We start from the raw sequence: 906,517 nt of genomic DNA on the forward strand, positions 1-906,517 counted from the left end.
TCCTCCTCCCACGCCGCCGCCCCCGCGGCCCCGGCGCCGAGCACCGCGCAGCGCAACCAGTGCTCGCCGGGCGGGAGTTGACCCACCAGAACGGGCAGTGACGTGCGCCGCGCCAGCACATTGGTGCCCGGCAGCGGGTCGAGCACCCGGCCGCTACGGCCGCCGTCCAGATCGCGCAGCCCGCTGAGGTCCCCGGCCCCGGTGACCGTCACCGCGCTGCCCTCGCTCTCCTCACGCCGGGTCAGCCCCGCGTCCCGGTCGACCGCGAAGCCGCCCTCCGCCGTGTACAGCGCGCGGCCCGTACGGACGCGGTGGGTGCGCAGGTGCCAGGGCGCGGCGGCGGTGAGCCAGGTGGTGATCTCCACGTCGGGCCACGGCCGCCAGGTGCTGCGTACGGTGTCGCCGTCCTCGACCGCCGGATCGTGCTGCTCCTCGCGCACCCGGAAGTGCCGCGGCGCCGTCCCCTCCTCAATGTCGGCCTCGTCGCTGACCGCGAGCACCGAGTCGTACGCCCCCGGCTCCGGGCCGAGACCGTCGACCGGCGCGCTGAAGCCGAAGCGGGAGGAGTACGCGAATTTGGCGTACTTCGCGGCGCCGCCCCGCGCCCAGAGATTGTGCTGCGACCCGCTGAGCAGCGTCGCGTCCCCGCCCGAACGCATCAGCACCGCCCCGGCGTCCGGCTGCGCCAAGGTCTCCGGCAGCTCGGCGGCGGGCTCCTCGTCCGCCGTCCAGAAGGCGTGGTCCGCGGGCAGGGCCAGCGGCAGGAACGCCTTCATCGCCCAGTACGGCGAGCCCGGCCCGTTGTACTGCTCCGCGACCGCCGGCTGCGGATAGCCGTACCCGATGGTCAGCACCCCGTCCGGCGACGTCAGCGCCGACCGCTCCCGCCACCAGCGCAAGTGCCGCGACAGCAGCCCCTTGGCCTCCCCCGGCGGCACGGCGTCCACCCCCGCGTACGGCAGCGCCCCCCAGAACGAGCCCTGCGCGAACCGGTACGTGAGACTGCGGCCGAACGGCACGGCGGCGCCGTCCGCCGCGAACCAGTGCCGGAAGCCCGGCGCGAAGTCGGCCGCCCGCTGCCGGAAGCGCGCCGCCCGCGCCGGGTCGCCGTCGCCCGCGAGCGCCGCGTAGATCAGGCCGTAGAAGTGCATGGCCCACGGGATGTAGTAGTCGCGCTGCGCGGTGTTCCCGTCCGCGTACCAGCCGTCCCGGCGCGCGTACGTCTCCAGCCGGTCCAGCCGGGCGTGCCGCGCGTCCCGGTCGTGCGCGTACCCCACCCGGTCCAGACCGAGGCTGACCAGCACCGGGAAGAAGTTCCAGTTGTTCTCGGGCGTGTCGGCCCCCAGGAAGCTCGCCAGCCAGGCCCCCGCCTGGTCCCGTTCCTTGCCGCTGAGCGGGTCCCACAGCTTCTCCGGCGCCAGCGCCAGCGCGAATCCGACGGCCGCCGTCTCGACGGTCCGCTGGTCGATGCCGGTGGCCGTCCCCCAGTACTCGGGATGCCCCGGGTCCGTCCCCGCCGCCAGCCCCCGCGCCCACAGGTCCCAGTGCGCGAACTCCCCGCCCCCCGCCGCCAACGGCGCCAGCCCCCACAACGGCCGCGCGTACCCCTCCAGGTCGGCCGCGGTGTCGTCATGGTGCGCCGTGTTCACCCCCAGCCGTATCCGAGCGCCCCCCTCGCTCGCATACCGCACCAGCGGATCGACCAACTCCCGCACATACGCCTGCATCTCCCCACGCGCGCCACTGCCGCTCGCCATCCCAACCGCCTCCCTCACGAAGTTGCGATAATTTTCGCAACACCCCCAAGAGACCGTCAACGGCCCCGACACGGCATCGGGCGGCCACCGCGTGAGACGCGGTGACCGCCCGATGCCGTGGCGCGGAGCCCTGCGATGCCGAGGCGGAGAGCCCGGAGAAAGATCAGACGTTGAAGCCCAGGGCGCGGAGCTGGTCGCGGCCGTCGTCGGTGATCTTGTCGGGGCCCCACGGGGGCATCCAGACCCAGTTGATCTTGAGGTCGTTGACGATGCCCTCGGTGGCGGAGACGGCCTGTTCCTCGATGACGTCGGTGAGGGGGCAGGCCGCGGAGGTGAGGGTCATGTCGAGGGTGGCGACGTTGGAGTCGTCGACGTGGATGCCGTAGATGAGGCCCAGGTTGACGACGTCGATGCCGAGTTCGGGGTCGACGACGTCGTAGAGGGCCTCGCGGATCTCTTCTTCTGAGGCCGGAGTGGTGCTCAGGCCGTTCGGTACGGGGCTCATGAGGTCTTCCCTTCGGAAGCTTCCGAGGCTTCGGGACCGTCGGCCAGCGCTTGCGCCGTCGCGTCCTTCCACGCCATCCAGCTCAGCAGCGCGCACTTCACACGCGCCGGGTACTTCGAGACACCGGCGAACGCGACCGCGTCCTCCAGCACTTCCTCCATCGCGTCGTCCGGCTCGACCTGGCCCTTGGACTGCATCAGCTCCAGGAAGGTCTCCTGGATCTTCCGCGCCTGGGCCACGTCCTTGCCGACCAGCAACTCGTTCAGCACCGACGCGCTGGCCTGGCTGATCGAGCAGCCCTGGCCCTCGTACGAGATGTCGCCGATGACGGCGCCGTCCATCCGCACCCGCAGGGTGATCTCGTCCCCGCAGGTGGGATTGACGTGGTGCACCTCCGCCTGGCCGTCCCGCAGGCCGCGCCCGTGGGGGTGCTTGTAGTGGTCCAGGATCACTTCCTGGTACATCGAGTCGAGCTTCACAACACCACCATCACCCGAAGAAGTTCCGTACCTGCTCCAGCCCCTCGACCAGGGTGTCGACCTCGGCCGGGGTGGAGTACAGATAGAACGACGCCCGCGTGGTCGCAGGAATTCCGTACCGCAGGCAGACCGGCCGCGCGCAGTGGTGGCCGACGCGTACGGCGATGCCCTGTTCGTCGAGCACCTGGCCGACGTCGTGCGGGTGGATGTCGCCGAGCGTGAAGGAGATCGCGGCGCCGCGGTCCTCGGCCGTGGTGGGGCCGATGATCCGCAGGTCGGGAACCTCCAGCAGACGGCCCACCGCGTAGTCGGTCAGCGCGTGCTCATGCGCGGCGATCTTGTCCATGCCGATCGCGGTCAGATAGTCCACGGCCGCGCCGAGGCCGACGGCCTGGGCGATCGGGGGCGTACCGGCCTCGAACTTGTGCGGCGCGGGCGCGTACGTCGAGGAGTGCATGGAGACGGTCTCGATCATCTCGCCGCCGCCGAGGAACGGCGGCAGGTCCTCGAGCAGCTCCTGGCGGCCCCACAGGACGCCGATGCCGGTCGGGCCGAGCATCTTGTGGCCGGTGAAGGCCACGAAGTCCGCGCCGAGCGCCTGCACGTCGAGCACCATGTGCGGCGCGGCCTGCGAGGCGTCGATCAGCACCAGGGCGCCGACGTCCTGGGCGCGGCGCACGATGGCCTCGACCGGGTTGACGGTGCCCAGGATGTTGGAGACCAGCACGAAGGAGACGATCTTCGTCTTCTCGGTGATGATCTGCTCGATGTCCGACAGGTCGAGCCTGCCGTCGTCGGTCAGCCCGAACCACTTCAGCTTCGCGCCGGTGCGCTGCGAGAGCAGCTGCCACGGCACGATGTTGGAGTGGTGCTCCATCTCCGTGATGACGATCTCGGTGTCGCTGTCGACGCGGTACGGCTCGTCGGCCCAGCCGAGCATGTTGGCCACGAGGTTCAGCGACTCGGAGGCGTTCTTGGTGAAGATCACCTCGTCACGGCTGGGCGCGTTGATGAAGGCGGCGATCTTGTCGCGCGCGCCCTCGTACAGCGCGGTGGCCTCCTCGGCGAGCACGTGGACGCCGCGGTGCACATTGGCGTTGTGCCGCTCGTAGTACTCGTTCAGCGCGTCGAGCACCTGGCGCGGTTTCTGCGAGGTCGCCGCGTTGTCCAGGTACACGAGCTTCTTGCCGTCGTGGACCAGGCGGTCCAGGACGGGGAAGTCCTTGCGGATCGCTTCGGTGTCCAGGAGGCCCGGCAGCACCCGGCCGACGGACGAGGGGACTGTCACGCGGCGTCCCCCTCGGAGTTCGCTCCGCTGCTCACGGGGCCGCCCTTCACGTAGGACTCGTAGCCCTCTTCCTCCAGCTTGTCCGCCAGCTCGGCGCCGCCGGACTCGGCGATCCGGCCCTGCGCGAAGACATGCACGAAGTCGGGCTTGATGTAGCGCAGGATGCGCGTGTAGTGGGTGATCAGCAGGGTGCCGACCTCGCCGCTCTCGCGGACCCGGTTGACGCCCTCGGAGACGACCCGCAGCGCGTCGACGTCGAGGCCGGAGTCGGTCTCGTCGAGGATCGCGATCTTCGGCTTGAGCAGTTCGAGCTGAAGGATCTCGTGGCGCTTCTTCTCGCCGCCGGAGAAGCCCTCGTTGACATTGCGCTCGGCGAAGGCGGGGTCCATCTGGAGGCGTTCCATCGTCTCGCGGACCTCCTTCACCCAGGTGCGCAGCTTGGGCGCCTCGCCGCGGATCGCGGTGGCCGAGGTGCGCAGGAAGTTGGAGACGGAGACGCCGGGGACCTCGACCGGGTACTGCATGGCGAGGAAGAGACCGGCGCGGGCCCGCTCGTCCACGGTCATCGCCAGCACGTCCTCACCGTCGAGGGTGACGGTGCCGCCGGTGATCGTGTACTTGGGGTGGCCCGCGAGCGAGTACGCCAGGGTGGACTTGCCGGAGCCGTTGGGGCCCATGATGGCGTGGGTCTCACCCTGCTTCACGGTCAGGTCGACGCCGCGCAGGATCTCGCGGGGGCCGTTCTCGGCTTCGACGGTGACGTGCAGGTCGGTGATTTCAAGCGTTGCCATGGGTGCCTCAGGACTCCTGGGTGACGGAGACGAGCACGTCGTCCCCAACGATCTTTACGGGGTATACGGGGACCGGCCGCGTGGCCGGCAGCCCGGACGGCTTGCCGGTGCGCAGGTCGAAACTGGAACCGTGCAGCCAGCACTCGATCTGGCAGTCCTCGACCTCGCCCTCGGAGAGCGAGACGTTCGCGTGCGAGCAGATGTCGTTGATGGCGAACACCTCGCCCGCGGTGCGGACCACGGACACCGGGACGCCGTCCAGCTCGACCCGGCGGGGGGTGTCCTCCTCCAGGTCGCTGGCGGCGCAGGCGCGGACGAATCCGACCGTGCCGTTGTCGACGCTCATCAGACGGACGCCTCCAGCTCGGCGTCGATCTTGGTCATCAGCCGCTCTTCGAGGTCGGCGAGTCCGATCTGCTGGACCAGTTCGCCGAAGAAGCCGCGGACGACCAGGCGGCGGGCCTCGTCGGAGCGGATGCCGCGGGACTGGAGGTAGAAGAGCTGCTCGTCGTCGAAGCGGCCGGTCGCCGAGGCGTGGCCGGCGCCGACGATCTCGCCGGTCTCGATCTCCAGGTTGGGGACCGAGTCGACCCGCGCGCCGTCGGTGAGCACCAGGTTGCGGTTGAGCTCGTAGGTGTCGGTGCCCTCGGCCTCCGCCCTGATGAGCACGTCGCCGATCCACACCGCGTGCGCGTCCTGCCCCTGGAGCGCGCCCTTGTACGTGACGTTGCTGCGGCAGTGCGGGGTGTCGTGGTCGATGAAGAGCCGGTGCTCCTGGTGCTGGCCCTCGTCGGTGAAGTACAGGCCGAACAGCTCGGCCTCGCCGCCGGGGGCGCCGTAGATCACCCGCGGGTGCAGCCGGACCAGGTCGCCGCCGAAGGTGACGACCACCGACTTGAACGTGGCGTCACGGCCGACCAGCGCGGTGTGCTGGGCGACGTGCACGGCGGTGTCGTCCCAGTCCTGGATCGAGACGACGGTGACCTTGGCGCCGTCGCCGACCAGGACCTCCACGTTGGCGGCGAAGGTGCCGTCACCGGTGTGGTCGATGACGACCACGGCCTCGGCGAAGGCGCCGACCTCGATCACCTGGTGGCCGTAGACCGTGCCGCCCTCGCCGTGGACGGCGATCCGGACCGGCTCGGTGAGGACGGTGTCCTTGGGGATCGAGACGACCGAGGCCTTCTCGAAGGCGCTGAACGCCTGGGCGGTGACGCGGTCGGCGGGCTTGCCCGCCTTGCCGACGCGGGCGTCGGTGCGGTCCACGGTCTCCACGGTGACGCCCTCGGGCGCGGTCACCTCGACCCGGAGGGCGCCGGTGGCCTCGGCGGTGCCGTCGTGCAGGCCGCGCAGCCGCTCCAGCGGAGTGAAGCGCCACTCCTCCTCGCGGCCGTGCGGCACCGGGAAGTCGGCCACGTCGTACGACGGGGCCGCGCTGACCCGGGCGTCGGCGGGATGGCCCACCGTGATGGCACCGTCCGTGGTGCTGCCCGCAGGGGTGTTGTCAGCCATGGCTGTGCTGGTGCTCGCTTTCTGCCTTATTGTGTCCGGCCGGGGGGATGGTGGACGAGGAAGCCGGCGCGGTCAGCCGACCGAGCCTTCCATCTGGAGCTCGATCAGCCGGTTCAGCTCCAGGGCGTACTCCATGGGGAGTTCCTTGGCGATCGGCTCGACGAAGCCGCGCACGATCATCGCCATGGCCTCGAACTCGGTCATGCCGCGGCTCATCAGGTAGAAGAGCTGGTCGTCGGAGACCTTGGAGACGGTCGCCTCATGACCCATCGACACGTCGTCCTCGCGGACGTCGACGTAGGGGTACGTGTCCGAGCGCGAGATGGTGTCGATCAGCAGTGCGTCGCACAGCACGTTGGACTTGGCGCCCGACGAGCCCTCGCCGATCTCGATCAGACCGCGGTAGGACGTCCGGCCGCCGCCGCGGGCCACCGACTTGGAGACGATGTTGGACGACGTGTTCGGCGCCATGTGCACCATCTTCGCGCCCGCGTCCTGGTGCTGGCCCTCGCCCGCGAAGGCGATGGACAGCGTCTCGCCCTTGGCGTGCTCGCCCATCAGGTAGACGGCCGGGTACTTCATGGTCACCTTGGAGCCGATGTTGCCGTCGACCCACTCCATCGTGGCGCCCTCGTAGGCGACCGCGCGCTTGGTGACCAGGTTGTACACGTTGTTCGACCAGTTCTGGATGGTCGTGTAACGGCAGCGGCCACCCTTCTTCACGATGATCTCGACGACAGCGGAGTGCAGCGAGTCCGACTTGTAGATCGGCGCGGTGCAGCCCTCGACGTAGTGGACGTACGCGTCCTCGTCGACGATGATCAGCGTCCGCTCGAACTGGCCCATGTTCTCGGTGTTGATCCGGAAGTAGGCCTGGAGCGGGATGTCGACGTGCACGCCCTTCGGCACGTAGATGAAGGAGCCGCCGGACCACACCGCGGTGTTCAGCGAGGCGAACTTGTTGTCGCCCGCCGGGATGACCGTGCCGTAGTACTCCTGGAACAGCTCCGGGTGCTGCTTGAGCGCGGTGTCGGTGTCGAGGAAGATGACGCCCTGCTCCTCCAGGTCCTCACGGATCTGGTGGTAGACGACCTCGGACTCGTACTGCGCGGCGACACCGGCGACCAGCCGCTGCTTCTCGGCCTCGGGGATGCCGAGCTTGTCGTAGGTGTTCTTGATGTCCTCGGGCAGGTCCTCCCAGGACTCCGCCTGCTTCTCCGTGGACCGCACGAAGTACTTGATGTTGTCGAAGTCGATGCCCGACAGATCCGAGCCCCAGGTGGGCATGGGCTTCTTGCCGAAGAGCTTGAGGCCCTTCAGCCGCATCTTCAGCATCCACTCGGGCTCGGACTTCTTCTGCGAGATGTCGCGGACGACGGCCTCGGACAGGCCGCGCTTGGCCGCGGCGCCGGCCACGTCCGAGTCGGCCCAGCCGTACTCGTACGTACCGATGCCCTCGAGCTCCGGGTGAGTGGTCTCCGTGGGAGCAGTCATGCGGGGTTCCTCCCGGACGTGCTGGCAGATGCTGTGGGATCTTCGGGTGCGTTCTGGGGTGGGTCCGACGGGGTCCCCGGTGGTGTGTCAGGTGGGGCTCCCGACGGGATGGTGCTCGCGTGGTTGACCTGCGGGATGAACGTGGTGCACACCCCGTCGCCGTGGGCGATGGTGGCCAGCCGCTGGACATGCGTCCCGAGCAGGCGGGAGAAGACCTCGGCCTCCGCCTCGCAGAGCTGCGGGAACTGCTCGGCGGTGTGGGCCACCGGGCAGTGGTGCTGGCAAAGCTGCTCCCCGGCGGGGCCGGGGGCGCTTCGAGCCGTAGCAGCGTACCCGTCCGCGGACAGCGCCTGGGCCAGCGCGCGTGCGCGGTCCTCGGGCGCCGCCGCCTCGACGATGGGGCGGTACCGCTCGGCCTGGTCGGCCACCCGGGCGCGGGCGAAGGCCGACACCGCGGCCTCGCCGCTCTCGCCGCCGCCCGCGGACCTGGCGATCCAGTGCAGGGCGTCGGCGGCGAGCTGGTCGTACGCCTGGTCGAACGCGTCACGACCACAGTCGGTGAGCGCGAAGACCTTGGCGGGCCTGCCGCGGCCACGGTGGCCGTAGACCCGCTGGTCACGCGGCTCCACGACATTGTCCGCGTGCAGTGCGTCCAGATGGCGGCGGACGGCGGCCTGCGTGAGGCCGAGCCGTTCCGCCAGGTCGGCCGCGGTGGAAGGTCCGTGGTCCAGGATGGACCGGGCGACCCGGTTGCGGGTGCGCCGCTCCCCGGTCGTCTGCTCCTCCGCCGCCCTCCGGGCAGCACTGGTCCCGTATTCCACAACACCATTGTTGCGTAATTCCTCAGGAGCAGGCAAGCCGCGCCGGTCGCGATCACGGTGGGCTGCGTCACTTAGGGTTACCTAACCAGGGACGGTACGAGGCCGCGTACGGGCGGTACGAGGCCGCCGCGGAGGAGAGCGGGGAGCGGCTTCCCGGGACCCGGGCACGGCCGGTCCTGCGCCGTCCCTAGACTCACAGCATGCGAAACGAGCCCGCGGTCGAGGTGACCGGTCTGGTCAAACGGTACGGGACAAGGACCGCGGTGGACGGCCTCGACCTGACCGTGGCCCGCGGCGGCGTCACAGCGGTGCTCGGCCCCAACGGTGCGGGCAAGACCACCACCGTCGAGGTCTGCGAGGGCTACCGGCGGCCGGACGGCGGCACCGTACGGGTCCTCGGTCTCGACCCGGCCGCGCGCGGCGCGCAACTGCGGCCCCGGATCGGCGTGATGCTCCAGTCCGGCGGTGTGTACCCCGGCGCGCGCGCCGAGGAGATGCTGCGGCACACCGCGACCCTGCACGCCGACCCCGTCGACCCGGCGCTGCTGATCGAACGGCTGGGTCTGGAGTCCTGCGGTCGCACCACCTACCGCCGGCTGTCCGGCGGCCAGCAGCAGCGCCTCGCGCTCGCCATGGCCGTCGTCGGCCGCCCCGAACTGGTCTTCCTCGACGAGCCCACCGCCGGTCTCGACCCGCAGGCCAGGCACGCCACCTGGGATCTCGTGCGGGAGCTGCGCGCGGACGGCGTCACGATCGTGCTCACCACCCATTTCATGGACGAGGCCGAGCAGTTGGCCGACCAGGTGGTGATCATCGACGGCGGCCGGGCCATCGCCCGCGGCACTCCGGACGAGCTGTGCCGCGGCGGCGCGGAGAACACGCTGCGCTTCTCGGGACGCCCGGGGCTCGACCTGGTCTCGCTGCTCAACGCGCTGCCCGCCGACACCGCCGCGGCGGAACTGACCCCGGGCAACTACCGCATCGAGGGCAAGGTCGACCCCCAGCTGCTGGCCACCGTCACCTCCTGGTGCGCCCAGCACGGCGTCCTCCCCGACCGCCTCTCGGTCGAGCGCCGCACCCTGGAGGACGTCTTCTTGGAGCTGACCGGCAAGGAGCTGCGCGGATGAGGAACCTGGCGGGCATGAAGGAGCTGCGCGGATGAGCGCCGAAGTGAGCGCCCCGACCGGGACCGGCGTCTTCGCCCCCGCCCCCGGAGCCGCGCCGCTCCCCCGGATGATCCGGGCCCAGGCGGCGCTGGAGACCAGGATGCTGCTGCGCAACGGCGAGCAGCTGCTGCTCACCGTGATCATCCCGGCGCTGCTGCTGGTGCTGTTCAGCGCCGTCGACATCGTGGACACCGGGGCGGGCAAGTCGGTGGACTTCCTGGCCCCCGGCATCCTCGCGCTCGCGGTGCTGTCCACCGCGTTCACCGGCCAGGCCATCGCCACCGGCTTCGAGCGGCGTTACGGCGTGCTCAAGCGCCTCGGCGCCTCGCCGCTGCCGCGCTGGGCGCTGATGACGGCGAAGACCTGCTCGGTGCTGGTCACCGAGGCGTTGCAGATCGCGCTGCTGGTGGTGATCGCCTTCGCGCTGGGCTGGTCGCCGCACGGCAACCCCTTCGCCGTCGTGCTGCTGCTCCTGCTCGGCACCGCCGCCTTCTCCGGGCTCGGGCTGCTGATGGCGGGCACGCTGAAGGCCGAGGCGACACTGGCCGCGGCGAATCTGGTCTTCATCCTGCTGCTGGTCGCGGGCGGCGTGATCGTGCCGCTGAGCAAGTTCTCCGGCGGCGTCCAGTCGGTCCTGAGGCTGCTGCCGATCTCGGCGCTGTCCGACGGGCTGCGGGACGTGCTCCAGCACGGCGCCTCGATGCCCTGGGGCGACCTGGGCATCCTCGCCGTCTGGGCGGTCGTCGGGCTGGCTCTGGCGGCCCGCTTCTTCCGCTGGGAGTAGCCGCCCTCACCCGCCCGCGGCCGGGATGCAGTCGGTGAACCGTACGAAGTCCCGGCCCTGCCCCTCGTCCAGCGCCAGGAACGCGGCCGGCGGGTGCGAGCCGAAGCGGCACATGTCGTAGCGCACGCACACCGGCGGATTGGCGTTCGCCGCCGTACGGAACTGGTGCGCGCCGACGAGCTGGCAGGAGTCGTAGCGGACCAGCGGGCCGTTGGCGCCGATCGTGTAGCGGTGGGCGCGCAGGTCGTCGGAGAAGTCCTTGAAGGCGTGCGCGGTGTCGTCGCAGTCGTTGAAGTGGACGGTGCCGCGGTTCCACGCGCAGTCGATGACGACGACCGAGGGGTCGCGCAGTTCGAAGCGGATGTCCTCGGCGTGGAAGCGCTGGGCGCCGTCGAAGTGCGAGGCGCGCGGGAAGCGGAAGAAGGCGCTCTCGAAGCCGTAGTCGGGGTGCGGGGTGGGGCGGCGCCCGGTGATGATGTAGCTGCCCGCGCGGCAGGTGACGGACCCGCCGTAGGGGAACTCCAGGAAGTTGCCCCACTCGTAGGTGACGTTCATGTCGGTGAACCAGTAGTTGAGGAACTGGTCCTGCTGCTCCAGGTTCTTGGAGTTCAGCGACAGCCCCGAGTAGAGGAACGCCTTGCGGTAGGCGCCGCCGACCCGGCACGCCTCCCAGCGCATCTCGGAGTTGGTGTTGCTGCCGTCGAGCGCGAGCCCGTACTCCCACTCCCCCATCCACTCGCAGTCCGAGAAGCGGTAGTTCGCGGCGCCGCCGGTCGAGTACGAGTAGAAGAAGGACGCGCCGGGCGTGGCGGAGGTGAAGCGCAGACCCTCGAAGGAGATGTTCTGCCAGGTGTCGATGTTGCGGCACAGATAGGCGTCGGACGCGTTCGGCGGGTCGAAGACGATGTCGCTGATCCGCAGCCCCGCGCCCCGGAACCGCAGCCCGTTGACCTGCCGGGTGGGCTTGTTGGCGTCGATGAAGGCGTACGGCTTGGTGATCCGGAACACACCGGGCGGCACGTCGATGACGGTACGGCCGGTGCCGCCGTCCGCGCGCGACTCGGCGTAGGCGTACGCGGCGGCGAAGGCGGCGCTGTCGTCGGTGTGGCCGTCGCCCTTGGCGCCGAAGTCGGCCACGACGTCGACGTATCCGGGGTGGTTCGCGGGCCCCGGGTGCGCGGGGTCCGCGGTGTCGGCCGCCGAGGAGTCCCAGGCGCCGCCCGCGTAGGCGGCGAGGCCCGTCCCCGCGAGGGCGGCTGCCGCGCCTCCGTAGAGCAGGTGCCTGCGGTTGACGGTCTCACGGTGTTCGCCGGTCATACGGCGCCTCCCGTCGTCGGTCCCCGTGCGTGAGCCCCGATGGTAGGGCCGTACCACCGGGTTCGGGTGGTTTCGGGGCGATCGGATCCGGCGCGTACACACCCCTCGTGAAAGCGTGCACAAGCGTGCCGCCTACCATGGGCGCGTGCCGAAGCTTCTCGAACTCGTGCGAAACCCCCTCGCCGCCATCGCAGAGCGGTGGACCCCGTCCCCCGCCACGGTCCGCAGGGCGACCCTGTCCGCGCTGGTCATGTCGGTCGTCATCGTGGTCACCGGCGGTGCGGTACGGCTGACCGGTTCCGGCCTCGGCTGCCCCACCGCGCCCCGCTGCGTGGGCGACAGTTGGGTGCCCACCTCGGCGATGGGCGTACACGGGGCGATTGAGTTCACCAACCGCATGCTGACGTACGTTCTCTGCGCCGCCGTCGGCTGGGCCATCATCGCGGTGCGGTCGCAGAAGCCGTACCGGCGCAGTCTGACCCGGCTCGGCTGGGCGCAGTTCTGGATGGTCGTGGCGAACGCGGTGCTGGGCGCCTTCACCGTGCTCACCGGGCTCAACCCGTACACCGTGTGCGTGCACTTCCTGCTGGCGTTCGTGCTGATCACCATCGCCGTGGTGATGTGGCGGCGGACCGCGGAGGGCGACAGCGCGCCGAGTCCGCTGGTCGGCAAGCCGGTGCAGCAGCTCGGCTGGATTCTGACCTGTGCGACCGGGCTGCTGGTCGCGGTGGGCACCGTCGTGACCGGCGCGGGGCCGCACGCGGGCGACTCCAGCGATGTGCACCGCGTCCCGGTGGACTGGAAGTCGGTGGCGCAACTGCACGCGGATCTCGCGTGGGTGGTGGTCGCGCTGACCGTCGCGCTGTGGTTCGTGCTGCGCGCGGTGGACGCGCCGGTCGGGCCGCGCAACAGCGCCCGCGACCTCTTCCTGGTGCTGATGTCCCAGGGCGTGATCGGCTACGTCCAGTACTTCACCGATCTGCCGGAGGCCGTCGTCGGCCTGCACATGTTCGGCGCGGCCATCGTGTGGATCGCGGTGCTGCGGGTGCTGCTGTCGATGCGCGAGCGGGCCGTCGACGTGCCCGACGCCACCGTGCCGGGGCCCGCGCAGGCCGGGTCAACGCTGAGCGTCGGCGTCTGACCCCTCAGGACCCGTCCACCGGTCCGCGTCGGCGGCCGGGTCGGGGCGGAAGACCCGGCGGGCGTTCCCGCCGCCGACCAGCGCGCTGACCCTGCGGCCGTCCGCGGCCGACCAGTCGCCGCCGGCCACCCGCTCGCCGACGAACCGGCCGAGCGCCGCGCCGAAGGTCCGCACCCCGGTCACGTACAGCTCGGGCAGCGCCACGGCGCCGCTGGCGTACAGCACCTTCGCGAAGGGCGCCCGGTCGAGCACCGCGGCCGGTCCGGCGCCGAGCGCCACATGCACATGCGGGAGTACGGCCGCCAGGTCGGCCGCCGCGCCCTCGTGTCCGGGCCCCGGCAGCAGCACCACCTCGGTGCCCAGGCCCGCGGTGGCCCGCAGGAATCCCCCGGCCGCCGAGGGTCCCGCCCCGCCCGCGCCGTGCCGCAGCGTCAGCGGCACGCCGGTCGCCACCGCGTTCCACAGCAGATGGCGCAGGAGTACGGGGTCGGCGGGGCGCTCGCCGACCGGCCGCCGGGCGAGCCAGTCGGCGGCGGCGTACCGCACGTGCGCGGTGTCCGGCGGTCCGGTGCCCAGCGCCTGGTCGGCGCCCGCGCGGAAGGGTCCGCCGTGCGGGCGGTCGGCGCAGGAGAAGCCGACCGTGTCGAGCGCGGCGGTGTGCACGGCCTCGGCGAGGTTGGCCAGGAAGCCGTCGACCGTGCCCGAGGTGTCGGCGACCTGCTGGGCCAGCGGTTCGAGGCGGACGATCTCGTGGGCCGCCGCGCCGCCCGCCGCGCCCAGCTCCTTGGGCGGCGTGAGGTCGCCGGGCTCCCCGGTGTCGACGAGATACGCCTCGATGCCGGTGGCGCGCAGCAGCAGCCGGGTCGCCTCGTACGCGCCCAGCTCGCGGCGGCGGGCCAGGTAGCGGGCCGGGGAGCAGTGCGGTTCGAGGCCGAGCAGCGGCGCGCACCAGCGGCGCACCGCGAAGCCGGTGGGGCTGTCGAAGAGGGTGGTGTGCGGCGCGGCGACGCCGGGCAGCCGCGCCTCGAACGCGCCGAGGCCGAGGTCGCCGGGGAGCACGCCGTGGCAGTACGCGTCCACGAGGTGTGTCAGGTCCCCGGTCATCCGCCCGCTCCCTCGCCGTCGTTCCCGGTCTCCCGGCCTCCTGGCTTAACGGACGAGGGCGCCGTCAGGTGTGGGCGCGGCGGCGGTCAGGTGTTGGCCGGGCCGCCGATCTGCATCCCGGCCATCCGGGTCCACTCGTACGGGCCGGTGCGGACCCGGCCCGCGAACTCCCCGTCGAAGTCCTCGTGGACGGTGACGCCCGCGTCGGCGACGGCCGCCCGCGCCATGGCGTACGTCGGTGCGACGAGGTCGCCCCAGGCGCCGTCCGGCGCGACGAGCACGATGCGCGCGCCGCGCTCACCGATGTACGCGATGTTCGCCTCGGCGGCGCCGCCGTGCTTCTTGCCGAAGGCGTCGATCTGCCGGACGAGCCGGGCGGTGCGTCGCGCCTCGCGCGGGTTCTCCTGAACCGTGTCATCAGCCATACCGCTGATGCTACTTCCCGGTAACCGCCGAGGGCACCCCGCCGGAGGGGACTCAGTGCAGGAAGGGGTCGACCGCCACCGCGACGAACAGCAGGGTCGCGTAGGTGATGGACCAGTGGAAGAGCCGCATCTCCTTGAGCTTCGCGCCGGTGACGCCCGCCTTGGCGCGGGCGTGCAGGCCGTGCGCCTCCTTGAGCCAGAACGCGCCGAGTACGGCCGCGACCACCGGGTAGAACCAGGAGGTCTCGCCCAGCGGCCACCACAGTGCCAGGGAGGTGATCACCATCACCCAGCTGTAGAGGACGATCTGCCGGGCCACGACCTGGTTGCCCGCGACGACCGGCAGCATCGGGACGCCGACCCGCTCGTAGTCGTCCTTGACCTTCATCGACAGCGGCCAGTAGTGCGGCGGCGTCCAGAAGAAGAGGACGAGGAAGAGGACGAAGGGCGCCCAGGCCAGCTCGTCGCGCACGGCGGACCAGCCGATGAAGACCTGGAGACAGCCCGCGACCCCGCCCCAGACGATGTTCTGCGCGGTACGCCGTTTGAGACCGAGGGTGTAGACGAAGACGTAATAGAGGATGGCCGTCAGCGACAGCCCGGCGGACAGCGGATTGACCAGCGTCCAGAACCAGACCGTCGAGACGACGGAGAGCGTGATGCCGAAGACGAGTCCTTCGCGCGGCGACACCAGACCGGTCACCAGCGGACGCTGCTCCGTACGGTGCATCAGCGCGTCGATGTCGCGGTCGATGTACATGTTCAGCGCGTTCGCACCGCCGGCCGACAGATAGCCGCCGACCACCGTGGCGATCACGAGCCACAGATCGGGCACCCCGCCGGCGGCGAGGAACATCACCGGAACCGTCGTGATGAGCAGTAGTTCGATGATCCGCGGCTTGGTCAGCGCCACGAAGCCCATCACACGGGCTCCGAACGGGCGGTGACCGGAGGAGCCCGTCCCGATGACCCCAGCGGGTCGGGATTCGACGGCCGTCACGAACACCCCAAGAGAAGAGATGAAGTCCAGCAAGTCCGGTCACCTGCGGAGGCGCGGGACCCGGTGAGACTTGCGCGTACCACGCCACTCTAGACGCAGGGAATACTCCGTCCGCTTTTGGGGGGTGGAGAGTGTCGCTCGACCCGGTTCACCAGGCGTTCACCGCGTTCAGGAGGCGAAGACCGGCGTACCGGGGCAGGATCGAAAAGGTGAGCGCCTGTACGGCGGTAGGCTCGACAACGCCGGGTAGGCACCACGTCACCGGCGTTTTCAACATGTGGACAAGCATGTGGAGAGGAGCCCTGACCCAGGGTGAGCAAGCAGCCGACCACCACAGACCTCGAGTGGACCGATCTGGACCGGCGGGCCGTTGACACCGCCCGCGTCCTGGCCATGGATTCCGTGCAGAAGGTCGGCAACGGCCATCCCGGCACGGCGATGAGCCTGGCCCCGGCGGCCTATCTGCTGTTCCAGAAGGTCATGCGGCACGACCCGGCGGACGCCGACTGGGTCGGCCGGGACCGCTTCGTGCTCTCCGCGGGGCACTCCAGCATGACCCTCTACACGCAGCTCTACTTCGCCGGTTACGGCCTGGAGCTGGCCGATCTGGAGGCGCTGCGGACCTGGGGTTCGCAGACCCCCGGCCACCCGGAGTACGGCCACACCAGGGGCGTCGAGACGACGACGGGGCCGCTCGGCCAGGGCGTCGCGAACGCGGTCGGCATGGCGATGGCGTCCCGTTACGAGCGCGGCCTGTTCGACCCGGACGCGGCGGCCGGCACCTCGCCGTTCGACCACACCATCTGGGCCGTCGCCGGTGACGGCTGCCTCCAGGAGGGCATCTCCGCCGAGGCGTCCTCCATGGCCGGTCACCAGAAGCTCGGCAATCTCGTCCTGCTCTGGGACGACAATCACATCTCCATCGAGGGCGACACCGAGACCGCCGTCTCCGAGGACACCGTCAAGCGGTACGAGGCGTACGGCTGGCACGTCCAGCGCGTCACTCCGCTGGAGAACGGCGACCTCGACGTGCACGCCCTGCACGCCGCGATGCTCGCCGCGAAGGCCGAGACCGAGCGCCCGTCGTTCATCGCGGTCCGCTCGATCATCGGCTGGCCCGCGCCGAACAAGCAGAACACCGGCGCCGCGCACGGCTCGGCGCTCGGCGAGGACGAGGTGCGCGCCACCAAGGAGATCCTGGGCTTCGACCCGGACAAGCACTTCGACGTGGCCGAGGACGTCATCACGCACACGCGTGCGGTCGGCGACCGCGGCCGCGAGGCCAAGGCGGAGTGGGAGAAGTCCTTCGCCGCCTGGCGGACCGCCAACCCCGAGCACGCGGCGACGTACGACCGGATCGAGGCCGCCGAGCTGCCCGAGGGCTGGGAGCAGCACATCCCCGCCTTCGAGACCGGCTCCTCGCTCGCCACCCGCGCCGCGTCCGGCAAGGTCCTGGAGGCGCTGGGCCCGGTCATCCCCGAGCTGTGGGGCGGCTCCGCCGACCTCGCCGGGTCGAACAACACGACGATCGACAAGAATTCGTCGTTCCTGCCGACGGGCAACCCGCTGCCGGGCGCCGACCCGTACGGCCGTACCGTGCACTTCGGTATCCGTGAGCACTCGATGGCCGCCGAGATGAACGGCATCACGCTGCACGGCAACACCCGGGTCTACGGCGGCACCTTCCTGGTCTTCTCGGACTACATGCGCAACGCGGTCCGGCTGTCCGCGCTGATGCACCTGCCGGTGACGTACGTGTGGACGCACGACTCGGTCGGTGTCGGCGAGGACGGTCCGACGCACCAGCCGGTGGAGCACCTGGCGTCGCTGCGCGCGATCCCCGGTCTCAACGTGGTGCGGCCCGCCGACGCCAACGAGACGGCCGTCGTGTGGCGCGAGGTGCTCAAGCGCTGGACGAAGGTGTTCGGCAAGGGCGCGCCGCACGGCTTGGCGCTGACCCGGCAGGGCGTGCCCACGTACGAGCGCAACGAGGACGCGGCGCGCGGCGGTTATGTGATGTTCGACGCGACGGACGGCGACGGCGCGGCGACCGCGCCGCAGGTCGTCATCATCGGCACCGGTTCCGAGGTGCAGCTCGCGGTGGGCGCGCGTGAGCAGCTCCAGGCGGCCGGGGTGCCGACCCGCGTGGTGTCGATGCCGTGCGTGGAGTGGTTCGACGAGCAGGACCAGGAGTACCGCGACAGCGTGCTGCCCAAGGACGTGAAGGCGCGGGTGGCGGTCGAGGCCGGTATCGGTCTGACCTGGCACCGCTTCGTGGGTGACGCGGGACGCATCGTCAGCCTTGAGCACTTCGGTGCCTCGGCCGACGGCAAGGTGCTCTTCCGTGAGTTCGGGTTCACCGCGGACGCGGTGGCCGCCGCGGCCCGGGAATCACTCGACGCCGTTGATCGCTGACGCAGGTAAACGACAAGTAGGAGATGCAAATCCCATGACAGACGCACTCAAGCGCCTCTCCGACGAAGGCGTCGCGATCTGGCTGGACGACCTGTCGCGCAAGCGCATCACGTCCGGCAATCTGGCCGAACTCATCGACGAGCAGCATGTGGTGGGTGTCACCACCAACCCGTCGATCTTCCAGAAGGCGATCTCCCAGGGCGACGGCTACGACCAGCAGCTCGCCGACCTCGCCGCCCGCCGGCTGACGGTCGACGAGGCGATCCGCATGATCACCACCGCGGACGTCCGGGACGCGGCCGACATCCTGCGGCCGGTCTTCGACCGGACCGACGGCCAGGACGGCCGGGTCTCGATCGAGGTCGACCCGCGGCTGGCGAACAACACGAAGGCCACCGTCGCGGAGGCCAAGCAGCTCGCGTGGCTGGTCGACCGGCCGAACACGCTGATCAAGATCCCGGCGACGCCCGCGGGGCTGCCCGCGATCACCGAGGTGATCGGCAAGGGCATCAGCGTCAACGTCACGCTGATCTTCTCGCTGGAGCGCTACCGCGGTGTGATGGACGCGTACCTCTCCGGTCTGGAGAAGGCCAAGTCCGCCGGGCTCGACCTGTCGCTGATCCACTCGGTCGCCTCGTTCTTCGTGTCCCGCGTGGACACCGAGATCGACAAGCGGCTGGAGAAGCTGGGCACCGACGAGGCGAAGGCGCTCAAGGGCAAGGCGGCCGTCGCCAACGCGCGGCTGGCCTACGAGGCTTACGAGGAGGTCTTCTCCTCCGACCGCTGGCTGGCCCTGGAGAAGTCCGGCGCCAACAGGCAGCGCCCGCTGTGGGCCTCGACCGGCGTCAAGGACCCGGCCTACTCCGACACGCTGTACGTCACCGAGCTGGTCGCGCCGAACACGGTGAACACCATGCCGGAGGCCACGCTGGACGCCACCGCCGACCACGGCGAGATCACCGGCGACACCGTGACCGGCACGTACGCGCAGGCGAAGGCCGAGCTGGCCGCCGTGGCGGCGCTCGGCATCTCCTACGACGACGTCGTGCAGCTCCTGGAGGACGAGGGCGTCGAGAAGTTCGCGACGGCCTGGAACGAACTGCTGGCCTCCACCCAGGCGGAACTCGATCGGCTCGCTCCTTCGGAGGCCTGAGTTGTCCACGCTGACATCTTCGGAAGGCAACCCGCTGCGGGATCCGCTGGACCGGCGGCTGCCGCGGATCGCGGGCCCGTCCGGCCTGGTCATCTTCGGCGTGACGGGCGACCTGTCGCGCAAGAAGCTGATGCCGGCCGTGTACGACCTGGCCAACCGCGGTCTGCTGCCGCCGGGCTTCGCGCTGGTCGGCTTCGCCCGCCGCCAGTGGGAGAACGAGGACTTCGCCCAGGAGGTCCACGACGCGGTCAAGGAGCACGCGCGCACGCCCTTCCGTGAGGAGGTGTGGCAGCAGCTCGCCGAGGGCTGCCGCTTCGTGCAGGGCGACTTCGACGACGACACCGCCTTCGAGACGCTGAAGGCGACCATCGAGGAGCTGGACAAGGCGCGGGGCACGGGCGGCAACTTCGCCTTCTACCTGTCCGTACCGCCGAAGTTCTTCCCCAACGTGGTGCAGCAGCTCAAGAAGCACGGGCTGTCGGACGGCACCGGGGACTCCTGGCGGCGCGCGGTCATCGAGAAGCCGTTCGGCCACGACCTGGCGAGCGCGATGGACCTCAACCAGGTGGTGCACGAGGTCTTCCCGCCCAACGAGGTCTTCAGGATCGACCACTACCTGGGCAAGGAGACCGTCCAGAACATCCTGGCGCTGCGCTTCGCCAACACGATGTACGAGCCGATCTGGAACCGGTCGTACGTCGACCACGTCCAGATCACCATGGCCGAGGACATCGGCATCGGCGGCCGGGCCGGGTACTACGACGGCATCGGCGCCGCGCGCGACGTGATCCAGAACCACCTGCTGCAACTGCTGGCGCTGACCGCGATGGAGGAGCCCGGCTCCTTCCACCCGAAGGCGCTCACCGCGGAGAAGCTGAAGGTGCTCAGCGCGGTCGTCCTCCCCGAAGACCTCGGCAAGAACACCGTGCGCGGCCAGTACGCGCACGCCTGGCAGGGCGGCGAGGAGGTGCTCGGGTACCTGGAGGAGGACGGCATCGACCCCAAGTCCAAGACCGACACCTACGCGGCCGTGAAGCTGGAGATCAACAACCGGCGCTGGGCGGGTGTGCCGTTCTACCTGCGGACCGGCAAGCGGCTGGGCCGCCGCGTCACCGAGATCGCGGTGGTCTTCAAGCGGGCGCCGTATCTGCCGTTCGAGTCCGGGGCCACCGAGGAGCTGGGGCAGAACGCCCTGGTCATCCGGGTGCAGCCGGACGAGGGCGTGACGGTGCGGTTCGGTTCGAAGGTGCCCGGCACCTCGACCGAGGTCAGGGACGTGACGATGGACTTCGCGTACGGCGAGTCCTTCACCGAGTCCAGCCCGGAGGCGTACGAGCGGCTCATCCTCGATGTGCTGCTCGGTGACGCCAACCTCTTCCCGCGCCACCAGGAGGTCGAGATCTCCTGGACGATCCTCGACCCGATCGAGGAGTACTGGGACAAGCACGGCAAGCCCGCCCAGTACGCGTCCGGCACCTGGGGACCGGTCGAGGCGGACGAGATGCTCGCACGAGACGGCAGGAGCTGGCGTCGGCCATGAAGATCGATCTGACGGACACCACGTCCGCGAAAATCAACTCGGGTCTGATCCAGGCCCGGCGGGCGATCGGCACTCCCGCGGTCGGGATGGTGCTGACCCTGGTCATCGTCACCGACGAGGGCAGTGCCTACGACTCGCTCAAGGCCGCCACCGAGGCGTCCAAGGAGCACCCGTCGCGGATTCTGGTCGTCGTCAAGCGGCCGGGCCGTTCGCCGCGGGACCGGGCGAGCGCCCGGCTCGACGCGGAGGTGCTGGTCGGCTCCGAGGCGGGCACCGGCGAGACCGTGATGCTGCGGCTGCACGGCGAGCTGGCCAACCACGCCGAGTCGGTGGTGCTGCCGCTGCTGCTGCCCGACGCCCCCGTGGTCGTCTGGTGGCCGGACAACGCGCCGGACAACGCGGCGGAGGACCCGCTGGGTCGCCTCGCGCAGCGCCGGATCACGGACGCCGCGGCGGCCGAGGACCCGGTGGCGTCGCTCGGCGTCCGCGCGGCCAGTTACTCGCCCGGCGACACCGACCTGGCCTGGACCCGGATCACCCCGTGGCGTTCGATGCTCGCGGCGGCCCTGGACCAGAAGCACTCGAAGATCACCGACGCGATCGTCGACGGCGAGGCGTACAACCCGAGTACGGAACTGCTCGCGCTGTGGCTCGCGGACCGGCTGGGTGTGCCGGTGGAGCGCAGGGTCTCCGACGGCCCCGGCATCACCGCGGTGCGGCTGGCGACGGCCGACGGCGACATCTGCCTCGACCGGGCGGACGGCGCGCTGGCGGAGCTGGCGATGCCGGGTCAGCCGGACCGGCATGTGGCGCTCAAGCGGCGTGAGACCTCCGAGCTGATCGCGGAGGAGCTGCGCCGTCTGGACCCGGACGACATATACCGCTCCACCGTGCAGTTCGGGGTCAAGCACCTAGTCAACAACCCCGGCGGCGCGGAGACGGTGAGCCCGGACGGCACCGTCACGGCGAAGGACAAGACGCCCAGCGCCGCCAAGCGGGCCGCCGTGGCCAAGAAGGCGGAGAGCGCGAAGTGAGCACGCCACAGGTGGTCGTCCACCGGGACAAGGAGCTGATGGCGCAGGCCGCGGCGGCCCGGCTGATCACCAAGGTCGTGGACGCCCAGGCCGCCCGTGGCACCGCTTCGGTGGTGCTCACGGGCGGGCGCAACGGCAACGCGCTGCTCGCCGCCCTCGCCGCGTCCCCCGCGCGTGACGCGGTGGACTGGGCGCACCTGGACCTGTGGTGGGGCGACGAGCGGTTCGAGCCGGACGGCGACCCGGAGCGCAATGTCACGCAGGCCCGCGCGGAGTTGCTGGACGCGGTCCCGGTCGATCCGTCGCGGGTGCACGCCATGCCCGCCTCGGACGGGCCGTGCGCCGACGCCGACGAGGCGGCCGAGGCGTACGCGGCGGAGCTGGCCGCGGCGGCGGGTCCCGAGGACCGGCTGCGGGTGCCGGCCTTCGACGTGCTAATGCTGGGGGTGGGGCCCGACACGCATGTGGCGTCGCTCTTCCCCGAGCACCCCGCGGTGCGGGAGAGCGAGCGGACGGTCGTCGGTGTGCACGGCGCTCCGAAGCCGCCGCCGACCAGGATCTCGCTGACGCTGCCCGCGATCCGCGCAGCCCGCGAGGTGTGGCTGCTGGCGGCGGGCGAGGACAAGGCTTCGGCGGTGGCCCTGGCGCTGTCGTCCCCGGGTGAGTTGCAGGCGCCCGCCTCGGGCGCCTACGGGCGGTCCAGGACCCTGTGGCTGCTGGACCGGACCGCGGCGGCCAAGCTCCCGCCGCAGCTGTATCCGCCGGCCTCGTCGTAGGCCGTCCGAGCGGCCCTCGGCCTGGTCGCTCGCCACCGCGGCGGTTCACCGGATCTCCGGTGAACCGCCGCGGTGCGTGGTGGCTCAGCGACCGCGCAGCTCGCGGTACTTGGCGACCAGGGCCGTGGTGGAGGCGTCCAGGCCGGGGACGGCGGTGCCCTCGGCGAGGGCGGGCTCGACGCGCTTGGCGAGGACCTTGCCCAGCTCGACGCCCCACTGGTCGAAGGAGTCGATGTTCCAGACGGCGCCCTGGACGAACACCTTGTGCTCGTAGAGGGCGATGAGCTGGCCGAGGACGGACGGCGTCAGCTCGGTGGCCAGGATGGTGGTCGTGGGGTGGTTCCCGCGGAAGGTCTTGTGCGGGACCAGTTCCTCGGGCACGCCCTCGGCCCTGACCTCGTCCGGCGTCTTGCCGAAGGCCAGCGCCTGGGTCTGCGCGAAGAAGTTCGCCATCAGCAGGTCGTGCTGGGAGGCGAGCGGCCCGAGTTCGTCGACCGGGCGCGCGAAGCCGATGAAGTCCGCGGGGACGAGCTTGGTGCCCTGGTGCAGCAACTGGTAGTACGCGTGCTGCCCGTTGGTGCCCGGCGTGCCCCAGACGACCGGACCCGTCTGCCAGGTCACCGGGTTGCCCTGCCGGTCCACGGACTTGCCGTTGGACTCCATGTCGAGCTGCTGGAGGTAGGCGGTGAACTTGCTCAGGTAGTGGCTGTACGGCAGCACCGCGTGCGACTGCGCGTCGTGGAAACCGCCGTACCAGACGCCGAGCAGGCCGAGCAGCAGCGGGACGTTCTCCTCCGGCGGCGCGGTCCTGAAGTGCTCGTCGACCAGGTGGAATCCGGCCAGCATCTCGCGGAAGCGGTCGGGGCCGATGGCCAGCATCAAGGAGAGGCCGATGGCCGAGTCGTAGGAGTACCGGCCGCCGACCCAGTCCCAGAACTCGAACATGTTCTGGGTGTCGATGCCGAAGTCGGCGACCTTCTCCGCGTTGGTGGACAGCGCCACGAAGTGCTTGGCGACCGCGGACTCGTCGGCGCGCAGCTCGGTGAGCAGCCAGTCGCGGGCGGAGGTGGCGTTGGTGATGGTCTCGATGGTGGTGAAGGTCTTGGACGCGATGATGAACAGCGTCTCGGCCGCGTCCAGGTCGCGGACCGCCTCGTGCAGGTCGGCGCCGTCCACGTTGGACACGAAACGGACCGTCAGACCGCGGTCGGTGTAGGCGCGCAGCACCTCGTAGGCCATCGCGGGGCCGAGGTCGGAGCCGCCGATGCCGATGTTGACGACATTCCTGATCCGCTTGCCGGTGTGGCCGGTCCACTCCCCCGAGCGCACCCGGTCGCAGAAGACCTGCATCTTGTTGAGCACGGAGTGCACGGCGGGCACGACGTCCTGGCCGTCCAGCTCGATCACCGCGGAGCGCGGGGCGCGCAGAGCGGTGTGCAGGACCGCTCGGTCCTCGGTGACATTGATCCGCTCGCCGCGGAACATCGCGTCACGAAGCTCGAACACCCCGGTCGCGGCGGCCAGTTCGCGCAGCAGCCGGAGCGTCTCGTCCGTCACGAGCTGCTTGGAGTAGTCCAGGTGGAGGTCACCCACTTGGAGGGTGTAACGGCTGCCCCGCTCGGGGTCGGCCGCGAACAGATCCCGCAGGTGCGCGTCCGCCAGTTCCTCGCGGTGCTTGCCGAGCGCGTGCCATTCGGCACGCTGGTCGAGAGCCTTCGGGCCCTGCGCGTTCGTTTCGGACATCAGTCCACTTCTCCTCGTCCTCGCTGCACGCCCCACGCTAATTGATGACACGCCGGAACGAGACGAGGGCGGGCATCAGGAAGGCGTGCGGTTGGCGGCGCTGACCCGGCCGAGCAGGTCCACCGGGGTGCGTTCCTGGAGGAGCGTCACCTCACTGACGTTCCGCGCCGTGCCGAGAGCGCCGGATACGGCCGTCACGGTGACCGCGGCGGGCCGAGTCCGCCGCGCCGGGGCAGCGCGGCGGACTCGGCGAGCGCGGGCGGCTCGGTGGCGCGGGAGAAGTGGCGGCGGGTCAGAAACCGCCGCGGTGCAGGCGGCCCGCGTAGCGCTCCTCCAGGACGGCGTTGCGCTCGAAGCCGCCGGGCAGATTCGCGGAGATGTAGACCGGCGCCTCGTGCCCCTCGGCGGTGAGCAGGCCCACGCACTCGGCGACGACCATCTGGACCAGCAGGGCCGAGGTGATGGTGGAGACACCGCACAGCGCGCCGCCGTCGGGCAGCGGGAGCAGGGCGTCACCGGCGGGCGCGCAGTTGTCGAGGACGGCGTCGGCGATGTCCGCGAGCCGCTTGCCGCTGGGGTGCAGGGCGGGCACGGCGCGGGTGTGGGTCAGCGAGGTGAGGGCGACCAGCGGGTGCCCCGCCTCCTTGACCTGGAGGGCCATGTCCACCACGGAGTTGTTCACACCGGAGTTGGAGACGATCACGAACAGGTCCCGCGGGTGCGGCGTCGACAGGTCGTACAGCCGCCTGGCCAGGCCGGGGGAACGTTCCAGCAGCGGGTCGTCGAGCACCGAGCGGTCCTCGCCGCCGCGCAGCACGAGGTCGGCGAGGCCGATCCGGTTGGTGGGGATCAGGCCGCCCGCGCGGCCGACGATCTCCAGGACGGTGGCCTGGGAGTGGCCGGTGCCGAAGCCGTGGATCACACCGTCGGCGGCCACGCAGTCGGCGAAGAGCCGTCCCGCGGCGGCGACGGAGTCCTTGTTGGCCGCGATGGCGCGCTCGACGGCGGCGCGCCCCTCGTCGGCGAACCGGGCGGCGCTGAGCTGTGCGTCGGCCATGGCCGAGCCCCCTTGGTGGGTCGGGTGGTGAGATCGGTGGCCGGTTCGGCTCGATCAACCATCTTTGAGATGGTCCGATGAAACAATGAACCACCCTTCGCGCCGCCGTCAAGACACCCCGGCGCCGCCGCGACCCCGCGAGGAACCCGGCCTCACCACAGGAGACCCCTCGCCCCAGAGGGCCCCGCCCTCACACCAGCGGCCCCCGCCCTCACAGCAACAGCCCGCCCTCACAGCAACAGCCGTGCCAGCGCCGCCGCCCCCACTCCCCCGTTCGCCACCGGGAAGACCCGCAGCGCGAGCCCGTCGAGCCGGGCGACGACCCGGTCGAGCAGCGGGCCGCCGGGCCCGAGCAGTCCGCCGGTGAGCACCAGCGGCTCCCCCGGCCGCGGCTCCAGCGCCCGTACGGTCGCCACCAGCAAATCGGCCGCGCCGTCCAGCAGCCGCAGCGCCACCGCGTCGCCCTCGTCCGCCGCCTCCACCGCCTGCCTGCTGAGCTGCGCGAGCCGGGCCGGCGTCTGCTCGTACGCGCTGGTCACGATGGCCTCGCTGAGATCGGCGCGCGCCTCGCCGTCGGGCAGTGGCCGTTCCGCGCCGTCCAGGCGCCCGGTGCCGCCCAGCCGCTCGTACGCGCCCGGCGGCAGATAGTGCGCGGCGACCCTGGCGACCAGCGAGGTCCAGGGGCCGCGGCCGTCCAGCGCCTCCAGCGCCGCCCGCACCGCCCGGCCGCCGAGCCAGAAGCCGCTGCCCTCGTCGCCGAGCAGCCAGCCGTGGCCGTCCACGACCGCGGAGCGGCGTCTGCCGGTGAGCCGGGTGGCGATGGCGCCGGTGCCCGCGATCAGCACCAGGCCGTCGCCGGGCGCGCCGGGCGCGGAGGCCAGCGCGACCTCGGTGTCGCCGCCGACGCCGATCGCGGCGCCCGTGATGCCGTTGGCGGCCAGCGCGTCGGCCAGACAGGACAGCGCGAGGCCGTGGCCGCGCTCGGCGCCGAGCCCTTCCGCGGCGCCCGCGAAGCCGCCGTAGACCGCGGCGACCCGCCCCCGCAGGTCGGCCGGGACCGCCTGGGCGACCGCGTCCGTCAGGTGCCGGGTCAGTTCGGCCCGGCCGACGCTCAGCGCGTTGCCCGGCCCCCCGGTGCCGCGGCCGAGCACGACGACCTCCGCCGGGCCCCCGGCCGTCTCCGGCGCCGCCTCCGCCAGATACGCGCGGCTGCTGGTACCGCCCGCGTCGATGCCGATCACAAGCGGTCGGCTGTAGATTTCACTCATTGCCACGAATGGTGGTTGATAGATTCACCCGCAGGCAAGTCCTCAAGCCGTCCAGCCGAGACGAGTCACCATGATCACCGCGTTGATCCGCTCCGAACTGCCCCGGATGTCCGGTTCCCTGCGCAAGGTGGGCGAGCTGGTGCTGGCCGACCCGGTCGCGGCGACGCACGGCTCCGCGGCCGAGCTGGGTCGGCGCACGGGCACCTCGCAGGCCACCGTCACCCGCTTCTGCCGGGCGCTCGGCCTGGACTCGTACCAGCAGCTCCTGATCGAGCTGGCGCAGGAGCAGGGCCGCAGCGAGGCGGAGCCCCGTACGGCGGCGCTCGGGCCGCAGATCGGGCCCGAGGACGACCTGGAGCAGGTGATCGGGGTGGTCGCGGAGGCCGATCTGCGGGCACTGCGGCAGACCGCCGACCGGCTGGACCGCGAGGCACTGGAACGGGCCGCGCAGACGCTCGCGAAGGCCCGCCGGATCGACGTCTACGGCGTCGGCGGCTCGGGGATCGTGGCCAGGGAGACCGAGGCGCGGCTGTACGGCATCGGCTGCGCCGCGCACGCCTGGACCGAGGTGCACGCGGCGGAGACCTCCGCGGCCCTGCTGACGCCCTCCGACGCGGTGGTGGCCATCTCGCACTCGGGTGCCACCCGGGAGGTGCTGGAGCCGCTGCGGCTGGCCGCGGAGCGCGGCGCCGTCACCGTGGCCGTCACCGGCGACCCGCGCTCGCCGATCGCCCAGGCCGCCGACGTACGCCTCACGTCCACCTCGGGCGAAACCAGCTTCAGGCGCGGCAACTTCGGCACCCGCCACTCCGTACTGCTCATCGTGGACTGCCTGTACGCCCGCGTCGCGCAACTCACCTACGAACGGGCTACGGCCTCCATCGCGTTGACGGGCCATATCGCGGACGCGCACGCGGCCCGGCCGCGCCGCCGCTGAGACGCCCGCCGCGGAGCGTGCCGTGAAAACAGAAAGCCCTCGGTCGCCGGGCGGGCTCAGAGGTCTGAGCCCGCCCGGCAACCGAGGTCCGGGACTTCCCTGATCTCGCTAGATCTCGCCGCGGAGCTTCGCCAGCGCCTCGGCGAGGATCGCCTCGCCGTCGGCGGCGCTGCGCCGCTCCCGCACGTAGGCGAGGTGGGTCTTGTACGGCTCGGTACGCGGCGGCGCCGGCGGATTCTCCTCGTCCTGCCCCGCCGGGAAGCCGCAGCGTGGGCAGTCCCAGGTCTCCGGGATCTGCGCGTCGCTGGCGAAACTCGGCTGGGTCTCGTGCCCGTTCGAGCACCAGAAGGAGATGCGGAGGCGCGGCGCGGACTCGCCGCGCTCGGCCTCTCCCATCGGCCCCGCTCCGACCCGACTTCCACGGATCGCGTTGCCACTTGCCACGGTCGTAACTCCCTGCGTGATGGTGCTGCGAGGTCGCCAGTTTACGGAGACCTTACGTGCCGTCCAGTGGCAGGCGCTCGACCTGTCCCCCGAGGACGTCTCCCCATAGTAAGCCGGGGTGGCGACGAGGCGTCAGTTCTCCCTGGATGCGCGGGAGTCGAACGTCGGCCCTACTTCTGGAACTTCATCACCAGGCCAAGGGTGACAATGCAGGCGAACCACAGCAGACCGACCACGACGGTGATCCGGTCGAGGTTGCGCTCGGCCACCGAGGAGCCGCCGACGGAGGACTGCATGCCGCCGCCGAACATGTCCGAGAGGCCGCCGCCCTTCCCCTTGTGCATCAGCACGAGCAGCAGAAGCAGCAGGCTGAAAATGATGAGGGCGATGGAGAACCCGATGACCACGGCTGGACCAACTCTCTCGACTACATGACAACGGCGCGGGGCCGGACGGCGCGGTCACGCCGGTCCGGCCCCGACAGGGTACTTCCTGAGGGGCGTGTCAGCCCACTGCCCGGTGCCCCGGCTCACTGTCCGTGGCCGCGGGCCCCGGTTCCGTCACTGGTCGCGGAACCGGACGATCTTGACGAACTCCTCGGCGTCCAGTGCCGCGCCGCCCACCAGGGCGCCGTCCACGTCCGGCTGCGCCATGATCGCGGCGACGTTGCCGGACTTCACGGAGCCGCCGTACTGGATGCGCACGGCGTCCGCCAGCTCCTGGTCGTACAGCTCGGCCAGCCGCCCGCGGATCGCCCCGCAGACCTCCTGAGCGTCCTCGGGGGTGGCCACCTCGCCGGTGCCGATCGCCCAGACCGGCTCGTACGCGACCACGATCGTGGCGGCCTGCTCGGCGGGGATGTCCTTCAGGGCGCCGTCGAGCTGCGCGAGGGTGTGCGGGACCTGCTGGCCGGCCTTGCGGACGTCCAGGCCCTCGCCGACGCACAGGATCGGGGTGAGGCCGTTCCTGTAGGCGGCCTTCACCTTGGCGTTGACGACGGCCTCGTCCTCGCCGTGGTACTGGCGGCGCTCGGAGTGCCCGATCGCCACGTACGCGCACTTCAGCTTGGCCAGCATCGATCCGGAGATCTCGCCGGTGTACGCGCCGGAGTCGTGCGCGGACAGGTCCTGGGCGCCGTACTTGATCTTCAGCTTGTCGCCGTCGACCAGCGTCTGTACGGAGCGCAGGTCGGTGTACGGCACCAGGACGGCGACCTCGACCGCGTCGTAGTCCTTGTCGGTGAGTGCGAAGGCGAGCTTCTGGACGTGCGCGATGGCCTCGAGGTGGTTGAGGTTCATCTTCCAGTTGCCCGCCATCAGCGGGGTGCGGGTGCTCTGCTCGGTCATCTGCTCACTTCTCCAGTGCGGCAAGGCCGGGGAGCGTCTTGCCCTCGAGGTATTCCAGGCTCGCGCCGCCGCCGGTGGAAATATGGCCGAAAGCGTTCTCGTCGAAGCCGAGGATGCGGACGGCCGCGGCCGAGTCGCCGCCGCCGACCACGGTGAACGCGTCGGAGTCGATCAGCGCCTGGGCGACCGCGCGGGTGCCGTCGGCGTAGTCCGGGTGCTCGAAGACGCCCATCGGGCCGTTCCAGAAGATGGTGGCGGCGTCGGCGAGCTTGGCGGCGAAGAGCTTGCGGGACTCGGGGCCGATGTCCAGGCCGATCACGTCGGCGGGGATCGCGTCCACCGGCGCGTTGACCGGCGAGGACGGCGCCTTGGTCTTCAGGTCGGGGAACTCGGTGGCGCCGACGACGTCGACCGGCAGGACGAATTCCACGCCCTTGGCCTTGGCGCGCTCCAGGTACTCCTTGACCACGGGGATCTGGTCCTCCTGGAGCAGGCTCTTGCCGACCTCGTGGCCCTGGGCCTTGAGGAAGGTGAAGACCATGCCGCCGCCGACCAGGATGCGGTCGGCCTTGTCCAGCAGGTGGTCGATGACGCCGAGCTTGTCGGAGACCTTGGAGCCGCCGAGCACCACCGCGTAGGGGCGGGAGACGTCCTCGGTGAGCTTCTTCAGGACGCCGACCTCGGTGGCGATCAGTCCGCCCGCGGCGTGCGGGAGGCGGGCCGGGAGGTCGTACACCGAGGCGTGCTTGCGGTGCACCGCTCCGAAGCCGTCGCCGACGTAGGTGTCGGCCAGCTCCGCGAGCCGGTCGGCGAAGGCGCCGCGCTCGGCGTCGTCCTTGCTGGTCTCGCCCGCGTTGAAGCGCAGGTTCTCCAGCAGCGCGACCTGGCCGTCGGCCAGGCCCGCCACGGTGGCCGCGGCGCTCTCGCCGACGGTGTCGGCGGCGAACACCACCTCGTGACGGCCTTCGCCGAGCAGCTCGCCCAGGCGCGCGGCGACCGGCGCGAGCGAGAACTTCGGGTCGGGCTCGCCCTTGGGGCGGCCGAGGTGCGAGGCCACGATCACCTTGGCGCCCGCCTCGGCGAGCTTGGTGATGGTGGGGACGGCGGCGCGGATCCGGCCGTCGTCGGTGATGCGCTCCCCGTCGAGCGGGACGTTGAGGTCGGCGCGGACGAACACCCGCTTGCCGGCGATCCGCCCCTCGCTGATCAGGTCGTCGATCGTCTTCATCTGTACGGTCTCCTACGGGTACGGCTGCGGGTACTGACGGGTACGGGACTGCGGAGTGGGCAAGGGACAGGGCCCGGACCGGCGCTTCGTCGCACCCGTCCGGACCCTGTCGCTCACATCGCTGTGCGTCGGCCGCTACGGCGTCAGAGCTGGCCGCCGACGAAGACCGTGAGGTCCACGAGGCGGTTGGAGTAGCCCCACTCGTTGTCGTACCAGCCGATGACCTTGACCGTCTTGCCCTGGACCATGGTCAGGGAGGAGTCGAAGGTGCAGGAGGCCGGCCAGTTGACGATGTCCGAGGAGACGATCGGGTCCTCGGTGTACTCCAGCAGGCCCTTGAGCTGACCCTCGGACGCCTTCTGGAAGGCGGCGTTGACCTCGTCCTTGGTGACCTCGCGCTCGAGGTCGACGACCAGGTCGGTGACCGAGCCGGTGGGGACCGGGACGCGCATCGCGATGCCGTCCAGCTTGCCCGCCAGCTCGGGGATGACCAGCGCGGTGGCCTTCGCGGCACCCGTGGTGGTCGGGATGATGTTCTCCGCGGCGGCGCGGGCGCGGCGCAGGTCCTTGTGCGGGAAGTCCAGGATGCGCTGGTCGTTGGTGTACGCGTGGACCGTCGTCATCAGGCCCTTGACGATGCCGAAGTTCTCCAGCAGCACCTTCGCCATCGGCGCCACACAGTTCGTGGTGCACGAGGCGTTGGAGATGATGTGGTGGTTCGCGGCGTCGTACTTGTCCTGGTTGACGCCCATCACGATCGTGATGTCCTCGCCGGTGGCGGGCGCCGAGATGATGACCTTCTTGGCACCGCCCGCGATGTGCTTGCCCGCGTCGGCGGCCTTGGTGAAGATGCCGGTCGACTCGATGACGACGTCGACGCCCAGCTCGCCCCACGCGATGGCGGCGGGGTCGCGCTCGGCGAGCACCTTGATGGTCTTGCCGTCGACGGTGATGGAGTCCGCGGTGTGGGTGACCTCGGCCTTGAGGCGGCCGAGGATGGTGTCGTACTTCAGCAGGTGCGCCGTCGTCGCGGTGTCACCCAGGTCGTTGACAGCCACGATCTCGATGTCCGCACCCTGCTCCAAGGCGGCGCGGAAGAAGTTACGACCGATGCGGCCAAAGCCGTTGATGCCTACCCGGATCGTCACGAACCGATCTCCTCGCTCATTCGCCGGAGCCCTCTCCGGCTGCGAAATATGGGATGTCCCCGACCAGGGACGAGCCTACCCGGCCAGGGGCGCGGAGGTGACATCGGGCCGAGGCCCCTCCGCCTCCGCCCCGTCCGCCCGCCGCGCGCGTGCCGGCCGGGGCCTGTCCGGCGGACAGGCCCTAGCCGACCATCTCGTCGGTGAGGTTGGCGTCGGTGCCGGGCAGGCCGAGGTCCGAGGCGCGCTTGTCGGCCATGGCCAGCAGGCGGCGGATCCGGCCGGCGACCGCGTCCTTGGTCAGCGGCGGCTCGGCGAGGGAGCCCAGCTCCTCCAGGGATGCCTGCTTGTGGTCCATGCGCAGGCGCCCGGCCGCGGCGAGGTGTTCCGGTACGTCGTCGCCGAGGATCTCCAGCGCGCGCTGCACACGGGCTCCGGCGGCGACGGCGGCGCGGGCCGACCTGCGCAGGTTGGCGTCGTCGAAGTTGGCGAGCCGGTTGGCGGTGGCCCGGACCTCGCGGCGCATGCGGCGCTCTTCCCAGGCGAGCACCGAGTCGTGGGCGCCGAGCCGGGTCAGCAGCGCGCCGATCGCGTCGCCGTCCCGTACCACCACGCGGTCCACATTGCGGACCTCGCGGGCCTTGGCGGGGATCTGGAGCCGGCGGGCGGCGCCGACCAGGGCCAGGGCGGCCTCGGGCCCCGGGCAGGTGACCTCCAGCGACGAGGAGCGGCCGGGCTCGGTGAGCGAGCCGTGCGCGAGGAAGGCACCGCGCCAGGCGGCCTCCGCGTCGCAGGTGGCGCCGGAGACGACCTGCGGGGGCAGGCCGCGGATCGGCCGGCCGCGGCCGTCCACCAGGCCGGTCTGCCGGGCGAGCTGGTCGCCGCCCGCCACCACGCGCACCACGTACCTGCTGCCCCTGCGCAGCCCGCCGGGCGCCATCACCACCAGGTCGGAGGAGTGCCCGAAGATCTCCAGGATGTCCTTGCGCAGCCGCCTGGCCGCGATCCCGGTGTCCAGCTCCGCCTCGATCACGATCCGGCCGCTCACCAGGTGGAGGCCGCCGGCGAACCGCAGGATCGACGAGACCTCCGCCTTCCGGCAGCAGGTCCGGGTGACGGGAAGCCGGGAGATCTCATCCTTCACCGCTGCCGTCATCGCCATGGGCCGATCCTTCCACGCATACGAAAAATCCTGTCATACGCGGCGGCCAACAGCTCCGGGTCGTGCCGCGGCCCGTCGGGGGCGGCGACCGGTGCCAGCTCGACCGTGCCGCCCAACCGCTGTGCGGCCTCGGAGAGGCTGTCACGGTCGGGTACGGCGGCCTCGTCGGCGAGAACCACGTCGATGGTGAGTTTAGGGGCGTGTCGGGCCAAAACCTCCAAGTGACGCTGCGGAGAAAATCCGTCGGTCTCACCTGGTTGCGGCGCGAGGTTCAGCGTGAGGACCCGGCGCGCCCTGGTCGTCATGAGGGCGTCGACCAGCTCGGGGACGAGCAGATGCGGGATCACCGAGGAGAACCAGGAGCCGGGGCCGAGCACCACCCAGTCCGCGTCGAGGACCGCCTGCACGGCCTCGGGAACGGCGGGCGGATCGGCCGGGACGACCTGCACTTCCTGCACCTCACCGGGGGTGAGGGCGACCGTGGCCTGGCCGCGGACGGTGCTGATCTCGTCGGGCCTGTCGGGGTCGTGGCCGCGGACGATGGCGTGCAGGTCGAGCGGGACCGCGGACATCGGCAGCACCCTGCCGTGGGCGCCCAGCAGCCGCCCGACCCACTCCAGCGCGGCGACCTCGTCGTTGAGCTGTTCCCACAGCGCGACGATCAGCAGATTGCCGACCGCGTGCCCGTGCAGATCACCCTCGCTGGTGAAGCGGTGCTGGACCACTCGGGCCCATGTGCGCCCCCATTCGTCGTCCCCGCAGAGCGCGGCGAGCGCCTTGCGGAGGTCTCCCGGCGGCAGTACGCCCATCTCCTGGCGGAGTCTGCCGCTGGAGCCGCCGTCGTCCGCGACGGTGACCACCGCGGTCAGATCGCCGGTGATCCGGCGCAGTGCGGCGAGGGAGGCGGCCAGGCCGTGTCCCCCGCCGAGGGCGACCACCTTGGGCGGCACCCCGGCGCGGCGGCCCGTACCCCGGCGCCGCCGCCGACCCGTCATGATCACTCGCGCCCCATGTCCCTGTGCACTGTCACGGTCTCCACCCCATCCGCGGCCAGCCGTGCGGCCAGCCGTTCCGACATCGCCACGCTGCGGTGCTTGCCGCCCGTGCAGCCGACCGCGATCGTCACGTACCGCTTGCCCTCGCGCCGGTATCCGGCGGCGATGATGTGCAGCAACTCGGCGTAGCGGTCGAGGAATTCCTTCGCGCCCGGCTGGTTGAACACATACTGCGCCACCTCGTCGTTGAGCCCGGTGAAGGGCCGCAGCTCCGGCACCCAGTGCGGGTTGGGCAGGAAGCGGCAGTCCACCACCAGGTCGGCGTCGACGGGCAGGCCGTACTTGAATCCGAACGACATGACCGTGGCCCGGAGTTCCGGCTCCTCCTCGCCCGCGAACTGGGCGTCCAGCTTGGCGCGCAGCTCGTGCACGTTGAGACTGGAGGTGTCGATCACCAGGTCGGCGTCGCCGCGCAGCTCGCGCAGCAGGTCGCGCTCGGCCGCGATGCCGTCCACGATCCGGCCCGAGCCCTGGAGCGGGTGCGGCCGGCGGACCGACTCGAAGCGGCGGACCAGGGCCTCGTCTGAGGCTTCCAGATAGATGATCCGGCGCTTGACGCTGCGGGTCGCCAGGTCGGCGAGGGACTCGCGCAGATTGTCGAAGAAGCGGCGTCCGCGGACGTCCACGACCACGGCGATCCGGGCGACGTTGCCCTGCGAGCGCGCGCCGAGATCCACCATGGTGGGGATCAGCGCGGGCGGCAGATTGTCCACCACGAACCAGCCGAGGTCCTCCAGACACTTGGCCGCGGTGCTGCGGCCCGCTCCGGACATGCCGGAGATGATCACCAGTTCGGGGATGGCCTCCACGGCCTCCCCCGCTCCGCCGGTTGTCACGTGCGTTCCGTCCTGTTCGTCCTGGTCGCTCATGTGCTGATCCCCCGATGGTGGGACGGGTCCGCCCCGGGCGGGGTCCCGTCGGCCTCTTCGATGATCTCTCCTGTCGCGGTGTTCACCGCGGGTGCGGCCGGAGCCGCGGCTGCCAGGGTCGCCGCGACCGTCTCCGCCGTACGGCGGCCGATCCCCGGGACCTCGCAGATCTCCTCGATCGTCGCCGCCCGGAGCCGTTTCAGCGAGCCGAAGTGCTTCAGCAGCGCCTGCCTGCGGGTCTCGCCGAGCCCCGGCACGGAGTCCAGCGCGCCGGCCTTCATCGACTTGGAGCGCTTGCTGCGCTGGTACGAGATCGCGAACCGGTGCGCCTCGTCGCGGACCCGCTGGAGCAGGTACAGGCCCTCGCTGGAGCGCGGCAGGATCACCGGGTCGTCGTCGCCGGGCAGCCAGACCTCTTCCAGGCGCTTGGCGAGGCCGCACACGGCGACGTCGTCTATGCCCAGCTCCTCCAGCGCGCGCCGGGCGGCGGCCACCTGCGGCTGTCCGCCGTCGACCACGACGAGCTGCGGCGGGTACGCGAATTTGCGCGGCCGTCCGGTGTCGGGGTCGATGGGGCCGGACGCCTGTTCCTCGTGGTCCAGGGGAACATCGCCGTGGTTCGCGGGGACCTCGCCGGACTCGCCCTCCCACTCGCCGGTCTTCTGCTTCTCCAGCAGATAGCGGCGGAAGCGGCGGGAGATCACCTCGTGCATCGACCGGACGTCGTCCTGCCCGGCGAAGGACTTGATCTGGAAGCGGCGGTACTCGCTCTTGCGGGCCAGGCCGTCCTCGAAGACCACCATGGACGCGACCACGTCGTCGCCCTGGAGGTGGCTGATGTCGTAGCACTCGATCCGCAGCGGCGCGGTGTCGAGGTCGAGCGCGGCGGCGATCTCCTCCAGCGCGCGGGAGCGGGTGGTGAGGTCGGAGGCGCGCTTGGTCTTGTGCAGCGCGAGGGCGTGCTGCGCGTTGCGCTGCACGGTGGCCATCAGGTCCTTCTTGTCGCCGCGCTGCGGTACGCGCAGGCTGACGTGCGAGCCGCGGCGGTCGCTGAGCCACTGCGCGACCGGCTCCGACGGTGCGGGCAGCGCCGGGACCAGCACCTCCTTGGGCACACCGCCGCTGCCGCCGGAGCGCTCGGCGTCGCCGCGCTCGTCGCCGTAGAGCTGCTGGAGGGCGTGCTCGACCAGGCCCGCGGTGTCGACCGCCTCGACCTTGTCGGTGACCCAGCCGCGCTGGCCGCGGACCCGGCCGCCGCGTACGTGGAAGATCTGCACGGCGGCTTCCAGCTCGTCCTCGGCGACGGCGATCAGGTCGGCGTCGGTGGCGTCGGCGAGCACCACCGCGTTCTTCTCCATGGCGCGGCGCAGCGCCTCCAGGTCGTCCCGCAGCCGGGCGGCCTGCTCGTACTCCATCTCGCTCGCCGCGTCCTTCATGCGCTGTTCCAGGCGGCGCAGGTAGGTGCCGGTGTGTCCGGCCATGAAGTCGCAGAATTCCTCGGCCAGTTCGCGGTGGTCGTCGGCGCTGATCCGGCCGACGCAGGGCGCGGAGCACTTGCCGATGTAGCCGAGCAGACAGGGGCGGCCGATCTGCGCGGAGCGCTTGAAGACCCCGGCGGAGCAGGTGCGGACCGGGAAGACCCGCAGCAGCAGGTCGACGGTCTCGCGGATCGCCCAGGCGTGCGCGTACGGACCGAAGTAGCGCACGCCCTTGCGCTTGGGGCCGCGCATGACCTGCACGCGCGGGAACTCCTCGTTCATCGTCACCGCGAGGGACGGATAGCTCTTGTCGTCGCGGTACTTGACGTTGAACCGCGGGTCGAACTCCTTGATCCAGGAGTATTCGAGCTGGAGCGCCTCCACCTCGGTGGAGACCACCGTCCACTCGACGGCCGCCGCGGTGGTCACCATCGTGGCGGTCCGCTGGTGGAGGTTGGTGATGTCCTGGAAGTACGAGGAAAGCCGCTGGCGCAGGCTCTTCGCCTTGCCGACGTAGATCACCCGACCGTGCTCGTCCCGGAACTTGTAGACCCCCGGGGAGTCGGGGATCTGGCCCGGCTTCGGTCGGTAGCTGCTGGGGTCCGCCATGTCTCCCACCCTACTGGCGGGATGCGACATTCCCAGGCCAGGCCGGGCAGTGCCGACCGGTGCGGATACCGGCGGCCGGGACCGCCGGTTCGCGGGTGCCGGACTGCCGGTGGTCAGCTCGCCGGACCGGCGGTGAGCTTGCCGCCGGAGGCGGTGACCTGCACGGCGGGCAGCGGCTTGGTCGCCGGGCCCTGGAGCACGGCGCCGGTGTCCGCGTCGAACTGGCTGCCGTGGCAGGCGCAGGTGATCGTCGTGCCGTCCACCGAGGTGACGACGCAGCCCGCGTGCGTGCAGACCGCGCTGAACGCCTTGAAGGTGCCCTCCTTCGGCTGCGCCACGACCACCTTGTCGTTCCGGTAGAGCTTGGCGCCGCCGACCGGTACCTCGGTGGCGGCGCCCAACTCCACGGCTTTGGCGGGCCCGTCGGACGAACCGCCGCCGGAGCCGCCGCACGCGGTGAGGCCGAACCCGGCGGCTCCGGCCAGGGCCGCGCCTCGCAGGACGGTACGGCGGCAGGCGGGCAGTTCGGTGGTCATGTGCGCTCCAGGTCGGGGAGGTGGGGAGGTCTCGCGACCCGTAACCCTACGTCCCCCACCTGTCCGCTTCCTCTGTGCCACTCCCGGACGGCCACTCCCGGACGGCCACTGCCTGACGACCGCGCCTGACGACCGCGCCTCGACGGCGTGCCGCCGCGCCCGCGCCGACCCGTGCTTGACCTTTCCTCGGTGCTACGCCTTGCCCGCCGTCCGCTTGCGCGGCGCCGGGGTCTTCTTCGCGGCGGCCGTCGTGCCCTTCTTGGGGGCGGGCACCCGCTTCTTGGGCGCGGGCACCGACGCGTCGCTGATCCGCTCCGCGCCCAGGACGTCCCGCAGGAACTTGCCGGTGTGGCTGGCCGGGACGGCCGCGATCTGCTCGGGGGTGCCCTCGGCGACGACCAGTCCGCCGCCGTTGCCGCCCTCGGGGCCCATGTCGACCACCCAGTCGGCGGTCTTGATGACATCGAGATTGTGCTCGATGACGATCACGGTGTTGCCCTTGTCGACCAGGCCCTGGAGCACCTTGATCAGCTTGCTGATGTCCTCGAAGTGCAGACCGGTGGTCGGCTCGTCCAGGACGTAGACCGTACGGCCGGTGGAGCGCTTCTGGAGCTCGGAGGCGAGCTTCACGCGCTGCGCCTCGCCGCCGGACAGCGTCGGCGCGGACTGCCCCAGGCGTACGTACCCCAGGCCGACCTCGTAGAGCGTGCGCAGGTGCCGGGCGATGGCGGGCACCGCCTCGAAGAAGTCCAGCGCCTCCTCGATCGGCATCTCCAGCACCTCGGCGATGGACTTGCCCTTGTAGTGCACTTCCAGCGTCTCGCGGTTGTAGCGGGCGCCGTGGCAGACCTCGCACGGGACGTAGACGTCCGGCAGGAAGTTCATCTCGATCTTGATCGTGCCGTCGCCCGAGCAGTTCTCGCAGCGACCGCCCTTGACGTTGAAGGAGAAGCGGCCGGGCAGATAGCCGCGGACCTTCGCCTCCATCGTCTCCGCGAAGAGCCGCCGCACATGGTCGAAAACACCGGTGTACGTGGCCGGGTTGGAGCGCGGGGTGCGGCCGATCGGCGACTGGTCGACGTGCACGACCTTGTCCACCAGGTCGTCGCCGTCCACCCGGGTGTGCCGGCCGGGGACGCTGCGCGCCCCGTTCAGCTCGCGGGCCAGGTGGGTGTAGAGGATGTCGTTGACCAGCGTCGACTTGCCGGAGCCGGAGACGCCGGTGACGGCGGTGAGCACTCCGAGCGGGAAGGACACGTCGATGTCCTGGAGATTGTGCTCGCGGGCGCCGTGTACCGTCAGCCGCCGCTTGCGGTCGATCGGGCGGCGTACGTCGGGGGTGACGATGACGCGCTTGCCCGAGAGGTACTGCCCGGTCAGCGACTCCTCGTTGACCAGCAGTTCCTTCAGCGAGCCGGAGTGCACCACCTTGCCGCCGTGCTCACCGGCGCCGGGGCCGATGTCGACCACCCAGTCGGCGGTCTTGATGGTGTCCTCGTCGTGCTCGACGACGATCAGCGTGTTGCCCAGGTCGCGCAGCCGCACCAGGGTCTCGATCAGCCGGTGGTTGTCGCGCTGGTGCAGGCCGATCGACGGCTCGTCCAGCACGTACAGCACGCCGACCAGGCCCGAGCCGATCTGGGTGGCGAGCCGGATGCGCTGGGCCTCGCCGCCGGACAGGGTGCCCGCGGCGCGGTTGAGCGAGAGGTAGTCCAGGCCGACGTCGACCAGGAACTTCAGCCGTTCGTTGACCTCCTTGAGCACCCGCTCGGCGATCTTCTTGTCGCGGGCGTCCAGCTTCATCCCGCCGAGGAACTCGGCGCAGTCGCTGATCGACATGGCGGAGACGTCCGCGATGGAGCGGTCCTGGACGGTGACGGCCAGCACGATCGGCTTGAGCCTGCTGCCGTGGCAGGTGGGGCAGGGCACCTCGCGCATGTACCCCTCGAAGCGCTCCCGGCTGGAGTCGCTCTCGGAGTCCTGGTGCCGCCGCTTCACGAACGGGATGGCGCCCTCGAAATGCGCGTTGTACGCGCGCTCGCGGCCGTACCTGTTCTTGTACGCGACCCTGACCTCGGCCTTGTGGCCGTAGAGCAGCGCCTTCTTCGCGCGGGCGGGCAGCCCGGCCCAGGGAATGTCGGTCCTGAAGCCCAGCTCCCCCGCGAGACCTTCGACCAGCCGCTCGAAGTAGCCCTTGGACATGCCGCCGGTCCAGGGCGCGATGGCGCCCTCGGCCAGGGACTTCTCCTCGTCGGGGACGATCAGCTCCGGGTCGACCTCCATGCGGGAGCCGATGCCGGTGCAGTCGGGACAGGCGCCGAAGGGCGAGTTGAAGGAGAAGGAGCGCGGCTCCAGCTCCTCGAAGGACAGGTCGTCGTACGGGCAGTACAGGTGCTCGGAGAACATCCGCTCGCGCTGCGGGTCGTCCTCGGGCAGGTCGACGAAGTCCAGGATGACCATGCCGCCGGACAGGCCGAGCGCGGTCTCGACGGAGTCCGTGAGGCGGCGCTTGGCGCTGTCCTTCACCGTGAGGCGGTCGATGACCACCTCGATGGTGTGCTTCTCCTGCTTCTTCAGCTTGGGCGGGTCGGTGAGCTGGATCGTGGCCCCGTCGACCCGGGCACGGCTGTAGCCCTTGGTCTGGAGGTCGCCGAAGAGGTCGACGAATTCGCCCTTGCGCTCACGGACCAGCGGGGAGAGCACCTGGAAGCGGCTGCCCTCCTCCAGCTCCAGCACCCGGTCGACGATGGCCTGCGGCGACTGCCGGGAGATCGGGCGGCCGCACTCGGGGCAGTGCGGCTTGCCGATCCTGGCGAAGAGCAGCCGGAGGTAGTCGTAGACCTCGGTGATGGTGCCCACCGTCGAGCGCGGGTTGCGCGAGGTGGACTTCTGGTCGATGGAGACCGCAGGGGACAGGCCCTCGATGAAGTCCACATCGGGCTTGTCCATCTGGCCGAGGAACTGGCGGGCGTAGGAGGAGAGCGACTCGACGTACCGGCGCTGCCCCTCGGCGAAGATCGTGTCGAAGGCGAGGGAGGACTTGCCCGATCCGGACAGCCCTGTGAACACGATGAGGGAGTCCCGCGGCAGGTCGAGCGACACGTTCTTCAGATTGTGCTCGCGAGCGCCACGGACGGTGAGTCGATCGGCCACGCCAGTGCGCACCTTTCATAGAGACGGGGGGAGAGTCGGCACCCCCAGTCAGCCTAAACGGGGTGCGCTCGGGTTTTCTTCCGGTTCGCCGCGTTCTCAGAAGTTGCGACACACCGACCATATAGCACGTGCATTCGATTTACGGGCGCGCTCTGACCACTTCACCCGATCGTGTGTCCTGCGCGAGCGCGGGGTGACGCGCTAGCGTCGGTACGTGACCGTCCAACGACCGGATCCCGTACTCGATGCGGTTGCCGTCCGGGAAGCCACCGACCGATTCGTCGCCGCGGTGTCCGCGCTCCCCGCCGACGGCGTCGCCGAACCCTCGCTGCTGCCCGGCTGGACCCGCGGGCATCTGCTGACCCATGTCGCCCGCAATGCCGACGCCCTGGCCAATCTGCTGATCTGGGCGGGGACCGGCGTGGAGACCCCGATGTACGCAGACGCGACGTCCCGCGACCGGGCCATCGAGGAGGGCGCGGGCCGTCCCCTCGACGACCACCTCGCCGATCTGCGGGCCTCGGCGGAGCGGTTCGAGCGGGCCGCCGCGCAGGTGCCGCCGTCGGGCTGGGCGACGCAGGTCACGCTGCGCTCCGGCCGGGTGATCGCCGCCGCCGAGGTCCCCTGGCGGCGGCTGGGCGAGGTGTGGCTGCACCTGGTCGACCTCGGCATCGGCCCCACCACCGCCGACCTGCCCGCCGACTTCGCCGCCCGTGAGCTGGCCTCCCTCGCCGACGGCCTCACCGGGCACGAGGGCATCGCCGCGGTCCGCCTGGAGGACACCGAGTCCGGCGCGTCCTGGACGATCGGCGCCGCCGCGGAACCCGACCTCACCGTCAGCGCCGCCACCCGCCCCCTGCTGGCCTGGGTCTCCGGCCGCGGCCCGTACGAGGGCCTGACCGTGACCCCCGACGGCCCGCTGCCCGTACTGCCTCCGCTCTAGGCACCCCGAACCTCTAGGCTGGCGGCATGGCGTACAGCGGAGAAGTGACGGTGGGCGGGACCCCCGACGTGCATGAACTGGAAGACCTGATCATCACCAAGGTCGCGGTCGGGCCGATGAACAACAACGCGTACGTGTTGCGCTGCCGGGCCACCGACGAGCAGCTTCTGATCGACGCGGCCAACGACGCGCAGACGCTGCTGGAGGTCGTCGGCGACGCCGGGCTCGGCGCCGTCGCGACCACCCACCAGCACGGCGACCACTGGCAGGCGCTGCGCGCGGTGATCGACGCGACCGGCGCGCGTACCTACGCGGGCCGCGAGGACACGGCGGGCATCCCGGTCCCCACCGATGTGGCGCTGGACGACGGCGACACCGTGACCTTCGGCCGCGTCAGCCTCACCGCGCGGCACCTGGTCGGCCACACCCCGGGCAGCATCGCCTTCGTCTACGACGACCCGCACGGCGCCCCGCACGTCTTCACCGGCGACTGCCTCTTCCCGGGCGGCGTCGGCAACACGCACGACGACCCGGCCGCCTTCACCTCGCTCCTGGACGACGTCACGGCCAAGCTCTTCGACGTGCTCCCGGACGAGACCTGGGTCTACCCCGGCCACGGCAACGACACGACCCTCGGCGCCGAGCGCCCCCACCTCAAGGAATGGCGCGAGCGCGGCTGGTAGCGGTCGGCGCGCACACCCCGGCCCGGCGGGGGCGAGCAGCGGATTGCCGCCGGCTCGCCCCCGCCCCGCGCTCCCCCGGAGGTCCGTACGGTCGCCGTACGGCCGGGCGGGCTACTTGTACCAGACGGCCACGCCGTGGTGGTGCGAGCACGTGCCCCGGTGGTGCTGCGAGTAGGACAGCGTGCCGTCGTTGCAGAGGGCGGTGGCGCCGTCGTGGTCGTTGACCGGGGGCTCGGTGTACCCGACGGTCGGCTTCGGCTTCGGCTTGGGTTTCGGCTTGGGCTTCGGGGTCGGCTTGTGGGTGACGGTGGTGGGGCGGGGCTTGGGCGTCGCCTTGTGCGTGGCGGTCGGAGACGGCGCCGTGGTGCGGGTGACCGTGGGTGTGGGTGACGGCGCCGGGGTGCCGTCCGCGGGCGGGCAGATCTCGGCGATCTTGACGACGGCGAGGTCGACCGGGGCGGACAGCGCCGCGGGCCCCTGGCCGGGCTGCTGGAAGCACACCTTCCAGTCGCCGTCGGAGACCTGGGTGCGGTCGGCCCCCGTCGCGTCGTGCGCGGCGATCCGGGTGAACCCGGCGTCGTCGGCCATGGTGCGCGCGGCGAGCAGCGGCATCCCGGTCAGGTTGGGCAGTTGGCCGGTGAGCGCGGCCTGCGTGGTGGTGGGCGCGGCCGTGGGTGTGGCCGAGACCGAGGCGGCGGCGCCCGATATGTCGTCGGTCCCCCCGTCGCCGTCGCATCCCGCGAGCGCGAGCCCCGCGACGGCCAGTAAACAGGCAGCGGTGATGGCACGTTGACGCAATTTGTCCCCCCAGGACAGGTATGAGGGGGAGAGCGTGACACGCGCCGACTCGTGACGTGGTGCCCGTAACGCAGTTGTGACCCCGAGCCGCCGCGGACCGCTCAGCGACCGCGCCGCATGCGCTCGCCGACCTCGCCCTGATCGGTCTCCCACCAGGGGCGGGTCATCTCCGGAACGGGCGCGGCGGCGGGAGCGGCGGCGGACGCGGGGGCGGACGCGGGGGCCTTTGTGGAGGCGGACGCGGCAGAGGCACCGGCGGCAGCACCAGCACCGGCACCAGCACCGGACATCGCGACGACGGCCTCGCGGTCCAGCCGCGCGTCGAGTTCCGCCGTCTTCTCCCGCTCGGCCCGCCACCACTCGAAGAAGACCAGGATCAGGAAGGGCAGCGCGACGAGTTCGGCGAGGGTGAGCATCAGGCCGCCGCCGAGCATCTGGTCGTGCTGGACGCTCGGCCCCCAGGAGCGCGGGTGCGCGGCGTACCAGTGCCCGGCCACCAGCGTGCCGCTGGTCATGACGACGATGCCGGGCACGGAGTCGAAGAGCCCGTCGAAGAAGACCAGCGCGGCCCTGACCGGATGACCGCACCAGGACGGCAGCAGGTCCTGACGGCTGAGCATCGGCAGCACGAACAGGCAGCCGGTGAGCAGCAGTTGCAGGTGCATGAGCTGGAGCACGAGCCCGTTGCCGAGGGCGGTGGAGAAGTACGGTGTGAAGTAGATCGTCAGCTCGGAGGCGAGCACCAGCACCGAGCTGACCAGCGGATACATCAGCAGTCGTACCGTACGGCCGGTGAAGGCGCGGCGCAGTCGGCTGTCGGGTGCGGCGAGCGCGAGCGGGTCGCCGAGCGCCAGGCCGAGCGGGGCGAAGAGGTCGAGCAGGATGTTCTGCACGGCGGCGGGCCAGAACAGCACCCGGTCGTAGACGGCGAGCGAGGACATCGTCGCGACGACGAGGGTGCCGAGACCGAGGACGTAGAACGCGGCGGTGCGCCACAGCGGCCACCGCTCCCCCGCGCGCCGCTTGCGCCGTACGCCCAGCGCGTACGCGACGCCGAGCAGGACGACGGCGGTCAGCGCGACGGCGTCGAGCCGCCAGGCGTCGAAGAACCGCGCGCCGGTCAGCTCGGGAAGGACCACCATGCCGCTCGCCACCATCCGCGCCTTCCCACACGCCACGCACAACCGCTCCGTTACGAGGGCCACGGTAGCCCTCGTGACGGAGCGGTCTGCGCGAAGGGGTCGGTACGGAGGGGGTTACGGAGGGACCGGTCAGCGGACCGGCGTCGCGGGGCGCTCCTCGTCCTCGGAGGCGGCGGCCTCGGCCTCCGCCTGCCGCTTGGAGGCGACCAGGCTGGTGGCGGTGGTGACCGCGAGGACGAGGACGATGACGCCGAGCGAGACGGGGATGGAGATCTCCGGTACGTGCACACCGGACTCGTGCAACGCGTGCAGCACCAGCTTGACGCCGATGAAGCCGAGGATCACCGACAGCCCGTACGACAGGTGGACCAGCTTCTTGAGCAGGCCGCCGATCAGGAAGTAGAGCTGGCGCAGGCCCATCAGGGCGAAGGCGTTGGCGGTGAAGACGATGTACGGGTCCTGGGTGAGGCCGAAGATCGCGGGGATCGAGTCGAGCGCGAAGAGCACGTCGGTGGTGCCGATGGCGAGCATCACGACGAGCATCGGCGTCATCAGCCGCTTGCCGTTCTCCGTGATGAACAGCCGGGTGCCGTGGTACTTGTCGGTGGACGGCACGCGCTTCTCGACCGCCTTGAGCAGCCGGTTCTCCTCGAATTCCTCGTCCTCGTCGTCCGAACGGGCGTCCTGGATGAGCTTCCAGGCGGTCCAGATGAGGAAGGCGCCGAAGATGTAGAAGACCCACGAGAAGCTGGCGATGATCGCCGCGCCGCCCGCGATGAACACCGCGCGGAGCACCAGCGCTATCAGCACGCCCACCAGCAGTACGCGCTGCTGGTACTGGGACGGCACCGCGAATTTGGACATGATCAGGACGAAGACGAAGAGGTTGTCGACGCTCAGCGACTTCTCGGTGATGTAACCGGCGAAGAACTCGCCCGCCGGCTGGCCGCCGGAGAAGACGAGCAGGCCGAGTCCGAAGAGCCCGGCGAGTACGACCCAGACGATCGTCCAGGCCCCTGCCTCCTTGACGGAGACGTCGTGCGGGGTGCGGCCGATGACGAAGTCAACGGCGATCAGGGCGATCAGTCCGGCGATGGTGAGCGCCCAGAGGGCGAGGGAGACATCCACAGGTCCTCCGGCAATTCGATACGGCAACTGTCAGCGTCGTCGCTGCGGGAGGTCCCCACCACTTGAGTCCGTTCAGGGGGAGGTTTCACTCCGCACCAAGAACAGTACACGAATTGCCCAAGAGTTAGTAAAGAATCGCACAAGCGTGCAGGTCAGAGCCGTAAAGCCGGTAGAGCACCGGCGCAGGACCCGGCACGACCGGTCAGGGGCCGTAGGCCGGGCGGGCCGCCGCGATCTCCCTGAGCACCTGCGTGAGCACCTGGCTGCCCGGCGGCACCAGCGACGGCTCGAACGTCCAGGCGTGCCCCACCCACGGGTCGGCCAGGTGGTCGCTGGGCAGCGGGGTGAGCCGCAGCAGCGAGCGCCACAGCGGATCGAGCACCGGCCCGTACGCGGACGCGTCCTCGCGGTCGGCGACCAGCAGCAGGTGCACCCCGGCGCGCGGTCCCTCGTCGGCGAGATAGCGCAGTTGGGTGACCGCCCGGTCGTCGAAGCCGTACGGGAACTCGTTGACGATCAGAAGCTGCTCGGCGGTGTCGAAGCCGGGCGGCAGCGAGTCGGCGGCGCCGCCGCGCAGCGCCATCTGGAGCAGATCGACGCGTTCGGTCAGCCGGTTCAGCACCTCGCTGACCCCGGCCGCGCCCCCGGCCGACGGCATCAGCACGGCGCCGCTGCCGGTGAGCGGGGCGAGCGCGGCGGAGCCGGAGCCCGCGGAGTCGAGGGCGTGCACCGCGAAACCGCCCACCGGGTACGAGGCGAGCAGCCGGGCGGCGATCGCCACGGCGGTGTCCATGGCGACCCCGCGGTCCTCCTCGCTGTCGATCCACAGACCGCGGTCCAGCGGCAGCCGGGCCAGCAGCGGGATGCGCAGTTCGGGCGCCTCGGGCAGGTAGAGGCCGCCGAGCCGTACGGCGAGCGGCGGCTGGTCGGGCACCCGGTAGGCGTGCCACACCGGATTCTCCCAGCCCGCGAAGGCGGCGGGCAGCGCGGGCTCGACGACCTCGGCCTCGGCGACGAGCTGCGCGATGTCCCGGTCGAGCACGGCGCGGGCCTGGTCGACCAGCGCGAACTGCCGGGTCTGCGCCTGGTCGCGGGCGGCGTCCGCGGCCTGTCCGCCGCGGGTCGCGGGGTCGGCGAGCAGCCGGTCGAGCTCCTGCTCGAAGCGGGACTCGGCGAAGTCCACCGCGCTGCGGTAGGCGGCGATGGTGCGGGCCAGGTCCTCGAACATGCCCCACACCTGATTGTGCAGCCGCTCCTCCATCGTCCAGCCGGAGGCGTCGCCCGCGACGGGGACGGGCGGGGTGCCGGGCGGGGTGCCGGGCTGTCCGTCGGAGGACGGCCGCGGCGCGGCGGGCGGGGCGTCGTACGGCGAGCCCGGCCGTCCCTGAGCGGGCGGGGGCGGCGCGGTGGCGGCGGCCTTGCGCCGCGGGTGCCGGTAGTCGACCGGTCCTGAGGACGCGGTGGTCCGGCCGTCGCCCGGAGCGGCGGCCGGGGCCGCGGTTTCCGGCCGCGGCGGCGGGACCGTACGCGGCGCGGCGGGCAGGTCGACCGAGCGGGACAGCTCGCGCCCCACCGCCTCGTCGATGCCCGCGGCCACCCCGGCGGGCTCCGGGACACCCTGGTCGAGCAGCAGCGCGGGCAGACCGCCCTCGTACCCCTGGCCGACGGCGCGCACCTTCCAGGCGCCCTGCCGCCGGTACAGCTCGATGGCCAGCAGGGCCGTCTCGGGGCCGAGGCCGGTCATGGTGAATCCGGCGACGGCCTCGCCCTCGGTGGTGGTGACGGCGAGATGCGGGGCGGGGGCGGCGCCGAAGGCGGCGGGCGCGCCGGGGCGGCCCGCGGCGCCCGGGAGAGCCAGCAGTACGTGCACCCGGTGCACCTGCGGCGGCATCGCGCCGAGGTCCACCGCGAGCCGGTGCTCGGCGGCGGCCTGGCGGGGCACCTCGACGCCGGGGAGCTGCGGCGCGCCGGGGTGCGCCAGCCACTGCGAGGAGTCGCCGACGACCCGCCCCCGCTCGTCCCCGAGGGTGACCGCGGCCACCACCGGGGTGCCCGCCGACACCCGGATCTCCATCCGGGTGCCCGGCAGCGGATGGTTCTGTCCCCGGACCAGTTCGGCCGTCATGTCCGCCGCCCCCCGTTCCCGTTATGCGTGTGTACGTGTTCCGGCCCGCGGGCCGGGGGCCGCGTCAGCGGCCGTGCGGCCTCAGAGCGCGGGCAGAATGGCCGGGATGAGGTCCTGGAACGTCCGGCCGTTGGCCGCCGTGCCGATGGCCGTCATCGACCAGCCGGTCGCGCCGCGCTGCACCTTGGCCATGATCTGCGCCGTGTACTGGCCGCCGCCGGTCAGCGTGTAGCGGGCCAGCTCCTGCCCGTTGGTCTCGTCGACCAGGCGGCAGAACGCGTTCTGCACCTCGGCGAAGGTCTGGCCGGTGAAGGAGTTCACCGTGAAGACGATCTGGTCGACATGGACCGGTACGCGCTGGAGGTCGACGATGATCGACTCGTCGTCGCCGCCCTGGCCCGCGCCGCCGACCAGATTGTCACCGGTGTGCCGGACCGAGCCGTCGTCGCTGGTCAGGTGCTGGAAGAACACCACGTCGACCGGCTGCTTGTCCGCGAAGAGCACGGCCGAGGCGTCCAGGTCGATCTCCCGGGTGCGGGACCCGAACAGTCCGCGGCGCGGCGCGGCCTGCCAGCCCAGCCCCATCCGGATCGCCGTCAGCGTCCCTCCGTCGGACTTGCTCAGGCTGATCTTCTGGCCCTTGGTCATGTTGACCGTCACGCGCTGTCCCCTCTCACCCGTGTGTGCGGTTGTCCCGCACCCTAACAAGACGCCGTGCAACGGTATCCCGGTTCGCCGCGTGGCGATTCCTGGCGAACACCGGCCGGTCGCCGGTCCCGCGTCACGCCATTCCCGCTTCTCTCATCTGGCGCAACTCCTTCTTCAGCTCGCCCAGTTCGTCCCTGAGCCGGGCGGCCACCTCGAATTGCAGCTCGCCGGCCGCCGCGTGCATCTGGTCGGTGAGCTGAGCGATCAGGTCGGCCAGCTCCTCGGCGGGCAGCGTCTTCGCCCCGCGCTTCTCGCCCGCGCGGGCGGACAGTCCTGGCACCGGCGCCTTGCCCCGCGAGCGCTGCCGCCCGGAGCCCAGCAGCTCCTCGGTGTCGGCGTCCTCGCGGGCGAAGGAGTCCAGGATTCCGGCGATCTTCTTCCGCAGCGGCTGCGGGTCGACGCCGCGTTCCTTGTTGTACGCGATCTGCTTCTCGCGGCGCCGGTTGGTCTCCTCGATGGCCTTCTCCATCGCGGGGGTGATCCGGTCCGCGTACATGTGGACCTGGCCCGACACGTTACGGGCGGCGCGGCCGATGGTCTGGATCAACGAGGTGCCCGAGCGCAGGAAGCCCTCCTTGTCGGCGTCGAGGATCGCGACCAGCGACACCTCGGGCAGGTCGAGGCCCTCACGCAGCAGGTTGATGCCGACCAGGACGTCGTACTCACCGGCCCGCAGTTCGCGCAGCAGCTCGACGCGGCGCAGGGTGTCGATGTCGCTGTGCAGGTACCGCACCTGGATGCCCAGTTCGAGCAGGTAGTCGGTGAGGTCCTCGGACATCTTCTTGGTGAGGGTGGTGACCAGGACGCGCTCGTCCTTCTCCGTGCGCAGCCGGATCTCGTGCACCAGGTCGTCGATCTGGCCCTCGGTGGGCTTGACGATGACCTCGGGGTCGACCAGGCCGGTCGGGCGGATGATCTGCTCGACCACGCCGTCGCCGCGGGACAGCTCGTACTTTCCGGGTGTCGCGGACAGGTAGACGGTCTGGCCGACGCGGGTCAGGAACTCCTCCCACTTCAGCGGCCGGTTGTCGAGCGCGGACGGCAGCCGGAAGCCGTGGTCGACCAGGGTGCGCTTGCGGGACGCGTCGCCCTCGTACATCGCGCCGATCTGCGGCACGGTGACGTGCGACTCGTCGATGACCAGCAGGAAGTCCTCGGGGAAGTAGTCGATGAGGGTGTCGGGCGCGGAGCCCTGCTCGCGGCCGTCGATGTGCCGCGAGTAGTTCTCGATGCCGGAGCAGGTGCCGATCTGCCGCATCATCTCGATGTCGTACGTGGTGCGCATCCGCAGCCGCTGGGCCTCCAGCAGCTTGCCCTGCTTCTCCATCAGGGCGAGCTGGCCCTCCAGCTCCTTCTCGATGCCCGCGATGGCGCGTTCCATCCGCTCGGGGCCCGCGACGTAGTGGGTGGCGGGGAAGACGTAGATCTGCCGGTCCTCGGTGATCACCTCGCCGGTGAGCGGGTGCAGTGTGTAGAGCGCCTCGATCTCGTCGCCGAACATCTCGATGCGGACGGCCAGCTCCTCGTAGACCGGGAAGATCTCGATGGTGTCGCCGCGTACCCGGAAGGTGCCGCGGGCAAAGGCCACGTCGTTGCGCGCGTACTGGATGTCGACGAATTTCCGCAGGAGCTGGTCGCGGTCGATGACATCGCCGACATTGAGCCGCACCATGCGGTCGATGTACTCCTGCGGGGTGCCGAGGCCGTAGATGCAGGACACGGAGGCGACCACGACGACATCGCGCCGGGTCAGCAGCGAATTGGTGGTGGAGTGCCGCAGCCGCTCCACCTCCTCGTTGATCGAGGAGTCCTTCTCGATGTACGTGTCCGTCTGCGGGACGTACGCCTCGGGCTGGTAGTAGTCGTAGTACGAGACGAAGTACTCGACCGCGTTGTTCGGCAGCAGCTCGCGGAATTCGTTGGCGAGCTGGGCGGCGAGCGTCTTGTTCGGCGCCATGACCAGGGTGGGGCGCTGGAGCCGCTCGATCATCCACGCGGTGGTCGCGGACTTGCCCGTACCGGTCGCGCCGAGCAGCACGACGTCCTGCTCGTCACCGCGGATCCGCTTCTCGAGGTCGTCGATGGCGGTGGGCTGGTCGCCGCTGGGCTGGTAGGGGCTGACGACCTCGAAGGGCGCCACACTGCGTTCGATGTCTGATACGGGCCGCATGTCACCACCGTACGACCCACCACCGACAATCGTCCGGGCCCGGACGGGCGGGCCGCCGCCGGGGCGGCCACTTCCCCTCGTGTGACCGGCCGGTCACTTCCGGTGACGGGCCTTGCTGCGGCCGTGCTTGCCGGGCGGATCGCGGCGGGCGGGGCGTTGTCGGACCCCCGATCTAGGCTGGCCGCGTGACGAACGACACCGCCTGGACGGTCATGGAGACCCCGATCGGGCCGCTGCTGCTGGCGGCGACCGACGAGGGGCTGGTCAATGTCGGTTTCCGGGCGGACGAGGCGGCGGTACGGCGCGCGGTGGCGTCGATGGGGCGGCGGCTGGGGGGCGAGCCGGTTGAGGACGCGGCCCGGCTGGCGCCGGTCACCGAGCAGATGGAGGCGTACTTCGCGGGTGAGCTGAAGGAGTTCTCGCTCGCTCTGGACTGGTCGCTGATCACCGGCTTCAACCGCCGGGTGCTGCGCGAGCTGGCGGCCGGGGTGCCGTACGGCACGGTCGTCGGGTACCAGGACCTGGCCGACCGGGTGGGCGAGCGCGGGGCGGCCCGCGCGGTCGGGACGGCGATGGGCGCGAATCCGATACCGCTGGTGGTGCCGTGCCACCGGGTGGTGGAGAGCGACGGCGGCATAGGCGGCTTCGGCGGCGGCCTGGAGATCAAGCGCACGCTGCTGGCGCTGGAGGGCGTGCTGCCCGCACCGCTGTTCTGATGATCTGAGCAGGCTCCGCACGTCCGCCCCCGCGCCGCGCGGCGGCAGGACGTCACGGTCAACGACCGCTCCGGTGCCGGTCCGCCAGGGCGACCGGGTGACGATGCTCGGCCACGACCGGCCGCTGGACCGGGAGTTCGACGGCGGCACGCAGACCGTACGGGTGCCCGCGGCGGCGCGGGCGAAGGGGCGGTACGCGTGGGTGTTCAAGATCGACTGGACGCGCTGACGCGGGGCTGACGCGCGGGAGCGGGCGGAGTGACCCGCCCGCTCCCGTCCCGTTCCTGCCCTGCCCTGCCGCTACGGCTTCGTCGCTCACTCCTCGGACGTGCGCGGGTCCGGGATCTGGATCGGGCCCGGCGGCGTCCGGTCGATCGCGGGCGGCTCCTCGGCCGCGGCCTCGACGGCGGACCGCGGTTCCGCGTCCGTCAGTTCGTCCGTCGCCGCGGGCGCCGCCGTCTTCTCGACCGGCTTCGTGTCCTGGCCGCCGCCGGTGTTCGCACCGGAATTCGCGCCGGAGTTCGCGGCCCGGTCGAAGAAGCGCAGCATCTCGACGGGGAAGGGCATCACCAGGGTCGAGTTCTTCTCCGCCGCGACCTCCACCACCGTCTGGAGGAGGCGCAGTTGGAGGGCGGACGGGTTGGCATCCATCGTCCTGGCCGCCTCGGAGAGCTTCTGGGACGCCTGCAACTCACCGTCGGCGGTGATGATCCGGGCCCGCCGCTCCCGGTCCGCCTCCGCCTGCCGGGCCATCGACCGCTTCATGGACTCCGGCAGCGCCACGTCCTTGATCTCGACGCGGTCGATGTGGACGCCCCAGCCGGTGGCAGGCGTGGACAGCATCAACTCCAGCCCCTCGTGCAGGCGTTCGCGGCCGGACAGCAGATCGTCGAGTTCACTCTTGCCGATGATGGAGCGCAGCGAGGTCTGCGCCACCTGCAACATCGCGAACTGGTAGTTCTGCACGTCCACGGTGGCCCGGATCGGGTCGATGACCCGGAAGTAGAGCACCGCGTCGACCCGTACCGACACGTTGTCGCGGGTGATGCCGTCCTGGGACGGCACCGGCATGGTGACGACCTGCATGTTGACCTTGGTCATCTTGTCCACGAACGGCACCAGCATGCGCGGGCCCGGCTCCTTGGGGAGCCGGTTGACCCGGCCGAAGCGGTAGATCACCCCGCGCTCGTACTGCTTGACCACCCTCAGACTGCTGGACACGCCGATCAGGGCGACCACCGCGATGATGATCAGCAGCACCACGACGACTTCCACGGCCGTCAGCCGGCGTCGTCGAAACGGGCTGCGGCCAGATAGTCCGGCCGGGGGTCGAGTGCGGCGGCGAGCCGGAAGTGGCGCTGGGCCTCGTCGGCGCGGTTCGCGCGTTGCAGCGTACGGGCCAGCGCGAAGTGCGCGAAGGCGTTGTCCGGCTCGCGCTCCAGCACTATCTGGAACTCCAGCTCCGCCGGGCGCAGTTGGGCCGCGGCGAAGAACGCGCGGGCGCGCAGCAGGCGGGCCGCGGTGTTCTCCGGATGGGCCGAGATCACCGGGTCGAGGAGTTGTACGGCGCCGCGCGGGTCACGCGCCTCCAGCAGTTGCTCCGCGGCGCGGAAGTCGATGACGTGCGTCTCTGGGGTCCGCTCGTGCAAGGCCGCCTCCCTGAATTCGGGCACGGGTGACGACTGATCGTCTGGTCTGACATACCCAACGTCGTCGTCGGCAACCGCATTCCCCGGGCGACTACGCCGTCCCGGCCGCCGCCAGCTCCCGCAGCCGCTGCCACGCCGCGCGCACCTGGGGCTCCAGCTCCTCCAGCGGGCCGTCGTTGTCGATCACCAGATCCGCGACGGCGATGCGCTCCTCGCGGCCGGCCTGCGCCGCCATCCGCGCCCGCGCCTCGTCCTCGGTCATCCCGCGTGTCCGCACCAGGCGCTCGATCTGCGTGGCCGGTGCCGCGTCCACGACGATCACGAAGTCGTAGAACGGGGCCAGGTCGTTCTCCGCCAGCAGCGGTACGTCGTTGACGACGATGTCGTCCGGGGCCGCCGCCGCCCGCAGCTCCTGCGACCTGCGGCCGACCAGCGGGTGCACGATCGCGTTCAGCGCCTGGCGCCGGGCCTCGTCCGCGAAGACGATCGCGCCGAGTTTCGGGCGGTCCAGTGTCCCGTCCGCCGCCAGCACGTCCGGGCCGAACTCGGCCGTCACCGCCGCCAGGCCCTCCGTGCCGGGTTCCACCACTTCGCGGGCGATGCGGTCCGCGTCCACCAGGATCGCGCCGTGTGCCACCAGCAGTTTCGCCACGGAGCTTTTTCCTGACCCGATTCCACCGGTCAGCCCGACGTTCAGCATGCCGCCAGCTTACGGGCCCTCCGGGCCTCCGCGGGTGCCTCCCAGGGGCGCGGGGAACTGCGCGCTCAGCCACCAACGGTGGCGCGGCCGTCGAATACCGGCCCCCAGCGGGGCAGATGCTGTGAGTTTTCGGGCTGGCAGCCCGGTGGGGGCGGGCCGCGCAGTTCCCCGCGCCCCTAAAAACCAGGCCCTGCGCGAGCGCGGCGCGCCTTGCGGAGGGGAAGCGGAAGAGGGCCCGCGCCCTGGGGACGCGAACCCTCTTTCGTGAGCGCGCCGCAGGCGCTAGTCGTCCTCGCGGTCGGCGAGGAAGCGTTCGAACTCGGCGGCGAGATCGTCGGCGGAAGGAAGCTCGACGGCCTCGGCGATGAGACTCTCGCGGGACTGGGACCCGGCGACGGCGTCGTACTGGGACTCGAGGCCGCGGACGACGGAGACGAGTTCGCCGTCGCCTTCAGCGACCTGGCGGTCGATCTCGACGCGGACGGTGTGCGCCTCATTGCGCAAGGCGTGGGCGATCTCGGGCAGCACGAGGCCGGTCGCGGCGGTGATCGTCTCCAGGACGGCGAGGGCGGCGTCCGGGTAGGGCGAACGCGCCAGGTAGTGCGGGACGTGGGCGGCGACGCCGAGCACGTCACGGCCGGCCTCGGCGAGCCGCAGCTCGATGAGGGAGGCGGCGCTGCCGGGGACCTGGGCCTCCTCGAACCAGGCGCGGTGGCCGGGCATGAGGTCGACGCGGTTGCCGTGCGGGGTGAGGCCGACGGGCCGGGTGTGCGGCACGCCCATCGGGATGCCGTGGAAGTTGATGGCGAGGCGTACGCCCAGGCGTTCGATGACCTGGAGCACGGCGGTCGCGAACCGTTCCCACTCCACGTCCGGCTCGGAGCCGGTGAGCAGCAGGAAGGGGGTGCCGGTGGTGTCCCGCACCAGATAGAGGTCGATCTCCGGTGCCTCGTAGGAGGTCCAGTGGTCGCGCTCGAAGGTCATCAGCGGGCGGCGGGCGCGGTAGTCGACCAGCCGGTCGGCGTCGAAGCGCGCGACGAGCTGGTTGTCCAGGCGGTCCAGCAACTGCTCGCTGATCTGCTCGCCGGTGTCCCCGGCGTCCATGTACCCCTCGAAGTGGTACAGCAGTACGGGACCTGCGTCTCCGACCGCTGCGTCGACGGCCTCGGCCCCGCCCGGCACGTATTCGTACAGCCCTTGCGGATCCAGCACGATGATCGTCCTCCTCGCTCTCTCCCCCCTCAACGAACGTACCCGCCCGGCCATTCCCACGCGTCCCCCCGGAACCCGGACGTCTTGACGGTCCGTCGGGTGGGCCCTACCTTCTCTCGTTACGCCCATGTGTTCACATGGACGACCAAGATTCACATACTTGGAACGATGGAAGGACGCGGATGCGACCCCACACGCTTCTGACCCTGCCGGTGGCCCTGCCCGTCGCGGCACTGCTCGCCGGGCTGCTCTCGTACGCGACGCCGGCCGCTGCGTCGACGGCCGGTGCGGCGAGCACCGTCGAGGTGACCACGGCCAAGGAGCTGAAGGCGGCGCTGACCGCCGCCGCCCCCGGCCAGACGATCCATCTCGCCGACGGCACGTACACCGGCAACTTCAAGGTCACCGTGTCCGGCACGGCCACCGACCGGATCACGCTCACCGGCTCCTCGAACGCCGTGCTCACCTCCTCCGGCGGCTACGGCCTCTATCTGAACGGCGCGAGCTACTGGACCGTCAAGGGGGTCAGCGTCACCGGCGGCCAGAAGGGCATCGTCACCGACGCCGCCGCGCATGTCGTCATCGACTCGGTGACCGTGCACGGGCTCCAGATGGAGGGCGTGCACTTCCGTACCTCCAGCACGGACGGCGTGATCAAGAACTCGCGGATCTACGACACCGGGCTCCAGCGGCCGGGATACGGCGAGGGCGTCTACGTCGGCACCGCCAACACCCTGACCGACAAGAGCGACCGGGTGCAGATCCTCAACAACGTCATCGGCCCCAACATCGGCGCCGAGAACATCGACCTCAAGGAAGGCACCACCGGCGGCCTGGTCTCCGGCAACACCTTCGACGGCAGCGGCCTCAGCATGACCAACTACGACGACTCCTGGGTCGACGTCAAAGGCAACGGCTACACCATCACCGGCAACACCGGCACCCGCACCCTCAACGACGGCTACCAGACCCACACCCAGCAGCCCGGCTGGGGCTGCGGCACCGTCTTCCGCGACAACACCTCCGACCTCACCGGCGCCACCGGCGCCACGCAGACGGCGATCTACGTCACCAACTACTCCGCCGACTGCCCCACCACCGTCTACGCCTCCAACAAGCGCACCGGCGGCAAGGCCCTGACCAACATCCCCGTGACCCCGTAGCCCCCCCGCGGCCGGACAACAGCAAAGTCCGGCCGCGGCGGCACACCTAATGCTTAGTGACTGGCCGCGAGAGGCTCGGCCACATTCCTGCGGTGCCAGGCAAAAAAATGGGCGCTCTTGGCGTTGTGGGCCGCACAGAACCGATTCTTCAGGTGGCTCGCGAGCGAGCCAAGGTCACCCACGTTATTCACTAGAGGTGTCATCTGGATGTAGCCCGTGTCATCCACGTAGATATAGCCGTACTCGAACAGGGCGTCGCAGCCGCCGACGCAGGCTCTCATCGCATTGTGGATGTTGTTCCGTTCCATGTGGGTAGCTGCGCTGCGCCGCTTGACGTGCGCTGCGTGCACCAGTCGCCGAGGCAACGCTCGACCACAGAGTTGGCAGGTAACGATGGCCGCGTGGCCCATCACACGCTGCCGGAGCTTGCCCTGTTCCTTGCGCGCGAGGACGGATACCAGTGCATCCGTCGCACCGTTGTGACCCAATTCATCGCTGCTGTCAGGCGCGTCCAGATCTTTGTCAGCGCCGACGACGATGGCCAAGGCTGCCGCGATATCCCGGCCGTCGCGGACGATAGCCACACACTGCTTGTTCGCAGACAATCGCAGCTTCTCCATGGCGGGCGCGCCCAGACTCGCACCAGAAACGTTCCTTCTGTCGTCCAGCACGTCGATACCAATGCGCTCGGGGAAGATCTCGCCGTCGGTCTCCTCTGGCCACACACGCTCGGTGCTTGTGAAGAGAGGCCGAGTAACCTCTGCCACGAGCACACGCTTGAGTGATACCTCTGTCCAGCCGCCCGGCTTTACCCGGCTGTCGGGACCGCTGTGACCGAAGAAGAGCAAATCGCCCGCCTTGAGCGACTTGATGTCAGAACGAGCGGTGGATCGGTCGAGAGCGCTGGACCTCCAGCCCCAAAGCCCGCGGGCGACGCCGATTTGCAGATTTTCCGCCGAACGGACGGGAATGTAGACGTATCCCGTTGTGGGCACGGGGCAACCTCCATCACTAGGACCCTCGCAGGGGTGAAGTGGTCTACGGCCACAGCGAGTCGCCAGGACTGGAAGGGCCGTTGAACGAAGTGGAAGTGTGACACAAAAATCGAACGGGCTCGAGAGGCTTTCTGCGGCTGCCGGTAACACCGCGGTCCCGCACCCCCTGAGGGGTGCGGGACCGCGGTGTTGTGACTGGGCCTAGCGGAGAGCCGTCAGCTCTGGCCGCCCGCGAGCTTCTCGCGGAGGGCGGCGAGGGCCTCGTCGGAGGCGAGGGCACCGGAGGTGTCGTCGGACTCCGAGGAGTACGAGCCACCGGAGACGCCCGGGCCACCGGTCGCGGCGGGGGCGGCGGAACCGGCCTCGGCCGCGGCCTGCTCGTCGGCCTCGCGGGACTTGATGACCTGCGCCTGGTGCTGCTCGAAGCGGGTCTGGGCCGTGGCGTACTGGCCCTCCCACTCCTCGCGCTGCTTGTCGTACCCCTCGAGCCAGTCGTTGGTCTCGGGGTCGAAGCCCTCGGGGTAGATGTAGTTGCCCTGGTCGTCGTACGACGCGGCCATGCCGTAGAGCGTCGGGTCGAACTCGACCGAGGCCGGGTCGGCGCCGAAGGACTCGTTGGCCTGCTTGAGCGACAGCGAGATGCGGCGACGCTCGAGGTCGATGTCGATGACCTTGACGAAGATCTCGTCGTTGACCTGGACGACCTGCTCCGGGATCTCCACGTGGCGCTCGGCCAGCTCGGAGATGTGCACCAGGCCCTCGATGCCCTCGTCGACGCGGACGAACGCGCCGAACGGGACGAGCTTGGTGACCTTGCCCGGGACGACCTGCCCGATCTGGTGGGTCCGGGCGAACTGCTGCCACGGGTCTTCCTGCGTCGCCTTCAGCGACAGGGAGACACGCTCGCGGTCCATGTCCACGTCGAGAACCTCGACGGTGACTTCCTGACCGACCTCGACGACCTCGGACGGGTGGTCGATGTGCTTCCAGGACAGCTCGGAGACGTGCACGAGACCGTCGACGCCGCCGAGGTCCACGAACGCACCGAAGTTGACGATCGAGGAGACGACGCCGGACCGCACCTGACCCTTCTGGAGGGTGGTGAGGAAGGTCTGGCGGACCTCGCTCTGCGTCTGCTCCAGCCAGGCACGGCGGGACAGGACCACGTTGTTGCGGTTCTTGTCCAGCTCGATGATCTTGGCCTCGAGCTCCTTGCCCACGTAGGGCTGGAGGTCGCGCACGCGGCGCATCTCGACGAGCGACGCCGGCAGGAAGCCACGGAGGCCGATGTCGAGGATGAGACCACCCTTGACGACCTCGATGACGGTGCCGGTGACGATGCCGTCCTCTTCCTTGATCTTCTCGATGGTGCCCCAGGCACGCTCGTACTGAGCGCGCTTCTTCGAGAGGATCAGGCGGCCTTCCTTGTCCTCCTTCTGGAGAACAAGGGCCTCGATCTCATCGCCCACGGCGACGACCTCGTTGGGGTCGACGTCGTGCTTGATGGAGAGTTCGCGGGAGGGGATGACACCTTCGGTCTTGTAACCGATGTCGAGCAGGACCTCGTCCCGGTCGACCTTCACGATGACGCCGTCGACGATGTCGCCGTCGTTGAAGTACTTGATCGTCTCGTCGATCGCGGCGAGGAAGGCTTCCTCGTTGCCGATGTCGTTGACCGCCACCTGCGGGGTGGTGCGAGGGGCCTCGGTGCTGCTCGTCATTAGGGAAAGGACTCCGGTACGGACAGTAAGTCGTAGGTACTGCTACGCCGTAAGCCCTTTTCGCTCCTGCCGAATTCCGGACAGCCGTGGGGCCGAGGGGTATGCAACAGATTCCGAGCGCAGCCTGCTCTGTCTGAGGCGCGCAGGCTCGCAGCGCAACTTGTAGCATACGGGGGCAGCCGGGCACGGTCAACGCACGAAGAGCCCACCGGGCGCGTAACGGACCGAACCGGCACAAGTCACCCAGTGCCAGGTCTTCTCAGAGAGTACGACGACTGCCGCGATGATCCAAGGACCCGATCCCCGGGACGCACGCCGGGAAGCGCCCCGAGAGGCACACGAGGAACCGGAGGCCACCCGCCGCAGCGCGGGGGTCACGGAGAGCAGCCGGGCCAACCGCCGGTGGTGGGACCGCAACGCGGACGACTACCAGGTGGAGCACGGCGACTTCCTGGGCGACGCCCGCTTCGTCTGGGGCCCTGAGGGTCTGGACGAGGCGGACGCGGGGCTGCTCGGCCCGACGGCGGCCCTGAAGGACAAGGACGTGCTGGAGATCGGCGCGGGCGCCGCCCAGTGCTCGCGCTGGCTGGCCGCCCAGGGCGCCCGGCCGGTCGCCCTCGACCTCTCCTTCCGGCAGCTCCAGCACGCGCGGCGGATCGACGACGAGTCCTCGGCCGACGGCGCGCCGCTGGTGCCCCTGGTCCAGGCCGACGCGGGCGCCCTGCCCTTCGCCGACGGCTCGTTCGACCTGGCGGTCTCCGCGTACGGCGCGCTCCCCTTCATCGCCGACACCGCGCGCGTCCAGCGGGAGGTGCGGCGGGTGCTGCGGCCCGGCGGGCGCTGGGTCTTCTCGGTCACCCACCCGGTGCGCTGGGCCTTCCCCGACGAGCCGGGCCCCGAGGGCCTGACGGCCGTCGCCTCCTACTTCGACCGCACGCCGTACGTGGAGGAGGACGACCGGGGCATCGCCGTGTACGTCGAGCACCACCGCACCCTGGGCGACCGCGTCCGCGAGATCGCGGCGGCGGGCCTGCGGCTGGTCGACCTCGTCGAGCCCGAGTGGCCGGAGTGGAACGACCAGGAGTGGGGCGGCTGGTCCCCGCTGCGCGGGCGGCTGTTGCCGGGCACGGCGATCTTCGTGTGCGCGGCGGAGTGAAGGCCGGCGGACAGGACGGTCGGGCGGCCGGCGGGGAAGCCGGCGGGAGCGCCGGTACGTACGCGATCCGGGCCGAGGGGCGCGCGCTGCCGGTGGCCTCCGTCGTACCGGAGCTGCTGGCCGCGCTGCGGTCGCCGGGCTGCGCCGTCCTGGCCGCGCCGCCCGGCACCGGCAAGACCACGCTGGTCCCGCTGCTGATCGCCGACGCGCTCGGCGGGCGGGTGCTGGTCGCGGAGCCGCGGCGGATGGCGGCGCGGGCGGCGGCCCGGCGGATGGCCTGGCTGCTCGGGGAGCGGGTCGGCGAGACCGTCGGTTTCACGGTCCGCGGCGAGCGGCGGGTCTCGGCCCGCACCGCGGTCGAGGTGGTCACCACCGGTGTGCTGCTGCAACGGCTCCAGCGCGACCAGGAACTGCCGGGCGTGAGCACGGTGATGCTCGACGAGTGCCACGAGCGGCATCTGGACGCCGACACGTCCATGGCGTTCCTGCTGGACGTACGGGCCCTGCTGCGGCCGGAGTTGCGGCTGGTCGCGGCGTCCGCGACGACGGACACGGCCGCGTGGGCGGCGCTGCTGGGCGGGGCCGACGGGCCGCCCGCGCCCGTGGTCGAGGCGGGCGGGGTGCTGCACCCGGTGGCCGTGGAGTGGGCGCCGCCGCCCGGTCCCGTACGGGCGACGCACGCCGGGGGCCGGGTGGACCGGGCGCTGCTCGACCATGTGGCGACGGTGGTGCGGCGGGCGCTGCGGGAGCGCGACGGGGACGTGCTGTGCTTCCTGCCGGGCGTCGGGGAGATCGCGCGGGTCGCGGGTCTGCTCGGGGACCTCGCGGATTCCGGCGGCGCGGGCGGCGGCATCGAGGTGCTCCAGGTGCACGGCCGCGCCCCGGCCGCCGTCCAGGACGCGGCGCTCGCGCCCGGTGAGCGGCGGCGCGTGCTGCTCGCGACGTCCGTGGCCGAGTCCAGTCTGACCGTGCCGGGCGTGCGGGTCGTGGTGGACAGCGGGCTGGCCCGCGAGCCGCGCATGGACCACGCGCGGGGCCTCGGCGCGCTGGTCACCGTACGGGTGTCGCGGGCCGCCTCCGACCAGCGCGCCGGGCGCGCCGGGCGCGAGGGTCCCGGCACCGTCTACCGCTGCTGGCCCCCGGCCGAGGACGCCCGCAGACCCCGGCACCCCTCCCCCGAGATCGCGCTCGCCGACCTCACGGCCTTCGCGCTCCAGGCCGCCTGCTGGGGCGATCCGGACGCCTCCGGGCTCGCCCTGCTGGACGCCCCGCCGCAGGGCGCGATGGCCGCGGCCCGCGACACGCTGCGCGGCCTCGGCGCCGTCGACGCCTCGGGCCGCGCCCTGGACCGGGGCCGCCGGCTGGCCCGGCTCGGGCTGCACCCCCGGCTCGCCCGCGCCCTCCTCGACTCCGCGCCCGTGCTCGGCGCCCGCCGCGCCGCCGAGGTCACCGCGCTCCTCAGCGAAGAACTCCCCCACTCCTACGGCTCCGACCTCACCGCCGCCTGGCACACCGCCCGCCGCGGCGGCGACCCGTACGCGGCGCGCTGGCGCGCGGAGGCCGACCGGCTGCGCGGCACGGTGACGGAAGGGAGCCCGCCCGCGACGGACGCCGCCGTCCCGCGCTCCGCGGCGCGCCCGTCCCCCGCGAGCCGCGCCGCGGGCGGGGGCCTGTCGGACGACGCGGCGGCCGGGCTCGTCGTCGCCCTGGCGTTTCCCGAGCGGGTCGCGCGGCGGCGGGGCGGGGACGGATACGTGATGGCGTCCGGGACCGGCGCGGAGGTCGGCGGGGGCGTGGGCGGGGCGGAGTGGGTGGCGGTGGCCGTGGCGGACCGGGGCGTCGGGCGGACGGACGCGCGGGTGCGGGTGGCCGCGGTGATCGACGAGGGCACCGCGCGGGCGGCGGCGGCCGGGCTGCTGGAGTCGTACGAGGAGGTGGCCTGGCGCGGCGGGGACGTGGTGGCGCGCCGGGTGGAGCGGCTGGGCGCGCTGGAGCTGTCGGCGGCGCCGCTGCGCCGGCCGGACCGGGACGCGGTGCGGGCCGCGCTGCTCGACGGGCTGCGGCGCGAGGGCACCGGTTTGCTGCACTGGTCGCGGGAGGCCCGTGAGGTACGGCAGCGGCTGGCCTTCCTGCACCGGGAGTTGGGCGGGAACTGGCCGGACGTCTCGGAGCGGGCGCTGGTGGAGCGGGCCGAGGAGTGGCTGGGGCCCGAGCTGGCGCGGGCCGGGCGGCGGGCGGATCTGGAGCGGATCTCGGCGGGCGGCGCGCTGCCCCGGCTGCTGCCGTGGGCCACGGGCGAGGCCGCCCGGTTCGGTGAGCTGGCCCCGGAGCGGTTCGAGGTGCCGAGCGGTTCGCGGATCCGGATCGACTACGGCGGCGACCAGCCCGTACTGGCCGTGAAGCTCCAGGAGTTGTTCGGGCTGCGGGCGACGCCCGAGATCGCCGGGGTGCCGCTGCTGGTGCATCTGCTGTCGCCCGCGGGGCGGCCCGCGGCGGTGACCGCGGACCTCGCCTCGTTCTGGCGTGACGGCTACCGCGCGGTGCGCGCCGAGCTGCGGGGCCGCTACCCGCGCCACCCGTGGCCCGAGGACCCGGCGACGGCCGAGCCGACCAAGCGGACGAACAACAGCCGCCGCGCGTAGGCCGACCGCCCGGCCCGTACGGCGTCCGGGACAGGGCGGCCGGTGCGGGGGTCCGGACACGGCTCGGCCCGTGGAGGGTCCGGGACAGATCGGCCGGTGCGGGGGTCCGGGCACGGCCCGGCCCGTACGGCGTCCGGGCCGTGGGTCAGACCGGTACGGGGTCCGGGTGGTCGGGGGCGCGGTCGGGGTCGGGCTCCCGGCCGCCCACCGGGTCGGCGGGCCGCCGCCCGCGCGCTTCGAGCAGCAGCGACAGCGCCAGCAGCGCGGCGGCGAACCCGCCGAAGCCCCACGGCAGGTAGCTGGTGAGCAGCAGCACCAACTGCCGTTGCGTCTTGACCAGATGGACGATGGAGTCGATGTAGTCGGGCCGCATCTTCACGTCGCCCGCGAAGGCGGTGACCGGTGCTTTGCCGGTCGAGGCGGGGAAGCGCAGCTCCTCGGTGTGGATCTCCTCGCCGTTGACGGGCGCGCCGGTCGTCGGGTCGACCCAGAACATCCGCTTGGTGGTGTACCAGCGCTGGATGCCGGTGGCCTTGACCGTCTCGGGGGTGAGCGCGGGAGCGCCGGGCGCGATCTCGGGCAGTTTCTTGGGCAGCGGGACCCGCTGCCAGGGCACGGTCTGCTCGAAGTAGTAGACCTTCAGGCCGTGGAAGCGCTGGGTGCCCGCGTAGTGGATCGGCGCGGAGGTGCGGCTCTGCGCGTCGAAGTAGTAGTAGTCGCGCTTCTGGGTCAGGAAGGGGAACTTGAACTCGATGCCCTGCCGGGTGACCGGGTCGCCGTCGACCGACTCGCTCGCGGTGTGCACCGGCTCCTGGGTGTGCGCGTCGAAGACGTACCGCTCGGGGATCTCCGAGACCATCTTGCCGTCCGGGCCCGCGACGTAGGAGAGCGCGTCCCAGACCACGACGTCCTTGCCGGTCTCGGCCTTGACCTGCCGGGCCGCCGTCACATTGCCCTTGAGGGTCTGCACGATGCTGACTTTGGAGACCTTCTTGGCGGTGAGGCTGGAGTAGTCGACGAGGGTGGCGTTCTTCGCCTCGAGGACGGCGACCTGGTACTCGCTCGGCGGCACTTTGGCCAGCCGCGGGTAGGCGTACCAGCGCAGCATGGGCGCGAGGGTCGCGAAGAAGACGGCGAGGGCGAGCAGCACCAGGCTGGACTTGCGGCGCATCGCGGCTCCAGACGGCTCAGAGGTGACCGGCTCAGGGGTGACCGGCTCAAGGGTGACCGGCTCAGGGGTGGCTGGGGACCGTGGTCAGCAGGGGTTTCGGCGAGGTGTGACCCGCGGGCGCGCCGATCGCGGTGACGGTGAAGACCAGGGCGAGGGCGGCGGCGAGTCCGATCGCCGCCGCGGCGAGAGCGCGCATGGCCTGACCTCCCTCGGGCACGGGCCGACGCGGTCGTCGGCCGGGGCCGGGGCACCGTAGCAACCGGGAGGTGAGATGAGAACACGTTTCACCGGGGACGTTCGTGAGGCTTTCGCCTGAACGTCCCCGGTGCGTGGGAGTGTTGCCGGCGCGCGGGGCGCCGGGGGTGCCGTGTCGGGGAAAGCCCCGTCGCGGGTTACGGCTTCGCGGTGACGGCGGCGCCCGTGGCCGCGCTGGCGGTCGCCTCACCGCTGGGGGTGGGGGTGTCCGTCGGCGTCGGGGTGTCGGTGGCGCAGGGGTCGGGCGTGCCGGGGGTGTCCGTGGGAGTCGGCGTCGCGGTCGGGCTGGGGCTCGCGCTGTCGGTCGGCGAGGGCGACGGGGACTGCGTCGGGCAGCCGGGGGTCGTCGGGGTGTCCGTCGGCGTGCCGGTCGGGGTTCCCGTGGGGGTGCCGGTAGGCGACGACGACGGCGACGACGGCGGCGGGGTCTTGCCGGGGCCGGTCGACGGGGTGCCCGCGGTCGGCGGGACGATGCCGCCGCTCGGGTGGGTGCCGGACGGCGAGGGCGACGGTGTGCCGCCGGGGGCCGACGCGGACGGACTGGTCGACGGCCGCGGGGTGTTGGCGAACGGCGGCGCGCCCGCGCCCGGTGTGCCCGGGCGGTCGGGCACGGAGACCGCGTCGCCCTGCCGGAAGTGCTCGTACCAGGACTTCACCAGGTCGAGGTAGGCCTGCGAGTGGTTGTAGCCGAGGATCGCGCGGTCCATGTCCCGCGGTACGGCCAGGTCGCGGCCGTCGGCGCACAGGTAGTGGGCGGCGGCCAGCGCGGCGTCGTACACGTTGTCGGGGTCGGCGACCCCGTCGCCGTTGCCGTCCGCGCCCCAGTTCGCCCACGTCGAGGGGATGAACTGCATCGGGCCGACCGCGCGGTCGTGGACCGGGTCGCCGTCGTAGCGTCCGCCGTCGGTGTCGCTGATGTTCGCGAAGCCGTTGCCGTCGAGCACCGGGCCGAGGATCGGGGTGTACGTCGTCCCCTTGGCGTCCACGGCGCCGCCGCGGGCCTGGCCGGACTCCACCTGGCCGATGGCGGCGAGCAGTTGCCACGGCAGGTGGCAGCCGGGGTTGCTCGCGGCGACGCTCGCCTCGGCGCGCCGGTAGGCGTCCAGGACGGTCGCGGGCAGCGAGCCGCCGGACGGCAGCGGGGTGACGACCGGGCCGCCGGAGGGCGTGGCGGTCGGATTCGTGAGGTCCGTCGGGGTGTTCAGCGGCGGCACATCGGTGATGTACGGCGAACCGCCGTCGATCGCGGGGCCGGGCGGCGGGGCCACGGTGGTCGTCTGCCGCGCGGCGGCGTGCGCCACCGGGATGAGTCCCGGCGCCTGCGAGGCGCCCAGCGCCGCCATCGCGGCGGCGGCGACCGCCGTACCCGCCGCTCCCCTGCGTAGCCTTCGGCCGTACCGCCGCGCTGACATGTCCGCGGTCCTCCCCAGGTGCGAGATGGGCGCGTGGCCGCGCCACAACTCGATTGACCCTACGGCAACTTCAGCCCCCCGACCACAGTCGGGGAAGACGCGATCCAGGGCAAATCCCGGCAATCCGCCAAGGTTTCCGGCCCCTCGGCGGACCTTTCACCGAGGGGTCGCGACTCGTTCACACAGCCCGGTCACAGACTCGCGCGGTCGCGCGGGCGGCGGGGTGGGGTCAGTGCGCGGCCGACTCCCAGTCGGTGCCGTCGCCGACCGACACGTCCAGCGCGGCGCGCAGCGGATACGCGCCCGCCATCTCGCGGCGGACCAGCGTCTCGACCTTCTTCCGCTCGCCGGGCGCGACCTCCAGCACGATTTCGTCGTGCACCTGGAGCAGTATCCGCGACTCCAGCTTCTCGTCGGTGAGCGCCTGGTCGACCTTGAGCATCGCGATCTTCACGATGTCGGCGGCCGAGCCCTGGATCGGCGCGTTGAGCGCCATCCGCTCGGCCATCTCACGGCGCTGCCGGTTGTCGCTGTTGAGGTCGGGCAGGTAGCGGCGGCGGCCGAGCAGCGTCTCGGTGTAGCCGGTGTTCCTGGCCTCCTCGACCACCCGGTGCAGATAGTCCCGCACGCCGCCGAACCGCTCGAAGTACGTCTCCATCAGCCCGCGCGCCTCCGCGGCCTCGATGTTGAGCTGCTGGGACAGGCCGAAGGCGGACAGGCCGTACGCCAGCCCGTACGACATCGCCTTGATCTTGCGGCGCATCTCGGCGTCCACCGCGTCCCGTGCGACGCCGAAGACCTGGGAGCCGACGGTGGTGTGCAGATCCTCGCCGGAGGCGAAGGCTGCGATCAGTCCCTCGTCCTGCGACAGGTGGGCCATCACGCGCAGTTCGATCTGGCTGTAGTCGGCGGTCAGCAGCGATTCGTAGCCCTCGCCGACGACGAAGCCGCGGCGGATGGCCCGGCCCTCGTCGGTGCGGACCGGCACATTCTGCAGGTTGGGGTCGGTGGACGACAGGCGTCCGGTGGCCGCGACGGTCTGGCTGAAGGTGGTGTGGATACGTCCGTCCGGGGCGATCGTCTTGACCAGCCCCTCGACGGTGACCCGGAGCTTGGCCTGCTCCCGGTGGCGCAGCATGATGACCGGCAGTTCGTGCTCGGTCTGCGCGGCCAGCCAGGCCAGCGCGTCGGCGTCCGTGGTGTAACCGGTCTTGGTCTTCTTGGTCTTGGGCAGGCCCAGCTCGCCGAAGAGGACTTCCTGGAGCTGCTTGGGCGAGCCGAGGTTGAACTCGTGGCCGACCGAGGCGTGCGCCTCGCCGACCGCGTGCTGCACGGCCGCGGCGAACTGCTGTTCCAGACCTTCGAGATGGGCCCGGTCGGCGGCGATCCCGGAGCGTTCCATCCGGGCCAGGAGCGCCGAGGTGGGCAGTTCGACCTCGTGCAGCAGCTCGGTGGCGCCGACCTCGGGCAGCCGCTCGCCGAAGACCTCGGCGAGGTCGAGGACGGTACGGGCCTGCACCATCAGCGCGTCGGCCGCGGCGGCGCCCTCGTCCTCGCCCTCCTCGCCGAAGGCGAGCTGTCCGCCCGCGGCGTCGGCCGGGGCCAGCTCGCGGCCCAGGTACTCCACCGACAGCACGTCGAGCGCGAAGGAGCGGCGGCCGGGCTTGATGAGATACGCGGCCAGGGCCGTGCACATCGTCACCCCGGCGACGCTCCAGCCGTGCTCGGCGAAGACCCGCTCGACGTTCTTCGCGTTGTGCAGCACCTTGGGGCGGGCGGGGTCGGCGATCCAGGCGGCGAAGGACTTCTCGTCCGCCTCGTCCAGCTCCGCGGGGTCGAACCAGGCGGCCACCTCCGGTGAGGCGAGCGCGATCTGGGTGACGCTGCCGCTGCCCAGCGCCCAGGTGTCGACGCTGGCCAGGCCGAGCGGCGCGCCGCCGTGCTCGTCGAGCCAGCCGGGCAGGTCGCCCGCGGCGAGCACGGTGCCCTCCACGGCGACGCCCTCGGCGATCTCCGCCTCTTCCTGCTCGGCGCCGGGATCGACGGCGAACAGCCGCTCCCGGAAGTTGGAGTTGCGGAATTCCAGCACGTCCAGCACGCCGACCAGGGCCGTCCTGTCGTACGGCTCCCTGGCCAGGCCCTCGGGGCCCGAGGGCAGGCTCACGTCGCGCACCATCTCGGTCAGCCGCCGGTTGAGCTTCACCGCGTCCAGGTGCGCCCGCAGATTCTCACCGGCCTTGCCCTTGACCTCGTCGGCCCGCTCGACCAGGTCGGCGAACGACCCGAACTGCGTGATCCACTTGGCCGCCGTCTTCTCGCCGACGCCGGGGATGCCGGGCAGATTGTCCGACGGGTCGCCGCGCAGCGCCGCGAAGTCCGGGTACTGCTGGGGCGTCAGGCCGTACTTCTCCTCGACCTTCTCCGGGGTGTAGCGGGTCAGCTCGGAGACGCCCTTGGTGGGGTAGAGCACCGTCACGTTCTCGGTGACCAACTGGAACGAGTCCCGGTCGCCGGTGACGATCAGCACCTCGTAACCGAGCGCTTCCGCCTGGGTGGCGAGCGTGGCGATCACGTCGTCCGCCTCGAAGCCCTCGACCGCGAAGCGGCTGACGCCCATCGCGTCCAGCAGCTCGCCGATCAGCTCGACCTGGCTGCGGAACTCGTCCGGCGTCTTCGAGCGGTTCGCCTTGTACTCGGGGAACTCGTCGAACCGCCAGGTCTTGCGGGAGACGTCGAAGGCGACGGCCAGGTGCGTCGGCCGCTCGTCACGCAGCGTGTTCGCCAGCATGGACGTGAAGCCGTAGATCGCGTTCGTCGGCTGGCCCGTGGCGGTGTTGAAGTTCTCCACGGGCAGCGCGTAGAACGCCCGGTACGCCAGCGAGTGCCCGTCCAGCAGCAGCAGGCGGGGGCGGTCGGTCGTCTTCGATGCGGATGCGTTGTCTGCCACGTCTCCGATCCTCCCACGCGGGTACGACAACGAAGGACGCCTCCCGCCGGGGGCACGCCGTGCGGGGGGCGGCGGGGCCGGGAGCCGGGCGGGCGGCTCGGCGGGCCGATCAAGCCGGGCGCCGCCCGCCGGCTCCCCCGCCGCGCAAAGGCGGTACAAAGGACGTATGGCAAAGAAGCCCCCTTCAGGTGACCCCGTCCAGGACGCTCCGCAGGTCTCCGCGCCCAAGCACAGTGCGGCGGGGCTGCCCGCCATCGGGCACACGGTCAAGATGGCCGGGCAGCAGATGGGGGTGCGGCGGGCCACGTTGACGCTGCTGAAGGTCAACCAGAAGGGCGGCTTCGACTGTCCGGGCTGCGCCTGGCCCGAGCCGGACCACCGGCATGTCGCCGAATTCTGCGAGAACGGCGCGAAGGCGGTCGCCGAGGAGGCGACGCTGCGCCGGGTGACCCCGGACTTCTTCGCCGCGCACCCGGTCTCCGACCTCGCGCGGCGCAGCGGCTACTGGCTGGGCCAGCAGGGCCGGATCACGCAGCCGATGTATCTGGCGGAGGGCGCCGACCACTACGAGGCGGTGCCGTGGGAGCGGGCCTTCTCGATCGTCGCGGACGAACTGACCGCCCTGGACACCCCGGACGAGGCGGTCTTCTACACCTCGGGCCGCACCAGCAACGAGGCGGCGTTCCTCTTCCAGCTCTTCGCCCGCGAGCTGGGCACCAACAATCTGCCGGACTGCTCCAACATGTGCCACGAGTCGTCGGGTTCCGCGCTGACCGAGACGCTGGGCGTCGGCAAGGGCAGTGTGCTGCTGGAGGATCTGTACCGGTCGGACCTGATCATCGTCGCCGGGCAGAATCCGGGCACCAACCACCCGCGGATGCTGTCCGCACTGGAGAAGGCCAAGCAGGGCGGGGCGACGATCGTGTCGGTCAACCCGCTTCCGGAGGCGGGTCTCGAGCGGTTCAAGAATCCGCAGAACGCCTCGGGTCTCGCCGGTTCCGGCACCGTGCTGACCGATCTGTTCCTCCAGATCAGGCTCGGCGGCGACCAGGCGCTGTTCCGCGCGCTGGGCCGGCTGCTGATCGAGGCCGGCGCGCTGGACCGCGACTTCATCGCGGAGCACACCCACGGCTTCGCGGAGTACGAGGCCGCCGCGCTCGCCACCGACTGGGACGAGGTGGAGCGCGCCACCGGTCTGGCGCGGGCCGAGATCGACAGGCTGCTCGCCCTGGTGCTGGACGCCAAGAGCGTCGTGGTGTGCTGGGCGATGGGCCTGACCCAGCACAAGCACGCGGTGCCGACCATCCGCGAGGTGGTCAACTTCCTGCTGCTGGGCGGCAACATCGGCCGCCCCGGCGCCGGGGTCTGCCCGGTGCGCGGGCACAGCAATGTGCAGGGCGACCGGACGATGGGCATCTTCGAGCGGCCCCCGGCGGCGTTCCTGGACGCGCTGGAGAAGGAGTTCGGCTTCGCGCCGCCGCGCGAGCACGGCTTCGACGTGGTGCGCGCGATCCGGGCGCTGCGCGACGGGACGGCGAAGGTGTTCTTCGCGATGGGCGGCAACTTCGTCGCCGCGTCCCCCGACACCGACGTCACGGAGGCCGCGATGCGCAAGGCGCGGCTGACCGTTCATGTGTCGACCAAGCTGAACCGTTCGCACGCCGTCACCGGCGCCCGCGCGCTGATCCTGCCGACGCTGGGCCGTACCGAGAAGGACCGGCAGGCGGGCGGCCCGCAGTTCGTCACCGTCGAGGACTCGATGGGCATGGTGCACGCCTCGCGCGGCGGCCTGGACCCGGCCTCGCCGCATCTGCTGTCGGAGCCCGCGATCGTGACCCGGCTGGCCCGCGCCGTCTTCGGCGACCGCAGCATGGTGCCGTGGGCGGACTTCGAGCGGGACTACGACGCGATCCGCGACCGTATCTCGCGGGTCGTCCCCGGCTTCGCGGACTTCAACGCCAAGGTGCGGCGCCCGGGCGGCTTCACGCTGCCGCACGCCCCGCGCGACAGCCGCACCTTCCCCACCGCGACGGGCAAGGCCAACTTCACGGCCGCGGCCGTCGAGTACCCGGCGGTGCCCGAGGGGCGGCTGCTGCTCCAGACGCTGCGCTCGCACGACCAGTACAACACCACCATCTACGGTCTGGACGACCGGTACCGCGGCATCAAGAACGGCCGCCGCGTCGTCCTGCTGCACCCCGAGGACGCCGCGGCCAACGGTCTGGCCGACGGCGACTACGCCGACCTGGTCGGCGAGTGGAAGGACGGCACGGAGCGGCGCGCGGAGGGCTTCCGGGTCGTGCACTACCCGACCCCGCGCGGGTGCGCGGCGGCGTACTACCCGGAGACCAATGTGCTGGTCCCCCTCGACCACACCGCGGACACCAGCAACACCCCCGCCTCGAAGTCGGTGGTCATCCGGCTGGAGCGGACCGCGACGGACGCCCCCCGACGCACGGCCGACGCGGGCCGTCCGGTAGAAAACTGATCAGTACACGGAAAAACGCGTACGGGCACACCGGATCAGGCCGGACGAGGACGATCGGAGCACCACCCCATGGGCGAGCGGACCACCACCTACTTCCCGCCGGAGATCCTGGAGCAGTACGCCGGGCTCGGCGTCGATCTGCGGGGTCTGTTCTCCGGCGGTCACCTGGGTGAGCGGATGGGCATCCGGATCCTGGAGGCGGCGCCGGAGAAGGTGGTCGGCACGATGCCCGTCGAGGGCAACACCCAGCCGATGGGGCTGCTGCACGGCGGCGCGTCCGCGGTGCTCGCCGAGACCCTCGGCTCGGTCGGCGCGATGCTGCACGGCGGTCCCAGCAAGATGGCCGTCGGCGTGGACCTCAACGCCACCCACCACCGCGGTCTGCGCTCCGGTCTCGTCACCGGCACCGCGACCCCGGTCCACCGGGGCCGCTCCTCGGCGACCTATGAGATCGTCATCACGGACGAGGCGGACAAGCGGGTCTGTACGGCCCGGCTGACCTGCATGCTGCGCCCGGCGACTCCCACGGGCACGACCGCTCCCCCGGCGAACTGAGGGGATACGGGGGGATTTCAGAGGTGCCGGGTGCGGGATTCGAACCCGCACGCCCTTTCGGACAGATGTGTTTGAGACATCCGCGTATGCCATTCCGCCAACCCGGCCAGGTCGCGTGCACAGCGTACCGTGTAGGTGCGCGCCGTCGCAGCTAGGTAGGCTCAGGTGTGCAGTACCCCGCCTGATACGAGGAGCACCGTGAGCGCGCCCGACGAGTCCGCCGCCCCGCTCGACGACGAGCAGTCGAAGTCCCACGTCCCTCCCCTGACGACCCGCGTGGTCATCGCCGAGGACGAGGCGCTGATCCGCCTCGACCTCAAGGAGATGCTGGAGGAGGAGGGCTACTCCGTCGTCGGGGAGGCCGGGGACGGCGAGACCGCGGTGAAGCTCGCCGAGGAGCAGCGTCCCGATCTGGTGATCCTGGACGTGAAGATGCCGGTGCTCGACGGGATCTCGGCGGCCGAGCGGATCGCCGCGGACAAGATCGCGCCGGTGCTGATGCTGACCGCGTTCTCGCAGCGCGAGCTGGTGGAGCGGGCCAGGGACGCGGGCGCGATGGCGTATCTGGTGAAGCCGTTCAGCAAGAGCGATCTGGTGCCCGCGATCGAGATGGCGGTGAGCCGGTTCCAGGAGCTGAAGGCGCTGGAGGCGGAGATCGCCGACCTGTCGCTGCGGCTGGAGACCCGCAAGCTGGTCGACCGGGCCAAGAGCGTCCTCCAGACCAAGTACGGGCTGACCGAGCCCGCCGCCTTCCGCTGGATCCAGAAGACGTCGATGGACCGCCGGATGTCGATGCAGGCGGTCGCGCAGGCCGTGATCGAAGAGGTCTCCGAGAAGTAGGCGCCCGCGGACGGGACACGGCGCAGGGCCCGCACCCCGGTCGGGGTGCGGGCCCTGCGCCGTGTTCCGGGCCCGGTCGGGCGAGCCTCAGTCCTCGCCGAGGTACGTCTTGCGGACGCCGTCGTCGTGCAGCAGGTCCTGGCCGGTGCCGGAGAGCTTGATCGTGCCGATCTCCATCACATGGGCCTGGTCGGCGAGCGAGAGCGCGGCCTGCGCGTTCTGCTCGACCAGCAGGATCGTGGTGCCCTGGGCCTTCAGCTCCACGATGGTCGTCATGATCTTCTGCATCATGATCGGCGACAGACCCATCGAGGGCTCGTCGAGCATGAGCAGCTTGGGCTGCGACATCAGCGCGCGGCCCATGGCGAGCATCTGCTGCTCGCCGCCGGACAGCGTGCCCGCGGCCTGCCTGCGGCGCTCCCCGAGGATCGGGAAGAGGTCGTAGGCGCGCTGGATGTCCTTGGCGATGGCCGCCGTGTCCTTGCGGAGGAAGGCGCCGAGCTGGAGATTCTGCTCGATGGTGAGCCGGGGGAAGATGTGCCGGCCCTCCGGGGAGTGCGCCAGGCCCAGGGCGACGATCCGGTGCGCCGGGACGCGGGTGAGCACCTTGCCGTCGAAGCTGACCCGGCCGCCGATCGGCTTGAGCAGCCCGCTGAGGGTGCGCAGCGTGGTGGTCTTGCCCGCGCCGTTGGTGCCGATCAGGGTGACGATCTGGCCCGCCTCGACGGTGAACGAGATGCCCTTGACGGCCTCGATCTTGCCGTAGGCGACCCGGAGGTCCTCGACTTCGAGCAGTGCGGTCATCGGTCGTTCTCCTGCTCCTCGGCCCCGGCTTCGGCCGCGGCCGCTTCCACTGCGGCGTCGCCCTCACCGGTGGGCGCGCCTTCGAAGGGTTCACCGAGGTAGGCCGCGATGACCCGTTCGTCCTGCTGGACCACGTCGGAGGTGCCCTCGACCAGTTTCTCGCCCTGGACGAGGACGGCGACGCGGTCGCACAGGTTGAAGATGAACCGCATGTCGTGCTCGATGACCAGGACGGCGATGCCCTGGTCGCGGATGGCGAAGACCAACTCCTCGGTGGCCCTGGTCTCCTGCGGGTTCATACCGGCCGTGGGCTCGTCCAGCAGCAGCAGGCCGGGCTCGCTGGCCAGCGCGCGGGCGATCTCCAGCTTGCGCTGCTCGCCGTAGGGGAGGTTGCGCGAGAGGTGGTCGGCCTTGCCGGCCAGGCCGATGAACTCCAGGATCTCCATGGCCCGCGCCCGCGACCGGGCTTCGGCCTTGTGGTAGCCGGGGCCGCGGATGAGGGCGGACAGCAGTCCCTCGCGGGTCCTGGTGTGCCTGCCGACCAGCACGTTCTCCAGCACGGTCATGTTGGAGAAGAGCCGGATGTTCTGGAAGGTGCGGGCGAGTCCGGCCTGGGTGACCAGGTGCGGTTTGGGCGGCAGCACCTCGCCTCGGTAGGTGACCTTGCCCTCGGTGGGGACGTACAGGCCGGTGAGGCAGTTGAAGAAGGTGGTCTTCCCGGCGCCGTTGGGGCCGATCAGTCCGACGATCTCACCGCTGTTGACGGTGAGGTCGACGTCGCGGACGGCGGTGAGGCCGCCGAACCGCATGACGACGCCGCTGGCCTGGAGCAGCGGGCCGCCGTCGGAGGCCGCTGCCGGGGTCGGCTGCTCTTGGCTGATGATGGTCATGTGTCTCTCACGCCCCTGCCGGGCTGGCCGGGACGGTGTCGTCGCCGAGCGGGCGTTGCTCGGGGATGAGCACTTCGTCCTGGTGGAATTCGAGCTGGCGGCGCCGGTTGGGGATGATGCCCTCGGGCCGGAAGCGCATGATCAGGATCAGGGCGAGGCCGAACGCGAAGAGTTCGTACCGCTCCAGGAAGCCGAGCTTCTCGGGGAGCAGGTAGAGCAGCGCCGCGCCGAGGATCGGGCCGCTGACCGTACCCATGCCGCCGAGGACGACGGCGGCGAGCAGGAAGGCCGAGTTGGGCGGGGCGGCGCCCGCGAACTGGTACGGGTTGGGCACCACGTTGTACGTGACGTGGGCGCTGACGGTGCCCGCGAGTCCGGCGAGCGAGGCGCCGAGGGCGAAGGCGATCAGCTTGACCCGGAAGCCGTTGATGCCCATGGCGGTGGCGGCGGTCTCGTCCTCGCGGATGGCGACCCAGGCCCGGCCGATCCGGGAGTCGGCGGCGCGGGTGAAGATCAGCACCACGATGACCGTGATCAGCAGCATCAGCAGGTAGTAGTTGGCGAACCGGCCGAGGGTGACGGAGCCGATGTCGTGCGAGGCGCCGAGGTTGTACCCGAAGATCGACAGGTCGGGGATCTGCGAGATGCCGTTGGGGCCGTTGGTGACCTTCGGGCCCGATACGCCGTCGAGGCTGTTGACGACGATGCGGAAGATCTCACCGAAACCGAGCGTGACGATGGCCAGGTAGTCGCCACGCAGCCGCAGGGTGGGGGCGCCGATGAGGACGCCGAAGACCAGCGAGGCGGCCATGCCGGTGAGGGCGGCGGCCCAGAACGGGAACTGGACGCCGGACCAGATCGAGAACGGCGAGCCGGAGACCAGGGCGGCGGCGTACGCGCCGACGCCGAGGAAGGCGACGTAACCGAGGTCGAGCAGGCCGGTGAGGCCGACGACGATGTTGAGGCCGAGGGCGACGGTGCCGAAGATCAGGATGTTGACGCCGAGGTTGGCGTAGTGCTCGTCGTTCTGCGCGAAGGGGTAGGCCAGCGCGGCCAGGAAGCCCATCGTGTTGGCGAACGAGCGGTGGGCGGCGGTGAGTCCGGAGAACTGCCGGAGCAGACCGGCCGCGCTCAGCGCCCAGATGGTGAAGACCACGACGATGAGGAAGCCGAGGAAGATCTCGGTGTAGCCGGTGGCGAGGCCGTAGGTGAAGACCTCGAGGCCGATCGCGGCGGCCACGGTGATGATCAGCCGCTGGACCCAGCCGGGCAGCTTCGTCGGGTCGGCGACCGGGAGATCGCTGTGGTGGGGGCGCAGTTCGCGCAGCCACTTGTACGTGCCGACGACCGGGCCGACCGTGGAGAAGCGGCCGAGTTCGAAGTACTCGGTGTCGTGGGTCTCCCGCGGGTGCCGGTGGATCGGCAGTGCGAGGGCGCCGATCACCAGGACCAGGCTGCCGATCGCGGCGACGAAGCCGCCGGGGTCGAGGTTGGCCAGGCCGCCGAGCTTCTCGGCGATGGCGATCACCGTGTACCAGGTGGTGCCCAGGGTGCCGAGGGCGAGCAGCAGCACCGGGTTGTTGGAGCGGTTGGGGGTGAGCCAGCGCAGGCCCTTGAGGCCGAAGGCGCCGAGCGCGAACAGGCCGGTGACGATGGCGCCGACCAGGGTGAGGACCTGGAGACCGCCGGGGTAGCCGGAGACGGTGAGGTCGCCGGGGAACTCGGTGGTGTACGTCCAGGACATGAAGGTGGAGGCGATGGTCGCCACGGCGCCGACGAGGGTGACCGCCTGGGCGGCGGTCCGCGGCAGCGGTACGAAGGGGGCGACCCTGCGTCCGGCCGGTTTCGCGGTGTCGACGGCGATGGACTCCGCGGCGCTTACGGGGATGTCGGTCATCGGTGTCACGCCCTGTCCGCGACGCGCTCGCCGAGCAGACCTTGCGGCCGGACGAGCAGGACGACGATGAGGAGCACGAAGGCCCAGACGTTCGCCCAGCTTCCGCCGCCGAGCTGCTGCATGCCGGGGATGTTGGAGATGTAGGCGGAGGCGCAGGACTCGGCGATGCCGAGGACGAGGCCGCCGAGCATGGCGCCGTAGATGTTGCCGATGCCGCCGAGAACGGCCGCGGTGAACGCCTTGAGTCCGGCCTGGAAGCCGATGTCGTACTTGACCTGGCCGTACTTGAGGCCGGAGGCGAGTCCGGCGACGGCGGCGAAGAAGCCGCCGATGGCGAAGGCGATGACGATGATGCGGTTGGTGTCGATGCCCATGAGCTGGGCGGTGTCCGAGTCCTGCGCGGTGGCCTGCATGGCGCGGCCGGTGCGGCTGGTGCGGACGAAGGCGGCGAGGCCGACCATGCAGATCACGGCGGCGGAGACCAGGAAGATGTCACCGCTCTGGATGTTGATCGATCCCACGTGGAAGGGGCCGCCGGGCAGTTGCGGGAAGCTCTTGGCGTTGTCGGCGCCCGGGTACCAGAGGAAGATCGCCTGCTGAAGTGCGAGGGAGAGGCCGATGGCGGTGATCAGTGGTGCCAGCCGTGGTGCGCCGCGCAGCGGCCGGTACGCGAATCGCTCCGCGGCCACGGCGATGAGCACGGACACGATGGCGCCGCCGAGCAGCATCAGGGGCAGTGCGAGCCAGATGGACGTGCTGTCGGGGAGATTCGTCCAGACCGCGAGCGCGCCGAAGGCTCCGGTCATGTAGATCTCGCCGTGGGCGAAGTTGATGAGCTGGACGATGCCGTACACCATCGTGTAGCCGATGGCGATGAGCCCGTACATCGAGCCGATGAACAGCCCGTTGGCCAGCTGTTGCGGCAGGGTGTGCACCGCATGGCCTCCATGTCACTGAGGGAGCAGGGGGGAAGGTACGCCGGGGGGTAAGCGGGGGGCCGCGCGGTCGGGGTGACCAGCCGCGCGGCCCTGGGTGCTACGGAGTCGGTCAGCCGCTGTAGGTGCCGCTCTTCACGGCCTCCCACTTGCCGCTCTTGACCTGGTAGACGGTGAGCTGCTTGTTGGTGGTGTCGCCGTACTGGTCGAAGGAGACGTGACCGGCGATGCCGTCGAAGTCGCTCTTCTGGACGGCGTCGACGAGCTTGGAGCGGGCGTCGGCCATGGCGGGGAGCTTGCCGCCGTTGGCGTCCATGACGGCCTTGACGCCCTTGATGATCGCGGTGGCGGCGTCGTACGAGTAGCCGCCGTAGGTGCCGTAGTCACCGGGGTAGTTCTTCGCCTTGTACGTGGCGATGAAGTCCTTGGCCGCCGGGAGCGTGGTGACCGGGACGCCGACGGAGGTGGCGAGGTCGCCTTCCGAGGCCGCACCCGCGGTCTTGATGTAGGTGTCGGAGAACATGCCGTCGCCGCCCATGAGCGGGATCTTCACGCCGGCCGCCTTGAGCTGCTTGGTGAGCTGCTCCGACTCGTCGTACTGGCCGCCGTAGTAGACCATGTCGGCCTTGGCGTTCTTGATCTTGGTGACGAGCGTGGAGAAGTCGTTGTCACCGGTGTTGACGTGGTCGGTGCCGGCGATCTTGCCGCCGAGGGACCCGAACTTGTCCTTGAAGATGCCCGCGAGACCCGCGCCGTAGGTCTGCTTGTCGTCCACCACGAAGGCGTTGGTCTTCTTCAGGGTGTTGTAGGCGTAGTCCGCCGCGAAGCCGCCCTGGAGGGCGTCGGTGGTGGCGGTACGGAAGTAGGTCTTGAACGGCCGGACCTTGGTGCCGGTGTTCCAGTCCTTGCCCTGGGTCAGGGTGGGGTTGGTGTTGGACGGCGAGATCTCGACCATGTTCGCGGTGGTGAACACCTGCTGCATGGACTGGGCGACGCCGGAGTTCAGCGGGCCGACGGCGGCGATCACGCTGCTGTCCGCGACCAGGGCCGTGGCGTTCTGCTGGCCGGTGGCGGGCAGCGCCTTGTCGTCCAGGGCCTTGATCTTGAAGGTCACCCCGGGGACGAGGTTGTTCTTGTTGGCGTCGTCGACAGCGATCTGCACGCCGTACTGGATGCCGAGGCCGGTGGCCGAGTTCTGCCCGGTAAGCGGAGCGTCGACACCGATGACAACGGTCGTCTTGGCGGCGCCGCTGCTGTCCCCGCTGCCCTTCTTGTCGTCGCTCCGCGATCCGCAGGCGGTGAGGGTGAGGGCTCCAGTGGTGAGTACGGCGGTCAGTACAAGCAAGGAACGGTGTCGCACGATCAGTCCTTTCCCCTGGCGCGGCCGTCTCTGATGAGACGCCGAGTCGCGCGCTGGAACCCGAACTGACAAATCCGGAGGCGCGGTGACTGGCCGTGACTCTAGGCGCGTGGAGCTGAGTCAGGCAGAGGTGAAGGGAAGAGTGTGACTGTCTTGTTATGCCGGAAGGAAACTCTTGAGGTTCTGCTGAGGTTGGCGGAGGGATTTGGGTGCTTTGCTCCGGCGTCCGCATGATGAGAACGCGCACTTCCGGCCAAGGGTAGGGGACTTGGGGGCGGCCAGGAGGCGATGTGACCGCGGCAGGAATGTCAGGAGATTCAGAGGGTAAGCACCTGTCGGAGTACCGCCCTGATTCCGTATTGCGTTCGCGTTACATAGCGTTAAGTTTTTCGATTCGCCGGCCAAAGGCCCCGCCATTGCCGCTGCCGAAATCGGCGGCAAAGGCGGCCGACGACGACGCCCCGCCCGGCGAATGCCGAACGGGGCGTGATGTGCGCGGCGGGTGAATCCGCGCCGTACAGGTCAGGATTTCGGCGAATCGTCCTCGCCGATGTGGTGGACCCGGACCATGTTGGTGGTGCCCGGCATGCCGGGGGGCGAACCGGCCGTGATCACCACGATGTCGCCCTTCTTGCAGCGGCCGATCCGCAGCAGCTGCTCGTCCACCTGTTGGACCATCTCGTCGGTGGTCTGCACCATCGGGCCGAGGAAGGTCTCCACTCCCCAGGTCAGATTCAACTGCGAGCGGGTCGCGGGCTCCGGGGTGAAGGCGAGCAGGGGAATCGGCGAACGGTAGCGGGACAGCCGGCGGACGGTGTCGCCGGACTGGGTGAAGGCGACCAGGAAGCGGGCGCCGAGGAAGTCGCCCATCTCGGCGGCGGCGCGGGCCACGGCGCCGCCCTGGGTACGGGGCTTGTTCTGGTCGGTGAGCGGCGGCAGGCCGGTGGCGAGCACCGCGTCCTCGGCCGCGGACACGATCCGCGACATCGTCTTGACGGTCTCGATCGGATACTTGCCGACGCTGGTCTCGCCGGAGAGCATCACCGCGTCCGTGCCGTCCATCACGGCGTTGGCGACGTCGCTGGCCTCGGCGCGGGTGGGGCGGGAGTTGTCGATCATCGAGTCGAGCATCTGCGTGGCGACGATGACCGGCTTCGCGTTGCGCTTGGCGAGCGTGATCGCGCGCTTCTGCACCATCGGGACGGCTTCCAGCGGCATCTCGACGCCGAGGTCGCCGCGCGCGACCATGATCCCGTCGAACGCGTCGACGATCCCTTCGAGGGCGTCGACCGCCTGCGGCTTCTCGACCTTGGCGATCACCGGGACCCGGCGGCCCTCCTCGGCCATGATCCGCAGCACGTCCTCGACGTCCCGGCCGGTGCGGACGAAGGACAGCGCGATGATGTCGGCGCCGATCCGCAGGCCCCAGCGCAGGTCCCTGATGTCCTTGTCGGACAGCGCGGGCACCGACACGGCGACACCGGGGAGATTCAGCCCCTTGTTGTCGGAGACCATCCCGCCCTCGATGACCATGGTGTGCACCCGCGGTCCCTCGACGTCGGTGACCTCCAGGGTGACGCGCCCGTCGTCCACCAGGATGCGCTCGCCGCGGGCGACGTCCGCGGACAGTCCCTTGTACGTCGTCCCGCAGATCTGCTGGTCGCCCTCGATGTCGTCCACGGTGATCGTGAACTCGTCGCCGCGTTCGAGTAGTACAGGTCCTTCGGCGAAACGTCCGAGCCTGATCTTCGGGCCCTGAAGGTCAACCATGATGCCCACGCTGCGACCGGTCTCGTCCGCGGCTTTGCGGACTCGTCGGTAGCGGTCCTCGTGCTCCGCGTACGCTCCATGGCTCAGATTCAGTCGTGCCACGTCCATTCCGGCCTCGACCAGTGCTTTGATCTGGTCGTAGGAGTCGGTGGCGGGGCCCAGTGTGCAGACAATTTTGGCTCGGCGCATGTGTCGAGAGTATGACCTACTCGTTGGTAGGGAACACGCTCACGGCAACTGCCCAACGACGTCTGGATTAACGCTTGTTGACAAGTGTCGAAGTGTGCGGCCCCCCGCTCCGATGAGCACTCCTGTCACCCCCGCACCCGCTGAGCACGTCTTACGCGCCCGGAATCGCGCATCGGCCGCACCGTGCGTGTCACGCGCGGGACATCTTCCGGTTACGTGTGGGGGGTGTCGCCGGGTGGGGCGGGCGGTGCAGAATCTACGCGCGTTGTTCCCGCACCGGGAGCAGACGGGAACGAGGAGACGACAGATGGCGCTCAACCGCAGGGACTTCATCAACCGCTCGGCCGCCACGGGGGCGGGCGTGGCGCTCGCGGGCACCGCCGGGGCGGTCGTGGGGGCGAGCCCCGCGGAGGCCGCCGACCGGCACCACGGACACGGCCACGGGAAGCCCAAGACGTTCAGCCTGCGGGTGCTGGGCACCACCGACCTGCACGGACACGCCCTGAACTGGGACTACTTCACGAACGCCGAGTACGACGACGCGACCCACAACGACATCGGCCTCGCCAAGGTCTCCACCCTCGTCGCGCACGCCCGCGCCGAGAAGGGCCACGACCGCACGCTGCTGATCGACGCGGGCGACATCATCCAGGGCACGCAGCTCTCGTACTACTACGCGCGGGTCGAGCCGATCACCGGGGCGCGCCGCGGCCCCAAGCACCCGATGGCGCTGGCCATGAACCACATGAAGTACGACGCGGCGGCGCTGGGCAACCACGAGTTCAACTACGGCATCCCGCTGCTGCGCGCCTTCCAGGACCAGTGCGACTTCCCGCTGCTCGCCGCCAACGCGGTGGACGCCAAGACCCTCAAGCCCGCCTTCCCGCCCTACCTGGTCAAGGAGATCCGCGTCCAGGGCGGCCCCCCGGTCAAGGTCGGCGTCCTCGGCCTGACCAACCCCGGCATCGCCATCTGGGACAAGGCCAACGTGCAGGGCAAGATGGCCTTCCCCGGCCTGGTCGAGCAGGCGAAGATCTACGTGCCCAAGCTCCGCGCCCTCGGCTGCGACGTGGTGATCTGCACCGACCACTCCGGCCTGGACGGCAGCACCTCCTACGGCGACGCGATCCCGTACCCGGAGAACGCCTCCTCGCTGGTGGCCCAGCAGGTGCCCGGCATCGACGCGATCCTGGTCGGCCACACCCACGTCGAGCGCCCGCAGACGCTCGTCGTCAACGAGAAGACCGGCAAGACCGTCGTGCTGTCCGAGCCCCTGATGTGGGGCATGCGGCTGAGCGTCTTCGACATCGACCTGGAGTTCAGCCGCGGCCGGTGGGAGGTCACCTCCGTCAAGGCCGAGGTGCGCAACGCCAACACCGTCGCCGAGGACCCGGTCGTCGCCAAGCTGGTGCGCGACGAGCACAACAAGGTCGTCGCGTACGTCAACCAGATCATCGGCACCTGCACCGCGACGATGTCCGCGGCCGAGTCCACGTACAAGGACACGCCGATCATCGACTTCCTCAACCTGGTGCAGGCCGACACGGTGAAGGCGGCGCTCGCCGGTACCGCGTACGCCGACCTGCCGGTGCTCTCCGAGGCGTCGCCGTTCTCCCGCACCGCCGCGATCCCGGCGGGGCAGGTCTCGCTGCGCGACGTGGCGGGGCTGTACGTCTACGAGAACACCCTGGACGCCAAGCTGCTCACCGGCGCCCAGGTCAAGGACTACCTGGAGTGGTCGGCGGCGTACTACACGCAGACCGCGCCGGACGCGCCCGTCGACGTCACCAAGATCACCAACGCCAACAACACCCCCGACTACAGCTACGACATCCTCAGCGGCGTGTCGTACGACATCGACATCGCGCAGCCGGTCGGCTCCCGGATCGTCAACCTCACGCACGGCGGCGCGCCGGTCGACCCGGCCGCGCGGTTCGTGCTCGCGGTCAACAACTACCGCTCCGGCGGCGGCAGCAACTACCCGCACGTGGCCACCGCCCAGTCGGTGTGGTCCAACTCGGACGAGATCCGCAACACGATCATCGCCTGGGTGCAGGCGCACGGCACGATCGACCCGACGACGTTCGGCGGCGACGAGTGGCGCCTCACCCGCGCCGGAGTGCCGCTGTTCGCGTAGGGACGTCGCTGGCGGCGGCGCCGTCGAGACCGAAGGTGGTGAAGGCCGTCCTGGCCGGCAGCGGGTAGTGCTCCGCGCCGGTCAGGAGGCCGGTCAGGTCGTTGAGGATGACCGCGGAGCGCCAGGCCGCCAGGCCCAGGTCGGGCGCGCCGATCCCGTGGCTGTGCCGCTCCGCGTTCTGCACGTAGATCCGGCCGGTGACCGCCCGGTCCAGCTCCAGCCGGTGCCGCGCGTCGATCCGCGGCCGGTTGGCGGAGTCCCGCTTCAGGTAGGGGTCGAGCGGCGCGAGCAACTGGTCGAGCGGGCGCTCCCGGTAGCCGGTCGCCAGCACCACCGCGTCGGTCATCAGCCGGGTACGGGTGCCCTGTTCGACGTGTTCCAGGTGCAGTTCGATGCTCTGGGTGCCGATCCGGCCCGCGGTCCGCACGGTGACGCCGGGCGTCAGCACCGCGTCCGGCCAGCCGCCGTCGAGCGTACGGCGGTACAGCTCGTCGTGGATCGCGGTGATCGTGGCGTCGTCGATGCCCTTGTGCAACTGCCACTGCCGCGGCACCAGTCGGTCGCGCACCGGCTCCGGCAGACCGTGGAAGTACCGCGTGTAGTCCGGGGTGAAGTGTTCGAGGCCCAGCTTGCTGTACTCCATCGGCGCGAAGGCGGGCGTACGCGCCAGCCACGTCAGCCGCTCCCGGCCGGCGGGACGCGCCCGCAGCAGGTCGAGGAAGATCTCGGCGCCGGACTGTCCGGAGCCGACGACGGTGATGTGCTCGGCGTCCAGCAGCCGTTCACGCTGCTTGACGTAGTCCGCGGAGTGCACGACGGGTACGGTCGGCGCCTGCGCGAGCGGGCGCAGCGGCTCCGGTACGTAAGGGGCCGTGCCGATCCCCACCACCAGGTGCCGGGCGTACGTGCGGCCCAGCGCCTCGGCCTCGCCGTGCTCGTCCAGGTGCGTGTGGTCGACCTCGAAGTGGCCGCGCTCCGCGTTCCAGCGCACGGCGTCGACCTGCTGCCCGAAGTGCGTACTGGGCAGCCCCTCGGCGGCCCACCGGCAGTAGGCGTCGTATTCGGCGCGGTGCACATGGAAGCGCTCGGCGAAGTAGAAGGGGAACAGCCGCTCGCGGGTCTTGAGCCAGCTCAGGAAGGACCAGCGGCTCGCGGGGTCCGCGAGGGTCACCAGGTCGGCCAGGAAGGGGACTTGGAGGGTGGCGCCGTCGATCAGCAGACCGGGGTGCCACTGGAAGGAGGACCGCTGGTCGTAGAAGGCGGCGGTGAGGTCGGGCACGCCGTCGGCGAGGGCGGCGAGCGAGAGGTTGAACGGGCCGATGCCGATGCCGAGCAGGTCGAAGGGGGGCGGCTGCGATTCGGCGGGGGGCGCGGCGGGGGCCGGGGCGCGGTCGGGTCCTTGCGCCTGTGCGGGAACCGTCGTCGGGTGGGGGACCGGCGCGGGGGCCGGGGCGCCGGCTGGTCGCGCCGTTCCGCGGGCCTCGTGCGAGGCGTCGTCGTGCGAGGGCGTCATCGGGGGGTGGTGCCTTCCGTGGTCAGGGGAGGTGTCGGGTGCGGCAAGCGGGCCTCGGGGGCCGGTGGCTCGGCGGACTCGGCGGGCGCAGCGGGCTCCGTGAGCGCAGCGGGCTCCGGGGGCTCGGCGGCCAGGGCGACGAGCGCGTCGAGGTCGGCCGCGGTGAGGTACGGGTTGAGCAGCGTCGCCTTGAGCCACAGCCGCCCGCCGACGTGGGCGCGGCCCAGCACCGCCCGGCCGTCGTACAGCAGGCGGCGGCGCAGCGCGGCGATCGCCTCGTCGGTGGCGCCGCGCGGCCGGAACAGCACGGTGCTGATGGCGGGGTGCGCGTACAGCGTCAGGTCCGGGTGGCGTTCGATCCGCTCCGCCAGCTCACGGGCCGACGCGCAGACGGCGTCGACCAGCTGCCCCATCCCCTCGCGGCCGAGCGCCCGCAGGGTGACGGCGATCTTCAGGACGTCGGGGCGGCGGCTGGTGCGCAGCGAACGTCCCAGCAGGTCGGGCAGCCCGGCCTCGGTGTCGTCGGCCGCGTTCAGATAGTCGGCGCGGTGGTCGAGCGGGCGCAGCGCGGCGGCGTCGGGTACGACCAGCAGGCCCGCGGCGACCGGCTGCCAGCCGAGCTTGTGCAGGTCGACGGTGACCGAGACGGCCTGGTCGAGGCCCGCGAGCTTGGCCGCTTCGCGGTCGCTGAACAGCAACGGGCCGCCGTACGCGGCGTCCACGTGCAACTCGGCGTCGTGCCGGGCGGCGGCGGCTGCCAGCGCGGGCAGCGCGTCGATCGCACCGGTGTCCGTGGTGCCCGCGGTCGCGACCAGCAGCACGTGCGGCGCGAGGCCGCGCAGGACGGACTCCACAGCCGCCGGGTCCAGTACGCCGCCGGGTGTGGCGAGCACCACCGGACGGGGCAGGCCGAGCAGCCAGGTCGCGCGGGCCACGCTGTGGTGCGCGTTCGACCCGCACACCACCTGCACCGGGCGGCGGCCCGCACGCGCCGCACGCTCCCTGGCCAGCAGCAGCGCGAGCTGGTTCGACTCCGTGCCGCCGGTCGTGACCAGCGCGTCGGGAGCGTCGTGGCCGGGGTACACCAGGGCCGCCAGTGCCGCCGTGACGCGGGCCTCCAACGCCGTGGCGGCGGGGGCCTGGTCCCAGGAGTCCATGGACGGGTTCAGTACGGACGCGGCGAAGTCCGCCGCCGCGGCCATGGCCAGGGGCGGGCAGTGCAGATGCGCGACGCAGCCCGGTTCCGCCGGGTCGGCGGCGCCCTCCGCGACGGCGCGCACCAGTGTGCGCAGGGCTTCTTCCGCTCCGGTGCCGGTGCGGGGCAGCGGCGGGCCCGTCCGGGCCAGCCGCGCCGCCACCGCGGCGGGGCCGCCACTGGGCAGGGGGCCGCCGCGGGTCGCCGCGCCTTCCGCGAGGGCCGCGCGGGTCGTTTCGAGCAACGGCCCGAGTTCTGCGGGTCCTTGGCGGCCCCCGGCCAGTTGTGGCTTCGCCATGAGTCGTTGCCGCCTGTCGTCGCCGGTACCTCTCCGTACTCAACGACGCCGAACGCCAACGGGTATCGCCCCCCGTACCTTCGCCCTGCGCAGGCCCCTGTTTCCAGCCGCGCCCCCGTGCGCCCACCTCGCGCAGGACGCTGCTCTTGGGGGGCGCCCCCCCCCGCGTCCACCTTGCGTAGGGCCTGCTTTTAGGGGCGCGGGGAACTGCGCGACCAGCCCCCACCGGGCTTTCAGCCCGAAAACAACCGCAACTGCCCCGCTGGGGCCGGTTTTCACCCGCGCCACCGCGCAGGCTGGGCGCGCAGTTCCTCCCCCAGCTAACGCTGGGAGGTGCCCCCAGCGCCCCTAAAAGACCGGCCCACCGCCCCAGGCGAAGCGACCGTCCTGGGGCGCGAGGCCGCGCAGTTCCCCGCGCCCCTAAAAACACGTGGCCGGCGCCCCGGCAAAACAACCGTCCTGGGGCGCGAGGCCGCGCAGTTCCCCGCGCCCCTAAAAGATCGGCCCACCGGGCCCGGTGAAGGAGCCGTCTCGGGGGGCTGGGCTACCAGGTGGACCTGATGCGCGCGGCACGCGAGAGGTCGTCGAGGCGGTCGGTGAGGGCACGGCGGAGAGCGGGGATGAGGGTGGAGTCGGAGAGGGCGGTGCGGCCGAGTTCGAGGGCGGATTCGGTGACGACCTCCGAGGGGAAGCCGTAGCGGCTGATGGCCTCGGCGATGGCCGCGCCGCGACGGCCGGTGACGGCGATGGCGTCGGGGTAGAAGCGCGGGACGAACGGGCTGAGCAGGGCGTCCTGTTCGGGGTGCCAGAAGCCCTGGGCGGTGGCCGCGAAGAGGTAGTTGGACAGGGTGTCGTCGTGGAACATCGACGCCCAGGCGGCCTCCTTCGCCGCCTCGTCCGGCAGGGCGGCCCGGCAGCGGGCGGCGCCCTCACGGCCGGTGCCGCTGGGGTCGCGGGCCAGCTCGGCGTCGATGTCGGCGGCGGTGGCGTGCCCGAGGACGGCGAGCCGCAGCAGCGCCTTCCAGCGCAGCTCGGCGTCGAGGTCCGCGGCGCCGGGAATCTTGCCGTCGTCGTACCACTCGCGCAGTACGGCCGCCTCGCCCGCGGTGACGGCGCTGTCGATGAGCGTGCGGGTGGCGGTGAGCCGGACCCCGGGGCCGCCGTCGGCGAGCAGCGCCCGGCTGGTGGCGGCGAGCTTGCCGAGGGCGTCGGGGCGCAGCGCCGGGTCGAGGTAGCGGTCGGCGACCTGCGTACGCGCGAAGGTGAGGACCGCCTCGACCAGCGCCGGGTCGGTCTCGGCGGGCAACTGCCGTGCGACCAGGGCCAGATAGTCGCGCGGGGCGATCTTCGCGTCGCGTACGAGATCGCGGGCCGCGCACCAGGTGACGGCCCGGCTGAGCGGTTCGGGCAGCCCGCTGAGCGTCTCCTCCAGCGTCTCCCAGGTGTGTTCGTCGAAGCGGACCTTGGCGAAGGAGAGGTCGCCGTCGTTGAGCAGCACCACATCGGGCCGGGAGCCGGGCAGTTCGTGCGCGCTGACGGCGGCGTTCGCGTCGATGTCGACGGTGAGCCGGTCGCGCGGCACGAGCCGCGCGGGGTCGTCGGCGGCCCGGTCGTACAAGCCGACGGCGATCCGGTGCGGGCGGTCTCCGCTGTGGCTGATCTCCAGCCGCCAGCCGCTGTCGGAGGTGGCCACGGTGGCGGGCGTCAGCGTGTCGACGCCGCTGGTGCGCAGCCAGGCGGCGGCCCAGCCGGGCACGTCGCGTTCGGTGGCGCCGGCCAGCGAGTCGATGAAGTCGGCGAGGTTGGCGTTGCCGAAGCGGTGCCGGGCGAAGTGCTCGTTGATCCCGGCGAGGAAGTCCTCCTGGCCGAGCCAGGCCACGAGTTGGCGCAGCGCGGAGGCGCCCTTGGCGTACGAGATGCCGTCGAAGTTGTTGAGCGCGGAGGCGGTGTCGGGGACGGCCTCGGGGTCGGGGGCCACCGGGTGGGTGGAGGGCCGCTGGTCGGCGTCGGTGCCCCACGCCTTGCGGGCGACGGCGAAGTCGGTCCAGGTGCCGGTGAAGTCGGTGGCCTCGGACAGGACTTGGAAGCCCATGTACTCGGCGAAGGACTCGTTCAGCCAGATGTCGTCCCACCAGCGGAGCGTCACCAGGTCGCCGAACCACATGTGCGCCATCTCGTGCGCGATGACGACGGCCCGGAACTGCGCCTCGGTGGGCGTGAAGGCCGAGCGGAAGACGAACTCGTCGCGGAAGGTGACCAGTCCGGGGTTCTCCATCGCGCCCGCGTTGAACTCGGGGACGAACGCCTGGTCGTAGGAGTCGAAGGGGTACGGCTCCGCGAACAGCTCGTGGTAGCGGTCGAAGCAGCGGCGGGTGATGTCGAACAGCTCGTCGGCGTCCCGGTCCAGGTGCGGGGCGAGCGAGCGGCGGCAGTGCAGGCCGAAGGGCAGCCCGGCGTGCTCGGTGCGTACCGAGTGCCAGGGTCCCGCGGCGACGGCGAGCAGATACGTGGAGATCGGCGGGGTCGCGGCCATCGTCCAGCGCCCGTCGCCCGCGGGCGTCTGGCCGGTACGGGAGGTGAGCGCGTTGCCGAGGACCGTCCACTGCGGCGGCGCGGTCACCGTGACCTCGAACACGGCCTTGAGGTCCGGCTGGTCGAAGGCGGCGGCGACGCGCTGCACGTCTTCCATGAAGAGCTGGGTGTAGACGTACGTCTCCCCGTCGGCGGGGTCGGTGAAGCGGTGCATGCCCTCGCCGGTATGCGAGTACCGCATGTCGGCCTCGACCCGCAGTTCGTGGTCCCCGGCGGCGAGGCCGAGCAGCGGGAGGCGGTTGTCGTCCAGCGTGGCCGGGTCGAGTTCCGTGCCGTCGAGCACGACGCGGCGCAGTGCGGCGGGCTTGAGTTCCGCGAAGGTGTCGCAGGCGCGGTCGGCGGTGAAGGTGATCACCGAGGTCGAGCCGAAGACGTCCTCCCCTCGGGTGAGATCGAGGTCGATCGCGTAGTGGCGGACGGTCAGATCGCTGGCGCGGGTCTCGGCCTCGGCGCGGGTCAGAGCAGGCATGTCGCACATGCTGCCGCACGTCGGCGGCTCCGTCACCTGGTACCCCCGCGAGGCCGCCGCCGCGGGACGCCGAGGCCGCCGATGGCGGCGACAACGGCGCGGGCCGACGCGTAGGCTCGGTGGGTACGGGGAGGTGTTCATGGCCGAGCAGGCTGGACCCAGCGCGTCGTCGACGGCCGGTGGCGGGGCCATCGTGCACGGTTTCCCGCACATCGACACGGTGCGGTCCGCGCTCACCGCGCTCTACCGGCGGCTGTCGGGCGACGGGGTGGCCAGATTCGCCACCAGCGTCCATCCCGAACTGGTGGACTTCCCCGCGGACGAGGACCTGTATCTGGGCGCGCAGCGGGTGGCCCGCGTCATGGTGCAGCACTTCCGGCTGCCGGACGCGCGGATGGTCGTGAGCTTCCGCGACATGGTGCACGCGGGCAATGTGGAGCTGGCCGCGGGGCCCGAGTACTTCATCGAGCTGCACTCGCGGTTCAGGACCGACCGGCGCGATGTCGGGGCGGCGCTCGCCCACGAGGTCATGCACGTCTACCTGCACCGGCTCGGTCTGGAGTTCCCCGGCACCCGGGACAACGAGATTCTGACCGACACCGCCACCGCGTATCTGGGCGCGGGCTGGCTGCTGCTGGACGCGTACCGCGAGGAGGCCGCGATCCGCGGCGAGCGGCTGATGATGTCGGCGTACAAGCTCGGCTATCTCACGCCGGAGGAGTTCGGCTACGTGCTGGCCAAGCGCGCGGCGGCCTTCGGCGACGACATCGAGCCGTGGTTCCGCAGCGCTCAGGCCCGCGACGCCTATCGCGCGGGGCTGGCCCGCGCCCAGCAGGATGTGCGCCGCGCTCCCCTGGCCGCGTCGGGCTGGGCGGCCCGCCGCCGGTACGCCAAGGACCGCCGCGCGCTGGCCTCCGGCCCGGACTACACGTTCGAGGCCGCGCCCTCCGGCACGGTACGGGTCTCCTTCCCGTGCCCCACCTGCTTCCAGCGCATCCGCGTCCCCTGCCGGGGGCGCCTGCGCGCCCGGTGCGCCCTGTGCAAGACGGAGCTGGACGTCGACACGTGACCCTGCCGGGGGCGCGCTGTTCGCACGGCGGGTTCGTGCCCCAAAGAACGCGGCACCGCCCCGCCGCGAGGGGAAAAGCACAACGCCCGCCTCCTTGGTCGGGGAGTGGCGGGCGCTGCGGTGTTGCGCGCTCCGCACGCCATTGTGCGGAGCGGGGTGGGACAGTCGGGACCGTCCGGACGCGACGTCAGACCATGAGGGGCCGGTCGGTCGGGCGGATGGGGGCGTGCAGGGCCGAGGCCAGGCCGGTGAGGTAGGAGTCGACGGCCTTCGCGGCGGAGCGGCCCTCGGCGATGGCCCAGACGATGAGCGACTGGCCGCGCCCGGCGTCACCTGCGACGAAGACACCGTCGACGTTGGTCGCGTACGAGGCGTCGCGCGCGATGTTGCCGCGGGCGTCCAGCGCGAGACCGAGCTGGTCGACCAGGCCGTTGGACTGGTCGGTGCCGGTGAAGCCCATCGCGAGGGTGACCAGCTCGGCGGGGATGACCCGCTCGGTGCCCTCCCGCGGGACGAACTTCCCGTCCTGGAAGGCCACCTCGACCAGGTGCAGCGCCTTGACGTTGCCGTTCTCGTCGCCCTCGAACTTCATGGTGTTGACGGCGTAGACCCGCTCGCCGCCCTCCTCGTGCGCCGAGGTCACCTTGTAGACGGCGGGCATCGTCGGCCACGGCTGGCCCGCGGGCCGGTCGTCGGACGGCCGCGGCATGATCTCGAGCTGCGTGACCGAGGCCGCGCCCTGCCGGTGGGCGGTGCCGACGCAGTCCGCGCCGGTGTCGCCGCCGCCGATGACGACGACGTGCTTGCCCTGCGCGGTGATCGGCGGGGAGACGAAGTCGCCCTCCTGCACCTTGTTGGCCAGCGGGAGGTACTCCATCGCGAAGTGGATGCCGCCCAGCTCACGGCCGGGTGCGGGCAGGTCGCGGGAGACGGTCGCGCCGGCCGCGATGACCACCGCGTCGTACCGCTTGGCGAGCTTGGCCGCGTCGAGGTCGACGCCGATCTGCACTCCGGTGCGGAATTTGGTGCCCTCGGCGCGCATCTGCTCGATGCGCCGGTTGATGTGCCGCTTCTCCATCTTGAACTCGGGGATGCCGTAGCGCAGCAGTCCGCCGATCCGGTCGGCGCGCTCGTAGACCGCGACGGTGTGCCCGGCGCGGGTGAGCTGCTGGGCGGCGGCCAGGCCCGCGGGGCCCGAGCCGATCACGGCGACGGTCTTGCCGGACAGCCGGTCCGGCGGCTGCGGGGTGACGTCGCCGTTGTCCCACGCCTTGTCGATGATGGTGACTTCGACGTTCTTGATGGTGACGGCGGGCTGGTTGATGCCCAGCACGCAGGCCGACTCGCACGGCGCGGGGCACAGCCGCCCGGTGAACTCCGGGAAGTTGTTGGTGGCGTGCAGCCGCTCGCTGGCCTCGGTCCAGTCCTCGCGGTAGGCGTAGTCGTTCCACTCGGGGATCAGATTCCCCAGCGGACAGCCGTTGTGACAGAACGGGATGCCGCAGTCCATGCAGCGTCCGGCCTGCTTGCTGATGATCGGCAGCAGGCCGCCGGGGACGTAGACCTCTTTCCAGTCCTGCCGGCGCTCCTCGACCGGGCGGGTCGGAGCGGTCTCACGCGGGGTGGTGAGGAAGCCCTTGGGGTCAGCCATTTGCCGCCTCCATCATCTTCGCGGTGGTCTCGGACTCGGAGAGTCCGGCCTGCTCGGCGGCGTTCTTGGCGGCGAGCACTGCCTTGTAGTCCCTCGGCATGACCTTGCCGAAGCGGGTGAGGGCGCCGCCCCAGTCGGCGAGCAGCCGCTCGGCGACGGTGGAGCCGGTCTCCTCGAAGTGGCGGCGCACGACATCGTGCAGCCACGTGATGTCGCCCGCGTCCAGCGACTCGACGCCGACCATCCCGAAGTTGACGGCGCCGGGGTCGAGGTCGAGGACGTAGGCGATGCCGCCGGACATACCGGCCGCGAAGTTGCGCCCGGTGGCGCCGAGGACGACGGCCCGGCCGCCGGTCATGTACTCGCAGCCGTGGTCGCCGACGCCTTCGGAGACGACGGTCGCGCCGGAGTTGCGGACGCAGAACCGCTCGCCGGTACGGCCGCGCAGGAACAGCTCGCCGCTGGTCGCGCCGTACGCGATGGTGTTGCCCGCGATGGTGGAGTACTCGGCGAGGTGGTCGGCGCCGCGGTCGGGGCGGACGATGACCCGGCCGCCGGACAGGCCCTTGCCGACGTAGTCGTTGGCGTCGCCTTCGAGCCGCAGGGTGACGCCCCGGGGCAGGAACGCGCCGAAGGACTGGCCGGCGGAGCCGGTGAAGGTGACGTCGATGGTGTCGTCGGGCAGGCCCGCGCCGCCGTACTTCTTGGTCACCTCGTGGCCGAGCATGGTGCCGACCGTGCGGTTGACGTTGCGGATCGGCACCTGCGCGCGGACCGGGGCGCCGGACTCCAGCGCCTCGGCGGCGAGCCGGATCAGCTCGTTGTCCAAGGCGCGGTCCAGGCCGTGGTCCTGCTCGACGGTACGGTGCAGCACCGCGCCCTCGGGCAGCTCCGGCACGTACAGCAGCGGGGCGAGGTCGAGGCCCTGCGCCTTCCAGTGCTCGACTGCGTGGTCGGCGTCGATCAGCTCGGCGTGGCCGACGGCTTCCTCGATGGAGCGGAAGCCCAGCTCGGCGAGGATCTCGCGGACCTCCTCCGCGATGAACTCGAAGAAGTTCACGACGAATTCGGGCTTGCCGGTGAAGCGGTCGCGCAGCACCGGGTTCTGGGTGGCGACGCCGACCGGACAGGTGTCGAGGTGGCAGACGCGCATCATGACGCAGCCGGAGACCACCAGCGGCGCGGTCGCGAAGCCGAACTCCTCGGCCCCGAGGAGCGCGGCGATGACGACGTCCCGGCCGGTCTTGAGCTGGCCGTCGGTCTGCACGACGATACGGTCCCGCAAGCCGTTGAGCAGCAGCGTCTGCTGGGTCTCGGCCAGGCCCAGCTCCCAGGGGCCGCCCGCGTGCTTGAGCGAGGTGAGCGGCGAGGCGCCCGTACCGCCGTCGTGTCCCGAGATCAGGACGACGTCCGCGTGGGCCTTGGACACACCGGCCGCGACGGTGCCGACGCCGACCTCGGAGACCAGCTTGACGTGAACGCGCGCCTTGGGGTTGGCGTTCTTCAGGTCGTGGATGAGCTGGGCGAGGTCCTCGATGGAGTAGATGTCGTGGTGCGGCGGCGGCGAGATCAGGCCGACGCCCGCGGTGGAGTGCCGGGTGCCGGCGATCCACGGGTAGACCTTGTGGCCGGGGAGCTGACCGCCCTCGCCGGGCTTGGCGCCCTGGGCCATCTTGATCTGGATGTCGTCGGCGTTGACCAGGTACTCCGACGTCACGCCGAAGCGGCCGGAGGCGACCTGCTTGATGGCGCTGCGCCGGGCCGGGTCGTACAGCCGGTCGGCGTCCTCGCCGCCCTCACCGGTGTTGGACTTGCCGCCGAGCTGGTTCATGGCGATGGCCAGCGTCTCGTGCGCCTCGCGCGAGATCGAGCCGTACGACATGGCGCCGGTGGAGAAGCGCTTGACGATCTCGGAGACCGGCTCGACCTCGTCGATCGGGACCGGGCCGCGGTCGTTCTTCAGCCCGAACAGGCCGCGCAGCGTCATCAGCCGCTCGGACTGCTCGTTCACCCGCTGCGTGTACTGCTTGAAGATGTCGTAGCGCCGGGTGCGGGTGGCGTGCTGGAGCCGGAAGACGGTGTCGGGGTCGAACAGGTGCGGTTCGCCCTCGCGTCGCCACTGGTACTCGCCGCCGATGTCGAGCCTGCGGTGCGCGGCGGCGATGCCGGACAGCGGGTACGCCTTGGCGTGCCGGGCGGCGACCTCCTGCGCGACGACGTCGATGCCCGCGCCGCCGATCTTGGTGTCGGTGCCGTGGAAGTAGCTGTCGACGAAGTCGGACTCCAGGCCGACCGCCTCGAAGACCTGCGCGCCGCGGTAGGAGGCGACGGTGGAGATGCCCATCTTGGACATGACCTTCAGCACGCCCTTGCCGAGCGCCTTGATCAGGTTCTTCAGCGCGGTCTCGACCTCCACGCCGGGCAGGAAGGTGCCCGCCCTGACCAGGTCCTCGACGGACTCCATGGCCAGGTAGGGGTTGACGGCCGCGGCGCCGTAGCCGATGAGCAGCGCCACGTGGTGCACCTCGCGCACGTCGCCCGCCTCGACGAGGAGGCCGACCTGGGTGCGCTGCTTGGTGCGGATCAGGTGGTGGTGCACGGCGGAGGTGAGCAGCAGCGACGGGATCGGCGCGTGCTCGGCGTCGGAGTGCCGGTCGGAGAGCACGATCAGGCGGGCGCCGTCCTCTATGGCGGCGTCGGCCTCGGCGCAGATCTCGGCGAGCCGGGCGGCCAGTGCCTGGCCGCCGCCGGTGACCCGGTAGAGGCCGGACAGGGTGGCGCCCTTGAGCCCGGGCAGGTCGCCGTCGGCGTTGACGTGGATGAGCTTGGCCAGCTCGTCGTTGTCGATCACCGGGAACGGCAGGGTGATGTTGCGACAGGAGGCCGGGCTGGGCTCCAGCAGGTTGCCTGACGGGCCGATGGTGGAGATCAGCGAGGTGACCAGTTCCTCGCGGATGGCGTCCAGCGGCGGGTTGGTGACCTGCGCGAAGAGCTGGGTGAAGTAGTCGAAGAGCAGCCGGGGGCGCTCGGAGAGCGCCGCGATCGGCGAGTCGGTGCCCATCGAGCCGAGCGGTTCGCCGCCGGTCCTGGCCATCGGCGCGAGGATGATCCGCAGCTCTTCCTCGGTGTAGCCGAAGGTCTGCTGGCGGCGGGTGACCGAGGCGTGGGTGTGCACGATGTGCTCGCGCTCGGGCAGGTCGGAGAGGTTGATCAGCCCGGCTTCCAGCCAGTCGGCGTACGGGTTCTCCGCGGCGATGCCCGCCTTGATCTCGTCGTCCTCGACGATCCGGTGCTGGACGGTGTCGACCAGGAACATCCGGCCGGGCTGGAGGCGGCCCTTGCGGGTCACCTTCTCCGGGGCGATGTCCAGGACGCCGGACTCGGAGGCGAGCACGACCAGGCCGTCGTCGGTGACCCAGTAGCGGCCGGGGCGCAGGCCGTTGCGGTCCAGGACCGCGCCGACGACGGAGCCGTCGGTGAAGGTGACGCAGGCCGGGCCGTCCCAGGGCTCCATCAGCGTGGAGTGGTACTGGTAGAAGGCGTGCCGCGCCGGGTCCATCGACTCGTGGTTCTCCCACGCCTCGGGGATCATCATCAGCACGCTGTGCGGCAGCGACCGGCCGCCGAGGTGCAGCAGTTCCAGCACCTCGTCGAAGGACGCGGTGTCGGAGGCGCCGGGCGTACAGATCGGGAAGATCCGCTCCAGGTCGCCGCCCTGGCCGCCGCCCGCCGGGCCGAAGAGGTCGCTGGCGAGCTGCGACTCGCGGGCCCGCATCCAGTTCCTGTTGCCCTTGACGGTGTTGATCTCACCGTTGTGCGCGACGAAGCGGTACGGGTGGGCGAGCGGCCAGCTCGGGAAGGTGTTGGTGGAGAAGCGCGAGTGGACCAGCGCGATGGCGGTGGCGAACCGCGGGTCGGACAGGTCGGGGAAGAACGGTTCGAGCTGCCCCGTGGTCAGCATGCCCTTGTACACGATCGTGCGTGCGGACAGCGACGGGAAGTACACGTCGGCCTCGCGCTCGGCGCGCTTGCGCAGGACGAAGGCGGGCCGGTCGAGGTCGATGCCGGAGGCGGCGCCGGCGCTGTCGGCGACGAAGAGCTGCGAGAAGTACGGCATCGTCGAGCGGGAGGTGGTGCCCAGCAGCTCGGGGGCGACCGGGACCTCGCGCCAGCCGAGTACGGTCAGGCCCTCTTCCGCGGCGATCCGCTCGATGGCGTCGACGGCCTTGGCGCGGTCCTCGGTCTCGACCGGGAGGAAGGCGAGGCCGACCGCGTAGTGGCCCTGGTCGGGCAGCGCGAAGCCGGCGGCCTCGCGCAGGAAGGCGTCCGGGATCTGGAGGAGGATGCCCGCGCCGTCACCCGAGTCGGGCTCGGCGCCGGTGGCACCACGATGCTCCAGATTGCGCAGAACGGTCAGCGCCTGCTCCACGAGCCCATGGCTCGCCTCGCCGGTGAGGGTGGCCACGAAACCGACGCCACAGGCGTCGTGCTCGTTGCGGGGGTCGTACATCCCCTGCGGGGCGGGGCGCCCGTCCATGAACGCGGAACGCGAACGCATGGCTCTCCCGTCGTCGTCTTTGGCTTGTATGCATTGCCTGTTCCCAGGCATGCGCAACAGGGACGACGTTGGCCCTCTGCGATTTCGTGCAGGTTACATGATGGACGAGTGTTCGAGAAGCGGATACTCAGTTCCAGCATGTGGACATAATGAGGGGTGGAGCGAACAGATCAGGCCAGCGCCGTGTCGGAGGTTTTCCGGCCGGGTCCAGCGCGCCACCGGGCCGCTTTCTGCCGGTGCGCCACCGGGTAATGCCCCGTGCGACGGCTACTGAAACGACGGGGAAACATGAGGCTTGTGGCCGCTGGTTTCCTGTGGGTTTCCCGAGTCCGGTGGAGCGGGCGCACGGCACATCGCCGATCACCCGATCGGACCAGTGGGCCGACCGCACCGGTCGGCCGTTCAGACCGTTCGGAGTGGTCAGCCGACCGCTGTGCCGATAAGCGCGCCCAATACGAAGGTAACCCCGCCGGCCGCCGCGCCCAACAGCAGCTGCCGAACCCCGCTGTACCACCAGGAACGCGCGGTCACCCGGGCCACGGCCGCACCACAGCCGAACAGTCCGGCCAGCGCGAGGACGGCCGCGGGCCACAGCGAGTCGCCGCCGAGCAGATACGGCAGTACGGGCAGCAGGGCGCCCAGCGCGAAGGCGACGAAGGAGGAGGCCGCCGCGACCAGCGGCGACGGCAGGTCGGTCGGGTCCACGCCCAGTTCCTCGCGGGCGTGTATCTCCAGCGCCCGCTCCGGGTCGACGGAGAGCTGCCTGGCCACCTCGCGGGCGAGCTTCGGCTCCACACCGCGCGAGACGTACAGCTCGGCCAGCTCCCGCAGCTCCGCCTCCGGGTGGCGGCGCAGCTCGATCCGCTCGATCTCCAGCTCGGCCTCGACCAGCTCCCGCTGGGAGGCCACCGACGTGTACTCCCCCGCCGCCATCGAGAAGGCGCCCGCCGCCAGGCCCGCGAGCCCGGTCACCACGATGGTGCGTGACGAGACGTCGCCGCCCGCCACTCCCGTCATCAGCGCCAGATTCGACACCAGGCCGTCCATCGCCCCGAACACCGCCGGGCGCAGCCAGCCGCCGCTCACGTCACGGTGCGAGTGGTGCGGTACGTGATACGGCGCCGCCGTCGTCTCCTCGACAGCCGTTGACATCCGTCCCCACCCCTCCCCAGGCAGCCTCCCGCGAGGCCGCACGACCACGAATCCATTCGACCGTACGCTCGAATGCGACGCGCCGCCAGCAAGGAAAGCCTGCCCTGACCTGCCCTTTCTCCTCCTGGAGAAGGTGCGCCGCCACTGCGCGTGACGGGCTTCTCAGGGGCGCGAGATCAGAGCGCCTCGGAGGCTCGCTTCGGGTCGACGGAACCGACGGAAGCCTCGTCCTCGACGGAGGAGGAGTCGACCGCGTCGTCCGCGTCCGCTTCCGCTTCCGGGTCGGACGACGGCGGCGAGGCGTCGTCGGGGCCTTCGCCGGAGGCGAGAGGCTCGATGTTCTCCTCGCGGCCGGGCCGCTTGCGGCCGACGACGACGAGGTAGACGACGGCGCCGATGAAGACGACGATCGCGGTCCAGTCGTTGAGCCGCATGCCGAGGATCTGGTGGGCGTAGTCCACGCGCATGTGCTCGATCCAGGCGCGGCCCACCGTGTACGCGGCGACGTAGAGGGCGAAGGCCCGCCCGTGGCCGAGCTTGAAGCGGCGGTCGGCCCAGATGACCAGCAGGGCGACGCCGACGCACCACAGGGACTCGTACAGGAACGTCGGGTGGTACGTGGCGATGTCCGGCGTGCTCTCCGGCCGGTGCGCGGGGTCGATCTTCAGGCCCCAGGGCAGCGTGGTCGGGCCGCCGTACAGCTCCTGGTTGAACCAGTTGCCCCAGCGGCCGATCGCCTGGGCGAAGGCGATGCCCGGCGCGATGGCGTCGGCGTAGACCGGCAGCGCGATCCCCCGGCGGCGGCAGGCGATCCAGGCGCCGAGCGCGCCGAAGGCGATGGCGCCCCAGATCCCCAGGCCGCCCTGCCAGATCTTGAAGGCGTCGACCCAGTCCTTGCCACTGGTGAAGTACAGCTCGTAATCGGTGATCACGTGGTACAGCCGGCCGCCGACCAGACCGAAGGGCACCGCCCACACGGCGATGTCCGCGACCGTGCCCGCCCGGCCGCCGCGGGCGATCCAGCGCTTGCCGCCGAGCCATACGGCTACGAAGACACCGATGATGATGCAGAACGCGTAGCCGCGCAGCGGAATGGGTCCGAGGTGGACGACTCCGTGCGACGGGCTGGGAATGAATGCGAGTTCCATGGCAATGACCGACGCTACCTTGCCGGGCGGGAAGTGCGGCAACCCGCCCGGCTACGTATGGATAACGGCCGGGACTCCTCCGGCCCCTCCGGGGGAATCCCCGCGGACGCCGAAAGGCCCGGAATCAAGCCTCGGCAGGCCCCTCAGCGGGCCTGTCAGGAGGCCGGAGCGGTGGTCACCGCACCCGCCTTTTTGCCCTTGTTCGCGTCGGTGACCATCTGCTTCAGCGAGTCGGGCGTGAGATTGCTGCCGCTCCCGTAGACGCTCTTGCCGTTGAGCAGGATCGTCGGCGTGGAGTTGAAGCCGGACTTCCCGAAGGCGCTGTTCGACGCCTTCACCCAGCTGTTGTGGGTGCCGCCGTTGACGCACGCGGTGAAGGTCGGCGTCTTCAGACCGCTGACCTTGCCCGCCAGGTCGAGCAGGTGGTTCTTGTCGGAGAAGGTGTCGCTCTGCTCCTCCGGCTGATTGTCGTACAGCACATCGTGGTAGGCGCGGAATTTGCCCGCGTCCTGGGCGCAGGCGGCGGCATTGGCGGCGTTCAGCGAGCCGGAGCCGCCGAGATTGCCGTCGATGAGCGTCACCAGGTGGTATTCGGTGCGGATCTGCCCGCTGTCCTCAAGGCTGTGGATGGTCGGGGTGAACGCCTTCTCGAAGGCGTCGCACGCCGGGCAGCGGAAGTCCTCGTAGATCGTCAGCACCGAGGGCGCGTCGGCGGCGCCGACGGGGATGACGAGATTGTCCTTGCCGATGGCGCCCTTGGGCGCGGCGGCCGGGGTGGAGCCGCCGCCGCTGTCCTTGTGGTCGGCGACCACCACCCCGATCACGGCGGCGATGGCCAGCACGGCGACCACCGCGCCCGCGACCACCATGGTGCGCCTGCGTCGGGCGCTGGCCTTCTCTTTCTCACGCTGTTCGTACAGGGCCTCGCGGGCGCTGCGCTTTCCGTCTCGGTTCTTCTGGCTCACATCCCTGACCAACGGTGCGGGAGGGCACTTCAGCGCCTTCCCGCACCGCGATTCGCCCCATCGTGTTACGCCGGGGCCGGTCGTACGGGGCGCGGCCGGTTCCTTTCGTACGGTCGCGACCGGTGCTGTCAGCCGCGCTTGCGGACGCCCGCGGCCAGTTCCGCCGCCAGTTCCCGTACGGCCGTGAGGGCCGCGGGCAGGTCGCCGTCCGCGTCGAGGATGCGCTTGACGAAGGCCGAGCCGACGATCACACCGTCGGCGAAGGCCGCGACCTCGGCGGCCTGCACCGCGTTCGACACGCCCAGGCCCACGCAGACCGGCAGGTCCGTGCTGGCGCGGGTGCGGCGCACGAGGTCGGACGCCTGCTCGCCGACGCTCTCCCGCGTGCCGGTGACACCCATCAGGGAGGCCGCGTAGACGAAGCCGCTGCCCGCCGCGGTGATCTTCGCCAGCCGCTCGTCACGGCTGGAAGGAGCGACGACGAAGACGGTGGCCAGGCCCTGCTGCTCGGCCGCCTTCCGCCATCCCTCGGACTCCTCGACCGGCAGGTCGGGCAGGATGCAGCCCGCGCCGCCCGCCTCGGCCAGCTCGGTCGCGAACCGCTCGGCGCCGTAGCGGTCCACCGGGTTCCAGTACGTCATGACCAGCACCGGCTTGCCGGTGGCCTGGTGCGCCTCGCGTACGGTGCGCAGCACGTCGGCGATCCGCACGTGGTTCTTGTTGAGCGCGATGTCGTCGGCGGTCTGGATGACCGGCCCGTCCAGCACCGGGTCGCTGTGCGGCAGCCCGACCTCGACGATGTCCGCGCCGCCTTCGAAGGCGGCCTTCACGGCCTCGATCCCGCCGTCCACGGTCGGGAAACCGGCGGGCAGATACGCCACGAGCGCGGCCCGCCCCTCGGCCTTGGCGTCGGCCAGCGCCCGGTCCAACAGCTCTACGTTCCCGCTCACTTGACCGCCACCTCGTTGTCCTCGTCGACCTCGGCGGTCGCGTCGTACAGCCCGAAGTAGCGGGCCGCCGTGTCCATGTCCTTGTCGCCGCGGCCGGAGAGGTTCACCAGCACCAGGCCCTCGGGGCCCAGCTCGCGGCCGATCTCCAGGGCCCCGGCCAGGGCGTGCGCGCTCTCGATGGCGGGGATGATGCCCTCGGTACGGGACAGCAGCCGCAGGGCCTGCATCGCCTCGTCGTCGGTGACCGCGCGGTATTCGGCGCGGCCGATGTCCTTGAGGTACGAGTGCTCGGGGCCGACGCCGGGGTAGTCCAGACCCGCCGAGATCGAGTACGGCTCGGTGATCTGGCCCTCGTCGTCCTGGAGGACGTAGGAGCGCGAGCCGTGCAGGATGCCCGGCTCGCCCTCGGTGAGGGTGGCCGCGTGCTCTCCGGTGGCCACGCCGTGGCCCGCGGGCTCGCAGCCGACCAGCCGGACCCCGGTGTCGGGCAGGAAGGCGTGGAAGAGGCCCATGGCGTTGGAGCCGCCGCCGACGCAGGCGACGGCGGCGTCGGGCAGCCGGCCGGTGCGCTCCAGGAGCTGGCGGCGCGCCTCGACGCCGATCACCCGGTGGAAGTCGCGGACCAGCGCGGGGAAGGGGTGCGGTCCCGCGACCGTGCCGAACAGGTAGTGCGTGCGGTCCACGTTGGCGACCCAGTCGCGGAACGCCTCGTTGATGGCGTCCTTCAGCGTCCGGCTGCCGGAGGTCACCGAGACCACCTCGGCGCCGAGCATCCGCATCCGCGCGACGTTGAGCGCCTGGCGCTGGGTGTCGATCTCGCCCATGTAGATCGTGCAGTCGAGGCCGAACAGCGCACAGGCGGTCGCGGTGGCGACGCCGTGCTGGCCCGCGCCGGTCTCCGCGATCACGCGGGTCTTGCCCATCCGCTTGGTCAGCAGCGTCTGGCCCAGCACGTTGTTGATCTTGTGCGAGCCGGTGTGGTTCAGGTCCTCCCGCTTGAGGAAGACCCGTGCCCCGCCCGCCTGCTCGGCGAACCGGGGGACCTCCGTGAGGGCGCTCGGACGGCCCGCGTAGTTGGCCATCAGGTCGTTCAGCTCGGCCGCGAAGGCGGGGTCGGTCTTCGCCTTCTCGTACTCGACGGCCACCTCGTCCACGGCGGCGACCAGCGCCTCCGGGATGAACTTGCCGCCGAACGCGCCGAAGTAGCCCGCGGGGGTGGGGACGGATCCGTCCGGATCCGGATGGAAGAAGTCGTGCGTTTCTGACATGGGGCATCCCTGGCTGTGCGCCGTCAGGCGCGGGTGAAAGGGGGGACGCGTACGCGTGTCCGTGTCGTGCGTACGCGGCTCTGCTCGCGGCTCAGCCGCGGCGCCATCGCCTGCCGTTCACCTGGCCGGGCTCGCACCCGATCACATACCGCACCCGGCGCCCCAGCACCTTGCGCGCCGGCGCGCGGCAGCCGCGGGGGCGGCAGCCGGGGGCGAGACGCGCGGCGAGGGACATGCGCCCGAGTCTAGCCCTCCGGGCAGGTCCCCCCACTCCATGCCCGGCCCCCGCGCGCGTTCAGCCAACACAGCGCCTCGCCTTGAGGACCCCGGTACCGCGCAGGGCCTCGCTTTTAGGGGCGCGGGGAACTGCGCGCTCAGCCCCCACCGGCCGGTGGTCCGGCGACAACCGGACTGCCCCACCGGGGCCGGTGGTGACCAGCGGGAGCGTCGCGGCGGGCCGCGCAGTTCCCCGCGCCCCTCAAAAGACCGGCTCACCGCCCGGACGAAAGACGGTCGCCCCGCCAGGGGCGCGAGGAACTGCGCGAGCAACCCACCACCGGCCGGTGGTCCGGACACCACCGAACTGCCCCACCGGGGCGGGTGGTGACCTGCGAGAGCGTCGCGGCTGGCCGCGCAGTTCCCCGCACCCCTCAAAAGACCGGCTCACCGCCCGAACGAAAGACGGTGCGCCCCATCAGGGGCGCGGGGAACTGCGCGAGCAACCCACCACCGGCCGGTGGCCCGGCGACAACCGGACTGCCCCACCGGGGCGGGCGGTGACCTGCGAGAGCGTCGCGGCTGGCCGCGCAGTTCCCCGCGCCCCTCAAAAGACCGGCTCACCGCCCGGACGAAAGACGGTCGCCCCGTCAGGGGCGCGAGGAACTGCGCGAGCAACCCACCACCGGCCGGTGGACCGGACACCACCGAACTGCCCCGCCGGGGCGGGTGGTGACCTGCGAGAGCATCGCGGCTGGCCGCGCAGTTCCCCGCGCCCCTGACGGGGCACGTCCTTGACGAGGAACCGCCCCGCGACGTGCGGCTCACGCGCCCCTGACGGGGCACCGTCTCTCGCGAAGAACCGCCGTGCAAAGCGCGGTCGGGCGCCCTGACGGGGCACCGTAAGGGGTGTGGGGCCCTCCCCCGGAGGGGGGTTAGCGGCCGAAGCGGAGGGCGGGATGGGCGCCGGCAGCCACGAGATCGGCGACCGCGGCACGCGGATCCTTGCCGGTGACGAGCGACTCGCCGACGAGCACGGCGTCGGCGCCGTCATTGGCGTAGGCGATCAGGTCGTGGGGACCACGCACCCCGGACTCGGCGATCTTCACGATGTGGTCGGGAATCTCGGGCGCGACGCGGGCGAAGTTCCCGCGGTCGACCTCAAGGGTCTTGAGATTACGCGCGTTGACCCCGATGATCTTCGCCCCGGCGTCCACCGCCCGCTCGACCTCCTCCTCGTCGTGCACCTCGACGATCGGGGTGAGGCCGATCGACTGGGCGCGCTCGACGAGCGAGACGAGGGCGTCCTGGTCGAGCGCGGAGACGATCAGCAGGGCGAGGTCGGCACCGTAGGCGCGGGCCTCCCAGAGCTGGTACGCGGTGACGATGAAGTCCTTGCGCAGGACCGGGATGTCGACCTTGGCGCGGACCGCTTCGAGGTCGGCGAGGGAGCCGCCGAACTTCCGCTCCTCGGTGAGGACGCTGATGACGGCGGCGCCGCCCGCCTCGTAGTCGGCGGCGAGCCCCGCGGGGTCGGCGATGGCGGCCAGCGCGCCCTTGGAGGGGCTGGACCGCTTGACCTCGCAGATCACCTTGACGCTGTCGCCGCGCAGGGCGGCCACCCCGTCCTTGGCGTCGCGCGCCTTGGTGGCCCGCTCCTTGAGTTCGTCGAGGGTGACGCGGGCCTGCCGCTCGGCGAGGTCAGCGCGGACTCCGTCGATGATCTCGTCGAGCACACTCACGCGAGAGCTCCCCTTCCGGACCGGGTTCGTACAGCGAAATGATCAAGCCAATGGTGGGAACCACCGACACTCCGATGGTATCGGGCGCCGGGCGCAGCGCCCGCATCCGGGGATTCGCGGTCCCACCACCTGGACAAGCATGCCCCGGAAGGCGGGCGGGTCACGGGATCAGCGCCGCGCCGAACGGCAGGTTCCGGACAACGGTGAAGACCAGCGCCAGGGCGAGGAGCGCCTTCCCGTACACCGGGCGCGGCACGGGTTCGAACGGTCGGCCGCGCAGCCTGCGGGTGAACCAGACGGCCCACACGACGGCGAAGACGACGTATCCGGCCACCGCGAGCGCGTTGCAGCCCAGCGCCGTGCCGAGGTGGCCGTGGGCGACGGCGTGGGCGCTGCGCAGGCCGCCGCAGCCGGGGCAGTAGATCCCGGTGTAGTGCAGCAGCGGGCAGGCCGGGTAGTGGCCGGGCGTGTTGGGGTCGACGGCGCCGACGTACGCGAAGGCGCCCGCCACCGCGCCGAGGAGGGCGAGCGGTACGGCGGCGCGCGCGAGGGCGCCGAGGGCCGCTCCGGGAGCCGTCCCGCGCGCCGCCGCGGGGGCGCGGCCTGCGGCCCGACCTGCTGTGTCGTGAATCACATCGCCGATTCTGCCCCCGGACGCACGAAGGCGCAGCGCGCGGACCCGGAGGTCGGCGGCTGCGCCCGGCGGGCGGGACCGGTGGGGTCAGGCGCTGGCGGGCGCCTCAGCGGGCGACTCCGTGTGCGTCGTCCCCTCCGGGGTGCGGACCTCCTGCGCGGCGTGGGCGCGGGCGACCCGTACCTCGGGTGACTCCTTGCTGCCCAGGCCCATGAGCTTCATCGCACCGCCGACGACGGGGCCGAGCAGTATGACGCCCATGCTCGCCCAGAAGGGGACCGGCTGGGCGGCGACCATGAACACGCCTCCGGCACAGAAGCCGATGAACGAGATGATCGAGCCGGTCCACGCGGCGGGGGTGTGGCCGTGGTCGTGATGGACCGCCATGAGTGCTCCCTGAATCCTATCGGTCGGTGGCGTCCTTTCGCCGCCGACTTCGTCTTCCATTGTTGCGCGTGTTCCGGGGTTGCCGTGCACGGGGGTGGAACGGGCGGTCGCGGCACGCGCGGGACCGGTCAGCCGGGGGCCTGCGTGGGGTCCTCGCCCCGGTCCAGCGCCTTCCACAGGTCCTCGGCCCGGTCGGGGTCGATCGGCGCGGGCGCGGCGGCGGCACGGCCGCGCAGCGAGGGGCGGCTGCCCGGCCGGTCGTAGCGGCTGGACATCGCGGGCCAGGCGTGGCCGTAGCGCAGTGCGAGCAGGCCCGCGAGGAGCAGCAGGACGCCGCCCGCGACGGCGACCAGCGGCCAGCCGGTGGTGCTCGTGTGGCCCGCGGTGGCGCGGGTGAGGCCGGACGCGGCGGCGGCCCGTTCGTTGAGCGCGCCGGTGGCCGCGCGGCGGGCGAGCACGACGACGACCACGCCGAGGCCGGAGAGCGCGAGCAGCCCGGAGACGACGTAGCGGCCGATCCGGCGTACGGCGAAGACGGCGACGAGCGCGGCCAGGCCGACCAGGGCCAGCGCACCGGGCAGCGCGGTGGCCTGGCTGCCGGTGGCGTGCACCGGGAGGGTGCCCTGGCCGAAGGCGACGGTGCCGCGCGCCCAGGTCTTGCCCGCCGCGAGCAGCACGACGCTGGCGCCGATCACGCCGCACGCGAGCGCGACGGCGAGGACGCGCGTGGCGGTGCGCCGCGCGGCCGAGGGCGCGGCACCGGGGCCGGTCCCGCGTTCGGGCCCGGCTTCGGTCGCCCGGCCGGGTTCGACCCCGGTCTCGCGGTCGGTCGCGGCTTCGGTCTCGACGGCTTGGTCAGCGCGGGGCTGAGGGACGGCACTCACCCCACCACTATCGCCTGTCGGTGCGGCGGGCCGTCCGGCGGGGGCACCGGGCGGCCGGACCGGGGGTCGCGGCGCGCGGCTGAAAACACGCCGTGGCGATCGGTCCCGAATGGTACCGAAGCGGTACGGAACGGCCGTCGCACACCACACCGGGACGACTCGATTTCACACCTGCCGGGAGGTCAGCACCAGGCAATGCCTTGCCCAACTCCCTTATGCCACAAGTAAAGCGGAGGTATAGCTTCCAGCCCCCTCCTTGTTGGCGTGCGCTCGTCACCATACGTTCTCGGCCGTCCCACTGATGTCAACTCGCACCAATGGCACCACCTGTCACGCATCCCACAAGCCCCCGGTTCACCCCCCACAGGAGGCAATAGTTGCGTTCGATCACCCTCACACCCACCGCCCGCCGCACCGCGCTCGCGGTCACCGCCGCCGCCGGACTGGCCCTGTCAGGGCTGGCCCTGGCGCCGTACGCCGGTGCCTCCCCCGCCGCGCACGGCGTCAGCACCGCGCGCTCCTGCGCCGTCAGCACCCATCCGGACGTGATGGCGTGCAAGGCGCTCAAGGTCACCCAGGGCGTCAACACGCTCAAGAAGTCCACCGGTTCGGTGAACCCGGCCGCGGCCCCCTCCGGCCTCGGCCCGGCCGATCTCCAGAGCGCGTACGCCCTGCCCTCCTCCGGCGGGTCCGGCGCGACCGTGGCGATCGTCGACGCGTACGACGACCCCAACGCCGAAGCGGATCTGGCCACTTACCGCTCCACATACGGCCTGCCCGCCTGCACCACCGACAACGGCTGCTTCTCGAAGGTCGGCCAGTCCGGCAGCGCCTCCTCGCTGCCGAGCGCCGACGCGGGCTGGGCCGAGGAGATATCGCTCGACCTCGACATGGTCAGCGCCGCCTGCCCCGACTGCCACATCCTCCTGGTCGAGGCCGACGACTCCTCGATGACCAACCTGGGCGAGTCCGTCAACACCGCGGTGTCGCTGGGCGCGAAGTACGTCTCCAACAGCTACGGCGGCGGCGAGTCCTCCTCGGACCCGTCGTACGACAGCTCGTACTTCGACCACCCCGGTGTCGCCATCACCGTCAGCGCCGGTGACAGCGGCTACGGCGCCGAGTACCCGGCCGCCTCCCAGTACGTCACCGCCGTCGGCGGCACCTCGCTCACCAGCGACTCCTCCAGCCGCGGCTGGACCGAGTCCGTCTGGACGGGCACCGGCTCCGGCTGCTCCTCCTACGACGCCAAGCCGTCCTGGCAGACGGACGCCGACTGCGGCAAGCGCACCATCGCCGACGTCTCGGCGGTCGCCGACCCCGCGACGGGCGTCGCCGTCCACGACACGTACGGCTCGGACACCGGCTGGGAGGTCTTCGGCGGCACCAGCGCCTCGTCGCCGCTGATCGCGGCCGTCTACGCCCTCGCCGGGGCGCCCTCGGCCGGGTCCTACCCCGCCTCGTTCCCCTACGCGCACTCCGACGCGCTCAACGACGTGGCCAGCGGCTCGAACGGCTCGTGCGGCGGCTCGTACCTGTGCACCGGCGTGGGCGGCTTCGACGGCCCGACGGGCCTCGGCACGCCGAACGGCACGGCGGCCTTCGCGGGCTGACGGCACCCACAAGGGCGCGAGGAACCGCGCGACGAGCCACGACGCGCACGCACGTCGTGGCTCGTCGCTCACGCCTGTCGAAGACCGGCTGACCGCCTCCGGAAGGCGACCGTCACAGGCGGTTGGCCGTGGCCACCGCGCGCAGGACGGCGGCGGCCTTGTTGCGGCACTCGGTGTCCTCGGCCACCGGATCGCTGTCGGCGACGACACCGGCCCCGGCCTGGACGTAGGCGGTGCCGTCGCGGAGCAGCGCCGTACGGATGGCGATGGCGGTGTCGGAGTCACCGGCGAAGTCGAGATAGCCGACGCAGCCGCCGTACAGACCGCGCCGGGACGGCTCCAGCTCCTCGATGATCTGCATGGCGCGCGGCTTGGGGGCGCCGGAGAGGGTGCCCGCGGGGAAGCAGGCGGTGAGCACGTCGAAGGCGGTACGGCCCTCGGCGACCTGGCCGGTGACGGTCGAGACGATGTGCATGACGTGGGAGTAGCGCTCGACGGACATGAAGTCGACGACCTCGACGCTGCCGGGTTCGCAGACGCGGCCCAGGTCGTTGCGGCCGAGGTCGACCAGCATCAGGTGCTCGGCGCGTTCCTTGGGGTCGGCCAGCAGTTCCTCGGCGAGCGCGGTGTCCTGTCGCGGGGTGGCGCCGCGCGGGCGGGTGCCCGCGATCGGGTGGACCATGGCGCGGCCGTCCTCGACCTTGACCAGGGCCTCGGGGCTGGAGCCGACGACGTCGAAGTCGCCGCCCTCGCCGCCGGGGAAGCGGAAGAGGTACATGTACGGGCTGGGGTTGGTGGCCCGCAGGACCCGGTAGACGTCGAGCGCGCTGGCCGTGCACGGGGTCTCGAAGCGCTGCGAGGGGACGACCTGGAAGGCCTCACCCGCGCGGATACGTTCCTTGATGTCGTCGACCGCGCGCTGATAGGCGGCGCCGCCCCACAGGGCGGTGTATTCGGGCAGTTCCGACGGCGGCAGCTCGACGGGGACGTATTCGACCGGCTTGGCCAGGTCGGCCTGCATGGCGTCGAGGCGGGCGACGGCGTCCGCGTGGGCCTCGTCCACCCCGGTGTCGCGGTCGTTGTGGTTGATCGCGTTGGCGATCAGCAGGACCGTGCCGTCCCAGTGGTCGAGGACGGCGAGGTCGGAGGTGAGCAGCATGGTCAGTTCCGGCAGCCGCAGGTCGTCGCGGGTCCGCTCGCCGATCCGCTCCAGGCGGCGCACGATGTCGTAGCCGAGGTAGCCGACCATGCCGCCGGTGAAGGGCGGCATCCCCGCCGCCAGGTCGCGCGGGGTGTGCAGGGCGTCGACGGTGACGCGCAGCGCCTCCAGCGGGTCGCCGTCGACCGGGACGCCGACCGGCGGTGTGCCGAGCCAGTGCGCCTGGCCGTCGCGCGCGGTGAGCGTGGCGGCCGACCGGACGCCGACGAAGGAGTAGCGCGACCACGTACGGTCTCCCCCGGAGCCTTCGGCCTGGGAGGTGCCTCCGTCCGCCGACTCCAGCAGGAACGTTCCCGTCCGCTCCCCCGCGAGCTTGCGGTACAGCCCGACCGGAGTGTCGCCGTCGGCGAGCAGCCTGCGCGTCACGGGAATCACCCGGCGGTCGACCGCCAGCTTGCGGAAGGTCTCAAGGTCCATGGGCCGAGATTAGTGGTCACGGCCGGGCGCCGGGAGCGGCCGGTACGGCGAAGGGCGGACCGGCTGGCCGAGCGGCAGCACGTCGGCGTCGAAGCACGTGCGGTCGCCGGTGTGGCAGGCGGCGCCGACCTGGTCGACCTTCACCAGCAGGGTGTCGCCGTCGCAGTCCAGCGCGACGGACTTGACGTGCTGGACGTGGCCCGAGGTGTCGCCCTTGACCCAGTACTCCTGGCGGCTGCGGCTCCAGTAGGTGCAGCGGCCGGTGGTGAGGGTGCGGTGCAGGGCCTCGTCGTCCATCCACCCCAGCATCAGCACTTCACCGGTGTCGTATTGCTGGGCGATGGCGGGTACGAGTCCGTCGGCCGTGCGCTTGAGGCGGGCGGCGACTGCTGGGTCGAGTGCGGTGGCGGGCATGGTGACCATTCTGCCGCCGAATATCAAGAACTCGAAAAGGGTCAATAACCGGCAAAGAGGGCAAGTGAGTTGACCACCATCCGGTTGTCGCTCGCTCATGTCACCCGTATGGGGCATCCTGCCTGCATGGGTTTTCCACCACCGCCGCAAGAAGGACCGCCGCCGCCTCCGGATCAAGGAGGCGGTTTCGGGCCACCGCAGGGCTTCGGCCCCCCTCCTCCCCCGCCGCCCGCTGACGGCGGCTATGGCTATCCGCAACAAGGCGGCGGTCAGAACTACGGTTATCCGCAGGAGCCGACGCAGGCCGCGCCGGGTCCTTACGGCCAGCAGGGCTACGGTCAGCAGGGCGGCTACGGCCAGCCGGGCCCGCCCGGACCGCCCGCCCCGCCCGGTGGCTACGGCTACCCGCAGGGCCCCGGCGGCTACCCGCCGCCCCCGCCGCCGCCGAACAACACCAAGCGCAATGTGCTGATCGCGATAGCCGCGGTCGTGGTGATCGGCGGTATCGGCACCGCGGTCGCCGTCTCCGGCGGCAGCGACAGCAAGAACGACGCGAAGCCGACGCCGTCGATCAGCGGTCTGCCGTCAGGACTGCCGTCCATGCCGTCCTTCACGGAGCCGACGCCCAGCTTCACGCTGCCGTCGGACACCCCGACGTTCGACACCCCGACCGACGACCCGTTCACCGACTTCCCGAGCATCACCCCGACCGAGAAGGTCGTGCCGTACGTGGTGCTCTCGCCGGGCAAGTGCTTCGACGCGCCGACCCTCACGCCGACCGTCGACACGGTGACCACCAAGTCGTGCAGCTCCGCGCACGACGGCCAGGTCGTCGCCAACGAGACGCTGTCCGGCACCTTCAGCACCGACTCGGAGATCCAGTCGAAGGCGCTGGAGCTGTGCACGGCCGACGCCAAGAAGCACCTTCCCGCGGACGGGCGGCTGTACTACCCGTACGCGCTCTTCCCGAAGCTGACCACCTACGAGCTCCAGGGCCGCAAGACGGTGACCTGCTCGCTCACGCTCAACAACGGCACCAACAGCAAGAAGCTCTACGCTCCGCTGGGCTGACGCCTCACGGGGGCGGCAGGGGCGGGGAGCGGACGTATCGGCCAAGGGGCCGTTAATCTGGGGTCATGTCGACACATGCCCAGCGCGAACGTCTGCTCCTCGCCGATCTGCTGGAGCAGTCAGGACCCGACGGCCCGACGCTGTGCGAGGGCTGGTCCACCCGCGACCTGGCCGCGCACGTCGTGGTACGCGAACGGCGCGGTGACGCGGCGGCGGGGCTGGTCATCCCGCAGCTCAAGGACCGTGCGGAACGGGTCCGCAAGGAGTACGCGCGAAAGCCGTACGAAGAGCTGATCCAGCTCATCAGGACCGGCCCGCCGCGAATGTCGCCCTTCACCATCAAGCAGGTGGACGAGGCTTCCAACACCGTCGAGTTCTACGTCCACGCCGAGGACGTCCGGCGTGCCACGCCCGACTGGACGCCGCGTGCCATCGACCCCGTCTTCGCCGACACGCTGTGGGCGCGGCTGGAGCGTGCCGCCCGGCTCGCGGGCCGCCGCTCCCCGGTCGGCCTGGTGCTGCGCCGTCCGAACGGCCAGACCGCCGTCGCCCGCAAGGGCTCTCCCGTGGTGACCGTGACCGGTGAGCCGTCCGAGCTGACGATCTTCGTCTTCGGCCGCCAGGACGCCGCCGAGGTCGAGGTGGACGGCGACAAGGACGCGGTGGCACGGCTGTACGCGGCGAAGCTCGGACTGTGACGCGGTAGGCGGCAGCGCGTCCGCCGCCCCGGCGGGCGACAGCCCCTCGGCCCCGTCGGCCCCGGGCTTCTCACAGCGCGCCGTTGCCGGACACCACAGCGCTCGCCAGCACGGACAGGGCGGCGCGCTGCTCGTCGGTGAGGCCGGCCGCGAGCGCGCGGATCCGCCGGTCGGCGTCGGCCTCCAGCGCCCGGGCCGCCGCCCGCCCCTCGTCGGTCAGTGACACCTGTACGGGGCGGCCGTCGTGCGGCGCGGGGGTGCGGCGGACCAGACCGCGGCGCTCGGCCCGGTCGACCAGGCCGGTGATGCTGGATTTGTCCAGCTCCAGATGGCGGGCGAGTTCCCGCATGCCCGGCTCCCGGTCCCTGAGCACGCCCAGCAGGCGCAGCTGGATGACCGACAGGCCCAACTCGGCCGCGACCTTCCCCAGCGCGTTCTGCACGAGGAACGAGAGCTGCGCCAGAGCGTCGACGATTCCCAGGTCAGCCGCGTGCGCGGGCGGTTCGTCGGGCGCTCGTGCGGACGGTGCGGCGTGGACGGCGTCGGGCGGCTGGCCGACGGCAGCGCGGTGTACTTCGTGGCCGACGACGACGTGCCCGGCACCATGGCCGAGCGGGCGCTGGTCGACCCGCGGCGCGCCGTACCGCTGCCCGCGGACGCCGACCCGGTGGTCGTCGCGGCGGCGATGAACCCCGCCCTGTCCTCGTGGGTCGCGCTGCGCCGCCGGATCTCCTTCCGTGCGGGCCAGAGCGTGCTGGTGCTCGGCGCGACGGGGAACGCCGGGCAGATGGCCGTCCAGATCGCCCGGCACCTCGGCGCCGAGCGGGTCGTGGCCGCCGGGCGGGACGCCGACCGGCTCGCCCTGCTCGGCGGCCTCGGCGCCACCGACGTGGTCTCCCTCGCGGGCGACCCCGAGGAGGCCGCCGACCGGCTCGGCGAGGCCGCGGCGGACGTGGACGTCGTGATCGACTACACCTGGGGCGCGCCGACCGAGCGGGCCCTCCCCGCGCTGCTCACCCGCCGCACCGACCGTGCCGCCGCCCTCGACTGGATCCAGATCGGCTCCACGGCCGGACCCGACATCACCCTGCCGTCCTTCGTCCTGCGCGCCGCCAACCTCCGCGTCATGGGCAGTGGCCAGGGCTCCGTCACCGCCGCGGGCATCGTCGCCGAACTTCCTTCGCTGGTCGCTCGGCTCACGGCCGGGGTCTTCTCCGTCGCGGCCGACGCCGTATCCCTCTGCGAGGTCGAGCGCGCCTGGACGGCTCCCGTCGAGCCGGGCCGCCGGCTCGTCCTCACGCCGACCGCGTGACCCCGCTTCTCCGGCGCACCGCCGTTCGTCCGGCTAGGCGACGACCTTGGCGAGGAAGCCGTCGAGGTTGCGGAGGGTGCGGGCGATCTGTTCGTCGAGGGTGAGGGTCTCCTCGAGCCGCTTGACCAGGACGGAGCTCTTCTTGCCGCGGACGTAGAGGGGACAGGCGAGGTCGGCGCACATGTAGAGGGCGACGGTGTTGCCCTGGCGGCCGGCGGCGCCCGCGAGCGGGGCCGCCAGGAGGTCGACGCCGCCGCCGGAGTGACCGGTGAGGCAGAGGGAGCAGAGGCTGCTGCGCATCAGATTGCGCCGGGCGCCGGGGGCGATCCGCAGGACGATGCCCACGGGCTCGTCGCCGGGCCGCACCAGATAGGCGCGGTCGCGGGCGCCGGGGTCGCGCCAGCCCAGGAAGTCCAGGTCGCTCCACGGCAGGTCGCCCAGATCCCTGGGCAGGCTGATCCGCTTCGCCTCCCCCTTGGAGCAATTGACGAACGAGCCGCGAATCTCTGCATCACCGAGCGGGTCCATGAGCGCGAAGCTAACAGGAGGCCCCCGCACCCGTCACAGCATTTTCTCGGCGTCAGTCCCGGCCCGCGGCCACCGGCTCGGCGGGAGCCGTCACGTCCGCCGCCGGGCGCGGCGACCGCTTCCCGCGGGGAAGTTCCGCGGTGCGGATCGCGGGGGTGGCGAGGCCGACGACGCCTCCGGTCATGGTGAGGACGGCGCTGGTGAGGAAGACGGGGGCCGGGCCCCAGGCGGCGACGGCGGCGCCGAAGAGGGGGTAGGCCAGGGGGGCGAGGCGGAAGCTGCTGAGGCTCATCACCGAGGTGACGCGGCCGAGGTAGCCGGGGTCGGCCGCCGACTGGATGAGGGCGTACGCGAGGCTGCCGCAGATGCCGCAGAACAGGCCGCTCAGCGCGGCGACGGCGACCGCGAGGGCCGGCGACGGCGCCACGCCGATCAGGCCGACGCCCGCGGCGCCCGCGAACAGGGCGCCGATCTGGACGGCCCCGGCCCGCGGCAGACGGCCCCGTACGGTCAGCAGCAGCGCGCCGCACCCGGCGCCCGCGCCGAAGCCCGCGATGATCCAGCCGTAGCCGGACGAGCCCCAGCCGCGGTGCTCGGCGAGCAGGATCATGCCGACGTTCAACGGGCCGACCAGGCCCAGTTCGCAGATGGCGGCGGACAGGACCAGCGGGCCGACGAGCCGGTGGCGGCGGACGTACCGCAGTCCGTCGAGCAGATCCCGCCAGGCGCTCGCGCCCTCCTCGGGCCCGTCGCTCCCGGCGGGCGCCTCGGGCAGCGGGCTCATGCGGGTGGCGATCAGCAGCGGTACGGAGACCGCGAAGAGCGCGCCCGCCAGGGCGAAGGCGGCCGTGGCGCCGCCGAGCCCCATCGCGAGGCCGCCGACCGGCGGTCCGACGATGGTGCCGAAGCGGATGGTGAGGGACCGCATGCCCTGCAAGCGGGTGAGCTGGTCGGCGGCGACGATCCGCGGCGGCAGCGCGCCGACGGCCGGCATGAACAGCGCGTCCACGACGCCGAAGAGCAGCGAGACGACGACCAGCAGCCACAGCCCGGGCGAGGAGAGCGCCAGCGTCGCCGCGGCGCCGAGGATCAGCGCGCAGCGCACCGCGTCGCTCCCGATCACCACCTTGCGCGGCCCGAACCGGTCGGCGATCACTCCCCCGCCGAGCATCAGCACCGCGCGCGGCACCGCGCCGACCGCCATCACCAGGCCCACCTGCGTCGGCGGCGCCACCTTGGCGGCGGCGAAGCCGAGGGCGAGGAAGTAGACGCAGTCGCCGAGCATGGACGCGGTGTACGCGATCAGCCAGCGCAGCACGTTCCCGTCCTTGTGCGCGGGCCTGCCGTGCGGTGTTGCGGATATCGCGGTCGCCGTCATGGTGGCGGCCCTCCTCTGGTCTCGACGTCGGGTCGGGCGCGGTCTCAGGGGCCTTCCGCGGTCACTCCCGGAACGGGAATCCGTACATCTGCACGGCCACCAGCTCCCGCCCCTCGGTGTCGCCCGCCTCGACCGCCGCCTTGCCGCGGTCGATCCAGCGGCGCATGAGCGCGGTGATCTCCTCGTCCATTTCGTGGAGTTCGGCGGCGCTGAGCCGCGGCATGTACTCGGAGCTGAAGGAGGCGTCGGTCCACTCCCCCGCCCAGGCGGCCTGCTGGGCCAGGTAGCGCTCGTACCGCTCGTAGCGGCTGGCCAGGAGCTGCCTGGTGACCTCGTTGACGACGGCTGCGCCCTCGGGCCGGTCCGTGAAGTCCCCGCTGCGGAAGGAGAAGCCGCGCTCGGCGGAGACCTTCCACCAGCGCTCGCGGCCGTCGGTGCTCTTCTCGGGGGCCTCGACGATGAAGCCGTGGGCGGCGAGCTTGCGCAGGTGGTAGCTGACCAGGGACACCGCCTCGTCCACCTGGTCGGCCAGGTGGGAGGCGGTGGCGGCGCCCGAGGTGACCAGGTGGCGGTAGAGCTGGATGCGCAACGGGTGGGTGAAGACCTTCAGCGCGTCGAGGTCGGTGATGCGCTGAGCCTGGGGCCGGGGGGCGTCGTCTTTTTCTGGCACGACCACCAGCCTAGATAGGAAAGAAAAGTTGCGCAATCTGATTTGCGCAACTTCTCTTTCTCATCTGTTCACCGGCCGTGGACCGGGCGCCCCCGGCAGGATGTCGGGCATGTCACTCGACGGCACCCGCGCGCACCTCCGCGGCCCCGGCGACCTGCCCCCGCTGGTCGAACGCGCCGCCCGCACCGCACAGCAGCTCGGCTTCCCCCACTCCTGCCGCCCCGAGCAGGGCCGCCTGCTGCGCGCGCTCGCCGCGGGCGCCACCCGTATCGGCGAGACCGGTACCGGACTCGGAGTGGGGCTCGGCTGGCTGGTCACGGGCATGCGGGACGACGCCACCGCGGTGAGCGTCGAGCGCGATCCGGGGCGCGCGGAAACGGCCGCCTGGCTGTTCTCGGACCTCGCGCCGCAGGTCACCGTCGAATGCGGCGACTGGAAGGACATCGCCGCGCACGGCCCCTTCGACCTGCTGGTCCTGGACGGCGGCGGCCAGGGGAAGGGGGACGAGGCGGCCGATCCCGTGGAGCTGCTGCGCCCCGGCGGCGTCCTCGTCGTGGACGACTTCACGCCCGCCGACCGGTGGCCGCCGCTGCACGAGGGCAGCCCCGATTTGGCCAGGCTGCACTGGCTGGAGCACCCGGCGCTGCGCTCGGTGGAGATACCGCTCGCGCCGGACCTCGCGGCGCTGGTCTGCACCCGCCGCCAGGACTGAGCCGCCGAAATAGCGGAGCCGCCGCACATGGAGGGCGGCGGCCGACGGAAACCCCGTGCTCAGCGCACTGGGTGCCCGGCCTCCCGCAGCGCCGTCTTGACCTCGCCGATCCGCAGGTCGCCGAAGTGGAAGACGGACGCGGCCAGTACGGCGTCGGCGCCCGCCGCCACCGCGGGCGCGAAGTCGGCGAGGCGGCCCGCGCCGCCGGAGGCGATCACCGGGACCGTCACCAGCTTGCGGACGGCCGCGATCATCTCCGTGTCGTAGCCGTCCTTGGTGCCGTCCGCGTCCATCGAGTTGAGCAGGATCTCGCCCGCGCCCAGCTCGGCCGCGCGCTGCGCCCACTCCACCGCGTCGATGCCGGTGCCGCGCCGCCCGCCGTGCGTGGTGACCTCGAAGGAACCCGAGGGGGTGCGCCGCGCGTCCACCGACAGCACCAGCACCTGCCGGCCGAACCGCTCGGCGATCTCCCGGATCAGCTCGGGCCTGGCGATGGCCGCCGTGTTGACGCCCACCTTGTCGGCGCCCGCGCGCAGCAGCAGGTCCACGTCCGTGACCGTCCGCACACCGCCGCCCACGGTGAGCGGGATGAAGACCTGCTCGGCCGTACGGCGGACGACGTCGTACGTGGTCTCCCGGTCGCCGGAGGACGCGGTGATGTCCAGGAAGGTCAACTCGTCGGCGCCCTCGGCGTCGTAGAGTTTGGCCATCTCCACCGGGTCGCCCGCGTCCCGCAGATTCCGGAAGTTGACGCCCTTCACGACGCGGCCGTTGTCCACGTCGAGGCAGGGGATGACACGGACCGCGAGGGTCATCTGCCGGCTCCTCGGTAGGCTTCGATCTCCACCTCGACCAGGACGCGGGAGTCCATGAAACCGGCCACCACGACCATGGTGGCGGCGGGCCGCACGGCCCCGAACAGCTCCCGGTGGGCACGCCCGACGTCGTCGGCGTCCCTGGCGTGGCTCATGTACATGCGGGTGCGGATCACACTGTCGGGCCCGAGGCCGAAGGGCTCGATCGCCGCCAGCGCGTTCCCGAAGGCGAGCAGGGCCTGTTCGTACGGGCTGCCCTCGCCGCGCACCTCGCCGTCGACGAGGGGCATCGTGCCGGACACCAGGACCAGGTCCCCCGCCGCGACGGCGCGGGCGAAACCGATGGTCTCCTCCAGCGGGCTTTCGGACTGGTCGCGCCGTACTGCGGGGGTCTCCGTCATCGTGATACCGCCTCCAGGGCTTCTTCCAAGGTGAACGCCTTGGCGTAGAGCGCCTTTCCGACAATCGCGCCTTCGACACCCCGCGGCACGAGAGTCGCGATGGCGCGCAGGTCGTCGAGGGACGAGACGCCGCCGGACGCGACGACCGGCCGGTCGGTGGCGGCGCAGACCCCGGCGAGCAGTTCCAGGTTGGGGCCCTGGAGCGTACCGTCCTTGGCGATGTCGGTGACGACGTACCGCGCGCAGCCCTCGGAGTCCAGCCGGGCCAGCGTCTCGTAGAGGTCGCCGCCGTCGCGGGTCCAGCCCCGGCCGCGCAGCGTGGTGCCGCGCACGTCGAGGCCGACCGCGATCCGGTCGCCGTGCTCGGCGATGACCTTGGCGACCCACTCCGGGGTCTCCAGCGCGGCCGTGCCGAGGTTGACGCGGGTGCAGCCGGTGGCGAGCGCGGCGGCGAGCGTGTCGTCGTCGCGGATGCCGCCGGACAGCTCGACCTTGATGTCCATCGAACGGGCCACCTCGGCGATCTGCGCCCGGTTGTCGCCGGTGCCGAAGGCCGCGTCGAGGTCCACCAGGTGCAGCCACTCCGCGCCCGCCGCCTGCCAGGCCAGCGCGGCGGCGTGCGGGTCGCCGTAGGACGTCTCGGATCCGGACTCGCCGTGCACGAGGCGTACGGCCTGGCCGTCCCGGACGTCGACGGCGGGGAGGAGTTCGAGCCTGTTCATCGGGTGCGTCCTACGTCGTAGAAGGGAGGAGGTGAAAGCGGACGGTAGAAGGGGGCCGGGCGGCGAGTGAGAGGGTCTAACGGGTCGAGCGGTTGACGCGTGAGACCGCGTTAGAGGGTGTCCAGCCAGTTGGTGAGCAACTGGGCGCCCGCGTCGCCGGATTTCTCCGGGTGGAACTGGGTGGCCCACAGCGCGCCGTTCTCCACCGCGGCCACGAACGGCTCGCCGTGCGTGGCCCAGGTGACCTTCGGCGCGCGGATCGCCGCGTTGTGCGTGTCGAATTCCCACTCGCGCACCGCGTAGGAGTGCACGAAGTAGAAGCGGGCGTCGGTGTCCAGGCCCGCGAACTGCCGTGAGTCGGCGGGCGGCCGTACGGTGTTCCAGCCCATGTGCGGGACGACGGGCGCCTTCAGCGGCTCGACCGTGCCGGGCCACTCGTCGAGCCCTTCGGTCTCCACGCCGTGCTCGATGCCGCGGGCGAAGAGGATCTGCATGCCGACGCAGATGCCCATGACCGGCCGTCCGCCGGCCAGCCTGCGGCCGACGATCCAGTCGCCGCGTACGCCCTTCAGGCCCGCCATGCAGGCGGCGAAGGCGCCGACGCCGGGCACCAGCAGCCCGTCGGCGTTCATCGCCCGGTCGAAGTCGGCGGTGATCTCCACCTCGGCCCCGGCGCGCGCGAGCGCCCGCTCGGCCGAACGGACGTTGCCGAAGCCGTAGTCGAGGACGACCACGCTCTTGTGCCTCAGTCCAGTCATGTCGGCTCCTCCCGCTAGAGCTGGAGCAGCCCGGCCGCCAGCGCCATCACGGAGCCGATGGCCAGGACCGCGATCATGCTCTTGGACTGCTTCTGCTGCCAGAAGGAGTAGACGCCTCCGGCGAGGAAGAGCCCGAGCAGGATGAAGAGGGTCGAGTACGTGTTCATAGCGCGCCCTTGGTCGACGGCAGGATTCCGGCGGCGCGCGGGTCGCGCTCGCTGGCGTAGCGCAGCGCCCGGGCGAGCGCCTTGAACTGGCACTCCACGATGTGGTGCGCGTTGCGCCCGTACGGCACGTGGACGTGCAGCGCGATCTGCGCCTGGGCGACGAAGGACTCCAGGATGTGCCGGGTCATCGTGGTGTCGTAGGAGCCGATCATCGGCGCCATGTTCTCCGGCTCGGTGTGCACCAGGTAGGGGCGGCCCGACAGGTCGACGGTCACCTGGGCGAGGGATTCGTCCAGCGGGACCGTGCAGTTGCCGAAGCGGTAGATGCCGACCTTGTCGCCGAGCGCCTGCTTGAACGCGGCACCGAGCGCGAGCGCGGTGTCCTCGATCGTGTGGTGCGTGTCGATGTGCAGGTCGCCCTCGGTCTTCACCGACAGGTCGAACAGGCCGTGCCTGCCGAGCTGGTCGAGCATGTGGTCGTAGAAGCCCACACCGGTGGAGACGGCCACCTGTCCCGTACCGTCCAGGTCGATCTCGACGACGACGGACGTCTCCTTGGTGCTGCGCTCCACGCGGCCCACGCGGGTCATGCGGACTCCTCCGTACGGTGGTGCCTGATGTGCTGCTGGTCGCTGTGTTCCTTGACCACGGTCCTGACGGCGTCGAGGAACGCGTCGTTCTCCGCCGGGGTGCCCGCGGAGACCCGCAGCCAGCCGGGGACGCCGTTGTCCCGGACGAGGACGCCGTGGTCGAGGATCGCCTGCCAGGCGGCGTGGCTGTCGGCGAAGCGGCCGAACTGCACGAAGTTGGCGTCGGACTCGGTGACCGCGCAGCCGATCGCCGTCAACTCGGCGACGAGCCGGTCCCGTTCGTCCTTGAGCTGCTGGACGTAGCCGAGCAGTGTGTCGGTGTGCTCCAGGGCGGCCAGCGCGGTCGCCTGGGTGACCGAGGACAGGTGGTACGGCAGCCGGACGAGCTGCACCGCGTCCACCACGGCGGGGTCGGCCGCCAGATAGCCGAGCCGCAGCCCGGCGGCGCCGAACGCCTTGGACATGGTGCGGGTCAGCACCAGGTGCGGGCGGCCCTCGATCAGCGGCAGCAGCGACGGGCGGTGCGAGAACTCGCCGTACGCCTCGTCCACCACCACCATCGACGGCTTGGCGGCCTGCGCGGCCTCGTACAGCGCCAGTACGGTCGCGGCGTCCACGGCCGTACCGGTCGGATTGTTGGGCGAGCAGACGAACACCACGTCGGGGCGGCGGCGGTGGATCTCGCGGACCGCCGCGTCCACGTCGATCCGGAACTCCGCGTCGCGCGGCCCGGAGATCCAGCCGGTGCCGGTGCCGCGCGAGATCAGCGCGTGCATCGAGTACGACGGCTCGAAGCCGATCGCGGTCCTGCCGGGGCCGCCGAAGGTCTGGAGGAGCTGCTGGATGACCTCGTTGGAGCCGTTGGCCGCCCACACCTGGTCGCTGCCCACGCGGTGGCCCGCGGTCCTGGACAGATACGCGGCCAGCTCGGTGCGCAGCTCGACGGCGTCCCGGTCCGGGTAGCGGTTGAGCTGCCGGGCGGCCTCGGTGACGCGCTCGGCGATCCGGGCGACCAGCGCGTCGGGCAGCGGATACGGGTTCTCGTTGGTGTTCAGCCGCACCGGCACGTCGAGCTGGGGCGCGCCGTACGGGGACTGGCCGCGCAGTTCGTCGCGGATGGGCAGGTCGTCGATGCCGGTCACGGGAGGTCCCATCCGAAGCGGGCCTTGACCGCGGCGCCGTGTGCGGGCAGGTCCTCGGCCTCGGCGAGCGTCACCACGTGGTGGGCGACCTCGGCGAGCGCGTCGCGCGTGTAGTCCACGACGTGGATGCCGCGCAGGAAGGACTGCACGGACAGGCCCGAGGAGTGGCAGGCGCAGCCGCCGGTGGGCAGGACGTGGTTGGAGCCCGCGCAGTAGTCGCCGAGCGAGACGGGGGCGTGCGGGCCGACGAAGATCGCGCCCGCGTTGCGCACGCGGGCCGCGACGGCGGCGGCGTCCTCGGTCTGGATCTCCAGGTGCTCGGCGGCGTAGGCGTCCACCACCTCCAGGCCCTGGTCGAGGGTGTCGACCAGCACGGTCGCCGACTGGCGGCCGGTGAGCGAGGCGGTGATCCGCTGGGTGTGCCGGGTGGCCTCGACCTGGGCCTCCAGCTCCTTGTCGACCGCGTCGGCCAGCTCGGGCGAGGTGGTGACCAGGACGGCGGCGGCGAGCGGGTCGTGCTCGGCCTGGCTGATCAGGTCGGCGGCGACGTAACCGGGGTCGGCGGCGGCGTCGGCGAGGATCGCGATCTCGGTGGGCCCGGCCTCGGCGTCGATGCCGATCCGGCCCTTGAGCAGGCGCTTGGCGGCGGCCACGTAGATGTTGCCGGGGCCGGTGACGAGGTTGACCGGGCGGCACTCGTCGGTGCCGTACGCGAACATCGCGACGGCCTGCGCGCCGCCGGTGGCGTACACCTCGGTCACGCCGAGCAGGGCGCAGGCGGCGAGGATGGTGGGGTGCGGGGAGCCGCCGAAGTCCTTCTGCGGCGGGGAGGCCACCGCGATGCCCTCGACCCCGGCCTCCTGCGCGGGCACGACGTTCATCACGACGGACGACGGGTAGACGGCGAGGCCGCCGGGCACGTAGAGGCCCACGCGCTGGACGGGCAGCCACTTCTCGGTGACGGTCCCGCCGGGCACGACCCGTGTGGTGACGTCCTGGCGGCGCTGTTCGCGGTGGACCAGGCGGGCGCGGCGGATCGACTCCTCCAGCGCGGCGCGCACGGCCGGGTCGAGCGCGGCCAGCGCGTCGCTCAGCGCCCGCTCGGGCACCCGCAGCCGGTCGACCCTGACGCCGTCGAACCGCTCTCCGTACTCGATGACCGCCGCCGTGCCGCGATGGCGCACGTCCTCGCAGATCGGCCGCACGGTGTTCAGCGCCGCCTCCACGTCGAACTCGGCTCGGGGCAGCAGGTCGCGGTCGATCCCGCCCTCGGGGAAGGCGGCACCGCGCAGATCGATTCGGGAGATCACCCTGCCAAGTGTAGAGACCCGGGCATGGGGGACGTTCCGCGGTTCCACTCCGTGATACGCCGCCCGAGGCGGGCCCGCCGCTGTCGCGGGCATGGCCTAGCGTGGCGGCGGGTCGTGGGAGGGGGAAGGGTGAGCGAGCGTCGTGGTGAGGGGCCGCCGGGCGACTGGACGGCTGTGGAGCAGGGGATGTGGCGGGCCTTCCGGCTCGGTGCGGCCTTCGGGGCGGGGGCCGGGGGGACGCCCGCGGTACGGGCCGACGCCGTCGCGCAGCTGCTGCTGGACGGGCCGCCGCCGGAGCCGGGGCGGGTGGCGGCGCTCAAACTGGCGGGCCTGCGGATCACCGGCCGTCTGTCGCTGGCGGGCGGCACCGTCGCCCCCTACGTACAGTTCGACGACTGCCGCTTCGAGGACCAGGTGCTGCTGCCGGAGTGCCGGGCGGGCAGTGTCCGGCTGGTGCGCTGCCACCTCCCGCGGCTGGAGGCCGCCCGGCTCCAGATCACCGGTGACCTGCATCTGCCGCAGTGCGTCGTGACCGGCGGCATCCGCCTGACCGACGCCCAGATCGGCACCGACCTCCTGCTCAACCAGCTCACCGTCCGCCGCGACCGCCACGGCCGCGCCATCGCCGCCGACGGTCTCACCGTCGGCCAGGACCTGGACGCCGAACTCCTCGACCTGCGCGGCGAGTTCAGCCTTCGCAGCGCCCGCGTCGGCGGCCGTCTCAACCTGCGCGGGGCCACCCTGCGCAATCCGTACGGCCGCGACGCGCTCAACGCCGCCCGCACGACGGTCGAGCACACCGTCTACCTCACCACCAGTTGGCCCGCGAACCGCTCGCCCGACACGACCGCGGCTCCCGGCGGGACGGCCCCCGCGGGCGGCGGCGAGCCGTCCGGCGCGGCCCGCAGGGAGTTCAGCGCGGAGGGCGGGGTGCGGCTGGACGACGCCCGGGTGGGCAACGCCGTGGTGATCGACCGGGCGCGGTTCCGGCTGGGGGAAGGGCAGCAGCTCTCGCTACGGCGGTTGCAGACGCCCGAGTTGCGGATCACCTTGGGGACGCCGCCCAGCGGGCCGATGTCGTTGGCGGGCGCGCGGGTGGGGCGGCTGACCGACGCGCCGCAGAGCTGGCCGGGCCCGGGGCAGGTCGATCTGACGGACTTCTCGTACGAGGCGCTGACCCCGCGCACCGCCTTCCCGCTGCGCGAGCGCGTCGCGTGGCTGAACGCGGCGACGCCGGAATACAGTCCCGGCCCGTACGAGCGGCTGGCCGCCGCGCTGCGGGCGGGCGGCGAGGACGCGCACGCCCGCGAGGTGCTGCTGGCCAAGCAGCGCCGCCGCCGCGAGTCGCTGCCGCCGGCCGGGCGGGCGTGGGGGTGGCTCCAGGACGTGACGGTCGGATACGGCTACCGGCCCGGCCGGGCCGCGGTGTGGATGGCGGTGCTGTGGGCGCTGGGAGCGCTGTACTTCGCCCTCCACAAGACGCCGCCCCCGGCGGGGAACGACTACCGGCCGCATTGGAGCCCCGCGCTCTACGCCCTTGACCTGCTCCTGCCGGTGATCGACCTCGGCCAGGACAACGCGTGGCGGGAGGTCGGCGTCAGCCAGTGGGTGGCCTCCCTGCTCACCCTGCTCGGCTGGACCCTCGCCACCACGGTCGCCGCGGGCGCCTCCCGCATGCTCAGCCGCGGTTGATCACGGGCGGCCGCCCTCGGCCGCGGTCGAGCCGGACGACAGCCGTCAGGGCCGGGCGGGCGCCGTGTGCGGGAGAGCCGGGCGGCAGCCATGAGGTGCGTCACCCCCGCTCAACCGATCGGCGGCGTTTCGGGGCCCGCCGCGGCCCCGAGGGGCGCAGCGGATGCCTAAGGCGGGCGTACTGCCCGTACCCTTGCTCACTGTGACCGATCGTCTTCCGCTCTTCCCGCTCAGTACGGCGCTCTTTCCCGGCCTGGTGCTGCCGCTGAACGTCTTCGAGGAGCGGTACCGCGCGCTCGTGGGCGATCTGCTGGCGCTCCCCGAGAACGCGCCGCGGCGTTTCGGCGTGGTGGCGATCAAGAACGGCCAGGAGGTCGCTCCGACGGGCCAGGACGGCGGGGACACCGGTCCGGCCGCCGGTCTCGGCGAGGACCCGGAGGCGGCGCTGTACGGCTACGGGTGCATCGCGGACGCGGCGGGCATCGCGGAGCGCGACGACGGCGGGTACGAATTGGTGGCCACGGGTCTGATCCGGTTCAAGCTGCTGTCGGTGGACGCGAGCGGGCCCTATCTGACGGCCGAGTACGAGGAGCTGCCGGACGAGCCCGGCGCGGGCGCGGGCGCGCTGGCCTCCGAGGTCTCACGGGTGTTCGGCACGTATCAGAAGCGGCTGGCCGGGGCGCGCGAGCGCACCCTCGCGCCGGGGCAGGAGTTCCCCGACGACGCCACGGTGCTGTCGTATCTCGTCGCGGCGGCGGTGGTCGTGGAGACCTCGGTGAAGCAGGAGCTGCTGGAGGCGGCGGACACCGCGGCCCGGCTGACGGCCGAACTGCGGCTGCTGCGCCGCGAGAGCGCGGTGATCGACAAGCTGCCGTCACTGCCCGCGGTGGAACTCACCCACCAGGCGATCAGCGCCAACTAGCGCGTATCAGGGGGTCGGCGATGGCGAAGAAGGCGCGTGCGGCCGGAGGCACCCCGGCCACGGTCGCCCTGGAGAAGGCGGGCCTGCCGTTCACCGTGCACGCCTACGCGCACGACCCGGCGTCCGAACTCTCCTACGGCGCCGAGGCCGCGGCGGCGCTGGGCGCGGCGCTCGGGGTGCCCCCCGACGAGGTCCGGGGCCGGGTCTTCAAGACGCTGGTCGCGGAGGTGGACGGCGCTTTGACCGTGGCGGTCGTCCCGGTCGCGGGCTCGCTCGACCTCAAGGCGCTGGCCGCGGCGGTCGGCGGCAAGCGCGCCACGATGGCGGCGCCGGCCGACGCCGAGCGCAGCACCGGTTACGTGCTCGGCGGGATCTCCCCGCTGGGCCAGCGCAAGCGCCTGCCCACGGCTCTGGACGCCTCGGCGCTCGGCTTCCCCACGGTCTTCGTCTCCGCGGGCAAGCGCGGCCTGGAGCTGGAGCTGTCCCCCGCCGACCTGGTGACGCTCACCTCAGCGGTGACGGCCCGGATCTCCCGTATCTGACCGGGACGCCTCGACCTCGCCTTGAGCGGGAGAGCGTCACTGCGCCGGGGGCGGCGGCGGAGGCGGCGGCGCGCCCCACGGCTGCGGCGCCACGTACACCGGCTGCGGGTCGCGCGGCCCGAAGAGCGAGGTCAGGCCCAGGTGCACCAGCATCGCCGCCGCCGACCAGGCGACCAGCGCGCTCTTGGCGCGCAGCTTCAGCGGCCCGTCGAAGACGACGTTCGGGCCGACCTCCTTGGCGTGTGCCTTGATGTGGACGGTCGGTCCGAGGGCGATGCCCAGCCGCCAGCCGACGATGGAGGCGAGGACGCCGCCGACCGCGAGGCCGAGGACCACGGCGACGCCGCCGCGGCGGTACCAGAGGAAGACGCCGAGGGCGGTCAGCGCGCCCAGGCACAGCGCGATCAGCACGAAGGTGCCGTCGCCGCCGATCGCCTCTTCGCCCTCGGTGTCCTTGAGGTAGATGTACTTGCCGTCCGAGATCAGCGGGACGCGCGGTGACAGCCACGCCCACAGCAGCCCGAGGAACACCCCGCACACCGTGACGGCGACCGCGACGAGCGCGGCGCGGCCCAACTCGGCGACCGGTGAGGGCCGGTCCCCCTTGCCGTCGCCTCCACCGGGGCCTGCGCCCGGGTACGGCGGGAACGGCGGCGGCTGGTCATGCGGCGTCAGGGGTGCGGTCACCCGCCCATCGTGCCAGGTCTGCCTGTCCGTCGCTTCATCGGCAGGCCGCCCTGCGGTAGGCCCAGGTGGCGACGGCCAGCGAGCCGACGCCGACGGCCGCGCACACGGACAGGTCGCCGACGACCGCGGCCCAGTGCGGATGCCCGCCGAAGGTGCGGGCGAACGCCTCGACGCCGTACGTGGAGGGCAGCAGATCGCGCGCCCAGGAGATCGGCGCGGGCATGTGCGAGGCGGGCAGCACGCCGAGCAGCAGCGCCGCCGACATGCCCAACTGGCCGAAGAGCGTGGCGATCTCCTGCCGCGGCGCGAGCAGCCCGAGGGCCGCGCCGAGGCCGGAGAGCGCGGCCCCGGCCAGCGGGATCACGACGGCGAGGATCCACAGATTGGCCAGCGGCAGATGGAACAGGACGCAGCCGGTCACGGCGGTCACGAGGGTGCCGGGCACGGTGAAGGACGCGTACGCGCCCGCCGCGCCGAGGACGACGGCGGCCGGCGGCACCGGCAGCGTCGCGTAGTGGTCGAGTCCGCCGGACGCCCTGAGCTGTCCGAAGTACTGCGCGAGCAGATTGAGCGCGACGAAGGCGACCACCAGGACGCTGGAGCCCGCGACGACCGAGCGCGCCGCCTCCCCGTCCCCGCCGTCGACCACTCCGCGCATCATCACCATGATCCCGACGGACTGGAAGGTGGCGACGAACAGCAGCGGTATCCGGGCCACCCGGGCCCGCGAGAGCTGCGCGCGGTAGACCGCGCCGAAGGCGGGCCACAGCCGGGCCCGCGGCGCGAGCGGCGCGGCGCCGGACTGCTGCGCGGCGACGCCCCGGGGCGCGGGAACGGTTGGGGTGAGCACGCTCATACGCAGGCTCCACGCGTCGGTGCGGAACACGGCGGGGCCGTGTCGTACGGCGAAAGCACGGGGTCGTACGGCCGGGGGACGGGGGCGTACGGCCGGAGGGCGGGTGCGTACGGCCGGAGGGCGGGGGCGTACGGCGCGACCGCCGGTCGGGGCGGCGCGGACCGCGGGGGGAGCCGTCTCATGACTTCACCAGGCCCTCTCCCCTGCCGCCGAGCGCGAGGTAGACGTCCTCCAGGCTGGGCATCGCCAGGGTGAAGTCGTCCAGGGCGGCGAAGGCCGGTCCCCCGGTGACCTCGGCGACGGCGGCGCGGGCCCGCTCCTGGGGCAGCCGCAGCGTCCAGCGGCGGCCCGAGATGTCGGCGAGCGGGTGCAGGGCGGCGATGGCGGGCAGCGACATCGGCGGCTCGTCGCGCCACACGAGGTCGAGCCTGACCTCGTCGGCGACCAGCGACCGCAGGCCCGTGGGGGTGTCGCAGGCGATGACCTTGCCGTGGTCGAGCACGGCGACCCGGTCCAGGACGTTCTCCGCCTCGATGACGTTGTGGGTGACCAGCAGCACCGTCGCGCCGTGCTCGGTCCTGCGGCGGCCGACCGCGGCCCACACCGCGCGCCGGGCGACCGGGTCCATGCCGGTGGTGGGCTCGTCGAGGACCAGAACGGGCCGCTGGCCGACCAGGACGGCCGCGAAGCAGGCCAGCCGCCGCTGGCCGCCGGAGAGGCGCTTGATGGGGCGTCCCGCGATCGGGCCGAGTTCGAGTTCGTCCAGGACGGCGTCGCGTTCGGCGCGGGCGGCGCGCGCGTCCAGGCCGCGCAGCCGTCCGGTGGTCTCGGCGGCGAGCGCGACGGTCAGCTCGTCCAGCGCGGACGACTCCTGGCCGAGGTAGCCGACCAGCCGGGAGGCCCGGTCCGGGTGGCGTACGAGGTCGTGGCCGAGCAGGTCGATCGATCCGGCGTCGGGCCGCAGCAGGCCGGTGAGCTGGCGGACCAGGGTGGTCTTGCCCGCGCCGTTGGGGCCGAGGATGCCGAAGAGTTCGCCGCGGCCGACGTCGAGGTCGATGCCGTCGTTGGCGCGTACGACACCGGGCCTGGGCGCGGCGGCGGTCTCGGGTGCCTGGTCGGCGGCGGTACGGCGGCGGCGCAGCCCTCGGCCCCTGGCCGCGGAACCGGCCGGGTACGTTCTGACCAGACCGCGCACGGTGCACACCGTGTCGCGGGCTGTGGCGACCGCTGGGGGCGCCGTCTCCTCCGTGCCCGTACTCACGAGGATCGAGAGTACGCGCCGCACGCGGCATCCGGCGCAAGGGGGGCCCGGTTCACCCGCTTTCCCCTCGGACCCGCCCGAGGCGCGGGAGGGCGCGGGCCCGGCCGCTCACTCCCCCGCGGGTGCGTGCTCGGCGACCGCGTGGGCGTCGACCTCGCGCCAGAATCCGGCCCTGATCGCGTACCGGTCGTGCTCGTCGATCTGGTCGTCCTTGTGGGCGAGCAGGCCGAAGCGGGCGGCGTATCGCAGCAGCTCACCGTCTATGCGGTGCGGGACGCGGGGGTAGTGGGTGGAGAGCTGCTGGAGCTGGGAGGTGTCGGTGAGGCGGGCGATCCAGCGGCGGGCGAAGACCTGGCCGACCTCGAAAGGGTCGCCGCTGACCGCCGTGATGTCGGCCTCGCGGTCCGCCCAGCGCTGCTCGGCGGAGGTGAGCTGGGCGAGGGTGGGCAGGCCGCTGGTGTCGGGCAGGTCGGCGCCCGCGCCGCGGTCGGTCCAGCCCTTGTCCGACGACCAGCGCAGGGTGGCGCTGGGGGCCGGCTGGGCCGGCGGCGGCGCGGGGGCGGCGTGGCTGCGGCCGAGATCGGCGAGATCCTTCGGGGTGGGCACGGTGGGACCGGCGGGTTCCGGCGGGGCAACCTTGCCCGGCGGTGTGCTCTCGGCCGCCGCCGGTTCCGGCGCGGTGCCGTTCTTGCCCGGCCGCTCCTCCGGGGGCGCCAGCCGCTCGCCGCCCGAGGCCGACTCGGGCAGCGGCGCGGAGAGGATCGCGGCGATCTCCGGGCGCGGGCCGGGCGGCGGACAGACGCCGGGGATCTCGCGGGCCCTGATCGCCGCGGTGATCCACTGGCGGTCCAGCACGCGCCGCTCGTCGGCCTCCGCGACCAGGTCTTCCGACTGGTTGTAGTCCCCGTCGGCGGCCTGGACGGCCCACAGGTGGACGGCGACGCCGTGCTCCTTGGCGGACATCATGCCGGGCAGCAGATCGCCGTCACCGGTCACCAGGACGACGTCGGAGCACGCGCGGTTGCGGGCCAGCTCCGACAGCTCGGCGTGCATGGCGGCGTCCACGCCCTTCTGCGCCCACCGGCCGTCCGTCCGGGTGAGTGCGCCCAGTCGTACGGTCACTCGGGGCATCACCCGCAGCCGACGGTGTTCCGGTTGCGGAACCCGGTCGGGTGCGCCGTCGAACCAGTAGATCCGCAGCAGTGGCTGACCGGTCTCCAACTCAGCACGTTCGCGCAGGCCAGCGACGACGGCGGCATGATCAACGGTGATCCGGGACCGGGAGGGTTCACCCGCCAACAGACTCGCCGCAGCACCCAGTAGGTAGCCTGCGTCCACCAGGACGACGCAGCGGTCCATGTTGCACCTCTTCCGGTCGCCCCCCGGCACGGATTTCCCCCGAGTCTGCCCGAATGCTCGGGGGTTATGACCTCGAACCCGATCATCGGCGTGGCGGTGGTCACTTTTCCGGCCGCCCCACTCCGTCAACTGCCCGAAATGCGCGCTTCGTACTCCCATGCAAATCTGATGGCGGCCGATGGGCCACCAGGCCAACGGCCGACATCCCCCACTAGGAGAGACGATCGTGGCTAAGAACAAGAACCAGAACCGTCAGCGCGAGAACCAGAACCAGCAGCGCGGCGCCGCCGCCACCGAGGAGCGGGAGCGCACGCAGCGCCCGATGGACGAGAACCAGCCGGAGATGGCGCCCGCGCAGGACTTCTCGCACAAGCAGAACAAGCAGAAGTTCGGCCACAACTAGTCCCACCGCGTGGTCGCGGGGGCACCCTCCACCAGGGGTGCCCCCGCACTCACATCACGCGCGCCGGGCTCGTACGGCCCGCGCCCCGGCGGTCAACGCGCCCCCGCTCCGGCGGTCAACGTGCGCGCCGCTCCGGCGGTCGACCCGCCCGCCGCGCCGGTGATCAGCCCGCCTGCTGCTGCGCGGCGCCCAGGCACGCGGGGCCCAACAGGGCCTTGAGGTCGCCGAAGAGCGAGGGGTCCGCGGTCACCCGGTGCCGGTCGAGCCGCAGCACCGTGGTCGTGCGCGCGCCCTGGAGCTTCACCCGTACCTCGGTGTTGCCCTTGTGGCTGGAGAGCACTTCGCCGAGCCTGGCCACCAGCGGCGGGGTCACCTTGACCGTCGGGATGGAGATCATCACCGGCGCGTTGGTGCCCACGTCCGACAGGTCGGGGACCATCAGCTCCATCGCCACCAGCCGCGGGATGTCCTCCCGCTTGTCGAGCCGCCCCTTGACGAAGACCACGGCGTCCTCGACGAGTTGGGTCGAGACCAGTTGGTAGGTGGCGGGGAAGAACATGCAGTCGACGGAGCCCGCCAGGTCCTCGACGGTGGCGATCGCCCACGCGTTGCCCTGCTTGGTCATCTTCCGCTGGAGCCCGGAGATGATGCCCCCGATGGTGACGATCGCGCCGTCGGAGTAGTCACCGGCCAGCGCGGCGATCGCGGCGTCCGTCTTGTCGTTGAGGATGTGCTCGATGCCGAAGAGCGGATGGTCGGAGACGTAGAGGCCGAGCATCTCCCGTTCCTGCGCGAGCAGATACGTCTTGTCCCACTCGATGTCGGAGAAGACCACGTCCATCCCGAAGGCCGGGGTGTCGTCGCCCTCCTCCCCCGCGCCGCCGAACAGGTCGAACTGGCCCTCGGCCTCCTTGCGTTTGACCTGCACCACGTTGTCGATCATCGTCTCGAAGTGCTCGGTCAGACCGCGCCTGGTGTGCTTCATCGTGTCGAACGCGCCGGCCTTGATCAGCGATTCGACGGTCCGCTTGTTGCACGCCACCACCTCGACCTTGTCGAGGAAGTCCGGGAAGGTCGCGTACCGCCCCTTGGCCTTGCGGCTGCGGACCACCGACTCCACCACGTTCGTCCCGACGTTGCGCACGGCGGTGAGGCCGAAGACGATCGTGTCGTCACCGCGCGGTGTGAAGTTGGCGTTGGACTCGTTGACGTCCGGCGGCAGCACCTTGATGCCCATCCGGCGGCACTCGTTGAGATAGAGCGCCATCTTGTCCTTGTCGTCCTTGACCGAGGTCAGCAGGCCCGCCATGTACTCGGCCGGGTAGTTGGCCTTGAGATACGCGGTCCAGTAGGAGACCAGGCCGTACGCGGCGGAGTGCGCCTTGTTGAAGGCGTATCCGGCGAACGGCACCAGCACGTCCCAGACCGCCTGGATGGCCTGGTCGGAGTAGCCGCGCTCGCGCATGCCCGCCTGGAAGGGGATGAACTCCTTGTCGAGGACTTCCTTCTTCTTCTTGCCCATCGCGCGGCGCAGCAGGTCGGCCTGGCCGAGCGAGTAACCGGCCAGCACCTGGGCGGCCTTCTGCACCTGCTCCTGATAGACGATCAGGCCGTAGGTGATGTCGAGGACTTCGCGGAGCGGCTCTTCCAGCTCCTTGTGGATCGGGGTGATCTCCTGCTGCTTGTTCTTGCGCAGCGCGTAGTTGATGTGCGAATTCATGCCCATCGGGCCCGGCCGGTACAGGGCCGAGACGGCGGAGATGTCCTCGAAGTTGTCGGGCTTCATCATGCGCAGCAGGGCGCGCATGGGGCCGCCGTCGAACTGGAAGACGCCCAGGGTGTCGCCGCGCCCGAGCAGCGCGTACGTGTTGGGGTCGTCCAGCGGCAGGGACAGCAGGTCGATGTCGATGCCCTTGTTGGCCTTGATCGACTTGACCGCGTCATCCATGATCGTCAGGTTGCGCAGGCCGAGGAAGTCCATCTTCAGCAGGCCGAGCGACTCACAGCTCGGGTAGTCCCACTGCGTGACGACCGCGCCGTCGTTCTTCGGCGAGAAGATCGGCACGTGGTCGATCAGCGGCTCGGCGGACATGATCACGCCCGCCGCGTGCACGCCCATCTGCCGGACCAGGCCCTCGATGCCCTTGGCCGAGTTGATCACCTTGGTGACGTCCGGCTCGTTCTCGTACATCGCCCGGACCTCGCCCGCCTCGCTGTAGCGCGGGTGGTCCTTGTCGGTGATGCCGGAGAGCGGGATGCCCTTGCCGAGGACGTCGGCGGGCATGGCCTTGGTGATCCGGTCGCCCATGGAGAAGGGGTAACCGAGCACGCGGGCCGAGTCCTTGATCGCGGCCTTGGCCTTGATGGTGCCGTAGGTGGCGATCTGCGCGACCTTGTCGGAGCCGTACTTCTCGGTCACGTAGCGGATGACCTCGCCGCGCCGACGCTCGTCGAAGTCGATGTCGACATCGGGCATGGACACGCGCTCGGGGTTGAGGAAGCGCTCGAAGATCAGGCCGTGCGGGACCGGGTCGAGGTCGGTGATGCCCATGGCGTAGGCGACGATCGAACCGGCCGCGGAACCACGCCCGGGGCCGACCGCGATGCCGTTGTTCTTCGCCCACATGATGAAGTCGGCGACGACGAGGAAGTAGCCGGGGAACCCCATCTGGACGATGGTGTCCATCTCGTAGTCGGCGAGCTTCTGCCGGTCCTCGGGGATGCCGGCGGGGAAGCGCCGGGCCATGCCGCGGGCCACTTCCTCGCGGAACCAGGTCACTTCGGTGTAGCCCTCGGGGACGTCGAACCTGGGCATCAGGTTCTTCGTCTCGAACATGCCCTCGGTCTCGATCCGGTTCGCGATCAGGAGCTGGCTGTTGCGGCAGCCCTCCTGCCACGCGTCCGAGGAGTCGATCGCGTACATCTCGGCGGCGGACTTCAGGTAGTAACCGCTGCCGTCGAACTTGAACCGGTCGGGGTCCGACATGTTCGAGCCGGTCTGGATGCACAGCAGGGTGTCGTGCGCCGAGGACTCGTTGGCGTACGTGTAGTGCGAGTCGTTGGTGACGACGAAGGGCGCGTCGATCTTCTTGGCGATCTCCTCCAGGCCCGCGCGGGCCCGGCGGTCGATGTCGATGTCGTGGTCCATGATCTCGACGAAGAAGTTCTCTTTGCCGAAGATGTCCTGGTACTCGCCGGCGGCCTTGATCGCCTCGTCCATCTGCCCGAGCCGGATACGGGTGGAGATCTCGCCGGAGGGGCAGCCCGTGGTGCCCATCAGGCCCTCGGCGTACTCGCTGAGCAGTTCGCGGTCCATCCGGGGCTTGCGGAAGTAGCCCTCGAAGGCCGCCCGCGACTGGGCGCGGAAGAGATTGTGCAGCCCGACGGCGTTGCGCGCCCAGATGGTCATGTGGGTGTACGCGCCCGCACCCGAGATGTCGTCCCGCTTCTGGTGCGGCGCGCCCCACTTGACGGGCTTGTTGTACCGCCGCGACTCGGGCGCGAGATACGCCTCGATGCCCATCACCGGCGTGACACCGGCGTCCTTGGCCTGGTGGAAGAAGTCGTACGCCCCGTGCAGATTGCCGTGGTCGGTGATGGCCACATGGCTCATCCCCATCTCGTTGCACGCCTTGAACATGTCCTTCAATCTCGCCGCTCCGTCCAGCAGCGAGTACTGGGTGTGGACATGGAGATGGGTGAAGGGCTGGTCGGTCACGGGCGGCGATACCTCCGGCGAGAGGGGGCGGACTGCTGGTGCGTCGCTGGCTGATTCTGGCGGCGCTGCGAGTCTACGACTCGGGTCCGACAACGCGGCGCGGCTCCCCGTACCGCCACCCGTACCGCCACCCGCGCCGGTCCGCCGGAGGAGTCCGCCGCGTGCCTGCCGCCCTCTGTAGTCCCATCCGTTACCCGCCTTTAGGTCACACATACGCTCGCGCATGGCACACTCTGTCGCCATGGACGACATACGGCCGAGGCTGAGGGCGCTGCGCGCTGCCCTTTTCGCCGCGCTGTGCGTCACCCTCTCCTCCACCTCCCATGTGCTGATGTCGCACACCCCGCTGCCGCTGACCGTGGTCGGCGGCGCGTTCGGCGGTGTCTTCGCGCTGGCGTATCTGCTCGGCGGCCGGCACGAGCGCGGCTTCTGGCCGATCGCGGGCCTGATGGTCCCGCTGGAACTGGCCGTCGACACCGTCTTCACCGCGGGCCAGCAGGCCTGTTACGGGCCCGCGGGCGGCCCGGTGACCGGTTCGTGGTGGTCGTTCCACGAGACCTTCCTGTGCAACGGCGGCCAGGTCGGCGGCCAGGGGCTGTCCGCGGTACCGGGCGGCGCCGCCGCGGCGCAGATGCCGTCCACCGCGCTGCCGTGGCTGCTGCTGGCCGTCCATGTGACCGTCGGCCTGGTCGCGTCCTGGTGGCTGCGGCGCGGTGAGGCCGCGCTGCACCGGGTGCTGCGCGTGATGGCCGCCGCCGCCTTCCGGCCGCTGCTGCTGGCCGTGGCCGCCCGCACCGGGCTCGCGGTGCCGCCGCGCCGGTTCCGCCCGGCCGCCCGCGCCTCGGCGGGCCCGCTCGCCGCGCGCCCGCTGCTGCACTCCGTCGTACGCCGTGGTCCGCCCGTCGCGGTCGCAGTCTGACCGTCGTACCGGCACTTTCCTCTCATACCACCACGCGTCATCACGGAGATCCCCATGAGCAGCAGGAACAGCAAGGCCAGCAAGCAGGCCGCCCGCGAGCGGCTGCGCGCGGAGCGCGAGCGCGAGGCGAAGCGGGCGAAGGTCCGCCGCCAGATATTCGTCGGCGTCGGCGTCGTCGCGGTGCTGGCCATCGCGGGCGGTGTCGCCGTCGCGGTCAACGCGGCGAACAAGCCCAGCTACTGGGAGTCCGCCAAGAAGGACAAGCTGGTCAAGCCCGCGAACACCTCGGGCACCAACGGCTCGACCATCGTGGTCGGCGACCCGAAGAACAAGAACAACCTCGACCTGTTCGAGGACCTGCGCTGCCCGGCGTGCGCGCAGTTCGAGCAGACCTCGGGCGCGGACGTCCTCAAGGGCGCCAAGGACGGCAAGTACAAGATCACGTACCACTTCGGCACGTTCCTGGACGGCAACCTCGGCGGCACCGGCTCCAAGAACGCGCTGAGCGCGGTCGGCGCGGCGGCCAACGTGAGCCTGGACGCCTTCGAGGCGTACCACACGCTGCTCTACTCCAAGGACCACCACCCGGAGGAGTCCGGCCCCGACCTGTTCGCGGACGACGCGAACATGATCAAGCTGGCGCAGTTGGTCCCGGCGCTCAAGGACAACGCCGCGTTCCAGACCGCGGTCAAGGAGGGCACCTACGACAAGTGGGCGCTGGACTCCTCCGACGCGTTCAACGCGGCGGGCATCAAGTCCACGCCGACCATCAGGCTCAACGGCAAGGAGCTGACCGCCGACGGTGTGATGGACCAGATCACGGCGGCCCTGAAGTAGCGGCACACCGCTCCGAACGGCGGGAGCCGGTCCCGTACGCGTAGGGGACCGGCTCCCGCCGTTTCGCGCGGCCCGGTCTCCTGCGGCCCCGCGGTCCTACAGCCCGGCCAGGAAGTCCAGCGCGACCGCCCAGGTCTTCTCGGCGGCCTCGGCGTCGTGGTCCGGCAGGTCGGGGTCGGTGTAGAGGTGGCCGGCGCCCCGGTAGCGGTGCACCTCGACGTCGGCGCCGGCCTTGCGCATCCCCAGGTACCAGGAGTTCAGCCAGTCCTCCGGCTCGAAGGGGTCGGGGTCGGCGACATGGAGCTGTACGGGGATGTCGGTGGCCGCGTCGTCGGCGATGTCCGAGGTGCCGTGCAGGAGCAGCAGCCCGCGCGCCTTCTCGTCGCCGAGCGCCACGGTCTGCGCGAGGGCCCCGCCCAGCGAGAAGCCCGCGTAGACCAGCTCCCGCTCGGAGTACGGCGCCGCCGCGAGGACCGCCCGGCGCAGCAGCTCCTCGTTGCCGATCTCCTCGCGGATCGCCCGTCCCGCCTCGACGGTGTCCACGACCCGGCCGTCGTACAGATCGGGCACGACGACCTCGTGCCCGGCCGCCCGCAGCCGGTCGGCGGCGGCGTGCACGGCGGGACGCGGTCCGTAGACGGAGTGGAACAGGACGATCGTCACAGTGCTGCCTTTGTTCGGGTTCGGTACGCGACCATGGTGCCAGCTACCCTCCTTGGGCGGAGCGCCGCGATACGAAGACCCGATGATCCGGGTTTCCTACAAGAAAGCCGAGGTGGACGCGGGATGGTGATGGACAGCGCGCTGCGCCCGGTTCTCGTCGTCTGTGTGGCGGTCGGGGTCTCGCTGGTCGTGGGGTGGACCGTCGACCGCTCCCTGCGCAAGGTGGACGGCCGGCACCCGGAGACCCCGCTGTGGCATCTGCTGCGCCGCTGCGGCATACCCCTCCAGGTGGTGATCTGCACCGCCATACTGCGCGGCGGCTACCGGTCCGCCCATCTGGCGAAGGACCACGCGGAGGCCGTCGGCCAGTTCCTCGTGCTGGTGCTGATCGCCGCGTCCGGCTGGCTGGTGGTACGGGTCGCCGCCGCGGTCATCGACTCCTCGTACGCGCGCTATGTCGCGGTCAGCCACGACGTGCCCAAGATCCGCCGCCTGCGCACCCAGCTCACGCTGATCCAGCGGGTGTTCACCGCGATCGTGACGGTCATCGTCGTCGCGTCGATGCTCTTCACCTTCCCCGCGATGCGGACGGTCGGGGCGTCGGTGCTGGCCTCCGCGGGCATCATCGGCATCGTCGCCGGTGTGGCCGCCCAGTCCACGCTCGCGAATCTCTTCGCCGGTCTCCAGATCGCCTTCGGCGACATGGTGCGGATCGGCGACACCGTGGTCGTGGAGGGCCAGTGGGGTGTGGTCGAGGAGATCACCCTCACCTTCCTGAGCGTGCGCACCTGGGACGAGCGGCGGATCACGATGCCGGTGTCGTACTTCACCAGCAATCCGTTCGAGAACTGGTCGCGCGGCGACCCGCGGATGACCGGCACCGTCCTGCTGCACCTGGACCACTCGGCGCCGGTGGCGCTGATGCGCAAGCGGCTGCTGGAGATCCTGGAGAGCTGCGCGGAGTGGGACCGCAGGGCGTGGGGGCTCGTCGTGATCGACTCCACCCCGACCACGATCCAGGTCAGAGCGCTGGCCACCGCGAAGGACTCGGACGACATCTTCAACCTGCGCTGCATCGTCCGCGAGCAGCTGATCGACTGGCTGCGCTGCGAGCACCCGTACGCGCTGCCCCGGCTCAGCACCGCGCCCGCGCCCGGCCAGGAGCAGGACCCGGGCCGGGAGGCGGCCCCGGCGCCGGAATCGGGCGACCTGGGCCCGGGACCGGGCACCAGGTAAGAGGCTCTTACGCCCCCACGGGGCCCTCACGCTGCGGGGCGTTACGGCAGTGAGAGGCTCTCACCTGTCAGCCGCGCATCGAGCGCAGGTCCAGCTGGCGCAGCACCCGGTCGACGACCTCCGGGTCGTACCCCGCCTCGCTGCGCGCCGACAGCACCTCGTGCCGGGCGGCGGACATCATCTCGTCCTGGATGCGGCGGACCGACTTGAGCCGCTTGACGCGCTTGGCGTGGCTCTCGCGCCGCTCGTCGTCCACGATGTCCGGGCAGATCCGCGCGCCGAGGTCGAAGGCGCGGCGGTGCAGCAGCTCCGACAGGTCGTCGCTCAGCGGCTCGACGGACTCGATGTCGCGCAGCCGCGCCTTGGCGGCCGTCATGGCCCGCAGCGCCAGCATCTTCTCCAGGTCGTGCTCGGCGTCGATGTCGCTGCGCACCCCGAGCCGTTTCACCAGCCACGGCAGCGTCAGCCCCTGGAGCACCAGGGTGCTGAGCACCACCGCGAAGGCGATGAACAAGATCTCCGTGCGGGCCGGGAAGCCGTCACCGCTGTCGGTGGTCAGCGGGATGGCCAGGGCCAGCGCGACGGACGCCACCCCGCGCATCCCCGACCACCACATGATGACGCTCTCGCGCCAGCTCATCGGGATGTCCTCGTCCAGGTCGCGCAGCTTGTGCATCTTGCGCGCCGCCCAGGTCGCGGGCAGCAGATACAGCAGCCGCACGCCGATGACCACCGCGACCACTATGGCGGCGTGCCGCACCATCGGGCCCCAGTCGCCCGCGCCGACCCGGAACACATTGTGCAGTTCGAGGCCGATCAGGCCGAAGGCGATGCCGGTGACGAGGGTGTCGACGATCTCCCAGAAGGTGTTGCCCGCCAGACGGGCCGTCACGTCGTCGGCCTCGAAGGCGTATTCGGCCAGGAACAGCGCGGTGGTGAGCACGGCCAGGACCCCGGAGCCCCCGAACTCCTCGGCCAGCGCGTAGGAGGCGAAGGGCACCAGCAGTGACAGGCCGATCTGCAAGGTGGGGTCGCCGACCACGCCCATCAGCTTGTTGGCGCCCCAGCCGAGGGCCAGGCCGACCGCGATCGCGACCACGGCGGACAGCACGAGCTCCAGGGCCGCGTGGGGCGCGGAGAAGTTGCCGGACAGCGCCGCCGCGACGGCCACGTGGTACAGCACGATGGCGGTGACGTCGTTGAACAGCCCCTCGCCCTCCAGGATGGAGATCATGCGCCGGGGCAGTCCGAGGCTGCCCGCGACGGCCGTGGCGGCCACCGGGTCGGGCGGCGCCACGAGCGCGCCGAGCGCGAAGGCCCCGGCCAGCGTGATCTCCGGCACGACCGCGTCGGCGACCGCCGCCACCGCGGCCGTGGTGACGAAGACCAGCGCGACCGCGAGCAGGAAGATCGCCCGCCGGTTCGCGGCGAACTGCCGCCAGGAGGTGCGCTGTACGGACGCGTAGAGCAGCGGGGGCAGCACCAGCGGCAGGATCAGATCGGGGTCGATCTGGACGTTGGGCACCTGCGGGAGCAGCGCGAGGACCCCGCCGAGCAGCGTCATCAGGACCGGCGAGGGCAGCCCGATCCGGTCGCTGAGCGGCACCATGACGATGGCCGCGAGCATGAGGAAGAAGAAGAGAGCGAGCTGATCCACGGCGTCACGATGCCACACCGGCTCCGCGCCGCCGGACCCGCGGCCGCCCCGCCGTGCCTTTCACCGGCCCCGATACGGCTACTCGCTGTCGGCGCGGATCACGTCGAGCGCGTGCCGGAGGTCGTCCGGGTACTCGCTGCTGAACTCCACCCAGCGCCCGTCCGAGGGGTGTTCGAAGCCCAACTGCTTGGCGTGCAGCCACTGCCGGGTCAGGCCCAGGCGCTTGGCGAGCGTCGGGTCGGCGCCGTAGGTGATGTCGCCGACGCAGGGGTGGCGGTGCGCGGACATGTGCACCCGGATCTGGTGGGTGCGGCCGGTCTCCAGCTTGATGTCCAGCAGGCTGGCGGAGCGGAACGCCTCGATGAGGTCGTAGTGCGTCACGGACGCCTTGCCGTCGGCGACGACGGCCCACTTGTAGTCGTGGTGGGGGTGACGGCCGATCGGCGCGTCGATCGTGCCGCTCATCGGGTCCGGGTGGCCCTGCACCAGAGCGTGGTAGCGCTTGTCCACGACGCGGTCCCTGAACTGCGCCTTGAGCAGGGTGTACGCCCGCTCGGACTTGGCGACCACCATCAGGCCAGAGGTGCCGACGTCGAGCCGGTGCACGATGCCCTGGCGCTCGGCGGCGCCCGAGGTGGAGATCCGGTATCCGGCGGCGGCGAGGCCGCCGATCACGGTGGTGCCGGTCCAGCCGGGGCTCGGGTGGGCGGCGACGCCGACCGGCTTGAGGACGACGACGATGTCCTCGTCGTCGTGGACGATCTCCATGCCCTCGACCGGCTCCGCGACGATCCGCACCGGGGCGGCGGCCTCGGGCATCTCGACCTCCAGCCACGCCCCGCCGTGCACCCGCTCGGACTTCCCCGCGGCCGACCCGTCGATCGACACCTTGCCCGCCGCCGCCAGCTCCGCGGCCTTCGTCCGCGAGAAGCCGAACATCCGGGCGATGGCGGCGTCGACACGCTCGCCCTCGAGGCCGTCGGGCACGGGCAGGGAACGGATTTCCGGAACGGTACTCACCACACGAGTATGCCGGACCCGCCGCCCCCGGCCGTACCAGTGCGGGACCGGGTGCCTCCTGCGGGAGTCAGTCCTCGCGGTGGACGGTGCCGTCCGGGTCGACGCCGCGGAAGGAGAGCAGGACGATCAGGGCGCCGCCGCAGCAGATGGCGGAGTCGGCGAGGTTGAAGACGGCGAAGTGCTCGGGTGCGATGAAGTCCACCACCCGGCCCTGGAAGCCGCCGGGAGCGCGGAAGACGCGGTCGGTGAGGTTGCCGAAGGCGCCGCCGAGGAGCAGGCCGAGCGCGACGGCCCACGGCAGGCTGTGCAGACGGCGGGAGAGCCGGGCGATCACGACGATGACACCGGCCGCGATCATCGTGAAGACGATCGTCATGCCCTGCCCCATGCCGAAGGCCGCCCCGGCGTTGCGGATCGCGTCCAGCCGCAGGTAGTGGCCGAAGACGTTGACCGGCTCGTGGTTCTCCAGGCTGGTGACCACCCAGATCTTGGAGAGCAGGTCGAGGAGGTACGCCAGCGCCGCCACCCCGATCAGGGTGACGATCCGGCGCCGCCGCCGCGAGACGGCCTGCGGCCCGGCGGGCTCGTCGCCCCGCGCCGCCCCTTCCGTCCCGTCCGCCGCCGGAGCGGCCTGCTCCGACGGCTCGGCGACGCCCGACTCCTCGACGCCCGTCCCGCCGTCAGGCGTCGCGTCCGGCGTCTCCTCCGGCGTGGTGATGGTGCGCTCCGCTTCCGTCACGTGAGTCCCTCAGCCTTTGTGCTCCGTGCCCGCCAGGCCGAATCCTGACTGATGACGAGGGTACGGCACACCCGTACGACCGGGGCCGTCCGCGGGCGGAGCCCTCAGCGCCGCTCCTGCTTCTGCTTGCAGTCCAGGCACAGCGTGGCCCGCGGGAACGCCTGCATGCGGGCCTTGCCGATCGGATTGCCGCAGGACTCGCAGAGGCCGTACGTGCCCTCGTCCAGCCGCTCCAGGGCGTGCCTGGTCTGCGCCAGCATCTCGCGGGTGTTGGCGGCCAGCGCCATCTCGTACTCGCGGGTGATGTTCTTGGTGCCGGTGTCGGCCTCGTCGTCACCCGCGCCGTCGCCCGAGTCGCGCAGCAGGCCCGCCACGGCCGCCTCCGAGGAGCTGATGCCCTCCGTGAGCCGCTGGACCTCGCCCAGCAGCTCGGCGCGGGCCTCCTCGACCTCTTCCGGCGTCCACGGGTCCTCACCGGGGAGGACGGCCAGGCCGCCGGGGCCCGCGGTGCGGGCGGCGGGCACCGCGGACGCGGCCCCCGTGGTCGCGGCCGTACCCGCCGCGGTCTTCTTCGCTGCCACCTTGCCGGCTCCCGTCTTCTTCGCCGTACGGCCCGTCGCCGCCTTTTCGGCCGCCGCCTTCTTCGCGGCCGTCTTCTTCGCCGGCGCCTTCGCGGCGGCGGCCTTCCCTGCCGGAGCCGTTTCCCTGGCTGCCGTCTTCTTCGCCGCCGCCTTCTTCGCCGCCGTCTTCTTGGCTGCCTTCTTGGCCGGGGCCTTCTTGGCAGCCGCCTTCTTCCGCGGTGCCTCCTCGGCCGCGTCGCCCTCCTCCGCATCGATGGCGACCGTGACCGTACGCACGGACTTCCTCGCCGCCGCGGGCCCGCGGGCAGGCGCCACGGACGCCCCGGTCACACCGGGATGGTCGGAGCCGGCCGCAGGCCGTCCCCTTTTCTTCACGACCATGGCCGCGACCCCTTCACATCCGTGATCTTGTTCGCGAATCGTGCCGGAAACGGTAAATCGGCTCCGGACCCGCGGCAACGGGGCGCGCTGCCTGGCCGACCGGTCCGCCCCGGAGGGCGGGCAGGTCTGCATCCGTTGTGCCCAGCTCACCGCCAGGTATTCCGGTACCTGGCGGTAACGATCCGTGACAGTCGCCGTCGGGGCGCGCGGAGCAGGCCATTCGGGTCAGTGGGCGGCCCGCGTAAACCGTTCGGCCGGGCCGCTCCCAGCGCCGTACACTGAGCGCAGCGAAAGGCGTGGATGGGACGAGTAGCGCCGCACGCAGCCATGAGCGACCCGGGGACGGTGGAAGCCCGGGGGTGTGCGCGGTGCGAAGATCACCCCGGAGCCGCCGGAAGAAAGCCCGCGGGAGGCCCCTCAAGGCCCCCGGGCGAGTAGAACCGGCGTCGCTGCCCCAATGAGGGGGCGGTGGGTTTCCCCGTGTGCGGGGCGCCTCCACCGCCAAGGAGGGTGGTACCGCGGGAGCGCTCGCTCTCGTCCCTTCGACGGAGTACGCACCAGTGTCCGCCGGAGGAAACCACCGATGAGCGACCACCAGACCGCGCAGGGACAGCCGCAGCCGCCGCAGTACCGGCCGGTGCCCGCCCAGGTCGACCTGCCCGCCCTCGAACACGAGGTGCTCGACCTCTGGAGCGAGCGGAAGACCTTCGCCCGTTCCGTCGAGCAGAGCCGCGGACTGCCCGACTGGGTCTTCTACGAGGGCCCGCCGACCGCCAACGGCATGCCCGGCGCCCACCACATCGAGGCCCGCGTCTTCAAGGACGTCTTCCCCCGCTTCAAGACCATGCAGGGCCACCACGTGACCCGCAAGGCCGGCTGGGACTGCCACGGGCTGCCGGTCGAGCTGGCGGTGGAGAAGGAACTGGGCTTCACCACCAAGCAGGACATCGAGGACTACGGCGTCGCGGAGTTCAACGCGAAGTGCCGCGAGTCGGTGACCCGGTACACCGACGCCTTCACCGACCTGACCACGCGCATGGGCTACTGGGTCGACCTCGACAACGCCTACCGGACGATGGACCCGGAGTACGTCCAGTCCGTGTGGTGGTCGCTCAAGCAGATCTTCGACAAGGGCCTGCTGGTCCAGGACTACCGGGTGGCGCCCTGGTGCCCGAAGGACCAGACCGGCCTGTCCGACCACGAACTGGCCCAGGGCTACGAGACGGTCGTCGACCCGTCGGTCTTCGTCCGCTTCCCGCTGACCGGCGGCCCGCTGGCGGGCGAGGCCGCGCTGCTGGTGTGGACGACCACGCCCTGGACGCTGGTCTCCAACACCGCCGTCGCCGCGCACCCCGACGTGACGTACGTCGTCGCCACCGACGGCACCGAGAAGCTGGTCGTCGCCGAGCCGCTGCTCGGCAAGGCGCTGGGCGAGGGCTGGACGGCGACCGGGCAGTCCTTCACCGGCCGCGAGATGGAACGCTGGACGTATCAGCGGCCGTTCGACCTCGTCGAGATCCCGGACGCGCACTATGTGGTGAACGCCGAGTACGTCACCACCGAGGACGGCACGGGCCTGGTCCACCAGTCCCCCGCCTTCGGTGAGGACGACCTCAAGACCTGCCGCGCGTACGGCCTTCCGGTGGTCAACCCGGTGCGCCGCGACGGCACCTTCGAGCCGGACGTGCCCCTGGTCGGCGGGGTCTTCTTCAAGAAGGCCGATGAGGCGCTGGTCGCCGAACTCCAGGCTTCGGGACGGCTGTTCCGGCACCTGCCGTACGAGCACAGCTACCCGCACTGCTGGCGCTGCCACACCGCGCTGCTCTACTACGCGCAGCCGTCCTGGTACATCAGGACCACGGCGGTCAAGGACGCCCTGCTGCGGGAGAACGAGAAGACCAACTGGCACCCGGACTCGGTCAAGCACGGCCGCTTCGGCGACTGGCTGAAGAACAACGTCGACTGGGCGCTGTCGCGCAACCGCTACTGGGGTACGCCGCTGCCGATCTGGCGCTGCGAGGACGGCCATCTGACCTGTGTCGGCTCGCTGGCCGAACTCGGCGAACTGACCGGCACCGACCAGTCCGGGCTCGACCCGCACCGCCCGTACATCGACGCGGTCACCTTCGGCTGCCCGTCCTGCGGCGGCACCGCGACCCGCGTCCCCGAGGTGATCGACGCCTGGTACGACTCGGGTTCGATGCCGTTCGCGCAGTGGGGCTACCCGTTCCACAACAAGGAGGTCTTCGAGCGCACGTACCCGGCGCAGTTCATCGCGGAGGCGATCGACCAGACCCGCGGCTGGTTCTACACGCTGATGGCCATCGGCACGCTCGTCTTCGACAGGTCGAGTTACGAGAACGTGGTCTGCCTCGGCCACATCCTCGCCGAGGACGGCCGCAAGATGTCCAAGCACCTGGGCAACATCCTCCAGCCGATCCCGCTCATGGACCAGCACGGCGCCGACGCGGTGCGCTGGTTCATGGCGGCCGGCGGCTCCCCGTGGGCGGCCCGCCGGGTCGGCCACGGCACGATCCAGGAGGTCGTCCGCAAGACGCTGCTCACGTACTGGAACACGGTCGCCTTCCAGGCGCTGTACGCCCGTACGTCCGGCTGGGCCCCCTCGGCGGCCGACCCGGCCGTCGAGGACCGCCCGCTGCTCGACCGCTGGCTGGTCGGCGAGCGGAACGTGCTGGTGCGCGAGGTGACCGACGCGCTGGAGTCGTACGACACCCAGCGCGCGGGCAAGCTGCTGTCGGCCTTCGTGGACGACCTGTCGAACTGGTACGTGCGCCGTTCGCGGCGCCGCTTCTGGCAGGGCGACCCGGCCGCGCTGCGCACCCTGCACGACGTGGTGGAGACCGTGACGCGGCTGATGGCCCCGCTGGTGCCGTTCATCACCGAACGGGTCTGGCAGGACCTGGTGGTGCCGGTGGTCCCCGGTGCCCCCGACTCCGTCCACCTCTCGTCCTGGCCCGTCGTGGACGAGAGGCACGTCGACCCGGCCCTGTCGGAGCGGATGCTGCTCGTACGGCGGCTGGTCGAGCTGGGCCGTGCCACGCGCGCGGAGTCCGGTGTCAAGACGCGTCAGCCGCTGTCGCGCGCGCTGGTCGCCGCCGCGGGCTTCGAGGGGCTCTCGGCCGAGCTGCGGGCGCAGATCACCGAGGAGTTGAACGTCAGCTCCCTGGCGTCGCTGTCCGAGGTCGGCGGGTCGCTGGTCGACACCACGGCCAAGGCCAACTTCCGCGCGCTGGGCAAGCGTTTCGGCAAGGGCGTCCAGGCCGTGGCGGCCGCGGTCGCCGCCGCCGACGCGGCGGCCCTGTCGGCGGCGCTGCGCGACGGCGGTACGGCCTCGGTGGTCGTGGACGGCGAGGAGGTCGCGCTCGCTCCTGAAGAGGTCATCATCACCGAGACCCCGCGCGAAGGGTGGTCGGTCGCCTCCGACTCCGGCGCCACGGTCGCGCTCGACCTGGAGATCACTCCCGAACTCCGCCTGGCCGGGCTCGCCCGCGACGCCATCCGGCTGATCCAGGAGGCCCGCAAGACCTCCGGCTTCGACGTGGCCGACCGGATCCACGTCCGCTGGGCCACGGCCGAGCCCGACGTCTCGACGGCCCTGTCCGCCCACGCCCCGCTCATCTCCGAGGAGGTCCTGGCGGACAGCTTCACCGACGCGTCGGCCGATGCCTCCTTCGGCCCGGCGTTCACGGACGAGTCCCTGGCCCTGACCTTCCACCTGCGCAAGAGCTGAGCCCCGTAGGGGGCGAAGTCCCCTACGCACGGTGGTCGTCGCACAGAACAGGGCCGGGCCCCGCGGGGAAAAAGGATTCCCCGGGGGCCCGGCCCTGTGTGGTGCGAGTCCAGCCGACCGCTAGGTCAGTTGTCGTCCTCGTCGATCAGGAAACCGCGCATCGGCGTCGGCGCCTGCTGCATCGGCTGCGGCGCCTGCGGCCGTACCGGTGCCATCGGCTGGGTCATGGCAGGAGACATCTGCTGCTGGCCGCCGTACGTCGGGCCGGGGGTGTGACCGCCGCCCATGCCCTGACCGCCGTAGGACGGCGCGGAGCCCGCGTGTCCCATACCGGCGCCCGCGCCTGCCGGTGCCATGCCGTTGCCCATACCGCCGTTGCCCATGGATCCGCCCATCGAGCCGCCCATGGTGGACGCGGCCGGGAGGGAGGGAGCCGCGGGGGTGGTACGCGGCGGAGCCAGCGAGTCGTCGGCCTGGTTCTCGAGCTGACGGAGCTGGGACTCCAGGTAGGACTTCAGACGCGTGCGGTACTCGCGCTCGAAGCCGCGCAGGTCCTCGACCTTGCGCTCCAACGTGGCGCGGGCGGACTCCAGGGAGCCCATCGCGACGCGGTGCTTCTCCTGGGCGTCCCGCTCAAGAGCGTCCGCCTTGGCGCGGGCGTCCCGCTCCAGGCCCTCGGCGCGGCTGCGGGCCTCGCCGACGATCTTGTTGGCCTCGGAACGCGCTTCCGCGATGGCCTGGTCCGCCGTCTGCTGCGCGAGCGAGAGCACGCGGGCGGCGCTGTCGCCACCGGGTCCCTGCTGCTGCATCGGGTGGTGCTGCTGCTGTTGCTGCTGCATCGGGTGCTGGCCCATCGGACCAGGCCCCTGCTGCTGCATCGGGTGCTGGCCCATCGGACCAGGCCCCTGCTGCTGCATGGGGTGCCCCATCTGCTGCATCGGGCCGGGCCCGTGCTGCTGCTGGGCGCTGGGGCCGGGCGGCAACTGCGGCATACCGCCCTGCTGCTGCGGCGGACCCATCTGCTGCTGCGGCACCGGCTGCGGACCGGATATGGCAGCGGGCACCGGCCGGTCCTGCTGTTCGGGCTTGCGCATGCCCTGTTGCTGGTTCTGGGCGGCGGCACGGGTGGCCGCGGCCAGTTTGGCGCGCAAGTCCTCGTTTTCGCGGAGCAATCGAGTCAGCTCCGCCTCCACCTCGTCGAGGAAGGCGTCGACCTCATCCTCGTCATAGCCCTCTCGGAGGCGGACGGTCGTGAACTGCTTGTTCCGAACGTCCTCGGGGGTCAGCGGCATCTCTTCACCTCAACGTGATCGTCGACATATCGGGAGCCCGCACCGTTCACATCAAGTTCCCCACGACGGAGATCAGGATGTACACGATGATCATCAATACGAAGAAGGACAGGTCGAGCGCCACGCCCCCGAGACGTAGCGGCGGGATGAACCGCCGCAAGAGCTTGAGTGGCGGATCGGTGACAGTGTAGGTGCCCTCCAGGACCACCACCATCGCCTTCCCAGGGTGCCATGAACGGGCGAACTGGAAGACGTAATCCATCACCAATCGGAAGATCAGCACAAACAGGAAGCAGTACAGCGCGATGTACAGCACCTGGAGTGCGACACTCATCGCGCTTCCCTCTCCCCTGCTCGTCTTCGGCCCGGTGGCCGGGTCCCTGCGGTTGCGTCTCGTTCAGCTCTGGTTGAAGAACCCGCCCTCGGCGATCCGGGCTTTGTCCTCCGCCGTGACATCGACGTTAGCAGGCGACAGGAGGAACACCTTCTGCGTCACCCGCTCGATGCTTCCGTGAAGACCGAAGACCAGGCCGGCGGCGAAGTCGACAAGACGCTTCGCGTCCGTGTCGTCCATCTCCGTCAGATTCATGATCACCGGCGTTCCCTCGCGGAAGTGTTCCCCGATGGTACGGGCTTCGTTGTAGGTCCGGGGGTGCAGTGTCGTGATCCGGTACGGCTCTCGCTCTGACACGACCTTGGGCATGATCACCGGTGCGTTCTTCTCCAGGCTGTGACGTTCGGGTGTGATGGACGCCACGGGGGCGATCCGCGGTTCACGGGGCGCCGGGGCGTGTACGAGACGCGCCGGTTCGTCCTGCGACGACTGGTGCTGGCTCTGTGGTACGTGCTGCGGTACGTGCTGGCTGACCTGCTGCTGACGGCGAGGGGCACGCTCGGGGTCGGCGCTGGCCCGTGCTGCGGGCGGAGCGGCCATCTCGGGCTCGAACTCGTCGTCGGGGTCAAATCCCGGCCCGTCGTATCCGTCGTCCTCCACGAGGCCGAGGTAGACCGCCATCTTGCGCATCGCGCCGGCCATGCTCTGCGTCCTCTCAGCGGGGTTGCGGTCCTCGGCCGCCGCTCGGACGGCCGCCACACCATATTTATGCTGTGGTCCGACTTGTTGGTGACGTTACCCGAGCCCGGGACGGACTCCGAGTACCGCCGTACCGACGCGTACATGTGTCGCTCCGGCCGCAACGGCTTCGTCGAGGTCCTGGCTCATCCCTGCCGAGACCATGGTCGCAGCCGGATAGGTCTCGCGCAGGCCGGATGAGATTTCCATCAACCGATCGAAGGCGGCGCGGGGTTGGCCCGCGTACGCCCCGGCCAGCGGCGCGACGGTCATCAGGCCGTCGAGACGCAGCCCCGGTGCCGCCGCGATCGCGTCGGCGAGCGCGGCGACCGCGTCGGGTGCCACCCCGCCGCGCTCTCCCTGAGCGCCCGACTCCGCGTCCAGGGCGACCTGAACGAGGCACCCGAGCCGCTTTTCCGCGGCGGTCGCCGCGGTCGACAGCGCGCCGGCCAGCCGGAGCCGGTCGACCGAGTGCACATGATCAGAGTAACGGACCACTGAACGAGCCTTGTTGGTCTGCAACTGCCCCACAAAATGCCAAGTAAGCGGAAGATCGGCGCACGCCGCCGCCTTGGGCGCGGCGTCCTGGTCGCGGTTCTCCGCCACATGCCGGACGCCGAGGCCGGCCAGCAGCCGGACGTCGCTCGCCGGATAGGTCTTGGTGACCACGATCAGGGTCACGTCCGCGCGGTCCCGCCCGGCCGCCTCGCAGGCGGCGGTGATCCGCTTCTCGACACGGTCCAGATTCGCGGCGAGTTCCGCGCGCCTGGCGCCGTCCTCGGCCTCGGGGTCGGTCTGATGCTCGGTCACGCGGCGCCGTCCAGCCAGACGTAGCCCGCCAGGCGACCGGTGACACCGTCGCGGCGGTAGGAGAAGTGATCGGCGGACTCCAGGGTGCACACACCCGCGCCCGGCCCGTCGGATGATCCGGCGCTCGGCCCGAGGTTCACTCCGGCGCGCGCGAGTTGGGCGCGCACCCCCGAAGCCACGTCGACCGCCGGAGTGCCCCAGCTCGTCTCGGCGTACGCCTCCGGCACCGCCCGGGCGACCTCGTCCCGCATCGCGGCGGGCACTTCATAGCACTTTCCGCACACGGCGGGTCCGAGCAGCGCGGTGATCCGCGCGGGGTCGGCCCCCCGCGCCGTCATCGCCTCGACGGCGGCGGGCACCACACCCGCGACCAGTCCCGGCCGTCCCGCGTGCGCGGCGGCCACGACACCGGCCACCGGGTCGGCGAGCAGTACGGGCACGCAGTCGGCGGTGAGTACGGCGAGCGTGAGGTCGGCGCGGGTGGTGACGAGCGCGTCGACGGCCGGGACCGGCCGGTCGCCCCACGGGGCGTCCACGACGGCGACCTCGCGGCCGTGCACCTGGTTCATCCACACCACCCGGTCGGGGTCGCGGCCGAGATCGGCCGCGGCGCGCTCGCGGTTGGCGCGTACGGCGGCGGGGTCGTCCCCCACCGCGCCGCCGAGGTTGAGGCTGTCGTGCGGAACGGCGCTCACCCCGCCCCACCGGTCGGTGAAGGCGAAGTGCGCGCCGCTCGCTGTCTGGCGGTGCCCTATCACTTCAAGAAGTCGGGTACGTCGAGCTCTTCGGCCGCGGTGTCCTGGTAGGGACGGGCCGGCGGCACGTGCGGGGGCGGGACCGGGGTCGGCGCCTCCGCGACGGGCTCGTTGTCGCTGTCGCGGTCCGACGAGGCGACCGGGACACTGCCGAGGCCGGTGTACGAGGTCGCCGGGCGGGCGGGTTCGGGCTGGCTGGCGATCCGGGCGCCGGAGGCGGGGGTCGTGTCGCGGTATCCGTCGAGCGCCTTGGCGCTGCTCTTGGTGGGCGGCTGGCCGCCGTCGAACCCGGCGGCGATCACGGTAACCCGCACCTCGTCGCCGAGCGCGTCGTCGATGACCGCGCCGAAGATGATGTTGGCCTCGGGGTGGGCCGCCTCGCTGACGAGTTGGGCCGCCTCGTTGATCTCGAACAGGCCGAGGTCGGAGCCGCCGGAGATGGAGAGCAGCACCCCGCGGGCGCCGTCGATGGAGGCTTCGAGCAGCGGCGAGGAGATCGCCATCTCGGCGGCGGCGACCGCACGGTCGTCACCGCGTGCGGAGCCGATGCCCATGAGGGCCGAACCCGCCTCGGACATCACGGACTTCACGTCGGCGAAGTCGAGGTTGATCAGGCCGGGGGTGGTGATCAGGTCGGTGATGCCCTGCACGCCGGAGAGCAGGACCTGGTCGGCCGAGCGGAAGGCGTCGAGCACGCTGACCTGGCGGTCCGAGATGGACAGCAGACGGTCGTTGGGGATGACGATCAGGGTGTCGACGTTCTCCCGCAGCCCCGCGATGCCGTCCTCCGCCTGGTTGGCGCGACGGCGGCCCTCGAAGGTGAAGGGGCGGGTGACGACCCCGATGGTCAGGGCGCCGAGCGAGCGGGCGATGTTGGCGACGACGGGTGCGCCGCCGGTGCCGGTGCCGCCGCCCTCACCCGCGGTGACGAAGACCATGTCGGCGCCCTTGAGCACCTCTTCGATCTCCTCGCGGTGGTCCTCGGCGGCCTTGCGGCCCACGTCGGGGTTGGCCCCGGCGCCGAGGCCCCGGGTCAGTTCACGGCCGACGTCGAGCTTGACGTCGGCGTCGCTCATCAGGAGGGCCTGCGCATCGGTGTTGATCGCGATGAACTCGACGCCCTTGAGACCGACCTCGATCATCCGGTTGATGGCGTTGACGCCACCGCCGCCGATGCCGACGACCTTGATGACTGCGAGGTAGTTCTGCGGTGCTGCCACGTCGAAGGCCTCTCGCCTCGAGTTACGTATCTTGTGGGACGGTCGGTACGCTCGCCGATGCCGTTCCGAACCCTAACCGTGAGGTTTAGGGTTACCAGTATGCATGTCCCATGTGTTCCTTGGGACGAGACACTAAGTCGACAAGCGGTAGTGGTTCAACGAACACGCCGAACCTACCGTTTTTCTTTTGACCCTATGTGATCACGTCACCGGCTGGTGGGCCAGGGGTCGAATAATGCCATAAGGGGCGTCAACTCCCTGACGCCGCAGGGGCGCTGGGGGCACTCACGTCGTAGTGGGAGGCGTGTGGCTGGACCTTCAGGAGCGCATTGAGCACCGCGGCCTTCCGCGCGCCCTGTTCCGCGCTCCCCCACATCACGCTGCGTCCGCGCGAGAGTTCGACGGTGATGTTGTCGTAGGAACGGACCCGGATCGCGGTCGCCTGGCCGTGCAGCGATTCCGGAAGATCGGCGGCGACCGCAATGGCGGCCCGCAGCAGGCTCTTTGTTCCGAAATGCCGAAGGCTCGGCGACTGATCCGGCGTCAATTGCACGAGCGGTACACCGCGCGGCGCGGTGTCGACCGTCGCGAATCGCACACCGCCCGGGTCCACTTCGGTGAACTTGTCGCCGCTTTTCAGTACGGCGGAGGCCGTTCGTTCGGTCACTTTCACCCGGACCGTGTGCGGCCACGACCGTTCCACGTCCACATGGTCGATCCGCGGCAGCGCGGTGAGCAGCCGCCTGCGGACCGCGCCGGTGTCCACCGAGGCCAGCGCGCCGCCCAGCGGTACGCCCGCGGCGCGCTCGATCTGCTGCGGCGTCAGCACGTCGTTGCCCGTGACGGTCACGCGCGTGGCGCGGAACCAGGAGGAGCCGTAGACGGCCCAGGTGCCGCCCGCGACGAGGACGGTGAGGACGACCAGTGCGATGATCGCCGTCCGGCGGCTGGGGAGGGTCAGCCGGGGGCGCGGGCGCCGTCCGGCGCCGGGCGCCGCCCCGTCCCGGTCGGCGCCGACCGGCTTCGCTTGCGTCCCGGTCACCCCGGTCACCCGGCCTCCCCGCGTCGACGGATGCGGAGCGCGTCCGCGCCCCGCGGGCCCTATCGTGCCAGGCCCGGTCCGCCGCGCCGCGGGACACGCCCTCGGCGCGGCGGCCACCGTCAGCGGCGGCCCGCGGCCACCGCCTCGTACACCATGGCGACCAGCAGGTCGTCCGCGTCGCGGCGGCCGAACTCGGCTGCCGCGCGCGACATGTCGTACAGGCGGTGCGGGTCCGTCAGGACGGGCAGCACGTGTCCCAGCACCCAGTCGGGGGTGAGTTCGGCGTCGTCGACCAGCAGGCCGCCGCCGGCCTTCACCAGCGGCTGGGCGTTGAGCCGCTGTTCGCCGTTGCCGATGGGCAGCGGCACGTAGGCGGCGGGCAGTCCGACCGCGGACAGTTCGGCGACGGTCATGGCACCGGCCCGGCAGAGCATCATGTCGGCGGCGGCGTAGGCGAGATCCATCCGGTCGACGTAGGGCACCGGGCGGTACGGCGGCATGCCGGGCATGTTGTCGGACCGCGGGAGTTCGTTCTTGGGGCCGACCGCGTGCAGGATCTGCACGCCGGACTGCTGGAGCCGCGGCGCGACGGTGGCGATCACCTCGTTGAGCCGCCGGGCGCCCTGGGAGCCGCCGGAGACCAGCAGGGTGGGCAGGTTCTGGTCGAGGCCGAACGCGTGCCGGGCCTCGGGGCGGGCGGCGGCCCGGTCGAGGGTGGCGATGGTGCGGCGCAGCGGGATGCCGATGTAACGGGCGTCGCGCAGCTTGCTGTCGGGGGTGGAGACGGCGACCGCGTGCGCGTACCGCGACCCGATCTTGTTGGCCAGGCCCGGCCGCGCGTTGGCCTCGTGCACGACGATCGGCACGCCGAGCCGCTTGGCGGCCAGGTAGCCGGGCAGCGCCACGTAGCCGCCGAAGCCGACCACGCAGTCCGCCTTGGTGCGTTCCAGGATCTGCTCGGCGGCCTTGATGGTGCCGCGCAGCCGTCCGGGGACGGTGATCAGTTCCGGGGTGGGGCGGCGCGGCAGCGGGACGGCCGGGATGAGCGCCAGTTCATAACCGCGTTCCGGCACCAGCCTGGTCTCCAGGCCCTTCTCGGTGCCGAGGGCCGTGATGCCCACGGTCGGGTCCTGCCTGCGCAGGGCATCGGCGAGCGCGAGCGCAGGCTCGATGTGGCCGGCGGTCCCCCCGCCGGCGAGTACGACATGCACCGAAATTCACCGCTCTCCGGACGGCCGCCTGGTGACGTACCGCCGCATCGTCCGTGTCATTGCCCCGCTGAAAGCACTACGCCCCCGCATGGCCAGGGCCGCTCGCGCTCCGGGCTCGTTTCTCGCGAAGGAGATGAGCAGCCCGATCGCGAACATGGTCGGCAGGATGGCTGAACCTCCGTAGGAGAACAGCGGGAGCGGGACTCCGGCGATCGGCAGCAGGCCGAGCACCGCACCGATGTTGATCACGGCCTGCGCCGTGATCCAGGTGGTCACGCCACCCGCTGCGAACCTGACGAAGGGGTCCTCCGTACGACCGGCCACGCGGATACCCGCGTAGCCTAGTGCCGCGAAGAGGGCGAGTACCGACAGCGTCCCCGCCAGACCCAATTCCTCCCCGGTTACGGCGAAGATGAAGTCGGTGTGCGGCTCCGGGAGTTCACCCCATTTTTCCACACTCGCCCCGAGTCCCGACCCGAACCAGCCACCGGAGGCGAGGGCGTAGATCCCGTGCACGGCCTGCCAGCACTGGTCGTTGGTGCCGGGGTCGGTGGCGGCGATGCAGTGCAGCCGGCCCATCCGGTTGGGGCTGGTGATGATGGCCAGGGCCGCCAGCGCCGCCGCGCCGGACAGCACGCCCGCGAAGAGCCGGGTGGGGGCGCCCGCGAGCCAGAGCATGCCGAAGAGGATCGCGGTGAGGATCATCGTGGTGCCCATGTCGCCGCCGAGCATGATCAGTCCGAGCAGCAGGAACGTCACGGGCACGAGCGGCACCAGCAGGTGCTTCCACTGGATCAGCAGATTCCGGTCGCCCTTGCGGGCGAGCAGGTCGGCGCCCCACATGACCAGGGCCAGCTTGCCGAATTCGCTGGGCTGGATCTGGAACGGGCCGCCGATGGAGATCCAGTTGGTGTTGCCGTTGACCGTCTGCCCTATTCCGGGGACCTGGACCAGGCACATCAGGAAGACGGCGCCGAGCAGCAGCGGGTACGCGAGCGCGCGGTGCAGTCTGACCGGCATCCGGGCGGCGGCGTAGAGCAGCACGGAGCCGAGGGCGACCGCGAGGAGCTGCTTGCGGAAGTAGTACGTGGACGGCAGGCCGTAGCGCAGCGCCTGGATCATCGAGGCGGAGTACACCATCACCAGGCCGAGCACGGTGATCAGCAGGGCCGCGCCGAGGATGACGTAGTACGCCGTCAGCGGGCGGTCCCAGGCGGCGCGTACCCGCTCGGGGAGCCGGGCGGCGCCCCGGAGCGCGCTGCCGCGCTGCCGGGCCGGGTACGTGCTCATACCCGCCCCCCGCGGGGGCGGTGCGCGGGGCGGCGGGGGGACGCAGTGGCCGTCATGGGACCTCCATCGGAGCGAGGGCGCCGCACGACACCTGCGGCTAGGGCTCGTCGCTGTCGCTGTCGGCGGCGCCCAGGCGCCGGACGGCTTCCGCGAACATATCGCCGCGCTCGTTGTAATTGGCGAACATGTCCATCGACGCACAGGCCGGTGCCAGCAGAACGGTGTCGCCGGGCTGGGCCCGGTCGCGTGCCACGGCGACGGCGGCGGCCATCGCCCCAGTGTCGGTCCGGCCCAGCTCGACCACCGGGACCTGGGGGGCGTGTCGCGCGAGCGCTTCACGGATCAGGGCGCGGTCGGCGCCGATCAGCACGGCGGCCCGCAGCCGGTCGGCGGACTTGATGACCAGGTCGTCGAAGACCGCGCCCTTGGCGAGGCCGCCGGCGAGCCAGACGATCGACGGGTACGCGGCCAGCGACGCCTCGGCCGCGTGGGTGTTGGTGGCCTTGGAGTCGTCGACCCAGGTGATGCCGTCGCGGGTGGCGACCTCGGCGATGCGGTGCGCGTCCGGGCGGAAGGCCCGCAGGCCCTCGCGTACGGCGGCCGGTTCGACGCCGTAGGCGCGGGCGAGGGCGGCGGCGGCCAGCGCGTTGGCGATGTTGTGCGGGGCCGGCGGGTTGACGTCGGCGGTCTCGGCCAGCTCCTGCGCGCTGTTGACCCGGTCGTCCACGAAGGCGCGGTCGACCAGGATGCCGTCGACCAGGCCGAAGTCGGAGGGCCGGGGCGCGTCGAGGGTGAAGCCGATCGCCCGGCAGCCCTCTTCGACGTCGGCCTCGCGGACCAGCCGCTCGGTCTCGGGGTCGGCGCGGTTGTAGACGCAGGCGACCTGGTTGCCCTGGTAGATCCGGCCCTTGTCGGCGGTGTACGCCGCCATCGAGCCGTGCCAGTCGAGGTGGTCGGGCGCCAGGTTGAGCACGGCGGCGGAGTGCGGGCGGATGCTGGGCGCCCAGTGGAGCTGGTAGCTGGACAGCTCGACGGCGAGGACGTCGTACGGCTCGTCGCCGAGGACCGCGTCCAGCAGGGAGACGCCGATGTTGCCGACGGCCGCGGTGCGCAGGCCCGCCGCGGTGAGGATCGCGGCGAGCATGCGGGTGGTGGTGGTCTTGCCGTTGGTGCCGGTGACCGCGAGCCAGGGGGCCGCGCCGGGTTTCCTGAGCCGCCAGGCCAGTTCGACGTCGCCCCAGATCTCCACGCCCGCCTTGGCGGCGGCCGTGAACAGCGGGCTGCTCGGCTTCCAGCCGGGGGCGGTGACCACGAGTTCGGTGCCCTCGGGCAGGGTCGCGCCGTCACCGAGGCGCACGGTGATGCCGAGCGCCTCCAGTTCGGCCGCCTCGGCCCGCTGCCGCTCGCCCGCGACGCCGTTGACGACGGTGACGCGGGCGCCGAGGGCGTGCAGCGCCTTCGCGGCGGGCACGCCGGAGACGCCGAGCCCGGCGACGGTGACGCGCAGGTCGGTGAAGTCGGGGTTCACGAAGCCCTGCCCGGCGGCGGACGGGGAGGCCGGAGACGCCGGGGACGCCGGGGACGCCGGGGAGTCGGTCGTCACGACGCGGCCACCCAGCCCGCGTAGAAGATGCCGAGTCCGACGGCCATGCACATGCCCTGGATGATCCAGAATCTGACCACGACCAGGACTTCGCTCCACCCCTTGAGTTCGAAGTGGTGCTGGAGTGGCGCCATCCGGAAGACCCGCTTGCCGGTGAGCCGGAAGGAGCCGACCTGGATGATCACGGACATCGTGATCAGGACGAAGAGACCGCCGAGGATGGCCAGCAGCATCTCGGTGCGGGAGCAGATCGCCAGGCCCGCGAGCGCGCCGCCCAGGGCCAGGGAGCCGGTGTCGCCCATGAAGATCTTGGCCGGTGAGGTGTTCCACCACAGGAAGCCGAAGCAGGCTCCCATCAGGGCCGCCGCGACCACCGCGAGATCGAGTGGGTCGCGGACCTCGTAACACGCGCCGTTGGCGCTGACCGGGGCCCCGCACCACTGGCCGTACTGCCACACGCCGATGACGGTGTAGGCGGCGAAGACCATGGTGGAGGCGCCGGTGGCCAGGCCGTCGAGGCCGTCGGTGAGGTTCACGCCGTTGGACATCGCCAGGATCATGAACAGCGCCCAGACCACGAAGATCACCGGGCCGATGGACCAGCCGAAGTCGGTGGTGAACGACAGCTTGGTGGAGGCCGGGGTCTGGCCGCGGGAGTCCTTGAAGTTCAGCGCGAGCGCCGCGAAGGCGATGCCGACGATGAGCTGGCCCGACATCTTCGCCTTGGCGCGCAGGCCGAGGCTGCGCTGCTTGACGATCTTGATGTAGTCGTCGAGGAAGCCGACCAGGCCCATACCGGCGAAGAGGAAGAGCACCAGCACGCCGGACATGGTCGGCTTGTCACCGGTGATCAGCTTGGTCGCCGCGTAGGCGATCAGCGTGGCCAGGATGAACGCGATACCGCCCATGGTGGGCGTGCCGCGCTTGCTGTGGTGCGCCTTCGGACCGTCGTCCCGGATCATCTGTCCGTAGCCCTTGCGGGCCAGCAGGCGGATCAACAGCGGTGTGCCGACCAGCGACAGGAAGAGCCCCAGGACGCCGGAGACGAGAATCTGCTTCACAGGGCGGCACCCTCACGGGCCGAGCCGTCGAAGCCGTCGGCTTCGAGCAGCGCCAGGGCGACGGACTCCAGGCCGACCGACCTCGATGCCTTCACCAGTACGACGTCCCCCGGGCGCACTTCGCTGCGCAACAGGTCGATCGCCGCCTCCGCGTCGGACACGTGCACCGACTCCTCACCCCACGAACCCTCGTTATAGGCGCCCATTTGCAGCCAGGCGGCTTCGGTACCGCCCACGGCCACGAGCTTGCTGACGTTGAGCCGGACGGCCAGCCGCCCCACCGCGTCGTGCTCGACGAGTGCTTCCCCGCCGAGTTCGGCCATCTTTCCGAGCACCGCCCACGTGCGCCCCCCGCGCGCCTGTGTGGATCTGCCCATCGCTGCGAGTGTGCGCAGGGCAGCCCTCATGGATTCGGGGTTCGCGTTGTAGGCGTCGTTGACGACCGTCACGCCGTCGGGCCGCTCGGTGACCTCCATGCGCCAGTGCGAGAGCGTGCCGGCCTCGGAGAGCGCGGTGGCGATCTCGTCGACGGGCATGCCCAGTTCACGGGCTACGGCGGTCGCGGCGAGCGCGTTCGACACGTGGTGCTCACCGTACAGGCGCAAGGTCACCTCGGCGCACCCGGTGGGTGTTCGCAGCGTGAAGACGGCCTGACCCCGGTCGTTGAGCCGGACATTCTCGGCGGTCACCTCGACGTCCACGCCGTCGACCGACCTGGCCGACTCGCCGAAGTACACGACGCGCGCCTTGGTACGGGAGGCCATGGCGCGGACCAGCGGGTCGTCGGCGTTGAGTACGGCGATGCCGCCCTCGGCCGCCGCGGGCAGCGCCTCGACCAGCTCGCCCTTGGCCTGGGCGATCTGCTCCCGGCCGCCGAACTCGCCGATGTGCGCGCTGCCGACGTTGAGCACCAGGCCGATCCGCGGCGGGGTCAGTCCGGTCAGGTAGCTGATGTGGCCGATACCGCGGGCGCCCATCTCCAGCACCAGGTGCCGGGTGTGCTCGTCGGCGCTCAGCGCGGTCAGCGGCAGCCCGATCTCGTTGTTCAGCGAGCCCGGTGTCCACACGGTGGGCGCGTGCCGCTCCAGGAGCTGCGCGATGAGGTCCTTGGTGCTGGTCTTGCCCGCGGAGCCGGTCAGCGCCACCACGGTGGCGCCCAGCCGCTCGATGACGTGCTTGGCGAGGGCGCCGAGCGCGGTCTGTACGTCGTCCACGACGATCGCGGGTACGCCGACCGGCCGGGTGGCGAGCACCGCCACGGCGCCCGCCGCGACCACGTCGGCGGCGAAGTCGTGGCCGTCGGCCTTGGCTCCGGCGAACGCCACGAAGAGCGCGCCGGGCACCACCTCGCGGGAGTCCCTGACCACCGGGCCGGTGACACGTACTTCCGTGTCCGGTATGTCGTGCGTGCTCCCGCCGACCGCGCGTGCGACCTCGGCGAGGGTGAGGGGGATCACAGTGCTTGTCGGTCCTTCTCGATCGCGGCGCGCAGCACCTCTCGGTCGTCGAAGGGGCGTACCTCTCCGGCGATGTCCTGGCCCTGTTCATGGCCCTTGCCCGCCACCACCACGATGTCGCCGGGCTCGGCCCGTGCGACGGCGGCGGCGACGGCGGCGGCTCTGTCGGGTTCGACGATGACGTGTCCGCGCTGCTGCGCGGGGACCTCGCACGCGCCGTTCAGCATCGCGGCGAGGATGGCCAGCGGGTCCTCCGACCGCGGGTTGTCGGAGGTCAGTACGGCGGTGTCGGCGAGCCGGGCGACCGCCGCGCCCATCGGCCCGCGCTTGGTGGTGTCGCGGTCGCCGCCGCAGCCGAGCACGGCGTGGATCCGGCCGCGGGTGGTCTTGCGCAGCGCGCGCAGCATCAGCTCCACGGCGTCGGTCTTGTGCGCGTAGTCCACGACCGCCAGATACGGCTGTCCCGCGTCGACCCGCTCCAGGCGGCCGGGGACGCCGGGGACGGCGGCGATGCCGTCGGCGGCGGTCTGCGGGTCGAGGCCCGCGGCGGCCAGCGCGGTGATCGCGGCCAGGGTGTTGGCGACGTTGAAGGGGCCGGGCAGCGGCGCGGTGGCGTCCACCCGCTCGCCCTTGGGGCCGAGCACGGTGAAGGTGCTGCCGTGCAGCCCCGCCTCGACGTCCTCGGCCCGCCAGTCCGCGTCCAGCCGCCCTTCGGCGGAGAAGGTGACCAGCGGCACGGTGGCCTCGCCGACCAGCCTGCGGCCGTACGCGTCGTCCAGGTTGACCACGCCGAGCCGGCTGCGGCGCGGGGTGAAGAGCTGCGCCTTGGCCTGGAAGTAGTCCTCCATGCCCGCGTGGAACTCCATGTGCTCGGGGCTGAGGTTGTTGAAGACGGCCACGTCGAACACCGCCCCGTCGACCCGGCCGAGCACCAGGGCGTGGCTGGAGACCTCCATGACCACCGACTCGACACCGCGTTCGCGCATCACGGCGAAGAGCGCCTGGAGGTCGGTGGCCTCCGGTGTGGTGCGCTCGCTCTTGATCCGGTCGTCGCCGATCCGGGTCTCGACGGTGCCGATGAGGCCGGTGCCGCCGTCGCGCGCGGCCCGCAGGCCGCCCTCGACGAGGTAGGCGGTGGTGGTCTTGCCCGACGTGCCGGTGATCCCGACCCGCAGCAGGCCGTCGCCCGGCTGGTCGTAGACGGCGGCGGCCAGCTCGCCCATCCGGGCCCGCGGGTCGTCCACGGTCAGGACGGGCAGTCCGGTGGCGGCGGCGCGCTCGGTGCCCGCCGGGTCGGTCAGTACGGCGACGGCTCCGGCGGCGGCGGCCTGCGCGGCGAAGTCCGCGCCGTGGAAGCGCGCGCCGGGCAGCGCCGCGTACAGGTCACCGGGGCGGACCGCGCGCGAGTCGTGCGTGATGCCGGTGACCTGCGCGGTGGGGCCGTCCGGCACCCGCGTACCGAGAGGTCCGGTGAGTTCCGCGAGTTCGTGCAGGGTTTTGGGGCGGATACGCGTCGGGCGCGGCGCGCCCGGCTGGGTGAGGGTGGGCTGATCAGCTTTGGGCACGGCGGTGAGGTTACCGGGCTGGCCGGGGTGCGAGCCAAAATTCATGATCACCGCGCCTTGTCCGTGCCGGGCTTCGCGGTGCCGGGCGGCGTCGCGGGCTGGGCCGGGTCGAAGTCGACCGGCAGATGGGGAGCCTTGGTGCCGGACGGCGGGACCTTCAGCGTCTTGAGCGCGAATTCCATGACCTGCTTGAAGACCGGGCCGCAGATGGAGCCGCCGAAGTAGCTGCCCCTAGTCGGATTCTGGATCACGCAGGAGACCGTGACGCGCGGGTCGTCGGCGGGCGCGAAGCCCAGGAACGACGAGGTGTAGCCCTTGTACTTGCCGGTCTCCGGGTCCACCCGGTTGGCCGTACCGGTCTTGCCCGCGACGCGGTATCCGGCGATCCGCGCGTGGAGTCCGGTGCCCTGTTCGTCGCCGACGACCGATTCGAGCATCGTGGAGAGCGTCTTGGAGGTCTGCGCGCTGACCACCCGGGTCTTCTTGGCCGGGTCCGCGGGGACGTAGCGGCCGTCGGGTCCCGTGGTGCCGCGGATCAGCGTGGGCTGGACGCGTACGCCCCCGTTGGCGATCGTCGAGTAGACCGAGGTGGCCTGGAGCGCGTTGACCGACAGGCCCTGGCCGAACGGGATGGTGAACTGCTGGGAGGCGTTCCAGTCCTGCGGCTTGGCCAGGATGCCGGGTGTCTCGCCGGGGAAGCCGATGCCGGTGGGGTCGCCGATGCCGAATTTCTTCAGGTACGAGTAGAGCACCCGGTTGGCCTGCGGCTGGGTCGTGCCGAGCTGCTGGCTGGCCAGGATGGTGCCGATGTTGCTGGACTTGGCCAGGACGCCGTTGAGCGTCAGGTACCAGGTGCCGTGGTCGACGTCGTCGTGGAAGACCCGGTCGGCGCGCGGCAGGGTGCCGGGGACGGTGACCCGGGTGTCGGGGGTGGCGGTGCCGGTGTCGAGGATCGCGGCCATCGACATCAGCTTGCTGACGCTGCCGGGCTCGTACGCGTCCTGCATCGCCGCGTTGCCGAGCGCGCGCGGGTCGGCGTGGGCGAGGTCGCCGGGGTCGAAGCCGGGGGCGTCGGCCATGGCCAGCACCTCGCCGGTCCTGGAGTCCTGGACGATCACATAGCCGCGGTCGGCCTTGGACTTCTGCACCTGGGCGGTGATCGCGCTCTGGGCGGCCCACTGGATGTCCCGGTCCAGGGTCAGCTCGACGTCGGAACCAGGCACGGCGGGGTGTTCCTGGACGCCCGCGGTGGGCACCTGGCGGCCGTCGGACTGGGCGTAGCGGATCTTGCCGTTCTTGCCCGCGAGTTCCTTGTTGAGCATGGATTCGAGGCCGCCGCCGCCCACGCCCTGGCTGTTGACGAAGCCGAGGACACCCGCGGCCAGGTCGCCGCCGGGGTAGACGCGTTTGGTGTGGGTCTCGCTGAAGACCCCGGCCAGCACGTTGGCGCCCTGTCCCCTGGCGTACGTGGCGGCGAACGCCTTCTTCAGGTCCTTGATCTGGTTCCAGACCTGCGGGGACTGCTGGCGGGCGATCACCTGGTAGCGGGACTTGGGGGTGGCCAGCGCCTTGGCGATGGCCGTCGGGTCGCCGCCGACGATCGGCGCGAGCAGTTCGGCGGCCTGGAGCGGCGCGTCCTTGGTCTTGGTCTGTTCCGGGGTGAACAGATACGGGTCGGCGGTGATGTCGTACGCGTCCACGGTCGTGGCCAGGTCGACGCCGGAGCGGTCGGTGATGGTGCCGCGGTCGGCGGTGACGTCGTGGGTCACCCAGCGGTTCACCGCGGCCTTGGCCGCGTAGGTGGAGGCGTCCACGGCCTGGACCTGGAGCAGCCGGATCACGAAGGCGGCCATCACCAGGGTGAGGGCGACGCCGACCAGCCGCAGCCGGGGCTTGGGCCTGCCGAGCTTGACCAGCCGGGGGCCGCGGGGGGCCCGCGGCGGCGGGGCGGTGCGGCGCGGGCGGGGGGCGGCGGGGCGCTGGCCGAGCCGCTGGCCCGCGCGCTGGGCGGGCCGGGGCGCGGCGCCTTCGGGACGGGGGCGGCGAATCCGGCCCGCGGGGGCTCCTGCGGCTCCGGCCGCCGCGCTGCCCGCGTTGCCCGCTCCGGACGCGCGGGGGCGGGGCGCGCCGGGGCGCGGGGCGCGGCCCGGCTGCGGTCGTCTCGGCTCGCTCACCGGCCGGCCCTCCGCGCGGGGCGCGGGGAACGGGCGGTCGGGGAGGGTGGCTGAGGCTTCACGAAGTCACCTGCCGGGAGGAGTGGGAGTGGTCGTGGCGGCGGCGTGCGCGCCGCCGGGGGTCGTGGGGGCCGAAGGAGTGGTGCCGGGCGCGCCGGTCGGCGACCCGGTCGCGGCGGCGTCGGCCGCGCCGGTCGGGGTGCCGCTCGGCGGGGTCGCGGTGGGCGTGCCGGTCGGGGCCGGCGGCGCCTTGCTGGTCGGCGGCGGCGCGGGCGGCGCCGTGGCCTCCTCGGGGGTGCCCCGGACGCTGCCGTCCGGGTTGAGGAAGGCCGGGTTGCCGCCCGGCACCATGCCGAGCTGCCGGGCGCGCTGTTCCAGGCCGCCGGGGGCCGCGTACTGATCGACCTCCTGCTGGAGCTGCTGCTGCTCGTCCGTGTAACCGTTGGTCTCCTTTTGAAGCTTGTTCAGCTCGAAGGAGTCCTGGTTGACCGCTCCGTTGAGCAGCAGCAGGGAGAGCAGGCCGCCCGCGAGGAGGGTCACGACAAGAAGGACGAACGGCATACGGGCGGCGGTTGCGGACCGGGCGGACCCGCGGCCCGCGGACGGCCGTACGGACAGGCCGGGCGCGCGCGGCGGCCTGGGCACCCTCGCGGTCCCGCGGCGCGGCTCCCCGCGGTCCTGGCGCGGCGGCCGGTCCTGGCGGGCGGGCCGCTCGCGGGACGGTTCCTGACCGGCGGCCCGCTTACGGGGCGGTTCCTGGCGCGGGGCGCGGCCACGGGCGGGGTCCTCGCGCGGGGTGCGTCCGCGCGCCGGTTCCTCGCGTGCCCGGCCGTCGCCCGGCCGGCCCTCAGGTGACCGGTCCCGGCGTGCCCGGTCATCGCCGGGGGGCCGTCGCCGGTCCCCCGGCCGGTCCTGGCTCACCGCGCGTCCTCGCGGATCCGCTCGGCGCCGCGCAGCCGGGCGGGCGCGGCCCGCCGGTTCTCGGCGATCTCGTCCTCGGTGGGCAGTTCCGCGCCGCGGGTGAGCAGCTTCAGGCGGGGCTGGTACTGCTCGGGCACCACCGGCAGGCCGGGCGGCGCGGTCGTGGCGGCCCCGGCCGCGAGGACCTGCTTGACCAGCCGGTCCTCCAGCGACTGGTACGACAGCACGGCGATCCGGCCGCCGACCGCGAGCGCCCCGACGGCCGCCGGGACCGCGCGCTCCAGCACCGACAGCTCGCCGTTGACCTCGATCCGCAGGGCCTGGAAGGTCCGCTTGGCCGGGTTGCCCCCGGTGCGCATCGCGGCCTGCGGCAGCGCCGTACGGATCAGCTCCACCAGGCGCGCGCTGTTGCTGAACGGCTCCCGTTCCCGCTCGCGCACCACCGCGTCCACGATCTTGCGGGCGAATTTCTCCTCGCCGTACGCGCGCAGGATGCGCACCAGGTCGCCCGGCGGATACGTGTTGAGCACCTCGGCGGCGCTGATCCCGGTGGTCTGGTCCATCCGCATGTCCAGCGGCGCGTCCTGGGCGTACGCGAAGCCGCGGCCGGCCTCGTCGAGCTGCATGGAGGAGACGCCGAGGTCGAACAGGACGCCCTGCACGCGGACGATGCCGAGCCGGTCCAGGACGTCGGGCAGCTCGTCGTAGACCGCGTGCACGAGGGTGGCGCGGTCGCCGAAGGGCGCGAGTCGCTCGGCGGAGAGCTTCAGCGCCTCGGTGTCACGGTCGAGCGCGACCAACCGGGCGGCGGGGAACGTGCTGAGCAGCGCCTCGCTGTGGCCGCCGAGGCCGAGGGTGGCGTCCACGACGACCGCGCCCGGCTCGGCGAGCGCGGGGGCCAGCAGGTCCAGGCAGCGCCGGAGCATGACCGGCACATGGCGCGGCTCGGGCTGCGCGGGGGTGGTGTCGCTCATGGGGCCCTTCTCGGCGGTACGAGGGACGTAGAACCGGGTCCCCGCCCGCTCGAAAGGAAACGTTCCCCTGGCACCGGGGAAGTGGTGCCAGCGGAGCGGCAGAGCGGGAGGAGGCCGGGCCGTACGTCCGCGCGGTGGTACGGAGTCAAGCGTGGGGTGCGCGCAGGTGCGCCGGGGCGCGGACCGGTCGGGCCGCGCTCACAGTAATCCGGGCGGAACCTCCTCGGACAGGGCCGAAAAGGTGTCTTCCTGGGCCGCGAGATAGCCCTCCCAGGCCGTCGCGGACCAGATCTCCACCCGGCTGCCCGCGCCGATCACCGCGCAGTCCCTGACCAGCCCGGCGTAGGCGCGCAGCGGCTGCGGCACCGTGACCCGGCCCTGCTTGTCGGGGACCTCGTCATGCGCCCCGGCGAACAGCACGCGCAGGTAGTCCCGCGCGCCCTTCGAGGTCAGCGGGGCGTCGGACAGGCTTCTGGTGGCGGCCTTGAAGCCGTCGACCGACCACACGCACAAGCAGCGTTCCTGCCCCTTGGTGATCACCAGTCCGTCGGCGAACTGCTCGCGGAACCTGGCGGGCAGCACCAGCCGGTTCTTGTCGTCGAGCCGCGGGGTGTACGTCCCGAGGAACATGCACACCTCCAGCAGACGGCACCACTTCGCGCCACTTTACTCCACCGGCCCCCACGGTCAACGCAGAGCGGAGCCGGGCGCGTCACGTCCCCCGCGGCCTCCGCGTCACCCTTCGCGTCATCTCGCGTCACCCCTCACGTCCCCTCGCGTCACCCCTTTCCGGTGAGCCCCGGAGGGTGTGTGGGCTACCTCACACATCGTGGAATTGCCGATGCTTATCCTTTTTGAGCCGAAATTTCGTGGGAACTCACAGCAGGTGGAACGGCACCCGGAGCCGTACCGTCAGAGACATGTCGATATCTGCCAGTGGTTCCCCAGCGCCGACCGACGTCAGCGGCCGCTCCGGAGACACCGCCACCGCGTCCGTTACCGACCGGCTCGTCGCAGCCAACCAGCGCTACGCCGACGCGTTCCAAGACCCCGGCATGGATGCCAGGCCCGTTCTGAAGGTCGCCGTCGTGGCCTGCATGGACGCCCGCATCGACCTGCACCGGGCGCTCGGCCTGGAGCTGGGCGACTGCCACACCATCCGCAACGCGGGCGGCGTGGTCACCGACGACACCATCCGCTCCCTCACCATCAGCCAGCGCGCGCTGGGCACCCGCTCCGTCGTGCTGATCCACCACACCAACTGCGGCCTGCAGAGCATCACCGAGGACTTCCGTACCGAACTGGAACGGGAGGTCGGCCAGCGGCCGACCTGGTCGGTGGAGGCGTTCACCGATATCGACCAGGATGTCCGGCAGTCGATGAACCGGGTGCGCACCTCGCCCTTCCTCGCGCACACCGACGACGTGCGCGGGTTCGTCTTCGACGTGCACACTGGTCTACTCCGGGAAATCACGAACAAGTAACGGCAGGCGAGTGACGTGGGGTGCCGCGTAAGGGAAGAATGCATCGTGCGGCACCGCACTGCCTCGCCCGGCGCGAGCACGAGCGGCACGCAAGTGGGGTGGGCCGGTCCAGGGATGACCGTGTCCCGAGGAACATGGCCGAGGAGTACCGGGTGACGACCTTTGACGCACGAGCAAGCCTGAGCGATCTGACGACGACCGCTGACCGGGTGCGCCGCAGTGTGGAGAACGTGATCGAGGGCAAGCCCGAAGTCGTCCGCATCGCACTGACGGTGCTGCTCGCCGAGGGACATCTGCTGATCGAGGACGTGCCGGGTGTCGGTAAGACGATGCTGTCCAAGGCCCTGGCACGGTCGATCGACTGTTCGGTACGGCGCATCCAGTTCACACCCGACCTGCTGCCGTCCGACATCACCGGAGTGAGCGTCTTCGACCAGCAGCGGCGGGACTTCGAGTTCAAGCCGGGCGCGATCTTCGCGCAGATCGTGGTCGGCGACGAGATCAACCGCGCCTCGCCCAAGACCCAGTCGGCGCTGCTGGAGTCGATGGAGGAGCGGCAGGTCACCGTGGACGGCACCACGTACGAACTGCCGAGCCCCTTCATGGTGATCGCCACCCAGAACCCGGTGGAGATGGAGGGCACCTATCCGCTGCCCGAGGCGCAGCGGGACCGGTTCACCGCCCGGGTCTCGATCGGCTACCCCAGCCCGGACGCCGAGTTGAAGATGCTCGACGTGCACGGCGGTGTCTCGCCGCTCGACGACCTCCAGCCCGTCGCGCACGCCCACGAGATCGTCAAGCTCGTCGAGGCCGTACGGATGGTGCATGTCTCGGAGCCGGTACGGCGGTACGCGGTGACGCTGGTCGGCGCCACCCGCAACCACCCCGATCTGCGGCTCGGCGCCTCGCCGCGCGCCACCTTGCACCTGGTGCGGGCCGCCAGGGCCTCCGCCGCGCTGGACGGCCGGGACTACGTGCTGCCCGACGACGTGCAGGGCCTGGCCTCCTCCGTACTGGCGCACCGCCTGCTGCCCACCGCGCAGGCGCAGTTGAACCGGCGCACCCCCGAACAGGTGGTCGCCGAGATCGTGCAGCGCGTCCCGGTGCCCGACCCGGCGGCCGGCGGCTGGCCGCAGAAGCCGTCCGCCCGCCCGCAGGGCCTGCGGGGCCTGTGATGGCGACGCCCGGCGCCGGGACCCCGCCGCCGACCCGACCGCCGCAATCCGCGCCGCAGCCGCAGCGGGGCCCGGCGCAGGGCCGCCAGGGCGGCCCGCCGGGCGCCGCGGGACCGCAGCAGGCGAGCGGCGGATTCCGTACCGCGCTCGGCGGACTCACCACCCGGGGCCGGTCCTTCGTCGCGGCCGGGGTCGCCGCCGGGATATGCGCCTACGTGCTCGGCCAGCCCGACCTGCTGCGGGTCGGACTGCTGCTGGCGATCCTGCCGCTGGTCTGCGTCGCCGTCCTGTACCGCACCCGCTACCGGGTCGCGGGCAGCAGGCGGCTCGCCCCGTCGCGGGTGCCCGCCATGTCGGAGTCCCGCGTGCACCTGCGGGTCGACAACGTCTCGCGCATCCCCACCGGACTGCTGATGCTCCAGGACCGGGTGCCGTACGTGCTCGGCCCGCGCCCGCGCTTCGTGCTGGACCGGGTGGAGCCCGGCGGCCACCGCGAGGTGTCCTACCGGGTCCGCTCCGACCTGCGGGGCCGCTACCCGCTCGGCCCGCTGCAACTGCGGCTGACCGACCCCTTCGGCATGTGCGAACTGACCCGCTCCTTCAGCGCGTTCGACACCCTCACCGTGGTGCCGCGCGTCGAGGCGCTGCCGCCGGTACGCCTGGTCGGTGAGGCCAACGGCTACGGCGAGAGCCGCACCCGCGCGCTGGCCTTCGCCGGCGAGGACGACGTCATCCCGCGCGGCTACCGGCACGGCGACGACCTGCGCCGGGTGCACTGGCGCTCCACCGCCAAGTACGGCGAGCTGATGGTGCGCCGTGAGGAGCAGCCGCACCGCGCGCGCTGCACCGTCCTGCTGGACACCCGGCGCTCCGCCTACTACGGCGCGGGCCCCGACTCGGCGTTCGAGTGGGCGGTCTCGGCCGCCGCCTCGGTCTCCGCCCACATGCTGGAACGCGGCTTCGCGGTACGGCTGCTGACCGACACCGGCAGCAGCGTCCCCGGCCCCGAGGGCACCGGCGGCTACGTCGGCGACTCCTCGGACATGGCGGGCGTCCTGCTGGACACCCTCGCCGTGGTCGACCACTCCGACGACCTGGCGCAGTCGCCCGGCTCCGGCTCCGGCTCCGGCCCCGATTCCGCGCACAGCGACGGCCTGTCCCGCGCCTACGAGGTGCTGCGGTCCAGCCACGAGGGCCTGCTGGTGGCCTTCCTCGGCGACCTGGACGAGGAGCAGGCGGCCAACGTCGGCCGGATGCGGCAACGGGCGGGCGGCGCCGTCGCGTTCGTCCTGGACAGCGACGACTGGACGGCCCGCGAGCCGGGCGCCAGGTCGGAGCCCCCGGCCGAGCACGGCGCGCGGGAGACCGGCGCCGCCGACGACGACACCCCGACACCGCTGCGGATGCTCCGCGAGGCGGGCTGGACGGTGCTGTCGGTACGCGCCGGGGACTCGCTGCCGGAACTGTGGCAGCGGGCCGACCGTTACCGCTCACGCGAGGAACAGCAAGAGGCAGGGGCCACAACATGAGCGGACGTGCCCGGCTGACGGTGTGTGCGGCGGCCGCCTCCGTGATGGCCGCCTGCTCGCTGCTGCCGCTGGCCACCCCCGCGGGCTGGATGTTCCAGGCCGTGCTCTTCGTGGCACTCCAGTCCGGGGTCGGCGCGCTGGCCCGACGGGTGCCGCTGGCCCGGCCGTTGACCGTCCTCGCGCAGGCGGTGGTCTCACTGCTCGTGCTGACCGTGATGTTCGCGCCGCACCAGGCACTGGGCGGCGTCATCCCCGGTCCCAACGCCTTCGTCCACCTCAGCGACCTGGTACGCGACGGGCTGACCGACGTCAGCCAGTTCGCCATCCCGGCGCCGGTCACCCCCGGCATCAGGATGCTGCTGGTCGGCGGTGTGCTGGTGGTCGCGCTCGCGGTGGACGCGCTGGCCGTCACGTACAACAGCGCGGCCCCCGCGGGACTTCCGCTGCTGGCGCTGTACTCGGTGGCCGCGGGGCTGTCCAACGGCGGTGCGCAGTGGCTGTACTTCGTGGTCGCCGCCGCCGGTTACCTGCTGCTGCTCCTGGCCGAGGGCCGGGACCGGCTCTCGCGCTGGGGCCGGGTCTTCGGCGGCGGTCCGCCGGCCAACGGCTGGGGCGGCTCCGCCAACCCGGCCTCCGGCAGCCGGGCGCTGGCCCCGGTGCGCACCGGCCGCAGGATCGGCGTGATGGCGCTGGGCCTGGCCCTGGTCGCGCCCGCCGTGCTGCCGTCGCTGGGCAGCGGCCTGCTGGACACCTCGGGCACCGGTACGGGACCGGGGCGCGGCGGCACGATCTCCGCGGTCAACCCGGTGGTGGCCCTCCAGGACAACCTCAACCAGCAGGACAACCGCGAAGTCCTCTCGTACAGGACCAACTCCACCGATCTGTCCAGCATGTACTTGCGGATTGTGGCGCTCGACCAGTTCGACGGCACGCAGTGGCAGCCGTCGAAGCGGAAGATCGAGGACATCCCGTCGGTGCTGCCGCAGCCCGCGGGCATGGCCTCCGACGTGAAGTACTCCAAGGTCCAGACGACGGTGAAGGTCGACGACGGCTACGCGCAGGGCTGGCTGCCGATGCCTTTCCCGGCGCTGGGCGTCGACGTGTCGGGGCACTGGCGGTTCGAGCCCGAGGGCCGGACGATCATCGGCGACCGCGGGCAGAACACCTCGGGTCTGACGTACTCGGTCACGAGCATGCAGGTGCAGCCGACGGCCGCGCAGCTCGCCGCCGCGCCCCCGGCCACCGGACGGGTCGCCGAGGAGTACACCAAGGTGCCCGGCTCGCTGCCGAAGGTGGTCGCGCAGACCGCGCAGCAGGTGACGGAGTCGGCGAACAACGACTACGAGAAGGCGCTGGCGCTCCAGCGGTACTTCACCTCGGGCGCGTTCGTCTACAACACCAAGGCGCAGTCGGGCACCGGCGTGGACGCCATAGCGCGGTTCCTGCGCACCAAGGAAGGCTTCTGCATCCACTTCGCCTTCACCATGGCGGCGATGGCCCGCACGCTGCACATCCCGGCGCGGGTGGCGGTCGGCTTCACCCCCGGCTCGCAGCAGGGCTCGGACGGCACGATGTCAGTGGGCCTCAAGGACGCGCACGCCTGGCCCGAGCTGTACTTCGAGGGCATCGGCTGGACCCGTTTCGAGCCGACCCCGTACCGGGGCACGGCCCCCTCGTACACCCAGACCACGACGCCCTCGGGCACCAACGAGCCCGCCGACCAGGGGCAGCACGGCACGGCGACGACGCCGACCCCGACGCCGTCGGCGAGCGCGAGCTGCGGCAGCGACAACCGGGCGCAGAGCTCCTGCGACAACACGGCGGTGGCCGCTTCCGGCGGTTCCGGCGGCGGCGGGTTCGGCGGCGGCAGGATCGCCGTGCTCACGCTGCTCGCGCTGCTGGTGCTGGCCGTCCCGCTGCTGCCCATGCTCTGGCGGCGCCGACAGCGGTCCAGACGGCTCGGCGGCGGACGGGACAGGGCCGAAGGGCTCGCCCTGTCCGCCTGGCGCGAGGTGGTCGACACCGGCTGGGACTACGGCGTCCCGCCGGACGACTCCGAGACCCCGCGGCGGGCGATGGCCCGGCTGGTCCAGGACGGCGGTCTGACCGGCCAGGCCGCGGTCTCCGCGGGTGCCCTGGCCACGGCGGTGGAGCAGGTGCTCTACTCGCCCAGGCCCCAGCCGGTCACCGGGTTGCCGGCCGATGTCCGGCACGTCCGCGAGGGCCTGCACGCGGCGGCCGGGCGCCGCGGTCGCCTTCGGGCGGTGCTTCTGCCGCGTTCCTCCGCCCGGGTGATCTGGCACCTTTCTGACCGGTGGTCCGCGGTCACTCTTCGTCTGTCCGAGGCCGGGCATCGCCTTGTCGCTCCGCTGAGGAGGCGGCTGGCCCGCCAGGCGTGAGTCCCCACCGCGCGGGTGGGGCGCCCCTCAGGGGGCTGCGCTGTCCGCGCGGGGCGTGCCCCGTCAGGGGCGGGAGGAGCAGCGCGCCCACCCCCAGGGGCCGGTGGTCCGGGATCGACCGGACTGCCCCGCCGGGGCGGGTGGTGACCTGCGGGAGCGCGGCCGGCGGCGGACCGCGCGGTTCCTCAGCGCGGCCGGCGGCGGACCGCGCGGTTCCTCAGCGCGGTCGGCGGCGGACCGCGCGGTTCCTCCCCCAGCTAACGCTGGGAGGCGCCCCCCAGCGCCCCTCCGGGCACATGCCTCGCGCCGGCACGGCCTCAGGGGCCGCGACCCTCAGGGATCGGCTCGCCGCACGGCGACAGGTGGGCGCACGGGGGGCAAAAAGATCGGCGCACCGCCGGGAGGGTGCGGGACCCTCGGACGGTGCGCCGTGCTGGCGGAAGTGACCCTCTAGCGGCCACCCTGCTGCTCGTCGCGGCGGCGCTGCCACCGCTCCTCGATCCGGTCCATGACCTTGCCCCGCTTGGCCTGGTTGCGGCGGCTGAGCCGCCGGCCGGGTGCGCCGGGGGCACCGGGAACCCCGGCGGCGGGCGCCGCCTCGCCCGGCTTGCCCGCCTTGCGCCAGCCGGTGACGGCCAGCACCGCACAGGCCAGCATGACCAGGAAGCCCACCACACTGATCCAGGGCTGCTTGGCGATCATGCCGCCCATGAGCAGCGCGATACCGACCAGGAAGCCCGCCACCGACTGGTAGACACGCCGCCTGGTGTACGTGCGCAGCCCACTTCCCTCAAGCGCCGACGCGAACTTGGGATCTTCGGCGTACAGCGCTCGCTCCATCTGCTCGAGCATGCGCTGCTCGTGCTCCGAGAGCGGCACGGAGTCCTCCTACTCGTCGGTCGCAGGGGGGCGACCGGTCCGACCCTTTCAGGATAGGCAGGGATTCGCCCCCATGAAACCCGCCCCACTACGCCAATCCGACGGGGGCTTCATTCCCCGTCCGCCGTTACGTCATGCCAGCATACGGTCAGCAATGGCGGTACGGGGGGCCTGTGACCGACTACTCCGGCCGGTGGCGGGGGCGGGTGAAGCGGAAGAGGTCCTTCCGGGGGTCGCGCGGGGTCCGTCAGCCGCGCTCGCCGAGGACGTGGAGCTGGGTGGCCACCGAGTGGAATCCGGGCTCCTCCGCCGCTGCCAGCTCCAGCCGCAGCAGCGCCTCCAGGGCGCCCGGCTCGGTGTCGACCAGGACGCCGGGGACGAGGTCGGCGAAGACCCTGATGCCGTGCACGGCGGCGGCCCGCAGGCCCGCGTCGGTGACCAGCCGGGTGAGCTGGTCCGCGGTGTAGCGGCGGGGCAGCGAATCGCCGTCGCCCCATCGGCCGTCCGGGTCACCGAGGGCGTGCTGGGCCTCCGCGAAGTGCCCGGCGAGGGCGCGGGCCAGTACGGCGCCGCCGCGGCCCGCCGCGAGCAGGCTGAGGGCGCCGGAGGGCCGGAGCGCTCCGACCACGTTGCGCACGGCCTCCGCCGGGTCGTCCACGTATTCCAGGACGCCGTGGCACAGCACCATGTCCCAGCTCGCGCGGGGCACGATGTCGGGCAGCCCGTGGGTGTCGCCCTGGACGGCGCTGACCCGGTCGGTGACCCCGGCCTCGGCGGCTCGTCGCTCCAGTGCGAAGAGCGCGTCGGGGCTGGGGTCGACGACGGTGACGCGGTGGCCGAGCCGGGCGACGGGCACCGCGAAGTTGCCGGTGCCGCCGCCGGTGTCCAGGACGTCGAGTGCCGCCGTGTCCGCGGTCTTGGCCCGCCGTTCGAGAGCGTCCTTGAGGACCTCCCACACCACGGCGGTACGCAGACTGGCACGGGGGCGCATCGGGTCCACCCCTCCTTGACGGGACATGGCGCGCGGCTCCTCGCAGGGGCTGGTCACATCGGGCGGCTCCACTCTAGAGCCCCCGGCCGAGGTGGGGCCGCCGCGCGCGCGGCCGGGTGTCGTGGTCCGGGTGCTCGTGCGTGACCAGGACGACGGGGCCGCCGCGCGCGGCCGGGTGTCAGTTGGCGCGTCTGCGGGGTGGCTCCGCGGCCGCGGGGGCCGGGATCAGGGGCGGCTTGCCCGCGAGCGCGGGCTGGAGGAGCAGCATGCGCTCCACCAGGCGCAGGAACATGGTCGCGGCGCGCAGCAGGTCGTCGGCGTCGCGGGGGCCCGCGGCTCCGGCTATGCCGGCCTCGGCGCGGGCCCTGCGGGCCGCGCCCGCCTCGAACAGGGCGCTCCACTCCGCCAGTTCGGGCGCGACCTCGGGCAGCACCTCCCAGGCGGTGCGTATCCGCTGGCGGCGGCGCGGGGCGGGCTCGGGTCGGCCGCGTACCGCGAGCACCGCGGCGGCGGTGCGCAGGGCGGCGAGGTGGGCGGTGGCGTAGCGCTCGTTCGGAGTCTCCAGGACGGCGGCCTCTTCGAGGCCGAGGTGTGCCTGGGTGAGCAGGTCAAGGGCGGCGGGTGACGCGGTGGCGCGGCGCAGCACAGGATGGATGTCGCTTACGGGAGCTGCCATGGCGAGCCTCCTTTCTCCGTGCCACCCATAGTGGGGGCTACCACTGACAATCGGTCCTGACCTGGGGTAACGCCCGAAAACGGGACATTCGCGCGGTGGCCGGAATCCGCCGGGTGAACGTGCCCGGTGAACATGCCGGACGCCGGACAGGCAGAATCGGCACCATGACCACCGCACGACGCCAGGCCACTCGTCAGAAGCTGTACGAGGCCGCCGTCACCCTCATCGCCGAACAGGGCTTCTCCGCCACCACGGTCGACGAGATCGCCGAACGGGCCGGGGTCGCCAAGGGCACCGTCTACTACAACTTCGCCAGCAAGAACGACCTGTTCGAGGAGTTGCTGCGGCACGGCGTGGGTCTGCTGACCGTCTCGCTGCGCGAGGCCGCGCAGGACGCGGAGGCCAAGGGCGGCGGCAAGGTCGACGCGCTGGACGCGATGATCCACGCGGGGCTCGACTTCATCGTGCGCTACCCGTCCTTCACACAGCTCTACGTGGCCGAGCTGTGGCGCACCAACCGCGCCTGGCAGGACACGCTGATGATCCTGCGTCAGGAGGCGGTGGCGGTGGTCGAGAAGGTGCTGGGCGAGGCCGTGGCGGCGGGTGAGCTGAACGACGAGATCGACGTACCGCTGACGGCGTCCGCGCTGTTCGGGATGGTGCTGGTCGCCGCGCTGGACTGGCAGGCGTTCCAGCCGGAGCGCGGTATCGACGAGGTGCACGCGGCGCTGTCCCGGCTGCTCCAGGGCAGGGTCGGCGGGCGTTCGGCGCGCCAGTGAGCGGTCCGCGGGTGCGCTGTTCTGGCAGGGTCCGGTCCCCCGCAGGTCCGTGCCAGAACAGCGCCTCCCCCGTGCGCCCCCCGTTCACGTACGGACCGGTGTACTTCCGCCGCCCCGTGTCGGCGGTTCTGGCACCGAAGCCCGTCCGCGGTCCCCACTCTTCCGGTTTCCCGGCCGACGCCCCATCCGCGAACGTACTCAACCGCGCGTCTAGGTACGGATACTCATGACCGCGCGATTTCACTCGGTGACAGTGGGCGCGGTTCGCTAGAGTCCCGCGCATGTCCGTACTTCCGCTGGTCTTCACCAGCGGCTGGGCGAGCGGGATCAACGCCTACGCCGTCGTGCTGCTGCTCGGTGTGATGGGCAGGGCGGGTATCACCGACGAGGTGCCGCTTTCGCTCCAGCGCACCGATGTGCTGCTGATCGCGGCCGCCCTGTTCCTCTGCGAGGCGGTGGCCGACAAGATCCCTTACGTGGACTCGGCGTGGGACGCCGTGCACACGGTGATCAGGCCGGTCGCGGGCGCGGTGGTGGCGGCGCTGCTGGCCGGGCAGTCGGGTTCGCTGTCGGAGCTGGCGGCGGGCGCGGTCGGCGGGTCCACGGCGCTGGCCAGCCATCTGGTGAAGGCGGGCACGAGGCTGGCGGTGAACACCTCGCCCGAGCCCGCGAGCAATATCGTGGTCAGCCTCGCCGAGGACCTGGGCGTCGCGAGCATCGTCACCTTCGCGCTCTTCCATCCGCTGCCCGCCGCGATCATCGCGGCGGTACTGCTGGTGCTCGGCATGACCGTCGTGCTCCTGCTGCTGTCCCGGATCCGGCGCGCGCTGCGCCGCCGCAGGGAGCGCAGGGAGCGCAAGAACCGGAACGGCACCCCGGCGCCCACCTGAGAGCCTGCCGGGCGGCCTTCGATACAGTCCCTGCCATGGCACGGATTGCGGTGATCGGCGCGGGTATGGGCTCGCTGGCGGCGGCGGCCAGGCTCGCCATCGGCGGCCACCGGGTGGTGGTGCACGAGCGGTCGGCGACGTACGGCGGCGGTGTGGGCCGGGTCGAGAGGGACGGTTTCGCCTTCGACACCGGCCCCGGTCTCCTGCTGCTGCCCGCCGTGCAGCGCGATCTGTTCGTCAAGACCGGCCGGGAGTCGCTCGAACAGTCCGTCGGTCTGGCGCAGGCCGATCCGGCCGCCCGCCACGTCTTCGCCGACGGTACGGATCTGACGCTGCCCAACGCGTCGCGCTCCGGGGTCATGGAGGCGCTGGACGGCGCTCTGGGCGCCGGAAGCGGCGAGCGGTGGAGCGAGGTCATGCTGCGCGCCCGGGAAGCCTGGGAGGCCACTCGCAGGCCCTTGTTGGAGGACGCGGTGTCCGGGGCGACCGCCGCGCTGCGCGAGGATCCGTATCCGGCGGCCGGGAAGCGCGGTCTGCTGCGGCGCGCGGCGCGGGCGCGGACCCTGTCCGCCGTCGCGGACGGCGAGTTGCGCGACCCCCGGCTGGCCGCGCTGCTGGAGAGCTATCCGCTCGACTACGGCCTCGACCCGCGCACCGCTCCCGCCTCGGCGACCGTACTGGCTTACGTGGAGCAGACCTTCGGGGTCTGGTACGTGCCCGGCGGGCTGCGGGCGCTGGCGGACGCGGTGTACGCGCGCTGTCTGGCACGGAAGGTGGAGTTCAGGTTCGGCGCCGAGGTCACCGGGGTGCTGGAGAAGGACGGCCGGGCCGCCGGGGTGGAACTGGCCGACGGCGGTACGGCGGAGGCCGACTTCGTGGTGGCGGGCGCGCCGCTGCCCGCGCTCTACCGGGACCACGTGCTGCCCTGGGAGTCCGAGGACGAGTTGCCCGACTGGGGCCCGCGGCACCCGCGGGGTGTCCTCACCGTCCACCTGGCGCTGCGCGGCGCGCGCCCGGCCGACGCCGTGCACCGTACGGTCATGCACGCCCCGGACCGCGAGCGCGCGCTGACCTGGGCATTCGACTCCCCCGGCACCACGGACGCCGTCCCCACGGTGACGGTGCTGCGGCCCGACGACCCCGCGCTGCGCCCGGACGACGGGCACGAGGCGGTCACCGTGAGGGTGACCGTGCCGCCGCACGGCCGGGCCGGCCTGGACTGGACGGCTCCCGGCGCCGCCGACGCCGTCGCCGAGCGGGCGGTGGCCGCCGCGGAGGCGGCCGTACCCGGCCTGCGGGAGCGGGAGTTGTGGCGGATCGTGCGGACACCGGCGGACACGGAACGCGAGACCGGCGCACCGGGCGGCTCGGTCCCCGCCCCGGCGCTCGCGGGCGCGCACGGCTCACTGCTGCGCTCCCCCAACGCCGACGCGCTGCCCGGTCTCTACCGGGTCGGCGGCTGGGCCCACCCCGGCGGCGGACTGCCGCACGCGGGCATGTCGGGCGCGATCGTGGCCGACCTGATCATGGGCGGGCCCGGCGGCAGCCGGTGAACGGGCGTGCGCCGCGCGCTCGTTGACGGCCCGCTCGACGGATTCCCGTCCGCTGTCCGCCTCTTGCCGCCCCCGTTACCGCCGCGAAGATCCTTAAGCGGACCACCGCCCGGATTCAACCGATCGGACGGAAAAGCCCGGTGGGCGCTCCGGGGGCGCGCGGTGGCCGCCTAGCGTGAACGGCGGCCCGTGATCACCGAGCGGAAGGCCGTACGAAGCATGCCGCAGCCCTTCGAACTCCCGCAGTTCTACGTGCCGTATCCGGCGCGGCTCAACCCCCACCTGGAACGGGCCAGGGAGCACTCCAAGGCGTGGGCCCGCGAGATGGACATGATCGAGGGCTCAGGGATCTGGGACGAGGCGGACTACGACGCCCACGACTACGCGCTGCTGTGCGCGTACACCCATCCCGACGCGTCGGGTCCCGAACTGGACCTGGTCACCGACTGGTACGTGTGGGTGTTCTTCTTCGACGACCACTTCCTGGACATCTTCAAGCGCAGCCAGGACATGCAGGGCGCGAAAGCGTACCTGGACCGGCTGCCCGCCTTCATGCCGGTGGATCCCGGACAGCCGGTGCCGGAGCCGACCAACCAGGTCGAGGCGGGGCTCGCGGACCTGTGGGCGCGCACGGTGCCGACGATGTCGCAGGACTTCAGGGAGCGGTTCCACGAGAGCACGTACTACCTGCTGGAGGAGTCGCTCTGGGAGCTGTCCAACATCAACGCGGGCCGGGTCTCGAATCCGATCGAGTACATCGAGATGCGCCGCAAGGTGGGCGGCGCGCCCTGGTCGGCGAATCTGATCGAGCACGCGGCGGGCGCCGAGGTACCGGCGCGGATCGCCGGGAGCCGTGCGATGCGGGTGCTGCGCGACTGCTTCGCGGACAGCGTGCACCTGCGCAACGACCTGTTCTCGTACCAGCGCGAGATCGAGGAAGAGGGCGAACTCTCCAACGCCGTCCTGGTCCTTGAGCGGTTCCTCGATCTGACCGCCCAGCAGGCAGCGGACCGGGTGAACGACCTGCTGACCTCGCGGCTGCACCAGTTCGAGCACACCGCTCTCACCGAAGTGGAGCCGCTGTTCGGGCAGTTCGGCCTGACCCCGCAGGAACGTCTCGGCGTCTTCGCGTACGTCAAGGGACTCCAGGACTGGCAGTCGGGCGGCCACGAGTGGCACATGCGCTCCAGCCGGTACATGAACGGCGCGGACGGCAGTTCCCGCGCGGTGGGCGCGGGCGCCGGTATCGGCGGCGGCGCGATCGGCGGGCCGACGGGCCTGGGCACCTCGGCCGCGCAGATCCTGCACTCGCTGGCCGCGACCTTGCCGCAGCGCGCCCGGTCCTTCTCGCACGCCCCGCACCAGCGCACCGACACGGTCCGGCGCGCCGAGATCCACATGCCGTTCGAGACCACGCTCAGCCCGCACTTGGACACCGCCCGGCGGCACAACATGGAGTGGGGCCGGGCGATGGGCATCCTCGGCGCGGAGCCCGGCTTCCCCGTCCCCGGCGGGCTGTGGAACGAACGCAAGCTCGCCGACTACGACTTCGCGCTGTGCGCGGCGGGCATCCACCCGGCGGCCTCGCCGGAGGAGCTGAACCTCACCACGGACTGGCTGACCTGGGGCACCTACGGCGACGACTACTACCCGCTGGTCTTCGGCCGGTCCCCCGACACCGGAGCGGCCCGGCTGGCCACCGAGCGGTTCAAGCTGTTCATGCCGCTGGGCGACGAGCCCGCGCCCACGCCGGTGAGCGCGCTGGAACGGGGTCTGGCGGACCTGTGGCGGCGCACCGCGGGCCCGATGTCCCCCGACGCGCGGGGCAAATTCCGCTTCGCCGTCGAGGACATGTGCGAGAGCTGGCTGTGGGAGCTGGCCAACCAGAAGCAGAACCGGGTGCCGGACCCGGTCGACTACATCGAGATGCGCCGCAAGACCTTCGGCTCCGACCTGACGATGAGCCTGTCGCGGATCGGCCACGGTGACGCGCTGCCGGACGCCGTCTACCGCTCGCGGCCCGTGCAGTCCATGGAGGTGGCCGCCGCCGACTTCGCCTGCCTGCTCAACGACGTGTTCTCGTACCGCAAGGAGATCGAGTTCGAGGGGGAGATCCACAACGCGGTGCTCGTCGTGCAGAATTTCCTGGACTGCTCGCCGCAGGAGGCGATGGACGTGGTCGGGGATCTGATGGCCGCGCGGATGCAGGAGTTCCAGCACATCACCGAGAACCAACTGCCCACGCTCTTGGAGGAGTTCGCACTCGACGACGCGGCGCGCGAGGTGCTGCTCGGCTACGCGCAGGAGCTGCGCGACTGGCTGGCGGGCATCCTCACCTGGCACGAGGGCTGCCACCGGTACGAGGAGGAGACGCTGCGGCGGGACTTCCCGCACGTGGCCGCCGTGCTGCCCGCCCAGACCTGGGCCGCGCCCAACGGCCTGGGCACGGCGGCGGCCCGGCTGCCGTCACTGCTGCACGCGGCCCGCACCCAGGCCGGGTAGCGGGCCGGGCGGCGGGGCGAACTCTCAGTAGCGGTAGGGGTCGTACGGGTCGGCGTACTGCGGCTGCTGCTCCTGCTGGGGCGGTTGCTGCTGCTCGTACGGCGACTGGTACTGCTGCTGGGGGATGTACGGCTGCGCCTGCGGGTCGGGCTGCTGCTGGTACGGGTAGCCGTACGGGTCGCTGCCCAGCGGCTGTTGCTCCTGCTCCTGCTGACCGCCGTAGGTCTCGTACCGCGGCTGGGGCTGCGGATACGGGTACGGGTAGGGCTCGCCGCCGCCGGCCGGGGTGTCGTAGCCGTAGGGGGCGGGGGCGGGCTCCTGGTAGGCGCCCGGGTCGTAGCCGTACTCGTGGCCGCCCCAGCCGGACTGGTCGGAGCCGTCACCGGCGTAGGAGGCCGCCGCGGGCTGGGGTTCGCCGCCCCAGCCCGCATAGCCCTGCGCGCCGTACCCCTCGTAGCCGCCGCTGGTGTACGGGTCGGGGGTGTACGTCGACTGGCCGTCGTAGACCGGGTATTCGCCGCTGTCCTCGTGCATCGGGACCGGCTGGTAGATCTGGCCGGAGTCCAACGGCCGCCCGCCGCCGAACAGATCGGGCTCGTCCGCGTCGAGTTCGTCGCGCGGACCCGGCTGCCGGGCGGCGGCGAATTCCTCCGGGTACTCCTCCTCGACCGGGCTGACCTCCAGCACCGGCTCGGTCACCCCGCCCTTCCTGCGGCGGCGGCTGGAGCCGGGACGCCCGCCGAGCGCCCAGCCGGTGGAGAAGCCGCGCTTGTAGGAGAGCGTCACGAAGGACTGACCCGCGCCGAAGGCGAGCGCGCCGAGCACGATGATGATCACATTGCGCTGGGACACGCCGACGACCACGCCCAGGAACCCGGCGAAGGCCAGTACGCGATAGCGCAGCCGCGCCTTGTACTGGAGCAGTACCTCACCGAGCAGCCACAGCGCGACGATTCCGAAGGCGACGTACAGCACCGAGTAGCCCATGCGCCCACTTCCTTAACTGGACCGAGCCGACTGTACCGAGCCGGTCACGTCCGCTGGTGCAGACCGAGGTTCTCGTAGATCTCCAGCGACGCTGTCGAGTGGTTAAGAGTAATGAAGTGCAGCCCCGGAATGTCCTCCGCCATCAGACGGCGGCACATCTCGGTGGTGAACTCGATGCCGATCGCCCGGACCGCGACCGGGTCGTCCTGCACCGCGAGGATGCGTTCTGCCAGGTCGGAGGGGAAGGGGGCGTTGCCGAGCTGGGCGAAACGCTCGATCTGCCGGACGTTGGTGACCGGCATGACCTCGGGAATGATCGGGGTGCTGCACCCCGCCGCGTCGACCCGGTCGCGCAGCCGCAGGTAGTCCTCCGCGTCGAAGAACATCTGCGTGATGGCGAAGTCGGCGCCCGCGCGGCACTTGTCCAGGAAGTGCCGGGTGTCCTCGGCCGGGTCGGTGGAGCGCGGGTGCATCTCGGTGAACGCGGCCACGCCGACGCAGAAGTCGCCGGACTCCTTGATCAGCCGGACCAGTTCCGCCGCGTACGTCAGGCCCTCCGGGTGCGGCACCCACTCCGCGAGCGGGTCGCCCGGCGGGTCCCCGCGCACAGCCAGGATGTTGCGGATTCCGGCGTCCGCGTACTGCCCGATGATGTTGCGCAGCTCGGCCACCGAGTGGTTCACGGCCGTGAGGTGCGCGCACGGGGTCAGCGTGGTGTCCGACACGATCCGGTCCGTGGCCCGCACCGTGCCCTCCCGCGAGGAGCCGCCCGCGCCGTAGGTCACCGACACGAACGTGGGGCCGACCGCCTCGATCCTGCGGATCGCGTTCCACAGCGTCCGCTCGCCCTTCTCCGTCCTCGGCGCGGCGAATTCGAACGAGTACGAGCGCTCGCCCCGCGCCAGGAGCTCACGGATCGTGATCGCCCGGTCTGTTCGCGTGGAAGGTGTCCCCAAAGCCATGCCTTGAAGGCTAGCCCCGGCTGGCCACCGTCCGTAACCGGACGGGGCGATATGACCTCGTACGTCCATTTCCTGGCCACCGGCGGTCCACGGATTGGACACCGGGTGGGCTTGGCGCCCATGCCCGCGCCTTCCCCGGGGCGCGGCCCCGGGCGGTTCCTTTGCCAGGGGCGGCACGCCGGGTTTTCCGGGGGCGCGGGCCCGGGCGGTTTCTCTGCCGGGAGCGGCACGCCGGGTTTTTTAGGGGCGCGGGGAACTGCGCGCTCGGCCACGGCGGTGGCGCGCCTTTGAGAACCGGCCCCAGCGGGGCAGATGCTGTTGTTTCCGGGCTGACAGCCCGGTAGGGGGCTGGTCGCGCAGTTCCCCGCGCCCCTGAAAAGACCGGCCAGCCGCCCTGGCAGAAAGACCGCCTCGGGGCCCGCCCCGAAAAGATCGGCCAGCCGCCCTGGCAGAAAGACCGCCTCGGGGCCGCGCCCCGGAAAGACCGGCTTGCCGCCTGCGGGAGAGGACCGTCCAGGGGCCGGGCCCCGGGAATGCTCACCGCCTAGGTGTCAGGCGAGGGCGGCGCGGAGGGCGGAGGCCGCGCCGGCGGGATCGGCGGCCTCGGTGAGGGCGCGGACGACGACGACGCGGCGCGCACCGGCGGCGCGGACCTGGGCGATGTTGTCGAGGGAGATGCCGCCGATGGCGAACCAGGGCCGGTCGGTCGTGAGCCCGGCGGCGTGCCGGACCAGGTCGAGCCCCGGGGCGGGACGCCCCGGCTTGGTGGGCGTGGGCCAGACGGGCCCGGTGCAGAAGTAGTCGGCGCCGGGCTCCACGGCGGCGGCGTCCACCTCGGAAGGGGCATGGCAGGAGCGCCCGATCAGCACCTCCTCGCCGAGGATGGCGCGCGCGGCCGGGACCGGCAGGTCACCCTGGCCGAGGTGCAGGACGTCGGCCCGGGCCGCGTGCGCCACGTCGGCGCGGTCGTTGACCGCGAGGAGCTTGCCGTGCCTGCGGCAGACCTCGGCGAGGACGGCGAGGGCCGCCAGTTCGGCCCCCGCCTCGATGCCCTTGTGCCGGAGCTGGATGACGTCCACCCCGCCGCTCAGTACCGCGTCCGCGAACTCGGCGAGGTCGCCGCGCTCGGTCCTGGCGTCGGTGCACAGATAGAGCCGGGCGGCGGCGAGCCGGTCACGGGCGGTGCCCACGGCGGTGGCGGCGGCGATGGTCGTCATGCGGGCGGTTCCCCCTGAGGCGTACGGGTTACACGGCGAGCGCCTGCGCTCGGCGCTTCACCTCGGTCCCGCGATTCTCGCGCAGTGCCTGGGCGGGGGTGCCGGGGAGGCTCGGGTCGGGCGTGAAGAGCCATTCCAGCGCCTCATCGTCCGAGAACCCGTCGTCCTTGAGCACGGTGAGCGTGCCGGACAGGCCCTTGGTGATGGCGCCTTCGCCGACGAAGTCCGCGGGCACCATGAGCACCTTGTTCTCACCGCGGCGGACCGCGATGAGCTGGCCCTCCTTGATGAGGGGGCGAATCCGGGTGATGTCGAGTCCGAGCCGCTCCGCGACCTCGGGCAGCGTGAGCCACGAGGGGACGAGAGCGTCAATGTGTGCGTCAACCGACGAGAAAACAGTCACAGGACAAGGGTGCCACCCGCCGCCGACAACCGCTGCGGCACTGCGCCGTTAGCGGGACGCCCCGCTCAGCGCAGGGCCGCCGACTTGAGCTGCACCGCCGGGTCGGCGGCGAGCGCCGGGTCCAGCACCGCCGCGCGGGCGACCAGCTTGCGGGCCTGCGCCAGGTCCCGCGGCCGGTCCACGGCCAGCAGCGCGGCCAGGGCGCCGCCGCGCAGCCAGCACACCGACCAGGACGGGCTCGCCGGGTCTCCGCGCAGCAGCATCGTGTCGGCGCCCGTGTGGTGCCCTGCGTACTGCACGAAGCGGCCGAACTGCTCGGACCAGAAGTACGGCACCGGGTCGTACGCCTCGTCGCCGCCGAGGACGTTGGCGGCGGCGGTCCGCGGGCCCTGCACGGCGTTGTCCCAGTGGTGGATGAGCAGCCGCTCGCCGTAGCGCGCGGACGGGAACGACGCGCAGTCGCCGACCGCGTACACGTCGGACGCGGTGGTGCGCAGCCGGTCGTCGGCGAGTACGGCGCCGTCCGGGCCGAGGCCGACGCCGGAACCGGCCAGCCAGCCGGTGGCGGGCCTGGCGCCGATGCCGACCACGACGGCCGCGGCGGGCAGCCGGGTGCCGTCGGCGAGCACCACGGCGCCGGGTTCGACCTCGGCGACGGGGGTGCCGGTGAGCAGCCGTACCCCGGCGTCGGCGTACCAGGCCCGCATGTGGCCGGTGATGGTGGCGGGCAGCGCGCCGGACAGCGGCCGGTCCGCGGCCTCCACGACGGTCACCTCGCAGCCCGCCTGCCGCGCCGCGGTGGCGAATTCGGCGCCGATCCAGCCCGCGCCGACCACCACGACGTCCTTGTGGGCGTCCAGCACCGGGCGCAGCGCCGCCGCGTCGTCCAGGGTGCGCAGCAGGTGGACGCCGGGCAGGCCCGCCGTGCCGGGCAGCGCCACGGGGTAGGCGCCGGTCGCGACGACGAGACGGCCGTAGCGCAGGCCGCCCTTGTCGGTGACGACCTCGTGGTCGCCTGGCCGCAGCCCCTGCGCCCGTACGCCCAGGCGCAGATCCACGTCCAGGGCGTCGAAGTCGACGTCGAAGCGGACGTCGGCGTCCTCGCCCGCCGTGCCGAGCAGGACCGCCTTCGACAGCGGCGGGCGGTCGTACGGAGGGTGCGGCTCGTCGCCGACCAGCACGATGCCGTCCCGCCAGCCCTGCTCGCGCAGGCAGACCGCCGTCTGCACCCCGGCCATCCCGGCCCCGACAATCACGACGTCGTTCACATGATTCACGGTAGTCGGTACGGGCCGCCGACGACGCCGGGCCACCCCCGGGCGGCGGGCGGGGATATGGTGTCGGGGCCAGAGAACACGCGGGAGCCCGGACGCACCGGGCTGAGAGGGCGGCTGGACGGCCGCCGACCGTACGAACCTGATCCGGGTCATTCCGGCGAAGGGAGGGCGGTATTCGATGGGTACACCTGAACCGGCGGCGCCGAGCGGACCGGCGGCTCCGACGGCCGCGCCGCGGAGTTCCCGCGCGGCGGCGTCGTACGACGTCCTGGTGGTGGGCGGCGGCATCATCGGCCTGGTCACCGCCTGGCGGGCGGCGCAGCGCGGCCTGCGGACCGCCGTGGCCGACCCGGACCCCGGCGGCGGCGCGGCGCGGGTGGCGGCGGGCATGCTGGCCGCGGTCACCGAATCGCAGTACGGCGAGCAGACGCTGCTGGACCTCAATCTGGCGTCGGCGCGCCGATACCCGGATTTCGTGGCCGAGTTGACCGAGGCGACCGGCCTCGACGTCGGCTTCCGCGCCTGCGGCACCCTGACCGTCGCGCTGGACGCCGACGACCGCGCGCACCTGCGCGATCTGCACGCCTTCCAGACCTCGCTGGGCCTGCCCTCGGAGTGGCTGAGCGGCCGGGACTGCCGCCGCCTCGAACCGCTGCTCGCCCCCGGTGTCCGCGGCGGACTGCGGGTGGACGGCGACCACCAGGTCGACCCGCGCCGTCTCGCCACGGCGCTGCTGCGGGCCGCGGAGCTGGCCGGTGTGATCCTGCACCGCTCGGCGGTGGCCCGCGTCGAGATCTCGGGCGGCCGGGCCGTCGGCGCGCTGCTCGACGACGGTACGGCGGTCACGGCCGGTCGTACGGTGCTGGCCGCGGGCAGCGACAGCGGCCGGATCGCGGGCGTGCCCGAGGCCGCGCTGCCGCCGGTACGGCCGGTGAAGGGGCAGATCCTGCGGCTGCGCATCCCGCCGGGCCACGCGCCGTTCCTGTCCCGTACGGTCCGGGCGGTGGTGCGCGGCAGCCACGTGTACCTGGTGCCGCGCGAGAACGGGGAGCTGGTACTCGGCGCGACCAGCGAGGAGTTGGGCTGGGACACCACGGTGACCGCGGGCGGGGTCTACGAACTCCTTCGGGACGCCCACGAGTTGGTGCCCGGCATCACCGAACTGCCGCTCACCGAGACCCTGGCGGGCCTGCGGCCGGGGTCCCCGGACAACGCCCCGCTCCTCGGCCGCGGCGCGCTGGACGGCCTGCTGCTGGCCACCGGCCACCACCGCAACGGCGTGCTGCTCACCCCGATCACCGGCGACATCATGGCGGAGGCGCTGGTCACGGGCGAACTGCCCGCGTACGCGCGGCCGTTCGCCGCCTCCCGCTTCGCGGCCGTCCCGGTGCCCGTCTTCCCCGTATCCGGTCCCCCGGCCGCCGCCGCCCGTGAGGAGCAGACCGTATGACGATCACGGTCCTGGTGAACGGCGAGCGCCGCTCCCTGCCCGCGCCCCTCGCCCTCGACGCCCTGGTGGCCGACCTCACCCCGGCCGCCTCCGGCGTGGCCGCCGCCCTCAACGAGACGGTCGTCCCGCGCGCCCGGTGGGCGGCGACGCCGCTGTCCGACGGTGATCGCGTGGAAATCCTCACCGCCGTGCAGGGGGGCTGAGGGATGACGACTTCCGCTGTCGACGTCAGCGACCCGTTGCGGATCGGGGATGCCGTCTTCTCCTCGCGGCTGATCATGGGGACCGGCGGGGCGCCGAGCCTGGAGGTGCTGGAGCAGGCGCTGCTCGCGTCCGGTACGGAGCTGACCACCGTCGCCATGCGGCGGCTCGACCCCACGACGAAGGGGTCGGTGCTGTCGGTGCTGCGGCGGCACGGCATCCGTGTGCTGCCCAACACCGCCGGGTGCTTCACGGCCGGTGAGGCCGTGCTGACCGCGCGGCTGGCGCGTGAGGCCCTCGGCACCGACTGGGTGAAGCTGGAAGTCATCGCGGACGAGCGGACGTTGCTGCCCGATCCGGTCGAACTCCTCGACGCCGCCGAGACGTTGGTGGACGACGGCTTCACGGTGCTGCCGTACACCAGCGACGATCCGGTGCTGGCGCGGAAGCTGGAGGACGTGGGGTGCGCGGCGATCATGCCGCTCGGGTCGCCGATCGGGTCGGGACTCGGAATCCGCAACCCGCACAATTTTCAACTCATCACCGAGCGGGCCGGTGTTCCCGTCGTCCTCGACGCCGGGGCGGGGACGGCGTCCGACGCCGCGCTCGCCATGGAACTCGGGTGCGCCGCCGTCATGCTGGCCTCGGCCGTCACGCGGGCGCGGCAGCCGGTTCTCATGGCCGAGGGCATGCGTCACGCCGTTTCGGCCGGGCGCCTGGCCTTTCGTGCCGGGCGTATCCCCCGCCGCCACTTCGCCCTCCCCTCCTCCCCGCCCGAAGGTCTCCCCTCCCTCGACCCCGAACGCCCCGCCTTCTAGGTCCAGGGCCCCGCGTCCACCGCGCACAGGACGTGCCCACCGCGACCCTTGAAGGATCGGCCCGCCGCCCTCCGTGAAGGGCCGTACAGGGGCGGAGCCCCGGGGAAGGGCGCCGACCCGGGCAGGGGGACGGGAGGTCACGGAAGCGTTGCGGCACGCAACAGGTGGGGTACAGACCGGGCGCGCAGCGCCGTTCGGGGCATTCCGGCCTCGTAGAATCGGCGATCGTGGACACGACCGTGCAGGACCCGCTCGTCGGGCAGACGCTCGACCGCCGTTACCGGGTCGAGGCGCGCATCGCTGTCGGGGGGATGGCCACGGTGTACAGGGCCGTGGACACCCGCCTCGACCGGGTGCTCGCGCTCAAGGTGATGCACCCGGCCCTGGCGACCGACACCGGCTTCGTCGAGCGCTTCATCCGCGAGGCCAAAGCCGTGGCGAAGCTGGCGCACCCGAATGTCGTCGGGATGTTCGACCAGGGCACCGACGGCACCTACGTGTATCTGGCCATGGAGTACGTGGCCGGCTGCACGCTGCGCGACGTGGTGCGCGAGCGCGGGGCGCTCCAGCCGCGGGCGGCGCTGGACATCATGGAGCCGGTGCTGGCGGCGCTCGGCGCCGCGCACCGCGCGGGCCTGGTCCACCGCGACATGAAGCCGGAGAATGTGCTGATCGGGGACGACGGCCGCGTGAAGGTCGCCGACTTCGGCCTGGTCAGGGCGGTGGACACTCAGACCAGCGCGTCGACCGGCTCGCTGCTGGGCACCGTCTCGTACCTCGCCCCCGAGCAGATCGGGCACGGCGTGGTCGACCAGCGCACGGATGTGTACGCGTGCGGGGTCGTGCTGTACGAGACGCTGACCGGCCGCAAGCCGTACGACGGGACGACGCCCGCGCAGGTGATGTTCCAGCACCTCAACGAGGACGTGCCCGCCCCGTCCTCGGTCGTCGCCGGTCTGGCACCCGCGCTGGACGCCCTGGTGGCGCGGGCCGCCTGCCGTGACCCGCGGGGCAGGCCCGCGGATGCCGTGGACCTGCTGGCCGAGGTGCGCGACGTGCGGGCGGCGCTGACCCCGGCGCAGCTGGACCGCGAGCCCGCGGACACCATCGGCGAGATGAGCGGCGCCGGGTCCGAGGACCCGACCAGCGTCGTCCACCGCTATCCGTCGGCGGCCTTCGCGTCGGAGCCGATGCCCGCGTCCGCGCCGCCGGTACCGGCGGCGGCCGACAGCGGCGAGCTGAACCGTACGAGCAGGCTGCTGCTGCCGCCCCCGCCGCCCGAGGAGCCGCCCGCGGGTCCGCGGCAGCCGCGGCGGCGGGGCCGCGGGGACGGTGCGCCGCGGCGGCGCGGGCCGCTGGCGGTGGTGCTGGCGCTGCTGGTGCTGCTCGGGGTCGGCGCGGGCGTCTGGTACATCAGCGACGGGCAGTTCACGAAGGTGCCCGCGGTGCTGGCGCTGTCGCAGGCGGACGCGGAGAAGAAGCTGGACGCGGCGGGGCTGCGCGCGAAGGTGACGCGGGACTTCTCGATGACGGTGCCGCGCGGCAAGGTGATCTCGACGGATCCGGGTCCCGGCAAGCGCGTCCGGGACAACGGCACGGTGACGCTGAAGGTCTCCAAGGGCCCGCAGCAGGTCCAGGTGCCCGACGTCCGGGGCAAGCCGCTGGAGACCGCGCGCAAGGAGCTGAAGGACGCGGGTCTGACGCCCGGCACGGTGGCCCGGGAGTTCAGCGAGGACGTGCCCCGCGGTCAGGTCGTCTCCACCGACCCCGCCGGCGGCATCCGCCGGGCGCCCGACACCCCGGTGGCGATCAAGGTGTCGCGCGGGGCTCCGGTCGACGTGCCGGACGTGATCGGCGACTCGGTCACCGACGCGCAGCAGCAGCTCGAGGACGCGGGTCTGAAGGTCGTCCTGGCGCCGGACAAGGTGTTCTCCGACGTCGCGGACAAGGACCAGGTCGCGCTGGCGTCCCCGGAGGTGGGGACGCAGGTCGGCACCGGCGACACGGTGACGATCACCGTGTCCAAGGGCCAGCAGCAGTTCGACGTGCCGGGCGTGACGGGCAAGAAGAAGGACGAGGCCAAGCAGATCCTCCAGGACGCGGGCTTCGACGTCCGGGTGATCACCGTGTTCTTCGGCGACACCGTCTTCAGCCAGTCCCCCGACGGCGGCGGGCAGGCGCCCAAGGGCGCGACGATCACCATCTGGGTGCGCTGATGCGCGTGGTGACGGACGCGCCGACGGGTGCGGCGGGCTGATGCGGTCGCGCAATCCGGTGGGCAGCCATGTGCCGGTGGCCGGCGGGCTGGCCACCGTGGGGCTGGGGTACGCGGAGCGGATCGGCGCGGAGACCGTCCAGGTCTTCGCGGCCAATCCGCGCGGCTGGGCGACTCCGCCCGGCAGCCCTGCCCAGGACGAGGAGTTCCGGACGCGCTGCGCGGAGCTGGACCTGCCCGCGTACGTGCACGCGCCGTATCTGATCAACTTCGGCTCGCACACCGAGGCGACGGTGGACCGCTCGGTGGAGTCGCTGCGGCACTCGCTGCGCCGGGCGCGGGCGATCGGCGCGCTGGGCGTGGTGGTGCACCCCGGCTCGGCGACCGGCGGCAGGACCCGCGAGGTGGCGCTGGCGCAGGTGCGCGAGCGGGTACGGCCGCTGCTGGACGAGCTGACGCACGACGACGACCCGTGGCTGCTGCTGGAACCGACGGCGGGGCAGGGCTCCTCGCTGTGCTCGCTGGTCGCGGACCTGGGCCCGTACATGGCGGCGCTCGACCGGCATCCCCGGCTCGGGGTGTGCCTGGACACCTGTCACGCCTTCGCGGCGGGGCATGACATGGCGGCGCCCGGCGGGATGACGGCGATGCTGGACGAACTGGCGGCGACGGCGGGCGAGGGGCGGCTGCGGCTGGTGCACGCCAACGGCAGCAAGGACGTGTGCGGGGCGCGCAAGGACCGGCACGCGAACATCGACGCGGGCCATCTGGGCGCGGAGCCGTTCCGTGAGCTGCTGCGGCACCCGGCGACGGAGGGCGTGCCGCTGGTCATCGAGACGCCGGGCGGCCCCGAGGGGCACGCGTCGGACGTGAAGCTGCTGAAGGAGCTGCGCGGATAGGAGCTGTTCCCGCCCCCTCAGGAATACCCCCAGGGGGTATGTGGTTGTGCTGACCGCAAGGCACCGCACGCACTTCCTGAGGACGGGGACATCCCATGGCGTACGAGCACACGGCCCACGACCACGCGGCGCACGATCAGGGGGCTCACGGCCAGGCAGCTCACGACCACGCGGCCCACGACCACGCGGCGCACGCGCACCACGGCGGCAGCGGCGGCGGGGCGGGCTGGCGGACGGCCGCCCAGGCGACCCTGCACTGCCTCACCGGCTGCGCCATCGGCGAGGTCCTCGGCATGCTGATCGGCACGGCGCTCGGCTGGGACAACGTGCGGACGATGCTGCTGGCGATCGTGCTCGCCTTCGTCTTCGGCTACTCGCTCACCATGCGCGGCGTGCTGCGCGCGGGCCTGGACCCGCGCTCGGCGCTGCGGGTGGCGCTCGCCGCCGACACCGTGTCGATCATCTTCATGGAGCTGGCCGACAACGGCACGATCCTGGTCTTTCCCGGCGCCATGGACGCGACCTTGGCCGACGCCCTGTTCTGGGTGAGCCTGGCGCTCTCCTTCGTGGTGGCCTTCGCCGTCACGACCCCGGTCAACAAGTGGCTGATCGGGCGGGGCAAGGGCCACGCGGTGGTGCACCAGTACCACCACTGAGCCGCTACAGCTCGGGCCCGTCGCCCGGCTCCTCCTGGTACGAGTAGCGCTGCTCGTTCCAGGGGTCACCGAGGTTGTGATAGCCGCGCTCCTCCCAGAAGCCGCGGCGGTCCGCCGTCATGTACTCCACCCCGCGGACCCATTTGGGGCCCTTCCAGGCGTAGAGGCCGGGGACGACGAGGCGGACCGGAAATCCGTGTTCCGCAGTGAGGGGTTCGCCGCCCTTATGGGTCGCGAATATCGACTTGTCGTCGATGAAGTCCTCGATCCGCAGATTCGAGCTGAATCCGTATTCGGCCCACACCATCACATGCGTGACGTCGTCGGCGGGCGGCGCCAGTTTCAGCACGGTATCGGTGGAAACCCCGCCCCATTCGATGCCGAGCATCGAGAACTTCGTGACGCAGTGGAAGTCGGCGACGACCGTGGCATACGGCAGCGCGGAGAACTCCTCGTGGTTCCAGCAGGTCTTGTCGTTGTCGGCGGTCGCGCCGAAGACCCGGAACTCCCAGCGGTCCGCCGTGAAACGGGGTACAGGGCCGTAGTGCGTGACCGGCCAGCCCCGCTGGATCCGCTGCCCCGGAGGAAGCTCCCCCGTCTGGCGTTCGGACTGACCCATGTCTCCATGGTGACAGACGGGGCGTGATGCTTCCGACCGGGCGGGGTCTTTCCGGGCAAGCCGGGCCCCGGAACGTAAGCCTGCACTTACTGGATCAGATGCCTGAGCAGTGCGAAGATGCGCGGAACCTGACAGCCCGATCGGAAGGACGGCGTTGCCATGCAGGGCGACCCCGAGGTCATCGAGTTCCTCAACGAACAGTTGACCGCTGAGCTGACCGCGATCAACCAGTACTTCCTGCACGCGAAGATGCAGGAGAACTTCGGCTGGACGAAGCTCGCGAAGTACACCCGGTCGGAGTCGTTCGACGAGATGAAGCACGCGGAGATCCTGACCGACAGGATTCTCTTCCTCGACGGGCTGCCGAACTACCAGCGGCTCTTCCATGTCCGGGTGGGCCAGACGGTCACCGAGATGTTCCAGGCCGACCGCCAGGTCGAGGTCGAGGCGATCGACCGCCTGCGGCGCGGCATCGAGGTCATGCGCGCCAAGGGCGACATCACCTCGGCGAACATCTTCGAGTCGATCCTGGAGGACGAGGAGCACCACATCGACTACCTCGACACCCAGCTCGAACTGGTCGAGAAGCTGGGCGAGCCGCTGTACATCGCGCAGCTCATCGAGCAGCCGGAATCCTGACGGACGGTCCCGCCGGCCGGTGCCCCGCGGTTCCGTAGCCGCGCTTCGCGGCCCCGGTCAGGCCGCCTGCGCGGCGGCGGGCGGCTCGTTGGCGCCGGGCACGGCGATCCGCTCGGCGCGGGCCGCCGCCGGGACGTCCGGCTCGACCCGTGCCGCGGTCGGCTGCTCCGCGCCGCGGGCGTCCGCGAGCATCGCCGCGAGCCGCTGGGTGCGGGTGGTGGCCGGGGCGGCGCCGCGGCCGAGGAGGCCCTGGATGCGCTTGACGCAGGAGCCGCAGTCGGTGCCCGCCTTGCAGGCGGAGGCGATCTGGCGCGGGGTGCAGCGGCCGTCGTCGGCGTGCTGCTTGACCTGCTGCTCGGTGATGCCGAAGCAGGAGCAGACGTACACGCGGTCACCGCCGATCAGGGCCCAGGAGTGCCTCAGGAGCTGAGGTTACCCTTACCTTACCCGGCGCCCCTGGTCAGGAAAAGCGCCGAGGGGCGCGGATCGGTGTGATCCGCGCCCCTCTGGACGAAACGGCCGGTGGGGCCGCCGCGCGCTACTGCCCGCGGTACATCTCGGCCACGAGGAAGGCCAGGTCCAGCGACTGGCTGCGGTTGAGCCGCGGGTCGCAGGCCGTCTCGTACCGCTGGTGCAGGTCGTCGACGAAGATCTCGTCGCCGCCGCCGACGCACTCGGTGACGTCGTCACCGGTCAGCTCGACGTGGATGCCGCCCGGGTGCGTACCGAGGGCGTGGTGCACCTCGAAGAAGCCCTTGACCTCGTCGAGCACGTCGTCGAAGCGCCGGGTCTTGTGGCCGGAGGCCGCCTCGAAGGTGTTGCCGTGCATCGGGTCGGAGACCCAGGCGACCTGCGCGCCGGACGCGGTGACCTTCTCCACCAGCGTCGGCAGCTTGTCGCGCACCTTGTCGGCGCCCATCCGCACGATGAAGGTCAGCCGCCCCGGCTCGCGCTCCGGGTCGAGGCGCTCGATGTAGGAGAGCGCCTCCTCCGGGCTGGTGCCGGGACCGAGCTTGATGCCGATCGGGTTGCTGATCCGGGACGCGAACTCGATGTGCGCCCCGTCGAGCTGCCGGGTCCGCTCGCCGATCCACACCATGTGGCCCGACACGTCGTACAGCCGGCCGGTCCGCGAGTCGGTACGGGTCAGCGCGGTCTCGTAATCGAGCAGCAGCGCCTCGTGGGAGGCGTAGAACTCGACCGTGCGGAATTCGGCCGGGTCGGTGCCGCAGGCGGCCATGAAATTCAGCGCGTTGTCGATCTCGCGGGCCAGCGCCTCGTAACGCTGCCCGGACGGCGAGGACTTGACGAAGTCCTGGTTCCACGCGTGCACCTGGCGCAGGTCGGCGTAACCGCCGGTGGTGAAGGCGCGCACCAGGTTCAGCGTGGACGCGGACGCGTGGTACATCCGCTTGAGCCGCTCGGGGTCCGGGATGCGGGCCTCGGGGGTGAAGTCGAAGCCGTTGACCGAGTCGCCGCGGTAGGTCGGCAGGGTCACGCCGTCGCGGGTCTCGGTCGGCTTGGAGCGCGGCTTGCTGTACTGCCCGGCGATCCTGCCGACCTTGACCACCGGCACGGACGCCGCGTAGGTGAGCACCGCTCCCATCTGGAGCAGCGTCTTGAGCTTGTTGCGGATCTGGTCCGCGCCGACGGCGTCGAACGCCTCCGCGCAGTCACCGCCCTGGAGCAGGAACGCCTCACCCTTGGCCACAGCCGCCAGGCGACTGCGCAACTGGTCGCACTCCCCCGCGAAGACGAGCGGCGGATACGAGGCGAGGTCGGCGATCACATCGCGCAGAGCCTCGGAGTCGGGCCACTCAGGCTGCTGCGCCGCGGGAAGAGAATGCCAGGTGTTGTCACCGGCGTGGATATCTGCGTTCACGGTCACGGGCCCAACATTACGGGGTCGTGTCACGTGCTTATGGCCCCGCTCAGGAAGTGAGACGGACCCGGTGGCCACCATCGGTCGAAAACGGAGGCGAAAGGTCCGGCGGGCGACACGGACCCGGTCCACTCCTGCCCCTTCCGTGACTGCTAATGTCTGGCCGCCTAGGCCCGTCGGGCTGATTGCACGAGCGGTCCAGCAGCCGAAGGGGCCGTTCGCGATCCGCCGGACCGGCCTCAGGGCCGGTGACCGCCAAACCCCGCGGTCATCAAGGGGAGGGCGCGCGACTCGCGTGCCGGAATAGCCGAGGGCTGCGCGTTGACACGTAGACACCGCCGGAAGAAATCACTGATCGCTTACGGAGCCGCCGCCGTCGTGCTGGCCTCCGTCGCCACCTACGGCACCATCGCCATCGCGACACCGTCATCCGGGGGCGGGACGGACGCGAAGGCGGATGGCTCCACCACCTCGTTGCAGGACGCCTTCGCGTCCGCGGCGAAGGAGTTCAAGGTCCCGCAGAGCGTGCTGATGGCCGTTTCGTACCAGCAGACGCTGTGGGAAGCGCACAACGGACAGCCGAGCACCACGGGCGCGTACAACGTCATGGGGCTGACCCAGGTCGAGCCCGAGGACCTGGAGGAGTCGAGCACCGCCGACAAGCTGGCGGAGGTGAACCTCAGCGGCGACCCGGTGGTCACCAAGCACTTCAACGCCGCGCGGGCGCTCAGGTCCGACCCGGCGAAGGTGAACACCGACGACCCGCGGCTGCACACGCTGGACGCGGCGGCCAAGCTGACCCGTACCTCGCAAGAGGACGTACGCACCGACGAGCGGCAGAGCGTCCGCGCGGGCGCCGCGCTGCTCGCGCGGTACCAGAAGGAGGCCACCGGCTCGCTGCCGGCCGACCCCGGCCAGTGGTACGCGGGCATCGCGCGCTACAGCCAGTCGACCGACCCGCAGGGCGCGCAGCTCTTCGCGGAGCGCGTGCTGGGCTCGGTGAAGACCGGCGTCAGCCGGGTCACCACCGACGGCCAGTCGCTGACGCTGCCCGCGGACCCGACGGTGCGGGTGGTCAAGCCCGCCAAGGTCCCGGTGACGGCGACGTTCGCGAGCACGGCGGCCGTCCCGACCCCGGAGTGCCCGGCCGAGCTGCACTGCACCTTCGACCCGGCCGCCTACGCCAAGGCCGGTTCCGCGGCGGACGACTTCGGCAACTACAACGAGTCGAACCGGCCCGCCAACGGCGAGGACATCCGCTACATCGTCATCCACGACGCCGAGGGCACCTTCGCGGGCACCCTGGCGACGTTCAAGGACGTGTCCCGGTACGCCAGCGCCCACTACGTGGTCGGCGGCCAGGGCCAGGTCGCCCAGGCCGTGGAGACCAAGAACGAGGCGTGGCACGCAGCCAACAAGACCGTGAACATGCACTCGGTCGGCATCGAGCACGAGGGCTACGCGATCAAGAACGGCCAGTGGGTCTCCGAGCAGGAGTACCAGTCCTCGGCGACGCTGGTGAAGTACCTGGCCGCGAAGTTCAACATCCCGCTGGACCGTGAGCACATCATCGGCCACGACGAGGTGCCGGGCGTGCTCGACACCAACGTCAGCACGCAGCACTGGGACCCGGGACCGTTCTTCGACTGGAACCACTACATGTCGCTGCTCGGCGCGCCCGACGGCGCCGGCGGCGCGGGCGGTCCGGTCAAGGCCGGCCAGCTCGTGCGGGTCGTCCCGCCGTACAGCACGGCGAACCAGCCGAAGCTGACCAACGGCGGCACCGCGGTGGCCGCGCAGCCCGCGAACTTCCTGTACCTGTACACCTCGCCGTCCACCACCGCCGCGCAGCCGACCGACCCGTACGTCGGTACGGGCCCGCTGCCGACCGAGGGCTCCAACTGGTCGAACAAGGTCCTCGCGGGCGGCGCCTACGTCGTCGCCGAGGCGCAGAACGACTGGACGGCCATCTGGTACGGCGGCAAGAAGCTGTGGTTCCGCAACCCCGGCGGCCAGTACACCTCGGTCGTCGCGCCGACCAGCGTGATCACCCCGAAGACCGGCGCGACCTCGATCCCGGTCTACGGCCGGGCGTACCCGGAGGACGCGGCGTACACCGGCACCAACGTGCCGGTGCAGTCGCAGAACAACGCGTCGCTGACGAAGTACAGCGTGCTGTCCGGGCAGGCGTACCCGACGGCGGGTGTGCAGAAGGCGGGCGACTACTGGTTCGCGGGGACCTTCGCGGGCACCGCGGCCGGTGACCGCACGCTGGTGCAGGGCAAGACGAACCTCTTCTACCCGATCCGGTACAACCACCGGATCGCCTGGGTGAAGGCCAGCGACGTCCAGCTCAAGACCAGCACAGCGGCGGACTCCGGCACCACCCGCTACAACCTGCTGGCCCGCGACGCCTCCGGCGGCCTGTACCAGTACCAGGGCACGGGCAGCGCGACCACGCCCTTCTACACGAAGTTCAAGGTCGGTCCCGGCTGGCAGATCTTCAACACGGTCACCGCGATGACCGCGCTGCGCGCGGACGGCACCGGTGACCTGGTGGCCCGCGACACCTCGGGCGTGCTCTGGTACTACCAGGGCAGCGGCAAGCCGTCCGGGCCGTTCAAGGCGCGGCTGAAGACCGGGGCGGGCTGGGGCGTCTACAACATGATCACCGGCGCCCGGGACATCACCGGGGACGGCAAGCCGGACCTGATCGCGCGCGACTCCTCGGGCAACCTGTGGCTGTACAAGGGCACGGGCAACCCGGCGGCGCCGTTCGCGGCCAAGGTGAAGATCGGTCCCGGCTGGAACATCTTCAATATGCTGATCAGCACGGGTGACATCACCGGCGACGGGAAGGCGGACCTGCTGGCCCGCGACACCGCCGGTGTGCTGTGGCTGTACAAGGGCACCGGCAGCCCCACCGCCCCGTACGCGGCGCGGGTGAAGGTCGGCGGCGGCTGGAACGCGTACAACACCATCGTCGGGGTCAGCGACCTCAACGGCGACGGGAAGCCGGACGCCGTGGCGCGGGACGCCTCGGGCACCTTGTGGTTCTACAAGGGCACCGGGACGGCGACGGGCGGACCCTTCGCTGCCAAGTCCCAGATCGGCGGCGGCTGGAACGCGTACAACCTGCTGTTCTGACCCACCGCCGCCGCGCGTGACCACGGGCCCGGCCCGCGGGTGGAACCGGCTGTCCCACCCGCGGGCCGTGCGCTAAGGTCGGCGGTATGAACGCGCCGACAACGACGATTCAGTCGCTGAACCAGAACTGGTGGTGGACCGCTCCTCCGGCGGCCCACTGATCGCGCGCACGACACTTCGCGAAGGCCGCCTCCAGGGGCGGCCTTCGGCGTTTCCCCGCCGGGCCGGCCGCCCCTTCCGAACTCCCTTGGAAGGAACCGCCGTGCACGTCACCCAGCCCACCCCGCACGCCCTCGTCGAGCGCCTGACCGCCCCCGGCTGCCCGCCGTTCGCGCTGCTGCACCGCCGTACGCCCGGCCGCCCGGACGCCGTGGTGGAGGTGCTGCTCGGCCCGGTCGGGTCCGTCGAGCGGCTGGCCGACATCCCGCTGCCGACGGGTGCGCCCGCCGACGGCTCCCCGGCCACCGACGCGCTCGCCCTCGTCCCGTTCCGGCAGATCCGCGAGCGCGGCTTCGACGTCCACGACGACGGCACCCCGCTGACCGTCCTGCGGCCCGAGGAGTCGTACGCGTTCGCGCTCGCCGACCTGCTGGCCGCGCTGCCCGACCGCGAGGTACGCGTCGAGGGCGGCGACTTCGACGTGGACGACGACACGTACGCGGGCATCGTCGAGCGGGTCATCGAGGACGAGATCGGGCGCGGCGAGGGCGCCAACTTCGTGATCCGCCGCACCTTCCGGGGCACGGTCGCCGACCACGGCCCGGACGCGGCGCTCGCGCTCTTCGCCCGGCTGCTGCGCGGCGAGCGCGGCGCGTACTGGACGTATGTGGTGCACACGCCCGAGCGCACCCTGGTCGGGGCGAGCCCCGAGGTGCACGTACGGATGTCGGGCAGCGCGGTGGTGATGAACCCGATCAGCGGCACCTACCGCTATCCGGCCGAAGGGCCGTCGGCCGAGGGGCTGCTGGCGTTCCTGCACGACCCGAAGGAGGTGGAGGAGCTGACGATGGTCGTGGACGAGGAGCTGAAGATGATGTGCACCGTCGGCGACCTCGGCGGGGTCGTCGTCGGCCCGCGGCTGAAGGAGATGGCCCATCTCGCGCACACCGAGTACGAGTTGCGCGGGCGCTCCACCATGGACGTGCGGGACGTGCTGCGCGAGACGCTGTTCGCCGCGACCGTGACCGGCTCACCGGTGCAGAACGCGTGCCGGGTCATCGAGCGCTACGAGCCGGTCGGGCCCGACGGCGCGGGGCGCGGCTACTACGCGGGCGCGCTCGCCCTGCTCGGCCGCGACGCGGGCGGCGCGCAGACCCTGGACTCGCCGATCCTCATCCGCACCGCCGACATCTCCCCGGCCGGGGAGCTGAAGGTGCCGGTCGGCGCGACCCTCGTCCGGCACTCCGATCCGTACGGCGAGGTCGCCGAGACCCACGCCAAGGTCGCCGGGGTGCTGACCGCCCTCGGGGTCCGCCCGGCCCCCGCGGCCCCGGCGAGCGGGGTACGGCCGAGGCTGGCCGACGACATCCGGGTACGGGCGGCGCTGGACGCCCGGCGGGCGCACCTCGCCCCGTTCTGGCTGCGGATGCGGACCGCGCGTACGGACGAGGCGCCGCCGGCCGGGCACGCGCTGGTGGTGGACGGCGAGGACACCTTCACCGCGATGCTCGCGCACGTCCTGCGCTCCTCGGGGCTGGCCGTGACGGTACGGCGCTTCGACGAGCCCGGTCTGCGGGAGACCGCCCTGGGCCACCCGGGGCCGGTCGTCCTCGGCCCCGGGCCCGGCGACCCGTCGGACACCGCCGACCCCAAGATGCGGCTGCTGCGCGGCCTGGCGGCCGATCTCGTCGCCCGGCACCGGCACGGCATCCTCGGGGTCTGCCTCGGCCACGAACTGCTCGCCGCCGAACTCGGCCTCGACATCGTCCGCAAGGCGCGTCCCGCGCAGGGTGCCCAGGAGCGGATCGACTTCTTCGGGCGCCCCGAGACCGTCGGCTTCTACAACACCTTCACCGCCCGCTGCGCCCCCGGTTCCGCCGTCGCGGAGGAACTGGCCATGCACCAGGTCGAGTTGAGCCTGGACCCCGCCACCGGCGACGTCCACGCCCTGCGCGGCCCCGGCTTCGCCGGCGTCCAGTTCCACCCCGAGTCCGTCCTGACCCTGAACGGCCCCGCCGTGGTGGCCGAGCTGCTGACGTCGGTGACGGTCGCCTGAAGGTCCGCCCGGCGAGCGGCGGTTCCTCGTTCCTCAGGGGCGCGAGGAACCGCGCGGCCACGTCCCACCGGCCGGTGGGAGGGATCAGACCGCGAGCGGCTCGGCCTGCGGGGCGAGCGCCGCCACGCTGTGGCTGATCGCGCGGTTCCCCGCGCTCCTCGGGGGCAGCGTCATGAGCGCGGTCACCGCACGCAGCATCGACGCGCCGTCCGCCGTGCCGTCGAGCACGAGATCGGCACGGGCCCGGGACGGGGCGACGTAGGCCGCGTGGCGTTCGCGTCCGCTCTGAAGGTAGTTGAGGAGGGAGAGCCGCGGGTCCTGGCCGAGGACGTCGATCTTGCGGAGGATCTTCCGGGCCAGCCGGATGTCGTCCGGCGTGTCGACGTAGACGCGCCAGGTGGCGCGGGCGACGACGGCGGGGAGGGTGAGGGCGAACAGGCCCTCGACGACGACCAGCCGGTACCGCCCGCCGGAGGTCGCGGCGTCGACGGCCGCCGTGACGGCCCCCTCGTCGATGGAACCCGGATGGTTCCAGTCCAGCGTGTCGGCGCCCGAGGCGCTCCGCGTACGTACCCCGCGCACAGGATCGTGCGCGGGGACGTAGAAGTCGTCGAGATGGATGAGACCGACGGTCTCCGGGTCATGCCGCGCCAACGCCTCGGCAAGCGTGGACTTGCCGGATGCGGTGCCGCCTGCGACCGCCAGTAGGGGCACGTGCTGCCCACTCGCCACACCCGTCATACCGGGCGCTCCTCATGTGCTCAATGGGGGGAAACGAAGCGGCGGGACGGGACAGGTCCGATGCCGGGTGGAGGGAGAATAGGGCGAGGAGATCGCTGGTGACAAGCGGTGTCGGGCAAGCGACGGGCAAAAGAATTTCCGGCGGGGAGCAGCCCTAGCCGAAGAAGACGCCGACCTCCTCGTAGAGCAGCGGATCGACGGTCTTGATACGGGCGGTGGCGTCCGCGATCGGCACCCGGACGATGTCGGTGGCGCGCAGCGCGACCATCGTGCCGAAGTCCCCGTCGCGGACCGCCTCGATGGCGTGCAGGCCGAAGCGGGTGGCGAGCCAGCGGTCGAAGGCGCTGGGGGTGCCGCCGCGCTGGACGTGGCCGAGGACGGTGGTCCTGGCCTCCTTGCCGGTGCGCTTCTCGATCTGTTTGGCCAGCCATTCGCCGATCCCGGAGAGCCGGACGTGGCCGAAGGAGTCCAGGGTGCCGTCCTTGAGGACCATGTCGCCGTCCTTGGGCATGGCGCCCTCGGCGACGACCACGATCGGCGCGTAGCGGATCTTGAAGCGGCTCTCGACCCACGCGCAGACCTGGTCGAGATCGAAGCGCTGTTCCGGGATGAGGATGACGTTGGCCCCGCCCGCGAGGCCGGAGTGCAGGGCTATCCAGCCCGCGTGCCGTCCCATGACCTCGACGACCAGGACGCGCATGTGGGACTCGGCGGTGGTGTGCAGCCGGTCGATGGCCTCGGTGGCGATGTTGACCGCGGTGTCGAAGCCGAAGGTGTAGTCGGTGGCGTCGAGGTCGTTGTCGATGGTCTTGGGGACGCCGACGACCTTGACGCCGTGTTCGTCGTGGAGGGTGGCTGCCACGCCGAGGGTGTCCTCGCCGCCGATCACGATGAGCGCGTCCACGCCCTGTTCGACGAGATTGCGCTGGACGCGCTCCACGCCGCCCTCGACCTTGAGCGGGTTGGTGCGGGAGGACCCGAGTATGGTGCCGCCGCGCGGCAGGATGCCGCGCACGGCCGGGATGTCGAGCGGCACGATGTCCCCTTCGAGGGGACCGCGCCAACCGTCCCGGTAGCCGGTGAATTCGTACCCGTACTCCTGGACGCCTTTACGGACGATGCCGCGAATGACCGCGTTGAGACCTGGGCAGTCACCGCCGCCGGTCAGAACTCCGACCCGCATGGACTCTTCCCTTCGTCGCAAGCCAGCTGTGCCGGATGTGACAAACACCGGCCAAGCTAGCGTGACTTGGGTCACATGTCGCCGTCCAGGTCGCCGTCAAGACCGGCCTCGATCGCGTATCGGACAAGCTCGACGCGATTGTGGAGCTGGAGTTTGCCGAGGGTGTTCTGCACGTGGTTCTGCACGGTCCGGTGGGAGATGACCAGGCGCTGCGCGATCTGCTTGTAGCTCAGGCCCTTGGCGACCAGCCGCAGCACCTCGGTCTCGCGTTCGGTGAGCCGGGGCGCGGCGGGTTCGCCGGTCGTGGCGGGCGGCGGCACGGTCGCGAGCCTGCGGTACTCGCCGAGCACGAGTCCGGCCAGGCCCGGTGTGAACACCGGGTCGCCGACGGCGGTCCTGCGCACCGCGTCGACCAGTTCGTCGCGGCCCGCTGACTTCAGCAGATAGCCGGTGGCACCGGACTTCACCGCCTCCAGGACGTCCTCGTGCTCGCCGCTGGCGGACAGCACCAGGACGCGAATGGCGGGGTCGTCCGACATGACCTGCTTGCACACCTGCACGCCGGAGGCGCCGGGCAGGTTGAGGTCGAGGACGATCACCTGCGGGCGGGCGGCGCGCGCCCGCCTGATCGCCTCGGGGCCGTCGCCCGCGGTGGCCACCACCGTGAAGCCGGAGTCGGACAGATCGCGGGCCACGGCGTCGCGCCACATGGGGTGGTCGTCGACGACCATCACCGTCACGGACTGATCGGTCATGCGGTCCTGCTTCCCTCTGTCTCGCTGAGTACGGGCACGGGCCGGGACACGGGGTCAGGGCCGGATACGGGCGCGGGGTCGGATACGGGTGCGGGGTCGGTGTCCTCCGGCTCGGACACGGGCGCGCGGTCGGGCTCGGCAGCGGGCGCGGTGTTCTTCGACGGCCCCCTGGGCAGCCGCAGTTCGACCTCCGTGCCCTGGCCCGGCACCGACTCCACCACGGCGGTGCCGCCGAGGTCCCGCAGCCGGCCGCGGATCGACTGGGCGACACCGAGCCGCCCCTCGTCCTCCGCCGCGGCCAGCCGCCCCTCGGTGATGCCCGGACCGTCGTCCCGCACGCTGACCAGCACCGCGTCCGGCTCGTCCTCGACCAGAATCCAGGCGTGCGCGCCGTCACCCGCGTGCTTGCGCACATTGTCCAGCGCCGCGCCCACGGCGGCGGTCAGTTCGGCCGCCGCGTCCGGTGCGAGCAGGACGGGCGTGCCGGGCGCGGACAGCGTGACGCTCGCCGAGGCGTACGGCGTGAGGAGCGTGGTGAGGTCGTGCGGGCCTGACGTCAGGGCGTCACCGGCGCCGCGCGCCTCGGGCAGCGGGCCGCCGGTGATCAGGGTGCGCAGCGCGGCCTCCTGCTCACCCGCCATCCGGCCCAGCTCCGCGGCCTCTCCCCCGGCCTGGTTGCCGCGCCGCTGCACCATGGCGAGCACCTGGAGGACGCCGTCGTGGATGTCGCGGGCCAGCCGCTCGCGCTCCCGGGTGGCGGCCTCGATCTGGAGGGCGCGGGCCAGGGTGCGCTCACTGGCCCGCGCGACCTCGACCACATAGCCGATGGCGATGCTCGCCACCCAGATCAGCACGACATTGTGCAGGGTGTCGCGGCTGGGGGTGCCGCGCTCGATCAGGTCAGCGGCGGCGACCAGCGTGGAGGCGACCGCGGCCCACCGCCAGCCGCCCTTGACGGCGAAGGCCAGCACCGAGCCCGCGGTCCATATCGACGGCAGCGTGAAGGAGCCCGAGTCGATCCTGGCCTGGGTGTCGACCACGGCGGTGAGCAGGATGCCGGTGATCGCGACCGTGAGGTCGATGGTCAGGAAGCGCTTGGTGCAGCGCTCGGCCGACATCACGCGGCCGAGCGTGGACAGCGTCCACACCGCGAGCACCAGCATGTACGCACCCGCGCCGAGCGGGTGCAGCAGGTCGTTGTACGCGTAGACGTACAGCGACAGCGCGTAGCCGAGGGTCAGGACACGGTAGGCGACCAGCGCGCGCCACAGCGGCTGTTCGACGGACATCCTCATGCCGGGTCCCCTCCCCCGCGGCCGGTCACTGGCCTGCGGGTTGCTCCTGCTTTATGTCGCCGGGGCCGCCCTCGCCGGTTCCCCCGGTGCCGGAGTCCCCGTCCGTACCGGATTCCCCGCCCGTACCGGAGTCGCGGCCCCCGGCCTTCTCCAGTTCGGCGGCGCGCTTGGCGGCCTCGGCGATCTGGCGCTTGGCGGCGGTGGCGTAGATGTCCACGTACTCCTGGCCGGACAGCTTCATGATCTCGTACATCACCTCGTCGGTGACCGAGCGCAGGATGAAGCGGTCGCCCTCCATGCCGTGGTAGCGGCTGAAGTCCAGCGGCTTGCCGATCCGGATGCCGGGGCGGATGGAGAGCTTGGGCATCACCTGGCCGACCGGCTGCACCTTCTCGGTGTCGATCATCGCGACCGGGATCACCGGGGCGCCGCTGGCCAGCGCGACACGGGCGAGCCCGCCGGGCTTGCCGCGGTAGAGGCGGCCGTCGGGCGAGCGGGTGCCCTCGGGGTAGATGCCGAACAGCTCACCGCGCTCCAGCACCGCGATGCCGCTCTTGACCGCGGCCTCGCCCGCGCCGCGCGCGCCCGAGCGGTCCACCGGGAGCTGTCCGACGCCCTTGAAGAAGGCGGCCGTCAGCTTCCCCTTGACTCCGGGGGAGGTGAAGTATTCGGCCTTCGCGATGAAGGTGACCTTGCGGTCCAGCATCGCGGGCAGGAAGAAGGAGTCCGAGAAGGACAGGTGGTTGCTCGCCAGGATCGCCGGCCCTTCCCTGGGGATGTTCTCCAGGCCCTCCACCCAGGGGCGGAAGGCAGCCTTGAGCGGCGAGCCGATGGCGATCTTCATCGCACCGTAGAACAACCGAGGACCTCCTGTAGCCGACGGGAAGACCTTAACGCCAGTCGGGCCCGGTCTCTCCCCACGCACCCCGGCACCGCGGCCACGCCGTGACGACATCACGGCACCGTCGTGCCGCCGCCATGAAGGTGCCATGGTCACGCCACGGCCGCCCGGGCCACGCTCGCCGCGGCCACCGACGGGGCTTACCGCTTGGTATCCGGTCCGCGTACGCTGAACCTCTCACCTTCGTGTACCCGCGATCGCGCCCTCGAACAGGAGACCCACGGTGCCGCTCATGCCCGGAGCCGAGCCGTACCGCCATGACGGCGGCGAGATCGGCGTCCTGATCTGTCACGGATTCACCGGTACACCGCAGTCCATGCGTCCCTGGGGCGAATATCTGGCCGCCCGCGGGCTGACCGTCTCCGTTCCCCTGCTGCCCGGCCACGGCACCCGCTGGCAGGACATGCAGGTCACCGGCTGGCAGGACTGGTACGCCGAGGTCGACCGCGAGCTGCGGTCGCTGTCCGACCGCTGCTCGCAGGTCTTCGTCTGCGGTCTGTCGATGGGCGGCACACTGGCGCTGCGGCTGGCCGAGCGGCACGGCGCCGCGATCAGCGGGCTCGTGCTGGTGAACCCGTCGGTGAAGGCCGACAGCCTCCAGCTCAAGGCGGTGCCCGTGCTGCGGCACCTGGTGCCGTCCGTGCCCGGTATCGCCAGCGACATCGCCCGTGAGGGCGGCGCCGAACTCGGCTACGACCGGACGCCGCTGCACGCCGTGCACTCGCTCAGCAAGTTCTGGCCCGTCGTGCACGCCGGGCTGCCGCAGGTCACCCAGCCGCTGCTGCTCCTGCACAGCAGGGTCGACCATGTGGTGCACCCGTCGAATTCGGCGGTGGTGCTCAGCAAGGTCTCCTCGACCGATGTCACCGAGCGGGTGCTGGAGCGCAGCTTCCACGTCGCCACGCTCGACCACGACGCCGAGCAGATCTTCACGGAGTCGTACGACTTCATCCAGCGGCTGTCCCGGCCGGGCGGGGAGCCCGCAGGGGACCTCGCCGAGGGCGGCGCGGCCGACGAAGCGGTAAAGGGGGGTACGGCCGGTGGCTGACCGCGAGGACGAGGGCACCGCACCGCAGGAGGAGCCGGCCCGTCCGCCGCTCGACGAGGACGCGGCGTGGGCCGCGCTGATCGCCGGATACGACGACGAGCCCGAGCCGGGGTCGGTGGCGTGGCCGGACTCGGAGAACGTCACGGAGACGGCCTCGGGACCCACCACGTCGGGCACGGGTCAGCGGCCGGGCGACCGGTCGGCGGACGGCTCGGGGGCCGGCTCCGGGCGTGCCTCGGGGAACAGCCCGGGGGACGGCTCCGCGGACGCGGAGAAGGACGGCGAGAAGGACGACGAGGGCGAGGCCGGGACCGGCACGAAGGCGGACGCCGGACGTCCCGCGCTGCCCGGCTCCAGCCGCAGCATCGTCGTGCACCCGGTCATCCAGGGTCCGCGCGACTACGAACTGGCCGACGACGACGAGGACGCGCATTACGTGCCGCCCGAGCCGCCGCCGCTGCCCGACGCGGACGTCACCACGAAATTCGCCTGGATCGCGGTCCTGGGCGGACCGCTGCTCATGCTGGGCTTCGTCCTCTTCCAGGTCGAACTCACCTGGTGGGCCATCCTCTTGGGCGTCGGCGGCTTCCTCGGCGGCTTCACGACGCTGGTCGCGCGGATGCGTACGGGAGAGGACGACGACGACCTGCCGGGCGGCGGGGCCGTCGTCTGAGGCCCCGCGTCCCTGACGAGGAGCGGCGGCGGGGCTATCCCGCCGCTTCCGCCTCGGCTTCGGCCTCGGCACCGGCCCGCGCGTCCGCCCCGGCCTCCGTTTCCGCGTCGCCCTCCGCTTCCGCCTCCATCGCGGTGGCGGGTACCCGGAGCGCGGCGAGCACCGGCATGTGGTCGGTGGCCGCGTACAGATCGGCCTCGTTGACTCCGGGCAGGCCCAACGGGACCCCGCAGCCCAGCACCTCGATGCCCGGTGTGCTGAAGACGGCGTCGATCCGCTGGAACGGCGCCCGGTGGTTGGTGATCTCGGCGCCCCACGGCGCGGTGGCGTAGCCGTCCTGGAGGACGTCGGCGATCCGGGAGAAGCCGGGGCGGTCCGGCGGCTCGTTGAAGTCGCCGCCCAGCACCACATACGGCTCGCCCATCGCGGCCACCCGGTCCAGTACGTATCCGGCCTGCTCGTACCGCTCGGCGGGCGACAGGCTCAGGTGGGTGGAGACGGCGGCCAGCCGCGCGCCGCCGATCCTGAGCACGGCGGTCGCGAACCCCCGCTGGTGCAGCGGGGGCCGGTGCGGCATGAGCGGATCCTCCACCCGCTCCACATGCGCGCGGAGCGAGGAAAGGATCATCGGGCCCGCGGCGGTCGCCCCGCCGGTCACGTACACCAGGCCGGACGCACGGGCGAGGCGGGCCGCGGCCTTACGCCATCGGAAGAACCGCGGAGCCTCTTGGACGAGGACGAGATCGGGGGCGCAGGCTCGGATCACCCGGGCCAGCGCCGCCGTGTCGTCCCGCATGGAACGGATGTTGTAGCTGAGCACGCGGACGACCGCCGAGCCCCCCGGCTCGGTGGCGGAACTCGGCAGATCCTCCACTGTCATCGTGTCAGCCCTGTCGTGCCAGGTCGGCCGCGCCCACCAGCCCCGCCTTGCCGCCGAGTTGGGCGGCCAGCACCTGCGCGTGCGGACGCCACTCCCCGCCGATCAGCCAGCGCCGGAAGGACTTGCGGATCGGGTCGAGGACCAGTTCGCCCTCGTCCGACACACCGCCTCCGACGATGAACGCCGACGGGTCGAAGAGCGAGGCCAGGTCGGCCAGCCCCGCGCCCGCCCAACGGGCCAGCTCGCGGAAGGAGTCGACGGCGACCGGGTCGCCCTGGCGGGCGGCGGCACTGATGTGCCTGCCCTCGATGCCGTCCACCGTGCCGTCGCCGAGGGCGAGCAGCACTTCCGCGTTCTCCGGGGTCGCGTTGGCCCGCTGCTTCGCGTACCTGACCAGCGCGCGCCCGGACGCGTACTGCTCCCAGCAGCCCTGACTGCCGCAACCGCACAGCAGCCCGTCGGGCACGACCCGGATGTGACCGAACTCGGCCGCGACGCCGAACCGGCCGCGCCGCAGCTTGTTGCCGATGATGATGCCGCCGCCGAGACCCGTTCCGAGCGTGATGCAGATCACATCGGAATGTCCCTGCCCGGCACCGAACCGGTACTCGCCCCAGGCCGCCGCGTTGGCGTCGTTCTCCACGACCACGGGGAGCCCGACACGCTGCTCGACCTTGTCCTTCAGTGCCTCGTGCCGCCAGTTGATATTGGGGGCGAAGAGGACGGTGGCGCGCTTGTCGTCGACATAGCCGGCGGCGCCGATGCCGACGGCTTCGATCTGGTGACCGGTGCTGACCTGGCGTACCGCCTCCACGATCGCGTCGATGACGCCCTCGGGAGTCGGCGGCGTCGGCACCTTGACGGTCTCGAGAATCGAGCCTTCCTCGTCGACCACGCCGGCCGCGATTTTGGTGCCGCCGATGTCGACGCCGATGGTGAGTCCCATGTGTCCCTCAGTTTTCGGTCGATCCCCGCTTAGGAGAACCGTACCGGAGGGGAGGTCAGTCGAGGTCGATGTGTTCAGTCGGTGAACTCGGAGCGCGGTCCTCGCCCGTCCACCGCGTCTCGTGTTGGGCCACCGCAGAGCGGTATGCGGCGAGCAGTTCGGCTCCCGCGGCCGTCAGATGGTCGAACACATCCGGATTACGGTCCTTGATGGGTTCGACAACTGAACGCACCTGGGACATGACGCCCTGGGCGGCCATCTGTACCGCGGGGTTCCGCAGCGCCCCCAGTTTGTCCGTGACGGCCTCGCCGAACGCCTCCGCGAGGCGGCGCAGCTCCTCGCCCGCGCTGCCGACTCCCTGCCCCGCCTGCTCGCGCCGTCTGGCGTGCTCGGCCGCGATGTCCTCGGCGCTGGCCTTCGCCCAGGCGTCGGCGTCGGGACGTTCCGTGGATTCGCTCATGATCGGCTCCAAAAGGGGCGCTCCGGGCTGGTTGCGTCGGCTCCCTCGACGGTACCCGACCGGCCGACGGGACAGCGGGTACCGGCGGCGGGCAGCCGGGAACGGGCAGCCGGCGCCGGGGAGCCCGGGGAGGGCCGGGGGCGTCCGCTCAGTTCGGCCAGAGCGCCGGATCGGGCGTGAACCGTACGCGCAGCACGCCGTCCCGCAGCGCGGCGCCGGAGACCGTACAGCGGCGCAGGGCGGACGGCAGCGGCACGATCCGCCGGAAGCCGCCCGCGTCCAGGACGAGTTCGTCGCCGCGGCGGACCAGGTCGAGCCCTTCGCGGCTCGCGCCGGGCAGCGGCAGCGACCACACGAAGTGGCCCTCGGCCGCGAGGCGGTCGTCGACGGTCCAGGGGTCCGCGGCCCGCGAACCCGAGACACCGGCTTGCGGAGAGCGGTGCTCGAAGGTGCCGACGGCCAGCGCCGCCAGTTCCGCGGGTCCTTGCGGTTCCGCGCCCAGGTGCGGCAGTTCGCGCAGCGCCACCGCGTCGGCCGCGCAGGTCTCGGCCATCGCCTTGAGCCGGTCCTGCTGGCGGGCGCCGAGCCCGGCGAGGAAGGGGTCGGCGGAGTCGGCGGGCAGCAGCCGGTTGGCGACCACGGCTTCGAGGCGGTGGCCGAACAGGGCGAGTCCGGTACGGGCGTCGCGCAGGACGCGCTCGGCGTGCGGTCCCGGCTCCACGACGACCGCCACGGTCGTCCCGGTGTCCTCGATCACCGACTGCACGGCGGACAGCTCGCGGTCGGCGCGGGCGGCGGCCTCGTACGCCCACTCGGCGGGCATCGGGACCCCGGCGAGCTGGGCGAGCACCGGGCGCAGCGCGCGGGCGGCCTGCCGGTCGGCGGGCAGCAACCGCCGCAGGTAGCGCCGCAGTTGTTCCGGCAGGGCGAGCAGCGCGACGGCGTCGCGCACGGGCGGCAGGTCGACGACGACCAGGTCCCACGGCGGCCGGTCGTCGTGGCCGACGGTGTGCACGTCGCGCAGCGCCCGCAGCAGGGCGAGCGCGTCGGCGCCGGGGACCTCGGTCAGCTCCTCGGGGTCGAGGGGGGCCGCGCCGAGCATGTCGAGCAGGGTGCCGATCCGCTGCTGGAGGTCGAGGGTGGCGGCCCGGTAGGAGGCGGCGGTGTCGACGGCCGCGACCCGCAGTTCCGGCACGCCGTCCACCGCGCTGGGGCGGCCGAGCGCGGGTGATCCGGACAGCGGTCCCGCGGCCTCGGGCGCTGCGGACAGCGGCAGCAGGGCGGCCACGTCGGCGCGGTCGCCGGTGAGCAGCACCGTACGGACGCCGTCGCGGGCGGCGGCCACGGCGGTCGCCGCCGCGACCGTGGTGCGGCCCGCGCCTCCGTGGCCGGTGACGAGCAGGGTGCGGGGCGGTCGCGGGGCGCGGGTCACCGGGTCAGGCCGGGTCGTCGGGCTTGGCGGCGGAGTCGGCCGCGGCGTCGGCGGAGTCCGGCACGCCGGCCGCGTCCCCGCCCTCACCGCTCCCGGACTCGACGCGCTTCTTCAGGCCCGCGAGCGCCCGGTCGATGATGACCTTCTCCGCCTTGCGCTTGATCATGCCGAGCATGGGGATCTTGACGTCCACGGTGAGCTGGTACGTCACCTCGGTGCGCGTGCCGCCGTCGCGCGGCGCGAGGGCGTAGGAGCCGTCGAGGGTGCGCAGCATCTGGGACTTGACCAGCGACCAGCGCACCTCGGTGGCGCTGATCCAGGTGTACGCCAGGGTGTGGTCGTCCTTGATCGCCCCGGCGTCGAGCACCAGCCGGACCTGCTCGGCGCGGCCTTCGGCGTCGGTGGCGAGGACTTCCGCCTCCTTGACCTCTCCCGTCCACTCCGGGTAGCGGCCGAAGTCGGCGATGACGCCCATGACGGCGGCCGGAGCCGCCTCGATCGTGATGCTCGACTTCGTGTGTTCCGCCATCGCCGTAGCCCCTCCGGGACATCGCATGCCATTGCTGCTGAAGGCTACCGCGTGCAGGTGGGGCGGCCGTCACCGCTGCGGGCGCCGCCGGTCGCGTCCGGCGGCGCGGTCACCACTCCAGGACCCACGGCCGGCGGGTGTGGTTGAAATGCCCGACGTTGACGCATTCGGTGCGGCCGATCCGGGTGCGCGGCACCAGCGGCTGGTGGACGTGGCCGAAGAGCGCGAATTTGGGCCGGCCGGTGTGGATCGCCTCCAGCAGCGCCTGGCTGCCGCGTTCGAAGCGCCGGGCGGCGGTGTCGTAGCAGAGTTCCGGGATCGCGGGCGGGATGTGGGAGCAGAGCACGTCGACCGGGCCGAGGGCGGCGACCTTGGCCGCGTACTCCTCCTCGGAGATTTCGTACGGGGTGCGCATCGGGGTGCGCAGGCCGCCGCCGACGAAGCCGAAGACCCGGCCGCCGATCTCGGCGGTCGCGCCGTCCAGGACGGTGGTGCCGGGGCCCGCGTACTCCGGCCAGAGGGCCGGGATGTCGACGTTGCCGTAGGTGGCGTACGTCGGGGCGGGGAAGGCGGCGAACAGCTCCGCGTACTGCTTGCGTACCGCGGACTCGATGGCGGTGCGCCGGTCGATCCCGGCCCACAGCTCCTGGTCCAGGACCCTGGCCTCGTCGAAGCGGCGGGCGGTGCGCAGCTCGACCATCCGGTCGGCGTTGGCGACGCCGAAGAGGTCGGGGAAGATGCCGCGGGAGTGGTCGGCGTAGTCGAGGAAGAGGACCAGGTCGCCCAGGCAGACCAGCGCGTCCGCGCCGTCCCCGGCCCGGCTCAGGGCCTCGGCAGCGCCATGGACGTCACTCACCACATGGACCCGCATGCGGACACTTTATAGCTGGGCACGCCCTAGCGGGTCAGCGGCGGCCCGGCCGGGCGCTGGACTACTCTTCCGGGCAGGAACCCAGCCGCTCCGCCCCGGTGTGTGAAGCGCGTGTGATGTGTGTGTGACGCTGAGAACATCTGTACGGCCCCCCTATCGCCAGAGCTTTACCGATGGGTAACGTCCACGCCGTCCACATCTTCCCTCCGGGTGCGCCGTGGCACCGATGAGGAGCAGCCGCCTTGCGTGAGTTCAGTCTTCCGGCCCTGTACGAGGTCCCCGCGGACGCCAATCTGACGGATCTGATCCGCCGCAACGCCGCTCAGCATCCGGACACCGCCGTCGTCGCCCGCAAGGACTCCGCGGGCCGGTGGCAGGACGTCAGCGCGACGGGTTTCCTCGCCGAGGTGCGCGCCGCGGCCAAGGGTCTGATCGCCTCGGGCGTGCAGCCGGGCGACCGGGTGGCCGTGATGTCCAGGACGCGGTACGAGTGGACGCTGCTGGACTTCGCTATCTGGAGCGCGGGCGCGGTCACCGTGCCGGTCTACGAGACGTCGTCGGCGTCCCAGATCGAGTGGATCCTCAGCGACTCGGGCGCGGTCGCGGCGGTCGTGGAGTCCGAGCCGCACGAGAGCGCGGTGGAGTCCGTACGGGAGCGGCTGCCGCGGCTCAAGCACCTGTGGCGGATCGACACCGGCGCGGTGGACGCGCTGAACGCGGCGGGTACCGACATCTCCGACGCGGTGGTGGACGAGCGCAGCGCGAGCGCGGGCGCCGACTCCCCCGCGACCGTCGTCTACACCTCGGGCACCACGGGCCGCCCCAAGGGCTGTGTGCTGAGCCACCGCAGCTTCTTCGCGGAGTGCGGCAACGTGGTGGAGCGGCTGAGCCCGCTGTTCCGTACCGGGGACTCCTCGGTGCTGCTCTTCCTGCCGCTGGCCCACGTCTTCGGGCGGCTGGTCGAGGTCGCGGCCGTGATGGCGCCGATCAGGCTCGGCCATGTGCCGGACGTGAAGAACCTCACCGACGACCTCGGCTCGTTCCGGCCGACGATGGTCCTGGGGGTGCCGCGGGTCTTCGAGAAGGTCTACAACACCGCGCGGGCCACGGCGGAGGCGGGCGGCAAGGGCAAGATCTTCGACCGCGCGGCGGCCACCGCGATCGAGTACAGCCGGGCGCTGGACACCACGGCGGGCCCGTCGCTGAAGCTGCGGTTCACGCACAAGGTCTTCGACCGGCTCGTGTACGCCAAGCTCCGCGCGGTCCTCGGCGGCCGGGCCACCCACGCGATCTCCGGCGGCGCGCCGCTGGGCGAGCGCCTCGGCCACTTCTACCGCGGTATCGGCTTCACGGTGCTGGAGGGCTACGGCCTCACCGAGTCCTGCGCGGCCACGGCCTTCAACCCCTGGGACCGTACGAAGATCGGTTCGGTCGGCCAGCCGCTGCCGGGGTCGACCGTGCGGATCGCGGACGACGGCGAGGTGCTGCTGCACGGCGAGCACCTGTTCACCGGGTACTGGAACAACGAGGCGGCGACCGCGGAGGCGGTCTCCGACGGCTGGTTCCACACCGGTGACCTGGGCTCGCTCGACGAGGACGGCTATCTGTCGATCACCGGCCGGAAGAAGGAGATCATCGTGACGGCGGGCGGCAAGAACGTCGCGCCCGCGGTGATCGAGGACCGGATCAGGGCGGACGCGCTGGTCGCCGAGTGCATGGTGGTCGGTGACGGGCGCCCGTTCGTGGCGGCGCTGATCACCCTGGACGAGGAGTTCCTGCCGCACTGGGCCGAGCAGCACGGCAAGGCGGGCGCGGGCGTCGCCGAGCTGGCGGCCGACCCGGAGCTGCTGGCGGCCGTGCAGCGCGCGGTGGACGAGGGCAACGCGGCCGTCTCCAAGGCCGAGTCGGTGCGGAAGTTCCGTATTCTGCCGACCCAGTTCACGGAGGAGTCCGGCCACGTCACGCCGTCGCTGAAGCTGAAGCGGAATGTCGTCCTGACGGACTTCGCGGCGGAGATCGAGGCCCTTTACCAGCGCTGAGGTTCTGTCCTCACACGCCGGACGGGCTGATTTCGGCGAGGGCGCTGTCCATGAGCCGCTCCGCGAGCGCGGTGATCGTCACGAACGGGTTGACGCCGATGGAGCCGGGGATCAGGGAGCTGTCGGTGACGTAGAGGTGGTCGTAGCCGCTGACACGGCCGTACGCGTCGGTGGCGCGGCCGAGCGGCAGGCCGCCCAGCGGGTGGTAGCAGAAGTCGTCGGCGAAGGCTTTGTTGCCGCCGAAGAGGTCGTAGCGGTAGATCGTGCCCTGCTTGCGGTTGATCCGGTCGAAGAGGGTCTTGGCGGCCTTGACCGAGGGCTGGTTCTGGGCGAGCGTCCAGTTCAGCCGGGCGGAGTCCGTGGCGGCGTCGTAGGAGAAAGTGCCGCGTTCGGGGTTCTTGGTGATGGCCAGGTAGAGGCTGATCCAGGTCTCGAAGCCGATCGGGAGCGGCGCGATCTCGGCGAAGACCGGGTTGCTCGCGTTGGACCAGTCGTCGATGCCCATGACGGGGATGGTGGACTGGTGCGCCCCGGTGGGATTCCACAGGTAGTTGGCGCGGGCGAGCATGATGTTGCCGTTGCCGCCCCAGGCGGTGCCCACGCTCGCGTTGAGTTGCGGGAGGGTGCCGGTCTCGCGGGCCCTGACCAGGATCTCGGTGGAGCCGAGGCTGCCCGCGGCGAGGAAGAGGTAGCGACAGCCGACCTCGCGGGTCTCCACGACCGCGCCGGTCAGGTCGATCCGGTCGACGGTCAGGACGTACGTGCCGTCGGCCGCTCTTCTCACGGCTCTGACCCGGCTGAGGGTCTCTATGGTGACGTGTCCGGTGCCGAGCGCCGAGGCCAGATAGGTCTTGTCGACGCTGCGCTTGCCGTGGTTGTTGCCGTAGATGACCTCCTGGTCCAGCGCGGACTTGGTGGCGGTGCCCGCGGCCTCGGCCTTCATGTACGAGAAGTCGTACACGTTCGGCACGAAGGTGGTGTTGAGGCCGGCGCTGTGGGCCTGGTCGCGGGAGACGCGGGCGAACTGGTACCACTCGGTGGACTCGAACCAGGCGGGGTCGACGGTGTTGACGCCGAGCATGCTGGTGGCGCGTGGGAAGTACGTGGAGTACATCGCGGTGGAGTCGACCTGCGGGAGGACTTCCTCGAAGTACGCGCGGGACGGGGTGACGGCCATGCCGCCGTTGACCAGTGAGCCGCCGCCGACACCGCGGCCGACGTAGACGGACATGTCGCCGTAGTGCACACGGTCCAGGACGCCGGGGTAGGGGGTGATGTCCTTGTTGACGAGGTCGAGCCAGAGGAAGGTCGCCAGCGGCGCCTCGGTGCGGCTGCGGAACCACATCGACCGCTGGTCGGGCGAGCTGGTGTTGCAGAAGATCTTGCCGTCGGCGGCGGGGGTGTCCCACAGCCGTCCCATCTCCAGGACGGTCGTGGTGACACCGCGCTGGCCGAGCCGGAGGGCGGCGACGGCGCCGCCGTAGCCGGAGCCGATCACGATCGCGGGGCTGAAGGTGGTGGCGGCGGGCTCCGCCTGCGCGGCGGACGCGGGGGTCGCGGAGAGCGCGATACGGGTGAGGCCGAGTGCTGCTGCGGTCTGGAGGGCGCCGAGTCCCAGAAAGTGACGGCGCGTCAGGTCTGATGTCATGCGCGCATGATGGGCGGGTCCGCGTGAACCCTCCATGCCCATGACGCATGGTCTTTTACGGCGGCCGGTTCTCGTACGACGACGGCGCCGGGACGGCGGCCGTGACCGCGCCCAAGGGGTTACAGCAGGGACGTGAGCCGCTGCGCCAGCAGGTCCCAGCGCCAGGCGTCCTCGACCCAGCGACGGCCGCGCTCGCCCATCCGGGCGCGCAGTTCGGGGTCGCGCAGCAGGGTCAGGACGCGGTCGGCGCACTGCGCGGGCGAGCCGCCCGCGACCACCCAGCCGGTCTCGCCGTCCAGGACCGCGTCGGGCGCGCCGCCGGAGTCGCCCGCGATCACCGGCAGCCCGGTCGCGGACGCCTCCAGGTAGACGATGCCGAGCCCTTCGACGTCCAGGCCGCCGCGCCGGGTCCTGCACGGCATCGCGAAGACGTCACCGGCGCCGTAGTGGGCGGGCAGCTCCTCCCACGGCACGGGCCCGGTGAAGCGCACCGCGTGGCCGACGCCGGTCCGCTCCGCCAGCTTCTCCAGGTCCCCCCGGTACGGTCCGCCGCCGACGATCAGCAGCGCGGTGTCCGGCACCTCGTGCAGAATCCGGGGCATGGCCTGGATCAGCGTGTCCTGGCCCTTGCGCGGCACCAGCCGCGACACGCACACCACCACCGGGCGGTCGGCGAGGCCGAGCCTGGCCCGTACCACCGCGCCGCCCGAGCCGGGGTGGAAGGTCTTCTCGTCGACGCCCGGCGGCAGTTGGACCATCCGGGCGGCGGCGGCCGGGGTCAGCGCGGCGGCGATCCGGGAGCGGGTGTACTCGCCGAGGTAGGTGAGGGTGTCGGTGCCCTCGCCGATCCGGCGCAGCAGCGAGCGGCTGGCGGGGAGCTGCGCCCAGCCCGCCTCGTGCCCGTGCGTGGTGCCGACCAGCCGCCGCGCCCCGGCCTTGCGCAGCGCGGGCGCCATCAGGCCGAGCGGGGCGGCGGCGCCGAACCAGACGGAGGAGCAGCCGTGTTCCCGCAGCAGGTCGGCGGCGCGCCGGGTGACCCTGCGGGTGGGCAGCAGCATCGAGGTGCGGTCGCGGACCACGGGGAAGGGCTGCTCCGCGTCGAAGCGGGCGACCTCGGCGCCGTCCTTCCAGGCGGAGGTGTAGACGACGACCTGTCCCGGGTCCATCCGCAGCGCCATGCTGTGCACGAAGGACTGGATGCCGCCGGGCCGGGGCGGGAAGTCGTTGGTCACGATCAGGGTCTTGTCCATCGCCGCCGACAGTACCCGCTCACGCGGTGTTCACCCGGCTGGCCGCCACCGGCCGCGTCCGTCCCGCGACCGGGCCGCCGCTCACCGCATGATGCGTATCGTGACAAACACACATATCAGCGGTCGGGGCTGGGCCGTGCTCACCTGGGTCGTCACCCGAGCCGCGTTCTTGTTGTTCGTGTTCGAGGTCGTCCACTTTCCCGGCCAGTACATCGCCCACGATGTCTCGTCCGTCTACCACCGCTGGTACGGGGTGCTGAGCACGGGCAGCTTCCCGCTGCACGACGTGACCTGGCAGTACCCGCCGGGGGCCGCGCTGGTGATCCTCGCGCCCGGCCTGCTGCCCTTCCTCAGCTACACCGCCGCCTTCTTCTGGCTGGCCTTCCTGGCGGACGCGGTGATCCTGGCGGTGCTGCTGCGCGACTCGCGGGTCAGGCGCGGCGGCCGGATGGCCGGGGTGTGGGTCTGGGTCGGCGGCGGCGCGCTGCTCGGCCCGATCATCTACGCCCGCTACGACGTGATGGTCACCGCCGTCGCCGTGGCGGGGCTGCTCCTGCTGCCGCGCCGCCCGAAGGCGGGCGGGGTGCTGGCCGGGGTGGGCGCCATGCTCAAGGTGTGGCCGCTGCTGCTGCTCATCGGGACGCCCCGCGGCCGTACCACCCGGCGGTCGTGGATCTCGGCGGCGGTGACGATGGCGGTGATCGCGCTCGCCTTCCACCTGGCCATGCCGGGCTCGCTGTCCTTCCTCACCTTCCAGCGCGACCGCGGCACCGAGGTCGAGTCGCTGGGCGCCACCGTCTTCCACATCGCCCGGCACTTCGGCTGGCACGGCACCGCGCGGATGCACTACGGGTCGGTCGAGTTCATCGGCCCGCATGTGCACCTGGTGAGCACCGCGGCGATGGCGCTGTCCCTGCTGGCCTTCGCCTGGCTGCTGCTGTGGCGGGTGCGGGCCCGCTCGTACTCGGTCGCCACGCCCTTCGACGCGGCCTTCACCGCGGTGCTGGTCTTCACCACCACCAGCCGGGTGATCAGCCCGCAGTACATGGTGTGGCTGGTCGGCATCGGCGCGGTCTGCATGACGCTGCGGGAGTCGGTGGTACGGCGGCCGGTCGCGCTGATGCTGGGCGCGACGCTCTTCACCACGCTGGAGTTCCCGATCTTCTTCGAGGACATCGCCCACAGCGACAAGCTGGGCGTGGCGCTGATCGTCACCCGTAACGGCCTGCTCGTCCTGGCGTCCCTGAGCGCCTGCCGTCGGCTGTGGGCGGCCACCGTGCCGCGCCGCGCGGCGCGCGGCGCGGTCGAGGGGGAGCCCGCCGACGCCCCGGCCGCGGTGCTGACCCGAGCCGAGCGGGTCGGGGTGCACGACAAGGGCTAGAACGTGTCCTGCGGGGCGGCCGGGCGCCAGGCGCGGGCGGCGGCGATGCGTTCGGCAGGGGTGGGGTGGGTGCCGAACATCAGGTGCAGGGCGCGCGGCGGGTCGGGGTCGCCGATGTTCGCGACCGTCAGGCGGCGCTGCATCGCGATGAACTCGGCCGGGTCCGCGGTCAGTTCGAGGGCGTGCCGGTCGGCGCGCCGCTCGACCCCGCGGCTCACCGCGCAGCCCAGCGGCCCGGCGACGGCGCCGCCGACAGTGGCGACGGCCGCCAGCAGCCAGGCGGAGCGCGGGTCCGCGAAGTCGTCGGCGCCCGCGAGGTCGAGCAGGGGCCGCCAGGTCACCACGGCGGCCAGGACGCACACGCCGACGGCCGCGCCCAGCGCGCCGAGCGCGGTGCCGCGCGGCACGTCCCGGTGCACGACGTGGCCGAGTTCATGGGCGACCACCAGTTCCACCTCGCGCGGCTGCGCCGTGGTCAGCAGGGTGTCGTAGACGACGATGCGGCGGGTGCGGCCGAAGCCGGACACGTACGCGTTGAGCGCGGTCGTACGGCGCGAGGCGTCGGCGACCAGCACATCCTCGACGGTGACGCCGTCGCGGGCGGCGAGCGCCAGCAGGGCGTCCCTGGGGGGGCCCGGCTCCATCGGCGTGAAGCGGTTGAACAGCGGCTCGAAGATCATGGGCGCCGCCCAGGACATCAGGACGGTCAGCGCGGCGGCGCCGAGCGCGGCCCACGCCCACCAGTGGCCGGTCGCCCCGGCGAGGGCGTAGACGGCGAAGAGCGCGCCGAAGGTCAGCGGCAGCGAGATCAGCAGGCCGCGCAGCACGTCCGTCCACCACCCGCCCCAGCCCTGCGTCACCAGGCCGAACCGGCGGCGCACCACGCGCCCGCGCGCCGCGAAGGGCAGCCCCAGCACCTCGGGCAGCAGCACCAGGGACACCGCCGCGCCCGCCACCCGGCCGCCCCACGTCCCGCCGCCGAACGCCGCGACCAGCCCCGCTCCCCCGGTCGTCAGCCCCAGCCCCAGCATCAGCCCCAGCGCTGCCACCCGCCCGCCGAGCGTGACCGGCCACACCCCCCGCCGCAAAGCCCGCGCCCGCCCGACCTCCTCCGCACTGAAGTCCCCCACCCCCGCAGCCGAAGACCCGGCGTCCGCCGCAGGCGAAGATCCTGTTGGCTGCGGCGTGGTGTGCGGGGGGCGTCCTGGGGCGGCGTTCGACGGAGGCGGGGGCCGGTGGGCCGGGGGTTCCGCGGCGGGGTCACGGGTCATGGCAGCTCCTGGTGGAGGTAGGCGCGCCAGCGGGCGGTGAAGGCGGGGAGGGTGGTGCCGAGAGTCGTGCGCAGGTGGGAGTCGACGGTGCCGCCGGAGGCGACGGCGCGGTAGAAGGCGACGAGCGCGTCCGGGGACCACTGGTCGGCGATCAGGCGGCAGGCGAGCCAGCCGCCCTCGTAGGCGCGGGAGAGGCTGTCGGCGTCGGCGGAGTGGAAGTCGGCGTCGGCGGGCAGCGCGGCGGGGACGCGGCCCGCGGCGACGGCGGCGGCCAGCTCCGGGGCGAGCTCGCGGGCGGTGCGGCCCGCCGTACGGTAGGCGGTCCAGTCGGCGGCGCCCTCGGAGAGCCACAGCGGGGTGCGGGCGGTGGTCCACGCGCGGGTGGCGACATGCGTGGTCTCGTGGGTGAGCACGGTCTGCCGGCCGAAGGCGGAGAGCCCGCTGAACGCCTCGGGGTTGATGATCACCCGGTCGGAGCCGACCCGCGCGCTGCCGCCGCCCTCGCCCGTGGTGACGGCGGCGATGTTGCGGTAATCGGCCGGGTCCGCGTCGGCCAGCGCGGCCATCTGGTCCAGCGTGCGCGGCACCTCGACCACCACCTTGCCCGACCACCCGGCGCCGCCCCAGGTCCGCCGGACCTCCGGCACCGCCCGGTCCACGTCCTCGGCGTAGCCGCGCAGCCCGGCGGCGTCGCCGAGCCCGAGCACCAGGCTGTCCGTGCCGCGCACCACCGTCACCCGGCCCTGGTCCCACAGCTGTACGGCGCCGCGGTGCCCGGACGCGGCGCCGTCGTCGTCCCCGGCCACGTACCAGCTCCCGCCCCGCCGGGACAGCGTCAGGTAGTCGGTCGCGGCGACCGGCGCCGCGTCGAATCCGCTGAGCCGGTACCGCAGTTGGACCTCGGCCGCGGCCCGTACCGTGCCGTCGGCGGTCGGCGGCAGGCCGAACGCGCCGGTCCGCACCAGCCGGTAGGACCAGTCGGCCAGCGGCACGTCCGCGATGTCGGTGAACATCGCCTTCTGCCGGTCGAGGAAGCGCGTCGCCCGCGGGTCGATCCCGGCGAGGAAGGCCGCCCGGTCGTGGTGCAGCACCGCGGAGGCCCGCCGGTCGAGCGCCTGCCGGATCCCGGCGTCGGTGGCGTCCGCCGTGGGCCGCCCGCCCGAGGCGGTCCCGCCGCACCCGGCGACGAGCGCCGCCAGCAGCGCCAGGGACAGGCCGAGCGCCGCCGCCCGGACACGGGAAGCGGTCGGCGTACGTCGGAGGGGCGCCACGGCCATGGGCCCGATCGTACGGCCCCGAGGACGCCCCCCACGGCCGGGGCGCCGCGCCCTTACGGCCGGGTCACGGCCGTGATCGGCATCATGCCGACCGGGTCGTAGCGGACCCTGGCACCGGGGTAGGGGGCGTGGATGACCTGGCCGCCGCCGACGTACATCGCGACATGGCTGGCGTCGCCGCGGTAGATCACCAGATCGCCGGGCCGCGCCTGGTCCAGCGGCACCCGCTGCCCGGCGTTCATCTGCTCCTGCGAGGTGCGCGGCAGCGCGACCCCGGCCCGTGCGTACGAGTACTGCATCAGGCCCGAGCAGTCGAAGGAGTTGGGCCCGGTGGCGCCCCAGACGTAAGGGGCGCCGACCATCTGGCGGGCGGCGGCCACGGCCATCGCACCGCGCCCCGAGGCGGCGGGCAGATTCGGGATGCTCGGCAGGTCGGCGGTCGTACGGTCGCGGGAGGCGCGCCCGGCGTCCATGCCGGGACGGTATCCGGCGCGCTGGGCGGCGGGCATCGCGTTGAGCAGCCGCTGGGCCTCGGCGAGCGCCCGCTGCACCGACCGCTTGCGGTCCTGGAGCACCGCCCCGGCCTTGTCCAGTTCGGCGAGCTTGCCCGCCGCCTGGGAGCGCTGCTGGAGCAACAGCCGCTCGGCCTCCTGGAGTTGGCGCAGCCGCCCGGCCTGCTGGGCGCTGAGCCGGTCCAAGGTGGTGGCCCGGTCCAGGTACTGGTCGGGGTCCGAGGACATCATCAGGGCGAGCGAGGGGTCGATGCCGCCGCTGCGGTACTGCTCGGAGGCGAGCGAACCCAGTTCCTGCCGCATGTCGTTGACCCGCTGCTGCCCCTCGGCGGCCCGGTCCTGGAGGGTGGTCAGGTCGGCGCGGAGCCGCTTGGCGTGCTCCTGCGCCGCGTTGTACTTCTCGGTGGCCTGCTCGGCCTGCTGGTAGAGCCGGTCGAGCCGGGACGCCGTGTCGGGTGCGCCCCCGCCGGGATCGGCCGAGGCGACCTGCGCCGCACCGCCGGACAGCGCCGCGGTGGCCGCGGCGGCCGCGGACAGCACGGTGACCCGGGTGGTGCGGGCGGCGAAGCCCGGCTGTGGGGAGCGTCGATGGGAAGCCACGGGAGCTGACAGTAGTCAGCGCGACGCGGAGAGTTCAAAGAAGGCGCGGCCCCCGCATCGCCGCGCCGCGCCTCCCGCCCAGGTCACACACCCGCACCGGGCGGCACCGGGCACTTGTTCATCACCCGAACGCCGTAGGAGTCCGAACGCCGTATGAAAGCACCGGGGTCCGCGGGAGACTCCCGCGGACCCGTGAAATCGGTGAGGAACGACGCCGGAAGGCGTCAGATGCGGACGCCGAACTGGAACGGCATGTTGCCGATCGACTCGTAGCGCACCGAGGCGCCCGGCTTCGGCGCGTGCAGCACCATGCCGTTGCCCGCGTAGAGGCCGACGTGGTGGTAGTCGCCGTAGAAGATGACGAGGTCGCCGACGGCGAGCTGGGAGGTGGAGTAGATCCGGGTCCCGGCGTTCGCCTGGGCCTGCGAGGTGCGCGGTATCGTCACGCCGGCCTGGTGGTACGCCCACGAGGTGAGGCCGGAGCAGTCGAAGGAGCTGGGGCCCGAGGCGCCGTACACGTACGGCAGGCCGACCCTGGACTGCGCGGCGGAGAAGGCGGCGGCGGCGCGCTGCGAGGCGGGCTTCGCGTCGCCGAGGTCCACGCGGGTGGTGGAGCGGTTGGCGCGGGCGTCGGCGGCGGCGATGGACGCGCGCTGCGCGGCCGTCAGCGAGTTGAGGATCTGCTGGGCCTGGGCCAGCTTGTCCTTCGCCTCGGCCTTGCGCTTGGCCAGCTCGGTGCGGGTGGTCTGGAGCTCGGTCAGCTTGGCGGTCGCCTCGGCGCGCTGCTGGTCCAGGGTCCGCTTGGCGTCCTGGAGTTGGTGCAGCGAGTCGGTCTGGATCGACGTGAGCTGGTTGAGCGTGGTCGCCTGGTCCAGGTAGTTGTCCGGGTTGGACGACAGGAAGAGCTGGAGCGACGGGTCGATGCCACCGCTGCGGTACTGGGACGCGGCGATGGCGCCGAGGCCGTCCCTGAGCTGGTTCAGGTGCTGCTGCTGCCTGGCCACCTGGTCCTGGAGAGTGCCCGCCTCCTTCTGGAGGGTGTGCAGCTTCTCGTTGGCCCCGTCGTACTTCTCTGAGGCCTGCTCAGCCTGCTCGTACAGCGCGTCCACCTTCGCCTTGGCGTCCTTGACGGTCGGCTTGGCGGGGGCGGCCTGGGCCGCCTGGGAGGTGAGGGCCACCGCGGCTGCGGCGGTGGCGGTCAGCACGGTCACGCGCGTGCGGCTTGCCGGCTTGGGACGACGGTGGGACGCCACGAAGGCGAGCTCCTTCTTCCTTCAGCCGCCTACCGGTTGACTGGCGGGCGGCCCCCGGCGCGCCATCCGGATTGGATGATCGACTGCGCGGAGGTTCGACGCCCGACCTTAGTGACCTATCTGTGATCGGTTCAAATCCTTGTTGGCAAAATCTCGACCGGTTCGCACATTCTTTACGACCTTCGTACGCGCAGTGAGGGTGGATCAACGCTCCGTCGACGATGGCGCGTTCGCGAACCGAATACTCGAACGAATAGTGATCTGTTCGGTGGTGCGGCGGTGCGGCGACCGGGAGCCGGGGGGCCGGAGGCGCGGGCGGCGCGAGCGGCAGGCGCGGTTCAGACGCGTGCGAGACGTTTCAGCAGCAGGACGGAGGCGACCGGGCGGGCGCCCGCCTTGGCCACGCCGTCGGCGACTTCGCGGTCCGCGGAGACCACCACGATCTGCCGGCCGGGCGGTTCCGCCCGCACCAGCCGCCGGATCAACTCGTCAGCGGTCTCACCGGCCTTGCTGAACAGCACCCGCACCCCGCGCGGCGGCGCCAGCAGCACCGGCATGTCCAGGTCGGCGCCGTCGAAGACACAGGTGACCTCGGCGCCGCTCTGCGCGGCCAGCGCCGCGAGCCCGCCGAGCAGCCGCAGCCGCTGTTTCTCCAACGGCATCGACGGATAGCCGGTCTTGGTGACGTTGTAGCCGTCGACGACGAGGTGCGCCTGCGGCAGCGCGAGCAACTGGTCGAGCAGCGCCGGGTCGGTCTCGGACAGCGCGCGGGTGGCGATGTCACGCGGGCTGAAGGCCCCGGGCGCGACCGCGTCCACCGTGTCGGCGGGGCGTACGCCCAGGGTGTCGCGCGGCGGCAGCGCCAGTTCACGGCGGAGCCCCGAGGCCGCGTCGAGGACGGTGTCCAGCAGCAGGCGCAGCCGTACGTCCTCGATGCTGCGGCCCTCGCGGGCGGCGCGGCGGCCCGACTCGACCGCCGCCTCGGCCTCGGCGAGCCGGGTGCGCAGCCGCCGTGCCTCGCTCTCCGCGGCGGCCTTGTCCTGGGCGGCGGCGGCCCGCGCCTCGTCCAGTTCCGCCTGGATCTTGCGCTGGGCGGCCTCGGCGCGCTTGACGTCGCTGAGGGCGCTGCGCAGCTTGCGGTGCACCGAGTCGCCCTCCTTGCGGACGGCGTCCAGTTCGGCGCGGGCCCGTACGGCGTCCGAGCGCAGCTGCGTGTGCAGGCCCTGGACCTCCTCGCGGAGCTTGGCCAGTTCGCGCAGCGTCTCCTCGTCGGCCCGCTCGGCGTGCGCCCGTTGGGCCTCCTCGCCCGCGGTGGTGACAAGCTTGGCCCAGCCCGCGGGGCGCAGCAGATAGGCCGCGGCGGCCACGTCGAGCGGGTCCGCGGCGGGCGGCGGGGTGCCGGCGTCCAGCGCCCCGGTCAGCTCCGGCTGCGCCTCGCGCAGTTTGCCCGCGACCTTGTGCCGGAAGGCCGGGTCGCCCTCCAGCGCGGTGGCCAGCGCGGTCGCCGCGTATTTCACACGTCTGGACGGGGTGAAACGGGCGTACGGCCGCAGCGAGACCGGCAGTTCGGCGAAGGTGAACCCGCCGAAGGCGTCGGCGGCGATGGCGACGACGCGGTGGCGTACGCCTTCGGGCAGCGGCCGGTCGAGCGCGGGTTCATGAGCGGCGTCGTCATCGGCAGTGACACCGGTGTCGGCGGGGTCACCGGGAGCGTCGGCGCCGGGGGCAGCGTTGCCGTCGGGAGCGCTGCCGGAGACGCTGCCGGTAGAGCCGTCGGGAGTGCCGCCGCCGTCACGGCCGGGCGGTGCTTCGGCGCCCGGTTCGTCGTCGGCCCGCGGTGTGTCGGGGTCCTGCGCCGCGGCGCCGGACGCGTCGGCGCCCGGCCCGTCGGCGGCATCCGTCTCGGACCCCCTCGCCTCGGCCCGCGGAAAGCCGCCGATACCGTCCACCAGTCACTCCCGTCCGGTTACACGGCGCCTCCCCGGCCCCCTTCGATCCCTCCGGCCGCCGCCTCTTGCATCCATTGTCCCCGTAAGGAGGCTCAGTCCCGCGCCGAACCGGTCTCCGCGTCCGCGCCGGAGTCCGTTTCCCCGGCCGTTCCCTCGGACGTTCCCTCGGCCACGGCCGCGCCCGGCCGGTCGACCAGCTCGATCTGGTCCGCGGCGTTGCACCAGCGGCACCGCACGGACTCGACCGTCTCGGTCAGCACGTCGGTCTCCTCGATCCGCGGCTCGCCGCCGAGGTCGAGATGGACGTACTCCACGACCCGCGTGGAGCGGGTCACGTCGAACCGGGTCAGATTGCCGCACTGCGTGCAGCGCCACCGGGTGGTGGCGGTGGGCATGGGCACCGGCATCGGTCCTGCACCTCTTCCTCGGTCGGGCGTATCAGTGCTGACGGGCGTACGTCGGGGTCACCTTACGGCCTCCGACCCGCGACGCGCTGCGGCGAGGCGGCCTATGTCCGTTACGACCGCTGCGTCATCATCGGTCCATGGTCATCCCGGTGTACGACAAGAACCCGGTCCGCCGCACGCCGGTCGTGACGTATGCGCTGATCGCCCTGTGCACCGTGGTCTTCCTCCTCGGACCGCTGTCCGGCTTCAACCCCTCCTACGGCACGGGCGACAAGCTCCAGTGCGCGCAGGCCGTCTACTTCGCGCACTGGGGTGTCATCCCCAGTGAGCTGTTCCACGGCCGGCTCCCGATGGACCGGCTCGACCTGCCCGCGGGCTGCGCGGCCCCGCACGCGTACGCGAAGTCGCCGCTGCTGTCGGTGCTCACGGCGATGTTCCTGCACGGGAGCTGGCTGCACCTGATCGGCAACATGCTCTTCCTCTACGTCTTCGGCGACAACGTCGAGAACCGGATGGGCCGGGTGCGCTTCGCGCTCTTCTACCTGGTCGCGGGCTATCTGGCGACGTACGGCTTCGCGCTCGCCAACCCCGAGTCGACGCAGAGCCTGGTCGGCGCGTCCGGGGCGATCTCCGGGGCGCTGGGCGCGTATCTCTATCTGTATCCCAAGGCCCGGGTGACGAGCCTGTTCCCCTTCCTCTTCTTCATCCCGCTGCGCTTCCCCGCGTGGATGGTGCTCGGCTTCTGGTTCGTCCTCCAGTGGCTCGCCGCCCAGACCGGCAACAACGGTCCGGGAGTGGCGTATCTCGCCCATGTCGTCGGCTTCGCCTTCGGGTTCCTGTGCGCCTGGGTGTGCTACCGGCCGCGTCGTAAGCTGAGCGTCGTAGTCGGGTCGACCCAAGGAGACATCCAGCCGTGATCACCGCGATCGTGCTCATCAAGACTTCCGTCGACCGGATTCCGGAGATCGCCGAGGCCATCGCCGCGCTGGACAACGTCAGCGAGGTCTACTCCGTGACCGGCACGTACGACCTCGTCGCGCTGGTCCGCGTCGCCCGCCACGACGACCTGGCCGACATCATTCCGGGCCGGATCTCCAAGATCCCCGGCGTCGAGGCCACCGACACCCATGTCGCCTTCCGTACGTACTCGCAGCACGACCTGGAGGCCGCGTTCGCGATCGGCCTCGACGCCTGAGACTGATTCCCTCTACGGATTCCGCCTACGGATTCGTCCTACGGATTCGGCCTGTGCTCCCGGTACGCGGTCACGCGCGGGCCGCGTCCAGCAGCGGGCCCAACTCCCGTGCGGCGGTGGTGAGGGCGCGGACGTCGCGCTCCGCCCTGGCGATCAGGATCGCGCCCTCCAGGGTGCTGATCATGAGGGTCGCCAGCGGTACGGACCGGTCCTCGGGAACGCCCATGCCGGTCAGCGCCGCGGCCACCGGCGCGGTCCAGGCCGCGAAGGCGGCGGCGGTCGCCTTCCGGGTGGACTCGGTGGTCCGCGCGCAGTCCACCGAGGCGGCGGCGACCGGGCATCCGGCGTCGAAGCCGTCGGCCGCGTACTCGTCCGTCCACTGGCCGACCATCGCGGCGAACAGCCCGCCGGGGGTCGGCTCGGGCAGCGCGTCCAGGAAGCGGGCGACGCGCTTGGCGGCGTAGTTCCCCGCCCAGACGACCGCCTCGTTGACGAGCTGTTCCTTGCCGTCGGGGAAGTAGTGCTGGAGCGAGCCGCGCGGGGCGCCCGCGTGGGCGGCGACCTCGCGCATACCGGTCGCGCCGACGCCCTCGCGCCGGATGAGCTGGGCCGCGCTGAAGACCATCCGCTCGCGCGGTCCGCGTTCTGACCCGGCCATCGTCGACACCTCCACGGAGCTACTGCGTTCCGACCCCTGCCGCACGGGTCGTCCGGGCCACCTTATAGACGGCGGTCAGACCGTCCGGGGTGTACGACGCGCGGACCGGTTCCAGGCGGCGGCCGAGCGCGGCGAGCAGGCCCCGCCTGCCGTGCGGGACGTTCACCGTCACGTGCTCGACACCCCTGGCCCGCGCGCGGGCCAGCAGCAGGCCGACCATGGCGGTGCCGACGCCCCGGCGCTGCCAGGCGTCCACGACCAGCACGCCCAGCTCGCCGCCGGTTCCCGGCCCGGCGGTGTCGTCCGCCGCGAAGCCCGCGATTCCCACCAGGCGGTCCCGGCCGCCGCGGTACGCGACCACGGCGTCGTGCGCCGCGGGCGGTCCTGCCAGCAGACGGTCCAGGTGGGCGCGGGGGAATTCGCGCGCGCCGCCGAGGAAGCGCAGCCGGACCGTCTCCGGGGAGCAGGCCGCGAAGAGGGCGGCCACCGCGTCCGCGTCGGCGGGCCTGAGCAGGTCGATCCCGTCGGCGGGAGCGGCCGCCCGCCGCTCCGCACCCTCTATGACCACTGTCATAACGACCAGTATTATGACGGCTGTCATAAACGGCAAGAGAGGCGGCGGTGCGTCGTGGACATCGGTTTCCTGGGGCTCGGGGTCATGGGCCGGCCCATGGCGCTCAATCTCCTCCGCGCCGGGACCCCGCTGGTGGTGTGGAACCGCAGCGCGCCCGCCGCCGAGGCCCTGCGGGCGGCGGGCGCCGAAACCGCCGACAGCCCCGCCGACCTCTTCCGCCGGGCCGGGACCGTCTTCGTGATGCTCGCCGACGGCGCCGCCATCGACTCCTGCCTCGGCCGCGGCACCCCCGCCTTCGCGGCGAACGTCGCGGGGCACACCCTCGTCCACATGGGCACGACCTCGCCCGAGTACTCGCTCGGCCTCGAAGCCGAGGTCCGCGCGGCGGGCGGCCGCTACGTCGAGGCCCCGGTCTCCGGCTCCCGCGCCCCGGCCGAGGCGGGCCGCCTGGTGGCGATGCTCGCGGGCGAGGACGCCGCCGTCTCAGCGGTACGGCCGCTGCTGGCGCCCATGTGCCACGAGACCTTCGTCTGCGGGCCGGTGCCCGGCGCCCTGCTCATGAAGCTGTCGGTCAACCTCTTCCTGATCACCGTGGTCACCGGGCTCACCGAGGCGTTCCACTTCGCCGAGCGGCACGGCGTCGACGCCCGTCAGTTCCTCGCCGTGCTCGATGCGGGACCGATGGCCAGCGGCGTCTCCCGTATGAAGTCCCCCAAGCTGCTCGCCCGCGACTTCACCGTCCAGGCCGCCGCCGCCGACGTCCTCATGAACAACCGCCTCATCGCGGAGGCCGCCCGCGCCTCCGCCACCGCCACTCCCCTGCTCGACACCTGCCTCGCCCTGTTCACCGAGACCGCCGCCACCGACCCGGCCGCGGACATGATCGCCGTCCTGAAGGCCATCGAGTCCCGCACCGAAGGGGCCGTTCGTGTTCGGCCGGAGAGGCGCTAGCCGCGGTCGGGCACGCAGCGGCCGTCCTCCGTGCGGTAGTTCCACTGGGCGCCGTCGCGCACGAGGGTGCGGACGGCGTGGACGAAGCGGTCGATGTGCTCCTCGGGGGTGCCCGCGCCGAAGCTCACGCGGATGGCGTTGAGGACGCGCTCGCCGGGCGCGGCCTCGGGAGCGCCGCACTCGCCCGGGTCGTCGCCCTCGGCGCCGAGGAGCGTACGCACCAGCGGGTGGGCGCAGAAGAGACCGTCGCGGACACCGATCCCGTACTCGGCGGAGAGCGCGGCGGCGAAGTGCGAGCTGTTCCAGCCCTGGACGACGAAGGAGAGCACGCCGACCCGGGGCGCGTCCTCGCCGAACAGGGAGAGCACCCGCACCTCGGGCACGGAGGCGAGCCCTTCCCGCAGCCGGGCGAGCAACCGCTGCTCACGGGTGACGAGTTGGTCGAACCCGGCCTCGGTCAGCGCCTTGCAGGCCGCGGCGATGGCGTAGACGCCGATGACGTTCGGCGACCCGGCCTCGTGCCGCGCCGCGGTGGTGTGCCACTCGACGTCGACTCCGCCGTCCGCGCGCCGCGCGACCTTGCGGCTGGCGCCGCCGCCCGCGAGGTACGGCTCGGCCTCGCGCAGCCAGTCGGCGCGGCCCGCGAGGACACCGGAGCCGAAGGGCGCGTACAGCTTGTGGCCGGAGAAGGCGACCCAGTCGACGTCGAGCGCGGCGATGTCCACCGGGTGGTGCGGGGCCAGTTGGGCGGCGTCCAGGACGATACGGGCGCCGTGCCGGTGCGCGGCGGCGGCCAGCTCCCGTACCGGCCACAGCTCACCGGTGACGTTGGAGGCGCCGGTGACGCAGACCAGCTTGGGCCCCTTGGGGGCGCCGTGCAGGGCCACGTCGAGCGCGGCGACGGCCTGCTCGGGCGTCCGCGGCGCGCCCAGGACGGTGACCCGCGCGTCGTCCCGCGTCTGCCACGGCAGCAGCGAGGCGTGGTGCTCGGTCTCGAAGACGAAGACGTGGGTGCCCGCCGGGATGACGGCGGCGAGCAGATTGAGCGAGTCGGTCGTCGAACGGGTGAAGATCACCTGGTCCTCGGCCCGACAGCCGAGGAATTCCGCGACCGTGACCCGGCTCTGCTCGAACAGGTCGGTGGAGAGCTGCGAGAGGTAGCCGGCGCCGCGGTGCACGCTGCCGTAGTAGGGGGCGTAGGCGGCCACGTCGTCCCACACCCGCTGGAGCGCGGGGGCGCTGGCGGCGTAGTCGAGCGCGGCGTACGTCACTTCGCCGCCCGTCACGAGCGGCACGAGGACGTCCCGGCCCAGAACGGGCAGCGGGGTACAAATCTCACGGTCGGTGGCAGCGATGGACACAGTCATGGCGATCTCCCGGATTACGGCAGGCGAAATCACCGCACATCTGAAGCCGAAAAGGAATGGCTCGCGGTACAGAAGCGCGGGATGGAAACGTCGAACGAAAGGCGGAACGGCGGAACCGGGCCGACAGGCCCTATCGCATTCGCTTGCTCATGAAAGAACTCCCCAAGTCCGGCTTGCCATGAGCCTCGCTGCTCACGGCCTGGTCATCACCCGGGGCACCCCGCCTCGGACGGAGGGTTGCCGGACAGCGAGCCGGGGCCTTGACGCTGTCACTCGTGACCTGGACAGCATTCTGCCACAAGGCGCCGAACGCACAAGACGCCGTCCAGAAATTGGACAGCGTCGTGTGCTCGGTCCCCGGGGGACCTATCCGAATTCCGCCACAGTGGCGATTACGCGTTGCTCGCCGCCGCCCACCGCTCCAGCGTCGCCGCCGCCGCGCCCGAGTCGATCGACTCGGCCGCCGTCACCAGACCGGCCGCGATCTGCTCCTCCAACGGCCCGCTGCCGGGCCGCAGGGCCACCAGCGCCGCCGCCGAGTTGAGCAGCACGGCGTCCCGTACGGGCCCGGTCTCGCCCGCGAGCAGCCGCCGGGCGACGTCCGCGTTGTGGGCCGCGTCGGCGCCGCGCAGCGCCTCCACGGGCACCAGGGGCAGGCCGACATCCCGCGGGTCGAAGGCGGTCTGCTCCACCTTGCCGTCGCGCACCACCCACACCTGGGAGGTCGCGGTGGTGGTCAGCTCGTCCAGGCCGTCGTCACCGCGGAACACCAGTGCGGACGAGCCGCGTTCGGCCAGCACCCCGGCCATGATCGGCGCCATCCGCGGGTCCGCGACCCCGGTGGCCTGCGCCCGCACCCGGGCCGGATTGGTCAGCGGGCCGAGGAAGTTGAAGACGGTCGCCACCCCCAACTGGCTCCGGGCGGTGCCCGCGTGGCGCAGCGCGGGGTGGAATTTGATCGCGAAGCAGAAGGTGATGCCCGCCTCCTCCGCGACCTCCACGACCCGCTGCGGCGTCAGTTGCAGATTGACGCCGAGCTCTCCCAGGACGTCGGAGGCGCCGCTGGCCGAGGACGCGGCGCGGTTGCCGTGCTTGACGACCTTCGCCCCGGTGCCCGCGACCACGATCGCCGACATGGTGGAGATGTTGACGGTCTTCGCCCGGTCGCCGCCGGTGCCGACGATGTCCACGGTCGCGCCGGGCACCTCGATGGTGTTCGCGTGCGCGTACATCGACCGCACCATGCCGGAGACCTCTTCGACGGTCTCCCCCTTCGCCCGCAGCGCGACGACGAACCCGGCGATCTGCACGTCGCTCGCCTCGCCGCGCATGATCGCGTCCATCGCCCACGCGGTGTCGTCCCCACCCAGATTCCGCCCTGCCAGCAGCGTGGTCAGCACGTCCGGCCAGGACCGCGTCACCGGACTCTCGCCGCCTGCCGGGGTCACAACGCTCATGGTCCACGCTCCTGGTGGTGGGATGGGGAACTGCGCGCTCAGCCTATCCGCGCCGCGGGGCCCGACGGCTCCCTGCCCGCACTGCGGACGGCGGACGCCGAAGGGCCGGGCCCGGGACTCCCCTGAGGGGGATTCCCGGGCCCGGCCCGTGGGTGGCTCAGCTCAGCGGCGGCGGCTCAGTGGTGGCCGTGTCCGCTGGTGATCTCCTCGTACTCCTCGGCCGTGGGCTTCGGAATCTGGCTGTGCTCGCCGTAGAAGCCGCGGGAGAGCTTGGCCCGCGCCTTCTCGATCGGGTTGAGCTTGCGCTCCACGCCGTTCTCGTCCACCTCGGGGCCCGCGTCGATCGGCTCCGGCTGGACGTGCGCGGTGAGGATGTGCCGCTGCTCCTGCGAGATCGGCTCGTGCACCTCGATGTACTCACCGTGCGGCAGCCGCTTGATGATGCCGGTCTCGCGACCGTGCAGCACCTTGTCGCGGTCACGGCGCTGGAGACCCAGGCAGATCCGCTTGGTGATGATGAAGGCCAGGACCGGCGCGACGAAGAAGCCGACGCGGACGAACCAGGTGATCCAGTTGATCGACAGGTGGAAGTGCGTGGCCCACAGGTCGTTGCCGCCACCGATCAGCAGCACGAAGTACTCGGTCAGCCAGGCCACACCGAAGCCGGTGCGCACCGGGCGGTTGCGCGGCCGGTCCAGCAGGTGGTGTTCGCGCTTGTCCCCGGTGACCCACGCCTCGATGAACGGGTAGACGGCGATGGCCGCCAGCACCACCGGGAAGACCATCAGCGGGATGAACACGCCCAGGACGAGTGTGTGTCCCCAGGCGTTGATCTCCCAGCCGGGCATCACACGGATCAGGCCCTCGGAGAAGCCCATGTACCAGTCCGGCTGGGCGCCGGTGGACACTTGGTCCGGCCGGTACGGTCCCATCGACCAGATCGGGTTGATCGACACGGTCGCGGCGATGGCCGAGATCACGCCGAAGACCAGGAAGAAGAAGCCGCCCGCCTTCGCGGTGTAGATCGGCAGCAGCGGCATGCCGACGACGTTCTTCTCGGTCTTGCCCGCACCCGGGAACTGCGTGTGCTTGTGGTAGAAGACCAGGATCAGGTGGGCGGTCAGCAGACCGGCCATCAGACCCGGCAGCAGCAGGATGTGGATCGAGTAGAACCGGCTGACGATGTCGTGGCCGGGGAACTCCCCGCCGAACAGGAAGAACGACAGGTACGAGCCGACCACCGGGGTGGCGAGCACCGCGCCGTCGGCGAACCGGATACCGGTGCCGGACAGCAGGTCGTCCGGGAGCGAGTAACCGGTGAAGCCGGTGAACATGCCGAGGAACAGCAGCGTCCAGCCGAACAGCCAGTTGACCTCACGCGGCTTGCGGAAACCGCCGGTGAAGAACACGCGCATCATGTGCACGATCATCGCCGCGATGAAGATCAGCGCGGCCCAGTGGTGGATCTGCCGGATCAGCAGACCGCCGCGCACCTCGAAGCTGATGTGCAGGGTGGAGGCGTACGCCTCGGACATCCGCACGCCCTGGAGCGGCGCGTACGGGCCGTGGTAGACGACCTCGTTCATGCTGGGGTGGAAGAACAGCGTCAGATACACACCCGTGAGGATGAGGATGACGAAGCTGTAGAGGCAGATCTCGCCCAGCATGAAGGACCAGTGGTCCGGGAAGATCTTCCGCATGTTGGCCTTGGCCAACTTGTAGATACCGAGCCGGGGGTCAGTCCACTCGGCGGCCCGCTGGCCGACCGGCTTTTTGCCCCGACGGGTCGAGCTTTCCGTCGTAGTACTCATCCGCGCTCCCAGAATGCCGGACCGACGGGCTCATCGAAGTCGCCGAGAGCGACGAGATTGCCCTCACCATTGACGCTGATCCGAAGCTGCGGCAGCCGGTGCCCCGCCGGGCCGAAGATCACCCGCGCGCCGTCCGACAGGTCGAACGTCGACTGGTGGCACGGGCAGAGCACGTGGTGCGTCTGCTGCTCGTAGAGGCTGATCGGGCAGCCCACGTGTGTGCAGATCTTGGAGTAGGCCACGATTCCCTCGTGGGCCCAGTCACGCTCGCGCTTGTCCTTGATGTCGTCCGGCTTGATCCGGACGATCATCAGAGCCGCCTTGGCGATCTGCTCCTGGAAGTCCTCCTGGGACTCCTCCAGACCCTCGGGCATCGCGAAGGTGAGCGAGCCCACCACGATGTCCTCGGGGCGCAGCGGCTTGTTCGTGTTCTGGTTGATCAGCACCTTGCCCTTGGCCCACAGGGTGTGCCGGAGCTTGTCCTCCGGCAGCGGGCCGAGGTCGCGCAGGATCACGACACCGGCCAGCGGGACCAGGGTCAGGGCGCCGAACATCGTGTTGCGGATCAGCTTGCGCCGTCCGAACCCGCTCTCGCGGGCGCCCTGCGCCCACTGCTGCTCGATGTTCTCGCGCAGTTCCTCGTCCGCGCCCGCCGCGTGGCGTTCGTCGGCGAACTCCTCGTCGGACATCAGGGTGCGGGCCCAGTGGACCGCGCCCGCGCCGATGCCCAGCAGCGCCACGGCGAGCGTGAGGCCGAGCGAGAAGTTCAGCGCGCTCACGTTGCCGAACGGGAAGATGAAGACGATCTTGTCGACCGGGAAGATCACGAAGCAGGCGATGAACGCGACGGTGCCGAGCATCGACAGGCCGAACAGCCCCGCCACGACCCGCTCGGAGTGCTTCTCGGCCCGCTCGTCGATGTCCTGACGGCGGTACTCGTGGGGGGGATGGCCGGGGTTGGCGAACGGGTCGTCGGGGACCGCTGGTTCGCTCCCGTGAGCGCCGTGCTCACTTGGCAGGTTCTCTGACACGTCTTTGTGAGATCCAGTCTCGCTCATGACTTCTTGGCCTTGGTCGTCCGGGCGGCGATCCAGGTGGTGCAGACGAGCAGGAAGCCGAGGCCGAAGACCCAGGCGACCAGACCCTCGGACACCGGACCGATGCTGCCCAGCGAGAGACCGCCGGGGTTCTTCGTCTCGCTGCTGTTGACCTCGTGGAGGTACGCGATGATGTCCGCCTTCGTGTCCTGCGGCATCGTGCTGTCCGGGAAGGACGGCATGCTCTGCGGACCCGTCAGCATGGCCTCGTAGATGTGCTTGGGCGAGGCGCCCTGGATCGTCGGCGCGTACTTGCCGTTGGTCAGCGCACCGCCCTTGCCGACGAAGTTGTGGCACTGGGCGCAGTTGGTGCGGAACAGCTCCCCGCCCTTGCCGGCGTCCGCGCCCGCGGGGTTGTACTGGTCCTTGCTCGGCACGGCGGGGCCGGGGCCGAGGGACGCGATGTACGCGGCGAGCTGGTCGATCTCGGCCTGGTCGTAGATGACCTTCTTCTTCGGGATCTGCGCGCCGGGCTGCTGCGCGGGCATCCGGCCGGTGCCGACCTGGAAGTCGACGGCGGCGGAGCCGACGCCGACCAGGCTCGGTCCGTCGGAGCTGCCCTGGCCCGAAGTGCCGTGGCAGCTTGCGCAGCCGACGGAGTACAGCTTCTTGCCCTCAGTGATCGCGAGGGACTGGGCCGCGTCGTCGGCCTGCGCCTTCGGCGCCGGCGCGAGCGCGGCGTACAGCCCCCCGGTGACCGCGAGCGCGAAGAGTAGGACGACAAGCGCCGCCAGCGGGTGGCGCCGTCGTGCGGAGAGCTTTTTCACGGATTACCCCGGTGTCAGGATCTCTTGCGTCGATGCTTCTGGAATGTGTGTGCGGTGTGCGACCGGCTACTTGATCAGGTAGATCGTGGCGAAGAGGCCGATCCACACGACATCGACGAAGTGCCAGTAGTAGGACACGACGATGGCTGCGGTGGCCTGCTGGTGGGTGAACCGCTTGGCCGCGTACGTCCGCCCGAGTACCAGCAGGAACGCGATCAGTCCGCCCGTCACGTGCAACCCGTGGAACCCGGTCGTCAGGTAGAACACCGAGCCGTAGGGGTCCGAGCTGAGCGAGATGCCGTCCTTCTTGACCAGTTCGGTGTACTCGAAGATCTGCCCGCCGATGAAGATCGCACCCATGATGAAGGTCACGATGAACCAGGAGCGGAGCTTCTTCACGTCGCCGCGCTCAGCGGCGAAGACGCCCATCTGGCAGGTGAAGGAGGAGAGCACCAGGATCGTCGTGTTCGTCGCCGAGAACGGGACGTTCAACGCATGGGCGTGTTCCTTCCAGAAGTCGGCACCCGTGACCGACCGAAGGGTGAAGTACATCGCGAAGAGGGCCGCGAAGAACATCAGCTCGGAACTCAGCCAGATGATGGTTCCGACGCTGGTGAGGTTCGGCCGGTTGACCGACGGGTGCGCGTGCCCGGTATCTACTGCTGTTGCTGTCGCCACGTCCGACATTATGTCGGTCGCTTATCTGGCGCTGACTCCGGGGGGTGCCATTCGGTGTGTCAAGGCCCGCAGGAGACCCGCGTGGCCTAGCGGTGCCGTCCCCCGAAGGAGGGATGACGGTGCGTCGGACGACCGGGCCGCCGATCTTCGCGGGGTACGAACCCTCCTCGCGAAGGCGCTGGCGGGAGTAGCATCCGACGCACTTGAGAACGCCTTCACGAGGAGGAACCACGATGCAGGCGACCGCCACGGTGCTGGTCTACAGCGACGACGCGAACACCCGGGAGCAGGTCCGGCTCGCCGTCGGCCGCAGGCCCGCCGCCGACCTGCCGCCGGTGGAGTACGTGGAGTGCGCGACGATGCCCGCGGTTCTCACCGAGTTGGAGCGCGGCGGCATCGACGTCTGCGTCTTCGACGGTGAGACCTCCCCCGCCGGCGGCATGGGGGTGTGCCGTCAGGCGAAGGACGAGATCTTCCGCTGCCCGCCGGTGCTGGTGCTGATCGGCCGTCCCCAGGACGCCTGGCTGGCGACCTGGAGCCGGGCCGACGCGGCGGTCGCCCACCCCGTCGACCCGGTCGCCCTCAGCGAGTCCCTGGCGGGGCTGCTGCGGGCCAGGCTGGCGCCGAGGACCACGGCCGTGGCGACGACGGCGCACTGAGCGCCGCGGCGGCCGGTCAGAGCGCCTGGGGGCGCAGCCGGGCCGGGTTGGAGACGGTGGCGGTGGTGGCGGTGTTCTGCGTCGCCGCGGACTGACCCGCGGCGCCGAGGGCACTGCCCTTCTTCCACTGCGCCCAGCTCAGATTCCAGTCGCCGAAGCCGTTGTCGAACGGCGTCATCGTGTCGCCGAGGCTGTGGGTGACCTCGACGATGTCGCCCTGCCGCACGTTGTCGAAGAACCAGTGGGCGTTGTCCATGCTCATGCCGGTGCAGCCGTGGCTGACGTTGGCGTACCCCTGCGAGCCCTCGGACCACGGCGCGGCGTGCACGTATTCACCGCTCCATGTCACCCGGGTGGCCCAGTAGACCGGCAGGTCGTAGGAGTCGGAGCTGCCCGCGGCGATGCCGATGCTCTCGCTCTGCATCCGGACGAACTGCTCCTTGCCGAGCACCACCTTGACGCCGTTGCGGGTGGAGAAGCCGGGCTTGCCGGTGGTGACGGGGAGCGTACGGACCACCTTCCCGTTCCGCTTGAAGGTCATCTGGTGGGTGCCCGCGTCGGTGAGCGCCTCGACCCGGTCGCCGGTGTGCAGCTCCAGGGACTTGTCGGTGCCGCCGTAGAGCCCGTCCTGGACGCGTACGCCGTTCAGGGTGCTGGTCACGTCGATCGTGGCGTCCGCGGGCCAGTACGTACTGGGCCGGTAGTGCAGGGTGCGGTCGTCGACCCAGTACCAGGAGCCGGGGGCGGCCTGGGGGGTCGAGCTGACCTTGAGGTTGCCCTCGACCGCGGCGCGGGCCGCCGGGTCCTTGACCGGGACGCTCAGCTCGGCGGTGATCGGCTGTCCGACGCCGTACGTACCCGCGTCGGGGCCGAAGGCGACGTGCAGTCCCGCGTCCGCGGGCGTGGTGTCGAAACCGAGCGTCTTACGGCCGGGGCGGCCGTCGGAGTCCTCGGTGCTCACCCGGACCGTGTAGTGCGCGCCTGCGGCCAGCGCGCCGGTGGAGTGCCAGCTCAGGCCGTCGGAGCCGAGTTCGCCGCGTACGTAGCGCCCTGCGGCGTCCGTAGCGGTCACGTCGGTTATCCGGCTCCCGTCCTTCTTGATGGTCACCTGGAGTGGTTTGGACGGGTCGGCCTTGCCTCCGGCCGCGGAGCCGAACGCGACCTTGGCGGCGGCGTCGTGCGGCGTGGCGGCGAGCGGATTGCCGCCGCCGCCACAAGCGGTGAGCCCCACCGCGAGGGGCGCCACCAGCAGGGAGCAGCGCAGCGCGTTACGGCGTAGAGAATTGTGGCTCATGCACTCAAGTTAGGAACAACCGGGTGATTTCGCTCGGTGGATACGTGCAAAAGAGGTCGGGCGCGCGAACGGGCGGGCCCGGACACCTGAGTCGGTGTCCGGGCCCGCCCGTACTTCTGTTCCCCGGGTGACGCGGGTCCCGTGGGGGCCGCGTCACCGCCCTGCCCGGCTACTGGGTGCGGTTCTCACCGCGGTAGTACTCGAACACCCAGCCGTACACGCCGATCAGGATCACCGGCAGCGAGACGAACAGCAGCCACCAACCGAAGATGATGCCCATGAACGCCAGCGCGCCGCCGGTGGCCAGCGCGAGCGGCTGCCAACTGTGCGGGCTGAAGAAGCCCAGCTCGCCGGCGTCGTCCGCGACCTCCGCGTCCTCCCGGTCCTGCGCGCCGGTGTCGGCCCTGCGCGCGGTGAACGCGAGGTAGAAGCCGATCATCGTGCTCAGCGCGAAGGCGAGGAAGAGCGCCGTGGTGCCCGCGGGCTCCTTGGACCACAGGCCGTACACGATGGCCGAGGCCAGGATGAAGACGGCCAGGCCGAGGAACATCTTGCCTTGGACCCTCACTGACCGGACTCCTTACGGTCGTGGTGCAGGTCGCCACTGACGCCCGAGAGCGCCTGGTCGGGACCCCGGTTGACGAGCGAGTCGATCGCCGAGATCTCCGGGTGGTGCAGGTCGAACGCCGGGGATTCGGAGCGGATGCGCGGCAGCGTGGTGAAGTTGTGCCGCGGCGGCGGGCACGAGGTGGCCCACTCCAGCGAACGGCCGTAGCCCCACGGGTCATCGACTTCGACCTTCTTGCCGTACTTGGCGGTCTTCCACACGTTGTAGAGGAACGGCAGTATCGACAGACCGAGCAGGAACGAGCTGATGGTGGAGATGGTGTTCAGCGTGGTGAACCCGTCCGCCGCCAGGTAGTCCGCGTACCGGCGCGGCATGCCCTCGGCGCCCAGCCAGTGCTGGACGAGGAAGGTGCCGTGGAAGCCGAAGAACAGCGTCCAGAAGGTGATCTTGCCGAGCCGCTCGTCCAGCATCTTGCCGGTCATCTTGGGCCACCAGAAGTGGAAGCCCGCGAACATCGCGAACACGACGGTGCCGAACACCACGTAGTGGAAGTGCGCGACCACGAAGTACGAGTCCGAGACGTGGAAGTCCAGCGGCGGCGCCGCCAGGATGACACCGGTCAGACCACCGAAGGCGAAGGTGATCAGGAAGCCGATGGACCACAGCATCGGGGTCTCGAAACTCAGTGACCCCTTCCACATCGTGCCGATCCAGTTGAAGAACTTCACACCGGTCGGCACCGCGATCAGGAAGGTCATGAACGAGAAGAACGGCAGCAGCACCCCGCCGGTGACGTACATGTGGTGCGCCCACACGGTCACGGACAGACCGGCGATGGAGATCGTCGCGGCCACCAGGCCGATGTAGCCGAACATCGGCTTGCGGCTGAAGACCGGGATGACCTCGGAGATGATGCCGAAGAAGGGCAACGCGATGATGTACACCTCTGGATGGCCGAAGAACCAGAAGAGGTGTTGCCAGAGCAACGCGCCGCCGTTGGCGGCGTCGAACACATGCGCCCCGAATTTCCGGTCGGCCTCCAGGGCGAGCAGCGCGGCGGCGAGCACCGGGAAGGCCAGCAGGACGAGGACACCGGTCAGCAGCACGTTCCAGCAGAAGATCGGCATGCGGAACATCGTCATACCGGGTGCGCGCATGCAGATGATCGTGGTGATGAAGTTGACCGCGCCGAGGATGGTGCCGAAGCCGGACAGGGCCAGGCCCATGATCCACATGTCGGCGCCGATGCCCGGCGAGCGGACCGCGTCCGACAGCGGCGAGTACGCGAACCAGCCGAAGTCGGCCGCGCCCTGCGGGGTCACGAAGCCGCCGACCGCGATGAGCGAGCCGAACAGGTAGAGCCAGTAGGCGAACATGTTCAGCCGCGGGAACGCGACGTCGGGGGCGCCGATCTGCAGCGGCATGATCCAGTTCGCGAAGCCCGCGAAGAGCGGGGTCGCGAACATCAGCAGCATCACGGTGCCGTGCATCGTGAACGCCTGGTTGAACTGCTCGTTCGACAGGTACTGGTTGCCCGGCCGGGCCAGCTCCGCGCGCATCAGCAGCGCGAGCACGCCGCCGATGAGGAAGAAGGCGAACGACGTGATGAGGTACATCGAGCCGATCGTCTTGTGGTCCGTGGTGCTCATCCACGTGACGATGACCGAGCCGGGCTTGCGCCGGCGTGCCGGGATCTCGTCCGCGTAGGAGTCGTCCGCCGCGGCGGCGCCCTGCGGTTCGTTCAGAATGCTCATGTGGTCTTGGGCTCCGAGTTCTTCGCGTTGCCCGTGGTGGCGATGCCCGCCGGGATGTACCCGGTCTGGCCCTTCGCCGCCAGGTCCTTGAGGTGCTGCTTGTACTCCTCGGGCGAAACGACCTTCACGTTGAAGAGCATCCGGGAGTGGTCCACACCGCAAAGCTCGGCGCACTTGCCAAGGAAGGTGCCCTCCTTGCTCGGAGTCACCTCGAAGACGTTGGTGTGGCCGGGGATGACGTCCATCTTCATCAGGAACGGAACGATCCAGAAGGAGTGGATGACATCACGCGAGGTGAGGACGAACCGCACGCTCTCTCCCTTGGGGAGCCAGAGCGTCGGACCGGGGTTGCCGGTGTCCGGGTTCCTGCTGGCCGGCGTGCCCACGTCGTAGACGCCCTCGGCGCCGGGGGGCAGCAGCAGCTTGTTCGCGGGGATCTCGGACAGTTCCTTCGGCACGCCCGTGGGGGTCGCCGGGTTGCCGTCCACGTCCTCGACGTAGTTGAAGCCCCAGCTCCATTGGAAGCCGACCACGTTGATCACGTGCTGCGGCTTCTTGGAGGTGTCCAGGATCTTCGACTCGTCACGGGCGGTGAAGTAGAACAGCACCGCGATGACGATGATCGGGACGATCGTGTACAGGGCCTCAAGGGGCATGTTGTAGCGCGTCTGCGCGGGGACCTCGACCTTGGTCCGGCTGCGCCGGTGGAAGATCACGCTCCACAGGATCAGGCCCCAGACAAGGCAGCCGGTCACCAGCGCGGCGGCCCAGGAGCCCTGCCAGAGCGCGAGGATCCGGGGTGCCTGTTCCGTGGCAGGACTGGGCATGCCGAGGCGGGGATAGTCCTTGTACGAGCAACCAGTGGCGGTCGCAAGGACCAGGCCCGCGGCCAGCGCCCGCGGCAGCCATCGCCGCACCGGGCGCCGCGACGAGGGGGTACCTCCCACGCCGTTCTGGCCGTGGGGGAGGTCGGAGCCGTTGGGACTCACGTAGCGCCTTCCCGAGAGTCTCGCCCGAGCGTCCGGGTGCCCGGCCGCCTGCTGGTCGGTCGGTCCGTGCACGGGCAATTAGGTGTGGATGTTTATGCGGACCAAACCCTACTGGACGCTATTTGAGGTCACGCGGGGAGGGGGTACAACGCGCCGGGGCACACCCCGAAGGGATGGAATCCCGCACTCCGGGGGCCTTCTGACAGTGCGCCCGGCCGGTCGGCGCGGGCGGGTTGTAGCGTGCTGAGGTGTCCTATTTCGATATGGCTTCGGCCGCTCCGCTGCACCCAGTCGCCCGGCAGGCGCTGCTCGCCGCCCTCGACGAGGGGTGGGCCGACCCCGCGCGGCTGTACCGCGAGGGGCGCCGGGCGCGGCTGCTGCTCGACGCGGCCCGCGAGGCCGCTGCGGACGCGGTCGGCTGCCGCCCCGACGAACTGGTCTTCACTCCTTCGGGGACACGCGCGGTGCACACGGGTGTGTCCGGCGCCATGGCGGGCCGCCGTCGGACGGGCCGTCAGGTGGTGGTCTCGGCCGTCGAGCACTCGTCGGTGCTGCACGCGGCGGAGGCGTACGAACGGGTGACGGTGGGCGTCGACCGGTCGGGGCGGGTGGCCGCCGCGGACTTCGCGGCGGCGCTGCGCGCGGACACCGCGCTGGCCTGCCTCCAGTCCGCCAACCACGAGGTGGGTACGGTGCAGCCGGTCGCGGAGGCGGCGGCGCTGTGCCGGGCGGCCGGGGTGCCGCTGCTGGTGGACGCGGCACAGTCGCTGGGCTGGGGGCGGGTCGAGGGCGAGTGGTCGCTGCTGACGGCGAGCGCGCACAAGTGGGGCGGCCCGTCCGGGGTCGGGCTGCTCGTGGTCCGCAAGGGCACCCGCTTCGCGCCTCAGGGGCCCGCGGACGAACGGGAGTCGGGGCGCGCGCCCGGCTTCGAGAACCTGCCCGCGATCGTCGCCGCCGCCGCGTCGCTGCGGGCGGTGCGCGAGGAGGCGGCCCGGGAGGCCGTCCGGCTGACGGCGTTGGTGGACCTGATCAGGTCGCGCGTGCCGCGGGTCGTGCCGGACGTGGAGGTGGTCGGCCACAGCACGCTGCGGCTGCCGCACCTGGTCACCTTCTCCTGCCTGTACGTCGACGGCGAGGCGCTGTTGACCGGTCTCGACCGGGCCGGTTTCTCGGTGTCGTCCGGATCGTCGTGCACGTCGAGCACGTTGACGCCCAGCCATGTGCTCAAGGCGATGGGTGTGCTGTCCGAGGGGAACGTACGGGTGTCGCTGCCGCCGGGGACCGCCGCGGAGGATGTCGAGCGCTTCCTCGCGGTGCTGCCGGGGGTCGTGGCCGAGGTCCGCTCGGCGCTGGGCGCGCCGTCGGCCGCGTCGGCCGGGCCCGGCCGACAGGGCGGGCGGGAGCCGGGGGAGTCCGCTCTGGTCGTGGACTCGCTCGGCAAGCTCTGCCCGATCCCGGTCATCGACCTCGCGCGGGTCATCGACGACGTGCCGGTCGGCGGCCTCGTCACCGTGCTGTCCGACGACGAGGCCGCCCGGCTCGACATCCCCGCGTGGTGCGAGATGCGGGCCCACGACTATCTGGGTGAGCGCCCGGCGGAGCGCGGCACCGCGTACACGGTGCGGCGCAGGGCCTGACGGGCGCTCATCCGGGAGGGTTCAGCGCGCGCCGAGGTGCGTGCGGACCTCTTCGGCGGCGGTGTCGCCGTACGCCTTGCTGAAGCGCTGCATGAAGTGGCCGCGGCGCAGCTCGTACTCCTGGGTGCCGACGGTCTCGATGACGAGGGTCGCCAGCATGCAGCCGACCTGCGCGGCGCGTTCGAGGCTGACGCCCCAGGCGAGCCCGGACAGGAAGCCGGCCCGGAAGCCGTCGCCGACTCCGGTGGGGTCGGCCTTGGTCTGCTCCTCGGCGCAGCCGACCTGGATGGGCTCCTCGCCCTTGCGGTCGATCCGGACGCCGTGGGAGCCGAGGGTGGTGACGCGGGTGCCGACCCGGTCCAGGATCTCCTCGTCGCTCCAGCCGGTCTTGGCCTCGATGAGGCCCTTCTCGTACTCGTTGCTGAAGAGGTACGCGGCGCCTTCGAGCAGGACGCGAATGTCGTCGCCGTCCATCCGCGCGATCTGCTGGGAGAAGTCGGCGGCGAAGGGGATGCCGCGGGTCCTGCACTCCTCGGTGTGCCGGATCATCGCCTCGGGGTCGTCGGCGCCGATCGAGACCAGGTCGAGGCCGCCGACGCGGTCGGCGACGGCCTGGAGCTCGATCAGCCGGGCCTCGCTCATGGCGCCGGTGTAGAAGGAGCCGATCTGGTTGTGGTCGGCGTCGGTGGTGCAGATGAAGCGGGCGGTGTGCAGCACCTCGGAGATCCGTACGGACGAGGTGTCCACGCCGTGCCGCTGGAGCCAGGCGCGGTACTCGGCGAAGTCGTTGCCCGCCGCGCCGACCAGGATCGGCGAGGTGCCGAGCTGGCCCATGCCGAAGCAGATGTTGGCGGCGACCCCGCCGCGCCGCACGTCGAGACCGTCCACGAGGAAGGACAGCGAGACCGTGTGGAGCTGGTCGGCGACGAGCTGATCGGCGAAACGGCCGGGGAAGGTCATCAGATGATCAGTGGCGATGGATCCGGTTACGGCGATACGCACGGCGGCAGGCTCCTGCGGGGGATCGACGAGAAGAGCAGGCGTCCCACGCTACCGGGTGCGCCGTAGCAGTCGGACACGGCGAAACTACCCGATAGTAGGGCTTTCTCGATGGTCCGCCCGTGCCTAGGGTCGAGGTATGAGGTCTACCCCCGCCGCACCCGTGCCGTCCTCCGCTTCCGCCCTTTCGGCCACGCCTCCGGTGTCCGCGTCGTTCCCGCTCGCCGAGCCCGAGTCGCTCGACCAGTTGCTCGGCGACTGCCGCCGGATGGCCGCGCACTGGCACACCCCGGCCGCCAAGGCCCAGGCCGTGGTCGCCCCCGCCAGCCTGCACGGCATCGTCGTCCCGCCCGCCTCCGCGCACGTGGTGCGCGGTATGGCCGAGTTCGGCGACTAGGGCCTGTCCGGCGTATCACGAACGGCCCCTTCGGCGGGGCCCGCGTCGCCGTTCCCCCGGACGGCGCAACGGGCCCGGCGGAACCGGAATCCGGCCCGCCGCGTCAGATCCGCATCTGACGTACGGAGCCGAAGGAGCACGCGGTGAGCACCGAACGCGACGACGACAACGCGGACCCGACGACGGAAGAGCCCCGCCCCGAGCGGTCCGCGCCCCGGCCACGGCTGTTGGTGGCGGCGGTGGCCGCCGCCGTCCTGCTGGCCGGTGGCGGCGGGGCGTACTGGGCGGCGACCGCGAACGAGGGCGGTCACCCGAAGGCCGGGCCGGCCCCGCTGCGGCTGAACGACGCCCCCGGCGAAGGCTCGGGCAGCGCGGACGGCGGCGGCGCGGACAACGGGACGAGCAGCGGTCCGGCGAGCGGCGGCACGTACACGCTGACCGGCTCGCTGCCCAAGGGCCCCGACTCCGCCGCGGTCTACCGCGGGGAGGGTCCGGTCGTCGCGGCCGACGCGGAACGGCTGGCGAAGCTGCTCGGGATGAGCGGCCCGGCCACCGCGCAGGGCGACTCGTGGCGGGTGGGGCCGGGCGACGGCGCGGGGCCGACGCTGCTGGTCACCAAGGCCGCGCCGGGCACCTGGTCGTACAGCCGGTACGGCGCGACCACCGTCAACCCGGCGGAACCTGCCTATCCCCCGCGGCCGGTGAACCCCGGCGGCCCGGAGAAGAGCGGACCGGGGACCGGCACCGACACCGGCACGGGCTCCAGCGATTCGAGCAACGCCGGCAGTCCCGGCAGCCCCGGCACGAACGGACCGGTGTCCTCCGCCCCCGCGAGCGGTACGACCTCGACGCAGGCGCCGACGCCCGAGCCGCCGGTGTCCGAGCAGCGCGCGAAGGCGGTGGCCGCGCCCGTACTGGCCGGTCTCGGCCTGTCGGGCGCCACGGTCGACGCGCACGAGACGGCGGGCGCGCTCCGCGCGGTGACGGCCGACCCGGTCGTGGACGGCCTGCCCACGCACAACTGGAGCACCGGCCTCGACGTCGGCTCCGACGGGCTGATCACGCTGGCGCACGGCCGCCTCTCGGCGCTCGACAAGGGCGACAGCTATCCGGTGGTGAGCGCCGCGCAGGCGCTGAAGGACCTCAACGGGCAGGTGATGCACCCCGATCACGGGATCGCCGCCTGTCCGGCGAAGTCGGCGCCCGCGCCGAAGCCGAGCGCTCTGCCGACCACGCCCGGCGAGGACAGGACGCTCCCCCACACGCTGCCGTGCGTGCCGGGCAACGGCCATCCGATGGACGTGCGCGGCGCCGAGTTCGGCCTGTCGCTCGACTACGTGTCCGGCGCCCAGGTGCTGGTGCCGTCCTGGCTCTTCGAGGTCGCGCAGCCCGGTGTGAGCCGGTCGAGCGTGGAGGCGCAGCCCGCGGTGGACCCGGCGTACATCCAGCGTGACGCGCCCGGTACCGCCGTGCCGCCCTCCGGCGTGCCGGAGCAGCCGAGCGGGCCCGCCCAGCGGCACCACACGGTCGGTCTGAGCACGTACCACGCGGACGGCGGCACGCTGTCGCTGACCTTCTACGGCGGGGTGTGCAGCACGTACAGCGCGAAGGCCGCGGAGTCGGCGGACGAGGTGCGGGTGACGGTGACCGCGGCCGACAAGGGCGGCACGTGCGTCACGCTCGCCAAGGAGTTCACCGAGAAGGTGAGGCTGGACAAGCCGCTCGGCGGCCGTACGGTGGTGGACACCTCCAGCGGGCACCCGCTGAAGGCCCGCTGAGCGCACCGCGTAGGCCGGGCACACGTGAAGGCGGCGGCACCCCCTCGCAGGGGTGCCGCCGCCTTCGTGCTCCGGTGCGGCCGGGCGTGGGCCCGGCCGCGGACCGGTTAGCTGAACGAGTCGCCGCAGGCGCAGGAGCCGGTGGCGTTCGGGTTGTCGATCGTGAAGCCCTGCTTCTCGATGGTGTCGACGAAGTCGATCGAGGCGCCGCCCAGGTACGGGGCGCTCATCCGGTCGGTGACGACCTTGACGCCGCCGAAGTCCTTGACCACGTCGCCGTCGAGCGAGCGCTCGTCGAAGAAGAGCTGGTAGCGCAGTCCCGAGCAGCCACCGGGCTGGACGGCGACGCGCAGAGCGAGGTCCTCACGGCCCTCCTGCTCCAGCAGGGTCTTCACCTTGATGGCGGCAGCGTCGGACAGGAGGATGCCGTCCGTCGTGGTGGTCTCGTCCTGAACCGTCATGTGCTTCTCTCCCGGGTTGTACGGACTGCTGGCTACCGACTGCTAACCGGCAACCGCGCGGATTCATTCCGTGCGTGTCGAGGTCCGCTACGACTTATTCCCCTCCATGCTCGCACACCGCGGCGGCGGCGAGGGAGGGCGCGGGGAGCGGTGAGAGCGAATGCGTCACATTGACGAAACCGGCATCGTCAATCTGACACGAACGGGCTATCATAGATAACGTCAAGTAGACGAAAAGGTCTGCGCTGCAAAGAAAGGGCTACGGGCCCGTGACCACGACGCAACCGCTGGACGTACAGCCCACGCCTCTCGCACTCCTCCTGCTCGGCCGGGAGTCCGACCCCCGCAGCGAGCGCGGAGTCGAGTGCCCCGGGGACCTGCCCGCACCGTCCGACCCGGACCTGGTGGAGCGCGCCCGCGCCGCCAAGGCCCGCCTCGGCGACAAGGTCTTCATCCTCGGCCACCACTACCAGCGCGACGAGGTGATCGAGTTCGCGGACGTCACCGGCGACTCCTTCAAGCTCGCGCGGGACGCCGCCGCCAGGCCGGAGGCCGAGTACATCGTCTTCTGCGGTGTGCACTTCATGGCCGAGTCGGCCGACATCCTCACCTCGGAGCGGCAGCAGGTCATCCTGCCCGACCTCGCCGCGGGCTGCTCGATGGCCGACATGGCCAGCGCCGAGCAGGTCGCGGAGTGCTGGGACGTGCTCGCCGAGGCGGGCGTCGCCGACGTCACCGTGCCGGTGTCGTACATGAACTCCTCCGCCGACATCAAGTCCTTCACCGGCCGCCACGGCGGCACCATCTGCACCTCGTCCAACGCCCGGCGCGCGCTGGAGTGGGCCTTCTCGCGGGGCGAGAAGGTGCTCTTCCTCCCCGACCAGCACCTCGGCCGCAACACCGCCGTACGCGACATGGGCTTCTCGCTGGACGACTGCGCCGTCTACAACCCGCACAAGCCGAACGGCGGTCTGACCGTCGAGCAGCTCCGCGCGGCCAAGATGATCCTGTGGCGCGGCCACTGCTCGGTGCACGGCCGCTTCTCGCTGGAGTCGGTCGAGGACGTCCGCGCCCGGATACCCGGCGTCAACGTCCTGGTGCACCCCGAGTGCAAGCACGAGGTGGTCGCGGCGGCGGACTACGTCGGCTCGACCGAGCACATCATCACGATGCTGGACGAGGCCCCCGCCGGTTCCGCGTGGGCGCTGGGCACCGAGCTGAACCTGGTGCGCAGGCTCGCCAACTCCCACCCCGACAAGCAGATCGTCTTCCTCGACAAGACCGTCTGCTTCTGCTCGACGATGAACCGGATCGACCTGCCGCACCTGGTGTGGACGCTGGAGTCGCTGGCCGACGGCAAGCTCGTCAACCGCATCCAGGTCGACGCGGAGACCGAGCACTTCGCGAAGCTGGCACTGGAGCAGATGCTGGCCCTGCCGTAACGCGCGGCGCGATGATGGACGCGTGATCCTTCGACCGGTACGTGACGACGAGGAGGACGCCGAAGTCGTGCGGGTGATCTCGTCCGCCGCCTTCGGCGCCTCGCACGTGCTGAAGGGCGAGGCGCCGCAAGGGCCGTTACCGGCCGCGGAGATCGCCAGACAGCACAGCACCACCCGGCACCTGGCGCGCAGCGACCCCGGCGGCTGCTGGCTGATCGAGGACGGGACGGCGGGCCCGGTCGGGGTCGCGCTGTCCACCCGGCGTGAGGGCACCTGGGGCCTGTCTCTGCTGGCCGTGGTGCCCGGCGCGCAGGGCAAGGGCGTCGGAAAGGCGCTGCTCGCGCGGGCGTTGGTGCACGGCAGGGCGTGCCTGCGCGGCATCATCTGCGGCTCGCGGCACCCGGTGGCGGCCCGTACGTACCGCAGGGCGGGCTTCACGCTGCACCCCGCGATGCGGCTCACGGGCCCGGTGGACGCGGCCGGTCTCAAGCCGCCGGACGGCGCGGTGCACGAGGGCACCGCCCGCCACCGCGACCTGCTGGACTCCCTCGACCGCAGGACCCGGGGCGGCGCGCACGGCGCCGACCACGAGGAACTGCTGCGCCACCACCGGCTGTTCGTGGTCGACGACCTCGCGGGCAGCGGCTACTGCTACCTGCGCGGCGGCAGCGTCGAGCTGATCGCCGCCACCTCGCGGCGTCTCGCCTCCCGCCTCCTGACCGCCGCGCTGCTGAGCGTCCCCGAGGGCGAGACCGCCCGCGTCGACCGGCTGACCGCCGAGCAGGACTGGGCCCTGGACGTCGGGATCGCCGCCGGCCTGGAGATCGCCAACGCCGGATTCGTCTGCCTGCGCGGCATGCGCCCGCCGATGCCGTACATCCCCTCGGAGACCTTCCTCTGAGGAGTCTGACGAGGCGGCTCCGCTGCGGGCGGGCGGTGGCGGGGCGGGCGATGGGCCCGGCCGGGGGGCGCGGTCAGCGGGGGTGGGGGCGGACCAGGCCCGACTCGTAGGCGGCGACGACCAGTTGGGCGCGGTCGCGGGCGGCGAGCTTGGCCATGGTGTGGTTGATGTGGGTCTTGACGGTGAGCGGGCTGACGCCGAGGCGCGCCGCGATGGCCGCGTTGGACAGCCCGCCCGCCACCTCGATCAGCACCTCCCGCTCCCGGACGGTCAGCGCGTCGAGACCGGCGACCGTACGGACCCCGGCGTCGATCTGCTGCGACACGAAACGGGCGATCAGGCTCTTGGTCGCGGACGGCGACAGCAGCGCGTCGCCCGCCGCCACCGTCCTGATGCCGCCGAGCAGTTCCTCGGGCTCCGCGCCCTTGCCGAGGAAGCCCGCGGCCCCCGCGAGGATCGCCTGCACCACGTACTCGTCGGCCTCGAAGGTGGTCAGCACCAGCACCGCGACCCCGGTCAGCTCCGGGTCGGCGGTGATCTCGCGGGTGGCGGCGAGGCCGTCGGTACGGGGCATCCGGATGTCCATCAGCACCACGTCGGGGCTTGCGGTCCTGGCCAGTTCGACCGCCTCCGCGCCGTCGGTGGCCTCCCCGACCACCTCCATGTCGGGCTCGGACTCCACCAGGACGCGCAGCGCGCCGCGCAGCAGGGCCTGGTCGTCGGCGAGGACGACGCGCAGCGGTCCCCGCGCGCGCTCGTCGGCGAGGCGGCCGGTGCCGATCATCCGGCGCTCCCCTGGGCGCGCGGCGGGACGGCCGGGGCGGCGGCCGGGTGCGGGGGCGTGGAGAGCGGGAGCCGGACCCAGACGCGGAAGCCGCCGCCGGGGCGGGCGCCGGTGCGGCACATGCCGCCGAGCGCGCTGGCCCGTTCGTGCATGCCGAGCAGGCCGTGGCCGCCGGGGGCGCCGTCGCGCGGATCGGCGGGACACGGCGGGCCGCCGTCCCCCGTACCGCCCGCGCCGCCCGTACTGCCCGTGCCGCCTGCACCGCTGCCGCGCCGGGGCCCCGGCAGCGCGCCGGACGGCAGCAGCGCGGCGGCCTCGCCGGGCGCGCCGTCGTCGTCCACCACGACTTCGAGTACGCCCGGCTCACGGCGGATGCGGACGACGGCGCCCGCGCCGGGGCCCGCGTGCTTCTGCACGTTCGTGAGGGACTCCTGGATCACGCGGTACGCGGTGAGGTCGACGCTGGCGGGCAGCGGCGGCACGGCCGGGTCGTCCGCCGCGCCCCCGCCCCGCTCCCCCGGCCCGGCACGCGCGTCCTCGCGCACCTCGTGGCCGTCGACCGCGCATTCGACGGTGACGCGCAGCCCGGCGCGCAGGAAGCCGTCGAGGAGCTGATCGAGGACGGCGAGGCCCGGCGCCGGTTCCATCGGCGCCTCGGGCTCTCCCGACTGGCGCAACAGGCCGACGGTGGCGCGCAGTTCGTGCAGGGCGGACCGGCTCGCCTCGCGGACGTGCGCGAGGGCCTGCTTGGCCTGGTCGGGCCTGCTGTCCATGACGTGCGCGGCGACCCCGGCCTGCACATTGACCAGGGCGATGTGGTGGGCGACCACGTCGTGCAGCTCGCGGGCGATCCGCATCCGTTCCTCCGCCACCCGCCGCCTGGCCTCCTCCTCGCGGCTGCGTTCCGCGCGCAGCGCCCGTTCCTCGACGGCGGCGACGTACGCGCGGCGGCTGCGGGCCGCGTCACCGGCCGCCGCGGCCATGCCCGTCCAGGCGAAGACCCCGAAATTGGACTGCCCGTACCAGGGCCCCGGACCGCAGGACATGGCCAGCGCGGTCAGTCCGACGCTGACCAGCAGGCCGGTCACCCAGGTGGTGTGCCGGTCGGTGCGGGCGGCGACGGTGCACAGGGCGAGGGCCACCGCGAAGATCACCGGGATCCGGCCGTCCACCGGGCGCAGCGCGATGAAGACCGCGGAGAGCACACAGGTGAAGACCAGCACCGCCCACGGGACGCGGCGGCGCAGGACGAGCGACCCGCAGGCCAGCGCCGCGAGCGCGGTGTCGACCAGGCCGAGCCGGTACGTCTGGATTCCGGCCACCGTGCCGGCCAGGATCACCGCGAAGACGAGGGCGGCGAGACCCGCGTCAGCCGTCCCCTGATGCGCCCGCAGCCAACGGCTGGGGCCCACGAGAGGATTCCTCGGCGGAAGCGGATACTGCACGGTAGGCAACGGTACGGGAAGCCCGGCGCGCCCCGTACCCGCCCGGTGCCCCGCCCTCAGCCCGGGATCAGTCCGTCGTCGTTGAGCAGTTCACGGACCTCTTCGAGGCTCGCGTCCGGCGACGGCAGGATCAGTGTCGACGGCTCCAGCGAGTCGTCGGGCACCGGCTCCCCGAAGCGGCGGACCGCGTCGAGCAGCGCGCCCAGCGTGCGCCGGAAGCCCTCCTCGTCCCCGTTCCTGACCTCGGCGAGCAGCTCGTCGTCCAGCTTGTTCAGCTCGCCGAGATGGCTCTCGTCGAGCCCGACCTGGCCCTCCCCCATGATCCGTACGATCATGACGGCCTCCTCCGTAACCCTGCTGACGTGCCGCCCGGCGGCCGAGCCTGCCTGTCCTGCGTACCCCTGCGGCGCGCGTCCTGTCCACGTCCACCGCAGTCCACATCCACCGCTGGTCACGACCTACCGCCGGTCATGACCTCCTGCCGGTGAGACCTACTGCTTGTCGAACCGCGGGGTGTCCTGCGGCTCGGGTTTGGCGGCCTGACCGCCCTGCCCGCCCTCGATCGCCTGCGGCGCGCTGCCGCCGGCCAGCTCGGCCTTCATCCGCTGGAGCTCCAGCTCGACGTCGCTGCCGCCGGAGAGACGGTCGAGCTCGGACTGGATGTCGTCCTTGGCCAGACCGCTCGGGTCGTCGAGCGCGCCCGAGGCCAGCAGCTCGTCGAGAGCGCCCGCGCGGGCCCTGAGCTGCTCGGTCTTGTCCTCGGCACGCTGGATCGCCATGCCGACGTCGCCCATCTCCTCGGAGATGCCGGAGAAGGCCTCGCCGATCTGGGTCTGCGCCTGGGCCGCGGTGTACGTGGCCTTGATGGTCTCCTTCTTCGTGCGGAAGGCGTCCACCTTGGCCTGGAGCCGCTGGGAGGCGAGCGTGAGCTTCTCCTCCTCGCCCTGGAGCGTGGTGTGCTGCGTCTCCAGGTCGGCGACCTGCTGCTGGAGGGCGGCCCGGCGCGACAGCGCCTCGCGGGCCAGGTCCTCACGGCCCAGCGCCAGCGCCTTGCGCCCCTGGTCCTCGTAGGTCGACGACTTCTTCTGCAACTCCGTGAGCTGCAATTCGAGCCGCTTACGGGAGGTGGCGACGTCCGCCACGCCCCGCCGTACCTTCTGCAGCAGTTCGAGCTGCTTCTGGTACGAGTAGTCGAGCGTCTCGCGCGGGTCCTCGGCCCTGTCCAGGGCCTTGTTGGCCTTCGCGCGGAAAATCAGTCCCATCCGCTTCATGACACCGCTCATGGGCCTCGCGCGCCCCCTTCTCCGGCAACTGCTCCAGCATGCCTCAGCACCTCTACAGACCCCAGCCTACGGGCCCTGGTTCCATTACCGCACTGTTCGGGTGCGGATGCGGTCATCCGTAGGGACGATCACGGTTCGGTGACCTCAGGCCCAAGGAGTAGGTGAGGGGCTGGGGCCGGGCCCGGGAACCACGTAACCTGGAGGTGTGTTCCGACGTCGTTCCGAAGATGAGCAGGTCTCGACCACCGCGGTGATCGAGGACCAGGTACGTGACCCGCAGGCTCCCAAGGGTCGCCCCACTCCGAAGCGCAGTGAGGCCCAGAGCCAGCGCCGCAAGGCCGTCACCGCGCCGACCGACCGCAAGGCGGCCACGCGGCAGGCCCGCGACGCCCGCCGCACCGAGATGGCCAAGCAGCGCCAGGCGCTGGCCGGTGGCGACGAGCGGTATCTGCCGGTCAGGGACAAGGGGCCGGTGCGCAAGTTCACCCGCGACTACGTCGACTCGCGGTTCCGGGTGGCCGAGTTCTTCCTGCCGGTCGCGGTCCTGATCCTCGTGATGAGCATCATCGGCTCCCTCCAGAGCCTGTCGCTGCTGCTGTGGCTGGTCGTGATTGTGGCGATCGTGGTCGACTCGTTCGTCACCGCGTTCCGGCTGCGCCAGCAGTTGCGCAAGCGGCTCCCCGACAAGAGCCACAAGGGCGCCGTCGCCTACGGGCTGATGCGCACCCTCCAGATGCGCCGTCTGCGGCTGCCCAAGCCGCAGGTGCAGCGCGGCGACCAGCTCTGAACGGCGGCGGATCCTGAACGACGCGAGGGCGGCCGACGCCGCCGGTTTCGGTGCGCCCGCTCCGGGCGGGGACGACCCGTCCGCCGGGTCCTTCGGCGCGGTGACGCCGTACGGGTCGGCGTATCCGGCCGGCGCGTACGGCTTCGGGACTCCGGCCGCCGGTGTGCCCGTCCCGCCCCCGGCTCCCGCCGCGGAGCCGCCCGGCGCGGGCGGCTTCTCCGGCGGCGCGGGCAACTGGCTGGCCGGGCTCGACGGCCTGCGCAACACCGTCAGGCAGGAGTTGGTCTCGCGCCAGCTCGACGAGCGCCTCACCGCGCACTTCCCGCCCAGCGGCGGCGCCCACGCCCGGCACCAGCGGTCGCTGCGCGTGCTGGACATCGGCCCCGGCCAGGGCACCCAGGCGCTGCGGCTGGCCCGCGCGGGCCACATCGTGACGGGTCTGGAGTCCGACCCGGCGATGCTCACCGCCCTGCGGGCCGCGGTCGCCGCCGAGCCGCAGGACGTACGCGACCGGATGGCGCTGCTGCGCGGCGACGGCCGCCAGACCGGCCGCCACTTCGGGCCCGCCTGCTTCGACGTCGTGCTCTGCCACGGCGTGCTCATGTACGTGCCCGACCCCGAGCCGCTGCTCGCCGCGCTCGCCAGGGTGCTGGCCCCCGGCGGCCTGCTCTCGCTGCTCGTGCGGAACGGCGACGCGCTGGCCATGCGGCCGGGGCTGCTCGGCGACTGGTCGGGCGCCCTGGGCGCGGTCGGCGCCACCGGCTACACCAACCGGCTCGGCCTGACCACCCGCGCCGACCGGCGCGAACGCCTCACGGCGACGCTCGCCGGGATCGGTGTGCCCCTCCAGGAGTGGTACGGGGTGCGGGTCTTCACCGACACCGCGCCGGACGGCGCGCGCCCTCCGCAGGACCCGCACGAGCTGGCCCAGCTGCTCGACGCGGAGGAGGCCGCCGGGCGGACCGATCCGTACCGCGCGGTGGCCGCGCTGCTGCACCTGTGCGGCGTGCGCTGCTGACCGCGCCTGCGTGAAGGTGTCCGTACGGAGGTCCGCGTTATGGCCGCGTGGAGGCCCGAGTGAGGTCCCGCGGGGAGGCCCGGGCGGAGGACGGTGTCCCGGCGGGGGCGAGACCCGTTTGGCCGTGCGGGCTGGGTCAGGGGCAGCCGCAAACGCGACAATTCAGGCATGAGTGGATCGCGTACCCCTTGGCACCGCACCCGGTTCCTGCTGCCCGGCGCCGCCGCCGTCTGCGCGACGGCGATGTTGGCCTCCGGTTGCAGCTCCGACTCCGGCTCGGCGGCGAGGTCGGCCCCCGCCACGGTGGCGCCCGCGGCTGACACGTCCTCGTCGGGGAGCAACGACCTCCAGACCTCGTACGAGAACACCGTGAAGAACGTGCTGCCGTCGGTCGTGCAGATCACGACGAACTCCGACCTCGGCTCCGGGGTCGTGTACGACGACAAGGGCGACATCGTCACGAACGCCCATGTGGTCGGCACCGCGAAGAGCTTCCAGGTCAATCTGGCCACCGGCGGCAAGGCGCTGGCCGCGACCCTGGTGGCGACCTACCCGGCCGAGGACCTGGCCGTGATCAGGCTGTCGTCGCCGCCGAGCGGTCTGCACCCGGCGAGCTTCGCGGACTCCTCGAAGGTGGCGGTCGGCCAGATCGTGCTGGCGATGGGCAATCCGCTGGGGCTGTCGAGCAGCGTCACCGAGGGCATCGTGTCGGCGACCGGCCGCACCGTCAGCGAGGGCGCCACGGGCGGCGGGACCGGCGCGACCATCCCCGACATGGTGCAGACCTCGGCGTCGATCAATCCGGGCAACAGCGGCGGCGCGCTGGTGAACCTCGCCAACCAGGTCATCGGCATCCCGACGCTGGCCGCGACCGACCCGCAGCTCGGCAGCGGCTCGGCGCCCGGCATCGGCTTCGCGATCCCGTCCTCGACGGTCACCCGGATCGCCGGCCAGATCATCAAGGACGGCAAGGTCGTGGACTCCGGCCGGGCGGCGCTCGGCATCACCGTGCGCGGCGTCGTGGACAACGGGCTCCAGCCCGCGGGCGCCGCGATCGTCTCGGTGACCAAAGGGGGCGCCGCCGAGAAGGCCGGGCTCACAACGGGCGACGTGATCACCAAACTGGGCTCGACGCCGATCACCACGGCGCAGACGCTGACCGAGGCGCTGGCCTCGTACAAGCCGGGCGACAAGGTGCGGGTCGGCTACGAGCAGGACGGGGCGGCGAAGACCGTGGAGGTCACGCTGGGCTCGCTGTGAGCGCGGTACGGCATGACGACGGCGGTGCCGCACCCCGTGCGCGGGTGCGGCACCGCCGTCGTTCCGGACAGGCCCCGAGGTCAGTCCTCGTCGCCGTGCAGGCTCATCGGGCCGTAGATCTTGGTGTCGCCGTCGAAGAGGTGGACCTGGTCGGTGCCGCCTTCCAGCAGTTCCTTCCAGACCTCGCCCACCCAGGACTCCGCGTCGCCCTGTGTGGTGAACTCCTCGGGCTGCACCGCGGGCTGCACCTCGGTGCCGTCGGCCTTCTCGAACCGCCACGTCCACGCCATGTGTGTCTCTCCTCGGTCCCGTCGGTCCACCGTGCCGCCCGCACTCCCGTTCCCGCCGCCGCGAGCTGCGGGGATCACCGGGCGCGTGCCGCCTGCACCGCAGCGTATCGGGAGTCCTCGCCGTATCGGGAGTCTCCGCATGGCGGACCCCGCGCGCCCGGCGCGGCAGGACGCGAGACGATCGTCCCGTGGAACTGACTCTGCTCGGCACCGGCGGCCCCGAGGGGCTGCCGCTGCCCGACTGCCCCTGCGCGGCGTGCGCGCTCGCCGTCGGCGCGGGCGCGCGCGGCGCGACCGCCGTTCTGGTGGACGGTGTGGTGCTGCTCGACCTGACGCCCGGGGTGGCGCTGGCCGCGGCGCGGGCCGGGCACACGCTCGGCGGGCTGCGCCTGGTGCTGCTCTCGCACCCGCACGACGGCCCGGCCGTGGAGATCCCGCCGGGGCTGCCCGCCCCGACCCGCGTCCCCGACGGGCAGCGGCTCGCGCTGATCACCGGGCACCATGTGCAGGCCGTCGCCATGGACGCGCCCGGCACCGGGTACGCCGTCGAGTCCCCCGACGGGCTGCGCGTGCTCTACCTCCCGCCGGGCGGCGCGCCCGCCGGGACGCCGGACGGGCAGGTGCCGTACGACCTCGTCCTGCTCGACGCCGTCGGACGGCCGGACGCCCTCGCCCGGCTGCGCGCCGCGGGCGCCGTCGGGCCGACCACCGACGTGGTCGCCGTCCACCTCGACCACGGGGCGCCGCCGCGGCCGGAGCTGGGCCGACGGCTGGCGGCCCTCGGGGCCCGCGCGGTCCCCGACGGTACGACGCTGACCGTCGGGGACTACCAGGAGGTGCCGGACATCCCGCGCCGGACCCTCGTGCTGGGCGGGGCCCGCTCGGGCAAGTCCGCCGAGGCCGAGCGGCGGCTGGCCGGTTTCCCCGGGGTCCTCTACGTCGCCACCGGGGGGTCTCGCGACGGCGACGACGAGTGGGCCCGCCGGGTGGCCGCCCACCGCGAGCGCCGGCCCGCCTCGTGGCGCACCGAGGAGACCTGCGACCTCGTCCCCCTGCTGACCGCCCCCGGCCCGCCCCTGCTCATCGACTGCCTCGGCCTCTGGCTCACGTCCGTCCTCGACAAGGCCGACGCCTGGGCGCCGGGGGCTTCCCTCGACGAGGTACGCGGCCGTACCGCCGAGCTCGTCGCCGCCTTTCGCCGCACCCCGCGCACCGTCGTCGCCGTCTCCAACGAAGTCGGCTCCGGCGTCGTCCCCTCCCACCCCTCCGGCCGCCTCTTCCGCGACGAGCTCGGCCGTCTCAACGCCGCCGTCGCCGCCGAATCCGAATCCGTCCTCCTCCTCGTATCCGGCCTCCCCCTCCCCCTCCGCTGACCCCTTCGCCCGGACGGCGAACCGACCTTCTAGCGGCGCGGGGAACGCTCCCGCACGACACCACCCGCCCCGGCGGGGCAATGCGGCCGTCCCCGGACCACCCGCCGATGGTGAGTCGCCCGCGCAGTTCCCCGCGCCCCCCACGGGGCGAGGCGTCTCTTGTCCGGGCGCCAGCCACGTGTCTTTAGGGGCGCAGGGAACTGCGCCACCAGCCACCACGCTCCCGCACGACACCACCCGCCCCGGCGGGGCAGATCGGTCGTCCCCGGACCACCCGCCGATGGGGGCCGGCCGCGCAGTTCCCCGCGCCCCTGACGGGGCGCACCGTCTTTCGTCCGGGCGCCAGCCACGTGTCTTTAGGGGCGCGGGGAACTGCGCCACCAGCCACCACGCTCCCGCACGTCACCACCGGCCCCGGCGGGGCAGTTCGGATGTATCCCGACCACCGGGCCGGTGGGGGCCGGCCGCGCAGTTCCCCGCGCCCCTGACGGGGCGGGCCGTCTTTCGCGCGGACGGCGAACCGACCTTCTAGCGGCGCGGGGAACGCTCCCGCACGTCACCGCCCGCCCCGGCGGGGCAGATCGGATGTATCCCGACCACCGGGCCTGCGGGGGCGGGGCCTCGGGGAGGTTGGGGGTGGCGGGTGAACCCGTGAGGCCACGCCGGCGAGGCGACCGGTAGGGTTCCACGGGTGAGCGGCATCGACTTGGACGACTTCGGCTCCCTCGTGGAGCGGCCCGACGCTGGGGTTCGACGCGACTCGCAGGAGCGCTGGCAGAAGCTGGTGCGTCCGGCGGGAGGGCTGGGGAAACCGGCCGAGCTGGCGGACTGGCTGGCGGCGGTGCGCGGCGAGGTGCCGACCGGGCCGATCGCGGCGCCGCGTGCGCTGATCTTCGCGGCCGACCACGGCGTGGCCTCGCTGGAGGTGTCGGCGCGGAAGGCCGGTACGGCCACCGAGTTGGTGAAGGCGGTGCTGGACGGCACCGCACCGGCCAGCGTGCTGGCGCGCCAGTACGGCGCGCACGTCGACGTCATCGACATGGCGCTGGACTGCGACCCGTCCGAGCTGCCGGACTACGTGACGGCGCACCGCGTGCGCCGCGGCTCCGGCCGGATCGACATCGAGGACGCGCTGACGCGGGAAGAGGCCGAGCAGGCGTTCCGGGTCGGCATGACCGTCGCGGACGAGCAGGCGGACTCCGGCACGGACCTCGTACTCCTCGGCGACCTGAGCGTCGGCGGCACGACGCCCGCCGCCGTACTGATCGCGGCGCTGTGCGGCACGGACGCCTCCGTCGTCACCGGCCGCGGCTCCGGCATCGACGACCTCGCGTGGATGCGCAAGTGCGCCGCGATCCGTGACGCGCTGCGCCGGGCCCGCCCGGTCCTCGGCGACCAGCTCGCGCTGCTGGCCGCGGTCGGCGGCGCCGACTTCGCCGCGATGACCGGCTTCCTGCTCCAGGCGGCGGTCCGCAAGCTCCCGGTGGTCCTCGACGGAGTCGTCAGCGCCGCGTGCGCGCTGGTCGCCCAGCGGATCGCCTTCCGGGCGCCGGACTGGTGGCTGGCGGGTCACGCCAGCGGCGAGCCGGGCCAGGCGAAGGCGCTGGACCGGATCTCCCTCGAACCGCTGCTCGACCAGGGCGTGCACCTCGGCGGCGCGGCCGGCTCCCTGCTGGCCCTCCCCCTCCTCCAGGCCGCGGCGGCGCTGTCGGCCGAACTCCCGTACCCGGCGGAGAAGCCGGACCCGGAGCCGGAGAAGGACGCCGAGGACACCGAGGACACCGAAGACGCCGAGGAAGCCAAGGAAGCCAAGGACCCCGAAGAGGCAGAACCGCAGGCAAAGGCCGAGACGGAGCCGGCGCCGCAGCCGGAAGCCGACCCCGCCTCGTAACCGAAAAGCCCCTCGGCGGAACCGTCCCCGCCGAGGTGCGAGCGGCCCGGCGCGACCCCAAATCGGGCATTACGTCATAAAATCCCCTCCTATGGGAACGGGCAGCACCACCAGCACACAGCCGCGCCCTCACGCGTGTCCGGGACGCGCGGCCACCTTCGCCGTCCGCTACCTGCGCACCGTCGCGTGCGTGAATCTCCTCGGCGCCGTCTGGGTCTCCTTCGGCCAGGACATCCGCCGCCACAACGTCGAGGACTACTTCACCCCGTACCTGCTGAGCGCGGGCTTCACCTCCGGCGCCTTCGCCCTCTTCCTGGCCGTCACCATGCGCCGCCGCAAGCGCGCCGCGTGGATCCTCAACCTCGTGCTGTGCGGGCTGTTCCTGGCCGCGCTGTCGGTCAGCATGGTGTGGCCCGACATCCACCGGCACGCGCAGAACTGGATCTCGCTGGCGCTCACCGCCGCCTTCCTGGCGGCGCTGCTCGTCGGCCGCGGCGAGTTCCGGGCGAAGGGCGACCCCGCCAACCCGCGGGACGCGGCCCTGGTGGCCGCCGCCGGTCTGCCGCTGGCCGCACTGCTCGGCACCGCGCTGGTCACGGTCACCAACGACGACCAGGGCGCGGGCTTCGGCGACTGCCTCGGCTACGCGGTCCTGCGGCTGGTGTCCCTGGTGCCGGACGACAGCGGCTCGCTGACCATCTCCACGCCCGGCTGGGTGGACGTCGTCATCAACGCCATGAGCGCCCTGCTCTTCCTGCTCGTGCTCTTCGTCGCCTTCCGCTCGCCGCGCGGCCGGGCGCTGCTGTGCCCGGCGGACGAGGAGCGGCTGCGCGGCCTGCTCGACCGGCACGGCGACCGCGACTCGCTCGGCTACTTCGCGCTGCGCCGCGACAAGAGCGTCATCTGGTCGCCCAGCGGCAAGTCGGCCATCGCCTACCGGGTGGTGGGCGGTGTGTCGCTCGCGTCCGGCGACCCGATCGGCGACCCCGAGGCGTGGCCCGGCGCCATCGAGGCGTGGCTGGCGGAGGCGGCGGGGCACGCGTGGGTGCCCGCCGTGATGGGCGCGAGCGAGGAGGCCGGTACGGTCTACGCCCGGCACGGCCTGGACGCGCTGGAGCTGGGCGACGAAGCCATCGTGGACACCGCCGAGTTCACCCTTGAGGGCCGCGCGATGCGGACGGTCCGGCAGGCGTACAACCGGGTCGCGCGCTCCGGCTGCACCGTACGCATCCGCAGGCACGCCGACATCCCGGCCGCGGAGATGGCGGCGCTGCTGGAGCGGGCCGACCGGTGGCGGGACGGCGGCACCGAGCGCGGCTTCTCGATGGCGCTGGGGCGGCTGGGCGACGCGGGCGACGGGCAGTGCGTGATGGTCGAGTGCCACGACGGCGACGGCGTGCCCAGGGCGCTGCTGAGCCTGGTGCCGTGGGGTCCGCGCGGGCTGTCGCTTGACCTGATGCGGCGTGACCGGGGCGCGGACAACGGGCTGATCGAGTACACGGTGATCGAACTCGTCCAGCGGGCGGACGAGGTCGGCGTCGAGCAGATCTCGCTGAACTTCGCGATGTTCCGGTCGGTCTTCGAGCGCGGCTCACGGCTCGGCGCGGGGCCCGTCCTGCGGGTGTGGCGATCGCTGCTGACGTTCTTCTCGCGCTGGTGGCAGATCGAGTCGTTGTACCGGGCGAACGCCAAATTCCGCCCGATCTGGGAGCCCCGCTATCTGCTCTTCGGCAAGTCCAGCGAACTGCCCCGGATCGGTATCGCGGGCGCCCGCGCCGAGGGTTTCCTCGAAGCGCCCAGAATGCCGTCGCCGCTGCGCCGCAGAGAACGGTTCACCGCCAAGTGAGGGGCCCCGCGCGGGCCGCCGGGGGGCCCGGCCCCGCGGAGGCGCGGTGAGCGCGTCCGACAAGGTGCGGCAGTTCGCGCGCGCCGAGTGGGGGCAGATGGCGTACGACGTACGCGACCGGCTCTGGGCGCGCGGGCTGCGGGCGATTCCGCTGACGCTGTGGTCCTGCGTGGGCATCCTCTGCCTCCAGCTCGTCCAGCACGCGCAGGGGCCGAGCGACTGGGTGGACCGGCTCGGCGGCATCTACTGCACCCTGCCGTGGTGGAAGGCGCTGCTGCGCACGCCCCTGTCGCTGTTCATCCCCGATCCGACGCTGCCGATCTGGGGACTTGTCATCCAGGTCGTGGTGGTCTTCGGGATCGCCGAGACGACGCTGGGCGCGCGCCGGACGCTGGCCATCGCGCTGTACACGACGCTGGCCGGCACGACCTTCGCCCGCTACTCGTACTGGGTCGGCCCCGACGGCTTCCTCGGGCTGCCCGTCGTCGAACTCATCGGCCGCGACACCGGGCCCTCCGCCGCGGTCGTCGCGCTCGGGGTGTACGTCGCCTGCCGGTACCACGCCTGGTGGACGGCGGCGGCCGTGGCCATGTCCATGGTCATCGAGGTGCTCGCCCTCGCCAATCTCGCCGGTTACGAGCACCTGACCGCGATCATCGCCGTCCTGCTGCTCTTCGCCGTCGAGACCTGGTGGGCGCGGCGGCGGCGCCGTACCGATTCCTCCGGGGACGGCCCCTCGGGGGACGGCGGCGACGACCACGCCGACCTGGTGCGCTGAGCCCGCGGCCACGCTGACCTGGCGCGATAGCCTCACGCGGTGACCGAACCCGAACCCGAACCCGAGCCCGTGTCCGGGCCCTTGCCCGAGCCTTTGCCCGAGCCCGAGCCCCTGCCCGAGCCCGGCGGCAGGGCGACCGCCGGCGACGCCCTGCGCTTCGCCTTCGGCACGCTCAGCGTGCTGCCGGTGACGGTGACGCGCTGGGACCGGGCGGCGGCACGCGGCGGGATGCTGGCCGCGCCGCTGGTCGGCGCCGTCGTCGGTCTCGGCGCCGCGCTCGGCGGCGGCGTCCTGACCGCACTCGGCGCGAGCCCGCTGCTCGCCGCCGTCGGGGCGGTCGCCGTGCCCGCCGTCGCCACTCGCGGCCTGCACCTGGACGGGCTCGCCGACACCGCCGACGGTCTCGGCAGCGGGCTGCCCGCCGAGGGGGCGCTGCGCGTCATGAAGCAGTCCGACATCGGGCCCTTCGGCGTCCTCACCCTCGTACTCGTCCTGCTCGCCCAGACCGCCGCCCTCGCCTCCTGCTACGCGCACGGCTGGCGTTACGGCTGCACCGCCGCCGTGCTGTCCGCCGTCCTCGGCCGCGCCGCCATGACGCTCGCCTGCCGTACGGGTGTACGCGCCGCCCGGCCCGGCGGCCTCGGCGCCGCCGTCGCCTCCGCCGTGTCCCTGCGGGGGGCCTGGTCGGCCGGCGTCCTCTGCTGCGCCCTCGCCTGCGCCGCCGGCCTCCCCTTCGGCGGCCTCACCCCCCTCCGCGCCGGCCTCTCCGCCGCCCTCGCCCTCCTCTGCGCCGAACTCCTCCTCCGCCACGCCGTCCGCCGCCTCGGCGGCACCACCGGCGACGTTTTCGGCGCCCTCTGCGAAACCGCCACCACCACCTCCCTCCTCCTCCTAGCCCTCCGCTGACCCCCTCCGGGCCGTGCGGTGACCCGCGACAGCGTTCCCCGCGCCCCTGACCCAGGACGTGCCCCGAAGGGGCGCGAGGAACTGCGCGAGCAACCCCCCACCGGCCGGTGACCCGGCGACAACCGAACTGCCCCGCCAGGGCGGGTGGCGACCTGCGGGAGCATCGTGGCTGGTGGCGCAGTTCCCCGCGCCCCTGAAAAGACCGGCTCACCGCCCGGACAAAAGACAGTGCGCCCCGTCAGGGGCGCGGGGAACTGCGCGATCAGCCCCCACCGGCGGGTGATCCGGGGACAACCGAACTGCCCCCCCCGGGGCGGGTCATGACCTGCCGAAGCGTCGTGGGTGAGCGCGCGCACGCGGCGGCAGGTGGGGGGCGGGGAGGAGTGGCGGGAGAGGGGTGGGTGGGGGAGCGCGCCGCAGGCGTAGGGTCGGGGATTGGGCAACGGGCGCGTGCCGCCCCGCTGATGTGGCGGAATACGATGCCCGGGGCCGGGCCGGGCCAACCAACCGGCCGCAGCACAGGACCTCGACCGAATAGGACCCCCTCCACCGTGACTGCTCTGACACTCAGTACCTCCTCCGCCGCAGCGTTGCGTGCGGACGCCGTCGTCGTGGGCGTGACCAAAGGGGCCAAGGGCCCCAAGGTCGCACCGGGGGCGGAGGCGGTGGACAAGGCGTTCGACGGAAAGCTGGCCGCCGTACTGGAGACGCTGGGCGCCTCGGGTGCGGACGGCGAGGTGACCAAGCTCCCGGCACCCGCGGGCCTGAAGTCCGCGGTGGTGGTCGCGGTCGGCCTCGGCGACACCCCCGAGGACGGCACCGGCTTCGACGCCGAGGCGCTGCGCAGGGCCGCGGGCGTCGCCGCCCGCGCGCTCGGCGGCGCGAAGAAGGCGGCGTTCGCGCTGCCCGCCGCCGACCCGGCGGACCTGGAAGCGGTCGCCACCGGCGCGCTGCTGGGCGCGTACGCGTTCACCACGTACCAGGCCGAGAACGGCAAGGGCACGCTCGGCGAGGTCGCCGTGACCGGTGCCAAGCCGCGCGACAAGGCGCACAAGGCCGCGGCGGCCCGCGCCGTCGCGGTGGGCGCCGAGGTGAACCGGGCGCGCGACCTGATCAACACCCCGCCCAACGACCTGAACCCGAAGGCGTTCGCCGCCGCCGTACAGGCGGCGGGCAAGGAGCACGGCCTCAAGGTCGAGGTGCTGGACGAGAAGGCGCTGGCCAAGGGCGGCTACGGCGGCATCCTCGGCGTCGGCCAGGGCTCGGCGACGCCGCCGCGGCTGGTCCGGGTGGCGTACACCCACGCCAAGGCGACCCGTACCCTCGCCTTCGTCGGCAAGGGCATCACGTACGACTCGGGCGGCATCTCGCTGAAGCCGCCGGGGCACAACGAGACGATGAAGTGCGACATGAGCGGCGCCGCCGCGGTGTTCGCCGCGGTCGTGGCGACCGCGAAGCTCGGCCTCGAGGTCAATGTGACCGGCTGGCTCGCGCTGGCCGAGAACATGCCGGGCGGCGGCGCCACGCGCCCCGGCGACGTGCTGAAGATGTACAGCGGCACGACGGTGGAGGTGCTGAACACCGACGCCGAGGGCCGTCTGGTGCTGGCCGACGCGCTGGCCCGCGCCTCCGAGGAGGCCCCGGACGCGATCGTCGACGTGGCGACGCTGACCGGCGCGATGGTGCTGGCGCTGGGCGAGGGCCGGTTCGGCATCATGTCGAACGACGACGGCTTCCGTACCCGGATCCACACCGCGGCGCTGGCCGCGGGCGAGGACTCCTGGCCGATGCCGCTCCCCAAGGAGCTGCGCAAGACCTTCGACTCCCCCACCGCCGACATCGCCAACATGGGTGTGCGGCCGGGCGGCGGCCTGATCGCGGGGCTGTTCCTGAAGGAGTTCGTCGGCGAGGGCATCACCTGGGCCCACCTCGACATCGCGGGCCCCGCCTTCCACGAGGGCGCGCCCTTCGGCTACACCCCCAAGGGCGGCACCGGCACCGCGGTCCGCACCCTGCTCAGCCTGGCCCACCAGGCCGCGGACGGCGATCTCCTCTGACCGCCGCGCCGCACCCTGCTCCGAACAGGTGAGATAGGTCACTTACGGCCCCGGACGGCGCGTCCGGGGCCGTATTCGACGGGTCTCACCCCACAGGCCGATGACCCGTCCGCCGCGAACAAGTGCGAAGATGTGGTTCGGCACGACAGGGCCCCCTTTTAGACAAAGCGGCCGAACCAAAGCCGCCGCCCGGTCATGGTGGACCGGCTCCGGCGAACCCATGCATGGAGGACGTGACGTGGCGAACGACGCCAGCACTGTTTTCGACCTAGTGATCCTCGGCGGCGGCAGTGGCGGCTACGCAGCCGCGCTGCGTGCCGCGCAACTGGGACTGGACGTCGCCCTGATCGAGAAGAACAAGCTCGGGGGCACCTGTCTGCACAACGGCTGCATTCCCACCAAGGCGCTGCTGCACGCCGGTGAGATCGCGGACCAGGCTCGCGAGAGCGAGCAGTTCGGCGTGAAGGCCACCTTCGAGGGCATCGACATCGCGGCCGTCCACAAGTACAAGGACGACGTGATCGCGGGCCTGTACAAGGGCCTCCAGGGCCTGGTGGCCTCGCGCAAGGTGACGTACATCGAGGGCGAGGGGAAGCTGTCCTCCCCCACCTCGGTGGATGTGAACGGCCAGCGGATCCAGGGCCGGCACGTCCTGCTCGCGACCGGTTCCGTACCGAAGTCGCTGCCGGGCCTGACCATCGACGGCGACCGGATCATCTCCTCCGACCACGCGCTGGTCCTGGACCGGGTGCCGCAGTCGGCGATCATCCTGGGCGGCGGCGTGATCGGCGTCGAGTTCGCCTCGGCGTGGAAGTCCTTCGGCACCGACGTGACCATCGTCGAGGGTCTGCCGCACCTGGTGCCGGTCGAGGAGGAGAACAGCTCCAAGCTGCTGGAGCGCGCCTTCCGCAAGCGCGGCATCAAGTTCAACCTGGGCACCTTCTTCCAGAGCGCTGAGTACACCGACAGCGGTGTGAAGGTCACCCTGGCGGACGGCAAGACCTTCGAGGCCGAGGTGCTGCTGGTCGCCATCGGCCGCGGCCCGGTCTCGCAGGGCCTGGGGTACGAGGAGCAGGGCGTCGCGATGGACCGCGGCTATGTCCTGGTCGACGAGTACATGCGCACCAACGTGCCGACGATCTCGGCCGTCGGCGACCTGGTCCCGACGCTCCAGCTCGCGCACGTCGGCTTCGCCGAGGGCATCCTCGTGGCGGAGCGGCTGGCCGGCCTCAAGACCGTGCCGATCGACTACGACGGTGTCCCGCGCGTCACGTACTGCCACCCGGAGGTCGCCTCCGTCGGTATCACCGAGGCGAAGGCCAAGGAGCTGTACGGCGCGGACAAGGTCGTCACGCTGAAGTACAACCTGGCGGGCAACGGCAAGAGCAAGATCCTCAAGACGTCCGGCGAGGTCAAGCTCGTCCAGGTGCGCGACGGCGCCGTCGTCGGCGTCCACATGGTCGGTGACCGGATGGGTGAGCAGGTGGGCGAGGCCCAGCTCATCTACAACTGGGAGGCGCTGCCCGCCGAGGTCGCGCAGCTCATCCACGCGCACCCGACCCAGAGCGAGGCGCTCGGCGAGGCCCACCTGGCCCTCGCGGGCAAGCCGCTGCACTCGCACGACTGACCCTCCTCCACGCCACCCCATCCGCACAGATCGTTAGGAGTAACCGCAACCATGGCGGTTTCCGTAACCCTGCCGGCGCTCGGCGAGAGCGTGACCGAGGGCACTGTCACCCGCTGGCTGAAGGCCGAGGGCGAGCGCGTCGAGGCCGACGAGCCGCTGCTCGAGGTCTCGACCGACAAGGTCGACACCGAGATCCCCTCCCCCGCGTCCGGCGTGCTCGCGTCCATCAAGGTCGCCGAGGACGAGACGGTCGAGGTCGGCGCCGAGCTGGCCGTCATCGACGACGGCAGCGGCGGCGGCGCGCCCGCGGCTGCCCCGGCTGCGGCGGCCGAGCCCGAGCCCGCCCAGGCGCCGGCAGCTCCCGAGCCCGCCCAGGCACCTGCGGCTCCCGAGCCCGCTCAGGCGGCTCCGTCCACCGAGCAGGCGGCGCCCGCGCCCGCCCCGACCGCCGAGGCGGCCAGCGGTGGCGGCGGCGCGAGCGGTACCGACGTCGTCCTGCCCGCGCTCGGTGAGTCCGTCACCGAGGGCACCGTGACCCGTTGGCTGAAGGCCGTCGGCGAGAGCGTCGAGGCCGACGAGCCGCTGCTGGAGGTCTCGACCGACAAGGTCGACACCGAGATCCCGTCGCCGGTGGCGGGCACCCTGCTGGAGATCCTGGTCCAGGAGGACGAGACCGCGGAGGTCGGCGCGAAGCTGGCCGTGGTCGGCGCCGCTGGTGCCGCCCCGGCCGCGGCACCCGCGCCCGCGGCCCCGGCTCCCGCCGAGGCACCCGCCCCGACTCCGGCTCCGGCCCCCGCGGCTCCCGCCCCCGCCGCACCGGCCGCTCCGGCCGCTCCGGCACCGGCCCCCGCGCCTGTCGCCGCCGCACCGGCTCCCGCGCCCGCCGCACCCGCGCCCGCCGCTCCGGCTCCGGCGCCCGCTCCGGTGGCCCCGGCCGCCCCGGCTCCCGTCGCCACCAGCGGTGACGACGGCGCCTACGTCACCCCGCTGGTCCGCAAGCTCGCCTCGGAGAGCGGCGTGGACCTCGGCTCGGTGCGCGGCACCGGCGTCGGCGGCCGCATCCGCAAGCAGGACGTCATCTCCGCCGCGGAGGCCGCCAAGGCCGCCGCGTCGAAGCCGGCGCCCGCCGCGGCCCAGAAGGCGGCGCCCTCGGTGTCGCCGCTGCGCGGCCAGACGGTCAAGATGACCCGGATGCGCAAGGTCATCGGCGACAACATGATGAAGGCCCTGCACTCGCAGGCGCAGCTCACCAGCGTCGTCGAGGTGGACCTGACCCGTGTGATGCGGCTGCGCAACGCGGCGAAGGACGCCTTCGCGGCCCGTGAGGGCGTGAAGCTGTCCCCGATGCCGTTCTTCGTCAAGGCGGCGGCCCAGGCGCTGAAGGCCCACCCGGTCATCAACGCCCGGATCAACGAGGACGAGGGCACGATCACCTACTTCGACTCCGAGAACATCGGGATCGCGGTGGACTCCGAGCGCGGTCTGATGACCCCGGTCATCAAGGGTGCGGGCGACCTCAACATCGCCGGTATCGCCAAGAAGACCGCGGAGCTCGCGGGCAACGTGCGGGCCAGCAAGATCACCCCGGACGACCTGGCGGGCGCGACCTTCACGATCAGCAACACCGGTTCGCGCGGCGCGCTGTTCGACACGGTCATCGTGCCGCCGAACCAGGCCGCCATCCTCGGTGTCGGCGCGACCGTCAAGCGCCCGGTGGTCGTCGAGACCCCCGACGGCACGGTCATCGGCGTCCGGGACATGACGTACCTGGCGCTCTCCTACGACCACCGGCTGGTGGACGGCGCGGACGCCGCCCGTTACCTGACGGCGGTCAAGGAGATCCTCGAAGCGGGCGAGTTCGAGGTCGAGCTGGGCCTGTAAGGCCGCACACGGGCCTGTACGGCGTGTATGACGGAGCCCCCGTCCCTCTTCCGGGACGGGGGCTCCTTCGCGTCCCGGCGGGCCCCCGCAGCTGCCTGCGGGGAGGCAGCGCCGCTTCCTGGTCGTATCGTCTATGTCACGCAAACCGTGAAGGAGCGCCCCATGGCCCCTGCCGTCGTCCAGCACTTGGTCGTCCACAGCCTGCGTGAGCAGATCCGGGAGCACATCCTCGAAGGCATCGTGAGCGGGCGCTGGAAGCCGGGCGAGCGGATCGTGGAGCGCCGGATCGCGGTGGAGCTCCAGGTCAGCCAGACGCCGGTGCGGGAGGCGCTGCGGGAGCTGGAGACGCTGCGGCTGATCGAGTCCGCGCCGAACAAGGGCGTACGCGTACGGAGCCTGACCGCCGCAGACCTCAAGGAGAGCTATCCGGTGCGCGCCGGGCTCGAACAGGTCGCCGCGGAACTGGCCGCGGCCCGGCTCGCCGCCGACCCCGCCGCCCTCGAACGCGAGGTGGCCGCCCTGCGCGACGCCGACGCCGCCCTGGACAGCGAGGCCCAGGTCAGGCACACCGTCGCCTTCCACCACGAGCTGGTGCGCGCGGCCGACAACGCGGTGCTGCTGCACGCCTGGGAGTCGCTGGGCATCGAGGTCTGGACGACGCTGTCCATCCGCTGGCTGAGCCCGGAGCCCCGCCCGTACGCGGCCGAGCACCAGGACATAGTCGACGCCTTCGTACGCCGTGACCCGGACATCTGCGGTCTCATCAAGTCCCACGTCCTGAGCTGCGCTCCCCAGGTCTGACGACATCCCCCGCGGCCCCGGCGGCCGGCGGTTTCCGTGACATGCAAGGCCACAAGGCCGAGGCACCCCGTGCCTTAAGGTCTGGCACCCCGTGCCGTCTTGGAATTACTGGCCCGGAAGCCATTGATCGATCATCGATCGTCGGCGTATCGTCGTCGGTGGGGAACAGCCCTGTCGTGCCGACAAGCGCATTCCCCACCCCCAACCTCCGTTCGAAGGCGGCACCCATGCCCGACGACGTACGCCCCCCGCGGGGCCAGCTCGACCAGATCCCGGACCGCGACCCGGAAGAGACCTCGGAGTGGCTCGCGTCGCTGGAGGCGGTCGCCAAGGCGGCCGGTCCGCACCGGGCCGCGTATCTGATGCGTCGCACCCTGGAAAGCGCCGGGGCGGGCGTCGGGCTTCCGTCGCTGCTCGAAACCGAGTACATCAACACGATCCCGACCTCCGCCGAGCCCGCCTACCCGGGCGACGAGGCACTGGAGGCGCGGATCACCGCGTGGAACCGGTGGAACGCGGCGGCCATGGTCACCCGCGGCAGCCGCCTGGGCCTCGGCGGCCACATCGCGACCTTCGCCTCGGCGGCCTGGCTCTACGAGACCGGCTTCCAGCACTTCTTCAGGGGCAAGGAGGGCGCGGGCAGCGGGGACCAGCTCTATCTCCAGGGCCACGCCTCCCCCGGCATCTACGCCCGCGCGTTCCTCGACGGGCGGCTGACCGAGGGCCAGCTCGACCGCTTCCGCCAGGAGGCGAACGGCGACGGCCTGCCCTCGTACCCGCACCCGCGGCGGCTGCCCTGGCTGTGGGAGTTCCCCACCGTCTCGATGGGCCTCGGCCCGCTGTCGGCGATCTACCAGGCGCGGTTCAACCGCTATCTGGAGCACCGCGGCATCAAGGACACCTCGGACTCCCACGTGTGGGCGTTCCTCGGTGACGGCGAGATGGACGAGCCCGAGTCGACCGCCGCCCTGGCGCTGGCCGGCCGCGAGGGCCTGGACAACCTCACCTTCGTCATCAACTGCAATCTCCAGCGGCTCGACGGCCCGGTCCGCCCCAACTTCAAGATCGTGCAGGAGCTGGAGTCCCAGTTCCGCGCGGCGGGCTGGAACGTGGTCAAGTCGCTGTGGGGCGCGGCCTGGGACGACGTGCTCGCCCAGGACGTGGACGGCGCGCTGCTCAAGCGGCTGCGCGAGGTCCCGGACGCGCAGTTCCAGACGTACGCCACGCGCGACGCGGCCTATCTGCGCGAGCACTTCTTCGGCGCGGACCCCTCGCTGCGCACGATCGGCGCCCGGCTGACCGACGCCAAGCTGACCGAGCTGTTCCAGAGCTCGCGCGCGGGGCACGAGCCGCGCAAGGTCTACGCGGCCTACCGCGCGGCCGTCGAGCACAAGGGCGCGCCGACGGTGATCCTGGCGCAGACCGTCAAGGGCTGGACGCTGGGCGCGGGCTTCGAGTCGCGCAACGCCAACCACCAGATGAAGAAGCTGACGGGCGCTCAGTTCCGTACGATGCGCGACCTGTTGGAGCTGCCGATCCCGGACAGCGCGCTGGACGCGGACGTGGTCCCGTACTGGCACCCCGGGGAGAACTCGCCCGAGGTGCGGTACCTGCGCGAGCGGCGGGCGGCGCTCGGGGGTCTCGCCCCGGCCCGCAAGGTGGTCGCCAAACCGCTGCCGCTGCCGCCGGACAAGGCGTACAAGGCGCTGGAGAAGGGTTCGGGCACGCAGGAGATCGCCACCACGATGGCGTTCGTGCGGCTGGTCAAGGACCTGATGCGGGAGAAGGAGACCGGCCGCCGCTGGGTGCCGATCGTCCCCGACGAGGCCCGCACCTTCGGCATGGAGTCGCTGTTCCCGTCCGCGGGTCTGTACTCGCCGAAGGGGCAGACGTACGACCCGGTCGACCGCGACCAACTCCTGTACTACAAGGAGGCGAAGGACGGTCAGATCCTCAACGAGGGGATCACCGAGGCCGGTTCGCTCGCCGACTTCACGGCCGCCGCGACCGCGTACGCGACGCACGGCGAGCCGATGATCCCGTTCTACATCTTCTACTCGATGTTCGGCTGGCAGCGGACCGCCGACCAGTTCTGGGCGCTGGCCGACCAGCTCGGCCGCGGCTTCGTGATCGGCGCCACCGCGGGCAAGACCACGATGACCGGCGAGGGCCTGCAACACGCCGACGGCCACTCGCACTTGATCGCCTCCACCAACCCGGCGGCGCTCTCGTACGACCCGGCGTTCGCGTACGAGGTCGCGGTGATCGTCCGCGAGGGTCTGCGGCGGATGTACGGGCCGGACGCCGAGGATGTCTTCTACTACCTGACGGTCTACAACGAGCCGAAGGTGCAGCCCGCGATGCCCGAGGGCGTCGAGGACGGCATCCTCAAGGGCCTCTACCGCTTCCAGCAGGCGCAGGACCCGGCGGCGGACGCGGCCAGGCTGCAACTGCTGGCGTCCGGCACCGCGATCCACTGGGCGCTGGACGCGCAGCGGATACTGGCGCAGGAGTGGGGTGTGGCCGCCGACGTGTGGTCCGCGCCGTCCTGGACCGAGCTGCGGCGCGAGGCGCTGGAGTGCGACGCGGCCCGGCTGCGCGGCGAGGAGCGGGTGCCGTACGTGACGCGGGCGCTGGAAGGCGCGCCGGGTCCCGTGGTCGCGGTCAGCGACTGGATGCGGGCGGTGCCCGACCAGATCGCGCAGTGGGTGGAGCAGGACTGGACGTCGGTGGGCACCGACGGCTTCGGCCTGTCCGACACCCGCGACGCGGCCCGCCGCCACTTCGGGGTGGACCCGCGGTCGCTGGTGGTCGCGGCGCTCGCCGCGCTCGCCCGGCGCGGCGACATCAAGCCCGAGACGGTCAAGGAGGCCGCCGAGCGGTACGGCCTGTAAGGCCGATGGCGGACGGGCGCGGTACGCGTCCCGTCCGCGCCCCGAACAGCCCTGGTACGGCCGCGCGCGGACCTTCGCACCCCGCGCGGCCGTATCCGCCTCAGAGAATATTCATAGGTTTCAGCAGACGTTTCCGGCCACCCGCGAGTCACCCCGTGCCACCGGCCGCGGCGGCCCTCCGCAGAGCCCGCGAAACCGCGCGCGGCCCGTACCGTACGGGATGTGCGGCGGTACGGGTGCGGCCCTGTGGAACGCGAGAGGTGCGTGAATCGGCTACCGCCCGCTCCCGTCCTGGCCGGAAAGAGATTGCGGGCGCATACAGCTACCGGCTACGTTCCCTCGGATGCCACCAAATCCCAGCCCTCTGACGGCTCCGACCGCCGAGGATTTCCGCGCCTGGCACCGGGTGCAGTCGGCCGCTCTCGCACACGACCGGCCAGGTGAGCCCGTGCTGTCCGCCACCGCCCTCCAGGCGAAGCTGACGACGACGGGGAACCGCAGCAGGCTGCTGCTGTGGCTGGTGCGCAACGCGAACGAGGAGCCGGTGGCCACCGCGACCCTGCGGCTGTTCAGCGAACCGGGGCGCAGCCACCTCGCCGAGGTCAGGATGACCGTCCACCCCGCCTACCGGCGGCTGGGCACCGGCTCGCGGCTGCTGTCCACGGTGACCGAGGCCGCGGCCGAGGCGGGCTGCCGCAGCGTGGTCACCGAGGTCATGGCGGGTACCCCGCACGAGGGATTTCTGGCCACCCGCGACTTCCATCCGGTCCTGCGGCTGACCTGGCAGCGGCTCGCGCTCGACGACGTACCCGACCGTATCCACAAGCTCCCCGACGTCCCGCACCCCGGCTACCGGCTGACGTCCTGGGACGGGGTCGTCCCCGACGCGCTCGCCGAGAGCTTCGCGGACGCCCGGCGCGCCATGGACGACATGCCGACCGGCGCCATGGACTTCGGCGAGGTGCGCTGGGACGTGGCCGCGGTCCGCGAGGCCGCCGAGGTGATCGCCCGGCGCGGCGAGCAACTGCTGACGGTCGCCGCGGTGGACGCGCTCGACGGCTCCGTCGCCGGTTACACCGAGCTGGTGATCCCGGCGGAGGGCGCGGGCACCGCCCAGCAGTACGACACGGCCGTCCTCCCCGCGCACCGCGGCCACGGCCTCGGGCTGTGGGTGAAGGCCGAGATGCTGCGCCGGGTACGGGAGGAATTCCCGCAGCTCACCGCCGTGCAGACGGACAACGCCGACGACAACCGGCACATGCTGGCCCTCAACACCGCGCTCGGCTTCCGGCCGCTGCGCCGCACGGTCGAGTACCAGCTCACCCTCGGTCGGCGCTGACCCCCCGGACCTCGTACAGTGGGCGACCCACCCCGCACGGATGGAGTCCGTAACGACACGGGCGCATCCGGGGCACTCCGCGTGCGGGTGCGCGCGGCAACCGGGAAGCTGGACCAGTGATGGACGAGACGGAGTTCTGGGAGATCGTCGACCGTACGCGAGAGGCGGCGGACGGCGATCCGGAGGAGCATGCCGACCTGCTGATCGAGCGGCTGGCCCAGCTCGACCCGGATTCCGTGGTGGACTTCGCCCGGCACTTCGAGACCCGGTTCGTCCGGGCCTTCCGCTGGGATCTGTGGGGCGCCGCCGACATCATGCTGGGCGGCGCGGACGACGAGTCCTTCGACTACTTCCGCTGCTGGCTGATCGGCCAGGGCCGCCATGTCTTCGAGGGCGGTCTGGCCGCCCCCGACGACCTGGCCTTCCTCGTCACCGAGTTCGACCCGGAGACGGACGGCGACGCGGAGGATCTGGGCTACGCGGCGGACGAGGCGTACGAACAGCTCACCGGGGTCCGGCTGCCGGACCTCGAACTCGCGCAGCCGGAGCAGCCGGAGGGCGAGTCGCTGGACATGGACGAGGAGCGGGCGATGGCGGAGCGGTATCCGCAGCTGTGGTCGCGCTTCGGCTGAGCCGGCTCTGGCGGCGCGGTTCTGTCGGGTTCTGTCGGCGCGGCTCTGTCGCTCGGCTCGGCTTTGTCGGCGGGGCACCGTCGGCTCGGTTCTGTCGACGGGGCACTGTCGGCTCGGTTCTGTCGGCTCAGACCGCCGTGAGGTCGACCGCCCGGCCCATCAGGACGTCGTCCACGTAGGCGCCGTCCAGCAGGAACTCCCCCGGCAGCACGCCCTCCACGGCGAAGCCGACCGACTCGTAGAGCCGCCGGGCCGGGGCGTTGTGCCCCAGCACCCGCAGGGTGATCCGGACGGCGCCCTGCCGCCGCGCCTCGGCGACGGCAGCGTCCATCAGCGTGCGCGCGATGCCCCGCCCGCGCGCCCAGGTGTCGACGGCCAGACCCTGTATCTGCCGCACATGCGCGTTGCAGGCCAGGGCGGTCGGCGGGACCAGCTTGAGATATCCGGCCAGCCGGCCCTCGGCCTCGGCGACCAGGACGTACCGGTGTCCGTCGGGCGAGCCGTAGAAGGCGGCGCCGGGCGCCGGTGCGGGCTGTACGGAGTGCAGCGGGGACCAGGTACGGGCGTCGAGGGCCGCGAGGGCGGAGTCGTCGGCGCGGGTCGCGGGCCGGACGGTCGCTGAGGTCATGCCGGTCACTGTGCCATGGCGCGCCGCGCGCCGGCATCGGACGTCCCGGGCCGTCGGCGGGCACAATGCGACTATGCGTATCGCAGTCACGGGTTCCTCCGGTCTGATCGGCTCCGCCCTGTCCCGCTCGCTCGCCGCGGACGGCCACGACGTCGTACGGCTGGTGCGGCGCGCGCCCGTCGGTCCCGCCGAGGTGCGCTGGGATCCGGCGCGCGGCACGGTGGACACCGCGGGTCTCGAGGGCTGCGAGGCCGTCGTGCACCTGGCGGGCGCCGGGATCGGCGACCGCCGCTGGACCGACAGCCGCAAGAAGGAGCTGGTGGACAGCCGGGTGCTCGGCACCGGCGCCGTCGCCAAGGCCGCCGCCGCGCTCGACACCCCGCCTCGGGTCCTGGTCAGCGCGAGCGCGATCGGCATCTACGGCGACACCGGCGACACGGCCGTCGACGAGGACAGCCCGGTGGGCAGCGGCTTCCTGGCCGAGCTGTGCCAGGAGTGGGAGGCCGCGGCCGATCCCGCCCGCGCGGCCGGCATCCGTACCGTCCACCCCCGTACGGGCCTGGTCGTCGCCAAGGGCGGCGGCGCGTGGGCGCGGCTGTTCCCGCTGTTCAAGGCCGGGCTCGGCGGACGCCTGGGCGACGGACGGCAGTTCTGGAGCTTCATCGCCCTGCACGACGAGGTGGCCGCCATTCGCTACGCGCTGGACACGGCCGATCTGTCCGGGCCGGTCAACCTCACCGCGCCCGAGCCGCTGACCAACCGTGAGATCACCGCCGAGATGGGGCGCGTCCTGCACCGCCCCACCGTGGCCGCGGTCCCGGAGTCCGTCCTGCGCCTGGTCCTCGGCGAACTGGCCCAGGACGTCACCGGCAGCCAACGGGTCCGCCCCAAGCGCCTCTTGGACTCCGGCTTCCGCTTCGCCTTTCCCGAATTCGCGCAGGCCGTGACGGCGGCTCTCGCCGAATAGCCGCTGCCGCGGCGCCTACGACGGCGGGGCGGGGCGGCTCTCGGGCGGCGGGCGGATTGGCGACCGGGCCGGATGGGTGACCGGGCCGGAGACATTCGGCCGGGGGTGCCGAAAAGCGCTGGATAAGGGCTGGAATCGGCGGGTTGCCCCGGCATCAGATGGCTTTGATGAGGGCATGACCTTTACCAGCGTTCTGCGACGCCTCGGGCGTGACGCCGACGTGAGCGGGGATTCGAACCCGACCTCGGGGAGGGGCACAGTGCTCTCACCAGCACGCCGTGACGTCGCGGGAATCGTGGACGTCGTCGTGATCGGCGCAGGCATATCCGGGCTGTCCGCCGCGCATCAACTCATCGGCGGCGGCCTGTCGGTCACCGTCCTGGAGGCCGCCGACCACGTCGGCGGCCGCATGGCCACCGACGTGGTGGACGGCTTCCGGCTCGACCGCGGCGCTCACCTGCTCAACACGTCCTATCCGGAACTGCGCCGCACGCCGGGGCTGCGGGGGCTGCCGCTGGCGCCGCTCGCGCCCGGCGCCCTGGTCAGAGCCGACGGGCGCGGCTACCGGGTCGGAGACGCGCGCGGCTCCCGTACCGTTCGCGGCTCGGCCCGTGCCCCGATCGGCTCCACGCTGGACCGGGCCCGGCTCGGCACCACCCTCAACCGCCTTGCCGCGACGCCCGCCTCACGGCTCGCCAGCCGCCCCGAGACGACCGCCGCGCGGGCGCTGAGCGCACGCGGTTTCGCGCCGCGGACCGTCGAGGGCTTCGTACGGCCGCTGCTGGCCGCCCTGTTGTGCGACCCGGAGCTGCAAACCTCCAGCCGCTGCGCCGACTTGGTACTGCGCGGCTTCGCCCGCGGCCGTACGTGCCTGCCCGCGACGGGCGCGGCGTCCGTACCGCGGCGGCTCGCCGCGGGGCTCCCGCCGGGCGCGGTACGGCTCGGCACGCGCGCGGTGCGGGTCGCCGTCAACTGCGTGCAGACCGAGGACGGCACCGAACTGCCCTGCCGGGCCGTGCTGGTGGCCACCGGGGCGCGGGCCGCGGCCGAACTCCTGCCGGGGCTGCGGGTGCCGTCCTTCCACGAGGTCACCGTCCTGCACCACGCGGCGCCCGTCCCACCCGTACGCGAGCCGGTGCTCGTCCTCGACGCCGACCGCATGGGGCCCGTCTCACACACTCTCCCGGTCAGTGAGATCGACCCGAGCCGGGCGCCGGCCGGGCGCGCCCTCGTCACGTCCGTCGTCCTCGGGCCGCCGCCCGACGGGGCGGGCGACAAGACCGTCCGCGCTCACCTCGCCGAGCTGTACGAGACCTCCACCGACGCGTGGGAGCTGCTCGCCGTCCACAACGATCCCGAGGCCGTGCCGGCCATGCCCGCGCCCCACGATTTGCGGCGTCCCGCCCGGCTCCTCGACGGTCTCTACATCTGCGGTGCCCACCGCACCACCAGCACGCCCCAGGGCGCCCTTCTCTCCGCCCGCCGCGCCGCCCACAGCATCCTCCGCGACGCCGTCCCCCACCCCGCCGACACCCCCACCCCCCAGGCCGCCTAGCCCCTGCCCCACCGGGGCCGGTTCTTCGCCCGCGCCACCGTCGGTGGCCGAGCGCGCACTTCCCCGCGCCCCTCAAAAGACCGGCTCACCGCCCGGCCGAAAGACAGTCGCCCCGCCAGGGGCGCGAGGAACTGCGCGAGCAACCCACCACCGGCCGGTGGCCCGAACACCACCGAGCTGCCCCGCCGGGACCGGTGGTGACCTGCGGTCTGGACGAAAGACGGTGCGCCCCGTCAGGGGCGCGAGGAACTGCGCGAGCAACCCACCACCGGCCCGGTGGACCGAACACCGCCGAGCTGCCCCGCCGGGGCCGGTGGTGACCCGCAGGAGCATCATGGCTGAGCGCGCAGTTCCCCGCGCCCCTCAAAAGACCGGCTCACCGCCCCGACGAAAGACAGTCGCCCCGCCAGGGGCGCGAGGAACTGCGCGAGCAACCCACCACCGGCCCGGTGGACCGAAGAACCACCGAACCACCCCACCGGGACCGGTGGTGACCCGCGGTCTGGACGAAAGACAGTGCGCCCCGCCAGGGGCGCGAGGAACTGCGCGGCCCGCCCCCACCCGCCCGGTGGACCGAACACCACCGAACCGCCCCGGCGGGGCGGGGGGAACGTCAGGGGACCGCACCCCTGGGGGGGACCCACCTGCGGGAGGTGGGTAAGGGACCGTGACCGGAGGTCGTCATGGGGCGACCAGCCCCAAGGCGACGGCGCGGTCGCGAAAGGCGCGAACGGCCGCGGCATCGCGATACGGCTCAAGGCGCCGCCCGAAGTCCCGCACGTACTCGACGGCGCGAGCCGACCGCATCTCGGTGGCCTGCTGCATGACCTCGATGCCGAGAGCACAGGCGCCGTCCACCTCCCCGAGCCCGAGGCGAGCGGAAGCGAGCACGGTGCGGCAGAAGAGCCGGCTGCGGGCGTACGCGGGGGCGCGGAGCTGGAGGGAGCGCTCGGCGTGCTGCGCGGCGGCCCGGTGCAGTTGGAGGTCCCGGTGGCAGTGCCCGAACTCGTCGGCGAGCTGGGCCTCGTCGAAGAAGCGCGCCCAGGAGGGCACCTCGTCACCGGAGCGGGCCGCCCCGAGCGAGCGTTCGGCCCGCGCGAGCGCCGCGGAACACGCGCGGATCTCACCGAGCAGCCCGTGCCCGCGCGCCTCGGCACTGTGCAGCAGGGCCTGGACGACGGCGGGCGCGCCGGAGCCGACGCCCTGCTGGGCGACCCGGGCGAGCTGGACGGCCTCGCGGCCGTGCCCGAGGTAGACGGCCTGGCGGCTCATGGTGACGAGCACGTAGCCGCCGTAGACCCGGTCCCCCGCGGCCTGCGAGAGCCGTAGCGCCTGGACGAAGTAGCGCTGCGCGAGCCCGTGCGCGCCGATGTCGTACGACGTCCATCCGGCGAGCCGGGTGAGGTCGGCGACGGAGGAGAACAGGCGGCGGCCGAGTGCCTCGCCGTAACTGCCGCGCAGCATCGGCTCGGCCTCGTGCTCCAGGTAACGGACGAGGGCCTGGCGGGCGTGGCCGCCGCCGTACGCGTGGTCGAGCCCCCGGAAGAGGTCGCCGACGGCGCGCAGGGCGGCGATGTCACCGGCCCCGACCTTGGCGCGGGGCGGCCCGGCCTTGGCCGCGAGCCCCGGCCCCGGCGCGGGTCCGGGCGCGGCGGACGGCGGGAGCCCCAGGGGGCCGGGGCCGCGGCTCTGCGCGGGCACCCGTACCGGCGTGGCGTCGGCGCCCCGCGCGACTCTCTCGTCGGCGCGGCCGATCAGCCAGTCGCGGCTGGGCACGACGAGCCCGGCCGCGGTGAAGGCGATCTTCCGCAGCTCCGTCTGGTTGCCGGTGTCCTTGCGCCACAGGCCGCTGACGATGTCCACCGCCTCGTCGGGCGACCCGGCGAATTCGAGGCCCGCGTAGACCGGCGCGCACGCGTCGAGCCCGAGGTCCTGGGCGGAGAGCCGGCGGCCGAGCCGTTGGGTGAAGACCTCGGCGATCAGCGCGGGTGTGGTGCCGCGTGGCTGCTGGCCGCGCAGCCAGCGGGTCACCGAGGTCTTGTCGTACCGCAGGTCGAGGCCGTGCTCTATGCCGAGCTGGTCGACCCGGCGGGCGAGCCCCGCGTTGGAGAAGCCTGCCTCCGCGATCAACGAGGCGAGTCTGCTGTTGGGACGGGTCGGGGTTCGCTGCGTGGAACGGTCCGTCATCGGCAGTGCGGTCCACTTCCTGGGACTGGGGAGGTAACCGGAACGGCGTGAATGTAACGGTCGGTACCGGGAAGCTCACCGTAAGACCTCGTTATTCGCCCGAATGGGCGATAAGGACCCTCAAGGGTCGGTAAACCGCCCCGGTCGGTCGGAGACACCGTGCTATTGCGCCGTTCTCAAGCCCCGCCCCCACAGGACGGGAAGCTTCGGCCCCGCTCGGGCCCCACGGACCCGCCGCCGTACAGTGGCAGAGGCGCGAAACAAGCACCGCCGGGCACGCAGAGGAGTGGTCATGGGGTTTCCGCAGGACGCCGCGCGGACGGACGAGCTGCGCTTCGTCCACCTGGGGTTCGGGGCCGACGCCGTCGAGTACACCGAGGCGTGGCAGGAACAGCGCCGGGTGCACGCCGCACGCGTCGAGGACGAGATCCCCGACACCTGCCTGCTCCTCGAACACCCGCCGGTCTACACGGCGGGACGCCGTACGACCGACAGCGAGCGCCCCCTGGACGGCACCCCCGTGGTCGACGTGGACCGCGGCGGCAAGATCACCTGGCACGGCCCCGGCCAGCTCGTCGGCTACCCGATCCTGAAGCTGCCGCGCCCGGTCGACGTGGTCGCGCACGTACGCCGTCTGGAAGAGGCGCTGATCCGTACCTGCGCCGAATTCGGTCTGGAGACCACGCGCGTGGAGGGCCGCAGCGGGGTGTGGGTGCTCGGTGACCCGGTGGCGGACCGCCCGGCGGTCAACGGCCTGACCCTCGACCTCGACCCGCGGGTGGGAGCGGGCTCCTCGTCGAAGGGGGGCGAGGACAGCGAGTTCGACCCGCGGCTGAACGGCCCCGAGTACGCGCCCTCCAACGCCGGGCAGCGCCGCGAGGACCGCAAGCTCGCCGCGATCGGCATCCGCGTCGCCAAGGGCGTGACGATGCACGGCTTCGCGATGAACTGCGACCCCGACAACACCTGGTTCGACCGGATCGTGCCCTGCGGCATCCGCGACGCGGGCGTCACCTCGCTCTCCAACGAACTGGGCCGCGACATCGGCGTCACCGAGGTGCTGCCGGTGCTGGAACGGCACCTGGCGGACGTCCTGGGCGCGGTCGTGCCGCTGCCGCGGGCCGTATAGCCGGGGCGGTGGGCCGTACGACGGGGGCTCACGGGCCGTATCGCCGGCCGTACGACCGGGGGCTGACGGCCGGGGCCGGTGGCCGTACCGCCGGGCCTCGGCGGTAGCAGGTATCCGGCCGGGAATGCGGCTACGACACGGCTGGTTGCTTCCAGAGGAAGCCGCACGGATCAAGCCGTACGAATCACGGGCGTACTCTGGTGTTCGCCGAAGAATCGAAGCTTTAGGGAGCCGGTCGTGTCCGCAGTCGCACCCGACGGACGCAAGATGCTGCGCCTGGAGGTCCGCAACAGCCAGACCCCCATCGAGCGCAAGCCCGAGTGGATCAAGACCCGCGCCAAGATGGGCCCCGAGTACACCCAGATGCAGAAACTCGTGAAGAGCGAGGGGCTGCACACGGTGTGCCAGGAGGCCGGCTGTCCCAACATCTACGAATGCTGGGAGGACCGCGAGGCGACCTTCCTCATCGGCGGCGACCAGTGCACGCGGCGCTGCGACTTCTGCCAGATCGACACCGGCAAGCCGCAGGCGCTCGACCGTGACGAGCCGCGCCGCGTCGGCGAGTCCGTCGTCACGATGGACCTCAACTACGCCACGATCACCGGCGTCGCCCGCGACGACCTGGAGGACGGCGGCTCCTGGCTGTACGCGGAGACCGTCCGGCAGATCCACGCCATGACGGCGGCGCGCGAGGGCGGCCACACCAAGGTCGAGCTGCTCATCCCCGACTTCAACGCCGAGCCCGCGCAGCTCGCCGAGGTCTTCGGCTCCCGCCCCGAGGTGCTCGCGCACAACGTCGAGACGGTGCCACGGATCTTCAAGCGGATCCGTCCCGGCTTCCGCTACGAGCGCTCGCTCGAAGTGATCACCCGCGCCCGCGAGGCCGGTCTGGTCACCAAGTCCAACCTCATCCTGGGCATGGGCGAGGAGCGCGAGGAGATCAGCCAGGCGCTCCAGGACCTGCACGACGCGGGCTGCGAGCTGATCACCATCACGCAGTACCTGCGGCCGTCCGTGCGGCACCACCCGGTGGAGCGCTGGGTGAAGCCCGCGGAGTTCGTGGAGCTGAAGGAGGAGGCCGAGGAGCTCGGCTACGCGGGCGTCATGTCCGGGCCGCTGGTCCGTTCCTCGTACCGCGCCGGACGGCTCTTCCAGCAGGCCGTGGACAAGCGGCTGCGGGAGGGCGAGCGGCTGGCCGTGGGCCCGGTGGCGGCGCCCTCCGTATGACCCCGGCCGTGACCCCCGTCATGGCCCGTTCCGACCCTCGGTTCCGACCCTCGTCGTGTGAGTCCGCTCACCGCCGACGACGCCCCGCCGGGCGAGTGACCTGGCGGGGCGCCGTGCTGCCGGACCGATGCTTTCATGCGAGATTGACCGAGTGGTCACCGACTGGTAACACGTTGTGGCGACCCTGGTGTCACGCACGGGGCTCTTCGAGTCACCGGCGCTGCCCGCACCACGCGCGTCATCACGTACCGCCCCGCTTTACGTACCGCCCCGCACCTTCCTGCTCCCAGCTCTCAGCTCTCAGCTCTCAGCCGCATATGAGGGGGACGCCATGCCGTCCGAGTCCGTGCACATCCGTCCGGCCGTGGCGCTGCGCGCCGTGGAGTCCTTTCTGCTGCGCGGCGGGCAGCAGACAGCCCGCCGTAACGCCTGGGCAGCCGTCGTCGAGGACCGCCGCAGGGCCCGGGACCGGCGGGAGGCGCAGCACGAGATGGACGCCCTTGTGAGCGCCGCACGGGGAAGCGCCCTCAACGACTGAGCGGGCACCCCCCTCGCGTATCCTGAGCGGCATGGCGAGGAAGGAAACACCCGAGAACCCCGAGAATTCTGGACGACTGAAGCAGATCGTCCAGACCTACAAGATGACCAGGCAGGCCGACCCCAAGGTCGGGCTTGTCGTTGCGGCTGTGGGAATCGTCACCTTCGGTGTCATCCTCGCCCTCGGCTTCTTGATCGGTCACCCCATCTACGCAGGCATCCTTGGCTTCCTGCTGGCCTTCCTCGCGATGGCGGTCATCTTCGGCCGCCGGGCCGAGAAGGCCGCGTTCGGGCAGCTCGAAGGCAAGCCGGGCGCCGCCGCGGCCGTTCTGCAGAATGTCGGACGCGGCTGGACCGTCACCCCGGCCGTCGCGATGAACAAGAGCCAGGACGTGGTGCACCGCGCCGTCGGCAAGGCCGGTGTCGTCCTGATCGGTGAAGGCAACCCGAACCGTGTGAAGGGCCTGCTGGCCGCCGAGAAGAAGAAGGTCAACCGGGTCGTCTTCGACGTGCCGGTGCACGACTTCATCGTCGGCAACGGCCCGGACGAGCTGTCGCTGAAGAAGGTGCGCACCACGCTGCTGAAGCTGCCGCGCGTGCTGTCCGGCCCGAAGACGACCGAGGTGAACGACCGGCTGCGGGCGCTCGGGGATCTGATGAGCAACATGCCGATCCCGAAGGGCCCGATGCCCAAGGGGATGCGGATGCCGAAGGGCCGCTAGGCGGTCGGGGCACGGAGGTCGTTGTACGAAGGGGGTCAGGGGACAGCGTCCCCGGACCCCCTTTTTCTGTGCCTTCTTCCGTGTCTTCTTCTGCGTCCCGGCTGGGTCAGATCCGTACCTGTACGGACTTGGCGGCCTTGTCGTGCAGGCCGCGGGTGTCGCGGTCCCAGATGACGGCGGGGACGACGAGCAACAGCAGCGCCGTACGGATGACGACGGCGACGGCTCCCAGACGGCCGCCGTCGAGGCGTACGACGCGCAGGCCCATCAGCCGCTTGCCCAAGGTGGTGCCGACGGTCAGCAGCAGGACGACGCTGACCACGCCGAAGACGACGAGTGTCCAGGTATTGGACTTGCCGGCGTCACGGTGCGCGATCAGGCCGTATGCGATCAGCAGGCAGAGGAACCAGTCGATGAAGAGCGCCACGACGCGGCGCCCCACCGGCGCGATGGAACCCGGCCCGTTCTCCGGCAGTCCGAGGCGCTGCCCGCGGTAGCCGAACTCCACGCCCATCTGCTCGGCGGCGGCACCCGGGCCCGACAGCCACGATCCGATTGCATCCCTGTTGTCCACCCGACCACGGTAACCCGGCGCCGTCCGCGGCCCTACAGCGCGGTCGCGGACGGGGCCTTCCGGACGCCCACCCGTACGGCGCTGCCCGGGTGCCGCCCCGGCGTCGCGGTTAACGCCTCGGAAACAAATGGGTCATGCTGGAGAAATCCCTGATCCCTATGGTCGGGGCAGTGTGCGCCACCGCACTGGCGCGCCTCGAGTTGTCAACCCGACCCGTGGGGCCGGGCCTAGGAGGAGTGGGATGTTCCAGAACGCCGACGACGTCAACCGGTTCATTACGGACGAGGACGTCAAGTTCGTCGACGTCCGGTTCTGTGACCTGCCCGGCGTCATGCAGCACTTCACGGTCCCGGTCTCGACGTTCGACCCGACCGATGAGCTTGCTTTCGACGGCTCGTCGATCCGCGGCTTCCAGGCCATCCACGAGTCGGACATGGCGCTGCGCGCCGACCTCTCGACGGCCCGCGTGGACCCGTTCCGCCGGGACAAGACGCTCAACATCAACTTCTTCATCCACGACCCGATCACCGGCGAGGCGTACAGCCGTGACCCGCGGAACGTGGCGAAGAAGGCCGAGGCGTACCTCGCCTCCACCGGCGTCGCCGACACCGCGTACTTCGGCCCCGAGGCCGAGTTCTACGTCTTCGACAGCGTCCGCTTCCAGACGTCGGCGAACGAGTCCTTCTACCACATCGACTCCGAGGCCGCGGCCTGGAACACCGGTGCGGTCGAGGACAACCGCGGCTACAAGGTCCGTTACAAGGGCGGCTACTTCCCGGCCCCGCCGGTCGACCACTTCGCCGACCTGCGCGCCGAGATCTCCCTCCAGTTGGAGGCCTCCGGCCTCCAGGTCGAGCGCCAGCACCACGAGGTGGGCACCGCGGGCCAGGCGGAGATCAACTACAAGTTCAACACGCTGCTCGCCGCGGCCGACGACCTGATGCTCTTCAAGTACATCGTGAAGAACGTCGCGTGGCGCAACAACAAGACCGCGACCTTCATGCCCAAGCCGATCTTCGGTGACAACGGCTCCGGCATGCACGTCCACCAGTCGCTGTGGCAGGGCGGCACGCCGCTCTTCTACGACGAGCAGGGTTACGCGGGCCTGTCCGACATCGCCCGCTACTACATCGGCGGCATCCTCAAGCACGCGCCGTCGCTGCTCGCCTTCACCAACCCGACGGTGAACTCGTACCACCGCCTGGTCCCCGGCTTCGAGGCACCGGTCAACCTGGTCTACTCGCAGCGCAACCGGTCCGCCGCGATGCGCATCCCGATCACGGGTTCCAACCCGAAGGCCAAGCGCGTCGAGTTCCGCGCCCCGGACCCGTCCTCGAACCCGTACCTCGCCTTCTCCGCCCTCCTCCTCGCGGGCCTCGACGGCGTCAAGAACAAGATCGAGCCCGCCGAGCCGATCGACAAGGACCTCTACGAGCTCGCCCCCGAGGAGCACGCGGGCGTCCCCCAGGTCCCCACCTCCCTCCCCGCCGTCCTCGACGCCCTCGAGGCCGACAACGAGTACCTCCAGGCCGGCGGCGTCTTCACCTCCGACCTGATCGACACCTGGATCGACTACAAGCGCACCGCCGAAATCGCCCCGATCCAGCTCCGCCCGCACCCCCACGAGTTCGAGCTGTACTTCGACATCTAAGCCCGGGGTTACGCCCCGTGCGGCAACCCCCACCAGATGTACCGGAGCCCCGCCACCTCCCTCCCGGAGCGTGACGGGGCTCCCTCGCGTCGGCGGTGGGATCGATCCCCAGGACAGCTCCCGTCAGGCCGGAGAAGGCCAGGTGGCTGCGAGGATGACGTCCGCGTGGGCATCGGGCCGCGCCGCCCGTGGCCGTGGTCGGCCGGGCGGATTCTGCTGATGGTGGTGTGCGCGAGGGGCGTCGGTTATTCGCCGGTGGCGCCGTCGATGGCCTCGCGGAGGAGATCGGCGTGGCCGAGGTGGCGGGCGTACTCCTCGATCACGTGCTCGAGGACGAAGCGCACGTCGGCGGCGCCGAATTCCGGGTTCGGCATGATGCGGGTGAGGTCGGCGGTCACCTTCGTGAAGAGCTGCCGCGACTCCTCGCACGACGTCAGGTAGTCCTCGTAGACGTCCTCGGCGGACGTGGCGTCCGACTCGTCGTACCACTCGTCGCCGTCGGGGGTGGTGTAGGTCCGGTAGGGGAAGAAGCGAGGCACGGTGTCGGCCAACGTCCGCTGGAACCAGGCACGTTCGACTCCTTGCAGGTGGCGCATGAGCCCCAGCAGGGTCAACGCCGAGGATCGCAGCGGGCGTTGGCGCAGTTGGGCGTCCGTAAGGCCCTCGCACTTCCACAGGAAGGTCGCCCGGTGGTAGTCGAGATTCGAGGCGATCACCTCCAGCCAGGAGCCTGACAGCACGCGGTCGGGCCGCACGATGTTCTGCACCACGATGTCGCTCACGCTGGGGTCTCCCTACCGGTCGTGCTCGGCCGAGTTCATACGTCCCCAGGAAGACCTCACCGCGTGCCGGAACTCATCGCCCGCCCGCGATTCGAGGAGAGGCGGCCAGGAGCGCGCCGCCGATCTCCACCGCGAGACCGGCGGAAGGCTCAGTCCGCGTCCGTGTCCGCTGTTTCGCTGGGCGTCGGCGGCTTCTTCTCGTCGACGGCTTCGCTGTATGAGGCCAGTACCTCGTCCATCACCTCGTCCTCCAGGGTCTCCCTCTGGTAGAGCGTCTTGTCCTCGGCGGGGGTGGTGCCCGGCTCATCCGTCATGACCTTCGCATGTCCGCGACGACGAGGTTGATACCGACCAAGGTCGCCTCCGATCCGCGGGAGACGCTTCGTAGGGGGCTCCCCACGCCGCAGGACACGGTCCGTGGCGGCGGGGTGGGGTTGGGGGGAAGGCGGGCGAGGGGGTGTATACCGTGTATACGATGGGGTGGGGCTTCTGGCCCATGGGTTTGAACTGATGACGGAAGGCAGGCACGTCAGCATGCTCACCACGGATTCCATTCTCGGATCGGCCACATGGATCGACATCGCGGCGAAGGACACGGTGGCCGCGGCCGGGTTCTACGGGGCGGTGTTCGACTGGACGTTCCACCCGGCGGGGCCTGACGCCGGGAGTTACGGGACCTTGCAGAAGGACGGGAAGATCGTGGCGGCGCTGGGGCCGCTGGTGGACGAGGGGGCGACCCCGGCGTGGACGGTGTACTTCGAGACGCCGGACGTGGAGGCCACCGCGAAGGCGGTCGCGCAGGCCGGTGGGGCGGTGCGGGCCGAGCCGTTCGACGCGCGGGACGCGGCGCGGATGGCGGCGGTCACCGATCCGGGCGGGGCGGAATTCGCGCTCTTCCAGCCGAAGGCCCTGAAGGGGCTGGAGACCACGTCGGTGTACGGGTCGCTGGGGTGGGTCGAGCTCCAGACGGCGGACCCGGCCGCGGCGCTGGAGTTCTACCGCGGGCTGTTCGGCTGGCGGGGGGCGGACACGCAGGTGGGTGACGCGCCGTACACGTTCGTCTCGACCTCGGAGGGCGACCAGGGGAACACGGCCTTCGGCGGCATCACGGCCGCGCAGGAGGGTGTGAGCCCGCGCTGGGTGCCGTACTTCGACGTGGCGGACGCGGACGACATCGTCACCCGCGTCCAGGGCGCGGGCGGGACGGTGCTGGTGCCGACCGTGGACGTGCCGGGCATCGGCCGGATCGCCTGGTTCGCCGACCCCTCGGGCGCGACGTTCGCCGTACTCCAGCCCGCCTGATCCCGGCTGTCCCGCGCCGCCCCGGGGCCGTACGCCCCGGGGCGGCGGTCTGTCCGGGGCGGGTCGGGCGGCGGCAGGGCAGACTGGGGGTATGCCTGAATTGCCGGAGGTCGAGTCCCTGAGCAGGTTCCTGGCCGAGCAGCTGGTCGGCCGTACGGTCGAGCGGGTGTACCCGGTCGCCGTGCACGCGCTCAAGACGTACGACCCGCCGATCGGAGCGCTGGAGGGGCGGACCTTCGACGCCGTGGGGCGGCACGGCAAATTCCTCGACCTCACGGCCGGGGAGCTGCACCTCGTGATCCACTTGGCGCGGGCCGGGTGGGTGCGGTGGACGGAGAAGATGGCGGACGCGCCGCCGCGCCCCGGCAAGGGACCGCTGGCACTGCGCGTACGGCTCGCCCCGGCAGGGGGAAACGGGGCCGGGGACGAGGCCGGAAGCGACACCGAAACCGGTGCCGGAAGCGGGCCCGGAACGACCGGCGGCGAGGGAACCGGCTTCGACGTCACCGAGGCCGGTACCCAGAAGGGCCTCGCGGTCTACGTCGTACGGGACCCGCTGGACGTTCCGGGCGTCGCACGCCTCGGCCCCGACCCCTTCGCCGCCGACTTCACCCTCGCGGCCTTCACCGAACTGCTGGCGGGCAAGCGCAGCCAGATCAAGGGCGTACTGCGCGATCAGAGCGTGATCGCCGGGATCGGGAACGCGTACTCCGACGAGATCCTGCACGCGGCGCGCATGTCGCCGTACAAGCTGGCCGCCACGCTCACCGAGGACGAGGTGGCCACGCTCTACGACGCGGTCGGTACGACGCTGGCCGACGCCGTCGAGCGGTCGCGCGGGCTGCCGCTGCGCGATCTGAAGTCGGAGAAGAAGAGCGGGCTGCGGGTGCACGGGCGCAAGGGCGAGCCGTGTCCGGTGTGCGGGGACACGATCCGCGAGGTGTCCTTCAGCAACTCGGCGATGCAGTACTGCCCGACGTGCCAGACCGGCGGCAAGCCGCTGGCGGACCGGCGGATGTCCCGGCTGCTCAAGTAGGCGCACACGTGAGCTCGCGCGATCACTCAAGCAGCCGCTCAAGCAGGCGCTCAGGCAATCGCTCAGGCAGGCGCTCAGGCGCTTGCTCACGCGGCTGCCCAAGCGGCCCGTCAACTGGCGTCGCACGGGCCCGCGTCGAGGTCTCGCCCGCTCAAGTGCGGTACGCCCCGCTCCGGTTCGGCGGACGCCGGGGTTCCGAGTTGGTTGACCGGTGACGTTAACCGTTGGTAGCGTAATGAGGCAAAAATGTGATCACCTGCTACCGGGTGTGGGCTCCTGCCATGCCGGGTGGATACCAGGGGAGTACCAGGTGTGATCGAACGCGATGGGGAACGCTCAGGCCCGTAAGTGCTCCCGCAGTCGCCCTCGTTGGCCATTTTCGGCCAATCGGGGTGGCGTCGCGTTGTGGAAAGGCGCCCGCTCGGGGGCAGGCCGCCGATGTGGTTCTTACTCGGAAGAGACACGGGCGGATTTATGACTTCGGAAATTCTCCACCATTCGCGTCGCATGCCGTTTCCCGCGCGGCTCCGCGTGGTGTTGTTCATGGAGGACCAGATCCTGCGCCTCGGGGTGCAGGCGATCATGTCGGGTCTCGCGACCGGTGTGGAGACGTACTTCGCGGCGAACGAGTTCGACTTCATCGGCAAGGTGCGCGAACACGCCCCCGACGTGGCGGTGTTGACCGCGACCAACCGGCGGCTGTGGACGGTCGTCGGGGAAGCCGGGAGGGCCGGGGCGACCGGACGGGTCGGGGCCGCCGGGGGTGTCGGGAGCGCCGGGGGCGAGAACCCGTCGCCACGGCTGCTGTTGGTGATCGAGCAGCATCAGACGGGGGACCTGGCGGGGCTGCCCGCCGACGGTTATCTGATCCGGCAGGACCTGTCGGCGGCCGGAATGGCCCGCGCTCTCGACCAGTTGGCGGCCGGGGAGATGGCGATTCCGGTGGAGCTGGGCCGCAGCCTCATCCAACAGGCGGCGGCAGCGGCCCCGGTGAAGCGGCGCGGGGCGCTGACGTCACGTGAGAACGAGACGCTGGTGCTGCTGGTGCGCGGCCTGAGCAACAAGCAGATCGGCAGGCGTCTGTTGATCTCCGAGCACGGCGCCAAACGGCTGGTGAGCAGCGTCCTGCTGAAGCTCGACGCCACGAACCGGACCAGCGCCGTCGTCAAGGCGATCAGGATGGGGCTGGTCGACGAGGCGACGCTGGCGGACACCGCGAACTGACGGCTGCGCCCGCCCGCGTGAGACGTGAGCCCGTACGGACAGGGGCCGTACGGGCGCGGGCGGCGCTACGGCCACAGGCGGCGCGGGCGCGGGCCGTACGAGCGGAGACGGCACCGGCACCGGCACCAACCAAACGAGCGGCGGCCGCACGCGCCCACCTCGCCCGGCCGCAGGCCCCAACGGCTCACCTCACGCGCCCGCCGCGAACACCCGCGTAAATTCCGTTGAACATTCGGCGTACGAGGCGGCCAACCCCGCCGTACCGCGCGGGCACGCGGCTAGTGTCAGCGGCCGTGACCTCCGTTCCCGACATCGACGACGGCGCCGGGACCTCCGCGCGGCCGGCCCCCGGAACCGACTGGGCGCCGGGCCGCGACGCCCGCCCGGAAGCGGTCCCGACACCCCGCGGCCCCGACGAAGGCGACCGCGACGGCGACCGCACGACCACCCCGTACCCCCTCCCCGTCCGCCTCGCCGCGGCCCTCCTCGGCCTCGCCGCCGTCGCCGCCATGTGCTGGAGCGGGCTCAACCACGACGTGCGGTACGTCCTCGGCGGCATGCGGGCGAGCGGGCGCGGCGGGATTCCGGCGTCCGGCACCTTCGTGCACCGGCCGCTCGCGTACCGCTGGCCGCTGTCGTGGCTCGACCACCTCACCGCCGGGCCGGTCGCCGTGCGCGAGGCGTCGATACGGCTGCTGGTGATCGTCGTCGCGGCGGCCGTCGTGTGGTGGCTGCGCCAGGGCCTCGCGCGCCACCTGCCGCGCCGCGAGGCGAACGCGGTGGCGGGAGCCGTGGGGCTCGCGCTGCTCTTCGCGCCCGCCTGGGACTTCCTCCAGCCGGAGTGGGTGGCCGTGCTGTGCGCGGTGGCCGGTCTCGCCGCCGCGCTCGCGCCGCGCCGCACCTGGGTGGCCGTCGGCCTCGGCGGCGTGCTGGTCGCGCTCGCGGTGCTGGTGAAGTACACGACCGCGCCCACGGCGCTGCTGCCGCTGGGCGCGCTCCTCGTCCTGGACCGGAGGCGCGGCTGGCTGACCACGGCAGCCGCCGCCGTCGCCGCCCCCGCGGGCTTCGCGCTGGCGATCCTCGTGCAGCCGCGCGAGTGGCGCTGGTTCAACGAACTGTCGGCGCTGAACCCCAACACCCCTTTGCAGAAAGGCCTGCACTCCGCCGACGTGCACGCGCTGATCACCACGGTCGGCACCGAGGCGCTGATGAATCCGGTGGTGGCGCTGCTGCCCGCCGCCGTGGTGCTGCTCGCGCGCGGCAGCGCGTCCCGCGCCGCCCGCTGGGCGTGGCCGCTGCTGACGGCGGCCGGGGTCGCGGGCGTGCTGGCCGCGCTGGTGGTGCAGGGGCAGTGGTTCCAGTACCACCTGGCCGCGCTCCCGGTGCTGGCCGCCGCCCTGTGCGGTCTCGCCGTCGCCCGCCGCCCCGACCTGCCGCTGCTCGCCGGGGCCCTGCTGCTCGGCGTCGCCGTCCCCCTGATCGCCGGGCAGTCCTGGAACTGGCGGCACGCGCACGAGACGGCCGCGTACACGCTGGTCTCGGCGGTCGTCGTGGCGACGCTGCTCACGGCCTCGCTGCACGGGCGTGCACGGGTACGGGGACGAGTACGGGCACGGGTACCCGGACAGGTGCCGGTACGCGCCCCCTCCCCCGGCCTCCTCCTCCGCTCCGTCCCGGCCCTCGCCCTGCTCCTCGCGCTGGCGATCCCGGTGTGGCCGACGACGCCGTACTCGTACGACACCCGGCACTCGACCTTCACCTCGCTCGAACGCGCCGCCACCCGGCACGAGTTGACCCGGTGGCTGACCGGCGTCCGGCACCGTATCGGCGCGGACACCCCCGTCACGTACCTGGCGTTCGGCGACATCGGCTATCTGCTCGGCAACCCGACGCACTGCCGCTACCCGACGCCCGACTTCCTCCAACGCACGCGCTACGACCGGTCGATCACCAGTCAGGTCAGCTACCGCGAGAATCTGCGCTGCCTGAGCGACCCCGCCTCGCGCTACGCCGTGCTCGACACCTTCTGGTTCCCGCTGGGCCAGGTCGCGCCCGAGGCGGCGGACACGATCCGCGCCCGGTTCGACTGCCACCGGCCCGTCGCCGCCCTGCCCGCCTACCACTTGGTGATCTGCCCGCGCCGCTGACCCGCTGTCGGCGGCCCGGACCGGGGGTTGTCCCCACCGGGCGTTCGGGTGACAGCTCCATCGATCATGGTGCGCGGCGCGGGTTGGATGGACGCAGTCCGCACGGGGCGGACCTGGGTCGTCCAACGGGGAGCCGTCATGAGGGTGTCGTTGTCGGGGAAGCGCACGATCGTGGCGGCGTGGTCGGTGGCACTGGCCGCGTCCGCGCTGGCGGCGGTGCCCGCGCACGGCTCGGGCGGCCGACACCACTACGGGCAGGGGGACTTGCGCGGCGACCTCGCCGCGGTGCGGGCCGCGGGGGACGGCCAGGTCAATGTCGTGGCGCGGGTCGACACCCCGGACGGGCCGCTGCGGGCGCGGTTCGGCACGGCGGGACGCGGCTCCAAGGAACCCGTCCCGTGGGAACCGGAGTTCCGCGCGGCGAGCACCACCAAGACCTTCACGGCGGTCGTGGTGCTCCAACTGGCCGCCGAGGGCAAGCTGTCGCTGGACGACACCGTCGAGCACTGGCTGCCCGGCGTGGTGCGCGGCCACGGCAACGACGGCTCGCGGATCACGGTGCGGGACCTGCTGCGGCAGACCAGCGGGCTCTACGACTACGTGGCCGACCCGTCCGTCCAGGACCGGCTCTTCCACCACTTCGACGAGAACCGCTACGACGTGACGCCCGCCCCGCAGCTCGTCGCCCTCGCGATGAGCCACCCGCCGCTGTTCACACCGGGACCGGCGGGTACGGCCCGGCAGTGGGCGTACTCCAACACCAACTACCTGCTGGCCGCGATGATCGCGGAGAAGGCGAACGACAGGGCGGAGCGGACGGCGGGCGGATCGGGCGCCACCTGGCGGGAGTTGGTCGAGCACCGCGTCATCGCGAAGCTGGGGCTGCGGCACACGTACATCCCCGGCGACAATCCGTTCCTGGTCGGGCCGCACGAGCGGGTGACCGTGGACGCTCCCGACGGCGGAGTGCTCGACGCGACCGAGCTGAGCTTCCAGCACACGGCGGACTCCGGGGTGGTGAGCACGCCGGGCGACCTCAACACCTTCTTCCGGGCGCTCGCGACCGGCGAACTGCTGCCCGCCGAGCAGTGGCGGGAGATGCGCGAGACGGTGCCGTACGACGATCTGCCGGTGCCGCCGTCCGGCAGGCAGGGCGGTTACGGGCTCGGGCTGCGCGTGGTCCCGCTGAGCTGCGGCGGCGTCTCCTACCTGCACGAGGGCGACGGTTTCGGCGTGTACACCCGGCCCGCCGTGAGCGCCGACGGCCGCCGCGCGGTGACGGTGTCGGTGACCACCACCACCGCGCTGATCGACCAGGACAAGGTCAATCGCGCGGTGGAGGCGCTCACCGACGACGCGCTGTGCGACCGTCAGGCGCCGTGACCCGCGCCGACGGCATCACGAACGGCGCGGGTCGCACTCCGGTCAGGCGCTGTAGACCTCCAGTTCGGAGAGCTGCCCGGCGGGCCAGCCGGTGTTGGCGGTGAAGTTCAGCCGCACGTAGCGCGCGGTGACCGCCGACGGCAGGTTGATCGTCACGGAGTTCCCCGACGCGGGGTTGAACGTGTAGTTCTGCGCGGGGATCTGGGTGGTCAGCGGGACGCTGGGGCCGGCCTGTACGGAGATGGTCTGGGAGCGGGTGCTCCAGGCGGTGGGCGGCGGCAGCTTGAGCACCAGCCGCTTGACGGTGGTGGTGAGGCCGAGGTCGACCTGGATCCACTGCGGGAAGGCGTTGTTGTTGCTCTCCCAGTACGAGTTGGGATCGCCGTCGACCACGTTGCCCGAGCCGTAGACCTGGGTGTGGCTGCTCTCCGAAGTGGCCTTGCCCAGGGCGAGGTTGGTGCCCGGCGGCACGGTCGTCGCGTCGGTGGTGACGCTGACCTGGTTGGACGCGGGGGACACGTTGCCCGCCGCGTCGACGGCCTGGACGGTGAAGGCGTAGGCGGTGGACGGGCTGAGCCCGGTGACGGTGGCGGTCGTGGCGTTGCCCGCCGCGCTGCCCGCCTGGGTGCTGGTGGAGCCGGTGACCCGCATGATCCGGTAGCCGGTGACGCCGACGTTGTCGGTCGAGGCGGTCCAGGCCAGCGCGGCGGTGGTGTCGGTGTGCCCGGTGACGTGCAGCGTGCCGGGCGCGGTCGGCGGTACGGTGTCGCCGCCGCCGGAGACCAGCGGCTGGGTGGGGCGGACCGCGGTGAGGGCGATCTGGCCCTTGAGCATCTTGCCGCCGTCGCCGGTCAGCCGCAGGTAGTAGTCCGACGAGCAGGCCGTACCGTCCTCGTCCAGCGCCAGGAAGCCGGAGTTGGTGGGCGTCCACGCCTGGGACTCAGCGGTCTTGGCGATCTGGTTGCCCTCGTTGTACTCGTCGAACATCGAGATGTAGATGCCCTGCACCCCGGCCCGGCAGACGTTGTAGAACTGCCGCCACATGAAGTCGCCGTGCGCGCGCTGCCGTCCGGAGACGTCACCGGGCAGGACGCACGGCTGGTAGTCGATGCCGTGCGCGGCGCAGTCGGCCTCGTCGCCGACGGTGTAGGTGTTGTAGGCGTTGTCGGAGTCGCCCGCGTTGCCGATCGCGCCGACCATCCACGGCGAGATCATGTTGAACGCGTGGTAGACGTCCGAGTAGCCGGTGCGGGTGCCCGCGCCGCCGGTGCGCCACTCGCGCGGCACCCCGCCGATGACGTAACAGCCCTGTCCCTTGAACCAGTTGATGACGTCGATGCAGGCGTCGGTGCTGAACGGGTGGTTGTTGTCGTTGAAGCCGAAGCCCCAGATGCAGACGACCGGCTTGCCGTTCTGCGTCGCGTACGCCGAGGAGGCCGTGTGGGCCTTCATCTTGTTGGTCCAGTCCGTCTTGATCTCGGACTGCATGTTCGTCCAGCCGGTGACGTCGTACATGATGTAGAACTTCCGGCTGTGCGACTCCGCGGCGCTGCGCACCTTGGTGGCCATCGCGTCGCGCGTCGGGCCTTCGCCGCCGGTGGGGTTGAAGCGCTGGAGCGCGGCGGTGTCGATGCCGTACTGCTGCATCCACTGGAAGTGCGTGTCGACGGTCTGCTGGTCGTAGGACGAGAAGAGCGTCGCGGGCTGGCCGTTGCCGAGGGCGGCGTATCCCGTCTGGTAGGTGTGGGTGTACTCGCGCATGTCCGGCCAGCTACTGATGCCGGTGTTGGACGGTGACGGGGTCTGGCCCCAGTTCTGCGTCCAGTGCCACCAGCCGTTGATCGGGGCGCCGTCGCCGATGCAGGCGAACCAGCCCTGATAGCCGACCGTGACCTTCCCGACCACGTCTCCCGGCCCGCTGGCCGCTGTCGCGCTGCCCGCGGCGGCGGTCTCCGCGACACCTAGGGTTCCTGCCGCAGTGGCCGCTATGGCGGCTTGCAGGAAGACCCGGCGTGTGACACCCATCTGGACTCCTCCGATCGGCTGTCAACTCCCGCCGCCCGCGCGGCCGTCGGGCACTCGGGTGAGTGCTCGGGCGAGTGCTCTGCGGCAGGGGCCGGAAGTCTGGTGCGGGGGATCGTAACGACAGGGTTACGTGAGCGCAATAGATCGCGCAGCAGGCGAAATAATTGACAGAGATGACGCAAGAACCGTTCTGTCGTGGTTTTCGGTGGTGCCGCGCGGGATGGGCGCAAAGGTTCACAAGATTGGAACCGGGATCTCAGCGGAATCCAAGAAACGATTCATACGGTCCTCCGCATGGATGACGAACAGACGTCCGGCGGAGCTGGGGGTGACGCCGGGAGCGGGGCCGGAGACGTGGCCGGAGACGTGGCCGGAGACGTGGCCGCGGACACAGCCTGGGACGATGCCGGGAACGAGACGGGGAGCGGGGCCGCCGCGCACTGGTGGACCCGGCGGCCCCTCGTGGTGTCCACCACGACACTCGCGGTGATCGCGGTGCTGACGCTGGCCACCGTCATCCAGTCGCCGTCCGCGCGGGCCGGGGCGGACGGAAAGGCGACCAGCGGCGCGACGGACAAGGCGTCCCCCTCCCCCGCCCCCACCACCGCGAAGCCCTTCACCCCGGCGCAGGCGCCCTCGACCGCCACGCCCTCGACCACCACGCCGCCGACCACCACGCCGCCCTCCCCCTCGGCCGCTCCCCCGCAGAAGACGACGGCCACACCCGCGCGGGACACCCAGGCCGAGCTGCGCGCGGCGATCAAGGCCCTGTCCGACACCGGCTCCGGGCACTTCTCGGTCGCCGTGACCGAACTGGGCGGGGACAGCGACGACAGCGGCAGCACGGTCGCCACGTACGACAGCGGCGACACGACGGCGTACGACACCGCGAGCATCGTCAAGGTCGACATCCTGGCGGCGCTGCTGCTCCGGCATCAGCGCGCGGGCACCCAACTGACCTCCGGGCAGCGCGACTTGGCCACCGACATGATCGAGCAGAGCGACAACGACGCGGCGCTCGCGCTGTGGGAGGCCATCGGCGGCGGGCCGGGGCTGGCGTCCGCCAACGCCTCGCTCGGCCTGAGCCACACCACCCCCGGCAGCGGCGAATTGTGGGGCCTGACCCAGACCACCGCCGCCGACCAGATCACCCTGCTGCGCGCGGTCTACGGAGACGGCGACGACTCCCCGCTCAGCGCCGCCTCACGCGACTACATCTCGGACCTGATGCACGCGGTCACCGCCGACCAGCGGTGGGGCGTGTCGGCCGCCGACTCCGACGGCGGCGACTACGCGCTCAAGAACGGCTGGCTGCCGCGGAGCGCCACCGGCCTGTGGGACGTCAACAGCATCGGGAAGGTCGAGCACGACGGCCATACGCTGCTGGTCGCGGTGCTCTCCGGCGGCCATGTGTCGGAGCAGGACGGGATCGCGCTGGTGGAACGGGTCGCGGAGGCGGCGGCGAAGGCCGTGACGTAAGGAGAAGGCCCGTCCCGTAGGAAGCCAGGAAGCCAGGAAGCCGCCCAGGGGTGCCCGGGACTCCGGCGCTCAGCCCGCTGACCAGGCGATGACCGGCGGTACGACGCGGGCGCACAGCGGGTGCCCCTTGGGGTCGGTGAGGCCGAGGCGCCCGGTGAGCCGCCCGGAGCGTACGGCGGCGGCGAGCACGTCCGGCTCGACGGCTTCGAGCAGCAGCTTGGCGCGGCGGAACACCGCGAAGGACCCGTCCGCGCCGACCCCGCCCCACGACAGATAGACGAAGCGCCCGCCCGGCCCGCCCTGCACGTAAGGGCCGGTCAGCTCGGTGCCGTCCGCGACCGTCCGCGCGACGCACTCCAGCGTCCATACGGCGCGGTCCGCGTCGCCGGGGGTCGGGTCGAGCAACTCCCCCGGTTTCGCGCGCCGTTGAACGGCGACGTGGATGTCCGTGTATCCGGGGAAGCCGGGGGCGGCGGCGCAGGCGCGACCGGGAAGGCCGGTGCCTTCGATGCGGAGCGTGACGGGCGTGGAGGTGCCGGGCGTCGCTGGGGCCATGCGGTCATTCTGGCATTCCGCGCATCCGACCGGACGGGTTTGTCAGTTTGGATTGACGCGACATCGCGCGTCAGCCTAGCCTGACACCCATGGATACCAACAGTGTCTCCGCGGCCGTGAACTCGGACGACCCCGCGGTCGGCCTGCGGGCCGTCGGCGCGCTGCACCGGCTCGCCGAACAGGTCGAGGCCGCGCATGTGGCGCTGGCCCGCCGGAAGGGCTGGTCGTGGGAGCAGATCGGCGACGCCCTCGGGGTGTCGCGTCAGTCGGTGCACGCGAAGTACGGAAAGTGAGGCCCCCGATGCCGGAGAACACCGCTCACGCCCGGTTCAAGCTCGTCATGGAGCAGGCGGGCGAGGAGGCCGCCCGGCGCGGCGACCGCCGGATCGGCACCGATCACCTGCTGCTCGCGCTGCTCCGCGACGAGTCCGCCCAGCCCGCCCGCGCCCTCGGCGTCACCCTCGCCGAGGGGCACGCGGCCCTCGAAGCGCTCGACCGGGCCGCCCTCGGCTCGCTCGGCATCCACCTCGACATCCCCCTCGCCCCGCCGCCGGTCCGCGGCCGGCGGCGTATCACCCTCAATTCGGCCGCCCGCGCGACCGTCGTCGCCGCCAAGCGCGAGGCCGAGCGCGAGCGGCGCGGACGCCGTATCGAGCCCCGCCATCTGCTGCTCGCGCTCCTGCCCGCCCCGCACCCCGACCCCGCCGCGACGCTGCTCAGCGCCCTGGACCTCGACCCTGCCACCGTCCGCGAACGCCTGGCGGGCTGCTGAGCCCACCGCCGCCGGGCGGTCCTACGCCTCCGCCGGAGCCAGATCGTGCGGCGCGATGCCCAGGACCCGGTGGAGTTCGCGCTCGCCGAGCGCCGTGACCTTCACCGCGCGGCCGGTGCCGATACGGGTGGCCCAGGCGCGGGTGAGGACGAGGCGGCAGAGTTCCGCGCCCGCGGTGCCGCCCAGGTGGGGGCGCCGCTCGGTCCAGTCGAGGCAGGGACGGGCCAGCGGGCGGCGGGACGAGGGCGGCCCGGACAGATCCGCGCCGAGGCCGGTGAACCAGGCCACGCCGTCGTCGGTGAGGGCGAAGCCGGTGTCCTGCCGGAGCAGGCCGTTGCCGGTCAGCGCGTCGGTGAGGGCCACGCCCAGCCGGCCGGCGAGGTGGTCGTAGCACGTACGGCCGCGCGCCATCGCCCGGCCCGCGCTGTGCGCCCGCAGCCCGGCGCCGGTGGTCCGGGGTACGGCGACGGCCACCCGTTCCGCCATGTCCTCGACGAATCGGGCCGCTTCGGGGCCGGCCAGGCGTACGTAACGGTGCCGCCCCTGGTGTTCGCGGGCCAGCAGCCCGCCGTCGACCAGGCGGGTCAGGTGCTCGCTCATGGTGGACGGCGCGACCCCGCAGTGCCGGGCCAGCTCCCCGCCGGTCCAGGCCCGCTTGTCCAGCAGCGCCAGGCAGACCGCGGCCCTGGTCTCGTCGGCCAGGAGCGCGGCGAGGGCCGCGAGCCGGGGGACGGCGGGGTCGGCCAGCGCGGGGGTACGGGGGTCGCCGGTCCTCGGCGCCCCCGGGGTCCTGGTGCGGGTGGTCATGTCCCCATCCTCGCCCCGCGACGTTTCGGCGGCCACCGAAAGGCCGGGGGCGGGAGGGCGCGGGGTCCGAGGCGGTACGGGGACGGGCGTCGGTACGGGGACGGCCGTAGATACGGGGTTGGGCGTCGGTTCGGGGACGGGCGTCGCTACGGGAACGGGCGTCGGTTCGGGGACGGCCGTCGGTTCGGGTTCGACCGTCGGCGGGAACCGTCCTTCGGCCCCGAGCCCGGGCCCGCGCAACGGACGGCGGGCCCAGGCCGGTTCGACCGGGCTGCTCGTGTGACGAGGCGTCAGCCGGTGGGCGCGGCCACGTCGATGAGCACCTTGCCGATGACGCTGTCCTCCACCGCCTGGTGGGCTCGGGCGGTCTCGGCGAGCGGGAAGCGGTGGAAGGGCAGCCCGGCGTCGGGGCCCGCGTGGAGGGCGTCGTCGGCGACGGCGGCCGTGACCGCCGCGACGGCGTGGGCCTTGGCGGCGGGCGGGACCGTGTAGACCAGGACGCCCTGCCAGCGCAGGTTGAGCGCCATGGAGGGGCGGACCGGCACGGCGGCCGAGGCGTCGTCGTCGGCGTAGAAGGCGATGACGGCGTCGGGGGCGGCGACGGCCCGGTCGAGGGCGGCGTTGGCGGCCGGGGCGACCTCGACCACGATGTCGACGCCGTCCGGGGCGATCCGGCGGATCTCGGCGGCGGCGTCCTGGGCGCGGTAGTCCACGACGTGATGGGCTCCCGCGGCCCGCGCGAGGTCACCCTTGGCGGGTCCGCTGACCGTGCTGACGACGGTGGCCCCGGCCCAGCGGGCGAGCTGGATCGCGGCGTTGCCGACGGCGCCCGCGCCGCCCGCGACCAGGACCGTACATCCGTCGAGGGCGCCGGGGGCGAGCCGCTCGGGGCCGCCGTCCGCGACGGTGAGGGCGCGGTGCGCGGTGAGGGCGGGGATGCCGAGGCTCGCGCCGAGGTCGAAGGAGGCGTGGTCGGGCAGGGCGACGGCCTGGCCCGCGGGCAGCGCCACGTACTCCTGCGCGGTGCCGTCCGCGCGGCCGTACGCGGCCTCCCAGATCCAGACGCGCTCGCCGATCCGCGTCTCGGGGACGCCGGAGCCGACCGCGTCGATGACGCCGGAGCCGTCCTGGTTCGGCACCTGCGCCGAGGCGGGGGCGGTGTTGCGCCGCGACTTCCAGTCCGTCGGGTTGACGCCGGAGACGTGGACGCGGACCCGTACCTCGCCGGGTCCCGGCTCCGGAACCGGGCGCTCGGTGAGCGTGAGGACGTCGGGGCCGCCGTTGCTGGTGTAAGTGATCGCCTTCATGCCGCGTACAAGTGACGTGCCCGCCCGTTTCTTCCCCGTGGCCGGAATCCACTGGTCCATTTGATCCGCCCGCCGCGTAAATCCCGGTGCCCGCCGGGCGGCCGGGTGATCCTTGGCCGCAAAGCACCGGCCAGGCCGACCCTGGCCGGGACCACCGGCCGGGCTGCCCCCTGGCCGCGGCTATGAGGCGGCCGGGACATCCCCGGCCGCGACCACCGGCACGACCTGGAGCGCCCATGACCACTCCGGATTCCCCCGTCGACCGCACCGGCACCTTCTACGAGGCGGTCGGCGGCAGTGACGCCCTGCGCCGCCTCATCGACAGCTTCTACGAGCAGGTCCTCGTCGATCCGCTCCTCGCCCCGGTCTTCGTGCACTTCACCCGGGCCCATGTCGACCATGTCGTCGTCTGGCTCACGGAGGTCTTCGGCGGCCCCGCCGAGTACACCGCCCGCCTCGGCGGCCACCAGGCCCTGCTCTCCCAGCACCTGGACCTGCGGATCACCGAGGAACAGCGGGCGCGCTGGGTGGAGTTGATGCTCGCGACCGCCGTGAAGGAGCTGCCCGCCGACGCGTTGCTGCGGCAGCGCTTCGCCGAGTACATCGAGTGGGGCACGCGGATCGCCATGTCGGTCTCCCACCAGGAGAGTTCCGATCTCGGCGACCCCGGTCCCGTACCGCACTGGGGCTGGGACGGGCTGGCGCGGTAGTCCGGGTATTCCGTGAGTAAAAATTCGTCGCCGCCGGCTCCGGCGGGCATATTCGGAATAGCACCGTCCGAAATTCTCCCCGGCGGGAATCGGCAGGTGGACGTTTGCGTATTCACCGCTCAACCCCTTTACGGGGCGGCTGAGTTCGGAGTCGTAGCCCTTTTGGGCAGCTGTTCGCCCGGCGAGCGCGCTTGTTATGGTGCCGGGCATGAAAACCTCCGAAACGCTGACACCGTTACTGCTCGATCATTTCGGCCAGAACCAGCACGAGGAGAACGTCAAGCTGCGCGCGCTCGGCCCGGTGGCGCTGGTGGAACTGCCCGGCGGGGTACCGGCCTGGGCCGTCACGCACCACGAGACGCTGCGGCAACTGCTGGTCGACCCGCGGGTGTCGAAGGACCCGCGGCAGTGGCCGCGCAACACCGAGGGGCGGCTGCCCGAGGACTGGCCGCTGCTGAACTTCGTCAGCCTCCCCGGGATACTCACGCGGGACGGCGCCGAGCACCGGCGGCTGCGCGCGCTCGCGGGCCAGGCGATGACGCCCCGCCGAACGGCCGCGCTGCGCCCGCGGATCGAGGAGCTGGCGCACCGCCTGCTGGACGAAGCGGCCGCGCGCGGCGACGAGTTCGACCTGCGCGAGGATTACGCGCTCCCGCTGCCGGTCAAGGTGATCGCCGAACTGCTGGGCCTGCCGCCGATGGACGGCGAGCGGCTGCGTACGCTCTCCGACGCCGTGCTCAGCAGCCACCCCGCGGCCAAGGGCAACCAGACGCAGGAGGCCCAGGACCAGCTCCTTGTCCTGCTCGCCGAGGCGGCACAGGCCAAGCGCGAGAGCCCCGGCGACGACCTGACCAGCGCGCTGATCGCCGCCAGCGAGGAAGGCGACCGGCTGAGCGAGGACGAGGTCGTGGTCATCATGCTCACCGTGCTGGTGGGCGGCCACGAGACCACCGTCAACCTGATCACCAACGCGGTCAGGGCGCTGCTCGCCAACCCGGGACAACTGGCACGGGCCCGGTCCGGCGAGGTCTCCTGGGGCTCCGTCATCGAGGAGGTCGTGCGTTACGACTGCCCGGTCGGCCACTTCCCGCTGCGCTACGCCCTGGAGGACATCCCGGTCGGCGACGTGGTGATCCGGCGCGGCGAGGCCATGCTCGCCTCCTACGCCGCGGCCGGCCGTGACGACCAGCAGTTCCCCGACGCCGACAGCTTCGACGTCGCGCGCCCCAATTCCCGCCAGCTCTCCTTCGGCAACGGCCAGCACTTCTGCATTGGCGCCGGACTGGCGCGGCTGGAGGGCGAGATCGCGTTGAGCGTCCTGTTCGAGCACTTCCCGAAACTGCGGTTGTCACGGCCGTCAGGGTGCCCGGTGCAGTCGTTCATCATCAACAGCGCCAGCGAACTGTGGGTTTCCGGTTCGGGCTCGGGTTCTTGACTACGGTTTCAGCTCGGGTTCCAGCTCGGATTCCGACTCCGGCGAATGGGCCGTCATTCTCTCGGCTCCGCTGACGCCTTCGGTGGACACGAGGGTTCACCTCTGCTCGTAAACTGAAGGCGTGGCATTCATGAGCACCCCGCACCGCTGCTTCCCGTGACCGGGAGCCTTCGAGGGCGATGCCGGACGGCGTCGCCCTCCTCGGCGTGCCCATAACGCCGCCTTCTGGCTCGTTCCGCCCGCGGAGCGGGAATCCGGGCGCGCGCGGGCGCGGTCCCTTCCCTTCACCGTTGCCAGGAGTGCTCTCCATGCCCGTGCCGCTTCCGCCTGCCCTCGCACAGATCCTCGATGTCCTGCGCTGCCCGATCTGTCGCGGCCCCCTCCGGCCGGACCGGGGCGCGTTGCGCTGCCCCGCGGGCCACACCTTCGACCTCGCCCGCCACGGCTACGTCGGCCTGCTGACCGGCACCCGCGCCGTCAGCGCCGACGACGCCGCCATGGCACAGGCCCGCGCCCGCTTCCTGGCCACCGGCGCCTACCTCCCCATCCGGCACGCCGTGGCCCGGCTGGCCGCCGACGCCGGGCCGGGCACCGTCCTGGACGTCTGCTGCGGCACGGGCTACTACCTGGCCGGCGTGCTCGCCCGGCTCACCGACGCCCGCGGCCTGGGGCTCGACGCCTCGGTACGCGCCCTGCGCTCGGCCGCCCGCGCCCACGAACGAGCCGCCGCGGCGAGCTGGGACGTCTCCCGCCGCTTCCCGGTCGCCGACCGCGCGGCCGACCTCGTACTGAACGTCTTCGCGCCGCGCAACCCGGCCGAATTCCGCCGGGTCCTGCGCCCGACGGGCCGTCTGATCGTCGTCCGTCCGACCGACCGCCACCTGGCCGAACTGCGGCACCGCGTACGGGCCATGGTCACCGTCGACCCCGCCAAGGAACAACGCCTGCACCACGCCCTCGACCCCCACTTCATGGCCGCCAGGACCGAGCGGGTCGACTACCTCGCCCCGCTCACCGGGTCCGACGCCCTGGACCTGGTGGGCATGTCACCGAGCGCCCGTCACGTGAGCCGCGCGGACGCCGGGAGCGGCCCGCTGCCAGGTCACGTGACCGTCTCCGTCCTGGCCACCGTCTACCGGCCGCGGTGACCGTCCGGCGGCGGAGTCGGCGCTGGCCTAGGACCTGTCCAGGGCCGACTCCGCCGCCGCCAGGATCTCGGTGACGCGCAGGCCGAAGCGGGCGTCGCAGGCGTGCGGAGTGCCGGAGGTGAGCGCGGTGATGGCGTGGGCCAGGGAAGCCGTCGCCTCGCCCGCGACGCCGTCGGGGTAGGCCACGACGCCCTGGCCGCCGCGCAGTTCGACGACCACGCCCGCGGCGGCCGGCGGCGCGGTCAGCGTGAGGGTGGAGGTGCTGGAGGCACCGGATTCGTGACGGAGCGTCAAATGTACGGTGTCGCCGGGGCCGTTGGCCGCGGTGACGGCGGTGACGTCCCCGAGTACGGGCAGCAGGACGGACAGCGCGTGCGGGCCGACGTCCCACAGGCCGCCCTTCTCCCGCCGCCACGGCGAGTCCGCGAAGGGGTTCTCGTCTCCGGTGAAGACGGCGCTGTACCAGTCCGCGCGGCCGGTGTACCACTCGCCGCGCGCCGCCTGCTCCTCGATCCACCCGGCTGTCGCCGGGTCGAAGCGCAGGGTGAAGAAGACCACCGACCCGACTCCGGCCGCCGTGACGGCCTCGGCCACCGCCTTCGCGTCCTCCACGGTCGTCGCCACCGGCTTGTCCAGCAGCACGTGACGGCCCGCGCGGGCCGCCGCCACCGCCAATGGCGCCTGCAAATGCGGCGGCAGCGCGACCGCCACCGCGTCCACATCCGCGATCAGCGCCTCCGCGTCCCGGTACGCCCGCGCACCGAACTGCGCCGCCACCTCAGCCGCCGCCTCCGGCCTCCGGCCCCAGACCCCGACGAATTCCACCTCCGGGTGGGCGGCGAGAGCGGGTCCATGGGCGAGCCGGGCCCAGGGGCCGGTGCCGAGAAGTCCGAAGCGCATGGTCATGAGGCCGAGCCTACCGGCGTCCCGCCCGGTCACGGCTACCCGGCGGGGTCCGCCGCCGGGGTGCGGCTGCGCGAGGGGGGCTGGGCTCCTGGGGTGCGGCTGCGCGGGGGGGGTGCGCCCCTCCGGTACCGCTGCGCGGTGGGGTTCGCCGCCAGGTCACCGCCACGCGCCGGGGTTCGCTGCACGGGTGCCCCTGCGCGGGGGGCTGCGCCCCTCCGGTACCGCTGCGCGGTGGGGTTCGCCGGTGGGGTGCGTTTGCGTGAGGTGGGTTCGCCGGTAGCCAGCGAGCCGAAGGCGGCGCCGGTGTTGAAAGGGAGAACGCGCACAGCGACCGAGGAACGAGGGAGCGAGCACGATCGACCGTCGACACCGGATCTAAGCCGCCGGAGGCGAGAGGGCGGCAAAAAAAGGGGATCGCGGTGAGCTGACACAAGAGGGCTCCCACGCACGGTGAGGATGCGCGAGGCGGTTCCCCGCACGGTGGGCTCACGCAGGACGGCTCCCACGCACGTGTTCGCCGTGGGTGGGTCCGTCTCGCGTGAGGTCGCCGTGGGGTGCCTGCCCCCCGGGGTCAGTTGACCGTGGTGGGTGCCGACTCGTACCAGTTCACCGTCGTGCGAACCGCCTCGCGCAATCTCGCCCTGGGGGTGCCGTCTCCCGTGGGGCCACCATGGTGGGTGCCGTCTCGTACCAGCTCACCGTGCGTGGGTGCCCTCTCGCGCGGCTGAGCGTTGCGGGTGAACGTGGGTGGGTGCCGTCTCGCGTGAGGTCGCCGTGGGGTGCGTGCCTCCGGGGTCAGTTGACCGTGGTGGGTGCCGACTCGTACCAGTTCATCGTCGTGCGAACCGTCTCGCGCATCCTCACCCTGCGGGGGAGCCGTCCTTTCTATGCGCACCCCGATCCCCTTTTTTTGCCGCCCTTCCGCCTCCGGGCGCTTAGACCCGGTGTCGACAGTCGATCGTGCTCGTTCCCTCGTTCCTCGGTCACTGTGCGCGTTCTCCTTTTCAACACCGGCGCGCCCTTCGGCTCCATGGCTACCGGCGAACCCACCTCGCGCAAACGTGGCCCAAGGGCTCAGCCCCACGCACAAACGCACCCCAGCGGCAAACCCCACCTGCGCAGCCCCGCCGCAAGGGCGCAGCCCCACGCACAAACACACCCCAGCGGCGAACCCCCCCTGCGCAGCCCCGCCGCAAGGGCGCAGCCCCTCGTGCAAACGCACCCCAGCGGCGAAGCCCACCGCGCAGCGGTGACAGGCGGGGCTCCTGGGGCGTTGCCGCTGGTCACGTAGGGGCGTTCACAGTGGGTTAACACGGGGGCAACAGTCGGGAAAAGGGATTTTGCGACGCTGCGGGTGGCTCGATCAGCGCAGCTCGGCCAGCACCCGCGAAGACTGTTCGTTAAGGATGGCGTCCCGTGACCTACAAGGCTGAGTACATCTGGATAGACGGCACCCTGCCGACCGCGAAGCTGCGTTCCAAGACGCGCATCCTGGCCGACGGCGCCGAGCTCCCGATCTGGGGCTTCGACGGTTCCAGCACCAACCAGGCGGAGGGCCACGCGTCCGACCGGGTACTCAAGCCGGTCTCCTCGTTCCCCGACCCGATCCGCGGCGGGGACGACGTCCTGGTGATGTGCGAGGTCTTCAACATCGACGGGACGCCGCACGAGTCCAACACGCGGGCCGCGCTGCGCGAGGTGGCGGAGAAGTTCGCGGCGCAGGAGTCGCTGTTCGGCATCGAGCAGGAGTACACGTTCTTCCAGGGCTCGCGTCCGCTCGGGTTCCCCGAGGGCGGGTACCCGGCGCCGCAGGGCGGCTACTACTGCGGGGTCGGCGCGGACGAGATCTTCGGCCGTCCGGTGGTCGAGAAGCACCTGGAGAACTGCCTGGCCGCGGGCCTGGGCATCTCGGGGATCAACGCCGAGGTCATGCCGGGGCAGTGGGAGTTCCAGGTCGGGCCGCTGAGCCCGCTGGAGGTCTCCGACCACCTGTGGGTGGCGCGCTGGCTGCTGTACCGCACGGCGGAGGACTTCGGCGTCTCGGCGACGCTGGACCCGAAGCCCGCCAAGGGCGACTGGAACGGCGCGGGCGCGCACACGAACTTCTCCACCAAGGCGATGCGCGAGGGCTACGAGGCGATCATCGAGGCCGCCGAGTCGCTGGGCCGCGACGACAAGCCGCTGGAGCACATCAAGAACTACGGCGTCGGCGTCGAGGCGCGGCTGACCGGCGCGCACGAGACCGCTCCGTGGAACGAGTACAGCTACGGCGTCTCCAACCGCGGCGCTTCGGTGCGTATCCCGTGGCAGGTCGAGGTGGACCAGAAGGGCTACATCGAGGACCGCCGCCCGAACGCGAACATGGACCCGTACGTGGTGACGCGGCTCATGGTGGACACGTGCGGTACGGCGCTGGAGAAGGCCGGACTGGTCTGACCTGCGTCAACTCCGTTGTACAGGGCGCCCGTCACGGTCAGGTGACGGGCGCCCCGGCGCGTCGGGACCGCCGCGCGCGAGCGGTATCTCGTGACCATCGGATGATCCACTCGTTTGACGGGGCGTGAACACGCGCTCAGCAGAAAGCGATTCCGCCGATGACGAGCCCGGCCCGGTCGCTGTGGAAGAGGCGGAGGCGGCGCTCGTCGAGCACTACCCGCGCCTGGTACGGCTGGCGTATCTGGCGCTGCCCACCGCGCTCGGCACGCATCGCAGAGTGCTGACCGCGCACCGCCTGGTGCAGCGGTCGCTGCCGCGCGACCGGCGGTATCCGCCGGGGACGGCGGGTGCGACGGACGGGCCGCGCGGTGAGGCGTACGCACTGCTGCGGCACGAGGTGTTGCGCGAGGCGCTGGCCTACGGGCGGCACGGCGGCGGCCGTTGGGGCTGGCGGGAGCGTGTGCGTACGGCCGCCGCCGGTGGTACGGCGCTGCCGCAGGTCGTCGGCTTGCGGCTGCATCCGCGGGCGGGCGGCAGCGAGGAGTTGGCGCTGGACCGGGCGCTGGCGGAGTTGGCGCCCGAGGCGCGGGCGGCGTTCGCGCTGCGCGGGGTCGAGGAGTTGGCCGACGCCGAGGTACTGGCCGTGCTGAGGTCCGCGGGCGCGGCCGATCCGCGCGGCGCGATGCGGGCGGCGGCGGCCGTGAAGGGCGGCCAACACCTGCTGACGGCCGGTGAGTTCGATCCCTGCACGCTCCAGGTGGGGCCGACCGACCTGCTGCGGCGCAGGCAGCGCAGGCGCGCGGGGCTGGTGACCGGGGCGGCCGTCGCGGTGGCCGCCGTGCTGGTGTCCGGCTGGGCGGTATGGGGCAGCGGCGGCGACGGCGGTACGGCGTCCTACGCGGCGCCGGGCTCTCCCGCGTCCGGTGCGGGGGACGCGGCCCGCGCGCTCGATCCGGCCGCTCTCGTACGGCCGGACGCGGCGCTGTGGGCGTCGACCGCGCGGATGGACTTCACGGCGTGGCCCGCGCGCGGCGGCCGGGCCGACGACAAGGCGCTGCTCGGCCGGGCGCTCGCGGTGTGGGCGCGCCCCGGCGCGGACGTGGACGTCTCCTCGACGCCCGGCACTCCGCGCAACGCCCCTGCCCAGCCGCCGCAGTTGCTCTTCGCGGGGAATGTCGACGCGGCGGCGGTGGTGATCTTCTACGACGGTCTGCGGATCGTCCGTTACGCGCAGCCGCGCAGCGGTTCGGGGCGCGCCGCGCTGGACTTCGCGCAGGTGCAGGACGCCGATGTGACGACGGCGGCGGCGGTCGTGGTCGACCGGGTGGACGGCAACACCCGTTTCCTGACCGCCCCGTGGATCGCGGACGCGCAGACCCGCGATCTGATGCGGCCCAACGTCCTCGGCGCGCCGCTGCACCGCGACGCGGACGGGGTGACCGATCCGGTACGGATGCCGGGCGCGGGGGCCGCCGCGGGTGCGTGCGGCAGCGCCTGGCCGGTGGTGCAGCTCAAGTCGTCCTCGAGGATCGTGGAGAGCCACACCTTCCTGCTGACCGACCTCGGCGACCTGTCGCCGGTCCACCTCACGTACACCCCGCCTCCGGGCGGCGGTGTCCCGGCGCGGCAGCCGCGTGAGGCCACCGGGGCTCAGGCGCTGGTCAGTTGGGCGCACAACGCCTGCTATCTGGGCGAGTTGCGCGGGCAGGGCGTGAAGGCCGTCAACAACTGGGAGTTCGCCCGTACCCCGCTGCCCGAGGGCGGCGGCGAGGCGTCCTGGACCTGCGCCCGCGCCGACACCTGGCGCGGCCCGGGGCAGGCCACTGTGACCTTCGTCCCGCCGTCCTCCCCCGCCGCCGCGCCCGGCACCGTCGCCGGCCGGCAGACCGACGGCAACGCGTGCAGCCGCTTCGGCCAGCACGTCATGGCGGGCGTCATGTGGCAGTCCCCCCGCTCCCACTGGTACCTCGTCGCCGCGGGCAGCCGCGACGTCACCCGGATCACCGCCACCGCGGGCGTCCACGCCTCCGCCGACGGCCCCTACCTCTCCACTCGCGCCCCCCGCGGCACTCGCGCCACCCTCACCGCCCACCTCACCACCGGCGCCACCCTGACCCCCCTCCCCGCCTCGTAACGCCCGGCGCCGCCGGAGCTATTCGTGGGCCGGTTGGGGGGTGGGGGCCGGGGTGGGGACGGTGAGGCGCATGCGGACGTGGTCGCCGGTGCGGCCGTCTTCCTGCCAGCCCTGGTGGGTGTAGAAGGCGCGGGCGCGGGCGTTGGGGGCGAAGACCTCCAGGCGGGCGGTGGTGAGGCCCGCGGCCTGCCAGACGGCGACGCAGGCGCGGTGCAGGGCGGTGCCGGTGCCGGTGCGCCAGACGGAGGGGTCGATGTGGAAGTGGAAGAGGGTGTCCTCGTCGTGCCGGGCGGCGAGCACGGCGAAGCCGACCACCCGGTCGTCCCTGACCGCGCACAGCACGGTCCGGTCGTCCGAGGAGATGGCCCTGGCCGTCCCCACGCGCTGTCGTTCCAGCTCCGCGGGGCCGCTGTACTCCTCGGCCGGGAGGTGGCCCGCGTAGTAGCTGGCGCGGGCGCGGGCGTGGATGTCCGATATCGCGCTCAGGTCTTCGGGCGTGGCAGGGCGGACCCTGATGTGCGGGGAGCTCATATGGGCGTGGACGCATCCAGGGCAACATTGGTTCCCTCCGGCGTACGACCCGGCCGTAAAACTTGACGCGCCAAGGGGAGCCCGCGGTTCCCGCCGTCCGCGATTCAGTGCGGAAACGGCCGGATCGCGGGCTCCCCTCACGGGCGCCCGACGGTCCTCAGCGACCGGTCCTGAACACCGCCACCGTCCGGCCCGGCACGGTGAAGGTCCCGGTCCCCGCCGCGTACGTCGAGGTCCTGACGACCGGGTCGGTCCCGGCCGCCTGCACCGGGTGCAGGGCGTACGAGGTTCCGCGCGCCGCCTCCACCCGCTGCTTCTGCGTCGTCGGCGTCGCGTTGAAGACGATCACCAGGTCGCCGGCCTTCATGGTGATGACGCCGGGCGTCTCGTCGGGGCCCGACAGCGGGAAGGAGACCTGCTGTTGGACCTGGGCCGCGGTGCCGAGCCGGAAGGCGGGCTCGGCGGTGCGGATCCGCAGCAGATCCTGGTACGCGGCGGAGGCCGCGGTGATCTGCGCGCAGCCGGGGCTGAGCTGGGGCTGCGTCAACAGCGGCTTGGCGTAAGGCCACTTGGCCTGGTTGTCGGCCGCGGGCGGAAGTCCCCGGCCGAAGCCGGTGCCGTCGGCGCACTGCCAGTGGATCGCGTTGAACCAGTCCCCGGAGTCGAAGGAGTTGCGGTCGAGGGACTTGGAGCGCAGCAGGTCCGAGCCCGCCTGGTAGAGCGCGGGCCCCTGGGAGAGCGCGGCGGTCGCCTCGGCGACGACCTGCATACGGGCGCGGTCGGCGGCCGAGGTGCCGACGGGGAGCTTGAAGGCGAGGGCGTCGTAGAGGGATTCGTTGTCGTGGGCGTCGACATAGGCGAGGGCGTCGCCCGGCGCGTCGGCGTATCCGGCGGGTGCGCCGTTGTAGTCGATCTCGGCTCCGGTGACCCGCTTGCCCGCCGAGTCGGTGAAGCCGAACTCCTTGAGGTTGCCGGTGAGTCCGACCTTGATGAGGTCCTGGTAGTGCAGCAGCCGGGCCTTCTGCTCGGCCGGAGTGCCGTTGTTCACCGAGGAGTTGGGGTCGGTGTAGAGGCCGGAGGCGAAGCCCTGCACGCCGGGGTCCTCGTCGAACGGACTGCCGCCGCGTACGGCGTCGCGCGCCCGGTCGGAGAAGGTCGCGATGCCGGTGCCCGCCATGTTGGCCTGGGTGGCCTGGACGAAGCGGGCGTCGTCGGCGACCTCGCCGAAGTTCCAGCCCTCCCCGTAGAGGATGATCTTCTTCCCGTCCACGCCGTCGTGACCGGGCGTCAGCGCGTCCAGCGCCTTGCGGACGGCGAGGATGTTCGCCTTGGGGTGGTGGCCCATCAGGTCGAAGCGGAAGCCGTCGACCTTGTACTCCTTGGCCCACGTGACGATCGAGTCCACGACGAGCTTGCCCATCATGGTGTTCTCGGGCGCGGTGTTGGCGCAGCAGGTGGAGGTGGCGACCGAGCCGTCCGGCATCAGCCGCTGGTAGTAGCCGGGCACGATCTTGTCGAGGACGGAGGTGTCGGCCTGGCCCGCCGCCGAGGTGTGGTTGTAGACGACGTCCATGACCACGCGCAGGCCCGCGTTGTTGAGGCCCTGCACCATCTGCCGGAATTCCGTGGTGCGCTGCGGCCCGTCGGGGTTCTTGGCGTAGGAGCCCTCGGGCACGGTGAAGTGGTACGGGTCGTAACCCCAGTTGTAGGCGTCCTTCGCCGCCGCCGCGGTCACGCACGCCTGCTGCCGCTCGCTGTCGGGCGCGTACGAGGCCAGGTCGCAGGCGGGCTTCGCCTGGTCCCGCTCGCGTTCGGGCACCGTCGAGAAGTCGAAGGCGGGCAGCAGGTGGACGTAGTTGACGCCTGCCGCGGCGAGCGCCTTGAGGTGGGTCATGCCCGCGGACGAGGTGTCGGTGAAGGCGGCGTATTTCCCGCGGTCGGCGGCCGGGACGGTGCTGTCGGCCACCGAGAAGTCGCGGATGTGCAGCTCCTGGATCTGCGCCCGGCCGATCGGCGCCGCGGCCGGTTTGGCCTGCCGCTCCCAGCCTTTGGGGGCGAGCTTCGGGTCGTCCAGGTCGACCAGCAGGCTGCGCTCGGAGTCGGTGGTCAGCGCGACCGAGTAGGGGTCGGTGACCTTGTTGACCACGAGCTTTTGGACGCTGGGGGCCCAGACGGTGACGTCGTAGAGATACGTCTTCCCGGTCCACGACCGGCTGCCGGTCACCGACCAGACGCCGCTGGCCTTGTCCCGGCGCATCGGTACGGTCCTGCCGTCGATCTCCACGCTCACCCGGTGCGCGGTCGGCGCCCACAGCGACAGCCGCGGGGTGCCGTGCGTGAAGACCGGGCCGAGGGTGTCCTTCGCGGCGGCGGCGCCGTAGACCGCGTCGAGCACGCCCTGGGTCTGGACGCCCGTCGCGGCCAACAGGGCTCCGTTGGCGGCGCGTTGGGTGGCGATGATCTGGCCGCTGAGCGCGTCGGTGGCGCGGGCCCGGTCGCGCGGGTCGATCGTGAAGGCCGAATACCCCTTGAGCTGCGGGTACTTGGCGAGCTGGGCGGCGGTGAGACCGGTCGCGGCCTTCGTCAGCCGCAGCCACTTGCCCTCGCTCGACAGCGCGCCGTCCTTGACGGTGATGCCGCCGTCGGGCGCGTAGACGAGCTGCTGGGACGCCGCCGCGGCGGAGGTCTGCCAGGCGACGGTGTCACGGTCGATCCACTGGGCCTGCGACTTGGTGAGGTCCAAGTCAGCTCCTGATCCCTGGGGTTGCGGCAGGAGATACTTTTCCGTGCCGCCGAGCAGCCACACCTCGTGGCCGGTCCCGGTCAGGTCGAGCGACTGGTCGCTGGGCAGGTCCTTCGCGTCGCCGTTGTGCAGGATGTAGCTGAGCGAGGTGGCGCCCGCGGCGAGCGGGACCTCGTACACCGCGCCGTAGGAGTCGATCCGGGCCGGCCTGACGGGCGAGGACCAGTCGGTGGGGGTGGCCGCGCCGGTCCAGACGTGCAGGCCCCAGCCGGTGTAGTCGCCGTCCGCGCGGTGGTAGTGCAGGACGGCCTTGCCGGTGTCCTGCGGCGGGTAGGCGCCGTCCGGCGCGGCCGTGGCCACGTCCGGGCTGCCCTGCTTGATCCACACCTCGCCGGTCGCGGTGAGGTCGATCGCGCGGTCGCCGTCGGTGTCCTTGACGCCGTCCTTGTTCACGACGATGAAGCCGACATCGGACGCGCCGGGCTTGAGCTTCACATAGGCGAAGGCGCCGTACGCGTCACGCCCGGTGAAGGCGTGGCCCGCCGGGTACGTGGTGGCCTCGCCGTCGGCGATGTCGCCCCAGGTGTACAGGCCCCAGTCCGCGTAGTCGCCGTCGGTCCGCTGGTAGTGGACCACCGCGTAGTCGTGGCTGATCGCGGTGGGCGGCGGGGTGACCGGGGTCGTACCGGTGCTGGTCGCGGCGGTGGCCGCGGCCGTACGTCCGGCGGCGTCCACCACAACGGCCTTGTAGCGTACGGGCGTTCCGGCCGCCGTCTTCGGGTCGATCGTCTGCGTCACCTTGTACGGGGCGTGGTCGGCAGAACCGAGCACCTGCCACGTGCCGTTGCCGGTCTGGGCGGCGAAGACGACCCGGTTGAGGCCGCCGCCGCTGACGTCGGCCGTCAGCTCGACGGTGCCGGTGGCGCCGGCCTCGGGTGCGGTCAGCGTGATCGTCGGCTTCGCGGTGGGCGCGGGCAGCGGCCCCGCGGCCTGGTAGACCACCGAACTCAGCGCGGGCACCGTCACCTTGAGCGAACCGTCCGCGCCCGTGGTGAGCGTCCCCGTCGTCCCGTACAGCGCCCGGTACGCGGCCTTCGCCGCGCCCGCAGCCGGGATCGTGACCGTCTTCGCGGCCGTCGCGTTGTTGACCGCCACCAGGTAGTCGTCACGCGTCTTCGCGTCCGTGCGGGAGTACGCGTAGACACCGGCCGCCGTGCCGGGCTCCGCGTACCGCTCGGTCTGGACCCCGTCGCGCAGCGCCGGGTGGTCCTTGGTGAGCTTCGACAGCGCGGCGATGGCGCGGTAGAGCGGGTGCGTCGGGTCGTACGCGTCGTCGGCGTGCGTGCGCGCCGTACCGATCTCGTCGTCGTCGAGGTAGTCGGCGACCTGGGAGGCGAACATCGTCTGCCGGGCGTCCTTGTCGCCGCCCGCGCCCGTGAAGCCCTGCTCGTCGCCGTAGTAGACGACGGGGTTGCCGCGGCCGAGGAACATCACCTCATTGGCCAGCCGGTCCCGTCGCACCAGCTCGGCGTCGTCCGCCGCCGGGTTGTCCTGTTTCAGGAAGGAGCCGATCCGGCCCATGTCGTGGTTGCCGAGGAAGGTGACCTGCTCGTACGCGTTGGCCTTGTCCGTCGTGTAGCGGTAGTCCTGGCCGTAGACCCCGGCGAGCTTCGCGGGCGCCGCGCCCTGCGAGGCGTAGGCGCGGGCCGCGTCCTGGAAGGGGAAGTCGAGCGTCGCGTCGAGGCGGCCCCGCGTGACGTACGGCGAGGTGATCGCCGGGTCGGCGGAGTACGTCTCGCCGAACATGAAGAAGTTCGGCCGGCCGTGCCTGGCCGCGTAGTCGTCCAGCGCGGTCGCCCACTGCGTCCAGAACGGCAGGTCGACGTTCTTGACCGTGTCGATCCGGAAGCCGTCGATCGCGAAGTCCTTGACCCACTTCTCGTAGATCCGCTCCATGCCGCTGACGACCTCGGGCCGCTCGGTCCACAGGTCGTCCAGGCCGCTGAAGTCGCCCTGGTCCGCGCTCTCGCCCGCGAAGGTCGAGTCGCCGCGGTTGTGGTACATCGTCGGGTCGTTGAGCCAGGCCGGCACCTTCGCGTTCCTCTGGTCCGCGGGCACGATGGGCGTGCGCGGGAACGACGCGGTCGTGACCTTCGGGAACGTCGCCTTCCCGGCGCCGTTCCCGCCGTCGGCGTAGGTGCTGTCGTCGAAGGGGGTGCCGTCCGCGGCGAGGTACGGGAACGCGCCCTTGGACAGGTAGGTGTACGTGTTCTCCGCGTTGCCGATGACGTCGGCCGTGTGGTTGGTGATCACATCGAAGAAGATCTTCATGCCCTTGGCGTGCGCCGCGGTGATCAGCCTGCGCAGGTCGTCGTTGGTCCCGAAGTGCGGGTCCACCTGGGTGAAGTCCGTGATCCAGTAGCCGTGGTACCCGGCGCTGGCGTCCGTGCCCGTGCCCTGCACCGGCCGGTTCTTGAAGATCGGGGCCATCCAGATCGCGGTGGTGCCCAGGCCCTTGATGTAATCCAGCTTCTGCGTCAGGCCCTTGAGGTCACCGCCCTGGTAGAACCCCTTGTCCGTGGGGTCGTACCCGGTGGTCAGCCTGCCGCCGGTCAGACCGCCCTTGTCGTTGGCCTTGTCCCCGTTGGCGAAGCGGTCCGGCATCACGAAGTAGAACTGCTCACGCGTGGCGTCGTGCCGCGCGGCCTGCCCGGCGAGCGCCTTGTCCGACGGCGGTGGCGGCGGGGCGGGCACGCCGTGTGCGGACGCGGCCGGTACGGCCAGCGCCACGAGCGCGGCGAGCGCCGTGGCGACGGCGGTGCTTCTGATACGTCTACCGGTCCGCGACCGGTACGCGGGCAGCCTGAACGGCAGGGCCACGGGCGGTTCTCCTTGCGACTACTCCGCCTGACGGCGGAAAGGGGACAGCCTCGCGCCGGGGCCCCACGCGCATGAAAACCCGGTGCAGCTCCGGCATCGGCGCCGGAACGAACTTGACCGGGACCGTATCCCCGCGGGGAGGCTTACAGCAAGACCTTGTAAGGGATTCCAGCATGCGATACGCCGGGTAACGCTCCTCAACTCCCCTTCCGTACAGGTCTTCCCGCCGTCCGGCACCCCCCGGCCGTCCGCGGTCCGCACCGCGTTCCGCCTCCCCGAGCGGGTGTCGCACGGTGGTAACGCGTTCGTCACATCGGAAGGGTTCTTGCAGAAAGTTGCTTGCAAGGACTTTCGCAAGGGATTGCATCGCTGTTACGTTCCTGCCCAGCCCGAGCAGTGGAGCCAGTCGGATCTGGGCGAACGGGCACTTCCCTCTTCAAGGAGTCAGGTATGCGACGCGGCATATCCGCCGTGGCGATGGCCGCGGCCATCGTTCTCGGGGTGACCGCCTGTGGCGGTAGCAGTGACAGCAAGGATGACAAGGCGTCGGCGGCGAAGGACCCGGCGGCGGTGACCGGGTCGATCACGTACTGGGACACCTCGGACGCGAAGAACGAGGCTCCGACGTACAAGGCGCTGATCGCGGACTTCGAGGCGAAGTACCCGAAGATCAAGGTGAACTACCAGAACGTGGACTTCACCACGGTGGAGCAGAAGTTCAAGGCGGCGGCGCAGAGCGGCAAGGGCGCGCCGGACGTGATCAGGGCGGACGTCGGCCTGATCCCGGAGTACGCGTCGCTGCACTACATCGCGCCGCTGGACGGCACGGCCGCGCTGACGGACGCCGACGACTTCCTGGCGGGGCCGCTGAACACGACGAAGTACGACGGGAAGACCTACGGGGTGCCGTCGGTGACGGACACGCTGGGGCTGCTCTACAACAAGGACATCTTCGCGAAGGCGGGGATCGCGGCGCCGCCGAAGACGTGGGACGAGCTGATCGCGGACTCCAAGACGATCAAGGAGAAGGTGCCGGGGGTCGCGGGCACGTACGTGAACCCGGACTCGTACTTCCTGTTCCCGCTGCTGTTCGGCGAGGGCGCCGACCTGGCGGACCCGGCGGGCAAGAAGATCACGATCAACTCGCCCGAGGCGGTCAAGGCGGTGACCAAGGCCAAGGAGGTCTACGACACCTCCTCGCTGAAGGTCGACTTCGCGAGCGCGTACGACAACATGCAGACGTCCTTCAAGACCGGCAAGGTCGCGATGCTGATCCAGGGCCCCTGGTCGGTCAGCGACGACCTGGCGGGCAGCGCCTTCCAGGGCAAGGAGAGCAACCTGGGGTACGCGCCGGTCCCGGCCGGTTCGACCGGCAAGGCGCTGGCGCCGACCGGCGGTCACGACCTGGCGGTCTACCAGGGCTCGAAGAACCTGGACGCGTCGTACCTGTTCACGCAGTTCATGACCTCCTCCAGCAGCCAGCAGCAGATCGCGCTGAAGAACGGCACGCTGCCGACGCGGACGTCCGCGTACACCGCCGAGGTCACCAAGAACCCGCAGATCGCCGGGTTCAAGCCGATCATGGACACCGCCCGGCCGCGGGTGGCGCTGCCCCAGGTCGGCAGCCTGTTCACGCCGCTCCAGCAGCAGTACATCAAGATCCTTCAGGGTGAGACCTCCGTGAAGGACGGGCTCGACACGGCGGCGAAGGAGTTCGGCAAGCTGCTGCCCGGATTCACCGTCCAGTAGCCCCCTTTTCTCCGGGCCGGCCGGCCGGGGCCCCGCCACCTGAACAGGCGGGGCCCACGCGCCCGGCCGGCCGGTCCGGTCCACTCCTGAACAGCCACAAGACCCGACAGAGCCGAGGAGCGATGACCACCGCCACCATGGACACCCCCGCCCGGGGCAAGGCCCCCCGGCCGGGCCTCAGGATGTCGCTGCGGCGGTCCTGGGACAAGTACTGGTACGCCTGGGTGATGGTCGCCCCGGTGCTCATCGTCATCGGCGTGCTCGTCCTCTACCCGCTGGTGTACGGCATCTACCTGTCGCTCACCAACGCGACCGAGATGAACGTCGCCAAGGACATCGGCCCGGTCCACATCGGCGCCACGTACGACTTCGTGGGCCTGCACAACTACTGGCAGATCATCTCCGGCAAGGACGGCGACTTCTACCCGCGGCTCCAGTGGACGGTCATCTGGACCGTGTCCTGCGTCGCGATCACGTACGCCATCGGCCTCGGCATGGCGATGCTGCTCAACCGCCCGGTGCGCTTCCGCCTCTTCTACCGGCTCGCGCTGATCCTGCCGTGGGCGGTCCCCGCCTTCATCGGCGTCTTCGCCTGGCGGCTGATGTTCAACTCGCAGTACGGCGTCTTCAACGACATCATCACGCACATGGGAATGCCCGCCCAGGACTGGCTGGGCACCCCCTTCGCGCAGAAGATCGCGGTCATCATCGTCAACGTCTGGTGCGGCGTGCCGTTCATGATGGTGGCGACCCTGGGCGGCCTCCAGTCCATACCCAGCGAGCTGTACGAGGCGGCCGAGATGGACGGCGCGACGCCGTTGCAGCGGTTCCTCAACGTGACGCTGCCGGGCCTGCGGCCGGTCACCAGCACGGTGATCCTGCTGAGCACCGTGTGGACGTTCAACATGTTCCCGATCATCTTCCTGCTGCTCGGCAACAACACCACAGGGGACACCGACATCCTGGTGACGTACGCCTACGAGAAGGCGTTCACCGGAGTGTCCGACTATTCGGGCGCCGCGGCCTACGGCATCGTCATCCTCCTCATCCTTGTGGCCTTCTCCACCTTCTACCGCCGCCAGTTGAAGTCCGAGCAGGCATAGGAGCCGGATCACCATGAGTGCCACCACCCACAGCGGCCCGGCCGCCACCGCCCCCGCCGCCCGTACCGGCGCGGCCCCCGGGTCCGCCGCGCGCCGCAAGTACCGCCCGCGCGGCACCCGCAGCCGCGGCGCCTCGCTCGCCCTGCACGCCACCTTGCTGGTGGCGAGCGCCGTCGCGGTCTTCCCCGTGCTGTGGATCGTCTTCATCTCGCTGGGCCCCAGCACCTCGTGGCAGCAGCCCGGCGAGGTCATGCGCCATCTGAGCCTGGGCAACTACCGGTTCGTGCTCTTCCACACCAACTTCCCCAAGTGGTTCCTCAACTCGGTGATCGTGGCCGCGGCCACCACGGTGCTCGGCGTGCTGATCGCCTCCAGCGCCGGATACGCGATCTCCCGGATGAAGTTCCCCGGGCACAAGTCGCTGATGTGGACCTTCCTGATCACGCAGATGTTCCCGGTGGCCGTGCTGATCGTGCCGCTGTACAACCTGATGGCGCAGCTCGACCTGATCGACACCTACCTCGGCCTGGTGCTCGTCTACTGCACGATCTCGGTGCCCTTCTGCGCCTGGATGCTCAAGGGGTACTTCGACACGATCCCGCGCGACATCGACGAGGCGGGCCGGGTGGACGGCCTGACCCCGTTCGGCACCTTCTGGCGGCTGATCGTGCCGCTGGCCCGGCCGGGCCTCGCGGTCACCGCCTTCTACAGCTTCCTCACCGCGTGGGGCGAAGTCGCCTACTCCAGCCAGTTCATGAGCAACAAGCACTCCACGCTGGCGGCGGGCATCCGCACCTTCGCCTCCGACCAGCGCGCCGACTGGGGCAGCATGACCGCCGCCTCGGTCGTGATCGCGATCCCCGCGGGCATCGTCTTCCTGCTCGTCCAGCGCCACCTGGTGGCCGGCCTCACCGCCGGAGGCACCAAGGGCTGAGGCCCGCGAGGGCCCCGCGAGGGCCCGACCGTCCGCACCGCACCACGTACGTAAGCCAGTTGTCGTTCCCCCGCCGCCGAAGGCCCGGAACAATGAAGGAAGCCATGAGCCAGCACCTCACCCACGCGCCCAGCTCCGCCACTGCCGACGCCGCTGGCGACGCCGGGGCGGAGCGCAGAGACTGGTGGCGCGACGCGGTCATCTACCAGGTCTATCCGCGCAGCTTCGCCGACGGCAACGGCGACGGCATGGGCGACCTGCCCGGGATCACCGCCCGGCTGCCGTACCTGCGCGAGCTGGGTGTGGACGCGGTGTGGCTGTCGCCGTTCTACGCCTCCCCGCAGGCCGACGCGGGGTACGACGTGGCCGACTACCGGGCCGTCGACCCGATGTTCGGCAGCCTCACCGACGCCGACGACCTGATCAGGGCCGCGCACGCGCTGGGCCTGAAGGTCATCGTGGACCTGGTGCCCAACCACTGCTCGGACCAGCACGAGTGGTTCAAGCGGGCGCTGCACGAGGGACCGGGCTCGCCGCTGCGGGACCGCTTCCACTTCCTGCCCGGCAAGGGCGTGGACGGCGAACTGCCGCCCAACGACTGGGAGTCCATCTTCGGCGGCCCGGCCTGGACCCGTACGCTCAACCCGGACGGCACGCCCGGCGAGTGGTACCTGCACCTGTTCGCGCCCGAGCAGCCCGACTTCAACTGGAACCACCCGGCGGTGCACGACGAGTTCCGCTCCGTGCTGCGCTTCTGGCTGGACCTGGGCACCGACGGCTTCCGGATCGACGTCGCGCACGGCCTGGTGAAGGCCGATGGCCTGCCGGACATCGGGCACGCGGAGCAGCTCACGCTGCTGGGCACGGCGGCGATGCCGTACTTCGACCAGGACGGTGTGCACGAGATCTACCGCGGCTGGCGCCGCATCCTGGACGAGTACGCGGGAGACCGGATCGCGGTCGCCGAGGCGTGGACGCCGACGATCGAGCGGGCCGCACTCTACCTGCGCCCGGACGAGCTGCACCAGGCGTTCAACTTCGAGTATCTGAGCACCCCTTGGGACGCGCCGGAGCTGCGCAAGGTCATCGACAAGTCGCTGACTGCGATGAGCGCGGTGGGCGCGCCCGCCACGTGGGTGCTGTCCAACCACGACGTGACCCGGCACGCGACGCGCTTCGGCAACCCGCCGGAGCTGGGGACGCAGCAACGTGAGCCGGGCGACCGGGAGTTGGGGCTGCGCAGGGCGCGGGCCGCGGTCGTGCTGATGCTGGCGCTGCCGGGTTCGGCGTATCTCTACCAGGGCGAGGAGCTGGGCCTGCCGGACGTGACGGACCTGCCGGACGAGGTACGGCAGGACCCGTCGTTCTTCCGCGCGGCCGGGCAGGACGGCTTCCGCGACGGCTGCCGGGTGCCGATCCCGTGGTCGGGCGACGAGGCGCCGTACGGCTTCGGTCCGGCGGGCGGGCCGAGCTGGCTGCCGCAGCCGAAGAGCTGGGCGGGCCTGAGCGTCGAGGCGCAGACGGGCGACCCGGCGTCGACCCTCGAGCTGTACCGGGCGGCCCTGGCGGTGCGCCGGGAGCACCCGGCGCTGGGCGCGGGCGCCGCGGTGACGTGGCTGGACGCGCCCGAGGGCGTACTGGCCTTCCGCAGGGGAGGCGGGGACGAGCCCGGCGCCGGGAGCTTCGTCTGCGCGGTCAACCTGACCCGCGAGCCGGTGACGGTGACGCTTCCCGGCCCCGGGCGGATGCTGCTGTCCAGCGACGGCGGCCTGCACGCGGGCGCTGGCGCTGGCTCCGGCTCCAGCTCCAGCTCCAGCTCCAGCAGCGGCGGCGGCGGCGGTAACGTCAGCGGTGACAGCGATGTCAGCGGCGACTCGACGGCGGGCGTCCCGAACACGGAGAATGGCAGCATTGAGCTGACTATCTCCGCAGACACGGCAATTTGGTGGGCGATCTGACGTGGTGGCGTTCCGTCCCCTAGCATCCGGTGCTGTGACCGCGCGGCTCGCTGACATCGCAGCCCAGGCGGGGGTCAGTGAAGCGACGGTCAGCCGGGTACTCAACGGCAAACCCGGTGTCTCCACGACCACCCGTGAATCCGTACTGGCCGCGCTCGACCTCCTGGGGTACGAGCGGCCGGTCCGGCTGCGCCAGCGCAGCGCCGGACTGGTCGGGCTGATCACCCCCGAGCTGCTGAATCCGATCTTCCCCGCGTTCGCGCAGATCATCGGACAGGCGCTGACCCGCCAGGGGTACACCCCGGTGCTCGCCACCCAGACGCCCGGCGGGTCCACCGAGGACGAACTGGTGGAGATGCTGGTCGAGCGGGGGGTCGCCGGGATCATCTTCGTCTCCGGTCTGCACGCCGACTCGGCCGCCGACATGGAGCGCTACGCCAGGCTCCAGGGCCAGGGCGTGCCGTTCGTGCTGATCAACGGCTTCTCGGAGAAGGTCGACGCGCCGTTCGTGTCGCCGGACGACCGGGACGCGGTCCGGCTGGCCGTCACCCATCTCGCGGCGCTCGGCCACCGCAGGATCGGCCTGGCCGTCGGGCAGAAACGGTACGTCCCCGTACAGCGCAAGATCGAGGGCTTCACGGCGTCCATGGCGGACGTGCTGGGCATGGCGGAGGACGAGGCGCAGACACTGGTCCAGCACTCGCTGTACACGCTGGAGGGCGGTCAGGCGGCGGCCACGGCGCTGATCGCCTCGGGCTGCACCGCGATCGTCTGCGCGTCGGACATGATGGCGCTCGGCGCGATCCGGGCGGCCAGGCAGCAGGGCCTGTCGGTGCCGGAGGACGTCTCGGTGGTCGGTTACGACGACTCGCCGCTGATCGCCTTCACCGATCCGCCGCTGACCACCATCAGGCAGCCGGTCGCGGCGATGAGCCAGGCCGCGGTGAACGCGCTGCTGGAGGAGATCGGCGGCACACCGGCGCCGCACAGCGAATTCGTCTTCCTGCCCGAGCTGGTCGTTCGAGGTTCAACAGCCGCCGCGCCGGCCGCGCGGAACACGCCCGTGCCCGCACAGAAACCCTCCTCAAGGGGGACGGGCGGCGCGCAGGATCCGACCGAAGGCTGACCTGCGATACGGGGCGAATCTGGCAGACTGGTGTCCCATGGGGGAACCGACTGCGAAGACTATGGGCGGCCGTACGACCGCCTCGCCGCGCTCCACCGGTTCCACTCCCCCGGATGGAGCGACCGGCGTGGCCCGCACGGAGCCGCGCCACACCCTCATCAGGCGCATCCGCACACCCCGCAGACCCCGGCTCTGGTTCGAGATCCTGCTGATCGGCGTCAGTTACTGGGTGTACTCGCTGATCAGGAACGCGGTTCCGGAGCAGAAGACCGTCGCCCTGCGACACGCCGCGTCGGTGTGGTCCTTCGAGAACCACCTCGGTCTGGCGATCGAACGGTCCGTCAACCACGCCGTGAATTCGGCGACCTGGCTGATCGTCATCATGAACTACTACTACGCCACGCTGCACTTCATCATCACCATCGGTGTGCTGGTGTGGCTCTACCGCCGCCATCCGGGGCGGTACGGCCCGGCCCGTCTGGTGCTCTTCGTGACCACCGCCATGGCTCTGGTCGGCTTCTACTTCTACCCGCTGGCACCGCCCCGGCTGATGACGGGCGGCGGCTTCATCGACACCGTCGAGGTGCACCACACCTGGGGCTCGCTGTCCTCGGGCAATCTGGCGCATGTGTCGAACCAGTACGCGGCCATGCCGTCGATGCACATCGGCTGGTCCCTGTGGTGCGGGATCACCATCGCGATACTGGCCAAGCACACCTGGGCGAAGGCGCTGGGCGCGCTGTACCCGGTGTTCACCCTCACGGTCATCATCTCCACCGGCAACCACTTCTGGCTGGACGCGGTCGGCGGTGTGGTGTGCCTGGCGGTCGGTTACGGGATCTCGTACCTGGTCTACGGGCGCTGGCTGTACCGGATGCCGCGCCAGCCGGTGGACGCGGTGTCGGCCCGGGCGTCGGACCCTCAGACGGCGTGATGCGGCGCCACGTACAGCGTCTGGAGCGCGAAGCCGTGGTAACCGGCGGTGTCGGCGAGGCGGGTGCTGGTCGTACCCCCGCCCGCCCCGTCCAGGGCTGACACGGCGTCCAGTGCCACCCAGGGGCCGACCGGCGGACGCAGGAAGCTCAGCACGAGGTCGAGGTTGCTGAACAGGTGGGTGCGGAAGTCCAGCGCGGCGCTGAAGCCGCTGGCGCCGTCCGAGACGAGGACGGCCCGCTGGGTGCCGGAGGTCGTCTCGCCCGCGACGAGCGGGAACTTCGGGCGCACCCACACCGTGGCCGGTCCCGGCGTCGTGACGAATCCGGCGAGGTAGCGGTAGTCCATGGACGCGATCCAGCCATGGTCCAAGTGGCCGGGGAGCGGGTCGGCCGGGACGACGTCGTCGGGGTCCGGCAGCGGCGCGGCCTGGACGGGGACGTCCGGTACGAGGCCGGGTGAGCGGCGGCGCCACCAGGCGCGGGCCGACAGGACGACCCGGCCGTCGACGCTCAGCTCGCCCGCGAGGAGCTGGGCGCGCCTGCCGGGCTTGAGGACGGAGGCGCGGACGCGGACCGGGCCGACGGGGACGGGGCCGTGGAAGTCCATGGCGATTTTCGCGAGGTGGCCGTCGGGGTGGCCCTCGGAGTCGCTGTCGGAGTCGCCGTCCCGTGCCGTCGCCGCGATCAGGGCCTCGAACTCGCGGACCAGCAGCGCGCTGGGCGGGCCGCCGTGCTGGAGGTCGGGCGACCAGGGCCCCTGGGTGGCGTCCGTCGCCACGAAGGACCCGTCCGGGTCGGGCTCGTAGAAAGCGGTCGGTTCGCCCATCCCTGCTCCTCCGGCTCGTGTACGTTTCGCATTCCGTAACGCCTGGCACCACCGTATGATTTCGGAATCAGAAGCGTCAAGGAGGGTCGGATGGAGGGTGGCAGCGGTGGCCCCCGGCCGGGCGGCGAGGTCCGTGGCTCGCGCACCGGGCGGCCCCTGATGGCCGCGCTCGATCTGCTGGGGCGGCGCTGGGCGCTGCGCATTCTCTGGGAGCTGCGGGACGGGCCGGTCGGTGCTCGTGACCTGCGTGAACGGTGCGACGCGATGTCGCCCAGCGTTCTTTATCAGCGGTTGCGGGAGTTGGCCGCGGCCGGGCTGCTCGCGCAGGGGGATCAGGGGCGTTACGGGCTCACGCCTCTGGGGGCGGGGCTGGCCGAGGCCATCGCGCCGTTGGATCACTGGTCTCGTATGTGGGCGGAGACGCTTTCCGACTAGGCAGGGTGTTCTTGCCCGCCCGCCCACCCGTGCGGGTGCTTTGTCGTCTGCGGGTGCCGCTTGTGCCTGGTCGGTGCCGGGCCGGGGCACCTCCTCGAAATCCGTACCACCTGGCCTTTCCGCATTCGGTACCCGGCCGTCAACGTATTTCTGCGGGGGCACCCCGGCCCGTCCCCTCCCGGTACGTCGGCGTCCGCCCGCCGGTGGGGGTGGCCGGGGTGGGAGTCAAAGACCATGAGGGCGCCCCGAGCGTCCTCCGCCCGGGGGCTGGGCGGGTGGCACCCTCACACGGCCCGCGCGGGTGGACGGGTGTCCAAGACCGTGAGGGCGCCCCGCCGTTCTGCCCCCCTTCCCCACATCCGGGGGTGGAGGGGGTCGGGGGCGGAGGGAGAGGGGTTCGAAATGCTGCCGGATATTTGTGGCGCAGGAGAGGTCACCGGATAGGGAGTACCAGAAGCGCCGTAAATATACCGATTTCGAACCCCTCTCCCGCAGCCCCCGGCCCCCGACCCACGCACGACCCGAGCCCGCCCGACGCGAGGCAGTCCGAGGCGGGCTACTCGTAGGCGTAGAAGAGGCGTTCGACGACGGCGCGGGCGCGGCGGGTGCGGCGGCGGTAGTCCTCCAGCATGTCGCCGACGTGGCCGGGCGGGTAGCCGAGGTAGCGGCCGACGGCGGCGAGTTCGCGGCCGTCGCTGGGGAAGGTGTCGCCGGGGCGGCCGCGGACGAGCATGACGGCGTTGCGGACGCGGGTGGCGAGAACCCAGGCGTCGTCGAGGACGGCGGCGTCCTCGGGGTCGATGAGCCCGGCCTCGCGGGCGGCGGCGAGGGCCGGGCGGGTGCCGGTGGTGCGCAGGGCGGGCAGCCGCCCCCCGTGCTGGAGCTGCACGAGCTGAATCGTCCACTCGACGTCGGACAGCCCGCCGCGCCCGAGCTTGGCGTGCGTCGTGGGGTCGGCGCCGCGCGGCAGCCGCTCGGTCTCCATCCGGGCCTTCAGGCGCCGTATCTCGCGGACCGCCTCTTCTTCGAGGCCGTTCTCCGGGTACCGCAGCGGGTCGACCAGGGCGGTGAACCGCGCCCCGAGATCCACGTCGCCCGCGACCGGCAGGGCGCGCAGCAGCGCCTGGTTCTCCCAGATCAGCCCCCAGCGCCGGTAGTAGGCGGCGTACGACGCGAGGCTGCGGACCATGGGCCCGCTCTTGCCCTCGGGCCGCAGATCGGCGTCGACCAGCAGCGGCGGGTCCGCGGTGGGGATCTGGAGCAGGCGGCGCAGTTCGTCGGCGACGGCGAGCGCGGCGCGGGTGGCCTCGCCCTCGTCGGCGCCGTCGAGCGGTTCGTGGACGAAGAGCACGTCGGCGTCCGAGCCGTAGGCCAGCTCCCGGCCGCCGAAGCGGCCCATGCCGATGACGGCGAAACGGGTGGGCAGCGGGTGCGCGTCGTTGCCGGTGACGTGGTTGACGGCGGCGCGCAGCGCGCCCGCGAGCGTCGCGGCGGTGAGCCCGTAGATGGCGGTGCCGACGCGGTCGACCAGCGCGGCGGGGTCCGGCGGCTCGTCGGGCGTCTCCTCTTGGTCCTCCTCGTCGTCGCCGTAGGTGTCGATGAGGTCGGCGGCGGCGGTACGGAACAGCTCGCGGCGGCGTACTCCGCGTACCGAGGCGATGGCCTGCTCGGGGGTGTCGGCGCGGCCGACGGCGGCCAGCACCTCCTGCTCCAGGGCGGCGTGGTCGCGCGGCACGAGACCGTCGGCGGCGCCGAGCAGCGCGACCGCCTCGGGGGCGCGCATCAGCAGGTCGGGGGCGAGCCGCCCGGAGGAGAGGACGCGGGCCAGCCGCTGCGCCGCCGCGCCCTCGTCGCGCAGCAGCCGCAGGTACCAGGGGGTCTTGCCGAGCGCGTCGGAGACCTTGCGGAAGCCGAGCAGCCCGGCGTCGGGGTCAGCGGAGTCCGCGAACCAGCCGAGCAGCACCGGCAGCAGCGTGCGCTGGATGGCGGCCTTGCGGCTCACGCCGCTGGCCAGCGCCTCCAGGTGGCGGACGGCGGCGGCCGGGTCGGCGTATCCGAGCGCCTGGAGGCGCTGGCGGGCCGCGTCGGTGCTGAGCCGGGTCTCCTCGCCGCCGAGCTGGGCGACCGCGTCCAGCAGCGGCCGGTAGAACAGCTTCTCGTGCAGCCGCCGTACCTCCATGGCGTGCCGCTTCCACTCCCGGTTCAGCTCGGCGACCGGGTCGGCGCGGAAGCCCAGGCCGCGGCCGAGGCGGCGCAGTCCCGCCTGGTCGTCGGGGACGAGGTGGGTGCGGCGCATCTTCTGGAGCTGGATACGGTGTTCCATCAGCCGCAGGAAGCGGTAGGCGTCGTCGAGCGCGGCGGCGTCGGTACGGCCGACGTAGCCGCCCGCGGCGAGGTCGGCGAGCGCGGTCAGCGTGGTGCCGCTGCGCAGCGACGGATCGGTGCGGCCGTGCACGAGCTGGAGGAGCTGCACGGCGAATTCGACGTCGCGCAGGCCGCCGGGGCCGAGCTTCAGCTCGCGGTCGATCTGGGCGGCGGGGATGTTCTCCACGACGCGGCGGCGCATCTGCTGCACGTCGGTGACGAAGTTCTCGCGCTCGGCGGCCTGCCAGACCAGCGGGCGGATCGCGGCCAGGTACTCCTCGCCGAGCGCCTCGTCCCCGGCGACCGGCCTGGCCTTGAGCAGCGCCTGGAACTCCCAGGTCTTCGCCCACCGCCGGTAGTAGGCGAGGTGGCTGGAGAGCGTACGGACCAGCGGCCCGTTCTTGCCCTCGGGCCGCAGATTGGCGTCGACCGGCCAGATCGTGCCCTCGGCGGTGGTGTCGGAGCAGATCCGCATCATCCGGGCGGCCAGCCGGGTGGCGGCGCGTACGGCGGTGCCCTCCGCGTCCTCCTGGCCCGCCGTCTCCTCGGCCGGTTCCGCCACGTAGACGACGTCGACGTCGGAGACGTAGTTCAGCTCGTGGCCGCCGCACTTGCCCATGCCGATGACGGACAGCCGGCAGACGGCGGCGTCCTGCGGGCTCTCGGCTGCGGCTATCGCCAGCGCGGCGCGCAGGGTGGCGGTGGCGAGGTCGGCCAGTTCCGCGGCGGTACGCACCAGGTCGCTGGTGCCGCACACGTCGCGGGCGGCGATGCCGAGCAGGCAGCGGCGGTAGGCGACGCGCAGCGCGTCGGGGGTGTCGGCGCCCGAGAGGGCCCGGACGAAGTCGGCGACGCCCGGGTGCAGGTCGGCGGACTCGTACATCACCAGCGCGTGCCAGTGGGCGGGGTGCCGGGCGAGGTGGTCGCCGAGGGCCTCGGAGGCGCCGAGGATGCCCAGCAGGCGGTCGCGCAGCGGCTTCGCCGTCATGACGGTGTCCAGCAGCGTCCGCCGCTCCGCCGGGTCCAGCGCCTCCGTGAGGCGTACCAGGCTGATCAGCGCCTGGTCGGGGTCGGCCGTCGCGCCCAGCGCCTCCAGCAGCACCGGGTCCGTCCTGACCGTCGACAGCTCGGGCAGCTCCAGCAGCCGCTCGGCCGCCGCCGGGTCCGTGAAGCCGTGCCGCAGCAGCCGCGTGAACGTACTGCTCCGGCGTCCCTGCATCGGCCCTCCCGGCGGGTCATGTGGTGTGGCGGGGTGACGCTCGACTGGCCTGGTTTGGTTTGGCTTGGTTTGGCTTCGCGGTGGCGCGTGTCCCGTACCCCGGAACGGTCCCGCGCAAGCCCGGATCGATCAAGGCTTCGGTTTGAGCGTAACCCCCTGCGGGGGGCTCGGTAGCCGGAGTGCGGCCACCAGCCCACCCGACCCCGATCCCGCGCCCCGCACACGACCCCATCCACCGCCCCGCCCCAGCGACCAAGAGCCCCGCACGGGCGTGCACGCGACCGAGTCGTCCAAGCTGCCGCAAGCGGCCAAGGCAGGAGGCCCGCACGGCGCGGGCGCAACCGCACGACCCGCACGGTGAGGGCGCAACCGCATAGCTCGCACCGCGCTGCGCGCGCAGCACCGCCCCACCGACCGCGACACCCCGGCCGGAGGCCCCGCACGGCGCGGGCGGAACCGCACGGCGCGCGCAGCGCCGCCCCAGCAACCGCACCACCCTGGCCGCACGGCCGGAGGCCCCCGCCGTGCGGGCGGACATCGCGGGCTTGGCCACGCGGGACGTGGCGCGTGGCGGCGGGGCTGCCCGGTGGGGGCTGGGGGCGCGGTGTCCCCGGCAGGAGGGTTGTGGGAGCCGGCGGCAGGCCGTACCTCGGTGTTCGCCTTCATTTCACCCGGCGCCCGCTCGCCCTGACGCGGCCCGGCTCCTAAAATTTGTCATGTACAGCGGTTCCTCGTCCTTCCCCCCACTACCGGAGGTACGCCGTGCACGGCTGGACTCTGCCCCGCCGCAGCCGCACCGCTCTGTTGTCCGCAGTCGGCCTCGCCGCCGCGTCCGCCGGTCTGTGGACCGGTCTCGGTGGCTCGGCGCACGCGGCCGGTTCTGTGCCCACCCCCGACCACACCCTCGTGGTGGTCATGGAGAACCACGCGTACAGCCAGGTCATCGGCAGTTCGAGCGCGCCGTACATCAACTCGCTGGCGACCGGCGGCGCGAATCTCACGCAGAGCCACGCGATCACGCACCCGAGCCAGCCGAACTACTACGCGCTGTTCTCCGGGTCCACGCAGGGCGTGACGGACGACAGTTGCGTGAAGATCGGCTTCAGCTCGGCCGCGAATCTCGGCTCCGAGGTGATCGCCGCGGGCAAGACCTTCGGCAGTTACAACGAGACGCTGCCGAGCCAGGGTTCGACGACCTGCAAGAGCGGCAACTACGCGCAGAAGCACAACCCGTGGTTCGGCTTCGGCAATGTCCCGACGTCGACCGCGAAGACCTTCGCGCAGTTCCCGACGGACTACTCGACGCTGCCGCGGATGTCCTTCGTCGTACCGAACCTGTGCAGCGACATGCACGACTGCTCGGTGGCGACCGGCGACACCTGGATCAAGAACAACCTGGGCGCGTACGCGACGTGGGCGAAGACCCACAACAGCGTGCTGGTCGTGACCTTCGACGAGGACAACTCGCTGAGCGGCAACCGGATTCCGACCGTCTTCTACGGTCAGCCGGTCACCGCGGGCAGTTCGTCCGCGACCAACTACAACCACTACAACCTGCTGCGCACGCTGGAGGATCTGGCGGGTACCTCGGGGCACGCGGGCAACGCCGCGTCCGCCGCGGACATCACCGGCATCTGGACCAACTGACCGATGTACGTCAGCGAGAGCCGCGGCAGCACGCCCGCGACACCCGCACCGACGAGCGCGGCGGACAGCCCGACGACAGCGCCGACGACCGCCCGGGGCCCGCATCCCGGGCGGTCGTCCGCGGTCACCTCGACGGTGCTCGCGCTCGGCGCGGTCAGCCTCATCACCGATGTGTCGTCGGAGATGGTCACCGCGGTGCTGCCGCTGTACCTGGTCACCGGGCTCGGGCTCTCCCCGCTCGGCTTCGGTCTGCTCGACGGCGTCTACAACGGATTCAGCGCGGTGGTACGGCTGGTCGGCGGGCATCTCGCCGACCGCGGCGGGCGGCCCAAGGCGGTGGCCGCCTTCGGGTACGGGCTGTCCGCGCTGTGCAAGCCGCTGCTGCTGGCCGTGCACACGTTGCCGCTGATCGGCGCGGTGCTCGCCGTCGACCGCACCGGCAAGGGTCTGCGGACCGCGCCGCGCGACGCGCTCATCTCGCTGTCGGCGCCGCCGGAGTCGCGGGGCCGGGCGTTCGGTGTGCACCGCGCGATGGACACCACCGGGGCGCTTCTCGGGCCGCTGGCCGCCTTCCTGATCCTCCGTCAGGCGGCGGAAGGATACGACGCGGTCTTCACCGTCAGCTTCTGCGTGGCGGCTGTCGGCGTGGTCGTGCTGCTGCTGTTCGTGCCGTCGGGCGTACGGCGGTCAACTCCCGTGCCTGACAAGGACGTTGACCGGCCGTCCTTACGGGCCGCCGTGGGGCTGCTCGGGCGGCGGGAGCTGCGCGGGCTGGCGCTGTGCGCGGTGGCGCTCGGGCTCGCCACCGTCAGCGACTCCTTCGTCTATCTGCTGCTGCAACGCCGACTCGGCGTCCCCGACCGGTGGTTCGCGCTCCTCCCGCTGGGCACCGCCGCCGCCTTCCTGCTGCTCGCCGTGCCGCTGGGCCGCTGGGCGGACCGGTTCGGCCGCTGGCGGGTCTTCGTCGGCGGCCACTTCGCGCTGCTCCTGGCGTACGGGCTGCTCCTCGCCCACCTGCGGGCGGGCGTACTGCCGTACGCCGTACTGGCGTTGCACGGGGCCTTCTACGCCGCCACGGACGGCGTGCTGATGGCGGCCGCGGCCGGTTCCGTACCGGCGGCGCTGCGCTCCAGCGGGCTCGCGCTCGTACAGACCGGGCAGGCCGCCGCGCGCTTCTTCTGCTCCATAGCCTTCGGGGCGGCGTGGACCGCGTGGGGCGACCAATCCGCCCTGACGGGGGCCGCGTTGGCGCTGACGGCGAGCGTCGCGCTGTCGGTCCGGCTGCGGCCGTCACGGACTCCCACGGCGCCGGAGGCGACGGCATGAGCGGGCGGGTCGAGGGCGGTATGAGCATGCGCAACCGGCTGCTGGTGCTGATGGCCAGCATCACCGTGCTGGCGTGCGTGGCGGGGGTCGCGGTGTGGCGGGCCGCCGACCGGGCCGACCGGAAGAACCAGGTGCAGGCGGGCGGCCCCGCCGTCCGCGCCGGTACGGTCTCGCTGGCCGCCGGCGGCCCCCGTATCGTCTTCCGCTCCATGGCGTGGGGGCCGCACCGCGACGAGTTGGCCTCGGTGCCCGCCTCCGCGCCGGACGGGCCCCGCGTCGCGTCCGGCGTGAAGTGCCTGCGCTTCTACGCGGCGGGCGGCACCGGCATCTGCCTCCAGGCCAAGCGCGGCGCGGTCAACGACTCGTACGACGCGGTCGTCCTGGACTCGGCGCTGCGCGCCACCCGCCGTGTGCCGCTCGCGGGCATCCCGACCCGCGCCCGTGTCTCGCCCAGCGGGCGGATGGCCGCCTGGACCGTCTTCGTCGGCGGCGACTCGTACGCGGGCACCGACTTCTCCACCCGCACCTCGATCCTGGACACCCGCACCGGGACCCTCCAGTCGTCCCTCGAGGACTACGCCGTCACCCGCGACGGGCACCGCGTGCGCGCCGCCGATATCAACTTCTGGGGCGTCACCTTCGCCGACGACCGGCACTTCTACGCCACGCTCGCCACCGGCGGCCACACCTACCTCGTGCGCGGCGACGTCGCCGCCCGTACCGTCACCACGCTGCGCACCAACGTCGAGTGCCCGTCGCTCTCCCCCGACGGCACCCGGATCGCCTTCAAGAAACGCGTGCCCGGCCTGCCCGCCGACGCCCCCTGGCGCCTCTACGTCCTCGACCTGGCCACCTCGCGCGAGTGGCCGCTGGCCGAGACCCGCAGCGTCGACGACCAGGCCGTGTGGTCCGACAACGCGACCGTCGTGTACTCCCTCCCCGGCGACTACGGCTCCGACCTGTACACCGCCCCCGCCGACGGCACCGGCGCCCCCCGCCTCCTCACCCTCTCGGCCCTGGCCCCCGCCTGGCTGCCCTGACCCCGGAGGTGACGTCCTCCGGGGCGGCCCCGCCTCGGGGGGCGCGGGTCAGCAGACGCGGACGGACTGTGCGGAGGAGAGGTCGCTGTCGGTGTAGCCGGGCGGGCGGCCCGAGTAGTCCTGGGCGACGCTGCCGATGGGGTTCTTGCCGTCGCGGCCGTAGTAGAAGGTGGTGCGCACCCCGCCGACCTGGTTGTTGTTGATCCAGGTGGCCTGCTCGTCGATGGCGATGTTGTGGACCGCGCAGGCGTTCCACGGGCCGAGCCAGTACCACGTGTTGGTGTCCGTGTTGTGGATGTGCAGGCACATGTCGCCCACCGGGGGGAGGTTGCAGTCCACCGCCTGGGCGGGGGACGCGGCCACGAAGCCGACCGTGCCGGCGAGCAGCGCGCCGCTTACCGCGAGGGTGACCGTCCGCTTTCCGATACGCATACTCAAGGGCCTCCTTGTTCGCAGGAATTGACCGAATTCCGCACCCGGAGCCGTGCCGACGCATTGCCGTTCACGGTCGCGCGTAAACGCGCACCGATTCTCCGGGCAGCCCCAAGTAGACGCCGACGTTGGCCGGGATTGCCATTGATTGGATGAGGTTCCAATGTTTGGCTGGCGGTTCGGACGTCCACCCGATCCGTCCGGGAAGGCATCATGCTGCGTCTGTCGCTGGGCCCGGCCGAGCTGGCCAGGACCCGGTTCGCCATCTCACCGATGGTCGAACTGTTCGGTGTCCTGTCCACCGCCATGAGGTCGTCCCGCCGCGGGGAACGGCTCGGTGCGCTGCCGCGGCTGCTGCACGACCGGCAGATGCCCCTGCTGGCGGGGTTCTTCCAGGGCGAGGTGTGGCTGCCGGATTTCATCAGCCCCGCGCCCGCGCGGTTCGCGCCCAGCCTGGATGACGAACTCCACCGGATAGCCACCCTCGCGCCGACCCGGCTGGTGCAGGAAATCACCGTGTTCACCACGGGCTTCGCCGGTCAGGGCTTCCCCGGAACCGAGCTGCCCGCGCCGGTCCTGAGCCAACTCGACCGGGGGGAAACCGCATTCGTCCAGAAAGCGGCTCAGGAACTGCACGCTTTGTGGAACCACACACTCGCAGCGCGCTGGCCGGTGATCCGTGGCCGCCTCGAAGCCGATATCAACGCCCGTTCCCAGCTCATGGCCCGGCAGGGAACCGGCGCGGTCCTGGATTCCCTGCATCCGGACACCGGTTGGCACGACGGCACACTGACCGTCCGCAGCCCGTTCCGCACCACGGTGGCGCACGCGCCGGCCGTCGTCATGATCCCCACCGTCACCGGGGACCTGACGCCGGGCCTCGACCCGATGTTCCAGCACGACACGATGCTCTGCTATCCGGTGCCCCGCGCTCCGTCAGGCCGCCGCGCCGCACAGGGCGGCCACCCGGCGGCCGACGTCCTGGGGGCCACCCGGCACAGCCTGCTGCTGTCGCTGGGCCGCCCCCTCACCACCACGGAGCTGGCCGAGCTCCACCACCTGGACCCGTCGACCGTCTCCTACCACCTCACGCGCCTGCACCGGGCGGGTCTCCTCACCCGGACCCGCCACGGCCACCGCGTCTACTACCGCCGCACCCCGCAGGCCGAGCAGCTCCTCTCGGCTACAGGTTCGGGAGGTTCTTCCGCAGCTCGAAGGCGGTGACCTCGGAGCGGTACTCCTCCCACTCCTGCTTCTTGTTGCGCAGGAAGAAGTCGAAGACGTGCTCGCCGAGGGTCTCGGCGACGAGTTCGCTGCGCTCCATGAGGGTGATGGCCTCGCCGAGGTTCTGCGGGAGGGGCTCGATGCCGAGGGCGCGGCGCTCGGAGTCGGACAGGGCCCAGACGTCGTCGTCGGCGCCGGCCGGGAGTTCGTAGCCCTCCTGGATGCCCTTCATGCCCGCGGCGAGGAGGACGGCGTAGGCGAGGTAGGGGTTGGCGCCGGAGTCGATCGAGCGGACCTCGACGCGGGTGGAGCCGGTCTTGCCGGGCTTGTACATGGGGACGCGGATCAGGGCCGAGCGGTTGTTGTGGCCCCAGCAGATGTACGAGGGGGCCTCGCCGCCCGCGCCAGCGGTGCGCTGGGAGCCGCCCCAGATCCGCTTGTAGGAGTTGACCCACTGGTTGGTGACCGCGGCGGTCTCACCGGCGTGCCGGAGCAGGCCCGCGATGAAGGAGCGGCCGACCTTGGAGAGCTGGAACTCCGCGCCCGACTCGTAGAAGGCGTTGCGGTCGCCCTCGAAGAGCGACAGGTGGGTGTGCATGCCGGAGCCGGGGTGCTCGGAGAACGGCTTGGGCATGAAGGTGGCGTGCACGCCCTGTTCGAGGGCGACCTGCTTCATGACGAGCCGGAAGGTCATCACATTGTCGGCGGTGGAGAGCGCGTCGGCGTAGCGCAGGTCGATCTCCTGCTGGCCGGGGGCGCCCTCGTGGTGCGAGAACTCCACCGAGATGCCCATGGACTCCAGCATCGTGATGGCCTGGCGGCGGAAGTCCATGCCGACGTTCTGCGGGGTGTGGTCGAAGTAGCCGGAGTTGTCGGCGGGGGTGGGCCGCCCGCCGTCCATCGGCTTGTCCTTGAGCAGGAAGAACTCGATCTCGGGGTGGGTGTAGAAGGTGAAGCCGAGGTCGGAGGTCTTGGCGAGCGCGCGCTTGAGGACGTAGCGCGGGTCGGCGTACGACGGGGAGCCGTCGGGCATGAGGATGTCGCAGAACATGCGCGCGGTGCCGGGGCTCTCGGCGCGCCAGGGCAGGATCTGGAAGGTGCTGGGGTCCGGCTTGGCGATCATGTCGGACTCGTACACCCGGGCGAAGCCCTCGATGGCGGAGCCGTCGAAGCCGATGCCCTCGTCGAAGGCCTGCTCCAGTTCGGCCGGTGCGACGGCGACCGACTTCAGGTAGCCGAGCACGTCGGTGAACCACAGGCGGACGAAGCGGATGTCCCGCTCCTCCAGGGTGCGGAGAACGAACTCCTGCTGCTTGTCCATATCCATCCATCCTTGCCGGTCAGGCCACCTGCTCCCCGCCACTGGCCATATCGGGGACGCACATCCGGGATTGCGAGCCGAGCATCCCATCACGCGATTTCCGGCGCGTTGCGGGGGCCCTCTCCCCCATAGTGCCTGCCCGCGACGAGTCCTTCATCATCGCGCGGCGCCTGATCGCGGCGCCTGATCGGTGACGGCGCGAAACGGCCGGCGTTTTAATAAGGGTAGCCTTGCCTAAGACGTACGTCTGTTCGCCACAGCTGCGTACCCGTACGAGGAGCCGTACCCGTGGGCACACGCACGCGTGGCGGCGGCCGTCGCGGGGCCCGCCGTCGTCGGCGATCTGCTGGATGCCGACTGGCGCCTCACCAACCGCTGGCCGCAACCGCTGATCGCGACCGCTGACCGCGGGGTCCGCGCTACCCGAAGGTGTCGATGCTCGCGATCTTCCAGGTGCCGTCCTGGTGCACGGCGTCCACCGCGAACATCGCCGCCGCGTAAGTGGTCGCCGCGTTCGCGGACTTGGCGGTGCTGGTGTTGCTCTGGTCGGCGAAGACCAGGACGCGGGCGCGGTCGCCGTCGAGCAGTTCCACGCCGGTGTCGGTGACGGTCGTGGTCAGCACGAGCTTCTGCGCCGGTGCCTGGGCGCGGACCTGGGCGAGCATCGTCGCGTACTGCTGGACGGCCTTGCCGGTCAGTACGCGCTTGGCCGCGTCGTCGGTGCGGGCGGTGTCGGCGTAGTTGTAGGAGAAGACCGCGTTCACGGCCTGGGCGACGGTGCCTTTGACCTCGCTGGTGCGGGCGGTGTCGGTCAGCGCGGTGTTGCCGGAGGCCACCGAGTCGCGCAGGTCGGACGCCTTGCCCGCGGACCAGGCGGCGAGGCCGCCGAGCAGCACGGTCAGCAGGGCGAGGCCGACGGTGAGGACGGTGACGGGGCGCGGGCGCCACGTGCGCGGGCCGCTCCCGGCCTCGGGTTCAGCGTCGGCTGCCGTGCCGGTGGGAGCCCCGGCGGTGACGTCGGCGGTGACGTCGGCGGCCTTGTCGGACGTACGCGGCGGCCGGGCCGGGCGGGTGCGGACGGCGGTCGCGGCGCGGCCCCGGGCGGGGCGCTCCGAACGGCCGCCGCCCTCCGCCTCGGCCTCCGGGCCGGTGTCGGTGGCGGTGGCGGTGTCGGTGTCGGAGTCGGGGTCGGTGGCGGCTTCCGCCGTGCGGGTCACGCGCTCGCGCGGCGGCGCGGTGGCCGCCAGGCGGCGTTGGCGGTTGATGAGGTGGCGGGTGGTCGACATGGGCGGCGGTCCTCTCGCGGACGGCGGGGCGGCTTACTGGCCGTCGGTGGTGGACGGGGACGGCCTCGCGGTGGCGGTGCCGCCGCTCGGGGGCGAGGACGCGGACGGGTCCGCGGCGCTGTCGCCCATCGGGGCCTGGCCGAGGGCGCTGAGCTTCCAGCCCGTGTCGGTGCGGGTGAGTTCGCCGAGCATCCGGCTCTCCTTGACCGCGGGCTTGGCCTTGGGCGCCTCGACGGTGATCCGCAGCGCGATCATCACGCTGGCCTTGCCGGTCCTGGTGTCGAGTTCGGTGACCGCGCCGGACAGGATCTTCGCGGTGCTGACCGTCTGGGCCTGCTGCACCTGCTTCTCGAACGCGGCCCGCCCCTGCACCAGTTGGCTGTGCAGGTCGCCGGTCGTGGAGCTCTCCCAGATGTCGAGCCCGTGGTCGACGTCGGAGTGGTCCAGGGTGTTCATGTTCTGCACCGCCTGCTCCCCCGCCGCGAGCACCGTGTCGCGGGTCCGGGCGAAGGCCGCGTCGTCGTCGTGCGCGGCCCCGTACCAGGACCAGCCGGTCAGGGCGGCGGCGACCGCCGCGGCGACGGCGAGCGCGACGGCCGTAGCGAGCAGCGACCGGCCCGGCGCGCGCAGCCGCGCCCCGAGCCGGTCCCGCGACCCGCCGCCACCCTTGAAGGGCATCCGTGCCATCCGTCCTCCTCCTACCGGGCCTTGAGATCGGTGATCCGCCAGTGGTCGCCGTCGAGCCTGGCGGTGACCGAGAGTTGGGCCGCCGCGCTGGTGGCCGCGGCGCCCTTGCGCTGGGCGGTCTGGTCGAGGAAGACCAGCAGCCGGGCGTGGTCGGCGGTGAGCCGGACGACCCCGGCGCGCACCACCCGTGTGGTCAGGGTGAGTTGCTGCTCGGCGACGCGCTGCCGGATCTGCCCGAACAGCGCCTGGTACTGGTCGGCCGCCGCGCCGTCCAGCAGGTCGCGGGCGGCCCGCTCGGTCGACCCGGTGTCCTCCGGCGTGTACGCGAAGATCTTGCCGAGCGCGTTGCTGACGTCCCCGACGACCCGGTTGGTCGCCTCGGTGTCGGTCAGCGCGCGGTTGTCCGTCGCGGCCGGGTCGGTCAACCGGTGGGCCGCGTAACCGAATCCGCCGCCGCCGAGGAGCAGCAGCACGATCGCGGCGACCGCCGCCGTACGCCGCGCACCGTACGGCCACCGCCAACGCCGTCCGGCGGCGGCCTCGTTGGCCTCCGCCTCGTCCGGAGCGGCGGCCCCCGATGCGTCGGTCTGCGGCGCCTCGGCCTCCGCCGCCTCGGCCTCGGGCTCATGCGTGGTGCTCACTGGGCCGCCTCTCCTAGCTCGCGCCGACGGGCACCGCGGTGAGCGCCGTGAGTTTCCAGCCGTCCGAGGTACGGGACAGGCCCGCCTCGAACCGCTTGCGGTCGGTGGTGGCCGCGCCGCCGCGCGGCATGACCCGGACCTGCACGGTCGCGATGAGCTTCGCCGTACCGGCCCTGGTGTCGAGTTCGGTGACCGCCGCGTCGGTGACCGTGCCCCGGGTGGAGGTGCCGGACTGCTTGAGCGCGGCGGCGTCCGCGGTGTGCGTACGGCTCATGCGGTCGTGCAGCGGCCCGGTCGTCGTGTCCAGCCAGGCCGCGAGGTCGCGGTCCAGGTGGGCCGCGTCCACCGTGTTCAGCCGGGTGATGTCCCGCTGCCCGTCGGTCAGTACGGCGTCGCGGGCCTTGGCGTAATTGAGCGTGCCGTCGCCGCGCGTGTCCGCGTACGACCAGGCGCCGAGCGCGCACACCACGGCGGCGACCGCCCACGCGGTGACCCAGACCAGGGTGGACCGGCGGGCGCTCATCGGGTGCCCCCGAAGCCCGTGTTCCCGAAGCCCGTGCCCCCGGAGCGCGTGTCACCGAACCGCGTGTCGCCGAGGCCGAGCAGATCCGCCATCGTGCCGCCGCTGGGCCCGGTCGGCAGCGAGGGCAGGCCCAGCGCTCCCGGCAGCACGCTCGTGCCGTACGTCGTCGTCCCGGTGGACGGGCCCGCGGCGGACGGGGTCCCGGCGCCGGTCGGCAGCACCGAGCCGGGCTGCACGGGGTTCGGGACGCCCCCGCCGCTCGGGGCGTTGGCCGAGCCGCGCACGTCGGTGCCGGAGGAGGCGGGGGCGGTGCAGCGGGCCGCGGTGTTCAGGGCGGTGGCGGGCGCCTTGGTGTCGAGGCCGTTGCGGTACGTGGTGCCGCCGTATCCGGAGGTGCAGGGCAGCGGGGAGAAGAAGGTGACGGCCATGCCGAAGTGCAGGCCCTTGCCGTCCACCGCCGTCGATCCGGCGGCGGCCACCGCGGGCACCTTGACCAGGAATTCCTCGATGCCGTGCTGCCGGGTGACGGCCACGTCCGAGGTGGTCAGCAAGTTGGCGAGGACGACGCTGAGTTGGGGTCCGACGTCCCGCAGCAGCGCGCTGACCTGTCCGGCCGCGTCGGGCGCCGCGGCGATGAGCCGTCGCAGGTCGGTGTCGGAGTCGTTGAGCTGCTTGGCGAGCTGACTGGCGCTGCTGGCGAAGGACTTGATGGCGTCGCCCTCGTCAGCCTGCGTGCGCAGCACCGTCCGCCCGTCGGCCATCAGCGTGATGTTGCCGGGCAGGTTCATGTCCGCGGCGGAGATGAACTCGCCGCTGGTGTCGAGCAGCGACTGGAGGTTGTCGCCCTGTCCCGCGAACGCCTTGCCGAATTCGTCGACGACGGTCTGAAGGGACTTCAACGGGACCGATCCGGCCAGGCTGTTGACGCTGGTGAGCAGGTTGGTGACGGGCGCGGGGATAGTGGTGTCGGCGCGTTCGACGCGGGAGCCGTCGGTGAGATACGGCCCCTGGTCGGTGGTCGGCCGCAGGTCGATGTACTGCTCGCCGACGGCGGACAGGCTGGCGACGACGGCCTTGAGGTGGGAGGGGATGTGCGGCGCGGAGTCGTTGATCCGCAACGACGCCTCCACACCGTCGTCGGTGAGTCTGATCGGGCCGACCCGGCCGACCGAGACACCGCGGTAGGTGACGTTGGCGTGCTCGAACAGGCCGCCCGCTTCGGGGAGTTCGACCTTGACGGTGTAGTAGCCGCGCAGGCCCACGTACCGGCCGAGGTCGGCGTAGCGGACGCCGATGAAGCCGAGCACGAGCACGGCGATCAGCAGGAAGGCGATGTTCTTGGCGATGGTGACGCGGGTCAGCATCAGCGGCCCCCGGTCCTGGTCGAGCCGGTGACCGACGGCAGCGGCAGCGGGATGCCCGCCTCCCGCAGCTTCTTGTCGACGGTCGTCGTCCGGTCGGCCTTGGCGTGCGCGGACATCGGGTTCTCGGGGTCGGGCGGGTAGACGTTCCCGGACGCGGGCATCTCGGGGATGAGCTGCGTGCCGGGTACGGCGGTCAGGTCGAGGTAGACGTTGAGGTAGTCGCCCTTGACGCCGTTGAGGACCTCGTCGGTGAACGGGTAGGTGACCAGCACCTGGAGCGAGTCGGGCAGCGCGTCGCCCGCGTCGGCGAGCCGTCGCAGGGTGGGCGCGAGGGCCTTGAGGTCGGCGACCATGTCGTCCTTGCTGCGGTTGACGGTGTCCACCGCGACGCCGGAGAGCGTGTCCAGCGAGCGCAGCATGGTGACCAGCGAGCCGCGCTGCTGTTCCAGCACCTTCAGTCCGGGGCTGAGGCCGGTCAGTACGGTGCCGACCTTCTGGTCGCGGGCGGCGAGGGTGGCGGACAGTTCGTTGACGCCGTCGAGCGCGTCGGTGATGTCCTGCTTGTGGGCGTCGAGGTCGCTGACGAGCGTGTCGACCTGGTGGAGCATGGAGCGGATCTGCGGTTCGTTGCCGGTCAGGGCCTTGTTCAGCTCCACCGAGATGGTCTTGAGCTGGGCAACGCCGCCGCCGTTGAGCAGCATGGACAGTGCGCCGAAGACCTCTTCGACCTCGGGGTTGCGGTTGGTGCGCGAGGCGGGGATGACGGCGCCGTCGCGCAGGGTGCCGCTGGCGGCCGGCGTGCCGGGCGGCGCGGAGAGCTGGATGTACTTCTCGCCGAGCAGGCTGGACTGTTCCAGGTGCGCGTACGCGTTGGCGGGCAGTCGCACCTTGCCGTTGACCTTCATGGTGACGGTCGCGGACCAGCCGTCGGCGCCGAGGCCGATCTTGGTGACGCGGCCGACGGCGACGTCGTTGACGCGTACGGACGCCTGCGGGACGAGGTCGAGGACGTCGGCGAAGTCGGCCTTGACGGTGTAGGGGTGGCCGCCGAGGTCGGCGCCGCCGGGCAGCGGCACGTTCTGGACGTTCAGCGAGCAGCCGGCGAGGGCGAGCGCGAGCAGCGCGGTCCCGCCGACGGTGGCGGCGCTCCCCCGGGTGTGCGAACGCTTCATCGGGCCGCCCCCTTGGTGTAGACGGTGCCGACCGCCGGCAGGGGCAGCGGCAGGGTCTTGGCGTCCTTGGCCGCGGGCGTGAAGTCGGAGCCGGTCCTTGCGGTGTCCTTGGCGGCGGCGGGCGAGATGTCGCCGCCCATGCTCAGTTCGTTGATGTTGGCGCGCCCGTCGATGGTGCCGTGCTGCGGATCGTAGGCGTTGAGGAGGTTGTCGGCGGCCAGCGGCGCGGTGTCGAGGAGTTCGGCGAGTGAGGCGCGCTGGTCGACCAACGTCTGGGTGATCGGGGCGAGTTTGCCGATGCTGGTCTTCAGCCGGGCCCGGTTGTCCTGGATGAAGGTCTTCACCTGGCCGAGCGCGGTGGACAGTTGGTGCAGCGCGCCGCCCAGGTTCTCCTTGTCCTCGGCCAGGAAGCCGCTGACGGTGGAGAGTTGGTCGGTGGCGGCCCGTACCTTGCCGTCGTTGTTCTTCAGCATGGTGGTGAAGGACTGGAGGTAGGACAGGGTCGCGAAGAGGTCGTCGCTGTGGCCGTTGAGGGTCTTGGTGGCCTGGCCGAGCTGGTCGATGCTGTCGCCGATGGCCTTGCCGTTGCCGTCGAGGTTCTTCGCGCCGGTGTCGAGGAGGTTCGACAGGGCGCCGGTGGCGTTGGCGCCGTTCGGGCCGAGGGCGTCGCTGAGCCGGGTGATGCTCTCGTAGAGCTGGTCGACCTCGACGGGGGTCGCGGTGCGGGTGGCCGGGATGACGGTGCCCGCGGTGATCCGGGGGCCGCCGGTGTAGGCCGGGGTGAGCTGGATGTAGCGGTCGGCGACGACGCTGGGCGCGACGACGACGGCGCCGGCTCCCGCCGGGACCTTCACCCCGTGGTCGAGGACCAGCACGACCTTGACCTGCTTGCCCTGCGGCTTCACCGAGTCGACGGTGCCGACCTTGACGCCGAGCACGCGCAGGTCGGATCCGGCGTAGACGCCCACGGCGTGGTCGAAGTAGGCGGTGATCCTGGTGCCGTCGGGGCCGCCGAAGAGGCGTACGCCGCCGTAGGCGAGGGCCGCGAGGACGACGGCGAGCACCGTGCCGAGGGCGATGGCCCGCCGCCCTCGCGCGGCGCGGCCGATGGATGCCTTCACGATGTGCCTCCCGTCGCCTTGGGCGGTTCGCACCCGGTCGTCGGCTGGGTGCCCGGGGGCAGATAGCTCTTGGGGACCAGGCCGCACAGATAGCTGTCGAACCAGCGGCCGTTGCCGAGGGTGTTGCCGACCAGCCGGTAGTAGGGCCCGGCCAGGGCGAGCGCCTTGTCGAGGCTGGACTGGTTGGCGAGCAGTACGCCGGTGACCCGGTCGAGGGCGTCCAGGGTCGGGCCGAGCTGCCGGTTGTTGTCGGCGACCAGGCCGTTGAGCTGGGTGCCGAGGTCCTGGGTGCCGGTGAGCAGCGCGTGGATGGCGTCGCGGCGCTTCTGGATCTCTCCGAGCAGCAGGTTGCCGTCCGAGATCAGCGTCTGGAAGCGGCTGTTCTGGTCGGAGAGGGTCTTGGTGAGCTGCTTGCTGCCCGCGAGCAGGTCGGCGAGCTGGGCGTCCCGGCTGGAGATGGTCCGCGACAGCGACGACAGGCCGGTGGCGGCGCTGCGCACCGAGGCCGGGGTGTCCTTGAAGGTGTCGGAGAGGGTCTGGAAGCTGGCGGCGAGCTGCGTGGTGTCGATCGACCCGAGGGTGTTGCCGAGGCCGTCGAGCGCCTGCGTGACGTCGTACGGCGAGGTGGTGCGGGTCCTGGGGATGCGCTGGCCGGGGTTCTGCGCGCGGCTGCCGAGCGGGTCGACGGCCAGGTACTTCTCGCCGAGCAGCGTCTTGATGCCGATGGCGGCGGTGCTGGCGTCGCCGATCCAGGTGTCCTTGACGCGGAAGGTGACCTTGACCTGGGCGCCGTCCAGCGACACCCCGGTGACCTTGCCGACCTTGACGCCCGCGACCCGCACCTCGTTGCCGGACCTGAGCCCCGCGGCCTCGGTGAAGCTCGCGCTGTACGTGGTGCCGCCGCCGATCAGCGGGAGCGCGTCCGCGTTGTACGCGACCAGGCCGGCCAGGGCGAGCACGAGCAGGCCGACGGTGCCGACGAGGACGGGGCTGCGTTCGCGCAGCGGCCGGAAGAGGGGGCGGCCCCGGCGCGCGGGGGCGCGGAAGCGGAGGCGCGGGGTCGGTATGCGGGGGCGGTTCATGACCGGCACCTCGATTCGGTGATCGCTATGCCGGTGGGCGGCTTGCTGCCGTCGGAGGTGGTGACCCCGGCGACAGTGGCCTGGCAGAGGTAGAGGTTGAGCCAGGAGCCGTAGGAGGCGAGCCGGCCGATGGTCTGGAGCTTGGCCGGGGTCTTGGTGAGGAAGTTCTCCACCTGCGGTGTGTTGTCGGCGAGGTTGGTGGACAGCCGGCCGAGCTGGGCGATGGAGTCCTTCAGCGGCTGGCGGCCGTCGGTGAGCAACCCGGCGGTGCTGGTGGTGAGTTGGGAGATCGCGGTGATCGACTGGCCGATCGGTTCGCGGTCGGAGGCGAAGCCGCTGACGAGTTGCTGGAGCGAGGTCACCAGGTCGTTGAACCCGGCCTCGCGGGTGTTCACCGTGGTGAGCACCGAGTTGAGGTTGTCGATGACCTGGCCGATCACCTTGTCCTTGGCGGCGAGCGTCGTGGTCAGCGAACCGACGTTGCTGATCAGGCTGTCGACGGTGCCGCCCTCGCCCTGGAGCACCTGGACGATCTCGCCCGCGAGCTGGTTGACGTCCTTGGGCGACAGGCCCTGGAACAGCGGCTGGAAGCCGTTGAAGAGCTGGGTGAGGTCGAGGGCCGGGGTGGTGCGCTGGAGCGGGATGGTGTCGCCGGGGGCGAGCGCCTGGCCGACCGGTCCCGTGCCCTGCTGGAGGTCGATGTACCGCTGGCCGACCATGTTGAGGTACTTGATGGTGGCGGTCACCGAGCCGGGCAGCTTCCGGGCGCGCTGCACCGAGAAGTGCACCTGCGCGACGCGGTGGTCGACGACCTTGATCGAGTCGACCTGGCCGACCTTGACCCCGGCGATCCGGACGCTGTCGCCCGAGGTGAGGCCGGTGGCGTCGGTGAACCGGGCGTTGTAGCCGGAGGTGTCGCCGACGTCGGTTCCGCCCGCGATGCTCACCGCGAGGACGGTGGTGGCCAGCGCGGTGACCAGGATGAAGATCAGCGACTTGACGATCGGTCCGACGAGGCTGCGGCGCTTCACCGCACCGTCACCTCCGCCCCTCGGTAGACGGGACCGGTGAGCAGGCTGCTCCAGTCGGGGAGCGAGCCGGGGTCGGTGCCGATGCCCGGCGCGAGGAGTTCGTTGATCAGCTCGTTCTCCTGCGGGGAGTTGGCCGGGGAGTCGGTGGTGGTCACGCTCGATGTGGACGCCGTGGACGCCGTGGACGTCGTGGCGGTCGGCGAGGTCGCGGACTTCGTGGAGTGCGTCGCGGCCGGTGCGCCGCCGCGGCCGGTGTACGGGACCGGGTAGCACTGCGGGCCGCCGCTCGCGTCGTACACCGGGGTGTCCTTGCCGGGGACGTACTTGCCGCGGGACGGCACGCTGGTGAGGTCGACGTGCAGGCCCGGCTCGTGGGTGCCCTTGCCGAGCGCCTTGTCCATGACGGGGACGAAGGCGGCCAGGGTGCGCAGCGTGCAGGGGAAGGACGGGGAGTACTTCGCGAGCAGCCCGAGGGTGCCGCGGCTGTCGGCGGTCAGCCGGATGATGGTGTCCTTGTTCTGCCGCAGATACGTCGTCAGGTCCTGCGCGGTGGCGGTGGTACTGCCGTACACGCTGTTGAGGTCGGCCTGTTCCTCGGCGATGGTGCCGCTGGTCCTGGTGAAGTCGGTGAGGGCCTGCACGATGTCGGGCGCGGCGGCGTTGTAGACGTGGCTGACGGTGACGAGCTGCTTGATGTCGTCGTTCAGCACGGGCAGTTCGGGGTTGAGCTTGGTCAGGTAGCGGTCGAGCTGGACGAGGGTGGTGCCGAGCTGGGTGCCGCGGCCGTCGAGCGCGGTCGCGACGGCGTTGAGGGTCGCGGCGAGCTTCTGGGGCTGGACGGCGGTGAGCAGCGGCAGCACGTTGTCGAGCACCTGCTGGAGCTCGATGGCGTCGCTGGAGCGGTCCTGGGCGATGGTGCTGTCGGCGGCGAGGGTGGGGCCGCCGCCGGTGGTGTCGGTGCCCGCGGGGGGTACGAGGGCCACGAAGCGTTCGCCGAACAGCGTGGTGGGCAGCATCTGCGCGGTGACGTCCGCGGGGATGCGCTTGAGCTGGCCGGGGTCGATGGCGAGGTTGAGCCGGGCGCCGTCGCCGTCGGCACTGATCGAGGCGACCCGGCCGACGACGACCCCGCGCAGTTTCACGTCGGCGCCCTGGTGCATCTCGTTGCCGACGGTGCCGGTCTCCAGGTGGACGGTCGCGGTGTCGCTGAACGTCTTGTCGTAGACGGCGACCGCGAGCCAGGCCAGCAGCGCGGGCACCAGCAGGAAGACGACGCCGGCGGTCCTGCGGCGGGCGGTGGCGCCGCCGGTCGGGCGGCGGCGCGGGGCCGGGGGCGCTCCGGCGGGACGGGTGTCGGTGGTGGTCATCCCGCCACCCGCACCGTCGTGGTGGCGCCCCAGATCGCCAGGCTGAGGAAGAAGTCGGTGATCGAGATGATCACGATGGCGTTGCGCACCGAGCGGCCGACGGCGATGCCGACGCCCGCGGGGCCGCCCTTGGCGGTGAATCCGTAGTAGCAGTGGGCGAGGATCACGATGACGCTGAAGATCAGCACTTTCAGTCCGGAGAGCAGGACGTCCTGCGGGGACAGGAAGAGGTTGAAGTAGTGGTCGTAGGTGCCCGCGGACTGGCCGTTGAACATGACGGTGACCATCCGGGAGGCGACGTAGCTGCTGAGCAGGCCGATGCCGTAGAGCGGGACGATGGCGACGACCCCGGCGATGATCCGGGTGGTGACCAGGTACGGCATGCTGCGCAGGCCCATGCCCTCCAGCGCGTCGATCTCCTCGTTGATCCGCATCGCGCCGAGCTGGGCGGTGAATCCGGCGCCGACGGTGGCCGACAGGGCCAGGCCCGCGACGAGCGGGGCGATCTCGCGGGTGTTGAAGTAGGCGGAGATGAAGCCGGTGAACGCGGCGGTGCCGAGCTGGTTCATCGCCGCGTAGCCCTGGAGGCCGACGACGGTGCCGGTGGCGAGGGTCATGCCGATCATCACGCCGACGGTGCCGCCGATGACGCCGAGGCCGCCGCTGCCGAACACGACCTCGGCGAGCAGGCGTTGGACCTCTTTGAGGTAGCGGCGCAGGGTGCGCGGTATCCACAGCACGGCGGTGATGTGGAAGATGAAGTGGTCGCCGGTCTCGTCCAGCCAGTGCAGCCAGCGGCCGGTGTTCCGGCGTCGGCCCGGCCGTGGTCCTTCGGGCGGCGGCTCGGCCTGCGGGGTGTCCTTGTCCAGGAGCGCCATCGCTCAGGCTCCCTTCTGCGGGACGAGCTGGAGGTAGATCGCGGTCAGGACGACGTTCACCAGGAACAGCAGCAGGAAGGTGATGACGACGGACTGGTTGACCGCGTCGCCGACGCCCTTGGGGCCGCCCTTGGGGTGCAGGCCGCGGTAGGCGGCGACGATGCCCGCGATGAAACCGAAGATCACGGCCTTGATCTCGCTGATGTACAGGTCGGGGAGCTGCGCGAGCGCGGAGAAGCTGGACAGGTACGCGCCGGGGGTGCCGTGCTGGACGATGACGTTGAAGAAGTAGCCGCCCGCGGTGCCGACGACCGAGACCACGCCGTTGAGGAAGACCGCGACGAGCATCGTCGCCAGGACGCGCGGCACGATCAGCCGCTGCACCGGGGAGACGCCCATCACCTCCATCGCGTCCAGTTCCTCGCGGATCTTGCGCGAGCCGAGGTCGGCGCAGATGGCGCTGCCGCCCGCGCCCGCGATGAGCAGGGCGACGATCAGCGGGCTCGCCTGCTGGATGACGGCCAGCACGCTGGCGCCGCCGGTGAACGACTGGGCGCCCAACTGCTGTGCCAGTGAGCCGACTTGCAGGGCGATGACGGCGCCGAAGGGGATCGAGACCAGGGCGGCGGGCAGGATCGTCACGCTGGCCACGAACCAGAACTGCTCGATGAGTTCGCGCATCTGGAACGGCCTGCGGAAGGTGTCGCGCACGGTGGTGGCGGCGAGCGTCATGAGCTGCCCGGTCTCGCGCAGCGCGCCGGTGCCGGGGATCGGGCGGCGCGGCACGGTGACGCGTTCGGGGCGCGGCGGGGTCGGCTCGGGTCCCGGTCCCGGGACCCGTACGGGCGCGGTCATGCGGGCTCCCCCTGGACGGGGACGAGTCCGGCCTGTACGGCTTCGCGGGTCGCGGCCGGGAGCTGGTCCCACATGGCCAGGACGCGGGCCCTGCGGCGCTGTACCGCCTGCCGGGGCGGCAGTCCGGGTGACGGTTCGAGCTGCGGCGCGACGCGGCGCGGGGCCGCGGGCAGCTCGCGGCCGTTCAACTGCTCGCGGGCCAGGGCCGCTTCGTCCTTCTCCTCCGACATCCCGATCGGTCCGTCGCGGCGTCCGCTGAGGAACTGCCGTACGACCGGCTCGTTGCTGGTGAGCAGCAGCTCGCGGGGGCCGAAGGCGACCAGTTCGCGGCGGAAGAGCATGCCCATGTTGTCGGGCACGGTCGAGGCGATGTCGAGGTTGTGGGTGACGATCAGCATCGTCGCGTCGATCTGCGCGTTGAGGTCGATGAGGAGCTGCGAGATGAACGAGGTGCGGACCGGGTCGAGGCCGGAGTCGGGTTCGTCGCACAGGATGATCTGCGGGTCGAGCACCAGGGCGCGGGCGAGTCCCGCGCGTTTGCGCATGCCGCCGGATATCTCGCCCGGCAGTTTGCCCTCGGCACCGAGGAGGCCGACCATGTCGACCCGCTCCATGACGATGCGGCGGATCTCTGACTCCTTTTTCCTGGTGTGCTCGCGCAGCGGGAAGGCGATGTTGTCGAAGAGGTTCATCGACCCGAAGAGCGCGCCGTCCTGGAACATCAGGCCGAACATCTTGCGCGCCTCGTAGATGTCGCGCTCCGGGCTGTTCACCATGTCGACGCCGCCGACGAGCACCCGGCCGCGTTCGGGCTTGAGCAGGCCGATGAGCGATTTCAGGAATACCGTCTTGCCGGTTCCGGAAGGGCCGAGCATCACGCTGACTTCACCGGGCGGCAGTGTGAGCGTGACGTCCTGCCAGACGTTCTGCGTACCAAAGGACTTGGTGAGTCCTTCGACGATCACTTCGATTCCCATTGCACCTCCCGGAGCTGATCAGTGGTGGGGCGGTTCGGGAAAGGCGATCTCCGGATCGCATCCCGAGGCCGCGATGGGCACGCACAGCGGTCCCTGGATGAGATTCAGTGAGTTGCCGTGCCCCGATATCGCCGAGGTGAAGAGGGAATTCAGGTTCTCTCCGTGGCTGCCGCAGCCGGTGAACGGGGGAATGTAGAGGTCGTCCTGGGCCAGCGGCCCGCCGTCCTGCACTCCGTAGTCCGTGGGTCCGGTCGGGCGGCCGGTCAGTGAACTGCGGTCGTAGCCGACGAGTTTGATGTCCAGCGGCGCCGAGGCGCGGCAGTCGGCACCGACGTCCAGCGGTACGCCGTTGACCTTGACGTCGGACAGCCGCAGTTCCTGCTTGCCGTAGATGGTGCTGGTGGTGATCGTGCCGAGGTTGCTGGTGCCGACCGTGACGACGGTCATCAGGCCCTTGGGGAGCAGTTCCATCCGGGCGGTGACCGGCACGAACCCGAAGGTCAGGAAGGTGGTGTCGGACGGCGGCAGGGCCAGCTTCGCGATCGAGTCGATCTCGAAGTACTGCTTGAGCGGGTCGGGGTCGGTGAACTCCGTCCAGATGCTCTTCTGCACGACGGTGACGCGGGTCGGCTTCTTGGTCAGGTCGTTGATGACCGCGGCGCCCTTGAGCTTGAAGACGTTGGAGTAGCCGGTGACGTAACCGCACTGGGAGTACGGGGGGAACGGCGGGTCGCCGGGGCCGGGGCTGCGGACGGCGTTGGGCGGCCGGGGAATGGAGTCCATGACCGCGGGGTCGGTGTCGCCCTCCGGCGGGTCCTCGCAGTCGTGCACGCCGGAGTGCGGGGGCGAGGCCAGCGTGATGGTGTTGCGGCCGTCGGACCGGGCGGCGTCGGGGGCTCCGTCGCCCGCGCCCTCGCCGGTCTTGCCGACGCCCGCGCGGGAGCCGGTGCGCGGCGTGGGGGCGGCGGCCGAGGAGCCGCCGGGCGCGGTGGCGTGGCCGGGTCCCGAGGAGCCGCCGGGGGTGCCGGGGACGGAGACGGTACCGAGGAGGTCGCCCTGGTCGGGCTTGGGGGCGCAGGTGCCGATGATGTCGGCGGCGTCCTTGGCGGCCTGGCCCGTACCGGCGGAGTCCGCGGCCGTGCCGGTCGCGCTGCCGGCGCCGGACGCGCTGTCGCTGTCGGTGCCGGTCGCACTGTCGGTGCCGGTGCTCGGGGAGTCGGGCGGTGTGGACGCGGGGTCGGTCACGGGGCTGAGCTTGAGGCCCAACTCCCCTGCGGTGAAGCGCACTTCGCCGGAGGCGGTGACCGTCAGCGGCGGCACCGCGCCGCCGAAGGTGAGCACCAGGTCCCCGTCGCCCTTGAGCGGTGTCGAGGGGGCGGTCAGTCCCGGCCATACGGCGTCCGCTCGCGAAGTGCCCTGCGCGACATGGGCGGTGAGGCTCGCGGCGCCGGTCAGGGCTGTGGTGCCGGCGGGCAGCAGCGCCTCGGCGCCGGCCCGCGGCATGGTGACCGTCGCCGTCAGGTCGCCCGGCTGGATGGGCTTTCCGACCACGGCGGTGTCCGGGTAGTTCTGCACCAGCGCGACGGTGACGTCCTGGACGACGGCCTTGTCGGTGCCGCCGGAGCCGTCGGCGGCCGTACCGGCGGGGAAGGCGCACGCGTATCCGAGGGTCACCTTGCCGTCCGGGCCGCTGGCCGCGGAGTCGGGTCCTGGCAGCAGTCCGGCCAGGAGCGCCGCCGCTGCGACAGCGGCGAACCGCACCGCGCGGCGCGGCTTCACGGCACCCCTCATTACGGAACTCCTCAGGAAGGCGTCGGCGACGCAGGACATTACGGTCGAGTAATAAGGCCCCACAAGTGATCGACCGGACGAATATTCGACGGCGTGGACCGGGGCGGATTTCCTGTCACCGAATGACAAAACACAAGCGGAGTTTTGTCCTCCAGTGCGTGTTCGGGACCCCGGCCGCCACTGCGGCGGTCCGGGGTCCCGGTTCGGCCGGCGCGGGCTTCAGCGGTCGCGGCGGCCGGTGTTACGCGAGGGGCGGGGCTCAGGGAGAGACGACCTTCAGCGTCGTGGGGGTCACGACGTAGCCGGCCGAGTAGGTGGCCAGGTCGTTGTTGTTGATCAGGCCGAGGCACAGACCGGAGACGTTGTACGCCTTGAGGGTGCCGCCGGTGATGGCCAGCGTGTGGGTGGAGTTGGTGTACGTGGCGTTGAGGGTGGCGCCGTTGCCCACGCCGCTGGGGTCGGCGAAGGTCGCGTTGCACAGACCGGACAGGGTGGCCTTGACGCCGGTCAGCGTGCCGGTGGTGACGCCCGCGGACGTGGTGGCGGCGGTGCCGGTCAGCGTCCACGGGGTGCCCTGGGCGGCGACGGAGAAGGTGATGCCGCCGACCTTGCAGGTGTTCCACGAGACGGTGTTGATGGTGCCGAGGGTGCCGCCGTGCGAACCGTTGGTCACGGTGGCGGTGGCCGCCGACGAGGTGCAGGTGAGCTTGGTGCCCGTGGTGGTGTCGGTCAGCGTGGGCGTGGTGGCCGTCGCGGTGATCGCACCGGTCGACGAGCTGCCCGAGACGGTGTACGTGACGGCCGAGGCCGGGCTGACCGCGAGGCCGAGCGCCGCCGCCATCGCGGCACCGGTGACCATGGTTCCCTTGGCGGTCCTGGAGAGCTTGTGCACGGGCTGATCCTTCCTGGGAGATGACGTACCTGATAAACCGGCTTCCGCGTCTTCCATGTGTGGCGGGAAGGGGAATTCGGTTACGACTCACTACCTGGAACGTGGCACCGATTCCGCTCGGTTGCCCTTGCGGAGCAGGACGTTACGCACGGGTAACCCGGAGGCGCAATAATCCCGGCCAAGATTCTCCGGCGGACCCTACTCTCGGGTATTTTTCTGTCACGGAAGCAACAGTGCGCCGGGATTTTTTATAAGCAAGTGAGCAAGTCGGCCGCACGGTGCGCGCATCGGCCGGCCCGACGGGCGATCACCCGGAGTGCAACCATGGCCATCGGTCGCCGTCGCCCACCGTCGCGGGCCTGACACGTTTCCGTGTGCAAGGTGCTGCGTTCCGTACGCGATTGGTCTATGTTGCAGCGAGGTTGCCCGCGGCTACCATGCGTGGCACACCACTTCACCGGTTCACCGGCCAGCAGGGCCGTCGCGGGAGGGGGGTACGGACATGACCGTAACGCGGCAGACGCCGGAGCAGGCGGAATCAATCGGTCCGATTCCACGGGAGTTCGCCGCCATCATGCGGCCGGAACTCCCCAGCCTTTTAAAAGAGATGGCCACGGAAATCGTCACCACGATCCCCGAATACGGCCACTTGCTGGAGGGCCCGAACGCCCGGGTGATCAAAATCGGTATCGAGCAGAGCATCGCCACTTTCGTCGACCGGGTGGCCGCGCCGACCGCGACCACCGCGCTCCGCGACGACCTGTGCCGCCAGTTCGGCCGCTTCGAGGCGTACGAGGGCCGCAGCCTGGACAACCTCCAGGCCGCGTACCGCATCGGCTGCCAGGTGGCGCTGCGCCGGGTGCGCAGCGTGGGCCGCCGCTACAACCTGTCGGCGTCCTTCATGCTGACCTTCGCCGACGCGCTCTTCGCGTACATGGGCGATCTCGCCGAACTCTCCCGCGAGGGCTATGTGCAGGCGATGGCGGAACTGGGCGAGGAGCCCGACAATCGCCGCCGCCGACTGCTGCGGCGGATTCTCAACGGCGCCTCCGTGGCCCGCAGCGCGCTGGCGGAACTGGCCGAGCACTCGGCGTGGCCGCTGCCGGAGGAGGTGACGCTGATCGCGGTCGCCCCCGACACGCGTCCGGCCGGGGCGGCGCTCGACAAGGACATCCTGATGGACTTCGCGGACCCGGAGCCGCATCTGCTGGTGCCGGGACCGTTCACCGACGAGCGGCGGGAGCGGCTGCACGCGGCGCTCAACGGCTGCCGGGCGGCGATCGGGCTGACCACCTCGCTGAGCGAGGCCGCGGATTCGCTGCGCTGGGCCCGGCACACACTGGCGCTGGCCGACGCCGGGATCATCGACGACGACTCGGTGGCGATGAGCGAGAACCATCTGCTGCCGCTGTGGTTATTGGGCGATCCCGCGCTGGTCGCGCAGATCGCCAAGCGCTACCTGGGGCCGTTGGTCGGGCTGACCGCCACCCAGCGCGCCCGGCTGATCGACACCCTGCGGATCTGGCTGACCACCCGAGGCACCGCGGCGCAGATCGCCGACCAGCTCGGCGTGCACCCGCAGACCGTGCGCTACCGGATCCGTATCCTCGACCGCGCTTTCGGCGACCAACTCGCCCGCCCCGACGACCGGTTCGCCACCGAGATCGCGCTGCGCGCGCTGCACCTCCAGGAGAACGGCGAAACGCCGGACGGCGGCCTCCTGTCGGAGGACCGCCGCCCGGCGCGCGACCCCTCACGTTACGAGGAGTAGACCTCGAACTCGGAGATCTGGCCCGCGGGCCAGCCGGTGTTGCCGGTGATGGTCAGCCGTACGTAGCGGGCGCTCGCGGGAGTCACCGGGATGGTGACGGTGTTCCCGCTCGCGGGGTTGAAGGTGTAGCCCGCGGACGACTTCAGCGTGCTGTAGGTGTTGTTGTCGGTGGAGCCGAGGACGCTCAGCGTCTCGGTACGGGTGGCCCACGCCGTGGCGGGCGGGAGCTTGAGGACGACCCGGCCGACGGTCCTGGCCGCGCCGAGGTCGACGGTCAGCGACTGCGGGAGGGCGTTGTTGGTGCTCTCCCAGTAGCTGTTGGCGTTGCCGTCCACCGCGTTGCCCGCGACGTAGACATCGGAGTGACCGGTGTCGGAGGCCGGGTGCCCCTGGGCCAGGTTGCCGGAGGCCGGGGTGGTGGGGGGCGTGGTCGGCGGGGTGGTCGGGTTGCCCGAGCCCGGCTGCGGCCAGGTGGAGCAGTCGTTCCAGTTGCTGTCCCAACCGCTGTTGCCCGCACCGCGGTTGATGGTGAAGGCGGGCAGGTTCGCCGGGTAGGAGCAGTTGTACGTACCCGTCGCGCCGGTGCCGGTGGCCGTCACATTGGTGAAGGTCGCGGAGCCGGGCGTCTCGGCCTGCACCACGACCGTGCCGGTGTTGCTGGCCGTCGCGCCGCTGACGGTGACGCCGTTGATGGTGTAGCCGTGGCCGCCGCCGGAGACGAACTCGAAGTCGCTGTACGGGCTGCCGATGAAGGTCGTGTTGCTGATCCGGATGTCGTTGTTGATCGCGTAGTCGTAGCTGTCGACGCGCAACGCACCCATCGGGTGGCCCCAGTTGGGGTTCAGCGCGCCGGTACGGATCAGGGTGTTGCCGGAGACCGTGACGGTGCCGGACAGCGGGTTGAAGGGCTGGAGGAACGCCTGGTTGGAGATGGCGATGCCGCCGCCGAGCGCGTTGGTGTCGGCGATCACGTTGTTGGAGACGGTGTTGTTGCTGCCGCCGTAGATCGCGATGCCGTTGGCCAGGTTGGGCTGCACGATGGTGTTGTTGCTGAAGGTGTTGCCCGTGTCGGGCGCGCCGAGCGACCACATGGCGAGACTGTCGTCGCCCTGGTTGCGCAGGAAGTTGTTCTTCACCTGGACGCCGTTGGCGCTGCCGTCCAGGTTGAGGCCGTCGGCGGTGGTGCCGAGGATGCGGTTGTTCTGCACCACGAGGTTGTTGTTGTTGCCGGTCAGCCACAGACCGCACTTCTCGCGCTGCACCCAGATCCCGGAGACCACCGAGTTCGGGCCGAGGCTGCCGGTGATGAAGCTGTCGGGCGAGCCGTCGTTGCGGACACTGACCTCGCCGAAGACGGCGAAGTCGTACAGCTTGGTGTTGCCGCTCGCGCTGGTCTGGTCGATCAGGTGCGAGCTGTGCAGGACGGAGTACCAGTTGCCCGCGCCGCGGATGGTGACGCCGTCGGCCTGGATGGTGGAGCCCAGCTTGAAGTCGCCGGACGGGATCCAGACCTCCTTGCCCTGCGACTTCGCCTGGGCGATGGTCGTGTTGAAGGCGCTGGTGGAGTCGGCGCCCCCGGTGGCGTCGGCGCCGTTGCTGACGACGGATATGGAGTTCGCCGGCGCGCTCGCCGCCCCCGCCACCTGCTCGAAGTCGGCGACGTCGATGGTGGCCTGGCCGGTGTCGCCCGCGTCGAGCTGGAGCTTGACCTTGGCGCCGGCGGCCAGATTCTGGCCCAGCTTGATCCGCGAGTCGTCGAAGAAGTGGTGGGTCTTGGAACCGGCGATCCACGACGTGTCGACGTAGCTGTACTGCGCGGTGACCGCCAGCTTCTGGCTGATCTTGGTGCCGTTGACGTAGACCGAGACGGTGCCTGAGGCGCCGCGCGGCAGGTTGTAGGCGACATCCACCGCGTTGGCCGGGGCGGTCAGGGTGAACTCGACGTACTTGCCCTGGCCGTTGAGGCTGACCGCGCGACGGCCCGACGCCTCGGAGGCGACGGTGGACTGGGTGTAGTCGGGGCCGACCGCCGAGCCGTTGGTGGCGGCGGCCTCGGCCTCGTACTCGGTGAACGGGACGCTCGCGCCTCCGCTCACGGCGAAGGGCGAGACGGTCGATACGGAGGGGGCGGCGCTGGCCGACTGGGCCGTCACGGCGAGCGCGAGCCCGCCCGCGACGACCGCCGCCGCGGTGGCGGAAGCCAACCAGGCCGTGGAACGACGTCTGTTGTCCATGGGGTGGGGGGTGTCCCTTCTGACTGGAGTCACAGAGGTGACGCACACCCTAGAGATGTCATGCATGAGACAGCAAGATGTCGATTGGATTTCGCAAAATTTGGATGGCTTGCAGAGATCTCGCAAATTCACCGCAAGAAACTTGCGCCACCTGTACTAGAATCGACGCCATGACACGACGACTTGCCGAGGTGGCAAAGAAGGTCGGGGTGAGTGAGGCCACCGTCAGCCGCGTGCTGAACGGGAAGCCTGGCGTCTCCGACGGAACCCGGGCAGCGGTCCTCACCGCTCTTGACGTGCTCGGTTACGAACGGCCCACCCAGCTCCGGGGGGAACGCGCCCGGCTGGTCGGCATGGTCATGCCCGAGCTGCAAAATCCGATCTTCCCGGCTTTCGCCGAGGTGGTCGGCGGCGCGCTGGCGCAGCAGGGCTTCACCCCGGTGCTGTGCACCCAGACCGCGGGCGGCGTCTCCGAGGCCGACTACGTGGAACTGCTGCTCCAGCAGCATGTCTCCGGCGTGGTCTTCTTCGGCGGGCTCTACGCCCAGGCCGAGTCACCGCACGACCACTACGCGCGGCTGGCCGAGCGCAATCTGCCCACCGTGCTGATGAACGCGGCCATCGACCATCTCGACTTCCCGCGCGTCAGTTGTGACGACGCGGTCGCGGTCGAGCAGGCGATGAACCACCTCATCTCGCTCGGCCATCAGCGGATAGCCCTCGTGCTCGGCCCGCCCGACCACGTACCGTCGCGCCGCAAGCTCGCCGCCGCCCGCCGGGTCGACCCGTCGGTGACCGTCGAGCATGCGCTGTTCACGTTGGAGGGCGGCCAGGCGGCGGCCAGCCGGCTGCTCGCGCGCGGCATCACGGCCTTCATCTGCGCGAGCGACCTGCTGGCGCTCGGCACCATAAGGGCGGCTCGCAGACGGCGGCTCTCGGTGCCGGAGGACGTGTCGGTAATCGGTTACGACGACTCCTCGCTGATGAACTGCACCGAGCCGCCGCTGACCACCGTCCGGCAGCCGATCGAGGCGATGGGCCGGGCGGCCGTGGACCTGCTGGCCGGAGAGATCAGCGGGGCGTCGGTCGACCACGACGAGCTGTTCTTCGAACCGGAACTGGTAGTACGCGGTTCCACCGGTCCCGCCCCGCACCCCTCCCGCCTCCCCCACCCGGAGGCCCGCGCCAACGTCTGACCCCGCACCACGAGTCACCCGCGAACCCGGACCTGAGCCAGGGCCCGAGCCGGAGCCAGAGCCGGGTCCGGGTTGACCAGGGCCCGAGCCAGGATCAGGGCCAGGACCTGGGCTGAGCCCGTCCCGGGCTCGGCCCGAGCTCAGCCATGCCACCGCGGCGCCGGGGCGGAGAGCCGTGCTCCCGCCCCGGCGCCGCCGTCCGCTCCCCCGGCGACCCGCCGGCCGCGGCCCCCTGGGGCCCGCCGGGCGACCCTCCCGGGCCCGTGGGCACCCCCTCCGGCCCGGCCCGCGCCGGGCCCGCGGAGGGGCCGTCACGGGCCGTCCGCGAGCACACGGCCGGTGACCCCGCTTCCACTTGCGAGCCGTCCGACGTCGTAACCAAGTCGTGTCTTTGCGAAATTCGCGCGACATCTTGCGGACATCTATCGGGTTAAGTACGTTGAGCCAACCCGAAACGGCGGCGTGCAACTGCGCCGAGCATCACGTGCACCATGTGCCGCGGGGGTCCCAGATCGCAGTCCAACGACGCGCAGTGGTTCAGGGGAAAGGGTTTTGAACATGAGCAGAATCGGCTACCGCAGACTGGTGGCGGTCGCGCTGGTCGCGGGCATCGGATTGTCCGCTGCCGCGTGTTCCAGCAGCGACGACAAGAAGGATGACCCGGGAACGAAGGCCAGCAGCAGCTCCAGCAGCGCCGGCACCCCCTTGGACCCGAAGACCAAGGTGTCGATCACGGTCGACTGTGAGCCGCCGACCACGAAGAAGGCCGAGCGCCAGCAGTGGATCGACGACGTCGCCGAGTTCAACAAGACGTACCCGAACGTCACGGTCAACAGCAAGGACGCGTTCCCTTGCGAGGACCCGGCCAAGTTCACCGCCCAGCTCCAGGGCGGTAGCCAGACCGACGCGTTCTACACGTACATGACCGACCTCCAGCAGGTGCTGGACGCCGGCCAGGCGGCCGACATCACGGAATACGTCAACGACAAGACGGTCCCGAACCTCAAGGACATCGACCCCGGTGTCCTCGACGTCCTCAAGGACGGCGGCAAGCTGTACGGTCTGCCCACCTCGAACTACCAGATGGGCCTGATCTACAACCGGAAGATCTTCAAGGACGCCGGTCTGGACCCGAACAACCCGCCCACCACGTGGGAAGGCGTCCGCGCCGCCTCCAAGCAGATCGAGGACAAGCTCGGCAGCAAGGGCATCCACGGCTTCATCGAGAACGCCGGCGGCAACCAGGGCGGCTGGCACTTCACGTCCGAGCTGTACGGCCTCGGCGGCACCATGGTGTCCGAGGACGGCAAGAAGGCGACGTTCAACGACGACAGCGCCAAGACCCTGCTGACCACGCTGCACGACATGCGCTGGACGGACAACAGCATGCCCGCCACCCCGGGCAAGGAGTGGGGCGACGTCCAGAAGGCGATGGGCACCGGCGTCGTCGGCATGTACGTCGGCGCTCCCGACGACATCCCGCTGGTCGTCCAGCAGTACAAGGCCAAGTTCGAGGACCTCGGCATGGCCCCGATCCCCGGCGGCAAGACCTCGCTGTTCGGCGGCGCCGACTACATGTTCAAGAAGTCGGCCTCCCCGGACCAGATCAAGGCCGGCATCGCCTGGATCAACTTCAAGTACCTGACCCTCGAGAAGGGCCAGTTCAACTACCCGCGGAACAAGACGGACGGCCTGCCCGTCGGTCTCCCGCAGCCCTTCTTCTTCACCGGCGCGTCGAAGGAGAAGGACAACTCCACCAAGGCCGCGAACGCGACCGTCCCGGTCGAGAACTTCAAGACGTACGTCGACGCCCAGGTGCCCGTGAAGCCCGAGCCGCCGAACGCCCAGAAGATCTACACCGTGCTCGACACGGTGATGTCCGGTGTTCTGACCAACAAGAACGCTGACATCTCCAAGCTGCTCTCCACTGCCGAGTCCCAGGTCAACAGCCTCCTGGCCGCCTCTCAGTAACGACAGCCCGCGGGGGCCGGTCCGGCGACCGGCCCCCGCTCAGCGGTACCGGCCCGACGCATCACTTCAGTCGAGGAGCACCCATGGCGGCGACAACCGTCCCCGAGAAATCGAGTAGGCGCCACGCCGGGCGTCCCGTTGGTCAGCCCGATGGAACGCAGCGCCGTTCCGGCCTGAGCCGTAAAGTCCGGCAGAACGTCCAGGCGTACGGCTTCCTGATCGGCGCGGTCCTCTGCTTCGGGTTCTTCTCGTGGTACCCGATGGTCCGCGAGTTCATCATGAGCTTCCAGAAGACCAAGCGCGGTGTCACCACCTGGGTGGGCTTCGACAATCTCAAGCAGGTCTACCACGACCCGTATTTCTGGACGGCCTGGCGCAACACCCTGCAATTCACGGTGTACGCGCTGGTGATCGGCTTCATCGTGCCGTTCTTCGTGGCGATCCTGCTCAATGAACTGCGGCACGCACAGGCGTACCTGCGCATTCTGGTGTACCTGCCGGTGATGCTTCCGCCGGTCGCCGGTGTGCTGCTGTTCAAGTACTTCTACAACCCGGAGTACGGGCTCTTCAACCACATTCTGAAGACCCTTCACCTGCCGACCTCCGCATGGCTGGACTCGTCGCACACGGCGATGATCTCGGTGGTGATCGCGGCCACCTGGATGAGCATGGGAAGCGCCACGCTGATCTATCTGGCCGCGCTCCAGAACATCCCCGGCGAGCTGTACGAGGCCGCCGACCTGGACGGAGCCGGGCTGTTCAGCAAGATCTGGCACGTCACGATCCCGCAGACCCGCATGGTGCTCTCACTCATGCTGCTGCTCCAGATCGTGGCGACCATGCAGGAGTTCACCAACGTCTATCTGCTGACCGGCGGCAACGGCCCGGAGAACTCCACCACGACGGTCGTGTACATGGTCTACCAGTACGCGTTCCGCTACAACAATTTCGGAAGCGCCGCGGCGCTGGGCCTTTTCCTGCTGCTGGTGCTGGCCGGATTCTCCGGTGTGTACGCGCGGCTGAGCCGGAACAGCGACTAGGACGGAAGACGGACATGGCAGCGTTCACCCAGCAAAACCGGACCCTGATCTCGTCGGCCGCTTTGAGCCGACCGCGGGCGAAATTCGTCTACTGGACCGTGCTGAGCCTGGTCATCCTGGTCTTCACCCTGGTGTTCCTCGGCCCGCTCTACTGGATGGTGACCGGCGGCTTCAAGTCGGCCCAGGAAGTCCTGGCGAATCCGCCGACGCTCTTCCCGAAACACCCGAAGGCGAGCAACTACTCGGACGCCTGGAGCGAGCTGAAGATCGCCCGGCTGCTCTTCAACACCTTCTATTACGCGTTCGGCGCGCTGCTGCTGCAACTCGTCTTCGACGTGGCGGCGGCGTACGCGATCTCCAAGCTCCGGCCGGTGCTCGGCAATCTGATCCTCGGCATGATGCTCGCCACGCTGATGATCCCGGCGGCGGTGCTGATCGTCCCGCAGTACATGACGGTCCTCGACCTGCCGCTGCTGCACGTGAACCTGATCGGCACCCCGTGGGCGATCTGGCTGCCCACGGTGGCCAACGGCTTCAACATCTTCTTGCTGAAGCGATTCTTCGACTCGATTCCCGAGGACCTGATGTCCGCGGCGAAGATCGACGGCGCCGGGCCGCTGCGCACGCTGTGGTCGATCGTGCTGCCGATGTCGCGTCCGATCCTCGGCGTCGTGTCGATCTTCGCGGTGGTCAACGTCTGGAAGGACTTCCTCTGGCCGATGCTGGTGGAGCCCGACCCGAAGAACCAGCCGATCAACATCGGCATCAACTCGCTCTCGCAGGGCGTACCGCAGAACGTGCTGATCGCCGCGCTGGCCATCTCCGCGGTGCCGACCCTGCTGATCTTCCTGCTCTTCCAGCGCAACATCATGTCCGGCCTGACCGCGGGCAGCCTCAAGGGCTGACGGGTCACCGGACCGCAAGCCTTCCGTAACGCACCCCCAAGCACTCCGCCGCCGGCCTCTATGCCCACATCCCCGCCTCCGGGGCCGGCGGCGGGGTCCCACCTGCCCGAAAGGACGTTGACGTGGCAGACACCCCTCAGCCCGAGGCCGACGAGAACTGGTGGCGCGGCGCGGTCATCTACCAGGTCTATCCGCGGAGCTTCGCCGACAGCAACGGCGACGGCACCGGAGACCTCGCCGGGGTGCGTTCCCGGCTGCCCTACCTGGCCGAGCTGGGCGTCAACGCCCTCTGGTTCAACCCCTGGTACCCGTCGCCGATGGCCGACGGCGGATACGACGTGGCCGACTACCGGGACATCGACCCGGTCTTCGGCACGCTCGCCGAGGCCGAGAAGCTGATCTCCGAGGGCCTGGCGCTGGGCATCAGGACGATCATCGACATCGTGCCGAACCACATATCGGCGGCCCACCCGTGGTTCCGCGAGGCGCTGGCGGCCGGTCCCGGATCGCCCGCGCGCGACCGCTTCTGGTTCCGCCCCGGCCGCGGTGACGACGGCGAGCTGCCGCCGAACAACTGGCCTTCGCAGTTCGGCGGCCCGGCCTGGACGAGGACGACCGACCCGGACGGCACGCCCGGCGACTGGTTCCTGAACCTCTTCGACTCCGAGCAGCCCGACCTCAACTGGAACCACCCGGACGTCCGGGCCGAGCACGAGGACATCCTGCGGTTCTGGTTCGACCGCGGCGCGGGCGGCGTACGGATCGACTCCGCCGCGATGGTCGCCAAGGACCCGGAGCTGCCCGACCTGAGCAGCGACCCGGCCGCCCCGCACCCGTACATCGACCGGGACGACCTGCACGAGATCTACCGCGGCTGGCGGCGGATCGCCGACGGATACGACAACACGCGGATCCTGGTCGGCGAGGTGTGGCTGCCGGACGCGGTGCGTTTCGCGCACTATCTGCGGCCGGACGAGATGCACACCGCGTTCAACTTCGACTTCCTCGCCTGCCCCTGGGCGCCGGAGCAGCTCCGCAAGTCCATCGAGACGACGCTGGCCGCGCACGAGCCGGTGGGCGCGCCCGCCACGTGGGTGCTGTGCAACCACGACGTGACGCGTACGGTCACCCGCTACGGGCGGGTCGACACCGGCTTCGACTTCGCGACCAAGGCGTTCGGCATCCCGACCGACCTGGAGCTGGGCACCCGCAGGGCGCGGGCCGCCGCGCTGCTGACCCTGGCGCTGCCCGGATCCGTCTACCTCTACCAGGGCGAGGAGCTGGGGCTGCCCGAGGTCGAGGACATTCCGGCGGCCAAGCTCCAGGACCCGATGTACCTGCGGTCCGGCGGCACCGACCCCGGCCGGGACGGCTGCCGTGTGCCGCTGCCCTGGTCCGGTGACTCCTCGCCGTTCGGCTTCAGCCCCGAGGGTTCGGCGGAGCCGTGGCTTCCGCAGCCGGCCGACTGGGCGGGGCGCACCGCCGAGATCCAGTCCGCCGACCCGGCGTCGATGCTCTCGCTGTACCGGGCGGCGCTGCGGATTCGCAGCGCCGAGGCCGGTCTGGGCGACGGTCCCATGCACTGGCTCGACTCCGACCCGGGCGTCCTCGCCTTCAGCCGCACCGACGCGTTCGTCTGCGTCGTCAACCTGGCCGACACTCCCGCGGAGCTGCCCGCGCACAGTGAGCTCCTGCTCACCAGCGGACCTCTCCTCGACGGCCGTATCCCCGCCGACACCGCCGTCTGGCTGCGCCGCTGAAACGATTTTCTCGCGAGGGACGGTAAGCCGATCTTCTCCGGGGCGCGGCCCCGGCCGGTTCCCTGACCGGGGCGGTACGCCGAATTTTTGAGGGGCGCGGGGGAACCGCGCGGCCAGCCACCAACGGGCCGGTGGCCCGGAGACAACCGATCCGCCCCGCGGGGGCCGGTGGTGACCTGCGGGAGCACGGTGGCTGAGCGCGCGGTTCCCCGCGCCCCTTGTGGCCTGCCCTGCACCGCGAGGTGGCCGGGCGGTGCCGCGCGGTTCCCCGCGCCCCTTGGGGTCTGCCCTGCACCGCGAGGTGGCCGGGCGGTGGCCGCGCGGTTCCCGCGCCCCTTCGGGGCCGACCCCCTGGGCACGGGCACCCCGGGCGACATCTCGTCGCATTGACGATTAAGATGAGGCCATGCCTCAACTACGCCTCGCCCTGAATCAGATCGACTCCCGCGTCGGCGACATCGCCGGGAACACCGAGACCGTCGTGCGCTGGGCCCATCACGCGTCCGCGCGCGGAGCGCACCTGGCGGCGTTTCCCGAGATGATGCTCACCGGGTACCCGGTGGAGGATCTGGCGCTGCGCGCCTCGTTCGTGGACGCGAGCCGCGCGGCCCTGGTGGCGCTGGCGAAGCGGCTGGCGGACGAGGGCCTGGGCGAGCTGCCGGTGGTCGTGGGGTATCTGGGCCGCAGCGAGAACGCGCGGCCGAGGTTCGGGCAGCCCGCGGGGGCGCCGCAGAACTGCGCGGCGGTGCTGCACGGCGGGGAGGTGGCGCTGCGCTTCGCCAAGCACCACCTGCCCAACTACGGGGTCTTCGACGAATTCCGGTACTTCGTGCCGGGCGACACCATGCCGGTGATCCGGGTGCGGGGCGTGGACGTGGCGCTGGCGATCTGCGAGGACCTGTGGCAGGACGGCGGCCGGGTCCCGGCGGCCCGCGCGGCCGGCGCCGGTCTGCTGCTGTCGGTCAACGCGTCGCCGTACGAGCGGGACAAGGACGACACGCGTCTGGACCTGGTGCGCAGGCGCGCGCGGGAGGCGGGCTGCACGCTGGCGTATCTGGCGATGGTCGGCGGCCAGGACGAGCTGGTCTTCGACGGTGACACGATCGTCGTCGGCGAGGACGGCGAGGTGATTGCGCGGGCCCCGCAGTTCGCCGAGGAGTGCGTGCTGCTCGACCTCGACCTGCCCGCCGCGCCCGGGCGGGCGCCGTCGGGGCGGGTGGCCGACGGCCTGGAGATCCGCCATGTGACGCTCTCCGAGGCGCCGGTCGAGCCGTATCCGGCGGAGTTCACCGGCGGCGAGGCCGAGCGGCTGACCGACGACGCCGAGATCTACGGCGCGCTGGTCACCGGCCTGCGCGCGTACGTCGAGAAGAACGGCTTCCGCTCGGTGCTGATCGGTCTGTCCGGCGGCATCGACTCGGCCCTGGTGGCCGCCATCGCGGTCGACGCGATCGGCGCGGCCAACGTGTACGGCGTGTCGATGCCGTCGGCGTACTCCTCGGACCACTCCAAGGGCGACGCGGCGGAGCTGGCCCGCAGGACCGGCCTCAATCTCCGTACGGTGTCGATCGCCCCGATGTTCGACGCCTACATGGCGTCGCTGTCGCTGACCGGCCTCGCCGAGGAGAACCTCCAGTCGCGGCTGCGCGGCGTCACGCTGATGGGGATCTCCAACCAGGAGGGCCAGATCGTGCTCGCGCCGGGCAACAAGAGCGAGCTGGCGGTGGGGTACTCGACGCTGTACGGCGACTCGGTCGGCGCGTACGGCCCGATCAAGGACGTCTACAAGACGACCGTCTTCCGGCTGGCGCGCTGGCGCAACGCCGACGCCGAGGCGCGCGGCGAGACCCCGCCGATCCCGGAGAACTCGATCGCGAAGCCGCCGAGCGCGGAGCTGCGCCCCGGCCAGGTCGACACCGACTCGCTGCCGGACTACGACGTCCTCGACCGGGTCCTGGAGATGTACGTCGACCGGGACCAGGGCCGCGAGGCGATCATCGCGGCGGGCTTCGACGCCGAGTTGGTGACGCGTATCCTCAAGCTGACCGACACCGCCGAGTACAAGCGGCGGCAGTACCCGCCGGGCACGAAGATCTCCGCGAAGGGCTTCGGCAAGGACCGCAGGCTGCCGATCACCAACCGCTGGCGCGAGGGCGAGCAGAGCTGACCAACACCGCCCGGTGACCGCCGCGTTCGGCGCGCCGGAGCCGCGGGCGGCCGGATCACGCGCAGGATCGTCCTGACGGAGCCGAGCCGCGCCCCAGCGCCCGGCGCACCGGGAAGGGGACGCGGAAGTGGACGACGAACGCGAGCACCCGGCCGCGAAGGGCCCGGCGCCCCAGCCGGGCGCCCAGGGCCCGCCGCCCGGCCCGTACGCCCGTCCCGCGGACGACGGCGCGCCGCCCGGTCCGGCCCGGCGGCGCGTGCTCCACGCGGCCGTCGCCGGGGTGGTCGGCGCGGCGGCGGCCGGGTGCGACAGCGGCTCCGCCGCGGTGCGCCGCACCCCCACCAGCGGCCCCACCCCCGTCCGGCGGGCGGGCACCGACGACTGGCGGATCCGCTCGCTGGGACCGCCGGACGCGATCGAGGGGTACGCCGACAGGGTCAGCGTCCGGCCCGGTGAGCGCGTGGGGCTGTACGTGTCGACGACCGCGCCCGGCTTCCGCGTCGCCGCCTACCGGGTCGGCTGGTACGGCGGGTCGCAGGCCACACGGGTGTGGACGTCGCCGCGGACGGCGGGGCACCGGCAGCCGGGGCCCAGGACGTCCGGGTCCACCAGGACCGTGACGGCGGGCTGGGAGCGCGGCCTCGACGTCCCCACCGACGGCTGGCCCGAGGGCGCCTACCTGCTGCTGCTCACCTCCGACGACGGCCATCAGCGGTACGTCCCGCTCGTGGTCCGCTCGGCCGCGGCCACCGGCCGGACCCTGATCATGCACGCGCCCGCGACCTGGCAGGCGTACAACGACTGGGGCGGCTACAGCCTCTACAACGGCCGGGACGGCGGCTACGGAGACCGGTCGCTGGCCGTGTCGTTCGACCGGCCGTACGCGAAGAACGGCGCCGAGAAGTTCCTGGTGTACGAGCGCGCCCTGGTGGTCCTCGCCGAGCGGCTCGGGCTGCCGCTGGCGTACACGACGGGGATCGACGTCCACCGCGACCCCGGCGTGCTGCGCGGCGCGACCACGGCCGTGGCGCTCGGCCACGACGAGTACTGGACGCCGGAGCAGCGCGCGCACGTCACGGCGGCGCGGGACGCGGGCACCAATCTGGTCTTCCTCGGCGCGAACACCTGCTTCCGGCGGATCCGCCTCGAAGCCGTCCGGGGCGGCGAACCGCGCACCGTGGTCTGCTACAAGACCGACTATCAGAGCGACCCCGGCCTCGCGCGCGACCCGGCGAAGCCGACCAACGACTTCCGCGCCCGGCCCGCCCCCGACCCCGAGTCCTCGCTGACCGGCGTCATCTACGAGGGGTATCCGACCGACGCCCCGTACGTGGTGGAGAGCGCCGACCACTGGCTCTTCGCGGGCACCGGCGCCGCGCGGGGCGACCGCTTCGCGCACCTGGTCGGCGTCGAGTACGACCGGGTGGACCCCGGCTACCCGACTCCGGCGCCGATCGAGGTCGTCGCCCACTCGCCGCTGGTGTGCGACGGCCGCGCCAGCCACTCGGACTCGGCGTATTACACGGTGCCCGGCGGCGCGGGCGTCTTCGCCACCGGGACGATGCGCTGGGTCGAGGGGCTGATGGCGGGCACCGGTCTGATGGGCCGCGACCACGGCATGGACGAGCGCACCCGGACGTTCGTCACCAAGGTCACGGAGAATCTGCTGACCGGCTTCGCCGCGGGGCGGGCCGCCGCTTCCCGGCCCGCCCCGCGGGCGAACGTGAGCCGGCTGTACGGGACCTGAGGCGGGCTCCGCGGGAGCGCGCCGCGCGGGCCGGGGGCGGGGACTCGGTACGCAGCGCCGTGGTCACCACGCGGCCCGCGACGGCGAGGAAGGCGAGCCCGGCCAGCGGGTAGCAGGCCGCGAGGAGCATCTGGGCGGGGTTCTCGCGCAGTTCGGGGCGTCCCCGGCCGTGCGGGAGGGCCCAGAGCGCGTACGAGCAGAACACCAGGACGGCCGCCGCCGCGCCCCAGACCCACCGCCGGTCGTGGCGGCGTACCCCCTCGGCGACGAGCAGCACGGCCATGGGCACCGCCCAGACCCAGTGGTGGGTCCACGACACCGGGCTGACCAGGAGAGCCGTCACACCGCAGGAGACCGCGGCCCAGGCGGCGGCGAACGGCAGCCGGTCCCCGGCCGTGAGCGCGCCCACCGCGACGGCCAGTCCCGCGAGGGCGACGGCGAGCGCGACGCAGAGCCAGAGCGTGCCGGGGTCGCCGCTGTGCGTCAGCCGGGCCAGGACGCCGCGCAGCGACTGGTTGGCGACCTCTTCGGCGTAACCGGCGCGGTCGGGCGAGAAGACGTCCTGGGTCCAGTAGCGGACCGAGTCGTGCGGGAGGGCCAGCGCGGCGACTCCGACGGTGGCCGCGAAGGTCCCGGCCGCGACCGACGCGCGGCGCAGATACGGGGTGCCGCGCCCGCGGGTGGTGAAGGCGGCCAGGGCGAGCAGCGCGACGAACAGCACCGGGGTGAGCTTGATGCCCGCGGCGATGCCGATGCCGACCCCCGCCCACCTGCGGTCGGCCCGGCAGGTGAGGTCGGCCAGCACCAGCACGGCGAGCAGCAGATTGACCTGCCCGTAGCGCAGGGTCGCCCAGACCGGCTCGCACCACACCACCAGCGCGGTCAGGAGCAGCGCGGACGCCACGGTCGGCCGCCGGTCGACCAGCCGCAGCGACAGGGCGGCGAAGGCCACCGCGAGGAGCAGATTCGCCACGGTCGCGGCGGTGCGCATGGCGCCCACGTCCAGCCAGGTCAGCGGGACGAACAGCAGTCCCGCGAACGGCGGATACGTCATCGGCAGTCCGTCGGCGCGCAGCGAGTACAGGTCGCCGCCGGTGCGTACCGTCCAGCCCGCCGCCCGGTAGACCATCACGTCGATCATCGAGACCCGCACCAGGCGCTGCACCAGCCACACGCCCGCGACGGACAGCAGGCACCACCCGGCGGCGACGGCGGCCCGGGCGGGGGAAAGCCACTCACGCCACCCGCGTCTGCGCGCGGCGGCGGACATCGGTTCTTGCATGGCGACACCCTCACGGCAGCGGACCGGGCGCCGGCGACGAGCACCTGCGGGTCACGCTCGCGCAACCGCCGCCGGGCCGCCACCTCGGTGCGCCATCCGGCGGAGCGCGCCGAGCCGCGGGAAAGCCGTGTGCGGAGGGGTTACGGCACCTGGAGGCGGGCGGCGACCGGGAGGTGGTCGCTGCCGGTCTTCGGCAGGGTCCAGGACGCCTTGGGCTCGATGCCCTTGACCATGATCTGGTCGATCCTGGCCATCGGGAAGGACGCGGGCCAGCTGAAGCCGAAGCCGTTGCCCGCCGCGCCCTGCGTGGAGCGCATCTGCGAGGTGACCGAGGCCAGCGCCCGGTCGTTCATGGTGCCGTTGAGGTCGCCGAGCAGCACCACGCTGTGCAGGTTCTCGTCCGCGATGGCCCGGCCGAGAGCGTCGGCCGCGTTGTCGCGCTGTCCCGCGGTGAATCCGGCGTTGAACTTCACCCGCACGGACGGCAGATGCGCCACGTACACCGCGACCTGGCCGTCCGGGGTCTTCACCGCGGCCCGCATGGCGCGGGTCCACCCCATCTTGATGTCCACCGTGCGCACCCCGGACAGCGGGTACTTGCTCCACAGTCCGACCGTGCCCTGCACCGAGTGGTACGGGTAGGCGGCGGCGAGGTCGCGGGTGTAGCGGGGCGCCTGGCTCTCGGCCAGTTCCTCCAGGGCGACGATGTCGGCGCCGGCCGCGATGACGTCCTTGGCGGTGCCGTCGGGGTCCGGGTTCTCGGCGTTCACATTGTGGGTGAGCACCGTCAGATCGCCGCCGGAGGACGTCTTGTCGGTGACCAGGCCGCCGAAGAGGTTGAGCCAGATCACCGACGGCAGCAGCAGGGCGATCAGCGCGGTCGTGGAGCGCCGCAGCACGGCGGCCACCAGCAGCAGCGGCACGGCCAGGCCGATCCAGGGCAGGAAGGTCTCCAGCAGACTGCCGAGGTTGCCGATCCGGTTGGGCAGGTCGGCGTGCACGAGCAGCAGGACGGCCACGAGGACGGCGACGACGGCGAGAATGACGCCGCGCCGCCACATGCCGTCGGGCTGCCACCAGTGACGGAACCGGGCGCGGGCTCCGGAGGCGTTCCTGGGCGGCATGGCGCTGCCGTCCGTGGTCGCGTCCGTGCCGCTCTGCGCCTGGGTCATGAGGGTCCTCACTGCCTTGCCGGGTGCTCTGCCGACCTTAGGGGATCGTTATGAGAACCGACGGACAGCGGGGTGCGGCGGGTTCCTTCACCCACCGCATCGGCCCCACCTGTGACACGACGGGGACACGGAGGACATATGTGGGGGGCGCGGTGGAGATCCCCCGCGCCCCCGTGTACTCCCGTACGCCCCGCCGCTGGTCAGCCGCGTGGGCGCATCCCGTCGAGCAGCAGATCGACCAGCCGTTCGGTGAGGTCGGGCGACAGTTCGGCGTCCGGCCGGAGCGTGGAGCGCGCCAGCATCGGTCCGGTCACGAAGTCGACCAGCAGCTCGACGTCCCTGCCCAGTTCCGGCCGGATGTCGCCGTCGGCCATGCCGCGCCGCAGCAGTTGGGCCAGCGCCTCACGGCGGGTGGCGATGACCGTGTCGTGGTAGCAGCGCCACAGATCGGGGCTGCTCTGCGCCTCGGTCAGCATCGTCCGCATCAGCGCGGACTCCCGCTTGGCCACACCGCGCCGCCGTATCGACTCGACCGCGACGATCAGATCGTCACGGAAGGACGTGCCGGGCAGTTCGGGCAGCGGGTGGGAGTCGACCGTGGCGAGCACGTCGATCAGCAGCGCCTCCTTGCCCGGCCAGCGGCGGTAGACCGTGGCCTTGCCGACCCCGGCCTCCCGCGCGATGCCCTCCATGGACAGCTCGGACAGCGAGGTGCCCTCGGCGATCAGCCGCAGCACGGTCTCGATGACCGCGCCGTCGACGGCCGCGGAGCGCGGGCGACCGCGCCGCGCGGCCGACGTACTGGGAGGGTCGATCACTGCTCGGCACCCACCTTCTCCGGCTCCGCCGCGGCGTCGGGCGCCTGTCCGACCCGCTCCTTGGCGGGCAGGAAGACCAGGGTGACGACGGCGCCGACCAGGGCGACGGCGGCCGAGCACGCGGCGGTGATGTGCATGGCGTGGATGAAGGCGTCGTTCGCGGGCTGGATCAGCGACTGGCCCTTGGGGCCGAGCTTCTCCGCGATCCCGATGGTGGCCTGGATGGACTCCCCCGCCGAGTGCCGCGCGCCGGCGGGCAGGACGTCGAGGTGGTCGTCGATGCCGTTGCGGTAGACGGTGGACAGCACCGAGCCGAGGACCGCGACGCCGATCGCGCCGCCGACCTGCCGGAAGGTGTTGTTGACCGCGGACCCGGAGCCCGCCTTCTCGCGCGGCAGCGACGACATGATCATGACGGTGGCGGGCGGCATGACGTGCGCCATCGCCGTACCCATCAGGAAGAACAGCACTTCCAGCACCCAGATCGGCGTGGACTGGCCGAGCAGCAGGAAGCCGAGGAAGGAGATCGCGGTGAGGGTCAGGCCCGCGGTGCACACCGCGCGCGCCCCGAAGCGGTCGACCACCAGCCGGGCGCGCGGCGCGAAGACCATCTGCGCGGCGGCCAGCGGGAGCAGCAGCAGACCGGTCTTGAGCGGGCTGTAGCCGCGCACGGTCTGGGTGTAGAAGACGATGAAGAAGGTGACGCCCATCAGGGCGAAGAAGACCAGGCCGATGGCCGCGACGGAGGCGGAGAAGCGGCGGTCCTTGAAGTAGGTGACGTCGAAGGCCGGGTGGTCGCTGCGCTTCTCGAACAGCACGAAGGCGCCGAGGACGACGAGGCCGCCGACGATCGTGGCCCACACCTCGGGCTTGGTGAAGTCGCCGAACTGGCCGCCCTTGATGATGCCGTAGATCAGCAGGACCAGGCCGACGATGGAGAGCACCACACCGACCGGGTCGAGGCGGCCGGGGCGCGGGTCGCGCGAGTCGGGCACCAGGATGAACATGGCGATGAGCGCGGCGATCACGATCGGCACGTTGATCAGGAAGACCGAGCCCCACCAGAAGTGTTCGAGCAGCGCGCCGCCGGTGATCGGGCCGATGGCGATGGCGAGGCCGACCACGCCGGTCCAGATGCCGATCGCCTTGGGCTGCTCCTTGCGCTCGAAGACGTTCATGATGATCGCCAGGGTGGCGGGCATGATGAAGGCGCCGCCGAGGCCCATCACCGCGCGGTAGCCGATCAGTTCGCCCGCGGAGCCGGAGAACGCGGACAGCGCGGAGCCGGCGCCGAACACGACCATGCCGAAGAGCAGGACCTTCTTGCGGCCGAGGCGGTCGCCGAGCAGGCCGGCGGTGAACAGCAGGCCCGCGAAGACCAGGGTGTAGGAGTTGATCGCCCATTCGAGCTGGCTCTGCGAGGCGCCGAGGCCGGTGGGTGAGGGCTGGGCGATGGTCTTCATCGCCACGTTGAGGATCGAGTTGTCCAGCACCACCACGAGGAGGCTGAACAGCAGCACGGTGAGAATCGCCCAGCGGCGGCGGTGGATCGCCTCCGGCACGTGGGACGGCGGGGCGGTTATCGAGTTGTCGGCCATGGGGGTCAGCCTAAGGTCTTATTCGATACGATCCCGTCTCGTATCGTAAAGGGGCGGCAAAAACGTGCCCCCTCTTTCCGGACCGGGCGAGCCGTGCCAGCATGGAAGGGATCCGGGGACGCCGTCAGGGCGCCTCGAGATGACTGAAGGAGCCGTCACCATGACGCAGCTTTCGGCTGCCCGCGCGCAGGGCCGTGACGCCCAGGCCGGCCAGGGCACGACCGCGACCGGCACGCCCGGCGCCCAGCCCGCCGACCACCCCAAGGCGCTCTACGGGGGCACCGGCACCCGTCGTATCACCGTCCGCGACCTGGCCCTGGCCAAGGAGCGCGGCGAGAAGTGGCCCATGCTCACCGCCTACGACGCGATGACCGCGTCGGTCTTCGACGAGGCCGGTATCCCGGTCATGCTGGTCGGCGACTCGATGGGCAACTGTCACCTCGGCTACGAGACCACCGTCCCGGTCACCATGGACGAGATGACGATCCTGGCCTCCGCCGTCGTACGCGGCACCAGCCGCGCGCTGATCGTCGGCGACCTGACCTTCGGCGCGTACCAGGAAGGTCCCGTGCAGGCCCTGCGCAGCGCCACCCGGCTGATCAAGGAGGCCGGGGTCGGCGCGGTCAAGCTGGAGGGCGGCGAGCGCTCCCTGGCCCAGACCGAGGCGATCGTCCGGGCCGGTATCCCGGTCATGGCGCACCTGGGCCTGACCCCGCAGTCCGTGAACACCATGGGCTACCGCGTGCAGGGCCGCGGCGACGAGGCCGCCCACCGGCTCGTCCAGGACGCCAAGGCCGCGCAGGAGGCCGGCGCCTTCGCCGTCGTCCTCGAACTCGTCCCCGCCGAGGTGGCGGCCGAGGTCACCCGCTCGCTCCAGATCCCCACCATCGGCATCGGGGCGGGCCCCGACACCGACGCCCAGGTGCTGGTCTGGACCGACATGGCCGGGCTCACCGGCGGCAAGGTGCCGCGCTTCACCAAGCAGTACGCCGATCTGCGCCGCGTGCTCGGCGACGCCGCCAAGTCCTTCGCCGAGGACGTCGTGGGCGGCGCCTTCCCCGCCGAGGAGCACACCTTCCACTGATCCCCTTCCACTGATCCCCTTCCCCTGATCCCCGCGCCCGTCAGCGCAGGGCGGCGCCCCGGTTCTGCCGGGTGCGCCGCCCTTCTCGTTTCCGTCCGAAGACCTGTCCGCGTTCCTGCCCGCGTTCTTGCCCGCGTTCCCGTCCGGAACGGTTTTGTCCGGAACGGCATGAGTCATCCGGGCCCGGCGTCCGTATACGGGGGGGGAGCGGCGCGGAACGGGAGGAGGTCGGCATGGGTCCCGGCACGGGCGAACTCGACCCACGGCAGCGGGTACGGCAGGATGCCGCCGTGGACGGACCACCTCCCGGCGCCCCCGGGCCGCCGGAACCGCCGGAACCGCCGGTGTCGGCTCCGGAGGAGGAGCTGATGCGGGCGCTGTACCGCGAGCACGCGGGCGCGCTCTACGCCTATGTGCTGCGGCTCGTCGCGGGCGACCGGTTCCTGGCCGAGGACGTGGTGCAGGAGACGCTGCTGCGGGCCTGGAAGAGCGCGGCCAAGCTCGACCCGGCGGCCCGTTCACTGCGGCCCTGGCTGGTGACGGTGGCCCGGCGGATCGTGATCGACGGCCACCGCAGCCGCGGCTCCCGGCCGCCGGAGACCTCGCCCGCCGCGCTCGACCTGCTCCCCGCCAGGGACGAGCTGGAACGGTCGCTGCGGCTGATGACCATCTCCGACGCCCTGCGGGACCTGTCGGACGCGCACCGCGAGGTGCTGGTCGAGACCTACTTCCGCGGCCGTACGGTCAACGAGGCGGCGGACGAACTGGGACTGCCGCAGGGCACCGTACGGTCGCGGGTGTTCTACGCGCTGCGGGCCCTGCGGAACGCGCTGGAGGAGAGAGGGGTGACCACTTCATGACACCGCACGTCGATGTGGGCGCCTATCTGCTCGGGGCGCTGGACGAAGCGGAGATGACCCGCTTCGAGGAGCACCTGGCCGAGTGCGAGAGCTGCGGCCGGGAGCTGGACGAGCTGAGCGGGCTGCTGCCGGTGCTCCACGAGATGCGCGAGGACGGCGTCGCCTTCGCGCACCCGCCCGGCGGTGACGCGATGCTCGGGCGGCTGCTCGACCAGGTCGCGCGCGAGCGCGGGGCGCGCAAGCGGCGGCGGCTGGCCGCGGTGGCCGCCGTGGCGGTGCTGGTGGTCGGCGGACCGCTGGTCGCGGTGCTGGCCACCGACGACGGCGGCGGGCGCCCGGCCGCCGGGGCCTTCGCGTCCGACCAGCGCTCCGCGACCAACCCGGAGACCGGCGTCAGGGCGACCGTCGGCATCGCGGACAAGGGCTGGGGCAGCGTGGTGGACCTGCGGCTGACGGGCGTACGCGGCCCGCAGACGTGCCGCCTGGTCGCGGTCGCGCTGGACGGCAGCGGCCAGACGGTGGCCACCTGGGCGGTGCCGGAGACCGGCTACGGCACGGACGCCCAGCCGCGACCGCTGACCGTGCACGGCGCCGCAGGACTGCACAAGGACTCGATCAGCCGCTTCGAGATCCGGGCGGCGGACGGAACGCTGCTGGTCAGCGTGCCGCTCTAGCGTTACCGACCGATCGGTGACCGGTCGCTGACACGCCACCGATACGGTCGGTCTCCGGCTGTCGGCGCGATGTCGGCGCGGTGTCAGCGGCGCCCGCCATTGTTGTCGGCATGACGAAGCGACTGACTGACGGCGGCGGGCACTCCGCCGTAGAGGTACGGGGTCTGGTCAAGCACTACGGTGAGACCAAGGCCCTCGACGGGGTGGACCTCGATGTCCGCCAGGGCACCGTACTCGGCGTGCTCGGCCCGAACGGAGCGGGCAAGACCACCCTGGTGCGCGTGCTGTCCACGCTGGTCCAGCCCGACGCGGGCTCGGCGTGGGTCGCCGGATACGACGTGCTCAAGCAGCCCCGGCAGCTCCGCCGGGTGATCGGCCTGACCGGCCAGTACGCCTCGGTGGACGAGAAGCTGTCGGGCCGGGAGAACCTGTACATGATCGGGCGGCTGCTCGACCTGTCCGGCAAGGACGCCAAGGCCCGCGCCAACGAGCTGCTGGAGCGCTTCTCGCTCACCGAGGCCGCCAAGCGCCCGGCCCAGGAGTACTCGGGCGGCATGCGCCGCCGCCTCGACCTGGCGGCCAGCATGATCGGCAACCCGGCGGTGCTCTACCTGGACGAGCCGACCACCGGCCTGGACCCCCGCACCCGTAACGAGGTGTGGGCCGAGGTCCAGCGGATGGTCTCCGAGGGCGCGACCGTCCTGCTCACCACCCAGTACATGGAGGAGGCCGAGCAGCTCGCCAACGAGCTGACGGTCATCGACCGCGGCCGGGTGATCGCCAACGGCCGGGTGGAGGAGCTGAAGGCGAAGGTCGGCGGGCGCACCCTGGTGATCCGGCCGAGCGAGCCCTCGATGGTGGCGGCGATGGCCGAGGCCATCTCCGGCGCCGGACTCGACGGGGTGGCGGGCGCCACCGCCGACCGCGAGGACGGCGTGGTGAGCGTGCCGATCCTCAGCGACGAGCAACTGACCGCCGTGGTCGGCCTGCTGGGCACCCGCGGTTTCTCCATCGCGCACATCGGCACCCACCTGCCCAGCCTGGACGAGGTCTTCCTCGCCATCACCGGCAAGAAGTCCGACGACGGCGCGGGCCAGCCCGACGCCCGGCCGGACGAGGACACCCGGATCGACGACAAGAACGAAGTGGAGGTCGCGGCATGAGCGCGGCTACGGCGACGGTCACCGCGCCCGCGAAGGCAGCGGCCACCGGCGAGGGACGGATCGGCCTGCGGGCCAACCTCCGGCACATCGGCGCGCTCGCGCGCCGCAACATGCTCCAGATCAAGCAGGACCCGGAGTCGATGTTCGACGCGGTCCTGATGCCCGTCATCTTCACCCTGCTGTTCGTGTACGTCTTCGGCGGCGCGGTGGCGGGCAAGGGCAACCAGCAGGAGTACGTGAACTACGTGATCCCCGGCCTGATGGCCATGATGGGCATGAACATCTCCATGGCCGTCGGCAGCGGAGTCAACGACGACTTCCGCAAGGGGGTCATGGACCGCTTCCGCACGATGCCGATCGCGCGGTCCTCGGTGCTCATCGCGAAGATCGTCGTCGAGATGGGCCGGATGATGATCGCCATCGCGATCCTGCTGGGCATGGGCTTCGCGCTCGGCCTGTCCATCCACACCGATGTCCTGCACCTGTTCGGGGCCATCGCCCTGTCGGCGGTGTTCGGCGCCTCCCTGATGTGGATCTTCATCCTGCTGGGCCTGGCCATGAAGACGCCCCAGGCGGTCCAGGGCGTCGCCATGCTGGTGCTGATGCCCCTTCAGTTCGGCAGCTCGATCTTCGCGCCGCCGACCACCATGCCCGGCTGGCTGGAGGGCTTCACCAAGGTCAACCCGCTGTCCAACCTGGCCGACGCGGCCCGCGGGCTGATCAACGGCGGCTCGGTCACCCACCCGGTGCTGATCACGCTGGCCTGGTCGGTCGGCATCACCGCGGTGACGATGCCGCTGGCGGTGGCGCGCTTCCGCAAGAAGACCTGACCCGGCCGCCGGGCACCCGGTACCGGTTCGCGTCAGTCCACGTCACGCATGAGAGCGACGGCCTCCTCCAGGGTGAGGCCGTCGCTCTCCGCGTGCGCGGCCTCGTACCCGGCGTCGGTGAGCAACTCCCGCAACCGGCCCTCCGCCTGCTCCATGTCCTGCCGCTCGGCCGGGGCCATCACGGACGGCCGCAGGCGGCCGTTGGCGTTGAGCAGCGCCACCGCGCGGCGCGCCCTGCGCAGCGCGCGCTCCTGTTCGGCGCCGTCGGCGGTGGCGAGCATCGTCAGCAGATCCACCACCCCGGGCGAGAGCATGATCGCCAGCCGCGGGGTGATGACGGTGGCCAGCGGGTGGCGGCTGAGCTCCGCGACACCGTCGTCGATCAGCCGCAGCCCGGTCTCCGGGTCGCCGGCCCGGCCGATCAGGGAGCCGCGCATGGCGTGCAGCAGCCCCTTGATGAAGCCGGGCACACCGTTGGCGTGGCGGACCGTCGCGTCGAGGGCGTCGTCGATCAGCTCCAGCGCCTCGTCGAACCTGCCGCGGCGGCTGAGCACCTGGGCGAGCAGCACCCGGCCGAAGAAGCCCGCGCCCTCGCTGGCCGCCGCGTACTTGTCGGCGTCCGCGACCCCCTCGCGCAGCAGTCGCTCGCCCTCGTCCTCCTCGCCCGAGTGGAACAGCGCCTCGCCCATCCGGACGGTGAGCACCGGTACGTGCTGGTGGGAGCCGATCTTGCGGGCCAGCGCGATGCCCTCGCGGCAGCATTGCGCGGCGCGCGCCCACTCACCGCCGTTGGAGGCCGCCTCCGCCTCGGCGGACAGCGTCTCCGCGGTGCCCCACTCGTCACCGAGCCGCTGGAAGAGCCCGCGGCTCTCCGCGATGTCGGCCAGCGCGTCGGCGAGCCGTTCACTGATGTCGTTGTTGATCTTCGCGCGCAGTTGCAGCGCGAAGGCCAGCTCCCACTGCCGCCCGTGGACGCGGCAGCTCTCCACGGTCTCGTCCATCAGCGGGCCGAGCCGGGAGAAGTCGCCGGAGAAGAAGGCGCCGTAGGGCCGCAGGATGCCGGGGAAGCGGGCGGACTGCGGCAGATGCGGCGGGTAGGTCTCTATCAGCGCGCGGCCGATACGGGCCAGCTTCGGGTGCTCCCACCAGTCGGTCTCGCCCTGCATGGACGCCATGTCCTCGATCCGCACCCAGCGCCTGGCCTCAAGCAGCCGCTCGCCCTCCAGCGGCGGCGGATCGTCCAGCGGGCCGCGGTCCAGCGGTTCGAGGGCGGGCGGCGTCTCGAACGGGTCGGGACCCATCGCGGCCACCGCCGCGGGCCAATGGCGGCGCTCCGACTGGTAGTTGCGGACCTCCCAGAACCAGCAGCAGCTCAGCACCAGCAGCAGCGCGTCCTGCTCGTCGCCGGTCTCCACCGCCCGGCGCAGCGCGGCCCGCAGATTCTCGTGCTCGCGCTCCAGCCGTTCCAGCCATACGAGTTGGCCCACGCCCTCCTCGCCCGCGCCCCGGTGCTGACCGCGCCCCGCGCCGCGCAGCATCGGGTCGGCGGTGCGCACGTACTCCCTGAAGTACGTGAGGTGCCGCCGCTCGACGGCCGCGCGCTCGCCGGACTCCTCCAGGCGCTCGGTCGCGTACTCCGAGATCGTCTCCAGCATCCGGTGGCGTACGCCGTCGTCGGTGAGGTCGGCCAGCACGAGGGACTTGTCGACCAGGGAGGCGAGCAGCGCCGCGGCGTCGAGGGCGTCGATGCGGACGCCCTCGCGGGCGCCGTCCGCCGCTTTCGCCGGGCCGGCTTCCGCGGGGCCGGTCCCTTCGGGGTCCGGGCAGATCGCCTCGACGGCCTCCAGGGTCCAGCCGCCGCGGAAGACGGCCAGGCGGCGGAGCAGGACGCGTTCGGCCGGGTCCAGCAGGTCCCAGCTCCAGTCCACGACGGCGCGCAGCGTCTGCTGGCGGGGCAGCAGCGTACGGCTGCCGCCGGTCAGGAGGCGGAAGCGGTCGTCGAGGCGGTCGGCGAGCTGGCGCGGCGAGAGGCTGCGCAGCCGGGCCGCGGCCAGCTCGATGGCCAGCGGCAGCCCGTCCAGGCGGCGGCACAGCTCGGCGCAGGCCACCGGGTCCTCGTCCACCGAGAAGCCGGGCCTGGCCGCCGCGCCCCGGTCGGCGAGCAGCCGCAGCGCCGTCGGGTCCGGCAGCGGGTCCAGCGGCCGTACCAACTCGCCCGGTACGCCCAGGGGTTCGCGGCTGGTGGCGAGCACCGAGACGCGCGGGCAGTGCGCGAGGAGCTGTTCGGTCAGGGTCGCGGCAGCGCCGATCACGTGCTCGCAGTTGTCCAGCACCAGCAGCAGCTCGCGGCTCGCGCAGTAGTCGGTGAGCTGCCGGGCCGGGTCCTTGGTCTTGGTCTCGACGGACAGCGCGGCCTCGGTGGCACTGCCGGAGTGCAGCAGCGTCTCGCGCAGCCCCAGCGAGCTGATCACCGCCTCGGGCACCGTCCGCGGATCGCTGACCGGCGCCAGTTCGACGTACCAGACGCCGTCCTTCCAGCGCGGCGCCACCAGGTCACCGGCCTCCTGCGACAGCCGCGTCTTGCCCGTGCCGCCGGGTCCGGTGAGCGTGACGAGCCGGGCGCGCGACAGGTCGCCGCGCACCGCGGCCAGGTCGGCCTCGCGGCCGACGAAGCTGGTCAGCCGCGCGCGGGCGTTCCCCGGTACGGGCCGGGCCCCGCCCGCAACGGCCGCGCCCCGATGCCCGGACGCACCGCCGTCAGCCGCCTCGCCCGCGGCGGCGCCCATGACGGCCCCGCCGGGACCGTACTCGGCCGGGCCGCCCTGCCCGTCTCCGCCCGAAGCGGGTCCGGTCCGGTGGTCCTGGCCGTCCTGTCCGTGATCGGCCGGGCGTGGGCCCGGGGCCGCGGTCGGGCCGCGGGTGTCGGATCCGGGGGTGGGCGTTCGGGTGCCGCGGGCCCGGCTCTGCGCCCTTCCGGCCGCGGAACCGCCCGGGCCGGGCGGAGTCCCGACCGGACGGTCACCCGGCAGCGGCGGGGGGTTCAGCAGTTCCGCGTGCAGGGCGCGCAGTTCGGGGCTGGGGTCGGCGCCGAGCTGGTCGGCGAGATCACGGCGGACCGCCTCGTACGCGGCCAGGGCGTCGGCGGTACGGCCCGCGGCGCGCAGGGCGCGGATGTGGAGGGCGCGCAGCGGCTCGTCCAGGGGGTGCGCGGCGGCCAGCTCCGCCAGCTCGGGGAGGATCGGACCTGCCCTGCCGAGGGCCAGTTCCGCGGTGAGCCGCTGCCGCTGGGCGTCCCGGCGCAGCGCCTCGCTGCGGACGGCGGCCGTGCCCCGGTCGGGCAGGTCCGCGAGCGCGGCCCCGCGCCACAGCGCGAGCGCGTCGCCGAGCAGCCCGGCGGCCTTGACCGGGTCGCCGTCGGCCAGCGCCCGCGCCCCCTCGTCGGCCAGCCGCTCGAACCGGTACAGATCCACGTCCTCGGGCGCCGCCTCCAGCCGGTAGCCGCCGTCGACCGAGCCGACCGCGTCATGGCCGATGGCCCGGCGCAGCCGACCGATCAGCGCTTGCAGCGCGCCGGTCGCCCCGGCGGGCGGGTCGCCGTCCCACACCTCGTCGATGAGCGCGTCCGCGCCGATCACCCGGCCGGGCCGCAGTGCGAGCGCCGTCAGCAGCGCGCGCAGCCGACCGCCCGCCAGTGCGGCGGGCGTGCCGTCGTCGCGCAGAGCCTGGGTGGTGCCGAGAATCGCGTATCGCACGGCCCCATTGTTACGGAGCCCGCACGGTCACCGCGCCCCGGTCGGCCCCGGTCCGCCCGCGGCGGCGAGGGCGTACGGTCCACGCGGGGGCGGAGGCGTGGCGTCCGCTCGCGCGCCTCCGTACAGCGGTGGCCCGGGGTGACGCGGCGTTGGAACCTGGTCACGCCGCCGGACGTTTCCCGGGCACGGCCTGTGTCGTTTCCGTCCCGGATGGCATGATCGGGCGGCTGCCTCAGGCCGCGTCCGTCCCCACCACCGTCGGTCCCCCCGCCGTCGGGCCGCCGGGCCCGCGCACGACCTCCCGTAGCCTCAGCGCCCCACCGCCCACGCCAGGAGCCCGTCCATGAGCGTCACATCGATCCGCAGGGCCGACCGTCGCGGCGACAGCGACCGGAGGATCAGCCCGGTCTTCCTCGCCATCGTCGCGGTGATGGCCGTGTCCGGCTGGGCGGTGTGGAGCCAGTTCGCCTCCGACCACGGCTTCGCGGTCTTCCTGTTCGTGGTGTCCGGCTGGGTCGTCTCCCTGTGCCTGCACGAATACGCGCACGCCCGCAGCGCCCTGCACAGCGGTGACATCTCCATCGGCGCGAAGGGCTATCTGACCCTCAACCCGCTGAAGTACACGCACGCGCTGCTGTCCATCGTGCTGCCGGTGGTCTTCGTGATCCTGGGCGGCATCGGCCTGCCCGGCGGGGCCGTCTTCATCGAGCGCGGCCGCATCCAGGGGCGCTGGCGGCACAGTCTGATCTCGGCGGCGGGCCCGCTGGTCAACGTCGCCTTCGCGGTGCTGCTGATGCTGCCGTTCGCGCTCGGCGCGCTGGACTCCTGGCCGACCGAGTTCCTGTGCGCGCTCGCCTTCCTGGCGATGCTCCAGGTGACCGCCGCGATCCTGAACCTGCTGCCGGTCCCGGGCCTGGACGGCTACGGCATCATCGAGCCGTGGCTCTCGCCCGCGGCCCGCCGCCAGTTCGAGCCCTTCTCACAGTTCGGCCTGCTGGCGGTCTTCGGTGTGCTGTGGATTCCGGCGGTGAACGTGAAGTTCTTCCACGCCATCGACACCGTGATGGGCTGGCTGCACGTGCCGCGCGACTACGTGGACTACGGCTACACGCTGTTCCAGTTCTGGCGGAAGTGACGTCAGCTCTGCGGCTGGCCCGTCGCGTCGGCGGCAGCGGCGGCGTCCATCTTCGCCTTGCGGAAGTAGTACCAGCACATGTTGCTGGTCAGCCCGGCGAGCAGCACCCACACGATGCCCAGGAAGCTGCCGTGCGCGAAGGACACCACCGCGGCGGCGACGGCGAGCAGGCACGCGATGAGGGCGTAGAGGGCGAGGCGGGGCATGGGGTGCGGCTCCTGTCCGGGCGGACGCGTACGGTCGTCCGCCATTGTCCCCCATGCCCCGGACCGCTCGGAACGGGCTCGTACGTCTCGGACGTACGGCTCGGGTGGCCGGCCCGGGTGGCCGGCCCGGCTTCGGCGCGGCTACGGCGCGGCTACGGCTCGATGCGGCTCAGACGTCGGTGAGGCGCAGGCCCGCGTGGGCCTTGTAACGGCGGTTGACCGAGATGAGGTTGGCGACCAGCGACTCGACCTGGTGGGCGTTGCGCAGCCGGCCCGCGAAGACACCGCGCATGCCGGGGATACGGGCGGCGAGCGCCTGGACGATGTCGGTGTCGGCGCGGGCCTCGCCGAGAACCATCACATCGGTGTCGATCTCCGCGATCTCCGGGTCCTGGAGCAGCACCGCCGACAGGTGGTGGAAGGCGGCGGTGACCCGCGAGTCCGGGAGCAGGGCGGCGGCCTGCTGGGCGGCGCTGCCCTCGTCGGGCTTGAGGGCGTACGCGCCCTGCTTGTCGAAACCGAGCGGGTTGACGCAGTCCACGACGAGCTTGCCCGCCAGTTCCTCGCGCAGTGACTCCAGGGTCTTGGCGTGGCCGTCCCACGGCACCGCGACGATCACGATGTCGCTGCGGCGGGCGCACTCCGCGTTGTCCGCGCCCTCGACGCCGAGGCCGAGTTCGGCGGCGGCGGTCTGCGCGCGCTCGGCGTTGCGGGAGCCGATGACGACCTTCTGGCCCGACCTGGCCAGCCGGTAGGCGAGCCCGCGGCCCTGGTCACCGGTGCCGCCGAGCACTCCCACCACCAGGCCCGACACGTCGGGCAGCTCCCAGGGGTCCTTGGCCGGTGCCTTGGCCGGGGTCTTCACGTCCTCAGGGGTAGTCATACCGGCGATCCTGCCAGGTGCGGGCGGTGTTCGACGGCGTTCGGTGGCGCGGATCACTCCGGGGGCGCAAGGATGCCGTGCCATGGACGCCGTACGGGTCGCGCTGCTGCGCGAAGTGCTCGACGGAACGGAGTGGCCGCGCGCCGCCCGCGCCTTCGGCGGGACGCTCAGAACCGCGGTCCAGCGCGGGCCGGGACCGCTGTTGCTCGTCGGCACCGACGCGTACGAGCCGTGGCATCTCGCCGCGCACCTCGACGACGAGGCCGCCTGGAGCGGGGTGCCCGAACTCTCCCCCACGCTCCTGCGGTTCCGCGTGCCGCCGGGCGCGCCGCCGCATCTCGCCGTCGGTCTGCGGCGGCTGGCCGCCGCCGGGCGCGGCGAGACCGTGCTGCTCGTCGCCCCCGACCGGCCGGGGGCCGGCATCCTCGAACGCGTCCACGACGCCAGGCGCTCCGGCGCCACCGTCCTCGCCCTGTCCGCTTCCGCGGAGGGGCACTCTTTCGACGGCGTCGCCCACGACGTCCTGAGCCTGCCCTCGCCCGACGCGCCCGCGCTCTCCCTCGACGTCCTCCAGCACCTTGTCAGCTCCGCTGCGGGTGAGGCCACGGCCCCTCGCCGCCCCCCTTTCCGCGACCCCCTCTCCCGCCTGGCCGACCACCTCTCCACCCCACCTCCCCGCTGGTAACCCCACCCCCCGTTCACCTCGCCCAGGTGGGTGCCCCCGGGGGCGCGGCCCCGGTGCGGTTCTCGGCTGCCGCCGCGTGGGCGCCCCCAGCCACCGCGCTCCCGCACGACACCACCCGCCCCGGCGGGGCAATTCGGTTGTCGCCGGGCCACCGGCCGGTGGGGGGCGGGCCGGGCGGGAGGAAAAGGCTTTGCGGGGGGAGGCCGGGCCGGGGAGCATCGCCCTACGTGACAGTGACCGTGACCGATGACCCCCCACCCCCGCGGAAGCGGAAGAGGGCGTTGCTCCCCGACATGACGCCGTGGCGCACCTCGGCGGACTTCCGGCGAATGTGGCTGGCGGGAGCCATCACGACGTTCGGAAGCTTCCTGACGTTCGTGGCCCTGCCGGTGCAGATCAAAGAGCTGACGGGCTCGGCCGTCGCGGTGGGAGCGATCGGCGCGGTGGAGCTGGTGCCGCTGATCGTGTTCGGGCTGTACGGCGGGGCGCTCGCGGACGCGATGGACCGGAAGCTGCTGATCAACGCGACCGAGGCGGCGCAGGGCCTGCTGGCGTTGGGGCTGCTGGTCAACACGGTGGTGCCGCACCCGGTGGTGTGGCCGCTGTACGTGGTGGCGGCACTGTCGAGCGCGCTGACGGGACTCCAGCGGCCCGCCCTGGACGCGATCGTGCCCAGGATCGTCCGGCGCGACCAACTCGCCGCCGCTGCGGCGCTCAACGCGCTGCGCTGGCAGGTCGGGGCCATCGCGGGCCCGTCCGTCGCGGGCCTGGTGATCGCGTACGCGGGCCTTTCGTGGGCGTACGCGGCCGACGCGGCGACCTTCGCGCTCTCCGTCGCGCTCGGCCTGGGGCTGAGCCGTTCACCGGCCGCGCACGACGCGAAGCCGCCCTCGCTGCGCTCGATCGCGGAGGGCGCGCGCTACGCGTGGAGCCGCAAGGAACTCCTCGGCACGTACGCGATCGACCTGGCGGCGATGTTCTTCGCGTACCCGGCGGCGATCTTCCCGTTCCTCGCGGACGACCTGCACGCGCCGTGGTCGCTGGGCCTGATGTACGCGGCCGGGTCGGTCGGCTCCCTGGCGGTCAGCCTGACCAGCGGCTGGACCACCCGGATCCACCGGCACGGCCGGATGGTCGTGTACGCGGCCGTGGGCTGGGGCCTGGCCATGGCCGCGGCGGGCTGGACCGGCCGGATCTGGCTCGTACTGCTGTGCCTGGCGGCGGCGGGCGGCTGCGACATGATCAGCGGCGTCGGCCGCTCCACGATGTGGAATCAGACGATCCCCGACGAGCTGCGCGGACGCCTGGCGGGGATCGAGCTGCTGTCGTACTCGGTCGGCCCGCAGCTCGGTCAGCTCCGCAGCGGCGGCGTGGCCGCCCTCACCACCGCCCGTACCTCCGTCTGGACCGGCGGTGTCGCGTGCGCGGCGGCGGTCGTCGCCCTGGCCGCCGCTCTCCCGAAGCTGATGTCGTACGACGCGCGGCAGCACCCTGCGGCGGCGGAGACGGAGAGCGGGACGGAGAGCGGAGCGGAAGGCGGCACGGAAAGCGGTACGGAAACGGCACCCGCGACCGCGTCCTGACGACCGGCTCCGCCCGACTGCTCCGTCAGGAGCCCCCCGGCCTGTCGTTCCCGGCGTCCTGGCCGTCACCGTCGGCGGTGTCGTGCCACTTCGGGTCGGTGTCCCACTGGAGATTGCGCTCGGCGGCGGTGTCCATCGCCCGCTGCGCCTCCTCGCGGGTGGAGTAAGGGCCGAAGCGGTCCTTGGCGGGGCATTCGGGCCCCTCCTCGACCTTGTGGTGCTCGATGCAGTAGAACCATTCGCCGGGCTTTCCGGCCGGCTTCTTCGCCCTGAACAGCGCCATGATCGTCTCCTGTGGTCGGGGGTGCCGCGGGTGGCCGCCTGCGGCCATGTTCCCCGATCGGGCGCGGATACACTCGTCGGCATGTCTGGTCAGTCGCTGCTCGTTCCCGGCAAGCTCTCCCCCACCCGGCACGTGCCGGCCTCGATCCCGCGCCCCGAGTACGTGGGCAGGCCGGGGCCGGCGCCGTACACCGGGCCCGAGGTGCAGGACGCGGAGACGGTCGAGAAGATGCGGACCGCCTCGCGGATCGCGGCGCGCGCGATGGAGGAGGCCGCGAAGGCCATCGCCCCGGGGGTGACGACCGACGAGCTGGACCGGATCGCGCACGCGTACATGGTGGACCATCAGGCGTACCCCTCTGACCTGGGCTACCGCGGCTTCCCCAAGTCGCTGTGCACGTCGGTGAACGAGGTGATCTGCCACGGCATCCCGGACTCGACGGTGCTGCGCGACGGCGACATCGTGAACCTGGACGTGACCGCGTTCATCCACGGGGTGCACGGGGACTGCAACGCCACGTACTTCGTGGGCGACGTCGCCGAGGAGTCGCGGCTGCTGGTGGAGCGCACACGGGAGTCGCTCGACCGGGCGATCAAGGCGGTACGTCCCGGGCGGCAGATCAATGTGATCGGCCGGGTCATCGAGTCGTACGCGAAGCGCTTCGGGTACGGCGTGGTGCGGGACTTCACCGGGCACGGCATCCACACCGCGTTCCACTCGGGGCTGATCATCCCGCACTACGACGACCCGCGGGCGACGACGGTGATGCGGCCCGGCATGACGTTCACCATCGAGCCGATGCTGACGCTGGGCACGCACGAGTACGACATGTGGGACGACGGCTGGACCGTGGTCACCAAGGACCGCAAGCGCACCGCCCAGTTCGAGCACACGCTGGTGGTCACGGCGGACGGCGCGGAGGTGCTGACCCTGCCATGAACCGTCGGAGCCTGTGTCTGGCGGCGGCGGCGACCGCGCTGGCGGTGCCGTTGGCCGGTTGTGTCACCGTGCACGGTGAGCGCGCGGACATCGCGTCGGTGCGGCCCGCGGAGGCGGCCGAGGTGCTGGCGAATTTCGCGAAGGTCAACAACGCGGCGACGAAGGCGTACGACGAGTCGCTGGTCGCCGAGATCGAGGCGGGCGCGCTGGGCGCCATCGACGAGGCGGGGGTGCGGGCCAAGCACGCCAACCACCCCGAGGGCAACGCGTCGTTCACGCCGCTGGCCTTCTCCGACTCGCGCTTCCTGGTGCCGAGGCAGCGCGGCTGGCCGAAGTTCTTCGTGGCGGACACCGCGACCAACCGCGGCGGCGACTCGCGGTGGCTGCTGGTCTTCCGCCGGTTCACCGCGGGCGACCCGTGGAAGGCGTCCTTCCTTGCCGTCATGGCACCGGACGCGCTGCCCGCCCTCGCCACCGACAAGGACGGTCTGGTCGAGGCGTTGCCGGCCGCGGGCACCGATCTGCTCGTGCAGCCGGGCCGGTTGAGCACGGCGTACACCTCGTATCTCCAACAGGCTCCCGCCGCACCGGTGTTCGCCGACGGTCCGGCGACCTCCGAGCTGCTGGCCGGGCGCGACAAGAACCGGCGTACGGCCAACTCCGTGACGCAGTACGCCGATCAGCCCGCCGACGGCGGCGACTTCACCCCGGTCGCGCTGCGTACCAGGTCCGGCGGCGCGCTCGTGCTGTTCGCCAGTCGCCATCAGACCCGCGCCACGTACCGCGAGGGCTACCAGCTCAGCATCGACCAGGACACCAAGGCCCTGATGACCGGCACCCCCCGCACCTCCGTCACCCTCTCCCGCATGTCCCAGCAGGCCGCCACGGTCCCCGCCCGCAGCGCGGGACCGGACGCGAAAACGGCCGTCCTCAGCCGCCTGGCGGGCCTGGTCTCGGCGACGGGCGCGTAGGGACTCAGCGGGGACGGGTTCTGCGGGGACGGGCCTCAGCGGGAACGGGCTCTGCGGGGACGGGCTCAGCGCGTGCGGGCGACCGGTTCCGGCTCGGGTTCGTAGGCGAACTGGGCGCAGGCGTCGGTGAGGATGTCGAGGACGGGGAGCGGGTCGGGCAGCGGGAGGTCGGGGCCGAGGTCGGGGAGCCAGACGACCGTGCCGCCGGACGGCAGCCGGGCCGGGGGCAGCAGCACATAGCTGCCGCGGCAGTGCCAGCGGATGCCCGGGTGCTCGTCGGCGGTCTCCGGGTTGCAGTCGAGGGCGCAGGGCCACCACTCGTCCTCGTCGGCGGGGGTGCCGCGGGTGGCGGTGAAGAACAGCATCCGGTCCTCGCCCTGGAGGGCGACCGGGCCGATGGTGGCGCCGTCGGCGGTCAGCCGTTCCAGCGCGACGCGGCCCGCTTCCGCGGGGACGTCGAGGACGTCGTGGTTGAGCCCGGTGGCGGTGATGAAGTTGGCGAGCGGCTGGCCGCTGAGCCACTGGGCGACCCGCTGCGGGTCGGTGCTCGCCTGGGTCTGCCACGCCTGCGAGACGGGGTGCACACCGGGGATGTGACAGCCGATCCGGTCGCACGAACAGCCGAAGCCCTCGGGGTGCACGGCCGGTGCGACGGGATACGAGGCGGCGACGGCCGCCTGGATCAGCTCGTCACGGCGCAGGTCGTCGGCGGCAGCGGCGGCTGCCGCCCTGGCCGCCCGGCTGTTGCCCGAAGCGCTCTCCGTACGGCGGCGCAACCAGTCGGACACCCTGCTCTTGCCTGCCATCGGGCTCCTTTCCTCGCCACTCCCGTCCCGCGGACCACGGTACGCGGACGGTGGAGCACATCCTCCCTCTTGCCAGGAATGAACACCCACCCGGGGTGGAAGTGTTCCCGTGGCGGCCGTTTCCGACATCATGTCGGCAACCTATTGACTTAGGTAAGCCTAAGTTGGGAGGATCGAGGTCGGCGCACAGCCTTGACCAGGAGGTTCCTTTGACCACGTCGATTCCGTCGGCCACTTCGGACACGTCGGCCACTCCGGACGCACCGTCCGCCGCATCCCCCTTCTCCGCCGTGATCCGCGCCGCGACCCGGGCCCAGCACCAGGAGGCGCACGACTCGACCTTCATGGACGATCTGCTCGGCGGGCGGCTCGGCGTGGACGCGTACGCGCGCTACACCGAGCAGCTCTGGTTCGTGTACCGGGCGCTGGAGGAGGGCGCGCACCTGCTGGCCGACGACTCGGTGGCCGCGCCCTTCACCCGCACCGAGCTGCTGCGCGTCGCCTCCCTCGAACAGGATCTCGACCACCTGCTCGGCGAGGGCTGGAAGGACCGCGCGACCGCGCTGCCCGCCACCGCCCGGTACGCGGCCCGGGTGGCCGAGGTCGCCCGCGAGTGGCCCGCCGGTTATGTCGCGCACCACTACACCCGCTACCTCGGCGACCTCTCCGGCGGCCAGGTCGTCCGCGGTGTCGCGGAGAAGACCTGGGGCTTCGCCCGCAAGGGCGACGGTGTCCGCTTCTACGTCTTCGAGGGCATCGACAACCCGGCCGCCTTCAAGCGCGAGTACCGCGAACTGCTGGACGGCCTCGCGGTCGACGACCTGGAGAAGCAGCGGGTGGTCGAGGAGTGCAGGACCGCCTTCGCGCTGAACATCGCGGTCTTCCGGGAGCTGGGGGACGCCTTCCCGCTCTCCGCGTGAGGGCGCGCTGTCCGTACGACCCCCGCGAAGCCGGGCGGCCCACCTGAACTCACGGTGGGCCGCCCGGCTTTCGGCTGTGCCTGAGGTCTTCGCGGCGGACGGTGCCGCGTCGGACGGGGTTGCGTCAGGCGTCTTCGCGTCGGACGGTGTTGCGTCAGACGGTGTTGCGGCGGCGGGCCACGGTGACGGTCGCGGCGGCGCCGGTCACCAGCAGGGCGCCCGCGGCGGCGAGCAGCGCGGCGGACGGGGTGCCGGAGCCGGTGGAGGCCAGCTCGCCGTCGGTGGTGAAGTCGTTGCCGGTCCCGCCGACCGTGCTGCCGGAACCGCCGGTCGTACCGCCGCTGGTGGAGCCGCCCGTCGTACCGCCGTCGGAGGAACCGCCCGACGAACCGGCCGACGGGCTCGGCGAACCGGTCGGCAGGGTGGCGCTGTCGTCCAGCGAGACGGCGACCGTCACCGGGTCGAGCGCGTCGCCCGCCTTGTAGAAGCCGCTGAACGCCTTCGCGCCGTCCTCGGTGAGCACGGCGGAGGCGCCGGAGACCGTGACGACGTCGCCGTCGGCGGTCGGCGCGACACCGCTCAGGGTGGCCACGGCGATGCCCTTGTAGTCGGTGACCTTGCCCGAGGCCATGTCCTTGGCCGACACGTCGGCGGTGAGGGTGCCGGTGGCGCCCTTGGTGGCCACCGTGAAGTTGCCGAACTTCAGGTCGAGCGCGTACGTGCCCTGCTGGAGGTGGCCGAGGAAGCGGACGCCGCCGGAGAAGGAGGCGTTGAGGGTCTTGGTGTCGGCGTCGTAGGTGCCGGCGCCCTTGGGGAAGCGGTAGCCGGAGGCGGTGCCGGTGGCGCCGTCGGTGAGCTCCACCTTGCCGTCGGCGATCGGTCCTGTGACGTAGGAGCGGAAGGACTGCTTGACGCCCCAGTCGAGGTTGCCGTCCACGACGGCGGCGGGCCCGCCGGGCGCGGTCGTGGTGGGCGTGGCGGTCGGCTCGCCCGTGGGCTCACCGGTGGGCTCGCCGGTCGGCGGGTTGGTGGTCGGCGGGTTGGTGGTCGGCGCGGTGGTCGGCGGCGTGGTGGGGGCGGTGGTCGGCGGGGTGGTGGGCGGCGTCGTCGTCGGGGCGGCGCCCGGAGTGACGGACAGGTCCGCGGCGTCCAGCGCCGTACCGGGCTGGTACATGCCGTTGAAGGCGCTCGACCCGTCGGCGGTCAGCGTGGCCGGGATGCCGTTGAAGGTCATCGCGCCGCCCGCGCCGCCGCCGGGCCTGACGTTCGACAGGTCGAGCGTGGCGAATTCCACGTCGTTCGACGTGCTGCCCGCGGCGGTCACGTCGGCGGTGATCTTGCCCGTGGTGCCGACGGTGACGACCTTGAGGTCGGCCAGCTTGATGTCGAAGCCGTGCAGCGTGGACGCGAACTCGACGCTGCCGTCGAAGCCGACGGTCACGCCGTGCGTCGACGTGTCGTACGAGCCTTGGCCGTTGGTGAAGTGGAAGGTGCCGTTGGAGTTGGCGGTCGCGCCGTCCGCGGTGGTGATGGTGCCCCCCGCGGGACCGGTCACGTACGAGCGGAACGACTGCTTGACGCCCCAGTCGAAGGTGCCGCCGGTGAGCGGTACGGCCGGGGACGACGGCGAGTCGGCGGCGGCGAACGCCGGGACCAGCAGGGCGGTGGCCGCCCCCGCGGTGGCGGTGGCTATGGCCAGGGCGAGCGCGCGGGAGCTGAGGCGGGCGGTCATGGGGTGGTGTGCTCCTTGTGTTCCTCGGAAGGTGGTGCTCGGTGCGGTGGTGCCCGGTGCGGGCATGCGGCCGTACGGAGGGCGTACGGACCCTGCGGCCGTACGCGTCCTGCGGTGCTGCGGTTCGAGCGGGTGGTGCGAGGTGCGGGGGGAGGTGACGCGCCGTCAGCCGACGTCTGGGTGACGCGCCGTCAGCCACCGTCTTCGGTACGGCGTTTGCGCCGTACGACGGTGAAGACGACCGCCGCCGCGGCGAGGACCGCGGCCGACCCGCCGGCCAGCAGGCCGACCGGCGCGCCGTCGTGCGAGCTGTCCGCGGCGGACTCGGTGCGCGGCGCGGCGGGTGCGGTGCTCGGCGCCGGGGACGCCGCCGGGGTGGCGGACGCCGTGGGGTCGGAGCCGATGTCGGGCAGCGCGGGCAGGGCCGCCGCCTTGTCGAGGGCGACGGAGAGGGTGAGCGGGTCCATCGAAGTACCCGCGGTGTAGAGGCCGTTGAACGCCTTGGCGCCCTGCGCCGTCAGCGTGGTCGGGACCTCGGTCAGGGAGATCAGGCCGTTCTTCGGCGCGAGCGCGGCGGGCGCGGCGAAGGTGATGAACGGCTCGCCGTCCGCGTACAGCGTGCCCTTGCCGTCGGTGACCGTGACGCGGACCGCGCTGATCGACAGGTCGAGCCCGTACGTGCCGTCCGCCGCCCTCATCCCGACGAAGCGCACCGTCCCGCCGAACCGGGCGTCCAGCGAGTGGTGCGAGGCGTCGTACGTGCCGCGGCCCGCGCCGAAGCGGAACAGGGCGCCGCCGTCCCGCGCGCCGTCGGCCACCGCCCAGCGGCCCTTGGCGATGTCGCCGGTCACGTACTCGCGGAAGGTGCGGCGTACGCCCCAGTCGGCGGCGGCGTCAACGACCGTGCCGGGCACGGCCGTCGAGGTGGCGGTCGGCTTCCCCGACGCCTTGTCGCTCGCGCCGCCGGTCGGGGTCCGCGGCGGGGCGGTGGTCGGCGAGGCGGGTGCGCGCAGGTCGACCGAGAGGCTGACCGGGTCCAGCGGGGTGCCGGTGGTGTAGTAGCCCGCGAAGGCCCGGGCGCCCTGCGAGGTGAGGGTGGCCGGGATGCCGCTGAGGGTGATCTGCGACCCGGTGACCCCGCGGGTGTTGACGCCGCCGACGGCGAGCGAGGCGAGCGGCACCTGGGCGGTGGTGGTGACCCGACCGGTGTTCTTGTCCTTGCTGCGCATGTCGGCGTAGAGCGTGCCGTGGCCGCCGGAGATCTTGACCGTGGGACGGCTGATGGTGAGGTCGAGTTGATAGCCGCCGCTGGCCTGCCGGTGCCCCAGGAAGTGGACGCCGCCCGCGAAGGCGGCGGTCAGCGCGCCGCTGCCCGGATCGTACGAGCCCCGCGCCGAAGGGAAGCGGAACTGGTTGCTGCCGAAGGTGCCCGCGCCGCCGGTCATCGCCCAACTGCCTTTCGCGATGGGCCCGGTGACATAGCTCTGGAACGACGCCTTGATTCCCCAGTCCAGCCGTCCCCCGGCGAGCGTACGGCTCGTCGCGGCGTCCGCCCTTGACGCGGGCAGCACCGCGGTCAGCGCGGTCAGCGCGACAGCGCCGAGCAGCGCGGTGCTCACGGCCGTGAGCGAGACGGCCCGGCCGCCGGTACGGCGCACGCGGGCATGACGGAACAACGGCATGGACCCCTCCAGGACTGGCAAACTCAGGTAAGGCTAACCTAAGCTAATCACCGACCGGCGGGGAACCCTCCCGCGACGTCGCCGAACGCGCTGGCGCGCGGGCACAGCGGCATCACGACATGACGGCACCACGGCAAGGGACGGGTTGGCAGTGCGAACAGGTTCCGAACGACGTCCCGACCGAGCGGATGCCGAGCCGCATGCCGCGGGCTTCCCGACGACGGGCTCGCAGGCCGGGCGCTTCCTGGGCGCCCCGGACGCCGACACTCCGCAACGCGGCCGTACCCGGCCCGACTTGGGCGACCGCACCGCGCCGGAACCCACCCGCCCACCGGCCGCCGGTCCACAGCCGACCGCCGTCCGGGTCGCCCCGGACCTCGCCGCGTCACCAACCCCGCGTTCGTCCCCCGCCCGTTCACAACCGACCGCCGTCCGAGCCGCCCCGGACCTCGCCGCGTCACCAACCCCGCCTTCGTCCCCCGCCGGTTCACCACCGACCGCCGTCCGAGCCGCCCCGGAAGCCGGCGGCTCGGGGCGCGGTCGCTCGCGGCGCCGCGCTTCCGTGCGGCGGAACGCGTGCGCCGCGCGGGGTGTGGCCTTCTCGTTGCTCGGCGGGCTGCTGGCGCTCGCGCTCACCGCGTGCGGCGGCTCGGCGGGGAAGGCGGGGCCGTCCGCGAGCGGTTCGGGGGCGACGTCGAGCGCGGGAGCGGACGCCGACCGGATCGAACCGCTGGCCGGTGCGGCGCCCGTGCCCGTACTGCCCGCCACCGTCACCTCGGCGGACGGCCGGAAGGTCACCGTCACCGCCGCCGACCGGATCGTGCCGCTCACCGGCGGGCTGTCCGAGATCGTCTTCACGCTGGGCCTCGGCAAGAACGTCGTCGCGCGCGACATCACGGCGACCTTCGCGCAGGCGGCGAAGCTGCCGGTGGTGACCCGCGCCCACGACGTCTCCGCCGAGGGCGTCCTGTCCCTGCACCCCACCCTCGTCCTCGCCGAGGACACCACGGGCCCGGCCGAGGCGATCCGCCAGATCCGCGACGCGGGCGTCCCGCTCGTCGTCGTCAAGACGGCGACCTCGCTCGACGACGTGGGCCCGCGGATCGACGCCGTGGCCGCCGCGCTCGGCGTGAAGGCCGCGGGTGACACGCTGCGCGCGCGTACGGCGCAACGGATCGACGCCGTCCGCGCGACGATTCCGAGCACGGCCGACAAACCGCGCGTCGCCTTCCTCTACCTGCGCGGCACCGCGTCGGTCTACCTGATCGGCGGGCGCGGCTCCGGCGCCGACTCCCTCATCGCGGCGGCGGGCGGCGTCGACGCCGGGACCGCCTCCGGCCTCGACAAGGACTTCACCCCCATCACCAGCGAGGCCCTGGTGAAGGCCGCGCCCGACGTCATCCTCGTCATGACCAAGGGGCTCGACTCCGTCGGCGGGGTCAGCGGCCTCGAAAAGGTCCCGGGCGTCGCCCAGACGCCCGCCGGTCTCGACCACCGTGTCGTCGCCATCGACGACGGCACCCTCCTCAACTTCGGCCCCCGCACCGACTCCGTCCTGCGCCGGCTCACCACCGGCATCCACCAAAAGGCCCGGTGACCCGGCCCATGACGACCACGGCCTCCCCGAACGAGGAACACACCGCGCCCGCCGGGACGGACGACGACACCCGGCCGACCACGACTGCGGCTCCCGCTCGGGACGCCGGCCCAGGAGCCCAGGACTCGGTACCGGCGCACGATGACGCGGCGCATACGCGCACGGGGCCCAAGGAAGCGAGCGGGCCCGGGGGGATCGCGGACGACGGGCCGCGGCCGACCGGCCGTCAGGCCAACCGGCGTGGCCGGGCAACCGTGTTGATCGCGGTGCTGGCCGCGGGGCTGGTCGTGCTGAGCGTCGTGTCGGCCGGGATCGGGGCGTACGGGATTCCGGCGGCGGACGTGCTGGCGTCGGTGGCGCACCGCTGCGGCCTCGGGGGCCACCGGCTGGACCGGGTGGCGGAGTCGGTGCTGTGGGACGTACGGCTGCCGCGCATCGTGCTGGCGCTGCTGGTCGGCGGCTCGCTGGGGTGCGCGGGGGCGCTGATGCAGGGCGTGTTCGGGAATCCGCTGGCCGAGCCGGGGGTGATCGGGATCTCGTCCGGCGCCGCGGTGGGCGCCGTCGGGTCGATCGCGCTCGGCCTGACCTTCGCGGGCACCTGGTCGGTGACGGTGTGCGCCTTCGTCGCCGGGCTGCTGACCGTCCTCCTCGTGTACGGCCTGTCCCGGTCCGGCGGCCGGACGGAGGTCGTCACCCTCGTCCTCACCGGCATCGCGGTGAACGCCTTCGCGGGCGCCCTCATCGGCCTGTTCGTCTTCTTCGCGGACAACTCGCAGCTCACCCAGATCACCTTCTGGCAGCTCGGTTCGCTGGCCCAGGCGAGCTGGCCGAAGGTGCTCGCGGTGCTGCCCTGCGCGCTGGCGGGTCTCGCCGTGGCGCCGTTCTTCTCCCGCCGCCTGGACCTGCTGGCGCTCGGCGAACGCCAGGCCAAGCACCTCGGCGTGGACGTCGAACGGATGCGGATCGCGGTGATCCTGATCGTGGCGCTGCTGACGGCCGCGGCCGTCGCGGTCGCGGGGATCGTCGCCTTCGTCGGGCTCGTAGTGCCGCATCTGCTGCGGATGGCCGCGGGGCCGGGACACCGTTTCCTGGTGCCGGGCAGCGCCCTCGGCGGCGCGCTCGTCCTGGTCGCGGCCGACCTCGCCGCCCGTACGCTCGCCTCGCCCGCGGAGCTGCCGCTGGGCGTGCTGACCGCCCTCGTCGGGAGCCCCTTCTTCTTCTGGCTGCTGCGCAGGACCCGCGGCCGGCAGGGGGGTTGGGCATGAGGCCGCTCGCGGTACGACGCCGCGCCCGTACGTCCCTCCCGCCGCCGCCCGCCCCCGGCGACGTCCTGGCCGAGGCCCACGATCTGGTCGTACGGCTCGGCGGGCGCCCCGTGCTCGACGGGGTCGGCGTCGCCGTCCACGCGGGCGAAGTGCTCGCCCTGGTCGGGCCCAACGGCGCGGGCAAGTCCACGCTGCTGGGGGCGCTGGCCGGTGACGTGCCCGCCGACTCCGGTGAGGTGCGGGTCGGCGGCGCGCCCCTCGGCCGCTGGACCGCCCGGCAGCTCGCCCTGCGCCGGGCCGTGCTCCCGCAGTCCTCGCCGCTCGCCTTCCCCTTCACCGCCGACGAGGTCGTACGGATGGGGCGCGCGCCGTGGGCCGGGACCGTCCTCGCCCACGAGGACGAGGCCGCGGTGGCGGCGGCCATGCGCGCCACCGAGGTCACGGGCTTCGCCGAGCGGGCCTATCCCGCGCTCTCGGGCGGCGAGCGGGCCCGCGTCGCGCTCGCGCGGGTGCTCGCCCAACGCGCGCCGCTGCTGCTGCTCGACGAGCCGACCGCCGCCCTTGACCTTCACCACCAGGAGCTCGTCCTGCGCGTCTGTCGCGAGCAGGCCGCTCTCGGGCGCGGGGTCGTCGTCGTCCTCCACGACCTCGGTCTCGCCGCCGCCCATGCCGACCGTGTCGCCGTCCTGTCCTCCGGCCGCGTCACCGCCAACGGTTCGCCTGCGGCGGTGCTCACCGCCGAACGGCTCTCCGCCGTCTACCGCCACCCCGTCGAAGTCCTCCCCCACCCCCGCAGCGGCACCCCCCTGATCCTCCCCCTCCGCTGACCCCCCACCCACCGGGCCCGGTGGTGACGTGCGGGAGCGTCGTGGCTTGTCGCGCAGTTCCCCGCGCCCCTAAAAGGATCGGCTCACCGCCCGGACGAGAGACGGCCCGCCCCGCCAGGGGTGCGGGGAACTGCGCGGCCCGCCCCCACCGGCCCGGTGGCCCGAACACCACCGAACCACCCCACCGGGACCGGTGGTGACCCGCAGGAGCATCGTGGCCGAGCGCGCAGTTCCCCGCGCCCCTAAAAAATCGGCGCGCCGCCCGACGCGAAGGAACCGTACGCGGGGGAAAGGGGGGAACCCTTTGGGGTACTTGGTGGTGCGGGACCCCAGCGGGAGGCGCAGAATCGGGGCGTACGTACGAACTCCGGGGGGCCGACCGTCCGCCGGAGGCGGCCCTTCACCACCCCCCGAGGAGCCCTCTTTGCGCACTGCGACACCCCGCCGGTACCTGATGTGTCCACCGGCGCACTTCCGAGTGACGTACTCGATCAACCCGTGGATGGACCCGACGAAGCCGGTGGACCCGGCACTGGCCCTGTTCCAGTGGGAGGACCTGCGCGACAGGTACCGGGCGCTGGGCCACACCGTGGAGCTGCTGGACGCGGTGGAGGACCTGCCGGACATGGTGTTCGCGGCGAACGGCGCGACCGTCGTGGACGGGAAGGTGCTGGGCGCGAGGTTCGCGAACCCCGAGCGCGAGGCCGAGGCCCCGGCGCACCTGGCGTGGTTCAGGAGCAACGGCTTTCCCGATCCGCGCGAGCCGGTGCACATCAACGAGGCGGAGGGCGACTTCGCGGTCACGGCGACGTGGATCCTGGCGGGCCAGGGCTTCCGGAGCAGCCCGCTGTCGCACTCGGAGGCGCAGGAGTTCTTCGGCCGTCCGGTGATCGGCCTGGAGCTGACCGACCCGCGCTACTACCACCTGGACACGGCGCTGGCCGTGCTCGACGACGCGCGGGACGAGATCATGTACTACCCCGGCGCCTTCTCCCCCGGCAGCCGCGCCGTGCTGGCCCGGCTCTTCCCCGACGCGCTGCTCGCGACGGCGCAGGACGCCGCCGCGCTCGGCCTCAACGCGGTCAGCGACGGCCGCAACGTCCTGCTGCCGCGTACCGCCACCGGCCTGCTCGGGCCGTTGCGCGACCGGGGCTTCGAGCCGGTCCCGGTGGACATGTCGGAGCTGCACAAGGCCGGCGGCAGCGTGAAGTGCTGCACGATGGAGCTGCGCCCGGCCGTCGGCTGACCGGCGCGCGGCCCGAGCCCGCGCACGCCACGCCGCGGGTCCTCCCGGCCGGGGGCCTCGGCGTGGTGGCGGCTCGGCCGCCGACCAGCTGAACCGCCCGGTCCCGACCGCCCCATGCCGTGCGCCGCCGCGTCATAGGGTGCGGGGATGGACGTTTCGAGCGGGGCACGGCATGACGTGGTGATCGTCGGCGGCGGCCACAACGGGCTGGTCGCCGCCTATCTGGCCCGCGCGGGCCGCCGGGTGCTGCTGCTCGAGCGGCTGCCCGCGACCGGCGGCGCGGCCGTGTCGACCCGGGCCTTCGCCGGGGTGGACGCGCGGCTGTCGCGCTACTCCTACCTGGTGAGCCTGCTGCCCGCGCGGATCACCGACGAGCTGGGGCTGCGGTTCGCGGTGCGCCGCCGCCGGATCTCCTCGTACACCCCGCGCGGCACCGGCGGCCTGCTGGTGGACGCGGGCGACGCGGCCCGTACGCGGGAGCAGTTCGCCGCGCTGACCGGCGACGACCGGGACTTCGAGGCGTGGCAGCGGTTCTACGCGATGACCGGGCGGGTCGCGCAGGCGGTGTTCCCGACGCTGACCGAGCCGCTGCCCTCGCGGGCCGCGCTGGAGAGCGCGATCGGCGACTCCGCGGCCTGGGAGGCGCTGTTCGAGCGGCCGCTGGGCGAGACGGTGGAAGCGGCCTTCGCGGACGACCTGGTGCGGGGCGTGGTCCTCACCGACGCGCTGATCGGCACCTTCACGCACGCCCACGACCCGTCGCTGCGGCAGAACCGCTGTTTCCTCTACCACGTGATCGGCGGCGGGACCGGCGACTGGGACGTGCCGGTGGGCGGGATGGGCGCGTTCACCGACGCGCTGGCGGACGCGGCCCGCGCGGCGGGCGCCGAGATCGTCACCGGCGCCGAGGTCACGGGCATCGCGGCGGACGGCGTACGCGCGGAGGTGACGTACGAGCGCGAGGGGCGGCAGGTGACGGTCGGGGCGCGTGACGTGCTGGTCAACGCGGCGCCGCACACGCTGGCCGGGCTGCTGGGCGAGGCGGCGCCGGGTCCGGCCCCCGAGGGCGCGCAGCTCAAGGTCAACATGCTGCTGCGCAGGCTGCCGCGGCTGCGCGACACCTCGGTGGACCCGCGCGAGGCGTTCGCCGGGACCTTCCACATCGCCGAGGGCTACGAGCAGTTGGCGACCGCGTACGAGCAGGCCGCCGCGGGGCGGCTGCCGGACGCGCCGCCGTCGGAGATCTACTGCCACAGCCTGACCGACCCGTCGATCCTCTCGCCGGAACTGGCCGGGCGGGGCGTCCACACGCTGACCCTGTTCGGACTGCACACGCCCGCGCGGCTGTTCGCGGCGGACCCGGCGGGGGCGAAGGACGCGCTGCTGGAGGCGACGCTGGCGCAGCTCGACGCGGTGCTCGCCGAGCCGCTGGCGGACTGCCTGCTGCTGGACGGCGACGGCAGGCCGTGTCTGGAGGCGAAGTCGCCGCTGGACCTGGAGCGCGAGGTGGGCCTGCCCGGCGGCCACATCTTCCACCGCGACCTGTCGTGGCCGTACGCCGCGCCGGACGCGGACCAGGTGACGTACGCCACAGGCCGCTGGGGCGTCGGCACCCCGCATGAGAACGTCTTCCTCTGCGGCGCGGGCGCGGCCCGCGGCGGCGGGGTGAGCGGCGTTCCCGGGCACAACGCGGCCATGGCGGTACTGGAGAAGGCACGATGACCACCGACGAACGCGGCATCACCCCTGGCCGGCGTCTGGACCCGCGGCTGATCGACCCCAGGCGGCTCGCCCGCCGCACGGGCGGCCGCAGGCAGTGGCGGCGCGGCGGCACCTGGCACACCCTCGGCGAGGACGGCACGGTGCCCGAGCAGCGCCGCCGCACCGCGGACGTGGTGGTCGACTGCGCGGTGTACGCGGACGGCTCGCGGGTGGCGTCGCTGCCGCCGCGCGAGGCGCTGGCGGAGGCCAGGAAGCACACCGGCGGCTTCGCCTGGATCGGGCTGCACGAGCCGGAGGCGGAGCATCTGACCGAGATCGCCGAGGTGTTCGGGCTGCATCCGCTGGCGGTCGAGGACGCGGTGACCGCGCACCAGCGGCCCAAGCTGGAGCGGTACGGCGACTCGCTGTTCATGGTGGTCAAGACGATCGTCTTCGTCGAGCACGAGAAGCTGACCGCGACCAGCGAGGTGGTCGACACCGGTGAGCTGATGATCTTCCTCGGCGCGGACTTCGTCGTGGTGGTGCGGCACGGCAGCGCGCCGGGGCTGACCCGCGTACGGCACGCCCTCGAAAGCAGCCCGGAGATGCTGGCGCACGGCCCCTCGGCGGTCCTGCACGCCATCGTCGACCAGGTCGTGGACGACTACCTGGACGTCGCCGACGAGGTCGAGCTGGACGTGGACGACCTGGAGGCCGACGTCTTCGCCGACTCGCACCGCGACGACGCCGAGCGGATCTACCAGCTCAAGCGGGAGCTCATCGAGTTCAAGCGGGCCGTGCACCCGATGGCCAGGCCCTTGCAGCGGCTGAGCGAGGAGCCGGACCGGCTCATCGGCGCCGAGGTCGCCCGCTATCTGCGCGACGTCGCCGACCACCTGACCCACGTCCGCGAGCGGCTGGTGGGCTACGGCGAGCTGGTCGACGGTCTGCTGGCGGCCAATCTCAGCCAACTCGCCGTGCAACAGAACGTCGACATGCGGCGGATCAGCGCGGGCGCCGCGATCCTCGCCGTCCCGACGATGATCGCGGGCTTCTACGGCATGAACTTCGACCACATGCCCGAGCTGCGCTGGTCCTTCGGCTACCCGCTGATGGTGGGCGTGATGGCAACGCTGTCCTTCCTGTGCTACCGCGCCTTCCACCGCTACGGCTGGCTGTAGGGCACCAGGGCGTGTCCGTAAAGTCGCGTCGTCCGCCCGGAGGGCGGGGGCGCTAGCTCCAGGGGTCGCCCCAGGAGGCGTCGCGGGCCGCGCGGTAGGTGTCGCCGTGCCGTTTGCTGACGGTGTCGCGGACCAGGCCGCGGTCGGCGGTGCACAGGTCGAGCAGGACCAGGCCCTTGCGGATCTGCGGGTGGCGCACGACGCGGCCGGGGGCGGGGGCCGCGGGGAACCGCGCGGCGGCCACGTAGCTGAACTTCTCGTCCTCGTAGGGCAGTGAGCCGCCCTTGACCTGCCGGTGCAGCGAGCTGCGCTGGACGCGGGCGGCGAAGTGGCACCAGTCGTCGCCGGTGACCGGGCAGGCCGCGTCGTGCGGGCAGGGCGCGAGGACGGTGAGCCCGGCGGCGAGCAGCCGGTCGCGGGCGGCGATCGTGCGCGCGTACCCCTCGGGGGTGCCGGGCTCGACGACGAGCACCGCCCCGGTGGCGGCCACCGCGGCCGCGTCGATCAGCGCGGTGCGGTCGGCGGCGGTCAACTCCCCGATCACGTACGAGACGGTGACCAGGTCGGCGGCGGGCAGCGCGGGTCCGCCGCCGAGCGGCGACCGGGTCCAGCGCGCGGCGCGCAGGGCGGGCGACTCGGCGGTGCGCGCCAGTTCACTTCCCAGGTCGAGGGCGGACTGCGACCAGTCGAGGACGGTGGAGGTGTGCGCGCTCGCCGAGGGATCGCCCGGGAACGCGTCGGCCACCGCCCACGTCGCCGCGCCGGTCCCGCCGCCGAGGTCGAGATGGGTCGCGGGCGACCACTGCCCGGCCTGCAAACGGAATGCCTCGAGCGCGGCCCTGACGGCCGCGTACGTGGCGGGCATACGGTAGGCCGCGTAAGCCGCCACCGACGCCGCGTCCCGCAGAATGGGCGCTGACGTCGGCGACTTGCCACGATATGTTTCGATGAGGCGTTCCACCTCGGCGGAAGCCCTGGTGGGGGCCGTGGCGCTCAGTCGCGCCGACAGGGCTGTACGCAGGTCGTCGGGTAGGTGCACAGTGGACACAAGTCCCAAGGGTAAGGGTCGTGCACACCCGTAACGGCCTCCTTACACTCTGTGGCCATTCGATATCCATACTTGTGTTAACTCGGTCATAACAACGGCTCGAATCTGCGTAAACCGCAGCGGAAAGCCCTCGTGTTGGCCTAGCGTTCGCTCTTATCCAGGCGCACTACCCCTTGGGGAAGTGGTAGAGCGCCTCGTCGGTCGCGATGTGCCAGGGGGGTCCATGCGGCGTGTCGAAGCAAACCGGGTTCTACCGGTCATACCCATGAGTGCCGATACGAGACCCGTGCGCGCGAAAGCCGCGCACGCGTTCGGCAGGAGGGCATCGGGTTCCACCGGTGCCCTCGCTGCGCCCGGCCCTTACGGCGGGCACGGCAGGTTCAGTGACAAGGCGCGGTGGTATCTGCCGCTCGCGCTCACCGTCGACGTGCTCGGGATCGCGTTCCCGGTCGCGGCGATCTTCCATGCCACCGGCCAGCCGCACCCGCTGGTCTGCGCCGCCGTGGCGGCGCTCGCCTGGGTCGGTGTCCAGGCGGTCAGGCGGCGTTACGCGGCGGACGTCCTCGGCGAGCACCGCGGCGCCGGGGCGGTGCTCCGGGACTGGCTGATGCTGCTCGGGGTGCTCGCCGTGCTCAGGACCGCCTTCGATCAGGTGGCGGAACCGTCGTACGCGCTGGCCGGGCTGACCGCCGGTCCCGTGCTGACGGCGGCCTGCCGGATGCTCACCCACCACCACCTGATCGCCGCCCGGCGCGAGGCCCACGCCGTGCGCAGGGTGCTGGTCATCGGCGAGCCGAGCTCCGCCGACCATGTGGTGGGCCACCTCGCGGCCCGTACCGAACACGCGTATGTGGTGGTCGGGGTGGTCCCGGTGGGCAACGCCAAGCTGGAGTGCGGGGCCCCGGTCACCGCACGGCTCGGCGCGGTCGCGCCGTCCGGTCTCGCCGAGGACGCGGGCATCGTGCTCGGCGCCGCCCGCGACCACGGGGCGGAGCTGGTCCTGGTGGCGCCGGGACCGCGGCTGTCCGCGGAACGGCTGCGCAGGCTGTCCTGGTCCCTGCACGACGCGGGCCTGCCGCTCGCGGTGCTGCCGGGGCTGATCGATGTGGCCGTGCGCCGGGTGCAGTTGGACGCGCCCGCGGGCCTGGCCATGCTGCACATCGCCCCGCCGTCCAGGCGCGGCGTCCAGCCGGTGCTCAAGTCGGCCCTCGACCGGGTCGGCGCGGGGCTCGGACTCCTGCTGCTCTCCCCGGTCTTCGGCCTGGTGGCGGCGGCGGTCCGGCTGACCTCGCAGGGCCCGGCCTTCCACCGGCAGATCCGGTACGGGCAGGGCTGTGTGCCGTTCACCATGTGGAAATTCCGCACGATGGTGGTCGACGCGGAGCAGCGCAAGCCCGATCTGCACGGGTCGAACGAGAACGACGGCCTGATGTTCAAGATGCGCCGTGACCCCCGGGTCACCCGCGTCGGGCGGCTGCTGCGGCGGCTGTCGCTGGACGAGCTGCCGCAGCTCCTGAACGTGCTGCGCGGCGAGATGTCGATGGTCGGCCCGCGTCCGCCGCTGCCCGACGAGGTGGCGCGGTACAACGAGGTGGAGGTCAGGCGCCTCGCGGTCAAGCCGGGCATCACGGGTCTGTGGCAGGTCAGCGGCAGGTCGGAGCTGTCCTGGGACGAGACCCTCGCGATCGATCTGCGGTACGTCGACAACTGGTCGCTCTCGGGCGACGCGGATGTGATGGCCCGCACCCTGCGGGCCGTGGTCGACGGACGCGGGGCGTACTAGTGAGTCACTGTTCCGGCCACAGACCCGGCGGTCGCCCGCCAGTCCGCGTACACCGCGGCGATCCCGTCCCGCAGCGCGATCTCCGGCCGCCAGCCGAGCGCCTGAAGACGGGACACGTCGAGCAGCTTGCGCGGCGTGCCGTCGGGTTTTGTGGTGTCCCAGCCGATCGTGCCGCGGTAGCCGACGACGTCCCTGACGGTCTCGGCCAGTTCGCGGATGGTCAGGTCCTCGCCGCAGCCGACGTTGACCGGCTCGGCGCCGTCGTAGACCCGCAGCAGCAGCGCGCAGGCCGCGGCGAGGTCGTCCACGTGCAGGAATTCGCGCCGCGGTGTGCCGCTGCCCCACAGGGTCAGTTCGGCCGCGCCGTCCCGCTCGGCCTCGTGGAAGCGACGGATGAGGGCGGGCAGCACGTGCGAGGTGGCGAGGTCGAAGTTGTCGCCGGGGCCGTAGAGGTTGGTGGGCATCGCGGAGATGTACGAGGCGCCGTACTGCTTGCGGTAGGACTGCACCTGGACGATGCCGGCGATCTTGGCGAGCGCGTACGCCTCGTTGGTCGGCTCCAGGGGGCCGGTGAGCAGCGCGTCCTCGTGGATCGGCTGCGGGGCCAGCTTGGGGTAGATGCACGAGGAGCCGAGGAAGAGCAGGCGGGCGACGCCCGCCTCGTGGGCCCCGGCGACGACGCTGAGCTGGATCCGGAGGTTGTCCTCAAGGAACTGCACGGGGTAGGTCGAGTTGGCCATGATCCCCCCGACCTTGGCCGCCGCGAGCACCACCGCGTCGGGCCGGATGTCGCGCAGATACGCGGCGGTCGCCGCCGCGTCCCGCAGGTCCAGTTCCGCGCGGCCCCGGGTGAGCACCTGGTGGCCGTCGGCGGTGAGGCGGCGGGCCACGGCGGAGCCGACGAGGCCGCGGTGGCCCGCGACGAAGATCCGGGCCGCGTCCGGCAGTAGGTCTGTCATGGAACGGCATTCTGCCAGCACACTTCACCCGATCGGGTGCCAACCCATCTTTACGTACGAAATACAGCACAACCCGACCAGTTGGGGGGACTCACATGGGCAAGACCGCGCTCATCACCGGCGTCACCGGCCAGGACGGCTCGTATCTCGCGGAGCTGCTGCTGTCCAAGGGCTACACCGTGCACGGCCTCGTGCGCCGCTCGTCGACGTTCAACACCGAACGGATCGACCACATCTACCAGGACCCCCAGGAGAAGAACCGCTCCTTCGTGCTGCATCACGCGGATCTCACCGACGGCATCGCGCTGGTGAGCCTGCTGCGTGACCTGCGGCCGGACGAGATCTACAACCTGGGCGCGCAGTCCCATGTGCGGGTCTCCTTCGACGCGCCGCTGTATACCGGGGACGTCACCGGGCTGTCCGCGCTGCGGCTGCTGGAGGCACTGCGGGCGAGCGGCATCGAGGCGCGGATCTACCAGGCGTCGTCCTCGGAGATGTTCGGCGCCGCCCCGCCGCCGCAGAACGAGCGCACCCCGTTCCACCCGCGCAGCCCGTACGGCTGCGCGAAGGTCTTCGCCTACTGGGCGACGGTGAACTATCGCGAGGCGTACGGGATGTACGCCGTCAACGGCATCCTGTTCAACCACGAGTCCCCGCGCCGCGGTGAGACCTTCGTCACCCGCAAGATCACCCGCGCCATCGCGCGTATCCAGGCCGGCCTCCAGGACCGGCTCTACCTGGGCAATCTGGACGCGGTGCGCGACTGGGGCTACGCGCCGGAGTACGTGGACGCGATGTGGCGGATGCTCCAGCGCGACGAGCCGGAGGACTACGTGGTGGCGACCGGCGAGGCCGCGACCGTGCGGCAGTTCCTTGAGGTGGCCTTCGAGCACGCGGGTCTGGACTGGGCCGAGCATGTCCGGTACGACCCGAAATACGAGCGGCCCAGCGAGGTCGACGCGCTCATCGGCGACGCGAGCAAGGCACGGGACCTGCTGGACTGGAAGGCGCAGGTCAGGGTGGCGGAGCTGGCCCGGATCATGGTCGACGCGGACATCCGACAGGTGGCGGACCAGTTGTCGGGGGCCACGATTCGCATCGACAGATGATGTGATGTCACTTTATTCGTCAAAAAGGCAGACCGGGCTAAGCGGAACCCCCTACTCTGCCGTGCATCACGACGGCCGTATCGGCCGTTGCAACACATCAGGGGCCTGGGGGGCAACTCATGCGTAAATTGCCGGTGTTCTCGGCTGCCATATTGCTGGCAGCCGCGACGCTGGGAGTGATGTCGTCGCCATCGGCGACCGCGCTCCAACCACCGGTCGGCATCACCGCCGACAATCTCAGCACGTACCAGACCAACGGGATCGTGTGGGCCATGGCCCAGGCGAACGGCGTGGTCTACACAGGGGGCACCTTCTCCGCGATCCGGCCCGCCGGGTCCGCGGCCGGGACCAACGAGACGTCCGTCGCGAACTTCGCGGCCTTCGACGCCGCGACCGGCGCGCCCACCGGCTGCCAGCTCAACTTCACGGTGGGCTCCAACAACGCCACCGTGCGCGCGCTGGCCGTCTCGCCCGACGGCCAGACGCTCTACGCGGGCGGCTTCTTCGGCGCGGTCAACGGCGTCGGGGTGAGCAGCCTGGCCGCGATCAACCTGGCCACCTGCGCGGTCAGCACGACCTTCCACCCGGCGGCCTCGGGCACGGTGCGCACCATCGCCGCGACCTCGGACGCCGTGTACTTCGGCGGCGACTTCACGTCGGTCGGCGGCCAGTCCCGTGGCAAGTTCGCCGCGGTGAACACCGCGGGCGCCCTGCTGCCGTGGTCGCCCAACGCCGACCTGCCGGGCCGGGCGCTGGCGATCACCCCGGACGGCCAGAACGCCATCATCGGCGGTGACTTCAACTACGTCGGCGGCACCTACTCGCACTCGCTCGCCGTGGTCGACACCACGACCGGCGCGCTGACCAAGGCGTACCCGCCCGGGTTCCTCGACGCGACCTCGGTGACGAAGTCGATCATCGTGGACCCGGCGAGCAACGCCTTCTACACCGCCAACGAGGGCACCGGCGGCGGCGTGTTCGACGGCCGGGTGGCGCTCAGCCTCACCGACTTCAACCAGATCTGGCGGGACACCTGCCTGGGCGCCACGCAGAGCCTGGTGGTCCACGGCACCGTGCTCTACAGCGGCTCGCACGCCCACGACTGCTCCAGCATGGGCGAATTCCCCAACTCGACGCGCAAGCACCTGGTCGCCGAGTCGGTCACCGACCCGCACCTGCTGTCGTGGTACCCCGACACCAACGACGGGATCGGCGAGAAGATCGGCCCGCGCGTGATGGCGATCTCGTCGTCCGGCGGACACGACTACATGTGGGTCGGCGGCGAGTTCACCACCGTCAACGGCGGCGCGCAGCAGGGCCTGACCCGCTTCGCCGACGGCCCCGACACCGGCGCCCCGACGCTGCCGCAGACCGCGGTGAGCAGCATCGACCCCAGTGCGGTGAAGGTGACCTGGCAGTCCAGCACCGACAACGACGACGGCACGCTGATCTACAACGTGTACCGCAACGGCGCGGCCACCCCCGTCTACACGGTCAGCGGCGACTCCAAGCCCTGGATCCGCCCGCAGATCACGTTCACCGACACCAATGTCACGCCCGGCGTGAAGTACACCTACCGGGTGTCGGCCAGTGACGGCGTCAACACCAGCGCCCAGTCGCCGAACGCGGCGGCCACCGTCCCGGCCACGGCCGAGCCGTACGCCACGCAGGTCCTCGCCGACGGCGCGAATCTGTACTGGCGCTACGACGCCGCCGCCGGTTCGTACAACGCGGACGCCTCCGCGGCCGACGACAGCGGGATCAGCGTCGGCGGCCCGGTGCACGCCGTCTCGCCGGGCGCGGTGCCCGGCTCGAAGGCGTACACCTTCAACGGCTCCACCCAGTGGACGTACAGCGACCGCTCGCACCCCACACCGTCCGCGTACAGCGTCGAGACGTGGTTCAAGACCACCACGACCTCCGGCGGCAAGCTGATCGGCTTCGGGAACCTGGCGACCGAGACCAGCGGCAACTACGACAAGCACGTCTACATGACCGACAGCGGTCAGCTCATCTTCGGCGCCTACACCGGCAGCACCCGCATCGTCTCCACGCCCACCGGCGGCTACAACGACGGCAACTGGCACCAGGTCGTCGCCACGCAGGGGGCGAACGGGATGCGGCTGTACGTGGACGGCGTCCTCAAGGGCAGTGACGCCACCGTCACCACCAGCCAGAACTACGACGGTTTCTGGCGGGTCGGCGGCGACAACCTGAACGGCTGGCCTTCCCAGCCGAAGAGCCAGTTCTTCGCGGGCTCGATCGACGAGGCGGCCGTCTTCCCGACGGTCCTCAGCCCGGCCCAGATCGCGAACCAGTACGCGCTCGGGACCGCCGGGTGACCCGGAAACACCGTTCCGCCACTGCCGCCGCCGTCCTCGTGACGGCGGCGGCGGTGCTGCTCGGCGCCTGCGGCGGCGGGGGTGGCGGAGGCGGTCACGACACGGCGAAGAACGACGCGAAGGCGTCGCCCGGCGTCTCCGCGACGGCCACGGGCGGCACTTCGGGACCGTCCGCGACCACGAGCCCCGACGCCGGTGCCGGTTCGGACGACAGCACCGAGGCGCCGGGGTCCGCGGCCGACGCCCCGAAGGTGCCGGACGCGCAGCTCACCCCGCCCGGCGGCGGGACCTTCAGCAAGCCCCAGAAGTCGTATCTGTCGGGGCGGGTGCCCAAGGGCACCGACCCGGTGGCCGTCCTCGAGGGCGGCCAGGAGATCTGCGACCGGCTGACCCGTACCGCGAAGATCGACAAGGACGCGGCGGCCGGGGCGATCGTCACCGGCGACATCAGCGGGTCCGGCGCGGCGGCGGCCGTCCGCAGCCTCTGCCCCGACCAGCAGCCGGTGATCGACGCCGCCGCGCGGGGCTTCGCCGACGGGACGTTCACGGTGGCGGCGAAGGCCGTCCCCGGCACGTCGGTCGCGCCCGGCACCTACCGCGCGCCGCACCCGTCGACGCACTGCACCTGGCGGGTGACCAGCTCGAACGGCACCCTGTCGGCCGGCAGCGGCGCCCGGATGACCGTCCCCGCCGCCGCGCGCGGCGTCACCTCCAGCGGCTGCTACGTGTGGCTCGCGGGCACGGGGTGAGCGATGCGCCGTGAGCCGCAGGACGAGACCGAGATGAACGGAGGGACCGCATGAGCAAGCTCCCGATCGTGGTGGCGATACCGACCAAGAACGAGGCGGAGAACATCGCCCGTACGGTGTCGTCGGTCATCGACCACGTCGAGGCCGTGGTGGTGGTCGACTCGGCCAGCACCGACGACACCTGCAAGATCGCCGAGGGCCTCGGCGCGGAGATCGTCGAGTACGCGTGGGACGGCAAGTACCCCAAAAAGAAGCAGTGGTGTCTGGACCATGTGCGCACCGAGATCCCCTGGCTGCTCTTCCTCGACGGCGACGAGACGCCGAGCCCCGAGCTGCTGGCCGAGCTGAAGGCCGCCTTCGCGGCCGGGCCGCCGTCGGTGGCCGCCTTCGACATCCCGCTGGGCTACTGGTTCGCGGGACGGCGGCTGCGGCACGGCTACACCATCGTCAAGCGCGCGCTGCTGGACCGCACCCGCTGCCACTTCCCCGAGGTCGGCGACCTCGAAGCGCCCGGCATGGGCGAGCAGGAGGGCCACTACCAGCCGGTCGCGCCGTCGGCCGCCCGGCTGCGCTCACCGATCGAGCACGAGGATCTCGACCCGGTGCGCACCTGGTTCGAGCGGCACAACCGCTACTCCGACTGGGAGGCGTGGCTGGAGCTGAACCCCCGGGTGAAGGAAGAGATCCGGCAGGTCAAGACCCGCCAGGGCCAGCTCTTCCACAAGGCGCCGTTCAAGCCGCTGGTGTCCTTCACCTACGCCTACGTCTACAAGCGCGGCTTCCTCGACGGCCGGGCGGGCTTCGACTACGCGCTCGCCATGAGCTTCTACCGCTGGCAGATCGGCCTCAAGACGCGGGAGGGGCGCAAGCCGTGACCCGCGGTCGGCCGTGACCCGCGGTCGCTGATCGCGCCGCCCGAGGCCGGCCCCGGTCCTCCCGGGGCCGCCCCGCGGACCGCGCTCCGGGACCCGGGGTCCGGAAGCGCACGCGGGGGCGTCACCCGGCGCGGGTGACGCCCCCGTACACCTCCATGAGCGTGTCGACGACGGCGCCGATGGAGAAGCGGTCGCCGATGAGCCGCCAGGCGGCGTCCGACGCCTCCTCGTTGGCGGCCGGGTCGAGCAGTTCCAGGATCGCCTGGCCGACCAGCGGGCCGTTGTCCTCGTCGGGGTCGCTGTCGGTGATCCGCCCCGCGCCCGCCGCCTCGACGTCGGGCGACAGGCCGCCGGTCCGGGTCACCACCACGGGCAGGCCGACCGACATCGCCTCCAGGATCGAGACGGCGAACGGCTCGACCACCGACGGCAGCACGTACACATCGGACTTCCTGAGCTGCTCCAGCACCTGCTCGTGGCCGAGCGCGCCGACGCACTCCAGCGAGTCCGCCACGCCCAGCTTCGCCGCCAGCTCCCGCATGGGGCCGGTCAGATCGCCGGTGTCGGGGCCCGCCAGCACGAAGCGCGCGTCCGGGTACTTGGCCAGCACCACGGGCATCGCCGACACGAAGTCCTCGGGGCGCTTGCGCTTCTGCACCCGCGCCAGATAGAGCACGGTCGGCGGGCGGTCGGCCCGCGCGGGCCTGCGGTCCTGCAACGTCACGCCGTTGACCAGCCGGTGGAAGGTGGTCAGCGGAGTGTCGGGCACCACCGCCTGCACACCGTCGCGCTCCATCCGCGTCAGGTGCAAGATCGCGTCCGCCTTGCGCAGCACCCGCTTCATGCCCAGGATGTCGACGGCCTTCGCGAACAGCTTCTCCGTCGGGTCGATCATGCCGTGCGTCTGGATCACCAGCGGCACCCCGGCCTCCAGCGCGACCAGCGCGAACGGCAGCGTGATCAGGTCCCGCATCAGGTGCACATGGACCACGTCCGCCGACTTCACCATCCGGCGCGCCTTCGCCAGCAGCCCCGGCGACGTGATGCCGCTCACCTCGAACGGCAGCACGTGGCGCGCCTGGTGCACGAACGACGGCACGCCCTCCAGCTCCGTCGGCAGCGGGCCCGTGAAGCCGTCGCCCAGCGTCGCGATCCGGGCGTCGACACCCTGGGCCCGCAGGCCCTTGGACAGATTCAGCGCCACCCGTGTCGGGCCGCCGAAGTCGTTCGTCGGCGTATGCAGCGTGACGACATGCAGCACCTTCATATGACTCCCCACCCCTGTTTTTCGGCGCCCCCGCGCCTCGGGTTCACATTATCGACACCGAACCCTCATCGGGGCACTTCCGGCCCCGGACGCCCTGATCCTCCCGGCCGGAGGCCATAGACTCGGCGCGGGGAGCATGAAGGGGGTGGGCCATGGCCCTGGACGTGGCACAGGACCAGGCCGGTGCGGGCGGGCCGCTAGAGCGGCCCGGTCCGGACGAGGCGCAGGCCACGACGTCGGTGCCGCGGGCGGCGCTGTCGCGGGCGCTGGCGGTGCCGCTGGTCATCGCGTTGGTGGGGTTCCTGCCCGCGTACGTGGCGGCCCAGCCCGGCACGGGCGTGCGGGACACCGCGTACTGGCTCCAGTTGACGCTGACGGTGTACGGCGGCGGCCGGCTGGCGGCGATGGTGCTGACCCGGCGACGGCGGCTGATCCAGGGCGCGTTCTGGCTGTTCGTGTACGTGGCGATGGGCGTGGCCCCGCTGGCGCAGGCGGTCATCGGGCAGGTCCCGACGCCGGTGGTGGGCCCGCGCTCCGACACGACGACGGCGATCACGCTCGTCCTGATCGGCTGCGTGGCCTTCGACGTCGGCGCGCTGCTGGCCCGGCACCGCCCGGCGGCCCGTATCCGCAAGGCCCGCCCGCAGGCGTCCGTGTCGCGGCGCCGCCTGTGGCTGCTGATCGTGGTCGCGTACCTCGGCAGCGCGCTGTGCATCATGAAGCTCGGCGGCCCGACCGTCTTCTTCTCCAGCCGTCAGGGCATCAGCGAGTCGGTGCAGGCCAGCGGTCTCGCGGGCAACGGCGGCGACAGCCATGTCGGCTCGGCCTTCATCCGCGGCTTCGGCACCGTACCGGCGCTGCTGGCCATGCTCTTCCTGATCCGCTGGATGATCACGTCCCGGATCGCCCGCCGCAGGCCGCTGGCCATCGCCGCGCTCACCGGCCTGGTGCTGATCAACGTGATCGTGAACAACCCGATCTCCAACCCGCGGTACTGGTTCCTGACCGTCGTGTTCTCGCTGCTGTTCACGGCCTTCCCCAAGAGCCCGGTGATGTACCGCACGGCCCTGGTGACGGGCGTGGTGGCGGCGCTGCTGCTCTTCCCGTTCCTCGACCGCTTCCGGTACGACTCGGGCGGCTACCACCCGGTGGAGACGACGTCGGCGCTGGAGCCGCTGACGCTCAAGGACTACGACCAGATCGGGATGTTCGCGAACACCATCACCTTCGTGCAGTCCGGCGAGGGCCACTCCCACGGGCGGCAGCTCGCGGCGGACGTCTTCTTCTTCGTGCCGCGTTCGATCTGGCACGGCAAGCCGCTGGACTCCGGTGTGCAGGTCGGCCAGTGGATGGGCATGACCAACACCAACCTGTCGTCGCCGCTGTGGGCGGAGCTGTGGCTGGACTTCGGCCCGGTCGGCATGACCGGCGGCTTCCTGCTGCTGGGCTACTTCTGCGCCCGCGGCGACCGCAGATACGCCCAGCGCACGCTGGAGGACGGCCGCCCCGGCACGGTGATGGCCGTGGTGATCCCGCTGGTGTGCGGCTACTCCTTCATCCTGCTGCGCGGCCCGCTGCTCCAGGCGTCGGGCCGGATCGGCATCGCGGCGGTATGCCTGCTGCTGGTGACGACCTTCAGCGCGGACCGGCGGAAGATCCTGCGGTGACGCCCTCCGCCGAGGCGTCCGGCGCCTGAGGGTCGGTGGCGGCGGCGGGCGCGCGCTTGACGGCGACGATCCGCAGCCACAGCGCCACCGCCTTGAGCGCGGAGCCCAGGGCCAGCCCCCAGGCGGCGCCCATCACGCCGTCCCACTGGTAGCCGGCGAGCATGAAGACCACGGACGCGAGCGAGAAGACCACCTGGATCGGCAGCGTGGCGCGGGGCCGCAGCACGCGCAGCGTCAGCAGGGCGCTGGTGCCCAGCGCGATGCACGCGTACTGGCTGCCGGAGGCGGCCAGCAGCGCGGACGACGACGCCCAGGTGTCACCGAGCAGTTGGCGGCCCACATGGGCGGGCAGCAGCATCAGCACGACCGTCCAGGACACCGCGATCCAGGCGAGGACGGTGGCGAGGACGGCGGTCGCGCGCACCTTGTCGTCGGAGCCGCGGACCCGGTTGAGCAGCGGCGGCCCGAAGGCGGTCGCGGAGTTGAAGAGCACGTTCATCGGGCCGAAGAGCGTGGTGGCGCCGCGCAGGGCGCCGACGGCCAGCGGCGCGGCGAACAGGCCGAGGCCGACGACCGCGAGCTGACTGGTGGCGTTGCCGACGCCGAACTCGATGACGAAGCGCTGCCCGAGGTGCCCGCGGCGGACGAATTTGCGCAGGTCCACCGGCGCGCCCTTGACCTTCGGCCACAGCAGGGCGGCGCCCACGAGCAGCGCGGGCACGGCGGACACGCCCCAGACGGCGACGAGCCGGACCGCGCCCGCGCCGTGCGGCTGCATGGCCAGCGCCGGTACGGCGACGGCCAGTCGTACGGTGTCGGCGGCCAGCGCGTAGTGCGGCAGCCGCAGGGCGGAGAAGCAGTACCGCATGCCGTCCTGGGTGAGCACGATCGGCAGCACCAGGCCGAGGACCGCCAGGCCCCGCGCGGTGCCGCCGGGCACGAAGGCGAGCCCCGCGGCCATCGAGAAGCCGATCACGGTGGACGCCACGGCGGTGAAGGTGGCCGCGCTGCGGCAGGCCGCCCGCACCTGCGCGGCGCCGCGCTCCAGCACCAGCGCCTGTCCCACGTAGGAGACGCCGACGCCCAGCAGCACCGTGAACACCATGTAGACCATGGAGAACACGGAGAATCCGGCGGCGCTGGACAGCCGGGCGGCCACGACGAGCACGATGATGTTGGTGAAGGCGGCGACGCCCTGGTCGGCCACCGAGCTGATGATGGCGGCCTTGGTGCCGGGACCGCCCTTGGACGTGCCGGACCCGGCCGGGTCGCCGGACTCGTCCTCGCCGTCCGCCGACGCGTCGGTCGGGCCGGACGGCGCTGAGCCGCCCGGGGGATCGGGCGGGCCGCCGTACGCGAACTCGGCCCCGGGGCCCACGGCCGCCGTCGTGACCGGGTGGGTGACGGGGCGCCGCGGGTCGGGGCCCGTCAAGGGACCGGGTGTCGTTCCGGAGCGGCCGGGCTGTGGGACTGGGCGGACGGCTCCCCGTCGTGGTGCCGGGGCTGCTGCGGTATCCCGCCGCCACCGCCGGAACCGCCGCTCCCGGTGCGGCCGGTGGCGGTCCTGCGGCGGCCGAGGCGGAAGCGGCGCCCGCCGCCGGTCTCCGCGGCCGAGTGCAGGACCACGCCGAGCACGGCGCCGCCCGCCGCGTTGACCAGCTCGCGGACGCGGACGAGGTCGGCGCGGTGCACCTCGCGCGGGTCGCAGACCACGACCACGCCGTCGACCCGGTCGGCGAGCGCCAGCGCGTCGGCGTAGGCGAGGACCGCGGGGGCCAGTACGACCACGGCGGCGCCGGGGGTGTCGGCCTCGGAGAAGAGCCTGGTGGCCGGGGCCGAGGTGAGCGCGCGGGCCACATTGCGGACCCGGCGGCCGGGCACGAGGTCGAAGGAGCCGGACTCGCCCGCGTCGATGGAGACTTGCAGCCCGGCGGGCCAGCCGCCCTCGCCGAGGCCCGGCGAGCGGGCCCAGCCGGGGCGCGCGCCGCCGTCGGCGGTGCGCAGCCGGGCCGACAGCGACGGGGTGCGCAGATCGGCCTCGACCAGCAGCACCTCCATGCCCATCTCGGCGAAGGACGCGGACAGGTTGACCGCGACGCCCGCCGCGGTGTCGCTGCTGCCGCGCGGCGCGACGACCAGCAGCCGCCGCCGGTCGGCGAAGCGCTTGTCGTGGGCGAGCCGGAAGCCGACCGCGCGGTACTCCTCGGCGAGCCGTCCGCCGCTCTGCCCCTCGGCGAGCAGCGACGCGGGGCCGCTGCCGCGTCGGCGGCGGCCGCGCGGCAGCGTGCCGAGCACCGGGGCGCCGAGCGTGCGCGTGACCTCGCCCTCGGAGCGGACGGTCGGGTCGAAGACCAGCCTGACCCAGGCGCCCAGCAGGCCGAGCGCGATACCGACGCCGCCGCCGAGGCCGAGCATCATCGGCAGTCCGGGACCCGCGGGGGCCTTGGGCGCCACACCGGGCCTGATGATCGAGCCGGGCGTGGTGTCCAGGGCGCGCAGGCCGCTGATGTTGCCGTTGAGTTCGAGGATGCGCGAGAGCAGGTTGGTCTGCTGGGTGGTCAGGGCGCTGATCACCTGGGCGTTGACGGTGTTGTCGATCTGCTTGAGCAGGTCGTCGCGCTGCTTGTTCAGCGGGTCGAGCTGGGCCTTGTAGCCGTTGACCATCGTGTTGATGGTGGACTTGGTCTGCGCCTGCCGGTTCTCCAGATACGCCTTGGTGAAGGCGTTGACCCACAGCGCGGACTTGGCCGCGTTCCCGGTGCTGCACGTGAAGCGCAGGACGAGGGTGTTGGGCGGGTTGGTGACCTGGAGGCAGTGCTCCATGGCGTCGGCCGGTGCCTTGACGATCTTCGCCGCCGCGTCGGAGACGGTGCTGCTGACCGCGGTCTGCCGCTCGGAGCCGATGTCGATGCCCTTGTCGGCGGAGGCGCCGGTGGCGAACGGGTCGACGGTGGCGGCCCTGATCCGTACCTCGCTGGTGGCCGCGTAGGAGTCGGCGCCGGTCAGCGCGAGCCAGGCGCCGCCGAGGAGGCCGACCAGCACACCGGCCACGATCAGCGCCCGGTAGCGGATGAGCTGGCGGAACTGGTCGCGGAGCAGATCCGGTTCGTCCTGCGCCTCGGTGGCGCGCGTCGTGTCGCTCACTTGCCCACTGCCCCCTCGATCTCCCCGGTTCCCCCGGCCGTCCCGGGCTCCCGGGCCTCCCCGTCCTCAGGAGGCGTCTCGCGGGGCGCCCCCAGCGCCTCCGCGAGCAGTGCGTCGATCCGCGCGAGACCCGCCTCGCGGCTGAGATGCGCGTCCACGTACTCGGGCCCGCGCGCCCCCAGCGCGTCGGCCCTACCAGGATCATCGGCCAGAGCGCGTACTACGTCCAGCAGTGCACGCGGATCCTCCGGCGGGACGACGATTCCCGCCTCCGAGCGTTCCACTTCCTGGGCGGTGCCGCCCTCGGCCGCGACGGAGGCGACGACCGGCCGCCCGGCGGCGAAGTAGGAGGTGAGCTTGGAGGGGATGCTCATGTCGAGCACGGAGGCGCGCTGGGTGACCGCGAGCGCGTCGGCGGCGGCCAGCATGTCGGGGAAGTCGTCGTCATCGGCGGGGGGCGCGAATTCCAGGTTGGGCAGGCCGCCGGCCAGCGAGCGCAGGTGCTCGCGCTGGTTGCCGTCGCCCATCAGCACCACGCGCAGCGCCGGGTCGAGGCGCGCGGCCTCGACGAGCACTTCGAGGCCCTGTTTGAGGCCCATGTTCCCGGAGTGCAGCAGCACCGTCTGGCCCGGACGCCAGCCCAGCCTGGCGCGCATCTCCTCGCGCGGCCTGCTCGGGCGCTTGACGTGCGACCAGTTGGGCACCAGCCGTATTCGCTCCTCGGGCACGCCCATCGCGGCGACCTTGGCGACGAAGCTCTCGTGGATGACGCCGACCAGCGTGGCGCGCTTGAGCGCGTACGCCTCGACCGCGCCGGCCGCGGAGGCCGCCCTGCCGCCGCCGCGTATGCCGCTCTGCGCCGCCGCCGCGCCCATCAGGTCCTGCACGACGGGGATGTACGGGACGCCGTGCCGCCGGGCGATCCGGGCGCCGACCAGGCCGCCGCCGAGGCTGGGCATCTGGGCGATCACCGCGTCGGGGCGGTTCATCGCGGGCGGCGCGAGCAGGCCGTGGCCGAGCACGGTGGCCTCGAACAGGGCGCGGGTGACGGCGCTCTGGCGCGGCGGCACGAGGTGCTTGCGGCGGTGCACGCTGACCCCGGCGCGCCGCTCCTCGGTGCGCCACACCCGGGCGTACTCCGGGTCGAGCCGCCAGGCCGGGTAGTGCGGCATACCGGCCAGGACGTGCACCTCGTCGCCGTTCGCCGCCCAGTGCTCGGCGATCTGGGTCGCGTACGGACCGATCCCGGCGTGCTCAGGCGCGTAATTCGTGGAGACCAGCAGCAGACGGCGGCGCGCGCCGGACTCAGCCACGGAGTGTTCCCTTCCCCCGGCGTCCCCAGACCCCCCAGAGACCGCCAATGACGAACAAGTGCCCACCCTAGCTGTTCACCAGGAGAGCACACGCCCGCTTACCATCGGTTGTACTTTCGCTAATCGCCGCTTGACCGCAACACGGCACGGCTATCGTCTGAGACTCCGCGACGCTGGGGAGCGTCGCACAGCTCACCGTACGACCGGGGGGTCGTTTTATGTCACATCGGGTCGGTTACGCGCCTGGGGTCTACGACCTCTTCCACGTGGGGCATCTCAACATCCTGCGGCACGCCCGCAGCCAGTGCGACTACCTGGTCGCGGGCGTCGTCTCGGACGAGATGGCGCAGCTCGCCAAGGGCCGCAGTCCTGTGGTGCCGCTGGTGGAGCGGCTGGAGATCGTCCGCAGTGTGCGCTTCGTGGACGCGGCCTTCGTCGAGACGGTGCCGGACAAGCTGGAGACCTGGCAGCAGGTCCGCTTCGACGTGCTGTTCAAGGGCGATGACTGGCGCGGTACGGACAAGGGGCGCCGTCTGGAGCGGGACTTCGCGACGGTGGGCGTGGAGATCGTCTACTTCCCGTACACCGTGCACACGTCGAGCACCCAGCTCCGCAAGGCGCTCGACGTGCTGACCGAGCCGGCGCAGCCCTCGGTCAGACCCTCCGAAGCTCTCTGAACCACTTGGTGAGGAAGGCCGCGAGGAAGAGCGCGTGCACGGCGAAGAGGACCAGGTATCCGGTCCTGAAGGCGCTCTGGCTGCCGAGCAGCAGGAAGACCAGGCAGAAGACGCCGTAGTCGACGGGCAGCAGGGCGACCGCGCGCAGCCGTGAGGGCGCGGGTGACGGCGCGGGGGCCGCCCCCTGGCTCTTCGGCTCCTTCGGCTTGAGCTTGTCGGTGAGCAGGCCGCCGAAGAAGATCAGGACGGCGGCGAGCTGGAAGCCCAGCGGCAGCAGCAGCCAGCCGTCGCCCGGCAGGTCGAAGTGCCGGTAGAAGGTGATCAGCACGGCCGCGTGCACGGCGGTGATCTTCGCGCAGTCGACGACGTGGTCGAGCCACTCCCCCGCCGGGCTGCCCGCGCCGAGCAGCCGGGCGAGCTGTCCGTCGGCGGAGTCGAAGGCGAAGCCGACCACCAGGCCCGCCCACACGGCGAGGGCCAGCGGCCACGAGGGGCGGCCGAGCGCGAGCGCGGCGACGGCCGCGCCGCTGAACACGGCGCTGACCAGGGTCACCTGATTGGGCGTCAGTCCGATCCGGTACGCCCCCGCGGCGAGCACCCGGCCGACCGGCCGGTTCACGTAACGGGAGTAGAGCGACACGCCCTTGGCGGTCTTCTGCGCGGCGCGCAGCCGCCGGACGGCGGTCAGGAATCCGGCGTCGCGGACAGGCGCGGTACGCGTGCCGCGCGCCACCACCGGGCCCGCGCCGCCGTTCGTCGCGGGGGTCGGACCTTCGCCCGCGTCGCCGTATGTCCCCGGGGACGTCCCGGCGCCCGGGGCACTGCCCGCGTCCATGCCGACGCCGCTGGCGGCGCCCGTGTCGGCGCCGTCGCCCGCACGGGCATCCGTGCCGTCGTCCGTCCCGGCACCCGTCCCCGCCGTTGTCCCGGCCACGCAGCCCCCCACGCACCTCTTCGCGGTCACCCGCGGTCCACCCCCCGGTCACCGCGGCGCGGTGCCTTCGTCGGCCCATGATGGCAGGCGGCCCAGCGGACTGACTCATCCGTGCGACTCCGCGCGACGCGGGCCCGGCGACATGGGCCGAAAGTGGCGTTACGTCATAAGGTGATGCCCGATGTCCATCTCCCGCCGAAATCTGCTGCAAGTGACCGCGTCCGGGGCGCTGCTGGCCGGGTGCTCCGACGGCCGTCCGTCCGGCGCCGCACCCGCCCCCGCGCCCGGCACGTCGTCCTCGCCCTCGTCCCCCGCGTCCCCCGCCCCCACCGGCGCGCCCTCGTCCCCGCCGCACGCGCCCGCGGGGGAGCCCGCCACGTCCGCGCCGCCGCTGCCGCCCGGCCTGCCCGACCAGATCGAGCACGGCCCGCGCGACCGCGAGCGGCTCGCCCTCACCTTCCACGGCCAGGGCGAACCGGCGCTGGCCACCGCGCTGCTGGCCGAGGCGGAGAAGGCCGGGGCGCGGGTGACCGTGCTGGCGGTCGGCGCCTGGCTCGACACGTATCCGCGGCTCGCCCGCCGGATTCTGGACGGCGGTCACGAACTGGGCAACCACACCCAGACGCACGGCGACATCGGCGCGATGGACGCCGCCGCGGCCACCGCGGAGATCGAGGGCTGCGCCCGGCGGCTGACCGAGCTCACGGGCTCGCGGGGCCGCTGGTTCCGCCCGTCCCAGGCGCGGATGGCGACCCCGCTGGTGGTGAGACTCGCCCGCGAGGCGGGCTACCACGTGCTGTCGTACGACGTCGACCCGCTCGACTACACCGATCCGGGGGCCGACCGGGTGCGCGCCGCGGTGGCCGCCCGGGCCCGCGCGGGCTCGGTGGTCTCCCTGCACTTCGGGCACTCCGGCACGGTCGCCGCGCTGCCCGGGATCCTCGACGACCTGCACCGCCGGGGCCTCCGCGCGGTCACGACCTCGGAGCTGCTGACCTGATGCGCCGCATCCCGTTCCGTTCCCCGCACCCGGCCCCCGGCCACTCCCGGCCGCCCGCGGTCTCCGCCCGCACGCTCCTCGTGGCGGGCGCCGCCACCGTCGCCGTACTCGCGGGCGGTGTGCTCACCGCGGGCTGCGGTACGACGGCCACCGGCGGGCACCCGCACGCGACCGCCTCCGCCAAGGCCGCCAAAGCCGCTGCCGGGGCGACACCGCAGTCCGCGCCGCGCGTCCCGGCCGCCGGGCAGGGCCTGCCGGGCATGCCGCCGCCGCTCGACCCGAAGGACGTCTACGCCGCCGACCGGCCGAACGCGCTGTCCCCCGTGGTGCGGAACTTCCCTTCGCGGGTCTACGTGCCGAACACCGACTCCAACACGGTCTCGGTCATCGACCCGAAGACGTACAAGGTCATCGAGACGATCCCGGTCGGCGAGCAGCCGCAGCACGTGGTGCCGTCGTGGGACCTGAAGACGCTGTGGGTCAACAACGACGTCGGCAACACCCTCACCCCGCTCGACCCGGCCACCGGCAAGGCGGGTCCGACGGTCGACGTGCACGACCCGTACAACCTGTACTTCACGCCGGACGGCAAGTACGCGGTGGTGATGGCGTCGCTCGACCGCGAGCTGGTCTTCCGTGACGCGCACACGATGGCGGTCAAGAAGACCGTGCCGGTGAGCTGTTACGGCGTGAACCACGCGGACTTCTCGCCCGACGGCCGGTACTTCATCGTGTCCTGCGAGTTCTCCGGCGAACTGCTGAAGGTCGACACGGCGGAGATGAAGGTCGTCGGCCAGCAGCGGCTGCCGTTCGAGGGCGCGATGCCGCAGGACGTGAAGATCTCGCCGGACGGCAAGACCTGGTACATCGCCGACATGATGGCCGACGGCGTGTGGGTGATGAACGGCGACACCTTCTCCAAGCCGACGCTGCTGCGCACCGGCAAGGGCGCGCACGGCCTGTACGTCTCGCGCGACTCGAAGGTGATGTACATCTCCAACCGCGGCGAGGGCTCGATCTCGCTGCTCGACTTCGCCACCGGCAAGCTGGTCCGCAAGTGGCACATCGAGGGCGGCGGCAGCCCCGACATGGGCGGGGTGTCCGCGGACGGCAAGGTGCTGTGGCTGTCCGGGCGGTACGACGGCGAGGTGTACGCGATCGACACCGCCGACGGGCGCACCCTGGCGAAGATCCCGGTCGGCTCGGGACCGCACGGCCTGGCCGTCTACCCGCAGCCGGGCCGCTACTCGCTCGGCCACACCGGCATCTTCCGCTGAACGGCCGCACGGGCGTCGTCCGTTGAACGGCCGCACGGCGCACTGCGTTGGACGGCCGCACGCGCGAACTGCGTTGCACGGGCGCACGGGCGTCTCATGTTCAACGGCCGCACGGGCGGCCCCGCGTTGAGCAGGCCCGCTACACCGGCCCCGCGGTTCCGGCCTTGAGGATCGCCCTGGCCAGTCCGGTCGCGGCGGCGGCGCGTGGCGCGCTGCCGTCGCGCCAGGTCCTGGTCGGGTGGACGGAGTTGGCGAGCAGCACGAGAAAGCTGTCGCTCTCCGGGTCGACCACGAGGCTCGTGCCGGTGAAACCGGTGTGCCCGTACGCGCCGCGCCCGGCCAACTCGCCCATGAACCACGCCTGGTCGGTCTCGAAGCCGCCCCAGGGCCCGCCCCGGTCGAGCAGCGCCCGGCAGAACAGCGCCAGGTCCCAGGCCGTCGAGAACAGCCCGGCGTGCCCGCTGACCCCGCCCATCGCGTACGCGTTCTCGTCGTGCACGCTCCCGCGCACCATGCCGCGGTCGAGCCTGCCCCACGGCCGCCGCTGGTCCTCGGTGGCCGCGATCCGCGACAGCGCGGCGGACGGCGGGTTGAAGCCGGTGTCGAGCATGCCGAGGGGGCCGGTGACCTCCTCGCTGATCAGTACCGCGAGCGGGCGGCCCGTGGCGGCCTCCAGCGCGTACTGGACCGCGATGAGGTTCAGGTCGGAGTAGACCCGCAGGGTGCCCGGCGGGTGCACCGGCTCCTCGTCCCACAGCATCCGCGCCCGGCCCTGCGCCGTCGGCCGGTCGTAGAAGGGCAGTTCGGGGCGCAGGCCCGAGGTGTGGTCGAGGAGCTGCCGTACGGTGATCGCGCCCTTGCCCGCCGCGCCGAACTCCGGCACGTACGCGGCGACCTCCCGGTCCTGGTCGAGGTGGGTGGCCGCGACGGTGGCCGTGAAGAGCTTGGTGAGCGAGGCCAGGTCGAAGACGGTGTCCTCGCGCATCGGCACCCACTGCCCCGGCGGCAGCTCGACGCCGACGTCCGCGCTCTCGTCGTACGCGCCGTAGCGCACCGCCCAGCCGACCGCCTCGTGCAACGCGACGGTCCTGCCCCGGCCGGCCAGCACGACGGCGCCCGCGCACCAGGGGTGCGCGGGCGCCGGGCGCGTGTACGCGGCCAGCGCGGGGACGATACGGCTCAGCTCTGCGGCGTCGAGACCCGCCTCAGGGCAGGTACCTCTCGACAGCGGCGGCGCCATGTTCCTCCAGTGCTCTGCGGGCCTTCTCGATCCGTTCCGGCGTGGGCTCACGGCCGGAGAGCAGTACCAGGTCCTCCGGGCTCACCGAGCCGTCGGCCGCCCCCTCCGCGCCCGTGCGCAGGGAGCTGTCGGCGCTCTTGAACGCCCATGTGCGCTCGTCGTCGCCCGGCTCGGCGAGCCGGTCGGTACGCGCGCCCACGCTCTTTCCGGGGCTCTCGTCCGCGGTATCGGACATCGCATCCTCCTGATGGCCCGCGGGCCTCCTGATGGTCCGCGCCGCGAGCCGCCTGATGGCCCGCGTGCCGCCTAGGGTCCCTCCACGGTACGACGCCCGCGCACGCACAGCCCGACGAAACAGGCGACGGCCACGAGTGCGCAGGTCAACTGCACGAGGGCCATCGGCACCGCGGTGCCGTCACCGGCCACTCCGGCCAGCGGCGACGCGAGGGCGCCGATCAGGAAGGACGAGGTGCCCACCAGCGCGGACGCCGAGCCCACGTCCCGCTTGACGCGCAGCAGCGCCAGTGTGTTCGCGGTGGGCAGGGTCAGGCCCATCGACGCCATCAGCACGAAGAGCGCGGCGGAGACGGCGGGCAGTCCCGCCCGGCCGAAGACGCCGGTGGTCAGCAGCACCAGCGCCACCGAGGCGGCGGTGATCAGCGCGAGCCCGATCGTGAGGATCTTCTCCATCGCGACCCGGCCGACCAGCACCTTGCCGTTGAGCTGGCCCACGCCGACGATGCCGATGGAGTTCAGCCCGAACAGCAGGCTGAAGGTCTGCGGCGAGGCGCCGTAGATGTCCTGGATGACGAAGGCGGACGCGGACACGTAGGTGAACAGCGCCGCGAAGGCGAAGCTGCCCGAGAGCACGTACCCGGTGAAGATCCGGTCGCCGAGCAGCCGCTTGACCGCGCCGAAGGTGCCCAGCAGCCCGCCGGAGTGCCGGCGCTCGGGCGGCAGCGTCTCGTGCAGCCAGCGCCACACCACCAGGGTGAGCAGGACGCCGATCACGGTGAGGACGGCGAAGACGCCGCGCCAGTCGGTGATCCGCAGGATCTGGCCGCCGATCACCGGGGCGACGATCGGGGCGACGCCGGAGATCAGCATCAGAGTGGAGAAGAAGCGGGCCATCTCCACGCCGTCGTAGAGGTCGCGGACGACCGCGCGGGCGATGACGATGCCCGCCGCGCCCGCCAGGCCCTGGATCAGCCGGAAGGTGATCAGCAGGCCCGCCGAGGGCGCGAAGGCGCAGACGGCGGTGGCGAGGATGTAGATGACCATGCCGGTCAGCAGGGGACGGCGGCGTCCCCAGCGGTCGCTGAGCGGCCCGACCACGAGCTGGCCGAGCGCCATGCCCGCGAGGCAGGCGGTGAGGGTGAGCTGCGCCGTCGCCGCGGTGCTGTGCAGGGCGTCGGTGACCTGGGGCAGCGCGGGCAGATACATGTCCATCGACAACGGCGGCACCGCGGTGAGGCCGCCGAGAACGAGCGTGACGAGCAGGCCGGTACGGCGCTGCGTGCCGATGGTCGGGGTAGGGGTGGTGGTGTGGGTGGTGGTGACATCGGTGATGTCAGCGGTGTGCGCGGGTATGGGCGGCCCGGCGTCCTGCACGGCACTCTCCGTAGGTGGTAGTTGAACCGTTCTCTATCCTTCCAGTGATCGCGCACGACCGAGACCACGTTTTGACCCTGACCGACGAGTGGGAGACCGACCGATGAGCGACGACGGCGTACGGACCATCCGCTGGGGCATCCTGGCGACCGGCGGGATCGCCGCGACCTTCACCGAGGCGTTGCTGACGCTGCCGGACGCGGAGGTCGTCGCCGTGGGCTCGCGCACCCTCGAGGGCGCGAAGGCGTTCGCCGAGCGGTACGGGATCGCGCGCGCGTACGGCTCCTGGGCGGAGCTGGCCGCGGACGACGGGGTCGACGTGGTGTACGTCGCCACGCCGCACTCCGCGCACCGCGAGGCGACCGGGATCTGTCTGGAGGCCGGGCGGGCCGTGCTGTGCGAGAAGGCGTTCACCATCAACGCCCGTGAGGCGCACGAGCTGGTGGACCTCGCCCGCGACCGCGGCCTGTTCCTCATGGAGGCCATGTGGATGTACTGCAACCCGCTGATCCGGCACATGCTCGCGCTCATCGCCGAGGGGCTGATCGGTGAGGTGCGGGACGTCTCGGCCGCCTTCGGTTTCTCCGGGGACTTCCCCGCCACCCACCGGCTGCGCGACCCCGACCAAGGCGGCGGCGCCCTGCTCGACCTCGGCGTCTACCCGGTCTCCTTCGCCCAGCTCCTGCTCGGCGAGCCCGACGAGGTCCGGGCGTGGTCCCACCTCACGCCCGAGCGCGTGGACGACAACACCGGCATCGTCCTGGGCTGGAACGACGGCGCCGTCGCCACTTTGACCTGCTCCATCACCGCCGACACCGGCGCCCGCGCCGTCGTCACCGGCAGCGCCGGCCGCATCGAGCTTCCCGAGGGCTTCTTCAACCCCGAGCGCTTCGTCGTCCACCGCCAGGGCGAGGAGCCCCGCACCGTCCTCTTCTCCGACGTCGTCGCCGACGGCCTCACCCGCGGCACCATGGCCTACGAGGCCGCCGAAGTCATGCGCTGCCTCCGCGCCGACGAACTCGAGTCCCCCCTCGTCCCCCTCGCCGGCTCCCTCTCCATCATGCGAACCCTCGACACCATCCGCGAACACACCGGCGTCACCTACCCCGGCATCGACTAGGGCCTGTCCGGGACGTGCCCCGTCACGGGCGCCGGGGGCACCTCCCGGCCGAAGGCCGGGGGGGGGGAACCGCGCGAGCAACCCGTCACCGGCGGGTGGTCCGGAGACCACCGGACTGCCCCGCCGGGGCGGGTGGTGACCCGCGGGAGCGCCGCGGCTCAGGCGGCGGAGTGGGCCGGGGCGATGGCCTCGATGCGGGCGGCGAGGTCGAAGTCCTTGGCGGTGAGGCGCCCACCGGCGGCGTGGGTGGTGAGGGCCACCGTCAAGGTGTCGTAGCCGAGGGTGAGTTCCGAGTGATGGTCGAGCTCGGCTTGGATCCCCGCGATGTGCAGCGCGAAGATCGCGGCGGGAAGGTGCGCCAACCGGTAGACCCGCCGGAGCGAGGCGGCGGCGTCGGCCCCGTCACCACCGGGCAGCACCTCCCAGCCGGGAAGCCCGGCGAGCCGCGCGGCCACCTGGTCGGACGAGAGCGGTTCGGCGTAGGGCATCCGGGGGCCTCCACGGAAAAGGGGCGGGCGGGTGGGCGGGCGGGCGGGCGAATTCATCCTCGCACCGCCCAGCGCATAACCTGCGGTGCCATGAGCGAGAACGAGCGAGTCGCGGTCGTCACGGGTGCGGGTTCGGGCATCGGCCGGTCCGTCGCGGTGGAACTGGCGGCGGCCGGCTGGACGGTACTGCTGGCGGGCCGCCGCGAAAAGGCGCTGGCCGAGACGGCGGAGCTGGCGGCGGCCGGCCCCGGACGCACTCTGACCGTACCGACCGACGTCACCCGTCCGGAGGACGTGGAGCGACTGTTCGCGCGGGACACCGCCCCCGGCCGCCTGGACCTGCTGTTCAACAACGCCGGAATGTTCGGCCCGCCGGTCCCGGTCGAGGACCTGTCGTACGACGAGTGGCGCGCCGTCGTGGACGTGAATCTGCACGGCGCGTTCCTGTGCGCGCAGGCGGCGTTCCGGCGGATGAAGGACCAGGACCCGTCCGGCGGCCGGATCATCAACAACGGCTCCGTCTCGGCCCACGTCCCGCGCCCGCACAGCATCGCGTACACCGCGACCAAGCACGCCATGACCGGCCTGACGAAGTCGCTGTCGCTGGACGGCCGCCCGTACCGCATCGCCTGCGGGCAGATCGACATCGGCAACGCGGCGACCGAGATGACGGCCCGGATGCGGACCGGGATTCTCCAGGCGAACGGCACCACGGCCGTCGAGCCGGTGATGGACGTCGCCGACGTGGCCCGTACGGTGCGGCACATGGCCGAGCTGCCGCTGGAGGCCAACGTGCAGTTCGCGACGGTGACGGCGACGACGATGCCGTTCATCGGACGCGGCTGAGGGCGCGCCGCGCCCGGCGGCGACAGCCACGGGAATACGCGCGGGACGGCGCCGGGTTGGAGCGGTCATGACGACACCCTCGGGGCCCGACATCCTGCGCTACACGGCCTTCTCCGACGACCCCGAAGGCGGCAACCCCGCCGGGGTCGTCCTCGACGCCTCGGCGCTCGACGCCCCCGGCATGCTGGCCGTCGCCGCCGACGTCGGCTACTCCGAGACCGCCTTCGTCACGGCGACGGACGGCCGCACGCTGACCGTGCGGTACTTCAGCCCGAAGGCGGAGGTCTCCTTCTGCGGCCACGCCACCCTCGCCACCGCCGTGGCGGTGGCGGACCGACTCGGCGCGGGCGACCTGCTGTTCCGCACCCGGGCGGGCGACGTCCCGGTCACCGTCTCGACCGGCCCGGACGGTACGCCGCTGGCGACGATGACCAGCGTCGAGCCGTACGTCGAGGACATCGCGCCCGACGCCCTCGCCGAGGCGCTGGCCGCCCTCGACTGGCCCGCCGCGGACCTCGACCCGGCCTTCCCGCCCCGGGTCGCGTACGCGGGCGCCCGCCATCTGGTGCTGGCCGCGGCCACCCGCGAGCGGCTGGCCGACCTCGCCTACGACTTCGACCGGCTCGCCGCGCTGATGACCGCCGTGGACCTGACCACCGTCCAACTCCTGTGGCGCGAGAGCCCGTCGGTCTTCCACGTCCGCGACCCGTTCCCGGTCGGCGGTGTGGTCGAGGACCCGGCGACCGGCGCCGCCGCGCTGGCCCTGGGCGCGTACCTGCGCGACCTCGGCCTGGTCGCCCCGCCGGCCACCCTCACCCTTCACCAGGGCCACGACCTCGGCCGCCCGGCCACCCTCACGGTCACCGTCCCGCCGTCCGCGACCCCGTACATCCAGGTCACGGGCACGGCCGTCCCGATCCCGGCGTAAGGCCACCGTCCCGGCGGGTCAGACCGCTTCCTTCTCCCATACCGAGACGTGCCGGGTGCTGTCCTGCGTGAACGGCTCGCGCGACCAGCCCGCCCACCGCTCCCGCAGCCGCATGCCCGCCAGTTGGGCCATCAGGTCCAGCTCGGCGGGCCAGACGTAGCGGAACGGCGTCGAGGTGACCTGTCCCCTGCCGTCCTCGGTGACCGTCACGTAGTGGCAGGTCGCGTCCTGCGTGACCGTGTCGTAGACGGTGTACGAGCAGCCGTCGGGGCCGGTGTGGAACGGCACGACGTTCTGTCCGTGCGGGATCTTCCGCAGCTCGGGGACCATGACCTCCACGACGAACCGGCCGCCGGGGCGCAGGTGCGCCGCCGCGTTGCGGAAGCAGGCGACCTGTGACTCCTGCGTGGCGAGGTTCATGACGGTGTTGAACACCAGGTAGGCCAGCGCGTATCCGCCGCCGTCACCGTTCCCGTTCCCGTCTGCGGTCCCGTCCGTGCTCGCGTTCCCGCCCGCGATCCCGTCCGTGCTCGCGTTCCCGTCCGCGGTCCCCGCCGCGTACCCTTCCGCCGTCGTCGTCGCGATGTCCCCGATCGTGACGGGGATGTCCCGTCCGCCGGGCTTGGCCCGCAGCCGGGCCACCATCGCGCGCGACATGTCGATGCCCGCCACCGGCACACCGCGCTCGGCGAGCGGCACCGCGATCCGGCCGGTCCCGATGGCCAGTTCCAGCGCCCGCCCGCCGCCGGCCTGGTCCGCGAGGAAGTCCACCGTCCGCCGCACCACGCCCGGATCGAACTCCTCACTCGTGTCCGCGTCGTACCGCCCGGCCACGTCTTCGCCGAAGTACCCGTCGTCATGTCCGTCGTGGTGTCCGTCGTCATTGCTCACGCGCCGGACGCTAACCCGATCCCCGGGACGGCCGCGCCCGATTATTCCCGGCCACCGCGGCCTGCACCGGCCTGCTCCGGCCTGCTCCGCCGCCCCGGCCGCCCGCGCTGTCCTGGCCGGGGGGCCGTGAGGTGGGCGGATACGGCGTGGATAGAGTGCTGGACGGTCCGCGCGAGCGGGCGTCCGTCACGACGAGGGGGAACTCGCGCATGCGCAGCACGACCGGGGCACGCAGGGCCGGAATCGGGGCCGAGGCCGGGCGGCGGGTGCGGCTCGGGGCCGCGGTCGTGGTCACGGCGGCGCTGGGGCTCGGGCTGGCCGGGTGCAACGGGTACCAGAGCACGTCGCCGTCGGCCGCGCGCAAGCATGTGGCGGCGGACGGCACGACGGCCGCCTTCGCGCAGGGTGCGGACGGGCCCGTGGACTGCCGGAAGGCGAAGTGCGTGGCGCTGACCTTCGACGCGGGGCCGAGCGTGCGGGCGCCGCAGATCATGAGCATTCTGCGGAAGTACCACGTGCACGCGACCTTCTTCACGCTCGGCAAGAACCACGTGATGAAGCACCCGCAGATGGTGCGGGACATGGTGGCGCAGGGCGACGAGGTGGAGACGCTGACCTGGTCCCACCAGATCCTCACCAAGATCAGCTCGTCCGAGATCCGCAAGGAGATCACCGAGGGGCGGGACGCGGTGCAGAAGGTGACCGGCGTCCGGCCGACGCTGCTGCGCCCGCCGCAGGGTCGTACGAGCAGCAAGGTGACGGCCATCGCGCGGGACCTGGGCATGGCGGAGGTGGTGTGGAGCGCCAACGGCCAGGACTACCGGACCACCGACTCCGCGCTGATCGCCAAGCGCATCCTCCAGCAGACCAAGCCGGACGGCATCATCCTGCTGCACGATCTGGTCGACCCGACGAACAAGGGCTACAACGGCACGGTCGCCTCGATCGCGCCGATCGTCTCCACGCTCCAGGCCCGCGGCTACACCTTCGTCACCGTCTCCCAACTCCTCGCGCCGGGCACACCGCAGCCCGGCAAGGTCTACAAGTAGCCACGCCCCGAACGACGTTCACAGCGAAGCCCTGACTGACGAAGGCGGACCCGATGGCCCTGTTCGACCTGCCCCTCGACGAACTCCGCGCGTACCGCAGCCGGTCCGCGGAGCCCGCCGACTTCGACGCCTTCTGGTCGCAGACCCTGGAGGAGGCCCGCGCGCACCCGCTCGAGGCGCGGTTCGAGCCGGTACGGACCGGGCTCTCGACGGTCGACGTGTACGACGTCACCTTCGCGGGCTTCGGCGGCCAGCCGGTCAAGGGCTGGTTCGTGGCGCCCGCCCACGCGGCCGAACCCCTGCCGCTGCTGGTCGAGTTCGTCGGCTACGGCGGTGGGCGCGGCCTGCCGCACACCCATCTGCTGTGGGCCTCGGCCGGTTTCGCGCACCTGGTGATGGACACCCGTGGCCAGGGCAGCGGTTGGTCCGTCGGTGACACCCCCGACGAGGCGGGCAGCGGGCCCGCCGTCCCCGGTTTCATGACCCGTGGCATCGAGGACCCGCGATCCTTCTACTACCGCCGGGTGTTCACCGACGCGGTGCGCGCCGTCGAGGCGGGCCGCGCGCACCCGTTGACCGACGCCGCGCGTACGGTCGCGCTCGGCACCAGCCAGGGCGGCGGGATCACGCTGGCCGTCGCGGGCCTCGTACCGGACCTGGCGGCCGTCGCCCCCGACGTCCCCTTCCTGTGCGACTTCCCGCGCGCGATCCGGCTCACCGACCGCGACCCGTACCGCGAGGTGGGCCGCTACCTCAACACCCACCGCGCGAGTGTCGACCGGGTCACCCGGACGCTGTCCTACTTCGACGGCGTCCACTTCGCGGCTCGCGCCAACGCCCCCGCCCTCTTCTCCACCGCGCTCGAAGACCAGACGTGCCCGCCGTCCACCGTCTTCGCCGCCTTCAACGCCTACGCGCACGCCGACAAGCAGATCGAGATCTACGACTTCAACGGTCACGAGGGCGGTGGTCCTCACCAAGAGGCCACCCGCCTCGACTGGCTCCCCAACCACCTCACCCCCCGCCGCCCGGCCTCGGAGGACGGGAGCCCCGCCCCGTCGGGGCCGTGAATCCTCGCCTCAACTGCGCGCAGGAGGACGACCCGCGCGACGCCCCGGACCTCGGCCCGCTGGAGGAGTAGCCGCTCCACGGAGAAGAGGCAGCGCGACGACGAGCCCGCGCACCGCGGTCGCGGTGGCGCGGGCTCGTCGTCGCCGCTGTCGGCCGCGGTCAGCCCGTGCAGGTCAGGGTCGGATTGACCCAGTCCCCGTGGTCGTTGCCGTTGCCGTCGCCTCCGTCGCCGACGCCCAGGTCGATGACCTGGCCGCCGGTGACCGGCACGTCGATCGCGACCGGCGCCGAACCGCCGTTCAGCACGGGCGTGGTGGTGAGCGCCTTGCCGTCGAGGGTCACGGAGAAGGTGACCGTGCCCGGATCGCCGTTGTCGACGCCGACCAGGGCGGTGAACCTGGTGCAGCGCCCGTCGAGGTAGATCTGCACGTCGCTGGGCGAGTTGGTGCCCAGGCCCTTGGCGTAGGTGACGCCGCCCAGCTTCAGCGGGGTGCCGTCGCCGGACGCGGTGTCGCCGACGCTCTGGTCGCGTTCCACCGGTCCCCAGCCGTTGGTCGCGGACAGGAACTCCAGGTCGCTGACCTGGTTGTCCCCGGCCGGCGGCGGCGCGGGCACCGCCCCGACGATCCGTACGTCACGCGGGGCCGTGGTGGACCGGCCCTGCGTCAGACGGGCCTTCACCGTCAGGGAGTTGACCTTGGCGGGGCTCTGCGGCGCGGTGACCTTCCAGGTGAAGGCGGCCGAGGAGCCGCCGCGTATCCGGTCGACGACGGCGGGCGCGGACCGCGGGCTCACGTTCCACCCCGGCGGTACGTCGAGTGCCGCCGTGACCTTGGTGGCGGTCGGGCCGCCCTTGGGCACGGTGACCGTCGCGGTCGCGGTGAACGTCGCGCCGCCGCCCACCGATCCGGGGACCTGGAGGGAGACCGCGGAGGCCGGGGCGCCCGGCATGGCGTAACGGGCCTTGTCGTAGCGGGGGCTCTGGTTCCGGGCGACGGTCAGCGAGGAGGCGTAGCTGCCGTAGTCGGTCAGCGCGACCTTGCCGAGTCCGCCGGTCGTGCCGTCGAGATTCCACACGGCGAGGCTGACGGTGTTCCTGCCGTGCGGGTCGATGACGCCGTTGGGCAGCGGGAAACTGTGCTGCGGGCCCACGTAGTTGACGTAGTTGCCCATGTTCCAGCCGTTGACGTAGATCTCGACGCGGTACTTGCGGGACGGGTCGTCGGTGAAGGTGAGGCCGAGCGAGGTGTCCTGGCCCTTGGGGAGGTCGAGGTTGACGTCGGTGGTGTACCAGGAGACGCCGGGCGTGGTGTCGGTGGTCGGCAGGGTGACCGGCGTCCAGCCGTCGGTGGGGTGGCCGGGCAGCGGGTATCCGGCACGCTCGCCGTACAGGCCGCCGGAGTTGAGCGGACCGCGCACGGTGTCGACGGGGGTCTCGCCGCCGCGTACGCCCTGGAGCCGCCAGGTGATCGTGTCCAGCGGCGCGCCGGCCAGTGAGGCGCCGGTCAGACCGCGGGCGGCCTTGTTGCCGTTGGGCGGGTTGTAGTCCTCCTCGTGGCCCATGTTGACGGTGAGCACCGAGACGACGTTGTCGCCGGTCGTCTTGAGCACTCCGGCCGGGAACGCGTACGTCTTCTGGCCGTCCGCGGTCGCGCTGCCGAGGAAGGTGCCGTTGAGCCAGACCGAGGAGGCCGCGGCGCCGCCGCCGCTCTGCGCGGACAGCGTGATGCCGGTCTCCTTGCCCGTGGCGGTGAACCGGCCGCGGTACCAGGTGCTTCCGGTGTGGAAGCCGTAGTCGTCGGCGAACAGCACCGGCAAGGTGGCGGGCGTGGTGCGGCTGTTCGAGGTGGTCTTGTCGGCCACCTGCCAGGTCGAGTCGTCGAAGCCGGCGGCCGACTCGGGCGACTCCTGGATGTGCTTCCAGCCGGTCAGCGCGGGCAGGCTGACGGCCGCCGCGGTCGGTACGGTGCCGGTCCTGCTGCCGGTGGCCGTGGTGGCGGTACGGACGCTCTTGCCGTTCCACGTCACGGAGTCGGCGGTGCTGAAGACCTCGATCGCGCCGTCGGTGGCGACGTCGCCGGTCAGGGCGAGCGCCGAGCCGTTCGAGACCGCGCCGCGCAGCAGGTGGGTGCCGCGCACCAGCACGGGCCCTGCGGCGGTGTCCTGCCGCCAGAAGGTCTTGGCGGTGTCGGTGTCGGCGAGCAGCAGGAGCAGCGGGTGCGCGCCGCCGCTGATCCGCACGCGGGTCAGGCCGGTGTGGGCGTAGTTGAGCCGCAGGTCGCCGGTGGCCGGGTCCCAGGCGGAGGTGACGGCGCCGCCGGTGGCGGTGACCGTCGGGCGGGTCGCGTAGCGCAGGACGGTCTCGCCGTCGGAGCCGTGGTCGCCGTAGAGCACCGCGACATCACGGCCGCCGATGGTGGCGTTCGTCATGATCTCCGAGGTGCTGTACTGGAGTTGGTTACCGCCGAGGCTGTAGTCCGCGACGATGATCTTGCTCTGGCGGCCGTTGAGGGTCAGCGCCGTGCCGGGCTGCTGCGGGACGGTGTAGACGGGGGCGGTGGAGCCCTGGCCGTTGTCGACGTCGATCGCGTCGATGGTGACGAACTGCCCTGACGCGGCGGTGTTCTTGGTGCCGGTGGCCACGATCTTCAGGGTGTGCGCCCCGGCGGCGAGCCCGGTCGCCCGGTAGGCCACGTACTGGTTCTGCTTGGTCGCGCCGTACAGGTCGACGGTCTTGACCTTGGCGCCGTCGAGGTAGACGTCCGCGATGCCGTGGTTGCCGTCGAGGTTGGTGACCCACTTCACGCCGGTGCCGGTGAAGCCGACCGAGACGCTGTCGCCCGCGGTGTCGGAGAACGACTCGGTGTGCTGGTAGTCGCCGCCGGTGTAGTTCTGTTCCGCGCCGACGTGCGACCAGGCGCCGGTGTACGCGAGCGCCGGGTCGACGTCGTCGTACGTGTAGCCGGGGTGCGCGCCGAGGTCGATCGTCACGTGCCCGCTGTCGGTGGTCGTCGCGGTGGAGTCGGAGTGCCGCAGCACGTGGAACTGCGTGCCGGTGTCGGGGTTGCGGCGCGCGGTGTCGACGATCTTCGCGTTGTCGGTCGGGGTGGCGGGCAGCGCGTCGGTCTTGGTGAGCGGCGCGAGCGCCTGTGTGAAGTAGCCGATCAGCTTGTCCTGGTCGTACTTCGGGTCGAGCTGCCGGTTCTCGCGGATCGCGGCGCCGTAGTCGTACGACGTGTAGTTCTGCGGCTCGCCCAGCCAGCCCCAGTTGGTGCCGCCGTAGAGCATGTAGAAGCTCTGCGAGGTGGCGCCGACGGCGATGTTCTGCTTGTAGAACACGTCCGCGAACTGGTCGTTGATGAGCTGCGCGCACTTGTCGTAGCCAGGGCCGCCCCACGGGTCGAAGGCGCCGCCCTGGAACTCGGCGGTGGCCAGCGGCTTGCCCGGGACGTGGTCGTAGCTGATGTCAGGCACGCCGTTCCACCGGGTGGGGTTAGAGCAGTTGAAGCCCTGCGGGTAGGAGTCGGCCGCGTCGACGGCCAGTTCGGCGTCACCGGAGTTGAAGGTGCCGTTGTTGTTGCCGACCAGCGGCACCTTGATGCCGTCCGCGGTGGCCTTGTCCTCCAGGTGCTTCATGTAGGCGCGGCCCGCCGCGCTGCCGTTGTAGTACTCGTTCTCGACCTGGTACTCGATCACCGAGCCCTTGCCGTCGGTGAGTTGGTGCCGGGCGATGATCCGGTCGATTTGCGTCTGCCACTCGTCGCTGTACTTCAGATACGCCGGGTCGCCGGTGCGGGTGTCCCCCGCCTTGGTGGAGAGCCAGCCGGGGAAGCCGCCGCCGTCCACCTCGGCGTTGATGTACGGGCCGGGTCGGGCGACCACGTAGATGCCGAGGTCGTCGGCCATGTCGAGGAGCTTGTCCACGTCGCGGACGCCGGTGAAGTCGTAGACGCCCGGGGCGGGCGAGTGGTAGCCCCAGTCGAAGTAGAGGGAGACGGCGTTGAATCCGGCCGCCTTCATCTTCTGGAGCACGTCCAGCCACAGATCCTGGCTCGGCAGCCGGTAGTAGTGGAACTCGCCGCCCCACAGGTAGGTGCGCTTTCCGTCGATCATGAACGAATAGCCGTCGTAGGTGACCGAGTGGGTGGCGTGCGGGGCGCCCGCGTGTGCCGTGTCCGGAGCCCGCCCCGGCGGTTCGGCGGCGGCCCCCACGCCGACGCCGAGACCGACCATGAGCGCGGCGGTGACCCCCAGGGCCAGACAGCGCCGCAGCACCCATCGGTACGTGCGATGAACAGCCATTCCTACCTCCACGTCACGTGCGGGAGTGGTCGCGAGCTTCAGCGGTCGCTCATGAACAGCCAGGAAAGAGCAGATTCCCTGTTGATATATGTGCGAACGAGTCGCATAGCGACGGGAAGTGTCGCAGTCTCCGATGGGTAACGCAACCATTCGGGCCGAAACGATTCAGCCGGATTCGAAGGAGGGCGGCGCCACGCGGCGCGGCCCCCGGACGGCCGTGCGTCCGGGGGCGGAACAGTCCCTGATCGGCGGCTGACCGGCGGGCGGGCGGCGGTCGGTCAGCGGCGTGGCGGCGGGCGGCCAGTGGCCCGGCGACGGGCGGGCGGCGGCGGGGCGGTGGCCGGTCAGCGGTCGGTTGGATGCCGGGTCAGCCGCGGCGGGCCACGCTTCTCGCCCGCAGCCGGTCGGCGGTGATGGCCAGCCCGAGCACACAACCCAGCACGATATTGGTGTAGTTGGAGTTGATCTGAAGCGTCGTCAGGCCGTTGTTGATCAGTTCGAGCAGGATCGTGCCCGCCACGATGCCGAGGATCCGGCCCTGTCCGCCGACCAGGCTCACCCCGCCGATGACGGCCGCGGCGATGGCCGACAGCTCCCACCCGACCCCGACGCCGCTGGCCGAGCCCACGCCCATCCGGCCGAGCACGAAGATCCCGGCGAAGCCGGACAGCAGCGAACTGGTCACGTACATCGAGACGATGCGGCGGTCACCGCGGATGCCCGCCAGCCGGGCCGCCTCGGGATTGCCGCCGACCGCGTACACCTGGCGGCCGGTGTAGGTGCGTTCCAGGAAGAACCACGCCGTCACGGCCACGACCGCGAAGACGATCAGCGGGAGGGGGATCTGCGCCACGTAAGTCTGTCCCAGGTCGCCGAAAGTGCCGTCGATGCCGGTGATGGAGGTGCCGGAGGTGATGGCCAGCGTGACGCCCTGCGCGACCGTGTAGGTGACCAGGGTGACGACGAAGGGCGGCATTCTCAGCCGGGTGACGGCGAGGCCGTGGACGAGGCCGACCGTGCCGGTGACGGCCAGCGTGAGCAGGATCGCGAGCGGCGCGGGCAGTCCCGCGCGGACGTTGAACCAGGACATCAGGATGACGCTGGTGCCCAGCAGCGCGCCCACCGACAGGTCGATGCCGCCGGTCAGGATGACCAGGGACTCCCCGATCGCGATCAGCCCGTACTGGGACAGGTCGAAGCCCATGCCCTGGAGGTTGACGGCGCTGGCGAACGTCGACTTGTCCAGCGCGAGCGCGACGAAGACCACGACGCAGGCCGCGACCACGCCGACCTCGGGCGTCTCGGCCAGGCGGCGGACCGGCGACGTACGGCCGCCGCTCGCGGCGTCCTCCGTGGCCTCGATCGGTGCGGTGCTGGTGGTCATGGCCTCGCCTTCCCGTGAGTGCCGACGCCGACGGCGGTCATCGGCAGGGGCCTGTTGTCGTTCATGCGCGTGCCTTGCCCTGACGGTCGGCGACAGCGTCGGCGCCGGTCCGCGGCCCGAGCGCCCCGGCCTGTTGCCCGGCCTGTTCCCCGGTTCCGTCCCGCGCCCCGGCCCCGTCCCCGTCGCGCGTGCCGGGCGCGCCGTTCCGCGTACCGGCCGCGGCGGTCATGATCGCTTCCTTGCCGAACCGGTCACGGGGAAGGTCGGCGACCACCCGGCCGTGCGCCATCACCACGATCCGGTGGCAGATCCACAGCAGTTCCTCCAGCTCCGAGGAGGCCACCAGCACCGCGAGGCCGTCCTGCGCCGCGGTGTCGATGAGGCTGTAGATCTCCGCCTTGGCCCCGACGTCCACGCCGCGGGTCGGCTCGTCCAAGAGCAGCAGCCGGGGCTCGGTCGCCAGCCAGCGCCCGAACACCACCTTCTGCTGATTGCCGCCCGACAGGTCCGAGATGAGCTGTTCCTGGCTGCGCAGCCGCACCCCGAGGTCCTGGACGATCCGGGCCGCGTGCGCCTTGTCCGCCCTCGGCCGCAGGACTCCACGCGCGCTGATCCGGCGCAGCGTGGCCAGCGTGACGTTCCAGCGCACCGAGTGCGCCGGGAGCAGCGACTGGACCTTGCGGTCCTCGGGCACCAGTCCGATCCCCGCCTCCACCGCGTCGGCGGGGTGGCGCGGGCGGAAGTCGGCGCCGTCGAAGACGACCGTGCCACCGGTACGCGGCTGCGCGCCCATCAGCGTGTGCAGCAGGCGGCTGCGCCCCGAGCCCATGAGCCCGGCCACGCCGACGATCTCCCCCGCCCTCACGTCGAGGTCGACGGGCCCGAGGCCGTCCGCGGTCAGCCCGCGTACCGACAGGGTCGTCGTGCGCTCGACGGAGGACGGCGGGGCCAGGTCGGCGCGGGCCAGCTCACTGCCGACCATCTCCCGGATCATCCGCTCCTCGCTCGCCTCCGCCGGGGCCAGATCGGCCACCATCCGGCCGCTGCGCAGCACGATCACCCGGTCCGCGACGGCCTGGACCTCGTCCAGGCGGTGGCCGATGAACAGCACCGCCCCGCCGGCCGCCGCGTGCGTACGGGCCAGGCCGAGGACGCGCTCGGCCTCGACCGGGCCGAGCGAGGAGGTGGGTTCGTCCAGGATCAGCACCAGCGGATGGTGGCCCCACGCCTTGGCGATCTCGATCATCTGCCGTACGGGGACCGGGAATCGCTCCACCGGCCGGTCCACGTCCACCCCGCTGACGCCGACTTCGGCGAGCAATGCGCGCGCCTCCGCCCTCGTACCGGCGCGGTCGTAGACGACCCGGCCCAGGGTGCGGGACGCCGCCCGCGCGGGACGGCGGCCCAGCAGCAGGTTCTCCGCCACGCTCAACTGCCCGACGAGCGGGAATTCCTGGGCCACCAGGGCGACGCCCAACTCCTTGGAGTGGTCGGGCCGTCCGGCGTGGAGCGGCGTACCGGCGATCTCGATGCTGCCGGTGGTGGGGGTGACGGTGCCGGACAGCACGCCCATCAAGGTGGACTTGCCCGCGCCGTTCTCCCCCACCACCGCGACGATCTGTCCACGGGCCAGGTCCAGGCTCGGGATGTCGAGCACCTTCACCGGCCCGTACGACTTGCTCACCGACCGCAGCCGGACGGCGACCTCGGGGGCCGGGGCCCCGTCCGGGGCGGAGGCCGGGGTCTGAGCCGGGGCCGAGACCGGGGCCGGGGCCGGGGTCTGAGCCGGGGCCGGGGACCGTGGAGCCTCGTACGGGGCCGGACCCGAAGCCATCAGCCGATGCCCAGGTCGGTCAGCTTGGTTTGGTACGCGGCCAGGTTCGCCTGGGTGACCAGGCCGACGCCCGAACTGAGAGTGGTGCCGTCCGACTCCAGATACGGCTTGACGATCCGGAGGGTGACCTCCTTGCCGAGCACCTTGAACGCGGCCAGCAGATAGGCGCCGGTGTAGCCCTGCTGGTAGGGCTGTTGGAGGACGGTGGCCTGGATGACACCGGACTTGATGAACTTCAGCGTCTGCGGGTCGCTGTCGTCCGAGATGATCTTCACCCGGCCCGACTTCCCCGCGGCCTGCACCGCCTGCCCGGCTGACGGTCCGTCATAGGAGTAGACGCCGTACAGGCCGTTGATGTTCGGGTTGGTCTGGATCGCGGTCTGCGCGTTGGTGAGCGCCTTCGCCGCGTCCATGCCGTCGCTGAGCTTCTGCGCGACCTTGATGCCGGTGCCCTTGAGCGCGTCCTCGAAGCCCTGGATCCGCTCCACCGCGTTCGACGTGGTCAGCGAGCCGACGAGGACGACGACCTGGCCCTTGCCGCCGAGCGCCTGCTTCATGGCCTCACCGGCCTTCTGGCCCGCCTGGTAGTTGGGCGTGCCCAGATACAGGTCGGCGCCGTCCTCCGGCGGCAGCGGGGAGTCGATCGCCAGCACCGGTATCCCGGCGCTCTTCGCGGACGCGATCGGCGCCTTGATCGCCGTCGGGTCGATCGCCGACACGCTCAAGCCCGTGATGCCCTGGCCGCGCAATGTCTGGATGAGGGAAAGCTGCTGGTCCAGACGGCCGTTGGCGGGCGCCTGGTAGACGCCCTTCACACCGAGGTCGGCCAGGCCCTTGGTGAAGCCGGACTTGCCCGCGTTCCAGTAGTCGACCGCCACGTTGACCACCATGGCCTCGTGCAGCTTCGACAGGTCCTTCCCGGCCAGCGCGGCCTTCAGAGCCGCGTCCAGCTTCGCGAGATTCGCGTCGTTGAACGCGATGTCGCCCTTGATCGTCACCGCCGCGGGGCTCCCGCCGCTCGCCGCGTCCGCCGCGGACGAGTCACCGGCACCGCTCTTACTGCACGCCGTCGCGGACAGGGCCACCGCCAGCGTCACCGCTGCGGCTCCCCATCGTCCGTGCCGGGCAAGGGCCTTTCGGGCGTCGCGCATGGCTGCATCCTGTTCGGGCAGTGGCCTCTCAGCCAGTTTTGTGAGCGCTAACAATTAGTGAGGAACAGAATCACGCAGAGCGGGACATCTGCTCTCTCCTCGCGGTAACTCGCCGATCTCTTACGGCACCAACGGGTGTTCCGGCTGCTGAGCGCGCCGCTGAACAGGCCGGACCCACTGACCCGATCGCCAGGCGCGCCGTCAGCTGTCGCCTATGAGTGTTAGCGCTCACTGATCGGTCGTCAAGACGTTGCACAGAGAAAAACCCGCCTCCGGCGCGGTGGCCGTCGCGGTGCGGCTCCCCCGCGGCGGGGCGCGCGGACAGGGCCGCGCCCGCGGACGCGGTCGGCCGTACGGCGCGGGGCGGGTGCGGGGGCGAGGGCAGCTCCGACGGTGGGTCAGAGGCCGCCCGCCAGCCGGTAATACGCCTGATTCCAACGGATCTCCTGGGTGAAGCGGCGCAGTTGGGTGTCGTGGTCGATGAGGAGGAGTTCGGTGCGGAGCATGTCGGCCAGGTCGGCCAGTTCCTCGGCGCCGACGGCGCTGGAGAGCACGGTGTGGTGCGGGCCGCCCGCGGTCAGCCAGGCTTCGGTGGAGGTCCGCAGATCGGGCGCGGGCCGCCACACCGCGCGGGCCACGGGCAGTCGGGGCAGCGGCTCCGCGGGCGCGACGACCTCGATCTCGTTGGCGACCAGCCGGAAGCGGTCGCCCATGTCGGCCAGTCCCACGACGACCGCGGGCCCCGGCCGGGCGTCGAAGACGAGCCGTACCGGGTCCTCCCGGCCGCCGATCCCCAGCGGGTGGATCTCGCACGAGGGCCGGTGCGCCGCGATCGTCGGGCAGACCTCCAACATGTGCGCGCCCAGGATCACTTCACCGCCCGGCGTCAGATCGTAGGTGTAGTCCTCCATGAAGGAGGTGCCGCCCGGCAGACCGGCCCCCATGACCTTCACCGTGCGCAGCAGCATCGACGTCTTCCAGTCGCCCTCGCCGCCGAAGCCGTACCCGTCGCCCATCAGCCGCTGCACCGCGAGGCCCGGAAGTTGTCGAAGGCCGCCCAGATCCTCGAAGTTGGTCGTGAAAGCGGAGAAGCCGCCCTCGGTGAGGAAGGCGCGCAGACCCAGTTCGATCCGGGCCGCGTACCGCAGCGCGTCGTGGCGCTCGCCGCCCGCCGCCAGCTCGCCCGCCAGCCGGTAGGCGCTCGCGTACTCCTTGACCACCTCCGAGACGGCCGCGTCGTCCACCTCGTCCACGACGGCCACCAGGTCGTTGACGCCGTAGGTGTTCACCGAGACGCCGAACCGCAACTGCGCCTCCACCTTGTCGCCCTCGGTGACGGCGACGTCGCGCATGTTGTCGCCGAAGCGGGCCACCTTCAGACGGCGCAGCGCGTCGTGTCCGAGGGCGGCGCGCATCCAGGTGTGGACGCGGGCCACGACGGCGGGATCGGAGACATGGCCCGCGACCGTCTTGCGGGCGATGCCGAGCCGGGCCTGAAGATAGCCGAACTCGCGGTCGCCGTGGGCGGCCTGATTGAGGTTCATGAAGTCCATGTCGATGGTGGACCACGGCAGTTCGACATTGGCCTGGGTGTGCAGATGCAGCAGCGGCTTGCGCAGCAGGTCGAGGCCCGCAATCCACATCTTCGCGGGCGAGAAGGTGTGCATCCACGCGATCAGACCCACGCACGCCCGGCTGGAGTTGGCGTCGACGACCGTGCCGGTGATGCCGGAGGCGTCGGTGAGCACCGGCTTCCACACGATCCGCACCGGGCCGCCGGGGGTGGCGGCGAGCCGGTCGGAGATGGCGCGCGACTGCTCGGCGACCTGCCGCAGCGTCTGCTCGCCGTACAGGCCCTGGCTGCCGGTGAGGAACCAGACCTCGCGCTCGTCGGACGGTGTCATGCCAGGGCTCCTCGGTCGGCGGGGGCGGCGGTATCCGCGGGATCGGCGGTGTCAACGGGGGCGGCCGGACCGTCGCGCACGACGGCCTGCGGCTCCTGGCCGGCGGGGGGCGGCCCGGCGGGGCCGCCGGAATCGGCGCTATCGGCGGCATCAGCGCGATCGGCCGCCGCCTGCTGCCCGTAGACGTTCTGGTAGCGGTCGTGGAGCCGGTCGATGTCGGCGCGGGTGAGGGGCAGCGGATCGCCCAACTGCCGGGAAATGTGCACGGTACGGGCCACGTCCTCGCACATCACCGCCGCTTTCACGGCCGCGCGGGCGTCCTTGCCGATGGTGAACACCCCGTGGCTCTTCATCAGCACCGCCGGCGAGCGGTGCCCGGCCAGCGTCTCCACGATGCCCCTGCCGATCGAGTCGTCACCGATCAGCGCGAACGGCCCGACCGGGATCTCGGCCCCGAACTCGTCGGCCATCGCGGTCAGTACGCACGGCACCGGCTCGCCGCGCGCCGCCCACGCGCACGCGTACGTCGAGTGGGTGTGCACCACCCCGCCGACCTCCGGCAGATGCCGGTAGACGTAGGCGTGCGCGGCGGTGTCCGAGGACGGCGACAAGTCGCCTTCCACCACCCGCCCTTCGAGGTCGCACACGATCATCGCGTCCGGTGTCAGCCGGTCGTAGTCCACACCGCTCGGCTTGATCACGAACAGGCCGTGCCCCGGCACGCGCGCCGAGACATTGCCCGCCGTCCAGACGACCAGCCGGTAGCGGACCAGCTCCTGATGCAGGTCGCTGACCTGCTGCCGCAGACGTACGACGGCCTCTGCGGCAGGGGGCGGAAAGGGGTGACTGCTCATACGGGACCTCGGCAGGGAGTGAGCGTTAACATTCTGGGTGAGCGCTAACAAAGAGCGGTGCCACGAGACGCCGCCCTACGGCTGAGCCGGGGTGTCCGCCTGCGCCCGCCCTCGGAGCGCCCGCAGGCGGTGCATGACATCGCTGCCGCCCCGGCCGAAGTGGTCGTGCAGGGCGCGGTATTCGGCGTAGAGGTCGTCGTAGGCGGCGGCGCGCGCGGGGTCGGGCAGATAGGCGTTGCGACGCAGGCGGCCCATCACGGCCGAGGCGGCGCGGATGTCGGGGTGGGCCCCCGCCGCGACGGCCGCGTGGATCGCGGCGCCCAGCGCCGGGCCCTGCTCCGAGGACAGCACGTTGACCGGCCGGTTCAGCACATCGCTGTAGGTCTGCATGAGGAAGGTGTTCTTCAGCAGGCCGCCCGCCGCCGTGAAGTCGGTGACCGGCACCCCCGCGCCCTCGAACGCCTCCACGATGGTCCGCGTACCGAAGGCCGTCGCCTCGACCAGCGCCCGGTAGATGTCCTCGGGGCGGGTGTCCAGCGTCAGCCCCACCAAGAGCCCCGACAGGTGGTGGTCCACCAGCACGGAGCGGTTGCCGCTGTGCCAGTCGAGCGCCAACAGCCCGTGCCCGCCGACCGGTTGGGCGGCGGCCTTCTCCGTCAGCAGCTCGTGCGGGCTGATGCCGCGCTGCCGCGCCTCCAGCGCGTACGGCTGCGGTGTCGCGGTCCGCACCGCCCAGGCGAAGATGTCCCCCACCCCGCTCTGGCCCGCCTCGTAGCCCCACAGGCCGGGGACCACGCCGTCGCGGACCACCCCGCACATGCCCGGCACTTCGGCGAGCACGTCGGAGTTCATGATGTGGCAGGTCGAGGTCCCCATGATCGCCAGCAGATGGCCGGGGTCCAGGGCCCGCGCGGCGGCGCTGGTGACATGCGCGTCGACGTTTCCGACCGCCACGACCGTGCCCGCGCGCAGCCCGGTCAGCGCGGCGGCCGAAGCACTCAACCCCCCGGCGGCGGTGCCCAGTTGGGACAGCGGGTGGTCCAGCTTCGCCGTGAAGCCGGCGAAGTCCGGGTGCAGGGAGGCCAGGAACGCGGCGTCCGGATACCCGCCGTCCTGGTGGATGCCCTTGTAACCGGCCGTGCACGGATTGCGGTTCTCGGCCCCGGTCAACTGCCAGACGATCCAGTCGGCCGCCTCGATCCACCGGTCGGCCGCCGCGTAGACCTCCGGGTCCTCGCGCAGCACCTGCAACGCCTTGGCGTACTGCCACTCGCTGGAGATCCGCCCGCCGTAGCGGCCGAGCCACGGCTGCCCGGACTCCCCGGCGCGGCGCACGATCAGCTCCGCCTCCGGCTGGGCCGCGTGGTGCCGCCACAACTTCGGGTAGGCGTGCGGGCGTTCGGCCATGTCCGGCAGCTCGCACAGCGGCGTGCCGTCCGCCGTCGCGGGCAGCACCGTACAGGCGGTGAAGTCCGTCGCCACCCCCACGACCTGCTCCGCCCGCACCCCGGCGGCCTCCAGCGCGCGCGGCACGGCGAAGCGCAGCACGTCCCGCCAGTCCTGCGGAATCTGCAACGCCCAATCGGGCGGCAGCTCACGGCCGTTCGGCAGCGCGCCGTCCACCACCCCATGGGTGTACTCGTGAACGGCGCTGCCCAGCTCCTTGCCGTCGTCGACCGCCACGACCAGGGCGCGCCCGGACAGCGTGCCGAAATCGATGCCGACGGTGACGGCGGGAGGATCGGTCATCATGCGTGTCTCCCCATGCGCCGGGGGCTCCGGCAGCCGGTCGCGTACCGATTGCCCTGCGGTGTGAACTCTGCGGCGGTGCGGTCCTGTTCTGTCCTGCGGGACGTGCTGCGAGATGTGCGGCCGGACTCGGTGCCGGTCCGGTGGCCGGACCTGTGGCGACGCGTGCTGCGATCCGTGCCGCGGTGCCGTGCGCCGCCCGTACGGACCGCCGCCCTCAGGACGGGTTGCTGCTGCTGCGGACGATCAGGCGCGGTTCGATGACGACGCGTTCGCCGCCGCGGGTGGTGCCGGACTCCAACTGGTCGACCAGCAGCCGGATACTGGCCTGGCCAACCGCGGTGAAGTCCTGCCGGACGGTGGTCAGCGGCGGCGCGAAGAACTCGGCTTCAGGGATGTCGTCGAAGCCCGCGATGGCGACCTGGCCCGGCACCGAGAGACCGGCCTCACGGAAGGCCCGCAACACCCCCAGCGCCATCTGGTCGTTGGCCACGAAGACGGCCGACACCTCGGGCGAACCGCGGCGCCCGGAGCCCGCCGAGACCCGGCCCGCCAGCTCCTGTCCCGCGCGGTAGCCCGACAGCGGCGTCCAGTCCCCCACCAGTGGCGGCGGCACCTCGACGCCTGCCTCCTCCAGCGTGGCGCGCCAGCCCTGCACGCGGGCCTCGGCCTCCAGCCAGTTCTGCGGGCCCGCGACATGCCAGACCGTGCGGTGGCCGCCGGCCAGCAGATGGCCCGTGACCAGCCGCGCGCCCAGCTCCTGGTCCACCGAGACGCCGGGGATCGGCAGGCCGTGCCCGCCCTCCACCGTGACGACGGGAAACGGCAGCTTCAGCTCGGCCAGTGCGGCGACGGCCTCCCGTTCCGGCACTATCACCACGATGCCCTCCACCCCCCAGTCGCTGAGGTGGTCGATCGCGTCCGCGAGCGCCTTCGGGGTGTGCCGCCGCAGGGTCACCGCGGAGACCATGTAGCCCTCGTCCCGCGCCGCTTCCTCCAGCCCGAACAGCGTGCTCGCCGGGCCGAACAGCGTCGGATTGCACGCCACCACCCCCAGCGTCAGCGTCCGCCGCGTCACCAGCGCCCGCGCCGACGAGTTGCGCCGGTACCCCAGCGCCTCGATCGCCCGCAGCACCTCCGCGCGCGTGGTGTCCCGCACATTCGGGTGATCGCTCAGCACCCGCGACACCGTCTGATGCGAGACGCCCGCCACCTGGGCGACATCCGCCATGGTGGGGGCCCTGCGGGGCGCTGCCGGGTCCGCGGTGCGAGACATGGCTCTCCGTTCCGTGATGCTGCTAAGTGTTAGCGCTCACAGTCCCATCCGTCAAGGCCGTACGCTCGCGCTTGGCGGAGGAAGACGGCCCTTTACCAGGCCCCCCGGCGGGGGCGACCCTCCCAAGGGCTTGGGCCCCTGAGGGGCACGGGGAAGGCGCGCCGCGCTGGCGCAGGGACTGCTCTTCAGGGGCGCGGGGAACTGCGCGCTCAGCCGAAGCGCTCCCACACCTCACCACCCGCCCCAGCGGGGCAAACCGGTTGCCTCCGGACCACCGACCGGGGATGGGTTACCCGCGCAGTTCCCCGCGCCCCTGACGGGGCACCGTCTCTCGTCCGGACGGCGAGCCGACCTTTTCAGGGGCGCGGGGAACGCTCCCGCGCCTCACCACCCGCCGGAGGGGGCGGGCGGCGCGGACGGCGCGTCTGTGGGGATACGGTCACAGAGGGAACCTCACGGCAAGGGGCGGGACGGCGCGTGGTGGAAGTGGACGGGCACGGGCACGTGACGGCCGACGCGGAGGTCGTACGGTGGCTGGTGCGGGAGCAGCACCCGGACCTGGCGGAGCTGGAGCTGCGTCCGGTGGACGGCGGTTGGGACAACCAACTGTGGCGGTTGGGCGAGGAGTTGGCCGTACGGCTGCCGCGTACGCCGCGCGCACCGGCGCTGCTGGCGAAGGAGCGGCGGTGGCTCCCGCTGCTGGCGCCGCGCCTGCCGCTGCCGGTTCCGACGCCGGTACGCGACGGTGAGCCGTCCGCGCGCTTCCCGCGGCCGTGGGCCGTCACGAGGTGGGTGCCGGGGAGCCCGGCGGACCTCACGCCGATCGGCCGGGGCGAGCACGCGGCCGACGCGCTCGCGGGGTTCCTCACGGCGCTGCACCGGGAGGCACCCGCCGACGCACCGGCCAACCCGGACCGCGGTGTCCCGCTGAAGTCCTTGGCCGACGGGTTCGACCAGGGCGTGGCCGCCCTCGCCGAAGGCGGCCTCGACGCGCGCCTGGCCGACGGCGCCCGGCGGGTCTGGGCGGACGCCGTCGCCGCCCCCGAGAGCACCGCCCCGCCGACGTGGCTGCACGGCGACCTCCACCCCGCGAACGTCGTCGTCACGGACGGCACCCTCGCGGGCGTGATCGACTTCGGCGAGCTGTGCGCGGGCGACGCGGCGAACGACCTCGCCGCCGCCTGGCTGCTCCTGCCCACGGGTGCGGCGCCCCGCTTCTTCGCCGCCTACGGCCGTACGGACCCGGCCACGATCCGCCGCGCCCGCGGCTACGCGGTCCGGGCCACGCTGGGTCTCATCAGCGTCGGACAGGCGGCCGAGAAGGGCCTGCCCGGCGGAAAGCCCACCTGGGGAGTCGCCGGGCGCGCGGCCCTGGTGCGCGTACTGGCCGACGTCTAGGCCCGGTTGACCAGTCCGGCTGACCAGACCGATCGACCAGCCCCGGTACGCCTACGCCCGGTCGGCCGGTTCGTCGTCGCGCCGCCCGCCCGGCTGCCGGGACCCGCGGAGCGCGGCCACCTCGGGATCGTCGGGATCGCGGCCGCCGTCCATCCGCAGCACCGCGACGCACTCGCGGGCGATTCCACGACCAGTCCGCGTACAGCGCAGCGGTCTGAACGCGGACCGGATGTCGGACGTGGACGGCGTGACGTACACCTCGGACGGCGGCCCGGTGTCGATGGTGCCGTAGGTGGTGTACGACAGGGAGCCGGGGCAACTCCCGCCGCCGATCTGCACAGTACGGCTCGACACGAGCTTGCCGGTGCGCAGTTCGAACACCTTCACCGGGATCGCGATCTTGCGGAATTTCACCTCGCGGGCGAAGTCGGGCAGCAGCTTGTTCTCGTACGGGCAGGTCGTGACCGTCGTGCCGTAGTCCTTGTCGCCGACGCAGACCACGAGTACCGCCTTGGTGACGTCGTCGGCCGACCAGGAGCCGGGCAGTTCGCGGGTGAACTCGTCGTCGCCGTAGAACAGCGCGTGGTTGGTGCCCTTGCGGTAGGGCGCGGCGGCGCTGTACTTCGCCGGTTTCGAGCAGTAGTCGGGCTCGGTGTCGGTCGAAGTGCCCAGCAGCGTACGGACGTTGTCCAGCTCGATGGTCAAGGTGGCCTGCTCGACGCCGCTGCGGGCCTTGGCGGCGAGCCGGTCGCCGGGGTACTGGTCGAGCTGCTGCTGGTAGCGGTCGCGGGCCTTCGCCCACTCCTTGGCCTCCATGAGGTCGTCACCGCAGCCGACGAGCGCGGCGGGCGCGGTCTTCGGGACGACGGCCGCCGCCCGGCCCAAGTCGCCCTGGACGGAATTGTGTTGGCGGAGCCAGTCGGTGACCGAGACGGTGTCGCAAGGCACCTTGGTGGGCAGTCGGCCGAGGAAGCCGTTCAGCACGGTGTCGACCATCTTCTCGTGGCCCGGCAGATCCGCGAGTACGGCGGCCAGGCCGTCGAAGCCCGCCGTCAACGCGTGGGTGTCACCGCTCAGTCCGGTGGTCAGCTCGTGCTGCGCCGCGCCGAGCCGGTGGCAGGCCCGTACCGTACGGTCGCCGCTCGCGGTCAGCGGCGCGTCGGCCACGCGGGGGCCGAACCAGAGACCGTCCTGGGCGCTCAGCGCCTGGGCGCAGTCGCCGCTCCGGCGCGCGGCGGCCACCTTGCCCTCGGTCCGCGAGGCGTCGAGCCGCAGCAGCCCCGCGACCAGCAGCATCGGCAGGAGGACGGCGAGCGCGATCACCCGCTGCCGGAGGACCGGGCCCCGGCGGCCGAGGATCAGGTAACCGGCGCTGAGGAGTGAGGCGTTGGCGAGGGCGACGGCCAGCGGGTCGTGCGAGCGCCCGCCGTCGCCCGCGCCCCTGACGGCTCCGGCGATGGCCTGGCCCGCGCCGCCGTCCTCGTTCCAGTCAACGGGGCCCGGACGCTGCCCCGGCAGATAACCCGGCGGGGGCCCCGGCGGCGGCTTCGGCACGCAGTCCTGTCCGGATACGTGCCGGGGCTCGGGGTCCGGTGCGGCCTGGGGCGGGTGGTCCCTCTCGGTCCCCTTCGTCGGGCGGTGGGCGGCGGCCGTCGCCCATTGTCACCACCTGCGCCGGGAGGGGTTCCGGACGCACATCCGCCCTGTTCAGGGGTACTGCTACCGGCTCGCGGCGAAGGCGCCGCTCTCAGCGAAGGCCCGCTCGGCGAAGCGTTCGCCGATACGCCGGTGGGTGGCGGCGTCCGGGTGCAGCTCGTCGGGCAGCGGCAGTTCGGCGTAGTCCGCCTCGCCGTAGAGTTCGCGGCCGTCGAGGTAGTACAGGTGCGGGTCGGTGGCCGCGCGCTCGGCGACGATCCGCTCCAGCTCCGCGCGGATGACGGTCAGGGTCAGCTTGCCCGCCGCCAGCTCCGCCGGGTCGCCGGTGGCGCGGAACCGCAGCTTTCCGGTGCTGAGCGCTTCGAGGTCGAAGGCGGCGGGGCCCGGGGTGTTCTCGTGGATCGGGCTCAGGATCGGCGAGACGACCAGCAGCGGGGCGTCCGGGTGGCCCTCACGGATGGTGTCGAGGAAGCCGTGCACGGCGGGGCCGAAGGCGCGCAGCCGCATCAGGTCGGCGTTGACGATATTGATGCCGATCTTCACGCTCACCAGGTCGGCGGGCGTGTCGCGCAGGGCGCGGGCCGTGAACGGGTCGAGCAGCGCGCTGCCGCCCAGGCCCAGATTGATCAGCTCCACACCGCCGAGGGAGGCCGCGAGAGCGGGCCATGTGGTGGTGGGGCTCGCCGCGTCGGAGCCGTGGCTGATCGAACTGCCGTGGTGCAGCCAGACCTTACGGCCCCGGTCGGGGACCGGCCCGACGGGCGCGTCGGTGCGCAGCGCGACGATCTCGGTCGTCTCGTTGTGCGGCAGCCAGATCTCGATGTCCTTGTCCGCGTCGGGCAGTTCGGCGAAGCGGAGGGTGCCGGGGTCGCCGGGCTTGTGCTCGGCGGTTCCGGTGCTCATGTCGACGGTCAGGGTGTGGCCGCCGGCCACGCTGCCCTGGCCCGCGGGGCGGCCGTCGACCAGCAGGTCGTAGAGGCCGTCGGGGCGCGGCGGCGCGCCCGCGTACACGCGCTTGGTGGGCAGCGTGTCCAGCTCCACGGTGGTGGCGCGGGTGCGGAACACCAGCCGTACGCCGGAGGGTTGGGACTCGGCCATGGCGAGCTGGGCGTCGGCGCACTGGGCGCGGGCCCGCGCGGGCAGCCGGTGCGGCAGTACGCCGTGTTCGGTGGGCTCCAACTCCAGCGCGCCGCGCACCAGTTCCGCGCCCTCGGGCGTGGTGAACAGGGTCGTGGTCCAGTCGGCGTGTTCGATCCGTGCGTCGTTCTCGGTAGGCATTGCTTTTCAACTTCCGTCTTTTTCCGGCCAGTTCTTCAACAGGGCGTCGAGGGCGTCGATGACGCGTTCCCAGGTGTCCTGGGTGTCGGGCGCGCTGTGGCTGAACCCGCCGCCCATCTCCAGGCCGACGTAGCCGTTGAACACGCTCCCGAGCAGCCGCACCGCGTGCGTCTGGTCCGGCTCGTCGAGGTCGTAGCCGCGCAGGATCGCCCGTGTCATCTCCGCGTGCCGCCCGCCCGCGCTCGCGGCGGCGGCCTGCGGATCGAGGCGGAACTGGGCCGCCGCGTACCGTCCGGGGTGCTCCCGGGCGTAGTCGCGGTACACGTTCGCCAGCCCGGCGAGCGCGTCCTTCCCGGCCCGGCCCGCCAGGGCGGCGGCACCGCGATCGGCCATTTCCGCCAGTGCGAGCTGCGCGATCCCGGTCTGGAGATCGTGCGAGTTCCGCACGTGCGAATACAGGCTCGCGACCTTCACGTCGAACCGCCTGGCCAGTTCGGAGACGGTCACCGCGTCGAACCCGACCTCGTCGGCCAGCTCCGCCCCCGCCCGCACCAAACGCTCCCGTGTCAGTCCTACGCGCACCACAGCCGTCCTCCTCGTTACCTAAGTCCATCATGCACATACCTAAAGCCTTTAGGCAAATGACCGCAGCCCGATGTAACGGCGGACCCCGCTCATGGTGGGACCGCCGCCGTAAGGCCGCGCGGCGTGGGACCGCTCGGTGTCGGGCCGCTCACCGCGGGGGCCGCTCGGCGTAGAGCCCACTCGCCGTGGGACAGAAGGGCCCGGGGCCCGGCTAGTCGATAGGGAAGCGGTAGACCGTCGACTCGCGGGCCCGGAAGGCCAGCCGCGCGAGGGGCCGCGCCGTCGCGGACAGCTGCGGCAGCAGCCGGGCGAAGGTGTCGACGAGTTCCTGACCGGTCTCCGGGCTGATCTCCCGGACGATCTCCACGCGGGCGTCCATGCGGGCGTCCATGCGGGCGTCCATGCGGGGAGCCCATCCATCCGTTCCGGCCGCACCGACGCGCCGGAGCCGGGGCGGGCTTGGCCGTAAAACCGGTTGGGCGGGCGATGCGCCGTTGGTAGCGTCCGCAGGACCGTCACACCAGGCGAGGAGGTGGAACCCGTGAAGGCCGGTTCTGAAGGGGTGCTCCCTGTCCTCCTCACGGCGTGGACGGCCCGCGTGGACGTCACCGCAGGCGCCGGGATCGCCCGGTCGCTTCCCGAGCGCAACACCGCCTGTCTTCTGTGCGGTTCACCGCGCGGACGACGCCAAAAGGCGTCCGTGAACGAGACGTCGCCATGGGTGAGGTCAATGGCCCGCTCCGGCCGCCGCTTTCCCGCCCAGAGCAGCCGGCGCTCGTGCTGCTGGGCCACCTCGGCGGCCCGCACAAGAAGGCGCCGCGGACGCTGGGGCGCGCGCAACGCCCTGTGACCGGCGCCGGTTCTCCCGCGCCGGCCCCCGTACACCCGCATCGACACCCTGCGACCTCAGGCCCTAGCCCTCGTCGGGCAGCAGCGGGAAGAGCCGTGCGACGACCGCGACCGGACGGGCCGCGGCGGGGCGGACCGCCGGATTCGGCTCCCGGTCGCGGTAGCGGGCGAGGGTCTGCCGGATCGCGTCGGCCACGGCGGCCATCTCCTCCGGGGTCAGATACGCGACCGCGCTGAACGCCTCGTCCTGCCGCCACGGGGCGGGAGCGCTGTCGCGCTGGGTCTGCCAGCGCCGGTAGCTCTCGTCCTCCAACCCGCGGGCAAGCTCAACGAATTCCGTCGCGGGACCCTCCCCCATCTCCGGCTCCCCCGCCTGCCGGATCCGCCACGGCCGGGCGCGGCCACCGCTGTGCGGGGCCTCCTCGATGTAGCCGTAGCGCGCGAGTTGCCGCAGATGGAACGAGCACAGGCCGGAGCTGTAGCCGAGCCGCCCGGCCGCCTGTGTGGCCGTGACCGTACCGACCTCGGCGAGCAGGCCGAGCAGGTCGCGGCGTACGTCGTGGTCGGGCAGACCGCTGTCCGCCGAGGTTCCCGTCTCCGCTTCTTCTTCTGTCACTTTGCAAAGCCTGCTACTTTGCAAAGAGCTTTGCAAGCTCCTGGCCGACGCCACCGCTCCGAGGAGAGTGAGCCCCTTGGTCTCCCGCCCCTTCGACGTGTCCGAGCGCGCCGTCGTGCGCGCCATCACCGTCACCGGCGACGACATCCTGCACCGCCCCTGCCGCGAGGTGACCGAATTCGGGACCACGGAACTGGCCGAGCTGATCGAGGACATGGTGCTCACCATGCACGTCGCCGACGGCGCGGGCCTGGCGGCCAATCAAGTGGGCGTCGGCCTGCGGCTGTTCGTGTACGACTGCTGGGACGACGACGGCGTCCACCACACCGGGCACCTGGTCAATCCCGTGCTCGACGAACCCGCGCCTGCCGACCGGCGGCTCGTCGACGACGCCGAGGGCTGTCTGTCGGTGCCGGGCGCGACGGTGGACGTGCCGCGCACGGACCACGCCGTGGCGCGCGGCTTCGACCAGTACGGCGAGCCGGTCGTCATCGCGGGCAACGGCCAGTTCGGGCGCTGCCTCCAGCACGAGACCGACCATCTGGACGGCCGCCTCTACCTCGACCGCCTCTCACGGCGCGACCGGCGCGAGGCGCTGCGTCAGATGGCCGACCGCCGCGAACACGTCTTCGCCCTGCGCGCGGCCAGGGCCGCCGAGTTGGGCCGCTGACCTCCGCGCACGGGGCTCGGGGGACGCGTCAGGCCGGTCGTCACACCGCCGGGCCGTCGCCGTCCTCCTCCTGGTGGGTGTAGCGCTGCTCCTTCCAGGGGTCCGCGAGGTTGTGGTGGCCGCGCTCCTCCCAGAAGCCGCGCCGGTCCGTCGTCATGTACTCGATGGCACGGAGCCACTTGGGCCCCTTCCAGCTGTACAGATGCGGTACGACCAGGCGTACGGGGAAGCCGTGTTCCGCGGTGAGCTGGTCACCGTTGTGGTGGGTGGCCAGCAGGGTGCCGTCGGCGGTGAAGTCGGCGAGCCGGAGATTGGCGCTGTAGCCGTACTCCGCCCAGGCCATGACGTGGGTGGCGTGCGGCGCCGGGGGCGCCAGATCCAGCAGGGTGCGGGCGGTGACGCCGAACCACTCGTGGCCGGTCGAGGTCGTCCCGGACGCGCAGTGCAGGTCGGCGGCGACCGTGGCGCGCGGCAGCGCGCTGAACTCCTCAAGGGTCCACGTGTGTTCGCCGCCGGCGGCGGTGGCGCCGAACACCTTCAGGCTCCACCGGTCCGCCCGGAATCTGGGCACGGGTCCGTAGTGCGAGACGGGCCAGCCCCTGACCTTGCGCTGTCCCGGGGGAAGCTCGTCGTTTCCCACTGGGTGATCGTCCTTCCCTGCGGGTCGATGCGGGTCGATGGCACGGCGGCGGTCCCGGTGGTGCGGTGGAGATCCAGTGGCGCGCTGGAATCCGGTGGTGCGGTGGAGTTCCAGCGGCGCGCTGGAATCCGGTGGTGCGAGGAGATCAGGCGTCCGCTCATGCGAGGCCAGACACCGTTAACGATTATCACATGCGGCGGCATCCGGCCCTTTCGCCTCGCATTCGCCGGGCGCCCCACGAAAACCGTTCCCTGGACCCGCTCGACCCCCCGGCCACACCCCCGGGCCCGGCGTGCCGCTAGCGGCGCAGCCCGAGCGCCTCGCGGCCCGCGTACCGCGCCTGCGTCCCCAGCTCCTCCTCGATCCGGATGAGCTGGTTGTACTTGGCGGTGCGGTCGGAGCGCGACAGCGAACCCGTCTTGATCTGACCGCAGCCGGTCGCGACGGCCAGGTCGGCGATGGTGGTGTCCTCGGTCTCGCCGGAGCGGTGCGACATCACGACGGTGTAGCCCGCGCGGTGCGCGGTGCCGACGGTCGCCAACGTCTCGGTGAGCGTGCCGATCTGATTGACCTTCACCAGAACGGAGTTGGCGACGCCGTCGCGGATTCCCTCGCGCAGCAGCGTCTCGTTGGTGCAGAAGACGTCGTCGCCGGTGAGCTGGCAGCGGTCGCCGAGGCGCGCCATGAGCAGCCGCCAGCCGTCGCGGTCGTCCTCGGCCATCGGGTCCTCGATGGACGCCACGGGGTAGTTCGCCACCAACTGGGCCAGGTACTCGGCGTGTTGCTCGACGCTGCGGCGTACGCCCTCGCCGGTGTAGTCGTAGACCCCGTCACGGAAGAACTCCGACGCGGCGGGGTCCATGACGACGGTGATGTCGGTGCCGGCCTTGTACCCGCTGCGCTCGACGGCGCGTACGACGAAGTCCAGCGCCTCTTCGGCGGTCCGCAGGTCGGGGGCGAAGCCGCCCTCGTCGCCGACCGCGGTGCTGTGCCCCGCGGCCAGCAGGTCGCCGCGCAGGGTGTGGAAGACCTCGGAGCCGATGCGTACGGCCTCGGCGAAGGTGGCCGCGCCGATCGGCGCGATCATGAACTCCTGGAAGTCCAGCGGATTGTCGGCGTGCGCGCCGCCGTTGACGATGTTCATCATCGGTACCGGCAGCAGCCGGGCGTCCACGCCGCCGACGTAGCGGTAGAGCGGCAGCCGGTGCGCGTGCGCGGCGGCCTTGGCGGTGGCCAGGGAGACGCCGAGGATCGCGTTCGCGCCGAGCCGGGACTTGTCGGGCGTGCCGTCCAGCTCGATCAGCGCCGCGTCCACGGCGGCCTGGTCCTCCGCCTCCAGGCCGACGACGACGTCCACGATCGACTCGTTGACGGCGTCGACGGCCCGCCGAACTCCCTTGCCGTGGAAGCGGGCCGGGTCCTCGTCGCGCAGTTCCACCGCCTCGCGGGCGCCGGTCGAGGCTCCGGAGGGTACGGCCGCGCGGCCGGTGGAACCGTCGGCCAGCTCGACGTCGACCTCGACCGTCGGATGGCCCCGGCTGTCGATGATCTCGCGGGCGACGACGCGGATGATGGTGTTTCTGGCGGCCATGGCGGTGGTGCTCCTCACGTGCGGTGCGGACGACAACGACGCGGATGACGACGACGCGGACGGCGACGGCGCGGATGACGATGACACGGACGGCGACGATTAAGTTCCGAGCGAGAACAAAGTGAGTTCAGAAAGTGAATGTACTCTGTGCGGATGAGGATGCACAACGCCGACGAGGACTGCGGGATCGCCCAGGCCGCCGTGGTGATGGCCGACTGGTGGAACGTGCTCGTGCTGCGCGAAATCGCGCGCGGCCACGTGCGGTTCGACGCCCTGGCCTCCGAACTCGGCCTCTCCCGCAAGGTGCTCACCGAACGGCTCGGCGCGCTCGTCGCCCGCGGCGTCCTGCGGCGCAGCCTCTACCAGCGCCGCCCGGTCCGCTACGAATACCTGCTCACCGACTCAGGGCTCGCCCTGCTCCCGCTGCTGGTGGCGATGCAGGACTGGGGCGACCGCTGGGTCCTCGGCGACGGGTCGGCCACGGCGACCGCGCCGCCGGACGGGGCGGAGCACGCACGCGTGCACGCCCTGGCGGGCGGCGGTACGGATACGGGTACGGGCGCGCGGCTGCCCGCGGATCTCCGACTGCCCGCGAGCGACGGCGCCGAGCGCCCCGTCGTCGCCCCGGACGCCGCCGCCACCGTCCTGTTCACCTACCCCGGCACCGGCGTCGACTGGGGCGAGGACCCGATCCCCGGCGCGCCCGGCTGCACACTGGAGAACCGGCTCTTCCGCGACGCCTACGCCGACTTCCGCCGCGCCGACGTCGCCGTCCACGGCGTCAGCACCCAACTTCCCTACGAACAGGCGGCCTTCGCCACCGCCGAAGCCGTCCCGTACCCGCTGCTCTCCGACGCCCAGCAGCGTCTGGCCGCCGCCCTGCGGCTGCCGACCTTCCGCGGGGCCGGGCGGCTCCGCCTCAAACGGCTCATCCTCGTCCTCGCCCCCGACCGCACCGTGCGGCACGTCCTCTTCCCCGTCGAGGACATTCCGGCGGCCGTCGAGGAGACGCTGCGCCTGGCGACGGCCGGTCCCTGACCGTCCGCGCAGGAGCTATCCGGCCTGGTCCCGCGACTGGTGGGCGCCCGGCGTATGGCCGAAGGTGCGGCGGAAGACGTCGATGAAGGCGCTGGCGGACGACCAGCCGCACCGGTGGGCCACGGCGGTGACCGAGGTGTTCTCGGCGAGCAGCACCAGAGCGTGGTGCAGGCGGAGTTGGGTGCGCCACTGCGGGAAGGTCATGCCGAGGTCGCTCTTGAAGAGCCGGGACAGCGTACGGTCGCTGGCGCCGACCTGGCGGCCGAGGGCGGTCAGCGTACGGTCGTCGGCCGGGTCGGCGCGCAGGATCGCGCACAGGGACCGGAGTTGGGGCGCGGCCGGCCAGGGCAGGTGGAGCGGCTGCTGCGGTGAGGCGCGCAGTTCGTCGAGCAACACCGCGCGCAGGCGGGCCCGTTCGGGGCTGCCGTCGTCGGGGGTGCGGGTGTGGGCGAGGAGCAGTTCGCGCAGCAGCGGGGCGACGGCCAGGACGGTCGGGGTGTCGAGGCCGAGCGGGTTCTCGTTCTCCGGGAGGCCGACCAGGTGGAGTTCGAGTTCGCCGTGGGCCTGGTGGGCGTGGACCGTACCGGCGGGGACCCAGATGGCGCGGGTGGCCGGGGCGACCCAGGAGCCCGCGCTCGTGGTGATGGCCAGCACTCCGCGTCCGGCGTAGACGATCTGGTGGTCGTCGTGCCGGTGCGGGTCGATCTCCGCGCCGGGGGCCAGCCGCTCGGTACGGGTCGGCGCGACCGGCTCATGGCGGATTTTCGTCATTGGTTGGCAGTTTATCGGAAGCCCGACATATCACCGCCTGAAGACCATGGGTGACGTGCCGAAAAACACCTCGATCACGCTGCTGTCCTTCGGGCATGCCTGCGTCGACATCTACCAGGGCGCCGTCGCGGCCCTCGTCCCCTACTTCGTCGCCGAACGCGCCTACAGCTACGCCGCCGCCTCCGGCATCGTGCTCGCCGCGTCCGTCCTGTCCTCCGTGGCCCAGCCGCTGTTCGGCCTGCTCACCGACCGGTGGGCGATGCCGTGGCTGCTGCCGGTGAGCACCGTCCTCGGCGGTGCGGGCATCGCGCTCAGCGGCGTCAGCGGCTCGTACGCGCTCACGCTCGTCTTCGTCGCGGTCTCCGGCGTCGGCGTGGCCGCGTACCACCCGGAGTCCGCGCGCGTCGCCCGCCTCGCGAGCGGGGGCAGCCACAGCGCGATGGGGTGGTTCTCGGTGGGCGGCAACATCGGCTTCGCGCTGGCCCCGCTCATGGTCGCCGCCGTCGTCGCGACGGGCGGCCTGCGCCTCACCCCGCTGCTGGTGCTGCCCGCGCTCGTCGGCAGCGTGCTGTGCCTGCCGGTGCTGCGCGAGCTGGAACGGCGGCGCTCCACCGGGACCTCGGCCGCCGTCGCCGTCGGGCGCGACGACAGGGCGTCCTTCGTGAAGCTCTCCGTGGCCGTGGTCTTCCGCTCGATCGTCTTCATCGGCCTGAGCACCTTCATCTCGCTGTACGCCAAGCAGCGCATGGGCGGCAGTGAAGTGGCGGGCACCGCCGCGCTGTTCGTCCTCTACATCGGCGGCGCGATCGGCTCCGTCCTCGGCGGCTCGCTGGCCGGCCGCTACGACCGCGTCACCGTCACCCGCTGGTCGTATCTGGTCTCGATCCCGTCCGTCGCGGGCGTCGTCCTCGTCCCGGGACCGGCCCTCTACCTCTTCGTCGCCCTCACCTCGATCGGGCTCTACGTCCCCTTCTCCCTCCAGGTCACCCTCGGCCAGGACTACCTCCCCACCCGTGTCGGCACCGCCAGCGGCATCACGCTCGGCCTCACCGTCAGCATCGGCGGCCTCGCCACCCCCGTCATCGGCGCGGTCGCCGACGCCACCTCGCTGCGTACCGCTCTCGCCCCGCTCATCGTCATGCCCGCCCTGAGCTGGCTGCTGTTCCGCTCCCTCCCCGAGCCCACCGCGCCCCGCTCGTCCCCCGCTGCCGCGCCGGAGGACGCGGCCACCGACCCCGCCCTCGCGGGCTAATCCGCGACACGTCGACCGGGCCGCCTCCCGCGCCCCCGGGCCACGGCCCACCAGACTTGTCCCCATGTCATCCCCCCGCCGCCGCTGCCCCCAGTGCGGCCGAGAGATCGCCGTCGTGGCGGGCCGCATCGCCCGCCACGACCCACCCCCCGGCCCCCGCACCGCCACCCTCGTCTCCTGCCCCGGCTCCAAATCCCCCGCCGCCCCCACCGCCGCCCAACGCACCCTGGACGGCTACACCATCCCCGACTTTCCCGGCCAACTCCCTTTGTTCTAGACATATCGCCGCACCCACGGAAACGACCGGTCCGCACGGGCCGCTGGATCCGGCCGAGTTGACCGGTCAGATCGGTGAATTCCTCAACATAGAGGTCGAAACGGTCAATGTGGAATCCGGACTTCCGTTTCGGGGAGAGGGACAATACGGTGATACGGCGCCGTCCGGGCGCCGGGAAGGGGGTGCGGGATGAGCGTGTACATGTGGCCTCCCGCCGTGGTGCCGGGGCCGTACACCATCACTACCGAGGAGATCCTCGCCGAGGTCAACGGCCGTCACCCGGGGGCGAGTTGGCTGAAGCGCGCGGACGGGATGGCCAAGAACACCGGGATCGGGGAGCGGCGGTGGATGCAGCCCCTGGAGGCGATCACGGCGCCGAGCCGCAGCGGCTTCCCCGGGCCCGCGGCCTCAGCGGCGGGCGAGACGGGCGAGACCGGCAAGACGGCAGAGGCGGGCCCGCCGGTGCCGCAGACCGTCGAGGAGCGCACCGCGTCGGTGTGGGTGACGGTCCAGGACTGCGCGGAGCGGGCGGCCCGCCAGGCGCTGGAGACCGCGGGAGTCACCCCTGACCAGGTGGATTACGTGGTCACCAGCAACTCGACCACCCCCGCCCTGCCGGGCCTGGACATCGCCCTGTTCAACCGGCTCGGGCTGCGCGAGGACGTGCTGCTGCTGCCGTTCTCGCAGTGGGCCTGCATCGCCGGTACCCGGTCGCTGGCCACCGCTTCGAAACTGCTGGCCGCCGACCCCGGCGCGACGGTGCTGATCGTCATCGCGGAGGCGCTGAGCACCACCTACCAGCCCGACGACACCGGCATCGACTCACTGCTGATGCGGCTGCTGTTCGCCGACACCGCGGTCGCCGCCGTCGTCCGCGGCCGGCCGGACCAGGGCGCGTTCCTGCGGCTGGACGCCGCGTGGCACCGCACGGTGCCCGGCACCGCCGACATCCACCGGCTGCACACCCGCGCCGACGGGGTGCACTACGAGATGGACCGCTCGGGGCCCAAGTGGGTGCAGTCGACGCTCCCGCCGATGTGGGAGTGGGTGCGCGGCCGTCACACCGACCCGGACTGGCACCCGGACCTGCTGGTGGCCCACCCGGGCGGCACCCGCGTCCTGGAACTCATCCAGGAGAGCGTCCCGAGCTCCTGGCCCGACGTCCCGGGGCCCTGGCCCGACCACCTGCTGGACCACTCCTGGAGCAGCATCGTCACCGGCAACCGCGGCGGCGCCGCCGTATTCGACGTCCTCGACCGCGCCCTCAGCGCGGGCGTACCCGCCGGAGCCCGGACCGTGCTGTACGGAGCGGCGCCGGGACTGACGGCCACCGCGATGGACGGAGTGTGGCTCTAGCCCGCCGTACGGGACGCGCGGATCACAGGGCCGGTCCGGGCCCAACTGCCCGCCGCCGACGGTCAGTCCGGGTTGCACCTACTCGCCGCCAGCGTTCAGCCCGGGGCACAGCTGCCCGCCGCCGACCGTCAGTGCGGATCACGCCCACCCGCCGCCGACAGTCGGCCCTGGTCACAACTGCCCGCCCGTGACGGCCAGTTGTGCCCACACCGTGCGCTCCCCCGCGGTCTCCCCGAGCCGCGTCCCCCACGCGGCACTCGTGTGCTGGACGACGAGGAGCCCGCGTCCGCTGGTCTCGGACACCGCGGGGCGGGCGGCCCGCGGCCTGCCGTGCGAGGGGCCGGTGACCTCGCAGATCAGACGGTCGGACAGGTGCAGCAGCCGGAGGGTCACCGGGCCGCCGGTGCCGAACCGCAGCGCGTTGGTGACGAGTTCGGACACCACCAGGGCGCTGCGGCCGTGGGGGTCGGCGATGCCCCACTCGGCGGTGCGGGCGCCGGTCCACGCCCGTGCGCGGGCGACCGCCGTGAGATCGCCCGCGGGCAGGCGGAGTGCGGGCATGTCGGCCGCGGGCAGGCCGTCCATGCGCGCCAGGAGCAGCGTGAGGTCGTCGTGCTGCGGCGGCGGCCCGGTGACATGGTCGACGACCGGGCCGACGACGGCGCTCAGGTCGCCGGTCGCGTAGTGCCAGGACAGTGCCTCCAGCAGGGCGGTCATCCCGTCGTCGAGGTCGCGGCCCGGGTGCTCCACGAGGCCGTCGGTGTAGAGCCCGATCAGGGCGCCCGGCTCGGCGGTGACCTCCAGGGCCTCGTACGGTTCCTCGCGGGCCGTGCCCAGCGGCGGGTGCAGCGGCGGGGCGAGCAGTTCCGCGGCCCCGTCCGGGTGGACCAGCACCGGCGGCAGGTGCCCGGCGCTGACCACGGTGAGCCGCCGGGCGGCCGGGTCGTACACGGCGTAGCAGCAGGTCGTGCCCAGCGCCGCCGCCGCGGCGCCCAGTTCGCCGTCGGTCTCGGCGGTCGCGTGCAGGCTCCCCACGAGGGTGTCCAGGTGGGTCATCACCTCGACCGGCGGGTGGTCGGCGGCGGCCAGGGTCTGGGCGGCCTGGCGCAGTGTGCCCATGACGGCGGCGGCTGCCAGGCCGTGTCCGACGGCGTCGCCGATCACCAGCGCGATCCGGCCGCCCGACAGGCCGATGACGTCCATCCAGTCGCCGCCGAGGCCGGCGCTGTCGGGTGCGGCGGGCCGGTAGGCGCCCGCGGTGTGCATCGCCCGGCTGGGCGAGTGCGGCGGGCGCAGCCTGCGCTGGAGCGCCAGGACCTGCCGGTGCTCCCGCTGATGACGGCGCCCGTGCTCCAGATTCATCGCGGCGCGGAAGGCCAGTTCCTGGACGGCGAGCTGGTCGTCGCCGTCGAAGGCCCCGCGGGGGTTGTCCTCACGCCGCCAGACCGCGACCGTACCGAGTACGCGCTGCCGCCGGTCGGCGTCGGGGACGGTCAGCGGCGCGAAGGCCACCGCGAGCGGGCCGTGGTCCGGCACCAGGGCCCGTATCAGGTCCGGGTCGTCGCCCAGGGCCCGCTCGATGGCGGCGCGGTCGGGCAGCACGGTGACGCCGGGGTGACCGGTGGTGTCGGAGGCGGGGTGGGCGAGCAGGTCCGGCAGGCGCTCGCCCAGGCGGAGGAAGCCGCGCGGCCACGGCCGGTTCCCCGCGCGGGCGTACGCGGCGCGGCACAGCGGCTCGGTCCGATCGGGCAGGTCCCCGCTCCACAGGCACTGCGCCAGCGACACCGTGACGGCGTCACCCCAGGGCAGCAGCCCTTCGGCGAGCTGGCGCGCCGTCGTTTCGATCTCCAGGGAGGTGCCCAGGGTCGAGGAGGCGGCGAAGACGTCGAGCTGGGCGCTGACGTCGATCAGGCTGATCACCACCCGGCCCGGAGCCGCCGGGAGGACCGAAAGCGACACCACCGCGGGCGTTCCGTCCGGCCGGATCATGCGCTGGACCCGCGCCAGCAGCGGGCGGCCGGTGGCCAGTACCCGCTCCACCCGGGCGGCGATCGCCGCCGCGTCCTCGGTCGGGAAGAGGTCGGTCGCCCGCGCGCCCGATCCGTCGACCACCCCGTCGAGCCAGGTCCCGGCCAGATCGGCCTCCAGCACGGTCAGCCGCTCGTCGACGACGATGATGCCGAGCGTGTCGTCCGACCCCGCCCCCGACGGCGCGCTCAGCGCACTGGGCGGCTGCTGCGGAATCATCTCCGTCAGCACGGCACCGACCCGGCCGCCCGCGCCGGACGCACCCTCGGAAGAAGCGTGGCTGGAGTTGGGGCTGGTCATCACGGCAAAGTCCGATCATCCGCCAACGGTTGATTTCAGACATTACGGACAATTAGCCAATAAAAACATAAAGAGCAGGTAAAGCGACTCTTTGTTCACCATGACTCACACGGTGTACGGGCCGCGCGATCAGCCCCTCCCGGTGGACCCGCACGCCCCCACCTGCGGTCCGCGTGCCGCGCGCCTCCCGGCAAGAGCCCTCGCGGCACCCAGGAGCACATCAAGGACGCACGACACGGCTCACCCGACCGCGCTCGCGCCCCGGGCGAGCCCAAGGGGGCGGTGGCGGCAGACGAGTCGAGCTGTACGCCGGGTTCTGTCGCCGGTAAATCTGGGTGTCGAGGTGGGGTCACGGCGCCGCTTCCTCGTCAGTCGGCGACTGCGCTCTCCCTGCTCTGAACTGGTCCGATGGTGAGCCGGTTCAGGGACGATGCGGAGTCGATGAGTTCTGACAGTGTGAGAACTGGTTCTCCCCAGGCGCTCCCCAGTCCCGGATTCTCCCCACGCGCTCCCCAGGAACAGGACCGTGAGCAGCCCTGATGCGACAGAAGCCGCCCTCCGCGAATCGGAGAGCGGCAAAGTGTCGCGGCACTAGGAGCCGAGCCCTCCCGGCACGTACCGCGTACCGAGGCGGTCAGCTCGGCGCATCCTTTCGTACTCAAGATCAATCACGCAGGCACGGCAGGCGCGGACGTCGTAGCGGACGCCGGCCGGGGTGTCGATCTGGTTCAGGCTCGTGGTTTCCACCCGGCTCCGTGCGCACCTGAAGCATGAGCCGGTGGCCCAGAGGTAGAGCCGTGTGATGTCTTCGTCGTCCATGCCATCCTCCGCAAGAGGCGCTGCCCTACGCACTCCGGCCGTATCGGCGAGGCGATCCGACTTCGGTCCGGGGTTGTGCACGGTCTGTCAATCTGTTCAACGAGTTGGTCATGACCCGGTCATTCACTCGTTCGAGTGAACATGTGTTCGAACCTAGCGCAGGGGGTTCCGGCCTCGCGGCGTCGTGAATGCCGCGGGGCTGCGGAGGGGGCGGGGCGGGGCGGAGGGGGCGGCTCGTCTCGCGGGTTCAGGGCGGCGAGCGGGTGGGCCTGCTAGATCAAGATCGCGAAACACTTCAAAGTTGCTGTGGGCTTATGATCAACAACGCCACAGCGTTTGTCGAGTGCCTGCACAACCGCCGCTTCCCGCCTGGGTTCACGTCCGCCGCCGTATGCACGGCCGCCGTATCCAGATGTGGCGTGAGCACCGCAACCTGACGCAGGAGCAGCTCGCAGAACGAGTCGAGGAGACTCTGTCCCTGTCGTCCATCCAGCGGATCGAGGCCGGAGGAGAGATCCGCTTCTCTGCGATCATCGTGGTCGCCGAGGCGCTGGGTGTGCCCATCGGGACCCTCCTCTCCGCCGACCCTGAAAGCTGACCGCCCGCCAGCTCGGGGGCATCTGGCGGGCGGTGGTCACGCTCCCACTGTCCCGCTCGTGCAATTGCGCGTCCACCCGTAGGACGGAATCCGGTAGCAACCATGTACCCCGGTATGGCCATTCGGCCATGCCCGACGTCCTTCTGCCGGACCGTCACGGCGCCGGCCACGCGCGGGCCCGCGGCTTTGCGGCACGGAGGCATGACCGGGCGTCCGCGCATACCACCACATTGCTGCCCGCACTCCCCTGCTCGACGTCCGCTGTGACGACGGTCTGGTGTGCGCGCTGGCAGCGGTGGCATGTGCCCGTGCGGCGGGTCATCGTGCGGGTCGTTCCGGGGCAGCGTCCCGGCGGCCGATGTACGGGCGCGGCACGATTCCGTGGTCGCGGACGTGCGTGTGGCAGGCGTAGACGGGTGCGCCGGGCCCGGACCCGGCCTCCGTGCTCCCGATAACCTGCGCCTCATGGTTGGGCACCGCATGCCGTCCGGGGCCGCACCAGCGGGTCATGCGGGGCACCGTGCCGGGTCGCAGCGGTGAACGATTGGGGCGTCCGGCGGGGTGGTGCCGCGGAGATGCACAACGCGAACGGTCAGGGTCCGGGTCATCCCGTCGGCTCCGGTGATGACCAGCGGGCGCTCGGTCGATGCCCATCTGGGTGGTGTCTCGGCGCCGTCCTGCCTGGTGGTGGTGGGCTGCATGGCGTTGTCCCCTGTGTGGCCGGTGCGCGGCGCTGCCCGTGTCCTGGCGGGAGTAAGGGCAGCGCCGCATCCTTGGTGATCACGCTACGTACGCGCGTGATCACAGCACAGGGACGGGCTTCACCAGCCGCAGAGCACGATACCGGGCGGGTAGGACACAGCGCCCTACCTCATAACGTCGGGTCCACACCCAAACGCGCGGCGAGCCCGCGCAGCGGGGTGTTCTTCCGGCGCTCCGCCTCCAGCATCTCCCGCACCGTCGCCGACGCGAGGGTCTGGTAGCGGATCCACTCCGGTTGTGTGGCCTCAACCTCCAGGAGGGTGCCGAGCGCGCCGTCGCTGTCCCCCGTGGCGTACTGGGCGTGCGCGACATCGACACGGTGGGATGCCTTGTGGACGGGCCTGCTGATGACCGTCAGGTCGACGCGCTCCGCGAGCCGCAGGGCGTCCTCCGGCCGTGACTGCTGGCCAGCGAGAGCGACATTCACTGCCTGCGTCTGGACATCGACCACGGAGAAGGCGCTGCCGTATGCCCGCGTCGGGCCTGACCGGGTCGCGGCGGCCTCCGCGAGATTGATGAGTTCGGCGGCCTCGTCATGCTGGTCTCGGCGCGCGGCTGGGGTGGCGGCGGCGATGAGGAGATTGCCGTACACGGCGTACTGCGCGGGGGTGGCTTTGCGGAAGCTGGGCTCCAGGGCGTCGGCCTTGCGCTCGGCGACCTGCTGGGCCTGTTCCCACCTGCCTTGCCGGAGCAGCACCCACGACAGGGTACTGACGCCCATGCCCGACATCAGCGGGTCGGAGGCGCGCTCGGCGGCGGCGAGTTGCTTCTCCACGGCCTGGAACGCCCAGTCGGCGTGACCGGACTGCGTCGCCAGGGACGCGGCGAGCTGGTAGGCGAGGGCGAGCTGCCCCCACACCCGCTCTGCACCCGCGCCGGTGGTGTCGCGGGCGACCGCGCGGCCGTCACGGAGCAGTAAAGGCAGCACCCCGGACAGCTCGGAGTAGCCGCCCCTCCAGTACAGGGAGGTGGCGTGCGCGACCGAAGCGAGCCACGCGTCGGCGGCGGGCACCCCGTCGGCGAGGTCGTCAGCGAGGACGCCGGGAATCGCGCCGACATCCTGGATGGCGTCGCGGAGGTCGAGGAGCCCGCCGTCGTCGGGCGCGGAGCTGGTCACGGTGGGCTGCCCCAAGAGGCGGTCGAGCTCAACGTCCAGTGCACGGGCGAGCGCCCGGAGGGTCGCGATCGCTGCGGAGAGCCTGACGTTCTGTTCGAGCTTGCGGATGGTGTCGATGGAGCAGCCAGCGCGGTCTGCGAGTTGCTGCTGGGTGACATCGCGGAATTCCCGCAAAACGCGGATGCGGTCGCCGATGGTGTCGGTGCGTGACATTGGGTACCCCCGCCAGAAGGTGTTGCCTTCAACGGTACGCCGGGGCCGGGGTGTTGCGGGGCCGGTCGGTACCCTTGGTCTATGCCCTGTCCGTCCTGTGTCCCGGCGCCGCTGCGTCCTGATGCGGCTGTCCTGAACGCGCGGATACGGCGGCTGTCCGAGGGCCGTACGGTGTGGGCGGCGGAGGATCTGGTCAAGCTGGCCCGGCTCCAGGCGGAATGGCGGGCGGCAGTCGAGGCGGAGGAGCGCGCCGGGGGCACGGTTGTCGGACCCGAGTCGTAGCATCGCCGCATGCCCGACATCACGTACCCCGACGACCTCATCGCCGCGCAGAAACGGTCCCACCAGGCATGGGTCGATGTGCAGACCCACCGTATGACCGTGGACGCCGCGCGCCGCGCCGAGGCGGGCCCAGTGAAGGACGCGCCGAAGTGGATGTCCCCGGCGCTCCGCGAGTGGACGCCGGAGGAGCGCGAACGGCACGCGGCCCTGATGGCCGAGGCGACCGCGGCGGCTGACGCACTGCACCAGGCGCTCGCCGCGTCTGGGCTCGGCGCCAGCTATGACGTGGTGCAGGGGCTCCACCGGGCGGCGAGGGCGGCGTAGGCCCCGCCGCTCAACCAGCGGGGCTCGCAGCCACAGTCAGCGTGAATGGGATACGGCGAGCGTAGCGGCGGGGTCGGACAGCCTGGTCAGGCCCGTCTCGTCCTGGCCGACGGCGGCCACGCGTCCGTGGCGGTCGGGCAGCCACACCTCCGCGTGACGGGGTACGGGCACACCTCGGCCGCTGGCGATGACGGTGGCGCGGCGTCCTCGCAGCAGACCGTGCCCGGTCTCGAGGCCGTCCCACTCGGTGGAGGTCACGCGCAGGCGCATGGATGCGGTCGGCCATGGCCCTGCTGACAGAAGGATGCTGCCAGCGCGGCGGGCGCGGGCGGTGATACGCCGGGCGAGCTGATCCGGTACCGGGCCGACGTCGCCGACGAGGACGACGCTCGCGGAGTCCAGAAGCAGCCCCACCACTTGCGGCCAGGATCCGCCGGGGTTGTCGACCCACAGTCCGGCGGAGATGTCGAGGCCCGCGTCGGCGGCGGCGAGCGCCCCGAGGTCCGGGAGGGCTACGGCGGCCCAGATTTTGGCGGCGGCTCCGGCGAGGGCGAGGAGCAGCGTGCGGTCGGCGGCCTCGATGACCGATCCGGCGGGGAGTCCGTCGGGGAGGAGGCTGCTCAGGGCTGCGGGTACTGGGAGGCGGCGCACCGGGGCTGCCGGGGTGGCGCTGACTGCGCGCGGCCCGGTGGCGACGGGTCTCAGGGGTGCGGGTTCCACGCAGGCACTATATTAGAACAGGTGATCGAATACGATGGAACGCCGCAGCTCAGCCGCCTGGACAAACTCCGGGTGACCGAGGAGTGGCTGGCCTGGGCGCTGGGGCGCGTTCGAACGCAGATCGCCGCCGCCGAGCACGAACAGGCGCGCGCCGCGCAGGAAGCTGCGACCGCCGAACGACGCGCCCGCGCACTTGCCGGTTGGACGGTTGAGCGCCGCTGGCAGGGGCAGCGCGTCCACCACGGGCCGTGTCTGCGGCGCGACGATGACAACAGCCACCCCCTGGCCGGTCACGAGGGGGCGCGTGCCCTCATCGACAGCGGCAAAGCGGTGGCGTGCCCGGAGTGCGCGGGGCCCGTCCTGGACGCACCGGCATGAGGTGGCGGGCCCCAGTGGCAGGCACCCCGCAGGGAGGGGCAGGCCGCGCAAGTCTGGACGGCGCGGATGTTGGGAATGGGCCTACTCACGCGCCGCTCGGGTTGTTCTTCGCCGGGCCGACCGGGCGCTCCACACCCTGGGGCCAGGACATGATGCCGTCCTCGTGTCGCCCCTCGTGTCCCGCGCCCAACTCGCAGCGGTCGCTGTAGTTGGGTTCCCCGCAGGCGTTCCGGCGTTCCTCGTCCACCCGGTTGGCGATCTTGCGCGCCCACTCACGGCTGTACGGAGTGTGCTCGGAGATGGTCGTGAGCGGAAGGCCGCCCGAGCGCGCGTCTGCGATGGCGTCATCGAGGGCCCTGCGGGTCTTCTCGTAAGCGGCGGTGGCGCGGTCGAGCTTGCGGATGTGGGCGCTGGCGTCAGAGGGAGTGATGTTCGGCGTCATACGCGGATCGTCTCACGGAGCGGTGCCAACTTTCTAGACGATTGACTGCCAACTTCATTGACGCGCGAGAGGGAGTCTGCAACTCTGGATCCGTCAACATAGTTGGCAGTCATCTCAGGGGGTCACCACCCCCTGACCCGAATCCGCCCGCGCCGCCTACTCGTCACGCAAGGATGAAGCCATGACCGAGACCGACACCACGCCCACCGCCACCATCGACGACATCCGCGACCTCCTCGCCTACGGCGGCCAGGAGCCCGTCCTCTACATCCAGAACGGGCCCGACGACGAAGGCGGCGAGCAGACCCTCGCCGTCTGGGCGCGCGCCCTGGTGCCGCACAACCGCATTGCGTGCTCCCGCGAGGAGGTCATCGACGCCCTCGGTGACGGCCCGGACGGCGGAGACATTGACGACGACCTCATCGAGGACTACCTCCCCGGCGTCCAGGACACCATCGACGAGATCATCCAGACCGCCGCGCAGAACAAGGCTGGCTGCGCGGACATCGAGAGCTGACCGTCTCCGGGGTGGCGGGGGCGCGGGCGAACCCGCCCGCGGCGCCGGACCGTTCCGGTAGACCAGAACCACTGCTCCCCGCCCACGCGGGGCCGAACCACCCACCCGCCAGACCCCACGCCCCAGGGAGCACCCCATGATCGAGATCGCTAGCAACAACCCCGGCCGCACCGTCTACCCGTACGACCTCCTGGACGACGTCATGGAGGACACCGGCCTCAGCCGGGCCGACGCCCACGCCGGGATCCACGCCATGCTCGACGACCTCATCAACCTCGACGGCGAAGACACTGTCATCCTCAGCCGCCGTCCCGTCGACCCCGCGCTGCTGGAGTCCAACCCGAACGACCTCGACGTCTACTACTGGCTGACGGTCAGCGACGAGACCGCGCAGGCGATCCGCGACGCCCTCGCCGCAACCAACCCGCGCTGACCCCGGACACGACGAAGCCCCCGAGCGTTAACCGGGGGCTTCGTAACCCCGCTGATGCGGGGAGCAGGGCATTATGCCGAGCGCCTCACAATGAGGGCCATCCCTGCGGGGCAGGGAGCAGGGCCACCATCGCTGATGACGGCACGACTATGGCACAGCCCGCAGACCGCCCGCATTCGAACAGCCGAAGAACACCCCACCCCGCTCGGGGCGTGCCGCCGACTCCCCCCGGCCGCACGCCCCTTCTGCGTCACAGTCCCGTCACAGCCCCCGGTCCGTGGTGCCGGGCCGCACGCTCTGGGGCCCAGCACCACCACGCGCAACGGCGCGGCCGTGATGCGATGGTGGCATCGGGGTCTGACAGCGGCCCATTCCTGTTTCGGTGAACGCCGGAAAAGCCTGATCAGGCGAGCGGTACGTCAAGCTCGTCGTCGGGGCACGAGTCGGCGATGTCAGTGAGCGCGGCCTGCTCCGCCGGATCGATACTCAGGTTCCAGCGGGTCTTCACGGACACCCAGTCATCCAGGTAGCGGCAGCGCGCATCAGCAGCCGGAGGCATCCACGTGGACGGGTCCTGGTCGGACTTGCTGCGGTTCGCCTTCGCCGTCACCGCCGCAAGGCTCCGCGGCCAGTCCAGATCGTTGGCGTACTGCTCGCGCCTCTTCGCATCCCACTGCGACGCCCCGCTGTCCCACGCCTCGGCGAGCGGCACCATGTGGTCAATGTCCAGGCCGGACGGGCCGTTCACGGTCGTGTCGTCGTAGTACGACCACCACGACCCGCCGGACAGCTTGCAGTTCGCGCCGCGGTCCGGCGCGACCACCGCCTCGTCCAGCAGCACCTCGGCGCGGGTGTTGCACCCGTCATGGTCGGCGTCCACCCAGTGCTTGAACTTGGTCCGCTCATACCCCTCGCGCGACTCCGCCGCCACCGGCAGGCGAGCCAGCAACTCCCGCACCGACACGGGCCCGGCAGCCGGCTCCTGGGCGTGTGCGCCCACCGTCGTACCGCCCAGCAGGGCAGCGGCAGCCAGCAGGGCAAACAGCGTGCGCTTCATCAAGATCCCATCAACGATCAGCCGGATGGGACCTGACTACCGGCCGCAGACAGCCAACCGGGCGAGGCTCACCCGGCGTTCACCCGCCAGAGGGCCCAGATCACCCATGAGACGAGGGGCCTCGGGTACGACACAGAAGGGCCGTGCGAACCGCCGCGATACGAACGGGGCGGACCGCACGGCCCAACTGCTACTTAATGGCCTGCGTCACCAGCCAGCCCAGCACCGCGACCCCAGCCATCGGGATCCCCAGTGCCGCCGCCTGCTTGTTCGCCGCCTTCGTCGCCACAGCCGACACCGCCAGCATCACAGCCAACGCGACCGCCGCATCCTGCTGCTTCCTTGTCATCTTCGTCTCACCTCCTCCCAATTGATCACCTCCCTTGATCGTCGCAGCCGACGATTTGAATGCAAGCCCCGCACGTCCCCGAACATGCAAACGAGCCCCGCCCCGGCCGGAGCCAGGGCGGGGCAACTACTAGTCTGGGACGATTCAGTAGATCACTAGTAGTTCACTTCGCGGCGCCAAAACCGCTTCTCCCGGGCCCGCCCAGCACCCTTTGACCGGGACACGTCCGCGCAGTCCAGCCCTGCCGGGCCACGACAGAACGGGCACCACGAGCGCCGACACACGCCCAACATGCGGGCCATCAGACCTCCGCGTACACGCGGTACTCCGACCACTGGGGGTGCAGCCACACGAACTCGCCGCGGACCGCAACCACTCGGGCTGGCCACTCCAGCCTGGACTCCGACTCGAACGCCACCACATGATCCCCAGGACGCATCAGCCCATTCGCGTCACCCAGGACCGCCCGGGTCGCGTTCACCGTGCCATCCGGGGCCGTGACCCGCACGTTCGGATCGATCTCCACACGGGTCAGCTCAGGCATCCGTCTTCTCTTTCTCCCGCGACCGGATCTCGCGCTGGGCGCGGACCACCATCACCGTCCGCTGCACCAACAGCCCGGCCAGCAGCAGAATCACCACCGCCCGCGACACCCTCAACGCCGCGGCCGTCGGACCGTGCGGCCACACCGTGATCAGCACGGTGTACACGCCCAGCCAGCCCATCGAGGCCGTCACCGACATCACATGACGGCCCACCGGCGACCGCCACCACGGCGCCGACACCGCGTAAGCGATTACGAACGCCACCGCTGTGGCAGCGACCAGCCCCGACCCGACGACGTTGATCCACTGGGACCAGCCCATCACCCACCACCACCCAGCACTTCTTTGAACCGCTCAGCGAAATGGTTCTCCCGCCGAGCCGCGCGCACCTTCGCCACCTCGCGGTCAACCTCCGGACGCTGCCGCCGGAGACCCTTCAAATCCTCGGTGGCCCTACTCAACGCCGCCTCAGCCAGACGGCCGCTGTCCGTATCACCCCTGAGGCGCCGACGGCGCATGATCCACCGGAGCATGGCTCACCTCCCGACCAGGCGGGAGCGGCAACGCAGCCAGCACATGATTCGTTGCGTGAACCGCTTCGAGCATCTCCGCGTTCTGCCGCAACGCCTCGTGTCGGCCTTCCTCACTGCGGCCGTGCGCGGCCTCCCAGCGTTCCGCGTTCCGGATCGCATCATCGAGGGACCGGCGGGGCACGATGTCGCCGCGCAGCATCATCACCACAGCCAACGCGATGAGCGCCCACGGGCCGCCGACGGCCAGAGCCTGCCCCGCCAGCCCATCCACCTACACCCCCTGCACGGGAGGCGCGGCCTCCTTGAGCGGACTCGACCGCTCGATGGGCAACTGCGGCACGGGGGCGGTGACTTCGCGGTGCAGGACCAGGGCGACGATCGCGGTGAGCGTCGACATCAGGAGCGCCTGCTGGTCCGCGCTGAGATGCAGGCCGAACCCGACGAACAGGGCCAGGGCCGCCTGCCCGAGCTGGAGGATCGCCGCACCGGCCGCACCGGTCTTCAGGACGATCGCCGACACAACACCCACTGCGGCGGCGAGGGCGGCGTTGATGTACGCCTGCTGGGTGTCCGAGACGTCCAGGCCGAATGCTGCGGCGAGCTTCAAGACGATGGCGATCACGCCCAGGATGTACACGGGCTCACGACCAAACCACTTCATGGCAGTACCGTTTCTGCTGATGGGGGATCACTTTATGGATACCCATGAAGTGATCAAGAGGGGATCAGACGGGCTGTGCGAGGGCCCGGCAGCCGATGACGGTGCCGTTGCTGTCGCGTACCTCGCGGTACGGGACGAGCAGGTCGCCACGACGGTCACGCAGGGCGAGGGCGACGACGAGCGAGACGATGTACTGCACGCCGTCGCGCTTCGGGGGCAGGTGTTCGGCGTGGCCGAACTCGACCAGCTCGAAGGTGAAGCCGCCGCCCAGTTCGATCGTCGCCAGCCGCGCGGGTACCGGCTCCGGGTCGATGACCTCCCGCAGGTGCGGTTCGAGGTCGTCGAACCCGTCCTCCCGCTCGGCGGCGTACAGCCGGATCGGGTGCGGCGTGAAGTTCAGGATCATGCGGGTCTCAGCTCTGCATGCGCGCGGCGAGGTCCTTGCCGAGCGCGACGGCGAGCGCCTGCGCGAAGACCGGGGACGCGGCGAGCCGGTCGGCGATGGCCGCCGTCTGCGCATCTGTGAGCGCCGGGGCCGTGAGCCCCTTCACCGCGTTGAGGGCGGCGGCGGCCGACGCTGCGGCTGAGGCGGCGCTCTTCGCTGCGTTCGTCACGGTCTGGTGCACGTCGGGGCTGTCACCGGGGCCCTTGTAGCCCCACAGCTTCTTCGCGTCGGCGTCGGTCAGGGGCATGTCGTCGTTCTCCTTCGCGTGGGCCCACGTCTTGAGCTGGGCCGGGGTCAGCGGGCAGTAGTCGCGGTCGACACCCGACGCCCCGTACTGGTGGAACAGCCAGGGGTGGACGATGCCGGGCTGCCCGGCGGGCTTGTCCGCGGTGGCGATCCACAGGAAGTCCCCGTACCGACCCTTGGGATCACGGGAGAGGTAGTCGGCGTTGGCGTAGGTTCCGACCTGATGCAGAGGCTGCGCCGCCTGGACGCGGTCGAGAAATGCGTCCTTGTAGGCGATCTGCCGGGCCATGGGCACGCCCTGGTTCGCCGCGTCGTATCCCTCCCAGTCCAGGACGAGGATTTCTCCGGCGGCCGGCTGTGCGGCGGCGAGGAAGTACGCGGCCTCGGCGGCCGGGTCGGCGGCCATGTGCGGGTAGTGGTAGTGCCCGACGACCAGCCCGGCGGCTCGGGCGTGGGCGACCTGGGCCGCACGGCGGGCGTTGACGTACCCCAGGCCCTCCGTGGCCTTCACGAACACGAACCCCAGGCCTGCGGTGGACGGGGTGGCCGACTGGTACGACGCCCAGTCCTGTCCGTAGGTGCCCATCACAGCCCCTTCGCGGTAAGCCAGGTGTGCGCGGCGGCGGCAAGGCTGGCGTCCGCACTATCCGGAGCAGGTGCCGGAACGGGCATGGGGGTGGGTGCTGTCACGAACTGGGGCACGGTGACGTCGCCCTGCATCTTGAGGAGCCGGGCCAGGTCGACGGTGGTGAAGTAGCCGCGACCCTGGACGCCCCACGATTCGGCCCACGAGTTCGGGACCTCGTACTCGCCGGTCACCGCGTCGAAGGAGACGACCTCCAGTTCGTGGCCGCCGTCCAGCGGGCTGCTGGTGTCCACGACGATCCGGCCGTCCGGCGCGGGGTCGAACATCGACCGGTACCAAGGGATGCCGATCAGTACCGGCCCCGCCTGCAACGCCGAGTTCAGGGCGTCCATGGAGAAGGCGTGCGTGTAGCCCGACGCCAGACCCAAGGCCCGAAGTGCCTTCGCCACCCCGATCCCCGACGACCCGGTGTCAGTCGGCGGGTACTGGCCGGAGATCCCGTCGAGGATCGTCGCCAGCGAATACAGGGCCACCGCGAACGCCTCGTCCAGATCGTGCGCGCCCGCGGTGAACAGGCCGTGCGAGGCAGCCGCACAGGCGGTACCGATCGTCACCGACGTCGACGCCGTCCGCCCCAGCGAGTCCGTCCCCAGTGCGCCCGTCGCCGCGTTCCCCGTACACGACCCCAGGTCGCCCTGGTCCAGGATCGGAATCCGCCGCGTCCACGACACCGACCGCACCGCAGACCGAGGCGGCACCCCATGCGCGAACGCCAGCGACCTCGGGTCATGCTCGACATGCCGGCCCAGGCGTGGACCCGCGCCCGTCTCCGGCAACAGCTCAACGTGCATACGGTGGTCCTCCGGGCATGAGAGAGCCCCGGCCAGCGGCACGGGGCGTGGGTGGTGAGGTGGGCGGGCGATCAGGCGGCAATCCATTTCAAGGTCAGCGAAGGCCCGAATGCAGCCGTCACGGCAGTGTTGAGGGACCCGCCGGAGGTCTGCCACCCGACGAGTTCGACGTAGTCGCCGATCGCAAGGACGGCGTCACAGGTCACGATGGCGCACCAGGAGTTGCTGGCTATGCCGCCCTGCTGGGTGATTGAGCCCCTGGCCGAGGTGCCGTTGATGGTGATGCCAGCGCCCCGGTTGCCTGTCGCCGAGGAGTTGAAGCCGAGGCAGCCGGTGATGGTGTACGTGCCTGCGACTCGGCACACGTACCGGGACGTGTTGGTGGTGGTGGAGTGTCCGCCGTCGGTGTCGTAGTCGTCGGTGTCGAGGGTGATCGGCACGAGCGTGGTGCCGGACAGGAGGGCCTGGGCGCTGGTGGCGTAGCCCTTGTAGCGGGGCGGGTTGGTGAGGAAGTCTCCCAGGGCCTTCGTCGTCGCGTTGAAGAGGCTGCCGGTGTTGTAGTTGCCGGGGGCCTCGGTGGGCATGACCGGCGGGATGCGGGCCACAGCGCGCTCCTCTCAGTAGGCGAACACAGTGGCGTCGAACTGGGAGACGGAGTCCCAGGTGGTGGGGTCGGTGAACCCGGCGGGCAGCAGCTCGCAGACGACTGTGCCCGCCGCGTGCGCCTTCACGGTGGGTGCGGTGAGGGTGATGACCGCGGTCGTCCAGCCTGGCGATGTGGCGCCGACTGCGGCGACGGTGACGGTTTCGGCGTTGACGACACCGGGTTCCAGCTTGAGCTGCTGGCCTGCAAAGAGCTGCGTGCTCAGCGGGTTCGTGTTGTCCTGGGATGCCTTGACGGTGATGCTCGTGGCGCCGGTCGCAATGCTTGATGCCGCAGTGGTGTGCCAGGCTGCGAACCGGGCGTATGGGGTGAGGTCGGCCGGGGAGCACTGGAGGGTGAGGGTCGCATCCGCCTTGTCGTCCCAGGACCAGGCCAGGTTCTCGACGAAGCAGTCGACCTGGATCGCCGCCACGCCGGGGGGCCGTCGCATTACCCGGACGCGGGTGCCGAGCTCCAGGGACAGGCACATGGCCCACATCGCCGGATTCGCCGCCGGGTGCAGTACGAGGCTGCTGATGCGGTTGACGGGGGCTTTGTACCGGGACAGGGCGTAGGCGGCGGCGTCCTGCACTTCGAGGGCGCTGCTGGCGTTGACGGTGCGGGTGATGGTCTTCGGGAAGTGCGCCGCGATCGATGCGGCGTCGCGCGCGTTGAACGTCTGACCAGTGCTGGCCTGCGTGAACGTGACCACGTTGCCGAGGTGCGTGCTGTCGTAGACCGGCTTGAGGTCTTCGTACGGCCACTCCCCCAGGTCGGTTCGCTCCCCGAACGTCACAGCGGGCGCGAACGCGTTGTAGCGGGCGGCGCGGGACAAAAAGGTGACCCCGCCGCTGCCGTCAACGAAGTGCGCGCCATTCTCAGTGGTGACAACGTCGCCGAGTGCGGTGACCGCGTCCTGCCCGTCGATTGCGGCAGGGCCCATGCTGGTGGTCAGCCCGCTCTGGATTGAGGTGGGCCCGGTGTACCCGGCGTAGCGGAGGATCCGCGCGTACCGGGCGTCCGTGGACTCTCCTGCGCATGCCGCCGACCAGGCCGTGTACAGGTTGGTGCAGTCAGTGCCGGTGAGGATTGACGGGAACTCCCCGACGAAACTGATGCTGCCGCTGAACGTGTTGCTGGTGTAGTTGCCGTTCGCGCCGTCCACGAACGCGGCCACGCTGTCGGAGACGACATCGCGCGGGAACACGCTGATGCCGGATGCGCTCGACGTGTAGCTGCCGTCGAGCGACAGGAACACCGTCCCCGCCCCGCCCGCCTGGTTGCCGAACACGGCCAGATGCCAGTTGCCGTCCAGCACGCTCGCAGTGGAGGTGAGGGTGGCGCCGCCGACCGCGAAGGAACTGGTGAAGAGGTTGACTTTGCCCGCGCTGTTGATGAACAGGCGCAACTGGCCGCTGGGGTTCTGGGCGTGCCGATTGTCCAGCGCCACCCACAGGTCGGTCTCGGTGGTGGGTGTCGGGCCGGTGTACCGGAACGCGATCATGCGGGAGTAGGGGCTGGTCTGGGGCCCCTTGATGCCCGCCTGCGTCAATGACAGGAACGTTGCCGCATTCGCAGCCCCCGATCCGCTGCCTGCGTTGGCGACGGTGGCCACGGTGCCCGTCGAACCGGTGTACACCCCGGACGGGCTCGTCGCCGTGATCGCGTTTCCGAACGACCAGGCACCAGCACCGTTCTTGCCCGCGACGACTGGCGCCGCAGGGTATGTCCCTGTCTGATCCGTGGCTGATGCGACGCCAGCCGGGTCGTCCAGCCGGTACAGGAACGTCGGGGTGTGGGAGTTGATTTCCATAGTGAGGGCGTCTTGCAGCTCTTGCTGCGACAGGAGACTGAACGCGTCCGCCGCCGGTGGCCCGACGGTCCCGTAGGTTCCGGACATGGACCAGGACGAGGCGTAGTCGCCGGTGAACCCGGCGAACCACCCGTACCAGGCGCCCGGCATTGCCCACGGGGAGGCGGTCAGGCCCTTCTCCAGTTGCCAGCCGTCCGTCTGGATAGTGCAGTTCGCGGTTGCGGTTGTGGCTACCGCGACGCCGACGTCCATGCCGTACACCCCGGCCGGAGCCGTGCCGGAGACGGTCAGGTACGTCCAGCCTGCGGTGGCCGAGCCCGTCAGGGTGGCGGTGCTGCCGTAGGTGTACGACGAGGGGACCTGCGAAGCGGACCCCACCCAGCCGAGGAACGGCTTCACTTGCAGGCTCGTTGACGCGGTCACGTCCCGGACCCGCATCTGCACCGTGTACGCCTGACCCGGCAGTACCGCGACCTGACCACTGTGGACGATCCGCAGCCCAGGTGCGGCGTTCGTCGTGACCAGGAACTGCGTGACCGACGTGCCCATCCAAGCCGATGACGTGTTGACGACGCTGCCGCCGGACAGGTCCGTGTCTGTCGCCAGGTCGAGCGCAATGGTGGGCACGATGGTGCCCGCCGCGACGCCAGCGCCGCCCAAGGCGATTCCCTGAGAGAGCAGGTTCGGCGACGGAGGCCACTGTGCCCTCACGCGCGTCGGCTGATCCGGCTGGATGTGCCCTGCATACGGGCCGGTGCCGGTCGGGTCTAGGAGTCCGTCCGCGTTGGTGAGGGTGACCTGCTCTTCGCCCGACCGCACCTGGTCGCTCTCGTACTGGCGTCCGCGGGAGACCGATACCGAGCCCTGTGTGCGCTGGGTGATGTCTACGTAGTAGTCGCGGGGGACGGTGCCGCCGTTCGCGCCCCAGAAGAGCCCGGCGCCGAACTCGGCTTGCGGCCAGTTGTTGTTGAATTGCCCGCCGGTTCGGGTGCCGACGTGCGCCACGGTCATGGCGTTGCCCGCGACTTCGGTGCTGGTGGCCTGTGTCTCGAAGCGGAACAACGTTGCGGATGCGTCCCACGGGTACGCCATCGACGACTGGTTCGTCCAGGTGAGGCCGTCCGGGGAAGTGTCGGCGAAGAACACCCCGCCGGATTCCCGGAGCCGCCACCAGCGGTGCAGGTGCGGGTCGTAGGCGGGCAGTGTCACCGAGGTGAGAGTGCCCGCCACCTGAAGGGTCTGCCGGAAGGCTCCGCCGTCGAGCCGTATCGTGACGGCGTTGTTCGTGTCGAGCCGGACCCGCATGATGCTGCGGGTGCCGCCGTTGCCGTTCGCCGCAGGGGTGACCTGCGCATAGACCGCGGAGCCGCGGGCGTCGTACACGTTGTTGCTGCCGAATATGTTCGTGGCCCCGGTGGTGGGGTGCGCCAGGGACACCTGGCAGTTGACGGTGTCGAACGCCACCGCCCCTGCCGTCACCGATGACCACAGGGCAGTGTTGATGGTTCCCGTCGTGAACGAGTCGACCAGGGTTTCGATCTTGGCCACGACGTCTCCTCAGCGCTTGTACGGGACATACGTGGATGAGTTCCGGGTGCCCCCCTGCTGGAGCCCCTTCGTGACCACGTCGATGAGCTTCTTCTCCGTCACGACAGAGCCCGTGACCTGCACATCGGCGTGGTAGTGGTGGTGGACGACCATTCCGGTGTCACGCGGCGCTACGGCCGGTCCGGCGCCGGTGAGGCTTGCGCCCTGCTGGACGGCCATCGCGAGGCCCTGTGCCGCGATGGCGGCGTGCTTGGTGGACCGGTTGATGCCGACGGCCATTCCCTGGGCGGTGTAGTCGCCGAGCCGGGCCATCACCGCAGAGGGCGACTTGATCCCCAGGGCTTTCTTGATGGCCGCCTGCATGGATCTGGCGATGCGCAGCATCTGCGCTTCGATCGCCTTCTCCTGCGACTGAAGGCCCTTCACGATGCCCTGAGCGGACTTGATCCCGGCCCCGTACATGCTGTCCGCGACGGCGGCTCCAGTGGAGTTCGCCGCCGATGACAGGCTGGCCTGGAGGCGGTTCATCTCGGCGATCTGCGCACCGTTGCCTGCGGAAAGCGCCAGTGCGGTGGCACCGCCCTGATCGACACCGGCTGCTGCGAGCTGCTGAAGGAGGTCGCTCCGCAAGCCCTTCTTGCGGAGCTGGTTCAGTTCACTGGCGAAGTCCTTGGCGGCCTGAACGCGCTGCCGCATCTGCGCGAGGATGTCGGTGGTGGCGACCGCGCGGCCTTCATCCGGACTGGCCGTGATGATCGACGCGTTCTGCATGATTCCCGAAGCGACGCTGCCCCGTTCGTCGGTCCAGGCTTTCTTCAGGTCCGACAGCTTCTTCTGGGCCGACTTCAGGCGGCTGGCCACGGAGTCCCGCTGCGACGCAAGCTTCAGCAACTGGGCGTTCTCACGCCCGACCAACTGCTGGAGCCTCTTGTGGCTCGACCCGAAGTCGACATACAGGTCACTTGCGATGCGCTTGGCGGCGGCGCGGACATTCGCCGTGGACCCGGTCAGTCCCTGGACCAGGCCGTGGATGACGTAGGCGCCGAGCTGCCGGAAAACCCTGGACGGCGACTGAATTCCGAGGACGCTCTTGAACTCCGAGGCCGCCGAGTGCCCGAGCCCCTTCACTTTGCTCATCAGGGAGCCCGTCATCGACTCGATGCCGTTCGTGAGGCCGCGGATGAGATCCTGTCCGGCGCCGTAGAGGAGGGTGCCGAGGGAGCCCACCGCGCTGACGACTCGCCCCGGCAGGCCGCGGGCCCAGGACACCAGGCTGGTTGCTGTTGTCACCGCTGCCGTCTTGGCCCGCCCGAACGCCGACGTCGCCCACGACGAGAGGCGCCCGCCCAGGGCGGCCACGGCGCCTAGGATCCGGCCAGGCAGGCTGCGGGCCCACTCGACGAGTGTCGAGCCGACCCCCGCAACGGCGTGGTAGGCGGCGGAGAAGCCTCTGCTGATGGACCCCCAGTAGTGGATGATCAGGGCGGCGGCGATACCGATGGGTCCGCCTAGCAGTCCGACGAGCAGCGGCCAGTGGGCGCGCACGAAGCCCGTCACGGCGCTGATCGTTGAGGTGAAGGCGCCGCTGATCTGGCGCCAGTACCTCACTACGACGGCGACGGCGATGCCGATGGGTCCGGTGATGATCAGGACGATGGGCAGCCAGTGCGCGCGGACGAATCCGACCACGGCCATGACTGCGGTGGTGATCGCACCGAACGCGGCCTGCACCCCGGTGCGGAACCACGCGAAGTGCGTGTAGGCGTAGACCAGTCCGGCGACGACCGCCGCAAGGGCGAGGACGATCAGCATGATCGGGTTGGCGTCCATGGCGATGTTCAGCGCCCACTGCGCCAAAGCGGCGGCCTTCTCCGCGATCGTCGTCGCAATGAGCTGGACCTTCTGGAGGGTCCACGCTGCTGCGGCGCGCAGTCCGGCCACAGCGGACGCCAGCATGCTCTTGGAGAATTCGAGGGCCGCAACCGACGCGGCGCGGAGCGCTGTCGCGGTGGATTTGGCACCGCTGACTATGCCGGTCCAGGCGCTCTTGCCCGCAGTGGCCGCGGCGGTTGCCATGCGGCGGCCGAAGTCTGCGGCGGCGCTCGCAGCCTTCCGCGCCCCGCTCTGTGCGCCCTGCCAGGCGTACATGGCCTGGAGGCGCATGGTGGTGAACGCGCTCACGGCGCCGGCCCGGGCGGATGCCGCACCGGCTTTGATGCCGTCCATGGCGTACATGCCGCGCAGGCGGATCGTGTCCAGGGCCGACTTGATGCCCGCACCTGCGGAGGTGAAGCTTCGGCGCAGCGCCCCGCCGAAGGTTCCGGCCCGGCCGGACGCCTCGGACGCGGCGAACTCTGCGGAGGCGAACCCGCGGACGACGTTCGCGCCCGCCGTGACGGCTGTCACGCCTATTTTCGCGAAGGCGGCGACGGCTTTCCCCGCGCCCCATATGAGTTTGCCGACGTATGCGACGACGGACAAGGTGAGGATGCCGCCGATGACACTGGCGAGGGCGAGAGCGGCGTTCTTGTGCTGGCCGAGCCATGCGGTTGCGGCGGTGAGTACGGGGATGAGTTTTGTGCCGATCTCGATGGCCAGTACGGAGATCGTCTGCTTGGCTTTGGCCAGTTGTACGTTGAAGAGTTTGGAGGTGGCGTCCCAGCCCTCAACGTCTTTGGAGGCGTGGGTGAAGGATGCGGAGACCTTGTTGACGCGGTCCTTGAAGCCGTCGGTGTTTTCCCCGGTGAGCTGGAGGGTGGTGTTGAGGCCGGTCGCGCCGCCGGTGAGTTTCTTGATCGCCTCTGTGTAGGTCTGTGCTGCGGGGCCGCCGCGCTTGAGTTCGGCGCTGAAGCCGTTGCTGCGGTTCTGCAGTGTCGCGTACTGCGACAGGAGATTCGCTTGTGCTGGTGGCAGTGTCTTGAGGGTCTGCCGCCAGTCGCCGAGGTTGATGGTGCCCTTGGCGTAGGAGTCCGCCAGTTTGTGGAGGCTCGAGGGCATGGCCTTGACCATGGTGTCCGCGTCGGCGGCGGCCTGCTTGGACTTGTTGAATGTCGACATCAGGACGGTCCCTGACGGTCCCATTTTCTGAAGGACTGTCTGCGACAGGAGGTCCAGGGTGCCGGTCAGGCCGCGCTTGCCCAGCTTGGTGGAGATGTCTACTGATGACAGGCCGAGGCGCTGCATTTCGACGACTGCGACGTTGTTGGGCGCGGCCAGATTCCGGATGGTGTTGGACAGTTCCTGGGTGGCCTCGCGGGCGGAGGTGCCGTGCTGCGTGAGGGTGGCGATCGCCCCGCTGACCTCACCGAAGCTGATCTTGTTCGCGGAGGCGATGGGGATGACCGTGGAGAGGGAAGAGGCGAATTCCTCCATGGTCATTTTGCCTTCGCCCGCAGCCGTTTTGAGGCCGTTCATGACCCGGACGGAGTCGCTGGCCTTCAGGTGATACGAGGCCATGACGCTGGTCATGGCGTTGGTGACCGACTCCAGGGACGCGTTCTCCTCGCGCGCACCCTGCGCCGCCGCTTTGAGGACTTTCAGGCCGTCGGCACCGCGAAGACCGGCCTTCTCGACCTGGTACATGCCGTCGGTCAGGTTGTGCCAGTCGGTACCGGTGCCCTTGGCGATGTCGAGGATGCCCTTGCGGACCGTGGCCAGGCCCTTCACCGACTCGCCCGCAGCCGTGTGCAGCACCATCGTCTGCGCCTGGAAGTCGCCCGCCATCTTCACCGACACGGCGGCCACGCCCACACCGATGAGCGACACCTGCTTGCCGAATTTCGCCGTCGCTGCGGCGATCTTCGCGCCGCTGGCCCGGATCCGGCTGCCCGAGGTGTCCGCGATCCTGGTGGCCTCGGCCATTTCCGCCCGGTAGTGGCTGATGTCGCCCATCAGGCGGGCTACGACCGGGGGAAGGAGGGCACCTCCCGACATGACGTCTCCCCTCGGCTGGGTGAGCTGTCTGCCGGTGGCGGGTCAGCGGGCCTTCGACAACGCGGCGAGCCACGCCTGGTGGTAGATGCCAGCCAGGAGGCCGGATGCGACGGCGCGCTCGAAGGTGGGCCGCACGTAAGGGCGTGCGGGCAGCGTGGTGGTGCCTCCGCGCCCGGTGACGCCTCCGAGCCCCTGGATGCGCCCGTAGACGGCGGTCGGCCCGATCTGGGCCTCCCACCGGCCCCTTCCGGCAGGCAGGGGGCCTTTGACGGTCACAGACCGGCGGAGAGTCCCGGTGACCAGTGCGGGCGGCTCACCGGGGCCCGACGGTGTCGGGGTCCCCTTCCGGTGGCTGCGCGCGGTCAGGGTCTTCTTGATCTCCCCTTCGAGAGCATGGGCGCCTTTCGCAGTAGCGACCCGTGTTGCGGCATCCGCGAGTTTCACGGTGCGGGCCATGGCCGCGGTGAGTTCCGTGAGGCCCTCGATGCGGATGCCGCCTCCGGCCATGGGTCACCCCTTCTCGGCATCTTCCATGGCCCGGCGGTTAGCACGCTCCTGCACCCGGTCCACTTCCCGCCCGATGACCGCGAATGGCGTGTCGAGCCATGCGGGCAGCTCATCAACCTGGCCGGGAGTCCACCCGAACTTTTCGGCGTACCAGTAGTAGGTCCACGCTTCATCGAGCGCGGTGACCGGGTGACCGGCGGGAACTTCATGCCCCTCCAGACGCGCTCTCAGGCGGCGGAGGGCTCGGTAGGGGACGCCGGGTCAGCGATCTGCTTGGGGTCGGCTGGGTTCGCCGGCTCGGGGAAGATCACGGCGCGGGCGGGTTCGATGGCCTTCATCAGGGCGTCGTCGTCCTCGATCGGCAGGAGGTCCAGGGACTCCAGGGACTGCGACGGCAGCGGCAGGTCGTAGGACCAGTCGATGACGAGAACGGCGAGGAGGCCGTCCGTCATCTCGTAGGCCATGGCGAGGAGCTTGTCGCCCTCGCCGTTGACGTTGGCCATGGCCTTCTTCTTGTCGCCGCGGCGCAGGGTCCTGGCGTCCTTGAGCTGAATCCAGGCGCCGGAGGGCAGGGTGATGCGTTCGGTGGTGGACATGGGGTGCTCCGATGAGGGTGTGGGAACGCCGGGGCTAGAAGGTGCCGGGGGCGATGTTGTTGGTGACGGAGATCTTGCAGGGGCTGTAGCCGCCCGAGCCGCCCGCGTTGGCGGTGTTGAGGACCGCGTTGAAGCTGGTGCTGTACTCGACGGCGGTTTTCGTCCCGTCGGGTTCGACCTCGGTGAATGCGGCGATGCCCAGGTCGATCTGGAAGACCACCTTGCTCGTCCCGGTGAGCCCGTTGTCGAGGAGGAGCTGCAGGGACGGCTGCGTGTTGTTGAGCATGTACAGCAGCGGGGATTCGTCGGCGGCGACGAAGTTCAGTTTGCCCGCGACGGTGACGCCGCCTCGCTGGATGATGTACGGCGTCTGGGAGCCGTTGGCCGTGTAGTACGGCGCCAGTTCGCGGGTGATGGTCAGTTCGCCGTCGGTGCTGGTGTTGACCAGGGTGCCGCCGGATGCGGGGCCGCCGATGCCGACGAGCATCCGCCACGACGCGACCGGGAGCACTGTGGACGGGGCCGCGGTCGGCATCGACCCGAGGGGCACCGAAGGGTAGGTCGTGGCCTTCCCGGACCACGTCAGGAGCTCGCTCTCGGCGTTCCACTTCAGGCCGACCTCGGAGAAGCAGGCGCCGGGGTACTGGCGGGCGCCCGAGGTGGCGGTGGGGCCGAGGAAGTGCGTGATCGTGTGGGAGATCGGCTGCCCGGTGCCGGAGTTGAGGAGGCTGTGGGTGTGGGTGTACGGCCCGGTGACAGGCTGAAGGGCCTGCGACGACGCGTGCTGGAAAAGCAGGCCGCCCGTGGGTGTGGCCAGCGGGATCGTGTACGGGCCCGAGCCGGTGGGGGTGCCGGTGGTGAAGACCTCTGCGGTGGCACCGCTGCCGATCTGGAGGGGGGTGCCGTTGGGAATCGTCGCCGTCGCGCTGATCGACGTGGCGCCGACGGCAGCCGTTGAGGCGAGGGTGGTGCCGCCGCTGCCGGTGGAGGTGCCCACCGCCGACCGGTCGCCGAGGATGTTCCGCAGGAAATGGCCGAGGCCGTCACCGTAGGCGGGTCCGCCGAGTTCGAGTTCGCCGGACTTCACTCCCTGGATCTTTGCGAAGCTGTCGGTGGCCATGCTGCCGCGCCACGACTTGTCGTCCAGCCATGTCGGATTGTCCTTGGGTTTCACGTCGTCCACCAGGACCGTGGCGGTCATGGCGACAGGCGTGCCCTGGACGGCTTCGCTGGCGATGCCGACGAACTGTTTGGCCGGGGCGTAGGTCACAGGGGTGCTCACCGGTCACTCCTCACTGGACGGGGCCGGGTCGTTGTCGGCGGCCTGGTTGGGCTTCTTGCGGGTGGTGGTCCAGCGGCCGTCGTCCGGTGGGCCGAACGGCCAGTTGAAGACGGTGGCTGTGACGGGGGATTCGCCGGGGTCGCCTTCGCTCTCGGGGCGGCCGGGGTTCGCCGCTCGGGCGGTGAGGGGCACCTGCGGGTACACGCAGTCGGCGCCGTGTGTGTACTCATAGACGCCGGGCTCTGGGCCGGTTCCGGCATCGTCGGCGTCTGCGGACTGGCCGGGGGCGGTGGTGTGCGTCTGGGGGCTTTCCGCCGCGGCTTCCTCGGCGGGGTCCTTGCTGGTCTTGCTGGTGGGCATGGCGAACTCCGCGAGGAGAGAAATGAGGCGGGTCAGGCGTTGACGAACTCGACTGCGGCGAAGGCCACTTCGAGGTAGGACTTGGTGAGCCCGGCTTTGGTCTCGGACTGCCCGTAGGTGAAATCGAGGCCGTCGGCGCCGCCGTCGATGTGTTCACCGGCCTGGAAGACGGCCTGACCGAGAGTGCGGTCTTCGCGCATGTGCTGGGCAATCGCGTCTCGGAGCGCGTACACGTCGTCCTGGGCGTCCTCGGCATACGGGGTCCGGGAGCGGATGTAGCAGCACAACTGCACTTCGTAGGTGCACTGCTTCATGCCGTTCGTGGCACCGCCGAGTGCGATCCGGTGTTCGTTGTGCCGTGGGATGAACACGATGATCTGGACGCCGGTGCGCGCCCCGGCGTCCAGGCCGTGGAAATAGTCGCTGAGTCTGTCGTCGCTCGCCCAGGCGCGGCGCACCACCCCGACGCCGGCGCTTTGGAGCGGTGACGACCGGTAGGTGCGGGTGTCGGGGTCGTAGGGGCCGCCGAAGTAGCGGCAGATGCCGTCGAGGGCGGTCTGGATGCTCATCTGACTCTGCCGTAGGAGGCCAGGGTGCGGGCGGCGGCTGCGATGAGGCCGGACCCGTTGCGGGGGTCGTTGCGCCGGGTGTCCGAGCCGAGGCCGGTGTTCGGGAACTCGTCCTCGGCTGTCGAGTCGGGTCGCATCAGGGTGGCTGTGACGTACTGGACGATGGCGTTGCGCATTTCGGCGGGCATCCCGGAGAAGTCGTGGGCAGCCTCGTGGGCGAAGGCGGTCGGCGCGGCCAGGTCAACGGGAGTCGGCACCGGGGGGGCCGTCGCCGCGGGCGGTACCCAGGTGGGCGACACGGTGACCGTCTCCTCAGCGCCGGGCTGCCAGATGCGGTACTCGCCGCCCGGAATGATGCCTGTCGGGTCCAGCACGGTCAGAGTGCTGGACCCTGCTGCCGAGTCGGCTGCCAGTACGGTGGCGACGAAGCCCGCGGCGGTCACGCTCTGCACGAAGACGTCGCCGGACAGGGGCAGCCCGAACTGGAGCGACCCCGACCATGCGGTGTTCATTCCGCCGATGGGCATGATGATGTTCGCGTCGTCCTCAACCCAGGCCCCGGCTCCGTCGAGGGTGGTGAGTGCGACTGGGGTGAGGCCGTATCCGACGCTGATCACGCTGATGACAGGTGTGTGGTCGGCGTGGAATTTGAGGTTTCCTGCGCGGTCGACGACTGCCCGGCGGCGTTGGGTGCGGATGTGCGCGCCGAGCGGCTGGTCGCAGATGCCGTCGGCCCAACTGCTGGCCTCCGTCAGGAGAGTGACGAGGGCTGCTGTCTGGGCGTCCGGGTCGGGGTCGCCGGGGCGCAGGCCGTCGGTGTCGAGGTAGGTGGGGTGGGCGCGGAACGCTGCGGCGGACACGTAGGGCGTTGCAGGCACGGCGCTCACCTCCTGCTGGTTGGTGGTCAGGTGTTGTTGCGGGCCCAGGTGCCGTGTTCGCAGCCGTGCGCGAAGGCGCCGTCGGCCCAGCCGTTGGGGAAGCATGCGGGGCACGGCTGCCCGACCGGCTGGAGGTCGCTCTTGTCGGGTTCGGCCGGGGTGGCCTCCGGCTCTTTGCTGTCGCCGTCAGCGGCCGGGTCCGTTGTGTCTTCCGGGGTGGCGGGGTCGTCGGGCTTGGTCTCTGCGCGCTTGCGCGGGGGCATGCCTACTCCTTCTCGCAGGTGCCGCCGCAGCGGCCGCAGGTCTTGATGAATGCGGCGAATCCGCAGTCGGCGCAGCGGTATCCGCCGCGAACCCGGCCGCCGAGGTTCGCCGGGAACGCCCCGTACTCGCGCAGGGCGCGTTCGTGCTGGGCGTTGTCGACGGTCACTGTGCCGTCACGCCCGGCGGTGTACGCGGTGGTCGTGCCGGTCTGGGCGCCCTGGATGTCGATGCCGCGCACGGCACTGTCGGGCAGGCACAGTCGCGCCATGTCGTCCTCCGGGAGGGCGTTGAGGGTTGCTCCTGCGGCCCCGCACCCTCGGGCGGGGCCGCAGGAGGTAGGGGCTACGCGGCCTTGATGCCGGTGATGGCACCGTTCCAGGCGGGGGCGTAGCACAGCATCGCCCCGAACCAGTAGCTGCTGGACTCGAAGGCGAACTGACTGACGGGCCAGTCGATGCCCATGAGGTCCTGCACATTGAAGACCGCCCACACATCGGAGACCTGGGAGTCCGGGATGGGGAGGCTGTCGGACAGGATCACCGAGCTGCCCTGCGGCATCCACGGGTGGACCTCGACGGCGACACCCTTGCCCGTGACCTCGTTGATGATCGTGTTGACGACATCGCCGATGGTCACACCGGTGAGCTGGTCCTGGGTGAGGGTCATCCGGTAGTTGGACGACGTCGCGGTCTTCAGCGAGTCGCTGAGCTGCTTGCGGTCCGCGCCGTTGAGCAGGGTGCGGTCCGGGTCCGCCTTCACCGCGGTGTAGAGGGCGACGAAAGCGTTCTGCCACTCCACGCCCGGGTTCGCGGTGCTGAGGACGCCGTTGAGACGGTTCACGTACCCGGAGTCTGCTCCGGTGCAGATCGGCAGGATGCCGTCGTATCCGGCCGCGTAGGCGGTGGTGTCGGCGGTGACGGCGCTTGCGGCGGTGCCGGAGGTGGGCAGCGCACCCTGGATGGTGAAGGTGTTGTATCCGGACCGGCCTGCGTACCAGCGGGAGCCGTCTCCGGGGTCGGAGGCTCCGGTGGAGACGTACACGCGCATGCCGGTCGCGCCGCTGGGGAGGACGGCGGTGACGTCGACGACCTGCCCGTTGGTGACGGCGACGGTGGCGGCGGAGGTGAGAACGGACTGCCCGAAGTCGCCCGCGTCTGAGGTGACCTTGATGTACAGGCTGGTGGTGGCACCGGAGATGCCGACCTCGGAGCCTGCTGCGGACCGGGCGGTGGCCGTCACGCCGGTCGGGGCTGCGAGCGCCCCGAGGAACCCGTTGCCGCTCGTGCCGCGGCCCATGAGCATCATGCGCTCTTCCAGCAGCATGCTGGAGTACAGGAGGCTGGTGCGGGAGAGCTGCCGGATGTCCTGGTAGCCCTGTCCGGCGTACTGCGCGGACCAGGTCACCGCGTCGGACACGGAGAACTGGCTGTACGACACGTTCTTGTCGTACCCGGCGTAGCTGATCTTCGGGCCGCGCGCGTAGTTCAGGCTGTTGGCCGCACCGGACGGGGCGAAGTTCGTCTGGGTGCTGTCCTGGATGCCGGGGTGGATGTTGCCGACGCCGCCGGTGCCGGTTCCGGTGAACCCGGAGATGACCTTGAAGCGGTGGGACAGGCCGATGCCCTTCTTCCGCGGGATGCGGTTGCGCAGCGGCGTCGGCCGCGGCGTGAGCATCTTTGCGGGGGCTTCGAGGTCGAACGCCACCAGGCCGGAGCTCAGCGGCGAGGTGGTGGAGATGTCCTTGACGAGGTCGGGCTGCTGGGACTTGAGGTCGGTCAGCGCCGCCGTCACCGACGCCAGGGCCTCCGGGGACAGCCCCTTGATGATGTCGGGGGCGTCCAGGGCCTTGGTCAGTGCACCGTAGGCGGTGGTGGGGCGCTGGTCGAAGCTGATGCCGCGGCCTTCGGTGAACGCCTTCACGACATCCTGCGGGCCCAGCACGCGGGTCGGGGCGGTATCGACGGCTGACATCAGCTCGTCGAAGCGGGTGGACACCTCGGCCTTGGAGAGCTGCGGGGCCTCGGGGGAATCACCGAAGAGAACTTCGGCCTTGGGCAGAGCCACGACGGGCCCCTTTCATACGAAAGGCCCCCAGGAGCGGGGGCCGGAGTTGGTGGAGGGGCAGGCTCAGGCGTCGGCCTTGACGAGGAGGGCCTTGGCCCGGTCCAGGTAGCCGTCGCGCAGGTCACGGTCGGAGACCTGGTCGGCCTTGGCCTTGAGGGCCGCGGCTTCCTGCCGCAGGAGGTCGGCGTCGCCGCCGCGTGCGGTTGCCTGCTGTGCAGAGGTGCGAGTGAGTGCGGGTCCGCCTGGGGTGGGCAGCGCCCGGAACTCCTCGATGGCCTGCTGCGCCTTCGTCAGCTCCGCCGCGAGCGCCTTCTCGCGCTCCTGTGCGGCTTCCGTGACCTCTGCGACTGCGGCCTTGAGCAGTTCGGCCACGTCGGCCTTCGTCACTGCGTCGGCGGGCGGCTCGCTCGCTGCGGGCTCGCCTTCGGTGGTGGTCTGGGGGGCCTCGGGCTCGGCGGCCGGTTCTGCGGCGGGCCGCGCCGGGGCTTCGGGGGTGTCGGTCTTGGTGATGTCGGGCTGGTCGGCCAAGCCCATGTCCGCGTCGCCGTCGCCGTCCTGCTCGGACTCTTCGCGGGCCTTGAACCAGGCCAGGGAGCGGACGGCATCGAGGAGGAGGCTGATGTCCATGGCCTCGTTGAGGTTGCCCATGGCCAGCGACTCGGCTTCGGCGATGATGAGCTTGGCGATGCAGGCGATAGCGGATTCGGCGCTGGCGATGTCCCCGCCTTCGGCGCCGTCGTCGGCCTTGACGAGGTCGGGGACGACGGCACGCACGTTGCGGAGGATCTCCTCGGCCTTCGCCACGGCCTCCGCGTCGGGCTCGTCGGCCTTCGCGGCCTTGATCGAGCCGTCGGGGTTCCAGTTGTCGGGCACCAGGGCCTCCAGTCCGAGGGCCTTCGCCCGCTTGACGATGTGTGCGCGGATCTTGTTGTGATCGGCGCCGCCGCGGCCCACGGCCTTGACGGCCTTCCGCAGGTCCGCCTTGGTGCTGATCGGGTAGCTGCCGTCGCTCATCGCCGCACCCGAGGCGGCAGCCTTCTTGCGTCCGGCCGCAGACAGATCGGCCTTGTCGAGTTCGGCTGCACTCGCGTCGGTCAGGCCGTGCGCCATCTCTTCGGAGACGGATGCGCCGTGCAGCCGGATGACGAGCGACGGCGACGCAGTCTCGGGGTTGCCGTCGTCGGTCTTGACGGTCTCCGCCGACACGGTGGCGCCCCCGGCTGCGAGGGCGGTGAGAGCTTCCTTCACCGGGGCTGGGAGGCGGTCGTACACCTCGGGGAGCAGACCGAACGCTTCAGCGTCGGACTTCTCGGTGACGTGCGCCCCGTCGACCACTTCCAGGTCGCCGCCGATCCCGTCGGCCTTGGCGATCTCGAAGAGCGTGGTGGGGTTGCAGGGCCGGTCGACGACGGACACCTCGATGATGTCGCCGCCGACGATCTCCCCGCCGGGTGCGTCAGCCTTCCCCAAGGTGATCTTGGGGTTCTTGATGCCGACGGAGAACCCCTTGAGGACGCCGTGTTCGCACTTCAGGACTGCGACGGGGTCGACGATGCGGGCCGCGAGCATGTGCAGGTCGCCGTCCGCCTTGGAAAGGCCGACACCGACACCCACCGCGCGCTTGCCGTCATGCTGCTCGCGGACGTTGCCGCCCTGGCTGAACCAGGCAGGCATTGCCTGGTCGAGCCAGTCGGCGTTCAGCCGCTGCTGGTCCCGGTCCAGGTCGGGTGACGCGGCGGGCCCGTACACGAGCAGGGTGCCGTCGTCGGCTTTCTCCATCTTCGTGATGGGCGCCCACGCGTATGAGATGTCGGGCACGTGTTCTCCTTCCGCGCGGGTGCGGCTCAGGTGGTGCCGGTTTCGGGGTAGAGGGTGCAGCGGCACGACGGGTGTGCGGGCGGGTAGCGGACGCCGCTGGGGAACGCGGAGCCGACGGGAAGGGGCCCGGTTCCTTCGTTGTCGAGGCACTTCTCGCAGACGCGCTGGTCGACGGCCGTGAGCCACGACGCCTCTGCGATGCCGTTGGCCTGATAGGTGGCCACCGTCGCGGCAGACACTCCGCGGGCGATTTCGGTGACGGCGACGCGTTCTGCCCAGGCCGGATCGTCGAGGATTCCGCGGAGTTCGCGGGCGAGGCTGTCCGCGCTGCTGCCCTTCGCGAGCGCGTCGGAGAGAGCTTCCGCGAGTTTGCCGAGCCTGGTGGCCGCGACGGAGCGGATGGTGATGCCTGCTTCGTCGAGGAGCGCCCGCAGTGCCTCGGGGGTGCGGGTGAGGCGCGCTGCGGTGGGATCGCCTGGTTTCCAGTTGGACCAGTCGAGGGTGGCGTGGGCGGTGAGGACGGCTTGCGCTGAGCGTTCGCCGATCACATACCCCTCGGAGCGGAGGTCCCGGATGATGACGAGTGCCTCGATGAGGGTGATGCCCCGTGCCGTGAGCCATCCTGCCGCGTCGTGCTGCGGGGTGATGGCGGTGTCGGCGTCCGAGTTGAGGCTTGTGGCAGTGTCGGGGTCCGGCTCGTCGGTCTTCGTGACGAGTCGTTCGGCAAGCCACATTTCTGCGATCCGCCGCGTGTCGGCCGCTGCCCGCATGGCGCTGCGGATCACGGGTGTCCAGTAGGTGACGGCGGTTTGGTCTGGCCCCCATCCCGGCCATTGCCGCGCCGAGTGGAGGTCAGGCACTTTTGGGCCGGTGTCCCCCGCTTCCGCGAAGGTGACTGCCGTGTGGGGGATGTGCGGCGCGTCGGCCTTGGTCACAGTGGTGAACGCGAAGTTCCGCGCCGGGTGCGGGTTCTTCCGGGCCCATCTGCGGTACGCGGCAAGCTCCGCTTTCACCGCTTCCTCGCGGTCGCCGTCATCACCAGCCGGGCCGTTACTCTCCCCGGATGCCCCAGGCTTCCTGACGTCGGTGTCGGGGCCGTGCGGGGCGTCGAGGACGCCGTCCGCGTCGGCGTCCGCCTGCGGCGGCCCCAGTACCGGACCGACCACTTCGCCGGGGGGCGCCAGCTTCGCTGCGCCGTTGAGGAAAACGAGACCGCGCCCGGTCTGCACCATCGGCATGTCCGCCTCAGGGAAATCAAACCGGGGCATGCCCATGCGGTCACGGTCCTCGTTGCGGGTGATCCGGCCGTCCTTGAGGCGGGCGCCGGCCACCGCGTCCGCCGCTGCCGCGTCTTCCTCTTCGAGGCCGAGGAACCGGAACTCCAGCTCCGCCGGCATGCCCAGGTGCTTGCGGGAGACGTCGGTGAGGAGCTGCTGCAGCCAGCGGAGCGTCGGGAGTGTGGCCTTGCGCTGCTGGACGTCCGCCTGGCCCTCGTGCCAGCCGGTGGAGCCGAGGCCGCCGGTCTCGGTGAAGCCAAGCTCTGCGATGGTCACGTCGAAGTGCGCGGCGATCTGCTTGACGAGGAACAGGTCGTACTCGGGCTTGTACCTCTCGGCGACGTCGCCCTGGGTTTCCAGGTCCATGCCGGGCGGCAGGACCCGGAGCCGGTGGCGTGCCGCGGTGCCCCCGGAGTATGTGTCGTTGAGGTCGGTTTCGTACTCGCGGACCTGCTGCGGTGTCCACTGGGACTGCCCGTTGGAGGTGATCCACCCGGTGGGGAGGGTGCCCTCGGTGTATTCGTCGCGGATCCACTTGCGGCGGCGCAGCCACACATCGACGTCTTCGAGGGCCTGCTCGACTGCGGAGTACCCGTAGGGGGTGTGGGCGCGCACGTTGCGGCGCTTGTACACCAGGCGGTCCGAGGCGTACCCGGCGAGGACGGTGCCGTCCGCATCGGTGTCGGCGATGAACTCGCCGCGGGGGAAACCCCACAGGAGCTGCTGGAATGCCGGGTCCGGCGGTGCGGGCCGCCCGCCGCGGTGGTCGCGTAGCACTTTGATGGTGGAGCCGTCGAGGATTTCCAGGGCGTACAGGTCACCGCCGTAGGTGAGCCTCGGGTAGATCGCGACCGCGTCGAGGACGAGCTGTTCTTCGAGGAGTTTGCCGAGCCATTCGGCGAAGGACTCTCCTTGACCGGGGTCGGGCTGCTCCCAGAAGCGGGTGCAGCGCGCGATGTCGCCGGACAGGCGTTCCCGCAGGGCGCCCTCGACTTCGGAGCGGGGTTTGTCGGTGTGGTGCTGTTCGGCTTCGACGGCCTGCTTGGTGATGGTGACAGCCCAGTCGAGGGTGGTGACCTCGGCCTTGCGGATCTCGATGCAGCGGCGCGGCAGTCCTCCGGCGTCGGCGGCGTCGCGCAGCACCTTCCATGGCACGAGGCGGTCGCTGACGCCGGGCAGGTTGCTGGTGACCGGGTATTCGTTGAAGCGCGGTTCGGGTCTGCCGGTGTCGGGCCGGGGCGGGTCGATTGCGGCCGGGAACAGGGGTACGCCGGGTCCGAAGGCGACCTGCGGGTCGGTGCGCGGCAGCGGTACGGCCATGCCGGTGACCTGCTGGCCGCCGCGGGCGGCGGCGTTGGCGACGGATGCGACCTGCGCGGCAGTGAACGTCGCCGCCGGGGTGGTGGCCGGGCTGACGGCCTTCGTGACGTCGGGGTTGCTGCGCCGGAAGAAGTCACGCCAGCGGGCCACGGCACACCCCCTGGCTATGGTTCAGTGGGGAGATGGACGTACAGAAATGCCCTGCAATGGGCCCCAGCGGCTACTGCCAGCATGGGGACGGCGACGGCTTCTGGCCGGCTTCCGCCGTCACCATCGACTATCCGGTCGACTCGGTTTCCGTGATGGCCCTAGCGGAGCGCGCTGCGCCCAACCTGGATCTCCCAAATGGGCGATGGGTGTGGGCTTCAGACACGGCCTACGTGCACGTAGGCCCAGCCACGGGCATCGACGGACCCGTAGTCCTTCGCAACGTGGTGATCAGTCGCGCCGTGATGGCATCAGCGGACATCGCGGGCCTGTAACTCTCATGCGCCGTCGGCTTCACGCATCTGCCGCAGCCAGTCCATGGCCTGGGCGGCGGAATTGTCGGTGATCAGCAGCCGGGACAGTGCCTGGCTGGTGCCGTCGACCTGGTCGTCGTGGGACGAGTTCGGGAAGCTGCTGTGTTCGACGATGAAGTCGTCGATCCACGGGGCCATGGACGGCTCGGGCAGGTAGACGTTCCCCGCTTCCTGGAACGGGCTGACCGCTGAGGCGCGCGCGTACTTCGAGTCTTTCGGGTTGACCGCGATCAGGCCCGGCACCTTGGCACGGAGCTGTGCAATGACCGCTGGACCGTTGGCTTTGTCCTCGACGAGCTTGGCGTTGGCCTGCGGCCACTTCGCCGACAGGGCCTGTACGGCCCGACATGTCGCGGGGAAGTCGAGGCGGTCGCGGATCTGGTCCAGCAGGTACACCTCGGCGCCGAAGCGGGCCCACACCTGGCCGACAACGAAGTCGGAGCCCTTGGTGTCCTTGAACGCCATGTCCCAGGACTGGATGATCTCGTCCGCGCCGTGGACCGAGTTCGTTCCGTCGCTGCGCCGGGACCACTTGGGGGCCCCGTACCACCGCCAGTTGGACCGTTTGAACAGCCCGCCCTCGGCCGGTGCCGGGCGCCCCTGGTAGAGGCTGGCCCAGGTAGCGGCGCCCACATCCCGACGGGTGTCTTCCCAGTCCTTGGGGGTGCGCCCTCGGGCCGAGGTGAGGTACTCACCCGGCGACCGACCGAGCGGGTCGTCGTGGTCTTCAGCCTGGGCGGGGATGTTGATGTACCGCCAGTCGCCAGCGGACGCACCGGACAGCAGGCGTCCGGACAGGTCGTCTTCGTGCCAGCGGGTCTGCACCACGACGACTGCGGTGTCCGGGGAGAAGCGGGTGCGGGCGGTGCCGGTCCAGAAGTCCCAGCACGCCTGCCGGTAGGTCGGCGAATCGGCTTCTTTGCGGCCCTTGAGGGGGTCGTCAATGATCAGGATGTCGACGGGACGCCCGGTGAGTGCGCCGCCGATGCCCGCAGAGTAGACGCCGCCGATGGCACCGTCGAGCTGCCACTCGTGGGCCGCTGAGGTGTCGCGCCGGACGGTCAGTCCCAGCTCGGGATGCCCGCCGATGTCGTTTCGGATCACTCGGCCCCAGCGCCGGGCCACGCCCAGCTCGTAGGACACGATCGCGATGCGCAGGTCCGGGTTCCGCGTCAGCAGCCACAGAGGGAACCGGCGGCTGACGCGTTCGCTTTTCCCTCTTGCGGCGGCATCGAAAAGATCAGGCGCTTGCAGTCGCCCGCAGCAACGTCCACGAGGCTGCTGTCGAGCAGATTGAGGGCCGCAGTCTGCACGGTCCGCGGATCCATGGCGCGGGCCAAGGAGCCAGGGGTGGAGTGGTTGCCTGCGGCGTACCGCTGGCGCCGGCGCTCATCGCGCTGCCGCTGCTGCAGTTCGGCCTGGAGTCTCCTGAGTTCCCGGAGCCGTTCAAGTTTCGCTTCGAGGAGGGGTGATGCGGTGGAGGTGTCCAGCATTGGGCGCCTCCCGCTTCCGGTGGTTCCTCGCGCCGTCGCTAGTCGACTGGTTCTTCTTGGACGGGCGGGGCGCTGTTGAGTTCAGCCGACAGACGTTCGATCTCCGCGTCGACCTGGTCCATCGTGAGCATCTGAACCTTGAGGGGCTTGTCGAGGCCGAGGAGCTTGGCCCGCCGGTCCTGGATCTTGAGGAGTCGATCGATTGCCGCCAGTGTCGGCCCGTCATCGATAAGGACTTCCTCCGTGTCGGGATGCCGGCCGACTTTTCCCGAGGGGGTGATCGCGTAGTGCTGGGTGCGCAGGACGTTGATCGCTTCGAGTGTGAGTTGATCGAGCCGGGTGAGTTCGACTTCCCGGTACACCTCGACGCTGGTGCGCTGTTCAGTGAGGCGGATTTCGAAGGCGCGGCAGAAGTCCTTCGTGGCCGCGCTGCGGCTGGAGTAGCCGAGTTCCTCCCAGATGTCCTCGAAGAGGCGTCCTTCGAGGCGGGCGTTGATGAGCTTGGTGCGGCGTTCGGCGGTGGCGGCGCGTTTCCCGCGGGAGGCGGTCATGGTTCACCTCCCTCGGTCAGTTCCAGCCGGGTGGGAGTTGGGGGGTGGGCGGTTCGGGGTCGGGCGTGGGTGCTGTTTCGGGGGTGCAGTTGCAGCCGGGGAGGTCTGCTTCGGCGGGTGCGGTGCAGGTGGCTTGGTGGGTGAGTGCGGCGGTGTCTTGGGTGATGGCGTGGTGGATGCAGCCGTGGACGATGCGGGTGGCGTCTTCGAAGCCGGGCATCGGCGGGAAGACGGGCGGGGGCAGCGCGGGGTCGGCGAGGAGGACCACTTCGTCGCGGCGTCCTTGTTCGATGGCCTGCTGCTCGGCGACCTCTGCCCCGGTGAGGCGGCGTTGCCAGTGGACGAGCGCCGGGGTGCCGCACAGGCCGCACACGGGGCCGGTGGGGGCGAGCGGTGCGGGCTGGACGTCGGGCGTGGTCACGGCGCCTCCTAGGCGATGGCAGCCCAGTAGCCCTGGCCGCCGACGTTGCTGGACATGGTGATGCTGGACGGCATCGCGGTCTTGCCGGTGCCGTTGGTGGCGTACAGCAGGTTCGCGCCGGTGAGTGCGCCATTGAGCATGGTGGGGCCGCCCTGGCCGCCGCAGCGCGGTACTTGCGGGGCGGTTGCGGCGTTGAAGATCAGGCTGGCGTAGTAGGTGGCGGCCACGAGGTTGAGGGTGCCGATGGTGGCGGTTTTCCGCCCGAGGGAGGTGATGTCGGCGTCGATGCCTGCGCTGCCGAGGAGGGTCCCGCTTGCGTCGAGGAGTCCGGCCCAGTTTGCGCCTGCGGTGGGCGTCGCTCCGGCTACGGCTACGCCCCAGTAGAGGGTGGTGATGGTCATGGCGGCGGGGACGTCGATGGCCATGAGGTATTGAGTGCCGTTCGCGGCGAGGCTTGCTGAGGCGCAGAGGCGCGGTGAGTACGTCCACGCTTTGTAGCCGAGGGGTACCTGGGGGGTGTCCTGTCCCCAGAGTCGCCCGTAGACGTTGGCACCGTTGAGGACGTCCATGATCAGCCGGTCACGGTGACGCGGTACTGGTTACTGGTGGGCGCGGTCGCAAAGGCGAGGGTGATGGTGTTGACGTCGGTGGCGACCCAGTCGGTGAGGACCATGGCGTCGTCGGATACCCGGCGGAGGCCGACGATGACGTCCTTGGTACCGAGGTTGTGGGTGACCGCGATCGAGGTCGCAGAGCCGTTGCCGACGCTGGCGGCGGCGTGCCGGGCGATGATGGACGTGTCCACCGCTACACCGCCGCCCGCGACGCTGATACCGCCCCCGGCCGCGGCGACGACGGACAGCGTGTTGCCGGTGCGGGTGAGGCCGTTGCCTGCGGTGGGGAGGTTCGCGCCGCCGAACTGTGCCCAGACCAGGGCCGTGGTGCCGACGACGGGCGTGTTGGTGGTCTGCGTGTAGGCGTTGTCGGCGTTGACGGTGCCGGACGTGACCAGGACGGCGGCGGAGTCGAGTTCGGCGCTGCTGTCGGCGTCGGTCGCCCGGGTGGGCGCACCGCTGGGATTGACGACGTAGATGCCGTTGTCGGGCTGGCTGGTCTGGTCCTTGATCAGGATGCGGTCGCCGGTGACCAGGCTGACGCCGTCGATGGACTGCCCGTTGGCGTAGGCAGTGGCCAGGGGGCCGGTGGTGGTGGTCGCGGCCCGGACGGGCTGTTTCCACGTGAGGCCGGTGAGGCGCGCGTCAAGGTACTGCTTGGTGACGGCGTCGGTTGCTGAGGCGGGGTCGGCGAGGTTCTGGGCGCGCTGGTTGTTGAAGTCGGCGCCGGTGAGGAGCGGTACGGCCACAGTCGGCTCCTCTCAGGAGCACATCGCCGTTCCGGCAATGGCGGTCGGGAAGGTGATCACGGCGAGATTGTTCGAGGCGTGGACGATGTCCGCGTGGACGACCGTGCCGCCGGTGCTGATGACGGCGACGTTGGGTGTGCGCCCGAGCCCGTGGTTGACCTGCCAGGTGGCCGCCGGGCTGGACTGCGTGTGCAGGTAGTAGGAGGCCCCGGAGCCGCCGCCGAGCGGTACTCCCCCGCCCCATGCGCCGCTGGTCTTGGGCCCGTAGAAGACGGGGGCCGACGGGTTGGCGTTGTCGATGTAGAAGTCGCCGTCAGTCCCGAGTCCGGCGTCTGGCGGCCCGCTCCCGTGGCGCATGCCGTTGCCGGGCGGGCCCTGGACTCCGACAGTGCTGACGACGACTGTGGCGGGGAGGCTGACGACGACTGCGTCCACGATGCCCCCTACGGCGCGGCGGCCAGTGACGTGTTAAAGACGCCGGTAATCCAGGCGGTCCGTGCGTCCTCGTCGTCAGCGTTAGCCCATAGCGCGTGTGCGTAGGCGCTCTTGCCGAGGAGGGCAGTGGCCGAGGCGGTGAGGGTGATAGTCAGGGTGGAGGTCGGCAAGTCCACTTCGATGGAGCCTTGCGGCCCGACTGTGGTGCTCACCGAGACGATTGGGTCGCCCTTGTCGGTCACCGACTTTTGGATCGCGAACTCCCATGGAAGTCCGGTGAGATCAGTGAGAACGCCCTCGCTGTAGAAGGTGAAAGCGCGGACCCATCGGCTTCCCGCGACGGCGTTCAGGTTTACCTGCTCCTGCGCCACAGCCGCCCCCGTTCAGTGCGCTTGGACGGCGTGCACGAAGAACGGGATGGTGAACGGGCACAGGCCCGCATAGGCGAGGCGGTCCCGGTGCGGGACGGTGGCCGGGAGGATCGCGGCCAGACCCAGCAGGACCATGGCGACCAGGTAGCAGACCAGCTCAAGCATCAGGAGCCTCCTACCGGCTGTACGGCTTGTGGCGGCGGATGGCCTCACGGAGTTGCTGCTCGGTCAGGGGCTTGCCCTGGACGTGGACCTCGATCCGGGCGTCACTCGTCGCCGACGCCTTGGCGTTGAGGTCAACGAGTTCACAGACGGGGCAGTGGGTGACGCCGACGTGCAGGACGGTGGCATGCCCGCAGTCGGCGCAGGGAGCCGTGAGGTGGTCACCGCGCTGCGGCTTCGCGGTGCAGTAGGCGGCAGCAGGAGCAGCAGGCTCAGACGGCGGGACGCCAGGTGCGGTGCCCTGCATCTGCTTGCGGCGGGCGGGCGACGGGTATCCCATCGGTCACTCCTGCACGGTTTCGGTGTCGGCGCTTACGGCGAATCCGATGGGCGGCTTGGCGACCGGTTCGGGTGTGGCGTCGAGGAGCCGCCGGGCAGTGGCCTCGGCTTGCCGGAGTTTCTTCCGCCCGTTGCCTTTGACGCGGACGTGGACTTGCTTGTCGCCGGATACGACGGTGAGACGCACGGCTACTCCTCGTCGGGTTCGAACTCGTGGCATCCGCAGGGGCGCTGGCCGTCGCTGGCGCGGCATGCCCCGGTGGCGCGGTGCTCGTCCTCGGCGTGGCCGCACAAGCACCAGGCGGGCGGAGAGGTCACGGGCACGGTCGCTCCCGTCTGCTGGCTATGGACGAGTGCGGAGCGGTCCGTCGTCGGGTTGGTTGCCTCGCGGCCCGGCCCGTCTCCGGGCCGCGAGGGGCGGGCGTCGCCTTCTGGCATCAGCCCGCAGCCCCAGCAACGGCGAACCGGCGGGGCAGTCAGTGTTGGCGCGGTATGAACGCGTCCGTGATCGAGTCGGGGCCATCGGTCGTGCAGCAGGCGGGACACGGAACCCCAGCACCGCACCCGCACGCCCCATGGCTGCACTTGCGGGCACCGATAGCACCCTCGGCGCAGCACAGCGGACCCCATGGCCGGTCCGGATGGTTCTCACAGACGTGGCCGGTGTCCGCACAGGTGACGCAGTCGAGCAGCATCAGGCGGCTGCGTAGGTGCGCCGGGCGCGTTCGCGGGTCGCCTTCTCGGCGGCGAGTACGTCCATGGCGCGGTAGCGGGGCCAGCCGGTGCGGTTGATCGGCTTGATCTTGCCGCGCCGCTTCCACTGGTAGATCACGTCGGCGGTGACCCCGGCGGCCTCGGCGGCTTCGGCTGTTGTCCAGGTGGTGGAGGTGAGGCTGCCGTCGATGACCATGCTCACCTCCTGGAGGCACACAAAAGGCCCCGCGCCGTTTCGGGTCGCGGGGCCGTTCGGAAGCATGGTGATCCGGTCAAAATCTGACACGGATCTTGACTTTCGTCAAGCTGCCTGCGTAATTCGGGTCTGCGAGGCGAGTGACCTGGTGTGATCCGCGTACTCGGCAGGCGTCAGCAGCAGCGCGCAGGCGGCATTGCGGCACTCGATGTAGTCGTCACCATCAGCCCGGAACAGGGTCAGCATCTCGCAGCGCGGGCACGGCACCCGGTGGTGCTCCAGGCGCGGGTCACGGGCGGTGAACCGTTCGGCGGCCCGGTGCCAACCGGCGATCTGCGAGGCCGGGTTCGCGGAGTCACGGTCGTGGGTCTCGGTCGCGGCGGGGTGTTCGGTGAGCGCCCATTCGAGGTGCACACCCAGGAAGCGGACGGCCTCGGTGACACCGGCGCCTTCCGTGCCGCGACCGGGCCGGGTACGGAGGTGTCGCAGTTCGCGGATGTCGTCCTCCAGTTCCAGGAGTCCGCCGACGATGTGGTCCGTCAACAGCCGCGACGACTGGCCGGGCCAGGAGGCGTGGGTGGCGGAGGACCGGCCGATCGTGCCGACCTTGGGGCCGCGGGAGCCGTAAACGGCCTCCAGCCAGATTGCCGCGATCAGTTCGGGGAGGTCGGCGAGTTGCTGGCGGGCGCGGGTGGTGCAGTGCTCGCAGTGGAGCGGCTGGCCCCAGTGCGGGGAGAGTTCGTGCAGGGTGCCGAGGGTGGTGCGCTCTTCCTCGGCGCGACGCCAGGCGTGGTTACAGCGGCCGGGGCATGAGACGGGGACCTTCATGCCGCACCGCCGATGGTCGCCATGATGATCGAGATCAGCATCTGCAACGCCTGGTTCTCGGTGAACCCGGCGTCGACGTAGGCGGTGTACAGCTCGTGGTGTTGTACGGCCATGGCCGCGAGTTCGGTGATCGGAGACTGGGGGTCGTCGGGCACGGGGGCCTCCGGGGTGCGTGACGGTACTGGTCACATGATGCGCCCGGTACCGGACAGTGCCCGGAGGTGTCAGTTGGCCGTCCAGCCCCAGGCTTCGGCGAGGATTTCGACGGTCTGGCAGGGGGCTTCGGTGGGGTCGCCTGCGTGGGTGCGGCAGGTTCGGCAGACGGGTGGCGCAGAGTGGTCTCCGTCGCAGCCGGATTCCTCGCAGGTGCGTTCGCTGAATCGCCCGTGGTCCGGTACTGCGGCGTGCAGTTCGAGCAGCTTCCGGTCGGCGGCGATGCGGCGGAGGACGGCGGCCGGGTCGTTCGCGGCGTGGAACGGCTCACCGTCTTCGTCGCAGTAGTCCGTGTGCCAGCACGCAGACATCGCCATCTCGGCGATTTTCTGCCGTTTGTCCAGGGCGTCGCGCAGGTAGGCCAGCGGGTCGGTGGTCACTGGCCACCGCCCTTCAGTGCGTCCCGGAGCATGCCGGGTGTGACGACGACCCGCCGGGACAGGGCCTCGATGCGCTGCTTGAGGTTTTCGAGCGCGTAGTTCTTCTGGTGCAACTGGTGGCGCAAGTCGGCGTCTTCCTGGTGCCAGAGCAGGTGCATGGCCCGGTCGGCGGCATTGGCGACCGGGTCGCTGGTGTCGGCGTCGAGCGGTTGACGCCATCGCAGGTCCATGGTGTCGTCGCCGACCCCGAAGGCGAGCTTGCCCTCCACTGGACGCCAGCTGATCCACCAGCCGGAGAACTGCATCGCCTGACCCGTCCTCGGATCGGGCCAGAACACCTCGATGTCGCCGTTCGGGTACCCGTCATAGGAGTGCTCGATCTCCCAGCCGAGTGCTTCTAGGCGCTCCAGAATCACGGCCACGAACAGCCGGTGCGCCTCTTCCGCGTCGCTCATTCGTCCTCCTGGCAGGGGCAGCCGCCCTTGCATTCGCCGTGGGATTCGCAGACGCCACCACAGTTCTCGTGATCGCACGGCCCGTAGATCACGCCGTTGATGCACCGGTAGTAGTCGCCGAGCGGGTGACCGCACGGACAGCGGGGCGGCGGCGCCGGTTCGGGGTCGCATTCGGGGCAGCGGTGGATGCCGTCCGGGTCAAGGCGCAGGCGCGGCTGGTGCGTCTTGTGCGCCTCGACCGCCGCCGTGTACGCCTCCCGCAGAGCAGCCTCTTCGCTCACGGCCGCCATTCCTCGAGGTAGTCGGGGTGGTCGGCGTACACGGAGGCGGCGCAGCGGACAGCGAAGCCGAGCCCGGTGGCCCATCCCGTTGCGTACTCGTAACCGCCCCTGGGGAGATCGTTGACAGCGACGCTGGCGTACTCGTCCAGCAGGGCCCGATTGGCCTCGACTTCGCGGAGCACCCGCGCGGGGTCGTGACGCATGATGTGGCGCTCGTCCGCCGCCATCTCCGGATCGAACGATGCGATGCGGATGAAAACGGTGCTCAACTCACTGTCGGCGGCGCGCGCCATTTCCTCATCCTCGGCCAGCCGGGCGCGCAGGAAGCCGATCAGGTCAGTGGTCATGCGCTGATTGTGCTCCCACCACCGGACAACACCGGTACCCTCAAACACCCGACACTCGTTCTCGATACATGCTGTACTAGGCCCATGCCCCCACCAATCCGCCTCACCACACCCACCATCGCAGTCATCGACGCCCTCCTCGCCGCAGCCGCCGACAACCCCCCATGGGGCCTCTCAATCTGCCGCGACGCCGACCTCGGCCCCGGAACCGTCTACCCCATCCTCGACCGGCTCCTCAACGTCGGCTGGGTCACCACCCGAGACGAAAACAGCCCCCACCCCGGCCGCCCCGCCCGCCGCTACTACCAACTCACCGGCACCGGACGGGCACAAGCACACGCAGCCCTGCAAGCACGCCGCAACCGCCAGCAGGCATACCGCCCCGCGGCCGAACAATGATCAGATCCTGCAACCCGCACGGCATGGTGCCCGCCAGTCCCGCCGAGGGCTACACCGGCTGCTCCGCCGACGGCCAACCGGTACTCATCCCCTGGCAACTGCTCGTTGCCGTCGCAGTCATCCTCGTCGTCGGCGGCGCCGCCGTGACCGCCTACCGGATGCTGGTCTCCCCGGCCAGCCTCGTCGGGCAGGCTCGCGACCTCGCCTGGATCGCAGGACGCCCCGACATGCGCGAGCCCTGGCACGACGCACTGGAAGCATCCGCAGAAGTGTCCACGGCGCAGGCGCGGCTCACCGCGTTATCGCTCCTGCGTGCGGCGGTCAGGCTCCGGCTCGGCGGCTGGCTGGGCGGCGCGTGGAGACCCGTCGACTGGGTCCTCGTCTCCCCCTCCCGCACGCAAGCACTCACCGCGATGGCGGTCGGGGCCGACGCGGTGTACATCGAATACGCGAACGGGCTGACGTCGCTCCTCACGGACGGCTGGGGATGGTGCGGAAGCTGCGGTCTGGCACTGATCAGTCTCACTGCCTGGCTGCGGCGCGTGCGCAGCATCGAGCTGGCGGAGCGCCGCAGGCAGAACGACCGGACACCGTAAACGCCGTACCGGAGTTCCGCTGTTCGCCTGCCGCCGACCACCACCGCACGCCACACTCCTGCCATGGCTGTCGTGTACTCGGTGATGTGTGACACGCGCGATGAGGCGGAGCAGGCAATGGCGCGGTTGTGCGAACTGCTCGGCCTCGAACCGTCCGGGCCGCCGTCCGAGGTCATCGGACGCGACCGGTGGATGGGCCGCGCCCGACCAGCCACACCCGCAACAGACCAGCCGGAGCACTGACCGCCGAACCCCCGTACACCGTGCACGGGGGTTCCCTGACGGCAACCGCCGGACGTAGCGTGACATTCGCGGCCGGTGGGCTGCGACAGCGGAGACCCCGGTCGCGGGACTCCCCTCGGGAATCGACCCGGCCACCGGCCGCACCCACACGACGATGCCCCCGCCGGGTTCCAGGCGGGGGCATCGTGCTGGGCGGTCACGCAGCGACAATGAGCGCCGCAACGGCGAGGCACAGCAGGTGCGCCGTCTGATCGACATGCTGCGCGCCGCCTCGCGTGCGGAAATCGGCGGACCCGGTGTTGTCCATCCACCGGGCGATGGGCCACCTACGGTCGATGAAGCCGTGACTGACACCCACCCAGGCGACGGCGGCGACGGCCCGAGCCACGGGCAGGTGCACCCCGTCGAGGAGCGCAGCACCGGCGACCAAGGCCAGCGCGCAGGCGATCACGTGCGTGGCGGCATGCGTCAGATTCGCCCGCCAACCCTCCGCAGTCCGGTCGGCCTTGTGGGTCGCCTGGTGATCAGTCTGGACGGCGTAGTCAGCAACCATGTGCGCAACGAACAGCAGGACGAAAACGGTGGCGAACACGGGGGGCTCCTTCGGCGCGGGCATGGGACGGCCCCCGTCGCAGCATGGGGCGGGGGCCGAAGGGTCGAGGTCAATGGCGGTTATCGATGCGAATGTTGACCTTGCCGCCGCCCCCGCTGCCAGCGCGGAGGAGCGCGGCAGCGACGAGGCACGCGGCGAGATAGCCGAGCGCGGTGGTGGCACCGGCCATCGCGTCGAACGCGATCGCAGCACCCCAGCCGAACAACGGCGCGGCCGCACCGGCGGCCATGATGCGCTGCGCCCACGGATCGACCCGAGATGCTGGCGCAGCAGCAGACTGGGGCGGGTAGATCCACGTCGGTGTGCCGTCGAGGAGATTCGCGACGAGGACGGGCTGGCCGGGTGCTTCGGGGTGGGCCGGGTGCAGCGGTTGCTGCAACGGCGGCGACACGGCCTCAGGGGCGGTTGGCGTCTGCTGGTCGGCGGCGGGCATATCGGGGGGCCTCATGTCTGGTCGGGGCGGACGGCGTACCGGCCGTGCCGCGGCTTGTGGATGCGCGGATCTGCGCCGAGCCAGCGGGTGATGACGTCGGGGTGCGGGGCTTCGGTGCCGGGGTGGAGGCGGGTCAGCGCGTCGATGATCGCGGCGGGGCCGATCCCTTCAGGGCCGGAGCCCGCGACGATGTCGTAGACCATCTGCCGCCGCGGGTCGGGTGTGGTGGTGTCGGCGGGGGGCTGCCAGGTGGCACCGCCTCCGTCGAGGATGCGGCGGAACTCCCGCTCCAGGTCGGGGTCGCGGGTACTGGCTTCGCCCATGGCGTCGTGGAGTTTGCGGCGTGCCGCGTCGGCGTCGTCGAGGACGGCCTGGACGTCGGAGTCGTTGCGGGCCGTGTCGGGCTTGCCCCAGTCGGCGGTGACGCCGGAACCGCGTGCGGGGCTGGCTGTTGGTGCCTCGGGTGCTGTCGCAGGCGCGGGGCCGTTGCCGAAGAGGTGCTCCGTGCCGTCCCACCGGTTGGTGTAAGCGTTACCTGCGGCGCGGACGGACAGGTCGTCAAGAACAGGGCGCAGGTTCGCTGCGCCGGCGACGATGTTCTTGATCTGGTCGGGCTTGAGGCGGTAGATCTTCACCGGCCGGGCGGGGTCGTCTTCGAGCTTCATGAACCCGCAGCCCGGATAGGGGGCTTCGTCGGGGCTGGCCTTGTCGTTCCACCCGAAGAGGTAGTTCATCTCCACCTCGTCGCTTTTCATACCGATGCGCAGCGCGGACTGCTTGAGGAGCTGCGGCTCGGACACCACGTCCTGGGTGGCGCGCAGGGCGGCGTTCAGGATGTTCACCGCTGCGGCGCGGGCGATCTCCATGACCTGCACGAGGGTGTCGCCGGTTTCACGGAGCACGGGGTCGCGGCGGGCGCGCGGCGAGAACAGTTCAGCGATCTCGTCGTTGTTCAGGGTCAGTGCGGGCACGGTTGCGTCGACGGGCAGCTTGTCGTCGTTGGCGGCGATCTCCCGTGTCTTGTATCCGGGCTTGCGGGCCTTGGCGATCCGCAGGGCGGCCTGCGCCATGGCCAGCGCCTTCTCCGGAGTGTCAGCGACCCAGTCGATGGGCGGCCGTCCCGGCCGGCCAAGGGCTTCCCAGGCGTGGAGCCACGGAAGGGCCAGGCCGCCGCCGTTGAGGTCGATGACCCACGCCAGGTTGTCGGTCATCCGCATCTGGTTGGCGAGCTGCACATTCATCAGGTTGGTTTTGCCGGAGCCGCGGCGGCCGACGATGAGGGCGGACCGTTGCCGCATCACCGGTGCGGCTGGCTCTCCGTCCCGGTACACGCCGATCGGGGCCGGTTCGTTGATGGACAGCGGCGTGTAGTCGTCGGGGTAAGGAGCGTCGGCGATGAGTGCGTTCGCGGTGGCGACGTTGATGAGGACAGCGCCGCGGTGCACACCCGGCCCGACCTCAATGCCGCAGCCTTCAGGCAGGCGGGCATCGGATGCCATGGCGTCGGAGGCTGAGGCGATGTCCCGCCACTTGGCGCCTCCGGGCCCGAACTCCCCTTCGAGGGTGAACCCGGAGCCGGTGGCCCAGTCCTCAACGCCGACGATCTGCACGACGGTGCCGTTGCAGACGCGGGCGATGCGCTCCTCCCACTCCTTGGCGGTCGCCGCCCGCTTGCCGTCCAGCGATGCCCGCCGGGCTTCGGCTTCGGCCGCGGTCTTCTTCTCCGCGGCTTCGGCTTCGACGTGGTGGGCACCGGCCATGGCACCCCCGAGGCCGAGGGTCCCGGCGATGAGGGTGCCTATCCCCCACTGGGTCCAGGGACCGTTGGCAATGGCCCAGGAGCACCAGGCGCCGGCGCCGAGCCACGCTGCGGTGCGCATGGCGAGGGTGGCTGTGGTGACGCCTTTCCGGAGTCCGGCGATGTGGGTGCCTGCCCAGCCTGCACCGGCGGCGATGGCAGCCCAGGACGTGGGCATGCCGGTGACGTTCCCGGCCCAGCCGACGGTGAGGGCGGTGAGCCCGCAGTTGATCGGGCCGGTGACGGGGCCGTGTCCGGCATCCCAGTCCATTTTCACGGGTGTGCTCCGAATCGGTGTGGTGGTCAGGAGGAGGTGGTGCCGAGGTTGGTGGTGACGTCCCACATGCGTTCGCCGGCGGCGCCCTTGCGGGGGTTGCGGAGCCGGTCGAGGTCGACCTGGTGGAGGTTCTCGAACGCGGGCCGCAGTTCGGTGGCCATCTCGGCGGCCTTGAGCTTGAGGCCGTGGATCTGCCGCATGATTTCGATGATGCGCGGGTCGAGGGGGAAAGCGGCGTCGGCTTTCTCGACGCTGATCTTGATGGCTTCGGCTTCGAGGCGCAGGGCCTCTTCGAGGCCGGTGAAGTCCGCGCCGACCTGGAGCATGCCGGTGGGTTCGTAGGCGGCGGCGATACGCGCGGCCTCCATGGCGGGGGCGACGAAGTGGTGTCCGGACACGGGGCTGACTCCAGGAGTTGTGGTCGGGGGCGTGCTTGCGGGGCGCCGCACGCTGCCTGCGACGGCGGGTGGTTCGGGTGCGGTGGCGTTTTTGGCGGCGCGGTGTCTGCGGTGCCGCCCCCAGGTGTCCCGGAGCCGGGCGAGCGCGGCTTTGCGGTCGCGTTTGCGGAGGCCGGTCCAGGCTGCGGCCAGTACGGCGCGGAGTCCGTCGATGGCGCCGTGACGGATCTTCTTCGCGCGGGCGGCGGCGTTTTTCCGGGCCTTGACGGCGCGCTCGGCCTTCCACGCGGCCTTGGCGCCACGCCCCAGGGCTTTGGCGGACCGCACGGCCGGGGACGCGGGGCCGAGGGTCCTGCGGGCGGCGGCAGCAGCACCGTGGCCGACTGCGGCCAGGGTTTTGCGGGGCTTCGAGCCGGGTGCCGCCGCATTGCGGGTGGTGCGGGCGACTGCGGCCTTCAGTGTCGGGGACGTCGGCGCCTTGTTCTTGCGGTTCTTCTTGTGGAGCTTCAACAGTTTCGGCGTGTTGGCGTCGGCGGCATGACGGCCGCCACCGCCGCCGGGCGTGGCGCTTCCCGGTGCCGCCGACCCCTTCCCGGCACCGTGCCCGGTCGGGCCGGTGCCGCCGCCTCCGTGGCGCCTCGATCCGCCGGAAGCGGAATCCAGTCCACCTCTACTGTGGCCGCCGCCACGGCCCGCCGCAGGACGCCGCCCGCCAGCAGGCGAAGCAAGGCTCCCCCAGTTGGCGGTGGCGCCACCAGGGCGGCGCCCGCCGCCGCCAGAACCGGCGCTACGACGGGCCGCCATGTTCCGCTTCACCGTGGCGCGGCGGCGCACGACAGAAGCCGTCACCCCGGCCGCCACGAGAGCGCCCGTGGCGGCCAGCGCCACGACGCCACCGGTGGCGTAGGCGGTCGTCGCCACAAGGGTGGTGGCGTTACCTGTTGCGGCGAGCGCCGGGGCCGCCGGGAGGCCGCGTTCGGCACGGCGGCGGGTGCGGCCGGTCTGCTCGGGCGGCACCGGAACGGGCCACTCCGACGGCCATGCGAGGACCGGCGGCGGGGGGGATGACGCCCCCTCTGCGGGAGTGCTGGGTGCCGCAACCGGTGCTGCCGGTTCGGCGGTACGGGCGGCCACAGGGGGCTCCTTCGTCAAGCCGATTCCGACTCCGGTCGGAGTCGGAATCGGAACGGGGATGGGGATCATGCGCTGATCAACGTGACGGTCGGTTCCGACTCCGACCGGTCGGAGTCGGGATCGGAGTCGGAATCAGGAGGGGCTCTCATCCGTCGGTTCCGGTGAGAGGGCGAACGTTCTCCGATCCGAGGGCGGCGAGTTTCGGGTCGTCCTCTTCGATCTCGGTACGGAGCTTGTTCGCGTACTGGCGGGAGGTGTACCGAGACTTGATCCGGATCAGTTCGGCGATCATCTGGCTCTCCAGGGGCCGGGTGCCGAGGCTGCCGTAGAGGCTGCGGATCGCCTCCTTCGCTGCTTCACGGCTGCCGGGTGCGCTCTTCTTCCGGAGCGCCGCACGGGGCGCCTTGGTGGCGGCGCCACGAACGTGCCCTGTGGCGTCGGGCTGGGGCGCCACGGGGGCGTTCGTGGCGGGTGCTTCGTGGCGCGTCCGGGGCGCCATGGGGGCGTGCTCCGTAGCGTCGCCTGTGGCGCCCATTGGGGGCGGGGCTGGCACCGTGGCGGGCATCGGCTGTGGCGCCTCGGATGCACCGTCAGCGGTCGCTCCGAGGGCGCCAATCGGAATGCCATATCGGCTCAGCCGCAGCGGGATCCGCGTCTCGACCGGAGCGGCCGTCCGCCACGCCCGCCCGTAACGGGCACGAAGCCGGACCCGGTAAACCAGCCGGTCCTGCTCGCGCCGGATCGCCTCACCGTAGGTGCGGATTTCCCACAACTTCATGCGCCGCCATAAGCGGAACGTCGGCCACGGTGCGAGGACCCAGCGGGACAGGCGCACGGGCTCGATATGCCGGTCCGCGGTGATGTCCGCGAGTCGGCCGACTGCGTGCCGGCCGGCTTCGACGGTGACGATGAACAGCACCGGGATAGAGGCGTGCATGGCCACCCCGAGCGGGCGGGGCCAGGATGCTGCGGCGTTGAACGCCACGGTTGCAGCGGTCAGCAGCCAAGCGGTCTGGCGGAGTAGCGGGAACGGAATGCGTTTCCAGGTGAGGAGCATGTCGAGGGCGAGGAGGACGACGATGCCGGCGTCGATGCCAATGGGGAACACGTTGGAGAACCAGCCGAAGCCTTGCTGGCGGGCGAGGCGCCGGACGGCGGCGTAGGACCCGGTGAAGCCGATTCCCGCGATGACGGCCGCGCCCACGGCGACTATGCCCACGAGCACATGTTGGGTGCGGGGCGTGCGCTGGGCGTCGGGGCTTGTCACGGTGGGTCCCTTCGGGGCGGTTGGGGTGCGGTCTGCGGTCGGTTGTCAGCGGGTGGTTGGCCAGTTGTGGCCGGGTGGCAGGGTTCGGGTTTCGAGGCCGTCGCGGAGGACGCGCGTGAATTCGTCGTCGTCGGGGAGGTCGGCTTTTGCGGCGGCGAGGAGGGCTTCGGTGAGCTGGTGGTCGGCGAAGTCCTGGCTGCGGTCGCGGCGGAATGTCATCTGTCGTTGTCGTCTTTGGCGGGCGGCGGGGTCGGGAGGCTCATGAGGAAGGTGATGGTGTAGTCGCCGTCCGCCTCGTACTCGATGTCGCTGCCGGTTTCCGGGTTGGCCTGGCCCATGGCGGGCTCCTCTCGGTGGGTGGTGCAGGAGGGTCCTGGTCAGTCGAGGAGTTCGTCTTCGGTGAGGCCGCCGGGGCAGTCGTGGATGGCGACGCCGTCGCTGGTGATGATCACGGTGGTGGTGCCGGTGCCGTCGTCGGTCTTCTCGGTGGTGACGGAACCGCCGGGGTTCTCGGACATTGCTGCTCCTGGGGTGGGGTTGGGGCCCGGCCCGCAGCGGGGGGTGTGACTGCGGGCCGGGGGCTTAGTGGGCGCCGGGGTGGAAGGCCCGGTCGTGGACGGGGCAGAGGAGTGTGCTGGTGCAGCAGGTGGGGGCTTGCTCTTCGCGCACGGGTTCGGGTGCGGGCCAGTCCTGGGCGGCGGCGTAGTCGGCGTCAGCGGCGGCGTGCTCCTCGGCGGCCGTCACGTTCGCTTGCCTCGGTTGATGGCCTCGGTGACCGGGCCGAGTCCGGCGGCGCCTTCCTCGATGATCAGGTGGCTCACCAGGCGGGTTGCGCCGTCGATGTCTCCGTTGTTGACGGCGGTCTGGATATCGCTCGCACGCTGGTCGTGGAAGTTCTGGTCGTTGTTGCGGCTGAACAGACCCATGACGGTCCCTTCGGTCAGTTGGCGGTGGGCCGGTTGATAACGGGCTTGTCGATGTCGCGGTGGCTGACCTGGGTGCTGATCCCGGCAGCCTGGAGGCGGCAGGCGATTTCTGCGGCTACCGCGGCGGCGCGGTGGCGTCCACCTGCGCATCCGATGGCGACGGTGACAGCGCTGCCGGAGGGTCCGGCGAGGTATCCGAGAACGGCGCCCTGGACGGCGTCGATGACGATGCCGATGCCGGGGGTCCCCAGGACGGTGTCGACCACCACCTGGTCGTGGGCGGTGAGTTCCCGCAGGGCCGGGTTGATGTGCGGGTCCCGGAAATGCGCGCGCAGGTCCAAGGTCAGATGCGCGGGCGGCGGGGCGTCGTGGAGGTAGCCGAACGAAGTGATCCGCACGTCGGGGACGGGCTTGGTGGTCATCGCCACCACCCCTTCTTCTTGGGCGCGGGTGCCTTGGCTGCGGCTTCGTGGCGGGCGGCTTCGGCGTCGAGTTGGTTGGCGCGGTCGAGGTTACGGTTTCTGCTGGCCAGGAAACTGGCAGCGGCTTCGGGGTCGTAGCCGCGGCGACCTTCGCGGCCGATGGCCCAGATCGCGTTGTCGTCCTTGGCGGCTTGGGCGTCGTGTTCGGCGGCTGCTTGGCGGGCGCGTTGGGCTGCGGCAGCTGCCTGGGCGCGCTGGTGGGTGACTTCGGGAGATTCCATGTCGCGGAACTTGCGGCCCACGGTCACCAGCCCCTGACGGTCATGGCGAGCCTGCGGTCGTGCGGGTCGGCGGGCAGCGGCGGGAGTTGCACGGGCTTCGCGGCGATCGCCCGGTCCAGGGCGGCGTCCTCCGGACTACGCGGGGCGGGAACCGGCTCGGAGTCGGCGCTCATGCTGCCGCCCCCTGCGCCCACTGCCGGTATTCGTCGTAGCCCTGCCGGTCGCGCAGCAGGTACGCGGTCTCCGTCTCCACGCGCAACCGGGCCGCATCCACTGCGGGGGCGGCCTTCGGCTGGCAGACGTGGGCGCTGCCTGAGAACGCGGCGTGGCACTCCGGGCACTCCGTCAGATTCGAACGCGGGCTGCGGGCGCGCCGCAGCAACTCATCCGCATCCGGGTCCGAATCGGTCGGGGCGGAAGCGGAGGGGCGGAGCCGGGTCGTGCTCATGACGTGACCTCCTGGGCGGGATCAATCAGGGACGCTCGCAGGAACTCCGCGACGGCGGACTCGGGGATGCGCAGTCCGCGCTTCCTCAGCCGCCCTTCGCCGATGCGGTGCGCACGGAGGCGGCCCGAGTCGGCGAGGCGGTAAACGGTGGAGACGTGGACATCGAGGCGGTCCGCGACCTGCTGCGCCCGCAACAGCGGCTCATCTATGGCGGTCGCCGTCGTCGGGGCGATCGGGTCGTGGCACACGGAAAGCTCCTGAGGCGTGGGCGAAGGGGCGCACATCTTCTTCGAAGAGGCACATCCTCAGTGAAGCTGAGTTCTTCGAAGAAGGCAAGCTCTTCTAGCTCGCACGCCGCCGGACCACGCTGGGCACACAACGAAGCCCCCCACCGCCGAGGCGGTGGGGGGCAGGCAAGTCCGCAGTTCAGGACGAGAAGACGTACTCCAGGATGTAGTTGGACCCGTCGAGCGTCATCTCGTTGACTTCTACGAGGCGGTCGTTCTGATCCGCTGCGATGCGCATGATCTGAAATACGGGAGTGCCGGGGCTCAAGCCGAACTCGGCCGCCTCCTGAGGCGTGGGCATCCTCGCCCTCACCTCCTCCTTGAACCGCGCGGGCGCATGACCGATCTCAGCAAGCCGGGCATACATACCGCCGGGCCCCGTGTCGGCCTGGGTAATGGCCGTACCGGCCGCCAAGCTCATCGGCACATACGAGACTGCGGTCTGAATGAGTCGCTCCTCCACGTAGAAGCGCCGGCTCCGGCAGCACATACTCTCGTCGGACCCCAGGAGTTGCACCACGTAGTCAGGTGCATCGACATCCTCGTTGACGTCCACTTCGACGCGACGCGGGCGGTCTTCCAGGTCCACGTCCCAGATTGACCGCCCGGCGTGCCATACCTCCGAAGAGAGCCGTTGGACCGCGGGCCGTCTGATCGGACGGAAAGCCCGGACTGTGACGCCAACCCCCTGCCTGCTCTCAATGAGGCCCTCAGCGCGAAGGGCATCCAGGGCCTGCCGCACCGTTGACCGAGCGGCTGCATGCCGCTCCATCAGGCCGTTCTCGCCTTCGATCTTTGAGCCCGGCGCTAGTTCGCCGCTGAGGATCTTCGCGCGCAGCTCGTCCGCGATCTCCTGATGGCGGCGTGGCCCCCGCTCGGACTTGCTGGGCAAGGCGTTCCTCCTAGATCGGCTTCTCCAGAGATGTTAGCTACCGACTAGTTAGGGTGCGAACTCTGCGAAACCCTTGCAGTTCTTCGAAGAAGTAGTCAGACTCAATGCTACGCACCGCCGCTTCAGGAACGGAAGTGGTCACCCTGCGCACCCAAGGAGACACGCATGCCCCACGCGGTCTGCGTTCCGGCCATAGATCACAGCCGCCGTGCGCTTCGCCTAATCGGGGCAATTCGAATATGTCAGCGCCGCAAGAAGGGAGACGGCGCCGATCTACCCCAGTGCACTCGTTAGTGCACACACTGAGTTGTGCACAAAAGTCCGAGTTTGGAGCTTTCGGCGGCCGTGACTAAGCTCCGTGCCACAAGGGCCAGTTGATAGCACTAACCGCTTCGAATGGTGGGTGGCGAACGCTCACCATCGGGGCGATCAACGGGGGCCCTGGCTCGTGCTTGACAGAACCCCACTCCCTGGACCACCCACGTAGGGGTACGGTCCCCCTCAGCACCGGCTCGGGACAACGAGGCAGTGCCGTTCGACCGTCGAGTTTGAGCCATCCCGTGGAGGGAGCGGACGTGCTAACCACAGTGCAAGGATTCATAGAGTTAAGCAACGGGAGGGTGATGGGGCACCTGGTCAGCCCGTCTCTCGGTATCCAGAAACTTAACCCTGACCTGCGAAAACTTGAGGGTATTGGTTACGTCAGCCGGGGTTCGAACCACATCTGGTTTTGACCTTGGGGCACGTGGCTGGTTCTAGGGTTGAGACAGCACAACGGCCGGAGCCCAAAAGGCCCCGGCCGCAGTAACCAGCGGGTTGCCGCCCGCTGATCAGTAGAGGTCCCGTCCTTGCGAGATAGGAGAACTCTGTCCATGAGCGTAGCAAGCAGCGGCATGCCCGCACATTCGTCGGCCGCCCCTGAGGCGGCCACTCCTCCCCCGGCTTTACCCGCTCCTGCCTCGTCGCCTGCCCCGCGCCGTTGGTTGCGTCGTATCCACGGCGGCGGTGTGATCACCGAATCGTGCCCTTCGTGGTGTGTGGCCACCCATGCGCATGACCAGGGGGGGATGGTGGGTGACCTGACGCACGACTCGGCGGCCGTGGCGATGCGGCTGCCGATGCGGGTTCAGGGCGGTGTGGACGCGGTGGCGTGGCCGGTGCTGTCGGCGATGGTCCGGCAGTGGCCGTACGAGGACGACGGCGACAGCGCCCGCGCCCGCGAGCCGCACGTGGCGTTCGAGCCCAGCCCTGACGAAACCCTGGAACTGGACGCGGACGGCCTGGCTGTGGTGATTGACCAGATCCGTGCCCACGCCGACCGGCTGGAGCAGGTCCACGCGCAACTCCTGGCCGCTGTTGCCGAGCACGAGGCGGAGGTAAGCCTGTGAGCATCGAGCGCTTTACGACCGACGAGTTCGACATCGAACTACGCCCGGACGGCGACGCCTTCAAGGTGGTGGCAGCGGGCGTGGCCCGCGCGCTGGGTTTCCACTCGGCGAAGGACATGCTGCGCACCGTCCCGGATGCCGAGAAGGGGTGGGAGACAGCTCCCACCCCTGGCGGCGAGCAGCAGGTCTGGCATCTGACCGAGCCCGGCTTCTATCGGGTCATCGGGCAGCGGCAGGCGAACCGGGTGAAGGATCTCGGAGTGCGCGAGCAGGTCGAACGGTTCCAGTCCTGGGTGTATGGCGTCGTCCTGCCGGACCTCCGCAAGGAGGCGAATCCCGGCACTCCCCCGCTGGAGCTTCCTCCGCCGTCCGGTGTTCTGCCGTACCGGGATCAGGCGGAGTTGCTGGTGTTGCTGCGGCCGGTTCTGCCGGAGCCGTATGCGGTGGCAACGGGCAAGGTCATCATGGCGCGGGCGATGGGTGAGGTTCCGGCGCTGGAGTCGTCGGAGACGCCGTTGTACGCCGCGGTGTTCCTCGCGGAGCAGGGCCACAAAGCCAAGACCGTGGCGAAGTTCCAGTCCGGGTTCGGGGCGCGCGTCTCGAACCGGTACTTCAAGGTCCACGGGCGGCGTCCGGGCAAGGTGCCGGGCCCGGCCGGGTCGCGGATCGACAAGGTCGTCGCGTACACGGAAGACGACCGGCCGCTCCTGACGCAGGTGTACGCCGAAATGGCCGACGTCATCAACATGTTCGAGACCGGCGGCCAGCAGGCCATCGGGGCGTGAGCACGAACTGCCCGCCACCGATGAGGTGGCGGGCAGTTCCATGCGCGGATTAGGTCAGGAAACGGACTCGCACGGGTTGCCCTGAGCCGCCCCGCCGTTGGCGATCCCCTGGGCACACACACTGCCCGCACCCGACGTGAAGCTCGTGGAGTAGTAGTTCCCCTTGCTGCCGAGCCAGGTCTGCGTGCCGCTGTTGCGGCTGCCGCCGGGCCAGGTGATGTGGAAATACCCGGTGAAGCTGCTGTTGCGGGCCCACGCCTGGACGAGGACGGTGCCCCCGGCGTTGCCGGAGACGTAGATGCACGTGTTGTTGTTGCATCCGGTGGCGGATGCGGGGTGCATGGTGCTGGCCTGGGCGGTTCCGCCGGTCGCAACTGCCAGGGCTGCTGTGACCATGGCGGTGGCTGCGACTGTGCTGCGTAAGCGCTTGATCCGCATTGGGTTGGTCCTCTCGTCCGGTCCCGGGTTGCCGGGGTCTTTGACGGTAGGAGCCTGTGGGAGAGCGATGTGTCCGCGTTGCACTGGGGGTATTCGGCTGCAATGAGTGCAAGGCGGGCACCGGGTGTGTGCTACGTCCTCTGCCGACGCGCAAGGCGTCGCCAGCAACGCCACCCGCAGAAGCGGCGGCGAGGGCACCCCGGTCACTTGCTGCCGTTCGCTCGTTTGGACGCTTTGTCCATCATGGGTGGCAGCATCACGCTGTGACCTGCTGGTTTATTCGGGGCAGGCAGTTATGGCGTGGACAGAGAGCAACTTTTGAAGTAGCTTCAAAGTCATGACGACTCAAGCAGTCGAAGCGAACTTCTCGGAGCTGATCAACAAACCGAAGGACACCGTCGCCCGCATGCAGGGCAGCCTCCGTAAAGGCATGCGCCTGCACCGCAGGGACGACGAAGACCTCTACCTGACCACTGCGGCCCGAGCCGAAGAAGTCACACAGGTCGTCGACTCGACCACCCGGATGTTCGTTGCACTCCTCAAGGAAGACCCCGCCGCGGCAGACCTGCTCACACGGGTCTTCCCTGAAGCATTCCCCTGGGTGCGGTTCCTGCCCCCCATGGATGTCCGGCGCTTCCTTGTGGACTTCATTGAGACCGCTCGCGCCTCGGCCGATCTGGGAACCGTCAGTCCGATTGCCCAGCTCATCACTGAGTGGCGACACACCGCTGAGATCTACGCGGACCCCGATCTGTACAAGGCGCTGACCGCCGAAGGCGACGAGGACTTCGGTGATGTCCCCGAGCCGAAGGCGACCGACGAGTGAGCTTAGGCAAGGGCGACCCTGTTCCGCTGCCACCGGACAAGGGCGAGTACCACATCAAATTCGGCACCAGGGCTGCCGCCGAGGGATGGCAGCAGCTCAGCGCCCAGGCCACCGGCAACACTCGGGATGCCTGGTTCCTGATGCGCACACAACCGGCACCGACGGTACCGAATCCACGGCACCACCAGCTGCGAGGTGATCTCGCCTACGGCAAGCGGGGCGGCGAGTTCTGCCCGCAGTGGCAGCTAGAGGTGACCGGTGGCGGCCGCGTCTGGTACCTGTTCGATGAAAAGCGCCAGACCTGCTGGGTCGTTTACGCCGGGACTGGGCACCCGAGCGCGACCGACAAGTAGCCCAGCCGCCCCGCCACCAAACTGGTGGCGGGGCGTCGTCATGCCGGGATGCACGGGTTAGCCGACGCCAGCATTCATCTCATCCGTCGGCATGACGAACCCCAGGAGAGTCGACCCCATGACAACCTTCATGGCGTCTCCGGAGCACGGCGAGTCGCCGACGTCCGCATTCGGGTCTCCGGCGCATCCGGCTTTGTCGAAGGCGTCTGCGGCCCTGACGTACTGGTTGATGTTGGCGAGCGTCTTGGCGTACTCGTCGGAGGCGCCGGCGTTGTTGATGTCTTTGACGATGCCTCCGTAGGCGTTGATGGCGTCGGTCATGGCATTGACGCAGCCGGTGCTGCCAGAGTCCTGGCAGGCGATGACGCCGGGCCCATCGCTGAGGGTCTTCAGTTTCGGCGCCCACTTCGTGGAGAGCTTCACGGTGACTGCGGGCGCTGTTGTGGCCGACTCCGTGGTCGGCGTGACTGTCGCAGCGGTTGCGGTGCCGCTCGGGTCCGCCTTGGCGTCGTCGCTGGCACGTCCGCCGCAGCCCGCGAGGGTGAGTGCTGCGGTGGCCAAGGCTGCAACCAAGGCCACGTTCTGGCGGGTCACCGGATGTTCCATTGGCCGGCTTCGTCGGCGAATCCCGAGTTCATGGCGAACTGCACGGTGCTGATCTTCGAGGTCTTGGGGACTTCGAAGGCGATGTAGCCGAGGGCTTTGTCGCCGGTGCGGAGCTTCAGGGTGCTGGCCATGGCCGGTCCGGCGGACACGTCCTGGAATGTGGTGTCGAAGCGCTGGCCTTCGCTGTCGGAGACTTGCATGCCGTTGGAGGGGCTGTCGTCGTAGACGGCGGTGCCGGTGTTGGTGATGCGGATCTGTGCGGCGACGAAGCGTTTACCGGCGTCGGGTTCGCTGAATTCGTCGCCGCCCTTGGCGGGGTCGACCCATTTGAGGAGGGTCACGGCGACTTTGGATCCGTGGTCGAAGCCGTGGAGGGTGATGGTGTCGCCGATGTGGGCGGGCGCCTGCTTGGTGGCGGCGGGTTTGTCGGCCGGCTTCTTGGCTGAGGCACTGGTGGTGGTGGCGGGTTTGTCGGCGCTGGTTTTGACGGTGCTGTCGCTGCTGCCGCATGCGGTGAGTGTGAGCAGGAGTCCGGCGGCGAGCATGGTGAGGCTGGCTGTGCGGGTGTTCATGTTCCCCCCTGGTGCGGTTGTGGGGGGAGCTTGGCAGGCCGGGGGGCTGGCTCGGGTGGGTGTGACGCAGTCGTGACCGTTGATCACTGATGACCGTTTCTGATCATCCCGGTCGCGTTTGTCACGACACTGCAACTTGCCCGGTTACCTGCTGGTACGCCTGCGATGCTCCCCGCCTCAACCGCACCGCCTTGGGGGGCACCATGTCGCAGCAGCAGCCAAGCCAGCAGTGGGGCACGCCACCACCCGGAGGGCCAACACCGCGCCGGCACATGTCGAAGCGGAAGCGAATCGCCCTGTGGTCGACAACCGGGGCGGTCGGGTTCCTGGTGCTGATGTTCATCATCGGCACAGTCGGCGGCCCCGCGAAGAAGAACACCAGCGCCGAGGCGACGCCGAGCCCGTCGGTGAGCAGCAGTCCGGGCCCTGTCGCGACCGTAGCTCCCGCGACCACTGCGGCGCCGACCCCGACCACTGCGGCCCCGGCAAAGACCGCCGTGGCGACGACGAAGGCACCACCACCGCCCAAGCCGAAGCCGATCCGGACCGGGTGCGGGCCGATCCGCGACGTGATCATCTGGATGCGCGTTCCGGCTTCTTCCTGGTGGCCTTCTTGGCGGCCGTCTTCTTCGCCGCCTTCTTACGGGCGGCGGTCTTCTTCGGGCTTGCCTTCCGCTCCCCCATGTGGTGAACATCCGCGTCCTCCCCGCGATCCGTCCTGGCCTTGTCCGCAGCCGCCTTCAGTGCGGCCATGAGGTCGACGGGGCCTTCCGGGTCGGAGCGGCGCTTGGGTTCCTTCTTCGGCAGATCCGCGTGCTCGGTCTTCGCCGTGACCAGGTCCGCAACAGCCGCTGCGTACTCGTCATGGAACTGGCCCATGTCGGTGTCACCGAGCGCCGTGACGTAGTCGAGGGCCGCCTGAAGTTCGTCGTCCGACAAGTCCACCTCACCGCGGGGCGCGGCGTCGCCGGCGGTACGGATTTCGTCGGGCCAGCGGAGGCGTTGCAGGACGAGGACGTCGCCTGCGGCGTAGACGACGCCGAGGTTTTCGCCGCCGCGGATCGCGTATTTTCCGACTGCGGCTTTGCCGGAGCGGGCGAGGGCTTCCCGCATGAGGACGTAGGGCTTCTTCCCGGCGGCGTTGCTGGGGGTGAGGAAGTACGGCTTGTCGAACATCTCGCCCGGCACGCTCGCGAGGTCGAGGAACCCGGAGACCTCGATGGTCTTGGCCGTCGGCAGCGGCAACTCGTCGAGTTCGGCGTCCGTGATGGGGACGAGGGTGCCGTCGGCGGCTTCGTAGGCGCGTCCGATGTCGCCCTGCTCCAGGGTTTCGCCGTCGAGCTCACAGGTCTTCCGGTACTTCACCGGGCCCATGTCTGCGGTGTGGACCTGCCGGAACGCGATTTTGTGGGATGAGGAGGCGCTGACGAGCTGCACGGGTATCGCGACCAGTGCAAACGTCAACGTCCCGGACCAGATCGGCGACGGCATACGCGCTCCCTCAGCTCGCCCCCACGGCCAGGCTAAGGCGGGAACCGGAAAGGTGCAGGTCGGGGTGGTGCAGGTGAGGAGGACCACCGCTCATCCTTCGGGCAGCGTGTCCTGCTCGATCTGGAACCGTCCGGGGCCGCGCACGGTCCGCTCGCCGAGCTTGCGGCGGCAGTCGTCGCCCATGCCCCGTCGTCGCGACACGGCGTCCTTCAGCGGGTGACCGCAGAGCCCGCAGCGGACGACGCGCAGCCCCGCCGCCACGGTCTCGGGGAGGCCGGGCAACGGGGCCGGGGCGGGGGTCATGTGGACAGTGTGTCGCTACCGGCGGCGGCGCGCCCAGTAGAGCCTGAGCAGTGCGGTGCTGGCCGCGCATACAGCGGCAAGTGCGTTCAGGGCGGCGGTCAGATGATCGAGCATCCGGGTCTCCAGTCGTATGCGGCATGACGAAAGGCCCCGCCGGTGAACTGCGGGGCCTTGGCTTACGACGTAGTTCTGGGGTTTGAGCGGGGAAATGTTTGGGTCGGATTTGCGATTTCCCGACTTGTTACAGGAATCCAGCGGCTGGGTCGGTCAGTCCGCGCGCACCATCTGCATCGAGATCAACGCCGAACCCGCCGACTCCCCTGACATTTGATGCCGTGACTTGTACCCCCGACCTGGCGTTATCGAGTCCGTGAGCGATGAACTTGATGCGACCGGCAACGGCGTGAAGAACGGCGTGCGCTTCCGGGGCGGTCTGCCTGACGACGATGTGGTCCACGAGGCTTTCGCCGCCCGTCCCCTTCCGTCGCCGGAAGAGGCAGGACCCGTGCACGCCGACTCCCCCACCCCCTGACGTCACCGCCCGGCCGCCCGGTCGTGGCAAGGACATGCGCACGCCGCGCCACAGAATTTGCACTGTGCTGGCTTCTTCGCCCCGGCCTGCCCAGTCTTGCCCTGGCAGTAGGCGTGCTCACCGTGCAGGCAGCCAGTGGACAGGTAGGCGTGGGGGGCGCCCGGCTGCTCGCTTCGGGGTGTGGGTGTCGGGCCGGTCACGATCCGCTCCCCTCAGGCCGGTCGGCGGGCGGGGCGAGGAGCGTGCGGAGGTCGTTGAGGTCTGCGCGGACCGTCTTGGCCCATGGGTCGCGGTCCGTCTCGTCGAGGACGTCCTGGAACCCGGCGGCATGGGCGGTGAGACGGCGGGCCACTTCCCGGACGCGGGCGAGCGCGGCCTCGGCGGCTGTGATGCGCGTGGCGTACTCGCCGAGCAGGGGCGCGCGCCGGGTGATCTCAGCGGACAGCACACGGGCGCGTTGGCGGGCGCTGCGCCACGCTTCCCGGTTGCGACGGGCGTCGTCACGAGCGGTGGCGATGTCCTCGCCGTATGCCTTGATCCACAGGGCATCTCCGGCTCGGGCGGCGTCCCGATCGGCTTCGGCCTTCTCGGCGCGTTCTTCGGCGGCCCGGCAGGCGTCGAGGAGCCGGGCGTGCTCCCCGCAGGTGGTCTCCCAGGTGATGCGGTTGCGGTAGTCGGCCAGCTCGTCCAGGTGCGGCTGCACGACGGCGAGGACGGCGTCGGCGAGCGCATCGAGGTCGCCTCGGCAGAGCGCGCAGTTGTGGAGGTAGGTGTGGCCGGGGCGTCCAGGTGCGGTGTGGTGGTCGAACCGTTCGTGGCCGGGGCGGTAAGTGCTGCCCTTGGTCGGCGTGGTCCGGAGGGCGTCTGCGATCTGGTCGCGGAGCGTGCCAGCAGGCGTGGCGGGGGACCTGTGCTCCTCGACCTCGAAGCTGCACAAGTTGTGGCCAGCCTCTTTCTGGCACTGGCGGCCGTACCCGTCGAACTCGCTGTTGGGGCACTGCTCGGGTGGCCTGTTGGCGTTCATGAAGCAGGTGTCGGGGTCCACGCCTTCGCAGTTCGGGCAGACGTGCGGGCCGTCGTCGGGGGTGGGGGTGTGGTCGGTCACGGGCGGGGCTCCTCGGCGGTGCAGGGGCAGTTGGTGGCCTTGGTGAGGCAGCAGGCGCAATACCAGTGCCACGACTCGGGGCAGTCCTCGAACGCCTTCCGCAACCCCTCCCAGAAGAAATCGATGCCGCAGCCGTCACAGCTCATGAGGTCGGAAGGACAGGACACGCCGCCCTTGCGCGGCATCCACGCGTGAGCGAGAGACGGGCAGGCAGGGTCGTGGTCGCGGACTGCATCACGTTGGCCGGTGAATCGGCCGCCACCGTCCGGATTGTCGAGCCACACCAGGAGGTAACTGGGCGGGACGGGTTCGGGGGTGCGACCGCTGCCACCGTCGGCCCGGACGGCACGATCCCGGACGGCTGTTGCGATACGGGCACGGAGCCCACGGGCCGGTGTGGTGTCAGGCATGGGGCTGCTCCCCGGCGGCGGCAGGGGTGGTGGGGGCCAGCTCGTAGCGCATCGCGAAGTCGGTGGCCTCGACGATCCCCCAGCGTTCACCGTCGACGCAGACGACCCAGTCGCCAGGCTGGGCCAGCGGACCGGTGTCGCCATCGCCGAGCCGCAGCGTCGTTGTCGGGCCGGCGCCGGACGGGTGGCGGAACGGGATGCCGTAGCCCATGAGGGTGCCGACAACAGCGCCAACGGCGGTCAGGTCGCCGGGGATCCACTGCCAGGCTTCGACGTCAACAGGCTTGGGGCGGAAGTGCGGCACGTGCTGCTCCTTGGGTGGTGGGGTGGGGCCGCCCCCGCGGGCTACGGGGACGGCAGGGCGGCGGGTCAGGGACGGCCGTGGGCTGGGCAGTAGTCCCGGCCGTCGCGGGTACGGGTCCAGCCCTCGCGGGCCAGGTGCGCGTGCAGCTCGGAACCGTCGGAGGTCGGCAGCGGGCAGCCGTGCTCGTGATCGCACTGGCCAGCGCCCGGCTCGCGGTGGTCGCAGCGGATGAGGTGGACCACGGCGGCGTTCACTGTCCGCCCCCGAGGATCGCGTCGGCCAGCGCCAGGGCGGCCGGGTCCGTGGTGGAGCCCCTGCGGACGGCCTCGGCAGCGGAGTCGAGGAGGTCGGCGATCAGGAGCCCGACCGGGGGGTGCAGGGTCGCGGCGTAGACGGCGTGCTGGGTGTGCATGTAGGCCGGGCGCACGGGGGAGCCGCCGCGCAGGAGGAGCGGCCAGGTGATCAGGCGACCGTCGTCTCGGGTGATGTGGTCGCCGTAGAGGTAGCTGCCACTGCCGGGGTTATCGGGCAGGCGCTGCTCGGTGGTCCAGTGGGCGGTGGGTTCGCCGTTGGGGGCGGTGCTGGCGGCCCGCGCGAGCGTGCGGAGGTGGGTGGCGGCGGCCGTGAGGCGCGCGGCCGGGTCGGTGGTGGTCATGAGACTCCTTGGTGTGTGGTGGTCGTGCCCGGGGCGGGATTCGAACCCGCAGGTGGGACCGTGTTTAAGACGGTTGCGTCGCCGTTGCGCCACCCGGGCGGGGCGGTCAGGCGCCCCGGCGGGCGTTCATGCGGCTGCGGGTGAGGTGATCGGTGAAATACGCCTCGGCGAGGCGGCGGGGGCCGCGCTGGTTTGCGGGGAGCTTCAGCCGGGTGCGGGCGCGCAGCGCCATCGAGACGCTGTGACCGATGCGGGAGGCGATCTCGACGTCGTTGAGTCCGCAGGCATGCAGGCGACGGACCGCTTCGTCGCGTTCGCCGACGGTGGTGTGCTCGGGTGCGTCGCCGTCCACGATGCGCTGGACGGCGGCCTCGTCGATGTCTGTGCGGGACACGCCGTAGGGGGTGTGCAGGACCGTGGCGCGCTCTGGGTCGCCGGTGCGCCACGCCCGCTGGTAGCAGGCGTTGCAGTAGCCCTTGCAGCGCCGGGGCCGGGGACACCACGCGTTGGCGCAGGTGGGCGTCGGCCCTTGCGGCGGCTGGGCCGTGGTAGCGCTGGTGGTCATGCGGTGATCGCCTCCGGCGTGCTGCCGTTCTCGGGTGCGGCTGCCGAGGACTGCTGCTCGCGGTCCTGCTCGATGCGCGCGGCCAGGTCCCGGAGCTGTGCGGCGACTTCGGCAGGGTCGTCGCCGGTCTCCAGGCGACCGGCTGCCATTGCGGCGAGGCCGGTGAGCGCGGTGATGGCGCGGTGGTCGGCGGTCCGGCGGCGGTCGCGGTGCTGCTTGTCGGACATCGCGGCGCGGGTGAGGTGCTCCTCGTGGGCGCGGTCGCGGAGGAGTCCGGCGCGGGACAGGAGCAGCACGACCCCGGTGCCGTAGTCGTCTGCGTGCACGAACACCCAGCGGCGCTCGTGCACCGCGTGAATGGCGGCCTGCTCGGCGGGGGTGCGCGGATCTTCTTCGCGCAGGATGGCGAGGGCCTCACGGCGCGGCTCGCACGGGTACTCGGTGCAGCGGGCTGCGGGGCCGTTGTGGGTCTCCCTGGTGTACGGGGCGATGTGGGTGGCGGCCGTGTTGCGCGCGGCCGGGGACGGAACCGGGTTCTGCTGGCTCATCGGCTGGTCTCCTGGTTGGCGGGGGTGCCGTCGGCGTGCTGGACGAGCCGGTAGCCGGTCTTGCGGGTGGGCGACGCGTGCAGGTGTCGGGTGGGGATGGTGCGTGGGCGCAGCTCCCGCCCGTCGGGGGCGATCGTGATGACGGCGACGTTCGGAACGCCCCAGCGACCGGTGGGGGTTGGTGTGCCCTTGATGCGGATGCGGGTGATGACTCCGTGGCCTGGGTCGTAGGACTCGTACTCCTGGCCGGGCTCGATGGTGGTGGGGTGGGTCATGGTCGTGGGTCTCCGTGGTGTCGTGGCGGGGCTGTGCGGGCGGCTGGCGGGCGATCGGGGGTTCGGTCGGGTGGTGTTCGGGTCAGGTGAGGTCGAGGGCGAGCTGTTCGTACGTCGCGGGTTCGTCGTCGGTGTACGTCCGGCCGCGCATGAGTTCAGCGACCATGTCCGGGCTGTTCCGGCAGTGTTCGAGGAAGGCGCGGTGCCCGGTTCGGGTGGTGAAGTCCCAAGGCGGCCCGGTGGCGGTGGGCGTGGTGGTGGTCATGGCGGTCTCCGTTTCGGCGGGGTGCAGTTCGGGCGGGACGGGCCGTGTGCCCGCGTGCGGGCCTAACTCGGGTGCGGGCCTAGCGAGGGGCGTCCGCCGCCCCAGAGGCCGGGAGAGACGGCCCCACGGCCCGCGATGGGGTCACGGTGTCCGGCGCGCCCACCTCCCGCCGCAACACGGTGAGGTCGGCGCGCGCCCGCTCCAGGGCGGCGACCCCGGCCCGCAGCAACTCGCCCTCCTCCGCCGACAACCGGCGCGCCGCACGGTCCACCACCACCCGCAGCTGCTCAGGCGACGGGGCAACGGTCTTCGACATCAGCACTCCTTCAGTTACAGGTCAGGAACACGACGCCCGCCGCCACGGCAATGCCCGCGGCAACCACCAGCAGCGGAAAGGGGGCCCACCCGGCGTGGCGCTGGCGGGCGCTCACGCGGCATCAGCGGCGGTGGCCCGGGCCAGCAGGATCCGGATAGCGGCGGCGGCCTGCTGGGGCACGACCCCGTTGCCGAGTGCCTTGAGCTGCCGGGTGCGGGACAGGCCGGGGACGCCAGTGACGTGGCCGGCGGGCAGGCCCATCAGCCACTCGACGAAGGCGGGGCTCAGTCGGTTTCGAGCGTCAACTGCCGCGGGAGCGGGTCGCCCGAGGACGTGTTCCCAGTGTCGGATGGCGGGTTCGTAGTTCCCCCACGCCAGGACGCCGGCGCTTCGCACAAGGTCGTCAGTTCCCGGGGCAGGACGCCCTGCATCAGCTCGACCGCCTGATCCAGGCTCGGCGAGGAGCTGGACTGGAGAATCGCCGAGCGGCCCGTGCGCGTCGCCGCGACCCGGGGCGTCGGAAGGAGCTGCACCACCGCTGACGGCAACGCGAGGTCGCCCTTGCTGCCCCGCTGGTTCGGGCCGCCCTTCTCGCCGTCCGAGGCGCGCGACGTCGGCAGGAGCGCGCCCTTCAGCGTCGGATTGCCCCGGCTGTACGTCGCGCTCTCGCGCTCCGCGTCCGCCGCGACCGGCGTCGGCAACAAGGTGGCCCGCAGTGATTTCCCGCCCTGCTTGCCCGATGCGTGCTGTCCGCCCGTTGCCTCCGAGGTCGTTGGTGTCGGCAGCAATTGCACGGATTCCGGCAGGCCGTCGCCCGCCCAGGTGCGCCCCTTCGCGTCCCGTGCTCTCGGCGTAGGCAGGCCAGGCGAGGACGAAAACCCGGCTCCGCTGGTGTGGTGCGCCGACGTCGGACGCTCGAACGACTGTCCATTCCGCATTGAACCTGAGGTCGGCCAGGTCTCCGAGTACGGCGCCGAGAGCGCGAAGAACCCATCCTGCGGGGGCGTTCTCATCCAGATCTTCAGCGTCGGGTCCCAGTCCGCGATCGGCTTTTGAGGAGAGGAGTCCTCGGACATTTTCGATCACCACCAGTCGGGGGCGTAGGTAACGGATTGCACGGACGACCTCGCGCCAGAGGCCGGAGCGGGTGCCCTCGGTGAGGCCGGCGCGCAGGCCGGCCACGCTCACGTCCTGGCAGGGGAACCCGGCAGTGAGGATGTCCACGGGTTCAACGGCCGACCAATCCACGGCTGTGATGTCGCCGAGGTTCGGGGTGCGCGGCCAGCGGTGGGCGAGGACCGCGGACGCGCCGGGGTCAATGTCGGCGTGCCAGGCGGTGGCACCGCCGAAGGCGGCCTGCGCGGCCATGTCGAGGCCGCCGTATCCGGTGCACAGGGAGCCGATGCGCAGGTCGGAATCGGTCATGTCGGGCATGCGGCTTGTGCCTTTCAGGCGGCGGGCGGGATTAGCGCCTGCGGTCGCAGGCGTCGTGGTTGCGGCAGGCGGTGCGGTTGCCGGTGACCCAGTCGGGTTCGCGGACGTAGAAGCCGCGGGTGCCAACACGTCCGCAGCGGTGGCAAGCGCGGACGCGAACCTCCCGGGCCCGGGACCCGTGGGCGGGGCCGACGATCCCCCGCACCTCCATCTGGTCAAGGAAAACCGCGGCCGCCGCGAACGGGATCTTCATCTGCCGGGCGAGGAAGCTGGCCGAACCGAGCCGGGCATCAGCCACGAGACGGATCGCCACGTCCAGGTCCGGGTCATCGGTGATCAAGTCAGGCATTGGGGCCTCCGGGTTAGGCGGCGGGCGGGGCGGGGCGTGGCGGCTGGGTGGCCGTGCGGATGGTGATCTGGGCGACCAGATCCTCAAGGCCGACCGGATCAGCCGGCGGCAGGGGCGGTTGCGGGCCGGCCTGCACGCCCCACGAGCACGTCCAGGTGTGGCCGCAGCCGGGACACCGGTAGGCGGCTATGAGGCCACCGTCGCCGTCCGGGACGGCCATGGCGGGGCGGGCCACGATCCGGCGGCGAGGACTCAGGCATGCGTCGCACGTGTCGGTGTAGGGGGTGATGGTCACCAGATCGCTCCTGTCGGGGAGTAGCCCGTGATCGGGTCGGTGTCGATGGGCGTGTAGGAGGTCCAGGGCCAGTGGTCGCCCTGCTTGAGGTACTGGGGCCATTCGCGTTCGTCGCGCAGCCCGCGCCAGGGAAGGAAGCGGCGACCGCGGCAGCCGTCGGCGTTCGACGCAGACTTCTCGTCTTCGACGGGGCGCAGGCCGAAGCCGAACTCGGGCCAGCGCATCCACAGGCTGGAGCCGAGAGGGCGCAGGTTGCGGTGAGCGCTCTGCCCGTTGTGGTGGGGTGCGTGCGCTTCCATGAGGACCGCACACCCGGAGGTGGCGCGCGCCTCGTCGATGACCGCGGACACTTTGCGTGCAAGCTCTTCGGAGTTGGGGTCGCCAGCGTGCAGCCGGTACACGGGTCCGATGATCAGCAGGTCGGGCTGGAGCTTCTCGACGCGGCGCATCAGCCATGCCCGGTCCGCGGGCCGGGTCAGATCCAGGCCTTCTGGGCGGCACTCGATGTGGAACATGCCGCGCTGTAGCGGCCGGTCGACCTTGGCGGCGGCGTCGAGGAGAGGCCGGAACTTCCGGCGGGATACCGGCGCCCCGTTCTCGCAGTCCAGGACGAGGACCCGCTTCGGCTCGGCGTACTCCCAGGTGCGGAACGGGTGCAGGCCGGCCGCAGTCGTAACGGCGACCTGCCGCAGCCAGGTGGACTTTCCGCCGCCCTCGGTAGCGGTGAGGATCATGCGGTCGCCGTACTCCAGGAGCCCGGGAATCAGCCAGTTGTACGTGTCCTCAACGGCGACGAAGTCGAGGAGGTCCATGGTCGGCAGGTCGGCGTTGGCTTGACCGCGGTCGCGGATCTCGCGGGCCCTTGCGACGGCAGCTTCGACGAGGCCGAACGTGTCGCCGCTCGTGAGGAGCGCGGTGCGGGCGGTTTCTTCGCCGTGCTCAAGCAGCGAACGGCGCAGCGCCCGGTCGACGATGATCTCGGCGTACTCGGTGGCGAACGCGGAGTGCGTGCCGTTCCCGGAGAGCTCGAAGATGTACCGCTGGCCGCCGACCAGGTCGAGTTCGCCGTCGTCAGCGAGGCGCTTCGTCAGGGTGATCGGGTCAACCGGCTGCCCGGTGGCGGACATTGCGGCCATCGTGGCGAGGATCGTGGCGTTCGGGCGGTTCCAGAAGTCTTCGCCCTGGACGGTGTCCAGTGCCATGGCGAGTGCGTTCGGGCTGTGCATGCATGCGCTCAGCAGTGCCCGCTCTGCGGCCACGTCGTGGGGCGGCATCCGGTCCGGCACCTGGGTGTCGTCCTCGTCGTAGGGCATCAGAAGACGCCCTTCTCGGCGTTGGTCTCGTAGCCGGGGCGGGGCTTGACGCGCTGCACGATGTCCGCGGGCATGACGCGCCGGGTCTGCTCGCGGTAGTGATCGCGGAGTGCGGCCACGGCGGGCTCAAGCAGGATGTCGTGGAGGACCATCTGCCAGGCCTGTACGTCTGCGTCGCCAATGGTGCGCTGGTCGACGCCGGCTGCAATGGCCAGCAGCTGGGCGGCCTCGGAGCGGGTCACGCTGACTCCTGCGGTTGGGGGTGGGTGGTCTCAAGGGCGGCGCGTTCTTCTTCAGCGCGGTACTTCGCGGCAAGGGCGAGGCCGGCTGCGACACGGTCGTCGGTGGTGGAGCGGCGCTGTGGGGCGTCCTGGAGCCGGACGACATTGCCGTGTTGCTGGCGTTCGTCGGCCCACTTGTTGGCGCGGCGGATCCACTTCTGCCATTCGGCGTACCAGTTGGGGCGGCGGGAGCCGTTGCCGCGGAAGTGGTCGATGAACTGGGCGGTCTCGTAGTCGATGTCGACCTTGGGGAAGGCGTCGCGGGCCCAGCGGCGCATGCCGTCGTTGAGGGCGAAGCCGTCGATGTCGATCGGTGCGTCGGAGGTGGGGCGGTCGTCAGACCGCTCGGTGGCGGGGTCGCTACTACCTGAGGTCTCTCCACCTACCTCAACCAACGACAGGGGGTCGGGGGAAGGGGAAGGGGCAGGGGCAGGGGTAAGGGCAGGGGCCGCGCGCATGTGTGTGCCCGCGCGCCCGCGCGTAGAGCCTTTCGGACCCCCTTCCGCAGGGGTATCGGAGGGGGTTTCCGAAGGGGGTTCCGAGGGGGCTGTCGAACCCCCTTCGGTGGGGTCGGGGGTGGGGTTTCCGAAGGCCCTGCGGAGGGTTTCGATATGCCCCTCGATCTGACTGCGGATCGACGGGCCTTCACCGCGGGCGGTCTTCGTCGGCTCGGCGCTCAGCTCGTCGAGCGGCACCCGGCCCATCTCGTCCAGCAGCGCCCGGCGCAGCGCCGGGGAGGAGATCTCCAGGGCGCCGGACACCATGGCGCCCATCACCTTGGGCATGCGCCATACGCCGTCGTTGCGGACGAACGATCGGATCAGCAGTTCCTCGGTGCCTTCGTCTACGACGACGAATCGGGCCTTCGCCAGTTCGGCGATGCGCTCTTCCAGTTCGGCCACTGTCAGCCCGCTGGCTTTGCGCGCCCACCGCCGCAACGTGAGGTCGAGCAGGCCGGCGTGGTTGAGGTTGGGCTGGCTGATCAGGAACAGGTAGAGGCGCTGCCCCCTCTCGTCGAGTGCGAGGAAGTCGGCGTCCTCCCAGATGCTGGTGAGGATGCGGCCGTGGCCACGAGCCATGTCGGTCTTCTTTCCGGAAGTGCTGTTCAGGGGCGGGCGGGCAGGTGGAACCAGACCTCTTAAGGAGGTCCCTTCGTGCACTGGCGCTTTCCCTGATAGCCAACATACACTTGCACTCGTGCTTGTTGGCTATCGATCCGCAACCAGTTGTGGCCACACCCCTGTGGGAACATGGGGGCATGCCAGAGGAGGAAGTCGTGACCCGCCTGAAGAAGGCCGCTGCCGCCAAGAAGCGCGCGGAGAAGTCCGCGGACAACGCCCACCAGGCATTCGAGGTGAGCGTCGCCGACGCCCTGCGCGGGGGCCTGAAGCCCGCTCACGTAGCTGAGCTGACCGGCTACAGCTACGAGACGATCCGGCGTATCGCCCGCGCTCACCATGTCGAGCCGCTCCGCGAACCCACCGTCACCAGCAGGAAGAAGTCCCAGCCCGGGGGCGATTCCCCGGCCTGACTGAGGAGATCGCTCGTGGCAGACATCGAGAACCAGCCGACCGCCGTATACCGCCTCTATGAGACCGGTGGTCGGCTTCTGTACGTCGGCATGACCAACAATCCGGACGTTCGATTCAAGTGGCACTCCCGCATGCACTGGTGGCATCGCGTCGCCAGGAAGGACGTTGAGTGGCACTCGGACCGCACCGCCGCCCGGCACCACGAAGCGGCGGCCATCAAGTCCGAAGAACCGATACTCAACGCCATGCACGCCGCTGCTGGCGTGGATGATGTGCCGCTTCGGGACGCGCGACCAAAGCTTTCGCAGATCGTCGACCAGGTGCGCGTGCAGCACGTGTCTCGCTGGCTCACTCGTTTCGGCGAGCGGACGGTGGCCGTAGTCCACCCTGAATTCCACGACGCCGCTGTTGCTAACGAGCGCATCGTCAATGCCCTCCGCGAGGTCAACCCAGCTCTGTACGAGCAGCTCGCCAACTCCGACGCCTGAACTGCCCGCTCCCCCCCGCCCCGTTGCTTCTGCCGCGGGGCGTTGTTGTGTCGGCGGCGGGTTCACAGGTCGGCTCCGATGCGCCGGAGTGCGGCGCGCGCGTTGGCGATGGAGCGGTGGCTGCGTGTGGGTGTGGCGGGGATGGTGATGGTCCGGCCGTCGCGGGTGATGCGGTAGTGGCCTGCGCCGCCGATGCGGACTTGGAAGCCTTGGCGGCGGACCCGGCGCAGGAGCGTCTGGATGTCTTTGTTCATGCGGCGGCCTGCGCGGACTGGGCAGCGTGGCGGAGGCCCTTTTCGACGTAGTCGCGGGAGATCCCGAGCCGGTGGGCGATCTGGTCGATGCAGAGCCCCGCCTGCTTGAGCCAGGTGGCGTCTTCGCCGACCTGGTCGATGCGCAGTTGCTTCGCGCCGGGGTCGAAATCGGGGTCGTCGATGCGGTCGACGTCGTCCCAGTAGCCGCGGTCGAGCCACTGGTTGTGGGCGGCCATGCGCGTGGCGAGCAGCACGCCGTGGGCGGTGACGCCGTGGTCGAGGGGGTTCTTGCCGCGGAGGTGCTCGTAGGCGTCGGCGACTCGTCCGGCGGTGGCAGCGGTGACGCGGTCGAGGGTGAGGATGCAGGAGACGTAGGCGCGGTGGGTGCGGATGAACGGCGCGAGGTGGACCTGCGGCCAGCCTTCTACGGTGAGCGCCTGGATACGGCGGTGGGTGCCGGTGGCGGGGATGGTGACGCCGCTTGCCCGGCTGGCGTTGACGGTGAGGAGCTTCCGGGCGTTGTCGGGGCTGACGCGGGCGGCGAGTTGGCCCTGCCGGCCGTAGAGGAGGTAGGTGACGGTGGTGCGGGGGACGCCTGCGAGGTCGGCGTAGCGGCGCCAGCCGATGCCGGTGGTGGCCATGACGGTTCGGACGTGGTTGCGGACGGGTTCGGCGTCGGTGAAGGGCTGCCAGCGGCCGTAGCCTTTCTGGCGGCGGACCCAGCGTTGGTAGGCGGGGGCGTCGATGCTGGGCAGTGGCCTGGTGGCGGTGGTCACGTGGTTTCCTCCTGCCGGTCTTTGTGCTGCTGCTGGTGTCCGTGGTCTGCGTGTTGGTGGACGGCGGCGTGGAGCTGTTCCCAGTCGCCGTGGTCTGCGAGGTGGGGGTGGGCCCAGGCGGGTGCGGGCCTGGGTGCGGCGTTGTGTGCGCGCTGGATGGCGTCGTGCCTGAGCCGTGTTCGGCGGTCGTTCCACCAGGTGCCGCCGAGGATGGCGGCGAGGGTCATGGAGCCGATGACGGCGATGTCGAGGCCGTGCGCACCGAAGGTGACGGCCCACGACAGGAGCGTCCAGTTGTCGGGTTTCACGTCCGCTTCCTGTTCCTGTGGTCGAGACCGGCGGTGACGGTCGCGGCAAGGACGAGGAGCACGGCGAGGAATCCGGTGCCGATGAGGACGGGGGCGTTCATGCGACCGCCTGCTTGCGGGCTGCGCGTGTCCCCCGCCAGGTGCGGACGCCGGAGTGGCGGGTGGTGGGCCGGTCGGAGGCGGCCCACCCGGCTGTGCGGATCCAGCCCTCAGCGGCGAGGAGGTTCATCAACCTGCCCCATTGGTGCGCGGCGTCGGGGGGTTCGGGGAGGTTCGCGGCGTGGGCGATCTCGTACGTCGTGAACGGGCGTCCGGTTGCGGCGGCGGCCTCGAACGCGGGGCGGACGGCACCCAGCCACGTCTCGTAGTCCGCCGCGCGCTGGACGGCGGACGGGGTGGGCGGCTCCGGCATGCCGGGCAACGGGGTCGGGGCGGTGGTCACAGCGCACCGCCTTCGAGCGCAGCGCGGCCAACGCCTTCGAGCTCCAGGCGGATCTGGATGCCCTGGAAGGCCCGGAGCTGCTCGTCGGTCTCGACGGCGAGACGGATGAGCTCGGGCAGGGCGTGCGGGTGGATCTCCCAGGCGGTGCCGGTGAACCAGAACATGCGCCTCGCGTACTGGGCTTTGGGGCCGCCGCTCTGCTTCATGACGCCCGCGGAACGCAGCTTGCGGCGCCACTGCTCCTCACCCCACGGCACGCCGTACCGTTGCTGGGCTATGGCCGCGGCTTCGGCCCACGTCCAGGTGAGGGGGTCGCCGACCGCGCGGCGAGAGAGGGCGTCGGCCTCGATGGCGCGCACGGCCGCCTCGCTGTCGAGGAGGTAGCGGCGAACCTCGCGTGCCACCTCGGAGTCGCGGAGGAGCATGGCGACGTTCAGGAGGGTCCGGCGGTTGAAGAGGGCCAACGACCGAGCCCGGGAGCGGATCCCACTGACCTCCTTGAAGGAGGTCAGTTCCGAACCGGAGATCACCTGGTATCCATTGCGGTCGAGTTCCTCGCGGTTGTCGAGGGCCAGGGACTCGATCGCCTTGATGCCGACATCGAAGAAGGCTGCGACGCCCTCGGTGGTGACGTGCAGGTCGTCGGGCAGGAACGGGATGGTCCGCACCTTGTCCAGGACGTCGACTCGGTTGCCGTACTGCTCGCGGGCGATGCGGGATTGAGTGAGGATCAGTTCGTGCAGGGTGACCGGCGTGGTCATGGCGTCTCCCTCGGGCTGGTAGGGCCGGGTCTGGCGGCAGCGACCGCACCGGCCGTGGGTCGGCTGCTGCGGCTGCGGCTCCGGCTGTGCGACCGGTCCGGTCTTGACCGGTCCGATGCTGGCGATGGCGGCGATGAGGCGGGCGAACGCGGCCAGTTGGCCGACCTGGTCGGCGGCGTGCCCGATGCGGGACCGGCACCAGGTCAAGCCCTCGGGCGGGTCGACGGGCAGCGGGTCGATGACGACCGGCGGCGAGTGGGTGTGGCCCCAGCCCGCGGCCCCGCATAGGGCCTGCTTGCCCGCGAACTTCCCGTCCTCGCGCATCACGTGCAGGCGGCGTACCTGCCTGGCTCGGCGGCCAGTCGCCTCGTGGTAACCGCGGTAGAAAGCGCGCATCATGCCACCGCCTCGATCTGCTGCTGCACGGAGGCGAGGACATCCGCGGCCGGGGCCCAGAACTGCTGCTGGCCCTTCGCGGGGACGGGTGAGGGAAGCGGCGTCACGTTGGCGATGTCCCAGTGGAAGACCTGCCGGTGGCCCCAGTCGGCGCACCGCTCGTCGCATCCGTCGCCTGCCATGTGGCAGCCGGTGAAGGTGACGCGGGCGAGGATCGCGCCGAGTTGGTCCGCGCGATCGCCGTACAGAGTGGGGATCGCCCAGGCGTCGGGAAGGATCGGGTGCCGCTCGGGCGCTGCTGCGGAGTGCAGCAGCACAGGCACGCCGACATACCGGGCGGGCAGCGGCCACGACCTGTTCTCGATCCGCTTCGGCATCGGCGACGACTGCACGATCGCGTCGGCGTAGGGCTGTCGAATGGTGATGGCGCGCATCAGAACGGCACCTCCGCGTTGAGCGGCTGGTCGAGCGGCGTCCGGGTGTCGGCGTGGAACCGGTAGCAGTTGAGAACAGCGTCGAGCGCGTACCAGTCGGGGTCGGGGCCGTACTGGTCGCAGTGCTCGTCCCGCTGCCCCTTCAGCCACGTCTCGACGGCGTCACCACGGGCGGGCAGCGGGGTCAGGTCGTAGCCGGGGCCGGAGTGGGTCAGGGCCGCGAGGGCGCGGCGCAGGGAGGCGCGCATCAGGCACCGCCGGTCAGGTCGGTGTTGAGCCCGTCCTCATCGCCGTTGGTGAGCGAGTTCGACAGCCAGTCGGCCAGCGCGTCGGCAGCTTCCTCTCCGACGTGGAGTGCGACCCACTGGACTGTCGCGGCGAGGTTGTACGCGTAGGACGACCCGATGACCGACGTGATGCGCAGCGAGTGGTTCGGGTTGAGTTCCTTCTGGCCCGCCGGGGTGAAGTAAGCGGTGCTGTTCTCCAGCAGTTCACGACGGAGGCGGTCGCGGTCGTCGTGGTACGTGAGCGGCTTCATCTGTGGTCTCCTCTCTGGGAGACCGCGCCCGCTCCCCGGGCGCGGTCTGCGTTCGGGGTGGGCTAGAACGGGGGTTCATTCGGCACGGGACCGAAGGTGAGGTCGGTGATGCGCTTCCTGATGGAGTCGTCGACGCCGACGCCGACGCGCTTCAACTCAAAGGCGATGCCGCGAGCCCAGGTGTGGACCGAGCCCTCCCCCTTGCCGTCGTCGAGGAGCATTTCGGCGACATGCCCCGCGATGATCCGGCGGACCGGCTCGGGAACGTCAGCGGTGACATCCGGCGTGGGCGCCCAGGGGTCGTTGGACGGTTCGGCGGACGCCGGGGTCTTCCACGCGGATCGCGAGTCCCATCCGTCGTCGGAGAGGCGGGTTTCGATGAGGTCGTCCATGTTGGCGTCGGCCTCATCGAGCGCCTGCGCAAGACTGCGGGCAGCTCCCCATCGGTGGGCGTCCCGGCTGGTGAGTGCCTTCGAGATGTGCGTGGAGACCAGCTCGCGCATCGCGTACTCACGGCGTCGCAGCAGCGCGAGGGCGTCCCGCATGTCGGCGTGACTGGCCGCCTGTTCGTCGTTGTGGGCAAGAGCGGCGTACCCCTGGCCGATCAAGGCGGAGACTTCCGCGATCCGCATGTCCGGGGGGTTCTCGTTGTTGTGGCGGGCGGCGGTGGCGAGGTGCTTTTCGGCTTCGGCGCGGTGGTCTGTGGTCATGAGTCGTGGTCTCCTGAGTGGAGACCGCCCCGGCTATCCCCCGGGGCGGTCGCGCTGGTGGGGGTTAGGCGGCGTCGTTGCGCCAGCGGGTGACGAGGTCGCGGATGGCCTGCGCGGGCGCGTCGTCGAGGGGCATGCCGAGTGCGGCGTAGGCGTCCTGCTCGATGTCGGGGGCGTCCATCTCGGCACCGAACGCCCGCAGTTCGGCGACCGCCGCGGCGTGCTCGGCGTCGTCCGCCGCGGGGTCGACCACATCCGGCTGAGCGACCGGCTGAGACGCCGGGGTCGGGGCGGCGGTGAGCTGGGCGACGGACAGCGGTGCGGCCCGGACCTGCTCGACAGTGACCTCTGTCGTCCCCGACAGCTCCTCCGCCGCGTAGGGCATGCCATGCAGGACGTCCGAGGCGATCAGGCGGCACAGCTCACCCGTCGCGCGGGCCACGAGCATGGTCTGCGGCTGCTTCTTCCACTCGTTCTTGCCGAGCAGACCGAGTTTCCCGGCCCGCTGGATCGTCCAGGTGACGGTCTGCCAGTTCTCGGCCCCCTTCCGGCGGCCCTGCATGATGCAGTGCTGCTCGTCGGACTCGACCAGCTCGATCTCGTGGCCGTGAGACTGCACAAGGCCGCGCATCGCGTTCGCCCGCAGGGCCGGGGTGCCCTGGATGATGTCGACGGACTTCAGGGCCGCCATCGGCTTCAGGCCCAGTTCGTTCCCGGCGAGGATCACCGCGGTAACCTCCAGGGGCTTGCCGCGGAGGGCGCCGGCGAACGGGGTCTTGGCGATGGACTCTGCGATGGCGTTGACGACGCGGGCGTCTTCGGCCCACTTCACGAGGGCGCTTTGGGTGGTGATCTGCTGCTGCGGTGCCGCGGCCGGGGTGGCGACGGTGTTGTCATGGCGGATATCGAGTTCAGACATTGAGGTACTCATCGGCCTCTCGTTGGGCCGCCCAGGCGGGCAGGCTGATGTAAGGGATGGAGTCGGTGGGGCCGGTCCAGTCGGGCCAGATGCCGGACTTGGTGCACTCGGCGTAGGTGCGGAGTGCGCGGGCGTTCTTGGCGCGGCCGATGGCCCGGTCGGCGTCGGACAGCTCCCGCACCGTGATCAGGTACGGGGCCGTCTTGGACTGGAACACGAACAGGAACCGGGCAGGCTTGCCGAGGACGGCCTGGATGCCGTCCAGGTAGAAGGCGTCCTGCTGGTGGTAGCCGCGGTCCGCAATGGCCTTCGACACGGACTCCGGATCGGCCTTCGCTGCCGTCTTGTAGTCGACGCACAGGGTCAGGTCGGGGTACTGCTTGAGCCAGTCCGGGCGGGCCCGGCAGGACACCCCGGTCTGCGGGTCGGTCCAGTACAGGGACTGCTCGGCGAGCCCGCTGCCCGGCGTGAACAACGGGCCAGCGACCGGGTGTTGGCGGATTGCCTCGGCCATCGCCTGGACCATGTCGTGGTCCTTGGTGAGCAGCGGCACCTTGCCTTCGGCGTAGGCGTCGTCGCGCAGGTTCTGGGCGTCCTTCTTCTTCCAGTCCGGGAAGTCGATGACGGCCAGCTCGGGACCTTCGCCGAGGACGAACTTGTGGGCGGCGTGTCCGAGGTTGAACTCCTTCTTCGGTGCCTGCGGGTGTTCCCGGTCATAGGCGAACTGGGCGGGGCAACCGGGGGCGAGCAGTGCGCGGAGTCCGGATGAGGAGATCGACGTCTTGTCTGCGTGGTATGCCTCGGCGGACAGGCCGTCCACGATCCTCGGCGGGTCGAGAAGCGTCTGCTCGGGCGCGTCGAGGGTGGCGGTCACGCGGCACCGCCGGTGGGGTGCGCGTGGCAGTGCCAGGTGCCCAGGGGTCCGACCGTCCAGCCGCGTTCGGCCGTCTTGGCGGCACGCTCGCCGTTGCGGCAACCCCGACGGGAGCAGAACACTCATTCACCGTTGGCCAGTTGGCCGCCGTTGGCGCGGCTGAGGGCTTCACCGGCCATCTGGGCCAACTGGTCGTCGGTGGCGGTGTAGAACGCGTCGGGGACGGTGATGCGGTCGTACAGGTCGCGGGCCCACTTGGCGTCACCGAGGGCGGTGTGGGCAACGTCGTCGGCGGGGCGCGGAACGCCGGTCGCTTCGGAGGCGTTGTACGACTTCCACGGCCAGCCCAGCCTGTCGGCGACCTTGGCGTACCAGGAGGCGTCGCAGTCGCGCTTCGTCATCCGTTCGGCGTGCCCGTACAGGAACCCTGCGGCGAGGGTGGCGACGCACACGGGCCGGTAGTGCCAGGGCTGCTGCTCGCCGCGGAGGTCGAGGAGTTTGCGAAGGTGCCGGTCGTCGAACGCGGCATTGGAGCCGACGAGGACGGCACCGCGGAGGATCTCTGTGACCTCTTTGATGGCGTCGGCGCGGGTCATCGGGTCGATGTCGCCGCCCGTGATGTACGCCGCCGTGCAGCCGTCGGGTACGGCGAACCGCTCGTGGAAGCGGCCGACGCGCATGGCCTCGCCGTGGATGTCGGCGTCGAGGGTGCGGGGCGCGAACTGCCAGACGTGCTCGTTCTCGGTGCCGCCCAGGTCGCGGAGGATGACGGCGAGTTCCCAGATCTCGCCGATCTCGGCGGACAGGTGTGTGGTCTCCGTGTCGACGAAGGCCAGGGGTGCGGTGGTGCTCACGTGTCCTGCTTTCTGTGTGGTCCCGGTGCCGCCGCCCGGTCTTGGGGAGGTCGCGGGTGACGGCACCGGGCGGTCGTGCGAGCGGGGGGAGGCTCCAGCACGACCGGTCTGGGGTGGTGGTCCTGGGGCTGGTCGGGGTGACACGACCAGCCCCAGGCGTGCGGGGGGCCTACGCGGCGGAGGCTTCGGCCGCCTTCTTGTCGGCGAGCTTCTTGAGGTGCGCCTCGTAGTCGTCGTGCCACTGCTGCGGGTCGTGACCGGCCTTCTCGGCGGCGTCCCACGCCCACTCGCCGATCTCCCCGGACTCCAACTGCTCGTTGGTGTCGGCGAGGGTGGCCCGCAGCAGGTCCGGGTCGGCCTGCTGGAGTGCCTTCACCAAGCGGTACGCGGTCCAGGCCCGCCCCCCGGCGAGCGCGTAAGCGGCAAGCGCAGCCGGGTCGTTGGTGGCTGCGGCGAAGAGGTCGCCGGAGGAGCGGAGCGTCTGCTTCAGCAGGAACTCGATGTCGCTGGCGATCGCGTTGTCGCGGGTCTCCAACTCTTCGGGCTCGTAGGTGTTGAGGGTGTCGTCCATCTCTACCGGGGCGGCGTCACCGAGGCTTCCCGCCCAGGTCGCGGTGTCGTCGGCGATGTTCCGGGCCGTGTCGTTACCGGTGAACCGGGCGGGCATCTGCAGCCCGAGGAACCCGTTCCCGACGATGATGATCGGCTGACTGGCGACGGCATGCCAGGTGCTGACCTGCTCGCCCGCGGCAGCCCACCGGCCGAGGAGCTTCGCGGTGATGCGGCTGTACGGGGCCTCGCCGATCGGAGTGGCCATGGTCTTCTTGAAGATGCCGCGCCACTCCGGGTATGGACCTCCCATGGCCGGGAGGGTGATGTTGCCGCGGTCCCCGTTGAATGTGATGTCGTGTTCGCCGGGCATGAGGTGGACGTTGTGCGGATTGCCGTCGGCGCTGTTGGCCTTCAGCCAGGCGGCGAGGGCATCGACCTGGTCGGCGTGCAGAGTGTGGGCCCACGCCGGGTCGTTGCTGCGGGTCCTCTGCCGGGCGACGGCCATGGTGTAGCGGTCGGTGGCGACGGCGTGCAGGTGCCGTCCGTCGTAGTCGAGGCGGATGCCCTGAATGGGGCCGTAGCCGGAGTGACGGCCGATGTGCGGTTCGACCTTCCGGATCAGCTCCGAGAGTTGGTAGGCGGTGAGGGTGGTCGTGGTGTCCACGGTCTGCTCCTGGGATGCTTGGGGTAGGCCCCGCCCATTTGCCCTGGGCGGGGCTGTTGCGTTTGGGGTGGGTTACAGCGGGGGCTGGCAGGCGCAGGCGTCCTGGAGGCCCAGGTCGCCGAGGTAGCAGCCGGGGATGTGGCGGCTGATCGGGTCGAGGCCCGCCGCCCAGTCGGTGGCGTAGAACTCCGGGCCGTCGATCGTGAGGACCGCCGGGTCCGGGATGGTCGGGTTGTACAGCAGGCCGTCGACAGTCACAGGGCGCCTCCGGCTGCGGCTTCCGCGAGGGTGCTGACCCGGACCTGCTGGGTGGTCTCCCCGTCCGGCTCCGGGTCGCGCGGGTACCCGAGGTCGGTGAGAGTCCGCTCGTACAGCGGTGCGACCGGCTCCGGCATCGTCGTGTCGCGGTGCATCGGCGCCACGTCGATGGAGCCCAGGTTCTGGATTTCGGACCGCAGCTTGCGGTTCTCCGCCGTCAGCCGGTCGTTCTCCTTGACAGCCTCGGTGAGCTGCTTCTCCCATACGCTCTGATCGACGTGGTTGGCTGCCGCCTGGGCAAGCTGGGCGTTCAGCTCCTGGATGATGAGGCGCTGGCCCTTGATCAGTTCGTCGGCACCAGCGAGCTGGAGCACCTTCTGCGTCAGCTCGTGTTCCAGTGCCCCGATGTCTGTGGCCTCCGCCCGCTTCAGAAGCAGTTGCAGGCGCTCGATCTCGGCTGCGGTTTGGAGGCGGCTGCCGTCGGCGCTGGGCTGGAGGTGACGCCGGAGCCAAGCGCGGAGGCCGTGTCCCGCGTTGTCCGTTGCCGCGTGTTGGGCGATTGTGGTCATGACGCCTCCTTGTGGGGCGTGGGCAGCGGCAGGTCGGTGATGGTGGGGGTGCCAGCGGGCCATTCGGCGCGCTCGATGTAGCCGGCGGCGTCGGTGTTGGCGAAGTCCCGAGCCAGGGCGGCTGCAACGTGATCCGCCTGCGTGTCGGCGGCGAGCAGCGGCAGCGGGTCGGGTTCGTCCGCTTCCAGGGGTGCCGCGTCGACCAGGTCCCGCAGGATCGGGATGTGCGCAGAGAACACGGCACTCACGACCAGGGCCGCGACCAGGGCGAGGAGAACCAACCAGATCACTGGGGATCACCCGCCGTCGCGTCGAAAGCGTTGATGGCCTGGCGCATCTGGCTCAGCAGGCCACGGGTCTGCACCAACTCGACGTTCGCGGACGCAGCCGTCGTGCCCAGTGCCTCGGTGACTGTGACGCCGAAGAAGCTGGCGATGGCCACCGCCTCATCGAGGTCCAGCCCACGCTTGCCCGCTTCCAGCTTCGCGATCTGCTGCTGCCGCATCCCGACGTGATCCGCGATGTCCTGCTGGGTAGCTCCGGACCGCTTCCGGGCCTCACGCATCCAGGCAGCGAAAACGTCAGTGGGGTTCACCGGGGACCACCGGCCATGGGCGTGGAGCCGAGGTGGATCGGCAGCAGTTCGTTACGCCACCGGTCGCGGGAGACGAGCTCGATCCGGTAGCCCGCCGCGAGGTGCTTGATGGCCTCGGTCGAGGTCTCCCAGAACTCACGGGCGGCCTTCACCGGGTCGTCGCCGACCTTGGCGCTGGCGTTCATCACGCCGGACGGGAAGCCGTCGGGCATGAACACCGCCCAGACGCCCTCTGGGTACGGGCGCTGCTGACCCTCGACGGCGATCAGCTTCCGGGTGCTCATGCGGCGGCCTCCTCGGTCGCGGCGGGGATGGTCCAGGAGCAGACAGCCCACGGGGTGTCGAGGGCACCGGGGCACAGGCGCTGTACGACGGGGAAGTGCTCGTGGCCGTTGCGGAGGTGGCGGACGACCGTGCCGTCCAGGCGCAGGGAGCGCTCCTCCAGGCAGTGCCAGCACCAGCCGCGCGGCCGGGGCGGCAGCGGCACGGCCGGGTACCTCAGGTCCAGCGGGTGAACCACGGCGGCCCGCTTCTTGCCCGCATGGAGGACCCGCACGTACTGGCGGTGGCCGCCCATGACCACGGCAGGCTGACCCTGGTACGTGACCGTCAGACCGGTGAAAGCGGGCACGTTGTAGTTGCGGCGCACCCACTTCAAGCTGCGGCTCATCACGCACCCGCCGTCTCGGCGTCGTAGGCGCTGGTGCGCACGTCCGGCGCGTGGGCGGTGGCGCGCCAGGCGTTGTAGTCGGCGATGGGCATGTGCCCGGCGGGGCTGGCGGCCAGTGCGGTCGCGGCGGCGAGCGCGAGGATGGCGTGCACCTGCGCCTGGGCGATGTCGTCGGCGGTCGCCGGGTGATAGCTGGCCGGGTCGCCCAGGTCGGGGTCGGCGGGGAAGTGCCGCCCGGCAATCAGGCGTTCGGCTTCGGTGTAGTGCTCGGGTCCGGTCATGAGTTGCCCCCCTTGGGTGGGTTGGTGGGCTGCTGGCGGCGCAGACGGCGACCAAGCCAGCAGGCGAAAGCGATGTACACGGCGGCGGCCAGCACGCCGACGGCGATCCACGCAGCGGTCACGAGGCCACCTCCGGCACGGCGCGCACGCCGTACTGCGACCACGAGAGCCGGCGGTCACCCCCGTGGCGGGACATCAGCCGCCACTCGCCCGGGCCGCGTTCGACCCAGCGGACCGCACACGCGCGATGCCGGGTCTCGCGACCGACGGCGTTGTCTTGCGCAGCCTCCAGCGATCGCGCGAAGGCCAGCGGCGTACCGCCGAGCGTGACGACGTAGACGGCGGTCACGAGGCACCGCCCGTCGGCCGGTTGGCGATCTCCAGCAGCACGTCGGCGTGGCACGGTTCGGCCAGGAACCCGGCAGCCGACGACGCGTGACCATCCACCAGCAGCGACCGCAGGAACCGCGCCGAATCCACATCCAGTTCGGCCGCATGCAAACCCGCGTTGAACGCCAGGAGGAACGCCTCCGGGTTGTCTGCGGTGAGGCTCCGGGCCCCGGCAATCTTCAGTGCGTCCATCAGGCGGCCCTCCCGAACTGCGGGCGGAACCGGGCATGCACGCCGTCGATACGGAGCAGGTAGTCGGCGGTCTGAGCCGCAGTCCACGCCGAGTCGTCCAGGCCGTACACCTCGTGCAGCGCCGCATCCACTGCGGCCAACTGCGCCTGCTCCGCGTCCTCCGCCGTCACCTCGGCCAGCGGCCCGAACCACATGGCGACCGTGCGGGCCGTCCAGGGGAATGACGGGCCTGTGCCGCGGTCGTCCACGTTCCGCGGTTCGTCGCACGCCAGCAGCAGTTCACCCGAGGCGGCATCCGTGCCGTACCCGCGCCAGACCTCACCGTCGCGGTCCATGAAGAGACTGGTCACCGGGGCTCACCAGCCTCGGCGGTTGCGCTGATCGCACCCGCGATAGCGGAAGCGAGGTCACCAACCCACTCGGCGTACTCGCTGCGGGGGTCGACGTCATCCAGGCCGTAGTTGCTGAAGTCGAAGTCGCGGACCGTGGCACGGATAGCGGGCGTCGGATCGGCGGCATCCGCCACCGCCTCCAGCTCGGCGATCCGGTGCTGCGCGGCGGCCAAGTCGCTGGTCAGCCCGATGACGTGGCGCTTATTGCCCTTGGCGACCGCGGTGAGAGTGTCGATCCGGTCGGCGAACTGGTCGCGCTCCGCTCGCAGCCGCTCGACCTCCTCCGCCTCCGCCAGCAGCAGGAGCATCGACTCCTTCGCCCGGTGGCTGTAGAACGCGATCGACGACTCGTACTTCAGAAGGTCGCGGATCTCCGCGAGCCGCTCCGGGCTCAGGGGGGCGCTCATGCCGCACCACCCGAGACCGGGTAGCCGGGCGCGAGGTGCGCGAACAGGCCGTCCAGCGGGTCCAGGTCGTGACGGTCCGGATCATCCAGCGGCAACGACAACCGCAGACGGTCCACCAGAGTCGTCACCTCAGCCACCGGCACATCCAGGCGGGCCGTCGACGTCAGGTCAGCAGTCATCGCGCACCACCCGAAGGCGCGGCGAACGGGAACCAGTTCGCGGACAACGAGGGGAACCAGTTGGCGCTCATGCCGCACCGCCAAGCTCACCCTGAGCCGGGCCGGTCGGGAACTGGTCGGCGTAGTAGCGGTCCCACGTCTCCTCGAACAACCCCAAGTGACGGGCCGTCCACGCGTAGGTCTCACGCACACTGCCATTCGGCAGATCCGACTGACGCTTCCCCGGCCTCTCGCCGTGCTCCGCCTCATACAAGGCGGCAGCACGTCGGCCGAACCACGACTGCACCGACTCGACCTGCCGCCGGTTGAGACCCTTCCCCTTCAGGAAGTCCGGCACATACATCGGAATGTCCAGCGGGTCCAGCCCAGGCTCCTCGCCCAAAACGCGGGCGGCCAGCATGCGGCCCTTCGCCTCCAGCCAGTCCGAGTCAACAACCCCCGTGAGGATCGCCAGCACCTCTGCCTGCTGCTTCGCGCGGGAGATCAGCGAGTCGAGCTGTTCCTCGGACGCCCGCGGGTTGATCGCCCCGCCCTGCGTCCAGTACGACTCGATGGCGTCGGCCGTCTCGTTCTGGAAAGCGACCAGCGTCGGGCGGACCTCGTCCCGGACGCGGTTCTCGTTGATCGTGGCGAGCAGCATCAGGAACGTGCGAACCGGGGCGACACTCACCAAGCGGACCTGGTCGTCGCCCGGCATCTGCATGGGGCTCTGCCCCACGGAGGCCCACGAGCGCGTCTTCAGCTTCGCCAACTGGGTCGAGTAGTCCAGACCCAGGTCTTCGATCGCGGGCCTCAGCACGATGTGCGGGGCACCGTGGATCAGAGTCGTGTGGATCGAACCCGCAGACAGGTCGAGCTGTACGACCTCGCGCGGTTCGGCTGATGGGACCATGGTCATGGTCCACCTCTCTCTTCAAGGGTCAGTGGTGGATCGAGGGCCGTTGCCGGGGACCGGGAAGAAACCGGCGGCGGCCCGGGGGGCTAAGCGGCGTTGGCGTCCGCGTCGTCGTGGCGTGCGCGGCGCTGACGGCCTACGCGCGGCTCCGGCGGGCGAGCGTCGTGGGCGGCGGCTTCGTCCGCCGTATCCCCGTCGCTCTCTCCGAGTCCGGCAAGCCAGGCGTCGACCACGGACTCTCGGGCCATGACGCGCTTGCCGTGGCGGAACGTCTTCGGTCCCTTTTTGGCCAACCGCCACTTCTTGTAGGTGCTGACGCTGATGCCGAGGCGGGAAGCGACGCCCGGGGTGACGTTTCCGTCCTCGTCTTCGTAGTCCTCGATGAACACGAAGCCCGGCGGGGGCTTCTGCGTCTGGGTGACGGGCACTGGGTTCTCCTTCACGTAGGGGGTACTGATCGGTAGCCGCTTTGGTTCACTTGGGAGACGCAGGGGGCGCGAAAAGGACCAGCACGGCGACACCAACGGCCTCCGCGATGCGGTGTGCGGTTTCCATGTCACATGTCTCCTGGGTGCCGTCGAGAAGCCTGCCGATCAGCGAGTGATGGCAGTCAACGGCCGTAGCGATGGTGCGCGTACTGTGCGGGACCCCCCGCCCGGGGTGCTCCATGAGCTTGCGGAGCATCTCTCGGTCGCGGAGTTCGTATCGGACTCTCAAGCGGTTCTCCATCGGAACGTTTCGGCTCTCGATGTGAGTATCGAATCACACTAGAACCGTCGCGTCTACAGATTCGACCGACCAGATCTGCTGTATCCCTGGCGACACCGGATCGCTACCATCGACCCGTAGACGAATCGTCTTTACAGCGAAACGGTTGTACGCCCTGACCTGCTATTTGTAGAGTCGCGGCGAATCACATGAGAGACGGTCGGTGTGGATGAGACGCGAAAGGACGGCGGCATGGAGGCCCCAGCCCCCAACCTCAACCGCAACACGCCCCCCAGCGCCCTACCGGAGGACGTCAGGTCTATGGACCGCGACCCCCTGAGCCGCCTCGTCCGCGAGGTCAACGACTCCGGCGTGAGCTTCCAGAAGATGGCGGACCAGTCCCAGGAAGCCGCCGAGCCCCTGTCGAAGCCCTACTTCCAGAAGCTCGCAGCCAACAACGTGACGACCCCGCCGACCGAAGCACGTCTGCGCGCCATCGCCGCCGGCCTTGCAAAACCCCTCAGACTCGTTCAGCGCGCCGCGGCCGAGCAGTACATGGACTACCGCACCACGGAACTCGCGGGTTACGACGAGGAGACACGCATCATCGTTGCCCACCTGGCCGGGATGGATCCTGCCGCCCGCCGCAGATGGCGCCGCATGATCGAGGCTTCGGAGCGGGAACCGGACGACGAGTAGCAGCCGGCCGCCCACGACGCGCGTAACCGTCTGGCAGATGATCTGATTAAGTGTCACGAATGGCTCTACATCCGACCGTTGTGCGACCATTGCGGAGGCAGTAAGTTGCCTCATCCGCACAAGTTCTTCACGACGTCGGCCAGCCTTGACCCAGCCGCCCCGGCGTCTCAGAAGTGAAGTTGGGGGGTTGCGCATGCTGTCCATCCGGTACGTAATCGACGACCTTGACCCAGAGATGCCCGTCGAGGTGGCCGAGCGCCGCGGCGACGTGGTCTACCGTCTGGCCCGCGGGCTCTTCGTCCCCGAGGGTGTCGCCGCCCTCAACTCGGCCACCGCAGCCATGCTGGCCGGCGGCCAGTGGTTCCAGTTGTGGCGAGGCGACATCATCTCGATGAACTCGCCTGAGAGCGAGGGAGGCCGCCGTGGCGGGGTACATCGAGGACAGGTGGTATCGCAAAGGTCCCGTCGACCCTAAGACGAAGAAGCCGACGCGGGAGAGGACGGACCGCTACGGCAAGGGGAAGCGCTGGCGGGTGGCCGGGATTCCTGGCGTGCGTGACCGCTCGTTCGAGAACCTTGAGGGCGAGCGCGGGGCGAAGAACTGGCTGAAGACTGCGGCTACGGATACGACCCGCGGCGCCTTCTACGATCCGCGTGACGGCTCCATGCTCCTGGACGAGTACGTGCGCGTTCACTGGTGGCCCCACCTCCGGCAGCCGCCGACGACTAAGCAGTCGATGGAGTCGCGGGTCTTCAAGCACATCCTTCCGCACGTCGGCCACCTGCCTCTGAACCGCATCGGGTTCGATGAGATCCGGGCGTGGCAGACGCGCGCCGAGCAGGACATCGATGTGGGCACCCTCGTGGTGGCGTGGCGGCACTTCTCCTCGATCATGCAGGCGGCACACAAGGCGAAGCGGATACCCGTCAACCCGTTCCGGGATCCGGACCTCAAAGCCCCGGCGGTGCCCAAGTCCAAGGCGAAGGCGTGGGAGCACGAGACGGTAGTCGCCGTCCGGCGCGAGGTCGCAGACCGGTACCAGGTGCTGATCGACCTCGCTGTTGCAGCCGGACTCCGGCAGGGCGAGGCGTTCGGGTTCGCCCCGGGCGACATCGAGGGTGAGGTCATCCACGTGACGCGGCAGATCATCGTCGTGCGCGGGAAGCTGGCGTTCGCGCCACCGAAGGGCAACAAGGAGCGGGACGCACCGTGCCCGCCGGAACTGGCAGCCGCGGTGAAGGCGCACGCCGACAGGTTCCCGCCGGTGGAGGTGACGCTGCCCTGGGTGGACCCGGACCGGCCGAGCCTCGCCTGGGAGTCCCGTCCGAAGCGGACAGTACGTCTCCTTGTGACCACTTCCAGGACCACCGGGAAAAACGGCGGGGCGCTGAACCGGATGACATTCGACGACAAGCAGTGGAAGCCTGCCCTCGTCCGCGCCGGGGTGCTGCCTGCACCGGCCTTCGAGATGGTGATGGGCAGGAGCGGGCGGGCGTGGAAGCGGATCGCGTGGGAGATGCCGCGGGAGGACGGCTTCCACGCGCTGCGGCATACGTTCGCTAGCGTGGTCCTGGCTGCGGGTGAGACAATCACTCAACTGGCCGCGTGGCTCGGGCACTCCGATCCGGCATTCACTCTCCGGACTTACGTGCACTTCATGCCGAAGTCCGGGCGGCGCGCCATCCAGGCTCTTGGCCGGTGGCTGTCGGGTGAGGCGGAGTCCGCCCCCGGCGAGGAAGCCGAAGCTGTGCCTTAGAAGTCTCAAGCCGTTCTTGTTCTCCCCAGATTCTCCCCAGGGCCCTACTGGATCTTCTCCAGTAGGGCCTTTTTGCTGGTGAGGACTATGGGCGGCAGACGAGTCGAGCTGTACGCCGGGTTCTGTCGCCGGGCGGCCTCGCGGCCGGCCGGGAGACGGCCATCCATCTAGGGCCGGCGTTGCCACCGGCCTCGTGCGGTCTACCCGCGGACTCGGGCGGGCAGCCCTCGAACGTCCGCGCGGGTGCCGTATCGCTACGACGCCCTCTTGACCTTGCTCCGGGTGGGGTTTACCTAGCCGTCCAGGTCACCCTGGACGCTGGTGGTCTCTTACACCACCGTTTCACCCTTACCGGGGACCGAGATCCCCGGCGGTCTGTTTTCTGTGGCACTGTCCCGCGGGTCACCCCGGGTGGCCGTTAGCCACCACCCTGCCCTGTGGAGCCCGGACGTTCCTCGGGAAGCCCCCGAAAGGGCTCCACGCGGCCGTCCGCTCGGCTCGTCTGCCGTATGGACCATGGTAGTGGCTGCGCGGGGGCGAAGAGCACCGCGGGGTCGGCGGCGAGCGTACGGCCGCCCGCCGGGGCCGTCCGGCCGGGCGCGGCCGGTCAGGTCCCGTGGGCGGCCCGCCCAGGTCCTACTCTGGTGCGGGCCCCCCGACCAGGCGCGGGCGGCCCGAGCGCGAGCCGTACGACCCCGCGCACCGTACGACCGCCTGGACCGTACGAACCGCAAGAACCGTATGAAGGAGATGCCGTGCTCGTCCTGTTGCCGCCGTCCGAGGGGAAGGCCACCGGAGGGACGGGGGCCGCGGTCGCGCTGGACTCGCTGTCGCTGCCGGGGCTGAACGAGGCGCGGGCGACGGTCCTCGACGAGCTGGTGGAGCTGTGCTCGGGCGACGAGGAGAAGGCGGCGGAGGTGCTGGGGCTCAGCCCCGGCCTGCGCGGCGAGGTCGCCAAGAACGCGGCGCTGCGGACGGCGCCCGCCATGCCCGCGGCGGAGCTGTACACCGGAGTGCTGTACGACGCGCTGGGCCTGGCGACGCTCGGCCGGGCGGCGCGGCGCCGAGCCGAGGAGTCGCTGCTGGTGTTCTCCGGGCTGTGGGGCGCGGTACGGCTCGGCGACCGCATCCCCTCCTACCGCTGCTCGATGGGCGTGAAGCTGCCCGGCGTCGGCGGCCTGGCGGCGTACTGGCGGCGGCAGATGGCCGATGTCCTGCCGGCCGAGGCGGGCGACGGCCTGGTGCTCGACCTGCGCTCGTCGTCGTACGCGGGCGCCTGGAAGCCGGCCGGGGAGGTCGCCGGGCGTACGGCGACGGTCCGGGTGCTCCAGGTGACGGTGGTCGGCGGGGTCGAGAAGCGGACGGTCGTCAGCCACTTCAACAAGGCCACCAAGGGCCGTCTGGTCCGCGCCCTGCTGGAGTCCGGCGCCCGGCCGAAGGACCCCAAGGGCCTCGCGCGAACGCTGCGGAAGCTGGGTTTCACGGTGGAGGAGCAGCCGGGTACGGGTCGGCTCGACGTCCTGGTGCGCGAGATCCACTGAGGCGCGCGGCGCGACGGTACGGAGCAAGACCCTCGTTGCACTCTGCGCAACGGCCGTTGCGCACGCTGGCGCCCGCCAGGCAGGATGACGGGCATGACTTCCGTGCTCGACCTCGCCCCCGTCATCCCTGTGGTCGTCCTGGAGGACGCGGCGGACGCCGTACCGCTGGCGCGGGCGCTGGTCGCGGGCGGGCTGCCCGCGATCGAGATCACGCTGCGGACGCCCGCCGCCCTGGCCGCGATCCGGGCCGTCGCGGACGGCGTCCCCGGCGCGGTGGTCGGCGCGGGCACGGTGCTGACGCCGGAGTTGACGGACGCGGCCGTGGGCGCGGGGGCCCGTTTCCTGGTCAGCCCCGGCTGGACGGACCGCCTCCTCGACGCGATGCGCGGCGCGGGCGTGCCGTTCCTGCCGGGCGTCTCGACCGCCTCGGAAGCACTCGGGCTGCTCGAACGCGGCGTCACCGACATGAAGTTCTTCCCCGCCGAGGCGGCGGGCGGCGTCGCGTACCTCCGCTCCCTGGCCTCACCGCTCCCCCGGGCCCGCTTCTGTCCGACGGGCGGCATCGACGCGGCCCGCGCGCCCGAGTACCTGGCGCTGCCGAACGTGGGGTGCGTCGGCGGTACGTGGATGGTTCCGGGCGACGCGGTGCGGTCCCGGCGGTGGGATCTCGTGGAGAGCCTGGCGCGCGAGGCGGCGGCGCTGCGGGGCTGACGCCCTCAACAGCCGTACGGAGAAAGCCCGTACGGGGAAGGCCCGCACGGAGAAAGCCCGTACGGGAAAGGCCCGTTCACCGCAGGTGGGCCGTCTCGTTCAGCGACCGCAGCGACGCGTTGCCGTCCGCGTAGTACGCCACCTCCGAGAGCGACGCCGGGGCGAGGTACATGCGGAAGAGCGCTTCGGGCGGCGCGTCCAGGGCGAGGCGCGCGAGCGTCTTGATCGGGGTGACGTGGCTGACGAGCAGGACGGTACGGCCGCGGTGGGCGGTCAGCAGCGCGTCGCGGGCCGCGGCGACGCGGGCGGCGACGTCGGTGAAGCTCTCGCCGCCGGGCGGCGGGACGTCGGGTGAGCCGAGCCAGGCGGTGAGTTCGGCGGGCTGCCGGTCCCGTACCTCGGCGAAGGTGAGGCCGTCCCAGGCCCCGAAGTCCGTTTCGCGCAGGCCCTCTTCGAGGTGGACGTCCAGGCCGAGGCGGTCGGCGGCGATCCGGGCGGTCTCCCGGCAGCGGGCGAGCGGCGAGCTGACGACGGCCTCGATGCCGTGGCCTTCACTCAGTCGCCCCTCGGCGCGCACCAACTCCTCGGCGCGCACCGGCCCTTCGGCGCGCAACGACTCCTCAGCGCGCACCGGCCCTTCGGCGCGTACGGCCAGCGCCGCCGCGGCCCGTTCGGCCTGGCGCCGCCCGGCGGCCGACAGCGACGGATCGCTTCCGCCGCTCCCGGAGAACCGCTTCTCCCCCGTCAGCGCGGTCTCGCCGTGCCGCAGCAGGACGAAGGTGGTGGGCGCCGCCATGTCGGGCGCCGCACCCTCGTGAACCAACGCCACTACAGGCCGGACTCGGCCGTACGCACCAGGATCCGGCGGCAGTTCTCGCACCGTACGACGGTGTTGGCGGGCGCGGCCCTGACCTCGTTCAGCTCGGTGATGTTGAGTTCGAGGCGGCAGCCCTCGCAGCGCTTCTGGTAGAGCCGCGCCGCGCCGACGCCGCCCTGCTGCCCGCGGAGCTTGTCGTACAGCTTGATCAGGTCGTCGGGCACGGTCCCGGCGATGACCTCGCGCTCCTTGGCCGCCGTGAAGCCCTCCGCGTCGATGCTTTCGATGGCGGCGGACTTGCGGGCCTCGGCCTCGGCGACCTTGGCCTGGACGGACTCGACGCGCGCGGCCAGTTCCGTGGCGCGCTCCTGGGCGCCCTCGCGGCGCTCCATGACGTCGAGCACGACGTCCTCCAGGTCGCCCTGCCGCTTGGCGAGCGAGGTGATCTCGCGCTGGAGGTTCTCCAGGTCCTTCGGCGAGGTGACCGCGCCGGAGTCCAGACGCTGCTGGTCGCGGGCGGAGCGCTGGCGTACCTGGTCGACGTCCTGCTCGGCCTTGGTCTGCTCGCGCGCGGTGTCGCTCTCCTCGGTCTGCGCGGCGACCAGCAGGTCACGGAGCTGCGCGAGGTCGGCGCCGAGCCGCTCCAGCTCGGCGTGCTCGGGCAGGGTCTTGCGCTTGTGGTCGAGTTGCGCGATACGCGAATCGAGGGCCTGGACTTCGAGAAGTCGGATCTGGTCGGCGGGCTCGGCGTTCAGCGGGGGGCTCCTGTGCGGCTGGAAGGGCGGGAAGTGGATTGCGGGAGTTCCCGGCCGCCCCGGAATTCCGGGGTGTCCGAGCGCTCCGGGGCGACAGCGTGCGCTGTCCACGGGTCGGTGACCGCGTACGAGACATGGGTGCGCAGCGCCCAGCCGTGCCGGTCGGAGATCTCGTCGAGCTGCGCGGCGGCCTGCTCGCACCACGGCCACTCGGTGGCCCAGTGCGCGGCGTCGACCAGCGCGGGCGGGCCGGACTCGCGCGCCTCGGAGACCGGGTGGTGGCGCAGGTCGGCGGTGACATACGCGTCGACGCCCGCCGCGCGGACCTCGGCGAAGAGGCTGTCGCCCGAGCCGCCGCAGACCGCGACGGTACGGACCGTGGCCTGCGGGTCGCCGGCGATCCGCAGCCCGGTGGCGGTACGCGGCAGCCCTCGCGCCGCCCGCTGCGCGAATTCGGCCAGCGTCAGGGGTGCGGCGGTCTCGCCGATCCGGCCGAGGCCGCGGCGGCCCGCGGGGTCGGTGGGGTCGGGTACGAGCGGGCCGGTGATCCGCAGGCCGAGCGCGGCGGCCAGGGCGTCCGAGACGCCGGGGTCGGCGCGGTCGGCGTTGGTGTGCGCGACGTGCAGCGCGACCCCGTTCCTGATCAGGTCGTGGACGGCGCGGCCCTTGAAACCGGCAGGGCCGGTCGGCGCCACCGTCGTCGTACCGCGCAGATAGAGCGGGTGGTGCGTGACCAGCAGGTCCGCGCCGATCCGTACCGCCTCGTCGACGACTTCCCGCACCGGGTCGACGGCGAACAGCACGCGTCCGACCTCGGCCTCGGGCTCGCCGCAGACCAGGCCGACGGCGTCCCACGCCTCGGCCAGCTCCGGGGGCCAGAGGGCGTCGAGCGCGGCGATGACGTCGGACAGTGTGGGCACGGTAGGAAGGTTACCTGGCCGCCCGTGTCCGCCGGATGCCGTACGCCGTGACCGCGGGCGGCGGGGGGTGCCACGACGGGTGCGCGCGGTCGTGCGGCACCCGTTCGGCACCCGTGAGTCAAGGGCGCGCGGGGCGCATCCGAGGTCCGCGGGGAGCGCGACCGCTCGCCGGGCGGAGCACATCTGCCCCTTCGCGCGGAGCAGAACGGGAAAACCCGCACTCTTACGTGTGAACCGCACCGAGTCGCGTTGATCGTCCGGAAAAAGGAAAACTACGGTCCTGTGCCGGAGGTGGGTGAGTCATATGAGCGCCAGTACAGATGCCAGTGCCCGTGCCATGGGGATCCCCCCGGCCGTCCGCGTACTGCGCCGGTCGGGCTTCACGATCGCCGCGGACGGGTCGTACGCGGCCTGCCTCGCCGAGGCCCGCGTACCCGCACCGGAGGGGGACGGGGACGTGGACGAGTACGGCGGGGGCGGCGTCAGCGGCTGGTTCCCCGAGCGGTGGACGCTCGGGCCCGAGCCGTACGCGGTGCCGCTGCCCGGCGCCCAGCCGGAGGAGGCCGGGACGCAGGTCGTACCGCTGCCCGACGGGCGCGTCCTGATCCGGCGACGGGTCGCCGACCGCCACGACCTGGCGCTGCTGTATCCGGCGGGGGCCGGTACCGGGGAGGTGCCGATCGGGTCGCTCGGCGGGGATGCAGTAACGCTTCTTCCCCCGTGCCCCTTGGGTGGGGCGGCTTTCGCGCTCGTGTACGAGGGGGGCTCCGCCGATGGGGGTTCCGGCGAGGGGGACTCTGCTGAGGGGGACGGGGTCACGACCGTCTGGCAGGTGTACGGCGCCGGGAAGGACGGGCCCGTCGCCGTCATGCGCGTGCCCGGCCGCTGCACCGGCGGCGTCTGGCTCGACCGTACGGGGCGGCTGCTCGCCGTCGACCGTACGCTCGCCGGCCGCACCAAGGCCGTCGCCGTCGACCTGCGACTCGGCGAGGCCAGCCCGCTCCTCCAGATCACCGAGGACAGCGACGACCGGCTCGTCCTCGCGGAACCCGACAGCGGGCTGCTGCTCCTGCGCAGCGACGCCACCGGGGAGGCGCGGCTCGGCTGGGGCGTCCTCGGCAGCCGTCGGCCGGTACGTTTCCCCGACGCGCTCCAGGTGCCGGGCATCCTGCTCACGCCGGTCGCCGCGCAGCCGGGGCAGATCCTGATGCCCGAGGCGGCGGTGGTCGCGCTCCGCGCGGAGGCGCCGGGCGGGGCGGAGTCACTGGCGCTGTGGCGGCCGGGTGAGCGGCGGCTGCACTGGCGGGCGTCCCCTCCGGGGTGGCTGGGGGCGACGGGGTACTGGGGGGCCGACGATTTGCTGCGGCTGCCGTGTTCGGTGCCGGAGTGGCCTTGCGGGGTGGCGCCGTACGAGGCGCCACGGGTGCGGCCTGCGGCCGGGGCTTCGGGGTCTCGGCGTGGGCGGGGTGCGGTGCCCGCCGCTCTGCCCGGGCCTGGTTCTTCCGGCGGCCTCGGCTCTTCCGGTGCTCGCGGCTCTTCCGGTGGCCTCGGTTCCTCCGCCGGCCTCGGCTCTTCCGGTGCGGCTCTGCCCGCGCCGACGCGGCTGCCCTGGCGGGTGCTGCCGCTTCAGCAGGCGCCGCTGGCTGCCGCCAAGGCGGGGTGACCCCCATGACCGTGACGTCGACCCCGCCAGTAGACTCACCCGAAGCCGCGCATCCGGGCACTCCGCGTGACCACCGCGGGGCGGCTTCGCCGCAGTCCGGGTCGAGTTTGTTCGCGCGCTTTCGGCGTAGGCCGGTTCGTTGTTCCACGGGGATTTCGGGGAGATTCAAGAAGATGACGTCCGACGCGCGTTCCTCTCACGACCACGGGGGGTCCGGGGACAGCTCGGGGCGCCACCGGGGGCCTGCTTCTTCCTCTGAGGAGGGGGAGGCTCAGCCTCAGGGGAAGCATCGGCGTCCTTCGGACGATTAGCGGGTTTTTCTTTCCCGCCCGCCCACCCGTGCGGGTGCTTTCTTCGTCTGCGGGTGCCGCTTGTGCCTGGGTCGGTGCCGGTCCGGGGCACCTCCTCGAAATCCGTCTCACCTGGTCCTGTGTATCCGGTGCCGTTCCTGTTGACGTATTTCTGCGGGGGCACCCCGGCCCGTCCCCTCCGGGTACGTCGGCGTCCGCCTGTCCGGTGGGGGTTGCCGGAGGGGGGTGGGTGGGCTGGGGTACGGGGGCGGCCGACGGTCCGCTGCGGTGCCGGGGCGGGGGTGGGTGGGCTCGGCGGTCGGCGGTCGGCGGCCGGGGGTGGGGGGCCGCAGGCTTATGGGAGCCGTCCTCGATGCTCGGGGGCGGGGCCGACTCAGGTCGCCGACTCAGGCTTTGGCTTTGGCTTGGAGGCGGAGGCCGGTCAGGGTGAGGTCTAGGGCGGCGCGGAATTGGTCGATGTCGTCGTGGCCGTCGAATTCGTCGACGATTTCGTGGACGAAGGGGAAGTCGGCGGGGTCGAGTTCGCGCCAGGTCTTGGCGAAGCGGCCGAGGAATTCGTCGCGGTTGACGGCGCCGTTGAGGACTTCCGGCGGGGGTTCCTGGCCGAGGTCGACGGCGGAGCCGACGACGACGCCGACGATCGCGGAGACAGCGTGGAAGCGCTGCCGGGCCGTGAGGTCGAGGCGGAGGGTCTGTTCGCCGAGCTTCTCGTAGACGAGCAGGGAGTTGGCCTGCACGTCGGTGTTGCGCATGAAGTAGGCGCCGAGCCAGGGCCGGCGGACGATCGCGTCGAAGAGGCGCAGGGCCATGGCGCGAAGGTCGTCGATCGGGTCGTCGCTCCGCGGAAGGGCCTCGACGTCGGCGAGGATCGCGCCCATCGCGTGGTCGGTGGCGCGGTCGAGTAGTTCGTCCTTGCTCTCGACGTACCAGTAGATGCTGGCGACGCCGCCGCCGAGGCGCTGCGCGAGGGCGCGGAAGGTCAGGCCGGGCGCACCGGCCTCGTCCAGGAGGGCCACGGCCTCCGTGAGGACGGACTCCATCGAGTGGGAAGCCCGTCGGCGTCCCTGGGTCGAGCGGTCTTGCAGGCGTGCCATGGCTCACATCCCCATCGCGATCTTGCGTCGTATCGAACGTTGTTCTATCGTAGCGGATCGTACGTTGTTCGATAACCGAATGACGTTCGATTGGAGGACTGCCATGACCACTCCCACGCTTGAGAAAACGTCACATACCTACCCGTCCCTGAGCGCGGCGTGGATTCCGCTGGCCGCCCTCTGCCTGGCCTTCTTCGTCGAGATGGTCGACAACACGCTGCTGTCGATCGCGCTGCCGACGATCGGCCGCGACCTCGGCAGCGGGACGACCGCGCTTCAGTGGGTCACCGGGGCGTACTCGTTGACCTTCGGCGGCCTGCTGCTCACGGCGGGGTCGATGGCCGACCGGCTCGGGCGCCGCCGGGTGCTGCTGGTCGGACTCGCCGTGTTCGGCTCGCTGAGCCTGTGCGTCGTCCTCGTCACCACGGCGGGCCAACTCATCGCCCTGCGGGCCGCGCTCGGCGTCGCCGCCGCGGCGATGGCGCCGATCACGAACTCACTGGTCTTCCGGCTGTTCGACGACAAGGCCCTGCGCATGCGCGCGATGACGGTGATGATCGTCGTGGGCATGTCCGGCTTCGTCCTCGGGCCGCTGCTCGGCGGCACCGCGCTGGCGCATGTGCGCTGGGAATGGCTGCTGGTCGTCAACGCCCCCATCGCCGTCATCGCGTGCGTCGGCGTCCGGCTCGGCGTCCCGGCCGACCGGCCGGAGGACCTGACCCACGACAAGCTCGACCTGCCGGGCGCCGTCCTGAGCGTCGCCGCCATCGGGCTCGCCTGCTACTCCCTGACCAGCGGTGTCGAGCACGGCTGGCTCTCCGCGATCACTCTCGCGTCGATCGCGGGCGCCGTCGTGGCCGCGATCGCCTTCGTCCGCCACGAGCGCGGCACCCCGGCGCCCATGCTGGACCTCAGCCTCTTCTCCAACGGCACCGTCCGCGGCGCCGCCATCGCCCAGATCGGCACGTCCATCGCAATGGCCAGCGTGATGTTCGGGCTGATCCTCCACTTCCAGTACGCCTACGGCTGGAGCCCGGTACGCGCCGGACTCGCCAACCTGCCGATCATCGTGACCATGCTCGCCGCGACCCCCTTGTCCGAATGGCTCGCCCGCCGGTTCGGCCACCGCATCGCCTGCCTCGTCGGCGCTGCCTGCCTGGCCGGCGCCCTCGCCGGTCTCTCCTGGGGCGTCGACCACGGCTACGCCGCCATCGCCGTCTGCATGGTGATCATGACCATCGGATTGCGCACCGTCATGACGATCTGCGCCGTCGCCCTCGTCGACGCCATGCCCAGCAACCGCACCTCCATCGGCGCCGCCCTCAACGACACCGCCCAAGAAGTCGGCTCCAGCGTCGGCACCGCCATGGTCGGCACCCTCATCGCCGCCCTCGTCACCACCCAACTCCCGCCCGGCACCTGGAGCAGCGACCTCGTCGCCTCCTTCTTCCACGGCGAACGCGTCACCTACGCCCTCCTCTCCCTCCTCGTCGGCCTCATCGCCGCCGGCGGCGCCCTCACCCTCACCAACTCCCACACCCTCGAAGACCCCCCCACCGATTCCCCCGCCTGACCCCCAGCCCCCTACCGACAGCAACCGGCAGCAACCAGCACCACAGCGGCCCGTCGAACGCCGACGCACCCGAGCCGACCCCCCACCCACCCCACCGGCGGCCGGACGCCGACGCCCTCACCCCCACCCACCCCCGCCCCGGCACCGCAGCGGACCGTCGGCCGCCCCCGCACCTCAGCCCACCCACCCCCCTCCCGGCACCCCCACCGGACAGGCGGACGCCGACGTACCGGAAGGGGACGGGCCGGGGTGCCCCCGCAGAAATACGTCAACAAGAACGGCACCGAATCCCCAGGACCAGGTGAGACGGATTTCGAGGAGGTACCCCGGACCGGCACCGACCAGGCACAAGCGGCACCCGCAGACGAAGAAAACACCCGCACGGGTGGGCGGGCGGGCAAAGAAAAACTACGAGCGGCGCAGCCCCAACACCTCAACGGCAGCGAAAGAGCCCCGCTCACCCCCTTCGAAATACGGCGTCAACACCCCATCAAGCTCCCCATACGAAAACACCGACTTCGCCGTCTCGAACCGCGCCGCCACCACCGGCCGTTGCAGAACGGCCACCATCCCCCCGTGCACAACGAAAACCTGCCCGGACACCCCCGCGGCAGCGGGCCCGGCAAGGTACCCGACCAGCGGAGCGACATGCTCGGGAGCCAGCGGATCGAGCCCCCCGGGCTCGGCAGAGCCGAACACATCAAGAGTCATCCGCGTCCGCGCCCGCGGACAAATGGCGTTGGCGGTGACCCCGTACCGCCGAAGCGCCTCCGCCGTGGACGTCGTGAGCCCGACGATGCCCCCCTTGGCGGCGGCGTAATTCGGCTGTCCGGCCGACCCGGCGAGAAACGCCTCGGACGCGGTGTTGACGATGCGCCCGAAGACCGGAGCCCCGGAGGACTTGGCGCGCGAGCGCCAATGCGCGGCGGCGAACCGAATGGTGTTGAAGTGGCCTTTGAGGTGCACCCGGATGACGGAGTCCCACTCGTCCTCGGTCATGGAGAAGACCATGCGGTCGCGGAGAATCCCGGCGTTGTTGACGAGGATGTCGAGCTGCCCGTTGTGCTCGACGGCCAACTGGACGAGTTCCGACGCCTGTTCGTGGTCGGCGACATCGCCGTGGTGGGCGACGGCGCTGCCGCCGGCGGCGGCGATCTCGGCGACGACCTCCTGCGCCGGGGTGGCGGAGGAGGCGCCGGAGCCGTCACGGCCGGGCTGGCCGAAGTCGTTGACGACGACGTGCGCCCCGAGCCGGGCGAGTTCGAGCGCTTCGGCGCGCCCGAGTCCGCGCCCGGCCCCGGTGACGACGGCGGTCCGCCCGGCGAGCGGGAGTTCACCGTTCGGCATTGGCTGATCCCCCATCAGATCGTGATGCTCGTACGCAGCGCGACGCCCGTCCGCATCTGGTCGATCGCCTCGTTGATGTCCTCCAGGCGCACGCGGTGCGTGATCAGCCCTTCGAGGTCGATGCGCCCGGCGCGCCAGAGCCGGATGACGCGGTCGTAGGAGCGCAGGACGTCACCGCCGCCGTAGAGGGACGGCAGGATGCGCTTCTCGTCGAAGAACAGCTCGAACATGTTGATCTGGAGGTTGTCGTCCATGGCGCCCGCGCCGACGATGCACAGGGTGCCGCCACGCCGGGTGGCGTCGTACGCGGCGCGCGCCGTCGCGGACTTGCCGACCACCTCGAAGACGTAGTCGAAGCCCTCGCCCGCGGTGAGCCGGTTCTTGGCATCGGCGAGGCCGTCGGGGTCGACGGACTCGGTGGCGCCGAAGCGGACGGCGGCCTCGCGGCGGGACTCGACCGGGTCGACGGCGACGATCTCGGCGGCGCCCGAGGCCCGCGCGCCCTGGATGACGCTGATCCCGACGCCGCCGCAGCCGATCACGGCGACCGACGAACCCGCCTCCACCTGGGCGGTGTTGAGGGCGGCGCCGATACCGGTGGTGACCCCGCAGCCGATCAGCGCGGCGATCTCGTACGGCACGTCGTCGGGGATCGGCACCGCGCACCTGGCGTCGACCACGACCTCCTCGGCGAAGGTGCCGGTCCCGGCGAAACCGAAGACGTCGGGTGAAGCGGCGCCGGGGCGGCGGTAGTTGGCGGTGCCCGCGTTGAGGAATCCGGCGATGCACAGCTCGGTCTGGCCGCGCTTGCAGGACGCGCACTCGCCGCACGCGGGCAGCCAGCAGACCAGGACGCGGTCGCCCGCCGTGACGGACGTGACGCCCTCGCCGACCTCGGCGACCTCGCCCGCGCCCTCGTGGCCCGGCACGAAGGGCGCGGGCTGCGGCAGGACGCCGCTCATCGCGGACAGGTCGGAGTGGCACAGTCCGGTGGCCTTGACGCGGATACGTACCTTGCCGGGCCCGAAGCCCGCGGTCTCGATGTCGTCGACGACTTCGAGCTTGTCCTGGCCGGTCTCCTGCTGGATGGCTGCGCGCACGGTACGGCTCCCCTCGGATGGTGCGAAGACGGTGGTCGCTACGGAGGCCCGGCCGACGACCGGGCCGAAAGCTGCTGAGCCGAGAGCCGCCGGGCGCGCGGCCCGGTGTGCCCCACGGGCTCAGGTGTGCTCGATGACGGTGTCCGCCAGGACCGGCGCCTCGTCCCGCTCCACGGCCGACACCGCGGCCACGATCCGGCCGGAGCCCGCGCCGCCGCCGTCCCCGTCCGCCCACATCCGTACCCGCAGCGTCTCGCCGGGGTAGACGACGCCCGCGAAGCGTGTCGCGTACGAACGGATCCGGGCGACGTCGCCGCCGAGCAGCGTGTCGGTGACGGCCTTGAGCGTGGCGCCGTACGAGCACAGTCCGTGCAGGATCGGGCGGTCGAATCCGGCGGTGGCGGCGAATTCGGGGTCGGCGTGCAGCGGGTTCCAGTCGCCCGACAGCCGGTAGAGCAGCGCCTGGTCCTCGCGGACGGGTACGTCAACGGCCTTGTCGGGCGCGCGGGTTGGCGGTTCCGGACGGCGGGAGGGACCGCGTTCGCCGCCGAAGCCGCCTTCGCCGCGGACGAAGATCTCGTTGTCGGAGGACCACAACGGGCCTTCGTCGTCGGCCACTTCGGAGCGCAGCACGATGACGGCGGCCTTGCCCTTGTCGTAGACGGCGGCGACCGATCCGGTCCGTACGGCATGGCCGCTCACCGGCAACGGCCGGTGGAGTACGAGGCGTTGGCCGCCGTGCAGGACGGCGGCGAGGTCCACGTCGATGCCGGGGCCGATCGAGCCGTCCACCGAGCCGGGCCCGCCGCCCGCGACGGTGGCGAAGCTCGGCAGGACGTGCAGCCGGCTCTCCAGCGTGTAGCGCAGTTCGTCCGCGTCGGTGGCCGGGCGCCCGGCGCCGATCCCCAGGTGGTAGAGGAGAACGTCCTTGTGGTTCCAGGCGATTTCGGTGCGGCGCGGCTCGGCCGCGAGGGCCTTGGCGACGTCGATGGGCATGGTCCCTCCGGGGCACTTCCGGTGGCGGCTACTTCCGGTGACGGGTACTTCCGGTGACGGGTACTTCCGGGGCGCTGGCTAGAACGTGTTCTAGAGATGGCCCCTGTATAACGCAAAGCCCAGGAAGTGAGAAGAGCTGACACATCGTCAGCTGGAGGGATTCCCGGCCCTTCCCGCCCGCCGACGCGGCGGATTCCCGGCCGCCCCGCCCGCCGGGGCACCGCACCCGTGACATTTGTCCTGCCCCCCTGCGGACATTCCCCTCTGCCCGCCGCCCCTCCCCCCTCCGTAGCGTCGTGGCCATGGAGAAAACCCCGTCCACGCCCCGGCCCGGCACCCCGCCCGACACCTCGTCCGACACCTCGTCCGGCGCCCGGCCCGACACCTCGCCCGCCGTCCGCTTCACCGCCGTCCACAAGAGCTTCGGACCGGTCAGGGCCGTGGCCGGGATCGACCTGGAGATCGCGCGCGGCGGCACGATGGCACTGCTCGGCCGTAACGGAGCCGGGAAGTCGACCACCATCAGCCTGCTGCTCGGCCTGGACCGGCCGGACGCGGGCGAGGTGCGGCTGTTCGGCGGCCCGCCGCAGGAGGCGGTCAGGGCCGGGCGGGTCGGCGCGATGCTCCAGGACGGGCGGCCGATCCCGCGCGCCACCGTCAAGGAGCTGGTGACGTTCGTGGCGGCCACGTATCCGCGGCCGATGCCCGTCGCCGAGGCGCTGTCGCTGGCCGGGATCACGGAGCTGGCGGCCCGCCGCGTGGACAAGCTGTCCGGCGGCCAGACGCAACGGCTCCGCTTCGCTCTGGCCGTCGCGGGCAACCCCGAGCTGATCGTGCTGGACGAGCCGACGGCCGCCCTCGACGTGGAGGCGCGGCGGGTGTTCTGGCGGTCGATGCGCGGTTACGCGGCGCGCGGCAACACCGTGCTGTTCTCCACGCACTACCTGGAGGAGGCCGACGAGCACGCCGACCGCATCCTGGTGATCGACCAGGGCCGTACCGTCGCCGACGGCACCGGCGAGCAGATCAAGCAGGCCGTCGGCGGCACGCTCGTCTCGTTCGACCTCGCCGGGTCCGGCTCCGCGGGCCTGCGCACGCTGCCCGGTGTGACCGCCGTCGAGATCCGCGGCGACCGGGCCCTGCTGCGTACCTCCGACTCCGACGCCACCGTCGTCGCCCTCGCGGCGAGCGACCGCGTCCGCCGTCTGGAGGTCGTCCCGGCCAGCCTGGAGGACGCCTTCCTGACCCTGACCGCACCTCACCCGGCGACCGGGACCCCGGCCGCCGAATCCCCGGCGCCGCACTCCACCCCCGCCCACCCCCTCCAGAAGGAAGCCGTCCGATGACCGAGTACGTGAAGCTCGAAGTCCGGCGCGCCCTGCGCGACCCCGGCTTCATCGTCATGGGCTTCGCCATGCCCGTGCTGATGTACCTGCTCTTCACCAACCTCGGGGTCGGCGGCGACGGCCAGGACAAGATCGACTTCGCGCGGTACTACATGGTCGGCATGGCGGCGTACGGCGCGCTCGGCGCGTCGATGGGCATCGGGACCGGCGTCGCCGAGGACAAGGGGCTGGGCTGGCTGCGGCAACTCCGCGTCACGCCGCTCAGCCCGTTCCGTGTGGTGGTCGGCCGGGCGCTGACCGCCGGGGTGACCGTCCTGCCCGCGATCTGCGCCGTCCTGCTGGCCGGGGCGCTGGTGAACGGCGTGCACCTGGCCGCGTGGCAGTGGGTCGCCACCGCCCTGCTGCTGTGGGTGGGCACGATCCCCTTCACCCTGCTCGGCCTCGGCAACGGCTACGGGCTGACCGCGCAGACCACCGGCGTCACGAGCATGGCCTGCATGATGGGCCTGTCGATCGTCGGCGGCCTGTGGATTCCGGTCGACGCCTTCCCGCGCTGGCTCGCCCGGATCTCCCAGTGGACGCCCGCCCAGCGCTTCGGCCAGCTCGGCTGGAGCGTGCTTGACCGGCACGCGCCCGGCGCGGGTACGGTGGCCGTGCTCGGCGGATGGCTGGTCGTCTTCGCCGGTTACGCCGTCCTCTCCTACCGGCGGGGTGCGCGGACCGCATGACGACGACGCGGCAGGCGACCTCCCGCCGGGACACGTACAGCGCGTACCGAACGGGGACGGTGACCGCCATGACGGCGAACAGCGGCATGGCCGACGGGGTGACCGACCGCCCGGCCGGCGGGGCGGGCCACCCGGCCGAGAGCACGGACAAGCCGTGCGGCAGGGCCTGGTGGCGGCGCGGCACACCGCACGACTTCGCCCGCGAGATCGAGCACATCAAGTCTCCCGACGGCAACGCGCTCTACCCCTGGCTGCTGATGGTCATCGGCCCCGGCACCGACATCGCCCAGGGCCAGGTCCCCGCCCCCTGGCTCGCGGGCTGCGGCCTCGCGCTGTTCTGCCTCCTGTACGTGTTCACGGTCCGTTCGGCTTTCCACGAGCGGTGGCGCGGGGGGCCGGTCCCGTACCGTCTGCTGGGTGCGCTGGCCGTCTGTACGGCCACGCTGGCCATCGCCTACGGCGGGAATTTCCTGCTGCTGTACACGCTGGTCTCGCTGAGCGTCGGGGCCGTGGCCTCCACCCGCCGCGGCCTCGGCCTGATGCTGACGCCGCTGAGCGCGACCGCCGGAGTCACCGCGAGCACGCACGGCCAGGGCTTCTGGGGCACGGCGGGCCTGGCGTACGGCACCTTCCTGTCCGGCCTGGTCGTCTCGGTGATCATCACGCTCTCCTACGCCGTCGCCCAGCTCAGGGAGACCCGGCAGGAGCTGGCGCGCAGCGCGGTCGCCCAGGAGCGGATGCGGTTCTCGCGCGACCTGCACGACCTGCTCGGGCACACCCTGTCGGTGGTCGTGGTGAAGTCCGAGGCCGCGCGCCGGATCGCGCCGCGCGACATCGACGCGGCGCTCGCCCAGGTCGCCGACATCGAGGCGGTCGGCCGCCAGGCGCTCACCGAGATCCGCGAGGCCGTCACCGGCTACCGCGAGGGCAGCCTGTCCACCGAACTCGACCGGGCCCGGTCCGTCCTGACCGCCTCCGACATCGAGGTCGTCGTCCAGGAGTCGGGCCCGCCCCTGCCCCCGCAGACCGAGGCGCTGCTCGGCTGGGTCGTCCGCGAGGGCGTCACCAACGTCGTCCGGCACAGCGGCGCGACGCTGACCCGTATCGAACTCGCCACCGGGCGCGGCCGGGCCCATCTGACCATCAGCGACAACGGCCGCGGGTCCTGTCCGCCGCCGTCCGGTCAGGACGGCGACATCAGGACCCGCACCGGTACCGGCCTGCGCGGCCTGACCGAACGCCTCGCCGCCGCCGGCGGCTCCCTCACCTCGGGCCCGGCCGCCGACGGCGGCTTCCGCCTGACGGCCGCCCTCCCGGTGGAGGAGGACGCGGCCCCGGCCGGTCACGCCGTGTCGGCGCGCTGACCGGCCGGGGCCGCCGTCCGCCGGGGTCAGCCGTCGATGACCGACGTGATCTGGTCGGAGTCGGTCATCGCGCCCGACCAGACGCGGATGTCCTCGATCTGGCCCGCCAGGTAGTGCCCCCAGGTCGCGCCGACGTAGGCGCGGCCGCCGGTGAAGTCGCCCGCTCCCTGGACGGCGGTGAAGGGCTGGGTGTCCTGGAGGTTGTCGCCGAGGTAGAGGCTGACCGTGCCGGACTGGGCGTCGAGGACGCCGGTGACCTGGACGGTGCCGTCGGCGCTGCCGCCGCTGGGGTCGTCGTTGGGCGAGACGGCGCCGGTGAAGGTGCCGTCGGTGGCGACCCGGCCGAAGAGCCACTGGCCCTGGGGGACGGTGATGACGTTGCCGTCGTCGTCCAGTGTGGTGGTGGTGCCGGTGTACTTGAACCACACGCCCCACGAGGAGCCGTCGGCCGAGCGCTGCCCCGCGATCTGTTCGGTGTAGCCGACGGGGTGGGTGACCAGGGCCGCCGCGTCGAGCTGGGTGCGGGTGGTGACCGTGAAGGAGCCGGTGTCGTCCACGACGGAGCCGGGCGTGGAGACCGAACCGGTGGCGCCGTCGAGGGCGATGGTGTCGCCGTCGAGGGTGGCGCCGCCCGAGGTGGTCAGGGTGCGGCCGTAACCGGAGGCGGTGTCGGCGAGGGTGGTGCCGGAGGCGCCCGACGGGTCCCAGGCCGCGGTCAGTTCGACCTGGGCCTTGCCGTCGGTGCCGAGCAGCCGCGCCTCGTCGGAGGCTTCCTGCGAGGTCAGCGTCCGCTGCCAGACCTTCACCTCATCGATGCTGCCGGGGAAGTTGTACTGGTACGTCCCCCACTTGTACCGCCCGATCTGGAAGGCGCCGGTCGCCGACCACGAGCCGGTGGTGGTCGCGGTGCCCTGGAGCACGCCGTTCACGTACAGCGCGCTCTGCGAGGTCGCCGGGTCGTAGCTGCCCAGCAGGTGGGTCCACACCCCGGTCCTGGGCGGGGACTTGGCCGCCACTCCGTAGTACGCGGTGCCGGTGTTGGCGTCCTGCTGCTTGACCCCGAAGAACCAGGTGCCCAGGCCGTGGTCGTAGGCGAGGATGAACGGGCTGTACGTCACCCCGTCCTGGGAGAGCACGATGCCGTTGGGCGTGGTGGTGTCCAGCTTCACCCACGCCGAGACGGTGTACGCCGAGCGGGTCTCCAGTACGGGCCCCGCCGTCGAGGCGTACCCCGACGTCCCGTCCAGGTGCAGGCCCTTGTCCGGGGTGCTGCCGCCGTTGCCGTCCGGCAGGTCGCCGCGGCGGCCGTTGGCGTCGCGGACCGCGCCGGTGCCGGACAGCGTCGCGTTGTGCTGCTGCGCCGCCACGGTGGTCGAGGTGTCGACGGCCTGGCCGCCGCTCTCGTCGAAGCTCCACTGCCCGACCGGACCCGCACCGGCCGCGACCAGGAAGTCCTTCACCGTCTCCGCGCCCCACCGCCCGACGACGTCCTTGGCGCGGACGTCCAGGTGGTACGTGCCGGAGGCGGGCGGGGTGATCGTCGCGCTGGTGACCCCGGCCGCGAGCGCGATCCACGCGTCGGACGAGGACAGCTTGTACTCGTAGGCGGTGTTGGTGTCACCGGACGCGGGCCCGAAGACGACCTTGCCCTCCACGCCGGGACCGCCCGCCGGAACACAGGTGTTGGGCAGGCACTCGCTGTAGGTCCGCGCGAAGGTGACCGTCGGCGCCTTGGGGGCGGTGGAGTCGACCTTGAAGTAACACCAGCCGGTGGTCGAGCCGTTGGACGGTCCCGCCAGATAGCTGCTCTGGTTGTCGTAGTACGAACGGGTCCATGTGCGGTAGCGGTACAGCGTGCCGTCGGTCAGGGTCGGTGCGGTGGCGACGCCGGGTGAGACGTTGTCGCCGACGAATCCGGTCGCGGGCCGCACGATGTCGCTGAACGCGCTCGACCAGGTGGCGCTGGAGGCCGTGTACTTGTCCATGCTGAAGACCGAACGCAGCCGCGCGCCCGACTCGCCGCCCGCCGCCGTCTGCGGCACCGACGACAGCGCGGGCGTCGGGTCGGAGATCACCGACGGGTCGGCGCTCTTGGTCGAGCACACCACGCCGCTGCCCGTGACCAGACCGATCTTCGTCGGGAGCGCGGGGTTGGCCACGTAGTTGACGGACAGCGCCGCGTTGTTCTTGAACCGCTTCCACGCGGAGGTGTCGGACTCGTCGTGCGCGCGCAGTTCGAGGGTGAGCTTGGCGAATTTGCCCGCGGCGAAGTCCGCGACCGTGGGCGTCAGATTCTCATTCGTCTCGTCCGGGTTGTCGGCGAATTCGATCGGCGCGTCAGGGGAGTTGGGGTCGCAGGTCGAGCCGCGGCCGGCCGAGAAGGAGCGGTCGACCATCAGGTCGAGCTCCTTGGGGCGTGACGACCAGGTCGTGGACGACGAGAAGTTGTTCGTGCGCTCCAGGTCCGTCCAGCGCGCGTCGCACTGGAACGCCCAGGGCGAGGTGACGCGGAAGGTCGCCTTCAGGACCTTCTTGCCCTTGAGGGCGCCGGGGGTGAACTGGAAGTAGAGCCGCTGCGTGTAGCCGGGACCGCAGTAGTAGCCGTTCCAGGAGCCGCAGTGGCCGTCGCCCTCGCCGTTGGTGCCGTTGCCCCAGCCGTAGCTGCTGTAGCCGTCGCTGCGCAGGAGCGTGCGCTGCGGGGCGCCCGAGGCGAGCGACACGTCGGGGTCGATGTACAGCGGATACGCGGCGGTGTCCTTGGCCGCGAGGAGGTGGGGGTCGGGGACGACGGCGACGGAGGTGCCGGTGACGTCCAGCGGGGTGGTGGCGGTGGTGGCGCCGGGGGCCGGGCCGTCTTCGGGGGCGAGGGCCTCGGCGGCCTCGGCGCTGGGCGCGGCCTTTGTGGTGGGCGCCGTCTCCGCCGTGGGCGCGGCCTTTGTGGTGGGCGCCGTCTTCGCCGTGGGCGCGGCCGGGTTGTCGACCGGGTCGGACGCCGTACCGAGCGAGTCCCACATCTGGGCGGCCGAGGACGTGAACAGTTCCTGCCCGTCGGGGCCGACCGCGCTCAGGCCGCCGCTCGCGGTGTCGCTGACGTCCAGGCCGGAGGCGCGCATCCCGAACTCGATCCGCTTCAGCGCCGGATTGGCCGCCGCGGTCGGCGTCTTGACCACCAGCACCTCGCGGTAGCCCTGCGTGGTCGCCGTCATGCGCAGGTCCACGCCCGGCAGCACGTCGGCGTACACGGCGCTCTCGCCGTCCAGCGTCGGGGCGGGCAGCGTGCCGGGCCAACTGAAGGCCAGCGTGCGGCCGTTGCGCCCGATCGTCACCAACGGGGCGGTGCCGCCGCCGGAGAAGGCCAGATCCACCACGGCAGCCTTCGGAGCCAGGCTCCCGTCGGCCTTCCTGGCCAGGGTCGCGTCCGGCTCGGCCCAGGAGCCGTCCGCCCGCGCGACCCGTACCGGGGCCGTGAACTGGTCGAGCCGCATGGTGATTCCGTCGGGATTCGCGTACGTCGTCGTGTTCTCCGTACGCGCCCCCACCACCTCCACCGGCTGCCCGGACGCCTGCGCCTGGTCCAGGTCCCGCTGTGCCTCGGTCTGCGGCACGGGCGCGGGGTCCGCCGTCGCGTCCAGGGGCGTCAGCCCCGCCCACGCCACCGTGGCCGCCGCCCCCACCGCGACCCCCCGCCACGCCAGCTTCCGCGCTCTGCGCCGCATACGAATATTCACAGTCCGCCCCCACCCCGTTCCACCCGAACTCCCCTATGAGCGAAGTGGATTCTGTGTCCATCTAACGAAGCGCGTCAATCCTTTCAGGAAAAAATTAAGTGGAATCCCGCCTTCTGCACCTGCCGCCACCTGCCCCGATACGTACCTCGGGGTTCACGAACCCCGAGGTACGTACAGCCTTTTCCCGCCACCCTTTGCGCCGGCCGGATTCTGGGACGAATTCCCCCCGCAGCCCCTTTATCCGCTTTTCCTCCGGTCAGTCCGCCGCCACAACCCCCGCCCAGTCCAGCCCACCCCGCGCCCCGACCCCGGACGCATAGCCGCCGCCGGGCAGACCGGCGAAGAACTTCAGCACGCCATGCTTGGTGGCCGCGTAGAGGTCCGGTATCCCGTCCCCGTTGGCGTCCCCGGCGCTGAGGATGCGCGGGTAGGCGGCGGCGGTGAAGCCGGTGCCGTACGCCGTCCAGTCCGCGGGAGCCGCGAGCGTGCCGTCCGCGTTGCCCGCGGCCAGCTCGAGCGTGCCGGAGGTGTCGTCGCGGACGAGGATGTCGGGTATGCCGTCACCCGTGATGTCGCCGGGGGTGATGACGGTGCTGTGGTCGAGGCCGGTGGCGATCATCGTGGGCGTCAGCGGGCCGTAACCGCCGTTCCACCGCAGCAGCTTGCCGTTCTCGACCGTGAGCAGGTCGCCCAACCGGCCGGAGGGACCGCCGCTTCCGCTGTTGCCGTGCAGGATCTGCCGGGCGACGGTCCAACTCGTGCCGTCGGCACGGCTCCAGGGTGCGCTCATCGACCCGGACCGGCCGAAGTCGCCGAGTCCGTCGTTGACGTAGAAGGACGCGTAGCCGGTGCCGCTGAATCGCAACACATCCTGGTAGCCGTCGAAGGTGTTGTCCCCGTTGCGCACGATGACGCCGGGCGCCCAGTCGTCGCCGCTGTCGGCATAGGTCACGGCCTTCTTCAGCGTGCCGTCGCCCTTGCCGTAGAGCACGTACAGCTTGCCGTCCGTGCCGGTGGCGAGCAGGTCGGCCTTCCCGTCACCGTTGAGGTCGCCGACGTGGTCCCGCTCGGCGGCCGAGGAGACGGAGAAGGTGTACGTCACCGCTCCCGAGATGTTCCCCGCGCGATCCACGGTCTGGACGTAGAGGAAGTTGGTCCCCCACTGCGTGGGCGTCAGCTTCACCCTCGCGGTGCCGTTCGGCCCGACCGGCACCGACGGGTTGCCCCCGACGGCCGGTTGGCGGTTGAGCGAGTACTCGAAGCGGACCACGTCCTCCGAGGCCGGCCCCGACACCTTGAACGTGAAGGTCCCGGTGGTGCGGACCGGCGGCGCCGGATTATCCGCCGAATTGCTCGGCGGGAAGGTCTTCGACTTCACGACCGGCGCCGCGGGCGGCGTGTGGTCCACGATGAAGTGGCAGTCGCCCGACCAGTCCGAGGCGGCGCCCGTCCGGTCCACGTCACGGGCACGCCAGGTGTATGTCACGCCGTCCGTGAAGTCCGTCGACGGCAGGGTCAACCAGCGCTGCCCGCCTCCGAATCCGGACGCCGAATAGTCGTACGGCGCCGAGCCGTCGTCCGGCTGCACGAGGAATTCGGTGTCGTAGAGGATTCCCGGATTACCGTTCGACGTCGCGTTGAACGTGATTCCGGTGTTCCCGATGTATCCGTACGGCGCGTCCGCCCCGCACCCGTCGTCGCTCCCCCCGCCCACCGGGGCCGGGGTCGTACGCAGCCCGCTCGGCGCGGGTCCCCCCGCCTCGGCGGCCCGTGCCGCCGTCGGTGCCACCGTCAACGCCGCCGCGGCGGCGAGCAGTACGGCGGCCACCAAGCCGCCGTGGCGCCTCGATCTGCGCATGCCCGCGCGCATCCCTGTCATCGTCCCCCCCTGGGAACCGGCACATGTGGGTGCCGGTAATCATCCGGTGATCGTCCGTGACGACCACGCGAAGAATCTACGCCGGGGGTCTGACAACGCCAACGGGATTCTTGGGGCGCCTAGGACCTGTCGTCGGGGGCGGGAGGGGGCGGAGGGGTGGAGGGGGTCGCCTCGGGTGTCGGGGTGGGGGTCTCGGAGGAGGCGGCGGGCTCCGCAGGGGCGGGGGTCTCGGCGGGCGCGGATGCGGGTGGGGTGGTTTCGGCGGGGGTGGCCTTGCGGAGGCGGGAGCGGGTGGGGGCGGGGGTCGGGTCGTCGGAGAGTTCCTGGATGTCGTCCATGCCCTCGTCGTGGCCGGTGAGGGGGGCGGTGGGGCGGTCGGCGCCCACGCCCGGGGCGCCGGACGCCTGGCCCTCCGGCGGGAGGAGCCCGTAGTGGGCGTACAACTCCTGCTCCTGGTCGAGTCCGAGGTGCTGCTCGGCGTCCTCGCGCGGCGCGGCCTTGATCGTGTCGAGGTCGTACGCCACCCGCAGCACACCGCCGCCCGTGTCGCGCCCGATCTCGTGCTCGGCGCCGGCCAAGGGGACGAACGTCTCCTCGAAGCCGTGCATCCCGGTCCTCACCGTCACCCACTGCGGCCGACGGTCCCAGTCGTCCACGTACACATGGCTGACCCGGCCGATGAATTGCCCGTGCCGGTCGTGGATCGTCAGTTCCCTCAATGCCTCGGAACTCCCGAAGACGTCATCCGTCATACGAATTCACTCCTCTACGACGTGCCTGCGGCCCAACCGGAAAAGGTGCGGCACCGTCCTCCCGCGAACCGCGTGCCCGACGAGGCCACCTTCTCCCATCCCGACCGCTACCCCGTGGCGGGACACCTAGGGCTTTTCTTTCAGATCACCGGATCTGCGCGCGAGGTCGTCCCGCTCGCCCGGGTACGGCTGCCGCGCATCGGCTCGATCAGGCGGGAACGCCTCGCGTACCGGTTCCGGCCCGAGGTGCGGCTGCCGAACGTGTACGTCCTGTGGCAAGCCCTCTCCGAGCGCCCGGACCGCACGGACCCCGAGGGCGGTGTGGCCGGCTTCATCGCCGTGCACGAGCTCGCCGGAGTGTTCTCGGCGGGCTCCTGGGAGCCGGTCCTCGCGTCCGAGGCGCGGTCGGGAGTACGGCTCTGGTCCGGGCGCCCCGCCAAGGCGGCTTCCGGCGAGGCGGCTTCTTCCGGCGAGGCGGCCGATCCCGGTGCCCTCCCCTGGCACGACGTCCTCACCGAGGTCACCTCGTGGGGAACTCGGGGGCGGCGGGGGAATCGGCCTACTTGATCTCTCCGGCGAAGACGATGACCTGGTCGATGAGGCTCCGCCGCAGATGGACGACGTCGGTTCCCGTCAGGCGGGGGCCTCCGTCGGGAGTGGTGAAGACCCACTCGTACCGGGCCCATTCGTCGGGCATGTCCACCGCCGAGCAGCGCTCCATCGTGCCGGCCCCCGCCGGATGGCGCCGGATGTCCAGCACGAAGCGCTCGACCGCCTCGATCCCCTCGCTGCGTCCCAACGGCCCCCAGAAGAGGACGTCCGAGGTCAGGGCCTGGGAGAGCAGCCCGGTCACATAGGTGTCGTCCGACGCGTTGAACGCGGAGATGAACGTGTCGATCGCGGACTGCGCGGTCTCTTCATGCATGTACCAGTAGTACCAGCCCACTCGCGGCAATAGTCGCCGTGCGAGCCATGTCCCGGACACGGCGGGCGGACCGCGCGGGCGGGGGCTGTCTAGGGTGGCGGCTGCCTAGGGCGAGGGCTGTCTAGGGTGGGGGGATGACCGACGGGGAGACAGGGCAGGGCGGGGAGCGGGGCGGCGAGCACGGCGACCGGCGGGACGGGGCGCTGACGCGGGTGCTGCTCGCGGAGGACCAGGGGATGATGCGGGGCGCGCTCGCGTTGTTGCTGAATCTGGAGGACGACCTGGAGGTCGTCGCGCAGGTGGCCGCCGGGGACCGGATCGTGGCGGAGGCGCTGGAGGCGCGGCCGGACATCGCGCTGCTGGACATCGAACTGCCGGGGCGCAGCGGCCTCGACGCGGCGGCGGAGCTGCGCGAGCGGCTGCCGTCGTGCCAGGTGCTCATCCTCACCACGTTCGGCCGGCCGGGGTATCTGCGGCGCGCCATGGAAGCGGGCGCGGCCGGATTCCTGGTCAAGGACGGGCCCGTCGAGGAACTGGCCCACGCCATCCGCCGTGTCCTGCGCGGCGAACGCGTCATCGACCCGGCGCTGGCCGCGGCCGCGCTCAGCGCGGGACCCAGCCCGCTCACCCCGCGTGAGCGCGACGTGCTCAACGCCGCCGCGGACGGCTCCACCGTCGCCGACATCGCGGCCCGCGTCTTCCTCTCCGAGTCCACCGTGCGCAATTACCTCTCCGCGGCCATCGGCAAGACCGGCACCCGTAACCGCATCGAAGCCGTACGCCACGCGCGCCAGAACGGCTGGCTCTGACCCCTCACGCCAGCGAGGCGAGGAACGCTTCGGCCGCGTCGTCGACGCGGGCGCGGTCGCCGGTGGCGAGGAGGTCGAGGAGCAGGCCGCGAACGGTGGCGATGACGAGGGTGGCCGTACGCACTGCCGACTCGGGTGATACGTCGGGTCCTTGGGCGGCGCACAGGGCGTTCATCCAGTCGGTGACGACGTGGTCGAGGAAGTCGGAGAACTGCTCGGGCGCCTGGAGCGCCCGCCCGTAGACGGCGAAGAAGAGCCGGAACTCGGCGCCTTGGCGCGGGTCCGAGGCGCGTCGCCAGACGGCGCGTACGGACGTCGCCAGATCGGGCTGGTGTCCGGCCGTCTCGTTGGTGGCCTGGAAGATGCGTTCGCGCAGGCGCCCGAGGACGGCCTGGAGCATCTGCTCCTTGGTGCCGAAGCGGTGGACGAGGGTCGTGGGCGACACCCCGAGGGCGGCGGCGACCGGCCGCCACGACACCTCGGAGAAGCCGTGCTCGACCGTGTAGTCGACCACCGCGTCGAGCAGTTCCGCGCGCCGCTGGTGGTCGACGGGGCGCCCCGCCATCGCTGCCTCCGGTTGATCGTCACGGTCGTTCGTGATCGTCGCGGTCCGTCGCGACCGTCACGGTCCGTGCTGTTCATCGCGGTCCGTCCTGTTCGTCGCGGCCCGCCGTCGTCCATCCTCCCTCGCGCACCGGCCGCCGTCACCGCTTGACTTTTCTTGCACGACCGTACAAAGAATAGAGAGTGACCGCAAGGCCGCCCGCTACGGATTCGCCGGACGGGCGCGCCCCTTTCTGGAGGTTCCCCATGCGCGTTTTCGTCACAGGAGCGTCGGGCTGGGTCGGCCGCGGGCTCGTACCCGAGCTGATCACCGCGGGTCACTCGGTCGTCGGGCTCGCCCGCTCCGATGCCGCCGCCCGGACCCTGCGGGCCGCGGGCGCCGAGGTCCTGCCGGGCTCGCTCGACGACCTCGGCACGCTGCGGGAGGCCGCCGCGTCGTCCGACGGGGTCGTCCACCTGGCGTTCAAGCACGACATCGCCTTCGCGGGCGACTTCGCCGGTGCCACCGACGCCGACCGCGCGGCGATCGAGACCTTCGGCGAGGCCCTGACCGGTACGGACAAGCCTTTCGTCATCGCCTCCGGCATCCTCGGCGTGCTCGGGCTGGCGCCCGGCGTCGTCGCCACCGAACGCGACGGTCTCGCGCGGGCCGCGAGCACGGAGGGCGACACCGATAGCACCGATGGCGGTGACGGCACTGACGGCGCCGGTGCCACCGACAGCACCGACGCCCCGATCAGCGGCTCCGGCGGCCGGATCGGCAACGCCCACTACGTCCAGGCCCTCGCCGGCCACGGCGTCCGTTCCAGCGTCGTACGCCTCCCGCCCGCCACGCACGGCACCGGCGACAACGGGTTCGTGCCGGTCGCGATCGGCTTCGCGCGCGAGAAGGGCGCCGCGGCCTACGTCGGCGACGGCGCCAACCGCTGGCCGTCCGTCCACCGCGACGACGCCGCCCGGCTGTTCCGCCTCGCGCTCGAATCCGCGCCCGCCGGTTCCGTGCTGCACGCGGTCGCCGACGAGGGCGTACCGATCCGCGAGGTCGCCGAGATCTTCGCCGCGCACCTCGGCGTCCCCGCCGTCTCCGTCACGGCCGAGCAGGCCGGGGAGTACGTCGGCTGGCTCGGCCGCTTCTGGGCCGTCGACGGCCCCGCCTCCGCGCGGATCACGCGCGATCTGCTCGACTGGCGGCCGACCCGCCCCGGCCTGCTCGCGGATCTGAAGGACGGCCACTACTTCGGCTGAGCGCCGCGGGATTCCCGCGATGTCCGATTCGTTCAAGAAAACGGCGCCGGTCGGCCGTAGCGTCGCGGTCATGGACAACAGCAACGGCATGGACAGCACACGCATGGACAGCACAGGCAGGGACGGCTCAGGCAGGGACGGCGCAGGCAGGGACGGCTCAAGCAGGAAGGACGCAGGCAGGGAATCCCGGCACCTCGGCATCCGTATCGACCGTCCCGTCAAGGACGTCTACGACTACGCCTCGGACCCGGCGAATCTGCCGGAGTGGGCGCACGGGCTGGGCGGCTCGATCGAGGAGATCGACGGTCAATGGGTCGCGCGATCCGCCCCCTTGGGGCGGGTGACCGTCGCCTTCTCGCCCGCCAACGAGTGGGGCGTGCTCGACCACGACGTCACGTTGCCCTCCGGGCAGACCGTCTCCAACCCGGTCCGGGTGGTCGCGGACGGCCCGGCCAGCGAGGTCGTCTTCACGCTTCGGCGACAGCCGGAGACGAGCGACGACGACTTCCGGCGCGACGCCGAGTCCGTCACCGCCGACCTGGCCCGGCTCAAGAGCCTGCTCGAAGCGGCCGGACGGCCGTAAGGCGCCCCCGCGGGTGTCAGTGCCGTGCGATAGACAACTCCTCACAGACTCCGGCGGTAGCGGGAACGAGCGATGAGGGGGCCACCATGGCGGTCGAGGACGCGGCGGCGGATACGGAGGCCGGGCTGGCCGGGCGTACCGAGGTGGTCGGCGGGATCGAATCGCTGGTCCTCGACGGCCGCCGCCTCTGGTTCGGCTTCGACTTCACCTCCGACCAGGTGCTCTCCCCGCTGATCGACGACGCGGGAGCCATGGCGCGGTTCGCCGCGCGGCACATGCGGCAGCGCACCGGCGCCCACGACGAGGCGTACTGGGCGGAGCTGGTCGCGTCCGCCGTCGACAGCTCGGACCTGGTGTGGCGCGACGAACAGCGCGCCTTCACCACGAGCGCGTTGGAGGCCGGGGACGCGGGCCCGGCGGCCGGACACCTGCTGTACCTGCTCGACGCGGCCACCGAATGGGACGGCCACGCCCCCGCGGACCTCCCAGCAGCCGGCCTCCCGGCCGATGTCCCCGCCGACCTCCCCGCCGACGCGGAAGAGGCCGAACAGACACTGCGCGCCCACCACGCCGTGGGCAACTGGTCCCTGCTCTTCGCCCCCTACATCCGCGGCCTCCCGCACAAGACGTCCGCCCGCGGGCGGTAGCCAGGGACAGGTTCTCCCTGGCTAAAAGGGCGGCGGGCTCGGAGGATGGGAGGGTGATCGACAGGACAGGGCTGGCCGACTTCCTCCGCCGGAGGCGGGAGGCGCTGCGGCCCGCGGACGTCGGCCTGGCCGAGGGGGTGCGGCGGCGGACGCCGGGGCTGCGGCGCGAGGAGGTGGCGCAGCTGGCGGGGGTGTCGACGGATCACTACACGCGGCTGGAGCAGGCGCGCGGCTCGGCGCCGTCCGAGTCCGTCGTGGCGGCGCTCGCGCGTGCGCTGCGCTGCGACCCGGACGAGCGGGACCACCTGTTCCACCTCGTCGGGCTGTCGGCGCCACCGCGCCTGGCCGGGAACCGGATCCGTCCGGGGCTGATCAGCCTCGCGAGCCGTCTGGTGGACGTGCCGGTGTGCATCTACACCGACCTCGGCGAGGTGGTGTGGACGAACGCGCTCCAGGACGCGCTCACCGGCCGCGACATCACGGGCCCCGGCCGCGAGAACAACATCTTCTGGCAGTGGTTCACCGATCCGGCCTGGCGCGCGCGGGTGCCGGAGGAGGACTGGCCGCGGATGTCGGCGGCGCACGTCGGTGATCTCCGCTCGACGTACTCCCGCCGCGCCGGGCACCGGGGCCTCGCCGACCTGGTGCGGGATCTGCTCGACAGCAGCGCCGAATTCCGCGCGCTGTGGGAGCGGCACGAGGTCGCGGTGCGCCGCGCGGACCGCAAGAACGTGCTGCACCCGCGGGTCGGGCTGGTCCGGCTGCGCTGCGAGGTGCTGCTCACACCCGAGGACGACGTACGGATGCTGGCGTCGTTCCCCGTCGAGGGCACCGACGCCGCGGAGAAGCTCGCGCTGCTCCGCGACGACGCGACGGCGGCCCCGACCACAGGCCCGGCTACGGCTACGGCCACAGGCGCGGCTACGGCCACAGGCCCGGCTACGACACCTGCTACGACACCGGAACGATCTTCGGAGTCGGCTTCGGCAACAGCGCCGTGAGCGCGGTGCCCACGACCAGGAAGGCCGCGCTGATCAGGAAGGCCAGGGAGTAACCCGAGGTCAGCGCGCGGGCCGCCGACGCTCCCGCGTGACCGCGGGAGGAGATACGGCTGGCGGCGGCGGTCGCGAGGATCGTGAGCCCGAGTGCCCCGCCGAGCTGGCGGGAGGTGTTGAGGAGGCCGGAGACGAGCCCCTGTTCGCTCATGCCGACACCGGAGGTGGCCGCCGCCGCGATGGGGGTCATCATCAGGCCCGCGCCGAACATGGTGAGGACGCCGGGCCCGAGGATCGAGGTGAGGAAGGCCCCGTCCACGGTGAGCCGGCTCTGCCAGGCCAAACCCGCCGCCGAGATGAGCCCGCCCGCCGCGCCGACGATCCGGCTGTCCACGTAACTCATCAGCCGGGGCGCCAGCTTGGAGCCGACGATGATGCTGACGGTGTGCGGCAGGAAGGACAGACCGGCCCGCACCGGGCTGTAGTGCAGCACATTCTGCATGTACAGCGACAGGAAGTACCAGGTGGCGAAGGTCGCGGCCCCGGCCGCGAGCAGGACGGTGTTGGCCGCGGACACCGAACGGATACGGAACAGGCGCAACGGCATCAGCGGCTGGGCGGTCCTGGCCTCGACGGCGACGAAGCCGCCGAGCAGGACGGCGCCCCCGATGATCGGCAGCAGCGCGGTGGCGGACGTCCAGCCGTGCGACTCGCTCTCGGCGATGCCGTACGCGAGGGCGGCGACACCGCCGGTGACCAGGACGGCGCCGGGTACGTCGAGACGGCGGCTCGTACCGCCGCGGCTCTCGGTGAGCCACAGCGCCGCGCCGACGATCACCAGCGCGCCGATCGGCACGTTGACCAGCAGCACCCAGCGCCACGACAGGTAGTCGGTCAGCAGGCCGCCGACCAGGCCGCCCGCCGCGCCGCCGCCCGCGCCGACCGCCGTCCAGGTGCCGATCGCCCTCGTCCGCTCGGGGCCCTCGGGGAAGGACGTGGTGAGGATGGCGAGCGTGGTGGGCGCCAGTACGGCGGCGCCGATGCCCTGGAGGGTGCGGGCGGCGATCAGCAGCCCCGAGGACTGCGCGAGGCCGCCCGCGAGGCTCGCGGCCGTGAACAGGCCGAGGCCGACGAGGAAGACGCGCTTGCGGCCGAAGAGGTCGGCGGCCCGGCCGCCGAGCATCAGCAGGCCGGCGAAGGTGATCGCGTACGCGTTCACCACCCACTGCTGACCGGCCTGGCTCAGCGCCAGGTCCGTACGCATCGACGGCAGCGCCACGTTCACGACGGACACGTCGAGCACCACGAGGAACTGGCCCGCGCACACCGCGACCAGCACCGCCCATGCGGGCGGCGCCGGGCGCCCGGTACGGCGGGGGGTTCGTTCGCGCTGTCCGAGGAGATCGCTCATGGGGACCATGCTGCCGTCCCGACTGTCACGAAAGCATCGGGATTTTGGCCTACGTCCACCCCCGCCGGGGCCTAGGACATCGTCCGGGGGGCACGTGCTTCGGGACCGGTCGCGGGACAGGTGGGTTTGGCTGTACGCATGAACCATCAGCCTTCCGCCGGCCCGGCCCGTTTCCGTCCGCTCGTCCGTGCCGTGCTGTTCGCGGCCGTGGCCGCCGTCCTCGTATCGTGCGGCGACGGCGGCGCGGGCGGCTCCGGCCGCTCCGACGGCGCGGGCCGTGCCGTACCGGCGTCCCGCACACCGACGACCGCCACGACATCCCCGAGTCCCACGACCGCCAGCCCGTCGCCCGCCCCGACGCTGCCCGTGCCGTCGGACGGCACGGACACGGAGCTGTGCAGGGACGGGCGCTGCGAGGTCCGGATGACCGAGGGCGACACGATTCCGGTGCCCGCGCGGTCCGGCCTCGGGCGCCGACGCATAAGGCCCCGGCCCGGCCCCCATCCCGGCACCCCATCCCCGCGCCCCGGCCCAGGTCCCGGCCCGCGTCCCGGCGGAAATAAGGTGAACCCCATGACGGATGTGGTGGCGGCGTTCGAGGCCGCGAAGGGGTTCATGCCACGGGACGAGGGCCTGGCCCTGTACGCGGCGGCGAAGGAGGCCGCGGCCGGACTCGGGCTGCCGCTGCTGGAGGTGGGCACGTACTGCGGGCGGTCGACGATCCTGCTGGCGGACGCGGCCCGGGGGGCGGGCACGGTGGCGGTGACCGTCGACCACCACCGGGGCAGCGAGGAGCAGCAGCGGGGCTGGGGCAACGGCGAGTACCACGACCCGGAACTGGTGGTGGAGGAGGCGACGGGGCTGATGGACACGCTCCCGGCCTTCCGCAGGACGCTGTACGAGGCGGGCCTCGAAGAGCACGTGATCGCGGTGGTCGGGAGGTCACCGCAGGTCGCCAGGGTGTGGCGGCAGCCGCTCGGGCTGGTGTTCATCGACGGTGGGCACACCGACGAGCACGCGGGCGGCGACTACGAGGGGTGGGGACCGCTGGTCGCCGAGGGCGGGCTGCTGGTGATCCACGACGTGTTCGCGGACCCGGCCGACGGAGGGCAGGCGCCGTACCGGGTGTACCGGCGCGCGCTGGACTCCGGCGCCTTCGCCGAGGTCTCGGCGACGGGGTCACTGCATGTGCTGCGCAGGCTGCCGGGCCCGTTCGAACCGTAGCCCGCGCGGCTTACGGCCGGGTAGCCGCACGAACCGCGGCCCGTTCACCACCGCGCCCCGCACGAACCGCGGCCCCTTCCCGCCGCGCCCCGCACAACCCGCGCGGCTTACGGCCGAGCGGCCCACGCCACCCGTCGCCGTCACGACCACCTCGCCCTCCGTAGCTCCCCGGCCGCGCCGCGCGACCGCCCTTCAGGGATGTCCGCGAGGCCGATAGAGTCGCTGGCGTGTTCAGGAACGAGTCGTACGGGGGCGGCAAGCGCCGCTCTCTGATCATCGCCGTCGCCGTGGTCGTACCGGCGTGCCTGGCAGGCGGTCTGGTGTACCACGCGGTGGGCGATTCCGGGGGCTCGGAGCAGGACAGCGCGGTACGGGCCGCGCCGACGTCCTCGCCGTCGGCCTCACCGACCTCGGCGGGTACCGGCGACGACGGCCAGAAGGGCTCGGCGCCCCAGGCGGACCTGGCGGGCACGGCCCCGACCGCGCAGGCGACGGCCTCCCCCCGACCGCTCAACACCGCAGGCGCGATGAGGCCGTTGGCGGGAAAGGTCGTCGTCCTCGACCCCGGCCACAATCTCAACAACGCCAAGCACACGGCGGAGATCAACAAACTGGTGAACATCGGCACCGCCCGCAAGGAGTGCGACACCACGGGGACGGAGACCAACTCCGGTTACGCGGAGGCGACGTACACCCTGGACGTCGCGCACCGGGTGCGGGCGATCCTGCTGGCGCGCGGCGCGCAGGTGAAGCTGACGTACGACGGCGACCGGGCGTTCGGCCCGTGCGTGGACGAGCGGGCCCGGATCGGGAACGCGGCGCACGCGGACGCGGCCCTGTCGATCCACGCGGACGGCGCGCCCGCGTCGGCGTCCGGCTTTCATGTGATCGCGCCCACGTCGGTGCACGTGGGCATCGCGGACACCCGTAAGATCGCGGCGCCCTCGTATCTGCTGGCCACGACGCTGCGTTCGCGTTTCGCCGCGGCGACCGGCGAGCACTTCGCCGACTACCTCGGCGGCGGTACGGGGATGACGGTCCGCGACGACCTCGGCGGGCTCAACCTGTCCACCGTTCCGAAGGTGTTCATCGAGTGCGGGAACATGCGCAACGCTCATGACGCCAAGTCGTTGACGGACTCCGCGTGGCGGCAGCACGCTGCCCAGGGGATCGCCGACGGCCTCACCGCCTTCCTCGAAGGGAAGAGGTGACAGGGCTGTAGCAGTCCGGTATGGATCGTGCACCAATGGTCATACCTGGCTGTCCGGACATGATCACACCCGTACGATGGGGCACCGCCCGATTGAGTACGGCCGAGTTAACCGAACTGACAAAGGACAGGACCTGACGTGAACATCCGCTCCCTGACCCGAGGAGACGGCGCGGTGATCGGAGCAGCGGTGCTGCTGCTGATCGCCTCGTTCCTGCCGTTCTTCAGCTTCAAGTCGCCGTTCAACGGCGCGGAAAGTTCGCGGAACCTGTGGCACTCGGACTACTTCCCGATCCTGCCTTCGGTGACGCTGGCCGCGCTGATCGCCGCCGCCGCGGTGGTGCTGGCGCGTACCGGTCCGCTCGTCGGGCGGCAGATCCTGGGGCTCTCCCTTGAGCAGTGGGCTGTCGCGATCTCGCTGTTCGTGGGCTGGACCGCTCTGTGGGCGACGCTGTTCGACAACCCGGACGGCGTCGACAAGGGCGCGGGCAACTGGCTGACGCTGCTGTTCGGCGTCGTCATCGCGGTGGCGGCCCCGCTGTCCAACCGTCTTCCCGCGCTGAAGGCCCCGCTGCTCGGCGCCCCGCGGCCCGCGGCCCAGCCGTACGGTGTCGGCCCCGGCCAGCAGCCGTACGCGGCGGGTCCGCCGCAGGCCGGTTACGGCTACCCGGGCGGCGCGCAGTCCGTCGAGACGCCGTACGGTCAGCCGCAGCAGGCCCAGCAGCCGTACGGTGCGCAGCAGTCGGCGCCGCAGCCGGCCGCCGCGCAGGGTCCGTCGTCGGACTTCACCGCTTTCTGGTTCGCGGTGCCGGTCCCGCGCCCGTTGTTCGCGGAGGACAACCCGGGCGCGCAGATCGCCGAACTGACGCCGGGTACCTGGTACTTGGCCGTGGACCAGCGCGGCTCCGCGCTGATCGCGCAGACCCAGGACGGGCGGCGCGGTGTGCTCCAGGACAGCAGCGGCATCCAGCGCGGCTGATCGTTTCTCCTTCCGGTACGCGACAGCGGCCGGTCCCGCTCCGGGCCTCCGGACGCCGGGACCGGCCGCTGTTCTTTTCCGCCCGCCCGCCTGCCCGCCCCCCCAGCCCGTCACCCGGCCCCCAGCCGCCCGCTGCCTGTGTACGGCCCCGCGCCCGGCCGCCGGTCTTCCGGCCCGCGGCGGGCGCGCGTACCCTCCCACTATTCCTGACGCACCGTCAGATCACTTGCCCCCAGGAGGCGTTCATGCGGCTCGGACTCGCGCTCGGTTACTGGGGCCGCGGCCCGGACCCCGGCCATGTGGGGCTGGCACAGGAGGCGGAACGGCTGGGCTACGACTCGGTGTGGACCGCGGAGGCGTGGGGCTCGGACGCCTTCACCCCGCTCACCTGGATCGCCGCGCACACCAGCCGGATCAGGCTGGGCACGGGTATCGCGCAGATGGCGGCCCGCTCCCCCGCCGCCACCGCGATGCAGGCGCTCACCCTCGACCACCTCTCCGGCGGGCGGATGCTGCTCGGCCTCGGCCTGTCGGGACCGCAGGTGGTGGAGGGCTGGTACGGCCGCCCGTTCCCGAGCAGCCCGCTGACCGCGACCCGCGAGTACGTGGACGTGATCCGCCAGGTGCTGCGCCGCGAGGCGCCGGTACGGCTGGACGGCCGTTTCCACGCGCTGCCGTACGCCGGTCCCGACGGCACCGGGCTCGGCCGCCCGCTGAAGCCCATCACCCACCCGCTGCGCGCCGCCCTGCCGGTGCTGCTGGGCGCCGAAGGTCCCAGGAACATCGCCCAGACGGTACGGATCGCCGACGGCTGGCTGCCGCTGTACTGGTCGCCGTTCCGTACCGACGCCTACGACGCGCCACTCGGCGAGGCGTCGAAGGACTTCATGGTCGCCCCGCTGGTCCGCGCGCAGGTCTGCGCGGACCCGGCCGACGGGCTGCTCCCGGTCAAGGCGATGCTCGGCTTCTACATCGGCGGCATGGGCGCGCGCGGCCGTAATTTCCACGCCGAGCTGATGGGCCGGATGGGGTACGAGGAGGAGGCCGGGCGGATTCAGCGGCTCTTCGCCGAGGGCCGCCGCGAGGAGGCGGTGCACGCCGTGCCGGACGCCTTCGCCGACGAGATCTCGCTGGTCGGGCCGCGTGAACGGATCGCCGACCGGCTCGCGGCCTGGCGGTCGGGCCCGGTCACCGACCTGCTGGTGACCGCGCCCGACCGGGAGACGCTGCGGGTGCTGGCGGAGCTGAACGCCTAGCGGGCGGCCCGGCGGAGGGCTCCGAGCGCGTCAGCCGACGATGTCCTGAGCCGCCGCCGCCCTCAGCCGACGATGTCCTGAGCCGCCGCCGCCCTCAGCCGACGATGTCCTGAGTCGCCGCCGCCCTCAGCCGCCGCCCTGAGCCGCCCCTGCCCCGAGCCGCCGCCCTCAGCCGCCCCTGCCCTCAGCCGCCGATGTCCTTGAGCGACGGCACGTTGTCGGTGACGTCCGCCCCCGCGCTCTTGCCCGCTTCCTTGACCTTGTTGATCACGTCGTCGAAGCTGTTCGCCGCCTGGTCGGCGGAGTCGCCCTTGCGGAGCTTGGCCGGCAGGTCCTTGAGCGCGTCGATGCCCGCCGTCAGCGGTGCCACCGCCTTGCTCAGCGTGGGGTCGGCCTTGGCGTTCCCGGCCGCCGCCTTCAGCCTGTTGTAGGCGAAGGTGCCCGCGAGACCGGCCTTGACCAGCGCGAAGGTCCGGCCGCTCGCGCCCTTCTTGAACTTGCCCGCCTTGTACGGCTTCACGATCCACTGGTACGTGGCCCCGGCCGCGAGGCCCGCGTTGGCGACGAAGCGCGTCTTGGCCAGCTTCTGCTTCTCGACGGTGCTGGTCGGCGACGCGCTCGGGTCCGAACTGCCGGTCGACATGGAGTCCGTGGACTTGCCGCAGGCGGTCGCCGTGAAGAAGGTGACGGCGAGCAGGAGCGCGACGATCGTCCGGCGCAACGGGATGCGTGTCGGCACGGGGACCTCCGGGGTGGCATACGGGCTACGGGTGCGGGGCGTGCGTGATCTTTGGCAGCATCACCCGGCCCCGGTCCGCCCGCCACTCGGGAGTTCTGGCCAGATCCTCACGCTTCGCGAGGGCGCGCCGTCACCGCGGAATCGAAAGGAGTTTCAATCGCCGGAGCCGGGCAATGCGGTTGTCATGGCCAGACGGTATGGCGGTAACCCCGCCGCGGCGATCATCCTCATCGTCGCAGACATCGCTGCACTGATCCTGATCCTGTGGATCTTCTTCTTCGTGTTCGACGCCAACCGGGCGAACGACCTGGTCAACTGGGTCCATCACTCGGCGAATTGGCTCGCGGGCTGGTCGAAGGACCTGTTCACGGTGGACAACGCCAAGTGGCGCACCGTGCTCAACTACGGTCTGCCCGCAGCCGTCTACCTGCTGGTCGCGCACGCGGTGGCAGGCCGGGTCAACCGCGCCTGACGTACGGCACGCGTCTCAGCAGCAGCCCGTCCTGCCGGACGCCTCGGGTTCCAGCCCGACCGGCAGCCGTTCCCCGCTGAATACGGCGGTGGTCGCCTCGTCCCCCCCGAGCGCGGCCACCGCCAGCAGCACGGCGGCGGCGGTCCACGCGGTGCGCTCCACCGGCCAGACGGCGTCGTCGTCGTAGACGTACCCCGTCCAGTACAGGCCGTCGTCCGCGCGCAGGTGCCGCATGTCGGCCAGCAACTGTACGGCGCGGTCGGACTCGCCCACCGCCCAGAGCGCCAGGGCCAGTTCGGCGGTCTCGCCGCCGGTCACCCACGGGTTGGGCACCACGCAGCGGACGCCGAGGCCCGGCACCACGAAGCGGGACCAGCCCTCCTCGATCCGCTCCAGCGCGCGCGGCCCGCGCAGCGCGCCGGACAGCACCGGGTAGTACCAGTCCATGGAGTAGCGGCTCTTGTCCAGGAACCGCTCCGGGTGGCTGCGGATCGCGTGCCCCAGCGCGCCGGTCGCCAACTCCCAGTCCGGCTGCGGCTCTTCGCGGTGCTCGGCGATGGCCAGCGCGCAGCGCAGCGCCTGGTGGATCGATGAACTCCCGGTCAGCAGCGCGTCGGTGACGACTCCCCCGCCGTGCTCGGCCGCCTCCCGCTTCCAGCCGATCTGGCCGCCGGGCTGCTGGAGCCCCAGCACGAACTCCACCGCCGCGTAGACCGTCGGCCACAGCCGGTCCACGAACGCGTCGTCCCCGGTGGACAGATAGTGGTGCCACACGCCGACGGCCACGTACGCGCAGAAGTTGGACTCCTGGCCGCGGTCGGTCGGCCGCTGCGGGTCGCCGTCCTGGTAGGCGGCGTACCAGGACCCGTCCTCGTTCTGGTGCCTGGCCAGCCAGTCGTACGCGGCCCGCGCGCGCTCGTGCTCGCCCGCCGCGTCCAGCGCCATCGCCGCCTCGACGTGGTCCCAGGGGTCGAGGTGGTGGCCGCGGAACCAGGGGATCGCGCCGTCCTCGCGCTGGACCGCCGCGACGGCGTCCACCGTCTCCGCGGCCTGCTCGGCGGTGAGCACACCGGGCAGCGCCAGCCGCTCCGTGCGGTCCGGCCTCCGGCTGGGATACGTCACTTGGCGGCGCCCGGGGCGGCTGTGACGTCGGTGTCGTCCGCGGACGGCGAGACGGCGTCCACCGGCAGGTGCGGCTTGGTCGCGTAGGCCACGAAGCTCTTGCCGATCAGCGGGTTGAGCGCCTGTTCGGCGACCCTTGTGGCCAGCGGTTTCTTCATGATGTCCCAGACCAGCAGCTTGTGGTACAGCTTCACCGGCAGCGCCTTGTCGTTGTCCACGCCGACCGCGCACTTGATCCACCAGTACGGCGCGTGCAGCCCGTGCGCGTGGTGCGTGCCGTACGGGCGCAGGCCCGCCTCCCGCATCCTGCCGAGCAGTTCGTCGGCCTTGTAGATGCGGATGTGGCCGCCCTCGACCTCGTGGTAGGCGTCCGACAGCGCCCAGCAGACCTTCTCCGGGCCGTAGCGCGGCACCGTGACCGCGATCCGGCCGCCGGGGCGCAGCACCCGCACCATCTCGGCGAGGACGCCCTTGTCGTCGGGGATGTGCTCCATCACCTCGGAGATGATGACGACGTCGAAGCTCTCGTCGGGGAAGGGGAGTTGGAGGGCGTCGCCCTCCATCGCCACCGCCGACGCGCCCTCCGGCGCCTCGCCCTCCTCCTTCATCGCCGCGAACCAGCGGGCGACTTCGCGGATCTCCTCGCCGTTCCTGTCCAGCGCCACCACGTGCGCTCCGCGCCGGTAGCACTCGAAGGCGTGGCGCCCGGCCCCGCATCCGAGGTCCAGCACGCGGTCGCCTGCGGCGAGCGGGAAACGGGTGAAGTCGACGGTCAGCATCAGCGGTTGCTCCCTACCGGGCCGGACTCGGTCTCGGGGGGCACGTCCCCCATACGTTCACCTTGCGCGAGGGCGCGCCCTTCAGGGGCGCGGGGCACCGCGCGCTCGGCCGATGCGGCGCCGCGGCTCACCGACCGCCCCAGCGGGGCGGACGCGGTCGGTTCCGCGACCACCGGCCCGGTGGCGGCTTGCTCGCGCCCACGCGGCGGCAGCCGCACATCGGACACAGGCCCGCGAGCCCGCGGGGCGGAGGCGATCGCTTCGCGGTACAGGGCCACCGTCGCCTCGGCGGCCCGCTCCCACGTGAAGTGGGCCAGGACGCGGGCGCGGCCGGCGGCGGCGAGCCGCTTGCGAAGGCCGGCGTCGTCGAGGACACGTTCAAGCCCAGCGGCAAGCGCACCGGCGTCGCCCGGGGGCACGGCGAGGCAGGTCTCGCCGTCGGGCCCTGCGACCTCGGGGATGGCGCCGCCGGTGGTGGCGACCAGCGCGGTGCCGGTGGCCATCGCCTCGGCGGCGGGCAGGGAGAAGCCCTCGTAGAGCGACGGCACGCAGGCGACCTCGGCGCCGCGCAGCAGGTCGACCAGCTCGGCGTCGCTGATGCCCTTGACGAATTCGACGGCGTCCGCGAGGCCGAAGTCGGCGATGGCCTCGGCCACGGGCCCCTTCTCCGGCCGTTTGCCGACGACGACGAGATGGGCGTACGGCCGCTGCGCCCGCACCTTGGCGAGCGCCTCGATCAGGAAGACCAGGCCCTTGAGAGGCACGTCGGCGCTCGATGTGGTGACGATCCGGCCGGGCACCTCGGCCACGGAGGGGTCGGGCGAGAAGAGCCGGGCGTCGGCGCCGATCGGGACGGCGCGGATGCGGTCCGGCCGTACGCCCAGGTCCTCGATGATCTCGTCGCGCGAGGAACCGGACACGGTCACCACGGACGGCAGGCGGCGGGCCACCCGCTTCTGCATCTGCGTGAAGCCGTACCAGCGGCGTACCGACAGCCGTCGCTTCCAGCCCTGCGCCGCGGCCAGGTCCAGGCGGCGGTCCACGGTGATGGGGTGGTGGATCGTGGTGACCAGCGGCAGGCCGAGGCCGAGCAGCCCGTAGCCGAGCGTCTGATTGTCGTGGACGACGTCGAACTCGGCGCGGCGGGCGGCGAGATGGCGCCGGGCACGCAGGCTGAAAGTGAGCGGTTCAGGGAAGCCGCCGGTCCACATGGTGGCGACCTCGAGGGCGTCGACCCAGTCGCGGTACTCGCCGCGCTTGGGGGTGCGGAACGGGTCCGGCTGCCGGTACAGGTCGAGGCTGGGCAGCTCGGTGAGGGTGACGCCCTCGCCGACCGCGTCCAGCACGGGGTAGGGCTGCGCGCCGATCACCTCGACGCTGTGGCCGAGCGCGGCCAGCTCGCGGGACAGGTGCCGGACGTACACGCCCTGGCCGCCGCAGAAGGGATTTCCCTTGTAGCTGAGCAGGGCAATCCGCAGCGGCCTGGCCTGTGAGGTCACTCCGGCCCCCTTCTCGGTCGCGATTGAGCCGGAGCGTAACCGCTGTCGCGCTAATCTAGAACAAGTTTCAGACTTGATGGTACAGAAAGCCAGTCCACCGGCCGCCGGACGGTCGGATCACGCCGCCGGGGGCGGGGCCCGGTGCGGGCCGAGGGTGACTCGCACCACGTCACCCGCCCTGCCATCATGCACGCAGCGCGGGACACCGGCGGCACGGGCCGACCGGCCCGCGGACCGGCACGCAAACGGGTACGGGAACGGCACGGGATGGGACACATGAGCACTGACTCCAAGCCGTCCAGCCCGCCGCTCCCGCGCGTACCGTCGCACTCCCCCGCGCCGCACTCGCCGCCGCTGACGGAGCGGCAGGAGGCCCGGCGCCGCCGCATCCTGCACACCAGCGCGCAGCTCGCCTGCCGGGGCGGTTTCGACGCCGTGCAGATGCGGGAGGTCGCCGAGACCTCGGGCGTCGCGCTCGGCACGCTCTACCGCTACTTCCCCTCCAAAATCCATCTGCTGGTCGCGACCATGCAGGACCAGCTCGGGCAGTTGCACGGGACGCTGCGCAAGCGGCCCCCGGTGGCGGCCGAGCCGGCCGACCGGGTCGCGGAGACCTTGATGCGGGCCTTCCGCGCGATGCAGCGCGAGCCGCATCTGGCCGACGCGATGGTGCGCGCCCTCACCTTCGCCGACCGTTCGGTCAGCGCCGAGGTCGACACCGTCTCGCGGCTGACCACGGCGATCATCCTGGACGCGATGGGCCTGGACGCGCCCCCCACGGCGGAGCAGCTCTCGGCCGTCCGGGTCATCGAGCACACCTGGCACTCCGCGCTGGTCACCTGGCTCTCCGGCCGGGCCTCGATCGCCCAGGTGAAGATCGACATCCAGACGGTCTGCCGTCTGATCGACCTGACGTCCCCCGAGTAGCGCCCGCGCGGGCGCGGCCCGGCGCGCTCCCGGCCGAGGGTCACGGGCGAAGATCACGGCCAAGGGTCACGGGCGAAGATCGCGGGTGAAGATCACGACCGTGTCCGGCCGCCACCGCCCGGCGACCGGGGCCCCACGACCCCTTCACGGGAACTTCACCGGGCCCTCGCCGACCCGTCGCCCGTCGTACCGTCGGAGCGGGATCGCCGGTAACCGGATACCCGGTCAACACACTTACACCTCAAGGGAGTTGACTGTCCGCGTGCGCGTAAGCGCGCGCAGCATATGGGGCAATAATGCCCCACTGCAACCTTGTCTCCGAAATTTCCAGAAACGATCTGGACCCCGCGTGAGCGGAACGGCAGACTCGGAACCACCATTCAGAAGGGACACCATGCCGCTCAGAAGCACCGCAACCGCCCGCCAGGAGCGCCTCGGTGCGGAGCTACGGAAAATGCGGGAAGCCGCAGCGATCACCGCGCGGGACACCGCGCGGCTGCTCGGCACCGACCCGGCGAAGGTGAGCCACATCGAGGCCGGGCGGCTCGGCGTGAGCGAGGAGCGGTTACGCAGACTCGCGGCGTTCTACGAGTGCGGCGACACCGCGCTGATCGACGCGCTCGTGGTCATGGCCAACAGCCAGGGCCGCAAGGGCTGGTGGGAGACCTACCGCGGCGTCGTACCGGCCGGGCTGCTGGACATCGCCGAGCTCGAACACCACGCCACCCGGCTCCGTACCATCCAGATCACCCACATTCCGGGTGTGTTCCAGACCGAGGACTACACCCGTACGGTCTTCGGCTACGCCATCCCGCCGTTGCCGGACAACGAGCTGGAGGCGCGGGTGGCCCAGCGCATGGAGCGTTCGGGAGTGCTCTACCGGGAGACGGCGCCGCCGTACGAGGCGCTGATCCACGAGGCCGCGCTGCGTATGCGGTTCGGCGGCGGGAAGGTGGCGCGCGCCCAGCTCGAACACATCCAGGAGCTGAGCCATCTGCCGCACATCAGCGTGCGGGTGATCCCCTTCGCGGTGGACGGTCACATAGGTTCCGGCCACGCGATGCTCTACGCGAGCGGTCCGGTACGGCCGCTCGACACCGTTCAGATCGACTCCGCACACGGCATCAGCTTTCTGCACGCGGCACCGCATCTGTCCAATTACCGCGTGCTCTACAACACTCTCGCGGAGGTTGCGCTGGATCAGTCCCGGTCACGGGACTTCATCCGCGACATCTCCCAAGACCTCTGAAAGGCCCGCCGATGATCGCGCCCGCGCCGCTCGTTTGGCAGAAGTCCACGTACTCGCAGGAACAGGGCGAGTGCGTCGAGCTGGCCGAGGACGGCGGCGCGGTCCTGCTCCGCGAGAGCGACGACCCAGGGGTCGTGCTGTGTACGACGCCGACCGCGCTGGCCCGCTTTCTGCGGGCCATCAAACGCGGCGGGTGAGGCGGGGACGGCCCCGGGCCCCCGCGCCCGGTCCGGCCCAGTCCGGACCGGCCCGGCCCGGCCCGGCCCGCAAGGGTGACGACGGGTAGCCCGGCCGGGTGATTCCGGCCGGGCGGGCTGTTCACACCGTCCGTCCGGTCACTCCTCCGGCGGGAAGACCGGCTCTCCCGACCCCTGCACGGTCAGGGTGATGGCCTCCACCGGGCAGCTCTCGGCCGCCGCGAGGAGGCCCTCCGAGGCGTCCGCCTCCGCCTCCACCGCGCGGGACTGGCGGGGCACGCCGCCCAGCACGAAGGCGCCGGGGGCGCCGATCGCGCACAGTCCCGAGCCGATGCAGACGGAGCGGTCCACGTCCACGTGCCAGCGGTCGCCCATCAGTCGGTGCCGCCCGCCGTGCCCGCTGCCCCGGCGGCCTCCCGCGCCGGGGCGGCCGGGTAGTCGGCCGGGAGGTGGATCATCTTGTGCTCCAGGTACTCGCTGAACCCCTCGGGCCCGAACTCCCGCCCGAGACCTGAGTCCTTGTAGCCGCCGAAGGGGCCGAGCATGTCGAGGCTGAAGGTGTTGACGGAGTACGTGCCGGTACGCACCTGGCGCGCGATGTCGATGCCGTGCTCGGTGTCGGAGGTCCACACGCTGCCGGACAGGCCGTAGTCGGAGTCGTTGGCGATGCGTACGGCGTCGGCCTCGTCGTCGTACGGCAGCAGGCAGATCACCGGGCCGAAGATCTCCTCGCGGGCGATCCGCATCCCCGGCGCGACATCGCCGAACAGCGTCGGCTCGACGTACCAGCCGGTGTCCAGGCCGCTCGGCCGGCCGCCGCCGGTCAGCACCTTGGCGCCCTCGCGCTGGCCGATCGCGATGTAGTCCAAGGAGCGCTGCCGCTGGCGTTCCGCGACCAGCGGGCCGACCTCGGTGGCCGGGTCCAGCGGGTCGCCGACCACCAGCGCGGAGGCCGCCGCCGCCAGCCGCTCGGCGATCTCGTCGTAGTGGGTACGGGGGGCCAGGACGCGGGTCTGGGCCACGCACGCCTGGCCGTTGTTCATCCACGCGTTGGGCACGATCCCCGCGACGGCCGCCGTCAGGTCCGCGTCCGGCAGGATCACGGCCGCCGACTTGCCGCCCAACTCCAGTGTCACGCGCGTGAGATGGCGCGCGGCCACCTCCATCACCCGCTTGCCCGCCGCGACCGAGCCGGTGAACGACACCTTGTCCACGCCGGGGTGGCCGACCAGGTACTCGCTGACCTCGCGTCCGGCGGGCACGATGTTCAGCACCCCGTCCGGCAGCCCGGCCTCCCGCGCGATCTCCGCCAGCAGATACGCGTCGAGCGGCGACTCCGGCGACGGCTTGAGCACCGCCGTGCACCCGGCGAGCAGCGCGGGCCCGAGCTTCGCCGCCGCCGTGAACTGCGGTACGTTCCACGGCACCACGGCCGCGACGACGCCGACCGGCTCGCGCCGTACCAGGATCGGCCCGAGCGCTCCGGCCCGCCGCTCCTCGTAACGGAAGTCGCGCGCCACGGTGATCGCGGCGTCCCAGACCATCATCGCGCCGAGCGCCTGGGCCAGGACGCTCCAGGAGACCGGGGAGCCGTTCTCCCGGCTGATCAGCCGGGCTATCTCCTCGTGCCTGACCAGGACGGCGTCCTTGATCCGGCCGACGACCTCGATCCGTTCCGCCAACGTCGAGCGGGGCCAGGGCCCTTCGTCGAACGCGGTGCGGGCCGCCGCCACCGCCCGGTCCACATCCGCCCGCGACGCGTGCGGCACCCGTCCGAACACCCGCTCCGTGTGCGGCGACACGACCTCGATCGTCCCCCCGTCCCCCGCCGGATCGACGAACGCCCCTCCGATGAACAGCTTTCCGTGCTCGATGAAGTCGGAACCAGGACCGGGATCGTTCATCGCTGTCGCCTCCGCCGCTCTCGCTGTCTCCGCTCGAACCATTTCTGACGCTCAGTCAGAACTGATACCAGTTCTCGTTATAGTGGGCAATGGACGCGGCACGCCCGGCGGCGGCCGGAGAGGAGCCATCCCATGGCGGACCACGGCACGGCTGGCCGGCGGCAGGAGCGGGGTCGGGTGGTCGACCACGGCGGCGGGGTGTGGAGCGTGCCGGTGCCGATTCCCGACAACCCGCTCGGGTACACGCTGGTGCACCTGCTCGACACCGACGACGGGCCGGTGCTGGTGGACAGCGGGTGGGACCATCCGGACTCGTTCGCGGCGCTGGAGCGCGGGCTGCGGGAGGCGGGCACGTCGGTGGGTGACGTCCTGGGGGTGCTGGTGACGCACCACCATCCGGACCACCACGGGCTGAGCGCGCGGGTGCGGGAGGCGTCGGGGGCGTGGATCGCGATGCACGCGGCCGACATCGACGTGGTGCGGCGCACGCGGGAGGCCGAGCCGGGTGTGTGGGTGGAGTACCTGCTGGCGCGGCTGGCGGCGGCGGGCGCGCCCGAGGAGCACCTGGCGCCGCTGCGCGAGTACGGCGGGCAGGCGCTGCCGGGACGGCCGCCCGCGCTGCCGGACCGCGAGATCGTCCCCGGCGAGCCGCTGCCGCTGGCGGGCCGCCGGCTGCGCGCGGTGTGGACGCCAGGACACACGCCGGGGCACGTCTGCCTGTATCTGGAGGAGAGCCGCCGGCTGTTCTCCGGTGACCACCTCCTGCCGGAGATCTCGCCGCACATCGGCCTGTACGAGGACCCGGACGCCGTCGTCGAGACCGACCCGCTCGGCGACTACCTCGACTCGCTCGAACGCATCGCCCGCCTGGCCCCCGCCCAGGTGCTCCCGGCGCACCAGTACGCCTTCGCGGGCGCGGCCGGCCGGGTCGGCGAACTCCTGGAGCACCACGCCGCGCGCCTGGCCGAGCTCCTCGCCCTCATCACCCCCGGCCCCCGCACCCCCTGGCAGCTCGCCGAGGCGCTGCCCTGGAACCGTCCCTGGTCGCGCATCCCCGCGTCCTCGCGGACCATCGCCGTCTCCGAGACCGAGGCGCATCTGCGGCGGCTGACCAAGGCGGGGCGCGCCGAGCCCGTGCCGGGGTCCGACCCGGTGACGTACCGGGCCGTATAGCGCGGCACCGGGACGTTAGGGTGTTCCTCATGCTCCTGCGCCGCCGCGCCACCACCGTGGCCACCGTCGCCGTCCTGGCACTGGCCGCCCTGACGGCGGCGCCGTCCGCCGTCGCCGCGTCGCCCGACACGCGGTCGCGCGTGACGGCGGCGAGCGCGACGGCCTCGCCCAGCCCGACCGGCGACACGAAGAAGGACGGCGGATCGGCGGGCACCAGTACGTGGCTGATCGTCAGCATCTTCTTCGTCGCGAGCGTCGGCGTGGGCTTCCTGCTCAGCGGCCGCAAGGGCCGCAGGCAGCGCTGACTCCCGCGCGGGGCTCGTCCGGGCGGTGCTTCACAGCCGCTGGATGATCGTGCCCGTGGCGAGCGCGCCGCCCGCGCACATCGTGATCAGGGCGAACTCCTTGTCGGCGCGCTCCAGTTCGTGCAGCGCGGTGGTGATCAGCCGGGCGCCGGTGGCGCCGACGGGGTGGCCGAGCGCGATGGCGCCGCCGTTGACGTTGACCTTTTCGAGGTCCTGGTCGAAGACCTGGGCCCAGGACAGGACGACGGAGGCGAAGGCTTCGTTGATCTCGACGACGTCGATGTCCCGCAGCGTCATCCCGGCCTTGCCGAGGACGGCGCGAGTGGCGTCGACGGGTCCGTCGAGGTGGAAGTGCGGGTCGGAGCCGACCAGGGCCTGGGCGACGATCCGGGCGCGGGGGCGCAGGTGCAGGGCGCGGGCCATCTTCTTGGAGGCCCACATCACGGCGGAGGCGCCGTCGGAGATCTGCGAGGAGTTCCCCGCGGTGTGGACGGCGGTGGGCATGACGGGCTTGAGCCCGGCGAGCCCGTCCATGGTGGTGTCGCGCGGGCCCTGGTCGCGGTCGACCAGCCGCCACATGCCGAGCCCGGCGTGCTGCTCGTCCTCGGTGGTGGGCACCTGGACGGCGAAGGTCTCGCGCTTGAAGCGCTCCTCGGCCCAGGCGCGGGCGGCGCGTTCCTGCGAGATGAGGCCGAGCCGGTCGACGTGCTCGCGGGTGAGTCCGCGGCGGCGGGCGATCCGTTCGGCGGCCTCGAACTGGTTGGGCAGGTCGACGTTCCACTCGTCGGGGAACGGCTTGCCGGGCCCGTGCTTGGAACCGCTGCCCAGCGGCACCCGCGACATGGCCTCGACTCCGCAGCCGATGCCGATGTCGATGACGCCCGCGGCGACCATGTTGGCCACCATGTGGTTGGCCTGCTGCGAGGACCCGCACTGGCAGTCGACGGTGGTCGCGGCGGTCTCGTAGGGCAGGCCGACGGCGAGCCAGGCGTTGCGCGCGGGGTTCATGGACTGTTCCCCGGCGTGGGTGACGGTGCCGCCGACGATCTGCTCGACGGCGTCGGCCTGGATGCCGGTGCGGCCGAGCAGTTCGCGGTAGGTCTCGCCGAGCAGATAGGCGGGGTGGAGGTTGGCGAGCGCGCCGCCGCGCTTGCCGATCGGGGTGCGTACGGCTTCGACGATGACGGGTTCAGCGGCCATGAAGCTCGTCCTCTTCTCAACTAAACTAGTACGCGTTCTAGTTCTTCCCGCAGTCTTATTACCCGCGGTACGGCGCGCGCAAGAGTCGCGCACGGCCCACGTCGTTCCCGTACGCGATCCACACGCCCGCGGCCCTTGCGACTTGTGGAACTCGTTACTACCTTCGGTCATATATCTGATGGACCGTCAGACAACTTATGACACGTCAGACCTGGAGTGCCGATGCCCTGTCCCGCGCTTCCCGAAGGCTTCGACTTCACCGATCCGGACGTCTACCAGGACCGCGTCCCCCTCCCGGAACTGGCCGAACTCCGGCGGACCGCCCCGGTGTGGTGGAACGCCCAGCCGCACAACACCGCGGGTTTCGGAGACGACGGCTACTGGGTGGTGACCCGGCACGCGGACGTCAAGGCGGTGTCGACCAACCCGGAGGTCTTCTCCTCGTACACCAACACCGCGATCATCCGCTTCAACGACCGGATCAGCCGCGACCAGATCGACGTGCAGCGCTTCATCATGCTCAACATGGACCCGCCCGAGCACACCCGGCTGCGGCAGATCGTCCAGCGCGGCTTCACCCCGCGGGCGATACGGGCCCTGGAGGACGCGCTGCGGGCCCGCGCCCAGCGGATCGTGACCGGCGCGGCGGAGGCGGGCCGGGGGAACTTCGTCACCGACGTCGCGTGCGAACTCCCGCTCCAGGCCATCGCCGAACTCATCGGCGTGCCGCAGGACGACCGGCTCAAGCTCTTCGACTGGTCGAACAAGATGGCCGCGTACGACGACCCGGAACTCGCCATCACCGAGGAGATCGGCGCCGAGTCGGCGATGGAGCTGATCTCCTACGCGATGAACATGGCCGCCGCCCGCAAGCAGTGCCCGGCCGCCGACATCGTCAGCAAACTCGTCGCCGCGTCCGACGAAGGCAGCCTGACCTCCGACGAGTTCGGCTTCTTCGTGCTCGTGCTGACCGTCGCGGGCAACGAGACGACGCGCAACGCCATCACCCACGGCATGCACGCGTTCCTGACCCACCCCGAGCAGTGGGAGCTGTTCAAGGAGCGGCGCCCGGACACGACATCGGACGAGATCGTCCGCTGGGCGACCCCGATCGTGTCCTTCCAGCGCACCGCCACCCGGGACACCGAACTCGGCGGCGCGAAGATCAAGGCGGGCGACCGGGTGGGGATGTTCTACTCCTCCGCCAACAACGACCCAGAAGTCTTCGACGACCCGGGCACGTTCGACATCCTGCGCGATCCCAACCCGCACCTCGGGTACGGCGGCGGGGGCCCGCACTACTGCCTCGGCGCGAATCTCGCCAAGCTGGAGATCAACCTGATGTTCAACGCCATCGCCGACAATCTGCCGGACATCCGGCTGCTCGGCGACCCGCGGCGGCTGCGCTCGGCGTGGATCAACGGGGTCAAGGAACTGCGAGTCGACTACGGGGGCCCTCACCGTAGGTGAGAGCCCCCGTCCGTCCGCTGTCGTCAGCCGTCGGCCGCGCGCCTGCGCCCGCGCGCGGTCCGGTCCGGCTCCGGCTCCGGCTCCGGCTCCGGCTCCGGCGTCAGATGCCGGTCGTCAGCAACTGCCGTGTCATGTCGCGGTACTTGGTGAGCGCGATCCGCAACTCCTCGGTCCCGGTGCCGTCGCTTCCGTCGTCACCGTGCCACGACCCGCGCAGCGCGGTGCGCCGCTCCTCCAGCAACCGGGTCAGCCGCGCCGCGGCCTCGTCCAGTACGGCGTCCGCCTCGCGCACGGCGCGCTTCGGGTCGTCCACGAAGCCGCCGACCGCGCGGTCCATCCGCCGGCTCAGCCGGTCCACTTCCTCGGCCCCGCCGTCGGCCGCACCGGACGTGCTGTCCGTCGCGGTCGTGGACGTGTCCGTGTGCGCGGACGTGTCCGTACGTGCGGACTCAGGCGTGGAGGTGTCCGTACGTATGGACGCGGGCGTGGACGTGTCCGTACGCGTGGCCGTGGTCTCCGTCTCGGAGGCGGTGCCGGGCTTGGTGGCGAACGCCGAGGTCCCGGTGCCGGGACCGGACGTGCGCTCGGCCTCCGGCTCGGTCGCGGTGGTCCCGGTCGTCGACTCGGCGGGCGTACGCGGCGCCGGTACGGACGTGCTCGCGCTGGTACCCGTACCCGTGCCGGTCGTCGCCCGCCCGGTGTCGGACCCGGAGGTCCCGGCAGCCTCAGCGGTCTCGGCGGCCTCAGCGGTCTCGGAGGACTTGGAGGCCCCCGAGGTCCAACGGGCCGACGTGCCCGAGCCGGTGGAGGAAGCCGCTTCGGGCTCCTTCTCCCGCTGTTCGGAGAACTCGGACCTGTCCAGTCTGCCGGGCCGGTCGGTCCCGGACGACGCCTTGGAGGCGGCCCGGCTCCCGGTGCCGGTCTCGGCCTTGTCGGCCTCGGACTCGGACCCGGTCCCAGTGCCGGTCCCGCTCCCGGTCCCGTACGTGGTCGTCCGGGTCTTGCCGGACCCGATCCTGTCCGTGCCGTTGCGCTCCGTGCCGGTCCGGTCCGCGCTGCTGCGGTCCGTGCCGTTCCTGTCGGTGCCGGCCGCGGCCTTCTCCGCCTCGGTCTTCTCGGCCTCGGCCCGGTCGGTACCGGTCTTCTCGGTGTCGCGGTCACTCATCGCTTCATCTCCCTGTCCGTGGTCCTGCTGAGCCGACTCGTCCGGCCGGCGCAGGGTGGTGCACCCCGCTTGGGGGGTCGAGCGGCGCCCAGCCGAACGTCACAGACGTTCGTCCGCGTCGTCGTGCTCCCGCCGCCCGCCGCTAAGGGCCGCGAACCGGCCGCCGAGCGCACCGCGCCGACCGCCCGCCTTCGCGTCCTCGTCGGCCGCGGCGTCGTGCTCCACGACGGGCTCGTCGGCCTCGTCCGCCCGCTCCGTGGTGTTCTTCGTTCCGCGCGCGCTCTCGGTCATCAGCTCGTCGAAGAGCCCTCGCGCGCCCAGCAGCGCCTTGCGCAGGTCTTCCGTGGACTGCCGCTTCTGCGGCGCCGCGGAACCGGGGGCCCCTACGGAGTCGACCAGCGTGTGGGCCTGGCGGTAACCGTGCACCGCGTGCGGGTGGTGGACGGACAGCGCGTCGAAGTGCTCCGGCTCCCGCGCGGCCGGGAAGCCCCGGTCGGCGGCGATCTCGCCGATCAGCGCGTCGGCCTGGCCGACCGCCGCGACGGGCTCGTCCACGAACCGCGCCTGGAGCGCGGTCCAAGCGGCGGTGTACCGCTCCCGCTCCTGCTCGGAGACGGGTCGCAGTTCGAGGTCGCCGTGGCGCTTGACCCGCTCGGCGAGTTCCGCCCGGGTGGCCTTCACATCGCCGTCGTGCCGTTCGAGCACGCGGTCGTACTCGGGTCCGAAGCGATGCTTCAGCCGCGCTCCCGAACCCACACCTCCCGTACCGTCGCCCCTCATCACCAGGGTCGCGATCAGCGCCAGGACAATCAGCGCCACTACGACGATGGCTACAGTCGCTCCGGTGGACATGGCGTGCCTCCCGTTCCTACGGGTCGTCAGACAGTGACGTTCTCTCCCTGCTCGGCTTGCCACTGCCAGGCACCGCAAACGGACGGCTTCAGGACGACGGGCTCGAACCCTCAGGCCGGAGGCGTACCGCCGGCCGCCGGCTGGTGCCGCGTACGGCCCTCGGGGCGGTCCCCGTCGCCGCCGCACAGTTCGCCGCTCAGCTTCGTGACCAGGGCGGCCAGGTCGGCGTGGGCGGCCGGGTCCCAGTCGCCGAGCAGATCGGCGAGGACCGTGCGCCGCGCCTCGGTCAGGCGTCCGGCCAGCGCGTGTCCGGACGCGGTGAGGACCAGCGGACCGCCGTCGCGTACGGCGAAGCCGCGGGACAGCGACTCGTCGGCCGCCGCCTCGATGACCTCGGCGGGCACGGTGGTACGGGCGGCCAGCTCGACCGGGTCGCCCTCGCCGTCGTGGGCCAGCCGCAACAGCAGCCAGCTCGTGGCGGGGTGGATGTCGAGCCCGGCCAGACCGGTGATCCGGGTGTAGAGGTCGCGGCGGGCTTCCCGGCTGCCGAGCAGCGAAAGGCAGCGGGCGATCTCGTCGAGCGAGGACCGCTCCACCGGGTTGGTGCCGAGCGTCTCGCTGGCGTCCGGCACGGTCACCGTGCCCCGCAGCGGCTGCTCCTTGAGCAGCCACGCCAGCAGGAAGCCGACCAGCACGATCGGCACCGCCCACAGGAAGACGGTGGTGATCGAGTTCGAATACGCGTGCAGCACGGGCCCCTTGACGGCCGCGGGCAGCTTGCCGACCGCCGTCGGGTCGGCCTGGAACTGCGCCGGATTGACCCCGGCGGGCAGCGACTTGCCCGCGAAGGCCGATGTCAGCTCGTCGGAAAGGCGGTTGGCGAAGATCGTGCCGAACAGCGAGACGCCGAAGGACGCGCCGATGGAGCGGAAGAAGGTGGCGCCCGAGGTGGCCGAGCCCAGGTCCTCGTACCCGACGGCGTTCTGCACGGCCAGCACCAGCACCTGCATCACCAGGCCGAGACCGAGGCCGAAGACCAGGAAGTACAGGCTCATCACCCAGGTGCTGGTCGTCTCGTCCAGGGTGTGCAGCAGGACGAGTCCGACGGCGATGACGCCGGTGCCCGCGATCGGGAAGACCTTGTAGTGGCCGGTGCGGCTGACGATCTGTCCCGACACCGTGGACGACAGCAGCATGCCGATCACCATCGGGATCATGTGCACGCCGGACAGCGTGGGCGAGAAGCCGTGCACGACCTGGAGGAAGGTCGGCAGGAACGTCATCGCGCCGAACATCGCGAAGCCGATGATGAAGGAGATCACCGAGCAGAGCAGGAACGTACGGTTGCGGAACAGCTTCGGCGGCAGCACCGGCTCCTGCGCACGGCGCTCGATCGCCACGAACAGCGCGATGAGGACGACTCCGGCGACCGCGAGGCCGATGATCCCGGCCGAACTCCACGCCCATGTGGTGCCGCCGAGCGAGGTCATCAGCACCAGGCAGGTCGCCGCGGCGGCGATCACCGCCATGCCGAGGTAGTCGATCCGGTGGGCCGTACGGCGGACCGGGATGTGCAGCACCGCGGCGATCACGGCGAGCGCGATGATCCCGATGGGGAGGTTGATGTAGAACACCCAGCGCCAGGAGAGCTGCTCGGTGAACACCCCGCCCAGCAGCGGCCCGAGGACGCTCGCCGCGCCGAACACCCCGCCGAACACGCCCTGGTAGCGACCGCGGTCGCGCGGCGGCACGATGTCGCCGACGATGGCCATCGACAGCACGATCAACCCGCCGCCGCCCAGGCCCTGGAGGGCCCGGAAGGCGATCAACTCGCCCATGTTCTGGGCGATTCCGCAGAGCACGGAACCAATCAGGAAGATCACGATGACGGTCTGGAAGAGCCGCTTCCTGCCGTACATGTCGCCGAGCTTGCCCCACAGCGGGGTGGCCGCGGTCGACGCCAGCAGATAGGCCGTCACCACCCACGACAGGTGGTCGATGCCGCCCAGTTCGCTGACGATCGTGGGCAGCGCGGTGGACACGATGGTCTGGTCGAGGGCGGCCAGCAGCATGCCGAGCGCCAGGGCGCTGATCGCGATCCGCACCGCTCGCTTGTCCTGGTGCTGCCCCGGCTCTGCCGCCGCCGGGCCCGCGGCGGTCGTGGTGTCCTGGGCCATGGAACGGCTCCTCGCGTCATCCCCCGACGGTCGGAACCTTATATTCCCACCATTTGTACGACTTTGGCCTCCGATACTCGCCCACTTGTGCGGTCAGCGGGCTGCGCTCGCCGCCGGAGGTCGGCATAATCGGCACGTCTTTGCGAATATGCGAAATGCGAACGACGGCCGGGAGGGGAACCAGTGGCGCCGCAGCCGGACGCTGCCCGCGAGGTGGACGCCGAGGCGTCCTCGGCGGGGATACCGGTCGTGCCCGGGGTGCCGCACGCTTCGCCCGAGGTGACCGCCCCGCGGCCGACGCCGCCGCCGAGCGAGCTGGTGCCGCCGGGAGCCCTGGTCACCTGGGACGACTCGGCCGAGCCGGGCCCGCCCGGCCTCCCCGGCGAGCAGGACGAGGGCGGGGAGACGCGGGCGGCGGAGCGTTCCGCCGCGCGGGCCGCCGCGCTCGCCGCCACCGAGGGCTTCCACCCGCTGCGGATGCGCCCCTACGTCGCCGAGCCGGACGGCGAGGCGGGCGAGACGACCGTACGGCCGCTGCTGGCGCCCGGCGACGGCGGTCCCGAGACCGCCGATGTCGGGCTGTTCGCCGCGCTGTACTCCGGCGTGGAGTACGCGCCGCGGGGGGACGCCGAGGCCGGGACCCCGGCCGCGTTCGCCGGGGCGGCGGCCGGGACGGGGCTGTACCAGGACCGGGGCAGGCACCGGCGCCGCAGACGGGGCCTGGTGGTGGCCGCGGCCGCGGTCGCCGCCTCCGCGCTGGCCGCGGGCGCCGTCGCCGTCACCGGACAGGTCATGGGCGACGAGCCGCGCACCGACCGGGCGCTGCCGCCGGACCGGACGTCCTCGATGCCGGACGTCGAGCTGCCGACGGAGTCCACCGCCGTCGTGGGCACCGTGGCCGTCGGCGCCCCGCGCCACACGCCCGCGCCGACCACGACCTCCGCCGCGCCGGTGGTGCCCGAGACCGCCATGGCGCCGCCGTCCCCTTCTACGACGGCTCCCGCCGCCACCGGCTCCACGCCGTCGGCCCCCGCCGCGCCCGCCACCACCGGCTCCACGCCGTCCGCCCCCACCGCACCGGCCGACCCGGCCCCCACCACGCCCCCCGTCACCCCGACCTCCCCCGCCTCCAAGATCCTCCAGCTCGGCGACACCGGCGCCGCCGTCTCCGATCTCCAGCAGCGGCTCCGCGACGTGTGGGTCTACCACGGCCACGTCAACGGCTCCTACGACCAAGGGGTTCGCGAGGCCGTCGCCATGTTCCAGATCTGGTACGGCGTCCGCGGCGACCCCATCGGCGTCTACGGCCCCCAAACCCGCACCACCCTCGAACACCAAACCAGCTAGCGCCGCTTTCCGAAGCGTGGGCGCCCCCGCAAGACCCCGGGCTCCGCCCCGACGCTCCCGCACCTCACCACCCGCCCCAGCGGGGCAGACCGGTAATCCCCGGACCACCGGCCGGTGGGGGCTGGCCGCGCCGTTCCCCGCGCCCCTAAAGGGGCGCACCCACTTTCGCCCAGGCGGCGAGCCGATCTTTCAAGGGGCGCGGGGCTGTGTTTAATCTGCGGCTGCCGCCGCGTGGGCGCGCTCAGCCACGACGCTCCCGCACCTCACCACCCGCCCCAGCGGGGCAGACCGGTAATCCCCGGACCACCGGCCGGTGGTGGGTTACCCGCGCCGTTCCCCGCGCCCCTAACGGGGCACACCCACTTCCGCCCAGGCGGCGGGAGGACCTGGTTTTTAGGGGCGCGGGGAACTGCGCCACCAGCCACGACGCTCCCGCACCTCACCACCCGCCCCGGCGGGGCAGACCGGTTGTCCCCGGACCACCGGCCGGTGGTGGGTTACCCGCGCCGTTCCCCGCGCCCCTGACGGGGCCCACCCCCTTTCGCCCGGACGGCAAGCCGATCCTTTAAGGGGCGCGGGGAACTGCGCCGCCAGCCACGACGCTCCCGCACCTCACCACCCGCCCCGGCGGGGCAGACCGGTTGTCCCCGGACCACCGGCCGGTGAGGGCTGGCCGGGCGGGCGAGGGCGGCGCCCCGCCGGGGGGTGGAGGTTCTAGGGTCGAGGGATGGTCACACAAGCGTTCGGGGTCGCGGAGTTCCAGCTGGTGCTGCTGCGAAGAATGGCGGACCACCAACCGGAATTGGTGGACGAGGCGCTCCGGTCGCTGGGAGCGACACACGCCCAGGCGCGCGAGGCGCACAAGAGGTGGCAGGCGAGAGTCCACTCGCGCACGTTCCCGACCGGTGAGCGGAGGTACAGGACGGCGCTGGGCCCTCCGGAGACGGAGGAGGAGCGGCGGATCGGCGACCTGACGTGCCGGGCCCTGCGCTGGCCGACGCCCCTGTGGCCGGACCTGAGATTCGAGGTGCTGTGCGCACCGGGCGGCGGCTCGGCGGTGTGGAACGAGTGGCTGGTACGGGCCCCGGAAGCGCCCGCGCCAAGGCTGCGGGAGGTGGCCGACCTGACGCCGTGGTCGTGCACGGTGGACGACGCGGCCAGGGCCTTCCCGCCCGCGGAACCGCTGCCGCCGGACGCGCCGAGCCGTACCCGCGTGGCGCTGACACCGCCCGGCGGCGGCGCGAGGGTGGTCGCGCACTTCACATGGGGCCTGTTGCAGTACGTGGACCAGGGGGACTGGCGCTGAGCGCCCCACTTTTGTACCGTGAGGGAACAAAGTGGTTCCGCCCGCTTCCCTGACCGGCGGGCGGAACCACGTTGCCGTTGATCACCGATGTGCCGAGGAGCCCCAGAACATGCCCGTCCTCTCCGCGAAAGCCCTGCTGCTGGACATGGACGGAACGCTGGTGAATTCGGACGCCGTCGTGGAGCGCTGCTGGCGCGCCTGGGCCGGCCGCCACGGCCTGGACGCCGACGCGGTGCTGAAGGTCGTGCACGGCCGCCAGGGCCACGCGACGATGGCCGTCCTGCTCCCCGACCGCCCGATGGCAGAGAACTACGCGGAGAACGCGCTGATGCTCGCCGAGGAGACCGCCGACACCGACGGTGTCGTGCAGGTGCCCGGTGCCACCGCCTTCCTGGCCTCGCTCGACGGCCGCCCGCACGCGCTGGTGACCTCGGCGAGCGAGGAACTGGCCACGACCAGGATGGCCGCCGCGGGCCTGCCGCTGCCGCCCGTCATGGTGACCGCGGAGCGGGTGAGCGCGAGCAAGCCGGACCCCGAGGGCTTTCTGAAGGGCGCGGCGGAGCTGGGCTTCGCGCCCGAGGACTGCGTGGTGTTCGAGGACGCCGAGGTCGGCATCGCGGCGGCGCGGGCCGCCGGAATGCGCGTGATCGGCGTCGGCCCGCGCGCCGCGGTCCACGCGCCCACCGCGCACGTCGACTCACTGGAGCGGGTGCGGGTCGAGGCCGTCGCGGACGGCGGCCTCCGTATCGTCGTCGACTGAGACGTACGGACGCGTCGTACGGACGCAACGTACAGCCGAGACGCCCGCATGAGACGCACGCGCGAGCCGTAAGGCCGTACGTGGACGCGTGAGAACGAACGGGCCGGACCCTCTTCAGGGTCCGGCCCGCCGTGCCGTACGGCCCCGCGGAACGTCAGCCCGCGGCGGCCTCGTACAGGCTGAATCCGGCGAGCACCACCATCACAGCTGCCGCGATCTTCGTGATCAGCGCCAGCGGCACCCGCTTCATGAGCAGCCGCCCGCCGAAGATGCCCAGGGCCGCGACCGCCCACAGGCCGAGGACGGCGCCGATGCCGACCGAGACCGGGTCGTCGTAGCGGGCGGCGAGGTTGGCGGTCATGATCTGCGTCAGGTCACCGAATTCGGCGACCAGGATGAGCATGAAGCCGGTGCCCGAGACCTTCCAGAAGCTCTGGTTGGCGGGCTCGCGCACCTCCTCCTCGTCGTCGCCCTTGGAGAAGAGCAGCATGGCCGCGCCGCCGAGGAAGAGCAGTCCGACCACGCCCTGGACCCAGCGGTGCGGCAGCAGGGTGAGCAGGCTGCCCGCGGCGATGGCGAGGGCGACGTGGACGACGAAGGCGGCGGCGACGCCCACGAAGACGTACGAGGCGCGGTAGCGGGTGCCGAGCATGAGCCCGGCGAGCGCGGTCTTGTCGGGGAGTTCGGCAAGGAAGATCACGCCGAAGACGACGGCGATGACGGTCAGGCTGAGCACGGGGTCTGGTCCTCAATCGGTCGGGCGCCGCACCGAGAGATCCAGGGGAACGTCAAGCCGTATCTGAGATCGCTTCGGCACGGCAGCGTCGGAACACTGCGGCCGAAGGTCTCGCTGGCGGGCTGTACGCGCATCGCGCGGCACATCCGCCTCCGGGCGCCGGCTCAGAACAGCGAACTGCGGCTGAACTGAGCAGTATGTCGACGGTCCGGCGAAGAGCTACTCCCCTTCTGCTCCGACGAGTCTACGCGACGCCCGAACGGGGTACCGCACCGCGCGGTCGCGGGGCCAGGTCCCCCGGTCCGAAGGCCCGGTCACAGGGCCGGAACGCGGGTAATGCGGCCCCGCGCGACCAGTTCCAGGACGACGGAGACCGCGACCGCCTGGACGGCCATCAGCGCGATGAGGACGAAGAACTGCACGGCACCGGCCGACACGGGGCTCGCGCCGCCCAGCAGCATGCCCACGAAGGCGCCGGGCAGGGTCACCAGGCCCACCGTCCTGGTCTGGTCGAGTCCGGGGACCAGCGCCCCGGAGGCGGCCGGTCTGGCGATCTCCAGGCGCGCGTCGCGGTCGGAGAAGCCCAGCGCCATCGCGGCCTCCACCTCGCCCGCGCGCAGCTTCAGCTCCTCCAGGGCGCGCCGCCCGCCGAGCACGGTGGCGGTGAGCGCGCCGCCGATGAGGATTCCGGCCACGGGGATGAGCGCGATCCCGTCGATCGGCACCAAGCCGGTCAGCACGAGCACGACGACCACCGGCAGCGCGCCCGCCGCGACGGGCACCGCGGCCCACCACCAGGTGCGGTTGCGGGTGATGCGGCGCCCCGCGGTCCGCGACGCGACCGCGAACATCAGCGCCACGAAGCCCAGCAGTGCCGCCTGGTGCTTGACGACCCAGCCGATGAGGGCGGCGACCACCGCGAGCTGTACGGCCGCCCTGAGGCCCGCCAGGGCGATGCCGCGCGCGTAGTTGTCGTGCTCGTCGGCGAGCCTGGCGTACGCGGCGACCCCGGCGGCCGCCACGAGCAGCGCGGCGAGAACGACGCCGAGGGTCTTGTCGACCGGCAGCAGGGAGGAATTCGAGGCCAGCGACGTGGACAGCGTCTCGTGGGTGGACACTGGAGGAGCGGGTGCGGAAGCCACAGCGTCACTGTAGGCGGGCGCCCGCCCGGCGCCCCCGCCGATTCCCGCGCGGATCGTACGGATTTCCGATCAGTTCTCTGATCAGCGATGAACGGTCCCGGCGGAAAGTATTCTCGTAGTGATGTCTACTACGTCACGTGCCCTCGCCGGTTCCGGCGGTGCCCCTTGGCGTACGCTGTACGGCTGACGGTGGATGAAGATCTTCGACCACCGGACAGCACCCCTTCAGGACCCGGTTCGACGAGGCGGAACGCCGACGGAGAGCCGGACAGCACGGCAAGTACGAGGTGCCCGGCATCAGACGGGCGCTCCACGGGTACGAATTCGGCCAAGGACGAGGAGGCGCGGTGCTGCAAGGCCTGGGCTCCCTTTTCGACTGGCCCTGGATCTACGTGCTCGTGGCGAGTTCCGTGATCCTCGACGTCTTCGTGCCGGTCCTGCCGAGCGGTGTGCTGGTGATCAGTGCCGCCACCGCCGGGACCGCCAGCTCACGCGACGACATGCTCGACGTCTTCGCGCTGCTGGTGTGCGCCGCCGTCGCGTCCTGCCTCGGCGACCTGCTGGCGTACCGGCTGGCCTTCCGCGGCGGGGACTGGTTCGACCGGAGAGTGGCGTCCTCGCGGCGCCTGGCGGGCGCGCACGAACGGCTCGGACAGGTACTGCACCAGGGCGGCGGCGCCCTGGTGATCCTCGCCCGCTTCGCACCGGCCGGCCGCAGTGTGGTCAGCCTGGGCGCGGGCGCCGCCCGCCGCAGCCCGCGCGAGTTCCTGCCCTGGTCGGCGCTGGCCGGGGTCGCCTGGGCGACGTACAGCGTCGGACTCGGCTGGATCGGCGGCAAGTGGCTGGGCGCGAGCTGGCTCGGCACCCTGATGTCGTTCGTCGCGCTGCTGGGCGCCGGCGCCTTCGCCGCGTACGTCTTCCGCCGGGAGCGCCGCAGCGCGCTGGCCGCGGCGCTGGCCGCCGTGCCGCTCACCATCCCGCCGCAGGTGACGCCCCCGGACCGCGGCTCGGTCGTCGAGGCGCTGTAGCCGCCGCGGCCACCGCGAGCGGTGGTTCCTGACCGCCGCGTGGCCGCCGCCTCACCTCGGGTGCGGTCCCGCACCCGGTCAGCGGCGACGACGCCGTCTGCTGGGGACCGCCCAGCCCGATCCGACGCCCGCCAGGTGCAGTGCGACGAAGACCAGTCCCGCGAGCAGCAGACTGATCGGCGTGAAGCCCGCGTCCGTGCTCGTGCTCGTGGCGTTGATGATGTACGCGATGGCGAAGATGACTGCCCCGATTGCGGCGAACATCCCGGACCTCCTGTAAGCCGGCCCTCGGGGCCGGCGGTGCTCGTGCGGTGCGGCGGCGCCGGGTGGCGTCCCCACCCACCGGTTGCCCCCGAACTCCCCCCTGACGCACACGGGTTCGAGCGCGCGCCGGGTCGCGCGCCCTGTGCGCCCCACCAAAAGCCGCGATCCGGATTTTCGGAAAGTATTCTCACTCGTTTCGGCAATAGGCAGCACTCTGCGTCACGGAAAGAATGAGGCCGTATCACCCGCTTACGGGAAGGACAGCACATGTCGGTTGATGCGGGCCAGGACACCGCACTCGGCAATCCGCACGACGACCAGGCGCGTACGAGTCTGGACACGTCGGCCGCCAGGAATCTGGCGACGACCACCAAGTCCGCCCCGCAGATGCAGGGCATTTCCTCCCGGTGGCTGCTGCGCGTACTGCCCTGGGTGCAGGTCAACGCGGGCACGTACCGGGTGAACCGCCGGCTGAGCTACTCGGTCGGCGACGGGCGCGTGACCTTCGTGAAGACGGGGTCCGAGGTCCGGGTGATCCCGCAGGAGCTGGGCGAGCTGGCCGCGCTGCGCTCGTTCAACGACGTCGGCGCGCTGACCGCGCTGGCGGACCGTTTCGTCCAGCGTGAATTCGCGCCGGGCGAGGTCATCGCCGAAGCCGGGACGCCCGCGGACACCGTCTATCTGCTGGCGCACGGCAAGGTCGAGAAGCTCGGCGAGGGATCGTACGGCGAGCCGACCCGGCTCGGAGTCCTCGCCGACGGCGACCACTTCGGCGACCAGGCACTGCTCGGCGCCGACGGCGAGTGGGAGTACACGGCCCGCGCGGCCACCGTCACCACGGTGCTGGCCCTGCCCCGGCAGGAGCTCGAACCGCTGCTCGGACAGTCAGAGGCGCTGCGCACACACCTGGAGGCGCACCGCGCGATCCCGCGGCAGCGCGTCAACAAGCGCGGTGAGGCCGCGATCGAGCTGGCGTCGGGCCACAAGGGCGAGGAAGCGCTGCCCGGCACCTACGTCGACTACGAGGTCAAGCCGCGCGAGTACGAGCTGAGCGTCGCCCAGACCGTGCTGCGCGTCCACAGCCGTGTCGCGGACCTCTACAACGAGCCGATGAACCAGACCGAGCAGCAACTCAAGCTCACCGTCGAGGCGTTGCGCGAGCGCCAGGAACACGAGCTGATCAACAACCCCGAGTTCGGGCTGCTGCACAACGCGGACTACGACCAGCGCATCCAGCCGCACGCGGGCCCGCCGCTCCCCGACGACCTCGACGAGCTGCTCAGCAGGCGCCGCGGCACCAAGTTCTTCCTCGCCCACCCGCGGGCCATCGCCGCCTTCGGCCGCGAGTGCACCAGGGCGGGCCTCTACCCCGACCCGGTGGAGGTGCACGGCCACACCGTTCCCGGCTGGCGCGGCGTGCCCATCCTGAGCTGCAACAAGATCCCGGTCAGCACCGCCCGTACCAGCGCGATCATCGCGGTCCGCAGCGGCGAGGACAACCAGGGCGTCATCGGTCTCAACCAGACCGGGCTGCCCGACGAGTACGAGCCGGGGCTCAACGTCCGTTTCATGGGTATCGACGACAAGGCGATCATCAGCTACCTCGTCAGCACGTACTTCTCCGCGGCCGTCCTGGTGCCCGACGCGCTCGGCATCCTGGAGAACGTGAACGTGTCCAACTGGCGCTGACCGCACGGCGGTTCTCCTGAAAGCGGCTCCCCTGCCCGGCCTGGCAGGGGAGCCGCTTCGTTGTGTCCGCCGGTCGCGTTCCCGGCCGTGTCCGCCGGGGCGCGCGCCCTGGTCAGCGGCGCAGTACGAGGTCCCGGAAGACGTCGGCGGAGACGGCGAGTCCGCCGCCGAAGGGATCGTCGAGGTCCCAGATCAGGAACAGCAGGAAGGCGATGAGCGCGCTGAACAGACCGGCGAGCAGCAACTCCTTCGGTGAGCGCCGGATCTGGAGGGTGAAGATCAGTCCGACCGTCACCAGCGCGCCGGTGATCAGGCCGAACCACACCATCCCCGGCATCGTCGCGCCCACGCTCTGGCTGCGCGACGTGCGGGCCTCGTCGACGGCGGCGACCTCGTCGACCAGCGGCTGGTACGCCTGGGCGCCGAGGTCGGACGTGGGCGCGTACTGCGAGACGTCCTTGCGGAGCGTGTCGAGCAACGCGTTGCCCCGCGGCTCCAGTTCGCCGTGGTTCTTCATGTACGGCCACTCCTTGTCGGCCACGAACGCCGCGTAGGCGTTCACGTCCGCGCGGATCCGGTCGCGTACGTCAACGGGATACACCTGCGCCCGCGCGCTCACCTCGTGCAACGCCTGTGCCTCGGCGAGGACTTCGGCCTGTGCCCCGCTCCTCCCCTCCCAGACACCGGCGATGGCCAGACCGAGCACGATCGCGTAGACCACGCCGATCATCATGACCATGTACTCGATGACGTCGGGTGTCTCCGACGGATCGTCGTCCGCGTGGACCTTGCGCGTACGCAGGACGACCACGCCGAGGACCACAGCGCAGACCGCGGCCATCGCGATCACCAGCGCCAACCACTGCGACATGCGGAAATCCCCCTTGTTTCACGTTCAGTTGTTCCTGCTGCGACCGGAGTTGGAGCCGGAGGAGCCGGGCCGCAGGACGGCGACGGCCAGCACGGCGGGCACGGTGGTGAGCATCATCGTGATCATCAGCGACCGGCGGTGCTCCTTCGGCGCCGCGACCGGCGCCGGCGCCTTCTCGGGCCAGTGCACCGCCACCGGGGCGGCGGGCGGCGCGGGTTGGGACCGCGGCACCGGCGCGGGAGCCGGTACGGGTGCGGCGGTGGGTACGGGCTGCGGTACGGGTGCGGGCGCCGGGGGCTTCGGCGCGGGTCTGGGACGTGGCGTCACCGCCGCTTTCTGACTCGGCTTGGGAGTCGGGGTCGGAGTGGGTGTCGGCGTGGGCGTGGGGGTCGGAGTCGGTGTCGGGGTCGGTGTGGGCGTGGGCGTAGGAGTCGGGGTGGGGGTGGGAGTCGGCGTGGGGGTCGGTGTCGGGGTAGGGCACGGCTTCGGATGGTGGTGGTGGCGGTGGCAGAGCCACGTCCAGGGCCACTGGTCCGGCCAGTACCCGCACCAGGGCACATACGGGTCGGGGTGGTGGTAACCGGGCCCGTGATGATCGGGCCGGTGCCGTCCGGGGTCGTGGTGCCCGGGGTCGTGGTGATCCGGGTCAGCGTGGTCCGGGCCGTGATGACCGGGGTCGTGCCATACGGGCTCGTGGTGCGTCGGCTGGTGCCGTACGGGCTCGTGGCGGTCGGGCACACGGCTGGGCGCGGGCGAGGTCGTCGGCGCGGCCGTGGGCTCGGGATCGGTCCTGTGGGTGGGAACAGACGTGGGCGCGGCCGTACGCGTCGGTTCGGGCGCGGGCGCGGGTGTGGTCGTGGGAGCGGGATTGGGTGTGGGTGCCCGGGTGGGCGGGGACGTGGGACCGGGATCGGGCCGGGAGGGCCGCGTCCGTGTCGGTGCGGGTGTGGGTGTCGACGTCCGGGTCGGTTCCGGACCGGGCGACGCGCGGTGCGACGGCGCGGGCGACGGGGCCTCGGACGGTACGGGCGACGCGTGGTGCGACGGGTGACGGGACGGCTCGGCGGGGCATGACTCCGCTCTGCCGTGGCCCGCTCCCGCCGGGCACCGCGCGCGCGGCTCGGCCGAGGCCACCGCGCCGAGTCCCCACGATCCTGCCGCCATCGTCACGACAAGCAGCGCCGTCCAACCGCGGACGCGCCTCCCCCTAGAAGTGGTCACCCTTCATGGTCAGCATGCGCGCGGCACGTGCCGACGCTTCCCGCGACCGTTCCCCCAAAGGAGTAACGAAGGCGTCAAACCCTCGATTTTCCGCGCGAATCAGGGCCGCCCGCACCGGCCGCCGCGCGGGCGTGACCGGGCCCGACTCGCAGCGGTTGAGGACCAGTTGGGCGCGGTCGCGGGTGCCGGTCCCCCGCGCGGCGGGGCGCGTCAGGCGGGGTCGTGCGGTGCGGCGGCCCCGTCCGTACACGCGTGCGCGCGGGGGGTCAGCGGGAGGTCGGCCGCGACCCGGAATCCGCCTCCGGCGAGGGGGCCCGCCGTCAGGGTGCCGCCGACGCTGCGGACGCGTTCGCGCATGCCGATCAGACCGAAGCCGGGGCCGAGGTCGGGCCCGTGGGCCGGGCTGTCGTGAGGGCGGTCGTGGGGGCCGAGGTGGGAGGTGGGTCCGGGGCCGGGCCGGGGCCCCGTGCCGACGGCCGCCCCGCCGTCGTCGGTGATCTCGACCAGCAGCGAGCCGGGGCCGACGCGCACGGTCACCTCGGCCCGCGCCCCGGCCCCCGCGTGCCGGGTGGTGTTCGTCAGGGCCTCCTGCACGATGCGGTACGCGGCGGCCTCGACGGCGGGCGGGATGTGCGGGTCCGCGCCGCCGGAGGAAGCACCTCGCGCCGTAAGCACGTGGAGCCGGGCCCCGGCCGGGCGGGCGAGGTCCGACAGCGCGGCCAGACCGGGCAACGGCCCCTCGTCGGCGGCCCGTTCGCCGTACCGCAGCACCTCCAGCGTGGTGCGCACCTCGACGCGGGCCGCGCGGCAGGTGTCCGCGATGCCGTCCAGCGCCTTGGACACCGCCGCCCGGTCGAACTCCTCGGGCGCCACCGTCATCACGTGCGCGGCCACCGCCGTCTGCACGCCGATCAGCGTGATGCTGTGCGCGAGCAGGTCGTGCAGGTCACGGGCGATCCGCAGCCGTTCCTCCGCCACCCGCCGGGCCGCCACCTCCTCCCGCGTCCGTTCGGCGCGCTCGGCCCGCTGCGTGGTCGCGGCCACCAACTGGCGGTGCACGCGCACGGTCGCGCCCGCCACCAGCACCGCCGCGATCCAGCCCGAGGTCCGCAGCGTGTCCACCGCTCCCCCGGCGTCCGAGACCCAGTCCGCCGCCACCGTGCCGCCGACGACCACCGTCCCGATGGCCGCCGCCCGCCACACCGGGCTCGTGGCCGCCGCCGTGAACAGCAGCGTCATCGAGCCCAGCACCGGCGCCGCGTGCGGATACCCGAGCGCGTGGTACGGCCCAAGGAACGCGACCGTCACCACCAGCGCGGCCGTCGTGTGCGTCCGCCGCCACAGCAGCGGGATCTGGCACCAGACCAGCAGCGTCCAGCCCAGCGCGTCGGGACGCGTCCCCGGCGTCAGCAGGGCCAGCGGCACCGACAGCGCCGCCAGCCCCGCCGCGAGCGCCGCGTCCTGGCGCGTCACGCGGCGCCCTCGCGGGCTCACCCCCGTTCGCCCGGCGCCGGGCGGCTCAGGGCGCCGGGCCACCAGACCCGGCGGCGCAGCAGCAGCGCGGCCGAGGTCACCAGGAAGGTGCGGACGAGGAAGGTGTCGAGCAGGACGCCGACGGCGATGACGAAGCCGAGTTCCGCGAGCTGGACGAGAGGCATGTTCATCAGGACGGAGAAGGTCGCGGCCAGGACGACACCGGCCGAGGTGATGACGCCGCCCGTGGAGTGGAGTGCGCCGAGGGTGGCTTCGCGTGGGCCTGCGCCGTTGAGCGCCTCTTCGCGCATGCGGTGCATGAGGAAGATGCCGTAGTCGACGCCGAGGGCGACGAGGAAGACGAAGGAGAGCAGCGCGAGTCCTGGATCGGTGCCGTGGAAGCCGAGGACCGGGCCGAAGACGAGGCCGCCGATGCCCAGGGCGGCGCCCCAGACGGCGACGACCGCGACGACGAGCAGCAGCGGCGCGACGAGGGACCGCAGCAGGAGGACGAGGATGAGCAGGACGGCGGCGAGGGTGATCGGGATGACGATGCCGCGGTCGCGCTGGTTGGTGTGCTGGAGGTCGAGCTGCTGGGCGCTGGGGCCGCCGACGTAGGAGCCGGGGAGTCCGGTGCGCAGGGCCTTGATGGTGGCGGTCTCGGCCGCGGTCTGCGGCGGGCCCGCGGTGGTGACGAAGAATTCGCTCCAGCCGTCGGCGGTGCGCCCGGCGCGCACGTCGGTGACGCCTCGGGTGGAGCGGGCGGCGGCCCGCGCGGCCTCGGCGCGGTCGGCGGGCGCGATGACGGCGACGGGACGGCTGCCCTGGTCGGGATAGGCCGCGCCGAGCATCCGCATGGCGGTGATCGCGTCGGGCTCGCTGCTGAACATGTCCTGCTGCTTGACGCTGCCGGGCAGGTTGAGCACGCCGACGGCGAGGGCGCCGAGCAGCAGCACACCGCCGACGAGCACTGCGACCGGCCTGCGGCCGACGCCGTCGCCGATCGCGACGAAGGCGCCGCGCCGCTGCTTCGGCTCGCTGCCGTGGGCGGGGATCAGCGGCCAGAACACGCGGCGGCCGAGGACGACGAGGACGGCGGGCAGCAGCGTCACCATGGCGAGCAGCGCGCAGACGACGCCCACGGCGGCCGTCGGGCCCATGCCCCGGCTGCTGTTGAGGTCCGCGGCCAGCAGGCAGAGCATGCCCGCGGCGACGGTGCCCGCGGAGGCCAGGACCGCGGGCGCGGCTTTGCGCAGGGCGGTGCGCATGGCGTCGTACGGTCGCTCGGTGCGGCGCAGTTCCTCGCGGTAGCGGGCCACGAGCAGCAGCGCGTAGTCCGTGCCGACGCCGAAGACGAGGATGGTCATCACACCGGAGCTCTGGCCGCTGACGGTGACGCCGAACGCCTGGTTGAGGCCGTAGGTGACCGCCATCGACAGCACGTCGGCGGCGCCCGCGCAGATCAGCGGGATCAGCCACAGCACGGGGCTGCGGTAGATGAGGATCAGCAGGACGGCGACGACGAGGACCGTGGTGTAGAGGAGCGGGCCGCCGAGCGCGCTGTAGACCTCGGCGCTGTCGGTGTCCAGGGCACCCTGTCCGCCGACCTTCACCGTCAGCCCAGAGCCGCCCTTGGCGACGTCCCTGACCCCGTCCACGAAGTCGGTTCTGGCCTGGGAGTCCTGGCCCGGCGCCGTGGTCGACATCGGGTACATCAGCGTGGTGCCGTCCTTGGACGGCACGGCCCGCGGGGCGTCCCCGGTGAGCCGGTTCGTACGGGCGATCTCGGCGGTCTGCCGCGCGGCGGTGGCCCGGTCGGCCGCGGTGAGGCCGCCGTCGCGGTGGTAGACCACGACGATGTCGGTCGTCTCGCCGCCGGGCAGCGACGCCTGGATCTTGGCCGCCCGCGTGGAGTCCGCGCTGTTCGGCAGGTAGTCCACGACGCTGTCGCGCTGGACGTCACCGAGCCTGGCGGACAGCGGTATCGCGACCGCCAGCACCCCGACCCACAGCGCGAGCATCAGCCACGGCAGCTTCCGCGCCCGGCCCCCGCCCGCCCCTGCGCCCGGCGGCGCGGCGCCCCCGTCACGTACCCCGCTGACCTGCTCCGCGGTCCTCATCCCGGCCTCCCCTTGCGACGAACGACTGATCGCCTCCATCGTCAAGGCGTGACAGCCACGGAACGTCGCGCCAGCGGCGGACATCGCCGTACCCCCGCGGGCGGTACAGGCCGCGCCGTTACATCCACGGGAGTACGGACGCGGCCCGGTCGGCCGGTGGCCCCGGCCCGGTGTCAGCGCAGGTGATCGGGGAGTGCCGCCTTCGCCGCCTCGAACAGCAGCGGCCAGGGGAAGTCGTCCGGGGCGTCCTGGCCGGGCGGGTGGGGGACGAAGCCGCCCTCGCCGTAGAGGACCCTCACCCCGGCCACGCGCAGTTCGTCGACCGACCGGTCGAAGGCGGGGTGCCGGGCGGTGGCGGTGTTCACGCACGGCATCGTCACCAGGGGGATGCCCTTGCCGATGGCCTCGGCCGCGACGCCGACGACGAAGTGGTCGGTGATCCCGAGCGCCCACTGGTTGATCGTGTTGAAGGTGGCCGGTGCGACGGCGATCACGTCCGCGGGCGGCCAGACGTCCGGCTCACCGGGCTTCTTGTACTTGCTGCGCACCGGGTGTCCGGTCAGCTTCGTCAGCTTCTTCGTCTGGGTGAAGAGCCAGTCGGCGGCGGCGGGCGTCAGACCGAGGCAGACGTCCCACCCGGCTCGTTGCGCGCCCTCGACGACCGAGGCGATATCCAGTACCGGGGGTGCGGCGGAGCCGAACAGATAGAGCACGGGGCGCGTCATGACCCCACCCAACCCCGACCGTGACGGGCCCCGCAACCGCCCCCGGCCGCCGGGCACGGGCCGGGGGCGGCACACGGAGCGGGACAGGGAAGAGGCCCCTGTCCAAGGACGCTGGACAGGGGCCCGGGGGCTTCCGAGGGTGGGCGTGGACGGTTTCGAACCGCCGACATCCGCCTTGTAAGGGCGGCGCTCTACCACTGAGCTACACGCCCTCGGTGAGTTCGACGTCACAGGTTACCCTGCCCTGGGGCGTGATCAGCAACCACGGGGCCGTGGGGACCGGGCGGTGTGTTCGGGGCGGCCTGGTGGGAGGATGGGTCCGACGGTGGTCGGCGGCGATCTGCGGGGAGAGAGTGTCACGGTGACGACGGCACGTTCGTGGTGGCGACGCGGCGACAATCACCGTGCGGAGGCGCAGGCGGCGAAGGACGCCGCGTCACAGGCGTTCTACGAGCTGGACACGGCGCAGCGCGATCTGGAGATCTCGATAGAGACGATCTCGGCGGTGGACGACTCCCCCGAGGCGCGCCGGGCGCTGGCCGGATTCCGGTCGCTGGGCGAGCGCATCGACCAGGTGAGCGCGGCCTACATCAACACCGTGGACGCGCACGACATCGACCGGGACGAGCTGGACGCGGGCACGGCGGCGCGGGCGCGCACCGAGCTGACGAAGGCCAAGGACGAGCTGGACAGGGCCAAGACCGAGCTGGAGCGTTTCTCCGCGGGTCTCGCGCCGCTGCTCGGCAAGGCGGAGACGCAACTCGCCCGGCTGGCGCCCGCCGTGGAGCGGGCCAAGCAGTCGCTGCTGGCGGCGACGAACGCGCTGGACGGGGTCCGCGCGGTCGGGCTGAAGGCGGACGACCTCGCGGCCCGGCTGGCCGCGCTGGCACCCGAGCTGACCAGGCTGAACGAGGGCGCGAGCAAGCACGGCGTGCAGGAGACCGTCCAGCGGGCCGACGACGTGCGCCGCAAGGCGGACGCGGTGCGGACCGAGGCGGAGCGGCTGCCCGAGCAGGCCAGGGAGATGGACAAGCGGCTGGTGTCGCTGCGCACGCGGGTGCAGGCGCTGGCGACGCGGGCCGAGGGCGTGGACCCGGTGCTCAGCGAATTGCGGCGGCGGTTCTCGCTGGCGTGCTGGCAGGACCTCCAGCAGGTGCCCGAGCGGGCCGCGCAGGCGGTACGGCAGGCGGAGACGGCGCTGGCCGAGGCGCGCAAGGCGCGGGACGAGCAGCGCTGGCCGGACGCCACGTCACGGCTGGCGACGGTCAGGGCGCTGATGGACGACGTGGAGGGCGCGGTGTCCGCGGCCGGTGACCGGCTGCGGCAGCTCAACGAGGTGAGCAAGGACCCGAAGGGCGAGGTCGAGAAGACCCGCTTCGCGATCCGGGACGCGCAGCGGCTGGCCATGCAGGGGCGTTCGACGCCGGAGCCGCGGCACGCCCGCCCGCTGGACGACGCGGTGGCGCGCCTCGACCGCGCGGTGGCCGCGCTGGAGGGCAGGCACCCGGACTACTGGGCGTTCCTCACCGAGACCGCAGCGGTGCGCGAGACCGCGAACCGCGTGGTGGCCAACATCCGTGAGGACCGCGCGGCCGGGCGCTGAGCACCCCTGGCCGGTCTCCTGCTCCGGCGACCGGCGGTACGGCCGGACCGGCGTTCGTACGACCGGACCGGCGTTCGTACGACCGGACCGGCATACGTACGATCCGACCGCCGCCCGTACTGACCCCCGTCCCGTCCGTTCAGCTACAGCAGCCGCCACCGCAGCATCCGCCGCCGCCGTTGCCGCTCGCCGGGGCGGGACCGGCCGACGACGAGGACGAGGACGACGAGGAGCCGACCGCGACCGTCGAGAGCAGCTTCACGGTGTCGTCGTGACCCTTGGGGCAGACGGTCGGGGCGTCCGACTGGGACATCGGGCGGCGCAGCTCGAAGGTGGAGCCACAGGTCTTGCAGCGGTACTCGTAGCGAGGCATGGGCCCAGGGTAGCGGGGACGCGGCCCGCGGAGGGCGTTCCTCCACAGGTCACCCCGGCGTCGCCAGCCGCGGGGAACGATGTGCCGGACTTCGCGCACTGCCGCCCGCTGCCGCAAGCCCCGCGCCGCCGGCCCGTGACCCGGGGTGACCCGCGCGGAGCGCCGGATTCCGGACCCCGGCCTATCCTGGAGGAGCAGCGGCCTCGATTCCCCTTCAGCGAAGGAGGCCGGTCATATGCGACTCGACGATCATCTGCCCGTGGACCACAAGCTGAGCCAGATGTACCGCTTCGGCGCCGGTCTGATGGGCCTGATCCTGGTCGTCTTCGGGATCCTCGGACTCCTCAACGGCGTGTCGTTCCTGTCCAAGGCGGGCGACCGGATCGCCGGGCTGAACTCCAACGGCGCGCTCAGCACGATCTCCATCGTCATCGGCGTGCTGCTCTTCGCCGGGATGGTGAAGGGCGGCAACTTCGCCTCGACCCTCAACATCGTCGTCGGCGTCGCCTTCCTGCTCAGCGGGTTCGTCAATCTCGCCCTGCTGGACACCGGCAGCAACCTTCTGGCGTTCAAGATGTCGAACGTGCTGTTCAGCTTCGCGGTCGGCGTGATGCTGATGTTCTTCGGCATGTACGGGCGGGTGACCGGCGGGCTGCCGCACGACAATCCGTACTGGCGCAAGCGCCACCCCCAGCAGGCAGCCCGCGAGGAGGAGGCCCGGGCGGCGGTGACCACCCGGCGGCCGCCTCCCCGCGGACTGCCGCAGCACTGACCCCGTGACGGTCCAGCCGGAGTGACTACTTCTTACGGGCCAGGGTCAGGCCGTCCGCGACGGTGAGCAGGACATCGTCCACCCGGTCGTCCGCGCGTACATGGTCGTTGAACGCGCGGATGGCCGCGGCGCCGCCGGTCGCGTCCTCGTCCACGACCTCGCCGTGGAAGAGCGTGTTGTCGACGACGAGCAGGCCGCCCGGGTTCATGCGCGGCACCAGCTCCTCCCAGTAGTCGGTGTAGGACCCCTTGTCGGCGTCCAGGAACACCAGGTCGATCCACTGGCCGCCGGGCAGCGCCTTGAGCGTGTCGATGGCCGGGGCGATCCGCAGGTCGACGCGGTCGGCGACGCCCGCCTTGGCCCAGGCGTCCTGGCCGACGGCGGTCCACTCCTCGGAGACGTCGCAGGCGATGAGCCTGCCGTCGGCGGGCAGGGCCTGGGCCATCGACAGGGTCGAGAAACCGGTGAAGGTGCCGACCTCCACGATCTGCTTGGCGCCGGTCAGGCGGACGAGGAAGGCCAGCAGCGGGCCCTGCTCCTCAGCGGTCTGGAGCCCGGCCACATCGGCGAGGCGGGCGTGCGTGGTCTCGACCAGTTCCCGCTGGACGGCGTCCAGCGGCGGGTTGTGCGCGAGGACGTATCCGTAGAGCTCGGGTGTGAGCTGCGGGTTCTTCGTTTCGGACAAGGGTCTTCTCCCTGGTGCGGCGCTCAGGACCCGTCCGGGCCCTAGGGTGACGGAATGCTCGTGGATGACGCGGTCGCCTTGGTCCCCAGCATTCCAGGCCGGAGGGCTCTGCTGGGGCTGGCGGGCGCCCCGGCCGCCGGGAAGTCGACTCTGGCGCGGCGGCTGGTGTCCGGGGTGAACGACCGGGTGGGCGCGGGGACGGCCGCGTATGTGCCGATGGACGGGTTCCATCTGTCCAACGCCCAGTTGGACCGGCTGAGGCTGCGGGACCGCAAGGGCGCGCCCGAGACGTTCGACGTGGACGGCTACGTCCACCTGCTGCGGCGGCTGCGCGGTGACCGTCAACACCCGGTTTACGCGCCCGACTTCGACCGGCGCCTGGACGAGCCGGTGGCCGCCGGGCTGGTCGTCGCGCCCGGTGTCCGGCTCGTCGTCACCGAGGGCAATTACCTCGCCGACGACGGTGCCGGGTGGGAGCAGGTCCGTGACCTGCTGGACGAGCTCTGGTACGTCGACGCGCCGCGTCAGCTGCGTGAGCGGCGGCTGCTGCGACGGCACGTGCGCGGGGGGCGCAGCGAGCTTGAGGCCCGGGCCTTTATCGCTGCGAGCGAGCGGCCCAACGCGCGACGCGTAGAGCGCTCCCGCGCCTATTGCACCCGGGTGGTGGCCCCGGGGCACTGACCCCGGGCCCCGGAGCGGTTCCTCTCCGCCGGGGCGCCGGCCACGCGCTTTTTTGGGGGCGCGGGGAACTGCGCGGCCCGCCCCCACCGGGCTGTCAGCCCGAGAACAGACAGCGTCTGCCCCGCTGGGGCCGGTTTTCAAGGCGCGCCACCGTCGGTGGCTGGTCGCGCAGTTCCCCGCGCCCCTAAAAACAGGACCTGCGCGACCGCAGCGCACCTGCTGCGTGCCCCTGAAAACAGGGCCCTGGGGCAGGCTGGCCCTGCGCGGGGGCGGCGTTAGAGGGCGTTGCGCATCCGCAGGATGATCTCTTCGCCGGCGGCGACGCCGACCGTGGCGAGGCCGGTGACGTGGGGGGCGGTCCAGCCGGAGTCGGCCAGCTCGCCGTGGCCGGGGCGCCAGCCCTCATCGGCGGCGAGGAGCAGATCGGCGTCGAGGAGGGAGTCGCCGGCGGCGAGGACGCGGTCGGCGCCGGTGCGGCGGACGACCTCGGCGAGGGCGGCGGACTTGCTGAGCGGCAGCGGCACGGCGTAGATCTTGCGGCCCTGGAGGGAGACGGTCCAGCCGCGGGGTTCGGCCCAGGCGGCGAGTTCCTTGACCCAGCCGGCGGGGAGGCGCTCGCGGTCGACCACGAGGTAGGCGAAGAGGTCTTCCGCGATGCGCTCCTTGCGCAGCCACGCGGGGTCGGCGGTGGCGGCGAGGTGGGCGCGTACCTCGTCCAGCGGCGCGGAGCCGTCGGCGAGACGGCGGCGGATCTCGGCGTTCCAGTCATGGTCGGTGCGGCCGTCGACCAGGAGGTGGCCGCCGTTGGCGCAGATGGCGTACCGCGGCTGGGGTCCCGGCAGGCTGATCCGGCGGTACTGCTTGCGGGTGCGGGTGGTGGAGGGCACGAACTGCCCGGCCTCCGCGGCGAGTCGCACCAGCAGCGCGGCGGCGGTCTCGGTCATGTAGGACAGCGGCTTGGCCTCGTGCACCTCGACGCAGAGCAGGCGCGGCGCGTGCTCGTCGGCCATGGTGAGGGCGAGCGCCGCCGTGGAGTAGATCAGGGTGCGGTCGAGGTCGCTGGCGACCAGCGTGCGGTTCTGACGGGTACTCACTTCGCGTCCACCGCCTTGCCGTCGGTCCCGGTGGCCCCTCGGGTGTAGCGGGGGTGGATGAGACCCACGCAGGAGTACGGCAGTCCGTCCACCTCCTCGACCGGTACGCCGCGCTGTGCGGCCAGCAGGCGGACGTGGTCGAGGTCGGCGCCGACGCCGCGCTGGGCGAGGATCTTCCAGGGCACCCGGCGCAGCAGCACGCGGGTGGTCTCGCCGACGCCGGGCTTGACGAGGTTCACGTCGCCGATGCCGTACTCCTCGCTGATCCGCTCGACCGCGGCCCAGCCCGCCCAGGTGGGTGAACGGTCGGCGGAGCGCAGCGACTTGACGTCCTCGGCGACGGCGTCGCCGACCCGGTCGAAGGCGGCGGTGACGGTGTCGAGGAAGAGCCCGGAGACGTCGGCGCCCGCCAGCTCGCGGTAGAACTTCGCGCCGTGGTAGTCGTCGGGCCCGGTCAGGTCGGCGCGCAGCACGGTGCGCGAAATGAGGCCGGAGACCGTGGAGTTGAGGCACGCGGAGGGGATCAGGAAGTCGTCACGGGTGCCGTAGGTGGACACGCAGCCGCCGGGGTCGGCGAGCACCGCGATGTCCGGGTCGAAGACGCCTTCGCCGTCGAAGTCCTTGACGGCTTCGGCCAGTTCGCGGGTGATGGCGCCCTTGCCCGTCCAGCCGTCGACGAACACGGCGTTCGCCGCGTCGTGGTGGGCGGCCAGCCAGCTCAGCGCGTTGCGGTCGATGCCCCGGCCGCGGACGATGGAGACGGCGTAGTGCGGCAGGTCCAGGCCGTGCGCGTGCCGTGCCCAGCGGCGCATCAGCACGCCGACCGGGGTGCCCGCGCGGGCCAGCGAGACCAGGACGGCGTCCGGGCCGCGCTCGGCGAGCACGAGTTCGGTGACGGCGCCGACCGCGCGCGCGATGCGTTCGGCGGAGCCGTCGAGGGCGGCCTTGAACAGGTCCTGGTAGGCGGCGCTCGGCTGGTACTCGACGGGCAGCGACTCGGCGTAGTGCGCGCCGCCGCTCTGGATGGCCTCCTCGCGCTCCTCGGTCGGCGCTTCCAGCTCGACCTCCGACAGGTCCTTGAGCAGCCAGCCGACCTCGTCCGCCGCGTACGACGAGAAGGCGGGGCCGCGCAGGGGCTCGGGCAGCGGTCGGGCGGTGGCGCTCACAGGGGCGGGGCTCATCGGGGCGGCGTGTCCGTTCGGTCGGGGACGGGACTCGGTTCCGGCGGTGAGCCGGGACCGCAACCGGGCGTGCAGCCGGGGCCGCGGCCGGTAGGTGGGGACGACGGCGACCAGTACGCGGTCGGTGTGCGCGGCGAGCTGGGCGATCAGGCCGCCGGGCCCGTACAGCTCGGGGGTCTCGCCCGCGGAGTCGATGACGCAGACGACCGCGTCGAAGCCCGCGCCCGCCACGTTGTACGCGTACCGGTCGCCGGGGCCGTCGCTGGGCTCGTCGTGGGCGGGGAACACGATCCGGCTGCGGATGGCGTAGCCGGGGTCGTCGACGGCCAGCACCGGCGAGCGGGTGGTGGTGGAGTAGCGCACATCGAGAGCGCTGCCAGGGGCCGCCTGCGAGCCCCCAAGGCCCGCGTCCGCTGCGGCGGTGTGCCGCCCCAGGCCCTCAAGGCCGGCGTCCGCTGCGGCGGTGTGCCGTCGCAGCGCCTCCGCCAGCCGCAGCGGGGCGTACATCAGCTCCTCGTTGCCGAGGACGAGGACGCGGCGGGCGCCGGGCGGGAGCGCGGCGGCCAGCCGCTGTCCCATCGCGGGCAGCGCGGCCTCCAGGGCGGCGCGGTGCTCGGGCAGGAAGCCGTGCCTGCCGCCGTCCGGCACCCCGGCCGGCCAGTCCAGCTCGACGTGCGTGAGGTCGTAGTAGTCGGCGGGCGCGGGCGGCGGCGTCTCGTGGGCGGCCACCAGGGCCTGTCCGCGCTCCAGCACGCCCTCGGGGAGCGTGACGGCCCCCGCGACCAGGGCGACGACGTCCACGCGGGCGCCGAGTTCCGCCGCGAAGTCCTCCAGCCGCGCCTGGTCGGCGGCGGACCGCATGTCGGTCAGGGCGACCACCACATACCGCTCGCGCGGGTGGCGTCCGTGCAGGTCACGGATGGTGTTGAGGATGGTCTGGCCGGTGGAGAACTCGTCGTCGACCAGGACCAGCGGGCCGCTGCCCGCCAGCAGCGCCGGGTCCTCGGGGAGCAGCAGGTGCCCGGTGGCGTGGCTGTGCTCCTCCTGGAAGCCGCCGCCCGCCGCGACGCCCGCGACCTCGCGCCGGGTGGAGTGCAGGTACGGCACACCGCCGACGCCGTCGGCGACGCAGTGGCCGAGTCCCGTCGCGGTCTCGGCGTAGCCGAGGACCACGGCGTCGGCGACCGCGTCCGGGCCGAGCAGGTCGCGGACCCGCTCGCCGAGCGCGTACGCGGAGCCGTAGACCGCGCGCGGGTCCTGCGGGACGTGCTTGCCGAGGATGTTGGAGACCAGCAGGTGGGCGCGCTTGGGGTTGCGGCGCAGCGCGAGGCCGAGCACTCCGTGCAGGCCCTCGCCCACCAGGCCGATGCCCAGCCGGTCCGCGACCCACTGGCCCGGCCAGGGCGTGTGCGTTGCCATGCGGTGCTTCTCTTCCGTTCGGTGCGAGCGCGGCGCGGGGGCCGTGCTCAGGGCTGGGCGCGGCGCCTGGCCGTGCTCAGGACTGCGCTGGAGGCTGTTCCGGGACCGCGCTCAGGACTGCGGCAGGCTCGCCGCGAGCAGTTCCACGAAGCCGATGTCCTCCTGGGCGACGCCGAAAACCTCGGCGCGGCGCATGGTGCGCTCCGCCCAGGCGCGGTGCGGCTTCACCTCGTTCATCTTGTTGGTGTACGCGGACCGCATGACGCCGCCGCCGGAGCGGTCCTCGTCGAGTATGTCGGCCGCGTCGCAGAACTCCTCGTGCGTGACGACGCTCAGCGCGTGCACGACGGGCACGTGGGTGGGGTGGATGCAGGTCTTGCCCTGGAGGCCGTTGGCGCGGTCCAGCTCGATCTCGCGGAGCAGTCCGTCCATGTCGCGCTCGATGAGGGTGTCGCGCAGGTCCTCGGCCTCGGGGGTGAAGGGGCTGCGGCGCAGTTGCGGCTTGAACATCCGCTCGTGGTGCCTGAAGTACTCCCAGACCGGTCCCGTCACGGTGAAGCCGCTGCCGTCGGCGCGGCCGAGGACGTTGACCACGTCGGCGATCACCGAGGCGACGATCTGCACGTCGTAGGCGGTCATCGCGGGAGCGCGGCGCAGACCGTAGGAGGAGCAGAAGTCGGTGACGCCCAGGCGCAGGGCGAGCACCCGCTCGCGGTATTTGTCGACCGTCCTGGATATCCCGTAGAGCGTCTCGACCCGGCTCTCCAGGTGCAGGAGCTGCGGGGACTCCAGTACGGGCATGGCGAAAAGGCGCCGCCCGCTGGCGGCCTCCGCGTGCGCCATGGCCTCCAGGAAGGGGACGCCGGTCTCCTCGGTGAACTTGGGCAGCACGAATCCGGACAGCAGTTCCACGGTGCCGCCGAGCCGTGTCACCAGGTCGGTGATCTGCGCGGGCGTGCGGACCCGGATGAACAGCAGCGGAAGGGCCGCCTCCGGCCGGGTCGCGAGATCGGCGAACTGCCGGACGAGATTGGCCTCACCTGCGACGACGTCGCGGTCGTCGATGGAGTCCTCCAGGCACAGGACCATCGACACCACACCCCGGGCGGCCTGCTTCACCACGTCGTCCGCGAGCTGCGGGCGGGTGGCGGGGCTGTAGAGGGTGGCGCCGAGGGCGACCGCGAGCATGCGTGCGGGCGAGTCGGCAGTGAACTCCTGCGGCTCGCGGTGAAACAGTTCGCTCCTGGCTTCAGGAGCGAGGTGCCCGAAGTGTCGCATACGCCCCATTTCGAGGTAGTGAGCCCGATGATATCTGGCCGATTATCGTACGTGCGAGCATGGGGTAGAGGTTCCCTCCACACGTGAAAAACAGGTAACCGCGGCGGGTCCACCGCGTGACCGTCCCGCCCGGCGTTGTGGCGCACGCCACGGGGAGGGCAGGATGACCGGTATGACGCACGTGATGGTGAAGGGCTCGAACACCCCACTGGACGCCCCCGGAATCCGGGCGGTACTGCGCTGGACCCCGGCGTCCGGTTCCCCCGATGTTGACGCCTCCGTGCTGCTGCTCGGTTCCAACGGCAAGGTCCGTTCCGACGCCGACTTCGTCTTCTACAACGAACCGCGCCACCCCTCGGGGCTCGCCCGTCACCTGCCCAAGAAACGCGTCTCCGGCAGCCTGACCGACACCGTCGAGGTCGACCTGGCCGCCCTCGGCTCCGACGTGGACCGCGTCGTGATCGTCGCCTCCTGCGACGGCGGCCCCTTCGCGCAGGTCCAGGACCTGTGCGTGCTCCTCTACGACACCACGGGGCCGCAGCACGCGCCCGTCATCACCTTCGAGGTGCGCCCCGACACCGGCTACGAGACCGCCCTGAACTGCGGCGAGATCTACCGCAAGGACGGCGGCTGGAAATTCCGCGCCCTGGGCCAGGGGTACGACACCGGTCTGGTCGGCGTGGCCACCGAATTCGGCATCGCGGTGGACGACGTCGAGGGCGGCGACTCCGACCGTACCGCCGTACCGGCCACGACCGCGCCGCCCACCGTCTCCCCGGCGGCGCCGCCCACGGCCGGGCCGGTGTCCCAGCAGACCGCGCCGTACGCCCAGGAGCCGGAGCCCGCGCCCACCAGTGCGTACGGATACCCGCTCCAGGCTCCCTCGCCCGGCCACGTGCCCGCACAGCCCGCCTACGGCTACCCGCAGCCCGTGGCGGCCACCACGGCCCCTGCGGTCCACCAGCAGCCGCAGCAGGGCTACCCGGCGTACGGCTACCCGCAGCCGGTGGCCGCCGCCGCCAACGACGGCGGCTTCCAACTGCCGCCGCAGGGACCTCAGTTCCAGTCGGGCAGCTGACCCGCGCGGACAGCCCGCCGGACGCGGTCAGACCTTGGACTTGTAGCCGCGGCCCCACTGGAGGCCCCAGCCGTAGAGCCGGTCGATCTCGGCCTGGAAGCCGTAGACGTACCTGACCTCGCGGCGCACCACCAGCTCGCCCTTGCGGTTCTCGATCAGCACGACGGCGCACGAACGGGCCTGCGGCTCCCGCTCGTTGAGCGGGATCTCGATGCGCGGGCCCGAGGTCGGGAAGATCTCGACCTTCGCGTGCGTGCGGTCGAAGGCGGGCGTGCCGTCGTAGATGTAGACGAAGACCAGCAGCCGCCGGAATTCGTCCCGCTTGTCGAAGTTGATGTACAGCGTCTCGCCCGAGGTGCCGCCGAACCGGTCGTCGCCGCTCATCTGGATGTACGGCGGCGCGTCCAGGTCGCCCAGCAGATTGCCGAGCGGCTGGACAACTCCCTTGCTCCCGTCGGCCAGTTCGTACATGCAGGCCAGGTCGAGGTCGACATTGACCATGGCGGGTCCGGCCGCCTGCACCACGCGCGGTTTGAAGACGTCGAGCTGGCGGCGGAAGAACCCGCCGTTGGAGGTGGCCCAGCCACCGGTGTCGGATGTCCGCATCGACCACGAGAGGTTGACCCGGAGGTTGCCGACGGCCGCTCCCTGCTTGGTCAGCGACACCATCGGGTGCCGCTTGGTGAGTTCCACGGTGTGCGCGTTCGCGACGTCGAACTGCTGCCCGCCGCTCGGCCGCAGAAAACTCCACCAGGCCATCTGCCCTCGCCCTCCCCTGACATGAGGCTGCCCCCGCCGGACGGCGGGGGCAGCGCTGGCGCGACCGGGGTCAGACCCCGCTCGCGACTTCCGCCTTGTCGTCGTCCTTGTCACCGTCCGGTTGCCCGGAGTCTTCCCCGAGTCGGCGGTTGCGTACCACCGAGGACCAGTACGAAGCGGCGATCAGCACCACGCCGACCAGACCGGTGATGACCTCGCTGACGTCGTACTTGATCGTGACGAGCAGGATGACGGCCAGCGCGCCGATCGCGTAGTGCGCGCCGTGCTCCAGGTAGACGTAGTCGTCCAGGGTGCCCTTGCGGACCAGGAAGACGGTCAGCGACCTGATGTACATCGCGCCGATGCCGAGACCCAGCGCGATCTCGAAGATGTCGTTGCTGACCGCGAAGGCGCCGACGACACCGTCGAAGGAGAAGGACGCGTCGATGACTTCGAGGTAGAGGAACATGAAGAACGCGGCCTTGCCCGCCAGGCCCGCGACCTGTCCGGTGCTGACGCCGTTGCCGCTCTTCGCCGCGACGGGCTCCGCTCCGCCCGCTTCCGCGCCGTCCTCGTCGTCCGCGCCGTCCTCGTCGTCGTCCTCCAGCCGCTCCTCGAAGAAGCTGGAGACACCGCCGACGATGAGATACGTGAGCAGGCCGCCGACGCCCGCCAGCAGCACCGTCTCGCCCTTGTCGATGGTGCCGTGACCGCCGTGCAGCGGGACGCCGGTGGCGACGGTGGTGGCGGCGACGAGCAGCGCGACCAGCGCGACCACGACGGAGAGCATGTCCAGCTTGCCGACCTTGGCCAGCGGCTTCTCCAGCCAGCCCAGCCAGGTGATCTCCCGCTCCTCGAAGATGAAGTCGAGGAAGATCATCAGCAGGAACATGCCGCCGAAGGCGGCGATCGCCGGGTGCGCGCCGGTGACCAGCGCCTCGTAGCGGTCGTGGTCGTTGATCGCGACCCTGACCGCTTCCCACGGACTGAGCTTGGCCGTGATGGCGACGATGATGATCGGGAAGACGAGCCTCATGCCGAAGACGGCGATCAGCACGCCGATGGTGAGGAACATCTTCTGCCAGAAGGCATTCATCTTGCGGAGGATGCCCGCGTTGATCACCGCGTTGTCGAACGAGAGTGAGATCTCGAGGACCGACAGGATCGCGACAATGGCCAGGCCCTTCCAGCCCCAGAGGACGCCGGCCAGGGCGAGGCCGGCGGCAGTGATGCCGAACGACCAGCCGAATGTTCTGAGGAGCACGAGCTACCTACCTATTTCCCTGATGATCACGAGGACCCCCGCGAGGTACGCGGCTTTACGAAACGTTGACCCCGAAGTCTAGGGCGATGCCGCGCAGTCCGGAGGCGTACCCCTGACCTACCGCACGGAACTTCCACTCGCCGCTGTAGCGGTAGAGCTCGCCGAAGATCATCGCGGTCTCGGTCGAGGCGTCCTCGGTCAGGTCGTAACGGGCCAGTTCGGCGCCGTCCGCCTGGTTGAGCACCCGGATGTACGCGTTGCTGACCTGGCCGAAGGTCTGGGAACGGGCGTCGGCGTCGTAGATCGAGACCGGGAAGACGATCTTGTCGACGCGCTCGGGGACGAGGCTCAGGTCCACCAGGATCGTCTCGTCGTCACCGCCGGTGCCGCCGACCAGTTCGTCGCCGGTGTGCTCGACGGAACCCTCCGGGCTCTTGAGATTGTTGTAGAAGACGAAGAACTCGTCTCCCAGGACCCGGCCGTTGCCGCAGAGCAGCGCGCTGGCGTCCAGGTCGAAGTCGGCTCCGGTGGTCGAGCGGGAACTCCAGCCGAGACCGATCTGCACCTTGGTGAGATTCGGCGCGGCCTTGGAGAGGGAGACATTGCCTCCCTTGGCGAGCGTGACGCCCATCGTGTTTCGTTCCTCCCCGTCGCAGGGTGTGCTGGGTGGGTCCTGGGTGCTGGGTGGGCCCTGGGTCCTGGGTCCGCCAGGGACGGGCGGCGCCCGGTGGCCGGGCGCCGCACCGCGATCAGACGTTGACGCCGAAGTCCTGGGCGATGCCGCGCAGTCCCGAGGCGTACCCCTGGCCGATGGCGCGGAACTTCCACTCCGCGCCGTGCCGGTACAGCTCGCCGAAGACCATGGCGGTCTCGGTGGAGGCGTCCTCGGTCAGGTCGTAGCGGGCCAGCTCGCGCTGGTCCGCCGCGTTGAGCACCCGGATGTAGGCGTTGCGCACCTGGCCGAAGCTCTGCTGGCGGCTCTCGGCCTCGTAGATGGAGACGGGGAAGACGATCTTCGCGACATCGGCCGGGACACCGGCCAGATTCACGTTGATGACCTCGTCGTCGCCCTCGCCCTCACCGGTGAGGTTGTCACCGGTGTGCACCACGGAGCCGTCGGGGCTGGTGAGGTTGTTGAAGAAGACGAAGTGCGCGTCGGAGAGCACCTTGCCCTGGTCGCTGGTGAGCAGCGCGCTCGCGTCGAGGTCGAAGTCGTTGCCGGTGGTGGTGCGGGCGTCCCAGCCCAGACCGACGACGACGGCCGTGAGATTCGGCGCCTCCTTGGTCAGCGAGACGTTGCCACCCTTGCTGAGGCTGACTCCCACGAGTCCTCCCAAATCGGTTCGTGCGTGCTGTGTGCGTGGCGTACGCGTGCACAGATCCTGCGCTGGTGCCGGATCAACGTGCCGAGCTTAGTGACGGGTTCCCGAGGTCTACAGCGATTCGAGCGCCTTTGCGTAGTCGTGAAGATCGCGGGCGTCCGGCAGCCCGTTGACGACGGTCCAGCGCACGGTGCCCTCCTTGTCGATGACGAAGGTGCCGCGCAGGGCGCAGCCCTTGTCCTCGGCGAAGACGCCGTAGGCGCGGGAGACCGCGCCGTGCGGCCAGAAGTCGGACAGCAGCGGGTAGTCCAGGCCCTCCTGGTCGGCGAAGACCCGCAGCGAGTGCATCGAGTCGCAGGAGACGGCGAGCAGTTGCACGTCCGCGTTCTGGAACGCGGGCAGCTCGTCGCGCAGCGCGCACAGCTCGCCGGTGCACACGCCGGTGAAGGCGAAGGGGTAGAAGAGCAGCACGACGTTCTTCCGGCCGCGGAAGTCGGCCAGGCGCACGGTACGGCCGTGCTGGTCGGGCAGGGCGAAGTCGGGTGCCGGGGCGCCGACCGCGGGGATCTCGTGGGCTGCGCTGATCTCGCTCATCGCGCGGGCGTCCCTTCTCGGGGGAGGCGCGGGACCCGGCGCGGCCGTCGCGACCGCCGCAGGGCCGCGACACAGGGTGGGCCAAGCGCGCGGTTCCCCGCTCCCCCGAGGGGGCGCGGGGAACCGCGCGGCCAGCGTGTGACGGGCGACGGACGGCCGCGGGGCGCAACCCCTGCGGCGGGCCGCCGGTGCCGGGAAAGCTACCGCTTCCCCGCGCGGGCCGTCTTGGGTGTCACGAGACGGCTGCCGGTCCAGTCCTTGGCGGCGTTGACGCTGCTGGTCTGGGCGAGGCCCGCGGTCTGCGCGGCCTCTCCGATCTCGCTGGGCTCGACGTGGCCGTCACGCCCGGTCTTCGGGGTCATGAGCCAGATCGGGGCGCCGGGGTCGACCGTCGACGTGGCGTCGACGAGTGCGTCGGTGAGGTCGCCGTCGTCCTCGCGGAACCACAGCAGGACGGCGTCGGGCACGTCGTCGTACTCCTCATCGGCGAGCTCCTCGCCCGTGAGCTCCTCGATACCCTCTCGAAGCTCCTGGTCGCAATCCTCGTCGTACCCGAGCTCCTGGACCACCTGTCCGGGCTCGAAACCAAGCCGGCTCGCCGGGTTGGTCCGCTCCTCCGCGTGGTCCGCGGTCGCGCTCACGCTTTGCCTCCTGTCATGGGGAAAATCTGCCCGCGCCTGTGCGGGTTATTGGCGGTAGTCCACACGGGCTGGGCGGATCGCGCAAGTACCCGGCGTACGAGACCGTCGAAACGGTGACGATTCGACCGTGTCACCGCAACCCGCACACTCAATGGTGACGCACATCACGGCGGTTTGCCGGTGTTGTGCGTGATTGGAGCCGCGAGTCGGTCGTACGAGCGACTGGGCGTAGAGTTCAGGTTTGGCCTCCCCCAACCTCAGGCCGGGAGGCTCCCGGCCGACCACCGGCCCTGGGGCCGCGCGGCTCATGAGCTGCGGTTACCGCTCGGTAGAGATGACGTATCGAACGACGCGGTACACGATGGAGGCGGCGCGACCCAGCAGAGCTCCACCTAGCAGCGAAGGAACAGCGTGGCTTCCGGATCCGATCGCAACCCGATCATCATTGGCGGCCTTCCCAGCCAGGTCCCGGATTTCGATCCCGAGGAGACGGCGGAATGGCTCGACTCGCTCGATGCGGCCATCGACGAGCGCGGCCGTGAGCGGGCCCGCTATCTGATGCTCCGCCTCATCGAGCGCGCGCGCGAGAAGCGCGTCGCGGTGCCCGAGATGCGCAGCACCGACTACGTGAACACCATCGCCACCAAGGACGAGCCGTTCTTCCCGGGCAACGAGGAGATCGAGCGCAAGATCCTCAACGCCACCCGGTGGAACGCGGCGGTCATGGTCTCCCGCGCCCAGCGTCCCGGGATCGGCGTCGGCGGCCACATCGCCACCTTCGCCTCCTCCGCCTCGCTCTACGACGTGGGCTTCAACCACTTCTTCCGCGGCAAGGACGACGGCCTCGGCGGCGACCAGATCTTCTTCCAGGGCCACGCCTCCCCCGGCATCTACGCCCGCGCCTTCCTGCTCGACCGGTTGAGCGAGGCGCAGCTCGACGCCTTCCGCCAGGAGAAGTCGAAGGCGCCGAACGGCCTTTCCAGCTACCCGCACCCGCGGCTGATGCCGGACTTCTGGGAGTTCCCGACCGTCTCGATGGGCCTCGGCCCGCTGGGCGCGATCTACCAGGCCCGGATGAACCGCTACATGGAGGCGCGCGGCATCGCTGACACCTCCACGTCGCACGTGTGGGCGTTCCTCGGCGACGGCGAGATGGACGAGCCGGAGTCGCTCGGCCAGCTCTCGATCGCCGCCCGCGAGGGCCTGGACAACCTGACCTTCGTCGTCAACTGCAACCTCCAGCGCCTCGACGGCCCGGTGCGCGGCAACGGCAAGATCATCCAGGAGCTGGAGTCGCAGTTCCGCGGCGCCGGCTGGAACGTCATCAAGCTGATCTGGGACCGCTCCTGGGACCCGCTGCTGGCCCAGGACCGCGACGGTCTGCTGGTCAACAAGATGAACACCACCCCGGACGGCCAGTTCCAGACGTACGCGACCGAGACCGGTTCGTACATCCGTGAGCACTTCTTCGGCGACGACCAGCGGCTGCGCAAGATGGTCGAAGGCATGTCCGACGAGCAGATCCTGCACCTCGGGCGCGGCGGCCACGACCACCGCAAGGTCTTCGCGGCCTACACGGCGGCCAAGGAGCACAAGGGCCAGCCGACGGTGATCCTCGCGCAGACCATCAAGGGCTGGACGCTGGGTCCGAACTTCGAGGGCCGCAACGCGACGCACCAGATGAAGAAGCTGACGGTCGACGACCTCAAGCGCTTCCGCGACCGGCTGCACCTGCCGATCACCGACCAGCGGCTCGACGAGGGCTACCCGCCGTACTACCACCCCGGCCGGGACTCCGAAGAGATCCAGTACATGCACGACCACCGCAAGGCGTGCGGCGGTTACGTGCCCACGCGCGTGGTGCGGGCCAAGCCGCTGCCGCTGCCGCCGGAGAAGACGTACGCGACCGCGAAGAAGGGCTCGGGCCAGCAGTCGATCGCCACCACCATGGCGTTCGTCCGCGTCCTGAAGGACCTGATGCGGGACAAGGAGATCGGCAAGCGCTTCGTGCTGATCGCCCCCGACGAGTACCGCACCTTCGGCATGGACGCGTTCTTCCCGAGCGCGAAGATCTACAACCCGATGGGTCAGCAGTACGAGTCGGTCGACCGCGAGCTGCTGCTGGCGTACAAGGAGTCGCCGACCGGGCAGATGCTGCACGACGGCATCTCCGAGGCGGGCTGTACGGCGTCGCTGATCGCGGCGGGCTCGGCGTACGCCACGCACGGCGAGCCGCTGATCCCGGTCTACGTCTTCTACTCGATGTTCGGGTTCCAGCGCACCGGCGACCAGTTCTGGCAGATGGCCGACCAGCTCTCGCGCGGCTTCGTGCTGGGCGCGACCGCGGGCCGCACCACGCTGACCGGTGAGGGCCTCCAGCACGCGGACGGCCACTCGCAGCTCCTGGCCTCCACCAACCCCGGCTGCGTCGCGTACGACCCCGCCTTCGGCTACGAGATCGCGCACATCGTGCAGGACGGTCTGCGCCGGATGTACGGCGAGACCGCGGACGGCAAGCCGGGCGAGGACGTCTTCTACTACCTCACCGTCTACAACGAGCCGATCCAGCACCCGGCCGAGCCCGCGGACGTCGACGTGGACGGCATCCTCAAGGGCATCTACCGCTTCAAGACCGGCGAGGCCGGTACGATCCCCGCGCAGATCATGGCGTCGGGTGTGGCGGTGCCGTGGGCGGTCGAGGCGCAGCGCATCCTCGCCGAGGACTGGAACGTACGGGCCGACGTATGGTCCGCGACGTCCTGGAACGAGCTGCGGCGCGAGGCCGTCGCGATCGAGGAGCACAATCTGCTGCACCCGGAGGAGGAGCAGCGCGTGCCGTACGTGACGCGCAAGCTGTCCGGGGCCGAGGGGCCGTTCGTGGCCGTCTCGGACTGGATGCGGGCGGTGCCCGACCAGATCTCGCGCTGGGTGCCCGGCACGTACTCCTCGCTGGGCGCGGACGGCTTCGGCTTCGCGGACACCCGTGGCGCGGCCCGTCGCTTCTTCCACATCGACGCGCAGTCGGTGGTCCTGGCGGTCCTCACCGAGCTGGCCCGCGACGGCAAGGTCGACCGGTCCGTGCTGAAGCAGGCCGTCGACCGCTACCAGCTCCTGGACGTGGCCTCGGCCGACCCGGGCGCGGCGGGCGGCGACGCGTAGTTCGGCTCCGCCTCGGGTTCGCCCGGGCTCCGCGCGACAACGGCCTCCGGGCCGAGAGGGCTCTCCCTCTCGGCCCGGAGGCCGTTCGTACGCCCGCGCGGCGCGGGCGGGGCTACTGGGCTACTGGGCTACGTAGAGCAGCGCGATGAGTGTGTCGAGCGCGCCGAGGAACAGCGCGATCAGGGCCAGCAGGGGTTTGCGGCCGCTCCAGCGGCGGCCCATCGCGAGCCAGCCGCAGACGACCGCCACGGGGCCGAACACGATGCCCAGGACGAAGAAGCCCACGACCGCGCTGATGACTCCGATGATGCCGAGCCTGCCGCCGGTGCGCTCCACTTCGACTCGGGTGCCGCGGGAGCGTTCGGTCGTGGCGAAACGTCGAGCCATGGTTCCCTCCTCGGGGTCCCGTCCTCGGGTCCTGCCGGTTCGATTGCCCGCTGCGGGCACCGCTATGCCGCGCGGAGGCCGTCTACCGGCCGCGTATCGCCTTGTGAGTGCCTTCCGGCGGGAGGCGGGCACCGGGGGGTGCGTCCGACTGGCGGCAGCCGCGTAACCTCCGGTCAGATCATTCCGTTTCCAAACGTGATCTGACTCACCCTTGACCCGGCCACCCGTCCGGGTCTTCTACGCTGGACCGCGGAGCCGCGCCCAGGGACGCCGTTGTCCGCACGTACTGCCCCACAGCACCTGACGCCCCACCTCCCGCCCCCATATCCCCGCCGCCCGGTTGAACCCGGGACGAATCCGCGAGGCATCTGCGAGTGAGCCTTCTCGAAGCGCGACTGAGCCCCATGTCGATCCGCGCCCTGCTGGCCCTGTCGGTCGTCTTCATCATGCTGGCGACCACCGGCTGGACGGCGCTGCGCCCCGGCGGGGCCGGTGACCCGCGGGCCGCCGCCCTGTCGTCCTGGCGGCACGGCACCATCGCCTCGCACAAGCTGCCGGACCCCGACAGCGGCGCCCGGACGATCGCGCGCTTCTTCGCGTCGCTCACCGGCGGCCAGCGGCTCGCGCTCACCGAGCGGTACCCGCTGATCGTCGGCAATCTCAACGGGGCGCCGCTCACCTTGCGCTACCGGGCCAACCACGCGGCCATCGAGCAGGCCCGCACCGCGGAGACCGCGCGCTCGCACAGCGACCAATTCACCGTGGCGGGCCGGATCGACGCGGCGCGGCGGGCCGCGCGCTACACCTCGCTGCTCAGCGGCCACCGGCAGATCCTCTCCTTCGACCCGACGGGCTCCGGCCGGGTCGCGGAGGTCTTCGGCGACCTGAAGGCCGCCAAGCGGGTCTCCGTCGTCGTCCCCGGCGTCGACACCAACCTGCTCACGTTCGAGCGCGCCACCAAGTCGTACGCGGCCCCGGTCGGCATGGCGACGGCGCTGTACGACGCGGAGCGCGCCGCCGACCCCGGCGTGCGGACGGCCGTGATCGCGTGGGCGGACTACACCACGCCGACGGGGCTCGGCCTGGACGCCTCGACGGGCAACATGGCCGAGCGCGGCGCCACCCGATTGAACGCGCTGCTCAGCGCCTTGCCGCAGCACGCCGAGGTGTCGCTCTTCTGCCACTCCTACGGCTCGGTGCTGTGCGGGGTGGCCGCCCCCGACCTGCCGGGCCGCTCGGTCTCCGACATCACGGTCTTCGGCAGTCCCGGCATGCGCGTGCAGCGCGCCTCGCAGCTCCACACGTCGGCGCACGTGTGGGCGGCGCGGGACAGCTCCGACTGGATCAGCGATGTGCCGCACCTGGAGATCGCCGGGCTCGGCCACGGCGCCGACCCGGTCAACGACTCCTTCGGCGCCCGGGTGATCAGCGCCGCCGGAGCCAGCGGGCACCCCGGCTACTTCGCGCCCGGCACCACCAGCCTGGCCAACTTCACGCAGATCGCCCTGGGCAACTACGCGGCGGTCGCCTGTCAGGACGCGGACGAGGGCTGCACCTCGGGGCTCGCCTGAGGGCCGGGCCGGGCCTCGGCCCGTCCGGGGGCGGGCTGCGGGGGCGGGCTGTCACAGGGCCGCCCTACGCTGGCCGCATGGCCACCTTCGAGGAGTTCGCGGACAGCGCCCTGGCGCTGCCGCGAGCGCACCGGCAGATCACCTGGGGCAGCGAGCACACCTTCCGGGTCGGCGAGAAGATCTTCGCCATGGGCAACCCCGACGGCGCCCATGTGTCGCTGAAGGCGTCCAAGGAGGATCAGACCGAGCTGATCGCCGCCGACCCCGGCACCTTCTCGCCCGCCCCCTACGTCGGCCGCTTCGGCTGGGTGCGCGCCGCCCTGGACTCCGTCGACCCGGACGAGCTCGCGGAACTCCTCACCGAGGCCTGGCGCCGCACGGCTCCGCGCCGCCTGGTCAAGGAGTTCGACGAGGCCGCGGGACGCGCGTAGTTCCTGACGGGGTACCGCCAAGCGGGAGGCCGCTTACGATGGCCCGTATGGGTGATGTGCTGGCCGGAAACAACGCTGAATGGGAGTTCGAACCAGAAGCGGTGGTGATCCGGTACAGCAGAGGCGTACGGGGCGTGAGGTTTCTCCAGGCCCTCGGGGAACGCCGGATTCCGCATGAGGCGCTGGACGGGATCGAACTGCTGGACGGACGGCGCGGCACCGTCGTCCTGCGGGCGCTGCCCAGGCCCGGCGCCGATCCGGTGATCGAGGCGGCCGGCGGCCAGCTCAAGGAGAGCGCGGACCCGTACCGTCTGGTGCTGCCCGCGCAGTCGCGCACGCTCGCGGAGTACTACCGGGACGAGCTGCGCCCCCTGCTCGGCCCCCAGGTGCGGCACAGCCTCGACGACGGCCCGGCGGAACGTTTCCTCGTGGCCCCACCTGCGGCGCCGCGCTCCTTCAAGGCGTACGACGCGAAGGCGCTGTTCGACGGCCGCACCGTCAGTTTCCGCTGGTTCTGGACGGGCGCGTCGTCCGCGAAGTGGAAAGCGGGCGACCAGAGCTTCCCGGTGGAACAGCTCAGCGGCCTCGACTGGCGCTCGCCCGAACTCCTCCACGGCCATCTGCGGCTGCTGCGCCGCGACGCCGACCGGCAGGAGCAGCCCGGCGAGGCCGACCAGGACCCGGCCGCCGTCGTCTTCGGCCTCGGCTACGGACCCGTGCACGAGTCGCTGCCCTTCGCCGCGGCGGTGCTCGCCGCGATCAAGTCCGCCCGCGTACGGCCGCAGCCGTAGGGCGCGGTCGTACGCGGGCGGGTGGCGCCGTGTAGCGCCGTGTGTGGCTGAATCCGTACGGCTACTCGCGCGCCGCCGACGTACTGCTCATGTCCGGGTAGCGGTCGCCCGCCACCTGCGCGGCGATCGGTTCGAGCAGCTCCAGCTCGGCCGGGGTGAGCGTGATCCGGGTGGCCGCGGTGTTCTCCAGCACGCGGGCGGACTTGCGGGTGCCCGGGATCGGCACCACCGGCAGGCCGTGCACGGCGGCGCGCTGCTGCACCCAGGCCAGCGCGATCTGGCCGAGGGTCGCGCCGTGCGCCTCGGCGACGGCGCGGACCGGGGCCAGCAGGTCCGCGTTGCGCCGGGCGTTCTCGCCGGTGAAGCGCGGCTGGCTCTGCCGGAAGTCGCCGCTGCCCAGCTCGGTGGCCGCGTCGGTGAACGAACCGGTCAGGAAGCCGCGGCCGAGCGGCGAGTACGGCACGAAGGCGATGCCCAGTTCGGCCGCCGCGCCGACCGCGGACTGCTCCACGTCCCGGCTGAACAGCGACCACTCCGACTGGATCGCGCTGATCGGGTGCACCGCGTGCGCCTCGCGCAGCTCCGCGCCGGTCACCTCGGACAGCCCCAGCCAGCGGACCTTGCCCTCCGTGACCAGCTCGCCCATCGCGCCGACCGACTCGCTCAGCGGGACCGCCGGGTCGCGCCGGTGCATGTAGTACAGGTCGATGACGTCCGTGCCGAGGCGGCGCAGGCTGCCCTCGACGGCCTGCCGGATGTACGGCGGGTCGTTGCGGATCGCCCGGTACGAGGAGTCGTCGCGCTTGCGCTCGTTGGCGAACTTCGTCGCCAGGACGATCTCGTCGCGGTGCGCCTTGACGAAGGGGGCCAGGAACTCCTCGTTGTCGCCGATCCCGTACATGTCGGCGGTGTCGTAGAGGGTGACGCCGACGCCCAGCGCCGTCTCCAGCGTCTCGCGGGCCGCGGCCTCGTCGGTGTCGCCGTAGAACTCGCTCATGCCCATGCAGCCCAGCCCCTGGACACCGACCGCGGGTCCTCCGGTGCCGAGGGTCGTGGTGGCGATACGTGAGGTGTCGTCGCTCATCAGGCGCCTGTCCTTTCCTGCACTGCGGGGTGCCGCACGGCGGGGGTCCGCGGCGCGGGGTCCTGCACGGTGGAGCACGCGTACGTGCTGATCTTGAAGTCGAGGACCGTCAGGGTGTCCTGGAGCTCGGCGATCCGCTGGAGCACGTCCAGCCGGGTGGACTCCAGCAGCGCCTGCCGGTCGGGGAACGTGTGGTCGCCGCTGCGCACCAGCTCGGCGTACCGGACCATGTCGGCGACCGGCATCCCGGTCAGCCGCAGCTTGCCGACGAAGGCCAGCCAGTCCAGATCGCGGTTGGTGAACCGGCGCTGGCCGGTGTGCGAGCGGTCCACGTGCGGCATCAGGCCGATCCGCTCGTACCAGCGCAGGGTGTGCGCGCTGAGGCCGGTGAAGGCGGCCACCTCGCTGATCGTGTACTGGTCCTGGCCGTCGGGCCGCAGGTGCCCGTCGTCATCCGCGCAGCTCGTCGTATTACTCGGTTTGCTCTTCGCCACCTGCACGACCGTCATACCCTCCACGCTAAGACCTTGGAGTGCACTCCAAGCAAGTGGGCTCCGCGCGCCGGGCCCGCTCTGATCCCGCCCCGGCCTCGCTCCGGCCTCGCTCCGGTCCCGCCCCGAAGCGCGGCACGGACACGCTTTAAGCTCGCACGCATGGAGAGCTTGCGCCTGATCGAGCAGTGGCCGGTGACGAACGCGGCGGCGGCCGTGGTGCGACAGGACGGGACGGTGGCCGGGTCGCACGGGCCGACGGGACAGCGGTTCCGGCTCGCCTCGGTCACCAAGCCGCTGACCGCGTACGCGGCGCTGGTGGCGTACGAGGAGGGCGTCTTCGAACTGGACGACCCGGCGGGTCCCGAGGGCTCCACCGTGCGGCACCTGCTCGCGCACGCGTCCGGGCTCGCCTTCGACGAGGACCGGGTGACGGCGCCGCCCGGCACCCGGCGGCTGTACTCCAACGCGGGCTTCGACGTGCTCGGCGAGCACCTGGCCAAGGCCGCGGGCATCCCCTTCGCGGAGTATCTGCGGCAGGCCGTGCTCGAACCGCTGGGCATGACCGCCACCGGCCTGTCCGGCGCGGGCTCCCCCGCCGCCGACGGTGTCTCCACCGTCGACGACCTCGTCCGTTTCGCCGCCGAGCTCCAGGCCCCGCGGCTGCTGCACCCCTCCACCGTGGCCACCGCCACCTCGGTGGTCTTCCCCGGCCTCAAGGGCGTCCTGCCGGGCTACGGCCACCAGAATCCCAACGACTGGGGCCTGGGCTACGAGATCCGCGCCGCCAAGTCCCCGCACTGGACAGGCGCCCTCTCCTCCCCCGCGACCTTCGGCCACTTCGGCCAGTCCGGCACCTTCCTGTGGGTCGACCCGGTCGCCGGAGCCGCCTGCGTCGCGCTCACCGACCGCGACTTCGGGGAGTGGGCGGTGCCGCTGTGGCCGCGCTTCACCGACGCCGTCCTCACCGAGCTGCGCTAGGGCGTGTCCGTAAAGTCTCGTCTGGCTGGCGGCGCCTGGCACGCACGCTCGCTGCGTTGTCGGGCTCATCCGAATAGGCCCACTATGAGGACGACCCTCCGCCTTGCGATCGCACGCACCAGACACCGCCAGCCCCGCCCTCCGGGCGGACGACGCGACTTTACGGACACGCCCTAGCGCTTTCGGGGAGGGCGGTCAGCCGTACGACGGCTCGGCGTGCATCTCCCACACCAGGTACTCCGCCGGGCCCTCGCACCGCGCCGTGAGCGCGTCCGCGCCGGTGATCCGGGCCGCGTCCCCCGCCGTCAGCAGCTCGTCGCCGAGCCGCACACCGCCGCGGACGACATGCACATAGCGGTACGGGGCCGACGGCAGCGGCGCGCTGTCCGCCGTCACCGGGCGGCCCACGTACAGCGCGGCGGCGCGCTGCCGCAGCCGCAGCGCCCGCGGGGGCGCGTCCGGGGCGCCCGTGGCCAGCAGCGTCAGACCGGGGCCCGGCGGGGCCGGGTCGCTCACGCTCGCGTAGGCCGGGGCCTCCCCGAACGTGTCGGGGTGCAGCCACATCTGAACGAACGTCAGCCGCGTCCCGCCCGCGTTGCGCTCGACATGGCGTACGCCGCCGCCCGCGCTCAGCCGCTGGAGCCCGCCGGGGCCGAGGCGGTGCGGCGCGCCGCCCTCGTCCCGGTGCTCCAGCTCGCCTTCCACCACCCAGGTGACGATCTCCGTGTCCCGGTGCGGGTGTTCCCCGAACCCCGCGGCCGGTTCCAGGCTCTCCTCATTGCACGCCAGCAGCAGGCCGAACCGGACGTTCCCGGGGTCGTAGTGACCCCCGAACGAGAACGCGTGCCGCGTCACGATGCCCTTCTCCGGCACCGATCGCATCCTGCTCGCGGCCCGCCGCACGTCGATCACCGCCCCACGATACCCAGACCCCACCCCGCCGGGCCGTGGGCCTGCCCGTGCGACTGCCGCCGCGCGGGCCCGCTGTCCGCACGACCTGTGCCCCGTCTGGGGCGCTGGGGGGCACCCCCGGCCGGAGGTTGGGGGAGGAACTGCGCGGCCAGCCACGACGCTCCCGCAGGTCACCACCCGCCCCGGCGGGGCAATTCGGTTGTCTCCGGACCACCCGCCGGTGGGGGCTTGTCGCGCAGTTCCCCGCGCCCCTAAAAACCAGGCCCCGCGCAGGGTGGACGTACAGGGGGGCGGGCCCGCGGCGGGGCCGGGTCTCGCGCGGCGAAGCCGTACCCGTGGAGCGCGCCCCGCAGGGGATAAGGCAGGCTTGTCCTCGTGCCCGAGCCCTCGCAAAGCCCGCAACCTCCCGCAGAGACAGGCCGCGGCAGCCATGCCGCCACGCTCCGGCGGCTGGAGAAGTCCGCCGGAAGGCTCGCCGCGAACGCCATCGCGCGGATGGACGCGCAGTTGCCGTGGTACCGGGCGATGCCACCGGAGAACCGGTCGTGGATCGGCCTGGTGGCCCAGGCCGGCATCGCCGCGTTCACGGAGTGGTTCCGGCACCCCGAGGCGCCGCAGGCGATCAGCACCGACGTGTTCGGCACGGCGCCGCGCGAGCTGACCCGCGCGATCTCGCTGCGGCAGACCGTGGAGATGGTGCGGACCACCATCGAGGTGATGGAGGCGGCGATCGACGAGGTCGCCGCCCCGGGCGACGAGGGCGTACTGCGCGAGGCGCTGCTGGTGTACGCGCGGGAGATCGCCTTCGCGACGGCGCAGGTGTACGCGCAGGCCGCGGAGGCGCGCGGCGCGTGGGACGCGCGGCTGGAGTCGCTGGTGGTCAACGCGGTGCTGTCGGGCGAGGCGGACGAGGGCGTGCTGTCCAGGGCCGCCGCGCTGGGCTGGAATTCGCCGGACAAGATCGTGGTGGTGCTCGGCACCGCGCCCACCGGGGACAGCGAGTTGACGGTCGAGGCGATCCGGCGGGCCTCCCGGCACGCGAAGCTCCAGGTGCTGACCGGGGTGCTCGGCGAGCGCCTGGTCGTGGTCGCCGGCGGCGACGACGACCCGATCCGGGTGGCGAAGGCGCTGATCGGCCCGTTCGCGGCGGGCCCGGTCGTCGCGGGCCCGGTCGTCGGCGACCTGCTGACGGCGACGCGTTCCGCGCAGGCGGCGGCGGCCGGACTCAAGGCGTGCGCGGCGTGGCCGGACGCGCCGCGCCCGGTGCTCTCGGACGACCTGCTGCCGGAGCGGGCGATGGCGGGCGACCGCTACGCTCGTGAACAGTTGGTGGAGGAGATCTACAGACCGCTGGAGGAAGCGGGCTCGGCGCTGCTGGAGACGCTGAGTGTCTATCTGGAGCAGGCGTCGTCCCTCGAAGGTGCGGCCCGCATGCTCTTCGTGCACCCCAATACCGTTCGCTACCGGCTCCGACGTGTGACCGATGTCACCGGCTGGTCACCCTCCGATGTACGCTCCGCGTTCACCCTGCGCATCGCGCTCATCCTGGGGCGACTGTCCGACGCCGACCGGACGCACTGAGCTTTTGTTGGACACATACAAATCGCCTGACAGTTCTTGGTCCCTGTCCCCACGGGCGGTCATCCCCGTCCGCGAGAGAGAGTGTGAAGGTGCTCGTACTCGTCGCTCCCGGCCAGGGCGCGCAGACGCCCGGCTTCCTGGCCCCCTGGCTCGAACTCCCCGGTGCCGCCGACCGCCTGTCCGGCTGGTCCGCCGCGGCGAACCTCGACCTCGCCCACTACGGCACGAAGGCGGACGCGGACGAGATCCGCGACACCAAGGTGGCACAGCCGCTGCTGGTCGCCGCGGGTCTGCTGTCCGCGGGCGAACTGACCGGCGGGGCCTCCCCGCTGACCCCGGACGCGGTGGCGGGTCACAGCGTCGGTGAGATCACCGCGGCCGTACTGGCCGGGGTGCTGTCCGCCGAGGACGCGATGACCTTCGTCGCGGCCCGCGGCCGGGCCATGGCGGACGCCGCCGCGGTCACCGAGACGGGCATGTCCGCGGTGCTCGGCGGCGACCCGGACACGGTCCTCGCCCACCTCGCCGGTCTCGGTCTGACCCCGGCGAACATCAACGGCGCCGGCCAGATCGTGGCGGCCGGCACCATGCCGCAGCTCGCGGCGCTGGCCGCGGACAAGCCGGAGAAGGCCCGCGTCATCGCGCTGAAGGTGGCGGGCGCCTTCCACACCGAGCACATGGCCCCGGCCGTGGCGACCCTGGAGGCGCTCGCGCCCTCGCTGGCCGTCACGGACCCGGCGCTGCCCTATGTGTCGAACGCCGACGGCCGGTTCGTGGCGTCCGGCGCGGACATCGTACGGCGGCTCGTCGCGCAGGTGTCCAACCCGGTTCGGTGGGATCTGTGCATGGAGACCTTCAAGGAACGCGGCGTCACTGCGATGATCGAGGTATCGCCCGGTGGCACGCTCGTCGGCCTCGCCAAGCGGGCGCTGCCCGGGGTGCGAACCCTCGCGCTGAAGACGCCGGACGATCTGGAAGCGGCCCGCGCCCTCGTCGCCGAATACGGCACCCCCGCCGAAGCCGTAGACGCAGCCGAATAGGAGCCGTGCAGAGATGACAGCGAAGATCAGGCCGAGCAAGGGCGCGCCGTACGCGCGGATCCTCGGTGTCGGCGGCTACCGGCCGACCCGCGTGGTGCCCAACGAGGTCATTCTGGAGCACATCGACTCGACGGACGAGTGGATCAGGTCCCGGTCCGGGATCGCCACCCGGCACTGGGCGGGTCCGGACGAGACCGTCGCCGAGATGTCGCTGGCCGCGGGCGGCAAGGCCATCGCGGACGCCGGGATCAGCGCGTCCGACATCGACGGCGTGATCGTCGCCACCGTCTCGCACTTCAAGCAGACCCCCGCCATCGCGACCGAGATCGCCCACCGGATCGGCGCGGGCATGCCGCCCGCCTTCGACATCTCGGCGGGCTGCGCGGGCTTCACCTACGGCCTGACGCTGGCCAAGGGCATGGTCACCGACGGCACCGCCAAGCACGTCCTGGTGATCGGCGTGGAGCGGCTCAGCGACCTCACCGACAAGGAGGACCGTGCCACGGCCTTCCTGTTCGGCGACGGCGCGGGCGCGGTCATCGTCGGCCCTTCGGACGTACCCGCCATAGGCCCCACGGTGTGGGGTTCCGACGGCGAGAAGTCCGAGACGATCAAGCAGACCGTCTCCTGGGAGGTCTACCGGGACACGCCCGCCGGGGAAGTCCGTTTTCCGGCGATCACACAGGAGGGCCAGTCGGTCTTCCGGTGGGCCGTGTTCGAGATGGCCAAGGTCGCCCAGGAGGCGCTGGACGCCGCCGGGATCACCGCCGACCAGCTCGACGCGTTCATCCCGCACCAGGCGAACATGCGGATCATCGACTCGATGATCAAGGCTCTGAAGCTGCCGGACCACGTCGCGGTCGCCCGTGACGTGGAGACCACGGGCAACACCTCGGCCGCCTCGATCCCGCTCGCGATGGAACGGCTGCTCGCCACGGGCAAGTCCAAGAGCGGCGACACCGCGCTGGTCATCGGCTTCGGGGCGGGTCTGGTCTACGCGGCAACTGTGGTTACTCTCCCTTAGTCACACACACCCTCGCGGCGCCGCAGTCCCGCACGCCGCTCACCCAGCAACACATCAAGGAGCGCCGTCAATGGCAGCCACCAAGGAAGAGATCGTCAGCGGTCTCGCCGACATCGTCAACGAGATCGCCGGTATCCCGCAGGAGGACGTCCAGCTCGACAAGTCCTTCACCGACGACCTGGACGTCGACTCGCTGTCCATGGTCGAGGTCGTCGTGGCGGCCGAGGAGCAGTTCGGTGTGAAGATCCCGGACGACGACGTCAAGAACCTCAAGACCGTCGGCAACGCCGTCGACTACATCCTGGCCGCCCAGGTCTGACCGGGCCCCGCCCGCCAGAAAGCCCTACCGGGACGACGCGACTGTCGCCCGCCCTTCTAGACGTGGAGAGACAATTCCTGTGAGTCCGACCAATCGCACCGTGGTCGTCACCGGTATCGGAGCAACCACACCGCTGGGTGGCGACAGCGCGTCGACCTGGGAGGCGTTGCTGGCCGGCCGGTCCGGCGTCCGCACGCTCGACCAGGACTGGGCGGCGGATCTGCCGGTGCGGATCGCCGCGCAGATCGCCGTCGAACCGGGTGAGGTGCTGCCCCGCCCGCTGGCCCGCAAGCTGGACCGCAGCGCGCAGTTCGCGCTGATCGCGGCCCGTGAGGCGTGGGCGGACGCGGGCTTCACCGCGAAGGCGGGCGAGGACCCGGCGGTCGACCCCGACCGGCTCGGTACGGTCGTCGCCTCCGGCATCGGCGGCGTGACCACGCTCCTCGGCCAGTACGACGTGCTCAAGGAGCAGGGCGTCCGCAAGGTCTCCCCGCACACCGTGCCGATGCTCATGCCGAACAGCCCGTCGGCGAACGTCGGCATCGAGGTCAACGCGCGGGCCGGTGTGCACACCCCGGTCAGCGCCTGCGCCTCGGGCGCGGAGGCCATCGGTTACGCCATCGAGATGATCCGCACCGGCCGTGCCGACGTGGTCGTCGCGGGCGGTACCGAGGCGGCCATCCACCCGCTGCCCATCGTCGCCTTCGGCAACATGATGGCGATGTCCAAGAACAACGACGACCCGCAGGGCGCGTCGCGGCCGTACGACTCCGGGCGGGACGGCTTCGTCCTCGGTGAGGGCGCGGGCGTGATCGTCCTGGAGTCCGAGGAGCACGCCACCGCGCGCGGCGCCCGGGTGTACTGCGAGGCGGTCGGCCAGGGCATCTCGGCCGACGCGCACCACATCACCCAGCCGGAGCCGTCGGGCCGTGGCATCGCCGCCGCGCTGACCAATCTGCTGCACAACTCCGACCTGAAGCCGGCCGAGATCGTGCACGTCAACGCGCACGCGACCTCGACCCCGCAGGGTGACGTCGCGGAGATCAAGGCGCTGCGCCAGGTCTTCGGCGACGACGTGGACCACATGGCGATCTCCGCCACCAAGTCCATGACCGGTCACCTGCTGGGCGGCGCGGGCGGTATCGAGACGGTCGCGACCGTTCTCGCGCTGTACCACCGCATCGCCCCGCCGACGATCAACCTCAACGACCCGGACCCGGAGGCCGACGCCGACATCGTCCGCGCCGAGGCCCGCCCGCTGCCCGAGGGCACCATCGCCGCCCTCAACGACTCCTTCGGCTTCGGCGGCCACAACGTGGTGCTGGCGCTCCGCTCCTGGAACCGCTGAGGCGCTGCCCGCTGAGCTGTGACACGTGTGCCCCTGCCGGTCGGTCCGGCAGGGGCACACGTGTGAGGTCGGACCGCCGGGCGCACTGGCGCGGCGGGGCCCGCCGGTAGCCGGCGAGCCACAGGGCGCGGCGGGGTTCGCCGGTAGCCGGCGAGCCAAAGGGCGCGCCGGTGTCGAAAGCGACGATGAGCAGGGAGCGAGGAACGAGCGACCGTCGAAGAGGAGCGTCGACACCGGATCTAAGCGCCCGGAGGCGAGACGGCGGCAAAAAAGGGGGCGCTACTTCGCTTCGGGGTCGAGGTCGGGGTCGGGGGCGGGGAAGCTCGCGAAGTACGAGGCGGCCATGTCCTCGTCGCCGTGGCCCTGGGCGGAGGCGCGGTGGAAGCGGTCGGCCCCGGCGGCGGTGAGGTCGAGGCGGATGCCGTGCCGGTCGGCGGCGCCGAGGATGAGTCCGGCGTCCTTGGCGGCGGCGTCCACGGTGAAGTTGGGGGCGAAGTCGCCGCTGAGGATGACGGCGGACTTGGCGCGGAGGTAGGGCAGGTCGAGGGGGCCGCCCCCGATGGCTTCGAGGATGTGGTCGCGGTCGACGCCGAGCCCCTTGGCGAGCGCCATGACTTCGGCGGTGCCGTGGGTGACGGCCAGCACCCAGGTGTTGAGGACGAGCTTGAGGCTGCTGGCGGCCCCGGCCGTACCGTCGTCGCCGAGCCAGATGGTGGTGCGGCCGACCGCGTCGAAGACCCGTTCCGCGACCGGGCGGGCGGCGGCGGGGCCCGCGGCCAGTACGGTCAGCTCCCCGGCTTCGGCGACCGGCCGGGTGCCGAGGACGGGCGCGTCGAGGAAGTGCGCTCCGGTCTCGGCCGCCAGCGCGCCCAGTTCGGCCAGCGCGTCGGGTCCCACGGTGCTGCTCTGGACCCATACGACGCCCTCGCGCAGGGCGGGCGCGGCGGCGCGCATCACCTCCAGGACGGAGGGCCCGTCGAAGAGCATGGTGATCACGGCGTCGGCGTCGCGTACGGCGTCGGCCGGGTCGTCGGTGACGCGGATGCCGTCGGCTTCGAGCGGCTGGGCGCGGGAGCGGGTGCGGTTCCAGGCACGGACCTCGTGCCCGGCGGCGGACAGATTGCGGGCCATCCCGGCGCCCATGATTCCGGTGCCGAGGACCGCGACGGTGAGAGTGTCGGACATACCGGCAGGCTATGCCGCGCGGCCCCGCTCGGGGCGCCGACGTACCGCCGACGGGATTAGACCACTTGGTGGAGCCAGCGGACGGGGGCGCCCTCGCCCGCGTAGCGGAAGGGCTCCAACTCGTCGTCCCAGGGCTTGCCGAGCAGCCCGGACAGCTCGCTCTCCAGGTCGGCCTCGCCCATGCGGGCGCGCTGCATCGCGGCGCGCAGCCGGTCCTCGGGGATCAGGATGTCGCCGTGCATGCCGATGACGGCGTGGAAGATGCCCAGTTCGGGGGTGGCGCTGTAGCGCTCGCCCTCGGCGGTCGCGCAGGGCTCCGCCGTGACCTCGAAGCGCAGTTGGTGCCAGCCGCGCAGCGCGGACGCCAGTTTGGACGCGGTGCCGGGCTCTCCCTGCCAGGAGAATTCGGCGCGCCAGGTACCCGGCGAGGCGGGCTGCCGGATCCAGTCCAGTGTGACGCGCACGCCTAGGACGCCCGCGACGGCCCATTCGACGTGTGGGCAGAGCGCGCGCGGTGCGGCGTGCACGTACAGAACTCCACGTGTCGTCACCGGTACCTCCAGTGTGGGACGAGGTTCGCCTTCCCCAGCGGCCTCACACCCGAACTGGCTGCTCTCGGGGCAACATTAGACATTCTGCACTATTCACCACAATCAGGACAACAATCTACGTTTGACGCCCGGCAGTCGCCGATCTCCCGTCTTTTCGCCCGGGTGTCAGGGAAAAAGCTACCGTGCGGCGTCCTTGAGGGAGTCACGTACCGTCGTGCTGGTACGAGATGTCACCCACTCGTCGGAGGGGAGCACCGGATGCGACCGATGCTGCGCCGTGGCCTCGCACTGGCCGTAGGGGCCGTTCTCCTGGGCGGATGCACCGTCAGCGGGTCTCCGCCCGACGGCGGTCGGGGTGAACCCTCCGCACACACCTCGCATTCCGCTTCGGGGCCGCGCGCCCCGTCCCCGAAGCCGTCGCCGACCCGCCCCTGGAACGTCCGTCCGCCGTCGGTGGCCGCGCTCGGTGACTCCATCACCCGCGGTTTCGACGCCTGTTCGCCGCTGTCGGACTGCCCCGACGTGTCGTGGTCCACCGGCGACCGCGACAAGGTCGACAGCGTGACGCACCGGCTGGCCGCGACCGTGCCCGCCACCAGGAGCTGGAATCTCGCCCAGTCCGGCGCCCTGGTCGCGGACCTGCCCGCCCAGGCCGAGGCCGCGGCGGCCCACCGGCCCGCCATGGTCACCGTGCTGATCGGCGCGAACGACGCGTGCACCGCCACCGCCGCCGCGATGACCTCGATCGCCGACTTCCGGGCCGACTTCGCCCGCGCGCTGTCGTATCTGCACCGCGTGCTGCCCGGAACGCAGGTGCTGGTGGCCAGCATCCCCGACCTCAAACGGCTGTGGTCGGTCGGGCGGACCAACGTCCTGGGCAAGCAGGTCTGGAAGCTCGGCCTGTGCCCCTCGATGCTGCGCGACGCGGACTCGCACAGCGCGGCGGCCGAACAGCGGCGGGACACCGTACGGGACCGCGTGATCGCGTACAACAAGGTGCTCGGGCAGGTCTGCGGACAGTACGAGCGTTGCCGCTACGACGGCGGCGCGGTCTTCGCGTACCCGTTCGGCACGGACGACCTGAGCCGCTGGGACTGGTTCCACCCCAACGAGCGGGGGCAGGCCCAACTGGCCAGGATTCTGGCCCGAGTCGCCTTCGGCGCGAGTCCCGCGTAGGGGCGGAACCGGTCATTTCACGGAGGGATCCGGCCTTTTCGGCGGCGGGGGGGCGGGGACGGTGCGGGGGGGCGGCCCTCAGTCGTCGGGCCGGCCCTCCTCGGCGGGCTCGCCCGGCGGCAGCACTTCCCTGGCCAGCAGCGTCGCGCCCGCGACGGCGCCGGGCATCAGGAAGACCGCCACCAGCGGCACGAGGAAGGCCAGGACGAGCGGCACGCCGAAGCCGAGGACCAGCGGCAGCCGGGCCCGCAGGACGCGGATGCGTTCGCGCAGCGGTACGTCGCGGCGCTGCATCGCGACCGCGGCGAGTTCCAGGGTGAGGAAGAAGCCGGAGACGCAGAAGCCGACGGCGGGCACCACGGTCTGGCCGAGGACCGGCACGAAGCCGAGCGCGAACAGCACGATCCCGAAGGCCGCGACGCGCACCAGGACCCGGACGCTGTCCACCGTCGAGACCCACAACTCCCGCCACAGCCCCAGCTCGGGCCCCTCGGGCGCCCCGCCCTCGGCCCGGTCCACGCGCGCCGCGACCGTCTCGTAGAACGGCTGCCCGACCAGCAGCGTCATCGCCGTGAACGAGATCACCGCCAGCAGCAGCCCGCCCCCGACCACGACCGCGTCCAACAGCCCCCGGAACGCCCCGGACCACGGCGACGCCCAGTGATCCGCGAAGGGCGTCGCCCACGCGACCATGTCGTCCGTCCACACCAGCAGCGCCACGAGCGCCGCCGCGTACCCGACCAACGTGATCAGCGCGGGCACCATCCCCAGCCGCCACTCCCGCCCGTGGCCTGCGGCCCACTTCTGGCCCAGATACAGCAGCCGCACTCCACCCCAGATCTCCCGCATGCGCGGAGCTTAGAGGACAAGCACGTCGGCCGCCGCCGAGAGGCATACAAGCGCGACGCGGCACCCGCCGCCGCCGGGTCAGCCTTCGGCCCAACCCGCCCGCCAGCCACCACGCGCAGCGCCCACCTCGCGTTCGCCGAAGGCCAGATCCCTGCGGGGCGGCCATCCGCGCCGGTACCCGAATCGCACGGCGCGCGGTCGCCGGACGCGAGATCCCTGCGGGACGGCCATCCGCCGAATCTCGGATCGCGCGGCGCGCGGTCGCCAACGGTGGGGGCCCCTGCGGGGCGGCCGTTGGCCGTAGCCCGAACCACACGGACCGCCGTCACCGAAGGCGAGATCCCTGCGAGGCGGCCAACCGCCGAATCCCGCATCGCACGGACCGCAGTCGCCAACAACGAGAGCCCCTGCGGGGCTGCCGTTGGCCGTAGCCCGAGCCGCACGGATCGCCGTCGCCGGACGGGAGATCCCTGCGGGACGGCCATCCGCCGAATCTCGGATCGCACGGGCCGCGGTCGGCGACGGTGGGGGCCCCTGCGGGGCTGCCGTTGGCCGTAGCCCGAACCACACGGACCGCCGTCGCCGGACGCGAGAGCCCCGCGGGACGGTCAACCACCGAATCCCGCTGTGCACGGGCCGCGGTCGGCGACGGTGAGGACCCCCGCAGCCGAATTGCCCGCCTGCACGGGTGGGGGTCCCCCCGGCGAAGGCAGGGGGAGGGCGGGGTCAGGGGGCGGGGACGGAGAGCGGGGCCGTGAGGCGGGGCGAGGCGATGGAGCGGCCGGCGACCACGGCGTAGGCGCCGGGCACGAGCCGCCACGCGGCGGCGTCCTCGTCCCAGACCTCGGCGGCCCGCCGGGGCACCCGGACGGTCACCTCGACGGCCTCCCCCGCCTCGGCGGCGACGGAAGCGAATCCGGCCAGCCACCGCCCGGGCCGCGCGACGTCCGAGGTCGCCCCCTCGGACGACGCCCCGTCGAGGTAGAGCTGGACGACCTCACGCCCGGCCCGCGCCCCGGCGTTCCGCACCCGCACGGTCGCGGTGACCAGCACGTCCGGCTCCGAACTCTCGGCGACGACCAGCGACTCGTACTCCCAGTCGGTGTACCCGAGCCCGTGCCCGAAGGGATAGGCGGGCGCGACGGCCTGCCGCTCCCACGCGCGGTACCCGATGAACACCCCTTCGTCGTAGGCGAGTACGCCGTCCTGCGGCGTGACCCGGCTGACGGGCGCGTCGGCGAGCCGTACCGGCCAGGTCGTGGGCAGCCGCCCGCCCGGCTCCTCCACGCCGAGCAGGACGTCGGCGAGGGCGGCCCCGGCCTCCTGCCCGGGGAACCAGCCGAGGAGTACGGCGGCCACGTCCTCGCGCCACGGAAGCTCCACCGGGGAGCCGGAGTTGACCACGACCACGGTCCGCGGATTGACGGCGGCGACGCGGGCGACGAGTTCGTCCTGGCGGCCGGGCAGCCGCAGATCGCGCCGGTCGAAGCCCTCGGACTCGACGCGTTCCGTGGTGGCGACCACGACGACGGCGGTGTGCGCGGCCCGCGCGGTCTCGACGGCCTCGGCCAGCAACTCCTCCGGGTCGCGGGCCGGTTCGCCGTGCAGCAGGGCGAACCCGACGGCGAGGATGGGGAGTTCGACGCTCTTGGGCACGGCGTGCACGAGGCTGATCTCGACCCGCTCCCCCGCCGCCAGTTCGACGGTCCCGTGCTCGGCGGGCGTGCCGAGGAACGCCTCGAACGGGTCCTCGTGCTCGCTGCCCTCGACGCCGTCGAACAGCACGTGTCCGCCGACGGTCAGGGTGAAGCCGCCGGTGCCGCGGGTGCCGAAGCGGTGCGCGCCGCTGACCCGCGGGGTGAACCAGCCGCGGGTCTCGACGGTGTGCAGCGCCTCGTACGCGACGCCTTCCGGCAGTTCGCCGAGCCACTGGAGCTGGCCGTTGGGCAGCTCCTCCGAGCCCAGTTCGGCTCCGTGTTCGTCGCGGGCGACGGCGGTGAGGGCGAATCCGGGTCCGGCGACGGGCAGTTCCTCGGTGGGGTCGGCGCCGACGCTGTGGCTGAGGGCGACGCCCGCGTGCAGCGCGGCCCGCAGCCCGTCGAGCGGCGAGACGACGTGGTCGGGGAAGACCTGCGCGGAGCCGCCGCCCAGGACGCGCGGGTCGCGGGCGGCGGCGCCGATGAGAGCGATGCCGCCGCCGAGCGGGGTCGGCGCGAGCGGCAGCACGGGCGCGTTGCCGCGTACCTCGTTGCGTACGAGCACGAAGCCGCGGCGGGCGATCTCGCGGGCCAGCGCGTCGCCGTCGGCCGGGGCGGGCCGGTCGGCCACGGCGACGGCGGGCGGCGCGCCCTCCAGCAGGCCGGTGCGGGCGGCGAGCAGCAGGACCCGGCGGGCGGCGGTGTCGACGGCCGCCTCCTCGACGGCCCCCGCGCGTACGGCGGCGGCCAGCGCCTCGCCGTAGACGGTGACCGGTCCCGGCATGGCGATGTCGAGGCCGCCCAGGAGCGCGCCGACGGTGTCGCGGGCGGCCAGCCAGTCGGAGACGACGACGCCGTCGAAGCCCCACTCGCCGCGCAGCACGCCGTTGACCAGCGGGTCGTGCTCGGTCATCGTCGTGCCGTTGACGGCGTTGTAGGCGGCCATGACGCCCCAGGGGCGGGCGCCCGCGACGATCGCCTCGAAGGGCGCGAGGTACAGCTCGCGCAGCGGCCGGGGCGCGATCCGGTTGTCGACGGTGAAGCGCTCGGTCTCCGCGTCGTTGCCGACGAAGTGCTTGACGGTGACGCCGACTCCGCCGTCCTGGACACCGCGCACATAACCGGTGCCAATGGCGCCGGTGAGATACGGGTCCTCGCTGTACGCCTCGAAGTGCCGTCCGCCCAGCGGCGACCTGTGCAGGTTGACGGTCGGCGCGAGCAGGACGTGGACGCCCTTGCGATGCGCCTCCTGGGCGAGCAACCGGCCTGCGCGGCGGGCCAGTTCGGGGTCCCAGGACGCGGCGAGCGCGGTGGGGCTGGGCAGCGCGGTCGACGGGTCGCCCGCCGTCCAGCGCTTGCCGCGTACGCCGATCGGGCCGTCGGACATCACCAGCGAGCCGAGGCCGATCTGCGGCAGCGCGGGCAGCGTCCACATGTCCTGGCCCGCCAGCAGCCGCGCCTTGGCGTCGAGGTCGAGCTTGCCGAGCGCCGCGTCGACCGCCCGCTCGCGCTCCGCGTCCCCGCGCGCGTCCGCGCGTACGCCCTCGTCCCCTGCTCCGGCCGCCGCCCCGCTGATCGCCGTCATCTTCCGTCCCCTTCCGCCTGTCCCGTACCGCTCCCGTCCCACCGCGCCCACGCTACCTGTCGTACGGTAGGGATAGATGCCATTTCGTAATCTTGTAGGCTCCCGAGCGGCAAAGGCTCCCGAGCGGCAGGGGAAGGGGGCGGGGTGGCGTGGCGGGAACCAGGAGTGAACGGCGGGGCGACCGGCGGGCGGAGATCATCCAGGCCGCGACGGAGGTGATCGCCGAGCGCGGCTACCGGGGTGCCACATTGGTGGCGGTGGCCGAGCGGGTGGGGCTGACGCAGCAGGGGCTGATGCACTACTTCCCCACCAAGGACGCCCTGTTGGTGTCCGTGCTGGAGGCGCGCGACCAGTGGGACATGGCGTCGGCGGCGCTGCACGGCCGGTCGTGGCCGCTGGAGGTGGTGGCGGAGCTGGTCGAGTACAACGCGACCAGGCCCGGCATCGTCCAGGCGTTCACGGTGCTGGTCGGCGACAGCGTCACCGAGGGGCACCCGGCGCAGGAGTATTTCCGCGAGCGCTACGCGCGGGTCCGCGAGGGCGGCGCGCAGGCGCTGCGCGCCGAGTACGGCGACCGGCTGCCGGGCGGGCTCACCCCCGAGCGGGCGGCCACCTTGCTGGCGGCGGTGATGGACGGCCTCCAGGTGCAGTGGCTCCTCGACCCCGGCGCGGTCGACATGTCGGCGGCCTTCCGCGACTTCCTGGCGCTGCTGGCCCCGCCGTCGGAGCCGGGAACGGCCGGAGAGCCGTCGGAGCCGGGGACGGCCGGACAGCCGTCGGAGCCGGGGACGGCCGGACAGCCGTCGCCGTCGGAGCCGGGAACGGCCGGACAGCCGTAAGGACCGCGCTCCTGAGAGCGCGGTCCTTACCGGGGCCGACCGGGTGAGCGGCGGAGAACTCAGACGACGCTCAGGTCCACCGTGATGTTGCCGCGCGTGGCGTTGGAGTACGGGCACACCTGGTGCGCCTTCTCCACCAGGTCCTTGGCGGTGACGTCGTCCACGTTGGGGATGGAGACGGCCAGTTCGACGGTGAGGCCGAAGCCGCCGGAGGCGATTTTGCCGATGCCGACCTTGGCGGTCACGCGGGAGCCGCTGATGTCGGCCTTGGCCTGGCGGGCGACGACGCCCAGCGCGCCCTGGAAGCAGGCGCTGTACCCGGCGGCGAAAAGCTGCTCGGGGTTGGTGCCGTTGCCCGCGCCGCCCATCTCGGTCGGCGGGTTCACGATGACGTCGAGCTTGCCGTCGTCGGTGGCGACGCGGCCGTCACGGCCGTTCTCCGCGGTGGCGACGGCGGTGTACAGGACGTCTACGGGCTGGATGCTCATGAAAGTGTCCTCCTGAGGGGCGGGCGGCCCGCAAGGCACGCGAGCACGCCTGCAACATTTTGTTGAATTTTCGGCCGGGTGTCGAGCCCGGCCGGTCGGTCGGCGGCCGGACGGCGGGTCACTCCGCCGGAAGAGAGACGATCATCTTTCCGGTGTTGTCACCGCGCAGCACGCCCAAGAACGCTTCCAGATTGTTCTCGATTCCCTCCACCACCGTCTCGCGGTACCGCAGCCGGCCGTCACGCAGCCAGCCGGCGGCCTCGCGGACGAACTCGGGGCGAAGGTCCTCGTGGTCGGTGACGAGGAAGCCGCGCAGGGTGAGCCGCCTGCCGACCATCAGGCCGAGATTGCGCGGCCCCGCCACCGGCTCCGTCGCGTTGTACTGCGCGATGGCCCCGCACAGGGCGGCCCTGCCGTGCACCCGCATCGCGCCGACCGCGGCCTCCAGGTGCTCCCCGCCGACGTTGTCGAAGTACACGTCGATGCCATCGGGCGCGGCGGCCTTCAACTGCCCGGCCACCGGGCCGTCCTTGTAGTTGAAGGCGGCGTCGAAGCCGTACTCCTCCACCAGCATCCGGACCTTCTCCGCGGAGCCCGCGCTGCCGATGACCCGCGAGGCGCCCTTGAGCCGGGCGATCTGTCCGGCCTGCCCGCCGACGGCGCCCGCCGCGCCCGAGACGAAGACGACCTCGCCCGGCGCGAATTCGGCGACCCTCAGCAGACCCGCGTAGGCGGTGAGCCCGGTCATGCCGAGGACTCCGAGATACGCGGTGAGCGGCGCCTGGTCCGGGTCGACCCGGACGGCGCGCGCGGCGTCCACCAGGGCGTACTCCCGCCAGGCGAGGCCGTGCAGCACATGGTCGCCGACCGCGAAGGCCTCGGCCCGCGAGGCCACGACCCGGCCGACGGCGCCGCCGTGCATCGGCTGGTTCAGCTCGTACGGCGGCGCGTACGACTTCGCCTCGTTCATCCGGCCGCGCATGTACGGGTCGACCGACAGGTGCAGATTGCGGACCAGGATCTGGCCGGGGCCCGGCTCGGGGACGTCGGTCTCGACCAGCGCGAAGTCTTCCGGCACCGGCCAGCCCTTGGGGCGGGCGACCAGGTGCCATTCACGGCTCTTCGGCATGGGGGAAGTCCTCCTTCGGCGACGGTTCGACCACTGGTCGGCGTCGATCACTGATCAACCGCTGATCAACCATGGAAATGATTCAGGTGCTGAACTAACCATGGACCTTGATGTTTCATGATGTCAAACATTTGGGTAAACTGTTGGTCATGACACGTCGCCGAAGCGATCCCCTGACCGTCGAGGTCGTCGGCCTGATCGGCACCGTCGCCGCCCGCTACCACCAGGAGTACGAGTCGGCCGCCGCCCGCCACCGGCTGACCGGCGCGCAGGCCAAGGTGCTCGCGCTGCTCAATTCGGGGCCGCTGCCCATGCGGCGGATCGCCCGCTGGCTGAAGTGCGAGCCGTCCAATGTGACCGGCATCATCGACCGGCTGGAGGTCAGGGGGCTGGCCGAGCGCCGTACCGACCCGGCCGACCGCCGGATCAAGCTGGCCGCGGCCACCGCCGAGGGCCACGCCGTCGCCGACAAACTCCGCGACTCCCTGGACTTCGCCCGTGAACCGCTCGCCGGGCTCTCCGAACAGGAACGCACCATGCTGCGCGACCTGTTGCGGCAGATGCTGGGCGACGACCCGGCGGACGGCGCGCACCGCGACCACAGCCTCGGTGACACCCCGGGCGCGGGCCGCGAGCCGGGCGAGGGCGACGGCTGACGCCCGCTGAGCCGTCCCCGCGGGGACCCTACTGGCACCACCAGAGCACATGCGTGCACGTCGGCGACGGTGTCGCGGGCGAGGACGGCGGCGCGGTCGTGGTCGGCGGCGCGGCGGTCGTCCTCGTCGGCGACGCGCTCGCGGTGCGCGAGGGCTTCCCCGCCGGGCTGGACGCGGGCGCGCTCTCGGAACGCGAGGCCGACGCCGACGGCGAGCCGGACGCCTTGTCGGACGCCGAGGGCGACGCGCTGCCGCTGGTCCGGCCGCCGCCCTTCGGGACGCCGGGGGTGCCGCTCGCGCCGGTGGACGGCCGGGTCGCGTCGGGCGAGGGGGAGACCGCGGAGACGCCGGGGCCGGGATCGGTGGACGGGCTCGGCGAGCCGCCGGAGAAGGCCGCGACGCCGAACATCGTCAGCGAGCCGACGACCGCGACCGCGCCGACGCCGAGGATCGCCGCCCGCTGGTGACGGCCGCGGCGGCGCCTGGCGGTCCCGCGCAGGTCGTGGTCCTCGCGGTAGCCGCCGCCACCGGCTCCGAGCAGGCTGTCGGCCAGGGCAGTGGGGGCGTCCCGTCGCGGGGCTTCGCCGTACGCGGGGACGTACGGGTCGGCGTACGGGGCGGTGTACGTCCCGCCGTACGCGCTGTCGTCGCCGGCCGTGCCGGGGTCCGTGTCCGGGCCCTCGCCGACGCCGGGGCCGACTGCGACGGCACTGCCGGTACCCGTGCCCGCGCCGCCGGGCTCGGGCTCGGCGGCGGCCGGGGCGGGAGCGGCCGGGACGGCGGCGGGGCCCGCGTCCGGGCCGAGGCCCGAGTCCCTGAGGAGGTCGTCCACGAGGGAGCCCTCGACGGGGGCCTCCGGTGTCGCCGCACTCGCGGGCGGCGCCGGGTCGGCGCCGTCCGCTGCGGCGGCCTCCTCGGTGACCGGCGGCAGTTGCGCCGTGTCGGCCTCGTCGGGCAGCCCCGACCGGTCCGCGATCGCGCCGCATCCGGGGCAGGAGAAGGCGCCGTTGAGGTGTCGTCGGCACGTGTGGCAGTAGTTCATGGCGGATGGACTGTAAGGGACCGTCGCGGTGCGGCGGAACCCCGGAGTTCCGCTTGTCCCGGCTTCGCCGGGAAACTCCCCTGCGGACAAGTCGCCGCAGCTCAGGCCAGGTCGGGGCGGTCTGTACAGCGTCGGGCCGGTGCCCGGCGGCGGCTCAGCCGGGCCAGACGAGACTCTGCGTCTCGCTGTAGGCGTGCAGCGCGTACGACCCCACGTCCCGGCCGACGCCGCTGCGCTTGAAGCCGCCGAAGGGCGCCTCCATGTTGCGGCCCACGGTGTTGATCCCGACGCCGCCCGCGCGCAGCCGCCGCGCGACCCGGAAGGCGCGGGGCACGTCGGCGGACCACACGTAGTCGATCAGGCCGTAGTCGCTGTCGTTGGCGAGCGCGACGCCCTCGTCCTCGTCGTCGAACGGCAGCACCACGACGACGGGCCCGAAGATCTCCTCGCGGACCACCCGCATGTCGGGCGCGCAGTCGGCCAGCAGTGTGGGGGCGACGTAGAACCCCCTTTCCAGCGGCGGGCGTTCACCGCCCGCCAGCAGGGTGGCGCCCTCCTTGCGGCCGAGCGCGACATACGCCTCGACGCGGTCGCGGTGGGCGGCGGAGATGACCGGGCCGACGACGGTGGCGGGTTGGGCGGGGTCGCCGACGACGAGCCGTCGCGCGTACCCGGCCAGTCGCTCCACCAGCCGTGGGTAGACCGCGCGTTGGGCCAGTACGCGGGTGGGGGCGGTGCAGATCTGGCCGCTGTAGAAGCTGAAGGTGGTGCCGATCCCGGTGACGGCCGAGTCGAGGTCGGCGTCGTCGAAGACCAGTGCTGCGCCCTTGCCGCCGAGTTCCATCAACTGCCGTTTCATACCGCGCCCGCAGGTCTCCGCGATGCGCTGCCCGACGGCCGTGGAGCCGGTGAAGCTCACCATGTCGGTGTCGGGCGACCCGACGACCGCCTCGCCGACGTCGGCGCCCGAGCCGGTCACCACGTTGAGCACACCCGGCGGCAGCCCGGCCTCGGTCAGCGCCTCCGCCATCCGGTAGACCGACAGCGGGTCCTGCGGGGCGGGTTTGACCACGACGGTGTTGCCCATCGCGAGCGCGGGCGCGACCTTGCCCGCCGGATTCGCCCAGGGGTTGTTGTAGGACGTGACGCAGGCGACGACGCCGACCGGCTGCCGGATCGCCAGCGCGCCGAAGACGCCGCCCGCGCCCATCGCGGACGCCTCGTTGAGCTGCGGGAGCAGCGCGGTCTCGGTGGGTTCGAGCGCGCCGCGCGCGTATCGCAGGAAGCGGGCGGCGGCCACGCCGACCTGCATGCCGCGGGCGGTCGCGGCGGTGGCGCCGCTCTCGGCGCCCGCCAGGGCCGCGTACGGCTTCAGTTCGCGCAGGATGATCCGCCCGGCGCGCTCCAGTATCCGGCCGCGCTCCTCGGGGCGGGTGCGCGACCAGCCGTCGAGCGCCTGCCGGGCGGCGGCGGTGGCCGCGAGCGCCTGTTCCGGGCTCGCTTCCGGCGCCCGCCCGACCACGCGCTCGGTGGCCGGGTTCAGCACGTCGTAGTGCCCGCGCTCCGGGGCGGTCCACCGCCCGCCGATGAACAGCGCGTCCTCGATCGCCGTCCCGTCCGTACCTGTTGACGTATCCGTCGGCCCGTCCGCCGCCCTGTCCACCGCCATGCCCGCCTCCTCGGCCGCCGGTCCCACCGGAATCCGGCACGGGCACAGCATGCCTGACGGACCGTCAGATGAGGAGAGGCGGACGGCACCTGATCCGCCCGGCCCGACGGTGTGCTGACGGAATGTCAGGCGGGGGGGTCGGGCGGCGTCTCAGGCGGAGAGCAGGCCGCGGCCGAGCCAGTCCTTGGTGTCGCGGACGCCGGGCAGCACGAAGAAGTAGCCGCCGCCGACCGGGGAGATGTAGTCGACCAGCGGCTCGTCGATCAGCCGGGTCTGGGTGGCCTCGAACTGCCGCTGTACGTCCTGCTGGTAGCAGCAGAAGACCAGCCCCATGTCGAGGTTGCCGACCGCGTCCACGCCCCGGTCGTAGTTGTAACCGCGGCGCAGGATGCGGGAGTCGTCGGTCCTGGCGGTGCGCGGGTTGGCCATCCTGATGTGCGCGTCCAGCGGGATCGCGTTGCCCTGCGGGTCCTTGGCGTAGAGCGGGGTGTCGGTCTCCTTCGCGCCGTCCAGCGGCGCGCCGGTGTCCTTGCGGCGGCCGAACATCAACTCCTGCTCGGTGAGCGAGACCCGGTCCCAGAACTCCACCAGCATCCGGATGATCCGGATCGCCTGGTAGCTGCCGCCCGCCGCCCACGCGGGCTCGCCGAGCGCGTCCGTCACCCACACCAGGCGGTCCATCTCCCGGCCGGAGCGCACGTCCGGGTTGGCGATGCCGTCCTTGAAGCCGAGCAGATTGCGCTGCGCGCCGGTCGGCCGGGGCGCGTTCTGGAAGCCGTCCATGCGCCACTTGATCTGCATGCCGCCGCGGGTGTGCCGGGCGATGTCGCGCAGCGCGTGCAGGACGGTGTCCGTGCTGCCCGCGCAGATCTGCAACGACAGGTCGCCGTGGCACTGCGCGGCCTGGAGGTTGTCGTTGGGGAAGGTCCGCATCGGGGTGAGGCGGCGCGGCTTGGCGCCCGCGAGGCCGTAGCGGTCGTCGAAGAGCGAGGAGCCGACGCCGACGGTGACGGTGAGCGCGTCGGCGGGGACGGTCGGGCCGAGGATGCCGTTGTCGGACGGCGGCGCGCCGACGCCCAGGTCGTCGGGGGTGCCGCCCGCGGTGAGGAAGCGGGCCCGCTCGGTGATCGTCCTGAACAGGTCGGCGAGTTCGGCCCTGGTGTCCGCGATGACGTTCAGCGAGACGAAGGTCGCCGCGGCGGGCTGCGGGGTGATGACGCCCGCCTGGTGCGCGCCGTGGAAGTCCACCGCCGCGGCCTGGCCGCGCTGACCCGCGTCGGCCGCCTGGGCGCTGCTGCCGCCGGCCGCCGTGCTCAGCGCGAGGCCGCCGCCCGCCAGCGCCGCCGCGCCCGCGCCCGCGCCGAGCGCGGTCTTCACGAAGGACCTGCGGCCCGCGCCCATCGGGCAGGTGCCGCCGCCCGCCGCGTCACCCCCGTAGCCCTCGTGGCCTTCGGGTCGGGTGGAGTCGGCGGGCATCTGCTGCTTCCCTTCGGGGAGTTGTTCGGGTCCTGGCGCCGTACGGTCCTCGCGCCTCATGCGGACTTCCGGATTTCGAGCAGGTCGGGGACGGGCGCGAGGTCTTCCAGGAGCTGACCGGTCGCGCCGTCGATCGTCGCGCGGGCCGCCGCGTCGAGCGAGCCGACCGGGGTCCAGGCGGCGCCCTTGTGCGCGCCGTCGAGCAGCCTCTGGAGGCGGGCGATGTCCGCGTCGATCAGGGCCAGTTGCCGCGGGTCCCGCCGGGTGATCAGCGGCCGCAGCACCGTCAACAGCTCTTTCGTACCGGCCAGGTTGGCGTTCGCGGTCGCCAGATTCGTCCCGCTGCCCTCGTCGGTGTCGCCGGTCAGCTCGAACTGGAGGGTGTTCTCCAGGATCTCGTGGCTGCGCAGCGGCAGGTCGGACGGGTCGAAGTCCTGCGTGGGGAACGCCTTGCGCAGGCCCGCCACGTCGGCGCCGAGCCGGACGGCGAGCGGCCTGAGCGAGGCCGCGGACTCGCCGTGCCACAGCCCGTACTCGATGCGGTGGAAGCCGGTGAAGGACGGGTCCTTCTCGCCGCCCGGCAGCCCGTCCTTGCGGCCGTTGATCTTCGCGTCGAAGTCGGCGAAGGTCCCGTAGGCGGCGCCGAGCGCGGAGTACGTGTCGTGCGCGGTGAGCCAGTCGGCGCGCGCCGCGGTGAGGTCGCCCGCCGCGAGGTCGGCCGTCAGTGTGCCGGTCTGTCCGACCAGCGTGCCGAGCCCGGTGTTCACATAGGTGCGGTACGACGCGAGCGGCGGCTGGAGTTCGGACGCGGCCAGCGGCAGGACGGCCTTGGTGGTGCTGCCGCCGGAGACCCGTACGGACGCCGAGGTGACCGCCTTGCCGCTGGTCGGCACGCAGCGCCAGGCGTATTCGCCGCTGCCGACGGTGGCGACCAGGTCGCGGGTGGTGCCGGGGGCCAGGCCCTCGATCTCGCCGTAGACGGCGTTGGTGGCGGGGTTGATCAGATAGACCTCGGACGCCTTGTCGCCGGTGTTGCGCATCGAGAAGGTCCGGCGGCCGGGCTTGGGGGCGCTGAAGCCCTTGCCGCACTCGGTCGGCGAGACGGCGACGGTCTGCGCTCCCGCGGGCTTGCCGTCGCCGAAGGCCACGACCAGGCCACCGATCACGGCGGGGATCGCGACGACGGCGGCCGGGAGCAGCCATACGGGACGGGAGCGGGTGCGGGTGCGGGTGCGGGTGCGGGCGGGCACCGCCGTGACAGCGGGCACAGGGGCGGGGTTCGGTGCGGAAGCGGGGGCCGGTGCGGCGGTGAGGTCCGGTGCGGAAGCGGGCGCCGTCTCCGCCGCGGTCGGCTCGGCCGTCGGTGCCTCGGCCGCCGGTGCCTCGGACGCCTTCTTGGACACGGGCGCGGGCGCGGGCTTGCGCAGGCCGCGTACGAACAGCGTCATGACGATCGCGAGGTAGCCGACGTAGGCGGCGACCTGGAGCCAGGTCATGGCCGGGGTGAGGTTGAGGACGCCCTGGAGGAGGGCGGCGTACCAGGAACCGGCGTCGATGTGCGCGCTGAGGTCGAAGGCGTACGCCGTCTTCCCGGCGATCACGCCGCCCTCCTGGAGGTCGCGCAGGCCGTAGCCGAGGACGCCCGAGGCGATGACGATCAGGACGGCGCCGGTCACGGTAAAAAAGCGGCTCAGATTGATCTTGAGCACCCGCCGGTACAGGCCCCAGCAGAGCCCCGCGGCCAGCACCAGGCCGATCGCGGCGCCGGCCAGCGGGCCGCCGGACTCCCCCGCGGCGCGGGCGGTGGTCCACAGGAAGAGCGCGGTCTCCAGGCCCTCGCGGCCGACCGCGAGGAAGGAGGTGAGGATCAGCATGCCGCCGCCCATGGCGAGCGCGGCCGTCACCTTCTCCCGGATCTCACCGGACAGATTGCGGGCCGAGCGGCGCATCCAGAAGACCATCGCGGTGACGAAGGCGACGGCCACGACGCTGAGCGTGCCGCCGAACGCCTCCTGCGCGGTCGCCGACAGATTCGCGGCGGTGAAGGTGAGGACCGCCCCGAAGCTCATCGACAGGGCGATGGCGGCCAGGACGCCCGTCCACACCTGCGGGAGCCGGGACTTGGCGTCGCCGCGCACCAGGGTGGCCACCAGGATCGAGACGATCAGCCCGGCTTCGAGACCTTCCCTGAGTCCGATCAGGAAGCTCGGAAACGCGTCGTCCCACATCGATGTTCGTCCTCCCGGACCCGTGCTTAGGTGTGCCTGGCCTGACTTAGGCATACCTATCCTGCGGATCGGGGCCCGCGAAGTCTCTATGCTCCGGTTCCGTATTGGGTAAAAAGGACACCACGTGACACCGGATGACACCGGATGTGCGCGGGCCGCGCGGGCCGCTCCCCCGCTCAAGGTGGGATCGGCGATCCCTGGACAAGTGGGGCCTTCATCCGGCCGTCGCCGCCGCCCACGCTGGAGTCATGACCACGCACACGGACACGACCACGGACAGCACCGCACCGGCCAGGATCGCGATCGTCACCGGCGCCAACCGCGGGCTCGGCCGCGCCACCGCGCTGCGGCTCGCCGCGGACGGCGTCGATCCGATCATCACCTTCCGGTCGCACGAGGACGAGGCGGCGGCCGTGGTCGCCGAGGCGAGGGCGCTCGGCCGCACCGCGTACGCGCTCCGCCTGGACACCGCGCGGACCGCCGGATTCGCGGACTTCGCCGACGAGGTGCGGCGGCTGCTCAAGGAGGGCTGGGGGCGGTCGGACTTCGACTACCTCGTCAACAACGCGGGCTCCGCCGTGACGGAACCCTTCCTCGAAGCCACCGAGGAAGGCTTCGACACGATGCTGAACGTCCACTTCAAGGGCATCTACTTCCTCACCCAGCGGCTGGTCCCGCTGCTCGCCGACGGCGGCCGGATCGTCAACCTCTCCACCGGGCTGACCCGCTTCACCAGCGAGGGCCTGTCGGCGTACGCGTCGATGAAGGGCGCCGTGGAGGTGTTCACCCGCTATCTGGCCAAGGAGCTGGGTCCGCGCGGCATCACCGCGAACGCCGTCGCGCCCGGCCCCACCGGCACCGACTTCGGCGGGGGCTTCATGCGGGACGACGAAGGCGTCAGGGCCGCGCTCTCCGGCCAGGCCGCGCTCGGCCGGGTCGGGACCGCCGAGGACATCGGCGGGGTGATCGCCGCGGTGCTGTCCGACGGGACCGGGTGGATCACGGGACAGCGAATCGAGGCGTCGGGCGGGTTCCTGCTCTGACCCGGCGGGTTCCCGCTCTGACCCGGCGGGTTCCCGCTCCAGCCGGGCGGGTTGCTCCTCCGACCTGGCGGTTCCCTCGCCCGCCGCACGGGATACGTATCCGCACGCCGTCCCTCTGTGTTCCTCTCCCCCCTCCTCCCCCTCCGCTGGAAAGCGCTCGCCCGCCCCCGCGAATGCGGCATCGCCCGCCCCCACTCACCGTCAGGAGCGAACCGTCATGACACGTAAGAACGCACTGGACACCGCCGTGCCCGATCTCAGCGGAAAACTCGCCGTCGTCACGGGCGGGAGCGACGGGATCGGGCGGGGGCTCGGCGGGCGGCTGGCGCGGGCGGGCGCGGAGGTCGTGCTGCCGGTACGGAACGCGGCGAAGGGCGCGGCGGCCGTGGAGCGGATCCGGGCCGAGGTGCCCGGCGCGCGGGTGTCGACGCGGGAGCTGGACCTGGCGTCGCTGGAGTCGGTCGCCGCGCTCGGCCGGACGCTGGTCGCCGAGGGCAGGCCGGTCGACATCCTCGTCAACAACGCGGCGGTGATGACCCCGGCGACCCGGCAGACCTCCGCGGACGGCCTGGAGTTGCAGTTCGCGACGAATCACCTCGGGCACTTCGCGCTGACCGCGCATCTGCTCCCGCTGCTGCGCGCCGCGGGCGGCGCGCGGGTGGCGACCCAGTCGAGCATCGGCGCCCGCCAGGGGGCGCTGGCCTGGGACGACCTCCAGGCGGAGCGCGGCTACGCGCCGATGAAGGTCTACAGCCAGTCGAAGCTGGCGGTGCTGATGTTCGGCCTGGAACTGCACCGGCGCAGCGTCGCGGGCGGCTGGGGCATCACCAGCACCCTCGCGCATCCGGGCCTGACCTCGACCAATCTCCAGACGGCCGGGCCGAATCTGGGCCGCGCGAAGCGGACGACCTGGATGGACCGCGCCTTCCGCTGGCAGTCCAGGCTCGGGCTGTTCGTGCAGACCGTGGACGACGGGCTGCGGCCGGTGCTGTACGCGGCGACCGCGCCGGGGGCGGTCGGCGGCGCCTTCTACGGCCCCGGCGGCCTCGGGCATCTGACCGGCCCCGTGGTGGAGCAGCCGCTGTACCGGTCGGCGCGGAGCGAGGAGGAGGCGCGGCGGGTCTGGCAGGTGTCGGAGGAGCTGGCCGGGGTGCGCTTCCCGGACGACGTGGCCGCCGAGAGCTGAGCCGCGGACGTACGGGGGGAAGCCGTGGCCGTACGGGCGGGAGGGCGCGGACGTACAGGCGGGAGACCGGGACCGGACAGGCGGAAGACCGGGGACGTACAGGCGGGAGACTGGGGTCATGGACCGAGAACAGCTGGCGGACTTCCTGCGCACCCGGCGTGAGGCGCTGCAACCCGAGGACGTGGGGCTGCCGCGCGGGCCGCGGCGGCGAACGCGGGGGCTGCGGCGCGAGGAGGTCGCCGCGCTGTCCGGCATGTCGACCGACTACTACAGCCGGATCGAGCAGGCCCGCGGCCCGCAGCCGTCCGCGCCGATGCTGGGCGCCATCGCGCGCGGCCTGCATCTCTCGCTCGACGAGCGCGACCACCTCTTCCGGATGGCGGGGCACAGCGCCCCGGAGCGCGGATCGGGCAGCGACCACGTCAGCCCCGGTCTGATGCGGATTCTCGGGCGTCTGGACGACACTCCCGCGCAGGTCATGACGGATCTCGGCGAGACGCTGACGCAGACCCGGATGGCGCTCGCCCTGCTGGGCGACGAGACCGGGCACACCGGGATGGCCCGCAGCTTCGGCTACCGCTGGTTCACCGACCCCGTCACCCGCCGCATCTACCCCGAGGCCGACCACCCCACCCACAGCCGGATCTTCACCGCCGGGCTGCGCGAGACGCTCTCCCGCCAGGGTCCCGGCTCGCGGGCCGCCGCCCTCGTCGACGCCCTGCTCGCCGTGAGCCCCGAATTCGCCACCCTCTGGAGCGCCCACGAGATCGGCGTCCGCCACCCCGACGACCTCAAACGGATCCGTCACCCCGAGGTCGGCATCCTCCACCTGCACTGCCAGGTCCTCCAGGACCCCGCCCAGTCCCAGACCCTCCTGGTCTTCACCGCCACCCCCGGCACCGACTCCTACGAGAAGCTCCAGCTGCTGTCGTCGCTGGGCGAGCGCGGCGCGACGGCGTAGTCAGGGAGTCACGTACGGGTACGTCACGTACGGGTACGGCCCCGTACCGCCGCGGTCCGGGGTCAGACCTGTTCCGACTCGCCTTCCACCGCGAGCTGCCACTCCGCCTGGAGGCGGGCCAGTTCCGTCAGCTCGTCCGGGGTCCACGAGGTGCGACCCGCGCTGAGCCGACGTATCCGGGCATTGAGCTCGGCCGCGTCGGCGAACGCGGAATCGGGAGCCGGAGGCGTGCTGGGCATGGGCGCAAACATATCCACGATCCGATAAACGCCCGGTATACGCCGAGCCCATCCCCCGGACCCCCCGGGTGTAATCCATCCCACTCCGGGGCAGACACACGGCCGGCCCCTTCCGCGCCCCCGGACGGCGCCTCTCAGCGCCGGTCAGCCTTCGGTCGGCGGCGGCCCGGCAGGGGCACCGAGGCCAGGGCGGGTGAGCCGCGCGGACACGGAGGTCGTTGGCCAGGTTTTTACGTTCCGCCGGGACGGCGTTCCGGATCATGGCCGCCCCGGCCTCGCGAGCCCGAACCGGACCTGCGGGGGCCCGCATGAGGCGGCGGCGCCGGGCCGTACTCCGCTTGCCGGGCCGGAGGACAACGGCGGCCGGACCGGGGGCGGTCGCGGTCTTGTCGGCCGCCGGGGCCCGGCCTAGCGTCGGGGCCTCATCCACTCGTCACGCGCTCGGTACGCCGGCCACGGGGTCCGTCGTGCCGCGTGACGGGGTGCGAAGCCGAGGAGCGTGGCCGTCATGCCCGCCGAACACGTCACGCACAGCGCCGGAACCGGACCCAGCCGCCGGGGGCTGCTGCGCGCGGGGGCGGGCCTCACGGCCGCCGGGGCGCTCGGCGCGGCCGGAGTCCTCGCCGCCGCGGGACCGGCCGCCGCCGACCTGCCGGTCACCCCGCCCTTCTCGCTGGAGGGCGGCGGGGACCAGGTGTTCTGGCGCAAGCCGCTGCACGAGACCTCCTGGGCCATGCAGTCCTTCGCCTACGACAACGTCAACGGCCACATCTACTTCGCCCAGCACCGCCCCGGGGACAACGAGAACGACTCCGACGACGGGGACCCGTCAAAGGCGCACATCCACTACGGCGACATCTGGATCGTCCGCACCGACCTGGCGGGCAACGTGCTCGGCACCATGGCCCTGCACCAGTTCGGCCACGGCTCCTCGATGGCCGTCGAACCCACCGGCGCCGGTTCCGCGCCGTACCTGTGGATCGAGGGCGACAACTACAACGTCGCCAAGGGGGCGTATGAGGACAGCGGCTACCGGCTCACCCGGTTCCGTTACACCGAGGGCATCACCCTGACCTACGGCAACCCGTCGGTGATCCCGATCCAGGACCGTACGCCCACCATCACCACCTACGCGGGCCTGCCCCGCCCCGCGATCGACCCCGTCAACAACATGCTGCTGGTCCGCTACGCCACCCAGTCCACGTCGCTCAACCCCTGGCGGCTGGTGGTCTTCCCACTGGCGGACGCGGTGGCGGGACGGCTCTCCCAGGACGACAGGAAGGCCGAACGCGCGCTGCCCACCAACGCCCAACTGAAGATCCCGGACGACGCCGCCTTCCAGGGCGTCACCCTGTACGGCGAGTACGCCTACCTCCTCTACGGCAGGTCGGGCGGCCCGTCCTACCTCGCCGCCGTCAGCATGAACGACGCCGGGGGCGGGCACGGCGAGGTCTTCCACACCACCGCGGGGGCGACGATCCCGGGCCGCGAGCCGCAGGGCTGCGCGATCTGGGTGGCCGACGGCCAGCCCCGCCTCACCTTCGGCTTCTCCGGCAAGACCGGCACCACGACCGATCCCAGCTTCGACGCGAGCCTCTTCTACAAGAACACCTTCGCCTGAGGGTGCCCGCGCCTTCCCCGTACGTCCCCCGCCCGAGCCGAACCGATGTGCCCGGCACGCGGCCGCCTGCCGAAGCGCGTGTGCGCCCGTCCGGCCCGGGTAGCCGGGCGCGTAGGAGACGGAAGGACCGGTGAGTGGTGATGGATCCCGTCGGAACTCGGGCGGCAGGGGACGGCTCCGGAGCGGCGGACGGCTCGGGCGAGCCGTCGGTCGGTGAGCTGGTGTCGCGCGCGACACAGCAGATGTCGCAGCTCGTGCGCGAGGAAATGCGGCTCGCCCAGGCCGAGATGGCCCAGAAGGGCAAACGGTTCGGCATGGGCGGCGGGCTGTTCGGCGGTGCGGGGCTGCTGGCCTTCATCGGTCTGGAGGCGCTGGCCGCCACGGCGGTCGCGGCGCTCGCCCTCACGTTCTCGGTGTGGCTGTCGGCGCTGATCGTCGCGGTGGCGCTGCTGGCGCTCGCCGCCACGCTGGCGCTGGCGGGGAAGAAGGAAGTGAGCCGCGCGACGCCGCCGGCTCCCGAGCAGGCGATCGCCGGTGTCAAGGCCGATGTCGCCACCATCAAGGAAAAGACGAAGCGATGACCATCGACCCGCATGACGAGAAGGACCCGTCCACCCCCGAGGAACTGCGCGCCCAGGTGGAGAGCACCCGTGAGCAGCTCGGCGAGACGGTGGAGGAACTGGCCGCCAAGGCCGACGTGAAGGCCCGCGCCAAGGACAAGGCCGCCGACATCAAGGACGAGGTCGGCGACAAGGCCGCCCAGGCGAAGGACAAGGCCGCCGAGGTCAAGGACAAGGTCGGCGACAAGGCCGCCGAGGTCAAGGACAAGGTCCAGAGCAAGGTCACCGAGCTGAAGGACCGCGCCCAGACCACGAAGGACGAGGCCCAGGACACCGCTCAGGACACGGCGGCCGACGCGTCGGCCTCGGCCCGGGCGAAGGCGGCCGAAGTCGGCGCGCTGGTCCGTGACAAGACGCCGGAACCGGTGCGGGAGAAGGCCGCCGCCGCCTCGGCCAAGATCGCTGAGGGCACCGCGGCAGTGGCCGCCAAGGTCAGCGAGAAGACCCCCGAGCCCCTGGCCGAGAAGACCCAGCAGGCCGCCGACGCCGTCAAGCGCCGCCCCGGCGCGGCCGTCGCCGCGGCGATCGGCGCCGCCGTGGTGTTCTTCACCGTCCGCTGGAAGAGGGGCCGCAAGTGAACGCCGCGAAGATCGTCTACCGCCCGGTCGGCCTGCTGCTCAGCGTGGCCAGTGGCGCGTTGGCCGGAGCCGCCTTCAAGCAGACGTGGAAGGTGGTCGGGCACGACGACGACACCCCGGACGCGCTGGACGAGGAGCGCGCCTGGAAGGAGGTCCTGATCGCGGCCGCGCTGCACGGGCTGATCTTCGCCGTCGTGAAGGCGGCGGTCAGCCGGAGCGGCGCCACCGCCACCCGGCGGCTCACCGGCACCTGGCCGGCCTGACCCGCGCCCCGCGCCCCGCGCACGCGGAAAGCGGGGCCGCGCCGCGCGGTCTCACGCCGATCAGCCCTGACCCCCGCCGAGTTGTGCCACGAGGCCGCCACGGGCGACCGCACCCGGCCCCGTCAAGGACGTGCCGCGGACGCCACTCGGACGGATGCTCGCGCGGGGGGTGTCGGCGCCATGATCGCCGCCCCCGGAGACCGTCCGCGAAGTGCCGGCTTCGCGGCACGGCGCAGGGTGGGGCGGGTGGGACTCGAACCCACGACCGACGGATTATGAGTCTCCGGGTTTTCTGCCGGGACGCTCCAACTACTCTGGCCCACTCCCCCGACTCCAGGTCAGAGGGGTACGGACCCCGGTTCACTCCGGTCAATCCGAGGGGTTCCGGGACGCCCGCTCACGCATCGCTCACGCAACCCGACTTCCGCTGTGGGGCGTGACCTGCACTGAGTTCATTGTCCCCTGTCATCGCTGCGACGGCAGCGACTCTTAGTGGTCGGCGGGTAGAGGCCGCCCATGCGCAGCAAAGAGCCCCGGCCGTTTCCAACCGGGGCTCTCGCGGCCCCCGTCCATCCGCTGCCGCCCGCCATGCGGAGACGAGGCGCGGCAGCGGACCGGGCTAGTTCCGCCGATGCCTGTCGGCGAGGTCCGCGGCGGCGATCTCAGCCGCGGTCTGAGCGGCGTCCTGGATGCCCGCGGGGAGACTGTCGTCATGGGCCAAGTTCGTCAGGGCGCCGAGACTGGCGACCTGCTCGAACAGGGCGTCGTCGTCGGCATCATCGCCGGTGGGCTCGGGCATGGCGCTCCTTCTTACGGGTCGGGTGTGAGGACACGGAGCGCGTCAGCGCGCTTGGGCGGACCGCCGCGACCCGCTCAGTGGGAAATTGGATGCGGCGTGCGGCGAACTGGCGTCACGGGCCCGCACCTCCGCCGGCCGCGGTGCACGACGACGTCCGCGCCGCCCTGCGCGCCGCCCTGCTCGACGAAGACCTCCTCTGCGTCGGCCGGGGCGACCGGCTGCCCGCAGTAGAAGCACAGCGGGCGGGCCCTCATGACGGCCCGCCCGCGGGCGGGAACGGTGCGGCGGCCTCGCGGCCTATGTGCGGGCGCGGCACGATCCCTTCGTCGCGGACGTGCGCGTGACAGGCGTACACGGCCACGCCTGGACCGGAGCCGGTCACCTGGGTGTCGATGACCTGTGCGTCGTGGTCGGCGACTGCGTGGCGGCCGGGGCCGCACCAGCGGGTCACCGGGAGACGTCGAGGTAGGTCTGCCACAGGGCGTTGCCCTCGGCGCAGCGGAGGACGTGGTGCGTGCACTGCGGGCAGCTCTTCCGGTGGGTGACGTGGGCGCTCCACGCAGGGCCCGCGGGGTGCGTGGCTCGGGGAGCCACAGGTTCCCCGAGGGCCGTCCCGGCCGGGTCCACTGAGACAGGGCCATCACCTGTGTCCAGCCAGTGCCCGCCAGTAGTCTGTGTCATGTCGACCCCTTCGCGGTCGTCCACACCCCGGACCGTGGCGCGGTCGCGGGGCATTCTTCTGCCCGTCCCGATCGGCGACGAGGCGGGCGCCCTCCGACGCTAGGGAGCAACTACGCGCCGCCGCCACAAAGTTGCAGCGAATTACATGCAACCTTGTCCGTGCGGGTAGCCAACCGATGCCCTCTTGACCACGCACCCCAACCGGCGGAACTGTGGTGCAAATCGCTGCAACCAGCTAGCGCAGGAGGTCAGCCACCGTGAACATTCAGTTTGTCGGGATCGACCCCGAAACAGACCAGGACGGATGCCCCACCGTGTGGGTCGACACGGACGCGTCAGATCTGCTGATCCAGAGCTACCTCGCCGACGACGCGACCACCGCCACCGCCGACGCTCTCTCTCCGGCCAGGGCGCCGATCCCGCCCGGAGAGGCCGTCCTTAGGATCCCGAAGCGGATGATCCCCATCATCAGGAAGGCGTGCGATGAGCTCGATCCCGGAGTTCGGTGAGCTCCTGGCTGGCGCCCAGCGGTCGGCCGTCCACCTGGAGACTCGCGACTCCTACTTCACCAATCCCCGCCTTGAGGCGTGGCAGAAGGGCGAGCGGATCGACTGGGACGACCGTGCTTCGTGGTGGCAGCCGTTCCATGACCAGATCGCTGACGCCGTTGCCCGCGGCGTCCGCGTGCGCCGGGCAAGAGTTGTATCGGAGCCGGTCACGGAGTACATCCGGTGGGAGCATTACGTCACCCACTCCAACGTTGCTGCGGGCGAGCAGGTGCGGTGGCTGTCGCGTCGGGACGCTGGCGGCGTGCTGCTGCCCGCCAACGACTTCTGGATCTTCGACGGCAAGTTGATGCGCGTCCACCACTTCTCCGGCGACGGTGACTGGCTCGGCAAGGAGCTGCGCGAAGGCGCCGAAGTCGAGCTGTACGCCGCCGCGTTCGAGACCATCTGGGACTGCGCCACCCCGCACGCCGAGTACGAGGTCAAGTAACAGCCCATGTCTCAGTTCCCCACGTCCAGCGTGCAGGAAGCGCGGCGGTCCCTCGCCAGGCGCCTGCGCGAACTGCGCCTGGACGCGGGGATCACCGGCCGCGAACTGGCCGCCCGCTGCGACTGGTCTGTCGCGAAGTCCTCCCGCATAGAGAACGCGCGCACGGCCCCGTCGGACGCCGACATCCGAGCGTGGTGCAACGCATGCGGCGCCGACGCCCACACGCTGGATCTGATCGCCGCGAACCGGCAGGCCGACTCCATGTACATGCAATGGCGACGGCTCCAGCGCTCAGGGATGAAGCGACTCCAGGAAGCAGCAGCGCCGCTGTACGAGCAGACCCGCTTGTTCCGGGTGTACGCCTCCCACGTCGTCCCCGGATTCCTCCAGACACCGGGCTACGCAGAGGCATTGATGGCGACCATCGCCGGATTCCGCGGTACCCCAGACGACGTGAGCGACGCCGTTGAGGCCCGGATGCGACGGTCCCGCGTCATCTACGAAGGTGACCACCGGTTCGTGACGCTCCTCGAAGAGAACGTCTTGCACCACCGGGTCGGCAACGCCGAGGTGATGGCCAGCCAGTTGGGCTCGCTCCTGGCGTCGATGGCACTCCCGTCGATGTCGCTGGGGATCATCCCGGCCGCAGCGCCTCGGGAGCAGATGATGTGGCCGTTGGAGCAGTTCACGGTCTTCGACGACGCGCGGGTCCACGTCGAGCTGCTGGCCGCGCGGGTGACGGTGACGGCCCCCAGCGAGGTCGATCTGTATCTGCGTGCGATGGCCAAGCTCAGCGAGCTGGCTGTCCATGGCGCCGACGCGCGGGCGCTGATCGTCCGGGCGATCGAGGCCCTGCGCTGAGGCCCCTGCCGCTCAACCAGCAGGGGCCGCCCAGCCGCGCAGTCAGCGAAGGATGGGATCTCAACAGCCTACGGGCGGGGTACGACAACACGGGGAGTTCTCGTCACAGTGACACCGACCTCGAGGACTGACCTCCCTCAAGGAGGTCAGTGGGATCCGCTCCCGCACAAAAAAGGGCCCCCGCCCTCCCGAAGGAGAGCGGGGGCGCAGTCAGTCAGTCGAGTTCGTCCCACGGAGACAGGTCCAGTCCCGCTGGCGGCGGCGGAGGCTCCCCGCCCAGTCTCCGGATCGCCTCCCGCAAGTCCCGTACGTACGAGGCGATCAGGCGCTGTGAGCGCTGCATCCCCCGCATCTCGGTGCGCATCTGCGTGACCTCCTCCTCCCGCCGCTCCCGCTCACGGTCCTGCCGGTCGTACAGGAGCTGGAAATCATCCCGACGCGCGGTCTCGCGGCCAGCCGCGCGGGACTGGTGCGCGGTGTACGCGGTCCCGAGCAAGGCCAGCAGCGCCACAATCACGGCCGTCCAGCCAGTACCGCTATCCACCCGTCCCCTCCCCTCCCGCCACTGGCGTACGGTCCGGCCAGCCCGCCACGACCATCAGCCGCAGCGCGGCGGACGCCCACGTGGCCGCCCCCGCCCACGCCTGCGGATACTGCCCGCCCAGCCACGCCGCGGCGAACCCCAGCGCCCAGAGCAGCGGGGGGAACTCGGCCATCGTGAAGCCCACCGTGCGCACGGCCGGGCGCGTGCTCACGGAGGCGAGCAGGGCGACAGCCCCGCAGCAGATCCACACCCAGCCCCAGACGCGCAGCGGCGCCAGCTCGGCCAGGACGGCCGCGCCGCGTACCGTCCCCGGCCGCGGATCAGCCGCGACCTGCACGCCGTACAGCACCCACCCGGCCCCGGCGATGGCGAGGTACAGGCCGCGGCGGTCGCGGCGCACCCGCCGGGCCACCGCGGCCCGCATCACACCCCCTTGGCGAGGCTCGCGCTGGACCGGTCGCCGACGAGCAGGGCGATCAGGCCCTTCACGACGGACACTCCGGCCGCGGCGCCCGCCGTCGCGGCGGTGTACCACATGGAGCCGTTCAGCGGCTGGGTGACGACCAGGCCGCCGACGAACCCGCCGAGCGCGGACGACAGGACGCGCTCGGTGAGGTCGCGGGCGAAGGTCTTCGCGTTCTTCTCGATGGTGCCGAGCGGGGGCAGGTTGATGTCGCTCATCAGCTCTCCTTGGTGGTGGTGTCGCCGACGGTGACGTCGACGTGGATGACGGCGTCGGCGATGGCCTTCTGGACGGCGGCCACGACCTGGGCGGTGTCGACGCCGGGGTGGGCGTCGCTGAGGGCCTTGGCCAGGGCGCTGATCGCGGCGGTCTGCGCGGTCTCGGTCGCCACGAGCCGCTGCACGGTCTCGTATGTGCTGACGAGGTACTGCCGCATGTCGACCTTGTCGGTCGACCCCTTGAAGGCCCAGTTCGTGCGTGCGTCGGTGGCGCTGAAGGTCATCTCGTTGTCCTCCGGGGTGGTGGGATTCCAGCTCGCCGGGTGGGCGAGCCGGGTGGCGACAGCGGCCCGGAATTCGGCCATGCCGAAACCCGGGTCCGGCTTCCAGTCCGACCATTCCTTGTGGCCGATCACGGACTTCTCGGACCAGCCGTGGGCGCGGCAGATCCCGGCCGCCCAGCGGACCGCCTGGTCGTACTGCGCGGGTGGCCAGGGGTCCGCGCCGTCACCCCGGTTGGAGCACTCCAGGCCGTAGAAGCGGGCGTTGCCGTCGACCGCGCCCGCGCTGCCTTCGTGCTGGTGCGGGGCAGGCGGCGCCGTCGTGAAGCTCTCCGCCTGGACGGCCGCGAGGACGGCGGGGTCTCCGCCGCCCGCGTGGTTGGCGCGCCCGGCCGAGGTCAGGGTGAGCGTGCCGCCCTTGGCGAGGTAGGCGTGCGCGCACGGGCCCGGCAGATCCGCCCGTCCCGCCCAGACGATCTCCCCGTCCGACGGCGCGGTGCCGCCCGTGTGGTGGATGATCAAGCCGTGCACCGGGCCCCACGCCCCGTGCCCGGCCCGGTCATGCGTGCGCCAGCCCGGATGCTCCACCACGCGCACGCCCTCCGCGCGCAGAGCGGCCAGCATCTGATCAGCGGTCAGCGGTACGGCCATTCGCCCTCCCAGGGCATGACGAAGCCCCCGCCGGTCGACGGGGGCTCAGGGGGTGGTGGTCAGGTGCCGGGGTCTGGCGGCGGGGCGTCCGGACCCGGCACGGACGGCGCGGGGTCGGGTTCCGGGGCCGGCGGCGACGGGTCAGTCGGCGCGACCGGCATCAGCGGCCCGTCAGGCCAGACCAGATCAGGTGGTGTGCTCACGTGGTCCTCAGCTCTGGATGGTCGACGCGGTGTAGAAATTGGCCCTCAGCGCGCCTGTCCCGGCCGTACGGCGCCCGGCGACAGAGACGGCGATCTGCTGCATGTGGTCGTATGCCGTCAGATCGGCGGTGAAGGTGAAAAAGTTGCCGCTCGTGGTGACGGCCTGGGCGGCGCCGACAGCGGTCCCGCTGATGGTGAGCTGGAGCTGGCCGGTCGTACCGGCGGTGTCCGTCGCGGCAACGACGACGACGGCGGCCTTGGGCTGCTGTTTGTAGATCTGCCCGACCAGGAGATCGGCCATCGTGGCGCTCGTCGTGCGGGGCCAGTAGTCCCAGCCGGTGCCGAGCGCGGGCGCGAGCGTGAAGGGAATGTAGGGGCGGGCCACGCCGACGCCCGATGCTGCGTCGTCGGAGACGACGATGTTCCCTGCCCGGTCCCAGAGCGCCACGAACTGTGCGAAACCGCTACCACTGGGATTCGCGTACAGACTCAGCGCCAGCGTGCCGTCCTCGCGCCGGATGAAGAATGCCTGCTGCGGCGACCCGTCAGGGTGAGCGTAAGCCGCACTGCTGATCGCGCCGCTGTCGAGCACCCGCTGACCGCCCGGCGTCTCCGTCGCGAGTCGCCCGCCTTTGGTGATCTTCAGGCCGCCTGCACCGATCGCGGCTGACTCCAGCCGCCTGCCCGCGCGCAGTTCGCTCAGCTCGCGGCGGAGGTCGGCCACCTGGCGGGCGAGCGTGGTGAGGTCGGGCGGGAGCTGGTCCGCGGGTGTGGGCATCAGTCCTCCTGTACGAGGATGGGCGTGATCGTGTCGGCGCCGGGGTCGAGCTGCCAGGACCAGCAGCGGGCGACGACGTCCGCGCCGCGGGGGTGGCGCGGGGAGTGCTCGACCGCGAGGCGGACGCTGTCGCCGAGGACGAAGTCCCGGCCGATCCTCGGCGCCCTGCTCGCGGTGGCCTCCAGGCTCCACACCTGCGAGCCGAGACGCATGAGCGCGAGCGAACTGGCGGCGTGCGCGTTGAGCTGGGCCGGGTCCGTGACGCCCTGCGCGGGGGTGTACCGGTAGGTCCAGCGGCACCATCCGGCCGCGATCAGATCGACAGCCGAATACGGCGACGACGACAGGCGGCTCGTGCCCTCGCCCTCGCCCCTGGCCACGATCACATTCGAGCCCTTGCCCTGCTCGTACGACTCGGCGAGCACGTAGTTGGACACGGCACCGGGGAAGTCGAAGGTGCCCTCGGGAGTCTGCGTCTGGGTGCCGATCGCGGCGCGGATACGGACCGGCAGCACGAACCCGTTGTGCTCGGTGTTCCAGGCGACGTCGACCGTCATCTCAGGCCCGCCCTGCATGGCCATCAGCTCCTGTGCGGCCGACAGGCACGTGCGGTCGTCAGAGTCCGCGACGGAGTAGCCCATCTGGACACCGGTCGCGACGGAGTCCAGGACGAAACACGGGCCGTCGGTGAACGCGGAGGCCATGACGGCGGCCATGACGGTCGCCTGGTCCTGGCCCACCATCGCGATGTCGCCGGTGTACCGGCGGTCGAAATACGCCTCAGGTGTCACCATTTGCAGGTCGACGGTGTCCGCGCTGCCGCCTGCGCGGGTGAGGATGATGCCGGGCCAGACCGGGGTGTCCGTCGCCGTATCGACGGCGACCAGCATGCACAGCCCGTCGGTCGTGGCCTCTTCCCAGCCGCGGGGTGCGCCCGCCAGCGCCAGCGACGCGGCACCTGTGGTGACCGTGCCCAGCTTGCGGCCTAGCGGCTGCGTCGGGGTGACCGCGGGCAGCTCCTCGATGATCCCGCCGCTTTTCAAGTCGCAGCCGTACCATGCCAGTTCGACAGGATCGGCGGTCGGCCCGAAGTCCGGGGCGAGGTCGGCGGCGAGAAGGTCAGAGGTCATAGGACTGGCCGTCCATGCAGAACCAGCTCGTTTGGGCGGGGCTGGCGGCGCCGAAAACGCTCATGACCCCGGCCGTGTCGATCTCGATCCGGCTGATGCCCGACGATGTCGAGTTGAAGCCCCTGGTCACCGGGACGGTGCGGAGCACGCTCGGCCTGAAGCCCACGGGAATCGTTGCGAAAGTCGCCTGCGTAGTCACATCCGTCGTGCACTTCATGCTGCCCCGCAGCTCTACGCGCTGCACGCCGTCCACCGTGCGGAGCCGGTACTGCGCCTTCTGCAAGGTGCCCTGGGGGGAGGTGAATCCGCTGCCTGGCGTGAGGTCGATATACGGCACGCTGAGCACCTTCTGGTAGGTGTCCCACGAGGTGCCGGACCAGACCTTCAGGTCGGTGCCGTCGTGCCACGCCTGCCCCACGTAGGGGCTCGCGGGTGCTGTCACGGCGGGCAGAATGCCGCCCGGTGCGACGGTGTACGGGCGGACTGTCGTGGACACGGAGGCGGCGCCGCCGCCAACCGGCGGCACGGTGATCGTCGCCAATGGCATCCAGATCTGCGGGGCTGGCGGCGTCGGGGCGACACCCGCACCGGGGGTGCCCGCGAGGTACACCGGCTCACCGCCGTAGAGGCCGCTGCTGTCGACCGCGTCGTCGTACACCCGCAGATAGACCAGGTCGATCCTGGCCAGCGTCGCGTGGGCGGCGGTCAGGGACGCGGCCGTCGCGGTGGCGCTGGGCATGCCCGCCAGATACACCCCGCGGGTCGACTGGTAGATCGCGGCGAGCCCCGCGGACACACTGATGGTCGATCCGGCGAGGGTGACGGTCAGGCCGGTGTCACCGGGCCGGACGCCGGACCGGCCGGTGAGGGCGCCGCCCGCGGCCATCGTGTGCATCAGGTGCCCGCGGCGGTCCTGGGCCGCGGCGTAGGTGAGCTGGTCGACGTACAGCGGTGCAATCGAGTTCGTGGCCATCGGCGGCCCCCTTTCAGATCCAGGCGGAACGCCAGCGCACGGTGAGCGCGGCGGTCGCGGTGTAGGTGGCGGCAACGAAGCGGAAAGACACCAGCGCCTCCGGCGGAATGACGGGCCAGCCCAGCGGCACCGCGAGGAACCGCCGGCGGCTGACGTTGCCGTTGAGCATCACCGACTTGGCGTCGACGTCGATCACGAGCTGGTCGCCGAGGCTGAGGTCCTGGCTGTAGGTCATCGGCCGGACGCTGCCGTCGGGCATCTGCGCCAAGACCGCGGGCTGGCTGACGGGGCCGTCAATCACGAGCACCGGCCGCGTCTCGAAGCTGCCGAGATTGGCGCAGTCGACCTGCCCGCTGACCGTGACCGCGTTGAACGCCAGCGGGTACGTCCGGGGATAGGTCATGCCGCCCGTGGTGATCGGCAGCATCGTCGTGCCGGACTGCGCCACAGTCGCGTACCTGCGCGGATCGTCCGCCGTCATCATCACGCTGTACGTCGCGGCGACGTCCGTCTCGTACTTCCACAGCGGTTTCGCGGACCGGTGCGCGAGCGCCTGCTTCGGCGTCTGCTCGTAGACCACCACCGTGGTGTCGCTCAGGCTCGCCGCGGAGAGCAGGCGCTCCCGCGCGTCGTCGAGCGCTGCCGGATCCGGCGCAACTACCGTCCCGGCTAGCGTGATCGGACGCTCGCCCAGATAGCGGGCCCCCGACCAGGCACCATGGTCACCTTCGCGCTGCTGCACCTGGGCCCGGATCTCCGGGGAGTCCCAGCCGTCCAGCGTCTGGAGGACCCAGGCGACCCCAAGCTCATCCACCCCGCCAAGGGGGATGGGCCCGAGGTCGGCCCTGAGCCCGTCCAGACCGGTGCCCGGTACGTACATCGCGCCCCCCTATCCGACGAAAATGAGGTGGCGGGCGATGTCCGCGGCCTGCTCGCCTGCGGTCTGCTTGGCGCCGTGCAGGTGCACCTCCGTGTGATGAGTGACCGGCCCGGCCTGGGCCTGCTGCTGCCCACCGCCACCCGCGTACCGGCCGGCGGGCACGAGCGTGTAGCCCATCCCGGCTGCCGTCTGCGCGAGCAGCGCCGCCGACCGCGCCGACCCGTTCCAGGGGATCCACGACTCTGCGGCCCCCGCCTCGGCGGCGAGCACGGCGGTGGGCCGGGTGAGGATGCCGCCGCGGGCCATGGCGGTCACACCGCCCTGCTGCGCCCACTGGGCCAGGAACGTCGTCTTGTACTCGGCCGGGAGGCTGTTGAGCTGGCCCATCATCCGGGGCACCAGGGCCTGGATCGTGGCCGTCGTGAGTCCGGCTGCGAGCAGCTCGGCGTACCCGCGGCCAGCACCGCCCCGAAGTGTGCTGAGCAGCACCAGCGAGTTGGCGAGGTCGTCGCCGGTCAGCACCGCGCCCGCCGACTTCACCGTGCTGTTGGCCGCCGCCGCCTTGCTCGTCGACCCCGCAGCCTCGTGGGCGAGCGCCTGCGCCGCCGCATCCCCCTGCGCGGCCAGGGCCTTGGCGAGGTCGCCGTACCCCTCGCCCGCGAGCTTCTGGAGATCCGCCGCGAAGGTGGCGTTGACCTTCGTGCTCGCGTTGACCTGGGCGTTGAAGTCGGCGAGGCTCGCCTTCGCGATCCCGGCCTGCTTCAGCAGCTTGTTGCTGATGTCGGCGAACTGCTTGTTGTTCGCCTTGGCCAGGGCCTGCACGAGGGCGTACCCGTCCTCGCCCATGGACTCCAACACACCGGACAGCTCCTGCCCGCCACGCGTGGCAATCTTGGTCAGGCTCGCACGCCAGGCGTTCGTGGCCGCCACGCTCTTGGTGAGCTGCGACTGATACGCGCCGAGGTTGAAGCCGGTCGGGGCCTTCGCACCCTTGGCGACACCGAGCGCCGCATCGGCGCTGTAGACCCCGGACTTCGCCGTGGCGACCGCATTGCGGGCGGTCTTGACGTCCGTCCTCTCCTTGTTGACGCTCGCCGTCGCCGCCTTGTTCGCCTTCGCCGCCGCGGCACGCGCGTTGGTCAGCCGGTCCTCGGCCGCCGCCAGCTGGGCGGCCGTGTGATGGCGGGAGCGGACGCGGTCGAGGTTGTCCTCGGCCTGGCCGACCCTTCGCGCGCCATCCCTGCGGATCTGGCTCGCCTTGGACTCCGCCGCCGCGAGCTGCTTCGACTGCGTCGCGAAGGCCGCCGACGCCGTCGTCAGCGTCTTCCACGCCGCCTGGAGCTTCGCGAGGGCCGCGTTGTAGCGGTCCATCGCGTCGCCCGTGCCGCCGAGCGTCGGGCTCGCCGTCGGCGTGTAAGCGATCCCGCCGTCCGCGAAGCGCTGCACCCCGCCGCCGACGACACCACCGTTGGCCATGCGCAGCGCTGAGCCGTACCGGCCCCACGAGTTGAGCTGCTTGATCACGCCCGCCGAGCCGAGGCCGGAGAGCAGCCCGAGCTTTTTCACGGCCTCGGGCACCAGGACGCCCTCGCCGCGGCTGAGCATCGTCGGCACGCTGTCGACGTGCGGCTGATACCCCGGCACGAACAGACCGTTGGCCGCGTGCTTCATGCCCACGATGCCGCCGTCCGCGCGGCCGTCGAGGTTGATGATGTTCTTCGCGGTCCGGCTGTCGAGCTTGCCCGACTTGACCTGCTGCTCGATCGTGATCCGCAGCGTCTTGGACTTCAGGTCGTCGAGGCGGGCCTTCAGGGCGCGCAGGGCCGCATCCTGCTTGCTGGTCGGCACGGAGATCTTGACCGTGCCGTTCGGCAGGTGCGTGACGTTGAACCCGAACTGCTTCAGGCTCTTCTCGCCTGCGGCCGTGAGCGCCTTGACCGTGATCGACTTGTCCTTGGTCTTGGCGAGCTTGTCCTGGATCGAGGCGAGCTCCTTGCTGGACTCGTCCTTCACCTTCACGGCCGTGGTGACCTGGCCGGGCACCCTGGCGTACGACTTGAGCAGCCCGTCGACGGCCTCCTTTTCGAAACCCTCCTGGAGCATCTGCTGCTTCAGGATCGCGATGTACTCGGCGAGCGCCTTGTTGCCAGCCTCCACGCTGTCCTTCTGAGTGGCGACGGCCTTCGCGTGATCCATGGCCGACTTCGCCGCGTCGAGGAACGCGGATTTCACCTTGCGGCCCTTGTCGGTGGTGACATCGAGCGAGAGCCCGTTGTCCTTGACCTCCTGACGCATGTCAGCAAGGGACTGCCGGAAGCCGATCTCGCTCGTCGCCACGTCGATGTTGACGCCGTTCAGGGCGTCGAGCGCGCCTGCCAGCTTCTCGGCCTGCGTGGTGGTGTCCCGCAGGCTGTCCGCCGTTGCGTCCGACTGGTCGGCGAGTGCCTTCTGGCTGCCGGTGGCGAGCTTCTGCTGGGTGTCGGTCTCGGTCAGCGCCTTGGCGTACCCCGGCAGCAGGCTGCGGAACTTCGCGGTCGACGTGCCGCCCTTCTCCGCCTCGGCCGCGTAGACCTTGAAGGCTTCAGCGGCCTTGTCGCTGGCACCGTTGGCCACCAGAGCCGACAGGGCCTTGTCGAGGGCGGTGATCTTGTCCTTGGCCTCCGTCAGCGACCCGACCTTCGACCCGGTCAGGCCAAGGTGTCCGACTGACGAGGCGACGTCGTCGAGCCGGTTGAGGGTCGAGGGGTGCGCGATGCGGGCAACGGCGTCGCCGAAGCCGTCCAGTTCCTTGCCTGCCGCGCCGGTTTTCTTGCCGGTGTCGGCGAGGTCGATCAAGCTGTTGGTGAGCTTGTCGACGTCCGGCGCGGGCTTCTTCATCGCGTTGGTCAGCTTGTCCGACGCGATCGTCAGCGCGGTCAGGACGCCGACGACCAGGCCGAGACGCCCCAGCCCTGACATCAGCGTCTTCGTGCGGGCAGCGGTCAGACCGAGGCTGACCAGTTCTCGCCGTACGGCCATGATGCGAGGGAGCATCAGCAGCAGACTCGCCGCGACCAGGCCGCTCACGCCGACCATGCCGCCCAGGACCGTCACGGTCTTCTGCGTGCTCGGAGACAGCTCGGAGTACCAGCGCACGGCGTCGGCGAGGGCCTTGGCCATGTCCCGCAGCACACCGTTGGCCGCACTGCCGGACTGGATCAGTGCCGTCTCCAGGACGCTCTTGAGGCGGACCAGGTCACCCGACAGGTTGTCGGTCTGCGTGGCCGCGTACCGGGTGGCGTAGCCCTGGTCGGCAGACGCCTTCGTCCACGTGTCGATCCCGGCCGCCCCGGCCTCGGTGACGATGGTCGCGGCGCGGATCGCGTCCGAGCCGAAGATGACGCCCATCGCCGCGTTGCGGGCCTCGGGCGTCAGCGAGCCGAAGGACTTCTGCATCCGGGCGGCGGTCTCGGAGAGACCGACGAACTGCCCCGCGCTGTCGTACGCGCTGAACCCGAGCTTGTCCATCATGTCCCGCGCCTCTTGGGACTGCGGGGTCAGACGCATCAGCATCGTCTTGAGGCTGGTACCGGCGTCGCTTCCGACCAGCCCGTTCTGCGCGAAGAGGGCGAGGCTGCCCGCGGTCTGCTCCAGGCTCAGGCCGGTCTGATGTGCCAGAAGGCCGGACTGGGAGAAGGCGAGCGCCATGCCGTGGACATCCGTCGCGGACTTGCCCGCAGCTGCGGCGAGGACATCGGCGATGTGCGCCATGTCCTTACCGGACAGCCCGAAGCTGTTCATGGCCTTCGCCGCGACGACCGCGGAGTCCGCGACGTCCATATCCCCGGCCGCGGCCAGCGACAGAGTGCCGCGCAGGGCGCCCCCGAGAATGTCGGAGGTCGAGACGCCAGCTTTGGCCAGCTCGGTGATGGCGTCCGCGGACTGGGTGGCGCTGAACTGCGTGGACGCACCCGCCTGGAGTGCTGCCGCCCGCAACTTCACCAGCTCGGCCGACTCAGCCTGTGTCGCGGCCTTCACGCCGGACATGGCCTTCTCGAAGCGGCTGTTGGCGTAGACGGCCAGGCCGAACGCGGCGACCAGGAGCAGTGACGCGGACCGCGCGCCCTTCAGCGATCGCTCGGACGCGGCGGCACCGGTCGCGACCCGCGACCCCATGGTGGTGGCCGCGGTGCCGATCCGCCCGAAGGTGCCCACCGTGCCCGCGGCAGCCGCCGCCGTACGCGCGTCCGCCCGGGCGGCAGCCGCGGCGGCTGCGTCCGCCGCCCTGGTGGCGCCGCGGGCGGCCAGCGCCGACGACGTCGACACCCGTGCAGCCGCAGCGGCAGCACTCGCGGCAGCAGCCTGGGACGCGGTCGCCGCCTCGCCAAGCGCGAGCCGCGTCGCCAGCGACAGCCGGGCCGTGCCCGCCGCGGCGCTCGCGGTGGCCGCAGTCATGCCGGTGGACACCTGGGTGACGGCCGTGGCCGCCCCGGTGAGGGCCTGCCGCTGCGTCACCAGGGTGCGGGCGACGGCGGCACGGGAGGCAGCAGCGGTGACGTCCAGGCCAGCGAGCGAGCCGGTCGCGGCGGTCGTCGCGGCCCGGAAGGCGGCCGGGATGGTGCCCGCGGCGGTGGCGATCTGCCGGGTGGCCGCTGCCGTTGTGGCGGCGCCCTGGGTGGTCGCCGCTGCTGCCGCGCCCGCGGCCTGGGTCGTGGTCGCCGCAGCAGCTGTTGCGGCGGAAGCCGAACCGGTGGCCGCCGCCGTGGTGGCAGCAGCGGCCGTGGCCGCGGCCTGCGTAGTCGACGACGCGGCAGCCGCAGCGGCTGCCGCCACCTGCCGGGTCATGGCGGTCGTCTGCCGGGCCAGGGCCTGACTCGACAGCGTCGCCGCGGCGTCGAGGCGGCCCATGGACGCCTCGCCCTGCCGGGCCATGTTGGTGAAAGTCCCGGCCACGGCCGCCGCGGTGCGCTGCGCTGCCCGGTCTGCGGTGGTGGCCGCGGCCGTCGCACTGGATGCGAGCGCCCGGTTGGAGGCGTCGGCACGGGTTGTCCCGGCCGCCCAGCCGGAGGTGTCGAGTACGAGCCGGGTCCGTACGACGCGGTCGACCATGGCCACCTCCCGCTATTCAGTTAGGTCCGCTTCTGGATCAGGACGTGCATGGCGGTGGTGTTGCCGTTGTTCTTCTGGTGGGCCGCGACCCGTTGGGCGCCGGCCGTGCAGGCGTGGCACCGCACGACTTCGGCCGTGTAGCGCTCTTCGGCCGCCGCAGCGGTCGTCTCCGACCAGGGGTGCCCACAGTCGGGGCAGACGTCGGCCTCGACCTGCGCCAGGGCCAGCGCCCACGCGCGGTCCTCGTCGGTCCACAGCGGCTCACCGGGCGCGGGCATCGGCCGCCCCAGGAAGATCGACCTCGGGACGCCCCATGCCCGCGCGGCGGTCAGCTCAGCTCGGTGCTGGCCGCCAGGATCGCGGAGGCGCTCACAGAGAAAGGGACGGAGGTGGCCGTCGCATTCACCTCGAAGGCGCAGTTCTCCAGATCCTCGCGCTGGCCCGTGTTGAGCACTGCGTACAGGGCGGCGCACTGCTCGGCTGTCATCGCGGGCTCGTAGCACGACGCGACCACACACGCGGGCCCGAAGGTGGCCGGATCCCACCGCTGCGTCTTGTCCGCGCTCGGGTGCGCGGCCACCAGATCCGACCACTCCTCAGCGCCGAGCGCACGCATCTTGAACTCGACAGCGGAGCCCGCGATGCGCTTGCGGGCCGCCTCGATCTTCTTCGCGATCTCGGCGGCCGGGCTCCGGTCGGCCATGCTGGTCGGCGCCCATGCGTCGCCGGACAGGTCTGCCAACTGGCGTTCCAGGCGCGCCACCTCGGCCGCTTCCTTGCCCGCCAGGTAGAGCGTGACGGAGTCCTCGCGGAGGCTGGCCTTCTTGATGATGTCGGTGATGTTCGGCATCAGGCAGCCACCGCATCCGGCACGGCCGGCGTCTCAAGCTTCATCGGGCTGGTGAACTTCGCGACCGAGTTCGCTTCCGGCGCGATGTTCATCCGCTCGCCGCAGATCACCGGGTAGATCTCGATCTCCTGGCCGGTCGCGAAGGCGTCCTCGTAGGGCAGGCCCCGGCGGACGATCAGGATGCCGGAAACCCCGTACTTCAGGGTGTTGAAGGGGGCCAGTTCCTGAAGGGTCGTGCCCTTCTTGCAGGTGAGGCTGACGTCCCAGCCGACGCGGCCGACGGTGTTCGTGTCCTGCCGCGACGCGAGCGAGCCGGTCGGCACGTCCGCGGTCGTCGGGTCCGTTTTCAGTCCGTCCGGGGTGACGCGGTCGGTCCAGTCCGCCGCCGCGTTCAGCTCGGCGACGGGCGGCGCGGTCAGGCTGGACAGGCTCGTGGCCCAGCAGACCTTGGTGTTGCCGTCACTGATGAGATCCATCTCGGGTGCCTCCTCGGGGCATGAAAAAAGCCCCGGTCAGGGGCCGAAGGTGTGCGGGCAGGGTGCGGTCAGACGCGGTAGGCGCCGACGGTGACCGTGGTCACGCCGGAGTAGGTGATGCTCGCCAGGCCGTCCGCGGGGCTGGCGTTCAGGTCCGCGTAGATCGGGATCTTCTTCGTCGCGGACGCGGCGATCGTCACCGTACGGTCGGCGGCGGCCTGCCCCCGGACGCTGGCGTACGACGGGATGGTGACGGTGATCGAGCTGCCGCCGCCGTTGGTGATCTCGACGAACACCCGGTCGCCGATGGGCCTGACCTTGTCGCCGCCGACGGCCGCGTTGCTCGTCGAGTTGAGGGTGCCAGCGGCACTGATCGAGGTCGGGGTGAGGGTGGCCATGATGGTCTCCGTTCAGGCGGGGATGGACGTGAGCCGGTACTGCACCGGCACGAAATAGAGCGGCGGCGTCACACCGTCGTCGCGTTGGACGGGCGGGCCACCCTGCTCTTCCGTCCGCCAGGTGCCGCGGCCGGCCACGGTGAGCCGGACGGCCAGCACCTCGCGCACCCGGTCGGCAACCCACAGGGCCCGCTCGGGGGTCGGCCCGACCGAGGTCACCTGGACCGCCAGGACCAGGCCCGTACGGTCGTCGGCGAGAGACGCCACCGTGGCCCGGCCGGGCGAGACATACAGGGCGACGTAGAGCCGGTTCTCGGGGATCGGGTCGGGGGCGCCGCCGTCCCCGACCGCGATGGGACCGGTCGCCCGGTCGGCGAGCGGCGCCAGGGCGGCCCTTATGGCGTTGTAGTGGGGCAGGGCCAGCGGCGGGACGGCGGTCACAGGTCCAGCGCCGTCTGTGCGAGAGCATCGACGGCCGCCTCAAAGCGCGGCTCCTCGTCATCGAGGGCCCGGCCGCCGTCGTTGTGACCGGCCTGGGTCGACGTGCCGAACTCCAGAATGTTGCCGAGCGGCCCCTGCGTCCGGTCCTTGTCCGGGCCGATCTCCGCCTCAATGAGTCCAGGCGCCTCGGTGACGTCGTACGAGATCGAGCGCGGGTAGTGCGGGGCGTGGTGGCCCGAGGACTCCTGCGCGTTGGCAGCCCAGCCCGTCTTGATGTTCAGGGCACCCTTGGAGACGATTGCGCGGGCCTCGCGCTGCACCGCCGCCTCGGAGGCCGCGATGGCGGCGTTCATCGCCTCCAGTTCGCTCAGGTCGATGCCCACGGTCACACCTCCCTGTCTTCCGCGTAGATCCGCCAGGCGGTCGCGAGACTGCCGAACTGGCGACCGGTGACGTACAGGACGGCGCCGACCGCGAGCCGGGGGTCGGCGGCGGCCAGCAGCAGCACCTCGTCGCCCGGCCGGATCACCTCACCGGGCGGCACGGTGGTCGCCCAGGGCACAGCCACCTCGTAGTCCCGCAGCCGCAGCTCGGCCTCCCCCGACTGCACCTCGGTGCCCTGCGTGGCCTGCAAGGGCTTGACCCGTGCGATGCCCTCGTACAGCACCAGGTCGGCGCCGGGCGTCTCCCCGCCCGTGGCCTGGTCGAAAACGGGCGGGCCCGGACGGTGGATGCGGATGGTGTCGCCGGCCGCCTTCATCAAGCCCTCGTGCGCGTTGCGGGCGCGCGCCAGGACTGCTGCCAGGTCCCTCACGAGATCCCCCACTGCGGTCCTGCGAACGCGGTCCGGATCGTGTCTGCCTCGCCGTCCAGCAGCGAGGCGCGGGCGTCCGCGAGGGTCTCGGCGTAGTCGTCGATGCTGCGCTGCCTCAGCATCTCCGGGTTGATCAGGCAGCGTTTGACCGCGTCGCACGCCACCGACACCGCGACCTGGAATCCGATGTCTCCGCCGTCGAGGCCGTGCGAGTAGGTGACCGTCACCGGCCCCAGCCACAGCCCCCATGGAAGCCGGTCCAGGCTGACCCCGCCGTCCCAGGCCCACTCGGTGCCGCCCAGGCCAGCCACCGCGGTGACATCGCGGACGGGGCGCTGCGGCAGCCGAAGCCGACCGGTACCGGACCCCCGCAGCGTCACCACGTCGTCATCGACCCGGCTGATCTGCTGATACCCGGCCGCCGCCCGGATCAGATTCGAGGCGTCGGCGAGCAGCCGGCTCGCCTGCGCCCTCTCCATGTCGCTGAGGTCCCAGCTCACCCGCTCGTTCAGATCGTCGGCGGTCGCGAACGGGGGCAGTGGCGCCACGGCTCAGCTCCCGTACTGCGTGATCAGCTCCGCCTTGGTGGCCTTCTCGATCTCGGCGTGCACGGCCGGGTCGTTGTCGACCTGCGTCAGCGCATAGGCACGCCAGTCGGCAACCTGGGCGGACTGCGGCGGACGCTTCACCTCGTCGTTGCCGTCGCTGACCTTCTCGTGCCCCTCGGGCTCGGCGGCCGGGGCGGTCGGCTGGTGGCCGCCGCCGGGCAGGCCCGGCGCATACACCTCCGGGCCGTGGGGGTCAGCGTCTCCGGCGCCGACCGGCGGACGGAAGTCGCTCTCGTGCGGGTCGACGGCGGCGTCGCGGGCGGGGGCGCCTACGGTCTGGGTGGTGACGTCGCGCGGGTCGATCGGTGCGGGCGCCGGACCGGCTGCGACGGGGTTGGTGCGCTCGTCGTCGACCAGGTACCCGGCGCCCCGGCAATAGCCGATGATCGCCGGGTCGTCGGTCTCGGCGAGACCGTCCACGAAGTGGAGGCCGCCAGGCCCGTCGCCGGTGAACCCGGCCACGGGGGTCTCGATGCGTGCCATGTCGACGTTCCTCTCAGGCGGACTTGATGTTGCGCAGGACCGCGGCGGCCTTGGTCGCCTTCAGGACGACGGCGGCCGGGCCGAGTTCGACCTCGCCGGTCTTGACCGCACCGGAGGTGGTGAAGTCGGGCAGCCACTGCTTGACGAGCGGGCGGCCGGCCATCGAGACGCCGTGGAATCCGTCCAGGCCGAAGCGCACGGCGTACAGGTCGCCGAGGTTGGTGATGTTGCCGCCCGCTCCGGCGCCGTCGGGGTCGCGGGTGACGAGGCTGATCACGTCGGTGTTGGACCCGGCCTTGGTACCGAGGTCGACCAAGGGGATGCCGTTGTATCGGTCAATGGGGCGGCCGAAAGCATCCTGGGTCTTGTCGTACTGGTCGGCCCAGACCGCGAGAGTCTTGAACGCCGCCAGGGTCTTCTTCGGCCCCATGATCGCGCCCGGCGCCTCGTCCATCGCGGACAGCCAGGCGTCCACGTGCCGGAGCTGCACCATCGCGGACGCCTTGTCGGTGACCGCGGTCCAGTCGAGGTAACCGAGGGTCACGCCGTTGTTCAGCGGCAGGTACTCGGTCGAGCTGCCGGTGAGAATCTTCGACAGGCCGTCGAAGCCGCTCGCGTCCACGGCAGTGTCGCCGTTGATCACAGCGTCGGCGAACTTCGCGCGGGTCGCCTTGATCTTCTGCTGCATCTGGAGCGTGGTCTCCGCAGCAGCCGCGATGCCGTCGAGGACCCGGTCGATCTGGAACGATCCGCCGAGCGGCTTGAGGTCGACGGTGTACCGCTGCTTGGTGACCTCACCGGGCGTGTACTCGGAGTTGATCGCGCGGAAGGCGGCGTCGGCCTGGGTGATCAGCCGCTGGTATCCGTAGGTGAGGGTGGCGCCGGAGCCTGCTTGGTTCACGACGTCGTCGAACGTCATGCTGTCCAGCAGGAATGACGACTTCTGGAACTCGTCGATCACCTGGACGTCGATGTCGTCGGTCGCGTTGAGCTTCGCCTGGGCGAGCGTCACGGGCATGGTCTACTCCTCATCAGCCGGACTTGCCGGCGAGCTTGGCGGCGACGGCCTCTTCGAGGCTCTTCGCGGACTTCTTGGCTGGCTTGCGGGCGCCGCCGTCGGCGCCGCCCTGGAATCGCCGGCCGCCGGTGTCCGTCGCGGACTTCGCAGCCAGGTAGGGCTCGTCTTCGAGCAGCTCATCGATGAGCTCGGTGATCGCCTCGCGGTCGGGACGGCCCTTGTCGTTCTTCGGGACGTCGGACAGGTCCAGCAGCCGGGCGGCAAGCTGGGGATTGGCCAGACGGCCGGCCGCTGCCGCGATCGCCGCGGACTCCACACGGTCAGCCCAGACCTCGGCCTGGGCCTCCTCGCGGGCCTGCCGCCGGATCTCCTCCTGGTCGTCGTCCTTGCCACCCTCGCCGTCCTTCGCGGCCGGCTTCTTGGTGCTGGCCGCGCCCTTGAGCGTGCGGTTTTCAGCCTTCAGCGTGCGGTTCTCCCTGCGGAGCGTCCGCAGCGCTTTGCGGCCCTTCTCGCCGAGGTCGTCGTCTCCGTCGTCGTCCTTGTCCTGGTCGTCGCCGTCGCGGTCGTCGTCCTGGTCGTCGTCGGAGTCGTCGTCCTTACCCCCCTCGTCGTCCGCTCCGTCGTCATCCCCGCCGTCGTCGCCTCCGTCGCCGCCGTCCTTGTAGAAGAACGGCGAGAAGGGGCCGACGGGGTAGGGGTGGGACCAGCCGGGCCCGTCGAGGGTGAGCAGGTAGCGGGGCAGGCGGGTGTCGAGCATCGCGCTCTCCTGTGTGGTGGTGGGGCAGCGTCGCGCCGCCCGGGTCAGCGGAAGTAGCCGAAGCGCCGCAGCATGGCCACGGCTTCCTCACGGGTGTCCGCGAGGCGGTAGATCTCCTCCGGCATCAGCCGGGGCGCCCGCAGTTGGAAGCCACGGCCGGAGGCGGGCACGAGGCCGCGGTCGATCGCCCGCTGCCGCTCAGCCCGGTAGAAGCTGCCGCGCCGGGTGGTGCCCTCGCGGGTGGCCAGCACCCGGCGCCCGTAGGCGTCCGCGGTGTAGACCGCGCCTTTGCGGCGGACGTTGACCACCGAGCTGATGTCGGCGCCGTCCCGGATCGCCTGCGCACCGGCCAGGCCGAACGTCGCGTCCTGCTCGGCGACCGTCAGCTTCCGGAAGTACTGGTCGGGGTCGATGTGCGCCGCGTGCTGGCCCTCGATCGTGGGCTCGTTGACGCACTGGCAGTGCGGATGCCGCTTGAACGCCTGCGTGGTGTGGAACACCAGGCCGGCCAGGATCACGCAGCGCGAGCAGGCGCCGGGGCTGATGACGCGCACGTAGCCGGTCGCGGTCCGGTTGCCGATGATGCTCACACCGGCCGCCGACCGGCCCGCGTCCGCCGTCTCGCTGCCGATGATGCGCAGCAGCTCGTACCGGCCTGCCTGCATCGCCTGCTGCTCGCCGACCCCGGCCGCGATGTTGGTCAGGACCGTGATGCGCGGCTGGTCGAGCAGTGTGACCAGTGAGCGGCCGTCAGCAGCCCATCCGGCGAACGCGCTGATGTTGAGCTGCCCGGCCGGGCGGGACGTGCCGCCCAGCTCGGTCACCGCGTCCTCGACGTACTCCTGGGCGCCGGCCGCGGACGCCTGCTGAGCCGCGACGAGCAGGGCCACCATCTGGGCGGCGATCGCTCGCCACGACGCCGTAATCCTGCCGGGGCGTACTTCGTGCCACAGCACGTCGGCCGCCCGCACCGTGCGCAGCGCGAGAGCCCGCTGCCTGGCCGCCCGGGTCTCGGCGGCCCTGGTCGGCGCCGGCATCAGGCGGCGGCCGGCTCGGGCACCGGATCGCCTCCGGTGCCCCCGCCCGTGATGTCGTCGACCCCGCCGAACGCCAGCGCCCTCGCGGCGCGGTCGGCATCCTGCTGGAGCATGACCTCCATGCGGTCGATCTGCGTCGGCGTGTATCCGGCGTCCTCCATGAGCTGCCGCCACGGCACCCCGAGCGTCTTCTTCTTCGTCAGCGCGTCCATCATCTGTGCCTCGGACCGGTACGCGACGTTGGCCCAGATCGTCTCGGCTAGCGGGTTCATGCCGCGCTTGCGGTCGTCCTTGACCAGGAACGCAAGGCGCATGACCTCTTCCCAGTCCTCGCCGAGGAAGGTGGTCTTGTCCCTGGACTTGCTGACCAGGGCGGTCTCCGCCGCGGTCATCGTGTCGGCCGCGACATTCTCGATCTTGCCCATGAAGTAGGTGGCGGGCGTGCGGGACAGGGCCGCGATGTGGCCGGTCAGCAGCTCGATCCCGGCGACGAAGTTGGATAGGTCGGCCGCGGCGAAGTTGCCGAACTTCGCGGCCGGGTTGGACGCGCGGAGCATCTTGTTGACCGCGAGCCGCCACAGCCCCGGGTCGTCCATCTCCTGCCCGGTCAGCGGGTCCTTGGGTAGATCGATGCCCGTTCCCCAGCGGGCCGGGAACGCACCCGCCTCGCTGGCGGTCATCAGGTCCGCGATCAGCTTGTTGAGCGCGTTCTGAAGCGGGATCACCCCGGCGTGCTCCGGAGTGGGATCGTCCACCAGCCGTGGCCGGTTGCGCAATTCCACCATGCACACGCGGCCGAGCGGGTTGTCGATGACCTGCTGGTCCGGATCGTCGCCGCGCGGCTGCCACCCGGCCGTAAGCGACGCGGGCAGGATCAGCCCGGATGCCAGCGCCCGCCGCCGCCATTTCCAGATCTGATCGGGCAGGTACAGCGTCGCGTAGGCGTACCCGTCCTCGCCGTCCCACCTCTTCAGCGCGGCCTTGCGGCGCCGCCGCGAACCCGGCTCGTAGGCCACGACGCACTGCGTCGCGTCCTCGACTGTGATCTCCGGCTCGGGCTGGTCGGCGTCCGGATTCTCGACCCACACCAGCACGAACGCCCGTGCTTTCACCATCGCCTCGGTGTGCGCCACCTTCGCCCAGGCGTCCATCGAGCTGGCCTGCCAGATCCGCTGGGCGTCCTTGTCGGCCTCCGGCGGGTCCTTGTCGTCCCCTGTGCCGAAGCGGAAACCGGTCGGCGTGAGGCGTTCTGCGGCGGCGTCGCATACGATCTCGGTCCAGTTGTCGGCGAACGTCTCGAAGAGCCCGCCGAACGCGGCCTGGAACCGTGGCGAGGCGAAGCCGAGGTTGTGCTTCCCGCCGTAGTAGTCGTTCCACAGCTTGATCGGCTTCTGCCGCTTGTCCAGTTCCTGTTCCAGGACGGTGGTGATCCGGAGGGCTTCCTGCGCGGTCACCGGCACGGGCGCACCTCCTATCCGTATCCCGACACGCTGTTCGAGGTCTGGGCGCGGGCGAGGGTGAGCCAGTCGGCGCGGGCCTCGAGGGCGAGCGCGGCGGTCACCGCGCTGTCGATCTTCCGGTCAGGCGACGGCTTGCCGATCGCCGTACCGCTCGGCCTGCGGACGGGCATGGCGTTGCCGACGTGCTCGGCCTGCGTCGGATTGCCGTCGTGCGTCAGCTCGCCCGCCTTCGCCGCCGTCTTGAGCCGGTCCAGCGCCGGGCACATGCGGGTGGCCACCCTGGTCTCGAAGATCAGGAAAGTGTTCTCGCCGAACTCCGCCGACCAGTCGTCGCACTCGTCGCGCCAGTCCGGCGGATCGCCGTAGGCGCGGACCACCCGGAACTGCTGACGCAGGTACGTCATCGCGCCGCGGACCTCCGCCCTCGGCACCCGCCAGGTGTCCGGGTCACCGGTGTCCCACTTCGTCCAGATCATCTGGCGGCCGTCGGAGAAACGCGGCGTGAACAGGTACCCGTCGCTGATCCGCACCGCGGTGATGGCCGTGCAGTCGTCGTGATCCGACCCGTCAAACCCGAGCGCGATCTCCTCGCCGAACTGGACTTCCTGCGGCAGCGCGCACCGCTCCCAGGTGTGCCGGTCCAGCCACGTCTCCGACATGCTGACCGGCAGATTCAGGAAGTACCGGCGGAACTTGCTCCGGTCCTGCGACGGCTTGTGCGCCAGGACCACCATCCGGTCCAGGTCCATCCACGACGCCGCCGGACCGTACGCCTGAATCAGCCCCAACTTGAGCTGCACCCGGTCCTCGTACGCCTCGTCAGTGATCAGGCTGGACGGCGCCTGCCGGTGATCGAAGTGCAGCCGCGGCGCCTTGTGCGCCTTCGCGTCCCGGTGAGTCCGCTCCGCGATCGAGTCCTCGCCGATCGCGTACATCGTCGTCGTCTGCAAGAACCACGGCTCCGCGGCCGCCCGCTTCATGGTGTTGCGCTGCACCGTCTCGTACATGTCCCGCAGCTCCGGCAGGACGTACAAGTGCGTCTCATCCGCCACGCTGAAGGACTCTTTGCCGCCGTCCTTCGCGGCCGAGCTGGCGGTGCTGGGACGGATCTCCCCGCCGCCCGGCAGGAACACGCGGGTCGAGGTCTGCCAGTCGTTGCCGACGTCCACGCCTGGGTAATCCTCAGCGAGTGCCTCGGAGTGGGCGATCATGTACGTGACGTTGGCGTAAGTGTTCCCGGCCTGGGTCTCCTCCGTCGCCAGACACCGGATGAACGGGTACGTCACCGGGCGGCCGACCGGCTCGCCCTTCTCGTACTCGTACCCCCAGTCCGAGACCTCCCCCGCCTGCGCCCAGTGGTCGAAGCGCACCGGCGCCAGGGCCTCGGCGACCACCAGCATCCCGGCGTACTCCGACTTGGCCCGGCCTTTCGCCCGAGACAGCACCGCCTCGTCCACCCGTCGCCGACCGCGCGTGTCGATCGCGTAGCAGCAGACGATGAAGCGCAGGATCTCGGAGTCGAGTTCGATCTCCTGGCCCTGTACATCACCAGGGCCGTGGATCAGGTAGGTCTCGATCCAGTCCGCGAGGGCGTAGCCGAGGCTCCGGCGTACCCCCGGCGTTCTCATCCGTCGTCGCCGACCGCCCGCAGCCGGGCCCGGGTGTCACCGGCACGCCGCGGCGCACGGGCCCGCGGGCCGCCGGCCGCACTCTCGTCCGGCACCTCCCAGCGCAGCCGCGCGAGGCTCATCGGGTTCAGGCCGAGCCGGTCGGCGAGCATGCGCGCCTCTTTCGACGCGTCCAGGTCGCCCAGCTCCGCCTTGATCTTCCACCTGACGTACTGCGCGACCTCGCGGGTCGACCGCTGCCGCTCCCACATCACGGCCTGCGGCAGCGTCCACAGCTCCGTCCACAGGCCGCCTTCGGCTGTGGACTGCGCCTCCAACTGCTTGTCCAGGATGTTCGCCTCGGTCCTGGCCGCATCGAGCTTCTTCTGCGCCGCCGTGCGCTTCCGGCCTGTCAGTTCCGGTTCCAGCAGCGCCAGCTCAAGCTCGTCGGCGAGCCGCCGCGCGCCGTCGCGGCGCTCGACCATCGCAACGTCCTCCAGCAGCGGCCATTCCGGCGTCGCGCCCTCGCGGCCGGCCGCAGGAAGCGGCGTCACCTGCTGGGCGTTCCGGCGCCGTGACTGCGCGTTCGGAGCAGGCCCCGTACCAGCCATCTCGATCACTCCCTCGGTGCCATCGCGGCACGTCAGCGCCCTGCCGTCGCGGCCGGGCAACAATCACGGAGCGTCACTCGACGCGTCGTCGCGGACCCCCCAGACCCGTACACACAGCGAGCCATCTCCCCGGCGGTCCGCCAGGGTTTGGCCATGGGGGTCACCCCCCAGGGGTCTGGTCACCCTCCGTGGCTGCCTGGTGGTCGGTGCACTCGGGGTCGAGCTGGCCCAGGGTGCAGGTGCACAGCCGCCGGCCGATGCCCTCGGGCAGGGCATGCCGAAGCGTCCGACTCCGATGGATCTTGAGCACGCGGCCGGTCTGCGGGTCGAGAAGCTTGCGGCCGTGGGCGTTGACCTGGTGCTCGGTGTAGAGGATCACCTTGCGGTCGCCGACCCGATCGATCGTGATGCTGTGCGGGTCGATGAGGTTGGGGTCGAGCCCGTTGGCCTCGGCCCAGGCGATGAGCGCGGGACGGTGCTGCTCGATGTCCTGCGCGGTGACGACGATGATCGCGCTCACTGGTTCCAGCCTCCGGGTTGGTGTCGTGCTGTCTCGCGTGCGTGGCAGGACGGGCAGAGACCGCGGCCGTGGGCTGGGTCGTCGGGGTCGAGACCAGCGTCCACGAGCTGGCGTCTGCTGCGCGGCCAGTGGTCGGCGTGGACGCTGGGCGCTGCTCGGCACAGGACGCACGTCGGGTGCCGGGCGAGGACGCCGGGCCGGAAGCGGGTCTCGTGCTGTCCGCCGTACCCGCGCTGCCGTGCGGTGCCGCGCGCCTGCTCGGCCTCGGCCCGGCACTCGGCACAGCGGCCGGTGTCGGTGAGTCGGGGGCACCCAGGTATGGAGCACACGGTGCGGGCTCGGCGTCTGGCCATGTTGATCATGCCTCCGGCCGTAGCGTTGGGCGTCTACGTGAGGGGGTTGCCGTGCGGCACGGTGAGAAGCAGGCGAACCGGGTGGTCGAGGATGCGCGGGAGCGGCTGTCCGATGGCCGGAAGGTCTACTCGGTGATCATCGAGTTGGCGGAGCCGCGGTCGGGGCCGACTGCTGATCTCTCCGACGCGATCGAGGAGGTCGAAGAGTTGGGCTGGCGGCTGGACTCGATGGGGTCAGCGAGCACCACGACGTCAGGCCGCCCGAAGGTGCTGCTCGTCTTCCGCCCGGCGTAGCCAGCTCTCGGCGGGCATCGCGGCCTCCGTGACGGCGGGGCTGTGGGTATGCCGAAGGCCCCGGACCGGTGGTCTCGGGGCCTTCGGGTTGTCCGTCGTGCGGACACACGTCTGCGGAAAGATCGTCACACCGCTCTGACCTGGTGTCAAGCGGCAACGCGGGTGGCGAGGATGGCGAGGACGTCGTCGGTGTCGTACCAGGGTTGTCGTGGCGAGCCGCCCGCTCGCGCGAGCTGGCCGCGGGCGACGAGCTGGCGGACGCCGCCGAGGGTGATGCCGAGGGTGTCGGCGGCCTGCCGGGCGGACATGTGACCGGCGGGCACGTACAGGGGCTCCATGCCCCCAGTGTGGCTCAACCTCTTGCGACCGGTATCGGCAAGGCATGGCGCCGGGCAGGATGGCCACGCGGCACCGTGCCGCCTCTAGCCAGCGAGGGAGCCATGTACACCGTAAGACGCCTCGACAAGCCTCCAAGGCCGTTGAAAGCCCAGGCCCTCAAGGAACTCGCGGAGGACAACGGTTGGACGGTCAACGAGGGTTGGCAACAGGTGGGCGTCCGTCCTAAGCCCGGCGCGCCGATTCTCTTCATCCAGACCCTTCGCCACCCGACGGAGGTTCGGTCCGTCATCACTGTCCACTGGCAGCGTCGACAGCCGACGGCAGCCATCGGATGGCGGGTGGTGGACGAATCGGGGCGCCAGGGAAGTGGAAGATTCCTGGCCGCCGACCGCCTCGATGCGGATGACCTAAGCAGTGCTGAGGTCATTGACTCGATGGGCCGCGTGCAGCAGACGATCCTCATGGAGGGTAAGCCTCCGGAGGAGGGCGTTTGACGGGGAATCGGGGCCTGTGACTGGACCCCGAAACCTGAAATCACCGCAGCTCAGCGGCCTGTCAGCCCGATGTCACTGCCGAAACCGGTTTCGGGTCGGGGGAAACCGGGCGGGGCCTATTCGGTGTCGTCCTCCGGGCCGTCCGGGGTCTCGGGGAGGTCGGTGAAGCGGACGCCCTTGGCGCCGCCGCAGCAGTCGCGGATGGTGATCTGGGTGGTGGTCACCTTGTACGGCTTGAGGGCGGCGGACAGGGTCGCGGAGCTGGCGGCCTGGATCTCGCGCGGGGTCAGGGCGGGGTCGGTGCTGATCCATCGGGCGTACAGGTCGGGCCGGTAGGCGGCGAGGGCATCGACCAGGCGGTGGGAGTGGACGGCCGGGGCGCCGTCGGGCCAGATGGCGCGCAGGTGGTCGACGAGCGTTTCGGTGTCGGTGGGCTCGACGGTCTCGCCCGCGGCTTCGCCCGTGAGGGTGCCTGCGGCGATGCGGAGCGCGAGGCCGCGCTTGCCGATCTCGCGGGCCAGCTCCTGGGCGATGTAGTAGGCGCGGACGATGCGGGCGTTCATCGCGGAGCGGGCCAGCCACCCGGTACCGCTGTCCTTGGGGTCGTTGCCTTCGGCGGGCTCGAAGATGTTCGCGCGGATGCCGCGCTTGTACATGCCGGTGCCGAGGATCAGGTCGTTGGGGATGTGGCCGGTGATGGCCAGGCAGAACCGCACGATGGCGTTGTCGGAGACCATCTTCGGGATGCTGTCGGCGTCGGGCTTCTGGGTGGTGAAGACCAGGATGATGCCGTAGGCGCGGGCCTTGCGGATCAGGCGCCCGGCGATCTCGGCGGCTTCTTTGCCGTACTCGGGGTGCTCGAAGAGGGTGTGGACCTCGTCGAAGATGGCGAGCAGCGGGTGGAGTCGCAGCTCGGGGTACTTGTCGGCGAGTTTGCGGGTGACCTTGCGGCCGTTGGGGACGTCCTCGACGGGCAGGTCAGCGACGGCCTTCTTCCGGCGCTTCATCTCCTTCTCCAGGCCCTTGAGGCCGTCGAGGGCGGCTTTGCAGTGCTCGTCGTCGTCACCGCTGACGTACCGGTGGCAGACCGGCTCGACGCTGTCGCAGTCGCCGGAGCCCTTCAGTTCGTAGACCCACATCTCGCAGGTGGGGTCGAGGGCCCCGGCCAGGGCGATGACCAGCACGGCGGAGGTTTTCCCGGAGCCCATGACGCCGCCCATCAGGACGTTGGTGCCGATCAGGGCGAGGGGGACGGTCTCGCCGCGGGGGGTGACGCCGAAGGGGAATTCGCCGTACATGTCGGCCTGCCCGTCGGCGGCCAGCGGCCAGGCCCGTTTGATGGTGCGCGGGTCGGTCTTGGCGACCCACAGGTTCGCCCGGCTGGGGTGCTCGGTGCCGACCGAGGGCCACACGCACTGGAGCGGGCGCCGCATGGCCCCGGCCAGCTCTTTCCGCTTGTCGAGCAGCTTCTCGGCGAGCACGCCGCGCGGAAGGTCAAGCTCGGCGAGCCAGCCGGGCCCGTCGACCTGGATGGGGTTGACGAAGGACGGTTCGCCCCGGACGCCGATGGCCTCCAGGGCGTCGGCGATCTCGCTGCTGTTCAGGGGGCGTTGGAGATGGACCGAGACGTAGCGGGTGAGCAGCGGCTTGTCGTGGGGCGCTCCGGCGAGGCCGAGGGCGGCCATGACCAGGGCGAGGGCGCCGCCGGTCTCCCACAGCGGCAGGACGAATCCGGCGACCGTCGCGGCGAGCGCGGTGGGCGTGGCGACGGCGATGGTGGTGATGCGGCGCGGCCTGATCCGCCGGGAGTGCTCGCGCGACAGGGACAGCCACGCCTCGATGTCGCCTCCGACGGCGGCCTTGGTCTCGACGGGGCGGGCTTCGGCGTCGGTGACCCAGCGGGCCCAGCGGACGGCGAAGCGCCAGGCGCCGCGGGGGGACCGGCCGAGGAGCTTGACCAGGTAGTAGGGGGTGCGGATGGTGTGGAACGAGGTGAGGTGGGCGGCGTAGTTGAGGGTCCAGCGGGTGTGGTCGGCGGCGCTTTTGGTGCTGCGGAGCCAGGCGGGGATGACGGGCGGGGCGGCGGCGAGGTAGGCGCGGCGCTGGCCGATCCAGGTGGTGGTGTCGGCGTTCACCGCGGGGGTGTCGACGACGGCGGCCGGGGCGGGCTCGGCGAAGGTCTCGGTCACGGCCTCGACGACTGCGGCCTCCACGGCGGGCGGCACCTGGTCGGGACTGTCGGGGTCTTTGACGAGGCGGAGGACGGTGTCGGTCATGCTGGTGGTTCCTGCTCTCTGCGGAGGTGCGGGGGCCCGCGGCGGCCGGTTGTCTTGGCGGATGCACGGCCGCCGCGGGGTTGGTCAGTCCGTCGGCAGTGCCCGGCAGATCGCGGCGTGGTCGTTGGCCTCGGCGCGGATCAGGTGCTCGGGCTTGGGGAAGAGCGAGCGGTCACGGCACCCGAGGCACTTCCACTCCTGGTCGCCCTCGGCGGCCGTCGTGACCCGCACGACGGCGCCGCCGAGGGTCGCGAACTGCGAGAAGACGTAGCTGCTCATTTGGTGTTCTCCTTCTGCTCGCGGCGCTGGCGGGCCCGCTCGGCGATGCGGTCGATGGCCTTCTCCTGGCGGGTGGTGAGGACGTCTTTGCGGATCGCGGCCATTCCGGCGATGCGCAGGACGCGGGCGAGGTCGAGCGGGCTGAGGCCGCTGAGTCGGTCTACGGGCACGGTGTCCTCTCCTGGGTCCGGGCTGTCCGGTCCCACCGCTCCGGCCGCGACAGTGCGCGGCCGGACGGAAGGACAGGTCAGCGCCGTTTGCCCTTGGGCTCGGGGCGGACGCCGGTCACGACGTGGACAATCGCCCAGGCGAGCACGGCGATGGCGAGCGCTCCGGCGAGCACGATGACCGCCATGGTGGTCAGGGAGGCGATGAGCAGCGGCCCGAAGTACACCGCGCCCGCTACCGCTCCGGCGCCGAGACCTGCGCCCAGGGCGAGGCGCTGGATCGTGCGGTCGGGCTGCGCGGCCTGATGAATGTGGACGGTCGTCCCGGCCTGCTGCCGCTGCGCCATCTCGGCCTGCACTGCGGCGAGCATGACGGCGTAGTCCTCGGACTGCCGGGTGGCGGCGACCACTTCAGCGGCGGCCTTGCTGATCTCGCTCACGCCTTCGCCCCCGTGAGTTCCTTCGCGGCGGCCAGGACGCGGCGGCCGTAGCGGTCGCTGGTTCCGAGGCGGTCACCGACGGCCTTCCCGGAGAGGTCGGGCGCGAGGATGAGGGCGTCGGCGATCGTGCGGAGTTGGCCGGGGCGGACCTTGTGCCGAGCCGCGATCCACTCCGCTGCGGTCAGCTCCGGTGCCGGTGCCGGAGGCGGTTCCGACGGGGGCAGCGCGCGGGGCTTCCATGCCTTGTCGATCGCGTCGTGCGGAACCGGGCGCGGAACCGGGAGGACGTGCAGGGCGGTGATCCGTCCGGTGAGTACCGGTCGCGGTTCCGGCTCGACGGCTGCGGGCTGGGCTACGGGTGCCCGTCGGGCCAGGGCGTGGGTGCGCCAGATCGCGACCGGAACCAGCAGGCTGACGATCACAACCATGGGGACGTTGACGGCCATGACTCCGGCGTCGAGGAGGTGCGCGGCGACCTGGGCGGCGGACATGAGGAGGAGGGAAAGGGCGATGTCGGCGCGCTTGAAGTACTGGAGGGCTGCGACGACGTAGGCGTCCACGGCGACGGGGAGCATGCCCGCGATGGCCTCAGTGGCGCCGAGGGCGCGAGCGAGCCGGTACTCGGCGGTCGCGGTGAACGCGACTCCGGCGAGCAGGGACAGCCGGGTAAGCCAGGCACCGAGAGGGTTGGTGGCGTTCATCGGCCACCGCCGCGGAGGACTTCGAGCTGGTCGGCGCGGTCGAGGAGTTGGCGGAGCTGGCCGGCAGCGGAGCGGTAGACGGCGCGCAGTTGCTCGGGGTCGCACGCGGTGTCGCCGTAGGCGAAGTCCAGGCTGTAGATCATGTCGGTGGTGCGGCCGGTGGTGGGCCATACGGGCTGTTCGAGGCGGCCGGTGAGGAGCGTGCGGCTACCGGTGGGGGTCTTGATGTTGATGTTGAAGTCGGCGCCGCGATGGGTGAACGCCCGGTAGTCGAGGGCGTCCTGGCCGTGGGTGACGCACCAGTCGGGTTCGGAGACGGTGACCGGGCCGTGCGGGCTGGGGACGATGATCGTGCGGCGCTCGGTCATACCTGCTCACCCCCGGCAGGCTGCCACACGGTGTATGTGATGGGCGTATCAGCGGTGCGGCGGCGGATGTACTCGGCGTCGCGGGCGATGATCCGCGGGTCGCGCTCGTCGAGGAGAGCCTTGAGCGTGGCGTATACGGCGCTGCGCCGGTCGTCCATAAGCCGGCAGAAGCGGCGTTCGTCGCGGTCCTCGACCCCGGGCAGGGGCACGTCGAGGGCGTCGCGGATCGCGGCGAGCAGGTCAACGACATCGCTGGACAACGTGGACGCGGCCCGGGGACTGTCCTTCGCGGCGGTGTCGGCGGTGTAGTCGTGGCGGGACTCGCTCATGCCGCCACCGCCACATCGTGAGCGGCCGGGGTCTGCATTGCCGTCTGGGCAACGGAGGCCAGCACGTTCGGGGCGAGGAGCGCGGCACCGCGCTCGACCGCGTCGGCCAGCTCCCGCAGGTTGGTGGCGAACGCGACGGCGTCGGCGCGGTTGGTGGTCCGCAGCAGGTCCCGACCGTCCTCGCCCTCCCACACGACGAGCGTGGTGGGCTCGGTCGGGCTGGCCTCCACCTCGGCGATCAGCGAGGCGCCGGCCGGGGTGGCGGTGTCCGCCAGGACCGTGTCGCAGATGTCCTCGTCGTGCCAGCTTCCGTTGCAGCCGGGGATCAGGCAGGTCGTCGTCACAGCGCACCCGCCAGTTCCCGGCCCGTACGAACGCGGCGCAGCGCCTCGTCCATGTCGGGGTCCGAGTCTCCCCCGTGGTCGACGGGGCCGCGGGGGGCGGGGATCGGCAGCTTCGGGATGGCCGGGCCGTCGTCCCACGACGCGGCCCGGAACCCGTTGCACAGCGGGGCGTAGCAGCCGCCGACCGGGGCCAGGTCGCGGTTGGCGTACTTGAAGTCGCGAATGTCGACGGGGCGTTCCATGGTGTTCTTCTTGATCCTGTAGTGCTGGCCGACGGTGCGGCGTGCGACCACGGCGAGCCAGGCGAACATCTGGGCGTCGGTGGTGGCGTTGCACTTGTGGAGGTCGAGCCAGGCGCGGAAGAACGCGTCGGCGGCGAGATCCTCGGCGAGGTCTCGATCGGCGGCGCGGACCTCGCGCCGCACCAGCGAGGTGATGCGCTCGCTGTGCATGGCGTAGATCGCGGTGAAACGGGCGTTGAGCTGCTGCGCAGGCGTGCCTGCGGGCATGGCAGAGTTAGCCATAGCCGTTCTCCTTGGTCTCATCAAGGGGTCTGGTCAGGCCCTGGCCGGGGTGTAGGAGCCCCGGCTGGGGCCGTTTTGAGTTGTGGGTCTAGCTGGCCTTCTGCTTCTTCTCCAGTGCCTTGATGGCTTGGTTGACGCTGGCCCGGGTGACGCCGAGTTCGCGAGCGACTGCGGCTTGGGTGCCGAGTTCGGCGACCCCGTCGATCAGTGCTAGCGCTCGGGCTTCCGCGGACTGCTGTACAGCCGCGAGGGCTTCGGTGTGGGCTTGGACTGCGGCGGCGTGTCGTTCTCTCCAGGTGGTCACGCTCCCCCTAGTACCGGAGGTGGCGCCTTCCCCACAACTGTAAGCCCTAGTCTTTACGTCGGTCAAGGCCAACACGACTACGCCTCGCGCGGCCTGGCAGCGACCCGCTGAAAAGCCGAGTGAATGAGCCGCTGGGCCGCAGCCAGATGCCGGGCGCAGATGTGCAGCTCGGCGTCCGGGTCGACGGCCTCGGCCGTGCACTGGTTGCCCTTGCCGGACAGGACACGGCACGTCACGTACTTCGCAGTCACGATGCTTCCTCCAAAGGCGGCTGGGCGGCACGCAGGCCCGCCCACGTAGCGGGTGGGTAAGTGGCCTTGCACCAGGTACAGGTGATGACGCTCCCGCCCTGCGGCAGGCGCAGCACGGCACCGCAGAGGACGCCGTTGTACAGGGCCGGGCAGTTGCCAGCGCGGTGACCACGCTCGGGCGGGTTGGTGATCGAGGTGATGTCCCGGTGCAGGTCGCGGATCTCCTGCGCAAGATCACCTGCGGCAGGCCAACTCGCGGCGATCCACAGCATGTTGACGTGCAGGCCGTTCGCGGCGGCTTTGACGCGGTCCTCGATCGAGCCACGCGGTACGGGCTGCGTCCAGGCCAGGGCCTCGTGGAGGGCGCTCCGCCAGTCCTCCAGAGTTCCGACCATGCCACCAGGGGCGCGGAGGTCGAGGACGGGGCCAGAGACCGGCAGGGGCGCTTCCACCGGCCTGGTGCTGACCAACTCGGGCCGACGCCCGGCCGGGGCAAGGAACGCGGCCAGCGCGGCATACAGGCCGGGCATAGCCAGCAAGCGGTCCGCGGTCCGCGCCGCGCACCCTGGGCACAGGTACGCGGCGGCGTCACCGTACAGATCGCGCTCGCACAGCCCGCAGGTGTTCACGGGTGCCGCCTGGTCTCGCGGCACCATCCGGCTACGGCCTGGGCGAGGACAGCGATGGCAATGCCGTCCAGCAGCAGGAGATCGTTGGGGGTCACGGCGTGGTCCCTTCGTCAGTGTCGGATGTAGATACACCGGCTTCGGCGGCATCGAGGCGGGCGAGCTTGGCCCGGTGCCGGGCGACGATCCCGGCCTGGCGGGCGGCGTCCAGTTCGGCGCGGCGCTTCTTGGCGGCTGCGATCCGGCGGGCTGCCTCGGCGATGCGGATGCGCACCACGTCATCGACGTTCACGGCCGCTCCCGGGGCGGGCGCAGCGTCGCTACGGGGTTGCCGTCTTCGGCGTAGTACGGGGTGCCGTGCCTGCCGCTCCTGGCGAGGATCGGCAGGGCGTACCCGTCGTCTTGGACGGCGAAGCCCACGACGGTGTCAACCTCGCCGTCGGCCCAGGGGAGAGTCCAGCCAGCGCCAGGCAGGGCGGCGATGAAACGGTCGGCGTTGTCGGCCACAGGAGTACTCCTCAGCGGTTGAAGCGGACATGAGCGCCCAAACCCCATCCCTGCGCGTCCCCCTACACACAAATTAGATTGATGTGATTGACGGGATTGGTCCTGACCTGCGGGAATGGGTTGACGGGATTGGTGACGGGATTGAGAGACCCGTGACGGGATTGACGGGATTGGTCCTGACCTGCGGGTTTGTGGTTCCGTCGCAGGTCGTTGCCAGTCCTGGCAGAGCCCGCCAATCCCGTCACCAATCCCGTCACGGAGGTGCCCAAGAAAACCGCAGGTCGCACCCAATCCCGTCAATCCTGCAATCCCGTCAGCGTGTGTACGCGCGCGCGTCGACTCAGGGGGTACGCACCAGTCCCGACCCCTGGCGGTGAGGTGTGTACGCGCGCGCGTCGACTCAGGCATCAGTCCCGCCCTCCGCCCATGCCTCGGGCAGGAACCAGTGGGCGGCCTTCTCCTTGCCGAACCCCTGCTGCTTGGACTTGAGGCCGAGCTTCCGCTTGGCCCGGTCGATGGCGGACTCGCTGAATCCGGCTCCGCGCCCCAGCTTCTTGATCTCCTTCATCTGCTCGGAGCCGCCGAGGTCGTTCAGCAAGTCCTTGAGCCAGACGGACGCCTCGCCCACGGTGTCGCGGTCGTCCGGCTGACCTTCGGCCCGCATGACCTCACGCACGGAGGTGGAGGACTCCGGCCCGAGCACGAAGCGCGAGACGTAGGACGGGCCGTCATCGGTCTCGACGGTGGCCGGTTGGATCGCGTAGGAGTACGAGGGGAGGCCGAGCCTGCCGAGGTTGTTCTTCTCCAAGCTCATGACGAACTCGTCGTTGCCTTCCTCGTCCTCCTGTTTGGCGAAGGCGATGAGGCTGCGGATGAGCTGGCCGAAGGCGCCGGAGCCGGCAACACGGGCCAGCGGGTCGGCTCCGCCAGCCTTGGTGAAATGGGCCAGGCCGAGGATGGTGAAGCTGTAGCGGTCGGCCGCAGCGACCAGGGGCTCCAGCGCCGACCGGACCTCGGCGGCCCGGTAGTCGTTGATGGTGCTGTCGATCATCGAGAGCAGCGGATCTGCGACGAGCAGGGCCACGCTGTACTCCTCGGCCGCCTTGCCCATCAGGGAGATGTCTTTGGGCAGGGTCAGCCGGGCGTGCAGCTCCTCGTCGTCCATCACGTCTACGCGGAAGACTCGTTGCATGTCCGCCCCAGCGGCCACCAGGCGGGGTGCGATGGTGTACGACCAGGAGTCCTCGGTGGCCGCGTAGATGACGCCCCGGGGCTTGCCGTACAGCTCGCCCGGCAGGCTGCCGGTGGTGATCCGGGCCGTCATCCACACGGCGAACTGGGACTTGCCGAGGCCGGGCCCACCGGCCGCGATGCCGAGCGAGTTCAGCGGTAGCCGTCCGTGCGAGGTCGGCGAAGCGCCCTCAGGGGTGGTGTCCCACAGCCACCGCACTGGCTTGATCTTGATTTCCGAAGCGGGGGTGAGGACCAGCTTCCTTGCCGACGGCTCGCCCTCGTCGCTGCCCTGCCCGCTGTGGAGCTGGGGGGCGACGTCCGGCGTCCAGGCCGCAGCCGTTGTCACTGGGCTCCCGCCGGGTCGCCGGGGTACGGCTTCGGGACCCACACCTGGATGAACTCTGTGTCGTTGTGTCCGGCGGCGAAGTGGTCGGCGGCATCCTTGCCGCTCTTCGCCTGCACGACATAGACGGATCGAGCCAGACCGAGCAATGTCGCAACGACCTGCTCGGCGTGCTCTCGGCCCTTGGCGTCCCGGTCAGCCACGATCGTGACGTCGGCGCCCTCGAAGTACGCGGCGTGTTCGGCGGTCCAGCGTCCGGATCCGGCTGCGTTGCATGTGGCGGCCAGGCCGCGTCCCATGAGCGCATGGACGTCCTTTTCGCCTTCCGCGATCCAGATCACCCGGTCGTCGGCCTTGGCCTTGAGGAGTTCGGGCAGCAGGTACGGGACGGTACGGACGAGCCGGTTTCCCGCCTTGTCGTTGAGGCTCCAGCGTCGCCCGGAGCGGGTGGTGTCGTCAGGGCGCCACTGGGCGAAGCACTTCTCGCTGCACCGCGTCACGCCGTGGACGAGGGAGCCCTGCTCGTCTCGGTAGAGGTACTGAGCGACACGCTTGTGGCCGCGGTCCTGACAGGGGATCCAGGTGTCGTCGGCTGGCCGGTCGCGCCGATCCTGCTCGGGCAGCGGTTCGTCGTACAGGTCGGCCTCGGTCCAGCCGATGGAGGCGAGGAAGTCGGCGTTGCCTCCGCACTTGTGGCAGAAGACGACCAGCGCACCATTATCACCGCGACTGATGGCAACGGTGTCGTCGGCGTCTCCGTCGTGGCAGCGTCCGCGTGTGCGCATGGTGCCGCCCCTGTAGCGGATCGGCTCGCCGAGGCGGCGCAGGGTGTCGTTCATCCGGTTCCAGGCGATGCCCTCGGTCACTGGCCCGCCTCCTTGTTCTTCTTCCGCCGTTCGCGGATGACTTCGTCGGTGGCTTGCGTGGCAGCGCCGATCCAGCGGCGCCCGCAGGCGCGGATGCTGGCCTCGGAGGGCTGCTCTTCCAGGGCGGCCCGGAGGACGCCAAGGGTGACGACGAACCGTGCGCGCTCGGCGATGTGCTGCCGGTCGGGATCCGCGTCTTCCGGTTCGGTGTTCTCGTTCACATGCACTCGTTTCTGCGCGGCCCGGCGTGGTCAGGGAGTCCGGGGTGCGCGGCGCCGCCACCCCCGGCGGCGCCGCGCGGCGGGTCAGCTCCGGCGCTCCCTGTCGAGGAACACGTCCGCCATCGGCGTGGACATGAGGAGCGAGGGGACGCGGTCATGGCTGATGAGCCAGTCCCCGCCGAAGGACCAGCGGCGTCCGTCGGCGTCGGGCTTGGCCGTGGGGTCCTCGATCACGGTGCTGACGCGGAGATCCAGAACTCCGCGCATGCACTCCCAGCCGAGCAGCCCGTCGTCGCGTCGCTCGTCGAGCATGCGCTGTTCGCGGAGGCCCTGGCCGTAGTCCTTATGCGCCCACTCGACAGCCCGCTGTAGCGGCCAGCCGATGCTGTCAGCAACGTCGGACAGCAGCAGGTAGCTGTCGGCGGCCGAGGTGAAGCGGACGCGGGCGGCACCGAAGCCGCCGAGCTTTACGACGGTGCTGGTGACCGGAGTCAGTGGCACCGTCGCGTCGAACCTGGTGAGGCGCTCAACGACCATCGCCGCCTGTTCCTTCGGCCCGAAGTCCAGGAGGTCGGTGCCCGGCCGCTTGTCGTGCGCTTCGATGAGCGCGATGGCGAAGCGCTTGAAGTGCTTGCTCATGCCTGGGTCTCCTTGCGGCTTCCGTAGCCCCAGCCGGGGCGCTCGGGCGGTTCGGGCTGGCCTTTGACGGCGGCCGGGGTGTGTGCGGGGCAGCGGTGGCCGGGGATGTACAGGCGCACGCCGTCGGCGCTGCGGCAGTACCGGGACTCGGCCCCGCTCCAGTGACCGCAGACACCGGGGCCCGGCAGGGCGGAGTCGGTCATGCGGGGTCCGGGTGCGTCTGGCCGACCTGGGCACGCATAGCGGCCAGACCGTCGCGGAAGGTGGCGACCTGCTCGATGAATGCGTCAAGGTCGGCGCCCTGGAGGGCGCTGGTGTTCCCGTCACGGATGATCATCACGTTGGGCGCGTCGTCGCTGTCCTCGTCGAAGCCGACCTGGGCGGCCAGAAGCCCGCTTTCGGGGTGCGGGAAACGGATCGCGTTGCCGGGCTGTGCGGTGAGCAGTTCGTGGGAGAGCACAAGGCGGCGCCCGTTGTGTTCGGTTCTGACGGTGCCGTCCGGGTACTCGCTGACGAGGCAGCCGTCCTCGGCGCACCAGGCGAAGTGGCCGGGGTCCGGGGCGGACGCGTGTCCGCTCGGGCGGTCGGCGCCTGACGTGCTGCCGCTGGCCCCGTTGATGGCGTCGAGCTGGTCGGCGAGCAGGTCCAGGCGGGCCAGGTGGGCACGAACCCGGGCGGTCTCCGCCCGCACGTCGTCGCCCTTGGTGAACGTCTTGTCCTCGTCGTTGTCGGTGACCCCGTAGACCACGGAAGTCGTGCCCGAACGACGGTCGTGCGTCAGGAAGCCGTGAAGGACCCCCGAGGCCATTTCGACGCTGTCCCCGTAGCACCCGACGTGCGGTTCGGTCTCCTGGCACCATGTGTTGCCGCAGAGAGTGGTTTCCGGAGACGCCAGGCGGGTGATCTCCGTGCGGGCCAAGCCGAGGCGCACGGCCGGGTCCTGGCCTTCCGGGAAGACGAGGATGATGCGGCCGTAGACCACGGCGCCCCACCCCTCGATCCCGTCGCCCAGGGCGCCGACGACCATCTGGGCGCCGTGCTCGGCGAGCAGGACGGCCAGCGGGTCGGCAGCCTGGAACGTGGCGGGTACGGCGGGTACGGCGGGTGCCTCGACGGTCTCGGTCGTGGTGCTGCTAACGCGGTGGGGGCGCGTGTCTTCGATGGCAGGCGGCATCATTGACGCCTCGGTAAGCTGGGACATGGAGCAGTACCTGTTTCCTACTTGCTGGTGGGTGCGGGTTGCTCGACAGGCGCCCCGGGCTCGACCCCCGGGGCGTTGTCGTTTCCGTCGGGCAGGAGCCCGAGGAACTTCCAGACCTCGACCGTGCGCACGTAGCGCTTCCGTCCGAGGCGGATCACTTCCAGGGGCAGGCGCCCCTGTGCGGCTAGCTGGTAAATGGTGGAATCGGCCTGACCGGTCATGCGCCCGAAGGTGGGCAGATCGGTGAGGGCGGGCTCGTGGGCGAGGACTTCCGCGATCGACAGGGCCGCAGCCGTCATGCGGTCTCCCTGTCACGCAGGGACTCGATGAGTTCTCCGTACCGGAGTGCCTTATCTCCTCGCGGTGAACGGGTGCCCCGCTCCCACCGCCAGACGGTGGACTGGTCTACCCCGCAGGCGGAGGCGACCTCGCTGATGGATAGCCGTGCCGACTCGCGCAGGCGCCGTGCTTCACCGCTGGAGACGGCAGCACGAACCCAAGCGAGGCGCAAGATCTGTGCTTGTGCCATGCGCCGTACTCTATCCACTGCTTTGCCATTCAGTCCAGGCCCTGCGACGACTGGCTGTCCAATGGCTGGTCTCGGTCTTGCCGACCGCTTGCCGCGCCGGGCAAGATGGCCAGATGGACGAGAACCTCGCACCCCCACTGGGCTGGCGCTACGCCGCCTACCCTTGGTTCGCACGGGATGACGCACCGGACCTGCCCAGGCTCGTCAGAGTCGGGCCTGTCCTGCTGCCTGAGTTCTTTCACCTCGTCATCGCTACGCAGGATGCCTGGCTCATGGATAGCAGCGGCATCGACTGGGTGGATTCAGGCGAGTGCGCTCTCTTCTTGGACTTCCAGATTTTCGAAGGTCGAGTTGAGATGCCCCACGCCTTGACCGTCTTCGACGACCTACCGCGAGTCCTTGACCGAGTGCGAAAGGTCGTAGCACCCAGCAAATGGAAGAGACTGGGTATCCACTACATGGTTCAGTACCTGACCGATTTCATGGACGAGGGCGGGCAGCCCGATGGGGACCCTTCGACTCGCCGCTCGATCGAGAAGCGAGACCCATACGGTGCGCCCCCCAAGGCGGCCTTGGAGTGGCTTGAGCGCCTCCAGGATCAAGCCTCGGAGGCATACGCCGAGGCCCGCGAGATGTCGCCGCCCCGTCGCAAACGGACGCGGATCACGGATGAACACCTGCACGAGGTAGCGCAGGTGTACCGCATGGCAGACAATATGGGTGTACCGCCAACGCGCGAAGTGGCTAACCACTTCAAGGCTCCTCATTCCACGGCGGCCAAGTGGGTCGCGAGCGCGCGGCGGAAGAAATTTCTGCCCCCCGCAAACACGCCGCCGCAATGGGGCCCTTACGGGGAGCCATCACGAGAGAGGCTGGCAGAGGTTGATGAAGAGCTGGAGTACGCCGAAGCCAACAATCTCTCGCCACTACAGGTGAAGATGCTTGAAGAGGAACGGGCAGAACTGCGTAGAGCCTTCCAAGGGCAAGCTAACGGAGGGAAGCCATGAAGGGTTCGACGTACCGCCGCTGCTACTGCCGCGGTGACGACGGCAAGCCACTGGGCAAGGCGTGCCCGCAGCTCACGTCCAGAAGGCACGGCACCTACGCGGTGCGGCAAGAGCTGCCCAACCGCGAGGACGGAACCCGCCGGTCGTTCTCCCGCTCAGGGTACGAGACGGCGAAGGACGCGCAGGACGTCCTCGACGCCGTGCGGGCGCTGCTGGCCATCCCGGACGGCGACGACGCCGACGGGCAGGTGAAGGTCGGGGACCTGCTGGAGGATGTCTCCAAGGACACCAGGGCGCCGCTGCCGGACCTTGAGCAGACCCGGAAGCGCTTCAACCGCGGGCAGTCCCTCGTCGTGCACGTCACCGTCGGGGACTGGCTGGACGAGTGGGCGGACGCGAAGAAGACCCGGACCACCACCACGAAGGGCTACAAGTCGCACATCCGTGTGCACCTCAAGCCCGGCCTCGCCCACCACCGCCTGGACCGGCTGAGCGTGCGCGTGTGCCAGGAGTTCTTCGACGCGATCGACGACCAGAACGAGGTGATCCTCGCGGAGAACGCCGCGCGCCGCGAGCAGGTGGCGCGGGCGACGTGGGGGAAGCGGTCCCGGCCGCCAGCCTCCGAGACTGAGCGCCTGGCCGCCGAGCGGGCGAAGCTCGCGGTGATGCCGCCGTTCCGCCGGATCACCGGCCCCGCGACGAAGCAGCGGATCCGGGCGACGCTGCGGACCGCAATACAGGCGGCAATCCGGCAGCAGCTGGTCGACGACTTCAACCCGGCCAAGCACGTGGAGCTGGCGTCGGGGAAGCGGCCGAGGGCGAAGATCTGGACCGAGCAGTTCGTCGAGCAGTGGCGTGAGACGGGCCTGAAGCCGAGCCCGGTGATGGTGTGGACGCCCGCTCAGATCGGGGCGTTCCTCGACTCGGCGGTGGAGCACCGGCTGTACGCCTTCTACCACCTGGTGCTGTTCCGGGGTCTGCGCCGCGGTGAGGGGGTCGGCCTGGACTGGGTGAACGTCGACCTGGACGCGGGTGAGCTGACGGTGCACCGCGAGATCATCGTGGATGGCTGGACGCCGATCGAGGAAGACCCGAAGACCGAGGAGTCCGCGGCGACAATCGCCCTGGACTCGGTCACGGTCCTCGCGCTGCGCGAGCACAAGGCCCGCCAAGCTGCCGAGCGGGTCAAGGCAGGCGACGCGTGGACGGAGACGGGCAAGGTCTTCACGGACGAGCTGGGGGCGTGGCTGCACCCGGACAAGGTCTCCGAGGAGTTCCGGCGCCTGTACGTCGCGGCCGGGGTGCCGCCGATCAACCTGCGGGACGCACGGCACTGCGCGGCCCTGCTGATCCATGCCTCGGGCGGCGATATCCACTCGGTGAAGGAGGTGCTGCGGCACGCCACGATCCAGCTCACCTCGGACACGTACACGAGCCTCTTCAAGGACGTGGACCGGGCGCTGGCGGAGAAGGCGGCGGCGCTGGTGCCGCGGGCCCGTCAAGAAGGGACCGGGGAGATCACCCGGACGAGCGCTCACGCACCGCTCACGCAGGGGGCGTTGACGCCATGATCGCCACTCCCCGGCTGGCTCTTCGCGGAGTGCTAGCTTCGCAGCCCATGCGCGCTAGCGCGGGGCCGAACGCAGGGTGGGGCGGGTGGGACTCGAACCCACGACCGACGGATTATGAGTCCGCTGCTCTAACCGGCTGAGCTACCGCCCCGTACGGTGCGCCTCGCGCGCCGTCTGCCGCAGCATAGCTGCTCATACGATCTGTCGCCCTCGCGGGTCACAGACGCGTCATTGGGTGGACTCGCGGGGGCGGGGAGTTGGTTCCCCGGGACATGAAAAAGGACCCCAACGGGGTCCTGATCCGGCGCTCCCCCGACTGGACTCGAACCAGTAACCTGCCGGTTAACAGCCGGCTGCTCTGCCAATTGAGCTACAGGGGACCGAGCTCCCCCGACTGGACTCGAACCAGTAACCTGCCGGTTAACAGCCGGCTGCTCTGCCAATTGAGCTACAGGGGATCGCTCTGCGTGCACCGAATGCACTCGTCAGGGTGTCCCCGGACGGCGCGCGTTCGCTGCGACACATACATTAGCGCAAGTGAGGGGGTGCTCCGCCAACCAGTTGCGCCAGGGTTGTCACCCGGCTGCACAGGGTAGGCGCGCAGCACACGGCACCTTGGCCCGACTTGTCCTATGCCTGACGTGTCCGACGGAAAGAGGGTGGAGCCCATGCGCTACCGGCTGACGTTCATCAGTGGAGCCGTCGTCGGCTATGTGCTCGGCGCGCGCGCCGGGCGCGAGCGGTACGAGCAGTTGCGCAAGAGCGCGCAGCGCGTCGCGCAGAACCCGGCGGTGCGCAACGCGGCGGAGAGCGCCGCGCAGACCGGCAGGAACGCAGCGGTGAAGGCCGCGGACACGGTGACGGCGAAGGTCGGCGACCGGCTGCCGGAGTCGGTGACCGAGCGGGTGAAGGCACTGCGCGACCGCAGCGCGCCGCCCGAGGACGACTGGGGCACCTCCAACACCTGAGGAAGGGCATCCCCGCCCGCATCCCGCCCGCACCCCGCCCGTTTCTCGAACACCTGACGCAACCTGATGCACAGCTGTCACCCCGCACCCGCCCCCCGTGGGGCATCATCTCGTCCATGGGGAAAGTCGCGGGCATAGACAGCTCCACCACCGGTACGACCGTCGTCGTGTGCGACAGCGAGACCGGGGCGGTACTCAGGCAGGGCCATGCGCCGCACCCTCTGGACGACGGCGAGAAGCCGACCGAGATCGACCCGCAGGCGTGGCTGCTGTCGCTGGGCGAGGCGGCCAAGGACGGCGTCCTCGAAGGGGTGCAGGCGATAGGCATCTCCGGGCAGCAGCACGGGCTGCTGGCCCTGGACGCGGGCGGGGTGGCCGTACGCCCGGCGCTGCTGCGCGGCGACAAGCGGGCGCAGGCGCAGGCCGTGGACCTCACCGACGAACTGGGCGGGGCGGCCGGGTGGGCCGAGGCGGTCGGCTCGGTGCCGCAGGCCGCGTATCCGGTGGCGAAGCTGCGCTGGATCGCGCAGCACGAACCGCAGACGGCCACGCGCATAGCCCAGGTGATGCTCCCGCACGACTGGCTGGTGTGGCAGTTGCTGGGGCGGCCCGCGCGCCGTACGACCGACCGCGGCGACGCCTCGGGCACCGGCTACTGGTCGGCGGCCACCGGCGAGTACCGCACGGATCTGGTCGAGCGGGCGCTCGGCCACCAGGTGGCGCTCCCCGACGTACTGGCCCCCGCCGAACCCGCGGGACAGACCCCCGAGGGCCTGCTGATCTCCGCGGGCACCGGCGACAACATGGCCGCCGCCCTGGGCCTGGGCCTCGGCCCCGGCGACGCGGTGGTCTCCCTGGGCGCGGCGGGCACCGTCTTCGCCGTGCACCACGAGGCGCTGAAGGACCCGACGGGTACGGTCACCGCCTTCGCCGACGCGACCGGCCGCCATCTGCCGGTGGTGCAGGTGCGCAACGCCGTCCGTACGCTGCGCGGCACCGCCGATCTGCTGGGCACCGACCTGGCCGGGCTGTCCGAGTTGGCGCTCCAGTCCACGCCCGGCGCGTACGGACTGGTGCTGCTGCCGTATCTGGAGGGCGAGCGGACGCCCGATCTGCCGCACACCGCGGGGACGCTGGCCGGGCTGCGGCGCGACTCGATGAAGCCGGAGCACCTGGCGCGGGCCGCCTTCGAGGGCATGCTGTGCGGGCTGACGGACGCGCTGGACGTGCTGCGCAACAAGGGCGTCGAGGTGCGCCGGGTGTTCCTGCTGGGCGCGGCGGGCGAGCTGCCCGCGGTGCGCGCCATCGCGCCCGCGCTGTTCGGCACGCAGGTCGTCGTACCGCCGGCCGCCGAGTACGCGGCGCTGGGCGCGGCGCGGCAGGCCGCCTGGTCGCTGGGCGCGGTGCTCGGCTCGCAGTCGCAGACCGAGCCGCCGCCGTGGGCCGAGGCGGCCACGCAACTGCTGGAGCCGGGCGACGACTCGGCCGTGGGGTCAGCGGTGCGTCAGCAGTACGTCGCGGTGCGCGAGCAGACTCACCCGGGGGCCTTTGCCTCGCTTTAATCCCATGCGGCCCGACGGTGTCGGAAGATAAGATCCTCCGCCGATCAAGACGGGCAAAGGGCGGGCAAAGCTCGGCGGGCCGGGGCAACGTCCCCTCCCCCGCGCTGCGTCTCCGTACGCGCCTTCCGCCGCCTGCGTACGTCCCGCCGGGTACGCGGCGCCCGTACCGCCGACACCGAGGTTTCAGTGTGCTGATCAGACTCCTGCGGGCCCACCTGGGCCCGTACAAGCGACCCATCGGTCTCTTGGTACTGCTCCAACTCGTCCAGACCATAGCCACGCTCTACCTGCCCACGCTCAACGCCGACATCATCGACAACGGAGTGGTGAAGGGCGACACCGGCTACATCGTGGGGCTGGGCGGCGTCATGATCGGGGTGACCGTCGTCCAGGTCTGCTGCGCGATCGGCGCGGTCTTCTTCGGCGCCCGGACCTCGATGGCGGTCGGCCGTGACATCCGCGCGTCGGTCTTCGACCGGGTGCAGAGCTTCTCGGCCCGCGAGGTCGGGCAGTTCGGGGCGCCGTCGCTGATCACCCGCACCACCAATGACGTGCAGCAGGTGCAGATGCTGGTGCTGCTGACGTTCACGCTGATGGTGTCCGCGCCGATCATGTGCGTCGGCGGCATCATCATGGCGCTCGGCCAGGACGTGCCGCTGTCGTCTCTGCTGCTGGCCGTGGTGCCGCTGCTCGGCATCGTGATCAGCCTGATCATCCGCAGGATGCGCCCGCTGTTCCGCACGATGCAGACCCGCGTGGACACCGTGAACCGGGTGCTGCGCGAGCAGATCACCGGCATCCGCGTGATCCGCGCCTTCGTCAAGGACGACTACGAGCAGCGCCGCTTCGCCGAGGCCAACGACAGTCTGACCGATGTGTCGCTGGCCACCGGAAAGCTGATGGCGCTGATGTTCCCGCTGGTGATGGGTGTGGTGAACATCTCCAGCGTCGCCGTGCTGTGGTTCGGCGCGCACCGCATCGACAGCGGCGGGATGCAGATCGGCGCCCTGACGGCGTTCCTGAGCTATCTGATGCAGATCCTGATGTCGGTCATGATGGCCACCTTCATGTTCATGATGGTGCCGCGCGCCGAGGTCTGCGCCGAGCGCATCGAGGAGGTGCTGGGCACCGAGTCCAGCGTCGTCCCGCCGACCGCGCCCGTGCTGACCCTGCGCCGCCACGGCGACCTGGAGCTGACCGGCGTGGAGTTCGCCTACCCCGGCGCGGAGGCGGCCGTCCTGCGCGGGGTCGACCTGGTCGCCAGGCCCGGTGAGGTGACCGCGATCATCGGCTCCACCGGCAGCGGCAAGTCGACGCTGCTCGGCCTGATCCCGCGGCTGTACGACGCGACCGGCGGCCGGGTGCTGGTCGACGGCGAGGACGTCGCGGAGCTGGCCCCCGCGCTGCTGGCCGAGACCGTCGGCCTCGTACCGCAGAAGCCGTATCTGTTCTCCGGCACCGTCGCGACCAACCTGCGGTACGGCAAACCGGACGCCACCGACGAGGAGCTGTGGCACGCGCTGGAGGTGGCGCAGGCCAAGGACTTCGTGGAGCGGCTCGACGGCGGGCTCGACGCGCCCATCGCGCAGGGCGGCAGCAATGTCTCCGGCGGGCAGCGGCAGCGCCTGGCCATCGCGCGGGTCCTGGTCCGCAAGCCGGAGATCTACCTCTTCGACGACTCCTTCTCGGCGCTGGACTACGCGACGGACGCGGCGCTGCGCCGCGCGCTGCTGCACGAGACCGCCGCCGCGACCGTGCTGATCGTCGCCCAGCGGGTGTCCACCATCCGTGACGCGGACCGGATCGTCGTCCTGGACGAGGGCCGGGTCGTCGGCACCGGCACGCACACCGAGCTGATGACCGACAACGAGACCTACCGGGAGATCGTCCTGTCCCAGCTCACGGAAGCCGAGGCCGCCTGATGAGCGACGACGAGCACAAGCCCGCCGCCGCGCAGCGCCCGCCGCGGCCGATGGGCGGGCCCGCGCGCTTCATGAGCGGCGGCCCGGTCGAGAAGCCGATGGACTTCGGCGGGTCGCTGAAGCGGCTGCTGGGTCTGATGCGTCCCGACCGTTTCCTGCTCTGCCTGGTGCTGGTCCTCGGCACGGCGAGCGTCGCGCTCGCGGTGACCGGACCGCGCATCCTCGGTCACGCCACCGACCTGATCTTCGCCGGGGTGATCGGACGGCGGTTCCCCGGCGGCACCAAGCAGCAGGCGCTCGACGCGCTGCGCGCGCACGGTGACGGCCGGGTCGCCGACATGCTCAAGGGCATCGGTTTCACGCCGGGCCAGGGCATGGACTTCGACGCCATCGGCAAGGTACTGCTGGTGGTCCTCGCGGTGTACGTGGCCGCGGCCGTCTTCAGCGTCTTCCAGATGCGCACCGCGACCAAGGTGATCAACCGGGCGATGTTCCGGATGCGCTCCGACGTCGAGGACAAGCTGGCGAAGCTGCCGCTGTCGTACTTCGACCGGCAGCCGCGCGGCGAGGTGCTGAGCCGGGCCACCAACGACATCGACAACATCGGCCAGACGATGCAGCAGACCATGGGCCAGCTGGTGAACTCGCTGCTGACCATCGTGGGCGTGCTGGCCATGATGTTCTGGATCTCCTGGCTGCTGGCGCTGATCGCGCTGGTCACCGTGCCGGTGACGCTGCTGGTGGCCACGCGGGTGGGCAAGCGCGCGCAGCCGCAGTTCATCCAGCAGTGGAAGACCACCGGCAAGCTCAACGCGCACATCGAGGAGATGTACACCGGCCACTCGCTGGTGAAGGTCTTCGGGCGCGCGGAGGAGTCGGCGGCGGCCTTCGAGGAGCAGAACGAGGCGCTGTACCGCTCGGGCTTCAAGGCGCAGTTCATCTCCGGCACGATCCAGCCGATGATGATGTTCATCGGCAATCTGAACTACGTGCTGGTGGCCGTCGTCGGTGGCCTGCGGGTCGCGTCGGGCGCGCTGTCCATCGGTGACGTCCAGGCGTTCGTGCAGTACTCGCGGCAGTTCAGCCAGCCGCTGACGCAGGTGGCGAGCATGTCGAACCTGATCCAGTCCGGCATCGCGTCGGCCGAGCGGGTCTTCGAACTCCTCGACGCCGAGGAGCAGTCGGCGGAGCCGGCGAAGCGGGACGTCCCCCGGGTGCCGGTGCGGGGCCGGGTAGCGCTGGAGGACGTGAGCTTCCGCTACGACCCGGACAAGCCGCTGATCGACCACCTGTCGCTGAAGGTGGAGCCGGGCCACACCGTCGCGATCGTCGGCCCGACCGGCGCGGGCAAGACCACGCTGGTCAATCTGCTGATGCGGTTCTACGAGGTGTCCGGCGGCCGGATCACCCTGGACGGCACCGATGTGGCCACGCTCTCCCGCGAGGAGCTGCGCTCCTCGATCGGCATGGTCCTCCAGGACACCTGGCTGTTCGGCGGCACGATCGCGGAGAACATCGGCTACGGCAGCGAGGGGGCGACCGCCGGGCAGATCGAGGAGGCGGCGCGCGCCGCGCACGCGGACCGCTTCATCCGCACGCTGCCCGAGGGCTACGACACGGTGATCGACGACGAGGGCGCGGGGGTCAGCGCGGGTGAGAAACAACTCATCACCATCGCGCGGGCGTTCCTGTCCGATCCGACGATCCTGGTACTGGACGAGGCGACCAGCTCCGTCGACACCCGTACCGAGGTGCTGATCCAGCGGGCGATGGCCAAGCTCAGCCACGGCCGTACCAGCTTCGTGATCGCGCACCGGCTGTCCACGATCCGCGACGCCGACGTCATCTTGGTGATGGAGTCCGGCGCGATCGTCGAACAGGGCACGCACGAGGAGCTGTTGGCGGCCAAGGGCGCGTACGCGCGGCTGTACGCGGCGCAGTTCGCGCAGGCCGTGGCGGAGGTCGACTGAGGTACGAGGGCCGGCCGGGACGGGTGTTCCGTCCCGGCCGACCGGCCGGAGCGGGGGGCCGGAAAACCCGAGGAGCCAGCGGGTACGGCGGCGCGCGGCGTTGGTAGCCTGTGCCGCCGTACCTCCGGAAGGGCAGAAGTGATGAGCAGCGCCACCACCGCGGCGTCGGTCGCGGGTACCGGCACGCGGGCGGGTACGAGTACCCGTATGGGTACGAGCACGGATTCGGGTACGGGTACGAGTACGGCCGAGGGGCCGCGGCAGGGGCGACCGGGCGGTTCCGACCCGGTGCGCTGCCCCGCGCGGCGCGAGACCTCGACGCTGGCGCGGCGCAGCGCGCGGGTGCCGATCTGGTATCTGCGGGTGATCGGCGTCGTCGATCTGCTGTCCGCCGTCTCCCTGACGATCCGTCAGGAGATGTCGAACCACAACACCGGTGAGCTGTTCACGCCGTTCATGCTCTTCGCGGGCTTCGGCTCGGCCGCCGCGACGCTCTTCATGGCCATGATGCTGGCCCGCCACAAGCGCGTGGCCTGGATCGTCTTCATGGCGCTGTGCGGCGGCTACGCGGCCCTGTCGGTGTGGGCGCTGTGCTACGACGACCTGCGACGGCACCCGTTCAACTGGGTCTCCACCGCGCTCACTTTGACCGTGCTGTGCTTCGGCGCGCTCGGCCGCCGCGAATTCCACGGCAAGGGCGACCGCACCAACCCGCAGCTCGCGCTCGCCGTCCTCGGCGTCGGCGCGCTGCTGTCGGTCCTGGTCGGCACCACCCTGGTCACGGCCGTCGGCCCGGAGCGCGCCAGCGTCGGCGACCGCGTCTGGTACGTGGCGCTGCGGCTGACGACGCTGAGCCGCGACTCCGACATCGAGCCGAATCTGCACATCAGCCCGTGGGTCAGCAGCGGCCTCAACCTGGCGGGCCTCGGCCTGCTGCTCGCCGTGCTCTACGCGCTCTTCCGCTCCCCGCGCGGCCGGGACCTCCAGAGCCGCGACGACGAGGACCGGCTGCGCGAACTGCTCGCCCGGCACGGCGCCCGCGACTCGCTCGGCTACTTCGCGCTGCGCCGCGACAAGTCCGTCATCTTCTCGCCCAGCGGCAAGGCCGCCGTCGCCTACCGCGTGGTCGGCGGTGTGGCCCTGGCCTCCGGCGACCCGATCGGCGACGTCGAGGCATGGCCGGGCGCCATCGACGCCTGGCTGGTGGAGACCCGCGACCATGCCTGGATCCCCGCGGTGATGGGCGCCAGCGAGGAGGGCGGCACCGTCTACGCCCGGCACGGCCTGGACGCGCTGGAACTGGGCGACGAAGCCATCGTGGAGACCGACGAGTTCACCCTGGACGGCCGGGCGATGCGCGGCGTGCGGCAGGCGTACAACCGGGTGCGGCGCGCCGGTTACACCACCCGTATCCGGCGGCACCGCGACATCCCGGCCGACGAGACGGCCGCGCTGATCGAGGCGGCGGACCGCTGGCGGGACGGCGCCACCGAGCGCGGCTTCTCGATGGCGCTCGGCAGGCTCGGCGACCCGGCCGACGGCGACTGCGTGATGATCGAATGCCTCGACGGCGAGGGCGAGTTGAAGGCGCTGCTCAGCTTCGTGCCGTGGGGCCCGAAGGGGCTGTCGCTGGACTTGATGCGGCGCGACCGGGACAGCGAGAACGGCCTGGTCGAGTTCATGGTCCTCGACCTGATCGAACGCGCCGCCGACGTCGGCGTGGAGCGGGTGTCGCTCAACTTCGCGATGTTCCGGTCGGTGTTCGAGGACGGCGCCCGGCTGGGCGCGGGCCCGGTGCTGCGGCTGTGGCGCTCGGCCCTGATGTTCTTCTCCCGCTGGTGGCAACTGGAGTCGCTGTACCGCGCGAACGCCAAGTACCGGCCCATCTGGGAGCCGCGCTTCCTGCTCTTCGCCAAGAGCGCGCATCTGCCGCGGATCGGGCTGGCGAGCGCGCGCGCCGAGGGGTTCGTGGTGGCGCCGAGGCCGCTGGCGCGGCTGCGCAGGGACGGCTAGGGCCTGAGGGGGGCTCCGGGGGTCTCAGTCGAGGTAGCCGCGGAGCTGGTCGGCGAAGGCGTGGTCGCGGAGCTTGTTGAGGGTCTTGGACTCGATCTGGCGGATGCGTTCGCGGGTCACGCCGAAGATGCGGCCGATCTCCTCCAGGGTGCGGGGGCGGCCGTCGGCGAGGCCGTAGCGGAGCTGGACGACCTTGCGCTCGCGCTCGCCGAGCGTGGACAGCACCGCTTCCAGGTGCTCGCGCAGCAGCAGGAAGGCCGCGGACTCCACGGGCGAGGCGGCGTCGCCGTCCTCGATGAGGTCGCCGAGCGCGACGTCCTCCTCCTCGCCGACCGGCGCGTGCAGCGACACCGGCTCCTGGGCCAGCCGCAGCACCTCGCTGACCCGCTCCTCCGGCAGGTCGAGCTGGGCGGCGACCTCCTCGGTGCTCGGCTCGTAGCCGCGCTCCTGGAGCAGCCGCCGCTGCACCCGCACCACCCGGTTGATCAGCTCCACCACGTGCACGGGGACCCGTATCGTCCTGGCCTGGTCGGCCAGCGCCCGCGACATCGCCTGGCGGATCCACCAGGTCGCGTACGTCGAGAACTTGTAGCCGCGCGCGTAGTCGAACTTCTCCACCGCCCGGATCAGCCCGAGATTGCCCTCCTGGACCAGGTCGAGCATGGTCAGGCCGCGGCCGATGTACCGCTTGGCGACCGAGACGACCAGCCGCAGATTGGCCTCGATGAGGCGGCGCTTGGCCATCCGGCCGAGCACCACCAGGCGGTCGAGGTCGACGGCGAGCTGCGAGTCCAGGTCGGGGAAGGCGCCGAGCTTCTCCTCGGCGAAGAGTCCGGCCTCCACCCGGCGGGCCAGGTCCACCTCTTCGGCCGCCGTGAGCAGCGGGATACGGCCGATCTCGCGCAGATACTGCCGGAAGAGGTCGGCGGACGGGCCCGCGGACTCCTCGCGCGGCGGCCGTACCGGCACCGCGTCCTCGTCGTCCCGCTCGTCGGTGACCACGCGTTGCTCCGGCACCCGCGACCCCGTGAGGTTCCCTGGCGGTTCCGCCTGGGGCTCCATCGCCACCACCTCGGCCGCGGTCGTGAGGGTCTGGATCTGGGTGTGGATCTGGGTCTGGGTCTGCACGGAAGCGACCTCCAGAAGTGAGCGCGTCCTCGGGCTCGCAGCGCGTCTTGCCGGACAGGCCCTGGGCGCCGTCACCCAGTGTGGCCCACGACGCGGCTCCGCTACGAGGGGCGTGCGCTCCCTTTTTCACACAAGGTCACCGCTCAGGTCCGTGCGGTGACGCAAGGCATATGCCCGGGCGTACGCCCGCGGCGGCTACAGCCCCGCCGCGCCCTGTTCGCGCAGCCGCTGGCCGTACTGCTGGAGCGCCCACAGCTCGCCCAGCGACGCGGTGACCTCGGGCGAGTCCTGCGGGACGCCCTGGGCGGCGAACCGCGCCTGCGTGGCGTGCACCTGGGCCACGCGCCGCTCCACCGCGTTGATCCGCACCCGGACCAGCACCTCGCCCGCGTAGAACTCGGGCGACTTGTGCATCACCGGCTCGACGGCCAGTTCGGTGACCATCATCCGTACGGTGTCGTCGGGCGCGGCCTCGCGGACCCGTACGAGATAGTCGCCGTCGGCCGCCTCGACGCCGCCCGCCTCGGCGATCACCCGGCGCACGGCGGCGTAGGGCGGTCCGGTGAACTCGTCCTCGCCGTACGCGTCGAAGGCCGGGGAGACCAGCTTCGGGTACTGGAGGGCGAGCTTGAGCAGCTCGCGCTCGACGCGGTGGGCGGGGCTGCGCAGGTCCAGGCGGGGGCCGCGCGGCGCGTTCTGCGCGGGGACGCCGGAGGACTGCCGGTCGCCGCCCGCGTACGGACCGCCCTGGCCCTGGCGGCCGTACTGCGGGCGGTTGTCGGTGCTGCCGCCGCCCGCCGCGCGGGCCCTGGCCATCGCGCGGACCCGGCGGATGATCGACTGTTCCTCGGACTGCGTGCCGATCCCGGCCATGCCGACCAGCCGGATCGCGTAACGGTCCCGCAGTGCCTGGTTCTTGATCGCGGCGACCACGGCGACCCCCGCGTCCACGGCCGCCACCCGGCCCTCGTCGGTGTCCAGGTTGTAGCGGGACACGATGGAGCGCAGCGCGAAGGCGAACAGCGGGGTGCGGCCGTCGATCAGTCGCTGGATGGCCGCGTCGCCCTCGGCGAGCCGCAGTTCGCACGGGTCCATCCCGCCGGGCGTGATCGCGATCGACGTCTCGGCGGCGAATTTCTGGTCGTCCTCGAAGGCCCGCAGCGCGGCCTTCTGGCCCGCCTCGTCGCCGTCGAAGGTGAAGACCACCTCGGCGGTCGAATTGTCCATCAGCAGCCGGCGCAGGATCTTGATGTGGTCGCCGCCGAAGGAGGTGCCGCAGGTGGCGATGGCCGTGGTGACCCCGGCGAGATGGCAGGCCATCACGTCGGTGTACCCCTCGACGACCACCGCCCGCCCGGTCTTGGCGATCTCCTTCTTGGCCAGGTCGATGCCGTACAGCACCTGGGACTTCTTGTAGAGCGGCGTCTCGGAGGTGTTCAGGTACTTCGGGCCCTGGTCGTCCTCGCGCAGCTTGCGCGCGCCGAAGCCGATCACCTCGCCGGTGATGTCCCGGATCGGCCAGATCAGTCGCCCCCTGAAGCGGTCGATCGCCCCGCCCCTGCGGCTCTCGGAGGCCAGCCCCGCGGTGATCAGCTCCTTGTCGGTGAAGCCCTTCCCCCGCAGATACCGCACCAGGTGGTCCCACCCGGCGGGCGCGTACCCCACCCCGAAGTGCTCCGCCGCCGCCTGGTCGAAGCCGCGCTCGGCCAGGAACCTCCGGCCGATCTCCGCCTCCGCCCCGCCCAGTTGCTCCACATAGAACTGCGCGGCGGCCTTGTGGGCCTCGACCAGCCGGATCCGCTCGCCCTGCTGCCGCCCGGGGACATGGCTGCCCTCCTCGTACCGCAGCGTGATCCCGGCCTGCCCGGCCAAGCGCTCGACGGCCTCGGTGAACGACAGATGGTCGAGCTTCATGACGAACGCGAGGGTGTCCCCGCCTTCCCCGCAGCCGAAGCAGTGGTAGAGGCCCTTGGAGGGGCTGACCTGGAAGGAGGGGGATTTCTCGTCGTGGAAGGGGCACAGGCCCTTGAGATTGCCGCCGCCGGCGTTTTTGAGCTGGAGGTATTCGGAGACGACGGCGTCGATCGGGACCGCGTCCCGTACCGCCTTCACGTCTTCGTCTCTGATCCTGCCCGCCACTCGCGCAAGTCTACGGCGCTGGTGGGACAGCGGAGCGCCGGGCGGTGGGTGGCGACGAAGGTCTTGACCCGGGCGGGGGTGAGGACTAGCTTCGCCAATCGTTAGGAACCTTTCCTATTGGGGTTCCGAAGTCGTGGGGAGACACAGCCGCATGCCCGAGCTTCGCAGAAGGCCGCTCCGCAGATGGACCACCGCCGCGGCGACGGCTGTCACCGCGACCGCCGTGCTGGCGGCGCTGTCGCTGGCGGGCGGCGCGGACACCGCCCAGGCCGCGACCACCGGCGAGGTCCGGGTGAACCAGGTCGGCTACGCGGGAAGCGGCGCCAAAGAAGCGTTCCTGCTGGCCAAGAGCGCGGTCGGCGAGGCGTCGTGGAAGCTGGTAGGCCGCGGCGGCCGGGTCGTCGCGCACGGCAGCACGGGGGCGAGCCTGGGCCGCTGGAACAGCGCGTATCCGGCCGTCTACCTGATCGACTTCAGCGCGGTGCGCACGCCCGGCACCTACCGGCTGGTGGTCGGCGGCACCGCCACCGCCTCCTCCCCCGCCTTCACCATCGGCTCGGCGAAGGCCGTCTTCGGCCGTCCCGCCGCCGACGCCACCGCCTTCTTCCAGGCCCAGCGCGACGGCGCGAGGACGATCCCCGGGCAGCTGCGGCGCAAGCCGTCGCATCTCAACGACGCGCACGCCGCCGTCTACGCGTGGCCGTCGTTCACCGACCCCGACGGCGACACGGTCAAGGCCGCCCCGAAGAAGATCGCGGGCGCGGCCCCGGTGGACGTCTCCGGCGGCTGGTTCGACGCGGGCGACTACCTGAAGTTCACCGAGACCACTTCGTACGCCGTCGCCGCGCTCCAGATCGCCGCCCGGCAGACCGGCGCGGGCCCGGCGTCGGCTCTCGGCGGCGAGGCGCAGCACGGCCTGGACTGGCTCGACAAGATGTGGGACGGCACAACGAAGACGCTGTACATCCAGGTCGGCCTCGGCTCCGGTACGGACAGCGGCAGCGTCGTCGGCGACCACGACGTGTGGCGGCTGCCGGAGAAGGACGACAAGGACTCCGCGCACCCGTTCCTGAAGAACCGCCCGGTGTTCAGGGCGGGCGCCCCCGGCGCGAAGCTCAGCCCCAACCAGGCGGGCCGGCTCGCCGCCGACTTCGCGCTCGCCGCCCAGCGGTACGCGGCCACCGCGCCCGCCAAGGCCCGCGCGTATCTGAACACCGCGGCGCAGATCTACGGCCTGGCCGACACGCGCCCTGGCACGCTCGTCACCACCGTGCCGTACGGCTACTACCCCGAGACGAGCTGGAAGGACGATCTGGCCTTCGGCGGGGCCGAGTTGGCGCTGGCGGCGCAGCGGCTGCACGACCGGCGCGGCGCGGACTGGCTGAAGCAGGCGGCGAGTTGGGCGAAGGCGCACCAGAGCGAGGCGGGCGCGGACACGCTGAACATGTACGACACCAGCGCGCTCGCCGACCTCGACCTGGCGCGGGCGATCAGGGCGGCCGGGCACCCGCGCGGCCTCGCGGTGACGTACGCCGACCTGGTCGGTTACGTGAAGGGCCAGATCGCCGCCGGGCAACGGCGGGCGGCGGCTGACCCGTTCCACGCGGGCGCGGTCTACGACGACTTCGACGCGGACTCGCACACGCTGGGTCTCGCGGCCACCACGCGGCTGTACCGCTCGGTGACCGGCGACACCTCGTTCGACCGCTTCGCGGTGCAGCAACTCGACTGGCTGCTGGGGGCGAACGCCTGGGGCACGTCCTTCATGGTCGGCCAGGGGCAGACCTTCCCGCGCTGCACGGCCGGCGAGTTGGGCAACCTCGCGGGGAGCCTGACCGGTTCACGACCCCTGGAGGTGGGCGCGATCGTCAACGGGCCCAACGGCGCGGAGCAGTTCAGCGACGGCCTCGGCGACTACCTGGACGGCATGCGGCCGTGCCCGCCCGGCGGCGCGGACCCGTACAGCGCCTTCAACGGGCGCGGCAGCCGGTACGTGGACGACGTGCGGTCGTGGCAGAGCTCGGAGCCGGCGCTGGACATGGACGCGTCGGGGCTGCTGGCCTTCTACCTGTCGAAGTAGCGTTCGGGGACAGGCGGAGAGGCGCTGGGCGACGGCCTACGCGGGACCCCGCGCGAGGTCCTTGGTGACGAACACGTAGTGCGGGCCGATCGGTTCCACGACGAATTCCTCGCCGATCGCCGTGAAGCCGAAGTGCTCGTAGAAACCGGCGGCGGACGTACGGCCGTTGCACCAGGCCAGTTCGGCGCCGCGGGCCGCGGCCTCGCGCAGGCCCGCGATCAGGGCCGCGCCGCCGAACCCCTGGCCGCGGACCTCGGGCGCGCTGCCCATGCCGCGGAAGCGGTACGCGGACGCCCCGGCCGTATCCGCGTCCGCGAGGGCGTCGTCCCCCGACAGCGGCTCGGGGAAGAAGGTGGCGCAGCCCCGTACCGCGCCTTCCTCGTCGTAGGCGGCGATGTGGAACGTGCCGTCGCGCGAGTCCTCCGGATAGACGGCGGTCTCGCGCGGCAGGCCGGTCCGCAGCACCGCCCAGCGCAGGGCGAAGATCTCCTCGACGGGCACGACGGCGGTACGGGTGACGGGCACGGCGGGGTGTCCCTTCCTGGTCGGTCCGGCCGGTCCAGGAAGGAAGCTCCTGGTCAGTCCAGGAACGAGGTTAGTGGCACCGCCGGATCGGACAGCCGCTCGGGGTCGACCGCGCGGCCGGAGCGGATGAGCTGCTGGATCGGCTCGGTGACGTCCCACACATTGACGTTCATCCCCGCCAGCACCCGCCCCTCGTTCAGCCAGAAGGCGATGAACTGCCGCTTGCCCACATCGCCGCGGCACACCACCTGGTCGTACGAGCCGGGCGCCGCGTTCCCCGAGAACTCCATGCCCAGGTCGTACTGGTCGGAGAAAAAGTACGGAACCCGGTCGTACGACACCGGGCGGCCGAGCATGGCGCGGGCCGCGGCGGGGCCGCCGTTCAGCGCGTTCGCCCAGTGCTCGACGCGCAACCTGCCGCCGAGCAGCGGGTGTTCGGCGTTGGCGACGTCGCCCGCGGCGAAGATGTCGGGGTTCGAGGTGCGCAGCGAGGCGTCCACGGCGATGCCGCCGCCCTCGGCCGGGTCGACCAGGTCGAGTCCCGCGCTCTCGGCCAGCGCGGTGCGCGGGGCGGCACCGATCGCGGCGAGCACGTCGTGCGCCGGGTGCTCCTCGCCGTCGTCGGTGAGGGCGGCGAGCACCATGCCGTCCTGGCCGGTGATCTCGGTGAGCCGGGCGCCGAAGTGGAAGCGGACGCCGTGCTCGGCGTGCAGGTCGGTGAAGACCGCGCCCAGTTCGGGGCCGAGCACCGAGTGCAGCGGGGTCGGCGCGGACTCCACGACGGTGACCTCGGCGCCGTAGCCGCGGGCCGCGGCGGCGACCTCCAGGCCGATCCAGCCCGCGCCCGCCACCACCAGGTGGCCGTTCTCCCGGCCGAGGCTGGTCAGCACGTGCTTGAGCCGGTCGGCGTGCGCGAGCCTGCGCAGGTGGTGCACCCCGGCCAGGTCGGTGCCCGGGATGTCCAAGCGGCGCGGCTCGGAGCCGGTGGCGAGCAGCAGCTTGTCGTACATCAGGGTCGTGCCGTCGCCGAGGCGGACGAATTTGGCGGCCGGGTCCAAGTGCACGACCGGCTGGCCCAGGTGCAGCTCGATGTCGTGCTCGGCGTACCAGGAGGCGCTCTGCACGAAGACCGAGTCGCGCTTGTCGGCGCCGGTCAGATAGCCCTTGGACAGGGGCGGGCGTTCATAGGGGTGGTCGCGCTCGTCGCCGATCAGTATCACCCGGCCGGTGAAACCCTCGGCCCGGAGCGTTTCGGCCGCCTTCGCCCCGGCGAGCCCTGCTCCGACGATCACGAAGGTTTCGTGTGCGTCCACCACGGTGGCCCTCCAGGCGGGTCGGCGATCGGTACGTGTGCGAGCGTACGTGTACGTGTCGTGCGGTGCTGCGTGCGTGGTGCTTGTGCGTGGTGCTTGTGCGTTCTGTTCGTGCGTCGTGCGGTGCGTCTGAGGGCGCGTCGTGCTCGTGCGTCCTGCTTGTGCGTACATACGAGCGTCCCGCACGTCAGGGCCGTCCGGAAGAGCGCCGCGCCGTCCATCCCCTCGTGCTTCTTCTGCCCAGTGGGCATCCGGCCATATGCCGGGCGGGTATCCCGGCGTACCGGACGCCCCGTTTCCGGCGGTTACGCGTGCAGCCGGGCGTGCAGGGCGGTGGCCGCCGCGTCGGTGAGGGAGGCGATCTGGTCGACGACGGCGCGGCGGCGGGCGCGGTCGTCGGGGGCGGCGTCGAAGATCCCGCGGAACTGCGGGTCAAGGCCCTCGGGGGCCCGCTCCAGCAGCCGCTGCGCCAGCTCGCCGATCACCACGCGCTGCTCGGCCCGGCGCTTGGCCTGCGCGGCGCGCTGCATGACGTACCGGTCGGCGACCGCCTTGAGAACGGCGCATTCGAGCCGCTGCTCGCGCGGCACGACCAGCTCCGCGCGGTAGCGGGTGAGGCGGCCGGTGCCGTAGCGCTCGCGGGTGGCGCTCTCGGCCGCCAGGCAGAAGCGGCCGATGAGCTGGGAGGCGGCGTCCTTGAGCCGCGCCTGGGCGAGGGCGGTGCCGTCGTAGCCGTGCGGCCACCAGGGTTGGTCGAGCAGCCGGTCGAGGGCCGCGGCCAGCTCGGCCGGGTCAGTGCCGGGCGGCACATAGCGGGCGGCGGCGCAGCCGAACACCTCGGCGCGCTCGGCGGCGGAGGTCAGCGCGCCGGGGTCGATGTGCCCGGCCTGGAGGCCGTCCTCCACGTCGTGCACCGAATACGCGACGTCGTCGGCCCAGTCCATGACCTGCGCCTCGAAGCACTGGCGGCCGTCGGGCGCGTCCTTCCGCAGCCAGCCGAAGACCGGCAGGTCGTCCTCGTACGCGCCGAATTTGGGGCTGCCGGGCGTGGTGGGGTGGCCGCCGCGCGCCCACGGGTACTTGGTCGCCGCGTCCAGCGCGGCGCGGGTGAGATTGAGGCCGACGCTGACCAGCGCGTCGCCGCCCGCCGGGTCCGGCACGAATTTCTTCGGCTCGATCCGGGTCAGCAGCCGCAGGCTCTGCGCGTTGCCCTCGAACCCGCCGCAGTCCTCGGCGAATTCGGCCAGGACCAGCTCGCCGTTGTGCCCGAACGGCGGGTGCCCGAGGTCGTGCGCCAGGCACGCCGTCTCCACCAGGTCGGGGTCGCAGCCGAGCGCCGCGCCCAATTCCCTGCCGACCTGCGCGCACTCCAGCGAGTGCGTCAGCCGGGTGCGCGGGCTGGTGTCGATCGCCGCCGCGCTGTTGACGCCCGGGTCCACGACCTGCGTCTTCCCGGCCAGCCTGCGCAGCGCCGCCGAGTGCAGCACCCGCGCCCGGTCGCGCTGGAACGCCGTACGGCCCGGCCTCTTGTCCGGTTCCGTGACATACCGCTCCATATCGGCCTCGCCGTAGGGCCCGTACCGCTCGTACGGGCCCAGGTGCGCGGATGCCGCCCGCTGTGACCGGTCCTTCTCTTCCATACCCGTGACGGTAACCGGCCCCGGTGACCGGCGGCGGACGCGCGGGGGGGGCGGACCGGGCGCGCGACCGGCGCCCGGGCCGCCGGGGCCCGCGCTGACCTGCCCCGACGGCGGGCGTCGGCGCCCAGGAGCGTTCCGTCGTAGCGGAGGGCTTCGTCGTACCGGAGGGCTTCGTCGTACCGGCGCAGTACGAGTTCGGCCATTGAGCGCGGCCGCGGCCTCGGCGACGGTCGGCGCGGCGGCGGAGGCGTACGCGGGCAGCACGGGCACCCCTCCGAGGCGCGCGCCGGATTGCCTCGTCGTTCGCGCGGGCGCGAGAGCCGGTTTCGGTGCTCTCACCCGGCCGCGGGTCCGCTGTGAGGCCACCGGCCGCCGGAGACCCGCTCGCCGGAGAGCAGCAGCTCACGGGCGGTGCGGTCGGCCGCGAAGTACACCCAGGCGGGGGTCGGTCCGTCCGCCGTGCGCACGTGCGTACGGCGGCGCTCGTAGAGGTTGGCGGGGGCGCCCGGCGCGTACTCCTCCAGCCGGTCGAGGTCGGCGAGGACGTCCGCGTACGCCTCGGGGCCGACCGCCGCCAGCGCCCCGTGGACGACGCCCTCGCCCGCCGGGTCGGGGACGGCGTACGGGTAGCCGGGGCCGTGGAAGAGCAGCGCGCCGGGCAGTTCGGCCGGTGTCCAGGTCAGGGCCCGGCCGCGCAGCACGCCGTGGTTGCGCCCGCCGGGCAGCAGCGTGCCGTAGAGGAAGAAGGGGAGGCGGGGGTCGGTCACGCGGGCGCTCCGGGGGCGTTGTCAGTGGTGGGTCCTACTGTGATCCATAACGCAACCGGGCGGGGGTGTCCGGCGTCGGTCACGGAGGGGGCACGGGTCGGCGAGGGGCGGGGGCGATGGCGGGTCAGGGGGTGGACGGTATGACGTGGGCGCGGACGTGGGGGGCGCGGGTCCGGGGGTGGAAGCCGTCATGGGCGCGGTTGCCGCGCACGCGGCGGGGGTGGCGGCGGCTGCTGCGGTGGAGCGTGGCCGTGTGCGTGCTGGCGCTGCTGCCCGCGACGTGGCTGCGGCTGGCCGACGGCGGGCGCGTCCGCACGCTTGCCGACGTGCCGAAGGAGCCGGTGGCCGTGGTCTTCGGCGCCGGGCTCTGGGACGGTAAGCCGTCGCCGTATCTGGCGCACCGGCTGGACGCGGCGGCGACGCTGTACCGGACGGGCCGGATACGCGTGGTGCTGGTCACCGGCGACAACAGCCGTACGTCGTACAACGAGCCGGGTGCCATGCGCACCTACCTGGCCGCGCACGGCGTGCCCGCCGACAAGGTCGTCCTGGACTACGCGGGCTTCGACACCTGGGACTCGTGCAGCCGCGCCAAGCGCGTCTTCGGGGTCGACCGGGCCGTCCTGGTCAGCCAGGACTTCCACATACGCAGGGCCCTGGCGCTCTGCGAGGCCGCCGGGATCGACGCCTACGGGATCGCCGTCGACGAGCCGCACGACGCCACCTGGTACGCGGGCGGCGTACGGGAGTTGCTGGCCGCGGGCAAGGCGGCGGCGGACGTGGTGATTCGCCCGAACCCGCACTTCCTGGGGCCGCGCGAGCCGGGGGTCGCACGCGCCCTCACCGCGGGCGGGGCCGTGCGCTGAGGCGGATGGGCCGGAGGTGGTGGAGCGGACGGCGTTCCCGGTGAACCGGGGGGCGTGGTGCGGCAAGGGCCGCGCCTCGACGGAGGGGCGTTGTGCGGCAAGGGCCGCGCCTCGACCGAAGTGCTGTCCACGGCGGTGCGGCTGACCGGGCCGCTGGTACGGGGCGCGGACGGCGAGTCGGCGCCCGCGAGCTGGGAGGAGGCGCTGGACCGGGTCGCGGCGGGGCCGCTGCGGGTCCGGGCGGAGGAGTACGCCCCGGCCCTCTGTATGCATTGCATGCATTGCATGCAGAAGCTAGCCTCAGCCGTGTGCAGCAGACCGATGCCGCCCGCGCGCGGCTGCGTGACCTGATCCTGGACGGCGCCTACGCGCCGGGCCAGCGGCTCACCGAGACCGAGGTCGCGCTGTCGCTGGAGATGAGCAGGACGCCGGTGCGCGAGGCGTTCCGCGCGCTGGTCGCCGACGGGCTGGTCCACTCGGCGGGGCGCGGTGTGCGGGTGGTCGCGCTGGACGCGGAGGCGCTGCGCCACGCCTACCAGGTGCGGGCCGCCCTGGAGGCGCTCACCGCCGAGCTGGCCGCCGGGCGCCAGGCCAAGGGCCGGATCGCCCCCGCCGACCTGGCCGAGCTGGTCCGCGAGGCGGACCGTACGGAAGAGGCCACGCTGGCCGGGCGCCTCGCCGAGGCCGTCGCCCACAACCGCCGCTTCCACGGCCGGATCGCCGTACTCGCCGCGAACCCCGTGGCGCTCGCCTCGCTCGACCGGCTGTGGGACCAGATCCTCGTCTCCACCCGTGCCTCCCTCGGCCCGCCCCACCGGCCCGCCCAGGTCAACGCCCAGCACCGGGAGCTGCTGGCCGCGATCACCGGGGGCCGGGCCCGCGAGGCGGCCGAGGCGGCCCGCCGCCACGTTCTGGACACCTGCGGCGCCCGATTCACCGACTGAGCGACCCGAAGGGACATCGAGCCATGCCGTCAGCCCGTCAGCACTCCTACGAGACCGAGGTCGTCTGGACCGGCAACCGCGGCACGGGCACCAGCTCCTACCGCGACTACGACCGTACGCACGAGGTCACCGCGGCCGGACTCCCCGCCATCTCCGGCTCCGCCGACCGCGCCTTCCGCGGTGACGCCGACCGCTGGAACCCCGAGCAGCTGCTCCTCGCCGCGCTCTCCCAGTGCCACCTGCTGTCGTACCTCCACGTCTGCGCCGTCAACGGCGTGGTCGTCACCGGCTACACCGACCACGCGACCGGCACGATGCGGGAGACCGGCGACGGCGGCGGCCACTTCACCGAAGCCGTGCTCCGGCCCGCCGTCGAGGTCGCCTCCCCCGCGATGGCCGCCGCCGCCCAGGCCCTCCACGAGGAGGCCCAGCGGCTGTGCTTCATCGCCAACTCGGTGAACTTCCCGGTGCGGCACGAGCCGTCGGTGACGGTCTCGGCCCCATGAGCGTCCGGTTACGCGCCCGGTGCGGTGCCGGGTGCGGCCTCGGGGGCGGTCTCGGGGTCGTCGTCCCCGTCCCCGTCCCCGTCCGCTTCGGCGTCGCCGACCGTCAGCGTCCTCGTCACGTAGCTGTAGCCGTCCTCGTCCTCGGGGTCCTCGTCCTGCGGCCACAGGCGGACCGCCCGGCCGCCCGCCGCCCGGATCGCCGCGCCGTCCAGTTCCACCGACGCTTCACGCACCCCTGCGTCGAGCCACGAGGTGAAGACGGTCACCGGGCCGTCCGGCGGCAGCGGATACGTCCAGAAGCTCGCCTCCCATGTCAGACCGCTGCCGCCGCCGCCCTGGCTGATCAGGCGGATCGCCTCCGTGTCGTCGTCGCCCGGCCAGGGCACCGGCATCCCGCCCTGCGTCGCGACGCGTCGGCCGTCCGCGTACCGCAGGCCGAGCCGCAGATTGCTCTGCGGCTCGGGCGGACGCAGCGGGTTGGACCGGCCGTCGAGGGGATTGCCCAGCCAGGCGCCGTTGGCCGGGGTCCTTCGCAGGACCGCGCGCAGGTGGAACACGAAGCCGTTGGGGTACGCCCGCAGCCCGCCGATCCAGACCGCCGCCCGGTCCGAGCGCAGCAGCACCACGTCACCCGGCACCGACGCGGGAAGCACGTAGACGGACCGTTCCCACGGGGGACGCGGCCGGGGCTCCGGCTCCGGCGCGGTCGGCGGTTCTGGCACGTCCTGGAAGAAGCTCATCCCGTCACCGTCGCACCCTCCCTCCCCCTGCCGCCCGCCCGGAATCGGCCATGCCACCCCCGTTTCCGGCCGCGTGGGCGTCACGGCTGGCCGTGCGGCTCCCCGCGCCCCGAGGGGCACAGGCAAGCGGTGAGGGACCACACGGAGAATGATTCGAGTCGGTTACCGATCGTTGCTGGGAAAACAGGGGGTACCCCGGGGTCGGACGGATGGGGCGGCGGCGGGCTACGATCGCAGGCATGAGCGCCGCAGACGTACCGTCCAGGACAGCCGACCAGCCCGACACGCCGTCGAACGGCGCGGCGGGAGCGGCGGGCCGCGCGAGCGCGGGCGGAAACGCGGGCGGCAGCGCCGGCGCGGCCACCCTCGCCGAGATCGCCCGGGCCGCGGGCGTCTCGGCTCCGACTGTTTCGAAGGTGCTCAACGGCCGCGGCGATGTCGCGCCCGCCACGCGGAGCAGGGTGGAGGAGCTGCTGCGCCTCCACGGCTACCAGCGGCGGCGCGGCAACGCGCAGCCCGCGCCGCTGCTCGACCTGGTCTTCCACGAGCTGGAGAGCGCGTGGGCGATGGAGGTCATCCGGGGCGTGGAGAACGTGGCGCGGGTCGAGGGCCTGAGCGTGGTGCTCTCGGAGTCGGCGGGCCGCCTGAGCCCCGGTCAGACGTGGGTGGACGGGGTGCTGGCCCGGCGTCCGACCGGCGTCATCCTCGTACTGTCCGGGCTCGACCCGGCCCAGCGGGCGCAGCTCACCAGCCGGGACATCCCATTCGTGGTGATGGACCCGGCGGGCGACCCCGGCGAGGACGTGCCCGCGATCGGGGCGACCAACTGGCAGGGCGGGGTGGCCGCCACCCGGCACCTGCTGGAGCTGGGGCACCGGCGGATCGGTGTGATCGGCGGCCCGGCGGGGATGATGTGCAGCCGGGCCAGGATCGACGGGTACCGCGCCGCGCTGGAGACCGCGGGGGTCGCCTTCGACCCGGCGCTGGTCAGGGCGGGCGACTTCCACCACGAGGCCGGTTACACCGCGGGACTCGAACTGCTGCGGCTGGCGGAGCGGCCCACCGCCGTCTTCACCGGTAATGACCTCCAGGCGCTCGGACTGTACGAGGCGGCGCGCGAGCTGGGGCTGAGCATTCCGGGCGACGTGAGCGTGATCGGCTTCGACGACCTGCCGCTGTCGCGCTGGATCAGCCCGCCGCTGACCACGGTCAGGCAGCCGCTGACCGAGATGGCGGAGGCCGCCGCCCGGCTGGTGCTCGACCTGAGCCGCGGCAAGCAGCCGAGCACCCTGCGGGTGGATCTGGCGACCCGGCTGGTGGAGCGCAGCAGCACGCAGTCCCCCGCCTAGGCGTCCTCGCGCGCCCGCGCGCTCACCCACCCGCGAGCCCGCACACTCACATGCCCGCATGCCCGCATGCCCGCATGCCCGCATGCACGCGCGCACGCCCGCACGCCCGCACGCCCGCACGCACGCCCGCACGCCGAGGCGTACGCGCACCGCCCCGTCCGAAGTGCGGTGATTGCCGGGGGTGTTGACGGCCGGGTGGGGTGCCCGTAGGGTCTGCGCCGCAGTCGGAATTCGTATCGAAACATTCGATGCGTTCCTCCCTCGTCCCACGCGCATCGCTCGCAACCACGCGTACCGAACTGCCTGCTCCAATCCCCCACTTGGAAGAGGTATTCACACATGTTCTCCAAGCGAGCCCTCAGATCCGCCATCGGCGGATCCGGCGCGGCGCTGCTGGCGGCGACGGCGGCGCTGATCGCCGTCACCGTGCCGTCGGCGCACGCCGCGGACCCGCCGCTGCGCGACCTGGCCGCGGCCAAGGGCATCTACATGGGCACCGCCCTGACCGCGAGCGAGGCCACGGGTGCCAGCGGGCCCATCGCGGGCGCCCAGTTCGGCATGGTCACTCCCGGCAACGAGATGAAGTGGGACACCGTCGAGCCGAGCCGCGGCACGTACAACTGGGCGCCGGGCGACTCGATCGTCAACTTCGCGCAGGCGCACAACATGCAGGTCCGCGGCCACAATCTGGTGTGGCACAGCCAGCTCCCCAACTGGCTGACCTCCGGCAGCTTCAGCAACACCGAGCTGCACAACATCCTGATCAAGCACGTCACCGACGAGGCCACGCACTACAAGGGCAAGGTCGTCCACTGGGACGTGGTCAACGAGCCGTTCAACGAGGACGGCACCTTCCGCCAGGACCTCTGGTACAACCAGCTCGGCTCGTCGTACATCGCGGACGCGTTCACGGCCGCCCGCGCCGCCGACCCGGGCGCCAAGCTCTACCTCAACGACTACAACGTCGAGGGCACGGCCCCCAAGAGCGACGGCATGTACAACCTGGTCAAGTCGCTGAAGCAGCAGGGCGTTCCGATCGACGGCGTCGGCTTCCAGGCGCACCTGATCCTCGGCCAGGTGCCGTCGACCCTCAAGGCCAACCTCCAGCGCTTCGCCGACCTCGGCGTGGACGTGGCCATCACCGAGCTGGATATCCGGATGCAGACCCCGTCGGACGCCGCCAGGCTCCAGCAGCAGGCCAATGACTACACCTCGGTGGTCAACGCCTGCCTGGGCGTGTCGCGTTGTGTGGGCATCACGGTGTGGGGCGTCTCCGACGCGACCTCGTGGATCCCGGGTGTCTTCCCCGGCCAGGGCGCGGCTCTGCTGTACGACGACAACTACCAGCCCAAGCCCGCCTACACCGCGGTGCGTACGGCGCTCGGCGGCAGCACGACCACCACACCGCCGACCACACCGCCCACCACGCCCCCGACCACTCCGCCCACCACCCCGCCCGGCGGTGGCGGCTGCGCGGTGACATACGGGGTCAACCAGTGGAACACCGGCTTCACCGCGAATCTGACGGTGAAGAACAACGGCTCCGCGCCGGTCAACGGCTGGACGCTGAAGTGGACCTTCGCGCCGGGCCAGACGGTCACGCAGGCGTGGAACGCGACGGTCACCCAGAGCGGCACCGCGGCGACGGCCACGAATCTGTCCTACAACGGGACGATCGCGGCGGGCGGCACCGTGGACTTCGGCTTCAACGCCAACTGGTCGGGCAGTAACCCGAAGCCGACCGGCTTCACTCTCAACGGCGCCGCCTGCACGGTGAGTTGAGAGCCGGGCGAGCGGGCGGCTACTCCTCGACGACCGGATGCACCGGCACCGCCACCGCGTCGTCGTCGAGACACCGCCCGCTCGCCGAACGCGGCGATGTCGAGGGGCGGGGCGGCGTCGGGCGGTCCGCGGGCGAGTCCGACGCGGGGGCGTACCCCGGTGCCCCGCCGTGTGACCGGATCGTTCCGCAGCGGGGCATGATCGGGTCTACCCGCGGGCCCGCGCCGGAGGCACGATCGAGTCATGGCTGACAACACGAACCCCGCGAGCGCGACCGCGCTCATCGTCATCGACGTCCAGGAGTCCTTCCGGCAGCGGGAGAGCTGGCAGGCCGCGTCCGACCCCGAGGTGGCCACGCGGGTGGCACGGCTGGTCGACCACGCCCGCGAGCAGGGGCACCCGGTGATCTGGGTGCTGCACTCCGAGCCGGGCTCGAACACGGTCTTCGACCCGGAGAGCGGCCACGTACGGCTGATCGACGGGCTGACCCGCGCCGAGGGCGAGCCGCTGCTCACCAAGACCGCGCACAACGCCTTCACGACCACGAATCTCCAGCAGATCCTCACCGCGCGCGGCATCCGCTCGCTGATCACCTGCGGCATCCGCACCGAGCAGTGCGTGGAGACCACGACGCGGCTGGCCTCCGACCTCGGCTACGACGTCACCTTCGTGGTGGACGCGACCGCCACCGAGCCGATCGAGCACCGCGACGCGCCGGCGGGCCGCCCGCTCGCCGAGGTGCTGGCCGACCCGCGCACGCTGCTCCCGGCGGACATCATCGCGCGCACCGAGTACGCTCTCGCGGGCCGCTTCGCCACCGTCTCGACCGTCAAGGAGCTGACCGGATCGTGACCCGGGTCGTCTTCCTGCTCGTGCCCCACCTGCATCTGCTCGACCTCGCGGGCCCCGCCCAGGTGTTCTCGACGGCCGCCGACTACGGCCTCGGGTACCGGCTGGACTACGTCGCCGAGCGGGAAGACGTCCCCACCGCCCAAGGGGTCGCGCTGCGCGCGGCCACCGAACCGCCCGCGCTGACGGCCGACGACCTGATCGTCGTACCGGGCTGGCGGGCCCACACGCTGCACGAGAACGGCGCGCTCACGCCCGCGACCCTGGAGTGGCTGCGCGCGCACCACGCGGGCGGCGGCACCGTCGCGAGCGTGTGCGCGGGGGCGGACGCGCTCGGCCGGGCCGGGCTGCTCGACGGCCGCCGCTGCACCACCCACCACGACGTGCAGGACGAACTCGCCCGCGACTATCCGCGGGCCACCGTCGTACGCGACGTCCTCTACGTCGTGGACGACCGCGTCGTCAGCTCCGCCGGGATCGCCAGCGGCATCGACCTCGCGCTGCACCTGGTCGCCGTCCGTCACGGGCCGGGCGCCGCTGCCCGCGTCGCCCGGCAGATGGTCGTCTACGCCCGGCGCAACGGCGACGAGCTCCAGACCAGCGCCATGCTCCGGCACCGCGGGCACCTCAGCGACGCCGTGCACCGGGCCCAGGATCTGATCGACGCCCGCTTCGCCCATCACCTCGCCCTCGCCGACCTCGCCGCCTCCACCGGGCTCAGCGAGCGCACCCTCACGCGGCGCTTCACCGCCTCCACCGGGCTCACGCCGCTCCGCTACCAACAGGAGCTGCGCATCGAGCGCGCCGAGCATCTCATCGGGCAGGGGGCCACGCTCGAAGCCGCGGCCCGCGCCGTTGGTTTCCAGGACGCCCGCATGCTCCGGCGCCTCCGCGCCCGTCGGCGCCCGGACCTCGCCTCCGCGTGAGGCGGTGGCCCCTTTCGCGCTCACCTTGCGCACGGCTCGTGCCCCGTCGGAGCGCGGGGAACTGCGCGGCCCACCCCCACCGGCCGGTGGTCCGGGACCAACCGAACTGCCCCGCCGGGGCGGGTGGTGACCTGCGGCAACACGGTGGCTGGTCGCGCAGTTCCCCGCGCCCCTGAAGACCGGCCCACCGCCCGCCGCGAAAGAACCGTCCAGGACGGGACCCTACGGGGGCACCGTACGCCGCCAAGGGCCCTACCCTGACGGGTAGTCAGGTGTGAGGGAGGGGGACGTCATGAGCTGGACGGCGGAAAGCGTTCCGGACCAGTCCGGAAGGACGGCCGTGGTGACGGGCGCGAACACCGGCATCGGTTACTGCACGGCCAGGGAACTGGCCCGCCGCGGCGCCCGCGTGACGCTGGCGTGCCGGGACGCGGAGCGCGCGACGGCGGCGCTGAAGCGCCTCCAGGCCGAAGTGCCCAACGCACAGGCGGTGTTCAGGCCGCTGGACCTGGCCGACCTGGAAAGCGTGCGGGCGTTCGCGGAGGCGTACGAGGAGCCGTCACTGGACCTGCTGGTCAACAACGCCGGGGTGATGGCACTGCCGTACGGCCTGACGTACGACGGTTTCGAGAAGCAGTTCGGGGTGAACCACCTGGGGCACTTCGCGCTGACGGGCTTGCTGCTGCCACGACTGCGGGCGGCGGACCGCGGGGCCCGGATCGTCGTGGTGTCGAGCGTGGCCCACGTGCTGGCCGGGGTGCGTCTCGGCGACCTCAACGCGACCCGCGGGTACCGCCGTTGGACGGCGTACGGCCAGTCGAAGAGCGCGAATCTGCTCTTCGTGCACGAGCTGTCGCGGCGGCTCGCGGCGGCCGGTTCGGGGATCGTGGCCGCGGCGGCGCACCCCGGTTACGCGGCGACGGACCTGCACACGCGCGGGGCGCTGATGGAGGGCCGCAGGGGCGTGGAGCGCGTCTACGTCTTCGGCAACCGACTGCTGGCGCAGTCGGCCGAGCGCGGGGCGCTGCCCACGCTCTACGCGGCGACGGCGCCCGGTGTCGCCCCCGACTCCTTCACCGGCCCGCGCGCGCCGGGCCTGCGCGGCGCGCCCGCCCGCGCCTGGCGGCTGCCCAGGACCCGTGACGACGTGACCGGCGAGCTGCTGTGGGAGGCGTCGGAGCGGCTGACGGGGGTCACGTACGCCCTGTGAGCCGCCGGGCGCGACCCCGGACCGGCCGTACCAACTCACCTATGTCGAGCGCACGTTCGGCTCATGGAATCGCCGAGCGCGGGTACCCGGCACTTCAGGAGGTGACGCGGTCATGGCGATCAGTGGTGCTGCGGGACGTATGCCCTGGTGGGCGCGGACAGCTATCGGAGTGGTCGTACTCGCGCTGCTGTTCCTGTTGCTCGGCAAGGCCAATCTGCTGCCCGGTATACCGAATCCGTTCGCGGAGAAGGACAAGGACCGCAGCGGTCCCGTCCTGTTGAAGTCCATCCAGGACATGAACCGCTTCGAGGGCGCGAGCGGCAACTTCGAGGTCGTCGTCGACCTGGAGAAGGACGCCAAATTCCTGCCGTCCGCGGTGCGCGGCAAGCGCACGCTGTACGTCGGCGCGGGCAGCGTTGACGCGTACGTCGATCTCGGTTCCGTCGGCAACGACGCGGTGAAGGTCTCCGCCGACCGCAAGTCCGCGACGATCCGCCTGCCGCACGCGGCACTTGAGCGGACCTCGCTGGACACCAAGCATTCCTACGTCGTCTCGCAGCAGCGCGGCTTCTTCGACCGGATCGGCGACTTCTTCGGCGACAACCCGGGCAACGCCCAGCAGCTCAACGAGCTGGCCGCGCAGAAGATCCAGGACGCCGCCAAGCAGACCGAGTTGGGCGCGCGGGCCGAGACCAACACCAAATTCATGCTGGAGCACCTGCTGACCTCGCTCGGCTTCGAGCACGTGAACGTCGTCTTCGGCCCGCCCCCGAAGACCGCCCCGACGCCCAGCGGCAGCGCGACTCCCACCACGGCCGGCCCCACGTCCTCCTGACCCCGTCTCAAACGGTCGCCTGGGCCGCACCGCTACGGTGCGGCCCAGGCGATCTTCTTTGTGCTCATCGCGGGTGCGCGCCTCGGATCGTGGGCGTGGGACGCCGCGGCGCCGGCATGGCCGGGCCGTGCCCCGGCGTACGTGAAAGCGCCGGGGGCGGCGCTTCCGCACGAAGCGCTGATCACCTGCTCTGACCAGCCTGTATGTCAGCGCACGACCGCGACGGGGCAGAACGGGGGCACAGCGCCGAGGACCGACTCGATCACGGCTGCCGTCGCGTCTTCCTCCTTGGGCCACAGGTGCGTGTAGGTGTCGAGCGTGTTCAACGGCTTGGAGTGCCCCAGGCGCTTCTGCACGGTCTTCGGACTCTGACCGTCGGCGAACAGCAGGGAGGCGTAGCAGTGCCGCCGACGGCGGCCCCCCAAGACGCTGGGGCACATCACGTGGGGCAAGAACGGCACCAAGGCCAAGACCTCGTCCCGAACGAGGACCTGCGGGCGTACTTCACCGCCAGCGGCAAGGGCGTCGCGCCCATATCCTCTGGGACCCGTTCACCGGCCGCTTCTCGCAGTTCCTCCCGGCGAACAGCCGATCTTTCTCCGTAGAGGACCACCCCGGCGGCACCCGGACCAATCGGGCGGGCTCCGTCGTGCTCCAGATCGAGGTCCTGTTCTTCCCCTGGTGCCGGTACGACGGCAAGGCGTACGAGCACCTGTCGGACACGCCCGGCAAGGGCTGGTCCGAGCTGCATGCCTGGATCAAGAGTTGGGGTGTGCCGGACGTCTGGCCGATGGGTGCACCGAACGGCTTCACCGATCACCGCGACGAGCACATCTGGGAGACGAAGGCGGGCTGGTACGCGCACGCCCAGGTCCCCGAGAACTCCCACACCGATCCGGGGAGCTGGTTCGCCTTCCCGGCGCTGCCTAAGCCCGCCACGGGCCCCAGCGCGCCCGCCAAGGCCCTCCAGCCGTTCCCGGGCACCGCGTTCTTCATGAACGGCTCCGGGGGCGCCCTGGGCAAGACGAGCGCCATCTTCACGGCCATGGGCAAGCGCCTGGTCGCCGAGGGCTGCGGCCACTACAAGGTCGGCCCCCGGCTCGAAGCTCGGCCATACGGACGTGGATTCGTACCAGGCATTCCAGCGAAAGCTGGGCTACACCGGTTCGGCCGCCACCTGGCCGCCCGGTCCGACTTCCTGGGCCAAGCTCCAGGTCCCGAAGGCGGTGTGACCGTGGCCGGACTGTTCGCCAAGTTCAAGGTCGAGGCGAAGGTGTGGGCGGCCACGACGGCCGCCTTCGTCGTCTCGGTGGCCGTGGGCCTGCTCAACCAGATCCAGGACAACCACGCGCTGCTGGGCTCCCTGCCGGGCGCCCTCCAGTTCGTCATCCTGGCCGTGGCGCCGACGGCCGTCACCTTCCTCGCGGGCTACGCCGCGAAGCACACCCCTCGATCCCCCGACGCCCCGTAGCATCGGGCTCCCCCCGGTCTCTGGCAGGACCAGCCGCGCCCCCTCACCTCCGCTGGGAGGTGAGGGGGCGCTTTTCTCGTTCCACCGGCACTTCTCTGTCCGAAGGACAAGAATTCCACCGTGGATGCGGGAGTAGCAGGCGTATTGGGAGCGGCTATCGGTGGCGGTCTCGCCGTGATCACGGCCGTCGGGACAAGCTGGTTCCAGCTTCGGATGGCGAAGGTCCAGAGCCAGGCTCAGCAGTTAGAAGCTGCACGAGAACGTCGCTTTCAGGCGATTACCGAACGGCGAGTGCCACGACAGAAGGCGTATGAGGACTTCCTCGACATCAGTCATCGGATCGAGGAGCTGTTCGAAGACCTGCCTGAGTGGTCGGTCCACAAGCACCTCTGGCGGGAACTGCATCAGCGGGGAGCAACCGTCGCGGTGGTCGGACCGGAGGCGGTAGCGGAAGCGGCACAGACCGCCATCGATACCTTCGCCCTGGCGCTCTTCCGTCACGGCCGGGACGATCACGCCGAAGACACTGACACCATCGCCCCCGTGCGGGCGTTCGCCGCTGCGGCCCGCCGTGCCCTGGAAGACGACGGGAACGACCTCTCGCGTGGTGTTGACCCGACCGCTTCCGATGGGTGACTGTCGTAGAAGTCTGTAGAAACCAAGGGGATTGGGGAGTTCCATGACGCTACGGTTCATCGCTAAGGACCCGAACACCAACGGCGACAACTGCCCGACCGTGTGGGTAGACGCCGAGACGAACGACCTCGTCATCCAGGGCTGGCGCGCGGACGACGAGACGGAGCGGGAGTGCCTGGAGACGGGCACGATCCCCGACACCGAGGCCGTCGTGCGGCTGCCCGCGCGCATGGTGGCCGCCATCAGGGAGGCATGTGATGTCGCAGACGGTGCCGCCGTTCGCTGATCTGCTGGCGGAGTGCCGCTCGTCGGCCGTGCATTTGGAAACCCGGGACGTGTACGGCGTCGCGGACGAGGACCAGGACTTCGCGGCCTGGAAGGCGGGCCGCAGGCACACGCCGGAGACCCGCGACCAGTGGTGGAATTCCTTCCACGACTCGATCTTCCAGGCCGTCGCCCGCGGCGTCTCGATCCGCCGGGCCAGGATCGTTTCCGAGCCCGTCACGGAGTACATCCAGTACGAGCACTCCTCCACCTTCCAGAACGTGATTGCGGGCGAGGAGGTCCGCTGGCTACCGCGCCGCCTGGCCTCGGACCTGCTGATCCCTGGCAACGACTTCTGGGTCTTCGACAACGCCCTGGTCCGCTTCGGCCTGTTCTCCGGCAATGGCGCGTTCGTTGGGCACACCCTGTCCCAGGACCCGGACGTCATCAAGAACGTGAACGGCGCCTTCGAGGACGTGTGGGAACGAGCCATCCCCCACGAGCGGTTCACGGTCTGACCTGCTGAAGCACCGACATGTCCGAATCGCCGTCAGCCGCCGTCCAAGCCGCTCGGCGTCAGCTTGCCGTCCGTCTCCGGGAAATCCGGAAGGCCGCGGGCCTGACTGCGACCGAGCTTGCACGACGGCTGGAGTGGTACCCCTCGAAGGTCTCCCGGATCGAACACGCCAGGACCCCACCGTCGGTGACCGACATCCGGGCCTGGTGCGGGGCCTGTGACGCCACAAACGAGACCGACGACCTGGTGGCCTCGGCCCAGTCCGCCGACTCCCTGTACGTCGAGTGGAGGCGCGTACAGCGCACCGGGCTCCGGCAGCTCCAGGAGAAGCGGGCCGAACTGTACGAGCGCACCAGCTTCTTCCGCGTGTACTGCTCGAACGTCATCCCCGGGCTCTTCCAGACGCCCGCCTACGCCACAGCGCTGCTGTCCTCCATCTCGGAGTTCCACCATGCCCCGAACGACATCGAGGAGGCCGTGGCGGCCCGTATGGAGCGCTCCAGGGTGCTGTTCACTGGCGGCAGGCGCTTCGCGGTGCTGATCGAGGAGTCCGTCCTGCGGTACAGGATCGGCGCCCCCGAGACGATGGCCGGCCAACTTGGGTACCTGCTCACGCTGATGTCTGTGCCCTCCGTCAGCCTGGGCATCATCCCCTTCACGGCCTCCAGGCCGGTCTGGCCGCTGGAGACCTTCAACGTCTTCGACGATGTCCGCGTTCACGTCGAGTTGCTGTCGGCCGCGGTGAAGGTGACCGCGCCGAGCGAGGTGGAGCAATACATCAGGGCATACCGGGAGTTGGGCACGGGGGCGGTCTTCGGGAGCGCGGCGCGCGAACTGATCACCGTGGCCATTAACTCCCTCGGGTAGCCCGCGTAGAAATCCGTAGAAATTCATTGAGGGTCTGACAGTGTCATCCCTACGGTCAGTAGACACCGACTCGCACTGACCGAGGTCTTGATGCCTGTGAGCAGCGTCGTTCGCACTACGGGTCATCCCGGCTACTCCCAGACCATGCCGTGCACGGTGGAGAGCGCCGATCCTGCCCGCCAACTCGTCCGTCCCGCCTTATGCACCTGGGGCCTGGAGGACGACGGCGCCCTCGTCGTCACAGAGCTGGTCGCCAACGCCGTCCAGCACACCCAGGGCCACCTCATCCGGGTGTCCGTCAGCCGACCAGCCCCGGGGCTCGTACGCATCCAGGTCGTGGACCGCTCCAAGATCCGCCCCGAGCGCCGCAACGCGGACGACTACTCCGAGCGGGGACGCGGTCTGTTCTTGATCGAGGTGCTGACCGATCACTGGGGAACCGACCTGCTGCCGTTCGGCAAGCGGGTCTGGGCTGTCCTGGCAGAGGAGAGGGTCGTATGACCCTCAACGGCCGGGCCTGGATCGGTGACCAGGTCAGAGACGAAACCGTGAAGCGCGAGGGCATCGTGACCGACGTCCGGCAGGGCACGTACCTGCTCCGCCCCCTCCACGGAACGGCACCCGAGTGGACGGCCAACTCGGACGACCAACTCACCGTCACCGTGCCGCGTGAGGACCGCCAGCACAGCATCCCGCCAGAGAGGTGAACCCGTGGAGTCGTTTGAAGTCGCCCGCTTAGACACCTACTTCAGCAAGATCACATCGCGCTTCCGCCCGGACGAACTGCCCGCGTCCATCTTGGTCACGCACCTGCTCCCCGAGCGACCGAGCTTCGTCCGCGCAGTCAACGCCGCCTCCACACTGAAGGCCGTGCTCCCCAAGCCCAAGTCCATCGCCCCGGCCGCCAAGCGCGAGGTGGAGACCATCGCCCAGTGCGACGACCTCAGCCGGGAGCTGTTCGCCGACGCGGACAAGACCGTCGAGTACTTCGAGAACCGCGCCGCCAACGAGCGCCTGGTCCTGCTCGACGTCGGCGGGTACTTCGCCCCCACGCTGAACGCCCTCCACGAGCGGTTCTCCGGGACGATCCTCGGCGTGGTCGAGGACACCGAGAACGGCCACAAGCGGTACGCCGAGCTGGACAAGCTCCCCTGCCCCGTCATCTCAGTGGCCCGGTCTCCACTGAAGGACCCGGAGGACTTCCTCGTCGGTCAGTCCGTGGTCTTCTCCACCGAGGCCCTCATGCGCGGACGCGGGGACATCCTGCATGGCCGGCCCGCGCTCGTTATCGGCTTCGGCAAGCTCGGCTCCTCCATCGCTCGCCTGCTCCACGCCAAGGGCGTGCAGGTCACCGTGTACGACATCGACCCCATCAGGCGCACCCAGGCCCTCTCCCAGGGTTTCACCGTCGCCCGCGACCGGGACAAGGCCCTGCACAACGCGGGACTGGTCCTTTGCGCCACGGGGTCGCTCTCCCTTCGAGCCGAGGACTTCTCGACACTCCGCAACGGTGCTTTCGTCGCCACGGTCACCAGCAGCGAGGACGAACTCGACCTGGCCGCCCTCCCGGCCGTCTACCAGCGCAACGCCGACGGAGCGCACATCACCCGGTACCAGACCACGGGCCACTACTTCTACCTGCTCAACGGCGGCAACGCCGTCAACTTCCTGCACGGCGCCAGCGTGGGGCCGTTCATCTTCCTCGTGCAGGCCGAGATACTCGCGGCCATCCGCATGCTCACCCGTGGCGACCTCGCGGCCGGTATGCACGAGGTGTCCGCCGCAGACCGGGGCGTCATCGCCGACACCTGGCTGACCTACTTCAACCGCTGAGGAGCCCAGTGCCCATCTCCGCCCAGCACATCCGCGACACCCTGACCGCGTACCTGGACCAGCGCCCGGAGGACAAGGACTCCCTGTCGGCCCTGATCGACGGCCTCGAAACCTGGGCCGAAACGATCACGTCGCGCAAGGAGTTCCGGGGCCACGTCACCGCCGGAGCCCTGCTGCTGCGCCCCGACGGCCGCGTCCTGCTCATCGAGCACAAGGCCCTCAGGAGGTGGCTCTTCCCCGGCGGGCACCTGGAGGACGAGGACGAGACCCTCATGAGGGCCGCTCTGCGGGAGCTGGCCGAGGAGACCGGCATCGACCCGGCCCTCGTCACCCCCGTCAGCCCGGTGCCCCTGCACATCGACGTGCACCCCATCCCGGCCAACCTCGCCAAGGACGAGGCGGACCACCAGCACTTCGACTTCCGGTTCCTCTTCCGCACGGACGCCGACGTCTCCGGCCTCCAGCTCGAAGAGGTCCTGGATTACTCCTGGCAGTTCACCGACACGGTCACCGCCGAGCCGCTGCGCACCCGCCTCCTGGCGGTACCAGCGCGCTGATCCCCCTCATACGGCCCCGGCCGTCCGCGTCCCGTCGCGGCGGCCGGGGCGTTATTGCGTGCCCCGGAGTCCTTTCGCACGGGGACACGCCCGGGGCGCATCGGGGGCACTGGACGCTGTCTTACGCTGTGAAACGGTGGCAACTACTGACAGTGCTTTTCGCAGGTCAGGAGATTCACAGGGGCAACCGTGCAAGCAGAAAAGCCGGGGGCGGCGCTTCCGCACGAAGCGTCGCCCCCGGCGGGGTGGGGTCGGGATCGGGCCGCCGGTCGGTGAGGGTGCCCCCAGGGCAAGGGGCGTCCGGCGGCGGTCCGGGCCCGGCCCGGTCAGGTGGTCGGCGTGGGGGGACGGGCGGCGGCGCGGCCGGCCTCCAGGCGGGCGACGGGGATGCGGAAGGGCGAGCAGGAGACGTAGTCGAGCCCGACGTCGTGGAAGAAGTGGACGGACTCGGGGTCGCCGCCGTGCTCGCCGCAGATGCCGAGCTTGAGGCCGGGGCGGGTGGCGCGGCCGGCCTCGCAGGCGGAGCGGACCAGCGCGCCGACGCCGTCGCGGTCGATGGTCTCGAACGGGGAGACGCCGAAGATGCCCTTCTCCAGGTAGGCGGTGAAGAAGGACGCCTCGACGTCGTCGCGGGAGAAGCCCCACACGGTCTGGGTGAGGTCGTTGGTGCCGAAGGAGAAGAACTCGGCGGCCTCCGCGATCTGACCGGCCGTCAGCGCGGCGCGCGGCAGCTCGATCATCGTGCCGATGGCCATGCCGAGCGAGGCGCCGGTGGCCGCCTCGACCTCGGCGATGACGCGGTCCGCCTCCTCGCGGACGATCTCCAGTTCCTGCACGGTGCCGACCAGCGGGATCATCACCTCGGGGCGCGGGTCGCCCTTGACGGACTTGCGGTGCGCCGCCGCCTCCGCGATGGCCCGTACCTGCATGGCGAACAGGCCGGGGATGACCAGGCCGAGGCGTACGCCGCGCAGGCCCAGCATCGGGTTCTGCTCATGGAGCTTGTGGACGGCCTGGAGCAGCCGCAGGTCGTTCTCGTTGGCGTCCCTGCGGGACTCGGCGAGCGCGACCCGTACCGACAACTCCGTGATGTCGGGCAGGAATTCGTGCAGCGGAGGGTCCAGCAGCCGTACGGTCACCGGCAGTCCGTCCATCGACTCGAACAGCTCGATGAAGTCGGCCTTTTGCAGCGGCAGCAGCGCGCCGAGCGCCTCTTCCCGCTCGGTGTCGGTGTCGGCGAGGACCAGCCGCTCGACCAGCTCGCGGCGCTCGCCGAGGAACATGTGCTCGGTACGGCACAGGCCGATGCCCTGCGCGCCGAAGCGGCGGGCGCGGTTGGCGTCCTCGGCGTTGTCGGCGTTGGCGCGTACTTGCAGCCGGCGGACCCGGTCGGCGTACGCCATGATCCGGTGCACCGCCTGGACGAGTCCGTCGGCCTCGTCGGCCCCCGCGTGCATGCGGCCCTCGAAGTACTCGACCACCGGGGACGGTACGACGGGCACCTCGCCGACGTACACCTTGCCCGAGGAGCCGTCGATCGAGATGAGGTCGCCCTCCTCTATCACCACGCCCCCCGGCGCGGTCAGCCGTCGCCGCTTGGTGTCGACCTCCAGCTCCTCGGCGCCGCACACGCAGGTCTTGCCCATCCCGCGGGCGACGACGGCGGCGTGCGAGGTCTTGCCGCCGCGGCTGGTGAGGATGCCCTCGGCGGCGATCATGCCGTTGAGGTCGTCGGGGTTGGTCTCGCGGCGGATCAGGATGACCTTCTCGCCGGACCGCGACCACTTGACGGCGGTGTACGAGTCGAAGACCGCCTTGCCGACGGCGGCGCCGGGCGAGGCCGCGATGCCCCAGCCGATCCGGCGTACGTTCCCGCTGTCGGCGACCGTGTCGTCGAAGCGCGGGAACATGAGCTGCGCCAACTGCGCGCCGTTGACCCGTTGCAGCGCCTCCGCCTCGCTGATCAGGCCCTGGTCGACGAGCTGGGTGGCGATCCTGAAGGCCGCCGCCGCGGTCCGCTTGCCGACCCGGGTCTGGAGCATCCACAGCTTGCCGCGCTCGATGGTGAACTCGATGTCGCACAGGTCGCGGTAGTGCGTCTCCAGCGTCTCCATGATCGAGATGAGCTGGTCGTACGACGCCTTGTCGATGCCTTCGAGGTCGGCGAGCGGCACGGTGTTGCGGATACCGGCGACGACGTCCTCGCCCTGGGCGTTCTGCAAGTAGTCGCCGTACGTGCCCTGGTGGCCGCTGGCCGGGTCGCGGGTGAAGGCGACGCCGGTGCCGGAGTCAGGGCCGAGGTTGCCGAAGACCATCGAGCAGACGGTGACGGCGGTGCCCAGGTCGCCGGGGATACGTTCCTGGCGGCGGTAGAGCTTGGCGCGCTCGGTGTTCCAGGAGTCGAAGACCGCGCGCACGGCGAGGTCCATCTGCTCGCGCGGCTCCTGCGGGAAGTCCCGGCCGGCCTCCTTGGCGACGATCGCCTTGAAGTCGTCCACGAGCTGTCGCAGATCGGCCGCGTCCAGACCGAGGTCGCTGTCCGCGCCCTTGTGCCGCTTGGCCTCGTCCAGCGCGTCCTCGAAGAGGTCGCCGTCCACACCGAGCACGGTCTTGCCGAACATCTGCACAAGACGCCGGTAGGAGTCCCACGCGAAGCGCTCGTTGCCCGCCTGCTGAGCGAGCCCGGCGACCGACGCGTCGGACAGGCCGATGTTGAGGACGGTGTCCATCATGCCGGGCATGGAGAACTTCGCACCCGAGCGGACCGAGACCAGCAGCGGGTCGTCCGGCTGGCCGAGCTTCTTGCCCATCCGCTGTTCCAGCGCGTCGAGGTGCGCACTCACCTCGTCGCGCAGCGCGGAGGGTTCCGCGCCGGTTTCCAGATAGACCCTGCACGCCTCGGTGGTGATGGTGAAACCCGGAGGGACGGGCAGACCGAGGTTGGTCATCTCGGCGAGGTTCGCTCCCTTGCCGCCGAGCAGGTCCTTGAGGTCTTTGTTGCCCTCAGTGAAGTCGTAGACGAACTTCTGCTTCTTCTGTCGTGCCGACACGGGACTCGACTCCTCGCGACCGGGATGCCCTGACGGCGGGGAGCGTACCCAGGTCGAAGGCGCCGCAGTGCGTCCATGACCTCGACACACGGCGGTAACCGCCCGTCTGCCGGTGTCTCCGGGGCGGGGGGCTCGCCGGCCGGTGTTCGCGCTCCGTTCACGAGTCGAACGGACGGTTTCACTCCGGTGGCCGCTTCGGCGACGCGGTCTACGGAGCGTCACGTGGCGCCGTGCCGCGTGGACACAGCGGGGGTGGCACCGCGTGCCATGCCTTCGGAAGGTGCGACACCCCACTTCGCGCTCGTTTGAGCGCGAGCCCTATCAACCGTGGCGCGAATCACGCCTCGCGTCTCACATGCTGGACGGTGGCCAGGGCCCGCTCCGGCCGTGGGCGGCCGGCGTTCCCGGACGGTTAGCCGCCCGAGGTGTCGGATTCGGCGTCCTCCGTGAGCACGGCGCAGTCGTACGGGTCGTTGAGCCAGCCGTCCGGGAGGACGACCCGCTTGCCGGGGGCGGTACGGCCGCGCGGGCCGTCGGCGTGCGCGGGCCAGGGCTGGGTGAGGTCGAGGCCGCCGAGGTGCTCGTCCATCTCGGCCAGCGACGAGGCCGTGGCCAGCGCCCGGCGCGCGTCCGAGCCGACCGAGAAGCCCTTGGTGTACCAGGGCACGTGCTTGCGGAAGTCGACGACACCGCGTGCCTCGTCCCCGCTCCACTCCCCCAGCAGCTCCGCGTGCCGCCGCATCACCCGCGCGACCTGCCCGAAGTCGGGGGTGGCGGGCGCGGCGCCACCCTCGAAGGCGGCGACCAGGTCGCCGAAGAGCCAGGGCCGCCCGAGGCACCCCCGGCCGACCACGACACCGTCGCAGCCGGTCTCCCGCATCATCCGCACCGCGTCGTCCGCGCACCAGATGTCGCCGTTGCCGAGCACCGGGATCTCGGGCACGTGCTCCTTGAGCCGCGCGATGGCGTCCCAGTCGGCGGTGCCGCCGTAGTGCTGGGCGGCCGTGCGGCCGTGCAGCGCGACCGCCGTCACACCCTCCTCCACCGCGATCCGGCCCGCGTCGAGATACGTGAGGTGGTCGTCGTCGATGCCCTTGCGCATCTTGATGGTGACCGGCAGGTCGCCCGCGTTGCCGACCGCCTCGCGCAGGATCGCCCGCAGCAGATTGCGCTTGAACGGCAGCGCGGACCCGCCGCCCTTGCGGGTCACCTTCGGCACCGGGCAGCCGAAGTTGAGGTCGATGTGGTCGGCCAGGTCCTCGTCCACGATCATCCGCACGGCCTTGCCGACGGTCGCCGGGTCGACACCGTAGAGCTGGATGGAGCGCGGTGTCTCCGAGGCGTCGAAGTGGATGAGGTGCATGGTCTTCTCATTGCGCTCGACCAGCGCGCGCGTCGTGATCATCTCGCTGACGAACAGCCCCTTCCCGCCACTGAACTCGCGGCAGAGCGTGCGGAAGGGCGCGTTGGTGATGCCCGCCATCGGGGCGAGCACGACCGGCGGCCACACGGCGTGCGGGCCGATCCGGAGGGTTTCCGGGCGGGTGAGCGTGGCGGCGTCAGCGGTCATGCCGTCCATTGTCGCGTACTCGCGCACGGCCCTCGGCCGAGATTGGTTGTACGATCAAAATGATTCTGGTCGTACAATCGTTGGTGTCAGCACCTATGACGCCGCCCCGTACCGGCGACGAGCGCCAAGAACCGACAAGAGGAGCCCGGACGCATGCCTGAGCTGACGCACCGGCGTCGGATGCTCATCCTGGGGATCTGCTGCATGAGCCTGCTGATCGTCAGCCTGGACAACACGATCCTGAACGTGGCGCTGCCGTCGATGAGGCGGGACTTCCACGCCTCCGTCTCCGGCCTCCAGTGGACGATCGACGCGTATCTGGTGGTGATCGCCTCACTGCTGCTGCTCTCCGGCTCCACGGCCGACCGGCTCGGCCGGAAGAAGATCTTCCGGATCGGGCTGGTCTTCTTCACGCTCGGTTCGCTGCTGTGCAGCCTCGCGCCCGGTCTCGGCTGGCTGATCGCCTTCCGGATGATCCAGGCGGTCGGCGGCTCGATGCTCAACCCGGTGGCGATGTCGATCATCACCAACACCTTCACCGACGCCCGCGAACGGGCCCGCGCCATCGGCGTGTGGGGCGGTGTCGTCGGGATCAGCATGGCGGCCGGACCGATCGTCGGCGGCGCGCTGGTGGAGACCGTCGGCTGGCGGTCGATCTTCTGGATCAACCTGCCGGTGGGCGTGCTCGCCCTGATCCTCACCTCGCGCTACATCCCCGAGTCCCGCGCGCCCCGGCCGCGCCGCGTCGACCCGGTCGGCCAGGTGCTGGTCATCGCGCTGCTGGGCTCGCTCACCTACGGCATCATCGAGGGCTCGGGCGCGGGCTGGACCTCCCCGCTGATCGTCGGCTGCTTCGTCGTCACGGTGCTCGCGCTGCTCGGCCTGACGCGGTACGAGAAGCGGCGCACCGACCCGCTGATCGACGTGCGCTTCTTCCGCAGCGCGCCCTTCAGCGGCGCGACCCTCATCGCGGTCAGCGGCTTCGCCGCGCTCGGCGGCTTCCTCTTCCTCAACACCCTCTACCTCCAGGACGACCGGGGCCTGTCCGCCCTCGACGCCGGGCTCTACATGCTGCCGATGGCCGTGATGTGCCTGGTCTTCGCGCCGCTGTCCGGGCGGCTGGTCGCCTCGCGCGGCCCGCGCCTGCCGCTGGTGCTCGCCGGTCTCACCATGACGGCCAGCGGCGTGATCTTCGCGGTGCTGGACGCCGAGTCGTCCAACGCCCTGCTGTTCACCTCCTACGTCCTGTTCGGCATCGGCTTCGGCCTGGTCAACGCCCCGATCACCAACACCGCCGTGTCCGGCATGCCCCGCGCCCAGGCCGGGGTCGCGGCGGCCGTGGCGTCCACCAGCCGCCAGATCGGCCAGTCGCTGGGCGTCGCCGTGATCGGCGCCGCGCTGGCCGCCGGAATGCAGACCACCGCCTGGTGGATCATCTCGGGCTGCGGCGCCTCCGTCCTGCTCATCGGTACGCTCACCACCGGACGCTGGGCCCGCGGTACGGCCGAACGCGCGGCCGATCTGCTCGTGCCCGAAGAAGACGACACCCCCCGAATCCCGGTGAGCACCTCATGACGACGACGCCAGAAGCCACGAGTTCCGTCGGTACGGTCTCCGGTCCTACGGTCTCCGGTCCTACGGTCTACGCCGGTCGTACGGCCTCCGCCGACGCTGTCTCCGTTGACGCTGCCTCCGGCGGCGGGGAGACCGGCCGTACGGACGCGGTCGGCCCGGCGGACGCGGTCGGCCCGGCGGACGCGGCCGATGCCACCGCCGAGCGGATCTGGCGCAATCTGCGCACCTACGTACTGGAGCGCAACGAGCGCCGCAAGGAGACCTCGGAAGCGCTGGGCATGAGCTTCTTCCGGGTCAAGGTGCTGCGCCGGGTCGCCGCTTCTCCCGCCCGGCTCAGCGAGTTGGCGGCCGAGCTCTCCTCCGACCGCCCGTACACGACGCTGGTGGTGGACGACCTCGCCAAGCGCGGTCTGGTCGAGCGGCACGAACACCCCGCGGACCGGCGCTCCAAGATCGTGACGGCCACCGCCGAGGGCCACGCCGCCGCGGACCGCGCCAACGCCATCATGGGCGCCCCGCCGGAGTCGCTGAGCGCCCTGTCGGCCGCCGATCTGACGGCGCTCGACCGCATCGTGGCGGCCCTGGCGGCCCAGGACTGAGCCCGCCTCGACCACCGCTTCGACCACGGCTTCAGCCGCCGCCGCGACCACCGCTTCAGCCGCCGCCGCGACCGGCCGGCTGTCCCCGTCCCCGAGGGGGTGATGGTCTAAGGTCTGGACGGTGACGCCAGAAGCCGATGACCGCGCTGCCGAGGAGGCCAGGCCCGCGTTCCCCACCGAGCGCCGACGGGCCCTGGTGGAACTGCTCAGGGAGCGGCGCAGGCTGACCGTCGTGGAGATCTCGGAGCGGTTCCAGGTCACCGCGGAGACGGTGCGCAGGGACCTGGTGGAGCTGGAGCAGACCGGCGCGCTGCGCCGGGTGCACGGCGGCGCGATCCTGCTGGACAACGAGCACGGCATCCCCGGTCTCGCCCAGCGCACCCGGATCATGGCCGAGGAGAAGACGGCGATCGGCGCGGCGGCGCTCGCGCACATGCCGACCGGCGGCGCGGTGCTCATCGACGCGGGCAGCACCACCGGACGGCTCGCCGATCTCTACGCAGGCGGGCCGCAGTTGGTGGTGATGACCAACTCACTGCCCATCGCCGTCACGATGACCGGCAAGCCGGGCGCGGCCGTCTACACGACCGGCGGGCGCGTCCGCAACGACACGCTCGCCGAGGTCGAGATGCTGACGCTGCGGGCGCTGGACGAGGTCAAGGTCGACGTCGCGTTCCTGGGCACCTCGGGGATAACGGTGGACCACGGCTTCTCCACCTCGGACGTCTCCGAGAGCGCCGTCAAGCGGACGATGATGGCCTCCGCCCGGCGGGTCGTGGTGCTGTGCGACCACTCGAAGATCGGCACCGCGCTGTTCTCCCGTTTCGCGCCCGTGGACGGCCCCGACCTGCTGATCACCGACTCGGGGATCAGCGCCACGCAGCTCGCGGAACTGCGCGGCGCCGGCCTCGAGGTGCAGGTGGCCGAGCCGGTCTGACGTCGTCACGGCGTCGCCCGCACAGCCGTCGCCCCCCTGACCGTCCCCCCTTAACCGTCTTAACCGTCGTCGCCGTCCTTCACCGCCCGGCCGTCGGACGCGTCGAGCGCGGACGCGAGCAGTTGGGCCAGGTGGACCGCTCCGGCGCCGGCCGCGAGGTCGTCGATCTGGGTGCGGCAGGAGAATCCGTCGGCCAGCACCGGGCCGGTGCGCTCCGCCGTCTCCAGCGCGGGCAGCAGCGCGGTCCGCGCGACGGCCACCGAGACGTCGTAATGGCCGCGCTCCACACCGAAGTTGCCCGCGAGTCCGCAGCAGCCGCCGACCGCCGTGACGTCGGCGCCCGCCGTGCGCAGCAGTTCCTCGTCCGCCCGCCAGCCCATCACCGCCCGCTGGTGGCAGTGCGGTTGGGCGACGGTCCGGACGCCCGACAGGTCCGGGGGGCTCCAGCCGGGCGTACGGCTGAGCAACTCGGCCAGGGTGACGGTGAGATCGGCCACCCGCCGCGCCCTGGGGTCGTCGGGCAGCAGCTCGACGCCGTCCCGGCGCAGCACGGACGTGCACGACGGTTCGAGGCCGACGATGGGCACACCGTCGGCGACGGCCGGCTCAAGTGCCGTGTACGTACGGCGCAGTTGTCGGCGTGCGCCGTCGAGCTGGCCGGTGGAGATCCAGGTCAGTCCGCAGCAGACCTGACGGCCGGTCAACTCAACGGCGTATCCGGCCTGTTCCAGTACGCGAACGGCCGCCGTGCCGACCTCGGGCGAGAACGACTGGGTGAAGCTGTCCACCCACAGCAGCACGCGGGGGCGGGACGGGCGCGGGCCTCGGTCGGCGCGGTCGGCGCGGGCGTCGCGGTCGGCGCGGGCGTCGCGGTCGGCGCGGTCGGCGCGGTCGGCGCGGGCGTCGCGGGCGTCGCGGGCGTCGCGGGCGTCGCGGAAGGACGCCCGGAAGGTGCGGCGGGCGAAGCGGGGCAGCCCGCGCCGTCCGTCGATTCCGCCGAGCCGCTTGACCAGCGCGCCGACCCACCGGTTGCCGAGCAGCGCGTTGCTGACACCGGCCAGCCGGGTGGCGAGCCCGGCGGTGCGCGGCAGCCAGCCCAGCGAGTAGTGCGTCACCGGGCGGAGCCTGCGCCGGTAGCGCTGGTGCAGCACCTCCGCCTTGTACGTGGCCATGTCGACGCCCGCCGGGCAGTCGCTCGAACACGCCTTGCACGACAGGCACAGGTCCAGTGCCTCGTGCACCGCCGGGTCGGCCCAGCCGCCGTCCACCAGGTCGCCCCTGATCATCTCCTGGAGCAGCCGGGCCCGGCCGCGGGTGGAGTGCCGCTCCTCCCCCGTCGCGAGGTACGACGGGCACATCGCGCCGCCCGAGGTCGTGAGGTCGGCGCGGCACTTGCCGACCCCGACGCAGCGGTGGACGGCGCGGGTGAGGTCGCCGGAGTCGTGCGGGTAGGCGAACGCGCCGGTGACGACGGGCAGTTGCGGCCGGACCCGCAGGTCGGCGTCGAGCGGCGCCGGGTCGACCAGCACACCGGGGTTGAGCAGGGTGCCGGGGTCCCAGACCGCCTTGACCGCGGCGGCGGCGCCCAGCGCGGCGGGCGAGTACATCCGGGCGAGCAGTTCGCCGCGGGCGCGGCCGTCGCCGTGCTCGCCCGACATCGAGCCGCCGTGCGCGGCCACCAGGTCGGCGGCGTCCTCGAGGAACGCCCGCATCCGGGCCGCGCCGCCCTCGTCCCGCAGACCGAAGTCGAAGCGGCCGTGCACACAGCCGTCGCCGAAGTGCCCGTACAGCAGGCCGTCGTAGTGGTGCTGCCCGAGCAGCGCGTCCAGGTCCCGCAGGTAGGCCCCGAGCCGTTCCGGCGGTACGGCGGCGTCCTCCCAGCCGGGCCAGGCGTCGGCCCCGCCGGGCGTGCGGCCCGCCAGGCCCACCCCGTCGGTACGGATCCGCCACAGCGCGGCGATCCGGCCGGGGTCGGTCACCACCTGGCCGTCCACCGCGCCGGACGCGGCCAGTACGGCGCGGGCCGCGTGCTCCGCCTCCGCGAGGCTCGCGCCGCCGGTCTCCACCAGCAGCCAGCCCGCGCCGCGCGGCAGCGCGGGCACGGCGGCGGCTCCCTTACGGCGGACCACGACCTCGACCAGCCGCCGGTCCATGCCCTCGACGGCCAGCGGGCCCAGGGCCACCAGCGCCGGGGTCGCGTCGGCGGCGGAGGGCATGTCGGGGAAGCCGAGCACCGCAAGCGCGCGGGCGGCGGGCCCGGGCACCAGCCGTACGGTGGCGTCGAGCACCAGCGCCAGGGTGCCTTCCGAGCCGACGAGCGAACTCATCACGTCGAAGCCGCGCTCGGGCAGCAGCGCGTCCAGCGCGTAGCCGGACGCCTGGCGCGGGAAGCGGCCGTACTCGGTCCGCAGGACGGCCAGGTGCGCGTCGGCCGTCTGCCGCAGCCGGGTGTTCAACTCCGCGTCCGACGTACCGTGCTGATCGGCCGTCACCTGGCGGCCGTCGGCCAGCAGCAGCCGGGCGGACACCACATTGTCACGGGTGTTGCCCCAGGCCACGGCGTGTGCGCCGCAGGCGTTGTTGCCGATCATCCCGCCGATGGTGCAGCGGTCCGCGGTCGACGGGTCGGGTCCGAGCAGCAGGCCGTGCGGCGCGGCCTCACGCTGGAGGCGGGCCTGGACGGTACCGGCGCCCACGGTCGCGGTACGGCGCTCGGGGTCGATCTCGGCGACCGCGTCGAGCGCGGTGAGGTCGAGGACGACGCCGGGGCCGATCGCGTTGCCCGCGACCGAGGTTCCGGCGCCGCGTGCCACCACGGACAGCCCGAGCCGGTGGCAGTGGGCGACGGTGTCGACGGCGTGCGCCGCCGACTCCGCGCGCACCACGGCGACCGGGGGCACCCGGTAGTTGGACGCGTCGGAGGAGTACAGCGCACGGGTGCCCGCGTCCAACCGCACGCTGGGGCCGAGCAGTTCGCGCAGGCGGCGGGCGCCGCCCGCCGCGTCGCCCGGCCCGTGGGGTGCGTTCGGCTTGTCCATCGCGTTCGTTCCGTTCCTGTCGTCGCTTCCCCGCCGCGTCCGGACGGCGGGGCCACGAGGTCGTCGCCGCGAGGTCGTGTCCCGCCGCCGTCACCACGACGGCGGCACCCCGCGGCCGGCGGGGCGTCGGTACCGGTCCCGCCCACCTCTTCGGCGCCACCCGGCGACCCCGTCACGCGGCGGAGTCCCGGTCGGCGGCGAGGTGCCCGCGCCGGTCGTCGGGCGGGCCGTCCTCGTAGTAGACCGCCTCGGCCGGGCAGACCGGCTCCCACGCGCCGCGGTCCACCCGCTCGTCCGGGTGGATGTACGGCGCCCGCGCGCTGTCGCCTGCGCGGTCGGCCGGGCGTTTTCGCCGGTGCGCGCCGTGTCGGGCGCGGCGGCGCACGCGCGTCCGGTCACTCGTTGGCCAGGACACTCGTTGGCCAGGTCGTTCGTCGGCCAGGTCGTTCGTCGGCCAGGTCGTTCGTCGGCCAGGACATCGGGCCGACCGGCCGCTCCCCCCTTGGTGCGGCCGGTCGGCCTCCCCCCGGGCCCGCGGACGTGGCGGCTTCCCCTCCGCGTCCGCCCGCGGGCCGGTCATGACGCGCTGCCAGGCGCTGACGCCTGGTACACGCTCTTGGTCCAGGTGAAGAAGTCCACGGCGGTCTGTCCCTGCTCGCGGTAGGTGTTGGTGGAGGAGTCGCCGACCCCGCCGAAGGGGACGTTCAGCTCGACCCCGCTGGTCGGCCGGTTCACCTTGATCACTCCGGCCCGCACCTCGGAGCTGAACCGGTGCACGGTGTCCAGGTCGTTGGTGACCACACCGGCCGTCAGGCCGAAGCGGGAGTCGTTGACCAGGTCGATGGCCTGGTCGAGGCCCGTGGCGTCGAGCACCGCGACCACCGGGCCGAAGACCTCCTCCTGGGCGACGGTGTCGGCGGGCCGCACGCCGGTCAGCACCGTGGGGCCGAACAGCAGGCCGTCCGGGTCCGCGCCGCCGACCACGGTCCTGGCCCCCTCGGCCAGGGCCTTGTCCACGTAGCCCAGATCGGTGGCGAGTTGGGCGCCGCTGACCACAGGGCCCATCCGTACGCCGTCGGTCAGTCCGTCGCCGGGCCGGTAGGCCGCGGCCTCCTCCCGCAGGGCGTCGAGGAAGGCGTCCTTGACGCCCGGCAGGCAGATCACCCGGCTGGTCGCGGTGCACGCCTGGCCGGTGAGGCCGAAGCCGCCCGCGGCGACGATGCGCGCGGCCACCGCGGCGTCGGCGTCGTCGCAGACCACGACGGCGTTCTTGCCGCCGAGTTCGAGCTGCACCCGGATGCGGCGCGGCGCGGCGGCGGTGTAGATGCCCGCGCCGACGCCCACCGAGCCGGTGAAGGTGACCGCGTCGATCCGCGGCGACGCGACGAGTTGGGCACCGATCCGGGCGCCGGAGCCGGTCAGCAGGGTGAACACCCCGTCGGGCAGGCCGGCTTCCTGGAGCACCCTGGCCAGGTGCCAGGCGCCCGCGGGGGCTATCTGGGCGGGTTTGAGCACCACCGCGTTGCCGCTGACCAGGGCGGGCGCGGACTTCCATGCGGGGATGGCGATCGGGAAGTTCCAGGGGGTGATGACCGCGACCGCGCCCAGCGGTTCGCGTCGGCTGTAGACCAGGTCGGTGCCCGCGGCCGAGGGGTACGTCGTGCCGCCGATTCGCCAGCCCTCGCTGCCGTGGAAGCGCAGGATGTCGGCGGCCCGCGCGACCTCGCCGCGCGCCTCCGCGAGGGTCTTGCCCTCCTCGCGGGTGATGTCCCGGGCGGCCTCGTCCGCGCGGTCGTCGAGGAGCGCGGCGGCCCGCTCCAGAATCCGGCCGCGGACGGGGGCCGGGGTGCGTCCCCAGTCGCGGGCGGCGGCGTGGGCGGCGTCCAGCGCGCGCTCCACGGTGGCGGCGTCGAGGTCCGCGCTGAGGCTGACCCGCTGACCGGGGACGGCCGGATTGTCCCGTACCGCCGTCGGGGCGCCAGTCCATCGCCCGCCCACCAGGGACTGAATCTCCAGGACGTCCATGCTGTCGGTCATCTCCTGTGGTTCTCAAGGCCGTTGGGGCCGTCGGAAGTCGTCGGTGGCACCGGATCGTCGGTGGCGTCGGGTCCTCGGTGGCCCCGGCGCCGTCAGCTCCTTCGGGTCGTACGGGTCCCCGCGTCACTTCAGCGCGAGGGCGTTGGCGGTGGAGCCCGCCGCGCCGGTGAGGTGGAGCGGGGCCGCGGTGAACAGCCCCTCGTGGACGCCGTCCTGGGCGCAGTCCTCGGCCAGGGCCGCGAGGTCGAACAACTCGCCCACCGCGAGCCCCAGTTCGGCGATCAGCGTGTGGTGCAGGAAGGTCTCGGGCCCGCTCATGTCGAACGGCATGGCCTCCACCGCGGGGCAGTCGGCCGCGACCGCGGACAGCTCCAGGCCGCGCAGCCACCGTCTGGTCTCCTGATCGACGGCCAGGCCCGGCGAGGCGAAGAAGCCCTCCGCCGCCAGCGCCTCGCGCGCCGCCCGGTCCAGCCCCTCGTACCAGCGCGTCCAGCCGAAGTGCAGCAACAGGACGTCGCCGGGCCGCGGTTGGGTGCCCTGCGCGGCGAGCGCGGCCGTCACGTCGGCCGCGGTGTAGGCGACCCGGCGGGAGCAGTCGCCGCCGTGCCGCCCATGTCCGACCAGGTCGGCCAGGACGAAGCGGCCCGCGATGCCGCGCCGCGCCCAGTGCTCGATGCCCAGCGGCCCCGCCGCCGCCGCGATGTCGGCGGCCCGGTGGCCGCCGTAATAGGTGCCGTCGGGGCCGCGCACGTGCGCCAGCCCGTCCCACTGCGAGGACCCCTGCGGGTAGAAGGAGTCGAGGCGGTCGTCGAAGCCGTTGCCGAGGTCGATACGGGTGTGGGTGTGGCGGCCCCTGCCGAGGATCGGCGGGTCGGGCAGGGCCAGGTCCCAGTTGAGCGAGAAGACCCGGCCCCGGGTCACCAGCGCGGCGGCGTCCCTGACCCGCTCGGGCGTCTGCCGCGCCACGGCGCCCAGTTCGCCGACGACGGCCTCGGCGGTGCGGGTGGTGCCGGTGGTGCCAGTGAGGGCCGACGCACCGGAAGCCGAGTCGTGCACGGCCGACGTACCCGAAGCCGAGTCGTGCACGGCCGACGCACCGGAAACCCCGGCCGTCGAAGCCGAGGCCGCACCGTATGTCCCGTCCGCCCGGCCCCCGTCGGGCTCCTCGCCCCGCGTGCCGGTCATGACGCGTCCACCGAGATCATGGCCTTCATGGCCACCCTGCCCGCCGCCGCGTCGGCCAGCGCCTTCGGCCCCTCCTCCAGCGCGTAGTGGTCGGAGACCAGGTCGTCGACCTCGACCGCGCCGCTGGAGACCAGCTCGATGGCGCGCGGCCAGGTGTGGGCGTAGCGGTGGACGGTGGTGAGGGTGAGTTCGCGGTAGCGGATCAGGGTGGACGACAGCGTGATCGTCGGCGCGGCGGGCACTCCGACCAGTACGGCCCGGCCGCGCGGCCGCAGCCGGGTCATCCCGTCGTCCAGCGCGGTGGGCGCGCCCGAGCACTCCAGGTAGCAGTCGAGGTCGGCGGCCACGTCCTGGAAGGCGGTGCCGGGGTCGGCGCCGACGTGAGCGGTCTCCACGCCGGGCGTGGAGTGCGCGAGCCGGGCCAGTCGGCGCTCGTCGACGTCCGCGACGATCACCCGGCCCGCCTTCTCGGCCAGGGCCACCCGCGCCACCAGGGTGCCGATCGGGCCCGCGCCCGCGATGAGCACCTGCTCGCCGGGGAGTACGGCGGCCCGTCCGACGGCCCATACGGCCACCGACAGCGGTTCGAGCAGGGCCGCCCGGGTCGCGGTCATCGCGGCGGGGACGGCGTGCACCGCGCGGCGCGGCAGCACCACCCGCTCGCGCGCCAGCCCGGCGTGCGGCGGCATCCCGAGGAAGCGCATCCGCGCGCACAGGTTGTACGTACCGGCCAGGCACTCGCGGCACCGGCCGCACCAGAGGCCGGGCTCGACGGCGACCAGGTCGCCGGGGGCGAGGTCGGTCACCCGGTCACCGGTCTCCAGGACGGTGCCGGACGCCTCGTGGCCGAGCACGTGCGGCCCGGTGAGCCGGAAGGCGCCGATCCGCCCGTGCGCGTAGAAGTGGGTGTCCGAGCCGCAGAGGCCGACCCGCGCGACCGCGACGCGTACGTCGTCGGCGCCGAGCGCTTCCTCGTCGGTCTCGCCGAGCGCCGCGTCATGGGCGCCCCGCAGGGTGAGAGCACGCATCACGCCACCTCCGCGGCATCGCTCGCGTGCGCGAGCGGATCGGTGAGGTCCGGCGGATCGGGTTCGCCGGAGGGTTCGAGGGTCGGTTCGAGGCCGAGGAAGTCCGCGGTCGGCCCGAGTTGGTGGAGGAGCATGTGGACGCCGGGCACGACCGTGCATCCCGCGCGCCGCGCGTGGTCGAGCAGCCGGGTCCTGGCGGGCTTCATGATGATGTCGCTGACGGCCGTGGCGGGGCTGAGCGCGGCGAGGTCGACGGGCAGCGGATCGGCGGCGCGCATGCCGACCGAGGTGGTGTTGACCAGGACGTCGACGTCGGCGACGGAGTCCCGCTCGCGCACCTCGCAGCGCACGGCCGGGTAGTGGCGGCCGACCTGCTCGGCCAGGGCGACGGCGCGGGCGGTGGTCCGGTTGCGGACGGCCAGGTGCGAGACGCCCGCGGCGGCCAGCGCCATGGCGACGGCGCGCGCGCTGCCGCCCGCGCCGAGCAGCAGCACCCGCGCGCCCTCCAGCCGCACCCCGTGCGCGCGCAGCCCCGCGACCAGGCCGGGGCCGTCGTACTGCCCGCCGAGCAGCCGCCCGTCGGGCAGCCTGCGGATGACGTTGCTCGCCCCGGCCCTGACGGCGTCCTCGGTGAGGTCGTCGAGCAGCCCGGCGATGTGCTCCTTGTGCGGCATGGTGACCCCGATGCCCGCCAGGTTCTTCCAGGCGCGCGCCGCGGCGACCGCCTGCGCCAGATCCTCGACCCCGACCTGGTACGGCACCACGGCCGCGTCGATGCCGCGCTGGCGGAAGAAGCGGTTCATCACCTCGGGCGTGCGCACATGGGCCACCGGGTCGGCGAAGTGCGCGTAGATCCGGGTGTGCCCGGTGATGGGGTGGGACGTCATGATGCGGTGAACTCCGTCCAGTCGTCGATCCAGGTGCCGAGGTCGGGGATGAGTCCGCAGGCCAGCGCCGCCATCCGGGCGGCGCCGCAGGCGCCGGCCTCGGCGCCGACGGGCAGCCGGACCGAGCCGAGCACGCGGGCGCGGACGGCCCTGATGTAGCCGGACGTGTACCAGCCGCCCGCGGCGATCAGCGCGTTGCCGGGGCCGCCGAGCGCGTCGAGCAGGCCGATCGCGTCGCGGCAGCGCCAGGAGGTCAGTTCGACCAGGACGGCCCACGCCTCGGCGTCCGGCAGTCCGTGGAGGGCGGCCACCACGGCGGCCGGGTCGAGCGGGGCCATCGGCCGGGCCGCGCTGCCGAGGGTGACGGCGAATTCGGCCGCGCGGCCGGTCGCGGGCAGGCGGGCCGCGGCCCTGCCGAGCGCGTCGACGTCGGCGAGGGTCCGTTCGGCGCCGAGCCGGTCGTCGAGCAGGGCGCGCAGCAGGCGTCCGGTGCCGAGGACGCCGAAGAGGTAGTCGCGGCCGGGAATGATGTGCGGGCCGCGCTCGAATCCGGCGGCCACCGCCCGGGTCAGCGGGCCGGGGTCCTTGGCGGCGGGCCGGGAGCGGATCAGCGCCTCCCCGGTGCCGAGGCTGTCGAAGCAGTCGTCGGGGTGTACGGCCCCGGCGCCGATCGCGCCCGCCAGGTGGTCGTGGCCAGCGACGGTGACGACCGCGCCGCCGACCAGCGGCAGACCGGCCCGCGCGGTGCCGGTGGGCGACCCGGCGGGCAGCAGTTCCGGCATCGCGGCGGGGTCGAGCCCCGCCCGGTCCACGCCGTGCTTCCACCACTCGCGGGCGGTGACGTCCATGAAGCCGCTGCGCGCGGCGAGCGACCACTCGGCGGTGGCCCGGCCGCCCGCCCAATGGGCGGCCCACTCCGGTACGTTCAGCCAGCTCACGGCCTTCCCGGTCGGGCCGGACCTCGTACCGGAAGCGGTGGACGTAACCGTCCGGGGCCCGGCGGACGACGCCGACCGTCCGTCCAGTCGGGGCAGCAGCCACGCCACCTTGACGGCCGAGGCGCGGGTGGTGGGCCGCAGGCCGGTGGTGGCGGTGAAGCCGTCGCCCTGTTCGGCGAGGAGAGCGGCCAGTTCGTCCGCCCCGCTGGTGTCGAACCAGGCCACGGCCGGTGCGACGGGTGTGCCGTCGGCGGCGAGCGCGTACCCCGCCTCGGCCATGCCCGCGAAGCCGACGGCGAGCGCGTGGCGGCCGGGCAGGCGGTCGGCGAGCTGCCGGAAGAGGCCGTCCAGCGCGCCGGACAGGTCCTCGTGCCCGAGCACCGTCGTCCCGGCGGCGAGCCGCCACGGGGTGTCGGCCCTGACCACCGCCAGCTCGTGGCCGCGCTCGTCGGTGGCGCACACCTTCACCGTGGTGGTGCCGATGTCCACGCCGACGACGCATGCCGTCCTTGCCATCACAGCCTCCTCAGCCGAAGATCCGGAATCCGCCGCTTTGTCCTGTCTACCGGTCGCGCGCCCGTCCGTACGGCCACGGCACGGTCCGGTCAGCGCGCCGCGCTCGGCACGTCCTCTCCGAGCGAGTACGCGGTGACCAGCCGTCGCAGCCGGCCTGCGATCGAGGCGACCACCTGCTCCTCGTCGAGGTCCCCGCGGAGATAGCCGTCGAAGGCGTCGATCCACAGGCTGCGGCCGATGGCGAAGCCGATGTAGCCGTCCACCCCGCGGATATGCCGCACCCACTCCTCGACCGCGTCCATGTCCGCGCCGCCGCCGAGCAGCACCAGGGAGGTCGGGTACGGCGCCCCGGCCCGGCAGTGGTCGGCGACCACCGCGTAGTCGGCCTCGGCGGCCAGCGGCTCCAGCTTCCACACGTGCGGCCACACGCCCGCGTCCTGGTACTCCGAGACCGTCCGCAGCAGCAGTTCCGTGTGGTGCGCGCGCTGCCAGCGCTCCTTGTCGCCGCCTTCCGCGGCGAGTTGCGCGTCGGTCGGCGGGACCAGCATCTCCAGCATGAAGGGCCGCCGGTTGGCCTGGCACCAGTCGAGCACCTGGCGGGCGCGGGCGGTCTGCCGGGCCCTGCGCCCGGCGGGCAGTTCGGGGTTGTGCACGATGAGCGCCTTGACCATGTCCGGGCCGAGCGCGTCCAGGCGGGCGGCGAAGTCGTCGCCGCCGGTGAGGACGAACTCGCCGGTGTTGATGTCGAAGACCGGGGACCGGCTCTCCTCGACGGGCAGCACCAGGCAGCAACCGGCCTCCCGTACGCGGGGGATGGTCCGTTCGCCGTACTCCTCGTCTATCAGCACCCCGAGGTTGGCCGGGTCGGTGCCGCCTTCGGCGATCGTGCGGACCAGCGCGTCGAAGGCCAGGTCCTTCACCCGGCCGAACGCCTCCCGGCGTTCGGCGGCCGGCACCGCGTCACCGAACAGCCCGCGCATCACCGCCCGGTGGTCCATGGCCAGGACCAGGAGCGGATGGGGGACGTCAGTCATCGTGTGTCCTTTCGAGAGGGGTTGGGGCAGCGGCCGACCGGACGGGCGGGTCATGCCGGACCCCGGCGTTCACCGGTCCTGCGGCGGGCGACGAAGCGCGCGGCGAGGACGGCGACCAGCAGGGCGAGGCCGTTGAAGAGCGGCTGCACCCAGAACGGGACGCCGAGCAGGCTCAAGCCGTTGAAACCGACGGCGAGCAGCAGGATCGCGACGATCACACCGGGCACGTTGTAGAAGCCCGGTCGGTAGGTGGTGACGCCCAGGAACGCGGCGGCGTAGGCGGGCAGCAGCAGGTCGGGGCCGAGACTGGGGGTCACGGAACCGGCCTGGCCGAGCTGGAGCACGGCGGCCAGCGAGACCAGCCCGCCGGCGCAGCCGAAGGCGAGGATCTTGTACCGGCCGGTGCGCACACCGGCCAGGAACGCCACGCGCTCGGAGCCGCCGATCGCGTACAGCCGGGCGCCGACCGGGGTGTGCTGGAGCAGGTAGAAGCAGATGACGGCCACGATCGCGACGATCCACACCGCCCAGGCGACCTGCACCGCGTAGCCGCGGCCGAGGGTCTTGGCCAGGCCGGGAACGGTGGTGAGGATGGCGCCGTTGCTGAGCATCAGGGTCATCGCGGAGAGCACGATTCCCATGCCCAGGGTCGCGATGAACGAGTTGATGCCGAACACCACGTTGAGCACACCGTTCCAGGCACCGGCCACCACCCCGCAGCCGGCCATCGCGAGGAACACCGCGGTCACCGGCCAGCCCTGGCCGGTCAGATAGGCGCCGAGCATCGCGCAGAAGCCGAGCAGATAGCCGACCGACAGGTCGAACTCGCCGACGATCAGCGGGAAGAGCACCGCCAGCGTCATCAGCGCGATCACGGACTGGCTGACCAGCAGCGAGGTCCAGTTCTGCCGGGTGGCGAAGTTGGGGGTGGCCATGCTGAACACCACGATCAGCACCACCAGCAGCACGATCTGGGCGTAGCGCTGGATGAGGGCTTCGCCGATCGTACGCAGGAGGCCGGCGCCGTGGGACCGCCCGGCGGTCGGTTGCCGGTCGGCGGCCGGTTGCCGGTCGGCGGTCACGGCGCCCCCGGTCAGCGCGTCGGGCTTCGCTGTGTCGAGATCTTCTCTGCTCATCTCGGACCGTCCTCCTGTGGACTCGCCACGATCCTGGCCAGCTTGACGGGGTTGTCGGGGACGGGGATCTCCTGCGCCCCGGCGCCGGGGCGCAGCACCACCATCCGGTCGCAGTACGCGGTGAGCTGCTCGAACTCCGAGGAGAACAGGACCGCGCCCATGCCCTGGTCCACGCGTTTCCTGACCGCTTCGAACATCAGGAGCCGTGCGCCCGGGTCGACGCCGTTGGTCGGTTCGTCGAGCACCAGGACCTTCGGGTCGGTCGACAGCCACTTGCCGAGCAGCACCTTCTGCTGGTTGCCGCCGCTGAGGCTGCCGAGGGAGGCGGAGGGGTCGCGCGGCCGTACGTCGAGTTCGCGGATCACCCGGCCGATCGCCTCGCGCAGCGCCGACCCGCGGTGCCAGAAGCGGCGCAGCGAGGGGAGCGCGATGTTGTCGGCGACGCTCAGGACGGCGACGCCGCCGTGCGAGAGCCGGTCCCTGGGCAGCAGCGCCACGCCCTGCCTGCGGGCGGTGGAAGCGGTCCAGGCGCGGGTGGGTTCGAACCCCCGCAAGCGGACGGTGCCCGAGCGGGGCGGCACGCCGCCCGCGAGGAGATACGGCAGTTCGTCCACGCCGGAGTCGGGCAGGCCGGTGACGCCGACGATCTCGCCCGCGCGGATGTCGAGGTCCAGCGGGTCGAGCCGGTGGCCGGTCAGCCCGCGGACCTCCATCAGAGTCCGGTCCGCGCCGTCCACGGGCGGCGCCCCCGCGCCGTACGCCTCGCGGGAGCCGGGGGCGGTGGGCTCCTTGCGGTGCCCGGCCCCGGCCGCCTGCTCGGCGGCCAGCCGCTGCTCAGGGAGCATGTACTCGATGATCCGGGCCGCGCTGACCTCGGCGGACGGTCCCTCGTACTGCGTACGACCGGCCGCCAGCACGGTGAGGCGGTCGGCGTACTGGGTGATCTCGCCGATCCGGTGGGTGACCATGAGGACCGCCGTGCCCCGGTCGGCGAGCCTGCGGACCAGGCCGAGGACCTGTTCCGCGTCGTCCTGCCGCAGCGAGGCGGTGACCTCGTCGAGGATGAGGATGCGGCTGCCCTGTCCGGTGGCGACGGCGAGGGACACCATCGCCCGTTCGGCGGGGCCGAGTTCGGCGCAGGTGGTACGGGCGTCGACCGGCACCTCGTGCTCGTCGAGCAGCCGCTGCGCGCGCCGTACCAGCGCCCGGTGGCTGAGCCCGAGGGCGGGGACGCCCTCGAAGCCGCCGAGCAGCGCGACGCAGTCCGCGACCCTGAGCGTGTCGACCAGCGGCGCCTCCTGGTGGACGACGCCGACGCCCGCCGCGCGGGAGTCCATCGGCGACGACCACTCCTGCGGGGCGCCGTCCACCAGCAGGTGGCCGCTGTCCGGGCCGAACACCCCGCTCATGATCTTGATCAGGGTGGACTTGCCCGAGCCGTTCGCCCCGGCCAGCGCGTGCACCGCGCCGGGGACCAGGCCGAGTGAGACGTCCCACAGGGCCTGGGTGGCACCGAAGGTCTTGCACAGCGAGCGCGCCGCCATGACCTCATCGGTTGCCCGGGTGGTCACTTCGTGCCCCAGAGTTTGTGGTACTCGGCGGCGACGTCGAACGGCAGCTTCCACTGGTCGTTGTTGCCGATCATGTTGTCCTTGGTGAGCAGGACCGTGATCGCGCCCTCGTTGGCCGGTTCGACGGCGGGCTGCTTCTGCACGGTGCGGATCATCTGGTCGACGGTCGCGTAGCCGTACAGCGAGGGGATCTCGATGACGGTCGCGCCCTGGATGTCGCCCTCGCGGATGAACTGCCGGTTGATCGGGTCGCCGACCGCGCTGACCAGCTTGACCTTGGCGCCGAGACCGGCCTGCCTGATCGCGTTGACCTCCGCCGCGGCGGCGGCGTCGAAGCCGGTGTAGACGTAGGTGGCGTTCGCGTGCTGCTGGAGGGTCGAGACGGTACGGGTGCCCAGGGCGCCCGAGGCGATCTCGTCGGTGGTGAAGTTGACCGGCTTGAGCACCTTGCACGCCGCGCACTTCTTCATCTCGGCGACGAAGGCGTTGTACGTGACCGTGTTGGACAGGTACTCGCTGGTGATGACCGGCTGGACCACGGCGGTGCCCTTGGAGTCGGCGATCACCCAGTCCGCCTGCATCCGGCCGTTGGCGCCGTAGTCGGGTGCCACGTCGAGGTCGAAGTCGATCTGGCCGGGCTCCAGTTCGGGCTTGGGGTTGGGGGAGCCGGTGCCGTTGTTCATCGAGATCACCGGAATCCCGGCCTTCTTGGCTGCCTCCAGGCCCTGCTGGACGAGCTTGGAGTCGATGGAGACCGTGGCGATCACATCGGCCCGGTTGGAGACGGCGTTGAGGATCATGTTGTTCTGGGTACGGGCGTTGGACTGGCCGTCGTAGATCGTGGGCTTCCAGCCGAGGGTCTTCACGATGCCCTTGACCGCTTCGGCGGGGGTGTTGCAGCCGCCGATGGCGACACCGCACGGGATGATCGCGACCTTGATGTTCTTGGGCACGGTGACCGGCTTGTCGGTCGGTCCCGCGAAGGACTCGGGACCCTTCTGCGCGGCCTGCACCGCGGTGACGAACTGGCTGACGTCCTGGCTCTGCCCGGAGTCGGCCGCGCCGCTGTCACCGCCGGAGCCGTCGTTGGAGGGCGCGCACGCGGTGGCGAGCCCGAGCCCGATGCACGCGGCAGCGATGACCGCTGCCCTCGCCCTTGACGTGAGGACTGTGGAAGGCATACCTCGCTCCTTTGCGGTGGTACACGTCGCCGTGGCGGCGGTGTCTGCGGGATCGCTTGTCATGGGATCGGAACCACTTCGATCGCCAGCCCGGAGGTCTCCAGGGCCCGCAGCAGTTCCGGTGGGGCGTCGGCGTCGGTGATCAGGAGATCGGGCTGGGAGGTGTCGGCGAACCGGGCGAAGTGGTCCTTGCCGATCTTGCTGCTGTCGCAGAGGACGACGGTCCGCTTGGCGGCGCGGATCATCGCCTCCTTGACCGCGGCCTCGGCCGGGTCGGGGGTGGAGAAGCCGTGCCGGGGCGAGACCCCGTAGGTGCCGATGAAGGCGACGTCGACGTGGACGCGCGCGATGGCGCCGAGCGCGGGGGCGTCGACCTCGGCCAGGGTGTTGGCCCGGACGCGGCCGCCGAGGGTGTGGACGCTGAGTCCTTGTTTGCCCGCGAGCGCGATCGCCGCCTGGAGGCTGTTGGTCATGACGACCAGCGAGGGACCGCCGGGAAATATCTCGGCCATCCGGCCGGTGGTGGTCCCGGCGTCGATGATCACCGCGCCCTCGTCGGGCATGTGCTTGACCGCGGCGTGGGCGATCAGGTCCTTCGCCACCGCCATCAGCCGCCTGCGCGACTGGAGGTCGGGGACGAGGTGCTCACGGTCGAGGAGGATCGCTCCGCCGTGCACCCGCTGGACGAGACCGCGGCGCTCCAGCAGCACCAGATCGCGGCGGATCGTCTCCGACGTCACCTCCAGCCGGTCGGCCGCGGCGACGACTTCGAGCCGCCCGTTGGCCTTGAGCTGGTCGAGCAGCGCTCGCCGACGTTCCTCCGCGAAGTGCGCGGATGTGCCGTTAACGCTCATCGCGGGCCCTTCCGTGCCAACCTCACTTTTGCTTCGTGTGGAATTCATACCTGTATCCACGCAATGCCACAAGAGGCTGCGCGAGGAAGAGTGTCCGAATGAGACATTCCGTGGCCGATGAGCGACCACATATGACCACAGAGTGACGAGTTGATCACTCGGAGGAGCAGGAAGCGGGCATTCCCTCCCATAGGCTCCCTATGGAAACGCCACACCCGTCATGGGTCTGTGTGGATATTCCAAATCCGCAGACGCGTCCGGCCCCCCGTGCCGAGGAGGCACGGGGGGCCGGAGGGGGTCCGGAAGGTGGGCCGGAAGGGGGCCGGAAGGGGGCCGGAAGGGGGGTCCGCCGGCGGCCGGAAGGCCGGGGCTCGCTCGCGGATCAGCCCGCGATCGGCTGCCGCTCCTGCGCGGAGACCAGCGCGTGCAGCCGGTTGAGGCGCTCGCGGGTGAGGTCGTCGGCCGGGGTGTACGTGGTCAGGCGGGGGCCCTGCTGCGGGCCGAGCCACAGGTGGGTGAAGTCGAAGGAGAGCAGGCCGACTTCGGGGTTCAGATAGCGCTTGATGTGGCCGTCGGGCTGGAGCACCTCGTGCCGTTCCCACATCTCGCGGAAGTCGGGCGAGCTCTGCTGGAGCCGCTTGAGCAGCTCGCGCCAGGCGGGCTCCGCCAGGTGCTGGGCCATCGAGACGCGGAATTTGGCGGCCATCAGCCGGATGCTCTCCTCGCGGTCGACCATCCGCTCGCGCCACAGCGGGTCGGTGAACGACAGCCACATGACGTTGCGGTCCTCGACGGGCAGCGCGTCCAGGTCGCTGACCAGCCGGCCGTAAGTGCGGTTGTACGCGATCACGTCGTACCGGCTGTTGACGACCGCGGCGGGCAGCGGCGCGAGCTGGTCGACCATGGCGAGCAGCGCGGGTGACATGCCGGGGCATTCCAGGTGCGGGTGCGGGTCGGCGGTCCCGGCGAGGGTGAACAGGTGCTTGCGCTCGTTGTGGTCGAGCATCAGGGCGCGCGCGATGGCGTCGGCGACCTGCCCGGAGACCTGGATCTCCCGCGCCTGCTCCAGCCACGTGTACCAGGTGACCCCGACGGCGGCGAGCTGTGCGACCTCCTCGCGGCGCAGTCCGGGCGTCCGGCGCCGACGGCCGGGCGGCAGCCCGACCTGGTCCGGCGAGATCCGCTCCCGGCGGCTGCGCAGAAAGGACGCCAGCTCCTGGCGGCGGCTCTCCGCGGCGGCGGCCTCGGGCACATCGGCCCCGGAGACGTCCAGCGAGACGTTCCCCTGACCCGACGGGGCGGCGGCCGAGTCCGGCGACACGGTCCCCGTCCCCGCGGGAACGGGGACCGAATCCGGGGAAACGGCGCCCGAATCCGGGGCGACAGTGCCCGCGCTCGGGGTCACGCTGCTCGGCGGGAAAGCGCTGGCGTCTGCGGTCATATTCCCAGAGTGCCCGATCCGGCAGCCGGTTGCCAGGTGGTGCGTATACCTGGATAAACGCTCTCTGGTACCACCCTGAGAACGGGTCCAGTGTGGACCATGTGACCGACCGAATGGAACCCACCATGACCTCCCGGGCTCAGGTGCTCCCCCGCGTGACCCGCATCGGGGCGCCCGCCCGGAACTCTTCCGTCCCCACCCGCTCGCACTCCCCCGCCCCGGCCCCCGGCCTGAGCTCCCTCGGCCTGCTGACCGTGCTGCTCGGCGCGGCGCTGCCGATGGTGGACTTCTTCATCGTCAACGTGGCCCTGCCCACCATCGACCGCGACCTGCACGCCGGACCCGCGGTCCTGGAGATGGTCGTCGCGGGCTACGGCGTCGCCTACGCGGTGCTGCTCGTGCTCGGCGGGCGGCTCGGCGACATGTTCGGCCGCCGCAATCTCTTCCTGTGGGGCCTCGGCCTGTTCGCCGTGACCTCGCTGGCCTGCGGTGTCGCCCCCTCCGCCTGGACCCTGGTGGCAGCCCGCGTCGCCCAGGGCGCCGCCTCCGCCCTGCTGCTCCCGCAGGCGCTGGCCACCATCCAGTCCGCGACCTCGGGCGGTGCCCGCGGCAAGGCGCTGAGCTACTACGGCGCGACCGCGGGCATCGCCAGCGTCGTCGGCCAGGTGCTCGGCGGCGTGCTGGTCTCCGCGGACATCGCGGGCAGCGGCTGGCGGGCGATCTTCCTGGTGAACGTGCCGGTGGCGGCCGTCGCGCTGGCGCTGGCGCTGAAGTCGGTGCCGGAGACGCGGTCCGCGCACCCGGCCCGTATCGACAAGCCCGGCACCGCACTGCTCGCGGTCACGCTGATCACCCTGCTGCTGCCGCTCACCGAGGGCCGGGCGGCCGGCTGGCCGCTGTGGTCGTGGGTGCTGCTCGCGGTCTTCCCGCTCGCCGCGGCGGCCTTCGTGGCGGTCGAGCGGCGCGGTGAGCGCGACGGCGGCAATCCGCTGATCCCGCCGTCGCTGCTGCGCATCCACAGCGTGCGCAGCGGTCTGCTGCTCATCGTGCCCTTCTGCCTCGGCTTCGGCGGCTTCATGTTCGTCGTGGCGGTGGCCATGCAGGACGGGCTGCGCTTCGGGGCGCTGGAGGCGGGGGCCGCGCTGGCCCCGCTGTGCGCCGCCTTCTTCGCCGCCTCGCTGCTCGGTCCGCGGATGGTGGCCCGCTTCGGCCGCCGTGTGGTGACCGCGGGCTCGCTGGTCCAGGGCGTCGGCCTGGTGGCGCTGGCCGCGACCTTCCACTACGGCGGCACGGGTCTGAGCATCGCGGAGCTGGCGCCGAGCATGGCCGTGATCGGCTTCGGCCAGGGCTTCGTCCTGCCGGTGGTGCTCCGGATCGTGCTCAGCGAGGTGCCGGCCGCGCAGGCCGGGGTCGGCAGCGGCGCAATGGCGACCACCCAGCAGTCCAGCCTCGCGCTGGGCGTGGCCACTCTCGGCACCCTGTTCCTGACCCTGTCCGGTTCGATCGGCGTACGGGACGCCCTGGTCTGGGCGCTGGTCGCGCAGCTCGCGGCGGTGGTCGCGACGGTCGCGCTGAGCACCCGGCTGCCGCGCAGAATCGTCTAGCGACGGGCACACCGGCCCGAACCGGCCCCCGCCCCGAACCGGCCCCGGCCCGCGCCCCCCAGAGGACCGGCCCACCGCCCCGGGCCGAGGACGGCCCCCAGGGGCACGGTCGCACGACATGTGGACTGACAGATGTTGATATCTGTCAGTCCACATGTGACGGTGGGAACGCACACCCGTCCCGCCGACGACCCCGAAGGGGACCCCCACCGATGCGCACCCGCACCCTCGGCACCACAGGACCCGTCGTCTCCGCCCTCGGCCTCGGCTGCATGGGCATGTCCGGCGCATACGGCGCCTCCGACGACGCCGAGTCCGTCGCCACCATCCACGCCGCGCTGGACGCGGGCGTGACCCTGCTCGACACCGGCGACTTCTACGGCATGGGCCTGAACGAACTGCTGATCCGCGACGCCCTGCGGGCCCGCCCCGGCAGCCGCGACCAGGCCGTCATCAGCGTCAAATTCGGCGCGCTGCGCGATGTCGAGGGCGGCTTCGGCGGCTACGACGGCCGCCCGGTCGCGATCCGCAACTTCCTCGCGTACTCCCTGAACCGGCTCGGCACCGACCACATCGACATCTACCGGATCGCCCGCGTCGACCCGGACGTGCCGATCGAGGAGACCGTCGGCGCGATCGCCGAGCTGGTCCAGGCCGGGCACGTCCGGCACATCGGGCTGTCCGAGGTCGGCGCGGAGACGCTGCGCAGGGCCGCCTCCGTCGCCCCGATCGCCGACCTCCAGATCGAGTACAGCCTCTTCTCGCGCGGCATCGAGGACCGGATTCTGCCCACCGCCCGCGACCTCGGCATCGGCGTGACGGCGTACGGCGTGCTCTCGCGCGGGCTGCTCAGCGGCCACTGGACCCGGGGCAGCGGCACGGAGGCGGGCGACTTCCGCAGCTACAACCCGCGCTTTTCCGGGGAGAATCTGGAGCGCAACCTCGGCCTGGTCGAGGCGCTGCGCGAGGTCGCGGACGGCAAGGGCGTCACGGTCGCGCAGGCCGCCATCGCCTGGGTGCTGTCCCGCGGCGACGACATCGTGCCGCTGATCGGCGCCCGCCGCAGGGACCGGCTCACCGAGGCGCTCTCCGCGCTCGACCTGACGCTGGCCGCCGCGGACATCGCCGACATCGAGCGGGCCGTCCCGGCCGCGGAGGTCGCGGGCACCCGCTACGACCCCCGGCAGATGACCCATCTGGACAGCGAGCGCTGAGCCGGCGGCGCCCTGCCGCACACTGGACGGCGACGGCCCCGGCGATCACGGCGGCCGTCGCCGTCGCAGAAGCCGTGTCCCGACCGCCGAAAGGCCGCCTCTCCCATGCCGCCGGAGCCCCTGACCCGTGACCGCGTCCTCGAAGCCACCGAGGACGTGCTGCGCCGCTACGGCCCCGCGAAGGCCACGGTGGTCGATGTGGCGCGGGCGCTCGGGGTCAGCCACGGCAGCGTCTACCGGCACTTCCGCAGCAAGGCGGAGCTGCGCGAGGCGGTCACCCAGAAGTGGCTGGCCGAGGCGCACGCGGCGCTCGCGGACATCGCCGCGGAGGACGGTCCGGCGCCCGAGCGGCTGCCGCGCTGGCTCGCCGAACTCTTCGCGGCCAAGCGGCGCAAGGCCGGGCTCGACCCGGAACTCTTCGCCACCTTCCAGGCGTTGGCGCGCGACAACAGCGGCGCCGTCAGCCGCCACGTGCAGGAGACGATCGACCAGCTCGCCGGGATCGTCGCGGACGGCGTCAGGCGCGGTGAGTTCGCCCCCTGCGACCGGGCGGCCACCGCCCGCGCCGTCTGGGACGCCACCTGCCGCTTCCACGACCCGGCGCACGCGGCCGAGTGGACCCTGCCGGGTGTCGACGCCGAGTTCACGGCGGTGTGCGAGCTGGTGCTGCGCGGCCTGCGCGCGGACTGACGCACGGGACGACGAGGGCGGGGCCGCGCGATCCGGTCCGTCCGGCTCGCGCGGCCCCGCCCGTGTGCAACCGGCGTCAGCAGCCCAGCAGTCGGCTGCCCAGGTAGGTCTCCACCTGGTCGAGCGACACGCGCTCCTGCTTCATCGTGTCGCGCTCGCGGACCGTCACCGCGTTGTCCTCGAGCGTGTCGAAGTCGACGGTCACGCAGAACGGCGTGCCGATCTCGTCCTGGCGGCGGTAGCGGCGGCCGATGGCGCCCGCGTCGTCGAACTCGATGTTCCAGTTGGCGCGCAGGGCGGTGGCCAGGCCCTTGGCCTTCGGGGACAGCTCGGGGTTGCGGGAGAGCGGCAGGACGGCGACCTTGACCGGCGCGAGGCGCGGGTCGAGCCGCATCACGGTGCGCTTCTCCATGACGCCCTTGGCGTTGGGCGCCTCGTCCTCGTTGTACGCGTCGAGCATGAAGGCCAGCATCGCGCGGTTGACACCGGCCGCGGGCTCGATGACGTACGGGAACCAGCGCTCGCCCGCCTCCTGGTCGAAGTAGGAGAGGTCCTGGCCGGACGCCTTGGAGTGCGAGGAGAGGTCGTAGTCGGTGCGGTTGGCGACGCCCTCCAGCTCACTGAACTCCTGGCCGCCGAAGTTGAAGCGGTACTCGATGTCGGCGGTGCGCTTGGAGTAGTGGGAGAGCTTCTCCTTGGGGTGGTCGAACCACCGGATGTTCTCCTCCCGGATGCCCAGGCCCGTGTACCAGTTCCAGCGCTCCTGCATCCAGTACTCGTGCCACTTCTCGTCCTCGCCGGGCTTGACGAAGAACTCCATCTCCATCTGCTCGAACTCGCGGGTGCGGAAGATGAAGTTGCCCGGCGTGATCTCGTTGCGGAACGACTTGCCCATCTGGGCGATGCCGAACGGCGGCTTCTTGCGCGAAGTGGTCTGCACCTGGGCGAAGTTGGTGAAGATGCCCTGCGCGGTCTCGGGCCGCAGGTACGCCACCGAGCCCGCGTCCTGGGTCGGGCCGAGGTGGGTCTGGAGCATGCCGGAGAACTGCTTGGGCTCGGTGAAGGCGCCCTTGGTGCCGCAGTGCGGGCAGTTGATGTCGGCGAGGCCGTTGGCCGGGGGCTTGCCGTGCTTGGCCTCGTACGCCTCCTCCAGGTGGTCCGCGCGGTAGCGCTTGTGACAGGAGGTGCACTCGGTGAGCGGGTCGGAGAACGTGGCGACGTGGCCGGAGGCCACCCAGACCTCGGGGGCGAGGATCACCGACGAGTCGATTCCCACCACGTCCTCACGGGAGGTCACCATGGCGCGCCACCACTGGCGCTTGATGTTCTCCTTCAGCTCGACGCCCAGCGGCCCGTAGTCCCAGGCGGCCTTGGAGCCGCCGTAGATCTCACTGCTCGGGAAAACGAAGCCACGGCGCTTGCTCAGGCTGACGATGGTGTCGATCTTGTCGGCGGCCACGGTGCTCTCTTCAGTACGACGAAGCGGTCAGTTGCCTCAGATTACCGGCGGGTGCGGTCCCCTTATCAAATCCGTTCCGGAACCCGGCTCCAGGAACCCGGCCGGGAGCGGATCGCGGACCCCGCCCTACGGATATTGACAATCGTTTCCACATCAGATGAAAATGACAGTCATGAACATCCATCGCCGCCCGATATCCGCCGTCTCCGTCGCCGCCGCGGCCGTGCTCGGCCTGCTGGCACTGTCGGCCTGCTCCGGCGCCGACGCCTCCGAGAACACCTCGGGTGACTCCAAGAGCGGCGGAAAACTCAAGGTCACGGCCGCTTTCTACCCGCTGGAGTACCTGGCGGCGCAGATCGGCGCCGACCATGTCGCGGTGACCGACCTCACCAAGCCGGGCGTGGAGCCGCACGACCTGGAGCTGACGCCGAAGGAGACCGGCAGGCTCGGCCAGTCCGATGTGATCGTCTACCTCAAGGGCCTCCAGCCCGCCGTGGACGACGCCGTGAAGCTCTCCGGCGTCAAGCACAAGGTCGACGCCGCGTCGCTGACCCCACTGGAGTCCCACGGCACCGAGGTGGACGGCACGCACCACACGACCGGCGACAACGGCACCGGCGGCGGCAGCGAGGAAGGCGCGGGCGCCGACCCGCACGTCTGGCTGGACCCGGTGAAGTACGCCGAGGTCGCCAAGGGCGTCGGCAAGGCGCTGGAGCAGGCCGACCCGGCGAACGCGGCGGCGTACGGCAAGAACACCGACGCGCTGGTCGCCCGGCTCACCGCCCTGGACACCGCATTCCGCGACGGCCTGAAGAACCGCGCCTCCGACACCTTCGTCACCACGCACGCCGCCTTCGGCTACCTCGCCGAGCGGTACGGGCTGGTCGAGGAGGCCATCAACGGCATCGACCCGGAGAGCGAGCCCAGCGCGGCGCGGGTCAAGGCGCTGCACGACCTGGTGAAGAGCAAGCACGTGTCGACCGTCTTCTTCGAGACGCTGGTCAGCGACGCCACCGCGAAGACCCTCGCGGGCGACCTGAGGCTGCGCACCGACGTCCTCGACCCGATCGAGGGCATCACCGACAAGTCCAAGGGCACCGACTACTTCCAGGTGCAGCGGAGCAATCTGACGGCCCTGCGCGCGGCGCTCGGCGCGAAGTGACGGAGGTCACCGCCATGGACCAGCAAGCCGTCGAAGCGGCCGGGGACACCGGCGCGGTCACGGACCCGGTCATCGCGCTCAGCGGCGCCACCGCCACCCTCGGCGCTCGCCCCGTACTGCGCGGCATCGACCTGACCGTCGGGCGCGGCGAGGTCGTGGCGCTCCTCGGCGCCAACGGCTCGGGCAAGTCCACGGCGGTGCGCGCGGTCATCGGCCAGGTGCCGCTGACCGGCGGCTCGCTGGAGCTGTTCGGTACGCCGCTGCGCCGCTTCCGGCAGTGGGCGCGGATCGGGTACGTGCCGCAGCGCACCACGGCGGCCGGCGGCGTGCCCGCGACCGTACGCGAGGTGGTCTCGGCCGGGCGGCTGGCCCGTACCCGGCTGCGGCCGATGCGCCGCGCCGACCGGGCGGCCGTGGACCGGGCCATCGCCGTCGTCGACCTCACCGACCGCGCGGGCGACTCCGTGGACGCGCTCTCCGGCGGCCAGCACCAGCGGGTGCTGATCGCCCGCGCGCTGGCCGGGGAGCCGGACCTGCTCATCATGGACGAGCCGATGGCGGGCGTGGACCTCGACAGCCAGCGCATCCTCGCGGCGACCCTGCGCGCCCAGGTCGCGGCGGGCACCACCGTCCTGCTGGTCCTGCACGAACTGGGGCCGCTGGAACCGCTGATCGACCGCGCGGTCGTGCTGCGCGACGGCTGCGTGACGTACGAGGGCGCGCCGCCGCGGGCACTGGGACAGCACGCCCTGCCGGGCCACGACCACGTACACCCGCACGCGGACGCCTCGGCCGCGCCGGTCAGGACGGGACTGCTGAGCTGATGGAATTCCTCGACTACGCCTTCATGCAACGGGCCCTGATCGCCGCCGCGCTGGTCGGCCTCACCGCGCCGGCCATCGGGATCTACCTCGTGCAGCGACGGCAGGCCCTGATGGGCGACGGTATCGGCCATGTCGCGCTGACCGGCGTCGGCCTCGGCTTCCTCCTCCAGTCCAACCCGGTCTGGATGGCCACCGCCGTCTCGGTGGCGGGCGCCGTCGCGATGGAGCTGATCCGCTGGTACGGCAAGACGCGCGGCGACATCGCGCTGGCCATGCTCTTCTACGGCGGCATGGCGGGCGGTGTGATGCTGACGAGCCTCGCGCCGAACGGCTCCAACGCCAACCTGGAGACGTACCTGTTCGGTTCGATCACCACCGTCTCGCCGTCCGACATCACCACGATGTGCCTGCTGGCGGGCTTCGTCATGCTGGTGACCGTGGGCCTGCGGCGGCAGCTCTTCGCGGTGTCGCAGGACGAGGAGTTCGCGCGGGTCACCGGGCTGCCGGTGCGGCTGCTGAATCTGCTGGTCGCGGTCACGGCCGCGCTCACCGTCACGGTCGCGATGCGCGTGGTCGGGCTGCTGCTGGTCAGCGCGCTGATGGTGATCCCCGTCGCGGCGGCGCAGCAGATCACCCGCAGCTTCCTGGTCACCTTCGTCAGCGCGGTGGCCATCGGCGCCACCGTGACACTGTCCGGCACCGTCACCTCGTACTACGTGGACGTGCCGTCCGGTGCGACGATCGTCCTGATCACCATCGGGCTCTTCATCGTGCTCACCGCGCTCGCCACTCCGCTGGCCAGGAAACGCGCCAGGCGGGCCGCGGCGGAGCGGGAACGGTGCACCCTGGAGGTGGAGGTGCCCGCCGCCCGCGGCGGCGCCGACGAGGTACCCGCCTGAACGGAACGGCCTGGCACAATGGGCCGTCCGGACAGGTGCACGAAGCGACCCAGAAGGAGGCACCGGTGACCACCCATCCCGTACGTGGCCGCTCCACCCGGCAACGGGCCGCCGTGTCGGCCGCTCTCTCGGAGGTCGACGAATTCCGCAGCGCGCAGGATCTGCACGACATCCTGAAGCACCGCGGCGACTCCGTCGGGCTCACCACGGTCTACCGGACCCTTCAGTCGCTGGCCGACGCGGGCGAGATCGATGTCCTCCGGACCGGTGAGGGCGAGTCCGTCTACCGCCGCTGCTCCGGCGGCGGCCACCACCACCACCTCGTCTGCCGCGTCTGCGGCAAGGCCGTCGAGGTCGAGGGGCCCGCCGTCGAGAAGTGGGCCGACGCGGTCGCCGCCGAGCACGGCTTCGCCGATGTCGCCCACACCATGGAGATCTTCGGCACCTGCTCCGACTGCGTCGAGCACCCCCAGCCCTAGCCCACCCCCAAGGGCCTCCCCCGCCCTTCCCCGACCCCGCCCGGACGGCTCTTCCACCGGGGCGGTAGGCCGGTCTTTCCCGGGCGCGGCCCCCGGACGGCTCTTCCACCGGGGCGCCGGCCACGTGTTTTCAGGGGCGCGGGGAACTGCGCGCTCAGCCCCCACCGGGCTTTCAGCCCGAAAGCACACAGCAACTGCCCCGCTGGGGCCGGTTTTCAACGGCGCGCCACCGCCGTGGCTGGTCGCGCAGTTCCCCGCGCCCCAAAAAAGCAGGCCCTGCGCAAGGGCACCCGGCGGCCGGGAAGGCCGGACCGCCGTCCGGGGCGGAGGAACCGTCCGGGGGCGGCCCCGGGAAGGATCGGGTCACCCCGCCCGGGAAGGGCTAGGCGCGTTGGTCGCCGGCGAGCTGGGCCTCGTTGGGGATGGCCCCGCCGAAGCGACGGTCGCGCGAGGCGTATTCGACGCAGGCCCGCCACAGATCGCGCCGGTCGAAATCGGGCCACAGCACGTCCTGGAAGACCATCTCGGCGTAACTGCTCTGCCAGAGCAGATAGTTGGAGGTGCGCTGCTCACCACTGGGACGCAGGAAGAGATCCACGTCGGGCATGTCGGCGTAGTAGAGATACTTGGCGAAGGTCTTCTCGTTGACCTTGGACGGGTCGAGCCGCCCGTCGGCGACATCACGGGCGATGGCCTGCGCCGCATCGGCGATCTCGGCGCGCCCCCCGTAGTTGACGCAGAAATACAGCGTCATCGCGTCATTGTCGACGGTCTGCTCCTGGGCGACCTGGAGCTCCTGCACGACGGACTTCCACATCTTGGGCATGCGCCCGACCCACCGGATGCGGATGCCGAGTTCGTCCATCTCGTCGCGGCGCCGCCGGATCACGTCCCGGTTGAAGTTCATCAGGAAGCGCACCTCCTCGGGCGAGCGCTTCCAGTTCTCGGTCGAGAAGGCGTACAGCGAGAGGTTCTTGACGCCGATCTCCAGGCAGCCCTTCAGCACGTCCAGGACGACGCCCTCGCCGACCCGGTGGCCCTCGGTGCGCGGCAGGCCGCGCTCCTTGGCCCAGCGGCCGTTGCCGTCCATGACGACGGCCACGTGCTTGGGCACCAGCTCGCTCTGGAGCTTCGGCGGACGCGCCCCCGACGGGTGCGGGTCGGGTGTCCGGTACGAGCTTCGGGAACGGGCCAGAATCCCGTGACGTGCCATGGTGGTACTTCTCCTCATGCCTTCTCGGCTCAGGTCTTCTCGACGAACCGCAGGGAGCGCAGTCCGCGCTCCAGGTGCCACTGGAGGTAGGCCGCCACCAGCCCGCTGCCCTCACGGCAGTGGCGCGGCTCGCAGGCGTCTGCGGTCTCCCAGTCGCCGCCCAGCAGCGCGCCGAGCAGTTCCAGTGACTCCCGTGAGGGTACGACGCTTCCCGGCACCCGGCAGTCGCCGCAGACGACTCCTCCCGCCCCGACCGAAAAGAACCGGTTGGGACCGGTCATACCGCATTTGGCACAGTCGTCGAAACTGGGCGCGTATCCGTTGACGGCCAGCGACCGCAGCAGGAAGGCGTCGAGCACCAGCCGCGGCTCGTGGTCGCCCGCCGCGAGCGTCCGCAGCGCGCCGACCAGCAGCAGATACTGCTGCACGGCGGGCTCGCCCTCGTGGTCGGTGAAGCGCTCCGCGGTCTCCAGCATCGCGGTGCCCGCGGTGTAGCGGTCGTAGTCGGTGACGATCGAGCCGCCGTACGGCGCGATCGTCTCGCCCTGTGTGCACAGCGGCAGACCGCGGCCGACCAGTTCCCCGCCGCGGACGAAGAACTGCACGTCGACGTGGCTGAACGGCTCCAGGCGCGCGCCGAACTTCGACTTCGTCCTGCGCACACCGCGGGCCACCGCCCGTACCCGTCCGTGCCGCCGGGTGAGCAGCGTGATGATCCGGTCCGCCTCACCCAGCTTCTGGGTGCGCAGCACGATGCCGTCGTCGCGGAACAGACTCATGGGCCCATTCTCGCGTACGGCGGGAGCGGTACGGCGACGGACGGCCGACCGGCCGCCGCCGGGCCCCGGCTCAGCGGTCGGCGCCGGGCGCGACCAGGCCGGACTCGTAGGCGGTGATGACGAGTTGGGCGCGGTCGCGGGCGCCGAGCTTGCCCATGATCCGGCTCACGTGCGTCTTGGCGGTGAGCGGGCTCAGGCCCAGCGCCTCACCGGTCTCCGCGTTGTTCAGACCGCGCGCGACCAGCGTGAGGACTTCGCGCTCGCGCTCGGACAGCCCGCCGAGCCCGGCCGGGGCCGGGGCGCTGACCAGCGGCCGGTCCGGCAGCCGCAGCACCCGGGCGATCAGCCGCGCGGTGGGGCCGGGCGACAGCAGCGAGTCCCCGGCCGCCACGGTACGGATCGCGTCCAGCAGCTCCGCGGGCCTGGTGTCCTTGACCAGGAAGCCGGACGCGCCCGCGCGCAGCGCCGACACCACGTGCTGGTCGTCGTCGTAGGTGGTCAGTACGAGGATGCGCACACCCGCCAGGTCGTCGTCGGCGGCGATCCGCCGGGTGGCCTCGATGCCGTCGAGCTCCGGCATGCGGATGTCCATCACGATGACGTCGGCGCGGGCGCTGCGGGCCTGCTCGACCGCCTCCAGGCCGTTCGCCGCCTGCCCGACCACCTCCATGTCGCGGGCGGACTCCACCAGCATCGCGAACGCGGCCCGCACCAGCGTCTGGTCGTCGGCGAGCAGCACGCGGATCGGCGGCGGCGAGGTCATCTGTGGTCTCCCTGGTGATCGACGGTGAGCGGCAGCACGGCGCTGACCGCGAAGCCCGTACGGTCCTGGCGCGGCCCCGCGGTGAGGGTGCCGCCGACGCTGCGGGCGCGCTCGCGCATCCCGGCGATGCCGAAGCCCTCGGTACGCCCCTCGGCGCGGTTCGCGGGCGCGGGGCCGCCGCAGGAGCCGTCGTCCTCGATCAGCAGGTGCAGGGCCGTCTCCCGGCGGTCCACCCGTACGGTGATCAGCGGGCTCGGCACCCCCGCGTGCCGTACCGCGTTGGTGAGCGACTCCTGGACGATCCGGAAGGCCGCGGCGCCCACCGCGGGCGGCACCGGCGCGACGCCCACGGCGTCGCCCAGGTCCACCCTGGCCCCCGCCGCCTCCGCGGCCTTGGCGAGCGCCGGTATCCCCGCGAGGTCGGGCAGCGGGCCGTCGCCGTCCGCGCGCAGCACCCGCAGCGTGGTCCGCAGCTCGGCGCGGGCCTCCCGGCAGGTGTCGGCGATCGTGTCGAGCGCGGCGGCCACCGCCGTACGGTCGAGCCGGTCGGGGTCGGCGACGAGGATGTGCGCGGCCACCGACGTCTGGACGCCGATCAGGGTGATGCTGTGCGCGAGCAGGTCGTGCAGGTCGCGGGCGATCCGCAGCCGCTCCTCCGCGACCCGGCGGGCCGCCTCCTCCTCGCGGGTGCGCTCGGCGCGCTCGGCCCGCCCGACGATCGCGGCCACGTAGTTGCGGTGCATCCGCACCACCTCGCCCGCCACCGCGACCGCGACGATCCAGCCGGCGCTCTTGAGCATGTCGGTGCCCGCGTGCGGCGCGCTGATCGTCGACATGATGGCCGCCATCAGCGCGATCACCGTCGGCAGCAGCAGGAACGTACGCAGGGGCGGCCCCGCGACTGCCAGCGCGTACAGCGCCACCATGCTCGACGGGATCGGCGCCACCTGGATGTTCTCCAGGTAGTGGTACGGCGCCACGAACGCCAGCATCCCGAGCATGCACACCAGCGGCGAACGCCGCCGCCACACGAGCACCAGCGCGCTGCCCACCAGCAGCGCCCAGCCCGCCAGGTCCGGCCGCCCGCTGGCCGGCTCCTCCGGCAGACAGCACGCCAGGAACGCCTCCACGGCGAACACGAGCGCGGCGAACGCCACGTCGGCGGGGGCGACCCGCGGTCCCGGCGCCGCCGGGATGCGCGGGGCGCGCAGAAGGTCCATGGTGAGCGCCACGGACCCATCCTCCCGGACGCGGGGTGCGCCGAGCCAGGTCACGGGGTCGCGGCGGGGCGCAGACGGGCCAGCGGTACGGCCCTGAGCCGCGGTACCGCCCACGGACGTGTGGTGACGTTCATGGGCTCCTCCGAAAGCCGAGGTCTTCTCCTACCGTCAGCTTCCTCCGCCGGGCTCGCCTTCCTCGTCCCGCCCAGGACCGATCCGGGGGCTACTCCCCCAGGAGTACGCCCCCCTTCACGCAGGGCCTGTGCCCCGTCAGGGGCGCTGGAGGGGCACCTTGAGAACAGGCCCTGCGCCAGGGCGCCCACGCGCGGGCGGACCGCAGGTCAGAGGGCCGCGGCGGCTCCGGCGAGGAGGCGGTCGATGTCGGTGAGGGGCAGGGAGAGACAGCGGCCGACGGCTTCGAGGACTTCGCGTTCCGCAGGGAGGTAGGGCCCGTCGGCGAGGGCGATGTGCGCGCCCTGGAGGAGAACCCGCTCGCGCCCGAGCGGGTCGAGGTGGTCGGCCAGCGGCTCGAGCGCCTCGTGAAGCTCGATGGACAGCCAGCTCCCGCACCCGTCGACCTCGTCGGCGAAGGAGTCGGGCCCGAGGGGGGCACCCCCCGAGCCGGAGGCGCCGTACCGGCCCTCGTCGGCGACGATGGCGGCGAGCAGCCCGAGCAACTGGTCCTCGGTGCAGTCGGAGAACCCGGCGGAGCGCACGGCGCCGACGGCGGCCTCGCGGGCCGGGCGGCCGGTGGCGCCGCCCGCGGTGAGGACGGCGAGCGCGATGGTGTGCACGGCGTCCCGCAGCATCGCGGAGAAGCGGGTGGTGGTGGGCCGCAGCAGGACGTCGGAGGCGTACTGCCGGTGGCAGGCGGTGCACTCGATGACGGTGCCCGCGGGGCCCCGGCGCAGGACCGGCACATTGAGCACGGTCAGTCTGCGGGTGCCGGTTCTGCGGTGGTAGGCACGGTCGCCGCCGCAATCAGGGCAGAAGAACTCACCGTCGTCCTCGGTGTGCCACGCCGTTCGCACACCCCAGATACACAGCCTCAGCTTCATCACGCTGCACCCTCCGGCCGTTCGGCAACGCTGCCGCACTGCCGTGATGTTAGCCACAGTCGGCGGTCGCAGTCAGTACCGCGTAAGGGGCAATTGCCTTGCGAGGGTGCTCGAACCGGTCCGCCCGGGGGTTTTCGCCCCTCGGACGGACCGGGTGAACCGGGTCAATCCCGTCAGCGCGCGGCCCGGTTGACGGCCGAGACCAGCGCCTGCAACGACGCGCGGGTGGTGTTGGGGTCGACGCCGATCCCCCACAGCACCTTTCCGTCGATCGCGCACTCGATGTACGAGGCGGCCCGCGCGGAGGCGCCCTCGCTCATGGTGTGCTCGGAGTAGTCCAGGACGCGGGCGTCGATGCCCACCCCGGCCAGCGCGTCGACGAAGGCCGAGATCGGGCCGTTGCCCGTACCGCTCAGGGTGGTCTCGACGCCGTCGACCACGGCCTCGACGGTGAGGGCGTCGGTGCCGTCGCTGGAGGTGGACGTCTGGGCGGAGCGCAGGGCGACCCGGCCCCACGGGTTGTCGCTGGTGGGCAGGTACTCGTCCTGGAAGACCGACCAGATCTGCGCGGGGGTGACCTCGCCGCCCTCGCTGTCGGTCTTGGCCTGGATGATCCGGGAGAACTCGATCTGCATGCGCCGCGGCAGGTCCAGCTTGTGGCCGTTCTTCAGCACGTACGCGACGCCGCCCTTGCCGGACTGCGAGTTGACGCGGATGACGGCCTCGTAGGAGCGGCCGACGTCCTTGGGGTCGATCGGCAGGTACGGCACCGCCCACTCGATGTCGTCGACGGTCTTGCCCTCGGCGGCGGCGGTGGCCTCCATCGCCTCGAAGCCCTTCTTGATGGCGTCCTGGTGGGAGCCGGAGAAGGAGGTGTAGACCAGGTCGCCCGCGTAGGGGTGGCGCGGGTGGACCTCCATCTGGTTGCAGTACTCGGCGGTGCGACGGATCTCGTCGATCTGCGAGAAGTCGATCTGCGGGTCGACGCCCTGGCTGAACAGGTTCATGCCCAGCGTCACCAGGTCGACGTTGCCGGTGCGCTCGCCCTGCCCGAACAGGCAGCCCTCGACCCGGTCGGCGCCGGCCATGAGCGCCAGTTCGGCGGCGGCCACGGCCGTACCGCGGTCGTTGTGCGGGTGCGCGGACAGGCACACGTACTCGCGGCGGGACAGGTTCCGCGACATCCACTCGAAGCGGTCGGCGTGCGTGGAGGGGGTGGAACGCTCCACGGTGGCGGGCAGGTTGAGGATGATCTCGCGGCCCGGCTCGGGCTGCCAGACGTCCATCACGCCCTCGCAGACCTCCAGGGCGAAGTCCAGCTCGGTGTCGGTGAAGATCTCCGGGCTGTACTGGTAGCCGAAGACGGTGTCGTCGCCCAGGATCTTCTCGGCGTACTCCATCACCAGCCGGGTGCCGTCCACCGCGATCGCCTTGACCTGGTCACGGCTGCCGCGGAAGACGACGCGGCGGAAGACCGGCGCGGTCGCGTTGTACAGGTGGACGGTGGCGCGGGGTACGCCGCGCAGGGCCTCGACGGTGCGCTCGATCAGTTCCTCCCGCGCCTGGGTCAGGACGGAGACCGTCACGTCCTCGGGGATCGCGTCGCCCTCGATCAGGGAGCGTACGAAGTCGAAGTCGGTCTGGCCCGAGGACGGGAAGCCGATCTCGATCTCCTTGTAGCCCATGCGGACCAGCAGGTCGAACATCTCGCGCTTGCGGGTGGGCGACATGGGGTCGATCAGCGCCTGGTTGCCGTCGCGCAGGTCCGTGGAGAGCCAGCGGGGCGCCCGGGTGATGCGGGCGTTCGGCCAGGTGCGGTCGGCGATGTCCACGGCCTCGTAGTGGCCGTACTTGTGGACCGGCATCACACTGGGGCGCTGGCGCGCGGTGGCCGTGGTGATGGGCGTGGGACGGCCGACGCGATTGGGGGTTGTCATGGGGCTCTGGCTCCTCGGGGGTCCGGCTGAGTGTCGGCCGACGGCGATGGCACGCCTGAACTCCGCGGGGAGGGGGTCGGCCTACGACTACAGGCCCTCGCCGCGGCAGCTAAGGAGAAGCAGCCCGAAACGCATGATGGGACGACCATAACCGAGGCGGACGGAATCACGTAGCCGGTACGAAGATCCTCTCAGCATGCAAGATGCACGGTTCTGTCCACTCAAACCATGATCCTTCGCTCCTTTTCGTCAATCATCGTCGCAACCCGTGACAGCGACTGTGACGCGTGCCACATTGCCGCCATGACTGCCACGCATGCGCCCAACGCCGTCTTCTGCACGATCGTGCCGCCGCACGTGCTCGACAAGCTGTCCCGTTCCGAGGACTCCGGGGTCTCGGGACCCGCTCGCCGCACCCTGGAGCAGGACGCGCTGCAACGCACCAGGCGCCGCCTGACCACGGTGATCGGCGCCACCGCCGTCACCGGGGCCGCCGCCTCCGACCAGCCGCGACGGACCGTTCACGACGCCAAGCACCAGGACACGCTGCCGGGGCGCAAGGTGCGCGCCGAGGGAGCCAAGCCGTCCAAGGACGCGAGCGTCAACCGGGCGTACGACGCGCTCGGCGCGACCTTCGAGACGTATCTGAAGGCGTACGGGCGTCACTCGATCGACGACGCGGGCCTGCCGCTGGTGGCCAGCGTCCACTACCTCCAGGGCTACAACAACGCCTTCTGGAACGGCCAGCAGATGGTCTTCGGGGACGGCGACGGCGAGATCTTCCTGGACTTCACCCTTCCGCTGGACGTGATCGGCCACGAGTTGACGCACGGCGTCACCCAGTACAGCGCCAACCTGGACTATTTCGGGCAGTCCGGCGCGCTCAACGAGTCCGTCTCCGATGTCTTCGGCAGCCTCATCAAGCAGTTCACACTCGGGCAGAGCGCGGAGCAGGCCGACTGGCTGATCGGCGCCGGGCTGCTCGCACCGGGCGTCGACGGCCACGCGCTGCGCTCGATGAAGGAGCCCGGCACCGCCTACGACGACCCGCGGCTCGCCAAGGACCCGCAACCCGGCACGATGGACGGCTACGTCACCACCTCGCGCGACAACGGCGGCGTGCACATCAACTCGGGCATCCCCAACCACGCCTTCTACCTCCTGGCGGCCGAGCTGGGCGGCAACGCCTGGGAGCAGGCCGGGCAGATCTGGTACGACACCCTCACCGGCGGCTCGCTGTCGCCGCACGCCCAGTTCGCGGACTTCGCCGCGGCCACCGCCGCGGCGGCCAAGGCCCGCTACGGTGAAGGCGAGCAGCACCAGGCGGTGCTCTCGTCCTGGTCCCGGGTGGGCGTCGCTCCGGCCGCCGCCCCCGCGGCCGAGGTCCCCCGCCAGCAGCCCGGCCAGCCGCAGGAGGCGTGACACAGCCCATGCGTATCGAGGTGGTCCGCTCCGGCGGCTTCGCGGGCATCCCCCGCCGCGCCGCCCTCGACACGGCGGGCCGCCCCGACGCGGCCCGCCTCACCTCCCTGGCCGAGGCCGTCCTGGCCGCTCCCCCGCCCTCGGGCCCCCCGGTCCCCGACGGCTTCACCTACGCCATCACCGCCGACGGCCGCACCGCCCACTGCGCCGACCCCCACCTGACCCCCGCCCAACGCGAACTGATCGAGGCGGTCCTGGGCGAGGGCGCGTAGGCCGCCCCCGTCCGAAGAGCTGGAATCCCGGTGACCGACCCGCTGCTTCCCGCGGGCGTCGGGGCGCCGGGACACCTGGCCGACCGGACCGGCGGGCGCCGCTGACGCCGGAAGGGCGGCGGGGCCGTGGGGCCTCGCCGCCCTTCCGGGGTGCGGTGGGTGGTGAAGTGCGCGATCAGTACGCGGAATTCACGTTGTCCATCGAGCCGTAGCGGTCGGCCGCGTAGTTGCAGGCGGCGGTGATGTTGGCGACCGGGTCGTAGATGTCCCACGAAGTACCGGACACGTGGTAGGTCTTGAAGGTCGGGTCGATCACCTGGAGCAGGCCCTTGGAGGGAATGCCGTTCCGGGCATTGATGTCCCAGTTGTTGATGGCCTTCGGGTTACCGCTGGACTCGCGGATGATGTTCTTGTGAATCCCGTTGTAGCTGGCGGGAATTCCCTTGGAGTGCAGGATGTCCAGCGACTGCTTGATCCAGCCGTCGAGGTTGTTCGAGTAGGACTTGGCGGCGGCCTTCACGGGCGTGGCGGCGGCGGCCTTCTTCGGCGCGGCGACGGGGGCGCGCTTGGTCGAGCGGTTCGCGGCGGACTTCTGCTTCGCGCGGTCGGCGGCGTCGGCCGCGGCCTTCTTCTTGGCGGCCTCGGCGTCCGCCTTCTTCTTCGCGGCGTCGGCCTGCTTGGCGGCCTCGGCCTTCTTCGCCGCGTTGGCCTGGTCGGTCTTCTTCTGCGCGGCGTCCCTGATGGACTTCTGCGACGCGAGGCCGGTCTGCGCGTTCAGGTCCTTGACCTGCGTACCGGTGGAGACCGAGAACCCGGCCGGGTTGCTCGCCGCGGTCGCCGAACCGGCACCTGCGGTCGCTTCCAGACCGGTCACGGTCAGCACGACCGCGGCAGCGGCGACAGCGCCGGCGGCCGTGATCTTGTGCTTCTTCGGCATCCGGTTGAACGCGGTGAACGTAGGGAGCTTCTTCGGGATCGTGGGGAGCTGCATTCGGGAATTACCTCTTCCTCCGTAGCGGACCAGTGAATTGTTAGAGGCGGGCAATTCAGAGGTCAAAGACCCCGTCTACGGATTGCATTCGTAGACGGGGTCGGGAGGAGGCGTTTTCCCGTCAATACGGGAGGCGCGGTGTACTAAGCGGCTTCGTATGTGACCTGCGTCCTATCGAGGGGATCACAAGGGGGTGCCCCCTCTGTCGCGGTGCGTGAAAGAGGGGGCACTTTATGTGTCCGTCATATGTGGCGCCGGTCACTCAAAAGCGGGTGAATCGGATGAAGCGGTCGCCAGCCGTCATTTCCGGCCGGTGGCGACCTCCTCCACCGCGCTGACCTGGGGCTTTCCCTCAGCCTCGGCCGAGGCGTCACCGTCAGCGGCCGGAGCGGGAGCAGAGGCGGCAGCGGCGGGGCGGAGCGTGGCCAGGACGAGCACGGCTCCGGCCAGCGCGGCGACCGCCGCGTAAAGGGAAATGCGGTCCAGGCCCGAGGCGTATCCGGCCCGCAGCGAGCCGCCGCCCGCGGTCGTGTCGCGCAGCCGCGAGGTGAAGACGGCGCCGAATACCGCGATGCCGAGCGTCATTCCGAGCTGGCGGAAGGTGTTCACGGCGGCGCCCGCCATGCCCGCGCGCTGCGGGGGCACGGCCTCCACGGCGGCCGAGACCAGGACGGGGGTGGCCAGCCCCGCGCCCACACCGACGACCGCCAGGCCCGCGAAGAGGGCGGACTGCCCGGACGAGGCGTGCACGGACAGCCACAGCACCGCGCAGCCCGCCGCGATCAGGACGAGACCGCCGGCGATCGGCAGCCGGGGCGCGACGCGGTGCATGTGCCGGCCCGCGACGGCGGCTGCCAGGAAGGACGCCCCGGCCAGCGGCATCAGGGCCAGACCGCCGCGGATCGGGCTGAGGCCGAGGACGTTCTGGAGCCACAGCGAGAGGTAGACCAGGCCGCTGAAGGCCGCCGCCTGGTAGAGCAGGGCGCCGCCGAGCAGGCCGGAGAAGCTGGCGCGGCGCAGCAGCGCCAGGTCGAGCATGGGGTGCGCGGACCTGGCCTCGGCGACGACGAAGCCGACGACGGCCAGGGCGGCGACCGCGAAGGCGGTCAGGGTCAGCGACTCGGTCCAGCCGTGCTCGCCGCCGCGGATCAGCGCGTACGTGAGCGAGGCCGCCGCGAGGGTGAAGGCGGCGGCGCCCGGCAGGTCCAGGCGTCCGGCGCCGCGCCGCCCGGCGGGCAGCACCTTCAGCGTGAGCGCGACGGCGACGACCGCGATCGGCAGGTTGACCAGGAAGATCGCCTGCCAGCCGAAACCCTGGGTGAGCAGGCCGCCGAGGATGGGCCCGGCAGCGGCGGCGGCGCCGTTGACCGCGCCCCAGACGCCGAAGGCGGTGCCGCGGTCGCGGCCGTGGTAGGTCGCGGACACCAGCGCGGCCGAGGTGGCGAACATCGCGGCGCCGCCCACGCCCTGCACGGCCCGCGCGGTGATCAGCGCGGCGGTGTTCGGCGACAGGGCAGCCGCCAGCGAGGCGAGGGCGAAGACGACGAGCCCGGCCGCGTAGATCCGCCGGTGTCCGAAGAGGTCGGCGAGCGAGCCCGCCACCATCAGCAGGGCGGCGAGGGCGAGCGCGTAGATGTCCATCACCCACTGCAAGGAGGTGAAGGACGCGTCGAGGTCGGACGCCATGCTCGGCAGGGCGACGTTCACGATGGTGACGTCGACCAGCAGGATGAAGGCGCCCAGGCAGATCGCCACGAGGGGCAGCCATTTGCGCATGGGTGGAACTCCGTTCGGGAGCGGACCTCGCGGGCCTGGCGGACCTCAAGGGGTCCGCGAGTCCGGCGGATCGTGCGGATCGTGGGGTGCAGCGGTTCCCACGATCCGTGACGCCCGGTCCGCGCCACAGTCAGCGACGCCTTGGCGGCGGAATCCGACATCCCCTAGCCTTGCCCGATGGAATCCGACACGACATGGGACATGCTGGAGGGACTCGACGAGCTGGACCACCGGGTCGTGCACGCCCTCCAGATCGACGGCCGGGCGCCGTTCCGCCGGATCGGCGAGGTGCTCGGCGTCTCCGACCAGACCGTGGCCCGCCGCTACGGCCGCCTCCGCTCCAGCGGACTGCTGCGGGTGGTGGGCCTGACCGACCCGCACCGGATCGGTGTGACGCCGTGGTTCGTACGGGTGCGGTGCACCCCGGACGCGGCGGCTTCGGTCAGCGAGGCGCTGGCCCGGCGTACCGACACCCGCTGGGTCAGCCTCATCTCGGGCGGCACCGAGATCTTCTGCCTGGTGCAGGCCGCGCTCCCCCAGGGGGACGACTCGCTGCTGCTCCAGAAGCTGCCGCGCACACCGCGCGTGGTGCAGGTGACCGCGCAGGCGATGCTGCACGTCTTCTTCGGGCAGGATCTGAGCCCGGTGACCAAGGCGGGCTGGCTGAGCCCGGACGAGGCGCGGGCGCTGGTCGTGGCGGACGCGCAGGCCCCGGCCCCGGAGAGCACGGCGCCGTATCCGCTGGCCCCCGACGACCAGCCGCTGCTCGACGCGCTCGCGGTGGACGGCCGGACGCCCGCCGCCGAACTGGCCGAGGTCACCGGCTGGTCGCAGACGACGGTACGGCGGCGCATGTCGGAGCTGCGGGCGGCCGGGGTCCTCTACTACGACCTGGACTTCGACCGGCGCGCGCTCCAGCCCGCGCTGCGGACGGGGCTGTGGCTGGAGGTCGAGCCCGCCCGTCTGGCCGAGGTGGGGGCGGCGCTCGCCGCCCACCACGAGATCGCCTTCGCGGCGGCGACCACCGGCACGGCCAACGTCTACGCCTCCGTGAACTGCCAGGACGCCAGCGCGCTCTACCGCTATCTGACCGGGCCCGTCGCCGAACTGCCCGGCATCCGGCGCACCGAGACCTCGCCCCTGCACCGCACGATCAAGGGCGCGAGCCCCCTGCCCGCCCCCAGCGCCAGGACCCGCCTGGCGGACGCCGACCGCACCTGACCCGCCGCGGGCGGCCCACGGTCGGCGAACCGCGAGCCGGCCGCGGGTCAGAAGCCGAGCTTGCGGAGCTGCTTCGGGTCGCGCTGCCAGTCCTTGGCGACCTTCACATGGAGGTCGAGGAAGACCGGGGTGCCCAGCAGGGCCTCGATCTGGGTGCGGGACTTCATGCCGACCTCCTTCAGGCGGGCGCCCTTGGGGCCGATGATGATGCCCTTCTGGCTGGGCCGCTCGATGTAGAGGTTGGCGTGGATGTCGAGCAGCGGCCGGTTCTCGGGGCGGCCCTCGCGCGGCAGCATCTCCTCGACGACGACCGCGATGGAGTGCGGCAGTTCGTCGCGTACGCCTTCGAGCGCGGCCTCGCGGATCAGCTCGGCGACCATGACCTGCTCGGGCTCGTCGGTGAGGTCGCCCTCGGGGTAGAGCAGCGGGCCCTCGGGCAGCAGCGGCACCAGCAGGTCGGCCAGCAGCTCGACCTGGTCGCCGCCGGTCGCGGAGACCGGCACGATCTCGGCCCACTCGATGCCGATGTCGCGGCCGAGCTTGTCCACGGCGAGCAGTTGCTCGCGCAGCGTCTGTCCGTCGACCAGGTCGGTCTTGGTGACGATGGCGACCTTCGGCGTCTTCTTGATCCCGGCCAGCTCGCGCGCGATGAAGGTGTCGCCGGGGCCGAGCTTCTGGTCGGCGGGCAGGCAGAAGCCGATCACGTCGACCTCCGACCAGGTGGTGCGCACCACGTCGTTGAGCCGCTCGCCGAGCAGCGTGCGCGGCTTGTGCAGCCCCGGGGTGTCGACCAGCACGAGCTGGGCGTCCGGCCGGTGCACGATGCCGCGCACGGTGTGCCGGGTGGTCTGCGGCCGGTTGGAGGTGATCGCCACCTTCTGGCCGACCAGAGCGTTCGTGAGGGTGGACTTCCCGGCGTTGGGGCGGCCGACGAAACAGGCGAAACCGGACCGGTGCGGGGTGTCTGCGGGCTGGGTACGAGCGCTCATGCGCCCATTCTCCCCGAAGACGGGGGTGCCTGAGCCCGCCCCCGCCCGTACGGCACCGGCCGGGGCCCTTCTCCGGCGGCCCGCGGGTGACGGCACGGTGATCCGCCGGAAACCCTCGCGCAACACGAAACACGGCGGAAACACGTATGCCCACAACCGGAAATACGCGCCCGTGACGCTCTTCCCCAGCCGTCCATGGAAGGGACTCCCCCGTGCTGCTCCTGTCCGCCGGTCAACCCGCGGTCGACGCGGGCGACACCGCCTGGCTGCTGGCCGCCACCGCGCTGGTCCTGCTGATGACCCCCGGCCTCGCGCTCTTCTACGGCGGCATGGTCCGCAGCAAGAGCGTCCTCAACATGTTCATGATGAGTTTCGTGTCGATCGCGCTGGTCACCGTGGTCTGGCTGACCGCCGGTTACACCCTCGCCTTCGGCCCCGACGCGGGCGGCCTCGGCCTGATCGGCGGCCTGGACCACCTCGGGATGCACGGCATCACCCCGACGACCGTCACCGGCCATGTGCCGACCCTGCTCTTCGCCGCCTTCCAGCTCACCTTCGCGATCGTCACCGCCGCGCTGATCAGCGGCGCCGTCGCGGACCGCGCGCGGTTCGGCGCGTGGGTGGTGTTCGTCCTGGTGTGGACGCTGGCCGTATACGTACCCGTCGCGCACTGGGTGTTCGGCACCGGCGGGTGGATCGTCGGCGAACTGGGCGCGCTGGACTTCGCGGGCGGCACCGTCGTGGAGGTGTGCTCGGGCTCCTCCGGGCTCGCGCTGGCGATCGTGCTCGGGCCCCGGCTCGGCTTCCGCAAGGACTCGATGCGCCCGCACAATCTGCCGCTGGTGCTGCTCGGCGCGGGCCTGCTCTGGTTCGGCTGGTTCGGCTTCAACGCCGGGTCCGCGCTCGGCGCCAACGGCCTGGCCGCCGCCGCCTTCGTCAACACCCAGGCGGCGGGCTGCGCCGGGCTGCTCGGCTGGCTGCTGGTCGAGAAGCGCAGGGACGGGCACGCCACCACCCTGGGCGCCGCGTCCGGCGCGGTCGCCGGTCTCGTCGCCATCACCCCGTCCTGCGGCAGCGTCGACATGGTGGGCGCGCTGGTCGTCGGGCTCTGCGCCGGGGTGCTCTGCTCGTACGCCGTGAGCTGGAAGTTCCGCTGGGGCGTGGACGACTCGCTCGACGTGGTCGGCGTCCACCTCGTCGGCGGCGTGGTCGGCACCCTGCTCATCGGCCTGCTCGCCACCGCCACCATGACCGGCGGCCCCGAGGGCCTGCTGTACGGCGGCGGCCTCGGCCAGCTCGGCAGACAGGCCGTCGCGGTCGCGGCGGTCGGGGCGTACGCCTTCGCCGTGACGTACGGCATCGGGCGGGCGATCGACCGGCTGATGGGCTTCCGGGCGAGCGAGGAGGAAGAACGGACCGGCCTCGACCTGACCGTGCACGCCGAGACCGCCTACGATCACGGCGTACTGACGCACGGCACGTCGCTCCCCGCGCACAAGGCCGCTGCTCACGTCCCGGACAGGAGCACCCTCGGATGAAGCTGGTCACCGCGGTCATCAAGCCGTTCAAACTGGACGACGTGAAGACCGCACTCCAGGAGATGGGCGTGCACGGCCTCACCGTCACCGAGGCCAGCGGCTACGGGCGCCAGCGCGGCCACACCGAGGTCTACCGCGGCGCGGAGTACCGGGTCGACCTCGTCCCCAAGGCCCGGGTGGAGGTGCTGGTCGAGGACGCCGACGTCGAGGCCGTCATCGAGACGCTCGTGGCCGCGGCCCGCACCGGCAAGATCGGTGACGGCAAGGTGTGGGCGGTGCCGGTCGAGACGGCCGTACGGGTCAGGACCGGGGAGCGCGGACCCGACGCGCTCTAGGGTGCGTCCCGCCGCGCCGGACAGCCCCTAGGGCCTGTCCGGCGGATCACGAACGGCCCCTTCGACCCCTAGCCCGCGGTGACCGTGCTCCGGACCGTGCCGTCCGGGGCCGCGAGGATCACCGGCGTGGCCGGGCCGCCCAGGTCCCCGACGACGGCGCGGTCCCGGTCCGCGGCGGCGGTCTCCGCCGTGACCACGACGGCCGCCTCCAGCGAGGTCGCCCCGCTCGCCACCGCCATCGCCACCGCCGTCTGGAGCGCGCTGAGATTCAGCGACGCCAGCGCCACGGGGCCCGCCACATAGGTCCGGCCCATCTCGTCCCGTACCGCCGCGCCTTCCGGCGCGCCGTTACGGGCACGGACCGACCGGGCCAACGTGATGAGTTTCCGGTCTTCCGGGTCCACGGTCGCATCGCTCATGCGCCGACCTTATCCGCCGCCCCGCACGCGCCTTCGCGGAGGTGGCCCCCGGTGTCGTCACCCTGGGTGGCCGAAGATGCGCGGACAGCGAACCGCGCTTAGCGTGGGTCGTGCAGTCCTCCTCGTCTGAGGTGATTCGATGCTTCTGCACCTGCCCTTCGTCATCGTCCTCGCCGTCGCGGCCTTCTTCCTGAAGCGGAAGGGCTCGATGAAGGCGACCCACGCTCTCGTCTGCGGTGCCTTCGGGTTCTATCTGGCGGACACGAGCCTGGCCACGTCGATCCAGGCGGCCAGCGCCAACCTGGTCTCGATGATCGGCACCTTCGGCACCTGAGGTCCCGAGAGCCTGAGTGCCTGAGGTCCCGAGAGCCCGAGAGCCCGAGGTCCCGAGAGCCCGGGTGCCCGAGAGCCTGAGTGCCTGAGGTCCCGAGTGCCCGAGACCCCGGCGATCCGGACCCGTCCGGGGGACCCGCGGGCCCGGAAATCCTCAGGCCCCCGCGGTCAGCTCGCCCGCTCGTCCACCGAGCGGAACGACCCGCGCCGCTGCTCCGGTGACGCCAGCCACTGGAGCTTGGCGGCCGTTTCGGTGTCCGGCAGCGGATTGTGCATCACGATGGTGAGGTCGGGGCGGGCCGGGATGCGCAGTTGGGTGCTCTCGAAGTGGAGGTCGCCCACGAGCGGGTGGCTCAGCTCCTTGACGAGCTGGCCGCTGGGCTGGACGTCGCCGAGCGCCCACAGCTCGGCGAATTCCGTGCTGACCGCCGCCAGTTCGGAGACGATCCGGTGGAAGCCCTCGTCGTCCGGGTACTCCGAGGCGGCGGCACGGTACTGGGCGACGATGGTCGCCGCCAGCGTCGCGTGCCGGTCGGCGCGGCCCCGGTAGACGGGGTCAGTGAAGAAGCTGACCAGGCAGTTCGTGTCGCGCGCGGTGAAGGCGAAGGTCTGCCGGGCCGGCTCGTTGAACGCCAGGATGTTCCAGTAGGCGTCCATGATGTGCGCGGGGAACGGCGACCAGGACTCGATCAGCCGGTAGAGCCCCTCGCAGAAGTCGGCGTCGGGCACCGCTTCCGGCAGCGGCGGATTGAGCCCGGCGAGCACGTACAGATGGCGCCGCTCCGGACCGGTCAGGCGCAGCACGCGCGCGACCGCGTCGAGGACCTGCGGGGAGACGGTGATGTCGCGTCCCTGTTCGAGCCACTGGTACCAGGACGCGCCGACCCCGGCCAGCACGGCGACCTCCTCGCGGCGCAGCCCCGGTGTGCGGCGCCGGGCGCCGCCGTCCGGGAGTCCGGCCTGCGCGGGCGAGATCCGGGCCCTGCGGGCCATCAGGAAGTCCCGCAGTTCCCGGCGGCGGTGCGGCTTCGACGACAACGGCGCGGACACGGTCTGTTCCACTCGCTCCCCCTCGGCCTGCGGCCTGGCTGGTGGTCCGGCCACCAGCATAAAGGGCGGCTCCCCACCGGCCCGTGGATCGCCGGAAGGTGGTCGCATGGCAACCGACACCACCGCGTCCCCTTCGAGCACGTCCGCCTCGGGCCCCGGCACGGGCCCCGCCTCGGGCCCCGCCTCGGGCACGACGGGCGCCCTGCGCGCCCCGGCTCCCCAACACCTCGGCATCCGCGCCAAACTGGTGCTCCTCGTGCTCTGCGCCGCCCAGTTCATGATCTCCCTGGACTTCTCCATCCTGAACGTGTCGCTGCCCGTCCTCGGCTCCGACCTCGGTATGAGCAGGGCCAATCTCCAGTGGGCGGTGACCGCCTTCGCGCTGCCGTCCGGCGGATTCCTGCTGCTCTTCGGCCGGATCGCCGACCTGTACGGGCGGCGCCGGCTGTTCCTGACCGGTCTCGCGGTCTTCGCCGCCGCCTCACTGCTGGCCACCCTCGCCTGGAACCCGGCGGCCTTCCTGGCCGCGCGGGCCGTGCAGGGCCTGGGCGCGGCGGCCGTGGTGCCGACCGGCATGTCGCTGCTGACCACGACCTTCCCCGAAGGGCCGCTGCGGGAGCGGGCGTTGGGGATCAGCGGCACGCTGCTGTCGCTGGGCTTCACCATCGGCATGGTGATGGGCGGCACGCTCACCGACGCCTTCGGCTGGCGGTCCACGATGGCGCTGCTGGCCGCCGCGGGCGTCCTCGTCCTGGCCGCCGCGCCCGCGCTGCTCACCGAGTCGCGGCACCCGCGCCGCCCGCGGATCGACGTACCCGGCGCGGTCACCGTGACCGGCGGGCTGCTCGCGGTGATCTACGCGCTGTCCACGGCCGCGCAGCGCGGCTTCGGCGGCGCCGACGTGATCGCCGCCCTGGTGCTGGGCGTCGCGCTGCTGGCCGCCTTCGTGGCGGTGGAGTCGCGGGCCGCCGAGCCGCTGGTGTCGCTGCCGATGCTGCGCCGACGCACGGTGGCCTGGGGCAATCTGGCCGGGCTCGCCACCTTCTCGATGATGAGCACGGTGGTCTTCCTGCTCACCCTCTACCTCCAGGAGATCCGCGGCCTGTCGGCGTTCCGCACCGGCCTGGTCTTCGGTGTCCAGGGCGTGGCCGCGGCCGTCACGGGGATGACCGCGGCGCGGGTGATCGGCCGGATCGGCACCCGCGGCACGCTGCTGGCCGGTCTGGTCGTGCAGGGCGCGCTGACCGCCGGGCTGGTCCTGCTCGGCCCCGGCTCCTCCGGCACGTGGCTGGCGATGGCCGGGGTCACGCTGGCGTGCGTCGGCCACCTGTGGGTGATCGTCTCGTACGGGATCACCGCGACGTCCGGGCTGCCGGACCACGAACAGGGCCTGGCCACCGGACTGGTGACGAGCAGTCAGCAGATCGGTCTGACGGTCGGCATCCCGCTGCTCTCCGCGCTGGCGTCCAGCCGGGCGCACCTGCTGTCCGGTATCCACCTGGCGCTGGCGGTGGACGCGGCCGTACTGCTCGCGGTGGCGGTCATGGTCGCGGTGGGGCTCGGCCGCGGCCGTACCGCCGGGGTCTGAGCGGCCAGGGCTCAGCTCTCCGGGCGGTCCAGGACGCGCAGCCAGCGGCCGTCCGGCTGGCGGCGGGCGACCTGGACCCGGCCGCCCGTGCCGTCCTTCGGGCGGGTGGAGGTCAGCGCGAGGTCACCGCTGATCAGGGTGGGCAGCGGCTCCTCGACCTCGAAGACCGGCTCGGCGGCGAGCAGCCCCGCGTACAGCTCGCGCAGCGCCGCCGTGCCCCGCGACGGGCGGTCGATCGGGAAGGCGACCACCGCGTCCGGTTCGAAGAGCTCCAGAATCCCTTCCAGGTCACCGGAGTTGACCCGCTCCACGAACAGCCGGGCGATGTCCTCCGGGTGGGTGGCGCAAGCGCGGTTCTCGGTCATGGTGTGGCGCTCCCTCGTGTGCTCCTCGGTTCCCCCGCTGTCCATTCTCGACGGCCCCCGTCCATAAGTCCAAGATCTGGATCTTCTGCGAGCTAGCATGTCCGGTTATGGAACTGCGGCAGCTCGAATACTTCGTGACGGTGGCCGACGAGGCGGGATTCACCCGGGCGGCGACCGCCTTGCACGTGGCGCAACCGGGGATCAGCGCGCAGGTCAGACAGCTCGAACGGGAGCTGGGGCAGCCGCTGTTCGACCGCTCGGGCCGTACCGTGCGGCTCACCGAGGCCGGGCGCGCGGTGCTGCCGTACGCGCGGGCCGCGCTCGACGCCGTCGCCGGGGCGCGGCTGGCGGCGCAGGAGCTGACCGGGCTGGTACGCGGCCGGGTCGCGATCGGCACCGTCACCTCGCTGGGCGCCGACACGGACGTGCCGGGGATGCTCGCCGGTTTCCACGACGCGTATCCGGGCGTGGAGATCACGCTCGGCGAGGACACCTCGGACCGGCTGCTGGCCGGGCTGCGCGACGGGCGCTACGACCTGGCCTTCGCCGGGATCGCCGGGGAACCGCCCGAGGGCATCGGGACGCAGACGGTCATCGACGACGCGCTGGTGGCGGCCGTCGCGCCCGGCGACCCGCTGGCCGGGCGCCGGACCATGCCCGTCAAGGCGCTCGACGGGCGGCCCCTGATCGTCCTGCCCACCGGCACCGGGCTGCGGGCCGCCGTCGACACCGCGTGCGCGGCGGCGGGCTTCACGCCCCGGATCGCCTTCGAGGCGGGTAACCCGGAAGTCCTCGCCGCCCTCGCGGAGCGCGGCCTCGGCGTCGCGCTCCTGCCGGCCGGTCTCGCCGCCTCACGCCCCGGCCTGCGCGTCCTGCCGCTGACCCGGCCCGCGGTCCGCTCCCGGCTGGCGCTGGCCTGGCGGGAGCACGCGGGCGCGTCCCCCGCCGCCAAGGCGTTCCTCGCCCACGCCCGCCGCTTCCTCGCCGAGCGCACCCGCCCCTGACCGGCCGACCGTCCTCAGGAGCCCGGGGGTCTCAGGAGGCCGGGGGTCTCAGGAGGCCGGGGATCTCAGGAGGCCGGGGATCTCAGGAGGCCGGGGATCTCAGGAGGCCGGGGATCTCAGGAGGCCGGGGATCTCAGGAGGCCGGGACCTCCGCGACCGGGTCGACCCGGACGGTGTGGATACGGTTGCGGCGGCCCGCGGGCGCCTCGGCCGTCAGCCGCAGCGCGGCCGTACCGCGGTCGCCCGACCCGTCCTCCGGCAGCGGCACCACCGTGGTGGCACCGGGGATCGGGACCCGGCCGAGGGACTTGGCGAGCAGCCCGCCCACCGTCTCGACATCGTCGTCGTCGAGTTCCACCCCGTACAGGTCACCGAGGTCGCCGATGTCCAGGCGGGCCGTGACGCGGTACGAGCCCTCGCCCAACTCCTCGACCGGGGGCGTCTCGCGGTCGTACTCGTCGGTGATCTCGCCGACGATCTCCTCCAGGATGTCCTCGATGGTGACGATCCCGGCGGTCCCGCCGTACTCGTCGATCACCACGGCCACGTGGTTGCGCTCCTGCTGCATCTCGCGCAGCAGGTCCCCGGCGTTCTTGGTGTCGGGCACGAAGGACGCGGGCCTGATCAGCGTCGAGACCGGCTCGGACTCCGACTCCCGGTTGATGTGCACCCGGCGCGCCAGGTCCTTGAGGTAGACGAAGCCGACGACGTCGTCCTCGCTCTCCCCGGTCACCGGGATACGGGAGAAGCCGCTGCGCAGCGCCAGCGTCATGGCCTGACGGATCGTCTTGAACCGTTCGATCATGACCAGTTCGGGCCGCGGCACCATCACCTCGCGGACGATGGTGTCACCCAGTTCGAAGACCGAGTGCACCATCCGGCGCTCCTCGTCCTCGATCAGCGACTCGGACTCCGCGAGGTCCACCATCGCGCGCAGCTCGGCCTCGCTCGCGAACGGGCCGCGCTTGAAGCCCTTGCCGGGCGTCACCGCGTTGCCCAGCAGGATCAGCAGCCCCGGCACCGGGCCCATGACGCGGGCCAGCGGCAGCAGGACGTACGAGGCGGCGGTCGCGGTGTTCATCGGGTGCTGGCGGCCGATGGTGCGCGGTGAGACGCCGACGGCCACGTACGACACGAGCACCATGACGCCGATCGCGACGGCGAGGACTTCCCAGGTGCTGTCGAAGTGCCGGTCGCACACGACGGTGATCAGGACGGCCGCGGCCGTCTCGCAGCCGACCCGCAGCAGCAGGGCGACATTGAGGTAACGGGTCGGGTCGGAGGCCACGGCCAGCAGATTGGCGGCGCCCTTGCGGCCGGAACGCAGCGCGTCCTCGGCGCGGAAGCGGGACACGCGGGCGATGGCGGTCTCGGCGCAGGCGGCGAGCCAGGCGACGACGACCAGGACAACAGCGGAGACGATCATGCGGAAGTCACCGTCGGCGTCAGTGGGTGGTGGGCGCGGGCGACGGGCCCTCGGCCCCTTGCTCGTCGCGCCAGCCGTCCAGAATGGCCTTCTGCAGACCGAACATCTCGGCCTTCTCGTCGGCTTCCTCGTGGTCGTAGCCCAGCAGATGGAGGACGCCGTGGACGGTGAGCAGTTGCAGCTCCTCGTCCATGGAGTGCTTCGTCGGCGCCTCCTCCGCCTGCTTCTTGGCGACCTCGGGGCAGAGCACGATGTCGCCGAGCAGCCCCTGCGACGGCTCCTCGTCCTCTTTCCCCGGACGCAGCTCGTCCATCGGGAAGGACATGACATCCGTCGGCCCCGGCAGGTCCATCCACTGCATGTGGAGCTGCTCCATGGCGTCGGCGTCCACCACGATCACCGACAGTTCGGAGAGCGGGTGGATTCGCATGCGCTGAAGGGCGTAGCGGGCGGCGTCCAGGACCGCCCGCTCGTCGATCTCCCAGCCGGACTCGTTGTTGACGTCGATCGCCATGATGGTGAAGTGGTTACTTTCCGTTGGCACCGGTCGCGCCGGCGATGCTGTCGTCGTAGCGCTCGTAGGCGTCCACGATGCGTCCGACCAGCTTATGGCGCACCACGTCCGTGCTCGTCAGCCGGGAGAAGTGGATGTCCTCGATATCGGTGAGGATGTCCTGGATCTGCCGCAGCCCGCTCTTCGTCCCGTTCGGCAGGTCGACCTGCGTCACGTCACCGGTGATGACGATCTTCGAGTCGAAGCCGAGCCGGGTGAGGAACATCTTCATCTGCTCGGCGCTGGTGTTCTGCGCCTCGTCGAGGATGATGAACGCGTCATTGAGCGTGTTGTGCGTCAGCAGATAGTCCTCGGTGACGTAGAGCGAGTCGGCCGCCGCCACCTGGATGCACACCGCTTCCTCACGGCCCGCGGGCTCGATGCTGTCGATGAACCGCATGGGGCGGCCACCCCCGCCGGCCGCGTCATACGTGTCGCGCTTGCGGGCCAGCCGAAAGGGCTCGATGCCCTCGGGGAGCCGGATGTCGATGATGTGGGCGTCCCGGCGGTGCTGGACGTCCCGTCCCCCGGCCCTTCCGGGCTTCCGACCCTCGGCCGCACGTCGACGGGTGTACGCGACTCCGCCGAGCGACTGGACCAGCGCGATGACATCGTCCCTGAGCAGGATCGATGTCGTCGTGTACTGGATACGGCAGGTGCGATCCGACTGAGTGACCGGCCCTCCGTCGGAGTCCAGCAGACCCTGGAGCAGGGCCAGCCGGATCTCGGCGGAGTTGTTGAGATAACTGTCCGGCACGAACTTCGAGCCCGACGTGTTGCCGAGGAGGTCAAGGGTGCGCAGCGCCGCGGTCACCGGGTTCACGGTGGTGATGACATCGCCGGGTGTCCTGACACGGTTGAGCGTGTAGTCAGGCCCGCCCTTGTGCCGGACGGTCACGCCGGGCAACGCCGCTTCCAGAGCGGTGACGAGTTCCGGGTCGGCGGTGGCGAACGACGGTGTGGTGGAGCCGGTGAGGCACCCGTCTCCGAGCAGGAGACCGAGGGCGTACGGGTCCATCGGGACGTCGCGCTCCGGGAAGCACACCGGCGCCGTGAGCAACGGAAGCTCATACCGGCGGGCGTGGGCCGCGCGGAGGCTGCCGATCATCTCCTTGGTCTCCAGGACTCGCCACGGCTTGTCGCGACGCTTGTCCGAAGCCGTCCTGACCGTCCACAAGTGGTCCCCGCAGGCCAGTGTCGAAGCCCCGTCCTGGGCCGTGACACGGTAGATGTCCTTCTCGCCCTGCGGGTAGACGCCGAGAACCGGGGTCGGTTCGCCGTCGGATCCGACGACGAGGTCACCGACCTGGAGGTCGCCGATCGGACGCCAACCGTCCGGTGTCAGCACCTTCGTGAAGACCGGCTGCGCCCTGCCGCGCATGTATGCCAGCGGGGCGACCTCGATCGTGCCCGCTGCCATCAGGCGGGGGATGGAGTCGGCGTCGAGCATGTCGTGCAGGGCGTCGTAGAGCGGGCGCAGGTACGGGTCGATCTTCTCGTAGAGGGTGCCGGGCAGGAAGCCGAGGCGTTCGCCGGCCTCGACCGCGGGGCGGGTGAGGATGATCCGGCTGACCTGCTTGGACTGGAGGGCCTGGACGGCCTTGGCCATGGCCAGGTAGGTCTTGCCGGTGCCCGCGGGGCCGATGCCGAAGACGATGGTGTGGGTGTCGATCGCGTCCACGTACCGCTTCTGGTTGAGCGTCTTGGGGCGGATCGTGCGGCCGCGGCTGGACAGGATGTTCTGCGTGAGGACCTGGGCGGGCGTCTCCGCGTCCGGGTCGACCGCCGTGCCGTTGGCCCTGAGCATGGCGATGGAGCGTTCCACCCCGTCCTCGGTCATCGGCTGGCCGGTGCGCAGCACCAGCATCATCTCGTCGAAGAGCCGCTGGACCAGGGCCACCTCGGGGGCTTCGCCGACGGCGCTGATCTCGTTGCCTCGGACGTGGATGTCGACGGCCGGGAACGCCTGCTCGATCACGCGGAGGAGAGCGTCTCCCGATCCCAGGACGGTCACCATGGGGTGCTTGGCCGGTACGACGAAGTGGGCGCGCGCCTGCTGCGGCGGCTGCGGCTGCTGCTTGGTCGGTGTCTGAGTCATGGGCCGGCGCTAGGGCCTGCTCATCCCGCTTTCTGCTGATCGGCAGGCCCGGAGGGGCCTGGGGGTTCCAAGCGTACGACGCCGCGCCGCGCCCGCCGAGGGGATTTGGCGGTGTGCCCGCGGCGGAAGGGGCACGGGGAGCCGCGTGGGCAGGGGCGCGGGCGAGGGTCCGGGCGGGGGCGCGGGGAGCGGCTCGCGGGCCGGGGCTCAGGCGGGGCGGAAGCCGACGGTGGGGACCGCGCGGCGCAGCGGCCAGGGCCGGGGGTCGGTGGGCAGCAGGGCGTCGAGGAAGGCGTAGCGGCCGAGCGGGGAGGCGGGGTCGCAGGGGCCCGGGTCCGCGGCGGCCCGCGCCCGCGCCTTCGTCTGCTGCCACCAGGCGGCGATCTCGGCCCAGCCGGGCGCGGACAGCGAGCCGCCGAACTCCTGCACGGACAGCGCCGCGCACAGCGACGCGAAGGCCAGCCGGTCGGCCAGCGGCCAGGCGGCGAGCGTGCCGGTCACGAATCCGGCGACGAAGACGTCGCCCGCGCCCGTGGGGTCCAGGGCCTCCACGATCAGGGCGGGCACCTCGGCCGTCTCGCCGCTGCCGGAGTCCACGGCGAAGGCGCCCTCGGAGCCGAGGGTCACCACCGCGAGCGGCACCCGTTCGGCCAGGGCCCTGGCGGCCTCGCGCGGGCAGGCCGTCCGGGTGTACCGCATGGCCTCCTCGGCGTTCGGCAGAAACGCGGCGCAGTGCCGTAGCCCATCCAGGTCTGCCGGGTCCCAGCGGCCGGTCTCGTCCCAGCCGACGTCCGCGAAGACCTTCGTCCCCGAGGCGGCCGCGGCCCCGATCCACTCCTGGTCCCGCTCCTGGTCGCCCGCCCTGCCGTGGTGCCCGAGCGATGCCACCGCCGCCCGCGCGGGCGGCGGGCAGGCGGGCACCGACTCCTGCGCGGGCGGCGCCTCGTGCCCGTGGCTGACCATCGTCCGCTCGCCCTCGTACGCCATCGACACCGTCACCGGCGAGTGCCAGCCGGGGATGCGCCGCGACGGCGCCAGGTCGATGCCCTCGCCCGACGACAGGCTGTCCCAGCAGTAGTCGCCGTACACGTCGTCCCCGAACGCCGCCGCCAGCGTCGTCCGCAGCCCGAGCCTCGCCAGCGCCGTCGCCATGTTCGCGATCCCGCCGGGGCTCGAACCCATCCCCCGCGCCCACGACTCGGTGCCGCGTACGGGCGCGCTGTCCAGTCCCGTGAAGATGATGTCCAGGAACACGGTGCCGGTCAGGTAGACGTCGGTCGCCGGGTCGCCCGCCGCGCGGAGCGTGCCGAGGGGGTCGAGAACGGGCATGTCGTCCATCCCGTCACTGTGCCACGGCGTCCGCGCCCGGGGCTGCACGTACCGCCACCTGATGTCGGTTGACGCACCGCGGGGCCGGTGGGCGCGGCGAGCCCCCGCCGGGGGAAGATCCGGGGGACGACATCAGCCAGGCAGGACGGAAGGTCACCGCGCATGCGCCTGACGATTCTGGGAGGCGGCGGCTTCCGCGTCCCCCTCGTGTACCGAGCCCTGCTCGACGACCCCACGGTCAGTGACGTCGTGCTGTACGACACGGACCCGCGGCGGCTGCGGGTGATCACGGCGGTGCTGGCGACGATGCCGGGCGGCCCGCCGGTGCGGGCGACGACGGACCTGGACGACGCCCTGCGCGGAGCGCGGTTCGTCTTCTCGGCGATCCGCGTCGGCGGCACCGCGGGCCGCGTCTCGGACGAGCGGGCGCCGCTGGCCGAGGGCGTGCTGGGCCAGGAGACGGTCGGCGCGGGCGGGGTGCTGTACGGGCTGCGGACGCTGCCGGTCGCGACGGCGGTGGCGGAACGGGTCAAGGCGGTGGCGCCGGACGCGTGGGTCATCAACTTCACGAATCCGGCCGGGATGGTGACCGAGGCGATGAGCCGGGTGCTGGGCCCGCGGGTGATCGGGATCTGCGACTCGCCGGTGGGGCTGGTGCGGCGGGCGGCGCGGGCGGCGGGCGCGGACCCGGACGGAGCGGGCTTCCGCTACGACTACGTGGGCCTCAACCACCTCGGCTGGCTGCGGAAGTTGACGGTCGACGGTACGGACCTGCTGCCGGGCCTGCTGGCCGACCCGGCGGCGCTCGGCACCTTCGAGGAGGGCCGGCTCTTCGGCCCCGAGTGGCTGGGCGCGCTGGGCTCGCTGCCCAACGAGTATCTGCACTACTACTACTTCCGGCGCGAGTCGCTGGCCGCGGTGCGCGCCGCGGACGCCACGCGCGGTGAGTTCCTGGACCGGCAGCAGGGCGCGTTCTTCGTCGCGGCCGATGAACAGCCGGGCCAGGCGCAGGAGTTGTGGGAGCGGACCCGGCTGGAGCGCGAGGAGACGTACATGGCGGACAGCCGTGCCGCGTCCGGCGGTTGGGAGCGCGACCCGCACGATCTGGACGGCGGCGGTTACGACCGGGTGGCGCTCGCCCTGATGCGGGCCATCGCGCGGGACGAGCGGACGACGCTGATCCTCAATGTGCCGGGCGGCGGGGCGGTGCCGTTCCTCGACCCGGAGGCCGTGGTCGAAGTGCCTTGCGAGGTCGGGGCGTTCGGGGCGAGGCCGCTGCCGGTGGCGGCGCCGGACGAGCACCAGGCGGGGCTGATGCTGGAGCTGAAGGCCGTGGAGCGGGCGGCGATCGAGGCGGCGGCCACCGGTTCGCGCCGGGCCGCGCTGCGGGCGCTCGCGCTGCACCCGCTGGTGGACTCCCCGGCGGTCGCGGCGCGAATCCTGGCGGCGGCGCTCCCCGACGACGGCCGACGCTGACGGGCGGGCGCCCGGCCGGCCCCATCCGGGCCGCCCGGCCGATCCGGCCCGCCCGGCGCAACGGCCTCTGAACTGCGGGTTAACTCAAGGGAAACGAGTTGACGGAACCCGCGCTCGGTGCCACGCGCGTAGACCTCCCTTGACCAGCCAGGATCGACGGGTCTAGGTTCACCGGCACCAACCGAGCGTTGAAGGAGCACCGTCATGCCCCGAGCCCGACTCTCCGCCCGCACCCGCACCTTGGCCGTCGCCGTGGTCGCGGCGTCGCTGGGCGCCACGGTCTACGGAGTCGGCGTCGCCGGCGCCCACGATTCCGTGCCGCGCAGCGACAAGCAGATCCCCAACCTCACCGACGTGGTCAGTGAGATCAAGGCGTACTACGGCGACACCGTGGACGCCTCGGGCGAGCACTTCGCGTCGCCGAGCAGCAACTACGCCAAGCAGGTCGCGGGCATCGAGGCCAAGGCCAAGCAGTATCTGGCCCACGAGGTCGGCCACGGAGGCCACGGCGGCCACGCGGCCAAGCCCGCCATCGTGCTGGACGTCGACGACACCAGCCTGAACACGTACAACTACGAGCTGGAGGTGGGCTTCGCCTACACGCCCGCCAGCAACTCGGCGTACATCGCGAACAAGAACATGGACGCCGTCTTCGGCATGGAGAAGCTGACCAACTGGGCGGCGGACCAGGGCATCACGGTCTTCTGGGTCACCGGCCGCCCGGAGGCCCAGCGCGCCGACACCGTACGGAATCTGGCCGCCGTCGGCTACAAGCCGGCCGCCGACGCCGCGCACCTCTACCTGAAGAACGCGGCCAGCCCGCCGTCGTACCTGCCGTGCGGCTCGACGTGCACGACCATCGAGTACAAGTCCGGTACCCGCAAGCACATCGAGTCGCTCGGCTACAACATCGTCGGCAACTTCGGCGACCAGTACAGCGACCTGACCGGCGGCTACGCGGACAAGTCCTTCAAGCTGCCGAACCCGATGTACTTCCTGCCGTAGGACGCGAAGAGGCGTCAGCCGAACGCGTACGCCTCCACCTCGGCCAGGCACGCCGCCCTGCGCGGCTCGTCGTGGTCGAGGAAGGCGGCGAGGAACGAATTGCGGGCCAGGGTGCGCTCGTCCTCCTCGGTGAGAGCGAGGGCGGCGCGCACCGCCGCGAAGTTGTCGTCCGCGTAGCCGCCGAAGTAGGCGGGGTCGTCGGAGTTGACGGTGACGCGCAGGCCCTCCGCGAGCATGCGCGGCAGCGGGTGGGCGGCCAGTGAACCGACGCAGCGCAGCCGGACGTTGGACAGCGGGCAGACCGTCAGCGGCACCTGTTCGCGGACCAGCCTGGCCACCAGCGCCGGGTCCTCAAGGCAGCGGATGCCGTGGTCGATCCGCTCCACGCCCAGCACGTCGAGGGCCTCGCCGATGTACGCGGGCGGCCCCTCCTCCCCCGCGTGCGCGACCCGCCGCAGCCCGGCCGCCGCAGCCCGCTCGTACACCTCGCGGAACTTCGCGGGCGGGTGCCCGACCTCCGCCGAGTCCAGGCCGACGCCGGTGATGAGGCCGGGGCCGGCGCCCGAGCCGAAGTACGGGCGCGCCGCCTCGAAGGTGTCCAGCGCCGACCGCTCGGACTCGTCCCGCAGGAAGCACATGATCAGGCCGCCGCTGATCCCGTGCCGCCGCCCCTCGCGCTCCAGCGCCCCGGCCAGGCCCTCCACGACCGTCCCGATCGGCACCCCGCGCGCGATGTGCGCCTGCGGGTCGAAGAACACCTCCGCGTGCCGTACGCCCTGCTCCGCCGCCCGCGCCAGATACGCGCCCATCAGCTCGGCGAAGTCCTCCTCGGTGCGCAGGACGGCCATCAGCGCGTAGTACAGGTCGAGGAAGGACTGGAGGTCGGTGAAGGAGTACGCCTGCCGCAGCGCCTGGGCCGTCGGGTACGGCAGCGCGACCCGGTTGCGCGCGGCGAGCTCGAAGGCCAGCTCGGGCTCCAGGGTGCCCTCGATGTGCAGGTGCAGTTCGGCCTTGGGGATGGGGGGCATGGCGGGGTTCGCTTTCAGGGGGTTCGGGCTCAGCGGCGGCGCGGGACCGGGACGCGGATCAGGTCGTGGGCGACGGTCAGCTCGCCCTGGTAACCGGCCGTCCTCGCCTGCCGCTCGAAGACGGCCGGATCGCCGTAGCGCTGCGAGAAGTGGGTGAGGACGAGGTGCCGTACGCCCGCGTCCCGTGCGACGGCGGCGGCCTGACCGGCCGTCAGATGGCCGTAGTCGGCGGCCAGTCCCGCGTCCTCGTCCAGGAAGGTCGACTCGATGACCAGCAGGTCGCAGCCCTCGGCGAGGGCGTGGACCCCGTCGCACAGCCGGGTGTCCATGACGAAGGCGAAGCGCTGGCCGCGCCGCACCTCGCTGACCTGGTCGAGCGTGACGCCGTTGAGACCGCCGTCGCGTTGCAGCCAGGCGATGTCGGGACCCGCGACACCGTGCTCGGCCAGCCGCTCGGGGAGCATCCGGCGGCCGTCGGGTTCGACGAGCCGGTAGCCGTACGACTCGACCGGGTGGGAGAGTCGGCGCGCCTCCAGCGTGAAGGCGGGGGTCGTCGCGAGCACCCCGTCGGCCGCGACCGGCGCCTCGCGCAGGTCGGCGGCCTCGTGGTAGGCGGTGGCGTACCGCAGCCGCTCGAAGAAGCGCTGCCCACTGGCCGGGTAGTGCGCGGTGACCGGGTGCGGGACGCGGTCGAGGCTGATCCGCTGGAGCACACCCGCCAGGCCCAGCGAGTGGTCGCCGTGGAAGTGCGTGACGCAGATCCGGGTGAGGTCGTGCGCCGCGACGCCCGCGTGCAGCATCTGCCGCTGGGTGCCCTCGCCGGGATCGAAGAGGATCGCCTCGCCGTCCCAGCGCAGGACGTACCCGTTGTGATTGCGGTGCCGGGTCGGCACCTGGCTGGCGGTGCCGAGGACGACCAGTTCGCGTACCGACAAAGGCCGGACCTCAGACCAGCCGCTGGAGGTCGCGCCCGCCGAGCACGTGGGCGTGCGCGTGGAAGACGGTCTGTCCGGCGCCGGGGCCGGTGTTGAAGACGATCCGGTAGCCCGTCGTGTCGACCTTCTCCTGCGCCGCGACCTCGCCCGCCTCGCGCAGCACGTCGGCGGCCACCAGGGGTTCGGCCGCCGCCAGGGCGGCGCCGTCCGGGTAGTGCACCCGGGGGATCACCAGGACGTGGGTCGGGGCCTGGGGGCTGATGTCGCGGAAGGCGACGGTGGTCTCGGTCTCACGCACGATCGTCGCGGGGATTTCGCCGGCCACGATCTTGCAGAACAGGCAGTTGGCCTGCGGCTCTCCCGCCATGGTGGCGGCCCCCTTTTCGTACGGATACGGGTCGTGTGCATGCTATCCGCCGCTTGCGGGTCGGCGCTGTGCGGCTTGTCTTTCCCGCCCGCCCGCCCACCCGTGCGGGTGCTTTCTTCGTCTGCGGGTGCCGCTTGTGCCCGGTCGGTCCCGGCCCGGGGCACCTCCTCGGGCGACGAACCTGCGGCCACCTGCGCCTGCTTCTGCCCCTGCCCGTTCGTCCCCCTGCGGGGGCACCCCGCACCGTCCCCTCCGGTACGTCGGCGTCCGCCTGTCCGCTGTGGCTGAGGGGGGGAGGGGGTGGGTGGCCTCGGGTACGTCGGCGTCCGTCCCTCCGGCGGGGGTGGGCCGAGGGGGGTGGGTGGGAGCCCGAACTCTGTGGATGCAGCTCCCGGCCGGGTTTGCGGTGCGCCAAGGTATCTCATAGCACCCGAATGGAAGTGGTACGTGGCGACGAATCACGCGCGCAAGACGGACAGCCACGCGGCGATCGTGGACCTGTTCGCGGGCCATCTTCCGGCGGCGGACCGGCGGTAGGGCTTCTCCCGGGTGGCGCCCGTGCCGGAGCTCTTCGCGGGGCGGGCCGCGAAGGCCATTGTCAGAGGAGATTGGCAAGATTGCGGCCATGAATGTCGCTCCCGTCACTCCGCCACGGCCGATCGACGTTGTCGCGGTCTTTCCCGAACTGGCCCCACTGGCCCGCACGGCGACCCGCCTGCACCCCCGTCCCGGTGCGCCGACGCGGCACGACAGCTCGATCGGCGGGCCGCTGCTGTGGCCCGCCGACGAGCCGTGGCCGTACTGCGAGGAACCACATGTGGTGGACGGCGTCAACCCGGTCCGGTCCCCAGCGGATCTGCGGCAGGAACGCCGGATCTTCGCCGGCGCGTACGGCCGGGACCTGAACGCCGAGGAACGGGAGGCCCTTGAACGGATCCGGCCCCCTCGGACGCGTCCAGTGTGGCTGGCGGTCCAGTCGTACGACGGCCCCATAGAGATGCTGCCCGTCGCGCAACTGTACGCACGCGACGTGCCCGATCTGCGGCCGCCGGAGGGCAAGGACCTTCTGCAGGTGCTGTGGTGCCCCTTCGATCATCCGATCATGCCCAGGACCCTGCTCGTCTGGCGTTCGGCAGCCGCTGTCACCGACGTCCTCGACACGCCCCCCGAGCCGCCCGCGGTGCAGTTCGACGGCTATCTGCCGGAGCCGTGCGTGCTCGAACCGGAGCAGATCACCGAGTATCCCGACCATCTGGAGCTGAGCGAAGAACTGCGGGAGCGGATCAGGCAGTGGAACGTGCCGCAGGCGGCGGAGGAGGACATGGACCCGGACACGTACTACGACTGCGCGCTGTCCAACGCACCCGGCTGGAAGGTCGGCGGCTGGCCCGCCTGGGACTCCACCGACCCCGACCCGGAACGCTGCTCCGAGTGCGGTACCCGTATGGAGGTCCTGATGACCGTCGCCACGTTCGAGGAAGGGGACGACGCCGGGAACAGCTGGTCTCCGCACCCCCACCCCGGTGCCGGACCGTACCCGGGCCACCGCGGCTACAACGCGACCGGGGTCCAGATAGGCAGCGGCTACCGGCAGCATCTGTTCGTCTGCACGGCGAATGCCGAGCATCCGCACATCGAGTTGATGACGTAGCCCGCCCGCAGTGTGCTGCCGGTGCGTCACCGTGGGGGCATACCAAGCGGGCCCCGTAATGGCAGGCTGCGGTCGTGAGAATCGCGAGAGACGACCAGCCAAGGCCGCTGTCGACATGCTGGCTCTACTGGATCGCCGTACCGACCGGGGACCAAGCGGGAGTCATTGCGTCCCTGGGCCTCACCCGGCCCGTACCCGTGACGTTCGCCGAGGCCGAGGCTGTCATCGACGAGGACGGCCACGGAGAGGCCGAGGACAATCCGGACGGACTGGCCCGGGTGTACGTGAGCCCCGAGATCGAGGGATGGACTCTGGTGATCGGCCCGTGGTGCGATCCGTGCAACACCGACAGAAGTGACGAGGTCCTGCGCCTGTGCGTCGACCTCAGCTCCCGCTACGGAGGGGCGCAGGCGTACTACTTCGGTATACAGAACGACGGCTCGGCCTGGCTGATCGCAGAGCACGGGGTGGTGGTGCGGCGCTACTGCGAGACCGGCCAGGTCGACGACGGACTCCTCACACTGGGGGAACCGCTTGTGCAGGAACGGGCGGAGCGGGAGCGGATGGGTCTGCCGCCCGTCTGGGAGGAGAGCGCGCGCAACGGTGATGCCGAGGAGGAGTGGAAGTGGCGTGCCTTCGACATGGCCGACGAGATCGCCTCGGCCCTGGGCGTCAATCCGCTCACGCTGACTGAGTCGATGCGCGTGCACGGCGTCGGTGTTCTTGCGGAGACACCTGCTCCAGTGCGCTGAGCGAGTTCAGCATTTCGCCGCGGTCCTTCTCCGTTTGGTGCCCTTCTCGTGGTGGGCAGGGCGGGCGTACGCCTCGCCGGTGGCCAGGACTCTGCCCACCTCGTAGCGGGCGGCGGGCCGCTGGTTCTTCGATCCCAGAGACAGGCCGGGCCCGGGGCGGGTGGGTTTCGGCGCCCGCGCTGGCGAGGGGGACTTCGTGCGGAGGTTCGGAACCAGCGTCGGACGCGGGCGGGGGTGAGCTTGTTCGGTTCCGCCGGCTTCTCCCAGGGGTGGCGGAGGTCGGCGACGAGCGGGCGGGCGAGGCGGAGCTGGGTGTGGGCGGCGATCATCAGCCAGGTCCAGCGGTCGGCCGCCGCCGAGTCGCAGGCGCGGACGCGTCCAGCCGAGCGTCTGCTTGAGCAGGCGGAACGTGTGCTCCAGGTCGAACCTCCGCAGGAACGACTGCCAGCAGCGGTCCACGTCGTTCGGGGCGGCGCCGGTGCGCGACCACCAGAGCCAGACCGGCCGGTTCACCCCGCCGCCGGGCAGCTCCTCGACGGCCAGCCGGATCACCGTGCCTTCGGGCAGCGGCAGCTCGCCGTCATGGTCCAGCCAGGCCGCACGGCGGGTCAGGCGCGGGTGGAGGCGGTCCCAGGCCCGGGCGATGGCCGTGCCGTAGCGGCGGGTGGAGGTGGTGGTGACCGCTTGCTCATCACCCCAGGTGGCGGGGTTACCGAAGACGAACTCGCCACCGTGCTTGGGCGGCCGACCGCCGGCCGGCTTCGCCGCCGCGAACGCGTTCCTTCCACGACGGTCGGTAGACGAACGTGGGCGCATCCTGAAGGTGCCCCACCGGCCCATGCCTGCGTTTCGTCACTCGGTAAGGCCCATTTCGTCGGTACCTCTGGGTGGGGTCCGGGCCCTGCGCGACTGGCCGTCCGCCCAGGGCAGGCGGGGGGTGCGGGCCGGGCGGGGAGGGGTGGAGGGTTATGAGGGAGGACGGGGATCGGGTGGGGGTGTCGGGGGCCAGCCGTGGAGGGAGATGGCCAGGCCGCCGTCGAGGTAGGAGCGGAGGGCGAGGTCGGTGGACGGGACCATGGGGGTGGGGAGGTCGGTGACGGGCGTCCAGCGGACCTGGCTGTGCTTGCCGGGCTCGCGGTTCTCCGGCTGGCCGTGCCAGGTGCGGGTGGCGAAGACCACGGTGAGGAACCCGGCCGGGGACTCCACGCCCCACGCGCCGTGCACGACGTGGGCGAGGGTCAGGTCGCCGGGGTCGACGGTGAGGCCGGTCTCCTCGTGCAGCTCCCGGACGGCCGTGGCGGTGACCGGCTCCCCCGGGTCGCTCTTGCCGACCGGGAGGTCCCACATGCCCTGGCCGAATTTGGACCGCTCACCGCGCTGGAGCAGCAGGACCCGGTCGGCAACGGTGTCGTGGACGATGACGGCCGCGACGAGCAACGTCATGGAGTCGACAGCGGGCGGCAGCGCCGGGGGTCGGTCGCCAGGCCGGGACATCGGGGTTCCCTTCGTACGGACCGACACGGACAGATGAGGCATGCGGGGACCTCGGGTCTCCCCTCCTGGGCCCCCCTTCCCCGGCCACCCCCACCGGCAGGCGGACGCCGACGTACCGGAAGGGGACGGGCCGGGGTGCCCCCGCAGAAATGCGGTGACAGGAAGGGTGCCGGATACACAGGTACCAGGTAGCCGCATTTCGAGGAGGTGCCCCGGACCGGCACCGACCAGGCACAAGCGGCACCCGCAGACGAAGAAAACACCCGCACGGGTGGGCGGGCGGGCAAAACCAGGCCCGAAGGGCCAACCGCCACCGCCCCGATCAACCCCCCATACCCGGCAGCTCCGGCGGCCTCTTGGCCGGAGACTCCTCCAGCGCGGCAAGCGCCATGCCCACGGCAGTGTCAAGCTGCGGATCCCGCCCGCCAACCGAATCCTGCGGAGCGTGAACGACCTCGACGTCCGGATCAACCCCATGGTTCTCGACGCCCCAGCCGTACCCCTCCAACCAGAAGGCGTACTTCGGCTGCGTGACAGCCGTCCCGTCGACCAGGTGGTACCGGTTGTCGATACCGATGACCCCGCCCCAGGTGCGGGTACCGACCACAGGCCCGATCCCGAGAGCCCGAATCGCGGCGTTGACGATATCCCCGTCGGACCCGGAGAACTCGTTGGCGACAGCCACAATCGGCCCCCGCGGGGCATCCTGCGGATAGCTGACCGGGTGCGCGTCGCGCGGCAGGTCCCAGCCGACGACCCGACGCGCCAGCTTCTCCACGACGAGCTGCGACGTATGGCCGCCGCGGTTCTCGCGGACGTCCACGACCAGGCCCTCGCGGGCGACCTCGACGCGCAGGTCGCGGTGGAGCTGCGCCCAGCCGCTGCCGACCATGTCGGGCACGTGCAGATAGCCCAGCCGCCCGCCGGACGCGCGGTGGACGTGGGCGCGGCGGTCGGCGACCCAGTCGTGGTAGCGCAGCGGTTCCTCGTCGGCGAGCGGTACGGCCACGACATGGCGTACGGGGCCGCCCGCGGCGGGGGCGACGGTCAGTTCCACCGGCTTGCCCGCGGTGCCGACCAGCAGCGGTCCCGGTCCCGTCACCGGGTCGACGCGGTGGCCGTCCACCGCCAGCAGGAGGTCGCCCGCGCGGACGGCGACGCCCGGCGCGGCCAGCGGGGAGCGGGCGTACGGGTCGGAGGACTCGCCGGGCAGCACCCGGTCGATCCGCCAACCGCCGTCCTCCGTACGGGAGATGTCCGCGCCGAGCAGACCCTGCCGGTGCAGCGGGTCGAAGTGGCCGCCGGACGGGATGACGTAGGCGTGCGAGGTGCCCAACTCGCCGTGCAGCTCCCACAGCAGGTCGATCAGGTCGTCGTGGGTGGCGATCCGGTCGAGCAGCGGCCGGTAGCGCTCGCCCGCCGCCGCCCAGTCGACGCCGCCCATGTCGGCGCGCCAGAAGTTGTCGCGCATGAGCCGGTGCGTCTCGTCGTACATCTGCCGCCACTCGTCCTGCGGGCGGACGGTGACCCGGACCCGGGTCAGGTCGACGGTGACGGAGCCGCCGGACTCGTCGTCCGCGTCGGACTTGCTGTCGGCGGGCGTGATCCGCAGCCGCGATCCGTTGGTGAGCAGCACCTTGGCACCGTCGCCGGTGACCGCGAAGGCGTCGGCGTCGTCGGCGATCTCCTCGATACGGAGCTGCGCCAGGTCGTACCGCTCCAGCACGGTGTTGGGCGGCTGGGCGTCCGGGGTGGCCAGGGCCGCGCCGAGCGCGCCGACCAGCGGGTGGCGCAGCCACAGCACACCGCCCTTGGCGGCGCGCAGCCCCGAGTAGTGCCCGGCCTCGACGGGGAAGGGCACGATCCGGTCGGCCAGGCCCTCCAGGTCGACGCGGGTGACGGGCATACGCGGCCGGTCGTCCTTCTTGCCCTCGCCGCCGCTCTCCTTCCCCGCGCCGTCCTGCTCCTCCTTGGCCGGGCCGTCCTGGTCGTCCTCGTCGGCGTCGTACGGGCGGCCGTGGCGCTGCGGGCCGAACGGCGAGGGCGTCGTCGCGCACAGCGTGATCAGGTGCGGGCGGCAGGCGTTGGGGAAGGACAGGTCGAAGACGTGCGCGTCGTAGACCGGGTCGAAGGCGCGCTCGGACAGGAACGCCAGGTGGCGGCCGTCGGCGGTGAAGGCGGGCGCGAAGTCGTTGAACCGCAGCGGGGTCGCGTCTGCCACCGACAGGTCGGCGGTGGCGGCGATCTTCAACTGCCGCAGTTCGCCGGGGCCCGCCTGCGACCAGGCGAGCCAGGCCGAGTCGGGCGAGAAGGCGAGGCCGGACGCGTCGCCCGAGTCGCCCGCGATCACCTCGCGCACCTCGCCGGTCTGCGTCTCGACCAGCAGCACCCGGCCGTCGTGCGAGGCGACGGCGATGCGGTGCCCGTCCGGCGAGACCTCCATGCGCAGCACCCGGCCCAGGCGGCCCGCGGCGAGCCTGCGCGGCGCGGCGCCGGCCGGCAGGCCGACGGCGGGGGCGACCTCCAGGGCGTCCTCGCCGTCCGCGTCGGTGACCCACACCACCTGCTGCTCGCCGTCGGCGCCGCCCTGCCCGAACACCCGCGGCAGCCGGGTACGGACGCCGGGGTCGGCCGCCAACGCCCGTGCCGGGCCGCCGCGGTGGGTCAGCCAGTGCGTGGTGCCGCGGATCTCCAGGGCGCTGCCCCGGCCGGTGTGGTCGGGGCGCGCGTCCCCGAGGTACCGGGCGGCGCGTACGGGGTACGGCCGCAGGTCGGCGCGCTGGCCGCCGAGGCGTACCTCGATCTCGCGCGGTGCCGCGTCGGCGTCGGTCAGGTCGTCCAGCAGGTGGACGCGGCCCCCGGCCATGTACGCCACGCGGGCGCCGTCGGTGGCGGCCTGCCGGGCGTAGAAGCCGTCGATGCCGTCCGCGGGGGTGTGGCGGCGCAGGCCGGTGCCGTCGGGCAGGCTCGAATAGAGCGCTCCGGCGCCCTCGTGGTCGGACAGGAACGCGATGCGGTCGCCGACCCACATCGGGCACTCGATGTTGCCGTCGAGGTCCTGGTGCACCCGCTCGAAGGCGCCGTCGCCCGCGCGGTCGATCCACAACTTGCCCGCCGTGCCGCCGCGGTAGCGCTTCCAGTGCGCGGCTTCCCTGCTCATCGTCGGCGACTGGATCAGCACCGCGCCGTCCGGGCCGTACGCGAGATCGCCGACCGGGCCGTACGGCAGGGTCCGTGCGGGCCCGCCGTCCAGCGGCACCGCCCGCGCCCATGTCCGCCGCGAGGACGCCTCGCCGTACGGCGTGACCGCGACCAGCTCGCCGTCCGGCGTCCACGTCCGCACGGCCGTCCGTACGTTGCCCCAGTACGTCAACCGGCTGGCCTGGCCGCCCTCCAGGGGCGCGGCGTGCACCTCGGGCGCCCCGTCCCTGGTCGACGTCCACGCCACCCACTCGCCGTCGGGCGAGACCCTGGGCCGTCCGACCGGCATGTTGTCCGCGCTCACCCGCCACGCCCGGCCGCCGTCCAGCGGCGCGACCCACACGTCGTCCTCGGCGGCGAACGCGAGCAAGTCGCCGTGCGGGTGCGGGTGTCGGAGGTAGGAGGGCTGCGGCGCGCTCGGGCGCGGCTGCCGCGTCACGTGCTGGTCGTGGTCGGTCACCACGCCAGCCTAGCGACGGCGATCATGTCTTCGCCGAGCAGTTTCCGAGACCTCGTACGTCGAAGACGGTCTTCTTTCCGACCACCGCGGTCAGGTGGCCCTGGACGCACTTGTCGTCCAACTGCTTGGTCACCGTGCCCTTTACGGTGATCTTCTCGTCGTGGTCGGTCCGGCCGAGGCAGTCGACGTCGTCCTCGGTCCTGCCCGTCGTCGCGCTGCACGACAGCCAACTCACGTCAATGTTGTCCTTCTTGAGCGCCCGCGTCGCCAACTGGTCGGTCGTCGCCGACACCGCGCTCGCCCCCAGCCCGTCCGCCGGGTCGCATCCGCTGATCGTCATCGCCATGAGGGCTGCCGTCACGGCCATCCCCCCGGCTCCCCATGTCCCCATTCGTCCCATCCCCCCAACCTCCGCCCGCGACCGCCCTCCCGTAAATCCCCCGAAGGCAGGACCTTCCCCTTACGGGTGGCTGCCCCGCCCGTAAGGCCGGGTGGGTCGGAAGGTCAGGACCAGCGGCCGGTGCGGGCGAGGAGGACGGAGGCGGCGGCCACCCCGGCGGTGGAGGTGCGCAGGACGGTGGGGCCCAGGCGGTAGGCAGTGGCGGCGAGCGTGGCGATCTCCTCGGCGGAGACCCCGCCTTCCGGCCCGACGACGAGCACGACGGACCCGGACGCGGGCAGCGCGGCGGAGGCCAGCGCGGCCGAGCCCTCCTCATGGAGGACCCCGGCGAATTCGGCGCCGGCCAACAGCCCGGCGACCTGACGGGTCGTCATCAGGTCCGCCACGGAGGGAAATCGCAGGCGCCGCGCCTGCTTGGCGGCCTCCCGCGCGGTGGACCGCCACTTCGCCAGGGCCTTGGCGCCCCGGTCACCGCGCCACTGGGTGACACAGCGGGCCGCCGCCCAGGGAACGACGGCGTCGACCCCGGCCTCCGTCATGGTCTCGACGGCCAGCTCCCCGCGGTCCCCCTTGGGCAGCGCCTGGACGACGGTGATCCGCACGGCGGGCTCGGGTTCGACCCGCGTCTCGCGTACCTCGACGTCGAGCACGTCCTTGCCGGAGACGGCGGCGACCACCCCGTAGGCACCGCGCCCGCCCCCGTCCGTGAGGACGATCGCCTCGCCGGGCGTGAGGCGGCGCACGGAGACCGCGTGCCGCCCCTCAGGCCCGGTGAGGGTGACGGTGGACGGGGAGCCGTCCAGCGCGGCGGGTTCGACCAGGAAGACGGGGGCCGTCATGCGAGCGCCTCCCGGGCGGCGTGGAGTTCTTCGACGAGGAGTTCGACCAGGCGCCCGGCGGAGACGTCACGGGCCAGCCGATGGCCCTGACCGGCCCACAGGGCCATGCCCTGCGGATCGCCCGCCGCGGCGGCGGCCTTGCGCAGCCCGGACGTGAGGTGGTGGATCTGCGGGTATCCGGGCGGCGCGTACGGCCCGTGCTCGCGGATGAAGCGGTTGAGCAGCCCGCGCGCGGGCCGCCCGGAGAAGGCGCGGGTCAGTTCGGTGCGGGCGAAGACCGGATCGGTGACGGCCCGCTTGTGCAGCGGACTCGCCCCGGACTCCGGGCAGACCAGGAACGCCGTGCCGAGCTGCGCCGCGTCCGCGCCCGCCGCGAGCACCGCCGCGACCTGCCCGCCGCGCATGAGCCCGCCCGCCGCGATCAGCGGCAGCTGCACGGCCTCGCGTACCTGCGGCACCAGCGACAGCAGCCCGAAACCCGCGCCGTCGAGCTGCGGGTCGTCGCGGTGGGTGCCCTGGTGGCCGCCCGCCTCCACGCCCTGGACGCACACCGCGTCCGCCCCCGACCACTGGGCGGCCAGCGCCTCGGACGGCGAGGTCACCGTCACGACGGTGTACGTGCCGGCCTTCGCGAAGGCGTCGAGCACCGAGCGCTCCGGGCACCCGAAGGTGAAGCTCACCATCGGCACCGGGTCCTCCAGCAGGATCGCGACCTTCGCGTCGTACGCGTCGTCGGTCCCGCTGTCCGGGTCGCCCAGCGGCGTCCCGTACCAGGCGGACTCCCCCGCCAACTGCTCGGCGTACACCGCGACCGCGGACGGATCCGCCGTCGCGGGCTGCGGCATGAACAGATTCACCCCGAACGGGTGCGAGCTGAGATGCCGGACCTGCCGGATCTCCTCGTACATCGCCTCGGAGGTCTTGTACCCGGCGGCCAGAAAGCCCAGGCCGCCCGCCGCCCCCACGGCCGCGGCGAGCTGCGGATTCGACGCGCCTCCGGCCATCGGCGCCTGAATGATCGGATACGCCGAGAACGACGAGAGATCGGTCAACGCGGACATGACGTTCATCGTGCCATGCCGCCTCCCGGCGAGGTGCGGTACCCCGTGCGGGGCGCGGCCCCCGCGTCCGCCTCACGTGAGGCGGTGCCTCGTTTTCAGGGGCGCGGGGAACCGCGCGACAAGCCCCCGCCGGGCCGGTGGTCCGAGGACGTAGCGATCCGCCCCTCTGGGGCCGGTGGTGACCCGCGGGAGCCATTCGGCCGGTCCGCGGTTCCCCGCGCCCCTGAAAAGACCGGCTCACCCCCCCGAAGGGGGCACCCTCGTGCGGAGCGCGGGCGCGCTACCGCCCGTTGAAGGCGTCCTTCAGCCGGGAGAAGAGGCCCTGCTGGCCCGGCGCGAACTGCCCCAGGGGCCGCTCCTCGCCGCGCAGCACGGCGAGCTGCCGCAGCAGATTCTCCTGCTCGGCGTCGAGCTTGCTGGGGGTGAGGACTTCGACGTGCACGACGAGGTCGCCGCGCCCGCCGCCGCGCAGGTGCGTGACACCGCGCTGGTGGAGCGGGATGGACTGGCCGGACTGCGTGCCGGGCCTGATGTCGATCTCCTCCAGGCCGTCCAGCGTCTCCAGCGGGCACTTGGTGCCGAGGGACGCGGCCGTCATCGGGATGGTGACCGTGCAGTGCAGGTCGTCGCCGCGCCGCTGGAAGACCGGGTGCGGGACCTCGCGGATCTCGACGTAGAGGTCACCGGCCGGGCCGCCGCCGGGGCCGACCTCGCCCTCGCCCGCGAGCTGGATACGTGTGCCGTTGTCGACACCCGCGGGGATCTTGACGGTGAGCGTACGGCGGGAGCGGACCCGGCCGTCGCCCGCGCACTCGGGGCAGGGGGTGGGCACGACGGTGCCGAAGCCCTGGCACTGCGGGCAGGGCCTGGACGTCATGACCTGGCCGAGGAAGGACCGGGTGACCTGGGAGACCTCGCCGCGACCGCGGCACATGTCGCAGGTCTGCGCGGCGGTGCCGGGCGCGGCCCCCTCGCCGTTGCAGGTGCCGCAGGTCACGGCGGTGTCGACCTGGATGTCCTTGGTGGTGCCGAACGCGGCCTCGTCCAGCTCGATCTCCAGCCGGATCATCGCGTCCTGGCCGCGCCGGGTGCGCGAGCGCGGCCCGCGCTGCTGCGACTGCCCGAAGAAGGCGTCCATGATGTCGCTGAAGTTGCCGAAGCCCGCGCCGAAGCCGCCCGCGCCGCCTCCGCCACCGGCGGCCAGCGGATCGCCGCCGAGGTCGTAGACCTGCTTCTTCTGCGGGTCGGAGAGCACCTCGTAGGCGGCGTTGATCTCCTTGAACCGCTCCTGCGTCTTGGGGTCCGGATTGACGTCCGGGTGCAGCTCACGGGCGAGCCGGCGGAACGCCTTCTTGATCTCGTCCGGGCCTGCGTCGCGGCGCACGCCGAGAACGGCGTAGTAGTCCGTGGCCACTTACGACTCCGCCAGGATCTGTCCGACGTAACGTGCCACTGCGCGTACCGCTCCCATCGTTCCGGGGTAGTCCATGCGGGTCGGTCCGACCACGCCGAGTTTGGCGACTGCCTCGTCGCCCGAACCGTAGCCGACCGCCACCACCGAAGTGGAATTGAGCCCCTCGTGAAAATTCTCATGACCGATCCGTACGGTCATGCCCGAATCCTTGGCCTCGCCGAGCAGTTTGAGGAGCACCATCTGCTCTTCGAGTGCTTCGAGCACCGGCCGGATCGTCAGCGGGAAGTCGTGGTTGAACCGGGTGAGATTCGCCGCGCCGCCGAGCATGATCCGCTCCTCGGTCTCCTCGACGAGCGTTTCGAGGAGCGTGGCGAGCACGGCGGTGACCGCGGGGCGGTCGTCCGGGTCGAAGCCGTCCGGCAGGTCCTGGACCAGCGGGGGCACGTCCGCGAAGCGGCGGCCGACGACCCGGCTGTTGAGCCGGGCGCGCAGGTCGCCGAGCACGGTCTCGCCGATCGGCGCGGAGCAGTCGATGAGCCGCTGTTCGACGCGGCCGGTGTCGGTGATCAGCACGAGCATCACGCGGGCGGGCGCCAGCGGCAGCAGTTCCACGTGCCGGACCGACGAGCGGGTCAGCGACGGGTACTGCACGACGGCGACCTGCCGGGTGAGCTGCGCGAGCAGCCGTACCGTACGGCCGACCACGTCGTCGAGGTCGACCGCGCCGTCCAGGAAGTTCTGGATCGCGCGGCGCTCGGCCGACGACAGCGGTTTGACGCCCGCGAGCTTGTCGACGAAGAGCCGGTAGCCCTTGTCGGTGGGAATGCGGCCAGCGCTGGTGTGCGGCTGGGCGATGTATCCCTCGTCCTCCAGGACCGCCATGTCGTTGCGCACGGTGGCGGGCGAGACGCCCAGCCGGTGCCGTTCGGTGAGCGCCTTGGAGCCGACCGGCTCCTCGGTCCCGACATAGTCCTGGACGATGGCACGCAGCACTTCGAGCCTGCGTTCGCTCAGCATCGCGCACCTCCAGCCGTATGGCCTCGTCCGTCTACCGGTCCTTAAAACCGCCCTGGCCTGGCACTCCTGCGTTTCGAGTGCCAGCCGCCCCGCAGCAAGTGTACGGCGAGGTAGCGAGGGCGAGGCAAGGGCACCGTACGGGTGGGCGAAGTGTGGCGGGATGGGCGGCGGTACGAGGCGACGGAGCGGCGGTCGGCGACGGGCGGCAGGGGACGGCGGCGGACGACGGGCGGCGCGGGCGCGGCGGCGATAGCGTCGGTCACGTGAGATCTGCGGAACCGGCGGAGCCGGTGGAGGGCACGGGGTGGGAGCAGCTGGCTCCCGGTGTCGCGCGGCGGCGGCTGCCGCATCTGGATGTGACCATCGGACTGGTGGTCGGCGACGACGGTGTGCTGCTGGTCGACACCGGCTCCACGCTGCGGGAGGGCGCCGAGCTGCGGGCCCAGGTCGAGGCGCTGACCGGCCGGACCGTCACCCATGTCGCGCTCACCCACGGCCATTTCGACCACGTCTTCGGCACGGCGGCCTTCCCCGGCGCCGAGGTGTACGGGCAGACGTCGCTGGCCGCGCTGCTGCGGCGCGAGCGGGAGGCGCTGCGCGAGTCGGCGGTCGCCTTCGGCACCGACCCGGCGGAGGCGGCGCGGGCCGCCGAGGCCCTGGTGCTGCCCGGCCACCCGGTCAGCGGTGAGTACGCCCTGGACCTGGGCCGCGACCGTCCGGTGCTGCTGGTCCACCCCGGCCCCGGCCACACCCGCAACGACCTGGTGGTGGTCGTGCCGGGCGCCACCCCGAGCGATCCCGCCGTGGTCTTCTGCGGCGACCTGGTCGAGGAGTCGGGCGAGCCGCAGGCCGACGACGACGCGGCGCCCGACCGCTGGCCCGGCACCCTGGACGCGCTGCTCGCCCTCGGCGGCGAGACGGCCCGTTACGTGCCCGGCCACGGCGCGGTGGTCGACGCCCGCTTCGTACGGGCCCAGCGCGACGCGCTGGCGGCCCGCTTCGGGTCCGTCGCGTAGCCGCCCTGGTTACGATCTCCCTCATGCGCAGCAGGAGTTACGACGACCCCGACCTCACTCCCCCGTGGAAGCGGAGTACCCCCGCGCCCGAGGTGGCCGCGGAGCGGGATCTGGTGGTCGAGGAGGTCGGCACCGGTTTCTGCGGGGCCGTGGTGCGGGTGGAGAAGACCGCCGAGGGGCTGACGGTCACGCTGGAGGACCGCTTCGGCAAGCACCGGGTCTTCCCGATGGAGCCGCGCGGCTTCCTCATCGACGGCAAGCAGGTCACCCTCGTCCGCCCGCAGGCGCCGGGCCCGCGCGGGCCCCTGCTGTCCGCCTCCGGCTCGATCGCGGTCACCGGCGCGAAGGCGCGGGTGGCGCGCGCCGGACGGATCTACGTCGAGGGCCGGCACGACGCCGAGCTGGTCGAACGCGTCTGGGGGCACGACCTGCGCGTCGAGGGCGTCGTGGTCGAGTACCTGGAGGGGGTGGACGACCTCCCGGCCATCGTCGAGTCCTTCTCGCCGGGGCCCGACGCCCGCCTGGGCGTCCTGGTCGACCACCTGGTGCCGGGCTCCAAGGAGTCCCGTATCGCGGCGGCGGTCACCGGGGCGGACGTCCTGATCGTCGGCCACCCCTATATCGACGTGTGGGAGGCCGTGAAGCCGTCCTCCGTCGGCATCCGGGAGTGGCCGCGCGTCCCGCGCGGCGAGGACTGGAAGACGGGGGTCTGCCGCAGCCTCGGCTGGAACATGACGACGGGTGAGGCGTGGCAGCGCATCCTGGCCTCGGTCCACACCTACAAGGACCTCCAGCCGGAGCTGCTGGGCGCGGTGGAGCACTTGATCGACTTCGTGGCGGCGCCGTAAGGAGCCGCCCCGGGGCGGCTCCTAGTCGACCAGGTCCCTGACGACGGCGTCGGCCAGGAGTCGGCCGCGCAGGGTGAGGACGGCGCGGCCGTCCGCGTAAGGACCGGCCTCCAGGAGACCGTCCGTTACCGCGCGGGCGGCGGCGCGGGCGCCCTCCTCGGCGAGGAGGTCGAGGGGGCAGCCGTCGGCGAGGCGCAGTTCCAGCAGGACGCGCTCGACGCGGCGGTCCTCCGCGGTGAGGATCTCCCGCCCGGCGCCGGGTGAGCGTCCTTCGCCGAGGGCCTGCGCGTAGGCGCCGGGGTGCTTGACGTTCCACCAGCGCACGCCGCCGACGTGGCTGTGGGCGCCGGGCCCCGCGCCCCACCAGTCGGCGCCGGTCCAGTACAGCTCGTTGTGGGTGCAGCGCCCGGCGGGGGTGGTGGCCCAGTTGGAGACCTCGTACCAGGTGAAGCCCGCGGCGGCCAGCCGCTCGTCCGCGATGAGGTAGCGGTCGGCGTGCACGTCGTCGTCGGTCATGGGCACCTCGCCGCGCCGGATCCGCCGGGCGAGCTGCGTGCCCTCCTCGACGATCAGCGCGTACGCGGACACGTGGTCGGGACCCGCGGCGACGGCCGCGTCCAGGGAGGCGCGCCAGTCGTCGTCGGACTCCCCCGGCGTGCCGTAGATCAGGTCGAGGTTGACGTGCTCGAATCCGGCGGCGCGCGCCTCGGCGACGCATGCCTCGGGCCGCCCCGGGGTATGGGTGCGGTCCAGCACCTTCAGTACGTGCTGCCGCGCGCTCTGCATCCCGAACGACACCCGGTTGAAGCCGCCCGCGCGCAGTTCCGCGAGGTAGCCGGGGTCGACGGACTCCGGGTTGGCCTCGGTGGTGATCTCGGCGCCGTCGGCGAGGCCGAATTCGTCGCGGATCGCGGCCAGGGCGCGGACGAGGTCGGCGGCGGGCAGCAGCGTCGGGGTGCCGCCGCCGACGAAGACCGTCTCGACCGGACGCGGGTCGTCGCCCAGGACCTTCCTGGCCAGCCGGATCTCGTCGGTGAGCACGTCCGCGTAGTTCTCGCGGGAGGCGAGGGCGCCGCCCGAGCCGCGCAATTCGGTGGCGGTGTAGGTGTTGAAGTCGCAGTAGCCGCAGCGCGTCGCGCAGTACGGCACGTGCAGGTAGAAGCCGAGCGGCCGGTCCGCCGCCCCGTCGAGCGCGTGCGCGGGCAGCGTCCCGTCCGCGGGCACGGGCTCACCATCAGGCAGTACGGAAGGCATCTGTCCAGTATCCGGTACGCGCGAGGTGCCCGAATCCGCGCGGTCGCCGGCCTCGCTCGGGTCGCGGTCCCGGTCCCGGTCGGATGCCGGTCCCGGTCGCGGTCGGATGCCGGTCCTGGCGCGCTCACCTCGCCTGGAGGACCAGCAGCGCCAGGTCGTCGGCGGGCGGCGCGTCGTCGTACTCGTGGACCGCGCGCCGGATGCGTTCCGCGACGGCGACGGCGTTGAGCCCCACGCAGCCGCCGAGCGCCGCCGCCAGGCCGTCGTCGTCGTCGAACTGCCGGTGCCCGCGGCGGCGTTCGGTGACGCCGTCGGTGACGCACAGCAGTGTCTCGCCGGGGGTGAGGTCGAAGGACTCGCAGTCGTACCGTGTGTCGTCGCCGATGCCGAGCAGCATCTGCGGGCTCGCGGCCTCGCGTACCCGCCCGTCCGGGGTGAGGACCAGCGGCAGCGGGTGGCCGGCCGAGGCGAGCGTGCAGCGGGCGCCGCGGCCGGTGGCGTACGGCACGATCTCGCCGTAGAGCAGCGACAGGAAGCGGGCCTGGCCGCCCTCCCAGTCGCCGGTCTCGCCGATCAGGGCGGTGGCGGCCTCGTCGGCGAGCGCCTTGTTGAGGCGGTCGAGGACGTCGGGGACGCCGTAGCCCTCGCGGGCCAGCAGCCGCAGGACCGGGCGGGCGATACCGGTGAGCGAGGCGGCCTCGGGGCCGTTGCCGCAGACGTCGCCGAGGGCGAAGCACCAGCGGCCGTCGCCCGCGGGGAACAGGTCGTAGAAGTCGCCGCCGACCCAGTCGCCGGCCGTGGGCTCGTACACCACGGCGTGGTCGACGCCGGGGATGCGGCCCGCGGCGGGCGGCAGCAGGCCGCGTTGCAGGACGGTGCTGATCATCGCCTGGCGGGCGTACTGCCGCGCGGTGTCCACGGCGAGCGCGACCCGGCGCCCGAAGTCCTCGACCAGGCCGACCACCTCGCCCGGCAGACCGAGCAGGCCGGTGCGGCCGAGCAGCAGCGTGCCGTGCCAGCGCCCGGCGGCGACCAGTGGTACGGCCAGCGCGCCGCCGTGCTCCCACATGTCGTCGGTGGCCGGCCAGGGCCACGGCATGGCGCCGCCGAGGCGGGTGCCGGAGCGCAGGCCCGGCGGGGGCGGGGTTTTCTCCAGTACGGCGCGCAGGCCGTCGATACGGTGCTCCGCGCCGTGCCAGACGCTGGACAGCCGTGGCCGGCCGCCGGTCCCGTAGAGCCAGACCGCGCACCAGTCCGCGAGCCGCGGCACGAGGAGCTGGGTCGCCAGCACGGCCACGTTGTCCTCGTCGAGCTGGCCCGCGAGCAGGTCGGACGCCTCGGCGAGGAAGGACAGGGAGCCGCGGTTGATCCAGTCGGAGTCCGCTTTCCGGGCGGAGCCGGAGGGCGCGGGCGCCAGGATCTCGGCGGCCCGCAGGCCGCGCCGGAGCGGCTCCTCGCTCTCGTCTTCGCTCTCTTCGCTTCCTGCGGCCGGGGGCGGGCCGGTGAGGTCGAGGCGGCACCAGACGGTTTTACGGTCGCGGCGGTAGCTGATGCCCCAGGCGTCGGACAGGGCGGCGACGAGTTGCAGGCCGCGACCGCCTTCCCTGTGGTCGCCGGGGTCCGGCCGGTCGTCGCCGCGCAGCACCCGTGCCGGGTACTGGTCGGACACCTCGATCACCAGACCGGGCTCCCGCGCCCCGCTGTCCCCGAACGCCTCCGCCGCCGCCTGCGCTCTCGTCTCCAGTCGGCACAGGACGTCCACGGTGGTGCCCGCGTGGATCACCGCGTTGGTCACCAGCTCGCTGACCAGCAGGATCGCGTCGTCCACGACCTGTTCGGTGAACGCGGCGGCCTCCGGCAGGCCCTGGCTCGTCCAGTCGGCGAGCGCGGCCCGCAGGAAGCGCCGGGCGGCGCCCGCCGCGAGCTGATTGCCGGGCAGCGTGGTGCCGGAAGCGGTGCAGGTGCTGATACCGGCGCCGGTACGGGTGCTGGCGGTACGGGTGCCGGTGCCCTCGCGGGGGCGTGGCGGGTCGAGCCTCACAGGCGGCTCCCGAGGATGCGGCGACAACGCACACACCGTGACACACCGAACCCGTCCGAACGCGCCGCGTGACCCCCGGGGTCCCCCGAATCGGTCCCCGCCCGGTCAACTCCGGGCGCGGCGCGCCCGCGAGGGGTACCCTGCGCGCCGCTCGCGGGGGCTTACGCCTCGCGCGCTCCGGCGTACATCTCCTCGATCAGCGGGGCGAATTCGCGCTCGACGACCGGGCGCTTGAGCTTCAGGCTCGGGGTGAGGTCGCCGTGCTCGATGTCGAGGTCGCGGGGCAGGACGCGGAATTCGCGGATCTGCTGCCAGCGCTGGAGGTTGTCGTTGACGCGCTGGACGTAGCCGGCGATGAGTTCGCGAACCTCGTCGGTGCCGACGACCTCGGCGTACGAGCGGCCTTCGAGGCCGTGCTCCGCGGCCCAGACGAGGATGGTGGGCTCGTCGAGGGCGAGCAGCGCCGTACAGAAATTCCGGCCGCCGCCGACGACCAGGACGTTGCTGACGAAGGGGCACACCGCCTTGAACTGTCCCTCGACCTCGGCGGGCGCGATGTACTTGCCGCCCGAGGTCTTGATCAGGTCCTTCTTGCGGTCGGTGATCTTCAGGAAGCCGTCGGGCGACAGTTCGCCGATGTCGCCGGTGTGGAACCAGCCGTCGGACTCCAGCACCTCGGCGGTCTTCTCGGGCAGCCCGTGGTAGCCCTGCATGATGCCGGGGCCGCGCAGCAGGATCTCGCCGTCCTCGGCGATCCGGACCTCCAGGCCGGGCAGCGCCTTGCCGACGGTGCCGGTGCGGTAGGACTCGCCGGGGTTGACGAAGCTGGCGGCGCTGGACTCGGTGAGGCCGTAGCCCTCCAGGATGTGGATTCCGGCGCCGGAGAAGAAGTAGCCGATCTCGGGGGCGAGCGCGGCCGAGCCGGACACGCAGGCGCGCAGCTTCCCGCCGAACGCCTCGCGGATCTTGGCGTAGACGAGCTTGTCGGCGATCGCGTGCTTGGTGCGCAGGCCGACCGGCACGGTCGGGACGCCGGTCAGCCGCATGCTGTTCTGCGCGGCCTTGGCGTACTCGCGGGCGACCTCGGCCGCCCACAGGAAGATCTTGTACTTGGCGCCGCCGCCCGCCCTGGCCTTGGCGGCGACCCCGTTGTAGACCTTCTCGAAGATCCTCGGCACAGCGGCCATGTAGGTCGGCTGGACGACCGGCAGATTCTCGATGATCTTGTCGACGCGACCGTCGACGGCGGTGACGTGGCCGACGGTGATGTGCCCGGCGGTCAGCACCTTGCCGAAGACGTGCGCGAGGGGCAGCCACAGGTACTGCACGTCGTTCTCGTCGAGCAGCCCGATCGCCTCGATGGCGCGCGCCATGTACGCCCAGCAGTCCTGCGGCAGCCGGACGCCCTTGGGGCGGCCCGTGGTGCCGGAGGTGTAGATGAGGGTGGCGAGCTGGTCCTTGGTGATGGCGGCGACGGCGTCGGTGACGGCGGCCGGGTGCCGCTCCAGGTAGGCGGCGCCGCGCTTGATCAGCTCGTCGAGCGACAGCACCCAGCCGTCGCCGTCCGTGTCGGCCGCCCCGGCCGCGTCCATGACCACGACATGCGTCAGCTCGGGCAGCTCCGCGCGGCGCTCGCGGGCCTTGGCGAGCTGCGCCGCGTTCTCCGCGATCAGGACGCGGCTGCCGGAGTCGGCGAGGATGAACGCGGTCTCGTCGGCGTTGGTGCTCGGGTAGACGGTGGTGGTGGCCGCGCCCGCGCACAGGATGCCCAGGTCGGCGAGGATCCAGTCGACCGAGGTGTTGGACGAGATCGCCACCCGCTCCTCGGGCCGGATGCCGAGGTCCATCAGGCCGGCGGCGATGGCGTAGACCCGCTCGGCGGCGGCGCCCCAGGTGAGCGCCTGCCAGGTGTCGGGACCCTGGCCGCTCTCGGACGGGACGGGGAAGCGGTACGCCTCCGCGTCGGGGGTCGCCGTCACGCGCTCCAGAAAGAGCGTCGCCACGGAGGGCGGCCGATTCTCGATCAACGTCTGTGTGTCGGTCACGACAACCTCCGGGCCCGCGCCTGTGTTCTTAACTCACCAGTAACCTACGTCGGATCAGGGTAGAGGGCCGACGCCCGGCGCGTAAGAGGGGAAGGCCCGCCGGTTGCCCCGGATGCCCCGTTCGCCTCATCCCCTGCCGCTTCGGCCCCGGACCCCGCCCCTCACCTGCTTCTTCTACTTCTTCGCCTTCGACTCGCCCTCGGAGTCGGTCGACAGGACGGCGATGAACGCCTCCTGCGGCACCTCCACGTTGCCGACCATCTTCATCCGCTTCTTGCCTTCCTTCTGCTTCTCCAGCAGCTTGCGCTTACGCGAGATGTCACCGCCGTAGCACTTGGCCAGCACGTCCTTGCGGATGGCGCGGACGGTCTCGCGGGCGATCACGCGGGCTCCGATGGCGGCCTGGATCGGCACCTCGAAGTTCTGCCGCGGGATCAGCTCGCGCAGCTTGGCCACCAGCCGGACGCCGTACGCGTACGCCTTGTCCTTGTGGGTGATCGCGGAGAAGGCGTCCACCTTGTCGCCGTGCAGCAGGATGTCGACCTTGACCAGGTCGGCGCTCTGCTCGCCGGTGGGCTCGTAGTCGAGCGAGGCGTAGCCGCGGGTCTTGGACTTCAGGTTGTCGAAGAAGTCGAAGACGATCTCGGCCAGCGGCAGGGTGTAGCGGATCTCGACCCGGTCCTCGGAGAGGTAGTCCATGCCGAGCAGCGAGCCGCGCCGGTTCTGGCACAGCTCCATGATCGCGCCGATGAACTCGGTGGGCGCCAGCACCGTCGCCCTGACCACCGGCTCGTAGACCTCGGCGATCTTGCCCTCGGGGAACTCGCTGGGGTTGGTGACCGTGTGCTCGGTGCGGTCCTCCATGACGACGCGGTAGACCACGTTGGGCGCGGTCGCGATCAGGTCGAGGCCGAATTCGCGCTCCAGGCGCTCGCGGATCACGTCGAGGTGCAGCAGGCCGAGGAAGCCGACGCGGAAGCCGAAGCCGAGGGCGGCGGACGTCTCCGGCTCGTAGACCAGCGCCGCGTCGTTGAGCTGGAGCTTGTCCAGCGCCTCGCGCAGCTCGGGGTAGTCCGAGCCGTCCAGCGGGTAGAGGCCGGAGAACACCATGGGCTTGGGGTCCTTGTAGCCGCCCAGCGCCTCGGTCGCGCCGCGGTTCAAGGTGGTGATGGTGTCACCGACCTTGGACTGCCGTACGTCCTTCACACCCGTGATCAGATAGCCGACCTCGCCGACGCCGAGGCCGTCGTGCGGCTTCATCTCGGGCGACGAGACACCGATCTCCAGCAGTTCGTGGGTGGCGCCGGTGGACATCATCTTGATCCGCTCACGCTTGGTGAGCTGGCCGTCGATGACCCGGACGTAGGTGACCACGCCCCGGTAGGAGTCGTAGACCGAGTCGAAGATCATCGCGCGGGCGGGCGCGTCGGCGACGCCGACCGGCGGCGGCACGTCCTGGACCACCCGGTCGAGCAGCGCGTCCACGCCGACGCCGGTCTTCGCCGAGACCTTGAGCACATCGGAGGGGTCGCAGCCGATGAGGTTGGCCAGCTCCTCGGAGAACTTCTCCGGCTGGGCGGCCGGCAGGTCGATCTTGTTCAGCACGGGAACGATCGTCAGGTCGTTCTCCATCGCCAGGTAGAGGTTGGCGAGGGTCTGCGCCTCGATGCCCTGCGCCGCGTCGACCAGCAGGACCGTGCCCTCGCAGGCGGCCAGTGACCGCGAGACCTCGTAGGTGAAGTCGACGTGGCCCGGGGTGTCGATCATGTTCAGGATGTGCGTGCTGCCGGTGCCGTCGCCCGTGGTCGGCGCCCAGGGCAGCCGGACGGCCTGCGACTTGATCGTGATGCCCCGCTCGCGCTCGATGTCCATCCGGTCGAGGTACTGGGCGCGCATCTGGCGTGCGTCGACGACGCCGGTGAGCTGGAGCATCCGGTCGGCGAGGGTGGACTTGCCGTGGTCGATGTGCGCGATGATGCAGAAGTTGCGGATCAACGCCGGGTCGGTACGGCTCGGCTCCGGCACATGGGAAGGGGTCGCGGGCACGCAGGGTCCATTTTCTCGGGTCGGGCGGGCTGGTTGCTCGGGGCGAGCGGGGCTGGCGTAAGGGCTATCGTCCCATGGTTGCGGCACCGGCACCGGTTTGGGCCGTCCTGTGAACGGCTGGTAGCCTGGAGCACTGTGCCTCGTGCCCTCTAACCCGAGGCATCTGCTCGTTTCAGTACCAAGCGGCAAACCCCGAGCAGCACACCCCAAGCAGCAACCCAAGTATCAATCGAACCTGAGAAGGCTCTTTCGTGGCGAACATCAAGTCCCAGATCAAGCGGAACAAGACCAACGAGAAGGCGCGCCTGCGCAACAAGGCCGTCAAGTCCGAGCTGAAGACCGCGATCCGTCGCACCCGCGAGGCCGTGGCCGCCGGTGACGCCGAGAAGGCCACCGAGGCCGCTCGTCTCGCCGCCAAGAAGCTCGACAAGGCCGTCAGCAAGGGCGTCATCCACAAGAACCAGGCCGCCAACAAGAAGTCGGCGCTGGCTCAGTCGGTCTCCGCTCTCTGATCTCCGCTCTTTCGATTCATCGCGGGCAACCGGACCCAGCGGCCCCTCTACCGCCCGGACCCGCACTTCGCACCACCGCGGTCGCGCACGATCTGCGTTCGCCACGCGGGCGCGACCGCACCCAGTGAGAGCACTGACGTGAACCGCCCGTCCGGGAGTCCCGGACGGGCGGTTCTGTTGTACGAGGGCCGCTGTCGGAGGGGTGCTGTCGCTGCACGAGGGGCGCTGCACGAGGGCCGCGCGGTCCGGTCTCCGGTCAGGAGCGGGCGCGGGACGCCTGGGCGATGGTGACGACGGCCTTCTCCAGGGCGTAGGCGGGGTCGGCGCTGCCGCCCTTGACGGCGGCGTCGGCCTCGGCGACGGCCCGCAGGGCGGTCGAGACGCCGTCCGCGGACCAGCCGCGGATCTGCTGCCTGACCCGGTCGATCTTCCAGGGCGGCATGCCGAGGTCCCTGGCGAGCTGGCCGGGGTTGGCGCCGCGCGGCGCGGAGGCGAGCTTGCCGATGGCGCGGACGCCGGAGGCCAGCGCGAAGGTGATGCCGGGCAGCGGCTGGCCGACGGACAGAGCCCAGCGCAGCCGCTCCAGCGCCTCCGCGGTACGGCCGGTGACGGCGAGGTCGGCGACCTCGAAGCCGGTGGCCTCGGCGCGGCCGGTGTAGTAGCGGGCGACCACGGCCGCGTCGATGGTGCCTTCGATGTCGGCGACGAGCTGCGCGCAGGCGCTCGCCAGCTCCCGCAGGTCGCTGCCGATCGAGTCGACCAGGGCCTGGGTGGCCTCGGGCGTCGCGGAGCGGCCCAGCGTACGGAACTCGCCGCGCACGAACGCCAGCCGGTCCGCGGGCTTCGTCATCTTCGGGCAGGCCACCTCGCGCGCCCCGGCCTTGCGCGCCGCGTCCAGCAGCGCCTTGCCCTTGGCGCCGCCCGCGTGCAGCAGGACCAGCGTGATCTCCTCGACGGGCGCGGCCAGATACGCCTTGACGTCCTTGACCGTGTCCGCCGACAGGTCCTGCGCGTTGCGCACCACCACGACCTTGCGCTCGGCGAACAGCGACGGGCTGGTCAGCTCCGCCAGCGTGCCCGGCTGGAGCGCCTCGGGGGCCAGGTCCCGCACATCGGTGTCCGCGTCGGCCGCGCGGGCCGCCATGACGACCTCGCGCACGGCGCGGTCGAGCAGCAGGTCCTCCTGGCCCACGGCGAGCGTGAGCGGAGCGAGCGGGTCGTCTGAAGCAGTCTTCCTGGCCATCGCCGCCCAGCATCCCACGGGGGTCGGACATCGCCGCACCGCGTCGGGGACACTGGTGCGGTGAGCGACGTACGACATGTGCTGGTGCTGCCCGACCGCGACGCCGCGGAGGAGGTCGCCGAGCTGCTGACCGCGCGCTTCGCCCTGCGCGAGGAGCCGCACCTGGTCCGGGACGCCCTCGCGGGCGAGGACGACGCCGAGGACGCCCAGTGGCTGGTGGTCGTCGAGGACAGCGACGCCCGTCTCGACACGTCGGCGCTGGACGCGCTGGCCGCGCAGTTCGAGGGCTGGCTGGAGTAGCGGGGCGGGGTACGCGGGGCGGCCTGCGCGGGGCGGCGTGCGCGGGCCTACGTCGCTGCCGCCGCCTTCCGATCCGCCGCCGCTTCCGTCTCCGCTTGCGCTTCCGCCGCCGGGTCGGGCTCCTCGTCGGGGAGTTCGCGTATGCGCGGTATCGGCGAGGGCAGCAGCCACAGCACGCTGAGCAGGCCGCCGACGGTGGCGATCCACAGCGTCGGGCGCAGTCCGATCGCGCTGCCGAGGGTGCCGCCGACGAGCGCGCCGAGCGGGCGGACACCGTAGTTGACGGTGCGGAAGGCGCCGCTGACCCGTGAGCGCAGGGCGTCGGGTATGACGGCGCTCTGCAAGGAGCCGCTGGCGATGTCGAGCAGCATCAGGCCGAAGCCGGAGGCGAATTCAGCGGCGAAGAAGGCGGCGAGCAGCATCGGTGTCGGCCCGGTCGCCAACGGGATCAGGATCAGCGGCGCGGGGAACCCTATGAATCCCAGGACCAGGGTCGGCCCGACCCCGATCGACCGGGCGATCCGTCCGGTGAGCACCGCGCCGATCACGCTGCCGACCGCACCGGCCCCGATGGCCATGCCCAACAGCCCCGCGTTCAGGCCGAGCTGTTCGACGGCGTAGAGGATCACCAGGGTGTGGAAGACGAAGTTGAAGAAGTTCACTGTCGCAGCCGCCGCCGCGAGCGGGCGCAGCACGCGGGAGCGGACGATGAAGCGCAGCCCCGCCGTGAAGTGCCCTTTGCGCGGCGGCGCGGCCGGTGGTTCCACCGGGTCTATCCGCGCGAGCAGCACGGCCGAGACCAGATACGAGCAGGCGTCGGCGAGCAGCGCGAGCGGTGCGGCGAGCACCTGCACGAGCAGGCCGCCGACACTGGGGCCCGCCACGAACGAGAAGGCCCGGCTGCCGCTGGTCAGCGAATTGCCCCGCACATACTCCTCGGGGCGCACCAGCGACACGAACAGCGTGGCGTTGCAGACGTCGAAGACGACGGCGAGCGTGCCGACGGCGAAGGCGACCGCGTAGAGCTGCGCCAGGGTGAGCACCCCGAGGGCGTAACCCACCGGGAGCGAGACCATCAGGGCCGCCCTCAGCAGGTCGACGGCGATCATGGTCTGCCTGCGGCGACCGCGTCGGTCGGCCCAGGCCCCGGCCGGGAGCGAGAACAGCAGCGCAGGCAGCAGACCCGCCATCGACAGCCAGCCCATCTGAGCCGCGTCGGCGTGCAGCACGAGGACGGCGGCGAGCGGAATGGCCAAAAAGGTGATCTGGTCACCGAGCAGCGAGACGGTCTGGCCCGTCCAGTACCGCCGGAAGGGGCGCTGCCTGAGCAGTTCCGGCACCACGGCGCTCACCTCTCCTCGGGGTCGGGTTCCGGAGGGCGGCCGTCCTCGGGGTGCTCGGGGTGCTCGGGGTCGACGTAGCCAATCTGGAGGTAGGGCACCCGCCGGGCGCCCTCGGGGCGGCGGGCCGGGTCGTTGATCCGCTCGGCGTACCGGGCCAGGAGCGCGTCGATCTCCTCGCCGAGCGCGGTCAGTTCGTCGGGCGTCACATACAGGGACGTGTCCGTGAAGCGCTCGGCCTCCTGCCATTTCCGGGGCAGTGCGCCGCGCGTCTCGATGGCCCGCGTCATCCGGTGGAAGTAGTTCTCGGCGACGGCTACCGTCAGCGCCTCGGCCGCCGACGCGACCGCCGTGTCCTCGGAGTAGCCGGGCCAACTCGTGAACTCGGCCGTCGCCCGCCACGGCTTCTCCCGCCCGGGTCCTGGCGGTGCCTCCTCCACCAGGCCGTATTTGGCGAGTATCCGCAGGTGGTACGAGCAACTGGCGACGGATTCGCCGGTCAGCTCCGCCGCCCGCGTCGCCGTGAACGGCCCCTCGCGGCGGAGCAGCCCGACGAGCGACATCCGCGTGGGGTGCGCGTAGGCGCGCAGGGCGCGCGGGTCGGTGAGCTGGACCTTGGACTCCATCGGCTTGTCCTCCATGTATCTAAAGCTATCTTTAGAAAGCTTCCCTTACAAGCACTCCTTTACAAAGAATCCTTTACATCCCTGCCCCCTTCCCGGCCACGGTCGTCCGCAGCTCCCCCCGCCCGTCCTCGGCCACCGCGATCGACCCGTCGGTGTCCGTCCGCAGCACCACCGCCCCCAGCGCCCGCAGCGCCGCGACCGTCCGGGCCGCCGGATGACCGTAGGGGTTGTCCGCGCCGACCGAGATCACCGCGAGCCGCGGCCGCACCCGGTCGAACAGCTCCTTGTCCTGATACGCCGAACCGTGGTGCGCCACCTTCAGGACATCGACCCGCGGCAGATCCGGCGCCTGCGCCAACAGCCGCTCCTGCGCGGCCGGTTCCAGGTCGCCCATCAGCAGCAGCGTCAGACCGCCGGTGCGGACCAGCAGCGCCACACTGGCGTCGTTCGGCCCGTTGTCGGGCAGCGCCGCCGCACTGGGCGGCGGCCACAGCACCCGCCACTCCAGCGGGCCGAGACCGCGCCGCTCCCCCGCCGCCGCGAGCACCATCGGCACCCCGGCCGCCGCCGCTTCCCACCGTACGGCCCCGGCCTGCCGCGGCGGCTCGCCCAGCACCGTCGTCTCGATCGCGCCCACCCTGCGGCCCCGCAGCACCCCCGGCAGACCGTCCACGTGGTCGGCGTGGAAGTGCGTCAGGATCAGCAGCGGCACGGAGGTGACGCGCAGGTCGCGCAGGCAGCGGTCGACCTTGTCCGGCTCCGGCCCCGCGTCCACCACGACCGCCGCTCCCGGACCCGCCGACAGCGCCAGGGCGTCGCCCTGCCCGACGTCGCACATCGCGAACCGCCAGCCGCCCGGCGGCCAGCCCGCCACGAACCTCGGCAGCTCCACCGGCCGCACCAGCGCGAGCAGCAGCAGGAACGCGCATACCACGCACAGCCACGGCCTGCGCCGCAGCACCCGGCCGCCGACCACGACGGCCGCCGTCAGCACCGCCAGCAGCGCCGCGCCCGCCCAGCCGCCCGGCCAGGCGACCTCGGCGCCCGGCAGCGCCGCGCCGTGCCGGGCCACCGCCGCGATCCAGCCGGTCGGCCAGCCCGCGAGCCACGCCAGCGCGCGGGCGGCGGGCAACGCGACCGGGGCGAGCGCCAGTGCCCCGAACCCGAGGACCGTGGCCGGACCCACCGCCGGTTCCGCCAGCAGATTGCACGGCACCGCGACCAGGCTGAGGCGAGCCGACAGCAGCACGATCACCGGGCCGCACACCGCCTGCGCGGCCCCCGCCGCCGCCAGCGCCTCCGCCAGCCTCGGCGGCACCCCCCTGGCCCGTAACGCCTCGCTCCAGCGGGGCGCCAGCGTCAACAGCGCGCCCGTGGCGAGCACCGACAGCGCGAAGCCGTAGGAGCGGGCCAGCTCCGGCTCGTACAGCACCAGCAGCAGCACCGCCGCGGCCAGCGCCGGGAGCAGGGACCGGCGGCGGCCGGTGCCGATGGCCAGCAGCGTGATCAGCCCGCAGGCGGCGGCCCGCAACACGCTCGGGTCCGGGCGGCAGACCAGCACGAATCCGAGCGTCAGGCCCGTGCCGAGCAGCGCCGTCAGCCGGAGCGGCAGCCCCAAGGAGGCGGCCAGGCCGCGTCGTTCGGCCCTGATCGCCACACCCGGCGGTCCGATCAGCAGGATCAGGACGATCGTGAGGTTGCCTCCGGAGACGGCCGTGAGGTGGGTGAGGTCGGTGGCCCGGAAGGCGGCCTTCAGGTCGGGTGTGAGGCCCGTGGTGTCGCCCACGACCAGCCCCGGCAGCAGCGCTCGGGCGTCCGCGGGCAGTGGGCGGCTCGCCTCCCGCAGGCCCGCGCGGAGTCGGCCCGCGACGCGCTGCGGCAGGCTCGGCGGTGCCAGGACGCGCGGCGGTCCCTGCGCCTTGAGCAGGGCGGCGGCCCTGTCCCCCGGCCGGTCCGCCGGGGCCAGCCGGGCCGTGACCGCGATCGTCGTGGACGGCAGCAGCTTCAGCCACCGCCCGATGTCCCCCTCGGCCAGCACCACCACCGGCGTCCGGACGCGCGTGCCGCCGACCCGTAACGCCTCTCCCCCGACGACGGCCGTCCGTGGCGCCTGTGCGGCTCCCCGGACCCGTGGGCGGGCCTCCGTCGGGTCGCCTGTCACCCGCAGCTCGACCTCCGCCACCGCCCCGCGCTCGGCCATCCCCGCCACCGGCCCCCGATACCGGTCCGCCTCCCCGAGCACGGCCGCGCCCGCCCCCACCGCCCCGCACAGCACCACCACCGCCAGCGCCGCCCCCAACTCCCGCCGTCCGCCGCCCCTCACGCCTGCCGCCACCAACAGCGCCGCGCCCGCGAGGAGCGCCGCCAGCACCACCCCGGTCCCGACGCGCGTCCCCAGCCCCGGCCCGACCGCCGCCCCGCCCCACGCCGCGACCGCGGGGCACACCAACCGCCAGTCCGGCGGCCCCTCCTGCCGTGGGTTCGCGGCCCCGAGCCGCGAAGCCGCCGCCGCGTGCACAGCGGCCCGCTCGCTCGCCGCGGGTCCAGCGCCCTCCGGGTCGTCGCTGCCGGGCACGGGCCGGGTCATGGGTGGACCAGGGGCTTGAGGGTGGTGAATTTGCGGTCACCGATGCCGGGGACTTGGCGCAGTTGGTCGACGGAGGTGAAGGAGCCGTGCTGGGTGCGGAAGTCGAGGATGTGCTGGGCGAGGACGGGGCCGACGCCGGGCAGGGCGTCGAGTTGGGCGGCGGTGGCGGAGTTGAGGCTGACCGGGGAGGCGGGGGCGGCGGCTGCGGGGTCGCCGGGATCGGCCGGGGCACCGGGGGCCGGGGCGATGCCGACCAGGATCTGTTCGCCGTCGGTGAGGGGGCGGGCGAGGTTGAGGGTGCTGGTGTCCGTGCCGGGGAGGGCGCCGCCGGCGGCAGAGAGGGCGTCGGCGACGCGCGAGCCGGAAGGAAGCCGCCGTAGCCCCGGCTTGGCGACCTTGCCCGCGATGTCCACGGTGAGTTTCGGCGCGGGGGTGGTCGTGGCCGCCGACGCCATGGCCGAGGCGCCCACGGCCGTTAGCGGCCTCCCCGACGACGACAGCGGCGGCGGCACCGCGATCGTCCGGGGGCGGCCCGCCACGAAGTGCTGCACCGCGAGGCCACCCGCGATGACCAGTACGGCCACCAACGCCAGCACCGTCTTGAACTCCAGCCCGCAGCGGACGAAGAGCCAGGTGCGCAGGCGTCGTACCGGACCGGTCGGTTCCTCGGCCACCGCGGGCCGCTCAGACAGAGGCAGCGGCAGCGGCAGCGGCTCAGGCGAGGGCTTGGCCGAGAGCGCAGGCGTGGACTCAGGCGAGGGCTCAGGCGTGGACTCAGGCGTGGACTCAGGCGACGGCCCCGACCGTTCCGGTGGTTCCGACCGCGCCCCCGGCGGCCCTTCCCGCGCGCCGCGCTCCACCGCCGTACCGAACAGCGCGGCGGCGCGTTCGCGCACCTCGGCCGGGTCGGGGCCGGACTTTCGTTGCGGACGGATGGCGGTGCGGATCGGTTCCAGAGAGTTCATGGGTCCGATGCTGGACCCGATCACCGCCGAAAGATGATCTTGGTCTGAATCTGTGGACAACTCGGCGATTGTGGATAACTCCGTCACCCGTGAGGGTGATTCAGACCCCCGGCCGACGGCCCCGCCGACCGCTCACACCGCGCGCATCGCGCAGGCCGCGCACCTCGCAGGCCGCGCACACCGCTCACACCGCTCACACCGCGCAGGTCGCCCACGCCGCCGAAGCCCCATGCCCCCAACGGGCCCCCACCCCGCTCAGTGCGGCGAGATGACGACCCCGAGCAGCCCCGGCCCGGTGTGCGCGCCGATCACCGCGCCCACCTCGCTGACCACCAGGTCGTCGAGGCCCGGCACCCGCTCCCGCAGCCGGTCCGCGAGGGCCGCCGCGCGGTCGGCGGAGGCGAGGTGGTGGACGGCGAGGGTCACCCGGCGGGTGCCCGCCTGCTCGACGACGATCTCCTCCAGCCGGGTGATCGCCTTGGAGGCCGTCCTGACCTTCTCCATCAGCTCGATCCGGCCGTCGACGAGGCGCAGCAGCGGCTTCACGGCGAGAGCGGAACCGAACAGCGCCTGGGCGGCGCCGATCCGGCCGCCCCGGCGCAGATAGTCGAGCGTGTCGACGTAGAAGTACGCGGAGGTGGCGTCGGCCCGCTTCTCGGCGGCGGCGACGATGTCGTCCGGGGTGCCGCCCGCTTCCGCCGTCTCGGCCGCCGCGAGGACGGTGAAGCCGAGCGCCATCGCGACCATTCCGGTGTCGACCACCCGCACCGGTACCGCCGCCTCCTTCGCCGCGAGCAGCGCCGCGTCGTAGGTGCCGGAGAACTCGCCGGACAGGTGGAGCGAGACGATCGCCTCCGCGCCCGCGTCGGCGACGGCCTCATAGACGGCGGCGAATTCGGCCGGGGACGGGCGGGAGGTGGTGACCGGATGGCGCCGCTGGAGGGCTCGTGCCACGGCGGGGGCGGAGATTTCGGTGCCCTCTTCGAGGGCTTCGTCGCCGATGACCACGGTGAGCGGCACGACGGAGATGTTGTGCCGGCGCACGGCCTCGGGGTGGAGGTAGGCCGTGGAATCCGTGACGATGGCGACATGCGGGGACATGACGGGGAGGTTACCGGTGCGCAGGTCGGGGCGGTACTCGGGCCCTCGCTGCCGGGCGGGCCGGTCTCCCCCGGCTGCCGCCGGGAAGTGCCCCACAAACGCCTGACGGGCTGATGGTTCGCTTCTGGCGCCCCGCCCCAGCCCCGGGGCCCGCCCGCACACGCCGGACGGGCTGACACGTCGCCTCTGGCACCCCGCCAGGCTCGGGCTTCGGCCGCACACGCCGAACGGGCCGCATTCGGCTTCTGGCGGCCCGCCAAAGGCTCACCCCTGGCGGCCCTCCGAGGGCTCACGCCTGGCGGCCCTCCGAGGGCTCACGCCTGCCACAACCGCCAACGGCTCACCCCTCACACCCCGCCAGGCTCACCCCTCGCACCCCGCCAAAGGGCCTACTCCGCAGTCGGGCTCAGCTTCGGCGGAGCCGCCGGCTCCCAGTGGCGGAGGGCGGCCGATTCGATGTCGATCTGGTGGCGGAGGGCGGTGAGGTCGTCGGAGGCGAACTGGTGGGCGCGGTCCTGGGCGGCCCAGCGCAGGGAGTCCGCGGAGTGGGTGATGCGGTGGGCGCGGGTGGAGAGGTCGGGGAGGAGCGCGGCGAGGCGGGCGCGGTCGGGCTCGCGCTCCAGGAGGGCCAGCTCGCGGTCGAGGGTGCGGGCGTGGTCGTTGAGGCGGGCCATGAGACCGGCGGCCTCCGTCAGCGACGGGTCGTGTTCGAGGGCGCGGAAGGTGCTGTCGATGGCGGTGCGCAGGTCGAGACGGAGCTGCGCGACCTGGCCCGCGGGGCCGGTGGTGGTGTAGCGGCGGGCCTTGAGCTGGGTGTCCTCGATGGCGCGGCGCGCCTGGGCCGAGGCGCGGGCGACACCGCGGCGCGCGGCGCGCACGGTCTTGACGGTGGCCACGACCCCGAGCGTGACGAAGGCGAGGAAGAGCACCAGGACGACGAAGCCTGCGATTTCCACGGGCGCTCTCCTCCAACCTCGAACGGCGGACACTCCACCATCCACCGTAGACGTCTCCACCGTAAACGGGAGGGGCAGGCCGCGGGATCCGGCCGATCCCCCAACCTGCCCCTTAAGGGTCGCGCTCCGCGAGGCGGCGCCCCTGCGAAGAAGCCGCGGCCTCACACCACGATGTTGACCAGCTTCGGCGCCCGCACGATCACCTTGCGCACCGCCGCACCGCCCAGCGCCGCGACGACGGCCGGGTCGGCCAGCGCCCGGGCCTCCAGCTCGGTGTCGGAAATGGTCGGAGGAACCTCCAACCGTGCCCTGACCTTGCCCTTGATCTGGACGACGCACACGACGGCCTCGTCCTGCGCCAGGGCGGGGTCGGCGACCGGGAAGGGCTCGTGCACCAGGGAGGAGGTGTGGCCCAGCCTGCTCCACAGCTCCTCGGCGATGTGCGGCGCCAGGGGCGCGATCAGCAGCACCAGGGGCTCGGCGATGGCGCGCGGCACGGGGCCGCCCGTCTTCGTCAGGTGGTTGTTCAGTTCGGTGATCTTGGCGATGGCGGTGTTGAAGCGCAGGCCCGCCATGTCGCCGGTGACACCGTCGATCGCCTTGTGCAGCGCGCGCAGCGTGGCCTCGTCGGGCTCGGCCTCGGAGACGGTCACCGCGCCGGTGGCCTCGTCCACGACATTGCGCCACAGGCGCTGCAACAGCCGGTACTGGCCGACGACCGCGCGGGTGTCCCAGGGGCGGGAGACGTCCAGCGGGCCCATCGCCATCTCGTACAGGCGCAGGGTGTCGGCGCCGTATTCGGCGCAGATCTCGTCGGGCGTCACGGCGTTCTTCAGGGACTTGCCCATCTTGCCCAGCACACGGCTGACGGGCTCGCCCTGGTAGAACCAGCCGCCGTCCCGCTCCTCGACCTCGACAGCGGGCACCGCGATGCCGCGCGCGTCACGGTAGACGAACGCCTGGATCATGCCCTGGTTGAACAGCCGGTGGAACGGCTCCACGGACGAGACGTGGCCCAGGTCGTGCAGCACCTTGTGCCAGAAACGGGCGTACAGCAGGTGCAGCACCGCGTGCTCGGCGCCGCCGACGTACAGGTCGACGCCGCCCGCGGGCTGCCCCTCGCGCGGGCCCATCCAGTACTGCTCGATGGCCGGGTCGACCAGCCGCTCGCTGTTGTGCGGGTCCAGGTAGCGCAGCTCGTACCAGCAGGAACCGGCCCAGTTGGGCATGGTGTTGGTCTCGCGGCGGTACGTGCGGACGCCGTCGCCCAGGTCCAGCTCGACCGTCACCCAGTCCTCGTTGCGCGACAGCGGCGGCTCCGGGGAGGTGTCCGCGTCGTCGGGGTCGAAGGTGCGGGGGCTGTAGTCGTCGACCTCGGGCAGGGCGACGGGCAGCATCGAGTCGGGCAGCGCGTGCACGACGCCGTCCTCGTCGTAGACGACGGGGAAGGGCTCGCCCCAGTAGCGCTGACGGCTGAACAGCCAGTCGCGCAGCCGGTAGTTGACGGTGCCCTCGCCGATGCCGCGCTCGGCCAGCCAGGCGGTGATCACGGCCTTCGCCTCGACCACGCCCAGGCCGTCCAGGGACACCCCGGACCCGGCCGAGTTGACGATCGTCGCGTCGTACGACCCGAAGGCGTCGTCCCACTGGGCAGGGTCGGTGCCGCGGCCGTCGGTGGGGGCCACGACACAGCGCATCGGCAGTTCGAAGGCGCGGGCGAAGGCGAAGTCGCGGGCGTCGTGGGCGGGCACGGCCATGATGGCGCCGGTGCCGTAGCCCATCAGCACGTAGTCCGCGATGAAGACGGGGACATTTTCACCGCTGACGGGGTTTACGGCGAAGGCGCCGGTAAAGACGCCGGTCTTCTCCTTGGCGTCGGCCTGCCGCTCCACGTCGGACTTCGAGGAGGCGAATTTGCGGTAGGCGGCGACGGCCTCCGCGGGCGTGGCGTGGCCGCCGGTCCACACCTGGTGGGTGCCCTCGGGCCAGGCGTCGGGGACGATCGCGTCCACCAGGTCGTGCTCGGGGGCCAGCACCATATAGGTGGCGCCGAACAGCGTGTCCTGACGGGTGGTGAAGACCGTGATCGGGCGGTCGGCGCCGGCCACGGGGAAGTCGACGCGCGCGCCTTCGCTGCGCCCGATCCAGTTGCGCTGCTGCTGCTTGATGGCCTCGGGCCAGTCCAGCAGGTCCAGGTCGTCCAGCAGCCGGTCGGCGTACGCGGTGATGCGCATCATCCACTGGCGCAGATTGGCCTTGAAGACGGGGAAGTTGCCGCGCTCGGAACGGCCGTCGGCGGTGACCTCCTCATTGGCCAGCACGGTGCCCAGTCCGGGGCACCAGTTGACCGGCGACTGGGCGACGTACGCCAGCCGGTGGCCGTCCAGGACACCGGCGCGCTCGGCGACGGTCAGCTCCGCCCACGCGCGGCCGTCGGGGGTCGCGCGGACGCCGCCCTCGTACTGCTCGACCAGCTCGCTGATCGGGCGGGCGCGGGCGGCCTCCTCGTCGTACCAGGAGTTGAAGATCCGCAGGAAGATCCACTGGGTCCAGCGGTAGTACTCGGGGTCGATCGTGGCGAAGGAGCGGCGCTTGTCGTGGCCCAGGCCCAGCCGCCGCAGTTGCGCCGTCATCGTGACGATGTTGGCCTCGGTGGTGACCCGCGGGTGGGTGCCGGTCTGTACGGCGTACTGCTCGGCGGGCAGGCCGAAGGCGTCGAAGCCCAGGGTGTGCAGCACATTGTGGCCGGTCATCCGCTGGTGGCGGGCGTAGACGTCGGTCGCGATGTAGCCCAGCGGGTGGCCGACGTGCAGTCCCGCACCCGAGGGGTACGGGAACATGTCCATGATGAATTTCTTGGGGCGCGCGGCCGTCTCGGGGTCGCCGTCCAGGTCGCCGCTGGGGTTCGGCGCCTCGTAGGTGCCGTGGGCCTGCCAGAAGTCCTGCCAGCGGCCCTCGATGTCCGCGGCCAGTTCGGCCGTGTAGCGGTGGGGCGCAGCCGTCTCGGCGGCCGGGGTGATCTCGCTCATCGTCCTCGGTACTCCATCGATGTCTTGACGGCTGCGGCCCGGAAGCCTGCTGCCCGTCGCTGCCTGCGGAAACAAAAAAGCCCCTCGCGCAGGAGGGGTGCCGCACTGACGGGGTTCTCGGTCAGCGCGGCTCGCTAAGCAGGAGGCTCACAGCTCGCATGGCATCAGGTTACCGCAGCGGGGGCGGGGCCCGCACCGAGGATCGCTCCCCGGTACGGGCCCCGCTTCACCGCGTCCGAAACGCTTCCGAAGCGCGTCCGCACGCCTCGGATCCGCGCCGGATCGGCGTAGAACCATGTCCGAAACGCGGAGGCGCGTCGGACCAGAACCGCGTCACACCGTTCTCAGAACCGCGTCACACCGTTCAGTGCTTGCCGTTCTTCTTCGGCGGCAGGTACGACTTCACGTAGTCGGCACCCGGGGTGCCGACGCCGGTGACATCGTCGTAGCCGACCGTGGCGTGCAGCGACGCGTCCGCACCGAGGGTACGGAGCGAGGTGATCGTGCCGTCCGAGGCGTCGAAGGCGTTCGCGAAGTCGACACGCACGACGGCGAGACCCTGGCCCTGGCCCAGCGGGTGGTCGGTCACGTCGTGGTACGCGGACGTGCCGTACTTGTTGTAGATGAGCGGGTTGGCGAAGCCGATCGCGATGCCGTTACGGGCCTGCTGCGACAGCGCCTGGACGCCCGCGATCACCGGCGCGGCGAGCGAGGTGCCGCCGATCCGGTACTCGCTGTACTGGAGCGACCCGTCGGGGAAGGTCTGGGTCTGACCGACGAGGAAGCCGGTGTTCGGGTCGGCGACCGCGGCGATGTCGGGCTCGACACGCTGCTTGACGGTGCCGCCGTTGGCGAGCGCCAGCGAGTCGGGGACGACGCCGCGCTGGTAGTACGGCTGCGCGTACAGCTTGCTGGTGCCGCCGCCCGCGCCCGAGGTGTACGGGCCGGGGAAGCCCACCCAGGACTTGCCGTCGGCCGACAGCGGGGCGCGCTCGGTGCCCCAGCCGGTCTCCCACTTGTACTTGTCGTTCTTGCCGACCGCCAGCGAGGTGCCGCCGACGGAGGTGGCCCAGTCGGAGTTTCCGGGGGTGTCGGCCTGCTTCACACCGGTGGAGGCGACGTTGTCGCCGTTGTCACCGGAGGAGAAGTAGAAGCCGATGCCCTCGACAGCGCCCTGCTGGAAGACCTGGTCGTAGGCCGCGGCCACGTCCGGGGTCTCGTTGGCCTCGACGTCGCCCCACGAGTTGGAGACGATGTCGGCCAGGTGGCCGTCCACGACCTTGTTGAGCGTGTCGAGGAAGTCGTCGTCGTAGCAGGAGGCCGCGCCGAGGTAGACGATGTTCGCGTCGGGGGCGACCGCGTGCACGGCCTCGACGTCGAGCGTCTCCTCGCCGTACCAGCCGGACGCGCCGCACTCGTCGGTGTTGGTGAACTCGCTCGGCAGGACCTGCGAGAGCTGGCCCTTCTTGTACTTCTGGTCGCCGTTGCGCTTGGCGTACTGCGAGGCGTCGGCGGCGATGGTCGGCGAGGCGTACGCGTCGGTGATGGCCACCGTCACGCCCTTGCCGGTGTACTTGCCGGCGCCGTACGCGGCACGGAGCTGCTCACCGGTGTAGCCCTTGATCGCGTAAGGCGCCTTGGTGCCGTACGCGTTGGGGAGCTTGTTGTTGGTGTTCGAGCCGAAGTACGTGGAGAAGGGTCCGGCGTTCTTGAAGACCGCGTCCGGAGGCGGCAGCGTGTCGTCGTGGCTGGACTTCTTGGGTGCGTTGTCCAGGCCGGTGACGGTCAGCACCGCGCCCTTGAGCGAGGCGGGCGCGGACGCCGTGGTCGCCGGGGCGTGGTAAGTGTGGCCCGCCTTGGAGTAGTTGTGGAGCTGGGTGCCGAAAGCCTTCTCCGCGGCGGCCACGTCACCGGTCACGGCGATGTAGTGCTGGGAGGTCGCGGTCACCTTCAGGCCGGAGGACTTCAGCCAGTCGGTGACCTCGGCTATCTGGGCCTTCGTCGCACCGTAGCGCGACTGGGTCTGCGCGGTGGTCAGATAGTGACCGTAGTCAGCCGAGTTCGGATCCGAGACGGACTTGGCGTAGGCCGCGAGGCCCTTCGCGTCCCGTCCGGCCAGATAGACGCGGACGGACACCTTGCCGGTGTTCGCGGTCGCGCCCTTGTCTGCCTGGGTGGTGGCCCACTGCGGCTTGGTGCCGGAGAGGAGTTGGCGTCCGCTGGGCTGGTCGGCCGTGGCGGACTGGGTGCCAAGCGCGAGCGCGCCGGCGACCAGGGGCAGCGCGGCGGCCGCCACCAGTCCCACACGCGTTCTCTTGCGCTCAAATCTCATGAAACCCCCATGCGAAGCGAGTTGTCGCGAAGTGCGGTGTCGCCGCTATCCGTACGGCTCGTACCGCAGAGCGACACTCTTTCGCTGATCGGTTCATGTCAGGGGCATGGTTTTCCCAAGAGCGGGTCAAGGAACGGTAGCCACCGCCCGTCGTGCGTATGGCCGTTCAGGTCCCGTGCCCGATCGGGCGCGGGGCCCGTCGGGGCCGCCCGCCCGGTCAGGCGGGGTGCTCGTCCAGCTTCTGGAACAGCCGGTGGAAGCGCAAGGTCGATCCCGCGGGAACGTCGGGAAGTTCACGCGACCGCAATCGCCAGGCGGCCACGACCGCGGCCGTCAACTCCGTACGGCAGGTGTCGCGGTCCATCTCCGGCACGCCCTGACTCTTGGCGTAGGAGCGGTACATGACCATGTCCCGCTCGGTACGCGGGCTGACCGGCCAGCCGCGCAGCAGCGTCTCGACCGCGCGCACCCCGCGCGCGAACCGCTCGTCCACGGTGCGCGCGGCCAGCGCCTTGAACCCCGGTACGAAACCGGCCATCCGCCACTCGACGTCCCGCTCGTCGCGCAGCGGATCGGCCCACGCCAGATCGGCCAGCGACACCGCGGTGAGCCAGCAGGCGATCTCGGGACGGCCGGACTTGCCCTCCGCGATCGACCACTCGTAGAAGAACCGCCGGGCCGCCTCACGGGAGTTGACCATCGTACGGATCCGGCCGACATGCTCCTGCGCGACCGCCGTCAGCTCGTCGTTCATGGCGTTGTGCCGCAGCACCACGACGAGGTTGACCACCCGGCGCAGGTCGTCGGGCTCCTCCTCCACGGCCGCGCGGGCGGAGCCGATCGCGTACTCGGGCGAGCTGCTCAGCTTCTGCGACATGTACCGGAACTCCTTGGCGTCCAGGCCGCTTCCGGGCCGGGTCGCCACGCGGATGCCGACGCGGGTCAGGCGCGCGTAGATGTCCTTCATGTCGACGCCGAGGCTGCGGGCGACGCGCAGCGCCGACTCGGCGACCGCGCGGTGCCTGACGAGCAGCCGGTCGCCCGCGCGGGCCGCCGCCGCCTCCTCGCCGAGCGGGATGACGATCTCCTCCTCGACCCGGCTCACGTCGATGTTGAGCGCCTCGGCGAGCAGCCGCGGCGACATCTCCCGCACATTGATGCCGTGCAGGGCGGCGATCATGAAGAAGGCGTACGCGAGCGTGCGGCCGTTGCTCAACGGGTAGTGGACCAGGCGTCCGAGCATCTGCTGCACATGGCCGTCCAGCCGGTCGCCGACGCGGACCCGGAGCATGCCGCCGAGCAGCGCGCCGTCCTCCAGGCTGGCCTCCTCGCCGCGGACCGCCGCGAGCAGCGCCGCCACGCGGTCCTCGACCTGGTTGTACGAGGCGAGCTGGCCGAGCGCCTGCGACCGCGTCCACGCCTCGACGATCTCCCGCGCGTCCACGCCGTCCTTGCCGAGGCCGCGCAGGGCGATCCGCTTCGGCGTGACGTTCAGCGTGTTCCACGGCAGCGAGTCGGCCCTGACGGCCCGCCAGTCGGTGTCCCGCGCGGCCAGCAGGAAGTGCAGGTCCGAGCGGCCCTCAAGCCGCCGCAGGACGTCGAAGCAGCCGGTCGCGATCTTCTCCGCGTCGTCCGAGACGAAGAGCGTGTTGCGGTCCGGGTCCAGCTCCGCGATCCACTTCAGGTCCAGGGTGTCGCCGGAGTCCCGCCAGTACACCCGCCAGTCCTCGTGGCTGCTCGCGAGATCGACGGCGACCTGCCGGATCAGCGTCGACTTGCCCTCGCCGCTGGGGCCCACCACCAGGTGCACGGTGCTCGCCGAGCCGCGCTCGTACAGCAGATTCCCGGTGATACGCGAGACCGCCTCGCGGCGCGGCACGTCCGCCAGCACCGTCTCCCAGGTCGGCAGGGCACCGTCGAAGTAGCGGACCAGACTCTCCCGCGAGGCCTCGCGCCGACCGGCGAGGAACTCACGGTCGATCAACTGCCAGTCCAGCTGGTCCAAGAGGTCTCTCCCCCGTCGCTTCCGCCCTGTGCGCCCAGGGTAGTTGACCAGCCGTCAGGCCGGTCGGGTGACGGATTCCGCGGCCGGCCAGAGCAGACCGGGCCCGCGGCCGGTCCGAAGCCGCGCCCCGCGGGGGCCGCAGAAGCCGGCCGCCGCGCAACGGAAAAGAGCGAGATCCGTCCGCCATCTGCGGACAGGTCTCGCTCTCTCACTCGTGGAGCTACGGGGAATTGAACCCCGGACCTCTTGCATGCCATGCAAGCGCTCTACCAACTGAGCTACAGCCCCGCGTGGTGTCGGGCGGTGGGCCCGGCGACTCGGGATACATTACACGGCCGCGGGCCGGGACCGCCAACTCGTTTCCGGCCGGTGGCGGGCCTCCGACCTCGGAGTTCTGTGACGGCGGGAGGAGCGTGGTGGCGTGGGCGCGGTACGGCGGCGGGCGGCGGTGACCGCGGCCGGGGTCGGCTGCCTCGCGTCCTTCGCCGGATTCTGGACGGCGCAGCGCGGCGCGCACGTGTCGATGATCGACCTCATGGTGTACCGGGCCGAGGGCCTGACGGTACGCGGCGGCGGTGACCTGTACGCGATGCGGGCGACGTACGCGCGGCTGCCGACGACGTATCCGCCGTTCGCCGCGCTGCTGTTCGTGCCGCTGACGTGGCTGCGGCCCGGAGCGATGCGGACGGCGGCGACGGCCGGGAATCTGCTGCTGCTGGTGGCGCTGGTCGCGCTGTCGCTGCGGCTGGCCGGCCGTCCGGTACGCGCGCCGCGGGCCGCGGTGGTGCTCGCCGTGGCCGCGGCGGCGGTGTGGTGCGAGCCGGTGTGGACGACCCTGCGCTACGGGCAGGTCAATCTGCTGCTCGCGGTGCTGGTGCTGTGGGACCTGACCCGCCCTGCCGCGCACCGCTGGGCGGGGGCCGGGATCGGGATCGCCGCCGGGATCAAGCTGACGCCCGCGCTCTTCGCCGTCTTCCTGGCCGTGGCGGGGGCGGCGGCGCTGCGCCGGGAGGGAAGCGGCGCGCCCTATGTGCGGCGCGCGCTGGTGGCGGGCGGCACCTTCGCCGGTACGGTCGCGGTCGCGGCGCTCGCGCTGCCGTACGACTCGCGGCGGTTCTGGACGGGGGTGGTGCTCGCGCCGGACCGGGTCGGCTTCGGCGAGGACACCGCCAATCAGTCGCTGCGCGGGGTGGTCGCCCGGTTCCAGCACACCGGGGACCCGGGGACGGTCTGGCTGGCGGGCGCCGCCGTGGCGGGTCTGGCCGGGCTCGCGGTGGCCGTCGCGGCGCTGCTGGCCGGGGACCGGCTGCCGTACGGGCCCGCGTGGGCGGCGGTGGCCTGCGCCATGACGGCGCTGCTGGTCAGTCCGGTGTCGTGGTCGCACCACTGGGTGTGGGCGGTGCCGATACTGGTGCTGCTCGGCTCCGAGGCGCTGCGCCGCGGGGACTGGCGGTGGGCGGCCGGGACGGCCGCGGCCTGCGGTCTCTTCTGCTCCTTCGCGCTGTGGGCGGTGCCGCACGGCCCCGGACGGCTGGAGCTGCGGCAGAGCGGCCCGCAGATACTGCTGTCGGCCGGTTATCCGCTGGCGGCCGTGGCGTTCCTGGCGCTGGCGGGCACGCTGGCCGTCCGCGCGCTGTACACCATGCCCTCCAGGCGCGTGTCAACCGCCGAAAGCCGTCGTCCGGCGCCGATTCCGGAGGCGGCTCCCGACCCCGCGCCGCCCCTGGTCACGGCGCCCGCCCCCGCTCCGGCCGCCCCGGCCGCCCCGGCCGCTCCGGCCGGAAGTTCATGAATCCTCAACATTTCCGGGGCGGATCCGCGGTTACGGTGGCTTTCGGCCGACTACGAGCCCCGCCGCCGGACGAGCCTGGAGACCGCTTTGACCACCGCGTTCGACCCCCTCGACCTCGGCGGTGTGCGGCTGCCGAACCGTATCGTCATGGCACCGATGACCCGCAGCAGGGCGTACGGTCCCGGACTCGCCCCGACCGACGCCGCCGTGCGCTACTACGCGCAGCGCGCCTCCGCCGGGCTGATCGTCACCGAGGGCGCCCAGCCCTCCCCCGTCGGCCAGGGCTATCCCGACACTCCCGGTCTGCACAGCGACGAGCAGATCGCCGCCTGGCGCCGGGTCACCGACGCCGTGCACGCGGCGGGCGGCCGGATCTTCGCGCAGCTCATGCACACCGGCCGGATCGGCCACCCCTCCCTGCTGCCCGACGGCCTCATACCGGTCGGCGCCTCGGCCGTCGCCGCCCAGGGCACGGTCTACACGCGGGACGGGCCGAAGGAGTTCGTCGTCCCCGAGGAGCTGACCGAGGACGGCATCCGGCAGACCGTGGCCGACCACGCCGCCGCGGCCCGCAACGCGATCACGGCGGGCTTCGACGGTGTCGAGGTGCACGCGGCCAACGGCTATCTCGCGCACCAGTTCCTCGCGCCCAACTCCAATGTCCGCACCGACGACTGGGGCGGCTCCCCCGAGCGCCGGATACGGTTCGCGGTCGAGCTGGTCACGGCGGTGGCCGGGGCGATCGGCGCCGACCGTACGGGCCTGCGCGTCTCGCCCGGCAATCCGCTCGGCGACCTCCACGAGCCGGAGCCGGGACCGACGTATGTCGCGCTGGTCCAGGCGATCGAAGCGGTCGGCCCCGCGTATCTGCACCTCATCGAGAACGACGACCGGGCGCTCACCCTGGAGCTGCGCAAACGCTTCTCCGGCGCCCTCATCCTCAACGCCCGTACGGTCGGCCGCCCTTCGGGCCCGGAGGAGCTGGCGCTGATCGAGGACGGCACCGCCGACATGCTCTCGTACGGCGCCCTCTTCCTCGCCAACCCCGACTTGCCGCGCAGGCTCCGCGCGGGCGGACCGTTCAACACCCCGGACCGGGCCACGTATTACGGCGGCGACGAGCGCGGCTACACCGACTACCCGTTCCTGGACGCGGAGGACGCGGAGGCCGCGCAGGACGCGTAGGACGCACCGGCACAGGCCCTCCGCGCCTCAGGCCCGGCGCCGCCCGCTCCGCCGCCACTCGACCCCGACCACGGCGCCGACCGACGACACCGCCGCCATGGCCGCCGACGTCACGGCGTAGGCGTGGGCCCGAGGACGAGCGGCACGGTGAGCAGCGTCACCGCGGCGCCGAGCACGACCAGGCCCGGCAGGTCGAGACCGCGCCGCACCGCGCCCGCCGCCCCCGGGGTCCCGGCGGCCGCGGCCGCGCCGGGCAGGCGGGTCAAGGTCTTCCGGCACCACGCTGTCGGCACCGTCAATCTGTCGTCCAGCTAGCTGAGCATCGACGGCATGGCCGAGCACCGCATCGTCGTCTACACCCCGCTCGGCGCGCAGGACACCCGCCGGATCGAACGCCTGCGGGCCATCCCCGACCCGGTCGTCGGCTGCCCCGAGCACGGCCGCCCGCTCTCCGAGATCCTGCGCGAGAAGGCCGAGCAGGCCACGCGGGAGGGCCGGAACGGAGAGATCCCGCTCCCCCGGTGAGGGAACGGGACCTTCGTACGTCGCGTGTGGACCCTGTTCCCGGGTACTCCCGCCTCGGCGTCCGGCCCGGCCGACCTCACGGGGCTCCAGGTGGCGAAGCCCCAGCGGCGCGAGGCGCAGCCGGGCAGAAACGACAGAGGGCGGGGTGACTCGCGTTATCCGCGAGCACACTCCGCCCTCGACCTTGTGGAGCTACGGGGAATTGAACCCCGGACCTCTTGCATGCCATGCAAGCGCTCTACCAACTGAGCTACAGCCCCGCGTCAGCGCGGGTTTCCCCGGCGACGAGAAGAAGCATAGCCGGTGAGCGCGCCGGAAACGAAATCCGCTGCACCGCCGCGCGCGGACGCGTCCCGGACCCGGTCGAGGGCCGTCCGGAGGCCGCCGCGAGCACGGTCCGGCGCGCGCTCAGGTGTCGTCGCCGAGGACCGGCTCCGGCAGGGTGCCCGCGTTGTGCTCAAGCAGCCGCCAGCCGCGGGCGCCCTCGCCGAGGACGGACCAGCAGCAGTTCGTCAGGCCGCCGAGCGACTCCCAGCTCGTGGACTCCAGGCCGAGCAGCCGTCCGATGGTGGTGCGGATGGTGCCGCCGTGGCTGACGACGACGAGGACGCCGTCGTCGGCGAGCTTGTCGGCGGCGGTCAGCACCACGGGGGCGGCCCGGTCGGCGACCTCGGTCTCCAGCTCGCCGCCGCCGCGCCGCACCGGCTCGCCGCGCTTCCAGGCCGCGTACTGCTCGCCGTAGCGCTCGACGATCTCGGTGTGGGTCAGGCCCTGCCAGGCTCCGGCGAAGGTCTCGCGCAGGCCCTCGTAGTGCGTGACCGGCAGGTGGGTCACCGCGGCAAGCTCCGCGGCGGTGCCCGCGGCCCGGCGCAGGTCGGAGGCGATGATCGCGTCCGGCCGCAGCGCCGCGAGCAGCCGGGCGGCGCGGCGCGCCTGCGCGATGCCCTCGGCGGTCAGCTCGATGTCGGTGTTGCCCTGGAAGCGCTGTTCGAGATTCCAGGCCGTCTGGCCGTGCCGCCAGAGCACGATCCGGCGGCCACGGCCGCCCTTGTTCCCGTTCAGTTCAGGTCTCCCTCGTCCTGCGCCTCCTGCGCCTGGGCGTGCTCGGCGCCCTTGCCGCGGGTCGCGACCGCGTCCTGCGGCAGCTCGATCTCCGGGCAGTCCTTCCACAGCCGCTCCAGGGCGTAGAAGACCCGCTCCTCTGAGTGCTGCACGTGCACCACGATGTCGATGTAGTCGAGCAGCACCCAGCGGCCGTCCCGCTCGCCCTCGCGCCGTACCGGCTTGGCGTCCAGCTCCTTGGCCAGGGTCTCCTCGATGCCGTCGACGATGGCCTTGACCTGTCGGTCGTTGGGCGCGGAGGCCACCAGGAAGGTGTCGGTGATGGAGAGGACGTCGCTGACGTCGTAGGCGATGATGTCGTGCGCGAGCTTGTCGGCCGCGGCCTGGGCGGCGGTACGGGTCAGCTCGATGGAACGGTCCGTGGCGGTCACTGAGGAGACTTTCGGGTCGGGGGCTGGTCACCCAAGGGTCTCACGACCCTCGGACAGCCCCCGACCCCTTTTCGATCACCGCGCGCCGGTCACCACGGGCCGGTGACCGCGCGCCGGTCACCGTGGGCCGGAGCCCGCGCGCCGGTCACCATGCGCCGAGCGCCGCGGACCGGTCACCACGCTCGGTGACCGGCGACCGGAGCCCGCGGCGGGCGCTCACTGGCCCGTCTGCTTGTAGTCCTTGCCGAGCACCACCGAGATGTCCGCGGTCGCCGGCACCGTGCCCTTCTTCACCGCGCTCGCGGGCAGCCCCAGGGTGGACGCGACGTCCTTGGCCGCGGCCAGCCGCGCGTCGTCGCCGTAGACGATCTGCGAGAGGGCCTGGGACTTGTCCGCCGTGCCGCCCGGCACATAGGTGTACGTGCCGCCGTTGACGATCGCGGCCTGCGCCATCGGGCCCGACTTCTTGTCCCCGGTGGCGTCCTTGATCTGCACGCGGGCCTGCGCGGTCGCGTCGGAGGTCTTGACCGTGCCGCCGAGGATGTCCTTGACGACGCTGTCGCTGGTCTTCGCGGTGAGCGTGCCGTCCTTCTGCACCGGCAGCATCGCCGTGTCGTACGCGCCGGTCTTGGCCAGCTCCGCGAGCTGCGCGAGCGACGCGCCGAGCTGCTGGTCGGTCAGTGACGGGTCGAGGATCTGGGCCAGCGACTGGACGGTCTTGGTCGCGGACGCCGCGTCGCTGGGCATCTTCTTCAGCAGCGCCTGCATGACCTGCCCGAAGCGGCTGAGCTGCTTGGTCTGCGGCTCGCCCGGCGCGAGGTAGGTGGCGTACGCGACGGCCGCCTGGCCGGTCAGCTCGGTCTGCTTGCCCTGCCGGACCAGCGTCTTGTCCTTGTCCTTGCCGGTGCCCTTCACCTCGGCGTCGGTGTCGACGTAGACGTCGCCGAGCGAGTCGACCAGCAGTTCCAGATACGGGGTGTCCAGCCGCCAGGTGCCCTTGATGTCGGAGCCGAGCAGCGAGTTGAGGGCGTCCCTGGTCGGGCCGACGCCGTCGCCGACCGCCTTGTCCAGGGTGGTCGACGTGCCGTCCTCGGTGGTGACGTTGAGGGAGTTGGGCAGCAGGACCGTCGTACCGCGGCCCTTGGTCTCGTTGTCCACCAGCAGCGCGGTGGCGGGCGCGCCCTTGTCGACCGGCATCAGGTGCACGACTATGACGTCGCGCTTCTGCGCGCCGCCCGCCGCCGCGGCCGGGCCCTTCGAGTCGCCGAGGCCGGGCAGCTTGCCCGCCTGCCACAGGTAGCCGACGCTGCCGAGCATCGCGAGCACGACCAGCAGGATCAGGCCGACCTTGCGGTTCTTGCCGCGCCGCTTGGCCTCCTCGCGGCGCTCGGTGCGCGACTCGGAGAACTTCAGCCAGTCGATGACCTCTTCCGACTCCTCCGAGTCCTCGTCGATGAAGGCGAACTGCTCGGTCAGATACTGCCCGTCGGGCCCCTTCGCCCCGCCCGCGGCGGCCGGTGCCTGCCGCGTCCCGGGCTCCTCGTGGAAGACCGGCTGCTGCCCGGTGTCGTACACGGGCGGCTGCTGCCCTGTCTCGTACACCGGCGGCTGCTGCCCGGTCTCGTACACGGCGTGCCGGCCGGTGTCGTAGACCGGTTGCTGGCCCGTGTCGTAGACGGGCTGCTGTGGACCGGTGTCGTAGACCGGCTGCTGCCGGCCCGTGTCGTGGACCGCGTGCTGGCCGGTGTCGTACACGGGGGGCTGCTGGCCGGTCTCGTAGACGGTGTGCTGCCCGGTGTCGTACGCCTGCGGCTGCCCCGCGCCGTAACCCTGGCCCTGTCCCTGGCTCTGGCTCTGGCCCGGCGCGTGGCCCTGTCCCTGGCCGTAGCCGCCGGGGCCCGGTCCCTGTTCGTAGTACGGCTGTTGGGGCTGCTGCGGGATCCAGCCCTGCTGCTGGCCGGCGTAGGTCTGCGAGGGGTCGCCGTAGTACGGGTCCTGGTAGCCGGGGTGCGGCTGCTGCTGGGGGACGTGCGGCGGCGCCTGCTGAGCGGCCTGCTGCTGCGGCTGCTGCCCCTGTTGCTGCTGCGCGGGATGGGGCTGTGCGTACGGGTCGTAACCGTAGGACTGCTGCTGGTAGTAGGGGTCTTGCGCGTAAGGGTCTCTCTCGTTCTCAGGACCGCCCTCGGCTTGCTGCCAACGGGGGTTTGCGTCGTTCACGAGGAACCCCTTCACGTGGTTCGTTGCGGAGCTACCCGGTCGCGTCCCGGTACAGCGCGCGTTTGTCGATGTAGCGCACTACACCGTCCGGAACCAAGTACCAGACAGGATCCCCCTTGGCCACCCGCTGGCGGCAGTCCGTGGAGGAGATCGCCAGCGCCGGGACCTCCACGAGCGAGACACCGCCCTCGGGGAAGCCCGGGTCCGACAGCGTATGCCCGGGGCGTGTGACCCCGATGAAGTGCGCGAGAGAGAACAGTTCCTCCGCGTCCCGCCAGGAGAAGATCTGGGAGAGCGCGTCGGCACCGGTGATGAAGAACAGCTCGGCGCCCGGGTGCTCGGCGCGCAGATCGCGCAGGGTGTCGATGGTGTACGTCTTGCCCGCGCGGTCGATGTCGCTGCGGCTCACCGAGAACTGCGGGTTGGACGCGGTGGCGATCACCGTCATCAGGTAGCGGTCCTCGGCGGCCGACACCTTCTGGTCGCTCTTCTGCCACGGCTGGCCGGTCGGCACGAAGACCACCTCGTCGAGGTGGAAGAGGCTGACGACCTCGCTGGCGGCGACCAGGTGACCGTGGTGGATGGGGTCGAAGGTGCCGCCCATCACCCCGATGCGGTGCTTCGCGTCCGGCATGGTCAGTCCCGGTTGAAGCGGGTCACGATCCACAGCAGGAGCAGCAGGGCGGCCAGTGCGCCGAAGCCGGTCACGTACGGGCTGAGGCTGTTGTGGTTGCCGCCCCCCTCGGCGAGTGTGGTCAGGGCGGAGGCTGCGTTGGACGACATGATCAGCGGGACCCTTTGCGATATCGGGGACGGGGGAGAAGACTCTCGGCACATCGTACGGGCGGGCGGAAGGGAACTTCGCGCAGGCTCCGCGCGTCCAGAGTATGTACCGGTTGGCTATCAGGGGGTTGGGCCAGTATGTCCGTGCCGAATGGACCGAACGACACGCAGGACGGTCAGAAGAACCTGCCGGGGCGCAACCGCAAGCGCTTCCCCGGCATCTCGTCGCGGGCGTACGAGCACCCGGCCGACAAGTCCGCGCTGGTGGCGCTCCGCAAGCTCAGCGGCTTCGACACGGTCTTCAAGGCGCTCAGCGGTCTGCTGCCCGAGCGGTCGCTGCGGCTGCTGTTCCTGTCGGACTCGGTGCGGGTCAGCGACGAGCAGTTCGCGCATCTCAACGCGATGCTGCGGGACGCCTGTTACATCCTGGACATGGAAAAGGTCCCGGCGATGTACGTGACGCAGGACCCGCAGCCCAACGCGATGTGCATCGGCATGGACGAGCCGATCATCGTGGTCACCACCGGCCTGGTCGAGCTGCTCGACGAGGAGGAGATGCGGGCGGTCGTCGGCCACGAGGTGGGCCACGCGCTGTCCGGCCACTCGGTGTACCGGACGATACTGCTCTTCCTCACCAGCCTGGCGCTGCGCGTGGCGTGGATCCCGCTGGGCAATCTGGCGATCCTCGCGATCGTCACCGCGCTGCGCGAGTGGTTCCGCAAGTCGGAACTGTCCGCGGACCGCGCCGGTCTGCTGGTCGGTCAGGACGTGCAGGCGTCGATGCGCGGTCTGATGAAGATCGCGGGCGGCAACCATCTGCACGAGATGAACGTGGACGCGTTCTTGAAGCAGGCCGACGAGTTCGAGGCGGCGGGCGATCTGCGCGACTCGGTGCTGAAGATCCTCAATGTGCTGCCGCGCAGTCACCCGTTCACCACGGTGCGCGCCGCCGAGCTGCGCAAGTGGGCGGGCAGCCGGGACTACCAGCGGCTGATGGACGGCCACTACCCGCGGCGCGAGGAGGACAAGGACACCTCGGTGTACGACTCCTTCAAGGAGTCCGCGACGCATTACGCCGATACGGTGAAGAGCAGCAAGGACCCGCTGATGGGGCTGATCCGGGACATCTCGTCCGGGGCGGGCGACATCGGCGGCAAGCTGCGCGACCGCTTCACAGGCTCGGGCTCGACGAACGGGGCGGCGGGGGCGTCAGAAGGCTCGGGCGACTCGCCCGAGGACTCGGGGCCGCCGTCCGAGCCGCAGCCGGGGATGGGCTGACCGAGGGGCTTCCCGGCCCGCCGGGCGCGCCCGCGGCGCCCCGCGGCAGCCATGTGGCGTTCGGCAGCACGCCCGGCGCCGTCGTGCTGCTCGGCCGCACGCCCTGCGCCGTCGTGCTCGCGGTGGCCGGCGGCTGCCCGGTGGTGGCGTCGGTCAGCGGGGCGCAGACCGCGCCGACCGGCCGGTCGTGGCGGTACGGATCGGCTCCGGCGACCGCGCCGGGCGCCGACTGGCCGGCCAGTATCGGCCGGAAGTAGTTCTGTACGGCCGCGCCGCAGGCCAGCGGTCCCGCCGCCACATCGGCCTGGACGACCTGGATCTGGCGCTGGCGCAGGTCGGCGTGGCTGAAGCGGAATCGCATCTGGCGGCGGACGGTGAACAGCGACACGGCGTTGTCGGCGAATCCCGGCCGGTACAGCGCGTAGACGAAGGTGTGGTCCGCGGCGATCTCCAGCTCGTCGTCGCCGGTCTCGGTGGCGTCCAGGGTGCCCTGCACGCGGATGCCGTCCCGGACCAGCCGCACCCGCGCCGCCGGGTCGAAGCGGACCAGCCAGCCGGTCGCCTCGTGGGTGCCGTCGGTGTACGGCCGGGTCAGGCTGCTGTCGAACTGGTCGAGCTGTCCGGGGTCGAGCAGAGCGCGGACACTGCTCACATCACCGCCGGTGACCGTCTCCTGATTGATCGACGAGTCGGTCAGATAGAGCTTCGCGGTGCTGAAGGCCTGCGTCACCTCGCCCACGCCGTAGTCGCCGATCCGGTGGATCGCGGGCATCGTGATGCCCTCGGCGCCGACCCGGTACGCCTCCGCGCGCTGTCCGCGGAAGGGCTCGGTCGCGGAGACCGAGGCGACCTTGCCGGACGGGACCAGCGGGATGACGGTGGCCCTGAGCTGTTCCGTGGCGTCCTGGCCGCGGCCCTTGTAGGGGTGCCTGACGCCCATGTAGATGGCGAAGCCGAAGGCGACGACGATGAGCGTGATGAGGGCGACCGCCTGCCGGGCGAGGCCGCGCGGCAGCGCGTGCCGGACGCGGACCGCCCGGTCGGCGTCGTCCAGCCGCTCCTGGGCGGAGAACTCCTGGATCCGGGCAGCCCGGACGAACGACTCGTCGAACACGACGGATCGGTACTCGTCCTCACCGCCTCCGGGGACGCCCTCGGGCGTGCCCTCAGGAGGATTTCCAGGCCCGCTCATATCACAAGGTTAAGTCTCTGGGCGTGCGAATAAACGCCCTGGTACCGGTCAACTTATGACAGGAGATCAGGGAAGCCGGTTCGCGGCGACCGGAGGCAGACTGCTCTGTGTGCCGACCGGGCCGCTGGACGGCGGGGGGACCACCGGTGGTCGGGTCGCGCCGCCCGCGCCGCGGTAGACCGCGGCGAAGGTCAGGGCGACCACCCCTATGCCCATGACCACGGCCAGGGCCCAGGCCACCGGACGGTGCCAGCGGGTACTGCTCCCGCGGTACGGCCGTCCGGCCGGGTAGAGGTCGTCGGAATCCGGTACTCCCGCTTCGTCCAGTTCGGGGACAGCGGCGTGAGCACCGGCTCGATTCCGACCCGGCCAGCCGGGCGGTAGCGCGGGACCTTCGGCGACGGCAAGCATCCGTTCCTTGGCCGAGGGCTCATGGAACAGAGCGGACCGTACGAATTCTTCGTCGAGGACTACGGAGGCGAACTCGTCATCGTCCGGCATCTGTCCAGAGTAATGCGGAAGTTGGTCCTTTGGGCAGGGGAATCCGGACTGTCTGTGGGCCGTCCGGAGGACACTTCCGCGTGTCGGCGGGTGTCAGCGGATGTGTCCGTCACCCGTGACGACGTACTTGGTGGAGGTCAGTTCCGGCAGTCCCATGGGGCCGCGGGCGTGCAGTTTCTGGGTCGAGATGCCGATTTCGGCGCCGAAGCCGAACTGGCCGCCGTCCGTGAACCGGGTCGAGGCGTTGACCAGCACCGCGGCGGCGTCCACCCGCTGGGTGAAGCGGCGCGCGGCGGCCTGCGAGGACGTCACGATCGCCTCGGTGTGGCCGGAGGACCACAGCCGGATGTGCTCGACGGCCGCGTCCAGGCTCTCCACGACCCCGGCGGCGATGTCGTAGGACAGATACTCCGTCTCCCAGTCCTCCGCGGTGGCGGGCACGACGGTGGCCTTGCTGCCGCTGCTCTCGGCCAGCGCCTGCACCCGCGGGTCGCCGTGCACGGTGACCCCGGCCTCGGCGAGCGCGTCCAGCGCGCGCGGCAGGAAGCGGTCGGCGATGTCGCGGTGCACCAGCAGGGTCTCCGCCGAGTTGCAGACGCTGGGGCGCTGTGCCTTGGAGTTGATCAGCACCTCCACGGCCATGTCGATGTCCGCCTCGGCGTCCACGTACACATGGCAGTTGCCGGTGCCGGTCTCGATCACCGGAACGGTCGAACCCTCGACGACGGTACGGATCAGGGCGGCGCCGCCGCGCGGGATCAGCACGTCGACCATGCCGCGGGCGCGCATCAGCTCGGTGACGGAATCGCGGCTCTCGCCGGGCACGAGCTGGACGGCGTCGGCGGGCAGTCCCGCGCCGCCGACCGCGTCGCGCAGCACGGTGATGAGAGCGGTGTTGGAGGCGTACGCGGAGGAGGAGCCGCGCAGCAGCACCGCGTTCCCCGACTTCAGGCAGAGCGCGGCGGCGTCGACCGTCACGTTGGGCCTGGCCTCGTAGATGATGCCGACGACGCCGAGCGGGACGCGGACCTGCCGCAGCTCCAGGCCGTTGGGCAGGGTGGAGCCGCGCAGCACCTCGCCGACCGGGTCGGGCAGCCCCGCCACGTGCCGGACGTCGGCGGCGATGGCCGCGACCCGCTCACGGGTGAGGGTGAGCCGGTCCACGACGGTGTCGCCGGTCCCGGCGGCGCGGGCCCGCGCCACGTCCTCGGCGTTGGCCGCGACGATCTCCTGGGTGCGGACGATCAGCGCGTCCGCGATGGCCAGCAGGGCGTCGTCCTTGACGGACCGCGGCAGCGGGGCCAGGTCCGCGGCGGCGGCCCGCGCGCGGTACGCGGCGAGCAGCACGGGGGACTTGGGCAGCGGCGAGGGCAGCGGCGGGTGGGTCATGGAAGCAGGGTACCGGCCCGCCACCGGCCGGTTGGCAGGTCCCGCGACAGTGCTCCGCGGGGACGGGCCCTAGAACGGGTGTACGCCCACCGGGACGGCCGGCGGCGGTCCGTAGCCCTCCGCGACGCGCTGGTGGTAGGTCGCCCGGTCGATGACTTCCAGGCCGACGGTCTCCCAGGGCGGCAGGCCCGCCGTCGAGCGGTGCTCGCCCCACAGCCGCAGCGCGATGGCGGCGGCGTCGTGCAGGTCGCGGGCCTCCTCCCAGTAGCGGATCTCCGCGTGGTCGGTGGCGTACCGGCTGGTGAGCAGGAAGGGGTGGTCGTGGGCGAGCTGCTCAAGACCGCGTCTGACCTCGGTCAGCGGGGTCTCTGGGCCCGAGACGCTGAGCGTGACGTGCCACAGCCGGGATATCGCTCGTTCGGCGGGAGGCGCTTCCCGCTCGGGGTCCCCGTCGATGTCGTCACTGATGTCGTTGCCGACGCTGACCAGTGTGCGTTCCCCCGTACCCCTGGTCAATGGCCCTGGGCGCCCTCGTCTCACCGGCGGCCTCCCTGTGGGTTGCGTTCCGCGAGCGCCGTCCGCACCGGTAGGCGCTGACGACTCCTCCGCATCAAAGTTGACCAGGCTCCGGCGGGCCGCGGGGGCGTTTTCGGCAAGAAGGCCCGAACCAAGGTCCTGAGGAGATCCCCGGACATTGACCGGGGAGTCGAGGGTTCCGGGGGCTCAGGGGCGCAGAAGTACCAGGTCGTCACGGTGGACGACCTCGCGTTCGTAGGCGGGGCCGAGTTCGACGGCGAGGTCGCGGGTGGAGCGGCCGAGCAGCCGGGGCAGTTCGCGGGCGTCGAAGTTGACCAGTCCGCGGGCGACCGCGTGCCCGGCCTCGTCGAGCAGGTCGACGGGGTCGCCCGCGACGAAGTCGCCGTCCACGGCGGTGACCCCGGCGGGCAGCAGCGAGCTGTGCCGCTCGGTGACCGCGCGGACCGCCCCGGCGTCCAGCCGCAGCGCGCCGCGCGGGGTGGAGGCGTGCGCGAGCCACAGCAGCCGGTCGGCGGAGCGTTTGCCGGTGCGGTGGAAGTGGGTGCCGGTGGGGCGCCCGGCCAGCGCGTCGGCGGCGTGCACGGCGGAGGTGAGGACGACGGGGATGCCCGCCTCGGCGGCGATCCTGGCGGCCTCGACCTTGGTGACCATGCCGCCGGTGCCGACCCCGGCCTTGCCCGCGCTGCCGATGGTGACGCCCGCCAGGTCCTCGGGTCCGGCGACCTCGGTGAGCAGGGTCGCGCCCGGCGTACGCGGGTCGCCGTCGTAGAGGCCGTCGACGTCGGAGAGCAGGACCAGCAGGTCGGCGCGGACGAGGTGGGCGACGAGGGCGGCGAGCCGGTCGTTGTCGCCGAAGCGGATCTCGTCGGTGGCGACGGTGTCGTTCTCGTTGACCACCGGGAGGGCGCCCATGGCCAGCAGCTGGTCGAGGGTGCGGTAGGCGTTGCGGTAGTGGGCGCGGCGGCTGACGTCGTCCGAGGTGAGGAGCACCTGGCCGACGCGGACGCCGTACCGGGCGAAGGAGGCGGTGTAGCGGGCGACGAGCAGGCCCTGGCCGACGCTGGCGGCGGCCTGCTGCCTGGCCAGGTCGCGGGGGCGGCTGGCCAGGCCGAGCGGGGCGAGTCCCGCGGCGATGGCGCCGGAGGAGACCAGGACGATCTCCTTGTCCGGCCGGCCGCCCGGTCCCGCGCTCGCGCCGGTGCCCGAGCCGCGGACCGAGGCCAGGACGTCGACGAGCGCGTCCACCCGGTCGGCGTCCAGTCCCCCGGCGGCCGTGGTCAGCGACGACGAGCCGACCTTGACCACGACCCTGCGGGCCTCCACCACGTCCTGCCGTGCCGTTGTCACGTACGTCCCTCGTATCGCCGCTGTCACGCCTGTCCCGAACCGGCGCTCCGGCCGGTGCCGTCGCGCGCCCCGGCCCCCGGCCGTCTCCGGTCCGTCTCCGGTCCGTTTCCGGTCCCTCTCCGGCCCGTTTCCGGATCGCGTCCGGAGGACCGGCTACCGCGGCGGGTGCTGGAGCTGCCAGGCCGCCCAGGCCGAGGTGACCATCGCGCGCACGTCGTACTGGGCGGTCCAGCCCAGCTCCCTGCCGATCGCCTCGGCGGAGGCCACGACACGGGCCGGGTCGCCCGCGCGGCGCGGGGCCAGTTCGGGTTCCAGCTCAGTGTGACCGGAGACCTCGCGGATCAGGTCGACCATCTCGGCCACCGAGACGCCCTGGCCGCTGCCGATGTTCAGCACCAGCGACGCCTCGGGGTCGCGGGTCAGGCGGCGGGCGGCGGCCAGGTGCGCGCCGGCCACGTCCTGGACGTGGACGTAGTCGCGCACGCAGGTGCCGTCGGGCGTCGGGTAGTCGGTGCCGAAGATCAGCGGGCGGCGGCCCTGCGAGATCCGCTGGAAGACCAGCGGGACGATGTTGGCGGCGCCGCGGTCGCCCAGTTCGGGCGCGGCGGTGCCCGCCACGTTGAAGTAGCGCAGCGACGCGGTGGCCATGCCGTGCGCCCGGCCGGCCGCGGCGATCAGCCACTCCCCCGCGAGCTTGCTCTCGCCGTACGGGCTCATCGGCGCGCAGGGCGTGTCCTCGGTGACCAGTTCGACGTCCGGCATGCCGTACACCGCGGCGGAGGAGGAGAAGACGAAGCGCCGCACGCGCGCGTCGACCGCCGCCTCCAGCAGGGTCTGAAGGCCGGTCAGATTCTCCCGGTAGTAGAAGAGCGGTCGCTCGACGGACTCGGCGACCTGCTTGCGGGCGGCGATGTGCACGATGCCCTCGACCGCGTGCGCGGCCAGCACCCGGTCGAGCGCGGCCCGGTCCAGGACGCTGGCGCGCTCCACCGGAACTCCGGACGGCAGCCGTTCGGTGTCACCGGCGGTGAGGTCGTCGAGGACGACCACCTTTTCTCCGCCGTCCACCATCGATTTGACGACATGCGATCCGATGTATCCGGCTCCGCCGGTGATCAGCCAGGTCATCGCCCCAGTCTAGTCGGCGTTGCCGCGGTGAATTCAGGGGCGCTCGATCGGCACGCGGTCTAAGGTCTGTCGGACCCCTCACCTAGACTCGCCGCGTCCGAACCGGACGGGTCTTCGCATCGGGTTCGGCATTCATCACACTCACATCCCAGGGGGGATTGTGTCCGAAGCACAGCCGGTGCGCTTTTCCAAGCGCCGCCGCCTCGTCGCGGTGTGCACCACCGGCGTCCTCGCTCTCGGCGCTCTGGCGCTGAGCACGAACGCGCAGGCCGACAGCGGCCCGCAGCACAGGATCACCCGGCCGACGGCGCCCAGCGGGCCCGCGCCGACGCTCACGCTGCCCAAGCAGGCCAAGCAGTACTCCACGAAGGCGGCGGCGGGGCCGCTGCGGTACGACCCGGACGGGGACGGCTACGCCGACCAGCTCTACCGGGGCAACAACCGGCACTACTACAACTTGCTCACCAAGGACAACGACGACGACGGCGACCTCGGCGCCAGCAGCGACGGCACCCTGTACAAGGACGTCCTCACCCCGGGCAGCCTGGACGGGCAGGGCACCGGCATCCTCGCGCTGACCAACTCGGGCCGCCTGTCGTACTTCGGGGCGGGGAGCTTCCCCAACGGCGCCGCGCGGTGGACCGGCACCGGCTGGTACGTCTACAACAAGCTGGTCGCGACCGACGACATCACGGGGGACGGCAAGCCCGACATCGTCGCGCGCACGCCGGCCGGTCAGCTCTATCTGTACGAGGGCACCGGCAACGCTTCCGCTCCGTTCAAGGGCAAGGTGCTCGTCGGTTCCGGCTGGAACCAGTACGACCAGCTCACCAGCCCCGGTGACATGAACGGCGACGGCATCAGCGACCTGATCGCCCGTAAGACGGACGGCACGCTGTACTTCTACGCCGGTACGGGCAACGCCGCCGGTCCGTACGCGGCCCGCGTCGCCATCGGCGCGGGCTGGAACGCGTACAACCAGCTCGTCGGCACCGGTGACGGCTCGGTCCTGGCGAGGGCCACGAATGGCACTCTCTACATCTACCGGCAGAACGGCGCGGGCGGTTTCGCGCCCAAGCAGGGCGGCTACAAAGACTGGAACGTGGAGCTGTTCGCGGGCGCGGGTTCCAACCCGGCCTACGGCAAGAAGGAGCTCTACGGCCTGTCGACCGGCGGCACCTTCTACTGGTACTACACCAACAACAACGGGACGCTCGCCGCGCGCCAGCAGGTGTCGGGCGGCTCGGGGGGGTACAGCACCTTCGCACTGGCCTCGTCGCTGGGTGACTACGGGTACGCCGACCTGCTGTTCCGGGACGGCACCAACCTGTGGAACCTGGATTCCGACGTGAGCAGCCCGCTGGCCACCGGCTGGGGCGGCTACAACCTCTTCGTCGGCCCCGGTGACCTCAGCGGTGACGGCAAGGGCGACCTGCTGGCCCGTGACACCTCGGGCAACCTGTACCTCTACCGGGGCCAGGGCAACGGCGCGGCGCTGACCGGCCGCCTGCTGGTCGGTCCCGGCTGGGGTGCGTACAACGCCATCGTGGGCGCCGGTGACTTCACCGGTGACGGCCTGGCGGACATCGTCGCGCGCACCGGCGACGGCACGCTCTACCTGTACAAGGGGACGGGCGTCAGCTCCCGCCCGTTCGAGACCCGCGTCAAGATCGGCACGGGCTGGAACCGCTACAACAAGCTGGCGTCGCCGGGCGACATGGACGGTGACGGCCGCGCCGACCTGCTCGGTGTGGACGCCAGCGGCAATCTGTTCAGCTACAGCTCCACCGGCACGGGCCAGTTCAAGGCTCCGGTGAAGCAGGGCGGCGGCTGGAACGGCTACAGCCGCCTGTTCTGAGACGTCCTGTGGTGTCCGCCGCCTGTTGAGTGGACGGACGAGGGCGCCCGCACCTTCCAGATGCGGGCGCCCTCGCGCGTCCCGGCCGACAACCCGTGCTATCTCGTGGCCAGTTGGGTGAACGTGCCGGTGCCGTGGACGCGGGTGACGCCCGGGGTGGCGTTCACGGTGAAGGAGACCAGGGCCGTACGGTCGGTGCCCGCGACGAGCACGTCGGGGCGGCCGACCGCGAAGGGCTCCGTCGGGGTACTGGCTGTGGCGGCGGCCGGTCCCTTGCCGTATTCACCGTGCACCAGCAGCGCGTTGCCGAAGTCGGCGCGTACGGCCAGCAGCGGGTTGGTCTCCGCGCCCCGGCCGCTGAGCAGGGCGACCGGGCCGAAGCCCGCGTCGCGCACGGCGGAGGCCGGAATCCAGCGACCATGCCGTCCCGCGGTGAGGCGTTCGACCGCGATCTCGGCGGTCTCCGGCCTGCGGAAGGCCAGCAGCAGCGAACCGTCCGCCGCGGTCACCGCTTCGGGCACCTCGCCGGGCACGCCGGTGTGCCGCAGGGGACGGCCGACCAGTTCGGCGCTCGGGGTGGACTGAGTCCACTGGTGGACCCCTTGGTGGCCCGCGGCGAAGACGTGGATCCGGCCGTCGTGGTCGACGGTCGCGGTCAGTCCCTCCTGGACCTGGCCGCCGGCGAGTTGCTGCCACGGCGACCACTGACCGGAGGCGTCGCGGACCCGCGTGCTCAGACCTTTGGAGGCGTTGCGGACGAAGACGTGGATCCGGCCGTCCTTGCCGATCACAGCGGTCGGCGGCCCGACCCTGCGGCCGCGGACCGGATTCGCCTCGGGGCTGCCGAGGCTGCGCCAGCCCCGGATCGCCCGGTCGCCGTCTTCGCCGGCGGACTTGCCCGAGGCACCCACCTGCTGGTCGAGCACCACGACCTCCCGGGTGTTGTCGCCCGGCGCGGCCGACAGACCGGAGAAGCGCAGGCCGAACAGCAGATGGTGGCCGTGCTTGTCGGTGACGACGCTGAGCGCGGGGGTCAGCGGGCCCCCGCCGAGGTCCTCAGGCGCATTCCAGTGTCCGCTTGCCGGCGCGGTCTCGGTCCAGCGGGCGGCCCGGGTGCCGAGCACGCCGTACACGGTGAGCCTGCCGTCCTTGGCGGCCACCGCCTGCGGACCAGAGGTCGGGTAGCGGTAGTGGGTGCTGCGGACCCAGCCGCGCGGGGACTTCAGCGCGTCGCCCTGGCCGACGCTGTAGTCACCGCAGCCGCCGGTGTCGCCGCACTTCCAGCCCGGAGCGCCGCCGTACACATCGAGCACGTCCGCCTTGAAGCGGACGGTGGCCTGCGGGAGATTGTGCGGCCAGCGCTGGTTGTAGTAGCCGCGGTAGGCCTCGGTGAGGAAGGTCGGGACCGGGCCGCCGCTCGCCGCGGCCTTCTCGGTCCACTGCGCCATGGCCCGCCAGGTGAACAGCGCGGTGGCGGTGTGGTCACGGTGGTCGGAGTAGCCGACCTGGTCGCTGTCGCGCGGGTACCGCGCGTTGTGGACCTGGATGTCCGGGTCGGGGTCCATGGTGCGGATCAGCGTCGGCCGGAAGGTGGTGAACAGGAAGGCGAGCGCGTCGATCAGCGTCTGCCGGTCGAAGGTGTGGGCGGCGCGTACCGGGCCGTCGGGCAGCGGTACGGTCCGTACCGTCCCGTCCACGGCCCAGAGCTTGTCGATGCCGAAGGTGCCGCCGCCGCGCACCGGAGTGTGCATGTCGATCCGCAGGAAGACCAACTCGGCCCGCCTGCCGTCGTGTTCGAGGGTGTTGACCTCGGCGGCGCCGCCGTGAGGCAGGGCCAGCGCGGTACGCGTCCACGGCGTGAAGATCTCCGCGCCGAGCATCCGCGCGTACGCCTGCCGCAGCCCCTGCTGCCGCGCGGAGACGTACGCGGGTACGTTCGGCAGCGGGCGCGGGTGGCCGGGGGCGCGGTTCACGCCGAAGGAGTCGCCGCTGGTCACGTAGACCGTGACGACCGGCACATGACGGTCGAGGGTGGCGGCGGTGTCCGGATTCATGAAGTACAGGTCGTCGTCGGGGTGCGCGACCACTTGCATCACGAGCGGTGCGGCGGGGGCGCCGAAGGTGACCCGCGCGGAGGCGGGCAGTACGCCGCCGGTCGGGGGCGGCCCGAAGACGACCGGCGCTCCCGTCATCCTCGGCTTGGCCGCGGTGCTCCGACCCGTACAACCCGCGACCGTGGCCGCCGCGAGTGCGCCCGCCATCGAACCCACCACGACCCGGCGTCCGGGACCCCTGCTTCCTTGTTCCAGCATTCGGTCCAACGTTCCGGCTCCGTTCACCTCTCGTGTGATCATTTCGACCACCCGCTGCACAAGAGGGACAATTTCGAGCCGGGGTTTCTTCGCTTTGATGTGACCGTCATCACATGTCCGGGTCAGGCAAGTACCGGAAGCAAAAGCCGAAAAGGCCGGAATGCATTGACCTGCGGAACCGGCTGGTCAGCCGCATGAAAAAGGGGAGCCGGACTCACCGCGAGTGAGTCCGGCTCCCCGAATCGGAATGGCGCGCCCCGGTTACTCCGGGTGTCGCAACTGCCAGCCCGCCCAGGCCGAGGCCACCATCTCGCGCACGTCGTAGACGGCCTTCCAGCCCAGTTCCCTGCCGATCGCGTCGGCGGACGCCACGACCCTGGCCGGGTCGCCGGGCCGACGCGCGGTGACCTCCGGGGCGATCCCGGTGTGACCCGAGATCTCCTGGATGATGCCGACCATCTCCGCCACGGAGACGCCCTCGCCCCGGCCGATGTTCAGCACCAGGGCCGCCTTCGAGTCCTCGGTGAGCCGGCGGGCGGCGGCGACGTGCGCGGACGCGATGTCCTCGACGTGGATGTAGTCGCGGATGCAGGTGCCGTCCGGCGTCGGGTAGTCGTCGCCGAAGATCAGCGGAGTCCGGCCGCGGGAGAGCCGGTCGAAGACCATCGGCACCAGGTTGAAGATCCCCGGGTCGCCCAGCTCGGGCGCGGCCGCGCCCGCGACGTTGAAGTAGCGCAACGACGCGGTGGCCATCCCGTGCGCCCGCCCGACCGCGGTGACCAGCCACTCGCCGGCCAACTTGGTCTCGCCGTACGGGCTCATCGGCTCGCACGGGGTCTGCTCGGTGACCAGGTCCACGTCGGGCATTCCGTATACGGCCGCGGAAGACGACAGGACGAAGCGCTGCACCCGCGCCTCGACGGCGGCCTCGAGTACGGTCCGCAGACCCTCGACGTTCTCCCGGTAGTACCACAGCGGGCGCTCGACGGACTCTCCGACCTGCTTCTTCGCCGCGATGTGCACGATGCCCCGGACGTCGTGTTCGCTCAGCGTCCGGTCGAGCAGCGCCCGGTCCAGGACGGTGCCACGTACCAACGGCACACCGGCCGGCAGGCGTTCGGGATCTCCGGTGCTCAGATCGTCGACGACGACCACCTGCTGTCCATCGGCAACGAGCGCCCTGACAACGTGCGAACCGATATAACCAGCGCCGCCGGTAATCATCCAGGTCATGGCCGAACCCTACCAACGGCGACCACGGGGAAGACCTGCCGGACCGAGCCGCCGCTCAGGGCGCGCACGGCAAGCGGGGCCGCACGGACGACTCCGGGAATCGACTCGGCGTTCCCGCCGCGTTCACCCGCTGTGCGATCATTTCCACCGCCTCGACTCACAGCGGGTGGCAGTGACACGGCTCCGGCGGAACCAGTGATCCACTTCACACATTCGATTGGCCCGCAGGTGAACAGCCATGGTCAGGAATTGCAACATTCGGCCAACTTGCTGATGTTTGGCATCCTTGACAGGATGCGTTGGCTGACCAATGAGAATGGGAGACACGTGCGCCGTGAGTGATTCGCTCCTGCCCTACGCGGTGGGCGCGGTAAAGCGCGCCCGCACCCTGGCGGTACGAGCCCGCCGCAAGGTCGAGCGGATGAACACTGTGCCCGCGCTCGGTACAGGCATCAGACCGCGACCGATGATCACCCCGGTCCACCTCTCAGTGCTCGGCGGCCGCACGCTGAACCTCGCGGTGCCCTTCTCCCGGCACACCGCCGACCCCTCCGCGGCCCGCCTCGAACTGATCCACGGCAACCATCGGGTCAGTGTCGACCTCGCCCTGGAGCCGGAGTCCGACACGTCCCTGCTGCTCACCGCGACGGTACCGCTGCGGTACACCGAAGGTGAGAACGACACGGGGCGCGGGCTGCTGCTCAGTGCGGGGCTCTGGCGGTTCTGTGTCGTCGTCACGGACGAGGGCGGTCGTGAGACCAGATCCGACCTGGCCGCCCTGGCGTTCGCCGCGGTGCACGGCCCGATGCTCCCGACCTCGCCGTCCGAGTCCAGCGGCGCGGTCTTCCGGCCGGTGCGCTCGGTGGACGGCCGCGCCATGCTCAAGGTCACAGCCCCCGCCCACCAGGCCGAACTCGTCAGATTCGACCTGCTCTGGGACCGGGTGACCGTGCACGGCCGACTGCTGGCCGCACGGCACCCGGTGACCGAGTACACCGCCGAGGTCGTACGCCGGGGAGCCAACAAATCCGTCTCGGCGGCGCTCGATTGGGACGGCGACAACTTCACCTTCGACCTGCCGTTGCGAGCCATGACCGACGGTCCCGGCGTCCAGCGCACCTGGGACGTCCAACTGCGCGGGGGGCGCGCCAAGCTGAAGGTCGCCAAGCGGCTCACCCAGGTGCGTCATCCCAAGCAGGTCTTCCGGACTCCCTTTCGCATCATCGCCCTGGACGACGGTTCCTTGACCCGTGCGCACGTCTATCTCACGCCTGCCGGTGCCCTTGCGGTGGCCTGCGCGGCCATCGGAACCAACGAGGACGCATGAAGATCACATTTCTGCTCACCTGGGGCGACGAGATGGGCGGCACGGAAATGGCCGCCTACACCCAGGCGATCCATCTCTCCGCCCGGCACGAAGTCGAAGTGCTGAGTGTCTTCAAGACCCGCCTGGAGCCGTTCTTCGCGGAGGCGAAGCAGATCAAGCGGCGCTACCTGGTGGACAGGACCGGCGCCTACGGGCGTCCGGTACGCCGCAGCACGCTGGACGAGGAAGCGTGCAGGACGCTGCAGTCGCTGCCCAGCGAACTGATCAAGCCGGTCTGGGAGAACACCTTCGACCAGCTCTCCGACATCGAGATGACCGCCGCGCTGCCCGCGCTCGACTGCGATGTGCTGATCACCACCTCCCCGGCCCTGATGGCCGCCGCCGCGGAACTGGCTCCGGCCCGTGTGGTGACCGTGCACGAAGAGCACCGCGCTTCCCAACTGCGCGGCGTAGCCGGTGAACCGCTGCTGGTGTACGGCCCGCGGATCGACGCCCTGGTGTCGCTGACCGAGCGCACGAACGACTGGTTCGCCGACTCGCTCGGCGACGCGGCGCCCGAGCTCGTCACCATTCCCAACGCGGTGTCCGACGGCTACCGCCCGCGCTCCGACCTCCAGAACAAGGTCATCGTGCTGGCCGCCCGCATGACCCCGGAAAAACAGCTCAACCACGCCATCCAGGCGTTCCACCAGATCTCCGGCGACTTCCCCGACTGGAAGCTCCGGATATTCGGCGACGGCCCCCAGGAAGTGCGGCTGCGCCAGCTCGTCGAGGGATTCGGCCTGCAACTGCGGGTCGAACTGGTGGGCCGCTCGCAGCAGATGGACGAGGAGTGGGCCAAGGCCGGGCTCTGTGTCCTGCCCTCGCGCAACGAAGCCTTCCCGCTGGTGCTCCTGGAGATGTTCGCCGCCGGTGTGCCGGTAGTGGCCTACGACATCGTCACCGGCCCGGCCGAGATCATCAGGCACGACGTGGACGGGCTGCTGGTGCCGCCCGGTGAGATCGACCTGCTGGCCGAGGCGATGGCCCGGCTGATCGGTGACGAGCAGACTCGGCACGCCTTCGGCAAGGCGGCGCGCGAGGGCGTCTACGAGCGCTTCAGCGGTGAGGACATCACCGCCCGCTGGGAGGAGTTGTTCACCCGGCTGGTGGCCGAGCGCGACAACCCGCAGCGCCTGGGACGACGTGCCGACCGGGCGGCGCTGCGGGTGGTGGCGGGCGGCACGCGCAACTTCACCGTGGCCGCGCCCGTCTCGCCGCTGGCGAATTCCACCGACGAGCAGAAGGCCCGGGAGGTGATCATCCAGGCGCAGGACCGCAAGCTGGTGCGCTCCGCGGGGCGGCTCGCCGAGGTCCGCGACGACGTCAACGGGCCCCAAATGCTCGCGACCAACCTGGAGATCAGCGCCACCGTCCTTGAGGACGTCGGCATTCCGTACGTCCTGCTGCGGGCCGACGGCGTCCAGCACCGGCTCGCGGTACCGGTCGAGGAACGGCCCCGGGTGCTTGAGGCGCTGGCCACCGCCCTGCACGGCAAGGCGGTCTACGCCGAGCTGATCTCCCCGCGTGGCGCCGCGCCCGGAGCGGTGCTGGCGGAACGGCTGCGGGACGTCGGCGAGGTGGCCGGGCTGCGGATCTTCAAGCCGGTGGTCACCGGCAGCCGTACCCTGCGCTACGGGCCCGCGTACGGCTGCAGCGTGGAGTTCTGGTCCGTCGACGAGGAAGACGGCTGGCGTTCCACCCCACGGGCGACGACGCTGCTTGGGCGCCGGTTGCCGTCCCTCGAACCCACCGCGAAGCTGCGGGTGGGCGAGCGGGACTACCCGACGCTCTCGCAGTTCACGAAGCAGTTGATGTGGGATGTCGACCAGCCCATCGACGTCGTCTACACCTGGGTGGACGGCGACGACACCGCATGGCAGGACCGCCGCAACGAGGCGCGCCGCCGACGCGGACTGCCGGTCTCGGAGAACACGGACGTCGACAACGGCGACGTGAGGTTCCGCAACCGCGACGAACTGCGCTACTCACTGCGGTCGCTGGAGATGTACGCGCCCTGGGTGCGCAACATCTATCTGGTGACCGACGACCAGGTGCCGCCCTGGCTCGACACGTCGTGCCCCGATGTGAAGGTGGTGAGCCACCGGGACATCTTCGCCGACCCGAGTTGCCTGCCCACCTTCAACTCGCACGCCATCGAGAGCCAGATCCACCGGATCGACGGCCTGTCGGAGCACTTCCTTTATCTGAACGACGACGTCTTCATGGGCCGCCCGGTCACACCCGAGCTGTTCTTCCTCAGCAACGGCATGGCGAATTTCTTCCGGTCGCCGACCGCCGTACCGCCGACCGAGCCGTCGGACGAGGACGAGGGCTACTTCGCAGCGGCCAAGAACAACCGCAAGCTGCTGGAGGACGCCTTCGGACGGACCGCCACGCAGAGCTTCCTGCACACGCCGCACGCGCTGCGCCGCAGCGTGCTCGCGGAGATCGGCGAGAGGTTCCCGGAGGAGGTGGCCAGGACCGCGGCCAACCCCTTCCGCGGCAACAGCGACCTGTCGATCACGTCGTCGCTGCACCACCACTACGGCTACCTGACCGGCCGCTGCGCGCCCGGCAGGATCTCGTGCAGCTACGTCAACGTCGGCAACTACGACCACCACTCGGTGCTCGGCCGACTGCTCGCGTCCCGAAACTACGATGTCTTCTGCATCGGCGAGTCGCCCGACGCCGAGGTGCCCGCCGAGGAGCAGGCGCGCGTGATGTACGCCTTCCTCAACGCCTACTACCCCGTGAAGTCCCGCTTCGAGCGGGACTGAACGGGGCAGGCGCCGGCGACAGCCCGCCCGGTGCCGGGCTACTCCTTCTCGAAGGGGCTCGGCACCGGGAAGTACGCGTCGAGGAACGGGGTGATCAGGTCCTTCTGGCCGGTCGCGTCGTTCTCCGTGGAGACCGTGTCATTGATGCAGAAGACGGTCTTGTCGCGGTTGGCGAGCAGCCGGCCGAGCCGGGTCTCGGTCCAGGGGTGGGTCAGGTCCAGGTAGGTGTACGGCAGGTCGTTGGACGGGATCGCGCGCCTGGTGTGGAAGGCGTAGTAGTGGTGCAGCGACGAGGCGACGGAGATGTCGTCCATGCTGCGGAAGTGGCTGGACTCGGTGTGCCGGTACTCGGCGGCGAACTCGTCCTCGATCTCGTCCAGGACGCTGCGCCGCAGGGCGTGCGGCATGTGCTTCATCTTCTGCACGAGGACGGCGCCGTAGCGCTCCTCGATCAGCCGCCGGTTGTTCTTCCCGGCCGCCGCGACCGGCGGGTCGGCCTCCGTCTTCTCGCCCAGCGGCACCAGCGCGGGTGAGGGGAAGAACTTCGTCAGGCCGTTGGCGAGGAAGAAGTCCTGCGGCGTCACCTCGTTGCCGAGCAGCACGTCGTCGTTGAAGTACAGGAAGTGCTCCGACAGGCCCTCGATGTGGTGCAGTTGGCTCTCGATGGCGTGCGAGTTGAAGGTCGGCAGCGAGCCGGGCGAGCGGAAGATCTGCCGGTGGCTGACCACCTCGATGCCGGGGTGCTCGGTCTTCAGCCAGGACGGCGTCTGGTCGTCGGTGACCAGGAAGATCTTCCGGACCCACGGCGCGTACATGTGCAACGAGCGCAGTGAGTACCGCAGTTCGTCACGGCTGAGGTAGCGCGCCGCGTTGGCCGCCTCGTCGTGGTACGCCGCGCCGGTGAAGTCCGCGCGGCGGCGCAGCCACGCCGGGTCCGCGCCGTCCACCCAGGTGTAGACGACGTCGACCGGGAAGCGGATCTCGTCGGTGGTGTGGATCGCGAAGTGCTCGCGGGTACGGACCTCGAAGCGCGGGCCCGCGCCGGTGTCGCGCGGCGCGAGGTCGGTGAAGAACGCCTCGGGCGCCTGCACGGTCTTGGCGTCGGCGGGGATGGCCTCGGCGAATTTGCCGGGGCGCGGCGCCACGAGCGCGCCGTCCTCCTCGCGCCAGAACTCGATGTCGCAGCCGTAGCGGGTGCCGAGTGCCAGGCCCTTGCTCTCGTCGGTGCGGTACCAGGTGAGGCGGAAGACCCCGGCGCCCGCCAGACGGCGCCAGGACGGCTGCTCGTAGCCCGGCAGCGACTCCTCGGGCACCGGGGAGTTCCCCTTGACCGCGGTCACGTAGCCGGGCTCCTCGGCGCACAGCGCGGTCAGCGCGGCGAGCACCGCCTCCCGGTCGCTCTCGTGGACGGCCACGGCCGAGGCGGTGTGCGAGCGGCCCCGTACGCAGAAGTGGTCGAGACCGGCGGCGGACAGGCAGCCGAGGACCGCGTCGAGGTTGGCCCTGCGGGCCGCCAGCGGGGTCACGCCGGGGACGATCAGCGCGACCTTCGCCTCGCGGTTGACCGTGATCACCGTGCGGTCCGGACGGTCCACCAGCGCCTGGTGGCGCTTGCCGACCCTGGCCGCCCTGGCCCGCTCGGCGGCGGCGGTCGCGCCCGCGATGCGCAGCTTCACCTGCTTGCGCAAGTCCGAGTCGACGCGGGAGGCGATCTTCCGTCGGGCGCTCTCCGGTACTGCTCGTCGGTAGACCCCCAGCAGTCGGGGTGCCTCGGGATTACGCACGGCGGGCGGCTCCTCATCGATTGCGGGGCCCGCCGCGACGCGGGCCGTTGACGTACGACGACGGCCCGTACGGTGGTCCGGGCCGATACCTCAAGTATGCCTTGCGTTCTCCAAGGGGCCGCGTGCGGTATACCTGTCCGGAACTCCGGCCGCGCGCGACGTTACACGTAATGCGGAATCAGGAATTCGGTTGCCCATCGTTGGGTGAATTCTTCATTGAGCCGCAAGGGCGCTTCGCGTAACTTTCCCCGACGCCTTGTTCGGCGCCCAAAGCAGGGCCACGGGCCGTCCTACGCTGACGCAGAGCGTGCGGGATCACGTGCGGATCCGTCCGCCGGGACCGCACTCACTCAGCACTCACTCAGGACTTACCCAGCGCTCGCCCTGAATCCGCACCGCATCCGCCCTGCATCCGCGTACGGCGCCGAAAGTGATCTCATGCGACTGTCGATCGTAGTTCCCTGCTACAACGAAGAAGCCGTGATCGAGCTCTTCGACGTACGCATCCGGGAGACCCTCACGGCGCTCTCCGTCGATTACGAGCTGTGCTACGTCGACGACGGCAGCTCCGACCGCACCCTGGAGCGGCTGCGGGCCCTGGCCGAGAACCGCGAGGCGAGCACGCGATACGTGTCCTTCAGCCGGAACTTCGGCAAGGAGGCGGGCATCCTGGCCGGGCTCAAGGAGACGACCGGGGACGCGGTGGTCGTGATGGACGCCGACCTCCAGCACCCGCCGGAGCTGATCGCGCGCATGCTGGAGCTGCACCGCGCCGGGCACGACCAGGTGATCGCGCGGCGCACCCGCGAGGGCGACAAGAAGCTGCGCACGGCCGCCAGCCGGCTCTACTACCGGATGATCAACAAGTGGGTGGACGTCGAACTGACCGACGGCGTCGGGGACTTCCGGCTGCTGTCGCGGCGCGCGGTCGACGCGCTGCTCGCGATGCCGGAGTACAACCGCTTCTCCAAGGGACTTTTCTCCTGGATCGGCTTCGACACCGTCACCTTCGACTACCGCAATGCCGCGCGGGAGGCGGGCGAGACGAAGTGGCACTTCGGCGCGCTCATCAATTACGGCATGGACGGGCTGATCTCGTTCAACAACCGGCCGTTGCGGCTGGCCATCTATCTGGGAATGGCGCTCAGTGCCGTCGCGGCGGCGTATGCCGTGGTCGTCACCGTCATGGCGATGATCAAGGGGCCCGACGCGCCCGGTTATGTGACGCTGCTCGTCGCCGTCGTCGGTCTGGGCGGGCTCCAGATGCTGATGCTGGGGTTGATAGGCGAGTACATTGGGCGCATCTACTACGAGACCAAGCGACGGCCGCACTTCCTGGTCAAGGAGACGAACGCGCCGCGGGCCTTCGGGGTGGCACGGCAGGCCGGCGCCGCACCGACGAGCGCGTCGCTGCCCCGGATGGAGATCCGTTGAGCCTGGCCGGCACCCGCTCACCGCAACTGCTCCAGATCGTGCGGTTCGCCCTCGTGGGCGGGGTCAACACCGCCACCTTCTACGGCTTCTACCTGGCCCTGCACCCGTGGATGCCGTACTTCGCCGCGTACACCCTGGCGTTCGTGCTCAGCATGATCGGGTCGTTCTTCCTGAACACGTACTTCACGTACCGGACGCGGCCCACCTGGCGGAAGTTCCTGCTCTTCCCGCTGACCAACCTGACCAATTACGTGGTCACGAGCGTCGGCGTCTACGCCCTCGTGGAGTGGGCGGGCATGAACGACAAGATCGCCCCGCTGGCCGCCGCGGCAGCCGCCATCCCCTTCACCTACCTGCTGAGCCGCCGGATTCTCACCCCGCCGTCCGCGCTCGCCGAGCCCGACCCGAACCGCCCCTCCCCGGCCCACGCGGACGCCTGACCCACCCCGACCGGCCCCCTTCCCAGGGGGCCGGTCGCGCGTTTACTTGAACGGGTCGAAGCCGTGGTACTCCTCTTCGGCGTCGTCGCGCTCGGCCTGCTTGTCGCGGCGGCGGGTGACGGCGGCGCGGGGGGCGTCGAAACGGTGGTCCTCGCCGCGGCGGCCGAGCATTTCGGCGCCTGCGGCCATGCTGGGCTCCCAGTCGAAGACGACGGCGTCCTCGTCGGGGCCGATGGCGACGGCGTCGCCGGCGTTGGCGCCGGCCTTGAGGAGGGCGTCCTCGACGCCGAGGCGGTTGAGGCGGTCGGCGAGGTAGCCGACGGCCTCGTCGTTGGAGAAGTCGGTCTGGCGGACCCAGCGTTCGGGCTTCTCGCCGTGCACGCGGTACAGGCTCTCGCCGTCGTGGGTGACGGTGAACCCGGCGTCGTCGACGGCCTGCGGGCGGATGACGACGCGGGTGGACTCCTCCACCGGCTTGGCGGCCCGCGTCTCGGCGACGATCTTCGCCAGGGCGAACGACAGCTCGCGCAGCCCCTCGTGGGAGACGGCCGACACCTCGAAGACCTGGTAGCCGCGGCTCTCCAGCTCCGGCCTGATGATCTCGGCGAGGTCGCGCCCGTCGGGCACGTCGATCTTGTTGAGCACGATCAGCCGCGGCCGGTCCTCCAACCCGCCGCCGTACGCCCGCAGTTCCTCCTCGATGATGTCGAGGTCGCTGGCGGGGTCGCGGTCGGACTCCAGCGTCGCGGTGTCCAGCACGTGCACGAGCACCGAGCAGCGCTCGACGTGCCGCAGGAACTCCAGGCCGAGGCCCTTGCCCTGGCTGGCGCCGGGGATCAGACCCGGTACGTCCGCGATCGTGTAGACGGTCGAACCGGCCGTCACCACACCGAGGTTGGGCACCAGCGTGGTGAACGGGTAGTCGGCGATCTTCGGCTTGGCGGCCGACAGCACCGAGATCAGCGAGGACTTGCCCGCGCTCGGGTAGCCGACCAGCGCCACGTCCGCGACCGTCTTCAGTTCCAGGACGATGTCCCGCGCCACACCGGGCTCGCCGAGCAGCGCGAAGCCGGGCGCCTTGCGGCGGGCCGAGGCCAGCGCCGCGTTGCCGAGGCCGCCGCGACCGCCCTGGCCCGCGATGAAGGTGGTGCCCTGGCCGACGAGGTCGGCCAGCACATTGCCGTCCTTGTCCTGCACCACCGTGCCGTCGGGCACCGGCAGCACCAGGTCCGTACCCTCCTTGCCCGACCGGTTGCCGCCCTCGCCGGGCTTGCCGTTGGTCGCCTTGCGGTGCGGGCTGTGGTGGTAGTCGAGCAGCGTCGTGACGTCCTGGTCGACGACGAGGATCACGTCGCCGCCCCGGCCGCCGTTCCCGCCGTCGGGGCCGCCCAGCGGCTTGAACTTCTCCCGGTGAACGGAGGCGCAGCCGTGGCCTCCGTTACCCGCGGCGACATGCAGCTCGACGCGGTCCACGAAGGTGGTCATGGCATTCCTCCAGATACGTACGGGGTGGTGCGGATGTGCACGGGGTGGTGCGGTACGCGCGCTTTCACGCGTTCCAAGACGTAACACGCCGAGGGCGGCCCCGCTTCCCTGGTCGGGAAGCGAGGTCCGCCCTCGGAGGTGAAACTGTGTCGCTCTACGGTGCCTGGATCAGGCGGCCGGAACGATGTTCACTACACGACGCCCACGCTTGGTGCCGAACTCGACCGCACCGGCGGAGAGGGCGAACAGCGTGTCGTCCTTGCCGATGCCGACGCCGGAGCCGGGGTGGAAGTGCGTGCCGCGCTGGCGGACGATGATCTCACCGGCGTTGACGACCTGGCCGCCGAAGCGCTTGACGCCGAGCCGCTGAGCGTTGGAGTCGCGACCGTTCCGAGTGGACGATGCGCCCTTCTTGTGTGCCATCTCTCCTCAGTCCCTTACTTCGCAGCCGTGGGGATGCCGGTGATCTTCAGCGCCGTGTACTGCTGGCGGTGACCCTGGCGACGGCGGTAGCCGGTCTTGTTCTTGTAGCGCAGGATGTCGATCTTCTGGCCCTTGTGGTGGTCCACGATTTCGGCCTCGACCTTGACACCGGCCAGCACCCACGGGTCGCTGGTGACGGCGTCGCCGTCGACGACGAGCAGCGTCGAGAGCTCGATCGCGTCGCCCACCTTGCCCGTGGGAATCTTGTCAACCTCAACGATGTCGCCGACAGCCACCTTGTGCTGACGACCACCGCTACGCACGATTGCGTACACGCGGATCTCACTCTCTCGCTCTTGAAATCGGACCCCTGATGCCAGCCGTCCCGATGGTGCGCGGGGGGCCTCTCCCGGCGGACCGGGAGGGATTTGCTCAGAAGTGGGCGCACAAACGCCGAAGGTCAAGACTACGGAGGGCCTCCGGCCCGGTCAAATCCGCTACGGTGCCCCGCCGCGAGACCTGTGCCCCGAAGGGGCGCGGGGAACTGCGCGACCGGCCCCCACCGGGCTGTCAGCCCGAAGACCACCGCATCTGCCCCGCTGGGGCCGGTTCCTGGGCCGCGCCACCGCCGGTGGCCGAGCGCGCGGTTCCCCGCGCCCCCGGCGGGGCACAGCCCACCCGCAGGGTGGACCCGCGTGGCCCGCGCCCGGGGCAGGGCGCGGGCCACGCGGGGCCGGACTACTCGGAGGGCGCGGCCGACTTCTTGGCGGCAGCCTTCTTCGTGGTCGTCTTCTTGGCCGCGACCTTCTTCGTCGCCGTCTTCTTGGCGGCGGCCTTCTTCGTGGCGGCCTTGCGCGGCGCCCGCTTCTTGGGCTCCGCGTCAGCGGCATCGGCGGCCGGCGCCTCGGCCGGGACGACCACGACGGCCGCGTCGTCGGCGCCCGACGGCGACCCGGCGGGAGCCGTCACCTTGCGCGTGGCACGACGACGGGCGCGCGCCGGGGGCTCCGTGGAGACCTCGGGCTCGGGCGCGGCCTCGACCGGGGCCGTGGGGGCCTCGGCGGGGACGACCACGACGGCGGCGTCCTCGGAGACCGCGGGAGACCCGGCGGGAGCCGTCACCTTGCGGGTGGCGCGACGACGGGCGCGCGCCGGGGGCTCCGTGGAGACCTCGGGCTCGGCGACCGGCGCCTGCTCGATGACGGGCTCGCTGACCGGGACGACCACGACGGCCGGTTCCGGCTCGTGGTCGGCCGCGGGCGGCGCGCCCGCGGGCGAGGTGGCCTTACGGGCGCCGCGCCGCCGGGAGCGGCCACGGCTGCCGTGGGCGGCGGCCTCGGCCTCGGCCGCGGTGCCGAACCACTCCTCCTCGGGGTCGCCGACGGTCGGCACCAACTCGGCCTCGCCGACCTCGATCGGCTCCAGCTCGGGCAGTTCGTCGGCCGAGTCGACCGAGTCGGCCTCGTCCGCGTCCGCCTCCAGCACGTGCTCGTTCTCGTGCTCGTGGTCGTGACCGTCGCCCGCCGCGCCGCCGTTGCCGGACTTGCCGCGCCGCTTGCGCTTGCCGCCGCCACCGCCGGTGGTGGTCGCCTGGTCCATGTGGACGATGACGCCGCGCCCGTTGCAGTGCACGCAGGTCTCGGAGAAGGACTCCAGCAGGCCCTGGCCGACCCGCTTGCGGGTCATCTGCACCAGGCCGAGCGAGGTGACCTCGGCCACCTGGTGCTTGGTCCGGTCCCGGCCCAGGCACTCCAGCAGCCGCCGCATGACCAGGTCGCGGTTGGACTCCAGGACCATGTCGATGAAGTCGATGACGACGATGCCGCCGAGGTCCCGCAGCCTGAGCTGGCGGACGATCTCCTCGGCCGCCTCCAGGTTGTTGCGGGTGACGGTCTCCTCCAGGTTGCCGCCCTGCCCGGTGAACTTGCCGGTGTTGACGTCGACCACGACCATCGCCTCGGTCTTGTCGATCACCAGCGAACCGCCGGACGGCAGCCACACCTTGCGGTCCAGCGCCTTCAGAAGCTGCTCGTCGATGCGGTACGTCGCGAAGACGTCGATCTCCGAGGTCCAGCGCGACAGCCGGTCCGCCAGGTCGGGCGCGACGTGGGTGACGTACTCGTGGATCGTGCTCCACGCCTCGTCACCGCTGACGATGACCTTCGAGAAGTCCTCGTTGAAGATGTCGCGGACGACGCGGACGGTCATGTCCGGCTCGCCGTAGAGCAGCGTCGGCGCGTTGCCGCTCTTGGCCTTCTTCTGGATGTCCTCCCACTGTGCCTGGAGGCGTTCGACGTCGCGGCGCAGCTCGTCCTCGCTGGCGCCCTCCGCGGCGGTGCGGACGATGACGCCCGCGTCCTCGGGGACGATCTTCTTGAGGATGGTCTTCAGCCGGGCCCGCTCGGTGTCGGGGAGCTTGCGGCTGATGCCGGTCATCGAGCCCTCGGGCACGTACACCAGGTAGCGGCCGGGCAGCGAGACCTGGCTGGTCAGGCGGGCGCCCTTGTGGCCGATCGGGTCCTTCGTCACCTGGACGAGGACCGGCTGGCCGGACTTGAGCGCGGACTCGATACGGCGCGGGCCGTTGCCCATGCCGAGCGCCTCGAAGTTGACCTCGCCCGCGTACAGGACGGCGTTGCGGCCCTTGCCGATGTCGACGAACGCGGCCTCCATGGACGGCAGCACGTTCTGCACCTTGCCCAGGTAGACGTTGCCGACGTAGCTGGTGGCCTGCTCCTTGTTGACGTAGTGCTCGACGAGGACGTTGTCCTCCAGCACGCCGATCTGGGTGCGCTCGCCGTTCTGCCGGACCACCATGACGCGCTCGACGGCCTCGCGGCGCGCCAGGAACTCCGCCTCGGTGATGATCGGCACGCGGCGGCGGCCCTGCTCGCGGCCCTCGCGGCGGCGCTGCTTCTTGGCCTCCAGGCGCGTGGAGCCCTTGATGGACTGCACCTCGTCGGCGCCGGTGCCGCCACCGGACTCCGACTTCTGGCGCGGCTCGCGGACCTTGACGACCGTGCGCTCCGGGTCGTCGCCGCCGTTGGCGGAGTCGTCGGCGCCGGAGTCGGAACCGCGACGGCGACGGCGCCTGCGGCGACGGCTGGTGCTGGAACCCGAGCCGTGGTCGTCGTCGTGCGCCGACTCGTCGGCGGAGTCCTCCTCGTCGTCGCCCTCGGACGACTCGTCCTCGTCGTCGGAGGACGCGGTGTCCTCGTGCTCGCTGGACTCGCCCCGGCGACGGCGGCGACCGCCGCGGCGGCGACGGCGGGACGGGCGGTCATCGCCGTCGTGCTCGCCGTCGGCGTCCGCGTCGTTGTCCTGCTCGTCGTCCGCGTCGGGGTCGGCCTCGTCCACGTCCACGGCGGTCGCCGCCTCGGCGGTCACCGGCTCCGCGGCGGAGCCGCCACGGCGACGGCGGCGGCGGCGCGGGCCGCTGTCCCGCTCCTCGGTCTCGTCCTCGTCGGCGACGGCGGGCTCCTCCGCGACGGCGCCGGCCGCCACGGGCTCGGCCGTGGGCGCCTGGAAGACCGGCGGCTGGAAGACGGCCGTCGGCGGACGCGACGCCCTGCGGCGTCCGCGCGCCGGGCGCTCCTCGGTCCTGACCTCAAGGGTGATGGACGCGACGGGGATGCCGAACGCCTCGGCGAGGGCGGCCACCGCGTTGGCGTTCGCCTCCTCGACCGTCTGGCCGTAGCCGCGGATCTCGTACGCGTCGTCGACCTCGACGTTCCACTCGTCGCCGTCCTGGAGCGCCTTCCCGGTGTACTCGAAGCGCTCTTCCGGCGTGTCGTGCGCACTGGCGGTGACCGTGTCGCTCTCGGCCTCGGCCTCGTCCCGGGGCGCCAGCGCGCCCGGCTTCAGCCGCCGGGAGCCGTCGCCCGCGGAGAACGTCGCCGCAGGGGCTCCGGCCGTGCGCTTGCGCGACCGCCGGGCGCGCGGCTCCGGCTCGGCGGCCGGGGCGGGCGGCGCCACGGGCGCCGCGGGTGCGGGGGCCTCGGCGATCTCGCCCGCGGTGCCGTCGGCGGCGGGCGCCTCGGCGGGGGCGGCCACCTTGCGGGTGGCACGGCGGCGGGCACGCGGCGGGGCCGCGTCCCCAGCGGGGGCCTCGGCGGCGGCGGGCTCGGCGGTCACCGCGGCGGGCGTACCGCCGTCAGGGGCATCGCCCGAGGCGGTCTCGTCGGCGGTGGAGGCGGCGGGGGCGGCCACCTTGCGCGTGGCGCGACGGCGGGCACGCGGCGGGGCCGCGTCCCCAGCGGGGGCCTCGGCGGCGGCGGGCTCGGCGGTCACCGGGGCGGCCGTACCGCCGTCAGGGGCATCGTCCGAGGCAGGCTCGTCCGCCGTCGAGGCGGCCGGGGCCGCCACCTTGCGCGTGGCCCGGCGGCGAGCGCGCGGCGGCGCGGCGGGGGCCTCGTCGGAGGCGGCGGTGTCGTCAGCGGCGGAGCCGGACGCCGCGGCGGTGTCCGTACCGCCGTCAGGGGCATCGCCCGCAGCGGTCTCGTCGGCGGTGGAGGCGGCCGGGGCCGCCACCTTGCGGGTGGCGCGACGGCGGGCGCGCGGCGGGGCGGCTGCCTCGGACGCGGAGGCGTCATCGGAGGCCGGAGCCAGGCTCTCGGCGGTCTCGGAACTCATGGGGGCGGCCGTGGCGGCGTCGGAGGCGGCCTCGTCACCGGCGGTCACGGCCGGAGCGGCGACCTTGCGGGTGGCGCGACGGCGGGCGCGCGGCGGGGCGGCTGCCTCGGACGCGGAGGCGTCGTCGGAGGCCGGAGCCGGGGGCTGGGCCGCGGGCTCGGCGGGGGCGGAGCCACCGGCGGCGTCGGTCGGGGGGCCCGCGGGGCGGGAGGCGGCCCGGCGGCGGCGCGGCGGCGCGGCCTCGGCGGCGGGCTCGGATGTGGGGGTGGGTTCGTTGGAGTCGGTCTGGTCGTGCATTCGGGCAATGCTCCCGTCGAGCTCCCGGGCGCCGCGTCCATGTCCGGTGCGGCGGGCCGCTTGGTCGCGGTGCCGCTGTCCGGGGGCGCGGGCGCCGCACGGGAGCTGCTGTGTCGCTCGTCGGCACCGCGTCGGCGGGTCGACGAAAGTCTCATGTGGTCTGCGGCGCCGGACCCGGGTGGCTCCCTGGTGCGTCGGCGACGCGTGACGACGTGGCTACGCGGACCCGGCAGGTACCGTCACAGCGTCGCGATCATGCGCGAGCGGGTCGGTGACCGTGCCGGACTCCTCGTCGAGCGGCCCCTGCGCCAGCCTGGTCACCGCTGCGGGGACCGGCGGCGCGAGGTCGGCCGTCGCATGGAGGCCGGACAGTACGTCGTCGGGCCGTACGGCAGGTGTCAGGTGCCGTACAACCAGCCGCAGTATCGCACAGGCGCGGTCCTGCGGCCTATCGGCACCCTGTTCGGACATGTCCGCGTCGTGCCCGGCGCCGTTGTCCGGCGTGTCGTCCACGACTTCCAGGCGCGTGACGGCGCCGCGGGTGTCGAACGTGCGGATGCCGTTCTTCGTCTTGCGCTGTACTTCCACGGTCTCCGCGGCGAGGAACGCCGCGACGGCCTGTCGTGCCTCGGCCGGGTCGACACCGTCGAGCCTGACCTGCCAGACGGACGCCTCGAGGCGTTCGGCGAGTCCCGAGGTCCGGGCCTCGACCGCCTCGATGACGTCGAGTCCCGCGGGCAGCGACTCGTCGAGCAGCAGCCGCAGCTTCTCCGGGTCGACGCTGCGCGCGAGGGCGATCTCCAGATACTCCGCCTCGCTGCCGACGCCGGTGGGTGCGGCGTTGGCATACGACACCTTGGGGTGCGGGGTGAAGCCCGCCGAGTACGCCATCGGCACCTCGGCGCGGCGCAGGGCCCGCTCGAAGGCGCGCTGGAAGTCGCGGTGGCTGGTGAACCGGAGGCGGCCACGCTTGGTGTAGCGCAGTCGAATGCGCTGCACCGCCGGTGCGGGCGGCGGACCTTCGGGCTGTCGCTTGCCCAGTGTCGTTCAGTCCCTCGTGCGTACTCGTGTCCCGGGAGCCCGTCACCGGGCCCGCTTGTCTTTTACAAGGTTACGCCGCGTCGCGCGTTGCTGTTGACGGGTGACCCCCGCCCTGTGGACAACCCGGGGTCGACAGTCTCGGGGGAACGCCCTGAACCGGTGCCGGTCCCCCGCTCAGCGGTGGGTCGGCGGACGCCGCTTGGCGAGGTCGGGGCCGGGCTGCTTACGGTGGCGGGCCGCCGGCCGGGGCAGCGCTTGCGTGGCGTGCGCGCTCGCCACCAGCGCGTCGGCCGGATCGGGCGCCTCTGATACGTCGGCCGCGTCCGTCGCCGGTGCCGGACCGAACGCCCCCGGCTCGTACCCGGCCCGCCGCGGCGGCAGCCGCCGCTCGGCGGCGCCGACCGGATCGCCGAAGAGCGCCCTGCGGGTCTCGGCGCGCAACTCGCGCAGCGAGCGGCGGGCGTCGGCGACCGCTTCCTTGACCGGCTGCCGGACCGCGCGCCGGTACCAGCGGCCCGCGGCCCGTACCGCGCGTAGTACGGGAGCGCCGGTCCGGCTCCAGACCCAGGCGGCGGGGACCGCGATCAGCACGCGAGCCAGCCACGCGACGCCGCGGCCGACGGCGCGCGAGACATAGCCGGTCACCCGCCAGGCGTGGCCGAGCGCCGCGCCGATCTCGCGTGCGACCGGGACGACGACGCGCCGCCACACGAAGCCGACCGGCAGCACGACCAGGGTCCTGACCAGCCAGAGCAGGCCGAGCCACGTCATCCGCAGCGTCCACGCGAGGCCGCGGCCGACCGGCGTGAGCACATACCGCCACAGCGCGGCCAGTGGCCACACCAGCGCGTACCGCACGAAGAAGACGACGGCCGCGGCGAGTGCGAGCGCGACGGGCACCAGCAGGGAGCGCCAGAGCCAGCGGGCGGGCACGGCCAGGAGGTAGTGGCCGAGCCAGGAGGCGCCCGCGCCCAGGCCCGCGCCGAGGGTCAGCAGCGTCCAGCGGACGGCGCGGCCGACGGGCGCGAGGACGTACGCGTAGAGGGCGGTCAGGGGGACGACGAGCAGCCAGTGCGCGAGCAGTCCCGTGCCGGTGCCGAGCATGCGCAGTATCCAGGCGGCGGCGTAGCCGAGCGGCACGAGCACGTACCGCCACAGGGCGACGAGCGGGACGACGACCAGGTAGCGGGTCAGGAAGACGGCCGGGATCACCACCAGGGTGCGCACCGCCCAGGCGAGCGCGGCGCCGAGGACCCGCAGCGGCGGGAGCAGCAGGCGGCGCCATGTCCAGCGCAGTCCGGCCGAGGTCGCGCGCCCGGCCGTCGCGAGCGCGTCCCAGAGCAGGCGCAGCGGCAGCACGACGGCGAAGGCGACGAGACGGACCGGCATACGTATGGCGACGGTCAGGCAGCCGTCGCCGCTCCCCCGCGGGTGTTCCAGAGCCATGCGGTGAACCTACCCGCAGGGCTTGGCGGGTTGGCGTACCGCGCGGTGTCCGCAGCCGGATCGGCACCCGGCGGATACCGCCCGGAGACGTCGCGCGGCGGCGGCCGGGCGCGTGGCACGGCCGCCTGTCACGGCCGCGCCCGCGGGCCGGGGCGCGGCTCGACGTACTCCGGCGAGCACTCCTGCGAGTACGGCTCCACGCACGCCTCGAAGCGCGGCTCGCGGCACCGCGCGAAAACGCTCCGCCACGGCGCGGGCCAGGGGCCTTGCGCAGGTCCCGCCCCGTCAAGTCGTCGGCGGCGCGCATGTGTTGGGGATGCGCGGGTCTTGTCAACAAATCGAATGACGTGCGTAAACCGTTGACAAGCCGGTGACACGATCGCAACATGTGACTCGCAAAAAGCTGGTCAATGCTCTCTCAATTCTTCACATCTGTATGCAACTTCACGGCAGGAGCCGCCTCGCGTCCTGCGAACCCCGCGCGTCCCGCGCGTCGTCCGCGCTCTCTCGTTCCGACTGAACAGAGGACACATGAAACGGAAACAGCTCAGCCGTCGGCTGATCACCGGCCTGGTCACCGCCGGTCTGATCGCCATCGGGCTCCTGCCACTGTCCGGGGCCGCCGCCGCGGCCGACCGGCCCAACCTCGCTTCGGGGAAGGCCGCTTCGTCGAGCGGCGCGGTGGGCGGATACCCCGCCTCCGCGGTCACCGACGGCAACCAGGGCACGTACTGGGAAGGACCGAACAACACCTTCCCGCAGTGGGTGCAGATCGACCTCGGCGGCAGTGGTGCCGCCGTCGACCAGGTGGTGCTCAAGCTGCCGGCCGGCTGGGAGGCGCGCACCGAGACCATCGCGGTGCAGGGCAGCACCGACGGCGCCGCCTTCAGCACGCTGTCCGCCGCGCAGGGCCGCACCTTCAACCCGGCTTCCGCCAACACCGTGACGGTCGACTTCAGCGCCGCGACGGTCCGCTACGTACGGCTGAACATCACGGCCAACACCGCGTGGCCGGCCGCGCAGATATCCGAGCTGGAGATCCACGGCACGACGGTCACCGACCCCGGCGGCCCCGGCCCCGGCGATCCCGGCCCCGGTGACGGCACGGGCAAGGACCTGGCGCGCGGCAAGCCGATCGAGGCGTCCTCGACGGCCCAGTCCTTCGTCGCGTCCAACGCCAACGACGGCCAGGTCGGCAGCTACTGGGAGTCCAACGGCTTCCCGTCGACGCTGACGGTCAAGCTCGGCTCCGACGCCGACATCACCTCCGTCGTCGTGAAGCTCAACCCCGACGCCGCGTGGGGTCCGCGCACGCAGAACATCCAGGTGCTCGGGCGCGGCCAGAGCGCGACCGGCTTCACCTCGCTGAAGGCCAGGGCCGACTACGCGTTCAGCCCGTCGAGCAACCAGAACACCGTGACCATCCCGGTCACCGGCCGGGCCGCCGACCTCCAGCTCGGGTTCTTCTCCAACTCCGGCGCCCCGGGCGGCCAGGTCGCCGAGGTGCAGGTCATCGGCGTACCCGCGCCCAACCCCGACCTGACCGTCACCGCGCTGTCGTGGACCCCGACCGCCCCGGTCGAGACCGACACCGTGAACGTCAGCGCCACCGTGAAGAACATCGGCAGCGCCGCGTCGCCCGCGACCACCGTCAATGTCAGCGTCGGCGGTGTCGTCGCGGGCAGCGCCCCGGTGGCCGCCCTCGCCGCCGGTGCGTCCACCACCGTCCAGGTCGCCGTCGGCAAGCGGGCGGTGGGCAGCTACACCGTCTCGGCCGTGGTCGACCCCAATGGCACCGTCATCGAGCAGAGCAAGGACAACAACAGCCTCGCCTCACCGACGAAGCTGGTCGTCGCGCAGGCGCCGGGCCCCGACCTCGAAGTGCTCGGCATCACCTCCAACCCGGCCAGCCCCGCGGTCGGCGCGGCCGTCTCCTTCACCGTCTCGGTGCACAACCGCGGCACCACCTCGACGGGCGTCGCCACCGTCACCCGCCTCACCGTGGGCGGCACCACGCTCGACACCAGCACCCCGGCGATCGCCGCGGGCGCGACCGTCACCGTGAACGTCACCGGCACCTGGACCGCGACCAGCGGCGGCGCCACCCTCGTCGCGACCGCGGACGCCACCAACGTCGTCGCCGAGACCAACGAGACCAACAACACCTTCTCCCGCTCGATCGTGGTCGGGCGCGGCGCCGCCGTCCCGTACACCGAGTACGAGGCCGAGGCAGCCACCTACCAGGGCACGCTCCTGGAGACCGACCCGCTGCGCACCTTCGGCCACACCAACTTCGCGACCGAGTCCTCGGGCCGCAAGTCGGTACGGCTGAACACCACCGGTCAGTTCGTGGAGTTCACCTCCACCAACCCGACCAACTCGATCGTGGTGCGCAACTCGATCCCCGACGCCGCGAACGGCGGCGGCATCGAGGCCACGATCAGCCTCTACATCAACAACACGTTCAACCGGAAGATCACCCTGTCCTCGAAGCACAGTTGGCTGTACGGCAACACCGACGGCCCCGAGGCACTGACCAACTCACCGCAGGCGGACGCCCGTCGGCTGTTCGACGAGTCCAACGCGCTGCTGTCGACGACGTATCCGGTGGGCACCAAATTCCGCCTCCAGCGGGACGCGACCGACACGGCGTCGTTCTACGTCATCGACCTGATCGACCTGGAGCAGGTGGCGCCGCCGAAGGCCAAGCCCGCCGAGTGCACGTCGATCACCGAGTACGGCGCGATCCCGGACGACGGGATCGAGGACACCGCCGCGATCCAGCGGGCCGTGACCGCCAACCAGAACGGCCTCATCAACTGCGTGTGGATCCCGGCGGGCCAGTGGCGCCAGGAGAAGAAGATCCTCACCGAGGACCCGCTGCACCGCGGCCAGTACAACCAGGTCGGCATCAGCAACGTCACGATCCGCGGCGCGGGCATGTGGTACTCGCAGCTCTACTCGCTGATCCAGCCGCAGGACGCCGTGGGCAGCATCAACCACCCGCACGAGGGCAACTTCGGCTTCGACATCGACAACAACACGCAGATCTCCGACATCGCGATCTTCGGCTCCGGCCGGATCCGCGGCGGTGACGGCAACGCCGAGGGCGGCGTGGGCCTCAACGGCCGGTTCGGCAAGAACACCAAGATCAGCAACGTGTGGATCGAGCACGCCAACGTCGGTGTCTGGGTCGGCCGCGACTACGACAACATCCCCGCCCTGTGGGGACCGGCGGACGGCCTCGAATTCAGCGGGATGCGCATCCGCGACACCTACGCCGACGGCATCAACTTCACCAACGGCACCCGTAATTCGAAGGTCTTCAACTCCTCCTTCCGCACCACGGGCGACGACTCGCTCGCGGTCTGGGCCAACAAGTACGTCAAGGACCAGTCCGTCGACATCGCGCACGACAACCACTTCGTGAACAACACCATCCAGTTGCCCTGGCGCGCCAACGGTTTGGCGATCTACGGCGGTTACGGCAACACCATCGAGAACAACCTCGTCTACGACACGATGAACTACCCGGCGATCATGCTGGCCACCGACCACGACCCGCTGCCGTTCTCCGGCCAGACGCTGATCGCCAACAACGGCATCCAGCGCGGCGGCGGCGTCTTCTGGGGCGAGGCGCAGAAGTTCGGGGCCATCACCCTGTTCGCCTCCACCAGTGACATCACCGGCGTCACCATCCGGGACACCGACATCGCCGACTCCACCTACGACGGGATCCAGTTCAAGAACGGCGGCGGCGCCATGCCGGGCGTCACCATCAGCAACGTCACCATCGACAAGTCCAACAACGGCGCCGGGATCCGCGCCCAGGGCGGCGCGCGGGGCAGCGCCAATCTGTCCCACGTCACCATCACCAACTCCGCCAACGGCAGCGTCCTCATCGAGCCCGGATCGCAGTACGTGATCAACGGCTCGTAACCGAAGGCTCTCACCCCCCGAAAAAACCCGTGGCCCCGCACGCGTCCTGCGTGCGGGGCCACGGGCCGTGTCGCGCTACCTCGCGGCGGCGCCGACCGTCACTTCACGACCGACAGCGGCAGCAGCTTCTGCCCCGTCGGGCCGACCTGGATGTGGGTGTCCATCTGCGGGCAGACACCGCAGTCGAAGCACGGCGTCCAGCGGCAGTCGTCGACCTCGGTCTCGTCCAGGGCGTCCTGCCAGTCCTCCCACAGCCAGTCCTTGTCGAGACCGGAGTCCAGGTGGTCCCAGGGCAGGACCTCCTCGGCGGTGCGCTCGCGGGTGGTGTACCAGGACAGGTCGACGCCGAAGGCGGGCAGCTCGGCCTCGGCGGCGCGCAGCCAGCGGTCGTAGCTGAAGTGCTCGCGCCAGCCGTCGAACCGGCCGCCGTCCTCGTAGACGGCCCGGATGACGGCCGATACCCGGCGGTCGCCGCGGGAGAGCAGGCCCTCGATGATGCCGGGCTTGCCGTCGTGGTAGCGGAAGCCGATGTTGCGGCCGTACTTCTTGTCGCCGCGGATCGCGTCGCGCAGCTTCTCCAGCCGGGCGTCGGTCTCCTCCACGCCGAGCTGCGGGGCCCACTGGAAGGGAGTGTGCGGCTTGGGCACGAACCCGCCGATGGAGACCGTGCAGCGGATGTCGTTCTGCCCGGTGACCTCGCGGCCCTTGGCGATGACCTTCTTCGCCATGTCGGCGATCTGGAGGACGTCCTCGTCGGTCTCGGTGGGCAGCCCGCACATGAAGTAGAGCTTCACCTGCCGCCAGCCGTTGCCGTACGCGGTGGCCACGGTACGGATCAGGTCCTCTTCCGAGACCATCTTGTTGATGACCTTGCGGATCCGCTCGGAGCCGCCCTCGGGGGCGAAGGTCAGACCGGAGCGGCGGCCGTTGCGGGTCAGCTCGTTGGCCAGGTCGATGTTGAAGGCGTCGACGCGGGTGGACGGCAGGGACAGGCCGATCTTGTCGTCCTCGTACCGGTCGGCGAGGCCCTTGGCGACCTCGGCGATCTCGGTGTGGTCGGCGGAGGACAGCGAGAGCAGGCCGACCTCCTCGAAGCCGGTGGCCTTCAGGCCCTTCTCGACCATCTCGCCGATCCCGGTGATGGACCGCTCGCGCACCGGGCGGGTGATCATGCCCGCCTGGCAGAAGCGGCAGCCGCGGGTGCAGCCGCGGAAGATCTCCACCGACATCCGCTCGTGCACGGTCTCGGCCAGCGGCACCAGCGGCTGCTTGGGGTACGGCCACTCGTCGAGGTCCATCACGGTGTGCTTGGACACCCGCCACGGCACGCCGCTGCGGTTGGGCACGACGCGGGAGATCCGGCCGTCGGCCAGATACTCCACGTCGTAGAAGCGCGGCACGTACACCCCGCCGGTCCTCGCCAGCCGCAGCAGCACCTCGTCCCGGCCGCCGGGGCGGCCCTCGGCCTTCCACGCGCGGATGACCTCGGTCATCTCCAGGACGGCCTGCTCGCCGTCGCCGATGACGGCCGCGTCGATGAAGTCGGCGATCGGCTCGGGGTTGAACGCGGCGTGGCCGCCCGCCAGCACGATCGGGTCGTCCAGCGTGCGGTCGGCCGCGAGCAGCGGGATGCCCGACAGGTCGAGCGCGGTGAGCATGTTGGTGTAGCCCAGCTCCGTGGAGAAGCTGAGGCCGAACACGTCGAAGGCGCGGACCGGGCGGTGCGCGTCGACCGTGAACTGCGGCACATCGTGCTCGCGCATCAGCGCTTCGAGGTCGGGCCACACGCTGTACGTGCGCTCGGCCAGGACGCCCTCGCGCTCGTTGAGCACCTCGTAGAGGATCATGACGCCCTGGTTGGGCAGGCCCACCTCGTACGCGTCCGGGTACATCAACACCCAGCGGACGTCGGTGCTGTCCCACTCCTTGACGGTGGAGTTCAGCTCGCCGCCGACGTACTGGATCGGCTTCTGGACGTGCGGGAGAAGTGCTTCCAGGCGCGGGAAGACCGACTCGACAGGCATCTCGGCGACTCTCATCAGACGGCTGGGACTCCCCCGGCCGGCGGCGTGGGGGCTGGGTGACCCTCAAGGGTACCCGTGTCTCGCGGCGGCCCGGTCCCGCTCATCCGTCACGGCCCCGCCGCGCCCGGGCCCCGGCCACATGCAACGCCCCCCATCGCGCCTCTGTACGGCGGCCCCGCCGCGTCCCGGCCCCGGCTCAGATGTCGCGGTCCGCCGACCGCCAGACATCCGGCAGTTCCGCCTCCACGGCCGCCGCTCTGGCCCGCTCGGCCGCGATCAGCGCCGTGTACGCCTCGGTGGGCTCCCCCGCCGCCCGTGCCTCCCGCGCGGTACGGCCGAGCGCCGCCCGGCACATCACGCTGTCCTGGTGCTCGCCGAGGAGCTGCTGGACGGACTTCATCCGGCCGGTGTGGGCGGCGGCCCGCTTGCCGAGCACCGGCTGCGCGGCCTCGCCGCAGTAGCGGGCGCGCTTGGCGGATTTGCGGGCCTCGTGCAGCGCGATGTCGCGGTCGTCGCCGGGCGGCAGCGCGAGCGCGGCCTGGATCTGCCGCCGCAGCCGCAGGTGGTCGCGGCCCACGGCGGCGGTGGCGGCCTCGTGGGCGGGCGCGGCGGCCGACACCAGGAACGGCGGCAGCACGAGCAGCGCCTCCAGGCGGTCGAGCAGCGCGAAGTAGCGGGTCCCGTTCAGCACCCGGACCAGGGCCGCGTGGGAGCGCGCGTGACTGTCGGCGGCCAGGCCCCGCAGCCGGTCGCGTACGGCCGCGGTGACCAGCGCGGGGTCGGCCTCGGCGAGCAGCCCGTCCACGCGGTCCGCGAGGACCTCGCGGTCGCGTTCGGTGCCGAGGACGGCGGCCAGCCACTTCAGCTCCGCGCCGAGCGGGTCGGTGGCACCGCGGTCCAGCTCCCTGCGGAAGCTCTTGAGGGCGCTGCGGGCCCTGCGGGTGGCGACTCGCATCCGGTGCACGGCGTCCTCCTGGTCGCGCCGCACCAGCGGGTCGAGCGCGAGGATCGCGGTGAGCTGTTCGCGCAGGTACCCGGTGGCGACCTCGCCCGCGGTGGCGGGGGTGCCGGGCGGCGCGGGCGGTTCGGCGAGCCGGTCGCCGAGCGCGCGGGCCAGTTTGGAGCGGGAGGCCGAGCGGCGCTGTCCCGCCGCCGTCAGCCGTTCCTCGACGGCGTCCAGCAGGGCGGGCGGGCCGCGCATCAGCTCGACCTCGGTCTCGGTCCAGCTCGGGCCGTCCGCCCCCGCGTCGGCACCGGTCTCGTAAGCACCGGTCTCGTCGGCACCCGCCTCGTAAGCACCCGCCTCGTACGCGCCCGCCGCGTACACGTACGCCGCGACCTCGTCGTGGGCGATCTCGGCGAGCGCGCCGCCCTCCGCGTCCAGCAGCAGGGTTCGGTGCCGGGTGGTGCGCAGCCGGACCACCGGGTTCAGCGGGCGGCCCCTGAGCAGCGCGGCGACCTCGGTGCGCAGCTCCTCGGGCGGGGCGTCGTCGGCGGCGCCCAGCGGGACACGGACCTCGGTGCGGGTGTCGGGCTCGCCGGTGGGCAGTTTCAGGTGCCAGCCCGCGTCCTCGCCCCCGGTACGGCGGCGGAGCGTGGTGCGGTGGGCGGCCAGCGCGAGGCCGGCGGTGTCGTAGTAGACGGCGTCGAGGAGGACGGGGTCCAGGCGCCGGATTCCGGCGACGGACGGCAGTCCTTCGAGGTCGGGAGGCGTCAGGGGGCGGCCGGGGCCGTCACCGGCCTCGTACTTGCGTTCGGTCTCGCGCACTCGCTGACCCATGCTCGACGGTAACCGGGCACCCCGCCCGCGAGCAATGGCGCGGCCGGCCGGGACGGGATCCGCGGACCCCTTCCGACCGGCCGGGCCCGCGCGTCACGCCGACATCGGCCGCTGCATCCGTACGGACTGCAACAGACCTATGGCCACACAGTTGGCGAACATCGATGATCCGCCGTACGACACAAAGGGCAAGGGGATACCCGCGACCGGCATGATGCCCAGCGTCATGCCGATGTTCTCGAAGGACTGGAAGGCGAACCAGGCGACGATTCCGGCGGCGACGATCGTGCCGTACAGGTCGGTGGCATTGCGGGCGATAGCGCAGGCCCGCCAAAGGATGAGGCCGATCAGCGCGATGATCAGGGCGGCGCCGAGGAAGCCCAGTTCCTCGCCCGCGACCGAGAAGACGAAGTCCGTCTGCTGCTCGGGCACGAACTGCCCGGTGGTCTGGCTGCCGTGGAACAGGCCCTTGCCGAGCAGGCCGCCGGAGCCGATGGCGATCCGCGCCTGGCTGGTGTTGTAGCCGACGCCCGCCGGGTCCAGGGCGGGGTTGGCGAAGGCCGCGAAGCGGTCGATCTGGTACTTGTCCAGGATGCCGAGCTGCCAGACGGCGAGGGCGCCGCCGATCCCGGCGGCGATCAGGCCGAACACCCAGCGGTTGGACGCGCCGGAGGAGAGCAGCACCCCGAGCACGATCGCCGCCATCACCATCACCGAGCCGAGGTCCGGCATCATCATGATGATCAGGATCGGCAGCGCGGCCAGGCCCAGCGACTGGAGCACGGTCCGGTGGTCCGGATGCTCGCGGTCGCCCGCGTCCACCCGCGCCGACAGCACCATCGCCATGCCGAGGATGATCGCGACCTTCACGAACTCCGACGGCTGGAGCGAGAAGCCGCCGCCGATCACGATCCACGAGTGCGCGCCGTTGACGGTCGAGCCGAGCGGGCTGAGCACCGCGAGGATGCCGAGGATCGCCAGCACGTAGTAGAACGGCACGATGCCGCGCATCCTGCGGTGCCCTATGACGACGACACCGATCGCGAGACCCGCGCCGATCCCGGCGTTCATCAGGTGCCGCATCAGGAAGTAGTACTGGTCGCCGTGGGTGAGATTGGTGCGGTTGCGGGTCGCGGAGTACACCAGCATCGTGCCGATGGCGGTCAGCGCGAGGGACGCGAAGAGCAGCACCCAGTCCATCCGGCGCGCTATCGAGTCGCGGGCGAAGAGCTTGCCCAGCGTGGACCGCTCGGGGGTGAAGCGGCGGATCGAGTAGCTGTTGGTGGCACTCATGACCAGGATTTCCTGCCCTGCAGCAGCTTCTCGGTGCGGGTCGGGGTGAGGGCCGCGAGCACCGGGCCCGGGTCGCCCGGCGTGCCGTGCTGCGACGGCGTCAAGGTGGTGTCGGAGGCGGGCACGACGACGCCGTCACCGGAGATCTTCGGCAGCGCGGCGACCGGCTTGGGCATGATGCCCTTGCTCGCGTCGATCTTCGGGCCGTCCTTCTCGATGCCGTACATCGCCTCGTAGATCCGGCGGACCGCGGTGCCCGAGGCGCCGGAGCCGGTACCGGCCTGCGAGATCGTCATCACGATCGTGTAGTCCTTGGTGTACGTGGTCAGCCACGAGGTCGTCTGCTTGCCGGAGACCTCGGCGGTACCGGTCTTGGCGTGCAGCGTGATCTTGTCCTGCGGCCAGCCGGCGAACTTCCAGTTGGCGGTACCGTCCGTGACGACGCCCGCGGTGGCCTTGTTGATGTACTTCAGCGTCGACTTGGAGTCGGGCAGCTTGCCCGCCACCTTCGGCTTGATCGGCGTGACGGTCTTGCCGTCCGCGCTGACCACGGCCTTCCCTATGGTCGGCTGGTACAGCGTGCCGCCGTTGGCGAGCGCCGCGTAGATCCGGGCCATCTGGATCGGCGTGACGAGCGTGTCGCCCTGGCCGATCGCGTAGTTGACGGAGTCACCGGCGCGCAGCACGTAACCGTCGGTGCAGTTCTCCCGCGCGATGGCGGTGGCCAGGTCGTTCTTCTTACTGGTCTTCTTGAGCTTGCACCAGTAGTCCTTCATCGCGTCGTAGTAGCTCTGCTTCCACTGACGGTCGGGGACGCGGCCGGTGACCTCGCCCGGCAGGTCGATGCCGGTCTTGGCGCCGAGGCCGAACTGGTGGGCGGTCTTGTAGAACCAGTCCTTGGGGTGCTTGGGGTCGGTGCCGCCGTCCTTCTGCCACTGGTCGTACGCGATGCCGTAGAACACGGTGTCGCAGGAGACCTCCAGGGCGCGGCCGAGCGAGATGTCGCCGAAGCTCTCGTTCTCGAAGTTCTTGAAGACCTGGTTGCCGATGGTCATCGACGAGGTGCAGGGGTAGCCGCCGTTGATGTCGTAACCGGCGTTGACGGCCGCCGAGGTGGACACCACCTTGAAGGTGGAGCCGGGCGCCGACTGGCCCTGCGTGGCGCGGTTGAGCAGCGGGTAGTTGGACTCGGTCTCGTTGAGCGCCTTGTAGTCCTTGGCGGAGATCCCGCCGACCCACTCGTTGGGGTCGTAGGTGGGGGCGCTGGCCATGGCGATGACCTGGCCGGTGTTGTTGTCCAGGACGACGGCCGCGCCGGAGTCGGCCTTGTAGTTCTGGTGGGTGATGCTGTCGTACGTCTTGCGCGCGTCGGCCATGGCCTGCGCGAGTTCCTTCTCGGTGAGCGCCTGGACCTTGGAGTCGATGCTGGTCACCAGGTTCGCGCCGGGCTGCGCCGGGGTGTCGCCCGCCTTGCCGATCACCCGGCCGAGGTTGTCGACCTCGTAGCGGGTCACGCCCGCCTTGCCGCGCAACTGCGCGTCGTAGACGCTCTCCAGGCCGGAGCGGCCGATCTGGTCGGAGCGCTGGAGCGGCGCCTCGGTCTTCTCCGAGGCGGTCAGCTCCGCGTCGGTGACCGGCGACAGATAGCCGAGGACCTGCGCGGTGTTCGCCTTGGAAGGACTGGGGTAGCGGCGTACGGCGGTGGGCTCGGCGGTGACGCCGGGGAAGTCCTCGCGCCGCTCCATGATCTGGAGCGCCTGCTGGGTGGTGGCCTCGTCGGTGATCGGGATCGGCTGGTACGGCGACCCGTTCCAGCACGGCTTGGGCGTCTTCGCGTCGCACAGCCGCACCTTGTCGGTGACTTCCTTGGGGGTCAGCCCGAGGACACCGGCGAGCCGGGTCAGTACGGCCAGGCCGTCGTCGCGCTGCTTGAGCAGGTCGGTACGGGAGGCGGAGACCACCAGGCGCGTCTGGTTGTCGGCGAGCGGCACACCGCGGTCGTCGAGGATCGAGCCGCGGACGGCCGGGGTGACGACCTGCTGGATGTGGTTGTTCGCGGCCTTCTGGTCGTACTCCTGGCCGTTGCGGATCTGGAGGTACCACAGGCGTCCGCCGAGGGTGAGCAGCAGGGACACCACGAGGATCTGGAGGATCACCAGGCGGATCGTGACCCGGGAGGTGCGCCCGGTCTCCGGGATGTTGCTCACCTTCTGGCCCCCCTGGGCATCGAGGCCATCGTCTTGGCCCGGCCGAACAGGCCGCGCTGCGGGCTGATCCCGGAACCGGTCCTGGTACGGGTGGGCCGGGTGCGCAGCGCGCTGCCGCCGAAGCCGCCCGTCGGGTCCTCGGTGAGCGGATCGTGGTCGAAGCGTCTGGCCAGGGCCATCACGAGCGGCACCACGAAGGGCGCGAGCAGCAGGTCGTAGACGGTCGCGGTGAACACCAGCTTGGGCAGGCCCACATGAGCGCCCGCGGTGTCGCCGACGAGGCTGCCGACGCCCGCGTACAGCAGCGTGGTGCCGACGGCCGCGCCGATCACGACGAGCATGGGTCCGGCGGCCGTGCGCAGTTGGCCGCTCTCGGGCTTGGCGAGTCCCGCCAGGTAGCCGATGACGCACAGCACGAGCGCGTAGCGGCCGACCGCGTGGTCGGCCGGTGGCGCGAGGTCGGCGAGCAGTCCCGCGCCGAAGCCGACCAGGCAGCCGCCGACGTGGCCGTAGGCGATGGCCAGGCCGAGCACGGTCAGCAGCAGCAGGTCGGGGACCGCGCCGGGCAGGTGCAGCCGGGCCAGCACGCTGACCTGGGCGACCATGGCGATCACCACGAGGACGGTGGAGAGCACGATCCGGTTGAGGCGCACGGTGTCTCAGCCCCTCTTGCCGTTGCTTGTCGTATTTTCCGTGGTGCCGGCCGTGGTGCCGGGGGTGGCGCCGCCGGTCGGGGTCGAGCCGGGCTTGGGCGTGGATGTGGGCTTCGGCTTGGGCGACGGGGTCGGCTTCGGCGGCAGCACGCTGTCGCGCGGGTCGGCACGCGGGCCCTGGACGACGACACCGACGATGTCCAGCCGGGTGAAGCCGACGAACGGCTGCACCTGGACGGTCTTGGTGAGGTTGCCGCCCGAGGGGTCGACGCCGACGACCTTGCCGACCGGCACGCCCGGCACGAACGGCTTGCCCGCCTCGGAGCCGAAGGTGACCAGCCGGTCGCCGTTGTGCACCGTGGCCTTGCCGTTGAGGAGCTGCACGCGCATCGGCTGGTTGCCCTGGCCGGTGGCGAAGCCCAGCTCCATGGAGCCCTCCATGCGGGTGCCCACGGTGAAGTCCGGGTCGTTGGCGAGCAGCACCGTGGAGGTGGAGGGGCCGACGGTGGTGACCCGGCCGACCAGGCCGTCACCGTCGATGACCGTCATGTCGCGGGTGACGCCGTCCTTGCTGCCCGCGTCGATGGTGACCGTCCAGGAGAATCCCTGCGCGGCTCCTATCGCGATGACCTGCGCGCCCTTGATGGCGTACTGCCCGGCGCCCGCGGTCTTCAGCAGCTTGTCCAGCTCCGCCGCCCGGTTACGGGTGACGTCCTTGCTGCCGAGCTGCTGCTTGAGCGCCTCGTTCTCGCGTTGCAGGCGGCTGATGGTGCTGTTGCGTCCGCCGGAGTCGCGGACCGCGTCTATGGCGTTGCCCACCGGGTCGACAACGCCTGACACGGAGTTCTCGACGGGGCCGAAGACGGACTGCGCCGCCTGCCGTGGCCGGTCGAGCGGTGAGTCCTCACCGCCCCTGATGTCCACGGTGATCAGCGCGAACGCGATCACCACCAGCAGCACCAGCAGAAGCCGGCTCTCTCGTGTGTCCCTCACGGGCGCCAGTCCGTGCCTTCCTCATCGGACCTGCCGCCGCTGTGCACCGCGGCCGGTCAGAGCTTGTGGGGCGGGTTCCCGCCGTCGCTGCGGGCGACCGGTGAGCCCGTGTGCTGCCCGTGCCTCATCTGCGTGGCGAGGAGTCGAGCACCTGCTGGAGTGCCTCGAATTCCTCGACGCACTTGCCCGCGCCCAGCGCCACGCAGTCCAGCGGCGACTCGGCGATGTGAATGGGCATTCCCGTCTCGTGCCGCAGCCGCTCGTCCAGGCCGCGCAGCAGCGCGCCGCCGCCGGCCAGCACGATCCCGCGGTCCATGATGTCGCCGGACAGCTCGGGCGGGCACTTGTCCAGGGTGGTCTTCACCGCGTCGACGATCGCGTTGACCGGCTCCTCGATGGCCTTGCGCACCTCGGCCGCGGAGATCACCACGGTCTTGGGCAGGCCGCTGACCAGGTCACGGCCGCGGATCTCGGTGTGCTCGTCGTCGTCCTTGGAGGCGAAGGCGGAGCCGATGGTGAGCTTGATCTGCTCCGCGGTCCGCTCACCGAGCAGGAGGCTGTACTCCTTCTTGATGTGCTGGATGATCGCGTTGTCCAGCTCGTCGCCCGCGACGCGGATGGACTGGGCGGTGACGATGCCGCCGAGGCTGATCACCGCGACCTCGGTGGTGCCGCCGCCGATGTCCACCACCATGTTGCCGGTGGCCTCGTGCACCGGGAGCCCGGCGCCGATCGCCGCCGCCATCGGCTCCTCGATGATGTGCACGGTACGGGCGCCGGCCTGCGTGGTCGCCTCGATGACGGCGCGTCGCTCGACTCCGGTGATGCCGGAGGGCACGCAGACGACCACCCGCGGGCGGGCCAGGTACCGCCGCTTGTGGATCTTGAGGATGAAGTAGCGCAGCATGCGCTCGGTGATCTCGAAGTCGGCGATGACGCCGTCCTTCAGGGGGCGCACCGCGACGATGTTGCCGGGGGTGCGGCCGATCATCTTCTTGGCCTCGGAACCGACCGCGAGGATGCCGCCGGTGTTGGTGTTGACGGCCACGACCGACGGCTCGTTCAGGACGATCCCGCGGCCCCTGACGTACACCAGCGTGTTGGCCGTCCCGAGGTCGACTGCCATGTCACGGCCGATGAACGACATGTTGTTCGCCATGTGGATACGTCTGGCCTTCCCGAGCTTGAGCGGAGATTCCATCGTAGTCGCGCCCGGCGGGGCACGGGGTCGGGGTTCCGACGTCATTGTCATCAGAACACACAGCGGACCTCTGTAATGGTGACGCCGTGTCGGGGTGTTTGGTTCCCGATCGCCGACGGCATATGCCCGGGGCGGCGGGATTCCCCCGGGCGCCTGGTCCGACGGGGCGTCAGCAACGGTACTCCGTACCCGAACAGCCAGGTCCCGGGATTAGGCCAGACCGGGGAAGAAGATCTTGATCTCGCGCTCGGCGGACTCCTCGGAGTCCGAGGCGTGGATCAGATTCTCCCGGACAATCGTCCCGAAGTCCCCCCGAATGGAGCCCGGCGCGGCGGCGATCGGGTCGGTCGGACCGGCCAGCGCGCGGACGCCCTCGATGACCCGCTCGCCCTCGACGACCATCGCGACCGCGGGGCCCGACGCCATGAAGTCCATCAGCGGCTCGTAGAACGGGCGGCCGACGTGCTCGGCGTAGTGCTGCTCCAGCGTGCCGCGGTCCAGGGTGCGCAGTTCGAGCGCGGCGACGGTCCAGCCCGCCTTGCGTTCGATGCGGCCGACGACCTCGCCGATCAGGCCGCGGCGGACGGTGTCCGGCTTGAGAAGGACAAGGGTGCGCTGCGACACGGGACGGCTCCTGCTGTGTGCGGTCTACGGGTTCGGTGTACGGGTTCTCTGTACGGGTGCGGCGTGCGGCCGGCGGGGTGCGGCCGCGGGGGGCGCGGCCGTATGGGCTCCGGCCGGCGGGGTGCGAAGTACGACGAGCCTACAAGGGCGGGCGGTGCCCGGCGGACACCGGGCCGGGACGGACGGGACGGACGGTGCGGCTGGGGTCACGCTTCCTGGGTCCGCGCACGGTCTTGTGCCCGCGCCTCGGCCTGCGCCGCGTGCCGGGCCTTCAGGACGTCCACCTTGCGCCCGTAGTGGATCGCCGCCCACCACAGACCGGCGAAGATCACGCCGAGGAAGAACATCGTGCCGACCCAGTACCCGCTGACCACCAGCGCGGCCTGGAGCACCCAGCCGACGGTCAGCGCGCCCGGCCGGGTGAGCATCCCGCACAGCAGCACGCACAGCGCCATGGCGATCCCGCACACCGTCCAGACGGTGCCCATCGACAGGTCGGGATGTTTCATCGCGACCAGACCGGCGAAGCCGATGACGAAGAACTCGCCGATCAGCGTGCTCGCGCACAGCGTCCGCATCGTCCCGCCCCCTTCACTTGCGGCCCAGCAGCAGCCGGGCCTCTCCCACGGTGATGACGGAACCGGTGACCAGCACTCCGGCCCCGGAGAACTCGCCCTCGTCCTCGGCGAGCGTGATCGCCGCCTCCAGCGCGTCGTCCAGCCTCGGCTCGACCTGCACCCGGTCGTCCCCGAACACCTCGACGGCCAGCGCCGCCAATTCGTCCACGTCCATCGCGCGGTGCGTCGAGTTACGGGTGACGACGACCTCGGAGAAGACCGGCTCGAACGCCTCCAGCAGCCCGCGTACGTCCTTGTCGCCGCTCGGCCCGACCACACCGACCAGGTGGGTGAAGCCGAACGCCTCACCGACCGCCGCCGCCGCGGCGGCGGCGCCCGCCGGATTGTGCGCCGCGTCCAGGACCACGGTGGGGCTGCGGCGCACCACCTCCAGGCGGCCGGGCGAGGTGACCGAGGCGAACGCGGCCCGCACGGTGTCCATGTCGAGGGTGCGCGACTGGGTGCTGCCGATGCCGAAGAACGCCTCGACGGCGGCCAGCGCGACCGCCGCGTTGTGCGCCTGGTGCTCGCCGTGCAGCGGCAGGAAGACCTGTTCGTACTCGCCGCCCAGGCCGCGCAGCGTCAGCAGTTGCCCGCCGACGGCGACCTCGCGGTGCACGACGCCGAACTCCATGCCCTCGCGGGCGACCGTCGCGTCCGCCTCCACGGCCCGCTTGAGCAGCGTCTGCGCCGCGTCGGCGGGCTGCTGGGCCAGGACGGCGGTGGCGTTCTTCTTGATGATGCCGCTCTTCTCCACCGCGATCTCGCCGGGCGTGGAGCCCAGCCGGTCGGTGTGGTCGAGCGCGATCGGGGTGACCACGGCGACCTGGCCGTCCACCACGTTGGTGGCGTCCCAGCCGCCGCCCATGCCGACCTCGACCACCGCGACGTCGACCGGCGCGTCCGCGAAGGCCGCGTACGCCATCCCGGTGAGCACCTCGAAGAACGACAGCCGGTGCGGCTGCGCGTCGTCCACCATGCCGACGAAGGGCTGGATGTCGCGGTAGGTCTCGATGAACCGCTCGGCGGAGATCGGCGCGCCGTCCAGGCTGATCCGCTCGGTGACGGACTGCACGTGCGGGCTGGTGTAGCGGCCGGTGCGCAGGTCGAAGGAGAGCAGCAGCCGCTCGATCATCCGGGCGGTGCTGGTCTTGCCGTTGGTGCCGGTGATGTGGATCGCCGGGTAGGCGCGCTGCGGGTCGCCGAGGACGTCCATCAGCGCCGTGATCCGGTCGAGCGAGGGCTCCAGCTTCGTCTCGGGCCAGCGGCCGAGCAGCTCCTCCTCGACCGTGCGCAGCTCCCGGTCGACGGCGGGGTCCGCGGGCCGCGCCGGTACGTCGTCCTCGGCCGCGACCGGGCTCACACCGGCCCGCAGCGTCCGGCTGCCCGCCTCGATGACGGCCAGGTCGGCCTCGCGGAGGGTACCGTCGGCCGCCCCGTCCGCGTCCTCGACGTCGTCGTCCACGTCGTAGGCCGTGTCCTGGATTTCGTACGCGTCGTCTTCGGGGCCGTCGCCGTTGTGCGGGTGCTCGCTCACAGCGCCCAGTCTACGGAGCCCGCGAGCGGAAACGGCCACGGGCCCGGACCGCGGGTGCGCGGTCCGGGCCCGTGGCACACGGTGGCCCTTCGGGGCGGGCGGCCCTCGGTGCGGTCAGGCCGAAGGGAGGGCCGCGATCTGCGCGGTGATCCGGGCGATGTCGGCCTCGGCGGTCGCCAGCCGCGTACGGATCTTGGCCACCACCGGCTCGGGCGCCTTGCCGAGGAACGCCTCGTTGCCCAGCTTCTTCTCGGCGTCGGCCTTCTCCTTCTCGGCCAGGCCGAGATCCTTGGTGAGCCGCTTGCGCTCGGCCGGAACGTCGATCGTGCCGGACAGGTCGAGCGCGACCGTGGCGCCCGCGACCGGCAGCGTCGCGGTGGCGTGGAAGTCCTCGCCCGCGGGCTGGAGCCGGAGCACCTGGCGGATGGCGTCCTCGTGCGGCGCGAGCAGCGTCCCGTCCAGGGTCAGCAGCGCCGGGACCTTCTGGCCGGGCTGGAGCCCCTGGTCGGAGCGGAAGCGGCGGACCTCGGTGACCACCCGCTGGACCTCGGCGATCTCCGCCTCGGCCGCCGCGTCCCGGAAGCCGCTGTCGCTCGGCCAGTCCGCGACGACCAGCGACTCGCCGCCGGTCAGCGTCGTCCACAGCGTCTCGGTGACGAAGGGGACGATCGGGTGCAGCAGCCGCAGCATCACGTCCAGGACCTCGCCCAGGACCCGCCCGGAGACCCGGGCGCCGTCGCCGCCCGCGAAGAAGACGGTCTTGGACAGCTCCACGTACCAGTCGAAGACCTCGTCCCACGCGAAGTGGTAGAGGCTGTCGCTGAGCTTCGCGAACTGGTAGTCGTCGTACAGGCCGTTGACCTCGGCGACGACCGTGTTCAGCCGGGACAGGATCCACCGGTCGGTGGCCGACAGCTCCTCGGGCGCGGGCAGCGGGCCCTGGACCGTGGCGCCGTTCATCAGCGCGAAGCGCGTGGCGTTCCAGATCTTGTTGGCGAAGTTGCGGGACGCCTGGACCCAGTCCTCCCCGATCGGCACGTCCGCGCCGGGGTTGGCGCCGCGGGCCAGGGTGAAGCGGACGGCGTCCGAGCCGTACTTGTCCATCCAGTCCAGCGGGTCCACCGAGTTGGGGTTGGACTTGGACATCTTCTTGCCGAACTCGTCGCGGACCAGGCCGGTCAGCGCGATGGTGTGGAACGGCGGGGTGCCGTCCATCGCGTACAGGCCGAACATCATCATCCGGGCGACCCAGAAGAAGATGATGTCGTGCCCGGTGAGCAGGACGTCGGTCGGATAGAACTTCTCCAGATCCGGCGTCTGTTCGGGCCAGCCCAGCGTGGAGAACGGCCACAGGGCGGACGAGAACCAGGTGTCCAGGACGTCGGAGTCCTGCGTCCAGCCCTCGCCGGACGGCACCTCGTCGTCCGGTCCGACGCAGATCTGCTGGCCGTTCGGCCCGTACCAGACGGGGATGCGGTGGCCCCACCACAACTGGCGCGAGATGCACCAGTCGTGCATGTTGTCGACCCAGTCGAAGTACCGCTTGTTCAGCTCCGGCGGGTGGATCCTGACCCGGCCGTCGCGGACCGCGTCGCCGGACGCCTTCGCCAGCGGCTCGACCCTGACCCACCACTGGAGGGACAGCCGCGGCTCGATGGTGGTCTTGCAGCGCGAGCAGTGGCCGACGGAGTGGACGTAAGGACGCTTCTCCGCGACGATCCGGCCCTGTTCGCGCAGCGCCTCGACGATCGCGGACCGCGCCTCGAAGCGGTCCAGGCCCTGGAAGGGGCCGGGCGCGGTGATGACCGCGCGCTCGTCCATGACGGTCAGCGACTCCAGGCCGTGCCGCTGGCCGATCGCGAAGTCGTTCGGGTCGTGCGCGGGCGTCACCTTGACGGCGCCGGTGCCGAACTCCGGGTCGACGTGCGTGTCCGCGACGACCGGGATCGTCCGGTCGGTGAGCGGCAGCTTGATCCGCTTGCCGACCAGGTGCCGGTACCGCTCGTCGTCCGGGTGGACGGCGACGGCGGTGTCGCCGAGCATCGTCTCGACGCGGGTGGTCGCCACGACGACCGTCTCGTCGCCCTCGCCGTACTTCAGCGAGACCAACTCGCCGTCGTCGTCCTGGTAGTCGACCTCGATGTCCGAGATCGCCGTCATACAGCGCGGACACCAGTTGATGATCCGCTCGGCGCGGTAGATCAGCTCGTCGTCGTACAGCTTCTTGAAGATGGTCTGGACGGCCTTGGACAGGCCCTCGTCCATGGTGAAGCGCTCGCGGGACCAGTCCACGCCGTCGCCGAGGCGGCGCATCTGGCCGAGGATCCGGCCGCCGTACTCCTCTTTCCACTGCCAGACGCGGTCGACGAACGCCTCGCGGCCGATGTCGTGCCGGGACTTGCCCTCGTCGGCGAGCTGCTGCTCGACCTTGTTCTGGGTGGCGATGCCCGCGTGGTCCATTCCGGGCAGCCACAGCGACTCGTAACCCTGCATCCGCTTGCGGCGGGTGAGGGCGTCCATCAGCGTGTGCTGGAAGGCGTGACCCAGGTGGAGCGTGCCCGTGACGTTCGGCGGCGGGATGACGATGGTGTACGCGGGCTTGTCGCTCTTCGCGTCCGCCTCGAAGTAGCCGCGTTCTACCCAGCGCTCGTACAGCGCCCCCTCTACCTCGGCCGGCGTGTAGGTCGTCGGCAGTTCGGGGGTGCTGTGCGGCCCGCGGTCGGGGCTCTGCTGAGAGTTGTCGGTCACGGCACGATTCTACGGTGGCGGACCATCCCGTTACGAATCCGTATCGCCCCCGCTGTAAGAACCCGATAAAGGATCGGCGAGGATGGTCCGACGGTCGTAAACGAGGGGACCACCTGACATGAGTGACAACCAGCCGCCGCCGAACCCGTACGGGCACCAGCCCCAGCAGGGCGGATACGGGCAGCCGCAGCCGCAGCAGCCGCAGCAGGGCGGATACGGGCAGCCGCAGCAAGGTGGTTACGGCCAGCCGCCGCAGCAGCCGTACGGCCAGCCCCAGGGGCAGCCCGGTTACGGCTACCCCCAGCAGGGCCCGCCGCAGCAGGCGCCGTACGGGCAGCCGCAGCAGCAGCCGGGGTACGGCTACGGCGGCCAGCCGCCCGTGCCGCCGCAGGGCGGTGGCGGCGGGAAGCGCACCGGGATCATCATCGGCGCCGTGGTGGCGCTGGTCGCGATCGGCGCCGGGGTCTTCTTCCTCACCAAGGGCAGTGACGGCGACAACAGCGCCAACGGCGGCAAGGGCGGCGGCAAGAGCACCGTCAAGAACGACGGCAAGCAGTACAAGCTCATCACGCCCGAGACCGTCGCGGAGACGTACAAGAAGTCGAAGGACGCGGACACCGGCGACGGCTTCGACGCCAAGGACGTCACGCTGCTCAAGACGCTCGGCGTCACCGACCCCCAGCAGGTCAGCTCGGGCTACACCAGCGGGTCCCAACTCACCGGCAAGCTGCTGGAGTTCAGCGGTGTCTACGGCAAGGTCGCGGACCCGCAGAAGGTGGTCGACGGCATGTTCGCCGACCTGAAGAAGCAGGCCGCCGACGACAAGGAATCCGGCGGCGGCAAGACCGAACTGGTCGGCAGCCCGCAGAAGGTGCAGCCCGCGGGCATGGACGACGCCGTCATGTCGTGCCAGAACACCAAGTACACCGAGGGCAGCAAGTCGTTCACCACACCGATCTGCCTGTGGGCCGACTACAGCACCGTCGGCTACACCCTGCCGGTCGACCTGGCGACGGCCACCACCGGCGTCGGCAGCGGCATGCCGATCGACGAGGCGGCGGCGCTCACCGCGAAGGTCCGCAAGGACGTGCGCGTCCCGCTCAACTGACGCCGTACGCCGACGCGTTCGGCGTGAGCGTTCCGCGCAGACGTTCCGCGCAGACGTTCCGCGCAGACGTTCCGCGCAGACGGAAGGGGGCGCCCGGATCCACCGGGCGCCCCCTTCGCGTGTGCTCGTATCTGTGGCGCTACGCGCTCTTCTGCTCGCCCTTGCCGACGATGCGCGGCTCACGCGGCACCAGCGTCGGGTTGACGTTGGAGTGCACCACATCGGCCGTGATGACGACCCGGGCCACGTCCTTGCGGGACGGCACCTCGTACATCACCGACTGGAGGACTTCCTCCATGATGGCCCGCAGACCGCGGGCGCCGGTCTGCCGCAGGATCGCCTGGTCCGCGATGGACTCCAGCGCGCCGTGCTCGAACTCCAGCTCCACACCGTCGAGTTCGAAGAGTTTTTGGTACTGCTTCACCAGCGCGTTGCGCGGCTCGACCAGAATCTGGAGGAGCGCCTCGCGGTCGAGGTTGTGCACGCTGGTGATGACGGGCAGCCGTCCGATGAACTCGGGGATCATGCCGAACTTGACCAGGTCCTCGGGCATGATCTCGGAGAACTGGTCGGCCATGTCCAGCTCGCGCTTGGAGCGGATGGTCGCACCGAAGCCGATGCCCTTGGCGCCCGCGCGGGACTCGATGATCTTCTCCAGACCGGAGAAGGCACCGCCCACGATGAACAGCACGTTCGTGGTGTCGATCTGGATGAACTCCTGGTGCGGGTGCTTGCGCCCGCCCTGCGGCGGCACCGAGGCCGTCGTGCCCTCCAGGATCTTCAGCAGCGCCTGCTGCACGCCCTCGCCGGACACATCGCGGGTGATCGACGGATTCTCGCTCTTGCGGGCGACCTTGTCGATCTCGTCGATGTAGATGATCCCGGTCTCGGCCTTCTTGACGTCGTAGTCCGCCGCCTGGATCAGCTTCAGCAGGATGTTCTCGACGTCCTCGCCCACGTAACCGGCCTCGGTGAGGGCGGTCGCGTCCGCGATGGCGAACGGCACGTTGAGCATGCGGGCCAGCGTCTGGGCCAGCAGCGTCTTGCCGGAGCCCGTCGGGCCGAGCAGCAGGATGTTGGACTTCGCCAGCTCGATCGCGTCGTCGTGCCCGCGGCCGGCGTTCTCACCCGCCTGGACCCGCTTGTAGTGGTTGTACACCGCGACCGACAGGGCCTTCTTCGCGGGCGTCTGCCCGACCACGTAGCCCTCGAGGAACTCGTAGATCTCCCGCGGCTTGGGCAGGTCCTCCCAGCGCACCTCGGAGGACTCGGCCAGCTCCTCCTCGATGATCTCGTTGCAGAGATCGATGCACTCGTCGCAGATGTACACACCAGGGCCTGCGATGAGCTTCTTCACCTGCTTCTGGCTCTTTCCGCAGAATGAGCACTTCAGCAGGTCGCCGCCGTCACCGATGCGTGCCACGAGGTGTTTCCCCTTCGCCTGGGATCCGCCGAGATCAACGGAGCCTGGTGCTTCTCTCATCGACGGTACCTTGCCGCGACCCCCGTGTGGGCCCCCCTTGGACGTACTCACTCAGTGGAGTCCAAGGAGGGCCACCCGCGCGACCGGTCCGTTGTCCGACTGTGTTCAGACCGTCACAGAGGTCTTGCGGGTCGAGACGATCTGGTCGACCAGCCCGTAGGCCAGCGACTCCTCGGCGGTAAGGATCTTGTCCCGCTCGATGTCGTCGCGGATCTGCTCGATCGGCGTCGTGGAGTGCTTGGCCAGCATCTCTTCGAGCTGCTGCCGCATCCGGATGATCTCGTTGGCGGCGATCTCCAGGTCGGAGACCTGCCCGCGGCCGGTCTCGCTGTACGGCTGGTGGATCAGCACCCGCGCGTTCGGCAGCGCCATCCGCTTGCCGGGGCTGCCGGCGGCCAGCAGGACCGCGGCGGCGGACGCCGCCTGGCCCATGCAGACCGTCTGGATGTCCGGCTTCACGAACTGCATCGTGTCGTAGATCGCCGTCAGCGCGGTGAAGGAGCCGCCGGGGCTGTTGATGTAGACCGAGATGTCCCGGTCGGGGTCCATGGACTCCAGGCACAGGAGCTGCGCCATGACGTCGTTGGCCGACGCGTCGTCGATCTGCACGCCGAGGAAGATCACGCGCTCCTCGAAGAGCTTCGCGTACGGGTCGTACTCGCGCACGCCCTGCGAGGTGCGCTCGACGAAGCGCGGAATGATGTAGCGGGCCTCGGCACCGAACACACCGGGCCGCTCGGCCTCGGTGCGCTCGTACAGGCCGCTGCCGGGGAAGTTCATGCTGTTCACGTCCACCGTCCTGGTGATGATGCGGAAGCTGGGTGCTGTCGGCTGGGGTTCCTGAACGGATCAGGCGCCGGTGCCGCCACCGCCCGGGACCTCCGTGGCGGACAGCATGACGCCGTCCAGCAGGCCGTACTCCTTGGCCTCCTCGGCGGAGAACCAGCGGTCGCGGTCGGAGTCCTTGGTGATCTGGTCGAAGCTCTGCCCGGAGTGCTGGGCGATCAGCTCGGCCATGCGGCGCTTGGTGTGCAGCAACTGCTCGGCCTGGATCTTGATGTCGGTGGCGGAGCCGCCGAGACCCGCGGAGGGCTGGTGCATCAGGATGCGGGTGTTCGGCAGGGCGAAGCGCTTGCCGGGGGTGCCCGCGGTCAGCAGGAACTGGCCCATCGAGGCGGCCATGCCCATGGCGATCGTCACGACGTCGTTCTTGATGAACTGCATCGTGTCGTAGATCGCCATACCGGCGGTCACGGAGCCGCCGGGGCTGTTGATGTAGAGGAAGATGTCCTTGTCCGGCTCGGCTGCCAGGAGAAGGAGCTGGGCGGTGATCTTGTTGGCGATGTCATCGTCGACCGCCTGGCCGAGGAAGATGATTCGCTCGCCGAGCAGTCGGTTGTAGACCTGGTCGCCGAGGCCACCGAGAGTCGGCTCGCCGGCGGCGGAAGGCATCGGAGTCGTCACGTATCCACCTGCTCGTTGTCGGACGGCCGTGAAGCCGTCACAGGGTCTTCGTCCGGGCCGGGGCCGACCCCTTCTGGTGCCGAGCCCCCGCCCTCCTACTTACGGACCCTAACGCGCAGGTGGGGCCCAGCAATCCCCTACGCGGAACTGTTCGCTGCCAGCGGAGACCAAGACGCCGCGCCGGCACAGGGGGTTGGTGGCCCGGCCCGGACGTGCCTGCGCGTTCACCTCGCGGAGGCGGGTGCTTCGAGGGGCGCGGGGAACCGCGCGGCACGTCCCCACCGGCCGGTGGTCCGAGAACAACCGTGACTGCCCCCTCCGGGGCCGGTGGTGACGTGCAGCCGTCGTCGTGGCTGATCGCGCGGTTCCCCGCGCCCCTGACGGGGCTCAGACCTGCTCGACAGGCTCCGGCTTCTCGTCGGCGGCCTCGGCGGCCTCAACCGTCTCGCCGTCCTCGTCCTCTTCGTCCTCGAGGTCCACGACCTCACCGTTGGTGTCCGTGACCTTGACGGACTCCACGACGACCGCGAGCGCCTTGCCGCGGGCGACCTCGCCGACGAGCATCGGCACCTGGCCGCCTTCGACGACGGCCTGGGCGAACTGGTCGGGAGACATCCCGGAGGTCGCCGCACGGCGCATGAGGTGCTCGGTCAGCTCCTCCTGGTTGACGGAGAGCTTCTCCTTGTTGACCAGCTCGTCCAGCAGGAACTGCGTCTTGATGCCCTTGACCGCCTGGGCCTCGAGCTCCGCGTCGTACTCCTCGCGCGTCTTGCCCTCGCGCTCCAGGTACGTGTCCCAGTCCAGACCCATCTGCGGGAACTGGTGGTGCTCCAGGTTGTGGGTCCTGGTCTCGATCTCGTCCTTGAGCAGCTTCTCCGGGATCGGCACCTCGGACAGCTCGATGAGCGCGTCGAGGACCTTCTCCTGGGCGGCGGTCGCCTGGTCGTACTGCTTCATCCGCTCCAGGCGCTTGCGGCTGTCCGCGCGCAGCTCCTCAAGGGTGTCGAACTCGCTCGCGAGCTGGGCGAAGTCGTCGTCCAGGGCGGGCAGTTCGCGGGCCTGTACGTCGGAGACGTCGACCTTGACCTCGGCGGCGCTGCCGGCGGCGGAGCCGCCCTTCAGCTCGGAGGTGAAGGTGGCGGAGCCGCCGGCCTCCAGGCCGATGACGGCCTCGTCGATGCCGTCGAGGAGCTGGCCGGAGCCGATGGTGTAGCTGACGCCCTTGGCGACGCCGTCCTCCAGCACCTCGCCGTCGACGGAGGCTTCGAGGTCGACGATCACGACGTCGCCCTCGGCCGCCGCGCGCTCGACCGTGGTGGTCGAGGCGAAGCGGTCACGGAGCTGCTCCAGCGAGGTGTCGACGTCCTCGTCGGTGACCTCGACGGCGTCCACGACGACCTCGATGCCGGAGTAGTCCGGGATCTCGATCGCGGGGCGGATGTCCACCTCGGCGGTGAACTTCAGCTCGTCACCGTCGTTGAACTCGGTGATGTCGACGTCGGGCTGGCCGAGTACGTTCAGCTCACCCTCGTTGACCGCCTCCGTGTAGAACTTCGGCAGCGCGTCGTTGATGGCCTCTTCGAGGACCGCGCCACGGCCGAACCGCTGGTCGATGACGCGCGCAGGGATCTTGCCCTTGCGGAAGCCCGGCACCGTGACCTGCTGGTTGATCTTCTTGTACGCCGCGTCGAGGCTGGGCTTGAGCTCCTCGAAGGGCACCTCGACAGTGAGTCGAACCCGAGTCGGGTTCAGAGTCTCGACGGCGCTCTTCACGGTTGGGTCTCCTTGGGGGCTTTACGTTGATGGGGGCGGCCGGATCATCCGGTGATCTCGCCGGATCGTCCGGTGATCTCGTCCGGCAAGCAGTACACGGCATGCCGCGCGCTCGGTCGCCAGCGGCCCATCCTACCGGTACCACAATGCGCACGGTCCGGGCCTTCGTGCCCCGGCCCCCAGAATCCCCTCGGGATCGCGGAACCGCTGGTCGGGGTGGCCGGATTCGAACCGACGGCCTTCCGCTCCCAAAGCGGACGCGCTACCAAGCTGCGCCACACCCCGCTGGTGCGACACGTAGAGTACATGCCCCCGTACGCGTGGGCAGCCGGTATTCCCCCGCCGGTTCACCGGTTCGACCGGCTACTATCCGATGTGCCACAATCACTGGCGCATCACACTCCCGCGGGCGTAGCTCAATGGTAGAGCCCTAGTCTTCCAAACTAGCTACGCGGGTTCGATTCCCGTCGCCCGCTCCACGGCCTCCGGCCCGGTCGGTATCACCCGACCGGTGTCCGGGGGCTTTCTGTTTCCCCGGGCCGCGACCGGCGCCGGGTCGGCCGGGGTCGCCTCGGGTCAGCCGGGGTCGGCCCGGGTCGGCCCGGGCCGCGGCCTTCTAGTCGACCGGGATGCCCTGGGGGGACTTGATGCGCTTCATGATCATCTGGGAGTTGACGTCGCTGACGCCCGGCAGGTCGATGAGCTGGTCGGTCCAGAAGCGCTCGTAGGCGTCGGAGTCGGCGACGGCGATGCGCAGGAGGCAGCCGGGGGCGCCGTAGAGGCGATAGGCCTCGACGACGTCGGGGGTGGACTGGACCTCGGCCTCGAAGGCGGCGACGGAGGCGCGGTCGCGGCGTACCTCGACGGAGGCGAAGACCTCGAAGCCGCGGCCGACGGCGGCCGGGGCGACGACCGCGCGGTAGGTCTCGATCACTCCGTCGTCCTCCAGCTGCCGCACCCGGCGCAGGCACGGGGAGGGCGTGAGGCCGACCCGCTGGGCCAGTTCCTGGTTGCTCAGCCGGCCGTCGGCCTGGAGCTCGCGCAAGATTCGTCTGTCGATGGCGTCCATGGTGGCAATACCTACCACTCGGTGGCCGAATACCGGTCGGTACGAGCAATCAAATGTCAGGTCTACGCGCATATCATTGCACCGGGTGCAGAGTGGGTAAGTGTCACCCCGAGGAGTGGGGACATCCGGCGGCGTCCGGAGAGCCCCGCGCGAACGCACCGGACGCGCACAATCAGACGGAGGCGAAGGCATCGTGCGACACGTCGTGGTCATCAGCACCGGGGGCACCATAGCCAGCCGATGGCAGGGCGACGGGTACGCGGCGGAGGCGGCAGGGCAGGAAGTGCTCGCCGCCGGCGCGGTGCCCGAGGGCGTCGAGGTCCGGGTGGTGGACCTGTTCACCGTCAACAGCTCGCGCCTGACCACCGACCACCAGCTGCGGCTGCTGCACGCCGTGCACGAGGTGCTGGCCGATCCGGCGGTGGACGGCGTGGTGGTCACCCACGGCACCGACACCCTGGAGGAGTCCGCCTTCTTCCTCGACCTCTTCCACGGCGACCGCCGCCCGGTGGTCTTCACCGGCGCGCAGAAGCCGCTGGACGCGGAGGACGGCGACGCGGCGGGCAATCTGTACGACGCGCTGCTGACCGCGGCCACCGGCCGCGACATCGGCGCGGTGATCGTCTTCGCGGGCCAGGTCTGGGCCGCCCGCGGCACCGTCAAGCAGCACACCGTGGACGCGCACGCCTTCGGCGCGCCGGACGGACTGCCGCTGGGCCGCGTCGAGTTCGGCCGGGTGACGTGGGGCCGCCGCCGTCCGCGCCCCGAGCCGCTGCCGCTGCCCGCGCCCGGCGCCGTACCGCCGCGGGTGGACGTCCTGATGCACCACAGCGACGGCGACACCGTGCTCTTCGAGGCGGCGCTGGGCGCGGGCGCGCGCGGCGTCGTCGTGGTCGGCACGGGCGCGGGGAACGCGAATCCGCAGGTCGCGGAGGCGGTACGGAAGGCGACGGCGGACGGCGTCCTGGTCGCGGTCAGCACGCGGGTCGCGGCGGGCGCGGTGGCGCCGCTCTACACCGGCGGCGGGGCGGTCGACCTGGTGGCGGCGGGCGGGCTGCTGGCGGGCACTCTGCGTCCCGGCCAGACACGTATCGCGGTGCTGGCGACGCTGCTCTCGCTCACGTCGCCGTCCTCGGACCTGTCCCGTCTGCCCTCGGAGCAGGACGGACGGTCCGGCACGGGCACCGCCACCGCCGCGTTGCGGCGGATTCTGGAGGCGGCCCCGCAGGCGCTGCCCGCGTCAGAGCTTTATCTGGTTGATGGTGTCGGCAAGTGAGGTCAGGAATCGGTTGACCGACGGCGCCATGTTGGTGGAGGCGAGGAAGAAACCGAAGAGGGCCGCCACTATCGCCGGACCCACCTTGATGCTCTTCCCCCGGATCATGACCACCAGGATGATCGCCAGCAACAGCACTACGGACAGGGAGATGGCCACAGCGGTTCACTTCCTCTTCACGGTACGCCTCGCCGGTCCGGGAGCATGGAGCCGCGCCCCCGCCCCGCCCGGTCCCATGGTGCCATCGGGGAACGACAGTTGGACCCGAAGGCCCATAGTCCCATTCCCGTCGGCTAGTCCCTGCACACCACGAGTAGCGCCCGGTCGTCGTTGACATCCTTGGCGACCGCTTCGATCAACCGCCAGGCGGAGCCCCGGAATCCGGTCGCCACGAAGCGGTCCGCCTCGCCGATCAGCCGGTCGATGCCCTCGGAGATGTCCTTGTCCGGCGTCTCCACCAGGCCGTCCGTGAACAGCATGAGGACGTCCCCCGAGCGCAACGTCCCCTTCACGCCGTGGAATTCGGCCCCGTCGTAGACCCCGAGCAGCGGGCCCTCCGCGGCCTTCTCCTCCCACCGGCCGCTGCCCGCGTGCAGTTGCACCCCTGGGAGGTGCCCGGCGGACAGCAGTTCGTAGTCGCCGCTCTCCAGGTCGAGCACCAGGTGCACGGAAGTGGCGAAGCCCTCGTCCCAATTCTGCCGGAGCAGATAGCCGTTGGCGGCGGTGAGGAAGGAGTGCGGCGGCAGCGAGCCGAGCAGGCCGCCGAAGGCGCCGGACAGCAGCAGCGAGCGGGAGGCGGCGTCCATGCCCTTGCCGGAGACGTCGGTGAGCACGGCCTCCAGCGTCCGGCCGCCGACCGAACCGCGGGTGGCCACCACGAAGTCGCCGGAGAAGGACTGGCCGCCCGCCGGGCGCAGCGCCATCTCGGCGTGCCAGCCCGCGGGCAGCCGCGGCAGTCTGCTCTGGACCCTGATCCGCTCCCTGAGGTCGAAGAGCATGGTGTGGCCGCCCCGCCAGGGCACGCCGACCCGCGCCCTGAACTGGGCGATGACCAGGCCGGTGAGCGCCACCGCGGTGACCACCAGGACGGTGCCGGGCGTGACGCGGGCCGGGCCCTCGCGGTACGGGCCGAGCGCCGCGGATTCCGCGACCAGCGCGACGGCGGAGGCCGCGTAGAGGAGCAGCAGGCTGGAGGGGCGCAGCAGCAGGCCGCCGGTGAGGATCGGCAGGACCAGGGAGCTGGGCGGGCACCAGACGGGCAGGCTCACGGTGGTGTACGCCAGCGCGGGGACGGTGAGGATCAGTACGGTGAGGCCGACCCAGTCGGAGGCGCCGCCGCGGAAGTAGTCGACCCCGGCCCTGCGCACACCGAGCCGGGCCCGGTGCAGCCATCTGCTCCACCGCAGCCCGAGCCCCTCGCCCGCGACGCCCTTTGCCATGTCTTGGCGACCCTATCGACCGTTCGCCCCGCCGTGCAGGGCGGATACCCCCCGACCTGTCACGTAGACGGCGGAAATACGTTCGCCCGCGGACGGCGCGGCTGGTAGGCAGGGCCTATGACGACGGAACTGCGGGTGCTGGAGCGGGACGACTGGGAAGAGTTCTACGGCCGCCTGGAGCGGGCTTTCGGCGGGCCGGCCGAGCCCCCGGAGGAGCGGGGGCTGTGGCGTGAACTGACCGAGCTGGAAAGGTCGTTGGCGGTGTGGGACGGCGGGGAGATCGTCGGCACCGCGGGCGCCTTCTCGTTCCGTGTGACGGTGCCCGGCGGGGCGTCGCTGCCCGCCGCGGGCGTGACCATGGTGAGCGTGCAGCCGACGCACCGCCGCCGCGGTGTGCTGACCTCGATGATGCGCAGGCAGCTCGACGACGTGCGCGAGGGACCCGAACCGGTCGCCGTGCTGACCGCGTCGGAACCGGCGATCTACGGCCGGTTCGGCTACGGCACGGGCACGTTGCAGCTCCGCGGCAACGTCGACACGACCAGGACCGCCGTCAGGGCCCTGCCGGGCGTGGACGACGTACGGCTGCGGCTGGTGCCGCTGGAGGCGGCGGGCGAGGCGTGCGAGGCCGTCTACGCGCGGGTGGTGCCGACCCGGCCCGGCATGCTGGCCAGGCGGCCCGGCTGGGAGCGGGTGCCGCTCCTCGACGCCCCGGCGAGCCGGGACGGCGCGGGCGAGCGGCTGTGCGTGGTGGCCGAGGTGGACGGTGAGGTACGCGGTTACGCGCGCTACTCGGTGAAGCTGTCGTGGAGTTCCTTCGGTCCCGACAACATCGTGAAGCTGAGCGACGTCGAGGCGCTGGACCCGGTGGTCTACGCGGCGCTGTGGCGCTATCTGTCCTCCATCGACCTCACCTCGCGGGTGGCGTTCTACAACCGGCCGGTCGACGACCCGCTGCTGCATCTCCTGTCCGACGTACGCCGCGGTGAACTGGCCTTCCGCGACAGCCTGCACGTGCGCCTGGTGAATCTCGGCGAGGCGCTGGAGGCGCGGACGTACACCGCCCCGGTGGATGTGGTGCTGGAGGTGGAGGACGCCTTCTGCCCCTGGAACGCCGGGCGTTGGCGGCTGTCGGGCGACGCGAAGGGCGCGACGTGCGAGCGGACCGCGGACGCGGCCGACCTGGCGCTGTCCGTCAAGGAGTTGGGCGCGGCCTACCTGGGCGGGCCGACGCTGCGCGGGCAGGCGGAGGCGGGGCTGGTACGTGAACTGCGGCCGGGGGCGCTGGCGGAGGCGTCCAGGGCGTTCCGCGGGGACGTCGAGCCGTGGCTGCCGCACGGCTTCTGAGATCGGTCAGCTCACCGGAGGATGCCCGGGCTGGCAGACCGGGCACCAGAAGAGATTGCGGGCCGCGAGCGGCCGGGTGCTGATCCCGGTGCCGCACACCAGGCAGGGCTGTCCGGTGCGCCGGTAGACGTACACCTCGCCGCCGTGGTCGTCCTGGCGCGGCGGGCGGCCCATCGCCTCGGGGGTGTGCTCGGGGCGCACGGTGTCGATCCGGTTGGTCCGTACGCCCCCGCGCATCAGCGTCACCAGATCGGACCACATCGCGTCCCACCGCTGACGCGGCAGTTCACGCCCCGGCAGGAACGGGTCGACGCCGTGCCGGAAGAGCACTTCGGCGCGGTAGACGTTGCCGACGCCCGCGATGACCTTCTGGTCCATCAGCAGCGCGGCGACGCTGATCCGGGAGCGGGACAGCCGCTGCCACACCCGCTCGGGGTCGTCGCCCGGCCGCAGCGGGTCGGGGCCGAGGCGGTCGTGTATCGCCCGCTTCTCCGGCTCGGTGATCAGCTCGCAGGCGGCCGGGCCGCGCAGATCCGCCCAGTGCGCGCGGTTCGCCAGCCGCAGCCGTACGGTGTCGGTCGGCGGCGGCGCCTTGCCGTCGCCGAAGGTGACCTTGCCGATCAGGCCGAGGTGGATGTGCACCCAGCCGGTCGCGCCGAAGCCCAGGAACAGGTGCTTGCCGTGGGCCTCGGCGCTCTCCAGCACCTGCCGGTCGACGAGCGCGGCGCTGTCGGAGAACTTGCCCTGCGGGCTGCTCGCCCGGACCGCCCCGCCGCCGAACCGCTCGCGGTGGTCGGCGGCCAGGCGGTGGATCGTGTGGCCTTCCGGCATCGCCCGCGTCAGCCCTGGCGGGGGTGGTGGTCCGGGACCGGCGGCAGCTCGCCGGTCGCCTCGTACGCGCTCAGCATGTCGATACGGCGCTGGTGGCGCTCCTCGTGCGAGTACGGGGTGGTGAGGAAGATCTCCACGAATTTCGTGGCCTCCGCCTCGGTGTGCATCCGGCCGCCGATGCTCAGCACGTTCGCGTCGTTGTGCTCCCGCGCCAGCGACGCGGTCTGCTCGCTCCACGCCAGCGCCGCGCGGACGCCCTTGACCTTGTTCGCGGCGATCTGCTCGCCGTTGCCCGACCCGCCGATCACGATGCCGAGGCTGCCCGGCTCCCCCGCCGCGCCCTCGGCCGCCCGCAGGCAGAACGGCGGGTAGTCGTCCACCGCGTCGTAGATGTGCGGCCCGCAGTCCACGGGCTCGTGGCCGTGGAGGGTCAGCCACTCCACGAGGTGGTTCTTGAGTTCAAAACCGGCATGATCGGACCCGAGGTAAACGCGCATGCGATGAGTTTTGCATGTCCGGCGGGCCGGAGCGGGGGTGCCCTACCGGGTGAGCCGCCAGGCCGCGGGGAGCAGGCCCATCGCCAGGACGGCCTTGAGCGCGTCGCCCAGGAGATACGGGGTCAGGCCGAGGGAGACGGCCTGGGACGCGGACAGATGGGCGGACCAGGCGAGGTAGGGGACGCCGATCGCGTAGATCACGGCGGAGCCGAGGACCATGACGCCCGCGGTGCGCGCGACGGTGCGGTCGCCGCCGCGGCGGGCGAGGGCGCCGACCACGCCGGAGGCCAGGAGCATGCCGAGGATGTAGCCGAAGCTGGGCATGGACCAGCCGGAGGCGCCCTCGGAGAACCAGGGGAGCCCGGCGACACCGGCGGCGGCGTACAGGGCGAGGGCGGCGAAGCCGCGGCGGGCGCCGAGGGCGGTGCCGACCAGCAGCGCGGCGAAGGTCTGGCCGGTGACCGGGACGGGCGAGCCGTGCACCGGGACCGAGAGCTGCGCGGCCAGGCCCGTGAGCACGGCGCCGCCGACGACCAGGGCGGTGTCGCGGACGCGCGAGGCGGGCAGCAGGTCGGCCAGGACCGCTCCGGGGGCTCGGGAAACGGCGACGGATTCGGCGGTGGTCATCGGTACTCCGCGGGGTGAGGACGGTCGGGGACACCGTGACGCTAACGCAGCGGCCGAGCGTGATCATCGTGAGAAGGGAACAAAGCCGCGAGCGACCGGTTGGAGACTTCCGTGCACCGTCAAGTTATCGGCGCGGTCTGGGGAGTCGGGGAGTTTCGGCAGGTCGCGTGAGGCATCTCACGTCCGTGACATGCGTCGGGGCGGGACCTCGCGGGCCCGCCCCGACTGCCGTGCCGGTCAACGTCACTTGTGGGGTTCGATCAGATCCCACCGGTTGCCGTAGAGGTCCTGGAAGACCACGACCGCGCCGTACGGCTCGTAGCGCGGCTCCTCCTCGAAGACGACCCCGGCGGCGACCATCCGTTTGTAGTCGCCGTCGAAGTCGTCGGTGGTGAGGAAGAGGCCGACCCGGCCGCCGGTCTGGTCGCCCACGCGGTC

General features: G+C 71.7%; 845 protein-coding genes, 10 tRNA genes, 1 other RNA gene, 4 pseudogenes and 2 riboswitches (2 of these 862 cut by a window edge). Of the genes and pseudogenes, 299 read left to right on the forward strand and 561 right to left on the reverse strand.

All coding sequences use genetic code 11. From position 1 onward, the window contains the following. From ACIO6U_RS00515 to ACIO6U_RS00555, 9 genes are all read right to left on the reverse strand, one after another. Positions 1–1,757, reverse strand: partial view of a DUF2264 domain-containing protein gene (locus tag ACIO6U_RS00515; protein WP_401714625.1) — the 5' portion only. 22 nt of this gene lie to the left of the window's left edge; only the first 1,757 of its 1,779 coding nucleotides appear in the window; it begins with the start codon at positions 1,755–1,757; its stop codon lies off the left edge, out of view. A 163-nt stretch (positions 1,758–1,920) separates the two neighbouring features. Next, positions 1,921–2,262: a metal-sulfur cluster assembly factor gene (locus ACIO6U_RS00520; protein ID WP_188284432.1), complete on the reverse strand. Its 342-nt coding sequence runs from the start codon at positions 2,260–2,262 to the stop codon at positions 1,921–1,923. Continuing rightward, complete coding sequence (gene sufU, locus ACIO6U_RS00525; RefSeq protein ID WP_188284431.1) at positions 2,259–2,741, reverse strand: Fe-S cluster assembly sulfur transfer protein SufU; 483 nt, start codon at positions 2,739–2,741, stop codon at positions 2,259–2,261. The genes ACIO6U_RS00520 and sufU overlap by 4 nt, the downstream gene beginning before the upstream one ends. A gap of 10 nt (positions 2,742–2,751) precedes the next feature. Beyond that, positions 2,752–3,999 (reverse strand): cysteine desulfurase, encoded by a 1,248-nt coding sequence (locus ACIO6U_RS00530; protein ID WP_355334677.1) that lies wholly within the window; start codon positions 3,997–3,999, stop codon positions 2,752–2,754. 26 nt (positions 4,000–4,025) lie between these two features. Beyond that, positions 4,026–4,820, reverse strand: a complete 795-nt coding sequence (gene sufC / locus ACIO6U_RS00535; RefSeq protein WP_355333844.1) for a Fe-S cluster assembly ATPase SufC — start codon at positions 4,818–4,820, stop codon at positions 4,026–4,028. A gap of 7 nt (positions 4,821–4,827) precedes the next feature. Next, a complete protein-coding gene (locus ACIO6U_RS00540; protein WP_355333847.1) occupies positions 4,828–5,166 on the reverse strand; it encodes a non-heme iron oxygenase ferredoxin subunit in 339 nt (112 codons plus the stop codon). After that, positions 5,166–6,332, reverse strand: coding sequence for a Fe-S cluster assembly protein SufD (sufD, locus tag ACIO6U_RS00545; RefSeq protein ID WP_355333849.1), 1,167 nt, complete (start codon positions 6,330–6,332; stop codon positions 5,166–5,168). The genes ACIO6U_RS00540 and sufD overlap by 1 nt, the downstream gene beginning before the upstream one ends. A 72-nt stretch (positions 6,333–6,404) precedes the next feature. Beyond that, positions 6,405–7,826 carry a Fe-S cluster assembly protein SufB gene (gene sufB / locus ACIO6U_RS00550; protein WP_355333852.1) on the reverse strand — a complete coding sequence of 474 codons (1,422 nt, stop codon included), beginning with the start codon at positions 7,824–7,826 and terminating at the stop codon, positions 6,405–6,407. Then, positions 7,823–8,647 (reverse strand): ArsR family transcriptional regulator, encoded by an 825-nt coding sequence (locus ACIO6U_RS00555; RefSeq protein ID WP_391044106.1) that lies wholly within the window; start codon positions 8,645–8,647, stop codon positions 7,823–7,825. Before ACIO6U_RS00555 ends, sufB begins: the two co-directional genes overlap by 4 nt. A 200-nt stretch (positions 8,648–8,847) precedes the next feature. Between ACIO6U_RS00555 and ACIO6U_RS00560 the strand changes: the two genes are divergently transcribed. Beyond that, positions 8,848–9,774: an ABC transporter ATP-binding protein gene (locus ACIO6U_RS00560; RefSeq protein ID WP_355333858.1), complete on the forward strand. Its 927-nt coding sequence runs from the start codon at positions 8,848–8,850 to the stop codon at positions 9,772–9,774. A gap of 31 nt (positions 9,775–9,805) precedes the next feature. After that, the gene (locus ACIO6U_RS00565; protein ID WP_355333860.1) at positions 9,806–10,597 is read left to right on the forward strand and encodes an ABC transporter permease; all 792 of its coding nucleotides are present in this window, start codon (positions 9,806–9,808) and stop codon (positions 10,595–10,597) included. A gap of 6 nt (positions 10,598–10,603) precedes the next feature. Here ACIO6U_RS00565 and ACIO6U_RS00570 read toward each other — a convergent pair whose 3' ends face one another. Next, positions 10,604–11,914 carry a glycosyl hydrolase family 28-related protein gene (locus ACIO6U_RS00570; RefSeq protein WP_355333863.1) on the reverse strand — a complete coding sequence of 437 codons (1,311 nt, stop codon included), beginning with the start codon at positions 11,912–11,914 and terminating at the stop codon, positions 10,604–10,606. Positions 11,915–12,059: 145 nt separating this feature from the next. Between ACIO6U_RS00570 and ACIO6U_RS00575 the strand changes: the two genes are divergently transcribed. Continuing rightward, on the forward strand, positions 12,060–13,055 hold the full coding sequence (locus ACIO6U_RS00575) for a COX15/CtaA family protein (RefSeq protein ID WP_355333865.1): 996 nt from the start codon (positions 12,060–12,062) through the stop codon (positions 13,053–13,055). Here ACIO6U_RS00575 and ACIO6U_RS00580 read toward each other — a convergent pair. The 3 genes from ACIO6U_RS00580 to ACIO6U_RS00590 form a co-directional block, all read right to left on the reverse strand. Next, entirely contained in the window at positions 13,032–14,159 is a 1,128-nt protein-coding gene (locus tag ACIO6U_RS00580) for an amidohydrolase (protein WP_401714630.1), read from the reverse strand. The genes ACIO6U_RS00575 and ACIO6U_RS00580 overlap by 24 nt on opposite strands. Before the next feature lie 86 nt (positions 14,160–14,245). After that, the gene (locus ACIO6U_RS00585; RefSeq protein ID WP_355333869.1) at positions 14,246–14,584 is read right to left on the reverse strand and encodes a hypothetical protein; all 339 of its coding nucleotides are present in this window, start codon (positions 14,582–14,584) and stop codon (positions 14,246–14,248) included. Positions 14,585–14,636: 52 nt separating this feature from the next. After that, entirely contained in the window at positions 14,637–15,584 is a 948-nt protein-coding gene (locus ACIO6U_RS00590) for a heme o synthase (protein ID WP_355334680.1), read from the reverse strand. A gap of 312 nt (positions 15,585–15,896) precedes the next feature. On the opposite strand from ACIO6U_RS00590, the gene tkt reads away from it, so the two are divergent. The 5 genes from tkt to pgl are packed head-to-tail and all read left to right on the forward strand — an operon-like array spanning position 15,897 to position 22,502. Beyond that, entirely contained in the window at positions 15,897–17,999 is a 2,103-nt protein-coding gene (gene tkt, locus ACIO6U_RS00595; protein ID WP_401714632.1) for a transketolase, read from the forward strand. 34 nt (positions 18,000–18,033) lie between these two features. Then, positions 18,034–19,152, forward strand: coding sequence for a transaldolase (gene tal, locus ACIO6U_RS00600; protein ID WP_355333874.1), 1,119 nt, complete (start codon positions 18,034–18,036; stop codon positions 19,150–19,152). Between the two features lie 10 nt (positions 19,153–19,162). Beyond that, positions 19,163–20,692 (forward strand): glucose-6-phosphate dehydrogenase, encoded by a 1,530-nt coding sequence (gene zwf, locus ACIO6U_RS00605; protein WP_401715787.1) that lies wholly within the window; start codon positions 19,163–19,165, stop codon positions 20,690–20,692. Continuing rightward, entirely contained in the window at positions 20,689–21,726 is a 1,038-nt protein-coding gene (opcA, locus tag ACIO6U_RS00610) for a glucose-6-phosphate dehydrogenase assembly protein OpcA (protein WP_355333876.1), read from the forward strand. Before zwf ends, opcA begins: the two co-directional genes overlap by 4 nt. Next, entirely contained in the window at positions 21,723–22,502 is a 780-nt protein-coding gene (gene pgl, locus ACIO6U_RS00615; RefSeq protein ID WP_401714635.1) for a 6-phosphogluconolactonase, read from the forward strand. The genes opcA and pgl overlap by 4 nt, the downstream gene beginning before the upstream one ends. 84 nt (positions 22,503–22,586) lie before the next feature. On the opposite strand, the gene pgi is transcribed toward pgl, so the two are convergent. The 4 genes from pgi to ACIO6U_RS00635 all read right to left on the reverse strand — a co-directional run bounded on the left by pgi (position 22,587) and on the right by ACIO6U_RS00635 (position 26,570). After that, complete coding sequence (gene pgi, locus ACIO6U_RS00620) at positions 22,587–24,245, reverse strand: glucose-6-phosphate isomerase (RefSeq protein WP_355333880.1); 1,659 nt, start codon at positions 24,243–24,245, stop codon at positions 22,587–22,589. 75 nt (positions 24,246–24,320) lie between these two features. After that, entirely contained in the window at positions 24,321–24,443 is a 123-nt protein-coding gene (locus tag ACIO6U_RS00625) for a hypothetical protein (RefSeq protein ID WP_401714637.1), read from the reverse strand. Positions 24,444–24,537: 94 nt separating this feature from the next. Continuing rightward, positions 24,538–25,302 carry an SIS domain-containing protein gene (locus ACIO6U_RS00630; RefSeq protein ID WP_355333884.1) on the reverse strand — a complete coding sequence of 255 codons (765 nt, stop codon included), beginning with the start codon at positions 25,300–25,302 and terminating at the stop codon, positions 24,538–24,540. Between the two features lie 230 nt (positions 25,303–25,532). Then, on the reverse strand, positions 25,533–26,570 hold the full coding sequence (locus ACIO6U_RS00635) for a BadF/BadG/BcrA/BcrD ATPase family protein (protein WP_355333887.1): 1,038 nt from the start codon (positions 26,568–26,570) through the stop codon (positions 25,533–25,535). A 70-nt stretch (positions 26,571–26,640) separates the two neighbouring features. Between ACIO6U_RS00635 and ACIO6U_RS00640 the strand changes: the two genes are divergently transcribed. Continuing rightward, on the forward strand, positions 26,641–27,507 hold the full coding sequence (locus tag ACIO6U_RS00640; RefSeq protein ID WP_188284199.1) for a MurR/RpiR family transcriptional regulator: 867 nt from the start codon (positions 26,641–26,643) through the stop codon (positions 27,505–27,507). A 108-nt stretch (positions 27,508–27,615) separates the two neighbouring features. On the opposite strand, the gene ACIO6U_RS00645 is transcribed toward ACIO6U_RS00640, so the two are convergent. The 11 genes from ACIO6U_RS00645 to uvrA all read right to left on the reverse strand — a co-directional run bounded on the left by ACIO6U_RS00645 (position 27,616) and on the right by uvrA (position 40,532). Then, entirely contained in the window at positions 27,616–27,951 is a 336-nt protein-coding gene (locus ACIO6U_RS00645; RefSeq protein ID WP_073497103.1) for an RNA polymerase-binding protein RbpA, read from the reverse strand. Between the two features lie 170 nt (positions 27,952–28,121). Further along, positions 28,122–28,358 (reverse strand): preprotein translocase subunit SecG, encoded by a 237-nt coding sequence (gene secG / locus ACIO6U_RS00650; RefSeq protein WP_355333892.1) that lies wholly within the window; start codon positions 28,356–28,358, stop codon positions 28,122–28,124. Between the two features lie 153 nt (positions 28,359–28,511). Then, positions 28,512–29,297, reverse strand: coding sequence for a triose-phosphate isomerase (gene tpiA, locus ACIO6U_RS00655; protein WP_391044090.1), 786 nt, complete (start codon positions 29,295–29,297; stop codon positions 28,512–28,514). 4 nt (positions 29,298–29,301) lie between these two features. Then, positions 29,302–30,525 (reverse strand): phosphoglycerate kinase, encoded by a 1,224-nt coding sequence (locus tag ACIO6U_RS00660; protein WP_355333897.1) that lies wholly within the window; start codon positions 30,523–30,525, stop codon positions 29,302–29,304. A gap of 143 nt (positions 30,526–30,668) precedes the next feature. Next, a complete protein-coding gene (gene gap, locus ACIO6U_RS00665; protein ID WP_355333900.1) occupies positions 30,669–31,673 on the reverse strand; it encodes a type I glyceraldehyde-3-phosphate dehydrogenase in 1,005 nt (334 codons plus the stop codon). 181 nt (positions 31,674–31,854) lie between these two features. Next, positions 31,855–32,832 carry a DNA-binding protein WhiA gene (whiA, locus tag ACIO6U_RS00670; protein ID WP_188284204.1) on the reverse strand — a complete coding sequence of 326 codons (978 nt, stop codon included), beginning with the start codon at positions 32,830–32,832 and terminating at the stop codon, positions 31,855–31,857. Further along, positions 32,823–33,827, reverse strand: a complete 1,005-nt coding sequence (gene yvcK, locus ACIO6U_RS00675; protein ID WP_355333903.1) for a uridine diphosphate-N-acetylglucosamine-binding protein YvcK — start codon at positions 33,825–33,827, stop codon at positions 32,823–32,825. Before yvcK ends, whiA begins: the two co-directional genes overlap by 10 nt. 2 nt (positions 33,828–33,829) lie before the next feature. After that, positions 33,830–34,756 carry an RNase adapter RapZ gene (gene rapZ / locus ACIO6U_RS00680; RefSeq protein WP_355333906.1) on the reverse strand — a complete coding sequence of 309 codons (927 nt, stop codon included), beginning with the start codon at positions 34,754–34,756 and terminating at the stop codon, positions 33,830–33,832. Next, positions 34,753–36,843, reverse strand: coding sequence for an excinuclease ABC subunit UvrC (gene uvrC, locus ACIO6U_RS00685; RefSeq protein ID WP_391044085.1), 2,091 nt, complete (start codon positions 36,841–36,843; stop codon positions 34,753–34,755). The genes rapZ and uvrC overlap by 4 nt, the downstream gene beginning before the upstream one ends. Before the next feature lie 113 nt (positions 36,844–36,956). Then, on the reverse strand, positions 36,957–37,379 hold the full coding sequence (locus tag ACIO6U_RS00690; RefSeq protein WP_355333910.1) for a Rieske (2Fe-2S) protein: 423 nt from the start codon (positions 37,377–37,379) through the stop codon (positions 36,957–36,959). Between the two features lie 192 nt (positions 37,380–37,571). Then, positions 37,572–40,532 carry an excinuclease ABC subunit UvrA gene (uvrA, locus tag ACIO6U_RS00695; RefSeq protein WP_401714642.1) on the reverse strand — a complete coding sequence of 987 codons (2,961 nt, stop codon included), beginning with the start codon at positions 40,530–40,532 and terminating at the stop codon, positions 37,572–37,574. Between the two features lie 214 nt (positions 40,533–40,746). Here uvrA and ACIO6U_RS00700 point away from each other — a divergent pair, with 214 nt between their 5' ends. Further along, a complete protein-coding gene (locus ACIO6U_RS00700; protein WP_391044080.1) occupies positions 40,747–41,475 on the forward strand; it encodes a maleylpyruvate isomerase family mycothiol-dependent enzyme in 729 nt (242 codons plus the stop codon). Between the two features lie 26 nt (positions 41,476–41,501). Continuing rightward, positions 41,502–42,158: an MBL fold metallo-hydrolase gene (locus tag ACIO6U_RS00705; RefSeq protein ID WP_401714644.1), complete on the forward strand. Its 657-nt coding sequence runs from the start codon at positions 41,502–41,504 to the stop codon at positions 42,156–42,158. Between the two features lie 111 nt (positions 42,159–42,269). Here the strand turns inward: ACIO6U_RS00705 and ACIO6U_RS00710 are convergent, their stop codons facing one another. From ACIO6U_RS00710 to uvrB, 6 genes are all read right to left on the reverse strand, one after another. Continuing rightward, positions 42,270–42,956, reverse strand: a complete 687-nt coding sequence (locus ACIO6U_RS00710) for a DUF3761 domain-containing protein (RefSeq protein WP_401714646.1) — start codon at positions 42,954–42,956, stop codon at positions 42,270–42,272. Between the two features lie 101 nt (positions 42,957–43,057). Next, positions 43,058–44,098, reverse strand: a complete 1,041-nt coding sequence (locus ACIO6U_RS00715) for a cytochrome c oxidase assembly protein (RefSeq protein ID WP_401714648.1) — start codon at positions 44,096–44,098, stop codon at positions 43,058–43,060. A 129-nt stretch (positions 44,099–44,227) separates the two neighbouring features. After that, the gene (locus ACIO6U_RS00720) at positions 44,228–45,226 is read right to left on the reverse strand and encodes a TerC family protein (protein ID WP_355333925.1); all 999 of its coding nucleotides are present in this window, start codon (positions 45,224–45,226) and stop codon (positions 44,228–44,230) included. A gap of 202 nt (positions 45,227–45,428) precedes the next feature. After that, the gene (locus tag ACIO6U_RS00725; protein WP_401714650.1) at positions 45,429–47,351 is read right to left on the reverse strand and encodes a TerD family protein; all 1,923 of its coding nucleotides are present in this window, start codon (positions 47,349–47,351) and stop codon (positions 45,429–45,431) included. Between the two features lie 81 nt (positions 47,352–47,432). Continuing rightward, positions 47,433–48,011, reverse strand: coding sequence for a TerD family protein (locus ACIO6U_RS00730; protein ID WP_355333929.1), 579 nt, complete (start codon positions 48,009–48,011; stop codon positions 47,433–47,435). Positions 48,012–48,132: 121 nt separating this feature from the next. Continuing rightward, a complete protein-coding gene (gene uvrB / locus ACIO6U_RS00735) occupies positions 48,133–50,229 on the reverse strand; it encodes an excinuclease ABC subunit UvrB (RefSeq protein ID WP_355333931.1) in 2,097 nt (698 codons plus the stop codon). Positions 50,230–50,441: 212 nt separating this feature from the next. On the opposite strand from uvrB, the gene ACIO6U_RS00740 reads away from it, so the two are divergent. Both ACIO6U_RS00740 and ACIO6U_RS00745 read left to right on the forward strand, forming a co-directional pair. After that, a complete protein-coding gene (locus ACIO6U_RS00740) occupies positions 50,442–50,945 on the forward strand; it encodes a methylated-DNA--[protein]-cysteine S-methyltransferase (RefSeq protein ID WP_401715789.1) in 504 nt (167 codons plus the stop codon). Positions 50,946–51,018: 73 nt separating this feature from the next. Then, the gene (locus ACIO6U_RS00745; RefSeq protein ID WP_401714652.1) at positions 51,019–51,174 is read left to right on the forward strand and encodes a hypothetical protein; all 156 of its coding nucleotides are present in this window, start codon (positions 51,019–51,021) and stop codon (positions 51,172–51,174) included. Between the two features lie 86 nt (positions 51,175–51,260). Here ACIO6U_RS00745 and ACIO6U_RS00750 read toward each other — a convergent pair whose 3' ends face one another. The 4 genes from ACIO6U_RS00750 to ACIO6U_RS00765 all read right to left on the reverse strand — a co-directional run bounded on the left by ACIO6U_RS00750 (position 51,261) and on the right by ACIO6U_RS00765 (position 54,506). Beyond that, positions 51,261–52,220: a slipin family protein gene (locus ACIO6U_RS00750; protein WP_401714654.1), complete on the reverse strand. Its 960-nt coding sequence runs from the start codon at positions 52,218–52,220 to the stop codon at positions 51,261–51,263. A 5-nt stretch (positions 52,221–52,225) separates the two neighbouring features. Beyond that, on the reverse strand, positions 52,226–52,594 hold the full coding sequence (locus ACIO6U_RS00755) for a tetratricopeptide repeat protein (RefSeq protein ID WP_188283400.1): 369 nt from the start codon (positions 52,592–52,594) through the stop codon (positions 52,226–52,228). A gap of 91 nt (positions 52,595–52,685) precedes the next feature. Then, the gene (gene coaE, locus ACIO6U_RS00760) at positions 52,686–53,294 is read right to left on the reverse strand and encodes a dephospho-CoA kinase (RefSeq protein WP_355333939.1); all 609 of its coding nucleotides are present in this window, start codon (positions 53,292–53,294) and stop codon (positions 52,686–52,688) included. 282 nt (positions 53,295–53,576) lie between these two features. After that, entirely contained in the window at positions 53,577–54,506 is a 930-nt protein-coding gene (locus ACIO6U_RS00765; RefSeq protein WP_188283398.1) for a PAC2 family protein, read from the reverse strand. A 182-nt stretch (positions 54,507–54,688) separates the two neighbouring features. Here ACIO6U_RS00765 and ACIO6U_RS00770 point away from each other — a divergent pair, with 182 nt between their 5' ends. Continuing rightward, positions 54,689–55,669, forward strand: a complete 981-nt coding sequence (locus tag ACIO6U_RS00770) for a right-handed parallel beta-helix repeat-containing protein (RefSeq protein ID WP_401714657.1) — start codon at positions 54,689–54,691, stop codon at positions 55,667–55,669. A gap of 53 nt (positions 55,670–55,722) precedes the next feature. Here ACIO6U_RS00770 and ACIO6U_RS00775 read toward each other — a convergent pair whose 3' ends face one another. Both ACIO6U_RS00775 and rpsA read right to left on the reverse strand, forming a co-directional pair. Further along, positions 55,723–56,664 (reverse strand): hypothetical protein, encoded by a 942-nt coding sequence (locus ACIO6U_RS00775; protein ID WP_401714659.1) that lies wholly within the window; start codon positions 56,662–56,664, stop codon positions 55,723–55,725. A gap of 215 nt (positions 56,665–56,879) precedes the next feature. Next, on the reverse strand, positions 56,880–58,385 hold the full coding sequence (gene rpsA, locus ACIO6U_RS00780) for a 30S ribosomal protein S1 (protein WP_188283396.1): 1,506 nt from the start codon (positions 58,383–58,385) through the stop codon (positions 56,880–56,882). Positions 58,386–58,668: 283 nt separating this feature from the next. On the opposite strand from rpsA, the gene ACIO6U_RS00785 reads away from it, so the two are divergent. Beyond that, positions 58,669–59,541 (forward strand): class I SAM-dependent methyltransferase, encoded by an 873-nt coding sequence (locus tag ACIO6U_RS00785; RefSeq protein WP_401714661.1) that lies wholly within the window; start codon positions 58,669–58,671, stop codon positions 59,539–59,541. A 65-nt stretch (positions 59,542–59,606) separates the two neighbouring features. Continuing rightward, on the forward strand, positions 59,607–62,183 hold the full coding sequence (hrpB, locus tag ACIO6U_RS00790) for an ATP-dependent helicase HrpB (protein ID WP_401715792.1): 2,577 nt from the start codon (positions 59,607–59,609) through the stop codon (positions 62,181–62,183). A 145-nt stretch (positions 62,184–62,328) separates the two neighbouring features. Here hrpB and ACIO6U_RS00795 read toward each other — a convergent pair whose 3' ends face one another. The 4 genes from ACIO6U_RS00795 to polA form a co-directional block, all read right to left on the reverse strand. After that, on the reverse strand, positions 62,329–63,354 hold the full coding sequence (locus ACIO6U_RS00795; RefSeq protein ID WP_355333948.1) for a DUF3068 domain-containing protein: 1,026 nt from the start codon (positions 63,352–63,354) through the stop codon (positions 62,329–62,331). A 61-nt stretch (positions 63,355–63,415) separates the two neighbouring features. Then, positions 63,416–63,550, reverse strand: coding sequence for an SPW_0924 family protein (locus ACIO6U_RS00800; protein WP_188282936.1), 135 nt, complete (start codon positions 63,548–63,550; stop codon positions 63,416–63,418). 196 nt (positions 63,551–63,746) lie between these two features. Further along, positions 63,747–65,021 carry a lytic transglycosylase domain-containing protein gene (locus ACIO6U_RS00805; protein ID WP_401714663.1) on the reverse strand — a complete coding sequence of 425 codons (1,275 nt, stop codon included), beginning with the start codon at positions 65,019–65,021 and terminating at the stop codon, positions 63,747–63,749. A gap of 229 nt (positions 65,022–65,250) precedes the next feature. Beyond that, on the reverse strand, positions 65,251–67,968 hold the full coding sequence (gene polA / locus ACIO6U_RS00810) for a DNA polymerase I (protein ID WP_355333953.1): 2,718 nt from the start codon (positions 67,966–67,968) through the stop codon (positions 65,251–65,253). Between the two features lie 166 nt (positions 67,969–68,134). Between polA and ACIO6U_RS00815 the strand changes: the two genes are divergently transcribed. Together ACIO6U_RS00815 and ACIO6U_RS00820 are read left to right on the forward strand one after the other, a co-directional pair. Beyond that, complete coding sequence (locus ACIO6U_RS00815) at positions 68,135–70,456, forward strand: FdhF/YdeP family oxidoreductase (RefSeq protein WP_401714665.1); 2,322 nt, start codon at positions 68,135–68,137, stop codon at positions 70,454–70,456. 69 nt (positions 70,457–70,525) lie between these two features. Next, positions 70,526–71,011 carry a PaaI family thioesterase gene (locus ACIO6U_RS00820; protein ID WP_188282940.1) on the forward strand — a complete coding sequence of 162 codons (486 nt, stop codon included), beginning with the start codon at positions 70,526–70,528 and terminating at the stop codon, positions 71,009–71,011. Between the two features lie 24 nt (positions 71,012–71,035). On the opposite strand, the gene ACIO6U_RS00825 is transcribed toward ACIO6U_RS00820, so the two are convergent. Beyond that, a tRNA-Leu gene (locus tag ACIO6U_RS00825) sits at positions 71,036–71,118 on the reverse strand. Between the two features lie 91 nt (positions 71,119–71,209). Here ACIO6U_RS00825 and ACIO6U_RS00830 point away from each other — a divergent pair. Further along, on the forward strand, positions 71,210–71,851 hold the full coding sequence (locus ACIO6U_RS00830) for a response regulator (RefSeq protein WP_355333958.1): 642 nt from the start codon (positions 71,210–71,212) through the stop codon (positions 71,849–71,851). Positions 71,852–71,938: 87 nt separating this feature from the next. Here the strand turns inward: ACIO6U_RS00830 and ACIO6U_RS00835 are convergent, their stop codons facing one another. From ACIO6U_RS00835 to pyk, 6 genes are all read right to left on the reverse strand, one after another. Then, entirely contained in the window at positions 71,939–72,655 is a 717-nt protein-coding gene (locus ACIO6U_RS00835; protein ID WP_188282943.1) for an ABC transporter ATP-binding protein, read from the reverse strand. Continuing rightward, on the reverse strand, positions 72,652–73,545 hold the full coding sequence (locus ACIO6U_RS00840; RefSeq protein ID WP_355333963.1) for an ABC transporter ATP-binding protein: 894 nt from the start codon (positions 73,543–73,545) through the stop codon (positions 72,652–72,654). Before ACIO6U_RS00840 ends, ACIO6U_RS00835 begins: the two co-directional genes overlap by 4 nt. A gap of 7 nt (positions 73,546–73,552) precedes the next feature. Further along, on the reverse strand, positions 73,553–75,442 hold the full coding sequence (locus ACIO6U_RS00845; protein ID WP_355333965.1) for a branched-chain amino acid ABC transporter permease: 1,890 nt from the start codon (positions 75,440–75,442) through the stop codon (positions 73,553–73,555). Between the two features lie 5 nt (positions 75,443–75,447). Next, on the reverse strand, positions 75,448–76,377 hold the full coding sequence (locus tag ACIO6U_RS00850; protein ID WP_355333968.1) for a branched-chain amino acid ABC transporter permease: 930 nt from the start codon (positions 76,375–76,377) through the stop codon (positions 75,448–75,450). Positions 76,378–76,489: 112 nt separating this feature from the next. Next, entirely contained in the window at positions 76,490–77,737 is a 1,248-nt protein-coding gene (locus ACIO6U_RS00855) for a branched-chain amino acid ABC transporter substrate-binding protein (protein WP_355333970.1), read from the reverse strand. A 522-nt stretch (positions 77,738–78,259) separates the two neighbouring features. Beyond that, on the reverse strand, positions 78,260–79,696 hold the full coding sequence (pyk, locus tag ACIO6U_RS00860; protein ID WP_355333972.1) for a pyruvate kinase: 1,437 nt from the start codon (positions 79,694–79,696) through the stop codon (positions 78,260–78,262). A 307-nt stretch (positions 79,697–80,003) separates the two neighbouring features. On the opposite strand from pyk, the gene ACIO6U_RS00865 reads away from it, so the two are divergent. Next, positions 80,004–81,833, forward strand: a complete 1,830-nt coding sequence (locus tag ACIO6U_RS00865) for a bifunctional metallophosphatase/5'-nucleotidase (protein WP_401714669.1) — start codon at positions 80,004–80,006, stop codon at positions 81,831–81,833. Here the strand turns inward: ACIO6U_RS00865 and ACIO6U_RS00870 are convergent. The 3 genes from ACIO6U_RS00870 to pepN form a co-directional block, all read right to left on the reverse strand. After that, on the reverse strand, positions 81,802–83,346 hold the full coding sequence (locus tag ACIO6U_RS00870; RefSeq protein ID WP_355333978.1) for a SidA/IucD/PvdA family monooxygenase: 1,545 nt from the start codon (positions 83,344–83,346) through the stop codon (positions 81,802–81,804). The two genes, ACIO6U_RS00865 and ACIO6U_RS00870, sit on opposite strands and share 32 nt — an antisense overlap. Next, positions 83,343–84,839, reverse strand: coding sequence for a pyridoxal phosphate-dependent decarboxylase family protein (locus ACIO6U_RS00875; RefSeq protein WP_401714671.1), 1,497 nt, complete (start codon positions 84,837–84,839; stop codon positions 83,343–83,345). The genes ACIO6U_RS00870 and ACIO6U_RS00875 overlap by 4 nt, the downstream gene beginning before the upstream one ends. Positions 84,840–85,383: 544 nt before the next feature. Continuing rightward, positions 85,384–87,900 carry an aminopeptidase N gene (pepN, locus tag ACIO6U_RS00880; protein WP_401714673.1) on the reverse strand — a complete coding sequence of 839 codons (2,517 nt, stop codon included), beginning with the start codon at positions 87,898–87,900 and terminating at the stop codon, positions 85,384–85,386. A 139-nt stretch (positions 87,901–88,039) separates the two neighbouring features. Between pepN and ACIO6U_RS00885 the strand changes: the two genes are divergently transcribed. Then, on the forward strand, positions 88,040–88,969 hold the full coding sequence (locus tag ACIO6U_RS00885; RefSeq protein WP_355333984.1) for a hypothetical protein: 930 nt from the start codon (positions 88,040–88,042) through the stop codon (positions 88,967–88,969). 187 nt (positions 88,970–89,156) lie between these two features. Here the strand turns inward: ACIO6U_RS00885 and ACIO6U_RS00890 are convergent, their stop codons facing one another. The 12 genes from ACIO6U_RS00890 to ACIO6U_RS00945 all read right to left on the reverse strand — a co-directional run bounded on the left by ACIO6U_RS00890 (position 89,157) and on the right by ACIO6U_RS00945 (position 104,524). Further along, entirely contained in the window at positions 89,157–90,620 is a 1,464-nt protein-coding gene (locus ACIO6U_RS00890; protein WP_391044035.1) for a glutamate synthase small subunit, read from the reverse strand. Continuing rightward, positions 90,613–95,178: a glutamate synthase large subunit gene (gltB, locus tag ACIO6U_RS00895; protein WP_355333988.1), complete on the reverse strand. Its 4,566-nt coding sequence runs from the start codon at positions 95,176–95,178 to the stop codon at positions 90,613–90,615. The genes ACIO6U_RS00890 and gltB overlap by 8 nt, the downstream gene beginning before the upstream one ends. Positions 95,179–95,598: 420 nt before the next feature. Beyond that, positions 95,599–96,330, reverse strand: coding sequence for a VIT1/CCC1 transporter family protein (locus ACIO6U_RS00900; protein ID WP_355333991.1), 732 nt, complete (start codon positions 96,328–96,330; stop codon positions 95,599–95,601). Positions 96,331–96,506: 176 nt separating this feature from the next. Then, positions 96,507–97,478: a prolipoprotein diacylglyceryl transferase gene (gene lgt, locus ACIO6U_RS00905; RefSeq protein ID WP_391159723.1), complete on the reverse strand. Its 972-nt coding sequence runs from the start codon at positions 97,476–97,478 to the stop codon at positions 96,507–96,509. A gap of 155 nt (positions 97,479–97,633) precedes the next feature. Beyond that, the gene (locus ACIO6U_RS00910) at positions 97,634–98,443 is read right to left on the reverse strand and encodes a thioredoxin domain-containing protein (RefSeq protein WP_355333997.1); all 810 of its coding nucleotides are present in this window, start codon (positions 98,441–98,443) and stop codon (positions 97,634–97,636) included. A 128-nt stretch (positions 98,444–98,571) separates the two neighbouring features. Continuing rightward, the gene (gene trpA, locus ACIO6U_RS00915) at positions 98,572–99,393 is read right to left on the reverse strand and encodes a tryptophan synthase subunit alpha (RefSeq protein WP_401714676.1); all 822 of its coding nucleotides are present in this window, start codon (positions 99,391–99,393) and stop codon (positions 98,572–98,574) included. Further along, positions 99,390–100,661 (reverse strand): tryptophan synthase subunit beta, encoded by a 1,272-nt coding sequence (trpB, locus tag ACIO6U_RS00920; protein ID WP_355334003.1) that lies wholly within the window; start codon positions 100,659–100,661, stop codon positions 99,390–99,392. The genes trpA and trpB overlap by 4 nt, the downstream gene beginning before the upstream one ends. A 91-nt stretch (positions 100,662–100,752) precedes the next feature. Beyond that, entirely contained in the window at positions 100,753–100,896 is a 144-nt protein-coding gene (gene trpM / locus ACIO6U_RS00925) for a tryptophan biosynthesis modulator TrpM (RefSeq protein ID WP_391044025.1), read from the reverse strand. Positions 100,897–101,812: 916 nt separating this feature from the next. Further along, entirely contained in the window at positions 101,813–102,619 is an 807-nt protein-coding gene (gene trpC / locus ACIO6U_RS00930) for an indole-3-glycerol phosphate synthase TrpC (protein WP_355334006.1), read from the reverse strand. 160 nt (positions 102,620–102,779) lie between these two features. Next, a complete protein-coding gene (locus tag ACIO6U_RS00935; RefSeq protein ID WP_401715794.1) occupies positions 102,780–103,250 on the reverse strand; it encodes a DUF2752 domain-containing protein in 471 nt (156 codons plus the stop codon). A gap of 90 nt (positions 103,251–103,340) precedes the next feature. Next, positions 103,341–103,640, reverse strand: coding sequence for an HGxxPAAW family protein (locus ACIO6U_RS00940; protein ID WP_355334011.1), 300 nt, complete (start codon positions 103,638–103,640; stop codon positions 103,341–103,343). A 128-nt stretch (positions 103,641–103,768) separates the two neighbouring features. After that, positions 103,769–104,524 carry a TIGR02234 family membrane protein gene (locus ACIO6U_RS00945; RefSeq protein ID WP_355334014.1) on the reverse strand — a complete coding sequence of 252 codons (756 nt, stop codon included), beginning with the start codon at positions 104,522–104,524 and terminating at the stop codon, positions 103,769–103,771. 386 nt (positions 104,525–104,910) lie between these two features. Here ACIO6U_RS00945 and ACIO6U_RS00950 point away from each other — a divergent pair, with 386 nt between their 5' ends. Beyond that, a complete protein-coding gene (locus ACIO6U_RS00950) occupies positions 104,911–106,137 on the forward strand; it encodes a peptidase S8 (protein ID WP_401715797.1) in 1,227 nt (408 codons plus the stop codon). A 112-nt stretch (positions 106,138–106,249) separates the two neighbouring features. On the opposite strand, the gene ACIO6U_RS00955 is transcribed toward ACIO6U_RS00950, so the two are convergent. Continuing rightward, positions 106,250–107,773 (reverse strand): anthranilate synthase component I, encoded by a 1,524-nt coding sequence (locus ACIO6U_RS00955; RefSeq protein ID WP_355334017.1) that lies wholly within the window; start codon positions 107,771–107,773, stop codon positions 106,250–106,252. A gap of 9 nt (positions 107,774–107,782) precedes the next feature. After that, on the reverse strand, positions 107,783–108,196 hold the full coding sequence (gene hisI / locus ACIO6U_RS00960; RefSeq protein WP_391044019.1) for a phosphoribosyl-AMP cyclohydrolase: 414 nt from the start codon (positions 108,194–108,196) through the stop codon (positions 107,783–107,785). 117 nt (positions 108,197–108,313) lie between these two features. Here hisI and ACIO6U_RS00965 point away from each other — a divergent pair, with 117 nt between their 5' ends. After that, the gene (locus tag ACIO6U_RS00965) at positions 108,314–109,258 is read left to right on the forward strand and encodes a hypothetical protein (RefSeq protein WP_355334020.1); all 945 of its coding nucleotides are present in this window, start codon (positions 108,314–108,316) and stop codon (positions 109,256–109,258) included. A 65-nt stretch (positions 109,259–109,323) separates the two neighbouring features. After that, complete coding sequence (locus tag ACIO6U_RS00970; RefSeq protein WP_355334023.1) at positions 109,324–109,956, forward strand: TIGR03085 family metal-binding protein; 633 nt, start codon at positions 109,324–109,326, stop codon at positions 109,954–109,956. Between the two features lie 70 nt (positions 109,957–110,026). Here the strand turns inward: ACIO6U_RS00970 and ACIO6U_RS00975 are convergent, their stop codons facing one another. Continuing rightward, positions 110,027–110,398, reverse strand: a complete 372-nt coding sequence (locus ACIO6U_RS00975; protein ID WP_401714680.1) for a MarR family winged helix-turn-helix transcriptional regulator — start codon at positions 110,396–110,398, stop codon at positions 110,027–110,029. A 90-nt stretch (positions 110,399–110,488) separates the two neighbouring features. On the opposite strand from ACIO6U_RS00975, the gene ACIO6U_RS00980 reads away from it, so the two are divergent. Then, positions 110,489–111,268: a zinc-binding dehydrogenase gene (locus ACIO6U_RS00980; RefSeq protein WP_401714682.1), complete on the forward strand. Its 780-nt coding sequence runs from the start codon at positions 110,489–110,491 to the stop codon at positions 111,266–111,268. A 33-nt stretch (positions 111,269–111,301) separates the two neighbouring features. Here the strand turns inward: ACIO6U_RS00980 and ACIO6U_RS00985 are convergent, their stop codons facing one another. From ACIO6U_RS00985 to ACIO6U_RS00995, 3 genes are all read right to left on the reverse strand, one after another. Continuing rightward, positions 111,302–111,796, reverse strand: coding sequence for an FBP domain-containing protein (locus ACIO6U_RS00985; RefSeq protein ID WP_391044014.1), 495 nt, complete (start codon positions 111,794–111,796; stop codon positions 111,302–111,304). A gap of 52 nt (positions 111,797–111,848) precedes the next feature. Continuing rightward, entirely contained in the window at positions 111,849–113,174 is a 1,326-nt protein-coding gene (locus ACIO6U_RS00990) for an MFS transporter (RefSeq protein WP_401714684.1), read from the reverse strand. 61 nt (positions 113,175–113,235) lie between these two features. After that, positions 113,236–113,844 carry a helix-turn-helix domain-containing protein gene (locus ACIO6U_RS00995; RefSeq protein WP_391044010.1) on the reverse strand — a complete coding sequence of 203 codons (609 nt, stop codon included), beginning with the start codon at positions 113,842–113,844 and terminating at the stop codon, positions 113,236–113,238. A gap of 109 nt (positions 113,845–113,953) precedes the next feature. On the opposite strand from ACIO6U_RS00995, the gene ACIO6U_RS01000 reads away from it, so the two are divergent. Next, complete coding sequence (locus tag ACIO6U_RS01000; protein WP_391159744.1) at positions 113,954–114,556, forward strand: class I SAM-dependent methyltransferase; 603 nt, start codon at positions 113,954–113,956, stop codon at positions 114,554–114,556. Positions 114,557–114,615: 59 nt separating this feature from the next. On the opposite strand, the gene hisF is transcribed toward ACIO6U_RS01000, so the two are convergent. The 8 genes from hisF to hisD all read right to left on the reverse strand — a co-directional run bounded on the left by hisF (position 114,616) and on the right by hisD (position 120,461). After that, positions 114,616–115,371 (reverse strand): imidazole glycerol phosphate synthase subunit HisF, encoded by a 756-nt coding sequence (gene hisF, locus ACIO6U_RS01005; RefSeq protein ID WP_355334040.1) that lies wholly within the window; start codon positions 115,369–115,371, stop codon positions 114,616–114,618. Continuing rightward, positions 115,368–115,772, reverse strand: coding sequence for a Rid family hydrolase (locus ACIO6U_RS01010; protein WP_355334043.1), 405 nt, complete (start codon positions 115,770–115,772; stop codon positions 115,368–115,370). Before ACIO6U_RS01010 ends, hisF begins: the two co-directional genes overlap by 4 nt. After that, positions 115,769–116,494: a bifunctional 1-(5-phosphoribosyl)-5-((5-phosphoribosylamino)methylideneamino)imidazole-4-carboxamide isomerase/phosphoribosylanthranilate isomerase PriA gene (gene priA, locus ACIO6U_RS01015; protein WP_391044004.1), complete on the reverse strand. Its 726-nt coding sequence runs from the start codon at positions 116,492–116,494 to the stop codon at positions 115,769–115,771. The genes ACIO6U_RS01010 and priA overlap by 4 nt, the downstream gene beginning before the upstream one ends. A gap of 110 nt (positions 116,495–116,604) precedes the next feature. Beyond that, on the reverse strand, positions 116,605–117,252 hold the full coding sequence (hisH, locus tag ACIO6U_RS01020) for an imidazole glycerol phosphate synthase subunit HisH (protein ID WP_391044002.1): 648 nt from the start codon (positions 117,250–117,252) through the stop codon (positions 116,605–116,607). Positions 117,253–117,266: 14 nt separating this feature from the next. Continuing rightward, on the reverse strand, positions 117,267–117,419 hold the full coding sequence (locus ACIO6U_RS01025) for a hypothetical protein (protein WP_188280531.1): 153 nt from the start codon (positions 117,417–117,419) through the stop codon (positions 117,267–117,269). Then, on the reverse strand, positions 117,416–118,009 hold the full coding sequence (hisB, locus tag ACIO6U_RS01030; protein ID WP_355334053.1) for an imidazoleglycerol-phosphate dehydratase HisB: 594 nt from the start codon (positions 118,007–118,009) through the stop codon (positions 117,416–117,418). Before hisB ends, ACIO6U_RS01025 begins: the two co-directional genes overlap by 4 nt. Continuing rightward, positions 118,006–119,163 (reverse strand): histidinol-phosphate transaminase, encoded by a 1,158-nt coding sequence (locus tag ACIO6U_RS01035; RefSeq protein WP_355334055.1) that lies wholly within the window; start codon positions 119,161–119,163, stop codon positions 118,006–118,008. The genes hisB and ACIO6U_RS01035 overlap by 4 nt, the downstream gene beginning before the upstream one ends. Then, positions 119,148–120,461, reverse strand: coding sequence for a histidinol dehydrogenase (hisD, locus tag ACIO6U_RS01040; RefSeq protein WP_391043996.1), 1,314 nt, complete (start codon positions 120,459–120,461; stop codon positions 119,148–119,150). Before hisD ends, ACIO6U_RS01035 begins: the two co-directional genes overlap by 16 nt. A gap of 186 nt (positions 120,462–120,647) precedes the next feature. Here hisD and ACIO6U_RS01045 point away from each other — a divergent pair, with 186 nt between their 5' ends. From ACIO6U_RS01045 to ybaK, 3 genes are all read left to right on the forward strand, one after another. Beyond that, on the forward strand, positions 120,648–122,153 hold the full coding sequence (locus ACIO6U_RS01045) for an oxidoreductase (RefSeq protein ID WP_401715800.1): 1,506 nt from the start codon (positions 120,648–120,650) through the stop codon (positions 122,151–122,153). 163 nt (positions 122,154–122,316) lie between these two features. Then, on the forward strand, positions 122,317–123,075 hold the full coding sequence (locus ACIO6U_RS01050) for an LON peptidase substrate-binding domain-containing protein (RefSeq protein ID WP_355334061.1): 759 nt from the start codon (positions 122,317–122,319) through the stop codon (positions 123,073–123,075). A gap of 20 nt (positions 123,076–123,095) precedes the next feature. After that, positions 123,096–123,617: a Cys-tRNA(Pro) deacylase gene (gene ybaK / locus ACIO6U_RS01055; RefSeq protein ID WP_401714689.1), complete on the forward strand. Its 522-nt coding sequence runs from the start codon at positions 123,096–123,098 to the stop codon at positions 123,615–123,617. 36 nt (positions 123,618–123,653) lie between these two features. Here the strand turns inward: ybaK and ACIO6U_RS01060 are convergent, their stop codons facing one another. The 4 genes from ACIO6U_RS01060 to ACIO6U_RS01075 all read right to left on the reverse strand — a co-directional run bounded on the left by ACIO6U_RS01060 (position 123,654) and on the right by ACIO6U_RS01075 (position 127,780). Then, positions 123,654–124,304 (reverse strand): hypothetical protein, encoded by a 651-nt coding sequence (locus ACIO6U_RS01060; RefSeq protein ID WP_401303724.1) that lies wholly within the window; start codon positions 124,302–124,304, stop codon positions 123,654–123,656. Positions 124,305–124,338: 34 nt separating this feature from the next. Next, a complete protein-coding gene (locus tag ACIO6U_RS01065) occupies positions 124,339–125,160 on the reverse strand; it encodes an ABC transporter permease (protein ID WP_355334070.1) in 822 nt (273 codons plus the stop codon). A 178-nt stretch (positions 125,161–125,338) separates the two neighbouring features. Beyond that, positions 125,339–126,421: an ABC transporter ATP-binding protein gene (locus ACIO6U_RS01070; protein ID WP_355334073.1), complete on the reverse strand. Its 1,083-nt coding sequence runs from the start codon at positions 126,419–126,421 to the stop codon at positions 125,339–125,341. Positions 126,422–126,529: 108 nt separating this feature from the next. Continuing rightward, positions 126,530–127,780 carry an NYN domain-containing protein gene (locus ACIO6U_RS01075; protein ID WP_391043988.1) on the reverse strand — a complete coding sequence of 417 codons (1,251 nt, stop codon included), beginning with the start codon at positions 127,778–127,780 and terminating at the stop codon, positions 126,530–126,532. Positions 127,781–128,006: 226 nt separating this feature from the next. Here ACIO6U_RS01075 and ACIO6U_RS01080 point away from each other — a divergent pair, with 226 nt between their 5' ends. After that, a complete protein-coding gene (locus tag ACIO6U_RS01080) occupies positions 128,007–128,183 on the forward strand; it encodes a hypothetical protein (RefSeq protein WP_355334079.1) in 177 nt (58 codons plus the stop codon). Between the two features lie 163 nt (positions 128,184–128,346). Here ACIO6U_RS01080 and dnaE read toward each other — a convergent pair whose 3' ends face one another. Then, complete coding sequence (dnaE, locus tag ACIO6U_RS01085) at positions 128,347–131,901, reverse strand: DNA polymerase III subunit alpha (protein ID WP_355334082.1); 3,555 nt, start codon at positions 131,899–131,901, stop codon at positions 128,347–128,349. Between the two features lie 223 nt (positions 131,902–132,124). Between dnaE and ACIO6U_RS01090 the strand changes: the two genes are divergently transcribed. After that, positions 132,125–132,820, forward strand: coding sequence for a hypothetical protein (locus ACIO6U_RS01090; RefSeq protein WP_401714692.1), 696 nt, complete (start codon positions 132,125–132,127; stop codon positions 132,818–132,820). 54 nt (positions 132,821–132,874) lie between these two features. Continuing rightward, positions 132,875–133,657: a thioredoxin domain-containing protein gene (locus ACIO6U_RS01095; protein WP_401303736.1), complete on the forward strand. Its 783-nt coding sequence runs from the start codon at positions 132,875–132,877 to the stop codon at positions 133,655–133,657. A 96-nt stretch (positions 133,658–133,753) separates the two neighbouring features. On the opposite strand, the gene ACIO6U_RS01100 is transcribed toward ACIO6U_RS01095, so the two are convergent. Continuing rightward, positions 133,754–134,407, reverse strand: a complete 654-nt coding sequence (locus ACIO6U_RS01100) for a dienelactone hydrolase family protein (protein ID WP_355334701.1) — start codon at positions 134,405–134,407, stop codon at positions 133,754–133,756. Positions 134,408–134,449: 42 nt separating this feature from the next. On the opposite strand from ACIO6U_RS01100, the gene ACIO6U_RS01105 reads away from it, so the two are divergent. Beyond that, positions 134,450–135,556, forward strand: a complete 1,107-nt coding sequence (locus tag ACIO6U_RS01105) for a mechanosensitive ion channel family protein (RefSeq protein WP_401304987.1) — start codon at positions 134,450–134,452, stop codon at positions 135,554–135,556. A 67-nt stretch (positions 135,557–135,623) separates the two neighbouring features. On the opposite strand, the gene ACIO6U_RS01110 is transcribed toward ACIO6U_RS01105, so the two are convergent. The 4 genes from ACIO6U_RS01110 to ACIO6U_RS01125 all read right to left on the reverse strand — a co-directional run bounded on the left by ACIO6U_RS01110 (position 135,624) and on the right by ACIO6U_RS01125 (position 139,934). Next, positions 135,624–137,213 (reverse strand): Na+/H+ antiporter, encoded by a 1,590-nt coding sequence (locus tag ACIO6U_RS01110; RefSeq protein ID WP_355334089.1) that lies wholly within the window; start codon positions 137,211–137,213, stop codon positions 135,624–135,626. Between the two features lie 78 nt (positions 137,214–137,291). Then, on the reverse strand, positions 137,292–138,233 hold the full coding sequence (locus tag ACIO6U_RS01115; protein ID WP_355334093.1) for an RluA family pseudouridine synthase: 942 nt from the start codon (positions 138,231–138,233) through the stop codon (positions 137,292–137,294). 67 nt (positions 138,234–138,300) lie between these two features. Further along, positions 138,301–138,972 (reverse strand): signal peptidase II, encoded by a 672-nt coding sequence (lspA, locus tag ACIO6U_RS01120; protein WP_401714695.1) that lies wholly within the window; start codon positions 138,970–138,972, stop codon positions 138,301–138,303. Positions 138,973–139,076: 104 nt separating this feature from the next. After that, positions 139,077–139,934, reverse strand: a complete 858-nt coding sequence (locus tag ACIO6U_RS01125; RefSeq protein ID WP_401303743.1) for a TraR/DksA family transcriptional regulator — start codon at positions 139,932–139,934, stop codon at positions 139,077–139,079. Between the two features lie 583 nt (positions 139,935–140,517). Here ACIO6U_RS01125 and ileS point away from each other — a divergent pair. After that, positions 140,518–143,685, forward strand: a complete 3,168-nt coding sequence (ileS, locus tag ACIO6U_RS01130; protein ID WP_401714697.1) for an isoleucine--tRNA ligase — start codon at positions 140,518–140,520, stop codon at positions 143,683–143,685. A gap of 125 nt (positions 143,686–143,810) precedes the next feature. Here the strand turns inward: ileS and ACIO6U_RS01135 are convergent, their stop codons facing one another. From ACIO6U_RS01135 to mraZ, 17 genes are all read right to left on the reverse strand, one after another. Beyond that, the gene (locus ACIO6U_RS01135; protein WP_401714699.1) at positions 143,811–144,977 is read right to left on the reverse strand and encodes a DivIVA domain-containing protein; all 1,167 of its coding nucleotides are present in this window, start codon (positions 144,975–144,977) and stop codon (positions 143,811–143,813) included. A gap of 46 nt (positions 144,978–145,023) precedes the next feature. Then, entirely contained in the window at positions 145,024–145,311 is a 288-nt protein-coding gene (locus tag ACIO6U_RS01140; protein ID WP_355334104.1) for a YggT family protein, read from the reverse strand. Positions 145,312–145,374: 63 nt separating this feature from the next. Continuing rightward, positions 145,375–146,013 (reverse strand): cell division protein SepF, encoded by a 639-nt coding sequence (locus ACIO6U_RS01145; protein WP_188282131.1) that lies wholly within the window; start codon positions 146,011–146,013, stop codon positions 145,375–145,377. 93 nt (positions 146,014–146,106) lie between these two features. After that, on the reverse strand, positions 146,107–146,859 hold the full coding sequence (locus ACIO6U_RS01150; protein WP_401714701.1) for a YggS family pyridoxal phosphate-dependent enzyme: 753 nt from the start codon (positions 146,857–146,859) through the stop codon (positions 146,107–146,109). Continuing rightward, on the reverse strand, positions 146,856–147,617 hold the full coding sequence (gene pgeF / locus ACIO6U_RS01155; RefSeq protein ID WP_355334110.1) for a peptidoglycan editing factor PgeF: 762 nt from the start codon (positions 147,615–147,617) through the stop codon (positions 146,856–146,858). Before pgeF ends, ACIO6U_RS01150 begins: the two co-directional genes overlap by 4 nt. Continuing rightward, positions 147,614–148,834, reverse strand: a complete 1,221-nt coding sequence (gene ftsZ / locus ACIO6U_RS01160; protein ID WP_355334113.1) for a cell division protein FtsZ — start codon at positions 148,832–148,834, stop codon at positions 147,614–147,616. The genes pgeF and ftsZ overlap by 4 nt, the downstream gene beginning before the upstream one ends. A gap of 250 nt (positions 148,835–149,084) precedes the next feature. After that, positions 149,085–149,876 carry a cell division protein FtsQ/DivIB gene (locus ACIO6U_RS01165; RefSeq protein WP_401714704.1) on the reverse strand — a complete coding sequence of 264 codons (792 nt, stop codon included), beginning with the start codon at positions 149,874–149,876 and terminating at the stop codon, positions 149,085–149,087. Between the two features lie 119 nt (positions 149,877–149,995). Beyond that, complete coding sequence (gene murG / locus ACIO6U_RS01170; RefSeq protein ID WP_355334117.1) at positions 149,996–151,087, reverse strand: undecaprenyldiphospho-muramoylpentapeptide beta-N-acetylglucosaminyltransferase; 1,092 nt, start codon at positions 151,085–151,087, stop codon at positions 149,996–149,998. Positions 151,088–151,093: 6 nt separating this feature from the next. Then, entirely contained in the window at positions 151,094–152,377 is a 1,284-nt protein-coding gene (ftsW, locus tag ACIO6U_RS01175) for a putative lipid II flippase FtsW (protein WP_355334118.1), read from the reverse strand. Between the two features lie 97 nt (positions 152,378–152,474). Next, positions 152,475–153,905, reverse strand: a complete 1,431-nt coding sequence (murD, locus tag ACIO6U_RS01180) for a UDP-N-acetylmuramoyl-L-alanine--D-glutamate ligase (RefSeq protein WP_355334707.1) — start codon at positions 153,903–153,905, stop codon at positions 152,475–152,477. 71 nt (positions 153,906–153,976) lie between these two features. Further along, entirely contained in the window at positions 153,977–155,041 is a 1,065-nt protein-coding gene (gene mraY / locus ACIO6U_RS01185; RefSeq protein WP_188282125.1) for a phospho-N-acetylmuramoyl-pentapeptide-transferase, read from the reverse strand. Continuing rightward, on the reverse strand, positions 155,038–156,498 hold the full coding sequence (gene murF, locus ACIO6U_RS01190) for a UDP-N-acetylmuramoyl-tripeptide--D-alanyl-D-alanine ligase (RefSeq protein ID WP_355334122.1): 1,461 nt from the start codon (positions 156,496–156,498) through the stop codon (positions 155,038–155,040). The genes mraY and murF overlap by 4 nt, the downstream gene beginning before the upstream one ends. Continuing rightward, the gene (locus tag ACIO6U_RS01195) at positions 156,495–158,108 is read right to left on the reverse strand and encodes a UDP-N-acetylmuramoyl-L-alanyl-D-glutamate--2,6-diaminopimelate ligase (RefSeq protein ID WP_355334124.1); all 1,614 of its coding nucleotides are present in this window, start codon (positions 158,106–158,108) and stop codon (positions 156,495–156,497) included. Before ACIO6U_RS01195 ends, murF begins: the two co-directional genes overlap by 4 nt. A gap of 2 nt (positions 158,109–158,110) precedes the next feature. Then, positions 158,111–160,237: a peptidoglycan D,D-transpeptidase FtsI family protein gene (locus tag ACIO6U_RS01200; protein WP_401714707.1), complete on the reverse strand. Its 2,127-nt coding sequence runs from the start codon at positions 160,235–160,237 to the stop codon at positions 158,111–158,113. Positions 160,238–160,303: 66 nt separating this feature from the next. Next, positions 160,304–160,798 carry a cell division protein FtsL gene (locus ACIO6U_RS01205; protein ID WP_401303762.1) on the reverse strand — a complete coding sequence of 165 codons (495 nt, stop codon included), beginning with the start codon at positions 160,796–160,798 and terminating at the stop codon, positions 160,304–160,306. A 356-nt stretch (positions 160,799–161,154) separates the two neighbouring features. Continuing rightward, positions 161,155–162,132, reverse strand: a complete 978-nt coding sequence (gene rsmH, locus ACIO6U_RS01210; protein ID WP_355334131.1) for a 16S rRNA (cytosine(1402)-N(4))-methyltransferase RsmH — start codon at positions 162,130–162,132, stop codon at positions 161,155–161,157. 198 nt (positions 162,133–162,330) lie between these two features. Further along, the gene (gene mraZ, locus ACIO6U_RS01215; RefSeq protein WP_355334133.1) at positions 162,331–162,762 is read right to left on the reverse strand and encodes a division/cell wall cluster transcriptional repressor MraZ; all 432 of its coding nucleotides are present in this window, start codon (positions 162,760–162,762) and stop codon (positions 162,331–162,333) included. Between the two features lie 290 nt (positions 162,763–163,052). Here mraZ and ACIO6U_RS01220 point away from each other — a divergent pair, with 290 nt between their 5' ends. The 4 genes from ACIO6U_RS01220 to ACIO6U_RS01235 all read left to right on the forward strand — a co-directional run bounded on the left by ACIO6U_RS01220 (position 163,053) and on the right by ACIO6U_RS01235 (position 168,719). Continuing rightward, positions 163,053–163,616, forward strand: a complete 564-nt coding sequence (locus ACIO6U_RS01220; RefSeq protein WP_355334136.1) for a carbonic anhydrase — start codon at positions 163,053–163,055, stop codon at positions 163,614–163,616. Between the two features lie 152 nt (positions 163,617–163,768). Then, positions 163,769–164,791: a MoxR family ATPase gene (locus tag ACIO6U_RS01225; RefSeq protein WP_188283215.1), complete on the forward strand. Its 1,023-nt coding sequence runs from the start codon at positions 163,769–163,771 to the stop codon at positions 164,789–164,791. Next, a complete protein-coding gene (locus tag ACIO6U_RS01230; protein WP_401714711.1) occupies positions 164,791–166,320 on the forward strand; it encodes a DUF58 domain-containing protein in 1,530 nt (509 codons plus the stop codon). Before ACIO6U_RS01225 ends, ACIO6U_RS01230 begins: the two co-directional genes overlap by 1 nt. Further along, positions 166,317–168,719, forward strand: coding sequence for a transglutaminaseTgpA domain-containing protein (locus ACIO6U_RS01235; RefSeq protein WP_391043952.1), 2,403 nt, complete (start codon positions 166,317–166,319; stop codon positions 168,717–168,719). Before ACIO6U_RS01230 ends, ACIO6U_RS01235 begins: the two co-directional genes overlap by 4 nt. 450 nt (positions 168,720–169,169) lie before the next feature. On the opposite strand, the gene ACIO6U_RS01240 is transcribed toward ACIO6U_RS01235, so the two are convergent. From ACIO6U_RS01240 to ACIO6U_RS01250, 3 genes are all read right to left on the reverse strand, one after another. Next, positions 169,170–169,598, reverse strand: coding sequence for a DUF3040 domain-containing protein (locus ACIO6U_RS01240; protein WP_355334142.1), 429 nt, complete (start codon positions 169,596–169,598; stop codon positions 169,170–169,172). A 247-nt stretch (positions 169,599–169,845) separates the two neighbouring features. Then, positions 169,846–170,616, reverse strand: a complete 771-nt coding sequence (locus ACIO6U_RS01245) for a methyltransferase domain-containing protein (RefSeq protein WP_391043951.1) — start codon at positions 170,614–170,616, stop codon at positions 169,846–169,848. A 151-nt stretch (positions 170,617–170,767) separates the two neighbouring features. Beyond that, positions 170,768–171,265 (reverse strand): SAV_6107 family HEPN domain-containing protein, encoded by a 498-nt coding sequence (locus ACIO6U_RS01250; RefSeq protein ID WP_355334148.1) that lies wholly within the window; start codon positions 171,263–171,265, stop codon positions 170,768–170,770. A gap of 164 nt (positions 171,266–171,429) precedes the next feature. On the opposite strand from ACIO6U_RS01250, the gene ACIO6U_RS01255 reads away from it, so the two are divergent. The 4 genes from ACIO6U_RS01255 (at position 171,430) to ACIO6U_RS01270 (ending at position 176,989) form a co-directional block, all read left to right on the forward strand. Further along, a complete protein-coding gene (locus ACIO6U_RS01255) occupies positions 171,430–172,044 on the forward strand; it encodes a TetR/AcrR family transcriptional regulator (protein ID WP_355334150.1) in 615 nt (204 codons plus the stop codon). Between the two features lie 281 nt (positions 172,045–172,325). Next, on the forward strand, positions 172,326–172,934 hold the full coding sequence (locus ACIO6U_RS01260; RefSeq protein ID WP_355334153.1) for a DUF4126 domain-containing protein: 609 nt from the start codon (positions 172,326–172,328) through the stop codon (positions 172,932–172,934). 35 nt (positions 172,935–172,969) lie between these two features. Next, positions 172,970–174,487 carry a phytoene desaturase family protein gene (locus ACIO6U_RS01265; RefSeq protein WP_401714715.1) on the forward strand — a complete coding sequence of 506 codons (1,518 nt, stop codon included), beginning with the start codon at positions 172,970–172,972 and terminating at the stop codon, positions 174,485–174,487. A 219-nt stretch (positions 174,488–174,706) separates the two neighbouring features. Further along, positions 174,707–176,989: a germacradienol/geosmin synthase gene (locus ACIO6U_RS01270; RefSeq protein WP_401714717.1), complete on the forward strand. Its 2,283-nt coding sequence runs from the start codon at positions 174,707–174,709 to the stop codon at positions 176,987–176,989. A 24-nt stretch (positions 176,990–177,013) separates the two neighbouring features. Here the strand turns inward: ACIO6U_RS01270 and ACIO6U_RS01275 are convergent, their stop codons facing one another. The 5 genes from ACIO6U_RS01275 to ACIO6U_RS01295 all read right to left on the reverse strand — a co-directional run bounded on the left by ACIO6U_RS01275 (position 177,014) and on the right by ACIO6U_RS01295 (position 181,796). After that, the gene (locus ACIO6U_RS01275; RefSeq protein WP_391159781.1) at positions 177,014–177,976 is read right to left on the reverse strand and encodes a hypothetical protein; all 963 of its coding nucleotides are present in this window, start codon (positions 177,974–177,976) and stop codon (positions 177,014–177,016) included. 44 nt (positions 177,977–178,020) lie between these two features. Then, complete coding sequence (metF, locus tag ACIO6U_RS01280) at positions 178,021–178,938, reverse strand: methylenetetrahydrofolate reductase [NAD(P)H] (RefSeq protein WP_355334163.1); 918 nt, start codon at positions 178,936–178,938, stop codon at positions 178,021–178,023. A gap of 551 nt (positions 178,939–179,489) precedes the next feature. Continuing rightward, positions 179,490–180,155, reverse strand: a complete 666-nt coding sequence (gene thiE / locus ACIO6U_RS01285; RefSeq protein WP_401714719.1) for a thiamine phosphate synthase — start codon at positions 180,153–180,155, stop codon at positions 179,490–179,492. 28 nt (positions 180,156–180,183) lie between these two features. After that, positions 180,184–180,558: an Rv2175c family DNA-binding protein gene (locus tag ACIO6U_RS01290; RefSeq protein WP_355334168.1), complete on the reverse strand. Its 375-nt coding sequence runs from the start codon at positions 180,556–180,558 to the stop codon at positions 180,184–180,186. A 65-nt stretch (positions 180,559–180,623) separates the two neighbouring features. Further along, positions 180,624–181,796 (reverse strand): NAD(P)/FAD-dependent oxidoreductase, encoded by a 1,173-nt coding sequence (locus ACIO6U_RS01295; RefSeq protein WP_401715804.1) that lies wholly within the window; start codon positions 181,794–181,796, stop codon positions 180,624–180,626. A 109-nt stretch (positions 181,797–181,905) separates the two neighbouring features. Beyond that, positions 181,906–182,018: riboswitch (TPP riboswitch) on the forward strand. Between ACIO6U_RS01295 and thiO the strand changes: the two genes are divergently transcribed. From thiO to ACIO6U_RS01325, 6 genes are all read left to right on the forward strand, one after another. Next, the gene (thiO, locus tag ACIO6U_RS01300; RefSeq protein WP_401714721.1) at positions 182,014–183,285 is read left to right on the forward strand and encodes a glycine oxidase ThiO; all 1,272 of its coding nucleotides are present in this window, start codon (positions 182,014–182,016) and stop codon (positions 183,283–183,285) included. It overlaps the preceding riboswitch by 5 nt. After that, complete coding sequence (gene thiS, locus ACIO6U_RS01305) at positions 183,282–183,488, forward strand: sulfur carrier protein ThiS (protein WP_355334176.1); 207 nt, start codon at positions 183,282–183,284, stop codon at positions 183,486–183,488. Before thiO ends, thiS begins: the two co-directional genes overlap by 4 nt. Before the next feature lie 3 nt (positions 183,489–183,491). Continuing rightward, entirely contained in the window at positions 183,492–184,304 is an 813-nt protein-coding gene (locus ACIO6U_RS01310) for a thiazole synthase (protein WP_355334179.1), read from the forward strand. Positions 184,305–184,531: 227 nt separating this feature from the next. Beyond that, the gene (gene pknB, locus ACIO6U_RS01315) at positions 184,532–186,520 is read left to right on the forward strand and encodes a Stk1 family PASTA domain-containing Ser/Thr kinase (protein ID WP_401714724.1); all 1,989 of its coding nucleotides are present in this window, start codon (positions 184,532–184,534) and stop codon (positions 186,518–186,520) included. A 40-nt stretch (positions 186,521–186,560) separates the two neighbouring features. Then, on the forward strand, positions 186,561–187,418 hold the full coding sequence (locus ACIO6U_RS01320; RefSeq protein WP_401714726.1) for a deoxyribonuclease IV: 858 nt from the start codon (positions 186,561–186,563) through the stop codon (positions 187,416–187,418). A gap of 95 nt (positions 187,419–187,513) precedes the next feature. After that, the gene (locus ACIO6U_RS01325) at positions 187,514–188,074 is read left to right on the forward strand and encodes a DUF4396 domain-containing protein (RefSeq protein ID WP_401714728.1); all 561 of its coding nucleotides are present in this window, start codon (positions 187,514–187,516) and stop codon (positions 188,072–188,074) included. A gap of 4 nt (positions 188,075–188,078) precedes the next feature. Here the strand turns inward: ACIO6U_RS01325 and ACIO6U_RS01330 are convergent, their stop codons facing one another. After that, a complete protein-coding gene (locus ACIO6U_RS01330) occupies positions 188,079–188,693 on the reverse strand; it encodes a sulfite oxidase-like oxidoreductase (protein WP_355334188.1) in 615 nt (204 codons plus the stop codon). Positions 188,694–188,852: 159 nt separating this feature from the next. On the opposite strand from ACIO6U_RS01330, the gene bfr reads away from it, so the two are divergent. After that, a complete protein-coding gene (gene bfr / locus ACIO6U_RS01335; RefSeq protein WP_188284346.1) occupies positions 188,853–189,332 on the forward strand; it encodes a bacterioferritin in 480 nt (159 codons plus the stop codon). A 57-nt stretch (positions 189,333–189,389) separates the two neighbouring features. Here the strand turns inward: bfr and ACIO6U_RS01340 are convergent, their stop codons facing one another. After that, on the reverse strand, positions 189,390–189,719 hold the full coding sequence (locus ACIO6U_RS01340) for a bacterioferritin-associated ferredoxin (RefSeq protein ID WP_401714730.1): 330 nt from the start codon (positions 189,717–189,719) through the stop codon (positions 189,390–189,392). Between the two features lie 151 nt (positions 189,720–189,870). Further along, positions 189,871–191,220, reverse strand: a complete 1,350-nt coding sequence (locus ACIO6U_RS01345) for a class II 3-deoxy-7-phosphoheptulonate synthase (RefSeq protein ID WP_355334194.1) — start codon at positions 191,218–191,220, stop codon at positions 189,871–189,873. 375 nt (positions 191,221–191,595) lie between these two features. Between ACIO6U_RS01345 and ACIO6U_RS01350 the strand changes: the two genes are divergently transcribed. After that, positions 191,596–194,361, forward strand: coding sequence for an N-acetylmuramoyl-L-alanine amidase (locus ACIO6U_RS01350; RefSeq protein WP_401715806.1), 2,766 nt, complete (start codon positions 191,596–191,598; stop codon positions 194,359–194,361). Between the two features lie 262 nt (positions 194,362–194,623). After that, entirely contained in the window at positions 194,624–196,576 is a 1,953-nt protein-coding gene (locus ACIO6U_RS01355) for an anthranilate synthase family protein (protein ID WP_401714732.1), read from the forward strand. An 84-nt stretch (positions 196,577–196,660) separates the two neighbouring features. Here the strand turns inward: ACIO6U_RS01355 and ACIO6U_RS01360 are convergent, their stop codons facing one another. The 5 genes from ACIO6U_RS01360 to ACIO6U_RS01380 form a co-directional block, all read right to left on the reverse strand. After that, positions 196,661–197,317 (reverse strand): uridine kinase, encoded by a 657-nt coding sequence (locus tag ACIO6U_RS01360; RefSeq protein ID WP_401714734.1) that lies wholly within the window; start codon positions 197,315–197,317, stop codon positions 196,661–196,663. A gap of 154 nt (positions 197,318–197,471) precedes the next feature. After that, positions 197,472–198,500, reverse strand: a complete 1,029-nt coding sequence (locus ACIO6U_RS01365; protein ID WP_355334200.1) for a 6-phosphofructokinase — start codon at positions 198,498–198,500, stop codon at positions 197,472–197,474. A 71-nt stretch (positions 198,501–198,571) separates the two neighbouring features. Next, on the reverse strand, positions 198,572–199,255 hold the full coding sequence (locus ACIO6U_RS01370; protein ID WP_355334202.1) for a response regulator transcription factor: 684 nt from the start codon (positions 199,253–199,255) through the stop codon (positions 198,572–198,574). Next, entirely contained in the window at positions 199,252–200,550 is a 1,299-nt protein-coding gene (gene macS, locus ACIO6U_RS01375; protein WP_401714736.1) for a MacS family sensor histidine kinase, read from the reverse strand. Before macS ends, ACIO6U_RS01370 begins: the two co-directional genes overlap by 4 nt. A 25-nt stretch (positions 200,551–200,575) precedes the next feature. Next, complete coding sequence (locus ACIO6U_RS01380) at positions 200,576–201,409, reverse strand: lysophospholipid acyltransferase family protein (RefSeq protein ID WP_401714738.1); 834 nt, start codon at positions 201,407–201,409, stop codon at positions 200,576–200,578. A 265-nt stretch (positions 201,410–201,674) separates the two neighbouring features. On the opposite strand from ACIO6U_RS01380, the gene ACIO6U_RS01385 reads away from it, so the two are divergent. Together ACIO6U_RS01385 and ACIO6U_RS01390 are read left to right on the forward strand one after the other, a co-directional pair. Further along, entirely contained in the window at positions 201,675–202,499 is an 825-nt protein-coding gene (locus tag ACIO6U_RS01385; RefSeq protein ID WP_355334207.1) for an alpha/beta fold hydrolase, read from the forward strand. Further along, positions 202,492–203,172 (forward strand): hypothetical protein, encoded by a 681-nt coding sequence (locus ACIO6U_RS01390; RefSeq protein WP_391043914.1) that lies wholly within the window; start codon positions 202,492–202,494, stop codon positions 203,170–203,172. The genes ACIO6U_RS01385 and ACIO6U_RS01390 overlap by 8 nt, the downstream gene beginning before the upstream one ends. A gap of 34 nt (positions 203,173–203,206) precedes the next feature. On the opposite strand, the gene ACIO6U_RS01395 is transcribed toward ACIO6U_RS01390, so the two are convergent. The 6 genes from ACIO6U_RS01395 to ACIO6U_RS01420 form a co-directional block, all read right to left on the reverse strand. Then, positions 203,207–204,052 (reverse strand): endonuclease/exonuclease/phosphatase family protein, encoded by an 846-nt coding sequence (locus ACIO6U_RS01395; RefSeq protein WP_401714740.1) that lies wholly within the window; start codon positions 204,050–204,052, stop codon positions 203,207–203,209. 4 nt (positions 204,053–204,056) lie between these two features. After that, entirely contained in the window at positions 204,057–204,998 is a 942-nt protein-coding gene (locus ACIO6U_RS01400; RefSeq protein WP_355334214.1) for an ROK family glucokinase, read from the reverse strand. 55 nt (positions 204,999–205,053) lie between these two features. Beyond that, positions 205,054–205,458, reverse strand: a complete 405-nt coding sequence (locus ACIO6U_RS01405) for a DUF5304 family protein (protein WP_355334216.1) — start codon at positions 205,456–205,458, stop codon at positions 205,054–205,056. Between the two features lie 148 nt (positions 205,459–205,606). Further along, positions 205,607–206,890, reverse strand: a complete 1,284-nt coding sequence (locus tag ACIO6U_RS01410; RefSeq protein ID WP_401714743.1) for an ArsA family ATPase — start codon at positions 206,888–206,890, stop codon at positions 205,607–205,609. A 4-nt stretch (positions 206,891–206,894) separates the two neighbouring features. Continuing rightward, complete coding sequence (locus ACIO6U_RS01415) at positions 206,895–207,419, reverse strand: SRPBCC family protein (RefSeq protein WP_391124148.1); 525 nt, start codon at positions 207,417–207,419, stop codon at positions 206,895–206,897. 109 nt (positions 207,420–207,528) lie between these two features. Then, the gene (locus ACIO6U_RS01420) at positions 207,529–208,290 is read right to left on the reverse strand and encodes a metallophosphoesterase (RefSeq protein WP_401714745.1); all 762 of its coding nucleotides are present in this window, start codon (positions 208,288–208,290) and stop codon (positions 207,529–207,531) included. A gap of 242 nt (positions 208,291–208,532) precedes the next feature. Between ACIO6U_RS01420 and ACIO6U_RS01425 the strand changes: the two genes are divergently transcribed. Beyond that, complete coding sequence (locus ACIO6U_RS01425; RefSeq protein ID WP_355334225.1) at positions 208,533–210,329, forward strand: AMP-dependent synthetase/ligase; 1,797 nt, start codon at positions 208,533–208,535, stop codon at positions 210,327–210,329. A gap of 10 nt (positions 210,330–210,339) precedes the next feature. On the opposite strand, the gene ACIO6U_RS01430 is transcribed toward ACIO6U_RS01425, so the two are convergent. Then, the gene (locus ACIO6U_RS01430) at positions 210,340–211,977 is read right to left on the reverse strand and encodes a GMC oxidoreductase (protein ID WP_401714747.1); all 1,638 of its coding nucleotides are present in this window, start codon (positions 211,975–211,977) and stop codon (positions 210,340–210,342) included. A gap of 119 nt (positions 211,978–212,096) precedes the next feature. Further along, positions 212,097–213,227, reverse strand: a complete 1,131-nt coding sequence (locus ACIO6U_RS01435) for a glycosyltransferase family 4 protein (protein WP_401714749.1) — start codon at positions 213,225–213,227, stop codon at positions 212,097–212,099. 91 nt (positions 213,228–213,318) lie between these two features. Here ACIO6U_RS01435 and ACIO6U_RS01440 point away from each other — a divergent pair, with 91 nt between their 5' ends. Then, positions 213,319–214,608: a glycosyltransferase 87 family protein gene (locus ACIO6U_RS01440; protein WP_391043902.1), complete on the forward strand. Its 1,290-nt coding sequence runs from the start codon at positions 213,319–213,321 to the stop codon at positions 214,606–214,608. Here ACIO6U_RS01440 and ACIO6U_RS01445 read toward each other — a convergent pair. From ACIO6U_RS01445 to ACIO6U_RS01470, 6 genes and pseudogenes are all read right to left on the reverse strand, one after another. Next, on the reverse strand, positions 214,605–215,657 hold the full coding sequence (locus ACIO6U_RS01445; protein WP_401714751.1) for a M48 family metalloprotease: 1,053 nt from the start codon (positions 215,655–215,657) through the stop codon (positions 214,605–214,607). The two genes, ACIO6U_RS01440 and ACIO6U_RS01445, sit on opposite strands and share 4 nt — an antisense overlap. A 218-nt stretch (positions 215,658–215,875) precedes the next feature. Next, positions 215,876–217,156 (reverse strand): hypothetical protein, encoded by a 1,281-nt coding sequence (locus ACIO6U_RS01450; RefSeq protein WP_401714753.1) that lies wholly within the window; start codon positions 217,154–217,156, stop codon positions 215,876–215,878. A gap of 53 nt (positions 217,157–217,209) precedes the next feature. After that, complete coding sequence (locus ACIO6U_RS01455; RefSeq protein WP_401714755.1) at positions 217,210–218,268, reverse strand: NlpC/P60 family protein; 1,059 nt, start codon at positions 218,266–218,268, stop codon at positions 217,210–217,212. A gap of 224 nt (positions 218,269–218,492) precedes the next feature. Continuing rightward, positions 218,493–219,521 (reverse strand): NlpC/P60 family protein, encoded by a 1,029-nt coding sequence (locus ACIO6U_RS01460; RefSeq protein ID WP_391043892.1) that lies wholly within the window; start codon positions 219,519–219,521, stop codon positions 218,493–218,495. A 338-nt stretch (positions 219,522–219,859) separates the two neighbouring features. After that, a complete protein-coding gene (locus ACIO6U_RS01465) occupies positions 219,860–221,158 on the reverse strand; it encodes an NYN domain-containing protein (protein WP_391044265.1) in 1,299 nt (432 codons plus the stop codon). A 488-nt stretch (positions 221,159–221,646) separates the two neighbouring features. After that, positions 221,647–221,877: pseudogene (locus ACIO6U_RS01470) on the reverse strand (hypothetical protein); the annotation flags it as partial. Positions 221,878–222,014: 137 nt separating this feature from the next. Between ACIO6U_RS01470 and ACIO6U_RS01475 the strand changes: the two are divergent. Both ACIO6U_RS01475 and ACIO6U_RS01480 read left to right on the forward strand, forming a co-directional pair. Further along, entirely contained in the window at positions 222,015–222,794 is a 780-nt protein-coding gene (locus tag ACIO6U_RS01475) for a rhomboid family intramembrane serine protease (RefSeq protein ID WP_355334249.1), read from the forward strand. Beyond that, positions 222,791–223,072, forward strand: coding sequence for an Lrp/AsnC ligand binding domain-containing protein (locus ACIO6U_RS01480; RefSeq protein ID WP_188281460.1), 282 nt, complete (start codon positions 222,791–222,793; stop codon positions 223,070–223,072). The genes ACIO6U_RS01475 and ACIO6U_RS01480 overlap by 4 nt, the downstream gene beginning before the upstream one ends. A 70-nt stretch (positions 223,073–223,142) precedes the next feature. On the opposite strand, the gene ACIO6U_RS01485 is transcribed toward ACIO6U_RS01480, so the two are convergent. Continuing rightward, positions 223,143–223,730, reverse strand: coding sequence for a TetR/AcrR family transcriptional regulator (locus tag ACIO6U_RS01485; RefSeq protein ID WP_401714758.1), 588 nt, complete (start codon positions 223,728–223,730; stop codon positions 223,143–223,145). Between the two features lie 19 nt (positions 223,731–223,749). Continuing rightward, positions 223,750–224,304 carry a GNAT family N-acetyltransferase gene (locus ACIO6U_RS01490; protein WP_391159812.1) on the reverse strand — a complete coding sequence of 185 codons (555 nt, stop codon included), beginning with the start codon at positions 224,302–224,304 and terminating at the stop codon, positions 223,750–223,752. 54 nt (positions 224,305–224,358) lie between these two features. Here ACIO6U_RS01490 and ACIO6U_RS01495 point away from each other — a divergent pair, with 54 nt between their 5' ends. After that, entirely contained in the window at positions 224,359–225,255 is an 897-nt protein-coding gene (locus tag ACIO6U_RS01495) for an NAD(P)-dependent oxidoreductase (protein WP_401714760.1), read from the forward strand. Here the strand turns inward: ACIO6U_RS01495 and ACIO6U_RS01500 are convergent. The 6 genes from ACIO6U_RS01500 to ACIO6U_RS01525 form a co-directional block, all read right to left on the reverse strand. Then, on the reverse strand, positions 225,252–226,622 hold the full coding sequence (locus tag ACIO6U_RS01500) for an aminotransferase class V-fold PLP-dependent enzyme (RefSeq protein ID WP_391043883.1): 1,371 nt from the start codon (positions 226,620–226,622) through the stop codon (positions 225,252–225,254). The genes ACIO6U_RS01495 and ACIO6U_RS01500 overlap by 4 nt on opposite strands. A gap of 164 nt (positions 226,623–226,786) precedes the next feature. Then, a riboswitch (SAM riboswitch) is annotated at positions 226,787–226,903 on the reverse strand. Between the two features lie 111 nt (positions 226,904–227,014). After that, positions 227,015–228,079 (reverse strand): anthranilate phosphoribosyltransferase, encoded by a 1,065-nt coding sequence (trpD, locus tag ACIO6U_RS01505; RefSeq protein WP_401714762.1) that lies wholly within the window; start codon positions 228,077–228,079, stop codon positions 227,015–227,017. 176 nt (positions 228,080–228,255) lie between these two features. After that, entirely contained in the window at positions 228,256–229,890 is a 1,635-nt protein-coding gene (locus ACIO6U_RS01510; protein ID WP_401714764.1) for a cytochrome bc complex cytochrome b subunit, read from the reverse strand. Beyond that, positions 229,887–230,948: a Rieske 2Fe-2S domain-containing protein gene (locus ACIO6U_RS01515; RefSeq protein WP_355334266.1), complete on the reverse strand. Its 1,062-nt coding sequence runs from the start codon at positions 230,946–230,948 to the stop codon at positions 229,887–229,889. The genes ACIO6U_RS01510 and ACIO6U_RS01515 overlap by 4 nt, the downstream gene beginning before the upstream one ends. Beyond that, on the reverse strand, positions 230,945–231,754 hold the full coding sequence (locus ACIO6U_RS01520) for a c-type cytochrome (protein WP_355334269.1): 810 nt from the start codon (positions 231,752–231,754) through the stop codon (positions 230,945–230,947). Before ACIO6U_RS01520 ends, ACIO6U_RS01515 begins: the two co-directional genes overlap by 4 nt. A 66-nt stretch (positions 231,755–231,820) precedes the next feature. Beyond that, entirely contained in the window at positions 231,821–232,441 is a 621-nt protein-coding gene (locus ACIO6U_RS01525) for a heme-copper oxidase subunit III (protein ID WP_355334271.1), read from the reverse strand. 224 nt (positions 232,442–232,665) lie between these two features. On the opposite strand from ACIO6U_RS01525, the gene ACIO6U_RS01530 reads away from it, so the two are divergent. Continuing rightward, positions 232,666–233,091 carry a hypothetical protein gene (locus tag ACIO6U_RS01530; RefSeq protein ID WP_355334273.1) on the forward strand — a complete coding sequence of 142 codons (426 nt, stop codon included), beginning with the start codon at positions 232,666–232,668 and terminating at the stop codon, positions 233,089–233,091. 16 nt (positions 233,092–233,107) lie between these two features. Here ACIO6U_RS01530 and ACIO6U_RS01535 read toward each other — a convergent pair whose 3' ends face one another. The 4 genes from ACIO6U_RS01535 to coxB form a co-directional block, all read right to left on the reverse strand. Next, on the reverse strand, positions 233,108–234,385 hold the full coding sequence (locus tag ACIO6U_RS01535; protein WP_355334275.1) for an Ig-like domain-containing protein: 1,278 nt from the start codon (positions 234,383–234,385) through the stop codon (positions 233,108–233,110). A gap of 169 nt (positions 234,386–234,554) precedes the next feature. After that, positions 234,555–234,953, reverse strand: a complete 399-nt coding sequence (locus ACIO6U_RS01540) for a cytochrome c oxidase subunit 4 (RefSeq protein WP_188281472.1) — start codon at positions 234,951–234,953, stop codon at positions 234,555–234,557. Continuing rightward, positions 234,950–236,707 (reverse strand): cytochrome c oxidase subunit I, encoded by a 1,758-nt coding sequence (gene ctaD / locus ACIO6U_RS01545; RefSeq protein WP_355334278.1) that lies wholly within the window; start codon positions 236,705–236,707, stop codon positions 234,950–234,952. The genes ACIO6U_RS01540 and ctaD overlap by 4 nt, the downstream gene beginning before the upstream one ends. Further along, entirely contained in the window at positions 236,704–237,696 is a 993-nt protein-coding gene (gene coxB / locus ACIO6U_RS01550) for a cytochrome c oxidase subunit II (RefSeq protein ID WP_188281474.1), read from the reverse strand. The genes ctaD and coxB overlap by 4 nt, the downstream gene beginning before the upstream one ends. A gap of 248 nt (positions 237,697–237,944) precedes the next feature. Here coxB and ACIO6U_RS01555 point away from each other — a divergent pair, with 248 nt between their 5' ends. Continuing rightward, positions 237,945–239,333: a cysteine desulfurase/sulfurtransferase TusA family protein gene (locus tag ACIO6U_RS01555; RefSeq protein WP_401714768.1), complete on the forward strand. Its 1,389-nt coding sequence runs from the start codon at positions 237,945–237,947 to the stop codon at positions 239,331–239,333. 21 nt (positions 239,334–239,354) lie between these two features. Here ACIO6U_RS01555 and ACIO6U_RS01560 read toward each other — a convergent pair whose 3' ends face one another. Continuing rightward, complete coding sequence (locus ACIO6U_RS01560) at positions 239,355–240,335, reverse strand: carbohydrate kinase family protein (protein ID WP_401714770.1); 981 nt, start codon at positions 240,333–240,335, stop codon at positions 239,355–239,357. Positions 240,336–240,471: 136 nt separating this feature from the next. Here ACIO6U_RS01560 and ACIO6U_RS01565 point away from each other — a divergent pair, with 136 nt between their 5' ends. Both ACIO6U_RS01565 and ACIO6U_RS01570 read left to right on the forward strand, forming a co-directional pair. After that, positions 240,472–240,729, forward strand: coding sequence for a hypothetical protein (locus tag ACIO6U_RS01565; RefSeq protein ID WP_355334286.1), 258 nt, complete (start codon positions 240,472–240,474; stop codon positions 240,727–240,729). 143 nt (positions 240,730–240,872) lie between these two features. Further along, entirely contained in the window at positions 240,873–242,507 is a 1,635-nt protein-coding gene (locus ACIO6U_RS01570) for a hypothetical protein (RefSeq protein ID WP_401714772.1), read from the forward strand. Positions 242,508–242,614: 107 nt separating this feature from the next. Here ACIO6U_RS01570 and ACIO6U_RS01575 read toward each other — a convergent pair whose 3' ends face one another. After that, on the reverse strand, positions 242,615–242,968 hold the full coding sequence (locus ACIO6U_RS01575) for an iron-sulfur cluster assembly accessory protein (protein WP_188281477.1): 354 nt from the start codon (positions 242,966–242,968) through the stop codon (positions 242,615–242,617). A 269-nt stretch (positions 242,969–243,237) separates the two neighbouring features. Between ACIO6U_RS01575 and nadA the strand changes: the two genes are divergently transcribed. Together nadA and ACIO6U_RS01585 are read left to right on the forward strand one after the other, a co-directional pair. Next, entirely contained in the window at positions 243,238–244,410 is a 1,173-nt protein-coding gene (gene nadA, locus ACIO6U_RS01580) for a quinolinate synthase NadA (protein WP_401714774.1), read from the forward strand. A 22-nt stretch (positions 244,411–244,432) separates the two neighbouring features. Beyond that, positions 244,433–245,311, forward strand: a complete 879-nt coding sequence (locus ACIO6U_RS01585; protein WP_355334294.1) for a GNAT family N-acetyltransferase — start codon at positions 244,433–244,435, stop codon at positions 245,309–245,311. A 73-nt stretch (positions 245,312–245,384) separates the two neighbouring features. Here ACIO6U_RS01585 and ACIO6U_RS01590 read toward each other — a convergent pair whose 3' ends face one another. From ACIO6U_RS01590 to ACIO6U_RS01605, 4 genes are all read right to left on the reverse strand, one after another. After that, on the reverse strand, positions 245,385–246,095 hold the full coding sequence (locus ACIO6U_RS01590; RefSeq protein ID WP_391124074.1) for a response regulator: 711 nt from the start codon (positions 246,093–246,095) through the stop codon (positions 245,385–245,387). Next, a complete protein-coding gene (locus ACIO6U_RS01595) occupies positions 246,092–247,507 on the reverse strand; it encodes a sensor histidine kinase (protein WP_401714777.1) in 1,416 nt (471 codons plus the stop codon). Before ACIO6U_RS01595 ends, ACIO6U_RS01590 begins: the two co-directional genes overlap by 4 nt. Before the next feature lie 89 nt (positions 247,508–247,596). Next, complete coding sequence (locus ACIO6U_RS01600; RefSeq protein WP_188282672.1) at positions 247,597–247,875, reverse strand: hypothetical protein; 279 nt, start codon at positions 247,873–247,875, stop codon at positions 247,597–247,599. 156 nt (positions 247,876–248,031) lie between these two features. Then, positions 248,032–248,823: a PspA/IM30 family protein gene (locus ACIO6U_RS01605; protein WP_355334301.1), complete on the reverse strand. Its 792-nt coding sequence runs from the start codon at positions 248,821–248,823 to the stop codon at positions 248,032–248,034. 205 nt (positions 248,824–249,028) lie between these two features. Here ACIO6U_RS01605 and ACIO6U_RS01610 point away from each other — a divergent pair, with 205 nt between their 5' ends. From ACIO6U_RS01610 to ACIO6U_RS01620, 3 genes are all read left to right on the forward strand, one after another. After that, on the forward strand, positions 249,029–249,610 hold the full coding sequence (locus ACIO6U_RS01610) for a DUF3043 domain-containing protein (RefSeq protein ID WP_355334304.1): 582 nt from the start codon (positions 249,029–249,031) through the stop codon (positions 249,608–249,610). Positions 249,611–249,848: 238 nt separating this feature from the next. Then, complete coding sequence (locus ACIO6U_RS01615; RefSeq protein WP_391044264.1) at positions 249,849–250,628, forward strand: methyltransferase domain-containing protein; 780 nt, start codon at positions 249,849–249,851, stop codon at positions 250,626–250,628. A 168-nt stretch (positions 250,629–250,796) separates the two neighbouring features. Further along, positions 250,797–251,888 carry a trypsin-like peptidase domain-containing protein gene (locus tag ACIO6U_RS01620; RefSeq protein WP_391159826.1) on the forward strand — a complete coding sequence of 364 codons (1,092 nt, stop codon included), beginning with the start codon at positions 250,797–250,799 and terminating at the stop codon, positions 251,886–251,888. 80 nt (positions 251,889–251,968) lie between these two features. Here the strand turns inward: ACIO6U_RS01620 and ACIO6U_RS01625 are convergent, their stop codons facing one another. After that, positions 251,969–252,178 carry a hypothetical protein gene (locus ACIO6U_RS01625; RefSeq protein WP_355334309.1) on the reverse strand — a complete coding sequence of 70 codons (210 nt, stop codon included), beginning with the start codon at positions 252,176–252,178 and terminating at the stop codon, positions 251,969–251,971. A 188-nt stretch (positions 252,179–252,366) separates the two neighbouring features. Here ACIO6U_RS01625 and ACIO6U_RS01630 point away from each other — a divergent pair, with 188 nt between their 5' ends. The 12 genes from ACIO6U_RS01630 (at position 252,367) to ACIO6U_RS01685 (ending at position 270,203) form a co-directional block, all read left to right on the forward strand. After that, a complete protein-coding gene (locus ACIO6U_RS01630) occupies positions 252,367–253,551 on the forward strand; it encodes a bifunctional adenosylcobinamide kinase/adenosylcobinamide-phosphate guanylyltransferase (protein WP_391159828.1) in 1,185 nt (394 codons plus the stop codon). Positions 253,552–254,242: 691 nt separating this feature from the next. Further along, positions 254,243–255,442 (forward strand): nicotinate-nucleotide--dimethylbenzimidazole phosphoribosyltransferase, encoded by a 1,200-nt coding sequence (gene cobT, locus ACIO6U_RS01635; RefSeq protein WP_401714781.1) that lies wholly within the window; start codon positions 254,243–254,245, stop codon positions 255,440–255,442. A gap of 91 nt (positions 255,443–255,533) precedes the next feature. Continuing rightward, the gene (locus tag ACIO6U_RS01640) at positions 255,534–257,288 is read left to right on the forward strand and encodes a phosphatidylglycerol lysyltransferase domain-containing protein (RefSeq protein ID WP_401714783.1); all 1,755 of its coding nucleotides are present in this window, start codon (positions 255,534–255,536) and stop codon (positions 257,286–257,288) included. A 46-nt stretch (positions 257,289–257,334) separates the two neighbouring features. After that, positions 257,335–258,066 (forward strand): hypothetical protein, encoded by a 732-nt coding sequence (locus ACIO6U_RS01645; protein WP_401714785.1) that lies wholly within the window; start codon positions 257,335–257,337, stop codon positions 258,064–258,066. Positions 258,067–258,159: 93 nt separating this feature from the next. Continuing rightward, entirely contained in the window at positions 258,160–258,972 is an 813-nt protein-coding gene (locus tag ACIO6U_RS01650; protein ID WP_401715810.1) for an adenosylcobinamide-GDP ribazoletransferase, read from the forward strand. 551 nt (positions 258,973–259,523) lie between these two features. Continuing rightward, the gene (locus tag ACIO6U_RS01655; RefSeq protein ID WP_355334322.1) at positions 259,524–261,029 is read left to right on the forward strand and encodes a leucyl aminopeptidase; all 1,506 of its coding nucleotides are present in this window, start codon (positions 259,524–259,526) and stop codon (positions 261,027–261,029) included. A 238-nt stretch (positions 261,030–261,267) separates the two neighbouring features. Next, positions 261,268–262,656: a dihydrolipoyl dehydrogenase gene (gene lpdA / locus ACIO6U_RS01660; protein ID WP_355334324.1), complete on the forward strand. Its 1,389-nt coding sequence runs from the start codon at positions 261,268–261,270 to the stop codon at positions 262,654–262,656. Between the two features lie 51 nt (positions 262,657–262,707). Beyond that, positions 262,708–264,537 (forward strand): 2-oxoglutarate dehydrogenase, E2 component, dihydrolipoamide succinyltransferase, encoded by a 1,830-nt coding sequence (gene sucB / locus ACIO6U_RS01665; RefSeq protein WP_401714787.1) that lies wholly within the window; start codon positions 262,708–262,710, stop codon positions 264,535–264,537. A gap of 162 nt (positions 264,538–264,699) precedes the next feature. After that, the gene (locus ACIO6U_RS01670; protein WP_355334328.1) at positions 264,700–265,338 is read left to right on the forward strand and encodes a GntR family transcriptional regulator; all 639 of its coding nucleotides are present in this window, start codon (positions 264,700–264,702) and stop codon (positions 265,336–265,338) included. A gap of 227 nt (positions 265,339–265,565) precedes the next feature. After that, on the forward strand, positions 265,566–268,232 hold the full coding sequence (aceE, locus tag ACIO6U_RS01675; protein ID WP_355334331.1) for a pyruvate dehydrogenase (acetyl-transferring), homodimeric type: 2,667 nt from the start codon (positions 265,566–265,568) through the stop codon (positions 268,230–268,232). A gap of 448 nt (positions 268,233–268,680) precedes the next feature. Next, positions 268,681–269,571, forward strand: coding sequence for a GNAT family N-acetyltransferase (locus tag ACIO6U_RS01680; RefSeq protein ID WP_391159838.1), 891 nt, complete (start codon positions 268,681–268,683; stop codon positions 269,569–269,571). Positions 269,572–269,690: 119 nt separating this feature from the next. Further along, positions 269,691–270,203 carry a DUF4240 domain-containing protein gene (locus tag ACIO6U_RS01685; protein ID WP_401714790.1) on the forward strand — a complete coding sequence of 171 codons (513 nt, stop codon included), beginning with the start codon at positions 269,691–269,693 and terminating at the stop codon, positions 270,201–270,203. A 127-nt stretch (positions 270,204–270,330) separates the two neighbouring features. Here the strand turns inward: ACIO6U_RS01685 and ACIO6U_RS01690 are convergent, their stop codons facing one another. Continuing rightward, the gene (locus ACIO6U_RS01690; protein WP_401303883.1) at positions 270,331–270,831 is read right to left on the reverse strand and encodes a GNAT family N-acetyltransferase; all 501 of its coding nucleotides are present in this window, start codon (positions 270,829–270,831) and stop codon (positions 270,331–270,333) included. Between the two features lie 73 nt (positions 270,832–270,904). Between ACIO6U_RS01690 and ACIO6U_RS01695 the strand changes: the two genes are divergently transcribed. Both ACIO6U_RS01695 and ACIO6U_RS01700 read left to right on the forward strand, forming a co-directional pair. After that, positions 270,905–271,798, forward strand: a complete 894-nt coding sequence (locus ACIO6U_RS01695) for a TIGR01777 family oxidoreductase (protein WP_355334341.1) — start codon at positions 270,905–270,907, stop codon at positions 271,796–271,798. Between the two features lie 259 nt (positions 271,799–272,057). Continuing rightward, positions 272,058–273,353, forward strand: coding sequence for an NAD(P)/FAD-dependent oxidoreductase (locus tag ACIO6U_RS01700; protein ID WP_355334343.1), 1,296 nt, complete (start codon positions 272,058–272,060; stop codon positions 273,351–273,353). Between the two features lie 681 nt (positions 273,354–274,034). Here the strand turns inward: ACIO6U_RS01700 and ACIO6U_RS01705 are convergent. After that, the gene (locus ACIO6U_RS01705; protein ID WP_401714793.1) at positions 274,035–275,540 is read right to left on the reverse strand and encodes a regulator; all 1,506 of its coding nucleotides are present in this window, start codon (positions 275,538–275,540) and stop codon (positions 274,035–274,037) included. 292 nt (positions 275,541–275,832) lie between these two features. Between ACIO6U_RS01705 and lipB the strand changes: the two genes are divergently transcribed. The 4 genes from lipB to ACIO6U_RS01725 all read left to right on the forward strand — a co-directional run bounded on the left by lipB (position 275,833) and on the right by ACIO6U_RS01725 (position 279,155). Continuing rightward, positions 275,833–276,669 (forward strand): lipoyl(octanoyl) transferase LipB, encoded by an 837-nt coding sequence (gene lipB / locus ACIO6U_RS01710; protein WP_355334348.1) that lies wholly within the window; start codon positions 275,833–275,835, stop codon positions 276,667–276,669. A gap of 237 nt (positions 276,670–276,906) precedes the next feature. Next, positions 276,907–277,896, forward strand: coding sequence for a lipoyl synthase (gene lipA, locus ACIO6U_RS01715; RefSeq protein ID WP_401714795.1), 990 nt, complete (start codon positions 276,907–276,909; stop codon positions 277,894–277,896). Between the two features lie 331 nt (positions 277,897–278,227). Next, a complete protein-coding gene (locus tag ACIO6U_RS01720; RefSeq protein ID WP_355334353.1) occupies positions 278,228–278,434 on the forward strand; it encodes a hypothetical protein in 207 nt (68 codons plus the stop codon). 31 nt (positions 278,435–278,465) lie between these two features. Further along, positions 278,466–279,155 carry a DUF4191 domain-containing protein gene (locus ACIO6U_RS01725; RefSeq protein WP_355334356.1) on the forward strand — a complete coding sequence of 230 codons (690 nt, stop codon included), beginning with the start codon at positions 278,466–278,468 and terminating at the stop codon, positions 279,153–279,155. 106 nt (positions 279,156–279,261) lie between these two features. On the opposite strand, the gene ACIO6U_RS01730 is transcribed toward ACIO6U_RS01725, so the two are convergent. After that, complete coding sequence (locus ACIO6U_RS01730) at positions 279,262–279,729, reverse strand: RDD family protein (RefSeq protein ID WP_188283232.1); 468 nt, start codon at positions 279,727–279,729, stop codon at positions 279,262–279,264. A gap of 241 nt (positions 279,730–279,970) precedes the next feature. On the opposite strand from ACIO6U_RS01730, the gene glnA reads away from it, so the two are divergent. Then, positions 279,971–281,380, forward strand: a complete 1,410-nt coding sequence (gene glnA, locus ACIO6U_RS01735; protein ID WP_188283233.1) for a type I glutamate--ammonia ligase — start codon at positions 279,971–279,973, stop codon at positions 281,378–281,380. Positions 281,381–281,625: 245 nt separating this feature from the next. On the opposite strand, the gene ACIO6U_RS01740 is transcribed toward glnA, so the two are convergent. Next, entirely contained in the window at positions 281,626–282,162 is a 537-nt protein-coding gene (locus tag ACIO6U_RS01740) for a DinB family protein (RefSeq protein ID WP_401714798.1), read from the reverse strand. A 149-nt stretch (positions 282,163–282,311) separates the two neighbouring features. Continuing rightward, positions 282,312–282,476 (reverse strand): hypothetical protein, encoded by a 165-nt coding sequence (locus tag ACIO6U_RS01745; RefSeq protein ID WP_391043825.1) that lies wholly within the window; start codon positions 282,474–282,476, stop codon positions 282,312–282,314. 196 nt (positions 282,477–282,672) lie between these two features. On the opposite strand from ACIO6U_RS01745, the gene ACIO6U_RS01750 reads away from it, so the two are divergent. From ACIO6U_RS01750 to ACIO6U_RS01770, 5 genes are all read left to right on the forward strand, one after another. Then, a complete protein-coding gene (locus ACIO6U_RS01750) occupies positions 282,673–283,464 on the forward strand; it encodes a VOC family protein (protein WP_355334365.1) in 792 nt (263 codons plus the stop codon). 91 nt (positions 283,465–283,555) lie between these two features. Beyond that, positions 283,556–284,500, forward strand: a complete 945-nt coding sequence (locus tag ACIO6U_RS01755) for an Fpg/Nei family DNA glycosylase (protein WP_401714800.1) — start codon at positions 283,556–283,558, stop codon at positions 284,498–284,500. A gap of 543 nt (positions 284,501–285,043) precedes the next feature. Continuing rightward, positions 285,044–285,724, forward strand: a complete 681-nt coding sequence (locus ACIO6U_RS01760) for a response regulator transcription factor (RefSeq protein ID WP_401714802.1) — start codon at positions 285,044–285,046, stop codon at positions 285,722–285,724. A gap of 293 nt (positions 285,725–286,017) precedes the next feature. Further along, positions 286,018–287,871, forward strand: a complete 1,854-nt coding sequence (locus tag ACIO6U_RS01765; RefSeq protein ID WP_401714804.1) for a hypothetical protein — start codon at positions 286,018–286,020, stop codon at positions 287,869–287,871. A gap of 138 nt (positions 287,872–288,009) precedes the next feature. Further along, positions 288,010–289,254, forward strand: coding sequence for a serine hydrolase (locus ACIO6U_RS01770; protein ID WP_391159966.1), 1,245 nt, complete (start codon positions 288,010–288,012; stop codon positions 289,252–289,254). 42 nt (positions 289,255–289,296) lie between these two features. Here ACIO6U_RS01770 and ACIO6U_RS01775 read toward each other — a convergent pair whose 3' ends face one another. Then, entirely contained in the window at positions 289,297–291,279 is a 1,983-nt protein-coding gene (locus ACIO6U_RS01775) for a discoidin domain-containing protein (protein WP_391159969.1), read from the reverse strand. A 294-nt stretch (positions 291,280–291,573) separates the two neighbouring features. On the opposite strand from ACIO6U_RS01775, the gene ACIO6U_RS01780 reads away from it, so the two are divergent. After that, the gene (locus ACIO6U_RS01780; RefSeq protein WP_401714807.1) at positions 291,574–292,758 is read left to right on the forward strand and encodes a serine hydrolase; all 1,185 of its coding nucleotides are present in this window, start codon (positions 291,574–291,576) and stop codon (positions 292,756–292,758) included. 69 nt (positions 292,759–292,827) lie between these two features. On the opposite strand, the gene ACIO6U_RS01785 is transcribed toward ACIO6U_RS01780, so the two are convergent. Continuing rightward, positions 292,828–293,313: a DUF5990 family protein gene (locus ACIO6U_RS01785; protein ID WP_401714809.1), complete on the reverse strand. Its 486-nt coding sequence runs from the start codon at positions 293,311–293,313 to the stop codon at positions 292,828–292,830. An 89-nt stretch (positions 293,314–293,402) separates the two neighbouring features. Between ACIO6U_RS01785 and ACIO6U_RS01790 the strand changes: the two genes are divergently transcribed. Together ACIO6U_RS01790 and ACIO6U_RS01795 are read left to right on the forward strand one after the other, a co-directional pair. Beyond that, positions 293,403–293,606: a helix-turn-helix domain-containing protein gene (locus ACIO6U_RS01790; protein ID WP_355334380.1), complete on the forward strand. Its 204-nt coding sequence runs from the start codon at positions 293,403–293,405 to the stop codon at positions 293,604–293,606. 8 nt (positions 293,607–293,614) lie between these two features. Further along, the gene (locus ACIO6U_RS01795; RefSeq protein ID WP_355334382.1) at positions 293,615–294,085 is read left to right on the forward strand and encodes a Clp protease N-terminal domain-containing protein; all 471 of its coding nucleotides are present in this window, start codon (positions 293,615–293,617) and stop codon (positions 294,083–294,085) included. A gap of 21 nt (positions 294,086–294,106) precedes the next feature. Here the strand turns inward: ACIO6U_RS01795 and ACIO6U_RS01800 are convergent, their stop codons facing one another. Both ACIO6U_RS01800 and ACIO6U_RS01805 read right to left on the reverse strand, forming a co-directional pair. Next, positions 294,107–294,892 (reverse strand): ArsR/SmtB family transcription factor, encoded by a 786-nt coding sequence (locus ACIO6U_RS01800; RefSeq protein ID WP_401714811.1) that lies wholly within the window; start codon positions 294,890–294,892, stop codon positions 294,107–294,109. 290 nt (positions 294,893–295,182) lie between these two features. Further along, positions 295,183–296,199 (reverse strand): NADPH:quinone reductase, encoded by a 1,017-nt coding sequence (locus ACIO6U_RS01805; RefSeq protein ID WP_401714813.1) that lies wholly within the window; start codon positions 296,197–296,199, stop codon positions 295,183–295,185. Between the two features lie 236 nt (positions 296,200–296,435). Here ACIO6U_RS01805 and ACIO6U_RS01810 point away from each other — a divergent pair, with 236 nt between their 5' ends. From ACIO6U_RS01810 to ACIO6U_RS01820, 3 genes are all read left to right on the forward strand, one after another. Then, a complete protein-coding gene (locus ACIO6U_RS01810; RefSeq protein ID WP_355334388.1) occupies positions 296,436–296,909 on the forward strand; it encodes a group II truncated hemoglobin in 474 nt (157 codons plus the stop codon). A gap of 208 nt (positions 296,910–297,117) precedes the next feature. Continuing rightward, a complete protein-coding gene (locus ACIO6U_RS01815) occupies positions 297,118–298,344 on the forward strand; it encodes a cytochrome P450 (RefSeq protein WP_401714815.1) in 1,227 nt (408 codons plus the stop codon). Between the two features lie 308 nt (positions 298,345–298,652). Continuing rightward, positions 298,653–299,492: a putative RNA methyltransferase gene (locus tag ACIO6U_RS01820; RefSeq protein ID WP_401714817.1), complete on the forward strand. Its 840-nt coding sequence runs from the start codon at positions 298,653–298,655 to the stop codon at positions 299,490–299,492. A gap of 27 nt (positions 299,493–299,519) precedes the next feature. On the opposite strand, the gene ACIO6U_RS01825 is transcribed toward ACIO6U_RS01820, so the two are convergent. Further along, positions 299,520–300,392, reverse strand: coding sequence for a Gfo/Idh/MocA family protein (locus ACIO6U_RS01825; protein ID WP_401715812.1), 873 nt, complete (start codon positions 300,390–300,392; stop codon positions 299,520–299,522). 1,422 nt (positions 300,393–301,814) lie between these two features. On the opposite strand from ACIO6U_RS01825, the gene glnII reads away from it, so the two are divergent. Next, the gene (glnII, locus tag ACIO6U_RS01830) at positions 301,815–302,834 is read left to right on the forward strand and encodes a glutamine synthetase (protein WP_355334395.1); all 1,020 of its coding nucleotides are present in this window, start codon (positions 301,815–301,817) and stop codon (positions 302,832–302,834) included. A gap of 124 nt (positions 302,835–302,958) precedes the next feature. Next, positions 302,959–304,968, forward strand: a complete 2,010-nt coding sequence (locus tag ACIO6U_RS01835; protein WP_401714819.1) for a hypothetical protein — start codon at positions 302,959–302,961, stop codon at positions 304,966–304,968. Positions 304,969–304,986: 18 nt separating this feature from the next. Here the strand turns inward: ACIO6U_RS01835 and ACIO6U_RS01840 are convergent, their stop codons facing one another. Continuing rightward, a complete protein-coding gene (locus ACIO6U_RS01840) occupies positions 304,987–305,499 on the reverse strand; it encodes a GNAT family N-acetyltransferase (RefSeq protein WP_391043789.1) in 513 nt (170 codons plus the stop codon). 157 nt (positions 305,500–305,656) lie between these two features. Next, complete coding sequence (gene pulA, locus ACIO6U_RS01845; RefSeq protein WP_401714821.1) at positions 305,657–311,122, reverse strand: pullulanase-type alpha-1,6-glucosidase; 5,466 nt, start codon at positions 311,120–311,122, stop codon at positions 305,657–305,659. Between the two features lie 450 nt (positions 311,123–311,572). On the opposite strand from pulA, the gene ACIO6U_RS01850 reads away from it, so the two are divergent. The 6 genes from ACIO6U_RS01850 to ACIO6U_RS01875 all read left to right on the forward strand — a co-directional run bounded on the left by ACIO6U_RS01850 (position 311,573) and on the right by ACIO6U_RS01875 (position 318,926). Beyond that, on the forward strand, positions 311,573–312,871 hold the full coding sequence (locus tag ACIO6U_RS01850) for an extracellular solute-binding protein (protein WP_355334402.1): 1,299 nt from the start codon (positions 311,573–311,575) through the stop codon (positions 312,869–312,871). Between the two features lie 122 nt (positions 312,872–312,993). Continuing rightward, positions 312,994–313,974 carry a carbohydrate ABC transporter permease gene (locus tag ACIO6U_RS01855; protein WP_401714824.1) on the forward strand — a complete coding sequence of 327 codons (981 nt, stop codon included), beginning with the start codon at positions 312,994–312,996 and terminating at the stop codon, positions 313,972–313,974. 13 nt (positions 313,975–313,987) lie between these two features. After that, the gene (locus ACIO6U_RS01860) at positions 313,988–314,908 is read left to right on the forward strand and encodes a carbohydrate ABC transporter permease (protein ID WP_355334406.1); all 921 of its coding nucleotides are present in this window, start codon (positions 313,988–313,990) and stop codon (positions 314,906–314,908) included. A 104-nt stretch (positions 314,909–315,012) separates the two neighbouring features. Continuing rightward, positions 315,013–316,866 (forward strand): glycoside hydrolase family 13 protein, encoded by a 1,854-nt coding sequence (locus tag ACIO6U_RS01865; protein WP_401714826.1) that lies wholly within the window; start codon positions 315,013–315,015, stop codon positions 316,864–316,866. A 34-nt stretch (positions 316,867–316,900) separates the two neighbouring features. Then, entirely contained in the window at positions 316,901–317,992 is a 1,092-nt protein-coding gene (locus ACIO6U_RS01870) for a LacI family DNA-binding transcriptional regulator (RefSeq protein ID WP_401714828.1), read from the forward strand. A 37-nt stretch (positions 317,993–318,029) separates the two neighbouring features. Beyond that, positions 318,030–318,926 (forward strand): phosphatase PAP2 family protein, encoded by an 897-nt coding sequence (locus ACIO6U_RS01875; RefSeq protein WP_391043776.1) that lies wholly within the window; start codon positions 318,030–318,032, stop codon positions 318,924–318,926. On the opposite strand, the gene ACIO6U_RS01880 is transcribed toward ACIO6U_RS01875, so the two are convergent. After that, positions 318,914–319,753, reverse strand: a complete 840-nt coding sequence (locus ACIO6U_RS01880; protein WP_401714830.1) for a thioesterase family protein — start codon at positions 319,751–319,753, stop codon at positions 318,914–318,916. The genes ACIO6U_RS01875 and ACIO6U_RS01880 overlap by 13 nt on opposite strands. A gap of 159 nt (positions 319,754–319,912) precedes the next feature. Here ACIO6U_RS01880 and ACIO6U_RS01885 point away from each other — a divergent pair, with 159 nt between their 5' ends. Continuing rightward, complete coding sequence (locus ACIO6U_RS01885) at positions 319,913–320,188, forward strand: winged helix-turn-helix transcriptional regulator (protein WP_401715814.1); 276 nt, start codon at positions 319,913–319,915, stop codon at positions 320,186–320,188. 556 nt (positions 320,189–320,744) lie between these two features. Here ACIO6U_RS01885 and ACIO6U_RS01890 read toward each other — a convergent pair. Next, the gene (locus ACIO6U_RS01890) at positions 320,745–323,771 is read right to left on the reverse strand and encodes a bifunctional [glutamine synthetase] adenylyltransferase/[glutamine synthetase]-adenylyl-L-tyrosine phosphorylase (protein ID WP_401714832.1); all 3,027 of its coding nucleotides are present in this window, start codon (positions 323,769–323,771) and stop codon (positions 320,745–320,747) included. Between the two features lie 762 nt (positions 323,772–324,533). Here ACIO6U_RS01890 and ACIO6U_RS01895 point away from each other — a divergent pair. From ACIO6U_RS01895 to ACIO6U_RS01905, 3 genes are read left to right on the forward strand one after another with little or no spacing between them, the layout of a single operon-like run. After that, a complete protein-coding gene (locus ACIO6U_RS01895; protein WP_188279784.1) occupies positions 324,534–325,418 on the forward strand; it encodes an alkaline phosphatase family protein in 885 nt (294 codons plus the stop codon). 3 nt (positions 325,419–325,421) lie between these two features. Beyond that, on the forward strand, positions 325,422–326,744 hold the full coding sequence (locus ACIO6U_RS01900; RefSeq protein WP_401714834.1) for an MFS transporter: 1,323 nt from the start codon (positions 325,422–325,424) through the stop codon (positions 326,742–326,744). A 20-nt stretch (positions 326,745–326,764) separates the two neighbouring features. Further along, entirely contained in the window at positions 326,765–327,784 is a 1,020-nt protein-coding gene (locus ACIO6U_RS01905) for a TolB family protein (protein WP_401715816.1), read from the forward strand. Positions 327,785–327,832: 48 nt separating this feature from the next. On the opposite strand, the gene ACIO6U_RS01910 is transcribed toward ACIO6U_RS01905, so the two are convergent. Further along, positions 327,833–328,216 (reverse strand): hypothetical protein, encoded by a 384-nt coding sequence (locus ACIO6U_RS01910; RefSeq protein ID WP_355334424.1) that lies wholly within the window; start codon positions 328,214–328,216, stop codon positions 327,833–327,835. Positions 328,217–328,429: 213 nt separating this feature from the next. On the opposite strand from ACIO6U_RS01910, the gene ACIO6U_RS01915 reads away from it, so the two are divergent. Then, positions 328,430–329,440 carry an ArsR/SmtB family transcription factor gene (locus tag ACIO6U_RS01915; RefSeq protein ID WP_401714836.1) on the forward strand — a complete coding sequence of 337 codons (1,011 nt, stop codon included), beginning with the start codon at positions 328,430–328,432 and terminating at the stop codon, positions 329,438–329,440. On the opposite strand, the gene ACIO6U_RS01920 is transcribed toward ACIO6U_RS01915, so the two are convergent. From ACIO6U_RS01920 to ACIO6U_RS01995, 16 genes are all read right to left on the reverse strand, one after another. After that, a complete protein-coding gene (locus tag ACIO6U_RS01920; protein WP_188279782.1) occupies positions 329,400–330,761 on the reverse strand; it encodes a glutamine synthetase family protein in 1,362 nt (453 codons plus the stop codon). The two genes, ACIO6U_RS01915 and ACIO6U_RS01920, sit on opposite strands and share 41 nt — an antisense overlap. A 419-nt stretch (positions 330,762–331,180) precedes the next feature. Further along, positions 331,181–332,047, reverse strand: coding sequence for a hypothetical protein (locus ACIO6U_RS01925; RefSeq protein WP_401714838.1), 867 nt, complete (start codon positions 332,045–332,047; stop codon positions 331,181–331,183). 33 nt (positions 332,048–332,080) lie between these two features. Further along, positions 332,081–332,734 (reverse strand): nuclear transport factor 2 family protein, encoded by a 654-nt coding sequence (locus tag ACIO6U_RS01930; protein ID WP_401304008.1) that lies wholly within the window; start codon positions 332,732–332,734, stop codon positions 332,081–332,083. A gap of 11 nt (positions 332,735–332,745) precedes the next feature. Beyond that, positions 332,746–333,375, reverse strand: a complete 630-nt coding sequence (locus tag ACIO6U_RS01935) for a hypothetical protein (protein WP_355334435.1) — start codon at positions 333,373–333,375, stop codon at positions 332,746–332,748. 13 nt (positions 333,376–333,388) lie between these two features. Next, positions 333,389–333,898 carry a hypothetical protein gene (locus ACIO6U_RS01940; protein WP_355334437.1) on the reverse strand — a complete coding sequence of 170 codons (510 nt, stop codon included), beginning with the start codon at positions 333,896–333,898 and terminating at the stop codon, positions 333,389–333,391. After that, a complete protein-coding gene (locus ACIO6U_RS01945; RefSeq protein ID WP_401714840.1) occupies positions 333,895–335,262 on the reverse strand; it encodes an MCE family protein in 1,368 nt (455 codons plus the stop codon). The genes ACIO6U_RS01940 and ACIO6U_RS01945 overlap by 4 nt, the downstream gene beginning before the upstream one ends. Beyond that, positions 335,262–336,434 (reverse strand): MCE family protein, encoded by a 1,173-nt coding sequence (locus ACIO6U_RS01950; RefSeq protein WP_401714842.1) that lies wholly within the window; start codon positions 336,432–336,434, stop codon positions 335,262–335,264. The genes ACIO6U_RS01945 and ACIO6U_RS01950 overlap by 1 nt, the downstream gene beginning before the upstream one ends. After that, the gene (locus ACIO6U_RS01955; RefSeq protein ID WP_355334444.1) at positions 336,431–337,555 is read right to left on the reverse strand and encodes an MCE family protein; all 1,125 of its coding nucleotides are present in this window, start codon (positions 337,553–337,555) and stop codon (positions 336,431–336,433) included. Before ACIO6U_RS01955 ends, ACIO6U_RS01950 begins: the two co-directional genes overlap by 4 nt. Then, positions 337,552–338,637, reverse strand: a complete 1,086-nt coding sequence (locus ACIO6U_RS01960) for an MCE family protein (protein WP_355334446.1) — start codon at positions 338,635–338,637, stop codon at positions 337,552–337,554. Before ACIO6U_RS01960 ends, ACIO6U_RS01955 begins: the two co-directional genes overlap by 4 nt. After that, positions 338,634–339,668 carry an MCE family protein gene (locus ACIO6U_RS01965; protein ID WP_401714845.1) on the reverse strand — a complete coding sequence of 345 codons (1,035 nt, stop codon included), beginning with the start codon at positions 339,666–339,668 and terminating at the stop codon, positions 338,634–338,636. Before ACIO6U_RS01965 ends, ACIO6U_RS01960 begins: the two co-directional genes overlap by 4 nt. Beyond that, positions 339,665–341,035, reverse strand: coding sequence for an MCE family protein (locus ACIO6U_RS01970; RefSeq protein WP_391043746.1), 1,371 nt, complete (start codon positions 341,033–341,035; stop codon positions 339,665–339,667). The genes ACIO6U_RS01965 and ACIO6U_RS01970 overlap by 4 nt, the downstream gene beginning before the upstream one ends. Then, positions 341,032–341,913 (reverse strand): MlaE family ABC transporter permease, encoded by an 882-nt coding sequence (locus tag ACIO6U_RS01975; protein WP_401714847.1) that lies wholly within the window; start codon positions 341,911–341,913, stop codon positions 341,032–341,034. Before ACIO6U_RS01975 ends, ACIO6U_RS01970 begins: the two co-directional genes overlap by 4 nt. 3 nt (positions 341,914–341,916) lie before the next feature. Beyond that, positions 341,917–342,768 (reverse strand): MlaE family ABC transporter permease, encoded by an 852-nt coding sequence (locus tag ACIO6U_RS01980; RefSeq protein WP_401714849.1) that lies wholly within the window; start codon positions 342,766–342,768, stop codon positions 341,917–341,919. Beyond that, positions 342,765–343,745 (reverse strand): ATP-binding cassette domain-containing protein, encoded by a 981-nt coding sequence (locus tag ACIO6U_RS01985; protein WP_355334456.1) that lies wholly within the window; start codon positions 343,743–343,745, stop codon positions 342,765–342,767. Before ACIO6U_RS01985 ends, ACIO6U_RS01980 begins: the two co-directional genes overlap by 4 nt. Positions 343,746–343,763: 18 nt before the next feature. Beyond that, positions 343,764–345,536 carry a DUF6801 domain-containing protein gene (locus tag ACIO6U_RS01990; RefSeq protein WP_401714851.1) on the reverse strand — a complete coding sequence of 591 codons (1,773 nt, stop codon included), beginning with the start codon at positions 345,534–345,536 and terminating at the stop codon, positions 343,764–343,766. A 259-nt stretch (positions 345,537–345,795) separates the two neighbouring features. Continuing rightward, a complete protein-coding gene (locus tag ACIO6U_RS01995) occupies positions 345,796–346,428 on the reverse strand; it encodes a hypothetical protein (protein ID WP_355334461.1) in 633 nt (210 codons plus the stop codon). A 502-nt stretch (positions 346,429–346,930) separates the two neighbouring features. Between ACIO6U_RS01995 and ACIO6U_RS02000 the strand changes: the two genes are divergently transcribed. Beyond that, the gene (locus ACIO6U_RS02000; protein ID WP_391043742.1) at positions 346,931–348,199 is read left to right on the forward strand and encodes a helix-turn-helix domain-containing protein; all 1,269 of its coding nucleotides are present in this window, start codon (positions 346,931–346,933) and stop codon (positions 348,197–348,199) included. On the opposite strand, the gene ACIO6U_RS02005 is transcribed toward ACIO6U_RS02000, so the two are convergent. Further along, complete coding sequence (locus ACIO6U_RS02005; protein ID WP_401714854.1) at positions 348,187–350,433, reverse strand: discoidin domain-containing protein; 2,247 nt, start codon at positions 350,431–350,433, stop codon at positions 348,187–348,189. The genes ACIO6U_RS02000 and ACIO6U_RS02005 overlap by 13 nt on opposite strands. 170 nt (positions 350,434–350,603) lie before the next feature. Here ACIO6U_RS02005 and ACIO6U_RS02010 point away from each other — a divergent pair, with 170 nt between their 5' ends. From ACIO6U_RS02010 to ACIO6U_RS02040, 7 genes are all read left to right on the forward strand, one after another. Further along, positions 350,604–351,629, forward strand: a complete 1,026-nt coding sequence (locus ACIO6U_RS02010) for a LacI family DNA-binding transcriptional regulator (RefSeq protein ID WP_188279764.1) — start codon at positions 350,604–350,606, stop codon at positions 351,627–351,629. 558 nt (positions 351,630–352,187) lie between these two features. Continuing rightward, entirely contained in the window at positions 352,188–353,600 is a 1,413-nt protein-coding gene (locus tag ACIO6U_RS02015; RefSeq protein ID WP_355334468.1) for an extracellular solute-binding protein, read from the forward strand. Between the two features lie 83 nt (positions 353,601–353,683). After that, positions 353,684–354,640 carry a sugar ABC transporter permease gene (locus tag ACIO6U_RS02020; RefSeq protein WP_355334470.1) on the forward strand — a complete coding sequence of 319 codons (957 nt, stop codon included), beginning with the start codon at positions 353,684–353,686 and terminating at the stop codon, positions 354,638–354,640. Between the two features lie 14 nt (positions 354,641–354,654). Then, positions 354,655–355,545 (forward strand): carbohydrate ABC transporter permease, encoded by an 891-nt coding sequence (locus ACIO6U_RS02025; protein WP_355334473.1) that lies wholly within the window; start codon positions 354,655–354,657, stop codon positions 355,543–355,545. Positions 355,546–355,667: 122 nt separating this feature from the next. After that, complete coding sequence (locus ACIO6U_RS02030) at positions 355,668–357,305, forward strand: alpha-amylase family glycosyl hydrolase (protein ID WP_355334474.1); 1,638 nt, start codon at positions 355,668–355,670, stop codon at positions 357,303–357,305. Positions 357,306–357,711: 406 nt separating this feature from the next. Next, positions 357,712–359,472, forward strand: coding sequence for an NAD+ synthase (locus ACIO6U_RS02035; protein WP_391043735.1), 1,761 nt, complete (start codon positions 357,712–357,714; stop codon positions 359,470–359,472). Positions 359,473–359,599: 127 nt separating this feature from the next. Beyond that, complete coding sequence (locus ACIO6U_RS02040; RefSeq protein ID WP_401714858.1) at positions 359,600–361,219, forward strand: N,N-dimethylformamidase beta subunit family domain-containing protein; 1,620 nt, start codon at positions 359,600–359,602, stop codon at positions 361,217–361,219. Here ACIO6U_RS02040 and ACIO6U_RS02045 read toward each other — a convergent pair. The 4 genes from ACIO6U_RS02045 to ACIO6U_RS02060 form a co-directional block, all read right to left on the reverse strand. Beyond that, positions 361,125–362,501, reverse strand: a complete 1,377-nt coding sequence (locus ACIO6U_RS02045; protein WP_355334480.1) for a glycosyltransferase 87 family protein — start codon at positions 362,499–362,501, stop codon at positions 361,125–361,127. The two genes, ACIO6U_RS02040 and ACIO6U_RS02045, sit on opposite strands and share 95 nt — an antisense overlap. A gap of 140 nt (positions 362,502–362,641) precedes the next feature. After that, complete coding sequence (locus ACIO6U_RS02050) at positions 362,642–363,562, reverse strand: endonuclease/exonuclease/phosphatase family protein (RefSeq protein ID WP_401715819.1); 921 nt, start codon at positions 363,560–363,562, stop codon at positions 362,642–362,644. 311 nt (positions 363,563–363,873) lie between these two features. Beyond that, the gene (locus ACIO6U_RS02055) at positions 363,874–364,491 is read right to left on the reverse strand and encodes a TetR/AcrR family transcriptional regulator (protein ID WP_355334485.1); all 618 of its coding nucleotides are present in this window, start codon (positions 364,489–364,491) and stop codon (positions 363,874–363,876) included. Beyond that, a complete protein-coding gene (locus ACIO6U_RS02060; RefSeq protein ID WP_391043728.1) occupies positions 364,488–366,089 on the reverse strand; it encodes a DHA2 family efflux MFS transporter permease subunit in 1,602 nt (533 codons plus the stop codon). The genes ACIO6U_RS02055 and ACIO6U_RS02060 overlap by 4 nt, the downstream gene beginning before the upstream one ends. A 160-nt stretch (positions 366,090–366,249) precedes the next feature. On the opposite strand from ACIO6U_RS02060, the gene panB reads away from it, so the two are divergent. From panB to ACIO6U_RS02085, 5 genes are all read left to right on the forward strand, one after another. Beyond that, a complete protein-coding gene (gene panB, locus ACIO6U_RS02065; protein ID WP_401714861.1) occupies positions 366,250–367,173 on the forward strand; it encodes a 3-methyl-2-oxobutanoate hydroxymethyltransferase in 924 nt (307 codons plus the stop codon). A 233-nt stretch (positions 367,174–367,406) separates the two neighbouring features. Beyond that, positions 367,407–368,033 carry a sigma-70 family RNA polymerase sigma factor gene (locus tag ACIO6U_RS02070; protein WP_355334493.1) on the forward strand — a complete coding sequence of 209 codons (627 nt, stop codon included), beginning with the start codon at positions 367,407–367,409 and terminating at the stop codon, positions 368,031–368,033. Next, positions 368,030–368,707: a zf-HC2 domain-containing protein gene (locus ACIO6U_RS02075; RefSeq protein ID WP_401714863.1), complete on the forward strand. Its 678-nt coding sequence runs from the start codon at positions 368,030–368,032 to the stop codon at positions 368,705–368,707. Before ACIO6U_RS02070 ends, ACIO6U_RS02075 begins: the two co-directional genes overlap by 4 nt. A gap of 110 nt (positions 368,708–368,817) precedes the next feature. Then, positions 368,818–369,870, forward strand: a complete 1,053-nt coding sequence (locus ACIO6U_RS02080; protein ID WP_355334499.1) for an ATP-binding cassette domain-containing protein — start codon at positions 368,818–368,820, stop codon at positions 369,868–369,870. Next, positions 369,867–370,700, forward strand: a complete 834-nt coding sequence (locus ACIO6U_RS02085; RefSeq protein WP_188280623.1) for an ABC transporter permease — start codon at positions 369,867–369,869, stop codon at positions 370,698–370,700. Before ACIO6U_RS02080 ends, ACIO6U_RS02085 begins: the two co-directional genes overlap by 4 nt. Before the next feature lie 32 nt (positions 370,701–370,732). Here ACIO6U_RS02085 and ACIO6U_RS02090 read toward each other — a convergent pair whose 3' ends face one another. Continuing rightward, positions 370,733–374,452: an AfsR/SARP family transcriptional regulator gene (locus ACIO6U_RS02090; protein WP_401714866.1), complete on the reverse strand. Its 3,720-nt coding sequence runs from the start codon at positions 374,450–374,452 to the stop codon at positions 370,733–370,735. 343 nt (positions 374,453–374,795) lie between these two features. Between ACIO6U_RS02090 and ACIO6U_RS02095 the strand changes: the two genes are divergently transcribed. Further along, complete coding sequence (locus ACIO6U_RS02095) at positions 374,796–375,587, forward strand: site-2 protease family protein (protein WP_391160037.1); 792 nt, start codon at positions 374,796–374,798, stop codon at positions 375,585–375,587. 2 nt (positions 375,588–375,589) lie between these two features. Here the strand turns inward: ACIO6U_RS02095 and ACIO6U_RS02100 are convergent, their stop codons facing one another. Together ACIO6U_RS02100 and npdG are read right to left on the reverse strand one after the other, a co-directional pair. Beyond that, complete coding sequence (locus ACIO6U_RS02100; RefSeq protein WP_355334509.1) at positions 375,590–375,793, reverse strand: hypothetical protein; 204 nt, start codon at positions 375,791–375,793, stop codon at positions 375,590–375,592. Positions 375,794–375,962: 169 nt separating this feature from the next. Continuing rightward, a complete protein-coding gene (npdG, locus tag ACIO6U_RS02105) occupies positions 375,963–376,676 on the reverse strand; it encodes an NADPH-dependent F420 reductase (protein ID WP_355334512.1) in 714 nt (237 codons plus the stop codon). Between the two features lie 82 nt (positions 376,677–376,758). Between npdG and ACIO6U_RS02110 the strand changes: the two genes are divergently transcribed. Further along, positions 376,759–377,361 (forward strand): hypothetical protein, encoded by a 603-nt coding sequence (locus ACIO6U_RS02110; RefSeq protein ID WP_401714869.1) that lies wholly within the window; start codon positions 376,759–376,761, stop codon positions 377,359–377,361. A 293-nt stretch (positions 377,362–377,654) separates the two neighbouring features. Beyond that, entirely contained in the window at positions 377,655–378,944 is a 1,290-nt protein-coding gene (locus tag ACIO6U_RS02115) for an MFS transporter (RefSeq protein ID WP_355334515.1), read from the forward strand. A gap of 25 nt (positions 378,945–378,969) precedes the next feature. Here the strand turns inward: ACIO6U_RS02115 and ACIO6U_RS02120 are convergent, their stop codons facing one another. Beyond that, on the reverse strand, positions 378,970–379,227 hold the full coding sequence (locus tag ACIO6U_RS02120) for a hypothetical protein (RefSeq protein WP_355334518.1): 258 nt from the start codon (positions 379,225–379,227) through the stop codon (positions 378,970–378,972). A gap of 81 nt (positions 379,228–379,308) precedes the next feature. Between ACIO6U_RS02120 and map the strand changes: the two genes are divergently transcribed. Then, the gene (gene map, locus ACIO6U_RS02125; RefSeq protein ID WP_355334521.1) at positions 379,309–380,166 is read left to right on the forward strand and encodes a type I methionyl aminopeptidase; all 858 of its coding nucleotides are present in this window, start codon (positions 379,309–379,311) and stop codon (positions 380,164–380,166) included. Continuing rightward, the gene (locus ACIO6U_RS02130; protein ID WP_401714871.1) at positions 380,163–381,137 is read left to right on the forward strand and encodes a hypothetical protein; all 975 of its coding nucleotides are present in this window, start codon (positions 380,163–380,165) and stop codon (positions 381,135–381,137) included. Before map ends, ACIO6U_RS02130 begins: the two co-directional genes overlap by 4 nt. A gap of 65 nt (positions 381,138–381,202) precedes the next feature. On the opposite strand, the gene ACIO6U_RS02135 is transcribed toward ACIO6U_RS02130, so the two are convergent. Further along, positions 381,203–381,943, reverse strand: a complete 741-nt coding sequence (locus ACIO6U_RS02135; protein ID WP_355334526.1) for a bifunctional DNA primase/polymerase — start codon at positions 381,941–381,943, stop codon at positions 381,203–381,205. 221 nt (positions 381,944–382,164) lie between these two features. Between ACIO6U_RS02135 and ACIO6U_RS02140 the strand changes: the two genes are divergently transcribed. Further along, complete coding sequence (locus ACIO6U_RS02140) at positions 382,165–382,863, forward strand: biliverdin-producing heme oxygenase (protein WP_391044249.1); 699 nt, start codon at positions 382,165–382,167, stop codon at positions 382,861–382,863. 154 nt (positions 382,864–383,017) lie between these two features. On the opposite strand, the gene ACIO6U_RS02145 is transcribed toward ACIO6U_RS02140, so the two are convergent. Beyond that, the gene (locus ACIO6U_RS02145) at positions 383,018–384,595 is read right to left on the reverse strand and encodes an HtaA domain-containing protein (RefSeq protein ID WP_401714873.1); all 1,578 of its coding nucleotides are present in this window, start codon (positions 384,593–384,595) and stop codon (positions 383,018–383,020) included. A gap of 191 nt (positions 384,596–384,786) precedes the next feature. Further along, on the reverse strand, positions 384,787–386,277 hold the full coding sequence (locus tag ACIO6U_RS02150) for an HtaA domain-containing protein (protein ID WP_401714875.1): 1,491 nt from the start codon (positions 386,275–386,277) through the stop codon (positions 384,787–384,789). Positions 386,278–386,839: 562 nt separating this feature from the next. Here ACIO6U_RS02150 and ACIO6U_RS02155 point away from each other — a divergent pair. The 6 genes from ACIO6U_RS02155 to corA all read left to right on the forward strand — a co-directional run bounded on the left by ACIO6U_RS02155 (position 386,840) and on the right by corA (position 394,094). Further along, positions 386,840–387,874 (forward strand): hemin ABC transporter substrate-binding protein, encoded by a 1,035-nt coding sequence (locus ACIO6U_RS02155; RefSeq protein WP_401714877.1) that lies wholly within the window; start codon positions 386,840–386,842, stop codon positions 387,872–387,874. Positions 387,875–387,882: 8 nt separating this feature from the next. Continuing rightward, positions 387,883–389,139, forward strand: a complete 1,257-nt coding sequence (locus ACIO6U_RS02160; RefSeq protein WP_401714879.1) for a FecCD family ABC transporter permease — start codon at positions 387,883–387,885, stop codon at positions 389,137–389,139. Then, positions 389,136–389,966, forward strand: coding sequence for a heme ABC transporter ATP-binding protein (locus ACIO6U_RS02165; protein ID WP_355334538.1), 831 nt, complete (start codon positions 389,136–389,138; stop codon positions 389,964–389,966). The genes ACIO6U_RS02160 and ACIO6U_RS02165 overlap by 4 nt, the downstream gene beginning before the upstream one ends. A 424-nt stretch (positions 389,967–390,390) precedes the next feature. After that, positions 390,391–391,212 (forward strand): dimethylargininase, encoded by an 822-nt coding sequence (gene ddaH / locus ACIO6U_RS02170; protein ID WP_391043693.1) that lies wholly within the window; start codon positions 390,391–390,393, stop codon positions 391,210–391,212. Between the two features lie 147 nt (positions 391,213–391,359). Beyond that, the gene (locus tag ACIO6U_RS02175; protein WP_401714882.1) at positions 391,360–392,934 is read left to right on the forward strand and encodes a phytoene desaturase family protein; all 1,575 of its coding nucleotides are present in this window, start codon (positions 391,360–391,362) and stop codon (positions 392,932–392,934) included. Further along, on the forward strand, positions 392,931–394,094 hold the full coding sequence (corA, locus tag ACIO6U_RS02180) for a magnesium/cobalt transporter CorA (RefSeq protein ID WP_391043687.1): 1,164 nt from the start codon (positions 392,931–392,933) through the stop codon (positions 394,092–394,094). The genes ACIO6U_RS02175 and corA overlap by 4 nt, the downstream gene beginning before the upstream one ends. Positions 394,095–394,146: 52 nt before the next feature. Here the strand turns inward: corA and ACIO6U_RS02185 are convergent, their stop codons facing one another. Next, complete coding sequence (locus tag ACIO6U_RS02185) at positions 394,147–395,142, reverse strand: small ribosomal subunit Rsm22 family protein (RefSeq protein ID WP_401714884.1); 996 nt, start codon at positions 395,140–395,142, stop codon at positions 394,147–394,149. A gap of 286 nt (positions 395,143–395,428) precedes the next feature. On the opposite strand from ACIO6U_RS02185, the gene ACIO6U_RS02190 reads away from it, so the two are divergent. Continuing rightward, the gene (locus ACIO6U_RS02190; protein ID WP_401714886.1) at positions 395,429–396,925 is read left to right on the forward strand and encodes a sugar transferase; all 1,497 of its coding nucleotides are present in this window, start codon (positions 395,429–395,431) and stop codon (positions 396,923–396,925) included. Here the strand turns inward: ACIO6U_RS02190 and ACIO6U_RS02195 are convergent. Then, positions 396,922–397,884 carry a GDP-L-fucose synthase gene (locus tag ACIO6U_RS02195; RefSeq protein ID WP_355334550.1) on the reverse strand — a complete coding sequence of 321 codons (963 nt, stop codon included), beginning with the start codon at positions 397,882–397,884 and terminating at the stop codon, positions 396,922–396,924. The genes ACIO6U_RS02190 and ACIO6U_RS02195 overlap by 4 nt on opposite strands. A 95-nt stretch (positions 397,885–397,979) precedes the next feature. Here ACIO6U_RS02195 and gmd point away from each other — a divergent pair, with 95 nt between their 5' ends. The 4 genes from gmd (at position 397,980) to ACIO6U_RS02215 (ending at position 402,959) form a co-directional block, all read left to right on the forward strand. Next, a complete protein-coding gene (gmd, locus tag ACIO6U_RS02200) occupies positions 397,980–398,993 on the forward strand; it encodes a GDP-mannose 4,6-dehydratase (protein ID WP_188285703.1) in 1,014 nt (337 codons plus the stop codon). Positions 398,994–399,112: 119 nt separating this feature from the next. Then, positions 399,113–401,335: a LamG-like jellyroll fold domain-containing protein gene (locus ACIO6U_RS02205; RefSeq protein ID WP_391043679.1), complete on the forward strand. Its 2,223-nt coding sequence runs from the start codon at positions 399,113–399,115 to the stop codon at positions 401,333–401,335. Further along, entirely contained in the window at positions 401,332–402,084 is a 753-nt protein-coding gene (locus ACIO6U_RS02210; RefSeq protein ID WP_391160061.1) for a hypothetical protein, read from the forward strand. Before ACIO6U_RS02205 ends, ACIO6U_RS02210 begins: the two co-directional genes overlap by 4 nt. Positions 402,085–402,134: 50 nt before the next feature. Further along, positions 402,135–402,959 (forward strand): glycosyltransferase family 2 protein, encoded by an 825-nt coding sequence (locus ACIO6U_RS02215; RefSeq protein WP_355334560.1) that lies wholly within the window; start codon positions 402,135–402,137, stop codon positions 402,957–402,959. A gap of 121 nt (positions 402,960–403,080) precedes the next feature. Here ACIO6U_RS02215 and ACIO6U_RS02220 read toward each other — a convergent pair whose 3' ends face one another. After that, a complete protein-coding gene (locus ACIO6U_RS02220; protein WP_401714890.1) occupies positions 403,081–404,226 on the reverse strand; it encodes a glycosyltransferase in 1,146 nt (381 codons plus the stop codon). A 152-nt stretch (positions 404,227–404,378) separates the two neighbouring features. Between ACIO6U_RS02220 and ACIO6U_RS02225 the strand changes: the two genes are divergently transcribed. After that, positions 404,379–405,893, forward strand: a complete 1,515-nt coding sequence (locus ACIO6U_RS02225) for an O-antigen polymerase (protein ID WP_401714892.1) — start codon at positions 404,379–404,381, stop codon at positions 405,891–405,893. On the opposite strand, the gene ACIO6U_RS02230 is transcribed toward ACIO6U_RS02225, so the two are convergent. The 3 genes from ACIO6U_RS02230 to ACIO6U_RS02240 form a co-directional block, all read right to left on the reverse strand. After that, complete coding sequence (locus ACIO6U_RS02230; RefSeq protein ID WP_355334747.1) at positions 405,862–407,112, reverse strand: hypothetical protein; 1,251 nt, start codon at positions 407,110–407,112, stop codon at positions 405,862–405,864. The two genes, ACIO6U_RS02225 and ACIO6U_RS02230, sit on opposite strands and share 32 nt — an antisense overlap. Positions 407,113–407,321: 209 nt before the next feature. Beyond that, positions 407,322–409,037: a lipopolysaccharide biosynthesis protein gene (locus ACIO6U_RS02235; protein WP_401714894.1), complete on the reverse strand. Its 1,716-nt coding sequence runs from the start codon at positions 409,035–409,037 to the stop codon at positions 407,322–407,324. Further along, complete coding sequence (locus tag ACIO6U_RS02240) at positions 409,034–410,350, reverse strand: glycosyltransferase (protein WP_391043668.1); 1,317 nt, start codon at positions 410,348–410,350, stop codon at positions 409,034–409,036. The genes ACIO6U_RS02235 and ACIO6U_RS02240 overlap by 4 nt, the downstream gene beginning before the upstream one ends. A 218-nt stretch (positions 410,351–410,568) precedes the next feature. On the opposite strand from ACIO6U_RS02240, the gene ACIO6U_RS02245 reads away from it, so the two are divergent. After that, a complete protein-coding gene (locus tag ACIO6U_RS02245) occupies positions 410,569–411,027 on the forward strand; it encodes an adenylyltransferase/cytidyltransferase family protein (RefSeq protein WP_355334575.1) in 459 nt (152 codons plus the stop codon). Here the strand turns inward: ACIO6U_RS02245 and ACIO6U_RS02250 are convergent. Then, positions 411,005–411,697: a CDP-alcohol phosphatidyltransferase family protein gene (locus ACIO6U_RS02250; RefSeq protein ID WP_401715822.1), complete on the reverse strand. Its 693-nt coding sequence runs from the start codon at positions 411,695–411,697 to the stop codon at positions 411,005–411,007. The genes ACIO6U_RS02245 and ACIO6U_RS02250 overlap by 23 nt on opposite strands. 445 nt (positions 411,698–412,142) lie before the next feature. Here ACIO6U_RS02250 and ACIO6U_RS02255 point away from each other — a divergent pair, with 445 nt between their 5' ends. After that, the gene (locus ACIO6U_RS02255) at positions 412,143–412,961 is read left to right on the forward strand and encodes a polysaccharide deacetylase family protein (protein ID WP_401714896.1); all 819 of its coding nucleotides are present in this window, start codon (positions 412,143–412,145) and stop codon (positions 412,959–412,961) included. After that, entirely contained in the window at positions 412,961–414,238 is a 1,278-nt protein-coding gene (locus tag ACIO6U_RS02260) for a beta-propeller fold lactonase family protein (protein WP_355334581.1), read from the forward strand. The genes ACIO6U_RS02255 and ACIO6U_RS02260 overlap by 1 nt, the downstream gene beginning before the upstream one ends. A 139-nt stretch (positions 414,239–414,377) precedes the next feature. On the opposite strand, the gene ACIO6U_RS02265 is transcribed toward ACIO6U_RS02260, so the two are convergent. The 3 genes from ACIO6U_RS02265 to ACIO6U_RS02275 all read right to left on the reverse strand — a co-directional run bounded on the left by ACIO6U_RS02265 (position 414,378) and on the right by ACIO6U_RS02275 (position 417,089). After that, positions 414,378–415,478 (reverse strand): serine hydrolase, encoded by a 1,101-nt coding sequence (locus tag ACIO6U_RS02265; protein ID WP_391160066.1) that lies wholly within the window; start codon positions 415,476–415,478, stop codon positions 414,378–414,380. Continuing rightward, a complete protein-coding gene (locus ACIO6U_RS02270; protein WP_355334759.1) occupies positions 415,444–415,713 on the reverse strand; it encodes a hypothetical protein in 270 nt (89 codons plus the stop codon). The genes ACIO6U_RS02265 and ACIO6U_RS02270 overlap by 35 nt, the downstream gene beginning before the upstream one ends. Before the next feature lie 71 nt (positions 415,714–415,784). Continuing rightward, on the reverse strand, positions 415,785–417,089 hold the full coding sequence (locus tag ACIO6U_RS02275; protein ID WP_401714899.1) for a multidrug effflux MFS transporter: 1,305 nt from the start codon (positions 417,087–417,089) through the stop codon (positions 415,785–415,787). Between the two features lie 103 nt (positions 417,090–417,192). Here ACIO6U_RS02275 and ACIO6U_RS02280 point away from each other — a divergent pair, with 103 nt between their 5' ends. Further along, positions 417,193–418,209, forward strand: a complete 1,017-nt coding sequence (locus ACIO6U_RS02280; RefSeq protein ID WP_355334584.1) for a Gfo/Idh/MocA family oxidoreductase — start codon at positions 417,193–417,195, stop codon at positions 418,207–418,209. Positions 418,210–418,367: 158 nt separating this feature from the next. On the opposite strand, the gene ACIO6U_RS02285 is transcribed toward ACIO6U_RS02280, so the two are convergent. After that, positions 418,368–418,697 (reverse strand): 4a-hydroxytetrahydrobiopterin dehydratase, encoded by a 330-nt coding sequence (locus ACIO6U_RS02285; protein WP_401714901.1) that lies wholly within the window; start codon positions 418,695–418,697, stop codon positions 418,368–418,370. A 90-nt stretch (positions 418,698–418,787) separates the two neighbouring features. Here ACIO6U_RS02285 and ACIO6U_RS02290 point away from each other — a divergent pair, with 90 nt between their 5' ends. Together ACIO6U_RS02290 and ACIO6U_RS02295 are read left to right on the forward strand one after the other, a co-directional pair. Next, entirely contained in the window at positions 418,788–419,543 is a 756-nt protein-coding gene (locus tag ACIO6U_RS02290) for an SDR family oxidoreductase (protein ID WP_401304099.1), read from the forward strand. A 67-nt stretch (positions 419,544–419,610) separates the two neighbouring features. Next, complete coding sequence (locus tag ACIO6U_RS02295; RefSeq protein ID WP_401714903.1) at positions 419,611–420,471, forward strand: PhzF family phenazine biosynthesis protein; 861 nt, start codon at positions 419,611–419,613, stop codon at positions 420,469–420,471. Positions 420,472–420,489: 18 nt separating this feature from the next. Here the strand turns inward: ACIO6U_RS02295 and ACIO6U_RS02300 are convergent, their stop codons facing one another. Next, positions 420,490–421,362 (reverse strand): SAM-dependent methyltransferase, encoded by an 873-nt coding sequence (locus ACIO6U_RS02300; RefSeq protein ID WP_401714905.1) that lies wholly within the window; start codon positions 421,360–421,362, stop codon positions 420,490–420,492. A gap of 209 nt (positions 421,363–421,571) precedes the next feature. Between ACIO6U_RS02300 and ACIO6U_RS02305 the strand changes: the two genes are divergently transcribed. After that, the gene (locus ACIO6U_RS02305) at positions 421,572–422,411 is read left to right on the forward strand and encodes a polysaccharide deacetylase family protein (RefSeq protein ID WP_401714907.1); all 840 of its coding nucleotides are present in this window, start codon (positions 421,572–421,574) and stop codon (positions 422,409–422,411) included. 53 nt (positions 422,412–422,464) lie between these two features. Continuing rightward, positions 422,465–423,481, forward strand: a complete 1,017-nt coding sequence (locus tag ACIO6U_RS02310) for an acetylxylan esterase (RefSeq protein ID WP_401304106.1) — start codon at positions 422,465–422,467, stop codon at positions 423,479–423,481. A 160-nt stretch (positions 423,482–423,641) separates the two neighbouring features. Here ACIO6U_RS02310 and ACIO6U_RS02315 read toward each other — a convergent pair whose 3' ends face one another. The 8 genes from ACIO6U_RS02315 to ACIO6U_RS02350 form a co-directional block, all read right to left on the reverse strand. After that, the gene (locus ACIO6U_RS02315; protein WP_401714909.1) at positions 423,642–427,784 is read right to left on the reverse strand and encodes a beta-galactosidase; all 4,143 of its coding nucleotides are present in this window, start codon (positions 427,782–427,784) and stop codon (positions 423,642–423,644) included. A gap of 367 nt (positions 427,785–428,151) precedes the next feature. Further along, positions 428,152–429,168: an ABC transporter permease gene (locus tag ACIO6U_RS02320; RefSeq protein WP_401714911.1), complete on the reverse strand. Its 1,017-nt coding sequence runs from the start codon at positions 429,166–429,168 to the stop codon at positions 428,152–428,154. A gap of 61 nt (positions 429,169–429,229) precedes the next feature. Continuing rightward, positions 429,230–430,852, reverse strand: a complete 1,623-nt coding sequence (locus ACIO6U_RS02325) for a sugar ABC transporter ATP-binding protein (protein ID WP_401714913.1) — start codon at positions 430,850–430,852, stop codon at positions 429,230–429,232. 149 nt (positions 430,853–431,001) lie between these two features. Continuing rightward, the gene (locus tag ACIO6U_RS02330; RefSeq protein ID WP_401714915.1) at positions 431,002–432,153 is read right to left on the reverse strand and encodes a substrate-binding domain-containing protein; all 1,152 of its coding nucleotides are present in this window, start codon (positions 432,151–432,153) and stop codon (positions 431,002–431,004) included. Between the two features lie 398 nt (positions 432,154–432,551). After that, positions 432,552–434,057, reverse strand: coding sequence for an L-arabinose isomerase (araA, locus tag ACIO6U_RS02335; RefSeq protein ID WP_355334615.1), 1,506 nt, complete (start codon positions 434,055–434,057; stop codon positions 432,552–432,554). After that, positions 434,054–434,911 (reverse strand): L-ribulose-5-phosphate 4-epimerase, encoded by an 858-nt coding sequence (locus tag ACIO6U_RS02340; RefSeq protein ID WP_401714917.1) that lies wholly within the window; start codon positions 434,909–434,911, stop codon positions 434,054–434,056. The genes araA and ACIO6U_RS02340 overlap by 4 nt, the downstream gene beginning before the upstream one ends. A 75-nt stretch (positions 434,912–434,986) precedes the next feature. Continuing rightward, the gene (gene araB, locus ACIO6U_RS02345) at positions 434,987–436,663 is read right to left on the reverse strand and encodes a ribulokinase (protein ID WP_401714919.1); all 1,677 of its coding nucleotides are present in this window, start codon (positions 436,661–436,663) and stop codon (positions 434,987–434,989) included. Between the two features lie 214 nt (positions 436,664–436,877). Continuing rightward, positions 436,878–437,936 carry a LacI family DNA-binding transcriptional regulator gene (locus ACIO6U_RS02350; protein ID WP_355334624.1) on the reverse strand — a complete coding sequence of 353 codons (1,059 nt, stop codon included), beginning with the start codon at positions 437,934–437,936 and terminating at the stop codon, positions 436,878–436,880. 477 nt (positions 437,937–438,413) lie between these two features. Here ACIO6U_RS02350 and ACIO6U_RS02355 point away from each other — a divergent pair, with 477 nt between their 5' ends. Then, positions 438,414–439,334, forward strand: coding sequence for an aminoglycoside phosphotransferase family protein (locus ACIO6U_RS02355; RefSeq protein WP_401714921.1), 921 nt, complete (start codon positions 438,414–438,416; stop codon positions 439,332–439,334). A 51-nt stretch (positions 439,335–439,385) separates the two neighbouring features. On the opposite strand, the gene ACIO6U_RS02360 is transcribed toward ACIO6U_RS02355, so the two are convergent. The 5 genes from ACIO6U_RS02360 to ACIO6U_RS02380 form a co-directional block, all read right to left on the reverse strand. After that, complete coding sequence (locus tag ACIO6U_RS02360; RefSeq protein WP_401714923.1) at positions 439,386–440,888, reverse strand: hypothetical protein; 1,503 nt, start codon at positions 440,886–440,888, stop codon at positions 439,386–439,388. Between the two features lie 165 nt (positions 440,889–441,053). Next, complete coding sequence (locus ACIO6U_RS02365) at positions 441,054–442,268, reverse strand: GDSL-type esterase/lipase family protein (RefSeq protein WP_401714925.1); 1,215 nt, start codon at positions 442,266–442,268, stop codon at positions 441,054–441,056. Between the two features lie 6 nt (positions 442,269–442,274). Then, complete coding sequence (locus ACIO6U_RS02370) at positions 442,275–442,853, reverse strand: WHG domain-containing protein (protein WP_355334633.1); 579 nt, start codon at positions 442,851–442,853, stop codon at positions 442,275–442,277. Positions 442,854–443,064: 211 nt separating this feature from the next. Continuing rightward, positions 443,065–443,256: a hypothetical protein gene (locus ACIO6U_RS02375; RefSeq protein WP_401714927.1), complete on the reverse strand. Its 192-nt coding sequence runs from the start codon at positions 443,254–443,256 to the stop codon at positions 443,065–443,067. 510 nt (positions 443,257–443,766) lie between these two features. Further along, complete coding sequence (locus ACIO6U_RS02380) at positions 443,767–444,318, reverse strand: winged helix-turn-helix domain-containing protein (RefSeq protein WP_401714929.1); 552 nt, start codon at positions 444,316–444,318, stop codon at positions 443,767–443,769. A gap of 76 nt (positions 444,319–444,394) precedes the next feature. Here ACIO6U_RS02380 and def point away from each other — a divergent pair, with 76 nt between their 5' ends. Further along, complete coding sequence (gene def / locus ACIO6U_RS02385; protein WP_355334644.1) at positions 444,395–444,988, forward strand: peptide deformylase; 594 nt, start codon at positions 444,395–444,397, stop codon at positions 444,986–444,988. A 40-nt stretch (positions 444,989–445,028) separates the two neighbouring features. Here the strand turns inward: def and ACIO6U_RS02390 are convergent, their stop codons facing one another. Both ACIO6U_RS02390 and eno read right to left on the reverse strand, forming a co-directional pair. Further along, positions 445,029–445,628, reverse strand: coding sequence for a molybdopterin-dependent oxidoreductase (locus ACIO6U_RS02390; RefSeq protein ID WP_391047229.1), 600 nt, complete (start codon positions 445,626–445,628; stop codon positions 445,029–445,031). 298 nt (positions 445,629–445,926) lie between these two features. After that, entirely contained in the window at positions 445,927–447,219 is a 1,293-nt protein-coding gene (gene eno, locus ACIO6U_RS02395; protein ID WP_401714932.1) for a phosphopyruvate hydratase, read from the reverse strand. 153 nt (positions 447,220–447,372) lie between these two features. On the opposite strand from eno, the gene ACIO6U_RS02400 reads away from it, so the two are divergent. Continuing rightward, on the forward strand, positions 447,373–448,257 hold the full coding sequence (locus ACIO6U_RS02400) for a winged helix-turn-helix transcriptional regulator (RefSeq protein WP_401714934.1): 885 nt from the start codon (positions 447,373–447,375) through the stop codon (positions 448,255–448,257). A 15-nt stretch (positions 448,258–448,272) separates the two neighbouring features. Here the strand turns inward: ACIO6U_RS02400 and ACIO6U_RS02405 are convergent, their stop codons facing one another. Continuing rightward, positions 448,273–449,028 (reverse strand): AraC family transcriptional regulator, encoded by a 756-nt coding sequence (locus tag ACIO6U_RS02405; protein WP_401714936.1) that lies wholly within the window; start codon positions 449,026–449,028, stop codon positions 448,273–448,275. Positions 449,029–449,074: 46 nt separating this feature from the next. Here ACIO6U_RS02405 and ACIO6U_RS02410 point away from each other — a divergent pair, with 46 nt between their 5' ends. The 3 genes from ACIO6U_RS02410 to ACIO6U_RS02420 all read left to right on the forward strand — a co-directional run bounded on the left by ACIO6U_RS02410 (position 449,075) and on the right by ACIO6U_RS02420 (position 451,913). After that, the gene (locus tag ACIO6U_RS02410) at positions 449,075–450,280 is read left to right on the forward strand and encodes an MFS transporter (protein ID WP_391047240.1); all 1,206 of its coding nucleotides are present in this window, start codon (positions 449,075–449,077) and stop codon (positions 450,278–450,280) included. Positions 450,281–450,344: 64 nt separating this feature from the next. Next, the gene (locus ACIO6U_RS02415) at positions 450,345–450,557 is read left to right on the forward strand and encodes a hypothetical protein (protein WP_366823727.1); all 213 of its coding nucleotides are present in this window, start codon (positions 450,345–450,347) and stop codon (positions 450,555–450,557) included. Positions 450,558–450,746: 189 nt separating this feature from the next. Next, on the forward strand, positions 450,747–451,913 hold the full coding sequence (locus ACIO6U_RS02420) for a type III polyketide synthase (protein ID WP_401714938.1): 1,167 nt from the start codon (positions 450,747–450,749) through the stop codon (positions 451,911–451,913). 171 nt (positions 451,914–452,084) lie between these two features. Here the strand turns inward: ACIO6U_RS02420 and ACIO6U_RS02425 are convergent, their stop codons facing one another. Then, positions 452,085–454,241: a SpoIIE family protein phosphatase gene (locus ACIO6U_RS02425; RefSeq protein ID WP_401714940.1), complete on the reverse strand. Its 2,157-nt coding sequence runs from the start codon at positions 454,239–454,241 to the stop codon at positions 452,085–452,087. A 591-nt stretch (positions 454,242–454,832) separates the two neighbouring features. Continuing rightward, the gene (locus ACIO6U_RS02430) at positions 454,833–455,060 is read right to left on the reverse strand and encodes a hypothetical protein (RefSeq protein WP_401714942.1); all 228 of its coding nucleotides are present in this window, start codon (positions 455,058–455,060) and stop codon (positions 454,833–454,835) included. 343 nt (positions 455,061–455,403) lie between these two features. Between ACIO6U_RS02430 and ACIO6U_RS02435 the strand changes: the two genes are divergently transcribed. After that, complete coding sequence (locus ACIO6U_RS02435; protein ID WP_401714944.1) at positions 455,404–455,658, forward strand: helix-turn-helix domain-containing protein; 255 nt, start codon at positions 455,404–455,406, stop codon at positions 455,656–455,658. 871 nt (positions 455,659–456,529) lie between these two features. Here the strand turns inward: ACIO6U_RS02435 and ACIO6U_RS02440 are convergent. Beyond that, positions 456,530–457,750 (reverse strand): helix-turn-helix domain-containing protein, encoded by a 1,221-nt coding sequence (locus tag ACIO6U_RS02440; RefSeq protein ID WP_401714946.1) that lies wholly within the window; start codon positions 457,748–457,750, stop codon positions 456,530–456,532. An 81-nt stretch (positions 457,751–457,831) separates the two neighbouring features. Here ACIO6U_RS02440 and ACIO6U_RS02445 point away from each other — a divergent pair, with 81 nt between their 5' ends. Further along, positions 457,832–458,032, forward strand: coding sequence for a hypothetical protein (locus ACIO6U_RS02445; RefSeq protein WP_401714948.1), 201 nt, complete (start codon positions 457,832–457,834; stop codon positions 458,030–458,032). Positions 458,033–458,041: 9 nt separating this feature from the next. Next, entirely contained in the window at positions 458,042–458,356 is a 315-nt protein-coding gene (locus ACIO6U_RS02450; protein WP_401714950.1) for a hypothetical protein, read from the forward strand. Positions 458,357–458,392: 36 nt separating this feature from the next. Here ACIO6U_RS02450 and ACIO6U_RS02455 read toward each other — a convergent pair whose 3' ends face one another. After that, positions 458,393–459,076, reverse strand: coding sequence for a hypothetical protein (locus ACIO6U_RS02455; protein ID WP_401714952.1), 684 nt, complete (start codon positions 459,074–459,076; stop codon positions 458,393–458,395). 21 nt (positions 459,077–459,097) lie between these two features. Between ACIO6U_RS02455 and ACIO6U_RS02460 the strand changes: the two genes are divergently transcribed. Next, entirely contained in the window at positions 459,098–459,454 is a 357-nt protein-coding gene (locus ACIO6U_RS02460; RefSeq protein WP_401714954.1) for a hypothetical protein, read from the forward strand. A gap of 85 nt (positions 459,455–459,539) precedes the next feature. On the opposite strand, the gene ACIO6U_RS02465 is transcribed toward ACIO6U_RS02460, so the two are convergent. Next, positions 459,540–459,896: a hypothetical protein gene (locus ACIO6U_RS02465; protein ID WP_401714956.1), complete on the reverse strand. Its 357-nt coding sequence runs from the start codon at positions 459,894–459,896 to the stop codon at positions 459,540–459,542. Between the two features lie 181 nt (positions 459,897–460,077). Here ACIO6U_RS02465 and ACIO6U_RS02470 point away from each other — a divergent pair, with 181 nt between their 5' ends. Both ACIO6U_RS02470 and ACIO6U_RS02475 read left to right on the forward strand, forming a co-directional pair. Next, positions 460,078–460,413 carry a hypothetical protein gene (locus ACIO6U_RS02470; protein ID WP_401714958.1) on the forward strand — a complete coding sequence of 112 codons (336 nt, stop codon included), beginning with the start codon at positions 460,078–460,080 and terminating at the stop codon, positions 460,411–460,413. 136 nt (positions 460,414–460,549) lie between these two features. After that, positions 460,550–460,846, forward strand: a complete 297-nt coding sequence (locus tag ACIO6U_RS02475; protein WP_401714960.1) for a hypothetical protein — start codon at positions 460,550–460,552, stop codon at positions 460,844–460,846. A 403-nt stretch (positions 460,847–461,249) separates the two neighbouring features. Here ACIO6U_RS02475 and ACIO6U_RS02480 read toward each other — a convergent pair whose 3' ends face one another. The 41 genes from ACIO6U_RS02480 to ACIO6U_RS02680 form a co-directional block, all read right to left on the reverse strand. Beyond that, complete coding sequence (locus ACIO6U_RS02480) at positions 461,250–461,903, reverse strand: HNH endonuclease family protein (RefSeq protein ID WP_401714962.1); 654 nt, start codon at positions 461,901–461,903, stop codon at positions 461,250–461,252. A 190-nt stretch (positions 461,904–462,093) separates the two neighbouring features. Next, the gene (locus ACIO6U_RS02485) at positions 462,094–462,252 is read right to left on the reverse strand and encodes a hypothetical protein (RefSeq protein ID WP_355344929.1); all 159 of its coding nucleotides are present in this window, start codon (positions 462,250–462,252) and stop codon (positions 462,094–462,096) included. A 301-nt stretch (positions 462,253–462,553) separates the two neighbouring features. Next, a complete protein-coding gene (locus ACIO6U_RS02490; protein WP_401714964.1) occupies positions 462,554–462,796 on the reverse strand; it encodes a hypothetical protein in 243 nt (80 codons plus the stop codon). Next, complete coding sequence (locus ACIO6U_RS02495) at positions 462,789–463,118, reverse strand: hypothetical protein (protein WP_401714966.1); 330 nt, start codon at positions 463,116–463,118, stop codon at positions 462,789–462,791. Before ACIO6U_RS02495 ends, ACIO6U_RS02490 begins: the two co-directional genes overlap by 8 nt. 171 nt (positions 463,119–463,289) lie before the next feature. Continuing rightward, a complete protein-coding gene (locus tag ACIO6U_RS02500; RefSeq protein ID WP_401714968.1) occupies positions 463,290–463,601 on the reverse strand; it encodes a hypothetical protein in 312 nt (103 codons plus the stop codon). Further along, positions 463,602–463,991 (reverse strand): hypothetical protein, encoded by a 390-nt coding sequence (locus ACIO6U_RS02505; protein ID WP_401714970.1) that lies wholly within the window; start codon positions 463,989–463,991, stop codon positions 463,602–463,604. Positions 463,992–464,055: 64 nt separating this feature from the next. After that, the gene (locus ACIO6U_RS02510; protein ID WP_401714972.1) at positions 464,056–464,397 is read right to left on the reverse strand and encodes a hypothetical protein; all 342 of its coding nucleotides are present in this window, start codon (positions 464,395–464,397) and stop codon (positions 464,056–464,058) included. 7 nt (positions 464,398–464,404) lie between these two features. Next, positions 464,405–465,268 carry a GH25 family lysozyme gene (locus tag ACIO6U_RS02515; protein ID WP_401714974.1) on the reverse strand — a complete coding sequence of 288 codons (864 nt, stop codon included), beginning with the start codon at positions 465,266–465,268 and terminating at the stop codon, positions 464,405–464,407. Then, entirely contained in the window at positions 465,268–465,999 is a 732-nt protein-coding gene (locus tag ACIO6U_RS02520; protein WP_401714976.1) for a hypothetical protein, read from the reverse strand. Before ACIO6U_RS02520 ends, ACIO6U_RS02515 begins: the two co-directional genes overlap by 1 nt. Positions 466,000–466,190: 191 nt before the next feature. Then, the gene (locus tag ACIO6U_RS02525; protein ID WP_401714978.1) at positions 466,191–466,724 is read right to left on the reverse strand and encodes a hypothetical protein; all 534 of its coding nucleotides are present in this window, start codon (positions 466,722–466,724) and stop codon (positions 466,191–466,193) included. A 12-nt stretch (positions 466,725–466,736) separates the two neighbouring features. After that, a complete protein-coding gene (locus ACIO6U_RS02530) occupies positions 466,737–470,123 on the reverse strand; it encodes a hypothetical protein (protein WP_401714980.1) in 3,387 nt (1,128 codons plus the stop codon). A 9-nt stretch (positions 470,124–470,132) separates the two neighbouring features. Then, positions 470,133–473,984 (reverse strand): phage tail tape measure protein, encoded by a 3,852-nt coding sequence (locus ACIO6U_RS02535; RefSeq protein ID WP_401714982.1) that lies wholly within the window; start codon positions 473,982–473,984, stop codon positions 470,133–470,135. Positions 473,985–474,098: 114 nt separating this feature from the next. Next, on the reverse strand, positions 474,099–474,563 hold the full coding sequence (locus ACIO6U_RS02540) for a hypothetical protein (RefSeq protein ID WP_401714984.1): 465 nt from the start codon (positions 474,561–474,563) through the stop codon (positions 474,099–474,101). 227 nt (positions 474,564–474,790) lie between these two features. After that, positions 474,791–475,159, reverse strand: a complete 369-nt coding sequence (locus tag ACIO6U_RS02545) for a hypothetical protein (RefSeq protein ID WP_401714986.1) — start codon at positions 475,157–475,159, stop codon at positions 474,791–474,793. 34 nt (positions 475,160–475,193) lie between these two features. Further along, positions 475,194–476,441, reverse strand: a complete 1,248-nt coding sequence (locus ACIO6U_RS02550) for a hypothetical protein (protein WP_401714988.1) — start codon at positions 476,439–476,441, stop codon at positions 475,194–475,196. A 3-nt stretch (positions 476,442–476,444) separates the two neighbouring features. After that, positions 476,445–476,801: a hypothetical protein gene (locus ACIO6U_RS02555; RefSeq protein ID WP_401714990.1), complete on the reverse strand. Its 357-nt coding sequence runs from the start codon at positions 476,799–476,801 to the stop codon at positions 476,445–476,447. 32 nt (positions 476,802–476,833) lie between these two features. Continuing rightward, positions 476,834–477,370, reverse strand: coding sequence for a hypothetical protein (locus ACIO6U_RS02560; protein WP_401714992.1), 537 nt, complete (start codon positions 477,368–477,370; stop codon positions 476,834–476,836). Next, positions 477,367–478,248, reverse strand: coding sequence for a hypothetical protein (locus ACIO6U_RS02565; RefSeq protein WP_401714994.1), 882 nt, complete (start codon positions 478,246–478,248; stop codon positions 477,367–477,369). The genes ACIO6U_RS02560 and ACIO6U_RS02565 overlap by 4 nt, the downstream gene beginning before the upstream one ends. A 26-nt stretch (positions 478,249–478,274) precedes the next feature. Further along, positions 478,275–478,511 (reverse strand): hypothetical protein, encoded by a 237-nt coding sequence (locus ACIO6U_RS02570; RefSeq protein ID WP_401714996.1) that lies wholly within the window; start codon positions 478,509–478,511, stop codon positions 478,275–478,277. A 2-nt stretch (positions 478,512–478,513) separates the two neighbouring features. Further along, entirely contained in the window at positions 478,514–478,780 is a 267-nt protein-coding gene (locus tag ACIO6U_RS02575) for a hypothetical protein (RefSeq protein WP_355344977.1), read from the reverse strand. Positions 478,781–478,854: 74 nt separating this feature from the next. Beyond that, positions 478,855–480,576 carry a hypothetical protein gene (locus tag ACIO6U_RS02580; protein WP_401714998.1) on the reverse strand — a complete coding sequence of 574 codons (1,722 nt, stop codon included), beginning with the start codon at positions 480,574–480,576 and terminating at the stop codon, positions 478,855–478,857. Between the two features lie 63 nt (positions 480,577–480,639). Continuing rightward, the gene (locus ACIO6U_RS02585; protein ID WP_401715000.1) at positions 480,640–482,394 is read right to left on the reverse strand and encodes a hypothetical protein; all 1,755 of its coding nucleotides are present in this window, start codon (positions 482,392–482,394) and stop codon (positions 480,640–480,642) included. Positions 482,395–482,420: 26 nt separating this feature from the next. Beyond that, the gene (locus ACIO6U_RS02590; protein WP_401715002.1) at positions 482,421–485,141 is read right to left on the reverse strand and encodes a phage minor head protein; all 2,721 of its coding nucleotides are present in this window, start codon (positions 485,139–485,141) and stop codon (positions 482,421–482,423) included. A gap of 335 nt (positions 485,142–485,476) precedes the next feature. Next, the gene (gene terL, locus ACIO6U_RS02595; protein ID WP_401715825.1) at positions 485,477–486,766 is read right to left on the reverse strand and encodes a phage terminase large subunit; all 1,290 of its coding nucleotides are present in this window, start codon (positions 486,764–486,766) and stop codon (positions 485,477–485,479) included. Further along, on the reverse strand, positions 486,685–487,005 hold the full coding sequence (locus tag ACIO6U_RS02600) for a hypothetical protein (protein WP_401715004.1): 321 nt from the start codon (positions 487,003–487,005) through the stop codon (positions 486,685–486,687). The genes terL and ACIO6U_RS02600 overlap by 82 nt, the downstream gene beginning before the upstream one ends. A gap of 38 nt (positions 487,006–487,043) precedes the next feature. Then, on the reverse strand, positions 487,044–487,556 hold the full coding sequence (locus tag ACIO6U_RS02605; protein WP_401715006.1) for a hypothetical protein: 513 nt from the start codon (positions 487,554–487,556) through the stop codon (positions 487,044–487,046). Between the two features lie 16 nt (positions 487,557–487,572). Beyond that, entirely contained in the window at positions 487,573–487,977 is a 405-nt protein-coding gene (locus tag ACIO6U_RS02610; protein WP_401715008.1) for a hypothetical protein, read from the reverse strand. An 8-nt stretch (positions 487,978–487,985) separates the two neighbouring features. Next, positions 487,986–488,402, reverse strand: coding sequence for a hypothetical protein (locus tag ACIO6U_RS02615; protein ID WP_401715010.1), 417 nt, complete (start codon positions 488,400–488,402; stop codon positions 487,986–487,988). A 146-nt stretch (positions 488,403–488,548) separates the two neighbouring features. Next, positions 488,549–489,340, reverse strand: a complete 792-nt coding sequence (locus ACIO6U_RS02620) for a hypothetical protein (RefSeq protein ID WP_401715012.1) — start codon at positions 489,338–489,340, stop codon at positions 488,549–488,551. A 12-nt stretch (positions 489,341–489,352) separates the two neighbouring features. Beyond that, complete coding sequence (locus ACIO6U_RS02625) at positions 489,353–489,775, reverse strand: hypothetical protein (protein ID WP_401715014.1); 423 nt, start codon at positions 489,773–489,775, stop codon at positions 489,353–489,355. Positions 489,776–489,783: 8 nt separating this feature from the next. After that, a complete protein-coding gene (locus ACIO6U_RS02630) occupies positions 489,784–490,146 on the reverse strand; it encodes a hypothetical protein (protein ID WP_401715016.1) in 363 nt (120 codons plus the stop codon). 12 nt (positions 490,147–490,158) lie between these two features. Beyond that, on the reverse strand, positions 490,159–490,311 hold the full coding sequence (locus tag ACIO6U_RS02635; protein ID WP_401715018.1) for a hypothetical protein: 153 nt from the start codon (positions 490,309–490,311) through the stop codon (positions 490,159–490,161). A 10-nt stretch (positions 490,312–490,321) separates the two neighbouring features. Continuing rightward, positions 490,322–490,648: a hypothetical protein gene (locus tag ACIO6U_RS02640; protein ID WP_401715020.1), complete on the reverse strand. Its 327-nt coding sequence runs from the start codon at positions 490,646–490,648 to the stop codon at positions 490,322–490,324. 3 nt (positions 490,649–490,651) lie between these two features. After that, entirely contained in the window at positions 490,652–490,834 is a 183-nt protein-coding gene (locus tag ACIO6U_RS02645) for a hypothetical protein (RefSeq protein ID WP_401715022.1), read from the reverse strand. 507 nt (positions 490,835–491,341) lie between these two features. After that, entirely contained in the window at positions 491,342–491,557 is a 216-nt protein-coding gene (locus ACIO6U_RS02650; RefSeq protein ID WP_401715024.1) for a MerR family transcriptional regulator, read from the reverse strand. A 105-nt stretch (positions 491,558–491,662) separates the two neighbouring features. After that, entirely contained in the window at positions 491,663–492,385 is a 723-nt protein-coding gene (locus ACIO6U_RS02655; protein ID WP_401715026.1) for a hypothetical protein, read from the reverse strand. Next, entirely contained in the window at positions 492,382–492,540 is a 159-nt protein-coding gene (locus tag ACIO6U_RS02660; RefSeq protein WP_401715028.1) for a hypothetical protein, read from the reverse strand. Before ACIO6U_RS02660 ends, ACIO6U_RS02655 begins: the two co-directional genes overlap by 4 nt. A gap of 69 nt (positions 492,541–492,609) precedes the next feature. Continuing rightward, complete coding sequence (locus ACIO6U_RS02665) at positions 492,610–492,978, reverse strand: hypothetical protein (protein WP_401715030.1); 369 nt, start codon at positions 492,976–492,978, stop codon at positions 492,610–492,612. Continuing rightward, positions 492,975–493,433 carry a hypothetical protein gene (locus ACIO6U_RS02670; RefSeq protein WP_401715032.1) on the reverse strand — a complete coding sequence of 153 codons (459 nt, stop codon included), beginning with the start codon at positions 493,431–493,433 and terminating at the stop codon, positions 492,975–492,977. The genes ACIO6U_RS02665 and ACIO6U_RS02670 overlap by 4 nt, the downstream gene beginning before the upstream one ends. Further along, entirely contained in the window at positions 493,430–493,714 is a 285-nt protein-coding gene (locus tag ACIO6U_RS02675) for a hypothetical protein (RefSeq protein ID WP_401715034.1), read from the reverse strand. The genes ACIO6U_RS02670 and ACIO6U_RS02675 overlap by 4 nt, the downstream gene beginning before the upstream one ends. Continuing rightward, the gene (locus ACIO6U_RS02680; RefSeq protein WP_401715036.1) at positions 493,711–494,061 is read right to left on the reverse strand and encodes a DUF6221 family protein; all 351 of its coding nucleotides are present in this window, start codon (positions 494,059–494,061) and stop codon (positions 493,711–493,713) included. Before ACIO6U_RS02680 ends, ACIO6U_RS02675 begins: the two co-directional genes overlap by 4 nt. 84 nt (positions 494,062–494,145) lie before the next feature. On the opposite strand from ACIO6U_RS02680, the gene ACIO6U_RS02685 reads away from it, so the two are divergent. The 3 genes from ACIO6U_RS02685 to ACIO6U_RS02695 all read left to right on the forward strand — a co-directional run bounded on the left by ACIO6U_RS02685 (position 494,146) and on the right by ACIO6U_RS02695 (position 495,299). Next, on the forward strand, positions 494,146–494,460 hold the full coding sequence (locus ACIO6U_RS02685; protein WP_401715038.1) for a PadR family transcriptional regulator: 315 nt from the start codon (positions 494,146–494,148) through the stop codon (positions 494,458–494,460). A gap of 23 nt (positions 494,461–494,483) precedes the next feature. Beyond that, complete coding sequence (locus ACIO6U_RS02690; RefSeq protein WP_401715040.1) at positions 494,484–495,056, forward strand: hypothetical protein; 573 nt, start codon at positions 494,484–494,486, stop codon at positions 495,054–495,056. A 63-nt stretch (positions 495,057–495,119) separates the two neighbouring features. Then, positions 495,120–495,299 (forward strand): hypothetical protein, encoded by a 180-nt coding sequence (locus ACIO6U_RS02695; RefSeq protein ID WP_355345057.1) that lies wholly within the window; start codon positions 495,120–495,122, stop codon positions 495,297–495,299. A 196-nt stretch (positions 495,300–495,495) separates the two neighbouring features. On the opposite strand, the gene ACIO6U_RS02700 is transcribed toward ACIO6U_RS02695, so the two are convergent. The 16 genes from ACIO6U_RS02700 to ACIO6U_RS02775 form a co-directional block, all read right to left on the reverse strand. Beyond that, the gene (locus ACIO6U_RS02700) at positions 495,496–495,891 is read right to left on the reverse strand and encodes a DUF3307 domain-containing protein (protein ID WP_401715042.1); all 396 of its coding nucleotides are present in this window, start codon (positions 495,889–495,891) and stop codon (positions 495,496–495,498) included. Positions 495,892–495,961: 70 nt separating this feature from the next. Beyond that, a complete protein-coding gene (locus tag ACIO6U_RS02705; RefSeq protein ID WP_401715043.1) occupies positions 495,962–496,345 on the reverse strand; it encodes a hypothetical protein in 384 nt (127 codons plus the stop codon). An 11-nt stretch (positions 496,346–496,356) separates the two neighbouring features. Then, positions 496,357–498,414, reverse strand: coding sequence for a hypothetical protein (locus ACIO6U_RS02710; protein WP_401715045.1), 2,058 nt, complete (start codon positions 498,412–498,414; stop codon positions 496,357–496,359). 32 nt (positions 498,415–498,446) lie between these two features. Next, the gene (locus ACIO6U_RS02715; protein WP_401715047.1) at positions 498,447–499,328 is read right to left on the reverse strand and encodes a hypothetical protein; all 882 of its coding nucleotides are present in this window, start codon (positions 499,326–499,328) and stop codon (positions 498,447–498,449) included. Positions 499,329–500,097: 769 nt separating this feature from the next. Then, positions 500,098–501,219 carry a DUF2637 domain-containing protein gene (locus ACIO6U_RS02720; protein ID WP_401715049.1) on the reverse strand — a complete coding sequence of 374 codons (1,122 nt, stop codon included), beginning with the start codon at positions 501,217–501,219 and terminating at the stop codon, positions 500,098–500,100. A gap of 45 nt (positions 501,220–501,264) precedes the next feature. Next, positions 501,265–501,438, reverse strand: coding sequence for a hypothetical protein (locus ACIO6U_RS02725; RefSeq protein WP_401715051.1), 174 nt, complete (start codon positions 501,436–501,438; stop codon positions 501,265–501,267). Continuing rightward, positions 501,435–501,557, reverse strand: a complete 123-nt coding sequence (locus ACIO6U_RS02730) for a hypothetical protein (RefSeq protein WP_401715053.1) — start codon at positions 501,555–501,557, stop codon at positions 501,435–501,437. Before ACIO6U_RS02730 ends, ACIO6U_RS02725 begins: the two co-directional genes overlap by 4 nt. A 39-nt stretch (positions 501,558–501,596) precedes the next feature. Then, on the reverse strand, positions 501,597–501,737 hold the full coding sequence (locus ACIO6U_RS02735) for a hypothetical protein (RefSeq protein ID WP_401715055.1): 141 nt from the start codon (positions 501,735–501,737) through the stop codon (positions 501,597–501,599). A gap of 64 nt (positions 501,738–501,801) precedes the next feature. Next, the gene (locus ACIO6U_RS02740) at positions 501,802–501,963 is read right to left on the reverse strand and encodes a hypothetical protein (protein ID WP_401715057.1); all 162 of its coding nucleotides are present in this window, start codon (positions 501,961–501,963) and stop codon (positions 501,802–501,804) included. Then, entirely contained in the window at positions 501,960–502,145 is a 186-nt protein-coding gene (locus tag ACIO6U_RS02745) for a hypothetical protein (protein WP_401715059.1), read from the reverse strand. Before ACIO6U_RS02745 ends, ACIO6U_RS02740 begins: the two co-directional genes overlap by 4 nt. A 14-nt stretch (positions 502,146–502,159) precedes the next feature. After that, on the reverse strand, positions 502,160–502,567 hold the full coding sequence (locus ACIO6U_RS02750; protein WP_401715061.1) for an ATPase: 408 nt from the start codon (positions 502,565–502,567) through the stop codon (positions 502,160–502,162). Beyond that, on the reverse strand, positions 502,564–502,869 hold the full coding sequence (locus tag ACIO6U_RS02755) for a hypothetical protein (RefSeq protein WP_401715063.1): 306 nt from the start codon (positions 502,867–502,869) through the stop codon (positions 502,564–502,566). Before ACIO6U_RS02755 ends, ACIO6U_RS02750 begins: the two co-directional genes overlap by 4 nt. 2 nt (positions 502,870–502,871) lie before the next feature. Further along, the gene (locus ACIO6U_RS02760) at positions 502,872–503,021 is read right to left on the reverse strand and encodes a hypothetical protein (RefSeq protein WP_401715065.1); all 150 of its coding nucleotides are present in this window, start codon (positions 503,019–503,021) and stop codon (positions 502,872–502,874) included. Continuing rightward, positions 503,018–503,296 carry a hypothetical protein gene (locus ACIO6U_RS02765; protein ID WP_401715067.1) on the reverse strand — a complete coding sequence of 93 codons (279 nt, stop codon included), beginning with the start codon at positions 503,294–503,296 and terminating at the stop codon, positions 503,018–503,020. Before ACIO6U_RS02765 ends, ACIO6U_RS02760 begins: the two co-directional genes overlap by 4 nt. Next, positions 503,293–503,544, reverse strand: coding sequence for a helix-turn-helix domain-containing protein (locus ACIO6U_RS02770; RefSeq protein WP_401715069.1), 252 nt, complete (start codon positions 503,542–503,544; stop codon positions 503,293–503,295). The genes ACIO6U_RS02765 and ACIO6U_RS02770 overlap by 4 nt, the downstream gene beginning before the upstream one ends. A 178-nt stretch (positions 503,545–503,722) precedes the next feature. After that, positions 503,723–504,475, reverse strand: a complete 753-nt coding sequence (locus ACIO6U_RS02775) for a GntR family transcriptional regulator (RefSeq protein WP_401715071.1) — start codon at positions 504,473–504,475, stop codon at positions 503,723–503,725. 893 nt (positions 504,476–505,368) lie between these two features. Between ACIO6U_RS02775 and ACIO6U_RS02780 the strand changes: the two genes are divergently transcribed. Together ACIO6U_RS02780 and ACIO6U_RS02785 are read left to right on the forward strand one after the other, a co-directional pair. Then, positions 505,369–505,863 carry a DUF6907 domain-containing protein gene (locus tag ACIO6U_RS02780; RefSeq protein WP_401715828.1) on the forward strand — a complete coding sequence of 165 codons (495 nt, stop codon included), beginning with the start codon at positions 505,369–505,371 and terminating at the stop codon, positions 505,861–505,863. Beyond that, positions 505,860–506,648: a Bro-N domain-containing protein gene (locus ACIO6U_RS02785; protein WP_401715073.1), complete on the forward strand. Its 789-nt coding sequence runs from the start codon at positions 505,860–505,862 to the stop codon at positions 506,646–506,648. The genes ACIO6U_RS02780 and ACIO6U_RS02785 overlap by 4 nt, the downstream gene beginning before the upstream one ends. 54 nt (positions 506,649–506,702) lie before the next feature. On the opposite strand, the gene ACIO6U_RS02790 is transcribed toward ACIO6U_RS02785, so the two are convergent. After that, on the reverse strand, positions 506,703–506,990 hold the full coding sequence (locus tag ACIO6U_RS02790; protein WP_401715074.1) for a hypothetical protein: 288 nt from the start codon (positions 506,988–506,990) through the stop codon (positions 506,703–506,705). A gap of 433 nt (positions 506,991–507,423) precedes the next feature. Between ACIO6U_RS02790 and ACIO6U_RS02795 the strand changes: the two genes are divergently transcribed. Together ACIO6U_RS02795 and ACIO6U_RS02800 are read left to right on the forward strand one after the other, a co-directional pair. Continuing rightward, positions 507,424–507,912, forward strand: coding sequence for a hypothetical protein (locus ACIO6U_RS02795; RefSeq protein ID WP_401715076.1), 489 nt, complete (start codon positions 507,424–507,426; stop codon positions 507,910–507,912). Next, complete coding sequence (locus tag ACIO6U_RS02800; RefSeq protein WP_401715078.1) at positions 507,909–508,265, forward strand: hypothetical protein; 357 nt, start codon at positions 507,909–507,911, stop codon at positions 508,263–508,265. Before ACIO6U_RS02795 ends, ACIO6U_RS02800 begins: the two co-directional genes overlap by 4 nt. Before the next feature lie 57 nt (positions 508,266–508,322). On the opposite strand, the gene ACIO6U_RS02805 is transcribed toward ACIO6U_RS02800, so the two are convergent. The 5 genes from ACIO6U_RS02805 to ACIO6U_RS02825 form a co-directional block, all read right to left on the reverse strand. Beyond that, positions 508,323–508,859 carry a hypothetical protein gene (locus tag ACIO6U_RS02805; protein WP_401715080.1) on the reverse strand — a complete coding sequence of 179 codons (537 nt, stop codon included), beginning with the start codon at positions 508,857–508,859 and terminating at the stop codon, positions 508,323–508,325. Further along, a complete protein-coding gene (locus ACIO6U_RS02810) occupies positions 508,856–509,443 on the reverse strand; it encodes a DUF4352 domain-containing protein (RefSeq protein ID WP_401715082.1) in 588 nt (195 codons plus the stop codon). Before ACIO6U_RS02810 ends, ACIO6U_RS02805 begins: the two co-directional genes overlap by 4 nt. A gap of 121 nt (positions 509,444–509,564) precedes the next feature. Beyond that, complete coding sequence (locus ACIO6U_RS02815) at positions 509,565–510,020, reverse strand: hypothetical protein (protein ID WP_401715084.1); 456 nt, start codon at positions 510,018–510,020, stop codon at positions 509,565–509,567. Continuing rightward, entirely contained in the window at positions 510,017–511,021 is a 1,005-nt protein-coding gene (locus tag ACIO6U_RS02820) for a Ku protein (protein ID WP_401715086.1), read from the reverse strand. Before ACIO6U_RS02820 ends, ACIO6U_RS02815 begins: the two co-directional genes overlap by 4 nt. Before the next feature lie 3 nt (positions 511,022–511,024). After that, positions 511,025–511,237: a DUF6011 domain-containing protein gene (locus ACIO6U_RS02825; protein ID WP_401715088.1), complete on the reverse strand. Its 213-nt coding sequence runs from the start codon at positions 511,235–511,237 to the stop codon at positions 511,025–511,027. Between the two features lie 370 nt (positions 511,238–511,607). Between ACIO6U_RS02825 and ACIO6U_RS02830 the strand changes: the two genes are divergently transcribed. Continuing rightward, positions 511,608–511,769, forward strand: coding sequence for a hypothetical protein (locus tag ACIO6U_RS02830; RefSeq protein ID WP_401715090.1), 162 nt, complete (start codon positions 511,608–511,610; stop codon positions 511,767–511,769). Positions 511,770–511,965: 196 nt separating this feature from the next. On the opposite strand, the gene ACIO6U_RS02835 is transcribed toward ACIO6U_RS02830, so the two are convergent. The 18 genes and pseudogenes from ACIO6U_RS02835 to ACIO6U_RS02920 form a co-directional block, all read right to left on the reverse strand. Then, on the reverse strand, positions 511,966–512,874 hold the full coding sequence (locus ACIO6U_RS02835; RefSeq protein ID WP_401715092.1) for a hypothetical protein: 909 nt from the start codon (positions 512,872–512,874) through the stop codon (positions 511,966–511,968). Then, on the reverse strand, positions 512,871–513,020 hold the full coding sequence (locus ACIO6U_RS02840) for a hypothetical protein (protein WP_401715094.1): 150 nt from the start codon (positions 513,018–513,020) through the stop codon (positions 512,871–512,873). The genes ACIO6U_RS02835 and ACIO6U_RS02840 overlap by 4 nt, the downstream gene beginning before the upstream one ends. 256 nt (positions 513,021–513,276) lie before the next feature. Beyond that, positions 513,277–513,588 carry a hypothetical protein gene (locus tag ACIO6U_RS02845; RefSeq protein ID WP_401715096.1) on the reverse strand — a complete coding sequence of 104 codons (312 nt, stop codon included), beginning with the start codon at positions 513,586–513,588 and terminating at the stop codon, positions 513,277–513,279. A 65-nt stretch (positions 513,589–513,653) separates the two neighbouring features. Continuing rightward, a complete protein-coding gene (locus ACIO6U_RS02850; protein WP_401715098.1) occupies positions 513,654–513,830 on the reverse strand; it encodes a hypothetical protein in 177 nt (58 codons plus the stop codon). A gap of 8 nt (positions 513,831–513,838) precedes the next feature. Next, on the reverse strand, positions 513,839–514,243 hold the full coding sequence (locus tag ACIO6U_RS02855; RefSeq protein ID WP_401715100.1) for a hypothetical protein: 405 nt from the start codon (positions 514,241–514,243) through the stop codon (positions 513,839–513,841). 25 nt (positions 514,244–514,268) lie between these two features. After that, positions 514,269–514,342 (reverse strand) — tRNA-Leu (locus tag ACIO6U_RS02860). A gap of 7 nt (positions 514,343–514,349) precedes the next feature. Beyond that, positions 514,350–514,808: a hypothetical protein gene (locus tag ACIO6U_RS02865; RefSeq protein ID WP_401715102.1), complete on the reverse strand. Its 459-nt coding sequence runs from the start codon at positions 514,806–514,808 to the stop codon at positions 514,350–514,352. Then, complete coding sequence (locus tag ACIO6U_RS02870; RefSeq protein WP_401715104.1) at positions 514,805–515,356, reverse strand: hypothetical protein; 552 nt, start codon at positions 515,354–515,356, stop codon at positions 514,805–514,807. Before ACIO6U_RS02870 ends, ACIO6U_RS02865 begins: the two co-directional genes overlap by 4 nt. Next, complete coding sequence (locus tag ACIO6U_RS02875) at positions 515,353–515,631, reverse strand: hypothetical protein (RefSeq protein WP_401715106.1); 279 nt, start codon at positions 515,629–515,631, stop codon at positions 515,353–515,355. Before ACIO6U_RS02875 ends, ACIO6U_RS02870 begins: the two co-directional genes overlap by 4 nt. Before the next feature lie 82 nt (positions 515,632–515,713). Continuing rightward, entirely contained in the window at positions 515,714–515,896 is a 183-nt protein-coding gene (locus tag ACIO6U_RS02880) for a hypothetical protein (protein ID WP_401715108.1), read from the reverse strand. A gap of 79 nt (positions 515,897–515,975) precedes the next feature. After that, positions 515,976–516,212, reverse strand: a complete 237-nt coding sequence (locus ACIO6U_RS02885) for a hypothetical protein (protein ID WP_401715110.1) — start codon at positions 516,210–516,212, stop codon at positions 515,976–515,978. A 111-nt stretch (positions 516,213–516,323) separates the two neighbouring features. After that, entirely contained in the window at positions 516,324–516,473 is a 150-nt protein-coding gene (locus ACIO6U_RS02890; protein ID WP_401715878.1) for a hypothetical protein, read from the reverse strand. Between the two features lie 660 nt (positions 516,474–517,133). Next, a pseudogene (locus ACIO6U_RS02895) lies at positions 517,134–517,646 on the reverse strand (DNA cytosine methyltransferase); the annotation flags it as partial. A 31-nt stretch (positions 517,647–517,677) separates the two neighbouring features. Continuing rightward, a complete protein-coding gene (locus tag ACIO6U_RS02900) occupies positions 517,678–517,986 on the reverse strand; it encodes a DNA translocase FtsK (RefSeq protein WP_401715112.1) in 309 nt (102 codons plus the stop codon). A gap of 22 nt (positions 517,987–518,008) precedes the next feature. Then, positions 518,009–518,290: a hypothetical protein gene (locus tag ACIO6U_RS02905; RefSeq protein WP_401715114.1), complete on the reverse strand. Its 282-nt coding sequence runs from the start codon at positions 518,288–518,290 to the stop codon at positions 518,009–518,011. Next, positions 518,287–519,603 carry an AAA family ATPase gene (locus ACIO6U_RS02910; protein WP_401715116.1) on the reverse strand — a complete coding sequence of 439 codons (1,317 nt, stop codon included), beginning with the start codon at positions 519,601–519,603 and terminating at the stop codon, positions 518,287–518,289. Before ACIO6U_RS02910 ends, ACIO6U_RS02905 begins: the two co-directional genes overlap by 4 nt. Beyond that, positions 519,603–519,845, reverse strand: coding sequence for a hypothetical protein (locus ACIO6U_RS02915; protein WP_401715118.1), 243 nt, complete (start codon positions 519,843–519,845; stop codon positions 519,603–519,605). Before ACIO6U_RS02915 ends, ACIO6U_RS02910 begins: the two co-directional genes overlap by 1 nt. Beyond that, entirely contained in the window at positions 519,842–520,963 is a 1,122-nt protein-coding gene (locus tag ACIO6U_RS02920; protein ID WP_401715120.1) for a hypothetical protein, read from the reverse strand. The genes ACIO6U_RS02915 and ACIO6U_RS02920 overlap by 4 nt, the downstream gene beginning before the upstream one ends. Positions 520,964–521,142: 179 nt before the next feature. Between ACIO6U_RS02920 and ACIO6U_RS02925 the strand changes: the two genes are divergently transcribed. Next, positions 521,143–521,415, forward strand: coding sequence for a hypothetical protein (locus ACIO6U_RS02925; protein WP_401715122.1), 273 nt, complete (start codon positions 521,143–521,145; stop codon positions 521,413–521,415). Positions 521,416–521,430: 15 nt separating this feature from the next. Further along, on the forward strand, positions 521,431–521,904 hold the full coding sequence (locus ACIO6U_RS02930; RefSeq protein ID WP_401715124.1) for a hypothetical protein: 474 nt from the start codon (positions 521,431–521,433) through the stop codon (positions 521,902–521,904). 62 nt (positions 521,905–521,966) lie between these two features. Here the strand turns inward: ACIO6U_RS02930 and ACIO6U_RS02935 are convergent, their stop codons facing one another. From ACIO6U_RS02935 to ACIO6U_RS03065, 27 genes are all read right to left on the reverse strand, one after another. Further along, complete coding sequence (locus ACIO6U_RS02935; protein WP_401715126.1) at positions 521,967–522,158, reverse strand: hypothetical protein; 192 nt, start codon at positions 522,156–522,158, stop codon at positions 521,967–521,969. Further along, positions 522,155–522,934, reverse strand: a complete 780-nt coding sequence (locus ACIO6U_RS02940; protein WP_401715128.1) for a hypothetical protein — start codon at positions 522,932–522,934, stop codon at positions 522,155–522,157. The genes ACIO6U_RS02935 and ACIO6U_RS02940 overlap by 4 nt, the downstream gene beginning before the upstream one ends. Then, positions 522,931–523,242 (reverse strand): hypothetical protein, encoded by a 312-nt coding sequence (locus ACIO6U_RS02945; RefSeq protein WP_401715130.1) that lies wholly within the window; start codon positions 523,240–523,242, stop codon positions 522,931–522,933. The genes ACIO6U_RS02940 and ACIO6U_RS02945 overlap by 4 nt, the downstream gene beginning before the upstream one ends. Before the next feature lie 97 nt (positions 523,243–523,339). Then, entirely contained in the window at positions 523,340–523,684 is a 345-nt protein-coding gene (locus tag ACIO6U_RS02950; protein ID WP_401715132.1) for a hypothetical protein, read from the reverse strand. Further along, complete coding sequence (locus ACIO6U_RS02955; RefSeq protein WP_401715134.1) at positions 523,681–524,841, reverse strand: hypothetical protein; 1,161 nt, start codon at positions 524,839–524,841, stop codon at positions 523,681–523,683. Before ACIO6U_RS02955 ends, ACIO6U_RS02950 begins: the two co-directional genes overlap by 4 nt. Next, positions 524,841–525,275 (reverse strand): hypothetical protein, encoded by a 435-nt coding sequence (locus tag ACIO6U_RS02960; RefSeq protein ID WP_401715136.1) that lies wholly within the window; start codon positions 525,273–525,275, stop codon positions 524,841–524,843. The genes ACIO6U_RS02955 and ACIO6U_RS02960 overlap by 1 nt, the downstream gene beginning before the upstream one ends. Further along, positions 525,275–525,523 (reverse strand): hypothetical protein, encoded by a 249-nt coding sequence (locus tag ACIO6U_RS02965; protein ID WP_401715138.1) that lies wholly within the window; start codon positions 525,521–525,523, stop codon positions 525,275–525,277. Before ACIO6U_RS02965 ends, ACIO6U_RS02960 begins: the two co-directional genes overlap by 1 nt. Further along, positions 525,523–525,813 carry a hypothetical protein gene (locus ACIO6U_RS02970; protein WP_401715140.1) on the reverse strand — a complete coding sequence of 97 codons (291 nt, stop codon included), beginning with the start codon at positions 525,811–525,813 and terminating at the stop codon, positions 525,523–525,525. Before ACIO6U_RS02970 ends, ACIO6U_RS02965 begins: the two co-directional genes overlap by 1 nt. 62 nt (positions 525,814–525,875) lie before the next feature. Beyond that, a complete protein-coding gene (locus ACIO6U_RS02975; RefSeq protein WP_401715142.1) occupies positions 525,876–526,523 on the reverse strand; it encodes a hypothetical protein in 648 nt (215 codons plus the stop codon). A gap of 64 nt (positions 526,524–526,587) precedes the next feature. Further along, a complete protein-coding gene (locus ACIO6U_RS02980) occupies positions 526,588–527,442 on the reverse strand; it encodes a hypothetical protein (protein WP_401715144.1) in 855 nt (284 codons plus the stop codon). Then, the gene (locus tag ACIO6U_RS02985; protein WP_401715146.1) at positions 527,435–528,316 is read right to left on the reverse strand and encodes a PD-(D/E)XK nuclease-like domain-containing protein; all 882 of its coding nucleotides are present in this window, start codon (positions 528,314–528,316) and stop codon (positions 527,435–527,437) included. The genes ACIO6U_RS02980 and ACIO6U_RS02985 overlap by 8 nt, the downstream gene beginning before the upstream one ends. Positions 528,317–528,438: 122 nt before the next feature. Further along, positions 528,439–529,170, reverse strand: coding sequence for a hypothetical protein (locus ACIO6U_RS02990; protein ID WP_401715148.1), 732 nt, complete (start codon positions 529,168–529,170; stop codon positions 528,439–528,441). Between the two features lie 169 nt (positions 529,171–529,339). Next, a complete protein-coding gene (locus ACIO6U_RS02995) occupies positions 529,340–530,386 on the reverse strand; it encodes a hypothetical protein (protein ID WP_401715150.1) in 1,047 nt (348 codons plus the stop codon). A gap of 72 nt (positions 530,387–530,458) precedes the next feature. After that, positions 530,459–530,644: a hypothetical protein gene (locus ACIO6U_RS03000; protein ID WP_355345268.1), complete on the reverse strand. Its 186-nt coding sequence runs from the start codon at positions 530,642–530,644 to the stop codon at positions 530,459–530,461. Next, positions 530,641–531,213: a hypothetical protein gene (locus ACIO6U_RS03005; RefSeq protein ID WP_401715152.1), complete on the reverse strand. Its 573-nt coding sequence runs from the start codon at positions 531,211–531,213 to the stop codon at positions 530,641–530,643. The genes ACIO6U_RS03000 and ACIO6U_RS03005 overlap by 4 nt, the downstream gene beginning before the upstream one ends. Continuing rightward, the gene (locus ACIO6U_RS03010) at positions 531,210–531,503 is read right to left on the reverse strand and encodes a hypothetical protein (protein ID WP_401715154.1); all 294 of its coding nucleotides are present in this window, start codon (positions 531,501–531,503) and stop codon (positions 531,210–531,212) included. Before ACIO6U_RS03010 ends, ACIO6U_RS03005 begins: the two co-directional genes overlap by 4 nt. After that, complete coding sequence (locus tag ACIO6U_RS03015) at positions 531,500–531,778, reverse strand: helix-turn-helix transcriptional regulator (RefSeq protein WP_401715830.1); 279 nt, start codon at positions 531,776–531,778, stop codon at positions 531,500–531,502. The genes ACIO6U_RS03010 and ACIO6U_RS03015 overlap by 4 nt, the downstream gene beginning before the upstream one ends. Positions 531,779–531,804: 26 nt before the next feature. Continuing rightward, a complete protein-coding gene (locus ACIO6U_RS03020; RefSeq protein ID WP_401715156.1) occupies positions 531,805–532,092 on the reverse strand; it encodes a hypothetical protein in 288 nt (95 codons plus the stop codon). Beyond that, positions 532,089–532,478 (reverse strand): hypothetical protein, encoded by a 390-nt coding sequence (locus ACIO6U_RS03025; RefSeq protein ID WP_401715158.1) that lies wholly within the window; start codon positions 532,476–532,478, stop codon positions 532,089–532,091. Before ACIO6U_RS03025 ends, ACIO6U_RS03020 begins: the two co-directional genes overlap by 4 nt. Next, positions 532,478–532,759 (reverse strand): hypothetical protein, encoded by a 282-nt coding sequence (locus ACIO6U_RS03030; RefSeq protein WP_401715160.1) that lies wholly within the window; start codon positions 532,757–532,759, stop codon positions 532,478–532,480. Before ACIO6U_RS03030 ends, ACIO6U_RS03025 begins: the two co-directional genes overlap by 1 nt. Positions 532,760–532,877: 118 nt before the next feature. Beyond that, entirely contained in the window at positions 532,878–533,108 is a 231-nt protein-coding gene (locus tag ACIO6U_RS03035; RefSeq protein ID WP_401715162.1) for a hypothetical protein, read from the reverse strand. Further along, positions 533,105–533,341 (reverse strand): hypothetical protein, encoded by a 237-nt coding sequence (locus ACIO6U_RS03040; RefSeq protein WP_401715164.1) that lies wholly within the window; start codon positions 533,339–533,341, stop codon positions 533,105–533,107. The genes ACIO6U_RS03035 and ACIO6U_RS03040 overlap by 4 nt, the downstream gene beginning before the upstream one ends. Further along, positions 533,341–533,691 (reverse strand): hypothetical protein, encoded by a 351-nt coding sequence (locus ACIO6U_RS03045; protein ID WP_401715166.1) that lies wholly within the window; start codon positions 533,689–533,691, stop codon positions 533,341–533,343. The genes ACIO6U_RS03040 and ACIO6U_RS03045 overlap by 1 nt, the downstream gene beginning before the upstream one ends. After that, on the reverse strand, positions 533,688–534,140 hold the full coding sequence (locus ACIO6U_RS03050) for a hypothetical protein (protein ID WP_401715168.1): 453 nt from the start codon (positions 534,138–534,140) through the stop codon (positions 533,688–533,690). Before ACIO6U_RS03050 ends, ACIO6U_RS03045 begins: the two co-directional genes overlap by 4 nt. Continuing rightward, positions 534,137–534,319, reverse strand: a complete 183-nt coding sequence (locus ACIO6U_RS03055; protein ID WP_401715170.1) for a hypothetical protein — start codon at positions 534,317–534,319, stop codon at positions 534,137–534,139. The genes ACIO6U_RS03050 and ACIO6U_RS03055 overlap by 4 nt, the downstream gene beginning before the upstream one ends. A 67-nt stretch (positions 534,320–534,386) precedes the next feature. After that, a complete protein-coding gene (locus ACIO6U_RS03060; RefSeq protein WP_401715172.1) occupies positions 534,387–535,217 on the reverse strand; it encodes a phage antirepressor N-terminal domain-containing protein in 831 nt (276 codons plus the stop codon). 83 nt (positions 535,218–535,300) lie between these two features. After that, complete coding sequence (locus ACIO6U_RS03065; protein ID WP_401715174.1) at positions 535,301–535,642, reverse strand: helix-turn-helix transcriptional regulator; 342 nt, start codon at positions 535,640–535,642, stop codon at positions 535,301–535,303. A 601-nt stretch (positions 535,643–536,243) separates the two neighbouring features. Between ACIO6U_RS03065 and ACIO6U_RS03070 the strand changes: the two genes are divergently transcribed. Both ACIO6U_RS03070 and ACIO6U_RS03075 read left to right on the forward strand, forming a co-directional pair. After that, positions 536,244–536,621, forward strand: a complete 378-nt coding sequence (locus ACIO6U_RS03070) for a hypothetical protein (RefSeq protein WP_401715176.1) — start codon at positions 536,244–536,246, stop codon at positions 536,619–536,621. Positions 536,622–537,043: 422 nt separating this feature from the next. Continuing rightward, positions 537,044–538,378, forward strand: coding sequence for a tyrosine-type recombinase/integrase (locus tag ACIO6U_RS03075; protein ID WP_401715178.1), 1,335 nt, complete (start codon positions 537,044–537,046; stop codon positions 538,376–538,378). A gap of 95 nt (positions 538,379–538,473) precedes the next feature. Here the strand turns inward: ACIO6U_RS03075 and rnpB are convergent. Further along, positions 538,474–538,879: RNase P RNA component class A (rnpB, locus tag ACIO6U_RS03080), an RNA gene on the reverse strand. A gap of 254 nt (positions 538,880–539,133) precedes the next feature. Here rnpB and yaaA point away from each other — a divergent pair. After that, on the forward strand, positions 539,134–539,919 hold the full coding sequence (yaaA, locus tag ACIO6U_RS03085) for a peroxide stress protein YaaA (protein ID WP_355345317.1): 786 nt from the start codon (positions 539,134–539,136) through the stop codon (positions 539,917–539,919). A 93-nt stretch (positions 539,920–540,012) separates the two neighbouring features. After that, entirely contained in the window at positions 540,013–540,630 is a 618-nt protein-coding gene (gene eda, locus ACIO6U_RS03090; RefSeq protein WP_401715180.1) for a bifunctional 4-hydroxy-2-oxoglutarate aldolase/2-dehydro-3-deoxy-phosphogluconate aldolase, read from the forward strand. A 76-nt stretch (positions 540,631–540,706) separates the two neighbouring features. Here eda and ACIO6U_RS03095 read toward each other — a convergent pair. The 3 genes and pseudogenes from ACIO6U_RS03095 to ACIO6U_RS03105 form a co-directional block, all read right to left on the reverse strand. Continuing rightward, positions 540,707–541,438 (reverse strand): annotated as a pseudogene (locus ACIO6U_RS03095) (histidine phosphatase family protein); the annotation flags it as partial. A 20-nt stretch (positions 541,439–541,458) separates the two neighbouring features. Next, positions 541,459–542,202, reverse strand: a complete 744-nt coding sequence (locus ACIO6U_RS03100; protein WP_355345447.1) for a C4-type zinc ribbon domain-containing protein — start codon at positions 542,200–542,202, stop codon at positions 541,459–541,461. Then, positions 542,199–543,122, reverse strand: coding sequence for a Nif3-like dinuclear metal center hexameric protein (locus tag ACIO6U_RS03105; protein WP_355345323.1), 924 nt, complete (start codon positions 543,120–543,122; stop codon positions 542,199–542,201). Before ACIO6U_RS03105 ends, ACIO6U_RS03100 begins: the two co-directional genes overlap by 4 nt. A 337-nt stretch (positions 543,123–543,459) precedes the next feature. Here ACIO6U_RS03105 and ACIO6U_RS03110 point away from each other — a divergent pair, with 337 nt between their 5' ends. Next, positions 543,460–544,785, forward strand: coding sequence for a hypothetical protein (locus tag ACIO6U_RS03110; protein ID WP_401715182.1), 1,326 nt, complete (start codon positions 543,460–543,462; stop codon positions 544,783–544,785). A 697-nt stretch (positions 544,786–545,482) separates the two neighbouring features. Here the strand turns inward: ACIO6U_RS03110 and ACIO6U_RS03115 are convergent. Continuing rightward, a complete protein-coding gene (locus tag ACIO6U_RS03115) occupies positions 545,483–546,136 on the reverse strand; it encodes a TetR family transcriptional regulator (RefSeq protein ID WP_355345326.1) in 654 nt (217 codons plus the stop codon). Between the two features lie 157 nt (positions 546,137–546,293). Between ACIO6U_RS03115 and ACIO6U_RS03120 the strand changes: the two genes are divergently transcribed. After that, positions 546,294–547,763, forward strand: a complete 1,470-nt coding sequence (locus tag ACIO6U_RS03120) for an MFS transporter (protein ID WP_401304176.1) — start codon at positions 546,294–546,296, stop codon at positions 547,761–547,763. A 408-nt stretch (positions 547,764–548,171) separates the two neighbouring features. Here ACIO6U_RS03120 and ACIO6U_RS03125 read toward each other — a convergent pair whose 3' ends face one another. The 3 genes from ACIO6U_RS03125 to ACIO6U_RS03135 all read right to left on the reverse strand — a co-directional run bounded on the left by ACIO6U_RS03125 (position 548,172) and on the right by ACIO6U_RS03135 (position 551,206). Further along, positions 548,172–549,125 carry a 3-oxoacyl-ACP reductase gene (locus tag ACIO6U_RS03125; protein ID WP_355345332.1) on the reverse strand — a complete coding sequence of 318 codons (954 nt, stop codon included), beginning with the start codon at positions 549,123–549,125 and terminating at the stop codon, positions 548,172–548,174. Beyond that, positions 549,125–550,210, reverse strand: a complete 1,086-nt coding sequence (locus ACIO6U_RS03130) for a Zn-dependent alcohol dehydrogenase (RefSeq protein ID WP_355345335.1) — start codon at positions 550,208–550,210, stop codon at positions 549,125–549,127. Before ACIO6U_RS03130 ends, ACIO6U_RS03125 begins: the two co-directional genes overlap by 1 nt. Positions 550,211–550,330: 120 nt before the next feature. Further along, complete coding sequence (locus tag ACIO6U_RS03135) at positions 550,331–551,206, reverse strand: MaoC/PaaZ C-terminal domain-containing protein (RefSeq protein WP_401715185.1); 876 nt, start codon at positions 551,204–551,206, stop codon at positions 550,331–550,333. Positions 551,207–551,508: 302 nt separating this feature from the next. Between ACIO6U_RS03135 and ACIO6U_RS03140 the strand changes: the two genes are divergently transcribed. Genes ACIO6U_RS03140 through ACIO6U_RS03150 form a run of 3 tightly spaced genes read left to right on the forward strand, consistent with a single transcriptional unit; the run spans position 551,509 to position 554,644 of the window. Then, on the forward strand, positions 551,509–552,552 hold the full coding sequence (locus ACIO6U_RS03140) for an ATP-binding cassette domain-containing protein (protein WP_401715187.1): 1,044 nt from the start codon (positions 551,509–551,511) through the stop codon (positions 552,550–552,552). Then, positions 552,549–553,280, forward strand: a complete 732-nt coding sequence (locus tag ACIO6U_RS03145; RefSeq protein WP_401715189.1) for an ABC transporter permease — start codon at positions 552,549–552,551, stop codon at positions 553,278–553,280. Before ACIO6U_RS03140 ends, ACIO6U_RS03145 begins: the two co-directional genes overlap by 4 nt. After that, positions 553,277–554,644 (forward strand): sensor histidine kinase, encoded by a 1,368-nt coding sequence (locus ACIO6U_RS03150; protein ID WP_401715191.1) that lies wholly within the window; start codon positions 553,277–553,279, stop codon positions 554,642–554,644. The genes ACIO6U_RS03145 and ACIO6U_RS03150 overlap by 4 nt, the downstream gene beginning before the upstream one ends. 26 nt (positions 554,645–554,670) lie before the next feature. On the opposite strand, the gene ACIO6U_RS03155 is transcribed toward ACIO6U_RS03150, so the two are convergent. From ACIO6U_RS03155 to ACIO6U_RS03165, 3 genes are all read right to left on the reverse strand, one after another. Beyond that, entirely contained in the window at positions 554,671–558,360 is a 3,690-nt protein-coding gene (locus tag ACIO6U_RS03155; protein ID WP_401715193.1) for a LamG-like jellyroll fold domain-containing protein, read from the reverse strand. Between the two features lie 268 nt (positions 558,361–558,628). Beyond that, on the reverse strand, positions 558,629–560,230 hold the full coding sequence (locus ACIO6U_RS03160) for an FG-GAP repeat domain-containing protein (protein ID WP_401715195.1): 1,602 nt from the start codon (positions 560,228–560,230) through the stop codon (positions 558,629–558,631). A gap of 140 nt (positions 560,231–560,370) precedes the next feature. Next, positions 560,371–561,003, reverse strand: a complete 633-nt coding sequence (locus ACIO6U_RS03165) for a hypothetical protein (RefSeq protein WP_401715197.1) — start codon at positions 561,001–561,003, stop codon at positions 560,371–560,373. 72 nt (positions 561,004–561,075) lie between these two features. Between ACIO6U_RS03165 and ACIO6U_RS03170 the strand changes: the two genes are divergently transcribed. Then, positions 561,076–561,570 (forward strand): hypothetical protein, encoded by a 495-nt coding sequence (locus ACIO6U_RS03170; protein ID WP_401715199.1) that lies wholly within the window; start codon positions 561,076–561,078, stop codon positions 561,568–561,570. Here ACIO6U_RS03170 and ACIO6U_RS03175 read toward each other — a convergent pair. After that, positions 561,563–561,928, reverse strand: coding sequence for a nuclear transport factor 2 family protein (locus ACIO6U_RS03175; RefSeq protein WP_355345356.1), 366 nt, complete (start codon positions 561,926–561,928; stop codon positions 561,563–561,565). The two genes, ACIO6U_RS03170 and ACIO6U_RS03175, sit on opposite strands and share 8 nt — an antisense overlap. Positions 561,929–562,131: 203 nt before the next feature. On the opposite strand from ACIO6U_RS03175, the gene ACIO6U_RS03180 reads away from it, so the two are divergent. Further along, complete coding sequence (locus ACIO6U_RS03180) at positions 562,132–562,737, forward strand: response regulator (protein ID WP_391047638.1); 606 nt, start codon at positions 562,132–562,134, stop codon at positions 562,735–562,737. Positions 562,738–562,741: 4 nt separating this feature from the next. On the opposite strand, the gene ACIO6U_RS03185 is transcribed toward ACIO6U_RS03180, so the two are convergent. Beyond that, a complete protein-coding gene (locus tag ACIO6U_RS03185; RefSeq protein WP_401715201.1) occupies positions 562,742–563,302 on the reverse strand; it encodes a TetR/AcrR family transcriptional regulator in 561 nt (186 codons plus the stop codon). A gap of 245 nt (positions 563,303–563,547) precedes the next feature. Here ACIO6U_RS03185 and ACIO6U_RS03190 point away from each other — a divergent pair, with 245 nt between their 5' ends. The 4 genes from ACIO6U_RS03190 to ACIO6U_RS03205 all read left to right on the forward strand — a co-directional run bounded on the left by ACIO6U_RS03190 (position 563,548) and on the right by ACIO6U_RS03205 (position 566,777). Beyond that, positions 563,548–564,546, forward strand: coding sequence for an SDR family oxidoreductase (locus tag ACIO6U_RS03190; protein WP_401715203.1), 999 nt, complete (start codon positions 563,548–563,550; stop codon positions 564,544–564,546). Positions 564,547–564,745: 199 nt separating this feature from the next. Then, complete coding sequence (locus tag ACIO6U_RS03195; protein ID WP_401715833.1) at positions 564,746–565,129, forward strand: SRPBCC family protein; 384 nt, start codon at positions 564,746–564,748, stop codon at positions 565,127–565,129. Positions 565,130–565,215: 86 nt separating this feature from the next. Further along, positions 565,216–565,776, forward strand: coding sequence for a hypothetical protein (locus tag ACIO6U_RS03200; RefSeq protein WP_355345368.1), 561 nt, complete (start codon positions 565,216–565,218; stop codon positions 565,774–565,776). Between the two features lie 53 nt (positions 565,777–565,829). Beyond that, positions 565,830–566,777, forward strand: a complete 948-nt coding sequence (locus ACIO6U_RS03205; RefSeq protein ID WP_401715206.1) for a helix-turn-helix transcriptional regulator — start codon at positions 565,830–565,832, stop codon at positions 566,775–566,777. Here the strand turns inward: ACIO6U_RS03205 and ACIO6U_RS03210 are convergent. After that, positions 566,728–568,182 (reverse strand): DHA2 family efflux MFS transporter permease subunit, encoded by a 1,455-nt coding sequence (locus tag ACIO6U_RS03210; RefSeq protein ID WP_391116493.1) that lies wholly within the window; start codon positions 568,180–568,182, stop codon positions 566,728–566,730. The genes ACIO6U_RS03205 and ACIO6U_RS03210 overlap by 50 nt on opposite strands. Positions 568,183–568,755: 573 nt before the next feature. Between ACIO6U_RS03210 and ACIO6U_RS03215 the strand changes: the two genes are divergently transcribed. The 4 genes from ACIO6U_RS03215 to ACIO6U_RS03230 all read left to right on the forward strand — a co-directional run bounded on the left by ACIO6U_RS03215 (position 568,756) and on the right by ACIO6U_RS03230 (position 572,851). After that, positions 568,756–569,406, forward strand: coding sequence for a class I SAM-dependent methyltransferase (locus ACIO6U_RS03215; protein WP_401715208.1), 651 nt, complete (start codon positions 568,756–568,758; stop codon positions 569,404–569,406). A gap of 227 nt (positions 569,407–569,633) precedes the next feature. Beyond that, positions 569,634–570,617 (forward strand): N-acetylmuramoyl-L-alanine amidase, encoded by a 984-nt coding sequence (locus ACIO6U_RS03220; RefSeq protein WP_355345388.1) that lies wholly within the window; start codon positions 569,634–569,636, stop codon positions 570,615–570,617. Positions 570,618–570,755: 138 nt separating this feature from the next. Then, entirely contained in the window at positions 570,756–571,595 is an 840-nt protein-coding gene (locus ACIO6U_RS03225; protein WP_355345391.1) for a hypothetical protein, read from the forward strand. Positions 571,596–571,840: 245 nt separating this feature from the next. Continuing rightward, a complete protein-coding gene (locus ACIO6U_RS03230; RefSeq protein WP_355345394.1) occupies positions 571,841–572,851 on the forward strand; it encodes an LLM class F420-dependent oxidoreductase in 1,011 nt (336 codons plus the stop codon). Between the two features lie 184 nt (positions 572,852–573,035). On the opposite strand, the gene ACIO6U_RS03235 is transcribed toward ACIO6U_RS03230, so the two are convergent. Further along, positions 573,036–573,590, reverse strand: a complete 555-nt coding sequence (locus ACIO6U_RS03235; RefSeq protein WP_401304220.1) for a hypothetical protein — start codon at positions 573,588–573,590, stop codon at positions 573,036–573,038. Between the two features lie 184 nt (positions 573,591–573,774). Here ACIO6U_RS03235 and ACIO6U_RS03240 point away from each other — a divergent pair, with 184 nt between their 5' ends. After that, the gene (locus ACIO6U_RS03240) at positions 573,775–574,062 is read left to right on the forward strand and encodes a hypothetical protein (protein WP_188285062.1); all 288 of its coding nucleotides are present in this window, start codon (positions 573,775–573,777) and stop codon (positions 574,060–574,062) included. A 15-nt stretch (positions 574,063–574,077) separates the two neighbouring features. On the opposite strand, the gene ACIO6U_RS03245 is transcribed toward ACIO6U_RS03240, so the two are convergent. From ACIO6U_RS03245 to ACIO6U_RS03255, 3 genes are read right to left on the reverse strand one after another with little or no spacing between them, the layout of a single operon-like run. Beyond that, on the reverse strand, positions 574,078–575,184 hold the full coding sequence (locus ACIO6U_RS03245) for a prenyltransferase (protein ID WP_355345400.1): 1,107 nt from the start codon (positions 575,182–575,184) through the stop codon (positions 574,078–574,080). Further along, complete coding sequence (locus ACIO6U_RS03250) at positions 575,181–575,963, reverse strand: class I SAM-dependent methyltransferase (RefSeq protein ID WP_355345403.1); 783 nt, start codon at positions 575,961–575,963, stop codon at positions 575,181–575,183. The genes ACIO6U_RS03245 and ACIO6U_RS03250 overlap by 4 nt, the downstream gene beginning before the upstream one ends. Next, the gene (locus tag ACIO6U_RS03255) at positions 575,963–577,462 is read right to left on the reverse strand and encodes a glycosyltransferase family 4 protein (protein WP_401715212.1); all 1,500 of its coding nucleotides are present in this window, start codon (positions 577,460–577,462) and stop codon (positions 575,963–575,965) included. The genes ACIO6U_RS03250 and ACIO6U_RS03255 overlap by 1 nt, the downstream gene beginning before the upstream one ends. Before the next feature lie 276 nt (positions 577,463–577,738). On the opposite strand from ACIO6U_RS03255, the gene ACIO6U_RS03260 reads away from it, so the two are divergent. The 3 genes from ACIO6U_RS03260 (at position 577,739) to ACIO6U_RS03270 (ending at position 579,835) form a co-directional block, all read left to right on the forward strand. Further along, positions 577,739–578,389: a TetR family transcriptional regulator gene (locus ACIO6U_RS03260; protein WP_188285065.1), complete on the forward strand. Its 651-nt coding sequence runs from the start codon at positions 577,739–577,741 to the stop codon at positions 578,387–578,389. 394 nt (positions 578,390–578,783) lie between these two features. Beyond that, complete coding sequence (locus ACIO6U_RS03265) at positions 578,784–579,638, forward strand: helix-turn-helix transcriptional regulator (protein WP_188285066.1); 855 nt, start codon at positions 578,784–578,786, stop codon at positions 579,636–579,638. An 11-nt stretch (positions 579,639–579,649) separates the two neighbouring features. Next, positions 579,650–579,835 carry a DUF397 domain-containing protein gene (locus ACIO6U_RS03270; RefSeq protein WP_188285067.1) on the forward strand — a complete coding sequence of 62 codons (186 nt, stop codon included), beginning with the start codon at positions 579,650–579,652 and terminating at the stop codon, positions 579,833–579,835. 138 nt (positions 579,836–579,973) lie between these two features. Here the strand turns inward: ACIO6U_RS03270 and ACIO6U_RS03275 are convergent, their stop codons facing one another. Continuing rightward, on the reverse strand, positions 579,974–580,210 hold the full coding sequence (locus ACIO6U_RS03275; protein ID WP_355345411.1) for a ferredoxin: 237 nt from the start codon (positions 580,208–580,210) through the stop codon (positions 579,974–579,976). Beyond that, entirely contained in the window at positions 580,210–581,739 is a 1,530-nt protein-coding gene (locus ACIO6U_RS03280) for an aldehyde dehydrogenase (protein WP_355345414.1), read from the reverse strand. The genes ACIO6U_RS03275 and ACIO6U_RS03280 overlap by 1 nt, the downstream gene beginning before the upstream one ends. A gap of 132 nt (positions 581,740–581,871) precedes the next feature. On the opposite strand from ACIO6U_RS03280, the gene ACIO6U_RS03285 reads away from it, so the two are divergent. Both ACIO6U_RS03285 and ACIO6U_RS03290 read left to right on the forward strand, forming a co-directional pair. Further along, complete coding sequence (locus ACIO6U_RS03285; RefSeq protein ID WP_401715215.1) at positions 581,872–582,912, forward strand: MBL fold metallo-hydrolase; 1,041 nt, start codon at positions 581,872–581,874, stop codon at positions 582,910–582,912. 29 nt (positions 582,913–582,941) lie between these two features. After that, positions 582,942–583,217 carry a hypothetical protein gene (locus ACIO6U_RS03290; RefSeq protein ID WP_391047311.1) on the forward strand — a complete coding sequence of 92 codons (276 nt, stop codon included), beginning with the start codon at positions 582,942–582,944 and terminating at the stop codon, positions 583,215–583,217. A gap of 30 nt (positions 583,218–583,247) precedes the next feature. Here ACIO6U_RS03290 and ACIO6U_RS03295 read toward each other — a convergent pair whose 3' ends face one another. Next, positions 583,248–584,417: a steroid 3-ketoacyl-CoA thiolase gene (locus tag ACIO6U_RS03295; protein WP_355345423.1), complete on the reverse strand. Its 1,170-nt coding sequence runs from the start codon at positions 584,415–584,417 to the stop codon at positions 583,248–583,250. A 222-nt stretch (positions 584,418–584,639) separates the two neighbouring features. On the opposite strand from ACIO6U_RS03295, the gene ACIO6U_RS03300 reads away from it, so the two are divergent. Further along, the gene (locus ACIO6U_RS03300) at positions 584,640–585,887 is read left to right on the forward strand and encodes a cytochrome P450 (RefSeq protein WP_391116527.1); all 1,248 of its coding nucleotides are present in this window, start codon (positions 584,640–584,642) and stop codon (positions 585,885–585,887) included. 100 nt (positions 585,888–585,987) lie between these two features. On the opposite strand, the gene ACIO6U_RS03305 is transcribed toward ACIO6U_RS03300, so the two are convergent. The 3 genes from ACIO6U_RS03305 to ACIO6U_RS03315 all read right to left on the reverse strand — a co-directional run bounded on the left by ACIO6U_RS03305 (position 585,988) and on the right by ACIO6U_RS03315 (position 590,081). Continuing rightward, on the reverse strand, positions 585,988–587,052 hold the full coding sequence (locus ACIO6U_RS03305; RefSeq protein ID WP_401715218.1) for a hypothetical protein: 1,065 nt from the start codon (positions 587,050–587,052) through the stop codon (positions 585,988–585,990). Between the two features lie 99 nt (positions 587,053–587,151). Then, a complete protein-coding gene (locus ACIO6U_RS03310) occupies positions 587,152–587,904 on the reverse strand; it encodes a hypothetical protein (RefSeq protein ID WP_355345432.1) in 753 nt (250 codons plus the stop codon). A gap of 110 nt (positions 587,905–588,014) precedes the next feature. After that, entirely contained in the window at positions 588,015–590,081 is a 2,067-nt protein-coding gene (locus tag ACIO6U_RS03315) for a DHA2 family efflux MFS transporter permease subunit (RefSeq protein WP_401715220.1), read from the reverse strand. Positions 590,082–590,264: 183 nt separating this feature from the next. Between ACIO6U_RS03315 and ACIO6U_RS03320 the strand changes: the two genes are divergently transcribed. The 3 genes from ACIO6U_RS03320 to ACIO6U_RS03330 all read left to right on the forward strand — a co-directional run bounded on the left by ACIO6U_RS03320 (position 590,265) and on the right by ACIO6U_RS03330 (position 593,494). After that, positions 590,265–591,428 carry a peptidoglycan-binding protein gene (locus tag ACIO6U_RS03320; RefSeq protein WP_401715222.1) on the forward strand — a complete coding sequence of 388 codons (1,164 nt, stop codon included), beginning with the start codon at positions 590,265–590,267 and terminating at the stop codon, positions 591,426–591,428. A gap of 727 nt (positions 591,429–592,155) precedes the next feature. Continuing rightward, complete coding sequence (locus ACIO6U_RS03325) at positions 592,156–592,734, forward strand: hypothetical protein (protein WP_355349998.1); 579 nt, start codon at positions 592,156–592,158, stop codon at positions 592,732–592,734. Positions 592,735–592,843: 109 nt separating this feature from the next. Then, complete coding sequence (locus tag ACIO6U_RS03330; RefSeq protein ID WP_355349995.1) at positions 592,844–593,494, forward strand: HAD-IA family hydrolase; 651 nt, start codon at positions 592,844–592,846, stop codon at positions 593,492–593,494. Positions 593,495–593,648: 154 nt separating this feature from the next. Here the strand turns inward: ACIO6U_RS03330 and ACIO6U_RS03335 are convergent, their stop codons facing one another. Continuing rightward, positions 593,649–594,230 carry a TMEM165/GDT1 family protein gene (locus ACIO6U_RS03335; RefSeq protein WP_355349992.1) on the reverse strand — a complete coding sequence of 194 codons (582 nt, stop codon included), beginning with the start codon at positions 594,228–594,230 and terminating at the stop codon, positions 593,649–593,651. Positions 594,231–594,544: 314 nt separating this feature from the next. Beyond that, positions 594,545–595,318, reverse strand: coding sequence for an ABC transporter permease (locus ACIO6U_RS03340; RefSeq protein WP_401715835.1), 774 nt, complete (start codon positions 595,316–595,318; stop codon positions 594,545–594,547). 401 nt (positions 595,319–595,719) lie between these two features. Between ACIO6U_RS03340 and ACIO6U_RS03345 the strand changes: the two genes are divergently transcribed. Continuing rightward, a complete protein-coding gene (locus ACIO6U_RS03345; RefSeq protein WP_355349989.1) occupies positions 595,720–596,400 on the forward strand; it encodes a VTT domain-containing protein in 681 nt (226 codons plus the stop codon). A 78-nt stretch (positions 596,401–596,478) separates the two neighbouring features. On the opposite strand, the gene ACIO6U_RS03350 is transcribed toward ACIO6U_RS03345, so the two are convergent. Next, entirely contained in the window at positions 596,479–596,664 is a 186-nt protein-coding gene (locus tag ACIO6U_RS03350) for a hypothetical protein (protein ID WP_188285091.1), read from the reverse strand. 267 nt (positions 596,665–596,931) lie between these two features. Between ACIO6U_RS03350 and ACIO6U_RS03355 the strand changes: the two genes are divergently transcribed. Next, the gene (locus ACIO6U_RS03355; RefSeq protein ID WP_355349985.1) at positions 596,932–598,353 is read left to right on the forward strand and encodes a family 2B encapsulin nanocompartment shell protein; all 1,422 of its coding nucleotides are present in this window, start codon (positions 596,932–596,934) and stop codon (positions 598,351–598,353) included. Between the two features lie 112 nt (positions 598,354–598,465). On the opposite strand, the gene ACIO6U_RS03360 is transcribed toward ACIO6U_RS03355, so the two are convergent. Beyond that, positions 598,466–599,224 (reverse strand): DUF4239 domain-containing protein, encoded by a 759-nt coding sequence (locus ACIO6U_RS03360; RefSeq protein WP_391116549.1) that lies wholly within the window; start codon positions 599,222–599,224, stop codon positions 598,466–598,468. Between the two features lie 106 nt (positions 599,225–599,330). On the opposite strand from ACIO6U_RS03360, the gene ACIO6U_RS03365 reads away from it, so the two are divergent. Further along, on the forward strand, positions 599,331–599,564 hold the full coding sequence (locus tag ACIO6U_RS03365; protein ID WP_355349979.1) for a hypothetical protein: 234 nt from the start codon (positions 599,331–599,333) through the stop codon (positions 599,562–599,564). A 1,091-nt stretch (positions 599,565–600,655) separates the two neighbouring features. Here ACIO6U_RS03365 and ACIO6U_RS03370 read toward each other — a convergent pair. The 4 genes from ACIO6U_RS03370 to ACIO6U_RS03385 form a co-directional block, all read right to left on the reverse strand. Beyond that, positions 600,656–601,918, reverse strand: a complete 1,263-nt coding sequence (locus tag ACIO6U_RS03370; protein ID WP_401715227.1) for a sensor histidine kinase — start codon at positions 601,916–601,918, stop codon at positions 600,656–600,658. 17 nt (positions 601,919–601,935) lie between these two features. Continuing rightward, complete coding sequence (locus ACIO6U_RS03375) at positions 601,936–603,939, reverse strand: MMPL family transporter (RefSeq protein ID WP_391047644.1); 2,004 nt, start codon at positions 603,937–603,939, stop codon at positions 601,936–601,938. Between the two features lie 272 nt (positions 603,940–604,211). Then, entirely contained in the window at positions 604,212–604,763 is a 552-nt protein-coding gene (locus ACIO6U_RS03380) for a flavoprotein (RefSeq protein ID WP_401715229.1), read from the reverse strand. 140 nt (positions 604,764–604,903) lie between these two features. Next, positions 604,904–604,975, reverse strand: a tRNA-Val gene (locus tag ACIO6U_RS03385). Positions 604,976–605,124: 149 nt separating this feature from the next. Between ACIO6U_RS03385 and ACIO6U_RS03390 the strand changes: the two genes are divergently transcribed. After that, the gene (locus ACIO6U_RS03390) at positions 605,125–606,366 is read left to right on the forward strand and encodes a hypothetical protein (RefSeq protein WP_355349974.1); all 1,242 of its coding nucleotides are present in this window, start codon (positions 605,125–605,127) and stop codon (positions 606,364–606,366) included. 139 nt (positions 606,367–606,505) lie between these two features. Here ACIO6U_RS03390 and ACIO6U_RS03395 read toward each other — a convergent pair whose 3' ends face one another. Then, positions 606,506–606,739 (reverse strand): FmdB family zinc ribbon protein, encoded by a 234-nt coding sequence (locus ACIO6U_RS03395; protein WP_391047336.1) that lies wholly within the window; start codon positions 606,737–606,739, stop codon positions 606,506–606,508. A 235-nt stretch (positions 606,740–606,974) separates the two neighbouring features. Between ACIO6U_RS03395 and ACIO6U_RS03400 the strand changes: the two genes are divergently transcribed. Then, positions 606,975–607,511: a DUF4383 domain-containing protein gene (locus ACIO6U_RS03400; protein WP_355349968.1), complete on the forward strand. Its 537-nt coding sequence runs from the start codon at positions 606,975–606,977 to the stop codon at positions 607,509–607,511. A gap of 25 nt (positions 607,512–607,536) precedes the next feature. Here the strand turns inward: ACIO6U_RS03400 and ACIO6U_RS03405 are convergent, their stop codons facing one another. Then, complete coding sequence (locus ACIO6U_RS03405) at positions 607,537–608,196, reverse strand: O-methyltransferase (RefSeq protein ID WP_355349965.1); 660 nt, start codon at positions 608,194–608,196, stop codon at positions 607,537–607,539. Positions 608,197–608,250: 54 nt separating this feature from the next. Here ACIO6U_RS03405 and ACIO6U_RS03410 point away from each other — a divergent pair, with 54 nt between their 5' ends. Beyond that, a complete protein-coding gene (locus ACIO6U_RS03410) occupies positions 608,251–608,877 on the forward strand; it encodes a nucleoside/nucleotide kinase family protein (RefSeq protein ID WP_401715232.1) in 627 nt (208 codons plus the stop codon). Positions 608,878–609,152: 275 nt separating this feature from the next. Here the strand turns inward: ACIO6U_RS03410 and ACIO6U_RS03415 are convergent, their stop codons facing one another. From ACIO6U_RS03415 to ACIO6U_RS03425, 3 genes are all read right to left on the reverse strand, one after another. Beyond that, on the reverse strand, positions 609,153–609,971 hold the full coding sequence (locus ACIO6U_RS03415) for an HAD family hydrolase (RefSeq protein WP_355349959.1): 819 nt from the start codon (positions 609,969–609,971) through the stop codon (positions 609,153–609,155). Beyond that, entirely contained in the window at positions 609,968–612,571 is a 2,604-nt protein-coding gene (locus tag ACIO6U_RS03420; RefSeq protein ID WP_401715234.1) for a phosphoribosyltransferase, read from the reverse strand. The genes ACIO6U_RS03415 and ACIO6U_RS03420 overlap by 4 nt, the downstream gene beginning before the upstream one ends. A 111-nt stretch (positions 612,572–612,682) precedes the next feature. After that, on the reverse strand, positions 612,683–613,849 hold the full coding sequence (locus tag ACIO6U_RS03425; RefSeq protein WP_355349953.1) for an HpcH/HpaI aldolase/citrate lyase family protein: 1,167 nt from the start codon (positions 613,847–613,849) through the stop codon (positions 612,683–612,685). A gap of 163 nt (positions 613,850–614,012) precedes the next feature. Between ACIO6U_RS03425 and ACIO6U_RS03430 the strand changes: the two genes are divergently transcribed. Further along, on the forward strand, positions 614,013–614,927 hold the full coding sequence (locus ACIO6U_RS03430) for a TerD family protein (protein ID WP_355349950.1): 915 nt from the start codon (positions 614,013–614,015) through the stop codon (positions 614,925–614,927). A gap of 27 nt (positions 614,928–614,954) precedes the next feature. On the opposite strand, the gene ACIO6U_RS03435 is transcribed toward ACIO6U_RS03430, so the two are convergent. The 6 genes from ACIO6U_RS03435 to ACIO6U_RS03460 all read right to left on the reverse strand — a co-directional run bounded on the left by ACIO6U_RS03435 (position 614,955) and on the right by ACIO6U_RS03460 (position 619,507). Then, complete coding sequence (locus ACIO6U_RS03435) at positions 614,955–615,686, reverse strand: Tellurium resistance (protein ID WP_391047344.1); 732 nt, start codon at positions 615,684–615,686, stop codon at positions 614,955–614,957. A gap of 70 nt (positions 615,687–615,756) precedes the next feature. Further along, positions 615,757–616,950, reverse strand: coding sequence for a DUF475 domain-containing protein (locus tag ACIO6U_RS03440; RefSeq protein ID WP_401715237.1), 1,194 nt, complete (start codon positions 616,948–616,950; stop codon positions 615,757–615,759). A gap of 55 nt (positions 616,951–617,005) precedes the next feature. Further along, positions 617,006–617,581 (reverse strand): TerD family protein, encoded by a 576-nt coding sequence (locus ACIO6U_RS03445; RefSeq protein ID WP_355349942.1) that lies wholly within the window; start codon positions 617,579–617,581, stop codon positions 617,006–617,008. A 118-nt stretch (positions 617,582–617,699) separates the two neighbouring features. Then, entirely contained in the window at positions 617,700–618,275 is a 576-nt protein-coding gene (locus ACIO6U_RS03450; protein WP_188285108.1) for a TerD family protein, read from the reverse strand. A 108-nt stretch (positions 618,276–618,383) separates the two neighbouring features. After that, a complete protein-coding gene (locus tag ACIO6U_RS03455) occupies positions 618,384–618,866 on the reverse strand; it encodes a redoxin domain-containing protein (RefSeq protein WP_391047347.1) in 483 nt (160 codons plus the stop codon). A gap of 200 nt (positions 618,867–619,066) precedes the next feature. Then, the gene (locus ACIO6U_RS03460; RefSeq protein WP_188285110.1) at positions 619,067–619,507 is read right to left on the reverse strand and encodes a DUF3052 domain-containing protein; all 441 of its coding nucleotides are present in this window, start codon (positions 619,505–619,507) and stop codon (positions 619,067–619,069) included. A gap of 411 nt (positions 619,508–619,918) precedes the next feature. On the opposite strand from ACIO6U_RS03460, the gene aceE (ACIO6U_RS03465) reads away from it, so the two are divergent. Beyond that, complete coding sequence (aceE, locus tag ACIO6U_RS03465; RefSeq protein ID WP_355344828.1) at positions 619,919–622,666, forward strand: pyruvate dehydrogenase (acetyl-transferring), homodimeric type; 2,748 nt, start codon at positions 619,919–619,921, stop codon at positions 622,664–622,666. Between the two features lie 120 nt (positions 622,667–622,786). Here the strand turns inward: aceE (ACIO6U_RS03465) and ACIO6U_RS03470 are convergent, their stop codons facing one another. Beyond that, positions 622,787–623,053, reverse strand: coding sequence for a small hydrophobic protein (locus ACIO6U_RS03470; protein ID WP_355344825.1), 267 nt, complete (start codon positions 623,051–623,053; stop codon positions 622,787–622,789). 404 nt (positions 623,054–623,457) lie between these two features. Here ACIO6U_RS03470 and ACIO6U_RS03475 point away from each other — a divergent pair, with 404 nt between their 5' ends. From ACIO6U_RS03475 to ACIO6U_RS03485, 3 genes are all read left to right on the forward strand, one after another. Beyond that, positions 623,458–624,624 (forward strand): alpha/beta hydrolase, encoded by a 1,167-nt coding sequence (locus ACIO6U_RS03475; protein WP_355344870.1) that lies wholly within the window; start codon positions 623,458–623,460, stop codon positions 624,622–624,624. A gap of 77 nt (positions 624,625–624,701) precedes the next feature. Beyond that, complete coding sequence (locus ACIO6U_RS03480; RefSeq protein ID WP_355344822.1) at positions 624,702–625,055, forward strand: MmcQ/YjbR family DNA-binding protein; 354 nt, start codon at positions 624,702–624,704, stop codon at positions 625,053–625,055. 38 nt (positions 625,056–625,093) lie between these two features. Further along, on the forward strand, positions 625,094–625,846 hold the full coding sequence (locus ACIO6U_RS03485) for a DUF4429 domain-containing protein (protein ID WP_391047353.1): 753 nt from the start codon (positions 625,094–625,096) through the stop codon (positions 625,844–625,846). A 61-nt stretch (positions 625,847–625,907) separates the two neighbouring features. Here ACIO6U_RS03485 and ACIO6U_RS03490 read toward each other — a convergent pair whose 3' ends face one another. Both ACIO6U_RS03490 and ACIO6U_RS03495 read right to left on the reverse strand, forming a co-directional pair. Beyond that, entirely contained in the window at positions 625,908–626,930 is a 1,023-nt protein-coding gene (locus tag ACIO6U_RS03490) for an aldo/keto reductase (protein WP_355344816.1), read from the reverse strand. After that, the gene (locus ACIO6U_RS03495; RefSeq protein WP_355344813.1) at positions 626,930–627,439 is read right to left on the reverse strand and encodes a MerR family transcriptional regulator; all 510 of its coding nucleotides are present in this window, start codon (positions 627,437–627,439) and stop codon (positions 626,930–626,932) included. Before ACIO6U_RS03495 ends, ACIO6U_RS03490 begins: the two co-directional genes overlap by 1 nt. A gap of 144 nt (positions 627,440–627,583) precedes the next feature. Between ACIO6U_RS03495 and ACIO6U_RS03500 the strand changes: the two genes are divergently transcribed. Next, a complete protein-coding gene (locus tag ACIO6U_RS03500; protein ID WP_391160190.1) occupies positions 627,584–628,402 on the forward strand; it encodes a serine hydrolase in 819 nt (272 codons plus the stop codon). 195 nt (positions 628,403–628,597) lie between these two features. On the opposite strand, the gene ACIO6U_RS03505 is transcribed toward ACIO6U_RS03500, so the two are convergent. Continuing rightward, the gene (locus ACIO6U_RS03505; RefSeq protein ID WP_401715243.1) at positions 628,598–629,314 is read right to left on the reverse strand and encodes a pirin family protein; all 717 of its coding nucleotides are present in this window, start codon (positions 629,312–629,314) and stop codon (positions 628,598–628,600) included. A gap of 375 nt (positions 629,315–629,689) precedes the next feature. On the opposite strand from ACIO6U_RS03505, the gene ACIO6U_RS03510 reads away from it, so the two are divergent. The 5 genes from ACIO6U_RS03510 to fabF all read left to right on the forward strand — a co-directional run bounded on the left by ACIO6U_RS03510 (position 629,690) and on the right by fabF (position 634,626). Then, the gene (locus tag ACIO6U_RS03510; protein WP_355344804.1) at positions 629,690–630,895 is read left to right on the forward strand and encodes a helix-turn-helix domain-containing protein; all 1,206 of its coding nucleotides are present in this window, start codon (positions 629,690–629,692) and stop codon (positions 630,893–630,895) included. Positions 630,896–630,984: 89 nt separating this feature from the next. Next, positions 630,985–631,935 carry an ACP S-malonyltransferase gene (locus ACIO6U_RS03515; protein ID WP_355344801.1) on the forward strand — a complete coding sequence of 317 codons (951 nt, stop codon included), beginning with the start codon at positions 630,985–630,987 and terminating at the stop codon, positions 631,933–631,935. Positions 631,936–631,948: 13 nt separating this feature from the next. Further along, positions 631,949–632,959: a ketoacyl-ACP synthase III gene (locus tag ACIO6U_RS03520; RefSeq protein ID WP_355344798.1), complete on the forward strand. Its 1,011-nt coding sequence runs from the start codon at positions 631,949–631,951 to the stop codon at positions 632,957–632,959. Between the two features lie 70 nt (positions 632,960–633,029). Continuing rightward, entirely contained in the window at positions 633,030–633,278 is a 249-nt protein-coding gene (locus ACIO6U_RS03525; protein WP_355344795.1) for an acyl carrier protein, read from the forward strand. A 79-nt stretch (positions 633,279–633,357) separates the two neighbouring features. Beyond that, entirely contained in the window at positions 633,358–634,626 is a 1,269-nt protein-coding gene (gene fabF / locus ACIO6U_RS03530) for a beta-ketoacyl-ACP synthase II (protein ID WP_401715246.1), read from the forward strand. A 279-nt stretch (positions 634,627–634,905) separates the two neighbouring features. On the opposite strand, the gene ACIO6U_RS03535 is transcribed toward fabF, so the two are convergent. Together ACIO6U_RS03535 and ACIO6U_RS03540 are read right to left on the reverse strand one after the other, a co-directional pair. After that, entirely contained in the window at positions 634,906–635,811 is a 906-nt protein-coding gene (locus tag ACIO6U_RS03535; RefSeq protein WP_401715248.1) for an NAD(P)-dependent oxidoreductase, read from the reverse strand. Between the two features lie 56 nt (positions 635,812–635,867). Further along, positions 635,868–636,362 carry a DUF3145 domain-containing protein gene (locus tag ACIO6U_RS03540; RefSeq protein ID WP_188285125.1) on the reverse strand — a complete coding sequence of 165 codons (495 nt, stop codon included), beginning with the start codon at positions 636,360–636,362 and terminating at the stop codon, positions 635,868–635,870. Between the two features lie 453 nt (positions 636,363–636,815). Between ACIO6U_RS03540 and ACIO6U_RS03545 the strand changes: the two genes are divergently transcribed. After that, a complete protein-coding gene (locus ACIO6U_RS03545) occupies positions 636,816–637,538 on the forward strand; it encodes an SGNH/GDSL hydrolase family protein (RefSeq protein WP_401304291.1) in 723 nt (240 codons plus the stop codon). A gap of 78 nt (positions 637,539–637,616) precedes the next feature. Here ACIO6U_RS03545 and ACIO6U_RS03550 read toward each other — a convergent pair whose 3' ends face one another. Continuing rightward, on the reverse strand, positions 637,617–638,387 hold the full coding sequence (locus ACIO6U_RS03550; protein WP_401715250.1) for an EI24 domain-containing protein: 771 nt from the start codon (positions 638,385–638,387) through the stop codon (positions 637,617–637,619). A gap of 726 nt (positions 638,388–639,113) precedes the next feature. Further along, the gene (locus ACIO6U_RS03555; RefSeq protein WP_391160196.1) at positions 639,114–641,669 is read right to left on the reverse strand and encodes a glycoside hydrolase family 3 C-terminal domain-containing protein; all 2,556 of its coding nucleotides are present in this window, start codon (positions 641,667–641,669) and stop codon (positions 639,114–639,116) included. Between the two features lie 149 nt (positions 641,670–641,818). On the opposite strand from ACIO6U_RS03555, the gene ACIO6U_RS03560 reads away from it, so the two are divergent. After that, positions 641,819–642,508, forward strand: coding sequence for a TetR family transcriptional regulator (locus ACIO6U_RS03560; RefSeq protein ID WP_401715252.1), 690 nt, complete (start codon positions 641,819–641,821; stop codon positions 642,506–642,508). A gap of 59 nt (positions 642,509–642,567) precedes the next feature. Here the strand turns inward: ACIO6U_RS03560 and ACIO6U_RS03565 are convergent, their stop codons facing one another. Together ACIO6U_RS03565 and ACIO6U_RS03570 are read right to left on the reverse strand one after the other, a co-directional pair. After that, the gene (locus ACIO6U_RS03565; RefSeq protein ID WP_355344774.1) at positions 642,568–642,996 is read right to left on the reverse strand and encodes an organic hydroperoxide resistance protein; all 429 of its coding nucleotides are present in this window, start codon (positions 642,994–642,996) and stop codon (positions 642,568–642,570) included. Positions 642,997–643,114: 118 nt separating this feature from the next. Next, positions 643,115–644,125 carry an NADP-dependent oxidoreductase gene (locus tag ACIO6U_RS03570; RefSeq protein WP_401715254.1) on the reverse strand — a complete coding sequence of 337 codons (1,011 nt, stop codon included), beginning with the start codon at positions 644,123–644,125 and terminating at the stop codon, positions 643,115–643,117. 149 nt (positions 644,126–644,274) lie between these two features. On the opposite strand from ACIO6U_RS03570, the gene ACIO6U_RS03575 reads away from it, so the two are divergent. Next, complete coding sequence (locus tag ACIO6U_RS03575) at positions 644,275–644,781, forward strand: MarR family winged helix-turn-helix transcriptional regulator (RefSeq protein ID WP_401304299.1); 507 nt, start codon at positions 644,275–644,277, stop codon at positions 644,779–644,781. Between the two features lie 28 nt (positions 644,782–644,809). Here the strand turns inward: ACIO6U_RS03575 and ACIO6U_RS03580 are convergent, their stop codons facing one another. The 4 genes from ACIO6U_RS03580 to efeU form a co-directional block, all read right to left on the reverse strand. Beyond that, positions 644,810–645,823: a hypothetical protein gene (locus ACIO6U_RS03580; RefSeq protein WP_401715256.1), complete on the reverse strand. Its 1,014-nt coding sequence runs from the start codon at positions 645,821–645,823 to the stop codon at positions 644,810–644,812. A gap of 154 nt (positions 645,824–645,977) precedes the next feature. Further along, positions 645,978–647,492, reverse strand: coding sequence for an aldehyde dehydrogenase family protein (locus ACIO6U_RS03585; RefSeq protein WP_401715258.1), 1,515 nt, complete (start codon positions 647,490–647,492; stop codon positions 645,978–645,980). 150 nt (positions 647,493–647,642) lie between these two features. Continuing rightward, positions 647,643–648,893 carry an iron uptake transporter deferrochelatase/peroxidase subunit gene (gene efeB, locus ACIO6U_RS03590; RefSeq protein WP_355344867.1) on the reverse strand — a complete coding sequence of 417 codons (1,251 nt, stop codon included), beginning with the start codon at positions 648,891–648,893 and terminating at the stop codon, positions 647,643–647,645. Between the two features lie 131 nt (positions 648,894–649,024). Continuing rightward, entirely contained in the window at positions 649,025–651,196 is a 2,172-nt protein-coding gene (gene efeU, locus ACIO6U_RS03595) for an iron uptake transporter permease EfeU (RefSeq protein ID WP_401715260.1), read from the reverse strand. A 248-nt stretch (positions 651,197–651,444) separates the two neighbouring features. Between efeU and ACIO6U_RS03600 the strand changes: the two genes are divergently transcribed. The 3 genes from ACIO6U_RS03600 (at position 651,445) to ACIO6U_RS03610 (ending at position 654,386) form a co-directional block, all read left to right on the forward strand. Next, positions 651,445–652,239 (forward strand): SDR family NAD(P)-dependent oxidoreductase, encoded by a 795-nt coding sequence (locus ACIO6U_RS03600; RefSeq protein ID WP_401715262.1) that lies wholly within the window; start codon positions 651,445–651,447, stop codon positions 652,237–652,239. Between the two features lie 217 nt (positions 652,240–652,456). After that, positions 652,457–653,425, forward strand: a complete 969-nt coding sequence (locus ACIO6U_RS03605) for an SDR family oxidoreductase (protein ID WP_401715264.1) — start codon at positions 652,457–652,459, stop codon at positions 653,423–653,425. Positions 653,426–653,543: 118 nt separating this feature from the next. Continuing rightward, complete coding sequence (locus ACIO6U_RS03610) at positions 653,544–654,386, forward strand: helix-turn-helix transcriptional regulator (RefSeq protein WP_355344751.1); 843 nt, start codon at positions 653,544–653,546, stop codon at positions 654,384–654,386. Positions 654,387–654,448: 62 nt separating this feature from the next. Here the strand turns inward: ACIO6U_RS03610 and ACIO6U_RS03615 are convergent, their stop codons facing one another. Next, positions 654,449–654,625 carry a hypothetical protein gene (locus tag ACIO6U_RS03615; protein ID WP_355344748.1) on the reverse strand — a complete coding sequence of 59 codons (177 nt, stop codon included), beginning with the start codon at positions 654,623–654,625 and terminating at the stop codon, positions 654,449–654,451. 508 nt (positions 654,626–655,133) lie between these two features. Here ACIO6U_RS03615 and ACIO6U_RS03620 point away from each other — a divergent pair. The 4 genes from ACIO6U_RS03620 (at position 655,134) to ACIO6U_RS03635 (ending at position 657,707) form a co-directional block, all read left to right on the forward strand. After that, entirely contained in the window at positions 655,134–656,246 is a 1,113-nt protein-coding gene (locus ACIO6U_RS03620; RefSeq protein WP_401715267.1) for a hypothetical protein, read from the forward strand. 140 nt (positions 656,247–656,386) lie between these two features. Beyond that, positions 656,387–656,827 carry a phage holin family protein gene (locus tag ACIO6U_RS03625; RefSeq protein ID WP_355344864.1) on the forward strand — a complete coding sequence of 147 codons (441 nt, stop codon included), beginning with the start codon at positions 656,387–656,389 and terminating at the stop codon, positions 656,825–656,827. Next, on the forward strand, positions 656,824–657,444 hold the full coding sequence (locus ACIO6U_RS03630) for a DUF3618 domain-containing protein (protein WP_391160213.1): 621 nt from the start codon (positions 656,824–656,826) through the stop codon (positions 657,442–657,444). Before ACIO6U_RS03625 ends, ACIO6U_RS03630 begins: the two co-directional genes overlap by 4 nt. Further along, on the forward strand, positions 657,441–657,707 hold the full coding sequence (locus tag ACIO6U_RS03635; protein WP_355344736.1) for a DUF4235 domain-containing protein: 267 nt from the start codon (positions 657,441–657,443) through the stop codon (positions 657,705–657,707). Before ACIO6U_RS03630 ends, ACIO6U_RS03635 begins: the two co-directional genes overlap by 4 nt. 619 nt (positions 657,708–658,326) lie before the next feature. On the opposite strand, the gene ACIO6U_RS03640 is transcribed toward ACIO6U_RS03635, so the two are convergent. After that, positions 658,327–658,506 (reverse strand): hypothetical protein, encoded by a 180-nt coding sequence (locus tag ACIO6U_RS03640; RefSeq protein ID WP_401715269.1) that lies wholly within the window; start codon positions 658,504–658,506, stop codon positions 658,327–658,329. Positions 658,507–659,444: 938 nt separating this feature from the next. Here ACIO6U_RS03640 and ACIO6U_RS03645 point away from each other — a divergent pair. From ACIO6U_RS03645 to ACIO6U_RS03655, 3 genes are read left to right on the forward strand one after another with little or no spacing between them, the layout of a single operon-like run. Beyond that, positions 659,445–659,696, forward strand: a complete 252-nt coding sequence (locus tag ACIO6U_RS03645; RefSeq protein ID WP_401715271.1) for a hypothetical protein — start codon at positions 659,445–659,447, stop codon at positions 659,694–659,696. Next, on the forward strand, positions 659,671–660,183 hold the full coding sequence (locus tag ACIO6U_RS03650; protein WP_401715273.1) for a DUF6879 family protein: 513 nt from the start codon (positions 659,671–659,673) through the stop codon (positions 660,181–660,183). Before ACIO6U_RS03645 ends, ACIO6U_RS03650 begins: the two co-directional genes overlap by 26 nt. A 6-nt stretch (positions 660,184–660,189) precedes the next feature. Beyond that, a complete protein-coding gene (locus ACIO6U_RS03655; RefSeq protein WP_401715275.1) occupies positions 660,190–661,044 on the forward strand; it encodes a helix-turn-helix domain-containing protein in 855 nt (284 codons plus the stop codon). 214 nt (positions 661,045–661,258) lie between these two features. On the opposite strand, the gene ACIO6U_RS03660 is transcribed toward ACIO6U_RS03655, so the two are convergent. The 25 genes from ACIO6U_RS03660 to ACIO6U_RS03780 all read right to left on the reverse strand — a co-directional run bounded on the left by ACIO6U_RS03660 (position 661,259) and on the right by ACIO6U_RS03780 (position 683,333). Further along, positions 661,259–661,588, reverse strand: a complete 330-nt coding sequence (locus ACIO6U_RS03660) for a hypothetical protein (RefSeq protein ID WP_401715277.1) — start codon at positions 661,586–661,588, stop codon at positions 661,259–661,261. Continuing rightward, positions 661,581–662,012 carry a hypothetical protein gene (locus ACIO6U_RS03665; RefSeq protein ID WP_401715279.1) on the reverse strand — a complete coding sequence of 144 codons (432 nt, stop codon included), beginning with the start codon at positions 662,010–662,012 and terminating at the stop codon, positions 661,581–661,583. Before ACIO6U_RS03665 ends, ACIO6U_RS03660 begins: the two co-directional genes overlap by 8 nt. Further along, complete coding sequence (locus ACIO6U_RS03670) at positions 662,012–662,269, reverse strand: hypothetical protein (RefSeq protein WP_401715281.1); 258 nt, start codon at positions 662,267–662,269, stop codon at positions 662,012–662,014. The genes ACIO6U_RS03665 and ACIO6U_RS03670 overlap by 1 nt, the downstream gene beginning before the upstream one ends. Next, the gene (locus ACIO6U_RS03675; protein WP_401715283.1) at positions 662,269–663,201 is read right to left on the reverse strand and encodes an N-acetylmuramoyl-L-alanine amidase; all 933 of its coding nucleotides are present in this window, start codon (positions 663,199–663,201) and stop codon (positions 662,269–662,271) included. Before ACIO6U_RS03675 ends, ACIO6U_RS03670 begins: the two co-directional genes overlap by 1 nt. A 210-nt stretch (positions 663,202–663,411) precedes the next feature. After that, positions 663,412–664,182 carry a hypothetical protein gene (locus tag ACIO6U_RS03680; RefSeq protein ID WP_401715285.1) on the reverse strand — a complete coding sequence of 257 codons (771 nt, stop codon included), beginning with the start codon at positions 664,180–664,182 and terminating at the stop codon, positions 663,412–663,414. Further along, complete coding sequence (locus ACIO6U_RS03685; protein WP_401715287.1) at positions 664,182–665,312, reverse strand: hypothetical protein; 1,131 nt, start codon at positions 665,310–665,312, stop codon at positions 664,182–664,184. The genes ACIO6U_RS03680 and ACIO6U_RS03685 overlap by 1 nt, the downstream gene beginning before the upstream one ends. Next, positions 665,302–666,285, reverse strand: a complete 984-nt coding sequence (locus tag ACIO6U_RS03690) for a hypothetical protein (protein WP_401715288.1) — start codon at positions 666,283–666,285, stop codon at positions 665,302–665,304. The genes ACIO6U_RS03685 and ACIO6U_RS03690 overlap by 11 nt, the downstream gene beginning before the upstream one ends. A gap of 13 nt (positions 666,286–666,298) precedes the next feature. Further along, entirely contained in the window at positions 666,299–667,165 is an 867-nt protein-coding gene (locus tag ACIO6U_RS03695) for a hypothetical protein (RefSeq protein WP_401715290.1), read from the reverse strand. A gap of 9 nt (positions 667,166–667,174) precedes the next feature. Further along, positions 667,175–672,253, reverse strand: a complete 5,079-nt coding sequence (locus ACIO6U_RS03700; protein WP_401715292.1) for a phage tail tape measure protein — start codon at positions 672,251–672,253, stop codon at positions 667,175–667,177. Between the two features lie 20 nt (positions 672,254–672,273). After that, complete coding sequence (locus ACIO6U_RS03705; protein WP_401715294.1) at positions 672,274–672,531, reverse strand: hypothetical protein; 258 nt, start codon at positions 672,529–672,531, stop codon at positions 672,274–672,276. 50 nt (positions 672,532–672,581) lie between these two features. Then, positions 672,582–673,103 carry a hypothetical protein gene (locus ACIO6U_RS03710; RefSeq protein WP_401715296.1) on the reverse strand — a complete coding sequence of 174 codons (522 nt, stop codon included), beginning with the start codon at positions 673,101–673,103 and terminating at the stop codon, positions 672,582–672,584. Continuing rightward, positions 673,103–673,579, reverse strand: a complete 477-nt coding sequence (locus ACIO6U_RS03715; protein WP_401715298.1) for a hypothetical protein — start codon at positions 673,577–673,579, stop codon at positions 673,103–673,105. The genes ACIO6U_RS03710 and ACIO6U_RS03715 overlap by 1 nt, the downstream gene beginning before the upstream one ends. Positions 673,580–673,647: 68 nt before the next feature. Continuing rightward, on the reverse strand, positions 673,648–673,977 hold the full coding sequence (locus ACIO6U_RS03720; RefSeq protein ID WP_401715300.1) for a hypothetical protein: 330 nt from the start codon (positions 673,975–673,977) through the stop codon (positions 673,648–673,650). Between the two features lie 12 nt (positions 673,978–673,989). Continuing rightward, positions 673,990–674,418, reverse strand: a complete 429-nt coding sequence (locus ACIO6U_RS03725) for a hypothetical protein (RefSeq protein ID WP_401715302.1) — start codon at positions 674,416–674,418, stop codon at positions 673,990–673,992. After that, complete coding sequence (locus ACIO6U_RS03730) at positions 674,415–674,801, reverse strand: hypothetical protein (protein WP_401715304.1); 387 nt, start codon at positions 674,799–674,801, stop codon at positions 674,415–674,417. Before ACIO6U_RS03730 ends, ACIO6U_RS03725 begins: the two co-directional genes overlap by 4 nt. A 2-nt stretch (positions 674,802–674,803) precedes the next feature. Further along, positions 674,804–675,232, reverse strand: a complete 429-nt coding sequence (locus tag ACIO6U_RS03735; RefSeq protein WP_401715306.1) for a DUF6093 family protein — start codon at positions 675,230–675,232, stop codon at positions 674,804–674,806. Next, positions 675,229–675,780, reverse strand: coding sequence for a hypothetical protein (locus tag ACIO6U_RS03740; RefSeq protein ID WP_401715308.1), 552 nt, complete (start codon positions 675,778–675,780; stop codon positions 675,229–675,231). Before ACIO6U_RS03740 ends, ACIO6U_RS03735 begins: the two co-directional genes overlap by 4 nt. A 3-nt stretch (positions 675,781–675,783) precedes the next feature. Continuing rightward, complete coding sequence (locus ACIO6U_RS03745; RefSeq protein WP_401715310.1) at positions 675,784–676,323, reverse strand: hypothetical protein; 540 nt, start codon at positions 676,321–676,323, stop codon at positions 675,784–675,786. Positions 676,324–676,336: 13 nt separating this feature from the next. Continuing rightward, positions 676,337–677,341: a major capsid protein gene (locus ACIO6U_RS03750; RefSeq protein WP_401715312.1), complete on the reverse strand. Its 1,005-nt coding sequence runs from the start codon at positions 677,339–677,341 to the stop codon at positions 676,337–676,339. Between the two features lie 13 nt (positions 677,342–677,354). Beyond that, positions 677,355–678,098 carry a hypothetical protein gene (locus tag ACIO6U_RS03755; protein WP_401715314.1) on the reverse strand — a complete coding sequence of 248 codons (744 nt, stop codon included), beginning with the start codon at positions 678,096–678,098 and terminating at the stop codon, positions 677,355–677,357. Between the two features lie 44 nt (positions 678,099–678,142). Then, positions 678,143–679,135, reverse strand: coding sequence for a hypothetical protein (locus ACIO6U_RS03760; protein WP_401715316.1), 993 nt, complete (start codon positions 679,133–679,135; stop codon positions 678,143–678,145). Next, the gene (locus ACIO6U_RS03765; RefSeq protein ID WP_401715318.1) at positions 679,135–680,595 is read right to left on the reverse strand and encodes a phage portal protein; all 1,461 of its coding nucleotides are present in this window, start codon (positions 680,593–680,595) and stop codon (positions 679,135–679,137) included. Before ACIO6U_RS03765 ends, ACIO6U_RS03760 begins: the two co-directional genes overlap by 1 nt. 11 nt (positions 680,596–680,606) lie before the next feature. Continuing rightward, positions 680,607–682,223, reverse strand: coding sequence for a terminase TerL endonuclease subunit (locus tag ACIO6U_RS03770; protein WP_401715320.1), 1,617 nt, complete (start codon positions 682,221–682,223; stop codon positions 680,607–680,609). Next, a complete protein-coding gene (locus ACIO6U_RS03775; RefSeq protein ID WP_401715322.1) occupies positions 682,220–682,756 on the reverse strand; it encodes a hypothetical protein in 537 nt (178 codons plus the stop codon). The genes ACIO6U_RS03770 and ACIO6U_RS03775 overlap by 4 nt, the downstream gene beginning before the upstream one ends. Before the next feature lie 217 nt (positions 682,757–682,973). After that, on the reverse strand, positions 682,974–683,333 hold the full coding sequence (locus ACIO6U_RS03780; protein WP_401715324.1) for a hypothetical protein: 360 nt from the start codon (positions 683,331–683,333) through the stop codon (positions 682,974–682,976). A gap of 404 nt (positions 683,334–683,737) precedes the next feature. Here ACIO6U_RS03780 and ACIO6U_RS03785 point away from each other — a divergent pair, with 404 nt between their 5' ends. Then, complete coding sequence (locus tag ACIO6U_RS03785; protein WP_401715326.1) at positions 683,738–683,980, forward strand: hypothetical protein; 243 nt, start codon at positions 683,738–683,740, stop codon at positions 683,978–683,980. Positions 683,981–684,126: 146 nt separating this feature from the next. On the opposite strand, the gene ACIO6U_RS03790 is transcribed toward ACIO6U_RS03785, so the two are convergent. Further along, positions 684,127–684,318, reverse strand: coding sequence for a hypothetical protein (locus ACIO6U_RS03790; RefSeq protein WP_401715328.1), 192 nt, complete (start codon positions 684,316–684,318; stop codon positions 684,127–684,129). A gap of 102 nt (positions 684,319–684,420) precedes the next feature. On the opposite strand from ACIO6U_RS03790, the gene ACIO6U_RS03795 reads away from it, so the two are divergent. Continuing rightward, entirely contained in the window at positions 684,421–684,813 is a 393-nt protein-coding gene (locus ACIO6U_RS03795) for a hypothetical protein (RefSeq protein WP_401715330.1), read from the forward strand. Positions 684,814–684,929: 116 nt separating this feature from the next. On the opposite strand, the gene ACIO6U_RS03800 is transcribed toward ACIO6U_RS03795, so the two are convergent. From ACIO6U_RS03800 to ACIO6U_RS03905, 22 genes are all read right to left on the reverse strand, one after another. Next, entirely contained in the window at positions 684,930–687,089 is a 2,160-nt protein-coding gene (locus ACIO6U_RS03800; protein WP_401715332.1) for a cell division protein FtsK, read from the reverse strand. An 84-nt stretch (positions 687,090–687,173) separates the two neighbouring features. Beyond that, complete coding sequence (locus tag ACIO6U_RS03805) at positions 687,174–687,368, reverse strand: hypothetical protein (protein ID WP_401715334.1); 195 nt, start codon at positions 687,366–687,368, stop codon at positions 687,174–687,176. After that, entirely contained in the window at positions 687,365–687,538 is a 174-nt protein-coding gene (locus tag ACIO6U_RS03810; RefSeq protein WP_401715336.1) for a hypothetical protein, read from the reverse strand. The genes ACIO6U_RS03805 and ACIO6U_RS03810 overlap by 4 nt, the downstream gene beginning before the upstream one ends. 77 nt (positions 687,539–687,615) lie before the next feature. Continuing rightward, positions 687,616–687,975, reverse strand: coding sequence for a DUF6251 family protein (locus ACIO6U_RS03815; protein WP_401715338.1), 360 nt, complete (start codon positions 687,973–687,975; stop codon positions 687,616–687,618). Further along, positions 687,972–688,676, reverse strand: a complete 705-nt coding sequence (locus tag ACIO6U_RS03820; RefSeq protein WP_401715340.1) for a hypothetical protein — start codon at positions 688,674–688,676, stop codon at positions 687,972–687,974. Before ACIO6U_RS03820 ends, ACIO6U_RS03815 begins: the two co-directional genes overlap by 4 nt. Next, entirely contained in the window at positions 688,673–689,044 is a 372-nt protein-coding gene (locus ACIO6U_RS03825) for a DUF6907 domain-containing protein (protein ID WP_401715342.1), read from the reverse strand. Before ACIO6U_RS03825 ends, ACIO6U_RS03820 begins: the two co-directional genes overlap by 4 nt. Continuing rightward, entirely contained in the window at positions 689,041–689,373 is a 333-nt protein-coding gene (locus ACIO6U_RS03830; RefSeq protein ID WP_401715344.1) for a hypothetical protein, read from the reverse strand. The genes ACIO6U_RS03825 and ACIO6U_RS03830 overlap by 4 nt, the downstream gene beginning before the upstream one ends. Continuing rightward, positions 689,370–689,717, reverse strand: a complete 348-nt coding sequence (locus ACIO6U_RS03835; RefSeq protein ID WP_401715345.1) for a hypothetical protein — start codon at positions 689,715–689,717, stop codon at positions 689,370–689,372. Before ACIO6U_RS03835 ends, ACIO6U_RS03830 begins: the two co-directional genes overlap by 4 nt. Continuing rightward, complete coding sequence (locus tag ACIO6U_RS03840) at positions 689,714–690,241, reverse strand: RNA polymerase sigma factor (protein WP_401715346.1); 528 nt, start codon at positions 690,239–690,241, stop codon at positions 689,714–689,716. The genes ACIO6U_RS03835 and ACIO6U_RS03840 overlap by 4 nt, the downstream gene beginning before the upstream one ends. A gap of 88 nt (positions 690,242–690,329) precedes the next feature. Next, positions 690,330–690,545, reverse strand: coding sequence for a LysR family transcriptional regulator (locus tag ACIO6U_RS03845; protein WP_401715347.1), 216 nt, complete (start codon positions 690,543–690,545; stop codon positions 690,330–690,332). A 77-nt stretch (positions 690,546–690,622) separates the two neighbouring features. Then, positions 690,623–690,796, reverse strand: coding sequence for a hypothetical protein (locus ACIO6U_RS03850; protein WP_401715349.1), 174 nt, complete (start codon positions 690,794–690,796; stop codon positions 690,623–690,625). Then, positions 690,793–691,326 carry a hypothetical protein gene (locus ACIO6U_RS03855; RefSeq protein ID WP_401715351.1) on the reverse strand — a complete coding sequence of 178 codons (534 nt, stop codon included), beginning with the start codon at positions 691,324–691,326 and terminating at the stop codon, positions 690,793–690,795. Before ACIO6U_RS03855 ends, ACIO6U_RS03850 begins: the two co-directional genes overlap by 4 nt. A 190-nt stretch (positions 691,327–691,516) precedes the next feature. Then, positions 691,517–691,714 (reverse strand): hypothetical protein, encoded by a 198-nt coding sequence (locus tag ACIO6U_RS03860; RefSeq protein ID WP_401715353.1) that lies wholly within the window; start codon positions 691,712–691,714, stop codon positions 691,517–691,519. After that, entirely contained in the window at positions 691,711–691,929 is a 219-nt protein-coding gene (locus tag ACIO6U_RS03865; RefSeq protein ID WP_401715355.1) for a hypothetical protein, read from the reverse strand. Before ACIO6U_RS03865 ends, ACIO6U_RS03860 begins: the two co-directional genes overlap by 4 nt. Before the next feature lie 400 nt (positions 691,930–692,329). Beyond that, complete coding sequence (locus ACIO6U_RS03870; protein WP_401715357.1) at positions 692,330–693,508, reverse strand: AAA family ATPase; 1,179 nt, start codon at positions 693,506–693,508, stop codon at positions 692,330–692,332. Beyond that, positions 693,505–694,371: a toprim domain-containing protein gene (locus ACIO6U_RS03875; RefSeq protein WP_401715359.1), complete on the reverse strand. Its 867-nt coding sequence runs from the start codon at positions 694,369–694,371 to the stop codon at positions 693,505–693,507. Before ACIO6U_RS03875 ends, ACIO6U_RS03870 begins: the two co-directional genes overlap by 4 nt. Further along, entirely contained in the window at positions 694,368–694,592 is a 225-nt protein-coding gene (locus ACIO6U_RS03880) for a hypothetical protein (protein ID WP_401715361.1), read from the reverse strand. The genes ACIO6U_RS03875 and ACIO6U_RS03880 overlap by 4 nt, the downstream gene beginning before the upstream one ends. Before the next feature lie 84 nt (positions 694,593–694,676). Then, positions 694,677–695,231, reverse strand: coding sequence for a hypothetical protein (locus ACIO6U_RS03885; RefSeq protein ID WP_401715363.1), 555 nt, complete (start codon positions 695,229–695,231; stop codon positions 694,677–694,679). After that, positions 695,228–695,434 carry a hypothetical protein gene (locus tag ACIO6U_RS03890; RefSeq protein ID WP_401715365.1) on the reverse strand — a complete coding sequence of 69 codons (207 nt, stop codon included), beginning with the start codon at positions 695,432–695,434 and terminating at the stop codon, positions 695,228–695,230. Before ACIO6U_RS03890 ends, ACIO6U_RS03885 begins: the two co-directional genes overlap by 4 nt. Further along, positions 695,431–696,432: a hypothetical protein gene (locus ACIO6U_RS03895; protein WP_401715367.1), complete on the reverse strand. Its 1,002-nt coding sequence runs from the start codon at positions 696,430–696,432 to the stop codon at positions 695,431–695,433. The genes ACIO6U_RS03890 and ACIO6U_RS03895 overlap by 4 nt, the downstream gene beginning before the upstream one ends. Positions 696,433–696,449: 17 nt before the next feature. Continuing rightward, on the reverse strand, positions 696,450–696,731 hold the full coding sequence (locus ACIO6U_RS03900; RefSeq protein WP_401715369.1) for a DNA-binding protein: 282 nt from the start codon (positions 696,729–696,731) through the stop codon (positions 696,450–696,452). Then, on the reverse strand, positions 696,728–696,961 hold the full coding sequence (locus tag ACIO6U_RS03905; RefSeq protein WP_401715371.1) for a helix-turn-helix domain-containing protein: 234 nt from the start codon (positions 696,959–696,961) through the stop codon (positions 696,728–696,730). Before ACIO6U_RS03905 ends, ACIO6U_RS03900 begins: the two co-directional genes overlap by 4 nt. A 113-nt stretch (positions 696,962–697,074) precedes the next feature. Here ACIO6U_RS03905 and ACIO6U_RS03910 point away from each other — a divergent pair, with 113 nt between their 5' ends. Both ACIO6U_RS03910 and xerC read left to right on the forward strand, forming a co-directional pair. After that, on the forward strand, positions 697,075–697,968 hold the full coding sequence (locus ACIO6U_RS03910) for a hypothetical protein (protein ID WP_401715373.1): 894 nt from the start codon (positions 697,075–697,077) through the stop codon (positions 697,966–697,968). Continuing rightward, positions 697,965–699,539 carry a tyrosine recombinase XerC gene (gene xerC / locus ACIO6U_RS03915; RefSeq protein ID WP_401715375.1) on the forward strand — a complete coding sequence of 525 codons (1,575 nt, stop codon included), beginning with the start codon at positions 697,965–697,967 and terminating at the stop codon, positions 699,537–699,539. The genes ACIO6U_RS03910 and xerC overlap by 4 nt, the downstream gene beginning before the upstream one ends. A gap of 77 nt (positions 699,540–699,616) precedes the next feature. Here xerC and ACIO6U_RS03920 read toward each other — a convergent pair. From ACIO6U_RS03920 to ACIO6U_RS03930, 3 genes are all read right to left on the reverse strand, one after another. Then, positions 699,617–699,690 (reverse strand) — tRNA-Ile (locus tag ACIO6U_RS03920). Between the two features lie 156 nt (positions 699,691–699,846). Then, positions 699,847–699,919, reverse strand: a tRNA-Asn gene (locus ACIO6U_RS03925). Positions 699,920–699,924: 5 nt separating this feature from the next. Then, positions 699,925–699,997, reverse strand: a tRNA-Asn gene (locus ACIO6U_RS03930). 210 nt (positions 699,998–700,207) lie between these two features. Between ACIO6U_RS03930 and ACIO6U_RS03935 the strand changes: the two genes are divergently transcribed. From ACIO6U_RS03935 to ACIO6U_RS03955, 5 genes are all read left to right on the forward strand, one after another. After that, the gene (locus tag ACIO6U_RS03935; protein ID WP_355344861.1) at positions 700,208–700,507 is read left to right on the forward strand and encodes a YtxH domain-containing protein; all 300 of its coding nucleotides are present in this window, start codon (positions 700,208–700,210) and stop codon (positions 700,505–700,507) included. A 116-nt stretch (positions 700,508–700,623) separates the two neighbouring features. Continuing rightward, positions 700,624–702,069 carry an FGGY family carbohydrate kinase gene (locus tag ACIO6U_RS03940; protein ID WP_355344733.1) on the forward strand — a complete coding sequence of 482 codons (1,446 nt, stop codon included), beginning with the start codon at positions 700,624–700,626 and terminating at the stop codon, positions 702,067–702,069. A gap of 188 nt (positions 702,070–702,257) precedes the next feature. After that, complete coding sequence (locus ACIO6U_RS03945) at positions 702,258–703,991, forward strand: ABC transporter ATP-binding protein (RefSeq protein ID WP_355344731.1); 1,734 nt, start codon at positions 702,258–702,260, stop codon at positions 703,989–703,991. A 50-nt stretch (positions 703,992–704,041) separates the two neighbouring features. Continuing rightward, positions 704,042–705,961 carry an ABC transporter ATP-binding protein gene (locus ACIO6U_RS03950; protein ID WP_401305024.1) on the forward strand — a complete coding sequence of 640 codons (1,920 nt, stop codon included), beginning with the start codon at positions 704,042–704,044 and terminating at the stop codon, positions 705,959–705,961. Between the two features lie 207 nt (positions 705,962–706,168). Continuing rightward, positions 706,169–707,974, forward strand: coding sequence for a phosphatidylglycerol lysyltransferase domain-containing protein (locus ACIO6U_RS03955; RefSeq protein ID WP_391047650.1), 1,806 nt, complete (start codon positions 706,169–706,171; stop codon positions 707,972–707,974). A gap of 24 nt (positions 707,975–707,998) precedes the next feature. Here the strand turns inward: ACIO6U_RS03955 and ACIO6U_RS03960 are convergent, their stop codons facing one another. Beyond that, positions 707,999–709,177, reverse strand: a complete 1,179-nt coding sequence (locus ACIO6U_RS03960) for a sigma-70 family RNA polymerase sigma factor (protein WP_391160217.1) — start codon at positions 709,175–709,177, stop codon at positions 707,999–708,001. Between the two features lie 120 nt (positions 709,178–709,297). Then, complete coding sequence (gene dnaG, locus ACIO6U_RS03965; protein WP_355344725.1) at positions 709,298–711,241, reverse strand: DNA primase; 1,944 nt, start codon at positions 711,239–711,241, stop codon at positions 709,298–709,300. Positions 711,242–711,392: 151 nt separating this feature from the next. Between dnaG and ACIO6U_RS03970 the strand changes: the two genes are divergently transcribed. Continuing rightward, the gene (locus ACIO6U_RS03970; protein WP_401715379.1) at positions 711,393–713,321 is read left to right on the forward strand and encodes a glycoside hydrolase family 9 protein; all 1,929 of its coding nucleotides are present in this window, start codon (positions 711,393–711,395) and stop codon (positions 713,319–713,321) included. A 36-nt stretch (positions 713,322–713,357) separates the two neighbouring features. Here ACIO6U_RS03970 and ACIO6U_RS03975 read toward each other — a convergent pair whose 3' ends face one another. From ACIO6U_RS03975 to ACIO6U_RS03990, 4 genes are all read right to left on the reverse strand, one after another. Further along, a complete protein-coding gene (locus ACIO6U_RS03975; protein WP_355344719.1) occupies positions 713,358–713,846 on the reverse strand; it encodes a GNAT family N-acetyltransferase in 489 nt (162 codons plus the stop codon). A gap of 53 nt (positions 713,847–713,899) precedes the next feature. After that, positions 713,900–715,162: an NAD(P)/FAD-dependent oxidoreductase gene (locus tag ACIO6U_RS03980; protein WP_401715381.1), complete on the reverse strand. Its 1,263-nt coding sequence runs from the start codon at positions 715,160–715,162 to the stop codon at positions 713,900–713,902. Positions 715,163–715,464: 302 nt separating this feature from the next. Further along, entirely contained in the window at positions 715,465–716,799 is a 1,335-nt protein-coding gene (locus tag ACIO6U_RS03985) for a deoxyguanosinetriphosphate triphosphohydrolase (RefSeq protein ID WP_401715383.1), read from the reverse strand. Positions 716,800–717,134: 335 nt separating this feature from the next. After that, complete coding sequence (locus tag ACIO6U_RS03990; RefSeq protein ID WP_401715385.1) at positions 717,135–717,566, reverse strand: gamma-glutamylcyclotransferase; 432 nt, start codon at positions 717,564–717,566, stop codon at positions 717,135–717,137. Between the two features lie 140 nt (positions 717,567–717,706). Between ACIO6U_RS03990 and ACIO6U_RS03995 the strand changes: the two genes are divergently transcribed. From ACIO6U_RS03995 to ACIO6U_RS04010, 4 genes are all read left to right on the forward strand, one after another. Next, positions 717,707–718,432: an ElyC/SanA/YdcF family protein gene (locus ACIO6U_RS03995; RefSeq protein ID WP_355344852.1), complete on the forward strand. Its 726-nt coding sequence runs from the start codon at positions 717,707–717,709 to the stop codon at positions 718,430–718,432. A gap of 90 nt (positions 718,433–718,522) precedes the next feature. Next, entirely contained in the window at positions 718,523–718,783 is a 261-nt protein-coding gene (locus ACIO6U_RS04000) for a hypothetical protein (RefSeq protein ID WP_401715387.1), read from the forward strand. Further along, entirely contained in the window at positions 718,741–719,376 is a 636-nt protein-coding gene (locus ACIO6U_RS04005; protein WP_401715389.1) for a GntR family transcriptional regulator, read from the forward strand. Before ACIO6U_RS04000 ends, ACIO6U_RS04005 begins: the two co-directional genes overlap by 43 nt. 23 nt (positions 719,377–719,399) lie before the next feature. After that, positions 719,400–719,882, forward strand: coding sequence for an OsmC family protein (locus ACIO6U_RS04010; protein ID WP_391047407.1), 483 nt, complete (start codon positions 719,400–719,402; stop codon positions 719,880–719,882). Between the two features lie 8 nt (positions 719,883–719,890). Here ACIO6U_RS04010 and ACIO6U_RS04015 read toward each other — a convergent pair whose 3' ends face one another. After that, a complete protein-coding gene (locus tag ACIO6U_RS04015; RefSeq protein WP_391047409.1) occupies positions 719,891–720,622 on the reverse strand; it encodes a hypothetical protein in 732 nt (243 codons plus the stop codon). Between the two features lie 239 nt (positions 720,623–720,861). On the opposite strand from ACIO6U_RS04015, the gene ACIO6U_RS04020 reads away from it, so the two are divergent. The 6 genes from ACIO6U_RS04020 to ACIO6U_RS04045 all read left to right on the forward strand — a co-directional run bounded on the left by ACIO6U_RS04020 (position 720,862) and on the right by ACIO6U_RS04045 (position 727,573). Then, positions 720,862–721,971: a LacI family DNA-binding transcriptional regulator gene (locus ACIO6U_RS04020; protein ID WP_401715392.1), complete on the forward strand. Its 1,110-nt coding sequence runs from the start codon at positions 720,862–720,864 to the stop codon at positions 721,969–721,971. Between the two features lie 339 nt (positions 721,972–722,310). Next, complete coding sequence (locus ACIO6U_RS04025) at positions 722,311–723,753, forward strand: endo-1,4-beta-xylanase (RefSeq protein WP_401715394.1); 1,443 nt, start codon at positions 722,311–722,313, stop codon at positions 723,751–723,753. A gap of 243 nt (positions 723,754–723,996) precedes the next feature. After that, the gene (locus ACIO6U_RS04030; protein ID WP_391160229.1) at positions 723,997–724,605 is read left to right on the forward strand and encodes an isochorismatase family protein; all 609 of its coding nucleotides are present in this window, start codon (positions 723,997–723,999) and stop codon (positions 724,603–724,605) included. Continuing rightward, on the forward strand, positions 724,602–725,528 hold the full coding sequence (locus tag ACIO6U_RS04035; RefSeq protein ID WP_355344686.1) for a DJ-1/PfpI family protein: 927 nt from the start codon (positions 724,602–724,604) through the stop codon (positions 725,526–725,528). Before ACIO6U_RS04030 ends, ACIO6U_RS04035 begins: the two co-directional genes overlap by 4 nt. A 292-nt stretch (positions 725,529–725,820) precedes the next feature. Beyond that, positions 725,821–726,738, forward strand: coding sequence for an oxidoreductase (locus tag ACIO6U_RS04040; RefSeq protein WP_401715396.1), 918 nt, complete (start codon positions 725,821–725,823; stop codon positions 726,736–726,738). A gap of 112 nt (positions 726,739–726,850) precedes the next feature. Beyond that, entirely contained in the window at positions 726,851–727,573 is a 723-nt protein-coding gene (locus ACIO6U_RS04045; RefSeq protein WP_401715398.1) for a DUF4230 domain-containing protein, read from the forward strand. A gap of 206 nt (positions 727,574–727,779) precedes the next feature. Here the strand turns inward: ACIO6U_RS04045 and ACIO6U_RS04050 are convergent, their stop codons facing one another. Continuing rightward, entirely contained in the window at positions 727,780–727,998 is a 219-nt protein-coding gene (locus tag ACIO6U_RS04050) for an integrase (protein ID WP_401715400.1), read from the reverse strand. A 224-nt stretch (positions 727,999–728,222) separates the two neighbouring features. Here ACIO6U_RS04050 and ACIO6U_RS04055 point away from each other — a divergent pair, with 224 nt between their 5' ends. From ACIO6U_RS04055 to ACIO6U_RS04095, 9 genes are all read left to right on the forward strand, one after another. After that, positions 728,223–729,044 (forward strand): hypothetical protein, encoded by an 822-nt coding sequence (locus tag ACIO6U_RS04055; protein ID WP_401715402.1) that lies wholly within the window; start codon positions 728,223–728,225, stop codon positions 729,042–729,044. 120 nt (positions 729,045–729,164) lie between these two features. Then, on the forward strand, positions 729,165–729,680 hold the full coding sequence (locus ACIO6U_RS04060; protein ID WP_401715404.1) for a hypothetical protein: 516 nt from the start codon (positions 729,165–729,167) through the stop codon (positions 729,678–729,680). 43 nt (positions 729,681–729,723) lie between these two features. Continuing rightward, a complete protein-coding gene (locus ACIO6U_RS04065; RefSeq protein ID WP_355344644.1) occupies positions 729,724–729,966 on the forward strand; it encodes a hypothetical protein in 243 nt (80 codons plus the stop codon). Further along, the gene (locus ACIO6U_RS04070) at positions 729,938–730,462 is read left to right on the forward strand and encodes a DUF6879 family protein (protein WP_401715406.1); all 525 of its coding nucleotides are present in this window, start codon (positions 729,938–729,940) and stop codon (positions 730,460–730,462) included. Before ACIO6U_RS04065 ends, ACIO6U_RS04070 begins: the two co-directional genes overlap by 29 nt. 17 nt (positions 730,463–730,479) lie before the next feature. Next, positions 730,480–731,328: a helix-turn-helix transcriptional regulator gene (locus tag ACIO6U_RS04075; RefSeq protein ID WP_355344638.1), complete on the forward strand. Its 849-nt coding sequence runs from the start codon at positions 730,480–730,482 to the stop codon at positions 731,326–731,328. A gap of 90 nt (positions 731,329–731,418) precedes the next feature. After that, positions 731,419–731,829 carry an ATP-binding protein gene (locus ACIO6U_RS04080; protein WP_401715408.1) on the forward strand — a complete coding sequence of 137 codons (411 nt, stop codon included), beginning with the start codon at positions 731,419–731,421 and terminating at the stop codon, positions 731,827–731,829. Continuing rightward, positions 731,826–732,035, forward strand: coding sequence for a hypothetical protein (locus tag ACIO6U_RS04085; protein WP_401715410.1), 210 nt, complete (start codon positions 731,826–731,828; stop codon positions 732,033–732,035). Before ACIO6U_RS04080 ends, ACIO6U_RS04085 begins: the two co-directional genes overlap by 4 nt. 4 nt (positions 732,036–732,039) lie before the next feature. Beyond that, positions 732,040–733,161: an adenosylhomocysteinase gene (locus ACIO6U_RS04090; RefSeq protein ID WP_401715412.1), complete on the forward strand. Its 1,122-nt coding sequence runs from the start codon at positions 732,040–732,042 to the stop codon at positions 733,159–733,161. Between the two features lie 8 nt (positions 733,162–733,169). Then, complete coding sequence (locus ACIO6U_RS04095; protein ID WP_401715414.1) at positions 733,170–733,718, forward strand: NUDIX hydrolase; 549 nt, start codon at positions 733,170–733,172, stop codon at positions 733,716–733,718. Positions 733,719–734,044: 326 nt separating this feature from the next. Here ACIO6U_RS04095 and ppdK read toward each other — a convergent pair whose 3' ends face one another. Then, a complete protein-coding gene (ppdK, locus tag ACIO6U_RS04100; protein ID WP_355344623.1) occupies positions 734,045–736,768 on the reverse strand; it encodes a pyruvate, phosphate dikinase in 2,724 nt (907 codons plus the stop codon). 412 nt (positions 736,769–737,180) lie between these two features. Beyond that, a complete protein-coding gene (dusB, locus tag ACIO6U_RS04105) occupies positions 737,181–738,338 on the reverse strand; it encodes a tRNA dihydrouridine synthase DusB (protein ID WP_355344620.1) in 1,158 nt (385 codons plus the stop codon). A 153-nt stretch (positions 738,339–738,491) separates the two neighbouring features. Here dusB and ACIO6U_RS04110 point away from each other — a divergent pair, with 153 nt between their 5' ends. The 3 genes from ACIO6U_RS04110 (at position 738,492) to ACIO6U_RS04120 (ending at position 741,449) form a co-directional block, all read left to right on the forward strand. Further along, positions 738,492–739,913: a DHA2 family efflux MFS transporter permease subunit gene (locus ACIO6U_RS04110; RefSeq protein ID WP_391047423.1), complete on the forward strand. Its 1,422-nt coding sequence runs from the start codon at positions 738,492–738,494 to the stop codon at positions 739,911–739,913. After that, entirely contained in the window at positions 739,910–740,512 is a 603-nt protein-coding gene (locus ACIO6U_RS04115; RefSeq protein WP_401715416.1) for a MarR family winged helix-turn-helix transcriptional regulator, read from the forward strand. The genes ACIO6U_RS04110 and ACIO6U_RS04115 overlap by 4 nt, the downstream gene beginning before the upstream one ends. A gap of 121 nt (positions 740,513–740,633) precedes the next feature. Further along, positions 740,634–741,449 (forward strand): DeoR family transcriptional regulator, encoded by an 816-nt coding sequence (locus ACIO6U_RS04120; protein ID WP_391047428.1) that lies wholly within the window; start codon positions 740,634–740,636, stop codon positions 741,447–741,449. A gap of 59 nt (positions 741,450–741,508) precedes the next feature. Here the strand turns inward: ACIO6U_RS04120 and ACIO6U_RS04125 are convergent, their stop codons facing one another. From ACIO6U_RS04125 to ACIO6U_RS04185, 13 genes are all read right to left on the reverse strand, one after another. Beyond that, entirely contained in the window at positions 741,509–744,487 is a 2,979-nt protein-coding gene (locus ACIO6U_RS04125; protein WP_401715418.1) for an FAD-binding and (Fe-S)-binding domain-containing protein, read from the reverse strand. 172 nt (positions 744,488–744,659) lie between these two features. Further along, complete coding sequence (locus ACIO6U_RS04130; protein WP_401715420.1) at positions 744,660–744,872, reverse strand: hypothetical protein; 213 nt, start codon at positions 744,870–744,872, stop codon at positions 744,660–744,662. Between the two features lie 191 nt (positions 744,873–745,063). Beyond that, entirely contained in the window at positions 745,064–746,524 is a 1,461-nt protein-coding gene (locus ACIO6U_RS04135) for an aldehyde dehydrogenase family protein (protein ID WP_401715422.1), read from the reverse strand. Between the two features lie 123 nt (positions 746,525–746,647). After that, entirely contained in the window at positions 746,648–747,709 is a 1,062-nt protein-coding gene (locus ACIO6U_RS04140; RefSeq protein ID WP_401715424.1) for a cyclase family protein, read from the reverse strand. After that, positions 747,706–748,737 (reverse strand): alcohol dehydrogenase catalytic domain-containing protein, encoded by a 1,032-nt coding sequence (locus ACIO6U_RS04145; RefSeq protein WP_355344599.1) that lies wholly within the window; start codon positions 748,735–748,737, stop codon positions 747,706–747,708. The genes ACIO6U_RS04140 and ACIO6U_RS04145 overlap by 4 nt, the downstream gene beginning before the upstream one ends. Further along, entirely contained in the window at positions 748,737–749,624 is an 888-nt protein-coding gene (locus ACIO6U_RS04150) for a shikimate dehydrogenase family protein (RefSeq protein WP_391160242.1), read from the reverse strand. Before ACIO6U_RS04150 ends, ACIO6U_RS04145 begins: the two co-directional genes overlap by 1 nt. After that, positions 749,621–751,078, reverse strand: a complete 1,458-nt coding sequence (locus ACIO6U_RS04155) for an FGGY family carbohydrate kinase (protein ID WP_391047440.1) — start codon at positions 751,076–751,078, stop codon at positions 749,621–749,623. The genes ACIO6U_RS04150 and ACIO6U_RS04155 overlap by 4 nt, the downstream gene beginning before the upstream one ends. An 89-nt stretch (positions 751,079–751,167) precedes the next feature. Beyond that, positions 751,168–752,112 (reverse strand): 2-deoxy-5-keto-D-gluconate 6-phosphate aldolase domain-containing protein, encoded by a 945-nt coding sequence (locus ACIO6U_RS04160; RefSeq protein WP_401715427.1) that lies wholly within the window; start codon positions 752,110–752,112, stop codon positions 751,168–751,170. A gap of 50 nt (positions 752,113–752,162) precedes the next feature. Beyond that, entirely contained in the window at positions 752,163–753,248 is a 1,086-nt protein-coding gene (locus tag ACIO6U_RS04165) for an ABC transporter permease (RefSeq protein WP_401715429.1), read from the reverse strand. Further along, complete coding sequence (locus ACIO6U_RS04170) at positions 753,245–754,819, reverse strand: sugar ABC transporter ATP-binding protein (RefSeq protein WP_401715431.1); 1,575 nt, start codon at positions 754,817–754,819, stop codon at positions 753,245–753,247. The genes ACIO6U_RS04165 and ACIO6U_RS04170 overlap by 4 nt, the downstream gene beginning before the upstream one ends. After that, positions 754,816–756,000, reverse strand: a complete 1,185-nt coding sequence (locus tag ACIO6U_RS04175) for a substrate-binding domain-containing protein (RefSeq protein ID WP_355344581.1) — start codon at positions 755,998–756,000, stop codon at positions 754,816–754,818. The genes ACIO6U_RS04170 and ACIO6U_RS04175 overlap by 4 nt, the downstream gene beginning before the upstream one ends. 59 nt (positions 756,001–756,059) lie before the next feature. Then, positions 756,060–756,854 (reverse strand): DeoR/GlpR family DNA-binding transcription regulator, encoded by a 795-nt coding sequence (locus ACIO6U_RS04180; protein WP_355344578.1) that lies wholly within the window; start codon positions 756,852–756,854, stop codon positions 756,060–756,062. Between the two features lie 382 nt (positions 756,855–757,236). Beyond that, on the reverse strand, positions 757,237–758,175 hold the full coding sequence (locus ACIO6U_RS04185) for a helix-turn-helix transcriptional regulator (protein WP_401304386.1): 939 nt from the start codon (positions 758,173–758,175) through the stop codon (positions 757,237–757,239). Between the two features lie 245 nt (positions 758,176–758,420). Between ACIO6U_RS04185 and ACIO6U_RS04190 the strand changes: the two genes are divergently transcribed. The 3 genes from ACIO6U_RS04190 (at position 758,421) to ACIO6U_RS04200 (ending at position 761,803) form a co-directional block, all read left to right on the forward strand. Further along, a complete protein-coding gene (locus tag ACIO6U_RS04190) occupies positions 758,421–759,899 on the forward strand; it encodes an MFS transporter (RefSeq protein WP_401715434.1) in 1,479 nt (492 codons plus the stop codon). 212 nt (positions 759,900–760,111) lie between these two features. After that, positions 760,112–761,113: an aldo/keto reductase gene (locus ACIO6U_RS04195; protein ID WP_401304390.1), complete on the forward strand. Its 1,002-nt coding sequence runs from the start codon at positions 760,112–760,114 to the stop codon at positions 761,111–761,113. Positions 761,114–761,218: 105 nt separating this feature from the next. Beyond that, positions 761,219–761,803, forward strand: a complete 585-nt coding sequence (locus ACIO6U_RS04200; protein ID WP_355344569.1) for a TetR family transcriptional regulator — start codon at positions 761,219–761,221, stop codon at positions 761,801–761,803. 76 nt (positions 761,804–761,879) lie between these two features. On the opposite strand, the gene ACIO6U_RS04205 is transcribed toward ACIO6U_RS04200, so the two are convergent. Beyond that, entirely contained in the window at positions 761,880–763,262 is a 1,383-nt protein-coding gene (locus tag ACIO6U_RS04205; protein ID WP_355344566.1) for a glycine--tRNA ligase, read from the reverse strand. A 172-nt stretch (positions 763,263–763,434) separates the two neighbouring features. Between ACIO6U_RS04205 and ACIO6U_RS04210 the strand changes: the two genes are divergently transcribed. From ACIO6U_RS04210 to ACIO6U_RS04225, 4 genes are all read left to right on the forward strand, one after another. Next, entirely contained in the window at positions 763,435–764,424 is a 990-nt protein-coding gene (locus tag ACIO6U_RS04210) for a metal ABC transporter substrate-binding protein (protein WP_401715437.1), read from the forward strand. A gap of 14 nt (positions 764,425–764,438) precedes the next feature. Further along, positions 764,439–765,248, forward strand: coding sequence for an ATP-binding cassette domain-containing protein (locus ACIO6U_RS04215; protein WP_391160262.1), 810 nt, complete (start codon positions 764,439–764,441; stop codon positions 765,246–765,248). Further along, the gene (locus tag ACIO6U_RS04220) at positions 765,248–766,147 is read left to right on the forward strand and encodes a metal ABC transporter permease (RefSeq protein WP_401715440.1); all 900 of its coding nucleotides are present in this window, start codon (positions 765,248–765,250) and stop codon (positions 766,145–766,147) included. The genes ACIO6U_RS04215 and ACIO6U_RS04220 overlap by 1 nt, the downstream gene beginning before the upstream one ends. A gap of 65 nt (positions 766,148–766,212) precedes the next feature. Then, entirely contained in the window at positions 766,213–766,626 is a 414-nt protein-coding gene (locus ACIO6U_RS04225) for a Fur family transcriptional regulator (RefSeq protein WP_355344554.1), read from the forward strand. 382 nt (positions 766,627–767,008) lie between these two features. Here the strand turns inward: ACIO6U_RS04225 and ACIO6U_RS04230 are convergent, their stop codons facing one another. The 6 genes from ACIO6U_RS04230 to leuA form a co-directional block, all read right to left on the reverse strand. Next, positions 767,009–767,839 carry an isoprenyl transferase gene (locus ACIO6U_RS04230; protein WP_188280782.1) on the reverse strand — a complete coding sequence of 277 codons (831 nt, stop codon included), beginning with the start codon at positions 767,837–767,839 and terminating at the stop codon, positions 767,009–767,011. Positions 767,840–767,868: 29 nt separating this feature from the next. Beyond that, complete coding sequence (gene recO / locus ACIO6U_RS04235) at positions 767,869–768,618, reverse strand: DNA repair protein RecO (protein WP_355344550.1); 750 nt, start codon at positions 768,616–768,618, stop codon at positions 767,869–767,871. 70 nt (positions 768,619–768,688) lie between these two features. Beyond that, on the reverse strand, positions 768,689–769,381 hold the full coding sequence (locus ACIO6U_RS04240) for a response regulator transcription factor (RefSeq protein ID WP_355344548.1): 693 nt from the start codon (positions 769,379–769,381) through the stop codon (positions 768,689–768,691). Further along, entirely contained in the window at positions 769,378–770,601 is a 1,224-nt protein-coding gene (locus ACIO6U_RS04245) for a histidine kinase (protein ID WP_391047656.1), read from the reverse strand. The genes ACIO6U_RS04240 and ACIO6U_RS04245 overlap by 4 nt, the downstream gene beginning before the upstream one ends. Positions 770,602–770,942: 341 nt before the next feature. Further along, on the reverse strand, positions 770,943–771,659 hold the full coding sequence (locus ACIO6U_RS04250) for a TerB family tellurite resistance protein (RefSeq protein WP_355344543.1): 717 nt from the start codon (positions 771,657–771,659) through the stop codon (positions 770,943–770,945). Positions 771,660–771,832: 173 nt separating this feature from the next. Then, positions 771,833–773,596 carry a 2-isopropylmalate synthase gene (gene leuA / locus ACIO6U_RS04255; RefSeq protein ID WP_401715443.1) on the reverse strand — a complete coding sequence of 588 codons (1,764 nt, stop codon included), beginning with the start codon at positions 773,594–773,596 and terminating at the stop codon, positions 771,833–771,835. Between the two features lie 303 nt (positions 773,597–773,899). On the opposite strand from leuA, the gene ACIO6U_RS04260 reads away from it, so the two are divergent. Beyond that, the gene (locus ACIO6U_RS04260; RefSeq protein ID WP_401715445.1) at positions 773,900–775,018 is read left to right on the forward strand and encodes a M4 family metallopeptidase; all 1,119 of its coding nucleotides are present in this window, start codon (positions 773,900–773,902) and stop codon (positions 775,016–775,018) included. An 8-nt stretch (positions 775,019–775,026) separates the two neighbouring features. Beyond that, positions 775,027–775,290 carry a protealysin inhibitor emfourin gene (locus tag ACIO6U_RS04265; RefSeq protein ID WP_401715841.1) on the forward strand — a complete coding sequence of 88 codons (264 nt, stop codon included), beginning with the start codon at positions 775,027–775,029 and terminating at the stop codon, positions 775,288–775,290. A 175-nt stretch (positions 775,291–775,465) separates the two neighbouring features. On the opposite strand, the gene ACIO6U_RS04270 is transcribed toward ACIO6U_RS04265, so the two are convergent. Next, on the reverse strand, positions 775,466–776,281 hold the full coding sequence (locus tag ACIO6U_RS04270; protein WP_355344534.1) for a transglycosylase SLT domain-containing protein: 816 nt from the start codon (positions 776,279–776,281) through the stop codon (positions 775,466–775,468). A gap of 300 nt (positions 776,282–776,581) precedes the next feature. Next, positions 776,582–778,057: an MFS transporter gene (locus ACIO6U_RS04275; RefSeq protein WP_355344531.1), complete on the reverse strand. Its 1,476-nt coding sequence runs from the start codon at positions 778,055–778,057 to the stop codon at positions 776,582–776,584. A gap of 177 nt (positions 778,058–778,234) precedes the next feature. Between ACIO6U_RS04275 and ACIO6U_RS04280 the strand changes: the two genes are divergently transcribed. Further along, positions 778,235–779,278, forward strand: a complete 1,044-nt coding sequence (locus tag ACIO6U_RS04280) for an Lrp/AsnC family transcriptional regulator (RefSeq protein WP_401715448.1) — start codon at positions 778,235–778,237, stop codon at positions 779,276–779,278. Between the two features lie 47 nt (positions 779,279–779,325). Here ACIO6U_RS04280 and era read toward each other — a convergent pair whose 3' ends face one another. Then, complete coding sequence (gene era, locus ACIO6U_RS04285) at positions 779,326–780,267, reverse strand: GTPase Era (RefSeq protein WP_355344525.1); 942 nt, start codon at positions 780,265–780,267, stop codon at positions 779,326–779,328. A 212-nt stretch (positions 780,268–780,479) separates the two neighbouring features. Between era and ACIO6U_RS04290 the strand changes: the two genes are divergently transcribed. Both ACIO6U_RS04290 and ACIO6U_RS04295 read left to right on the forward strand, forming a co-directional pair. Continuing rightward, positions 780,480–781,805 (forward strand): ammonium transporter, encoded by a 1,326-nt coding sequence (locus ACIO6U_RS04290; protein ID WP_391047480.1) that lies wholly within the window; start codon positions 780,480–780,482, stop codon positions 781,803–781,805. Further along, a complete protein-coding gene (locus tag ACIO6U_RS04295; RefSeq protein WP_355344523.1) occupies positions 781,802–782,140 on the forward strand; it encodes a P-II family nitrogen regulator in 339 nt (112 codons plus the stop codon). The genes ACIO6U_RS04290 and ACIO6U_RS04295 overlap by 4 nt, the downstream gene beginning before the upstream one ends. 68 nt (positions 782,141–782,208) lie before the next feature. On the opposite strand, the gene ACIO6U_RS04300 is transcribed toward ACIO6U_RS04295, so the two are convergent. Beyond that, positions 782,209–782,559 (reverse strand): cytidine deaminase, encoded by a 351-nt coding sequence (locus ACIO6U_RS04300; RefSeq protein ID WP_355344520.1) that lies wholly within the window; start codon positions 782,557–782,559, stop codon positions 782,209–782,211. 139 nt (positions 782,560–782,698) lie between these two features. On the opposite strand from ACIO6U_RS04300, the gene ACIO6U_RS04305 reads away from it, so the two are divergent. After that, positions 782,699–782,893 (forward strand): hypothetical protein, encoded by a 195-nt coding sequence (locus tag ACIO6U_RS04305; RefSeq protein ID WP_355344517.1) that lies wholly within the window; start codon positions 782,699–782,701, stop codon positions 782,891–782,893. A 167-nt stretch (positions 782,894–783,060) separates the two neighbouring features. Here the strand turns inward: ACIO6U_RS04305 and ACIO6U_RS04310 are convergent, their stop codons facing one another. Then, entirely contained in the window at positions 783,061–783,885 is an 825-nt protein-coding gene (locus ACIO6U_RS04310) for a helix-turn-helix transcriptional regulator (protein ID WP_401715844.1), read from the reverse strand. Between the two features lie 163 nt (positions 783,886–784,048). On the opposite strand from ACIO6U_RS04310, the gene ACIO6U_RS04315 reads away from it, so the two are divergent. Continuing rightward, positions 784,049–785,530 carry an MFS transporter gene (locus ACIO6U_RS04315; RefSeq protein WP_401715452.1) on the forward strand — a complete coding sequence of 494 codons (1,482 nt, stop codon included), beginning with the start codon at positions 784,049–784,051 and terminating at the stop codon, positions 785,528–785,530. 11 nt (positions 785,531–785,541) lie between these two features. Here ACIO6U_RS04315 and ACIO6U_RS04320 read toward each other — a convergent pair whose 3' ends face one another. Then, positions 785,542–785,895: a YybH family protein gene (locus tag ACIO6U_RS04320; protein WP_401715454.1), complete on the reverse strand. Its 354-nt coding sequence runs from the start codon at positions 785,893–785,895 to the stop codon at positions 785,542–785,544. 107 nt (positions 785,896–786,002) lie between these two features. Here ACIO6U_RS04320 and ACIO6U_RS04325 point away from each other — a divergent pair, with 107 nt between their 5' ends. Then, a complete protein-coding gene (locus ACIO6U_RS04325; RefSeq protein ID WP_401715456.1) occupies positions 786,003–786,899 on the forward strand; it encodes a LysR family transcriptional regulator in 897 nt (298 codons plus the stop codon). Positions 786,900–787,032: 133 nt separating this feature from the next. Here the strand turns inward: ACIO6U_RS04325 and ACIO6U_RS04330 are convergent, their stop codons facing one another. The 4 genes from ACIO6U_RS04330 to ACIO6U_RS04345 all read right to left on the reverse strand — a co-directional run bounded on the left by ACIO6U_RS04330 (position 787,033) and on the right by ACIO6U_RS04345 (position 792,314). Further along, a complete protein-coding gene (locus ACIO6U_RS04330) occupies positions 787,033–788,325 on the reverse strand; it encodes a CNNM domain-containing protein (protein WP_391047492.1) in 1,293 nt (430 codons plus the stop codon). 19 nt (positions 788,326–788,344) lie between these two features. Then, positions 788,345–788,839 carry an rRNA maturation RNase YbeY gene (ybeY, locus tag ACIO6U_RS04335; protein WP_355344834.1) on the reverse strand — a complete coding sequence of 165 codons (495 nt, stop codon included), beginning with the start codon at positions 788,837–788,839 and terminating at the stop codon, positions 788,345–788,347. A gap of 13 nt (positions 788,840–788,852) precedes the next feature. Continuing rightward, positions 788,853–790,976, reverse strand: a complete 2,124-nt coding sequence (locus ACIO6U_RS04340) for a PhoH family protein (RefSeq protein ID WP_401715459.1) — start codon at positions 790,974–790,976, stop codon at positions 788,853–788,855. A gap of 207 nt (positions 790,977–791,183) precedes the next feature. After that, positions 791,184–792,314: a PfkB family carbohydrate kinase gene (locus tag ACIO6U_RS04345; RefSeq protein WP_391047496.1), complete on the reverse strand. Its 1,131-nt coding sequence runs from the start codon at positions 792,312–792,314 to the stop codon at positions 791,184–791,186. Between the two features lie 153 nt (positions 792,315–792,467). Here ACIO6U_RS04345 and ACIO6U_RS04350 point away from each other — a divergent pair, with 153 nt between their 5' ends. Both ACIO6U_RS04350 and ACIO6U_RS04355 read left to right on the forward strand, forming a co-directional pair. Continuing rightward, on the forward strand, positions 792,468–793,781 hold the full coding sequence (locus tag ACIO6U_RS04350; protein ID WP_401715460.1) for a 6-phospho-beta-glucosidase: 1,314 nt from the start codon (positions 792,468–792,470) through the stop codon (positions 793,779–793,781). A gap of 204 nt (positions 793,782–793,985) precedes the next feature. Next, entirely contained in the window at positions 793,986–794,786 is an 801-nt protein-coding gene (locus ACIO6U_RS04355) for an HAD family acid phosphatase (protein ID WP_401304435.1), read from the forward strand. Between the two features lie 14 nt (positions 794,787–794,800). Here ACIO6U_RS04355 and ACIO6U_RS04360 read toward each other — a convergent pair whose 3' ends face one another. The 3 genes from ACIO6U_RS04360 to ACIO6U_RS04370 are packed head-to-tail and all read right to left on the reverse strand — an operon-like array spanning position 794,801 to position 797,116. Further along, entirely contained in the window at positions 794,801–795,814 is a 1,014-nt protein-coding gene (locus tag ACIO6U_RS04360) for an adenosine deaminase (RefSeq protein WP_355344496.1), read from the reverse strand. Between the two features lie 29 nt (positions 795,815–795,843). Next, on the reverse strand, positions 795,844–796,749 hold the full coding sequence (locus tag ACIO6U_RS04365; RefSeq protein WP_401715463.1) for a ribonuclease Z: 906 nt from the start codon (positions 796,747–796,749) through the stop codon (positions 795,844–795,846). Positions 796,750–796,759: 10 nt separating this feature from the next. Beyond that, complete coding sequence (locus ACIO6U_RS04370) at positions 796,760–797,116, reverse strand: histidine triad nucleotide-binding protein (protein WP_355344491.1); 357 nt, start codon at positions 797,114–797,116, stop codon at positions 796,760–796,762. A gap of 625 nt (positions 797,117–797,741) precedes the next feature. On the opposite strand from ACIO6U_RS04370, the gene ACIO6U_RS04375 reads away from it, so the two are divergent. Both ACIO6U_RS04375 and ACIO6U_RS04380 read left to right on the forward strand, forming a co-directional pair. Further along, positions 797,742–798,767 (forward strand): hypothetical protein, encoded by a 1,026-nt coding sequence (locus tag ACIO6U_RS04375; protein WP_401715466.1) that lies wholly within the window; start codon positions 797,742–797,744, stop codon positions 798,765–798,767. A 197-nt stretch (positions 798,768–798,964) separates the two neighbouring features. After that, positions 798,965–799,519: a hypothetical protein gene (locus tag ACIO6U_RS04380; RefSeq protein WP_401715468.1), complete on the forward strand. Its 555-nt coding sequence runs from the start codon at positions 798,965–798,967 to the stop codon at positions 799,517–799,519. A 6-nt stretch (positions 799,520–799,525) separates the two neighbouring features. On the opposite strand, the pseudogene ACIO6U_RS04385 reads toward ACIO6U_RS04380, so the two are convergent. The 8 genes and pseudogenes from ACIO6U_RS04385 to hrcA form a co-directional block, all read right to left on the reverse strand. Continuing rightward, positions 799,526–800,293: pseudogene (locus tag ACIO6U_RS04385) on the reverse strand (transposase); the annotation flags it as partial. 192 nt (positions 800,294–800,485) lie between these two features. Beyond that, complete coding sequence (locus tag ACIO6U_RS04390; protein WP_401715470.1) at positions 800,486–801,013, reverse strand: NUDIX domain-containing protein; 528 nt, start codon at positions 801,011–801,013, stop codon at positions 800,486–800,488. A gap of 322 nt (positions 801,014–801,335) precedes the next feature. Beyond that, the gene (locus tag ACIO6U_RS04395) at positions 801,336–804,674 is read right to left on the reverse strand and encodes a S41 family peptidase (RefSeq protein WP_401715472.1); all 3,339 of its coding nucleotides are present in this window, start codon (positions 804,672–804,674) and stop codon (positions 801,336–801,338) included. Between the two features lie 22 nt (positions 804,675–804,696). After that, positions 804,697–805,041, reverse strand: coding sequence for a hypothetical protein (locus ACIO6U_RS04400; protein ID WP_401304461.1), 345 nt, complete (start codon positions 805,039–805,041; stop codon positions 804,697–804,699). Positions 805,042–805,178: 137 nt separating this feature from the next. Then, positions 805,179–805,913: a 16S rRNA (uracil(1498)-N(3))-methyltransferase gene (locus ACIO6U_RS04405; protein ID WP_391047518.1), complete on the reverse strand. Its 735-nt coding sequence runs from the start codon at positions 805,911–805,913 to the stop codon at positions 805,179–805,181. Further along, complete coding sequence (locus ACIO6U_RS04410) at positions 805,910–806,983, reverse strand: nitronate monooxygenase (protein ID WP_391047520.1); 1,074 nt, start codon at positions 806,981–806,983, stop codon at positions 805,910–805,912. Before ACIO6U_RS04410 ends, ACIO6U_RS04405 begins: the two co-directional genes overlap by 4 nt. A gap of 271 nt (positions 806,984–807,254) precedes the next feature. Continuing rightward, on the reverse strand, positions 807,255–808,388 hold the full coding sequence (gene dnaJ, locus ACIO6U_RS04415; RefSeq protein WP_355348854.1) for a molecular chaperone DnaJ: 1,134 nt from the start codon (positions 808,386–808,388) through the stop codon (positions 807,255–807,257). Next, positions 808,389–809,405 (reverse strand): heat-inducible transcriptional repressor HrcA, encoded by a 1,017-nt coding sequence (gene hrcA / locus ACIO6U_RS04420; RefSeq protein WP_355348857.1) that lies wholly within the window; start codon positions 809,403–809,405, stop codon positions 808,389–808,391. It abuts the gene before it with no gap. Between the two features lie 263 nt (positions 809,406–809,668). On the opposite strand from hrcA, the gene ACIO6U_RS04425 reads away from it, so the two are divergent. Together ACIO6U_RS04425 and ACIO6U_RS04430 are read left to right on the forward strand one after the other, a co-directional pair. After that, positions 809,669–810,421 (forward strand): MBL fold metallo-hydrolase, encoded by a 753-nt coding sequence (locus ACIO6U_RS04425; RefSeq protein ID WP_391047523.1) that lies wholly within the window; start codon positions 809,669–809,671, stop codon positions 810,419–810,421. Positions 810,422–810,444: 23 nt separating this feature from the next. Next, positions 810,445–811,269 carry a DUF3097 family protein gene (locus ACIO6U_RS04430; RefSeq protein WP_391047525.1) on the forward strand — a complete coding sequence of 275 codons (825 nt, stop codon included), beginning with the start codon at positions 810,445–810,447 and terminating at the stop codon, positions 811,267–811,269. Positions 811,270–811,290: 21 nt separating this feature from the next. Here ACIO6U_RS04430 and hemW read toward each other — a convergent pair whose 3' ends face one another. From hemW to lepA, 4 genes are all read right to left on the reverse strand, one after another. Next, positions 811,291–812,523, reverse strand: a complete 1,233-nt coding sequence (gene hemW / locus ACIO6U_RS04435; RefSeq protein WP_355348866.1) for a radical SAM family heme chaperone HemW — start codon at positions 812,521–812,523, stop codon at positions 811,291–811,293. Positions 812,524–812,647: 124 nt separating this feature from the next. Further along, positions 812,648–814,564: a SpoIIE family protein phosphatase gene (locus ACIO6U_RS04440; protein ID WP_401715476.1), complete on the reverse strand. Its 1,917-nt coding sequence runs from the start codon at positions 814,562–814,564 to the stop codon at positions 812,648–812,650. A gap of 161 nt (positions 814,565–814,725) precedes the next feature. Beyond that, entirely contained in the window at positions 814,726–816,609 is a 1,884-nt protein-coding gene (locus ACIO6U_RS04445; protein ID WP_401715478.1) for an AMP-dependent synthetase/ligase, read from the reverse strand. A gap of 174 nt (positions 816,610–816,783) precedes the next feature. Next, the gene (gene lepA / locus ACIO6U_RS04450) at positions 816,784–818,655 is read right to left on the reverse strand and encodes a translation elongation factor 4 (protein ID WP_355348872.1); all 1,872 of its coding nucleotides are present in this window, start codon (positions 818,653–818,655) and stop codon (positions 816,784–816,786) included. A gap of 251 nt (positions 818,656–818,906) precedes the next feature. Between lepA and rpsT the strand changes: the two genes are divergently transcribed. Next, on the forward strand, positions 818,907–819,167 hold the full coding sequence (gene rpsT / locus ACIO6U_RS04455; RefSeq protein WP_188280821.1) for a 30S ribosomal protein S20: 261 nt from the start codon (positions 818,907–818,909) through the stop codon (positions 819,165–819,167). A gap of 256 nt (positions 819,168–819,423) precedes the next feature. Here the strand turns inward: rpsT and holA are convergent, their stop codons facing one another. Further along, a complete protein-coding gene (gene holA, locus ACIO6U_RS04460; protein WP_355348876.1) occupies positions 819,424–820,410 on the reverse strand; it encodes a DNA polymerase III subunit delta in 987 nt (328 codons plus the stop codon). 60 nt (positions 820,411–820,470) lie between these two features. Between holA and ACIO6U_RS04465 the strand changes: the two genes are divergently transcribed. Beyond that, positions 820,471–820,710: a hypothetical protein gene (locus ACIO6U_RS04465; RefSeq protein ID WP_391047534.1), complete on the forward strand. Its 240-nt coding sequence runs from the start codon at positions 820,471–820,473 to the stop codon at positions 820,708–820,710. 47 nt (positions 820,711–820,757) lie between these two features. Here the strand turns inward: ACIO6U_RS04465 and ACIO6U_RS04470 are convergent, their stop codons facing one another. The 10 genes from ACIO6U_RS04470 to ACIO6U_RS04515 form a co-directional block, all read right to left on the reverse strand. After that, positions 820,758–822,062 carry an MFS transporter gene (locus ACIO6U_RS04470; protein ID WP_401715481.1) on the reverse strand — a complete coding sequence of 435 codons (1,305 nt, stop codon included), beginning with the start codon at positions 822,060–822,062 and terminating at the stop codon, positions 820,758–820,760. Then, complete coding sequence (locus tag ACIO6U_RS04475; RefSeq protein ID WP_391047537.1) at positions 822,059–822,691, reverse strand: helix-turn-helix domain-containing protein; 633 nt, start codon at positions 822,689–822,691, stop codon at positions 822,059–822,061. The genes ACIO6U_RS04470 and ACIO6U_RS04475 overlap by 4 nt, the downstream gene beginning before the upstream one ends. Positions 822,692–822,749: 58 nt before the next feature. Beyond that, positions 822,750–825,263: a ComEC/Rec2 family competence protein gene (locus ACIO6U_RS04480; protein ID WP_401715483.1), complete on the reverse strand. Its 2,514-nt coding sequence runs from the start codon at positions 825,261–825,263 to the stop codon at positions 822,750–822,752. Then, positions 825,260–826,228: a helix-hairpin-helix domain-containing protein gene (locus ACIO6U_RS04485; RefSeq protein WP_401715485.1), complete on the reverse strand. Its 969-nt coding sequence runs from the start codon at positions 826,226–826,228 to the stop codon at positions 825,260–825,262. The genes ACIO6U_RS04480 and ACIO6U_RS04485 overlap by 4 nt, the downstream gene beginning before the upstream one ends. A 255-nt stretch (positions 826,229–826,483) precedes the next feature. Then, the gene (locus ACIO6U_RS04490) at positions 826,484–827,329 is read right to left on the reverse strand and encodes a DegV family protein (RefSeq protein ID WP_355348894.1); all 846 of its coding nucleotides are present in this window, start codon (positions 827,327–827,329) and stop codon (positions 826,484–826,486) included. Positions 827,330–827,718: 389 nt separating this feature from the next. Beyond that, positions 827,719–828,285: a hypothetical protein gene (locus ACIO6U_RS04495; RefSeq protein WP_391047544.1), complete on the reverse strand. Its 567-nt coding sequence runs from the start codon at positions 828,283–828,285 to the stop codon at positions 827,719–827,721. 161 nt (positions 828,286–828,446) lie between these two features. Next, positions 828,447–831,314, reverse strand: coding sequence for a leucine--tRNA ligase (gene leuS, locus ACIO6U_RS04500; RefSeq protein WP_391047546.1), 2,868 nt, complete (start codon positions 831,312–831,314; stop codon positions 828,447–828,449). A gap of 364 nt (positions 831,315–831,678) precedes the next feature. Then, complete coding sequence (locus tag ACIO6U_RS04505; RefSeq protein WP_355348903.1) at positions 831,679–833,646, reverse strand: S53 family peptidase; 1,968 nt, start codon at positions 833,644–833,646, stop codon at positions 831,679–831,681. 217 nt (positions 833,647–833,863) lie between these two features. Continuing rightward, positions 833,864–835,651: a hypothetical protein gene (locus tag ACIO6U_RS04510; RefSeq protein WP_391047549.1), complete on the reverse strand. Its 1,788-nt coding sequence runs from the start codon at positions 835,649–835,651 to the stop codon at positions 833,864–833,866. 215 nt (positions 835,652–835,866) lie between these two features. Next, positions 835,867–835,939 (reverse strand) — tRNA-Ala (locus ACIO6U_RS04515). 133 nt (positions 835,940–836,072) lie between these two features. Here ACIO6U_RS04515 and ACIO6U_RS04520 point away from each other — a divergent pair. Next, the gene (locus ACIO6U_RS04520) at positions 836,073–837,443 is read left to right on the forward strand and encodes a glycosyltransferase 87 family protein (RefSeq protein ID WP_391047550.1); all 1,371 of its coding nucleotides are present in this window, start codon (positions 836,073–836,075) and stop codon (positions 837,441–837,443) included. Positions 837,444–837,530: 87 nt separating this feature from the next. Then, a complete protein-coding gene (locus tag ACIO6U_RS04525) occupies positions 837,531–838,628 on the forward strand; it encodes an alkene reductase (protein ID WP_391047552.1) in 1,098 nt (365 codons plus the stop codon). Between the two features lie 110 nt (positions 838,629–838,738). Here ACIO6U_RS04525 and ACIO6U_RS04530 read toward each other — a convergent pair whose 3' ends face one another. Continuing rightward, entirely contained in the window at positions 838,739–838,894 is a 156-nt protein-coding gene (locus ACIO6U_RS04530) for a hypothetical protein (protein ID WP_401715489.1), read from the reverse strand. Positions 838,895–838,958: 64 nt separating this feature from the next. On the opposite strand from ACIO6U_RS04530, the gene ACIO6U_RS04535 reads away from it, so the two are divergent. Next, on the forward strand, positions 838,959–839,153 hold the full coding sequence (locus tag ACIO6U_RS04535; RefSeq protein WP_391047555.1) for a hypothetical protein: 195 nt from the start codon (positions 838,959–838,961) through the stop codon (positions 839,151–839,153). 187 nt (positions 839,154–839,340) lie between these two features. Here ACIO6U_RS04535 and ACIO6U_RS04540 read toward each other — a convergent pair. From ACIO6U_RS04540 to ACIO6U_RS04565, 6 genes are all read right to left on the reverse strand, one after another. Continuing rightward, a tRNA-Ala gene (locus tag ACIO6U_RS04540) sits at positions 839,341–839,413 on the reverse strand. Between the two features lie 148 nt (positions 839,414–839,561). Next, complete coding sequence (locus tag ACIO6U_RS04545) at positions 839,562–840,215, reverse strand: histidine phosphatase family protein (protein ID WP_401715847.1); 654 nt, start codon at positions 840,213–840,215, stop codon at positions 839,562–839,564. Then, the gene (rsfS, locus tag ACIO6U_RS04550; protein ID WP_355348921.1) at positions 840,212–840,646 is read right to left on the reverse strand and encodes a ribosome silencing factor; all 435 of its coding nucleotides are present in this window, start codon (positions 840,644–840,646) and stop codon (positions 840,212–840,214) included. The genes ACIO6U_RS04545 and rsfS overlap by 4 nt, the downstream gene beginning before the upstream one ends. 216 nt (positions 840,647–840,862) lie before the next feature. Next, complete coding sequence (locus tag ACIO6U_RS04555) at positions 840,863–842,863, reverse strand: LytR C-terminal domain-containing protein (RefSeq protein WP_401715491.1); 2,001 nt, start codon at positions 842,861–842,863, stop codon at positions 840,863–840,865. 31 nt (positions 842,864–842,894) lie between these two features. After that, a complete protein-coding gene (gene nadD / locus ACIO6U_RS04560) occupies positions 842,895–843,497 on the reverse strand; it encodes a nicotinate-nucleotide adenylyltransferase (protein ID WP_355348927.1) in 603 nt (200 codons plus the stop codon). A gap of 2 nt (positions 843,498–843,499) precedes the next feature. Then, positions 843,500–843,646: a hypothetical protein gene (locus ACIO6U_RS04565; RefSeq protein ID WP_355348984.1), complete on the reverse strand. Its 147-nt coding sequence runs from the start codon at positions 843,644–843,646 to the stop codon at positions 843,500–843,502. 144 nt (positions 843,647–843,790) lie between these two features. On the opposite strand from ACIO6U_RS04565, the gene ACIO6U_RS04570 reads away from it, so the two are divergent. Then, a complete protein-coding gene (locus ACIO6U_RS04570; protein WP_355348930.1) occupies positions 843,791–844,924 on the forward strand; it encodes a M48 family metallopeptidase in 1,134 nt (377 codons plus the stop codon). Here the strand turns inward: ACIO6U_RS04570 and ACIO6U_RS04575 are convergent. From ACIO6U_RS04575 to galE (ACIO6U_RS04600), 6 genes are all read right to left on the reverse strand, one after another. Continuing rightward, positions 844,818–846,116, reverse strand: a complete 1,299-nt coding sequence (locus ACIO6U_RS04575; RefSeq protein WP_391047561.1) for a hypothetical protein — start codon at positions 846,114–846,116, stop codon at positions 844,818–844,820. The two genes, ACIO6U_RS04570 and ACIO6U_RS04575, sit on opposite strands and share 107 nt — an antisense overlap. Positions 846,117–846,182: 66 nt before the next feature. Then, on the reverse strand, positions 846,183–846,617 hold the full coding sequence (locus ACIO6U_RS04580) for a hypothetical protein (protein WP_188283116.1): 435 nt from the start codon (positions 846,615–846,617) through the stop codon (positions 846,183–846,185). A 93-nt stretch (positions 846,618–846,710) separates the two neighbouring features. Continuing rightward, positions 846,711–848,006 (reverse strand): glutamate-5-semialdehyde dehydrogenase, encoded by a 1,296-nt coding sequence (locus tag ACIO6U_RS04585; protein ID WP_355348936.1) that lies wholly within the window; start codon positions 848,004–848,006, stop codon positions 846,711–846,713. Positions 848,007–848,075: 69 nt separating this feature from the next. Next, positions 848,076–848,546, reverse strand: coding sequence for a hypothetical protein (locus tag ACIO6U_RS04590; RefSeq protein ID WP_401715495.1), 471 nt, complete (start codon positions 848,544–848,546; stop codon positions 848,076–848,078). Between the two features lie 183 nt (positions 848,547–848,729). Next, positions 848,730–849,890: a glutamate 5-kinase gene (proB, locus tag ACIO6U_RS04595; protein ID WP_355348942.1), complete on the reverse strand. Its 1,161-nt coding sequence runs from the start codon at positions 849,888–849,890 to the stop codon at positions 848,730–848,732. A gap of 153 nt (positions 849,891–850,043) precedes the next feature. Beyond that, positions 850,044–851,018, reverse strand: a complete 975-nt coding sequence (gene galE, locus ACIO6U_RS04600; RefSeq protein WP_355348945.1) for a UDP-glucose 4-epimerase GalE — start codon at positions 851,016–851,018, stop codon at positions 850,044–850,046. Between the two features lie 160 nt (positions 851,019–851,178). Between galE (ACIO6U_RS04600) and ACIO6U_RS04605 the strand changes: the two genes are divergently transcribed. Beyond that, entirely contained in the window at positions 851,179–852,876 is a 1,698-nt protein-coding gene (locus tag ACIO6U_RS04605; protein WP_401715498.1) for an FG-GAP repeat domain-containing protein, read from the forward strand. A gap of 98 nt (positions 852,877–852,974) precedes the next feature. On the opposite strand, the gene ACIO6U_RS04610 is transcribed toward ACIO6U_RS04605, so the two are convergent. Both ACIO6U_RS04610 and galE (ACIO6U_RS04615) read right to left on the reverse strand, forming a co-directional pair. Further along, positions 852,975–855,188 (reverse strand): PIG-L family deacetylase, encoded by a 2,214-nt coding sequence (locus ACIO6U_RS04610; protein ID WP_401715500.1) that lies wholly within the window; start codon positions 855,186–855,188, stop codon positions 852,975–852,977. Between the two features lie 261 nt (positions 855,189–855,449). Then, complete coding sequence (gene galE, locus ACIO6U_RS04615) at positions 855,450–856,421, reverse strand: UDP-glucose 4-epimerase GalE (RefSeq protein ID WP_391047568.1); 972 nt, start codon at positions 856,419–856,421, stop codon at positions 855,450–855,452. Positions 856,422–856,755: 334 nt separating this feature from the next. On the opposite strand from galE (ACIO6U_RS04615), the gene ACIO6U_RS04620 reads away from it, so the two are divergent. Together ACIO6U_RS04620 and ACIO6U_RS04625 are read left to right on the forward strand one after the other, a co-directional pair. Then, positions 856,756–857,748 carry a hypothetical protein gene (locus tag ACIO6U_RS04620; RefSeq protein WP_391160342.1) on the forward strand — a complete coding sequence of 331 codons (993 nt, stop codon included), beginning with the start codon at positions 856,756–856,758 and terminating at the stop codon, positions 857,746–857,748. Continuing rightward, the gene (locus ACIO6U_RS04625) at positions 857,745–860,567 is read left to right on the forward strand and encodes a stealth conserved region 3 domain-containing protein (protein ID WP_401715503.1); all 2,823 of its coding nucleotides are present in this window, start codon (positions 857,745–857,747) and stop codon (positions 860,565–860,567) included. Before ACIO6U_RS04620 ends, ACIO6U_RS04625 begins: the two co-directional genes overlap by 4 nt. Before the next feature lie 38 nt (positions 860,568–860,605). Here ACIO6U_RS04625 and ACIO6U_RS04630 read toward each other — a convergent pair whose 3' ends face one another. After that, positions 860,606–862,351, reverse strand: coding sequence for a stealth family protein (locus ACIO6U_RS04630; protein ID WP_401715505.1), 1,746 nt, complete (start codon positions 862,349–862,351; stop codon positions 860,606–860,608). 438 nt (positions 862,352–862,789) lie between these two features. Between ACIO6U_RS04630 and ACIO6U_RS04635 the strand changes: the two genes are divergently transcribed. Beyond that, on the forward strand, positions 862,790–863,785 hold the full coding sequence (locus ACIO6U_RS04635; protein WP_355348965.1) for a glycosyltransferase family 2 protein: 996 nt from the start codon (positions 862,790–862,792) through the stop codon (positions 863,783–863,785). Continuing rightward, complete coding sequence (locus ACIO6U_RS04640; protein WP_355348968.1) at positions 863,782–864,225, forward strand: GtrA family protein; 444 nt, start codon at positions 863,782–863,784, stop codon at positions 864,223–864,225. The genes ACIO6U_RS04635 and ACIO6U_RS04640 overlap by 4 nt, the downstream gene beginning before the upstream one ends. Before the next feature lie 42 nt (positions 864,226–864,267). Here the strand turns inward: ACIO6U_RS04640 and obgE are convergent, their stop codons facing one another. The 6 genes from obgE to ACIO6U_RS04670 all read right to left on the reverse strand — a co-directional run bounded on the left by obgE (position 864,268) and on the right by ACIO6U_RS04670 (position 873,549). Further along, the gene (gene obgE / locus ACIO6U_RS04645) at positions 864,268–865,710 is read right to left on the reverse strand and encodes a GTPase ObgE (protein ID WP_355348971.1); all 1,443 of its coding nucleotides are present in this window, start codon (positions 865,708–865,710) and stop codon (positions 864,268–864,270) included. A gap of 168 nt (positions 865,711–865,878) precedes the next feature. Continuing rightward, a complete protein-coding gene (gene rpmA, locus ACIO6U_RS04650) occupies positions 865,879–866,133 on the reverse strand; it encodes a 50S ribosomal protein L27 (protein WP_031514533.1) in 255 nt (84 codons plus the stop codon). A 14-nt stretch (positions 866,134–866,147) separates the two neighbouring features. Then, entirely contained in the window at positions 866,148–866,468 is a 321-nt protein-coding gene (gene rplU / locus ACIO6U_RS04655; protein WP_355348975.1) for a 50S ribosomal protein L21, read from the reverse strand. A gap of 403 nt (positions 866,469–866,871) precedes the next feature. After that, positions 866,872–871,062, reverse strand: coding sequence for a ribonuclease E/G (locus ACIO6U_RS04660; protein WP_401715508.1), 4,191 nt, complete (start codon positions 871,060–871,062; stop codon positions 866,872–866,874). Between the two features lie 216 nt (positions 871,063–871,278). Then, entirely contained in the window at positions 871,279–872,061 is a 783-nt protein-coding gene (locus ACIO6U_RS04665) for a TIGR03936 family radical SAM-associated protein (protein WP_355349564.1), read from the reverse strand. Positions 872,062–872,277: 216 nt separating this feature from the next. Next, on the reverse strand, positions 872,278–873,549 hold the full coding sequence (locus ACIO6U_RS04670; protein ID WP_401715510.1) for a hypothetical protein: 1,272 nt from the start codon (positions 873,547–873,549) through the stop codon (positions 872,278–872,280). Positions 873,550–874,080: 531 nt separating this feature from the next. On the opposite strand from ACIO6U_RS04670, the gene ACIO6U_RS04675 reads away from it, so the two are divergent. Next, on the forward strand, positions 874,081–877,488 hold the full coding sequence (locus tag ACIO6U_RS04675; protein WP_401715512.1) for a CARDB domain-containing protein: 3,408 nt from the start codon (positions 874,081–874,083) through the stop codon (positions 877,486–877,488). Between the two features lie 98 nt (positions 877,489–877,586). On the opposite strand, the gene ACIO6U_RS04680 is transcribed toward ACIO6U_RS04675, so the two are convergent. From ACIO6U_RS04680 to ACIO6U_RS04730, 11 genes are all read right to left on the reverse strand, one after another. Continuing rightward, on the reverse strand, positions 877,587–879,512 hold the full coding sequence (locus tag ACIO6U_RS04680; protein ID WP_355349555.1) for a TIGR03960 family B12-binding radical SAM protein: 1,926 nt from the start codon (positions 879,510–879,512) through the stop codon (positions 877,587–877,589). A 196-nt stretch (positions 879,513–879,708) separates the two neighbouring features. After that, on the reverse strand, positions 879,709–881,280 hold the full coding sequence (locus tag ACIO6U_RS04685) for a CHAD domain-containing protein (RefSeq protein WP_401715514.1): 1,572 nt from the start codon (positions 881,278–881,280) through the stop codon (positions 879,709–879,711). Positions 881,281–881,385: 105 nt separating this feature from the next. Further along, complete coding sequence (gene rodA, locus ACIO6U_RS04690; protein ID WP_355349549.1) at positions 881,386–882,585, reverse strand: rod shape-determining protein RodA; 1,200 nt, start codon at positions 882,583–882,585, stop codon at positions 881,386–881,388. Beyond that, positions 882,582–884,792: a penicillin-binding protein 2 gene (gene mrdA, locus ACIO6U_RS04695; RefSeq protein WP_355349546.1), complete on the reverse strand. Its 2,211-nt coding sequence runs from the start codon at positions 884,790–884,792 to the stop codon at positions 882,582–882,584. Before mrdA ends, rodA begins: the two co-directional genes overlap by 4 nt. Continuing rightward, positions 884,789–885,445 (reverse strand): rod shape-determining protein MreD, encoded by a 657-nt coding sequence (gene mreD / locus ACIO6U_RS04700; RefSeq protein ID WP_391047608.1) that lies wholly within the window; start codon positions 885,443–885,445, stop codon positions 884,789–884,791. Before mreD ends, mrdA begins: the two co-directional genes overlap by 4 nt. 6 nt (positions 885,446–885,451) lie before the next feature. Further along, on the reverse strand, positions 885,452–886,438 hold the full coding sequence (gene mreC, locus ACIO6U_RS04705; protein ID WP_391160352.1) for a rod shape-determining protein MreC: 987 nt from the start codon (positions 886,436–886,438) through the stop codon (positions 885,452–885,454). A 124-nt stretch (positions 886,439–886,562) separates the two neighbouring features. Continuing rightward, positions 886,563–887,585 (reverse strand): rod shape-determining protein, encoded by a 1,023-nt coding sequence (locus ACIO6U_RS04710; protein WP_355349577.1) that lies wholly within the window; start codon positions 887,583–887,585, stop codon positions 886,563–886,565. Positions 887,586–887,849: 264 nt separating this feature from the next. Next, positions 887,850–888,263: a nucleoside-diphosphate kinase gene (ndk, locus tag ACIO6U_RS04715; RefSeq protein ID WP_188282321.1), complete on the reverse strand. Its 414-nt coding sequence runs from the start codon at positions 888,261–888,263 to the stop codon at positions 887,850–887,852. Positions 888,264–888,469: 206 nt separating this feature from the next. Further along, entirely contained in the window at positions 888,470–888,841 is a 372-nt protein-coding gene (locus tag ACIO6U_RS04720) for a DUF4233 domain-containing protein (RefSeq protein WP_401715517.1), read from the reverse strand. Between the two features lie 13 nt (positions 888,842–888,854). Then, positions 888,855–890,417, reverse strand: coding sequence for a bifunctional folylpolyglutamate synthase/dihydrofolate synthase (locus tag ACIO6U_RS04725; RefSeq protein WP_401304554.1), 1,563 nt, complete (start codon positions 890,415–890,417; stop codon positions 888,855–888,857). A 114-nt stretch (positions 890,418–890,531) separates the two neighbouring features. Continuing rightward, a complete protein-coding gene (locus ACIO6U_RS04730) occupies positions 890,532–893,165 on the reverse strand; it encodes a valine--tRNA ligase (protein WP_391160356.1) in 2,634 nt (877 codons plus the stop codon). 118 nt (positions 893,166–893,283) lie between these two features. Here ACIO6U_RS04730 and ACIO6U_RS04735 point away from each other — a divergent pair, with 118 nt between their 5' ends. After that, positions 893,284–894,273 (forward strand): hypothetical protein, encoded by a 990-nt coding sequence (locus ACIO6U_RS04735; protein WP_401715520.1) that lies wholly within the window; start codon positions 893,284–893,286, stop codon positions 894,271–894,273. A 139-nt stretch (positions 894,274–894,412) separates the two neighbouring features. Here ACIO6U_RS04735 and clpX read toward each other — a convergent pair whose 3' ends face one another. The 5 genes from clpX to ACIO6U_RS04760 form a co-directional block, all read right to left on the reverse strand. Next, entirely contained in the window at positions 894,413–895,696 is a 1,284-nt protein-coding gene (clpX, locus tag ACIO6U_RS04740) for an ATP-dependent Clp protease ATP-binding subunit ClpX (RefSeq protein WP_188282316.1), read from the reverse strand. Between the two features lie 165 nt (positions 895,697–895,861). Beyond that, positions 895,862–896,536 (reverse strand): ATP-dependent Clp protease proteolytic subunit, encoded by a 675-nt coding sequence (locus ACIO6U_RS04745; RefSeq protein ID WP_223187111.1) that lies wholly within the window; start codon positions 896,534–896,536, stop codon positions 895,862–895,864. 69 nt (positions 896,537–896,605) lie between these two features. Then, complete coding sequence (locus tag ACIO6U_RS04750; protein WP_355349570.1) at positions 896,606–897,208, reverse strand: ATP-dependent Clp protease proteolytic subunit; 603 nt, start codon at positions 897,206–897,208, stop codon at positions 896,606–896,608. Between the two features lie 399 nt (positions 897,209–897,607). Further along, positions 897,608–898,993 carry a trigger factor gene (tig, locus tag ACIO6U_RS04755; RefSeq protein WP_401715522.1) on the reverse strand — a complete coding sequence of 462 codons (1,386 nt, stop codon included), beginning with the start codon at positions 898,991–898,993 and terminating at the stop codon, positions 897,608–897,610. A gap of 208 nt (positions 898,994–899,201) precedes the next feature. Beyond that, a tRNA-Pro gene (locus ACIO6U_RS04760) sits at positions 899,202–899,278 on the reverse strand. A gap of 120 nt (positions 899,279–899,398) precedes the next feature. Between ACIO6U_RS04760 and ACIO6U_RS04765 the strand changes: the two genes are divergently transcribed. Continuing rightward, a tRNA-Gly gene (locus ACIO6U_RS04765) sits at positions 899,399–899,472 on the forward strand. 137 nt (positions 899,473–899,609) lie between these two features. On the opposite strand, the gene ACIO6U_RS04770 is transcribed toward ACIO6U_RS04765, so the two are convergent. Beyond that, on the reverse strand, positions 899,610–900,062 hold the full coding sequence (locus tag ACIO6U_RS04770) for an Lrp/AsnC family transcriptional regulator (RefSeq protein WP_355349524.1): 453 nt from the start codon (positions 900,060–900,062) through the stop codon (positions 899,610–899,612). 193 nt (positions 900,063–900,255) lie between these two features. On the opposite strand from ACIO6U_RS04770, the gene ACIO6U_RS04775 reads away from it, so the two are divergent. Next, positions 900,256–901,338: an asparaginase gene (locus tag ACIO6U_RS04775; protein WP_401715524.1), complete on the forward strand. Its 1,083-nt coding sequence runs from the start codon at positions 900,256–900,258 to the stop codon at positions 901,336–901,338. Here the strand turns inward: ACIO6U_RS04775 and ACIO6U_RS04780 are convergent. Together ACIO6U_RS04780 and ACIO6U_RS04785 are read right to left on the reverse strand one after the other, a co-directional pair. Continuing rightward, the gene (locus tag ACIO6U_RS04780; RefSeq protein ID WP_093715861.1) at positions 901,303–901,497 is read right to left on the reverse strand and encodes a hypothetical protein; all 195 of its coding nucleotides are present in this window, start codon (positions 901,495–901,497) and stop codon (positions 901,303–901,305) included. The genes ACIO6U_RS04775 and ACIO6U_RS04780 overlap by 36 nt on opposite strands. A 134-nt stretch (positions 901,498–901,631) precedes the next feature. Further along, positions 901,632–902,777 (reverse strand): PP2C family protein-serine/threonine phosphatase, encoded by a 1,146-nt coding sequence (locus ACIO6U_RS04785; protein WP_355349518.1) that lies wholly within the window; start codon positions 902,775–902,777, stop codon positions 901,632–901,634. Between the two features lie 117 nt (positions 902,778–902,894). On the opposite strand from ACIO6U_RS04785, the gene ACIO6U_RS04790 reads away from it, so the two are divergent. After that, complete coding sequence (locus tag ACIO6U_RS04790; RefSeq protein ID WP_401304564.1) at positions 902,895–904,124, forward strand: GNAT family N-acetyltransferase; 1,230 nt, start codon at positions 902,895–902,897, stop codon at positions 904,122–904,124. 6 nt (positions 904,125–904,130) lie between these two features. Here ACIO6U_RS04790 and ACIO6U_RS04795 read toward each other — a convergent pair whose 3' ends face one another. The 4 genes from ACIO6U_RS04795 to ACIO6U_RS04810 form a co-directional block, all read right to left on the reverse strand. After that, positions 904,131–904,955 (reverse strand): Fpg/Nei family DNA glycosylase, encoded by an 825-nt coding sequence (locus ACIO6U_RS04795; protein WP_401715526.1) that lies wholly within the window; start codon positions 904,953–904,955, stop codon positions 904,131–904,133. Between the two features lie 8 nt (positions 904,956–904,963). After that, on the reverse strand, positions 904,964–905,452 hold the full coding sequence (locus tag ACIO6U_RS04800; RefSeq protein ID WP_391047626.1) for a ribose-5-phosphate isomerase: 489 nt from the start codon (positions 905,450–905,452) through the stop codon (positions 904,964–904,966). A 42-nt stretch (positions 905,453–905,494) separates the two neighbouring features. Continuing rightward, positions 905,495–906,079 (reverse strand): biotin transporter BioY, encoded by a 585-nt coding sequence (locus tag ACIO6U_RS04805; protein ID WP_355349506.1) that lies wholly within the window; start codon positions 906,077–906,079, stop codon positions 905,495–905,497. A 243-nt stretch (positions 906,080–906,322) separates the two neighbouring features. Beyond that, positions 906,323–906,517: the 3' end of a VOC family protein gene (locus ACIO6U_RS04810; RefSeq protein ID WP_355349503.1), read on the reverse strand. It continues 195 nt past the right edge of the window; only the last 195 of its 390 coding nucleotides appear in the window; the start codon falls outside the window, past its right edge — the gene reads right to left on this strand; the stop codon is at positions 906,323–906,325.

This window comes from Streptomyces sp. NPDC087422 (assembly GCF_044744145.1).
Taxonomy (GTDB): domain Bacteria; phylum Actinomycetota; class Actinomycetes; order Streptomycetales; family Streptomycetaceae; genus Actinacidiphila.

Excerpts from the sequence above, each read along its gene's own strand:
- ACIO6U_RS00520 (WP_188284432.1), bottom strand. The coding sequence starts at position 2,262 with ATGAGCCCCGTACCGAACGGCCTGAGCACCACTCCGGCCTCAGAAGAA.
- sufC (WP_355333844.1), bottom strand. The coding sequence starts at position 4,820 with ATGGCAACGCTTGAAATCACCGACCTGCACGTCACCGTCGAAGCCGAG.
- ACIO6U_RS00540 (WP_355333847.1), bottom strand. The coding sequence starts at position 5,166 with ATGAGCGTCGACAACGGCACGGTCGGATTCGTCCGCGCCTGCGCCGCC.
- sufD (WP_355333849.1), bottom strand. The coding sequence starts at position 6,332 with ATGGCTGACAACACCCCTGCGGGCAGCACCACGGACGGTGCCATCACG.
- sufB (WP_355333852.1), bottom strand. The coding sequence starts at position 7,826 with ATGACTGCTCCCACGGAGACCACTCACCCGGAGCTCGAGGGCATCGGT.
- ACIO6U_RS00560 (WP_355333858.1), top strand. The coding sequence starts at position 8,848 with ATGCGAAACGAGCCCGCGGTCGAGGTGACCGGTCTGGTCAAACGGTAC.
- ACIO6U_RS00565 (WP_355333860.1), top strand. The coding sequence starts at position 9,806 with ATGAGCGCCGAAGTGAGCGCCCCGACCGGGACCGGCGTCTTCGCCCCC.
- ACIO6U_RS00570 (WP_355333863.1), bottom strand. The coding sequence starts at position 11,914 with ATGACCGGCGAACACCGTGAGACCGTCAACCGCAGGCACCTGCTCTAC.
- ACIO6U_RS00580 (WP_401714630.1), bottom strand. The coding sequence starts at position 14,159 with ATGACCGGGGACCTGACACACCTCGTGGACGCGTACTGCCACGGCGTG.
- ACIO6U_RS00585 (WP_355333869.1), bottom strand. The coding sequence starts at position 14,584 with ATGGCTGATGACACGGTTCAGGAGAACCCGCGCGAGGCGCGACGCACC.
- tal (WP_355333874.1), top strand. The coding sequence starts at position 18,034 with ATGACAGACGCACTCAAGCGCCTCTCCGACGAAGGCGTCGCGATCTGG.
- opcA (WP_355333876.1), top strand. The coding sequence starts at position 20,689 with ATGAAGATCGATCTGACGGACACCACGTCCGCGAAAATCAACTCGGGT.
- pgi (WP_355333880.1), bottom strand. The coding sequence starts at position 24,245 with ATGTCCGAAACGAACGCGCAGGGCCCGAAGGCTCTCGACCAGCGTGCC.
- ACIO6U_RS00630 (WP_355333884.1), bottom strand. The coding sequence starts at position 25,302 with ATGGCCGACGCACAGCTCAGCGCCGCCCGGTTCGCCGACGAGGGGCGC.
- ACIO6U_RS00635 (WP_355333887.1), bottom strand. The coding sequence starts at position 26,570 with ATGAGTGAAATCTACAGCCGACCGCTTGTGATCGGCATCGACGCGGGC.
- ACIO6U_RS00640 (WP_188284199.1), top strand. The coding sequence starts at position 26,641 with ATGATCACCGCGTTGATCCGCTCCGAACTGCCCCGGATGTCCGGTTCC.
- tpiA (WP_391044090.1), bottom strand. The coding sequence starts at position 29,297 with ATGACCGAGCAGAGCACCCGCACCCCGCTGATGGCGGGCAACTGGAAG.
- ACIO6U_RS00660 (WP_355333897.1), bottom strand. The coding sequence starts at position 30,525 with ATGAAGACGATCGACGACCTGATCAGCGAGGGGCGGATCGCCGGCAAG.
- whiA (WP_188284204.1), bottom strand. The coding sequence starts at position 32,832 with ATGGCGATGACGGCAGCGGTGAAGGATGAGATCTCCCGGCTTCCCGTC.
- yvcK (WP_355333903.1), bottom strand. The coding sequence starts at position 33,827 with ATGACGGGTCGGCGGCGGCGCCGGGGTACGGGCCGCCGCGCCGGGGTG.
- rapZ (WP_355333906.1), bottom strand. The coding sequence starts at position 34,756 with ATGAGCGACCAGGACGAACAGGACGGAACGCACGTGACAACCGGCGGA.
- uvrC (WP_391044085.1), bottom strand. The coding sequence starts at position 36,843 with ATGGCGGACCCCAGCAGCTACCGACCGAAGCCGGGCCAGATCCCCGAC.
- ACIO6U_RS00690 (WP_355333910.1), bottom strand. The coding sequence starts at position 37,379 with ATGACCACCGAACTGCCCGCCTGCCGCCGTACCGTCCTGCGAGGCGCG.
- ACIO6U_RS00705 (WP_401714644.1), top strand. The coding sequence starts at position 41,502 with ATGGCGTACAGCGGAGAAGTGACGGTGGGCGGGACCCCCGACGTGCAT.
- ACIO6U_RS00715 (WP_401714648.1), bottom strand. The coding sequence starts at position 44,098 with ATGGTGGTCCTTCCCGAGCTGACCGGCGCGCGGTTCTTCGACGCCTGG.
- ACIO6U_RS00725 (WP_401714650.1), bottom strand. The coding sequence starts at position 47,351 with ATGACGGCCGAACTGGTCCGGGGACAGAACCATCCGCTGCCGGGCACC.
- uvrB (WP_355333931.1), bottom strand. The coding sequence starts at position 50,229 with ATGCGGCCCGTATCAGACATCGAACGCAGTGTGGCGCCCTTCGAGGTC.
- ACIO6U_RS00740 (WP_401715789.1), top strand. The coding sequence starts at position 50,442 with ATGGAGACCCCGATCGGGCCGCTGCTGCTGGCGGCGACCGACGAGGGG.
- coaE (WP_355333939.1), bottom strand. The coding sequence starts at position 53,294 with ATGCTGAACGTCGGGCTGACCGGTGGAATCGGGTCAGGAAAAAGCTCC.
- ACIO6U_RS00770 (WP_401714657.1), top strand. The coding sequence starts at position 54,689 with ATGCGACCCCACACGCTTCTGACCCTGCCGGTGGCCCTGCCCGTCGCG.
- rpsA (WP_188283396.1), bottom strand. The coding sequence starts at position 58,385 with ATGACGAGCAGCACCGAGGCCCCTCGCACCACCCCGCAGGTGGCGGTC.
- ACIO6U_RS00785 (WP_401714661.1), top strand. The coding sequence starts at position 58,669 with ATGATCCAAGGACCCGATCCCCGGGACGCACGCCGGGAAGCGCCCCGA.
- ACIO6U_RS00795 (WP_355333948.1), bottom strand. The coding sequence starts at position 63,354 with ATGCGCCGCAAGTCCAGCCTGGTGCTGCTCGCCCTCGCCGTCTTCTTC.
- ACIO6U_RS00800 (WP_188282936.1), bottom strand. The coding sequence starts at position 63,550 with ATGCGCGCTCTCGCCGCGGCGGCGATCGGACTCGCCGCCGCCCTCGCC.
- ACIO6U_RS00805 (WP_401714663.1), bottom strand. The coding sequence starts at position 65,021 with ATGTCAGCGCGGCGGTACGGCCGAAGGCTACGCAGGGGAGCGGCGGGT.
- ACIO6U_RS00815 (WP_401714665.1), top strand. The coding sequence starts at position 68,135 with ATGGCAAAGAAGCCCCCTTCAGGTGACCCCGTCCAGGACGCTCCGCAG.
- ACIO6U_RS00820 (WP_188282940.1), top strand. The coding sequence starts at position 70,526 with ATGGGCGAGCGGACCACCACCTACTTCCCGCCGGAGATCCTGGAGCAG.
- ACIO6U_RS00835 (WP_188282943.1), bottom strand. The coding sequence starts at position 72,655 with ATGACCGCACTGCTCGAAGTCGAGGACCTCCGGGTCGCCTACGGCAAG.
- ACIO6U_RS00840 (WP_355333963.1), bottom strand. The coding sequence starts at position 73,545 with ATGACCATCATCAGCCAAGAGCAGCCGACCCCGGCAGCGGCCTCCGAC.
- ACIO6U_RS00845 (WP_355333965.1), bottom strand. The coding sequence starts at position 75,442 with ATGACCGACATCCCCGTAAGCGCCGCGGAGTCCATCGCCGTCGACACC.
- pyk (WP_355333972.1), bottom strand. The coding sequence starts at position 79,696 with ATGCGCCGAGCCAAAATTGTCTGCACACTGGGCCCCGCCACCGACTCC.
- ACIO6U_RS00865 (WP_401714669.1), top strand. The coding sequence starts at position 80,004 with ATGGCGCTCAACCGCAGGGACTTCATCAACCGCTCGGCCGCCACGGGG.
- ACIO6U_RS00870 (WP_355333978.1), bottom strand. The coding sequence starts at position 83,346 with ATGACGCCCTCGCACGACGACGCCTCGCACGAGGCCCGCGGAACGGCG.
- ACIO6U_RS00875 (WP_401714671.1), bottom strand. The coding sequence starts at position 84,839 with ATGGCGAAGCCACAACTGGCCGGGGGCCGCCAAGGACCCGCAGAACTC.
- pepN (WP_401714673.1), bottom strand. The coding sequence starts at position 87,900 with ATGCCTGCTCTGACCCGCGCCGAGGCCGAGACCCGCGCCAGCGATCTG.
- ACIO6U_RS00885 (WP_355333984.1), top strand. The coding sequence starts at position 88,040 with ATGGCCGAGCAGGCTGGACCCAGCGCGTCGTCGACGGCCGGTGGCGGG.
- ACIO6U_RS00890 (WP_391044035.1), bottom strand. The coding sequence starts at position 90,620 with ATGGCTGACCCCAAGGGCTTCCTCACCACCCCGCGTGAGACCGCTCCG.
- gltB (WP_355333988.1), bottom strand. The coding sequence starts at position 95,178 with ATGCGTTCGCGTTCCGCGTTCATGGACGGGCGCCCCGCCCCGCAGGGG.
- ACIO6U_RS00900 (WP_355333991.1), bottom strand. The coding sequence starts at position 96,330 with ATGTCAACGGCTGTCGAGGAGACGACGGCGGCGCCGTATCACGTACCG.
- lgt (WP_391159723.1), bottom strand. The coding sequence starts at position 97,478 with ATGGAACTCGCATTCATTCCCAGCCCGTCGCACGGAGTCGTCCACCTC.
- trpB (WP_355334003.1), bottom strand. The coding sequence starts at position 100,661 with ATGTCAGAAACGCACGACTTCTTCCATCCGGATCCGGACGGATCCGTC.
- trpM (WP_391044025.1), bottom strand. The coding sequence starts at position 100,896 with ATGTCCCTCGCCGCGCGTCTCGCCCCCGGCTGCCGCCCCCGCGGCTGC.
- ACIO6U_RS00940 (WP_355334011.1), bottom strand. The coding sequence starts at position 103,640 with ATGGCGGTCCATCACGACCACGGCCACACCCCCGCCGCGTGGACCGGC.
- ACIO6U_RS00955 (WP_355334017.1), bottom strand. The coding sequence starts at position 107,773 with ATGGACCTTGAGACCTTCCGCAAGCTGGCGGTCGACCGCCGGGTGATT.
- hisI (WP_391044019.1), bottom strand. The coding sequence starts at position 108,196 with ATGGTCACCATGCCCGCCACCGCACTCGACCCAGCAGTCGCCGCCCGC.
- ACIO6U_RS00965 (WP_355334020.1), top strand. The coding sequence starts at position 108,314 with ATGGGTTTTCCACCACCGCCGCAAGAAGGACCGCCGCCGCCTCCGGAT.
- ACIO6U_RS00970 (WP_355334023.1), top strand. The coding sequence starts at position 109,324 with ATGTCGACACATGCCCAGCGCGAACGTCTGCTCCTCGCCGATCTGCTG.
- ACIO6U_RS00985 (WP_391044014.1), bottom strand. The coding sequence starts at position 111,796 with ATGGACCCGCTCGGTGATGCAGAGATTCGCGGCTCGTTCGTCAATTGC.
- ACIO6U_RS00990 (WP_401714684.1), bottom strand. The coding sequence starts at position 113,174 with ATGACGGCGACCGCGATATCCGCAACACCGCACGGCAGGCCCGCGCAC.
- ACIO6U_RS01000 (WP_391159744.1), top strand. The coding sequence starts at position 113,954 with ATGTCACTCGACGGCACCCGCGCGCACCTCCGCGGCCCCGGCGACCTG.
- hisF (WP_355334040.1), bottom strand. The coding sequence starts at position 115,371 with ATGACCCTCGCGGTCCGTGTCATCCCCTGCCTCGACGTGGACAACGGC.
- ACIO6U_RS01010 (WP_355334043.1), bottom strand. The coding sequence starts at position 115,772 with ATGACGGAGACCCCCGCAGTACGGCGCGACCAGTCCGAAAGCCCGCTG.
- priA (WP_391044004.1), bottom strand. The coding sequence starts at position 116,494 with ATGAACAGGCTCGAACTCCTCCCCGCCGTCGACGTCCGGGACGGCCAG.
- hisH (WP_391044002.1), bottom strand. The coding sequence starts at position 117,252 with ATGACTGGACTGAGGCACAAGAGCGTGGTCGTCCTCGACTACGGCTTC.
- ACIO6U_RS01025 (WP_188280531.1), bottom strand. The coding sequence starts at position 117,419 with ATGAACACGTACTCGACCCTCTTCATCCTGCTCGGGCTCTTCCTCGCC.
- hisB (WP_355334053.1), bottom strand. The coding sequence starts at position 118,009 with ATGACCCGCGTGGGCCGCGTGGAGCGCAGCACCAAGGAGACGTCCGTC.
- ACIO6U_RS01035 (WP_355334055.1), bottom strand. The coding sequence starts at position 119,163 with ATGGGACCTCCCGTGACCGGCATCGACGACCTGCCCATCCGCGACGAA.
- ACIO6U_RS01045 (WP_401715800.1), top strand. The coding sequence starts at position 120,648 with ATGTGGCGGGCCTTCCGGCTCGGTGCGGCCTTCGGGGCGGGGGCCGGG.
- ACIO6U_RS01050 (WP_355334061.1), top strand. The coding sequence starts at position 122,317 with ATGCCTAAGGCGGGCGTACTGCCCGTACCCTTGCTCACTGTGACCGAT.
- ybaK (WP_401714689.1), top strand. The coding sequence starts at position 123,096 with ATGGCGAAGAAGGCGCGTGCGGCCGGAGGCACCCCGGCCACGGTCGCC.
- ACIO6U_RS01065 (WP_355334070.1), bottom strand. The coding sequence starts at position 125,160 with ATGAGCGTGCTCACCCCAACCGTTCCCGCGCCCCGGGGCGTCGCCGCG.
- ACIO6U_RS01075 (WP_391043988.1), bottom strand. The coding sequence starts at position 127,780 with ATGGACCGCTGCGTCGTCCTGGTGGACGCAGGCTACCTACTGGGTGCT.
- ACIO6U_RS01090 (WP_401714692.1), top strand. The coding sequence starts at position 132,125 with ATGGCACACTCTGTCGCCATGGACGACATACGGCCGAGGCTGAGGGCG.
- ACIO6U_RS01095 (WP_401303736.1), top strand. The coding sequence starts at position 132,875 with ATGAGCAGCAGGAACAGCAAGGCCAGCAAGCAGGCCGCCCGCGAGCGG.
- ACIO6U_RS01105 (WP_401304987.1), top strand. The coding sequence starts at position 134,450 with ATGGACAGCGCGCTGCGCCCGGTTCTCGTCGTCTGTGTGGCGGTCGGG.
- ACIO6U_RS01125 (WP_401303743.1), bottom strand. The coding sequence starts at position 139,934 with ATGGTCGTGAAGAAAAGGGGACGGCCTGCGGCCGGCTCCGACCATCCC.
- ileS (WP_401714697.1), top strand. The coding sequence starts at position 140,518 with ATGAGCGACCACCAGACCGCGCAGGGACAGCCGCAGCCGCCGCAGTAC.
- ACIO6U_RS01135 (WP_401714699.1), bottom strand. The coding sequence starts at position 144,977 with ATGCCGCTGACCCCCGAGGACGTTCGGAACAAGCAGTTCACGACCGTC.
- ACIO6U_RS01140 (WP_355334104.1), bottom strand. The coding sequence starts at position 145,311 with ATGAGTGTCGCACTCCAGGTGCTGTACATCGCGCTGTACTGCTTCCTG.
- ACIO6U_RS01145 (WP_188282131.1), bottom strand. The coding sequence starts at position 146,013 with ATGGCCGGCGCGATGCGCAAGATGGCGGTCTACCTCGGCCTCGTGGAG.
- ftsW (WP_355334118.1), bottom strand. The coding sequence starts at position 152,377 with ATGAGCACGTACCCGGCCCGGCAGCGCGGCAGCGCGCTCCGGGGCGCC.
- ACIO6U_RS01195 (WP_355334124.1), bottom strand. The coding sequence starts at position 158,108 with ATGAATTTTGGCTCGCACCCCGGCCAGCCCGGTAACCTCACCGCCGTG.
- ACIO6U_RS01205 (WP_401303762.1), bottom strand. The coding sequence starts at position 160,798 with ATGCCGTTCGTCCTTCTTGTCGTGACCCTCCTCGCGGGCGGCCTGCTC.
- rsmH (WP_355334131.1), bottom strand. The coding sequence starts at position 162,132 with ATGAGCGACACCACCCCCGCGCAGCCCGAGCCGCGCCATGTGCCGGTC.
- mraZ (WP_355334133.1), bottom strand. The coding sequence starts at position 162,762 with ATGTTCCTCGGGACGTACACCCCGCGGCTCGACGACAAGAACCGGCTG.
- ACIO6U_RS01220 (WP_355334136.1), top strand. The coding sequence starts at position 163,053 with ATGTCGATATCTGCCAGTGGTTCCCCAGCGCCGACCGACGTCAGCGGC.
- ACIO6U_RS01230 (WP_401714711.1), top strand. The coding sequence starts at position 164,791 with ATGGCGACGCCCGGCGCCGGGACCCCGCCGCCGACCCGACCGCCGCAA.
- ACIO6U_RS01235 (WP_391043952.1), top strand. The coding sequence starts at position 166,317 with ATGAGCGGACGTGCCCGGCTGACGGTGTGTGCGGCGGCCGCCTCCGTG.
- ACIO6U_RS01245 (WP_391043951.1), bottom strand. The coding sequence starts at position 170,616 with ATGTCCCGTCAAGGAGGGGTGGACCCGATGCGCCCCCGTGCCAGTCTG.
- ACIO6U_RS01250 (WP_355334148.1), bottom strand. The coding sequence starts at position 171,265 with ATGGCAGCTCCCGTAAGCGACATCCATCCTGTGCTGCGCCGCGCCACC.
- ACIO6U_RS01255 (WP_355334150.1), top strand. The coding sequence starts at position 171,430 with ATGACCACCGCACGACGCCAGGCCACTCGTCAGAAGCTGTACGAGGCC.
- ACIO6U_RS01260 (WP_355334153.1), top strand. The coding sequence starts at position 172,326 with ATGTCCGTACTTCCGCTGGTCTTCACCAGCGGCTGGGCGAGCGGGATC.
- ACIO6U_RS01265 (WP_401714715.1), top strand. The coding sequence starts at position 172,970 with ATGGCACGGATTGCGGTGATCGGCGCGGGTATGGGCTCGCTGGCGGCG.
- ACIO6U_RS01270 (WP_401714717.1), top strand. The coding sequence starts at position 174,707 with ATGCCGCAGCCCTTCGAACTCCCGCAGTTCTACGTGCCGTATCCGGCG.
- ACIO6U_RS01275 (WP_391159781.1), bottom strand. The coding sequence starts at position 177,976 with ATGGGCTACTCGGTGCTGTACGTCGCCTTCGGAATCGTCGCGCTGTGG.
- metF (WP_355334163.1), bottom strand. The coding sequence starts at position 178,938 with ATGGCTTTGGGGACACCTTCCACGCGAACAGACCGGGCGATCACGATC.
- thiE (WP_401714719.1), bottom strand. The coding sequence starts at position 180,155 with ATGACGACCATCGCCGCCGCCACCGCCGTGGGCACCGCCCGTGACCGG.
- ACIO6U_RS01295 (WP_401715804.1), bottom strand. The coding sequence starts at position 181,796 with ATGGCCGGGGTGCAGACGGCGGTCTGCCTGCGCGAGCAGGGCTGGCGG.
- thiO (WP_401714721.1), top strand. The coding sequence starts at position 182,014 with ATGGGTACACCTGAACCGGCGGCGCCGAGCGGACCGGCGGCTCCGACG.
- thiS (WP_355334176.1), top strand. The coding sequence starts at position 183,282 with ATGACGATCACGGTCCTGGTGAACGGCGAGCGCCGCTCCCTGCCCGCG.
- ACIO6U_RS01310 (WP_355334179.1), top strand. The coding sequence starts at position 183,492 with ATGACGACTTCCGCTGTCGACGTCAGCGACCCGTTGCGGATCGGGGAT.
- ACIO6U_RS01320 (WP_401714726.1), top strand. The coding sequence starts at position 186,561 with ATGCGGTCGCGCAATCCGGTGGGCAGCCATGTGCCGGTGGCCGGCGGG.
- ACIO6U_RS01325 (WP_401714728.1), top strand. The coding sequence starts at position 187,514 with ATGGCGTACGAGCACACGGCCCACGACCACGCGGCGCACGATCAGGGG.
- ACIO6U_RS01330 (WP_355334188.1), bottom strand. The coding sequence starts at position 188,693 with ATGGGTCAGTCCGAACGCCAGACGGGGGAGCTTCCTCCGGGGCAGCGG.
- bfr (WP_188284346.1), top strand. The coding sequence starts at position 188,853 with ATGCAGGGCGACCCCGAGGTCATCGAGTTCCTCAACGAACAGTTGACC.
- ACIO6U_RS01360 (WP_401714734.1), bottom strand. The coding sequence starts at position 197,317 with ATGACGGGTGTGGCGAGTGGGCAGCACGTGCCCCTACTGGCGGTCGCA.
- ACIO6U_RS01365 (WP_355334200.1), bottom strand. The coding sequence starts at position 198,500 with ATGCGGGTCGGAGTTCTGACCGGCGGCGGTGACTGCCCAGGTCTCAAC.
- ACIO6U_RS01370 (WP_355334202.1), bottom strand. The coding sequence starts at position 199,255 with ATGACCGATCAGTCCGTGACGGTGATGGTCGTCGACGACCACCCCATG.
- macS (WP_401714736.1), bottom strand. The coding sequence starts at position 200,550 with ATGAGGATGTCCGTCGAACAGCCGCTGTGGCGCGCGCTGGTCGCCTAC.
- ACIO6U_RS01395 (WP_401714740.1), bottom strand. The coding sequence starts at position 204,052 with ATGACAGTGGAGGATCTGCCGAGTTCCGCCACCGAGCCGGGGGGCTCG.
- ACIO6U_RS01400 (WP_355334214.1), bottom strand. The coding sequence starts at position 204,998 with ATGGGACTCACCATCGGCGTCGACATCGGCGGCACCAAAATCGCGGCC.
- ACIO6U_RS01405 (WP_355334216.1), bottom strand. The coding sequence starts at position 205,458 with ATGAGCGAATCCACGGAACGTCCCGACGCCGACGCCTGGGCGAAGGCC.
- ACIO6U_RS01415 (WP_391124148.1), bottom strand. The coding sequence starts at position 207,419 with ATGGCGGAACACACGAAGTCGAGCATCACGATCGAGGCGGCTCCGGCC.
- ACIO6U_RS01420 (WP_401714745.1), bottom strand. The coding sequence starts at position 208,290 with ATGCGGGTCCATGTGGTGAGTGACGTCCATGGCGCTGCCGAGGCCCTG.
- ACIO6U_RS01430 (WP_401714747.1), bottom strand. The coding sequence starts at position 211,977 with ATGACATCAGACCTGACGCGCCGTCACTTTCTGGGACTCGGCGCCCTC.
- ACIO6U_RS01435 (WP_401714749.1), bottom strand. The coding sequence starts at position 213,227 with ATGGACAAGACCCTGATCGTGACCAACGACTTCCCGCCCCGGCCCGGC.
- ACIO6U_RS01440 (WP_391043902.1), top strand. The coding sequence starts at position 213,319 with ATGCGTATCGTGACAAACACACATATCAGCGGTCGGGGCTGGGCCGTG.
- ACIO6U_RS01450 (WP_401714753.1), bottom strand. The coding sequence starts at position 217,156 with ATGGCCGTGGCGCCCCTCCGACGTACGCCGACCGCTTCCCGTGTCCGG.
- ACIO6U_RS01475 (WP_355334249.1), top strand. The coding sequence starts at position 222,015 with ATGGTCATCCCGGTGTACGACAAGAACCCGGTCCGCCGCACGCCGGTC.
- ACIO6U_RS01485 (WP_401714758.1), bottom strand. The coding sequence starts at position 223,730 with ATGGCCGGGTCAGAACGCGGACCGCGCGAGCGGATGGTCTTCAGCGCG.
- ACIO6U_RS01490 (WP_391159812.1), bottom strand. The coding sequence starts at position 224,304 with ATGACAGTGGTCATAGAGGGTGCGGAGCGGCGGGCGGCCGCTCCCGCC.
- ACIO6U_RS01500 (WP_391043883.1), bottom strand. The coding sequence starts at position 226,622 with ATGACTGTGTCCATCGCTGCCACCGACCGTGAGATTTGTACCCCGCTG.
- trpD (WP_401714762.1), bottom strand. The coding sequence starts at position 228,079 with ATGAGCGTTGTGACCCCGGCAGGCGGCGAGAGTCCGGTGACGCGGTCC.
- ACIO6U_RS01510 (WP_401714764.1), bottom strand. The coding sequence starts at position 229,890 with ATGAGTACTACGACGGAAAGCTCGACCCGTCGGGGCAAAAAGCCGGTC.
- ACIO6U_RS01515 (WP_355334266.1), bottom strand. The coding sequence starts at position 230,948 with ATGAGCGAGACTGGATCTCACAAAGACGTGTCAGAGAACCTGCCAAGT.
- ACIO6U_RS01525 (WP_355334271.1), bottom strand. The coding sequence starts at position 232,441 with ATGTCGGACGTGGCGACAGCAACAGCAGTAGATACCGGGCACGCGCAC.
- ACIO6U_RS01530 (WP_355334273.1), top strand. The coding sequence starts at position 232,666 with ATGCAGGCGACCGCCACGGTGCTGGTCTACAGCGACGACGCGAACACC.
- ACIO6U_RS01535 (WP_355334275.1), bottom strand. The coding sequence starts at position 234,385 with ATGAGCCACAATTCTCTACGCCGTAACGCGCTGCGCTGCTCCCTGCTG.
- ctaD (WP_355334278.1), bottom strand. The coding sequence starts at position 236,707 with ATGAGCATTCTGAACGAACCGCAGGGCGCCGCCGCGGCGGACGACTCC.
- ACIO6U_RS01565 (WP_355334286.1), top strand. The coding sequence starts at position 240,472 with ATGAGGTCTACCCCCGCCGCACCCGTGCCGTCCTCCGCTTCCGCCCTT.
- ACIO6U_RS01575 (WP_188281477.1), bottom strand. The coding sequence starts at position 242,968 with ATGACGGTTCAGGACGAGACCACCACGACGGACGGCATCCTCCTGTCC.
- ACIO6U_RS01590 (WP_391124074.1), bottom strand. The coding sequence starts at position 246,095 with ATGATCGGCACCGGCCGCCTCGCCGACGAGCGCGCGCGGGGACCGCTG.
- ACIO6U_RS01600 (WP_188282672.1), bottom strand. The coding sequence starts at position 247,875 with ATGATCGTACGGATCATGGGGGAGGGCCAGGTCGGGCTCGACGAGAGC.
- ACIO6U_RS01605 (WP_355334301.1), bottom strand. The coding sequence starts at position 248,823 with ATGAGCGGTGTCATGAAGCGGATGGGACTGATTTTCCGCGCGAAGGCC.
- ACIO6U_RS01620 (WP_391159826.1), top strand. The coding sequence starts at position 250,797 with ATGAGTGGATCGCGTACCCCTTGGCACCGCACCCGGTTCCTGCTGCCC.
- ACIO6U_RS01625 (WP_355334309.1), bottom strand. The coding sequence starts at position 252,178 with ATGGCGTGGACGTGGCGGTTCGAGAAGGCCGACGGCACCGAGGTGCAG.
- ACIO6U_RS01640 (WP_401714783.1), top strand. The coding sequence starts at position 255,534 with ATGGGAACGGGCAGCACCACCAGCACACAGCCGCGCCCTCACGCGTGT.
- sucB (WP_401714787.1), top strand. The coding sequence starts at position 262,708 with ATGGCGGTTTCCGTAACCCTGCCGGCGCTCGGCGAGAGCGTGACCGAG.
- ACIO6U_RS01670 (WP_355334328.1), top strand. The coding sequence starts at position 264,700 with ATGGCCCCTGCCGTCGTCCAGCACTTGGTCGTCCACAGCCTGCGTGAG.
- aceE (WP_355334331.1), top strand. The coding sequence starts at position 265,566 with ATGCCCGACGACGTACGCCCCCCGCGGGGCCAGCTCGACCAGATCCCG.
- ACIO6U_RS01685 (WP_401714790.1), top strand. The coding sequence starts at position 269,691 with ATGGACGAGACGGAGTTCTGGGAGATCGTCGACCGTACGCGAGAGGCG.
- ACIO6U_RS01690 (WP_401303883.1), bottom strand. The coding sequence starts at position 270,831 with ATGACCTCAGCGACCGTCCGGCCCGCGACCCGCGCCGACGACTCCGCC.
- ACIO6U_RS01695 (WP_355334341.1), top strand. The coding sequence starts at position 270,905 with ATGCGTATCGCAGTCACGGGTTCCTCCGGTCTGATCGGCTCCGCCCTG.
- ACIO6U_RS01705 (WP_401714793.1), bottom strand. The coding sequence starts at position 275,540 with ATGACGGACCGTTCCACGCAGCGAACCCCGACCCGTCCCAACAGCAGA.
- lipB (WP_355334348.1), top strand. The coding sequence starts at position 275,833 with ATGGGGTTTCCGCAGGACGCCGCGCGGACGGACGAGCTGCGCTTCGTC.
- ACIO6U_RS01720 (WP_355334353.1), top strand. The coding sequence starts at position 278,228 with ATGCCGTCCGAGTCCGTGCACATCCGTCCGGCCGTGGCGCTGCGCGCC.
- ACIO6U_RS01725 (WP_355334356.1), top strand. The coding sequence starts at position 278,466 with ATGGCGAGGAAGGAAACACCCGAGAACCCCGAGAATTCTGGACGACTG.
- glnA (WP_188283233.1), top strand. The coding sequence starts at position 279,971 with ATGTTCCAGAACGCCGACGACGTCAACCGGTTCATTACGGACGAGGAC.
- ACIO6U_RS01745 (WP_391043825.1), bottom strand. The coding sequence starts at position 282,476 with ATGACGGATGAGCCGGGCACCACCCCCGCCGAGGACAAGACGCTCTAC.
- ACIO6U_RS01750 (WP_355334365.1), top strand. The coding sequence starts at position 282,673 with ATGACGGAAGGCAGGCACGTCAGCATGCTCACCACGGATTCCATTCTC.
- ACIO6U_RS01755 (WP_401714800.1), top strand. The coding sequence starts at position 283,556 with ATGCCTGAATTGCCGGAGGTCGAGTCCCTGAGCAGGTTCCTGGCCGAG.
- ACIO6U_RS01760 (WP_401714802.1), top strand. The coding sequence starts at position 285,044 with ATGGAGGACCAGATCCTGCGCCTCGGGGTGCAGGCGATCATGTCGGGT.
- ACIO6U_RS01770 (WP_391159966.1), top strand. The coding sequence starts at position 288,010 with ATGAGGGTGTCGTTGTCGGGGAAGCGCACGATCGTGGCGGCGTGGTCG.
- ACIO6U_RS01775 (WP_391159969.1), bottom strand. The coding sequence starts at position 291,279 with ATGGGTGTCACACGCCGGGTCTTCCTGCAAGCCGCCATAGCGGCCACT.
- ACIO6U_RS01780 (WP_401714807.1), top strand. The coding sequence starts at position 291,574 with ATGGATGACGAACAGACGTCCGGCGGAGCTGGGGGTGACGCCGGGAGC.
- ACIO6U_RS01785 (WP_401714809.1), bottom strand. The coding sequence starts at position 293,313 with ATGGCCCCAGCGACGCCCGGCACCTCCACGCCCGTCACGCTCCGCATC.
- ACIO6U_RS01790 (WP_355334380.1), top strand. The coding sequence starts at position 293,403 with ATGGATACCAACAGTGTCTCCGCGGCCGTGAACTCGGACGACCCCGCG.
- ACIO6U_RS01795 (WP_355334382.1), top strand. The coding sequence starts at position 293,615 with ATGCCGGAGAACACCGCTCACGCCCGGTTCAAGCTCGTCATGGAGCAG.
- ACIO6U_RS01800 (WP_401714811.1), bottom strand. The coding sequence starts at position 294,892 with ATGACCACCCGCACCAGGACCCCGGGGGCGCCGAGGACCGGCGACCCC.
- ACIO6U_RS01805 (WP_401714813.1), bottom strand. The coding sequence starts at position 296,199 with ATGAAGGCGATCACTTACACCAGCAACGGCGGCCCCGACGTCCTCACG.
- ACIO6U_RS01810 (WP_355334388.1), top strand. The coding sequence starts at position 296,436 with ATGACCACTCCGGATTCCCCCGTCGACCGCACCGGCACCTTCTACGAG.
- ACIO6U_RS01815 (WP_401714815.1), top strand. The coding sequence starts at position 297,118 with ATGAAAACCTCCGAAACGCTGACACCGTTACTGCTCGATCATTTCGGC.
- ACIO6U_RS01820 (WP_401714817.1), top strand. The coding sequence starts at position 298,653 with ATGCCCGTGCCGCTTCCGCCTGCCCTCGCACAGATCCTCGATGTCCTG.
- ACIO6U_RS01825 (WP_401715812.1), bottom strand. The coding sequence starts at position 300,392 with ATGCGCTTCGGACTTCTCGGCACCGGCCCCTGGGCCCGGCTCGCCCAT.
- ACIO6U_RS01840 (WP_391043789.1), bottom strand. The coding sequence starts at position 305,499 with ATGAGCTCCCCGCACATCAGGGTCCGCCCTGCCACGCCCGAAGACCTG.
- ACIO6U_RS01850 (WP_355334402.1), top strand. The coding sequence starts at position 311,573 with ATGCGACGCGGCATATCCGCCGTGGCGATGGCCGCGGCCATCGTTCTC.
- ACIO6U_RS01855 (WP_401714824.1), top strand. The coding sequence starts at position 312,994 with ATGACCACCGCCACCATGGACACCCCCGCCCGGGGCAAGGCCCCCCGG.
- ACIO6U_RS01860 (WP_355334406.1), top strand. The coding sequence starts at position 313,988 with ATGAGTGCCACCACCCACAGCGGCCCGGCCGCCACCGCCCCCGCCGCC.
- ACIO6U_RS01865 (WP_401714826.1), top strand. The coding sequence starts at position 315,013 with ATGAGCCAGCACCTCACCCACGCGCCCAGCTCCGCCACTGCCGACGCC.
- ACIO6U_RS01875 (WP_391043776.1), top strand. The coding sequence starts at position 318,030 with ATGGGGGAACCGACTGCGAAGACTATGGGCGGCCGTACGACCGCCTCG.
- ACIO6U_RS01880 (WP_401714830.1), bottom strand. The coding sequence starts at position 319,753 with ATGGGCGAACCGACCGCTTTCTACGAGCCCGACCCGGACGGGTCCTTC.
- ACIO6U_RS01885 (WP_401715814.1), top strand. The coding sequence starts at position 319,913 with ATGGCCGCGCTCGATCTGCTGGGGCGGCGCTGGGCGCTGCGCATTCTC.
- ACIO6U_RS01890 (WP_401714832.1), bottom strand. The coding sequence starts at position 323,771 with ATGCAGGGACGCCGGAGCAGTACGTTCACGCGGCTGCTGCGGCACGGC.
- ACIO6U_RS01900 (WP_401714834.1), top strand. The coding sequence starts at position 325,422 with ATGTACGTCAGCGAGAGCCGCGGCAGCACGCCCGCGACACCCGCACCG.
- ACIO6U_RS01905 (WP_401715816.1), top strand. The coding sequence starts at position 326,765 with ATGAGCATGCGCAACCGGCTGCTGGTGCTGATGGCCAGCATCACCGTG.
- ACIO6U_RS01910 (WP_355334424.1), bottom strand. The coding sequence starts at position 328,216 with ATGCGTATCGGAAAGCGGACGGTCACCCTCGCGGTAAGCGGCGCGCTG.
- ACIO6U_RS01915 (WP_401714836.1), top strand. The coding sequence starts at position 328,430 with ATGCTGCGTCTGTCGCTGGGCCCGGCCGAGCTGGCCAGGACCCGGTTC.
- ACIO6U_RS01920 (WP_188279782.1), bottom strand. The coding sequence starts at position 330,761 with ATGGACAAGCAGCAGGAGTTCGTTCTCCGCACCCTGGAGGAGCGGGAC.
- ACIO6U_RS01925 (WP_401714838.1), bottom strand. The coding sequence starts at position 332,047 with ATGTCGACCACCCGCCACCTCATCAACCGCCAACGCCGCCTGGCGGCC.
- ACIO6U_RS01930 (WP_401304008.1), bottom strand. The coding sequence starts at position 332,734 with ATGGCACGGATGCCCTTCAAGGGTGGCGGCGGGTCGCGGGACCGGCTC.
- ACIO6U_RS01940 (WP_355334437.1), bottom strand. The coding sequence starts at position 333,898 with ATGAGCGCCCGCCGGTCCACCCTGGTCTGGGTCACCGCGTGGGCGGTC.
- ACIO6U_RS01945 (WP_401714840.1), bottom strand. The coding sequence starts at position 335,262 with ATGCTGACCCGCGTCACCATCGCCAAGAACATCGCCTTCCTGCTGATC.
- ACIO6U_RS01950 (WP_401714842.1), bottom strand. The coding sequence starts at position 336,434 with ATGAAGCGTTCGCACACCCGGGGGAGCGCCGCCACCGTCGGCGGGACC.
- ACIO6U_RS01960 (WP_355334446.1), bottom strand. The coding sequence starts at position 338,637 with ATGAACCGCCCCCGCATACCGACCCCGCGCCTCCGCTTCCGCGCCCCC.
- ACIO6U_RS01970 (WP_391043746.1), bottom strand. The coding sequence starts at position 341,035 with ATGACCACCACCGACACCCGTCCCGCCGGAGCGCCCCCGGCCCCGCGC.
- ACIO6U_RS01975 (WP_401714847.1), bottom strand. The coding sequence starts at position 341,913 with ATGGCGCTCCTGGACAAGGACACCCCGCAGGCCGAGCCGCCGCCCGAA.
- ACIO6U_RS01980 (WP_401714849.1), bottom strand. The coding sequence starts at position 342,768 with ATGACCGCGCCCGTACGGGTCCCGGGACCGGGACCCGAGCCGACCCCG.
- ACIO6U_RS01985 (WP_355334456.1), bottom strand. The coding sequence starts at position 343,745 with ATGGGAATCGAAGTGATCGTCGAAGGACTCACCAAGTCCTTTGGTACG.
- ACIO6U_RS01990 (WP_401714851.1), bottom strand. The coding sequence starts at position 345,536 with ATGAGGGGTGCCGTGAAGCCGCGCCGCGCGGTGCGGTTCGCCGCTGTC.
- ACIO6U_RS02000 (WP_391043742.1), top strand. The coding sequence starts at position 346,931 with ATGACCGTAACGCGGCAGACGCCGGAGCAGGCGGAATCAATCGGTCCG.
- ACIO6U_RS02005 (WP_401714854.1), bottom strand. The coding sequence starts at position 350,433 with ATGGACAACAGACGTCGTTCCACGGCCTGGTTGGCTTCCGCCACCGCG.
- ACIO6U_RS02010 (WP_188279764.1), top strand. The coding sequence starts at position 350,604 with ATGACACGACGACTTGCCGAGGTGGCAAAGAAGGTCGGGGTGAGTGAG.
- ACIO6U_RS02015 (WP_355334468.1), top strand. The coding sequence starts at position 352,188 with ATGAGCAGAATCGGCTACCGCAGACTGGTGGCGGTCGCGCTGGTCGCG.
- ACIO6U_RS02020 (WP_355334470.1), top strand. The coding sequence starts at position 353,684 with ATGGCGGCGACAACCGTCCCCGAGAAATCGAGTAGGCGCCACGCCGGG.
- ACIO6U_RS02025 (WP_355334473.1), top strand. The coding sequence starts at position 354,655 with ATGGCAGCGTTCACCCAGCAAAACCGGACCCTGATCTCGTCGGCCGCT.
- ACIO6U_RS02035 (WP_391043735.1), top strand. The coding sequence starts at position 357,712 with ATGCCTCAACTACGCCTCGCCCTGAATCAGATCGACTCCCGCGTCGGC.
- ACIO6U_RS02045 (WP_355334480.1), bottom strand. The coding sequence starts at position 362,501 with ATGCAAGAACCGATGTCCGCCGCCGCGCGCAGACGCGGGTGGCGTGAG.
- ACIO6U_RS02050 (WP_401715819.1), bottom strand. The coding sequence starts at position 363,562 with ATGTGGCGGCGCGGCGTCATTCTCGCCGTCGTCGCCGTCCTCGTGGCC.
- ACIO6U_RS02060 (WP_391043728.1), bottom strand. The coding sequence starts at position 366,089 with ATGGCCGACAACTCGATAACCGCCCCGCCGTCCCACGTGCCGGAGGCG.
- panB (WP_401714861.1), top strand. The coding sequence starts at position 366,250 with ATGACGCAGCTTTCGGCTGCCCGCGCGCAGGGCCGTGACGCCCAGGCC.
- ACIO6U_RS02070 (WP_355334493.1), top strand. The coding sequence starts at position 367,407 with ATGGGTCCCGGCACGGGCGAACTCGACCCACGGCAGCGGGTACGGCAG.
- ACIO6U_RS02075 (WP_401714863.1), top strand. The coding sequence starts at position 368,030 with ATGACACCGCACGTCGATGTGGGCGCCTATCTGCTCGGGGCGCTGGAC.
- ACIO6U_RS02080 (WP_355334499.1), top strand. The coding sequence starts at position 368,818 with ATGACGAAGCGACTGACTGACGGCGGCGGGCACTCCGCCGTAGAGGTA.
- ACIO6U_RS02085 (WP_188280623.1), top strand. The coding sequence starts at position 369,867 with ATGAGCGCGGCTACGGCGACGGTCACCGCGCCCGCGAAGGCAGCGGCC.
- ACIO6U_RS02095 (WP_391160037.1), top strand. The coding sequence starts at position 374,796 with ATGAGCGTCACATCGATCCGCAGGGCCGACCGTCGCGGCGACAGCGAC.
- ACIO6U_RS02100 (WP_355334509.1), bottom strand. The coding sequence starts at position 375,793 with ATGCCCCGCCTCGCCCTCTACGCCCTCATCGCGTGCCTGCTCGCCGTC.
- npdG (WP_355334512.1), bottom strand. The coding sequence starts at position 376,676 with ATGACTACCCCTGAGGACGTGAAGACCCCGGCCAAGGCACCGGCCAAG.
- ACIO6U_RS02110 (WP_401714869.1), top strand. The coding sequence starts at position 376,759 with ATGGACGCCGTACGGGTCGCGCTGCTGCGCGAAGTGCTCGACGGAACG.
- ACIO6U_RS02115 (WP_355334515.1), top strand. The coding sequence starts at position 377,655 with ATGACGCCGTGGCGCACCTCGGCGGACTTCCGGCGAATGTGGCTGGCG.
- ACIO6U_RS02120 (WP_355334518.1), bottom strand. The coding sequence starts at position 379,227 with ATGGCGCTGTTCAGGGCGAAGAAGCCGGCCGGAAAGCCCGGCGAATGG.
- map (WP_355334521.1), top strand. The coding sequence starts at position 379,309 with ATGTCTGGTCAGTCGCTGCTCGTTCCCGGCAAGCTCTCCCCCACCCGG.
- ACIO6U_RS02130 (WP_401714871.1), top strand. The coding sequence starts at position 380,163 with ATGAACCGTCGGAGCCTGTGTCTGGCGGCGGCGGCGACCGCGCTGGCG.
- ACIO6U_RS02135 (WP_355334526.1), bottom strand. The coding sequence starts at position 381,943 with ATGGCAGGCAAGAGCAGGGTGTCCGACTGGTTGCGCCGCCGTACGGAG.
- ACIO6U_RS02145 (WP_401714873.1), bottom strand. The coding sequence starts at position 384,595 with ATGACCGCCCGCCTCAGCTCCCGCGCGCTCGCCCTGGCCATAGCCACC.
- ACIO6U_RS02150 (WP_401714875.1), bottom strand. The coding sequence starts at position 386,277 with ATGCCGTTGTTCCGTCATGCCCGCGTGCGCCGTACCGGCGGCCGGGCC.
- ACIO6U_RS02160 (WP_401714879.1), top strand. The coding sequence starts at position 387,883 with ATGACGACCACGGCCTCCCCGAACGAGGAACACACCGCGCCCGCCGGG.
- ACIO6U_RS02165 (WP_355334538.1), top strand. The coding sequence starts at position 389,136 with ATGAGGCCGCTCGCGGTACGACGCCGCGCCCGTACGTCCCTCCCGCCG.
- ACIO6U_RS02175 (WP_401714882.1), top strand. The coding sequence starts at position 391,360 with ATGGACGTTTCGAGCGGGGCACGGCATGACGTGGTGATCGTCGGCGGC.
- corA (WP_391043687.1), top strand. The coding sequence starts at position 392,931 with ATGACCACCGACGAACGCGGCATCACCCCTGGCCGGCGTCTGGACCCG.
- ACIO6U_RS02195 (WP_355334550.1), bottom strand. The coding sequence starts at position 397,884 with ATGACAGACCTACTGCCGGACGCGGCCCGGATCTTCGTCGCGGGCCAC.
- gmd (WP_188285703.1), top strand. The coding sequence starts at position 397,980 with ATGGGCAAGACCGCGCTCATCACCGGCGTCACCGGCCAGGACGGCTCG.
- ACIO6U_RS02205 (WP_391043679.1), top strand. The coding sequence starts at position 399,113 with ATGCGTAAATTGCCGGTGTTCTCGGCTGCCATATTGCTGGCAGCCGCG.
- ACIO6U_RS02215 (WP_355334560.1), top strand. The coding sequence starts at position 402,135 with ATGAGCAAGCTCCCGATCGTGGTGGCGATACCGACCAAGAACGAGGCG.
- ACIO6U_RS02220 (WP_401714890.1), bottom strand. The coding sequence starts at position 404,226 with ATGAAGGTGCTGCATGTCGTCACGCTGCATACGCCGACGAACGACTTC.
- ACIO6U_RS02225 (WP_401714892.1), top strand. The coding sequence starts at position 404,379 with ATGGCCCTGGACGTGGCACAGGACCAGGCCGGTGCGGGCGGGCCGCTA.
- ACIO6U_RS02245 (WP_355334575.1), top strand. The coding sequence starts at position 410,569 with ATGTCACATCGGGTCGGTTACGCGCCTGGGGTCTACGACCTCTTCCAC.
- ACIO6U_RS02255 (WP_401714896.1), top strand. The coding sequence starts at position 412,143 with ATGTCCATCTCCCGCCGAAATCTGCTGCAAGTGACCGCGTCCGGGGCG.
- ACIO6U_RS02260 (WP_355334581.1), top strand. The coding sequence starts at position 412,961 with ATGCGCCGCATCCCGTTCCGTTCCCCGCACCCGGCCCCCGGCCACTCC.
- ACIO6U_RS02265 (WP_391160066.1), bottom strand. The coding sequence starts at position 415,478 with ATGGCGCCGCCGCTGTCGAGAGGTACCTGCCCTGAGGCGGGTCTCGAC.
- ACIO6U_RS02270 (WP_355334759.1), bottom strand. The coding sequence starts at position 415,713 with ATGTCCGATACCGCGGACGAGAGCCCCGGAAAGAGCGTGGGCGCGCGT.
- ACIO6U_RS02280 (WP_355334584.1), top strand. The coding sequence starts at position 417,193 with ATGAGCGACGACGGCGTACGGACCATCCGCTGGGGCATCCTGGCGACC.
- ACIO6U_RS02285 (WP_401714901.1), bottom strand. The coding sequence starts at position 418,697 with ATGCCCTACGCCGAACCGCTCTCGTCCGACCAGGTGGCCGCGCGGCTC.
- ACIO6U_RS02290 (WP_401304099.1), top strand. The coding sequence starts at position 418,788 with ATGAGCGAGAACGAGCGAGTCGCGGTCGTCACGGGTGCGGGTTCGGGC.
- ACIO6U_RS02295 (WP_401714903.1), top strand. The coding sequence starts at position 419,611 with ATGACGACACCCTCGGGGCCCGACATCCTGCGCTACACGGCCTTCTCC.
- ACIO6U_RS02305 (WP_401714907.1), top strand. The coding sequence starts at position 421,572 with ATGCGCAGCACGACCGGGGCACGCAGGGCCGGAATCGGGGCCGAGGCC.
- ACIO6U_RS02310 (WP_401304106.1), top strand. The coding sequence starts at position 422,465 with ATGGCCCTGTTCGACCTGCCCCTCGACGAACTCCGCGCGTACCGCAGC.
- ACIO6U_RS02315 (WP_401714909.1), bottom strand. The coding sequence starts at position 427,784 with ATGGCTGTTCATCGCACGTACCGATGGGTGCTGCGGCGCTGTCTGGCC.
- ACIO6U_RS02320 (WP_401714911.1), bottom strand. The coding sequence starts at position 429,168 with ATGACCACCAGCACCGCACCGATCGAGGCCACGGAGGACGCCGCGAGC.
- ACIO6U_RS02330 (WP_401714915.1), bottom strand. The coding sequence starts at position 432,153 with ATGCGCGACGCCCGAAAGGCCCTTGCCCGGCACGGACGATGGGGAGCC.
- araA (WP_355334615.1), bottom strand. The coding sequence starts at position 434,057 with ATGACACCGTCCGACGAGCGCGAGGTCTGGTTCCTCACCGGCAGCCAG.
- ACIO6U_RS02340 (WP_401714917.1), bottom strand. The coding sequence starts at position 434,911 with ATGAGCAGTCACCCCTTTCCGCCCCCTGCCGCAGAGGCCGTCGTACGT.
- araB (WP_401714919.1), bottom strand. The coding sequence starts at position 436,663 with ATGATGACCGATCCTCCCGCCGTCACCGTCGGCATCGATTTCGGCACG.
- ACIO6U_RS02350 (WP_355334624.1), bottom strand. The coding sequence starts at position 437,936 with ATGTCTCGCACCGCGGACCCGGCAGCGCCCCGCAGGGCCCCCACCATG.
- ACIO6U_RS02365 (WP_401714925.1), bottom strand. The coding sequence starts at position 442,268 with ATGCCTACCGAGAACGACGCACGGATCGAACACGCCGACTGGACCACG.
- ACIO6U_RS02375 (WP_401714927.1), bottom strand. The coding sequence starts at position 443,256 with ATGGACGCCCGCATGGACGCCCGCATGGACGCCCGCGTGGAGATCGTC.
- eno (WP_401714932.1), bottom strand. The coding sequence starts at position 447,219 with ATGGCCGCCAGAAACACCATCATCCGCGTCGTCGCCCGCGAGATCATC.
- ACIO6U_RS02400 (WP_401714934.1), top strand. The coding sequence starts at position 447,373 with ATGAGGATGCACAACGCCGACGAGGACTGCGGGATCGCCCAGGCCGCC.
- ACIO6U_RS02405 (WP_401714936.1), bottom strand. The coding sequence starts at position 449,028 with ATGACGAAAATCCGCCATGAGCCGGTCGCGCCGACCCGTACCGAGCGG.
- ACIO6U_RS02410 (WP_391047240.1), top strand. The coding sequence starts at position 449,075 with ATGGGTGACGTGCCGAAAAACACCTCGATCACGCTGCTGTCCTTCGGG.
- ACIO6U_RS02415 (WP_366823727.1), top strand. The coding sequence starts at position 450,345 with ATGTCATCCCCCCGCCGCCGCTGCCCCCAGTGCGGCCGAGAGATCGCC.
- ACIO6U_RS02420 (WP_401714938.1), top strand. The coding sequence starts at position 450,747 with ATGAGCGTGTACATGTGGCCTCCCGCCGTGGTGCCGGGGCCGTACACC.
- ACIO6U_RS02425 (WP_401714940.1), bottom strand. The coding sequence starts at position 454,241 with ATGACCAGCCCCAACTCCAGCCACGCTTCTTCCGAGGGTGCGTCCGGC.
- ACIO6U_RS02430 (WP_401714942.1), bottom strand. The coding sequence starts at position 455,060 with ATGGACGACGAAGACATCACACGGCTCTACCTCTGGGCCACCGGCTCA.
- ACIO6U_RS02440 (WP_401714946.1), bottom strand. The coding sequence starts at position 457,750 with ATGTCACGCACCGACACCATCGGCGACCGCATCCGCGTTTTGCGGGAA.
- ACIO6U_RS02445 (WP_401714948.1), top strand. The coding sequence starts at position 457,832 with ATGCCCTGTCCGTCCTGTGTCCCGGCGCCGCTGCGTCCTGATGCGGCT.
- ACIO6U_RS02450 (WP_401714950.1), top strand. The coding sequence starts at position 458,042 with ATGCCCGACATCACGTACCCCGACGACCTCATCGCCGCGCAGAAACGG.
- ACIO6U_RS02465 (WP_401714956.1), bottom strand. The coding sequence starts at position 459,896 with ATGACGCCGAACATCACTCCCTCTGACGCCAGCGCCCACATCCGCAAG.
- ACIO6U_RS02470 (WP_401714958.1), top strand. The coding sequence starts at position 460,078 with ATGACCGAGACCGACACCACGCCCACCGCCACCATCGACGACATCCGC.
- ACIO6U_RS02475 (WP_401714960.1), top strand. The coding sequence starts at position 460,550 with ATGATCGAGATCGCTAGCAACAACCCCGGCCGCACCGTCTACCCGTAC.
- ACIO6U_RS02480 (WP_401714962.1), bottom strand. The coding sequence starts at position 461,903 with ATGAAGCGCACGCTGTTTGCCCTGCTGGCTGCCGCTGCCCTGCTGGGC.
- ACIO6U_RS02485 (WP_355344929.1), bottom strand. The coding sequence starts at position 462,252 with ATGACAAGGAAGCAGCAGGATGCGGCGGTCGCGTTGGCTGTGATGCTG.
- ACIO6U_RS02490 (WP_401714964.1), bottom strand. The coding sequence starts at position 462,796 with ATGCCTGAGCTGACCCGTGTGGAGATCGATCCGAACGTGCGGGTCACG.
- ACIO6U_RS02495 (WP_401714966.1), bottom strand. The coding sequence starts at position 463,118 with ATGGGCTGGTCCCAGTGGATCAACGTCGTCGGGTCGGGGCTGGTCGCT.
- ACIO6U_RS02505 (WP_401714970.1), bottom strand. The coding sequence starts at position 463,991 with ATGAAGTGGTTTGGTCGTGAGCCCGTGTACATCCTGGGCGTGATCGCC.
- ACIO6U_RS02510 (WP_401714972.1), bottom strand. The coding sequence starts at position 464,397 with ATGATCCTGAACTTCACGCCGCACCCGATCCGGCTGTACGCCGCCGAG.
- ACIO6U_RS02515 (WP_401714974.1), bottom strand. The coding sequence starts at position 465,268 with ATGGGCACCTACGGACAGGACTGGGCGTCGTACCAGTCGGCCACCCCG.
- ACIO6U_RS02535 (WP_401714982.1), bottom strand. The coding sequence starts at position 473,984 with ATGGCCGAGGCCACCAGGATCGCGGACACCTCGGGCAGCCGGATCCGG.
- ACIO6U_RS02540 (WP_401714984.1), bottom strand. The coding sequence starts at position 474,563 with ATGGCCGGAGGCGGCATCCGCATCGAGGGCCTCACGGAACTCACCGCG.
- ACIO6U_RS02545 (WP_401714986.1), bottom strand. The coding sequence starts at position 475,159 with ATGTCCACCACCGAACGCATCACCCTGCCCTCCGGCGCCTGGATTCAG.
- ACIO6U_RS02555 (WP_401714990.1), bottom strand. The coding sequence starts at position 476,801 with ATGCCCACCAGCAAGACCAGCAAGGACCCCGCCGAGGAAGCCGCGGCG.
- ACIO6U_RS02560 (WP_401714992.1), bottom strand. The coding sequence starts at position 477,370 with ATGAGCATCCAGACCGCCCTCGACGGCATCTGCCGCTACTTCGGCGGC.
- ACIO6U_RS02570 (WP_401714996.1), bottom strand. The coding sequence starts at position 478,511 with ATGCCCCCGCGCAAGCGCGCAGAGACCAAGCCCGACGACCCCGCCACC.
- ACIO6U_RS02575 (WP_355344977.1), bottom strand. The coding sequence starts at position 478,780 with ATGGCGCGACTGTGCCTGCCCGACAGTGCCGTGCGCGGCATCGACATC.
- ACIO6U_RS02600 (WP_401715004.1), bottom strand. The coding sequence starts at position 487,005 with ATGCTGGACACCTCCACCGCATCACCCCTCCTCGAAGCGAAACTTGAA.
- ACIO6U_RS02605 (WP_401715006.1), bottom strand. The coding sequence starts at position 487,556 with ATGACCGCCTCCCGCGGGAAACGCGCCGCCACCGCCGAACGCCGCACC.
- ACIO6U_RS02615 (WP_401715010.1), bottom strand. The coding sequence starts at position 488,402 with ATGGCCATCGACGTCCCCGCCGCCATGACCATCACCACCCTCTACTGG.
- ACIO6U_RS02635 (WP_401715018.1), bottom strand. The coding sequence starts at position 490,311 with ATGCTTGAGCTGGTCTGCTACCTGGTCGCCATGGTCCTGCTGGGTCTG.
- ACIO6U_RS02640 (WP_401715020.1), bottom strand. The coding sequence starts at position 490,648 with ATGGGATACCCGTCGCCCGCCCGCCGCAAGCAGATGCAGGGCACCGCA.
- ACIO6U_RS02650 (WP_401715024.1), bottom strand. The coding sequence starts at position 491,557 with ATGGTCATCGACGGCAGCCTCACCTCCACCACCTGGACAACAGCCGAA.
- ACIO6U_RS02655 (WP_401715026.1), bottom strand. The coding sequence starts at position 492,385 with ATGAAGGTCCCCGTCTCATGCCCCGGCCGCTGTAACCACGCCTGGCGT.
- ACIO6U_RS02670 (WP_401715032.1), bottom strand. The coding sequence starts at position 493,433 with ATGAGCGACGCGGAAGAGGCGCACCGGCTGTTCGTGGCCGTGATTCTG.
- ACIO6U_RS02680 (WP_401715036.1), bottom strand. The coding sequence starts at position 494,061 with ATGACCACTGACCTGATCGGCTTCCTGCGCGCCCGGCTGGCCGAGGAT.
- ACIO6U_RS02685 (WP_401715038.1), top strand. The coding sequence starts at position 494,146 with ATGCCCCCACCAATCCGCCTCACCACACCCACCATCGCAGTCATCGAC.
- ACIO6U_RS02690 (WP_401715040.1), top strand. The coding sequence starts at position 494,484 with ATGGTGCCCGCCAGTCCCGCCGAGGGCTACACCGGCTGCTCCGCCGAC.
- ACIO6U_RS02695 (WP_355345057.1), top strand. The coding sequence starts at position 495,120 with ATGGCTGTCGTGTACTCGGTGATGTGTGACACGCGCGATGAGGCGGAG.
- ACIO6U_RS02705 (WP_401715043.1), bottom strand. The coding sequence starts at position 496,345 with ATGCCCGCCGCCGACCAGCAGACGCCAACCGCCCCTGAGGCCGTGTCG.
- ACIO6U_RS02710 (WP_401715045.1), bottom strand. The coding sequence starts at position 498,414 with ATGGACTGGGATGCCGGACACGGCCCCGTCACCGGCCCGATCAACTGC.
- ACIO6U_RS02725 (WP_401715051.1), bottom strand. The coding sequence starts at position 501,438 with ATGACATTCCGCCGCGACCGCAGCCAGGACTTCGCCGACCACCAGCTC.
- ACIO6U_RS02730 (WP_401715053.1), bottom strand. The coding sequence starts at position 501,557 with ATGGGCCAGGCCAACCCGGAAACCGGCAGCGACATCGAGTACGAGGCG.
- ACIO6U_RS02735 (WP_401715055.1), bottom strand. The coding sequence starts at position 501,737 with ATGTCCGAGAACCCCGGCGGTTCCGTCACCACCGAGAAGACCGACGAC.
- ACIO6U_RS02745 (WP_401715059.1), bottom strand. The coding sequence starts at position 502,145 with ATGGGTCTGTTCAGCCGCAACAACGACCAGAACTTCCACGACCAGCGT.
- ACIO6U_RS02750 (WP_401715061.1), bottom strand. The coding sequence starts at position 502,567 with ATGACCACCAAGCCCGTCCCCGACGTGCGGATCACTTCGTTCGGCTAC.
- ACIO6U_RS02760 (WP_401715065.1), bottom strand. The coding sequence starts at position 503,021 with ATGAGCGCCGACTCCGAGCCGGTTCCCGCCCCGCGTAGTCCGGAGGAC.
- ACIO6U_RS02765 (WP_401715067.1), bottom strand. The coding sequence starts at position 503,296 with ATGAGCACGACCCGGCTCCGCCCCTCCGCTTCCGCCCCGACCGATTCG.
- ACIO6U_RS02780 (WP_401715828.1), top strand. The coding sequence starts at position 505,369 with ATGCCCGCACATTCGTCGGCCGCCCCTGAGGCGGCCACTCCTCCCCCG.
- ACIO6U_RS02790 (WP_401715074.1), bottom strand. The coding sequence starts at position 506,990 with ATGCACCCCGCATCCGCCACCGGATGCAACAACAACACGTGCATCTAC.
- ACIO6U_RS02795 (WP_401715076.1), top strand. The coding sequence starts at position 507,424 with ATGACGACTCAAGCAGTCGAAGCGAACTTCTCGGAGCTGATCAACAAA.
- ACIO6U_RS02810 (WP_401715082.1), bottom strand. The coding sequence starts at position 509,443 with ATGAACACCCGCACAGCCAGCCTCACCATGCTCGCCGCCGGACTCCTG.
- ACIO6U_RS02815 (WP_401715084.1), bottom strand. The coding sequence starts at position 510,020 with ATGATCACGTCGCGGATCGGCCCGCACCCGGTCCGGATCGGCTTCGGC.
- ACIO6U_RS02825 (WP_401715088.1), bottom strand. The coding sequence starts at position 511,237 with ATGACCCCCGCCCCGGCCCCGTTGCCCGGCCTCCCCGAGACCGTGGCG.
- ACIO6U_RS02840 (WP_401715094.1), bottom strand. The coding sequence starts at position 513,020 with ATGAGCTGTGACGGCTGCGGCATCGATTTCTTCTGGGAGGGGTTGCGG.
- ACIO6U_RS02855 (WP_401715100.1), bottom strand. The coding sequence starts at position 514,243 with ATGACCACCACCGACCCGGCCGCGCGCCTCACGGCCGCCGCCACCCAC.
- ACIO6U_RS02865 (WP_401715102.1), bottom strand. The coding sequence starts at position 514,808 with ATGACCACCAGCGCTACCACGGCCCAGCCGCCGCAAGGGCCGACGCCC.
- ACIO6U_RS02870 (WP_401715104.1), bottom strand. The coding sequence starts at position 515,356 with ATGAGCCAGCAGAACCCGGTTCCGTCCCCGGCCGCGCGCAACACGGCC.
- ACIO6U_RS02875 (WP_401715106.1), bottom strand. The coding sequence starts at position 515,631 with ATGACCCACCCCACCACCATCGAGCCCGGCCAGGAGTACGAGTCCTAC.
- ACIO6U_RS02880 (WP_401715108.1), bottom strand. The coding sequence starts at position 515,896 with ATGACCACCACCACGCCCACCGCCACCGGGCCGCCTTGGGACTTCACC.
- ACIO6U_RS02885 (WP_401715110.1), bottom strand. The coding sequence starts at position 516,212 with ATGTCGAAGACCGTTGCCCCGTCGCCTGAGCAGCTGCGGGTGGTGGTG.
- ACIO6U_RS02890 (WP_401715878.1), bottom strand. The coding sequence starts at position 516,473 with ATGGGCCTGCCCGCCGGCCACGTCACTGGCGTCCCCGGCCTGTCCCGC.
- ACIO6U_RS02910 (WP_401715116.1), bottom strand. The coding sequence starts at position 519,603 with ATGCCCTACGACGAGGACGACACCCAGGTGCCGGACCGGATGCCGCCC.
- ACIO6U_RS02920 (WP_401715120.1), bottom strand. The coding sequence starts at position 520,963 with ATGGCTCGTGGCCACGGCCGCATCCTCACCAGCATCTGGGAGGACGCC.
- ACIO6U_RS02925 (WP_401715122.1), top strand. The coding sequence starts at position 521,143 with ATGCCAGAGGAGGAAGTCGTGACCCGCCTGAAGAAGGCCGCTGCCGCC.
- ACIO6U_RS02935 (WP_401715126.1), bottom strand. The coding sequence starts at position 522,158 with ATGAACAAAGACATCCAGACGCTCCTGCGCCGGGTCCGCCGCCAAGGC.
- ACIO6U_RS02955 (WP_401715134.1), bottom strand. The coding sequence starts at position 524,841 with ATGCGCGCTTTCTACCGCGGTTACCACGAGGCGACTGGCCGCCGAGCC.
- ACIO6U_RS02960 (WP_401715136.1), bottom strand. The coding sequence starts at position 525,275 with ATGCGCGCCATCACCATTCGACAGCCCTACGCCGACGCGATCGTGCAG.
- ACIO6U_RS02965 (WP_401715138.1), bottom strand. The coding sequence starts at position 525,523 with ATGCGCGCCTCCCTGCGCCGCGCCCTCGCGGCCCTGACCCACTCCGGC.
- ACIO6U_RS02970 (WP_401715140.1), bottom strand. The coding sequence starts at position 525,813 with ATGAAGCCGCTCACGTACCACGACGACCGCGACCGCCTCCGTCGTGAA.
- ACIO6U_RS02975 (WP_401715142.1), bottom strand. The coding sequence starts at position 526,523 with ATGACCACAGACCACCGCGCCGAAGCCGAAAAGCACCTCGCCACCGCC.
- ACIO6U_RS02980 (WP_401715144.1), bottom strand. The coding sequence starts at position 527,442 with ATGTCTGAACTCGATATCCGCCATGACAACACCGTCGCCACCCCGGCC.
- ACIO6U_RS03005 (WP_401715152.1), bottom strand. The coding sequence starts at position 531,213 with ATGACCACAATCGCCCAACACGCGGCAACGGACAACGCGGGACACGGC.
- ACIO6U_RS03015 (WP_401715830.1), bottom strand. The coding sequence starts at position 531,778 with ATGCGTGAGGCCCGGAAGCGGTCCGGAGCTACCCAGCAGGACATCGCG.
- ACIO6U_RS03020 (WP_401715156.1), bottom strand. The coding sequence starts at position 532,092 with ATGAGCACCCGGAAGCTGATCGCCGTCGAGGGTCAGCAGCGCCCGTAC.
- ACIO6U_RS03025 (WP_401715158.1), bottom strand. The coding sequence starts at position 532,478 with ATGAGCCGCAGCTTGAAGTGGGTGCGCCGCAACTACAACGTGCCCGCT.
- ACIO6U_RS03030 (WP_401715160.1), bottom strand. The coding sequence starts at position 532,759 with ATGACCGGACCCGAGCACTACACCGAAGCCGAACGCCTGATTGCCGGG.
- ACIO6U_RS03040 (WP_401715164.1), bottom strand. The coding sequence starts at position 533,341 with ATGGACGCACTGAAGATTGCCGGGGCCCGGAGCCTCACCGCAGACAAC.
- ACIO6U_RS03050 (WP_401715168.1), bottom strand. The coding sequence starts at position 534,140 with ATGAGCGCCCCCCTGAGCCCGGAGCGGCTCGCGGAGATCCGCGACCTT.
- ACIO6U_RS03055 (WP_401715170.1), bottom strand. The coding sequence starts at position 534,319 with ATGACTGCTGACCTGACGTCGACGGCCCGCCTGGATGTGCCGGTGGCT.
- ACIO6U_RS03060 (WP_401715172.1), bottom strand. The coding sequence starts at position 535,217 with ATGACCATGGTCCCATCAGCCGAACCGCGCGAGGTCGTACAGCTCGAC.
- ACIO6U_RS03070 (WP_401715176.1), top strand. The coding sequence starts at position 536,244 with ATGGACCGCGACCCCCTGAGCCGCCTCGTCCGCGAGGTCAACGACTCC.
- eda (WP_401715180.1), top strand. The coding sequence starts at position 540,013 with ATGACTTCCGTGCTCGACCTCGCCCCCGTCATCCCTGTGGTCGTCCTG.
- ACIO6U_RS03110 (WP_401715182.1), top strand. The coding sequence starts at position 543,460 with ATGGGGATCCCCCCGGCCGTCCGCGTACTGCGCCGGTCGGGCTTCACG.
- ACIO6U_RS03115 (WP_355345326.1), bottom strand. The coding sequence starts at position 546,136 with ATGGAGTCCGTCCTCACGGAGGCCGTGGCCCTCCTGGACGAGGCCGGT.
- ACIO6U_RS03120 (WP_401304176.1), top strand. The coding sequence starts at position 546,294 with ATGACCACTCCCACGCTTGAGAAAACGTCACATACCTACCCGTCCCTG.
- ACIO6U_RS03125 (WP_355345332.1), bottom strand. The coding sequence starts at position 549,125 with ATGGGGGATCAGCCAATGCCGAACGGTGAACTCCCGCTCGCCGGGCGG.
- ACIO6U_RS03135 (WP_401715185.1), bottom strand. The coding sequence starts at position 551,206 with ATGCCCATCGACGTCGCCAAGGCCCTCGCGGCCGAGCCGCGCCGCACC.
- ACIO6U_RS03140 (WP_401715187.1), top strand. The coding sequence starts at position 551,509 with ATGGAGAAAACCCCGTCCACGCCCCGGCCCGGCACCCCGCCCGACACC.
- ACIO6U_RS03145 (WP_401715189.1), top strand. The coding sequence starts at position 552,549 with ATGACCGAGTACGTGAAGCTCGAAGTCCGGCGCGCCCTGCGCGACCCC.
- ACIO6U_RS03150 (WP_401715191.1), top strand. The coding sequence starts at position 553,277 with ATGACGACGACGCGGCAGGCGACCTCCCGCCGGGACACGTACAGCGCG.
- ACIO6U_RS03155 (WP_401715193.1), bottom strand. The coding sequence starts at position 558,360 with ATGCGGCGCAGAGCGCGGAAGCTGGCGTGGCGGGGGGTCGCGGTGGGG.
- ACIO6U_RS03160 (WP_401715195.1), bottom strand. The coding sequence starts at position 560,230 with ATGCGCAGATCGAGGCGCCACGGCGGCTTGGTGGCCGCCGTACTGCTC.
- ACIO6U_RS03165 (WP_401715197.1), bottom strand. The coding sequence starts at position 561,003 with ATGACGGATGACGTCTTCGGGAGTTCCGAGGCATTGAGGGAACTGACG.
- ACIO6U_RS03175 (WP_355345356.1), bottom strand. The coding sequence starts at position 561,928 with ATGCATGAAGAGACCGCGCAGTCCGCGATCGACACGTTCATCTCCGCG.
- ACIO6U_RS03185 (WP_401715201.1), bottom strand. The coding sequence starts at position 563,302 with ATGGCGGGGCGCCCCGTCGACCACCAGCGGCGCGCGGAACTGCTCGAC.
- ACIO6U_RS03190 (WP_401715203.1), top strand. The coding sequence starts at position 563,548 with ATGCGCGTTTTCGTCACAGGAGCGTCGGGCTGGGTCGGCCGCGGGCTC.
- ACIO6U_RS03200 (WP_355345368.1), top strand. The coding sequence starts at position 565,216 with ATGGCGGTCGAGGACGCGGCGGCGGATACGGAGGCCGGGCTGGCCGGG.
- ACIO6U_RS03210 (WP_391116493.1), bottom strand. The coding sequence starts at position 568,182 with ATGAGCGATCTCCTCGGACAGCGCGAACGAACCCCCCGCCGTACCGGG.
- ACIO6U_RS03215 (WP_401715208.1), top strand. The coding sequence starts at position 568,756 with ATGACGGATGTGGTGGCGGCGTTCGAGGCCGCGAAGGGGTTCATGCCA.
- ACIO6U_RS03230 (WP_355345394.1), top strand. The coding sequence starts at position 571,841 with ATGCGGCTCGGACTCGCGCTCGGTTACTGGGGCCGCGGCCCGGACCCC.
- ACIO6U_RS03240 (WP_188285062.1), top strand. The coding sequence starts at position 573,775 with ATGGCCAGACGGTATGGCGGTAACCCCGCCGCGGCGATCATCCTCATC.
- ACIO6U_RS03250 (WP_355345403.1), bottom strand. The coding sequence starts at position 575,963 with ATGCTGACCGTCGACTTCACCCGTTTCCCGCTCGCCGCAGGCGACCGC.
- ACIO6U_RS03260 (WP_188285065.1), top strand. The coding sequence starts at position 577,739 with ATGAGCACTGACTCCAAGCCGTCCAGCCCGCCGCTCCCGCGCGTACCG.
- ACIO6U_RS03265 (WP_188285066.1), top strand. The coding sequence starts at position 578,784 with ATGCCGCTCAGAAGCACCGCAACCGCCCGCCAGGAGCGCCTCGGTGCG.
- ACIO6U_RS03270 (WP_188285067.1), top strand. The coding sequence starts at position 579,650 with ATGATCGCGCCCGCGCCGCTCGTTTGGCAGAAGTCCACGTACTCGCAG.
- ACIO6U_RS03275 (WP_355345411.1), bottom strand. The coding sequence starts at position 580,210 with ATGGGCGACCGCTGGCACGTGGACGTGGACCGCTCCGTCTGCATCGGC.
- ACIO6U_RS03280 (WP_355345414.1), bottom strand. The coding sequence starts at position 581,739 with ATGAACGATCCCGGTCCTGGTTCCGACTTCATCGAGCACGGAAAGCTG.
- ACIO6U_RS03285 (WP_401715215.1), top strand. The coding sequence starts at position 581,872 with ATGGCGGACCACGGCACGGCTGGCCGGCGGCAGGAGCGGGGTCGGGTG.
- ACIO6U_RS03290 (WP_391047311.1), top strand. The coding sequence starts at position 582,942 with ATGCTCCTGCGCCGCCGCGCCACCACCGTGGCCACCGTCGCCGTCCTG.
- ACIO6U_RS03295 (WP_355345423.1), bottom strand. The coding sequence starts at position 584,417 with ATGGCCGCTGAACCCGTCATCGTCGAAGCCGTACGCACCCCGATCGGC.
- ACIO6U_RS03300 (WP_391116527.1), top strand. The coding sequence starts at position 584,640 with ATGCCCTGTCCCGCGCTTCCCGAAGGCTTCGACTTCACCGATCCGGAC.
- ACIO6U_RS03305 (WP_401715218.1), bottom strand. The coding sequence starts at position 587,052 with ATGAGTGACCGCGACACCGAGAAGACCGGTACCGACCGGGCCGAGGCC.
- ACIO6U_RS03310 (WP_355345432.1), bottom strand. The coding sequence starts at position 587,904 with ATGTCCACCGGAGCGACTGTAGCCATCGTCGTAGTGGCGCTGATTGTC.
- ACIO6U_RS03315 (WP_401715220.1), bottom strand. The coding sequence starts at position 590,081 with ATGGCCCAGGACACCACGACCGCCGCGGGCCCGGCGGCGGCAGAGCCG.
- ACIO6U_RS03325 (WP_355349998.1), top strand. The coding sequence starts at position 592,156 with ATGGTCACACAAGCGTTCGGGGTCGCGGAGTTCCAGCTGGTGCTGCTG.
- ACIO6U_RS03330 (WP_355349995.1), top strand. The coding sequence starts at position 592,844 with ATGCCCGTCCTCTCCGCGAAAGCCCTGCTGCTGGACATGGACGGAACG.
- ACIO6U_RS03350 (WP_188285091.1), bottom strand. The coding sequence starts at position 596,664 with ATGTTCGCCGCAATCGGGGCAGTCATCTTCGCCATCGCGTACATCATC.
- ACIO6U_RS03355 (WP_355349985.1), top strand. The coding sequence starts at position 596,932 with ATGTCGGTTGATGCGGGCCAGGACACCGCACTCGGCAATCCGCACGAC.
- ACIO6U_RS03360 (WP_391116549.1), bottom strand. The coding sequence starts at position 599,224 with ATGTCGCAGTGGTTGGCGCTGGTGATCGCGATGGCCGCGGTCTGCGCT.
- ACIO6U_RS03375 (WP_391047644.1), bottom strand. The coding sequence starts at position 603,939 with ATGCTCGCGCTGTGGGTCGGGGTGCTGGCGGTCGCGATACCGCTGTCC.
- ACIO6U_RS03380 (WP_401715229.1), bottom strand. The coding sequence starts at position 604,763 with ATGACGCGCCCCGTGCTCTATCTGTTCGGCTCCGCCGCACCCCCGGTA.
- ACIO6U_RS03395 (WP_391047336.1), bottom strand. The coding sequence starts at position 606,739 with ATGCCTCGCTACGAGTACCGCTGCAAGACCTGTGGCTCCACCTTCGAG.
- ACIO6U_RS03400 (WP_355349968.1), top strand. The coding sequence starts at position 606,975 with ATGCGACTCGACGATCATCTGCCCGTGGACCACAAGCTGAGCCAGATG.
- ACIO6U_RS03410 (WP_401715232.1), top strand. The coding sequence starts at position 608,251 with ATGCTCGTGGATGACGCGGTCGCCTTGGTCCCCAGCATTCCAGGCCGG.
- ACIO6U_RS03420 (WP_401715234.1), bottom strand. The coding sequence starts at position 612,571 with ATGGCAACGCACACGCCCTGGCCGGGCCAGTGGGTCGCGGACCGGCTG.
- ACIO6U_RS03425 (WP_355349953.1), bottom strand. The coding sequence starts at position 613,849 with ATGCGACACTTCGGGCACCTCGCTCCTGAAGCCAGGAGCGAACTGTTT.
- ACIO6U_RS03430 (WP_355349950.1), top strand. The coding sequence starts at position 614,013 with ATGACCGGTATGACGCACGTGATGGTGAAGGGCTCGAACACCCCACTG.
- ACIO6U_RS03435 (WP_391047344.1), bottom strand. The coding sequence starts at position 615,686 with ATGGCCTGGTGGAGTTTTCTGCGGCCGAGCGGCGGGCAGCAGTTCGAC.
- ACIO6U_RS03445 (WP_355349942.1), bottom strand. The coding sequence starts at position 617,581 with ATGGGCGTCACGCTCGCCAAGGGAGGCAATGTCTCCCTCTCCAAGGCC.
- ACIO6U_RS03455 (WP_391047347.1), bottom strand. The coding sequence starts at position 618,866 with ATGAGCGAGATCAGCGCAGCCCACGAGATCCCCGCGGTCGGCGCCCCG.
- ACIO6U_RS03470 (WP_355344825.1), bottom strand. The coding sequence starts at position 623,053 with ATGGCTCGACGTTTCGCCACGACCGAACGCTCCCGCGGCACCCGAGTC.
- ACIO6U_RS03475 (WP_355344870.1), top strand. The coding sequence starts at position 623,458 with ATGTCGATCCGCGCCCTGCTGGCCCTGTCGGTCGTCTTCATCATGCTG.
- ACIO6U_RS03480 (WP_355344822.1), top strand. The coding sequence starts at position 624,702 with ATGGCCACCTTCGAGGAGTTCGCGGACAGCGCCCTGGCGCTGCCGCGA.
- ACIO6U_RS03485 (WP_391047353.1), top strand. The coding sequence starts at position 625,094 with ATGGCCCGTATGGGTGATGTGCTGGCCGGAAACAACGCTGAATGGGAG.
- ACIO6U_RS03490 (WP_355344816.1), bottom strand. The coding sequence starts at position 626,930 with ATGAGCGACGACACCTCACGTATCGCCACCACGACCCTCGGCACCGGA.
- ACIO6U_RS03495 (WP_355344813.1), bottom strand. The coding sequence starts at position 627,439 with ATGACGGTCGTGCAGGTGGCGAAGAGCAAACCGAGTAATACGACGAGC.
- ACIO6U_RS03500 (WP_391160190.1), top strand. The coding sequence starts at position 627,584 with ATGGAGAGCTTGCGCCTGATCGAGCAGTGGCCGGTGACGAACGCGGCG.
- ACIO6U_RS03520 (WP_355344798.1), top strand. The coding sequence starts at position 631,949 with ATGACAGCGAAGATCAGGCCGAGCAAGGGCGCGCCGTACGCGCGGATC.
- ACIO6U_RS03525 (WP_355344795.1), top strand. The coding sequence starts at position 633,030 with ATGGCAGCCACCAAGGAAGAGATCGTCAGCGGTCTCGCCGACATCGTC.
- ACIO6U_RS03535 (WP_401715248.1), bottom strand. The coding sequence starts at position 635,811 with ATGTCCGACACTCTCACCGTCGCGGTCCTCGGCACCGGAATCATGGGC.
- ACIO6U_RS03550 (WP_401715250.1), bottom strand. The coding sequence starts at position 638,387 with ATGCGGGAGATCTGGGGTGGAGTGCGGCTGCTGTATCTGGGCCAGAAG.
- ACIO6U_RS03555 (WP_391160196.1), bottom strand. The coding sequence starts at position 641,669 with ATGACGGCGATCAGCGGGGCGGCGGCCGGAGCAGGGGACGAGGGCGTA.
- ACIO6U_RS03565 (WP_355344774.1), bottom strand. The coding sequence starts at position 642,996 with ATGAGCATCCAGCCCGTAGACGTCCTGTACACCGCCGTCGCCACCGCG.
- ACIO6U_RS03570 (WP_401715254.1), bottom strand. The coding sequence starts at position 644,125 with ATGCCGAAGAGCCGTGAATGGCACCTGGTCGCCCGCCCCAAGGGCTGG.
- ACIO6U_RS03575 (WP_401304299.1), top strand. The coding sequence starts at position 644,275 with ATGACACGTCGCCGAAGCGATCCCCTGACCGTCGAGGTCGTCGGCCTG.
- ACIO6U_RS03580 (WP_401715256.1), bottom strand. The coding sequence starts at position 645,823 with ATGAACTACTGCCACACGTGCCGACGACACCTCAACGGCGCCTTCTCC.
- ACIO6U_RS03585 (WP_401715258.1), bottom strand. The coding sequence starts at position 647,492 with ATGGCGGTGGACAGGGCGGCGGACGGGCCGACGGATACGTCAACAGGT.
- efeB (WP_355344867.1), bottom strand. The coding sequence starts at position 648,893 with ATGGGCGCGGGCCGCAGGTCCTTCGTGAAGACCGCGCTCGGCGCGGGC.
- efeU (WP_401715260.1), bottom strand. The coding sequence starts at position 651,196 with ATGTGGGACGACGCGTTTCCGAGCTTCCTGATCGGACTCAGGGAAGGT.
- ACIO6U_RS03600 (WP_401715262.1), top strand. The coding sequence starts at position 651,445 with ATGACCACGCACACGGACACGACCACGGACAGCACCGCACCGGCCAGG.
- ACIO6U_RS03605 (WP_401715264.1), top strand. The coding sequence starts at position 652,457 with ATGACACGTAAGAACGCACTGGACACCGCCGTGCCCGATCTCAGCGGA.
- ACIO6U_RS03610 (WP_355344751.1), top strand. The coding sequence starts at position 653,544 with ATGGACCGAGAACAGCTGGCGGACTTCCTGCGCACCCGGCGTGAGGCG.
- ACIO6U_RS03615 (WP_355344748.1), bottom strand. The coding sequence starts at position 654,625 with ATGCCCAGCACGCCTCCGGCTCCCGATTCCGCGTTCGCCGACGCGGCC.
- ACIO6U_RS03620 (WP_401715267.1), top strand. The coding sequence starts at position 655,134 with ATGCCCGCCGAACACGTCACGCACAGCGCCGGAACCGGACCCAGCCGC.
- ACIO6U_RS03625 (WP_355344864.1), top strand. The coding sequence starts at position 656,387 with ATGGATCCCGTCGGAACTCGGGCGGCAGGGGACGGCTCCGGAGCGGCG.
- ACIO6U_RS03630 (WP_391160213.1), top strand. The coding sequence starts at position 656,824 with ATGACCATCGACCCGCATGACGAGAAGGACCCGTCCACCCCCGAGGAA.
- ACIO6U_RS03640 (WP_401715269.1), bottom strand. The coding sequence starts at position 658,506 with ATGCCCGAGCCCACCGGCGATGATGCCGACGACGACGCCCTGTTCGAG.
- ACIO6U_RS03650 (WP_401715273.1), top strand. The coding sequence starts at position 659,671 with ATGAGCTCGATCCCGGAGTTCGGTGAGCTCCTGGCTGGCGCCCAGCGG.
- ACIO6U_RS03655 (WP_401715275.1), top strand. The coding sequence starts at position 660,190 with ATGTCTCAGTTCCCCACGTCCAGCGTGCAGGAAGCGCGGCGGTCCCTC.
- ACIO6U_RS03665 (WP_401715279.1), bottom strand. The coding sequence starts at position 662,012 with ATGCGGGCCGCGGTGGCCCGGCGGGTGCGCCGCGACCGCCGCGGCCTG.
- ACIO6U_RS03670 (WP_401715281.1), bottom strand. The coding sequence starts at position 662,269 with ATGAGCGACATCAACCTGCCCCCGCTCGGCACCATCGAGAAGAACGCG.
- ACIO6U_RS03675 (WP_401715283.1), bottom strand. The coding sequence starts at position 663,201 with ATGGCCGTACCGCTGACCGCTGATCAGATGCTGGCCGCTCTGCGCGCG.
- ACIO6U_RS03680 (WP_401715285.1), bottom strand. The coding sequence starts at position 664,182 with ATGCCCACACCCGCGGACCAGCTCCCGCCCGACCTCACCACGCTCGCC.
- ACIO6U_RS03685 (WP_401715287.1), bottom strand. The coding sequence starts at position 665,312 with ATGACCTCTGACCTTCTCGCCGCCGACCTCGCCCCGGACTTCGGGCCG.
- ACIO6U_RS03690 (WP_401715288.1), bottom strand. The coding sequence starts at position 666,285 with ATGGCCACGAACTCGATTGCACCGCTGTACGTCGACCAGCTCACCTAC.
- ACIO6U_RS03695 (WP_401715290.1), bottom strand. The coding sequence starts at position 667,165 with ATGTACGTACCGGGCACCGGTCTGGACGGGCTCAGGGCCGACCTCGGG.
- ACIO6U_RS03700 (WP_401715292.1), bottom strand. The coding sequence starts at position 672,253 with ATGGTCGACCGCGTCGTACGGACCCGGCTCGTACTCGACACCTCCGGC.
- ACIO6U_RS03705 (WP_401715294.1), bottom strand. The coding sequence starts at position 672,531 with ATGCCCGCGCCCGGTGAGCCGCTGTGGACCGACGAGGACCGCGCGTGG.
- ACIO6U_RS03710 (WP_401715296.1), bottom strand. The coding sequence starts at position 673,103 with ATGCCGAACATCACCGACATCATCAAGAAGGCCAGCCTCCGCGAGGAC.
- ACIO6U_RS03715 (WP_401715298.1), bottom strand. The coding sequence starts at position 673,579 with ATGGATCTCATCAGTGACGGCAACACCAAGGTCTGCTGGGCCACGAGC.
- ACIO6U_RS03720 (WP_401715300.1), bottom strand. The coding sequence starts at position 673,977 with ATGGCCACCCTCACCCCGACCTCGATCAGTGCCGCTGGCACCCTCAAC.
- ACIO6U_RS03745 (WP_401715310.1), bottom strand. The coding sequence starts at position 676,323 with ATGGCACGCATCGAGACCCCCGTGGCCGGGTTCACCGGCGACGGGCCT.
- ACIO6U_RS03750 (WP_401715312.1), bottom strand. The coding sequence starts at position 677,341 with ATGCCCGTGACGCTCGCCCAGGCGAAGCTCAACGCGACCGACGACATC.
- ACIO6U_RS03755 (WP_401715314.1), bottom strand. The coding sequence starts at position 678,098 with ATGCTCGACACCCGCCTGCCCCGCTACCTGCTCACCCTCGACGGGCCC.
- ACIO6U_RS03760 (WP_401715316.1), bottom strand. The coding sequence starts at position 679,135 with ATGCCGGCGCCGACCAGGGCCGCCGAGACCCGGGCGGCCAGGCAGCGG.
- ACIO6U_RS03770 (WP_401715320.1), bottom strand. The coding sequence starts at position 682,223 with ATGAGAACGCCGGGGGTACGCCGGAGCCTCGGCTACGCCCTCGCGGAC.
- ACIO6U_RS03790 (WP_401715328.1), bottom strand. The coding sequence starts at position 684,318 with ATGGAGCCCCTGTACGTGCCCGCCGGTCACATGTCCGCCCGGCAGGCC.
- ACIO6U_RS03795 (WP_401715330.1), top strand. The coding sequence starts at position 684,421 with ATGTACACCGTAAGACGCCTCGACAAGCCTCCAAGGCCGTTGAAAGCC.
- ACIO6U_RS03800 (WP_401715332.1), bottom strand. The coding sequence starts at position 687,089 with ATGACCGACACCGTCCTCCGCCTCGTCAAAGACCCCGACAGTCCCGAC.
- ACIO6U_RS03805 (WP_401715334.1), bottom strand. The coding sequence starts at position 687,368 with ATGAGCAGCTACGTCTTCTCGCAGTTCGCGACCCTCGGCGGCGCCGTC.
- ACIO6U_RS03820 (WP_401715340.1), bottom strand. The coding sequence starts at position 688,676 with ATGAACGCCACCAACCCTCTCGGTGCCTGGCTTACCCGGCTGTCCCTG.
- ACIO6U_RS03825 (WP_401715342.1), bottom strand. The coding sequence starts at position 689,044 with ATGACCGAGCGCCGCACGATCATCGTCCCCAGCCCGCACGGCCCGGTC.
- ACIO6U_RS03830 (WP_401715344.1), bottom strand. The coding sequence starts at position 689,373 with ATGAGCGAGTCCCGCCACGACTACACCGCCGACACCGCCGCGAAGGAC.
- ACIO6U_RS03840 (WP_401715346.1), bottom strand. The coding sequence starts at position 690,241 with ATGGCTAACTCTGCCATGCCCGCAGGCACGCCTGCGCAGCAGCTCAAC.
- ACIO6U_RS03855 (WP_401715351.1), bottom strand. The coding sequence starts at position 691,326 with ATGCCCGGCCTGTATGCCGCGCTGGCCGCGTTCCTTGCCCCGGCCGGG.
- ACIO6U_RS03885 (WP_401715363.1), bottom strand. The coding sequence starts at position 695,231 with ATGAGCAAGCACTTCAAGCGCTTCGCCATCGCGCTCATCGAAGCGCAC.
- ACIO6U_RS03890 (WP_401715365.1), bottom strand. The coding sequence starts at position 695,434 with ATGACCGACTCCGCCCTGCCGGGCCCCGGTGTCTGCGGTCACTGGAGC.
- ACIO6U_RS03895 (WP_401715367.1), bottom strand. The coding sequence starts at position 696,432 with ATGTCCCAGCTTACCGAGGCGTCAATGATGCCGCCTGCCATCGAAGAC.
- ACIO6U_RS03900 (WP_401715369.1), bottom strand. The coding sequence starts at position 696,731 with ATGACGGCTGCGGCCCTGTCGATCGCGGAAGTCCTCGCCCACGAGCCC.
- ACIO6U_RS03905 (WP_401715371.1), bottom strand. The coding sequence starts at position 696,961 with ATGGCACAAGCACAGATCTTGCGCCTCGCTTGGGTTCGTGCTGCCGTC.
- ACIO6U_RS03910 (WP_401715373.1), top strand. The coding sequence starts at position 697,075 with ATGGACGAGAACCTCGCACCCCCACTGGGCTGGCGCTACGCCGCCTAC.
- xerC (WP_401715375.1), top strand. The coding sequence starts at position 697,965 with ATGAAGGGTTCGACGTACCGCCGCTGCTACTGCCGCGGTGACGACGGC.
- ACIO6U_RS03935 (WP_355344861.1), top strand. The coding sequence starts at position 700,208 with ATGCGCTACCGGCTGACGTTCATCAGTGGAGCCGTCGTCGGCTATGTG.
- ACIO6U_RS03940 (WP_355344733.1), top strand. The coding sequence starts at position 700,624 with ATGGGGAAAGTCGCGGGCATAGACAGCTCCACCACCGGTACGACCGTC.
- ACIO6U_RS03950 (WP_401305024.1), top strand. The coding sequence starts at position 704,042 with ATGGGCGGGCCCGCGCGCTTCATGAGCGGCGGCCCGGTCGAGAAGCCG.
- ACIO6U_RS03955 (WP_391047650.1), top strand. The coding sequence starts at position 706,169 with ATGGGTACGAGCACGGATTCGGGTACGGGTACGAGTACGGCCGAGGGG.
- ACIO6U_RS03970 (WP_401715379.1), top strand. The coding sequence starts at position 711,393 with ATGCCCGAGCTTCGCAGAAGGCCGCTCCGCAGATGGACCACCGCCGCG.
- ACIO6U_RS03985 (WP_401715383.1), bottom strand. The coding sequence starts at position 716,799 with ATGGAAGAGAAGGACCGGTCACAGCGGGCGGCATCCGCGCACCTGGGC.
- ACIO6U_RS03995 (WP_355344852.1), top strand. The coding sequence starts at position 717,707 with ATGACGTGGGCGCGGACGTGGGGGGCGCGGGTCCGGGGGTGGAAGCCG.
- ACIO6U_RS04010 (WP_391047407.1), top strand. The coding sequence starts at position 719,400 with ATGCCGTCAGCCCGTCAGCACTCCTACGAGACCGAGGTCGTCTGGACC.
- ACIO6U_RS04015 (WP_391047409.1), bottom strand. The coding sequence starts at position 720,622 with ATGAGCTTCTTCCAGGACGTGCCAGAACCGCCGACCGCGCCGGAGCCG.
- ACIO6U_RS04020 (WP_401715392.1), top strand. The coding sequence starts at position 720,862 with ATGAGCGCCGCAGACGTACCGTCCAGGACAGCCGACCAGCCCGACACG.
- ACIO6U_RS04025 (WP_401715394.1), top strand. The coding sequence starts at position 722,311 with ATGTTCTCCAAGCGAGCCCTCAGATCCGCCATCGGCGGATCCGGCGCG.
- ACIO6U_RS04030 (WP_391160229.1), top strand. The coding sequence starts at position 723,997 with ATGGCTGACAACACGAACCCCGCGAGCGCGACCGCGCTCATCGTCATC.
- ACIO6U_RS04040 (WP_401715396.1), top strand. The coding sequence starts at position 725,821 with ATGAGCTGGACGGCGGAAAGCGTTCCGGACCAGTCCGGAAGGACGGCC.
- ACIO6U_RS04045 (WP_401715398.1), top strand. The coding sequence starts at position 726,851 with ATGGCGATCAGTGGTGCTGCGGGACGTATGCCCTGGTGGGCGCGGACA.
- ACIO6U_RS04065 (WP_355344644.1), top strand. The coding sequence starts at position 729,724 with ATGACGCTACGGTTCATCGCTAAGGACCCGAACACCAACGGCGACAAC.
- ACIO6U_RS04070 (WP_401715406.1), top strand. The coding sequence starts at position 729,938 with ATGTCGCAGACGGTGCCGCCGTTCGCTGATCTGCTGGCGGAGTGCCGC.
- ACIO6U_RS04075 (WP_355344638.1), top strand. The coding sequence starts at position 730,480 with ATGTCCGAATCGCCGTCAGCCGCCGTCCAAGCCGCTCGGCGTCAGCTT.
- ACIO6U_RS04080 (WP_401715408.1), top strand. The coding sequence starts at position 731,419 with ATGCCTGTGAGCAGCGTCGTTCGCACTACGGGTCATCCCGGCTACTCC.
- ACIO6U_RS04085 (WP_401715410.1), top strand. The coding sequence starts at position 731,826 with ATGACCCTCAACGGCCGGGCCTGGATCGGTGACCAGGTCAGAGACGAA.
- dusB (WP_355344620.1), bottom strand. The coding sequence starts at position 738,338 with ATGACCGCTGACGCCGCCACGCTCACCCGCCCGGAAACCCTCCGGATC.
- ACIO6U_RS04110 (WP_391047423.1), top strand. The coding sequence starts at position 738,492 with ATGCCTGAGCTGACGCACCGGCGTCGGATGCTCATCCTGGGGATCTGC.
- ACIO6U_RS04115 (WP_401715416.1), top strand. The coding sequence starts at position 739,910 with ATGACGACGACGCCAGAAGCCACGAGTTCCGTCGGTACGGTCTCCGGT.
- ACIO6U_RS04125 (WP_401715418.1), bottom strand. The coding sequence starts at position 744,487 with ATGGACAAGCCGAACGCACCCCACGGGCCGGGCGACGCGGCGGGCGGC.
- ACIO6U_RS04135 (WP_401715422.1), bottom strand. The coding sequence starts at position 746,524 with ATGACCGACAGCATGGACGTCCTGGAGATTCAGTCCCTGGTGGGCGGG.
- ACIO6U_RS04140 (WP_401715424.1), bottom strand. The coding sequence starts at position 747,709 with ATGACCGGCACGCGGGGCGAGGAGCCCGACGGGGGCCGGGCGGACGGG.
- ACIO6U_RS04145 (WP_355344599.1), bottom strand. The coding sequence starts at position 748,737 with ATGCGTGCTCTCACCCTGCGGGGCGCCCATGACGCGGCGCTCGGCGAG.
- ACIO6U_RS04150 (WP_391160242.1), bottom strand. The coding sequence starts at position 749,624 with ATGACGTCCCACCCCATCACCGGGCACACCCGGATCTACGCGCACTTC.
- ACIO6U_RS04155 (WP_391047440.1), bottom strand. The coding sequence starts at position 751,078 with ATGGCAAGGACGGCATGCGTCGTCGGCGTGGACATCGGCACCACCACG.
- ACIO6U_RS04160 (WP_401715427.1), bottom strand. The coding sequence starts at position 752,112 with ATGACTGACGTCCCCCATCCGCTCCTGGTCCTGGCCATGGACCACCGG.
- ACIO6U_RS04165 (WP_401715429.1), bottom strand. The coding sequence starts at position 753,248 with ATGAGCAGAGAAGATCTCGACACAGCGAAGCCCGACGCGCTGACCGGG.
- ACIO6U_RS04175 (WP_355344581.1), bottom strand. The coding sequence starts at position 756,000 with ATGCCTTCCACAGTCCTCACGTCAAGGGCGAGGGCAGCGGTCATCGCT.
- ACIO6U_RS04180 (WP_355344578.1), bottom strand. The coding sequence starts at position 756,854 with ATGAGCGTTAACGGCACATCCGCGCACTTCGCGGAGGAACGTCGGCGA.
- ACIO6U_RS04190 (WP_401715434.1), top strand. The coding sequence starts at position 758,421 with ATGACCTCCCGGGCTCAGGTGCTCCCCCGCGTGACCCGCATCGGGGCG.
- ACIO6U_RS04195 (WP_401304390.1), top strand. The coding sequence starts at position 760,112 with ATGCGCACCCGCACCCTCGGCACCACAGGACCCGTCGTCTCCGCCCTC.
- ACIO6U_RS04200 (WP_355344569.1), top strand. The coding sequence starts at position 761,219 with ATGCCGCCGGAGCCCCTGACCCGTGACCGCGTCCTCGAAGCCACCGAG.
- ACIO6U_RS04210 (WP_401715437.1), top strand. The coding sequence starts at position 763,435 with ATGAACATCCATCGCCGCCCGATATCCGCCGTCTCCGTCGCCGCCGCG.
- ACIO6U_RS04215 (WP_391160262.1), top strand. The coding sequence starts at position 764,439 with ATGGACCAGCAAGCCGTCGAAGCGGCCGGGGACACCGGCGCGGTCACG.
- ACIO6U_RS04220 (WP_401715440.1), top strand. The coding sequence starts at position 765,248 with ATGGAATTCCTCGACTACGCCTTCATGCAACGGGCCCTGATCGCCGCC.
- ACIO6U_RS04230 (WP_188280782.1), bottom strand. The coding sequence starts at position 767,839 with ATGGCACGTCACGGGATTCTGGCCCGTTCCCGAAGCTCGTACCGGACA.
- recO (WP_355344550.1), bottom strand. The coding sequence starts at position 768,618 with ATGAGTCTGTTCCGCGACGACGGCATCGTGCTGCGCACCCAGAAGCTG.
- ACIO6U_RS04240 (WP_355344548.1), bottom strand. The coding sequence starts at position 769,381 with ATGACCTCGCCGCCGCCGATCCGCGTGCTGCTCGCCGACGACCAGACG.
- ACIO6U_RS04245 (WP_391047656.1), bottom strand. The coding sequence starts at position 770,601 with ATGGACCTTCTGCGCGCCCCGCGCATCCCGGCGGCGCCGGGACCGCGG.
- ACIO6U_RS04250 (WP_355344543.1), bottom strand. The coding sequence starts at position 771,659 with ATGAAGCTGAGGCTGTGTATCTGGGGTGTGCGAACGGCGTGGCACACC.
- leuA (WP_401715443.1), bottom strand. The coding sequence starts at position 773,596 with ATGACAACCCCCAATCGCGTCGGCCGTCCCACGCCCATCACCACGGCC.
- ACIO6U_RS04260 (WP_401715445.1), top strand. The coding sequence starts at position 773,900 with ATGACTGCCACGCATGCGCCCAACGCCGTCTTCTGCACGATCGTGCCG.
- ACIO6U_RS04265 (WP_401715841.1), top strand. The coding sequence starts at position 775,027 with ATGCGTATCGAGGTGGTCCGCTCCGGCGGCTTCGCGGGCATCCCCCGC.
- ACIO6U_RS04270 (WP_355344534.1), bottom strand. The coding sequence starts at position 776,281 with ATGCAGCTCCCCACGATCCCGAAGAAGCTCCCTACGTTCACCGCGTTC.
- ACIO6U_RS04275 (WP_355344531.1), bottom strand. The coding sequence starts at position 778,057 with ATGCGCAAATGGCTGCCCCTCGTGGCGATCTGCCTGGGCGCCTTCATC.
- ACIO6U_RS04280 (WP_401715448.1), top strand. The coding sequence starts at position 778,235 with ATGGAATCCGACACGACATGGGACATGCTGGAGGGACTCGACGAGCTG.
- era (WP_355344525.1), bottom strand. The coding sequence starts at position 780,267 with ATGAGCGCTCGTACCCAGCCCGCAGACACCCCGCACCGGTCCGGTTTC.
- ACIO6U_RS04295 (WP_355344523.1), top strand. The coding sequence starts at position 781,802 with ATGAAGCTGGTCACCGCGGTCATCAAGCCGTTCAAACTGGACGACGTG.
- ACIO6U_RS04300 (WP_355344520.1), bottom strand. The coding sequence starts at position 782,559 with ATGAGCGATGCGACCGTGGACCCGGAAGACCGGAAACTCATCACGTTG.
- ACIO6U_RS04305 (WP_355344517.1), top strand. The coding sequence starts at position 782,699 with ATGCTTCTGCACCTGCCCTTCGTCATCGTCCTCGCCGTCGCGGCCTTC.
- ACIO6U_RS04310 (WP_401715844.1), bottom strand. The coding sequence starts at position 783,885 with ATGGCCCGCAGGGCCCGGATCTCGCCCGCGCAGGCCGGACTCCCGGAC.
- ACIO6U_RS04315 (WP_401715452.1), top strand. The coding sequence starts at position 784,049 with ATGGCAACCGACACCACCGCGTCCCCTTCGAGCACGTCCGCCTCGGGC.
- ACIO6U_RS04320 (WP_401715454.1), bottom strand. The coding sequence starts at position 785,895 with ATGACCGAGAACCGCGCTTGCGCCACCCACCCGGAGGACATCGCCCGG.
- ACIO6U_RS04325 (WP_401715456.1), top strand. The coding sequence starts at position 786,003 with ATGGAACTGCGGCAGCTCGAATACTTCGTGACGGTGGCCGACGAGGCG.
- ACIO6U_RS04330 (WP_391047492.1), bottom strand. The coding sequence starts at position 788,325 with ATGATCGTCTCCGCTGTTGTCCTGGTCGTCGTCGCCTGGCTCGCCGCC.
- ybeY (WP_355344834.1), bottom strand. The coding sequence starts at position 788,839 with ATGGCGATCGACGTCAACAACGAGTCCGGCTGGGAGATCGACGAGCGG.
- ACIO6U_RS04340 (WP_401715459.1), bottom strand. The coding sequence starts at position 790,976 with ATGACTCAGACACCGACCAAGCAGCAGCCGCAGCCGCCGCAGCAGGCG.
- ACIO6U_RS04345 (WP_391047496.1), bottom strand. The coding sequence starts at position 792,314 with ATGGACGACATGCCCGTTCTCGACCCCCTCGGCACGCTCCGCGCGGCG.
- ACIO6U_RS04350 (WP_401715460.1), top strand. The coding sequence starts at position 792,468 with ATGCGCCTGACGATTCTGGGAGGCGGCGGCTTCCGCGTCCCCCTCGTG.
- ACIO6U_RS04355 (WP_401304435.1), top strand. The coding sequence starts at position 793,986 with ATGCCCCGAGCCCGACTCTCCGCCCGCACCCGCACCTTGGCCGTCGCC.
- ACIO6U_RS04360 (WP_355344496.1), bottom strand. The coding sequence starts at position 795,814 with ATGCCCCCCATCCCCAAGGCCGAACTGCACCTGCACATCGAGGGCACC.
- ACIO6U_RS04370 (WP_355344491.1), bottom strand. The coding sequence starts at position 797,116 with ATGGCGGGAGAGCCGCAGGCCAACTGCCTGTTCTGCAAGATCGTGGCC.
- ACIO6U_RS04375 (WP_401715466.1), top strand. The coding sequence starts at position 797,742 with ATGAATGTCGCTCCCGTCACTCCGCCACGGCCGATCGACGTTGTCGCG.
- ACIO6U_RS04390 (WP_401715470.1), bottom strand. The coding sequence starts at position 801,013 with ATGTCCCGGCCTGGCGACCGACCCCCGGCGCTGCCGCCCGCTGTCGAC.
- ACIO6U_RS04400 (WP_401304461.1), bottom strand. The coding sequence starts at position 805,041 with ATGGCCGTGACGGCAGCCCTCATGGCGATGACGATCAGCGGATGCGAC.
- ACIO6U_RS04405 (WP_391047518.1), bottom strand. The coding sequence starts at position 805,913 with ATGACGGCCCCCGTCTTCCTGGTCGAACCCGCCGCGCTGGACGGCTCC.
- ACIO6U_RS04410 (WP_391047520.1), bottom strand. The coding sequence starts at position 806,983 with ATGAACGTCATGTCCGCGTTGACCGATCTCTCGTCGTTCTCGGCGTAT.
- hrcA (WP_355348857.1), bottom strand. The coding sequence starts at position 809,405 with ATGCTGAGCGAACGCAGGCTCGAAGTGCTGCGTGCCATCGTCCAGGAC.
- ACIO6U_RS04430 (WP_391047525.1), top strand. The coding sequence starts at position 810,445 with ATGCGCAGCAGGAGTTACGACGACCCCGACCTCACTCCCCCGTGGAAG.
- hemW (WP_355348866.1), bottom strand. The coding sequence starts at position 812,523 with ATGCCTTCCGTACTGCCTGATGGTGAGCCCGTGCCCGCGGACGGGACG.
- holA (WP_355348876.1), bottom strand. The coding sequence starts at position 820,410 with ATGGCCAGGAAGACTGCTTCAGACGACCCGCTCGCTCCGCTCACGCTC.
- ACIO6U_RS04475 (WP_391047537.1), bottom strand. The coding sequence starts at position 822,691 with ATGGAGGACAAGCCGATGGAGTCCAAGGTCCAGCTCACCGACCCGCGC.
- ACIO6U_RS04480 (WP_401715483.1), bottom strand. The coding sequence starts at position 825,263 with ATGACCCGGCCCGTGCCCGGCAGCGACGACCCGGAGGGCGCTGGACCC.
- ACIO6U_RS04485 (WP_401715485.1), bottom strand. The coding sequence starts at position 826,228 with ATGAACTCTCTGGAACCGATCCGCACCGCCATCCGTCCGCAACGAAAG.
- ACIO6U_RS04490 (WP_355348894.1), bottom strand. The coding sequence starts at position 827,329 with ATGTCCCCGCATGTCGCCATCGTCACGGATTCCACGGCCTACCTCCAC.
- leuS (WP_391047546.1), bottom strand. The coding sequence starts at position 831,314 with ATGAGCGAGATCACCCCGGCCGCCGAGACGGCTGCGCCCCACCGCTAC.
- ACIO6U_RS04505 (WP_355348903.1), bottom strand. The coding sequence starts at position 833,646 with ATGAGATTTGAGCGCAAGAGAACGCGTGTGGGACTGGTGGCGGCCGCC.
- ACIO6U_RS04535 (WP_391047555.1), top strand. The coding sequence starts at position 838,959 with ATGGCCGAGCACCGCATCGTCGTCTACACCCCGCTCGGCGCGCAGGAC.
- nadD (WP_355348927.1), bottom strand. The coding sequence starts at position 843,497 with ATGCCGGACGCGAAGCACCGCATCGGGGTGATGGGCGGCACCTTCGAC.
- ACIO6U_RS04565 (WP_355348984.1), bottom strand. The coding sequence starts at position 843,646 with ATGTCGTCCAACGCAGCCTCCGCCCTGACCACACTCGCCGAGGGGGGC.
- ACIO6U_RS04575 (WP_391047561.1), bottom strand. The coding sequence starts at position 846,116 with ATGAGCGGGCCTGGAAATCCTCCTGAGGGCACGCCCGAGGGCGTCCCC.
- ACIO6U_RS04580 (WP_188283116.1), bottom strand. The coding sequence starts at position 846,617 with ATGCCGGACGATGACGAGTTCGCCTCCGTAGTCCTCGACGAAGAATTC.
- ACIO6U_RS04585 (WP_355348936.1), bottom strand. The coding sequence starts at position 848,006 with ATGACCCACCCGCCGCTGCCCTCGCCGCTGCCCAAGTCCCCCGTGCTG.
- galE (WP_355348945.1), bottom strand. The coding sequence starts at position 851,018 with ATGACCTGGCTGATCACCGGCGGAGCCGGATACATCGGATCGCATGTC.
- ACIO6U_RS04610 (WP_401715500.1), bottom strand. The coding sequence starts at position 855,188 with ATGCTGGAACAAGGAAGCAGGGGTCCCGGACGCCGGGTCGTGGTGGGT.
- galE (WP_391047568.1), bottom strand. The coding sequence starts at position 856,421 with ATGACCTGGATGATTACCGGCGGCGCTGGTTATATCGGTTCGCACGTT.
- ACIO6U_RS04625 (WP_401715503.1), top strand. The coding sequence starts at position 857,745 with ATGAAGATCACATTTCTGCTCACCTGGGGCGACGAGATGGGCGGCACG.
- ACIO6U_RS04635 (WP_355348965.1), top strand. The coding sequence starts at position 862,790 with ATGCGACTGTCGATCGTAGTTCCCTGCTACAACGAAGAAGCCGTGATC.
- obgE (WP_355348971.1), bottom strand. The coding sequence starts at position 865,710 with ATGACCACCTTCGTGGACCGCGTCGAGCTGCATGTCGCCGCGGGTAAC.
- rpmA (WP_031514533.1), bottom strand. The coding sequence starts at position 866,133 with ATGGCACACAAGAAGGGCGCATCGTCCACTCGGAACGGTCGCGACTCC.
- ACIO6U_RS04660 (WP_401715508.1), bottom strand. The coding sequence starts at position 871,062 with ATGCACGACCAGACCGACTCCAACGAACCCACCCCCACATCCGAGCCC.
- ACIO6U_RS04670 (WP_401715510.1), bottom strand. The coding sequence starts at position 873,549 with ATGGCTCTGGAACACCCGCGGGGGAGCGGCGACGGCTGCCTGACCGTC.
- ACIO6U_RS04675 (WP_401715512.1), top strand. The coding sequence starts at position 874,081 with ATGAAACGGAAACAGCTCAGCCGTCGGCTGATCACCGGCCTGGTCACC.
- ACIO6U_RS04680 (WP_355349555.1), bottom strand. The coding sequence starts at position 879,512 with ATGCCTGTCGAGTCGGTCTTCCCGCGCCTGGAAGCACTTCTCCCGCAC.
- rodA (WP_355349549.1), bottom strand. The coding sequence starts at position 882,585 with ATGAGTGCCACCAACAGCTACTCGATCCGCCGCTTCACCCCCGAGCGG.
- ACIO6U_RS04710 (WP_355349577.1), bottom strand. The coding sequence starts at position 887,585 with ATGTCGTTCATCGGCCGTGACATGGCAGTCGACCTCGGGACGGCCAAC.
- ACIO6U_RS04720 (WP_401715517.1), bottom strand. The coding sequence starts at position 888,841 with ATGCGGACGCTGTGCGCGAGCACGCTGATCGGCGAGTTCTTCGTCATC.
- ACIO6U_RS04735 (WP_401715520.1), top strand. The coding sequence starts at position 893,284 with ATGAGTGACAACCAGCCGCCGCCGAACCCGTACGGGCACCAGCCCCAG.
- ACIO6U_RS04745 (WP_223187111.1), bottom strand. The coding sequence starts at position 896,536 with ATGAACTTCCCCGGCAGCGGCCTGTACGAGCGCACCGAGGCCGAGCGG.
- ACIO6U_RS04750 (WP_355349570.1), bottom strand. The coding sequence starts at position 897,208 with ATGCCTTCCGCCGCCGGCGAGCCGACTCTCGGTGGCCTCGGCGACCAG.
- ACIO6U_RS04770 (WP_355349524.1), bottom strand. The coding sequence starts at position 900,062 with ATGGACGCCATCGACAGACGAATCTTGCGCGAGCTCCAGGCCGACGGC.
- ACIO6U_RS04785 (WP_355349518.1), bottom strand. The coding sequence starts at position 902,777 with ATGGCAAAGGGCGTCGCGGGCGAGGGGCTCGGGCTGCGGTGGAGCAGA.
- ACIO6U_RS04790 (WP_401304564.1), top strand. The coding sequence starts at position 902,895 with ATGACGACGGAACTGCGGGTGCTGGAGCGGGACGACTGGGAAGAGTTC.
- ACIO6U_RS04795 (WP_401715526.1), bottom strand. The coding sequence starts at position 904,955 with ATGCCGGAAGGCCACACGATCCACCGCCTGGCCGCCGACCACCGCGAG.
- ACIO6U_RS04800 (WP_391047626.1), bottom strand. The coding sequence starts at position 905,452 with ATGCGCGTTTACCTCGGGTCCGATCATGCCGGTTTTGAACTCAAGAAC.
- ACIO6U_RS04805 (WP_355349506.1), bottom strand. The coding sequence starts at position 906,079 with ATGACCACCGCCGAATCCGTCGCCGTTTCCCGAGCCCCCGGAGCGGTC.